Origin of the sequence: Pseudoxanthomonas sp. SL93 (assembly GCF_026625825.1) — a bacterium.
GTDB lineage: Bacteria > Pseudomonadota > Gammaproteobacteria > Xanthomonadales > Xanthomonadaceae > Pseudoxanthomonas_A.
Window position 1 is genome coordinate 1528572 of the sequence record NZ_CP113065.1, and the last position, 899137, is coordinate 2427708.

Here is an 899137-nt window from a genome sequence, read left to right on the forward strand (position 1 = left end):
CAGCGGCAGGCCGGTGGATGCGCCGACCACCTGCCCGCCCTCCATCGCCAGAACGAACAGGCTTTCGGGCGATGCCGCATACGCCGCCAGGTAATCGCGCTCGTATGCGAGGTCGCCTTCGTACAGGTAGGGCCAGTCGCGGAACACGATCACGCGCAGGCGCGCGACATCGTCCAGCCAGGGCGTGATCTCCGGCCCACGGAAAAGGCCGATGGTGTGCGCAGAGGTCATCCCTGAACTCTAGCGCACGCCACCGGCCGGGGCGAGATGGGTTGGGTTACCCGGACGGGGGGACGTTCCGCGCCTCGTTCAAGACGGGTCCTGCGTGGGCGCGGCAAGCCCGCGGTCGTCCCACGCATACATCGCCAGTCCTGCACACGGTGCAAGCCACAGCGAAGCACGACCATCACGACTGGTGGTACGGAAACCTTCGAATGCGCCTTGCGAAACCGCCTGCCACGCGTGATACGCAAGCGGCGCCGCCTGCCGTGCGAGGCCTTCCCTGGCCGTCAACGCATCCTGCAGGAATGCTAGGGAACGGGTCGCCAATGCCGACAGCGTGGCCGAAGAGAGTTCGAACAGGATTGCACCGCGACGACAACGGCCCAGCGGCAGCAGCAACGCCGCCAGTCGTTTCTCGTCTACGGCATCGATCACGACACCGCGGGTCTGGATCTTGTCCGGCAGCACCCGGCGGGCGCGGCGATGGAGGGTGGCGACGTCCAGCATCATGCGCCTCAGCGCAGTTCCGTACTCAACGCGTACCAGTCCATCTTGCGTGTCACCCACATGATGGCGGCCAGGATGCCGAACAGCAGCAGCGAGCCCATCAGCAAGGCGTTGTCTTCGGAGACCAGCAGGCCGTACAGCACGCCATACAGCGTGGTCAGCATGGTGGCGAAGCCCGCGGCGCGCAGCCAGCTTTTCAGCACGCCGGACAGGTAGACGAACTGCAAACCGATGCAGGCCGTGGCCGACAGCACGTAGGACTTCCAGAAACTGATGTGCTCGGACAGGCTGAGCAGCAGCAGGAAGAAGATCGCCAGCGCCAGGCCCACCAGCAGGTACTGCAAAGGATGGATGGGCAGGCGCTTGATCAGTTCGAACAGCGCGAAGCCGACGAAGGTCAGCACCACGAACAGGATGCCGTACTTGCTGGCGCGATCGGCCTGCGTGTAGACGTCCACCGGATCCACCAGGCTGACCACCACGCTGTCGATGGCGGCGCCGTCTTCGTCAAGCGACGCTTCCGAAGACGACACGCGTGTCTGCGGTCGCGTCAGCTTGCCCGACACGCCGGTTTCCAGCTGGCTCTGCGCGGCGCTGGCCAGCGAGGAGATTTCCCAGCGCGCGGTGAACCCGCTGCCATCCACCGTGCGCTGGTTGGGCAGGAAGCGGCCGCCGAACAGCGGGTGCGGCCATGCCGAATGCAGCGCGATGTCGTTGCTGTCCGCCACCGGCGCGATTCCCAGCGACTGCGTACCCGCCAGCGTCATGGTGAGCTGCGCAGCACTGGCCGGCAACTGCATGCCCGTGTCTTCCAGCACCGCGTGCAGGCCATCCATGCGGCCGGACATGGCGCCTGTTCCGGCGACCATGGCCCTGGCCACGCCATCCACCTTCAACGTGGGCGTGCCCACCAGGCCGCGCACGTCGGCCAGGCCCAGCGCGATGTACGGTTGCCCGTACGTCCGACCCGCGACCTCGGTCAACGCCATCGGTTCGAACGACGCCTTCATCGCGGCCTTCCACTCGAAGACCCTGACTTCGTACAGCCCGATGCGCCGCTGGCCGGGCTGCAGCCCGCCTTCCACGGCCAGCGTCGTCGGCGCCTGGAATACATAACCCTCTTCCACCTCATGGCGCAGTTCCGGCGTGCCGTCCGGCTTCACCGCGTTGACCCGCCGCGTCTCCTTCCAAGGCACCACGCGCAAGGGCCCGACCACCTGCTGGGGGCCGGCCATGCTCTGCGACACGCGCTGCACCGCCTGCGCGCGATAACGCTCGCGGTCCTGGATGGTGCCGCGGATCATCAGCAACGGGATAAGCAGCAGCAGGACCAGCCCGCCGATGGTGAGGAAGCGCAATAGAAGACGCAGTGATTTCATTGGATGGCCCCGGTTGAGTACGGGGACATCGTCAGGGCGTCACGTGCAACCGGCAGGAAGCGGATTTGAAGTCTGTGTGAAGTCGACGCCGTGGGCCCTACCGCACCGGGAGAGCGGATTGCTTCGCGGCATCACACCCGGGGCAGCGACAACACGGCTTCGGCCCCGCCTTCGGCGCGGTTGCGCAGGGCTACGTCTCCCCCGTGCAGGCGCATCACTTCACGCACGAACGGCAGGCCCAGGCCGGAACTCCGCTGCCCGGTGTCAGGGCGGGCGAGCGAATAGAAGCGTTCGAACACCCGTGCACCGGCGTAATCCGGCACCCCCTGCCCCTGGTCGGCCACCACCACCTGCACGCGCTCGCCGTCAGCCTGCGCCTGCAGCCGGATGATGCCACCCGCCGGCGAGAACGCGATCGCGTTGTCCAGCACGTTCGACAACGACTGCCGCAGCAGGAAGGCATCGCCTTCTACCGCCCACGCCTCGGCGGGAGGCACGACCTGCAACTGCAGCTGGCGCGAGGCGAGCTTGCCTTCCAGTCCCTGCGCGGCCTGCGCCATCAGGGCACCCACGTCGAGCCGTTCGCGCTTTTGCAGCCAGCCATGCTGTTCCACCTCCGCAAGCGCCAACAGCTTGTCGATGGTCTCGGTGAGGCGCTGTTCCTGGGTATGGATGTTGCGGGCGAACCGTTGGCGGTCTGCTTCCGGCAATGGCTCCTGCAGCAGTTCGGCGGCGCCGCGGATGGCCGCCAGCGGGCTCTTCATCTCATGCGTCAGCGACTGCACGTACTGCTCGACGTAGGCCTTGCCTTCCAGCTTGCGGCGCATGTCCTCGATGGCCTGCCCCAGGTCGCCGATCTCGTCGCGCCGTGGCTCGGGCGGGGGGACCGGCTCGCCGGCACTGACGGCCTGGGCATAACGGTTGAGCCGCCGGATGCCGCGCACCAGCCACCAGGTGATCAGCACGCCGATCAACGCCGACAGGCCGATCAGCCAGGCGCCCTGGCGGAGGATGGCGCGCTGGCTGGCGGCGATGAAGGGGTCGATGGTGTGGTTGGGCTGGGCCACCGTCAGCACGCCGATCAAGCGGGCATCGTCGGCGGGGTCGCGGATCGGGGCGGCCACATGCATCACGGTGCGGCTGGCGTCGCCCGGGGTTTCCGGGCTGGAGCGCGCGCCGTACTCCCCGCGCAGCGTGCGGTAGACGTCGTTCCAGCGGGAATTGTCGCGGCCCACATCCCGGCCCGCGGTGTCGTAGACCACGATGCCGCGCGTGTCGGTGATGGTGACGCGATAGTCCAGGTGGCGCTTGGGGAAACTCCAGACCTGCGCCTTCAGGTCACGCCGGCCGGCTTCGGTCAGCCGCCGTGCGAACTCGCCGTCGCGGATGCGCCCGGCCTTCATGTCGTCGGCCGCCATCACGGCCAGCACGTTGGCGGCGTCGACCAGGGTGGATTCCATCGCCTGCCGCACGCCCGGCTTCACTTCGTTGACGAACACCCGCATCACGAAGAACGCAGCCAACCCGGCGATCAGGAAGAACCCCAGGAACAACCGCATGCCCAGGCGCATGTCAGGCCTCGATGGCGTAGCCCAGCCCGCGATGGGTGCGGATGGGGTCCGGGTCGGCGCCGGCCGCACGCAGCTTGCCGCGCAGCGTCTTGATGTGGGTGTCCACGGTGCGGTCGGCGCTGTCGGCGTCGCTGTCCCAGCCGCGGTCCATCAGCTGCGCACGGGTCAGGATGGCACCGGGGCGTTGAAGCAGGGCGGACAGCAGCGCGTACTCGTAGCGTGTCAGGTCCAGCAGCTGGTCACGGAAACGGATGCGGTGGCCTTCGCCGTCCAGCGCGAACTCGCCACGCAGCGTCCACGCATCGGCGGCGACGCCGGCCACGGGCACCCGGCGCAGGCGTGCCCGCACGCGTGCGACCAGTTCGCGCGGCGAAAAGGGCTTGGCCATGTAGTCGTCGGCACCCAGTTCCAGGCCCAGCACGCGGTCGATCTCGTCGTTGCGCGCGGTCAGGAAGATCACCGGCACGTCGCTCACTGCGCGCAGTTCGCGGCAGATGTCGAAGCCGCTGGCATCCGGCAGCCCCACGTCCAGCACCACCACGTCCACGCCACCGGCCCGCACGCGCGGCAGCACCTCGCGGCCCAGCAGGCAGTGGTCGGCCTCGAGCCCTTCGCTGCGCAATGCGTACAGCACGGCATCGGCGATGGCGGGTTCGTCTTCGGCAATCAATACGCGCGGCATGGGACAAGCATATATGCTGCGCGGCATGAATTACCGCCACGCTTTCCACGCCGGCAACCATGCCGATGTCCTCAAGCACATCATCCTGCTCGCCCTGGTGGACGCGCTGAAGCGCAAGGACACGCCGTTCTTCGTGCTGGACACGCATGCCGGGCGCGGGCGCTACCTGCTGGGCGGGGTGGAAAGCCGCAAGACCTCGGAAGCCGAGGACGGCGTATTCAAGCTGGCGGGCGAACCGCGCCTGCCGGAACTGGCCGAACGTTACCTGCGCGCGGTGGAAGCCAACAATCCGGTGGGCGCGCTGGTCGCCTACCCCGGCTCGCCGCTGCTGGTCGCACAGGCCCTGCGCGAACAGGACCGGCTGGCGGCCTGCGAACTCCAGCCGGAGGAAGCACAGGCGCTGAAGGAGCTTTTCGCCCACGACAGCCGCGTGGCCGTTCATGCCCGCGATGGTTACGCCGCGATGAAGGCACTGCTGCCGCCGCGCAGCGGCGAAACCCGCATCGCGCGTGGGCTGGTGCTGATCGATCCACCCTACGAAGCCCAGGATGCCGAGTACCCGCAGATCATCAGCGCACTGCGTGAGTCGCTGGAGCGCTGGCCGGCGGCCACCTATGCGGTCTGGTACCCCATCAAGCAGCGCCGCAGCCTGCTGCCCTTCTTCCGCAAGGCCGCCGCGCTGCCGGCCAAATCGTCGTTCGTGGCCGAACTGCAGGTGCGCCCGGACGACTCCCCGCTGCGCCTCAATGGCAGCGGGATGCTGGTGGTGAATCCGCCGTGGCAGCTGGAACAGGCCATCGCTCCCGTCCTGCCCGTGCTGCAGAAGGTGCTGGGCGAGCCCGGCGCCAGCACGCGGCTGGAATGGTTGCGCGCCGCCGGTTGATCACGGCGCCTGTGCGAGAATCGCGCCTCTCCCATTTCCCTACTCTGCGAACCCCATGGCCGGATCCAGTCTGTTTGCCCTGATCGACGACATCGCCACCCTGCTGGACGACGTGTCGGTGATGACCAAGGTCGCCGCCAAGAAGACCGCCGGCGTACTGGGCGACGACCTTGCGCTCAACGCGCAGCAGGTGACCGGCGTCAACGCCGACCGCGAGCTGCCGGTGGTGTGGGCGGTCGCGAAGGGTTCGCTGGTCAACAAGGTCATCTTGGTGCCGGCCGCGCTGGCGATCAGCGCGCTGGAGACCTGGCTGCACGGCAGGGGCTACAACATCCCGCTGGTGACGCCGCTGATGATGATCGGCGGTGCGTTCCTGTGCTTCGAGGGGGTGGAGAAGCTGGCGCACAAGTTCCTGCACGACAAGCACGAGGACCAGCAGCACCACGAGGCGCTGGTGAAGGCCGTGCAGGACGAGAACGTCGACATGCTCGCGTTCGAGAAGGACAAGATACGCGGCGCCATCCGTACCGACTTCATCCTGTCGGCCGAGATCATCGTCATCTCGCTGGGCACGCTGGTCGGCCGCACCTTCACCGAACAGCTGATGACCCTGGTCGCCATCTCGCTGATCATGACCGTGGGCGTCTACGGCCTGGTGGCCGGCATCGTGAAGCTGGACGACGCCGGGCTGGCGCTGACCGGCGATGCGCGCCCGGGCGGCTGGGCCGGTTTCAAGCGGGCGTTCGGCCGCGGCATCCTGCGCAGCGCGCCGTGGCTGATGAAGTTCCTGTCCATCGCGGGCACCGCGGCGATGTTCCTGGTGGGCGGCGGCATCCTGGTGCACAGCGTGCCCGCCCTGCACCACCTCATCGAACCCTACGTGCACGGCAGCTTCGGCGGCCTGGTCTCGATGCTGTACAACGCCGTCGTGGGCATCGCCATGGGCATCATCGTGCTGGTGGTGGTCAAGGCGGTGTCGCGCCTGCGCAAGCCGGCGACCGGTACGGCAGGCTGAATCAAGGCAATACCCGCTCCCCGGGGCGGGTGCTGGAGTCACTCCCCGCCGCAATCCATTCATGCGAGCATGCCGACATGACCGCGCCGAAACGACTTCCGCCCTGGCACGAGCACTTCCGCCTGCCCAGCGGCCGCGAGCTGATGATCCGTCCGATCCGGCCGGAGGATGCCGGCCCCATCCAGGGCGCCTTCACCCTGCTGGGTCCGGAAGAAATCCGCCACCGCTTCCTCTACGCGATCAAGGAACTGACCCCGGAGATGGCGCAGCGCCTGTGCCATCCCGATCCGCAGAACGAATTCGCCCTGGTGGCGGCAGAGCCGCTTCCGCCCGGTGAAGCGCTGGTGGGGGCGGTGGCGCGTGCCTCCATCGTGCCGCGTACCCGCGATGCCGAGTACGCCATCCTGGTCAGCCATTTCATCGCCGGCCAGGGCCTGGGCCGGCACCTGATGCGCAAGCTGGTCAAGTGGGCCCGCTCCAAGAAGCTCGACCGCCTGTACGGCGACGTGCTGGACACCAACCAGCCCATGCTGCAGTTGGCCACCTCGCTGGGCTTCAAGCGCCTGCGCGAGGGCGATACGCCCGGCCTGGTCCGTGTCGTGCTGGACCTCAACGAAGACCCCTGAGGTCCCGTCCCGATCCTCCTGCAAACCGTGGTCCGATCAACGGCCTGTACGCGAGCGGGCATCGGCGTAACCTGCCTCCCGGGGGCTCGCGGCAGGCCTTGCCGCGCGGCGGCGAGGAGGCCTTGCGATGGGCATCGACGAACACCGGCTCAACGAGTTCCTGGGGCATGCGGTCGGTGACCTGGGCGCCGCGATCAGCGCCACGCTGATGCTGGTCGGCGATCGCCTGGGGCTGTACCGCGCCCTGGCCGATGCACCCGCCACGCCGGCCGAACTGGCCCAGCGCACCCACACCCACGAACGCTACATCCGCGAATGGCTGGGCAACCAGGCCGCCGGCGGTTACGTCAGCTTCGACGCGGCGAACGGGCGCTACTCGCTGGACGAGGCGCAGGCGCTCTGCCTGGCCAATCCCGACAGCCCGGTCGACCTGGCAGGCGCCTACTACATCGTCGAAGCCGCTTTCCATGCGCTGGAACGCACCACCGAGAACTTCCGCAGTGGCCAGGGCATGGAATGGGGCGAGCACCACGCCTGCCTGTTCCATGGCACCGAGCGCTTCTTCCGCGCCGGTTACCACGCCCACCTTCTGGCCGAATGGCTACCCGCGCTGGACGGCGCGGTGGAGAAGCTCGAGCGTGGCGCGCTGGTGGCGGACGTGGGCTGCGGCCACGGCGCCAGCACGGTGCTGATGGCCAAGGCCTTCCCGCATTCGCAGTTCGTCGGCTACGACTACCATGCGGACTCGATCCGTACCGCCAGCGAACGCGCGCAGGCGAGCGGCGTGCGCAACGCGCGTTTCGAAGTGGCCGACGCCGTCAGCTATGGCGAGGAGAGCCTGGACCTGGTCACCTTCTTCGACTGCCTGCATGACATGGGTGACCCGATCGGCGCGGCCCGGCACGCCCATGACGCGCTCAAGCCGGATGGCCACTGCCTGCTGGTGGAGCCTTTCGCCGGCGACCACGTGCAGGACAACCTCAACCCGGTGGGACGCGTCTATTACGGCGCTTCCTCGCAGATCTGCGTGCCGGTGTCGCTGGCCCGGCATGGCCCGGCGCTGGGCGCCCAGGCCGGCCAGGCCCGCCTGCACCAGGTGATGGCGGAAGGCGGGTTCCGGCGTTTCCGGCGCGCGGCGCAAACGCCGTTCAACCTGGTACTGGAAGCCAGGCCCTGACCCATCCCAAGGAGAACGCGATGCCCCGCTACCTGATCGAACGCGACATCGAAGGCGCCGGCCTGATGACGCCTGCCGAACTGAAGTCCGTTTCGCAGACGTCATGCAGCGTGTTGAACGAGCTGGGCCCGCAGGTCCAGTGGGAGCACAGCTACGTCACCGACGACAAGGTCTATTGCGTCTATCGCGCGCCCAATGAGGCGCTGGTACGGGAGCACGCGCAGCGGGGTGGCTTCCCGGCCAACCGCATCTCGGTGGTGAGCAGCGTCATCGATCCGCTGACGGCCGAGTGACGCCCGCGCGGGGCCGCCGTCACGGCTGCGGGGTGCGCAGGCGGTAAACTGTGCGTCCTGTGCGCTGGATACCCTGTATCCGGCGCTGCCGCTGTTTTGTGCGCCCATGACCGACAAGAAAAGAACGCCTGCCTCCACCACCCCCGCCGCCATCCCGCCGCTGCCCCGCGGCACGCAGTCGCGTGCCTGGTGGCGCGCGACTGCGTCACCGACCGCGCTGGCCTGGTTCATCGCCGCCGCCGCGCGGGCGCATGACGGGCCCGTGCTGGTGGTCGCACGCGACAACCACGACGCACACCAGATCGAAGCGGACCTGCACACCCTGATGGGCACCGATGCCGGCTTGCCGGTGGTGCCGTTCCCGGACTGGGAAACCCTGCCCTACGACCAGTTCAGCCCCCATCCGGACATCGTCTCGCAGCGACTGTCCGCATTGCATCGGCTGCCCACGCTGAAGCAGGGCATCGTCGTGGTGCCGGTGCAGACGCTGATGCAGCGGTTGGCGCCGCTGCGCCATATCGCCGGGGGCAGCTTCGACTACCGCGTCGGCCAGCGACTGGATTTCGACGAAGAGAAACGCCGGCTGGAATCGGCCAGCTACCGCCACGTGCCGCAGGTGCTGGACCCGGGCGACTTCGCCGTGCGCGGCGGCCTGCTGGACGTCTACCCGATGGGCGCCGACGCGCCATTGCGCATCGAGCTGCTGGACGACAGCATCGATTCGATCCGCGAATTCGATCCGGAAACCCAGCGTTCACTTGAAAAGACCGACGCCGTGCAGCTGCTTCCCGGCCGCGAAGTGCCGCTGGACGAGCGCACGGTGGAACGCGCGATGACGCTGCTGCGCGACCGCTTCGACGTGGACACACGCCGCAGCGCGCTGTACCAGGACCTGAAGTCCGGTCATGCGCCTGCGGGCGTGGAGTACTACTTGCCACTGTTCTTCGACACCACCTCGACGTTGTTCGACTACCTGGGCGAACGCGTCATGCCGGTGCTCGGCGACGGATTCGGCGAGGCGGCAGAAGCGTTCTGGGCGCAGACGCAGAACCGCTACGAACAACGCCGGCACGACATCGAGCGCCCGCTGCTGCCGCCGGACGAGTTGTACCTGCCGCCGGAAGCACTGCGCGAGCGCCTGAACCGTGGCGCGCGCGTGGAAGTCTGCGGCCCGCACCACACGCGGTATGCGGAGGCGCTGCCGCTGGGCGACCAGCCGCTGCCGCCCTTGCCGGTCGCGGCAAAGGATGCGCCGGCCGGTGAGGCGCTGAAATCATTCCTGTCCCACTACCCCGGCCGCGTGATGATCGCCGCCGACTCGGCGGGTCGTCGCGAGGCGCTGCTGGAAGTGCTGCAGGCGTCGGAGCTGAAACCGGACGTGCTGGCGGACTTCGGCGCCTTCCGCCACGGCTCCTCACGCTTCGCGATCGGCGTGGCGCCACTGGAAGACGGTTTCGCGCTGGACGATCCGCGCTTCGCCGTGTTGACCGAGCGCCAGCTGTTCCCCGAGCGCGCCACGCAGGCGCACCGACGCAAGCGCACCGGCCGCGAACCGGAAGCGATCATCCGCGACCTGGGCGAACTGACCGAAGGCGCGCCGATCGTGCACGAGGACCATGGCGTGGGCCGCTACCGCGGCCTTATCGCGATGGATGTCGGCGGCATGCCGGGCGAGTTCCTCGAGATCGAGTACGCCAAGGGCGATCGCCTGTACGTGCCCGTGGCGCAGCTGCACCTGATCAGCCGCTATTCGGGCGCATCGGTGGAGACGGCACCGCTGCATTCGCTGGGCGGCGAAGCCTGGGCCAAGGCCAAGAAGAAGGCGGCGGAAAAGGTCCGCGATGTCGCGGCGGAACTGCTGGAAATCCAGGCACGCCGGCAGGCCCGTGCCGGCCTGGCGCTGCACCTGGACCGCGCGATGTACGAACCGTTCGCGGCCGGGTTCCCGTTCGAGGAGACGCCCGACCAGCACCATGCCATCGAGTCGGTGATCCGCGACCTGGCCAGCAGCCAGCCGATGGACCGCGTGGTCTGCGGCGACGTCGGCTTCGGCAAGACCGAAGTCGCCGTGCGCGCCGCCTTCGCTGCCGCCAGCGCCGGCAAGCAGGTGGCGGTGCTGGTACCGACCACGCTGCTGGCCGAGCAGCATTACCGCAACTTCCGCGACCGCTTCGCCGACTGGCCGTTGAAGGTGGAAGTGCTGTCGCGCTTCAAGACCGCCAAGGAGATCAAGGCCGAACTGGAAAAGCTTGCCGACGGCAGGATCGACGTGATCGTCGGCACGCACCGCCTGCTGCAGTCCGACGTGAAGTTCAAGGACCTGGGACTGGTGATCGTGGACGAGGAGCAACGCTTCGGCGTGCGCCAGAAGGAGGCGTTGAAGGCCCTGCGCGCCAACGTGCACCTGCTGACGCTGACCGCCACGCCCATCCCGCGCACGCTGAACATGGCCATGGCCGGCCTGCGCGACCTGTCCATCATCGCCACGCCGCCGGCCAACCGCATGGCGGTGCAGACCTTCGTCACGCCGTGGGACGGGGCGATGCTGAAGGAGGCCTTCGAGCGCGAACTGTCGCGCGGCGGCCAGGTGTACTTCCTGCACAACGACGTGGAAAGCATCGGCCGCATGCAGCGCGACCTGCAGGAACTGGTGCCCGAAGCGCGCATCGGCGTGGCACACGGACAGATGCCGGAACGCGAGCTGGAACAGGTGATGCTGGATTTCCAGAAGCAGCGCTTCAACGTGCTGCTGTGCACGACCATCATCGAGTCGGGCATCGACATTCCCAACGCCAACACCATCATCATGAACCGCGCCGACAAGTTCGGCCTGGCGCAGCTGCACCAGTTGCGCGGGCGCGTCGGCCGTTCGCACCATCGCTCGTACGCTTACCTGGTGGTGCCGGACAAGCGCAGCATCACCGCCGATGCGCAACGCCGGCTGGAAGCCATTGCCTCGATGGACGAGCTGGGCGCGGGCTTCACCCTGGCCACGCACGATCTTGAGATCCGCGGCGCGGGCGAACTGCTGGGCGAGGACCAGAGCGGCCAGATGGCCGAGGTCGGCTTCAGCCTGTACACCGAGCTGCTGGAGCGCGCCGTGCGCTCGATCAAGGCCGGCCACCTGCCCGATGTCGACCTGGGCCAGGAACGCCGCGGCGCAGAGGTCGAACTCAACGTGCCGGCGCTGATCCCGGACGACTACCTGCCCGACGTGCACACGCGCCTGACGCTGTACAAGCGCATCAGCAGCGCGCGCGACAGGGACGAACTGCGCGACCTGCAGGTGGAGATGATCGACCGGTTCGGCCTGCTGCCGGATCCGGCCAAGTACCTGTTCGCCACCGCGGAATTGAAGCTTGCCGCCAATGCGCTGGGCATCCGCAAGCTGGAGCTGGGCGAAGCAGGCGGGCGCATCGTGTTCGAAAGCAAGCCCAACATCGACCCGATGGCGGTCATCCAGCTGATCCAGAAGCAACCGAAGCTCTACACGATGGACGGCCCCGACAAGCTGCGCATCAAGGTACCGCTGCCGGACGCGCCGGACCGCTTCAACGCGGCCAAGGGATTGCTGACCACCCTGGCCACATGACCACGTAGCGTGCGCCACGCGCACGATGCGCGGTTTGGCATCGTGCGGTCGTGCGCTTGGCGCACGCTACAGCTGCGACTCGATCGGCAGCCAACCGATCATGCGCGCCATGCCACGGCGCCACACGCTGGCTTCCGGCTCGCGATGCCAGACACGCGGCGGCGAGGTGGACCCGTCGTGCCAGCGGAGTTCGCCGCCCTGGAGCTGCACGCGGTAACTCTTGTCGGGCGCGATCTTGCCCTGGTAGCTGCGCAGCAGTTCGGCGGTGAGTGCACGGTCATGGAACAGCACGCCCATCTCGGTGTTCAGGCTGACCGAACGCGGGTCCATGTTGAACGACCCCACGAAGCCGGTTTCCGCATCCATGGCGAATGCCTTGGTGTGCAGGCTGGCGCCGCTCGAGCCGAACAGGCTGCTGTCCTGGTCGCCATGCGGCATCAGTTCGAACAGCGTCACGCCACCCTCCAGCAGCGGTACGCGGTACGGCGCATATCCACCGTGCACCGCCATCACGTCATTGGCCGCCAGCGAGTTGGTCAGCACGCTGACGTCCACTCCCTGCGCGCGCTTGTTGGTCAACCACGCCGCCCCCTCGTCGCCCGGCACGAAGTAAGGCGATATCAGGCGCAGTTCACGGCGGGCGGCATTCATCTCGCGCCCCAGCGTGGTCACCAGCCACGCGGACTTTCCGTCGCCCTTGCCCTTGGCAGGCGGATCGGAATGCACGCTGATCCGATCGGACCAGTGGAATGTCCCGCCACCGGCCAGCGCACGCATGCCTGGCGATTGGCGCAGGCGCTGCACATACGGGCCCGCCTGTGCGGAACGGTAGCCGGCATCGCCATGCTTGCGCAGCCGTTCCAGTGCGTCATCGTCCGCCCGGGTCAATGCCTCCAGCGGGATCACCGCGGCACTGTTCCAGAACGCGTCGAAGATGGCCTCGGTCTGTTGCACGGCCGGACCCAGCAGCACCGCGTCCAGGTCCATGAAGTTGGTGGCGGCGGACGCATCGAAATACTCGTCGCCGATGTTTCGCCCCCCGACCACGGCGACGCGGCCGTCGACGATCCAGGCCTTGTTGTGCATGCGCCGGTTCATGCTGACAGGTCGCAGCACCATTTCCAGCGCGCGCCCGACCGTGCCGTCGCGGCTGCGCGACGGGTTGAACAGGCGCACCTCGACGTTCCGGTGCCGGTCCAGCGCCGCCAGTTCCGAATCCTTGCCATGCGCGGTCATGTCGTCCAGCAGCAGGCGCACGCGCACGCCGCGATCGGCGGCGCGCAGCAGTTCGTAGTTCAGCAGGTTGCCGGTGAAGTCCTGGTTCCAGATGTAGTACTGCAGGTCCAGGCTGCGGCCAGCGGCGCGCGCGGTCGCCGCACGCACGGTGAAGGCATCCAGGTTGTCGGCCAGCAGGGCAACGCCGCTCTCGCCGGCATGCGTCTGCAGCAGGTCCGACACGGCACGGTCCAGGGGTGTCGCCGCCGCGACAGGCAATGCCTGCGAGGCCGCGCCGCGCGCGCGTTCGGCGAAGCGGCCGTAGCTGTATAGCGCCGCCCACGACAGCAGCGGCAGCAGCAATGCCACCAGGCCCATGCCGCGCAAGATCCGACGCATACCACCCCCTCTGGAAACCCTCGCCATCCTAACGCCTGCCGCACTTGCGCCGCGTGCAGGGACATTGCAGGCTGGCGCCGCCCACCCGACCGCCCTGGCCATGCACCCCATTCCATACCGGAAACTCCTGCCCGTCGCGATGCTGTTGCTGTCCATGCTGTTCGCCGCAGGCTGTGCCACCACGCCGCCCCCGGATGACGGCGGCGTGCTGTTCATCGTGGTGCGGCATGCCGAAAAGGCCAAGGACGATCCCGACAATCCCAGCCTATCGGCGGCAGGACAGGCACGCGCCGCAGCGCTGGCCCAGCGGCTCGCCGACCAGCCGCTGCGCGCGGTATACGCCACCGAGTTCCGCCGCACCCAGCAGACCGCACAGCCCACCGCCAGCGCGCACGGGCTGCCGGTGTCCGCCTACTACGCGAAGGGCGCGGCGAGCGAAACGGCGGCACGCTGGAAACAGCAGCACGTGCGCGGCGCCGTGCTCGTCGTCGGCCACAGCAACACGGTGCCGGACCTGGTCGCCGCGCTCTGCGCCTGCAACGTCGCCCCGATGGACGACACCGAATACGACCGCCTGTCACTGGTGCGCATCAACGCGCAAGGCGAGGCCACGCTGGACGTGCAGACCTACGGTAGCGGCCCGCCGTGACGCAGGCGACCGGCCACAGGCTTCCCAGGCCGACAGCGACCCGCGGCGCGGCCCGCTTCCACCGCGAGCTCGACGAGTGGCGGCTCGCCGCATGCCCCCGATTGGGGATGACACGCAACGGACCGTTTCCGTAATGTCATCGGTGCACATCCACACCCATGCCATGCTTGGCCCCTCGCCGGAGGACTCCCCATGACCACGATCATCTCGCCCCGCGTGCACGACCTGGGCGGCGGCTTCAACGTACGTCGCGCCGTACCCAGCCTGCAGGCCCGCAGCGTGGGACCTTTCGTGTTCGTCGATCACATGGGGCCGGCGGTGTTCGAGCCCGGCCGCGGCATCGACGTGCGCCCGCACCCGCACATCGGCCTGGCGACGGTGACCTTCCTGTGGTCCGGCGCCATCAACCACAAGGACACGCTGGGTTCGGAACAGGTCATCACGCCGGGCGACGTCAACTGGATGACCGCCGGCCGTGGCATCGCGCATTCCGAACGCACGCCGGGTGACGTCCGTGGCGGGCAGCACGACGTGCACGGCATGCAGACCTGGGTGGCGTTGCCGAAATCCTCGGAAGAAGTCGCGCCGGAGTTCCATCACCATGCCGCCGCGACACTGCCGGTGATCGAGCGCGCGGGTGCGCGCCTGCGCGTGATCGCCGGCACCGCCTACGGTGAGGAATCGCCGGTGAAGGTGTTCAGCGGCACGTTCAACGTGGCGGTGGACCTGGCGCCCGATGCCGAACTGGCGATCGATGCGGGCCATGTCGAACGTGCGCTGTACATACTGGAAGGCGATGCGCAGGTGGACGGTGCCGACATCCCGGAGAAGCACCTGGTGGTGTTCGACCCCGGCAGCCGCCCCGTGTTGCGCGCCAAGACGCCGGTGAAGGGGCTGCTGATGGGCGGCGAACCGCTGGATGCACCGCGCCACATGTGGTGGAACTTCGTCTCGAGCTCCAAGGAACGCATCGAACAGGCCAAGCAGGACTGGCTGGACGGGCGTTTCGGGCACGTGCCGGGCGAAAGCGAATTCATCCCCCTGCCCGACCGCTGACCGCGTCGCGGCGGGCGTAATTGTCAGTCTTGCTGCACTAGCGTTTGAATGCGGCCGCCGTAACGCAAAGCAAACACTTCCGCCCGAGTGCTTCCGCTATGTTGCCCGCACCGCCGCGTGGCGGTTCCGACAAGGCATGGGGGTTCCAATGAATCTTGCGAAGAAGCTGACGGCCGAGTTCCTCGGGACGTTCTGGCTGGTGCTCGGCGGCTGCGGCAGCGCGGTGCTGGCGGCCAACTTCGGCGGTGACGGCAACCCGCTGGGCATCGGCCTGCTGGGCGTGTCGCTGGCGTTCGGCCTGACGGTGCTGACCGGCGCCTACGCCTTCGGCCACATTTCCGGCGGCCATTTCAATCCCGCAGTGAGCGTCGGCCTGTGGGCCGGTGGCCGGTTCCCGGTCCGCGAGCTGGTGCCGTACGTGGTGGCGCAGGTGATCGGCGGCCTGGCGGCCGGCTTCATCCTCATGCAGATCGCGCAGGGCGCGGGTACCTTCACCACGGACCCGAACGCGGCGGGCGTGTTCGCCAGCAACGGCTATGGGGCGATGTCGCCCGGCGGCTACTCGGTGGCGGCGGCCTTCCTGACCGAGGTGGTGCTGACCGCGTTCTTCCTGATCGTCATCATGGGCGCTACCCACAGGCGCGCGCCGCCGGGCTTCGCGCCCATCGCCATCGGCCTGGCGCTGACGCTGATCCACCTGATCAGCATTCCCGTCACCAATACCTCGGTGAACCCGGCCCGCTCCACCGGCGTGGCGCTGTTCGCCGGCCCGGCCGCGATCGGCCAGCTGTGGCTGTTCTGGCTGGCGCCCGTCCTGGGCGGCCTGATCGGCGGCATGCTGTACGGCTGGCTGGGTCGCGACAACGACTGAGCCCACGGCCTGCGGTCCGGCGCACACCCGCCGGGCCGCAGCGTGCCGTGCATCGCCCCGCCATTCCCCCGCGTTGCCTTGCAGTGCAGCATGGGCTATGGTCTGTGCAACTGCCGGGGGAAATCGGCAGGGAACGCCGTGGAACGCCTGGGGAGGCGAACGGTCCGGACCTCACGGTCCACGCCACGACGGTCCGTAGTGACGCCCGCACCAACCATCTGCCACGCCGTGGCGATTGTCCAGGGGATGCCTCATGAAGACCTTGCCTGCGTTCTGCCTGCTCCTGCTGTCCGTGTCCGCGCCCGCGTGGGCGCAGCAGACACCGCCCTGTCCCACCTTGCCGACCAACGCCGAACTGCAATGGGAGCAGCGCGGCGACCACAGCTACATCGCGTGCAAGGCGGTGACGGCCGACGGACGGCAGGTGCTCAATGTCATGCTGACCTCGCGTGATCCCAAGATCAGCCTGGAGCGCGGTTTGCGCGCGGAGGAAGGCAACTTCTCCGGCCGCGAGATGTACTGGTACCGCCCCGACCTGGGCGGGCGCAACATGCCCGGCATGGAATCGCGCCGCATCACGGTGGTCAAACTGGGCAAGGACCAGTACGCGCAGGTCTGGATCAACGCCGAATCGCCGGCCGAACTGGCGACGCTGCGCTCGCTGGCACAGCAGCTGGATGTCAGCGCGGCCAGCGCCACGCTGCTGTCCGCGGGGCGCTGAGACCGGAGTATCGCGAGGCGCGACAGCGCCCCGCGTCATGACGTCAGAAGCGGCCTTCCTGGAAATCGACGAAGGCCTGCATCAGCTCCTGCCGGGTGTTCATCACGAACGGACCATGCCGCATCACCGGCTCGCGCAGCGGGCGCCCGGCGACCAGGATCAAGCGCGCGGGTTCGCGACCGGCACGCACTGACACGCGATCGCCGCCGCCCAGCACGCCCATCTCGTGCGTCTCGAGCGCACGCGCGTCATCGCCGTCACCCACCGTCACCGCGCCCTCGAACACATAGGCGAATGCGTTGTGGCCTTCCGGCAGCGTGTACTGCCACGCCTGCCCGGCCTGCAGGCCGACGTCCAGGTAGACCGGATCGGTGGCGGGCTGCGAGATCGGACCGGTCGTATCGCCCACGACGCCGGCGATGACCTTCACCTCGACGCCCTGGGCGGGATGCGCCACGGGGATATGGTCGGGGGCGAATTCCTGGTACTTCGGCGCCGTCATCTTGTCGCGTGCCGGCAGGTTCACCCAGAGCTGGAAGCCGCGCATGCGCCCGGACTCCTGCTCCGGCATTTCCGAATGGATGAGTCCTCGGCCGGCCGTCATCCACTGCACGGCACCGGGGGTCAACAGGCCCTCGTTGCCATGGTTGTCGCGATGGCGCATGCGGCCATCCAGCATGTACGTGACCGTCTCGAACCCGCGATGCGGATGCTCGGGAAAGCCCCCCAGGTAGTCCTCCGCCTTGTCGGTGCCGAACTCGTCCAGCAGCAGGAAGGGATCCAGGTCGGGCAGGTCGGGCCCGCCGATCACGCGCGTCAGCTTCACGCCCGCACCGTCGGACGTGGCACGGCCGCGCACCTTGCGGATCACGCGGGCGGAAGGGGTATCGGTCAGGGTGCTCATGGCGCCTCCAGTTCAACTGCCGACAAGATGGCACCGGCGTGGCCGCTTCGGAACGCCGATCACCGTAACCATCCGTTCCACCGGTGGATCATCCGCATGCGATGTGGCGCGACGTCGCGAAACCACCACTCCCGCATGGCCTCGCGACTCACGTCGCTCCCGCCGCGGCTATCCACACACCTCAGGCCACGTAGACCGACTTGATGTTCATGAACTCGTGGATGCCGTGCTCGGCCAGCTCGCGACCGAATCCCGAGCGCTTGGTCCCGCCGAACGGCAGGCGCACGTCGCTGCGGACGATGGCGTTGACGAACGCCGCGCCGACCTGCAACTGGCGCGCGATGCGGTCGCCGCGGTCGACATCCTTCGTCCACACGCTGCCACCCAGGCCGAACGTGGTGTCGTTGGCCACGCGCACGGCGTCGGCATCGTCCTTCACGCGCAGGATGCTGGCCACCGGGCCGAACAGTTCCTCCTCGTAGGCCGGCATGCCGGGCACCACCGCATCCAGGATCGACGCCGGATAGCCTGCATGCGAGGCATCGGGCTGGCCGCCCAGCAGCACCTTGGCACCCTTGCCGACGCTGGCCTGCACCTGTTTGTGCAGTTCGTCGCGCAGATCCTGCCGCGCCATCGGCGCCAGCGTGGTCGCATCATCCTGCGGGTCGCCCAGCCGCAGCTGCGCGGAGGCCTCCACGAAACGCGCGACGAACGCATCCGCGATGCCTTCCTGCACGATGAAGCGCTTGGCCGCGATGCATGTCTGACCGGCATTGCCGAAACGCGACGCCACCGCACCGGCGACGGCCTTCTCCAGGTCGGCATCATCCAGCACGATGAAGGCATCGCTGCCGCCCAGTTCCATCACGCTCTTCTTCAACTGCTGGCCGGCATTGGCCGCCACCGAGCGCCCTGCCCGCTCGCTGCCGGTCAAGGTCACCGCGGCCACGCGGGGATCGCGGATCACCTCCGCCGCCTGCTCGTTGTCGATGTGCAGTACGCCGAACACGCCATCCGGAACACCGGCGGCCGCCAGCACCGAGGCGATGACGTCGGCGCAGCGCGGGACGTTGCTGGCGTGCTTCAACACGGCGACATTGCCCGCCATCAACGCCGGCGCAAGAAAGCGGAAGACCTGCCAGAGGGGGAAGTTCCAGGGCATCACCGCCAGCACGCAGCCGATGGGCTCGTAGCGTACGTAGCTGCGCTGGCCGTCGGTGGTGACGGACCGGTCCCGCAGGTAATCGGCGGCATGGTCGGCGTAGTAATCGCAGGCACCGGCGCACTTGTCGACTTCGGCCAACGCCTCCTTGCGCAGCTTGCCCATCTCGGCCGTCATGATGCGCTGGATGTCGTCGCGACGACGCCGCAGCTCGGCGCCCACGGCGCGCAGCACTTTGCCGCGCTGGGCCAAGTCCAGCGAAGACCAGGCAGGAAACGCCCGTTGGGACGCGGCCAGCACGGCATCCACCTGCGTTGCGCTCATCAGTTCGTGGCGATACTCGACCTGGCCGGTAGCGGGATTGATGGTTTCGATGGTCATGGGCAGCGATAGGGGAACATGTCGCGAAATTATCCGTGCGACGGCGTTATCCGGCCGTCGTGGACCGGCCGGATCGGCACGGCTGCTTCAACCGTTTTCCTGCAGTGCCAGCTGCATGTCGCGCTGCCGCCGCTTCTCCTCGCGGTACATCAGCCACCAGCCCAGCAACGCCGCCAGCGACACGGCCAGGATCATCAGCGTGGCCAAGGCATTGATCTTGGGGCTCAGGCCCAGGCGCACCGACGAGAACACCTTCATCGGCAGTGTCGTCGAGTTGGGGCCAGCCACGAAGCTGGCGATGACCACGTCGTCCAGCGACAGCGTGAACGCCAGCAGCCAGCCGGACACCAGTGCCGGCGCGATGATCGGCAGCGTGATGAGGAAGAACACCTTGATGCGGTTCGCACCCAGGTCCATCGCCGCCTCTTCCAGCGACTTGTCCAGCTCGGACAGGCGCGAGGACACCACCACGGTCACGAACGCCAGCGTGAAGGTCACGTGCGCGATCCAGATGGACAGGATGCCCCGAGGCTGCAGGCCGACCAGTTGCCCCAGCGAGACGAACATCAGCAGGATCGACAAGCCGATGATCACTTCCGGCATCACCAGCGGCGCGGTGATCAGGGCGCCGAACAGGGTCTTGCCGGGGAACCGGCGCATGCGCGTCATCACCAGTGCCGCCATGGTGCCCAGCACCACCGCCGCCGTGGCCGTCCAGAACGCCACCTTGATGCTGACCCACGCCGCCTGCAGCATCTGCTTGTCGCGGAACAGTTCGCCATACCACTTGAACGAGAAGCCCGACCACACCGTGGCCAGGCGCGACTCGTTGAACGAATACACCATCAGGATGATGACCGGGATGTAGAGGAAGGCGAAGCCCAACCCCAGCACCGTCCAGGTGGTGGCACGCTGGCGCATCCGGCTCATGTCAGCCTCCCTTCCATCTCGCGCTGCTGCACCCGGTTGAAGATCAGGATGGGAATCAGCAGCAGGATCAGCATGACAATGGCCACCGCCGATGCCGCGGGCCAGTCGCGGTTGTTGAAGAACTCGCCCCACAGCACGCGGCCGATCATCAGCGTGTCCGGTCCGCCCAGCAGTTCGGGAATGACGAATTCACCCACCGCCGGAATCATCACCAGCATGCAGCCGGCGATGATGCCGGCCTTGGACAGCGGCAGGGTGATGGTGAAGAACGCTTTCCACGGCTTGGCGCCCAGGTCGTAGGCAGCCTCCAGCAAGCGGTTGTCGTGCTTCACCAGGTTGGTGTACAGCGGCAGCACCATGAAAGGCAGGTAGCAGTAGACGATGCCGATGTACGCCGCCATCGGCGTGTACAGGATCTGCAGCGGCTCGTCGATCAGGCCGATCTTCATCAGCACGTTGTTGATGATGCCGTTGTTCTTCAGGATGCCGATCCAGGCGTAGACGCGGATCAGGAACGAGGTCCATGACGGCAACACCACCAGCATCATCGCGATGTTGCGCGAGGAAGGCGGCAGTTTGGCGATGACGTAGGCGATGGGGTAGCCGATCAGCAGCGCCAGGAAAGTGGAGATGGCCGCGATCTTGATGGAGCTGAGGTACGCCTGCACGTACTGCGAATCGGTGAACAGCGCGACGTAGTTGCTGAGATTCAACTTCATCGTCAGCGCGTTGTCCACGTACTCCATGATGGGCGTGTACGGCGGCATGGCGATGGCGAGCTTCGAGAACGATATCTTCAGCACGATCAGGAACGGGATCGCGAAGAACAGCAGCAGCCAGACGTAGGGCACCGAGATCACGCCCCAGCGCGCGCCCGGCAACCGCTTGGCCAGCGAGCGGAGGATGTTCATGAGGTCAGCACCACGCCGTCGTTGTCGCCCCACCACACCCAGACTTCGTCGTTCCAGGTCAGGGCTTCGCTGGCCCAGCGCTGCACGTTGGCGAAGTTGGCCATGAACTTGTAACCGCTGGGCAGGCGCACGTGGTAGACCGAATGGCTGCCGAAATAGGCGATGTCCTCGATCACGCCCTTGGCCTTGTTGTGCGGCTGCGCGGGGGCCTCCTTGCCGATGCCGAGCTTTTCCGGGCGCACCGCGAAGCCGACTTCCTGGCCTTCGAAACCGGAAATGCCATGGCCGATATAGATCGGGTCGGGCAGCTGCGGCGAACGGATGGTGACGTAGTCCGCTTCGTCCTCTTCGACGACGCCTTCGATCAGGTTGACCGAGCCGATGAACTCGGCGGCGAAGCGGCTGGTGGGCTGTTCGTAGATCTCGTCGGGCGTACCGACCTGCCGTATCCAGCCCTGGTCCATCAGCGCGATGCGCGTGGCCATGGTCATGGCCTCTTCCTGGTCGTGGGTGACCATCACGCAGGTCACGCCCGATTTCTCGATGATGCTGACCAGTTCCAGCTGCATCTGCGAGCGCAGCTTCTTGTCCAGCGCACCCATCGGCTCGTCCAGCAGCAGAAGCTTCGGGCCTTTCGCCAGCGATCGCGCCAGTGCCACGCGCTGCTGCTGGCCACCGGAAAGCTGGTGTGGCTTGCGCTTGGCCAGCTTGCCCAGCTGCACCAGCGCCAGCATCTCTTCCACGCGCTTCCTGATGGCTTCCTTGGACAGCCCATCCTGCTTCAGGCCGAAGGCGATGTTCTGTTCCACCGTCATGTGCGGGAACAGCGCATAGGACTGGAACATCATGTTGAGCGGACGCTCGTACGGCGGCAGGTCGTTGAGCAGCTCACCGTCGAGATAGATCTTGCCGGAGGTGGGCTTCTCGAAACCGGCCAGGCAGCGCAGCAGGGTGGACTTGCCGCTGCCCGAGCCACCCAGCAACGCGAAGATCTCGCCCTTGCGGATGCTCAGGTTCGTGTCGTCGACGGCGACGAAGCCGTCGAACTCCTTGCGCACGTCCACGATGCGCAGGTAGCCGTCCGCAGTCCCTTTGCCGTTGGCCACCGCCTCCCTGCCGCCATTGCCCTGCTCTGCCGCCATGTCGATCCCCATCGTGTTGGTGAGTTGCCCGCACGGCAGCTGCGGGTGCGGGAGGTCGCCCGCAGGCGCGGGCGTCAACGGGGAAGCCGGCGACTGCGCCGTCGTCCGTCGGCACAGGCGCGACTTCCCCTTTCGTCGCCTACATCACTTGCCGGTTTTCAGCTCGGTCCAGATGCGCGTGTACTGGCGATCGACTTCCGGCGGAATGATGGCGAAGGTGAAGAGCTTGGCCTCCACTTCCGGCGTGGGATAGATCGTCGGGTCGTCGGTGATCGCCTTGTCCATCAACGCCTTGGCCTTGGGAATGGCATTGGGGTAGCTGATGAAGTTGGAATTGTTGGCCATCACCTGCGGGTCGAGCAGGTAGTTGATGAAGGCATATGCGGCATCGACATTCTTGGCGTCCTTCGGGATGGACAGCATGTCGAACCACTGCGGCGCGCCTTCCTTCGGAATGGCGTAGGCGATGTTGACGCCGTTCTTGGCCTCGGCGGCGCGGTCGCGCGCCTGGATGATGTCGCCGGACCAGCCCACCACCAGGCAGGTGTCGCCATTGGCCATCGCATCGATGTACTGCGAGGAATGGAAATTGGTGATGTACGGGCGGATGGTCTTGAGCAGCGCGGCGGCCTTGTCGATGACGGCCGGATCCTGGCTGTTGGGGTCCTCGCCCAGATAGTTCAGTGCGATCGGGATGATTTCCGACGGCGTGTCGAGCAGGGTGACGCCGCAATCCTTCAGTTTTGAAATGTTCTCGGGCTTGAACACGATGTCCAGGCTGTTGGCGATGTCGGTGTTGCCGAAGGCCGCCTTCACCTTGTCGACGTTGTAGCCGATGCCGGTGGTGCCCCACATGTAGGGAATGGCGTGCTGGTTGCCGGGGTCCTGGTTCTCCAGCCGCTTCATGATGGCCGGGTCGAGATTGGCGTAGTTGGGGATCTTGCTCTTGTCCAGCGGCAGGAACACGCCGGCCTGGATCTGGCGACCGAGGAAGTTCATCGTCGGCACCACCACGTCGTAGCCGCTGGAACCGGCCAGCAGCTTGGTCTCCAGGACCTCGTTGCTGTCGAAGACATCGTAGGTGACCTTGATGCCGGTGGATTTCTCGAAGTTGGGGATGGTGTCGTCGGCGATGTAGTCCGACCAGTTGTAGACGTTGACGCTCTTGCCGCCACCCTCGGCCGCAGGCGCGCCGCCTTCCTCACCCGATTTCCCACAGGCCACCAGGGTACAGAGGGCCAGGGTGGTCGCCAAAACTCGCAGTTTCATCAATCTCTCTCCTGTCGGGCCGCAAGGGCTGCTTGATGTGGTCCTGACGCTGCCGTGGCATGCGCCCGGGATTGCTGTCGATCCAATGGCCTGTGGTCCCTGCCGCGTTGCTCCCCTTCCCCTCCCCCGTACCGCTCCCCGCCTGCCTGTGCGGGGCTGCGTCACCTCACTGCGGGCGCGGCGGATGCACCACCGCGCCCCCGTTGCTTCACCGTCCCGTCTTCAGTTCGGTCCAGATGCGCGTGTACTGCCGGTCCACTTCCGGCGGCAGCACCGCGAAGGTGAACAGCTTGGCGTCCACCTCGGCGGGCGGATAGATGCTGGTGTCCTCGCTGATCGACTTCTCCACCATCGGGCGCGATGCCGGCACCGGGTTCGGGTAGGTGACGAAGTTGGTGTTGGCCGCGGCCACCTTCGGGTCCAGCAGGTAGTTGATGAAGGCATAGGCGTTGTCGACATTCCGGGCATCCTTCGGGATGGCCAGCATGTCGAACCATTGCGGCGCCCCTTCCTTCGGGATGGAATACGCCACGTTGACACCGTTGCCCGCTTCGGCGGCGCGGTCGCGGGCCTGGATGATGTCGCCCGACCAGCCCACCACCAGGCAGACGTCGCCGTTGGCCAGGTCGTTGATGTAAGAGGACGAGTGGAAATTGCGGATGTAGGGGCGCACGCCCTTCAGCAGCGCGGCGGCCTTGTCGATCACCTTGGGATCGAAGCTGTGCGGGTCTTCGCCCAGGTAGTTCAGCGCGATGGGGATGAGTTCCGACGGCGTGTCCAGCACGGTGATGCCGCAATCCTTCAGCTTCGCCGCGTTCTCCGGCTTGAACACCACGTCCCAGCTGTTGACCACGTCGGTGTTGCCGAACACCGCCTTCACCTTGTCCACGTTGTAGCCGATGCCGCTGGTGCCCCACAGGTAAGGCACGGCGTACTGGTTGCCCGGGTCCTGCAGCGCGATGCGCTTGAGCATTTCCGGGTCCAGGTTCTTGAGGTTGGGGATCTTCGACTTGTCCAGCGGCAGGAACACGCCCGCCTGGATCTGCCGGCCCAGGAAACTCAGCGACGGCACCACCACGTCGTAGCCGCTGGAACCGGCCAGCAGCTTGGTCTCGACCATCTCGTCGCTGTCGAACACATCGTAGGTGACCTTGATGCCGGTGGCTTTTTCGAATTCCGGCAACGTGTCCTCGGCGATGTAGTCGGACCAGTTGTAGACGTTGAGGGTCTTCGAAGGCGCATCGGCCGCCTTGTCCTCGTTGCCGCCGCAGGCGGCCAGCAGGCAGGCGGCCAGCACGACAGAGAGGGATGTCAGCTTCATCGCGTTCTCCTGAAGCATGGGGGAAGGGATGGGACCATCATACGCCCGGGTACGGCCACGGGAAGCCTGCCCGTCACCTCGCACATCTGTTGCTGCCTCCGGTTACAGGCCCAGGTCCTCCGCCGTTGCATTGAGGGCCTTCCATGCCTTCTCGAACAGTTCGTCGATCTGGGCGCGCGTGATGATGAGCGGCGGCGACAGCAGCATGGCGTCCCAGGTCGCGCGCAGGATCAGCCCGTTCTTCAGCGCATGGTCGCGGCACCGCGGACCAACCGTGCCGCGCTCGGGGAAGAACGCACGCTTGCGCTTGTCCGGTACCAGTTCCAGCGCGCCGACCATGCCGGCGATGCGGGCCTGGCCCACGAGGCGATGCTCGCCCAGCTCCGCCCAGCGCTGCGCCAGGTAGGGCGCGGTGTCGGTCTTGCAGCGCTCCACGATCTTCTCGTCCTGCAGGATGCGGATGTTCTCCAGCGCCACCGCTGCGCAGACGGGGTGGCCGGAATACGTGGCGCCATGCGCCAGCTCGCCGCCCTGCTCCTTCAGCACGCCGGCCACGCGGTCGTTGAACATCGCCGCGCCCAGCGGGATGTAACCGGACGTGATGCCCTTGGCCACCGGCATGATGTCCGGCTGGAAACCGAAGTACTGTGAACCGAACCACTCGCCGGTGCGGCCGAAACCGCAGATGACTTCGTCGGCCACCAGCAGCACATCGTACTGGCGGCAGATGCGCTCGATCTCGGGCCAGTACGTCTTCGGCGGGATATAGACACCGATGGCGCCCATGATGGGTTCGCCGATGAAGGCGGCCACGCGGTCGGGCCCCAGTTCCAGGATCTTCTGCTCCAGCCGGCGCGCGGCGGCCAGTCCGTATTCGTCCTCGCCCATGTCGCCGCCGTCGGCAAACCAGAACGGGGGGTCGATGTGGTGGATGTCGGGGATCGGCAATCCGCCCTGCTTGTGCATGCCCTTCATCCCACCCAGGCTGGCGCCGGCCATGGTGGTGCCGTGGTAGCCGTCGTGGCGGCCGATGAAGATGTTCTTCTGCGGCTTGTCCTGCACGGCCCAGAAGTGGCGGACCAGTCGCAGGATGGTGTCGTTGGCTTCCGAGCCGGAATTGACGAAGAACGCATGGTTCAGATCGCCCGGCGACAGCTCGGCGAGCTTGGCGGCCAGGTGGATGGTCGGCTCGGTGGTGCACTGGAAGAAGCTGTTGTAGTACGCCAGCTGCGTCATCTGCTTCGACGCGGCCTCGCCCAGTTCCTTACGCCCGTAGCCGATGTTCACGCACCACAGGCCGGCGAACGCATCTAGCAACTGGTTGCCTTCCGCATCCCACACATAGCAGCCCTCACCCTTGGTGAGGATGCGGGTACCCTTCTTCGCCAGCGCGGCATTGTCGTTGAACGGATGCAGGTGGTGCTCGGCATCGAGCTGCTGCAGGGTGCGGGTGTCGAGTTGGTTCATGTGAAACTCCACATCGGGATCGGTTGTGGGAGCGACGTCAGTCGCGATGGGCTACCGGTAGAGCTTCATCGCGACTGACGTCGCTCCCGCAGGAAGAATCTGGGGAAGGCTACGGATCAGACGTTCAACAACAGGAATTCCCGCTCCCACGAACTGATCACGCGGAAGAAGGTCTCGTACTCCTTCCGCTTCACCGAGACGTAAGCGCGCACGAAGCGCGCGCCCATCAGGTCCTGCAGCGGCTTGCAGCCTTCCAGCTCGTCGAGCGCCTCGCCGAGCGAACGCGGCAGTTCGAAGCCGATGTCCTGCGCGCTGCTCGCCAGCGGTTCGGTCGGCTTGAGCTGTTCGCGGATGCCCAGCAGGCCGCACGCCAGCGTACCGGCCATGGCGAGGTAGGGATTGGCGTCCGACCCGGCGAAGCGGCTTTCAACCCGCATGTTCTCCGGCGTGTCCATCGGCACGCGCAGGCCGCAGGTACGGTTGTCGTAGCCCCACTGCACGTTGATCGGCGCCACCTGCCCCAGCGCCAGCCGGCGGTAGGAGTTGACGTTCGGCCCGAAGAACGCCATCGCCATCGGCACGTACTTCTGCAGGCCGCCCAGGTAATGGCCGAACAGCTTGCTGCCCTTGCCTTCGGTCTTGCCGGTGAAGACATTGCGCCCCGTCTTGATGTCCAGCAGGCTCTGGTGGATGTGCATGGCGCTGCCGGGTTCGTTCTCCATCGGCTTGGCCAGGAACGTGGCGTACACGCCATGGCGCATGGCCGCCTCGCGCATCGTGCGCTTGAACAGGAATACCTGGTCGGCGCGCGACAGCGCATCGTCATGGGTGAAGTTGACTTCCAGCTGCGCGGCGCCGGATTCGTGGATCAGCGTGTCCACGTCCAGTTCCATCGCATCGCAGTAGTCGTACATCAGGTCGAGGATGGGGTCGAACTCGTTGACCGCATCGATGGAGTACGACTGCCGCGCGGTTTCGGGACGGCCCGAGCGGCCGGCGGGCGGCAGCAGCGGGAAATCGGGATCGGTGTTCTTCTGCACCAGGAAGAATTCCAGTTCCGGTGCCACCACCGGGCGCAACCCTTCCTTCTCGTACGCGGCCAGCACGCGCCGCAGCACGTTGCGCGGCGCCAGATCATGCGGCTTGCCGTCCTTGGTGTGGCAATCGTGGATGACCTGCGCGGTGGGATCGGTGGCCCACGGCACCATGCGCACGGTGTCCGGGTCTGGCCGCAGGAACATGTCCGAGTCCGACGGCGACGTCAGTTCGTAATAATCGTCCGGGTAGTCGCCGGTGACGGTGGTGGCGAAGATGCCTTCGGGCAGGCGCGTACCGTAGTCATGGCTGAACTTGTCGGCGGGGATGATCTTGCCGCGTGCAATGCCGGTGATGTCGGGTACCAGGCATTCGACTTCGGTGATGCTGCGTTCCTTCAGCCAGCGCCGCAGCGAACTTTCCGCGGGTTCGGCGGCACTGGTCTTCTTTCGTTGGGGCTGTCGTTGACTCATTGTTCACGTCGCTGGTCGTTGCGCCGCGCGTGCGCGGCAGGCGTCGCCAAAGGCCTTGAAGATGCCCAGGTAGAACGGGTTTTCGGTGACTTTCCATTCCGGGTGCCACTGCACCGCCAGCATGAAAGCCGGCCCTTCGTGGCGGAACGCCTCGATCAGGCCATCCGGCGCGCTGGCTTCAACGACCAGGCCGTCGCCGAGGCGGCGCACGCCCTGCCCGTGCAGGGAGTTCACCACGGCGCTTCCACTACCGGCGACGGCGGCCAGCACGCCGCCGGCGGCCAGCGTGATGGCGTGCGCGGGACCGTACTGCACGTCGAGTGGCGCGTCCTTGTCCTCGCGGTGATCCATGAAGCCCGGCTGCTCGTGCACCTTCTGGTACAGGCTGCCGCCGAATGCCACGTTGACCTCCTGGAACCCGCGGCAGATCGCCAGCACCGGCACGCCCATCCGCACGGCCAGCGGAATCAGCGGCAGGTTGGTGGCATCGCGGCGCGGATCCAGCAGGTTGCCCTCGTAACTGGATTCGTCGCTGTAATGGTGCGGTTCGATGTTGCTGACCGCGCCGGTCAGGAGAAGGCCATCCAGTCCTTCCAGCAGATCCTCGAGCGGCAGCACCGGATCCAGCGTGGGCACCAGCAGAGGCAGGCAGCCCGCCCCATCGACCACCGCGCGCACGTATTTCTCGCCGACGGCGAGGAAGGGATGTGCACCGATTTGCTTGTGGTCGGTCGGTAGACCGACCCGCGGCAGCGGGGTCATGCAGGAAGCCCGAAGTGGCTTGCAGGCAAGTTAACCCGGCCGTTTTATTTTTACAACACGAGACGCCAGGAAGGCGTTTTTGGCGCTCATATGGTGCGGCGCGGCACCAATTTCGGGCAATTCGTCGACCTCCGGCAATTTCCGCGTTGAGTATTCTTGACGCCTCCCACCCTCTGCTAAGCTGCCCGCAGCCTCCAGGAACGCCACCATGCGCCCCGATTCCGCTGCGCCTTCCCTGCCTGCCGACGACGCCGCCACGCTGGCCTCGATTCCCGACTGCGAGCTGGTCGATCTGCTGCTGCCGGACATGAACGGCCTGCTGCGTGGCAAGCGCATCACCCGCGACGCCCTGGAAAAGGTCTACCGCGACGGCGTGTGCCTGCCCATGTCGCTCATCGCCACCGACATCACCGGCAACACGGTGGAAGAAACCGGGCTGGGTTACGACATCGGCGACGAGGATCGCGTCTGCCGCCCCGTGCCGGGCTCGCTGCGCGCGGTGCCGTGGTCGCCCCGCCCCGCCGCGCAGCTGCTGCTGGGCATGGAGGACGCGCAGGGCGGCATGTTCGAAGCCAACCCGCGGGAAGTACTCAAGCGCGTGCTGGCGCGCTACGCCGCGCGCGGCCTGAAACCGGTGGTGGCGGTGGAGCTGGAGTTCTACCTGTTCGACCAGCGCCTGGATGACGCCGGCCGCCCGCGCACCTCGATCAACCCGGTGACCGGGCGGCGCAACACCAGCACGCAGGTCTACTACATGGAAGACCTGAACGACTACCGCGGCTTCACCGATGCGGTGGCGGCGACCTGCCGGGCACAGCGCATTCCCGCCGACACTGCCGTGGCGGAATATGCCCCCGGCCAGTTCGAGATCAACCTGAAGCACCGCGACGACGCGCTGCTCGCCTGCGACGATGCGGTCTACCTGAAGCGCGCCATCAAGGCCGTCGCACAGCAGCAGGGCCTGCAGGCGAGCTTCATGGCCAAGCCGTTCGCCGAGCAGGCCGGCAGCGGCCTGCACATCCATGCCAGCGTGCTGGACCGCGACGGCCGCAACATCTTCGCCTCGCCGCCCGAGGCGCCTGCCGATGCGCTGAAGCACGCCATCGGCGGCCTGCAGCGCAGCGACCAGGATTGCCTGCTGCTGTTCGCCCCGCACGCCAACAGCTACCGCCGCTTCGTGCTCAACGCGTTCGTGCCGTTGAACGACGTGTGGGGCTACAACAACCGCACCGTCGCCATGCGCATCCCGCACAGCGACGAGGCGAACACGCGCATCGAGCACCGCATCGCCGGCGCCGACGCCAACGTCTATCTGGTCACCGCCGCCGTGCTGGCCGGCATGCTGCACGGCATCGAGAACGGGTTCGACCCCGGCCCGCCGATCACCGGCAACGCCTACGAGCAGACCGAGATCCGCACGCCGTTCTGGCGCGATGCCATCCGCGACTTCATGGCCAGCGACTTCATCCAGGCGCAGTTCGGTGAATCCTTCCGCCACATCTACGGCCAGCAGAAGCTCAAGGAGATGCACAGCTTCTATACCCAGGTCACCGACCTGGAATACGCCTGGTACCTGCGGGCGGTGTGATGGCACGCAAGCGCGCTGTCTTCATCCACATGCCAGCGCAGGCGGATCTGCGATGACCGCTCCAGCCGGCCGCGAGGCCTACCCGCCCAGCTGGTACGCCGCCAGCGCCACGCCCCTGCCGGAACAGCCTCCGCTGCAGGGACGCATCGACGCCGACGTCTGCATCCTGGGTGCCGGCTACACCGGTTTGTCGGCCGCGCTGGAACTGGCCGAAGCCGGCTACAAGGTGGTCGTGCTGGAAGCCGAACGCATCGGCTGGGGCGCATCGGGACGCAATGGCGGCCAGGCCATCGCCGGCTTCAGCTGTGGCGAAGCGAAGCTGGAGGCGCTGGTGGGTTTCGACGATGCCCGCCGGATGTTCGACCTGTCCCGCGAAGGCCTGCAGTGGCTGCGCGACCGCATCGATCGCCATGGCATCGCCTGCGACTGGCGCGACGGCCATGCGCAGGTGCCCATCAAGCCCCGCCAGGAACGCGAACTGCGCGCCGCGGTCGACGATCTGGCCGCCCGCTACGACTACCCCGTGCAGTGGTGGAGTCGTGAACAGCTGCGGTCGCAACTGGCCAGCGACCGCTATCTCGGCGCTCTGTACGACCCCAACAGCGGGCATCTGCACCCGTTGGAATATGTCCTTGGCCTGGCACGCGCTGCGATGGCGGCCGGCGTGCGCATCTTCGAGCACTCGCGCGTCACCGGACTGCTGCGCGGGCCGCACCCGGTGATGAAGACGGCACAGGGCGAAGTGCGCAGCGACTTTGCCGTGATCGCGGGCAACGCGCTGCTGCGCGGCATCGCGCCGGAACTCGAGTCGCGGATGATGCCGGTGGGCACCTACATCGCCGCCACCGCGCCGCTGGGCGAGCAGCGCGCGCGCGCACTGATCCGCAACGACATGGCGGTGGCCGACACCAACTGGGCGCTGGACTACTACCGCCTGAGCCGCGACCACCGCCTGCTGTTCGGCGGGCGCGCCAGTTATTCCACCCTGCCGCCGCCCAACCTGCGCGGGGTGATGACGCGCCGCATGCACCGGGTGTTCCCGCAGCTGCGCGACGTGGGCGTGGAATACCTGTGGGGCGGCATGATCGACATCTCGCTGAACCGCGCGCCGCACTGGGGCCGGCTGACCCCCCAGGTGTATTTCGCGCAGGGTTTCTCGGGGCACGGCGTCATCGCGACCGGTCTGGCCGGCAAGCTGATCGCCGAGGCCATCCGCGGGCAGTCCGAGCGCCTGGACCTGTTCGCGAAGATCGGGCACCACCCCTTCCCTGGCGGGCGCGCCTTGCGCACCCCGCTGCTGGTGGCCGCCATGGCCTGGTACAAGCTGCGCGACGCCCTCTGGTAGGTCGGCACGCCGGGGGATATTTCGTGACGGCACTCTCAAGTTGCCCCTGGGCCGGCCGATAAACGGTCATGGTCCCTCTGCGGCGCTGCGCCAACACGCAGCCCACCACGCATGCCCACTCCGTTACGCGTTCCTCCCGCCACCGCCGGCAATGATCCGCTGCCCCAACGCGTCCTGGTGGTGGAGAACTCGCGCACGCACGCCCGCCTGATCGGCGAGGCCATCGAGCAGAAGCTGGCGCTGCCGGTGGCGTATGCCGCCACCCTGGCCGAAGCCCGCACGATGCTGGAGCAGCGGCAGGACTGGTTCATGGTGGTCACCAGCCTGGTGCTGGCCGACGGCAGCCACGACGACGTCGTGGAGTTCTTCCTGTCGCGCGAACTGCCCACGGTGGTGGTCAGCGGGGTCTATGACGACGCCATGCGCCAGCAGGTCCTGCGCCGGCAGGTGGTCGACTACGTGCTGAAGAACACGCCGGGCAGCATCGACTACCTGGTGTGGCTTGTGCAGCGGCTCGAGCGAAACCGGCGCATCGCGGCCCTGATCGTCGACGACTCGCGCTCCGCGCGCCAGCACGCCGCTGCGCTGCTGGCGATGTACGGGTTCCGCGTACTGGAAGCGGCCGATGGCGAGGCGGGGCTGGCCATGCTGGACGCCAATCCGGACATCCGCCTGACGATCGTGGACGAGGAAATGCCGGGCATGAAAGGGCACGAGTTCACCCGTCGCCTGCGCGCGCGCCATGCCCGCGACCATCTGGCCATCATCGGCATTTCCGGTACCAGCGACGCCTCGCTGGTGCCGCGCTTCCTGAAGAGTGGCGCCAACGACTTCCTGCACAAGCCCTTCTCGCGGGAAGAATTCTTCTGCCGCGTGTCGCAGAACATCGACCAGCTGGAACTGATCGGCACGCTGCAGGACCTGGCCACGCGCGATTTCCTCACCGGCCTGCCGAATCGCCGCCACTTCCTGTCCGAATGCCATGCGTTGCTGCCGAATACCCTGGGCCGGCAACAGGCGGTGACCGCCGCCATCGTCGACATCGACCACTTCAAGCACATCAACGACACTTACGGGCACGAAGCCGGCGACCTGGCCCTGAAGGCGGTCGCGAATACCATCGCCCAGCATGCCGGCGCGCAGGACCTGGTCGCGCGGTTCGGCGGCGAGGAGTTCTGCGCGCTGGTGCCCTATCTGGGCGAAGGCGAAGCGGTGGAGTATTTCGAAAGCCTGCGCCAGCGGATCGAGGCGCTGCGGGTGGACGTGGGCGGCCAGGTGCTGCGCATGACGGTCAGCATCGGCGTGTTCCGCACGCGGTTCCCGGGGCAGACGCTCAACCACCTGCTCAGCGAGGCAGACCGCCGCTTGTATCTGGCCAAGGCGGGTGGACGCAACCGCGTGGTGTCGAACGGCTGAAGCGCGCCGTCAGGACCCGCCGCACCCCGCACTTGCGGGATCGCGCATGCGATGCGCTACCCGCGACGTGGCATGGCCAGCAGCGCCACCAGCGTCAGCGCGGCCATGGCCGCCAGATACCATCCCACGGAGGCGAGCCCGTAGCTTTCCCCCAACCGCGTGGCGATGTACGGCGCCGGTGATGCGCCCAGGATGCCGGCCAGGTTGAACGCCAGCGACGCGCCCGTGTAACGCACGGCGGTGGGGAACATTTCCGCCAGGATCGTCCCGCACGGGCCGTAGGTCAGCCCCATCGCACCCAGCCCGAGCGCCAGGAAGGCGAGCACGCCCAGGTCGCTGCCGGATTCCAGCAGCGGTGCGAACACGAACCCGAAGGCGATGATCAACAGCGTCGCCACGATCATCGCGTTGCGCCGGCCATAGCGGTCCGCATACAGCGCAGACAGCGGGATGGTCAGCGCGAAGAACAGCACGCCCACCATCTGCAACAGCAGGAAATGCTCGCGCGAGTAACCGAGCTTGGACGTGCCCCAGCTCAGCGCGAACACCGTCATCAGGTAGAACAGCACGAACGTCGCCACCAGCGCGAACGTGCCGGTCACCAGCGCGAACGGATGTTCGCGCACCGCCGTCAGCATCGGCACCTTGACCCGTTCGTCCTTGTCCAGCGCCTTCTGGAAATCCGGCGTTTCGGTGATCCGCAGGCGCACCCACAAGCCGACGAACACCAGCACCGCGCTGGCCAGGAAGGGAATGCGCCAGCCCCACGCCAGGAACTGCGCATCCGTCATCACCTGGGTCAGCAACAGGAAGATGCCGGTGGAGCAGAGGAAACCGATCGGCGCCCCGAGCTGCGGAAACATGCCGTACCACGCGCGCTTGCCGGGTGGCGCATTCTCGGTGGCCAGCAGCACGGCCCCGCCCCACTCACCGCCCAGTCCGATGCCCTGCCCCAACCGGCACAGCGCGAGCAGCGCGGGCGCGACGACCCCGACTTGCGCGTAGGTGGGCAGCAGGCCGATCACCACCGTCGAGATGCCCATCGTCAGCAGCGCCGCCACCAGGGTCGCCTTGCGCCCCACGCGGTCGCCGAAGTGCCCGAACAACGCCGAGCCCACCGGCCGCGCGATGAACGCCAGCGCAAAGGTGGCGAACGACTGCAGCGTCGCCGTCGTCGGATCGCTCTGCGGGAAGAACAGGTGCGGGAACACCAGCACCGCCGCCGTGGCGTAGATGTAGAAATCGAAGAATTCGATGGTGGTGCCGATCAGGCTGGCGAACAGCACGCGGCCGGGGGAGTTGGTGGTCGTGGAGGCTGCGGCGGTAGCGGTCATGGACGGGCCGGTCGGTGGGACGGGGCGATTCTGGCAGAACAATCGGGAAGCCGTGGGAGCGACGTCAGTCGCGACCCCCGTCCCGCATCCGGGACATCGTCATCGCGACTTACGTCGCTCCCACAAAGCTTGATCAGCTCCCCAGGTTGATCCAGGTCGCCTTGATCTCGGTGTACTTGTCGAAGGCGTGCAGCGACTTGTCGCGGCCGTTGCCGGACTGCTTGTAGCCGCCGAACGGGGCCGTCATGTCGCCGCCGTCCCAGTAGTTCACCCACACGCTGCCCGCGCGCAGCCTGCGTGCCACGCGATGCGCACGGCTGATGTCGCGCGTCCACACGCCGGCCGCGAGCCCGTACTCGCTGTCGTTGGCCATGCGCAGGGCTTGTTCCTCGCTGTCGAACGCGATCACCGACAGCACCGGCCCGAAGATCTCCTCGCGGCTGATGGTGTGTTCGTGGGCCACGTCGTCGAACACGGTCGGCTCCAGGTAACAACCACCCGCTACCACGTCCGCCCGCTGGCCGCCCAGCACCAGGCGTCCTCCTTCGGCCTTGCCCTTGTCGATGTAGTCCAGCACGCGCCGTGTCTGCCCTTCATCCACCATCGCGCCCATCGGTGCGCCGGGGTCCAGCGGGTGACGCGGACGCATGCCCTTGCCGGCCTCGACCACGCGGGCGACGAACTCGTCCTTGATGGACCGCTCCACCAGCAGGCGCGAGGCCGCGGTGCAGACTTCGCCCTGGTTGTAGAAGATGCCGCCGGCCGCGGCCTTCGCCGCCACATCGAGATCGTGCGCATCGGCGAAGACGATGTTGGGACTCTTGCCGCCGCACTCCATGTAGGCACGTTTCATGTTCGACAGGCCGGCGCATTGCAGCAGGCGCTTGCCGACCGCGGTGGATCCGGTGAACACCAGTCCGTCCACGTCCATGTGCAGCGCCAGCGGTTCGCCTGCGGCCTTGCCGAAGCCCGGCACCACGTTGAGCACGCCCGGCGGGATGCCGGCCTCGATCGCGAGTTCGGCCAGGCGGATTGCGGTGAGCGGCGACTTCTCCGACGGTTTGAGCACGATGGAGTTGCCCATCGCCAGCGCCGGGGCCAGCTTCCACGTGGCCATCAGCAGCGGGAAATTCCACGGCACGATGGCGCCGATCACGCCCAGCGGTTCGCGCGTCACCAGGCCCAGCTCATCCGGGCCGGTGGCGGCGACCTCGCCATACACCTTGTCCAGCGCCTCGGCGGTCCAGCCCATGCAGCGGATGGTCGCGGCGAGATCGACGCTGCGCGCGTCGCCGACCGGCTTGCCCATGTCCAGCGATTCCAGCAGCGCCAGTTCGTCCGCGTGCTGCTCGATCAGCTGGGTAAGCTTGAGCAGCACCTTCTTGCGGTGAGTCGGGCGTGCACTGGACCAGGCGCCCGCCTCGAAGCTGCGACGTGCCGCCGCCACCGCACGGTTGATGTCTTCTTCCTGCCCGTCCGCCACCTGCCCCAGCACGCGCCCGTCGATGGGACTGATGCAGTCGAAGGTCTTGCCTGCGGCCGCATCCACGTACCTGCCGTCGATGAACGCCTGCGTGCGGATGGACAGCGCATCGGCCATCGCCTGCCAGTCCTGTTGCGTGCGGGGATTGCTCATGGGGACTCCAGGTTGTGTTTTTACCCTTCTCCCAGCGGGAGAAGGTGGCGCGAAGCGCCGGATGAGGGGCGGGCGGAGACGCGTGAGTCCGAATCAACTGGACTCCATCGCCCCTCACCCCAACCCCTCTCTCCCACGGGACTTCCTTCGGTCGCCGACGGGAGAGGGGCTCGAATCATCTAGAACGTCGCCGGCGTATTGGCGCTGACGATCACCGCATCGACCTCGCCGACATTGCGGAAGCGGTGAGGTGTACGGCTTTCGAAGTAGTAGCCCTCGCCGGCTTTCAGCACGCGGACCTGCTCGCCGACGGTGACCTCGACTTCACCCGCGACCACGACCCCGCCTTCTTCGCCCTCATGCGCCAGCATGCTGTCGCCGGTATCCGTGCCGGGGGGCATGACCTCGCGCAGGATGCACATCTGGCGCTGCGGGCGGTGCTGGCCGACGAGGAAATAGTGGATGCCGTTGCTGCCCACGTCCGGAAGTTCATCGGCGACGTAGAACGGGCTGTCGGGCAACCCCTTTTCCAGGTCGAGGGTGAAGAAGTCGGCCAGCGAGATGGGAATCCCGTCCAGCACCTTCTTCAGCGAACTGACCGAGGGGCTGACCTTGTTCTGCTCGATCAGCGAGATGGTGCTGTTGGTGACACCCACGCGCTTGGCAAGCTCGCGCTGGCTGAGGCCTTTGGATTTGCGGACCAGTTGCAGGCGTGCACCGATGTCCATCACCACCCTTTCGGACGCTGGAAGTGTTGCGGGATACTTTACACCTCGTCGAGGCCCGTCGGGGAAGCCCCGGAGCCGCCGCTGCGGGAGGGACTTCGGCCAAGACGCCTTCATGGACAAGGCCCCGGGGCGGAAGCCGTCCCGCAGGAGCGAAACCATGGCGCCCGTCAGTTGTAAAGTTTTTTCAACGCGCTAAGCTGCACCCATCCGCCCGTTCCCCTGGAGCCGCGATGAGCGCCGACGACACCTCCGCCGCCCTGGCCGACCACTACGCGCGCCAGAACCTGGAAGCGCCCGGTTCGCTGGACAACTTCTGGATGCCGTTCACCGCCAACAGGCAGTTCAAGGCCAGACCGCGCCTGCTCGCGAGCGCGGCCGGCATGTACTACAAGGATATCGACGGCAACGAGGTGCTGGATGCCACGGCCGGCCTGTGGTGCTGCAACGCCGGCCATGCGCGCCCGCGCATCGTGGAGGCCGTGAAGAAACAGATCGAGACGCTGGATTTCGCGCCCAATTTCTCCATGAGTTCGCCGCTGCCGTTCAAGCTGGCCGAACGGCTGGCCGAACTGACTCCCGGCGACCTCAATCGTGTCTTCTTCAGCAATTCGGGTTCCGAGGCGGTGGACAGTGCGCTCAAGATCGCGCTGGCCTATCACCGCGTCCGCGGCGAGGGACAGCGCACGCGCTTCATCGGTCGCGAGAAGGGTTACCACGGCGTCGGCTTCGGTGGCATCTCGGTGGGCGGCCTGCCGAACAACCGCAAGTGGTTCGGCCCCGGGCTGCCGGCCGTGTCGCACATCCGCCACACGCTGGACGTGCCGCGCAATGCGTTCTCAAAGGGCCTGCCGCCGCATGGCATCGAACTGGCCGAAGACCTCGAACGGCAGATCACGCTTTACGACGCATCCACCATCGCCGCGGTCATCGTCGAGCCGATCTCCGGTTCGGCCGGCGTGGTCATCCCGCCGCACGGCTACCTGCAGCGGCTGCGCGAGATCTGCGACACGCACGGCATCCTGCTGATCTTCGACGAAGTGATCACCGGCTTCGGCCGCGTCGGCCATGCGTTCGGCGCGCAGCGCTTCGGCGTGGTCCCGGACATGATCACCGCCGCCAAGGGCATCACCAACGGCTGCGTGCCGATGGGCGCGGTGTTCGCGTCGGACCGCATCTACGACGCCTTCATGACCGGCCCGGACCATGTCATCGACATGTTCCACGGCTATACCTACTCCGGCCACCCGCTGGCCTGCGCCGCCGCACTGGCCACGCTGGACACCTATGCCGAGGAGAACCTGTTCGACAAGGCGCTCGAACTGGGCGACTACTGGCAGGAAGGCCTGCACTCGCTGAAGGGCCTGCCCCACATCGTCGACATCCGCAACTTCGGCCTGGTGGGCGCCATCGAGCTGGCCCCGCGGCCCGGCGCACCCGGTACCCGCGCGTATGACGTGTTCACCCGCGCCTTCCACGACGGCCACCTGCTGATCCGGGTGACCGGCGACGTCATCGCCCTGTCACCGCCGCTGATCGTGGAAAAGGAACATATCGACCGGATTGTGCAGATCCTGTCTGACACCATACGCGCGACCGCGTAAAATTACGGACCAACGGCACCAGCGCTCCCCACGCGCGAGCCCCATCCCGCTACTGGAGAGAAACATGCTGATTGGCGTCCCCAAGGAAATAAAGAACCACGAATACCGCATCGGCCTTACCCCGGCCGGCGCACGCGAACTCGTCTCCAATGGCCACCAGGTCATCGTGCAGCGCGACGGCGGCAAGGCCATCGGCCTGACCGACGAGCAGTACGTCAAGGCGGGCGCGCAGATCGTCGACACGGCAGAAGAAATCTTTGCCCGCGCCGACATGATCATCAAGGTCAAGGAGCCGCAGCCGAACGAGTGCGCCATGCTGCGTCCCGGCCAGGTGCTCTACACCTACCTGCACCTCGCGCCCGATCCGGAACAGACCAAGGCACTGGTCGCCTCCGGCGCCACCTGCATCGCCTACGAAACCGTCACCGACCGCAAGGGCGGCCTGCCGCTGCTCGCGCCGATGTCGGAAGTGGCCGGCCGCATGTCGATCCAGGCCGGCGCGCACGCGCTGGAGAAGGCGCAGGGCGGTTCCGGCGTGCTGCTGGGCGGCGTGCCCGGCGTGAAGCCGGCGGAAGTGCTGGTGATCGGCGGCGGCGTGGTCGGGATCAACGCCGCGCGCATGGCGATGGGCATGAACGCGCACGTCACCATCCTGGACCGCTCGCTCGACCGCCTGAAGTACCTGGACGAGCTGTATGGCCACCAGCTGACCACGATCTATTCCACCCGCGATGCCATCGAGGAACGCCTGCCCGACACCGACCTGGTGATCGGCGCCGTGTTGATCCCCGGCGCCGCCGCGCCCAAGCTCGTCTCGCGCGACCAGCTGAAGCTGATGCGTCCGGGCTCGGTGCTGGTGGACGTGGCGATCGACCAGGGCGGCTGCTTCGAGACCTCGAAGGCCACCACCCACCAGAACCCGACGTACGAAGTGGACGGCATCATCCACTACTGCGTGGCCAACATGCCCGGCGGTGTCGCGCGCACGTCCACCTTCGCGCTGACCAACGCCACCCTGCCCTTCGCCGTGCAGCTGGCGAACAAGGGCGCGAAGCAGGCCATGCTGGACGACGAGCACCTGCTCAACGGCCTGAACGTGCACGCCGGCAAGATCACCTACAAGGCGGTCGCCGACGACTTGGGTTACGCCTACGCGCCGGCGCGCGAGGCGCTGGCGTAACCCGCTGTTCCTTCTCCCCGCAACTGCGGGGAGAAGGTGCCGAAGGCGGATGAGGGGCACGCAGGAGCCATCACCGCCTCGGCGATGACGACCCTATCGAGCGACTGGAAAAGCAACACTCGAAACACCGCGCCACGATTGAACAAGGGCTCCGTCGCCCCTCACCCGCCCTCCGGGCACCCTTTCCCCGCACGCGGGGCTAGGGATTCCACCAGGTAGTCCGCCATGACTGAAGCACTGCATCATTTCTTCGACGGACAGCAGGTGGAGGGCAGCAGTGGCCGCTTTGGCGACGTCTTCGACCCCGCCACCGGCACCATCACCGCACGCGTACCGTTGGCATCGGGCGATGACGTGAAGCAGGCGGTGGATGCCGCATCCACCGCCTTCCCCGCATGGGCCTCGACCACGCCGTTGAATCGCGCACGCGTGATGTTCCGTTTCAAGGAGCTGCTGGAGGCACACGCCGGTGACCTGGCGAAGATCATCACATCCGAACACGGCAAGGTGCTGTCCGACGCACGCGGCGAAGTGACGCGCGGGCTGGAAGTCGTGGAGTTTGCCTGCGGCATCCCGCACCTGCTCAAGGGCGAGCACTCGATGAACGTCGGCCGCGATGTCGATTCGTGGAGCGAGTACGCGCCGCTCGGCGTGGTCGCCGGCATCACACCCTTCAATTTTCCCGCGATGGTGCCGCTGTGGATGTTCCCGGTGGCGCTGGCCTGCGGCAACACCTTCGTGCTGAAGCCTTCGGAGCGCGACCCATCCGCCGCACTGTTCATGGCCGACCTGCTGAAACGGGCCGGGTTGCCGGATGGTGTGTTCAACGTCGTGCATGGCGACAAGGTGGCAGTGGATGCCCTGCTGGACGAACCGCGCGTGCAGGCGCTGAGCTTCGTGGGTTCCACATCGATCGCCGAATACATCTACGCGCGCGGCAGCGCCAACGGCAAGCGCGTGCAGGCGCTGGGCGGCGCGAAGAACCACATGGTCGTGCTGCCCGACGCCGACCTGGACGGCGCCGTCTCTGCCCTGCTCGGTGCGGGCTATGGTTCGGCCGGCGAACGCTGCATGGCCATCTCGGTCGCTGTCTGCGTCGGCGATGCCACGGCGGATGCGCTGGTGGCGAAACTCGCGCCCAAGGTCGCCGCGCTGAAGATCGGACCCGGCTGCCAGGATCCCGAGATGGGCCCGCTGGTCACCGGCGCGCACCGCGACAAGGTGCGCGGCTATGTGGACGCCGGCGTAGCCGAGGGTGCGCAACTGGTGGTCGATGGGCGCGGACACTCGGTGGATGGCCACGCCGACGGTTTCTTCCTCGGTGGCTGCCTGTTCGACCGGGTGACGGCGGACATGACGATCTACCGCGAGGAAATCTTCGGCCCGGTGCTATGCGTCATGCGCGTGCCCGATCTGGACGCGGCGCTGCAACGGGTCAACGAGCACGAATACGGCAACGGCACCGCCATCTTCACCCGCGACGGCGGCGCGGCGCGCGAGTTCGCCCACCGCGTGCAGGCCGGCATGGTCGGCATCAATGTGCCCATTCCCGTGCCCATGGCGTTCCACAGCTTCGGTGGCTGGAAGCGTTCCATCTTCGGTCCGCTGCACGTGCACGGCCCCGACGGCGTGCGGTTCTACACGCGCCTGAAGACCATCACGGCCCGCTGGCCGGAAACGCATGCGGCCGAGTTCGTCATGCCGACCATGAAGTGACGCGCAGCCGCGCCACTTCATCGCCCTTGCCGCCACCCGTCCGCTGACCGCCGCTAGAAACGGTAGACCGCGCCCAGGCGCAGGCCGCTGTTGACGAAGTCCAGGCTGCCATCGAAACGGTCTTTCTCCGCGTCGGCCTTGATGTGGTTGATGGTGTAGTCCAGCGAGAAGCCCACGCGTTCCCACGGAAACCATTCCACGCCCGCGCGACCGTAGGTGATGTCGGCGTCGATGTCGTTCAACTTGGCGGAGAAGTAGCCCAGCTCGGCGGATACGCGCCAGTCCTCGCCGGGCGTCCAACGCCAGTCTGCGCCGATCACCGGCGCGGGCAGGTCGGCATCGACGCTTTCGCTGATGGTACCGCCCACCTGCTCGCCATCGGCCTCGACCTCGGCCGACAGGCGCAGGTCCATCTGGTACCAGATCAACCCGACACGGGGACCGAGCGCCCAGTCCTCGTGCGAGGCCGCCCACCACGTGTAATCCAGCTCGTAGGTGTCCAGGTCGAACTCGCTGTCCACCGTGGCCGACGCCTCGTAGACGGTACCGTCGAACACGATGTCACGCGTCAGCTCGCGCGATGCGCTGCTGTCGTTGCCGTAGTACGCCAGCCCGAACTCATGCTTGTCCCAGGGCCGCCACGTCACCGCGACGAAGGCGATGGCATCGTCGTCCGACAGACCCAGATCGCGGTGCAGGTCCACTTCCGTGCCTTCCTGTGTTTCGCCGTCGGCCTTCACGTCGGTATCGAACCGGGTGATGTATCCCCCGATGCGCGCGCTGAACCTGTCGAGCGGTTCGACCGCATGTGCGGGGGCCATGCTGCACAGGGCGAGGGAACCGGCGATGCCAATCAATGCATAGCGTTTCATGGGAGCTCCTTGGAGTAGCGATGTTCGCGTCATCGGCATGGCCCGCTCTCGCAAACCACCCGTACCGGGGGAATTCATCGGACTGCTTCAGCCAACCATCAACCTACCAACGACAGGGAGCATGCAATGCGGCCGGCGCGGGCCCGACTGCATTCTCCTTTTCGACAACCGCCCTTTCGCCGACGTCTGTACCGGGATCGGAAGGTGGGGCGACCCGCGGGGTGCATGACCTCTCTCCTCTGTAACGGACTGCCGCCGCCGGATCAGCGGGCAGCAGCCGGGGGAACGGAACGCGGAATGCCTGCACGGCTCCAGAGCAGACTCATCATGCCCACCGCAAAGGCGCCCGCCAGCGCGAACTGGAACAGACGGACCAGCCACACCGACAGCGAGCCCGGCCCTGACGCAATGGCCGAACTGAAGATGATCAGCATGGCATTGCAACCCACCAGCGCCACCGCGCCTGCCGGCCCGCCGCGCAGGATGCCCTGGCCGAAACCCAGCAACACCACGAACAACAGCAGGGCCAGGAAAAGAAGGTGGGGCGTGGTCAGCAGAACGGCGTGCATCAGCCACCCCAGCATGCCCCCGGCGAAGTTGCCCAGGATCAGGGCCAGCGCATGCGTCCGGCTGCGCTGCGGGTCGAAGTTGACCACCAGCATGACCGTCGTGACGATCACCGGCAGCGCATCGGCCAGGCCGAACAGCAGGTAGACCAGCAGCAACGGCAACATCACCGCCGTCGACAGCAGCGCGAGGGCAAGCGGACTCCCAGTCTGTGTCGCGCCTGCCGGTGGCGGTCCGCGCTTCGGCATCACGGGCCAGAACACATGCACGACGGCGATCAGCACCAGCGCCAGCGCGATGCCACGCACGAGCGCCAGCGGCAGGCTGCCCGCCATCGCCGGCGCCACCATCACCACCACTGGCACTACGGCCAGGCAGATCAACAGCAGCAGGGCGGGCACGCGCGGGCGCCCGGCCAGCATGGCGTGGAACGCCACGAACATGCACAGCGTTATCAATCCCAGCAACACCAGCGGCATGCCCCGCAGCAGCGAAGCCATCACGAACGGCACCAACGCCGCCACCGTCATGATGACCACCAGGCCCAGCGCCATCTTCAGCGGGGGACGCACCGGGAGGTTCGTGAGCAGCACCGCCGTCAGCACGGGCGCCAGGAAAGTGGGCGTCCACTGCAGCCATTCGCACAGCACGAAGGCAACGGTCACGCCCACGGCGAAGCGCAGGATGGCGTGGCGCGATGCACGCGTCGCTTCGTCCATGTGCACGTTGCCGGCCAGGGCGTTCATTGCAGGTAACTCAGCTGCGCGATCAGCCAGATCCACAGGCGCGAGAGGGGATTCAGCACGGAGCGCTCGCGGGTCTGGATGACCACGTTCGCCTGCGCGCCACTGCGGCCCGGCGGCAGTCTGTCGTCCGCCTCGGCGGGCGTGTCCAGCACGATGCGCACCGGAAACCGCTGCGGCTCGCGCAACCAGCCGTTCGGTGGCTCCACCCGCGGCAACTGCCCATTCGGCGATTCGCCGCCCTGCGCGATGCCCCAGCCCACGCTCTCCACGCGCGCCGGGAAGACCCTGCCCGGATGGTCGTCGAACACCACGTAGGCACGATTGCCGCGCGCGATGTTGCCCAACTGGTTCTCGCGCATCGCCGCGGTCACCCAGCGCGGACCGTCGGCGATGAAGCTGAGCACCGGCTGGCCACGGCTGGCGAATTGGCCGGGGGCCAGCCGCAGGTTGGTGACCGCGCCATCGGCCGGTGCGGCCACGGTGGTGCGGCGCAGGTCCAGCGCGGCCTGCTCGACGCTGATCATCGCCTGCAGGATCTGCGGATTGCTTTCGGGTCCACCGCCCAGGCGGATCCGTGCGCGTTCGGCTTCGGCCTGCGCGCGCGTGATTTCGGCACGCGTCTTGGCGATGTCCGCGCGGGCGCGGATCGCGGAGGTCTCCGACAGCGCCCGCTTGGCCGACAGGTCCAGCACGATCTTGCCCAGCTGCTGGCTGGCGGCCAGGTCCACGCGTTGGCGCTGCAGCTGCGCATCGGCCACGCGCACGTCCGCGGCGGAAGCGTCCACGCCCTGCGAGGTGACCGCAAGATTGGCTTCCGCCGCCCGCAGCGCGATCTCGAACGGCACCGGATCCATCCGGAAGAGCATCTGGCCCTTCTTTACCGCCTGGTTGTCGCTGATGCCCACCGCCACCACCGGCCCGCTGATTTCCGGCGCCACCTGCACGAGGAAGGTATCGACCGTGGCCTGCGAGGTGTAGGGCGTGAAGCGGTCAGCTATCAGCTGGTAGACGAAGAGCGCGAGCAACGCCGCCAGCGCCACCTGCACGATCTTCCTGACCGGCTTGGCCTCCGCTGCAGGCGCACTGGCCGGTGCCGATCCCGGCCCGCCCTCTGCGGCCACCGTCGCGCCGGATGTGCTGGCTTCGTTCCTTGCCTGCGGTGCGTTCGCCATCGGGACTCTCGTCGCTTGCGTCAGGGGGAGGGATCGGCGGCGTCGGCCAACGCGGCCGGCGCCCTGCGGGAATCCTGCGGTGAGCGGTGGGAGGCCGCCGGCAACGGCGCGACGCGATCGACCCAGTCCCCGCCCAGCGCCCGGTACAGGTCCACATGTGCGCGATACCCATCGCCACGTGCGGTGCTCAGCGACAGTTCCGCCGAGAACAGGCTGCGTTCGGTATCCAGCACGTCCAGGTAGTCGGCGTAGCCGTTGTCATAGCGTTCGCGCGCAAGCCCCACGGCACGCCGCAATGCCTGCACGCGGCGCTCCAGCGAGACGATCAGCGCGCGCTTGGCCTCGATCGCGGCCAGCGCATCGTCCACGTCGCGGAAGGCGTTCTGGATGGTCTTCTGGTAGGCCAGCAGCGCCTGCTCGTGCCGGGCACGCGCCTGCTCGTTGGCGGCATCGATGGCGCCGCCCGCGAAGATCGGGCCCAGCAGTTGTCCTGCAAACGACCATGCACGCGAGGGACCACTGAACAGGCTGTCGAGGTCATTGCTTGCCGTACCACCCGACCCGGTCAGCGTGAGGCTGGGGAAATACAGCGTGCGTGCGGCGCCGACCAGGGCATTGGCGGCGACCAGTTGCTGTTCCGACTGCAGGATGTCGGGACGCCGGGCGACGAGGTCCGATGGCAATCCGGCCGGTACTGCAGGCATCAGCAGCGCCTGCAGCGTGCCGCCGCGCGCAATGGGTCCGGGATTGCGCCCGACGAGCACCGACAGCGCATGTTCCTGCTGCGCGATGGCCTGCCGGATTTCCGGGATGGATGCGGCCGCGGATTCGTACTCCGCCTGCACCTGCATCATTTCAAACTCGGACACGGCACCGCCGTCCAGCCGCAGCTGGAAGAGATCGACATTCTCCTGGCGGCCCTTCAGCGTCGCCTGCGAGATCTCCAGCCGGCGATCGAGATCGAGCAGGGTGACGTAACCGGAGACGACGGCTGACACCAGCGTCAGCGCAACGCCCAGGCGTGCCTGTTCGGTGGACATCAGATTGGCGCGGGCCGCTTCGTCCTCGCGGCGAAGGCGACCCCACAGATCCAGCTCCCAGCTGGCGGACAGCAATGCCGAGTAGGTGCTGCCCGCCGGCGTGCCCGGAGCACGCTGGCGCCCCGCACTGGCGCCGTAGCCCACCGCGGGGAGCGCCTGCGCATGGGTGGAAGCGACCCGGGCGGCAAATTCGTCCACGCGGGCCGTGGCGATGCGCAGGTCGTGATTGGCGACCAGGGCTTCGCTGACCAGGCGATCGAGTTCGGCATCACCGAATGCCCGCCACCAGGCGGGGACCTCGGCGAGTGTCGAAGTGGACGGGCGGTCCTGCGCCGCGGTCGCGGCGAAGCGGTAGCTGTCCGGCACGTCGACGGAAGGACGCGTGTAGTCGGGACCCAGCGCGCAGCCGGACGACGCACATGCGGCCACGGCCACCAGGGTTGTGATGGACCAAGAGGGGCTACTGACTCGCGCGCTGCGACTCAAGGGTGCCACCTGTCAGGGGGCCGTCTCCGACAACGGCACGCCATACTGCGCCCGCCCTTCGCCGCCGGTCAATGACCCCTGTCGACACTTCCCTGACGCAGTGCGGCAAACAGCCCCGGCGCCCCGGTAACGCGATGCACCGGTCTGCAGACTGCCCGGCGCGGGTCGACCCGGGCTCTGCTCAAGAATCATCTTCCTGTGCCGATAAAGCCCTCAGGCGGCTCCGTGCCCACGGCTGCCGCGACCGTCTTCCACTCTTTCCAGGGTCCATCACGATGACATCACGCCCGACCGTTCTGCTTTGCGATGATTCGCGCGCACTGCGCATGCTCGCCGCCCGCCAGCTTGCGGACAGCGGCTTCGAGGTGGTCGGTGAAGCCGGCAACGGCAACGAAGCCTTCAGCCAGTACCAGGCGCTGAAGCCCGACGTGGTGCTGATGGACCTGGTGATGCCCGAGTGCGACGGCAAGCAGGCGCTGGGCCGGATCCTGGCCCACGATCCGTCCGCCCGCGTGGTGATCCTGAGTTCCCTCGGCGCACAGAGCGACATCGAGGAATGCCTGAAGCTGGGCGCCAAGTCCTACCTGCAGAAGCCGATCGATCCGGAAGTCATGGATCGCGTGCTGCACGAGGCGGTTGCCTGACCGGCACGCATTTCCTCCCTATACCGTCATCTGCACGAGGCTACACCATGGCAGCAAAATTCCTGGGCCAGTTCCTGCTGGAACGCGGCACCATTACCTCACCGCAGCTCCTGGCCGCGCTCGACGCGCAGCGCGCCTCCAATCCCCTGCTCGGCGAACTGGCCGTGCACCACGGCATGCTGAGCGAGGCGCAGGCGCGCCGCATCAACGAACGGCAGCGTGCGGAAGACCGCCGTTTCGGCGACATCGCGCAGGACATGGGCCTGCTGGATGGCGCGCAGCTGGACGTGCTGCTGGCGGCGCAGAAATCCGCGCGCAAGCTGTTCGGCGAGATCCTGGTGGAACAGGGCACGCTGACCCGCGACCAGCTTGAAGTCGAACTCGCTGCGCATCGCCAGGACCTGGATGAAGCCAATCACGCGCTTGCACTGGGCATCGCCGGCCACCCGCTCGGTGAAACCGTCACCAGCGCCATCCGAGTCTGCAACCGGCTGTTCCCGCGCCTGCTCGGCAGCCAGTGCCAGGCCGCCGGCATTGCCGACGCCGCGGCGCTGGCCGCCTGCGATGTCACCGCGCACGTGCGCATCGACGCCGCGCAGCCGATCCTGATCGGCCTGGGCTGCAGCCGGTCGACCCTGCAGGCGACGGCGTGTGCCCTGTTGTCGATCACGCCGGAACAATGCGACGACGAACTGGCCGTGGATGCATTGGGTGAACTGGTCAACGTGCTGATGGGCTACGTGGTGCGCGACACGCTGCCGGACGACGCCAGCTACCGCGCGCATCCGCCCACCACCACGCTGAGCGCCGCCGACGTGGTCGCCACCGGCACCACGCTGGCGCTGTCGATGAACACGCAGCACGGCGGATTCGTACTGATCGTCGGCTGATCCGCGTCCGCGCCCTCGGCGGGCGCGGCGTTTCACCTGCTCAGGCCCGCATCAACCGCCAGCAGCGGTGGATGCGCGCATTGCGCTCGAAATCCGGCGGGATCGTCTTCGCGCTGATGTCCTCGCAGCGCGCGAACTCGGCCACCGCGTTCTCGTCCAGGTTGAAACGACGGAAATTGTTGCTGAAGTACAGCACGCCGCCCGGCGCCAGGCACGCCACCGCGGCACGCAGCAGGCGCACGTGTTCCTTCTGCACGTCGAAATCGTCGGCACGCGCCGAGTTGGAGAACGTCGGCGGGTCGCAGAAGATCAGGTCGTATTCGCCGCGCTCGGCTTCCAGCCAGCGGACCGCATCGGCCTGCACCAGGCGGTGCACGGCGCCGCCCAGGCCGTTCTCGGCCAGGTTGTCGGCACACCACTGCAGGTACGTACCCGACAGGTCCACGCTGGTGGTGGCCGCCGCTCCCGCCACAGCCGCCTGCACGCTGGCCACGCCAGTGTAGCAGAACAGGTTGAGGAAGCGCTTGCCGCGCGCCTCCTGCGCCATCCTGCGGCGCAACGGACGGTGGTCGAGGAACAGCCCGGTGTCCAGGTAGTCGAACAGGTTCACCCGCAACAGCGCGCCGGATTCCCGCACCACGATGAATTCGTCGCGCTGCTGCATGCGGCCGTACTTGGCACCGCCTTTGCCGCGCTCGCGCGACTTGATCGCGATCTGTTCCTGCGGCACGCCGAAGACCTCGCGCGTGGCGGCCAGCAGTTCGCTGAAGCGGCGGCGCACGTCATGTTCCGGAATGGTCGCCGGGGCGGCGTACTCCTGCACATGCAGGAACGTGCGCGCCTGCCCGCCCTCCTCGACGTAGACGTCGATCGCGGCGGCGTATTCCGGCAGGTCGGCGTCGTAGACGCGATAGCAGGTGACGCCCTCGCGCTCGCGCCAGCTGCGGAACTTCTTCAGATTCTTGCGCAGGCGGTTGGCCACCATCTGCGCGCCTTCGGACAGCGGACGCGCCTCGCGCGGCTCGCGGGCCGGCACGGCGACCGGATCGCAGACGATCAGCGCGCACTCGATGGCACCGTTGAACAGCTGGTACTTCTTGCCGGCACGCAGGCCGGTGGCATACCCCAGCTCCGCGTTGCCGCACAGCAGGCTTGCGCGCCACTGCGGCACCGCCCGCTGCAGTGCGTCGCCCAGCGTGCGATACAGCTCGGCATCGGCTGCCAGGCGCTCATCGTACGGCGGATTGCAGACCACCAGACCACGCGGCTCCTCGCGTACCGGCAGCTGCGCGATGTCGCGCGCGTCGAACTGCAGCTGGCCGGCCAGGCCGGCGAGCACCGCGTTGTCGCGCGCGGCGCGGATCGCACCCAGGTCGATGTCGCTGCCGAAGAACGCAGGCCGCAACGCCGTGCGTCCCGCGCTCTCGCGCTGCACCGCCTCGGCGAACAGCGCACGCCATGCCTCGGCATCGAAGCCGAGCCAGCGCGACGGCAACACGTTGCCATGCCGCTGCAGGCCCGGCGCGACATCGGCCGCCATCAGCGCGCCTTCGATCAGCAGCGTGCCGCTGCCGCACATCGGGTCCAGCAGCGCACCGCCGTCGTGGTAAAGCGCCGGCCAGCCACCGCGCATCAGCACCGCGGCCGCCAGGTTTTCCTTCAACGGCGCGTCGTTCTGCGCCTGTCGCCAGCCGCGGCGATGCATCGGGCCACCGCCCAGATCAATCGATATCGTCGCGCGGTTCTTGCGTAGCGACAGGTTGATGCGCAGGTCGGGCTGTTCCACGTCCACCGACGGCCGCTCCAGGCCCTGCTGGCGCAACCGGTCGACCACGGCGTCCTTCACGCGCTGCGCGGCGTAGCGCGCGTGGGTGATGGCCTCGCCGGAGACATGGGCGTCCACCGCCAGCGTCAACTCCGGCCGCGTGTGCTGTTCCCACGCGATCGCCATCACGCCGTCGTACAGCGCCTGCTCGTCGAGGCATTCGAACTCGGCGATGGGCCACAGCACGCGGCTGGCCAGGCGCGACCACAGCACGGCGCGCTGGGCATCGACCAGTTCGCCATCGGCATTGACGCCGGCGATGGTGGCGGTCGCGACGGGTACGCCCAGCGCCAACAGCTCGTCGGCGAGCAGGTATTCCAGGCCTTTGGCGCAGGAGACGAAGAATTTCACGGTGCAACCTCAAGAGTGGACGTGACCCCGCGCAAGCCGGGGCCCGGTGACTTTATCCGGGCGATCGGCGTCGCCGGGACGACGGATTTCAAAGACCCGCCAGCAGCTGCGCGAAAGCGTCCGCCGACGCCGACACGTGGTCGGACAGGCGGTGCGAATCGTTGACCAGCAACAGGCGGGCGCGGCGCGGGAACGCCCAGTCGGCCACCGCCTGGGCGGGGATCAGTTCGTCGTCCCAGCCATGGATCACCGACACCGGCACCGGTGCGGCGTCGAGCGCCGGCAGCGGCCCCATCGTGATCGGCGGCGCCATCAGGAACAGGCCGCGCGTGGGAACCTCGAGCGATACGGCACCGGAGATATACGCGCCCAGGCTGGAACCGGCCAGCACCAGCGGACCGCGCGCAGCCGCGGCCTTCGCCAGCGCGCGCAGGCGGTCGAGCCGCGCCGGCACGTCGCCCAGCGAACTGATGTCGCGGCGAGCATCCAGGTCGGTGTAGTCCGGGCGTTCATGCGTCCAGCCGAACCGCTCAGCGACCTCGGCGAGCGCGGCGACCTTGGTCGCATCCGGCCCACTCTCGAAACCATGCGACAGGATGCAGTGGCCGCGCATCAGAGCGCCTCCACCGCGTCGCCGATGCCGAAGCTGCCACCTTCGATGATGCGCGCGCACAGCCCGCCATGGCCGCGCATCGCGTTGTAACCGCCCGGACCCAGCGCGTCTTCCATCCGCGAGCAGGGGTCGCAGTCCTCGGTGCCTTCAAGCACCACGTCACCGACGCGGAAACGGCGCCCCTTCAGCGCGACCAGCGGAATGCCCGAAACCACCACGTTCCGCCGCAGCAGCGCCGCCTGCAGGTCGGGGCGTTGCGCCAGCGCGGCGATCACCGGCAGGTGTTCGGCCTGGATCAGGGTGACGCCGCGCTTGCCGCTGCCACCCTTGTAGCGGTCGCCGCCCAGCCCGCCCTCGGTGGTGGCCTGGACGCGTTCGACGGCCGTCATCGCTTCGTCACGGGCCGGACGCAGGCCGATCCATTCGACGCGCCCGGCGCGCGGCAAGGTGGCCATCAGCTTGGCCAGCGGGGAATCGGGGTTGAGCGGCATGAGGGGCGTCCGGCGGCAGGCGACCACCTGCGAAGGCCGTCAGTTTACCGGAGCGCCCCCTGCCCCGCCCCGTGCACGGGCTTTGCTAGCATCGCCGGCATGCCATCCGAACTCCCGACCGACTTCACCCTCATCGACGATCCACTGCCCTACGTGGCGGCGCTCGAGCTCCGCCCGCTGTCGCAGATCGACCTGGTGGTGATCCACTGCACGGAGCTGCCCACGCTGGCCGACGCGCGGCAGTTCGGCGAACGGGTGCTTTATCCCTCGGGCACGGGCAACAGCGGCCATTACTACATCGACCGCGATGGTCGGGTGCTGGCGTACGTGCCCGTGGACCGCATCGCCCACCATGTGCGTGGCTACAACCCGCGCGCGGTGGGCATCGAACTGGTCAACACCGGCCGCTACCCGCACTGGCTGGCACGCGACAGCCAGCGGATGGACGAGCCCTACACACCGGAGCAGATCGCGACGCTGGGCGCCCTGCTGGCTTCGTTGCAGCGCGAGCTGCCTGAATTGAAGTACATCGCCGGCCATGAGGATCTCGACACCACCCACGAGCCCGCCAGCGACGATGCCAGCGTGCAGGTCGCGCGCAAGATGGATCCGGGCCCGCTGTTCCCCTGGTCGCAGGTGATGCAGGCCACCGCCCTGGAGCGCCTGCAGCCCTGACCCGGGCCGGGGCACGGTGTACGCAAGCGTCGGCGATTCGTCGGATCGCACACCATTGATGCCGCGTTGGAGGTCAGGCTGGACACCCGGCGGCGGCGCCAGTGGCCCGCATCGGCCCGCGCACCGTCTTCCCGCTCGCGCTGCCTGCTCCGGTGGCGCAATCGGCCTGCCCTATAATCGCCGCTCCCGGTTTTCCAGCGTGGTCCTGTGTCCCCCACTCCCGAGCCCGTCGTCTCCGAGCTGATCGAGCTGCTGTCGCTGGAACGGCTGGAGGACAACCTGTTCCGCGGCCAGAGCCGCGACATCGGCACCAAGTACGTGTTCGGCGGCCAGGTGCTGGGGCAGGCCCTGTCGGCGGCGCAGGCGACGGTGGATGCGCCGCGTCGCGCGCACTCGCTGCACGCCTACTTCCTGCGCGCCGGCAACATCGAGGCACCGATCGTCTACGAAGTGGACCGCACCCGCGATGGCGGGAGCTTCTCGGTACGCCGGGTGACGGCCATCCAGCACGGCCGGGTGATCTTCTTCTGCGCGGCCTCGTTCCAGGCCGAGGAAGAAAGCGCCGAACACCAGCTGTCGATGCCGGAAGTGCCGCAGCCGGAAGACATCGACCCGGCGCCGTCGGTGCCGGCCGAGGTCATGGCCTCGTTGCCGCCGAAGGTGCAGCGATGGCTTTCGCGGCGGGGGCCATTCGAATTCCGCCACGTGTATCCGCGCGATGAACTCAATCCGCCCAAGCGCCCGCCGTTCCAGCACGTGTGGTTCCGCCTGAGCGAGCCGGTCGGCGATTCGCCGGAACTGCATCGCGCCTTGCTGGCCTACGCTTCGGATTTCCAGCTGCTGGGTACCGCCACCTACCCGCACGGCATCAGCTACTACCAGCCCAACGTGCAGATGGCGTCGCTGGATCATGCGCTGTGGTTCCATCGTCCGTTCCGTGCGGACGACTGGCTGCTGTATTCCATCGACAGCCCCAGCGCGACCAGTTCGCGCGGGCTGGCGCGCGGGCAGATCTTCGACCGCCAGGGCCGGCTGATCGCTAGCTCGGCACAGGAAGGCCTGATCCGCGTGGTGCCGGACGCCGAAGCCGCGTCCGCCGTTCCCGCCAAGGATTGAACCCATGCGTCAGGTATTCACCAGCCAGCGGATCGAAACCGTCGAAGGCGTGGCCAAGCTGCTGACCGATGCCGGCATCGAGGTCTACATCAGCAACGGCCGCTCGTACCACAGCAAGCGCGGCAGCCAGTTCAGCTACACCGAGCCGACGCCACAGGCGCTGCAGCCGGCGTTGTGGGTACGCCATGCCGAAGACCAGCCACGCGCCCGCGAGATCCTGCGTGCCGGCGGCCTGCTGGAGACCACCCGGCCGGGCAACGGTCCCAGCCTGACCTTCACCCCGCCGCCCGACGAGCCGCCGCGCCGCTCGTGGGCGTGGCGACTGCGCCTGGTACTGCTGGCGCTGATCGCGCTGGCTGCCGCCGTCATGTGGATGCGCCGCCCCGTGCCCCCGCCGGCGGTGCCGGCAACGCCGCAGGAACAGCCTGCTTCGCCGGCGGCCGACCCGACCCCGGCGGAAGAAGAGACCGACCGCGTCCGCATCCAGCCGGCCACCGGCTGACCCATGGGTGCGCCTTCCGCGACCGGTCACATCCGCCGCGAACGCGCGTCATGGTCAGCAGGCCCCCTGCACTGCGAGACCCGATGAACGCCCACGCCCTGGACCTGATGCTGCAGACCGAGCTCCCGGCCGCCGCCCGCGGCAGCCAGGAGGCCTATGGCCGCATCGTGCTGGCCTGCCAGAACACGGTCACCGCCATCGCGCTGGCGATCACGCGCGACGTGCAGGCCAGTGAGGACATCGCGCAGGAGGCGTTCCTGAAAGCCTGGCAGCAACTCGACCGGTTGAAGAACGCAGCCAGCTTCCTGCCCTGGCTGCGGCAGATCACCCGCAACCTGGCCCGCGACTACCTGCGTACGAACCACGGGCGGCCGCTGTCGGGCGAAGCGGCCGACATCGCCATCGGCATGGCCGCCGACCCGTCGCCCTCGCCGGCCGAGAACCTGCTTCAGACCGAAGAGGAACGGGTGGCATCGGACATCATTTCCGCCCTGCCGGAGGAAAGCCGCGAGACGCTGCTGCTGTTCTATCGCGAGGGGCAGAGTTCGCAGCAGGTGGCCACTTTGCTTGGGCTGAGCGATGCCGCCGTCCGCAAGCGCCTGTCGCGCGCCCGCGCCAGCGTGCGCGAGGAGTTGATGGCGCGCTTCGGCGACTTCGCACGCAGCAGCGCCCCCAGCGCGGCGTTCGCGATGGTGGTGGTGGGCGCACTGGCCGGTGCCATGCCGGCCGCGAGCGCGGCGACGGTGATCGGTTCGGGCGTGCTGGGCACCGGGCTGGGCAAGCTGGGGTCCAGCGGCATCACCGCCGGCGGGGTATCGGGCGGCGTCGCCGGCGGGTCGTTCGGCATGATCGTCGAGAACCTCACCCAGCACCCCGCCGCACTGGGCGGCCTGATCGGCGGCGTGCTCGGCGGCTCGGCCGCCTATGCTTTCACCGCGTGGTACCTGAGGCGCTTCTGCCAGACCGCACAGGAGCGCCAGCAGGTCGGCCGCTTCATGGTGCTCAACGCCGGGACCGGGTCGCTCTGGGTGCTCTGCCTGATGCTCGCGACGTTGTTGACGCCCGGCTGGCAGGCCATCGCCGCGGTTTTCGTGATCGGCATGACCATCCTGAACTACCAGTACCTGGTCACCCTGCGCCGCATCATGGAGCCGATCCTGGCCTACCCGGCCAACCGGCACCGCCACCGTGCCTACGCCTACACGGTCGGCAAGCCCGCCGTGGTGATCAGCACGCTGCTGGCAGCCGCTTGCGTGCTGTATGCGCTGTACTCGAACGGAAGGTTCTGAGGTCCGTGGCGCGTTGAACATCACCGGCGGGTCACACTCCGACCCCTCGTGCGTCCTGCCTGCAGGACCTGCATGAAGGGAGTACCCGTGGACGCCTGCCTGATCGATGTTTCGCTGCGCGAGGAATTGCCTGCTGCCGCACGCGGCGACCGGCTTGCCTACGGTCGCATCATCGCGCTGTGCCAGAACGCGGTCACCGGCATCGCCCTGGCCATCACGCGCGACGTGCACGCCAGCGAGGACATCGCGCAGGAGGCCTTTCTGAAAGGATGGCGCCAGCTGCCGACCTTGAAGAACCCGGACAGTTTCCTGCCCTGGCTGCGCGAGATCACCCGCAACCTGGCACGCGACCACCTGCGCGCGCGGCGCCGCCAGCCGATGACCGGCGAAGCGGCCGACCTGGCCATCCTGCTGGCGGCGGACACGGCGCCCACGCCGGCCGAGCGCCTGCTGCATACCGAGCAGGAGGCCGCCGCGCTGGACGTGATCGCCGCGCTGCCCGAAGACAGTCGCGAGGTGCTGCTTCTCTATTACCGAGAAGGCCAGCGCACGCCGCAGGTCGCGCAGCTGCTGGGGCTGACCGATGCGACGGTGCGCAAGCGCCTTTCGCGCGCGCGCCAGTACGTGCGTGAGGAACTGATGGCGCGCTTCGGCGAATTCGCGCGTGGCACGGCCCCGTCCGCCGCCTTCGCCAGCGCCGTGCTGGGCATGCTGGCTGTGGCCGCACCCCCGGCGGCAGGCGCCGCGGTCATCAGCGGGAGCGGTGCGGTGGCAGGCAAGGGGCTGCTGAAACTGTTCGGCCTGTCCGCGGGGTTCGCCGCGGCGGGGACCCTGCTGGGCATCGGCGCGGTGTGGTTCGGCATCCGCACGCAGCTGCGCGACCCGCTGGACGGGCGCGAACGTCGCGCATTGCTGGCGTACGGCGTCTTCAACACCACCCTGATACTCGCCTTCATCGCGGGCATCGGCTGGCTGAGTGGCGTGCCGGGGTGGCTGCCCCATGCGCTGCTGACCGCGGCGTACGTGGCAGGCATCTGCTGGGCCAGCTCGCGCTGGCTGCCGCGCATCCTCGCGCGCCGACGGCAACGCGACCTGCTGCAGGATCCCGAAGGCACACGGGAGCGCATGCGGCGCCAATGCCGATGGCAGACATGGGGCCTGCGCGCAGGGGTCGCACTTGCGTCACTGGGATTGCTGGCCGGCCTGGTGATGTCCGGCCGCCTGTCCCTCTGAAAAAAAGTCACGCGCCCGCGGGGCTGCCGCGCGCGCGTGACGGCGGTTCAGCGCTGGCCGCGCCGGGCGCCCAGTTCTTCCTTCGTCAGGACGCCATCCTTGTTCGCGTCCAGGGTGTCGAAGCGCGATGCCAGGCGCTGGCTGCCCTTCGCTTCCTCGCGCGAGACCCGGCCGTCCTTGTTGGTGTCGATGTTGCCGATGCGTTCGGCCATGCGCGCCTCGGCGCGCTGCTGGAACTCGGCGCGACGCTGCACGTCGGCACGATCGATCTCCGCACGCGTCAGCTTGCCGTCCTTGTCCGCATCGGCCTTGGCGAACCACTCGTCGCGACGCTGCTTGCCCTGCAGTTCGCGGTCGGCACGATCCACCGCACCGTCCCTGTTCGCGTCCATCCGGTCGAAGCGTTCCGCGAAACGCGGTTCTGCAGCGGCCTCGGCACGAGTGACCTTGCCATCACCATCGACATCCAGCTTCTGGAAGGCATGTGCCGCACCCCGCCCGCCTTTTCCGCCATGGCGACCGTGGTCGCGCATGCCGCGCTGCGGACGCTCATCGGCACTCAGCTTGCCATCGGCACTCCTGTCCAGACGGTCGAAGTGTTCGGCCAGGCGGGCATTGCCCGCAGCCTCGGTCCTGTCGATGGCGCCATCGTTGTTCTTGTCGAGACTTGCACGCGCCGGCTTCTGCGCGTCGCCGGCCTGGGTGGCGGCCACGGCACTGCCGGCGCCAAGGGCGGCCAGCACGGCCACGAAAAGCAGGGTCTTGCGGTTCATCGTGTTCTCCTGGGAACGCGGCGCCACGTGCGCCACTGGCAGGGAAAACGCGCCAGCCGGCCCGCCGTTGACGCGCGGGTGGACGCGCCGCCCTCTGCATTCAGCCGGGATCGGGTCGCAGCCCACGCGATCCGGGCGTCGCAGTATGCTGGCCGCATGACCACCCCCCTCGCCCGCGCCCTGTCCATCTTCGGCCACCCGATGCTGGTGCTGCCGTTGGCGGTGCTGGCCGCGCTGGCACAGGGGGAGCGCCAGGCTGCGCTGCAGGCGGCGATAGGCTTCGGCCTGTTTGCGGCGCTGGTGATGGCGTTCTCGTGGTGGCAGGTGCGACGCGGCCGCTGGGCGCACGTGGATGCCAGCGCGCGGCACGAGCGCAGCAGCCTCAACCGGTTCCTGCTGGTGGCACTGGCGGTAAGTGCACTGCTGGTGGGCGCCTCCGGCACGCAGCCACTGCTCGCGCTGGGACTGGCGTTGTCGGCGGCGATGATCCTGGTGGCCATGGTGATGGCGCGCTGGTGCAAGGTGTCGCTGCACCTGGCGTTCGCCATCTTCGCGGCGTTGCTTCTGCGTGAGCTCGGGACGGTGTGGATGTTGGGTGCGCTGGCGTTCGCCGCTGCCGTGGCGTGGTCTCGCTTGGCCCTGCAACGGCACACCCCGCTGGACCTGGTGGCCGGCGCGATCATCGGCGCCTTCGCCGGCGTCGCCTTCTGGCCGATTGCACCACACTGGACGGGTTGAACGTGGGCGAGAACACGCCGCCATCGATCGACGAATTGCGCCTCTTCCACACGGGCGACCATCCGTGCGGTTACTGGCCGGACCGTGTCGCGCGCGACCTGGTGCTCGATCCGCGCGACCCGCGCCTGCCGCAGCTGTATCCCAATGCACTGGGCTGGGGATTCCGCCGCTCCGGCGACATCGTGTATCGCCCGCACTGCAGGCAGTGCCGCGCGTGCGTAGCCGTGCGCATCCCGGTGGCCGACTTCCGCCCTGACCGCAGCCAGCGCCGTTGCGCCGCGCGCAACGCACGTGTCGAGACCCGCATCGTTGCCGCGCTGCGCACGGACGAGCACCTCGCCCTTTATCGCCGTTACCTGGCGGCACGACACCCGCAGGGCGGTATGGACGACCACGGTGCCGTCGAGTTCGATCAGTTCCTGGTCGGCAGCTGGTCGCACGGCCGGTTCGTCGAGCTGCGGGAAGAGGGCCGGCTGCTGGCCGTCGCGGTGACGGACCTGATTCCCGGCGCGCTGTCCGCGGTGTACACCTTCTACGACCCGGAATGGGAAACGCGCAGCCTGGGCACGCTGGCCATCCTTCGACAACTGGAATGGGCAAGACGCGAAGGCTTCCACCATCTCTATCTGGGCTACTGGATCGCAGGCCACCGGAAGATGGACTACAAGTACCGGTTCCAGCCGCTGGAGATGTTCGACGGCCGGCAGTGGCGCCGCGACGGCGCCTGACGCGCATACGACCGTCATGCCTGCATGGCATCATGCCGGCATGCGCCGACTGATTGCCGCCCTCCCGATGCTCCTTGCCCTGTTCGCCTGCAGCGGCTTCATTCCCCACAGCGACAGCCACGGCACCGTGGGGCCCACGCTGCGCGTGGCCACGTACAACACCTCGCTGTACTCCGACGAGGATGGCGGCCTAATCCGCGAACTGGAAGGCGACAGCGCCCACGCGCGCAAGATCGCCGCGGTGCTGCAGAAGGTGCAGCCCGACCTGGTGTTGTTGAACGAATTCGACTACGACGACGCGCACCGCGCGGCGGACCTGTTCCAGCAGCGCTATCTGGAAGTGGCGCAGCCCGGCGGCGGCAAGCCCCTGCACTATCGCTACCGCTACCTGGCGCCGGTGAATACCGGCGTGCCCAGCGGGCTGGACTTGGACAACAACGGCAGCGCGGGTGGCGAAGGCCGCACGCGCGGCAACGACGCCTGGGGTTATGGCCTGCACCCCGGCCAGTACGGCATGCTGGTGCTGTCGCGCCACCCGATCGATGCCGCGCAGGCGCGCACGTTCCAGCTGCTGCGCTGGAGTACGTTCCCGGGCGCACGCAATCCCGTCGATCCCGCCTCACGCCGCGACTTCTATTCCGACGTGGCATGGCCGCAGCTGCGGCTGTCATCCAAGTCGCACTGGGATGTGCCGGTGCGCACGCCACAGGGCGTGGTGCACTTCCTCGTCGCCCATCCCACGCCGCCGGTATTCGACGGCCCCGAGGACCGCAACGGCCTGCGCAACGCCGACGAGATCCGCCTGTGGCGCGAATACCTGTCGCCAGGCGACAAGCCGTGGCTCTGCGATGACCAGGGGCGCTGCGGCGGCCTGCCAAGCGAGGCGCGTTTCGTGATCGCGGGCGACCTCAACAACGATCCCGTCGATGGCGATGGCCACCACGAGGCCATCATCGAACTGCTGGAGCATCCGCGCGTGATGCGCATGGCCACGCCCCGCAGCGAAGGGGGCGAAGAGACGGCGCTCGCCTACGCGGCGAAGGGTTTGCAGCGACGCGGCTCACCCGCCCATGTCACCGGCGATTTCGGCCCGCGCAACGGCGCGATGCGGCTGGACTACGTGCTGCCGTCCACCGGCTTCGGCCTGACCGGCAGCGGCGTGTTCTGGCCGAAGAAGGACCACCCGGACGCCGCCATCGCCGATGGCAGCGACCATCACTTGGTGTGGGTGGACATCACGCTGTAGCCGGCGCCGTCGGCGCGGCCACCATCCGTGGCCCGAAACCGAACACCGCTTCGTTCTGCGCCGACACGATCATGCGGATCATGCTGCCGGGCACCATCAGTTCGACCTGCACCTCGTGGCCTTCCGCGTCCTTGCCCACCAGCGTCATCTCGGTGAACGCGCCACCGGTGTCGATCTCCTTGCAGAAGATGTGCGGGCCGTCGGGCTGGCCGGTCAGATAGGGCTTGATCGCCTCGCCCAGTGCTTCCAGTGCCTGCGGGAAGAAGAACACGGCATAGCCGGTGTTTCCATTCATGGGGTACGACCTAGAGGAGTTCGATGGTGATGGCAGCGGCGGCATCGCGTGCCACCGCTCGCGCGGCGTCGGTGTCTTCCGCGCGCGCCAGCGTCACGCCGACGCGGCGATGGCCTTCCACGCGCGGCTTGCCGAACAGGCGCAATGCGCTGTCGGGTGCCTGCAGCGCGCCTTCCACGTTGCCGAACACGGGAACGCCATGGCCATGCGCCAGCATCGCGCACGATGCCGATGGACCGTTGTGGCGGATGGTCGGGATGGGCAGGCCGAGGATGGCACGCGCGTGCAGCGCGAACTCGCTGAGGTCCTGCGACACCAGCGTCACCAGGCCGGTGTCGTGCGGGCGCGGCGAAACCTCGCTGAACCACACGTCGTCTCCCTTCACGAACAGCTCCACGCCGAACAGGCCCCATCCCCCCAGGTCATCCGTCACCGCGCGTGCGATCTGCTGCGCGCGCTCCAGCGCGCGCGCCGACATGGGCTGCGGCTGCCAGCTTTCGCGGTAGTCGCCGTCCTTCTGCCAATGGCCGATCGGGTCGCAGAACGAAGTGCCGGCCGCATGGCGCACGGTCAGCAGCGTGATCTCATAGTCGAAGTCGATAAAGCCTTCCACGATGCAACGGCCCGCGCCGGCACGGCCACCCGTCTGGGCGTAGTCCCACGCCGCGTCGATGTCGGCCTGCGTGCGCAACGTGCTCTGGCCCTTGCCCGACGAGGACATCACCGGCTTGACCACGCAGGGCAGGCCGATGTCCGCCACCGCGGCACGGTACTGGTCGGCGGTGTCGACGAAGCGATAAGGCGAGGTCGGCAGGCCCAGCGTCTCGGCCGCCAACCGGCGGATGCCTTCACGGTCCATCGTCAAGCGCGCCGCGCGCGCGGTGGGAATGACGCGTGCCGCGCCTTCGGCTTCCAGCGCCACCAGGGTTTCGGTGTGGATGGCTTCGATTTCCGGGACGACCAGGTGCGGCTTCTCCTGCGCGATGAGCGCGCGGATCGCGGCGGGGTCCAGCATGTCCAGCACGTGCGACCGGTGCGCCACCTGCATGGCGGGCGCGTCGGCGTAGCGGTCGGCCGCGATGACCTCCACGCCAAGCCGCTGCAGCTCGAGGGCCACTTCCTTGCCCAGTTCGCCTGACCCCAGCAGCAGGACGCGGGTGGCATGGGGAGAAAGCGGAGTGCCCAGGGTGGTCATGCGCGGTGTTCCGGGGAAGGAGGGGCGCCAGTTTACCGGGCCTGCCGACGGACGGCGGCTAGAGGCCATTGACATCTGATATCAAATTGATATCTTTCAATCTCAACCAAGGGGATATGCCATGAGAGAGAACGCGAAGTCGTCGCTGCCCGGAATTCCGGTCCTGCTGGGGGTGCTGCTGCTGGCCTTGGGGGCCCTTGCCATCTTCATCATGTCCGCCGCCAACAAGCAGCCGGCCGGCCTGGTGCTGGGCGTCCTGCTCGGCGCCACCGCCCTCTTCATCATGGCCGGGCTGTACAAGCTGGAGCCCAACCAGTCCGCCGTGCTCAGCCTGTTCGGCAAGTACGTGGGCACGGTGAAGGACAACGGCCTGCGCTGGAACAACGTCTTCTTCACCAAGAAGAAGATCTCCCTGCGCATCCGCAATTTCGAGAGCAGCCGCCTGAAGGTCAACGAGCTGGATGGCAGTCCCATCGAGATCGCGGCGGTGATCGTGTGGCAGGTCGTGGATTCGGCCGAAGCGGTCTTCAACGTCGACGACTACGAGAGCTTCGTGCACATCCAGTCGGAGTCGGCCCTGCGCGCGATGGCGTCCAGCTATCCCTACGACCAGCATGAAGAAGGCCAGATCGCGCTGCGCAGCCATCCGCAGGAGATCTCGCAGCACCTGCAGGAACAGATCGCGGAACGTCTTGGCCGTGCCGGCGTGGACGTCATCGAAGCGCGCATCAGCCACCTGGCCTACGCGCCGGAAATCGCCCAGGCCATGCTGCAGCGCCAGCAGGCCAATGCGGTGATCGCCGCACGCACCCGCATCGTCGCCGGCGCGGTCGGCATGGTGGAGATGGCCTTGGCCGAGTTGCAGAAGAACGACGTGGTCAAGCTGGACGAGGAGCGCAAGGCGCAGATGGTCAGCAACCTGCTGGTGGTGCTGTGTGGCGAGCGCGGCACGCAGCCCATCGTCAACACCGGTTCCATCTACTGAGCCGGCAAGCGCCATGCATGCGCTCGCGCCCCTGCTTCTCGCCGCCTCCGGCCTTCCCGCCCTGCTCGTCGGTGCATGGGTCGGCCGTTCCGGTAATGTCCGCTCACGCGGCATGGCGCTGCACTGGGTGATGATCGGGCTGGCCATGCAGGCCGGCGCCGTGGGCATCTACGTCAGCGAGGATGGTCGGCAGGTACGCGGCATCGTGATCGCGATGGTGGTACTGGTGAATGCACTGATCGCATCCATGGCGTGGCAGCTCCACCGCAACAGGAAAAACCGGTGAGCGAGAAGCAGGACAAGAAGGCCTATCCGCTGCGCATCAGTGCCGACGTACTGGCGGCGGTGCAGCGGTGGTCGGACGACGAACTGCGGTCGCTCAACGCGCAGATCGAATACGTACTGCGCGATGCGCTGCGCAAGGCTGGGCGGCTGCCGAAGGGCGGCACGCCGGGAACCGAGGAAAAGGAATCGCCATGAGCCATCGCTGGACCCATAAAGTCATCGAGATCCCCTACAAGATGTTCGCCGGAAAACTCACCGACCGGATCCAGCAGGAACTGGACAAGATGAGCGCCCAAGGATGGGAACTGGTGAGCACCCTGTACATCGAACATGAAGTCGCCGTGCGCCTGTTCTTCAGGAAACCCGCCTGACACCGCCTTACGCAAGGAGCTCCCGATGCAGCACCCGCAGGAATTCCCCGTCGCGCCGCCCCCACCCCACACGTCGTGGTGGCTATGGCTGCCCATGCTGCTCGCGGCTGGCGCGGTGATCGTGGCGATGACGATGGAATCGCGGACGCCGCCGCCGCTGGCGGGATGGCTGGCCATTCCGTTCGTGGGGCTGGTCGGCATCGTGCTGACGTTCGCACTGCGCCGTCGCCGGATCGTGCTGGACAACCGCGAACTGCAGGTCAGCGCGACCTTCTATACGAAGACGCTGGTGCTGGAGGCCATCGACCTGGACAAGGCCCGCGTGGTCAGTCTGGAGGAGCACACCGAACTCAAGCCGGGCCTGAAGACCAATGGCTTCGGCCTGCCAGGGTTCCAGGCCGGGCATTTCCGCCTGCGCAACCTCACCAAGGCCTTCTGCCTGATCACCGACCGCAGCCGCGTGCTTGCATTGCCGCTGCGGGATGGGGGCCTTGTCCTGCTGAGCCCCGCGCGGCCCGCGGACCTGCTGGCGCGCCTGCGTGAACTGGCGGTACCGGCCCCCCGTCGCTAAGCTGGCGGCATGCCGCACTCGCACGCCATTCCGCTGAAATCCTTCCTGCTCAATACCGCACGGATCGAACTCTGGCCCGCCAAGCTGCTGAGTGCACGCACCAATGCCGACGCGCGCGCGCTGAGCCGGGCGCATACGGTACTGCGCCGCAAGCGCGATGGCCGCTACCTCGCGGCAGTGATGTCGCAGGGCGTGCTGCCGCTGCAACCGCGGCTTGTGCACGAGCCCGGCATCGAGGCCGCGCTGGATGCGATGGATGCACTGGATACCACGCGCGGCTTCGACATCGATGCCGCCGGCGAGCTGCCGCTGGACAGCCTGCTGGAACGACTGGACGTGCTGGGACTGGATGAAGCGTATGGCGACCGCACCGGCCTGTCCCTGGTCGCGGAACCCGCGGCGCTGGCGCTGGCCGGCTTCGACCGTTATCGCCGCCCGCTCTGGCTGACCCTCGCCAGCGCACGTGCATGGAACGCCATGCGACGCAGCGCGACGAAGGACGGGATAACGCTGGAGGCGATCTCCGGCTACCGCAGCCACGATTACCAACTGGGCATCTTCGAACGGAAACTGGCGCGCGGCCAGACCGTCGACCAGATCCTGACGGTCAATGCGGCGCCCGGCTACAGCGAACACCACAGCGGCCAGGCACTCGACATCGGCACCCCGGGCGAACCGCCGGCCGAGGAATCGTTCGAACAGACGCCGGCATTCGCGTGGCTCACGCGCCACGCGGGGGACTTCGGTTTCGTGATGAGTTATCCGCGCGACAATGCGTTCGGCATCATCTACGAGCCATGGCACTGGTATTACGCGGGTAACAACGCCTCTTGACGCTACGACGGCCCTGGCCCACGCTCGGCGTCGGGGACCCTTGAGAACGCCTTTCACGCCTGTCGGCGCGAAACGGCTGCATGGCCCCTCCTTGTCCACATCGCGCCAGGAAGCGGGCCATGAATTCCTCCAATCCATATGAAAGTCCGTCGGTAGCCGTCTTGGATGCACGGCAGCCACTCGAGCGCGACATCCCGGAAGAAATCTCACGACCGATAAAGCACGGCTGGATCGCTGCGTGCGTCTCCGCGACCATGACCCTGCTGGTCACCCTGCTCGCCCTGAAGAGCAGCACGGAAAATTCCTACGTCGACGCCTGGAACCTCATGGACGTCGCGCTGATTGCCCTGTTCGCCCTGGGCATCTACAAGCGGAGTCGCACCGCAGCGACCCTCATGCTGGTCTACTTCGTGCTCTCCAAGATTCTGATGATGATGGAGACCGGCATGCCGTCTGGCCTGGTGCTCGGCCTGGTGTTCACCATCTTCTATTTCCGCGCGATGACCGCGACCTTCCGCTACCACGCTTTCGTCAAGCAGTGGCGCCGGAACCCGCCTGCTCCCCGGCGCTCGCTGAGCGAGGACCCGCTGTTCGCTGCAAAAGCTACTGACAACAACGCGCCCTGAGCGCGTAGCTCAAGCGTCACCGACCGGCAGTCCACGGGTGCGCTGACTCAATCCTGCGAACGCTTCGTCGCCGTCTTGGCCTCGGTACCGAAGTCGGCGATGCGCCACAGGTACTGGCTGGCGTAGGTGCGATAAGGACCCCATTTCTCGCCGCGCGCCAGCAGCTCCTTCGGTGTCGGCATGACCTCCTGCTTGTCGACGAACTGCGCACCCTTGCGGATGCCCAGGTCATCGATGGGCAATACATCGGGCCGCCCCAGCCGGAACATCAGCATCATCTCCACCGTCCAGCGCCCGATGCCGCGGATGGGCACCAGCGCCGCGACGATCTCGTCTTCGTGCATCGTGCACATCTGCCGCAGCGTGGGGATTTCGCCGCGCTGCTCGCGCGCCGCCAGGTCGCGCAGGGCGAGCGACTTGTTGCCCGATACGCCGCAGGCACGCAGCGCCGCGTCATCGATGCGGCCCAAGGTATCGAAATGCAGCCGCGTGCTGCCGATGGCGGCCTCGACACGCCCGACGATGGTGGCCGCGGCCTTGCCGCTGAGCTGCTGGTAGAGGATGGCGCGTGCCAGCGCGTCCACCGGGTCGAAGGTCTTCTTCCAGGTGGGTTGCGGTTCGATGTAGCCGATCCGCTTCATCCAGGTGCCCAGCTTGCGATCGCGCCGGGTCAGGTGGTCCCAGGCCTGTTCGGTATCGAAGCCGCGCGCGTGGCGTGGCATGGCGTCAGCGCCGCACCGCGTCGATCGCCCACACCACCCACCCCGCCATCAGCAGGATGCCGCCCGCGGGCGCCAGCAACGACGACATGCCCGCGAGCACCTTGAGCGACAGGCTGCCGGCGAACAGCAGCGTGCCCAGCAGCAAGGCATACAGGCCCGTCTTGCCCATGCGGCGCACGGTACCGGCCGTCAGCGCCGCCAATGCCAGACCATGGCCGAAGGCGAACATCGCCGCGGTCTGCAGGTTGGCCTGCGCCTGCCCTTCCGCGCCGTGCGAGGCATAGGCGGACAGCCCGACCGCCATCGCGGCCAGCACGCCGCCGCACAGGGCGAGGAAGGAGGGTTTGCGTTGGCGGCGATCGTAGTTCATCAGCACGGGAGGCCTCGGGGAAGGACCGGCATCCTGCCAGGCGGCGGAAGAAGAGCGGAGCGGGTTTGCAGTAGCGGAAATGCAACGCGCCGCATGAAGCGGCGCGTTGGGGACACATTCGGCATCACGGACTGGTGTCCGCGCCGCGTTACTGCTTGACGGCCCAGTAGATGTCGAACTTGCCGTCTTCCAGGAACGCGCCATCGACGCCGGACTTCCAGGATTCGAACGGACGGTCGACCACTTCGTGGCCGCTGGTGACGGCCCAGGCACGCAGGGCGTTGCGCTGGTTGTCCAGCTCGGCCATGTAGCCGGTGTAGCTGGCGAAGGCGGACTTGCGCGGCTCGACGCGGACGTACTCCACGGGGGCGCCGGCCGGGATGGTGACGGTCAGCTTGCCGGTGGCGCCGGCCTTGCGGACGGGCTGGGCCACGTCGAAGGCGTACTTCTCGGCACCGAAGTCGGTCGTGATGATGCGGACCGGACCGGCGGCTTCCAGGCCGTTGGCTTCCATCGTGCGCTTGATCCATTCCTGGTTGGACTTGATCGAGGCCTTGATGGCGTCATTGTTGCGGTCGATGTTGCCGGCGACGACGACCAGCAGGTCTTCGGCGGGCAGTTCGACGATCTTCAGGTCGGTCAGCGGGCTGCCTTCGGTGCGGTAGTCGAAGTTCGGCACAGTGGCCAGCATGTTGGTCAGCTTGGACAGGCCGGCCTTGACGGCATCGCCGACGTGGCGGCTGACGTACATGCCCGCATAGCGGCCCAGCAGGTTCCAGTCGTAGCTGACGTCATACGACTGGGTGATCTTCACGTTGCGGTTGTTCTTGCCGGTGGGTTCCAGGCTGAACGTGCTGCGCTTGTCGTCACCCATGCGCTTGTCGACGATGGCATAGGTGATCTTGCCGGGACCACCGGTCGGCGCCGGGCGCTCGCTCTCGATGATTTCCCAGCTGCCCTGGCCCCAGGCGGCATTGGTGGAGTTGTACTCGACCTTGGCGCCCACGCCGGAATTGGTTTCACCGCCGCCGGAGTACGACAGCTCGTTGGCCGCGCTGGGAATCAGCGGGTTCCAGTCCTTCAGGCGACGCACGTTGTTCAGGGTATCGAACACGATGGTCATGCGGCGATTGGTTTCGACGCTTTCTTCAAGATGGCGCTTGGACGGCAGGATCAGGCCGATCACCAGAAACAGCGCCAGAACCAGCGCCAACGCAATCACGAACTCGATCAAACGGGTCATTCAGGAGTCTCCGGGGGCCGGTGCCTCGGCCGTCAAAAAAAATGCACCGCGCATCCTAGCAGGGTTGACGGCCTTCGGGCAGCCCATCTGACACCGGTAGGCCGCCCCGTTGCGCACCGCACCACGGGCCTTTCCGCCCTTCCGGTGACGCGGCCGCGGGCATACGGCCGCGTACGCCTGCGGCGCCCCGGCTCAGACCAGTTGCAGCTCGAATGCCTTGAGGACGGCCCGCGTGCGGTCACGCACGCCCAGCTTGGAAAGAATGTTGGACACGTGGTTCTTGATGGTGCCCTCGGCCACGCCCAGCGAGTTGGCAATTTCCTTGTTGGAGAAGCCGCTGGCCATCAGCCGCAGGATCTCCGTCTCGCGATCGGTGAGGGGATCCGGGCGGTCGAGGCTGACGAAATCGTTGCGCATGTGCTCCAGCCCCGACAGCAGGCGCTGGGTCACCGCCGGTTGCACCAGCGAGCCGCCGTCGGCCACCGTGCGGATGGCGCCGACCAGTTGTTCCAGCGACACATCCTTCAGCAGATAGCCCTTGGCCCCGGCCTTCAGCCCCGCCAGCACCAGCTGGTCGTCGTCGAAGGTGGTCAGGATGATGGTGGGGGGCAGTTCGCCCGTGCGGGCCAGGGCCTGCAGGGCTTCGAGCCCCGACATCACCGGCATGCGCATGTCCATCAGCACCACGTCGGGCTTGACCTGCGGCACCAGTTCCACGGCCTGTCGGCCATCGGCGGCCTCGGCCACCACCTCGATACCGTCGTCCAGCGCCAGCAGGGAACGGATGCCCTGGCGGACCAGGGTTTGGTCGTCGACCAGACAGACACGGATCATGGGTTGCCTCCTGAGCTGAGCTCGGGTGTGGGTTCGGAAAGGGGATTCGGCGTGGCGGTCAGGCCATTGCCGGCGTCGTTCACGGGCAGTGCGATGTGCAGGCAGAAGCCCTTGCCGGGGCGGGTTTCGATGACCAGGTCACCACCGTACTGGGCCAGGCGTTCGCGCATGCCGGTCAGGCCATTGCCGGAGACCACCTGGTCGGCGCCGTTACCGTCGTCGCGCGCATCGATCAGGATGCGGTAACCGTCGCGCCGGCAGTGCACCCACAGGTTGCGGGCGCCGGCGTGGCGCACCGCGTTGGTGATGATTTCCTGGGTACAGCGCAGCAGCACGTGCGCCCTGTGCGGGTCTTCCAGGGTCAGCGGCTCCTCGATGTCCATGTGGATGGACAGCGACGGCACCTTTTCGGCCAGCGGGTACAACGCGGCCCCCAGGTCGATGGCGCCGCTGTCGCGCAGCTGGCTGACCGCCTCGCGCACGTCCGTCAGCAGCAGCCGTGCCAGCGTGTGCGCCTGCTTCACGTGGTCCTGTGCGCGGCCTTCGGTCATGTGCCCGGCCACTTCCAGGTTCAGGCTGAGCGCGGTCAGGTGGTGGCCCAGCAGGTCGTGCAGCTCGCGGGAAATGCGCGTGCGTTCGTTGACGCGGGCGCTCTCGGCCAGCAGCACGCGGGTCGCCCGCAGTTCGGCGTTCAACCGGCGCTGGTCCTCGCGGGCCTGCGCCTGCTGGCGCGCCACGAAGGTGGTGATCAGCACGAAGGCCGAAAAGCCCACGTAGAACATGGACTGGAACAAGGCTTCCCAGAAGTTGAAGTCGTCGCGGGCCATGAACGACGGCACCAGCAGCACGTGCGCCGCGAGCAACCAGGCCACGGCGAAGCGCAGCTCCAGCAGCCACGGCAGCACGCCGGCCATGATCAGCAGCAGCACGGCCCCGAGGCCAGTCTCGGTATAGGCGCCCACCCCGATGGCGGCGGCGGTAAGCACCATGGCCAGCGGGACATTCCAGGCCAGCGGGAGCCCGGACTTGCGGCCATCCAGTGCACGCGTCGCCAGCCAGTAGCCGGCACCGAAGCTGAAATAGCACAGCGCGGTCAGCGGCAGGTTGACGCCGCGGCCGTCGGTGGCGCTGGACGGCGGCAATACCCACACGTTCAGGATGATGGGGATTCCCACCAGGGCCCACGTGTAGAGCCCGGCAGCGCGCAGCAGGCGGGTATGGCTGAGTCGTCCCAACATCCAGTCATCTTAGGCTGAATCGGGGGCGCTGCCGTCCCAACTAAAGTCATGTGGGCGCCGGGCGCATGCCGGGCGGGTTCATGCTCCGCTCACCCGATGCCTCGCCGCCCCTGCACGGCCATGCGATAATCCGCCGTCGGCCGTGCGCGGCGACACGCCCACGCTGCCCCGCAAGACCCGTACGGAGTCAGGTAATGTCGATTGTCATCCGCGACGTGCGCGAGCACGAGCTGGATTCCGTCCTAGCCCTCAACAACAACGCCGGACTGGCCATCCTGCCACTGGACTCGGCCAAGGTGCGCCGCTTCTACGAGCAGGCGGAGTACTTCCGCGTCGCCGAGCGCGACGGCAACCTCGCCGGCTTCCTGGTCGGGTTTGGCTCCGGCGCGGACCACGACAGCAGCAACTTCGGCTGGTTCCGCGAGCGCTACCCCCAATTCTTCTACATCGACCGCATCGTCGTGGCCAGCCGTCGCCGCGGTGGCGGTGTCGGCCGCGCGTTCTATGCCGACGTGCAGAGCTATGCCGAACTGCGCCATCCGCAGCTGGCCTGCGAAGTGTTCCTCGACCACGGCGCCGACCCGGCGCTGCTCTTCCACGGCAGCTTCGGATTCCGCGAAGTCGGCCAGCACATGATGGGCGAAGCCAATGTGCGCGCCAGCATGCTGATGAAGGAGCTCTGCAGCTACCCGTGGGTGCGCGAGACCTACGGCGATGCCCTGCCCGACGTCCCGTGGACACGGACGCGTACCCTTGCCCATCCCGGCGCCCAGCGCCCGACGGGAACATGAGCGTGACGCAAGCCCACATGGATTACGAACAGGCCGGCGAACTGAAGATCGGCCAGGTCGGCATCGCCAACCTCCGCATCCGCACCCTCGACGTCGCCCAGCTCACGCGTGAAATGCGCGACCGCGTCGAACGCGCGCCCAAGCTGTTCGGTCGTGCCGCCGTCATCATCGATTTCGGTGGCCTGGCGCGCATGCCCGACGTCGACACCGCCCAATCCCTGCTCGACGGCCTGCGCAGTGCCGGCGTGCTGCCGGTGGCGCTGGCCTACGGCTCGCGCGACACCGAAGTGCTGGCCGAACAACTTGGCCTGCCGCTGCTGGCCAAGTTCCGCGCGCAGTACGAACCGACCGGCGCCGCTCCCGCACCGGCCCGGGCGCCCGCCGCCGAGGCCGCTCCCGCGAAGCCGGCACCGGCGCCCGCAGCCAAAGCCGCCGACAGCAAGCCCGGCCTCGTGCAGAAGACACCCGTGCGCTCGGGCCAGCAGCTGTATGCTGAAAACCGCGACCTGACCGTGCTCAGCACCGTCGGCGCCGGTGCCGAAGTGATCTCGGACGGTTCCATCCACATCTACGGCGCATTGCGCGGTCGCGCCCTCGCCGGTGCGCGCGGCAATGCCGACGCGCGCATCTTCTGCCGCGAATTCCACGCCGAACTGGTCGCCATTGCCGGCCACTACAAGGTGATGGAGGAAGTACCCAAGGAACTGCGCGGCAAAGCCGTGCAGATCTGGCTGGACCAGGACCAACTCAAGATCGCCGCGCAGGAATGATGCGCGGCGTTACCCCGAATAGAAGAACGACCAAGGAGAACACCGTTGGCTGAAATCATCGTAGTCACTTCCGGCAAGGGCGGCGTGGGCAAGACCACCACCAGCGCCAGCATCGCCTGTGGCCTGGCGCGTCGCGGCAAGAAGGTCGCGGTCATCGACTTCGACGTCGGCCTGCGCAACCTCGACCTCATCATGGGCTGCGAACGCCGCGTCGTGTACGACTTCGTCAACGTCACCCAGGGCGAGGCCACGCTGAAGCAGGCCCTCATCAAGGACAAGCGTTTCGAGACGCTGTACGTGCTGGCCGCCTCGCAGACCCGCGACAAGGACGCACTGACCAAGGAAGGCGTGGAGAAGGTGCTGAAGGACCTGTCCGATGACGGCTTCGACTACGTCGTTTGCGACTCCCCGGCCGGCATCGAGAAGGGCGCGTTCCTGGCGATGTATTTCGCCGACCAGGCCATCGTGGTTGTGAACCCGGAAGTGTCGTCCGTGCGCGACTCCGATCGCATCCTCGGCCTGCTGGACTCCAAGACCCGCAAGGCCGAGAACGGCGAGACGCTGAAGGCCAACCTGCTGCTGACGCGCTACAACCCGGCGCGCGTGGAAGGTGGCGAGATGCTCAGCATCAAGGACGTGGAAGACGTGCTGGGCCTGAAGACCCTGGGCGTGATCCCCGAGTCCGGCGACGTGCTCAACGCCTCCAACAAGGGCGAACCGGTCATCCTCGACCTGGAGTCGCCGGCCGGCCAGGCTTACGACGACACCGTGGGTCGCCTGCTGGGCGAAGACCGCCCGATGCGTTTCATCACCCTTGAGAAGAAGGGTTTCTTCACCAAGTTGTTCGGAGGTTGAACATGGGCCTGTTCGATTTCCTCAAGGCGAAGAAGAACACCGCCGAGACCGCGAAGAACCGCCTGCAGATCATCATCGCGCAGGAACGCAATTCGCGTGGTGCCCCCGACTACCTGCCGCTGCTGCGCCGCGAGTTGCTGGAAGTCATCAAGAAGTACGTCAACGTCGATGTCGATGCGGTCAAGGTGGACCTCATCAAGGACGGCGACCACGACGTGCTGGACATCTCGGTCGCACTGCCGGAAGGCAATAACTGATCACGCCGGGCGGAGCAGGCTCCGCCCGCAACGCCCCTCTCTGAGGCGGAACCCGTTCCGCCCTTCGCGACATCGCCATGAACGTTGCCGTCGCTGCTGCCGATGCCGCCGTACCGGACGTGCTCTGCGTCCGCGACCTGCCGTTCGCCACGCTCGAAGCGCTGCTTGCGCAACACGACCTGCGACTGCATGGCGTGGAAGATGGCGCACCCATCCCCGGCAGCTTCTGGGGCGAACCCGAAGCGGGCGTCATTGCCAGCAACGTGTACGTGCGTGGCGACACGCCGGTGCATTCCCTGCTGCATGAAGCCTGCCACCTGATCGTGCTGCCGCCGGAACGCCGTGCCCAGGTACATACCGACGCCACCGACTCGGACCTGGAGGAAGACGCCACCTGCTGCCTGCAGATCATCCTGGCCGATGCGCTGCCCGGTGTGGGACGCGCGCGGCTGATGGCGGACATGGATGCCTGGGGCTATTCGTTCCGGCTGGGGTCGACGGCTGCGTGGTTCGAACACGACGCGGAAGACGCCCGTGCCTTCCTGAAGCAACAGGGCCTGCCCCACCGCTGATCCGGCGGCTGCATCATGGCGCGCTGCGGCGCGAGACTTCCTGCGGCGCCCCGCGTTTCCGTGGGCGCGGTTCGAACACGACGCGGAAGATGCCCGTGCCTTCCTGAGGCAACAGGGCCTGCCCCACCGCTGACCCGGCGGCTGCATCATGGCGCGCTGCGGCGCGAGACTTCCTGCGGCGCCCCGCGTTTCCGTGGGCGCGGTTCGAACACGACGCGGAAGACGCCCGTGCCTTCCTGAAGCAACAGGGCCTGCCCCACCGCTGACCCGGCGGCTGCATCATGGCGCGCTGCGGCGCGAGACTTCCTGCGGCGCCCCGCGTTTCCGTGGGCGTGGTTCGAACACGACGCGGAAGACGCCCGTGCCTTCCTGAAGCGCCTGCGCCTGCCCTTGTAGGAGCGACGTCAGTCGCGACCGCACGCTCCGACAACCAGGACACCCCGCCTCAACTCACAAGAGGAAACGCGGACAAGGCCAGGTTCGCCGCCAATGCTTCCCCACTCCACTGGCGGTTCCGGCCGCAACTGGCGCCGGCCCCACAAGGAAGCCTCCGCCGCACTTGCACCCCCTCCCCCCGCCTCACTACCCTTCGGGTTCCTGCCTGCCGTACCTGAAGGACATCCCGTGAAGCAACGCCATCTCCTGCTCGCCATCGCCGTTGGCGCCTGTGTCGCCACCCTGGCCGCCTGCAAGAAGGACGAGCCCGCCGCCGAACAGGCCGCCGCGCCCGCCACCACGCCGCAGGGCGAGAGTGCCGACCAGTTCATCGCGCGCGTCAACGACGAGTACCGCAAGATGTACCCGGAACTCACGGCCGCACAGTGGCTGTCCAGCACCTACATCAACGACGACAGCCAGCTGCTGGCGGCCAAGGGCAACGAACGCTACCTGACCCAGCTCAACAGCTGGATCGAACAGGCCAAGAAGTACGAAGGCCAGAAGATGTCGCCCGAGACCGCGCGCGCCATCCAGCTGCTGAAGCTGGCCACCGCGATGCCGGCGCCTAAGGACCCGGCCAAGCTGGAGGAACTGACCCAGATCGCCACGCGCATGGAAGGCACCTACGGGTCGGGCAGCTACTGCACCGGCGAAGGCGACGCGAAGAAGTGCCGCCAGCTGGGCGAACTGGAAGACGTGCTGCGCAGCAGCCGCGATTACGACGCGCAACTGGACGCCTGGCAGGGTTGGCATACCGTGGCGCAACCCATGCGCAAGGACTACACGCGCTTCGTCGAACTGGTCAACGAGGGCGCCAAGGAAATGGGCTACGCCGACACCGGCGAGATGTGGCGCAGCGGTTACGACATGACGCCGGCGGAAATCGCCGCGGAGACTGACCGCCTGTGGGGCCAGGTCAAGCCGCTGTACGAACAGCTGCATTGCTACACGCGCACCAAGCTGCAGGCCACCTACGGCGTGGAGAAGGGCCAGGTCAACGGCCTGCTGCCCGCGCACCTGATGGGCAACATGTGGCAGCAGGACTGGGGCAACCTCTGGGACGTGCTGGAACCCTACAAGGGCGCCGGCAGCCTGGACATCACCGGCGCGCTGGAAAAGCAGTACCAGGCCGACTACCAGGCCGCGCTCGGCAAGGCCGGCCCCGGCCCGGGCACCGACAAGCTGTTCCAGGCCGAGCGTGAAGCGCAGTTGCAGGTGGCCAGGCAGATGACCGAACGCGCCCAGGACTTCTACACCAGCCTGGGCATGCCCAAGTTGCCGGAGAGCTACTGGACCAAGACCCAGTTCATCAAGCCGATGGACCGCGACGTGGTCTGCCACGCCAGCGCCTGGGACATGAACATGGCCGGCGACGTGCGCACCAAGATGTGCATCAAGCCGAACGAGGAAGACTTCACCACCATCTACCACGAGCTGGGCCACGTCTATTACTACCTGGCCTACAACAAGCTGCCGCCGCTGTTCCAGACCGGCGCGCACGACGGCTTCCACGAGGCCATCGGCGACACCATGGTGCTGGCGATGACGCCTGATTACCTGAAGTCGATCGGCATGGTCGATGCGCAGCAGCAGACCAACGAAGCGCTGATCAACGCGCAGATGCGCATGGCGCTGGCGAAGGTGTCGTTCATGCCGTTCGGCCTGATGATAGACCGCTGGCGCTGGGGCGTGTTCGACGGCACCATCAAGCCGGCCGACTACAACAAGGCGTGGTGGGAGCTGAAGGCCAAGTACCAGGGCGTGGCCCCGGTCGGCGCACGCAGCGAGGAGTTCTTCGATCCGGGCGCCAAGTACCACGTGCCTGGCAACACGCCGTACACGCGCTACTTCCTGTCGCACGTGCTGCAGTTCCAGTTCTACAAGGGCCTGTGCGATGCCTCCGGCTACAAGGGCCCGCTGTACAACTGCAGTTTCTACGGCAACAAGGTCGCCGGCCAGAAGTTCTGGGCGATGCTCGAGAAGGGCGCCAGCCAGCCGTGGCAGGGCACGCTGAAGGAGCTCACCGGCACCGAGAAGATGGATGCCAGCGCGGTGCTGGAGTACTTCGCGCCGTTGCAGGCGTGGCTGAAGCAGCAGAACGAAGGGCAGACCTGCGGCTGGCAGCCCACCGCTGCCGCACAGGCGCCCGCGCCCGCGCCTGCCACCAAGTCCTGAGGTGACGAAGACGGGCCGGCAACGGCCCGTCTTCTCTATCCGCTACCACATGGATGTATTAATGAATCCTCGCCTGATCGCTGCCCTCGTCCTGGGTCTCATTGCCTTCGCACCATCCCTTTCAGCACAAGCCACCCGCCTGCAGACTGACAGCGAAGCCAGCCTTACCCCGCGGCAAACCGCCCCCACCTGGAAACTCGCAGCATTTCCCGCACCAAGCACCACGTCGATCGGCTATCGCGAACTGCCCGTAAGGCGACTTCTGGACTTGCAGCACCGGAATGCCAGCCAGCGCATCAAGGCAACGCAGATCGGCATCGGCCGGACCCTCTTGGGTGAGGGAATGCAGCGCACCACGCCCGCGCTGCGCTGGATTCCCCTCAAGACTGGCGGCGCCGTGGCCCGCCTGCAGGTATCGTCTCCCGATGCCTTGGCACTGCGGGTGGGCCTGCAGGTCAGGATGCTCCATCCGCATGTCGAGCTGCGCTTCGCCGGGCAGGATGCCGCCTCGCAGGTCGTGGCCATGGTGACGGCGGCCGACGCCGCGCGCTCCGCGGACGGCAGTGGCATCTACTGGACACCCGCCACCGACGGCGCCGGCCAGATCATCGAGCTCTATCGCCCCGCGCATGTCGCCGCGAGCCAGGTGCGCGTGCAGGCGCCATTGCTCTCGCATCTGGTGAGCAACAGCCGCAACGACTTCAAGCTGATCGAGAAGGTCGGCGAATCCGGGAGCTGCAACATCAACGCGATGTGCAAGGTCGCCCAGCTGGGCCCCGCCTATGTGCAGGCCAAGAATGCGGTCGCGCATATGGTGTACGTGGAGAACGGCGCGTCCTACATCTGTACCGGCACGCTGCTCAACGACACCGTGGCAGCCACCCAGGTGCCTTACTTCTACAGCGCGGCGCATTGCATCGACAACCAGACCGTCGCCAGCACGCTCAATACGTACTGGGCCTACGAGAATTCCGCTTGCGGCACGCTGGATGCACAACGCCACTCGCCGTTGACCGGCGGTGCCGATCTGCTCTTCTCCGATGCCGTTACCGATGCGCTGCTGCTGCGCCTGCGCAATCCGGCACCCGCAGGCGCGACGTTTGCCGGCTGGGATGCCAGTCCGCTCGCAGCCAATGCGGAGATCATCGGCATCCATCATCCCTCGGGGGATGCGAAGAAGGTTTCGCTGGGACGGCATGTTAGCGACACGTATCCCCAACAGTTCACGGTGGGTTGGCAGGAAGGCACTACTGAGGGTGGCAGCAGCGGATCGGGCCTGTTCGCCCTTTACGCCGACAGCACATATCGGCTGCGCGGCGGTCTTTATGGCGGGAAGGCGTCCTGCAGCAATACCGGCTCGCTCACCAACACGGCCAACCGCGACCATTACTCACGACTGGACGTGATCTTCCCGCAGATCAAGCAGTGGCTGGCCTCGGAACCGGTGCGTGAAAACGGATCGCACGCACTGGTGCGCACCGCCGGTGCGGTCGCCCAAGGCCAAGGCACACGCACCGCGCAGACTGCGCCAACGCCTGCGCCCGTACAGTCGACGCCGAGCGAGCGACAGTCCGTCCGTCGTGTATCGCGGGGACGCAGTGGCGTGCTTGACCGCTGACCGGCCCCAACCGAGTCGATTCCGCACCAAGGCCGGCACATGCCGGCCTTTTTTTGTTCCGCCGGATGCATCCACTTCATCGTCGCCCCACACGGCACCACAAGAATCAGCACACCTTCCATTGCACCGGGTCGCCGATGCCCACCCTCTTCACCCATGCCCTGCTCCCGCTCGCTGCCGGCGTCGCACTGGGTAGCGCCCGCGTTCCGCCCCGTCTGGTCGCGGCCGGAATGATCGCCGCCGTCCTGCCGGATGCCGACGTGGCGATGTTCAAGTTCGGCATCGACTACGCGCATGCGTTCGGGCACCGCGGTGCCAGCCATTCGCTGCTGTTCGCGCTGGCATGCGGAATACTGGGCGCCGGCGCATCGCGCTGGCTGCACGCCAGTGCGCGCACGGCTTTCCTGTTCATCGCCCTCGCCGCCGCCTCGCACCCGTTGCTGGACATGCTGACGGACGGGGGCTTGGGCGTGGCGCTGTACTGGCCATGGTCAGATGCGCGGCATTTCGCGCCGTGGCGCGTGATCGAGGTCTCGCCGTTCGCCCACCGCTTCTTCAGCGCGCGGGGCGTGGAGGTAATGCTGTCCGAACTGCGCTGCGTGTGGTGGCCGGCGCTGACCGTGGCCGCCCTCGCCTTCTGGAGACGCCGCAGGAAATCCCTGTAGGAGCAACGTCAGTCGCGACCACACGGCCGGATTGGTCGATGGGACATGAAGAAACGTGGAGAACGCGACACCGGAAGCATCGCGGCTGCGGGCGCTGGCGCTGGTGTGTCTCAATCCGCGGTCGCGACTGACGTCGCTCCTACAAGAAGCGATGCGTCAGTTCACTTCCTGCGCGGGATCCGGCTTGCCGGCCTTCATCTGCTCGGCCAGCTGCGCTTCGAACTGCTCCAGGGTCAGGCCCTGTGCGGCGGCTTCGATCACCGCGGTGTCGCGCAGTTCGTCCGAATACACCAGCCTGACCGCATTGCCTTGCGCCTCATGCAGCTCGGCCGCCTGCTTGATCATCGCCAGCACTTCGGCGGCACTGTCGGAGCTGCCGGCGATGCGGCCGTCCAAGCCGAAGACCCACACCCCCGCCTGCCGCACGATGCCCGCCAGCAGGTCGCCCTGCGGATTGCGCAGCTCGGCATGCGGCTCGATGGCGGGGGCGTTCGCACGCGCCTGGTTGCGGAGCTTCTCGGCCTTTCGCTTCTTCGCCTCGCGGCGCGCCTTGGACTGGATGGACATGGGGGAATTCTCGTCGTTCAGAGGTGATCGGTGGGTTCCAGCGCCGCGCTCTCGCGGGGACAGGATGGCATGTCGCGGCTGACGCTGGCTTCCCAGCGCCACATCAGCCAGCCCAGCAGCGTGAAGCCTGCCATGCCCAGCGCCAGGTGCAGGCCGTGGTGGCTCAGCAGTGGCGACAGCACCCCGGCGATGATCGCGTTGACCACCAGGTTGCTGAAAGCCTGCAGCGACGACGCGGCGCCGCGCTGGCGCGGGTACATGTCCAGGATGGACAACGTCAGGATGGGGAACACCAGCGCCACGCCCAGCGCCGCCAGCGTCATCGGCATCACGGCCCACGGAATCCGCATCGCATCGCCCGCCCAGGCGTTGTAGCCCACGTTGGCCACCATCGCCACCGCCATGCAGCCGAAGCCGATGGCCACCAGCCGCCGACCCTCCACTCGGCCAGCGGAACGGCCCGACAGGAAGGCACCCAGCACCATGCCGCCGATCGTAGGCAGGAACAGCCAGGCGAACTGCTGCTCGTTCAGATGCAGCAGGTCCATCACGAACGCCGGCGCCGATGCGATATACAGGAACAGGCCGCCGAAGCTCAGCGAACCGGCCGCCGCCAGTCGCAGGAAGCGACGGTTGCCGAGGATGGCGAAGTAGTCGCGCAGCAGGTGGCGTGGCGACACTTTGAGGCGCACTTCCTTGGGGTGCGTTTCCGGCAGCCACGCCCCCACCGACAGCATCAGCAGCAGCGAGAAGCCGGCCAGGAACCAGAAGATCATCGGCCACGCACTCCAGCCCAGGATCCAGCCGCCCACGATGGGGGCGATGGCCGGCGCGATGCCGAAGATCATCGACACCTGGCTCATCAACCGTTGCGCATCGTCGCCGTGGTGCACGTCGCGGACCACCGCGCGGCCGACGATGAAACCCACGCCGGCCGACAGCCCCTGCAGCGCACGGAAGAACAGCAGGGTGCCCATGTCGGTGGACAGCGCGCAGCCCACCGATGCCAGCAGGAACACGGACAGGCCGCCCAGGATGACCTTGCGCCGCCCGAACGCATCCGACAGCGGCCCGTGCACCAGGCTCATCAGCGCATACGTCAGCAGGTACACGCTGATCGTCTGCTGCATGGCCACCTTGTCGGCGCCCAGCTGCGCGCCCATGGCCGGAAAGGCCGGGAAAATGGTGTCGATGGAGAACGGCCCGAACATGGCCAGTCCGCCCAGCAGCAGGGCCAGGCGAAGGCTGGAGACGGGTTTGGCGACGCTCATCGCAGGGGGAACTCCTGGCAGGTCCGGTGCCGCGTTCATGAACAGGCCGGGCCGGAGGGCTGCATAGGGTACGCCGAAACGCCGCGCGGACGCCCGCCGGGCTATAATCGCCGGGCAAGATCAGGTGGGAGAAGCCCGTCGCCCGCGACGTGCTGCCGAAGGCGCAAACGCCCGTAATCGCTCAGGCCCGATACCATCACCGCTACAAACACTCTGGAGAGACCAGCCGCCATCCGGTAGCGCTGGCGCCGAAGGGGCACGAAGCACGCGACCTCGTCCGCCGCGCTTCCAAACTCTCAGGCAGAAGGACAGAGGGGCACTCCACGCGCGGTTTCCGCGCGCCCGGTCCTATTGCCCCTTCCCGGATGCCCGCCATGTCCAACACCCCCTCCCTGCGCGAGCTCGAGCACCACGGTGCATTCCTCGAGCGCCACATCGGCCCCAACGACGCCGAGATCGCGCACATGCTGCGTACCGTCGGTTACGACTCGCTCGACGCGATGACCGACGCCATCGTGCCCGCCGGCATCAAGTCCACCGCGCCGCTGGCGCTGCCCGACCCGATCACCGAGGAAGAGGCACTGGCCAAGATCCGTGCCGTGGCCGACCGCAACCAGGTGTTCCGCAACTACATCGGCCAGGGCTACTACGGCACGCACACGCCCAAGGTCATCCTGCGCAACATCCTGGAGAACCCCGCGTGGTACACGGCCTATACGCCGTACCAGGCCGAGATCTCGCAGGGCCGCATGGAAGCGCTGATCAATTTCCAGACCATGGTCGCCGACCTGACCGGCATGGAGATCGCCAACGCCTCGCTGCTCGACGAAGCCACCGCCGCCGCCGAGGCGATGACGCTGGCAAAGCGTTCGGCCAAGTCGAAGTCGAACGTGTTCTTCGTGCACGACCGCGTGCACCCGCAGACGCTGGAAGTGCTGCGCACGCGCGCCGAACCGCTGGACATCGAACTGGTCGTCGGCAGCGCCGAAGACGCGCTCGCCACCGACGGCTTCGGCGTGCTGCTGCAGTATCCCGACACGCTGGGCGGCATCGGCGACCACAGGGCGCTGGCCGAGGCCGTGCATGTACGCGGCGGCCTGGTCGCCGTGGCCACCGACCTGCTGGCACTCACCCTGATCGCCGCGCCGGGTGAATGGGGCGCGGACATCGTGGTCGGCAACACGCAGCGCTTCGGCGTGCCGTTCGGCTTCGGCGGCCCGCACGCCGCCTTCATGGCGTGCCGTGACGCGTTCAAGCGCAGCATGCCCGGCCGCCTGATCGGCGTGTCGATCGATGCCGAGGGCAAGCCCGCCTACCGCCTGACCCTGCAGACGCGCGAGCAGCACATCCGCCGCGAGAAGGCCACCTCCAACATCTGCACCGCGCAGGTGCTGCTGGCGGTGATGGCCAGCATGTACGCCGTCTACCACGGCCCGGAAGGCCTCACCCGCATCGCCCACCGCACGCACCGCCTGGCCGCCATCCTGGCCGATGCGCTGCGCGCCGCCGGCGTCAGCGTCGGCGAGGGTTTCTTCGACACCCTGCATGTCAGCGGCATCGACGCCGCCGCCGTGCATGCCAAGGGCCGTGCCGCCGGCATCAACCTGCGTGCGCTCGACGCGCACAGCGTGGGCATCAGCCTGGACGAGACCACCACCCGCAAGGACGTGGCGGACCTGGCGGCCCTGTTCGGCGCGTCGATCACCGACATCGACGCCGCCGATGCCACCACCGCCGACGCCCTACCCGCCGCCCTGAAGCGCAGCAGCGCGTTCCTGCAGCACCCGGTGTTCAATACGCACCACAGCGAGCACGAACTGCTGCGCTACATGCGCGCGCTGGCCGACAAGGACCTGGCGATGGATCGCACCATGATCCCGCTGGGCAGCTGCACCATGAAGCTCAACGCCACCGCCGAGATGATCCCGGTGACTTGGCCGGAGTTCGGTGCCATCCACCCGCTGGCCCCGGCCGAACAGGCCACCGGCTACAAGCAGCTGATCGACGAACTGGAAGCCATGCTGGTCGAATGCACCGGCTACGACGCGGTCAGCCTGCAGCCCAACTCCGGCGCGCAAGGTGAATACGCCGGCCTGCTGGCGATCCGCGCCTACCATCGCTCGCGCGGTGAAGCGCACCGCGACATCTGCCTGATCCCCGAGTCCGCGCACGGCACCAACCCGGCCAGCGCGCAGATGTGCGGCATGACCGTGGTGGTCACCAAGTGCGACGCCAACGGCAACGTCGACGTCGACGACATCCGTCGTGCCGCCGAGAAGTACAGCGACCGCCTGGCCGCGCTGATGATCACCTACCCGTCCACGCATGGCGTGTTCGAGGAGGACGTGGTCGAGATCTGCCAGATCGTCCACCAGCATGGTGGGCAGGTGTATACCGACGGCGCCAACATGAATGCCCTGGTCGGCGTGGCCAAGCCCGGCAAGTGGGGTTCGGACGTCTCGCACCTCAACCTGCACAAGACCTTCTGCATCCCGCACGGCGGCGGCGGCCCGGGCGTTGGCCCGTGCGCGGTCAAGTCGCACCTGGCGCCGTTCCTGCCGCGCACGCTGGGCGGCGAAGGCGACGTGGGCATGGTGTCGGCGGCCAGCTTCGGCAGCGCCAGCATCCTGCCGATCAGCTGGATGTACGTCACGCTGATGGGTGCGCAGGGCCTGCGCAAGGCCACCCAGGTCGCCCTGCTCAACGCCAACTACATCGCCAAGCGGCTGGAACCGCATTTCGAGACGCTCTACACCGGCCGCAACGGGCTGGTGGCGCACGAGTGCATCCTCGACCTGCGCCCGCTGAAGGACAGCACCGGCATCAGCGCCGAAGACGTCGCCAAGCGCCTGATCGACTTCGGCTTCCACGCGCCCACGCTGAGCTTCCCGGTCGCCGGCACGCTGATGGTGGAACCGACCGAGAGCGAATCGCTGCACGAGCTGGACCGCTTCATCGACGCCATGATCGAGATCCGCGACGAGATCCGCGCGGTGGAAGACGGCCGCCTGGACCGGGAGGACAACCCGCTGAAGAACGCGCCGCACACCGCCACGATGGTGATGGCCAGCGAGTGGACCCACGCCTACCCGCGCGAACTGGCCGCCTTCCCGCTGGCCACGCTGAAGCTGCAGAAGTACTGGCCGCCGGTCGCGCGCGTGGACAACGTCTACGGCGACAAGAACGTCATGTGCGCCTGCATCCCGGTGGATGCGTACAAGGACGATGAAGTGGAGGCCTGAGCCTCACCGCCCGGTTCCGCACGACGGCCCCGCATCGCGGGGCCGTCTGCGTTTGCGCCCTGCCTGCAGCACACGGAAGTGACTTCTGGCGGCAGCCGAAGTGACTTGCGACCCTGTCGTCCCGCTTGCCGCGCCGGCTAGCCTGACGTTCCTGTCTTCCACCGGGATGCGTCATGCGCCTTGTCCTTCTTTCCTGCGCCGTGCTCGTCGCCGCCGCGCTGCTGCCGGCCGGTCACGCCCGCGCCGTCGATGCGCCCGCCTGCCATGCCGGCGCCTATCGCCTCCTTGATGGCAGCGTGGTGGAGATCGGTCGCGTCAGCGAACCGGCACAACTGCGCTGGCGGCGCGTGGATGGCAGCACCGGCCTGCTCTCGCCCGCGGACGATGCATGGCGCAGCACCACGGGCTGGACCGGCCGCCCCGACGGCAAGGTCGTGCGCTTCGGCGACTGCGCGGAAGCCCGCATCGACTTCGATGGGCAGGCCGGCTCGAAGATCGCCTTCGACATCACCGAAACGCGTTTCGCCGGCAAGGGCGAGCAGTTGCGTGGCCGGCTGGTGCTGCCGCAGGGTGATGGTCCCGTGCCGATCGCGGTCATCGTGCACGGGTCGGAGGACTACTCCGGCGTCGACTTCTATTCAGCACAGCATCTGTTCCCCGCGCAGGGCGTGGGCGTGTTCGTCTACGACAAGCGCGGCACCGGGCAGTCCACCGGCAAGTACACGCAGGACTTCCATCTGCTGTCCGACGACGCCGTCGCGGCATTGGCTGAAGCACGTCGCCTGGCCGGTCCGCGCGCGGCGCGCACCGGCTTCCTGGGCGGCAGCCAGGCCGGCTGGATCGCACCGCTGGCGGCCAGCAAGACCGGTGATGCCGCCTTCGTCGTGGTCGGCTACGGCATGGCGGACAGTCCGCTGGCCGAGGATCGCGACCAGGTGATGCTGGACCTGCGCCGCGCCGGGTACGGCGACGACGTGCTGGCGACGGCGCGCGAGATCACCGATGCCACCGGTGCCGTCGTGGCTTCGCGCCGCGAGGCCGACTGGGAACGCCTGGAGGCCGTCCGCCGCCGCTATGCAGGCGAACCCTGGTACCCCGCGATCAAGGGCGAGTTCAGTGGCCTGCTCCTGCAGCACACGCGGGAGCAGATCGAAGCCACCGCCGCGCAGCACGACAAGGGCACCACGTGGAATTACGACGCCCTGCCGGTGCTGCGGGCCCTGCGCATCCCGCAGCTGTGGATCCTGGCGGGCGCGGACCGCGAAGCGCCGCCGGAGGAAACCCGTCGCCGCCTGGTGGCGTTGGCGGAAGCGGGCCACCCGATCACCACGGTGGTATTCCCCGACACCGACCATGGCATCCGCGAATTCGAGACCGGTGACGATGACAGCCGCACGTACACGCGCGTCGCCGACGGATACCAGCGCATGCAGGCCGACTGGATCCTTACCGGCTCGCTGCCGGATGCCCCCTACGGGCGTGCGCAGCTGCTGGCGCAGCCAAGGCGCTGACGCAGCGCGCGATGATGCGACCGGCGATGATGGAGCCGTTATGATCGCGCCATGGCCAGCACCCTCGCCTTCTTCCTTGATGTCCTGATCTTCATCGTCCTGGCCTGGGCCGCCTGGCGGGCCGTGGCGCGCTCGATCCCCGTCGCCGTCATCCCGATCATCATCGGGCTGGTGCTGGCCGCCACCGGCGTGCTGCCCGCCGGCTGGGGCGTGCCGTCGAAGCTTGGTGACCAGCTGGGTTTCGTCGGCGTGCTGCTGCTCGCCTTCACCGCCGGCCTTGAAACGCGCCAGTCCGCGCACCTGCCCACCACCGCCGAAGCCGCTCCGCTGCCGCGCACGCAGGCGCTGCGTTTCATGGCCAGCGCCGGCATGGCGCTGCTGCTGCCGTTCGCACTGGGCACGCTGGCCGCGCATTACTACTTCACCGGCCTGCCGGGCTGGGACGCACCGCGCGGCGGCGCGTGGATGGGCTCGATGGCCATCGGCCTGTGCCTTGCGGTGAGTGCGCTGCCGGTGCTGATCGGCATCGTGCGCGAACTCGGTCCGCTGCATCGCCCGCTGACCCAGCTAGCGCTGCGCATCGCGGTGATCGACGACGCCGTGCTGTGGATCGGCCTCGCGCTGTTGCTGCTGGCCGCCGAGGGCGGTTCACTGCTGGCCGGCGCCTCCGTCCTGCACCTGCTCGCGCTGGGCGTGGTGATCCTGCTGGCCACCGCCGGCACGCTGGCGCAGCGGCTGCACGCACCGCCGCCGGCCTGGCTGGTGTGGGTGTCGTTGCCGGTCTTCCTGGTCACCGGTGCCTGGGCCAGTTCGCAGCTCGGCCTGCATGCCCTGCTGGGCGCGTACTTCGGCGGCGCGATGGTGCCGCCGGCGTGGGGCCGACGCTTGCCGGTGGAACGGCTGGGCCAGTTCGCGCTGATCGGGCTCGCACCGCTGTTCTTCGGCCACAGCGGCCTGAAGATCGACGGCAGCGTGCTGGGCTGGGCGTCGCTGCAGGCGTCGTTCGCGCTGCTGGTGCTGGCGGTGGTCGCCAAGCTCGCCGCCGTGCTGGCCTGTCCGCCGGCCTCGCACCTGTCCCGCCGCGACGCGCTGGCCGTCGGTGCGCTGCTGCAGTGCAAGGGCCTGATGGAAATCGTCGCCGCCACCATCCTGCGCGACAAAGGCCTGTTGTCCGAACACGCCTTCGCCGCACTGGTCACGCTGGCCGTGCTGTCGACGCTGCTGACCGGCCCGTTCTTCCGTGCGCTGGTGAAGCGCCGCGCCTCGCAAACGCAATCAGGCAGCCAGCCGGCCTGACGTCGCCTAGCCTGACGTCGCCTAGAAGGTGACCTTCACCGACGGCGCGCTGCGCCTGGCCTCACCGTGGTACACGGCTTCGATGTTGTTGCCGTCCGGGTCCAGCACGAACGCTGCGTAGTACCCCGGATGGTAGGGCCGCTCGCCCGGCGCGCCGTTGTCGGTGCCACCATTGGCCAGCGCGGCCTCGTGGAACGCCTCCACCGTCGCCCTGTCCCGTGCCTGGAACGCCAGGTGGTGCCGACCGGTCAGCTTGCCTTCCGCCGCCTCGCTGTCGGCAGTGGACACGAACAGCTCATCGGCCCAGAAATAATCGTCGGCGGTGCCGCCCATCGGCACGCCCAGTACATCGAACACCGCCGTGTAGAACGCGCGGCTGGCGTCGAGGTCGCGGACGACCAGTTGGATGTGGTCGATCAGCCGACCGCGATGCAGTTCCTGGGTTTCCATGGTGCGATCCTCGGTTGAAGAGCGGACAGTGATGGCATGGCATGCGGTCAGCGAGTGTCCGCGACCGGATGTCAGGGCCTCGTCAACGCGGCGTCAACGCGAGGTTCCGATGCCCCCGTGGCGAAGTGCACGTGCGGCCTCATGACGCGGCCTGCACATCTCCGGCTCGATCATCGCCGGCTGAAGGCCGCCAGCCTAGGTGGCCGTGCCGACCAGGAGACCCCACGATGGCCACGCGCAAATCCCCCACGTCCGCTCCCTCCACCGGCAAGGACAGCGCCGCGACGCCAGGCAACGGCGGCGAACTGCATTTCAGCGCCGGCGGCAGGCATCCGCCGCTGACCACCAACCAGGGCATCCCGGTCAGCGACAACCAGAACTCGCTGCGCGCGCACGATCGCGGGCCGACGCTGCTGGAAGACTTCATCCTGCGCGAGAAGATCACCCACTTCGACCACGAGCGCATCCCCGAGCGCATCGTGCATGCGCGCGGTTCCGGCGCGCACGGGTACTTCGAGTTGACGAAGTCGCTGAAGAAGTACACCACCGCGCGCGTGCTGACCGAGACCGGCGTGCGCACGCCGGTGTTCTGCCGTTTCTCCACCGTCGCCGGCGGCGCGGGCTCGGTGGACACGCCGCGGGACGTGCGCGGCTTCGCGGTGAAGTTCTACACGCAGGAAGGCAACTGGGACCTGGTGGGCAACAACATCCCGGTGTTCTTCATCCAGGACGCGATGAAGTTCCCCGACCTGGTGCACTCGGTGAAGATGGAACCCGACCGCGCCTTCCCCCAGGCCGCCAGCGCGCACGACACGTTCTGGGATTTCATCTCGCTGACGCCGGAAGCCTTCCACATGATCATGTGGGCGATGAGCGACCGCACCATTCCGCGTTCGCTGCGCATGATCGAAGGCTTCGGCGTGCACAGCTTCCGGCTGCTCGACGCCAAGGGCAACAGCACCTTCGTCAAGTTCCACTGGCGGCCGAAGTTGGGCATCCAGTCCACCGTCTGGGATGAAGCGGTGAAACTGCAGGCCGCCGACAACGATTTCCATCGTCGTGACCTGTTCGAGGCCATCCAGAAGGGCGACTTCCCGGAATGGGAGCTGGCCGTGCAGCTGTTCACCGAGGAACAGGCCGATGCCTTCCCGTTCGATCACCTGGACCCCACCAAGCTGATTCCCGAAGAACTGGTTCCGCTGACGGTGATCGGCCGCATGGTGCTGGACCGCTGGCCGGACAACTTCTTCGCCGAGACCGAACAGGTCGCCTACTGCCCCGCCAACATCGTGCCCGGCATCGATTTCAGCAACGATCCGCTGCTGCAGGGCCGGCTGTTCTCCTACCTGGACACGCAGCTTTCGCGGCTGGGCGGGCCCAACTTCCACCAGATTCCCGTCAACGCGCCGAAGTGCCCCTTCGCCAACCTGCAGCGCGATGGCCACATGCAGATGCAGGTGCCGAAGGGACGCGTGAACTACGAGCCCAGCAGCCTGCAGGCCGACACGCCGCGCGAGACGCCGGCCGGCTTCCGCAGCCATGCAACGCAAGCCGACGGCAACAAGGGGCGCGTGCGTCCGGCGAGCTTCGCCGACCACTACAGCCAGGCGCGGCTGTTCTTCCGCAGCCAGACCGCGCCGGAGCAGGCGCACATGGCGGCGGCACTGGTGTTCGAACTGTCGAAGGTGGAAACCCCGCATGTGCGCGAAGCCATCGTCGGCCACCTGCGCCATATCGACGCGGACCTGGCCAGGCGCGTCGCCGACGGCCTGGGCCTGGACGCGCTGCCGCCCGCCCCGCCCACTTCCGTCAAGCCGCAGGACATGCCGCCGTCGCCCGCGCTGCAGATCATCGGCAAGATGAAGCCCACGCTGCAGGGCCGCTGCGTCGGCATCCTGGTCGATGACGGTTCGGATGCCGCTGCGATTGCCGCCTTGCGCAAGGCCGCGGAAGCCGATGGCGCGCAGGTGAAGATCGTGGCGCCGAAGATCGGCGGCGCGAAGCTGGGCAACGGCAAGCGCCTGCCGGCAGACGGGCAGCTGGCAGGCACGCCGTCGGTGGTGTTCGACGCGGTGGCGCTGGTGCTGTCGGACGCGGCGGGCAAGGCGTTGGCGTCCGAAGCCGCCGCGGTGGACTGGGTGCGTGATGCCTTCGGCCACCTGAAAGCGATCGCGCACGACGAGGGCGCGGCCGCGGTGATCAAGGCCGCGGGCATCGGCAAGGACGCCGGCGTGGTGAAAGCGAGCGACACCGCTGCCTTCATCAAGGCCGCACGCACCCGCCAGTACGCGCGCGAGCCGCAGGTCCGCACCCTGCCCTGAACGCGCCCGCCGCCGAGGCCTCCGCCGGGAAACCCCCATGTCCGAAACGATCTACGACGCCCTGCGCGAAAGCCACGACCTGCAGCGTTCGCTGTGCCGGCGGATGCTGCGCTCCAGCCCCGGCACGGCCGCGCGCATCGCGTTGTTCAGTGAACTGAGGATCGTGCTGGCCGCGCATGCGGCGGCGGAGGAACGCTTCCTTTACGTGCCCATCCTGATGGACGACATGGGGCTGAACTCGTCGCGCCATGCACTGCACGAGCACCACCAGATCGACGAACTGGTCGAAGACCTGCAGTCGCTGGATCCGCGCCGCGCGGCCTGGCTGAAGAAGGCGCGCGCGTTGTCGGAGAAAGTGCACCACCATCTGCGAGAGGAAGAAAAGAAGTTCTTCCAGGTCTCCGGCAGGATCCTCAGTGCCACGAAAAAGGCGCAGCTGGCCCGGCAGTACCGCCGCGACTACGCACGCATGCTGGAGAAGCTGCATGCCGCATGACGCGGCAATACGGCAACCGGCGCGCATCGTGGCGCGCCGGTCGTGGGATGCCTCAACGCCAGGGCTTGGACTTGGTGGCGGCCGGTGCGCTGGACGCGGGGTCCATGTCCTGCACGATGGCCTTCAGGTCGACCTGGGCGAACTGGCCGTCGCCTTCCAGGTCCAGCTGCGCATTGCCGCCCTTGGCGAGCGCGTGGTGGTCCAGGAAGACTTCATCGCCGACGGCCGGCGGACGCTTGGCGCTGACCACGCGCGACGGAATGCGCAGCACGCTGAGGCCGGCGCGGCGCCAGGGGCGGTCGGGCATGAAGCGGCTGATGATGGAACTGTCCACGTGCACATCGATGGACGTGCCGGAAATCGCAATGCATTTGCCTATGGCGACATCATAGTTCAACGGTTTCTCCTGACGGGGTGACGCAATGGCCGCGGGCGACGCACGCACCTAGTGGTGCACGTTGCTCAGCGTGAACAGATAGTGCGCATCGTCCAGCAGGCGCCGCATGCGAAGTTCGACTTCGCGCGGATCGCGCAGCGTGGGGGGCGCACTCAGGGGAATAGGTGGTGGTCTGGATGCCATCCAGGAAACGCTTCTGGCGCGCCACGCTGACATCCAGCGACTGGCAGGCGCTTGCCCACAGCGCACGGAGTGCATCCGGGCCAATGCTCTGCTGGTGGCCCACCCGCAGGATCAGCCAATTCACGTGATGCGCCATCGCCCTGCCTTGCCGGTAGTCAAGGGCCAGTATGCGCCCATCCCTGTTAAAAGGGGGCGTGGAAGGCGTCCGCATGCGGAAGGGCACCGCGCAACGAAATGACGCGCCGTTTACGCGCAACACCTTGATGCGCATGGATTCTTTATGCGATGCGCCGCCACCATGGCCGCACTGCACTCCGGTGCGCCTCTGCCGACACCATGTCCATTCTCGTCATCCAGGGTTCCCACGGCGGCGCCAACGCGCGCGTGGGCAACGCTTTCACGCGCCCCTTGCATGCCGCGGCAACCGCGGCCGGCGTTCCGCTGGCGTGGCGCCGCGTCCGCACCGCGCGCAGCCTCACCGGCTGCCTGCAGCGCTTGCAACGCGCACAGGTACAGCGCGCACAGGTACAGGTGGTGCTGCTGGATGCGGGCGATCTGGCCACGGACGATCCCGCCTTTCGCGGCACTGCCCTGCGGCAGGCAATTGAAGCGCTGCCCATGCCGTACATCGAAGTGCAGGACGACGCCGCGCACCTGCTGGAACCCCGCCTGCATCCGCGCCACGCACCGCTGGTGACCGTCGTGCTGCGTCACCAGCTGGAACGCGCCTATGCGCTGGCGCTGTCCATCGCCCTGCGTCGCCTGGCCTCGCCTGCGCCGCTGCACCCCGCGCGCGTGCCCGCATGAACGCGCCACGCACGCCCATGTCCATCCTGATCATCCGCGGGCCGGAACCACACGCCGACGACGCCAACCGTCCCCTTCCCGCCCATCTGGTGCAAGGGCTGGTGCGACGCGCCGCGTGTGCCGGCAAGACGCTGGCCGTGCGCCGCTGCGGCAGCACGCGCGAGATGCTGCATGCCCTGTCGATGGCCAACCAGTGGCACGTGGAAGCCACCCTGCTCGACCCCGGCACGCAGGTGGACAGTCCGCTGCTGCAACGCGCGCTGCAGGGCCTGGACCATCCCTACATCGAAGTCCACGACGACGTCAGCCACCCGCCCGAACCCACCCTGCCCACGCGCGGCGGGCGCTGCCTGGCCGTGGTCAACGGTTACGGCCTGCACGGCTACACGCTGGCGCTGAACATCGCGCTCGACCACCTGGGCGCGGCGGAGTGCGAATGCGATGTGCACGTGGGCACCTGACGCGGCCATGCCGCGCGCGTACTTCGCCGACTACGAAGCGTACGAGGACGGCCATGCGGTGGCGTGGGGCCAGGCCGTGCTGACGTGCGCCGCACACGACGATGCCGACGAAGTCATCGCACGCCTGCGCCAGCAGGCCGCCGACCGGCAGGGCGTGCCGCGCGCCGCCATCCGGCTGCGCAGCGTGTGTCGCCTGTGAGTACCGCGCATGCGGCGCGCGATTCGTGGCAAGACAGCACCCGTTCACGCCATCATGTGATGTCGTCGGCAGTTTCAGCGCGTACGGCGCGTGGCGTTGACGCGCTCTTCTCATCCGCCGCGCAACACTGCAGGCGTGGTCGGAGCCGCCCTGCGGCGTTGTCCGGATCCAGTCCAAAGCCACGGACGACCACAAAGGCACCGTCGTGCGAAGCCTCAGCTTCGTCCAGCTTGGCTGATAGTTGCGTCAACCTCCGCGGATCGCTGGCGCGGTGCCTTCTTCCCCGATGCAAGCAGTCGCCTGCAGTCCGCCAGACGGCAGGATCGGCAAGGTCGCCACCGCGGCCCGGCGGCATCATGCGGATCCGTTCCCGCCCTGCCGGACCTGCCCATGACCTCTCCCACGCTCTATGCCGTCGGCCAGACCTGGCGCTGCGCCGGCCGCACCGCGGACGAAACCCCCACGCTGCTGATCCAGCAGATCGACACCCATCCGCTGGGCGGGCTTGTGTATCACGTGAGCATCGACGGCCTGCGCATCCACCAGCCGGCGTCGCCCGGCGGCCTGCTGGACACGCTGCCGCACGTGCCGGTCACCCGCCACACACTGGACACCAGCGTCACCGCGCTGGAAGGCACGCCGGGGGCGGACGCCCGTTTCCGCGAAGGCCATGCGCAATGGAAGCAGGCCTTCGATGCGCAGCAGGCCGGTGCCTTCGGTGTCAGCTTGGCGGAAATCGCCACCATCATCGAACGCGGCATCGCCGGTACGCCGGCACGCTGATCGCATCCCCTACACGTTGGGCGGCAGCGGCGCGCGCAGCGGCAGCGCCGGGCGCGGGCACAGCGACTTCAACTGGCAGTAGGTGGCCTCGTACGCGGCCACTTCTTCGGCGTGCTGGCACAACGCACGGAAGGGATTGCGCGCCGACAACGTCTGCGCCACCGCACGCAGGCGTTCGCCATCGGGGTGGGTCTGCACCAGCGCGGCGACCCAGACGGTCAACGCTTCCAGGTGGCCGGTGAGCCGTGCATCGGCGGTTTCAAGGCTGTCCAGCGCATGGCGCGCCGGGTATTCGGAATAAAGCAGCATAGGGGCATGACGTCTGGCATGGGAAAGTGCCGTGCGTCGCCCCTGTCCTTCGCGCCGGCTGTGTTTTCCTTCACGCACGACGCGATGCGCAGCGGCCAGCTGCTGCGCATCGCGAGTCAGGCAGGGTTTGGATTGGAAGCCGCTGCGCCTCAGCCGCGCAGGTTCACTTCGGCCACCTTGTCCTGGTAATCCTCCTTGGGGTCCACGCCCAAGAGCATCTTCACGCCGGCCAGCAGGCTCTGCTCGTTCAACCAGATCTCGGCATGCTCGGCATCGAAGCGCAGCAGCGCGAGCTTCGGGTCGTCCTTGCCGCCTTCGTACCAGGCCGCGACGAAGGGGTTCCACAGGCGGTCGATCACCGCGCGGTTGTCGTCGCGCACCAGCGAACCCTGCAGGCTGGCGAACAGGTCATGGCCCATCGAGGTGAAGGTGGCCACCGCGCGCTGCGGCGACGCGGTGCTCTGCGCCAGCAGGTTGTCGGTGGCGGTGAAGATCCACATCGGGCCGCGGCCTTCGTGTTCGGTCAGTGCGGTCATGGGACGGGTGTGGCCGTCTTCCGCGCCTTCCAGGCCGATCATCAGGGTGCGGTCGGACTTGAGGGCCTTCCAGAGCTTCTTTTCCAGTTCTTCGGGGGTATGCATGTGGCCAACTCCGTGGGGAATGCCCCGACCGTAAGCGCGGCGCCGTCACGGGGTTGTAAATCGGGGGCGTATTCGCCGTGACGGCTCAGCGCGCCGTCAGCTTTGTCGCGCGGTCGTCACGCGGCCGTGCGCCAACCAGACTGGCGGGTAAACGCACTGCTGCGCTTTCACCTGCGCTTGCCATCACCGCGCGCACGCTTGCCGCGTATTCCCGTTGCAAGGAGATGGTCATGAAGGTTTCGCGTATCGCGCTTTCGCTCGGCCTGCTGTCGATCATCGGCGTGGCCAGCGCCCAGACCTACGGCCCGGAAGACGAGGGTCGCCGTTTCAACGACGGCAGCAAGGTGGTCTGCAAGAACGTCGAAGTGCAGAAGAACAGCAAGGACCCCAACCGCGTGGCCGGGACCGCCATCGGCGCGGTGGTCGGCGGCCTGCTGGGCAACCAGGTGGGAAGCGGCAGCGGCAAGAAGGTCGCCACCGTGGGCGGTGCCGTGGCCGGCGGTGCGGTCGGCCGCAAGGTGCAGGGCGACAGCCAGGAGAACAAGGGTGACCGTGTGGTGGAGCGCCGTTGCGAACGGGTGTACCCGTAAGCCTGTCTCCCACACGTGCAAGGCGAACGCCTGCGGCCGTAACGCCGCAGGCGTTTTTGTTTGTGTCTCTGCACCACCGCACACCGGGCGCAGCGTGTCACGCGGCCACGCCGTTGCGGCGCGCCGGCAACGGGCGTATAGCGCCCGTTATAACACCGGACCGCACACATGAAGCTCAAGATCACCACCATCGGCAACTCGGCCGGCGTCATCCTGCCCAGGGAACTGCTGGCCCGCCTGCGCCTGGAAAAAGGCGATGAGCTGCACGCGCTGGAAACGCCCGACGGCATCCGCCTGACCGTGTACGACCCGGCGCTGGCCGAGCAGATGGAGGTGGCGGAACAGGTGATGCGCGAGGATCGCCAGGTGCTGCACAAGCTGGCGCAGTGAGGGCACGGCGATGACGCAGACATCCTCCGGGTCCCGCCCCACGCCGCGAGCGCTGGCACGCCAGATCGCCATCGCCGAACGCGTGATGCGCCGGCGGCGCGCGCTACTCGCGCGCTTGGCGCAATGCGTCGCGGCATGATCGTGTGGCTCAGTACGACGCTGGCCATGGCCATCCATGACCGGCAGCTGGCCGAGCACGGGGGCGGCAACGGTCTGCGCGATGCCGGTTTGCTGGAAGCCGCGCTCGCCCGCCCCCGCAGCGGCACGCCTACGGCGATCCGCCGCCCGATCTGGCCGAACTCGCCGCCAGAGCCTGGCCCACGCGCTGGCGCGGAATCACCCGTTCGTGGATGGCAACAAGCGCACGGCGCACGTCTGTTACCGGGTCTTCCTCCGGCTCAATGGCGGTGATGTGGTGGCAAGCGATGAAGAGAAGTACGCGATGATGATCGGCCTGTCCGAAGGCTCGCTCGGCGAAGCCGACTTCGCCGACTGGCTGCGCCCCCGCATCGTGATGACACGCAAGGGCAAGGTGCAGGAGAAGCGGGCGACGTACGCGCGCTGAGGGTCGCCTCAGGCGTCTGTTTCCTCGCCCATCGCCTGCCGCAGCCGTGCCGGCATCGCCGCGTCCGCGGCCACTGCCGTTTCCCGCGGCAGCGTGATGACGAAGATCGTGCGGCCGCCTTCCACGCGGGCCGTCACCTCGCCGCCATGCGCGGTGGCGATCTCGCGCACGATGAACAAGCCCAGGCCCAGGCTGGTGTGCTCGCCCTGGTTGGCCGCCCGCGAGCCGCGGCGCAGCGGATCGAACAGCGCGTTCAGTGCCTCGGTGGACAGCGGATCGCCCGCGTTGCTTACCGCGATGCAGGCGCGTTCTTCATCGGCCTCCACGCTGACGCGGATTTCACCGCCCGCGTCGCCGTACTTTGCCGCATTCGTCACCAGGTTGTGCACGGCTTCGCGCAGGCGGGCGTCGTCGAACTCGCCACACGCGTCGGAGGCCAGGTGCAGCGTGATGGGCGAAGTGCGCAGCGTGGTACGCAGCAGGTCGACTTCCTCGGCAATGGCCGCGCCCAGGTCGCAGGGCGCGCGGTGCAGCGTCATGCCGGCGCCCAGCGCGCTCTTGCTGTAATCCAGCAGGCCGTCGACCAGCCGGCTAAGCTGCAGGCCGCCGCTCAGGATGCGTTCGGCCTGCCGCGCATGCGGCGTGCCCTTGGCGTTGTCCACCAGGAACTCCGCCGTGCCCACCACGGCCGTCAGCGGGCCGCGCAGGTCATGCCCCAGTGCGCCGAGGAAGACATTCCGCCACGACTCCACCGTGCGCGAGAACTCCACCAGCGATTCGGCCACGGCCTGGTCGATGGCTTCGTTGAAGCGGATGATGTCGTCGATGGCCCCGTCGCCCAGCGCCTCGTCCACCGCCCACAGCCGCAGCACCGATGCGCGCAGCGCGCGGTACTCGGCAATCATCTGGTTGACGCCGAAACCGTCGTCGGCGCGGCTGCGGCCATGGCTGGTCGCCGCCGATTCCGAAACGCTGGACGACGGTGCGCGCCCCTGCGCCTTCGCGTGCTGCTGTGCCGGCGTCTGCGGCGTGCGCAGGTCGGCGACGATTTCGCGCAGGATGAGGGGAATGTCGTTGCGCAGACGCTTGTGGTTCAGTTGCGCACCTTCCGGCGCCTGCGTGATGGCGAACTCGACGGCGTCGTCGAGGATCCGTTGCGGATGGGCTTCAATGAAATCGGCAAGTCGCATGGGCACTCCTTGGCGTTCCTTCTGCATGTTCTGCGTGATGTCGTCGTTTATGTTTGTCCCCTTGTTCCGGTGCAATCCGGCGCACTCAGTTGGCGATGCTGCGCGGATCGCGCCGATCATCGATGTGGGCCGGTGTCTCGGCTCGCGCGTCCGGGCCCACCGGCACGTCGTCGGGATCGCCGGGATCGCGCGGCATCGGCGGCCTGCCCGGGTCTTCCGGCCGATACGGATCGCTCGGCACACCCGGCGGGCTGTGCCTGCCGGGTTGGGAAGGCGTGCCGGGCGGCGTGGGCTGGCCGGGCGGTGTCGGCGTACCCGGCTCGGTCGGTCGGGGCGTGCCGTGTGCGGCGATGCGGGTTGCGTGGGTCACGTGGTAACTCCTGAGCGCCAGCACGGCGCGGCTATCGGTCTGCGGTCGACGCCTGCAAGGCGGCGGCCAGGGCGGCGTCACCGGACACCAGATCGGCCCAGCGCACGTCCACCCCGTTGCGGCGACCCTTCTCCACCAGCTTCAGGCCGGTGGGGTCGATGGTCAGCGTGTAAGCCTGTTCGCCCAGCATCACTTCGCGGCGAAGCGGTTTGTCGAGAGGCGTCGTCATGGCATGTCCTTCATCAGCGTGCTCTTCGTAGGCGCGCCCGTCTGCGGCGAATGGCGGCTTGGCTGCCCTTCCCGCGCGCCAGGTTCGGCGTCGGGATCATTGCGTTCGTCGTTGGTGCGCTTGCCGGGCGATTCGCCGGGCACGACGACACCGTCGGGGCGACGCTCCTTTTCGATGGGATTGGGCGACACACCTGTGGCGTCCCGGGTCTTGCGATCCATGGCGGGCTCCTCGCTTGCGTGGGTCCAGCGTGGAGGTCGCAACATGGATGGCGCGTGAGCGTGGCGTGGCGGTTTTCAGCCGGCGGTCACGATGCGGCCGCAATACGACTGCGCGCTGAACGCATTGATTGCATGCACACGCTGACGTAACGAAGCGCGCGCTTGCACGGCGCGGGGCCCGTGTATCGCCAGTGTCGGTTAAGCGGGTGGACGCAGGCGCGTCAGCACGCTTTCCATGTCGTGGCGGCGGAACGGTTTGGCCAGCACGGGCGCGTCGACGAAGCGTTCTGGCAGCCCCTCGTGCCCATAGCCGGTGGTGAACAGGAACGGCACCCCGCGCTCGCGCAGTGCATCGGCCACGGGGAACGACGGCGTACCCGCCAGATTCACGTCCACCACGGCCAGGTCGATCGGTGCTTCGTCGAGCGCGGCCAAGGCCTGCTCGACCGAGCCGGCGCTGCCGGCCACTTCGTAACCCAGCGTGGGCAGCAGGTCTTCCAGCAACATCACCAGCATGGATTCGTCTTCCACGATGAGGACACGCGGTGTGTGGTCGGTCGTTGTCATGCGGCCACTTCCAGGTTGGGCAAGGGGGCGGTGATCCGGCAGGTCACGCCGGCGGTGCCGAAGTCGAGTGCCACTTCGCCGCCCAGGTCATGGCGCAGGCCGCGCTCGATCAGGCGCGAGCCGAAACCGCGGTGCGCGGGGGCGGTGACCGGTGGGCCACCTACTTCCTCCCACGACAGCACCAGGCTGCGACGGCCCTGCACGACCTCGGCACGCCAGCGGATACGCACGCGTCCGGGCCGCGCCGACAGCGCGCCGTACTTGGTGGCATTGCTGCACAGCTCGTGCAGCGCCATCGACAGCGCCAGCGCACGTTGCGGGTCCAGCTGCATGTCCGGGCCTTCGATGTCGAAGCGCTCCGGGTCGTCGACCAGGCACGGGGCGATGGCGGTGCGCACGATGTCCTGCAGCGTGGCGTGTTCCCATTGCTGGCGGGTGAGCACGTCGTGTGCCTGCGCCAGCGCGTGCAGGCGCGCTTCGAAACGGTCGCAGGCCAGGCCCATGTCGTCGGTGCCGCGCAGCGTCTGCAGGGCGAGCGACTGCACGATGGCCAGGGTGTTCTTGACGCGGTGGTTCAGTTCGTTGAGCAGCAGGCGCTGGTGTTCTTCGTGCTGCCGGCGCGCGGTGATGTCGGTGGCGGCGCCGAACCATTCGGTCACGTCGCCGCCGATGGGGCGGATGGGCACGGCGCGCGAGGACACCCACACCCAGCTGCCGTCTTCGCTGCGCAGGCGGTGTTCGGCGCTGAAGGGGGTCTGGGTGGCGCGTGCACGGGCGATGGCATCGCGCACCTGGTCGCGGTCGTCGGGGTGGACCAGCACGTCCAGCCAGTCGGGCGTCAGCGAACCGGGACGCCCGAACAGCAGGTTGCCGCCGACCACGTCGACTTCGCTCCAGTCGTGGTTGGTGCGGTAGACCAGGTCGGAGGTGGCGTCGACCATGGCGGCCAGGCGCTCTTCGCTGCGCCGGCGGGCTTCTTCGTGCAGCTTGCGCTCGGTGACGTCGCGGGTGGTGCCTGCGACGGCTTCCACCTCGCCGCTGGGGCCGATGACGGGCGTCAGCAGGTAGTCGTAGATGCGGCGGCCGTTGGTGCCGTTGAACGGCACGTCGCCGCGCACGGGCTGGCGGGTGGCGATGACCTGGTCGATCTCGCGGTCGTGCATGGCGGCGTGCCACGGTTCGTAGCCCAGCTCCAGGCAGTTCTTGCCGATGGCCTCGTCCCAGGTCTTGCCCCACATGGCCAGCAGGGCCGCGTTGGCGTAGGTGAAGCGATGTTGCAGGTCCCACATGTAGACCAGGTCGGGCGTGGTCTGCAGCAGGGTTTCGTACAGGCGAACGCGCTGCTCCGCGGGGGCGTGCGCGCCGCCTGCCATCAGGGAGCTGTCCATGGGAAGCGTGTCTGGGGTGATGGCGATGCCTCACACTACCGCTCGTCGGCGTGCGCTACCCGTGAAACTTGGCACGGAGGCGGCGGCCCGCACGGCTGCTGTTCAGATAGCGCGCATGAAAAAGGCCCCGCGGTGCGGGGCCTTCTTGTTCTACGGAATCCAGCCGGTCAGCCGTTGCCAGCGCCGCTGCCGCCAGGCGCCGATGCGGTGGAACGCCGCACGAAGCGGGCGGCCAGTTCGCGGCGGGCGTCGTCCACGCCCTTGTCCTTGCCGGCCACGCGGATGACGCCGTAAACCTCCAGCGAGGCGGCCATCAGGTCGCTGCCGAGGGCGAGTTCGGTATCGGACACGCGCTGCATGAGGTGCGCCAACCGTGCGGCGCGCGGGCGCAGGGCTTCCAGGGCGAAGTGGTCCTGGCGGAAGGCGTCGAAGTCGAAGTCGCGCGGCATCAGGCCGGCGTGCTGCTGGGCGACGGCCAAGGCGGTGGCGCAGAAGGCGCGGGACTTGGTGCCCATCTTCACCAGGTCGGAGCGTTCGTCGACGGTGAGGGCGATCAGCAGGTCGAGGTCGGCTTCGAGGGCGGTCAGGGAGCCGTCGATGCGCTCCAGGCGGTCGGCTTCGAACGTCATGGCAATGCGGTTCTGTGTCATGTGGTTGCGTCCTTTCAGGTTGTACCGGCCGGGTCCGGCCGGCATGGGCAGCCTAATGCCGCCCGCCCGCATTGCGACGCGCAACCCCGCTAATGGAGTAGTTCTCACACTCCACAGGGCGATTGGGCAAAAAAGAGTGGCGCGACACCGAAAAAGGTCCAGCGTTGGACCAAAAAGGGGCAACGTTGGACCTTAGTGTGAGAAGAGAGATCGAAAAAGGTGGAACGTTGGGCCTGAATGAGAGAAGAGAGGACCAAATAGATCCAACGTTGGACCTTAGTGAGAGAAGAGAGACCCGAAAAGGTGGAACGTTGGACCTTAGTGTGAGGAGAGAGGACCTAAAAGGTCCAACGTTGGACCTTAGTGTGAGAAGAGACGCGGGAAAGAGAACAACACAGAGCGTCGGAGTGAAAAAGACGCCCTCCAGCGTAGCAGTCGGCTACCGCCCCATATCTGCCCCCTACTCTTCCAGTTCGACGCCCCCCACCGGCAGCAACGACAGCCCCAACTCCTTGAGGAACGCATTGTGCTTGGCCGTCGCCGCTCGAAGTTCCTTCTCGATCGCCACCAGATCGTGATGCGTCTTCACCAAATCAATCTCGCTCTCCGCCTCTGCCGTGCTGACATAGCGCGAGATATTGAGATTGAAGTCGTTGTCGGCGATCTCCTTCATCGAGACGCGGCGCGAGTAACGCTCGTGCTCGGCGCGGTCGCGGTACGTCTCGACGATGCACTGGATGTGATCGTCACCCAGCTGGTTCTGCCGCTTGCCCTTGGTGAAATGATCGGCGGCGTTGATGAACAGCACGTCGTCCGGCTTCTTGCACTTCTTCAGCACCAGGATGCAGACCGGGATGCCGGTGGAATAGAACAGATTGGGCGGCAGGCCGATCACGGTGTCGATGTGGCCGTCGGTGAGCAGCTTGGTACGGATGTCCGCTTCCTTGCCCCCACGAAACAGCACGCCGTGCGGCAGGATGATGGCCATCACGCCGTCGTCCTTCAGGTAGTGCAGGCCGTGCAGCAGGAAGGCGAAGTCGGCGGCGCTCTTGGGGGCGACACCGTGGTTCTTGAAGCGCATGTCCTCGGCCATGGCCTCGCCCGGCTCCCAGCGGTAGCTGAAAGGCGGGTTGGCGACGATGGCATCGAACTGCGGCTTCTTCGCCGGATTCGTCTCGCGCAGGAAGTCCCAGTCGTTGGTCAGGGTGTCGCCGTGATAGATCTCGAACTCGGTGTCCTTCACCCCGTGCAGCAGCATGTTCATGCGCGCCAGGTTGTAGGTGGTGATGTTCTTCTCCATGCCGTAGATCCGGCCGATGCTGCCGCCGGCGTCCTTCATGCGGTGGCGCACGTTGAGCAGCAGCGAGCCAGAGCCGCAGGCGAAATCGAAGACGCTGTCCAGCTTGCTGCGCAGACCGGCTTTCGGCTCTTGGCTGTCTAGGGTGACTATGGCGGAGAGGATGTTGGAAATCTGCTGCGGGGTATAGAACTCACCCGCCTTCTTACCCGATCCGGCAGCGAACTGGCCTATCAGGTATTCGTAAGCATCACCAAGCGCATCGACATCAGTCGAGAACTCTGCAATACCCTCGGCGATCTTACTGATGATGGCGCATAACTTGGTGTTGCGATCGGCGTATTTGCGCCCCAGCTTGTCCGAAGCCAGGTTGATCTCAGAGAACAAGCCTTGGAACTGGCTCTGGAACGACTCCTCCTCGATGTACTTGAAGCCCCGCTGCAAGGTGTTCAGCAGCTCGTCGTTTTGGGTCTTGGCTAAGTGGACGACATGGCCCCAAAGGTATTCTGGCTTAATGACGTAATGCGCTTTGCGTCGCATCTGCTGCTCGAACGCCGGCACGTCCGCCGCATTGTCCGCATACCATACAGACAGTGGCGTCCTCCCACCGTTACCGATGGCGACCGGATCCGGATAGTCGGCGCCCAGCTCCTTCTTCGCGGCTTCCTCATAGTTCCACGAAAGATAGCGAAGGAACAGGAAGGACAGCATGTAATCGCGAAAGTCGTCGGCGTTCATCGCGCCACGCAGCTGATCGGCGATCGCCCAAAGGGTCTTGCCGAGTTGTTTCTGATCTTTGTCGTTCATGTCTTCAAAGAATCTTTCGTCGTATTGTCAAGGGGCATCCTGCGACACCGGCGGATTTCAAATGCCCGCCGCATTTCGGAATCAATCCCGACTCTTTCGTTAGCGCAATAGCACAGGTTGTTCATGCCTCGCCGGCCATAGCAGGCGCTGGCGCAAACAACTCAGGATTAAACGGATGGCCGGCAAGAAATTGTCGAAGAATGGCGCGGAAGTGCGCCTTGTTCTCCGCCATCATTTCTCGCGGCTCGTAGACCGAGTAGTCGCCATGACTCATGAGATCAATCATTCGCGTATATAACGTTCGACCAGGGTCGTCGCCGACCACCTTGACACAGGTCTTCCAGTCATCGAGCCCTAAGAAGTTGGCGGTTTGCTCCATAACACGTCGCAGCATGTTGAAGTGGTGCGTATACAACGCGCCCGATTCCTGCGCTTCATACAGCTCTACGAGGGTCGCGAGGTGGTGAAGAAACGGCCTTGACGTCGTATCCAGAAGCTCGAAGCTGTCGCTCACCGCGCCATTCCGCAGAAAATGTCGGCTAGCCTTATTCCTCAGCTCATTACACAGCACGTTAAAGAAAAGTACGTGATGCGTAGAAACGACGATGCGCGGACCATTCTCAACGCTCGTCACTAGCTGCGCCAAGTGATTTGCCACGGAAATGGCATTCTGTTCATCGAGCGATGAAATTGGGTCATCGATATAGACGTACTTCACCCAACGATAGGCCTCAATCTCAGGATCCATGGCCAGTTCGACGATAGCCAGGAAGAAGCACCAGATGAAAATATTCTCTTCGCCGCGAGATACCTTGATGGGTATCGGATCACCGTTCTCTTCGCGCTCACGGAAGAACGTCACCGCAGGCGGCAGCGACTGTCCTGGCTCGCCAGAAGAATCCTGTGGCTCGCGCCGCTCGTAGTCGATGTAGAAATTAAAGTTGGCGTAACGCTGAAGTAGCCTTCCAATCTTGACCTCCATTTCCAGAGCTCGCAGCCCCGAGAAAAATCTAGATTCCGAGTTTAGCTCCAGCACGCGCTTCCGCTCGTAGGCGAGATCGTTATCCCACGAAAACAGATCTTCAGTGTAAGCATTGAAATACAGCGTATCCCTCTGCGTTGTTTCGCCATACTCATTGAGGACCCGACCAAGATCTCGGAAAGCACCTGAAAGGCGAGTCTTACCCACACCGTTGTAAGCGTAGAGCAGAACGAAACGCTTTATCTCCAGCTCGTTGCGGAGGTGTTGCGCGAGTGATGGAAGATCAGGAAAGGACATGACTCAACGCCCTTTCATCGCCGGAAAAAGTTGCTGCAAGAGCCCATTCTTGTGGATCCTGAGGACGGCGAGCCGACTCAATTCGGCGGCAATCTGAGCATCTAGGGAGGAGAGGCAGTCCGCAATGCGCTTTTGTTCTTCAGGGCCTGGCACTCGCAGGGGCACTCGCGAAAAATCCTCAAAGTACAGACGAAGTCGGTCTTCTGTAAGACCACGAGAGTACGCAGTCAGCAGCTCTAACGTCTGTCGGAGCTTGAACAAGTAAAAAAAGAACTTGGAGAAAACCCCCGTCCGAGGCGTAAGTACGACGTACGCAGGGCTCACCATACAATCTTCGAGCGCAACGCCTTGAGCGCCTTGCCACATCCGCATCGTGTTATAGACGATATCCCCCGCATGCACTTTCTTATTTCCACTCGGATCCTCAATATCATAGAAGTCGCGATCGAAAGACGCGCGAGGAATCATTCCGTCATTCATGGTTACTGAATAAATCGGCAGCCCCGGCTCGCCCTTCTCCTTACGATTCAAGAAAAACTTCGCGGCGGGCTCAACCAGCCACTCACCAACATTTCGAAATTCGGGGAAACGGAGCCGGGGGCGCGCTTCGTCTTCGCGGGGGAAAAGCTGCTGCATCAGCCCATTCTTGTGCGCCTTCAGCGCTTCAATCTTGCGCCCCTGCGTGACAATCACCTCGTCAAGCGACGCTAGGCAGTCGGCGATCTTCTGCTGTTCGTCTCGCAAAGGCGATGGAATTCTGACGTCAAAAAATTGCTCTCTGCTGACATTGAGCAATCCATTACTTCTAGCGCCGCTAGTGATGTGATTCTTCAGTTGAACGCCGTGGATGTTCCTCTCAAATGCAAACTGAAAGAACTCTCCTACTTGATCTTTTCCAAGTCGGAAAGCAATGAACACATTCGGGGCGGCAACTTCGCCTAATCCGCGAAGCTGATAAACACACCCTTGAGGAAACTTGAGAGAGTTCCCCTTGTTGTAGACAAAGTCGCCATCGCGAACCAGCGTGTAGACTTTGTATTGATTTCCGGAAATGTCCCGTCCAAATTTTTCAGCCTGAGGGATAAATCCAACTCCAGCGGAAATACTTACAGGGGTGAGATTCCTTTCCCCCACTCGCTCGGTCACAGGTGTGGATACGTCCCCAAGCGCCTCACTTTTCCAGCCCGACCTTGTCTTGAACTCCGGAAATCGCAACTTTGGCTTTACCATTGCTTTGCGCTGCTTCGCCATCACCGCTCCTCCTCCCACGCCTTCAGCCCGGCGATCTCCCGCCCGCCCGCCCGCTTGCGCAGCAACGGAATCAGCTCACCCATCAGCGTCTCCTCCTTCTGTGCCCGCGCCTTCCAGCCCAGCTCCAGCGGCGCCAGTAGTTCAGTCAACGCCTCGCCATCGAGAATGCGGCGTGCCAGCACGGCTTCCACGAAGGCCTGCATGCGGGCAACCGGGAGGCCGTAAGTGTCCGCCACGACAGCCAGCGCCCGGGCGGCCTTGTCCTGTTTGAAGGCCTCGTATCCGGCGCGAATGGCAGCCTCATCCAGGCCGGCACCGGCCTTGAGGCCGCGCACGTACTCACTGATTTCCTCGCGCTCGTCGATGAACTTGGCGTCGCCGGCGATCAGGCCGATCAACTGCTCGCGACTCATGCTGGCCTTCCCGGCCGGCTGCAACGAAATGTCCGCCGCAAGCTTCATGATGTAGTCGTAGTCGATCGTGGCAGAAGCAAACAGCACGAACTCAAAATCGAGCTGGTCGACCACTTCGTCCTTCCTGCCGCTCGGCGTCGCCTGCTGCGCACGCAGGCGCTGCGCCGTTTCCAGATATGCACCCCGGAACGCATTCAACTCGTCGCGCGGCAACACCTGCTCGATCTCCTGTGCCTGCTCAAGCGTGAGATCGGTGTACTGACCCAGCTGCACGGCCAGCTTCTGAACCTGCTTGAAGCGCTCGACGAAGCCGGCGCGGGCGGCGTCGCCCTTGAGGTTCGCGATATCGTCCGGCGTGCCGCTTACACCCTGCGAGGCCATGAAGCGATCCAACTGGTCGCGCGCCTCCTTCAGCTTCTCGATCACTACCGGCGCGGTGTCCACCAGCCAGATGGTGCGGGCCTTCTCCACGGTGACCCCAGAGAACAGCGCGATAGCCGCATCCACGCTGTCCTTCTGTCCCCTGAAATCGAGGATATTGCCGTAAGGCTTGGTGTCGTTGAGTACGCGGTTGGTGCGGCTGAACGCCTGGATCAGGCCATGGTGCTTCAGGTTCTTGTCCACGTACAGCGTATTGAGATACTTGCTGTCGAAGCCGGTGAGCAGCATGTCCACCACGATCACAATGTCCAGCTTCTCCCTGCCCTTCTTCGGCAGATCCGCATTGGGGAACTGCTGGCCCTTGATGCGCTGCTGCACGTCTTGGTAGTAACCGTCAAACTCTTCGATCCGGTGGTTGCTGCCGAACGCCGCGTTGTAGTCGGCAATGATCGCCGACAGCGCCGCCTTCTTTTCTTCAGGATTCTTCTTGTTGTCGGCCTGCTCCTGCGGCAGGTCTTCCTGCAACTGTCGAACATCGGCACTCACGTCGCTGGGCGGCGAGAACACCGCAGCGATGTTGAGTGACTGCCAGCCCGGCTCGGCCTGCTGCTTATGGGCTTGTGCAGTCTTGAACAACTCGTAGTACTCGATGGCATCGTTGATAGACGACGTCGCCAAGATGGCGTTGAAGCGGCGCCCTCCGGTGGCGGCATCGTGCTTGGCCAGGATGGCATCGACCACGGCGCGCTTGGCCAGCGTCTCGCCGGGCTTGGGCGCCTGCTTCCCGTCGGGCTTGTAGTACTCGACGTGGAAGCGCAGGACGTTCCGATCCTCGATGGCGTGGGTGATGGTGTATTCGTGCAGGGACTGCTGGAACAGGTCTTCGGTGGTCTTGAGCGTCTGCTCGTCGCCCTCGATGCGCTTGTACCTGGAGTTCGGCTCGAAAATCGGCGTCCCGGTGAACCCGAACAACTGGGCCTTGGGGAAGAAGTCCCTGATGGCCTGGTGGTTGTCGCCGAACTGCGAGCGGTGGCATTCGTCGAAAATGAAGACCATGCGCTTGTCGCACAGCGCTTCCAACTGCTCGGCATGCGTGGCCAGGCCGCGCTTCTCGCGGCTCTGGTTACGCGTGCTGCCGCCATCCAGCGCCAGGCCCAGCTTCTGGATGGTGCAGACGATCACCTTGTCGGCGGCAGCGTCGGAGAGCATGCGCCGCACTAGCGTGCCGGTGTTGGTGTTCTCCTCTACGCACCCTTCCTGAAACCGGTTGAACTCCTCGCGGGTCTGGCGATCCAGATCCTTGCGATCGACCACGAACAGGCACTTCTCGATGGCCGGATTGGCCTTTAGCAAGGTCGACGCCTTGAAGCTGGTCAGTGTCTTGCCGCTGCCGGTGGTGTGCCAGACATAGCCATTGCCCAGGTTCTTGTCGATGCACTCGACGATGTTCTTGACCGCGTAGATCTGGTACGGCCGCATCATCAACAGCTTCTGCTCGCTGGCCACCAGCACCATGTACTTGCTGATCATCTGGCCCAGCGTGCACTTGGGCAGGAAAGCGTCGGCGAAGGCATCCAGGCCACTGATCTTGCTGTTGTCCGGCGCGGCGTACTGGTAGATGGGGAGGAAGCGCTCATCCGCATTGAAGGCGAAATGGCGCGCGTTGTTGTTGGCGAAGTAATACGTCGCGTCGCGGTTGCTGACGATGAATAGCTGGATGAAGCACAACAGCGTACGGGTGTAGCCATTGCCAGGGTCGTTCTTGTATTCGACGATCTGCTGGATGGCGCGGCGCGGATTGATGCCCAGCGTCTTAAGCTCGATCTGCACCGCGGGGACACCATTGATCAACAGCAGCACATCGTACTGGTGGTAGCTGTAGTCCGTGTTGATCCGAAACTGGTTGGCGACCTCGAATGTGTTCTTACACCAGTCATTGATGTTGACCAGCGTGTAGTTCAGCGGCGTACCGTCATCACGCGTGAATGCGTTGCGGTTTCTGAGCGTATGCGCAGCGGTGAAGACGTCCGCGGTGACGATCTCGCCCAGCAGACGCGAGAACTCACCATCCGTGAGCTTGACCTTGTTCAACGCCTCGAAATGCTGGCGGAAATTCCGCTCAAGCGCGGCGCGGTCGCGCAGATCCGGACGGATCTCGTACTTGAGATCGCCCAGCTTGGCAATGAGCTCCTGCTCGATGTTGCTTTCCCTAACCTGCACGAGAGCCCCCAGATCCTTCGCCGTAAATAGAACGCGACGCACCGCGGCGCGACGGGGGTAAGTCTAGCGGGTGGCTGGGCGGGAAACGACCTGAAAATGGGGCTGGCCCGCAGCACAGCCAGAAATGGTAGAGAACGCTTCCTCGGCCGCCTGCGTCAACCTTAAATGCTCGACAACCACCTACCCCGCCACAACCTCCCCACCCTTCCCCATCCCCCGCCGATAACTCAACAACCGCCCACGGAACGGTTCGGTGTCTTTCTCGTCGAAGCGGCTGCGCTGCTCGGTGACTTCGTAGCCCTGCAGCGCCATGGCGCGGGTGAAGGGGCCGCTGTTGCCGCGGCCGGGGTCGGTGATCAGCAGTTCCGCGGCGGGCTGCGCGTGGCGCTGCATCATGGCGGCGATCTGCGTGGCGTGGTCGCGTTCGTACAGGATGTCGCTGCCGATGATCAGGTCGAACTTGCCCAGCGTGTCGTCCGGCACCGCCCACGGCAGGTCGCGGTAGGTCACCGCCGGCAGATCGTTCAAGCCCGCGTTGTAGGCCAGGAACGGCTCGGCCAGCGGGTGATGGTCGCTGGCGACCACATTTGCACCCCGGTCGGCCAGCACCAGGCTGGACAGGCCCAGGCCGCAGCCCAGTTCCAGGATGCGCTTGCCCTGCACGTCGAAACTGCTCATGGCCTCGGCCAGCACCCGGCCCGAGGGCCACACCTGGCCGAACAGGCTCCACAGCGACGACGAAATGCCCGCGCGTTGCGCGTGGCCGGTGGGATCGGCGAACTGCTGCAGGTCGCTGAGCGCGCGGATACGGTAATTGCGGCCGCCCAGGCGGACGGTGAGCATGCGGGTGGTATAGCCCGGCATGGGCGCTCCAAGAGAGTCGCGCACGTCGCGGCCCGGCAGCGGGCGGACGAACGCAGGAAGGGAGCGCAGCGGCGACGCAGGAACGGCCGGGCGAAACGCACGAAACAGCGTAAAGCCAGAGTCATCCTACGCTAGTGCGGTGGGAAGGCCGTTCACGTGGCGAGGGGATGGCGGCGCGGGCGATCGACCGCCATGCAGGCAGGTCGCCGGCGCGGGTCAGCCGCGCAGGACGAGCGTGGGGTGTTCGTTGAGGGTGCCGTCTTCTTCGATCACCACGTGGCGGGTGTTGTCGCGGTCGAACAGCACCGGGACGGGCGCCTTGAACAACGGGCGACGCACGAAGACCAGGCGCCACTGGAAGATTTCCAGCGCTTCCAGCGTGACCGCCTGCGGCGGCGTCAGCCCGGCACGCAGGGCGTCCGGGTCGGGCGCGGGCTTGCGCCGCTCGGGCGTGCGCGGGGCGGCCGTGGCGGCGGCAGGTTGCCAGGGGCCGGTGACCACGGCCGAACGGGATGGATGGTGGGACATCGATGACACTCCAGCAGGCGGCCGTGGGGGCCGGACATGCCCGGGCGATCAGCGCACCGGGTTAGCTGGAGTGATGCAAGCCGTGTGCCGGAACCCGCGCCGGCGCCTGGCCGGAGGGTCTTGCCACGCCCCCCGTGCCGCGTGGCAGGCTATCGCCGGGGAAGGCATCACCACGATGCCCGAGGGGAAATCGATCGATGCACTCCATCACGCGGAACGTCCGTGTCGTGCGGGCAGTGGGCGGGTTGCTGTGGCTTGCGCTGCTGGCCGGGTGCGGCGGTAGCGGACCGGAAGGCAACGCCTACGTCGACTACGACGGCACGACGCTGGTCGTCGAAGGCACCCCGTACCAACGGGAGGCCACGCTGGACCCGCCCGGCCTGGACCTGCCCGGCCGCGTCGTGGTGCAGCCGGAACACGGCAAGGACGACGAAGCGCTCGCGCTGGTCGCGCGTTACGGGTTGACGTTCGAAGGCCGCAGCGCGGAAGGCTGGCTGCTGGTCAAGGGGCCGCCCGGGTTCGAGATGCAGTGGGCGTCGGCGATCCAGCAGCAGCTGGGCGGCCGGAGTTTCGCGACGACGGATTCCGCCTCGGCCCCAACCCCTATCGTGGTCGCGGCCGAGACCACCCCCGGCACGGGTGAGCCGGTGCCCGCCGAGGAACCCTCCGCCGCGGAAGTACGCCGCGCCCTCTTCGACCAGTACGCGCGGCTCGAAAAGGCGGGCGGCATGCCCGCCACGATGACGGCCACCGGGCAGTCGTTGCTGATCCGCGCCAAGCTGTTCGACGCCAGCAAGACATCCTGCCGCCAGTTGCCGAGCGCCAAGCCGGGCGAGTGGGAGTGCCAGGCCGACACCATGGTGGGTCTGTGCAACGGCGACTGCGACCCCGCCGACGAAGAGCCCCTGCCCCACGCCGAGCGCGTCTACCTGCGCTGGGACCCGGCGCAGGGCCGCTATGTGCTGGATGCGTGAGGGGGGTTGGGGGACGCGTTATGCAGGATGAGCACGGTCAGCGCTCTAGTGTCTGATGAACCGGGGAACTCAAATGACTGACCCCAACAACAATAATTCGGGATTAAGGCGTGCCGCTGTCTGGAGCATCTTCACTCTCGCCGTCGTATCCGGGATTTTTGTTCTGTTCTACATCGAGCCTCATGTCCTCGAAAGTTACGTCATCAGCAACCCTCGTGTTCCACAAGAATCGAGCGGGCACATCCATGCTTATAACCTGCATGGGGTGATCATCTACTTTTCGTCATCGCAACAGCACAACTTGCTATGGCTCAAGGCTCTGGGCGTGTTGCAGCTGTTTGTAGCGGGCATCGCCTGGCATTGTCTGGGTTTCGCTGGGAAGCGACTGCCAGAGATCAGAGGCAATGGCATCTAACAGCTCATGATCCTCCTGCTCGCGTACTTCTATCTGCCGAAGATCGCCAACGCGCCCTGAGAATCCATTCCAACCGATGTCGCTTGGCGACGCGCCGGGGATTTTTCCCGGCCCCATGAACCAGAAAGCCCCGCTTGCGCGGGGCTTTCTTCGATACGCCGGTGCCGGCCTGCGCCAGCAGGGCGGATTACGCGAACGGGTCCTGCAGCACCATGGTGTGGTCGCGGTCCGGGCCGGTGGAGACGATGGCCAGCGGGCAGCCGGACAGTTCTTCCAGCGCGCGCAGGTAGGCGCGGGCGGCGGGCGGCAGCTTGTCCCACTCGGTGATGCCGTGCGTGTTCTCGTCCCAGCCCGGGAACTCCAGGTAGACCGGGGTGCATTCGTCCCAGCCCTGGGCATCGAGCGGTGCGTATTCGGTGCGCTTGCCACGGTATTCGTAGGCGATGCACATCTTCAGCGACTTCATGCCGTCCAGCACGTCCAGCTTGGTGATGCACAGGCCACTGATGCCGTTGATGGCCACCGCACGCTTCAGCGCGACGATGTCGATCCAGCCGCAACGGCGCGGACGGCCGGTGGTGGCGCCGAATTCCTGGCCCTTCTTGCGGATGTCCTCGCCGATCTCGTCGTCCAGCTCGGTGGGGAACGGGCCGCCGCCCACGCGCGTGGCGTAGGCCTTGCAGATGCCCAGCACGTAGTCGATGGCGTCCGCACCCACGCCGGTGCCGGCCAGTGCGCCGCCGACCGTGGTGTTGGAACTGGTGACGTACGGGTACGTGCCGTGGTCGATGTCGAGCAGCGAACCCTGCGCGCCCTCGAACAGCACGCGCTTGCCCTGCTTGCGCAGGTCATGCAGCACGCCGGCCACGTCGGATTTCATGGGCTGCACGTATTCGCCGAAGGCCAACGCTTCGTCCAGCGTCTGCTGGAAGTCGACGGCTTCCACGCCCAGGTACTGGGTCAGCACGAAGTTGTGGTAATCCAGTGCCGCGCGCAGCTTCTCGGCCAGCTGGTCGGGGTAATGCAGGTCGGCCACGCGGATGCCGCGGCGCGCCACCTTGTCTTCGTACGCCGGGCCGATGCCGCGGCCGGTGGTGCCGATGGCCTTGCCGCCGGCGGCCTTTTCGCGGGCCTGATCCAGGGCGATGTGGTACGGCATGATCAGCGGCGTGGCCGGGGAGATCTTCAGGCGCGAACGCACCTCGACGCCGGCGCTTTCCAGCTCGCCGATTTCCTTCATCAGGGCGGCCGGCGACAGCACCACGCCGTTGCCGATCAGGCACAGCGCGTCGGGGCGCAGGATGCCGGAGGGGATCAGGTGCAGGACGGTCTTCTTGCCGCCGATGACCAGCGTGTGGCCGGCATTGTGGCCGCCCTGGAAACGGACGACCGCACCGATTTCCTCGGTGAGCAGATCGACGATCTTGCCCTTGCCTTCATCGCCCCACTGGGCACCGAGAACGACGACTGACTGACCCATTGCACTGACTCCAGGAGATTCATTGTGGGGACGACGTGAGTCGCGCGGATCGGCAGACCCGGGCGCCGCAGCCGCGACCGTTGTCGCCCCGCGGGTCACCCCCAGACATGGAAAAAGCCGGGCGGGGTTGGCTCTTCAGAGCGCCCGTCCGGCTTTTGTGCATTATCCGGGTTTTGGGGGGCGGGGGCTACCCCGTGGGGGGCGGATTTGCGCCTTGCTGGCCCGTGGAGGCTCGGGCGGGCTGACTCCGCTCGCCCCTCATCCGCCCTTCGGGCACCCTCTCCCCGCTGGCGCAGGGAGAAGGAGGCAGCGACCCCCAATACGGGCGCTGGGACTCAAGCCTCAACCGATTCCCCTGTCTTTCCTCTCCGCCTGCGCAAGAGGGAGTGCAGCGGAACGGTCACCCAACCGGGTGCTGCCACTGAACCAACAGCCGACGCCCTGCCTCTCCTTCTCCCCGTGCAGCGGGGAGAAGGTGCCCGGAGGGCGGATGAGGGGCGCTTTTCCTACCCGGCACAGGTGCACGCCCGACGCGCAGGGAACCACGCCGGCGCAATGCTCGGAGAAACGGAGCAACGGGACCAGCATCATGCGCGGCCGACAGAACCACCGACGTGAGCGCCACTTGCGGCAAGCGCAGACGGAGGCTGAGTCCGTGCTATGGCAGCACTTGCGCGGTCGACGCCTGCTCGGTTTCAAGTTCCGGCGCCAGCACCGGGTAGGACCCTACTTTGCCGATTTTGCCTGCTGCGATGCAGGGTTGATCGTGGAGCTGGACGGCAGCCAGCATCTGGCGCAATCAGCGCAGGACCAGATGCGTACGGAATTCCTCGAACAACGGGGGTATCGCGTTGTTCGTTTCTGGAATGACACGGTACTTGGGGACACGCACAGCGTGCTGGAGGCGATCGCCATCGCGCTTGTCCCTCATCCGGATTGCGGGCACCTTTTCCCTGCAGGCAGGGAGAAGGATTGAGTACGGATTTCTCCGGCGGCGTGTCGCCTGCCCGGCCGTGGCGTCAGCTGACGTCGGATGCAGCGACGCCAGGCGACTTCAATGCCGCAGGCACCACAGGGCCAGCAGGCCGCCGATCAGGATGACGCCGCCGACGGTGCGCAGTTCGCGGTCGCTGAGGTACAGCAGCTGCATGGCCGTGCGCTTCCAGCCACCGGGGGCGGCGAACAGCACCAGGCCTTCGACGATGATGACAAGGCAGAGGGCGGACCAGAGTTCGGGCATGGGGGCGAGCCGGAAGGGGGGATTCCAGACGGCGCGGGGGATTGGCGCATCCCCAGGGCCGTTTGCAGCAGTCAACGCGCAAAGACGCATGCGCCGGCCGCACCCTGCCCGCGTGCATAAGCACGGGGGGGTCAGAAGACGACGGGTTACCGGCTCAGCGGTCGCTGCGCAGGTACTGCAGGAACGGGTCGTCCTTGTCCAGCACGATCACGCTGTTGCCATCGGAGAACGAGGCACGGTAAGCCTCCAGGCTGCGCTGGAAGGCGTAGAACGCGGGGTCGCGGTTGGCGGCTTCGGCGTAGATGCGGGCGGCGGTGGCGTCGCCTTCGCCGCGCAGCTTCTGGGCGTCGCGTTCCGCTTCGGCCACCAGCACGGTCTGGTCGCGGTCGGCCTGGGCACGGATGGTGCGGGCCTGTTCCTCGCCTTCCGCGCGCAGGCGGCTGGCTTCCTGCCGGCGCTGGGCGCTCATGCGCTCGTACACGTTCTGCAGCACGTCGTTGTCGGTGGGCAGGTCGACCTGCTTCAGGCGGATGTCGACGATGCGCATGCCCAGCGCCTTGGCGTCTTCGTTGATGGCACCCAGCTGCTTGGCGATCAGTTCGTTGCGGTCGCCGGACACCAGTTGGCGCAGCGTGCGCGAGTTGATCTCGTTGCGCAGCGAGCTGGTGATGATGGGCGACAGGCGATCGGTGGCCACGCTGTCCACGCCACCGGTGGCGCGATAGAAGGCGCTGACGTCCTGGATGTAGCCGATGGCCACGAAGTCCACCAGCACGTCCTTCTGCTCGGAGGTGAAGTAACGCGCGGGCGTCATCTCCAGCACCTGCAGCTTGGTATCGAAGACGCGCGCGGTTTCCACCAGCGGCACCTTGAAGTGCAGGCCCGGCTTGATGCCGGCGCGCACCACGCGGCCCAGGTTGAAGACCATCGCGGTCTCGCCTTCGCGCACCACGTACACCGAGCCCATCAGGCCCAGCAGGACAGCGACGATGATGCCGACAAGAAGGGAAGTTTTCATCGCTGCGGCTCCTCACGGCCTGCGGGTCGCGGTGTGCGCACCGCATTGCGTGCACTGCCCGACGGCGTGCTTTCCACCGACGGCATCACCACCTCGGACGGCAGCGCGGCCTGGGCCGCGCCCTGCGCGGACGGCGCACCGGCGCCGGCCATGGGCACGTAGATCAGCTGGCGGCTGTCACCGCCGATGACCTTGCGGTTTTCGGACAGCACCTGCTGCACGGTGTCCAGCCACAGGCGCTTGCGGGTGACGTCGGGGGCATCCTTGTACTGCGCCTGCAGCAGGTTGAAGCGCGCGGCGTCACCCTCGGCCTTGGCGATGATGGACGACTTGTAGCCTTCGGCGGTGGTACGGCGGCGGGCGGCTTCACCGCGGGCTTCCGGCACGACCTTGGCGGCGTAGGCCTGGGCTTCGTTGATCAGGCTTTCGCGCACCTGCTGCGCGCCGTTGACGGCGTCGAACGCGGGCTGCACTTCTTCCGGCGGGCGGGCGTCCTGCAGTTCCAGCGTGCTGACCAGCAGGCCGGTCCTGTACGCCGCCAGCGAAGCCTGCAGCCGCACCTTCGCGGCTTCGGCCAGCGGGCCGCGCTCGTTGATGACGGCATTGAAGTCGGAACGGCCGACCTGCTCGCGCACGGCGCTCTGCGCGGCCTGTTCCAGCACCGCCACCGAAGCGCGCGTGCCGTACAGGTACAGGCGCGGGTCGCTGACGCGGTACTGCACGTTGAACTGGATGCGCACGATGTTCTCGTCGCGCGTCAGCACCGAGACGGTGTTGCTGAAGTTGTTCACCTGGGTGGCGTTGACCTTGGTGACGCTTTCGATGGGCCACGGCCACTTGAAGTTGGGGCCCGGATCCATGACGCGGGCGAACTGGCCGAAGCGCAGCACCACGCCGCGCTGCTGTTCGCCGATCAGCTGGAAGCTGCTGAAGAGGATCAGGATGCCCAGGCCGATGGCGACCCAGCGCAGCGGATTGACGCCACCGCCGTTGCCGCCGAACAGGCCACGCAGGCGCTCGATCACTTCGCCGATGCCGCCGCCGCTGCCAGAGCCGCCGCCGCGGGGTTTCCAGGGATTACGGTTTCCGTTGTTGCCAGATCCGCCGCTGCCAGAGCCGCCGCTTCCAGGGGTGTTCCAGGCCATGCCCACTCCGAAGTGAAAAGTTCGCGCGGGCCGAGGACCGGCGCGTGTCCGATTCTACAAGATTGGGCCAACCCGGCCCGCAGACAAGGCCGGGAGGTCATGGGACCCGGATCCCCTGTAGGAGCGACGTCAGTCGCGACCGCATGGACGAATCGCCCGGGACAAGAACCCTGTCACGGAATTTCCGCGGTCGCGACTGACGTCGCTCCTACAACAAGCCAGCGCCGTCCTACTGCCGCCAGTCCTCCGCCTCCGTGGCGGGCAGCAGCGTTTCCAGCGGATGTCCGCCCGCCTGCGCGGCCAGGCGTTGCGCATCGGCCAGCGCCAGGTCGACGGTGAGATGCCAGCCATGCTCATCGTGGTCTTCGGACAGCACCGCGCCCAGCGAATGCAGGCGCGAACGCAGGCGCGCCGAATTCGCCGGCAGGTCCAGCCGACCGCGCACGCGCTGGAACCCCAGCCGCTGCGCCAGCGCGCCACGCAGCAGGTCGATGCCCTGCCCGTCGCGCGCGGAAATCCACACGCGCTCGCGGCCCATGCCCGCACTGGGTGCCTGCCCGTCGGCCACGCCCGGATCGGGCTGGTCGTGCCGCGGCTGGGCGCCTTCGATGCGGTCGATCTTGTTGAACACCAGCATCTGCGGCAGATCGCCCGCGCCGATTTCCTGCAGCACTTCGTCCACCTGCGCGATGCGTTCTTCACGCAGCGGATCGGCGGCATCGATGATGTGCAGCAGCAGGTCGGCCTCGCGCGCTTCGGCCAGGGTGGAGCGGAATGCCGCGACCAGTTCGTGCGGCAGGTCGCGGACGAAACCGACGGTATCGGCCAGCACCACGCCGCCGCCCGGCAGTTCCACCCGGCGCACGGTGGGGTCCAGCGTGGCGAACAGCTGGTCGGCCGCGTAGGCCTCGGCACCGGTCAGCACGTTGAACAGCGTGGACTTGCCGGCGTTGGTGTAGCCCACCAACGCCACGCGCGGCAGCTCGCTGCGCACGCGCGCCCGGCGCATCTGGGTGCGCTGCACTTCCACTTTTTCCAGCCGCTTCTGCAGTTGTTCTACCCGCTTCTGCAGCAGGCGACGGTCGGTTTCCAACTGCGTTTCGCCGGGGCCGCGCAGGCCGATGGAACCGCCGCGCTGGCGCTCGAGGTGGGTCCAGCCTCGGACCAGGCGCGTGGCCATGTGCTTCAACTGCGCCAGTTCGACCTGCAGCTTGCCTTCGTGGCTGCGGGCGCGCTGGGCGAAGATGTCCAGGATCAGTCCGGTGCGGTCCAGCACGCGGCGCTGCAGGAGTTTCTCCAGGTTGCGTTCCTGGCCGGGCGACAGCGGGAAATTCACCAGGATGAGGTCGGCGCCGGTGGCGTCGGCCGCGGCCTTCACTTCCTCCAGCTTGCCACTGCCGATCAGCGTGGACGGGCTGGGCTTGTCGATGCGTGCGGTCAGCAACGCCGCGACCGTGGCACCGGCGGAGCGGGCCAGGTCGGCGAATTCCTCGGTGGCGCCGTCGTCGGGCGGACCGCCGGCATGCGGCTGGATCAGCAACGCATGCTCGCCCTTGCGGGATCTTTCAAACAATGGGGTCATGCCTCTTCAAACGAGGCATGCATTATCACGCGGTTTCGTCTTCCCCGCCTTCTTCGCCGTCCTCGCCCTGCTGGACATAGCCGCCGCCCGGGCCCACGCGCACGTTGCGCGCCGGCACCACGGTGGAAATGGCGTGCTTGTAGACCATCTGGCTGACCGTGTTGCGCAGCAGGACCACGAACTGGTCGAACGATTCGATGGTGCCCTGCAGCTTGATGCCGTTGACCAGGTAGACCGAAACCGGCACGCGCTCGCGCCGCAGTGCATTCAGGAAAGGATCCTGCAGGGATTGCCCCTTGGACATGTCGTACTCCCGCCTTGCGTTCTTATAGTTGGTATGAGGTGCTTCAGACCGGACCGGCAAACCAGCTCCCCAGCCGTCCGGAGCCCCGATGTTACACAACATCGGGGCCTTGACCAGCTACCGGTTGCCCAGAAACAGCGAAAGTGCCTGACGCAGGCGCTCCTGGTGATGCGCCGGGTCGAACCAGCGGGCGTCCAGTTCGCCGCGCAGCCAGGTCAGCTGCCGCTTGGCCAGCTGGCGGGTGGCGGCAATGGCGCGTTCGCGGAAGTCGGCGGCGCTGCCCTGCCCGTCCAGCCACTCCCAGGCCTGCCGGTAACCCACGGCCCGCACCGCCGGCAGGTCCAGCGGGACCGGCACGGCCTGCATGGCGGGCAGCGCGCGCAGGCCACGGACCTCGTCCAGGAAGCCCTGCGCCAGCATCAGGTCGAAGCGGCGGGCGATGCGTTCGTGCAGCACATCGCGGTCCGCCGGTGCCAGCACCAGCTTCAGCACGCGGTACGGCAGGCGCTGGCCGCGTGCTTCGCGCTGCCACTGGCTGATCGGCGTGCCGGTCAGGCGGAACACCTCCAGCGCCCGCTGGATGCGCTGCGGGTCGGTGGCATGGATGCGGGCGGCAGCGGCCGGATCGACCTGCGCCAGGTCGGCATGCAGGGCCGGCCAGCCCCGGGCCTGCGCTTCGGCAGCGATCTGCTGGCGAAGCGCCGGGTCCGCAGGGGGCATGGCCGCCAGCCCCTCCAGCAATGCCTGGAAGTACAGACCGGTGCCGCCCGCCAGCACCGGCAACCGTCCGCGCGCCGCGATGTCGTCCATGGCCTGGCGCGCCTCCTGGGCGAATTCCGCCGCCGAATAGGTCTGCCAGGGGTCCCGGACGTCCAGCAGGTGGTGCGGCACGTGGGCACGTTCCTCCCCGGTCGGCTTGGCCGCGCCGATGTCGAGGCCACGGTAGACCAGGGCCGAGTCGACGCTGACGATCTCGCCATCGAAGCGTTCGGCCACCTCCAGCGCGAACGCGGTCTTGCCCGAAGCGGTGGGCCCCATGATGGCCAGGGCGAGCGGGCGCGGATCGACCGGCATGGGAGCGTGGCAGCGCAGCGAAGGGCGTACAGCTTAGCCTGCGGGGGGCAGGACGATGGCGAGCAGGTGCGCCTGCCGGAACCTGCACGGCCGCGCGAAGGTGACGCCCGGCGTGCCGGTTTCATTCGGAACGGATATTGCAGGGACGTGGCGTCCTGATAATCGGGCGACTTAATCCACGCGGACCTGCGACCGCCATCAGCATTATTCCGACGACGCCACCTCATTCCGTCCCGCAGATCCCGATGAGGAAGCACGGTTACACCAGAGGCCGGACCTGGAAGGGACAACACAGCGGCAGCCTGTCCAATACCGCTTGAAAAGAGGCATCTGCGACCCTGATTAAGGACGCGTGAAATCCCCACGCCCGACGCGGATATGCCATGGGACAACCTTAATCAGCGATGACCCGCACGCAATCGCGGGACCATTTTTGAAGTCACTCATTTTTTATCGCCAATATTGTGCTTCAGTGCTCGGTATTGCGTTTTGGGGCTGGCGATTATCTGCGCGGCCGTTATTCTTCCATCGCAATTCCATGGTCGGGTAGAAGCGCCACTGCTTCACCCGCCCATATCGGAGCCGACGGGGGCGCCCTCTCAACGGGGTGCGTGACGGATCCGGTGATGCTTCTTCCGCGTCATGCCTTGCGTAGACGGTGCCGGTTGCACGGCATTGCCCATGCACGGGACAGCGCGTGCCTTCGAAACCCCGTAACGATCACGAGCACCCTGATGCCCATTGCCTCCGGCGCCTTTCGCACCAAGCTCCTGCCAACGCTGGCCATGGGCCTGTCCGTTTTCCTTGCGTCCTGCAGCGGCGAAGCCGACGTCAGCGCGCCTGCCGATGCCTCCGCGCAGGCGGTACCGGCGGCCGCGTCGGGCAGTCGCGTGGCGGCTTCCGCCGTGCCGACCGCGTCGGCGGCCGTCGTCACCTCGGCCGTGAGCACGCCCATCCTGTTTGTCACCCAGGTGCCCGTCCCCGGCGGCGACCGCTTCGCCAGCCGCCTGTCGTCGTTCGCCAACCACCTGACCGACATGGGCGCGGTGCCCCGCGGTGGCGACCTGATGATCCGCTACCCCAACGGGTCGCTGCGCAACCTGACCCGGGAAGCCGGCTACGGCATGGACGGCCTGCAGACCGCCAATGCGATCGCGGTGCGCGAGCCCACCGTGCACTGGAGTGGCACCAAGGCCGTCTTCAGCATGCTGGTCGGTGCGCCGGCCAAGCAGTACGCAGGCGTCAACGTGAAGTGGCAGATCTACGAAGTGACCAACCTGGCCCAGGGCCAGACCGCGGTCATCACCAAGGTGGCCGGCCAGCCGACCGCTTACAACAACGTGTCGCCGCTGTATGCCAGCGATGACCGCATCCTGTTCACCTCGGACCGCCCCCGCGGTGGCGAGGCGCACCTGTATCCGCAGCTGGACGAGTACGAAAGCACGCCGACCGTCACCGGCATCTACAGCCTCAACCCGGCCTCGGGCGAGTTGAAGATGCTCAACCATGCACCCAGCGGCGCGTTCTCGCCCATCATCGACAGCTATGGCCGCGTGGTCTTCACCCGTTGGGACCATCTGCAGCGCGACCAGCAGGCCGACGCCGGGACCTATGGCGCCTATGACGTGGCCAGCGAGGCGGCCGGTGCCGCCAACGTGGGCCTGAAGCCGGAAGTGTTCCCCGAGTCGCGCCTGGGCATGAGCACCACCTACGGCCAGGTCAACAAGTACAACTACAACCTGTTCACGCCGTGGCAGATGAACCAGGACGGCACCGAGGAGCTGACGCTCAACCACATCGGGCGGCAGGAACTGTCCTTCGGCTACATCACCAAGTCGTTCGCGGGTGACAGCGCGCTGTCGGACTACAGCAACACCGCCATCATCGCCAACAAGAAGTTCGTGCGCATGGACGGCGGCCTGTTCCAGATGCGCGAGGATCCCCGCACGCCGGGCACGTACTACGCGATCTATGCGCGTGAGTTCGGTTCGATGACCAGCGACCAGATCGTGCGCCTCACCGGCGCGCCGACGCTGAATGCCGAACAGATGACGGTCGTGGACGCCTCGCCGGCCGCCACCAACAACAGCCTGCCCGGTGGCCGCTTCCGCAACCCGCTGCCGATGAGCACGGGGCAGATGCTCGCCACGTACACGCCGAGCGCCACGGTGCAGGCGGGCGTGCAGTTCCGCCTGCACCAGCTCAGCACCGATGCCTCCGGCATGCTCATTGCCGGCAGCCCGCTGACCTCGGGCATCAACAAGTCGGTATCGTGGTGGACCCCGGACGTGCAGCAGAGCTACAACGGCACGCTGTGGGAACTGGAAGCCGTGGAAGTGGTGGCACGCCCGCGCCCGAGCAGTGGCAGCTTCAAGCTGGAGGCGCCTGAAAGCGCCGTGCTGGCCGAAGAACAGGTCGACGAAACCGCGCTGCGCAACTGGATGAAGACCAACGGCCTGTCGCTGATCGTCACCCGCAACCAGACCAGCCGCGACCAGGGCGACACCCAGCAGCCGTTCAACCTGCAGGTCCCCGGCGGCATCAAGACCAGCAAGGGCAGCGGCCGCGTCTACGACATCAGCCACTACCAGATCCTGCAGGGCAACCAGATCCGCGCGTACAACGGCTACAACGCCGGGCGCCGCGTGATCGCGCAGCCCACCACCAGCCCGCACAACCCGGCCAATCCCGGTGGCCCGGCCGGCAGCGTGAAGATCGCCGCCGATGGTTCCACCGCCGCCTTCGTGCCGGCCAACCGTGCGCTGACGTGGCAGACCACCGACGCGGCCGGCACCGCCATCGTGCGCGAACGCGTGTGGGTGACGATGCAGCCGGGCGAGATCCGCACCTGCGCGGGCTGCCATGGGGAGAACAGCAAGAACCAGGCCGGCGCGCTGGAATCCACCAACAAGCCGGAGGCGCTGCGCACGCTGCTGCGCAACTGGAAGCAGTCCACGGGCGGTGGACCCATCCGCGCCAACAGCTCGCAGCCGCTGGTGCCGGTGCGCAATGCCCCGTCGTCGTCGCAGCCCGTGCCGGTCGCGGCCCCGACGTCCAACTCTTCGCCGTCGTCCACGTCCGCGCTGACCAGCGACGTCATCCAGACCACCGTCCGTGCGTCGCGGCGCGCCGACACCGTGCCGACGTTGCGCAGCCAGGCGCAGGTCCGCTGAAACGCAGGTCCTCGCGATACCTTCCCGGTGTCGCGAGGGGTCAGCGCGAATCCAGGTACTGCTTCAGCGCACCGATCTCCGCATCGGTCAGCACCGGGTAGCGGTAGGCTGCCACGCCGCTCATCAGCCCCGTCTTCGATTTTCCGCCTGCCGCGACTTCACCCGTGCGCATCAACCGGGTGAACTGTTCCAGCGTGTAGGCCTTGGCCACGACCAACGACGGTGCGGGGTCGCCTTCCCAGCCGTTGAGGTCCCAGCCGTGGCATTCGGTGCAGGACGTCATCGCCAGGTGTTTGCCCAGCGCCAAGGCTTCCGTGGGCGGTGCCGCGGGGGGCACGTTTCCCGCATCGGCCTGCATGTCGGGCAGCCAGGGATGCGTGCCGTCGCGCGTGGCCTTGATCAGGGCGTCGGACCATTGACCCTCCGGCAGGCCAGGGTTGTCGATGGCAGGCGTACTGCGCACCCACGCGATGATGTCGCGGACTTCGCGATCACTCAGGTGCTGGAACATCTTGATCGGCATGCCCCATGGCACGTGCCCGTCATGGGTCTTGCCTTCGCGGATCAGTCGCGCGAGCGCCGCGTCGTCGTAAAGCGCGCGACGCTGTGTCAGGTTGGGCGCGACGATGCGGCCCATGTCCTTGTTCTCCTGGAACACGTCACCACGCCCGCCTTCGCCGTGGCAGCCATTGCAGCCCACGCGGGTGGCCACGCGCAGGCCTTCGACCGCATCACCCGGCGTTGCTGCCGCCTGCACCGCTGCGGGAACGACGCGCACCGTCGGCGCCGGTGATTGTCCGCACGCAGCAAGGAACAGGCAGGCCATCCACAGCGCATGACGCATGTCGCATTCCCCGTCGGACCTGATGGCTCCAACGCGGCATGCCGCGGCCTCCGGCCACGTCAGTCGTCGTCGGGCCAGCGCAGCGTCGGCGTCGTGGCGGCCTTGCGTGGCAGCACCACGTCGGCGACCGCCGTCCATACCTTCAACGCATCCACCGTCGCGGCCACGTCGTGCACGCGTACCAGGCGGGCGCCACGCTGCACGGCGATGAGATGCGCGGCGACCGAACCGGAGACGCGCTCGCTGGCGATGTCACGCCCCGTCAGCTGGCCGATGCTGCGCTTCCGCGACAGGCCCGCCAGCACCGGCACGCCGAGTTCGACAAAGCGGTCCAGCTGCGCGAGCAGCTGCAGGTTGTGCGCAGTGTCCTTGCCGAAGCCGAAGCCGGGATCGACGACGATGTGCTTCCTGGCGATCCCGGCCATCTCGGCAGCGAAGATGCGCTCGGCCAGGAAGCGGTGCACCTCGCCCACCACGTCGTCGTACTGCGGAGCGGCCTGCATCGACCTCGGTTCGCCCTGCATGTGCATCAGCACGACGGGAACGCCCAGCGAAGCAGCGGCCTCCAGCGCGCCGTCGCGCCGCAGGGCGAAGACATCGTTGATCATGCCTGCACCGGCCTGCACGGCCGCACGCATCACCTCGGGCTTGGAGGTATCGATGCTGATCGGCAGGGCGGTTTCCTTCGCCAGGCGTTCGATCACCGGGATCACCCGGCGCAACTCTTCCTCCAGCGATACCTCCTCGGCGCCTGGGCGCGTCGATTCACCGCCGATGTCGAGGATGTCCGCGCCCTCTTCGGCCAGCCTCAGGCCATGCGCGACCGCGGCTTCCAGCGTGTCATGCGCGCCGCCATCCGAAAAGGAATCGGGGGTGACGTTGACGATGCCCATGACCCGGGCACGATCGAGCTTGAGGATGCGGCCTGCGCAGTCGAGCTGGGGAACGGTGTCGAACATGTCGGTCTTCCTGATGCGACGATCAGCGGAGATCGCCGAGCTCGCTGCCGTCGACGGGGTTGTTCAACCATGCCGCCACGTCCTTGCCGATGGCATTGACGGTCCGCTCGAGCACGGCGCAGGATCCCTTGAAACCGCCGCCGAATCCACCCCTCGAATTGCGGCGCGCCACGAACCTCGCCACCTGCTGCCCGTCGCGATACAGCGAACCTTTGACGGTGACCGACTTGTGGTGACCCATCCAGGCATTGCCGGCGCTCTGGGCATCGTGGATCTCCATCGTCACGACCTGGCCCGACGAGGTACCCGGTGCGTCCTGGAGGTGTACCTGGTGGCCTGACTCGGCCGCGAAGCGAGCAAACGCCGCCGGCAGCTGCGTACTGATCTCGCACTCACGCTTGATGTTGCCGGCAACGATCGAATCCTCAGCGTAAGGCACGGTCCGTTGCGCCGTGAAATCCGCAGCGTGCGCGAACGGCAGCGCGAGCAACAACCCCACCAGCAGGCCTCCCTTCCGTACCGCCTTCATCGCATTCCCCTTCATGACATCCCCTTATCTCAACGCGACGCCCGTCGGCACCCCGCCTCCGGCAACGTCGTGGCCAAAAAAAGGCCAGACGCAAGTCTGGCCTTTCGACGTCAGGCTGGCAACGCGACTCAGGTCTGCGCGGCGGGGCCACCGATCGGCGGCAGCGGGCGCGAATCGCCCTTGTCGCCATCCTTGCCGGACTTGTTCCATCCCATCGGCGGCGGCGGCTGGCGACCTTCCATCACCGCGTCGATCTGCGGCACGTCGATGGTTTCGTATTCCAGCAGCAGCTGCGACATGGTATGCAGCTTGTCCAGGTTCTCGGTGAGGATCTTGCGGGTACGCTGGTAGGCCTTGTCGAGAATGCTGCGCACGACCTCGTCGATCTTGCGCGCGGTCTCGTCGGAGACGTTCTTGTGCTGGGTGACGGAACGGCCCAGGAAGACTTCGTCTTCTTCCTCGCCATAGGCGATCGGGCCCATCTCGTCGCTCAGGCCCCACTTGGTGACCATGTTGCGGGCCATCTTGGTGGCGCGTTCGATGTCGTTGGAGGCGCCGGTGGTGACCTTGTCGGCGCCGAAGATCAGCTCCTCGGCCACGCGGCCACCGTACAGCGAGCACAGCTGAGACTCGATGGCGGTGCGGTTGTAGCTGTACTTGTCGCCTTCCGGCAGGTACATGGTCACGCCCAGCGCGCGACCGCGCGGGATGATGGTGACCTTGTAGACCGGGTCGTGTTCCGGCACCAGGCGGCCAACGATGGCATGGCCGGCCTCGTGGTAGGCGGTGAGCGTCTTCTCGTCCTCGCTCATCGCCATCGAACGGCGTTCGGCGCCCATCAGGATCTTGTCGCGCGCACGATCGAAGTGGTCCATGCGGACTTCCTTCGCATTCTCGCGGGCGGCAAACAGCGCCGCCTCGTTGGCCAGGTTGGCCAGGTCGGCACCGCTGAAGCCAGGGGTACCGCGGGCGATCACCATCGGCTCGACGTCATCGGCCAGCGGCAGCTTGCGCATGTGCACGCGCAGGATCTGTTCGCGCCCCTTCACGTCCGGCAGGCCCACCACCACCTGGCGGTCGAAGCGGCCCGGACGCAACAGCGCCGGGTCCAGCACGTCGGGACGGTTGGTCGCGGCGATGACGATGACGCCTTCGCCACCCTCGAAGCCGTCCATCTCGACCAGCAGCTGGTTCAGGGTCTGCTCGCGCTCATCATGTCCGCCGCCCAGGCCGGCGCCGCGATGACGGCCGACCGCGTCGATTTCGTCGATGAAGATGATGCACGGGGCGTGCTTCTTGGCCTGCTCGAACATGTCGCGCACGCGGCTGGCGCCGACGCCGACGAACATCTCGACGAAATCGGAACCGGAAATGCTGAAGAACGGCACCTTGGCCTCGCCCGCGATGGCCTTGGCCAGCAGCGTCTTGCCGGTACCGGGCTGGCCGACCATCAGCACGCCGCGCGGAATCTTGCCACCCAGCTTCTGGAACTTGCCGGGGTCGCGCAGGAACTCGACCAGTTCGCCGACTTCTTCCTTGGCTTCATCGCAGCCGGCGACATCGGCGAAGGTCACCTTCACCTGGTCCTCGCCCTGCAGCTTGGCGCGCGACTTGCCGAAGGACATCGCACCCTTCGCGCCACCGCCGCCGCCCTGCATCTGGCGCATGATGAAGATCCAGAAACCGATGATCAGCAGCACGGGCAGGAAGTTGAGCAGGATCACGCCCAGCGAGATGCCGCTGGGCGGCGGGTCGCGGGTGATGCTGACGTTCTTCTCGACCAGCTGGTTGACCAGCTGCTCGTCCTGCGGACCGTAGACCGTGCCGGTGGCGCCGTCGCCCCGCTTGTACTCGATGACGTTGGTGGTCAGCGTACCGTCCTTGGTAAAGCGCACCGAGGCCACGCGGCCGGCGTCGACTTCCTTCAGGAACTCGGAATAGGTGGTTTCGCCGCTCGCCGCACCGGCGCCCAGCTTGGGGGAAAAGCTCTGGAAGACGACCATCAGCACGACGGCCACGACTACCCACAGCAACAGATTCTTGGTCAAGTCGTTCATCCTCATCGGCTCCAGCGTTCCTCTTTCACATTAACCACGTTACGACACCTTACTTGATCTGGATGCGCTTGCCCTGGCCCAGCGCGTAGACCTCGGGCGACCGCTTGCGCGAGGCGTCCGGTTTGCGGATCGCCACCTTGTCATATCGGCGGCGAAGCTCGCGGATGTAGTCGTCGAAGCCGGTGCCCTGGAACAGCTTGATCAGGAACGCCCCGCCCGGCTTCAGGTGGGCGTCGGCGAACTCCATCGCCAGCTCGGCCAGATGCATCATGCGCGGCTGGTCGACCGCATCCACACCACTCTTATTGGGGGCCATATCCGACAGCACAAGGTCCACGGGCTGGCCGTTCAACATGGCTTCCAGCTGCGATAGGACGCCATCTTCCCTGAAATCCCCATGAAGGAATTCCACCCCGGCCAGCGGGGGCATCTCCAGGATGTCCATGGCCACCACCCGGCCATGGTCGCCCAGCGCCTGGCGGACGAACTGGGACCAGCCGCCCGGGGCGGCGCCCAGGTCCACGACCACCATGCCGGGCTTCAGCAGGCGGTCGCGTTCCAGCAGTTCCTCCAGCTTGTAGGCCGCCCGCGAACGCAGGCCCTCGGCCTGCGCCTTCTTCACGTAGGGGTCGGAGAAGTGTTCCTTCAGCCAGCGCTGGCTGCTTTTGCTGCGGGTGGCCATGGGCGCGGAAAGGTCTCCGGGCAGCCTGCGACGCGTGCCGCCGGAGCCGATCAGGGGGGCCGCCATGATACCCTGAACACCCATTACCACCCGTACCGCACCGCATGCCCCTCGCGCTGACCCCTTCCCAGACCCGTTTCCTGCGCGGCCAGGCTCACGACCTGAAAGCCCTGCTGCAGATTGGCGGCAAAGGGGTGACGCCCGCCTTCGTCGCCGAGCTGGACGAGGTGCTGGAGCACCACGAGCTGGTCAAGGTGAAGGTGGCCGGGGAAGACCGCGACGCCCGCGATGCGATGATCACCGAGCTGGCCACCCAGACGGATGCCACCCTGGTACAGCGCATCGGCCATACCGCCGTGCTGTACCGCCCCAGCAAGGAACGCAGGCAGATCGTGCTGCCGCGCGGCTGAGCCGGCACCGATGATGTCGGCGGCCAGCCCCACCTGACCCGATCGCCATGCAGCTGAACCACGAACTTCCCGACTACGCCTTCTCGCTTCGCGGCGCCGATGGCCACACGGCACGCGTGAACGACCGCGTGCTGACCACCAGCTTCATCCTCTCACCCCAGCAGCTGCAGGAAGGCTGGCCGGTGCAGGACAGCGCGGCGCTGGAGCCGGCCGACATGGATGCCCTGCTGGCCTTGCAGCCTGAGGTCATCCTGCTGGGCACGGGCGAACGCCAGGTCTTCCCGCCCGCCGCAGTGATGGCCGCCTGCCTCAGGCAAGGGGTCGGACTGGAAGTGATGACCAATGCCGCGGCCGCGCGCACCTTCAACATCCTCGCCGGCGAAGCCCGCCGCGTGGTGGCGGGCTTCCTGCTGTCCCCTGCATGAGGCACGGCCTGGCAGGCTGCCTGCTGGCGCTGTCGTGCCTCATGCTGCCGGGCTGCCAACCGCCGCCCGCGGATGAGATGCAACGTTTCCAGGCATGGCGGACCGGCGGCAACGCCACCGGCTCGGCGACCTATCAACGACTGCTGGATGCAAACGGTGTGGGCGAAGTGATGCCGCTGCATGTCCTGCTGCGCTCCAGCCGGCGGTGGCGGTCCTGCTCGGCGCCTGAATTCAGCCTGCCACCGCCGCACCGACGGGCAGCGATCGTATCGACGCTGCGCGTGGTGGACCGGCTGCAGCAGTTGGGGATCGTGCGGGCCGATCAGGCCAGGTCGGGCTACCGCGACGACGCGCTCAACCAGTGTTCGGGCGGCAGCACGCGCAGCCGTCATGTGCTCAACAACGCCCTCGATTTCGATCTGCCCGAGGAGGGGGACCGTGTGGTGCAGCTGTGCCGTTTCTGGCGCACGCAAGGCCCGTCGCTCGACATGGGGCTGGGTTTCTACACGCCCACCCGCATCCACATCGACACATCGGGATTCCGCACCTGGGGCCGCGATCACCGTCGTGGCACCTCGCTGTGCATGGCACGCGCTCAGTCGGGCTGACGTTCCAGCTTGACCCACACGCCGTAGTGGTCGGAGGGCCAGGCGCCCGTCGCATCGCGCTGATCGAGGATGATCCGCGCGTCGACGACGCGGTATGCGTCGCGCTGGACCAGCACGTGGTCGATGCGCGTGGCCGGATGGCCGAGGTGGGTGTTCAGCGTGGTGTGGGCGGCCGTTTCCACGTCCACGCCCGGATGCGCGTCGGCGTAGGCATCGGCAAAGCGCAGCAGCAGGGGTTCCAGTTCCGGCGTGGTGGCCGCCGTATTGAAATCGCCTGCGATGACGACGGGCACGTCCTCCTGCGTCGAGCGCATGAACGCCTGCAGGCTGGCGATCTGTCGGGCGCGGATGGCGCCGCCTTCCGGTGTGTAGTGCAGGTGCGTCGCGTAGAGATTCACCGGCCTTCCCGCAATCGTCGTGCGTACCCAGCCCGCATTGCGATAGTCGTCAAGTGGCTGCAGTTTCGTTTCGCGGGTCTGCTCCACCGGCGTGCGCGTCAGGATGGCGTTGCCGTAGCGACGCGCCTGCGCCGGGGGATCGGCCGAGAAGAAGCGGTATTCGTACCCCAGTCGCTGCGCGAGCGCGCCGGCCTGGTTCGGCAGCGCCACATCCTGCAGTACTTCCTGCAGCACGATGACATCCGGTTTCAACGCGGCCAGTTCCGCCACGATAAGGTCCTGCCGGTGCGACCAGTCCTGCTTGTCGTGCCACAGGTTGAGCGTGACCAGCGTCAGCGTGTCGGGGGGGGCTGCGCGCTTCGCCGTCGATGGTACGCAACCGACGAGCATGGCCGCCGCCAACAGGACGCAGGTGGCAGGCAAGAGGCGCAGCCTCATGAGATACAGGCCCCGACGCTTCAGCGCTTGGGCAGGTAGAGCATCGGATCCACCGGCTTGCCGTTGTAGCGGATCTCGAAGTGCAGCATTTCTCGCGCCGCGCCACTGCTGCCCATTTCCGCGATCTGCTGGCCGGCCTTCACGTTCTGGCCTTCGTTGACCAGCCGCTTGCGGTTGTGGCCGTAGGCGGAAAGCCAGGCTTCGCTGTGCTTGATGATGACCAGTTCGCCATAGCCGACCAGCCCGGCGCCGGAATACACCACCACGCCATCGGCTGCCGCACGCACGGCCTGGCCGCTGCTGCCCGCGATATCGATGCCCTGCTTGGTGGCATCGCCGGCCGTGAAACGCCCGATGATGTGGCCTTCGGCAGGCCAGCGCCAGGCGAAGCCGCTGCTCGCCGGATTCTGTATCACGGGGGGCCGCGTCACTGTGGCCGGCGGCGGTACCGGGCGCGGGGTGGTCGTGGCGGCGGGCGGACGGGGGGTCGTGGTTCCGCTGGTGGACGCACGCCCGCTTCCCGGATACAGCTTCAAGATCTGGCCGGGATAGATGGTGTACGGCGCTGCGATGCCGTTCCAGCTGGCCAGGTCGCGCTGGTCGATACCGTTGCGGAATGCGATCCCGTACAGCGTGTCGCCGCGCTGCACACGCACGGTCTGCCCGGGCTTGGGCTGCGATGCGGTCCGGGAGGGCGTCGAGGACGTTTCGCGCACGACGGTGCTCGAGCAGGCGGCCAGCGCCAGCCAGATCGTGGCGATGACAAGGACGCGGAACGATGTCTTCGTTCCAGAACGAAGGGTCGTGGCCAGGCGCGTCGTCGTGTTTTCCAGATCCATCCTATTCCTGTTGTTCAACTCGTGAAGCGCTGGAACAGTTCATGTGCCGCCACCCCACCGCCCCCGATGAGGACACCGAAGTAGATCATCGTACCGATGTTGGACAGGTGCCCCAGCAGCACCGCGCCGCCATCGCGCTGGATGAAACCGATCGCATAGAGCAGCAGCGCCAAGGCTGGCAGGGTGTTGCTGAACGGCACGAATCCAAACGGCGCCATCAGCAGCAGCGCCGCCAGGATGAAGGCCAGATTGTTGAAGACATCCTGCGCACGGCCGTCGACGAAGACACGCAAGCGATGCGGGCGGCTGATCCTTTCGAGGCGACGCACCCACGTCATGCCGGCCTTCAAACCGGGACGCAGGCGGTCTGCCGGCAGTGCGCGCGCCTTGAGGCGCTGTGGCAACCACAGCGGACGGCCGATCAGACGGCTGATGCCCACCAGCAGGATGGCGGCGCCGAACACCGTGCTGACCCCGGGAATCGACACCGGGATCAGGAACACCAGCGTCAGCAGGATGGTGAGCAGCAACAGGCCTTCATCGCTGAAAACGTCCAGCAGTTCGCCCAGGCTCAGATGGTCTTCCGGCAGGCGGTCGATGATGTCGGCCAGCTGCTCGCCCAGTGACGTGCCGTTGCCGGTTGTTTCGCTGTGTGCAGACGTCATCCGGCTCAGTCCAGCGTGCCGGCAAGCAACGGCACGAACACCACCGGTGCCAGCGTGGTTTCATCAATCCCGCCATCCTCGCGCTTGACCAGGCGCACCAGCGACTGCGAGCCGCTGCCGCCGACCGGCGCAACCAGTTGGCCGCCCACCGCGAGTTGTTCGATCAGCGCCTGCACCAGCGCGGGCGCCGCGGCCGTCACGATGATGCCGTCGTAGGGGCCGTGCTCCGCCCAGCCGATGCGGCCGTCGTCGTGCTTGCTGCGCACGTTCATGCCCAACTGGCGCAAGCGCTTGCGCGCCTGCCGCAGCAGGTCACCGATGCGTTCCACCGTGTAGACCTCCAGGCCCAGCGCGGCAAGCACCGCGGCCTGGTAACCGGAACCGGTGCCGATCTCCAGCACCTTCTTCGGCGCATTCTCCAGCAGGACCTCGGTCATGCGGGCCACGACCCACGGCTGCGAAATGGTCTGGCTGTGGCCGATGGGCAGCGCGGTGTCTTCGTAAGCCCGCGTCGCCAGCGCCTCATCGACGAACAGATGGCGCGGCAGCATGCGGATGGCGTTCAGCACGCGCTCGTCAGCGATGCCCGCGCTGTTGGCGGTGCCCTCGCGCAGGCGTTCGACCAGGCGGTCGCGCACGCGCTGCGAGGTCATGCCCATGCCGACGGCTTCGGGTTGCAGGCGCAGGCGTGGCGTCACGCCGACGTCTCCAGTGCCGCGGTCAGGCCGCCGACCCAGCTGGCGACCTTTTCCAGCGCCTGGTAGCGCGTCAGGTCGACATGGATGGGCGTGATGGAAATATTCCCCGTGCGCACGGCATGGAAGTCGGTGCCGGCCCCCGCATCCTGTTCGCGTCCCGCGGGACCGATCCAGTACACCGTGCGCCCGCGCGGATCCGGTTGCGGCACACAGGGTTCGGAGCGGTGGCGATTGCCGAGGCGGGTGACCTCGAATCCCTTCACGTCGGCCCACGCCAGGTCAGGCACGTTGACATTGAGGATGGTATCGGCGGGCAGCGGATCGGACTTGAGTCGCGCCACGATCTCCACCGCGGCGCGCGCGGCGGTCTCGAAGTGCTTCGGCTCATGGTTGTGCGTGACCAGCGACATCGCCACGGCGGGCAGGCCCAGGAAGCGTCCTTCCATCGCCGCCGAGACGGTGCCGGAATAGATCACGTCATCGCCCAGGTTGGCGGAGTTGTTGATGCCCGACACCACGATGTCCGGTTCGAAATCCAGCATCCCGGTCAGCGCCAGGTGCACGCAGTCGGTCGGCGTGCCGGCGATGCTGCACGTGTAGTGGTCGATGCGCTTGAGGCGGATGGGCAGGTCCAGCGTCAGCGAGTTGCTGGCTCCGGAACGATCGCGATCGGGCGCCACCACGTAGACCTCATGGCCGGCGGCCCGCAGGCCCTCCGCCAGGATTCGGATGCCGGGGGCGTCAACGCCGTCGTCGTTGCTGACCAGTACGCGCATGGGATTCCTCGAAAACAGCCCCATGATACCGGAAGCGCGCAACGCCCCGCCAACGCAAGGGTCCATCCACGCCTTGCCTTGCCGTGCTTGCGTCGCACGGCAATGCCGCTACGCTGTGATGCATGTCCCGCCCCGCCGCCCCGGATGATGACGATGCCGCGCTGTTCCGCGAGGCCATCGGCGATGTCAGGCGGATCGACGACGCGCCACTGCCGCCACGCAAGGCACCGCCCAAGCCCGCTGCGCGCATGGCCGAGCGCGATGAGCGGGATGCACGCAGCGAATTCCAGCGTGGCCTGGACGAAACCGCCCTGCTGTCGGCCGGCGACACGCTCAGCCATCGCCGCGACACGCTGCCGCCACGCATCTTCCAGCGGTTGAAGCGCGGCCAGTTTTCCGTGCAGGACGAGCTTGACCTGCACGGGGCCACGGCCTTGCAGGCCGAAGGGCTGCTGCGCCAGTTCCTGGCGGATGCCCACGACCACGACTACGGCTGCGTGCGCATCATCCATGGCAAGGGCCAGCGCTCGGACCGCGATGCGCCGGTCCTGAAGAACACGGTGGACCGGCTGTTGCGACAGCGCGGCGATGTGCTGGCGTTCCACTCCGCGCCACCGGCACAGGGCGGTACCGGCGCGGTGCTGGTGCTGCTGGCACGGCCACGTGGCTGAGCCCGAGAAAACAAAGGCCCCACTTCCAGTACGGAAGGGGGCCTTGCGGTGCGTGATGATCCCGCGCGACTTACTTGGACGCCTTGGCCGGCAGGTTCGGCGGATTCACCCAGGTCACGTCGATGCCCCGGCGCCGGGCGATGCGCTCGACATAGGCCATGTATTCCTGTTCCGGCGTCATTTCCTTCTGCACGGCAGGCTGGGTGGAGGTCAGTTCATGGGTGCCGGCGCAGGCACACAGCAGCGTCGCGGCGAATGCAACAAGCGTGAGGCGGAACGGGACTTTCATGGCGAGCCCTCCAGCGTGGTCGGGTTGAAATCCTGCGTGCCAGTGCCGCCCTCTCCCGGCCAACACTGGCGCTCACCTCCGCTTATACGCCGGCCGTCATGGCCTTCCAGTGCCGTCAGGTGCTTTCCGACGAACGGTCTTCCGGGGCCGGACGATCCGCCACATCACCCAGTTCGTGCAGCACGGCGGTGGCGTAGCTGCCGGGCGGCAGGGCGAATTCAAGTTGCAGGCAACCGGGCTGGAGCCATCGCCACGACAGGCCTTCCGGACGAAGCCGCAGGGCACGGCGCTCCTGCCGCAGGCCCTCCTTCTCCAGGCCCGCGCAAAGCGCCCGTGCGTCGTCGGACTGCAACGCCGCCACCTCGACCTCCGCCGACCGGGACTGGCTGCGCAGCTCGCCCGCGCCCCAGAGCGGTCCGCTGGGATGGATGTCGAACGCGGCCAGTCGCTGCGCCAGCGCATCGCTCCACGGCTCGGGGCCGAACACGCTGCGGCTGCCGGCCAGCATCCACACTTCGCCTTCCAGCCCACGGTTCCAGCTGGCATCGGCCAGGCGCGCCGCCAGCACGCGATTGAACAACTCGGAGCGCGCCGCCGAAATCAGCAGCGAGCGCTGCTCGCGCCGCATGCGCCTGCCGGCGAACATCGCAAGTGCCGACGCCACGTTGCCGCCATCGCGACCGAAGCGTTGTTCGCCGAACCAGTTCGGCAATCCGTGTGCGGCGACCTGCTGCAGGCGCGCTTCGATGGCAGCCAGGTCGCCCTGCACGTCACGCAGCACCAGCACGAAGCGGTTGCCCGCCAGCGCGCCGCGTGGCAGCTTGCGGTTGTGCCAGGTCGATTCCAGCACGCGCAGGCCATCCGATGGCAGCGTGTCCAGCGCGGGCGCCACGCGCTTGGGCAGGTGCACGGTGAAGCGCTGGCGGGTGACCGCATGGCGATCCTTCATGCCTGCATAACCCACGCCCATTTCCGCAATGCCGGCCCACTCCGCAAGCCGCTTGGCGACGAAAGACGTATTGAGGCCGCGCTTCTCGATGGTCAGCAGCAGGTGCTCGCCTTCGCCGCTCGGCTCGAAACCCGCAACTTCCTCGACGAAGAAATCCTCCGGCGCGCTGCGGATGCGCGCCGACACCACCGGCGCCCCGAAGGCACGCGGAAGGCCGTCGCTCACGCCTTCACCAGCAGCACGACGGCCTGCGCGGCGATGCCTTCCGCGCGACCGGTGAAGCCCAGCTTCTCGGTGGTGGTGGCCTTGATGCTGATGCGATCGAGTGGAATGCCCAGATCCGTGGCAACGCACCCGCGCATTGCGTCCGCATGCGGGCCCACCTTCGGGCGTTCGCAGATGACGGTGACATCGGCGTTGCCCACCTGCCATCCCAGCGCTGCGATCAGTGCATTGCAGTGCCTGAGGAACGCCCGGCTGTCCGCGCCCTTCCATTGCGGATCGGAGGGCGGGAAATGCCTGCCGATGTCGCCCAGCGCCAATGCGCCCAGCATGGCGTCGCACAGCGCGTGCAGCACCACGTCGCCATCGCTGTGTGCCAGCACGCCGCGATCATGGGGCACCCGAACCCCCCCCAGCATCACGTGGTCGCCTTCGCCGAAGGCATGCACGTCGAAACCGTGGCCGATGCGGATATTCAAGGAGGTCTGCATGTGTTTCCCTTGTGGCACTCAGCGGCTGCGCTGTGCCAGCTCGAACGCGAACCGCGCCAGATCCGCCGGCGTGGTGATCTTGAAATTGCTCTCCGAGCCTTCCACCAGCAGCGGCCGCAGCCCCAGTCGCTCCATGGCCATGGCCTCGTCGGTAACCTCGACGCCATCGGCCAGTGCGCTTTCCAGCGCACGGGTCAGCTGCATGCGACGGAACAGCTGCGGCGTGAACGCGCGCCACAGGCGCTCGCGCGGCTCGGTGGCATCGATGCCGCCATCGTCTCCCGCCCGCTTCAGCGTGTCGCGGACCGGCGCGGCAAGGATCGCGCCCACCGGATCGTTGCGGCCCCGCTCCATCAGGTGCGAGAGATCGGTGAGCGACAGGTTGGGCCGCGCGGCGTCGTGCACCAGGACGAAATCGTCCGCACGCACGCTGCCAGGGAGCGCCTGCAGGCCGGCGAGCACCGAGGCGGCGCGGGTGGCACCGCCGATGCAGGACTGCACGGCCTTGCCGGCGAATTCCGTCCAGCCCGGCCAGTCGGGATCGTTTTCGGAGACCGGCACCACGGCACCTTCCACCGCATCGTGGGCGAACAGTGCCGTCAGCGCATGCGCGATCAGCGGAGCGCCGTCGACGACGAGATACTGCTTCGGCAGATCACCACCGAATCGTGTACCACGCCCGGCAGCGGGCACCACGGCCCAGACGCGTGCCATCAGGGGGCCGGCTCCGCGGCTTGGCCATCACCGCCATCCTCGTCGACGGCAGCCGGCACCGGCGCGACGGGCTCCACCACGCGATAGAACTTCTCGCCCGGCTTGATCATGCCCAGCTCGCTGCGCGCGCGCTCCTCCACCGCCGACTCACCGGACTTGAGGTCCTCGACTTCGGCGGCGAGCGCGTCGTTGCGCTCCTGCAGGCCCGCGTTCTCGCGCTTCTGCGCTTCGACCTGCCGCTCCAGCGCGACGACCTGGCCGGAACTGCCCACGCCGAACCAGAACTTGTACTGCAGCCATCCCAGCAGCAGTACAAGCACCAGCAGCAGCCAGGGCGCCTTCCGCATGGATTACTTCTTCAGCGACACGAAGGCGTTGCGGCCGGCGTAGCGTGCCTTGCTGCCCAGCGCTTCTTCGATGCGCAGCAGCTGGTTGTACTTGGCCACGCGGTCGCTGCGGCAAAGCGAGCCGGTCTTGATCTGGGTCGCCGTGGTCGCCACCGCGATGTCGGCGATGGTGGTGTCCTCGGTTTCGCCGGAGCGGTGGGACACGACCGCCGCATAGTTGGCGTGGTGCGCCATCGAGATCGCTTCCAGCGTTTCGGTCAGCGTGCCGATCTGGTTGACCTTGATCAGGATCGCGTTGGCGGTGCCGGACTCGATGCCTTCCTTGAAGATCTTCGGGTTGGTGACGAACAGGTCGTCGCCGACCAGCTGCACTTTCTTGCCGATGCGGTCGGTCAGCAGCTTCCAGCCCGCCCAGTCGTCTTCGGCCAGGCCGTCCTCGATGGTGATGATCGGGTACTGCGCGGCCCAGTCGGCCAGGAAATCGACGAACTGCTCGCTGGTCAGGCGCTTGTTTTCGCCCACCAGGTGGTACTTGCCGTTGTCGAAGAATTCGCTGGAAGCCACGTCCAGGCCCAGCTGCACGTCTTCGCCGGCGGTGTAACCGGCCTTGCCGATTGCCTCGAGGATGGTGTCCAGCGCTTCCACGTTGCTGCGGAAGTCGGGCGCGAAGCCGCCCTCGTCACCGACCGCCGTACTCAGGCCATGGCCCTTCAGCACCGACTTCAGCGAGTGGAAGATCTCGGTACCGGCACGCAGCGATTCGGCGAACGAATCGAAACCGACCGGCAGCACCATGAACTCCTGGAAGTCCACGTTGTTGTCCGCGTGCGCGCCGCCGTTGATGATGTTCATCATCGGCACCGGCAGCGTCACTTCGCCGTTGGCCAGGTGCTGGCACAGCGGGATCTTCTTCGACGCCGCCACGGCGTGGGCGTTGGCCAGCGACACGCCAAGCAGCGCGTTGGCGCCCAGGCGACCCTTGTTCTCGGTACCGTCCAGATCGATCAGGCGGCGGTCCAGCCCTTCCTGGTCGACGGCATCGAAGCCTTTCAGCGCGGTCGCGATGGCGGTGTTGACGTTCTCCACCGCCTTGCGCACGCCCTTGCCCAGGTAACGGGTCTTGTCGCCGTCACGCAGCTCGACGGCTTCCTTGGTGCCGGTCGAGGCGCCGGACGGCACCATGGCGCGACCAAAGGAACCGTCCTCCAGCGTGACCTCGGCTTCGAGGGTGGGGTTGCCGCGGGAATCGAGGATTTCGCGGGCGTGGATCTTGGCGATCTGGGTCATCGTGTCGTGTGCTCAGCTCAGAGAGTGGATTCGAGGAAACCGTTCTTCTTGGTGATGCCATCCAGCGCCAGCAGCGTCTCAAGCAGCGCCTCCATCTTGTCCAGCGGCCAGGCATTCGGCCCATCGGACAGGGCCTTGGCCGGGTCCGGGTGCGTTTCGGCGAACAGGCCGGCCACGCCCACGGCAACCGCCGCACGCGCCAGCACCGGCACGAACTCGCGCTGGCCGCCGGAGCTGGTGCCCTGCCCGCCCGGCAGCTGCACGGAGTGGGTGGCGTCGAACACCACCGGGCAGCCGGTATCGCGCATCACGCTCAGCGAGCGCATGTCGCTGACCAGGTTGTTGTAGCCGAAGGACGCGCCACGCTCGCAGACCATGATGTCCTGGTTGCCGGTGGACTTGGCCTTTTCGACGACGGGCTTCATGTCCCAGGGCGACAGGAACTGCCCCTTCTTGATGTTGACCGGCCTGCCGGCCGAGCAGACCTTCCTGATGAAGTCGGTCTGGCGCACGAGGAAGGCCGGGGTCTGCAGCACATCGACGACCGCCGCGACTTCGTCCATCGGCGTGTATTCGTGCACATCGGTCAGTACAGGCACACCTACCTGCTTCTTCACCGCGTCCAGCACCTTCAATCCTTCCTCCATGCCGGGACCACGGAAGCTGGTGCCGGAGGTACGGTTGGCCTTGTCGAAGCTGGACTTGAAGATGAAGTTCATCCCCAGCTTGCCGGTGATTTCCTTCAGGCGACCGGCCACGTCGATCTGCAACTGCATCGACTCGATGACGCAGGGGCCCGCGATCAGGAACAAGGGCTGGTCAAGGCCGACGTCGAATCCACAAAGCTTCATTCAAACACCTCTCGTTTGAGCCCCTCTCCCCCGGGAGAGGGTTGGGGTGAGGGTACGGCGGAATCCGGATGGCGGGAGCACAGTGGACTCCGCCCTACCCTCATCCGCCCCTCCCCGGCACCTTCTCCCTGGAGGGAGAAGGAAACAGCATTCAAGCCCGCGCTTCCTTCAACAGCTTGCCGCCCGCCTTCTTCTCGCGCGCAGCGCGGATGAAGCCGACGAACAGCGGATGGCCGTCGCGCGGCGTGGACAGGAATTCCGGATGCGCCTGGCAGGCCAGGAACCACGGATGCACCGTGCGCGGCAGTTCGATCATCTCCACCAGCAGGTCGTCCATCGACTTGGCGGAAATCACCAGGCCGGCGTCCTCGAGCTGCGTACGGTAGCGGTTGTTGAACTCGTAACGGTGCCGGTGGCGCTCGGCGACCACGTCCTTGCCATACAGGTCCCGTGCCAGCGTGCCGGGCTTGAGGCGGGCTTCCTGCAGGCCCAGGCGCATGGTGCCGCCCAGGTCGGAGCGCTCGTCGCGCTTCTCCACGTCGCCGGTGGCCGTGCGCCATTCGGTGATCAGGCCGATCACCGGATGCGGCGACTGCTTGTCGTTCTCGGTGCTGTTGGCGCCTTCCAGCTGGGCGACATGGCGCGCGTAATCCACGACCGCGGCCTGCATGCCGTAGCAGATGCCGAAGTACGGCACCTTGTGGTCGCGCGCGTAATGCGAGGTCAGCACCTTGCCCTCGAAGCCCCGGTCACCGAAACCACCCGGCACGAGGATGCCGTCGACGCCACCGAGCAGCGACATGTCGCTGTTCTCCAGTTCCTGGGCTTCGATCCACTTCAGGTTGACCTTGGTGCGCTGGCGCAGGCCACCGTGCTTGAGTGCCTCGCCCACGGACTTGTAGGCGTCCTGGTGGTCGACGTACTTGCCGACCACGGCGATGGTCACTTCGTCCAGCGGGTTGAGGGTGGCGTCCACCGCCGCCTCCCACTCGGACAGGTCGGCCGGCTTGGCATTATCCAGGCGCAGCTGGCGCATGGCGATCTCGTCCAGGCCCTGCGCATGCAGGCCCATCGGGATCTTGTACAGCACGTCCACGTCGGGAACGCTGATGACGGCGCGCTCGGGCACGTTGGTGAACAACGAGATCTTGCGGCGCTCGGAATCGGGGATGACCTGCTCCGACCGGCACAGCAGCACATCCGGCTGGATGCCGATGGAACGCAGTTCCTTGACCGAGTGCTGGGTGGGCTTGGTCTTCAGCTCACCGGCGGCGGCCACGTAAGGCACCAGCGTGAGGTGCATGAACAGCGCCTTCTCCGGACCGCGCTCGGTGCGGATCTGGCGGATCGCCTCCAGGAACGGCAGCGACTCGATGTCGCCCACGGTGCCGCCGATCTCCACCAGCGCCACGTCGAAGCCTTCGGTGGCCTCGTCGATGCAGCGGCGGATCTCGTCGGTGATGTGCGGAATCACCTGCACCGTGGCGCCCAGGTAGTCGCCGCGGCGCTCCTTGCGGATCACGTTCTCGTAGATCCGGCCGGTGGTGATGGAATTCTTGCGGCTCAGGCGCGTGCGCACGAAGCGCTCGTAATGGCCCAGGTCCAGGTCGGTTTCGGCGCCGTCGTCGGTGACGTACACCTCACCGTGCTGGAACGGGCTCATGGTGCCCGGGTCGACGTTGATGTAGGGGTCCAGCTTCATCATCGTGACCGTCAGGCCACGCGCTTCAAGGATGGACGCAAGCGAAGCGGCGGCGATGCCCTTGCCTAGCGAGGACACAACGCCGCCGGTAACGAAAATCAGGGGAGTCATGGGCGGGGCTCCGGAAAGCCATAGTCTACAGGCAACGCCTGGGTTCTAAAAGCGCGACGCCCCGCGGAAGCGGGGCGCCGGCGCATTGCGCGAGTGGCGGAAAGCCTTGTGCGACAAGGCATGCGAAGGATCAGGGCTTGCGCTCTTCTTCCTCGTCTTCCTTGCCCGACTTGCCGCCCTGGCCCTGTTCGGCCTTGGCCCGCTTGGCGGCGGCCTCGTTCGCGGCGCGGCGTTGCGCCTTGCGATCGGGGTCGGACGGATCGGTGGACTGGGATTGGTCCTGGCTGCGCTTGTCGGCGTCGTTGCCGGCGCGCGACTGTGCAAGCGCGCCCACGGCGGCCACGGACAGGGCGACGGCGGCGGTGAACAGCAGAAGATGGCGCGGTTTCATGAGGGTTTCTCCGGGGTGCGACACAGGCCATATGGAGGCGGCGGAGGCCGAATCCAAGCAGGCGCCCGCACACTAGTGGGTGTGGGCTGAACGTGCAAAAAACCCGCCCACCCGGCAAACTCCTGCGGCTGACCCGCCCCCCGCACCGGAAACCGTCCGTCCATGCCGAATCGCCGCCTCGCCTGCCTGTTGCTGTTGCTGACGACCACCCTGCCCTTCGCCGCCTTCGCACAACGGCAGCCGCTGACACCGGCCCAGATCAAGCTGGAAGCGTTGGCGCAAGACACCCAGCGGATGTCCTCGGAAGACGATGGCCTGGAGCTGGTGTGGTGGCTGCCGTCGGTGTACTGGGACGCGGCGGCCAACTCCTCCGGCCTGCCGGCGTCCAGCAAGGCGGAGTTCCTGAAGGCCTTCGACGGCTACGTGATGGTGGCCGTGGTGCAGGGCAAGATGGGGCTGGTGGGGGTGGACCGTTTCCTGGACGCGGAGGAAGCGCTGGCCGGCCTGCAACTGGTGGACACCAGCGGCAAGGCGCACAAGGCACTGCGCGACGAACAGATTCCCGCACAGCTCCGCACCATGCTGGCGGTGATGAAGCCGATCCTGGCCAACATGATCGGTCCGATGGGCACCAACATGCACTTCGCCGTCTTCAAGGATCGCGACGCGAAAGGCAAGCCGTTCTTCGACCCGCTGGGCAGCGGGTGGATGAAGGTCATCACCAACCGGAACACCCATGCGTTCCGCCTGCCGCTGGGCAGCCTGCTGGCGCCGCAGCAGGACCCGGCGAACGGCGACGTGTTCCCCGGCGATTACCTCTACAGTCCCTACACCGGCGCGCCCCTGAAGTCCGCGCCGCAGCCGTAACCCCATTCCCGGAAGACACCCGCATCTCATGAGCAGTCGCTACAACGCCGCCGACATCGAAGTCCTCTCCGGCCTTGACCCGGTCAAGCGCCGTCCGGGCATGTATACCGACACCTCGCGCCCCAACCATCTGGCGCAGGAAGTCATCGACAACGCGGTGGACGAAGCGCTCGCCGGCCATGCCGGCAGCATCGAGGTCACCCTGTTCAAGGACGGCAGCTGCGAAGTCAGCGACGATGGCCGCGGCATGCCGGTGGACATCCACCCCGAAGAAAAGATCCCGGGCGTCGAGCTGATCCTCACGCGCCTGCATGCAGGCGGCAAGTTCAGCAACAAGAACTACACCTTCTCCGGCGGCCTGCACGGCGTCGGCGTCAGCGTGGTCAATGCGTTGTCCACCCTGGTGGAAGTGCACATCAAGCGCGACGGCAGCGAGCACCGCATCACCTTCCGCAACGGCGACCGCGCCACGCCGCTGGAAGTCGTCGGCAGCGTGGGCAAGAAGAACACCGGCACCCGCGTGCGCTTCTGGGCCGACCCCAAGTATTTCGACACGCCCAAGTTCAACGTGCGCGCGCTCAAGCACCTGCTGCGCGCCAAGGCGGTGCTCTGCCCCGGGCTGAATGTCACCCTGTTCGACGAAGCCAGCGGCGAGCGTGACAACTGGCACTACGAGGATGGCCTGCGGGACTACCTGAAGGGCGAGATGGCCGGGCGCGAACTGCTGCCACCGGACCTCTTCGTCGGCCAGTTGAAGAAGGACGGCGAGATCGTCGACTGGGCCGTGGCCTGGGTGCCCGAAGGCGAGCTGGTGCAGGAGAGCTACGTCAACCTGATCCCCACCGCGCAACATGGCACGCACGTCAACGGCCTGCGCAGCGGCCTGACCGATGCGCTGCGCGAGTTCTGCGACTTCCGCAACCTGCTGCCCCGTGGCGTGAAGCTGGCGCCGGAAGACGTGTGGGACCGCGTCGCGTTCGTGCTGTCGCTGAAGATGACCGATCCGCAGTTCAGCGGCCAGACCAAAGAGCGCCTGTCCTCGCGCCAGGCCGCCGGTTTCATCGAAGGCGCCGCGCACGATGCGTTCAGCCTGTGGCTGAACCAGCACGTGGACATGGGCGAACGTATCGCGCAGATCGCCATCGAGCGTGCCAGCGCGCGCCTGAAGACCGAAAAGCAGATCGTCCGCAAGAAGGTCACCCAGGGCCCCGCACTGCCCGGCAAGCTGGCCGACTGCATCAGCCAGGATCTTTCGCGCACCGAATTGTTCCTGGTGGAAGGCGATTCGGCGGGCGGCAGCGCCAAGCAGGCGCGCGACAAGGATTTCCAGGCCATCCTGCCGTTGCGCGGCAAGATCCTGAACACCTGGGAGGTCGCCAGCACGTCCGTGCTGGCCTCCGACGAAGTGCACAACCTGGCCATCGCCATCGGCTGCGATCCCGGCAAGGACGACATCTCCGGCCTGCGTTACGGCAAGGTGGTGATCCTGGCGGACGCGGACTCCGACGGCCTGCACATCGCCACGCTGCTGACCGCGCTGTTCCTGCGCCACTTCCCGGCGCTGGTGCAGGCGGGCCATGTGTTCGTCGCGATGCCGCCGCTGTTCCGCGTGGACGTGGGCAAGCAGGTCTTCTATGCCCTGGATGAGGAAGAAAAGCGCCTGCTGCTGGACAAGATCGAGCGCGAGAAGATCCGCGGCGCCATCAACGTCACCCGCTTCAAGGGCTTGGGCGAAATGAACCCGTCCCAGCTGCGCGAATCCACCATCCACCCCGACACGCGCCGGCTGGTACAGCTGACCGTCGACGACGAACTGCAGACACGTTCGTTGATGGACATGCTGTTGGCCAAGAAGCGCGCGGGCGACCGGAAGCAATGGCTGGAGATGAAGGGCGACATGGCTTCCCTCGAGGTCTGACCGGCAACGCCTACCCGGCGCCGGCGGGATGGCCGCCCTCCACGTCTGGACAGCGAAAGCGGCAGCGTCGCACACGACCTGCCGCGACTGAACGCCACGTTCACCGCCCCGATGCGATAACCGGGGAATGGAACAAACACGGCATCCCTACACGTTCGGCATCGAGGAGGAATACTTCCTGGTACGCCGCAACGGACGGCGGCTGCGGCACATGCCGCGCCGTTTCTTCGACGCGTGCCGGCGCACGCTGGGCGAACGCTTCGGCGGCGAAATGCTGCAGACGCAGGTGGAAGTGCAGACCGGCGTGCACGGCGATCCGGCGGAGGCGCAGGCCGATCTTGAAGCGATGCGGCACGGCGTGGCCCGCATCGCGACCGAGCACGGACTGGCGATCCTCGCCGCCGGCACGCATCCACTTGCCCAGTGGCGTGGCCAGCGCAGCACCGAAAAACCCCACTACGACGCCGTGATGGACGAGCTGCAGATGCTCGGCCACCGCAACATGGTGTGCGGCATGCACGTGCATGTGCAGCAGGCCGATCCTGCCAACCGCGTCGACCTGATGCGACGGCTGCAGCCTTACCTTCCCCTGCTGCTGGCCTTCAGTACGTCGTCGCCGTTCTGGCTCTGCCACGACACGGGACTGATGGGGTACCGCCACACGGCCTATCGGGAGATTCCCCGCACGGGACTGCCGCCGCTCTTTTCGGGCCAGGACGAATACGAGGCCTACGTGCAGCGGCTCACCTCCGCAGGCGCCATCAAGGACGCCAGCTTCCTGTGGTGGGCACTGCGGCCGTCGCTGGCGTTCCCGACGCTGGAGTTGCGCGTCACCGATGCCTGCACCGACATGCGCGATGCGCTGGCGATCGCGCAGTTGTTCCGTTGCCTGGTCCGTCACCTGGAACGCCATCCGCGGCGCCACGCGACGCTGGCGGCCGGCGACCAGGCGGTGATCGACGAGAACCTCTGGCGCGCGCAGCGCTACGGTTTCGATGCCGGCCTGATGGATGTCGATGGCGGCGCGCTGGTGCCGGTGCGCGCGTTGTTCCAGCAGATAATGGAGCGACTGGACGAGGACGTGCAGGCGCTGGGCTGCCACGCGCAGATCCAGCATTTGTGGACGATCCTGGAGGACGGCAGCAGCGCGCACCGGCAGCGCCGCATCTATGAATCCGCGCGTGGCCGGGGAAGTTCGCGCGGTGAAGCGTTGCAAGAGGTGGTGGCGTGGCTGGTCGATGCCAGCCATCCGGTCTGAGACGGCACGCGCATCAGACCTTCGCGCCCGGGCGCGACACCACGAAGACGCCGGCCATCACCAGCACCGTACCCGCCACCTGCCATGGTCCCATCGGCTCATCAAGCAGCAGCAGGCTGAGCAGGATGGTCGATACCGGGCCCACCATGCCGACCTGCGCCGCCAGCGCCGACCCGATGCGCGCCACCGCCATCATCACGGCCAACACCGGCAGCACCGTGCAGAGCGTGCCGTTCACCAGTGAAAGCGCGTACACCTCCCACGGCAGCACCAGTGCTTCCATCGGTCGCAGCAGGATGAACTGCAGCAGGCAGAGCACGCTGGCGACGCTGCTTGCGTAGGCGGTAAGACGCACGGCACCGACACGACTGACCAGTTCGCCACTGCCCAGCAGATACAGCGCATAGGCCAGCGCACTGCCGAACACCAGCGCACTGCCCAGCGCGATGTTGCTGCCACCCAAGGTCAAGTCGTGTCCGAAGGCCAGCGCCACGCCGGCGTAACTCACCAGCAGCGCGACCAGCTGTCGCCGCGAAACGCGCTTGCCCAAGGCCACCCAGCCGATCAGTGCCACCAGGGTGGGCGTCAGGTAAAGGATCAATCGTTCCAGCGTGGCCGTGATGTAGGCCAGGCCGGCGAAGTCCAGGAAACTGGCCAGGTAGTAACCCAGGAAACCCAGCAACCCGATCCTGCCGAGATCGGCCCGCGACAGCGGCGTGGCGCGGCGCGCGGCCCACAGGCCCATCAGCAGGAAGAACGGGAATGCCACCAGCATGCGCAGCGCCAGCAGCGTGACCGCGTCGGCGCCGTAGCGATAACCCAGCTTGACGATGATGGCCTTGCCGGAGAAGGCGATGGCGCCCAGCGCCGCCAGCAGCACCCCGGAACGGGCAACCGCTTTCAACGCTGGAGGCGCGGCGGGGCTTTCCGGCGCTTCCGCCGGCGCGATGTCCAGCGGTTGCGCCAGTTCGTCCTCGGCGTCGTTGCCCGTCATCGCTGGCGGATCATTGCAGCGCGCATTCCAGCAGGCGACGGATCAAGGCCTGGGTCGGCGCTGCACGCTCTGGCAGGTAGGCGAAGCTGTCCTCGTCCATGTAGTTCAGCTGGGCCAGTTCCAGCTGCACGGTCTGGATGCCGCGCGGCACGTCGCTGTAGTGGCGCGTGATGTACCCGCCCCGGAAGCGCCCGTTCACGACGAAACTGAAATCCCGCTGCGAGGCGAGCACGTCTCCCAGCGCCTGCTGCAGCGCCGGGCCGCAGCTCGCGCCGCCGGCGGTACCGAGGTTGAAATCCGGCAGGCGGCCTTCGAACAGGAATGGCACCACGCTGCGGATCGAATGGCCTTCCCACAGCACCACGCGGCCGTGCGCCGCGTGGATGCGCGCGACCTCGTCCTGCAGCGCACGATGGTAAGGGCGCCAGTAGCGATCGACGCGCGCGGTGATCTCCGCGGGCGTGGGCTCCTGCCCTGGCAGGTACACGGGCTGTCCGCTGAACTGCACCACGGGACACAGGCCGGTGGTGTTCTGGCCCGGGTACAGCGAGACATCGTCTTCCGGGCGGTTCAGGTCCACCACGTAACGCGAATGCGTGGGTACGATGATCGAGGCGCCCATCTCGCGCGCAAACGCGTAAAGCCGGTCGACATGCCAGTCGGTATCGGGCACGCGCCGCGCATCGGGTGTCATCCGTACACCGAGTTCGTCGGGCAGCCGCGTGCCGTTGTGCGGCAGGCTGACGAACAGCGGCACGGTGCCGCGGTGCAGGGTGAAGGTTTCCATGCGGGCATTGTAGGGCGGGCACCGGCGTGCCGCATCTCCGCCACCGCTCACTGGCTGCCGGAGCCGCGGGGTGATCCCGCCCTCCTTACCGCATCAGCACCACTTCCTCGGCACTGGTCGGGTGGATGGCCACGGTGTCGTGCAGGTCGGCCAGGGTGATGCCTTTCTTCATTGCCACCGCGAACCCCTGCAGTATCTCGTCCGCGCCTTCGCCCAGCAGATGGAGGCCGACGACGCGGTCGTCGCTGCCCGCGCAGACCAGCTTGAACAGGCTGCGCTGCGGCGAATCGGCCAGCGCGTGCAGCATCGGCCTGAAGCGCGTGGTGAGCACCCTGACCGCATCACCATGGTGTAGGCGGGCTTCTTCTTCGGTCATGCCCACCTTGCCGGCGGGCGGATGCGAGAACACCACGGTCGCGATGCCTTCGTAATCCAGACGCGCATCCGGCGACGCGCCGAACACGCGATCCATCAGCCGACGCGCGGCCGCGATGGCGACCGGCGTCAACGCGGCCTGCCCGGTGACATCGCCGACCGCATGGATGTGCGGCACGCCGGTGTCCTGGTAGGCATCCACGCGCACGAAGCGCTTTTCATCCGTCGCTACGCCGGCAGCGTCCAGCCCCAGACGGTCCGTGTTCGGCCGCCTGCCCGTCGCGAAAATGAGTGCATCGAAACGATCACTGCGTGTTCCGTCTTCCGCCAGCACGACCACGCCGTCATCGGCCGCACGTTCGAGGGCTGCGACCGAGTGGCCGAAATGCAGGCGGACGCCATGCTGGCGCATGCCATCGGCAAGCTCGTCGGCGATCTGCGCGTCGAACCCTTCCAGCAGGCGCGGCCCGCGCACGTACAGTTCCACCTGGCTGCCCAGCGCCTGCAGCACGCCGGCCAGTTCCACGGCGATGTAGCCACCGCCGACGATCGCCACGTGCGCGGGCGCCGAGCACAGGTTGAAGAAATCATCGGATACCAGCCCCAGTTCCGCACCGGGGATATCGGGACGGTGCGGATGGCCACCCGTGGCGATCAGGATATGCCGCCCCTGCAACCTGATGCCGTCGGCATTGACCACGGTATGTGCGTCCAGCAACCGACCGTGGCACGGCATCAGCACCACGCCGCTTTCATCCAGCCTGCGCATGTAACTGGCATGGATGCCGGCGATGTACCGTTGGCGGTGCACGACGAATTCGCGCCAGTCCAGTGCAGGCGGCACGCTGTTGAAACCCAGCTGCGCGGACAGCGCCAGCTTCTGCGACAGTTCCGCCGCCAGCCACATCGCCTTCTTCGGCACGCAGCCGACATTGACGCAGGTGCCGCCCAGTTCCTTCGGTTCCAGCAGCGCGACCTTCGCGCCATGCGACGCGGCGCGGAACGCGCCCGCCAGCCCGCCGGAACCTCCGCCGATGACGATCAGATCGAATTCCTGGGCTTTCATGCGAACCGCTCCGGTCGGTAAGGCGTGGGGTCGAACGCGGGCGTGCGCCCGGTCATCAGGTCGGCCATCAGCTGGCCCGTCGCCGTGCTCATGCTGATGCCCAGCATGCCGTGGCCGGCCGCCAGCCAGACGTGGCGATGGCCGGGTGCACGTCCGAGCAACGGCAGGTCGTCCCAGGTCATCGGGCGCCAGCCGTACCAGCGCTCCTGTACGTGCGGGCCCACCGGTTCGCGCAGGAACTCGCGCGCACCGCGTTCCAGCGCCGCCAGCCGGGTGGCGTTGAGCGTGCTGTCGTGGCCGGAGAATTCCATGGTGCTGCCCAACCGGAACCCGCTGTCCCAGACCGTCACGCAGACCGACCGGTCCTTCAGGACCATCGCGTGCCGCGGCACCAGGGACGGCCGCGAATAGGTGATCGAATAACCCTTGCCGGGCTGGATCGGCGCGCGCAGTCCCAGCCTGCGCACGAAGGCTGGCGTCCATGCACCCAGTGCCACCACGGCATCGCGGCCATGGCGGGGGCCGTTCGCGGTGTCCAGCCGGATGCCATCGGCCAGCGAATGCAGGCCGTCCACGCGGCACTGCTCTTCGATCACGCCACCCTTCTCGCGCACCACGCGCGCCAGCTCCGCGACATAACGGTCCGGCCGCAGGCGGGCGTCGCCGGGGAAGCGGATGGCGCCCGCCACGCCGGGCAGCACCGCAGGCTCATCGCGCTCGTACGCGTGTCCGTCGAACACCTGGCTCTCGATGCCGAAGGCGCGCAGCGCATCGCACTCCCGCGTGTAGTGCTCGAACCGGCGCGGATCGCGAAACACGTAGTCGAGTCCCTCCTCGGCGAACTCGCACTGCAATGCGTGGCGCCCTACCCAGTCGGCCAGCCGCGCGCGCGCGTCGACCAGCAACGCCGAGCGCGCAGCGGTGCTCTGCCGCCAGTCGCGCACGTTGCAGCGCGCGGCGAAATGCAGCAGCCAGCGCCACAGGGCCGGATCCACGCGGGGTTTCAGGTAGAGCGGCGCGTCGGGGGTGAACATCCAGCGCAATGCCTGCGCCACCACGCCGGGTGCGGCCAGCGGGGGCGCATGGCTGGGCGTGATGGTGCCGCAGTTGCCATGCGAAGCACCGCTGCCGACGGTCGCGCTTTCCAGCACGCGCACGCCGCGGCCGCTTTCCAGCAGCGCCAGCGCGGTTGCCAGGCCGATGGCACCGCCGCCGATGATCAGGACGTCGTCGTGTGGGGGATTCACATCGACAGTCTAGTCGCAATCACGCGGACTGCCGCCGCATGGGCTGGGGTTTCAGATAAGTCAGCGAGCGCCACAGCCACTCCATCGGGCCGAAGCGGAAGCGCGACAGCCAGGCATGGCTGACGACGACCTGCAGCAGAAAGACCACGAACACGAAAGGCAGCTGCCAGGCGCGCGGCAGCTGCTCGAAATAGCCCAGGCCGTAACCGTAGAACACCCACGTGCAGACCAGGGATTGCAGCAGGTAGTTGGTCAACGCCATCCGCCCCGCAGACGCGAACCAGGACAGCGGACGCTGCCAGAACGGCGACTGCAGCGCGCGCATCACCCATGCCACGTAACCCAGGCACATCAGCAGGTTGGCGAGCAGTTGCAGCGCGAAGGCACTCGACAGGCGCAGGTTGAAGGTCGCCATGTCCATGGTCGGCGCCAGCGCCACCGAGCCCAGCATGGCCAAGAGGCCCACCGGCAGCGCCACCCAACGCAGCCCGCGATAGAGGCGCGGGAATTCGGCGGGACGCGCGATGGCACCGCTGCGCACGAACCAGGCGCCCAGCAGGAACATGCCGAACACGATGAAGCCGAACATGGTGATGTTGCTGAGCGCCAGCGCCGTGTCTTTCAGGCGCTGCACGGTGGCCTCCGCGTACGTGCCACTGCCGTAGGCGACGCGCTCGGCCTCGATCAGGGCCTGCATGTGCCTGGCCATCTCCCCCATCGTCTTGTCCCAGCCTTCCGTGCCGGCCAGCAGGGAGCCCAGCGCGCCCATCATGAACATGAAACCCACCGGCACCACGTAGGCACCCAGCCCCAGGCCCACGAACCAGCGGTGCGGCAGCGGGCGGAACGCCAGCAGCAGGAACGAGCACAACGCGTACATCACCAGCACGTCGCCGGCCCAGATGAAGATGGCGTGCACCAGGCCGATGCCCAGCAGCACCAGGCCCCGGCGCCAGTAGACACCCGCGAACGGACGCCCGGCCTGTTCGGCGCGCTGCGACATCACCGCGAAACCCATGCCGAAGAGCAGCGAGAACAGCGTGTAGAACTTGCCCTGCACCAGCACGTAGACCAGCAGGTCGGCGATGCGGTCGGCGCCCGACAGCGCCGGGTTCACGCCGGACGTCGACGCCATCAGTGGGCCGACGAAGCCCTCGATGTTCATCAGCAGGATGCCGAGCAGTGCGAAACCACGCAGTACGTCCATGGCCTGGATGCGGTCGCCGGGCGCGACGGGCGCCAGGTGCAGCGTGGTCGCTGTGCTCATTCGATTCCCCTGTGGTGTCGCCGGGATTAGACCATGGACATGGGTCCCCGCAAAAAGAAACGGCCCGCCGAAGCGGGCCGTCCTGATGCGCGATGATGATCCGCGGTGTCGCGACGATCAGTGGTGGTGGCCACCGTCGCCGTGCACGTGGCCGTGCTCGAGTTCCTCGGCGCTGGCTTCGCGCACTTCCACGATCTCCACGTCGAAGTGCAGGTCCTTGCCGGCCATCGGATGGTTGAGGTCGACGTCGACCACGCTCATGCCGATCTTCTCGATGGTGACCGCGCGCGGACCGAAGTTGGTCTGCAGCACCACCTGCTGGCCCGGCACCAGGCGCTGGTTGCCGAAGTGCTTCTTGGGCACGCGCTGGCTGAGGCCATCACGACGCTCGCCGTAGGCATCCGCCGCCGCCACGTCCACGCCGAAGCTGTCCCCGGCTTCGCGATCCTGCATGGCGGTCTCCAGCCCCGGGATGATGTTGCCGTGGCCGATCAGGATGGCCAGGGGTTCACGATCCTTCGAGGTCTCGATGGGCTCCTGGCCCGCTTCGGAGACGGTGTAATGGAAACGGACGACGCTGTCTTTTGCGATTTTCATGCGGGACTCTAGGCGGGGCCTGCCGGTGGGCAGGTTGGAGCGGCTTGTCGGCCGCCGGGGAATGCGGCGAAGATGCGCCGCAATGAAGGCCCGACATTATCCCGGCTTGACCATCCCAATGCCACCGCGCGCCGTGCTGCTCGCTGCTGCACTGCTGCTCTCCGCCTGCGGGGGTGGCGACCACGTCCGCAAGCCCGCCGCCCCGTCGGCGCAGGGCCGGGAATGGGCGCGCGTGGACGCCGCCGACCCGGTGGCCGCCAACGCCGTGCTGATGCGGGCCATCGGCCTGGTGGGCACGCCCTACCGCTACGGGGGCAATACCCCCGAGTCCGGGTTCGACTGCAGCGGGCTGGTGACGTATGTGTACCGCGAGATGCTCGACCTGCGCCTGCCCCGCACCTCGCGGGAACTGTCGCAGGTGCAGGGCCCACGGATCGACCCGCGGCGGCTGGCCCCGGCCGACCTGGTGTTCTTCGGCAGCAAGGGCAACGTCACCCACGTGGGCATCTATGTGGGCGAAGGGCGGTTCGTTCACGCCCCCAGCACCGGCGGCACGGTGCGCCTGGATCATCTGGACGGGGCCTACTGGCGGGACCACTACACGGGCGCCAAACGCGTCCTTCGTTAGGAATCGGTCAACTCTGTGACGGCGGGCGTTCACATTTAACGAATAAATAACGATTTATGAACCAAATGGTTGGCTTCGGCGGGCATTATCGACCTTCCAACCGTTGACCCCTCCCGCGCGTGACGACCGACAACGACCTGCCAACAGGCCTGCCAGCCGCCACCCACCGCCCACTGCGGGGGTTGAACACACTTCTTCTCAGCCTGACGCTCGGGTTTGCGAGCGCGACCTGCTGGGCCCAGAGCGCCCCGGTCGAGCCGCCGGCAGAGGCACCGGCCGCAGCGTCGGCCGACGTGGTCGCCACGCCCGCCCCTGCCAGCCGATCCGTCGTCAGCAGCGTCAAGGACAAGGCGGCGGAAGCCGCCACCGCCACGCTTTCCGCCCTGCTTCCACGCCTGGCCGCCAGCGACAGCCTGCCGCTGGTGGACCGCTCCGCGATGGTCGCCGGCGATATCAGCCGCTTGTTGGCCGCCTACGACCTGAGCAAGAGCGGCGTCGTGGCGCAGGAACAACAGGGTGGCAAGGTGCAGTCCGTACTGCAGCGCGCCCTGGCCCTGATGGGCACGCCGTACCGCTGGGGCGGCACCTCGCCGGACAGCGGTTTCGATTGCAGCGGGCTGGTCGGCTACGTGTTCCGCACCACGCTGGGCATCGAACTGCCGCGCGTCTCGCGCGACATGGCCGCCAAGGCCGATGCCGAACTGGTCCGCAGCCGCGACGAACTGCGCCAGGGCGACCTGGTGTTCTTCGGCCTGAAGGGGCGCGTCAACCATGTCGGCATCTACGTGGGCGAAGGGCGCTTCCTGCACTCACCCAGCAGCGGCAAGGACGTGCGCGTGGACAGCCTGATCACCGGCTACTGGGCCAATCGTTACCTGCAGGCGCGCCGCATCCCGATGTAAGGGGTTCGCCAGGCAAGACGTTCCGCTCCCGAAGGCCGCTATCCAGCGGCCTTCGTCGCATCCGCCTCGCGGTAGTGCTTGATGGTTTCCTCGATGCCCTTGCTGAGGGCCATCACCTTCAATGCGTACTCGGCCAGGTGGTGGTCCTCTTCCGACTCCGGCTGCCAGGCCGGCACGGCGATGGGCTTGCCCGTGGTGGCATCCATGGCGACGAACACGATGATGCAATGCGTGCACAGGCGCTCCTCGCCCCCCATCGGGTCGCGCGCGCGCACGCCCACGGCGAAATGCATGCTGCTGGTACCGGTGTAGACCAGCTTCGTCGATACCGTGACCAGGTCGCTGATGCGGATGGGCGATACGAAACGGATGCCGCCGACCGCCACGGTGACGCTGTAGTAGCCGCTCCAGCCGACCGCGGCGGCGTATCCCACCTGGTCGATCCACTTCATGACGACGCCGCCGTGCACCTTGCCGCCGTAGTTGACGTCGGTGGGCTCGGCCAGGAAACGGAAGGTCAGTTCGCGTTGCTCGCCGCTCATGGAGCTCTCCTCCGGGGATGATGGGCGACAGGGTACGCCAGCTTGCGCGCGTGCGGGGATGCGGCCATGCTCCGCAACGCGGCCGCTGGCGGCCGCCTTTCATGTGTTCGCGCCGAAAGGGGAGTCGTACGCGATGCAGGCATCCATGTTGACCAATCTTCTGCTGCCCCTGGCCCTGGGCATCATCATGCTGGGGCTGGGACTGGGACTGACGCTGGACGACTTCCGCCGCGTGGCGCGGTATCCGCGCGCAGTGCTGATCGGGCTGGCGCTGCAGACCCTGCTGCTGCCATGGGTCGCCTTCGGCCTGGCGCTGGGCTTCGGCCTGCCCGCCGAGCTGGCCGTCGGCCTGATGCTGCTGGCCGCCTCGCCCGGAGGGGCCACCGCCAACATCTACAGCCACCTGGCGCGCGGCGACGTCGCGTTGAACATCACTCTGACCGCGATCAACAGCCTGCTCTGCCTGCTGACGCTGCCGGTGATCCTCAACCTGTCGCTGGAGTACTTCCTTGGCGCCGGCCAGTACGTGCCGCCGCCGACGAAGAAGGTCGTCGAGGTGGCGGTGATCATCCTGCTGCCGGTCGCGCTGGGCATGCTGCTGCGCGCCAAGGCCCCCGGTTTCGCGGCACGCGCCGAAAAACCCATCCGCCTGCTCTCCGTCCTGGTGCTGGCGCTGCTGGTGGTCGCGGCCGTGGCGCAGGAATGGAAGACGCTGACCACCTATTTCGCGATCGTCGGCATCGCCTGCCTGCTTTTCAATCTGATCAGCATGGGCGCGGGCTATGTGGCGCCGCTGGCATTGCGGCTGCCGAAGAAGCAGGCCATCGCCATCGCCATGGAGATCGGCATCCACAACGGCACGCTGGCGATCTTCATCGCGCTCAACGTGCTGAAGAATTCCACCGTCGCGGTACCTGCCGCGGTCTACAGCCTGCTGATGTTCGTCACCGCCGCGGTGTTCGCGTGGCGGGTATCGCGCGATAAAGCCGCGAACACCATCTGACCGGTGGGAGCGACGTCACCCGCGATGGGAAGACCAAGCGGCGTCGATCGCGACTGAGGTCGCTCCCACGGGAGACACCCGACTCAGCCGGCGCGGGGCTCGCTCTCGTCCAGCCCCACGTTGGTGGATGCGGCCTCGTACACCGCCCGATCGAGAAGACCGGTTTCCTTCGCCACCAGCACCGGCACCAGCATCTGGCCGGTGACATTGGTCATCGTGCGCATCATGTCGAGGATGCGGTCGATGGCCACCAGCAGGCCGATGCCTTCCAGCGGCAGGCCGGCGGCGCTGAGCACCAGCGTCACCATCACCGTCGCCGTACCCGGCACGCCGGCGGTGCCGAAGCTGCCCAGCACCGACGCCAGCAGGATGACAAAGTACTGGTTCACCGACAGGTCCAGCCCGAAATACTGCGCCACGAAGACCGACGTCAGTGCGGGGTAGATCGCGCCGCAACCATCCATCTTGATGCTGGCACCCAGCGGCACCGCGAACGCGGCGTAGTCCTTGTCCACGCCCAGGTTGTGCGTGACGCTGCGGATCGATGCCGGCATCGAGGCGAAGCTGGACGAACTGACGAACGCGATCTGCATGCCCGGTGCGGCACCACGGAAGAACTTCCACGGGTTAAGCCCATGCGCCAGCAGCAGGCTGCCGTAGACAACCACGATGTGCAGCGCGCAGGCGAGGTAGAGCGCACCCACGAAGCTGCCCAGCGGCAACAGCTTCTCGAAGCCATAGGTGCCCACCAGCGCGCCGATCAATCCGAACGTGCCCAGCGGCGTCATCTCGAGCACGAACCGCGTGACCTGCACCATGGTGTCGCTGGCTTCGGTCGCCAGCCTTCGCAGGCCGGCACTGCGCTCGCCCAGCTTGACCAGGGCGAAGCCAAGCAGTCCCGCGAAGAAGATCACCTGCAGGATCTTCCCCTCCGTCAGCGCCTTGAACGGATTGGCCGGCACGATGTCCAGCAGCACCTGCACCGGTTTGGGCACCTCGCGAACCTGGTAGTCCGGCGCCATCATCAAACCCGTCAAGCCCTTCCCGGGCTGCAGCACCCAGCCTACCGCCAGGCCCACGCAGACGGCCAGGGTTGCGGTGATCGCGAACCACAGGAAGGTGCGCCCGCCCAGCGCCGCCACGGATTTCTGCCCATGCAGGCTGGACACCGCATTGATGATGGCGAAGAACACCAGCGGCACCGCGATCATCTTGATCAGCGTGACATACAGGTCACCGAGCGGCTTCAGCCAGGTTCCCGCTGCCGGCCCCAGCACCCAGCCCGCCAACGCGCCCAGCACGAAGCCCGCGACGACGCGCTGCCAGAACGGGATCTTCAACCAGGCGGACACCAGCTTCATCTGCGGAAAGGCCAAACAGGGGACCCGGCACCTTAGCCCAAGGCGCCGGGCAAGGCGACCGCGCGACTGGAATGCCGGGTGTCATAAGCAGGACACTGCACGGGCGGCATAATGACGGGCCTGCAATGAATCCGTCGCCCATGTCCCTGCGTTCCGCCGCCCTGCCCGCCGCCATCCTGACCCTGATTACTGCCCTGGCCGGTTGCGCCAGCAGCCCGCACACCTCTTCCGCCGCGACAGGCACCGTCGTCGATGTGCCGGCGGTGGACCATCCCCAAGGCGAAACGCCGCAGTGGTGGTACCGCAGCGGTGCCGCCAAGGCCGCGGGCAACGGCGCCATGCAGGGACGCGCGAAGAACGTCATCGTGTTCCTCGGCGATGGCATGAGCCTGACCACCGTCGCCGCCGCACGCATCCTCGAAGGCCAGCGCAAGGGCAACCCCGGCGAAGAAAACCTGCTGTCCTGGGAAGAGTTCCCGCACACCGCCTTCAGCAAGACCTACAACACCGATTCGCAGACACCGGATTCGGCCGGCACCATGACCGCCATCGCCACCGGCGTGAAGACCCACATGGGCGCCATCGGTGTGTCCGCGGGACACAAGGGCGAATGCACGCCCGACGGCAGCAAGGACCTGCTCAGCTGGCTGATGCTGGCCGACAGTGCGGGCCTGGCCACCGGCATCGTCACCACCGCACGCCTGACGCATGCGACGCCCGCGGCCACCTATGCGCACGTGTCGCACCGCGACTGGGAAAACGACAATGATCTGTCCGCCGAGGCCATCGAAGCCGGCTGCAGGGACATCGCGCAGCAACTGCTGGCATCCGCGCGCTTCGGGCACGGCCCGACGGTGGCGCTGGGAGGCGGTCGCGGCGAGTTCCTGCCCGTGGACGTGCGCGATCCGGAGGAAGACGACAAGGTCGGCCAGCGCCTCGACGGCCGCAACCTGGTAGCCGAATGGCAGCAGGCGCACCCCCAAGGCGCCTACGTCACGAACACGCGACAGCTGAAAGCGGCCGCCGATGCGTCACAGCTGCTGGGCCTGTTCGAATACGACCACATGCAGTTCGAACACGATCGCCGCAAGGACGACGCCGGTGAACCTTCCCTGGCCGACCTCACCCGCGCGGCGATCGACCGGTTGTCGCGCAACCCGGAGGGCTTCGTGCTGTTGGTGGAAGGCGCGCGCATCGACCACGCCAACCATTACGGAAACGCCTACCGCGCGCTCGATGAAACCGTCGCGATGTCGGACGCGGTGCGTGCCGCGACGGAATCCACCTCGCGCGACGACACCCTGATCCTGGTGACCGCCGACCACTCGCACACGCTCAACTTCGTCGGCTATCCCGTGCGCGGCAATCCCATCCTGGGCAAGGTGCGCGGCCAGGGTGGCGAAGACGACACGCCTGGCGACCTCGCCCGCGACCAGACCGGGCTGACGTTCACCACGCTGACCTATGCCAATGGTCCCGGCTACACCGGCGCCAGCAACCGCCAGCCGGCCGGCCCGAAGCACTTCCTGCACTCCCCCAGCAGCGTCGAACCGTCGGAAGGCCGCCCCGACCTGGGCCAGGTCGACACCGAACACCCGGACTACCTGCAGGAAGCCCTGGTGCCGCTGAAGTCGGAATCCCACGGCGGCGAAGATGTCGGCATCTGGGCCACCGGCCCCGGCAGCGACGCCCTGCGCGGCACACTGGAGCAGAACGTCCTCTACCACGTCATCGTGCAGGCCACGCCAAAACTGCGTGCACGCCTGTGCCGCGCGGGCACCTGCGACGCCAATGGCGTACCGGTCGAGTTGCCGAAGCCGGTGGATTTCGAGAAGAAGTGAGCGGGTTCGCCTAGCCTAAAAACAATCAGAACGGCTTCGCCAGCACCAGCCACACCACCGCGATCAGCAGGAATACCGGCGCCTCGTTGAACAGGCGCAGGCGGAACGATGTCGGCAGCGACCGGCCTTGCTCCACCCCCTTCAGCCAGCGCCCCGCGATGATGAAGTGCACCAGCATCAGCACCACCAGCGTCAGCTTGGCATGCAGCCAGCCGCCGGCGATGCCGAAGTACAGCCACAGCACCACGCCCAGGATCATCGCGATGCCGAACATGTTGTGGCCGAAGCGATAGAGCTTGCGTCCCATCAACAGCAGCCGCAGTTGCACGTCCGCCTGACCCTTCGTCTCGGCCAGGTTCACCAGGATGCGCGGCAGGTAGAAGACCGTTGCCATCCACGCGATGACGAAGACGAGATGGAAGGTCTTGACCCAGGGGTAAAGGCTGGCTTTGTCCATGCTGGCATTCCGGCGGGGAAGAATGCGTACAGGATACCCGTCGCCGGCGCGCCACTCACCCGCCCCGTATCATGGCCGCAACGGATGCGCGTGCACCTCGCTCTGTTTGTGGAGAACGAGACGTTGCATGACCCGAGCACATCCCGCCTTCCCTCCTTCGCCAGCACGCCAATGACCAAACAGTACGACGCCGATTATTTCCAACGCTGGTATCGCCGCGGCGACATCGGTGGCGCAGCACGATTGGCCCGCAAGGTGGCCTTGGCCGTATCCGTCGCCGAATACCACCTGGAGCGCCCCGTGCGCACGGTGCTGGACATCGGTTGCGGCGAAGGCGCCTGGCGCGCACCGCTGCTGAAACTTCGACCGAAGCTGCAGTACCTGGGATTCGACAGCAGCGAGTACGCGATCCGGCGCTTCGGCCGCACGCGCAACCTGCACTTCGCGCGTTTCGAGGATTTCCAGTACCTGCGCCCGTGCGCGCCGGTCGATCTGCTGGTCTGCTCGGACGTCATGCATTACCTCACCACCCGCGAACTGCGCCGGGGATTGCCCGGGCTGGCGGAGCTCTGCGGGGGCGTGGCCTTCCTGGAAACCTTCGCCCGCGAGGACGAATTCGAAGGAGACCACGCCGGTTTCCAGTCGCGTCCGTCGGCATGGTACCGACGCCAGTGGCGGGCACACGGCTTGCAGGCGATAGGCAACCATTGCTGGCTGGGGCCTGCCCTGGCAGGGGATACGGCCGCCCTGGAGTCATTCGACTGATCCCGGAGGACGGCCCGGACAACCTGAACAGGCCTCACGCGGGCAACGTGCCTTTGCGGTATGCTGCGGCGCAGCACTCTGCACCAAAAGTGGGATCAGCCCGGTCATGACCTTGTACCAACTGCACGAACTCGGACGCGCTTGGATGGCGCCGCTGGCCTACATGGCCGAAGCCAACGCACGGATGTTTTCCACGCCGACAAGCTGGCTGTCGAATGTGCCGGGTGCCGAGCGCATCGCCGCGGGCAACGAACTGATCCACCGCATCGGCAAGGATTACGAAAAACCCGCGTGGGAGATCCACGAGGTACAGACCAACGGCCGCAGCGTGCCGGTGGTGGAACAGGAAATCATCAAGAAGCCGTTCTGTCGCCTGCTGCGCTTCAAGCGCTACACCGACGATGCGGACAGCATCGCGGCGCTCAAGGACGATCCGTCCGTGCTGGTGGTGGCGCCGCTTTCCGGCCACCATGCCACCCTGCTTCGCGACACCGTGCGCACGTTGCTGGTCGACCACAAGGTCTATGTCACCGACTGGGTGGACGCCCGCATGGTGCCGGCCTCGGAAGGCGCTTTCAGCCTGGACGACTACATTGCGTACGTGGAGGAGTTCATCCGCCATATCGGCGCGGAAAAGCTCCACGTCATCAGCGTCTGCCAGCCCACGGTGCCGGTGCTGGCGGCGGTGTCGCTGATGGCGGCCCGTGGCGAAGCGACGCCCCGCTCGCTGGTGATGATGGGCGGCCCGATCGACGCGCGCCGCAGCCCGACCGAAGTGAACAGCCTGGCCACGCGCAATCCGCTGTCGTGGTTCGAGAACAACGTCATCCACACCGTGCCGCAGCCGTATCCGGGCGAAGGCCGCCGCGTGTACCCGGGCTTCCTTCAGCATGCCGGTTTCATCGCGATGAACCCCAGCCGCCACTTCATGTCGCACTGGGACTTCTATGCCGACCTGGTGAAGGGCGACCTGCAGGACGCCGAGTCGCACCGCAAGTTCTACGACGAGTACAACGCCGTGCTCGACATGCCGGCGGAGTACTACCTGGACACCATCCGCACCGTCTTCCAGGAGTTCCTGCTGCCGCGTGGCAAGTGGACGGTCAACGGCGAACTGGTGAAGCCGGCGGCCATCAAGAAAACGGCGCTGCTGTCCATCGAGGGCGAACTGGACGACATCTCGGGGCTGGGCCAGACCGCGGCCGCGCATGACCTGTGCACGGGCATCCCGAAGGCACACCACCAGCACATCACCGTGGAAGGCGCCGGCCATTACGGCATCTTCAGCGGCCGCCGCTGGCGCGAGAAGGTGTATCCGCAGGTGCGCGATTTCATCGCGAAGTACGCCGGCTGAATCAGTGTTGCGGGAGGGTGTCGGCTTGTCGGCACCGGTAAGTCTCCAAGCTGAAACGGATACCTATCTGCTTGATGTCGTGAAAAAGGCCGCCTTCACAGGCGGCCTTTTCGTTTGCGACCGGCGGGTGCCGACATGCCGGCACCACCCACGATCCGGCATCACACCACCGGGCTGCGTACCAGCAGGTGCTTGGCCAGCCAGCCGTGGAAAAGGCCGGTCAGGCGCGCCAGGTGCAGCGTGGCGAACAGCAGCAGGATGCCGGCCACCGATGCCAGCGGCAACAGCCAGGGTGCCTCGTTGACCAGGCTCCAGCCGCCGAAGTTCAGGACATAGTCGAACGGCAGGAAGTACGCCACGGGCGCTGCGATCAATGCCAGCGACAAGGCCAGCAACGTGATGGCCACCGAGAAGTACAGGATGCCCAGCGGGTGCATCAGCAGCAGGTACAGCATCGCCGTCCAGGTGCGGCCGTCGGTGAACAGTTCCTTCAATCGCGTCATCCACGGCTTGTCGCGCTGGGTGTAGAGCGGACGGCGCGGCATGCGTTCACCCAGCAGCACTTCAACCACCCGCCCCTCGACCAGCGACAGCAGCCGTACCGACATCAGGAACAGCAGCAGCAACGGAATGCCGATGATCAGGATCAGCAGACCCACCGACAGGCTGGCGCCGGTCACGACCCAGGTGAAGTAGAACGTACCGGTGGCCAGCGACAGCAGCATGTAGAACAACGCACCGTAGGTACGCGGATCGGCGGCGACGCCGAAGAACCGGCCGAGCAGCGACTTGCGCTTGGGGGGCACCGGCGGCCGCAGGGCGCGCGTCACGGTGACCTCGGTCTCGCGGTAGATCTCGGCCACTTCCTCCGGCGCACCATAGCTGCCGGCGACGGACGCGATCACCTCGGCTTCGGACTTGCCCGGATTCTCCGCAAGCTCCGAACGCAGGTATTCCTCCGCGTCGTAGACCGCGTCCTGGACCATCGCCTTGTCGGCCCCTGCGAGCGCCGCACGCAGCTGGTCCAGGTACTCGGGGATGGTGGTGGGCAGTCGCCCGGCAGTGGATGTGGTGGTGTTCATGCGGGTACCCCCTCGAGGACGGAATCAACGGAATCGCGGGTGGCGCGCCAGGCGGCGATCCAGGACTGCAGCGTCTGCCGGCCCACGTCGGTAATGCGGTAGTAGCGTCGCGGCGGTCCCGCCACCGAGGGTTCGACGAAACTGTCCAGCAGTCCGCCGCCCTCCAGGTTGCGCAGCACCGGGTACAGCGCGCTCTGCTTGCCGCTCAGCACGCCCTCGCCCACGCGCTCCAGCTGCTTGGCGATCAGGTAGCCGTAGAGCGGCTCCCCCGCACGCGCCAATACCGCCAGCAACGCCAGCGAGACCGTGCCGGCACTGAGCTCCTTCTGGAACTTCTTCAGTTGTGCATCGGAATCGTTCATGGCTCCCCCTTGTGCGGGACGACCGCTAGGTTGGAGACGATGCTATGTCGAAGTTTGATATAGCGAATGTGCCAGTAGTCACTCCCACCCTCGCCATCCCTACAATCGGGCCATCTCCCGTCCCGGAACCACCATGCGCCTGACGCCCCTGCTGCTCGCCTGCACCTTCGCCCTGACCCATGCCCATGCCGCGGAACCGCCGAAGTACCTGAGCGCGAAGGAGATCCTGGACGCTTCCCCGGCCGCCGACTGGCGCACGCTGGACCCGGCCAACACGCTGTACATGGACCTGCCCGCGGGGCGCGTGGTGATCGAACTGGCGCCGGGTTTCGCGCCGGCGCACGTGGCGAACATCCGCACGCTGGCGCGCGAGGGCTTCTGGAACGGGCTGGGCATCTACCGTTCGCAGGACAACTTCGTGGTGCAGTTCGGCGATGCCGATGCGGAAGACAAGGCAAAGGCCAGGCCGCTGGGGTCGGCGAAGACGGCGCTGCCGGCGGAATTCGCCCGCAAGGCGGCCGGGCTGGACTTCACCCGCCTGCCCGATGTGGACGGATGGGCGCCGGAAGTCGGCTTCGTCGACGGTTTCCCCGCCGCGCGTGATCCGAAAGCGGGCGAAGCATGGCTGGCGCACTGCTATGGCGCACTCGGTGCCGGCCGCGGTGGTCCGCCGGACAGCAGCAACGGCAGCGAGCTCTATGTCGTCACCGGGCAGTCGCCTCGCCAGCTGGACCGCAACATCACGCTGGTGGGCCGCGTGGTGAAAGGCATGGAACTGCTCAGTGCGATTCCGCGCGGGCCCGAGCCGATGGGCTTCTACGAGAAGCCGGAACTGCGCACGCCCATCACCACGATCCGGCTGGCCAGCGATGTGCCCGCCGCCGAGCGCACGCCGCTGCAGGTATTGCGTACGGATTCGAAGACGTTCGCCGCCGCCACCGAAGCGCGCCGCAACCGGCGGGATGGCTGGTATCTCCGCCCCGCCGGGCATATCGACCTGTGCAACGTGCCCCTGCCCGTCAGGACGCCGCCCGCGCCCTGATACGCGAACCCACGGGAACACCGGCATCGCCGCACGGCGGCGATGCTTGACAGCGCGGCCTGATGGCTTGATATTTAGCAAATACGTTAATTATCTAAGTACCTATGGCCACCGACCGCATCTTCGACGCCCTCGCCTCGCGCCCGCGTCGTGAAATCCTGGCGTACCTGTCCGCGCAGGAGCTGACGGCCGGCGAGATCGGCGCGCGCTTCGCGATGAGCGCGCCGGCCATCTCCCGCCATCTCTCGGTGCTCGAAGCCGCGGGCCTGGTGGCCAGCGAACGCCGCGGACAGTTCATCTATTACCGGCTTACGCCCGACAACCTGGTCAACACGCTGACCGGCTTTGCCTTCGAGGTATGCCCCACGGCGGGACCGCTGAAACGCGAATCGCGTCAGCGCGCCAAGCAGGCCGTCACTGCGCGCAAGCCCGCCCCCGCCAAACCCCGCTGACTTCCGCCTCTCTGCCAGGAACGCACGATGAGCCACCCCGCCGATGCCGTCCCCGGATTTCCCACCGCCCGCATTCCTTCCTATTGCGGCGGTCTTCCCGTCGAAGTGATCCTGTTGTCGCAACTTGGCCATGGCGCAGGCGACCACCTGCACGCCGAGGCCAGCCTGCGGCAGCGTGCGCACCCGGGCTTCGTGGACGAACTGGACGAGCCCTCCGCACGCGTGGCGTCGCCCGCCTTCGAACAGGGTGAACGCTCCGCGCTCTACACCTTCGCGGTGGGCAGTGGCGGCCACCCGTTCCATCGGCACGCCGGCCATCGCGTCTTCACCGCCGTCACCGGCAGTGCGGGGGCACGGCTGCGTTTCTCCACCGCGTCGGACGCGCAGCTCGCGCAGGACCCCGCGCACTTCATCGCCGCCCTGCACCACGTGGATCTTCCGGCGGATTGCCTGTTCACGGTGCGCTTCGGCGGCGGCACGTGGCATCAGTTCGCGCCACTGCCGGAGGGCAACCGGCATCCGGTGCTGTTCGCGCTGTCGTGCCATACCGATGAGCTCGGCGGCCTGGAGAAGGCGCCCCTGCGGGACGACGTGCTGGCCGGCAACGCCACGCTCGCCACGCTGACCGAGACCCTGCCCGACACCGTGCAGGCCTGGCTGTCCCGGCATCCGCTGGATGCCGCGTCCATCCCGACCACGCGCCTGTCGCTGCACGCACCGCCGGGCAGCTGGCAGCAGCGGCTGTGTGCCACGCTGCGTGGCCACGCGGGTCGCGTCCGCGCCGTGCTGTCGACGTGGTGCGGCAACCTGGGATTCGTGGTGCGTCATCGCCCACCGGTGGAAGCCCTGTCCACGCCGCCCGCCGGATCGTTGCTGCGTGAGCACCTGCCACGACACCACCATGAGGACACGTTCCGCCTGCGGCTGCCCGGCGACATCGGCAAGCATGCGCAGGCCGGCGCACTGCTCGCCGACGTGCTGGAAGGATTCCTCACCCAGCGCCCCACCGGCGTGACCCAGCTGATGCGCCTGCGCAATGCGCTGGTACGGCCGCTGCGCCTGCGCACGTCGCCGCTGGGCTGCCCCGTGTCCTCGTTGCTCTCGCCATCGCGCGAACATCTGTTCGCAGGCCGCTACCCGGTGCTGGGCCAGCAGGTCGCCGCGGACGGCAAGCGTGCGCAGGTGTTGCTGGGCGCGGACGACCGCCACCTGGTATTCCGTTCCTGCGTCGGCGTGCAGATCAACGAGGACGGCGTGGACATCACGCTGGGCACGCGCGTGCAATGCCGCAATGCCTTCGGCCGGTTCTACATGGCGGTGATCGACGGCGTCCATCACCGCTACATCTCGCCGGCGATGCTGCGGATGGCCGTGGACCATGTGATGCGCCAGCACGCACCGTCGGCGCTGGCACAGGGCGTCTTCGCCTAGGCCGTGCGCTTGTGCGCTTCCTCGATGATGCGCTTGTTGCGGATGCGCACGCTGCCCACCATCAGCAGGCGCAGGTCACGGACGATGTAATCCGCCAACGCGTCGTCGGCGATGCTGTCGCCGTCGATGTCCAGGCGGAAATCCTGGCCTTGAAGGCCACCGCCGTTGCTGAAGTCGATCTCGAAGTCGAACACCACACGTTTCTGGTTCATGCGCGCTGGCTCGCCGCCACGCTGCCCAGGATCAAGGCACCGGCCGCCAGCATCGCAGGCGTGACCGGCTCGCCCAGGAACAGCCAGGCGAAGCCGGCGCCGAACAGCGGCACCAGATAGGTCACGGTAGCCGCACGTGCCGGGCCGATGCGCTGGATCAGGCGGTAATACAGCAGGAACGCATAGCCCGTGCAGAGCACGCCGATGGCGATCGCGCTGGCCCAAGCGCCTGCAGCGATGTTAGTGGTTGGCCAATGCGTGGCGGCGAACGGCAGCACCAGCAACGCCGCGCAGCTCAGGGTGGCGGCCGCGGCCGCGGCGGGAGGAATACCCGCCAGATGCTTGCGCACCAGGTTGATGCCGAAGCCGTAAAGCAGTGCCGCCGTCGATCCGGCCACCACCGCACCGCCCACGCTCAGGCCACCGGCCTTGCTGGTGGCGAGCACCACGACGCCGACGAAGCCCACCAGCAGCGCCAGCGAACGGCGCAGTCCGATCTTCTGCCCGAAGAACAGGAACCCCACCAGCGCGGTGAACAGCACCGTCATCGCATTGCAGATGGCGCCCACGGCCGCCGGCGAACGCTGCGCCGCCCAGGCGAACAACAAAAACGGGATGGCCGAGTTGATCGCGCCGATCATCGCCAGCTTCGGCCACATGCCTGCGCGGAAATGCGCGCGCTCGCGCCACAGGAACGGCAGCAGGACCAGAGCGCCGAGGGCAAGCCGCACTTCGACCAGCGCGAAGGGGCCGAAGGGATTGGCCGCGATCCGCATGAACAGGAACGAGCCCCCCCAGATCGCGCCCAGGGCCAGCAGTTCCAGCGGCGTGCGCCAGTCGCGTTGGGCTGCCTGCGGCAGGGGTTCCACCATGCTGCCAGTCTGCACCGTCATGCCACCGCTCCGTTTGCGTCTGTCGTGATTCTGCCCGCAAACCTGCCGGCCACAAGCGCATACAATCGGGCCGAGCCACAAATTTGGCTTGTGTCTCCGGAGCCGACAGCATGAATCTGCGCCCTGCCCTGTTGCCCGCCCTGGGCGTGTTCGCCGCCGCGGCGCGGCACCAGAACTTCGCCCATGCCGCGGAAGAGCTGCATCTCACCGCCAGTGCGGTCAGCCACCATGTGCGCCGGCTGGAGTCGCTGCTGCAGGTGACGCTGTTCCAGCGCCATGCGCGTGGCGTCAAGCTGACCGCCGAAGGCCGGCAGCTGGCCGATGCCGCCACCGCCGCGCTGACCGACCTGGAAGCGGTGGCCGCCAACCTGCACCAAGTGGCGGGCAGCGTGCGCCTGCGCATCACCACGCTGCACTCGATGGCCTACTGCTGGCTGCTGCCGCGCCTGCCGCGTTTCTGCGCGCTGCACCCCAACATCCGCATCAGCCTGGACACGGGCATCGCGCTGACGCGCTTCGATGAGGCCGGGCCCGACATCGGCATCCGCCATGGACCCGGCCATTGGCCGGGCCTCAATGCCCACCACCTGATGGACGATGAACTGTTTCCGGTCGCATCACCGGCGCTGGCAGGCGTGGACGACATCGGCGAACCCCGCGACATCGCACGCCTGCCGCTGGTGACCGATCTGGCGCTGCAGGGCTGGCGCGACTGGTTCCGCGCGGCGGGCGTACGCGGCCTGCGCCTGCCCGAGATGCACAGCTTCAGCGACAGCACCGATGCGATGCGCGCCGCGGTGTATGGCGTGGGTGCGGCGCTCGCGCGCAAGCTGGTGGCGCAACCATACCTGCAACGGTACGAACTCATCCGCCTTCCCGGCCCTGCGCTGAAGGCGCGCTTCGCGTACTACGTGGTGTATCCCGCCCACCGTCCATTGAACCCGGCCGCCATCCCCTTCATCGAATGGCTGAAGCACGAGGCGCAGGACGAGCGCACGCCGCTTCCACCGTTGCCCGACGCGCTGCTCGGCAGGTCGGGCTGAAACCCGGCACACGCCGACGCGTCACGGTACCGCCTTGAGCGCGTTCACCACGGCGGGCTTCAAAGCGCGGATGTTGGCATCGGTGGACTGGTCGGCCTCCAGGTAGACGCTCATCAGGAACGCCATCAGGTCGTGCCGACGCGCCAGCCAAGCGCTGTCCGCGTAGGCGTTCTTCGCCTCGCCCAGGCGCGAGGGCAGCGCCGAGAACCACACCGTCCAGTCCACCTCGGTCAGCAGACCGCGCTTGGCCGTGTAGACCACCGGGCGCGCCAGCCGGCCCGGTTCGCCGAAGACATAGGCATGCCCGCTTTCCGGCACCGCCTGCACGGCGACCGCACTGAGGATGCTGTCCAGCTGCTTGCGATCCACCTGCTCGTTGAGCGCAAGCTGCAACAGCCAGTCCGCACCATGGGCCACGCCGTGCCGCCATCCTTCCACGTTGTCGAAACCGCGGTAGTCGCGCACGGTCGCCACATACCCCACGGCACGCTTCACCATGTCCGCGCGTTCGCCGGGCGACATCCAGGGCTGCAGCCGGTCGGTGCGCGCCACTTCCGACAACACCAGCGCCGCGAAAGGCGATGCGAAACCGCCTTCGTCCGACACGTCGAGCATGGTGTAGAGACGATCACGCACTGCGCGCCGCTGTTCCTCGTCGAGCTGCCCGGCACGCAGCCATGCGGACAAGCCTTCGTAGGCCACGCCATCGCGCAGGGTCGGATCCGGGCTGGCCAGGCAGTCCAGCAACCCCATCGCGAGGGCGGCGCGGGTGTCGTCCGGCACCGCGAACTTCTGCTCGCGCAACAACTGCAGCGAGCTGCTGTCGGTGCCTTCGGGCGGACAGGCGGCCTTGACCGGTGCCGACATGCCCGCGCCGATTGCCAGTAGCACCAGCCACGTGGCGACACGCCACACGCTCACAGGCGCGCTCCGTCGAACGGGGTGATCTTCAGGCTGGCCAGGTCCACATCGGGCAGGCAGCGCACGTTGACGGCGACCATCTGCGCCCCGGTGACCGGATGCGCCGCTTCGCCGAACACCGCGACGCCGCACTGCGCGCAGAACCGGTGCTGGATATGGTGCTTGTTGAAGGTATAGGTGGACAGGCCGGATTCCGGCGTCTTCAGCACCAGCGACTCGCGTGGCGCGAACCACAGCAGCCCGCCGCGCCGACGGCACAGCGAACAGTTGCAGTCCGTCGCCTCGGCGATGTCCCCCTCCACGTCAAACGCGATGCCACCACAATGGCAGCTGCCTTGGTGCTTCATGGCCCGTCCTCCCGATGGATCGGAACAGGGTAATCGAATGGCAGATGTGCCGGGGCGCGCTTGCACCTATGCTTGGGCACTTCCTTCACCGCCGCACTGCAACAGGATCCCCATGCGCCCTACCCTGCTCGCCGCCGCCCTGATCACGACCCTGGCCGCGTGCCAGAAGTCCGAGGCCCCGACCGCCCCCACCGACCCGGGTGCCCCCGTGACCACCACCGATACCGCCAAGGCCGATGCCGTGTTCGCCGACCTGTCCAAGCGTGCCCTGGCCGGATGGCTGCAGCTGTCGCCGGTCAGCGCCACCCAGATCGGCGAGCACGCCTACGACGGCGAACTGGATGACCTGAGCGCCGCCGGCCGGCAGAAGGGGCTGGAGGCCAGCAAGAAGATCCTCGCCGAGCTGGATGCGCTGGATGTCGCCGCGGTGTCGCGCGAGAACCAGGTGGATGCCGCGATCCTGCGCAACCAGTTGCAGTACGACATCTGGACCACCGAAACGCTGCAGAGCTGGGCCTGGGATCCGCAGGTCTACAGCGGCCTGGCCGGCAGCGCACTGTATGGCCTGATGGCGCGGGAATTCGCGCCGCTGCCCGAGCGCCTGAAGTCCGCCACCGCGCGCATGCAGAAGCTGCCTACGCTCCTGGCGCAGGCGCGCGAGAACCTGGATCCGGCCCGCGTGCCCAAGGTCCACGCCGAAACGGTCGCCAAGCAGAATGCCGGCATCCTGAGCATCGTCGACACGTTCATCACCCCGAACCTGAAGGAACTGTCCGACACGGATCGCCAGCAGGCCGAGGCGGCCATCGAGGGACTGAAGAAGGCCGTCGCCGAACACCAGGCATGGCTGGACAAGACGCTGGTGCCGAACGCCAAGGGCGACTTCCGCGTCGGTGCCGAGGTCTACGACAAGAAGCTGCAGTTCGCGCTGCTGTCGTCGCTGTCGCGCGCGGACATCAAGCAGCGTGCCGAAAGCGAACTCAAGCGCGTGCGCGAGGAGATGTACGGCATCGCCCGCACCGTGCTCAAGGACAAGGCCGGGGCCCCCGCCATGCCCGACGCGCCGAGCGCCGACGAGCAGCAGAAGGCGATCGAGGCGGCGCTGGAGCTGGCGTACGCCGAGCGCCCGGCCCGCGACAAGGTCGTCGCCGATGCCGAGGCCGCGCTGGCGCAGGCCACCGAGTTCGTGCGCAGCAAGGACCTGGTGACGCTGGCCGATGCGCCGGTCGACATCATCCTGATGCCGGAATTCCAGCGTGGCGTGGCGGTGGCGTACTGCGATTCGCCCGGCCCGCTCGACAAGGGCCTGAAGACCTTCTACGCGGTGTCGCCGATCCCCGACGAGTGGGACCAGAAGCAGGTGGACTCGTTCCTGCGCGAGTACAACAGCCGCATGATCCACCTGCTGAGCATCCACGAAGGCACGCCGGGGCACTACCTGGAAGGCTGGCACTCGGCCAAGTTCCCGTCCACGCTGCGGGCCGTGCTGCGCTCGGGCATGTTCGCCGAAGGCTGGGCAGTCTACACCGAACGGATGATGGCCGACGCCGGCTACCTGGACAACGACCCGCTGTTCCGCCTGGTGCAGCTGAAGTTCTACCTGCGCACCATCGGCAACGCGATCCTCGACCAGGGCGTGCACGTGGACAACTGGACCCGCGAGCAGGCCATGGACCTGATGGTGCGCCAGACTTTCCAGCAGGAGCGCGAGGCTGCCGGCAAGTGGACGCGTGCGCAGCTGACGTCGGCGCAGTTGCCCACGTACTTCGTCGGTGCGCAGGAACACTTCGACATGCGCAAGGCCGTGGAGGCGCGCCAGGGCGCGCAGTTCGCGCTGAAGGCCTACCACGACAAGGTGCTGTCCTACGGCGCCCCGCCGGTGCGGTTCGTGCGCCAGCTGATCCTGGACGAACCGATCCAGTAAGCCGCCTTCGTCCAGGCAGCAGACGGGAGCCGGGCAATGCCCGGCTCCTGCTTTTTCAAGCCGCCCTGACGCGGTCCTGCCGCGAGCGGGCTATGCTGCACACGGTTCATCCGTGGACGAAACCGCCATGCGCTTCGCGTCGCGCACCCCCGCACCGCCGCTGTCGGCCCTGGTACGACGGCTGTGGGACTGGCAGGGCGAAGAACTGCCGTTCCGCCTGGAGCGCGTGCTGCCGCCGGCGGGCGCGGGCGTCAGCGTGATCCTCAACCTGGGCGAAGACCAGTCCCGGCTGTACGACGAACAGCGCCGCTGCCAGGTACACGCTGCCCACGCACTGGAAGGTCCGCGCAGCCGCAGCCAGATCATCGACACGCGCGAACAGGTCGCGGTGATGGGCGTCGAATTCCAGCCGGGCGGCGCGGCGGTGTTCTTCCGCGAGCGGATGGACGTGCTGCGCGATGGCTGCGTGGATCTGCAGGATCTGGTGGGCGCCCGCGATGCCGCGCTGCGCGATGCGCTGCTGGCCGCCACTTCTCCAGATGCGCGCCTGCAGGCACTGGAAGGCTGGCTGCGCACCAGCGGTCGCACGGGCATCGTGCCTGTCGACGTGGCGCACGCGCTGCGTGCGCTGGATGCCAGGCCGGAAGTCGCGGCGCTGGTACCGCTGGCGCGCGACATGGGCATCTCGGCACGCCGGCTGGGCGAGCGCTTCCAGCACTGGATCGGCCTCAGCCCCAAGCGTTACCTGCGCCTGCAGCGTTTCCACCATGCCGTGCGGTCGGCACGACCACCGGTGGACGAGGGCTGGGCGGACATGGCGGTAGCCTGCGGGTTCTACGACCAGGCGCATCTGGTGCATGAGTTCCGCGCGTTCTCCGGCATGTCGCCGGGTGAGTTCGCAAGACGTGGCGCGTGGGACGGCCACGTGGCCGTGGACTGAGCGCGGAAATTTACAAGACTCGGGGTACGCAGCGCCCGAGAATGCGGACACCACGCCAACGGAGACGCCCATGAACATGCCCGCCCCGCACGCCGCCGACACCATCGCGACGGTCATCCCCTGCCTGCGCTACCGCCACGCCCTGAAGGCCATCGACTGGCTGTGCGACGCCTTCGGTTTCCAGCGCCACGCCGTCTACGCCGATGGCGACGTGGTCCACCATGCCCAGCTCAGCTTCGGCAATGGCATGGTCATGGTGGGTTCCACCGATGTGCAGAGCGACTGGGGCAGGCAGACCCTCCAGCCCGACGAAGCCGGCATGCGCAACACCCAGAGCTGCTGCGTCATCGTGCGCGATGCCGACGCGCACCATGCAAAGGCGAAGGCGGCCGGCGCCGAGATCGTCATCGACCTCGCCGACCAGGACTATGGCGGCCGCGGTTACGCCTGCCGCGACATTGAGGGCCATCTGTGGTGGTTCGGCAGTTATGATCCGTGGAAAGCCTGAACCCGACGACTTCGCATGGATGATCTTTTCAGCCGTTCCCCTGAACCCGTCGACGGCATCCGCGTCGGCATCGGTGGATGGACGTTCGCGCCCTGGCGCAACAATTTCTATCCGGCCGGCATGCCGCAGCGGCGCGAGCTGGAATTCGCCAGCCGGCAGCTGACCGCCATCGAGATCAACGGCACGTACTACGGCACGCAGAAGCCGGCCACGTATGCCAAGTGGCGCGACGAAGCGCCGGAGGGTTTCGTGTTCTCGGCGAAAGCCCCCAAGCGCATCATGCAGGCGCGTTCGCTGGCGTCGGTGCAGTCACAGGTGGAGGACTTCATCGGTGGCATCAGCGAACTCGGCGCGAAGCTGGGACCGCTGGTCTGGCAGTTCGAAAAAGGACGACGCGTGGAGCAGGCCGAACTGGATGCCTTCCTGGGCGCACTGCCGCGTGAATGGAACGGACGCCCCCTGCGGCACGCGCTGGAGATCCGCGATCCGGCAGCGGTCGACGAGGCGTTGATCGCGCTGGCACGGCGACACAACGTGGCCACCGTTTTCACCGATTCGACCGAGCACCCGTCCTTCGCCGACCTGACGGCGGACTTCGCCTACGCGCGCCTGATGCGTTCGCAGCCCATCGACACCGGCTACCCGCCCGCCGAACTGGCCCAGTGGGCATCGCGCGCCAAGGCATGGGCCGCGGGCGAGGACGTGCCGGAGCTGCCGCACGTGGCGAGCGGCAGTGGCGACGTGCCACGGCGTGACGTGTTCGTGTTCTTCATCAGCAGCGCGAAGGAACGCAACCCGGCGGCCGCGATGGAGTTGATCCGCCTGCTGGGTGCCTGATCCGGCACCGACGCACGCGTCAGTAGCGCAGCGGATGCTTCATGGCCACGAAGGTGGCCACCGCGATGCCGACCACGCAGGTCAGTGCCACGTAATGCGCCGGTGCCAGGCCGCCCCAGCTGCGGGAAAGCAGCCCGATCAGCGGCGGCGTCAGGCCGCCGAAGACCGCGTACGCCACGTTGTACGAGAACGACAGGCCCGAAAAGCGTACCACCGGCGGAAACGCCGCCACCATCAGGGCCGGCACCACGCCCACCACACCACAGCAGAAACCCGCCAGTGCGTAGAGCGCCACGAAGCCCGATCCGTCGCCTATCGCCAGGTGCAGGTACAGCGCATATACGCTCGCGGCCAGCGCAAGGGAACCCGCCAGCAGCGCGCGCGCCACGCCGAACCGATCCACCGCCCACCCCGCGCACAGGCATCCGACGATCAGCGCGGCGGTCGCCACGCTGTTGCCATGGAACGCCACCGCCGGCGGAACGCCGAACGCGCCCTGCACCAGCGTCGGCGTCATCAGCACCACCACCACGATGGCCGCCGTCAGCTGCCACGACGCCAGCATCGACAGCACCACCGCCGTGCGATGCCCGGCCAGCACCTGTTTCACCGGCAATTGCCGGGACAACTGCTTGCGCGCACGCATCTCTTCGAAGACCGGCGTTTCGTGCAGCCAGCGACGCAGCCAGACCGCCACGAAGCCGAACACGCCGCCCAGCAGGAACGGGACACGCCAGACCCACGCCTCGACCTGCTCCGGCGCATAGTGTCCGTTGATCCAGGCGGCGAGCAGCGAACCGATCAGGATCCCGGCCGTCAGTCCGGCCGTCAGCGTGGCGCAGGCAAAGCCCATGCGCCGCCGCGGTACGTGCTCGGCCACGAACACCCACGCACCGGGCACTTCGCCACCCACCGCAATGCCCTGCACGACGCGCAGCACCAGCAGCAACACCGGTGCCATCACGCCGATCTGCGCGTAGGTGGGCAGCAGGCCGATCAGCAGCGTGGGTACCGACATCAGGAAGACGCTCAGCGTGAACATGCGCTTGCGACCCAGGCGGTCGCCGAAATGCGCCATCACGATGCCACCCAGCGGCCGGGCCAGGTAGCCGGCGGCGAAGATGCCGTACACCTGCAGCTGCGCCAGCCACGGCGACATGCCTTCGGGAAAGAACAGCACGCTGAGTACGCGGGTGAAGAACACGAACACGACGAAGTCGTAGAACTCCAGCGCACCACCCAGGGCGGACAGCGCCAGCGTCCTGGCGTCGCTGCGATTGAAAGGGCGTCCGGCGCTGGATGCGCGCATGTCGTGCGTCATGGGCAGGTCACTCGGGTCGGGCGGCGTTCCGCCTCGCCAATGCCCGATCCAGCGCCACCAGCAGCACACCCACCAGCAGGAAGAGCAGCAGTACGGCGGTCGAGTTCAGCAGTGTTTTCATCCACCCTAGCTGGCCGACATCCAGGAACGGGTACGGGTATTCGTCCACCCATGCCCCGCGCAGGAACACCCACGCCGTATACAGCGCCGGGAAGACCAGCCATCCCACCACGTCGCGCAACGTCAGCGTGCCATGCGGCACCAGCCCCAGCCACCACACTCCGTACAGCAGCGGCGTGGCGTAGTGCAGCCCGCTGTCCGCCCACCACTGCGCACCCTGCGGTTCCCACAGCTTGCTCAGCACGAACGTGTACACCAGGCCGGTGACGCCGATGTAAAGCGCCACGGCCGCGCGCACCCGCGCGCGCGCGAAGAAGCCGTCGCGCGCCAGCACCCCATGCAGGGTCACCAGCGCCACCGCGATGTTGCTCAGGATGGTGAAGTAGCTGAAGAACCGCACGCTGCCCAGCAACGGCCCGATGTTCGAACGCGTGGCCTGCAGGATGAGCACGTACTGCAGTACCAGCGATGCGAGGGAGACGGCGCAGACCAATGCCGCGCTCCATCGCGTGGCCGGGGACAGAGGGGACGCGTCGGGCATCGCGGGCTCCTGGTGTGTGGCGCAGAGGATGCCATGGATGGGGGCGAAGGCAACGATGCCCTCGCCGTTGTCGTCGCCAGCGGCAGGCGGATTCGGCGACAATGCCGCCATGCCCATGCCCCCGACCACCAAGGCCCAGTTGCAGATCCATTCCTGCGTGCTGCTCTGGGGCTTCACCCCCATCCTTGGCAAGCTGATCACGCTGTCCGCCCTGCCGCTGGTGTGGTGGCGCATGTTGATCGTGGTCGCGGCATTGGCCCTGCTGCCGCGCGTCTGGCGCGGACTGCGTGCGATGTCGGCCAGGCTGATCCTCGCCTACTGCGGCATCGGCGTGGTGGTCGCGCTGCACTGGCTGACCTTCTACGGCGCCATCAAGCTGTCCAATGCCTCGGTGGCGGTGACCTGCATCGCGCTGGCGCCGGCCTTCACCTCGGTGATCGAACCCTGGCTGACGCGGCGTCCGTTCTCGGTGCGCGAACTGCTGTTCGGGCTGGCCGTGTTGCCGGGCGTGGCGCTGGTGGTCGGCGGCATTCCCGACGGCATGCGCCTGGGCGTGCTGGTCGGGGCCATCTCGGCCCTGCTGGTGGCCATCTTCGGCCCGCTGAACAAGCGCCTGATCGACCACGGCGAACCACTGACCATCACCGGACTGGAACTCGGCGCGGGCACGCTGCTGCTGACGGTGCTGGCGCCGTTGATGCCGATGGTCTTCCCTTCGTTCGCCGGCGACCTGTTCACCCTGCCCAGCCTGCATGACGGCTTGCTGCTGCTGGTGCTGTCGCTGCTGTGCACGCTGCTGCCGTTCGCGCTGTCGCTGGTCGCGCTGCGCCACCTGAGCGCCTACGGTGTGCAGCTGGTGACCAACCTGGAGCCGGTCTACGCCATCGTGCTGGCGATCGTGCTGCTGGGCGAACAACGCGAACTGACGCCGCTGTTCTACCTGGGCGTGGCGATCATCCTCGCCGCGGTATTCCTGCACCCGCTGCTCGGTAGCCGCCGTTCGCGGCAGGAAGACATCCACCACCCCGAGGTGCTGGGGACGTCCGAAGCCAAGGGCATGGTGGACTGACAACGGGCGCCCGCGGGTCGGGCGCCGCCGTGCATGTCAGCGTGCCACGACCACCGGCACCGGGCTGGTCGCGATTACCTTCAGGGCCACCGAACCTACCAGCAGCTGCTTCAGTGCACCGCGCCCATGCGTGCCCATGACGATCAGGTCGGCCTTGCCGGCCTTGGCCTGCTTGACGATGCTTTCCGCGGGTTCGCCCACCAGCACCTTCTCGGTGTAGGGGAGTTGTGCGCGCTTGAGCGCCGTGCGCGCCTTCTTCAGGGCGTAGGCGCCGTTCTCTGCGTGGTAGCGCTGCACCCCATCGCTCCCCAACTCCAGCGCGACCGAGCGCAGCAGCGGCGGATCGGCATACAGCAGCGTCACGGCAGGGAGTTCCGCCAACGCCTTGGACAGTTGCACGACGTGACGCACGGCGGCCAGGCCGATATCGCTGCCGTCCACGGCCAACAGGATCTTCATGGATGTTCTCCGGTGACAGGCAGCGCCCTGTTGCCCTGCCCTGTCCCACAGCATGCGCCCGACGGGGCGCGGCCGCATTGATCCGGATCAAGCCGCCTGGTTGGAGAGCGCCACCACGCGGTCGCGGCCGCTGCGCTTGGCCTCGTACAGCGCGGTATCGGCACGCTTGAACATCGCCTCGGCGTCGTCGCCGCGCACCATCGCGGTCAGGCCGATGCTGACCGAGATGGGCAGGCCGATGGGCAGCAGCGACACGCTCTGGCGGACGAACTCGCATTGCAGGCGCGCCTCTTCCAGCGAAGCACCCGGCATCAGCACCACGAACTCCTCGCCGCCGTAGCGCGCCGCCAGTCCCTTGCCCGCCACCTGCGCTTTCAGCATGTCGGCCAGCGCAACCAGCACGCGGTCGCCTTCGTCATGGCCATGCAGGTCGTTGACCATCTTGAAGTGGTCCACGTCCAGCACCGCGATGGCCAGGCGCTCACCCGTCTCGCGCGATTTCTCCTGCGCAGCGGCCAACGCCGCACCGAACGCACGACGGTTGGGCAGCCCTGTCAGCGGGTCGGTACGGGTCTGTTCGGAAAGCTCGGCATTCTGCGTTTCCAGCTCATGATGGTAATGGTGCAGCTGCTGTTCGTACCACTCGCGCTCGCGCAGCTGCAGGCTCAGCTGGCGGCTCACCTGGCGCAGCTCCAGCAAGTGCGTGACCTGCCGCGACAGAGCGTCGAGTGCGGACAGTTGGAATGCATCCAGGTGGCGCGGCTGATCGTCCACCAGGCACAGCGCGCCCAACGCGAAACCATCGGCGGTCACCAGCGGCGCACCTGCGTAGAAGCGGATGCCGTTCTCGGCAGTCACCAGCGGGTTGTCGGCAAAGCGTGCGTCGCGGGTGGCATCCGCCACCACCGTCATCGTGTCGGGGCTGAGGATGGTATGCGCGCAGAACGAGGTGTCCAGCGACGGGTCCGGCTGTTCCATGCCGACCTGTGCCTTGAACCATTGCCGGTCGCGGTCGATCAGCGTGACCGCCGCCATGGGGACCCCGCAGATGGCGGCGGCGATCTGCACCAGGTCATCGAACGCCCGCTCCGGCTCGCTGTCGAGGATGTCGAAGCTGCGCAATGCGGCCAGCCGCTCTTCCTCGTTGTCGGGCTTGCGCGGTGCGCTCATGCCATTGTCTTGGGTGAAAAGTTGCAGGCCAGTATGCCGAGTTTCCGCCGGGTGTTGTCGCACCGGGACGCGACGGACGTCACGTCGTCGCTCACCAGCTCTCCTGCTGCGGCAGCAATCCGCGCAGTTCCTGGTCGGTCAGATTGCGCCAGCGGCCCGGCTTTAGGTCGCCCAGCTTGATGTTGTCGATGCGCACGCGGCGCAGCTGGGTGACGCGGTAGTCGAACGCGGCCGCCATCAGGCGGATCTGCCGGTTGAGGCCCTGGGTCAGCGTGATGCGGAAGCCGAACTTGGCGATGCGGCTGGCCCGGCACGGCAGGGTCATCTGCCCGTGCACGCGCACGCCGCGTGCCATGCTGCGCAGGAATTCGTCGGTCACCGGCTTGTTGACGGCGACCAGGTATTCCTTTTCGTGGTGGTTCTCGGCGCGCAGGATCTTGTTGACGATGTCGCCGTTGCTGGTCAGCAGGATCAGGCCTTCGGAGTCCTTGTCCAGCCGTCCGATCGGAAAGATGCGCTGCTCGTGGCCGATGAACTCGACGATGTTGTCCTTCACCGACGACTCGGTCGTACAGGTGATGCCGACGGGTTTGTTCAGCACGATGTAGACGTGCTTGCGCTTGCCGGCCTTGGCGGCACGCGCCTTCAACGGCTGGCCGTCGACCAGCACCTGGTCGTCCGGGCCGACCACCGCGCCCACGCCGGCGGCGATGCCATTCACGGTGACCCGGCGCTCGGCGATCAGCCGGTCGGCCTCGCGGCGGGAACAGAAGCCGGTTTCGGCGATGTGTTTGTTCAGGCGTTCGCTCATCCCGGCATTATCGGCGATCCGCGCGGCCAGGTGGCTGCCCCGCCCCGCGCGCCGTCAGGCGGGGACCAGTTGGGGGCGGGTCGCGCCGTGGCGGATCAGCTCGCTCAAGGGGCAAGGCACATGTACGGCGTAACCCTGCACGTAGCGGATGCCCAGCGCCGCCAGCTGCTGCACGACGTCGTCCGACTCCACCCATTCGGCGATGGTCACCTTGCCCAGCGCCTGCCCCATCTGGCTCATCGAGCGCACCAGGGCCAGGTCGGCTTCGCCGTTGGCCAGGTCGCGGATGAAGGCGCCGTCGATCTTCAGGATGTCCACCGGCAACCGCTTCAGGTAGGCGAACGACGACAGGCCGCTGCCGAAATCATCCAGCGCGATGCGCCCCCCGCGCGCGCGCATCGCTTCGATGAAGCGGCACGCATCGGGCAGGTTGCCGATCACGGCCGTCTCGGTGATCTCGAAGCACAGCTTGCGGGCCACGCCGGGATGCCGGTCCAGCTGCGATGCGACGTGTGCGAGGAATACAGGGTCGGCCACCGACTGCGCCGACACGTTCACGTGGCACAGGTCGAGTTCGGCCAAGTGGGCGGGGTCGGCCGAGAGCTGCGCGACCACCGCATCCACGACGTAGCGGTCCAGCGCCATCGCCTGACCATGCCGCTCCATCGCCGGAAGGAAGGTGCCCGGCGCGTGCAGCTGGCCCTCGCGGTCGAGCAGGCGCACCAGCACCTCGTACTGCAGGCGGCCCGGGTCGTCGACCGCGACGATCAGCTGCGCATGCAGCAGCAGGCGATGTTCGGCGATGGCCAGCTGGGTGTTCGCCACCCATTCCAGTTCGCGGCGCCGGCGCGACAGGCTCTGGTCGGACTCGCGGTAGCAGCGGATGCGGTTGCGACCTTCCTCCTTGGCGACATAGCACGCCGCATCCGCCGCGCGCAGCAGCCAGTCGACATCGGGCGCCTCGCCATTGAGTTCGGCCACGCCGATGCTGCAGTTGAGGCCGAACGTACGCCCGTCACAGGCGAACGCGGCGCGCGCAAGCGCCGTCTGCACCCGCCCCATCGCGGCCTCCGCCGCTTCCAGTGACGTGTCATGCAGCAGTACCGCGAATTCATCGCCACCCAGCCGGCCCAGCCAGTCGCCACGTCGCAGCTGCGCCGACAACACGTGCGCGAAATGGCAGAGATAACGGTCGCCCGCCGCATGGCCGCAGGTGTCGTTGATCAGCTTGAACTGGTCCAGGTCGACATAGCACAGCGCGTGCGGCGAGGCGTGGTTGCGTGCATGCGCGAGCGCGTGGCCCAGGCGGCGACCGATTTCGCGCCGGTTGATCAGCCCGGTGAGTTCGTCGTGGCTGGCCTGGTAAGCGATCTCGCAGGCGAGTTCGTGCGCTTCGGAGACGTCTTCCACCAGCGCGAACATCTGGTCGGCGGCGGGCTGCGGGCCTGCGATGACCGAGGCCGTCCAGCGCACCCAGCGGATGCTGCCGTCGGCGCGCAGCAGGCGGCGCTCGCCCGGTTGCACCATGCGCGTCCAGTCGATGCCGCCGCCCGCGGACAGCGGCAGATCCTCCGGGTGCAGCACGTCCGCCAGCGTCCGCAGGCGCAGCGACGGCAACGGCATATCGAGGATCTGGGCCAGGGCTTCGTTGGACTGGGTGAAGCGCCCGTCGCGGTCCATCTTCAGCATGCCTACCGCCGACTGGTGGAATGCCAGGCGGAACTCGCTCTCGGTTTCGCGTACGTGGCGCAGCGTGCGGCGCATCACGTGGAGCGCATAGCCGGCCAGCAGCACGAAGGCGATGCCGCTCAGCACCAGCAGCACATGCCGCATGAAGTTCGCGCCGTCGGCGAGCGAGCGCGAGAACGCCAGCTCGACCGGCCGCACGCGCGCATCGATCACGCGCAGGCGCTCCTGGTAGTGGTGCACGCTGGCCGCGTCGAGCGGACCGCGCCGCGACCGCTGCTCCAGTTCGTCCGCCAGCTGCACCAGTTGCAGGATTTCGGTTTCGGCTTGGCGCCAGTAGTGCACCGACTGTTTGAAATAGGGGGCGCCGGACAATACGCGGTACATCCGGATCAGGCGGTCGATGTCATCCGGGGCATTGTTGCCGCGCAGGAACCCGGCACGCGCGGCGGCCAGATCCACCGGGCTGCGCTCCAGCGCCAGCCTGCCATCGCGGTCGCCGAGGGGGACATCCAGCGCTTCGCGGGCGTCGGCAAGGTCGGACGGATCGGCGTGGCCGGCGTACCGGTACAGGCTGTGCACCGCCCGCTGCTGGGCCTTGGACCAATGGCTCTCGCCGATGATGTAGGCGGTGGCACCGGCCTGGGTTTCCAGGATGGCCGCCGTCAGCAGCGCGCCGAATGCGGACAGGACGATGAGGGCGGCGACCCGGATGGGGAGTCGCTGCAGGCCGCGTTGATTCGCTTCTCCGGCGGTGCCGTCTGCCGTGCGTGCGCCTGCGGGATGTGTTCCTTCAATGTCCACGTGCCGCTCCCTTCGTGTCAGGCGGCTGGCGCGGTGCGACCGCCACCTTCCACCCCCGGGTCATCGGCCGCGAACCCGCGGGCTTGAGCGCGGTGGGCGCCCCGCGTGGCCGCAGGGCGTCAATTGTTGCCGTCCAGCGCGAACGTGCCGGCTTCGACCACCCGGTCGCGGCCCGCACGCTTGGCGCCGTACATGGCTTCGTCGGCCCGCCGCAGCAGGTTGGCGCCGTCATCGTCGGCATCGCACAACGACGCCTGGCCGATGCTGGCCGTCACCGACAGCCCGGACGTGCCGATGTCGGTCCCAGCCCTGGCCACCTGCCGGCGCATGGCTTCGAAACGCTGGCGCGCCGTAGCGGCTTCCACGCCCGGCAGCAGCACCAGGAATTCCTCCCCGCCCATCCGCACCACGTCGGCCGGGTCGCGCACCGCGGTGGTCAGCGTGTGCGCCACCGCCACCAGCACGCGGTCGCCCACCGCATGGCCATGGACGTCGTTGATCCGCTTGAACAGGTCGATGTCCAGGAAGCCCACCGTCAACGGCACCCCCGACGCCCGGGCCATCTGCACGAGTTCGTCCAGGCGCCGCAGGCCGGCACGCCGATTGGGCAGGCCGGTCAGGGCATCGGTATCCGCCAGCGCCTGCATCTCGTCGCGCTGCTGGCGCAACCGGCCCAGCCGCAGGTTCAACGCGTACGCGCTGACTATCAGGAACCAGGTGATCGACAACTGGAGGGCTTCGACGCGGTGTTCCACCAGCCACGGCTGGCCCAGCAGGTCCATCGCCGCCATCACCAGGAACGGCAGCACCGCGGCGATGCCCGCGACGGCCACGGTGTCGGCGCGCCGTTGCCACAGGCCCAGCCACCCCACCACCAGGATCGCGGCGCAGGCGATGGCGAACACCTGGTCCAGGGCGGTCGCGATGCTCGCCAGCCACGGCAGGGGAAGCCATGCCGCCAGCACGCCCAGGCTGCAGACGGCCGCCACCGCATAGCGCAATGGCTGCCGCGATGCCGGCCAGCGCCGCATGCCGCCCACCAGCCACCACATCACGTACACCAGCATCGGCAGGCCGAAACACGAAAACGCCACCAGCCAGCGGGATTCGTCCGTGCCGACCGGCAACCACGGCTCCGGATAGCCGCTCAGGCCGCTCAACGTGGCCTGCCACAGCACCGACAGCACGCACAGCAAGGCATAGCCCAGGAACGCGCGGTCGCGGGCGCTCAGGAACCCCATTAGGGCGGTGAAGGCCAGCGCGATGGCGATGGCCAGGCAGGCCGTGCGCACCAGCAGGCGCGCGGTGTCGATCTGCTGCACGGGACTGGGCGCACCGATGCGCACGGTGGGAATCCAGCCTGCCTTCAGCGGCGTGGCCCACGCCACCCGGATCGGCTCGCGGTCGCCGGCAGGCGGCACCACCACCATGCCCACGCCGGCACGGAAACGGGAGTCGCGCGTGCGGGCATCGTGCATGCGTCCGCAGACCTCGCGGTCGCCATGGCGCACCATCACCTCGCCGGCGAACACGTTGAACACGTTCACGGCCTGCGGCGCGCCCGGCCAGCCGCCTGGCGGCGCCGGGATCTCGATCTGTTCCTGCAGGGTGGCCAGCACCGCCGGATCACAGGCGCGGACCGGCGCCCCCTGGGTCGCCGCGGCGCCCGTGACCAGATAGTCGCGACCGGGCTGCGGGGTTGCCGTCGCGGCACATGATGCGGCGCACAGCGCCAGCAGCAGCCATGCGAACACCCCCGGTTTGGAAACCATCCCCTTCACGACCACCCCGATGCCAACCTGCCGCCCGCAAGGGGAACGCAGTCCTGTGAAGGAGGAAGCAATGTTCGTGCCACCCCATTGCCTGCCGTCACGCGGCAGGCCCGTTCCCGGCACCTATTCGTGCGACCGGGGCGGACCCTTGCGGTGCGGCTTGCCGGCGTGCGGCTTGAAGCCTGGCTTTCCACTCGGCGGCTTGCCGCCCCCGGGCTTGCCCATGCCGGGCTTGCCGAAGCGGCGCGGCGGCGCGTCGCCCGCCTCTTCGCCCGCCTTGTGGATGCGGAGCTGCTGCCCGGACACCCAGACCTTCTTCAGGTGGGTCAGCACTTCACGCGGCATGCCCTCGGGCAGGTCCAGCACGGTGTAGTCGTCGTGGATGTCGATGCGGCCGATGTAACGGCTTTCCAGCCCGGCCTCGTTGGCAATGGCGCCGACGATGTTGGCAGGCTTCACGCCGTGGGCGTGGCCCACTTCGATCCGGTAGCTCTCCATGCCCACGTCCGGTGCGCTGCGCGGCGGCTTGTCGGCACGCGGGCGGTCGAAGTCGGGGCGCTCGATGCGCGCGCGCTCAGGCTTGTCGAAGCTTCGCGCGGGGCGCTCGAAGGCGGCACCGTCCTCGCGATGGCGCGGACGCTCGTCGCGTTGCGGGCGCTCGTCGCGCTGAGGACGTTCGTGGCGCGCGGACTTGCCGTAGGCGGTGTTGTTGTCGCTGCGCTCGCGCGGCGCGCGGTCCTGCGACAGCAGCAGCGGCGTGTCGCCCTGCGCCAGCTGCGCCAGCGCCGCGGCGATGTCCACCGCCGGCACGTTCTGCTCGCGCTCGTAGCGCTCGATCAGCGCGCGGAACTCGCCGGACTTGCCGGCCGCCAGGGTGTCGGTGATGCGCGAGAGGAACTTCTCCACGCGCCGGTCGTTCACCGCTTCCACGCTGGGCAGCTGCATTTCCTCGATCGGCTGGCGGGTGGCGCGCTCGATGGCGCGCAGCATGCCCTTCTCGCGCGGCGTGACGAACAGGATCGCCTCGCCGCTGCGGCCCGCGCGACCGGTGCGGCCGATGCGGTGCACGTAGCTTTCGGTGTCGTACGGAATGTCGTAGTTCAGCACGTGGCTGATGCGTTCCACGTCGAGCCCGCGGGCGGCCACGTCGGTGGCGACCAGCACGTCCAGCTTGCCGTCCTTCAACTGCTGGATGGTCTTCTCGCGCGCGGCCTGCTGCATGTCGCCGTTGATGGCGGCCGCGGCCAGCCCCCTGGCCTGCAGCTTGTCGGCCAGTTCTTCGGTCGCCGCCTTGGTGCGGGCGAAGATGATCATGCCGTCGAACGTTTCCACTTCCAGGATGCGGGTCAGCGCATCCAGCTTGTGCATGCCGCTGACCCACCAGTAGCGCTGGCGGATGTTCGCCGACGTGGTGGTCTTGGAGGCGATGTTCACCTCCACCGGATCCTTCAGGTAGGTCTGCGCGATGCGGCGGATGGCCGGCGGCATGGTCGCCGAGAACAGCGCCACCTGGCGCGTTTCCGGGGTCTTCTTCAACACCGTCTCGACGTCGTCGATGAAGCCCATGCGCAGCATTTCATCGGCTTCGTCCAGCACCAGCGTGGTCAGGCCGGACAGGTCCAGCGAGCCGCGTTCCAGATGGTCGATGACGCGGCCGGGCGTGCCCACGACGACGTGCACGCCGCGCTTCAGCGCATGCAGCTGCGGCTGGTAGCTCTGGCCGCCGTAGATCGGCAGCACGTGGAAGCCGGGGATCTTGCCGGCGTATTTCTGGAAGGCTTCGGCCACCTGGATGGCCAGTTCGCGCGTCGGCGCCAGCACCAGCGCCTGCGGCCTGCCGGCCTGCATGTCGATGTTGGCCAGCACGGGCAGCGCGAATGCGGCCGTCTTGCCGGTACCGGTCTGGGCCGTGCCCAGCACGTCGCGACCGGCCAGCATGGCGGGGATGGTGGCCGCCTGGATGGGCGACGGGGTTTCGTAACCCACCTCGGCAACAGCCGCCATGACCGGGGCGGGCAGGCCCAGGTCTGCGAACAGCAGGGGGGAAGCGGGGGATTCGGTAGACATGGGGCAACTCCGGGGGCGTCGCGGAGTCGCACGCCAGCCGCATATTGTGCGCCCTTGGGCCCTGCCCTGTCGCCCCGCACCGGTCTTCACGGCCCGCTGGGCGGCCGTCAGGGGCGGTTTTCCGCCGCCCCGATGCCGGTATCAGGCGGTCATCCGGCCGTCTGGCGCGCCCGGCGGCCGAAACCCACCATACGGCGCTTCTGCTCGTCCCACAGCTTCAGGCGGGCGCATTTCAGGCTGCTCCACAGGGTCAGGCGGGGCGCCATGCGCAGCAGTTCGCTGGATTCGAAGGCTTCACGCAGCCGGTAATTGGGGATGCGCGAGGCCAGATGATGGATGTGGTGGTAGCCGATATTGCCCGTGAACCAGTGCAGCACCTGCGGCAGGTCCAGGTAGGAACTGCCCACCATCGCGGCCTGGCCGGCGTCCCAGTCCTCGCGGCGGCTCCAGTAGGCTTCCTCGAAGGTGTGCTGCACGTAGAACAGCCACACGCCCACCGCGCCGGCAATCAGCACGATGGGCAGGTGCACCATGAAGACGGTGTGCCAGCCGATCAGGAAGCCCAGCGCCAGCACGGTGAGGGCCAGCACCAGGTTGTTGGTCATCACGCTGGCCCATTCCTTCTTCCAGCTGAAGGGCAGGTCGAACGGGAAACGGTGCTTGATGACGAACTGGTACAGCGGGCCGATGCCCAGCAGCACCGGCGTGCTGCGGTACAGGCGGTAGCCCAGGCGCTTGATCCACGGCAGCGCTTCGTATTCGGCCACGGTCAGCGTGTTGATGTCGCCGATCTCGCGGCGGTCAAGGTTGCCCGAGGTGCCGTGGTGGATGGCGTGGGTCTTCTTCCAGTAACCATAGGGGAACAGCGTGATCACGCCCAGGCAGGCGCCGACGATGTCGTTGGCACGACGGCTGGCGAAGAACGAGCCGTGGCCGCAGTCGTGCTGGATGATGAAAAGGCGCACATACAGGCCGGCCGCGGGGATCGCCATCAGCAGCGTCCAGCCGTAACCCCAGCCATCGACCACGCTCCAGGCCATCAGCGCCCACAGCGCCAGCAACGGCGGCAGGGTGTTCAGCAGTTGCCAGACCGCGCGGCCGACTTTCGGCTTGGCGAAGGGTGCACATAGGGTGCGCAACTGGGCCGCGGGGTTGGACAGCGTGGTGGCAGCGCTCAAAGGGAATCTCCGAAGGTCCGCCCGATTGTGAGCCCTATCGATGACGTCCGCTAGCGTACGGCGGCGCTCCTTTACCCGGCATGCACTTTTATGTGATGCGCGTGATTTTTTCTGCATGCCGGCGAATCACTGTCCAGACCCGCACAATCGGCAAAGGCAACCGGATGGCATCCCTCATCACCCAGATGAACACGGACAAGGACACCGAGACGCAGGCGCACGTGCGCTTCGAGGCCTTGCTGCTGCAGCATCGCGGCATCGTACTGAAGGTGGCCGGCAGCTATGCGTGGCAGGCCGCGGACCGCGATGACCTGGCGCAGGAGATCGCCGCGCAGCTGTGGCGTTCGTTTCCCGCGTATGACCCGGCGCGGCCGTTTGGTACATGGATGTACCGGATCGCACTGAACGTGGCGATCTCGCATGTCCGCCAACAGTCGCGCGGGCCGCTGCAGACCGAATCCTGGGACGACGCCCGCCACGACACCGCCGACCCGCGCGCACACGACCCGGAAGCGCGGCAGCAGGTGGACAGGCTGTACCGCTTCATCCACCAGCAACCGGCGCTGGACCGCGCCCTGCTGCTGCTTCATCTGGAAGACCACGCCTACCGCGACATCGCCGAGGTGCTGGGCATCAGCGAAACCAACGTCGCGACCAAGATCAGTCGCCTCAAGCAACGCATCCGCGACGAACTCTGAAACCCCTACGACAGGAGAGCATCATGGAACCGGACGATCTGAAGGCGGCCTGGCAGGCGCTTGGACAACGACTGGAACGGCAGGAAGAGATCCAGTGGCAACTGCTGCGCGACCGCAAGCTGGACAAGGTACGCAGCAGCCTGCGCCCGCTGTTCTGGGGCCAGGCCCTGCAGGCCGCGCTGGGCCTGTGCGTCCTGCTGCTGGGCGTGGCCTGCTGGACGCGCAACACCGCCGTACCGGGCCTGTTCGCCACCGGCATCGTGCTGCACGTCTTCGGCGTATTGACCGTCGTGATGGCCGGCATCACGATGAGCCTGATCGCCTCCGTCGACTATGCCGCACCGGTACTGAAGATCCAGAAGAAATTCGGCCTGCTGCGACGCTTCTATGCCATCAACGCCAATGTCTGCGGACTGCCCTGGTGGATCATGTGGGTGCTGGTCGTGGTGGGCGTCGCCGGGCTCGGCAAGGTCGATCCCACCGCCGGAACGCCGCTGTGGATCAGCGCCAGCCTGGCGCTGGGCGTGGTCGGGTGGGTGGCCACGATGGGCGTGATGCGCTGGCAGTACCGCCGCCGCGCCGCCAGCGGCCAGCGCGAAACCCTGGACGAAAGCCCGGGCATCCGCCGTGGCCGCCGGTTGCTGGACGAGATCGCCCGGTTCGAGCGGGAATGAGCGCCGCCTGACTTACACTGGCCGCATGCAGACTCTCGATTTCGAACTCGACCGCGACCACGTGGAGCTCAACCAGCTGCTCAAGCTGGTCGGCATCGCCGACAGCGGCGGCCAGGGCAAGGCCATCGTCGCCAGCGGCGAGGTGACGGTGGATGGCGAGGTGGAACTGCGCAAGACCGCCAAGATCCGCGCCGGCCAGGTCGTCCGCATCGGCGATGCCGAGATCCGGGTGCTGGGCGTCGAGGCCTGACCCGCCCTCACCGCCCACCGGCATCCCGTTCTCCCCGTCGAACACTCGCTCTGTTCACACAAGGGGCTGCTCGCCAGGCGCGCGTACCGTGCACGCGCGAGGGGCTCAGGGCCCGGTCCCGGCCTCGGGAGGCGCTGGAGCGCTTGTGTCATCCGGCGCATCCGGCGCGGCTTCCACATCCGCCAGCCGGTCGAATTCGGACAGCGGGCTGTCCGCCGGGCATTTCGCGTCGGGGAACTGGAACCGCTCGCGCAGCTTCAGGCCGCAGGCCTGCATGGCCTCCAGGTCGCTGCCGGGCGCCTTGCAGTCGCTGTCGAAACTGCGCATGAAGGCATCCCGCCGCTGCACGAAATCCTCGCCGCAGCGACGCATCAGCTGCAGCCGGTCCAGGTCGTCCTGCGCGGCGTTGGTGCCGTCCAGTCCGTATTCCTGCAGTTCGTCCTTGCTCAGCAGCCGCAGGCGACGGTTGGGCACGGTCATCATCAGGTCGGCCACGGCCACGGCCACGCCGTTGCGTTCCAGATAGTCCTTCACCCGGGTGTAGACGCCACGCAGTTCCTCGTTCAACTCGCTGCGCGTGGTGGCGGTGGAACTCATGCGGATGATGCGGTGCACGCCCACCCTGCCGGAGATCATGCGGTTGTCGCCCGCGCCCAGGACGAACACGCAGGCGCTGTGGCAGATCGATCCCTCGCGTACCCAGACGGTCCAGCGCGTCGCACCGATCGCATCACCGGCCCTGATGGCGTCCTCGACCTGGCCGCCGGCCGAATCGAGATCCAGGATCCGCTTGTCGATGCCCATCCGCGTGGCGACGTCGGCCACGCGCACGATCAGGTCGGTGAAATCGGCCGCGATCTTGCCTTCATAGCGCAGCCGCAGCACACCGCCCTTCTGGCAGGGCGAAAGCGCATCCACCACGCTGAAGAAGGCCAGCGACTCCAGCGGCACGCCATCGCCGCCTTCGTCGTTGTATTCGGCCTGGCAGCTGATCCTCGCGGTACCGGAGCTGACCCTGGCTTCCGGCCAATCCGTGGGCAGGTGGTTGTCCGCGGGCGCCGGAGCGGGCAGCGGATTGGTCGAGATCGCGCCATCGATGGAGGTTTCGGCGCCCCGCGGCGCGCGCGTCGCGGGGGTCGACGGCGCAGGCTCGGGCGCCTGCGCCTGCGCCTGCGCATCGGGGGCACTGTCGTCCGGCAACGACGGCTGGCAGCCGCACAGCAGCAGTGCGACGGCCAACAACCTGGGAACTCGTGATGTGGTGAGGTACCGGAACAACATCCGCTGCATGGGGAAGGCGCCGCCACGGCCAGGAGGGCCGTCGCGTAGGGGGTGGCGACTAGTCTAGTGTCAAACCACGGCCGCTACCCCACCCCGGCATGAACCCCGGCCCCGGGGTCTACAGCAAGGCCCACAGGAGCTGCAGGATGCCCCACAGCGAGACCGCCCACACCACGGTGCGCAGGTAGGGGATACCGGCCGCATACAACGGCACGTAGACCAGGCGCGCCCAGAAATACGCCTGCGCGCCGAGCGCGGTGGCGCCGTCGCCGCGCTCCAGCACGACCACCGAGATCGCCGCCGCCGCGAAGAACGCAAAGGTCTCCAGGAAATTGCGCAGCGCGCGGTCCACGCGGGCCGCCACGCCTTCCACCGGTGGCAGCGCGGCATCGCGCGCGCCCACGTTCCACTTCAGCCCGCGCTGCCGGGTCGTCAGTGCCGCGCCCAGCAGCACATGCACCAGGCCCAACGCCACGGACCAGGCCAGCATCTTCAGTTCGATCGGCATCACGGACTCCACGGGTCGAAGGATGGCGCCGACTCTAGCATCCGGCACCGCCCGGATCCGCCACGTACGTGGCGGACATGCCGGAGGGCGGCGTTTACCATGCCGGCTGCCCACCCGCGAACCACTGCACGATGCGACTCCTCCCTCCGTGGCGATGCCTCGCCACCCTGCTGCTGGTCCTTTCGCTGCCGTTGCGGCTGTCGGCACAGGAACAGACCGTCGCCATGCCCACGCCGCTGGACCGCCTGGGCGTGCCGGTGACCGCGCAGCAGAACCGCATCTTCTCCTACACCGACAAGCGCGACGGCTATTTCCACGGCCGCACCCACCAGGACCGCTTCGACGACCACTTCGCGGGCTGGAACATCGGCACGCGGCGCGTCTTCCATGACTACACCGTGTGGCGCGACGACCAGCCGCTGTCGCGCGGGCAGGCACAGGTCACCGTCTACCCGGACCGGCTGCAGCGGCGGTTCGGCGATGCGCGGGAAACGCTGCGCCTGTTCGACGGACACCGGGTGCTGGCGATCGAACTGGACGACCTGCATGCAGCCAATAGCGGCATCTCGCTGCATGGCGCCCAGCTCTCCCGCGCGCGGCTGCAGGATGGCATCGCGTTCCAGACGTCGCGCGAAGCGCCCGGCAAGGTCCTGGCCATTGCCACGCGCGAACCGGCCGCACGGCTGGCGCGCCGCGGCGACGTGCTGCAGACGACCTCCACGCGCGGGTTCCTGATCGTGCTGGCCGACACGCGCGAGGCCGCGCGCGCCCTGGTGGACGAGGCGCGCCGCGACGCAGCGGCCTGGGCGGCGCAACGCGGCCAGCGGATGCAGGCACAGCTGGAAGGTGCACGCGCGTTCGGCAGCGACGACGTGCCGCTCGCGCAGGCACTGGCCTGGACGCGGCTGACGCTGGACCAGCTGGTGATGCAGCAGACGGGAAGCGGCATCTACGCTGGCCTGCCGTGGTTCAACGATTACTGGGGGCGCGACATGTTCATCTCGCTGCCCGGCGCCACGCTGGTGAACGGCGAGTTCGAAACCGCGCGCGACATCCTGCGTTCGTTCGCACGCTACCAGAACACCGATGCCGACTCGCCTTACTTCGGCCGCGTTCCCAACCGGCTGCGCCCGGACGACGTCATCTACAACACCACCGACGGCACGCCGCGCTTCGTGATAGCGCTGCACGACTACCTTCGGTACAGCGGCGATCGTGCGCTGGTGGAGGAACTCTATCCCGCGGTGCAGCGCGCCATCGACGGCCCCATGCAGCGCTGGATGGACGCGCGCGGCTACCTGCGCCACGAGGATGCGGACACCTGGATGGATGCGAAGCTCGACGAGGTGCCCTGGTCCCCGCGCGGCACGCGTGCGAACGACATCCAGGCGCTGTGGCATGCGCAGCTGCTGGCCGGCGCGGCGTTCGCGGACCTGCTCGGCCGGGGCGAAGACGCGCTGCGCTGGCGCGCGGTCGCCGCGCGGGTGGCGCGGCACTTCGCGGACGACTACGTGGATACCAGCGGTAAAGCCCGGATGGCGGACAGGCTGACGGCCGATGATCGTGCCGACTTCACCCTGCGCCCCAACCAGTTGTTCGCGCTGGACCTGGTGGACGACCCGCTGGCACGCGCAGCGCTGACGCGGCACGTGTGGGAATCCCTGGTGTACCCATGGGGTGTGGCCTCGTTGTCGCAGGACGACGATGGCTTCCATCCCTGGCATCACGCCGACGCCTGCTATCCGTTCGACGCGGCGTACCACAACGGCACCGTGTGGCTGTGGAACAACGGCATCGCGATGCAGCGCATGCTGGAAGCCGGACAGGTGGAACCTGCGTACGCGCTGTTCAAGCACATGACCGCGCAGGCGCTGCACGAGGGCGCGGTGGGCAGCCTGTCCGAGAACACCGATGCACTGCCACGTCCGGGACATGCGCAACCCGCATTGTCCGGAGCCTTCCTGCAGGCATGGTCGAACGCCGAGTACCAGCGGGTGTGGTACCAGCACTTCCTCGGCATCCGGCCCGACGCGGCGCAGGGCCGGCTGGTGCTGGCACCACGCATGCCGGCGGAGCTGGATACCGTCACCTACGGCGCACGCGTCATGCAGGGCAAACTGCGTGGCCGCTTCCAGCGCGATGCGGACGGGCTGCAGCGCCATGCCTATGCGTTCGATGCGCTGGCGGCGGAAGTGACCCTGGACTTTCCGCGCCACGCGCCCATCACCCTGCGGATCCAGGCAGGCGAACGGGTGGAAGTGGACCAGGGCCCGCAGCGCCTGCAGGTACGGGTCATCGGCGCGGACGGTCGCCTGCGTGCAAGTCGCGATCGCGCGCCGCAGCCTTCGCGGCAACGGCTCCAGGCACAGGTGGATGCGGTGTTCGCGGACGTCGGCTTCGCGCAGCCACGCCTGCGCAGCGACCTGCCCGCACTGCGCACCTGTACGCCCTAGCGCACCATTGTTCCTCGCGGACACGCGAAACCGACCGACGGCGACACGGTACGCCGCCCGTCGGCATGCTGTCCGCCTCATGCGGGGCGACGCGTTGGGGGGATTGCCTGCGCGCGAACCGGCGTCGCCACCTTGAACGTGGCGTCGCGTGCGGCCTTCCCTTTCCTCCGGGAGCCACGCCATGCGCGCCTTCATGCCTGCCCTGCTCGTCCTCGCACTGACGGCCTGCGTCAGTACCGCCGAAGTTCCTCCCGCCGTCGTCGTACCGGCGGAATCGACCGTCGGGGTTTCGGACGACCTGCAGGCCCTGCGCGACGTGCTCGCGGACAATGGCGAACGCAGCACCCTGCTGGTCTTCGACATCGACGACACCCTGCTGACGTCGACCACCTTTTTCGGCAGCGACAGCTGGGTAAGCTGGCAGCGCGGCCTCGCCAGCGACGATAAACAGCGCGTGCCCTGCCTCTGGGATGTGCTGGCGCTGGCGCACGAAGCCGGCACCCAGCGCGCCACGCAGGACGATGCGCCTTCGCTCGTCAACGGCATCGGCATCGACAAGCTGATCCTCACCGCGCGCAGCCCCGGCGCCCGCGCCGCCACGGTGCGCGAACTCGAACATGCGGGCTACCGCATGCCGGACCCGCTGGACGGCAAGGCGGTGGGCATGATCCACGAGTGGCGGCCGGATATTTCGTCGCCGGGCGTCACCGTCAGCTACCACGACGGACTCTTCATGGTCGCGGGACAGGACAAAGGCGTGATGCTGCTCGACCTGCTGGAGCGACTGGACCTGATGCAGCGCTACCAGCGGGTGGTGCTGGTGGACGATGGCGAGGGCAATATCACCGACATGCAATCCGCATTGCGCGGCACGGCGATCGGCTACCACGGCCTGCACTACACGCGTGTCACGAAACTTCCCGAAGACGGCAAGCCGCTGGACCGCAAACTGCAACGCCAGGGCAGCGACGCGTGGAAAGCCTGGCGGACCCTGCTGAAAGCCACCGCACCCGAGCGCCTGAAGCGGCTGGACGCCGGCGCGTGCGCGTACTGATCGCGTAGCGGGAAGCGGCGGCGGGCAAGCCGCCTCGCGGACGACGGGCGCCGGGGCGTGCGCCTGCACATGACGCCGGCGGGCCGGCATCCCGCTGCCCGGCGTGGCAGGAAGATGCGGCTCACCGGCGTGTCTCCATGGCCGCGGTGCGCGGCGCCCCGGCATGGTCGGAGATCGTAGGCGCCGGTCCAGTCAGATGGCGTGATGGAAACGTACGCATCGACTTCACGAACCGCGGCGGCGCGCGACGGTGTCCTCAGGCGGAACGGTCTGCGAACGTCATCGCGTGGACGGGCGGCAGTCGTGCGGCCAGTGCGTGCCAGTGTTCACCCTGGTCCACGCTGGTCCAGACGCCACCGGTCGTGGACCCCATCGCCAGCACCTCTCCGCTGCCGTCGATCGCCAGCCCATGCCGGTAGACCAGGTCGTACGACGGCATGTCGGGCAGCCCCGACCGCAACACCTGGAAACTGCGGCCGCCATCCATCGTGCGCGCCACCACCAGCCGCGCATCCACCGGGAACCTGCGCTCGTCCTTCACCGCCGGTACGAACCAGGCGCGGTCGGGCTCGCGCGGATGCACCGCCACGGCAAAACCGAAGACCGACGGCACCACGTTGGGAAGGTCCTGCCAGTGCGCACCGCCCTGCGTGCTGCGATAGGCGGCGTTGTGGTGCTGCGCCCAGAAGGCCTCCGGCGCGTCACGGCACTGCACCATGCGGTGCACGTCCTGGATGTTGGGGTCGTGTGCCTGATCGCCGGGCCAGTAGGCCGCGAACATGCCGTCGGCCGTCTGCACCCAGCTGTCGCCATCGTCCCGCGTGCACCAGACACCGCCGCTGGAAATGGCGACACGGACGCAGCGCGCGTCCCGTGGATCCACGCAGATCGAATGGATGCCGGGATGGTCGTAACCGCCGCCGAACCACTGGCGCCGCTCCGGGCGGTCCCACAGGCCGCGCATCAGCTGCCAGCTTCCGCCATGGTCGTCGGAGCGGAACAGGCCGCCGGGGATCGTTCCCGCCCACAGCCTTCCCGGTTGCGCAGCGCCGCCCGCTTCCAGCGACCACACCAGCCGCAGTGCCGCCGGCTGCGCGGGCTTGCCGTCGCCGGTGACGACCTCGTCGCCGGCGGCGTACGCCGGCACGGCGATCTCCTGCCAGCTCTGCCCCGCGTCGAGCGAGCGGTGCAGCTTGGCGCCGAAGTGGCCCAGGTCCAGCGCGGCATACCAGCTGCCGTCACGCGGATCCGCCAACGCCATCGACACGTTGTCGCCCAGGAAGCACTCGCGCTCGATCCGCCATGTGGCGGCGGTGGGCCGCAGCACGAACAGCCCCTTGCGCGTGGATACCAGCAACGCCTGCGACATGGCCTAGCCTCCCGAGAGTGCCTGCATGATGTACACCTCGCTGCCATCGCGCAGCGGTTGCACGGGCCGGTGCTTGTCGGTGATGGCCTCGCCATCCACGATCACCGCCACGTGGTGGCGCACGGCGCCGTGTTCATCCAGCACGTAGCCGCGCAGGCCCGGATGGTGCTCGAACAGGGCCTGCAGCGCTTCATCCACGCGCGTGGCCGCCACGTCCAGCGAGAACCCGTGCCCTTGCGGCCCGGCCGATGCCGGCAGCCAGCGTGCCAGCGCAGGTGCCACGACGATCTTCACCATGCGCCGTTCCGGTGGCCCTGGGATGCGGGCGAGCATACGCCCCGCCGCCATGCGCCGCAAAGCGCTGCAGCACGCGCGCCATGCAACTGCGCACGCCGGTGCAATCAGCGCCGGTGCCGACGATGGAATCGTGTCCGGGTGCGCCGCGCGGCGGCTTGCGCGCCGGTTGCCAACGACCCTCCCCTCCGGAACTTCACATGCCCGTCCTCCCCCCTTCCGACACCATCGACGACACGCGCCGCCAGCTGATGGTGGCCGGTGCGGTGCTGGCGGCGGGCGCGATGCTGCCGCTGGCCGCATGTTCGCCCTCCGGCACGCCGGATGCCCCCGTCGCAACGCCTTCCCTTCCCCCCAACGTCGAGAGAAAAACCATGGGTCTGTTCACCACCAAAGAAAACGTGGAGTTGTACTTCAAGGACTGGGGCCCGAAGGACGGGCCGGTCGTGACGCTGAGCCACGGCTGGCCGCTGTCGTCGGACAGCTGGGAATCGCAGATGTACCACCTGGCCGCCAACGGCTGCCGCGTGATCGCGCACGACCGGCGTGGCCATGGCCGCTCCAGCCAGCCTTGGGACGGCAACGACATGGACCACTACGCCGATGACCTGGCGCAGCTGCTCGACCATCTGGATGTCAAGGACATCACCATGTTCGGCTTCTCCACCGGCGGTGGCGAAGTCGCCCGCTACATCGGCCGCCATGGCACGAAGCGGGTGAAGAAAGCCGGGCTGGTCTCCGCCGTGCCGCCGCTGATGGTCAAGACCGACGCCAACCCGGGCGGCCTGCCGATCGATGTCTTCGACGGCATCCGCGCCGGCCTGCTGGCCAACCGTTCGCAGCTGTTCAAGGACATCCCCAGCGGACCGTTCTTCGGCTACAACCGTCCCGGCGCCAAGCCTTCGCAGGGCGTGATCGATGCCTGGTGGATGCAGGGCATGCAGGGCGGGCACAAGAACACGTACGACTCCATCAAGGCGTTCTCCGAGACGGACTTCACCGAGGACCTGAAGAAGTTCGACGTGCCGACCGTCATCATCCACGGGGACGACGATCAGATCGTGCCCATCGACGCGGCCGCGCGCGCCTCGGCCAAGCTGGTCAAGAACAGCCAGCTGATCGTCTATGCCGGTGCACCGCACGGCATCACCGACACGCACAAGGACAAGCTCAACGCCGACATGCTGGCGTTCGTCAAGGCCTGACCACCACCGACGCCCCGCCCGGGAGAGAGACCGGGCGGGGCGTCTTCGTTCCCGGGGCGGGAATAGGGGCCTCTTGCTGCCGTTATCGGAAGGATGCCGCGCGGCTTTAGCGGCGCGCCGCGGAAGTGGGCAATGCGTTCGCGCATCCGCAACCCGGCAGTTGCGGTGCGACGACGATTTGGGTATCACAGTGCAGGGGCTGTCGGCCCTCCAGGGGAATGCATTGGCGATACACCAGGACCTCCGCCGGCCCGTCCAGTGGGCACAGCGCTTCTCGGCCGGCCTGGCCTGGCTGTTGGCGGCCGGCTTCACCGCGCTGGGCACGGGTCGTGGCAGCCTGCTGGACGAGAGCGTGCCGCTGGTGGGCGTGCTGATGGTCATCGGTACCTGGCGTACCGAAGACAAGCGCGTGCGCCTGCTGATGGCCGTCGCGATGACGGCGCTGCTGCTGATCCACGCGGTGCAGAACGGTTCCCTGGCCGGCAACTGCGTGCTGTTCGCCGCCGCGGGCATCCTGTGGGTGCGCCTGCGCGACCATGCCTTCACTGAATTCCTCCTGCGCGTGTTCGCCGCCCTGCTGTTGCTGCTGGCGGTGCAGCCGGTGCTGGGCGTGCTGCAGGCCGGCGGCCCCGACAACGAGATCGGCTGGTCGGTGGCGCTGTCGGCGCTGGCCCTGTTCCTGCTGGTCAACACGCCCGCGCTGCGTGCCGGCCGCACATTGCCCCTGTCTACCGAACTGGTGGCCATCGTGCTGGCCTTCGCGGTGCTGGCGCTGGTGGGCTGGCATGCCGAAGGCAGCCTGATCGGCAAGATGGGCGTGGACTACCCACCCATGCGGCCCATTTCCACCTTGAGCGTCGCGTTGCTGGGCATCGCCCTGCTGTGCCGGCAGCACGGCCGCACCGTGGCGGCCGGCTGGCTGCTGGCGCTGGTGGCGGCGCCCCTGTTGCTGACGCTGCTGCAGACGCGCGGCGGCATCACGACGCCGTTGAACACCTGGCTGTTCCAGTGGGGGTGGCTGCCGCGTGCGACCACGCCGCTGATCGGCGGCTATACCGACTATGGCGTGCTCACCGCCTGGCTGGGCGTGATGCTGGTGCCCCTGGACGGGCAGCGCGGGGGTGCGCTGCGCTGGGGCCTGGTGCGTGGCCTGGGCATCGCGATGGCCTCGGTCGCGGGCATGGCCGCGCTGGGCCTGCTGATGCAGCTGCCTTACCACCGCGAAGGCATGTCGATCTACCAGATCTCCCTGACCGCGGCGCTGCAGCTGGTCACGCTGGGGCTGGCGCTGGCCGTGGCCGGGGAGAGTTCGCTGCGCGACCGCCTGTTCGGCGTGCTGCCAATGGCGGCCGCGCTGCTGCTGGGCGGCATGTACTGGGTCGCCGCGACCGCCGACCGCGACGCCATGGCACGCCGCGTGATGGAAACCCAGATGGCCAGCGCCGCCGCCACCTTCGAGCGCGGCATCGAACTGCGTCGCGGCGCGATGCGCCAGTTGTCCGCGTCCTTGGCAAGCGCGCATCCCGAACGCGCCGAAATGCTGTTCCATCAGCACGTCGATGACATGGTGCGCACCTACGGCGGCTTCCGGGTGGTGCGCAGCAGCGGCCCCGATGCCGAGTTCCGCTGGGTGCTGCCGGGCTTCAGCGCCCCCGTGGCGCCCTCGCCGGCCATGCCCGTGGCGCGCGACGGCCATCTGCAGGACGTGCCCGGCGGCTGGTGGCTGACGGTCGACAATGCGGGCCGGCGCACGCAGGGATTCATCGCGCTGGAAGACTTCATCAGCACGCTCAACAAGGCGGTGCTGTCCGACCGGCCGGTGCGCGCGACCTCGCCCGGCATGCGGGTCGTCGAACAGGGCCAGCCGACGGGCGACCCACTGACGACGCTGGACCTGCCACTGGCGGGCCACGACGTGCACCTGGACGTGTGGGCGCCGCCGTCGGTGACATCGTTCGCGCTGCCGCGCGCACTGGTCGTCGGCGGATTGAGTAGCGGCCTGTTGATCTCGTTCGTGCTGTTCCTGTTCGACATCTCGCGGCGGCGTTCGCGCGAGGCGGCGGAATCGGCGCAGTCGCTGCTGCTGGAAACCGAGCGCCGGCTGGATGCGCAGCGTCGCCTGACCGATGCCGCCGCCATGGACAGCGCCACCGGACTGCCGCGCTTTTCCGCGCAATCCACCGCCATCGCCGAACGCATCGGCTCGCCCGGCCAGCGCGGACACGGCCTGGCCATCGTGGACCTGGATGGCTTCGGCATGGTCAACGATTCCTTCGGCCATGACGGCGGCGATGAAGTGCTGCGCCGCATGGGCCAGCGCATCATCGGCGCGTGCATGGAAGATGCGCAGGTCTACCGCTACGGCGGGGAAGGCTTCCTGATCCATTACCCCGACACCGACATCGACCAGCTCACCCGCCTGGCGGAGGAAGTGCGCCGCGCCGTGGGCCAGCCGATCGCGCTGTATTCCACCCATCCCACGTTCACCGTCACCGCCAGCATCGGGCTGGCGCATGCGCCCGAGCACGGCAACGACATGCAGAGCCTGTTGCGCAGTGCCGACGACGCGCGCCATCTTGCCAAGCGCGCCGGCCGCAACCAGGTGCGACTGCCCTCGCCCGGCCAGCAGCAACAGGCCAGCGATCGCCTCAGCCGCGTCACCAACCTGCGCGAGGCGGTCGCCCGGGGTCAGTTGCGATTGGCGTTCCAGCCCGTTGTCGCCGGCGACACGCTGCAGTTGACCGGCTTCGAGGCGCTGGCGCGCTGGCGCCATCCCGGCTGGGGCGAAGTGCCGCCCTCGGTGTTCATCCCGCTGGCGGAAAGCGCTGGCCTGATGGAGGACATCGGCCATTTCGTGCTGGAGCAGGCCTGCCAGCAACTGGCGCAATGGCGTGCGATGGGGCTGCGTGAGCTGACCATGGCGGTCAACCTGTCGCCCAGCCAGTTCGGGCAACCGACGCTGGCGCCGTGGATCGCCGACTGCCTGCGTCGCCACGCGTTGCCGGCCGACGCGCTGACGCTGGAACTGACCGAAAGCGTGCTGGTGGAAGACATGGGGGCGGCCCAGCACATGCTGCAGGCGCTGCATGCCCTGGGCGTGCGCCTGGCGCTGGACGACTTCGGCACCGGCTATTCCAGCATGTCGTACCTGCAACGCCTGCCACTGGACATCCTGAAGATCGACCGCAGCTTCGTGGACGGCATCGCCACCGAAAGTACCGACCGTGCCATCGCGCGCACCATCGTCGTGCTGGCACGCGAAATGGGCCTGCGCGTGATCGCCGAGGGCGTGGAGACCCAGCAGCAGATGGATGCGCTGCAGCAGATGGGATGCGACGAGATGCAGGGCTACTTCTTCGGCCGTCCGATGGAAGTCGACGAGGCCACCGCCCTCGCCCGCGGCGAGCTGCGGCAGGCGATGGCCTGAAGCACGCGCGGACGCGTCAGCCCGCGCGCAGTTGCGCCATGAACGCGCGCCCGGCGGGACCGGGCGGGGTGTCCTTGCGCCACACCGCGCGCATCGGCATCTGGGCGTAGCGCGGATCGGCGTCGGCAATGCGCAGGCGCTTCAGGCGGCCTGCGGCAAGGTCCTCTTCGACGATGTGCAGCGGCATGTGGCCCCAGCCCAGGCCCGCGCGCAGGAAGGCATGCTTGGCACCGAGATCGGCCAGCCGCCAGGTCAACGGTGACTGCACCGCGAAATCGCGGCCTGACGTCAGCGGCGTGCGATCGGTAAGCACCAGCTGCACGTGCTTGGCCGCGGTCTTCACCGGCACGGTGCCGCGCACGCCGGCCATCGCGTGCGCGGGTGCGGCGACGGTGACGAAGGGCACCGACAGCAGCGGTTCCGCCACCACGTCGTCAGGCAGCTCCGGCAGCGACCCCACCACGCCGATCCGGCAGGTGCCGTCCAGCACCGGCTGGATCACGCCACCCAGCACTTCCACGTACAGGCGCAGCGGCGTGTGCGGGAATGCGTTGCCACTGTGCGCGGCGGCACGCGTCAACGCATCCATCGGGAACATCACGTCGACGGCCACCGAGAGTTCGGGCTCCAGTCCTTCGGCCACGCTGCGGGCGCGCGCCTTGAAGGTGTCCATGTGTTCGGCGACCGCACGCGCTTCGAGCAGCAGCAGGCGGCCGGCTTCGGTCAGCTGCGGGTAGCGGCTGCTGCGGTCGAACAGGGTGACGCCAAGTTGCAGTTCGAGGTTGGCCAGCGTCTGGCTGACCACCGACTGCGCACGTCGCAGCTTGCGGCCCGCGGCGGAAAAGCTGCCCTGTTCGGCGGCGGCGATGAAGGTACGGAGCTGGTCGAGCGTGACGGCATCGAGCATGTATCGCTCCAAACGATGGATATCATCGAAATATATAGGCTTCCGGGATGCATCGCCACGGCCTAACCTGCGCTCCGTACCCGCTGCACCCCCCACCACCCCATTTCCCGGAGTCCACCATGTCCACCGTTACCGTCACCACCACCCGCGTTCCCGCCCTGCATGGCGCCGCCGACCTCGTCGGCCGCAGCCTGCTCGCGTCGCTCTTCATCATCTCCGGCCTCGGCAAGCTGGCCGCCTACGCCGGCACCGCCGGCTACATGGCCTCCGTCGGCGTCCCCGGCGCGCTGCTGCCACTGGTCATCGCGCTGGAAGTGCTGGGCGGCCTGGCCATCGTCGCCGGCTACAGGACCCGCATCGTCGCCAGCCTGCTGGCCGTGTTCTCGATCGCCAGCGCGGTCCTCTTCCACAGCAACCTGGGTGACCAGATCCAGCAGATCATGTTCCTGAAGAACTTCGCCCTGGCCGGCGGCTTCATCACGCTGGCGGCCCGCGGTGCCGGCGGTTGGAGCATCGACAACCGCTGAAGCGCGACCGCTCCATGCATCACCCGAACGCCGGCACATGCCGGCGTTCTGCATTTCCGCAGCTTGCCCGCACGCCGGTACAAGCCGCAACGGGAATGCCATGACAGCCTGAGCGCTACGCCTAATGGGAGCCCGCCATGCGTCGTCGCGTCCTGTTCGCCCTCGGCATCGCCCTCCTGTTGATCGCGTCGTCTTCCATCGCGGCGGATGCCGGTCGCCTGGCGGTGACGCCATTCGCCACGCTGCCGTCGGATGCGCGTCATCCGGAAAGCCTGGACGTCGATCCGGCGACCGGCGAGGTCTACGTCGGCACCTTCGACGCACGCACACCGGAATCCACGCGCGACAACCAGCTGCTGCGCTTCGCCGCCGACGGTCGCCTGCTGGCGCAGCGTCGCTTCGGGCCGACACCGCTCACCGGGGTGGCCTTCCACGAAGGCCACGTCTATGTGCTGAACTTCGGCGCATCGAAACTGCAGCGCCTGCCGGCGCGTTTCGACGCGGACAGCCCCATCGAGGAGGTCGCCACCTTCGCGGCCCTGTCGCCGGCGGCACCGCCGTCACGGCGCATCGACAATCCCGATGGCAGCCAGGACACCATCACGTTCGGGTCGCAGGGTTTTCCGGCCATCAACGGCATGGTGTTCGACCGTGCCGGCACGCTGTACGTGTCCGATTCGTTCCAGGGTGCGATCTACCGCATCGCGAACGCGGCCGCCTGCCGTCCGTGCACGGTGGAGGTGTTCGCGCGTGACCCGCTGCTCGGCACCACCGGCGCGTTGCCGTTCGGCGCCAACGGCATGGCGTTCAACGCCGACGAGTCCATCCTCTACGTCAACAACGCCGGCGACGGCCGCGTGCTGCGCAAGCGGATGCCGGACGGCCCGTTCGAGATACTCGCCGATGGTGTCTATGGTGCGGATGGGCTGCTGTTCCATGCGGGGCTGCTGTGGGTGTCGGCCAACCAGATCGACACCCTTGTCGCCATCGACGAGCGCGGTCGCGCCCGTCATCGCGCGGGCGATTTCCTCGGCGTGGACGCTCAGGGCGCACCGCGTGCCCTGCTGTTTCCGGCGGCGAGTGCCGTGCAGGGCCGTCGCATGATCGTGGCCAACCTGGCCCTGCCGCTCAGCGCCGCGACCGGCGACGAGTGGGAAGAGGACGTCACCCGCTGGAACCTCATGCAGTTCGATCTTCCCGATCCGCCTCCGCCTGCCCACTGAGGAACATCCCATGCTCAACATCACCCCGTTCGGCTGGTTCCATACCGCCATCAGCCTGGTCTCGTTGTTCGGCGGCCTGTACGGGCTGCTGCGTTACCACGACATCCGCTATGCCACCCCGCTCGGCAAGACCTACACGTGGTTCACCGTGGCGACTTGCATCACCAGTTTCTTCCTGATGCGCACGGGCAAGTTGAGCGAAGCACACGGGCTGACCGTGCTGACGCTGATCGTGCTGGCCGGCGCGTGGCTGCTCGGGCGCAACGCCATCGCCGGCTCATGGCGGCACGTCTTCTCGTCGCTGGCGTTCACGCTGACCGTGTACTTCCATTTCATCCCCGGCTTCACCGAAACGCTGACGCGCGTGCCGATCGGCGCGCCCCTGGTGTCCGGCCCGCAGGACCCGTTGCTGCAGAAGCTGGTGGGCGGGGCGTACCTGGTCTTCCTGGTGGTGATGGCACTGCAGGTCCGGGCGATCCGTCGCGGCAGGACATCGGCCATCCACTCGCCGCTGGCCAGCAACAGGTAGGTCAGCGGGGATGGCGGCCGTGCTGACCACGTTGCCGACGCTCGACGCCATCCTGCAGCTCCACGCGGCCGCCATCGGCCCGGATGCGACCGGCTACCGCCACCATGCGTACCGCGTGGCGAACTTCTGCTGGTACCTGCATCCGGGCAGTGACGATGAACTGGAGAAGCTTTGCATCGCCGTGGCATTCCACGACCTGGGCATCTGGACGGCGGGCACGTTCGACTACCTGCCGCCCTCGATCATCCTGGCGGATGCGTATCTGCACGCGCACGACCGGACGCACTGGCGTGGCGAGATCACCGCCATGATCGACCTGCACCACAAGCTCACGCGCGCATCCGTCTCACCCCGGGTGGAAGCCTTCCGTCGCGCCGACTGGATCGATGTTTCCGGCGGCATGCTGCGGTATGGGGTGCCACGTGCGTTCATCCGCGACGTGCAGGCACGCTTCCCCGACGCGGGGTTCCATCGCCGCCTGCTGGCACTCGGCCTGCACCGGCTGCGCCATCATCCGTGGGCCCCGCTGCCCATGATGCGGTGGTGAGTCACCGCGCCACTCCACGAATGACGCCGGTGCTGCCGACGCACCCCGACGAACGGTCATTGACAATAATAGTTAGGACTCCTAACTTATCGTCCATGATCAATGCTCCCTACCGTCGCAGGCAAGCCGCACTCGGCCTTGAGCAGCTGGCCACCCTGGCGCGCGCGCAGTCCTGGCGCCAGGACGGCACGCCTTCGCTGCCGCCCACCCAGGCGGCGGTGCTGCGCATGCTGCAGGGCCTGGGCGACGGACTGCGCGCCCGCCAGATCGCCGAGCGGCTGGGCGTGTCGGCGGCCAGTCTCAGCGACTCGCTGAAAGCGCTGGAGGCCAAGCACTGGATCCTCCGGGTCCCGGACCCCGACGACAGGCGTGCATCCTTCGTGCGCCTCACGCCGGCCGGCTCGCGCGTGGCCACGCAGTTGCAGCGCCCGGACCAGGGGTTGGGCTCGCTGGTCGAAGCGCTTGACGAAGCGGACCTGGGCGCACTGCTGCGCGTCACCCAGCTGCTGGTCCACCAGGCGCAGGAGCAAGGCCTGGCCACCGGCCTGCGCACCTGCCTGGGTTGCACGTTCTTCCGTCCGTTCGCATCGGAAACACCGGGCAAGCCGCATGTGTGCGCGTTCCTCGGCGTGCCGTTCGGTGACGCCGAGCTGCGCATGGACTGCGCGGAACAGCAACCCGCCGATGACGTACGACGGCTTGGAAGCGCCGACCGCTTCCGCCAACCGACTCCGCTCCAGGCGGAATGAAGATGGGCGGCGCCCGACTGCCATCGGACGCCGCCCGGTACCTCCCACCCACCCTGCAAGAGCAAGCAAGAGGAATTCGATTATGCGCCAGAACACATCCCGCAAAAAAACATCCACGACACGCTTCGCACTGGCGGCCGCGCTGGCGCTGGTCGTCGGCGGCCTGCAGGCCCATGACGGCAAGCCGCACACCGGCGGCATCAAGCCCGCCGCCGACAAGGCCGTGGTCGCCGATTTCGACATCGTGCACACCAAGATCACCACCGAGAAGAACATTGCCACCTTCCACATGGCCGTGTCCGGCAAGGCCGGCAAGAGCACGCCCGCCGCCACCGGCAAGCTGGCCGGCAGCGACGTGTTCTCCTACGTGTGGCCGACCACGATCGATCCGTACGAAGTCGGCTTCGAGAAGGGCGCCGGCATCCTGGCGATGGCGGTCACCGCGCATCCGGATTTCGACGACACGCCGCTGTACGACGAGAACGGCGACGGCAAGCTCGACAACGACGGCAACCTCTGGCACAGCCACTGGGTCGTGCTGAAGCCGAACGAGGCCTGCGGCCCCGGCGCGCTCGCCGTGGTCGACATTCCCGAAGGCAGCAAGCCGCGCCTGCCGAAGACGTGGCCGGGTTTCCCGATCCTGCTCGACAGCCCGGGCTGGAGCCCCACGCTCAACGCCGAGACGGTGGAAGTGAAGGTGCCGTTCGACGACATCGGCGTGGTCACCGCGGGCAGCTTCGACGGCGTCACCGCCGGCCTGCGCGTCAATGCCAGCGTGCATGCGCCGCTGCTGTGCGTGGTGGACGTGTTCAAGGTCGCTTCCGGCAACCTGAGCCTGCCCGGCAAACCCAACCAGTAAACCGCTGTACGCGCCAGCGGTGACGGTCCGCCTCCCGGACCGTTCGCCGCCGCGCATCACGAGATCACCCCCATGACAACGCAAACCCGACCGGCGCCACCCTGGCAGGTGGACCGCTGGTTCAACACATCCGAAGCCATCAGCCTGGAGTCGCTGCGCGGCAAGGTCATCGTGCTGGAAGCCTTCCAGATGCTCTGCCCCGGCTGCGTGTCGCACGGCCTGCCGCAGGCCGCGCGCGTGCATGCCACGTTTCCCGACGACCAGGTCGCCGTGATCGGACTGCACACCGTGTTCGAGCACCATGACGCGATGACGCCGGTGTCGCTGCAGGCCTTCCTGCACGAGTACCGCATCGGTTTCCCGGTCGGCGTGGACCGCCCCGGTACGCACGGGCCGATCCCCCGGACCATGCAGGCCTATGCGATGCGCGGCACGCCCACGCTCACCCTCATCGACGCGCAGGGACGCATCCGCCACCAGCACTTCGGCCAGGTCAGCGACCTGGTGCTGGGCGCGCAGATCGCGTCGCTGGTACATGAGGCGCAGGCCCTGGTCAGCGCGGAAAGCGAAGACCGTTCAGCCGCGGCGGCAACCGCGTGCACGGCCGACGGCTGCGCCGTACCGTCGGTCTGAATCCGCCGTTCCGGCTGGCCGGTTGGCGCCCGCACGGGCGTTTCCAGAGGGACAGGGGAATCTTCACGGCACGTTCGCGTGCCACGCGTTGAGATACGAGCCATGAAGTCCGCCCATGCCCCCACTTTCTCCTGGCTGCCACGCCTGGCCTTCGTGGGCCTCGGCATGAGCATGGCCATCGTCGCGGGCGCGGTCTTCCCTTGATGGCGACGGCAGGCGCTGCCTGCCATCGCCACCATCAGCACGACACGCTCAACCACGCGCCTGCGTGGTGACATCCTGCCCCATCACCATCTCGATGACGCGCGAGGATGCGCCGTCATGGAAGCCGGTCTCGCGGGCGAAGTCGCGCGGGTTGTGGTACGTGCCGAACAGCATGTCGAACACCGGCAGTTCGGAATAGTTCTGGCGGTGCAGGCCGCGCGCGTGATGCCAGGAATGCATCTCGGGGCGCTCGATGAACCAGCCCAGCCAGCGCGGCGTGCGCACGTTGGTATGCGTGACCATGGCCAGCAGCGACGCCGTCAGCAAGGCGGCCGTGGCGGCTTCCGCACTCAGGCCGACGATGACGGTCAGCGCCAGGCTGCCGACGGCCGTCCAGCCCACCGTATCCAGCGGACTGAACCAGAACGCACTGAAGGTATCCAGCCGTTCGGCACTGTGGTGCATCTGGTGGCCGAAGCGCCACATGAGATCGACGCCATGCAGCGCGCGGTGCCAGGCATAGGCGCAGGCCTGGTAGACCAGCAGGCCCACCAGCCCACCCACCGGCCACGACAGGTGGCTCAGGTCGAACAGCTGCAACGGCAGCAGGTAGCCGGTCCACAGCAGCGGCAGGTAGGAGGACAGCAGGAAATAGAACACCGCGGCCAGCAGTCCGCGCGTGCGCCAGCGGGCCACGCGCGGCAGCGGGCGGGCAGGCGCGACGGCCTCCCACAGCATCAGCGCGGCGTACATGGCGAAGAAGATCAACGAGACGGGGTGCAGCAGCAGTTCGATGGGCGATGGCATGACGGCAGGGGCTCTGGTCTACTACGGGGGAGGCCGCACGATACGGGCGCCGCCCGTTCCGTCCCGCAGCCATTTCCGCCGACAACCTGACATTTCGGTCATGACGCGCCGCGACCCGCCCACCATCGCCCTGCTGGCCACGCACGGTGCCGCCGCATCGGTGCTCTACGGCATGTACGACCTGTTCAATTCCGCCGGCCGCGACTGGCCTGCGATGATCGGCCAGCCACCCGGCACATCGGTGTTCCGTCCCGTCGTGGTGGCACGCGACACCGCGCCGCTGCCGGTGATCAACGGCATCGTGGTGACCCCGGAAGTCGCGATGCGCGACCTGCCCTCGCCCGACTTCATCTGCATCCCCGACCTGGCGGTGTATCCCAGCGACATCGCGTTGCGCAACCACGACGAAGAGGCCGCCTGGCTGCGCGCTTGCCATGCGCGGGGCTCGGTCATCGCCGCCGCCTGCACCGGTGCGCTGCTGCTGGCGGATACGGGCCTGCTGGATGGCAACGATGCCACCACGCACTGGGCCTATTGCGAGGCGATGGCCGCGCGCCATCCGCGGGTCAAGGTCCATCCCCAGCGCGTGGTGGTCACCGCGGGACAGGACCAGCGGCTGGTGATGGGCGGCGGCGGTTCCAGCTGGCAGGACCTGGCGCTGTACCTCATCGCGCGCGTGGCCGGCATCGAATGCGCGATGCAGACCGCGCGGGTGTTCCTGATCGACTGGCACCAGAACGGCCAGCAGCCCTTCGCCAGCCTTGCCCGCTCGCGCACGTCGTCGGACGCGGTGATCTCGCAATGCCAGGTGTGGATCGCGGAGCACTACGACACGCCCGCACCCGTGGCCGGCATGCTGCAGGCCAGCGGCCTGGCCGAACGCACCTTCACCCGCCGCTTCCAGCAGGCGACGGGCCTGTCGCCGATCGAGTACGTGCACACGCTGCGGCTGGAAGAAGCCAAGCAGCAACTGGAATCCGCCGACGCGCCCGTGGAAGCGATCGCGCAATCCGTCGGCTACGAGGACGCGGCGTACTTCAGCCGCCTGTTCAAGCGCAAGGTGGGCCTGTCGCCGGCGCAGTACCGGCGCCGATTCGGTGGCATGCGCCGGATGCTGCAGGACGTCACGCAAACGTCGCAACGGAATCCTTCGCCTTAACGGCGGGACAACGCCGCCCGCGCGCGTCCGCCGCTTTCACGCGTCCTGTCAGGCGCGCGTCCTAGCCTGAGGTCCCCGTCACCACGCCGGTCGAGCACGCGGCGCGACGCCCCTACAGGATTCCCCATGGCTTTCTTCCGCCTGCGTGTCACCGGTACCGAAACGGGTTTCGATGCCCTGGTCAGCGCCCTTCACGGTATCGACGGTGTCGAACACGTCGAAGAGATCGCGGACCTGATGCCGCACATGGACGACGACGATTCCAGTTCGGCCGGATTGCCCGACGACACCGGCGGCGCACTGCACGCGCTGGAAATCGAGGCGGCCACGGCGCGCCACGACGACCTCAGGCAGATGGCCGAGCAGGTGGCGCACCAGCACGGCCTGGTGCTGGAGTACGTGGACGAATTCTGACAGGGACCGCCACGTGGGTGCATCGCTGGTCTACACTTCCGACACCATGCCCGGCCTGCGCCGGCGGCGCACCGGCAACGGCTTCGCCTACCTGGATGCGCGCGGACGGCGCGTCACCGGCGAGGCCACGCTGGACCGCATCCGCCGCCTGGCCATCCCGCCGGCCTACACCGATGTGTGGATCTGTCGGGATGCCCATGGCCACCTGCAGGCGACGGGACGCGATGCACGCGGGCGCAAGCAGTACCGCTACCACCCGGCATGGCACGCGCAACGCGGCGACAGCAAGTTCGAACGGATCATCGCGTTCGCCGAGGCGATGCCGGGTCTGCGCAGGCAGATCAACCAGCATCTGGCCCTGTCGGGCTTTCCGCGCGACAAGGTCATCGCGCTGGTGGTCGCGCTGATTGGCCAGACGTTGCTGCGCGTCGGCAATGCCAGCTACCTGAAGCAGAACCGCTCCTACGGCATCACCACGCTGCGCAACGAGCACGCGCGCTTCATCGCCTCGGGCCAGGTCCGTTTCGCCTTCCGCGGAAAGGGCGGACGGGCGCTGGAATCCACGGTGAGTGACGACCGGCTGGTTCGCCTGCTGCGACGCTGCCAGCAACTGCCCGGGCAGGCGCTCTTCCAGTACCGCGAGGGGGAGCAGCTGCACGGCATCAGTTCCGGTGACGTCAACGACTACCTGCAGGCACGGCTGGGCGGGCCCTACACTGCCAAGGATTTCCGTACGTGGGGCGCCACCCTGTTCGCCTTCCGCGCACTGGCGGCGATCCCCGCCCCGGACGACGGGCAGGATGCCGCCGCACGCACCCGCGTCCGCCTGGACGTACTGAAGGACACCGCCGCCATCCTCGGCAACACCGTGCGCATCTGCGAAAAGAGCTACGTGGATCCGGCGGTGTTCCGCGGCTGGGAGGATGGCAGCCTGCACGCCGCCGCCCGCCACGCGAAGGGTCCCCGGCAATGGGAGCAGGCGGCGATCCGTTTCCTCAAGCGCGCGCACCGCGCGCCTGCCGCACGCGCCTGAGCGGGCGACGCATCAGCCCCGCTGCAGCGACCAGAAGCCGATGTCGCGTCGGACGCGGTAGCCCATCTGTTCGTAGAGGATCTTCGCGCGCGGATTCTCATGGCTCACGTGCAGGAAGGGCTGCACACCGCGCGCAAGCGTGTCGTTGGTCAGCCAGGCCGTCAGCCGGCGCGCGTAGCCGCGTCCATTGAAATCCGGATGCGTGCAGATGGCGCTCATCTCGCGGCTGGCATCGGTGCCCAGGCGCTCCCCGATCATCGCCGCCAGCTGCCCGTCCTGGTAGATGCCGAAATAACGGCCCAGCGACATCGTGCGCGTGCGGAAGTAGTGCGGATACACCTTTGCGGTCAGGGCGAGCACATCGCGTCTATGTGTCTCCGTCAACGGAATGATCTCCGGCCCTTCGGTCACCACCAGCGGCGCATCGCACACCATCTGCGCCAGTGGCCGGAAGGCCTGCAACTGCCAGCCCGCCGGTACCGCACGCGGGGCGATGCCGAGGAGATAAACGGTCTCGCCCTCGCCTGTCAGCGCTTCGAGCGCGTCGCCGCAATCCCCGTCGGGCGAGGCGACGCCGGCGAAGGGTGCGTACTCCGCCGGATAACGCGCCACCGGCCCGCGCGTCTCGGCGAGATCGCGGTGGATCGTCTGCAGCGCAGACCAGAACGGGTTGTCGAGTCCTGCATCCATCATCATGTCGCTCGCGTGCTGGCCGCTCGATTATCCACGGCATCGCGCTCGGATCACACTCCGCCGCCAGCGGGTGCATCCCGGCCGGCCACTCCGTATGCTGCACGCATGCCATCCGTATCGCCTATCGCCTTCCGCCGCCGCTTGCCGGTTGCATGGTTCTGCTGCCTGCTGCTGGCCGGTTGCGCCACCGCGCCATTGCCGCCGCCCACGCGCCCACCCACCGATGTGCGCAGCGAAATCGTCCGGCGCATGCCGGCGAAAGTCGTCGACCGCCAGGGCTGGGCCGCGGACATCCAGGCGGCGTTCGCCGCGCAGCGCATCGAGCCGAACAGCGAGAACATCTGCGCCGTGCTGGCAGTCACCGAGCAGGAATCGGGCTATGTGGCCAATCCTGAAGTCGCCAACCTGCCGAAGATCGCGCGGGGCGAGATCGACCGCCGTGCCGCCGCGCTGCATGTGCCCGCCTTCATGGTCAGCGCGGCGCTGGCGATCCGCTCGCCCGACGGCCGCAGCTACAACGAGCGCCTGCAGCGCGTGCGCACCGAACGCGAACTCAGTGACATCTACCAGGACCTGATCGGCAGCGTGCCGCTGGGCAAGCGCCTGTTCGCCGACTTCAACCCGGTGCAGACCGGCGGCCCGATGCAGGTGGGCATTCCATTCGCGGAATCGAAAGCCGCCGGCTATCCGTATCCGGTGGACGGCAGCATCCGCGACGAAGTGTTCACCCGTCGCGGCGGCATGTATTTCGGCATCGCCCACCTGCTGGGCTACCAGACGCCCTACACGCGCAAGGTGCATCGCTTCGCCGATTTCAACGCGGGCTGGTACGCCAGCCGCAATGCCGCGTTCCAGAACGCGGTCACCACCGCCACCGGCATTCCACTGGCGCTGGACGGCGACCTGCTCACCCCCGGCGCACCGATGGACAAGCCGGGCCAGACCGAACGCGCCGTGCGCACGCTGGCCGGCGACCTGCGGATGGACGACCGCGACATCCGCCAGGCCCTTGAACGTGGCACGCACCTGGCGTTCGACGATACGCCGCTGTACGCGCGCGTGTATGCGCTGGCCGAAGCGCGCGCCGGCAAGCCGCTGCCACGCGCGATGATCCCCGGCATCCGGCTGGAGAGCCCCAAGATCACCCGCGAGCTCACCACCGCCTGGTTCGCGACCCGCGTGGACGAACGCTACCGCCACTGCATGCAGCGCTGACGCCGGGCGTCACGCCGCCAGTGCGCCCCACCAGCGCGCGAACTCCTGCCACGGCTGTGTTCCCGGCACCACGTGCATCAGCACGAAATTCACCGCCAACACCGCCGTGATGAAACGGAACACACCCCGGCCATGCGTCGCGTTGCGCTCGGACCACATCAGCAGCGCGAGGATGGCGAAGGTCAGGCCGTAGCCGCCCCACGAAGGATTGAAGCGTGCGCCTTCCGGCAACAGGGCCAGCATCAGGCGGGCCATGGCGGGATCGATCAGCACCAGCGCGGTGCCCACCATGTAGCGCGCATGCAGCGCGGGATCGCGGCGGTGGCGGATGGCCAAGCCCCAGAACACCGCCATCATCACCGTGGCCGCCATGCCCAGGTACAGCAGCATCGACTGCAGGCCGAACATCTGCGGTGGCGCGGCGGCCATGCGCAGCTGCGACAGCCACAGCGCGGAGAGCAGCACGCCAGGCATCAATCCGTACGAGATCTGTCCCACCTGCCGGTGCAGCGCCATGCGGCGCGTCCGCACCAGCCACGGCTGCACAATCAGCATCACCATCCACGCGCCCATGAACGCCGCATGCAGGTGGGTGACCAGGTCGGCCAGCCCCAAGCGGCTGAAATACGTCTTCCAGAAGCCCGCCAGCACCAGCGCCACCAGCGCCCATATCCACACCACGCTGCCTACGCCCCACAGGCCGGGCCGCCTTGCCGCGGCCCCATTCATCGTTACCGCCATCACGCCACCTTATTCGGAATCGTGGCAGGTTGAACGCCCGCGTCGTCCGGTACCGGCCAGCCGCCTGTCGAATTCCGCCACCGTCGTTCGTCGCGTTCAGGAAGGCGTCATTCCCGGCGCCGACAACCCGGAGAGTTCCATGCCTTACATCGACGGATTCGTGGCCGCCGTGCCGACGGCCAACAAGCAGAAATTCATCGACCACGCCAACGCTGGCGATGCAGTGTTCATCGACCATGGCGCCACGCGCGTGCTGGAGTGCTGGGGTGACGACGTGCCGCATGGCAAGGTCACCGACTTCCATCGTGCCGTGCAGGCCAAGGACGACGAGACGGTGGTGTTCTCGTGGATCGAGTGGCCCGACAAGGCCAGCCGCGACAACGGCATGGCCGCGGCGATGAAGGACCCGCGGTTGAGCCCGGGCACCAATCCCATGCCTTTCGACGGCACGCGCCTGATCTATGGCGGCTTCGCCCCGACCGTGGAACTCGGCAGCCCGTCCGCGCCCACCAGCTACGTGGACGGCTTCATCCTGCCCGCGCCCACGGCGGGCAAGCAGGCCTTCACCGACTACGCGAACACCTTCGACGCCATCTTCATGGGCTATGGCGCGACACGCATCATCGAGGGCTGGGGCGACGATGTGCCCGAAGGCAAGGTCACCGACTTCCGCAAGGCCGTGCAGGCGAAGGAAGACGAGACGGTCGCGTTTTCGTGGGTGGAATGGCCTGACAAGGCCACCCGCGATGCCGGCATGAAGAAGATGATGGAAGACCCCCGCATGGATCCCTCCAATCCCGACAACCCGCCGATGCCGTTCGACGGCCCGCGCATGGTGTTCGGAGGATTCGCGCCCGTGGTGGCCCTGCAGAAGTAGGCCGCGCTGCGATGGCATGGCCCGCCGTCGTGGCGGGCCGTGCGCATCGCATCACCGCTTCACGGCGCTTCCGACAGCGCGTGCAGGATGTCCACGTAGGACTTCTCGATGTCGGCCAGCCCCGCCGCCTTCACGCCCTCCGCGGGATGCAGCAGCATGAATTCGTCGGGTGCGTGCGCGCCCGTCCCGTAACCCAGTCCACCGAACACGAACGGCAGGCCCAGCGTGCGCGTGAACTGGTGGAACGGCGCGCTGCCCGCCAGCCATGGCGATACGCGCGTCTTCGCCCCGTACTTGTTCATTACGCCCAGCATCGCCTGCACGAGTGGCGCTTCGACCGAGGTCGATGCCGCGGGATAGCCGGACATCGGCCGCACGACGACGTCCTTGAACCCGTTCGCATCCAGGTGCGCACGGATCATCCGGTAAGCGTCGTCAGGCTCCAGGCCTGGCGGCAACCGGGAATCGATCTTGGCGGTGGCGATGTGCGGCAGGATGGTCTTGGTGCCTTCGCCTGTGTAACCGCTCCAGAGGCCGTTGATGTTGAGGGTCGGGTCGTACAGGTTGCGCACGATCGCTTCGCGGCCACTCAGTCCGTCGATCCAGTGCGACACGCCGAGGCTGCGCTGCATGGTGCTGTCGTCGGCCTCGGCCGCCAGCGTGTTGATCAGCCGCTGCTGTTCCGCCGCCGGCGCCTTCACCGGTGCGTAGTAACCGGGAATGGTGATGGTGTTGCCATCGGGCGTGGTCATCGAGGCGATGGCCTGCACCAGCCGCAGCGTGGGCGAATCCACCAGCGACTTCAACGATCCGTGGACCTCCGCCTTGGCGGGACCGCCCCACGCGCCACCCTTCGATTCCAGTTCGAAGTAGACGATGCCCTTCACGCCCAGGTTGAGCGATGCCGAGCCATCGGGCCGCTGGATGTTCATCGGGAAGAACGCGCCATCGGCCTTGCGCAACCGCTCGACCCACGGCTCGATGACCTTGCCGAAGTTGGGCGAACCCAGTTCTTCCTCGCCCTCGGCGACCACGTACAGGTTCACCGGCAGCGTGCCGTTGGTCTTGATCATCGCGTCCAGCGCATTGAGGAACGCGCGTTGCGGGCCCTTCTGGTTGGTCGCGCCACGCGCCATCAGCACCGTGCCGCGCTCGTGCTTGACCAGGGATCCGGCGAACGGGTCATCGATCTGCCAGTTGTCCTCCACCGGCTGCACGTCGTACATCATGTAGACCACGAGCGTCTTCTCGGCACCCGCGTCGTAATAGCCCAGCACGCCCGGATGCCCGGGCGTTTTCACCAGCCGCACTTCGGCGAAGCCCAGCGCGCGCAGGTCGTCGGCGACCAGGTTCGCCATCGCGTCGATGCCGTCGTCCTGCGCGCTGATGGAACGCTGCCTCACCCAGCGCTGCAGGTTCGCGATATGCGCATCCATGTCCGCGTCGATGCGGGCGTACACCGCATCGTGCCTGCCCGCGTAGGCGGGTACGCGGGAGGCATCGAAGCGTTCCGTCGTGGACCAGTCGTACAGGGGCCGCGGCGAATCAGCGGCATGGGCAGACAGCGCGGTCGCGCACGACAGCGCAAGCGCAAGACTGGACGACACTACACGCAGGCTGGACATCATCACTCCCGGTTGGTCACGATGGTCGAACCATACACGAGGCGGCTCGCATGGATTGCGACGTGAACCAGCGCCTGCTGCGTCCACTACGTCGCGCTCAGAAGAAGGAATCTCCCAGCTGGCCCGGCGTCTCGCCGACGGGCTAGCGCCTTTCTGCCCCCGTGGCGTCCTGGCGCGGCGGATCCTTGCACGCCGGGGGCCACGCAGCATCGGCTCCCGGCGCCAGGTCAACGAGGAAGAACTCGCCCGACGCGGCGTCGTGGGCCTGGGCGAAGAGCAGTCGGTTTCCGTCGGGCGACAACAGGGGGCCCACCTGGAAGACGTCATCGCGCGCAGGTACGCGACCGCGTTCGCGCCACGCGTCACCGTCGCGGTCGTACACGTAAAGGTGCGAGCGCTCGCCACGGTTGGCCACCACCACCAGCACGCGCCCATCGCGTGCGAGGTCGGCTTCGTACTCGTCGCCGGGGGTATTGACGGGCGCCGGCAACGGAGCCACGTCCCATTCTCCGCCGTCGCGGGGCGTGGCGAAGTAGAGATCGCGGCCTCCCAGGCCACCCGGACGGTGCGAACCGAACAGCAGGCGTCCGTCCGCCTGCGGACGCGGCAGCAGCTCCGTCTGAGGCGTGTTGACGGGTGCGGGAAGTCGCTCCGGTTCACCCCAACCTCCGTCCGCCCTGCGCGCGACGCGCCAGATATCCAGGTCACCCGAGGTCGTGCGGTCACTCGCGTAGTAGAGCCAGGCGCCGTCCGGGCTGTACGCGGGATCGGTCTCCAGTGCGTTCGCCGGGCCCGCGAACGCGGGCTCGCGTGGGCTACCCCACTGCGCGCCGTCGCAGCGTGAGATCAGCAGCCGGTAACGATCGAACGCGGGCGGTGCACGGAAGAAGGCCAGCTCACGACCGTCGGGAGAAAACACCGGCGAGGACTCATACTGGTCGGTGGACAGCGCCGGGGGCGTCCAGCGCACGGGGGCCGCGGGTCCTTCGCTATCCGGCACGGACGCCGCGCGGGACGTGGCCGCGAGCAACACGCATGGAAGCAGCGACAGCAGACGTATCGACACGGTGGACCTCCCTGGATCAGGTGCGACCCTAAGGTCCGGACGAGGCGGCATGTAGTGAGCATTCCGCAACCCTGCCTTGAGCATGTTTCAACGGAGGCCGCTCAGTCCTCGACCCGCCGCAGACGTTGTGGAATCTTCCGGCGCGGTGCCTGCGCCTCCCGCTCGTCCATCTCGCGCACGCGCCGGCCGGCCTCGCGGATGAGGTCCGGCAACAGGTGCGTTTCAGGCAGGTGCTTCCAGTACTTCTGCGGCATTTCCTGCCGCATCATCCGCGTGTTGAGGCGTGCGGGATTGAAGATATTGGCGTAGTACGTGCGCCACAGCGCGTCCTCGGCATCATCGGTGGGTGCATCGGCGCGTTGCGCGCCCTCGCCTGCCCACAGCTGCGCACCGTCCCACTGCACGCTGCGATAAGGCGTGAGGATGGCCCACCGCATGCCGGCGAAGCGGCGCATGAAGAACGGCGCAACGCGATCGACGATGAAGTGGTCCGGCTCGAACCAGGCCAGGTAAGTGTCGTCCTCGCCATCCACCTGCCGGAAGCGCACGAACGCCTTCATCTTGTGCGTATCGCGCCGGACCGCCTGCGCCCAGCGGTTCGCACGATGCACGTCGGCGTCGGTGGCACGGTCCAGCAGTGCGCGCTCGCCGTTGCCGATGCGCCAGAGCAGGCGATAGAGCAGCGCGTGCCGGCCGGCATCGCGATGGCACAGCACCGACGCGGCGAACGCCATGAAGTCCACCGGCACCGACAGGCCCGTCCGCTGCACCGGCTGGTCGATCACGGAGGCGCCCCCCAGCAGTTCGCCCTGCGCATCGGCCTGCCATTCCACCGACTCCGGCGGAAGCTGCGCCTCCCAGGCGTGGCGCGCCTGCGTGCGCCAGGCATCCAGGTCCCAGGCCGGCGTCACCGTCGCGCGGAACATCGACATGCGTCAGCCGAACAGATCAGCCTGGCGCGGCGCCGGCGCCAGTTCGCGGCGCAGGCGCGCCGGATCGTCGAGGCGCTGGCGCGGGTGGTGGTCCAGCAGCACCACGAACGGCAGCACCTTCTGCAGCGGCGCGCGCAACCGGGCCAGGTCGGCGACGCGCAGCCGGCCCTGCCGGCGCGAGTCGACGATGCGCTGCACGTTGCGTGCACCCAGGCCGGGCACGCGCAGCAGCATCTCGCGTGGCGCGGTGTTGAGATCGACCGGGAACCGGTCCGGATGCCGCAGCGCCCAGGCAAGCTTGGGGTCGATGTCCAGGTCCAGCATGCCGCCGCCCTGCGGGCCGCTATCGCCGACAATCTCCTGCACGTCGAAACCGTAGAACCGCAGCAGCCAGTCCGCCTGGTACAGGCGATGCTCGCGCAGCAGCGGGGGCGCCCGCAGCGGGAGCTGCGTGGACGCGTCGGGAATGGGGCTGAAGGCGGAGTAGTACACGCGACGCATGCGGAACCGGCTGTACAGCGCATCGCTGGCGACCAGGATCGCGCGGTCATCCGCGGCGTCGGCGCCCACGATCATCTGCGTGCTCTGCCCGGCTGGCGCGAACTTCGGCGGACGCTTGCGCTTGGGCTGCGCCTCCTGACGGGAGGGCTTCGCCGCCAGGATGCGCGTGTGCAACTCGCCCATCGCATCGCGGATGCCCTGGGCCTGCTTCTGCGGCGCCAGCTGCTTCAGCCCCTCTTCCGTCGGCAGCTCCACGTTGATGCTTAGCCGGTCCGCATAACGGCCGGCGGCGGCGAGCAGCTCCGGCGAGGCCTCCGGAATGGTCTTCAGGTGGATGTAGCCGGCGAAACGGTGATCCTCGCGCAGGCTGCGCGCGACCTCCACCAACTGCTCCATGGTGTAGTCGCCGTTGCGGATGATGCCGCTGGAGAGGAACAGACCCTCGATGTAGTTGCGCTTGTAGAACTCCAGCGTCAGCCGCACCACCTCGGCGGTGGCAAAGCGCGCGCGCGGCACGTTGCTGGAAACGCGGTTGACGCAGTAGGCGCAGTCGTAGATGCAGAAATTTGTCAGCAGGATCTTCAGCAGCGACACGCAGCGCCCGTCCGGCGTGTACGAGTGGCAGATGCCCATGCCTTCGGTGCTGCCGATGCCGCCCTTGCCCAGCGAATTCCGCTTGCCTGCGCCGCTGGACGCACACGATGCGTCGTACTTCGCCGCATCGGCCAGGATCGCCAGCTTTTCCTTGAGTTGCATGCGGCCATTCTAGCCAGCCACATCTCCCGATGTGAGACGGCGTGCACCCCGCGATGTTCAGCATCGTGATGCCGCGTGCCCACCCGGTGCGGTGGTATCCGCGCGGATGGATCACCGTGTCGATCCATGGCACCGTGGTTCGTCGTCATGACAACGCCTGCCCATACCGACTGGAGAAACCGCCATGACCCGCTTCCGCCTGCCCGTCGTGCTCGCCCTCGCTTTCGCCACGGCTGCCGCCAGTGCCGCCGAACAGGTCTATGTGCTGGAACCCGGCCACACCTTCCCCAGTTTCGAGGCGGACCACATGGGCATGTCCACGTGGCGCGGCAAGTTCAACCGCAGCCGCGGCGAGGTGCGGATCGACCGCGAACGCGGCACCGGCCAGGTGGAGGTGACCATCGACGCCCGCAGCGTGGATTTCGGGCTGGATGCGCTGAACGAATGGGCGGTGGGCGAGCAGTTCTTCGATACCGCGAAATACCCGGAAGCCACCTATCGCGGCACGCTGGTCGAATTCCGCGAGGGTGCCCCGACGAAGGTGGAAGGCGAACTCACCCTGCATGGCGTCACCCGTCCCCTGGCCCTGACCATCGACCGCTTCAAGTGCCAGCCGCATCCGCTGCACAAGCGCGACTGGTGCGGCGCCGATGCACACGCGGTGTTCGACCGCAGCCAGTTCGGCCTGGACGCGGGCAAGGACTACGGCTTCGACATGAACGTCACCCTGCGCATCCAGGTGGAAGCCGATATCCGCGTGGACGCGGCAGCGAAATAGCAGGCACGCATCCGGTGGGTACGGCCCAGCGCATGGGGGACGATGCCTACCTGCACGCCTCGGACACGGATTTCTCGACGGCCTGCATGAAGTCGTAGTCGCGGTTCATGCTGGGGTCCTGGCGGGCGCTGTCCCGCACGTGCCGCGCCCGCTCGCAGGCCTCCGGACCGGGCGCACGCACCGAACTGATCAGCGTGGCGCCCAGCGTGGAATCCTGTGCGTTCCTGGCACGCATGTACTGGCGGTCCTGGTCGACCCGTTGTTCGGCCACGCGCCGCGCGTAGTTGTCGCGCGACGGGTTGGTCGATGCATTCCAGCGCTTTTCTTCCGGGCCGTCGGGGCACGGGATGGACTGGTAGACCGTGCCGAGCTTGGCATCCTTGCACTTGTAGACCGCCTGCGCCGATGCCGGCAGCGCCAGCACGGCGAGGGCCGCGGCGAACATCCTGACCATGGGGCTTCCCGTAAAAACCGGGAAGGTTACACGACGCGGCGCCACCCCAGGCGCGGTGCCCGCGAACGGCCGGGCTGCATGCCCGGCACGGACCTTGCCGAGGGATCAGACCGGCGCAAAGCCGCGGGTCGCCTTCTTCTCGCTCTTTTCCGCGCGCTTTTCCTTCATCGTCTTCGCAGGCTTCTTCTTCTGCTCTTTCTTCTTGTCCAGGCCTTTGGCCATTTCATGCACTCCCAGGGTCGTTGCGACCATCCCGAGCATGACACATCCGGCCGCCCGCCGCGGTGACGGGCGCAGTTTGGCCCGGCGCGCGCATCGGTGTCAGCGCGTGGCGGCCAAGGCCACCGCATCCGCCCCCGCCGGGAAATGCAGTTGCCCCGTGGTGTCGTTCGCGGCACGCCACACGCCCGCGGCGACGTCGGCCCCGGTGGTCACCGCCGTCAGGCTGCCCAACCCGGCAAACACGCGTTGGGCGAAGGGTTCGTAGGCCTCTGGAATCAGGCCCTGCATGCGCTGCTGGCCGTTGGCGGTGAACCGGGTGGAAGGACCATAGCCGGGCTGTACCAGCTTGACCCGCACATCGAAGGCCCCGAGTTCGTGTGCCAGCGATGCGCTGAAGCCTTCGACGGCGGTCTTGCTGGCGGTGTACGCGGCCACCAGCGGGAACGGTGCCAGCGTCGTGCTGGAGGTGACGTTCACGATGATGCCTGCCCTGCGCTGGCGGAACTGCGGGATGACGGCGTGGCACATGGCCATCAGTCCGAAGGTGTTGGTCTCGAAGACCGCGCGCACAGTGGCCATGGGCGTGGCTTCGAATGCACCGAACAGGCCGATGCCGGCGTTGTTGACGAGCACGTCGATGGGACCGGCGGCGTCGACCGCGTGGGCGATGCTTTCGGGGCGGGTGACATCCAGCGCGAGCAGGCGCAGGCGTGGCGACGGCGGCAGCAGGTCTTCGCGCGGATCCCGCTGGGTGGCGATGACGCGCCAGCCCTGCGCGAGGAAGTGGCGCGCGGTTTCCAGGCCGTAGCCGGACGAGCAGCCGGTGATCAGGACGGTCTTCATTGCGTTCTCCGGGGTGAGTTGACTCGGCGGGAACGATAGGCCAGCCTTCCCGGATGATCGATAACGCATCGTCCTGTTTGTTTTAGCCAGCGTCCGGAATGGGTGACCCACTCTCCGACGTCGTCCAGCTGCTCCACCCCCAGGCGGTCTTTGCCAACGTGATCAGCGGCAAGGGCAACTGGGCGGTGCGGTACGACGACTACGGCCAGCCCGGCTTCTGCATCGTGCTGGAAGGCAGCGCGAGACTGGCCGTGGAGGGGCACGCCCCCCTCACCATCAGCGCAGGCGACTTCGTGCTGCTGCCAACCACGCCGGCGTTCACGCTTTCAGGCTTCTTGCCGGCGCCACCGGTCTTCATCGATCCCCGCGTGGTACCTGGAGGACAGGGCGAACTGCGCCATGGCGATCCGGACGGCCCCCCGGACATGCGCTCGCTGGGTGGCGCCTTCCGGTTCGACACCCAGGACGCCGCGCTGCTGGTATCGCTGCTGCCCGCGGTCGTGCACGTGCAGGGTTCGCAACGGCTCATGCAACTGGTGCAGATGGTCGGCGAGGAATACGCAACGCAGCAGCCGGGCACTGACTACATGCTGTCCCGGCTGGTCGAGATGCTGCTGGTGGAAGCGATGCGTTCGACGACAACGGGGAATGCGCCGCCCGGCCTGCTGCGCGCACTGGGCGACGAGCGGCTGGCGATGGCGCTCAAGCAGGTGCATGCACGCATCGCGCACCCATGGACCGTGGGTGAGCTGGCGAACATCGCCGCGCTTTCACGCTCGACGTTCTTCGACCGGTTCACCCGCACCGTCGGCGTGGCGCCGATGGAATACGTACTGGCCTGGCGGATGGAAGTCGCGAAGGCATTGTTGAGGCGCGATGGCCTCCGCGTGACCCAGGTGGCCGAGCGCGTCGGCTATGGCTCCACCAGCACGTTCAGCGTGGCCTTCAGCCGGCATGTGGGCGAACCGCCCAGCCGCTACGCAACCCGGACGTGACGCCACCAACTTCGGCATCGTGGCCAGCGCGCGATGGCCACGATTCCCGGGATGAGGCTTGGACAGCGCGGGTGTCTGCACACTCGGTTGCTGACCGGGATCCCTCTACGGTTTCTCGCGGTGGAAGATCATTCCTCCGTGGTGGAGTTCATCCAGGCTGACGAAGGTACCGTCCGCCGTGAATCCGGTGTCGTCCCAGTAGTCGATATGCGTTCCCCGCACTTCGTAGCGCCCCTGGTATGCGCTTTTGCGGGTGCCGCGTGCTTCGTCGTAACGGCCGTTCGGCAGGAGTTCCTGACGGATGCGACCATCCGCCGTGACCCACATGCCGATATAGGGGTGCGTGGACATCGGGTTTCCTTGTGTGGGGTTGTCCGGGGACGTCGGGTGGGAAGCCGGCGTCATCGCATGTGCACCCTGGTGAAGGGCGGCGGTGATCGCCAGGGCAAGCGCGACCATCGGCATGCGCTGGACGCCAGGCAGGAAGTCCTTCATCACGGCACACCCTCGCCACCCGGCGCCGGTATGCGACGGATCACATCCTCGTAGGGGGCAAGATCGAGAAAGGCCGTCACCTCCACCGCCTTGCCGCGCTCCATGCGGAAGATCCATGCATAGTGGTTCCTGTAAGGCCTGCCATCCATGGCCACGGCTTCACCCACCCAGTTGATGATGACGTGGTCGCCATCCGCCCACAGGCGCCGGGAGACCGGGCGCACGGGGGTGCGCAGGCGACTGACGAAAGGGCGCACGGCACGCGCGTTGAAATCGGCGAGCCCGCGATACGTTCCCGCCGTGGGGCCCGAGCCCTCGATCGTCCAGACGACGTCGGGCGAGAGCACCTCCGCGAAGAAGTCCGACCCGCCGGCGGCCCATCGTGCGAAGGCGTCGTCGACCTGTTGCCTGTTGTGCGCGGCGGCCACCGGATCCTGCGTCGTGGTCGCCGACACCCGGGCCAGCGATGTCGTGGGAGCGGCCGCAAGGCACGCGATGACGCATGCGGCCATCGCCCATGCGCGGCCCATGGCGAACAGCGGTCGTCCGCTGCGCGCCACGAACAGCAAGGACACGGCGGACGAGCCCGTGGCTGCACACGACCGCCCCTGCACCATGCGGACGCGGCTTACTTCATGCACCTGGCGGCGGCCTGGCCGCGTTTCGATGACCATTGTCTTCCCTCTGTCTTGAACGGGTAGGAATGCGTTCCAGCTGCGCGCATTCTTCCGCTCGGCGCCGCGACTGCGGTAGACGCCGTGTACGCAATGCTTGCCTGATCGTCCGACCGTGGCAGATGATTTCCCTTGGCATCCAAACGACACGACAGTGCCCATGTCCAAGCGTGAGCTTTTCAGGGACGCCATCGCACGGCATGCGCCGGAAGACGGGACGTTCTCCTGCGCCATTCCGGGCGTGAAGCTGATCCGGTGGTCGTCGCCCACGATGCCGATGCCGGTCATCTACGAGCCCACCGCGTGCTTCGTGGCACAGGGACGCAAGCGCGCCGCCTTGGGCAGCCGCGTCTTCCATTACGACCCGACCAGCTATCTGGTCGCCTCCGTCGGCCTTCCGGTGATGGGATCGGTGATCGAGGCCAGCGATGCCAGCCCGTACCTGAGCCTCCAGCTGGACCTGGATGCACGCGAACTGGGAGAGTTGATGCTTCGCTACCCCCAGGCATCAGCGCCGGCAGGCGATGGCGTTCCTGCCGGACTGACGCTCAACCAGATGACGCCCGAGCTGCTCGACGCCGCCACCCGGCTCATCCTGCTGCTCGATGCGCCCCGGGAAATCGAGGCGCTGGCGCCGCTGGCGATACGCGAGATCCTCTACCGGCTGCTCATGGGACCCAGTGGACCGATCATCGAATCGATGGCGCGCGCCGACAGCCGCCATGGCCAGATCGCGCGTGCGATCCTCTGGATCAGGACGCACTTCCGCGAGGGCTGTCGTGTCGAGGACGTGGCGAAGATCGCGGGGATGAGCCGCTCGGCTTTCCACGAGCACTTCAGGGCGGTCACCGCGATGACGCCGCTCGAGTTCAGGACCCAGTTGCGCCTCCAGGAAGCGCGCCGGTTGATGGTGAGCGACGGCCTGGATGCGGCGAGCGCCGGATTCGCCGTGGGCTATGAGAGTCCATCGCAATTCAGTCGCGACTACTCGCGACGTTTCGGCCTGTCACCGGCACGGGACGCGAACCGCCTGCGCCTGGCGGAAGGCCAGGCGGCCGCTGGATGACGCGCTCGCATCGCGCTGCATGCCGTCGATGCGCCATGACGGGGCGCCGGTGTCCAGCGCCCACGAACTGCCGCTCGATGCCGGGATGAGGGCGACATCGAAGCGGCGCTCCTGCCCGCCGGATACACCACCCCGGCAGCCGTTCCGACTCGACAGCCACAAATCTCGCTGAGCCTGTTTGTCCCGTGATAACCGCCAGGCTGTGCGTCCGGCGACGCTGCCGGGAAGAGAGTCGGCAGCGCACCCAGCCGCCCGCGTCCCTGCGCCGCTGCAGATCAAGCGCGAACATCAGGCACGCCAGCTTCGATTGCCGAAGTGCCATGCTGGTTTTCCTCGATGGGGAAACAGGTGCTTGACGGCGACGATGGAAGCGTCGATCCGTGATGCATGCGCGCGCGGCCCGGACATCATCCCTGGGCAGGCCCGATGACGGCGGACCGGGCGGGGGATGCCGGCATCGAGGGTGATGCCTCCCGGGCCTCATCGTGCGCGACGCTCTCCCGCCCGTGCTCGCCGATGGGGCGTTGCGACGCCTGCGAAACACGGCGTGCATGCGCGCGCCCCAGCCAGAGCGCCAGCGCGGCCCAGAACAACGCCAACGGCACCACCACGCTGACCAGTCCGCCCAGCGCCAGGCCAATCCGGCCGAGGGCGCCTTCCGCCTGCGCACCGACCACGTCGCCGGCGCGATAGACGAAGGTATCGATGAACGCCTTCGCCTTGTACTTGTCCTCGCGAGCGACCACGGTGAACAGCACTTCGCGCACGGGGCGGGTAATGCCACGCTGCACCGCGCGATTGGCGGCTTCCAGCAGCACCAGCAGGACGAACGACCCGTAGATCGCCAGGCCGAGGAATCCCAGCGCTGTCGCCAGCGGCAGGATCGCCAGCGCAACGCCCAGGCCGAAACGCTTGATGAAACGTCCGGTCAGGGTGAGCTGCAGCACCAGCACCGCGATCTGCGTCCACATGTCGATGCTGCCCAGCAGCGCGGCGCGCGCATCCGTGCCCTCGGCCACGTCGGCCACCATCTGCATGCGCGTGAAGTACACCAGCGTCGCCATTACCGCCATCAGCAGCACATAGCCGGCGATCCCGCTCAGGAAGGGCGACCGGACCACCGAACGCACACCGGCCCACATGCTGCCGCCGATGCGTTCTGCTTCGTCAGGAAACGCGGGTGCGTGGACGCCACTCGTTCCCGTGCGCTCCGGTGCCACCCTAACCAGCAACCATGCGGTCAGCAGGCCGAGCGACAGGAATCCCGCCGAGACCAGCAGAAGGCTGGGGGTTCCCAACGGTTCGGCCAGCCGCGAGGTCAGCCAGGGCCCGACGATCGCGCCCAGCGTTCCGCCGATGGAGACCAGTGCGAAGAAACGTGCGCCCTGGTCGCTGGTGAAACGGTCGGACATCAACGCCCAGAACACCATGGTGGCGAACAGGTTGAACACGCTGAACCACACGTAGAACACCTGGCCGCTGCGCTGCCCCACCGCCTCCGGCGCGAACGTCAGCAGCGCCCAGAAACCCACCAGCCCCACGATAAAGAAGCCATACGTCGCGGCGATGAAGTGCAGCCGGCGCAGGCGGCTGACGAGCCAGCCAAAGGCAGGATTGACGGCCAACGTCACCAGCGCGGTGCCGATGAAAAGCCAACGGATGCTGTCGATGCCGCGCTCCATGCCCAACGCATCGCGTGCAGGCCGCAGCAGCATCAGCGCGGTGAGGACGAAGAAGAAAAAGCACGCCGCGATCAGGACGGGGACGGCTTCCCCGCGACGCAGGTTGAACATGGCCTGCCACCTGCGAAGGGGCGAGTGCGGGCCGGCGGCACGCGCATCGGAGCTAGTCATGGGGATATCCTGGAAGCGGCGTCCTCATGTCAGCGGAAGCGCGCGCCCGTCAGCGCTTCCGATGCGTCCCAGAGCCGGGCGGCCGTCGTGGCGTCCTGTGCCACCGTCGGCACCGTGGCCAGACCAAGCGGACCGCGCATTTCGTTCGTGCCCGTCGGCCCGTAGTAGGCACCGCCCACGGCGCCGGGCGCCGTCGCGGCAAACAGCGTGGGGATGGCGCCCTGTGCCGCCGAATGCAGCTGGTCTTTCCCCGCAGCCCATCGGCGCCCCTGCTCGCTGTCGAGGCCCGGACCGCGGGCGACCAGTTCGGTCACCGCGATGCCCGGATGCGCGGCCATGCTCTGGATTCCCCATCCCGCCGCGTCACTGCGGCGCTGCAGCTCGAAGGCGAACATCAGGCACGCGATCTTCGACTGCGCGTAGGCTGCGTACGGGTCGTATGCCTTGTCGGACTGCAGGTTGTCGAGATCCAGACCGCCACGATGGATGGCGACGCTGGACAGGGTGACGACGCGGGGAGACGCACTCTTGCGCAGCAGCGGCAGCAGTTCCGCGGTCAGCGCGAAGTGCCCCAGATAATTGGTGGCGAACTGCATCTCGAAGCCATCGGCGGATACGCCACGTTGCGGAAGCGCCATGACGGCCGCGTTGTTGATCAGCCCATCCAGTCGCGGCAGCGTGGTGCCGAGACGCCTACCCAAGGCGCGTACCGAGTCCAGGTTGGCCAGGTCGACCACTTCGAACTGGAGCTTGGCATCCGGTGTCTCCTGCCTGATCTTGTCCATCGCCTCGCGTCCACGCTCGGCGTTGCGCGCGGCGATCACCACGTGCGCACCCGCGGCGGCCAGCGCTTTGGCATCTTCATATCCCATGCCGCTGGTTCCGCCTGTCACCAGGAAGAAGCGGCCGGCCTGCGAAGGCATGTCCGCCAGGCTCCAGTCGGGTTTCGGCGTCGTCTGGGCCATGGCGGTACCCGAACCGGCGATGGCACCCAGCATCAGCCCGATGGCCGCGACGCGGCGTCGCCAGTGGGTCCGGGTCGGAGGGGTGCGTTCCAGGGAAAGATCATTGCTCATCGTTTCGTCACTCACGGGATGGAGGGGGAAGGGTTTGCTGCGGGGACGCTTGTTGTTCTTCGGGTTGCACGATCGGCCTGCGAGCGACGGTCAGCGTGGGTCGATGGCCGCGACGATCCACTGCGGTGTGCGACGACGCGTCGCGTACTGCTTCGATTCCGCTCCACGGGTGATGCAAGGCGTAGAGCGAGCGGGAGACGTGATATCCGCACTTCTTCGTCGGCCTGATACGAGGATGTTCCTCAGCGTTTAAAAATGCTTTAACCGCGCACTCGACGGGACCACGACGATGCTGGGATATGCGCAACGAAAATGAGGCGAGGCGCAGCGCCACGCGACGACGCGATACGCGTGACGGGATGCCGGATGACACTGCGGATCTGCAACCAGGCTAAACCGCGAACAGGGAGGACGCGGACGAGTGCTTCCTGTCGGTCACGAACACCGTATCGGTCAGTCTTTCCGACTCGCGCCACAGTCTTGCGGCAGCCTCCAGGTCCTTCGCCTGCATCGGCACGCTGGCCGGGCGCGGGAAGCCACGCGTCTCGCCCAGCCGGTCGGGGCCGTAGTACGCGCCGCCTTCGGCCTGGGGTGCAGTCGCGGCAAACAACGATGGCAACGCGCCCTGTTCGGCGGGCTGGAAGAGGAACCACAGATAGCGGCGCGCCATGCCCGGGCCACTCCCTGCACCCGCGCCATTGATCAGCAGATCGGTGCGGGAAATGCCCGGATGCGCGGCGATGCTCTGGATTCCCCAGCCTCCCGCCACGCTCCGCCGCTGCAGTTCGAACGCGAACATCAGGCACGCCAGTTTCGACTGGCCATAGGCGACCATGGGCTTGTAGTCGCGCTCAGACTGCAGGTCGTGGAAATCCAGCGCACCACTCCTGGCCGCCACGCTCGACAGACTTACCACGCGCGGACGATTGCCCTTGCACAGCAGCGGCAGCAGGTGGCCCGTCAGGGCGAAATGTCCAAGATGGTTGGTACCGAACTGCAGTTCGAATCCGTTGGATGTTTCCAGCCGGCGCGGGGGCGCCATCACCGCCGCGTTGTTGACCAGCAGATCCAGGCCGCCATGCGAGCGGCGCAGGGTATCCGCGAAGGTTTCAATGGATTCCAGGCTGGCAAGATCCACCGCACCGAAACGCACGTTGGCTGCCGGGACTTCCCGGCGGATCTGCTCGACCGCGACGGCGCCCTTCGCCGCATTGCGGCCCGCGACGATGACACTGGCGCCTGCACGCGCCAGCGCCAGTGCGGTCTGGAATCCAATGCCGCCGGTCCCGGTGACGACCGCGGTGCGGCCTGTCTGGGGCGGAATGTCGGACGCTGTCCAATTGGCCATGATGATTGCCTCTTCTGGTGATTCGGTGGGGGTCAACGTGATGGAGCCGTCGCACGGGGTGATGCGGCGTCCGCATTGCACAGGTCGCGCTCCGCGAACGACGGACACGTTCCTGCAGCTGCATGCATGCCGGCATTCCTTGCGTCCGACGCTTGCGCGGTGTCAGGCGGAGGATGCCGATAGCGGAAAAGAAAACGCCGTGCGGAAATCTTCAGTCGGGCGCTGCCGTTTCATCGGCATCCCGGACACGCTGACTTCCACATTGCACGCCACGTTAGGCCGCGATATTTAAGAGGACTTTAAGGCGGGCACGTATCCGCGCCCGCGGAGGGGGAAGCGCGCGGGCACACCAACGAAATCGCCTGGATGCGTGCTTCAACCTGCCTGCGAGGTGGCGATCTCTTTCGCCACCCCGGTGACCAGGGCACGCAGCCACTGGTGTGCCGGATCGTCGCGGTAGCGCACATGCCAGCCCATTTCCAGCGGGAACGTCCCCAGATCCGCCGGCGCAGGCAGCACCTTCAATCGCGGATCGCGTGCCAGATGGCGGCATATCAGGATGGGCAACGTCGCGCAGTAATCCGTGGCCGCGACCAGTTCGGGAATGGACAGGAAGTGGGTCACCGACACCACCACCTCGCGCCGCAGGCCCTGCCGCTGCAGCGCCTGGAACAGGCCGGCGCGCAGCTTGCCGGGCGGCAGCACGTTGACGTGCTTGAGCTGCTCGTACTGCGCTTTCGACAACCGCTTGTTGACCACCGGATGATCGGCGCGCACCACGCATGCCAGTCCGTCGTCCATCAGGTGCTGCACCACCATGTTGTCGGGCGGCTCCACGATGCGCCCGAGCACCATCGCGGTCTCACCCGAGATGGCGCCGGTCTCGGCCAGGTCCGTGCCGTAGGGCGTCAGCCGCAGCCGGATGCCCGGCGCACGTGCCTGCAGGCGCGCCACGATGGCGGGGACCAGCACGAATTCGACATAGCTGTTGGGTGCCAGGGTGAACAGCCGCTCGGCCTTGGCCGGATCGAACTGCTGCTGTCCCAGCACCAGCCCGTCAAGTTGCGACACGGCCGCGGCGATGCCCGGCGCCAGTTCGAGCGCTTTCTGCGTGGGCTGCATGCCGTAGCGTTCGCGGATGAACAACGGATCCTGCAGCGTGTCGCGCAGCCGTGCCAATGCGTTCGACAGCGCCGGCTGGGTGATGCCCAGCCGCTCGGCCGCGCGGGTCACGTTGCGCTCTTCCATCAGCGCGAGGAACACCGGCAGCAGATTGAGGTCGTAGCGCACCCAGTCATACTGATTCGTATATATCTGGAATTCAACCAATAAATTGGATGAATGGCTAGGCGCGGCGCATGCTGCCTTCCAACCGGCGGGGCGCCGGTCCCGCAAGTGAAGGCGCCCCTCCTTCCGCCACCTCTCCTGGAATGCCGCCATGTCATCCGCCCCTGCCTTGTTCTCCCCTACCCGCCTGGGTGCCATCGAGGTCCGCAACCGCATCGCGATGGCGCCGCTGACCCGTTCGCGCGCCGACATGGATGGCGTACAGACCCCGCTGGCCATCGAGTACTACCGCCAGCGCGCCTCGGCCGGCCTGATCGTCACCGAAGCCACCAACATCTCCCGCCAAGGCCGCGGCTACGCCTACACGCCCGGCCTCTACAGCGATGCGCACGTCGCGGCATGGAAGCCGGTGACCGACGCCGTGCATGCCGAAGGCGGTCGCATCGTCGTGCAGCTCTGGCACGTGGGCCGCATGTCGCACACCAGCCTGCAGGAAGACGGTGCGGCGCCGGTGGCGCCCTCCGCGATCCAGGCCGGCGGCAGCGTGTTCACCGAGGCCGGCCACGTGCCGCCATCGATGCCGCGCGCGCTCGCCACCTACGAGATCGCCGGCATCGTCGAGGACTACCGCCAGGCGGCGATCCGCGCGAAGGACGCGGGGTTCGACGGCGTGGAAGTACACGCCGCCAACGGCTACCTGCTGGAACAGTTCCTGCGCGACAGCACCAACCATCGCGACGACCGCTACGGGGGCTCGGTGGAAAACCGCGCGCGCCTGCTGCTTGAAGTGACCGCCGCCGTCGCCGGGGTCTGGGGCGCTGACCGTGTGGGCCTGCGGTTGTCGCCGCTGTCCACTGCCGTCGGCGACACGCCGCTGGACAGCCACACGATGGACACGCACCTGTACGTCGCGCGCAGGCTGGGTGACATGGGGCTGGCCTACCTGCACGTGGTCGAAGGCCAGCTGCATGCAGGCAACGGCGCCGACGCCTTCGACGTGCAGGCATTGCGCGAGGCCTTCGGCGGCGCCTATATCGCCAACAACGGCTACGACCGGCAACGCGCCCTGGACGCCACGGCCGGCGGCCATGCCGACATGATCGCCTTCGGCAAGCCTTTCATCGGAAACCCAGACCTGGTCGACCGCCTGCGCACGAATGCGCCGCTGTTCGATGCACCCTTGTCGGCCTACTTCGGCGGTGGCGCCGAAGGCTATACGCGGTTCACCTTGCCCGAGGCGAACGCGGCCTGAACGCGACCCGCGCTTCTCCCTTCCCACCCCGTTCCCGCACCCAGGAGTCCACCATGTCCCTCCACGACCTGCTCCCCGGCAAGCTCGGCTTCGGCACCGCCCCGCTCGGCAACATGTTCCGCGACATCCCGGAGGCGGAAGCGCGCGCGACCGTAGATGCCGCCTGGAACGACGGCATCCGCTACTTCGACAACGCCCCGTTCTATGGCGCCGGCCTGGCGGAAATCCGCATGGGCGACGCGCTGGCCGACAAGCCGCGCGATGCCTACGTCATCAGCACCAAAGTCGGGCGACTGGTCCTGGACGAAGTCGAGGATGTCAGTGCGCGCGACCTCGGAGAGAAGGGCGAGGTTTTCAAGTATGGCCGCCCGAACAGGATCGTCAACGACTATTCCTACGACGCCACGCTGCGTTCGATCGACGACAGCCTGGCGCGCCTGAAGACCGACCGCATCGAGATCGCCTGGGTGCATGACGTCGCGCAGGATTTCTATGGCGACGAATGGCTGGCGATGTTCGAAAGCGCGCGTACCGGCGCTTTCCGCGCGTTGGACCGCCTCCGCGATGAGGGCGTCATCAAGGCCTGGGGCCTGGGCGTGAACCGGGTGGAGCCGATCGAGCTGCTGCTGGACCTGGAAGGCCTGCGCCCGGACGGCTTCCTGCTGGCGGGCCGCTACACGCTGCTGGACCACAGCCGGGCCCTGCAGCGGGTGATGCCGAAGGTCGCCGAACGTGGCCTGGGCATCGTGGTCGGTGGACCGTACAGCTCGGGCGCGCTGGTCGGCGGGCCGAACTTCGAATACGCCCCGGCCACGCCGGCGATCCTCGACAAGGTGGCGCGCATCAAGACGCTGGCCGACCGTCATGGCATCAGCATGAAAGCCGCCGGCCTACAGTTCGTGCTGGCGAATCCCGCCGTCGCCGCGGTCATTCCCGGCGCCAGCCGGCCGGAGCGCATCGCCGAGGATCGTGCCGCGCTGCGCGAAACCGTGCCGACGGACTTCTGGCGCGAGCTGCGCGAGGCGGGCCTGATCGACAGGCAGGCGCCTGTCCCCGGCGACGGGTAAGCGGCGGGTTCCTCCCCCTGGCGCACGGGCCGTGGCACCGGGTTGGCAACCGATGCCCGGCCTGCGCGACCAAGGCCGCGTGACGTGCAGGCACGTCAACGCGGCTTGCGCTTCGTGCCTTTTGCCTTGGAGGTCGTCGTTTCGATCGCGCGCATTGCGCCGTCCAGGTCCTGCTTGACCCTGGTCCATGCACCCCACGGATGGGCCTTCATGCGTTCCATGCGGCGACGCGCCGACACCAGGTCATAGGCATCGCCTGCCTTCACCCGCCCCAGTTCGTTCCAGCGCAACGGCATGGCCACGGGCGCTCCCGGCCGGGCACGCAACGAGAACGAGGCGACGCTGGTGGCACCGCGGCCGTTGCGCAGGTAGTCGATGAAGATGCGGCCCTTGCGGAATTTCTTGCTGGCCGTCGCAACGTATGCCAGCGGTTCCGATGTGGCCATGGATTCGGCGAAGGCATGGGCGAACGGCTTCACCTGCGTCCATGGGCACGCCGGTTTCAGCGGCACCACCACATGCAGGCCCTTGCCGCCTGACGTCCGCACGAACGAATCCAGTCCCATCGCTTCCAGCCGCCCGCGCACCTGGCGCGCGGCGTCCACCACCTGCGGCCATGCGACACCCGGGCCGGGGTCCAGGTCGAAGACCATGTAGTCCGCCTTGTCGGGCGAGGCCGCCGTGGCACCCCACGGATGGAATTCCAGCGCATTGAACTGGACCATCTCGAGCAATCCGGTTCCCTCTTCCACCACCAGGTAGTCCGCGCGCTCGCCGCTGTCTTCCTCGATGCTGACGGCGCCCACGTGCTCCATGCCGGCCGTGTGGTGCTTCTGGAAGAAGCACGGCCGGTCCGCGCCCTGGGGGCACCGCACCACCGACAGTGGCCGCCCCGCCAGCTCGGGCAGCAGCCAGGGCAGCATCGCCTGGTAGTAATCGAACACCTGCGCCTTGGTGATGCCACCTTCCGCGAACACCACCCGACCAGGACTGCTCAAGGTCACCGCGGAAGCCGAGTGCTTCTTCTTTTTTCCCGTTGGTGAGGGCTGCGGCTTTTCCGTCGGGGTGCGCATTCCAGCCTCCTGCAGATCGTCTGCCGTCTTGTCCGCGCGGATCGCTTTGAGCGACGACTGCCGCAACAGCCCCTGGCTGCCCCAGCCATGGAAGAAAACTTCTGCCACGTGGCGCGGCCGCACCCATCGGGCGTGGCGCAGTTCGGGATCATCCACCGCGACGTGCACCATGGGCTTGGCGCGCGCATCCCGGCCGAGTCTGGTCGGCAGGTCGGCCAGCAGCTGCGCATTGAAGCCCGTGCCCACGCGACCCACGTAGCGCCATCCATGGTCGGGATCCGGTGTGGCAAGCAACAGGGCGCCCAGGCCCGCGCGGCTTCCCTTGGGCGGGGTGAAGCCGACGATGGCGAACTCCTCCGCGTTGCGCTGCTTGATCTTGCGCCAGGCATCACCACGCCCGCCGTGGTAGGACGCATCCGCGCGCTTGGAGATGATGCCTTCCAGGCCGCGTTCGATGGCCATGGCCAGGGCCTGCTCGCCACGGCCGATGATGTGCGAGCTGTAGATCAGGTGCGGCGGCGGCTTCTTCAGGATTTCCGCCAGCAGCGCCTTGCGCTGGTACTGGGGACTGCGCGAGAGATCCACGCCGTCGATCTGCAGTACGTCGAACAGCAGATAGGACAGCACGGCATTGCGCTCGCCGGACAGCACGGCCTGCAGCAGGCCGAAGTCTTCCTGGCGCCCTGCCCCCGCCACCAGTTCGCCATCAAGCACGGCGTCCTGCAGCCCCAGCGCCTCCAGCGCGCCGACAATCTCCGGCACCTTCTTCGTCCACTCGAGTTCGTTGCGCGACCACAGGCGCACCTTTCCGCGGTTGATCTGCGCGATGAGGCGATAGCCATCCCATTTCGCCTCATGCAGCCACTCGTCGCCCGCGGGCACGGTGGCGCTCAGCTTGGCGAGCTGCGGCGAACGGAATGACGGCGGATCGTCCGTTGCCCTGGCACCCTGCAGCTTGGCGGCGCGTGCGCCCCAGGGGTCGGCGCGTTTCGGCGACCCGCGCGAAGACGAAGACGCCTTTGCTGTCTTTGCCACCTTTGCCGCCTTTGCCGCTTTTCCCGCCTTGGTCCGCGCAGGTTCCGCCGGCGCGCGGGCGACATCCTCCAGCAGGTCGTCGGCCTCCTGCTTGCTGGCGTAGCGGTCACGCTCCTTGAAGAGGAGCCATTGCGGCGTGCGTGCAGGCTTCTGCGTCCGCACGAGATGCCAGCCGCCTTTCAGCTTGTCGCCGAACATCTCGAAACGCAGATGGCCCTTGGCAAGCTGTTCCTCCGGATTTCCCTCGGTGGTCCAGAGGCCCTTGTCGAATGTCGCCACATGACCACCGCCATACTCGCCCTTCGGTATTTCGCCCTGGAAATCGGCATAGTCGACAGGGTGGTCTTCCACTTCCGCCGCCAGGCGCTTGACCGTCGGATCCAGGCTGGGGCCCTTGGGGACCGCCCAGCTCTTCAGTGTGTCCCCGAACTGCAGCCGGAAATCGTAATGACGATGGCTGGCGTGATGCAGCTGCACGACGAAGATGGGGCGGCGCCCGCGCGGCAGGCGGCTGCCCGGCGCAGGCTCGGGCGTGCTGTCAAAACGGCGCTTGCGCCGATATTCCACCAGGCTCATCACCGCCTCCTTCAACGTCCCCCTTTATGCGACGCGGGTCGTCAACGCGATGTGCATGCGCGTGGCTGTGCCGTCCTCCCGCTCAGGGAGGCAGCAGGCTGCTGCGCCGGTGCCATTCGCGCAACGCAGCGGATACGACATCGGAAAACTCGACCTCCAGCGCACGACAGGCATCAAGGCTGTCGCGGACGGCCGCCAGTGGCGTGTGCTCCACCTGCCAGGGCCAGAATTCGATCGCGCCCCATCTCGCCACCGCCGCCTGCTCCATCGTCGCCAGTCGCCACCGCTCGGCGCACAGACGCTCCCGGGCCCAGGTGCGCAGGCTTGCATGCACGGTGAACCCTTGGCGGATGAAGTCGTCGCGCGCTGCTTCCAGCGCGGCCTGCGCCCCACGCAGCCATTCGGTATGGCCTGCCGCGCGACGTGGCACGAGCAGCGGCGGGGGTGCGGCGTGCGTGCGCAGGTGCCGGTGCAATCGGGTTTCCCATTGTCGCGCCTCGCGTACGGCGTCCGCCCGCACCAGCCAGCCACGCTCCAGGTCGAAGAACTCGAAGTAGCGGGGTGCGAAGGCGGACAGCCGGGCGAACGGCTCCTTCGAGATGCCGAGCTTGGCGTAGTCCTCGTAGGCGCACGGGAACACATAGAGGAACGCACCGCCCGACGCCCCCGTGCCCACGCCATCCAATGGGACGATCGTGCGTCCGGCCATGACGCGGCGTCAGCGGCGGATGAGGATGCCGACCAGCTTTCCGCCGTGGTCCACCACGGGAAGCCGGTTCGATGCCAGCGCCGCCATGCGCTGCAGAACGTCTTCGACTTCTTCGTCGTCGATGCAGTAGTCCGCCCTGGGGGACATGACGTCCTTTACGCAGGTAGAGGCACCGCGCCCCTCTGCGACGACATGCACGGCGATGTCCCGATCGCTGACCATGCCGGCAAGCCGGCCCTGGTCGACCACGGGCAGGCTGGCGATGTCGTTCTCGGCCATCAGCATGGCCGCCTGCTGCGCGGTATCGTCCGGGGACACCACGCAGGCGTCCGGGTTCATGGCATCACGCACCTTCATGCGGGCCGTTCCTTGTTTCACCCGTCGCGTTCTTCCCCGACCATCTGTCGACGCGCGACAACACGGTCAGGATCGCCAGCGTCAACGCGGTCGCCAGCCCGGCCAGCCAGTAGTACCCGAAACCCGCGGCGACCCCGATCACCGCGACCATCAACAACGATGCCGCGGTGGTGATGCCCACGACAACCGGCGTACCGCGGTGGGCGAAGATGGTGCCCGCCCCGATGAAGGCGACCCCGGCGATGACGGCCTCCACCAGCCGGAAGGGGTCGATGTTGACGCGCCGGTCCGCCTGGTGCTCGTTGAGTGCAAGCGCCATGTCGCCCAAGCCGGTGAGCATGGCCGCGGCGGCGGCCACCAGCATGTGCGTGCGGAAGCCCGCGGGCCGGTCCTTGATCTCGCGCTCCAGCCCGATGGCCCCGCCCAGCACCATGGCGTACGCCATCTTCGCCAGGACCACGCTCTCGGATTCGAGGCCTGCGAACATCGCCCGCCCCTACTTCGCCGCGGCGCGCTTTGTCGCACGCTTGGCGGGGGCTTTCTTCTTCGCGGGCTTGCTGGCCGGCGCCTTGCGCGTGGCGGCCTTCTTCGCCGGCGTCCTGCTCTTGCTGTCCAGGCTCTTCTGCAGCAGCGCCATGAAGTCCACGACGTTGGTCGCCGCGTCTTCGTGCTCCACCTGCGCATCGACGAACTTCGTGGTCGCGCCCTTCGCCTTGATGCGCTTCTTGATGATCGCCTCCAGGCGCTTGCGGAATTCGTCCTGGTAGGACTCCGGCGCCCACGTGGCCTCCATGGACTGGATGAGGCTCTTCGCCATGTCCACTTCCTTGGCCGTGATGCGGTAATCGGCGGCCTTGCCGGAGGGCAGCTTGTACTCTTCCGGATCCACCAGCTCCTGCGGGTAGCGCAGCATCATCAGCACCAGCGCGTCGCCTTCGGGGATGACCGCGCACAGGTATTCGCGCGTGCGGATGACGACGCGGGCCACGCCGATCTTCTTTGTGCTCTTCAGGGTTTCCCGCAACAGCACGTAGCCCTTCTCGGCCTTCTTGCCGGGAACCAGGATGTAGGGCTTCTCGTAGAAACGGATGCCGATGCTGTCGGCATCGACGAAGGCCTCCACGTCCACGGACTCGTGCGTCTCCGGGGCCGCGGACTGGATGTCCTCCTTCTCGACGACCACGTAGCTGCCCTTGTCGTACTCGAAGGCCTTGACGATGTCCTTCCAGGGCACCTCTTCGCCGGTCTCCGCATTCACCCGCTCGAAGCGGATGGGCTTCCTGTCGCGCGAGTCCAGCATGCGGAAACTGATGTCCACCTTCCGTTCGCCCGACATCAACGACACCGGGATGTTCAACAGACCGAAAGACAGGGTTCCGGTCCAGATGGGACGTGGCATGGCGACACCTTGGGGTACGACGGCTGAGGTCTTGATCTTCAAGCGTGCGCAGGCAAGACCATGTGAAGCGGGGCGGCACGGCTACCCGCGCGGGCGACGCCGATGCGCACGCGGTCTCAAGGCGCTGCCGGGCTGCGTGCCCCCGCCTGCGCGAGCGCCAGCATGCCGTCCATGCAGAGCACCAGCGTATCGCCCGGATTCGGTACAGGCTCGACACCACCGGTGAAGGCGGAGAACGCAGGCAATACGGTCATGTGCGGCTGCAGCCAGAACGCCGGCCAGCGACCCCGCAGCCCGGGCATCCTCACGCGCGGATGCAGATGGCCGGCGATGACGTGATCGTCATGCGGCTCCGGCACGTGGGTGAGCCGGAAGGGCGGGAGGGTCCGCGCATCCTTCACGACGGCCACGCCCAGCGCGGCGGCATGCGCGGGAAGACGCCGGTCATGGTTGCCGCCGACGACGGTCACGACGATGCCGTGGTGCCGTGCGCGCCAGGCCAGCCACTCCGCCTGCCACGAGGCGGCATGGATGGGACCATGTACGAAATCGCCCAGCACGCAGAGTTCGCGCGCCTGCGTCTGCGCCAGCAGCCGGCTGAGGCGCTGCAGGTCATGCGAGGTGCCACCGCGGGGAATGCTGATGCCATGGCGACGGAACGCATCGCCCTTGCCCAGGTGCAGGTCGGCGATCAGCAGGCATCCAGCCCGCGGCCAGAACAGTGCACGCTCCGCCAGCAACAGGCAGCGCTCGCCTCGCAGGTCGACGGCCAGGCTAGCCTCCATGGCGTCGCTCGAGCTGTTCGGCGGCGCGGCGTACGCGCGTCTGCCAGTCCTCGGTGCTCAGGTGCCCGCGCATCCCGTCCGCCCACAGCGGGAACGAGAACGGGGTGAGTGTTCCCGGATGACAGACCACGATCTCCCGTTGCGACAGGTCCGCCAGCGCCGCCAGGATGCGATCCAGCTGCAGGTCGTCTTCAAGGGCTTCACGCTGCGCCAGCGACAGGAGCAGATGATCAGGGTCGTGCTGTTGCAGGACGTCGAACAACAGCCCGCTGGACGCCTGCACCTGGCGCAGGCTGCGCGGCGCGCGTCCCGGCAGCGAAGGCGGCAGCAGGCCGGCCACGCGCGCGATGCCGCGGAACTGGCGCCGCGCCAGTTCGGCCAGGTTGGCCCCCTGGCCCAGGTCCGACAGCACCCCGTGGGGATCCAGCAACGCACGCACGGACGGCGCATCCAGCTGGATGGGCAGTTGCGGCGACAGCATCAGGCCATGGTCGTTGGCCGCCAGCGAGAACGTGTTGGGCTGCTGCCGGCCCAGCCGCCACGCAAGTAGTGCGGCGAGCCCTTCATGCGCCGGTCGGCTGGCAAAGGCGAACAGGAACACATGCTGCCCCTCGCGCCGCTGCACGACTTCCACCACCAGCGTTCCCGGCGCCGGCAGGCGGCTCAGCCGCGCCTGCAGCGACAGCAGCGGCGCCAGCGCGCGCATCTCCACCGACGTGCGGTCGTGGGCGATCACCTGCTCCATCTGCCGCGTCAGGCGCGACGACAGCGGCAGGCGCCCGCCCATCCAGCGCGGCACCACGCCGTCGCCGCGTTTCGCGGTGCGCACGTACGCCGTCATGTCGTGCAGGCGCACGAGCTCGAGCAGCCTGCCGGCGAAACGGAAACGGTCGCCAGGGCGAAGGCGCGTGATGAACCCCTCCTCGACCGAGCCCAAGCTGCTGCCGCGCAGGACCTTGACGGCGATGGCGCCGTCGCTGGCGATGGTGCCGATGCTGAGGCGATGCCGGAGTGCGGCACGGCGATCGTGCATGCGATGCATACCGTCTTCGTCCAGCACCACGCGGCGGTATTCGGGATAGTGTTCCAGCGCATCGCCGCCACGCACGACGAAGTCGAGCACGCGCCGCCAGGAGGCATCGTCGAGTGTCGCGAAGGCATCGGTACGACGCACCTCCGCCAACAGGGAAGCCGCGTCGAATCCGCCACCCAGCGCCAGCGTCACGCAATGCTGGGCGAGCACGTCCAGCGGCATGCGCGGGGGATGGCGGCTTTCGACATCACCTGCGGCGATGGCGAGCCGCGCGGCGGCGAACTCCGCCAGTTCCAGCGCGTGCGTGGGTACGCACACCACATGGCCCGACTCGCCGGGACGGTGCCTCGCGCGCCCCGCCCGCTGCAGCAGGCGCGCGACCCCCTTCGGGCTGCCGATCTGGATGACCTGATCCACCGACGGGAAATCCACGCCCAGGTCCAGGCTGGACGTGGCCACCACGCAGCGCAGCGTGGCATCCCGCAGGCCTGCTTCCGCCCTGGCACGGACCTCCACCGCCAGCGACCCGTGATGCAGGGCCAGCGTTGCCGGGTCCTCGGGCCAGACCGCGGCCAGTGCCTGGTGCCAGAGTTCCGCCTGCGCCCGTGTATTGGCGAACACCAGGCTGGTACGCGCTGCAAGGACGCGCTCCAGCACGTTCGACAACTGGCTCAGGCCGAGGTGCCCGCCCCACGGAAAGCGCGTGCGCGCCGGCGGCAGCACCGTCTCGAGTGTCATCGGGCGCGCTCTGGCCGCGGCGATCACATGCGGACGCACCCCGGGCGGCAACAGGGCGCGTCCGGCTTCTTCCAGATTCCCGAGCGTTGCGGACAATCCCCAGGTACGGACCTCCGGCGACAGCACGCGCATGCGCGCCAGCGCCAGCTGCACCTGCACGCCGCGCTTGCTGCCGAGCAGTTCATGCCACTCGTCCACCACGATGCAGCGCAACCCGGAGAACATCGGCGCCGTGTCGGGATAGGACAGCAGCAGCGACAGCGATTCCGGCGTGGTCACCAGTGCGTCCAGCTTTCCCTCCCGCGCCATGCGCTTGTCGCGTGCACTGGCGTCGCCGGTGCGCTGCGCGACATTCCACGGCACGCCAAGATGCTCGGCCACCTCCGCCAGCGCACGCGTGGTGTCGGCCGCCAGTGCGCGCAAGGGCGTGATCCACAGCACGCGCAGCGGACGCACGGGTTGGCGGGTGCGTTTGCCGGGAACGGGAACGCCCGCGTCAGCCATGGCCTCGATCAGCACGCCCCCCACGGCGGCGAGCGTCTTGCCGCTGCCGGTAGGCGTATGGATGAGGCCCGACTCGCCCGCGAGGTAGTGCTTCCATGCTTCACGCTGGAACGGCAGCGGCTTCCAGCCGCGCGACGTGAACCATCCCGCAAGCCGCTGCCGGGGCGTCGCGCTTTCCCTGGGCGTGGCCGATCGGGTCACCGTGCCAACGCCTTGAGCGCATGCAGATGGTCGGCGTCCGCCGGGGTCTTGTCGTGTCGCCAGCGCAGGATGCGCGGGAAGCGCACCGCCACGCCGGACTTGTGCCGCGGACTGAGGTTGACGCCTTCGAAGCCCAGCTCGAACACATGTTGCGCGGTCACCGACCTGACGGGACCGAAGCGCTCCCGCGTATGCGTGCGGATCCACTGGTCGAGCTTGAGGATTTCCTGGTCGTCGAGCCCCGAGTAGGCCTTGGCGATCGGCACGAGTTCCCCCGCCTCGTTCCAGACGCCGAAGGTGTAATCGGTATACAGCGTGCTGCGCCGCCCATGACCGGCCTGCGCGTACAGAAGCACCGCATCCACCGTCAGCGGATCCACCTTCCATTTCCACCAGTCGCCGCGGCGCCGGCCACTGCGGTAAGGCGAACCGGCCCGCTTGAGCATCAGCCCTTCCACACCACGCTCGCGTGAGGCATCGCGCAGTTCCGCTGCCTGCTGCCAGGAGGCGGCCTGCACGCGCGGCGAAACGACCAGGCGCGGTTGCGCAGCGGTGGCCAGCAGATCCTCGAGGCGCTCGCGCCGCCATTCGAGTGGCTGTTCGCGCAGGTCGGTGCCTTCGAGTTCCAGCAGGTCGTAGACCAGCACGCGGGCAGGCGCGGCCTGCAGATGCCGGGGGCCGGGACGCCGTCGCTGGATGCGGGTCTGCAGTGCCGAGAACGGCAGCGGTGCATCGCCGGACTCCCAGGCAAGCAGTTCGCCGTCGAGCACGGCATCCACCGGCAACGCCGTCGCGGCCGCTTCGATTTCCGGAAAGCGGCCATCCAGCCGTTCCTCGCCGCGCGACCAGAGCGCCACCTCGCCACGCCGCCGGATGATCTGCAGGCGGATGCCATCCCACTTCCATTCCAGCAGCCAATCCTCCACCGCGCCCAGCGACTCGACCGACGTCTCCAGCGGCGAGGCCAGGAAAAAGGGATACGGCTGCTCGCGATCGCTTTCCAGCGCCTCGGTCGACATCAGGTCGGCGAGGAATTCCGGCGTGGGCGACCAGTTCCCCAGCATGCGCTGCGCCAGTACGGCCACGGGGACACCCGACAGGTCCGCCAACGCCTGCTGGACCACGCGCAGCGACACGCCCACGCGCAATGCGCCGGTCAACAGCTTGTTGAACACCAGCCGCTCGCCATCGGACAGGGTGCGCCAGGCGGTCACCACCACTTCGCGGCGCGCTTCCACGTCGGTACCCGCCACGGGCAGCAGGTGCTGCGTGATCCACCGATGCAGGGGGATATCCGCCACTACGCCGGCATCAGGCTCACCGACCAGCAGCGCGAGCGTCTCCGCCAGGTCGCCGACATGGTCGTAGCAGTCCTCGACCAGCCACAACGGCTGGCCACTGACCTCGCTGGCCCACTGCCGCAGTTCACCGCTGCTGGCGATCCGCGCCAGTTTCCCGCCGGAGAGGAGCCAGAGCGCCCACACCGCATCCGCAGGTGGGGCCTGCCGCACGTAATCGGCAATGGCGGCGCGCTTGTCCAGCGTGCCGGTGCTGTGTTCCAGCCGCTGGTAGAGCGCGGCGAACGCCCTCATTCCTCTGCCCCGAAGTCGGTGGCGAACGCCTGCGCTTCGTAGCCCTGCTCCTGCAGGACGCGGATGAGCGCATCGGTATTGCCATGGGTCGCGATGATGCGGCGCGCGCCGGTCTGCGCGACGGTGGCCAGCAGCGCCGGCCAGTCCGCGTGATCGGAGATCACGAAGCCGCGATCGTAGTTGCGGCGCCGGCGATTGCCGCGCAGCCGCATCCAGCCGGACGCAAACCCGTGTTCGGCGTCGCGGAACCGGCGTATCCAGGGCGAGCCTGCCGCCGACGGCGGTGCCATGACCAGCCTACCCGCGTAGTCGGTGCCCTTGGGCTGCTCGGACACCGGCGTCGTCTCCACCATGTCGATGCCCGCCTGGCGATAGACCTCCACGCCGGCCTGGATGGCGCCATGCAGGGCCACCGCAGGCTCGCCCTGCCGGGCCAGTTCCGCCAGGATGCGTTGCGCCTTGCCCAGGGCGTAGCAATACAGGATCGCCGCACGCCCGCGCTCCGCGCACGCGCGGCGCCAGTCCGCGATCTGTCCGATCACCCGCGGCGTGTCGGGCCACTGGTAGACCGGCAGGCCGAAGGTCGCTTCGGTGATGAACACGTCGCAGGGCACCACTTCGAAAGGCGCGCAGGTAGGGTCGTGCTGCCGCTTGTAGTCGCCCGACGCCACCCAGACCCGTCCACCGACCTCTATCCGCACCTGTGCGGAACCGAGCACGTGGCCCGCCGAATGCAACGACACGCGTGCCTGCCCCAACTGGAAGGCTTCACCGTAATCGTGCGCATGCAGCACCTGCTCACCCAGGCGCCACTGCAGGATGGGAATGGAGGCCGCCGTCGCGTGATACACGCCCATTCCCGCGCGCGCGTGGTCGCCGTGGCCGTGGGTGATCACCGCCGTCGGCACGGGACGCCAGGGATCGATGTAGAAGTCGCCCGCCGGGCAGTACATGCCTTCGCGGCGCAGGACGATGAGGTCTTGCACGTCGACCGCCATGACGGCGCCGCTAGCGCGGCCCGGCCTCTTCGCGCTTGCGCGCACGGTGGTCGCTCAGCAGGGAACTGACCACGATCCCGCACCCCAGCATCACGCCCACCAGGAACAGCAGCAACGCCACCACCGGATATCCCCACACCGTATGCGGCGTGGAGATGCGCATCATCAACGAGGACGCCATGATCAGCGCGGCGGTGATGACGCCCACCGAGATGCGGTTGGCGATCTTCTGCAGGTTTTCCATCAACCGGGACTCTTCCAGTCCGGTGACGCGCATCTGCAGGCGGTTCTCCGCGACCAGCGACAGGATGTCAGAGAGCTTGCGCGGTCCGTCGCGCAGCAGTGCCTGCACCTCCATCATCTCGCTGGCCAGGTTTGGCGAGGACAGGGACTTGCGCAGGCGCGCACGCATCACGTGCTGCAGCTGGTCTTCCACCAGGCGTTGCGTATCGAGCGTGGGCGCCAGTGCATGGCATACCGTATCCAGGTTGAGCAGCGTCTTGCCGAGCAGGCTCAGTTCCGGCGCGGTGCGCAGGCCGCACTGTGTCGCGATGCGGACCAGTTCCAGCACCACGCGGCCCTCCGACATCGAGGCCTGGTGCGCGCTGTACCGGGAGATCAGCTGCCCGACTTCGCGCAGGTAGCGCGGCTCGTCGTAATCCTCGAGGCGGACGCCCAGCGCGATGCTTTCTTCGGCGACCTGCTCGCCCCTGCCGTCCACCGCGGCGAACAGCAGCTTGAGCAGGCGGTCGCGCTGGCGGGGCGGGACATTGGCCACCATGCCCAGGTCGAAGATCGCCAGGCGTCCGTCATCGGTGACGCGCAGGTTGCCGGGATGGGGATCGGCATGGATCTCGCCGTGCACGAAGATCTGGTCCAGGTAGCCGCGCAGCAGTTCCTCGGCCAGCGGCGTCATCGACTCCTCGGTGCGGCGCAGCCCGGTGATCTGGTCGACCCGCGTGCCCTGCGCCAGCTCCATGGTCAAGACGCGCTTGCTGGTGTAGTCCCAGATCGGCGCGGGCACCCACAGACGGTTGAATGGCAGCAGGTGCTGGCGGAAGCGCTCCAAGTTCTCCGCTTCGGCCACGTAGTCCAGTTCCGCCATCAGCGAACGCGAGAATTCCGCCAACCATTCCGAGAAGCGCACATGCCGGCCCAGCTCGGTCATGCGGTCCGCGGCGTCGGTGACGCCCCGCAGCAGTTCCAGGTCGCTCAGCAGCTGCTGCGCCACGCCGGGCCGCTGCACTTTGACCGCCACCTCGCGTCCATCGCGCAGGGTCGCGCGGTGCACCTGTGCGAGCGAGGCGCATCCCAGCGGAGTTTCATCGAAGGACGCGAACGCCTTGCTGATCCGCACGCCCAGCGCATCCTCGACCTGTTCACGCACCCGGTCGTAAGGGATGGGCGCGACGTTTTCCTGCATCCTCTCCAGCGCGGCGGCGTACGCAGGCGGCACCAGGTCGGGCCGCGTGGAGAGCATCTGGCCCAGCTTCACGAAGGTAGGCCCCATCGCCTCCAGCTCGTCTGCGAAACGCTCCGGACTGCCTTCCTCGGCCACGTCGTCCTCTTCAAGGCTCGCGTCCAACGCCAGTCCGTTGAAGACCCCGGATTTCCGGTAGCGGAACAGGAACCGCAGGATGGTGGCGCGTCGTGCCAGCCGGCCGGTCTGCGGGGTCGATTCTGTCTCACTGCTCATGCGAACCTCGATCATGCTGTTACGGATTGTGATGAAGAAGCCGGTGAGCTCGTCGTGAACGGATACGTCGCGCGATCACGGCGCGATAACCACCCGCGCTGGCCCAATGCGCATGCGCCCGTTCCGGGTTGCAACCCCGGAGGTTCAAGATGAATCGGACACTCAAGCACCAGGACAACGCCCACAGCGACAGCGCGAAGGCCGACACGCCCGACAAGCACCGCAATGACAACGCCCGCTGGAAAGACCATGACCAGCCCGAGGACACGGACAGCCCGAAGCCGGACCCGGAGCGCGACTATCCGGGGGCACGCGACAAGGTGCCGCGCTGAAACATCCGCACAGGTTGCTGCAGTGCCATGCGCGCTATCCGCATCGCGTCTTCACGGCGCGAACACGTGGCCTGCGCACGCTTGTCGCCTCTCTCTCATCAGCAGGATCCTCCATGACCCGCGTTCGCCGCTGCCCTTCGCTTCTGCTGAGCCTGACCCTGCTGTGCCTATCGACCGCGCACGCAGCGGAAAGTCCGCTCGCCCCGGCAGCCAACCAGGTCGACACGACCACGGGGCTGGCCGGCCGGTTGCGTGCACAGGTGCTGCTGGATCGCGCGGGGTTTTCGCCCGGGGAGATCGATGGCCTTGCAGGCTCCAACCAGCGTCGCGCCGTGCGCGGTTACCAGCGGGCCAAGGCGCTGCCGGTCACCGGCAACCTGGATGCCGCCACCTGGGCCGCACTCAACGCGGACGCCGCGCCCGTGCTGGTGGCATACACCCTCACGGTTGAAGACGTGGGCCAGGTCTATGCGGCATTGCCTGACGACATGATGGAGCAGGGCAAGCTGAAGTCGCTGGGTTTCGAATCGATCGAGGAAGCGCTGGGTGAACGCTTCCACGCCAGCCCTGCCCTGCTCCGCACCTTGAATCCCACGGCGGATTTCACCCGCGCGGGCACGGTGCTGCAGGTGCCCAACGTCCTGGCGACCGCAGCGCCCGCCAAGGCGGCCCGGGTAGTGGTGGACAAGTCCGACTCCACCCTTTCCCTGGTGGATGCCGAGGGCAAGGCATTCGCGCAGTACCCGGTGTCTTCCGGCAGCGAACACGACCCACTGCCACTTGGCGAGTGGAAGATCGTGGCCACGGCGGTCAACCCGACCTTCCACTACAACCCCGCGCTGTTCTGGGATTCGGATCCCGCGCATGCCAAGGCGACGCTCGCCGCGGGCCCCAACAATCCGGTGGGTACGCGCTGGATCGATCTGTCCAAGCCGCACTACGGCCTGCATGGCACGGCGGAGCCTGCCAGCATCGGCAAGACCCAGTCCCATGGCTGCGTGCGCCTCACCAACTGGGATGTCGAGCGTGTGGCGGCGGCGGTGGGACCCGCCGTCGTCGTCGTCATGCAGGAGTGAGGCATGAAGTACCTGCTGGCGCTGATCGCGGCGGTGATCCTGGGCGTGGTGCTCTACCGCGGCATCGACATTTCACGCACCCCTGCCGCAGCAGCGACGACCGCACCGCAGCCTCAGGCGTCACCGCCTGACACCTACTCACCGCCGGCCATTTCGGAATCGTCGGAATCATCGGAATCACCTCGCGCGGTCGCCGCGATGACGCCTCCCCCGGCCTTGCCCATGGCCACCGCACCGTCCCCTGTGCCCGGGCAGCGCTCACCCGCATTGCTCATCCCGGTGCAGGGCAAGACGGCGTCCGATCTCGCCGACACGTTCACCGATGCGCGCAGCGAGGGACGTTCGCACGACGCCATCGACATCATGGCCAGCGCCGGTACGCCCGTGCTCGCCGTGGCGGACGGCCACGTGGAAAAGCTGTTCCACAGCGAACGCGGCGGCCTGACGATCTATCAGTTCGAGCCGCAGGGAAAGTACGCCTACTACTACGCCCACCTGCAAGGCTACGCGCCCGGCCTGGCGGAAAAGCAGTCGCTCAAGCGCGGCCAGGTGATCGGATATGTCGGCAGCACCGGCAATGCGAGCCCCGATGCCCCGCATCTGCACTTCGCGGTTTTCCTGCTGGGCGCCGAACGCCGCTGGTGGGAAGGCACCGCCATCAACCCCTATCCGCTGCTTGCTTCACCGGGTGGATGAACCGTCCGCTATCGGATTATCGGTTGCGGCCTCCACTCCATTGAAGAATCTGCCGAGTGCCTTCGTGCCGGGCTTATCCGGATCTCTTAACGGGGAAGACAACACGCAATGAAAAAGCCCCCGCGTTGCGGGGGCCTGGTTTCACTCTTCTTCTTCGCCGGGTTCGCTGTCCTTGCGATTGGGCTCCCTCTGCGGCTTGTCCGGCTTCTGCCCGGGTTGCGGTTGCCGATGGCCTTGCTGTTCGCGCGGAGTCGTCATGGGAAATCCTCAGTGGCGTTTGCCACATTCAAAAGAACGCACTCCATGCGATGAAGTGCGTGGTGTGCGACCTGCGTAGCGTCGCGTGGAATCCGCAGTCGAAATCAGCGGCCGTCGCGATCGAAGTCACCCGGGAGCTTGCGCTCGATGTAGTGCCAGCCATCACGCACGGCACCCTTCGCCTGCGGCCAGTCCAGGCGGGAGCTGTCGCGGGTGGTCGCCCACTTGCGCTCCAGTTCGCCTTCGACGTCTTCGAACTTCTGGCCACGGTAGTCGCCATAGGTGTCGTAGCCATACTTGTATGCGGGGCGGTAGTCATCCCACTCGCGGCCCTCGGTGTAGTAAGGCGCCTGGCGATACTGGCCTTCGAAATTGGCGATGTATTCCGTCGGGTTCACCACCTCTGCGATCGAGTCGCCGGCCTTCGCCCCCAGTACACCACCGGCCACCGCACCAACGACGGTGCCGACGGGGCCGCCTACAGCGGTGCCGGCCACCGCACCCGCGATGGCGCCGCCTACGGCACCCGTACCTGCACCAATGCTGTGGTCTTTCTTGATCTCGCTCATTGCATGTCACTCCAGCGTCATGAACCGATTGGGGAAAACTGATGCCGTTGGCGCCAGTGGAGTGACTGTGGGCGCAGCCGCTGTGCGTGCCCGTGAAAATCAGCGCATTCTCCGCTCACGCATGCGCAACGTTTACCCGGCATTTCCAGAGATCAAACAATGCTCACCATCATGTACGCAGCAAGTGGCCTCATCGCCACGTGGACACGTTGCGCGTGACTACGGAGCACACGAATTACTGAAAGCCGCGATGCTCACCCTCACAGTTCGCACACGGCCGCAGGGCGACGTGCGTTCATCTCCTGGGGCAGCCATGGCCCCCGGGGCAGGTGATCATGGGATTCTCGTTGGAGGGTGTCAGCGGAGAAGCCGATCGATCCGCGCCTGCAGGCGCGGACCGATCAGCAGGATCGCGGGGATCACGATCAGATAGGCGGCGCCCCACGAGCGCAGCCATGCGAGGACGAAGCCGTCGGCCAGGCCCCGGTTGAGCGCAATCAGGACGAAGGAAATGATGCCGGTGGTGATGACGCCCATCGACAGCGCGAAGGCGATCTTCCGTTTCAGTTCGATGGTCATGGCTTTGTGCTCAGTGCGCGGCGACGCCATAGCGCGACGCGGGCGCGGACCGCGACAGCCCTGGCGCCAATGCCTTGCGGGCCTGCTCGAACGCGTTCCAGTCGGCGATGTCGGGAAGCGACGGGATGGTGACCTGTTCGCCTTGGGCCAGGCCGGCCAGGGCTGCATCCACCATCGCCTGCGCGGGCATGACGATGCCGGCCGGCAGGTGCGCGACGGGCGTGCCGGCAACGTCCCAGAAATCCGTCGCCGTGGCGCCCGGCAACACCGCCTGGATGCGGACGCCCTTGTCCGCCAGTTCGTGGTGCAGGGACTGGGAGAGCGCCAGCAGGAACGCCTTGCTGCCGGCATACACGCCGTTCAGCAGTTCGGGGGCCACGGCGACGATCGAGGCGATGTTGATGATGGTGCCGGCGCCGCGGGCGACGAAGCCCGGGGCGGCGGCATAGGCCAGGCGCATGGGAACGTTGGCGTTGAGCACGATCATCCGCTCCATGTCCTCGACATCGGATTGCAGCAGCGGTGCGGTGGCGCCGACACCGGCGTTGTTGACCAGCACGGTGATGCTGGCATCGGTCTTCAGCACGGCCTCGACACGGGCCAGGTCATCGGCGCGGGTGAGGTCGGCGGTGAGGATCTCCACCGAGCGCCCGGTCTGATCGGTCAGCTGCCGGGCCAGCGTCTGGAGATTCCCGGCGCGGCGCGCGACAAGGATCAGGTCATGGCCGGCACGGGCCAGGCGGTCGGCATACAGGGCGCCGATGCCGGACGATGCGCCGGTGATCAGCGCCGTGCCCTTGTGGATGTTCGTGTTCATGGAGGACTCCTGGCCCGGGGACATCCCGGTGTGGCGCAGACTATGCGCCGGGTTGCCGATGGCGTAAATGTCGTATATACCTCATTTCAGGACATCAAGGATCAAGGCCATGCTCACCATCGGTTTCGTGCTGCCCGAAGGCTTCCAGATCATGGGGCTGGCGGCCGCGTCGGCCTTCGAACTGGCGAATGTCAGCGCAAAGCAGCGCCTCTACGAAATCCGGCTGTTGTCGGAACAGGGCGGCCCGGTGACCAACTCGTTGGGCGCCGCGGTCGAAACGCACGCCCTCGCACGGCAGAAGGTCGACACCCTGATCGTGAGCGGCCTGCTGTACCCGCAGCCGTCCAGCGCCACCCTGATCAAGCGCCTGCGCCAGGCGTCCGCTTCCAGCCGTCGTACCGCGTCGGTGTGCACGGGCGCGTTCCTGCTGGGCGAGGCCGGCCTGCTGGACGGGCGGCGCGTCACCACGCACTGGTTCCATGCCCGCGACCTGCAGAAGCAGTTCCCGAAAGCGCGGGTCGAGGAAGACCGCATCTTCATCATCGACGATTCGGTCTGGACATCGGCCGGCATGAGCGCCGGCATCGATCTGGCGCTGGGCATGATCGAGAAGGATTTCGGTGGCGAGCTTGCGCGCTCGGTGGCGCAGAAGCTGGTCGTCCACCACCGCCGCGCGGGCGGACAATCGCAGCACTCGGCGCTGCTCGAACTGGATGCGAAGTCCGACCGCATCCAGGGTGCCCTGGAACACGCGCGCCGCAACCTGCGCGACGCATTGACGGTGGAAGAACTGGCCGCCGCCGCACACCTGAGCCCCCGGCAGTTCAGCCGCGCGTTCCGTGCCGAAACCGGTCAGTCACCTGCGCGTGCGGTGGAACACCTGCGCGTGGAGGCGGCGCGACTGATGGTGGAGCAGAGCCGGCACACGATCGACGAGATCGCGATGGAAACAGGTTTCTCGGATCCCGAACGGATGCGCCGCGCGTTCCTGCGCGCCTTCGGACAACCGCCCCAGGTGCTGCGCCGGAATGCGCGGCAGGCGACCGCCTGACCGCGTCAGGCTGGCGGCACCAGGCCATCATCAGGCCGCGTACGAGCGCCTTGCAGAATGGAGCCATGCATGCGGTGGCTTGCAGTCGGTAGCGGAGTGCAGGATCACTGACAGGCGTGTCGAAACACCGTCTGCAGGAGCTGGGGCAACTCAACGGTTTCCCGACACGCTACAGAGTGTCGGTGATAGGTCCCGGTGAATGGCCTACCTGGTAGCGCGGCAATGCGATCGTAAACACGCAGCCCGAACCGGCGATGCTGCGCACGCTGAGCTCGCCATGGTTGGCTTCGACGCTGCGGCGGGAGATGGAGAGCCCCAGTCCCAGGCCGCTCCTGTCCTCCCCCGCCTGCACGAAGGGCTGGAAGATGGTGTCCATGTGTGCCGCCGACAGGCCGCCACAGCGGTCTTCCACATCGATGAAGATGCGGTCGGCCACCGCATAGGCATCCAGCGTGATCTCGCTGTGTGCAGGCGAGAACTTGAACGCGTTCTGCAGCAGGTTGCCGGCAGCCGACAGCAGCAGGTCCCGGTCCACCTTGATGGCAAGCAGCGGATCGACCGCGGACACGCTCAGCACGCACTCCCTGACGTGCGCATCCAGCGAGGCGGACTGCGTGATCTCGCCGACGTAATCCGACAGCGAATACATCTGGTCCTGCAGCGGCATGCCCACCGTCATGCGCACTTCCGCCAGCGAGCGGTCGATCAGGCTTCCCAGCGCCACCAGCGCCCGGTCGAGGATGCCGCCCGTGGCACCCGACAACCCGACGCTGCCCTGCTTTATCAGCGACAGCGCGAGCGTGGCGGTGCACAACTGGTTCCTCAGCTCATGGGCAAGGAATCCCAGTCGCTCGTTCAGGGCGATGGCCTGGGCTTCGGCAAGCCCGGCATCATGCTGGTAGCCGAACTCGGTGACCGCGTTGGCGATGGCGTTGTCCAGGCAGCGGTTGAGCGTGCGGAATTCATCCACGGCGATCATCTCGCCGCGCTCCACGGCCAGGTCCGAGATCGCCTGGCACAGGTCGCCGTAGTCGTGCACCACCTCGTCGACGGTGAAGCCGTGCCGCAGCAGTTCGCGTCCGTGCATGCCGGCCGACTCACCGATTTCGGACAGCGCGGGCACGCCCCCGCTCGGCCCTGATACCTTCCGGCTGCGCATGGGGTCGGAGGTGGCTTCCAGTTGCAGCGTCCTGATCAACTGGTCGAGGAACACCGTTATCCCATGGTCCAACTCGGCACTTGGCGTGCTGGAGGACGATCGCTGCGCGACCTTGGTCCGGCAGCGGGCGATGAGCTCGGCACGGTTGTCGATGAGGAAGTGGTACATCATCGTTCGACCATACGCGCATGGCGACCCGGGCAGCGTGATTGCCGGCGAAACGCCGACCGTCTGTCGGCGCTACCGGTACTTTTCGGACGGACGACCGGATTTCCGCCCCGGAAGGCTGCGCACGGCCCAGTCCGGACCCGTCGGATGACGCGCCGAGCAGGCAGCCGCCGGCAGCAGACCGCCCGGAGGGCCGGGCAGGTGATCGACCCTGCCGGTGGCCTACACCATCGGCAACTTCAATCCCTGCTCCTTCGCGCACTGCACGGCGATCTCGTAGCCGGCGTCCGCATGGCGCATCACGCCGGTGCCGGGGTCGTTCCACAACACGCGGGCGATGCGCTTGTCCGCGGCCACGCTGCCGTCGCAGACGATGACCACGCCGCTGTGCTGGCTATAGCCCATGCCCACGCCGCCACCGTGGTGCAGCGAGACCCAGGTGGCGCCGCCGGCGACGTTGAGCATGGCGTTGAGCAGCGGCCAGTCGGAAACCGCGTCGCTGCCGTCCTTCATCGCCTCGGTTTCGCGGTTGGGCGAGGCCACGCTGCCGCTGTCCAGATGATCGCGGCCGATCACCACCGGCGCCTTCAGTTCGCCGTTGCGGACCATCTCGTTGAAGGCCAGGCCCAGCTTGTGGCGCAGGCCCAGGCCGACCCAGCAGATGCGTGCCGGCAGGCCCTGGAAGCTGATGCGCTCGCGCGCCATGTCCAGCCAGCGATGCAGGTGCGCATCATCGGGGATCAGTTCCTTCACCTTGGCGTCGGTCTTGTAGATGTCCTCCGGATCACCGCTCAGCGCGACCCAGCGGAACGGCCCCACGCCGCGGCAGAACAGCGGGCGCACATAGGCGGGCACGAAGCCGGGGAAGTCGAACGCGTTCTTCAGCCCCTGGTCGAACGCCATCTGGCGGATGTTGTTGCCATAGTCGAACGTCGGCACGCCCATCTTCTGGAAGGCCAGCATCGCTTCCACGTGCACGCGCATGGACTGCTTGGCGGCATCGCGCACGCGCTCGGGCTCCACCTTCTGCTCGGCCAGCCACTGTTCCAGCGTCCAGCCGATCGGCAGGTAGCCGTGCACGGGGTCATGCGCGCTGGTCTGGTCGGTGACGGCATCGGGGCGCACGCCGCGCTTCACCAGCTCCGGGAGGATTTCCGCGGCGTTGCCGAGCAGCGCGATGGACTTCGCTTCGCCTGTCGCCGTGTACTTCGCGATGCGCGCGAGGGCGTCGTCGAGGTCGGTGGCCTGCTCGTCCACGTAGCGCGTGCGCAGGCGCATGTCGATGCTGGACTGCCGGCACTCGATGTTGAGCGAACTTGCACCGGCCAGCGCCGCGGCCAGCGGCTGTGCGCCGCCCATGCCGCCCAAGCCGGCGGTGAGGATCCACTTGCCGGACAGGCTGCCGCCGTAGTGCTGGCGACCCATTTCCACGAAGGTTTCGTACGTGCCCTGCACGATGCCCTGGCTGCCGATGTAGATCCACGAACCGGCTGTCATCTGGCCGTACATCGCCAGGCCCTTCCTGTCGAGTTCGTTGAAGTGCTCCCACGTGGCCCAGTGCGGCACCAGGTTGGAATTGGCGATCAGTACGCGCGGGGCATCGACGTGGGTGGGGAAGATGCCGACAGGCTTGCCGGACTGCACCAGCAGCGTTTCGTTGTCGTCCAGTTCGCGCAGCGACTTCAGGATGGCGTCGTAGCAGTCCCAGTCGCGCGCGGCGCGGCCGATGCCGCCGTACACCACCAGCGAAGTGGGGTCTTCGGCGACTTCCGCGTCCAGGTTGTTCTGCAGCATGCGGTACGGCGCCTCGCTGAGCCACGACTTGCAGCTCAACTGGGTGCCACGCGGGGCACGGATGACGCGGGTGGGATCGGTGCGGTTGGACATGGCACGGCCGGTGGAAGGAGATGGCTCATTATCGCAGGGCCACCCCGCGGGCGTGGCAGAATCCGGCCATGACCCTCCGCCTGCCTGCCCAAGCCTTCCTGTTGCTGTTCGGGCTGCTGTGCGCGGCCGTTGCCCACGCCCAACCCACCGCTGACCGCATGCTGGTCTTCAGCAAGACCGCGAAGTTCCGTCATGACGCCATTCCGGTTGCCGTTGCTGCGCTGCAACGGGTCGCCGCGCAGGAAGGCCTGTTGGCTGACCACAGCGAGGATGCCGACGCCTTCACTGCCGCCAACCTGGCGCGCTATCGCGTGGTGGTGTTCGCCAGCACCACGGGCGACGTGCTTGACGAGGCACAGCAACAGGCGCTGGAAGGATTCATCCGCGACGGCGGCGGATTCGTGGGCGTGCATGCCGCTGCGGATACCGAATACGACTGGCCGTGGTACGGGCAACTGGTGGGCGCGTATTTCCGGAACCATCCCCCGGGCCTGCAGCCCACCCACGTGCAACCCGAACACGATGGCAGGCCGGGGGGCACGCGATGGGCGATCACCGACGAGCTTTACAACTACCGCGCCAATCCTCGCCCACGCGTGCGCGTGATCGCGACGGTGGACGAACGCGAATACGAAGGTGGCACGATGGGCGCAGATCATCCCATCGCGTGGTGCCATGCGTTCGATGGCGGACGCAGCTGGTACACCGGGCTGGGCCACGATGCGCGCGTCTACGCGATGGATGACTTCCTGACACAGCTGCGCCGCGGGGTGCGCTACGCGGCCGGGAAATCGGACGACTGTTGAAGCGCCGCCTTCGTCGCACCTTCCCGCCCGGCATGGGGGGAAGGTGCAGGGAAACCGCGATCAGTTGATCGACGGATCCAGGGTGCGCAGCGCGTCGCCCAGGTCGGTGCGGCCGGTGCGGTCGATGTCTTCCTTGCTGTAGGCACGGCCGGACTGCATGGCGCAACGTCCCTTGCTGTCGCGGGACGTGATGCGCGAACCGGTCTGGCGCAGGCAGCGCGAATCGTCCACCGCCTTGCGGTCGGCCGCGACGTCTTCCTGCAGCTTCACCGTGGCGGCGGCATCCACCGTGACGGCAGCGGGTGCGGGGGATTCTTTCGCCGATTCCGGCGACTGCGCGTGGGCGGCCGAGGCCAGGCAGGCGGCAAGGGCAAATACAACGATCTGCTTCATGATCGACTCCGTTCCGACGGGATGTGACAGTCCTTTATACGCCCGTAGTGACATCCGTTCCGGCGCCCGGGCGCGGGGCGTTCAGTCACCTGTCAGGTGGTCGGGCACTGCGGCCTGCGACCCTCGTGGAACCGTTGCACGGCGGCGGCATCCGCCTTCTGCGGCGGAATGCCGTCGTCGAACAGCACCCGCCAGACGCCGTCGTCGCCCCTTTGCCAGACCGAGCCGAAACGTCCCAGCCGTGCTTCGCCGGTCTTGGGGTCCTCGTACAACGCCGGCCCGCTGGAATACGCCGTGCGGCCATCTCCGCCCAGGGTGACCACCGCCGGGTACCAGCGGAGCTTGAGGGCAGTGCCGTCGATCAGGCCGGCCCATTCGGCGGTGATGGCGTCGCGGCCCACGGTGGCCTTGCGACTGACCCCGAAGGCGGCGTCGGCATGCAGGTGTTCGGCAAAGGCGCGCGCATCGTGGTCGGCAACCGACTGGGCGAAGCTCAGCTCGCGCTGCCAGACGGCGCATTCGGCCTGCTGGCGGGGATCGGGCGGCGCTGCCTGCACGCTAACGGCCAGCAGGGCCAGCGAAAGCAGGGATGATTGAACCATGCGTGATGTCATGCGGATTACGCCGGAGTCTGCCAAGCTTGCGCCATTCGACTGCGATTCCGTTGCCCATGCACCTGCCATTTGTCAGGGTGCCGTGGCTGGCCGCCCTGCTGTTCTTGGCGGCCTGCTCCAGCGCGCCTACCGCACCACCGCCGGCGCCCTCCCCCGCCACGCGCGTCCTGCTGATCTCCATCGATGGTCTGCCCGCCAGCACGCTGGGCAGGGGCAATACGCCGCACCTGGACCAGATCGCGGCGCAGGGCGTGCGCGCCGCGTGGATGAATCCCTCCTACCCGGTCCTGACCTTCCCCAACCACTTCACCCTGGTCACCGGCCTGCGCCCGGACCACCACGGCATGATCCACAACTCCATGCACGACGCCGACCTGGGCCGATTCCGCGTAGCCGATCTGGAAGCCGGGATGGATGCGCGCTGGTGGCAGGGCGAACCGATCTGGAACACCGCTGAAAAGGCCGGCCTGCGCACGGCGATCTGGGCGTGGCCCGGCAACATGGCACCCATCGCCGGGCTGCAGCCCAGCCGTCGCGTGCCGTATTCGCCGCATGTGAGTCCCGCGGCGCGTGCGGATGAAGTCGCCGGCTGGTTGACGGGACCCGTCGCCACGCGGCCGCGTCTGGCAGCGCTCTATTTCGAGAACGTGGACACCACCGGCCACGACCAGGGCATCGATGCGCCGGCGACCGTGGCCATGGTGCGCGACGTCGACGCCGCCGTCGGCCGCATCCTGCAGGCGCTGGACGCACACGGACTGCGCGCCACCACCGACGTGGTGGTGGTGTCCGACCATGGCATGGCCGACGTGCAGCCCCACCAGTACATCGCGCTGGAGGACATGGTGGCATTCGAGCAGGCCGAAGCGGTGAGCACGGGCCAGGTGATCGGCTTCAATCCACGCCCCGGTTTCGAGGCCATCGCACGCCAGCGCCTGCTGGGCCGGCACCCGCATTACACCTGCTGGCCCAAGCAGGCGCTGCCTGCGCGCTGGCACTACGGCACGCACCCCCGGGTGCCCGCGATCGTCTGCCAGATGGACGAAGGCTGGAACGCATTGCCCGCGGAGCAGTTGCGCAAGGGTCCAAAGGAAGAACGGAATCGTGGCTCGCATGGCTACGATCCCGCATTGCCCTCGATGCGGGCGGTGTTCCTGGCGGCGGGTCCCTCGTTTCGCGGCGGCACCACGCTGCCGGCCTTCGACAACGTGGACGTGTATCCGTTGCTCGCGCATCTGCTTCGCATCCCCCCCGCACCGAACGACGGCACGCTGCAGACGTTCGTGCCCGTCCTGCAGACGGTGACACCGCCACCGCATTGATGTCCGGAAACGGGGAGTCGGGGCTGGCGCCCGGTGCTAGCCTTCGCCCATGGCCTCCCCCGACACCGCCGCCCTGCCCGACCCGCAGATCTGCGAACAGGCACGCCTCAGCCGCGATGCGCGCTTCGATGGCCTGTTCTTCACGGCCGTCACCAGCACCCGCATCTATTGCCGTCCGACCTGCCCGGCGCCGGCGCCAAAGCCGAAGAACATCGTCTATTACCGCCACGCCGCCGCGGCCGAGGCGGCGGGCTTCCGCCCCTGCCTGCGCTGCCGGCCGGAACTGGCACCCGGCGACGGCAGCTGGCGACGTGGCGATGAAGTGGTGGCGCGTGCGCTGAAACTGATCGACCAAGGGGCGCTGGTGGAGGCGCCGCTGGCGACGCTGGCCGGCAACGTGGGTCTGGGTGAGCGCCAGCTTCGCCGCCTCTTCTCCGACCGGTTGGGCGCCACGCCCGTGGAAGTGCACGGCACGCGCCGCCTGTTGTTCGCCAAGCAATTGCTGACGGAAACCACACTGCCGATCACCCAGGTGGCGCTGGCGGCAGGGTTCGGCAGCCTGACGCGCTTCAACACCACCTTCCGCGAGGAATACCGGATGGCGCCGCGCGAACTGCGCAAGCGCGAGATGCCGTCGACGCACGACGTGATGACCCTGCGACTCGGCTACCGCCCGCCGTACGACTTCACCGCGATGCTCGACTTCCTGCGTGGTCGTGCGTTGCCGGGGGTGGAAGTCGTCGACGAGCACAGTTACCTGCGCGTGGTCGGCACGCCGGACGCGCCGGGGTGGCTGCGGGTCAGCGCCTGGGATGCCACCACGCACGCGCTGAAGCTCGAACTGCACGGCGGCGCGCCGGCCGACCTGCTGCAGATCGTCAACCGCCTGCGCCGCATGTTCGACCTGGATGCCGATCCTTCCGCCATCGCCGATGCACTGGGCGGCGATCCACGCCTGCGCCCGCTGCTGGCGGCGCGCCCCGGCCTGCGGCTGCCCAGCGGATGGGACGGTTTCGAGATCGCGGTACGCGCGGTGATCGGCCAGCAGGTCAGCGTCGCGGCGGCGCGCACGCTGACGGCGCGCCTGGCCGAGCGGCACGGCGTTCCGCTGGCGATGGACATGGCCGGGCTGACGCACCTGTTTCCCACGCCGCAAGCCCTCGTCGATGTCGACCTGACCAGGATCGGCCTGACGCGCGCACGCGCCGACACGATCCGCGGTCTTTCGCGCGCATTGCTGGACGGACGCGTCGATTTCCGGCCCGAGCGCACGCTGGACGATTTCACCGCGCGCTGGGTCGCCCTGCCGGGCATCGGCCCGTGGACCGCGCACTACATCGCGCTGCGTGCGACCGGACACCCGGATGCATTTCCGGCGGATGACCTGGTGTTGCAGAAGGCTGTGCCGACCGACGGCACCCGGATGACGGCAAAAGCGTTGACCGCGCGCGCAGAGGCGTGGCGACCCTGGCGGGCTTACGCCGTGATCCACGTGTGGAAGGGCAGTATGGCAGCGCCGAAAGTGCCCGGTGTTGTAGGAGCGACGTAAGTCGCGACCGGGATCCTTCCGACAACAAAGCATCTTCATTTATGCGGTCGCGACTCACGTCGCTCCTACATCAGAGCTCCCGTATGCTGCCCACGCCATGATCCTGTTCCGCCATCTCGACAGTCCCGTGGGCACGCTCACCCTCGCCGCGACCGATGACGGACTGCATGCGGTCGAGTTCCCGCGCAACCGCCATCCCACCGACCGCGATGGATGGAGGGAAGGCCAGCATCCGCTTCTTGATCTGACGGCCAAGCAGCTGGACGAGTATTTCTCGGCCAAGCGGCGCGTCTTCGATCTGCCGTTGGCACCGCGCGGCACGGCATTCCAGCGCGGCGTGTGGCTGACGCTCGCCGGCATCGGCTATGGCGAAACGATCAGCTATGCACAGCTGGCCCAGCGCATCGGCAAGCCGACGGCGATGCGCGCGGTCGGCGCGGCGAACGGACGCAATCCGCTGCCCATCGTGCTGCCCTGCCATCGCGTGATCGGCGCGGACGGCTCACTGACGGGCTTTGGCGGTGGGTTGCCGGCCAAACAGTTCCTGCTGGAACTGGAAGGCGCACTGCCACGCCGTGACGACCTGTTCGGCTGATCGCGACCGGGTCTCGGGTGGGAGCGACGTCAGTCGCGACAGTGGATCGGATCCATCCGCACGGACTGGTCGTTCCTCATCCGCGCACGCTGCGACGCGCTCGACGCCTCGCAGAGTGAATCGCTGGCGGGGCGCGGCTCAACCGTCGGCCAGCAGATGTTCCAGCGTGGTGCGGTAACGCGTGGCGATGGCATCGCGGTCGATGTGCCTGCCCTCCGCCACCACGCGCCTGCCCGCGACCTGCACTTCATCCACCAAGGGCCGGTTGCCGGCGAAGATCCAGCGGTCGATGACGTCACCGTCCGTGGCACCGGCCAGCGCAGGTGCGCGCCCGTCCAGCACGACGACATCGCCGCGCGTGTCCGCGAAGCCGCTGGCATCCGCCGCGCTCGCCAGCACGCCGCGCAGCAGGGTTTCGCCGACACTCGGCGAATCCGGCGTGACCGCGATGTTGCGATGGCGCGTGACCAGGCGCTGGCCGTACTCCAGCCAGCGCAGTTCTTCCACCGGCGAGACCGAGACATGCGAATCCGACCCGATCCCCCAGCGGCCATCGGCACGCAGGTAGTCCTGCAACGGGAACAGGCCATCGCCCAGGTTGGCTTCCGTCGTCGGGCAGATGGCCACCGTGGCGCCGCTGTCGGCAATGCCACGCGTTTCCTGCGGCGTCAGGTGGGTGGCATGCACGAGGGTCCAGCGACGGTCGACGGGAAACTCACCCAGCAGCCATTCCACCGGCCGCGCATTGCGCAGCGCCAGGCAGTCCTGCACTTCGCCCACCTGTTCGGCGATGTGGATGTGCAGCGGCGCGTCCGCCGGCAGCGCAGCCAGCACCTCGCGCATCGCCGCCTCCGGCACCGCGCGCAGGCTGTGGAACGCGCAACCGATGCGCAGCCGGTCGTCGCGCAGCGGCGCCAGCGCCTCTAACAGGCGCAGGAAGCCCTCCACGTCATGTCCGAAACGTCGTTGCCGCGCCGACAGCACGCGGCCGTCGAAGCCGCCGGTCATGTACAGCACCGGCAGCAGCGTCAAGCGGATACCGGTCTCCTGCGCGGCGGCCACCAGCGCCTTCGACATCGCCCCGGGATCGGCGTACGGCCTGCCGTCGGGCTGGTGGTGGACATAATGGAATTCGCACACGGTGGTGTAGCCGGCTTCCAGCATCTCCGCATACAACTGGCTCGCGACGGCATGCATGCTGTCCGGCGTCATGCGCGCGGCGAAGCGGTACATGATTTCGCGCCAGGTCCAGAAGCTGTCTTCGGGATGGCTCTGCCGTTCGGCCAGCCCCGCCATGGCGCGCTGGAATGCGTGCGAATGCAGGTTGGCGATGCCAGGCACGCGCCATCCCGCGCCATGTGCATGGACCAGCGGCGTGGGCATGGCGGAATCGGAGGCGGGCATGGTGCTTACGGCCGAAGGCATGGGTGCGCTAGGCTACCGCGTCGCCCCTTCCAAGACACGCCCATGACCGCTGTCGTGATCGCCCTGCTGGCGGTGTTTGCCTCGTTGTTCGCGGTTTTCGCGGTCCTGCGCGCATCGTCCCGCAAGCCCGGGACGGACGGCGACACGTCGCCGGGCGCTTTCTTCGAGGATCCACGTACCGGTGATGCCCCGGGCAACGGCGGCAGCGATGGCGGCGGTGATGGAGGTGGCGGTGACTGATGCGGCGAATCCGACGGGTCGGGACGGGCTGCTGCTCAACGCGCGGCTGGTCACGCTGGCCGACGATACCGGCTATGGCGTGATCGAGGACGGCGCACTGGCGTGGCGCGAGGGTGTGCTTCACTACGTGGGACCTGCAGCGGCCCTGCCGGCCGATGCGCGGACAGGGGCGACCGACGTGATCGATGCCGGTGGCGACTGGGTGACCCCCGGATTGATCGACTGCCACACCCACACGGTGTTCGCCGGCGACCGGGCGGGCGAGTTCGAACAGCGCCTGCAGGGCGCCAGTTACGAAGATATCGCGCGCCAGGGCGGCGGCATCGTGTCCACGGTACGCGCGACCCGCGACGCCAGCGAGGAAGACCTGCTTGCGCAATCGCTGCCACGTGCCCGCGCCCTGCGCGACGACGGCGTGACCACGCTGGAAATCAAGTCGGGCTACGGCCTGGATTTCGACAACGAGCGCAAGATGCTGCGGGTGGCACGACGTATCGGCGAAGCGCTGGGGATTACCGTGCGCACGACGTTCCTCGGCGCGCATGCGTTGCCGCCGGAATACGCGGGCCGCGCCGACGACTACATCGCGGCCGTATGCGACTGGCTGCCGGCGCTGCATCGCGAAGGCCTGGTGGATGCGGTGGATGCCTTCTGCGAGCGGATCGGTTTCACCCATGCCCAGACGCGTCGGGTGTTCGAAGCCGCGCGCGCACTGGGCTTGCCCGTGAAACTGCATGCCGACCAGCTGAGTGATGGTGAAGGCGCTGCGCTGGTGGCGGAATTCGGCGGCCTGTCGGCCGACCATGTGGAGTACACCTCACCTGCCGGCGTGGCGGCCATGTCAGGCGCAGGCACCGTCGCGGTGCTGCTGCCGGGTGCCTTTCACGTGCTGCGCGAAACGAAACTGCCGCCGCTGGACGCCTTCCGCGCCCATGGTGTGCCGATGGCGGTGGCCACCGACTGCAATCCGGGGACATCACCACTGCAGTCACTGCGTTTGGCGATGTCGCTGGCCTGCACGCATTTCCGACTGACGCCAGAAGAGGCGTTGCGCGGGGCGAGCGTATACGCAGCGCGCGCCCTGGGCCTGCGGGATCGCGGTCGACTGCAGGCGGGGATGCGCGCGGACTTCGTGCGCTGGCGGATCGGCCAGCCGGCGCAACTGGCGTACTGGCTGGGCGGCGATCTGGTCTCCGCCGTGCATGTGGGCGGACGCGTCGTGCACGCGCGTCCGCTCCACCACTCTTAGAAAACAAAAACCCCGGCACGGGCCGGGGTCTTGCGTACGCTGCCGGCGGAGCCGGCGCGTGGAATGACTTACGCCTTGGCGACAGTCTTCTTGGCCACGGCCTTCTTGGCCGGCGCCTTCACGACCGACTTCTTGGCCGTGGCGGTGGCAGCCACGCCAGCCTTGGCGACAGCGTGCTTGCGCGCGTTGCCATAGCTCGACACGTAGCGCTTGCCCTTGGCCGTCTTGCGATCACCCTTGCCCATCGTAGTTCTCCTAATTCATTGAAAAGACCGCCCAGGGATATGGGCCGTTGCGAAGGCGTTCGCCTGCCTCTGCGCCCTGCGCGAAGGCGCAAAGCCTACCACAGCAGGACCCTCAAAGCCCTGTCCGGGCGTGGTTTTGCCGGGTCCGGCGCGGGCGGAAATAGGGTTTCAGTGGGCGCAGCTGGCGTCGTGGACGTGCCAGTGGTTCAGCCGGAGGTTCAGCAGGTGGGCCAGCCCCACCAGCATGCCGCCCACCGTCATGACGATGGCATGCGGCACCACGGCCTCATGCAGCGGCGCGTACAACACGCCCGCCCACAGGGCCGCCAGGCCGAACAGCAGCATGCCCAGCGCACGGAACGCGCGATGGCGGCGGTAGCCCCACACCAGACTGAACAACCCCAGCACGGTGACGAACACGACAAAGCCGCGCTCGAAGCCGTCCCCCAGCCAGACCGACAGGCCCAAGGACGGAATGACGGCCAGCAGCAAGGGCGTGATGGCGCAATGGAGGGCACAGATCATCGAGCCGGCAGCGGCAAAACGATCGATCAGGGCGCGGAACGTGGACTTCATGGGAGACAAGTATGACTTCCGGGGGGGTTATATTGTCACTATTGGTATATTATAACATCAATCCCAACCCCACCGAGTGAACCCGGAACCCCATGGAATCGAAGCGCCGCTCCCTGCCTTCCCCCCACCTGCTGGCCAGCGCCCTGGCCCTCGCCGTGCTGCCGTCCGCCGCCTTCGCCAACGATGCCGGCGGCACGGGCCAGGCCACCGACCTGGACGCGGTGGTGGTGACCGCGTCCCCGCTGAAGGGCAATGCCGAGTCCGTGGCCACTCCGGTGGAAGTGCTGTACGGGGAAGACCTGGACAAGGCCAAGTCCGGAACGCTGGGCGAGACGGTGGCGAAGCTGCCCGGCGTGCAGACCACCTACTTCGGCACCGGCGTGGGCCGCCCGATCATCCGTGGTCAGGAAGGCCCGCGCGTGCAGGTGCTGTCCGGCGGCATCGGTTCGATGGATGCGTCCACGGTCAGCGCCGACCATGCGGTGAGCATCGAACCGTTCCTGGCCGACCAGATCGAAGTGCTCAAAGGCCCCGCGACACTGCTGTTCGGCAGCGGCGCCATCGGCGGCGCCGTCAACGTGGTGGACGGCCGCCTGGCCGACACGATCCCGGACGAACCCCTGAGCGGCCGCGCCGAGATCCGCGGCAACACCGTGAACGATGAGCGCACGGGCATGTTCCGCCTGGATGGCGTCAACGGGAACTGGGTGCTGCACGTCGATGGCCTGGTGCGCGACACCGACGACTACGACATCCCCGGCGTGGCCATCCTGCATGACCATGAGGAAGGAGAAGAGCACGAGGAAGAGCCGCAGCCCGAGGGCACGCTTCTCAACAGCTCGGTGAAGACCCGCGCCGGCGCGATCGGCGCCACCTGGCTGGGCGAAGGGGGTTATTTCGGCCTGGCCGGCAGCACCTACCGCAGCAACTACGGCATTCCCGCCGGCGCCCACGTGCACGGCGTGGAAGACCACGACCATGACCACGATGGCGAAGCCGACCGCGACGAGGAAGCCCATGAGGAAGGCGCGGTGCGCATCGACATGGTGCAGAACCGCGTGGACCTGAAGACCGGCATCTACAACCCGGTGTCGTTCCTGCAGAGCGTCAACCTGCGAGCCGCCTGGAACGACTACGAACACGTCGAACTGGAAGGCGGCCTGCCCGCCACCCGATTCACCAACGAAGGCTACGACGCGCGACTCGAAGCCGTGCAGAAGGACTGGAACGGTTGGCGTGGCGCGTTCGGCCTGCAGTTCGGCAGCACCGATTTCGGCGCCGTCGGCGAGGAGGCCTTCGTGCCCTCCACCACCACCGACAACGTCGGTGCCTTCATCGTGCAGGAGAAGGATTTCGGCCCCTGGAAGCTGGAACTGGGCGTTCGCTACGACCACGTGGAGCTGAAGCCGGAAGATCGCGCCGCGCGTGACTTCGATGCGGTCAACCTGTCGGCCGCCGCCATCTGGCGCCTGACCGATGGTTTCGATCTTCGCTTCGGCCTGGACCGCTCCGAACGCGCACCGACCAACGAGGAGCTGTTCGCCGGCGGCACCCACGTGGCCACGCAGTCGATCGAGATCGGCGATGAAGCCCTCGACACCGAGAAGGGCGTGCGCGCGGAAATCGGCGCGCACTGGCATACCGACCGCGTGGACCTGAAGCTGGCGCTGTACCAGACCAAGTTCACCGACTTCATCTACCTCACCGACACCGGCGTGGAAGAGGAAGGCTACCCGGTGCGCCTGTGGACGCAGGACGACGCCACGTTCACCGGCGCCGAAGCGGAAGCGAAGATTCAGCTGGCCGACACCGCCAGCGGTGCATGGGACCTGCGCCTGTTCGGCGACTACGTGCGCGCCGAGCTGGATGGCAGCGGCACGCGCACGGCCGCGTTCGAAGTGCCGCATGGCGACCACACCCACGACTACGAAGTGCAGATCGCGCAGGGCGGTTACCTGCCCCGCATCGCGCCGATGCGTGTCGGCGCCGACCTGGGCTGGTCGCTGGGGGGATGGCGCGCTTCCGTGGGTGCCGTGCGCTACGGCAAGCAGGACGATGTGGCGCAGAACGAGGAAGCCAGCGACGGTTACACCCTGGTGGATGCGCACGTGGCGTACCGCTGGGAGCGCACCGCGTCCAGCTGGGAGGTCTTCCTGGATGGCAGCAACCTGACGGACGAGGAAGCCCGCCCGCACACCTCGCTGCTGCGCGACTATGCGCCGCTGCCGGGCCGTGGGGTCGCCTTCGGCCTGCGCGCGTACTTCTGATGCCGCATTGACGTTCCTCCCCCGGGCGGCTGGCCGGTTTGGCAGCCGCCCTTCTTGACAGCAATTACGTGCATATACACATAATAGCGCATCGCCACGCGAGTCACCCCCATGTCGTCTTCCCCCACGCCCAGCGTGTGCACCTGTTTCCGCCTCCGGCGCGCCAGCCGGCGCGTGACACAGGTGTACGACCACGAACTGGCCGGGGTCGGCCTCAGCCTGAACCAGTACTCGATCCTCCGCCGGACCGAACGCGAGCCCCGCGCGCTCGGCGGACTGGCCGAGGAACTCGGCATGGACCGCACTACCCTGACGCGCAATCTGGCGCCGCTGGTCGATGCCGGACTGCTGGAAACCTTCCGTGGCGAAGACGCCCGCCAGCGCCTGGTGGCACTGACGACCGAGGGCCGCACGCGGCTCACCCGTGCGAAACCGCGCTGGCAGCGCGCGCAGGCGGTCATCGACGGACTCATGGGCGACGACGCCGTCCAGCGCCTGCATGGCGAACTGGACCGCCTGGACGGCCTGCTGCGTCAGCACCTCGGGGAGGCCGCATGAACACCGCAACGGAATCGTCCGCACCCCGCATGCACTGGGGCCTGCTGCTTGCCGCCGCGGGCATGCTGATGATCACCATGGGCGCGCGGCAGACGACGGGCCTGTTCGTCACGCCGATCCACCAGAGCACCGGCATCGGCATCGCCGCGATCAGCTTCGCGCTGGCCATCGGACAGTTCACCTGGGGCGCGGTGCAGCCGGTCTTCGGCGCCATCGCGGACAAGCGCGGCTCCACGGGCGTGCTGGTCTTCGGCGGCGTACTGCTGTCGCTCGGGCTGGCACTGACACCCCTGATGCCTTCGCAATGGGGGCTCATGTTCACGCTGGGCGTGCTGACCGCCGCCGGCGCTGGCGCAGGCAGTTTCTCGATCCTGATCGGCGCGACCGCGCAGCAGCTGGCGCCGGAGAAGCGATCGTTCGCCGCGGGCTTCATCAACGCGGGTGGCTCGCTTGGGCAGTTCGTGTTCGCGCCCATCGTGCAGTTCGTCATCACCGCCGCAGGATGGGGATCGGCGATGTACACGCTTGCCGTGGCCTCGTTGCTGGCGATCCCGCTGGCGTGGCCGTTGCGGCGCAAGGCGGTGGCCACCGGTGGCGGCAGCGTGGCCACCGCGGTCGGCGAGATCACGCTGCGCCAGCAGATCGCCATCGCCCTACGCGACCGCAGTTACTGGATGCTGCACATCGGTTTCTTCACCTGCGGCGTGCACATCGCGTTTCTGGTGACGCACCTGCCGGGCGAAATCGCCCTGTGCGGACTGCCAGGCAGCGTGTCGGCGATCTCGATCGCCTTGATCGGGCTGTTCAACGTGGCGGGCAGCCTGGCCGCCGGCGCGCTCGGCCAGCGCTATCGGATGAAGACGATCCTTGCGGTGATGTACGCCAGCCGTGCGGTGATGATCGCGCTCTACCTGCTGGCGCCGCCCACGGCCTTGACGTTCTATGTGTTCGCCGCTGCCTTGGGCTTCACCTGGCTGGCAACCGTACCGCCCACGGCGGGCCTGGTCGGCAAGCTGTTCGGTCCCCGCTACCTGGGCACGCTGTTCGGCCTGACGCTGCTGTCGCACCAGTTGGGCGGCTTCTTCGGCGCCTGGCTGGGCGGCGTGGCGCTGGAACACTCCGGCGACTACACGTGGATGTGGTACGGCGACATGGTGCTGGCATTGATCGCGGCGGCGGCCAACCTGCCGATAAGGGAGAAGTCACCGAAGGCAGCACCGGCAGCGGCGTAACCGGCTTGACTGTAGGAGCGACGTGAGTCGCGACCGTACGGCATCGCTTGCCAGGAACTTCCAACGGCATCACGCGCTGTCGGCGCAGAAATCGCGCGAGACAAGGAGTCAGCTCGCTCGAAGTCTGCGGTCGCGACTTACGTCGCTCCTACAACGGGTGATGCGTCAGGCCTCGGCGCAGCGCGCGCACAACCCGTGCACTTCCAGCGTCTGGGCCTGTGGCTGGAAGCCGAGTGCCTTGGCACGCTGTTCCAACTGGGTGACCACTTCCCGGTCCTCCAGTTCCACCGCGCTATGGCAGCGGTCGCAGATCAGGAACGGCACCGAATGCTGCGCGCTGTTCGGGTGATGGCAGGCGACGAATGCGTTGACCGACTCCAGCTTATGCACGAAGCCGTTGGCCATGAGGAAGTCGAGTGCGCGGTAGACCGTCGGCGGCGCATCCGCGCCGACGCCTTTCTTCGCCCGCACCCACTCCAGCAGGTCATAGGCCTTCACCGGCTTGCCCGCTTCCGCGATCAGTTCCAGCACGCGGGCGCGGATCGGCGTCAGCCGCAGGCCGCGCTCGTGGCAGGCACGCTCCACCGCCACCACGAACGCCTGGGCGTCGTGGACGTGGTGCTTGGGATCGGTGCAGGCGTGGGACGGCGACATGGGCACTCCGGGATCAGGCGGCCTTGCCTGTCTTGATAAGCGCTGCATCGATGCGTTTCAAGGCCTCCTCGCGCCCGGCCAGATAGACCGTCTGCGAGATGTCGGGGCTGACCTGGGTGCCGGTGATGGCCACGCGCAGGGGTTGCGCCACCTTGCCCATGCCGATGCCCAGCGAGGCAGCTGCTTCATGGAGGGCGGCGGAAACGGATTCCAACGTCCACGCGGATGCGAGTGCCAGCAGCTCGCGCGCCTTGGCGAGCGGTGCCTCCGCGGCCGGCACCAGGTGTTTCGCCACGGCGGCTTCGTCGTAGGTCTCCAGCGGCTGGTACCAGACCACGGAACGCTCGGCCATCTCCTTCAGCGTCTGCACACGGTCGCGCAGGGCGACGACCACGTCGGCGGCCGCCGGTCCTTTCGACAGGTCGATGCCGAGCTGCTGCAGCTGGTATTCCAGCTGCGGTGCGATGCTCGCCGGGTCGTCGTTCTTCAGGTAGTGCTGGTTCACCCAGCCCAGCTTGTCCATGTCCAGCCGCGCGGCCTTGGAATTCACGTCCTCCACCGAGAACAGGTCGACCAGTTCCTGCCGGCTGAAGATCTCCTGATCGCCGTGCGACCAGCCCAGTCGCGCCAGGTAGTTGATCAGCGCATGCGGCAGGTAACCGGCCTGCCTGTACTGCATCACGTCGGCGGCGCCGGTGCGCTTGGACAGCTTGGCGCCTTCCGGGTCGAGGATCATCGGCATGTGCGAGAACAGCGGCACGGGAGCGCCGAGCGCCTGGTAGATGTTGATCTGGCGCGGCGTGTTGTTGATGTGGTCGTCGCCGCGGATGACGTCGGTGATGCCCATGTCCCAGTCGTCCACCACCACCGCGAAGTTGTAGGTGGGGTAGCCGTCCGGACGGAAGATCACCATGTCGTCGAGCTCGCTGTTGCTGATCTCGATGCGGCCCTTGATGCGGTCCTCGAACACCACGCTGCCTTCGACCGGATTCTTGAAGCGGATCACCCGGTTCGGGTCGTCGCGGCGGGGCAGGCCGAGATCACGCGCGCGCCCGTCGTAGCGCGGCTTTTCCTGCTTCGCCATCGCCGCCTCGCGCATCGCGTCGAGCTCTTCCCGGGTCTCGTAGGCGTAGTAGGCCTTGCCGGCCGCGACCAGCTGTTCGGCGACCTCGCGGTACCGCTCCAGGCGGTCGGTCTGGTAGATGGGGCCTTCGTCATAGTCCAGCCCCAGCCACTCCATCGCCTGCAGGATGGCGTCGATGGCGGCCTGGGTGCTGCGCTCGCGGTCGGTGTCCTCGATGCGCAGGATGAAATCACCGCCGCGGTGGCGTGCCTCCAGCCAGCAGTACAGCGCCGTGCGGGCGCCGCCGATGTGCAGGTAGCCGGTGGGACTGGGGGCAAAGCGGGTACGGCAGGCCATGGGATGCTCAAGGAACGGAATCGCATGATTTTACCGCGCCGTGGCCCTTCTGCCGCGCTCGACGGGCCGGATGCGCCGCAGCGCGTCGATGCAGCGGGGCGCCGGCGGGCCGCGCCCGTCGATGAAGGAAGCCTGGCGGGGAGGTATTAGAATCCCGCCATGACCACGCTCTTCATCTCCGACCTGCACCTGGACGCCAGCCGGCCGGCCATCACGGATCTCTTCGGCGCCTTCATGCAGCGGGAAACCCGTGATGCCGATGCGCTCTACCTGCTGGGCGATCTGTTCGAGGCCTGGGTGGGCGATGACGACCCGTCCGACACGGGGGCCTATGTGGGCGCGCGCATCCGCGAAGTGGCCGATGCGGGCGTGCCGGTGTTCTTCATCCGCGGCAACCGCGATTTCCTGCTCGGCGAAACGTTCGCCCGCCGCGCCGGCATGCGCATCCTCCCGGATCCCGCGGTCATCATGCTGTACGGGAAGCCGACACTGGTCCTGCATGGCGACCTGCTGTGCACCGGCGATACCGCCTACCAGGCTTTCCGCGCGCAGACGCGCAACCCGGCCTGGCAGGCGCAGTTCCTGGCGCAACCGCTGGCCGCGCGCCTGGCTTTCGCCGCGCAGGCGCGCGCCGCCAGCCAGGCGCACCAGGGCGGCATGAAGCAGGACGACAAGGCCACGTTCGAGACATTGACCGACGTGGCGCCCGCCACCGTCGCCGCCACCTTCGCCCAGTTCGGCATCGATACGATGATCCACGGCCACACCCATCGGCCGGCGATCCATGATCTCGTCGTCAACGACCGCAGCTGCCAGCGCATCGTGCTGGGGGACTGGTACGAGCAGGGGTCGGTGTTGCGGGTGGAGCCCGACCGGATGGCGCTGGATTCGCTCTGAAAAGCGATGCCGACTGGTTCTTGCAGTCGTGGGAGCGACGCAAGTCGCGATGAACTGCCGTGGTGCCGTCATCGCGACTTGCGTCGCTCCCACATGCTCAACTACGGGCTTGCAGCGCAGCCAGCTCGTCCTCGTCGAAACCCGCCAGCAGGCGCGCTTCGATGTTGAAGGGGCCATGCAGGTAACCACCGGCGTGCTCCCTGAGCAGTTCACGGAAACGCGCGCGCGGCTCGATGCCCCGCTGGGCGCAGTACCACCGGTACCAGCGCGAACCCGCCGCCACATGCGCCACTTCCTCGCGCAGGATCAGCTCCAGGATCGCGACGGTGGCGTGGTCGCCCAGCTCCCGCAGTTTGAGGATCATGCCCGGCGTCACGTCCAAGCCACGCGCCTCCAGCACGCGCGGCACCAGTGCCATGCGGGCGAGGCCGTCGTGCGCGGTCTTCTCGGTCATTTCCCACAGGCCGTTGTGCGCGTCGAAATCGCCGTAGTCGTGGCCCAGCTCACGCAGGCGCGCGCGCAACAGGACGAAATGGCGCGACTCGTCATTCGCCACGCCTACCCAGTCGGCATGGAACGCCAGCGGCAACCCGCGGAAGCGGTACGCCGCATCCCATGCCAGGTCGATGGCATTGAGTTCGATGTGGGCGATGGCGTGGATGAAGGCCGCCCTGCCCTGCGCGCTGCCCAGCCCGCGGCGCGGCAGCTCGCGCGGATGCACGAGCGTAGGCCTGGGGGGCCGGCCGGGCATGCGGATCGGCGCGGGTGGTGGCGCCTGCTCGGGCACGGGCAGCTCGCCGCGGGCGAACATCGCCGCATAGCGCTGCGTCAGCGCGACCTTGTCATCGACCGACGTCGCATCCAGGCAGGCGCGCGCGGCCTCGAAAAGCGTGGTCACGACCGACCGCGCGGAAGTCAGCCGGAAACGCGGCGCTTGCGCTTGGCTTCGTCGGAACGCATCTGCTCGATGCGCTCGAAGTAGCCCGGCTCGATGCCGGTGACGTACTTGCCGTCAAAGCACGAGGAATCGAAGCGCGGCAGCTGCGGATTGCCTTCGCGCACCGCGGCTTCCAGGTCTTCCAAGTCTTGGTAGATCAGCCAGTCGCAGCCGAGCTGCTTCTCGATCTCCTCGACACTGCGGCCGTGCGCGATCAGTTCGTCGGCCGACGGCATGTCGATGCCATAGATGTTGGGGAACCGCACCGGCGGTGCGGCGCTGGCCAGATAGACCTTGCGCGCGCCGGCATCGCGCGCCATCTGCACGATCTGCTGGCTGGTGGTGCCGCGCACGATGGAATCGTCCACCAGCAGCACCACGCGATTGCGGAACTCCAGGTTGATCGGGTTCAGCTTGCGGCGCACCGATTTCACCCGTTCGCCCTGCCCCGGCATGATGAACGTGCGGCCGACGTAGCGGTTCTTGATGAACCCCTCGCGGTATTTCACGCCCAGCACGTTGGAGATCTCCAGCGCGGCGTCGCGCGAGGTGTCGGGGATCGGGATGATGGTGTCGATGTCGTGGTCGGGACGCAGGCGCAGGATCTTCTCGCCCAGCTTCACGCCCATGCGCATGCGCGCCTTGTGCACCGACACGTTGTCGATCATCGAATCGGGACGCGCGAAATACACGTATTCGAAGATGCACGGTGCATGCTCGTGCGGTTCAGCGGTTCGGCGACGATCTCGCTGAACAGTTCGCCGCGCGCGGTGATCACGATGGCCTCGCCCGGCTGCACGTCGCGCACGCGCGCGAAACCCAGGATGTCGAGCGTGGCGGACTCGGAGGCGATGATGTACTCGGCGCCTTCGTTGTGCTCGCGCTTGCCCAGCACCAGCGGACGGATGCCGTGCGGGTCGCGGAACGCCACCAGGCCCAAGCCCAGCACGACGCTGACGACCGCGTAGCCGCCCTTCACGCGACGATGGACGCCGGCCACCGCACGGATCGCCGCTTCGGGGCTGAGGGTGCGCTGCAGGTCCAGTTCGTGCGCGAACACGTTCAGCAGGACTTCGCTGTCCGAGTCGGTGTTGATGTTGCGGCGGTCCTGCGCGAACACGTCCTGGCGCAGCGCCTCGGTATTGATCAGGTTGCCGTTGTGCGCCAGCGCGATGCCATAGGGCGAATTCACGTAGAACGGCTGCGCCTCGTCCATGCCTTCGGAGCCGGCGGTGGGGTAGCGGCAATGGGCGATGCCCACGCGGCCTTCCAGCACGCTCATGGCCTTGGCATTGAACACGTCCCGCACCAGGCCGTTGTCCTTGTGCACGCGCAGGCGCGTGCCATCGGCGGTGGCGATGCCGGCAGCGTCCTGGCCGCGGTGTTGGAGGACGGTCAGCCCGTCATAGAGCTGGCCGGCAACATTCTGGTTGCCGACGATACCGACGATACCGCACATGGTTGACCTACTCCGGTTTCGACTGGGGCGACGCGGACGGGGAGACGGAATCCTGCGCGGCGCCACTGTCGTCCAGTGGGCGGGGCAAGGATGGCAGGCGCGCATTATCCCCCGCCGGGGCATCATTGCCAAAGTCCAGTTCCTGCACAGTCCATTCCGGCAACCACATGCTGAGCCACCGCGCACCGGGCAGGAGCACGGGGATGACCGGCGATTCCTGCCATTCAGGCTCGCGCGGCAGCGGCGTGAAGCCGACCAGCACCAGCAGCACGCAGGCCACCACGGCGCCGCGCACCAGGCCCAGCACGAGTCCCAGCGCGCGATCCAGGCCGGACAGGCCCACCGTCTTGATGAACTGCCTGACCACCCAGCCGACGATACCCACGAACAGCATCACCGCCACGAAACTCAGCGCGTAGCCGCCCAGCAGTTCGGTGGCGGTCGGCGGGCCGTCGCTGGACATCCATCGGGCGGTCTCCGCACCGAAGTGGAACGCCGCCCAGCCGGCCAGCAGCCAGGCGGCCAGCGACGCCAGCACCCCGACAAAGCCGCGCATCGCGCCGAAAAGCGCCGACACGCCGATGATGGCGAGCAGCGACAGATCCAGCAGGCTCATGCGCCCGCCCGTTCAAGGGTCATGGCGGAGGCCGTCGCGAGCCCGCTCAAGGATGCGGACGGACCATGCCGTCGATGCCCACCTTCGCCGCCACCTGGGATTTCAGACGGTCGGCATCGGCCCGGTTCGCCACCGGACCAACCCGGACGCGGCTCAGCGTGCCCTTGTCGGTGCGCACCTGTTCGACGAATGCACTGAAGCCGGCACCGCGCACGCGGTCGCGCAGCGCGTTGGCATCGGCCGCATTGGAGAACGCGCCCAGCTGCACCGCGAAACCGACGCTCGAAGCGGCAGGCTTCGGCGCTTCGACCGGCTTGGTCGCGGCGACGGTGGGCGCCGGCTTGGGCTCGACCGGCTTGGTTTCCGCAGGCTTGGGCGCCGCCGCCACGGGTGTGGGGGGCTTGGGAGCCGGTTTGGCGGGCTCGGGAGGCAAGGCCTGGGTGCTGACCGCGGGCGCCGGGGCTGTCGCGACCGGTACGGAGGCGGAAGGTGTGGCGGCAGGCGCGGGCGGCACGGACGCCGGCGCTGCCGCGGCATCCAGCGTCACCACCTGCGCGTTGACGTCATTGCGGACCTGCACTGCCTGCAGGCGGCCTGCTTCGGCGGCCGCGCGATCCAGGTAGGGCCCGACACGCACGCGGAACGCGGATTTGCCATTGATCGTCGCCGGCTCGACGAAGCCCGGAAGCTGCGCCTGCTTCAACCTTGCCAGCACCGCATCGGCATCGGATTGCGTCGCATAGGCGCCGAAGCTGACAGCGAAGTCGCCCGCCGCGGTCGGGGCCGGCTGCATGCCCGGGGCCGCCGTCCCGGTCCCTGGCGCCACGCTGCCCGAGGCGGGCGCAGCGCCCTGGCCTTCGAGACCCAACGCACCACCGGCGGGCGCATTGCCCGGCGTCACCAGCGGCAGTTCGCGTGTTTCGTATTCGCCTTCCGGCGAGGCCGGGACGTCGAGCGGGACGTCGGAGACGCCACTGTCGGGGGCAGGCCCCTTGATCAGCATGGGGAGGAAGATGACGGCCAGCGCCACCAGCACGATCGCGCCGATGAGGCGCTGTTTCAGAGCAGTATCCATCCAGATCCACGGTACAGGGCGGCAGGAATGCCGCTGCGATTATACGGCGCGCATCCGCGCCGACGGCTCATGGACCTGAATGCAGTGCGACCAGTGCGTCCGCCACGGTGTGGAAAGAACCGAACACCAGTACCCGGTCGCCCGCCCGCGACATCGCGCGAGCCGCGACCAGCGCATCGGCGACGGTGGCATGCGTCGCACCACCGGCAGCGGTCGTCGCAGCAAGGCGGCTGGACAACTTTTCGGCAGTCTGCGCGCGCGCGCCTGCGTCGAGGCCTGCCAGATGCCATGCCAGCGGAAGCGCGGCGAACGCATCGACCACGCCCACCACGTCCTTGTCCGCGAGTGCGGCGAACACCACGCGCGTTGCGCCGGCGACCGGATTCGCCTGCAGCCACGCCGCCAATTCACGTGCGGCCTGCGGGTTGTGGCCCACGTCGACCACGACCTCCACGCCCGCCAGGAACTGACGCTGCAGCCTCCCGGGGACGTTGGCGTGCGCGACGCCGTGCGCGATGGCGTCTTCGGTGATCTCCCCCCTCGGCAGCGCGCGCAGCGCCGCGATGGCGGTAGCCGCATTGGCGCGCTGCGCGGGCGCAGACAACCGGGGTTGTGGCAGTTCGAATTCCGTACCCACCTCGCGCCAGCGCCAGCGGTCGGTGTCGATGGGTTCGTGGAAGAAGTCGCTGCCCAGCCGCAGTGCGTTGGCGCCGATGGCGTATGCATGCCGCAGCACGCTGGATGGCGAATCGACCTCGCCCAGCACCAGCGGCTTCCACGGGCGTGCGATGCCGGCCTTCTCATGGCCGATCGCCTCGCGATCCTCGCCGAGCCAGTCGGTGTGGTCGATATCGACGGTGGTGATGACTGACACGTCGCCATCGACCAGGTTCACCGCGTCCAGCCGCCCGCCCAGGCCCACTTCCAGCACGGCCAGATCCAGCGATGCGTGCTGGAACAGCCAAAGCGCGGCCAGCGTGCCGAACTCGAAATAGGTCAACGGCGTGTCACCGCGCGCCGCTTCGACGGCCTCGAATGCGGCGACCAGCCGTGCGTCGCTGGCGTCTTCGCCATCGATGCGCACGCGTTCGTTGTAGCGCAGCAGGTGGGGCGACGTGTAGGCGCCCACCTTCCAGCCGGCCGCTCGCGCGATGGCCTCGATGAAGGCGACGGTCGACCCTTTTCCATTGGTGCCGCCCACGACGATGACCTGGGCGCCGGGCGCGTCCAGCGAGAGCCGCGCAGCGACCTCGCGCACGCGCTCCAGCCCCATCTCGATGGACCGGGGGTGTTGCCGCTCAATGTAGGCGAGCCAATCGCCGAGACTGCGCATTGACGCTTACTTCTGCTGCAGGGGGGGTGGGGTTTTCGCGTCCCCGGTGGCCGATGCGGTGGCAGGCGGTGGCAGCGCGATCGCCTTCTGCCGCCGGATGTTCTGCGTATGCCACTGGAAGGCCACGCATGCGCCCGCCTGGGTGGAATCGCACAAGGTCCGCGTCACGAAGAAGCCATGCTTGCCATCACTGGCCAGGCGGCTGCGTATCAGTGCGGGGGCATGCGAAAAGCCCTCCTGGTACACCTGCCATTGACTGTATTCCTTGCCTTCCATCACCGTGTAGAACAACAGGCCGGGCGGCAGGCCTTCGGGGGTATGCCGCGTCCCGCGCTTTGCCAGCAACGCCAGCGCTTCTTCAACGGTGTCGCCCGGGATCGGCAGCGGGTCCTGGATGTAGCCATCCACGGTGCCGTCTTCATCCACCGTCACCGGCGATACCCGGTCTTCCGGGCCGAGCCTGGCCAGGAAGGGGTTGTAGGGCGGCTCGCCCATGCTGAAATCGACCGGCATGCGGACGCGTCCGGGCACAGGCCTGCCCTTCTCGCGTGCGGGGGAAAACTTCCACTGGCGGGCAGCCTCGACGGCGGCCGTATCGAGCAGCTGACTCTTCGACGTCACCTCGACCAGCACGTCCTCCACCTTGCCCGTCTCACCGATCGTCAGCACCAGCACGGTGGTGCCTTCGACGCCGGCGCGAGCCGCTTCCGGGGGATAGCGGGGTGGCGCGCTTTCGATCACTTTCGCATCGGCATCCGGCGGGTCCTTCGTCTCCGCATGCGCGGCGAAGGTCGCGGCCATGAGCAGCAATCCGGCAAGCAGGTGCTTCATCCTCATTCCCCCTGATGGCAATGGCCTCGCATGCCACCACGCGGCGGCGTGCGTTGCCGTGACCTCATAACGCCCGATGCTTCGCCTCGCCGAAGAAGGGCGTGTGGTGGGCGCAGTCGTTCAGGCGTACCACTTCCAGCCGGTCCACGTCCGGCCCTTCCAGCAGGTTGAGCGTGGTCGGCGCCTGGCGGAAGCTCCACAGCTTGGCGATCGGCAGGCCCAGGATGCGGCACAGCAGGACGCGGTTGACGGCGTCGTGCGCGACGATCAGCAGCGTGTCGTCATCGCCCAGTCCCTCCGACGCACGCGCGAGGCCACGCCACGAACGGTCCAGCACCTGGCGCAACGATTCGCCGCCCGGCATCAGCACGGTGTCCGGCTCTTCGCGCCACGCCAGCAGGCGGGCGGGATCCTTGTCCTGGATCTCGCTGGCCAGCAGGCCTTCCCATTCACCGTGTGCGATCTCCTGCAGGTCCGCATCCGTCTGCAGCATGTCGGCACGCGCATCACCCAGCGCCAGCCGCGCGGTGAGCTGCGCACGGGACAGCGGCGAGGCCACCGCGCGATCGATCCGCACGTCCTTCAGCCGCTGGCCCAGCGCGGTTGCCTGGCCTTCGCCGACAGGCGACAACGGGATGTCGATCTGGCCCTGGTAACGGCCTTCGGCGTTCCACGGCGTTTCGCCGTGACGGGCAAGCAGGATGCGCATGCGTCAGTCTGTCCATTCGAGGGAAGCGGCCCGCTTCCGGAGGCCGGAAACGAAGACGGGAGCGGATGATAACCGCTCCCGTCCCGTGTCCGCCGATGGCGTGGCGGCGATCAGACCAATGTGCGACCGCTTACTTGCCCACGCCCATTTCCTTCAGCAACTGCGGCGCCGGGTAGACCTCCTGCATGATCCAGCGCAGGTAGCGGCCATCCACGGCGATCATGCGGGTCATCTTGGGGTCGAACACCCAGTTGGAGCTGACCGATTCCCAGTTGCCGTCGAAGGCCAGGCCGATCAGCTTGCCGTGCGCATCCAGCACCGGCGAGCCGGAGTTGCCGCCGGTGATGTCCAGGTCGGACAGGTAGTTCACCGGCACCGAACCGAGGCGCTTGTCTTCGAGCCCGCCATAGCGCTTGGCCGCCACGGCGTCGAGCAGCGCTTTCGGCGAGTCGAACGGATCCTGCCCGGTCTCCTTCGCCACCACGCCTTCCAGCGTGGTGAACGGCGTGTATTCCACGCCGTCCTTCGGCGCGTAACCCATCACGTTGCCGAAGGTGATGCGCAGGGACAGGTTGGCGTCGGGATAGACGAACTCGCCCTGGCTCTTCTTGTAGTCCGCCAACGCCTGCAGATAGACCGGGCGCGCGGCCAGGTTCTCGCCGGCGCGCGTCTTGCGCTCCTGTTCCAGCGTCAGCAGCGTGGGCATCACGGCGACGGCGTACTGGCCGCTGCTCACGGCGACGGCGTACTGGATGGCCGGGTCGCTGCTGGCCTCGAAGGCCTTGCGGTCGGCCGCGAACCACTTCAGGCGTTCCTCGGTGCTGCCCAGCTTCGTCGCGGCCAGGCGGTCCAGCGCGCGCTTCACCGCCGTCGCATCATTGCCGCCCAGCCACGCGTCCACCGCCGCCACGCGTTGCGCCGCGGGCAGCTTCAGGTATTCGTTCAACCAGTATTCCTGCAACTGGCGGTCCATGGCGGGTACGTAACGGCGCTCGAGCTGCTTCAGGCCGCCTTCGATGGCGGGCAGGTCGCGTTCCTGGTAACCGGATTCGCGCTCGGCATTGGGCTTCTCGCGCTCGATCGACAACCGGTACAGCTGCGCGGCGACGCCGACGGTGCCCGTGTTGTGGAACTGGCCCAGGGTGATGTCGCGGTCGCGGGTGGCCTTGCCCTGCTCAAGCAACGCGATGAGCGTGGCATGCGCGTCCAGCGCCGCCTGCCCCTTCGCGCCCTGCCCCTTCAGCCACGCCAGCACCGCGGCTTCCTCGGCCTGTTTCTGGCCGGCGGCATCAATGCGCTTGAAGCCTTCCAGCTGGCCGTCGTAGTTCTTGCTGGTGTTGTTCCACCCGGCCATCGTGCTGGCGTACTTCACCTGGATGTCCGGGTTCTTCTTGCCCGCGTCGCCGACCAGCGCGATCAGGTTCTTGTAGTGGCGGCCGATGGTCGGGTAGGTCCACGCGGCGGTGTTGTCGAACTCGGCGGCCAGCGCGTAGCGGTTGGTGGAACCCGGGTAGCCCGCCACCATCACGAAATCGCCCACGCCCAGCGGCTTGTCGGCGAATGTCAGCCAGTGCTTGGGCTGGTACGGCACGTTGTCCTTCGAGAATGCGGCCGGCTTGCCGTCCTTGCCGACGTAGGCGCGGTAGAACGCGAAGTCGCCGGTGTGGCGTGGCCACATCCAGTTGTCGATGTCACCGCCGTACTTGCCCACGCTGCCGGGGGGCCCATACGCCAGGCGCACGTCCTTGATCTCCAGGTTCTTGAACAGGCGGTAGGTGTTGCCGCCGGAGAAGCTGTAGAGGCGGCAGCGGAAACCGGCATCGGCTTCGCAGTCGGCGATCAGCTTCTTCTCGAACGCTTCCAGCGCCTTGGTCCGGGCCAGTGGATTGTCGCCGGCACCGGCGATGACGGCTTTCGCTTCCGTGGTGACGTCCTGGATGTCGTCCAGCACGAACACGCGCGCATTGGGCCCGGCACTGACTTCATCGGCCGTGGTCGGCGCGTTGAAGCCATTCCTGATCAGGTTGTTCTCCGGGGTGGAATTCAGCTGGATGGCGCCGTACGCGCAGTGGTGGTTGGTGACCACCAGGCCGTTGGGCGACACGAAGCTGGCGGTGCAGCCGCCCAGCGCGACCACCGCCCCCATCGGGTCGCCGGTCAGGTTGGACAGCTGCTGCGGCGACAGCTTCAGGCCGGCTTTCTTCAACGGACCGGCGATCTCCGGCAATTGCTGCGGCACCCACATGCCTTCACCGGCATGGACAAGACCCGCCGGCACCAGGCAGGCGGCGGCAAGCGAAACGGCAAGCAGGTTGAGACGCATGGAAATCCCCTGACGGTAATGAGCGTTAGATTGTAACGAAGCTGTCATGCCCGCCCGCCCATGACTTATGGGCTATGCGACGGCGCCCCGTGAACGGATTCCGGGCCGTCAACCGGCGGTGCAACATGGCGCTCGCGGCCGGGGGCATATAATCCGCGCCTACTTTTTCGTGGATCGGCACCCCAATGGCGCAAACAATGAAGGCCCTCGTCAAGCGCGAGGCCGGCAAGGGCATCTGGATGGAAGAGCTGCCGGTACCGCAGCCCGGCCCCAACGAGGTGCTGATCAAGCTGGAGAAGACCGCCATCTGCGGCACCGACCTGCACATCTACCTGTGGGACGAGTGGAGCCAGCGCACCATCAAGCCCGGCCTGACCATCGGTCATGAATTCGTGGGTCGCATCGCGCAGCTCGGGTCCGCCGTCACCGGTTACGACGTCGGCCAGCGCGTGTCGGCCGAAGGCCACATCGTCTGCGGCCATTGCCGCAACTGCCGCGGCGGCCGCCAGCACCTGTGCCCGAACACCGTCGGCATCGGCGTGAACCGCAACGGCGCGTTCGCCGAGTACATGGTGATGCCGGCCAGCAACCTGTGGCCGATCCCGGACCAGATCCCCAGCGAGCTGGCCGCGTTCTTCGACCCTTACGGCAATGCGGCGCACTGCGCGCTGGAGTTCGACGTGGTCGGCGAAGACGTGCTGATCACCGGCGCCGGCCCCATCGGCATCATCGCCGCCGGCATCTGCAAGCACATCGGCGCGCGCAACGTGGTGGTGACCGACGTCAACGACTTCCGCCTGAAGCTGGCGGCCGACATGGGCGCCACCCGCGTGGTCAATGTGTCGAACACCTCGTTGAAAGACGTGATGGCCGACCTGCACATGGAAGGCTTCGACGTCGGCCTCGAGATGAGCGGCAATCCGCGCGCCTTCAACGACATGCTGGACTGCATGTACCACGGCGGCAAGATCGCCATGCTCGGCATCATGCCCAAGGGTGCGGGCTGCGACTGGGACAAGATCATCTTCAAGGGCCTCACCGTGCAGGGCATCTACGGCCGCCGGATGTACGAGACCTGGTACAAGATGACGCAGCTGGTGCTGGGTGGCTTCCCGCTGGGCAAGGTGCTGACGCACCAGTTGCCGGTCGATGATTTCCAGAAGGGCTTCGACCTGATGGAAGCCGGCAAGGCAGGCAAGGTGGTGCTCAGCTGGACGTGATCGCCGGTGAACGGCAGGCATGAAAAAGGGCGCCTTGCGGCGCCCTTTTTCTTTCGTGCATCGCCGATCAGGGAACGGCGACGGACACCGTGAACACCAGGCCCGGCTTGTAGATGTCGGAGCCACGGCGCAGTTCTTCCGCGTCGGACCCGAACGTATCGTAGTAGCCCAGCGTGGCGGTGGCCGGGCCGAAGCCCTTCGACACGCTCACCGAGCCATCGAAAAAGTCCGCGCGGCCCGCATCGCCACCGGCATCGATCGAGGTATAGCCCGTCGTCGCGCCCAGCGAGAAGCCCGAGTCGCCGAGATCGTAGCTGGCGGACAGACCCGCATAGGTTTCCTCGGCACCGCTGTTGCTGTAGTCGTCCGCGTAGGCCAGCGTGCCGGCCACGGTCAGCGGACCGCTCCAGGTCACCTTGGCAATGTATTCGTTGTAGTCGATGTCGCCGTAACCGTCGGACGAGCCCTCGTAGGTGTAGCGCGTCACGCCGAGGTCGAGGTTCCAGGAATCGTTGAGGTCCGTGTTCCAGCCCACGAAGTAGTCGAATTCGAAGTTCGGGCCGCCTTCGCCGAAGTCCACATTCGAGCCCCATGCACCCGCATACAGCCCGAAGGGTGCGGAGTACGTCAGGCCCGCCTGGAACGCCGGTTCGTTGTCCGTCTGCGACACGCCGCGGAACACGTAATCCGTGGTGACGGCGAACGTCGCGCTGAGCGGGAACGAAGATTCCTCTTCCTCGGCTTCCTGCGCGAACGCGGACATGGGAAGGGCCAGCAGCAGGGCGGTGGCAAGGGCGGTGCAGAGCTTGACGGGCTTCATCCGGGTTCTCCTGTGGCGGTATGGCAGTGTGGGGAGTGCCTGCATGGCAGGTTGCGATGCCGGTAGCGAAACCGTAATCACAACTTCACGGTTTTTTAACCGACTCGATATTGCGACGCAACAATCCCTGCCGTCAAGTACCTGCCGACACCCCGGTTGCATCCCGGGTTTCCTGCGCGAAACATGCCTGTTCTTGCACCTTCAGCGTGCCTGGGAAGCACCATCCCGGGGAAACCATCCGTACCGCTTGGGCACCAGCCGCACCGGTTGGCCCGGCTGGTTGTGCGGCCCCTCCTGTTCCGCGGGCAGCTCCACTTCCAGCTCCGCCCCACCCTGCTGCAGGCGTGTGCGAAGCCTCAGGCGCGGGCCGTTGCGCTGGGCGGCCAGGATGGTGGCTGGCCAACCTGCCTGTTCGTCATCGCTGGCTACGTGCAGGTCCTCCGGTCGCACGTAGACATCCGCGTCGCCATCCGCCTGCGGGGGATGCGCATCGCCCAGCGCCAGTCCCGCGACCTGCAGCCGGCTTCCCTTCCATTGCGCGGGCAGGCGATTGACCGCGCCGACGAAGGAATAGACGAACGGCGATGCGGGCACGTCATACGCTTCGGCCGGACTGCCCAGCTGTTCGATGCGGCCACGATTGAGGATGGCCACGCGGTCGGCAAGCTCGAGCGCTTCCTCCTGGTCGTGGGTGACGAAGATCGTGGTCAGGCCGGTGCGGTCGTGCAGTTCCCGCAACCAGCGGCGCAGATCGCGGCGCACCTGCGCATCCAGCGCACCGAACGGCTCGTCCAGCAGCAGTACGCGCGGCTCGATGGCCAGCGCGCGGGCCAGCGCCACGCGCTGGCGCTGGCCACCGGAAAGCTGCGACGGATAGCGCGACGCCAACCCTTCCAGCTGCACCAGCGACAGCAGCTCGGCCACGCGCTCGCGGATGCGCGCATCCGGCAGCTTGCCCGGCCCGCGTCGCACGCGCAGGCCGAACGCCACGTTCTCCTGCACGGTCAGGTGGCGGAACAGCGCGTAGTGCTGGAACACGAATCCCGCGCGCCGCGCCTGCACGCTGAGCCGCGAGGCGTCGTCACCGTCGAACCAGACATTGCCAGCATCGGCCTGTTCCAGTCCGGCGATCACGCGCAGCAGGGTGGTCTTGCCGGACCCCGAAGGGCCCAGCAGCGCCAGCAGCTCGCCCTTGCGCACCTCCAGGCTGACGTCGTCCAGCGCGGCGAACGCGCCGAAACGCTTGCTGAGGTGTTCGATCTTGATGCCCATGGCGCGGTTCTCAGTGGCGGTGGTTGGCCGCCAGCGATTCGCCGTGCCGCCATTCCAGGTAGGACTTCAACACCAGCGTGACCAGGGCAGTCAACGCCAGCAGCGATGCCGCGGCGAACGCGGCGCTGTACGCATACTCGTTGTAGAGGATCTCCACATGCAGCGGCAGCGTATTGGTGCGGCCGCGGATGTGCCCCGACACCACCGATACCGCGCCGAACTCGCCCAGGGCACGCGCACTGCACAGCAGCACCCCGTACAGCAGTGCCCAGCGGATGTTGGGCAATGTCACCCGCCAGAAGGTCTGCCAGCCGCTCGCGCCCAGGGTGAGCGCGGCCAGCTCTTCGTCGACCCCCTGCTGCTCCATCAACGGCATCAGTTCCCGGGCGATGAACGGGAAGGTCACGAAGATCGTCGCCAGCACGATGCCCGGCAGGGCGAAGATGATCTTCGGCAACTGCAGCGTGATCTCGCCCAGCAGGGGCAGCGACACGCGCCAGCCCTCGTCGATCAGCGCCCATGCCCAGCCCTGGGCACCGAAGATCAAGACGAAGATCAGCCCCGCCACCACGGGCGAGACCGCGAACGGCAGGTCGATCAGCGTGACCAGCCAGCGCTTGCCCGGGAAGTCATGCTTGCTGACCGCCCACGCGGCGGCCACGCCGAACAGCAGGTTAAGCGGCACCACGATGGCGGTCACCGCCAGCGTCAGCTTCACCGCCGCCAGCGCATCCGGCTCGGAGATCGCGGTGACGAAGGCGAGCCAGCCTCCGCGCAGCGCTTCCACGAACACCAGCAACAGCGGCAGCAACAGGAACGACAGCAGGAATCCCAGCGCGCCCAGGACGAGCAGCACCTGCACCCACACCGGCTCGGTGACGGCGGAACGCGCACGGATCCGTGCAGGCACGCGATGCTCGACGACAAGCGGCTCCACGACAAGCGACTCCGGGGGAAGGGCGATGACGGCGGTGGTGGCCTCGCTCATGCTAACCCCCTGCCTGCTTTTCCGCGCGCTGCAGGCGCGACTGCAGCGTGTTGATGACCAGCAGCAGCACGAACGACAGCAACAGCATCGCCGCGGCGATGGCGGTGGCGCCCTCGTAGTCGAATTCCTCCAGCTTGATAGTGATCAGCAATGGCGCGATCTCCGACACGCCAGGCAGGTTGCCGGCGATGAAGATCACCGACCCGTACTCGCCCACGCCGCGTGCGAACGCCAGTGCGAACCCGGCCACCACCGCCGGCCACAACGCCGGCAGCACCACCCGCGTGACCGTCTGCCAGCGGCTCGCACCCAGCGTGGCGGCGGCTTCTTCCAACTCGTGTTCCACTTCGGCCAGCACCGGCTGCACCACGCGCACCACGAAAGGCAGGCCGATGAAGACCAGTGCCACCGTGATGCCCAGGGGCGTGTAGGCGACCTTGATGCCCGCCGCTTCCAGCCATTGCCCCAGCCAGCCCGTCGGCCCGTACAACGCCGTCAGGGCGATGCCCGCCACCGCGGTGGGCAAGGCGAACGGAAGGTCGATCATGGCGTCGAACAGGCGCTTGCCCGGAAAGCGGTAGCGCACGAACACCCAGGCCACCAGCGTCCCCATCACCGCGTTGAACGCGGCCGCCGCCAGCGCCGTGCCGAAGCTGATCCGCAAGGCCGCCAGCACGCGGGGTTCCGTCCACACCGCCCACAGGCCGGCAAACCCCAGACCGCTGGCCTTGACGAACACGCCCACCAGCGGGATAAGCACGATCAGCCCGAGCCACGCCAAGGTGTAGCCCAGGCTGATGCCGAAGCCGGGAATGACGCGCCTGCGTCTCCCCGGCACCGGCAGTGGCGCGACCGTCGCGGTGGTCATTTCGCCTGGATCTGGTCGAACACCCCACCGTCGGCGAAGTGCGTGGCCTGTGCCTTGGCCCACGAGCCGAAGGTACCGTCGATGGTCACCAGCTCAAGCTTGGGGAAGCGCGCCACGTCCTTCGGGTCCGCGTGCTGCGGATAACGCGGACGGTAGTAGTGCTTGGCGGCCAGCCGCTGCCCCACCGGCGAGTAGAGGTACTGCAGGTAGGCCTGCGCCGCTTCACGCGTACCGTGCTTGTCGACATTGCGGTCCACCAGCGCCACCGGCGGCTCGGCCAGGATCGACAGCGACGGCACCACGATGTCGAACTTGTCAGGGCCCAGTTCCTCGATGGACAGGAAGGCCTCGTTTTCCCAGGCCAGCAGCACGTCGCCGATGCCGCGCTGCACGAACGTCGTGGTCGATCCGCGAGCGCCGGTATCCAGCACCGGCACGTTGCGGAACAGGGCACGCACGAAGTTGCGCGTCTTGGCTTCATCGCCCTTGAAGATCTTCAGGCCGTAGGCCCACGCCGCCAGGTAGTTCCAGCGTGCGCCACCGGACGTCTTGGGGTTGGGGGTGATGACCGAGACGCCCGGCTTCACCAGATCCACCCAGTCCTTGATGCGCTTGGGGTTGCCCTTGCGCACCAGGAAAACGATCGTCGATGTGTAGGGCGCGCTGTTCTCCGGCAAGCGCTTCTGCCAGTTCGCCGGAAATAGTTTGGCGCGCTGCGAGATCGACTCGACGTCGTAGGCGAGCGCCAGCGTCACCACGTCGGCCTCAAGGCCGTCGATCACCGAGCGCGCCTGCTTGCCGGAGCCGCCGTGCGAGGTTTCGATGGCAACCTTCTGGCCCTTGTTCTTCTGCCAGTCGGCCGCGAACGCGGCATTGAACTCGCGGTAGAACTCGCGCGTCGGGTCGTACGACACGTTGAGCAGCTTGATGTCCTTGGCGCCAGCGGCAGCCGCCACGGTCAGGCCGAAGGCGAGAAGCGCGTTGCGCACATGGTGTCGGACGGTAGGGGTCGTCATGGTCTTCTCCAGGGGAATCAGAACGCGACCTGCAGTCGCGAGAACACGGCTTTTTCGTCTTCGCGGTCGGTACCCGCCACCGCGCCACCTTCGAACTGCGTATCGAGGTAATTGACCACCAGTTTCAGGTTGCTGGTCAGGTACCAGTTCAGGCCCAGCGTCCACGCGGTGGCCTTGCGTGCGGACACCGCGGAATCGGCGAACAGCGGGAACGCCGCATCGTCGATTTCCAGCACGCCGTAACGTCCGACCAGTTCGAACGCACCCCAGCCACCGCCCGCACTGAAGGGGCTGGACGGCTTCACCACACCCCGGTAGCTCGCATCCTCGCCAGTCAGCACGAAGCTGGCCGTGGCCTGCCAGGCGGTGTTCTCAAGATCCGCACGCGTCCCTGCCGCTGCGCCGGTGGTGACCAGCAGCTCCTGCTCCGACGCGATGTATTCGGCCAGCAGGCCGAACCGGCCGCGATACAGGTAACCCTGCGGGGAGAAACGGCGATGCTCGCCATCGGCGGCGACCGCCGCACGGTAGTTGAAGAACTGCGCCTGGCCCTGGGTGCGGTAGCGCGGCAGGAAGTTGTTGCCCACCCCCGCCTTGTCGCCGATGCTGCCGGCAATGCCGAAGCCCAGGCCCGACCAGCTGCTGCTGGTGTTTTTGAATGGTTCGAAGAAGATGCGGCCCGCGTATTCGAACTCGTCGTCCGGATTGGTCGTGGCCGCATCGCGTCCATCGGGGGCACCGTTGTACACGCCCGCGACGTAACTGACGCGCCCTTCGGCGAACTCGCCCTGCGCCTGCACGCCCAGGTCGCGGTTGGGTGCCAGTTCGGTCGGGAAGCTGCGCTCGACCAGCGCGATGGCGCTGCCCGACTGCAACCGCTCCAGTCCGATCGGCCCCTTCACCTTGCCCGCGCGCAGCGTGAAGGCCGGGTCCAGCTTCACGTCGACATAGGCGTCCACGATGGTGGCGCTGTCGCCGGCGAATTCAGGGGTCAGGCGGAACGACACCAGCTTGCCGAGCGAGCCCTCGATGGTCGGCCGGATGCGCCGGAACAGGAAGGTATCGTTCTGTGGCACCGCGTCATCATCGAAGAAGAACCGCGCATCGCCCTGTACCAGTCCGCGCAGCTTGAACTCGTAGTCGCCATTGGCCGACTTCAGCGAAGCGCCCTTGTCGTTGACCGCCACCACCGGTGCTTCCTTCGCCTTGGCCGCCTGCTCTTCCTGCTGCAGTTCGAGGCGGCGCTCGAGGATGCGCAGCCGCTGATCCAGGTCACCCAGTGTCCCGCCTGCACGCACATCCCCCTCCACCGAGGCCACCGGTGCCGGCGCATCGCCCACGCGGCGCTCCAACGCTTCCAGACGCTGCAGCAACTGCTCCACGCTGGGCTGGCTCTGCGCGACAGCCGGGAGCGCCAGCGAACAGGCCAACGCGCCGATCAATGCCGCGCCCCTGCCTTGCCGCCTGCCACTGCCCGATGGTGTCCGCATTGCCCGTTCCCCGTTGTTGGCCGTCGTCGGCCGGAAAAGGGATGCTGCGGGCGCACATCGGCCACAGGAAATGACGAAACCGCGATTGCTTATGCCCTGCGGTCATGTATGTACACCGCGCCGACGGGAATGAGGGCCCGCCGGGTAGAATGGCCGCTTGTTCATCCTCGTGATCGCGCCATGCCCAACCCGTTGACCTCCCCGGCTCTCACCGGGCACTACGCCGTCGAGCTGGAAGCCATCCGCGCCCAGGGCCTGTTCAAATCCGAACGCATCATCACCAGCCCGCAGTCGGCCGAAATCACGCTCGCCGATGGCCGCGCGGTGCTCAATTTCTGCGCCAACAACTACCTGGGCCTGGCCGATCACCCGCAGATCATCGCCTCGGCGAAGGCCGCGCTGGATACCCACGGCTTCGGCATGGCCTCGGTGCGCTTCATCTGCGGAACCCAGGACCTGCACAAGCAGCTGGAGAAGAGGATCGCCGACTTTTTCGGCACTGAGGACACCATCCTCTACGCCGCGTGCTTCGATGCCAATGGTGGCCTGTTCGAACCACTGCTGGGCGAGAACGACGCGGTGATCTCCGATGCCCTGAACCACGCGTCGATCATCGACGGCGTGCGCCTGTGCAAGGCCAAGCGGTTCCGCTACGCCAACTGCGACATGGCCGACCTTGAAGCGCAGCTGCAGGCGGCCGATGCAGCCGGCTGCAAGACCAAGCTGATCACCACCGACGGTGTGTTCTCGATGGACGGCTTCATCGCCCCGCTGGACCAGATCACCACGCTGGCGAAGAAATACAACGCCCTGGTGCACATCGACGAATGCCATGCCACCGGCTTCCTCGGCGACAACGGGCGTGGCTCGGCGGAAGTGAAGGGCGTGCTGGAGAAGATCGACATCATCACCGGCACGCTGGGCAAGGCCATGGGCGGCGCGCTGGGCGGCTTCACCACGGCGAAGAAGGAAGTGATCGAACTACTGCGCCAGCGCTCGCGCCCCTACCTGTTCTCGAACTCCCTGCCGCCGCACGTGGTGGCAGCCGGCATCACCGCCTTCGACATGCTCTCTTCGGCGGGCGACCTGCGCCGGCAATTGCAGGAGAACACGCGCTACTTCCGCGAGAAGATGACGGCCGCCGGTTTCGACATCAAGCCGGGCGTGCATCCGATCTGCCCGGTGATGCTGTACGACGCGCCGCTGGCGCAGAAATTCGCCGAGCGCCTGCTTGAGGAAGGCATCTATGCCATCGGCTTCTTCTTCCCGGTGGTCGCCAAAGGCCAGGCGCGTATCCGCACGCAGATGAGCGCGGCGCACACGCGCGAGCACCTGGACCGCGCCATCGACGCGTTCACCCGCATTGGCCACGAGCTGGGCGTCATCAAGGGCTGAGCGCCCCGGCGACGCAGGCGCCGGTCAACGCCGGCGCTTGCGCTCCGCCCGCGCCACTGCCGGCTTGGGTTGCGGGCCCTTCGCCACGCGGATGCCGCGCGCCTTCATCCAGCGGTCGAAATCCTCCGCCGACATCTTCTTGCCGTGCTGGCTCATGTCGAAGCGGTAGTAGTCCGGATCGCGCTTGGCCGCGGAGGCAGCCGCCGTCGTGCGCCGGCTGCTGCGCGATGCCTTGCGGCCATCCGCCAGCAGCTCGCATTCGCCGGATACGGGAAGACCCAATGCCTCGTCGCCGACGCGCGCCGCCTGCAGCGCGTGCTGCAGCGGGCTCGTCTGCGCAGCCACTTCGGCACGCTTTCCGGCTGCCTTGCCGCAGGACGCGATCTCCTGCGCCGATGCCGTACCCATCACCCACATCAGTGAAACCGCGACCAGACAGTGGCGCATGACGACTCCTCCCCAGGATGTGGCGCGAGTGTAGGCATGCGTCGATTTGTTTAGCAGGCGTCAAAAGGTGCGCTTCTGCACACTCCCCGACATCGGTGCCGGTGCGATGCGCGAACTGTGCGCGCCCTCGCGCTGCGCATGCCACCCACGTCGCTCAGCGCGCGGGCTCCGCCAGCGACAGGAGCTCTTCGCGCGTCAGGGGACGCCACTGCCCTTTCGGCAGTTCGCCCAGCGGCAGTGGCCCGATCGCCACGCGCACGAGGCGCAGCACGTCGATGTCGAACGCCGCCAGCAGGCGCCGGATCTGCCGGTTGCGGCCTTCGGCCAGCACGATCTCGAGCCAGGCGTTGCGCTCGCCGCTGCGCAGCACGCGCGCCGTGGCGGCCGACAGGTGCTCGCCCTCGTGGACGACGCCCTGCACCAGCGCGCGCAGCAGCCCCTCGTCGGGCAGCCGGTCGACCTGCACGTGATAGGTCTTGTCCGGTCCCTGCGCCGGATCGGTGATCCGCGCCGCCCATGCTGGATCGTTGGTGAACAGCAACAGGCCCTCGCTGGCCTTGTCCAGGCGGCCGACCGGCGCGATCCATGGCAGGCCCCCGCCATCGAAGCAGCGGTACACCGTATCGCGTCCGCGCTCGTCCTGGGCCGTGGTGACCAGGCCGCGGGGTTTGTTGAGCATCAGGTAATGGCGCGGGCTGTCCGCCAGGGGCTGCCCATCCACCACGATCCGGTGCCGCCCCTGCACGACCGGGAATTCCGGATCGCGCATCACTCGCCCATCCACCGTGACGCGCCCCTCGCCGATCCAGCGGGCAGCCTCGGTGCGCGAACACAGCCCCTGCTTGGACAACACGCGGGCCAAACCATGCCGCGGCGGCGCACCGGCGGTGACCCGCGCAGCGCGCGTCACCCGGGGCGTTCGCGGCGGGCGGGAAGCGGGCATCAGGCGGTGCGAGAACGGCCGGGTCTACCGGCCGTCGTGGATCAGTCCTTTTTCGCCGGCGCGGCAGGCGCTGGCTGCACGGCCGGCGTTGCGGCGGGTGCGGCGCCCTTCGCCACGCGCACGCCACGCGACTTCATCCAGGCGTCGAATTCCTCGGCGGTCATGCGCTTGCCGTTCTGGTTCATGTCGAAGCGCCACGGCGTGTTGTCGAACTCGGTCTTCGGCTTGTAGGCCGCAGGACTGTTGGCCACCGCGGCGGCGGGGGCCGCGGCAGCAGGCAGTGCCTTGGCCACGTTGCGGCAGCCCTCGATGCGAAGGCGCAGCAGCACGCGGTCCACCGACTGTGCTTCATCGAACGCATGCGACGCCAGCACGCCGGAGGGCGCGCCGAGCTGCGTGGCCGTGGGCGTGAATTCGGGAGCGACCGGCGCGATAACCGTCGCACGGGCTGGCAGCGGCGGCGGCACCGGGCTGCCCGCGCAATCGGGGGCGGCGTGGGCGGCGGGAATCGCAGCGATGCAGAACAGGCTGGCGAGGACATGACGGCGCATCGGGACGACTCCTGCAATAGAACGTGCAGCGAGTGTAGGCAGCACGGCCAGGCATATCAAGGAATCGCGGGGACATGGGGCCGCGCATGCGGCAAGGCGGAAACGTCGTCACGGAATGCAGCGTGCGCGGAACCGCAAAAAGACGAAGCCCGGCACGAGGCCGGGCTTCGGGTGTTGCGGGAAGAGCGTCCGATCAGTTCTGGACGTTCAGTTCCGTACGACGGTTGCGAGCGCGGCCTTCAGCCGTGTCGTTGGTGTCCAGCGGACGGCTTTCGCCGTAACCCACCGGGCCCACCAGACGCGAAGCGTCCACGCCGTTGCTGGTCAGGTAGTCGTACACCGTCTTTGCACGGCGCTCGGACAGGCCCTGGTTGTAGGCGTCGGTACCGACGGAGTCGGTGTGGCCGGCGACTTCAACCTTCAGGTCGGGGTAGCGCTTCAGGATTTCGGTGGCTTCGCTCAGGATCGTCACAGCATCCGGACGCAGGGTGGCCTTGTCGAAATCGAAGTTGACGCCCTTCAGGTCGATCGAGACCGGCACCGGGCAGCCGTCCGGACCGATGGTCTGGCCAGCCTGCGAACCGGGGCACTTGTCGTCGCAGTTGTTGACGCCGTCACCGTCGTCGTCACCATCGGCGCAGGTCGGGGCGACCGGCGGCGGCGGAGCAACAGCGGCGGTCGGGGCCGGGCCCAGCGGGATCACGACGCCGACCGAAGCCAGCACGTCGCCGAACCAGCTTTCGTCCGGAGCAGCGAAGCTCTGGTCGTCGAAGTCGGCGCGGTAGGCGATTTCGGCACGCACGCCGACGCGCTTCTCGAGCGTGGTCTGGATGCCGACGCCGACCTTGGCGGCCAGGTTGCCGTCTTCACGGCTACCCGGGGAATCCGGGTTCGGGAACGCGTCGTACTCTTCCTCGGCGCGCTGGTAACCCAGGCCGGCCAGGATGTACGGGTTCCAGCCGCGGCCTTCGGAGATGAAGTGGCGACGCAGGTCCAGCGAGATGCCGTACTGGCTCCAGTTCAGGTCCTGGTTGTCGTCGAACTTCGGGTTCTGGTAGTTCAACTCGCCGTCGAGCGACCAGTTCGGGCTGATGAACTTGCCCAGACCCAGACCAACGAACGGGGCGTTGCGGGTGGTGCGATCATTGTCCTGCATGTTGAAGCCGGCCGAACCGGTCAGGTACCAACGGTCGTCAAACTCCTGGGCCATCGCCTGGTTGGCGAGGCTCAGGCCGCCCAGCAGCGCGGCGCAGAGAAGTTTCTTGTTCATTTGCAGCTCCTTGTAAAAGTTCAGTTGTAGAGAAACCGAAGTACTTCGCTTGCTTGCATTCCAGTTTTCTTGTGGTTATCCGAAGGCGACTACCGCGACGCCATCCTGAACAGATTATGCGGCAGTACGTGAAGACTGTGTTAACGGTACCATAACAAGTCCGACGAACGTAACACTATTAACTCGAAGCGCGGACGGCAAGCATTGCTGCAGGCGTGCGGACATTGTGAGGTGAAGGCAGCCTAGTGGGTCGAACGCTGGCATGCCTGCCGTCTGTCGGCAACGTTGCACGCGGGCAACAGACTGATGCGGCGCGCGCCCTTGGTCAACGTGGACCTTGGCCCGATGCTCGTCTCATGGACAACACCACCGCATTGCCTTCCCTCTTCCTCTCCCACGGCTCACCGATGCTGGCCGTGGAAGACTCGCCCACGGGCCGCTTCCTCGACCGCCTCAGCGGCCTTCTGCCGCGGCCCAGCGCGATCGTGGTGGCGTCGGCCCATTTCATCCATGCACGGCCCACGGTGACGGCGACGCCTTCGCCCGGCACGATCCATGACTTCGGCGGCTTCCCGCCGGCGCTCTACGACATCCGCTACCCCGCGACGGGAGCGCCCGCGCTGGCCACGGACGTGGCAGCACGGCTCACGGCCGCAGGATTCGATGCCCGCCTCGATGACCGGCACGGGCTGGACCATGGCGTCTGGGTGCCACTGCACCGCATGTATCCGGCGGCCGACCTGCCAGTGGTCGCGTTGTCGGTGAATCCCGCGCGCGGCGCCGACTGGCATTACCGGCTGGGGCTTGCGCTGGCACCGCTGCGCGCACAAGGCGTGCTGGTCATTGGGTCGGGCGGCTTTTCCCACAATCTGCGCGCCCTTGACTGGCAGCACGGCGACGCGCCCGCCTTTCCGTGGGTGGATACGTTCACGCATGCCCTGCGCGAGCGGTTGCTCGTTGGCGACATCGAAGGTGCGCTGGACTGGCAGTCGCTGCCGGAGGCACAGCGCAACCATCCCACCCCCGAACATCTTTACCCGTTGTACGTGGCCTTGGGCGCAGGTGGCGTGGGCGCACGCGCCCGGCTGCTGCACAGGGACATGGAGATGGGCGGGCTGGCGCTGGATGCGTTCGCGTTCGACAACAACACCTGACTCACATCGGCAAGCCGCGCTCCCAAGGCGGGTTTTCCCCGAACTGATCGACCAGGAAATCGGTGAACGCCCGCACGCGCGGCGGGACCAGGCTTCGCTGCGGCATCACCGCGCTGATGGCGGTGGTGGGCAAGGGGTAATCAGGCAACACGACGCGCAGGCGCCCCGCCCGCAGGTCGTCGGCGATGTGCCACAGCGAATGGACGACGATGCCTTCGCCCGCCAGCGACGCGTCCCTCAGCACTTCGCCGAAGTTGCTCTCGAAACGCCCCTGCACGCGCACGGCCACCTCACCCCCTTCCGGCGTGCCCAGTCGCCACACGTCCTGGCGGCCATTGCTGCCGAACAGCAGCAGGCAGTCGTGGCGGACCAGATCCTGCGGGACCCCGGGCATGCCGCGCCGGCGCAGGTAGTCGGGTGACGCGCACAGCACGCGCCGGTTGGGCGCGATGCCGCGTGCGACCAGGCGCGAATCCTCCAGCGCACCGATGCGGATGGCCAGGTCGAAGCCTTCGCTGACCAGATCCACAACATGATCGCTGAGGTGCACGCTGAGGCGCAGCTTGGGGTGGCGCGCCAGGAACGCCGGCAGCAGTGGCGAGACGTACTGGCGGCCGAACGAGGCCGACATCGTGAATCGCAGGGTGCCGGCGATCTCGCTGGCCGCTTCCCGCAGGCCGCTTCCCAGCGATTCCAGTTCCTCCACCAGCACGCGCCCCTGCTGCGCGAGTGCCGCGCCTTCCGGCGTGGGATGCAGGCGCCGGGTGGTCCGGTGCAGCAGGCGCACGCCCAGGTCCTTCTCCAGCCGCTTCAGCCGTTGGCTGGCCACTGCGACGGACAGGTCCAGGCTGTGCGCGGCCGCCGTGATCGAGCCTTGGTCGAGCACGCGCAGGAAGAGGGCAAGATCGCCAACCCGGTCCATTATCAATAATTCGTTGATAGTGATTCGCCATATTCGCCGTTTCTCGCAGTGACGGGAAGGGGCAAGCTGCGCGCCTCCCCACGGGTCCCCTACTCCATGGCCACCGCTCCCTCCTCCCGCCGCATGCCGGTGGCGCTGTACGCGTTGACCGCCGGCGCGTTCGGCATCGGCACCACCGAATTCGTGATCATGGGCCTGCTGATGCAGGTTGCCACGGACCTGAAAGTCACCATCGCCGCAGCCGGCCTGCTGATTTCCGGCTACGCCCTGGGCGTGTTCGCGGGCGCGCCGCTGCTTACCGCCGCGACCAGCCGGCTGCCGCGCAAGGCGGTGCTGGTCGCCTTGATGGTGGTGTTCACGCTGGGCAACCTGGCGTGCGCCCTGGCACCCAACTACACCGTGCTGATGATTGCGCGCGTGCTGACCTCGCTGGCGCACGGCACGTTCTTCGGTGTCGGTGCGGTGGTGGCCACCGGACTGGTCAGCGAGGACCGCAAGGCCTCGGCGATTTCCATCATGTTTACCGGCCTGACCGTGGCCACCTTGCTGGGCGTGCCCGCCGGCGCATGGCTGGGGCTGCACTACGGCTGGCGGGCGACGTTCTGGGCGGTGGCCGCGATCGGCGTCATCGCCACCGTCGTGATCGCCACGCTGGTGCCCAGCGACACCCGACGCGAGGCACCCGTCGCGTTCCGCGAGGAGCTGAAGGCCATCGCGCGCCCGCAGGTGCTGCTGGGCCTGCTGATGACGGTGCTGGGCTTCGGTGGCATGTTCACCGTGTACACATACATCCAGCCGTTGCTGACGCAGGTCACCGGTTTTGCCGACGCGGCGGTCTCCCCGATCCTGCTGGTGTTCGGCGTGGGCATGATCATCGGCAACCTGCTGGGGGGCCGCTTCGCTGACAGGCGCCTGTCCGGTGCCCTGCTGGGGACGCTGGCCGCGCTGGCCGCGGTGATGGGCGCGATGACGTTCGCGCTGCAGAGTCCGTGGCTGATGGTCGCCTTCGTGGGGCTGCTGGGCGCCGCCGCCTTCGCGACCGTCTCGCCCCTGCAGCTCTGGGTATTGCAGAAGGCCGACGGCGCGCAGAGCCTGGCGTCCAGCCTCAACATCGGCGCATTCAACCTCGGCAATGCATTGGGTGCCTGGTTGGGTGGCGTGGTGATCTCGCAGGGGCTCGGCCTGGCCGCGCTGCCCTGGGTGGCCGCGTTGGTGCCGACAACCGCCTTCGTCGTTGCGCTGTGGGCGCTTGAGTTGGAACGCCGCCGCCAGCGTCTCGTACTCGTCGGCGATGCCGCCGGCACCTGATCCGCTCCTTCCCCCTCTCAGGACTCGCACATGGAAACCCGTTTTCTCGGCCGCTCCGGCCTGAAGGTCTCGGCACTGGGCTTCGGCGCCGGCACGTTCGGCGGCAAGGGGCCGCTCTTCGGCGCCTGGGGCAACACCGATACCGCGCAGGCGCGCCGCATGATCGACATCAGTCTGGACGCAGGCCTCACCTTCTTCGACACCGCCGATGTCTATTCCGACGGGGCGTCCGAATCGATCCTGGGCGCGGCCCTGCAAGGCCGGCGCGATCAGGTCATCCTGTCCAGCAAGACCGGCCTGCGCCTGGGAGAAGGCCCCAACGATGCGGGCGCGTCTCGCTTCCGCCTGCTCAAAGCGGTGGATGCATCGCTGCAACGGCTCGGCACTGACTACCTCGATCTGCTGCAACTGCACGCCTTCGATGCGTTGACGCCGGTCGAGGAAACATTGTCCACGCTTGATGGGCTGGTCCGCGCTGGCAAGGTGCGCTACCTGGGCGTCTCCAACTACGCCGGGTGGCAACTGATGAAGTCGCTGGGCATCGCCGACCGCGACGGCTACACACGTTATGTCGCCAACCAGACCTACTATTCGCTCGTCGGCCGCGACTACGAATGGGAACTGATGCCACTGGCCATCGACCAAGGGATAGGCGCGGTGGTGTGGAGTCCGCTGGGTTGGGGCCGGTTGACCGGCAAACTGCGGCGCGGGCAGCCGTTGCCGGCCACCAGCCGCCTGCACGAGACCGCCGACATCGGGCCGCCGGTGGAACAGGCGCGCCTGTTCCGCATCATCGATGCGCTGGATGTCGTCGGCGAGGAAACCGGCAAGTCGATACCGCAGATCGCGATCAACTGGCTGTTGCAACGTCCCACCGTGTCGACCGTGCTGATCGGAGCGCGTACCGAAGAACAGCTGCTCCAGAACCTCGGCGCCATCGGCTGGCAACTGTCGCCCGAGCAGATCGCGCGCCTGGATGCCGCCAGCGCCGTCGAGGCGCCGTACCCCTACTATCCATACTGGCGCGGACACTTCTCCGAACGCAGTCCGCTGCCCGTCCAAGCCTTTCCCCCACACGCCGGAGCCACGCCGTGAAAGCTGTCGCCCTTACCCGTTACCTGCCCATCGACGATCCACAATCGCTTTCCGATGTGGAATTGGCCACGCCCACACCCACGGGTCACGACCTGCTGGTGCGCGTGGAAGCCGTATCCGTGAATCCGGTCGACACCAAGGTGCGATCGCCGAAGCCGCAGGTGGAAGCGCAGCCGAGGGTGCTGGGCTACGACGCCGCCGGTGTGGTTGAAGCGGTCGGCGAAGCAGTGACGCGCTTCAAGCCCGGCGATGCCGTCTATTACGCGGGCGACATCACGCGCCCCGGCAGCAATGCGCAGTTCCAGCTGGTGGACGAACGCATCGTCGGCCACAAGCCGGCGTCGCTTGATTTCGCCCAGGCTGCCGCCCTGCCGCTGACCACGATCACCGCATGGGAACTGCTGTTCCACCGCATGCCCTACGCGTTCGATGGCGGTGGCGCGGGCAAGTCGCTGCTGGTGATCGCCGGCGCGGGCGGCGTGGGCTCGATCGCCATCCAGTTGGCGAAGCGGGCGGGCTTCACCGTCATCGCGACGGCCTCCCGCCAGGACAGCATCGACTGGTCGCGCGCGATGGGCGCCGACCACGTCATCACCCATCGTGAACCGCTGGCGCCGCAGTTGAAGGCGCTGGGTTTCGACACCGTCGATGCGGCACTGAACCTGGCCGACACCGACCGTTACTGGACCGAACTCGGCGAGCTGCTGGCACCGCTGGGCCATGTGGGCCTGATCGTCGAACCGCGCGGCGAGCTGCGCATCGGCGACCCCTACAAGTCCAAGAGCATCGGCATCCACTGGGAAATGATGTTCGCCCGGCCGCGGTTCCGCACTGCCGACATGGGCGAACAGGGGGCATTGCTGGATCGCGTGGCTGACCTGATCGACGCCGGCACCTTGCGCGGCACGCTGACCGGAACGCTGTCGCCCATCAACGCCGTCAACCTGCGCGAGGCGCATCGCCGGCTGGAATCGGGTACGACCATCGGCAAGCTGGTGCTCGCCGGCTGGTAAGAAGAGGATCGCCGTGGGAGCGACGTGAGTCGCGATGGAGTCAGGAGATGCAGGCATCTCCACTTTCCCGTCGCGACTCACGTCGCTCCCACCGCAGGATTCTTCTCTACGCGGCTGCAGCCTCCCCGCTGCGGTCGCGCTTCAGCACGGCCACCGGCTCGGCCCACGTGCTGGCGGCGCGGCGCTTGCTCGTCGCCAGCACCAGGTCGGACGGTTCGAACACATTGAGGTTGTGCGTGATCGGCGTGGTCAGGATGTACTGCGCATCGGTGGAACGCAGGAAGCGGCCGACCTTTTCGATGTTGGCCACGTCCAGGTGGGCGAACGGTTCGTCGATGAACACGAAGCCGCCCGGCTGGTCCTCGTCGCGCAGCAGCGCGACAAGCAGCAACAACGACTTCATCACCTGCTGACCGCCCGATGCCTCGCCGTCGTCCAGCCCGATCCAGCCCTTGCGGTCGAAATCGAAGCGCACGGTCAGACCCGCCTGCGCCAGCGCCGTGTCCTCGTTCACCAGTTCCGGCATCTCGACGTCCACGCCGATGCCCGCCAGATCACCCAGCGAGGACAGGTTCTTGCGGTAGCGGCGCACGGTGGCGCGCAGCACATTGATGTACGCGCCACGCGCTTCCTCGGTGATGCGCTTGGCGCGGTGCAGGTGTGCCTCGCGCTTGCCGATGGCCGCTTCAAGCCCGTCGTGGTCGGCGGCGAACTTGTCGCGCAACGACACGCAGCCGTCGTCCTCGACGAACGCGCCACGCGACAACCGTTCGTCGATGCGCTCGAGTTCCCGCCGCACGGCGGCCGCGCTCTCGTACTCCTCCCGTGCGGCGCGCAGGGTTTCCACGCTTCTCCACTCGCGCGGCATCTGCGCACGACGACGGCGGAACTCGACGATGCGCTGCACCAGTGACTGTCGCTCCTGTGCGATCTGCAGGCCACGCTCGTGCAGTTCGCCCGCCAGCGAACGCAGTTCGCCTGCGCGGGTGGCGGCCGCGATGCTTTCGGCCTTGTCCAGCGCCTCGACAGCATCCAGCTGGCTGCGTGCCTGCGCCAGCGCCGACGCCGCCTGCTGCGCGGCTTCCGCCAAGCCGGCGAGGCGTTCGGCCGCATCGGCGAATTCCGAAGCGCGGGTGACCAGTTCCTGACCCGCATCCAGGCCCAACAGGCGGCTCTGGTCGCCGTCCACGCGCTTGCCCAGTCCGGAAAGCTCCGATTCGCGCGCCTGCGCGCGTTGCTGGATCGCGGCCTGTTCGTCGCGCAACGCGGCGAGGCGCGCCTGGCGTGCGCCGGCACCGAAGTGCGCCTGGCCACCACCGATGTGGCGCCCGCCACGATGCTCGCGCAGGTAGCCCTGGGCGGTGATCCAGTCCTGCCCCTTGGGCAGGCGATGTCCGGCGTCGATGTCGGCGACGCGCTGGATGCGGTCCAGCTGGCGCGGCAACCACGCAGGCGGATCCGCGGAGAAGCGCACGACCTCAAGCAGCGAGCCCTTGGTGGCTTTTTCCACCGGCGCACGCTCCGCCACCACGAAGTGGCGGTAGTGCATCTGTTCCCCGAGCTGCCACGCCGCGCGCGCATCCTTCGGCGCGTCCAGCACGACCAGATGACGATACGGCGCCAGCACCGCCTCCAGGGCCACCGACCACGCCGGGTCGGCGATCTCGACCAGTTCGGTCAGCACGCGATGACCGATGCCCGCCCCGTCGAGTGCCGCGCGGAAATCGCGCTCGAACGGCTCGACCAGGCGCCCGCCACCACTGAGGGCGGCCAGCTGCGCGGCGATTTCACTGCCACGCTGGCGATCGCGTTCGGCGTCCAGTTTCAGTTCGGCCTGGCGGCGACGGCCTTCCTCCACGCGACGGCTCAGGGCTTCCACGTCGGCGTCACCCCGTTGCGCCTGCAGCCGTGCCAGGTCGTCGCGGCGCTTGACCAGCATCTCGGCGTCGCGCGCATGGTCGCGCGCATGGGTGAACACGGCTTCGGCCTCGCGCAACTGCGCCTTGGCCTGTGTCAGTTCGGCCTGCAGTTCGCTGCGGCGCAAGACGGCGCCGGCTTCCTGCGACTGCAGGTGGGCATGTGCGTGGACGCGCTCGCGCAGAGCGCGACGCAGCCCTGTCAGGCGCGGCCGCGCACCGTCGATGGCCGCGCGCTGTTCCGCCAGTTCCACCTTCGGCGCGACTTCGGTCTGCAGTCGGTTGCGCTGGCTGCGGAGCGCCAGGCCTTCCTCGAAGGAACGCACGTCGGCCCGCGACGACTCCAGCCGCAGGTGCAGCTCCGCCAGGCCCTGTTGCAGCTGGCCGATCTCCTTCTCCACGTCGAACTGCTCGTTGCGGGCACGCTGGTAATCGTCCAGCACGGCCTTGTCCTCGAACACGTCGAAGACCAACTGGAGCAGTTCGCGCGGCGACAGCTGGCACAGCTTGTCCGTCGCACCCTGCTCCAGCGTCAGCACGCGGCAGATCGCGCGGCTCAGGCCTGCACCGGCCATGCGCACGCGGTAGTCGCGCACGCCCAGCCAGTCACCGCCCTGGTCGAGCGTCTCCACCGGCACGTCACCGGGGACGATCTGGTAGTCGCGCGACCAGTCGCCGCCGCGCTTGCGGATGCGGCAGGCGATGGTCACCTGCTCATCCATGCAGGGGAAGAACGCGCGCTTGCCACGACGGTCCACCGGATTGCTGACCACCGCGCGCAGCCAGGCATACGGCTTGCCGTTGTGGCGCAGGTAGGTCTTGTAGTCGCGCGCCATGTCGCGGTCGTCGATCGCCAGCAAGGTGCGCAGCGCGTCGAGCAGCGTGGTCTTGCCGGACCCGTTGGGGCCGACCACGGTGATGATGGATGCATCCAGCGGCAGCTGGTAGCGCTGCCAGTAATCCCAGTGGACGACCTCCAGGCTGCGGAACTCAAACATCGGCCTGGGCCTCCTGCCGTGCATCGTCTTCCACGGCGTCATCACCCTCGCCGTCCGCGACGGCCAATGCCTGCGACTGGCGCGCCTGTTCGATCACGAACGACAACGCACCGTCCATCACGCGGCTGGCGATGCGTTCGTAGTCGAACGCCAGGTCGAGCAGCGGGCCTTCATGGATGCGCTCCTTGCGGCGGACGATGAAGCCCTGCCGCTGCAACGCACCCAGGTTCATCTGGATGCGGCCCTTGCCACCCAGCTTGTCGCCGAAATCGGCGAGCAGGGTGCGCTCGTTGATGGGCTCGACCATCTCGGCGCCCACCGGCACCGGCTTGAGTTCGGCGAACATCTGCTCCTGCTCCTGCTGGCGCTCGCTCTCCTGGCGGGAAATCTGCCGCTGGCGCTTCGGCAGCACCAGCAACGCCCACAGCACGACCAGCAAGGCCATCGCGTCGCGACCCAGCGAGAGGTTGCTGGCCGCCCAGGCATCCGCATTGCCGAACACCTCGTTCTCCTGCGCGCGCGCGACCCCCACGGCGACGTGGGCCGCGTAGGGATGCTCCAGCAGCCGCAGGCCGGCGGCGGCTAGCCTGCGATCCAGGTCGTCGCGCAGTTCGGCATCGACCAGCACCTGGCGCACGGCGCGGTCGTCGCGCGGCAGCCAGCGTTCGGCCAGCAGCCGCGCGATCAGGGAAGCGATGGGGTCGGTCATGCGGTCTTGGCTTTCCGTGTGTTGCGGGGACGCGATGTCGCGTCAGGGGTGATGGCATCGCTGCGGGGCAGCAGGCGACCACGACTCATGTAGGCCACGCCGGCGCGCTGCACCGTCTCGACATCAGGTTCCACCTGCCACTGCATCGGCAGCTGCGCGAGCGAAGCACTGACACCACTGCGGTTCTCCGCACCGGCGTCGCCGATCAGGCCTAGCAGCGACAGCCGGTAAGCACTCACCGCGAAGCTGTCCTGCGGCACCCAGTCGGACAGTGGGGCGGCGTCCTGCAAGGCCGCCAGCTGGTCCAGCCAGGCCTCGGCATGTGCGTAGTCGTTCCGGGCGGCGGGGGGCTGCGCATCCGTCGGTGCCTGCCGGGCGGGCGGCAGCGTGGCGTCTTCCTGAGCCTCGCGCTCGCGGTCGACCAGTTCGTACTCGGCGACGTCCAGCGCGATGGGGCCCAGCACGAATGCCGCGATGGGCGTGCGCGCCAGCACGTCGTCGGCCAGCGCCGCCAGCGCATCGCTGTCCAGCCCGCGCAGGAAGCGGTTGACGTCCGACGAGGACAGTCCGCTCGCGCCGAGGTGCACGCGATGGCGGTCCAGCTGGTTCAGTGCCCGCTGGAACACCGACGCCTGCCGCAGCAACGCGCTCTGCGCACGGCCGATCTGCTGGGCGACACGATGCGTGGCGGCATCCAGTTCCGGCTCGGCGGCGATGTCGTGGATGACGGCGGTGCCCTTCTCCACCCACTGCCACACCGACTGCAGGGTGTCGGCCGCGCGCTGGATGCGGTGTTCCGAGCCGCTCAACACGGCCTGGTCGAAGTCTTCGCGCAGTTCGTTCAACCGCGACAGCAGGTGTTGCAGGTCGTCGGCCTTGACCCGGCCGACCGCCTGGCCGGCGGCCAGCTGGGCGGTGACGTAGGCCAGCTCGTCGCCTTCGCGGGTGAACTGCAGCAGCAGGCCGATGGACGCCAGCGCCTGCCGGCCGACCGGGCTGATGCGGTAACGCTGGCTCTGGCCTTCCCACAGCAGCAGGCCGTTCTCGCGCAGGCGCGCCAGCACGGTGTCGAACTTGACCGCATCCAGATAGGCGAACTGCTCGCGCAGCTCCTGCGGGGTCCAGTCGGGGGCCTGCCCGCGCTCGCCGATGGTGCGCAGTACCAGCAGCCGCACCATCACGCTTTCCTCGCCGCCATGGAACAGCGTCGAGAAGGCCCGCAACAGATCGCGGGCCGCCAGCAGCGGATGGAGGTCCGGCAGGTCGGCGGCGGCGATGCCGTCGCGCAGGTAGTCGTGCAGCGGGGGTGCGGGGGCGTCCATGACGTCCAGAAAGCCTTGGTCCCCTATGGTCCGCGAGGCCGCCGGGCGAGACAACTCTTGAAACACGCCCCCGTCTGTGCCCTGCTTCGCAGCGTCGATCCAAGGCCGGCGGACCCGGGTGGCAGGCTTGCACTCCGCGCCGGGTCACGGCATCGTGCCCCTTCCATACGCAAGCGTATCCACCGCCAGCATGACCTCGACCACCGCCGACGCGCCCCAGGCCACCTACCCCCACCTGTTCAGCCCGCTGGACCTGGGCTTCACCACGGTGCGCAACCGGGTGCTGATGGGGTCGATGCATACCGGACTGGAAGACCGCGCGCGCGATTTCCCGAAACTGGCGGCGTACTTCGCCGAGCGCGCCGCCGGCGGCGTGGGCCTGATCGTCACCGGTGGTTTCTCGCCCAACCTGGTCGGCTGGTTGAAACCGTTCGGCGGCAAGCTGTCTTGGCCGTGGGAAGCCCGCCCGCACAAGTTCGTCACCGCCGCGGTGCACGAACACGGCGCGAAGATCTGCGCCCAGTTGCTGCACGCCGGCCGCTACGGTTACCACCCGCTGACGGTGGCGCCGTCGAAGGTGAAGGCGCCGATCAATCCGTTCACGCCGCGCGCGCTGTCCGCCCGCGGCATCGAACGGCAGATCTCCGCCTACGCCAACGCGGCGAAGCTGGCGCGCGACGCCGGCTACGACGGCGTGGAGATCATGGGTTCGGAAGGCTACTTCATCAATGAATTCACCGCGCCGCGCACCAACAAGCGCAACGATGCCTGGGGCGGCACGCCGGAGAAGCGCATGCGCTTCGCGGTGGAGATCGTGCGCCGCGTGCGCGAGGCGGTCGGCCCGGACTTCATCATCATCTACCGCCTGTCGCTGCTGGACCTGGTCGAGGACGGCAACCAGTGGGACGAGATCGTCGCGCAGGCCAAGGCCGTGGAAGCCGCCGGCGCCACCCTCATCAATTCGGGCATCGGCTGGCACGAGGCACGCATCCCCACTATCGTCACGTCGGTGCCGCGCGCGGCCTTCGTGGACGTGACCGCCAAGCTCAAGCCGCACGTGCGCGTCCCGCTGGTGGCCACCAACCGCATCAACATGCCGGAGATAGCCGAAGGCATCCTGGCCGCCGGCAAGGCGGACATGGTGTCGCTGGCGCGTCCGCTGCTGGCCGATCCGCAGTGGGCGAACAAGGCGCGGGCCGGAACGCCGCAGGCCATCAACACCTGCATCGCCTGCAACCAGGCCTGCCTGGACCATGTGTTCGAGAACAAGCTGGCCAGCTGCCTGGTCAACCCGCGCGCCTGCGCCGAGACCGAACTCAACTACGCCAGGACCTTCACGCCGAAGACCATCGCGGTGGTCGGCGCCGGTCCGGCCGGCCTGGCCTGCGCCACCGTCGCGGCCGAACGCGGGCATCGGGTGACGCTGTTCGATGCGGCGGATGAGATCGGCGGGCAGTTCAACTACGCCAAGAGGATTCCCGGCAAGGAAGAGTTCCACGAGACGCTGCGCTATTTCCGCCACCGGCTGGAAGAAACCCGGGTGGACGTGAAACTGTCCACGCCGGTCAGCGCGACGGACCTGCAGGGTTTCGACGAGGTGGTGCTGGCCACCGGCATCACCCCGCGCAAGGTCGCCCTGCCCGGTGCCGACCACGCCAAGGTGGTCAGCTATGTGGACGTGCTGTCCGGCCGGGTGACCGTGGGCCAGCGCGCAGCGCTCATCGGCGCCGGCGGCATCGGCTTCGATGTGGCCGAATACCTGGTGCATGAAGGCGTCTCCCCCACCCTGGATCCGCAGCGCTGGATGGCCGAATGGGGCGTGGACACCACCTTCGAATCGCGCGGCAGCCTGGCCCGGCCGCAGCCGGAACCGCCGGCACGCGAGGTCTGGCTGCTGCAGCGCAGCCCCGGCAAGCCCGGCGCCCGCCTGGGCAAGACCAGTGGCTGGGTGCACCGGGCCACCCTGAAGGCCAAGCAGGTGAAGATGCTGGGCGGCGTGGAGTACCTGGGCGTGGACGAGGCCGGCCTGCGCATCCGCGTGGACGGCGCCGAGCAGCTGTTGCCGGTTGACCATGTGGTCGTCTGCGCCGGACAGGAACCGCGGCGCGACCTGCAGGCCGCGCTGGTTGCGGCGGGCCGGAATCCGCACCTCATCGGCGGCGCGGACGTGGCCGCGGAACTCGATGCCAAGCGCGCGATCGCCCAGGGCAGCCGACTGGCGGCGGCGCTGTAGAGCCGCGCCACACCGCTGGAATCAAGGCGAATACGAGAACCCCGTCGCAGTCAGGAAGCCCCGCGCCCACCGCGTCGCGGCGCTTGGTTGCCGCTTGTGATTCGCGCGAGCCAAGCACCACGCCTTCACGCAGCGGCAACACATTTCATTTTCCAATCAAACACTTAGTCGCGCTGTCAACCCGCGCTGTTCAGGCCGGGTTCCGCTTTTCGCCCTTACCTTGCGCCCACTTTCCAGCCCGCCGCCCAGTTCAGGCAGGCTGACCCGGCGCCCGAACAATTCCCGTTCGGTCTTGCCGGTCCCCGGGCAGCCCGTGTGAAGGCTGCCTCCCCATGACGCCCTGCCGTGTCCACTCATCGTGCCTTCCCGCGTTACTCGGGAGGGACAGGGGCACGGGAAAGACGGAGCAAGGAGTTCCCATGAAACTGGCCTGGATCTTATGGCTGTCGCAGATGTTGCCGCAGCCGGCCGCTGATTCGTTGTGCCTCAGCACCACCGTATACCTGGAAGCCCGCGACCAGACCCTGCGCGGCCAGCAAGCCGTCGCCGAGGTCGCCCTGCGCCGCCGCGACAGCGGCCTGTGGGGGGACTCGATGTGCGAGGTGGTCACCGCCCGCAAGCAGTTCGCCCCGACCATCGTCGGCCCCAACACCCGGCTGAAGAACCCGGATGCCTGGGCCAAGTCGGTCACCGTGGCCCTGAACGCCGAACGCAACTGGGCGCTGCCGCCCGGGGAGCGCAAGGAGATCGTGCCCGGCGCCAGCCACTTCATGGCGCACCAGATCGCCAGCCCGAGCTGGCGCAACGCGTACCACGTGGCCACCATCGGCGACCACACCTTCCTGCGCGTGCAGAAACTCAAGCCTCGCTCCTGAGCCACGCGCGGCGCGGACCGGCATGACGGTCCGTTGCATGTACGGGACGGCACGATGACGAACGGGTCCGCGATAATCGCGGGCCCTTTTTTCTGCCTCCGGAGATCCGCATGAAGCTGTACAGCAAGCCTGGCGCCTGTTCGACCGCCGACCACATCGCCCTGCAGTGGACGGGTCAGCCGTTCGACCTGCAGGTGATGACGGCGGAGGACATGAAAACGCCGGAGTACCTGCGGATCAACCCGACCGGCGCCGTGCCTGCCATCGTCGATGGCGAGTTCGTGCTGACGCAGAACGCGGCGATCATGGGCTACATCGCCGACACGTATCCGCAGGCGCAACTGGCCGGCGACGGCTCGCCGCAGCAGCGCGCGCAGGCCGCACGCTGGCTGGCGTTCGTCAACTCCGACCTGCACCCGGCATTCCACCCGCTGTTCGGGCCGGCGCGCTTCATCGGCGACGAAACGCAGTTCGATGTGGTCAGGGAAACCGCACGCAAGCGACTGCGTGGGCTGTACGAAACCGCGGAGAAACAGCTGCAGGGCCGCGACTGGCTGGCGGGCTTCCGCAGTTTCGCCGACCCTTACTTCTACATCACGCTGCGCTGGGCGGACCGCACCGGCGTGGATCTGTCCGGGTTGCCGAACATCGCCGCATTCAAGGCGCGCATGGAAAGCGATGCTGGCGTACGTGCCGCCTTGACGACGGAAGGCTTGGCCTGATTACTCGCGCCGTGCGCGCATCAGACCAAGGATGCGCGCACGCCTTCCAGCCAGCGCGTGGCGAAGGTGTGGTCGCGTGCCTTGGTCAGCGCCGTGGCGATGTCGGGCAACAGGGCGACCAGTTCGTCCGCGTCCGCGCAACGCTCCACCTTCAGCTGCAGGAAGTAGCCCTTCAGCCCGACATGCGTGCGGATGTCGTCGGTGATGCGCGTGTACAGCAGATTGTAGCGGTCCGCCGGGGTCATCTCGGTGGCCGCCGCCGGAATGCCGGCGGCAGCGGGCGGCGGCGCAGCGACCGCCGCCATCATCAGGGCGGCGCCGGATCGTCGTTCGATCAGTCCCTCCGCCTCGAGCTGGCCCAGCGCATCCTCGGGCGCGTGCAGCCCGCTCATCAGCGACCGCAGCTCGTCCTCGGTGCGCTGACCATCCACCAGCAGCAGGATCGAGCGCAACCCGGTGGACAGCTTGCGCGTGCGCTGCTGTATTTCCTGCCGGCCGGCTTCCGTCTTTGACCACATGTTCGCGTGCATGGCATCCCCCGCACCGTGCGACCGGGCCCCTCCCCGTCGTCCACAGCGCCTGCCCCAGGCTATAGGTGTACCGGTCGCCGGCCCGCCAGGCAACCACCCCGATCACACTAACGGAAAGCGGGTCTTCCGGGCCGGTGTCAAAACACCCTCGCCCTTTGCCCTCAACCGCAAGCGGGAGAGGGGACGTGGGTGTCATGCGGGTTCGACTTCGATCAGCGCCGGTCCAGCGGAACGAATTCCAGATCCTCAGGCCCCGTGTAATTGGCGCTGGGGCGGATGATCTTGCCGTCGATGCGCTGCTCGATGACGTGCGCGCTCCAGCCGCTGGTGCGGGCGATGACGAACAGCGGGGTGAACATCGCCGTCGGCACGCCCATCATGTGGTAGCTGACGGCGCTGAACCAGTCCAGGTTGGGGAACATCTTCTTGATGTCCCACATCACCGACTCCAGGCGCTCGGCGATGTCGTACATCTTCATGTTCGACTGCTCGGCCGACAGGTCCTTCGCGACCTGCTTGATCACGCCGTTGCGCGGGTCGCCGACGGTGTAGACCGGGTGACCGAAGCCGATCACGACTTCCTTGCGCTCCACGCGCGCCTTGATGTCGGCTTCCGCTTCGTCCGGCGTCTCGTAGCGCTTCTGCACTTCGAAGGCGACTTCGTTGGCGCCGCCGTGCTTCGGGCCTCGCAGCGCACCGATGCCGCCGGCGATGCACGAATGCATGTCGCTGCCGGTGCCGGCGATGACGCGGCAGGTGAAGGTGGACGCGTTGAACTCATGCTCGGCATACAGGATCAGCGAGGTATGCATCGCCCGCACCCAGCTGTCCCTGGGCTTTTCGCCATGCAGCAGGTGCAGGAAGTGGCCGCCGATGGAGTCGTCGTCGGTCTCGACATCGATGGCACGGCCGTTGTGGCTCCAGTGGTACCAGTACAGCAGCATCGAGCCCAGCGAAGCCATCAGCTTGTCGGCGATGTCGCGCGCGCCCGGATGGTTGTGGTCGTCCTTCTCCGGCGACACGCAGCCCAGCACGGACACGCCGGTACGCATCACGTCCATCGGGTGGGCTGACGGCGGCAGTTCTTCCAGCGCGGCTTTCACGGCGGCGGGAATGCCGCGCAACGACTTCAGCTTGGCCTTGTAGCCGGCCAGTTCGGCGCGATTGGGCAGCTTGCCATGCACCAGCAGGTAGGCGACCTCTTCGAACTCGCTGGTGGTGGCCAGGTCGAGGATGTCGTAACCCCGGTAATGCAGGTCGTTGCCGGTGCGGCCGACGGTGCACAGCGCGGTGTTGCCGGCGGCGGTGCCTGAAAGCGCGACGGATTTCTTGGGTTTGAACGGGACGGCGGCTTCGCTCATGGCTTGCTCCACTTCTTCACTTCTTGGCTGAAAACAGGGCGTCGAGCTTCTGCTCGAACGCGTGGTAACCGATGCGGTCGTACAGTTCCTCGCGCGTCTGCATCGTATCGACCACGTTCTTCTGGTGGCCGTCGCGGCGGATCGCTTCGTACACGTTCTCGGCGGCCTTGTTCATCGCGCGGAACGCCGACAGCGGGTACAGCTGGATGGCGACGCCGACCGAAGCGAGTTCGTCGCGGGTGAACAGCGGGGTCTTGCCGAACTCGGTGATGTTGGCCAGCACCGGCACCTTCACGGCATCGACGAAACGCCGGTAGGTCGGCAGGTCGTAGGCGGCTTCGGCGAAGATGCCGTCCGCGCCCGCTTCCACGCAGGCGATGGCGCGCTCGATGGCGGCGTCCACGCCCTCGACCTGGATGGCATCGGTGCGCGCGATCAGGAAGAAGTCAGCGTCGGTCTTCGCATCGGCGGCGGCCTTTACGCGATCGGTCATTTCACCAGCCGACACGATCTCCTTGCCGGGGCGGTGGCCGCAGCGCTTGGCGCCGACCTGGTCCTCGATGTGGCACGCGGCGGCGCCGGCCTTGATCAGCGACTTCACGGTGCGCTCGATGTTGAACGCGCTGGGGCCGAAGCCGGTGTCGATGTCGACCATCAGCGGCAGGTCGCAGACGTCGGTGATGCGGCGCACGTCGATCAGCACGTCTTCCAGCGTGTTGATGCCCAGGTCGGGCAGGCCCAGCGATCCCGCGGCGACGCCACCGCCCGACAGGTAGATCGCGCGGTAGCCGGCGCGCTTGGCCAGCAGGGCGTGGTTGGCGTTGATCGCCCCGATCACCTGCAGCGGCGATTCGGCGGCGAGCGCGGTGCGGAAACGCGCACCCGCGGAAGTGTTGTTCATGCGGTGGAACTCCTCTTCATCGGCATGGTGGCCACGGCCGGCAGGCCGGGTGGCAGAGGTGCGCGAATGGTACGCCCCTCGGTGGCCGCCAATCTGGCAGCATCACACCCATTGATCAATCTTGATCAAATGAATCAATCTATCGATATGGACACCGACCTGCTCTCCGCCCGCGAAACCTGCCAGCTGCTCGGCATCAGCCAGGCCACGCTCTATGCCTACGTCAGCCGCGGCCTGCTGGAATCCCGCCCCGGTGCGGACCATCGCAGCCGCCTGTACCTTCGCCAGGACGTCGAGCGACTGGCACAGCGCAATCGCGTGGGCCGTGGCGCGGCGCGCGGGGCCGCGCAGAGCCTGGACCGGGGCCTGCCGGTACTGGAGACCCAGATCTCGCTGATCCGCCCGGACGGCCCCTACTACCGCGGCCGCTCCGCGATCGAGGCGGTGCAGGCGGGGGCGACGCTGGAGGACATCGCCCGCCTGCTCTGGGACTGCGGCGATCACGATCCCTTCGCCCTCCCCCTGGACACCGCCTGGCCCGCGACCGTGGCCGGCGTGGCGCTTGATGGCCGGCTGCCGCCGCTGGAACGCGCGATGGCGGCCATTCCCCTGCTGGCACTGGACGTGCGGCATTCGTTCAGTTCGGCGCCGCGCGTGCGGCACGACATTGCCGCCACCCTGCTCCGCCACAACGCAGCGCTGCTGGTCGCGCAGGCGCCGTCCGCCGGCCCGGTGCATCGCCTGCTGGCCGAGCGCTGGAAACCCGGTGACGACGGCTTCGCGGACCTGGTGCGTGCGGCGCTGGTGGTGTGTGCCGACCACGAACTGAATGTCTCTGCCTTTGCCGCCCGCGTGGTTGCCTCCACCGGCGCGCACCTGCATGCCACCGTCTGCAGCGGCCTGGCCGCGCTCTCCGGCCCGCGCCATGGCGGCGCGACCGCGCGCGCTTTCGCGCTGATCGCCGACGCCACGGCATCCGCGTCCCCGCGCGACTTCATCGCGATGCGCTGGCAGCGCGGCGACGACCTGCCCGGCTTCGGTCATGCGCTGTATCCGGATGGCGATCCGCGCGCGGCGGAGCTGCTGGCGCGCATGCGCGTGCGGCATGCCGGCTCGGCCGCGCTGGCGTCGCTCGAGGCGGTCATCGGCGCCACCGAAGACATCAGCGGACAGCGACCCAACATCGACCTCATGCTCGCCGCGATCTGCCATGCGAACGGCCTGCCGGCGACGCCCGCGCTGGTGATGTTCGCCGCCGGCCGGTTGGCCGGCTGGCTTGCGCATGCGCTCGAGCAGCAGGCGCAGGGACGGCTGATCCGGCCGCGGGCGCGCTACGCCGGTGCCGCGCCTGCGGAGCACCCGTAAGGCACGGGGCTCAGCTGCCGACGTCGGGACCGCGCAGCAGGGCCTTCTTCACTTCTTCCAGCGCGTTGGGGTCATCCAGCGTGGACAGGTCGCCCGGATCGGCGCCCTGCGCCAGCGCCTGCAGGGAGCGCCGCAGCAGCTTGCCCGACCGCGTCTTCGGCAATGCGCTGACGATGTACACGCGCGCCGGACGCGCCACCGCGCCCAGGCTCTGTTCGACCGAGCGACGCATGCCGTCCGCGGCCGCCACTCGCTCGTGCGGCTCCGTGGTGGCCTGCCGCAGCGTGGCGAACACCACCGGCACCTGGCCTTTCAGTTCGTCCGCCATGCCGATCACCGCCACTTCCGCCACCGCCGGATAGCCGGACACCGATTCCTCGATCTCGCGGGTGCCCAGGCGATGGCCGGCCACGTTGATGACATCGTCGGTGCGGCCGAGGATGAAGGTGTATCCCTCGTCGTCGCGGACGGCCCAGTCCAGCGAGCTGTAAAGCAGTTCGCTGAAATGGCTGAAGTAGCTGGACAGGAAACGTTCGTCGTCGTTCCAGATGGTGGTCATGCAGCCCGGCGGCAGCGGTGGCTGCATGACCAGCACGCCTTTCCGGTTGGCACCGACGTCCTCGCCGGTGGTTTCATCGATGATCTTCATGCGGTAGCCGAGATTGGGAAATCCCGGCGAGCCGAATTTCACCGGTTTCATGTCCAGCCCCGGCAGCAGCGTCAACGCCGGCCAGCCGGTCTCGGTCTGCCAGTAGTTGTCGATCACCGGCTTGCCCAGCGCATCGGTGATCCAGTGAGCGGTGGGTTCGTCCAGCGGCTCGCCCGCCAGGAAGAGATAGCGCAGCTCGGACAGGTCATGGCGCTTGATGAAATCCACGTCGTGCTTCTTCAGCACGCGGATGGCGGTCGGCGACGAGAACATCGTGCGCACCTGGTACTGCTCGCACAGCGCCCACCAGATGCCGGCATCGGGATGGAGTGGAAGGCCCTCGTACAGCACCGATGTCGCGCCGACGATCAGCGGCCCGTACACGTTGTACGAATGCCCCACCGCCCAGCCGACATCCGAGGTGGAGAACATCACCTGCCCCGCGCCCACGTCGAACACCGTGCGCATCGACAACGCCAGCGCCACTGCATAGCCACCGACGTCGCGCTGCACGCCTTTCGGCTTGCCGGTCGTGCCGGAGGTGTAAAGCAGGTAGCTGGGCGCGTTCGACTCCAGCCAGGTGACCGGCACCTCGGCGTCGCCCACCTGCGCGCGCAGCGCGGCGTAGTCCTCGTCCCGCCCCGCGACCTTCAGCATGGCCGCATCCAGTCCGCGCGACACGACCAGCACCTTGGGCGGCGGCGACGCCGCTTCCGCGCAGGCTTCATCGACGAGCGGCTTGTAGGGAATGACCTTGCCTCCGCGCATGCCGGCATCGGCCGCGATCAGCAGCTTGGGTTGCGCGTCATCGATGCGCAGCGCCAGGTTGTGCGCGGCGAAACCACCGAACACCACCGAGTGGATGGCGCCGATGCGCGCGCAGGCGAGCATGGCGAACACCGCCTCGGCCATGTTGGGCATGTAGATGACCACGCGGTCGCCCTTGCCCACGCCGAGGCGCAGCAGGATGGCGGCGAACGCATTCACTTCGCGATGCAGCTCGCGATAGGTGATCTCGCGGGTGACGTCCGTTTCGGTGGAGACGGCAACGAGCGCCAACTGATCGCCGCGCGTTTCCAGATGCCGGTCCACGGCGTTGTAGCAGAGGTTGGTTTCCCCGCCGGCGAACCAGCGACGGAACGGTGGTCGCGCGTAATCCAGGATCTGCTGCGGGGGCACATGCCAGTGGATGGCCTTCGCCTCCTCCGCCCAGAACGCCTCGGGCTGTTCGATGGAGCGGCGGTAGGTTTCCTCGTAGCCCATGTCGGCTCTCCCGCAATGCATGCGACATGGCGAGCATAGTCCCGTCGGCGGCGTGCGGCCTTCCGACGATAGTCTTAGCCCGATCTTCCGCGAAAATCGCGTCTCGAAAACGACAACGCCGGGACAGGCCCGGCGTTGCGCTTGATCAGATTGCGACCTCGATCAGCCGAGCAGGTGCGCCACGCCGGCGCGCTCTTCCTCCAGCTCCGCCAGCGTCTTGTCCATGGCGGCGCGGCTGAACGCATCCACTTCCAGGCCTTCGACCCGCGTGTATTCACCATTGGCGGTGGTGACCGGCACGCCGTACATGACGCCTTCCGGAATGCCGTAGCTGCCGTCGGACGGCACGCCCATCGTCACCCACTTGCCGTTGCTGCCCAGCACCCAGTCACGGATGTGGTCGATGGCGGCATTGGCGGCCGAGGCGGCGGACGACAGGCCACGCGCCTCGATGATCGCGGCGCCGCGCTTGCCGACCTGCGGGATGAACGTGTTGGCGTTCCAGTCGGCGTCGTTGATCTTGTCCTTCAGCGACGCGCCATTGACGGTGGCGAAGCGGTAGTCGGGGTACATGGTCGGGCTGTGGTTGCCCCACACGATCAGCTTCTCGATGTCGGCCACGGCCACACCGGCCTTGGCGGCGAGCTGGCTCAGCGCGCGGTTGTGGTCTAGGCGCAGCATGGCGGTGAAGTTCTTCGCCGGCAGGTCGGGCGCGGACTTCATCGCGATGTAGGCGTTGGTGTTGGCCGGGTTGCCGACCACCAGCACCTTCACGTTGCGGCTGGCGACCTTGTTCAGCGCGGCGCCCTGGGCGGTGAAGATCTTGGCGTTCTCCAGCAGCAGGTCCTTGCGCTCCATGCCGGGGCCGCGCGGACGCGCGCCGACCAGCAGGGCCACGTCGGCATCCTTGAAGGCCACTTCCGGATCATCCGTGCCCACCATGCCGGCCAGCAGCGGGAACGCGCAGTCTTCCAGCTCCATCATCACGCCCTTCAGCGCGGCCTGGGCTTTTTCCATCGGCAGTTCGAGCAGCTGCAGGATGACCGGCTGGTCCTTGCCGAGCATTTCGCCGGAGGCGATGCGGAACAGCAACGCGTAACCGATCTGGCCAGCAGCGCCGGTAACGGCAACACGGATGGGGGTTTTCATGGGACGGATCCTCGGGGTTTCGTAGGGTGGGCCCTGGCCCACCGCGTGGGAACAACGTGGGCCTTGGCCCACAGTGCGATTACTTCAACTCGGCAAAGAATTCCTGGAAGCGTTGCAGGCCCGGCGCCAGCTGCGGCGTCGGGCAGGTGTAGCTGATGCGCAGCGCGCGCGGCTCGCCGAACGCCGAGCCCGGCACGCAGGCCACGCCCTTGGCATCGAGCAGCGCATTGCAGAAGTCGACATCGTTTTCGATCTTCACCCCGTTGTGCGACTTGCCGAACGCGCAGCTGATGTCGGGGAAGACGTAGAACGCGCCCTGCGGCCTGGGACAGATGACACCCGGTATGGCGTCCATCGCGGCGACCACCTGGTCGCGCTTGGCCTGGAACTCGGCATTCTTGGCGATCGGCACGTCCTGCGGACCGGTGAGCGCGGCGATGGCGGCGGCCGTGGTCACTTCCGGGAGGTTGGTGATGTGGTTGGAGTTGAGCGTGGTGACCGCCTTGGCAATGGCCTCCGGCCCCGCCATGAATCCCACGCGCCAGCCCGGCATGCCATAGGTCTTGGACAGCGAATCCACGAACACGGTGCGCTCGCGCAGCTCGGGCCTGGCCTGGATGAAGTTCGCGTACGCGATGCCGTCGAACAGCATGCGGTTGTAGATGTCGTCGGTGACGATCCAGGTATCCGGATGCTTCACCAGCACGTCGGCCAGCGCGGCGATCTCGTCGGCGGTGTAGACCATGCCCGTCGGGTTGGACGGATTGTTGAACAGGAACACCTTGGGCTTGTGCGTGGCCAGCGCGGCATCGAGCTGCGCCGGGGTCAGCTTGTAGTCCTGGCTGGCGGGGCACGGCAGCGGCACCGCTTTCGCGTTGACGATGTCGGCGATGTCGGCGTAGGTGGTCCAGTACGGCGACGGATAGACGATGGTGTCGCCCTCGTCCAGCAGCGCTTCGGCCAGGTTGTACAGCAGGTGCTTGGCGCCGATGCCGGTGGAAAGGTTGGCGCGCGTGAAGCCGGTCAGGCCCAGCGCCTCGATGTGCGCCAGGAACGCATCCAGCAGCGCATCGCTGCCCCGGTTGCTGCCGTACTGGCCAGAATCCCGGGACAACGCGTCACGTGCGGCCTGGTAAACGTGCTCGCCGGGCAGGAAATTGGGAACGCCGATCGAGAAACTGATGATGTCGCGGCCTTCGGCCTTCAGCTTCTTCGCCTTCTCGGCGACCAGCATGATCGCACTCGGCTTGGCGCGACCGATGCGCCGGGCAAGCGTGGGCATTGCACAACCTCACAACGGGACGGAAGACGGGGTTCGCGCCGTTTTTTTGCGGCGCAAAATGGTATCACGGACCTTCCGGCCGACCGGATGCGCCAAAGGTCCAAGGCGGCCCGCGGCGGGGCCGCCCTGGTGTTACCGGCGGGCGATCAGGCGCTCAGCAGGCGGTTCCACTCGGCCACGCGGTCGGCCTTGGCGGCCAGCACGGCATCGGTGTCGCCATCGATGGTGATCTTGGTGATCAGGTCGCCCTGGCGCACGGCGTCCACCACGTCCAGCCCTTCGGTCACCTTGCCGAACACGGTGTGCTTGCCGTCCAGCCACGGGGTGGGCACGTGGGTGATGAAGAACTGGCTGCCATTGGTATTGGGACCGGCGTTGGCCATGGACAGCACGCCGCGGTCATGGCGCACGCCATTGGTGGTCTCGTCCTCGAAGCGGTAGCCCGGGCCACCGCGGCCGGAACCCTCGGGGCAGCCGCCCTGGACCATGAAGTCGTCGATCACGCGGTGGAAGTTCAGGCCGTCGTAGAAGCCCCGCTTGGCCAGGTTGACGAAATTGGCGACCGTCAGCGGGGCCTTGTCGGGGTAAAGCTCGATGACGATCGGGCCGCGGGAGGTGTCGAAAGTGGCGGTCAGTTGGCTCATGGGGTGGTTCTCCGGGGTGAAATAACGAATAGGGTGATGCGCCAGGCCAGCCAGGCGACCCAGAGGCTCCCCCCGCCCAGCATCAGGCCGGCCAGAACGAGAATGGGCGCCGAAAGGCCTTGCCAGGCCCCCGCCGCAAGGGCATGCGCGGGGTTGTGGTGCAGGAAAAGGCCGAACCCGAGCACGAACACCCAGGCCATCTGCCAGATCACGGCGCCGGCCAAGGATTTCAAGGGGAAGGCGGGAAAACGGGTCATTAGCCGGACATCCGTCAAATCAGGTGCTTAGCGCGCGCCAGCCAGCTATAATACGCCCCTTCCTTTCCCCACCTTCAGCGCGCTCGTCCGCGCCCCTTCGGCATGTCCATCCAAAACCTTCGCAATATCGCCATCGTCGCCCACGTCGACCATGGCAAGACCACACTCGTCGACTGCCTGCTCAAGCAGTCGGGCACCCTGTCCGAACGCACGGTGCTGGCCGAGCGCGTGATGGACAGCAATGACCAGGAAAAGGAGCGTGGCATCACGATCCTGGCCAAGAACACCGCCATCACCTGGCAGGGCAACCGCATCAACATCGTCGACACCCCCGGACACGCCGACTTCGGCGGCGAAGTGGAACGCGTGCTGTCGATGGTGGACTCGGTGCTGATCCTGGTGGACGCGATGGACGGCCCCATGCCGCAGACGCGCTTCGTCACCCAGAAGGCCTTCGCGATGGGCTTCAAGCCGATCGTGGTGGTCAACAAGATCGACCGCCCGGGTGCGCGTCCTGACTGGGTGATCGACCAGGTGTTCGACCTCTTCGACAAGCTGGGCGCCACCAACGAGCAGCTCGACTTCCCGATCGTCTACGCCTCGGCGCTGCACGGCTATGCCAGCCTGGACGACGCCGCCCGCGAAGGCGACATGACCCCGCTGTACGAAGCGATCATGAAGCACGTCTCGCCGCCGGCGGTGGATCCGGATGGCCCGTTCCAGATGCGCATCAGCCAGCTGGACTACAACAACTTCGTCGGCCTGATCGGCATCGGCCGCATCCAGCGCGGCAAGGTGAAGAAGAACATGCCGGTCAGCGTCATCGACCGCCACGGCAAGAAGCGCCAGGGCAAGGTCATGCAGGTGCTGGGCTTCATGGGCCTGGAGCGCGTGGAAGCCGAGGAAGCCGAGGCCGGCGACATCGTCGCCATCGCGGGCATCCAGGACCTGAGCATCTCCGACACCGTCTGTGCGCTGGACACCCCCGAAGCGCTGCCGGCGCTGACCGTGGACGAACCCACCATCAGCATGACCTTCCAGGTCAACAACTCGCCGTTCGCGGGCAACAAGGACCTGAGCGGCGGCAAGTTCCTGACCAGCCGCCAGCTGCGTGAACGGCTTGAACGCGAGACCCTGCACAACGTGGCGCTGAAGGTCGAGGAAGGCTCCGATCCGGACAAGTTCCTGGTCTCCGGCCGCGGCGAGCTGCACCTGTCGGTGCTCATCGAAACGATGCGCCGCGAAGGCTTCGAGCTGGCCGTGTCGCGCCCGGAAGTCATCATCAAGGAAATCGACGGCAAGCAGATGGAGCCGGTCGAGCAGCTGGTCGTCGACATCGAAGAGCAGCACCAGGGCGGCGTGATGGAAAAGCTGGGCACCCGCAAGGGCCAGCTGAAGAACATGGAATCCGACGGCAAGGGCCGCGTGCGCCTGGATTACATGATCCCGGCGCGTGGCCTGATCGGTTTCCAGAACGAATTCCGCACCCTGACCCAGGGTTCCGGCCTACTGTTCCACGTGTTCGACCATTACGGCCCCAAGGAAACCGGTGCGATCGCCAAGCGCATCAACGGCGTGATGATCGCCAATGCCGCCGGCACCACCCCGGCCTACTCGCTTGGGCCGTTGCAGGAGCGTGGCAAGCTGTTCGCCGCCGAAGGCGACAACGTGTACGAAGGGCAGCTGGTCGGCATCCACTCCAAGGACAATGACCTCACGGTCAACGCCATCAAGCCCAAGCCGCTGACCAACATGCGCGCCTCCGGCAAGGACGATGCCATCCAGCTGAGCCCGGCGATCAAGTACACGCTGGAACAGGCACTGGATTTCATCGAAGACGACGAGCTGGTGGAAGTCACCCCGAAGGAAATCCGCCTGCGCAAGAAGTTCCTGACCGAAAGCGACCGCAAGCGCGCCTCCCGCGCCGCCTGACGCCTTGTCGCCGCGGGCTGCCGTGGACCAGGCCAGCTACAACCCGGATCCCGCCGCGCATCCGGGACTACACCTGATCGCCCTCTTCGAGGGCGCGAAGGGCGTGCTGGCGCTGGGCATCGCCGCCGGACTGGCCCTGCTGGGGCCGGACCGGCTGCGCGACGCCATCCATGCGCTGATCACCCGGTGCCTGCCGAACGCCGAACCGGGCGCGATCACCAAGATCCTCGACACCATCAATCCCGGCGCCGTGCACGTGGCGGTGGGCATCATCGTCCTGTACGCGCTGATGCGCCTGCTGGAAGCCTGGGGCCTCTGGCGTGCGCGCGCCTGGGCGTCGTGGCTGGGCTGTCTCGGCTCGGCCGCCTATCTTCCGCTGGACATCTACGCGATCCATCGACACCCGGGCTGGCACACCTGGGCGTTGCTGGTGGTGAACATCGCCATCGTGCTGGTGCTGTGGCGCGACATCCGCCGCCGGCGGATTTGACGCGCACCGGCATCGCTGCGTAGCCTGCCGCGCATCCATGGGAATTCCCCGCATGCGCCGACCTGCCCTGCTGCTTGGCACCACCCTTGCGCTGGCCGCCTGCCAGCCGCAGGCGTCGCCCGATGCGGCCGCCACGCAGGAGGCGCCCACGGAATTCGCCTACGCCGAACTCGACATCAGTGACCTGCAGGCACGCATGCAGTCGGGCGAACTGGACAGCCGCCGCCTCACGCAGGCTTACCTGGCGCGCATCGCCGCCATCGACAAGGCCGGGCCGCGACTCAATGCGGTGATCGAATTGAATCCCGACGCGCTGAAGGAAGCCACGCTGCGCGACGTGGAGCGCAAGGGCAACGCGGTACGCGGCCCGCTGCACGGCATCCCGGTGCTGCTGAAGGACAACATAGACGCCGTCCCGATGGTCACTTCAGCCGGCTCGCTGGCGCTGAAGGATCTGCGACCGTCGCAGGACGCCACCCTGGTGCGTCGCCTGCGCGAGGCCGGCGCCGTGATCCTGGGCAAGGCCAACCTGAGCGAATGGGCCAACTTCCGCTCGACCCATTCCACGTCCGGCTGGAGCGCGCGCGGCGGCCAGACCCGCAACCCCTACGCCCTGGACCGCAATCCCTGTGGTTCCAGCTCCGGCAGCGCGGTAGCCGCGTCCGCCAACCTGGCCGCGGTGACCGTCGGTACCGAAACCGATGGCAGCATCCTGTGCCCGGCCGCGGTGAACGGCGTCGTCGGCCTGAAGCCCACCGTGGGCCTGGTCAGCCGCACCGGCATCGTGCCGATCTCGCACAGCCAGGACAGCCCCGGTCCCATCACCCGCAGCGTGTCCGATGCCGCCGTCTTGCTGGGCGTGCTGGCGGGCCGGGACCCGGCCGACGCCGCCACCACCCAGGCCGCCTGGAACACCACGCTCGACTACGCCGCCCGCCTGAAACCCGGAGCGCTGAAGGGCGCACGGATCGGCGTACTGCGCAGCAAGTTCAACATCCATCCCGATGCCGCCGCGGCGATGGAAGCCGCCATCAAGGTGATGCGCGATGCGGGCGCGATCCTGGTGGATGCAGAGATCCCGACCGACGGCGAGTGGCGCGCCGACGAGCTGGAACTGATGCTGTACGAGTTCAAGTTCGGCGTCGAGCGCTACCTGTCCGAGCGCAAGGCACCCATCACCACGCTCAGGCAGGTGATCGGCTACAACCAGCAATACCAGGTCTCAGAAATGCCCTACTTCGGACAGGAGCTGCTGGAACTGGCCGATGCCAAGGGCGGGCTGGGAGAACCGGACTACATCACCGCCCGCGGGCGTGCCCGCCGCCTCGCCGGACCGGAAGGCATCGATGTGGCGCTGAAAAGCCAACAGCTGGACGCGCTCATCGCGCCCACGACCGGCCCGGCCTGGCTGACCGACCACAACGCCGGGGATCATTTCCCGGGCGCGGGCTACGGCGCCGCCGCCGTGGCCGGCTATCCCAGCCTGACCGTGCCGATGGGCAGCAGCGACGGATTGCCGCTGGGCATGGTGTTCATGGGCACGGCGTGGAGTGAAGCCCGCCTGCTTGAACTGGCCTACGACTACGAGCAACTCACGCGCGCGCGCAAACCCCCCGAGTACTGGCCCACGCTGCCGGTCACGGATCGCCGCGCGCGCTGAAGCGTTCCCGTTCGTCTCACATCGGCGGCAAATCGCTTGCGGGCAGTGTCCAATCGTGGCGTGATAGCGGGCATCAGGTAGGCAGGGGCACCACGCGTGGAGTCTGGCGCGGATCGGGCATCGGAATTACGGGCACTCAGCGGATCACGGTCCACGGCCCGCCAGCGGTTGCGCCACCTCAATGCCCTGGCCTGGGGCGTCCTGGTGATCGCCTGCCTGCTGTCCTGGTGGGCCGGCTACGCCGCCTGGCGGCAGGCGCGCGAACATGCCGAGTCGCAGTTCAGGGCACGGGCCGACGCCGTCGCCACCGCCGTGGCCACGCACATGCATGCCTACGAAGACACGGTACGCGCCGCGGCCGCGGTGCTGGAAGGCCGCCAGGACATCGACCAGGACAGTTTCCACGCCTTCGTGGAAAAACTGCAGGTGCCTGCACGCCAGATGGGTGTGCACGGCCTGGGGTTTGCCCGCCACGTGCCAGCTGCGCAGCGCGAAAGCTATCTGGCTGCGCAACGCGCGCGCTATGGCGGGACCTTCGCCATCCAGCCCGCGGGTAACCGGGCTGAATATGTGGTCGTGGACCTGCTCTACCCGGACGTCCCGGGCATGCGGCCCTTGCTGGGCAAGGACGTGATGGCCGAACCGGTACGCCGGCGGGCGGTGGAACAGGCGCGCGATACCGGTGAGCTGGCCGCGGCCCCGCTGGTGGCGCTGGGTGATGCCTCCCGCGGCAACACCGGCATGCCGGGCTTCCTGTTGTACGTGCCTGTCTACGCGGAACCGCTCGACGCCAACGCGAGCGTCGCGCAGCGGCGCGAACGCCTGCGGGGATTCGCCACCGCGGGCTTCGGCTGGCCGAAGGTGGTGGAGGAAGCCATCGGCAACACGGACACGGATGCCTTCGACCTGCAACTGCGCGTGCTGCAGCAAGACGGGCAGACCGTGTTCGCGACCACCCGTCTGCGGGAACGTCACGGCGCCAGCATGACGCCCGCGTTCACCGACGCGCGCACATTGTCCTTCCTGGGCGCACGCTGGGAACTGATGCTGCAGTCGCCACCGACACGGCAGGCCGTGCCGGCATGGCTGTCGATCCTGCTGCTGTCGCTGGGTGGGGTCGGACTGGGCGCATTGCTGTTCCTGCTGCTGCGCAACCTCGCACGCGCGGAGCAACGCAGCCGCGCGCTGCTCGATGCCGTCGCCGACCACCTGCCCGCGCTGATCGCCTACATCGACAGCAGTGGGCGTTATGGGTTCGCCAACCGCGCCTGCCGCGACTGGTTCGCCAACCAGGCAGGCTGGAGCGAGCGCCGGATCGAAGACGTGCACGCGGACGACCCGGTGTTCCTGCTCTCGCTGCAACGCGCGATGCGCGATTGCACGCGCGACCACTGGAGCGTGTGGGATGCCGAACTCGGTGATCCGCGCAGGCCTGTGCATGTCTACCTGGTGCCGGACGTGGAGCGCGACCAGCACATCGCCGGCTGGTACCTGATGGCCAACGACATCAGCGAGCAGCAACATACACATCGTGAACTGATGCTCGCGCGCGATCACCTCAAGCGGGTGACCGACAAGCTGCCCGCCCTCATCGCCCAGTTCGATGCCCAGCAGAGGCTGGTGTTCTTCAACCGCGCGTGCGCCGAGCAGGTCACCTGGAACACGCCGCTGCACCCGGGCCTGCACATCCGGGAGGTCTTCGGCGAGGACTTCTACGCACGGCGCAAGCCGCTGATCGACACCGTCATGTCCGGCCGCGACTGCGATTTCGAGTTCAGCCTGCATACGCCGGACGGCATCCGCCGCATGCACAGCATCTACACGCCCGACATCGACGATGCGGGCAACGTGTGTGGCTTCTTCGGCATGGCCATCGACATCAGCGAGAAGACGCGACTGGAACATGCGCTGTACAACGCCAATGAACTCGCCGAGGTCACGCTGACATCGATCCGCGAGGCGGTGATCACCGTGGACGTGCAGGCAAGGATCACCTACATGAACCCGGCGGCCGAATCCCTGAGCGGCTGGAGCCTCGACCAGGCACTGGGTCACCCGCTGGATCGCGTGGTGCCGCTGACCCGCGTGATGCCCGCCGATGAAAACGAAGATCCGGATTCGGTCGCCTTGGCCGGCGACATCGAACTGATACGCCGCGACGGTACGCGCATCCTCGTGGAACGGTCGCTGTCCGCCATCCACGACCGCGACGATGCCGTCGTGGGCTCGGTGATGGTGCTGCGCGACATCACCGAAGCGCGCGCACTCAGCTCACGCATGACCTACCTGGCACACCACGACGCGCTGACGGGCCTGCCCAACCGCCTGCAGCTCAACGAGATGCTCGGCCAGCTGATCGCGCAGGCCACCAATCGGGGCAATGGCATCGCCGTGCTGTTCATCGACCTGGACCTGTTCAAGCACGTCAACGACGCACTGGGGCACCACATCGGCGATGAACTGCTGCAGCAGGTCGCGCGCCGCATCCAGCGCAACATCGGCAACCTGGGCACGGTGTACCGCACCGGCGGCGACGAATTCGTCGTACTGCTGCACAACGTCATCACCCGCGAGAGCGTGCTGCAACTCGCCGACCGCCTGCTGGCCATCAGCGGCACGCCGTACACGGTGGCCTCGCATGAACTGCACCAGGCCTTCAGCATCGGCATCAGCCTGTTCCCCGAAGACGGCTACGATGCCGCCACGCTGATGATGCGTGCCGACGCGGCCATGTACCTGGCCAAGCGCAACGGCCGCAATGCCACGCGCTTCTACACGCGCGAACTGGCCTCCAGCGTGGATGCCCGCATCGAACTGGAGAACAGCCTGCGGCGCAGCCTGCGCAACGGTGACCTCTACCTGCACTACCAGCCGCAGATCGACCGCCGCACCGGCCGCATCGTCGGGGTGGAAGGGCTCGCGCGCTGGCAGCGCGGCGACCGGATGATGATGCCGGGCGAGTTCCTGCCCATCGCCGAGGAGACCAACCTCATCGTCGACATCGACCAGTGGGCCATCCATGCCGCGTGCCGTCAGAACCGCATCTGGCAGCAGGCCGGCCTTCCGCCCATCCGCGTATCGGTGAACATCGCGGCAGCCAACTTCGACACCGACCAGTTGGTCGATACCGTGATGTCGGCACTGGAAGAAAGTGGCATGGCCGCCGAACTGCTGGAACTGGAAGTCACCGAGACCACGCTGATGCGCGACGTGCAGCGTACCGACCGCACGCTGCGCGCCCTGAAGGCACTGGGTGTACGCATCGCCATCGACGACTTCGGCACGGGCTTCTCGAGCCTCAGCTACCTGGGGAACTACGGCTTCAACGTCCTGAAGATCGACCAGTCCTTCGTCCGCGAGATCGCCGACCCCAACCAGGCCGCCATCACCCGCGCCATCATCAGCCTCGCCGGCCAGCTGCAGTGCCGCACGATCGCCGAGGGCGTGGAAACGCACGAGCAGGCCAGCTGGCTGGCCGCCAACGGCTGCGACGAGCTCCAGGGCAACCTCTTCAGCAAGCCTGTGCCCGCCAGCGAATTCGCGCGCATGTATGCACGCAACAGGACCTGGACCATCGCCCCGCCCCCCGCGACGAACCAGGTGCACTGGTCGTAGCCGGGACCGGCACCGCCGCGTTCAGCGCAGCGCCGGCGCCGCCACCTGGTTCTGCTTGCGCACGATCGACATCGCGATCTCCAGCGACTGCTCGTAATTCAGCCGCGGATCGACGGTGGAACGATACGCACGCTCCAGATCGATGTCCGTCAGCTCGCGCGCGCCACCCGTGCACTCGGTGACATCCTCGCCCGTCAGCTCCAGGTGCACGCCACCCAGACGCGTGCCGGCGGCCGCATGCAGGTCGAAGGACTGTTCCACTTCGCTGCGCACGTTGTCGAAGCGGCGCGTCTTGAAGCCATTGCTCGTGCTTTCGGTATTGCCATGCATCGGGTCGCACACCCACAGCACGCGGCGCCCGTCGCGACGCACGGCTTCCAGCAACGGCGGCAGCTTGTCCGCGATCTGCGCTGCGCCCATGCGGTGGATGAAGGTCAGTCGGCCGGCCTCGTCTTCCGGGTTCAGCACGTCGATCAGGCGCAGCAACTGGTCCGGGGTGACCGACGGTCCCACCTTGATGGCGATGGGATTGCGCACGCCACGCAGGTATTCCACGTGGGCGCCGTCCACGGCGGCCGTGCGCATGCCGATCCAGGGATAGTGCGTGCTCAGGTTGAACCAGCCCCACTGGCGCGGGACTTCCCGGGTGAGCGCTTCCTCGTAAGGCAGCAGCAGCGCTTCATGCGACGTGTAGAAGTCGATGCGGTTGAGGTTGTGCACTTCGGAGCCCGACAGCGTCTCCATGAACCGCACCGCGTCGCCGATCGACGTCACCATCTGCTGGTACTCGTTGGCCAGCGGCGAGTAGCCCACCCAGTTGAGGTTCCAGTATTCGGGATGGTGCAGGTCGGCGAAGCCCCCATCGATCAGCGCACGCACGAAGTTCATCGTCATCGCCGAGCGCGCATGCGCCTTGATCATGCGGCGCGGATCCGGCACGCGGGCTTCGGCGGTGAACTCGGGCCGGTTCACCAGGTCGCCGCGATAGCTGGGCAGGGTGACGCCGTCGCGGGTCTCCAGGTCGGCCGAACGCGGCTTGGCGTATTGCCCGGCGAACCGGCCCACGCGCACCACCGGAAGGCGCAGCCCATGCACCAGCACCAGGCTCATCTGCAACAGCACTTTCAGGCGGTTGGAGATCAGTCCCGACTCGCAGTCACTGAAGCTCTCGGCGCAGTCGCCACCCTGCAGCAGGAAGCGCTTGCCTTCCTGCGCTTCGGCCAGTTGCTTCTTCAGCGCGAAGATCTCCCACGAGGTGACCAGCGGCGGCAGCTGCCTCAGTTCGCCGACCGCCGCTTCCAGCGCTTCGGCATCGGGATAGGTGGGCAGCTGCACGGCCGGCCGCGCGCGCCAGCTGTCCGGCGCCCACTGGGCGGGCAACTGAACGGCACGAAGATTGCGGTCGGTGGGATTCATGGGGGGCTCCTTGCGGCCCACCATGGTGACAGAATGGTGCGCCGCGTCAATTCAACGGAAGGTGGAGGTTTTGCGGGCGCGGAAGCCGATCCACAGCGCCCAGGCCGCGAGCAGGACGAACCACACCAGGCTCCACATCGGCATGGTCAGGCCAAGGAAACTCCAGTCGATGGTGCTGCAGTCGCCTTTTGCGGACAGGACCTTCTGCACTACGCCGAGCCAGGTGTTGGTCTCGATCATGTAGTCCCATCCGGGGCCGCAGCTCGGCATCAGGGGTGGGTAAACCTGCACCCAGACATGACGGCCGGCAATGCCGATACCCACCGCCGCCGCGATGAACGCCAGCAGGCCGTAAAGGCGGCGCCCACCGGCGCGGCGTGGGCCATGCAGCGCACCCAGCAGGAACATCACGCCGGTCGCCGCGAACGCAAGCCGCTGGAAGATGCAGAACGGACAGGGCTCCAGCTTCTGCACGAACTGGACGAACAGCGCATAGGCCAGCAATGACAGGCAGACCACGAAACCGAGCACGCATTGCGCACGGAACGACCAGCGGAGAGGGTTCATCGGCACCGGATCACGAAGGCGGGGAATGACCGCATTATCCACATGCGCTGGCAACTGCGTCAGTCCCGCCGCGTGCAGGGCCGGAACGGCGTGTCCCATCCACCTGCCCGGGCTGGATCAGCCGCTGCCGTGGCGGCGCAAAAATAAAAACCCCGGCGATGGCCGGGGTTCCTGGTGTCCTGCAGCGTCGGCCCGGAATTACTCGGTCGCGGCTTCCGGACGGTCAACGAGTTCCACGTAGGCCATCGGCGCATTGTCGCCGGCGCGGAAACCGCACTTGAGGATGCGCAGGTAGCCACCCGGACGCGACTGGTAGCGCGGGCCGAGCGTGGTGAACAGCGTGCCGACGGCTTCCTTGTCGCGCAGGCGCGAGAAGGCGAGGCGGCGGTTGGCGACGCCGTCGATCTTGCCGAGGGTGATGAGCGGCTCCGCGACGCGGCGCAGTTCCTTGGCCTTCGGCAGGGTGGTCTTGATCAGGCCGTGCTTGATCAGCGAGGCAGCCATGTTGCGGAACATCGCTTCGCGATGGGCGCTGGTGCGGCTGAACTTGCGGCCGGCTTTCTGGTGGCGCATGGGTTGGATTCCTGAAGAATGGTGGGACGTTGGACTTCGTTGTCGCCATCCAGGCGCTGGAACAGTGGACTGCGGGTGGTCCGTACCGGCCGTCCTTGACCGGAAGCGCCGCGGACCTTCGGGTCCGTCGACAAGGGTGTTGCAGACAACTCCCGCGCGGGCGCGGGAGTTGCCGGTACTTCATCAGCCAAGCATGCCGTGCTGGGCGACGCCGGCCGGCGGCCAGTTCTCCAGCTTCATGCCGAGCGACAGGCCGCGCTGGGCGAGGACTTCCTTGATCTCGGTCAGCGACTTCTTGCCGAGGTTCGGGGTCTTCAGCAGCTCCACTTCGGTCTTCTGGATCAGATCGCCGATGTAGTAGATGCTCTCGGCCTTGAGGCAGTTGGCCGAACGCACGGTCAGTTCCAGGTCGTCGATCGGACGCAGCAGCACCGGATCCACGCCGCTGGCAGCCTGCTTCGGCGCGCCACGGTCGCGGTGGGTGAAGTCACCGAACACCGACAGCTGGTCGCTGAGGATGTCGGCAGCGGTGCGCACGGCTTCCTCGGCATCGATCGTGCCGTTGGTTTCGATGTCCAGGACCAGCTTGTCCAGGTCGGTACGCTGCTCGACGCGCGCGGCTTCCACCGCGTACGCGACGCGACGGACCGGCGAGAACGAGGCGTCCAGCACCAGGCGGCCGATCGCACGGGTTTCCTCGTCCGGACGACGACGGGCGGCGGCCGGCTGGTAGCCGAAACCGCGCTCGATCTTCAGGCGCATGTTCAGCGCCGTGTCCTTGGTCAGGTTGCAGATGACCAGTTCCGGGTTGAGGATCTCGACGTTGTGGTCCGTCTTGATGTCGCCGGCGGTCACCACGCCCGGGCCCTGCTTGGCCAGGCTCAGCGTGGAGGAATCACCGGTGTGGATGCGGATGGCCACATCCTTCAGGTTCAACAGCACTTCCAGCACGTCTTCCTGCATGCCTTCGATGGTGCTGTATTCGTGCAGCACGCCGTCGATCTCGACTTCGGTGATTGCGAAGCCGGGGATGGACGACAGCAGCACGCGGCGCAACGCATTGCCGAGCGTATGACCATAGCCACGCTCCAGCGGTTCGATGACCACCTTCGCGCGGTTGCCGGTCAGGCGCTCGATCTGCGGGCCGCGGGGGCGCAGCACTTGCTGAGTAATACCCGTCATGTTGCTTTGTCTCCTGCGATCCCCCGGCTTTCCCGGGGGTGCGTGAATGAATTACTTCGAGTACAACTCGACGATCAGCGCTTCGTTGATGTCGGCAGGCAGGTCCGAACGGACCGGAACAGACTTGAACACGCCGCTGAACTTCTTCGCGTCGACTTCGACCCACGACGGGCTCAGGTCGAGCTGCTCGGCGACGGTCAGGGATTCCTGCACGCGCAGCTGCTTCTGTGCGCGTTCGGACAGCTCGATCGCATCACCGGCCTTGACCTGGTAGGACGGCAGGTTGACGGACTTGCCGTTGACCAGCACGCCACGGTGCGAGACCAGCTGGCGGGCGGCCGGACGGGTCACCGCGAAACCCATGCGGTAGATGACGTTGTCCAGACGGGTTTCCAGCAACTGCAGCAGGTTCTCGCCGGTGTTGCCCTTCTTGGTCGAGGCCTTCTTGTAGTAATTGCGGAACTGGCGCTCCAGCAGGCCGTAGATACGCTTGACCTTCTGCTTTTCACGCAGCTGGGTGGCGTAATCGGACAGCTTGCCCTTGCGGGCAGTGGCGCCGTGCTGGCCGGGCTTCTGCTCCAGCTTGCACTTGGAGTCCAGCGCGCGGGCCGGGCTCTTGAGGGACAGGTCGGCGCCTTCGCGGCGCGCGAGCTTACAGGTGGGACCAATATAACGAGCCATTTCTCTTCAGCTCCTCAGACGCGACGCTTTTTGGGCGGACGGCAACCGTTGTGCGGGATCGGCGTGACGTCGATGATGTTGGTGATCTTGTAGCCAACATTGTTGAGCGAACGCACGGCCGACTCACGGCCCGGGCCGGGGCCCTTGATGCGGACTTCCAACGACTTCACACCGTAGTCCAGCGCAGCCCGGCCGGCCTTTTCGGCGGCGACCTGTGCAGCGAACGGGGTGGATTTACGCGAACCACGGAAACCCGCGCCGCCCGACGTGGCCCACGACAATGCGTTGCCCTGACGGTCGGTGATGGTGACGATGGTGTTGTTGAAAGAAGCGTGGACGTGGGCGACGCCGTCAGTGATGACGCGCTTGATCTTCTTCTTGACTTTGGCAGCAGCTGGCTTGGCCATGATGGGCGCCCCTTACTTCTTGATGGCTTTGCGCGGACCCTTGCGGGTGCGTGCATTGGTGCGGGTGCGCTGACCACGCAGCGGCAGGCCGCGACGGTGACGCAGGCCGCGGTAGCAGCCCAGGTCCATCAGACGCTTGATGGCGATGCCGACTTCACGGCGCAGGTCGCCTTCGACCACATACTTGCCGACTTCGGCACGCAGGCGCTCGACTTCGGGCTCCGACAGGTCGCGGATCTTGGTGTTCGAGGCCACGCCTGCGGCGTCGCAGACCTTCTTCGAACGGGTACGGCCGATGCCGTAAATGCTTTGCAAACCGACCCAGACATGCTTCTGGGCAGGCAGGTTGACACCTGCAATACGCGCCATGACGCGGTCTCCAACTGTAAGTATTGGCCCGTGAGCGGTCGTCCCGGGAAGGATTTTTCGCAGACGAGCGGAGTGAACTGGAAATTTTATCAAGATTCCGGGTTACAAGGAAGCCCACGCCGGCGGGAGCCAGAATGAACCCGGCATGGGGAGTGTGCCCATGCTCCGGCGCCGGAACCTGCCTGGGACCTGGCATCGGGTTGCCCCTTTGCCCTGCCCCGCCCGCGCTACTCTGGCGCAGGGACTGGCTGGCTCGCACCCCCGCCCGGAATCGATGCGGGGGCCGCCCATCTAAGTCAGTCCGGTCGAAGACCGGGCTGGTGCGGGAAAGCCCCGCAGTATACCTCAGCCGCGCGCGAGACCGCCGCGCGAGCCGCCTTTCAGGTTGGCCTTCTTCAGCAGGCTCTCGTACTGGTGGGACATCAGGTGCGCCTGGATCTGCGCAATGAAGTCCATCACCACCACCACCACGATCAGCAGCGAGGTGCCACCGAAGTAGAACGAGGTACCCAGCTGGGTGCGCATCACTTCGGGCAGCAGGCAGACTGCAACCAGGTACATCGAACCGATGGCCGTCAACCGGGTCAGCACGCCATCGACGTAGTCGGCGGTGGCCTTGCCGGGACGGATGCCGGGGATCAGCGCACCCGACTTCTTCAGGTTCTCCGCGGTTTCCTGCGAATTGAACACCAGCGCGGTATAGAAGAAGGCGAAACCGATGATCATCGCGGCGAACACGATCATGTGCAGCGGCTCACCCGGAGCCAGCGCATTGGAGATCCGCTGCAGCCAGGTGGTGGCGCCGCTGTTCTGGCCGGACCACATCGCCAGCGTGGCGGGGAACGCCAGGATGCTGGACGCGAAGATCGGCGGGATCACACCGGCCATGTTGAGCTTCAGCGGCAGGAACGATGTCTGGTTCATGTACGCGTTGCGACCGCCCTGGCGGCGCGCGTAGTTCACCGTGATGCGGCGCTGGCCGCGTTCGACGAAGACCACCAGGAAGGTGAAGCCCAGCACGACGATGGCGATCAGCAGCAGCGAGATGAAGCTCAGCGTGCCGTCGCGGAACGCACCGACCGTCTGGATGACCGCGCCCGGCAGGCCGGCCACGATGCCCGCGAAGATGATCAGCGAGACGCCGTTGCCGATGCCGCGCTCCGTCACCTGCTCGCCCAGCCACATCAGGAAGATGGTGCCTGCGGTCAGCGCGACCACGGCGGTCAGTACGAAGCCCATGCCCGGCGCATAGACGACCGGCATACCGCCCGGGGCGACCTGGTTCTGCAGCGCGGTGGCGATGCTGCCGCCCTGCACGACCGCCAGCAGCACGGCGCCGATGCGCGAGTACTGGGTGATCTTGCGACGGCCGGATTCGCCTTCCTTCTGCAACGCCTTCAGCGTCGGGAAGATATGCACGCCCAGCTGCATCACGATCGATGCCGAGATGTAGGGCATGACATTCAGCGCGAAGATGCTGAAACGGTGCAGGGCGCCGCCCGAGAACATGTTGAACATGTCCACGATGCCGCCACCCTGCGCCTGCATCATCGCCAGCATGGCATCGGGATTGACGCCCGGCACCGGGATGAAGCAACCGATCCGGTAGACGATCAACGCGCCCAGGACGAACAGCAGGCGCTGGCGAAGTTCAGTGAACTTCCCCGCACCTGCCAGTGCACCGGCGGCATTACCCTGCGCCATGCGTCCGTTACTCCTGCACGCTGCCGCCGGCAGCCTCGATGGCGGCCTTGGCACCCGCCGTCACGGCGACGCCCTTCAGCACGAACTTCTTGCTCAGTTCGCCCTTCTTGACGATCTTGGCGCGCTTGGCGGTGCTGGGCACCAGCTTGGCGGCACGCAGTGCGGCGAAATCGACCTCACCGGCTTCCAGCTTGTCCAGCTGGTAGGACAGCACTTCGGCGCAGTCCAGCTTCAGCTTGGAACGGAAACCGACCTTGGGCAGGCGCTTGATCAAAGGCATCTGGCCGCCTTCGAACTTCGCCTTGATCTTGCCCTTGCCCGAACGCGCGAACGAGCCCTTGTGGCCGCGGCCCGCGGTCTTGCCCAGGCCGGAACCGATACCACGACCAACGCGGGTGCGTTCGGTGCGGGCGCCGTCGGCGGGCTTCAATGTATTGAGACGCATCTGAATTACTCCTCGACCTTGACGAGGTAGTGAACCTTGTTGATCAGGCCGCGTACCTGCGGGCTGTCCTTCAGTTCACGCACATCGTTCAACTTGTTCAGGCCCAGTGCCTTCACCGACAGGCGGTGGATGGCCCGGGAACCACGCAGGCCGCGCACCAGGCGCACCTTGACGGTCTTGTTGGACTCGTTAGCCATTGAGGAGTTCCTCCACCTTCTTGCCGCGCTTGGCCGCGATGCGGGACGGCGACTGCATGTCGCTCAGGCCCTTCAGCGTGGCGCGGACCAGGTTGATCGGGTTGCGCGAACCGACGGCCTTGGCCAGCACGTTCTTCACGCCGACCGCTTCCAGCACGGCGCGCATGGCGCCGCCGGCGATCACGCCCGTACCTTCCGACGCCGGCTGCATGAACACGCGCGCCGCGCCGTGGCCGGCCTTCACCGGGTGCCACAACGTGCCGTTGTTCAGGTCCACGTTCAGCATGCCCTTGCGGGCGTATTCCATCGACTTCTGGATGGCGACCGGCACTTCGCGCGCCTTGCCGTAGCCGAAACCGATCTTGCCGTTGCCGTCGCCCACCACCGTCAGGGCGGTGAAGGTGAACTGGCGACCGCCCTTGACCGTCTTGCTGACGCGGTTGACCGCGACCAGCTTCTCGATCATGCCGTCATCGACTTTCTCTTCGCGGTTGCGGTCGCGATCACGACCCCGCGGTTGACGTTCTTCTGCCATTGCTTGAATTCCTTGGTTGATTGGGTATGTACGGCTTGGCCGCTTATGGTTGTGGTATGGAGCGGTGACGCAACGGTCGCTGCAGAAGAGCGACCGCGCCCGGCGCAGCCCGCGCCGACAGGTCAAGGCGTGGGGTTGCCCCCATGCCTTTCAAGGTTAGAACTGCAGGCCGCCTTCGCGGGCCGCGTCAGCCAGGGCCTTGATGCGGCCATGGTAGCGGTAGCCCGAACGGTCGAACGCGACCTTCTCGATGCCCGCGGCCTTGGCGCGCTCGGCGATCAGCTTGCCGACGCGTGCGGCGGCATCGCTGTTCTTGCCGTTCTTCAGGCCGTCCTTGACATCGGACTGCAGCGTGTTGGCCGACGCGATGACCTTGGCGCCATCGGCGGTGAACAGCTGGGCGTAGATGTGCTGGCCGGTACGCAGCACCGACAGGCGCGGCACGCCGAGTTCGCGGATGTGCGCGCGGGTGGACTTGGCGCGGCGCAGGCGGGCGGTGTTCTTGATGCTCATGATCTGGTTCCTCGAAGCCGAAAGCCCGGTTAGGCCTTCTTCGCTTCCTTGCGGATGATGATTTCGTCGGAGTACTTCACGCCCTTGCCCTTGTAGGGTTCCGGCGGACGGAAGCCGCGGATCTTGGCGGCAACTTCACCCACGCGCTGCTTGTCGGCGCCCTGCACCAGGATCTCGGTCTGGGTGGGGGTGGCGATGGTGATGCCTTCCGGGGTCTGGAAGAGCACCGGGTGGGAGAAGCCCAGCGACAGGCTGAGGTCCTTGCCCTGCATCGCGGCACGATAACCCACGCCGACCAGTTCGAGCTTGCGCTCGAAGCCTTCCGACACGCCCTTGACCATGTTGGCCAGGATCGCGCGGATGGTGCCGGTGATGGCATCGTCTGCCGGCGTGACCGGCGAGAGGTTGGCAACGCCGTTCTCGAGATTGACCTCGACGCCGGCGGGCTTGGCGATCGACAGGGTGCCCTTCGGGCCCTTGACGCTCAGGTTGTCCGACTGGACGTTCAGCTCAACGCCCTTGGGCAGGTTGATCGGCTTCTTGGCTACGCGGGACATACGGTTACTCCCTTAGGCCACAAAGCACAGGACTTCACCGCCGACGCCCTGCTGGCGCGCCTGCGCATCGGTCATGATGCCCTTGGAGGTGGAGATGATGGCGACGCCGAGGCCACCGAGGACCTTGGGCAGTTCAGCCTTGCCACGGTACTGGCGCAGGCCCGAACGGGACACGCGGCTCAGCTTCTCGATGACGGGCTTGCCTTCGAAGTACTTCAGGACGATTTCGAGCTCGGCCTTGTTGTTCTCGGTCTTCGTCACGCGGACGTCGCCGATGTAGCCTTCCGACTTCAGGACGTTGGCGATCGAAGCCTTGATCTTGGAGGACGGCATCTTCACCGTCGGCTTGCCCACAGCGGCGGCATTGCGAATGCGCACCAGCATGTCGGCGATGGGATCAGTCATGCTCATTAGAGTCTGCCTTATGAGTAGCACCGATATCCGCTTTCGCGAAAATCTTGTGTTGTCCCTGGAAACCCCCAGGCGGGTGGCGGTTGTACCCCGCCCTCCCCCGGCCTGGCCGTGGGAGCCGAACATTGTACAACAACAAGCCCGGCAAGTGCCGGACTTGTCTTTCCTGCCACGTGCTGCCCGGCGAGCCGGGCAACCGGGTGATTACCAGCTGGCCTTGCGCAGGCCGGGCACGTCGCCGTTCATGGTGGCCTTGCGCAGCATGTTGCGGCCCAGGCCGAACTTGCGGTACACGCCACGCGAACGACCGGACAGCTCGCAACGGTTGCGCTGGCGGCTGGGCGACGAGTCGCGCGGCAGCTTCTGCAGCTTGGTCACGGCTTCCAGCTTCTCTTCGTAGGAAGCAGTGGTGCTGGAAATGGTCTTCTTCAGTGCATCGCGCTTGGCGGCGTACTGCTTGGCCAGCTTTTCCCGCTTGATGTCGCGGTTGACCATCGAGGTCTTTGCCATGTCAGGTGTCCTAGCGAATCAGTTACGGAACGGGAACTTGAACGCTTCGAGCAGCGCCTTGGCTTCGGCGTCGTTCTTGGCGGTGGTGGTGATGGCGATATCCATGCCGCGGATCGCGTCGACGGCGTCGAAGTCGATTTCCGGGAAGATGATCTGTTCCTTCACGCCCATGTTGTAGTTGCCGCGACCGTCGAACGAACGGCCGGACACGCCACGGAAGTCGCGGACGCGCGGCAGCGAGATGCTGATCAGGCGATCCAGGAATTCGTACATCTTGGCGCGACGCAGGGTGACCTTGCAGCCGATCGGCCAGCCATCGCGGATCTTGAACGAAGCCACCGACACGCGGGACTTGGTCGTGATCGGCTTCTGGCCGGTGATCTTGGCCAGGTCGGCCACGGCGTTTTCCAGGATCTTCTTGTTGGTCGCCGCTTCACCCACACCCATGTTGATGGTGATCTTGGTGATCTTCGGCACTTCCATGGGATTGGTGTAGCCGAACTTCTTCATCAGAGCCGGCGCCACTTCTTCCTTGTAGATTTTTTCGAGACGGGTGGTCATAACCTCATTCCTCAGGCGTCGAGCGCCTCACCGCTGGAGCGGAACACACGCAATTTGCGTCCATCCTCCAGCACCTTGAAACCGATACGCTCGCCCTTGCCCGTTGCCGGGTTGAACAGCGCGACATTGGAAATGTGGATCGAGGCTTCGCGCTCGACCACGCCACCAGCCACGCCGGCCTGGGGGTTCGGCTTGGTATGGCGCTTGACGACGTTGACGTTGGAGACGACCACACGGTCACCATCCACGCGCACCACGTCGCCCTTCTTGCCCTTGTCCTTGCCAGCGGTGACGACGACCTGGTCGCCTTTCTTGATACGGTTTGCCATTTCTATGTCCTCCGCTCAGAGCACTTCAGGCGCGAGCGAAACGATCTTCATGAACTTCTCGGAACGCAGCTCACGGGTCACAGGCCCGAAGATGCGGGTACCGATCGGCTCCTGCTTGTTGTTGAGCAGCACGGCGGCATTGCCATCGAAGCGGATCAGCGAACCGTCGGGGCGGCGAACGCCCTTGCGGGTGCGCACGACCACGGCGTCGTAGACTTCGCCCTTCTTGACCTTGCCACGCGGGATGGCGTCCTTGACGGTCACCTTGATGATGTCACCGATGCCGGCGTAACGGCGCTTCGAGCCGCCCAGCACCTTGATGCACATCAGTTCCTTGGCGCCGGAGTTGTCGGCCGCGTCAAGGTAGCTCTGCATCTGGATCATGATTCAGACTCCTCTTATTCAGCCGCGCGGGTGACGATTTCCACCACACGCCAGTTCTTGGTCTTGGACATCGGGGCGATTTCGGTCACGCGTACCACGTCGCCTTCCTTGCAGCTGTTTTCCGCGTCGTGCGCGTGCAGCTTGGTCGAACGACGGATGTACTTGCCGTACAGGGCGTGCTTGACCTGACGCTCCACCAGCACGGTGACCGTCTTGTCCATCTTGTTGCTGACGACACGACCTTCGATGGTGCGTTGCGCTTTGTCTTTGTTATCGCTCATCTTGGGCGCTCCTTACTTCTGGCTGCCGAGCAGGGTCTTGACGCGAGCGATCTCGCGGCGAACCCGGCGGGTTTCGTGGGTCTTCGGCAGCTGGCCAGTGACCTTCTGCATGCGCAGGGAGAACTGCTCCTTGCGCAGATCGGTCAGGTGGGCCTTCAGTTCGTCAGCCGACTTTTCGCGAAGTTGCTTGAGTTCCATTAGCGCACCGTCCGGGTCACGAATGTGGTGGTGACGGACAGCTTGGCCGCGGCCAGGCGGAACGCCTCGCGCGCGATGTCCTCGCTGACGCCTTCGATTTCATAGATCATGCGGCCCGGCTGGATCTGGGCGACCCAGTACTCGACGTTACCCTTACCGGAACCCATGCGGACTTCGATGGGCTTCTTGGTGATGGGCTTGTCGGGGAACACACGGATCCACATCTTGCCGCCACGCTTCACGTAACGGCTGATGGAACGACGCGCTGCCTCGATCTGGCGCGCGGTCAGCTGACCGTGCGCCGTGGCCTTCAGGCCGTACTCGCCAAAGCTGACGAGGTTGCCGCTCCAGCTCAGGCCTTCGTTACGGCCCTTGTGCATCTTGCGGTATTTGGTTCGCTTGGGTTGCAACATGACTGATTACCTCGCGTCGCGGTCACGGGACGGGCGCGACGGACGTTCGCTGCGCTCGGGGCGCGCGTCGTCCTGCTTCTCCTGACCCACCTGGCTGAAGTCGAAGACTTCGCCCTTGTAGACCCACACCTTGATGCCGATGATGCCGTAGGTGGTCTTCGCCTCGGCAAAACCGTAATCGATGTCGGCACGCAGCGTATGCAGCGGCACGCGGCCTTCGCGGTACCACTCCGAACGGGCGATTTCCGCACCATTCAAGCGGCCAGCGACGTTGACCTTGATGCCCAGGGCACCCAGGCGCATCGCGTTGCCGACGGCACGCTTCATCGCGCGGCGGAACATGATGCGGCGTTCCAGCTGCTGCGCGATCGACTCGGCCACCAGCTGGGCGTCCAGCTCGGGCTTGCGCACTTCGGTGACGTTGATGTGCGCCGGGACGCCCATCAGATCGCTCACTTCCTTGCGCAGCTTCTCGATGTCCTCACCACGCTTGCCGATCACCACGCCCGGGCGGGCGGTGTGGATCGTCACGCGGGCCGTCTTTGCGGGACGCTCGATGAGGATCTTCGAGATGCCGGCCTGCGCCAGCTTCTTGCGCAGCATGTCGCGCACCTTGAGGTCGGCCGCCAGGTACTGGGCGTAGTCACGCTTGTTGGCGAACCACTTGGAATTCCAGTCCTTGGCGATGCCGAGGCGGATTCCGGTCGGATGAACTTTATGACCCATAGTCTTATTTGCCCTTGCCGGTGGCTTCGCCCACCACCACGGTGATGTGGCTGGTGCGCTTGAGGATACGAGTACCGCGGCCCTTGGCACGGGCCATGAAACGCTTCAGCATCGGACCTTCGTCGACCATGATGGTCGTGACCTTCAGCGCGTCGACGTCGGCGCCCTGGTTGTTCTCGGCGTTGGCGATGGCGGACTCCACGACCTTCTTGATCATGTGGGCAGCCTTCTTGTCCGAGAACTTCAGCAGGTTGACGGCGCGTTCGGCGGGCAGACCGCGCACCTGGTCAGCGACCAGGCGGGCCTTCTGCGGGGAGATGCGCGCGGTGCGCAGGATGGCTTTCGCTTCCATGGTCATCTCTCCTTACTTCTTGCCGCCGGCTTTCTTGTCGCCACCGTGACCCTTGAAGGTCCGGGTGACGGCAAATTCGCCGAGCTTGTGGCCGACCATGTTCTCGTTGACCAGCACCGGAACGTGGTTCTTGCCATTGTGGATAGCGATCGTGAAGCCCACCATTTCCGGCAGGATCATCGAACGGCGCGACCAGGTCTTGATCGGCTTCTTGCTGCCGCCCGCGGCCTCCACCTTCTTGACGAGGTGGTGATCGACGAACGGGCCCTTCTTGAGTGAACGTGCCATGGTCGATTAGCCCCTACGATCGCGGACGATGAATTGCTGGGTGCGCTTGTTCTTGCGCGTCTTGTAACCCTTAGTCGGCACGCCCCACGGGGTGACCGGATGCGGATTACCCTGGCCGGCCTTGGCCTCACCACCACCGTGCGGATGGTCAACCGGGTTCATCGCCGCACCGCGGACGGTCGGCTTGATACCGCGCCAGCGCTTGGCACCGGCCTTGCCCAGCTTTTCCAGGCTGTGCTCGTCGTTGCCGACTTCACCGACGGTGGCGCGGCACTCGACCTGCACCTTGCGCATTTCGCCGGAGCGAAGACGCAGCGTGGCGAAACCCTGCTCACGAGCGACCAGTTGCACGGCGGCGCCGGCGGCACGGGCGATCTGCGCGCCCTTGCCGGGCTTCAGCTCGATGCCGTGGACAGTGGTACCGACCGGGATGTTGCGCAGCGGCAGCGTGTTGCCGGCCTTGATCGGCGCGTCGCTGCCGGCGATGACCTGGTCACCGGCCTTCAGGCCCTTCGGGGCGATGATGTACCGGCGCTCGCCATCGACATAGCACAGCAGCGCGATGTGCGCGGTGCGGTTGGGATCGTATTCGATCCGCTCCACGCGCGCCGGGATGCCTTCCTTGTCGCGCTTGAAGTCGATGATGCGGTAGTGCTGCTTGTGGCCACCGCCGATATGACGGGTGGTGATGCGACCGTGGTGGTTGCGACCGCCGGACTTGCTCTGCTTTTCCAGCAGCGCAGCATGCGGGGCACCCTTATGCAGGTCAGGCGTCACCACGCGGACCGCCGAACGGCGACCGGGAGAGGTGGGTTTGAATTTCATCAATGGCATGTGGTTCTACCTCAGGCCTTGGCCGACACGTCGATCGCCTGGCCATCGGCCAGACGCACGTACGCCTTGCGCCAGTCGCCGCGGCGGCCGGCGCGGTTACGGAAGGCTTTGTTCTTGCCCTTCACGTTGACCACGTTGACCGTCTCGACCTTGACGTCGAACAGCTGCTCGACCGCGGCCTTGACATCGGCCTTGGTGGCATCGTTCGAGACTTCGAAGACGTATTGATTGGAGAGTTCCTGCAGACGCACGGTCTTTTCGGACACACGCGGGGCACGCAGGACGGCGAAAATCTTCTCGTTGCTCATCATGCCAGCCACTCCTCGACCTTCTTGACGGCATCAGCGGTGATCACCACCGAGTCGGCACCGACCAGCGCGGCCGGATCCAGGCCCTGCACGTCGCGCACTTCCACGTAGGGAAGGTTGCGGGCCGACAGGTACAGGTGCTCGGAGGCTTCTTCGGTGACGATCAGCGGACGCTTGCCCACTTCCAGGCCCTTGAGCTTGGAGATCAGGCCCGAGGTCTTGGCGGAATCGACATCGAACGCGTCGACGACGAGCAGGCGGCCCTGGCGGTTGAGCTCCGACAGGATGGCCTTCATCGCGGCGCGGTACATCTTGCGGTTGACCTTCTGCGCGAAGCTGCGCGGCTTCGCCGCGAAGGTCACGCCGCCACCGACGAAGATCGGAGCGGTCAGGGCGCCGTGACGTGCACCGCCACCCTTCTGCTTCTTCGACTTCTTGGTGGTGCCGTTGACCTCGGAGCGGGTCTTCTGCGCCTTGGTGCCGGCACGGCCGGCGTTGCGGTAGGCAACGACCACCTGGTGGACCAGGTCTTCGCTGAATTCACGGCCAAACACGTCGTCGGAAACCGACAGCTTGTTGGCGCTACCTGTGATGGCTAGTTCCATTGTCGTTCTCCTCAACCCTTGCTGGCCGGACGCACGATCACGTCGCCACCCGGCGCACCCGGCACGGCGCCGCGAACGGCGATCAGGCCGCGCTCGGCGTCCACGCGGACGATTTCCAGGTTCTGCGTGCTCTGCTGCACGGCACCCATGTGACCGGACATCTTCTTGCCCGGGAACACGCGGCCCGGCGTCTGGCGCTGACCCAGCGAACCCGGCGCGCGATGCGACAGCGAGTTACCGTGGGTGGCGTCGCCCATGCGGAAGTTCCAGCGCTTGATGGTGCCCTGGAAGCCCTTGCCCTTGGTGACGCCCTGGACGTCGACGATCTGGCCGACTTCGAAGATGTCAGCCTTGATCTCGCCGCCGACGGTGAAGTCGCCCAGCTTGTCGGCTTCGACGCGCAGCTCCCACAGGCCGCGACCGGCTTCGACCTTGGCCTTGGCCAGGTGACCGGCGACAGGCTTGGTGATCAGCGAGGCGCGACGGGTGCCCACGACCACCTGCACGGCGCTGTAGCCGTCGGTTTCCGGGGTCTTGATCTGGGTGATGCGGTTCGGGGTGGCTTCAATCAGCGTCACCGGAATGGACTTGCCATCTTCGGTGAACACCCGGGTCATGCCGGCCTTGCGGCCAACGAGACCCAACGAATATTTCTTCGCGGTCATGGTCGGTGCCTCAGGTCAGCTTGATCTGGACGTCGACGCCGGCAGCCAGTTCGAGCTTCATCAGCGCGTCCACGGTCTTGTCGTTGGGGTCGACGATGTCGAGCACGCGCTTGTGCGTGCGGGTCTCGTACTGGTCACGCGCGTCCTTGTCGACGTGCGGCGAAACGAGGATGGTGAAGCGCTCGATCTTGGTGGGCAGGGGGATCGGGCCGCGCACTTGCGCGCCGGTCCGCTTTGCCGTTTCAACGATCTCGCTGGCCGAGCGGTCGATCAAGCGATGATCGTACGCCTTGAGCCGGATTCGGATCTTTTGGTCCGCCATGACGGATATTCCTTCGTTAAAAGAGCGACGGGCGCGGCCTCTGGGATGCCTTGCCCCTGATTGGTCCAGACTGTTTCGGTCCCCGCAGGGCGCGTGGATTCCACGACCTGCCTGTTGCCTGAAACGGCTGGGGATTCTTCCTGAAAAACTAGGCAGGCCGGTAAACCGGCCCGCCCAGACATGAAAGTATAGGACGCGTGACAAACCCCGTCAATAGCGGGGCGCCCTGCCCGGCTGGGCCGGCAGGTCTGGCACGCGACACTCCGTGTCTGGCGAACACGAGGCACTTCCTGCGCCTCTTTTCGCGGTATGACCGACGGCCTCCCAGGGGGCGTCGGCAGCAATGCGTTCCCGCCGGAAGGCCATCAGGCCATTCGAGGGGCGCGAATCATAACCCTGTTTGCCGGAATTTTCCAGCAAATCCACGCATTCAGGTGCGGATTCCGGAAAAAGGCCGGCGATAGGCCAGCAAAAACCCGGGCACACCTGCGTGTGCCCGGGTTTCGTGGACTGCTTACTTGATGATCTTGGCCACCACGCCGGCGCCGACGGTACGGCCGCCTTCGCGGATCGCGAAACGCAGGCCTTCGTCCATTGCCACCGGGTTGATCAGCGTCACCACCATCTTGATGTTGTCGCCCGGCATCACCATCTCCACGCCTTCCGGCAGGGTCACGGCGCCCGTGATGTCCGTCGTGCGGAAGTAGAACTGCGGACGGTAGCCCTTGAAGAACGGCGTGTGACGGCCACCCTCGTCCTTGGACAGCACGTACACTTCGGCTTCGAACTCGGTGTGCGGGGTGATCGAACCCGGCTTGGCCAGCACCTGGCCACGCTCCACGTCGTCACGCTTGGTGCCGCGCAGCAGCAGACCGGCGTTGTCGCCCGCCTGGCCCTGATCCAGCAGCTTGCGGAACATTTCCACGCCCGTGACCGTGGTCTTCTGGGTCGGACGGATACCGACGATCTCGATTTCCTCGCCCACCTTGATCACGCCACGCTCGATACGGCCGGTCACCACGGTGCCGCGGCCCGAGATCGAGAACACGTCTTCCACCGGCATCAGGAACGGCTTGTCGACGTCACGCTCCGGGGTCGGGATGAACGAGTCCAGCGCGTCCACCAGCTTCAGGATCGCCGGCACGCCGATCTCGCTCTGGTCGCCTTCCAGCGCCAGACGGGCCGAACCGTGGATGATCGGGGTGTCGTCGCCCGGGAACTCGTACTTGCTCAGCAGTTCGCGGACTTCCATCTCCACCAGCTCCAGCAGCTCGGCGTCGTCCACCATGTCGGCCTTGTTCAGGAACACGACGATGTACGGCACGCCCACCTGGCGCGACAGCAGGATGTGCTCGCGCGTCTGCGGCATCGGGCCGTCAGCGGCCGAGCACACCAGGATCGCACCGTCCATCTGCGCCGCACCGGTGATCATGTTCTTCACGTAGTCGGCGTGGCCCGGGCAATCCACGTGCGCGTAGTGGCGCGCGGCAGATTCGTATTCCACGTGGGCCGTCGAGATCGTGATGCCGCGCGCCTTCTCTTCCGGCGCCGCGTCGATCGCGTCGTATGCCTTGAATTCACCACCGAAACGCTCTGCGCCCACCTTCGTCAGCGCCGCCGTCAGCGTCGTCTTGCCGTGGTCAACGTGGCCAATCGTGCCCACGTTCACGTGCGGCTTGGTGCGTTCGAATTTACCCTTTGCCATTGTCTTCTACCTTCGTTATGCGTGATTCGTGACGGGAATGCAGGGCCTCGCGCTAGCGATGCCCTGCCCCAACTCTTAGTTCTTCTTGACGACCGCGTCGGCGATGTTGGCCGGCGCTTCCGCGTAATGGTCGAACTCCATCGAGAACGTGGCACGACCCTGCGACATCGAACGCAACGTGGTGGCGTAGCCGAACATTTCGCCCAGCGGCACCATCGCGGCGATCACCTTGCCGGACGGACTGTCGTCCTGGCCCTGCAGGATGCCGCGACGACGGCTCACGTCGCCCATCACGTCACCCAGATAATCTTCAGGCGTGACGATCTCGACCTTCATCATCGGCTCCAGCAGGACCGGGCTGGCCTTGCCGAACGCTTCCTTGAAGGCCATCGAACCGGCGACCTTGAACGCCATTTCGTTGGAGTCGACGTCATGGAACGAGCCGTCCACCGCCTTGATGGCCACGTCGACCACCGGGAAGCCGGCCAGCGGGCCGCTCTTCATGGCGTCTTCGATGCCCTTGCCCGCGGCAGTGACGTATTCCTTCGGCACCACGCCACCGACGATGGCGCTTTCGTACGAGAAACCCGTACCGCGCTCGACCGGCGACATTTCGATGACGATGTGGCCGTACTGGCCGCGACCGCCCGACTGGCGCACGAACTTGCCTTCCTGCTTGACGGCCTTGCGGATCGTCTCGCGGTAGGCCACCTGCGGCTTGCCGACGTTGGCTTCCACGTTGAACTCGCGCTTCATGCGGTCCACAAGGATTTCCAGGTGCAGCTCGCCCATGCCCGAGATGATGGTCTGGCCGGATTCTTCGTCGGTCTTGACGCGGAACGAGGGATCTTCCTGCGCCAGGCGGCCCAGGGCGATACCCATCTTTTCCTGGTCCGACTTGGTCTTCGGCTCCACCGCCATCGAGATGACGGGCTCCGGAAACACCATGCGCTCCAGCGTGATGATGTGATCCTGCGAGCACAGCGTGTCGCCCGTGGTGACGTCCTTCAGGCCGACCGCTGCGGCGATGTCGCCCGCGCGGACTTCCTTGATTTCGTCACGCTGGTTGGAGTGCATCTGCAGGATGCGGCCCACGCGCTCCTTCTTCGACTTGACCGGGTTGTAAACCGCGTCGCCCGAGTTCAGCACGCCCGAGTAGACGCGGAAGAACGTCAGCGAGCCCACGAACGGGTCGGTCATGATCTTGAACGCCAGCGCGGAGAACGGCTCGTTGTCGCCGGCCTTGCGGCTGTCTTCCTTCTCGTTCTCGTCCACGCCCTGCACCGGCGGACGATCGGTCGGCGACGGCAGCAGCTGGATCACGCCGTCGAGCATGGCCTGCACGCCCTTGTTCTTGAACGCGCTGCCACAGTAGACCGGAATCACTTCCACCTTCAGGGTGCGCTCGCGAAGGCCCGCGATGATCTCGGCTTCCGTCAGGTCGCCCTCGTTGAGGTACTTGTCCATCAACGCTTCGCTGGCTTCGGCCGCGGCCTCGACCATAAACGCACGGTCCGACGCCGCCTTCTCAGCCAACTCGGCCGGGATCTCGCGGTATTCGAACTTGGTGCCCTGGGAAGCCACATCCCAATGGATGTACTTCATCTTCAGCAGGTCGATGACGCCCTCGAAGCCGTCTTCGGCGCCGACCGGCACCTGCATCGGCACCGGGTAGGCACCCAGGCGCGACTTCAGCTGCTCGACGACCTTGTCGAAGTTGGCACCGGTACGGTCCATCTTGTTGACGAAGGCCAGACGCGGCACCGCGTACTTGTTGGCCTGGCGCCACACGGTCTCGGACTGCGGCTGCACGCCACCGACGGCGCACAGCACGAACACCGCGCCGTCGAGCACGCGCAGCGAACGCTCGACTTCGATGGTGAAGTCGACGTGGCCGGGGGTGTCGATGATGTTGAAGCGGTGCTGCGGCAGGGACTTGTCCATGCCCGTCCAGAACGCCGTGGTGGCGGCGGACGTGATGGTGATGCCGCGCTCCTGCTCCTGCTCCATCCAGTCCATGGTCGCAGCACCATCGTGCACTTCACCGATCTTGTGGCTGACGCCGGTGTAGAACAGGATGCGCTCGGACGTGGTGGTCTTGCCGGCGTCGATGTGCGCCATGATGCCGAAATTGCGGTAACGCTCGATGGGAGTGGTGCGAGCCACGACAGTCTCTCTTTTCTTGTTGGATCACCGGCAGCGCATGGCCGAAGGCTTTCCGTGGAGGGCGATTCTAGATGGCCGAATGCCGCCTTGCGGCGGCCTTCGGGGTCTTCGTGCGGCGAACTGAGCCGCCAAGGGCACACAGATGGTGCCAAAGGCCCTTGTTTACAAGGGCCCCCAGGCCGTTACCAGCGGTAGTGCGCGAACGCCTTGTTCGCTTCCGCCATGCGGTGGGTTTCTTCACGCTTCTTGATGGCGCCGCCACGGTTTTCCGAGGCATCCAGCAGTTCGGCGGCCAGCTTGCGCGGCATGGAGTTCTCGCCACGCTTGCGGGCGGACTCGATCAGCCAGCGCATCGCCAGCGCCATGCGACGGGAGGCGCGCACTTCGACGGGCACCTGGTAGGTGGCACCACCGACGCGGCGGGACTTCACTTCCACGGCCGGCGACACGTTGTCCAGCGCCTTCTCGACCAGCTCGAGGGCATTGGGGTTCTTCTCGCCGATGACGTCCATGGCACCGTAGACGATCTTCTCGGCGACGGACTTCTTGCCGCTGAGCATGACCATGTTGATGAAACGCGCGATCGTCTGGCTGCCGTGCTTGGGGTCCGGCAGGATTTCACGCTGGGGGGTTGAGCCTTTACGCGACATGTTCTAGTTCCTCAAGCCTTCGGGCGCTTGGCGCCGTACTTGGAGCGACCCTGGCGGCGCTTGGCGACGCCGGAGGCGTCAAGCGAGCCGCGGACGGTGTGGTAACGGACGCCCGGAAGGTCCTTCACGCGGCCGCCGCGCACCAGCACCACGGAGTGCTCCTGCAGGTTGTGGCCTTCACCACCGATGTAGCTGATGATTTCTTCCTGGTTGGTCAGGCGCACCTTGGCCACCTTGCGAAGGGCCGAGTTCGGCTTCTTCGGGGTGGTCGTGTAGACGCGCGTGCAGACGCCGCGGCGCTGCGGGCACTTGTCCAGCGCGGGCGACTGGCTCTTGTACGTGGGGGCCTGCCGCGGCTTGCGGACCAGCTGGTTGACGGTTGCCATAGTGGTTTCTTCGTGTGAAGGCCGGAGCCTTGTTTGCGTGAAAACGAAGGCAGGCCGAGAACGGCCCACCTAGACGGAAAAGTATAGCGGGCAAACGGCCGCACCGTCAACGCGACGGGGGCCGATGCCTGCTCACTGACTGCGATCCCGCCCTTCCTGGGCCGAAAACGAGGCGCCTCCTGCGCCTCATTTCGTGGTCTGGGGCGGCCTGGGGCCGCCGGCATTACAGGGTTTAGCTGGCGCTGGACTCCTCGCCCGCATCTTCGGTGGCCACCGGGGCGGCTTCGCTGCTGCTGCCGCCGGACAGTGCATCCACTTCCGCCTCAGTCAGGCCCGATGCGTTGCGGCGGCGCTGATTGTGGTACGCCAGGCCGGTACCGGCCGGGATCAGGCGACCGACGATGACGTTTTCCTTCAGGCCGCGCAGGTTGTCCTTGGTGCCACGGACCGCCGCTTCGGTCAGCACGCGGGTGGTCTCCTGGAAGGAGGCCGCGGAGATGAACGATTCGGTTGCCAGCGACGCCTTGGTGATGCCCAGCAGGACCGGGTCGTACTTGGACGGCAGCTCGTTGCGGGCGACGACCTTGGCGTTCTCCTCGATCATGCGCTGCTTCTCGACCTGCTCGCCGGCCAGGAACTTCGTGTTGCCGGCGTCGGTGATCTCGACTTTGCGCAGCATCTGGCGGGTGATCACCTCGATGTGCTTGTCGTTGATCTTCACGCCCTGCAGGCGGTAGACGTCCTGGATTTCCTTGACCAGGTAGGCCGCCAGCGGCTCCACGCCCAGCAGGCGCAGGATGTCCTGCGGGCTGGGTTCGCCGTCCACGATGGTTTCGCCCTTGGCCACGTGCTCGCCTTCGAACACGATGATCTGGCGGAACTTCGGGATCAGCTCTTCGTGCTCGGAACCGTCGGTGTCCTTGATGATCAGGCGCTGCTTGCCCTTGGTGTCCTTGCCGAAGCTGATGACGCCGGAGCGCTCGGCGAGGATGGCCGGGTCCTTCGGCTTGCGGGCTTCGAACAGGTCGGCCACGCGCGGCAGACCACCGGTGATGTCACGGGTCTTGGACGCTTCCTGCGGCACCTTGGTCACCACGTCGCCCACGCCGACGGGCGCGCCGTCCTGCAGGTTGACGATGGAGCGCGGCGGCAGCAGGTACTGGGCCGGCAGGTCCGTACCCGGGATGTTCAGGTCCTTGCCGTCCTTGTTGACGATGCGCACGATCGGACGCAGGTCCTTGCCCTGCGAACCACGACGCTTGGGATCGGTGATCTCGCGCGAGGCGAGGCCGGTCAGGTCGTCGGTCTTCTCGATGACGGTGACGCCGTCGACGAAGTCCACGAAGCGCACGAAACCGGCCACTTCCGACACGATCGGGTGGTTATGCGGATCCCAGTTGGCCACGGCCTGGCCGGCCGTGATCTGGTCGCCGTCCTTGACGTTGATGGTCGCGCCGTAAGGCAGCTTGTAGCGCTCGCGCTCGCGACCATGGCCGTCCAGCACCGACAGTTCGCCGGAGCGCGACACCGCGACCAGGTGGCCGTTGGCGTGCTCGACGAACTTGAGGTTGTTGAACTTGATGGAACCGGTGGTCTTGACCGTGATGTTGTCCACGGCCGCCGCACGCGATGCCGCACCACCGATGTGGAACGTACGCATGGTCAGCTGCGTGCCGGGCTCGCCGATCGACTGCGCGGCGATGACGCCGACCGCTTCGCCGATGTTGACGATGTGGCCACGGGCCAGGTCGCGACCGTAGCAGTGCGAGCACACGCCGAAGGTGGATTCGCAGGTGATGGTGGAACGCACCTTCAACAGCTGCACGCCGGCGTCTTCCAGCTTCTGCACCCAGGCTTCGTCCAGCAGCGTGTTGCGGGTGACGATGGGATCCTCGTCGTTGCCCGGCAGGAACACGTCCTCGGCCACGATGCGGCCCAGCACGCGCTCGCGCAGCGGCTCGACCACGTCGCCACCTTCCACGATCGGGGTCATCATCAGGCCTTCCGACGTACCGCAGTCGACCTCGGTGATCACCACGTCCTGCGCCACGTCGACCAGGCGACGGGTCAGGTAACCGGAGTTCGCGGTCTTCAGCGCGGTATCGGCCAGGCCCTTTCGGGCACCGTGGGTGGAGTTGAAGTACTCCTGCACGTTCAGGCCTTCGCGGAAGTTCGCCTTGATGGGCGTCTCGATGATCGAACCGTCGGGACGGGCCATCAGGCCGCGCATGCCGGCCAGCTGGCGGATCTGCGCCTGGCTACCACGGGCGCCGGAGTCGGCCATGATGTACAGCGAGTTCATCGACTTCTCGTTGATGGTCTCGCCCTTGGCGTTCTGCACCTTGTCGGTACCGATGGTGTCCATCATCGCCTTGGCGATGCGCTCATTGGTGCGCGACCAGATGTCGACCACCTTGTTGTAGCGCTCGCCGGCGGTGACCAGGCCGCTCTGGTACTGCTCCTGGATTTCCAGCACTTCCTGTTCGGCTTCGCCCAGGATGCCCTTCTTCTCGGCCGGGATCAGCATGTCGTCGATGCCGATGGAAACGCCGGCGCGCGTGGCGTACGCGAAGCCGGTGTACATCAGCTTGTCGGCGAACACGACCGTGTCCTTCAGGCCCAGCATGCGGTAGCTGGAGTTGATCAGGCGGCTGATGGCCTTCTTGTTCAGCTCGGTGTTGACCAAGGCGAACGGCAGGCCTTCCGGCAGGATCTCGGCCAGCAGTGCGCGGCCGATCGTGGTGTCCACGATGCTGCTCTGCTTGCTGCGGCCACCGTCCTCGTCGATCACGGTGCCGCTGATGCGGACCTTGACCTTGGCATGCAGCTCGACGGCGCGGTTGTCGTAGGCGCGCTTGACTTCGGCGATGTTGGCGAACGCCATGCCCTCGCCCTTCTTGTTCTCCAGCGCGCGGGTCATGTAGTACAGGCCCAGCACGACGTCCTGCGACGGCACGATGATCGGCTCGCCGTTGGCCGGCGACAGGATGTTGTTGGAGGACATCATCAGCGCGCGCGCTTCCAGCTGGGCTTCCAGCGAGAGCGGCACGTGCACGGCCATCTGGTCACCGTCGAAGTCGGCGTTGAACGCGGTGCAGACCAGCGGGTGCAGCTGGATGGCCTTGCCTTCGATCAGCACCGGCTCGAACGCCTGGATGCCCAGGCGGTGAAGCGTGGGCGCACGGTTCAGCAGCACGGGGTGTTCGCGGATGACTTCTTCCAGGATGTCCCAGACTTCCGCTTCTTCGCGCTCGACCAGCTTCTTGGCGGCCTTGATGGTGGTGGCCAGGCCGCGACGCTGCAGCTTGGCGAACACGAACGGCTTGAACAGCTCCAGCGCCATCTTCTTCGGCAGGCCGCACTCGTGCAGGCGCAGGGTCGGGCCGACCACGATGACCGAACGGCCGGAGTAGTCGACGCGCTTGCCCAGCAGGTTCTGGCGGAAGCGACCCTGCTTGCCCTTGATCATGTCGGCCAGCGACTTGAGCGGGCGCTTGTTGGTGCCGGTGATGGCGCGGCCGCGACGACCGTTGTCCATCAGGGCGTCAACCGATTCCTGCAGCATGCGCTTCTCGTTGCGCACGATGATGTCGGGCGCGTTGAGCTCCAGCAGGCGGCGCAGGCGGTTGTTGCGGTTGATGACGCGGCGGTACAGGTCGTTGAGGTCGGAGGTCGCGAAGCGGCCACCATCCAGCGGCACCAGCGGGCGCAGGTCCGGCGGCAGCACCGGCAGCACGGTCATGACCATCCACTCCGGACGGTTGCCGGACTCCAGGAACGCCTCGATCAGCTTGATGCGCTTGGTGAGGCGCTTGAGCTTGGTCTCGGAGTTGGTGCTGGCGATCTCTTCGCGCAGGTTGACCATCTCGGCCTGCAGGTCGATGGTGCGCAGCAGGTCGTAGACGGCCTCGGCGCCCATGGCGGCGTCGAAGTCATCGCCATGCTCCTGGCGCGCCTGCATGAACTGTTCTTCGGTCAGCAGCTGGCGGCGCTCGAGCGTGGTCAGGCCCGGCTCGGTGACGACGTAGGCTTCGAAGTACAGCACGCGCTCGATGTCGCGCAGGGTCATGTCCAGCATCAGGCCGATGCGCGACGGCAGCGACTTGAGGAACCAGATGTGCGCGACCGGGCTGGCCAGGTCGATGTGGCCCATGCGCTCGCGGCGCACCTTGGCCAGCGTCACTTCCGTGCCGCACTTCTCGCAGACCACGCCGCGGTGCTTCATGCGCTTGTACTTGCCGCACAGGCACTCGTAGTCCTTGATCGGGCCGAAGATGGCCGAGCAGAACAGGCCGTCGCGCTCCGGCTTGAAGGTGCGGTAGTTGATGGTTTCCGGCTTCTTCACTTCGCCGAAGGACCACGAACGGATCAGGTCGGGCGAAGCCAGCGCGATCTTGATCGCGTCGAAGTCCAGCGTCTGGCGCTGCTGGTTGAAGAGGTTGAGCAGGTCTTTCATTGTCTTTCTCCGTTGGAGACGGGAATCGGGAACAGGGGACAGGGGAATGGTCGGAAGCGGGGAACCGGGTGGCGGGTGGATCGCGATCAGCGTTGGCGTACGCGATTCACCTGGCCCGACTCCCCTTCCCTGCCCTTACTCTTCCAGTTCCATGTTGATGGCGAGCGAGCGGATTTCCTTCACCAGCACGTTGAAGGATTCCGGCATGCCCGCGACCATCTCGTGGGCACCGTCGACGATGTTCTTGTACATCTGGTTGCGGCCCTGCACGTCGTCCGACTTGACCGTCAGCATTTCCTGCAGGGTGTGCGCCGCGCCGTAGGCTTCCAGCGCCCAGACTTCCATTTCACCGAAGCGCTGGCCACCGAACTGCGCCTTGCCGCCCAGCGGCTGCTGGGTGACGAGCGAGTACGGACCGGTCGAACGCGCGTGCATCTTGTCGTCCACCAGGTGGTTCAGCTTCAGCATGTGCATGTAGCCGACGGTGGTGTGGCGGTCGAACGCCTCGCCGGTGCGGCCGTCGTACAGCTGGGTCTGGCCGCTGATCGGCAGGTCCGCCAGATCAAGCATGTGCTTGATCTCGGCTTCGGCCGCGCCGTCGAACACCGGGGTGGCCATCGGCACGCCGTCGGTCAGGTTCTTCGCCAGCGCCACCAGCTCTTCGTCGCTGAACTGGCCCAGGTCCACGCGCTCTTCGCCAAGCTTCTCGTCGTGGTTGTAGATCTGGTCCAGGAACTTGCGCAGATCGGCCACCTTGGCCTGCGCTTCCAGCATGTTCTGGATCTTCCGACCCAGGCCCTTCGCGGCCCAGCCCAGGTGGACTTCCAGCACCTGGCCGATGTTCATGCGCGACGGCACGCCCAGCGGGTTCAGCACGATGTCCACGGTCTCGCCGGTGGCCATGTACGGCATGTCCTCGACCGGCACGATCGTCGACACGACACCCTTGTTGCCGTGGCGGCCGGCCATCTTGTCGCCCGGCTGGATGCGGCGCTTCACGGCCAGGTACACCTTGACCATCTTCAGCACGCCCGGGGCGAGGTCGTCGCCGGCGGTGATCTTGCCGCGCTTGTCGGCGAAGCGACGCTCGAATTCCTTCTCGTGCGCCTGGATCTGCTTCTGGGCGCGCTCGATGGCATCGGACGCGTCATCGTCCTTCATGCGCAGGGTGAACCACTCGGACTTCTTCAGGCCGTCGAGGTAGGCGTCACTGATGGCGTCGCCCTTCTTCAGGTTCGGACCACCGTTGACCACCTTGCCCACCAGCTGCGTGCGCAGACGGGCGTAGATGGCGCCTTCCAGGATGCGGAACTGGTCGTCGAAGTCCTTCTTTACGCGCTTGATCTCGCTTTCCTCGATCTGGCGCGCACGCTTGTCCTTCTCGATGCCGTCGCGGGTGAAGACCTGCACGTCGATGACGGTGCCGTCCATGCCCGGCGGCACGCGCAGCGAGCTGTCCTTCACGTCGGACGCCTTCTCGCCGAAGATCGCGCGCAGCAGCTTCTCTTCCGGGGTCAGCTGGCTTTCGCCCTTCGGCGTGACCTTGCCGACCATGATGTCGCCGGCGCGCACTTCGGCGCCGATGTACACCACGCCGCTCTCGTCCAGGCGGTTCAGCGCCTGCTCGGACACGTTCGGGATGTCGGCGGAGATTTCCTCCGGCCCCAGCTTGGTGTCGCGCGCCACGCAGGTCAGCTCTTCGATGTGGATCGTGGTGTAGCGATCCTCTTCCACCACGCGCTCGGAGAGCAGGATGGAGTCTTCGAAGTTGTAGCCGTTCCACGGCATGAACGCGATCAGCATGTTCTGGCCCAGGGCCAGTTCGCCGATATCGGTGGACGGACCGTCGGCCAGCACGTCGCCACGCGCCACCACGTCACCCACGTTCACCAGCGGGCGCTGGTTGATGCAGGTGTTCTGGTTGGAGCGGGTGTACTTGATCAGGCTGTAGATGTCGACGCCGGCATCGGTTTCCCCGGAAATCTCGTTCTCGTTGGCCTTCACCACGATGCGGCCGGCGTCGATCTGCTCGACCACGCCGCCACGGCGGGCGTTGACGGTCACGCCGGAGTCGCGCGCCACGGCGCGCTCGATGCCGGTACCGACCAGCGGTTTCTGGGCACGCAGCGTCGGCACGGCCTGGCGCTGCATGTTGGCGCCCATCAGTGCGCGGTTGGCGTCATCGTGCTCCAGGAACGGCACCAGCGCCGCAGCGACCGACACGGTCTGCATCGGCGAGACGTCCATGTAGTCGACTTCGCTGGGCGGCTTCAGCAGCGATTCGCCCTGGTAACGGCACGGCACGAACTGCTCGGTCAGGCGGCTCTTGGCGTCATGCAGCGCGTTGGCCTGCGCGATGACGTACTCGTTCTCTTCGATCGCCGACAGGTACTCGATCTCGTCGGTGATCACGCCTTCCACGACCTTGCGGTACGGGGTTTCGAGGAAGCCGTAACCGTTGGTGCGGGCGTACACGGCCAGCGAGTTGATCAGGCCGATGTTCGGGCCTTCCGGCGTCTCGATGGTGCAGACGCGGCCGTAATGGGTCGGGTGCACGTCGCGCACTTCGAAGCCGGCGCGCTCGCGGGTCAGACCGCCCGGGCCCAGGGCCGAGACGCGGCGCTTGTGCGTCACTTCCGACAGCGGGTTGTTCTGGTCCATGAACTGCGAGAGCTGCGAGGAGCCGAAGAACTCCTTGATCGCGGCGGCCACCGGCTTGGCGTTGATCAGTTCCTGCGGCGTCAGGCCCTCGGACTCGGCCATCGACAGGCGCTCCTTCACCGCGCGCTCGACGCGGACCAGGCCCACGCGGAACACGTTCTCGGCCATTTCGCCGACCGAACGCACGCGACGGTTGCCCAGGTGGTCGATGTCATCGACGGTGCCGCGGCCGTTGCGGATCTCGGTGAGTACCTTGATGACTTCCAGGATGTCCGAGGTCTCGCCGAGCGTGGCGACCAGGCGCTTGGCTTCTTCGTCGTTGCGCGCGCCGTAGTACTTCTTGTCGTACAGCACGGCTTCGCCGGTGGTTTCCTTGCGGCCCACGCGACGGTTGAACTTCATGCGGCCGACCGTGGACAGGTCGTAGCGCTCGAAGGTGAAGAACAGGTTGTGGAACAGGTTCTGCGCGGCATCCTTGGTCGGCGGCTCGCCGGGACGCATCATGCGATAGATCTCGACCAGCGCTTCCAGCTGGGTCTTGGTCGGGTCGATGCGCAGGGTGTTGGACAGGTACGGGCCGCGATCCAGGTCGTTGACCCACAGCGTGCCCACGGCGTCGACACCGGCCTTGCGGAACTTGGTCAGCTGGTCTTCGGTGATTTCGTCATTGGCCGTCGCCAGCAGCTCGCCGGTGTTGGCGTCGATCACGTCGTGCGACAGGATGCGGCCCACCAGGTATTCATCCGGCACGGCCAGCGCGGCGATGCCGGACTGCTCCAGCTGCTTCACGTGGCGCGCGGTGATGCGCTTGCCGGCTTCCACGATGACCTTGTCGCCATCGGCCAGGTCGAAGTTCAGCGTTTCGCCGCGCAGGCGCTCGGCCACCAATTCCAGCTGCACGCCTTCCGGCAGGATGTGGAAGGTGTTGACGTCGAAGAACTCGTTGAGCATCTCCTCGTTGGAGTAGCCCAGCGCGCGCAGCAGGATCGAGACCGGCAGCTTGCGGCGGCGGTCGATACGCGTGAAGAGCGCGTCCTTCGGGTCGAACTCGAAGTCCAGCCAGGAGCCGCGGTAAGGAATGATGCGGGCGCTGTACAGCAGCTTGCCCGAGCTGTGGGTCTTGCCGCGGTCGTGGTCGAAGAACACGCCCGGCGAACGGTGCAGCTGCGACACGATGACGCGCTCGGTGCCGTTCACGATGAAGGTGCCGTTGTCGGTCATGAGCGGGATCTCGCCCAGATAGACCTCCTGCTCCTTCACGTACTTGATGGCCTTGGTGGACGACTCGCGGTCGTAGATCACCAGGCGCACGGTGACGCGCAGCGGGGCGCCGTAGCTCAGGCCACGGTTGCGGCACTCGCGCTCGTCGAACACCGGCTCGCCCAGCTTGTAGCCGACGTATTCCAGCGCGGCATTGCCGCTGTAGCTGACGATCGGGAACACCGACTTCAGGGCGGCGTGCAGGCCCTTGTCGTCGCGCTTGGCGCTGTCGGTGTGCTCCTGCAGGAACTCACGGTACGAGTCGACCTGGATCGCGAGCAGGAACGGGACTTCCAGGATCGAGCGCTGCTTGCCGAAGTCCTTGCGGATGCGCTTCTTTTCGGTGAACGAGTATGTCGTCATTTGACTGTGCCTTTGGCAGCGTGTGTCGCGCGTCCGCGACCCCACGGGGGACATTCTTTCGAACGGGGGAATTTCCAGTTGGAAGTCGCTGGTATTGCCGGCACCAGCACGCCTTCTGCCGCTACTTCCAACTACAAACTCGGATTTACATCACTGCGTCTTGAAACGACCGAAGGCCAGGGGCTTTCGCCCCCGGCCTCGGGTTGTCGCCAATGGAACCCGGCGACGGATAGGACTTACTTGATTTCGACAGTCGCACCGGCGGCTTCGAGGTCCTTCTTGAACTTGTCGGAGTCTTCCTTCGACACGGCTTCCTTGACGGTCTGCGGGGCGCCTTCGACCAGGTCCTTCGCTTCCTTCAGGCCCAGGCCGGTGATGGCGCGGACGGCCTTGATGACTTCGACCTTCTTCTCGCCGGCAGCCTTCAGGATGACGGTGAATTCGGTCTGCTCTTCGACCGGGGCAGCAGCGACCGGGCCGGCAGCGGCGACGACCGGGGCGGCGGCGGAGACGCCGAACTTCTCTTCGATGGCCTTGACCAGCTCCATCACTTCCATCAGGGTCTTGCCGGCAATGGCGTCGACGATCTGTTCGTTGGAAAGGGACATGATGATTACCTTTGGAAAATTTTCTGAAATGGAGTCGCTTCTGGACGAAACGACGAGACGTCGAACTTAGGCAGTTTCTTCTGCGGCAGCTTCGGCAGCGACTTCACCGCCGCCCTGCTTGTCGGCCACGGCCTTGACGGCGCGGGCGAACATGCTGGCGGGCTCGGCGAGCACGCGGGCCAACATGGCCAGCGCCTGGTCGCGGGTCGGCAGCGAAGCCAGCACGTCGACATGGCTGGCCGGGTACAGCTGGCCACCCACGGAGACGACCTTGGCCTGCAGCTTGTCGTTGCCCTTGGCGAATTCCTTGATCAGACGACCGGCAGCGCCGGGTTCTTCCGTCGAAAACGCATACAGCAGCGGACCGACGAGCTTGTCCTTGACGCACTCGTATTCGGTACCTTCGACGGCGCGCGACGCCAGCGTGTTCTTGACAACTTTCAAGTACACGCCGGATTCGCGGGCCTTCTTGCGCATCGCGGTCATCTGGGTGACCGAGGTGCCTGCGTATTCGGCGGCGACCAGGGAGTGCGCCTTGGCGGCGACGTCTGCCAGTTCGGCGACAACTTCTTGCTTCTGGGACAGATTGAGAGCCATACACTCCTCACTAATTGACTCCGCTCACGGCTCCTGCCGCTTGCGGTCCTGGACGGCACCCTTCCGTGGGGGCCGGGGACGCGGGTAGCGTCCCGGTGGTGGCCTGTCTGACTGGCTTGCCCTTGCGGGCCTGCACCAGAAAACTTCCAGAAGGCGGCACCATCTACGCAGGCGCGTTCCCTTGCGGGGACGGATTAAGCGATCCCGCTAGCAGCGACGGCGATTCCCTGCCGGTTCGAGCATCCGTGCCCGTCGTCGTTGCGCGCTGACCGCACCTGCGGTCTTTGATGACTGTCGCTTGCGCCGGCGGACCGGCCTGGGCGACTGCCCTCAAAATGGGTTGCACCCTCCCCCGCACGCGAGGGAGGGGTGATGCGAATTACTTCAGGGACAGCGAGGACTGGTCCACGGTGACGCCGGGACCCATGGTCGAGCTGACCGAGATCTTCTGCAGGTACTGGCCCTTCGCGGTGGAAGGCTTGGCCTTCACCAGGTCGGCCAGCAGGGCCTGCAGGTTGGACTTCAGCGCTTCGTCATCGAAGCTGGCCTTGCCGATGGTGCAGTGGATGATGCCGGCCTTGTCGGTGCGGTAACGCACCTGACCCGACTTGGCATTCTTGACGGCTTCGGCCGGGTTGGCGGACACGGTGCCGACCTTGGGGTTCGGCATCAGGCCGCGCGGGCCCAGCACCGTGCCCAGCTTGCCGACCACGCGCATCGCGTCCGGCGTGGCGATGACCACGTCGTAGTTGATGTCGCCGGCCAGCATCTTCTCGGCCAGGTCGTCCATGCCGACGGCTTCTGCACCGGCGGCGGCGGCTTCGTCAGCCTTGGCGCCGGCGGGGGCGAACACCGCCACGCGCACCGACTTGCCGGTACCGGCCGGCAGCACGGTGGAACCGCGCACCTGCTGGTCGGACTTCTTGGCGTCCACGCCCAGGCGCACGGCGACGTCGACGGACTCGACGAACTTGGCCTTGGTGGCGGACTTGACGATCTTCAACGCCTCGTCGATGGCGTAGGCCTTGCCCGGGGTCACCGCGGCGAGGATGGATTTCTGTCGCTTGGTCTGTGCCATCTCTTAACCCTCTACCGTCAGGCCCATGGAGCGGGCGGAACCCGCGATCGTACGCACCGCAGCGTCCAGGTCGGCCGCGGTCAGGTCGGGTTCCTTCGCCTTGGCGATGTCCTCGAGCTGCTTGCGGGTGACCTTGCCCACCTTCTCGGTGTTCGGGCGCTTGGAGCCGGACGTGATGCCGACGGCCTTCTTCAGCAGGATGGACGCCGGGGGCGTCTTGGTGATGAAGGTGAAGGTACGGTCGGAATAGGCCGTGATGACCACCGGAATCGGCAGGCCCGGCTCCAGCTTCTGCGTGGCGGCATTGAACGCCTTGCAGAATTCCATGATGTTCAGGCCGCGCTGACCCAGCGCAGGACCGACCGGCGGCGAGGGGTTGGCCTGGCCGGCCTTCACCTGCAGCTTGATGTAACCGACAACTTTCTTTGCCATGTGAGTACTCTCCGGGTGCTAGCGCCTGTGAAGGCTCCCCATCGGACCGGGAAAATCACGCGTCCCGGCATCGCGTTTTCTTGGACGCACCAATGGCCACCCGACGGCGGCCATGGTCCCTGCCGGCGTCGCCATCAGGGAGCCGCGCAGTATAACAGGGTTTCGCGGGGCCGGCCAAACGGGCCGGACCGCCCGGGTCAGGCCTTCTCGACCTGCCCGAATTCCAGCTCCACCGGAGTGGAGCGGCCGAAGATCAGTACCGCCACGCGCAGGCGGCTCTTCTCGTAATTGACTTCCTCGACCACACCGTTGAAGTCGTTGAAGGGGCCGTCGGTGACGCGGACCATCTCGCCCGGCTCGAACAGCACCTTGGGCTTGGGCTTCTCGACGCCTTCCTGCACGCGATCGAGGATGGCAGCGGCCTCTTCGTCGCGGATCGGCAGGGGGCGATCGGCGGTGCCGCCGATGAAACCCAGCACCTTGGACGTGTCCTTCACCAGGTGCCAGCTTTCGTTGTCCATGCGCGGGATGCCACCCTCGTCATGGGTCTCGATCTGCACCAGCACGTAGCCGGGGAAGAACTTGCGCTCGGAACGGCGCTTCTGGCCGGAACGCATCTCGATGACTTCTTCGGTCGGGACCAGCACGTCGCCGAAGCGATCCTGCATGCCGTCGCGGACGATACGGTCGCGCAACGCCTGCGCCACGGACTTCTCGAAGCCCGAATAGGCATGGACGACATACCAACGCTTCACGGCAGCACTCTCCTCAACGACCAAAATTCAGGAACTTCTCGATCAACCACTGGATGGTGAAATCGAAACCAGCCAATACCAGGCTGAGGAAGATCACGACCGCGATCACCACCCAGGTGGTGCGCATGGCTTCTTCGCGGGTCGGCCATACGACCTTGCGCAGCTCGAAACGGGACTCGGCCAGGAAGTCGCGGGTATCGCGACCCTTGGCGGTCGTCAGGAACACCACCGTGCCCAGCACCAGGCCGGAGACCACCGCCAGCGAACGCAGCGGCGTGGCCCACTGGCCATTGAACCACCACCACGCGACCAGGCCACCCACGACCAGCGCCAGCGCCAGGACGTACTTGGCGATGTCGCCTGCGGAAACGGCGGCTTTGGATTGTTCGACCTTGCTGTTCAAGTCACTGTCGCTCTTGTTTCTTCAAGCCCTGCCATGCGGCCAGGCCTGGTGCGGAGGGGATGCCTTCGGCCTGTCGGAACGACCAGGGCCTGCAGGAAGTGGCACGCCAGGAGGGACTCGAACCCCCAACCTGCGGTTTTGGAGACCGCTGCTCTGCCAATTGAGCTACTGGCGTATCGGAACTTGCTAAAGGCTTCCCTTAGACGGCGAAGGCGGACCGAGGTTCCGGCCCGCCCTTCGCGCTTTCCGGCGAACCCGTCGCCGGGGCCGCAGGGGCTTACTTGATGATCTTGGCCACCACGCCGGCGCCGACGGTACGGCCGCCTTCGCGGATCGCGAAACGCAGGCCTTCGTCCATCGCCACCGGGTTGATCAGCGTCACCACCATCTTGATGTTGTCGCCCGGCATCACCATCTCCACGCCTTCCGGCAGGGTCACGGCGCCCGTGATGTCCGTCGTGCGGAAGTAGAACTGCGGACGGTAGCCCTTGAAGAACGGCGTGTGACGGCCGCCTTCGTCCTTGGACAGCACGTACACCTCGGCTTCGAACTCGGTGTGCGGGGTGATCGAACCCGGCTTGGCCAGCACCTGGCCACGCTCCACGTCGTCACGCTTGGTGCCGCGCAGCAGCAGACCGGCGTTGTCGCCCGCCTGACCCTGGTCCAGCAGCTTGCGGAACATTTCCACGCCCGTGACCGTGGTCTTCTGGGTCGGACGGATACCGACGATCTCGATTTCCTCGCCCACCTTGATCACGCCGCGCTCGATACGGCCGGTCACCACGGTGCCGCGACCCGAGATCGAGAACACGTCTTCCACCGGCATCAGGAACGGCTTGTCGACGTCACGCTCCGGGGTCGGGATGAACGAGTCCAGCGCGTCCACCAGCTTCAGGATCGCCGGCACGCCGATCTCGCTCTGGTCGCCTTCCAGCGCCAGACGGGCCGAACCGTGGATGATCGGGGTGTCGTCGCCCGGGAACTCGTACTTGCTCAGCAGTTCGCGGACCTCCATCTCCACCAGCTCCAGCAGCTCGGCGTCGTCCACCATGTCGGCCTTGTTCAGGAACACGACGATGTACGGCACGCCCACCTGGCGCGACAGCAGGATGTGCTCGCGCGTCTGCGGCATCGGGCCGTCAGCGGCCGAGCACACCAGGATCGCACCGTCCATCTGCGCCGCACCGGTGATCATGTTCTTCACGTAGTCGGCGTGGCCCGGGCAATCCACGTGCGCGTAGTGGCGCGCGGCAGATTCGTATTCCACGTGGGCCGTCGAGATCGTGATGCCGCGCGCCTTCTCTTCCGGCGCCGCGTCGATCGCGTCGTATGCCTTGAATTCACCACCGAAACGCTCTGCGCCCACCTTCGTCAGCGCCGCCGTCAGCGTCGTCTTGCCGTGGTCAACGTGGCCAATCGTGCCCACGTTCACGTGCGGCTTGGTGCGTTCGAATTTACCCTTTGCCATGGCTGCTAGTTCTCGAGTGGATCGTAAAGGAATGGTATGTGGTGCTCACGAAAGGAATCGAACCTTCGACCTCCTCCTTACCAAGGAGGTGCTCTACCGACTGAGCTACGTGAGCGTGAAACGTTTTCTGTTGCCTGATATGACGCAGACCCTGCGCTAGCGTTCAGTGGAGCGGGAGACGGGAATCGAACCCGCACTAGTAGCTTGGAAGGCTACAGTTCTACCATTGAACTACTCCCGCACCGGGAGACCACTACAACTCAAAACAACAACGAAATTCTGGTGGAGGGAGGTGGATTCGAACCACCGAAGGCGTAAGCCAGCAGATTTACAGTCTGCCCCCGTTGGCCGCTTGGGTATCCCTCCGGAGTCACCGGACTGACCAGGCCGGGCGGCCAAATCAAACCAGGGTGAAACAGCCCGAGATTTTGGCGTGAAGCGGCGCGCCTGTCAACGCGCCAGCGACATTTTTTTGTCAGACATTGAACCGGAAGTGGAGGACGTCGCCCTCCTGCACCCGGTATTCCTTGCCTTCCAGGCGCAGGCGGCCGGCATCGCGCGCACCGGATTCGCCCTTGTACTTGATGAAATCATCGAACGCGATGGTCTCGGCGCGGATGAAGCCCTTCTCGAAATCGGTATGGATCACCGCTGCGGCCTGCGGCGCCGTGGAGCCGGCCTTCACGGTCCAGGCACGCACTTCCTTCACGCCCGCCGTGAAATACGTCTGCAGTCCGAGCAGCTTGTAGGCGGCGCGGATCACACGGTTCAGGCCGGGCTCGTCCAGGCCCAGGTCGGCCAGGAAGGTGTCGCGGTCGGCATCGTCCAGTTGGGACAGCTCCTCCTCGATGGCCGCCGACACCGGCACCACCTCGGCGCCCTCGGCCGCGGCGCGCGCGCGCACCACGTCCAGGTGGGGATTGTTCTCGAAGCCGTCCTCGAGGACGTTGGCGACGTACATGACCGGCTTCAGGGTAAGCAGGAACAGGTCGCGCACCAGCGCCTTCTCCTCGTCGTCCAGCCCCAGCGCGCGGCCCGGCTTGCCGTCGCTGAGGCCGGCATGCAGCTTCTGCAGCACGGGCTTGCGGGCGATGGCATCCTTTTCGCCGGCTTTGGCTGAACGTTCGGCGCGGTTCAGTGCCTTTTCGACACTATCGAGGTCGGCCAGCGCCAGCTCGGTATCGATGGTGTCGATGTCCGACAGCGGGTCGACCTTGCCGGCAACGTGAACGATGTCTCCGTGCTCGAAGCAGCGCACCACATGGGTGATGGCATCGACTTCGCGGATGTGGGCCAGGAACTTGTTGCCCAATCCTTCGCCGCTGGCCGCACCCGCCACCAGGCCGGCGATGTCGACGAACTCGACCGCCGTCGGGATCAGCTTCTGCGGCTTGACGATCTCGGCCAGCTGGTTGAGGCGCGGGTCCGGTACCGGCACCACGCCCACATTGGGCTCGATGGTGCAGAACGGGAAGTTGGCCGCGGCGATGCCCGCCTTGGTCAGCGCGTTGAACAGGGTCGACTTGCCCACGTTGGGGAGGCCGACGATGCCGCATTTGATACCCATGTCTACATCCGTGATTCGTGATTCGTGATTGGTGATTCGGGGGCCGATCCATGCCCTGCAAATCACCAATCACCAATCACGGCTTCTGCGTGTGCAGCCGGGTCATCGCATCCATGAAGTTGCCCGCCACCGCCAACGGCAGCACGTCCAGCGCGTCGTCGATCGCCCGCGCGATCATCGCTTCGTCATCCTTGCCCGGCTTGCCCAGCACCCAACCCGTCACGCGATCCTTGTGGCCGGGGTGGCCGATGCCGATCCGCAGCCGGTGGAACTTGCCATGCCCGAGGTGCTGGATGGTGTCGCGCAGGCCGTTCTGTCCGCCATGACCGCCGTCGAACTTCAGGCGCGCCGTACCTGGCGCCAGATCCAGCTCGTCGTGCGCCAGCAGGGCCTCTTCCGGTGCGATCTTCCAGTAGCGCAACGCCGCGGCGACCGACTTGCCGCTGAGATTCATGTACGTAGCCGGCTTCAGCAGCCACACCGGCTGGCCGGCGATGACGACCTTGGCGGTCTCGCCGAACAGCTTGCTTTCCAGCCCGAAGCGCTTACCCTGCCGTTCCGCCAGGGCATCGACAAAATGGAACCCGGCGTTGTGCCGGGTTCGGGCATGTTCGGCACCGGGATTGCCCAGTCCGACGATGAGACGCAAACCTGCCATCGCAGTGCATCACGCCGGTGTGCCCGCCGGAGCGGGCACACCGTGGCGCGATTACTTGTCGTCCTTCTTGGCGACCTTGGCAGCCGGAACTTCGGCCGATTCGGCCGGCGCGGCTTCGGCTTCTTCCTTGCCGTGCTTGGCGATCACGACGGCAACGTCGTGTTCCTTGCCCAGCTTGAGTTCCGGGATCTCGACGCCCGACGGCAGCTTGATGTCGGACAGGTGGATCACCGCACCGACAGCCAGGTCGGAAAGGTCGAGTTCGATGAACTCCGGCAGGTCCTTCGGCAGGCACTCGACGACGACTTCGTTCAGCTCGTGCGTGACGACGACTTCCGCCGACTTGCCGGCCGGCGACTTGTCTTCGTTCAGGAAGTGCAGCGGCACGCCCGTGCGCAGCTTCTCGTTCTCGTTCACGCGCTGGAAGTCCAGGTGCATGATCTGCTGCTTGAACGGGTGGCGCTGCATGTCACGCAGCAGCACCTTCTGGATGTCGCCGTTGAGGCTCAGGTCCAGGATGGACGAGTAGAACCAGTCGTGCTGGCTGGCCAGCCAGACGTCGTTGTGGTTCAGCTGGATGCTGACCGGGGTCAGTTCGCCACCGTAAACGATGGCCGGCACAGTACCGGCGCGACGGAGGCGGCGGCTCGCACCCTTACCCTCGTCTTCGCGGCGCTGCACTTTCATTTCATGCGTGGTTGCCATTTTTGCTACTACCTTTCAGTTGGATGAACCGCCTCGCGACGGTTTTGATGACTCTCCCGCGACCAGAAGAGTCTTTGGAGCCGTGATTCGTGATTCAGTGACTCGTGATTGGCGGAGAAGCGACTGCTTCCATCGAATCACCGAGCCCGGATCACCGTCACGGCTTTTAATCCACGTACAACGAGCTGACCGATTCGCCGAAGGCGATGCGGCGGATCGTTTCCGCCAGCAGTTCCGCCACGCTCAGCTGGCGGATCTTGCTGCAGCCCTGCGCCTGCGGCGAGAGCGGGATGGTATCGGTCACGACGAGCTCGTCGAGGACCGAGTTGTTCAGGTTGTCCACCGCCGGGCCGGAGAGCACGGGATGGGTGCAGTAGGCAGCCACCTTCTTGGCGCCATGCTGCTTCAGCGCCGCCGCCGCGGCGCAGAGGGTGCCGGCGGTGTCGACGATGTCGTCCACCAGCACGCAGTCCTTGCCCTCCACGTCGCCGATGATGTTCATCACCGTGGCGACATTGGCGCGCGGACGGCGCTTGTCGATGATCGCCAGGTCGGCGTCGTCAAGGCGCTTGGCGACCGCGCGGGCGCGCACCACGCCACCGACGTCGGGCGACACGACCAGCAGGTTCTCCGTGCCGTAGGCGCGCCAGATGTCGGCCAGCAGCAGCGGGGACGCATACACGTTGTCCACCGGGATGTCGAAGAAGCCCTGGATCTGGTCCGCGTGCAGGTCCACCGTCAGCACGCGGTCGGCACTGACCGCGCTGAACATCTTGGCCGCCACCTTGGCCGTGATCGGCACGCGCGAGGAGCGCATGCGGCGATCCTGGCGGGCGTAGCCGAAGTACGGCACCACCGCGGTCACGCTGCTGGCCGATGCGCGCTTCAGCGCGTCGATCAGCACCAGCAGCTCCACCAGGTTCTCCGCGCTGGGCGCGCAGGTCGGCTGCACGACGAACACTTCCTGCCGGCGCACGTTCTCCTGGATTTCCACCTGCACTTCGCCGTCGGAGAAGCGCGACACCAGCGCCTTGCCGGGACGCACGCCCAGCTCGCGGCAGATGCTGTTGGCCAACGGCTTGTTGGCATTGCCGGAGAAGACAAGCAGGTTGCGTTCGTCTTGCATGGTCGTCTCGGCAGGTACGGGAGAAATCGGATGAATTGGCAGGGGCGGAAGGATTCGAACCTACGAATGCCGGGATCAAAACCCGGTGCCTTAACCACTTGGCGACGCCCCTAGGCGTTTTCTTCCTTTCCGGCACCACGCCCGAGCCGCCGCAACAGCGGCGACAGTGCAGCGCCCTGCGCCAGCCAGGCACGGACGCCCGCAGGCAGGTCCGCCTGCGCCGCTTCGGCCGACGCTAGGTCGGCGAACTCCACGAAGCAACCGCTGCCGGAACCGGTCAGCCGCGGCGTGCCGACGTGCGCAAGGGCCTGGAACACCGCCTCGATGGCAGGTTCCCGGCAGCGCAACACCGGCTCGAACGCATTGCCGAGCAGTGATCCCGAAAGGAAGTCCGATATTTTCGCGGGTGCGGCATCACGCGTCAAATCCGGATCACGGAAAAGTGCCGCGGTGGGCACGTGGACGCCCGGATCGACCAGCAGGTACCAGGCCGGCGGCAGCGTCACCGGCGCCAGTTCCTCCCCTACCCCTTCGGCCCAGGCGTTGTGGCCACGGACGAAAACCGGCACATCCGCCCCCAGGGCAAGGCCCAGGGCTTCCAGTCGACTCCCCGGCAGATCCGTGCCCCACAGCTGGTTCAGTGCCACCAGGACTGTGGCGGCATCCGATGATCCGCCGCCGAAACCTCCGCCGGCAGGAATGCGCTTTTCGACACCGATGTCGACACCTTGTGCGACATTTGCCTCTTTTTTGAGGATGTTGGCCGCGCGCACCAGCAGGTCATCGGCTTCGTCCACGCCGGGAACCGAGACGCCCACGCGACGCACTTCGCCATCCTCGCGCATCCGGACATGAACGGTATCGCCCCATTCCAGCAGCCGGAACACGGTCTGCAGCAGGTGGTAGCCGTCCGCGCGGCGTCCGGTGATCTGCAGGAAGAGGTTCAGTTTCGCGGGGGCCGGCCAGGCCGACCAGCCGTCCGCCGCGTTGAACGTACTCACGGCGTCTCGAAGTTCCACTGGTCAACGACCAACCGTACCGACGCCCCGTCCCGCGTGGCATCGATGCGTCGCGGCATGGCCGGGCGCTCGCCTTGCGGCGGGAACCAGTCGGTGAACTCCACCCGCCAGCCCTGCTGGCGCAGGCTGCGCAGGTTTCCCTCAAGGGAGTAGGCCTGCTCGCCGGGCCCGTCGCTGCGGAACTCCGCGTCCGCCAGGCCACGCGTCCAGCGGACCAGCGCCTGCAGCGGAATGTCCCAGCCGGTGGCCTCCCTCAGCAGCACTTCGGCGTCCTCGCCTTCGCGCGGACCGCCTTCCAGGCCCTCAATGCGGCCGGCATCGGAATGCAGGTCGCCCATCAGGCGCCAGCTTTGCCGCGTGACCGGCGCACTCAGTGCCACCTGGTAGGCATCACCGCGCTGTTGCCAGTCGATGCGGCCGCTGCCGCCCTTGCCCTGCGCATTGACCGCCACGCGCCCCTCGAACGACCAGTCCTCGCGGCTCGCCAGCCAGGCTTCCCGTGTGGCCTGCGTCGCCTGGGCAGCGGCAATCGCCTCCGGATCGGTCATGACCGGCGCCGTCGACGCCGTAGGACCACGACTGGCACAGCCCAGCATCGACAGGGCCACCAGCCCTGCCATCGTCACGCCACGGATGTTCATGCGCCCGTTTTCTCCAGCGCCCGCAGCAGCGAACGGTTGTTGGGGTCCAGCTTGCGCGCCTCATCGAAATACCGCCGCGCCTCGTCCTTCTGCCCCATCACCCACAGCACTTCGGCAACGTGGGCTGCGATTTCGGGGTCTTTCTGCAGGGTAAACGCGCGCCGAAGTTCGACCAGCGCCTCGGCGTTGCGGCCCAGCCGGTAAAGCACCCACCCATAGCTGTCGATGATGGCGGCGTCTTCCGGCGCCGCGGTGCGCGCACGATCGATCAGCTCAAGCGCTTCCTGGTAGCGCGTGGTCCTGTCGGCCAGGGTATAGCCCAGCGCATTGAGGGCGGCGACGTTTTCCGGGTCGATCACCAGGATGCGCCGCAGGTCGGCCTCGGCACGCCCGATGTTGTCCCGCCGCTCCCAGGCCAGGCCGCGCGAATACAGCAACGCCAGGTCATCGGGATAGGCCGCCAGCCCGCGCGCGAACACTTCAAGCTCGCCGGCATCCTGCTTGTCCTTCTGGCGGAGTTCGGCCTCCATCAGATAGGCATCGCGGCGGGTGCCATCCCCCACGCTGGCATCGCCCTGCAGGCGGCGCGCATCGGCGAACGCTTCTTCCTTCCGCCCCAGCTCGTAGAGGGTATTGATGGAACGCAGCCTGGCCTCGGCCCGCTGCTCGCCGGCCGGCACGCTGCGGTACCACTCCAGGGCTTCCTCGCGCCGCTTGAGGAACTCGGCAATCTGGCCCAACAGCAGCCGGCGGTCCGGGTTGTACTGGGCGGCCTGCCCCGCATCGGACGCCTTGCGCAATTCGTCGTAGAGCGCGGTCAGGGCGGTGGTGTCATCGGCCTTGGCCAGCAGGGACGCGCGCAGGCCATAGGTCAGGCTGTCCTGGGGACCCTGACCCAGCGCGCGCGAGGCCGCCGCCGGGTCGCCCAACCGGTCGTACTCCTCCGCCACCTCCAGCCGCAGCGCGCTGTCGGCCGCCGCCTTGGGCAGCAGGTCATCCAGCACCGCACGGGCCTGTGGCTTGCGGTCGGCCTGGCGCAGCTGGCGCGCATGCAGCAGCGCCACCTGCGGTTCGCCAGGGAAACGCTTCACCACGTCGGCGACCATCCGCTCGGCGAGATCGCGCTGTTCCAGTTGCTGCGCCAGGCCTGCGAACGCCAGCCAAGCCTGCAGTTTGTCGGGAATGGCGCGGTCGTCGACCAGCTCGTCCAGCAGCCGTGCGGCCAGGTCCGGATCCTTGCCCCCGCTGGCGAGCGCGGTCAGCGCATAGCGCCAGCCGAGGTCGTCGGCGTCCTTCATCAACGCCGCCAGTTCACGGCGCGCGACCCGCGCATTGTCCTGTCGAAGCGCCAGGGTGGCTTCGGCGCCGCGCAGGGCCAACGTGCGCGGGGACCGCGCGCGCCACAGCTTGAGGGCTTCGGCAGCGCGCGCGTCGTCCTTGGCCAGCAGGGCAATGCGGGTGGCACGCTCGGCCAGGCCCGGGTCGTCATCCTGCCGTGCCGCCTCCAGGTACCAGCGGGTGGCTTCCGGCAGTTGGCCCGCCTGCAGGGCGAATTCCCCCGCCATCACCGCCGCCAGCGGGTCGGGGTGCTCTTTCGCGGGCTTCGGTGCCGCGATGGCGGGCTGTACGAGCGCCCACAGCAACACGGCAGCCAGGGTGGTACGGATCATTTCGGGCATGAAGGTCACGTGGGCTTTAAAATGGCGGCCCTTACCAGCCAGCAGCTTACTGCAAGCACCTGAACAATGACGTTGTGGGTCCTAGGACTGAACCACCAGACCGCGCCGGTCGACCTGCGCGAACGGGTGGCGTTTGGCCCGCAGACACTGCCTGCCGCGCTGGCTTCGCTGCGCGCGTTGCCCCAGGTGGCGGAAGCCGCACTGCTGTCCACCTGCAACCGCACCGAGCTCTATGCCGTTGCCGAAGACGGCGAGGCCCTGGCGCGCTGGTTGGCCACCCATGCCGAAGGCCTGGACACCTATCTCTACCGCCACCAGGATGCCGACGCGGTCCGTCACCTGTTCCGCGTCGCGACCGGCCTGGACTCGATGGTGCTGGGTGAGCCACAGATCCTGGGCCAAGTGAAGGACGCCTGGGCCAGCGCACGCGAGCACGGTGCGCTCGGCAGCCGCCTCGACCGGCTGTTCCAGCAGACCTTCGCCGTCGCCAAGCGTGCGCGCACCGACACGCGCGTGGGCGCGAACCCGGTTTCCGTCGCGTCCACCGCCGTGCGGCTGGCGCAGAACTCCTTCGCCCGCCTCAGCGAATCCACCGTGCTGCTGGTCGGGGCCGGCGAAACGATCGAACTGGCCGCCAAGCACCTGAGCGAAGGACGCGTACGCCGGCTGCTGATCGCCAACCGCACACTGGCCCACGCGCAGGAGCTGGCCAGCCGCCATGGTGGCTATGCGCTGCCCCTGGGCGAACTGGAACGCCACCTTGCCGAAGCCGACGTGGTGTTCTCCGCCACCGCGGCACGCGAACCCGTGGTGACCCGCGCACAGGTCGCCAGCGCGCTGTCCCGGCGCAAGCACAAGCCGATGCTGCTGTTTGATCTTGCCGTCCCGCGCGACATCGAATCTGGCGTGGCGGACCTGGCCGACGCCTACCTCTACACCGTCGACGACCTGGAACGGGCGGTGGAAGACAACCGCCGCGGCCGGCGCGAGGCAGCCGATGCCGCCGAAGCCATCATCGACGTGCAGGTGGGGCGCTTCATGGAAGGCCTGCACGCCAGCACGCGGCAGGAACCCCTCAAGCGCCTGCGCGCCCTGGGCGAATCCACCCGCGAGGACGTGCTGGCCAAGGCACGCCAGCAACTGGCCAACGGGCGGGACGCCGAGCAGGTGCTGGAATTCCTGGCGCACACACTGACCAACCGCCTGCTGCACCCGCCGACCGCCGCATTGCGCGAAGCCGCGCTCAGCGGTGACGCGGAACTGTCGCGTGCCGCCGACCGCCTGTTCCCCGCGCAGGCGCCCTACTCCCACATGAAGAAAGACGATGACGCCGACGCTGCGCCGTAAGCTCGAAGCGCTGGCCGAACGCCGCGAAGAACTCGAACGCCTGCTCTCCGACCCTGGCGTGCTGGCCGACAACGACCGCTTCCGCAACTACTCGCGCGAGTTCTCGCAGCTGGAACCGCTGGCGACCGCGATGGCGGAAGAAAAGAAGGCGCGCGACGACCTGTCCGCCGCGCAGGCGATGCGCGATGACCCGGAACTGGCCGAGCTGGCGGAAGAAGAGATCGGCGCGGCGCGGGCACGGCTGGCGCAGCTGGACGACGAGCTGATGCTGCTGCTGCTGCCCAAGGACAGCCGCGACGAAGGCAACCTCTTCCTGGAGGTGCGCGCGGGCACCGGCGGCGACGAAGCCGCGATCTTCGCCGGCGACCTGTTCCGCATGTACGCGCGCTATGCGGAACGGCAGGGCTGGAAAGTCGAGGTGGAATCCGACAGCCCGGGCGAGCACGGCGGCTACAAGGAGGTCGTGGCGCGCATCGTCGGCCGCGGCGCCTATTCACGGCTGAAGTTCGAGTCCGGCACCCATCGCGTGCAGCGCGTCCCCGAAACCGAATCGCAGGGCCGCATCCACACGTCCGCCGCCACCGTCGCGATCATTCCCGACGTGGAAGAGGTCGAGGAGGTCGTCATCAATCCCGCGGACCTGCGCGTGGATACGTTCCGGTCGTCCGGTGCCGGCGGCCAGCACGTCAACAAGACCGACTCGGCCATCCGCATCACCCACGTGCCCACCGGCACCGTGGTCGAATGCCAGACCGAGCGCAGCCAGCACGCCAACCGCGACAAGGCGATGAAGCGGCTCAAGGCCCAGTTGCTGGATGCCGAGCGCAGCAAGCAGCAGGCCGCGCAGGCGGAATCGCGCAAGCTGCAGGTCGGCAGCGGCGACCGCAGCCAGCGCATACGCACCTACAACTTCCCGCAGGGGCGCATCACCGACCACCGCGTCGAAGGCCTCACCCTGTACGACCTGCCCAACGTGCTGCAGGGGAATCTGGACGAACTGGTCGATCGCCTGAGCCGCGAATACCTGGCCGACGAACTGGCACGACTGACCGAAGCGGCCTGAGCCGCGAGTCCACCCCATGATCCTCCACGCGACTGTCCGATCTGTCCGGCTGACCCTCTGAGCTGTCCTCCGCAACATCCCGGCGCACGCCGGGACCCAGTGACTGGGCTCGGTTCAACAGGGTCGGGGAAGCATGAAGACCCTGGTCCCCGGCTTGCGGCGAGCTGACGGCATCACTGCATGTTGAAGCACCGATATGGTGTAGTGCACCCAACGCCGTGACGCCAGGAGCGCGAATGAAGACCCCCATCACCCGCGCGACAAGCGATGACGCGGATGCCATCGCCCCGTTGTTCGACCTGTACCGTCGCTTCTACGGACAGCCTGCCGACCTGGCACGCGCCCGCGCCTTCATCGGCGAGCGGCTGGCCCGCGGGGAATCGGTGATCCTGGTGGCCAGGCACGATGGCGAGCTGGCGGGATTCACCCAGTTGTTCCCGTCGTTTTCCTCCGTTTCCGCAGGACGCACCTGGGTACTCAACGACCTGTTCGTGCACCCGCATGCGCGCCGCCATGGCCTGGCGCGTGCCCTGCTTGCCGCCGCCGCCGAATTCGCGCGCACCGACGGCGCATTGCGGCTGGAACTGGAAACCGACCACGACAACCATCATGCGCAGGCGCTTTACCGCGCGATGGGATGGGAACCGTTCGACGGCACGCTGCGGTTCCGGCTGGGGCTGTAACGCTTCAAGCGCGCATGATTCCATGAGGGCGTGGTGCGGGCAGACAGCACCGCTGAGTCGCGAACGCGGCCGAGGCCTTTGCCGGCGAATGATGATTCGTCATTCCGATGCATCGCGGTGCGCCCGGGAGGGTGCGCGATGACCTGCTGTCGGCGCGCCGTCGCGGCTCACGTCGCTCCCAAGATCGCCCGGACGTCACCGTCGTGGACCGCGGCTTGTATCCCGTCGCGCCCAGCCGCTAGGCTGCCCGCCATGATCACTGCCTCGCGTCTCGCCGCGTGTCGCCACGCGCCCACCTCCTGCCCCGGCCGCGAACGTGGCCACTGACGATCCGCGCAGTGCGCGTGCGCAACTGCGTCAGCGCGTGCAGCACGCTCCCCTGGATTTCATCGCCTGGGTGATGCTGGCGGATGCGGAGCTTGATCACGGCGACGCGGAAGCCGGATTGCGCGCTGCCGCGCAGGCATTGGCGTTGAGAGCCGGCCATCCTGAGGCCCTGGCCCGGCTTGGTCGCGGTCACTGGATGCAGGGCCGACATGCACAGGCCACCGACGCGCTGCGGCAGGCGGCCACGCAGGCACCGCAGCATCCCGGCATCGCGCTCTGGCTGGGCCACGCGCTGGAAGACGCCGGTGAAGCCGAAGCCGCCGCGCAGGCCTACGAGCATGCGTATCGCCTGCTGCCGGACGAGCCGCTCTTCGCCGCGCACCTGCTGAACTGGCGCCGCAAGCTGTGCGACTGGCGCGACCTCGAACGGCTTTCTGCCCAGGTCCGCGCCGCCGTGCGCGATGGCGGGGGCGTGGTGGAGCCGTTCGCCTTCCTCAGCGAGGACACGCGCGCCGACGAACAACTCGCCTGCGCCCGCGCACGCGCTCAGGTGATCGCACGGAGCATCGCGCCGCTGCCCGCGCCTGCGCAGGAAACCGGCGACGGCACGCTTCGCTTCGGCTTCCTGTCCAACGGTTTCGGTGCGCACCCGACCGGGCTGCTGACCGTGGCGTTCTTCGAAGCGATGCGCGCGCACGCGGAGGCCAGCGTGCATCTGTTCGCGCTCAATGCCGACGACCGCAGCCCGATCCGCCAGCGGCTGGAGGAAGCCACCACGCTGCATGACGTCGCCGGGCTGTCGCATGGCGAGGTGGCGCAACGCATCCGTGAGCAGCAGATCGACATCCTCTATGACTTGCGTGGCTGGGGGGGCGGTGGCACGCCGGAGGTGCTGGCGAGGCGGCCGGCGCCCCTGCAGGTCAACTGGCTGGCCTATCCCGGCACGTCCGGCGCGCCATGGATGGACTACGTGCTGGCGGATCGCTTCGCGCTGCCGCCCGCGCTAGTGCCCGGTTATAGCGAACAGGTCGCCTGGCTTCCCGGCGCTTTCCAGCCTTCCGATACACGACGCGGAATCGGCACGCCCCCGGACCGGGAAGACTGCGGCCTGCCCCTCTCGGGCGTGGTCTATGCGTGCTTCAACAACAGCTACAAGCTCAATCCGGGCAGCTTCACGCGGATGCTGGACATCCTGAAACAGGTGGAGGGCAGCGTGCTTTGGTTGCTGTCCGGCCCCGGTCTGGCCGACGAGCGCCTGCGCGCCGCGGCGCGCGCGCAAGGCGTGGACGCAGGTCGATTGGTGTTCATGCGCAAGCTGCCGCATGCGGACTACCTGGCGCGCTACCGGCACGCCGACCTGTTCCTGGACTGCAACCCGTACAACGCCCATACCACGGCGTCGGATGCGCTGTGGGCCGGCTGCCCGGTGCTGACGCGACCCGGCGAAACCTTCGCGTCGCGCGTGGCAGGCAGCCTCAACCATCACCTCGGGCTGGATGATCTGAACACCGCCAGCGACGCCGACTACGTGCGTCTTGCGGTGACGCTCGGCCGGGACGCGGGCGCCCGCGATGTGCTGCGCACGCGACTGAAGCTGGCACGCGAGCACGCTGGCCTGTTCGACATGGCGCGGTTCGCCACCGGCTTCCTGCAGCTGGCACGACGGATGGATCAGCGAAGGCGGCAGGGCCTGCCACCCATCTCACTCGACTGACACGCGTTTGCGCTACGCTGCGCGGCATGAGCCATGCCGACGAACTGATCCCCTTGAACCTTTGCGTGCTGACCGTTTCGGACAGCCGCACCCTGCAGGAAGATCGCTCCGGCGACTATCTGGTCGCCGCACTCACGGAGGCGGGCCACCAGGTGCACGCACGCGCACTGCTGCCGGACGACCGTTACCGCCTGCGGGCCCTCGTGTCGCACTGGATCGCCGATCCGGCGGTGGACGGCATCCTGGTGACCGGTGGCACCGGCTTCACCGGTCGCGATTCGACGCCTGAGGCGCTGCTGCCGCTGCTGGACAAGGAGATGCCCGGCTTCGGCGAACTGTTCCGGCAGATCAGCTTCGACGAGATCGGTACGTCGTCGCTGCAGTCGCGCGCATTCGCGGGCCTGGCCAACCAGACGTTCGTGTTCTGCCTGCCCGGCTCCACCTCCGCCTGCCGCACGGGCTGGGAAAAGATCATCCGCGCGCAGCTCGATGCGCGCACGAAACCCTGCAACCTGGCCACGTTGCGTCCCCGCCTGAAGGAATGAGCAAGGAGCCGTCGATGTCACTGGACACTACCCTTCGCCTGCTGGCCAAGGCCAGCGGCATGACCCCGGCGGATCTTGCCGCCGCCATTCCGCGCGCCGGCGTGGCCACCGTCAAATCCTGGATGGCCGGCGACAAACTGCCCGGCCGTGACCAGTTGAACGCCCTGGCGCGCGCACTGGGCGTGCCGGCCGGCGCGCTGCTGTCGGAGCTGGCCACCACGCTGGACCCGGCCCGCACGCGCGGCGAACACGACCTGCTGGCTGCCTACCGCGCCCTCAACACGCGGCAGCAGGGCGCCCTGCTGGAAGTCGCGCGCGGCATGGCGGGACAGGCGCGCCGCAAGCGCTGATGCCCTGATCGCCGCACGCGGTCCGCCGCACTCGCTTCGCCGCCCCTGTTTCCGCCACCGCAAGGAACGCCATGAAGACGCTCAAGCGAAAAGAATACGAAGCCCTGCTGACACCGCTCCAGCTGGAACTCGCGGCGATGGCGCGCTGGGCCTCGCACAGCGGCGCGCGCATCGTCGTGGTGATGGAAGGCCGCGACACGGCCGGGAAGGGCGGCGCGATCACCGCGATCACCCAGCACCTCAACCCGCGCCAGTGCCGGGTGGTCGCGCTGCCCAAGCCCAGCGAACGCGAAGCGACGCAGTGGTACTTCCAGCGCTACATCACGCACCTGCCGGCGGCCGGCGAGATCGTCCTGTTCGACCGCAGCTGGTACAACCGCGCCGGCGTGGAGAAGGTGATGGGCTACTGCAGCGAAACGCAGTACCGCCAGTTCCTGCAGCAGGCGCCGGTGTTCGAGCGCGGCATCACCGACGACGGCATCCTGCTGTTCAAGTACTGGCTGTGCGTGGACCAGGCGCTGCAGGAGGAGCGTTTCGCCGAACGCGCCGAAGAGCCGTTGAAGAGCTGGAAGCTGTCGCCCATCGACCTCAAGGCGCGGGAAAAGTACGGCGACTACACCGCTGCGCGCGAAGCCATGCTGAAAGCCACGCATACCGCCCATGCCCCGTGGACGCTGGTCGACTTCAACGACCAGCGCCTGGGCCGGCTCACCCTGATCCGCCACCTGCTGGATCGGCTGCCGGATACCGAAGTGCCTCTCGAGCTGCTGGGCCTGCCGCCCCTGAAGGGCAAGCTGGCCAAAGAGAAGTACACCGTGGTGAAGCCCATCCCCTCCTTCCGCGCCAAGGCGCCGCGCGGCTAGCACGCAAGTAGCCAACGCCCCTGACCGGGGCTCGCAGGACTCCATCGCCTGCCCGACGCGACCGAGCCTGCATCCGGCATGCCCTCGGCAAGTCCTCACGGGACAGGAAGCGGTCACGGCTTGTCCGTGCCTTGCGCGTGGGTCGGCATGCACGGTGACACGTGCAGCGCGCATGCGTCTTCGCGGATGACGCGTGGCGTGTCACGCGCCTGCAGCTTCCGTCTGCTTACCAGCGTGGGAAAGACACGGTGGCGCCAACAATTGCGATAGCCCAACTGCATCACATCCGTTCATGTGTGCATGCGGCATACCGGCACCCGGCCGATCCGATACAGGACCGTCCACCCCCCCACACCGCACTACCCGGCACGGCGGGGACTGCCTTGCAGTCCGCGACCTCCACCTTACGCAAGGCTATGGGAGAGTGATCATGTTGAGGAGTTTGGGCAGGACTTACTGGCTGATCGGGGCGCTGGCGATGGCCGCCAGCGGCAGCGCCTACGCGCAGACCGTCAGCTGCAGCGGCGTACCCGCGTGGACGTCGTCCACCATCTACAACCCCGGCGACAAGCTGGTGTACCAAAACCGGCTGTACGAGGCGAAGATCCAGATCTGGAATGCGCCACCCACGCACTGCACGAGCTGCGGCTGGTACCAGGACCTGGGCGCATGCGGCACCGGCAGCAACCAGCCGCCCAGCGTCACGCTGACGGCACCCGCCAATGGCGCGTCCGTCACCACCGGCAGCACGGTGACGGTCAGCGCCAATGCCAGCGACAGCGATGGCACCATCGCGCGCGTGGAGTTCTTCCGCGGCACGACATCACTCGGGGTGGATACCGCATCGCCCTACACGGTCACCTGGAGCAACGCGACGGCCGGCAGCCATGCCTTCCGCGCGGTCGCCACCGACAACGGCGGCGCGACGGCCCAGTCGGCCACCGCCACGATCACCGTGGGTACCCCGTCGGACACCATCGCGCCCAGCGTGCCGGCCGGGTTGAATTCGCCATCGAAAACCGCGTCCAGCGTGTCGCTGGCGTGGGCCGCCTCCACCGACAACAGTGGCGGCAGCGGCGTGGCCGGTTATGACGTCTACCGGAATGGCTCGCTTGCGGGCTCGGCCACCGGCACCAGTTTCACCAGCACGGGACTGTCGGCCAACACCGCCTACAGCTTCACCGTCCGTGCGCGCGACAATGCCGGCAATGCGTCCGCGCAGAGCGGCGCCATCAGCGTGACCACCTCGGCGGCCAGCGATACCGTCGCCCCGTCGGTCCCCACCAGTCTGGCCGTGGTCGGCCAGACGAGCAGCAACATCTCGCTGGCGTGGAACGCCTCCACCGACAACAGCGGCGGCAGTGGCGTGGCCGGCTATGACGTCTACCGCAATGGCGTGCTCGCCGGCTCCCCGGCTGGCAACACCTACACCGTCACCGGACTGGCCGCGGCCACCAGCTACAGCTTCACGGTGCGCGCGCGCGACGTGGCGGGCAACGCGTCCGCTCAGAGCACGGCCATCACCGGCAGCACCACGTCCGGCGGTGGGGGCGGCAACAAGCGGCTGCTGGGTTATTTCGTGCAGTGGGGCATCTACGCACGCAACTACCGGGTGAAGAACATCGACACCAGCGGCACCGCCGCCAAGCTCACCCATATCAACTACGCGTTCGGCAATGTCCGCAACAACCGGTGCGAGGTCGGCGTCACCCAGCCCACCAACGAGGCCACCGGCGCAGGCGGCGACGCGTTCGCCGACTACACCAAGGCCTTCAGTGCGGCCGAAAGCGTCGACGGCGTCGCCGATACCTGGGACCAGCCGCTGCGCGGCAACTGGAACCAGCTGAAGGAACTGAAGGCCAAGCATCCCGGCCTGAAAGTGCTGATCTCGCTGGGCGGCTGGACGTGGTCGCGTGGCTTTGCCGAGGCCGCCAGGCCCGCCAACCGGCAGGCATTCGTGGCCTCGTGCATCGACGCCTACATCCGCGGCAACCTGCCCGTCACCGACGGCGCTGGCGGCACCGGTGCGGCGCTTGGCGTGTTCGACGGCATTGACCTGGACTGGGAATACCCCAACGCCTGCGGCCTCAGCTGCGGCACGGCGGAAGACCGCGCCAACTTCACCGCACTGCTGGCCGAATTCCGCAGCCAGCTCAACGCGGTGCGGCCGGGCCTGTTGCTGACCGTGGCGGTGGGTGCCGGCGTCGACAAGATCGCCGCCACCGATCCGGGCCAGTACGCGCAGCACCTGGATTTCATCAACATCATGAGCTACGACTTCCACGGCACGTGGGAACCACGCACCAACCACCATTCGGCGCTGTTCGATTCGCCCAACGATCCTTCCACGGGCGATATCCGCTTCTACAACAGCAATGACGCGGTCGAGGCCTTCCTGCAGCGTGGCGTGCCGGCCTCCAAGTTGAACCTGGGCATCGGCTTCTACGGCCGTGGCTGGACCAACGTGCCCAACGTCAACAACGGCCTGTACCAGAGCGGCAGCGCCGCCGCGGGCACGTACGAGGCGGGCAACGAGGACTACCGCGTGCTGAAGAACCTGGCGTGGCCCAGCTTCATCGATCCGGTCGCGCGCGCGCACTGGATCTACAACGGCACCACGTTCTGGTCGTTCGACAACCCGGCCATCATCACCGAGAAGATGAACTACACCAAGGTGCAGGGCCTGGGCGGCGCGTTCTTCTGGGAGCTCAGCGGCGACGATGCGCAGGGCACGCTGGCCAAGACGATGAGTGCGGGACTGGAGTAAATACGTGTCGGGAAGGAAGCGGCCGCATGGCCGCTTCCTTCTTTCGTGCGGGAAGGGTGGGTCGCGACTGCGCCCTCCCGATATCGCCACTCACGCTGCACGGGCATGAACGCACGGCAGCGCGCCGCGCATGGGAGACCGCGCATGGGAGACCGCACAACGTGCCGCGATGGCTCGCCGTCGCGACCCACGTCGCTCCCACAGAATCCGCGTCAGCCGGTGACGAACCCTTCGTTGACCGCACCCTGCCAGTCGCCGCGCTCCACGCTGTCCACGCGCGCCGAGGGCGGCCCATGCCGCAACCAGGCTTCCAGCGTATCGAGTGCGTCGACAGGCCCGGCGGCAATCACTTCAACGCGCCCATCGGGCAGATTGGTGGCGCGCCCGGACAGCCGCAGGTCCAGTGCGCGTTCGCGGGTGGAAGCGCGGAAGAACACGCCCTGCACCTTGCCGCTCACCAGGAAACGCACCGCCGCCATCACGCGCCTGCTTTGGGTCCATCGGTTTCCGCGATCACCGCTTCGATCTCCTTGCCGGTCACCGGGCCCAGGAACTGCTTGGCCACGCGTCCGTCGGGGGCGATCAGATACGTCAGCGGCAACCCGCGCGGCGTGGCGAAGTCGGACGGCGGGTTGTACACGTCGAGGATGGCGATGGGATACACCACCGGCCGCTTGGCCAGGAATGCCTTCAGCTCGTCCGCTTCGATTTCCTCGTAGGCCAGCCCGATGACCTCGATGTGGTCGTTGGCCTTGTCCAGTTCGGACAGGTCCGGCATTTCCTTCAGGCACGGCGCGCACCAGGTCGCCCAGAAGTTCACCACCACCCACTTGCCGCGGTGCGAAGCCAGGTCGTAGGCCGCGCCTTCCAGCGTCTGCACCTTCAGCGTAGGCAGCTCCGCGGTATGGTCCCCCGCCTTGCCGGCCGCCGGCTCCACCGCCTGCACCTGCGCCTCGATGGCGGGCTGCGCGGCTTCCTGCGGCGCGGATTCGGAATTGCAGGCGCTCAGCAGCAGCGGAATCGCAAGCAGGGGGGACAGGCGGGATGTCATGCAGGCTCCTTGATGGGTTCGGCGAACAGATCGCTGACCCGTTGCTTCAACAGTTCGCGCAGGGGAATGCGCAGGTCGTCCAGCGCACCGCGCGCAGCGCGGCCAAGCGCGTCGTCACGGAACGGCAGGTGGGCTTCGGCCACGGGGATGCGCAGCTGGCAGGCTTCGTACAGGTCGCACAGGGTCAGGTCATCCAGGTCGCGCGCCAGCAGCCATTCGCCTTCCTCGTCGCGCCGCAGCAGGTTGATGTCCGACAGCTGTCCCAGCATCTGCTGGATCAGCGCGTCGGTCAGCATCGGCTCCATCGCCAGGATCTGGTCGCTGTGCAGGCCGCGGCCGTGTTCGCGCGCCTGCGCGAAGCGGCCCAGCATGCGCAGCAGGCCGTAGAGCTCGTAACCCAGCGGCAGGCGCATGGCCACCGGCTGGTAGCGGAACGCGGCCATGCCCGATGCCAGCGACGCACCCAGCAGCACGGCGATCCAGCACAGGTAGATCCACAGCAGCAGGATGGGCGCGGCCGCCACCGCGCCATAGATCTTCTGGTACGCGTTGAAACTTCCCAGGTACAGGCCCAGGCCCCACTTGGCCAGTTCAAGCAGCACCGTGGCCAGCAACGCACCCGCGACCGCATAGCGCCACTTGATGGTCCGGTGCGGCACCACGCGGTAGATGACCACGATGGCGGCGCACTCGATCAGCACCGGCGCGATGCTCAGCGACAGGCCCTGCACCCAGCGCCCGCCACTGGTGGCGAACAGCGGCAGCGCATAGAAGCGCGCCGAGAGCGCCAGCGACGCCGCCGCCATCAACGCACCCAGCGTCAGCACCGTCCAGTAGACGAGGAACCGCGAGAGCTTGGGCCGCGCACTGGTGACGCGCCAGATGCGGTTGAAGGTGGCCTCGATGCTGTTGAGCGTGATCAGCAGCGACGCCACCAGCGCGATCACGCCCACCGCGGTCAGCTTGCCGGTATTGGCCAGGAAACCATCCAGCGTGGTCTTCAGGCTGTTGGCCGCGCCGGGCAGGAAGTTGGCGAAGATGTAGTCGCGCAGCTGCGCGCTCCACTCCTGGAACACCGGGAACGCCGACAGCACACCGAACACCACCATCGCCAGCGGCACCAGCGCGAACAATGTCGTGTACGCCAGCGAGCCGGCGGCCTGGAACAGCCGGTCGTCGAGGAAGCGCTTGGCGAGGAAACGGAAGAACGTGCCCGCGCGCGCGCGGTCGCGCATGCGGTCGCTCCAGCGGTTCAATGAGTCCAGTGGCTCCATGGGCGGAAGGGTAACCGATGCGCCGTGGGGGCGACATCGCCGATACTAGGCACGTTCCCGCCCCTCAAGACCTGCCCTGATGCCCGAGATCCTGGTGCTTTACTACAGCCGCGGCGGTTCCGTGGCGCGGCTCGCGCGACAGATCGCGCGCGGCGTGGGCGAGGTGCAAGGCATGTCGGCGCGGCTGCGCAGCGTGCCGTCGGTCGCCGCGGTGACGCAGCAGGCCGCACCGCCGGTGCCCGAAGACGGTGCGCCCTACGTGGACCGGCAGGACCTGGCGGAGTGCGCCGGGCTGGTGCTGGGCAGCCCCACCCGCTTCGGCAACATGGCCGCGCCGGTCAAGCATTTCATCGATGGCCTGGGCGCCGAGTGGGCCAGCGGCACGCTGGTCGGCAAGCCGGCCGGGGTGTTCACGTCCACCGCCACCCAGCACGGCGGGCAGGAATCCACCCTGCTGTCGATGCAGGTCCCGCTGCTGCACCATGGCTGCGTGATCGTCGGCATTCCGTTCACCGAGCCGCAGCTCAGCAGCACGCGCACGGGCGGCACGCCCTACGGCGCCAGCCATGTCGCCGGTGGCGAGAATGACCCGCAACCCAGCGAGGACGAAGCCGCGCTGGCACGTGCGCTGGGCCGGCGCGTGGCCGACATCGCCCGCCGGCTGGGGCAGCCGTGATGGACCGCTCGCGCCTGGTGCTGGCCGCCCTGCTGCAGCTGCTGGCCGTGCTGTACGCGGTCTGGTTCTACGGTGACCGCCATTACGTCGCCGTGCTGCTCGTGTTCTGCCTGCCGCCGCTGTTGCTGATGATCGGCGTGATGGCGCGGCGGCCGAGCGCGGCGTTCTGGGCGGGCGTGTTCGCGCTGTTCTGGTTCGCGCATGCGGTGATGGTGGCGTATTCGCGCCCGCCGGAGGCGGGATACGCGTGGGGCGGCATCGTGCTGTCGGTGGGCATCGTGCTGGCGACCAGCTGGCCGGCGTTCCGCAAGCGGTTCCGGAAGCAGGCGTGATGCATCGCTTTGCGGCCGCGCTGGCGTTGCTCGCCCTCCCGGGCCTGGCGCTGGCGCAGGACGACGTGTGCCAGGCCGACGCCGGCGCGCGCATGGCAAACCGCGACGGCAGCACGCTGGCGTTGCGCACCGAGTGCCCTTCAGCGGACACGCGCAGGTATGTGGTCGAGTTCGCCTGCGCGGATGCTCGCCGGTGCGATCGCCTGGAAGTCGGACAGGAGGTGGCCGAGACTCCGATGGGCCATGCCGCGCTGGTGGACATCGACGGCGACGGCATGCACGAGGTGGAAGTGCGCGGCATGTGCGGCGCCGGCCCCAACTGCGAAGGCGATGTGTACCGCATCGATCCGCGCACGCGGAAGTTCATCCATTTCTTCAGTGGCGGCTACGCCGAGCTGCAGGTGCTGGACGGCTGGCTGGTGGAAGCCGGTCGCTCCAGCTGTTGCGCGTGGGAGTTCCATGGCTGGAAGCTCGACACCGCCACCCCGCCGCTGACCTACGACAACATGGACCTGCTGGCGCAGGTGGACGCCGGCGGCGACGAGGCCGGCAACGTCACCTCGGTGCAGTGCACGTTCCTGCGGCCGAACGGCGATAATCGGCAGGTGGTGGCACCGCCGTCGCCTGCGCTGGAACGGATCTGCGAGCACTACGGCGAGCCCTACCACCTGACACCCCCGGACACAACGCCAGGCGCGCCATGAGCGCCGGCAGGAGCATTGAGATGGAAGAGCTGCTGATCGTCACCACCGGTGGCACGATCGACAAGATCTACTTCGACGACAAGTCGGACTACCAGATCGGCGACCCGCAGATCGGCATGATCCTGCGCGAGCTGGGCGTGACGTTCCGCTTCACGGTCATCCCGATCCTGCGCAAGGATTCGCTGCACATCACCGACGAGGACCGCGAACTGATCCGCGCGACCATCGCCGCGCAGCCGATGAAGCATGTGCTGGTGACGCACGGCACCGACAGCATGGTGCAGACGGGCCAAGTGCTGGCCACCATCGCGGACAAGACCATCGTGATGACCGGCGCCCTCAGCCCCGCCCGCTTCCGCGGCTCGGATGCGGAATTCAACATCGGATGCGCCATCGGCGCGGTGCAGTCGCTGCCGACGGGCGTCTACATCGCGATGAACGGACGCATCTGGGATCCGGCGAAGGTCAGGAAGAACGTGGCGGCGAACCGGTTCGAGGCGGTCTGATACCGACAGACGCGTGGATGCTTCACTGACAACAAGGCCCGCTGATGCGGGCCTTGTTTTTTTACGAAAGAGGGAAGTGTTCTCCGACCCTTGCAACCCAACGGGAAAACCCACTCCGACCGTTGTTTCGAAGCGTCAGGCCTACGGCGGAGAGATGACGAATGCATAGCTGCTTGCCGACAGCTCGACGGCTTTTGCACCCATGGCCTCATACAGCGAGATAGCCCTGTGGTTGCTCGAACGCACATTGTTGATCACAAGCTCACGGCAGCCCTTGTCGCGCGCCTTCTGCCGCAGCTGCTCGATCACCGTACTCCCATAGCCACGTGAGCGCTGCCTTGAATCAATCTCGATCTTCTCCAGCACGAAGCTCTCTCCGGGCTCGAACCAGCCATGAGCACGACCTACCCGGCGACCATCGAGCCATGGCTCGATGACATAGTGCCGCCGCTGCTGGCTCTCTTCGAAGCGCCAGTCTGTTTTCCATTGGAGAGGGGTTGCTTTCAATGAGGGTCTACTTGGGTGCGATGGCCGAACACCCGAGTCGAGCCGGGCCGTGTCGCGGCCTGGGCGGAGGGAAGACAGGCCGGGAGCGGTAGGCAGAATACCTCTCCCCAGCTGAATCCCGGCGCAGCCGACCCGACGCGTAGCGTCACGCACGGCACCGATAGCATGATGCAGACGGGCCACGTGCTGGCCTTGATGCCGGACAAGACCATCGTGGTGACCGGCGCCCTCAACCCCGCCCGCTTCCGTGGCTGGGATGCGGACTTCAATATCGGCTGCACCATCGGCGCGGTGCAGGTCTTTCACCCCATGGAACGACAGGGCCCGCTGACGCGGGCCTTGCCCGGGGCGGCTGGATCACTTGTCCTTTGCTGCTTCTCTGACCGAGCGCGAGTAGTTGATCCCGACACCCCACGCGCCGCCGTGCCTGGTGACGATATCCATCACGGCCGGATAGGTTTCCGTACGTGCCCAGTCGTACTGCAACTCGGAGAGAAGGCCGATCCACGTGAGCGGCCTGGCGCCGGCCTGGACCATTCTCTGTATGGCCAGATCATGCGCCTCCATGCTGGATCCCCCTGAAGCATCGGACACGATGTAGACCTCGTATCCGGCCTCGATCGCGGACAGCACCGGCAGCGCAAGGCAGAGCTCGGTCCAGGTGCCGGCGAAGATCAGCTTCTTGCGGCCAGTCTTCCTGACGGCATCCACGATCCTCGGATCGGCCCACGCGTTCAGTGAGCTGCGGTCGATCACTTCATGGTCCGGAAAGACACGACGGATCTCCGGAATGATCGGGCCTGTGAACGTGTCCGCTGAAACGGTGGTCAGGATCACGGGAAGATTGAAGGCCTTCGCCGTCTTCGCCAGTGCCTCCGTGTTGTTGACGATCGTCTGGCGGTCGTGGGAAGCGATGCCGAAAAGGGTCTGTGGCTGGTGGTCGACCAGAATGACGACGGCGTTGTCCTTGGTGACGATCTCGCGACTTTCTTTCGCATAGCCCGGCGGAGGGGTTGCCGTTGCCGTACCCGCCGTGCCAAGGGCAAGCCCCAGGAGGGCGACTCGAATCAATGGAACATGAAAGACCGGTACCGACTTCATCGTGCTTCCTCGGGATCTGGGTGGTTGGACATCCTGTGACGACGTTTCATGCCAGGGTGAGCACGTCATTGATCGGCCGGCGTGGTTTCTGGGGCCAGTTGTCCGGCAGGGCCTTGCCGACGGCCAGAAGCATCACCGGTACCTCGTCCGGACGCAGCCCGAACTCCTGGGACACGGCATCCGCATCGAAACCGATCATCGGCCCTGCGCCCAGGCCGAACGCGTGCGCCGCCTGGATAAGCGTCGATGCACCGAACGTCGCCGTTCTCACTGCTTCATCGCGCTGCTGCCGGGGCTTGCCGTCGTAGAGCGACTTGGCCGCACCCACCCAGCCGGGAACCATCGTGGGCGGCATGATGCCTGCGTCCACCACGGGCTGCAGTCGCTCCGCCAGCGTCCGATAGTCCGCCAGCTGCCCGCAGACAATGAAGGTGACCGCCGCCTCCGTGATCTTGGCTTGGTCCCACGCGATGCGTCGCAGCCTTGCCTTTGATTCCGGATTCCGCACTGCGATGAATCGCCAGTTCTGCAGGTTGAAGGAGCTCGGCGCCGTGGTGGCCAACTTCACCAGCGACGTGATGTCATCGTCGCTAAGCGTATGGGATGGGTCGAACAGATTGATGGTGTGGCGGGCCTGGATGGCCTGTATGAGGATGTCGTTCATGGGGTCCTTGATGGAATACGCGTGCTGCGGGTGGGGGAGGATCCAGGCGACGCCTGCAGGAGGCGCACCTAGACGATGCTGTCCACCACACCGCCGTCGACACGAAGTGCGGCGCCGGTGGTGGCAGAGGCCTGATGGGAACTGATGTACAGGATCATGTTGGCCACTTCATCGACGGTGGCAGCTCTCCGGATGATCGACGTCCCCCGGTGTGCAAGCACGAAGTCAGCCGCCAATTGCTCGAGCGCATGGCCTGAAGGGTGACTCTCCGCCTGGAGCATGGCGGCGACACCGTCTGACAGCGTGGGCCCAGGCAGAACCGCATTGACGGTGACACCGCTGCCGGCGAGCCGCTTGGCCAACCCTCGCGACAGGGCCAGCTGGGCTGTCTTGGTGAACCCGTAGTGGATCATGTCGGCGGGGACGTTGAGCGCCGACTCCGATGACACGAAGACGATGCGACCCCAGCCCTTGCGCACCATCGCGGGGGCGTACGCCCGGGAAAGCCGTACGCCCGACATGACATTGATGTCGAAGAAGCGCTGCCACTCGGCATCGGGAGTGTCGAAGTAGTCCTGGGGGCCGAAGACGCCGAGGTTGTTGACCAGGACATCGATGTCTGGATGAGCGGCCGCCAGCCGCGTGCACTCGTCAGCGCTCCGCAGATCGCCTGCGAATCCTTCCACCAGCGGCGACTCCGATCGCAGGCGCGCCAACGCGCCATCCACACCGGTATTGCTGCGGCCGTTGACCACGACGCTGGCCCCTGCCCGCAGGAATCCCTGCGCAGTGGCAAACCCGATACCCGCCGTGGATCCGGTTATCAGAACCTTCTTTCCTTCCAGATTGATGTGCATGGTTGTCTGCTCCTGATCGGCGTGAAGCTTTGCGCATATCGCGCGGGCGATAAGCCGGTCGTGCGCGGCAAGACCTTTCATGCAGTTCGAAAGATCGACCGGCAACGCCGCGGAGGGCTCTGCGCGAACGGGTGCGCCCGCGTTTTCAACCCCTGCTGGTGGCGCCGCCGAGGGGCGGGATCCCATAAGACGCGGGGATGTGGCGATGGAACAGTCCGTCGCGATGACAGCGAACCTGACGGGCAACGTGCCGGTCGCTTCCCTTCTCATCATCAGGAGCGTGCTGCCGAAAAGTTGTTCGCCAGATGCAGCGGGACGGTCCGGACACTGGGCTGACAGGCCGGCAGACGTGAGCTACATGCCGGCACGGTCCTGGCACGGAAGATCGGGCGACTTCCCGTGGCGGCGGATCAATGAAGATGGAAAGGCCGGGCGCTACCGGCATGCAGCGCCTTCCGTGGACTTGCCTCTCCGCTCGAATGGCAGCGAGGACGTCGCGTGCTCAATCCTGATGTTTCGCCAGCGAGCCGTAACCCGGCCAGCGGAACAGATCGGCTTGACGTTGATTCATCTCGGGCTCGTAGACATCCTCCATCCACCGGTCTGGCGGCACCTCATGCACTGCGACCGAGATGTTTTCCAGTCGATAGGACATCGTGTCGCTCAACAGCTGGGCGATGTTGTCGGCCATGGCCTTCTTCTCGCGGTCCGGCCGGCCGGGATAGAGCTTGACGATGACGTGGGGCACGGGTGACCTCGTGTCGGGAATTCAAGGTGGACTCAAGCTCCGCCCACGCGCCCGATACGCATGCCGGCGTGCCTGCTTTGGTGCGCGGCCCTGCATCAGGCCTGGAAGTCGTCCGATGGCCCTGCTGCCGCTATTGCCAGAAGCGGCTGGATACCGCCATCCTTGATGGATACTGACGTGTCGCTGCGCCGCAACCATCAGGTCTGAGCCGGAAAGACCTTCCGACTTCCCCGAAAGGTCACTGTGTTCGAATTGTCCTGCCCGCCGACGCTGGCGCCGTGGTCGCCGCGCCCGGATCATGGAAAAGCTCGCCATTCACCCTTGGGGGTTGCACGACGTGGACAGAATCGATGCGCTCAGGATTTTCATCGATGTCGTCGACACGGGGAGCTTCTCGGGTGTCGCAAGGCGACGCGCCATTGCGACGTCGACGGTCGCCCTGGCCGTCAGCCAGCTTGAGGAGATGCTCGGCGGGCAGCTGTTGGCCAGGTCGACCCGCAGACTCACCCTGACACACGAGGGCGCCCTGTTCCTCGAGAATGCCCGCCGGATCGTGGCGGATTGGGATAGCTCGATAACCGGGCTGCGTGAGGACGGGCCACTCTCCGGACCGTTGCGGGTAACCGCCACCAACGATTTCGGAAGGAGCACGATCCGGCCTCTCCTGGATGCATTCCAGGCCAAGCATCCGGGGGTGCAGGTCACGCTGCTGTTGAGCGATGAAGCGGTCAACCTGATCGACAAGAAGATTGATCTGGCTTTCCGGAGTGGCCCGCTGCCGGACTCGAGCCTGCGCGCAAGGCTCCTGGTCAGGGGCTATCGCCACGTCTGTGCATCACCGGCCTATTGGGACCGCGCCGGGCGCCCCGCTCACCCCAGGGATCTGGAAGCCCACAACTGCATCGTGTTGGATCGGCCAGGTGCGCCCCTGTCGCTCTGGCCGTTCCGGGAGGCTGACAAGCTCTTCAACATCAAGGTCGGGGGTGACCGCATGGCGAGCGATGGGGACATCATTCGTACCTGGGCGATGGAAGGGCACGGCGTGGTCCTCAAGTGCAGCTGGGACATTGCCGATGACCTCAACGCCAGGCGCCTGGAGACTGTTCTGGACGATTTCCTTTTTGGTCCTGTAGATCTCTACGCCGTGTATCCGGGCGGCGCGCCGAGTCGGCGATTGACTGCGCTTGTCGATAGCGTGGCCGCGTCACTGGGCGGCGCCCATGCCGGGGAGAGCGCTGCAGGCACGACGCGCTTGACCTGAGCGCAACGAGAGGGATGCGAGTTGGCTGTCATCGCGTGGGGAAGGCTGAAAGCGATGCCCGCTCCGGCTGGAAGAAAGAAGCCGGAGAACCCCTGACCCCATCGGATCGATCAAGGCGCCGTTTCCGGCCCCGGGTTGAACTCGCTGCCGATATCGCGATCAAGCAGGCAATCGATGAAGGCGCGAAGCGCGGGCAGCATGTATCGACGGCTCGAGTAATAGAGGTAGAGGCCGGGGACCGTCGGTGACCAGTCTGCCAGTACGCGCTTCAGGCGCCCGTCCCGCAATGCGTCGGCGATGTCGTCGTCGTTGTAGGCATACAGGATGCCGAGGCCTTGCAGCGCGGCGGGCACGATGATGTCCTGATGGTTCGAGATCACGCTTCCCTCACCGAAGAACTCGACCGCTTTTCCTTTCTTCGTGAACGGCCAGCCTGCGATCTTGCCGCTGCCGGGGAAGCGCCAGTTGATGCAGGCATGACGGCTCAGGTCGGCAGGCGTCTTGGGTTCGCCATGCCGGGCGAGGTAATCGGGCGATGCCACGGCGTGCAGTTCGATGTCGGGCGTCAGTCGTACCGCCACCATGTCCTTCTGCAGCCGGCCGCCGACGCGGATACCGGCATCGAAGCCTTCGCCGGCGATGTCGCTCAGCGCGTCATCGATCACGATGTCGAGCACGACGTCGGGGTTCGCCTTCGCGAAACGTCCCAACCGCGGCGCGAGCACGCGCTTGGCTGCCATGCTCAGCGTGTTGATGCGCAGCGTTCCCGCCGCGCGTGCACTCGTGCCCACCGCCTGCGCCACCGCCTCATCCATGTCGCGCAGCATCGGCGCCATGCGTTCATGCAGCCGGCGGCCCGGTTCGGTCGGCGACACGCTGCGGGTGGTGCGGTTCAGCAGCCGGACGCCCAGCCGCGATTCCAACTGGCGGATGGTCTGGCTGAGCGCGGAGCGCGACAGCCCCAGGTGATCGGCGGCACGGGCGAAGCTGGCCCGGTCGACGACGGCCACGAAGGCCTTGAGTTCGGCAAACTCGGAGCCGCGCATTGTGTCCTGATTCCTACATAGCCTGATCAGATAATAGGGGATTCTCTTACCTCTGTAGACGCCTCACGCTAGCTCCGCACACCCAACGGAGCATTGCCATGAAAGCGTTGAACCTGCCCGAGCCCATCGCAGCCTACTTCGAAGCCGATCGCCAGGATGCCCAGGCCGTCGCCCGCTGCTTCACCAGGGACGGCATGGTCCTGGACGAGGGCCACACCCATTCCGGCCTCGCCGCGATCGAAGCCTGGAAGATCGCCTCGACGTCCCAGTACACGTACACCGTCAAACCCCACACGCTGGAGACGCAGGGGCGCAGCTACCTCGTGACCGGCCAGGTGTCGGGCAACTTCCCCGGCAGCCCGCTGGACCTGCGTTATCGCTTCACCCTGGAGCGCGGCAAGATCGCCTCGCTGGAGATCGCGCCATGAGCTTCGACCTCCAACTGGCGGGCAAGCGCGTCCTGGTCACCGGCGGCACGCGCGGCGTCGGCGGCGCCGTGGTCGAACGGTTGGCCGGGCTTGGTGCACGCATCGTAGCGACCGCACTCTCGAACCCGAAGAACCCTGTCGCGGATGTCCACTATGTGGCGGCCAACCTCGCCACGGCGGAAGGGGTGCGCGAGGTGGTGGAGGCGGCCCGGCAACAGCTCGGTGGAATCGACGTTCTGATCAACGTCGTGGGGGGATCATCGGCACCCGCGGGTGGCTTTGCCCGGCTGGATGATGACGAGTGGGCCAAGGCGCTCGATCTGAACCTGATGTCGGCGGTGCGGATGGATCGCGCCTTGTTGCCTGCGATGATCGCGCAGGGGTCCGGCGTCATCCTGCACGTGACGTCGATCCAGCGCCTGCTGCCGTTGCATGACTCGACGATTGCCTATGCCGCCGCGAAGGCCGCGTTGTCGACGTACAGCAAGGCGTTGTCGAAGGAAGTCACGCCGCAGGGCGTGCGCGTGGTCCGTGTCTCGCCGGGCTGGGTCGAGACCGAAGCCTCCATCGACTTCCTCGGCAGGATCGCGGCCAATGCCGGCACGGACGAAGAAGGTGCCAGGCAGCTGGTCATGCAGGGATTGGGGGGCATTCCGCTGGGCCGTCCGGCCAAGCCGTCGGAGGTGGCCGACCTCATCGCGTTCCTGGTCTCGCCCCGGGCCGCCTCCATCTCGGGATCGGAACACACGATCGACGGTGGAACCGTGCCTACCGCGTGATCACGCCCATCGGTCGGTGCGGTGAATCAACAGCACGATCGATCAAGTTTTCAGGACGTCAAGCAACCGATAGTCCCGTCGTGCGCGGCAAAGTAGCCCTGCCGGCCAACACGCCGCACACCACCCCCGCCCGAGGACAAGACCATGTTCAAGCTGATCCCTGCCCTGCTCGCGGCCGCACTGGCGGCGGGCATTTCTCCTTCCGCCCAGGCCGACGATGCCACCCCCGGCCATCCGCGTGCACAGGTGAAGAACGTCGTGCTGGTGCACGGCGCCTTCGCAGACGGCGCCGGCTGGCGCCCGGTGTACGACGACCTCACCGCGCGCGGCTATCGCGTCTCGATCGTGCAGAACCCGCTGACCTCGCTTGCCGATGACGTGAAGGCGACGCAGCGCGTGCTCGACCGCCAGGACGGTCCAGCCATCCTGGTCGGGCACTCGTGGGGCGGCACCGTCATCACCGAAGCCGGCGTGCATGACAAGGTGGCCGGCCTGGTCTACGTGTCGGCGCTCGCACCCGACGCGGGCGAAACCACGGCGCAGCAGTACGAAGGCTTCGCACCCACCCCCGAGTTCGTCATCGAGACGGGCAGCGATGGCTACGGGTTCATCAGCGCGGCGAAATTCAAGGCGGGCTTCGCCCACGACGCCCGCGACGCCGATGCGGCGTTCCTGCGCGATTCGCAGGTACCCATCAACATGTCGGTGTTCGGCACGAAGCTGACGCAGGCTGCCTGGCGCACGAAGCCCAGCTGGGCCGTCATCGCCACCGAAGACAAGGCTTTCGACCAGGCCATGCTCATCCACATGGCCGAGCGCATCAACGCGCGCATCACCAGGGTGTCCGCCAGCCACGCGGTCTTCATGACGCAGCCCAAGGTGGTCGCCGACACGATCGACCAGGCGGCCCACGAAGCGGGTCGCTCGACCCGGTAACGCAGCGCCACCGTGAGCCGGACGCCGACACCCCGGTCGCGTCCGGCCTTCCTCTCCCTATACGCACCCTCCCCTCGATGGGTGGCCGCGCGCGGCTGCCTGACGCTCTTCCTTCGCCCCGGAGTTCCCCCGCCATGACGATTTCTTTCCTCCCTCCTTCGCACGGCAATGATCCCCGACATCGGGATCGCTACGACTTCATCGTCTGCGGTGCCGGCCCTGCAGGATGCGCGCTGGCCGGCCGCCTGGCCGAGAATCCCGGCGTTCGCGTACTCCTGATCGAAGCCGGCGGATCCGATGAGATGCCCGAGGTGCTGGAGCCGGCGCAGTGGCCCCTCAACCTGGGGTCGGATCGGGACTGGGCCTTCGTGGCCGAGCCGAATCCGCATCTCAACGGCCGCGCGATACCGCTCAACATGGGCAAGGTGCTGGGGGGCAGTTCCAGCATCAACGTCATGGTGTGGGCACGCGGTCACCGGAGCGACTGGGATCATTTCGCCCGCGAAGCCGGCGACGACGGCTGGAGCTACGCGTCGGTGCTGGAGATCTACCGTCGGATCGAAGACTGGCGCGGTGCGCCGGATGCCCGCCGACGCGGCATCGACGGTCCCGTGCACGTGGAGACGCCGTATCACCCGCAGCCGGTGGCGCTCGCCATGATCGAGGCGGCCAGGGCGCTGGGCATCCCCACCTTCGACAGCCCCAACGGCGCCATGATGGAAGGGCGCGGTGGCGTTGCGCTCAACGATCTGATCGTGAAGGCAGGCCGTCGCTCGTCGATCTTCCGTTCCTACATCTTTCCGAAACTGGGCCAGCCCAACCTCACCGTCCTGACCCGCGCGCAGGTCAGCAGACTGCTTTTCAGTGGCGCCACCGTTGTCGGCGTCGAAGTCATCCAGGATGCGACCGCCAGGCACCTAATGGCCGACCGCGAAGTGATCCTCTCCATGGGCGCCATCAATACCCCGAAGGTCCTGATGCAATCTGGCATCGGTCCGGAAGACGAATTGGCCCCGCATGGCATCGCGATGGTCGAGCACCTGCCAGGCGTCGGGCGCAACCATCAGGACCACGTCTCCTTCGGTTGCCTCTTCGAAGCGAACGGACCGGTCGATGTCGGGAGTGGCGGTTCCGAAGCCACGCTCTACTGGAAAACGGACCCTGCCCTGGACGCACCCGATGTCTTCCACTGCCAGCTGGAGTTTCCGGTTCCCACGCCCGAGACGGCGCATCGCGGCGTGCCGGAGCATGGCTGGATGACGTTCGCCGGGCTGTCCCACCCGAAGAGCCGGGGCTCGGTGCACCTGACCGGTGCCGACGCCCACGATCCCTGCCGCATCGAGGCCAACACGCTGTCGCATCCGGATGACCTGCGCGACGCCGCGAAGACGATCCAGCTTGCCCGCGATCTGGCGCACGCCTCGCCTTTCAGCAGGCTGCTCAAGCGGGAGGCGATGCCGGGAAGCCTGACCGCGTCCGAGATGGAAACCTATATCCGCGACGCGGCGGTGACGTACTGGCACCAGGCCTGCACAGCGAAGATGGGGCGCGACGCCATGTCCGTAGTAAACGGAAACCTGCAGGTGTATGGCATCGAAAGGCTGCGGATCGCCGACGCCTCCATCATGCCCGACGTCCCGAGTGGCAACACGATGGCCCCCTGTGTCGTCATCGGAGAGCGGGCGGCCGAGATCATCAAGAGGAGCCACGGGCTCTGATGCCAGAGGGATCGTCGGCCGCACACTGACCTCAATCAAGCGATCAACCCGCTTTCTCGTATCCCGAGATGGGAAGAAAGACTCGAATAACGCGTGGGGGACCGACTTGTGAGGTCCTACGACCCAGCAGGCAAGCTCTCTTCAAAGCGCTTGCCTTGTTTCTTGCGTTCAAGAGTGCTCCGAAACAGAAGCGTCAGAATCCATGCCGCCCCTGTGTTGACATGGTGCTACTGCCGTATCGCCTACGCTACGCATTGTGGCGATCGGACCGGGCACTTCCATGGATCAGTACAAGATCGCGCTTGCGTTGGTAGGCATCGCACTGCTTGGTGCTGCGTGGCTACCGGACCTGTTGAGACGGCATCCGCTGACGCCTCCCATCCTTGTCGTCGCGGCGGGTGCGGCGGTTTACCTGCTTCCCCTGCCCCTTCCGGCAGCCGATCCATTTCGATTTCCCGAAGCGACCGAGCGCTTGACCGAACTGGCGGTGCTGGTGGCGCTGACTGGCGTGGGGCTTCGCATCGACACGCGGTTTGGCTGGCGGCGCTGGGCGCTGACATGGCGATTGCTCATTATCGCCATGCCACTCACGATCCTGGCGGGCTGGTGGCTGGGCAGTGCCTGGCTGGGTTACGGCACCGCGACCGCGCTTCTGCTTGGCGCGGTGTTGGCACCCACGGATCCGGTACTTGCCTCGGATGTCCAGGTTAGGCCGCCGGGAGAGGGAGGCGAGGACGCTGTTCGTTTCGCGCTGACCTCCGAAGCGGGCCTCAACGATGGACTCGCGTTCCCCTTTGTCTGGCTGGCGATCATCCTTGCCCTCGGTGACGCGGGCGCCCCCGTGAACTGGCTTGGATGGCTGGCTGTCGATGTCGTGTGGCGCATAGTCGGAGGCGTCTGCATAGGTGCCGTACTGGGCTACGGCTTGATGTACCTGATCTTCCGAAGCCAGCGAGCTTCCACCTTGTCAGCCGGCAACGATGGACTGGTGGCCCTGGCCGTGACGTTGCTGGTTTACGGAGTCGCAGAGTTGTGTCACACCTATGGTTTTCTCGCGGTCTTCGTCGCAGCACTCGTCATCCGCCAGCAAGAACGCAGCCATGAATATCACGGCACGCTCGAACTGTTCGCCCAGCAATGCGAGCGGCTGCTGACGGCATTGATCCTGCTGCTGCTGGGTGGCGCGCTTGTATCGGGGCTTCTTGCAGACATCGGATGGCGCGAGGTGGTGTTTGGAGCCGTCTTCGTATTGCTCGTGCGTCCGCTTGCCGGCTGGGCAGCGCTGCTGGGCACCCGGCTTCCACGACGGGAGCGATGGGGCATCGCGGTCTTCGGGGTTCGAGGAGTGGGCTCGCTGTACTACCTGGCGTTTGCCCTGAACGAAGCCTCTTTCCAAACGGAACGTACCCTGTGGAGCATCGTGGCACTGATCGTCACCCTGTCGATTCTTCTCCATGGGTTGAGTGCCGGCTGGGCAATGGACACGCTGGATCGATGGCGCGCACGTTCCTTCCGGAAATGATGCCGTGGCGCTCGTGTGCCGCTGACACCTCGGCACATCAACCGATTTCTGCCAGCGGCGGGAGGCGGAAGTTGGACAGCTGCACACATTCCAGCGGCGCGAAGCGGGGCGCTATGCCATCCAGACCTGTTCAAGATCCCTGAATCCCCATTTCCTCGGCGACTCAAGGCCGACGATGCGGTCCTTGACCAAGGCAAGGTCGATGTCCCGCCGGAAGACGTGGGCATTGGATTTGACCGAATGGAACACCCTCACCCTGGGCGGCGCCAAGGGATGCTCGCCGGCCTCGATGACCACCGCGAGGTGGTCGGACGCCAGCCGCACCAATGAGCCCATGGGGAAGATCCCCAGCACGCTGTGCTGTCTCGCCTACGCAAGGCGAAATTGCGACACGCTTTACTCGGCGGCGCGCCGTGCGCGTCTTCCTTCTTTGCGTTGCGTCGTCTCGCGACTTTGCGCGAACTCCGGGAACGTTTCGGCCATCGGCGCCGCATCGGGCATGATGTAGAACACGCCACCCTTCTCGAAGACGGGACGGATGACCTGCTCGTAGAACTCGGGCGAGACGTTGATGCAACCATGGGTGATGCGGTTGTCATCCGGCGTCGGCGACGCAAGGCGCTCGGCGCGTTTTTCGGCGGGGACGCCCGTCGCGGTGGGGTGGATGGAAACGGCGGACTCGTAGTCCACCCACAGCACGCGCCCGGCGTCGATCGACGGACCGAAACCGCCCACGAAGCGACCCGCCGGCGTCGTGCGATCACGGCCGGGAATCTCGCGAAGCGCGAGGCCGGCGATGCCCGGTGCGGTGTGATCACCGACGGCCGAGCCGAAGAGCCCGGGCGCCGCGCCGCGCAGCCGGCCGTCGCCGCCGAACACCAGGATCTGTGCAGCGGCCTTGTCTATCACCGCGAACGGATAACCCTGGCTGTCCTGGGTGGCGACCACCCAGCCCGCCAGTTCGATCACCGTGTCGGCCACATCCTGGCCGCGCGGAAGCTGGTCGACCGTGGCGACCGCTTGCGCGGCATCCTTCGCGCTGGCCATGCCGACGCCCGCGAACGCCAGCGCAACGATAAGGGCCCGGATAGCGGGGCGTATGCACGTACGGATGGGACGATTCCTTGGAACTGGGATGGGTGAAGAGAAAAGACCGGTGGCCGTCAACGGCCACCGGATCACGCTTCAGACCGCGCGTCGTGAATGACGCGAGAGCGATCAGCCGCGCGGCGTGCGGCGCGGCGCCGCTTCGAGCCTCTGGACGCGGCTTTCGATCTGATCAAGCCGCTGGTTGGCCTGCTGTGCGGACTGGTTGGCGGATTCCGCGCTCTGCGCCGCGCCCTGCACCTTGGTGTCGAGTTGATCAAGGCGCGAGTTGATGCCCGCGAACTCGTCGTCATAGGTAGCGCAGGCGGCAAGGCTCAGGCTGGCGACGAGCGCCACGGTGAGCGAACGAGCCACAGCCACATGTTGTTTGGTCATAAGCATTCCAATACCTCCTTCGTCTGGGGTATTGGAATATAGCCGTCTTTTCGCCGGAGTCATGAGCCGCCTTCAGCTGACGTTGGACTACGTGGATACCGCGTGAAGATGCCGCAAACAGCGGAATTTGCGGCCTCGTTACGTCATCTCCGCGGAAACGCGCAGCATCTGATCCACGCTTCCGGAGTGCAACGCGCGCCAGCGCGCTCTCCGCCTGCAGCCGGCATCGTCCAGACCCTGCGGAAGATCTCAGCACGCCTCACGCGACAGTGCGACGACCATCACGCGCAGCAAACGAAATCCGAACGACATTGCGCAAATCATCCACGGAACGCACACGCCGCCTGAGCCATTTCCGCCATCGATGATCGGAAACCGGGTATGCGTCGGCGAGGCACCCGAAGGCGCGTCCTCGACCGGCTGTGTCCGCACACCGACGGCCGTTGGCCCCACTGCCCTGCGTGCGCCGGGTCACGTCTGGCCGATGCCATGCTGCCTGCTCGCCACGCCGCATGGGAGACCGGCAGGTGTCCGAGGAACCGCGGCTTACCGAGGCGATCGGCCTCGTTTGACATGCAATGCGCGACGACAAGCGCGGGATGTTGATTGCGACGCACCTGCTCTGCGAAGGAGCCGTCGTGCTCACCAGGAAAGACAGGCGGTTACGTGCGCCTCGTCCACCTGCAGCGAGAATTGCCAGCCGTTGCGTTCACACAGGCGCTGGACGATGCCCAGCCCCAGGCCATGGCCGTTGGAAGAGGCGTCGGCCGGCGTAAGCCGGCCAACCTCGTTGCCGCCCAACCGGTTGGTGACCAGAAGTTCGTGCTCCTTGAGGAGCACCGTGATCGGCCCCTGCCCGCCGGGCGTCTGCTCGAACGCGTTTCGAACCAGGTTGGTGACGGCGATGAGGAACGCCTGCGGATGCCCGCGAACCACCGGCGCTGCAAGACGTTCGACGTCGACGTCGACGCGCTTGCCGTTCAGCAGGTAGCGCTGCTGGTCGATGGCCCGGCTCACCAAGGGCGCGACCGGGAACTGTTCGCCATACAGCCCGTCGTCGGCTTCGCGTGCGATGCACAGGAACATCTCGATCGTGGATTTCATCTCGAGCGTCGCCCGCCGGATCCGATCCACCGCCTTCACGTCCTCGGCCGACAGATCGCTCTGCTCCAGCAGCTCGATCGCGCCCGTGATCACGGTGACGGGTGTCCGCAGCTCGTGGCTGGCGGAACCGGTGAAGTCCCGCTCGCGCACGACGAACGCGCTGATGCGCTCGAGCGTCTTCGCGATGGCACCGGCGAGGACGCCGACCTCGTCCGTTCCGAACCGGCTGGACTCGATGAGCTTGTGGTCTCCGGCCGACAGATGCTCCAGGTCGATGCCCGCGACCACGTCGGCGAGCTCCACCACCGGGGCGACCGCTCTGCGCATCACCAGGACGCCCAGCCCGAAACCCAGCGTGCCGAGCACGCCGACGACACCGGTGATGAGGAGCAGCCACCACCAGTCCTCGGAGGATGCCGCCTCGATCCCGGCGACATCGAACACCACGAATGCGCGCCCCGATGCAGTGTCGGCGGGGACGACCGCGACATGCAGTTCTTCGGCGACGAACTCGTACACTCCCTCGCCGGGGCCTGACTGCGCCCATTTCCGCAGGGGTTCCGGCAAGCTGCCGGCATCGTCGTAGCCCCGAAGACTCATCGTGAGATCGGGATAGTTCTCGGCGGCGCGTTGCAGCTGATTGACCAGCACCCGGTCCTCACTGAACCGGATGGCCGCGTAGAACGCGAGCCCCCAGGCCACGCTGAGCCCGACGACACACAGCGCGAACGCATACTCGACACGTTTGCGCAGACTTTGTCGCCGCATTACGGGGAATCCTCGGCGATGCGATATCCGATCCGATGCACCGTATGGATCAACGGCCGGTCGAACGACCTGTCGATCGCCTGGCGCAGCTTGTACATGTGCGAGCGAAGCGCATCGCCATCGGGCCGCTCGTCGGCCCACAGCAGCGTTTCCAGCTCGTCGCGATCCACGACGGACGGCGACTCCTCCATCAATCGTCGGAGCAGCTTCATGCCGGCAGGATTGATCTCGACCCGTCGCCCCGCCCGATGCACCTGCAGGGTGGACCGGTTCAATGTCAGGTCGCCGACGGTCAGCAGGGTGTCGGCATTCCGGTGGCTCCGCTTGTAAAGGGCCCGGATGCGCGCATGCAGCTCCTGCAGCGCGAACGGCTTGACCAGGTAGTCGTCGGCGCCGGCGTCGAACCCTTTGAGCCTGTCGTCGAGCGTGTCCCTCGCCGTCAGCATGAGCACGGGCGTTTCGATGCCGGCATCGGCCCGCAGCCTCTGGCAGAAGGTGAGGCCGTCCATCCTCGGGATCATGAGGTCCAGGACGATGACGTCGAACCGATTCGTCAGCGCCAGGTTCATCGCGGTGACGCCGTCGTGGGCAAAATCCAGGACGTAGCCGAGTTTTTCGAGGTACGTGGCAATGTTCCCGCAGATGTCGCGGTTGTCCTCGACGATCAACGCCCTGATGGGCGCAGCATCAAGAGCGCGTGCCATCTGCCACCTCCGGTTTACCAAGCGTAGTCTAGCCGAAGTCCGATCAGGGGCTCGGCCTCGCTGTCGTCCTTCACGTTGACACCCCGGCGGTAGTCGAACTCGGTGTCGTCGGTCGATGACGCCGAGGTGACGTTGATGACATCGAGAAAGGCGGTGACGTCGATGGGACCGAATGCGCGACGATAGTCGACGCGGGCGTTCAGCACACCGTAACCGGATTTGCGACCGACGCCGCGCTCGATGGTCTCCCTTGAGTAGCGCAGGGGTTGCCCCGCACCCAGCACGTCTTCGTAGATGATGAAGGCGTCCTCCGGCCTCCCGGACAGATACTTGTAGCGCGCAGCCACCTTCCAGCGATCGCTGATTTCCCAGGTCAGCCCGAGGGTCGCCACGTGCTCGCGGCTGAACTCGTCGGCGACCGCGCCACGGCCGTCCTTCCGGTCCACCTCCGCATCGTTGTAGGAGTAGGTCGCGGTGGCGTAGAGGCCCTCTCGAATCGTGCCCTTCACCACGACATCCAAACCGTAGGACGTGCCATCGCCGATGTTGGCGAACGTTCCGTTCGCCCGGTCCAGGTCGACCACGAGATTCGCGAGATCCTGGTAATAGGCTTCCGTCAGCACCGACCACCGATCACTCGGGAAGTACTCCAGCCCGACACTCGCGTGCGTGATCTCCTCGTTTTCGAGCGTGTTCGCCTCGTTGGCCGCGAGGTCGAGGAAGCGGGGCGACTGGTGGAAGAGCCCGGCCGTCGCGAAGTATCTGACGCGCTTGCTCCGCTGCCAGTTCAGCCTGAGCCTGGGCGACACGAGGGTTTCATCCGTCAGGCCGTCCCGCTCCAGTCTTACGCCCGCACCCAGGTCCCACGCGTCGCGCTTGAACACCTGGTCCACGTAGGCCGCGTAGCTGGTCGCCTTGCGGTCCAGCGAGGCGTTGATGTTCTCCGGCGTCAACACGATGAAGCGCTGCGCAGGGTCCGGCCGGAAGTCATCGCTGTCGTAGACGTACCGGGTCCAGTCGCCGTCCAGCACGGTGGCGTAGTCCAGGTCGATCTGCGTCAGCTGGACGCCTGCGTTCAACGCACCCCACCGATTCGCGGTCACGAAATTGCTGCGCCAGCCGATCTCGGTCTCGTCTTCGGTAACGGTGATGATGTCTTCCCGCACCGGGAAGCTGGAGGCGGGCGACCCGGGCGGCACGAGATCGGGGAATGCTTCGCCCTCCGAGCTGATCTTGTTGCTGGCCCGGTAGTACACCTTGTTGGTCCAGACCGCGTCCTCGCCGACCAATGATCGCAGGGTCAGTCCGTACAGGTCGCTGTCCTGCCTGAAATCGAGCAGCGATACATCTTCGAAGTTGGGCGACTCGAAGACGTGGGTCACGTCGCGCGTGTAGGTCTCGCGCGTATCGATGAGCAGCACCTCGAGCGTGTTGGACGGGTTGATCGGTATCGCCGACTTGACCAGGATGTCCCTCAGCACGGGATTTCCGATGTCCAGTTCTTCGATGTCCTCGAAGAAGTCACCGAAATCCAGCCGGCGGGCGGACACCAGCACGGTGGCGTCCTCGGTGATGCCGAGCGGCCCGTCATAACCGACTTCGTAGCCTGCAAGGTCCAGGCGCAGACTTGCTGATGGGCTTGGGCTGCCGTCGGCGACGTCGAGCTTGAGCAGCGACCCCGCCCGCCCGCCATAGGCAGGACCCCACCCGCCCGGCGAGAACTCGGCGCCATTGATGACGTTCGGTGCGAAGATCGAGAAACGGCCGCCACCCCCGACGTCTTCGTCCTCGCCCAGCGTCGCGTCGAAGTGCACCGCCTTGTCGAAGGGGAACTCGTCGACGAAGATCTGGTTGTCCCGCGGGCCGCGGCCGCGCACGCTGAAGGCTGCGAACTCGCTGTTGGAGGCCAGGCCCGGCAGGCCGTCCAGCGAGAGCAGTGGATCCGCGCCGCCGCCCACGGCATCCCGCAAGGCCTCGCGATCGAGATACGTGCTGGAGGGTGAGGCGAATGCATCAAGCGCGCGTGCCTGCACCACCACTTCTTCCAGCAACGGCGCGGCAAGTTCGAGTTCGATCCTGGAGTTCTTCCGGGTAATGACGCGCACGCTTGGCTCGGAGACGGGAGCGAAGCCGACCTTGCTCACGTCCACCGAATAGAGGCCCGGATCGAGCTGTTCAACAACGAGGCGACCTTGGGCATCCGTTTGCAGAGAGCGCGCCACGGCGGTTTCCCGTTCCGTGAGGGTGACCTGCACGCTTGGGAGTGGCCGTTCGGTGTATTGATCCCTGACGACGATGGTCAGGGCGCCGGGCGCCTCCGCGGCGTGGGTGGACAGGGAGAATCCGATCAGGTGCGCCGGAAGCGTCAACCACAAGGCCCGTCTCAAATACCTTTTCATGTCGCGCTACCCCCAAGGATTGGCAATGTGACTTGATGAAGCAGGGCGAAACTAACAATGCAAATGTCGCCAAAAGGTCACCATGCGGGCGCGGAGCCCCAGGATGTCCGTCTCGGATCAGCCCCCCCGCGCCTGCAGCCAGGGTCAGGCCGGAGTACCTCCCATATCCCCCCGGAAACGGAACGGCCCCGCATCGCGGGGCCGTTCTTCTGCATCAGACCGCCAGCAACACGCCGCTAGCCGTTTCCACCGCCCGCCGACGGCTCATCCGTCTCCCGCGCCTGCGAACCGACGCGCCAGCGGGCGCCCAGGTTGCGGCGGGCGTCGTCCAGGCCCTTGCCCTTTCCGGCCACCTTCAGCACGCCGTACACCTCCAGCGAGGCGATCATCAGATCGCTGCCCAGCGCCATTTCGGTGTCGGTGATGCGCTGATGCAGGTGGGCGATGCGCAGGATGCGCGGGCGCAGCAGGTCCAGCGTCTGCTGGTCGCGCTGGAACGCCTCGATGTCGAAGTCGCGCGCCATGATGCCGCTGTGCTGCTGCGCCACGTGCAGCGCGGCGCGACAGAAGGCTTCGGACTTCTCGCCCATCTTCATCAGCCCGCGCCGCTGGTCCGGGGTCAGCGAGATCAGCCCGCTCAGGCTGTTTTCCATCTGGGTGATGGCCGCATCCAGCGGATCGAGGATGGTGGCGTCGATCTGCAGGTCCACGATGTCTTGACTCATTGTCGCTCCTTGATTCCATGTCAGGTGATGCCGCCGTATCCGACGGCACGACCACGCTAACGCGTCGCGGGTGTGCATCCAAGCCGATGACCGCAGGAAATGACTCACACTTGAAGCGCGCCGAGCCGCCACCCCACACCGGAACACGCCGGTCACGCGATGACTGTGAGAAATCGAACCAGAGAGGGGCGCGCGCAGGCCGTTGAAGTGAGATGACAAGGCGTTTTTCCTCGCCCGCCAGGCATTTCCGAACGCCGCCAGGGAAAAATGCCTCGGCCGTGAACCTCTGAACTGAGATGACGACGCGTTTTGCCTTGGCAGGGAGATGCTTCCAGGTGCGGTGACACCCTTCGCTGCCTTGCCGCCATCACATTGCGGTTCACGGACGAGACTTTTTGCCTTGGCGTTGAACCATCGAGGTGCGGACGCGAGGAAAAACGGTTCGACCGCGAGGAATATTTCCTTGAGGGCCGAGCGGTGTGACTGGGCTGCCAGCGTCCTCGGGAGGTGAGTAGGACTGTCCGCCTCGCCTCCGGACAAAGAAAAACCCCGGCCGAGACCGGGGTTCTTCCAAGCGCTTCCGTGCGCACTCCCCTCGAGGGTATTCCTCAGAAGGTGATGCTCCAGCTGTTGATGTAGCCCACGTCCGCGCCGGCGCGGTCGCGGACGCGCAGGCGCCAGCTGCCGTTGAGCGCTTCACTCGACAGGTTGACCGTGTAGGTCTGGTTGATGTTGTCGGCACTGCCGCCGGTGCGGTTGTGCAGCACGTACACCGAGCCGTCCGGCGCCAGCACATCCACGATCAGGTCACCGATGTAGGTGTGCACGATGGCCACCGCCACCTGCGCATTGCTCGGCGCGTTGCCGGTGCGGCCCGACACGGCGATGGTGCTGGTCACGCCGGTGGCGTTGTTGTCCGGAATGCTGACGTCGGTGCCGTTGGTGTAGGTCTGCGTGCCGCCACCCGGCGGCGTGCCGCCCTGTGCCGCCACCACCGCGCCATCGGCGTTGGCGATACCCGCGCCGCACCCGCCCGAGCACGTCCCCGGCAGCGGCCGCGCGGTGCTCTTCAGGATGCTCTCCACCTGCGCCGGTGTCAGCGGCGAAGGCGCGGCGGCCTGCATCAGCGCGACCACGCCGGCCACGTGCGGTGCCGCCATCGACGTGCCGTTGTAGGACGCATAGCTGGCGCTGCCCGGCGTGGTGGTGCCGGTGTTGAGCGTGGACAGGATGCTCGCACCCGGGCCGGAGATGTCGATGCCGGTGCCGTAGTTGGAGAAGCTGGCACGCGAGCCGGCCGAGGTGGTGGCCGCCACGGCGACGACGTTCGGGCAGTTCGCGGGCACGGCGGAGGACACGTTGGTGTTGCTGTTGCCCGCCGCCACCACCACCGTGGTGCCGCGACCGACCGCACCGTTGATGGCGTTCTGGTAGGTGGCCGAACAGGTACCACCGCCGCCCAGCGACATGTTGATCACTTCGGCGGGATTCGCGTTGGCGGGAATGCCGCTGACGCTGCCGCCCGATGCCCAGGTGATGGCGTCGGCGATGTCCGAGGTCAGGCCACCGCAACGGCCCAGCACGCGCACCGGCACCACCTTCGCGCCGAACGCGGTACCGGCCACGCCGGTGCTGTTGTTGGTCACCGCCGCGACGGTGCCGGCCACGTGCGTGCCGTGCCAGCTGGAGTTGGTCACCGGCGAGCCGGCATAGCACTCGCCTGCGACGGGATTCCAGTCGCCTTCGTCGTTCGGGTTGGAATCACGGCCATTGCCATCGCGCGACACGAAGGTGTCGCTGATGAAGTCGTAGCCGGGCAGGATGTTGGCGTTGAGGTCGGCATGGTTGGTGATGCCGGTGTCGATCACCGCAACCACCACGCCCGCGCCGGTGGATTTGTCCCAGGCCGGCCGCACGTTGATGCCCGCCGCGGTGGTGCCGAAGCCCCACTGCTCGGAGAAGCGCGTGTCGTTCGGCGTCAGCACGGGGTACATGCGCTGGTCGACTTCGACGTATTCCACGTTGGGATCGGCGGCCAGCTGGCGCATCAGCGACTCGGCCTCCACGCGGTCGAGCTTGCGGTCGGCGCGCACGACCTCGGCGCCACCGGCGGCAAGACGGCGCAGCTTCTGCAGACCGAGCGCGCGGCCGCCCCGCTTGGCCACGCCCGTGCTGGCCGCGGTGCTCAACGAACGCTGCAGCTGCGATGCATCGGCGCTCTCGGCGCTGCCATCGCGGTACTTCACGATGAAGCGATCGAATCCTCCTGGCTCTTCCTGCTGCAACCCACTGGTATCCACCCGACCTGCCATGGCAGGAAGCGCGTACAACGAAGCCACCACGGCAACTGCCAGGCTTGCCACCTGCCAGCGCGAACGACGAATCGCAGATACGGACATCAGACTCTCCCTCAAATGGATGTTGAAAGCCGCCAATGCGGCGAAGATCCTGGTCGGATCGCTCGGGTAGCGCGAGAGGGGGATGGCGGCCTGTTGCGTTCGACCAGAACACGAACACGCAGACGCGTGTCGCACCTTGAAACTAGCGGACACGTGCAACGTGAATCAGCGATGAAAGACACACTTTGCGTGACCTGCATCAAAACGTAATGCGCCACGTACACACATGAAGCGAAGTCACCGGTGGACATCCGCATGTAGGTTCATTTACGTCGCTCGCATGTGAAAAAGTACACGCGCTTACTTGCGTGTCATTGGCATCGTGCTTGCGTGCGCGGCAACGGCAACCGCGACGACTGGGGGGATGGCGTCCCATGCACGCATACGCTGGAGGACGCGCCTGCACGGAAAAGAAAAAAGCCCGCAGCAATGTGCGGGCTTTTTCTTCATCGGTTCTGCGGCCGCGGCGTGGGCGCGATCCGCTTTCCGGCGGTTCTTGCTCAGTCGCGCAGCTTCACCAGCCAGCCATGGCGGTCGGGGATGCGGCCGTACTGGATGTCGGTGAGTTCCTTGCGGATGCCCATCGTCACCTCGCCCGCGGGCGCGTTGATGTCGCCCACCTCGAACCCCTTGCCCTTCAGCTGGCCGATGGGGGTGATGACGGCGGCGGTGCCGCAGGCGAACACTTCGCTGATCTCGCCGGACGCCACGCCCTGCTTCCACTCGTCGATGGAGACCTTGCGTTCTTCCACCGCGTGGCCGCGATCGCGTGCGATCTGCAGGATGCTGGAGCGGGTGATGCCTTCCAGGATGCTGCCCGACAGTTCCGGCGTGACGATGCGGCCGTCCTTGTAGACCAGGAAGACGTTCATGCCACCCAGTTCTTCCAGGTACTTGCCTTCCACCGGATCGAGGAACAGCACCTGCGAGCAGCCCTGCGCCTGTGCTTCCTGCTGCGGCAGCAGCGAAGCGGCATAGTTGCCACCGCACTTGGCCGCGCCGGTACCGCCCTTGGCGGCACGCGCGTAGTCTTCCGACAGCCAGATCGACACCGGTGCCACGCCCTTGGCGAAGTACGCGCCGGCCGGGCTGGCGATGACGTAGTAACCGGCCTTCTGTGCCGCGCGCACGCCGAGGAAGGCTTCGGTGGCGATCATGAAGGGACGGAAGTACAGGCTGGTCTCCGGCGCCGACGGCACCCAGGCGTGGTCGATGGCGACCAGCTGGCGCAGCGACTCGACGAATTCGTTCACCGGCAGCTGCGGCAGCGCCAGGCGCGCGGCGGAGCGCTGCAGGCGCGCGCCGTTGGCATCGGGACGGAAGGTCCAGATGGAACCGTCGGCATGGCGGTAGGCCTTGATGCCTTCGAAGATCTCCTGCCCGTAGTGCAGCACCGACGCGGCCGGATCGAGCGAGAGCGGGCCGTAGGCGCGTACTTCGGCGTTGTGCCAGCCCTTCGCCTTGTCCCACTCGATGGCGACCATGTGGTCGGTGAAGTACAGGCCGAAGCCCGGCGCGACGAGCAGGGCATCGCGCTCGGCAGCCGACTTGGCGTTCGCCGAAGGGGTCACGCGGTAGGTCAACGGGGCGGCGTTCATGACGTTCATCTCTTCCTTCCTGACGGTTCTACTGACGGGTGCGAGTCGCAGGGGACTCAGAGCATGCCGGTTTCCAGCTTGGCGGCTTCGGACATCATATGGCGCCCCCACGGCGGATCGAAGACCAGTTCGACATCGGCATCGGCGATGGTGGGGATCATCTCCAGCTTGCTGCGCACGTCGTCGACCAGGATCTCGCCCATGCCGCAGCCGGGCGCGGTCAGCGTCATCTTCACTTCGACGTCGCGCTGGCCATCGTCGCGCTTGCTCAGGTTGGCTTCGTACACCAGGCCGAGGTCGACGATGTTGAACGGAATCTCGGGGTCGAAGCAGGTGCGCAGCTGGTTCCACACCAGCGCCTCGACTTCTTCGTCGCTGGCGTTGTCGGGCAGCGTCAGCGATTCGGTGGGCTCCTTGCCGATGGCGTCGCCATCCTTGCCGGCGATGCGGAACAGGTTGCCTTCGACGAACACGGTATAGCTGCCACCCAGCGCCTGGGTGATGTAGCCATAGCTGCCGGCCGGCAGGGTGACGAGTTCGCCCTGGGGCACCAGGACGGCGGCGCAATCGCGCTCGAATTGGACGGGTTCGCTGCTGCGGGAGTACATGGGGACCAGATGGGGGCGCCCGAGGGGCGTCGCAATGCGTGCATTGTAGCCCCGCGCCCGGCCCGGCACCCCACCCGGAGCGGCCCAGGCCTTATCCTTGGCGGCCGTTCCGGAGTCCCCATGCCCCCTGCCCCGCGTCGCGCCCCCTCTTGGCTTGCCCCTGTGATGCTGTTGCTGGGCGGGCTGAGCTTCATGCTGATCTGGGTGATGCTGGCCCTGTACCTGCAGAAACAGGTGGGCTGGATGGCGTTGCTGGCGGCGCTGGACGCAGCCCTGATGCTGCGGCTGGGCGGCATGGCACGTGGTGCGGGACGCAGTGTCCTGGCACTGGTCGCGACCGTGGCGATCTGCGCGCTGGCGCTGTGGGGCATCGTGGCGACGCAGCTGGGGTTCGCGATGGGGCTGGGGCCGTTCGACTCGGCGCTGCGGTTGGGCACGCACCACGCCTGGACGCTGACCTCGCTGGCCAACACGACGCTCGACTGGGTCGCGCTGGCGCTGGCGCCTCCGCTGGCCGCCTGGCTGGCGCGCTGACGCCGCGCACGGCAGACGGCCTTCAGCGCCCGGGCACGTCCTTCACGCAGCGCGCGAACAGACGGACCGCCTGCTCGATCTCGACGACCGACATGCTGGCGTAGCCCATCAGCAGGCCGGTGCGCGCAAGCGGGCGGGCGTAGTACGGCGCGATGGGATACAGGTCCAGCCCCAGGCTGCGCGCATGTCCGATCAGCGCCGCGCCGCGGGCGGTGTCGTAGTCCCGCAGCCAGGCCACCAGGTGCATGCCGGCGCGCGAGTCGGCGACTTCGACCTGGTCACCGAGGCATTCGCGCAGGGCGCGGAGCAGCGCGTTGCGCCGCTCGTTGAGGGCGCGGCCGGTGCGGCGCAGGTGGCGTTCGAAGCCGCCGTTGGCCATGAAGCTGGCCAGTGCGGCCTGTTCGATGGCCGAGGTGCCGAAGTCCTCACGCCACTTGGCGGTGATGTAGTCCTGGCGCAGGCCGGGCGGCATGACCAGGTAGCCCAGGCGCAGCGAGGGAAACAGTACCTTCGAGAACGTGCCCACGTAGATCACCTGCCCGCCGCGATCCAGCGACTGCAGGGCGGCCAGCGGCTGCGCGTCGTAGCGGAACTCGCCGTCGTAGTCGTCCTCGAAGATCCAGCTGCCGTGCTGCCGGGCGTAATCCAGCAGCGCCAGGCGCCGGCCCAGCGACATCACCACGCCGGACGGGAACTGGTGCGAAGGCGTGACGTACAGCAGGCGCGGCGCCGGCGTCGGCAGCGCATCCAGGCGCAGGCCCTGTGCATCCACGTCGACCGCGTGCACGCGCGCGCCATGGATCTGCAGCACTTCGCGCATGGCGGTGTAGTGGGGCTCCTCGACCACCGCGCTCTGGCCCGGATCCAGCAGCACGCGGGCGGTCAGCGACATGGCCTGCTGCGTGCCGCCGACGATCAGGATGTCGGCCGGCGTGGTCTGCACGCCGCGACGGCGCGCCAGGTAGTCGCAGACGGCTTCGCGCAGCGCGGGCACGCCCTGCGTCATGGGATACGCCGGTGGCGTGTAGGCCGCCGCATGCGCCAGTTCGCGTGCCCACGCGTTGGTCAGCGCCGGGTTGGTGTACGGCACGCCGTAGGAAAACGCGTAGCGCATGCCGGGCGTCGCGCGGCCGGCCATGTTGGCGTGGTCGTGGAAGGCGCGTCCGCGCCGCGCGTACTCGGACTGCGGCGGCAAGGTCACGCTGGCGGGCGCGGGCGGCGCGAACGCCGGTTGCATCGGCGGGGTCACGTAGCTGCCCGAGCCCACGCGCGCCGCCACGAAACCCTCGGCGCGCAACTGCTCGTAGGCGGCCAGCACGGTGTTGCGGGAAAGCCCCAGCTCCCGGGCCAGCAGACGGGTGGCGGGCAGACGCGTGCCGCGCGAGACCCCGCCGGCGAACATCGCCGATTTCAACGCCCGGGTCAGTTGCGCGTGCAACGGCCCTTTTCCATCCATCTGCAGGTGCATCAACATGGCCTCAATCCGATTGGCCCTATTCGAGCCCAGGGAATTGGACCTTGATAGTGCCACTTTCCTGGCCTGAGATAGGGCCAATCCCGCAGGGGCCACGGGCCCCGGAGCCTGCCGATGAAGCCGATACTCCACGCTGCCTGGTCCCTCCCCCAACCCGCCCGTCCCGTGTTGCCCTGGGGGCTGCCGGCCGCCGCCGTGTCCGCGACCGTGCTGGACCTGGGGTTCGCCATGGCCTTCTGGGCCGCCGAGGGCGTGCCGCCGGTGCGCATCCTGCAATCCATCGCCGGCTGGGTGCAGGGGCCCGCCGCGTTCGACGGCGGCGTGCCGTCGGCCGTGCTGGGCGCGGGGCTCTATTTCGCCCTGATGGGGGCGCTGGCGCTGCTGTACCGGCAGCTGGCGCGCCAGTTCCCGCGCATGCTGCGCCAGCCGGTCCGCTTCGGCATGGCCTACGGGGCGGCGATGTACGTGCTGGTGTTCCATGTCTTCGTTCCTCTGGTCACCGCGGCGGGACCCGCGTCGTATCGCGTCGACTGGGTGGTGGCGTGCCTGCTGGCCTACATGGTGCTGGTGGGGCTGCCGTGCGCGTGGGCCGCTCGCAGGGCTGGGCGCATGGAGTGAGCGCGCGCGTTTGGCGCCGTCGCACGCGCCGGAATTGGACCTCGTGCACACCAGGACGATGGCGTGCAATCGCGGCATTGCCTGCCTGCCGGGCGCCCACGAGACGATCACCATGAATGCCACCTTCCCCCACGCCGTGCGTGCACCGCATCCGCTGCGTCCTGTCGTGCTGGGCGGCGTCATCGCCGGCGCGCTTGATCTGGTCTACATCTGCACGCTGTGGGCTGCGCGCGGTGTCAGCCCCGTGCGGATCCTGCAGTCGGTCGCGGCCGGCTGGGTCGGACGCGATGCCGCGATGCAGGGCGGGCTGGCCACGGCGACGCTTGGCTTGTTCTCGCACTTCGGCATCGCGGTGGTCATGGCATGCGTCTACTACGCCGCCAGCAGGCGCTGGCCCATCCTGCGAGAACAACCTGTTCGGCATGGCGCGCTCTACGGCGTGCTGCTCTACGTGGTGATGACCTACGTGGTGGTGCCGCTTTCCGCGGCGGGCGGCAACGGCGTGGCCTGGCAGTGGATCAACCTTGCGCACATCGCCGCGCACGTGCTGCTGGTGGGCATCCCGTGCGCGCTGGCGGCACGCATCGCCACGCAGCGCACCACCGCACCCGCCTGAGATCCTCACGGCGCCGGCCTGTCACCGCAGACAGGCCGACAGGGGCAGGTCGATCGCCTGCAACCCTGCGCCCGTCAATGAAGACTCGGCAAAGACCACCACGCCCAGCGGTCCTTCTTCCGCTGGCAACGGAACACGGGCGTTGGCGGTCAGCCGCGTGCTTTCCCACCGGAACGGCCCCTGCAGCGACCGGACCACCCGATCGTGCCGCAGGGTGAGGCCCTTGTTCTCGCCGGCCTTGACCTGGCTCGTCAAGCCATCCTGGTAAAGGGCGAGCCAGACCAACGGTTGCGATTGCGCGGCGGCGACGTCACGCAGTTCACCGGTGAACGCGACCTGCAGCGCACCGTCGCGACGATCGACCACGACCGCCAGGTCCAGCGGAGGGCGCGTTGCACCGGCGTCGCGCAGGCGCTCGGTCACCTGCGTGCGATCACGCCAGTCCACATTCGTGTGCTCGCCGATCATCACCTGCGGGGTGTACACCACGCGCTTGCCGGACAGCATGACGCGTGCTTCCTGCCGCTTGCCGTGCAGAGCCGCGGCAAAGCGGTCCGGCCAGCCGATCTCGTCCCAGTAATCCACATGCAGGGCCAGCAGTGCCGGACGATCCTGCGGCTTCGCGGCCAGCGCCGACAGCCAGCGGTCCGCAGCGGGGCATTCATTGCAGCCTTCGGCGGTGTACAGCTCCACCACCGGCAGCCGGACACCACGGCTGGCGCCACGGCACTCGGCCATCGCGAGAGAAGGCGAAAGCGCCATGCAGCAGGCAAATGTCCACGCGTGCGCAGCCATCGACACGACGCACTCCCTCGGGCGGTCCGCAAGGACGTTGCAACCCACGCTATCCAGCGCGGCGGCGTAGCGATGTGCACGTACTGCCCGATGGCATGCCACGCGACGTCATCTGGCCTGCCGTTGGACGGAACGTCTTCAATTTCTCAATGCATGCATATCGTTTTCGTCGCGTTGCGCGCAGCAGGCCCAGTTAAGAATTCGTGATGCTAGACGAACCGCTGCTCGCCTCTTCGCATTGCCGGAAGACGACGGCGATTCCTTCATGCACAACGACCGGAGCCCACCATGACCCCGAACACCCGCCGGCTGCACGATGCGATCGCCCTGGCGATCGCCACCTGCACCGCCGCCAGTTTTTCCGCGCAGGCACAGGAAGCGGAAACCACCACCCTGGACAGGATTGAAGTCACCGGGTCGCGCATCCGCCAGGTCGATGTGGAGAACGCCGCCCCGGTGCTGACCATCACCCGCGCCGACATCGAGAAGCAGGGCTTCCAGTCCATCGCCGACATCCTGCAGAACATCTCCGCGACCGGCGCGCCGGCCATCAGCCGCGCCATGCCGTTGACCGCCGGCGAGAACGTCGGCGGCCAGTTCATCGACATGCGCAACCTGGGCACCACGCGCACGCTGGTGCTGGTCAACGGCAAGCGCCTGGGCATCAGTACCGGTGGCCTGCAGGACATCTCGCTGGTGCCGACCGCCGCGGTGGAACGCATCGAAGTGCTGAAGGACGGCGCCTCGTCCATCTACGGCTCGGACGCCATCGCCGGCGTCATCAACATCATCACCCGCTCCAACTTCGAAGGCGCGACGGCGCAGGCCTACTACGGGCAGTACGGCGAAGGCGATGGCGAGACCACGCGCGCGGACTTCGTCATGGGCTTCACCGGTGACCGCGGCTCGCTGACGGCGGCCGTGGAGTACCGCAAGGAAGAAGAAGTGATGTCGGCCGACCGCGAGTACAGTGCCTACCCGCAGGGCCAGTGGCACCCCACCCGCGGCTGGACGACCGTCAGCCAATGGGGCGTCATCAACCTGCCCACGGCGCTGGGCGGGAATCGCGTACTGAACGCGGGCGCCGACTGGCGCAACATCAACAATTTCCATGCCCAGGACTGCGATACCGGCGCGGTGTCGCCCACCACGCCCCCCGCCTGCCGTTACACCAATGGTGCAGGCGCCACGGCGGACAAGAGCAACACCAACCTGCAGACGCACCTGCGTACGCCGCTGGAGAGCCGGGCGCTGTTCGTCGACGGCATCTTCGACATCAACGACCACGTGCGGTTCCGCGGCAACATGATGTACAGCCAACGCGATGCCGAGCGTCAGGTGGCGGGCTACCCGTTCCAGAGCGCGGCCTTCGGCATCTCCATGGCAGCCAACAGCTACTACAACCCGGTCGGCACGCACCACGGTTTCGCCACGCCACAGGCCGTCAACTTCTGGCGACGCACGTGGGAAATCCCGCGCGTGGACAAGCCGACCTCCACCACGTGGCGCTTCGCCGCCGGCCTGGAAGGCAGCTTCGAAGTGGGTGAACGCCTCTTCGACTGGGACGCCAGCTACCTGTACAACAACAACAAGGTGGCGCAGGAGAACTACGGCAATCTCAACCTGGCCCGCGTCGCGCAGGCCGTGGGGCCTTCGTTCCTCAACGCGGCGGGACAGGTGCAGTGCGGCACGGCGGCCGCCCCCATTCCACTGGCCAACTGCGTGCCATGGAATCCCTACATCCCCTTCGGTCGTGCAGGAGACGGCGGCCTGACGGACAACAAGGCGTTGACCGATTTCCTGTTCCAGGCACTGAACTCGTCGGGCGAAACCGAAACCACGGTGTTCGGCGCCAACCTGTCGGGATCGCTGTTCACGCTTCCGGGCGGTGACCTCGGCTTCGCGGTGGGCGTGGAGAGTCGCAAGGAAGAGGGCCGCTTCATCCCCGATGCCCAGGCCGTCACCGGCAACTCCACGACGCTGGCCGGCGGCCCCACCCAGGGCAGCTACAAGGTGGACGAAATCTACGCCGAGCTGGCGCTGCCCGTGCTGGCGGACCTGCCGGGTGCGCAGGAGCTCAGCTTCAGCGTGGCGACGCGGTACTCGGACTACGACACCTTCGGCGACACGCTGAACAGCAAGTTCGGCTTCAAGTGGAAGCCGATCGATTCGCTGCTTGTGCGGGGCACCTATGCGGAGGGCTTCCGCGCCCCGACCATCAACGATCTGTACGGGGGCGGCTCGCAGACGTTCTCGTTCTTCACCGATCCCTGCGACACGCTGTTCGGGGCGTCGGCCAGCAATCCCGCCGTGCGTGCGCGATGCGCCCAGGACATCATCAACGCCAACACCTACCGCCAGCTCCAGCAGGGCTTCGTCCCGGCGGGCGCACCCAACGCGCAGACGCCGGTGGCGTTCTTCAGCGGTTCCAACCCCAACCTGCTTCCGGAAACCTCGGAGTCGAAGACTTTCGGCCTGGTCTGGAGCCCGGACTTCCTGGAAGGGCTCAACGTCAGCCTGGACTGGTGGAACATCCGCATCGAGGACACCATCGTGCCGGACACGCCCACGCAGATGCTCAACGACTGCTACATCCAGAACGACCCGGTGCGCTGCGCGCAGTTCACCCGCGATCCGGTGCTTGGCTTCGTCAACAACCTGACCTTCAACGGCATCAACGCGGGCTACCGCGAAACCGAAGGCTACGACCTGGACCTGAGCTATCGCCTGCGCACGGACGTCGGCACCTTCAACCTGATGTGGCAGACCACCTACACCACCAAGGATGAGATAAAGACCGATACCAATCCGTCCACGCTGCCGCAGCAACTGGTCGGGTACGCCACCTCGCCCGGCTTCATCGGCACATTCCGCATCCGCTCCAATGCCAACATCACCTGGACGCACGGCGCATGGGGCGCGACGTGGGGCGCGCGCTACTACTCTTCGCAGAAAGAGACGTGCCTGTCGGCCGCGCTGTTCCCGGACGAGTGCACGGATCCGGGCTTCATCGCCGCGAGTGCCGCGCAGTCGCGCCCGGTGAACAAGGTCGGATCCATCACGTTCAATGACGTGGAGTTCCGCTGGAATGCGCCCTGGAACGCCACCATCGCGATCGGCGCGAACAACGTGTTCGACCGCGAAGGGCCGCAGTTCTACAGCCAGCCCAGTGCCAACGTGATGTACCACGGCCAGTACGACATCGGACGTTTCATGTACATGAAGTACCAGCAGAAGTTCTGATCGCGCGATCGCCATGCCGTGGGCAAGCACCGCGGCATGGCGCTCTCTGGCGATCACCGCGCAACCAAACCGCAAGCCTGGTGCAGTGCATTGCGCAGCGCGGCACGCCAGGTATGCGTGCGGAACGCGACGATGCGGGCGTCCACCACGCCGACTCTCTCTCCGGCCAGACGCATCGCCAGTTCCCGCGCCAGAGGAACGATGGCATCGCCCCCCGTGGACCTGCCCGGCTGCCCGCCGGGCTTTTCTTTTTCCGGTGAGCCGCGCCGCGGCAATGGCCCCTTCGCAGCGCGCGGGATTGGCTCTCAACCCGCACCCGCGGCGTGATTATGGTGGGGCCAATGACGACGTTGTCGTGCCAAACCATTGCACCCATCCCATGCCAATTTCTCCCCATCTCCTGCGTTCGGGCGATTCACTGGATCTGGCGCAGCAACCGCCAGGCCAGTTCCACTTCCTCCAGGCCAGCGGCCGCGGCATCCAGGCCGACGTCCCGCCCGGATGGCTGTCCGTCTGGTGGCCCCTGCGGGGCGAGCTGTCGCTGTCGTCGGGCGGCAGCGAGTGGCGCGTGACCTCGCGCCAGGCGCAGGTCTGGCGCGAGGGTGCCCTGCGGTGCCGCTCGCTGGGACCCCATGCCTGGCTGGCGATCACCGGCAGTGCATCGCTGTGGGAAGCGCGATTGAATGGACGCGACCATGGGCAGGCGTCCGCCCTGCTGCCGTGGCGCGGCCGCATCCGCCATGACTGCGCCGGACTGCTGATCCGGCTTGCCCGCAGCACCCTCCCCTCGTCCGCACCCCACAACGACGACACCACCACGCTGCTAGAAGCATTCACGGTAAGTCTGCTCGAACAGCAGTCAGCCTTGCAGGCGCTGCTGTCACGCTGCAATGGCCGCACCCACGAACGCCGCCGCCAGACCCTGATGCGGCTGTTGCGCGTGCGCCACCTGATCGAATGCAATCCCGACACGCGACTGGACCTGGAGCGCCTGTCGCGCATGGCGAACTATTCGCCGTGCCACCTGATCCGCGTATACCGCGCCGTGTTCGACGAAACGCCGTCGGAATACGCCAGCCGCCTGCGCGAGCAGCAGGCTTGGCGCATGGTCAGCGACACCGGCCTGCCGATCTGCGAAATCACCGAGATGCTCGGCTTCGAAAGCCAGAGCGCGTTCTGCCGCGCCTTCAAGAATGCCTTCGGGCAGACCACCTCCGAAGTGCGCCGGGCGCCCCGGCGGATGGAAACGGACCGCGACCGTCGTGAACGCGTCGCGGCCTGACCTCGAGGTTGCCCGGGCGCCGGCGTGTCGGCGCCCTAGTGCCCGCCGTCCAGCGCCTTCAGTTCGCTGACCAGTGCGCTGGCCATTTCCGCGCCATCGCCATACAGCATGCGCGTGTTGTCGGCGTAGAACAGCGCATTCTCGATGCCGGCAAAGCCGGTACCGCGGCCGCGCTTGATGACGATGGTGTTCTTGCTGTTCACCACGTCCAGGATCGGCATGCCGTAGATCGGCGATGCCGGATCGGTCTTGGCCACCGGATTGACCACGTCGTTGGCACCGATCACCAGCGACACGTCGGTATTGGCGAATTCGGGGTTGATGTCGTCCATGTCGGCGATGAGGTCGTACGGCACGCCGGCCTCGGCCAGCAGCACGTTCATGTGGCCGGGCATGCGGCCCGCGACAGGGTGGATGGCGAACTTCACCTTCACCCCGCGCTCGATCAGGCGCTGGCTCAGCTCCCAGATCTTGTGCTGCGCCTGTGCCACCGCCATGCCGTAGCCGGGCACGATCACCACGCGCTCGGCGTAGGCCATCATGGCGGCCACGTCGGCGGCCTCGATGGGCTTCATCGACCCACCGATCTCCTGCATCGCCGCGCTGCCACCGCCGAAATTCGAGAACAGCACGCCGCTGATGGGGCGGTTCATGGCCTTGGCCATCAGCCGTGTCAGCAGCATGCCCGCCGCGCCGACCATCATGCCGGCGATGATCAGCGCCTCGTTGCCCAGCACGTAGCCTTCGAACGCGACCGCGAGGCCGGTGAAGGCGTTGTACAGCGAGATCACCACCGGCATGTCCGCGCCGCCGATGGGCAGCGTCATCAGCACGCCCAGCGCCAGCGACAGCGCGAAGAACGCCACGATCCACGGCAGCGCCAGCGTCTGCAATGCCATCACGCCACACACCACGGCGGCCAGCGCCACCAGCGCGTTGAACCACTGCTGTCCCGGAAACGTGTAGCGCTTGTCCATGCGCCCGTCGAGCTTGGCCCAGGCGATCACCGAGCCGGTCAGCGACACCGCACCGATCAACGCACCGACCACGGCAAGCCCCAGCGTGAACATGGAAGGCATCGGCTCGCCGGCCGAGGCCGGGCCGTTCGAAAGCCGCACCAGTTCGACCGCACCGATCGCCGCCGCCGAACCGCCGCCCATGCCGTTGAACAGCGCGACCATCTGCGGCATGTCGGTGATGGCCACCTTCTTGCCCCACAGCCAGTTCAGCGCCACGCCGATCACGATGGCCGCGATCATCAGGCCGATGTTGTGCAGGCCGGGGAGGAAGAACGTCGCGACGGTGGCGATCAGCATGCCCGCACCGGCCCACTGGATGCCGCTGCGCGCGGTCTTCGGGCTGGCCATGCGTTGCAGGCCCAGCAGGAACAGCGTGGCGGCCACGAAGTAACTCAACTTCACCAGCGTCAGTGCACTCATGCCAGGTTCCTTTCCGGTAACGACGCGGGTTGCTTGTCCTGCCGATGGTGTTCGCGCATCTCGATGGCGGTCTTGAGCAGGCCCACCATGCCCAGCCCCAGGGCCACCAGGCCCAGCGACAGCTGGTTCACGACCGTGCTGTCGGCCATGTAGGCCCCCGCCAGGCCGATCACCAGGGCACCCAGCGTGTACGTGCCCAGCAGTGCCAGCATCCAGCGGCCCTTGCGGGGATCCTGCCAGACGCGTCGCGATAGATCGTTCTGCGTCCTGGCAGGGTCCTGCAGCGAAGACAGGCCGATGCCGATGCCCGCGTACAACAGCAGATAGTTCCAGTCGTCGTAGACCGGCGACCAGCCCGCGGACTTGGCGAAGGATGCCGTCCACCCCGACTTCACCGCGTACCCCAGCGCCACCAGCAGGGCCGGGTACTGCAGATAGCTCACACGCTGGAAGACCTCACGCACCGACGTCCGTTCATGCGAAGGCACGACGTGGACGCTGCTCACTTGCCACCCGCGGGCGGCTTGCTGCTCTTGAACATTTCCAGCATGCGCTCGGTGACAACGTAGCCACCGGCGGCATTGCCGGCACCCAGCAGCACGGCGATGAAGCCGATGACCTTCTCGAGCGTGGTGTCCGCATGCCCCAGCACCACCATCGCACCGATCAGCACGATGCCGTGGATGAAGTTGGAACCCGACATCAGCGGGGTGTGCAGGATCACTGGCACCCGGGAAATGATGACGTGGCCGGCGATGGCCGCCAGCATGAAGATGTACAGCGCCACGAACCCGTCGCTCATCCGCTCCCCCATCCTGATCACGTTGTCGACGCCCGGGCCCGAAGGACCATGCAGGCGGTTCTCCGCATCATAACCGCCCCTGAATCCATTGGAAGCCGCATCGCGGCCGCGTCAACCGACCGCCGTCCCGGGCGTTTCCGTCCCTGCACCCCCACTCACACAGGACATCGCCATGAAACGCACGCACCTGCTGGCTCTGGCTTTACTGCTGTCGGGCACCATCGGCACCGCGCACGCCGGGGATGTCGGCGACCGCGTCGACCATCGGCTGGACCGGAAGGGGGATCGCGTGGAGCAACGCCTGGATGACCGGGGCGACCGCATCGAACACCGCTACGACCGCGGCGCACGATGGGCGGGCCAGCAGGGCCACGCGCGGGTCGCCCACCACCTGGAGCGACGCGGCCAGCGTGCCGATGCACGCCTGGACCGTCGGGGTGATCGCGCCGACGCCCGCTGGGACCGGCGTGGCGACCGGTTCGATCGCCGTTGGGACCGTCGTCACTGAGCCACGGCTAAGCTATGTTGGTGACCACCGCGCCCGACCTGTCCGCTGCAACATCGTCGCCGCCCCGTGTGGCGGCGACGCTGGACGTGTTCCTGGCGGACATCGGCCCGCGTGCTTTCCGCTTCGCCGAGGCCGGCCTGCGCCACCGCGACGACGCGCTCGACGTGGTGCAGGATGCGATGATGAAGATGCTGGCGTACCGCGAGCGACCGGCCGCGGAGTGGACGCCCCTGTTCTGGAGCATCCTGCGCCGCCGCATCGTGGACGTGCAGCGCAGGGCCGGCTTCCGCCTGCGCTGGCTGCTGCCCACCGGCGACCGTGGCGAGGAAAGCGCGGTGGACTGGGCACCCGACCCCACGGCCGGTCCTTCGCAATCGCATGACCAGCGCGAGGCCCATGCGCGGTTTGTCCAGGCCCTGCGTGGCCTGCCCGCCCGCCAGCGCGAGGCATTCACATTGCGCGTGCTGGAAGAACTGGACGTGGCCGATACCGCGCGCGTCATGGGTTGCTCGGAAGGATCGGTGAAGACCCACCTCTCGCGTGCCCGTGAAGCCCTGCAGATGCAACTCGAGGAATTCAGATGAACCCGGTCGATGAGAAAACCACCCTGGATGCGCACGCCAGGCAACTGCATGCGGCGTCGCTGTCCCGGCTTTCGCCGCAGACGCTGTCGAAGCTGCGTGCCGCGCGCCATGCCGCCCAGGCGGGGGATGCGCCGGTGCGCACCGGGCAGTGGCGCTGGCTTACGGCGACCGCGTTCACCGCGGTGTTCGCGGTCGGCATCGGCCTGCAATTGATGTCACCGGATGCGTCGCAACCCGCGCCCGGCGAACAGCCCGCCGGCAATGTCATCGCGTCCACCACCCTGCAGGACGCGTTCAGCGACACCACCGTGCTGGACGAAGACCCCGATCTCTATCTCTGGCTGGCTTCCGCCGAAGCCCAGCCGCTGGCCGTGGAGTCCATCCCGTGAAACTGTTCGTTCCCCTGACGCTGACCCTGTCGCTGCTGCTGTCTAGCAGCGCATTCGCACAGACCGCATCTCCTCCGCCGGAATGGGACAAGCTGACACAGCAACAGCGCGACGCGCTGATCGCGCCCGTGCGTGACCGATGGAACCGCGAACCGGAAGAACGCGCCCGCATGCTGGAACGCGCGCAGCGCTGGCAGTCGATGAGTCCGGAACAGCGCCGGCAGGCGCGCCACGGGATGAAGCGCTTCGAAAGCATGAGCCCGGACCAGCGCAAGCAGGCCCGCGCGCTCTACGGCCGCATGAGGGAGCTCACGCCCGAACAGCGCAACGTGCTGCGCGAGCAGTGGAAGACGATGACGCCCGCACAACGCGAAGAATGGATGCGCACCCACGCCCCGAAAGACGACAGGCCGCCACGACCCCAGCCGTGATGCGACGACGCGGCGGCGTCGCGACGCGGTCACCCGACGCAGGGGGATGAATTTCCTCGACCTTCGCGTGCCGGCCCGTCCTTGCCTCAGACCGTTTGCGCATCCTGCACGGCCATCGCGCGCTCGGGCCATACCGTCTTCGCCAGCAGTTCGTCGCTCCAGTCGAACTGGAGCGCACCGTCCTTGACGAACAGCGCGACGAAATTGAACACGTTGCGCGCATACATCTCGCTGGCGTGCACGGCACCCAGGCTGGCGAGATTCAACGGACCGGCGATGGTGACGCCCTGGTGGTCATACGTATCGCCGGGGCGCGTCAGCTCACAGTTGCCTCCCGTTTCCGCGGCCAGGTCGACGATGACGCTGCCCGGCTTCATGCCTTCGGCCATCGCCGTGGAGATGATCTTCGGTGCGGGACGCCCCGGTACGGCAGCGGTGCAGACGATCACGTCGATGCCCTTCAGGTGATCGGCCAGCCGCTGCTGCTGCAGGGCGCGCTCTTCGTCCGTCAACGGGCGCGCATAGCCGCCCTCGCCCGCCGCACTGACGCCCAGGTCAAGAAACTTGCCGCCGAGCGATTCGATCTGTTCGCGGGTTTCCGGGCGCACATCGAACCCTTCCACCTGCGCACCCAGCCGCTTCGCGGTCGCGATCGCCTGCAGGCCGGCGACGCCGGCGCCGACGATCAGCACCTTCGACGGGCGGATGGTGCCGGCCGCGGTGGTCAGCATCGGGAAGAAACGCGGCGCCAGTTGCGCCGCGATCAGCACCGCCTTGTAGCCGGCCATGCCCGCCTGTGAACTCAGCACGTCCATCGCCTGCGCGCGTGTCGTGCGCGGCAGCTTCTCGAGCGGGAACGACTGGATGCCGCGTGCCTGCAGCGCGTCGGAGCGGGCAGCATCGCCCTGCGGCTGCAGCACGCCTACGAGGGTGGCCCCCGACTTGAGGTGCGCGATGTCGGCGGCGGACGGCGGTTGCACGCACAGCACCAGATCGGCGGCACCCCGTCCTTCGCCCGCATCGAGCTGGGCACCGGCGTCGGCGTAGGCCTGATCGACGAAACCGGCGCCGGTACCGGCACCGCGCTCCACCGTGACGCGGGCACCCGCCGCCAGCAGCTTCTTGACCGTTTCGGGCGTGGCCGCCACGCGGCGTTCGCCGCTGGCGGTTTCCTTCAGTACGCGAACCTCGACCGCCATGCGCCCCTCGTCTCAGGTCATCCGTGGCCCGATGCTAGCAAATGCCGGGCAGCGCGGTGGCTGTCGTGCGGAAGGGACCTTGGGGGCCGACACGGGGGCGGCGGGCAGCGTCAGACCGCGGCGACGGTCGCCGGGGCGGGTTCCAGCCGGTCGATGACGCCCTGCATGGCGCTGTCGAAGGCGTCTTCGCTCTGGTGGGTGCGCAGGCGACCCAGGCGGACCATCGCGGCCAGCTCTTCCGGCGAGGCCACGCAGAAGCGCACGCCGCGCCGGTTCACGAACAACAGGCGCGAGGAGATCGGGCTGACCCAGGACAACTTGCCCGGCTGCACCTTGTTGTCCTTGTCGATGAAGTCCAGCCAGGTACCGATCTCCAGCTTGCGGAAATGGTCGGCATCGGTGTGGTCGAACTCCAGCGTGTCGGTGCCCGCCACCAGCTCGATGGGCATGGCGACTTCTTCCACCGTGGCCTTCGGCAGGACGACCTGCGGCAGTTCCGGCAGGGATTTCTCGAGATCGGGACGCGATGCGGCGACCGCCTGCAGCGTGTCATGCAATGCATCCACCGCCGCGCTGGCGGCATCCTGGTTCATGCCGACACTGGAGAACACTTTCTGCAATGCCGGGCGCCAGGCCTGCAGCCACGGCTTGCCGATGATGTGGCGCTGGGCCTCGGAAAGTTCCTCCAGCAGGCCGTCGGCCACGGTCAACGCCTCGGCCAGGCCTTCGCCTTCCTCGCCCTCGCGCAGCACGGTCATGGTGACGTGGTGCGCCCACGGCTGGCGCAGGAAATCCTCGATGGCCTGCGGCACCCGGCGTTCGCCCAGGCGCGCGTCGAGCTCGGCATTCATGCGCGTGCGCGCGGCCTCCAGCCGCTCCTGGCCGCGCTGGATCTCGGCGGCACGACGCTCGGCGATCTCGATGCGACGGCGGTGCTGCTCCAGGAAGGAGCGGAATTCTTCTTCCAGGGTCAGGAAGATCGCAAGATTCTCGTTGAACTCGGCGGTCAGGCGGTCGACCACTTCCTCGACCTTGGTCAGCAGCGTGCGTTCGGCGGCGCTCTCGCCGTTGTTGCCCTCGCAGGCCTCCGCCAGGACGTTGAGCAGGCGGCGCGCCGGATGGGTCTTTTGCACGAACATGCGGCGGTCCAGCAGGGCGACCTTCACGAACGGGACGACGAGGCGCCCGATCAATTCGCGTGGGCGGCCATCCAGGTCCCGCTCGTCCAGCATGACGTCGAACAGCATGCCGACCAGGTCGATGGCGTCCTCGTCCACCGGCGCCAGGCGCGCGGTCGACGGGTCCACGCCCAGCTGGGTGGCGCTGCTGAGCACTTCATTCTTCAGGCGCTGGGCCAGAGACTCGCCGTTGTCGCCGATGGCAGCACGCAGGGTGGCACTGGGCGACGCCTGCAGCAGCGAAAGCACCGACAGCATTTCCCGCTGCGACAAGTCGCGCTGCGACTGCGCGGCCGAACGCGGTGCCGCCTCGGCCGCCGGCTCGCGACCGCGACGGGATTCCTGCAGCAGGTGATGCAAGGCTTCCAGCAGCACGCCCTGCGCGCCGGGGGTCGGGGAGTAACCGGGAGGGACGTCGCCGAAGCCCGCCATCTGCGACGGCGAGGAGGTCGCCTGCAGTCCGCGGCTGACACCGGCCATGCGGTTGACGAAACGCGCTGCCCAGGCGGGCGCGCCTGTTTCATCCGTGCGATCCAGTTCCTCGGCTTCTTCGGACGGCTCGGGTGCCTGGCGCTGGGCACGCCGCGCAGGCATTTCCGGCATCACTCCGACCTGCGCCAGGCGCTGGTCCAGGGCTTCGTAGACGCGGGCGATGCCCGGCACCAGGTCGCGCTCGCACAACTTGATGACGACCAGCCGCACTTCGGTGGTCAGGTCGCAGGTGGCGAAGGCATGCTGCACGGCCACGCCGATGTGCTCGGGACCGATCGGGTTGTGTTCGGCATCCAGCACCAGGTTGCCGGCGATCCAGCCCAGGCGCCGGTCCAGGCGCAGCAGCACCGACTTGCATTCACGCAGGATGACGCTGGCCAGGTTGCGTGCGGCCAGACGGGATTCCAGTTCCTGCTCGGAGACCAGGGTCAGGGTCTCGTCGATGGAATAGGTCAGCGCCTTCTCCATCGACAGCGGTTCGCCCTCCTCCAGCGACTGCCAGGCGCGCAGCATCTGCGCACGGAAGCGGGTGATGATCTCTTCCCGCCGGCGGCGCAGTTCGCGCATCGCATCCAGGAATGCCATCTGCGACGGACCGGCGCGCTCGGCGCGGTCGAACAGCGCGTCATCGAACCTGCCCAGCGCCACGGCGAAGCCATCGACCAGCGGCGGGATGGCCGCGTCGCGTGCCTGCTCGAGCAGGCGTGCGTCCCGCCCGGGGCGGTTGGCGATGTTGGAGGTATTCGACATGCGCAGGGTTCCCCGCCTGGGAAGGCGAGAGGAGGATCGGGGGATGCGGACGGAAATCCGCCACCCCATCGTAGGAAATCCGGCTGCCGGACAACCGTGATGGGCTCTGCACTTTAGCGCCATGCGTCACAATCGACACGCTAAACTTGGGGTATGCCGACCACATACCCCCTGCACTTCCTCGACGCGCGCCGTTCCGTGCCCTCCAAGCAACTGGGCGAACCCGGACCGGATGCCGCCACCCTGCACCGCATGCTGGCTTCGGCCGTGCGCGTGCCCGACCACGGCAAGCTGGTGCCCTTCCGCTTCATCCGCATCGCCGGCGACGACCGCCACGTGCTGGGTGAGCTGCTTGCGGCACGCACCTTGCATCTCGACCCGCAGGCGCCCGCCGCCGCCGTTGAAAAGGATCGCGCCCGCTTCTCGCATGCGCCGCTGGTCATCACCGTCGTCGCACGCCTCACGCCCGGCCACAAGGTGCCGGAGCAGGAACAGCTGCTGACCGCGGGGAGCGTGTGCTTCGCGTTGCTGCAGGCGGCGCAGGCATCGGGTTTCGGCGCACAGTGGCTGACCGGCTGGATGGCCTACGACGCGGCCGTTGCCGACACCTTGGGGCTGCAGGCAGACGAGAAGGTCGTGGGCTTCATCCATATCGGCACCGCGCAGATCGACGTGCCCGAGCGCGAACGCCCCGATCCTGCCGCACTGCTCAGCGACTGGTCGCCGCATGCCTGAGCCGCAACCGCTGCGCACGCTCTACCTGGTCGATGCCAGCCTGTACATCTTCCGCGCCTGGCACTCGATGCCGGACGAGTTCCAGGACGCCGACGGCTGGCCGACCAATGCGGTGCACGGTTTCGCGCGCTTCCTGCTGGACCTGCTGGAGAAGGAGCGTCCTCAGCACATCGCCATCGCGTTCGATGAAGCGCTGGACAGCTGCTTCCGCAATCGCATCTATGCGGCGTACAAGGCCAATCGTGAGCCGGCACCGGAGGAACTGCGTCGCCAGTTCACCCATTGCAAGGCACTGTGCGCCGCCTTGGGCCTCAACGTGCTGGCGCATGGCGAGTACGAAGCCGATGACCTCATCGGCACCGCGCTGCACGGCGCGCGACCGCAAGGCTTCCGGGGCGTCATCGTCTCGGCCGACAAGGATCTCTCGCAGCTGCTGATGGACCACGACGAACAATGGGACTTCGCGCGCGGCCAACGCTGGGGCAGCGCCGGCGTGAAAGCGCGCCACGGCGTGGAGGCGCGGCAGATCGCCGACTACCTGGCATTGACCGGTGATGCGGTGGACAACATCCCCGGCGTCACCGGCATCGGCGCCAAGTCCGCCGCCATCCTGCTGGCCCACTTCGGCGACCTGGACACGCTGCTCGCGCGCGTCGACGAAGTGCAGTTCCTGCGCATGCGGGGCGCCGCGACCCTGGCGCTGCGGCTGCGCGAACAACGCGAGCACGCCCTGCTGTGGCGTCAGCTCACAACCATCGCGCTTGACGCGCCACTGGAGGGCATAGAGCCCGGCTACACCCGGGCGGCGGCGGATGACGGCACGCTTGCCGGGCTCTCTGACGCACTCCGCTTCGGCCCGATGACGCGGCGACGGTTGCGGGTTGCGGCGGGGCTGAAAGAGTGAGGTGAGCCCCCGCGATGCAGGGGCTAAAATGCAGCCTGCGTTTTCCAGGAACGGATGGATGCACTTGCTCGTATGTGGCGGCGCCGGTTACGTCGGCTCGCATGTCGCCAAGGTTCTGCACGCGCGTGGTCACCACGTCACCGTTCTGGACAATCTGAGTACCGGCCATCGCGAAGCCGTGCGCTGGGGCCAGCTGATCCGCGCCGACCTCCTCGACGCTCCCAGCCTCGAGGCAGCGTTCCAGGGGCAGCATTACGATGCCGTACTCCATTTCTGTGCCCGCTCCCTGGTCGGGGAGTCGATGAGCGCGCCCTACGACTACTACGAGAACAACGTCGTGGGCACGCTGAACCTGCTGCGCGTGATGCGTCGGCACGCGGTGGACCGCATCGTCTTCTCCTCCACGGCCGCGGTATTCGGCGATCCGGTGAGCGCGCTCATCGACGAGGAGCACCCCAAGGCGCCGATCAATCCGTACGGGGCCAGCAAGCTGATGGTCGAGCGCATCCTGGCGGATGCGGCGCAGGCCTATGGGCTGCACTCGGTTTGCCTGCGCTACTTCAACGCGGCGGGCGCTTCCGCTGCGGACGGCATCGGCGAGTCCCACGAACCGGAAACCCACCTGATCCCGAACCTGCTGCGTGCGCTGATCAATCCTGCGGCTCCGCTGAAAGTGTTCGGGCAGGACTACCCGACACCGGATGGCACCTGCGTGCGGGACTACGTGCATGTGCTCGATCTGGCGGATGCGCACGTGCGGGCGCTGGACCACATGACCGACGTACCGGGTGCGCAAGCGTTCAATCTGGGCAACGGCACCGGTTTCAGCGTCATGCAGGTGATACGCGCGGCCGAACAGGTCACGGGGTTGCCGGTACCGTTCGAAGCCGCGCCGCGTCGCGCCCGTGATCCACCCGTGCTCGTGGCGGCGAGCCAGCGGGCACGCGAGGTACTCGGATGGGCCCCGACCTACACCGACATCGAAGCCGTGCTGCGCAGTGCATGGGATTGGCATCGCACACCGGCATTCTGAACGGGCTGCGCGCCCTGTACGCAAGAGGATCCAAGATGAAACTTCCGCATTTCCTGTCCAGCTACCTGAAGCACAGCAAGAACCTGATGGACTCGCATGACGAGGGCGAGGCCATGTCGCTGGCGGTGGGGGGCGACTACGAGGCCGTGGGAGTGTTGGAGTTCCAATTGCTCAAACACCTGGGACTGCAGCCGGGTCACACGGTGGTGGATGTCGGCTGCGGCAGCGGGCGCCTGCCCTACCAGCTCAAGGACTATCTGACCGGTCCTTACGTCGGCATCGATGTGGTGCCCGAATTGTTCCAGTACGCGCAACGCAAGTGCGGACGGGACGACTGGCGCTTCTATGCGGCACCCGGCACGGTGATTCCGGAGCCGGACGCGTCGGCGGACTTCATCACGTTCTTCTCGGTGTTCACGCACCTGCAGTTCGAGGAAACCTACCGTTACCTACAGGACGCCAAACGGGTGCTCAAGCCCGGCGGCAAGATCGTGTTCTCGTTCCTGGAGTTCCGCATCCCCTCGCACTGGAACATCTTCGAGGCCTCATTGCAGGACACGCGGCCGGACAAGGTGCTGAACCAGTTCATGGATAGGGACGGGATAAATGCGTGGGCACGACACTTGGGCCTGACAGTCGATCACACCCTCGATGGCGACACCAACTATATCCCGCTAGATCGCTTGATCCAGTGGGATCATGGCCGCGAAATGAAAAGTGTAGGCAGCCTGGGTCAGTCTGTCTGTGTCCTTGGCGCAATCTGAGCCAAACCACGTGCACCGCTCTTCATCTTCTCCCGCCACAGGCAATTCGCTAGCTCTCCAGATATCCATCAAAGCATTTCGACATGACTCTCGCTACTAGCGAAGGCTTTACATGAACGCCGTCGGCTTCCCAGGCAACACTGGCCGCCGAGTGGGTAACGAACTCGTAGCTGGGAAGATAGTCGACGAAATCGTGGTTCGACGCAGCGCTGAGCGCTGCAGCGAGCAAGGCAGCCTTTGAATACTGGTTGGCCACCACTGAATCCAAGCCAGTAAACGTTGCATGAAGCGGCACGGGAGAAGCCGTAAGCAGCACCTTCGCGCCATGCCCGGTCAATTCCCGGATGATTCGTATGATGTCCTCCAGAGCATCCTCGACCTCTCGTGGCGAAAGGTTGTGGAAGCTGTATCGATCACCCCGGCGCGCAGCCCTAACACTGCCGCCCGGCGATCTGTTCACATAGATTTGATCGAGGTCATCGAACCAGCTTTCTGTGTAACCGAGCGTTACCACCACGACACCGGCCAAGGGGATCTGCCTGTAGCATTCCAGCAAACGTGCACGGGCCGTTTGGAACTCGTAAAAGCTAAGTGGCTTCAAACCGGACGCCAGCATATCCACCCACTCGTCATCACCGACTTGGAGTGCGCCCACGGTCATAGCGTCGGCCCGCGACCCGAGCCGAAGAAGATCACGCATGGCAGCCGGGGTATAGGCATTGAGGGCACCGTTTCGCGCTCCAAGCCCGGTTTGTTCGTACCATTCGGAATCGAAAACGTACTTGCTGGTAATGCAATCAAAACCTTTCGCTACCAGCACTGATTCTACATTCCTGGCGAAGCAGGACCCAATGGTGAAAACTTTCTGATCGCGCGCGATCTGGAACTTTGGCTTTATGGCGAGATCTGGAATGTCCCCGGAAATTCGCTCATATCCGGAGCCTCCGCTACCACGACTCGCGAAGATGCGCTGGTTGTTCGCGTTCGTTACCGCTACCGCGGCTTTGTACTGGAGCTTGCTGCCAATCATTGGATTCCACCTGTCGTCCACAACAACAAAGCAAACTCGAACTCAACGGCTCGGAAGACGAGCCATGAATCGTTCCACTGTCTGACAGACCACGATGTCGGGTGCGTATTCGCGAACGACATCAAGATCAAGATCCGCAGACCACACAAACCTGAAGTCCCGAAAAATCCGAGAGAACCACCAAGATAGCGAAGTGGAATGATTGCCGCGCTCGAAAAAGGAATTTCCGAAACAAAGCACTCGCGCACCAATCGGAGCCGTTGGCGCAGACCACTGTCGCTGCGTACCAACGTGTCCGGAATCCACGTCGGCCGATGCGACCAGTATCGGCTCTTCGCAGGAAATCCCAGCGACCTCGAGTTTCGATGCCAGAATCAGTCTTTCCAGTCCCTTGGGGTAAAGGCCCTCGAACCGCGAGGCGAGATCAGCCATCAAAAGCTGCTCCTTTGTCTGCGTTGTACGAACACATCCTCCGTACCCCATGCGAACAAGCAGATGCTGAACCAGCACCTCGCAACCGAGGGGACTGAGGTGTGAATCGAGTTTTCGGTAAGAAGCATCCCCAGCAAGGCTTTGACGAAGCACCGGAAGCCCATCGATCACGTCGTCTTCGCAAGCGAGATGCTCGATGATTGACAGATACTGCGAGGATCCCACCGAGCACGGATAAGGCACGAGCTCGGGCGAAACCGACGTTTTCTCTGGTATGAACAACTGAAAGAATCTACTACCCTCCAAAGAAAGACTCTTGGAGCGATCCCGTACCAGCTTGAGCCAAGCAGCTGAGATGCGCGCAGATCCCTGCTTCTGGTACAGGGAAACGACATCATTACTGCCACGAAACAAGAACAGAGCACCATCTTGACCAATGATTGCAGCTTCATCAGCCGAGGTCGTCCCGGCACTCGCGGGCAAACCATCCTCTGATGAGCGCGATGACAACGGCGACAACAGGGGGACAATACCCTCTTTCGTCCGGCTCGAAATCAGCGAAACATACTGCCCGAGCTCTGGGGCCGACAGGGCGTCAGTAAGGATAGCGGCATGCAGAGGTCGCCAGATCTTTAGTGATCCGACGCCGCTTCTGTCAGGACACAATCGAACATTGCCAGCAGCGAGGTCATCAAGGCTCAAGCACGAAGGTGTTGCCAGCGAGAACCCCCAACCCCTGCCACCCAGATCCGGACGCGTTATCGGTTCAAACCTGCATTCTTCGATCAACTCGCCGGAAGAAGTCAGGAAATACAAACTATTGGCCCCAGACCCGGCCCCAGTCACCCATCCTGAGACGGATCTCGAGTTGGCGGACTCGATTACGCCGCTCATTTCGAGATCTTGACCAAGAACGGAGCCACCTTGAAGTCCCCGACATAAAGTCCCCGCTCTGGAGCCCAGCACAACGCCCCCAAGCTCTCATCGCTGAACTGGCTCATCAAGGGGTGATCCAACCGTATCAGCTCCCCCGACGAAAGCCTCAAGGACGGATGGCTTCCTCTCGGATCCGCCGAGTTGCGGCAGTACGATTCAATGGCGACATCCGAATACGACGTGGCCATGACGCTGGACTGCACCTCCGCTCTAATGCTCGAGCAGGCCCATTTCAGATGGTAGGTGACCAGATCGCCGCGTAGAGACCCAGCTTCGGGGAGGCGAGAACAGAAATGAAATCCACCACTGTAGTTAACCTCCACCCTGGCCAGGTGCGGCTTGTAAAGTGCAGTATTCGGGATTGCTATCGACCTCTGCTCGCAAGTTCGCAGACGAAAATCGAAATCGGGCTCCGCTGCAGACTGGAGAACGTCCAGCCCCCTAGTGTAGAGGACCGAATCTTCGCACGTTGATAGGTACTCACGGAGATTCACACCCAACCAAGGCGCCGGCTCGATGATCTCGTCAACATCGCAAACAATCGACCAAACGTAGTAGTTGCGGCACCCGTTGGCGATACTAGACATCATGCTTGCCCTTGCAGCGTCGTCAAATGGAAAGCCCTTGACAGACCAAACTCCCCCCAGGCCGAAATCAGAGAACGCCTCGGGCACGGGTGTTACCACGAATATGTTCTCGACGCCGAAAAGTCGCCCGTAGTAGGAAAGGAAGTATGGAAACCAGGCATTCGCGTCATTTGCGTAAGTAATCACCGCCGCCTGGCGGCGAACTCGCGCCGGTAATGCGCTGTCGCCCTGCTGCTGGGACATAATGCTACGCGAGCGAGGCGTAAGGAACCTCTTGGAGACCACCAAACTGTCGTTCGACTGCGAGTTGATCCGCACGGCCAGATCAAGTGGCGCCACTTTCTTGAGCTCCACAATTTCCGCACCTCCAACGCAGACGACGCTGAGAGCGCCTGACAGGAGTTCTGACTGTAGAGCTGGAGAGAGTTCGATCCTGAAAGAATGTCCACTGAACCCGTCTTTGGTCAGCTCTTTTCGCAACGCGCCCAGGATCCCTACCGCCACAAGCTCTTTGCCACGCCTAAGCTCGATGACTGGCAAGTCATGTTGCGTCGACCAGACGTCCTCGATTCGCACCCAACCCGACGCGGAAGATCGACCGACAGTCTCGATAACACCAGAAAGTATCGCCGCCCCCATCTGGAGACTCTCCATTTGATCTGTGCTTGGAAAAGAACTAGATACTCGCGCCCACCAACGCCGCCATATGCCGGCTGGCCAGCCCGTTGCCACTCAGAAACTCGCGGTAGCGCGCGGCAAGCTTGATCCGGTTCTCATCGAACTCGTCAGCATCCAGTCTCCAGAGTTCAGCCAACTGCGACCTCGATACGCCGCCGGACACTTGGGATGCCAGCACATGGGGAACCTTCATCGTCTCGCACAGCTCTCTGGTTCTGGAGTCATGTGCGATGCAGACCGCAGGAACACCAGCCTGCAACGCGAGCATCACGCCGTGAATTCTGGCGCCAATCACGAAGTCGAACTTCCTGTAGTAACTCATCCACGACGCCGTATCAAAGAACACTTCCGAGTGCCGATGACTCCACTTCCTGAACTCTTCTTCAGACAAGTGCGGACATACGAAGTCGCGACACTGCTGGATTGCCTCGGGCTGCATCTCGTGCAACTCGCCCCGCGCCAGCTGCACCATTTCTTTGGGGCTCTGCATGACATATCCGCCTCCCGTCACTGTCGCGATGTGGGCAAGGGACGCTTCCAGCCTCGCCAGATGCCTCCACCTGTAATGACCCGCAACCACGCACACGCGCGAAGGAGTTTGGAATGCCGCGCTCAAGGTCTGGCCGAGGCGCGTGTCAGGGCTGATGAACAAAGTTGGACAGCCAAGTGCGACGCAGTTCACCCCGATGTCTAATCCGTCGATAACCTTCTTACTGAACTCGCCCCTCACCGCAATGTTTGGTTGGCCCGAACTCGGGGAACGCTTCCCGATCTCTTTCAGCCAAGCGCGGGTGCCCTGCGGCACGTTGGGAATGGAGAAGTCAACTCCAGACTGGACGCCAAGCCCAATCGCGACGATAGAAACGTTCAGCGCGGAAAGTTTCTGTGCCGATCCCCCCATATCCAGATGCTCGCCGACCTGATTGGCACAAGGCATTACCGCCAGCCGGCCCGCAGCCTCGATCTCCTGGTTGGAACAGTTCCAGGAAACTGACTTGTTCAACCCGAGCTGACGAGCGATTGCGTAATGAAAGGCCAGATTGCCGGTGTTCTGCCCGGTACTATCGTAGAGCGACGACGCATCCTTCAAGCCTGCATCCTGCAGGCTCGGTTCGATCCCATAGATGAATGTTGAGTCGTTCAAATCAGACATCAGAGGATCTCCAGGTGCATCTTTGCGATCTTGGCGTGACTCAAAGGCGGCTCGACAGCTTCGCGGCAACTTGTCCAGCGGGCTGAATCCTGCATTTCCAACATTGAGCTCGCCCAAGCAAGCGCATTGCCTACCTGGACGGCCTTCCCATTCACGCCGTCCAAGACCTTTTCCGCCATACCACCGATGTTGCTTACCAGCAGTGGACGCCCATGGACAAAGGCCTCCTGTATCACCATCGGCGAGTTCTCCCACCAGACGGAAGGCACCACCACCCAATCGATGTTGGCCATGCGACTGGCGATCTCATGCGGCTGGTAGGGCCCCACCCACTGGACCACGCCTTCCTTGATCAACGGGTCCGCCAGCTCCTTGATCTTGTCGCGGAACTCACCGCTCTGGGCCTCGAGGTTGGCGCCATGTACTTCCAGCACTATCTGTTTGCGCTCGGACTTGCGCATCTGCGTCAGCGCGCTCAGCAGCACGTCCAGGCCCTTGAACGGATTGATCTGTCCGAAATAGCCGAAACGGTTGCGGGTCTCCCCCTCCGCCAACGGTCGCGGCGGTAGCGGCTGGGCGTCATCCTGACCATTTTCGATGACCAGGATCTTGTCGGCCGGGATTCCCCACGCAATGTAGCGCTGGCGCAGGAACTCGGACGGTGACACGAACTGGTCGACGTAAGCGAAGTGGCTCAGGATGAAATTCTTGCGGCGCCAGAAGTCCTGCACCGAGTACTGCGGGAAGCAAAGACGGCAATCGTCATATGACTCGCGACTGCAGAGCCGGCCGCTGGTCTTGATCATCTGCCCTTGGTTGTTGCAGATGGCCATGTACTCGTGCAGCGTCAGCACCAGCTTGATCGTCGGATCGAACGCTTTGACGAGTCGCAGGAACTCCACCCCCAGATGGGCATAGTGATGCGTATGCACGACAGTGGGCCGCAGCGCGCGCAACAGATCAAGGAAGCTATTGACCAGCGAATGACGATGCGCCGCCTTGAGCATGGTCCAGTCACCGATGCCCTGTTCCCAGAGGTACTCGTTGGCACGTCTGGGCGTGATGGCGCCGTTGGCGCCCCGCCCGCGATCAGCGCTGGCCAGGAACCATGCCTCCTCCACGTCATCACTGTCGCGGTAGGCCTTGTAGAGATTGTAGGCAGCAATCTCGCCGCCCCCCAGGCTGAAGTCAGGGTGGCGGTGCGACATCACCAGGATGCGGGGCTTGCGGGACATCGGTAGCGTCTCCACTGCGTTCATTCGGCGGCACCCATCGACGCTTCGATGAGCGCCCGCCAGCGGGCCTGGTGGCGCAGTGCATTCCACAGTGTGACCTTGCTACGGAAATCCTGGGTGCCGAGCGCCGTCATCGACTGGCGCTCCAGGTGGACCAGTTCGACGGCAGGCAGGTAGACGGAGGAGAGCCCCGCGGCGCGCAACTTCAGGCAGAAGTCCGAATCCTCGAAGTCACCGATCAGGTAGCCCGTGTCCCAGCCCTCGATGCAATCGAAGTCGCTCCGCCTGACGAGCACACAGGCTCCCGTGACGGCCGGCACGTCGACCACACCCCTGCGCTGCTCCAGCACGGGATCCAGCCCCATCATGGGATGCTCGTTGATGTAGACGTCATGCTCGGGCGACCAGGTGAAGCGCATTCCGGCGTGCTGTACGCCGCCGTCCGCAAAAAGAAGCTTGGGCCCCACCGCGCCCACGTCAGGTCGCGCGTCCAATACCTCCACCATGCACTGGAGCCAACCCGGCCCCAGCGGGAAGACATCGCTGTTCAGGAACAGCAGGTGGCGCCCCTTCGCGTACTGCGCCCCGAGATTGTTGGCGCCGGAAAAGCCGCGATTTACGCCGCCCCAGACCCACGTGAAGGGGACGCGATACAAGGCATGCAACTCTTCGGCCATCTGGCGGAAGCCCGGCACGAGGCTTGGATCGTCCAGGACATAGATGAGCTGCGCGTTCTCCTGGATCCAGGGATCGCGCACCCATGCCAGCATCTGGTTCTCGACAAAGTCGACGCGGCCGTAGAGGGGCACCACGATGCTGACGACCGGCTCCTCGAGGACCTTGCCGCAATCGCGCACGAGGATCGGATAATCAGCCCAGTGTGTGCGCGCGCGCTCGATCATCCCGGACACCAGGGGCGCATCGAGTTCCGCAACGCGGCGGGACCAGTCTTCTTCCCCGGCGCCTACGCCGAACAGCCAGCGTGCGAAGGTCACCGGATCCTCGCTTAGGGGACTGAGGCCAGCTTCGGAGAGAAGATGGATTCCCTGCTCGGAAAGCGCTTTGATGCGGAAGGTGGTGGGCGCACCGGTTGCAGCGCTGTGGAGAATGAAACCGGACATCCGTGCGGGCGCACCAAACAAGGCCCCGAAAAGCTGGTGCACATCGTTTCGCACTAAGCGGTACGCGGTATCCACCGCGTAGGTGTTGCCCAAATCATCTTCGCCCCAGACCTGCATGCCGGGCTTGGCCGCCAACCAGCCCACCACCACCACATGACCGGTGCCCCGAATGATGTGGGCGGCCTCGACGTGCCCCTTCGCCTCGGGGCATTCCGTGGTCGCTGCAGGAAAGCGGGTGATCGCCTCGCGCCACTCGGGCGTATGCGGCGTCATCGTACTGGTCAGCAATCCCGCCGACGGGCCCAGGAGACCCGACTCCGCCTGGTTCAAGTCACGGGCGGACCCCAGTACGAGAGCCTGGGCATCCGCGCGCCCATCACGCAGGGCCCAGGACAAACTGACCGATGCCCCCGCGGGAATGTCGGCGACCAGCACGAAACCGGCCTGCGCCTCTTTCGGCAAGCTCAGGTGTGTCGACACGTCCGGTCGCCCGAAACGCGTCTCGCCCGTGGCCACGGGCCTACCATCAGCCGACAGGGTGAACTGGACAGGGCCCGTGCTCCATCCGCCCACCAGCACCTTGTCCCCCAGTCGTACGGCAACGTCCACCTTGAAGCGACATGGCGGGTCGCCCGACCGGTCGGGGAGCTCGAGGGGCGTTGCCTGGACGTCGACGGCATCCGGTCCGGACGCAAGCTTGGAAGGCTGCGCCATTTTCCCCAACAGATTCTTCATGGCAATGGTCGTGTGCTCCGTTGGCTGAAGAGGCGACGTGGTCGCCGCTTACTCCGTTTCGATGACGCTGGCGCGCACCAGCGAGAGAGGCATGCCCAGGCGCGACACGTTGCGCCCCACACGCACCTCCAGTTCCTCGACAAGTTCCTTGGCGACGACCGGCTGTTCAAGCGCCAACGACAGGTGGAACCCGTACTTCCCGCTGCGCTTCCCGATGTAGTCATTGACGTCGTCACGTTGCAGGCGCTCGAAGGACTCGAGCAGGTGCTTCTGGCCCGCAAACTCCAGGCAGACCACGGTCGCTTCGCGGCCGCGGTCGTCGATGGCCCATCCGACCACTTCCAGACTGTCCCGGGTGGCGCGGATGCGCTCCACCACACCCTGCGTATTGCCAAAAAGCACGGGATCCGAGTTCATCGCCGCATCGCGCTCTTCCGAAGACGCCTGCGACACGATGTCGCGATACGCCTCGAGCGCGTCCGCCGTGGGGCCGAAGAAGCGCATGCGCCCCTTGTCCAGCACGAGCGCCTTGTTGCAGGTATCCCGCAGCAGGCCGGTGCTGTGGCTGGCGAGGACCACGATGCGACTGCCCTCGAACCGATCCTTCATGCGCTTGCGGGCGCGCGCGACGAAGGCCGCGTCGCCCGTCGACAACCACTCGTCCATCAGCAGGATGTCGGGCTGCACCGCCGTGGTGATGGCGAACCCGAGCCGCATGCGCTGTCCGCTGGACAACGTGTACAGCGGGTACTCGGCGCGATCGCTCAATCCCGCGAACGCGAGGACGTCGGGCGCGATCGCCTTCAGCTGGCGATAGCGCAGCCCCATCGCCGTGCCACGCAGGAAAATGTTTTCCGCGACGGACGCGTACTCGGCGAAACCCAGCAGCGGGTTCAACAGCGACTGGCGGTGGCCTTCCACCCGCAGCACGCCTGCGGTGGGCGCGTAGGCGCCGTTCAGTACCCGCAACAGCGTCGTCTTGCCCGCGCCGTTAAGGCCCATGACGCCAATGCGATCGCCGTCGACCGCTTCGAAATTGATACCCGACAGGATCGTGGACTGATAGCGCACGGAACCCGACAAGGTGGCCAGCAGATCGCTGTACCCCTTTCGCCCGGTCTTGTGCACCTCGGTGGGCAGTTCCAGCGACACATGATAGGCGCGCAGCATTGCAGTCATCGGATTCCCTCCCTCACAGCCATGCCGGCATGCGTTTGGCCAGTCGCCCGTAGACCACGGACGCCAACACAAAACCTACAAGCGTCATTACACCCACGTAGGTGTAAGTCATGGGCTCGATGGACTCGCCCAACACCGGGGCGCGCACGACCGCCAACAGATGATGGAACGGGTTGCCACGCATCAGCATGCCATGCACGGTGCCGACCGGCGCATCCTTGGCGAACCAGACAATTGGCGTGATAAGGAACAACGCCAGCATGACGTTACTGAAGAACTGATTGACGTCAGGGAAGCGGGCGCCGATGAAAGCCAGCAGCGTACCGTAGAAGAAAAGATTGACCAGCATCGCGATCAAGCCGAGCAGTGCCCATAGGACCCCGGATGCCAACACTGGCGCATCGCCCACCAGAACGATCGCCAGCAGGGGGACGGCGAAGAGGAAGTAGATCACCGAGCGCGCAAGCGGCCGAAGAACATAGTCGGTCAGGCGGGAATGGCCTTCATGGATGTAGGGCAGATAGGCGGAGAAGCTGCTGCCCACGTCCATGATGGTCGTCGACATCAGACGGAATACGATGAAGCCGAAGCCCATGTGCGCGAGGAAACCGGCGTCATCCGTCGTGATCCCACCACGGATCGCGCGGAAAAACAGACCCAGTCCCCAGATGTACACGATCGGCGGAAAGAATATCCAGAAAAGCCCCAGCGCGTTCTTGCGATACTTGGTGATCACGTCAAGCCAACTCGCATAAAGCCAGTGATCGGGTTTGCGGAAGCTTTCAGCGAGATGTCGGAAAAGAAGCGTCATTGTGTGACTACCTGGAACTGAAATTTCTGGCAGGAGTTCCCGCGACACGCAGCCTGGATGTGCGCGGCGGAAAGGCGAGACCATAGTCGCCCTGGTCCAGCGTGAGATTCGGGTTGTAGGCCGGGTCATCGTGCAGGACGTCACCCCAGCGCCACTTCATGGCATGTACTTCAGCGGCAAAGCGTGCCTGCTTTTCGGGCGAGTCCTCGCTGCCGCGACTTGCCGACTCGTGATGGTAGAGCTCAGCGTACGGGGTCCAGACATTGCGGTAGCCCGCCTGAAGCAGCCGCAGGCAGAAGTCGATGTCGTTGAACGCAACAGGGAGGGCTTCGTCCAAACCACCCACCTCCTCGAACACCTCTTTCCTGACGGCAAGGCAGGCGGCGGTCACGGCACTCATATTCTGTGCCACCCAGGCCCGTGCCATATAACCGGGCGCACCACGCCCCATGCGGGTATAGATGTGGCCTGCGACGCCACCCAGCCCGAGGATGACGCCCGCGTGCTGGATGGTATCGTCCGGGTAGTACAGCATCGCACCTACGGCGCCGGCATCGCGCTGACTCGCGCGAGCCACCAGCTCCTCGAGCCATGACGGGTTGATGACCTCGGTATCGTTGTTCAACAGACACAGGACGTCACCGGCGGCATGTCGCACGCCTTGGTTGATGATTGCGGAAAAGTTGAATGGAATCGGATAGTCCAGCACGTGGACACGAGGCGTCTGGCGCAACTTGTCCAGCAACATGCACGCATCGGGGTCCAGGCTACCGTTGTCCACCACCACGACCTCGAAGTCGGGATAGTCCGTCTTCTGCAGCACGCTGCTTACGCAGAGGGAGAGCAGGTCAGCACGATCCCTTGTAGGAATAATGAGGCTGACCTTGGGGGCCGGGGCGGGCAGCATCAGTCGCGTCCGGTAGCATCCGGAAGAAACGATTTCCACGATGCCGTGGCGCCGGATGCGCTGCAGGTGCTCGCTCACTGCGCGCTGTCCGGCCGCCGAGGCGTAGCTCTTCTGCTCCCCTCCGAGTGCGGTGGAGCCTTCCGTCGCGCGCCAGTGGTAAAGCACTTTGGGGATATGGCAGATCTGCCCGGGCAACAGCACCTCGGTGCACCGGAGAGCCAAGTCATGGTCCTGGGAGCCTTCGAAGCCCTTGCGCAACATCCCCACCTGCGCCAGGAGACCGGCCTCCACCACCATCAGGTGGCATATATAGTTCTGGGAGCGGAGAAGTTCCGGATTCCAGCCCGGCTTGAAATGCGGATCGAACCGTCGGCCCGCCGCATCGATCTTGTCTTCATCGCTGTAGAGCAGCCTGGCCTGTGGATGCTCGGCCAACGCCAGCACCACTTGGTGCAAAGCGTCCGGACTCAGCTCATCGTCGTGGTCCAGGAATGCGACATGACTTCCGCCGGCGATGGCCAACGCACTGTTCGTCGCCTCACTGATATGACCGTTATTGTCCCTGAAGACCAGCTTGATACGTGCGTCAGCGTGCGCATAGGCGCGCAGGCACGCCTCAACCGCTGGATCGGATGATGCATCGTCCGCAATGCATAGCTCCCAGTTCGCGTACGTCTGCTCACGCACACTGTCGATGCAGCGCCGCAGCAATGGCAGCGGCGTGTTGTAGACGGGAAGCACCACCGAGATCAGGGCCCCTTCCGCGCAGCTTCCCGATTGTCTTTGCGCACGCTCCATCCCAGAAGCGCGCAGAGGGTCAAAATTTTCAAGCCAGTGCAGGTAACCACCGGCCGCATGGCGCGAAGCTCCGTAGTAGTGCTGGACAAGTGCGTCGACCGTGGCACTCAGTCCCTCTCGCGGAACCTGCTTCACGAACATGCCCACGCGGGTGACGAACCCGATCCACCCACGACGCTCATCGCCTCGCGCCTTTTCAGGTCCGCGAAACAGGGTCCACAGCGCGCGCGCGCGGGTAATGCGCCGGAACACCAGGGTTCCGATCTGAAATCTCGCGGGGCGAATGGAGGGATCGAAGCGAAGCGCCCGCAATGGGCGGCTGACAAGGACCAGGCCACGGATCCGCCCTCTGGCGTCGGGCTGGGGAAGCGGGATGCGGTTGGCTTCACTGCAGCCACCGCCATAATCCGGATACAGACAGGGCCGCTGGATGGCACCTTCGATAACCGCGAACTCGACCTCCATCATGTGCCAGCCCGGCGTCAACGCCTGGATTCCCTTGTCGGGATCGACGCGGAACTGCGGGTCATCGCCGTCAGCCACGTATTCCACGTCTCCGGACACCGACGTATGCGCCACCAGCTGGACAAGTGGAGTCAGACGTGCGCCCAACGGGGCCAACCAGGAAGATCGCCAGAAACGCAGAAACATGATTCCCCAAGGACAGCCCGAATCCGCTGCCAATCGCTGGATGGCAGGGGGTACTTGCCCCCTGCAATATTGGTCTCACAATGCGTACTGTTTATTCGACGTATAAGGTAGTTACAGGACATGCCCCGCAGCGAAGAAGGACGCGCCCGATGAATGACGCCCGCACACATCCCCCCACCGTGGTCTGGCAAGGCAAATACCAGCGCATGGTGGTGCGCGGCACCTGGGAATACGTCGAGCGCGCGCATACGGGCGGGCTGGCGGCGATCATCATCGCGGTGACGCCGGACGACAACGTGGTGTTCGTCGAGCAGTTCCGGGTGCCGTTGCAGGCCCGCACCATCGAGATGCCCGCTGGCCTGGTCGGTGACATCCATGCCGGCGAATCCATCGAAGTCTCCGCCGTGCGTGAACTGGAAGAGGAAACGGGCTGGACCGCGGACCACGCCGAAGTGCTGATGATCGGCCCCACGTCATCCGGCAGCAGCAGCGAGAAGATCGCGTTCGTCCGCGCCACCGGCCTGACCAGGGTGGGCGACGGTGGTGGCGACGGCGATGAGGACATCACCGTCCACGAAGTACCACGCGCGCAGGCGGCCGCCTGGCTGGTGCAGAAGATCAACGAAGGCTATGAGCTGGATGCGAAGCTGTGGGCCGGCCTGTGGATGATCGACCACAACCTGGACGGCACGCCACGCGGCTAAGGGCGCATCACGCCTCGCGCACGGCGTGGTAGCCGGCCAGCCGCCACACGCCATCGTCTTCCCGGCGCAGCGAGACGATCTCGCGGAAGGGGATAGCCGGGCCCCCCAGGGACACCGAGAATTCCAGCGCTCCGTAGGTACCGGAGGGCAGCGGCCCGCCGTCGCGGGACCGGTCCACGCGGACAGCGGTCCAACGCCGGCCGATGCCCCGCCCCAGCGACCTGCGGCCATCGAGCAACCGGGAAACGAAGACATCGCGTTCCGTCGTCTCCTTGACCAGCCGCGACGCGGCCTGCCACAGCACGCCGGTGTCGCCCTGCTCGATGGCGCCGATGATGCGCATCGCCGCCATCCCCAGGCGCGGCAGGTCGACATCCTCCAGTCCGATGCGGGGCTGTGCGCCGGACGCCCTTTCAGCTTCCATCCCTGTTTCACTCCGTTGGCTTCGCTCAACGGAGTTATTCGCGGCATCACGGCGCGACCGGACCACGCTGGCAAACACGCCGCGGTTGCACGACCCGGCTGCGTGCGGGTCTTGGGCAGCTAGGTCAGGTGCTGGCGGAAGAATGCGAGCGTGCGCTGCCAGGACAGTTCGGCCGCGGCCTGGTCGTAGCGCGGCGTGGTGTCGTTGTGGAACCCATGGTTCACGTCGGGATAGACGTGCGCGGTGTAGGGCACACCCGCCTGCTTGAGGGCCTGCTCGTAAGCGGGCCAGCCCTCGTTGACGCGCGTGTCCAGCCCGGCGAACTGCAACAACAGCGGCGCCTTGATGCGCGCGGCCTCTTCCGCGGTGGGCTGGCCACCGTAGTACGGCACGCCGGCATCCACCAGGTCGGGCAACCGCGACGCCAGCAGATTGGTCAGCAGGCCGCCGAAACAGAAGCCCACCACGCCCAGCTTCCCGTTCGTGCGCGGCAGGTCATGGGCGAAGCGCGCCGCAGACTCGAAATCCGACACCACTTTCGCCCGGTCCAGCTTGGCCTGCAGTGTGCGCCCATCGTCGTCGTTGCCAGGGTAGCCACCCACCGGGAAAAGCGCGTCCGGCGCGAAGGCGATGAAACCCGCCACCGCCAACCGGCGCGCGACGTCTTCGATGTAAGGGTTGAGCCCGCGGTTCTCGTGGATGACCAGCACCGCGGGAAAGCTGCCGATACCTTTCGGCATCGCCAGCAGGCCGCGGCCTTCACCATGTCCTTGGGGCGACGGAAACATGCGATAGACCGTACTGATGCGCGGATCATCCGCGGCCACCTGCGCGGCGAAGGCATACTGGGGCGTCAGCGTGCCGAGCAGGGCGGCCGCCGTGGTGCCGCCTACCGCGAACGCGGCCGCGCTGGACAGAAACCCGCGCCGGTCGATGCGGCCGTGCACGTAGTCGTCGTAAAGATCGAGCACGCGCTGGTCGAACTCGCCTGCCTGCTTGCGTTCACTGTCCATCGTGCTCTCCGGTCGGGGTGGGAAACAGGACTACGGAAACAACGGCTAGGAGGATGCAGCGATGTGCACGCCTCAGGCAAACGCGTCGGTCGCGCGCACCAGCGCGTCGATGTTTTCCAGCTCGAAGGCCGAATGCCCCGAGGCTGGCGTGATCTCAAGCTTCGCTTTAGGCCAGGCCTTGTGCAGCTCCCAGGCATTGGCCACCGGGCAGACCACGTCGTAGCGACCATGCACGATGACGCCCGGGATGTCGGCGATGCGGCCGGCATCGCGCAGCAGCTGGTTCTCGTCTTCGAAGAAGCCGCCGTTGACGAAGTAGTGGTTCTCGATGCGCGCGAACGCGAGCGCGAACTCGGCATCCTCGTGGCCGCTGACGAAATCCTCGTCCACGTGCAGGAAGCTGGTGGCGCCTTCCCACACGCTCCACGCACGCGCCGCGGCCAGCCTGGCGTCCACGTTGTCGGACGTCAGGCGCCGGTGGAACGCGGAAATCAGATCATGGCGTTCGACGGGCGGAATGGCGGCGATGTAGTGCTCCCACGCATCCGGAAACAGGCGGCTGGCGCCTTCCTGGTAGAACCATTCCAGTTCCCAGCGCCGCAGCATGAAGATGCCGCGCAGCACCAGTTCGGTGACGCGCTGCGGATGCGTCTCGGCATAGGCCAGCGCCAGCGTCGAACCCCAGCTGCCACCGAACACCTGCCAGCGCTCGATGCCCAGGGTTTCGCGCAGCTTCTCGATGTCGGCCACGAGGTCCCAGGTGGTGTTGTCCACCAGGTCGGCATGCGGGGTGGAGCGACCAGAGCCGCGCTGGTCGAACAGCACGATGCGGTACTTGGCCGGGTCATGGAAGCGGCGCATCTTCGGGCTGCACCCGGCACCGGGGCCGCCATGCAGGATGACCACCGGCTTGCCGTCCGGATTGCCGCACTGTTCGTAGTGCAGCGTGTGGCGGTCGTCGACCTTGAGCGTGCCACTGTCGAACGGTTCGATATCGGGATACAGCGTGCGCATGGCAGGCCTCGTTGGCGAAAGACGCCTAGTTTAGCCGCTGGGCACCGGCGGCCTAGGGCCAACGCCCCATCGAGACGCGATCGCGCCGCTCCAGGTCGTGGGCCGTCGCCACGTTGGTGAAACCCGCCTGCTCCATCAGCACCCGCACCGCATCCCCCTGGTCCCACCCGTGTTCGAGCAGCAGCCAGCCGCCGCGATGCAGATGGCTTGGTGCCTGCGCAATGATCAGCCGGATGTCATCCAGTCCGTCGTCCCCCGATGCCAACGCGGTCGCCGGTTCGAAGCGCAGGTCGCCCTGCTGCAGGTGCGGATCGGCCGCCGCGATGTACGGGGGATTGCTGGCGATCAGGTGGAAGCGCTCATCCGCCAGCGGCGCCAGCCAGTTGCCCTGCCGGAATTCGACATGGCCCAGTCCGTGTGCGCTGGCGTTGCCACGCGCAACCTGCAACGCGTCCCCGCTCAGGTCGGTGGCGACCACGCGGGCAAGCGGGCGCTCGCTGGCCAACGCCAGCGCGATGGCGCCGCTGCCGGTACCCAGGTCCGCGATGGCCAGTGGCGAGCCGGACGGCAGTCGCTCCAGCGCCAGTTCCACCAGGCGTTCGGTTTCCGGCCGCGGGATCAGCGTGGCCGGCGTCACCTGCAGGTCCAGCGTCCAGAAGCCGCGGCGCCCCACCAGATAGGCCACCGGCTCCCCCGCTTCGCGGCGCTGGAGCAGCGCCTCGAAGGCCGGCGCGGCTTCCTGCGGCAGTGGATCGGTGCCATGCGCGAACAGCCATGCGCGATCGCGCCCGAGCACGTGCAGCAACAGGCATTCCGCCTCGTGGCGTGCCTCCGGGCCCGGCAGGCGTTCGGCCGCCCGGCGCAGGGCCAGGTCGAGACGGGAGGGGGAAGGATCGGTGCTCATCGCCGACATGGTAGCCGGCACCCGTGCCTGTTCGCGGCAGTGCACCATCATGGTGCTCAATCGCGGGGAGTCCTGGTACGCAGCGTCAATGCCTGACTCATCCCCTGGTCAACCCCATCGCCTGCCACCGAGGTGGGGTTCGACGGAGAGGGCCCTCCCATGCAACCTCAGACGAGAACTGACTAAATTCATGTAAATCATGGGGTTGCACATCGACCAACCCGCCCCCATCCCTCCCGTGGGCGGCGAAGCGTCCATCAGCGACGCTCCCATGTTCGTATAATAGCCAGTAACTATTGATTTAATTTTTTTAATCGATTTGAAGAATCAATAGTCGCTGCCTACCATGGCGCCATTGCTTCACCACACCCATCCCACTCCACACGAGGATTCCCGATGTCCCTGATCAACACCCCGGTCCAGCCGTTCAAGACCACCGCGTTCCATAACGGCGAGTTCGTCGAAGTCAGCGATGGCACCCTCAAGGGCAAGTGGTCCGTCCTGATCTTCATGCCGGCCGCCTTCACCTTCAACTGCCCGACCGAAGTGGAAGATGCCGCCGCCAACTACGCCGAGTTCCAGAAGGCCGGCGCCGAGGTCTACATCGTCACCACCGACACGCACTTCTCGCACAAGGTGTGGCACGAAACCTCCCCGGCGGTGGGCAAGGCCCAGTTCCCGCTGGTCGGCGACCCGACCCACCAGCTGACCCGCGCCTTCGGCGTGCACATCGAAGAAGAAGGCCTGGCCCTGCGCGGCACCTTCGTCATCAACCCGGAAGGCGTCATCAAGACCGCCGAGATCCACAGCAACGAGATCGCCCGCGACGTGTCTGAAACCCTGCGCAAGCTGAAGGCCGCGCAGTTCACCGCCGCCAACCCCGGCCAGGTCTGCCCGGCCAAGTGGAAGGAAGGCGCGCAGACGATCGCCCCGTCGCTGGACCTGGTCGGCAAGATCTAAGCCCGTCGCTTCACCTGCCTGCTTCCGCGCCGCGGAAGCATGGCACGCAACAACCCTCCTCCCGGGCGCCATGCGCCCGGGACGGACACATCAGGATGCTTGCAGCAGCGGCCTGTGCCGCCACCGGCTCCCCTCCCCCGCCGGCACCCTCTCTCCCCGGCCCAGGCCGCTCCTGCAAGCACCTCCCGCCTCTCCCCCTCTTCGCCTTTCACGGAGTACGCCATGTTGGATGCCAACCTCAAGACCCAGCTGAAGGCCTATATGGAAAAGGCCGTGCGCCCGATCCAGATCACCGCCCACCTGGATGACAGCCCCGGCTCGGCCGACCTGCAGTCGTTGCTGAAGGACCTGGCCGAGGTGTCCGACAAGATCAGCGTCGTCGAGCAGCGCGGTGGCGATGAACGCACCCCCTCGTTCGCGCTGACCTCGCCCGGCCACGACATCCACCTGCGCTTCGCGGGCCTGCCGATGGGCCATGAGTTCACCTCGCTGGTGCTGGCGCTGCTGCAGGTGGGTGGCCACCCGTCCAAGACCGCGCAGGACGTGATCGAACAGGTCCGCTCGCTGGAAGGCCGTTACGCGTTCGAAACCTATTTTTCGCTGTCCTGCCAGAACTGCCCGGATGTCGTGCAGGCGCTGAACCTGATGGCGGTGCTGAACCCCAACATCTCCCACGTCGCCATCGACGGTGCGCTGTTCCAGTCGGAAGTCGAAGCGCGCCAGGTGATGTCGGTGCCGACGATCTTCCTCAATGGCGAGGTCTTCGGCGCGGGCCGCATGGGCGTGGAGGAAATCGTCGCCAAGCTGGACACCGGCTCCGCCACGCGCGAAGCGGAGAAGATCAAGGCGAAGGCGCCCTATGACGTCCTGGTGATCGGCGGTGGCCCCGCAGGCGCCGCTGCGGCGATCTACGCTGCGCGCAAGGGCATCCGCACCGGCGTGGCGGCGGAGCGTTTCGGCGGCCAGGTGCTGGACACCATGGCCATCGAGAACTTCATCTCCGTGCCCTACACCGAAGGCCCGAAGCTGGCCGCTGCGCTGGAACAGCACGTGCGCGACTACCAGGTCGACGTGATGAACCTGCAGCGCGCCGAGAAGCTGGTCCCGGGCAAGGATTTTGTCGAAGTGCAGCTGGCCAACGGCGCCTCGTTGAAGTCGAAAACGGTGATCCTCTCCACCGGCGCCCGCTGGCGGCAGATGAACGTGCCCGGCGAGAACGAGTACCGCAACAAGGGCGTGGCCTACTGCCCGCACTGCGACGGACCGCTGTTCAAGGGCAAGCGCGTGGCGGTGATCGGCGGCGGCAACTCCGGCGTGGAAGCAGCCATCGATCTGGCCGGCATCGTGGCGCAGGTCACGCTGATCGAGTTCGATGGCAAGCTGCGCGCCGACGATGTGCTGCAGCGCAAGCTGCGCAGCCTGCCGAACGTGCGCGTCGTCACCAGCGCGCAGACGACGGAAGTGCTGGGCGATGGCACCAAGGTCACCGGTCTGGTCTACAAGGACCGCGCCGGCGGCGACACCCACCGCGTCGAGCTGGAAGGCATTTTCGTGCAGATCGGCCTGCTGCCGAACACGGAATGGCTGAAGGGCAGCGTGGCGTTGTCGCCGCGGGGCGAGATCGAAGTGGACGCGCATGGCCGCACGTCGCTGCCTGGGGTGTTCGCCGCCGGCGATGCCACCACCGTGCCCTACAAGCAGATCGTCATCGCGATGGGCGAAGGCTCCAAGGCGGCCCTGAGTGCGTTCGACCACCTGATCCGCACCTCCGCCCCGGTGGAAACCCCCGACGCCGTCGCGGCATGATGCACCGCGCGGGCCGCACCCGGTCCGCGCGGCGTGGTAAGCACAGCGGTTTTCCGAGGGAGGCGTCCGATGAATCTCCGTGACCTGAAGTACCTGGTATCGCTGGCCGATCACAAGCACTTCGGGCGGGCTGCCGCGGCATGCTTCGTCAGCCAGCCGACGCTTTCCACCCAGATCAAGAAGCTGGAAGACGAGCTGGGGGTGCCGCTGGTCGAACGCGCACCGCGCAAGGTGATGCTGACGCCCGCCGGCCGCGACGCCGCCGACCGCGCCCGCCGCATCGTGGCGGAAGTGGAACAGATGAAGGAGGCCGCACGCCGCAGCCAGGATCCGGAAGCCGGAACGGTGCGGCTGGGCATGTTTCCCACGCTGGGCCCGTATCTGTTGCCGCATGTGGTGCCGCGGCTGCGCACGCGCTTCCCGCATCTGGAACTGCTGCTGGTCGAGGAAAAGAGCGATGTGCTGCTGGCGCGCCTGCGCGAAGGCAAGCTGGATGCCGGCCTGCTCGCGTTGCCGGTGACCGATGACCAGTTGCATGCCGAGTTCCTGTTCGAAGAGCCCTTCCTGCTGGCCGTGCCAGGATCGCACCCGCTGGCGAGTCGCGACACCCTTACGCTGGCCGAACTTTCGGAACACAGGCTGTTGCTGCTGGAGGACGGTCACTGCCTGCGCGAGCAGGCACTGGATGTCTGCCGGCTGTCGGGCGCCAACGAGAAATCCGAGTTCCGCGCCACCAGCCTGGAAACGCTGCGGCAGATGGTGGCGGCGGATGTCGGCATTACGCTGCTTCCCACGTTGGCGGTGAAGCCGCCGGTCGCCCGTTCGGACAACATCCACCTGCTGGGTTTCAGCGACTCGCACCCCAGTCGCCAGATCGCCATGGTGTGGCGCAAGAGTTCGGCGATGAGCGAGTTCCTGATGGAACTGGCCAAGGTATTCCGCGACCTGCCACCGTCGCTGTTCCAGCCTGATGGCAACAGCCCCGTCCACCCACCCGCACCCGTCCGCGCGCGCCCGCGCGCGGCTTGAATCGGGCACGCGTCCGGGCTACGGTAGGCACGCAAACAGGAACCTGATGGGCGGCGCGGCAACGCGTCGCCCGTTTCCTTTTCTGCGCCCCCGAAAACCACAGGAATCCGTCATGAACAACACCCGCACCAGCGGCCTCCCGCCCTCGCTGACCGTTTCCAGCCGCGACCTGTCCCGGCTGGAAGCCTTGCTTGATTCACCCGTGCTGCGCCGCCACCCCGCCGCGCTCGCGTTGCTGGAAGAACTGAACCGCGCCGACGTGCGCGCGCCGGACGACATGCCGGACAACGTGGTGACGATGCACTCGCGGGTGGAATGCGAGGACGAGCTCACCGGCGAACACCATCGCATTACCCTGGTGTATCCGCACGAAGCGAACGTCGAGACCGGCCGGGTTTCCGTTCTGGCGCCGGTGGGCAGTGCGCTGCTGGGGCTTTCGATCGGACAGACCATCGACTGGCATGCGCCCGGCAATCGCCCGCTGCGACTGCGCGTGACGGCGATCAGCTACCAGCCGGAAGCCAGCGGCGACCTGCATCGCTGATTTTTTTCGTGCTCGGAACGCGGCTTTCGGCTCCCAGAACGATGTATCCAGCGATACGTTTGCTGGGATGGCATGCGGCGCTTTGCCGTCGGCACGTGTGGATGGCGCCGCTCGCCGCGGGGGCCTTACTTTCTTTGCTTGTGCAAAGAAAGTAAGCAAAGAAACACACCCCAGGCGGCACGCCCTCCGCGCTACGCACTCCGGGTCCGCGAGCGGGCCGGGAATTTTCGTAAGGCACATCCCTGTGCCATACGAAAACGCCGCCCATCCAGGGCGGCGCCCTTCGGGTTTTACCCGACCCACTCGCCGTGCCTCAAGGGGGCCCAAAAGCAACGGCGACAGCAACGGCAGAGAGCTGGCTACGGATGTGTCCGATGCAGCTTCGGGGCCCCTGAGGTCCGGCAGTCACGGCGGGTAAAACCCCAACGGGGCGGCGCACAGGACGTGCGCCGTTTTCGTATGGGCCAGGATGGCCCTTACGAAAATTCCCGCCGGGACTGCGAACCCGCCGCTTTGCGGCGGGCGGACCGCCGGGGTGTGCTTTCTTTTGCCTACTTTTCTTTGCACAAGCAAAGAAAAGTAGGGCCCCGCGGCGAGCGCGCCATGCCTGCGTATGCGACAACCCTCCCGTCAGGCCAAGAAACGTGTAACAACCGCGCGCCCGATGGACGCGCTCCAAGGGCCACGCGCGCGGCGGACTTCGTTGCCCCTCACCCCAACCCCTTTCTCCCGCAGGGACTCCCTTCGGTTGCCGCAGGGAGAGGGGCTTGAACTGCGGGAAGATGGCTATCGAGGCCGCCCCCACGGTGAGCAGCACCATGCCAAAACAAAGCCAATTCCGGCCACCCGCCACGAACCCTCGCATGGAGGGACAGGGCATACTTGTCACCCCCGCCTCCTGCCCCACCGAGCCACCGCATGAACTCCGCCGCCCCCAGCAAACTCCAGCAGCTCCGCGAACTCTCCGTCGTCGTTGCCGACACCGGCGACTACGACGCCATCAAGCGCCTCAAGCCCGTGGACTGCACCACCAATCCCACGCTGGTGAAGAAGGCCCTGGACCTGCCGGTCTATGCCGAGCTGATCGAAGAACAGCTGGCGTGGGCCCGTGAGCAGGGGGGTGGCGATGCGCTGGTCAACGACGTCGTCGACCGCCTGACCATCGGCGTGGGCGCCAAGCTGTCGGGTCTGATCCCCGGCCGTGTCTCCACCGAAGTGGATGCCGACCTCGCCTATGACACCGCCGCCACCGTCGCCAAGGCGCGCAAGTTCGTGCAGATGTACGCCGAACAGGGCATCGGCCGCGACCGCATCCTGATCAAGGTCGCCTCCACCTGGGAAGGCGTGGAAGCCGCGCGCGCGCTGCAGGCCGAAGGCATCGACTGCAACCTCACGCTGATCTTCAATCCCACCCAGGCCATCGCCTGCGCCGAAGCGGGCGCGTTCCTGATCTCGCCCTTCGTGGGCCGCATCCTCGACTGGTACGTGGCCAATGGCCAGACGCCGGCCAGCATCGACGAGGATCCGGGCGTGGTGTTCGTGCGCGGCGTCTACGACGAGTTCAAGCGTCGCGGTGCGGCAACGGTAGTGATGGGTGCTTCCTTCCGCTCCACCGCTCAGATCGAAGCATTGGCGGGCTGCGACCGCCTGACCATTTCGCCGGACCTGCTGGAAAAACTGGACCAGGACCACGGCGACCTGCCGCGCAAGCTGGTCCCCGCGCAGGTGCGGCCGGTCACGGCGGCGCCGGTTACCGCCGAAAGTTTCGCGGCCGCGATCGAAGCGGACCCGATGGCGAAGGAAAAGCTGGCCACGGGCATCGAGATCTTCGCGAAGGACCTGGTGGAACTGCGCAGGACCATCGCACAGAAACTGGCCGGCGCCACCGCCTGACCTGGCACGGGAGACAGGGATGAGTCTGCGCACGTTGCTGGTGCTGGGAATACTCGTCTGCGTTGCCGGCTGGTGGTTCTCCGACCACCGGGCAGGCCCGCAGGCGCCGGCGGCCGCCGGCGACCTGACGTTGGCGTGCCCGCTGCCACCCCGCGTCGCCGCGGGCGATGCACCGCTGCAGACCGATGCGCCGGATGAACTGTCGCCGTTCGCGCTGCAGGCCGCCACGCTGACGCCGCTCGCCGGTTTCAGCGTGGACGCGCGCGTGCTGTCACGCGAAGACTATTCCAGCGGACGCGAATCGGACCTGTCACCGACCGACCTGGCATTGGGCTGGCAGCGCATGTCCGAAGACGCGGTGATCGGCGCGCTGGAGATCAGCCAGTCGTCCCGCTGGTACCACTATCGCTGGAGCGACCAGCCACCGCTGGAACCGGGCGAAATCGCACGCAGCAGCGCCAACATGCACATGATCCCGGGCAATACGGCCGTGGCCGAAGCGCTGGACAGCGTGCGCAAGGGCGAGCGCGTGCGCATCGACGGCTGGCTGGTGGAGGCCAAGGCCGCCGATGGCTGGCGCTGGCGCAGTTCCACCAGCCGTACGGATACCGGCGGCGGTGCCTGCGAAGTGGTCTACGTCTGCGGCATCACGCGCCTGTAGCGGGCGCCTTCAGGCCTCCAGCCCGATCGGGCAGCTGACGCCGGTGCCGCCCAGTCCGCAATAACCGTTCGGATTCTTCGCCAGGTATTGCTGGTGGTAGTCCTCGGCGTAGTAGAACGGCGGCGCCGGATACACCACCTCGGTGGTGATCTCGCCATAACCGGCGGCGCGCAGCTGCTGCTGGTAGGCCCGCAGGCTGGTCTCGGCGGCCGCCTGCTGCTCCGGCGTGTGGCAATAAATGCCGGACCGGTACTGGGTGCCCACGTCATTGCCCTGGCGCATGCCCTGCGTGGGGTCATGGCTCTCCCAGAACACCTGCAGCAGTTGTTCGAACGAGACCTGCGCCGGGTCGTACACCACGCGCACGACTTCGTTGTGCCCGGTCTGGCCGGAACACACTTCCTCATAGGTCGCGTTCGGCGTGCCGCCCCCGGCATAACCCACCGCCGTGGTGAACACGCCCGGCAACGACCAGAACTTGCGCTCCGCACCCCAGAAGCAGCCCAGGCCGAACTCGACCTGCTGCAACCCGGCGAACTCGCCCTGCAAGGGGTGGCCGTTGACGAAATGCACGTTGCGCAATGGCAGCGGCGTGCTGCGACCCGGCAGCATGTCTTCCGCGCGCGGCATGCGCTGCTTGTAAGCACCAATTCCCAGCATGGCGAACCTCGTTCGGTCGGGGGATGCGGCGATCAGGCGGGCTGGATGCCCAGGCCCTCGCCGTCGCCTTCCAAGATGGGGCCATCGGTCGTGGATTCCAGCCCCATCGACTGCACGATATCGCATGCTTCAGGGAACGCAGCGTCCGGTACACACACCCGCAGCACGCCGAACAGCGGCAGCTCGCCCATGCCGCCCAGCAGCGACTCGCCGAACACGAACGCAGGCAGGCCGGCATCCTCCAGGGCGTGTTTCACCAGATGGGCATCGAAGAGGTTGTCGGCCAGGTAGGCAACGCGCATGGGAGTCTCCTTTTGCCCGCAGGCTACACCGGGGTGGATTTACACGGGCTGGCGGAACTTCTCGGTGCCCGGCACGCTTTCGGTCTCCGCCGCGCCGGCCGCCCGCCATTCCTGCATCGCCGGCAGCGCGAACAATGCCTGCACGTACTCGCGGCTGACGGCATCCAGCGCCACGCCGTAGCCGTCGAAGCGGATCGCCACCGGGGCGAACATCGCGTCGACGATGCCGAATTCCCCGAACAGGAAGCCGTCACCGCCACCGAACTCGCCGCGGAGCTGGTTCCACAACGCCTGGACACGGTCGATGTCGCTCTGGGCGTCGGCGTCCCAGCGGTAGGCATCGGGCCGGCGACGGCTGTTCATGGGCAGCTGGCCCCGCAGGGCGGCGAAGCCGGAGTGCATCTCGGCCGCGGCCGTCCGGGCCATCGCGCGGGCGCGCAGGTCCGTGGGCCAGCCGCGTCCGCCCAGCCAGCGCTCGTTGGCGTACTCGCAGATCGCCAGCGAATCCCAGATCGCCAGATCACCGTCACGCAGGGCCGGGACCTTCCCGGTCGGCGAGTACTGCCGCACCTCCGTGCTGAAGGCATCGGTGTCCAGCAGCAGCCGGATCTCGTCGAACGCCACGCCGAAATGCCGTAGCAGCAGCCAGGGACGCAGTGACCAGGACGAGTAGTTCTTGTTGCCGATGACGAGGACGGGGCGGCTCATGGGGTGGTTCGCGCGCAGGAGAAGATGTTCAGGATAGACCAGCCTGGCCGCCAGACCGGCTAAACTGGCGTTTTTCCACGCCTCCCGCCCCGATGTCCGATACCGCTGCCCCTTCCGCTCCCCTGTCTGACGATGCCGCCCCGGAAAAGCGGGACTTCATCCGCCAGATCGTGCGCGAGGACCTGGCCAGCGGCCGCCACACCACGGTGAAGACGCGCTTCCCGCCGGAGCCCAACGGCTACCTGCACATCGGCCACGCCAAGGCGATCTGCCTGGACTTCGGCATCGCCGGCGAGTTCGGTGGGGTGTGCAACCTGCGCCTGGACGACACCAACCCGGCCAAGGAAGACCCCGAGTACGTCCGCGCCATCCAGGACGACGTGCGCTGGCTGGGCTTCGACTGGCACGACCTGCGCCATGCCTCGGACTACTTCGAGGTGCTGTACCTGGCCGGCGAGAAGCTGATCCGCCAGGGCGATGCCTTCGTCTGCGACCTGAGCGCGGATGAAGTGCGCGCGTACCGCGGCACGCTGACCGAACCCGGCCGCAACTCGCCCTACCGCGACCGCAGCGTCGAGGAGAACCTGGACCTGTTCCGGCGCATGCGCGCGGGCGAGTTCCCGGACGGTGCGCGCACGCTGCGCGCGAAGATCGACATGGCCAGCGGCAACATCAACCTGCGCGACCCGGCGCTGTACCGCATCAAGCACGTCGAACACCAGAACACCGGCAACGACTGGCCGATCTACCCGATGTACGACTACGCGCACTCGCTGAGCGACGCGGTGGAAGGCATCACCCATTCGCTGTGCACGCTGGAATTCGAAGACCACCGCCCGCTGTACGACTGGTGCGTGGACAAGGTGGACCTGGCCGGCTCGCCGGACCTGATCGCGCCGCTGCTGGCCAAGGGCCTGCCGAAGGAAGCCAGCAAGCCGCGCCAGATCGAGTTCTCGCGCCTGAACTTCAACTACCTGGTGATGAGCAAGCGCAAGCTGCTCGCGATGGTGGAAGACAATCTGGTCGACGGCTGGGACGACCCGCGCATGCCGACGCTGCAGGGCATCCGCCGTCGCGGCTACACGCCGGCCGCGCTGCGCCTGATGGTGGACCGCGTGGGCATCAGCAAGCAGAACTCGCTGCTGGACATCTCCATCCTGGAAGGCGCGCTGCGCGAAGACCTGGACGCCGCCGCGCCGCGCCGGATGGGCGTGATCGATCCGGTGAAGCTGGTGCTGGCGAACCTGCCGGAAGGCCACGAGGAGACGCTGACGTTCTCCAACCACCCGAAGGACGAATCCTTCGGCCAGCGCAGCGTGCCGTTCTCGCGCGAGCTGTGGATCGAGCGCGAGGATTTCGAGGAAGTGCCGCCGAAGGGCTTCAAGCGCCTGACCACAGGCGGCGAAGTGCGCCTGCGCGGCGCGGGCATAGTGCGCTGCGATGAAGTGGTCAAGAACGACGCCGGCGAGATCGTCGAACTGCGCGGCTGGCTGGACCCCGAGTCACGCCCCGGCATGGCCGGTGCCGAGCGCAAGATCAAGGGCACCATCCACTGGGTCAGCGCGAAGCACGCGTTGGCTGCCGAGATCCGCCTGTATGACCGCCTGTTCACCGTCGCCAATCCGGACGACGAGTCGGAGGGCAAGACCTATCGCGACTACATGAACCCCGAATCGCGCCGCACGGTGACCGGCTATGTCGAGCCGTCGGCGGCGAGCGCCGCGCCCGAGCAGTCGTTCCAGTTCGAGCGCACGGGTTACTTCGTCACCGACCGCTACGACCACACGCCGGAGCGCCCGGTGTTCAATCGCAGCGTGACCCTGCGCGACACCTGGGCTACCCGGGGCTGACACGGCGGCTTCACCGGCTGTTGAAGCGGGGCGTCGCAGGCTGTGGGTTCCACCATCGAGATCGAGAAGGAGTTCGCCATGCGCCGTTCCACCCTGCTGTCATCGCTGGTCCTTGGCTGCCTGCTGTCGCTGCTGGCCGCCTGCGCGGCGCCTGCGTCGTCGAATGGATCGTCCGACACCGCAACACCGCCGACAGCGGAAACCACGCCGCCCAAGCCGATGAGCTCGCCCTACCCGGCACGCGAAGCCGCACCCGCCGTTACCGTGGACTACAGCTGCCGCAGCAAGGCCGACTGCGCGGTGAAGGACGTGGGCAACTGCTGCGGCGCGATGCCGGCCTGCGTCAACCGCAACAGTCCGACCGATCCGCAGGGCGTGCGCGCGCAGTGCGCTGCCAGCGGCATGGCCAGCGTCTGCGGCTTCAGCGACGTCAGTGCCTGCCAGTGCGTCAGCGGGCGTTGCGAAGCCGACTCCCCTTCCCCACTTCCCGTGCAGTGATGCTCTACCAACAGATCCACCTGACCCTGCCGACCTGGACGCACGATGTCGTCGACCTGGCGGCCGTGCATGAAAGCGACGAGGCGAAAGTCTCGCTGGCCATCGCGCTGTCGCGCCACAACGTGGACGCCGACACCGGCGGCCCGTTCGGCGCGGTGGTGTTCGGCCCCGATCATCGCGTCATCGCCGTGGGCGTGAACCGCGTGATGCCCCACACGTGCTCGCTGGCGCACGCCGAGAACATGGCCTACATGCTCGCGCAGCAGCGCCTGCAGACGCCGCGCCTCAACGAGCGCATCGCGCCCATCACGCTGGCTACGTCATCGCAGCCGTGTTGCCAGTGCTACGGCGCCACCGTCTGGGCCGGCATCAACCGGTTGCTGATCGGTGCGCGGGCCGAGGACGTGATGGAACTGACCGAATTCGATGAAGGTCCGCTGCCCGCCGACTGGGTGGGCGAGTTGAACAGGCGCGGCATCGCCGTGGTCCGCGACATCTGCCGGGACGATGCACGTGCCGTGCTGAAGCACTATGGCGACATGGGCGGAGACAGGTATTGACGCTTCCCTCTGTGGGAGCGACGTGAGTCGCGACCGTAATCCATCCACGGCCCACAGGCACGCCTTCGGTGTGCAAGTATTGCGCGACGCGACGCACGTCGCGCCTGCACGACAACACCAGGGGCCCGCTTCATGACCGGATTACTCGCCTACTGCCGCCAGGGCTTCGAGCCCGAACTCGCCGCGGAACTCAGCGAACGCGCGGCCATGCTGGGATTCGCCGGCTATGCGCGCGCGCAGCGCAACGACGGCTACGTGGTGTTCGCCTGCGATGACGGCGAGGCGCTGGACCGCACACTGTCGTGGCATGACCTGATCTTCGCGCGACAGAAGCTCCGCCTGCTGGGCGAACTGCGCGGCATCAACCCGAAGGACCGCATCAGCCCCATCCTCGACGCCCTGTCGGGGGCCGGCCGTTTCGGCGACCTGTGGGTGGAGCATCCCGACTCCGACGCCTCCAAGCCGCTTGCCGGGCTGGCGCGCAGCTTCGCCAATGCGTTGCGGCCGGCGTTGCGCAAGGCCGGCTTCCTGACGGAAAAAGAAGATGCGCGGCTGCCCAGGCTGCACGTGGTGTTCGTGCAGGGGGACCATCTATTCCTCGGCGCCAGCCAGGTGCGCGACAGCTCGCCGTGGCCGCTGGGCATTCCCCGCCTGAAGCTTTTGCCGGATGCGCCGTCGCGTTCGGCGTTGAAGCTGGACGAGGCCATCCTGACCCTGCTCGATGCGGATCAACGCGCCGCGCTGCTCAAGCCCGGCATGACCGCCGCGGACCTGGGGGCGGCGCCGGGTGGATGGACCTGGGTGCTCACGCGCCATCATCTGCGCGTGACCAGCGTGGACAATGGCCCGCTGCGCCAGCATGTGCTGGACACCGGCCTGGTGGAGCACCTGCGCGCCGATGGCTTCCACTGGAAGCCTTCGCAGCCGCTGGACTGGATGGTCTGCGACATGGTCGAACAGCCGCGACGCGTGGCCGAGCGCATGGCGCTGTGGTTCCATGAAGGCTGGTGCAGGCATGCGGTGTTCAACCTCAAGCTGCCGATGAAGAAGCGCTGGGACGAGACGAAACTCTGCCTGGACCTGTTCGCGGAACAGGCCGGCAGGTCGCTGGAAGTCCGCGCGCGACAGCTCTACCACGACCGCGAAGAGATCACGGTGTTCGCCACGCCCGGCTGAGCCGGGGAGAAAGGTTTCGCACCACCCGAGGGATACGGATGACGTTGCACGCAATGAGGAAGCTCTGCGCGCTTGCCCTGGCCGCGGGACTGGCGGGCTGCAGCCACACGGATGAGGCCGCGCGACCCGGAGCCGACGCCCTTTACATTGCGCGCGACGTCGTGGGTGAGGGTGTCTTCAGCGCCGGCATCGAAGGCCCTGCCTTCGGTCACGATGGCGCGCTGTACGCGGTGAGTTTCGGCCAGGATGGCACCATCGGGCGGGTGACGTTCGATGCCAGCGGTGCAGCCGACGCGGCCCTGTTCCTGACGCTGCCCGAGGGCAGCACCGGCAACGGCATCCGCTTCGACGCGGATGGCTTCATGTACGTGGCCGACTACACCGCCCACCGGATCCTGCGCATCGATCCCCGCGACCGCACCATCGGCGTGTTCGCCACCCTGCCCGGTGCCCACCAGCCCAACGACATCGCGTTCGCGCCCAACGGCATGTTCTATGCCAGCGATCCGGACTGGAGCACGGGCACAGGCCAGCTATGGCGGGTATTGCCGTACGGTGCACCGACCCTGCTGGAAACAGGCATGGGCACCACGAATGGCGTGGAAGTCAGCCCCAAGGGAGACGTGCTGTATGTCAACGAAAGCGTGCAGCGGCGCGTGTGGGCGTACGATCTGGACGGTAGCGGCGCGATATCCCGCAAGCGCCTGCTCATCGCCTTCGTCGACCACGGGCTGGACGGTATGCGCACCGACGTGAAGGGCAACCTGTACATCGCCCGTTACGGCGCCGGTACCGTCGCCATCGTGTCGCCGCAGGGCGAGCTGCTTCGCGAAGTCGCACTGAAAGGGCGGAAGCCCACCAACGTCGCCTTCGGCGGACCGGACGGACGCACGGTCTTCGTCACCCTGCAGGACCGGGGCGCCATCGAGGCGTTCCGCGCGGAACATCCGGGGCGCGAAACCGGCCTGTGACGCAGCGCACCGGGGGTCTCAGCCCCTGACATGCCGCCGTGGCAAGATGCCTCCCAGACAAGGAGACCCGCCATGCTGCCGATCGAACTCAAGGACCCTGCCGCCTTCGGCAACGAGTTCCTGCGCCTGACCCTGCTGCAGGGTTTCCAGTCGCTGACCAAGCGCGACCTGGAGTTGCTGATCTTCGTGCTGCTGGAACGCGACGGCGCTGTCGGCCGCGAGGAATCCAACTTCACCGTCGCCGGCAAGTTGCGCGTCACCCCCGCCAAGGTGAAAGCGCTGCGTCGCGACGGTTACGCACGCTGGCGCGCACTGGTGCCGGAAGAACGCGACGACGCCCTGCAGCGCATCGTCGCCACGGTGCTGACCGAAGCCAACCTGCGCGCCGGCGCCAAGCATGTCAGCGAACGCAGCCGCAAGGACGGCTTCCTGGCCGTGCGCATCGAACACCCCGACGACCATCAGCAGTTCGAGCAGGCGATCCTTGACGTGGGTGCACTGCCCGTCTACGAGCGCAATCGCGAAGTGGTGGCCGTGCGCTTCGACACGCTGCTGTCGATCGCCGAACGCTGGGGTTACCTGCAACCCGATCCCGCCGCAGTGACGGCCGAGCTGAAGAAGCTGACGCCCACGGCCGAGGAAGTGGCCGACCTGCTGAAGAAGGATGTCAGCAAGCTGCGCTGGCAGGATGCACGCAACGCGCTCAACAGCCTGGGCGCCAAGGCCATCGCCAGCACGGCCGAGGGTGGCCTGAAGGGGCTGCTGAAGATCGTGTTCCCGTTCATCCCGGGCTGACGGTCTTCAATCCTGGTCGATCTGCACACGCTTCCCGTCGGCGCGCGCGGAAGCGAAGATCGCGTCCAGCACGCGCATGTCCCGCAGGCCTTCCTCGCCCGGCACGCGCGGCGGCCTGCCCTCGATGATCGCCAGCGCGTCCTGGTCCATCTGCAGGGCCTGCATCGCCGGCTTCGGGCCCAGTGTTGCATCGAAGCGACGACCATCGCTGGCTTCGCCCTTGATGCCGTCGTAGGTCTGGAACGGCGAAAGCTGGTACCAGCCAGCCTCGCACTCCGCGCGCAGCGTATTGAGGTCCATGCCGAAGCTGGTGACGCAATCGGCGACGACACCTTCCGGGAACTCCAACCGGAAACGCATGGTCTCGTCCACGCCGCGGAAAATCTCAGGCCGCAGGATCTCCTGCCTGGCAGTGACCGCCAGCGGCTCGCGGCCGGTGGTGTACCGCGCCGCGTTGAGCGAATAGACGCCCATGTCATACATCGCACCACCACCACGGGCGGGGTCCAGCCGCCAGGCGTCGCCGGGATTGTTCCGGAATCCGTTGAAGCCGGCATCGGCCTTCACGCGCAGCAGGCGACCGAACGGGCGGCTCTTCGCCAACTCGCTCCAGGCGCGTGTATTGGGTTCGTGCTGCAGGCGATAACCGATCGTGAGCTGCACGCGGTGGCGGCGGCAGGCGTCGATCATCTCGCGCGCCTCGCCGGCGTCCATCGCCATCGGCTTCTCGCACCACACATGCTTGCCCGCGGCGGCGGCTTCCACGGTGAAGCGCTTGTGCAGATGGTTGGGCAGGACCACGTAGACCACGTCGATGTTGGGGTTGTCGGCAATGCGCGCGAAACCCTCGTAGTCGTAGACGTTGCGATCGGGAATGGCGTAGCGCCGCTGCCACTCTTCGGCCTTGGCGGGCGTGCCGGTGACGATGCCCGCCAACCGGCAATGACGCGTCATCTGCAAGGCGGGCGCCAGCAGATCGCGACTGTAGCCACCCAGCCCGATCAGGGCCACGCCCAGTGGGCCGCGGCGTGTGCGGGTGGCGCGTGGCGCTGCCCAGCCAGGAAGCGCAGCGGCGACGCCGGTGCCGGCGAGCGCGGCCACCAGGCGGCGGCGCGCAGGATCGATCAGGGAAGAGGGTGCATTCATCGGTTCCGGGCCCGTGATGGCGTCCGGCGAGCCTACCGCAGTCAGCGTGGCGATGCGCTCAACGGCCCGACTGGCCGGCGGCATGACGCCAGAGCAGTTCCATCAACGGCGGCAGCCGGCCCGCCAGCCCCAGCAGCGGGCCGCGCAGAAGGGTCAGGTGCAGCTCGTCGTTGGAGAAGAGGCGGTTGATGCCATCGAAGGCGTGCGCGGCCGTAGCGTTCTCGCTGCGGCGCTGGCGCGCCCAGCGTTCCAGGCGGTGCGGTGCGGCCCAGTCGATGCGCTTGCCAAGCGCGCCGCGAATGCCATCGCGCAGGGCGGCGACATCGCGCAGGCCCAGGTTCACGCCCTGGCCCGCCAGTGGATGCACGACATGCGCGGCGTCGCCGACCACGATCACCCGGCCGGCGACATAGTCCTTCGCCAGCTGGCGCCGCAACGGGAACGCCGCGCGGGGCGACGCGACGCGCACCTCGCCCAAGTGTCCGGCCATCGCCAGCGTCAGTTCGCGGCTGAAGGTCTCGTCATCCAGTGCCAGCATGCGCTGCGCCTCGGCATCCGGCAGGGTCCACACGATGGAGCTGCGTCCATCGGTGAAGGGCAGGAACGCCAAGGGGCCGGTGGGCAGGAAGCGTTGCCATGCCGTGTCCTGATGCGGCAATTCCGTATCGACGAAGGCGACCACGCCGCGCTGAGCGTAGTCATGCGTATCCACCTGCAGGTGGGCCAGCGTCCGCACCGTGGAATCGGCCCCATCGGCGGCCACGGCGAGGCGGGCGTCAAGCCGCGTACCGTCATCCAGCCGCAGCTTCACGCCATCGCCGTCCTGCTCCATCGCTTCGACGCGTGCGGGGGCGTGCACCTGCACACCCGCGCCGGGCAGCGCGGCCCACAGGCGGTCGGCAAGCAGCGCGTTCTCGATGATCCAGCCGAGCTGCACGCGGCCCAGGGCGTCGGCATCGAAGGCCAGCTCGCCGCCCCCGGCGGCATCCCATACCCGCATGCGGCGATACGGCTGCGCACGCGCCTCGCGCACGGCATTCCAGACGCCCGCGCCATCCAGCAGGGCCGCGTTGTCGGGAGCAAACGCATACACGCGCAGATCGGGCTCATCGGCGCTCCAGCGCGCGGGCACGCGGCCCTCGACCAGCGCGACCTGCAATCCCTCCTGCGCCAGTACCAGGGCGCATGCGGCCCCCACCACGCCGCCGCCGACCACGGCCACATCGATCTGCCCGCGCCGCTTCATGCCACTTCCTCGCGGCACAGCGCAGGCACGTCGCCACGGAAGCCCATGGCGCCACCGACCAGGAACGACTGCAGCGAGGTATGCGCATCCACCGCCACCAGTCCAAGGCTGCGCAATGGCTTGAGCAGTATGGCCGGGTTGCTGGTCAGGCGCGCCAGCCCGTCGGAAAACGCCAGGGTCCTTTCGCGATCCTCGTGGCGACGCTGCGCATAGGCCGCCAGCAGGGCCTGATCGCCCGCGTCCTGCGCGCCGGCCAGCTGTTCGGCCAGCGTCAGTGCGTCGCGCAGGCCCAGGTTGAAGCCCTGCGCACCGATGGGGTGGATGGTCTGCGCGGCGTTGCCGAGCAGCACGGCGCGCTCGGCCACCAGGCGATCGGCCACCACGCGCACGATGGGGTACGCACTGCGTTCGCCACTCGCGGTCAGCCGGCCGACGCGCCAGCCGATGTGCTGCTGGAGCCGCTGCAGCCAGGCGGCTTCGTCCAGCGCCGCCACGGCATCGGCATCCTCGTTGGCCACGCCATGCACCACGCCCCAGTGACGGTCCCCACGCGGCAGCAGGGCGGTCGGGCCGTCGTCGCAGAAGCGCTCGTACGCGGTGCCGTCGGGTGCCCGGTCGGCACGAACGCGTGCGACGAGCAAGGTCTGCTGGTAGTCGTGCTGCTGCGCGTCGATGCCCAGCGCCTGCCGCACCTGGCTGCGGGTACCGTCGGCGGCGACGACCAGGCGCGCGCTGAGCTCGCGCTCGCCGTGGTCGTCTTCGATGCGCACGGTGCGCATGCCCGCCACCACCGCATCCAGGGCGATGAATCGCGCGGGACGGTAGCGCGTCAGGTTCACGAGTTCGGCCAGCCGTGCCTCAAGTGCTTCGCCAAAATCACGCGCCACCACCACCTGGCCGAAGCTGTCGCGGCCGTAACCGGCTGCGTCCAGGCGCACGCGGCCGAAGTCGCCCTGCCGGCTGATGTGGATGCGGCGGATGGGTCCGGTCGGGGCGCGAAGTTTGGCCATCACGCCGAGCGCGGTCAGCGCGTTGACGGTGGCCGCGGCGAAACTGAGGTTCCGCTGGTCGAACACCTCGGGCATCCGGCCGGCCGGCGTGGCTTCCACCAGGCCCACCTGCAACCCCAGCCGGTCCAGGGCGATGGCCAGGCTGGCGCCGACCAGGCCGCCGCCCACAATCAGTACATCGTGCGGTTCAGTCATTCGGCCATGATACCGGCTCGCCTTGTGCCCACACCGCCCGCCGCCGGGCCACGGCCCGCCGCGGTCCGGTAGAATGCCGCCCTGAGTTTCCGGAACGGTCCTTGATGAACACCACCACCCAACGCGCCATCGTCCTGGTCCTGGTCGCCGCCCTGATGGCCGTGACCCGCCTGCACCTGCCCACCACCCTAACCCACTTCGGCCCGATTCCGGACGCCTCGTGGGCCGCGTTCTTCATCGGTGGCTACTACCTGCGCGCGTGGACCCGCTGGGCCTTTCCCGCGCTTATGGCGCTGGCGGTGCTGGTGGACTACATCGTGATCAGTGGCCAGGGCCTCAACTTCTGGACGCACTACTGCGTGTCGCCGGCGTACTGGTTCCTCGTGCCGGCCTACTTCACCCTGTGGGCGGGCGGGTCGCTGGTGCGCCGTTACCAGACCGACAACCATGGCCGCACGCTGGCCCTGCTGGTCGCCAGCCTGGTGGCCGCGGTGGTGGTCTGCCAGCTGTTGAGCCAAGGCAGTTTCTACTGGATCAGCGCGAGCGTGGCCGAGCCGACGTTCGCCGGCTGGTGGAAGAACTACAGCGACTGGCTGGTGCCGTACCTGCGCGTCACCGCGATCTACGTGGGCCTGGCGCTCATCGTGCACGTGGGCGCCACGCAGATCGCGCGCCTGGCCAAGCCGCACGGCCGCACGGCGGACTGAGCGGTTCCGCGCGACGATGGGCAACCGCCTCTCGAAGATCTACACCCGTACCGGCGATGACGGCAGCACGGGACTGGGCGACGGCACCCGCGTCGGCAAGGACTCGGCGCGCGTCACCGCCTACGGCACGGTGGACGAAGCCAACTCCGCCATCGGCGTGATGCTGGCGGTCGCCAGCGTGCCGGACGACATCCGCGCGCTGCTGACCACGGTGCAGCACCAGTTGTTCGACCTGGGCGGGGAGCTGTGCATCCCCGGCCATGCGGCGATCACCAGCGATGACATCGATGCGCTGGAGCGCCAGCTGGACCACTACAACGACGACCTGCCGGCGCTGAAGGATTTCATCCTGCCCGCCGGCGGCGAAGCGGCATCGCGCTGCCACCTGGCGCGCACCATCGTGCGCCGGGCCGAGCGCGAAACCGTCACCCTCGCCCGCCACGATGCGGTGCGGCCCGAGGCGATCCGCTACCTCAATCGCCTGTCGGACCTGCTCTTCGTGCTGGCCCGCGTGCTGGCCCGTGCCGACGGCCACGGCGAAGTGCTCTGGAACCACGAACGCCGGCACGACCGGCGCTGATCCCGCCCCCCGTGATCATCTTCACCCACCCCGCCTGCCTGGCCCACGACCCCGGTCCCGAACACCCGGAGCGGCCGGCCCGGCTGGAGGCGGTGCTGAGTGGCCTGCGCGCCGAACACAGCGATCTTGAGTGGCGCGAAGCGCCCCTGGCGAAACTCGGCGACCTGCGCCGCGTGCATGACGAAGCCCTGCTGCATGACGTGCTGGAAGGCGACTTCGACGGTTACCGCATGCTCGACCCGGACACGGTGATGGGCCCGGCCTCGCGCAGCGCGCGCTGCGCGCCGCTGGCGCCGGCGTGGCCGCGGTGGACGCCGTGATGAACGGGGAAACCAGCACCGCGTTCTGTGCCGTGCGGCCGCCGGGCCACCACGCCACCAGCCATGCGGCAATGGGCTTCTGCCTGTTCAACAACATCGCCATCGCGGCCGCCCACGCGTGCGATCAGCACGGGCTTGAGCGCGTGGCGATCATCGATTTCGACGTGCACCACGGCAACGGCACGCAGGCGATCTTCTGCGAAGATCCGCGCGTCGCGTATTTCAGCACCCACGAATCCGGCCTGTATCCCAACAGCGGCGCGCCCTACGAGCGCGGCGTGGGCAACATGTTCAACGCCCTGCTGCCCCCCGGCAGCGGCGGCTTCAGGTTCCAGAACACCTGGGCCGACGAACTGCTGCCGGCGCTGGATGCCTTCAAGCCCCAGCTGGTGATGATTTCCGCCGGGTTCGACGCCCACATGCGCGACCCGCTGGCCGACCTCATGCTGGAGACCGAGGACTTCGCCTGGCTGACCCGGCAGCTGCGCAACATCGCCCGCCGGCATGCCGGTGGGCGGGTGGTCTCCATGCTGGAAGGCGGCTACGACCTGGAAGCACTGCGCGAATGCAGCCGGGTGCACGTGGACGAGCTGCGTTGAGCGCGGCCCCTGCCGCCACGGGCGAATGGCAGGCACGGGCACGCTGAACCCCGACCGACACCGGCAGGGCGCCTTCATTGCCCGCATGCATGCGATGCGGCAAGCTAACGACCGTTTTTCCACCCTTCAGCGAGACCAGCACCGCGTGCGCCCAGCCCTTCGCCTGCTCCCGTTGCCCTTCAGCATCGCCCTGTGCCTGCCGGCGCTGGCGGCGGATGAGAAGCCAGAAAACTGGGCCCTGTGTCCCATCCAGGACGTCATCCCCGCGTTCGGCGGCGCGCCACAGCCTGCTTTCGGCAGCACTCCGCAGGCGGCACGCGAACAGCGCGCCGAACAGCCCACGTCCATCGAGGGCGATGCGCTGGGCGGCACCGAGACGAACCTGGAGTACCAGGGCAACGTGGCGTTGAGTCGCGGCGACCAGTTCCTGGGCGCCGACAACCTGAAGTACGACCAGGAAAAGGACACCTACGTCGCCGAAGGCCACATCCGCTATCAGGACACCGGTCTTCGTCTGGTCGCCGACAGCGCGCGGGGCGACCAGGGCGCGGATACGCACCAGATCGACAATGTCCGCTACCAGCTGGTGGACCGGCGCGGCAACGGCGGCGCCGACCGCATCGACATGAAGGGCTCGCAGGGCCAACTGCTGCATTCGACCTATTCCACCTGCGATCCCGAAGACCGCCGCTGGGAACTGCGGGCGCGCCGTATCGACGTGGATACGGACGAAGGCTGGGGCGTGGCGCGGGGCGCGACGGTCCGGCTGGGCAAGATTCCGGTGCTGTATGTGCCCTACCTGAAGTTCCCGATCGACGACCAGCGCCACACCGGCCTGCTGTTCCCGGCCATCGGCCTGTCCGGCCGCAACGGGTTCGACTACAAGCAACCCATCTACCTGAACCTGGCACCGAACTACGACGCCACGCTCGAGCCGCGCATCATGACCGACCGCGGATTCCAGCTGGGCGCCGAGTTCCGCTATCTCTACGAAAAGGGTCGTGGCGAGTTCGAAGGCGCGTGGATGGATCGCGACGACCTGGTGCGCGACCGGATGAACGAGCCGGACTACCTGACCGACCCCTATCGTGACGATCCCGACAATCCGGATCCGGATGCGGGTCGCGGCTTCTTCGCGTTCGATGGCATGCACAACTTCAACCGCAACTGGCAGGCACGCGCCGGCCTACGGTGGCTGAGCGATGCCCGCTACACCGAGGATTTCGGCAATTCGCTCTACGGTCAGGCGGCCACGTCGATCACCAGCACGGTCGGTGTCTATGGCATCGGCGAGTACTGGAGCGCGGGCGCCATGGCGGACTACTGGCAGCTGGCGGACTACACCAGCTCCGAAGCCGCCCTCCCCTACAACCGCCTGCCCCGCGTGTACTTCAACTGGGAGCAGCCTTTCGGGCGCTGGATGACCCTGGGTGCCCATACCGAAGCGGTGAAGTTCCAGCATGAGGAAAAGGCTGGCGGCAGCCGCATCGACATCAAGCCGTTCGTGTCTTTCCCGCTGCAGGGCGCCGCCTGGTACGTGACGCCGACGCTGGCGTACCGCCATACCGAATACCGCCTGGAAGGCGAACTGGCCGACACCCTCGCCACCAATCGCGCCAATGCGTACGTGCTGGCGAACGGCGGCACGGTGACGCCGGAACTCGTCGCCAGCTTCCGCGACAGCGCACCCAGCCGCAGCCTGCCCATCGGCTCGCTGGATGCCGGGGTCTACTTCGACCGCGAAACGGAGATCAAGGGCGACCGCTTCCTGCACACGCTGGAACCCCGCCTGTTCTACCTCAACTCGCCCTACCGCGAGCAGGACGGCCTGCCGATCTTCGACACCCGGCCGTTCAATTTCAGCTATGGCCAGCTGTTCCGCGACAACCGCTACACCGGCCCCGACCGGCAGACCGATGCCAACCAGCTGACCCTGGCGCTCACCACCCGGCTGCTGCGGCAGAAGGACGGCTTCGAGCGGCTGTCGGCCAGCATCGGCCAGATCCGCTATTTCGATGACAGCCGGGTGGTGCTTCCCGGCGAGATTCCGCTGGAACAGGGCAAGTCGGCGTGGGTCGCCGACGCCAATTACGCCCCCACCGACCGCTGGACCATCGGCGCCTCTTACCAGTGGGACCCCAAGTTCCGCCGCGAGGACCTGGCCAGCGTGCGTGCGCGCTATCTGTTCGCCGACGACGGCATCGTCAACATCACCTACCGCCGGCGCCGTGACCTGCTGGACCAGGCCGACTTCTCGTTCCTCTACCCGGTCACGCCGACCTGGAGCGTGGTGGGGCGCTATTACCACTCGTTCTATCGCGATGCCGACCAGGAGCCCGGCTTGCTGGAGGCCGTCGCCGGCGTGCAGTGGGACAGCTGCTGCCTGGCCGTACGCACGCTGGTGCGCCGCTATGTGCGCAACCGCGAGGGTGAAATGAACAATTCCTTCCAGGTCGAGTTCGTCCTGAAGGGCCTGGGCTCGGCTGGCCAGGACACGGAGCGCACCCTGCGCCGTGCTATCCTCGGTTACTACCGAGACGACCTCTATCTCGTCCCGCCGAGCAATATCGCGCCCGCTCCGGACGACAACAACTACGCGCCGGATCCGATTCCATGAAGACAATGCTTTCGCACCTGCTGCTGGCCGGCCTGCTCGCCGCCTCCTCCGCGACCTCCGCCCAGACGCTGCAGCCGCTGGACCGCATCGCGGCCGTGGTCAACGAGGACGTGATCCTGCAGAGCGAGCTGGACCGCGCCGTGCAGAACGTCGTCAGCCAGTATGCCAACCAGCCCGGCCAGCTGCCGCCCCGCGCCGTGCTCGAACGCCAGGTGCTGGAGCGCCTGGTACTGGTGAAGCTTCAGACCGCACGCGCCGCCGAGAGCGGCATCCGCGTCAGCGACGGCGAGCTCAACAACGCCGTCAATGCGGTGGCCCAGCAGAACGGCACCAACCCCGAAGGCCTGCGCCAGCGCCTGGAAGCGGACGGCATGTCCTTCGCCGAGTTCCGCAACTCGCTGCGCGACGAGATCGTCATCCAGCGCCTGCGCCAGAGCTTCGCGCAGAGCCGCGTGCAGGTCAGCGAGGGTGAAGTGGATGCCGCGCTGGCAGCCGAGGCCAACAGCGGCGTGCAGTATCACCTCGCCCACATCCTGGTAGGCCTGCCCGACGGCGCCAGCGCCGAGCAGATCAGTACCGGCCAGAGCAAGATCGACGGCATCAAGGCGCTGATCGACAAGGGCGAGCTGGATTTCTCGGCGGCCGCCGTGCGCTATTCGGACAGCCCGAACGCGCTGGAAGGCGGCGACCTCGGCTGGCGCAGCCAGGACGAGATCCCCACCGCCTTCGTACAGACGCTCAAGAGCATGACCCCCGGCCAGGTGGTCGGCCCGCTGCGTGGCCCGACCGGCTTCCAGCTGCTGAAGCTGGTGGAAACCCGCGATGCCTCGCAGGCCGCCAAGCGCACGGTCACCGAGTACAACGCGCGCCACATCCTGGTGCGCATCACCGACACGCAGGATACCGCCACCGCCCGCGCCAAGATCGACACGCTGCGCGCGCGCATCGCCGGGGGTGCCGATTTCGTGGCCGTGGCCAAGGAATCCACCGAGGACACCAACAGCCGCGACGAAGGCGGCGACCTGGGCTGGTTCCCGGCGGATGCCTTCGGCCCCGCCTTCGGCCAGCAGGTCTCGGGGCTGTCCGACGGGCAGGTCAGCGCACCGTTCCAGACCGATGCGGGCTGGCACATCGTGCAGCGCGTCGGCAGCCGCCAGACCGACGTGACCGACCAGAACCAGCGTGCCCAGGTCCGCGACACCATCGGCCGCCGCAAGGCCGAAGACGAGTACAACCGCTACCTGCAGGAACTGCGCGGCGAAGCCTACGTCAGCTTCCGCAGCGGCGATCGCGCGGGCACCGACAGCACCACCGGCGGCTGATCCATGACGCCCCGGCTGGCGCTGGTACCGGGCGAGCCGGCCGGCATCGGCCCCGAACTCTGCGTGCGGCTGGCGCAACAGCCGCGCCGCGATTGCCACCTCATCGCCTACGCCGACCCTGCCACGCTGCAGGCGGCCGCCGACGCGCTGCGGCTCCCGTTGCAACTGCTGAGTGAGGATGCCGCGCCCACCCGGCCTGGCGATCTTCCGCTGCGTGTCGTGCGCAACGCCGTCCCCGGTGTCTTCGGTCGGACAGAACCCGCCAATGCAAGCGCGGTCATCGAGGCTCTGACCCGCGCTGCCGATGCCTGCGTGCACGGCGAACTGGATGGCATGGTCACCGGCCCCGTACACAAGGCCGCCATCAATGCCGGCGGCATCGCCTACACGGGCACCACCGAGCTGCTGGCCGCGCATGCCGGTTGCGACGTGGTGATGATGCTGGCCAACGACATCGTGCGCGTTGCCCTGGCCACGACGCACCTGCCGTTGCGCGAGGTGGCCGATGCCATCACCGCGCCCGCCCTTGAGCAGGTGCTGCGCATCACCCACGGCGCGCTCCGCCGCGACTTCGGCATCGCCGACCCGGTGATCGCCGTACTGGGCCTGAATCCGCACGCGGGGGAAGCCGGTCATCTGGGACGCGAGGAGATCGAGGTGATCGAGCCGCTGCTGGCCATGCTCCGCACAGAACGCATGCAGCTGCAGGGGCCCCTGCCGGCCGACACGGCCTTCCTGCCGCAGAAGCTGACCGGTTTCGACGCGGTCGTGGCGATGTACCACGACCAGGGGCTGCCGGTATTGAAGTACAGCGGTTTCGAGCAGGCGGTGAACCTCACCCTGGGCCTGCCCTACCCGCGCGTCGCCGTGGACCATGGCACGGCACTGGAGCTGGCGGGCAAGGGAATCGCCGACCCGTCCAGCCTGTTCGCCGCCGTCGCGACGTGTGCGCGGATCGCGTCGCGACGCCGCTGAGGACGGCGCGGGACATCCGCTTTCCCGCATAATCCCGGCATGTCGCACTTCAAAGCACCGCCCAAGAAATCCCTCGGCCAGCACTTCCTGACCGACCGCAGCTACATCGACAAGATCGTGATGGCGGTAAATCCCAAGCCCGGCGACCGGCTGGTGGAGATCGGTCCGGGCCAGGGCGCCATCACCTTCCCGCTGCTGCGCAAGCATGGCGAACTGACCGCCATCGAATTCGACCGCGACCTGATCACGCCGCTGATGGAAGCCTCGGAAGGCATCGGGCGCCTGACCATCATCCACAAGGACGTGCTGTCGGTGGACTTCAGCAAACTGGCCGGCGGGGACTCGCTCCGCCTGGTCGGCAACCTGCCCTACAACCTGTCCTCGCCCATCCTGTTCCACGCCATCGAACACGCGGCGGCCATCACCGACATGGTCTTCATGCTGCAGAAGGAAGTCGTCGACCGCATGGCCGCCGAACCCGGCAGCAAGGTCTATGGCCGGCTAAGCGTGATGCTGCAGGCGTACTGCCGGGTGGACGCGCTGTTCGTGGTGCCGCCAGGGGCTTTCCGTCCGCCGCCGAAAGTGGATTCCGCCGTCGCCCGCCTGGTGCCGCGTGATCCGGCCACCATCGGCATCCACGACGCGAAGCGCTTCGAAGAGGTCGTGCGCGCCGCGTTCGGGCAGCGACGCAAGACGTTGCGCAATGCACTCTCCGAGGTCTGCACCAGCGAGCAGATCGAAGCGGCCGGCGTGCGTCCGGATGCACGCGCGGAACAGATCGCCGTCGGCGACTTCATCCGCCTGGCAAACGGGGTGGCCGCTGGCTGACGCAGGCCGGCGGACGTGTTTCCGCTTTCACCCGCGTTTGAATACACTGCGGGGATGAATTCCCCCGACTACGCCATCGACGTCGACGTAGCCACGCGCTTCCTGGACGACCAGTCCGTGCCCGAGGACGGGCGCTACGTGTTCGCCTATACCATCCGCATCCACAATCGCGGCCGGGTTCCCGCGCGGTTGCTGTCGCGCCACTGGATCATCACCGACGCCAACGGCAAGGTGCAGGAAGTGCGCGGCGAAGGCGTGGTCGGCGAACAACCGTGGCTGCGCCCGGGCGAGGATTTCCGCTACACCTCCGGTGCGGTACTGGAAACCGCACTGGGCACCATGCAGGGAAGCTACGACATGATCGCCGACGACGGCACCCGCTTCGACGCCCCCATCGCGCCCTTCACCCTGTCCGTCCCGCGGACCCTGCACTGAAGGTGCCGCCGGCATGACCACCTGGGCCATCGGCGACCTGCAGGGCTGTTACGACGCCACGCAGCGGCTGCTCGAGAAGATCCGCTTCGATCCGGCGCAGGACCGGCTGTGGTTCTGCGGCGACCTGGTCAACCGCGGCGGGCAGTCGCTCGAAACACTGCGGCTGGTGCATTCGCTGCGCGAGCAAAGCACCGTGGTGCTCGGCAACCATGACCTGTCGTTGCTGGCCATCGGCGAGCGCTCGCCGGACGAACAGCGCAAGGTCAACCCCGACCTCCAGCGCGTGGTGCTGGCCGACGACGCCCGCCTGCTGCTGGACTGGCTGCGCATGCAGAAGCTGTTGCACGTGGACCGCGACCTGGGCTGGATGATGGTGCATGCCGGGCTGGCGCCCAAGTGGACCACCACGCTGGCGGAGAAGCATGCCCGCGAAGTGGAGCAGCAACTGCACGGCAATGCGTACCGCAAGCTGTTCCGCAACATGTACGGCGACAAGCCGAACTGGGCGCCGCACCTGTCCGGACACGACCGCGCGCGCGCCATCATCAACGTGCTCACCCGCATGCGCTACTGCACGCCGCGCGGACGCATGGCGATCGAGGAAAAAGGCGCGCCCGGCGCCCAGGCGCAGGGGCTGTATCCCTGGTACGAAGTGCCCGGCCGCGCGCCTCGCGACCTCAAGATCGTCTGCGGCCACTGGTCGACGCTGGGCCTGATGATCGGCCACGGCGTGCATGCCATCGATACCGGCGCCGTGTGGGGCGGCAAGTTGACCGCGCTGCAGCTGGATACCGACGACATCCGCCTCGTGCAGGTACCCGGCCGCGACGTTCCGCCACCACCCAAGGGCGAGTTGCCGAAGGATTGAGGCGATGCGCGCGACACGGCCTCTGCTGCTGTGCCTCGCATGGATTGCGCTGTCCGGATGCCACCAGGCGCCTCCTACCTCCGTCGTCGGTGAAGGCGCGCCAACGGCTGGCGCTGCCGCCCCCGTTGCGCCCTCACCGCCCCTGGTGGCGGCGGCCCGCGCACAGGTGGGCGTGGTGCGCGCCTACGATCCGGCCTATTTCAGCCTGACCTATCCGGGCGGCGATGTTCCCGCCGACAGCGGCGTCTGCACCGACGTGGTGATCCGTGCCCTGCGCATGCAGGGACTCGACCTGCAGCAGGCCATCCATGAGGACATGCGAGATCATTTCGCGCTGTATCCGCGGCAATGGGGATTGAAGGCGCCGGACCGCAATATCGACCATCGACGGGTTCCCAACCAGATGCGGTGGTTCCAGCGGCAAGGCTGGCAACGCCATTCCGGGCGCAGGCCCGAGGACTTCGCCCCCAGCGACATCGTGGCGTGGAAGCTCGCCGGCAGCGGGCTTCTGCACATCGGCATCGTCTCGGACAGGCGCAGCGCGGACGGCACGCCGCTGGTCCTGCACAACATCGGGGCCGGCACGCAGGAAGACGACATCCTGTTCCAGCACCCCATCATAGGGCACTACCGCCCGCCGGTGACGCCAGTGCGCGGCTAGCGCGCGCGCTGATACTCGACGAAGGCGAACGAAAGCGCGTGCTTCGCGTCCGCCGCATGGGATTCGCGGGCGATCTCCCGCCACCGTGCCGGATCGAACGCGGGGAAGAAGGCGTGGGCGTCTTCCACCTCGGTATCGACCTCGGTCAGGTGGAGCACGTCGGCAATCTCCAGCGTCAGCGCATACACCTCGCCCCCGCCGATCACGCACAACTCCCTGGCGCCCTGCTCCGCCGCGATCCGGAGCGCCTCATCCACCGATGCCACGGCCTGCATGCCGTCGAACGGCACGCTGCCACGGCGTGTCAGCACCAGGTTCAAGCGGCCCGGCAGCGCGCGCCCGAGTGATTCGGCCGTCTTGCGACCCATCAGCACGGGCTTGCCCAGCGTCAGCGCCTTGAAGCGCTTCAGGTCATCGGGAAGGCGCCACGGCAGGTCGTTGTCGCGGCCGATGGCGCGGTTGCGGTCGAGTGCGGCGATCAGTGAAATGCGCATCGCTGCCTAGACCGCCACCGGCGCCTTGATCGCCGGGTGCGGGTCGTAACCTTGGATCTCGATGTCGTCGTAGGTGAAGGCGAACAGGTCGGTGACCTCGGGGTTGAGGTGCAACCTCGGCAGCGCGCGCGGTTCGCGCGACAACTGCTCGCGTGCCTGCTCGTAGTGGTTCGAATACAGGTGCGCATCGCCCAGCGTGTGCACGAAGTCGCCGACACCCAACCCGCAGGCCTGCGCCACCATGTGGGTCAACAACGCATAGCTGGCAATGTTGAATGGCACGCCCAGGAAGATGTCGCCGCTGCGCTGGTAAAGCTGGCAGCTGAGCTTTCCGTCCACCACGTAGAACTGGAACATCGTGTGGCAGGGCATCAGCGCCATCTTCGGCAGGTCTGCCACGTTCCAGGCCGACACGATCAGCCGGCGCGAATCCGGGTTGCGCTTGATCTCGTCGACCACCCACCTGATCTGGTCGATCTCGCCACCGTCGGCGGTGGCCCAGCGACGCCACTGCTTGCCGTAGACCGGGCCGAGTTCGCCTTCGGCATCGGCCCATTCGTCCCAGATGCTGACCTTTTTGTCCTTCAGGTAGGCGATGTTGGTCTCGCCCTTCAGGAACCACAGCAGCTCGTGCACGATCGAGCGCAGGTGCAGCTTCTTGGTGGTGACCAGCGGGAAACCTTCGGCCAGGTCGAAACGCAGCTGCCACCCGAACACGCTTCGCGTGCCGGTGCCGGTACGGTCGGATTTCTCGCTGCCCTGCTCCAGTACGTGGCGCAGCAGGTCGAGGTACTGCTTCATGCTTCGCCTCCGGCAAACGGCTTCATGCGGTTTCCTTGCCGGCGGCCGGCGCGGGAGTGACGGGGTACAGGGTCGGCGCGCGGCGCGACAGCCACAGCAGGTACAGGCCCAGCAGGATCAGCGGCATGCTGAGCACCTGGCCCATCGTCAGCCAACCGAAGGCGAGGTATTCCAGCTGCTCGTCCGGCACCCGCACGAACTCCACGATGAAGCGGAACACGCCGTACATCAGCGCGAACAGGCCGGAGACGGTGTAGCGCGGCCGCGGCTTGCGCGACACCGTCCACAACACCACGAACATCACCAAGCCTTCCAGCAGCGCCTGGTACAGCTGTGACGGATGGCGGGCGAACTGGTCCAATGCGCCAGCGGCGTATTCGGCCTGCAGCTGCGAAGGCGTGAGCGCCCGCAGCCGGGGGTCGGTGGGGAAGATCACGCCCCAGCCCGCCTGCGTGTACTTGCCCCACAGCTCCGCACCGATGAAATTGCCGATGCGGCCGAAGCCCAGGCCTGCCGGCACCAGCGGCGCCACGAAATCCATGGTGTCGAAGTAGTGCAGCCGATGCTTGCGCGACCACCACAGCGCGGCGGCCATCACGCCCAGCAGGCCGCCATGGAAACTCATGCCGCCTTCCCACACCTTGAAGATCGAAAGCGGGTTCTGCAGGAAGCCGTCGAATCCGTAGAACAGCACGTACCCGATGCGGCCGCCCAGCACCACGCCGAGCATCGCGTAGAACATCAGGTCGGAGAAGGCGTTGGCGTCCACGCCTGGCAGGCGGCCCTGCATGGCGCGGGAGCGGCCCAGCCACCAGGCGGTCAGGAAGGCCAGCAGGTACATCAGCCCGTACCAGTGCAGCTTGACCGGGCCCAGCGAAAAGATGATCGGATCGATCTGGTGGAGGTAGATCATGCGCCTCGGCGTGGCCGGTGGGGATGGGCTATTTTGCCCCAGCCGGACCGCCCCTGGATGACCGCGAACCTCCCGGGGATCGCGACCAGCGCTTGCTCAGTCCAGCAGATGCGGCCGGTTGGGCAGTTCGTCCTCGTCCACATGCCCCTCGAGCTGCGGAAAGTGCACCGCCAGCAGGTCCGAGACCGCGCGGATGCCGGCGATGACGGCCTGCTCCGCCCGGCCTTCGCCCATCCCGACTTCGATCAGATGGCAGACGTCCCGCCACTGCGCGTCGCTGACAAGGCCGTTCAAGCCCCGGTCGGCGACGATCTCGATGCGATGGTCGGCCAGCAGCAGGTAGATCAGCACGCCGTTGTTGGCTTCGGTGTCCCAGGTGCGCAGCCGCACGAAGACCTCGTGCGCCCGCTCGCGCGGCTCCACGCCGGCCAGCACCGCGCTCACCGGCAGATCCGATTCCACCGCGAACATCACTTCGCCGCGGTGCCGGCGCTCGCCCTCGGCGATGGCCTCGGTGATGTGGTGCAGGGTCGATTCGGGGAACAGACGGCGCGCCGAGCGGGCAAACAGATGGCGGAAGATACGCATCACCAGCTCCCCGAGGCGCCACCGCCTCCGGACATGCCACCACCACCGCCCCAGCCGCCTCCACCGAAGCCGCCGCCCCCACCTCCAAAACCACCGCCTCCCCAGCCGCCGCCTCCGCCACCCCAGCCCCCCCAATCCCGGTGGCGCGCGTATCCGCCGCGGGTGGAGCCGGACATCAGGCCATAGAGAAGGCCCAGCACGCCGGCAATGCCGCCGACCGCGAGCATCGATGACAGCAACAGGGCGACACCTCCGGCCGCGCCGCCGGTGAACAGCCCGCGGATGCCGGCCGGCGAGCGACTGAACATGCCGCGCACGATGGTGGCGACGATGAAAGCCGCGAACGCCGCGAACAGCATCCCGCCGCCCTTCCCGCCCTCGCCGGACACCGGGTGCGTGCTGACGGGTTCGGGCAGGGCCTCACCATCGATCAGCCTCACCAGCGTCGCCGTCGCGTCGCCGATGCCGCCGCCGAAGTCGCCCGCGCGGAACTTCGGCGCCAGGTATTCCTGGATGACACGGTTGGCGATGGCGTCGGGGATGGCACCTTCCAGTCCGTAGCCGGGCTGGATGCGTACGCGCCGGTCGTCCTTCGCCACCAGCAGCAGCACGCCGTCATCCACGCCCTTGCGGCCCAGTTTCCACTGGTCGAACACGCGCTGCGTGTACTGCTCGATGGTTTCCGGTTGCGTGGTGGGCACCATCAACACCTGCAACTGGCTGCCCTTGCGTTGCTGCAGCGCCACCGCCTGCTGTTCGAGCTGCTGCTTGCGGGCGGCGTCCAGCGTGCCGGTGGTATCGACCACCGGCGAATCCAGCGGAGGGATGCCGGCCAGCTGCTGCGCCCACGCAAGCGCGCAGCACAACAGCAGGCACAGCGCCAGCGCACGCATCATGGCGCGTAGGGGCCGGTCAGTTGCTGGGCGGCGACGACGGGGCCGGCTGCGGGGCCGGGGGTTGCGGCGGCGCCGGAGCGGCCGGTGGCGGCGTACCGAAATCCACCGACGGGGCGTCGGAAATGGCCGCTTCGTTCTCGACGGTGAAGTTCGGTTTTTCCTTCGCTCCGGTGATCTTGGCGGTGATCACCTGCGGGAACTGGCGGATGTAGGTGTTGTAGTCCTGCACCGTCTGGATGTAGCGGCCGCGCGCCACAGTGATGCGGTTTTCCGTGCCTTCCAGCTGTGCCTGCAGGTCACGGAAGGACTGGTCGGATTTCAGGTTCGGATAATTCTCGGTGACCACCAGCAGGCGCGACAGCGCGCCGGACAGTTCACCCTGCGCCTGCTGGAACTGCTGCAGCGAGGCCGCATCGTCGGCGTTGACCTGGATCTGGCCGACGCGCGCGCGGGCATTGGTCACGTCGGTCAGCACCTGGCGTTCCTGCTGCGCATACCCCTGCACGGTCTTGACCAGGTTGGGGATCAGGTCGGCCCGGCGCTTGTACTGGTTGAGCACCTCCGACCAGCCGGCCTTCACTGCTTCATCCTTCTGCTGGATGGTGTTGTAACCACACCCGGACAACACGAAGGCCAGCATGGCCAACAACAGCAAGCGCGAACACAGACGCATGGGAGGAATCTCCAGTGGGACGATATGGCCATGATTGCAGCACCTTGCCCCAGCAGGCGCAAGCGCTGTCGACTCGCATTGCCGTCGGATGACGGTTCGTTAGCAAGGAGTGAAAACAAAAAGGGCTTCCCGCGAACGGGAAGCCCTTCCAGGCGTGCAGCGGCTGCGACTGCTTACTCGCGCAGCATGCGCCGGTTGGCGCGCTTCTTCGCCCACAGGTTCAGGCATTCCACCACGGCCGAGAAACCCATCGCGCCGTACAGATAACCCTTCGGAATGTGCATCTCGAAGCCGTCCAGCAGCAGGTAGGCACCCACCGCCACGATGAAGGCCAGCGCCAGCATCTTGATGGTCGGGTTGTTGTCGATGAAGTGGCCCAGCGGCTTGGCGGCCACCAGCATCACCACCACCGCCAGCAGGATGGCCGCCACCATCACCGGGGTGTGGTTGGCCATGCCGACCGCGGCGATCACCGAGTCCAGCGAGAACACGATGTCGATGACGGCGATCTGCGCGATCACGCCGGCGAAGGACACGGCCGGACGCGTGTGCACGTCCTCCGAATCCGGTTCACCCTTCACCAGTTCCAGGATTTCCTTGGTGCCCTTCACCAGCAGGAACAGGCCGCCGATGATCAGCACCAGGTCGCGCACCGAAATGCCCTGGCCGAACAGCGTGAACAGGTCGTTGGTCAGCCCCGCCAGCCACGCCAGTGTCAGCAGCAGCAGGATGCGGGTGATGCACGCTACCGCGATGCCGAACTTGCGCGCAACTTCGCGCTGGTGCGGTGGCAGCTTGCTGACGGCAATGGAAATGAAGACCAGGTTGTCGATGCCCAGCACGATCTCGATCGCACTCAGCGTGACCAGCGTGATCCACACCTGTGGATCGGTAAGCAATTCCATCATCGTCAAAACACCTTCTTGGGATCAGTTCGTAAGAGCGTGGTTCAGAAAAAGCGCGGCGCCAGGATCAGGCCCCAGCACAGCAGGACGTTCATCATCAGCACGAACACCGCCGCCGAGCCCATGTCCTTGGCGCGACCGGCCAGTTCATGGTGCTCGGGACCGTAGCGTTCGATCACCGCTTCCACCGCCGAGTTCAGCAGTTCGGCCGCCAGTACCAGCAGGCAGCTGCCGATCATCAGCGCGCGCTCCAGCCCGGTCTGGCCCAGCCACAGCGCGAGCGGCCCCATGACCAGCAGCAGGTAGACCTCCAGCCTGAACGAAGATTCATGCAGCCATGCCGCACGCAGACCCTGCATCGACCAGACCGTCGCCTTCAGGATGCGGGAGGGGCCGCGGGGGAGGTGTCCGGTTTCGTCGGCCATGGGTACAGACAGTCAACAGACAAAGTGAAGGAGCGGCGCCATCCGCGCCGGGGCGACCAGCGGACGGTGCCAAGGGTGGGATGGGGCATGAGGAGCGGCAATTTTGCCACAAGGGACCCTTTCCCAGCGTGTACCCGCATGGCAATGGCGGTTTGCATCCAGCCGGTCCCGCTGGTCCACTGGTCGCCCCTCCTTCCTTTGGAGCGTTGATGCCTCCCCGTTACCCGACATCGTGCTGGCTTGCCCTGCTCTCCCTGGCGCTGGCGGCGCTGCTGGCGGCCTGCGCCGGCGCGCCCCCGCCCGTTGCCGGCCCGGTACCTGCTGCCGTGCCCGTACCGCAGGTACCGGAACAGGTATCCAATGCGGACTGGGAACAGGACATGCGGCGCTTCGAGGCCGCTGACGCCTTATCGCCGCCACCACGCGGGGCTGTCCTGTTCATCGGCAGCTCGTCGATCCGGTTCTGGGAGACACTGGCGCAGGACTTTCCCCACCTACCGGTGATCAACCGGGGCTTCGGCGGTTCGGAACTGCGCGACAGCACCTGGTATGCCGGCCGCATCATCGTGCCGTACGCGCCTCGCCAGATCCTGCTGTATGCCGGCGACAACGACCTCAACGCAGGCCGCACGCCGGCGCAGTTGCGCGATGATTTCCGCGCCTTCGTCCAGCGCGTGCGCCGCGACCTGCCGGATACCAGGATCGCCTACATCAGCACCAAACCCAGTCCGTCACGTGCCGGACTGTTGCCCGCGCAGCGGGAGGCCAATGCCCTGGTGCAGGCCGAAGCCAAGCGACTGGGGGTGGACTACATCGACATCTTCACGCCGATGCTGGACGCGACCGGACAACCCGATGAAACGCTGTTCATCGAAGATCGCCTGCACATGAATGCCGCCGGCTATGCGATCTGGAAGCGCGCGATCGCGCCATACGTCCGCTGAAACGGAAGAATGAAACCCTCCGACGCAAAAAACGAAGCCCGGCACTGCCGGGCTTCGCTGTCATGGCGCACGGGTTGAACGCGACGATCAGAACCCGCTTGCGTCCAGGCGGCCGCCGGTGACCGTCTTGCCCTGGAGTGACGGCGTCGGCACCGTCGCGTTGAGGATGGCGGCCTTGATGTCGGCAGCCGTCGAACCGGGTCGCGTGGACGCATACAGCGCGGCCGCGCCGGTCACGTGCGGCGTGGCCATCGAGGTGCCGTTGTAGCTGGCGTAACCCGATATCAGATTGCCTTTGGACGCCTTGGGTACCGTCGACCAGATGCCATAGCCCGGCGCACCCAGGTCCACGGTGGTGGCGCCATAGTTGTAGACCAGCGCGCCGGTGGAACGCAACGCCGCCACCGAGATGATGCCCGCATTCGGATACGACGCCGGATAGCAGGCGCCCGACGTGTTGCCTTCGCAATTGACGCTGTCGTTGCCGGCCGCGACGATCGTCAGTATCTCGGCCTGACCGGCGCGGTCGATGGCATCGCTGAGGGCCTGCGAGTAGCCCCCACCGCCCCACGAGTTGTTGGTCGCTACCAGGTTCAGCCCATGGCGGGTTTTGAGGTCGGTGAAGTAGTCCAGCGCCTTGACGGCATTCGCGGTGCTGCCGCCACGGCGACCCAGGAACTTGCCGCTGATCAGCTTGGCGCCGCTCCAGCAGACGCCTGCCACGCCCTTGCCATTGCCACCAACACCGGCGATGGTGCCGGCCACGTGCGTGCCATGGTCATCGTTGGCGCCACCGGAATTGATGTCGTTGCTGTTGCCATCGAAATCCCAGCCGCGCACATCGTCGACGTAGCCGTTGCCGTCGTTGTCCACGCCATCGACTGGATCGTACGGATTGGTCCAGATATTGGCCGCCAGGTCTTCGTGGTTGTAGTAGATGCCTTCGTCGATCACGCCAACCACGACATTGCCGCAACTGGTATGACCGGACGCCCAGGCTTCGGACGCCTGCGAGCCGTAGACGTTCGCCGGGGTGCCGGCGTCACCGTACATGCCCCACAGCGAACCATTGGTGGAATAGGTGTCGTTGGAGACGGCGTTGTGCTGGTATGTCCAGTTCGGCTCGGCATATTCCACGGCCGGATCGGCGCTGAGCACCTGCACGGCGGCGGACAGGTCGACGTTGGCGGGCAGCTTGAGCAGCGCGATCTCGCCATTGCGGCCATTGCCACGGCGTACCGTCTCAAGCTTCCGTGCACCCAAGCCATGCACCACGGCCTCGCGGTCGGCCGACACGGCGCCATCGCGATACTTCACCAGCAGCTCGCCGGCGGCATGAGGATGCCCTGCTTTCAATCCCTTGATCACCAGATCGGGCCTGCCGCCTGCACTGGCCGCCTGCGTCATGCCCATTGCCACGAGCGCCATGCCCACCCATACCGCCATGCGATTCTTCTTCATAGAACGATTCGACCCCGCGTGTTGTGGTTACCGCGCAAAGCGGCGCGGCGGACCGAATCTATCCGGTAATTTTCGTTCTAGATACGGTTTTTCAGCTCACATTTTTGGGTATTTCCGTGAGCAGGTAAGCACGTACCGATGGCACCGGTGGCCAACGCGTCATGACTGTGAGTCGACATGCGAAGGGGCATGCGGCGTCCTCCCACCACCCCGTCAACGATCTCGATACATTCTCGTGGGGCGTGACAGGGCGTGCGACCGCGCCCGACGGTCGCACCCCCCGTTCCACCGCGAGTGCATCCACGTGTGCCGCCATGGTGACCTGCGCGACGAAGGCGCACCTTCGTGCCAGTGATCTTCAAGCCACCGGCATCGACGCCCTGCCCGCAACCGGCCTGTAACGCGCGATTCCCGCGGACATCGACCACCGCAATCCCGCGACGAGACCACGCATGTCAGCGCCGCCGTACCGCATCGGGTGGCTGGTGCAGGCTCAAGACGTTGCCATCCGGATCGAGGAAATCCATCGACAGTCCGCCATCGGGGGATTCGCTTACCGGCACGACGATCTCCACGCCTTTCGCCGCCAGCGCGTCGGCGTAATCGTCGATGCCGCCATCAAGACTGAAGACGACCACCGGGGATTCGCCGGCGCGCGCCGGTCGCGGAATGAACACCAGCACCAGTCCCCCGACTTCGCCCATCGCACAGGGTCCGTCATGGCCATCGAGTGGCTGGATGGGCAGCCCCAGCGTGTCGGCATAGAACGCCACCGCGCGCGCCAGGTCGGAGACGAAGAAAACGATGGCGCCTACCTTGCAATGGGTCAGCATGGGAAATCCTCCTTTGTTGGTCCCGTCTATCCGTTGCCGCCAAGGCGCGATGTGTGAGCACCCGCATCGATCAGGATGAGGTGGCCGTCGCCATCGTGGGTTCCCAACCCCTCGCCCACGCGCATGGCCGCCTTCAGCGCACGCCGTGCCAGCCCGAACTGCAGGTCGACGCTGCGCGCAGGATCCCGCAGGTACGCCAGTGCCACGCTCTCCGCGCGTGCCGAGGCTGACTGCGCGGCCAGTGCCTTGCGGATCCGGGTGAGGCGCTGGCGGAACGCCGTGGGTTCGATGCGCAGGATCCAGCGGATCTCATCGGCCGACAGGCCGTGCAGCGCGAGCACCGCCAGCCTGCGCGCGGACGGTGGCAGTGCGTCGAGCCAGGCGGGCCGCGTTGCCTCCGGGGTGTATCGGGAATGCGCGGCATCGTCGCATTCCGGCGCGGGCGACAAGGCGTCCGCCTCGCGCCGGCGACGACGCACGCCGCTGCGCGCGGCCAGGGCCGCCTGCCGGCGAAGCACGCCGCTCAGCCATGGCAGATCATGGCGACCGGCGAGCAGCGCAGCCAACAGGGTGTCCTGCACCAGGTCTTCCGCATCCTGCGCACGACGGCACAGGCGCAATGCCTGTGCGCGGAGCTGGCGGTAGGTTTCCAGGTCGAGGCCCGGCGCCTCGGCGCCGCTCGGCATCACCACGTCTCAGGGCTCCTGGTAGATGGCCGTGCCGCGCGAACCGTCCGGGCGCACCCAGCCGCGGTACATGCCCGTGGTATTCAGCACCAGCGCCAGGTTGCCGTCGCGGTCCAGCGCGATCACACCGCCATCTCCGCCATGCGCGGGCACCTCGCCCAGGATCACGTCCTCGGCCGCCGCCTGCAGGCGATCTCCACGGTAGGCCACACGGGCGGCGATATCGTGCGCGACCGCATTGCGGATGTAGTACTCGCCCCAGCCCGTGCACGAAATGGCGCAACGCGCATCGGCCCACGTGCCGGCACCGATCAGGGGCGAGTCGCCGACCCGTCCCCAGCGCTTGTTGGTCATGCCGCCGGTGGAGGTGGCGGCCGCCACGTGGCCGTAGGCATCCAGTGCGACCGCGCCGACGGTGCCGAAGTACTGGCCACGCAGGTCCTGGCTGGCATGCCAGGCCGCCTGTTCGCGTTGCTGGGCCTGGCGCAACTGCTCCCGCCGCACCTCGGTGTCGAACCAGTCGTTCGAGACCCGCTCGATGCCGGGCTGCGTGTCGGCGAACTGCTCCGCGCCTTCGCCGATGAGGAACACATGCGGCGAGTCCTCCAGCACCCGTCGCGCCAGCCGCACCGGATTGCGCACGGTGGATACACCGGCGACCGCGCCAGCGCGACGACCGTGGCCGTCCATGATGGATGCATCCAGTTCGTGTCGACCGTCCGCAGTGAACACGGAACCCCGCCCCGCGTTGAAGCTGGGCATGTCCTCCAGCATAGACACCGCGGCTTCCACCGCATCCAGCGCGGTACCGCCGGTGGCCAGCACGGCATGGCCGGCATCCAGCACGCGCTCCAGGTCGGCCAGGATGGCGCGCTCCACGTCCGCCCCCAGCGCGTTCCGTTCGATCACGCCGGCACCGCCGTGGATGGCGAGCGCCAGCGGTTTGCGGAGTTGACGCGCACTCATGGCAGGGGCCACCCGACGACGCAACGGGCGTCCAGCATACTCCCGCCATCGCGCTGCGCCATCCGCCGCCGGCTTACTGCGAGCGCAGCGCCTCGATGGGGTCCAGCTGCGAGGCCTTGCGGGCCGGGTAATAGCCGAAGAACAGCCCCGTGGCGATCGAGAACCCTGCCGCCAACCCGATCACCTGCCCGTTCAACGCCACCGGCAGCTCGCTGAACTTGCCCACCAGCAACGCCCCGACCACCCCGATGCCGATGCCCAGCACGCCGCCGATCAGCGAGATCAGCATCGCTTCGGCCAGGAACTGCCGGCGCACGTCGCTCGGCCCCGCGCCCACCGCCATGCGCAGGCCGATCTCGCGGATGCGCTCGGTCACCGACACCAGCATGATGTTCATGATGCCGATGCCGCCGACGATCAGCGAAATGGTGGCCACCGCACCGAGCAGCAGCGACATCAGCTTGGTCGTCGCGGTGCGCGTGGCGACGATTTCCGAAATGTTGCGGACGTTGAAGTCGTCTTCCGCGCCAGGTGCGATCCTGTGGCGCTGGCGCAGCAGGGCTTCCACTTCGCCCTGCACGTAACTCAGGTCCTTGGCATCGGCCACCGTCAGCGCCACCTGCATCACCGCGCCCGGCGGCAGGCCCATCGAGCCCATCAGGCGACGGCGCGCGGTTTCCAGCGGCACCATGATCACGTCATCCTGGTCCTGGCCGAATCCGCCCTGGCCTTTCGGCGCCAGCGTGCCCGCCACGGTGAACGGCACGCGCCCCAGCCGCACGGTCTGGCCCACGCCACTGTCTTCGCCGAACAGCGTGCGCCGCACGGTGTCGCCCAGGATCACGGTCTTGCCGGCGCTGGAGTAGTCCTGCGCATCGAAGCCTTCGCCGTTGGCCATCGTCCAGCCATTGATGTCGAAGAAATCCGCCTGCACGCCCTGCCAGCTGGTGGAGGCGTTGTTTTCGGCAAAGACGACCTGGGTGTTGCCGCGCAGGGCGCCGGCCACGTACTGCACTTCCGGGATCTCGCTGCGGATGGCTTCCACGTCGCCCAGGTTGAGGGTGAAGAAGCTGCTGGAACTCATCCGCACGCCGCCGCCACCGCGACCCGCGCCCGGGCTGATGTCCAGGCGCTGCGAACCCAGGCCGGATACCAGCTTGTCGATCTCCGCCTGCGTGCCCTGGCCCACCGAGACCATCACGATGACGGCGGCAATGCCGATGATGACGCCCAGCGACGTCAGCGCGCTGCGCATCCAGTTGCCACGCAGCGCATGGATGGCCGTGCGCAGGATGTCGGAGAACTTCATGGGCGCCCCCCGGCATGGGTGGTGTCTTCGTGCAGCTCGCCATCGCGCATCACCAGGATGCGGTCGGCATGCGCGGCCACTTCGGCATCGTGGGTGATCAGGATCACCGTGTGGTCCTCGTCGCGCAGGCGCTTGAACAGGGACAGGATCTCTTCACCGGTCTTGCTGTCCAGCGCGCCGGTCGGCTCGTCGGCCAGCAGGATGGGCGGTCTGTTGATCAGCGCGCGCGCGATGGCGACACGCTGCTGCTGGCCGCCGGACAGCTCGCTGGGCTTGTGCCCGGCACGCTCGGCCAGGCCGACGGCGGCGAGCGCTTCGCGCGCGCGTTCGCCGCGTTCGTGCGACGGCACCTGCGCATAGCCCAGCGGCATGGCGACGTTCTCCAGCGCACTCATGCGCGGCAGCAGGTTGAAGCCCTGGAAGACGAAGCCGATCTTCTCCCGGCGCAGGACGGCCAGTTCCTCGGCATCCAGCGTGGCCACGTCGATGCCGTCGCACAGGTAGCTGCCGGTGCTGGGCGTGTCCAGGCAGCCGATCAGGTTCATCAGCGTGGACTTGCCGGACCCGGACGGCCCCATGATGGCGACGAAATCACCCCGGCCCACCTGCATGTCCACGCCCTTCAGCGCGACCACCTCGGCTTCGCTGCCCGGCGAATAGACCTTGCTGAGCGCGAACGTCTGGATGACCGGGACCGACGCGGTGACGGGTTGCGTACTCATTCCTTCGCACGCTCGCCCACGACCACCACGTCGCCTTCCTTGACGTCGCCGGAGACTTCCGTGCTGGTGCCGTCGCTGGCGCCCACGCGCACCTGCACCAGTTCGGGCTTCCCGGCCACCAGCTTGTACAGCGGCGCGCGCTTGGCGCCCAGCAGGGCACGCAGTTCGGTATCCCAGCGCTGGCGCTGGGCCTCGTCCAGCGTGGTGCGGAACGGCGCGAAATCCTGCTGCATGCGTTCGGCCATGCGCTGGCGGATCTGCGCCTGCATCGCGCCACCGCCCGCCCCCGACGTGACCACGCGTGGACCGCCGCCCGGACCCCCGCCGAACATGCTGGCGCCGTTCTGCCGCGCCTGTGCCATGCGCGCGGCCTGGCGCTCACGCAACGCGGTCAGTGCGGCATCGAACGCGGCCTGCTGGTCCGCATTGAGTTTCAACGTGCCCGCCACGCGCACCAGATCGTCGCTGACGCCGCCGCCGCGCGGCTGTCCGGCCTGCTGTGGCGGGCCCGCGGTCGCCGCGGCTTCCTGCCCGGTGGGCTTGTAGCGCAGCGCCGCGTTGGACACTTTCAGGATGTTGTCGCGCTTGCTGACTTCGATCTCCGCATTGACCGTCAGGCCCGGCAGCAGCGTGCCGTCGGTGTTGTCCACGCTGACCACGACCGGATACGTCACCACGTTGTTGGTGGTGGTGGCCGACAGGCGCACCTGCTGCACCTGGCCACGGAACTGGCGGTCGGCGAACGCATCCACGGTGAACGAAACCGTCTGCCCCATCTTGACCTGGCCGATGTCGGCTTCATCGACGGCCAACTCGATCTTCATCTTCGACAGGTCTTCGGCGATGGTGAACAGTTCCGGCGCCTGCAGGCTGGCGGCCACGGTCTGGCCGGGCTCGATGGTGCGGGTCAGCACCACGCCATCGACCGGCGACCGGATCACGGTGCGGTCCAGGTTGACGCGGGTGGTCTGGGTGGAGGCAGTCTGCTGCCGGATCTGCGCCTGGCCGGCATTGACCTGCGCGCGCGCCTGGTCCAGGGCCGCGCGGGCGAGGTCCACGTCGCTCTGCGCGACCAGCTTCTGCCGGCCGAGATCCGCCTTGCGCTGGTAGTCCAGCTCGGCGTTGCGCAGCGTCGCCTGTGCCTGGCGCAGGCTGGCCTGCGCGTTCGCGATCTGCGCGTTGCCCTGCGCGATCTGCGCTTCATAGGTACTGGGGTCGATCCTGGCCAGCACCTCGCCCTTCTTGACCTCGCTGTTGTAGTCGACCAGCACGTCGGTGACCTGGCCGGAAATCTGGCTGCCGACGGTGACCGTGGAGATGGCGCTGAGCGTGCCGGTGGCCGAGATGGCGACGCGGATGTCGCCGCGCTCGACCGTGGCGGTGCGATAGGTGCTCTCGGCGGCCTCGCTATTGCGCGAACTCCAGTACCAGGCGCCGCCGGCGAGGAGCGCCACGACGACGGCGCCGGTCAGCACGCGGGGCAGCAGGGAGGATTTCTTGCGGGGTGCAGTGCGCGAAGGCTGGCTCATGCAGTGAGTCGGCTCGGAAAGGGGGAGGACGGAAGGGGTAACGTACTACAGGCACGTCGGTTGACAGTGCCCGCACCGGTCCGGTTCCCGTTGGGAACCGTTAATACCCGGGACTACGGAACGAAGCGGATGGTCGCAACCGTGCCGCGGCCCAGTTCGCTTTCCAGCTCGACCTTCCAGCCGAAGCGGTCGCACAGCCGGCTGACGATGGACAGGCCCAGTCCGCTGCCCTGTGGGCGCGTGGGATCGGCGCGATAGAACGGTTCGAACACGCGTGTCATCGACTCCGCCGCCATGCCGATGCCGGTATCGCGCACGATCACGCGGTCCGACTCCAGCACCACGTCGATGCGGCCGCGGTCGGTATAGCTGCAGGCATTGCGCAGCAGGTTGCTGACCACGACCTGGAAGACGCGCGGTGGCGCGTGCAGGCGTGGCTTCGCATGGCAGGTGACTTCCAGGTCCACCGGCTTGCTGAGCAGCAGCGAGCGCGCATTCTCTGCCTCGTCCAGCACGATGTCGGCGACGTCGAAGTCCTCGCTCTGCGGCTCCACCTCGGCCTCGCGGGCCAGGATCAGGAAGGCATCGATCACCGCCTCCATGTCGCGCCCGGCGCGCTGGATGCGCTGCAGCGACCGTGCCACGCGCGGTGGCGAATCCTCGGCCATCGCCATGTCGGTGGCCACGCGGATCACCGTCAGCGGCGTGCGCAGTTCGTGGCTGGCATCGCGGGTGAAGTCGCGCTCGCGGGCGACGTGCGCCGTCACGCGCTGGGCCAGGCCGTGCAGGGCCGAGGCCAGTTGCCGTGCTTCGCCCTGGACATCCGCCGGCAACCGCTCGGCCGCCAGCACGCTGACGTCGGGCCGTCGCGGATCCCACTCGGCCACCTGCCGGGCCAGCCAGCTCACGGGCGACACCAGCCGCTTGGAGGAGCGATAGGTCAGCCACGACACCAGATAGATGGCCACCAGCGTCATGACGATGGGCACGGTGCCGAAGTAGAACGCCAGCCGTTCGGCCTGCGAGCGCAGGAACACCAGATAGAGGCGGCCCGCAGGCTGCTCGTCCACCAGCACCAGCAGGTCGTCGGCCTTCAGTTCGTGGAAGCCGGGCTTCAACTCGCGCAGGTTTTCCGGCAGCACCAGGTTGGAATGCCCCTTCACCACCAGGTAGCCGCGCAGGTTGTGCGTGTTGGGGGGTGGCTGTGCGGTCGAGGCGCTGTACAGCTGCCAGAAGTGCGTCGCTTCTTCCTGCAGTGCCGTGTTCATCAGGCTGTGCTTGATGACGGCGGAAACCAGATAGACGCCCACCACGATGGCAAGGCTGACCAACACCGCCTGGACGATGAAGGCGATGCGGAGTTTGCGGGGCAGTCCGTGGCGCATGGCGCGTCCGTCAGGCGAGGGCCGGATTATGCCGTGCCCCCACCACCCCGGTCAGCCGATGTCCGCGATGCGGTAGCCCGCGCTCTGGACGGTATGCAGCAGCGGCTTGTCGAACGGCTTGTCGATCACCTTGCGCAGGTTGTACAGGTGGCTGCGCAGCGTGTCCGAGTCGGGAAGGCCATTGCCCCAGATCTCGCGCTCGATTTCCTGCCGGGTGACCACGCGCGGGGACTCGCGCATCAGGATGGTCAGCAGGCGCAGGCCGATGGGGGACAGCATCAGTTCGGTGCCGCCGCGGGTGGCGCGCATGCTGACCGGGTCCAGCACCAGGTCGGCGACCTTCAGCACTTCGGCCCCCACCTGGCGGCGCTCGCGACGGATCAGCGCGCGCAGGCGGGCTTCCAGTTCCTGGATCGCGAAAGGCTTGGTCAGGTAGTCGTCGGCGCCGGAGCTGAGGCCGGTCAGCTTGTCATCAAGGGTGTCGCGCGCGGTAAGCATCAGCACCGGGGTGGACTTGCGCGCCTCGTTGCGCAGGCGCTTGCAGACCTCCATGCCATCCAGCCGGGGCAGCATCAGGTCCAGGACCAGCACGTCGTAGCTGTTCTCCACCGCCAGCCGGTAGCCGTCCAGGCCGTCGGTGGCGTAGTCGACCTCGAAACCGCGGCCTTCCAGATATTCCCCGATCATCTCCGAAATGTTGCGGTTGTCCTCGACCACCAACACCAGACCCGCGGTTTCCTGACTGTGGCGCATGACGACTCCTTGTAGGCTTCAGGTTTGTGAAGCTAACGGGCGGGCAGTACACGTCATGTGAAGGCGCCATTACCCATTCAGCCGCCAGTGGGGCTAGGCTTCGCCGTCCCCTTCCCGCCCGACGCCCATGACCGCCCGATTGCTGCCCCTGCTCCTGCTGCTGGCCTCCAACGTCTTCATGACCTTCGCCTGGTACGGGCACCTGAAATACAAGACGGCACCGCTGTGGATCGCGATCCTGGCCAGCTGGGGCATCGCCTTCTTCGAATACTCGCTGATGGTGCCGGCCAACCGGCTGGGCAGTTCCGTGTATTCGGTGGTGCAACTGAAGACCATCCAGGAGGTCCTGACCCTGCTGGTCTTCGCGGGTTTCAGCACCTGGTACCTGGGCCAGCCGCTGAAGTGGAACCACTACGCGGCCTTCGCACTGATCGTGGGCGCGGCGTTCCTGATGTTCTACGAGTGAGGTCGCGCGCGTCGCACGAGCGCGTGCGAGCTATTGTTCGTCCTCGGGTTTCAATGGACTGTGGTGCCATTCGAACGCACACATGACGCCTGCGGCAAGCGTATCCATGTCCTTGTGGTAGTGATGCCGGTGAGGCGCAGGGATGTCTACGTTACCCGCGCTGAAGCCCAATTCCCTAAGCCTGGAGGCGAAGCGATCCACAGGGCCATAGCAAAACAATTGGTCATGCCGGTCCCAGACGACGGTGGCCCGGTCCGTGGCGGAGTGAGCCCACAGGTCGAAACGTCCATCAGCTGCGAGGAAGTCGGCAAACCGCTCGATGAAATGCGTCGCTCCCTCCAACGAGAGGTCGGGACTTTCGTAACGGCCAGGCGCTGCCTCCCCTCGGGGAGTGTGCAACACATACAGCAATCGTACGGGACCCTGCAGGAGCGCCAGCATCGCTTTGAACAAGCGTGGATCACTTCCGGGTACGCCCGCGACCAGCCGTCCAGACAGTTCAAACGTTTCGGGATGACGATAAGCGACCCATTGGTCACCGTCGAGATGCCCCAAACGAAACGGCCTCTCCGCCATCAGAACCGGATCTTGCCGGTCAGGATGTCCTTGAACATCACCCAGTCGCCGGCGAAGGAATAGAACGGATGCTTGAAAGTGGCGGGGCGGTTCTTCTCGAAGAAGAAGTGGCCCACCCAGGCAAAGCCGTAGCCGCAGAACAACGCCGCGAGCAGCCACCAGGCGTTGCGATCCACGATGGCCAGCACCAGCAGCGCGAGCACGCCGCAGCTGCCTATGAAATGCAGCCGGCGCGAGGTGCGGTTGCTGTGTTCGTTGAGATAGAACGGATAGAACTCGCGGAAGCTGGCGAAGCGGCTCATGTCCCCTCCCACAGGGTCAGATGGCGCGTGGCGAGAACATGATCACCGCCATGCCGGCCAGGCACAAGCCGACGCCCAGCAGGTCCCCACGGGTCGGCTTCACCGCATCCACCGCCCACAGCCAGAAGATCGCGACGGTGACGTAGACGCCGCCATAAGCCGCATAGACCCGGCCGGAGGCAGTGGGATGCAGGGTCAGCAACCAGGCGAACAGGGCGAGACTGGCGGCCGCGGGCAGCAGCAGCCACGCACTGCCCCCTTTGCGCAGCCACAGGTACGGCAGGTAGCAGCCGACGATCTCGGCCACGGCGGTGACGAGGAACAGCAGCAGGGTCTTCATGCGTCCAGCGTAGGGTGCGCGCTGGCCCACCGCCAGTCCTCGCCAGCGAAGGCCGGCTCAGCCTGCAGCGCGTTCCTGCTGCTTGACGCGCAGCCACAACGCTTCCTGCTGCTCCAGCGTCAGCGCGGACATCGTGGTCCCTTCTTCGGCAGCCAACGCCTCCATTGCACGGAAGCGTCGCTCGAACTTCAGGTTGGCGCGACGCAACGCGCCACCCACGTCCACCTTGGCGTGGCGCGCAAGATTGGCGGCGACGAACAGCAGGTCACCGATCTCGTCCTCCAGCCTTGCGTCGCGCTCGGGCGAAGGCGCCGCGGCAAGCTCGACGCGTACTTCGTCGATCTCCTCGTGCAGTTTGTCGATGACCGGTGCGGTGTCCGGCCAGTCGAAGCCCACGCGGGCGGCGCGTGACTGCAGCTTCACCGCGCGCTGCCATTCGGGCAGCCCGCGCGACACGCCGGCCAACGCCGAGGCGTCCCCGTCACCGGCGGCCTGGCGTTCGGCACGCTTGATGGCTTCCCAGTTGGCCGTCTGCGCTTCCGCATCGGCGACGTCGTCGCTGCCGAATACATGGGGATGCCGGCGCACCATCTTGTCGCAGATGGCGGCCACCACATCGCCGAACGCGAACGCGCCCTGCTCCTGCGCCATCTGCGCGTGGAAGACGACCTGCAGCAGCAGGTCGCCCAGTTCATCCTTCAGGGCCGGGAGATCGTTGCGGTCGATCGCGTCGGCGACTTCGTAGGCTTCCTCGACGGTATACGGCGCGATCGTCGCGAAATCCTGCTCCAGGTCCCACGGACAGCCACCGTCCGGATCACGCAGCCTGGCCATGATGGCCAGCAGTGCCGCGATGTCCGTCTCAGGCCTGGCGCGCGTATCCATGCCCGGTCCCGTCATGGCTTTCTTCCAGCCAGCGGCGCCACGGCAGGGTCATGTCGCCCAGCGCGACGAAATCCCCGTTGAGCAGCGTGTCGCGGCGGTTGTAGCGGAACGACCGGCCATCGGGTGCCAGCAGCGCGCCGCCGGCCGCTTCCAGCACGCACTGCGCGGCCGCGGTGTCCCATTCGCTGGTCGGGCCGAAGCGGGGATACACGTCCAGCGTGCCTTCGGCGATGCGGCAGAACTTCAGCGAAGAACCCAGCGCGACTTCCTCGATGGCGCCCATGCGGTCGAGGAAGGCCTGCGTGCGCGCATCGCGGTGCGAGCGGCTGGCAGCCACTTTCAACGTGCCGTTGGCGGGCGCGCGCGTGCGCAGCAGCGTGTCCACCTCGCCGACACGACGATAGGCGTTGCGACCCTGCCGGGCGTGCCAGGTCTCGCCGGTCACCGGCGCATGCACCACACCGAAGATGGGTTCGTTGTGTTCGATCAGCGCGATGTTGACGGTGAACTCGCCGTTGCGCTTGATGAATTCCCGCGTGCCGTCCAGCGGATCCACCAGCCAGTAGGTCGGCCACTGGCTGCGCTCGCTCCAGGCGATGTCGGCGGCTTCCTCGGACAGTACCGGCCACTGCGGGGTCAGCCGCTGCAGGCCTTCGGCGATGACGCGGTGCGCGGCCAGGTCGGCGGCGGTCAGCGGACTGTCATCGCTCTTCTGGTGCACATCGAAAGCGTGTTCGTAGACGGCCATGATCGCCTGGCCCGCTTCGCGGGCAATGACGATGACGGCTTCGTGCAGGTCGGCGGTCATACGGCTCATCGATTACCTTGCAACCATTCGCGGGCAATGAACAAAGCCGCCAGCGAACGACCCTCCGAAAAATCCTCGCGCAGCATCAGCTGGTCGAGGGCATCAATCTTCCACGGCACGACTTCCAACTCCTCGGGTTCGTCCCCGGGCAACCGCTCCGGGTACAGGTCTCTTGCCACCACCAGCCAGGACTGGTGGCTCATGTAGGTCGGCGCCAGGCTCAGGCTGCGCAGCACGTCGATGCGGCGCGCGCCGAAACCGGCTTCCTCTTTCAGTTCGCGGTCGGCCGCCTCTTCGGGCGACTCGCCCGCGTCGATGCGGCCCTTCACCAGGCCGAGTTCGTAGCGGTGCACGCCAGCAGCGTATTCGCGCACCAGCAGCACGGTGTCGTCATCGATCATGGGCACCACGACCACCGCGCCATGGCCGGTGGACTTCAGGCGGTGGTAACGCCGGCGTTCCCCGTTGCTGAACTCCAGGTCCAGTTCCTCGACATGCCGGTCCGGGCCGTCGGCCCGCTCGGTGATGCCATGGATGGTGGGTAGACGATTCATGCCGCGCCGCCAACGCCCGGCACCCGGCACGAGACACGGGGACGACAGGGGGCGGTGGCCGATATCATGGGGGGATGCGACAGACGAATCATCAAGTGGGAATGCTAACAGAGGCGGACGACTGGCGTGTCCGGGATTTGTCGGTGGTCTGGCACCCGTGTACCCAGATGCGGGAGCATCCCGACACCCTGCCCCTGGTGCCGATCGCACGGGGCGAAGGCGCCTGGCTGATCGGCCACGACGGCAGGCGCTACCTGGATGCGGTCAGCAGCTGGTGGACCAACCTGTTCGGCCACGCCGAACCGCGCATCGCCGCCGCCATCGGCGCGCAGGCGATGCAGCTGGAACAGGTGATGCTGGCCGGCTTCACCCATGCGCCGGCGGTGGAACTGGCCGAGCGCCTGCTGGCGATCGCACCGCGCCAGTCCGATCGCGCGCCGCTGGCCAAGGTCTTCTACGCGGACAACGGATCGGCCGGCGTGGAAGTGGCGCTGAAGATGGCGTTCCACTGGTTCCACAACCGCGGCGAACACCGCCGTACCCGCTTCATCGCGCTGGAGAACGGCTACCACGGGGAGACGCTCGGCGCGCTGGCGGTGGGCGACATCCCGCTGTACCGCCGCGTCTATGCCCCGTTGCTGGCCGAGGCCCTGTTCGCCCCATCACCGGATGCCTACCTGGCCCGCCCCGGCGAGTCCGCCGCCGACTGCGCAGCGCGCGCAGCCGATGCCCTGGCGGCGTTGCTGGAACGGCATGCCGGGGAAGTCTGCGCGGTGATCGTCGAACCCCGCGTGCAGTGCGCCGGCGGCATGCGCATGCACCATCCCGACTATCTGGCGCGCGTGCGTGAACTGTGCGATGCCAGTGGCGCGTTCCTGATCGCCGACGAGATCGCGGTCGGCTTCGGCCGCACCGGCACGCTGTTCGCCAGCGAATCCTCGGGCGTGATGCCCGACCTGCTGTGCCTGTCGAAGGGACTCACTGGCGGCTTCCTGCCGTTGGCCGCGGTGCTGGCGACGCAGGCGATCTACGACGGCTTCCTGGACGATTCACGGGAGCGCGCGTTCCTGCATTCGCACAGCTACACCGGCAATCCGCTGGCATGCGCGGCGGCGCTGGCGTCGCTGCAGGTGTTCCGCGATGACGACATCCTCACCCGCAACCGCGCCACCGCCGCCGCGATGACAGCACTGGCCGAACCGCTGTCGCAGCACCGGCATGTGGCCGACGTTCGGCAGGCCGGCATGATGCTGGCCTTCGAACTGACCGAGGGCGGCAACAAGGCCACCCCGTTCCCCGCCGCCTCGCGCATCGGCCTGAAGGCCTACCGCGCCGCGCTGGCCCGGGGCGTCGTACTGCGCCCGCTGGGTGACGTGCTGTACTGGATGCCGCCGTACTGCGTGGATGCGGAACAGCTGCAACTGTTGGCCGACGTCACCCGGGCCGCCATCGACGAGGCGACGGCATGAATCCGGTCGCCCCCGCACACCCGCGAGGTTTCCCATGCGCCTGACCCGCAGTTACGTGGACATGCCGCTAGCGGTCGGCGGCACCGTCGTGTTGCCGGAATCCACCGCGAACCACCTCTCCCGCGTGCTGCGCCTGCGCGAAGGCGACCCGTGCGTGCTGTTCAACGGGGACGGGCACGACCATCCCGCGCGCATCGCCACCGTCGGCAAGCGCGAAGTGACGGCCGACATCCTGTCGTCTCATCCGGTGGACAACGAGTCGCCGCTGCACATCACCCTGCTCCAGGGCATCGCACGCGGCGAGAAGATGGACCTGATCCTGCAGAAGGCGACGGAGCTCGGCGTCGCCGCCGTGGTGCCTGTCATCGCGGAGCGTACCGAAGTGAAGCTGGATGCCGAGCGCACGGAGAAGCGGCTTGCGCATTGGCGCAACGTCATCACCTCCGCCTGCGAACAGAGCGGCCGCGCGATCGTGCCGGTGCTGTCAACGCCGTGCGCGCTGGACGAGGCCGCTCGGGGCCAGGCAAAGGAGGACACCGCCCTGCTGACGCTGGACCCGCAAGGCGAAGCGTCGCTGGGCACTGTCAGCATCGATGGCGGGCGCGCGGTGATCGCGATTGGTCCGGAGGGAGGCTGGTCGCCGCGTGATCGCGAAACGCTGCGCCAGGCCGGGTTCACTGGCCTACGCCTGGGTCCGCGCATCCTGCGCACGGAAACCGCCGGCCTGGCGGCCATCGCGGCGCTGCAGTCCCGCTTCGGGGATCTCTAGGCCGGCCCGGACGGTTCGGCCTGGCGCAGGTACGTTTTTCCCTGCCGGCTCAACGCCAGTTGGAGAGTTCCGCCTGGGTGATGCGGCCATCCCGGTTGCTGTCCACCAGGCGGAATTCGCTGTGCAGCGCGTGGCTTTCCGGAATCTCCGCGCGCACCAGCACGCCGTCGCCATTGGTATCGAGATCGGCGACCGTGGCGCGGTAGTGCGAGGCATTGTTCAAGGTCTGCGACTGGCCCCACGTCACCGTGACTGGTCCCGTGCCGGCCTGCAGCTGCGTGCTGCCGCCATTCAAGCGGGCCTCGGTGCTGCTCTGGTAGGTGATAGCGTTCTGCGACACCGGCGCGGTCTCGACGGTCTGCGCATGCGCCAGCGGCGCAGCGGCAAGCAGGGCGATCAGGATCATCGGCTTGTTCATGGCTTCCTCCTCGTTGCGGCGATGACGTTGCCGTGGTTCAGCCGAATCGACGGTGAATGCGCACGAGGCGTCGCGCCAAAGGTTCAGCCAGGTCGATGGCCCGTGAAAGCCACCTGCAGGGCGCGAACGCCGCTCAGGCGGCCTGCGCCAGGGCGTTGTCGATCATCGTTTCGACCGTCTCCAGGTCCGGCAGCACGGCAGCCTCGTCACCGAGCAGCACGCGCACCTTCACCCCGACCGGCAGGTCTTCCTCGGTCGCGTCGGCCAGCAGGCCGTCGCGTGGCACCGACACCAGGCGCGGGAACGACGGCGTCAGCAGTGCGAAATAAGGACGATCCTTGTTGCCGCTGAGCGCCTTCAACACCACGATCTTGCTGTTCAATGCAATGGCGTCGGAGGTGTTGCCGGTCAGCCGGCCGAACGCGACCAGCGGCACCGCGCGGCCGTGCCAGTCGATCTGGCCGGGCAGCCAGTCGGGCATCCCGGCAATGGGCTCCACCGGCGCGCGGGTCAGCACTTCGGCGACCGTGGCGTTGGGCAGCAGCAGCCGGTGTTCACCGGCCTGGATAAGGACGCCGCGGATTTCGTCGTTGGAATGGGCCATCGTATGTTCCTCAGAACCAGCGGTCGGTCAGTCGTTGGGCGAGCTGCGCGGGCGAACCCAGGTCGCAGCCACGGGCGGCCAGCGCCTTGGGCGCGGCCGGGTCGTAGCAGCCGTCCTGCGACTGCCCCATGACCAGCGCACCCTGCGTCGCCAGCGTTGCGGATGAATCGACCAGCGCGGTATCGCTGCCGCTGAGCAGCAGCACCGCGCTGTCCTTGGGCGGCAACTGCGCGATGACGCCGCTGATGACCGCGCCGGGGCGGAAGCTGACCACGCCGGCGTCCACCATCGGCACCACGTCACCGGGCATCACGTAGATGGTGCCCGCATCGGCCGGCGTACCGGCTTCGGCCAACGCCACCGGCATGTGCGCGATGCGCGCCATCTGCCTGACCAGGTTGTCGTAGCGGCCGCCATCCAGGCGCAGGTGCACCAGCACGGGCTTGGGGAAACCTTCCGGCAGTTCGATCAGCAGCTTGCGCACCGCATCGGGTCCCCCGATGCCGGCAAACACCAGCACAGCGCCCTGCACGCGCGCGGCGGCCGCGCTGCCCACCGGCTCCAGGTCCATCAGCGACAGTTCGACTTTCGCCTTGGGCATTTCCGGCGGCGTGGCGACGGCGGACTCGACCGGCAGGTCGGTCAAGGGTGGCGGGACCGGCGCAGGCGGCGCGGCATTGCGCAGCCACTGGTCGACATCCACCACCTGGTCGGCCGTGGCCTGAGGCACGCCACCGGTGAAGGCGAAATCATCGCGGGGCAGGTCCAGCGCGAGGTCAGCGGCTTCGTCCAGGTGCAGGCCGATCTCGGCCCCTTCGTGCAGCTGCGCGGGCGTCACCGGCAGGCCGGGTTCGAGCTGCAGCGTCACTTCTTCTTCGCGGCCGGGCGGCAGCACGTCCTGATGGCCATGCAGCTTGGCTGACAGGTGGCGCGCCCAGCGCTGGGCTTCCCACCCCTGCCGGCGCGCGGCCAGCTCGGCCTCGTCATAGATCACCGCCACCGCGGGGTCGTGCAGCACGTCGTCGAAACGCTCCAGGCTGTCCTCGATGGCAGGCTCCAGCGCGACCAGCACCACCTGCGGCGCGCTGTTGCCCAGCGTGGCGCCGTCCAGGCTGTTGGGGTCGTCTTCCAGCACGATCTCCGCACCGGCTTCGTGCAACGCCACGCGCAGGCGCTCGCGCGCTTCACCCGGACGTGCCAGCAGGGCTACGCGTTTGGTTTCACTCACGGACACGGGCGATTCCCAGCAGGTCGTACACATTGCGCATCAGATCGAGTTCCTGGTACGGCTTGCCCAGGTAACGCTGCACGCCGATATCGAAGGCGCGCTGACGATGCTTGTCGCCGGTACGCGAGGTGATCATCACGATGGGCACGTCTTTGAAGCGTGGATCGGCCTTCATCGCGGTGGCCAGCTCGTAACCGTCCATGCGCGGCATTTCGATGTCGAGCAGCATCAGGTCGGGCACGCGGTCTTCCAGGCGCTCCAGGGCTTCGACGCCATCGCGCGCGGCGCTGACTTCGAAGTTGTGGCGTTCCAGCACGCGACTGGTCACCTTGCGCATGGTCAGCGAGTCGTCCACCACCATCACCAGCGGCACGCGGCGCTGTTCGGCGGTCGTGACCTGCTGCGTGGCTTCCTGCGGCTGGGCCAGGTGGCGACGCACCAGCGGCGCGGCATCCAGGATGACCACCACGCTGCCGTCGCCGGTGATCGTGGCGCCGTAGATGCCCGGAATGGAGGCGATCTGCGGGCCGACCGGCTTGACCACGATTTCGCGGTTGCCCAGCACCTGGTCCACGGCCACGGCGGCGCGCAGTTCACCGGCGCGCACCAGCAACAGCGGCACCTGCGCCTGGCCTTCGGCCTTGGCGGGACTGTGGCCCACCAGGTGGCCGAGGTTGTACAGCGGATAGTCTTCGCCGGCGTAGTGGTAGACACCGGCGCCGGCCTCGAAGCGCGCATGGCTGATGCGGCCGATACCGCTGACCGCCGCCACCGGCACCGCGAACTGCGCTTCGCCGATCTGCACGAACACGGCCTGCGTCACCGCCAGCGTCTGCGGCAGGCGCAGCGTGAAGGTGGCGCCCTTGCCCGGCGTGGAACGGATGTCGAGCGTGCCGCCCAGCTGGCGCACTTCGTTGTAGACCACGTCCATGCCCACGCCACGGCCGGCCAGCTGGCTGACCTGGTCGTAGGTGCTGAAGCCGGACTCCAGGATCAGGCGATCGAGGTCGGCATCGGCCAGCACCACGCCCGGCTGGATCAGGCCGCGCTGCTCGGCGCGGCGACGGATCGCTTCGCGATTCAGGCCGGCGCCGTCGTCGGTGACTTCCAGCACCATTTCCGAACCTTCGCGGCGCAGCGTGACCTGCACCTTGCCTTCTTCCGCCTTGCCCGCCTTGCGGCGTTCCTTCGGCGTTTCCAGGCCGTGCGCCACGGAGTTGCGCAGCAGGTGCTCCAGCGGCGCGGTCATGCGCTCCAGCACGTTGCGGTCCATTTCACCGTGGGTGCCGGACAGCTGCAGGTTGACCTGCTTGTGCGTATCGGTGGCGGCCTGGCGCAGCACGCGGCGCAGGCGCGGCACGATGCCTTCGAACGGCACCATGCGCGCACGCATCAGGCCGTCCTGCAACTCCGAACTCACGCGCGACTGCTGCTGCAGCAGGCTGTCGTACTGGCGCGCCAGGTCGTCCAGCACGCCCTGCAGGCCGCTGATGTCGGCGGCCGATTCGGCGAGCGCGCGACTGAGCTGCTGCAGCGTGGAGAAGCGGTCCAGTTCCAGCGGATCGAACGTGGGGTCCTGCTTCTCGTGCTCGCGCTGGTAGCGGGCGACGATCTGCGCCTCGGTTTCCAGGTCCAGACGGCGCAGCTGGTCATGCAGACGGATGTTGGTGCGGTCCAGTTCGGACATCGCGCCGCGGAACGCACCCAGCTGCTGTTCCAGGCGGGCGCGGTAGATGGCCACTTCGCCGGCGTGGTTGACCAGGCGGTCGAGCAGGTCGGCGCGCACGCGTACCTGTTCCTGCTGGCCCTGCGGGAAGAACTCTTCTTCCACCGGCGCGGTGAACTCGGTCTCGATGGGCGCGGACAGCGGCGCCAGTTCGACCGGTACAACGGGTTCCGTGGAGGCGGCAGGGGCGGCCGGCAGTTCGATGCCGCGGGCACGGGCATTGAACTCGGCGATCATGCCGTCCGGCACCTTGACGGCGCGGCGTGCGGTGACGCGGGCGAGCTGCCCGTGCAGTGCGTCGAAACCACGTTCGAGCAGCTGGATCGCCGGGCGGTCCATTTCGGTGCGCTGGCCGGCGATGGATTCCAGCATCGATTCGATGGCGTGGCCCAGGTCGCCGACGGCATGGATGCCCGCCATGCGCGCGCCACCCTTCAAGGTGTGCAGGTCGCGCTGCAGGCTGGTGATCAGTGCGCGGTCCTCGGGCGTGTCGCGCAGCTTGGCGAGCAGGTCGTCGGAGTGGTCGAGCAGGTCGTTGCCTTCCTCGATGAAGATCTCGACGAGCTCCAGGTCGAGCCCGGTCACGTCAAGGGCATCTTCCGGCTCCGGCATGTCGGCAGGCGGTGCGCTGGTCACGGCAGGCTCCTCGGCTTCGGCGGAGGCGACGACTTCGGGCGCGGCCTCGTCGGCGGAGTCCGCCGGGACGACAGCGATGTCTTGCTCGGTGGCGTCTTCCACGGCCGCCACGTCTGCCGCGATATCCGCGACGTCGGCCGCATCTTCTTCGCTGGCGACAAGTTCTTCCGCCGTGACCGCGTCGTCGACGATGGCGTCCTCGACGGACGCGTCCTCCACCGAGGCATCGGCTTCCGATCCGGCCTGCTCGACAACTTCTTCCGTGGCTTCGGCCGTCGCCAGCTCGATCTCTTCGATGGCGTCGCCCACGTCGTCGCTCGCCACCGCTTCGTCGGGCAGCACGGTGTCCGCTGCGGTTGCCTCCACCTCCGGAACCGGCACGACGGTGTCCGTCGGCGTGTCGATGGCGTCCTCGCCGGCAACGGCGTCGCCGGCAGCCAGTTCAGGCATGTTGTCTTCGACCGCGAGCGTGTCGACAGGGGCCGGATCCACGTCTGCGGCGGTCGCTTCTTCTTCCAGCGACAGCGCGTCGTCGGTGGCATCGGTGGCGACCACGATCTCTTCGATCTCCGTCGCTTCGACCAGCACGGCACCGTCGTCGACGGTTGCTTCAAGGGTGTCGGTCGATTCGAGCGTGATCTCTTCGATGACGGCGTCATCGAGGTTCGACACTTCGCTGACCCCATCGTCAGTCGCGACCGGCGTCCCGGACGCGGCGTCCACGCCTTCGATGGACGGCGGCACGGCGTCGGCAGGTTCTGCGTCGAAGGCACGCGAACGCGGCGTGATGCGGTAGTCGATGTCGTAGAACGTGACGCCCGCCGGTGCAGGCGCGGCGGGTTCGACCGGCGCCGGGTCCGCGGCGGCCGGGGCGTCGCTGCCCGCGACCGTCTGTTCGGGCGCATCCCACTGCGGTGGCGGCGACTCGCCGGCACCATTGGCGGCTGCGGTATCCAGGTAGGCCGACAGGTCCATGGCGGCGAGTTCGATGCCGATCGGCGCCAGCGGCGGATCGATGGTCGGCATCTGTTCCGTGTAGGTGCCCTGGTGGGTGTCGTCGACGATCTGCGCGCCGCTGCGCGGCTCGGGCAGGCTGTCGCGCAGGGCGCCCAGCTGGCCGGCAAGCGCGGCGAACACCGGGATGCGTGGCGACGGCGCCTGCAGCGCGGAAATGCTGCGGCGGATGGCCTGCGCGGCATCGGCCAGCGCGGACACGCCTTCCGGCGTGGGCGTTTCGCCAACGACCAGCAGGCGCTTGATGTACTGCTCGGCCGGACCGGTGACGCCGGTGATCTCGGGCACGTCGGCCATTGCCAGCGCACCGTTCATGGTGTGCATGGCGCGCAGCAGTTCCTCGGTGACGGGCACCGCGTTGACCTGCGCCTGCAGCAGCCAGGTATCGACCGTGTCCAGGTGGTTGTCGACTTCGGTCTCCAGGATCTCGCGCAGCACCGCGTCGACGGACGCGGGCGTGCCCTCGATCTCCGGCTCGAACACCGCCGGAACGTCCTCGACCACCGGCGCGACCACGACGGCCACCTCGGCTGCGACGAAATCGTCATCCAGCACGGTCGGCTGTGCGCTGTAGTAAGCGTCCTCGCCGGCGGCGAGGCGATCGGCGACGTCCTGCAGGCCGGCGAGGTCGGCGGTCACGCTGCCCTGTCCGCGCAGCGCGGCGTTGAGCTGCGGCAGCGCCTCGCAGGCCTGCTCCAGGAAAACCTCGATCGCATGGTCGGGCGCGCGCGTGCGGTCCAGCACGCGGTTGAGCATGTTCTCGATCTTCCAGCTGAACTCGCCCAGCGTCTTCGCGCCGACCAGTCGCCCACTGCCCTTGAGGGTGTGGAAGACGCGGCGGATCGGACGCAGGCGTTCCAGGTCGTCCGGATTGGCACGCCAGGTGGGCAGCAGCTGGCGCAGGTTGACGATTTCCTCGTCGAATTCTTCCAGGAAGACTTCACGGATCTCGTCGTCGATGTCGGTGGCATCGCCATCGAAACCGCCGAGCGTGGAGGCGGGAATCGCGGCCGCGGCGGCGGCGACTTCCTGCCGCAGGTCCGGCATCTCGACGGGCGCGGGCGCTTCGGCGAAGGCGGGCGCGACCGGTTCGGTCAGCGGCGTGACGACGGCGGTCTCTTCTTGCACCACCGGCGCGGCCGGGGCGGCGTCCTCGAACGCGACAGGCTCATCGACCAGTTCGAACGAGGTGTCGGCCGTGAAGGCACTGACCGGCGCGGCGTCGAGCGACACTTCTTCCTCGAAGCTCACCGGGTCGAACGGATTGCCGGACGACGGCACGGCAGGCGTGGCGTCCAGCGGTTCCAGCGAGAGCCCGCCGAACGCACTGGTCTCGGCCACGGCTTCCGCCACTGGCGCGATATCCGCGACCGGGGTTTCGACCGCGTCCACCACGACGGGGGCAGCGACGACGGGGGCAGCGACGGCCGGCGCCGCGGCCACGACAGGCTCGGGCTCGGCTTCGACGACCTCGGCGGGCAGCGGCCAGTAACGCAGGCTTTCCAGGCTGCCGCGGGTGATTTCCAGGATGTCTTCGCGGTTGGGGCGACGCTCGCGCAACGCCTCCAGGTAGTACTCCAGGCTGGCCATCGCATCGGCCAGCGTGTCCAGCTGCGCCCCGCCCGGCACGCGCTTCTTGCCGATCAGCTCGGCGCTGACGTAGCGACGCACGCCGGTGACGTAGTCGCCGGCCTGGCCGAGTTCCAGCATGCGCAGCGCACCGGAGACTTCGTCCAGCAGCCGCGGCACTTCGCCCAGCTCGCTGTGGTCCCAGTTGGTTTCGATGAAGGCGACGAAGCGCTCGCGCGCGCCGGCGAAATTGATGATGGCTTCCTGCGCCAGCACTTCCAGCGTGCGCTGCGATTCGGCCGTACTCGGGTCGGGCGTGCTGTCGCCGGCCGTACCGAGGCGTGCCACCTGGTCGTCCAGCGAGGCGTCCACGTAGAGCAGCGCGCCGGCGACATCCAGCAGCGTGCCTTCGTCGGCCGGCCGCTGGCCGGCGACGACTTCGCGCAGCGTGTCGCGCTGCTGCATGACCACGTCGCGGGCCATGCCCAGGCCCATCATGCCCAGCGTATCGGCCACGTTGCCCAGTTCGGCGACCTGCGGCTCCAGTTCGTTGGCGTCGTTGCCGGTGCGCAGATGCAGGTCAAGCGCATCCTTCACCCGCAGCAGTTCTTCCTTCACCGCGTTGCCGACCGTATCGAGCAGTTCGCGGTTGCGGCCGCTCAGGCTGCTGCGTGCGTGGTCGATCTCGGCCTCGCTGGGCGCGGCCGCATCGGGCTGGGTGCCCGGCGGGAACAGCATGCTTTCGTTGATCAGCGATGCCCCGCGCGAGGCGCGGATCTCGTTGAGCAGCGGCAGCAGCACGATCGGGATGTCGCGATGGCCTTCCTGCAGTCGCTCCAGATAATCGGGCAACAGCACGGCGCCACGCATCAGCGTGGAACAGGCTTCGTCGCGATCGGCGACGCTGCCGTCCTGCAGCGCGCGCGACAGCATTTCCAGTTCCTCGGCGACCATCGCCGGGGCGTAAAGCTCGACCATCCGCAGCGTGCCCTGCACCTGGTGCAGGTAGCCGGCGCAGAAGCGCATGCGGCTGGTGTCGGACGGGGTTTCGACGAAGGCTTCGATTTCCTGCCGCACCAGGCGCAGGGTTTCGTCCAGCTCGGGCTTCACCCAGCCGAGCACGGCGTGGCTCATGGCTTCGCGCAGCGCACTCATGGGCGTGCTCCCGCGGCGACGGCGATGCCGTCAGCCTCGCGCTGCAGGCGGGCGGGAAGGATAAGGAGGTTCATGCAGTGCTTCCCGTCCTCAACCCGGCAGCTTGAAGTCGGCGACCGAGCGGCGCAGGTCCGCGGCCAGCTGCGCAAGGTGGCCGATCGACTCCGCCGTCTGCCCCGCACCCATCGAGGTCTGCGAGGTGATCTGGCGGATTACGCCCATGGTCTGGGTGATGTCCAGGGCCGCCGCGGACTGCTGCTGCGCGGCGCTGGAGATGCCCTTGATGAGGTTGTTCAGGTCGTTCGACACGCGCTCGATCTCGCCCAGCGCGGTACCCGCGTCTTCGGCCAGTCGCGCACCGGACACCACTTCGGCGGTGGTCTGCTCCATCGAGCTGACCGCTTCGTTGGTATCGGCCTGAATCGTCTGCACCAGCGATTCGATGCGGCGCGTCGCGCCCGAGGTGCGTTCGGCGAGGCGCTGCACTTCGTCGGCCACGACCGCGAAACCGCGGCCCGCTTCACCGGCCGAGGCCGCCTGCACGGCCGCGTTGAGCGCCAGGATGTTGGTCTGTTCGGAAATGTCGTTGATCAGTTCCACCACCGAGCCGATTTCCTGCGAGGACTCGCCCAGGCGCTTGATGCGCTTGGAGGTTTCCTGGATCTGGTCGCGGATCTGATCCATGCCGCGGATGGTTTCGCGCACGACGCCGGCGCCCTCGGTGGCGATCTGCACCGAGCGCTGCGCCACTTCGGCCGACTCGGTGGAGTTCTTCGACACCTGGTCGATGCTGGTCGCGATCTCGCTGATGCGGTCGGAGGCGGTGGTGATCTGGTCGGCCTGGTGGCCGGCGGCCTCGGCCAGCTGCAGCGCGGTGGCCTGCGTTTCCTGCGTCGAGGCCGCGACCTGCACCGAGGTGTCGTTGATCGTGGTCACCAGGTTGCGCAGTTCGTCCACGGCGTAGTTGATGGCGTCCGCGATGGCGCCGGTCATGTCTTCCGTCACCGACGCCTTCACCGTCAGGTCGCCTTCACCCAGCGAACTGATTTCGTCCAGCAGCCGCATGATCGCCTGCTGGTTGCGGCTGTTGTATTCCACCTGCGTCTGGTAGCGCACTTCCTGCTCGCGCTGGCGGGTGCGGTACAGCGACCACAACAGACCCACGATGGAGATCAGCGCGGCGATACCGGAGGCGATGCCCAGCCAGAAGTTCGGGAACAGGCGCGTATCGCGCACCGAACCGAAGGCCGAGAAGGCCTGGAACAGGTTGGTGCTGTCCTGCAGCATCTGGCCCGAGCCGTTGGTCAGCGCGGCGGCCGCGGACTGCGCGGCGAACAGGTTGCGCGAGGAGGCCAGGATCGCGTCCAGGTCCTTCTTCATGTTGGTCCACAGCGCCTGCGACTGGTCCAGCGCCGCCAGTGCGCCGGCATTGCGCACCGGGGCGATGCCGAGGTCGGCGTTGCCGTTGCGCAGGCCTTCCAGCACCTGGCCGAACAGCACGGCGTCGCGGCCCAGCGCGTCGCCGGCGGTGGACGCGGCGGCGCCACCGGCGCGGATTTCCGTCAGGCGGCGGGCCATGGTGCCGGCCAGCACGACCTGCTGCAGCGCGCTGTAGATCTGCGACGACGGGGCGCCGCCGGCGGACATGGCGCGCACCACTTCGTTGAGCTGCGCCTGCAGCTGGGGCACCTGGGTGGCGAAGCGGTCGGCGTTGCCGGCCAGCGCCAGCACCGCGGCTTCCGACGCAACGATCTGGTTGGCGTTCTTGCCCAGCGGCGCCCAGGTCTCGGTGACCTTGCGCAGTGGGCCGGCGATGGCGCCTTCGCTGCCGAAGCGGCTCTGCAGCTGGGTGACGGTGGATTCCACCGACTGCTTGGTTTCCTTGAAGGCCTTGAACGCCTCGGCGTTACCCGACACCGCTTCCCGACCCTGGTTGGCCAGCTGCTGGGACAGCACGCGCATGTCCGATGCGCCTGTGCTGGCGCCCGACAGGCGGCTGCCCTGGTAGGTGGCGACACCCGTGTTGGCGCCGAAGATCAGCACCGACAGGGCCAGCAACAGCAACCAGAAGTTGTTGCTGAAACTGCCGATCTTGCTGGCGGTGGGAGAATCCGTCGCGGTGCTCATCGTTCAACCCCTGGAAATTTCTTCAAATGTTTCCGCGCTCAGAGCGCGGCTTGACGGAACTCGGGCGTGCGCGCCAGCAACGACAACGCGAACACACCCCAATGCTGATCGTCGCTGCGGAACGCGCGATCGATGAAATGCCCGTAGCGGCCTTCCGCCAGATCCCCCGGCTCGACCTGCTGCGATTCGTGGAAGCTGCGCTGGCCGTAGAGCTCGTCGATGGTCAGCGCCACGTCGCCGCCGGCCTGGCGCATCACCAGCACGCGCTGGCCTTCATGCAGGACGGTGCGTTCGCCTTCCAGGAACTGCTTCAGGTCCACGACCGGAAACAGGTTGCCGCGCAGGTTGCCGATGCCCAGCAGCCACGGGTGCCCGCCGGGCACCGGCGTCACCGGCGGCATCGGCACGATTTCCACCACTTCCCCGAAGTTGGAAATCAGCCGGCGCTTGCCCACGCGGTAGCCGACGCCCCGGTACTGGTCCTGCGCGACTTCGCGCGCAGGCTGCAGCACGGCGTGCGCCAGGCTGCGGCGCTCGTATTCGGCCAAGGTATCGAACGGTGTGCGGATCATGGCCCGCCCCCTGTGCACTCAGTGCGAATGGTTGCCATGCCGTCAGCGCCCTCAGGTGCTGACGTGGGCGCGGATCGCGTCGAGGAGCTCCTCGCGCGTGAACGGCTTGGTCAGGTACTGCTCCGAGCCGACGATGCGCCCGCGCGCCTTGTCGAACAGGCTGTCCTTGGACGACAGCATGATGACCGGTGTCGACTTGAACACCTGGTTGTTCTTGATGAGCGCGCAGGTCTGGTAGCCATCCAGGCGCGGCATCATGATGTCCACGAAGATGATCTGCGGCTGCTGGTCGGCGATCTTGGCCAAGGCCTCGAAGCCGTCCGTCGCGGTCACGACCTCGCAACCCTCGCGTTTGAGCAAGGTTTCCGCGGTGCGGCGGATGGTTTTCGAGTCATCAATTACCATGACCCGTAGGCCGTTGAGTCCACCGGCCTGGCCTTCGTTCTGCGTCATTACCTTATTTTCCCCGTGCGCGCGGTGCTTCTTCGACCTACCGGCCCCGCTGCGTTGCTACTTATATCCCAGCCCCGCCTCACACTGTCAAGCCGCACGCCGGCAGGCCCCCAAGCTGAACGGCGCGATGCGAACTGCGTCGCACTTTTCGGGCGGCACTGGCAAGGCTGCGTTCCAGCGCTGCGGCGAGTGCCGCGCGCGCGGCCTGCTAACATCCCCGCGTCTCCCGCAAGACCATCCCCCATGCCGCTGGACGTCGTCGTCGTCATGGACCCCATCGGGTCCATCAAGATCGCCAAGGACACCACCTTCGCCATGCTGCTGGAAGCCCAGCGGCGCGGGCATCGCCTGTACTACGTGCTGCCCGGCCGGCTCTCGCTGCGCGACGGCAGGGCTTCGGCCCAGGTCGCCCCGCTGGCGGTCCGGGACGACAAGGCCGGCTGGTACACGCTCGGCGAAGTCCACGAACTGGCGTTTGGTCCGGGCCAGGTGGTGCTGATGCGCAAGGACCCGCCGGTGGACGACCAGTACCTCTACGACACCCATGTGCTGGGCATCGCCCAGCAGGCGGGCGCGCTGATCGTCAATGACCCGCAGGGCCTGCGCGACTACAACGAAAAGCTGGCCGCCCTGCTCTTCCCGCAGTGCTGCCCCCCCACCCTGGTCAGCCGCGACCCGGCGGAGCTCAAGGCCTTCGTCGCCGAGCATGGCGAGGCGGTGCTGAAGCCGCTGGACGGCATGGGCGGCCGCTCGATCTTCCGGGTGAAGGCCGGCGACCCCAACACCAACGTCATCCTGGAAACCCTGGTCGGCCCCGGCCACCTGACCCTGGCGCAGCGGTTCATCCCCGGCATCAAGGACGGCGACAAGCGCGTGCTGCTGGTCGACGGCGAGCCGGTGGACTACGCCCTGGCGCGCATCCCGCAGGGCGACGAGTTCCGCGGCAACCTGGCCGCCGGCGGCCGCGGCGAGGGCCGCCCGCTGAGCGAGCGCGACCGCTGGATCGCGGCGCAGGTGGGCCCCGAGATGAAGCGTCGCGGCATGCTGTTCGTCGGGCTGGATGTGATTGGCGACTACCTGACCGAGGTCAACGTCACCAGCCCCACCTGCGTGCGCGAACTGGATGCGCAGTACGGCCTGAACATCGCGGGCCAGCTGTTCGATGCCATCGAGAAACGGTTGGCCGCCTGAGATGTCCGCAGTACCGGTGACCCCGCCGAAGATCGGCGCGAACGAACGCTTGGGCGCCACGCTGGCGCTTTCGCTGATCGTGCATGGCCTGCTGGTGCTGGGGGTGGGTTTCGCGCTGGATGACGCCGCGCCGGTGATGCCTACGCTGGATGTGATCCTCAGCCAGACACAGACGCCGCTGACGTCCAAGGAGGCCGATTTCCTGGCCGCCGCCAACCAGGAAGGGGGTGGCGAGCACGACAAGGCCAAGCGCCCGCGCGACAGCCAGGCGGGGTGGATTCCGCAGCCGGATACCGGGCTGGCGCCACAACCCCTGCGTGCCCAGACCCCGCAGGCGGTACCGCCGCCGGAAAGCCGCGTGGTGACCACGCGCGACAGCGATACCACAACGCCCGCGCCGGAAACCCGGCCGCAACCCGACCAGCCGGAACTGCCTCAGGGTGAACGCAAGGTGCAGCGCGACGCGGAGATGGCGCGGCTGGCGGCGGAATACCACCTGCGCTCCGAGCTGTACGCCAAGCGCCCCAAGCGCAAGTTCGTTTCGGCGAGCACGCGGGAATACGCGTACGCCAACTACTTGCGCGCGTGGGTGGACCGCGCCGAGCGCGTGGGCAACCTCAACTATCCCGACGAAGCCCGCCGCAAGCGGCTGGCGGGTACGCTGGTGATCAGCGTGGCGGTGCGCAGGGACGGCAGCGTCGAACAGACGCGCATCATCCAGTCCAGCGGCATCCCGTTGCTGGATTCCACCGCGCTGCGCATCGTCAAACTGTCCGAGCCGTTCCCGCCCCTTCCGGACACCGGCGAGAACGTGGACATCCTGCACGTCACCCGCACCTGGAACTTCCTGCCCGGCGGCGAAGTGCGGGACGAGTAGTTTCGTCCAGGTGGCGTAACGCGGATTCGCGCCACGCCCCCGCCGCTTGCTTCTATCCCGCTTACTGGCGCGCGGCGCGCAATGCCTTCTGTTCTTCCAGCGTCAGCGCGACGTTGTTGCGCAGGTACGCGGGCTCGACGAGCTCCGGGGCGATCGCTTCGCCGCGCGCGTAAGCCGCAGCCGCCAGGTGCGCGAGATCGGCGGCATGCGGCAACGCCATGGCATCGATGTGGGTGAAGCGTTCGGCAAGCCGCACCTGCAGCACGTCGTCCGCGGCGGCAAACCCGGTTCCCGCGCCGTGCCAGTCCGCGTCGGTGCCGGCCAGGTCGTACTCGGCAGGGGCGACCACCGTCTCCGCCGACGTGGCTTCGAGTGCATCGCCCACGCGGCAGAAGGTGCCGGCGTAGATCTCGCCCATGCGGGCATCGATGGCGGCCAGGATGCGTGTGCCCTCCGCGCGCGCGGCCAGCACCGCCAGCGTGGATACCGGCACGATGGGCCGGTCCAGTGCCAGCGCGATGCCCTGCGCCAGCGCGATGGCCAGGCGCACCCCCGTGAACGCGCCCGGTCCACGGCTCAGCGCGATGGCATCCAGCTGGGCCCGTGCGATGCCGGCGTCGGCCAGCAGCGCCTCGGCCCACGGCAGTGACAGCTCGGCATGGCGGCGCGGCGCCACCTCGAAACGTTCGCGCACCGCGCCGTCGACATACAGGGCGACGGAACAGGCTTCGGTAGCGGTTTCGAAGGCGAGCAGTTTCATTCGGGAGTCGGGATGACCAGCCATTCGGCCGTGGGTGGACGGGATGCGGGCGTCAGCATACCCGCGCGACGATCAGAAGCGCGCGGCGGCATACCAGTCGGACGCGTCGGATGCGGCAGACGCCTCGTCGCCATCGTCGGCCCCTGGCGCGACGCCGAAGAACGCCTGCACGTCCTGCACGCGACGGGTACGCGAGAACGGAGGCAGCGAGTCCAGGAACACCCTGCCATAGGGCTTGCCGGTCAGGCGCGGATCGCACAGCACCAGCACGCCGCGATCGGTCTCGCTGCGGATCAGCCGGCCCACGCCCTGCTTCAGCGCGATCACGGCCTGCGGCAGCTGCTCATCGCGGAACGGATTGCCGCCGGACCGGCGCACCGCTTCCAGGCGCGCCTCGAACACCGGATCGTCCGGCGCCGCGAACGGCAGCTTGTCCACCACCACCACGCTCAGCGCGTCGCCGACCACGTCCACGCCCTCGCGAAAGCTGGCCGCCCCCAGCAGCACGCCGTTGCCCGACTCGCGGAAGCGTTGCAGCAACGTGGCACGCGGCGCCTCACCCTGCACGAACAGCGGCCACGGCGCATCGCGCAGCGTTTCCGCGGCTTCGCGCAGTGCCCGATGCGAAGCGAACAACAGGAAGGCGCGGCCCTTGGAGGCTTCCAGCACCGGATACAGCGCCTCGATCAGCGAGGTGCCGTAGCCGAACGCATTGGGATCGGGCAGGCCGGTGGGCAGGTAGCAGAGTGCCTGCCGTGGCCAGTCGAACGGGCTGGGCTGCAGCAGCGTGGGCGGATCATCCAGCCCCAGCCGGGTGGCGAAGTGTTCGAAACTGCCACCGACCGCCAGCGTGGCCGAGGTGAACACCCACGCGGCGCGCGACTGCTCGCGGTGCTGGCGCAGCGGTCCGGAGACGTCCAGCGGCGTGCGCTGGCAACGGAAGCCACGCTGCGTCAGCTCGTACCACAGCACGTCGTTGTGGGTGGCGGCAGCGGCCTCGTTGAAGGCGCTTCCCGCGCCGGGATCGTCATGCCAGCGCGTCAGCCGGGTGGCGAACTCGGTGGCGCGCGCCGCGCAGGCTTCCAGGCCCACTGACGTATCGGCCAGCGGCGCCAGCGCCGCGGACAGGTCGGCCAGCGCGGCGGTCAGTGCGTTGAAGCCGCTGTCGACTTCCGGCTTGCCGAGGGCACGCTCGCGCGTGCCCCGCGTCGGCAGCCCTTCCATCGCGGCACGCAGTTCGCGCAGTGCCTGCTCCAGTACGCGGACCGGCGGCTGCAGCGCCGCCAGCGAGCCGGCGACGTCCTTGCATTCGGCCAGGCAGTCGCGGGCCAGTTCCTGCAGCGGGCGCATGCCGAAACCTTCGCCGAAGAAGTTGGCGGCCAGCTCCGGCAGCTGGTGCGCTTCGTCGATGACGAAGGCCTGCGCCCCCGGCAGGATCTCGCCGAAGCCTTCCTGCTTCAGCGCCAGGTCGGCGAGCAGCAGATGATGGTTGACCACCACCACGTCGGCGGCCTGCGCGCGCTGGCGGGCCTGCACCACGAAGCAGTCTTCCCAGAACGGGCAGTCGGTGCCCAGGCAGTTGTCGATGGTGGAGGTGACCAGCGGCAGCAGCGGCGAATCCTCGGGCAGCGCGGCCAGCTCGGCCATGTCGCCGAACTGGGTGCGGCCGCTCCACGCGACGATGCGCTGGAACTGGTCCACCTGCTCGCGGCTGGTGAAGCGCGGTTCGCCCTTGGCTTGCTGCACGCGGTAGCGGCACAGGTAGTTGCTGCGCCCCTTGAGCAGCGCGGACTTCAGCCCGGCCACCCCGAGTGCATCGCGCACGCGCGGCAGGTCGCGGTGGTACAGCTGGTCCTGCAGCGCGCGTGTGCCGGTGGAGATGATCGTCTTCAGGCCGGACAGCAGCGCGGGAACCAGATACGCGAAGGTCTTGCCGGTACCCGTGCCGGCCTCGGCGAGCAGCACGTCACGCGCGTCGAAGGCATCGGCGATCGCGGCCGTCAGCCGTTGCTGGGCGGCGCGCGGGGCGAAGGCGTCGAGGCGGGTGGCCAGCGCACCGCCCTCGCTGAGGGCTTCGCGGCTGGCCTGGGCTAGCTGGGACATCGGGGGAACGGGGAGCAGAAGGCGGGAACAAGGGTACCGCGTCGGGCGGTGCGCCGTGTCCGGACCCGCCGCAGGGGGATCACATGCGCTCGATCACCGGCACCGTGCAGGCATCGCGCTGCCGCTCGGCTTCGGCGATGGCGGCATCCTGCGTGGCGATCTGCGCCGCGTGCTGCGCGGCCACCTCGGGGCTGTGACGCGCGGGCAAAGGCGGCAGCACGGCGCGCTGGTGTTGGCGCACCTGGCGGATGGTTTCCCAGTGCTGGCGGCACAGCGGGCCCACCTGCGAGCCCAACTGGTGGGCACGCCGGGCCAGCGTGTCGGCACGCGCGTAGTCGCGCTGCAGCAGCGCCACTTCCGCGCGCTCCTGCAACACCGCCGGATCGTCGCCAACGATCATGAGTGCCTGGTTGAGCGCGTCGGCCGCCGTGGCGTAGTCGCGCGCCGCAGTGGCCCGCCCGGCTTTCTCGCGCAGGTCTTCCACCTGGGGATCGCGCAGCGGCTGCACGGCGAGTTCACGGTCGTCGGCACCCGCCGCCACGCGGATGGCCGCCACGCGCTGTTCGGGGGTGACCGGATCGGTGGCGGCCGGCGGGGTGCTGCCGGGTCCATTCGGGGTGGCGCAGGCCGACAGCAGCATGGCCAGTGCCAGCGTCACCAGGAGGTTTTCGGACTTCATGATCATTGCGAAGGCGGGGGGGTCTCATTCTCGGGGGGCGGTGAGGGTTCGTCCTTCCTGTCCAGGCCGAACCAGCTGCGCCAGCCGCCGCTTTCCTCTTCTTCTTCGCCATCGATCAGCGGCTGCTCGACCACGCAGGTGGCATGCGGCGGCGCGAAGCCCGACACGAACGGCAACTGGCGGGCGCCGGGGCAGCCAGGGTCCGTGGTGTTGGCACCGACGACCCATTGCCAGTCCAGGCCCTTGCCCGACACCTTCAACGGCGCACTGGGCAGCCGCGAGAACAGCCCCGACCAAACGCGCATCGCGCCCGTGGCGCCGTAGAGGCCGGTCTGCTCGTTCTGGTCGTTGCCCATCCACACCACCGCCAGATGGTCGCCGGTGTAGCCGGCATACCAGCTGTCGCGGCCATCGTTGCTGGTGCCGGTCTTGCCGGCGGACTGCAGGCGGCCCAGGCCATCGCCGAGCAGCTGCCGTCCGGTGCCGTTGGCGACCACCTGCTGCAGCGCGACGCTGATCAGGTTGGCCGCGATGGAGTCGCCTTCCTGTGCCGGCGCGGGCGTCTTGTCGTAGCGCTTGAGCAGCTTGCCGTCGGGGTCCAGCACGCCGCGCACGGCATGCAGCGGCTGGATCTCGCCGCCCGACGCCAGGAACTGGTACAGCTGCGCCATCGCGTACGGGCTCTGGTCGGTGGCGCCGAGGATCAGGGCGGGATTCGGTTCGGCCTGGATGCCGGCCAGCACGCGGATGAGCTGCGCCAGGCGGTCGGGGTCCACCTTCATGCCCACCCGCACGGTGGCCTGGTTGTAGGACTGCGCCAGCGCGTCGACCATCCTCACGCTGCCATGGCTGCGGCGGTCGGAGTTGGTCGGCGACCAGCGCTTGTTCTTGCCCAGCTGCACGGTGACCGGCGAGTCGTCCACCCAGCTCGCCAGCGAGTACTCCTCGGGCTGCGCCAGCGCCAGCAGGTAGACGAACGGCTTGAGCAGCGAGCCTACCGGCCGCTGTGCCTCGACGGCACGGTTGAAGCCGACTTCCGACACATTGCGGCTGCCGACGACGGCGAGCACGTCGCCGTCATGGACGTCGGTCACCACCATGCCCACCTGCAATGGCGGCCGGCGTTTGCTGTCCACCGATTTCAGCGTGCGCGTCACCGACGCTTCTGCGTAGGCCTGCGCCGACGGCGACATGCCGGTCAACACCGTCAGCCCTGCGCCCTGCAGAGCGCTTTCCGGGTAATCGCGTGCCAGCTGGCGGCGCACCAGGTCGACGTAGGCAGGGAAGCGGTTGGCCGCCGCCATGCCCGGCGTCTTGGTCACGCCCAGGGGAGCGGCACGGGCGCGCGCGTGTTCGGCATCGTCGATGAGGCCGGTCTCGTGCATCTTGTCCAGCGCCAGGTTGCGGCGGGCCAGCGCGCGCTCCGGATTGCGGCGCGGGTCGTAGTACGAGGGCCCCTTGACGATGCCGATCAGCAGCGCGGTCTGCTCGGTGGTCAGGCTGTCGAGATCACGCCCGAACCAGAATTCGGAGGCCGCCGACACGCCGTGGATGGCCTGGCTGCCACGCTGCCCCAGGTATACCTGGTTGAAATACGCCTCCAGGATGGTGCGCTTGTCGTAACGCGCCTCCAGGATCAATGCGTACAGGATTTCGTTGAACTTGCGGGTCGGCGTCTGCTCCTTGCCGATGCCCAGCAGTCCGCTGCGCGCCAGCTGTTGGGTCAGCGTGCTCGCGCCCTGGCGCGTGTCGCCGCCCGAACGCACCAGCAGCCATGCCGCGCGCACCATGCCGGACAGGTCCACGCCATGGTGGTCCTTGAAGTCGCGGTCCTCGACGGCCTGCAGGCCGGTGACCAGCAGGTCGGGCACTTCCTCCAGCCGCACCAGCCTGCGTTCCTCCTGCTTCTGGCCGTAGAGCGTGGCGATGCGCGCGGGGTCCAGCCGCGCGGCCTTCAGGTTCTGCTTGCGGACCACGTCGCGGACGACGGCCACGCGGCCACCGGACAGGCTGACCTGCAGCTGGCGCGGCGCCACGCGCCCATCCACGTCGATGAATCCCCGGCTGGAGATGGTGAAGCGGCCACCCTCGCGCTTGTACGTGCCCGGCCGCGTGCCGGCACCGTCATCCCGGTATGCCGCCGCATCCAGTTCGGTCTTCAGCGTCTGCGCATCCATCGCCAGACCGGGCGCCAGCTGCAGGGGACGCGCGTAGACCCGGGTGGGAATCTGCCAGCGCAGCTCGCCGAAACGCTCGGTGACCTGGTGATTCAGGTACAGCGTATAGGGAATCAGGAACCCCAGCCCCAGCCCGACCGCGGCCAGGCCCCAGGTCAGCAACCGCTGGCGCCACACGGGCGCGCCGCCGTCGTCGATGTCGTCTTCGTCCTGGTCTTCGTCGTAGTCGTTGTGGGCCACAGGGGATGCGACAATGGGAATTCGGGCGAGTCTAGCGCAGCCATCCGTGCCGCGCCCGGGCCCGTGCACCCCCTACTCAGCTGGAGTTGCAACGGAATGTCGATGTCGTGGGCCGAAGTGCGGTTTCTGCTGGAACGCACGCGCGGGCTGCTACGCCGGGGGATGGCCAGCCTGCGTACGCGCGGCCTGCAGGCCACCTGGTCACGCGTCAAACGGCAGCTCCGGCCAGTCGAAGGATTGCCGCCGGGCGCGCTGTTCTTCCCGGATGCACTGCCCTTCGCCCCCTTCACCGTGCCGTCCAGCGACGCGCCCGACGTCAGCATCGTGATTCCCGTCTACAACCAGGCAGGCCATACGCTGGCCTGCCTGCGCGCGCTGGCCGCGCATCCCCCATCCGCCCGCTGCGAAATCATCGTCGTCGATGACGGCTCCAGCGACGAGACCGCGGCGTGGATGCCGGCCATCACCGGCCTGCACTATCACCGGCGTGCCGCCAACGGCGGCTTCATCGCCGCCTGCAACGACGGCGCGTCGCGCGCGCGCGGCCGCTTCATCGTGTTCCTCAACAACGATACGGTGCCGCAACCCGGCTGGCTGGACGCGCTGCTCGACACCTTCACCACCTGCCCCGACGCCGGGCTGGTGGGTGCCCAGCTGATCTATCCCGACGGACGCCTGCAGGAAGCTGGCGGCGTGGTGTTCGACGACGGTTCCGCCTGGAACTACGGGCGTTTCGATGCCCCCGACGACCCGCGCTATGCCAGCGTGCGCGACGCCGACTATTGTTCCGGCGCGGCCGTGATGGTGCCTGCGGAGGTGTTCCGTGCGCTGGGCGGCTTCGACACGCGCTACGCGCCCGCCTATTACGAGGACACGGACCTGGCATTCGCCGTGCGTGCGAGCGGCAGGCGCGTCCTCTACCAGCCCGCATCGCGTGTCGTGCACCTGGAGGGCATCACCTCGGGCACCGACCTGGCCAGCGGCACCAAGGCCTATCAGGTGCGCAACCGCCACGTCTTCGCGGAGAAATGGGCGCAGGCGCTGACATCACAGCCGGCGGCGGGCACTCTACCCACGCCGGCGTCGCTGGCGGCGGGGCGCCGGCAGGTGCTGGTGGTGGATACGGAAACGCCGAAACGCCACCACGATTCGGCGTCGCTGCGCATGTTCAACCTGATGCGGCTGCTGGTGGATGCGGGTGCCCATGTGGTGTTCCTGCCGGCCGACCTGCGTGCGGCGGGCGCGGACACCGAGGCGCTTCGCCGCCATGGCGTGGAAGTCTGGCATGCGCCCTTCGCGGGCAGCGCACCCGCTTGGCTGCGCGAACATGGCCGTCGCTTCGACGTCGTGCTGCTGTCGCGCCACTACGTCGCCGCGGAATTCCTTCCCCTGGTCAAACGCCATGCGCCGCAGGCGCGGGTGGTGTTCGACACCGTCGATCTGCACTACCTGCGTGAGATCCGGGGCGCGGAACTCGCGGGCGACAGAACGCTGCTGCATTCGGCGCAGCGCACGCGCGAGCGCGAACTCGCGCTGATGGAACAGGCCGACGTGACCCTGGTGGTCAGCACGGTGGAGCGCGACCTGCTGGCCAAGGATGCGGCCACCGCCACCGTCGACGTGCTGTCCAACCTGCATGAGCTGCCGGTACCGGGCCTGGCGTACGAAACCAGGAAAGACCTGGTGTTTGTCGGCGGCTTCCGCCATCCGCCGAACGTGGATGCGGCGCTGTGGTTCGGGCGCGAGATCTTCCCGCTCATCCGCGCACAGCTCCCGGGGATCCTCTTCCATTGCATCGGCGCGGATCCTCCACCCGAGGTCCAGGCGTTGCAGCAGGAGGAAGGCATCACCGTTCACGGTCATGTACCGGACCTCGCACCGTACATGGACGGCGCGCGCGTGGCGGTCGCACCGCTGCGCTTCGGGGCCGGTGTGAAGGGCAAGGTGAACCTGAGCATGGCGCACGGGCAGCCGGTGGTGGCGACGCCGTGCGCGGTCGAAGGCATGCATCTCGGCGACGGACATGATGTGCTCGTCGCAGAAACTACGGACGCCTTCGCCGACGCAGTGGTGCGCCTGTACGGCGACGCAGTGCTGTGGGGCCGCCTGTCGGCCAACGGTCGCGAGAACGTCCGGAAGCACTTCTCGCTCGATGCTGCACGCGCGGTGGTGGAGCGCGTGTTCCTGCGCTAGGCGGGTCCGTGCGCCGTCAAGGCGCCCGGGACCGCACGGGCTTGTACTGCCGCTCGTCACCCACACCCTTGGCGCCGGCATCGACGTTGGCGCACAGCTTGCCATCGCACAGGGTGACGTCCGCCGCGTCGTAGGCACGCAGCAGTTCGGCCGAAATCTGGTTGCGACGGATCTCGTCGTAGTAGTGACCCGACAACCAGGCGCCGGCGCCCACGGCCGTCAGCAACAGGGCGATGGAGCACGCCGTCGAGATCCACAGTGCGCGACTGACCCGCTGCAGTTGTTCGGCCACCTGCCGGGACTGTTCGGTGTCGCGCGTCATCTGTTGGCCGGCGTCACGCATCGTGCGCTGCACGGTATCGGCGGCCTGCTCGAAGCCTTTGCCGACCTCGTGCCGTATCTGAGTGGACAGTGTGGAAAAGCTGACGTCGGCCGCATCGCGGAGAAGGCTCGGCACGGTGTCGGCGACGTCCTGCAGCTGCTGCGCGCTCAGTTGGTGGCGCTGACTTGCCTGCTCGCTCTGGCGGCGGAAATGTTCGAGCACATCGGCTGTCTCCAGCAACAGGGTTTGAAGTTTCTCCATGTCCATCTCCCGATGAATCCTTTCCTTAATGGCTGCGCGGCGCGATCTGGGTGGCGCGCTGCTGTTCCTGTTGTTGCGCTTCGGCCATGGCGGCGGCATCGCGCTGCTCGCGTTCGTCCGCCCGGGCGTTGATCCGGTCGCGGAACTCGCGGCCGATATCCGATGCGGCGATGTTCGACAGGCCCCGGTCGATGGTGGCCTGGTTTCCGCTGGTGAGGCTGGCGTGCAGGTGCTGGAACAGCTCGTCGGGCCCGGCATGGGCCGGCGGCGCGCGCAACACACCCACCGACTGGTCGGCACTGTTGCCGGACTTCATCTGCCGGGGCAGGTCGGCCCACTGATCGCGGAAGCTGGGACCGTCAGAGACGCTCCGGCTTTCGGGAACCGGCACCAGGCGCTGCGCCATGTTCAACGAGGCATCACCGGCCATGCTCATGCCGCCCCGCATCAGGCGTACGTCGTCGCGGTAGGCGCGGAACGTGGCGGCATGGTCATCGGCGAGCTGCCGGCTGGCAGGATCGCTCAGCACAGAGCGATCGGGCATCCCCTTGCTGTCGATGTCCAGGAAGTTGTCCATGTTGTGCGACCTGGCCGCGCCCATGGTCAGGGCGGTGGCCAGCAGGGGATTGTCGGGAAGCGGATTGAACCGGCCGTACCCCGCCACCGTCACGGCCGACACTTCGCCGGGCGTGGCGTACATGCGGACCTGTCCATACTGGGGGCTGGCCGCACTCACGGTATCGCCTGCCATCACATGGTTGATGAAGCGGTCTCCGCCGTCGGCCACGCCGTATTTGAGGCTCGCGGCGCCGTAGGGATTGAACGCCTCGCCGCGCAGATTGAACCGATGCGCGGTGATCTGCGCCAGCGTGCCGCCCAGCGAGTGGCCGGTGACGGTGACTTCGGGCATACCACCCAGTTCGTCAGCAAGACTTCTCGCACGATCCATGGCGCGCCGAGTCAACGCCAAGGCCTCCGGCACCTGCGCATTGACGCGCGCCATCACCATGGCGCCATCGGCCACGCCGTCCTGCTTCGGCTCACGGTCAAATTCGGTGCCTCTGTGGGCAACGACGATTTCACCCGTGTCCGCACGCTGGTAGATGGTGCCCTGGTAACCCGTTTTGGGATTGTCGTAGTGCTCTAGAACTTTGAACTTGACTCCATCCAGGATGACTTCTTCCTCTTCGCCGCCCAATCGGATTCCCGGAAGGCGCTGCTTGTCATAGGAACTCTCGGAAATTCCCGCATAGAGACGTGATGAGATCGTCACGGCGACACCTCCATCCTCGTTGCGCTCCAGGTCATCGTAAAGAGTTGATTCTGCAGTTCACTCTTGATCCTAGTTCTGTCCGTTTCTCCGAATGAGGTAAAATCATCCACATCTGAACGTGGATATCTTGCCTTCCAGAAATACCTCGTTTCGGAATCAAGAGACTGCACAGACTCACTAGAAAAATAGGGTGCGAAGCGCGTCTCGCCTGTGCTCCCCGTGGCGCTCAGTCCCGCCCGTACCTCGGATAGCTCCCACTTGCAGGCCCCATACCCGTAGTAGTCTCCATCCAGGATCTGGTCGAGATAGACGACCCCTTCGTAGGTCACGTCGTCCACCTTGCGGAGTGGCAAGACCTCATTGCTGGCCATCCGGTACAGGCCACCCGTCGGTCTTTGCTTCCCGCACTGAACCTCATTGACGACGTCGTACTGCGCTGTGGCATCCGTAAGCACAAGCGGGCCGGGCGCATCCTGGATCGTCAACCGGATGCGGTATCCCTGTAGGGGGGAGGAATTGAGCTGGCGCAGCGGTCCTGACCGCGCATGAGAACTGGAGGAATCCGTATCGCTCCTTGATGGCGTACAGGACGCAAGAGAAATCGCACAGGGCAGTAGAACCGCGATCAGCGATGCGCGCATAGAGGCTCCATGCCTAGGACGTGCGGTGATGCTAGATCATCGAACTACGCAGATGTGTGCTTTTCAATTCACACTGAGGCTCGCGGCACCGTAGGGATTGAACGCCTCGCCGCGCAGATTGAACCGATGCGCGGTGATCTGCGCCAGCGTACCGCCCAGCGAGTGGCCCGTGATGGTGACTTCGGGGGCATGTCCCTTGAGCGCACCGATTTCCCTTGCCCGCTCAAGCGCGCGCTGCGTCAGGGCAATGGCCTCTGGCACCTGCACATTGACGCGCGCCACGACCATGGCGCCATCGGCCACCCCATCCTGCTTCGGCTCGCGGTCAAACTCGGCACCTCTGTGGGCAACGACGATCTCGCCCGGATCCGAGCGCTGATAGATGGTGCCCTGGTACCCCGTTTGTGGGTTGTCGTAGTGTTCCAGCACCTTAAATTGGGCGCCCTCAATGTTTACCGGTTTCTCACCTTGGGGACGAATGAAACCAAGCATGCGTTCAACGCACGCATCTGCAGCTACCTCCGCATATTGCCGGCATGCAATGCTCACGATTCAATCCTCCTAAGGTTCAAGGTCATGGTGAAAAGCTGACCCCGCAACTCCTCCCTGATCTCACTCTTGTCTGTATCCCCAAACTCGACAAAGTCGTCCATTCCTGCCCGCGGATATCTCCCCTTCCAGTAGTACCGAGTTTCCGACCTCTCCATCATGTCAGGCGTCGTTTGCATGAACGGCGCGAACCGGGTGTCGGTCCGGTTGTGGTTGGCTTTCAAGCGCGCCCTGACTTCGATCATTTCCCAGTGGCAGACGCCTTCACCGTAGTAGTCCTCGTCGAGCATTCCGTCCGCATGAACGATGCCCTCATACGTGTCTTCGGCCACCTTCTTAAGCTCGAAGGATTCACTGCTACTCAAGGGAATGAACGCACCCACGCCTCCGGCCATGTACCCGCACGTTCTCGCAGGGTTGTCCCGGTATTTCGCGGTGTAGTCGACGATCCCTTCCACTACGCGGAAAGACCCCGGCGCATCCTTGAGCGTCAGCGTGACGCGATATGCGCGCACAGGATGGGGATTGAGTCTGGTCTGTGGCGGGCGCGAGCCGGCATCACTTTCGAACGGCGCGCAGGCCGTCAACGAAAAAACTGCCGAGAGAACAACCGCGATCAGCGATGCACGCATAGAGGCTCCATGCCAAGGGCGTGCGTTGATGCTAGATCATCGAACAATGCAGATGTGTGCTTTCACAATCACACTTCCTCGGTCGCTCGTGGTGCGTGCCGCACGAAAGACTAAGGCGTCTGCCCGACCTTGGCGGTCCTTACGCGTTCAGCGAAGGCGTCCAGTCCCGATGCTTGCGCATCGAGACGTCGTGCCTCGGCCAACGCTTGCTGCGCGAATGCAATGTCACCGGCACCCAACCGCTCGCTGCCAACCGCAACCCACTTCTCGGCCAGGCGCTGCCGGGCGTCCGGCAGCGCCGTGTCCCGGGGCTGCAATGTCTGCCAGGCCTCCAGGCAGGCCTGTGCGCGGCGGATGCGGTTGCTGCGCAGCTCTTCCTCAAAGCATTGGCGCACCGCCGGCAGCAGCCGAGCCGCTGCCTGGCGGACCGTCGGCGCATCCGGCGCCAGCGCCTGCGCGGCACGCAGCTTGTCGTAGGCACTGTCGCCGGGAGGCGTCAGCCAATGGCCCTGTGCTTCGGCCTGCACCATCTGGGCGAGCAGCGCGCGGACGCGGCGATCACGTTCGCGCGCGGGCAAGCTGGAATCCAGTCGTGCCTGCGCCTGCCGGCCACGGTTGATGCGCTGTTCGGCTTCGGCGATCTGCGGGGATTGCGGAGCCAGCGTGCGGGCCAGGGCGAGCTCGGACTGGGCCTCGTCGAAACGGAAATCCGCGGCCTTGCCGATGGCGATGCGCGCATGCGCGATGCCCACCTGCTCGATGCCCTGCCGTGCACGCACGTCATCCGGTGACAGGTCCGCGACCGCCTGGTACGCGGCCAGGGCCTGCGCCAGGCGCCCACGCCGCAGATCGCGATCCGCCTGCGTGCGCTTCGCGTCCAGTGCGCGCGCCAGGGCCGCCTGCGCCTCCGGCAGGTCCACGTGGCCTGCATCGTATTCGCGCACCTGCGCAACCAGCGTGGCCGCCTCCTGCACCTGACCTCGCGCCAGTTGCTGGCGCGCCAGCTGCAGCAGGTCGGTCAAGGCATCCTCGCGTCCTTCCAGTGCGGCAAGATGGTTGGGCTGCAGCGCGAGCACGCGCTGGTAGAGCGGCAAGGCGGCGTCGGGCGTGCCTTGCAGGCGACCCGCATCCTGCGCCTGCCGCGCCGCCTGCAGGAAGGCATCCAGCCCGGCGTGTTCGGTTTCGCGGGCGCGCAACCGCCCGGCGATGGCATCGGCCTGCGCGCGCGGCACCTGCAGCTCGCGTGCGAGCGACAGCATGGCGCGCGCCTCGTCGAAACGGTTCTTCTGCAATGCCAGGCCGGCCTGCTTCAACGCCGCCTGCCCCACCCGCTGCAGACCGGTGATGGCCTCGCTGCGGTCGTTGTCCAGCGCCTGTGCGGCTTCGAACAGCTGTCGCGCGCCCGTGCCGTCCGCGGCATCCAGATGCCCCTTCTGCAGCGCGTGATCAGCCTGGTCCAACAACTGTTGCACGCGCGTGTCCGGCCAGACCGCATCCGCCAGCGGCCCGCGCAGGGCGATGACCAACGCCAGCAGGACCGCCGCCACGGCGATAGCCCAGCGCCACGTGCGACGATCGCGCCAGGTCGGTACCGGCGGGCGACGCTCGGGATCGCGCAACGGGACGGGGCCACCGGAAAAGGTGGGTTCGATGCGACGTCCCTGCCCCAGGGTCCGGGTTTCCTGATCGTGGGTCACGCGGACAGCATAACCACTCAGGCTGAACGTCGTGCCTCTTCAACCCCCGGCAACGCATCCAGTTTGCCCAGCAGCGTGGACAGCTGGCCGAAATCCGCCACCTTCAACCGCAGGCGCAGATGGACGCGTCCGCTGGAACGCGAGTTCTGGCTGTTGATGTCCAGCACGTTGGCATCTTCCTGTGCGATCAGCGTGGTGATGTCCTTCAGCAGCCACTTGCGGTCGATGCCGGTGATCTGCACGTCGACCTCGTAGCCGCCGCCGGCCTGTCCCCATTCCACCGGCAGCACGCGCGGTGGATTGCTCGCGGCCATCCGCATGAACGATGCACAGTTCGCGCGGTGCACGGTGACGCCGCGGCCGCGCGTCAGGTAGCCGGCGATGGGTTCCCCCGGCACCGGCTGGCAGCAGCGTGCCAGCTGGACCAGCAGGTTGCCGACGCCCTGCACGGTGAACTTGGATTTGGATGGCAACGGCGCGCGCTTCGGCGTGCGCCGCACCGGCAGGGCCGGGGCCGCGGGCTGCGTGGCGGCACGCTGCTCTTCGTGCAGCGCGCGGCCGACCTGGTGCGGCCCCACGTCGCCCAACGCGACCTGGATGTAGAGGTCGTCGATGCTGTCGGCATGGAACTTCTTCGCCACGCCGGTGAGGTCGGCGTGGTGCAGGCCGAGTCGCTTCAGTTCCTTTTCCAGCAACTCGCGCCCGGCCTGCAGGTTGCGGGCACGGTCCAGCTTGTGGAACCACGCACGCACCTTGTCGCGCGAACGGCCGCTGGCGAGGAACGCGTTGGCCGGCATCAGCCAGTCGCGGCGCGGCTCTGCGGCTTTTGCCGTGAGGATCTCCACCCGGTCGCCGCTTCGCAGGGCATGGTTGAGCGGCACGATGCGGCCATTGACCTTGGCCCCGCGCGTGCGGTGCCCGACCATCGTGTGCACGTGGTAGGCGAAATCCAGCACCGTGCCGCCCCGCGGCAGGTCCACCACCTCTCCCTTGGGCGTCAGGGCATAGACCCGGTCCTCGACCAGTTCGGCATCCAGGTCGCCGGCGAGCGCACTGTCGCCGCCGGCGCCTTCCGCCGCGCCGTCCAGTAACCTGCGCATCCACGCGATCTTGCGATCGAACGCCTTGTCGCCACCGCCTTCCTTGTAGCGCCAGTGTGCGGCCACGCCCAGTTCGGCCTGCGCGTGCATTTCGTGCGTGCGGATCTGCACTTCCAGGGTGCGACCTTCCGGGCCGACCACCGCGGTATGCAGGGAACGGTAATCGTTGGCCTTGGGGCGCGCGATGTAGTCGTCGAATTCGCTGGGAATCGGCACCCACAGGGCATGCACGATGCCGAGCGCCGCATAGCACGCCGCCACGTCATCCACGGCGATGCGCACCGCACGCAGGTCGTAGAGCTCATCGAACGAGACCTGCTTGCGCTGCATCTTCCGCCAGATGCTGTAGATGTGCTTGGGCCTGCCGCTGATGTCGGCGCGGATGCCGTGCTCTTCCAGCGCCTGGCGCAGCGCCGCGATCACCGCGGCGATGTAGCGCTCGCGACCGGTGCGCTTGTCGTCCAGCTGCGCGGCGATCTGCTTGTAGGTATCCGGTTGCAGGTGGCGGAAGGCGAGGTCTTCCAGTTCCCACTTCAGCTGCCAGATGCCCAGGCGGTTGGCGAGCGGCGCATGGATGTCGCGCGTCAACCGCGCCAGCGCAATGCGCTCGGCTTCCGGCCTGCTGGCGGCATCACGCATGCGGGCCAGCTGGCGGGCCAGCAGGATGGGCACCACGCGCAGGTCGCGCACGATCGCCAGCAGCAGCCGGCGCAGACCCTCGGTATTGGCGCCGCGCGCCTGCTCCGCGTGCAGCGCCCACACCTGCGCCGCGGCCGCCTGGCCGTCCACCAGGTCGGCGACGCCGGGATAGGTCTTGGCCAGCGACGTACCCAATGCCGCCTGCACGCCGGGCAGTGCGGACACGATGGCGGCGGCGATCACCTCGCCATCGGCCGACAGTGCGGCCAGCGTGTCGAGCGTATCGGCCAGCACGCTGATCGCGTCGCGCGCCGCGTCCGCGGCACCGGGGCTGGCCAGCGCACCGGCCAGCGCCTGCCGCAATGCCGGCGGCAGCGCGGCGGCGGCAGGCCGTTGCAGCAGCGTTGCGATGTCGGGGGCGGGGGCGTTCATGGACTCACGGGGGACGGCGTCCAACGACGCCGGATGCGACTACACTACCGGCCTGTCGTCCACAGGAACAGCCACGATGATGGTCCGCTGGATTCTATCCGCCGCCCTGCTCTGCACCGCCGGCGCCGCGCTCGCGCAGGACGCAGCCCCCGATCCGCGCACGGGCAACCTGCGCGCCTCGATGACGGAGGCCGAATTCAAGGCAGCCGGCCTGGAAAAGCTCTCCGCCACGGAACTGTCCGCGCTGGAAGCCTGGCTGCAGCGCAAGGTCGTGCAGGAAACCGCGGTGGCGGTGGAAGTCGCCAAGCAGGAAGGCCGCAAGGAAGTGCAGCTGGCCACCCGCGGCTTCTTCGACTTCGGCAGCGAGGAGCCCATCGTCAGCACCCTGGAAGGCGAGTTCCGCGGTTTCGGCAAGGGCCGCGACTACACGCTGCAGAACGGACAGGTGTGGGAGCAGGTGGACAACGCCTCCCTGGCCGGCGTGCGCAAGACCAATCCGGGCGTTCGCATCACGCCGTCGCGCGTGGGCAACAACTGGTACCTGCGGATCGAGGGCTACAACACCGCCGCGTCGGTCCGTCGCGTCAAGTAAGTTCCGCCCTTTCGGAGCCCGCCATGCGCCTGCTGCTTTGCGTTGCCGTTGCCACCCTGCTCTTCATCGCCGCGCCCGCGCGCGCCGCGAGCGATTACGTCGAGATCGAGAAGCGGCTGACCGCCGACCAGATGAAGGCCACCGGGCTGGACCAGCTTTCCGCCGAGCAACTGGGCCTCTTGAACACGCTGCTTCGCGACAACCAGAAGGCCGTCGTCGAGGCTGCCCGCGAGGAAAGCGAGACCCGCGTGCTGGGCACCTGGTTCGGCAAGAAGGGCATCGAACCCGTTTCCAGTACCGTGAAGGGCGACCTGCGCGGCTGGTCGCAGGGCATGGTGTTCAACCTGGCCAACGGCCAGCGCTGGCGCGTCACCGAAGGCGAGTACCACATCGGCAAGCCCGTCTCCAACGCCAAGGTGCTGATCACGCCGGGCAAGCTGAGCGGCTGGTACCTGCAGGTGGAAGGCCACAACCCGCGCCCCAAGGTACAGCGCATCGAGTGAGGCGGCGCTCAGGCGCGCAGGGCCTGCAGGCGTTGCGCGAGCTTCTTTGGCGATACGCCTGACCGTGCGCCCAGTTCCTGTGCGAACACGGATACGCGCAGTTCCTCCAGGTCCCAGCGAAGCGCCTGCCATTCGGGCTGGCCGCCCTGCCCATCGGCCACGGCCTGCCGCAACGCGTCCACGAATGGCTTGAGTTCCAGCATGCGTGCCTGGTCGCGCGCGGGATCGCGCTTGGCCCGTTCCGCGCGCAGGGTCATCGCCTTCAGGTAGCGCGGCAGCTGCGCGAGGGCATCGGCCGGCGTTTCCCGCAGGAAGCCCGCATGCACCAGCGCGGCCAGCTGGTCGCGCAGGTCGTCCAGGTTGCCGCGCGCCCAGCCCATCAGCGGCGCTTCCAGTTGCGGCTTCAGTTCGGCCACCGCGGACAGGATCGCTTCGGCCAGCTTCAGGCGCTCCATCGCTTCGCCGAACAGGCGCCTGCCGGCATCCTCGCGACGCTGTTCGAACGCGGCGCGGTCGCGGATGCTTTCAAGTCCGTCGGCGAGGACCGCGTTGAGCGCGGCATCGACGATGTCGCCACGCAGGCGTTCCTGCGATTCGATCGCGGCATACAGCAGGCCGGTCTTCGGCGACACCGGCAGCTGCTTGCGGGCCTGCTTCACCTTGTCGGCCAAGGCGAATTCCAGCAGTCGACGCACGCCACGCGGATGTGCGGCCTGCGCCTGCGCGCGGTCGGCGAACACGTGCAGGGCCACGCTGTCGCCGTCATCGCGCAACGCGGGGTACGCGGGCACCCCGGCTTCGCCCGGCACCTGCAGCGGAATCGGCTGCGCCGGGAAATCATGCAGGCCGGCCGCCGCCATCTCGCGGCCCGCGCGCGCGGCGAACGCCTGCCCGGCGCGATCACCGAAGCGCGCACGCAAGTCCTCGAGATCGCGCGACTCGGCCAGCACGCGGCCTTCACCGCCGCCTCGCGGGTCTTCGCGCAGGCGCAGGTTCATGCGCAGGTGCGGCTCCAGCGCGGCCTCATCGAAATCGATGGCGGCGACCGCCACGCCGGTGGCGCGGGAAAGGAACCGCGCCAGTTCGCCACGCACATCGTCGGCGCTCGGCTTCGGGAACGCCTCGAAGAACGCCCGCGCGAAATCCGGCGCCGGCACGTAGTTGCGCCGCATCGCCTTGGGCAGGCTGCGGATCAGGCCCGACGCCTTGTCGGCAACAAAACCCGGTGCCAGCCACGACAGGCGCGCGGGGTCGAGTGCATTGAGCAGGTGCAACGGCACCTCCAGCGTCACGCCGTCATCGGCCGCACCCGGCTCGAATCTGTAGTGCAGGGGCAGCCGCGCATCGCCGAGCGCGAAGTACTTCGGGAACCGGTCTTCCTCGCTGCCCTCGCCGGGCAGCAGGTCCAGCAGTGACCAGTGCAGGGCACGGCGCTTGTCCGCCGGCAGCGCCTTCCACCACCCATCCAGGCCGGCGGCGGAATGGATGTCCGACGGTACGCGGTCGAGGTACCAGCGAGCCTGCCAGTCCTCGTCGGCCACCAGGCCGGCGCGGCGCAGCTTGGCTTCTTCCTCGCGGGCCAGCTCCAGCGTCTTCAGGTTGTCGGCCACGAACGCGGCGCGCGTACTGATTTCGCCCGTGACCAGGGCCTGGCGCACGAAGATGTCATGTGCTTCGCCGGGCGCGATGCGGCCATAGTGCACTGGTTTTTTCTGCGCCAGCACCAGTCCGAACAGGCTGATCTGCTCCGATGCCAGCACCTGCCCCTGCGCGCGCGACCAGTGTGGGTCGAAATGCTTGCGCAGCAGCAGGTGCGGCAGCTCGGCGATCACCCAGTCAGGCTCGATCGCCGCCAGCGTCATGCCCCACACCTTCTGGGTGTCCAGCAGGTTGGCCGCCAGCAGCCACGGCGGCGTCCGCTTGGACAGCGCCGAACCGGGAAACGGCAGGAAGCGGCGCTGGCGCGGCGCCTGGAAGTCGCCCTTCTCGGTGCGATGACCGATCTGCGTCGGCAGGCCGGCGATCAGCGCGCGGTGCAGGGTCTGGTAGGCACTGGCGCGCGCGCGTTCGCTGTAGCCGCCGGAGGCCGGCGCCTGGTCCTGCTGCGCGCGCGCCGCCACGGGTGCAGGGGAGGCTTCGGCCTTGCCTTCCCGCGCCAGGCGTGCGGCCCGGTGCAACTGGCCACGGGTCGCCTTGACCGCGGCGGCGCTGTCATCGCGCACGACCGGCGGCGCACGGCTGCCGTCGAGCAGCGGCGCCATCGAGGCATCGGCGTCTTCTTCCTTCCAGCCGAGTTCCTCGCACAGCAGGCGCAGCTGGCGATGCAGCTCGCGCCACTCGCGCATGCGCAGGAACCCGAGGAAGTGACGGCCGCACCAGTCGCGCAGCTTCGATTGGGTGAGGTCTTCGTGCGCCTGCCGATAGGCATCCCACAGCCGCAGGACACCGACGAATTCGGAGCGGCCATCGGCGAACTGGGCATGCGCGGTATCCGCTGCGCCGCGCGCGTCGGCCGGACGCTCGCGCGGATCCTGGATACCCAGGAACGACGCGATCACCAGCATCGGCCGCAGGCAGCCCGCGGCCTGCGCGGCGACCAGCATGCGTGCGAGTTTCACGTCCACCGGCAACCGCGCCATCTGCTTGCCGATAGCGGTCAGGCGGCGTTCGCCGTCGATCGCGCCCAGTTCGGTCAGCTGCTGCCAGCCATCGGCGACGGCGCGTTCGTCGGGGGCTTCCAGGAACGGGAAGTCCTCGATCCGCCCCAGGCCCAGCTGCAACATGCGCAGGATCACCCCACCCAGGCTGGAACGGCGGATTTCGGGGTCGGTGAACTCGGCGCGGGACTGGAAATCGGCCTCGGCGTACAGGCGGTAGCAGATGCCTTCGGCAACACGGCCGCAGCGGCCCTTGCGCTGGTTGGCGCTGGCCTGCGAAATGGGCTCGATGTGCAGGCGGTCGAGCTTGTTGCGCGGGCTGTAGCGCTTGACGCGGGCGAAGCCGGGATCGACCACGTAGCGGATGCGCGGCACGGTCAGCGAGGTCTCGGCCACGTTGGTCGCCAGCACGATCCGACGGCTCGGTCCCGGGTTGAACACGCGGTCCTGGTCCTGGTTGGACAGGCGCGCGTACAGCGGCAGCACTTCGGTTTGCCGGTACTTGCGCCGCTCCAGCGCCTGGTGCGCATCACGGATCTCGCGCTCGCCGGGCAGGAAGACCAGCACGTCGCCGCGCGCGTCCAGCCGGGTGATTTCGTCGATGGCACCGACGATGGCATCGTTGACCGTGCGGTCGCCACCGCGGTCTTCCTCGCCCTCGTGCGCTTCCCCTTCCAGCGGCCGGTAGCGGACCTCCACCGGGTAGGTGCGGCCTTCCACGCTGATCACCGGGGCATCGTCGAAGTGGCGGGCGAAGCGTTCGGTATCGATGGTCGCCGAGGTGACGATGACCTTCAGGTCGCGGCGCTTGCGCAGCAGCTGCTTCAGGTAGCCGAGCAGGAAGTCGATGTTGAGGCTGCGCTCGTGCGCCTCGTCGACGATGATCGTGTCGTAGGCCGACAGCCAGCGGTCGCTGGCGATTTCCGCCAGCAGGATGCCGTCGGTCATGAACTTGATGTGGGTGTCCTCGCCGACCTGGTCGTTGAAGCGCACCTGGAAGCCGACGCCCCGGCCCACCTCGGTCTTCAGCTCTTCCGCCACGCGGCGTGCCACCGCGCGCGCGGCGATCCGGCGCGGCTGGGTGCAGCCGATCATGCCGGCCACGCCGCGACCGGCCGCCAGGCACAGCTTGGGCAGCTGGGTGGTCTTGCCGGACCCGGTCTCGCCGGCGATCACCACCACCTGATGGTTGCGGATCAGCTCGATGATGCGCTCGCCTTCCCGGGCGATCGGCAGGGAAGCGTCAAGTGTCACCGCAGGCACGGTGGACTGGCGGCTTTGCCGGCTGGCGATGGAGGCGTTCAATGCCTGCTCGAATGCCTGGCGCGCGCTGGCATCGGCCGGCTTGCCCTGCCAGCGCGACCACAACCCGTGCAGCCGGCCGCGGTCGCGACTCAGCGCGCGGTCGAGCGCACGCCGCGCCTGGTCGAGGGCGGCCCGGTCGGGATGGGTGGGGGAAGGTGCGGGCGGGGTCGTCATTTTTTCAGCAAGCGGTTGAAACTTTTTGCTCACGCCACATGTTCTAGTGTGTCTATTGTGCCGTCTCAACCCACCCTCAGGAGAATCCGCATGGCCAAGCCGAAGACCAAGCCCGCCAAGACCAAGGCCACGCCCGTCAGCGCCCCCCTCGCATCGGCCCCCTCGGCCCCGAACATCGATATCGGGATCAGCGGCGGCGAACGCAAGAAGATCGCCGACGGCCTGTCGCGGTTCCTGGCCGACAGCTACACGCTTTACCTGAAGACCCACAATTTCCACTGGAACATCACCGGCGCGATGTTCAATTCGCTGCATACGATGTTCGAGACGCAGTACACCGAGCAGTGGACGGCGCTGGACGAGATCGCCGAGCGCATCCGTGCGCTGGGGTTCAACGCACCGGGTTCTTACCGCGAGTTCGTCAACCTGACCTCGATCCCGGAAGAGCCGGGCCTGACCGACAGCGCCGACTGGCGCGAGATGGTCCGCCAGCTGGTGATCGGCAACGAGGCGGTGTGCCGTACGGCGCGCAAGGTGCTGGACATCGCCGACGACGCCGACGACGCGCCGACCGAGGATCTGCTGACCCAGCGCCTGCAGACGCATGAGAAGTACGCCTGGATGCTGCGTTCGCTGCTGCAGTAAGCGACGCCGAGTGAATGCAAGACGCCCGGCTGGTCCGGGCGTTTTGCTGTCAGCCTTCCCTGCTGTTTAGCCCCTCTCCCTGATGTCGAGCTCCTCTCCCTGCGGCGACCGAAGGAAGTCCGTGTGGGAGAGAGGGGGCGGGGTGAGGGCCAACGGTGTGCGTCGCGCGTGTGGCCCTGGGAGCGTGTCCATCGGGCGCGCGGTTGCTACATGTTTCCTGGCCTGACGGGGTGGTTCTATTAGTGCGCCAGCATGGCGCGCTCGCCGCGGGGCCCTACTTTTCTTTGCTTGTGCAAAGAAAAGTAGGCAAAAGAAAGCACACCCCGGCGGTCCGCCCGCCGCACGCGGCGGGTGCGCAGTCCCGGCGGGAATTTTCGTAAGGGCCATCCTGGCCCATACGAAAACGGCGCACGTCCTGTGCGCCGCCCTGCGGGTTTGACCCGCCGGGGCCGCCGGACCTCAGGGGCCCCGAAGCTGCGCCGGATAAATCCGTACGCAGTGCTTTGCTGTCGCTTTTGCAGTTGCTTTTGGGCCCCCTTGAGGCACGGCGAGTGGGCCGGGTAAAACCCGAAGGGCGCCGCCCTGGATGGGCGGCGTTTTCGTATGGCACAGGGATGTGCCTTACGAAAATTCCCGGCCCGCTCGCGGACCCGGAGCGAAGCGCAGGGCGTGCCGCCTGGGGTGTGTTTCTTTGCTTCTTTCTTTGCACAAGCAAAGAAAGAAGGCCCCCGCGGCGAGCGGCACCAAGCGTGACCTAAAGCAGACCCACACCGAAAGATGCACGTAACAGGCTCATTGCAGATGAGCGTTTTCAGTGAATTCCGTATGTTGTTAGGCCGCCGGTCTAGCGGAGTCAGCTGACTTCGTTGTCCCTCACCCCTCTCTCCCACAGGTACTTCCTCCGGTCGTCGCAGGGAGAGGGGCTTAATTGCGCCCCGCTCAAATCTGGATGAATTCCTACCCTGCAGCACGTCCGTTTCCGACCGCTACCCACGCCAGCCGGGTCGGCTGCCGAGCCCCGCCGCGGTATCCTGTGCGCATGTCGTCCCCCGCCCTTGAAACACTGCAGCGCGTCTTCGGTTACAGCGCCTTCCGTGGCCACCAGCAGGCCATCGTCGAACACCTCGCCGCCGGCCACGATGCCCTGGTGCTCATGCCCACGGGCGCCGGCAAGTCGTTGTGCTACCAGGTGCCCGCGCTGCTGCGCGAAGGTACCGGCATCGTCGTCTCGCCGCTGATCGCCCTGATGCAGGACCAGGTGGATGCGCTGCGCCAGCTGGGCGTGCGCGCGGCCTTCCTGAATTCGTCCCTGGCCGCCGACCAGGCTGCCCAGGTGGAACAGGCCCTGCTGCGGGGCGAGCTGGACCTGCTGTACGTGGCGCCGGAACGCCTGCTGACCCCGCGCTTCCTGTCGCTGCTGGACCGCAGCCGGATCGCCCTGTTCGCCATCGACGAGGCGCACTGCGTCTCCGCCTGGGGGCACGACTTCCGCCGCGAGTACCTGGAACTGGCCCTGCTGCACGAGCGCTGGCCGGACATCCCGCGCATCGCACTGACCGCCACCGCCGACCCGCCCACGCAGCGCGAGATCGCCGAGCGCCTGAACCTGGTGGAGGCCGAGCGTTTCGTCAGTTCGTTCGACCGCCCCAACATCCGCTACACCGTCGTGCAGAAGGACAACGCGCGCCGCCAGCTGCGGGATTTCCTGCAGAAACATCGCGACGAGGCGGGCATCGTCTATTGCCTGTCGCGCAAGCGGGTGGACCAGACCGCCGAGTTCCTGGCCGAACAGGGCTTCAATGCGCTGCCCTACCACGCCGGCCTGGACGCCGAGGTGCGCGCGCACAACCAGCGCCGGTTCCTGCGCGAGGACGGCATCGTCATGGTGGCGACGATTGCCTTCGGCATGGGCATCGACAAGCCGGACGTGCGTTTCGTGGCGCACATCGACCTGCCCAAGTCGCTGGAAGGCTACTACCAGGAAACCGGGCGCGCCGGCCGCGATGGCGAGGCTGCCGAGGCCTGGCTGTGCTACGGGCTGGGCGACATGGTGCTGCTGAAGCAGATGATCGAGCAGTCCGAGGCCGGCGAGGAACGCAAGCGGCTGGAACGCCGCAAGCTTGACCAGTTGCTGGGCTACTGCGAATCGACCCAGTGCCGCCGGCAGGTGCTGCTGGCCGGCTTCGGCGAGACCTACCCGCACGACTGCGGCAACTGCGACAACTGCCTGAGCCCGGCCGAGACATGGGATGCCACCCAGGCCGCACAAAAAGCGCTGAGCTGCGTCTACCGCAGCGGCCAGCGCTTCGGCGTGAACCATGTGATCGACGTGCTGCGTGGCAGCCAGAGCGAACGCATCCAGCAGTGCGGCCACGAACACCTGACCACGTATGGCATCGGCAAGGATCTGGATGCGGCGACGTGGCGCAGCGTGTTCCGCCAGCTGGTCGCCACCGGACTGCTGGAAGTCGACGCCGAAGGCTTCGGCAGCCTGCGCCTGACCGAGGCCAGCCGCAGCGTGCTGCGGGGCGAACGTCGCCTGCAGCTGCGCCGGGAAAGCCGCACCACGCGCGACAAGGACCGCGGCCCGCGTACCGGCGTGTCGGTGGCGCCGGAAGACCTGTCGCGCTTCCAGGCCCTGCGCGACCTGCGCGCGCTCCTGGCGCGCGAACAGAACGTGCCCGCCTACGTCATCTTCCACGACAGCACCCTGCGCAACATCGCCGAACAGCAGCCCGCCACGCTGGATGACCTGGCGCGCGTGGGCGGCATCGGCGGCACCAAGCTGTCCCGTTACGGACAGCAGGTACTGGACGCGCTGCAGGCGGCGGGATGAAGTTCCCCACGGTTTCCGGCGCGCATCAGCGCCCGTTCAAACCCGGGTTGCTACGTTGCCATGGCAGCCGGTCCCGGACCGGCCTCCTCTTCGGGAATCCCCATGAACGCCCTGCCGCTTGCCGTGCTGATCGTCCTGGCCGTCGCGCCCGCCGCACCCGCCTGGGCACAATCCACCGCCGACGCGCTTGACCTCAGCCTGCCCCGCGGCGCGGCCTACGCCGCGGATCCGCCGGGCACCTTCTACGGCGACAAGAGTGGTCCACTCCCGGTCGCGGCGACGGCGGCGGAAGACACGCGTGACCCGTGCGTGGTCATGCACGACGACCGCGACGGCGATGGCATCACCGGTAGCTTCACCACCGGCATCGGTTACACCAAGGGCCACGGCAGCAGCACTTACAACGCCGCCAACCTCAACCTGTGCAAGACCACGTACAACGAAGAAGGCAAGCCGCGCACGTTCAACTTCAACATCAACGTGGACCGCTACGACGGGCCGGGCGGATATTACGGTCCGTACGGTGGATATCCCGCCGGGCCGATGATGCGCGGTGCTCCGCGACCCTGATTTTTTCAGTCGCGCGTGGCGACGCGCGCGACCGCGGCCACCGCCACCAGCAGCATCACCAGCAGGCCGAGCGCCGCTGCCAGGGAGGTCGCCTGGGCGATGAAGCCCAGCGCCGCGGGCCCCAGCAGGACACCCGCATAGCCCATCGTAGTCACTGCCGCCACCGCCAGATGCGTTGGCATGCCACGCTGGCGCCCGGCAGCGGAGAACATCACCGGCACCACGTTCGCCGCGCCCGCTCCCACCAGCGCAAAGCCCGCCAGCCCCGCCAGCGCCGACGGCACGAGGATCGCCAGCATGAATCCCGCCGCGGCGAGCAATGCGCCGCACACGACCACGCGGAAGGCACCCAACGCCTGCACGATGCGATCGCCACTCAACCGGCCGATCGTCATCGTCACCGCGAACGCGACATAGCCGAATCCGGCGGTTGCGGGGTCGGCATTGCGCACGGAAGTAAGGAACACCGCGCTCCAGTCCAGCACCGCGCCCTCGGACAGGAACATCGCGAAGCACACCGCACCGATCAGCAGCACACGCCCGCGCGGCAGCACGAACGCGGGGTGATCCGCCTCTCCGCCACGCACCAGCAAGCCGCGGCGCGCACCCGCCAGCAGCAGGACCGCGATCCCCGCCGTGCCGCTTATCGCGAGCAAGGGCGGCACGCCCAGTGCCAGGGCGGCGGCCACGCCGCCAGCGCCGGCGATACCGCCGACGCTGTACATGCCATGGAAGCCGGACATCATCGCGCGTCCCCCCGCACGTTCCACGATCACCGCCTGCACGTTCATCACCACATCAAGCACGCCCAGGCTGGCACCGAACACGGCGAGCACCAGCGCCAGCACCGATACACCCGGCGCGAGCATCAGGGCTGGCATGCACAGGCAGATCACCGCGCCCGCCACCAGGATCATGCGCCGGCAGCCGAAACGCGCGGCCAGTCCGCCGGCCAGCGGCATCATCAGCACGGAGCCCACACCCAGGCAGAGCAGCAGCAGGCCGAGCTGACCATCGTCCAGCGCATGCCGCTGCTTGGCGAAGGGAATCAAAGGCGCCCACGCCGACACCGCGAATCCGGCAATGAAGAAGACGACACGCGTGGCGACGCGCTCGCGCACGCCGACGTGGTCTTCCCTCACCGCGCCGGCACGCAACGTGTCCTCCGGCATGGCCATGCCGGATTCAGGGCGCCATCAGTTCGAATGCCACCGGTTCGCCGCTGGCGGAAGAAGGTGCCACCCACACGTCGAACAGGCCCGGTTCGGCCACCGGGCGGTTGTCGACGCCATGGAATTCCAGATCGGCGCGGGTCAGCGTGAATTCGACGTCCTGCGATGCGCCGGCCGCCAGCGCGATCTTGCGGAAGCGCTTGAGTTCACGCACCGGCCGCACGCGGCTGGCGGTGCGGTCGCGCAGGTAAAGCTGCACCACTTCCTCGCCATCGCGCTTGCCAGAGTTGGTGATGCGCGTGCGGATGGTGAGCGTGTCGTCCCAGGCGAGCGTCTCGTTGCTCAGCTGGGGTACGCCGTAATCGAAACGCGTATAGCCCAGTCCATGCCCGAACGGATACAGCGCCGCGTGCGTGACCTCGCGCCAGCGCGTCTGGAAGAAGCGCGGCTGGCCCGGCACGTTGGGACGACCGGTGGCGGCATGGCTGTAGAAAAACGGCTGCTGGCCCGAGTCCTGCGGAAAGCTCACCGGCAGGCGCGCCGACGGGCTGTAGTCGCCGAACAGCACGTCGGCCACCGCCGGACCGGTCTGCGTACCCAGGAACCAGGTGACCAGGATCGCCTGTGCATCACGCACGGCGCCTTCCAGCGCCAGCGCGCGCCCATTGCGGAGCAGCACCACGACCGGCGTGCCCGTCGCGGCCACGGCCTCGGCCAGCGCCTGCTGGACGGGCGGCAGCACGATCTGCGTGCGCGACTGCGCCTCGCCACTGAACTCCGACGGTTCGCCCACGGCGAGCAACACGACATCGGCATCGCGCGCCGCGGCCACGGCCGCGTCGATGCCGCCTTCCAGTGTTTCCTCGATGCCGCAGCCCGGCACCACCACCAGCGACGCGGCATCGTCCAGGGCAGCGCGCAGTCCACGCTCGATCTCGACCATGCGCGAGGCGTCGCCGAAAATGTTCCAGCAGCCGCCCAGGTTGTCGGTGTCGCTGCCGAACGGGCCGATCAGGGCGATGCGCTGACCGGACTTCCGCAACGGCAGCACGTCCCCTTCGTTCTTCAACAGCACGATCGAGCGGCGTGAACAGTCGCGCGCCAGCGCGTCGTGCGCGGCGATGTGCGACTGGTCGGATTCGCGTTCGACATCCAGCGAGCGGTAGGGATCGTCGAACAGGCCGATCGCTGCCTTGACGTGCAGCACGCGACGGACGGCTTCGTCTACCACGGCCAGCGGAATCTCGCCCTGTTCCACCAGCGCCGCCACGTGGCCGGCGTAGATGCCGCTCTGCAGGCTCATGTCCAGGCCGGCGGTCAGCGCCTTCTTCGCGGCATCGGCCTCGTCGCGCGCGTAGCCATGGGCGATCAACTCCAGGTCAGACGTGTAGTCGGACACGACAAAGCCGTCGAACTTCCATTCGCCGCGCAGCAGGTCGGTGAGCAGTTCGCGATTGGCCGAGGCGGGTACGCCGTTGATGTCGTTGAACGAGCTCATCAGCGTCAACGCGCCGGCATCCAGGGCGGCCTTGAACGGCGGCAGGTGCACATCACGCAATGTCTGCGGCGAGATATCCACGGTGTTGTAGTCCAGCCCGGCGGCGACCGCACCGTATGCGGCGAAGTGCTTGGGCGTGGTGAGCAACGAGTCGGCGGCGGACAGGTCGCTGCCCTGGAAGCCGCGTACGCGTGCCGCGGCGAGCTCGCAGGCCAGGTGGACGTCCTCGCCGGAGGTCTCCGCCACGCGGCCCCAACGCTGGTCACGCGCGATGTCCACCATCGGTGCGAACGTCCAGTGGATGCCGGCGGCGGTCGCTTCCCTGGCGGTGGCGCGCGCGGTGCGTTCGGCCAGGTCCGGCTCGAAGCTGGCCGCTTCGCCCAGCGGAATCGGGAACACGGTGCGCATGCCATGGATCACGTCGGCGCCCAGCAGCAGCGGAATGCCCAGGCGGCTTTCCTCCACCGCGATGCGCTGCGCTTCGCGGCCTTCCGCCGCACCCACGCCGTTGAACAGCGCACCGACGCGCCCGGCACGGATCTGCTCGCGCACCTGCTCGGCATCACGGGCGAAGGTCTCCGGGTTCACCTCGAAGGCGAACGGACGCAAGGCATCGGCAAAGGCGCCGAGTTGGCCGATCTTCTCTTCCAGCGTCATCCTGGCGATCAGGCCCTCGATCCTTGGCTGATGCGGCATGTAGGCGGTCCTCCCCGGACGCGGGTGCTGGCAAGGCAACCATTATGAAAACGTTTACAGTTACGGTCAAACCCCCATCCGGCGGCGTCCGGGGTGCGTCCGGATTCGCGAAATCGCGAGACCCGGGAAGCAGCGGGTTGCCCCCGCCGCCCTTGGCACGACGGAGAACACGACGCCGATACCCGGGAGGGCAAGCATGCACGACATGCATCGCCTCACCGCTCCGGCATGACACGTCACCGTCGACCTCTCGCAGGTGCCGCGCCTTGTTGACGATCCATCACGTGTGCGCACTCATCCGTCAACGGCACGTTAACTCAAGGGTCTCTAGGCTCAGGGCCGGCTTCGTCTCGCAGGACCTTCACGGTGCATACGTCAGACGACGCGATGGATCTCAATGTCGAGCGATTGCTGCTCAAGAGCGTCACCGACTACGCCATCTACATGCTGGACCCCGAGGGCTACATCCTCAGCTGGAACGTGGGGGGCGAACGCATCAAGGGTTACTCGGACGCCGAGATCATCGGCAAGCATTTCTCTATCTTCTATTCACCGGAGGAGCTCGCGCTCGACCAGCCGGCCAAGGTGCTGGCCGCGGCGGCGCGCGATGGCCGCTTCGAAGCCGAGGGGTGGCGCACGCGCAAGGATGGCTCGCTGTTCCGTGCCAGCATCATGATCGACGCGATCCGGCAGGACGGCAAACTGATCGGCTTCGCGAAGGTCACGCACGACATCACCGAGAAGTACCAGGCCCAGCAGGACCTGCACCGTGCCGAGCGCGCGCTGGCGCAGGCGCAGAAGGTGCACGCCATCGGCAAGCTGACGCTGGGCGTCGCGCACGATTTCAACAACCTGCTGACGGTCATCGTCAACAGCCTGGACATGCTGGGCAAGATGCATACGGATGAACGCAGCGTGCGCCTGATCAGCGCCTCGGCACGCGCCGCGGAGCGCGGCAGCCGGCTTTCGCGGCAGATGCTGGCGTTCTCGCGCGCGCAGGAACTGGCGCCCCGCCTCCATGACGTGAACGAACTCGTCACCCACTCCATGGAAAGATACCGGCAGGTCGCTGGTGCCATCGTGTACTGCGAGTGCAGGCTGAAACCCGATCTACCCCGGATCATGGTCGATGCCGACCAACTGGATGCCGCCCTGATGAATCTTGTTTCGAACGCGCGCGACGCGATGTCATCGGGACGGATCCTGATCTCCACCAGCACCTGCAATCCGGACAAGGCGCTGCACCCGGAAGCGGATGCCAGCAAGCTGCACGTCTGCGTCACCGTCAAGGACGACGGCCCCGGCATGACCGACGACGTCAGGATCCGCGCCATGGAGCCGTTCTTCACCACCAAGGACGTGGGACAGGGCAGCGGGCTGGGGCTCAGCCAGGTCTACGGATTCGCCGCGCAGTCGGGCGGGTTCGCCTACATCGAAAGCGAGCCGGGTGAGGGCACCGCCGTCACCATCGCAATTCCGGTACCGGAGGTGTCACATGGCTAAGCCCAGCATCCTGTACGTGGAGGACGATGAACTGCTGCGATCGGTGACGAGCATGGCGCTGGAAGACGCGGGCTATGACGTCACCGAGGCGGTGAACGGCGTGGATGCCAAGGTGAAGCTCACCGCCGCGCGCTTCGATTACGTGCTCAGCGACATCAGCATGCCGGCGGGGGTGTCAGGCATCGACATTTCCGAAGTGGTGCGCTCGTCATCCCCCGACACCGTCACCGTGTTGATCTCGGGATACGCGAAATCCCAACTCCCCCCCATCCCTTCCGGCACCCGCTTCCTGAAGAAGCCCTACCATGTGCAGGAACTGCTGGATGTGCTGTCGGCGGCTCCCTAGTGCCACGGGGCCGGCATCAGTCTACGCAGACGCGTGCTTCTTCGCCAAATTCCAGCTCCATCGCCTCCCGCACCAAGCCAGAAACGGAGAACCAGGCTTTGCACGCGTGAGCATCCAGTCCCTCCCAACCGAGCTCTTCCGAGAAGTAGATCGTTTTAGCCCGCGACATTTTTCTTTCCTCGTCCTCGCGGATAGCACGTCTGTGCTTCTTCATGAGAAGCCGGAACTGCTTGCTGGTAGTAACACCGAACCTGCCAAGCTCGGGCAATAACTCCGAGAGGTCCGGGTTGCCATAATCCCTTCGGCGCCGGAAAAGCGAAAGGACGACCTTCCGGATAACCTCGGTAGAAACAGCTCTCTCGTCGACTCTTACGCGGGCGGGAACATGGTTCATCGGCATGTACGTTCCGGATTTCTGCGCTTGGCAACGCGGACGAATCCGCTGAACCAGACCTCTCAACCCGCCATGCCGGCGTGACGCAGGAGCGCGTCGATGCGCGGCGCGCGGCCCCGGAAGGCCAGGAAGTTCTCGGCGGCACCACGGCTTCCGCCGCGTGCCAGGATTTCGCGGCGGAACCGCGCACCGGTCTCGGCGACCTTTTCCGGCGCCTCCTCGAAAGCCTCATAGGCGTCCGCGCTGAGCACCTCGGCCCACTTGTAGCTGTAGTAGCCGGCTCCGTAGCCGCCCGCGAAGATGTGGCTGAACTGATGGGGGAAGCGGTTCCATTCCGGCGGCAGGTTCACTGCCACCTCGGCGCGCACCCGGTCAAGCAGCGCCAGCACCGTATCGCCTGCGGCATCGAAGCCGCTGTGCAGCTGCATGTCGAACAGCGCGAACTCCAGCTGGCGCACCGTGGCCATGCCGCTCTGGAAGTTCTTCGCCGCGACCATCCTGTCGAACAGCGCGCGCGGCAGCGGCTCGCCACTGTCCACGTGCGCGGTCATCGCCTGCACGCGCGCCCACTCCCAGCAGAAGTTCTCCATGAACTGGCTTGGCAGCTCCACGGCATCCCATTCGACGCCGTTGATGCCGGCCACGCCCAGCTCCCCGACCTGCGTGAGCAGCTGATGCAGGCCATGGCCCATTTCGTGGAACAGCGTGGTGACTTCGTTGTGGCTGAAGGTCGCCGGCTTGCCGTCCACGCCCTTGCCGAAATTGCAGACCAGATAGACGACGGGCGTCTGCACGCCACGCACCGTCGTGCGGCGGTTGCGGCAATCGTCCATCCACGCACCGCCGCGCTTGCCTTCGCGTGCGTACAGGTCAAGGTAGAACTGGCCGACCAGTGCGCCATCGCCATCCACAAGCCGGTAGAAGCGCACATCCGGGTGCCACGTGGGCGCGCTGTCCTGCTCGACGCGCAGGCCGTAGAGATCACCGATCACGCCGAACAATCCCTTCAGCACCGCCGCTTCGGTGAAGTACTGCTTCACCTCCTGCGCGGAGAAGCTGTAGCGCGCCTGCTTGAGCTTTTCGCTGGCATAGGCCAGGTCCCAGGCTTCGACGGTCTCGAGGCCCAGCTGTTCCTGCGCGAAGGCTTCCAGTTCCGCGCGGTCGCGTTGCGCATGCGGCTTCGCGCGCGCGGCCAGGTCGCGGAGGAAGTGCAGCACGTCGTCCGGCGTATCGGCCATCTTGGTGGCCAGCGAATACGCCGCATAACTGGCGAAACCCAGCAGCGAGGCAAGCTCGGCCCGCAGCGCGAGGATGCGGTCGATCAGCGTGGAGTTGTCGAGCTCCTCGTTCTCCCCCAGCTCCGACGCACGCACCGCATTGGCGTGGTACAGCGTTTCGCGCAGCGCGCGGTCGTCGGCGTAGGCCTGCACGGGCAGGTAGCACGGCATCTGCAGGGTGAACTTCCAGCCCGGTTCGTCGTCGGCCTTGGCCGCGGCACGCGCAGCGGCCACCACGTCGGAGGGCAGGCCGCCAAGGTGCTGCTTGTCCTTGATCCAGAACTCGTACTCGTCGGTGGCATCGAGCACGTTCTGGGAGAACTTCGCCGACAGACTGGCGAGTTCTTCCTTCACTTCGGCGAAGCGCGCCTTCTGCGCCTCCTGCAACTCCGCACCGCCCAGGCGGAAATCGCGCAGCGCGTTCTGCAGCACCTGGCGTCGGGCATCGTCGTACTGCGCGGCTTCCGGCGCATCCGCCAGGGCACGGTACTGGCGATACAGCGCCAGGTTCTGTCCGAGCCCGCTCCAGAAACGCGTGACCTTGGGCAGCAGCGCGTTGTACGCACTGCGCAGCGCCGGCGTGTTCACCACCGCCTCCAGGTGTGTCACCTGGTTCCAGGCACGCGCCAGCCGCTCGGTCGCGTCGTCGAGTGGCACGACGAACGTATCCCACGTCACCTGCGAGACGGACTCGGCCGCCGCCACGGCGGCCTCTGCCTCTGCCAGCAACTGGTCGATCGCCGGCGCGATGTGCTCGGCACGGATCTCGTCGAAACGGGGAAGACCGGAGAAGTCCAGCAACGGGTTCTGCATGGGAATACCTGGAAGAAGGATCTGACCTGACGGAAGCGGCCGGCAGCGAGACACAACCGGGCACATGGTGCCATTGCGTGAAGCGGTGTGTGGTGGGCCGTGAAGGATTCGAACCTTCGACCAAAAGATTAAAAGTCTTCTGCTCTACCGACTGAGCTAACGGCCCGGTGCTGCGGTCCGGCGTTGCGCCGGGAGGCGAATTCTACCCCAGGACGGGGGCGCCTGAAAAATCAGGCGTAGTGCGTGGGGTCCGGCACGCCGGCGTCGGCGAAGCCGGCGGCGCGCAGGCGGCAGGCATCGCAGTGGCCGCAGGCGCGGCCCTGGTCGTCGGCCTGGTAGCACGAGACGGTCTGGCCGAAGTCCACGCCCAGGCGCACGCCTTCGCGCACGATGTCGGCCTTGCTCAGTTTCAGCAGGGGCGCATGGATGCGCAGCCCCGCCCCTTCCACGCCGGCCTTGGTGGCCAGGTTGGCCAACGCCTCGAAGGCCTGGATGAATTCGGGCCGGCAATCCGGATAACCCGAGTAATCCACCGCGTTGACGCCGCAGAAGATGTCGTTGGCACCCAGCACCTCGGCCCAGCCCAGCGCGACCGACAGCATGATGGTGTTGCGTGCAGGCACGTAGGTGACCGGGATGCCGGGGCCGCCGGCCTCGGGCACGTCGATGTCGTCGGTGAGCGCCGAGCCGCCGATGCTGCGCAGGTCCACGTGCACGGTCTTGTGTTCCACCGCGCCGAGCGATGCCGCCACGCGCACGGCGGCATCCAGCTCCGAGGTGTGGCGCTGGCCGTAACGCACGCTGAGTGCGTGCACGGCGAAGCCCTGTTCGCGGGCGATGGCGACGACGGCGGCGGAATCCATGCCACCGGAGAGAAGGACGACGGCTTTCTTCATGACGGTTCGTGATTCGTGATTCGTGATTCGTGATTCGTGACTCGGCAGCTGGCCGTGAGGTGCGCGGCCTTCCGAATCACGAATCACCAATGACCCATCACTGCCTCACCTCCCCGGCTCGTCGTTCCACAGCAGCTTGTGCAGCTGCATCTGGAAGCGCACCGGCAGGCGGTCTTCGATGATCCAGTCGGCCAGGTCGCGCGGGTCAAGTTCGGACTTGCTGGGCGAAAAGAGCACGTCGCAGCGCGTTGCCAGGCGGTGCCCGGCCAGCATGTCGCGGGCCCATTCGTAGTCCTCGCGACCGCAGAGTACGAACTTGACCTGGTCGCGCGCGGTCAGCAGCGGGAGGTTCTCCAGCCGGTTGCGCGCCATTTCCTTCGAACCGGGCGTCTTCAGGTCCACCACGCGCGACACGCGCGGGTCCACGCCGGCAATGTCGATGGCGCCGGAGGTCTCCAGCGACACGTCGTAGCCGGCGTCGCACAACCTGGCCAGCAGGAGCAGGCAGCGCTTCTGCGACAGCGGCTCGCCGCCGGTGACGCAGACGTGGCGTACGCCGTGGCGGGCCACTTCCGCCAGGATCGCGTCGATATCCCACCACTGCCCGCCATGGAAGGCATAGGCGGTATCGCAGTACTGGCAGCGCAGCGGGCAGCCGGTCAGGCGCACGAACACGGTGGGCCAGCCGACCGCGTTCGCCTCGCCCTGCAGGGAAAGGAAGATCTCGGTGATCTTGAGGCGTTCCAGTGGGGACTGGACGATCTCGCTGGGGCGGGCGGCGTCGTTCATGGGGTGCGCATTATGCCGCGTGCGGGCCCGTCCGGCCCGCCCCATCCGCGCAGCTCAGCGCAGGCGGCCGAACTGGATGGCTTTCAGGCGGTCGTCCGCGGTGCGCGCGACATCGGTACCGGGGTACTTGGCGATGACGTCGGCGAGGGTGCGCTCGGCTTCTTCCAGCTTGCCCAACCCGTACTCGCACAGCCCCAGCTTGAGCAGCGAGCCGGCGGCCTTGTCATGGGTGGGGTACTGCGCGAGCAGCGCGCGGAACTGGTCCGCGGCCAGCGGGTAGTTCTGGGTGACGTAGTAGCTTTCGCCCAGCCAGTACAGCGCATTGGGGGCGTACACGCCGGTCGGGTACAGCTCCAGGAAGCTGGTGAACAGGGCGGCGGAATCGGCGTAGTCGCCGGCCTTCAGGCGATCGAAGGCGACGTTGTAGGCGGTGCGCTCGTCGCCGGCCGCGGCAACGGCGCCGGTGTCGCCATGGACGGTGGGCGGACGTTCGGCCGGAATGCTGGCGGCAGGTGCAGCCGGCCTGGGGGCCGGCGCGCTGCTGACGGGCGGCGGTACCGGAGCGCCGGCGGGTGCCGGTGTCGGCGTGCCGCCTTCGATCCGGTTGAGCCGGCCGTCGAGGTCGAGGTACTGGTCGCGGCTGCGCTGCTTGAGCTGCTCGTTCTCGTTCTGCAGCTGCTCGAGCTGGGCGCGCAGGTCACGCAGTTCCGCTTCCTGCTGGGTCAGCCGGTTCAGCAGGTCCAGGTTCTGTTGCGGGTTGTTGGCCTTGGCTTCCAGCGCGGCGACGCGGTCGGCCAGGCTCACGCGCTGGGCATGCGCAGGTGCGGCGGCCACCAGGGCCGCCGCGAGGACCAGCAAATACTTCTTGGCCATCATCATCGTGGTGACGACGGCTTACTTCGCCGTGTAGACGATCTCGACGCGACGGTTCTGCGACCAGCAGGATTCGCTGGAATCGGTGCAGACCGGGCGCTCTTCGCCGTAGCTGACGACGCTGAGCTGGCCGGCCGAACCGCCGCTGGCCTGCAGGGCGGAGTTGACGGCATTGCCGCGGCGCTCGCCCAGACCCAGGTTGTACTCGCGGCTGCCGCGCTCGTCGGCGTGGCCTTCCAGCGTGATGCGCGAGGACGGACGGTCACGCAGGTACTTGGCGTGGCAGCCCATGATGGCCTGGAACTCCGGCTTCAGCGCGTCCTGGTCCAGATCGAAGTACACCACGCGCTGGCGCAGGCAGGCGTCGGTGTCCAGGTCGCCGGGGCCGTACACGCCCGAGGTGGTCGGACCCGTCGGGGTGGTGGGCACGGTGGTGGTGGTGTCGGTCGGCGCTTCCGGCTTGACGGCCTTCTTGCAGCCAGCCAGCACGGCAACGGACATCAGCGAGAGCATCAGCACACGGGTGGTGTTGTTCATGATCATTCCTTCGTCGGTGGAACGGGGGGGATTGGGATTTAACATTGTAGACAGAAAATTAACGAACGCTACGGTACGGCGACCATGCGGGCTCGCGGACGTCGGCGTTGGCCACCACCAGCCGCTGGCGGACGCGGGCGTCGGCGGAGACGGCGTAGAGCACGCCACGACCGCCTTCGCGTGCGGCGTACAGCACCATCGCGGCATTGGGCGCGAAGCTGGGGGACTCGTCCAGCGAGCCCGGCGACAGCGACGACCAGCGCGCCCCACCCAGGCTGCTGTCCATCAGCGCGATGCGGTAATTGTTGCCGCTGCCCTGCACCACCGCGATCTTCTTGCCGTCGTACGACACGCTGGCGGTGGCGTTGTAGTTGCCCTCGAACGTCACCCGGGTGGCGCTGCCCCCCGCTGCGGCCACGCGATAGATCTGCGGACGGCCGCCCCGGTCGGAAGTGAAGTAGATCGTGCCGCCGTCGGCGCTCCAGGTGGGCTCGGTGTCGATGCTGGAACTGGTGGTCAGCTGGCGCAGCTGGCGGCTGCCCAGGTCCATCACGTAGATCTCGGGATTGCCGCTGCGCGACAGCGTCAGCGCCAGTTGGCGGCCGTCCGGCGAGAACGAAGGCGCCCCGTTGATGCCACGGAAACTCGCGATCTTTTCGCGCGCGCCGGTGGAGATGTCCTGCAGGTAGATCGCCGAGTTGCCGCCCTCGAAGCTGACGTAGGCCAGGCGACGGCCATCGGGGCTCCACGACGGCGACAGCAGCGGCTCGGCCGAGCGCACCACGGTCTGAGGATTGAAGCCATCCGAGTCGGCGACCATCAGCGCGTAGCGCGTGGCCTTGCCGGTGCCGGTGGCGGTGATGTACGCGATCCGGGTCCAGAATGCCCCGCGAACGCCGAGGATCTTCTCGTAGATGGCGTCGGCCATCTGGTGGGCCACGTCGCGCATGGCATTGGCGCGCGCGGTCATGGCCAGGCCCAGCATGCGTTCCTGCTTGGCCACGTCGAACAGTTCGTACTCCACCCGGTAGCCGCCGTCGCCGCTGTCGACGACGCGCCCCACCACGATGTAGTCCTGGCGCAGCTGGCGCCATGTCGGGTACTGGATCTCGCTGCCGCGCACGGGGCGTTCGGTGATGCTGGCTTCGGGCAGGGCGCGGAAGGCGCCGGAACGCTCCAGGTCCGCGCGGACCACCCCGGCGACGTCGGTCGGCGGCACCCCGGCACTGCCCTGGTAGGGCATCGGCACGATGGTGATGGGCAGGGCCGATTCACGGCCGCCTATCAGGTCCACTTCCAGCTGCTGGGCGAATGCCGGTCCGGCAAAGCAGAGGACAAACAGGAGAAGAAGTACGCGTCTTGTCATGGATTCATTCTCACTCGATGGCGTGTTTCATCTAGGTGAATTCGGGGCATTGCCGGCATAGCTTGCCGTCCGGCGCCTGAACAGGGTCATCGCGAGGGCTGGAACCGCACCACGAAGTCGCGCGCCGCCACCTTGTCGAAACCGGCATACGGCAACGGGCTGGCCTTCAGCACGGCGCGCTCCACGCTGTCGCGCGCGGCCTCGTCATAGGGACAGCTGGGCTGCACTTCGGCCGACATCACCTCGCCTCCCGGCAGCATGCGGATGCGGATGGGGCAGATCTGGCCGGCGCTGACATTCGGCGGCCGTACCCACTGGCGTTCGATGGCGGCGACCATCGCGCCGACCCAGTCGCCCTGCGACGGGCCGCTGGCCGCGCCGGCGGTCGCGCCCGTGGAGGCGCTGGACGAGGCCGCGGGCTGGCTGGCCGCCGACGCGTTGCGTTCCCGCGCCGCCTGCAACTGGCGCAGCTTCTGCTCGGCCAGGTCGGCCTCGCGCGCGGCCTGCGCGCGCTTGCGGCGGATCTCGTCGAGCTTCTGCTGGCGCTCGGCCTCTTCCTGCTGCGCGGCCAGGCGGCGCTGCTGTTCCGCCTGCTGCTGGCGGGTCCGCTCGGTCAGGTCAATCTGCTCCTGGCGACGCTTGGCTTCCTGCTCCTGGCGCGCCTTTTCCTGCGAAATGGCGTCACGGCTGGCTTCTTCCTGGTCGATGTCGTCGGGCACCGGGATGCGTTCCTGCGCCTCGGCCTGCCGCTGCACGGGCGCATCCTGCGGCGTCGGCTCGGGAAGCGGCTGCGGGGGCGGCACGGTCTCTTCCTCGGCCACCTCTTCCACCGGTTCCGGCAGCGGCTCCGGCTGGAAGCGCAGCGCCTGCTCGACCACGCGCTGGTCGGCCGCCGATGCGTCCAGCGTCGCCTCCATGGCCTGGGCCCCGCCAGCGGCCAACGGCGGTTCGCGCCAGTTGAGCAGCGGCGAGATCAACAGCAGGGCGGCCAGCAGCAGATGCAGGCCGATGGCCCACGCCACCGCCCTGCCCAGCCCGTCGTCGCGCGGGCCCCTCTGGCGCGGGAGAGCATCAGCGTGCATTGCCACCCGCGTTGGTCATCAGGCTGACGTTGGTGACCTTGGCGCGACGGAGCACGTCCATCGCATCCAGCACCTTCTGGTACGGCGCGTCGCCCTCGGCGGCGACCATGATGCGCAGCTCGTTGCCCTGCTGTTCCTTGATCGGCGCCAGCTTGGCTTCCAGCCCCGCCGCATCCAGCACTTCGGGCTGCTTCGCTTCGGGCAGCTTCAGGCCGAAACGGCCGTCGGGATACGCGATGACGATGATCGGTTCGCTGCGGCTTTCCACCGCCTTGGCGTTGGAAGACGGCAGCTTGACGTCGACCGACAGCGTCAGCAGCGGCGCGGTCACCATGAAGATGATCAGCAGCACCAGCATCACGTCGATGTACGGGACGACGTTGATCTCGGATTTCAGCTTGCGTCGTTTGCGGTGGAAGATGCTTCCGGCCATGGGGAACTCCGCTTATTCGCCCGAGTTCTGGCGCTGCAGGATGGAACTGAACTCTTCGGCGAAGCTTTCATAGCGCACCGACAGCCGCTCGACGCGGGTGGTGAAGCGGTTGTATGCCCACACTGCCGGGATGGCCACGAACAGGCCGATGGCGGTGGCGAACAGCGCTTCGGAAATGCCCGGCGCCACCGCGGCGATGCCCGCCTGCTCGCCACTGTTGAGCATGTCGTGCATGGTGACCATGATGCCGAACACCGTACCGACCAGGCCCACGTAGGGCGCGGTGGAGCCGATGTTGGCCAGCAGTTCCAGGTTGCGTTCCAGCTGGTCGACCTCGCGGGTGTAAGTCACGCGCATCGCGCGCTGCGCGCCTTCCAGCTGCGCGCGCCCGTCCAGGCCGCGCTTGTCGCGCAGGCGGGTGAACTCGCGGAAGCCGGCTTCGAAGATCGCTTCCAGGCCGGTCACCACGCGGTTGCGGTCGGCGGCGCCGGCGTAGAGCTTGTGCAGTTCGGTGCCCGACCAGAAACGGCTCTCGAACTCGTCGGCATCGCGGTTGGCGTTCTTGAAGACACGCGCCTTGCGGAAGATGATCACCCAGCTGATCAGCGACCCGGCGAGCAGCAGCAGCACGATCAGCTGGACCGGCAGGCTGGCCTTGAGCATCAGGTCGATGTAGTTGATGCCGCTGTGGGCGGCGGTGGCACCGGCCTCCGCGGCGGCGGCGGCGGTTTCCGGCGGCAACGCCTCCACCACGGTGTCCTGGAAGGCCAGCAGCGATGCGATCATCCGTTGTTCCTCGATTCTCTTGTCGTGTTGCGTGTTCGGTGGTTGGAGCGGTTACGCGCGGCCCGGCACTTCGAGCTGCTTGAATTCTTCGTACAACGCCTCAGGCAGCGGAACGGGTCTGAACCCGGACGCACTGAGTGCGGCGACCTTCACTTCGGCGGTCAGCAGCAGTTCGCCATCCCGTTCCACGGTCTGCATGAACACCACGCTGGCCCGCTTGCACTGCTGGATCGCCGCGCTGACCTGCAGCAGATCGTCCAGGCGCGCGGGGCGCAGGAAATCCAGGCGCATCGCACGCACGGCAAACACCAGGTCGTGGGTCTGGCGCAACTGCTCCTGGGCGTGTCCGCGTGCACGCAGCCACTCCGTGCGCGTGCGCTCCAAGAAGGCGACGTACTGCGCGTGGTAGACCACGCCACCGGCATCGGTATCTTCCCAATACACGCGTGTCGGAAAGATGAATGGCGCCGTATCGGCATGCAACGTCATTGGCTCAGCACTCAAAACGGGCACTCCCGCACGCTTCCGTGGATACCATCAGCAGACCAGCGCTCAGAACAGTTCGCCGGCTGGATCGCCCGGCTCGGGCACCTGCCCTTTCGGCGTCAGCCCCAGGTGCAGATAGGCCTTGCGCGTGGCCATGCGCCCGCGCGCGGTGCGGATCAGGTAGCCCTGCTGGATCAGGTAGGGTTCGATGACGTCTTCCAGCGTGCCGCGTTCTTCGGAAAGCGCGGCCGCCAGCGATTCCACGCCGACCGGACCACCGTCGAAGTTGTCGACGATGGTGCGGAGCATGCGGCGGTCGAGCTCGTCGAAGCCTTCCGGGTCCACCTTCAGCATCTGCATGGCGGCGCGCGCCACCTCCACGTCGATGTGGCCACTGGCCTTGACCTGCGCGAAGTCGCGCACGCGGCGCAGCAGGCGGTTGGCGATGCGGGGCGTGCCGCGCGCGCGGCGCGCGATTTCGGCGGCCCCTTCGGGCACGCAGTCCATGCCCAGGATGCGGGCCGAGCGCTGCACGATGCGGGTCAGTTCGTCGGGCGTGTAGAACTCCAGCCGCTGCACGATGCCGAAACGGTCGCGCAATGGCGCGGTCAGCAGACCGGCGCGCGTGGTGGCGCCGATCAGCGTGAACGGCGGCAGGTCCAGCTTGATGGAGCGCGCGGCGGGACCCTCGCCGATCATGATGTCGATCTGGAAATCTTCCATCGCCGGGTACAGCACTTCCTCCACCACGGGCGACAGGCGATGGATCTCGTCGACGAACAGCACGTCGTGCGGCTGCAGGTTGGTCAGCAGCGCGGCCAGGTCGCCCGCTTTCTCGATCACCGGTCCGGACGTCACCCGCAGGTTGACCCCCAGCTCGTTGGCGATGACATGGCTCAACGTGGTCTTGCCCAAGCCGGGGGGACCGAAGATCAGCACATGGTCGAGTGCCTCGCCGCGCCCTTTCGCCGCCTGGATGTAGATGTCCAGCTGCTCGCGGACAGGCTTCTGGCCCAGGTATTCGTCCAGCCGCTTGGGCCGGATGCTGGCTTCCACGGCGTCGTCTTCGCGCGTGGCGACGGAATTGATGATGCGGTCTGCGGTCATGGAGGGATTATGCGTGAAACCGCCCGCCATGCTTCATGTTTCGCGTCCCGGCCGTGGTCAGATCTCGACCTGCGCGCCCAGTTCCACCAGCCGGTTGCCGGGGATGCGGAAGAATCCGGTGGCCGGCGCGGCGTTGCGGTGCATGACGGCGAACAGCTTGTCGCGCCAGATGGGCATGCCGCCGTGGCGGGCGGCCACGATGGTTTCGCGGCTGGCGAAATACGTGGTTTCCATCGGGTCGAAGTACACGCCGCCCTGGTCGCACGAGCTCATCAGCGCCTGCGGCACGTCGGGCGTCTCGGCAAAGCCGTAGCTGATCACCACGCGGTAGAAATCGTCGCCGATGGGTTCGATCTTCAGCCGCTTTTTCCTGGGCGCGTACGGAACGGTCAGCGTTTCCACGGTCAGGAACACGTTGCGCTCGTGCAGTACCTTGTTGTGCTTCAGGTTGTGCAGCAGCGCATGCGGCACCACGCCCTTGTCGGCGGTCAGGAAGATCGCCGTGCCTGGCACGCGCACGGGCGGCGCCAGCATCAGGCCGGGCAGGAAGGTATCCAGGCGGATGCCTTCCTTCTGCACCTCGCCATGCAAAAGCTCGCGGCCGCGGCGCCAGGTGCGCATCATGGTGAAGGCGGTGATGCCGATGAACAGCGGTACCCACGCACCGATGCCGGTGACCAGCTTGGCGCCGTTGGCGAACAGGAACGCCAGGTCGATCACCAGGAAGATGCCGCACAGCGGCAGCACCCAGCGGCGCGAGTCGGGCCAGCGCGTGTACGCCACGATCGCCAGCAGCAAGGTGTCGATCAGCATGGTGCCGGTCACCGACAGGCCGTAGGCGGTGGCCAGCGCACCGGAACTCTGGAAGCTCAGCACCAGCACGATCACCGCCAGATACAGCATCAGGTTGATCGACGGCACGTAGATCTGGCCGATGGTGTCCTTGGACGTGTACTTGATGGCCAGCCGTGGCAGGTAGCCTAGCTGGATGGCCTGGCGGGTCACCGAGAACGCACCGGTGATCACCGCCTGCGAGGCCACCGCCGCGGCGGTGGTCGCCAGCACCAGCATCGGGATCTGTGCCCAGTCCGGGATGGACATGTAGAACGGATTGGCGACCGCCTCGGGATGGCGCAGCAGCACGGCGCCCTGGCCGTAGTAGTTCAGCACCAGGGCCGGCAGCACGAAGCCGAACCAGCCCCAGCGGATGGGCCGCTTGCCGAAGTGTCCCATGTCCGCGTACAGGGCCTCGCCACCGGTCACCGTCAGCACCACCGCGCCGAGGATCAGCACCGCGTGCCAGTCATGCGTGACGAAGAAGTGCCAGGCCCAGTAGGGATTCAGCGCCGCGAGCACCGACGGATTGTGCGCGATGTTGTAGATGCCGAAGCCGGCCAGCACGATGAACCAGACGATCATCACCGGCCCGAACGCCTTGCCCACCTTGGCCGTGCCGAACCGCTGGAACGCGAACAGGCCGGTCAGGATGACCAGGCTGATCGGCACCACCCATTGCTTGAACACCGGCGAGACCACTTCCAGGCCCTCGACCGCGCCCAGCACGGTGATGGGCGGCGTGATCATGCCGTCGCCGAAGAACAGCGCCGCACCGAAGATGCCCAGGATGCCGACCGTGTAGCTGAGCCGCGACCCCTTCGTCAGGCTGCGCTGCGCCAGCGCGGTCAGGGCCATGATGCCGCCCTCGCCGTCGTTGTCGGCGCGCATGATGACGATGACGTACTTCAGCGTCACCACCAGCAGCAGCGACCAGAAGCCGAGCGACAGCAGCCCGCGCACGGTGTCCGCGTCCGGCGTCAGGCCGAAATGCGGGTGGAACATCTCCTTGATGGTGTACAGCGGGCTGGTGCCGATGTCGCCGAACACCACGCCGACGGCACCGGCCACCAGCGCCACCATGCCGGCCTGGCCGTGGCCGCCTTGGGCGGAAGGAGAATCGTGGGGGGCGGGAGTGCTCATGGAGGTCTGCTTGTGGCGGCGGGGCCGCACGGGCTAGCGAAGCGCGGACTGCAGCGCCTTGCGGATGATGGTGGCGGCATCGTCGCCGGCAGCCGTCGCGTCGCGCGCCATGCGCGTGGCCTCCGCCGGCTTGTAGCCCAGCTGCTGCAGGGCGATGGTCGCTTCGGACTGCGGATCGGCGGGGACCGTGCTGCTTCCTGGCAGGCCGCTCATCAGGGTGGCGGCGCGGTCGCGCAGTTCCACCACCATGCGTTCGGCGGTCTTCTTGCCGATGCCCGGGATGCGGGTCAACGCGGTGATGTCGCCGGACTGCACCATGCGTGCGAACTCATCGACGCTGGCACCGGACAGCACCGCCAGCGCGATCTTCGCGCCCACGCCACTGACCTTCTGCACGTCGCGGAACAGGCGTCGTTCGCCTTCGCGCAGGAAGCCGTACAGCGACACGCTGTCTTCCTTCTGCGCGTAGTGGGTGAACAGCAACACTTCGCGGCCCACGTCGGGCAGGTCGTAGAAGGTGCTCATCGGGGCTTCCAGTTCATAGCCCACCCCGCCAACGTCGATCACCAGCCACGGCGGCGACTTGTAGGCCAGGATCCCGCGCAACCGTCCGATCATTTGCGACTCCATGCCTGCTGGGCGCTGATGCCCAGCCGTTTCGCGGTGGCGCGCACGTGCGCGTGGGTGATGGCGACCGCCAGCGCGTCGGCGGCGTCGGCCTGCAACTTGCCCTGCAGGTTCAGCATGATGCCGACCATGTGCTGGATCTGGGTCTTTTCCGCGCCACCGCGGCCGACCACCGCCAGTTTCACTTCCTTGGCAGCGTACTCGTGCACCGGCAGGTCGCGCAGCACCACCGCGCTGATCGCCGCGCCGCGGGCCTGGCCCAGCTTCAATGCGGAATCGGGGTTGCGTGCCATGAACACTTTCTCGATCGCCACTTCGTCAGGCTGCCAGGTGGTGATGATGTCGGCCAGGCCGTCCAGCAGGCGGCGCAGCCGCTGCGGGAAATCGTCGGCGCCCAGCAGCACCAGCGGCGCATGATAGACGTGCGTGGTCTTGCCCGCCGCGTCCACGTCGATGATGCCCACGCCGGTACGCTGCGAACCCGGGTCGATGCCGAGGATGCGGGTCACGGGACGTGATGGCCCGCCATCACCCGACCCCACGCGCGGTGGCTACGCATACGCATCCGCGCCCAGTTCGGCGTTGGAGTAGACGTCCTGCACGTCATCCAGGTCTTCCAGCATGTCCAGCAGCTTCTTCACCTGCAGGGCGGTTTCACCCTCCACGGCGATGTCGTTGTCGGCACGGAAGGTGATTTCCGCGTGGTCCGGCGCCAGGCCGGCCGCCTCCATGGCGTCCTTCACCGGCTGGAAGGCGTCCGGCGTGGTGACCACGTCGATGGAGCCGTCGTCGGGGTACACGACGATGTCGTCGGCGCCGGCCTCGATGGCGGCCTCGGTGATGGCCTCTTCATCCGCGCCCGGGGCATAGCTCAGTACGCCCAGCCGCTTGAACATGAAAGCCACCGAGCCTTCGGTGCCCATGTTGCCCCCGCACTTGGCGAACGCGTGGCGGACTTCGGCCACGGTACGCACGCGGTTGTCGGTCAGGCAGTCGACGATGACGGCGACGCCGCCGGGGGCGTAGCCCTCGTAGCGGATTTCCTCGTAGACCACGCCTTCCAGTTCACCGGTCGCCTTCTTGATGGCGCGCTCGATGACATCCTTGGACATGTTGGCCGACAGGCCCTTGTCCACCGCCACGCGCAGGCGCGGGTTATTGGCCGGATCGCCACCGCCCGCACGTGCCGCCACGCCGATCTCGCGGATGATCTTGGTGAAGATCTTGCCGCGCTTGGCGTCGGTGGCGTTCTTGCGGGCTTCGATGGACGGGCCTCTACCCATGGGTGCTTCTTCCGGCGATGACAGGGTGAAGCGGCGAATTATACCGGGGCGGCGCAGGCGCAGCGTCTACGCGGGATGGAAGCGGCCCTCGCGCAGGAAGGCCGCCGCCTGCCGGGCCGCATCGGCCGAGAACACCAGCCCGGTATGGCTGGCCGGCACGACGCAATGCGCCGCCAGCCCCGGCAACCGGGTTTCCGCCAGCGCGACGGTGCCATCGGACTCGCCATCGAACCGGGTCAGCAGGCGGCCGATGCCACGGGCCACGTTGCCGGCCACCATGCCCACCGGCACCCGCCCCTGCCACGGCGCGCAGCCTTTCTGCAGCAGTGCGCCACTGCGGCCCAGCACCAGCCCCGTCCATGCGCGCCGACCGAGGCTGCGGGCCGCGCCGCTGCCACACAGCGGCGAGCCCAGGCAGACCATGCGTTGCACGGGAAGCCCAGACGCACGGCGCAAGGCCTCCAGGCCGATCAACCCGCCCAGGCTGTGCCCGACCAGATGCACGGGCGGGCCGTCCCGCAACCGCTCGGTCAGGGCGGCGATCGCGGGCTCGGGGCCGCCGAAGATGCTCGGATACCCGAACGTCTCCACCTGGAAACCCTCCGCGCGCAGTCGGCGTGCCAGCGGCGCCAGCCACGACTGCGCGTTCCAGATGCCATGCACGAGCAACACGCGGGACGTCGAAGGGGAAGCGTCATCCATGCGCCGAGTGTCTGGCAGCGCGGCGGTTTCGACAACCGTGGAGTCATGCCTCTGCAAGCGCACGCCTCCACTCGCGGGGCGACACGCCGCTGTGCGACTTGAAGGCGCGCGAGAGCGCCGCCTCGCTGCCGTAGCCCACGTCGGCGGCCACCACCTTCAGTGGCTTGCCCTGCCGCAACGCCTGCTGCGCCAGGCCCACGCGCCAGCCCTGCAGGTACTGGCCGGGCGTGATGCCCAGGGCTTCGCGGAAATGCGTGGCGAACACGCTGCGCGACATGCCCGCCACGCGCGCCAGCTCGTCCAGCGTCCACTCCTTCGACGGCGCTTCGTGCATCGCGACGATGGCATTGCGCAGGCGCGGATGCGACAGGCCGGCCAGCATGCCGCCCTTCACGTCGCCGCTTTCCATCAGCTGGCGCAGGATCTGGATCATCACCACTTCGAACAACCGGTTGACCAGCGCGGTGCGCCCGCAGCGCTGGGTGAAGGCTTCCTCGAACAGCAGCGCCAGCACGTCCGAAGCGCCGAAGACGCCGTCCAGCGGCAGGCACACCACGTCAGGCAGTGCGGCGCAGATCGGGTTCTGCTCGCCCCCTTCGAACCGCACGTTGGCGCAGGCCATGTCCGCGCCCTTTTCCGCGTCGCTGACAAAGCGATGCGTCATGGCCCGCGGGTAAAGAAGCAGGCTGGGCTGCTCGATCTGCAGCGAGGCGTTGCCGTGGAACACCTCCAGCGGCCCTTGCCGGATCAGGTGCAGCTGGCCGACGCCCGCCTCCCCTTCCAGCGTATTGATGCCGCAAAGCGCGCCGGCGTGGAACACCTGCGCGGTCACCGAGAAGCGCTCCAGCAGGACAGCAAGCCGGTCGGCCATGGCAGAACTCCTGATCAAATTTTCAGGATTCTACATCACCACCAGTACCGGACAACCGCGCAAAGTATCCCTCACCGGACGACACCCCGCCGGACCACCCACTCCCCAGAAGGAACACCGCCATGTCCATCGAAAAGATCCTCTACACCGCCACCGCCACCGCATCGGGCGGCCGTGAAGGCCAGGCCACCTCGTCCGATGGCGTGCTGGCCGTCAAGCTGTCCACGCCGCGCGAGCTGGGCGGCGCCGGCGGCGACGGCACCAACCCGGAGCAGCTGTTCGCGGCCGGCTGGTCGGCCTGCTTCCTGGGCGCGCTGAAGTTCGTCGCCGGCAAGCAGAAGGTCGCCCTGCCCCCGTCCACCACCGTCACCGGCAAGGTCAGCATCGGCCAGATCCCCACCGGTTTCGGTCTGCAGGCCGAACTGACCATCGCCGCCCCGGGTGTCGCCCGCGAGCAGCTGCAGGCCCTGGTCGACGCCGCCCACATCGTCTGCCCCTACTCCAACGCCACGCGCGGCAACATCGACGTGACGCTGGTGATCGCCGACTGACCTTCCTTCCTGACCCACCACCCTTCGCAGGAACCCACACCATGAACGCCTTCACCCGCACCATCGCCGCCACGCTGCTGGCCGTCGCCACCCAGGCCAGCTTCGCCGCGCAGCCCGCATCCACCACCGCCCCGGTCGCTGTCGAACGCACGGCGAGCTACATCACCACCGCCGATGGCGTGCAGCTGTACTACAAGGACTGGGGCCCGAAGAACGGCCCGGTCGTCACCTTCAGCCATGGCTGGCCGCTGTCGTCGGACAGCTGGGAATCCCAGATGATCTTCCTGGCCTCCAAGGGCTACCGCGTGGTCGCCCATGACCGCCGCGGCCACGGCCGCTCCAGCCAGCCCTGGGACGGCAACGACATGGACCACTACGCCGACGACCTGGCCACCGTGATCAACACGCTGGACCTGAAGGACGTCACCCTGGTCGGCTTTTCCACCGGCGGCGGCGAAGTGGCGCGCTACATCGGCCGCCATGGCACCGGCCGGGTCAAGAAAGCCGTGCTGATCAGCGCCGTGCCGCCGCTGATGCTGAAGACCGCCGACAATCCCGGCGGGCTGCCGATCGAAGTGTTCGACGGCATCCGTAACGGCTCGCTGGCCAACCGCTCGCAGCTTTACCTGGACATCGCCTCCGGCCCGTTCTACGGCTTCAACCGCCCGGGCGCGAAGGTGTCGCAGGGCCTGATTGACAGCTGGTGGGCGCAGGGCATGCAGGGCGGCCACAAGAACACCTACGACTCCATCGCCGCGTTCTCCGCCACCGACTTCCGCGGCGACCTGAAGAAGTTCGACATCCCCACCCTGGTGATCCACGGTGACGACGACCAGATCGTCCCCATCGACGCCTCCGGCAAGGCCTCGGCCAGGCTGATCAAGGGCGCCCAACTGATCGTCTACCCCGGCGCCCCGCACGGCCTCACCGATACCCACAAGGACCGCGTCAACCAAGACCTGCTCGACTTCCTGCAGAAGTAAGCACAACGCACAAACAGCAACGGCCGCTCACGCGGCCGTTTGCTTTTGATCTTGATTTTCCCTGCATCAATGCGCCAGCAAACCCACCAGACCCGAAGGGCGGCGGGCAGGACGCCCGCCGTTTTCCGATTCGCCAGGAAGGCGAACCGGAAAATCCACCTGGCGCCCGAGTCATGGGATTGCTTCGTCGGGAAAAGCGCTTTCTTTTGGTGACTTTTCTTTGCGCTTACAAAGAAAAGTTACCCGCTGGCCCGCAGGGCTAGCGGAATGCTTTTGCGTCAGCCGAATGAAGCATCCCGCCGCAGGATGAACTCATCATCCAGCGTCTTCCCCACCGGAAACTTGTACGCCCCCACACGCGCGAACCCCTGCCGCTCATAGAACCGCTGCGCGCCGAAGTTCTCCGACCACACCCCGATCCACAGCGTCCGCGGTCCGTCCCTCAACAACCATCGCTCGACCTCGGCGAACAACTTCCCGCCCCAGCCACCGTTCTGGTGCGAGGCCAGCACATACAGCCGCTTCAGCTCGCCATCGCCCGCCTGCACCTGGGGATGCGGCAACCCGCACGGTCCGGCGGCGGCATGGCCGACGGCCACGCCGTCGTCTTCCAGCAGCCATACCGCATAGTCCGGATGGGAGAGGATCGTCCGCTGCTTGTCCACCTCGTAGGCGTCGGCAAGGAACGCTGACAGATCCTCGGGCGGATAAAGATGCCCGAAGGTTTCCGTGAAGGTGCGCGACGCCAGCTCCGACAGCACGGCGGCGTCATCGACGGTGGCGCGACGGATCTGCACGCTTACGCGTCCTCTTCTTCCTCTTCCTCTTCGTCCGCCTCGTCTTCCTCGTCGGCGTCCTCGTCTTCTTCCTCTTCGTACTCTTCTTCGTCTTCTTCTTCGTAATCGTCTTCGCCGAAGTCCTCGCCGTCCCAGCGGCCCTGGCCATCCGGCACGAAGGTCAGCGCCATCGCCGCCGGCGACATGCCGACGCGCACCAGCCAGCCGCCGAACACACGCGCGCGCTCCGTCACCAGCCCCGCATCGGCGCCTTCATTGCCCAGGCGTTCCCACTCCAGCGAAAAAGCAACTTCCGTCATTTCTTGGTTCTCTCGATCAGTCTTTCTTCGGGCGGACCTGGATGTGCACTTCCGCCAGCTGCTCATCCGGAATCGGCGACGGCGCGCCGGTCATCAGGCACTGGGCGGTGGTGGTCTTCGGGAACGGAATGACGTCGCGGATCGACTCCGTGCCGGCCATCAGCGCCGCGATGCGGTCGATGCCGAAGGCGATGCCGCCGTGCGGCGGCGCGCCGAAGCGCAGCGCGTCCAGCAGGAAGCCAAACTTGGCTTCCGCCTCTTCCGCACCGATGCCGAGCAGCTCGAACACCGTGCTCTGCATCTCCGGGCGGTGGATGCGGATCGAACCGCCGCCGATCTCGTTGCCGTTCAACACCATGTCGTAGCCGCGCGACACGGCGGTCCTGGCGTTGGCGCGCAGGTCGGCGATATCGTCCACCGCGGGCGCGGTGAAGGGATGGTGGAGCGCGACGTAGCGCTGCGCTTCCTCGTCCCACTCGAACATCGGGAAGTCGGTGACCCACAACGGCTTCCAGCCTTCCTGGACCAGGCCGAAGTCCTTGCCGGCCTTCAGGCGCAGCGCGCCCATGAAGTCGCTGACCTTGTTGTAGCCGCCCGCGCCGAAGAACACGATGTCGCCGTTGCCGGCGCCGATGTGCTTCACCAGCGCAGCGAAGGCGTCTTCGGCGAAGAACTTCTGGATCGGCGAACTGACCGCGCCGGCCTCGTCGATCTTGATGTAGGCCAGGCCCTTGGCGCCGTACTTGGCGGCATGCGCGGCGTACTCGTCGATCTGCTTGCGGCTCAGCGACGCACCGCCGGGGATGCGCAGCGCGGCCACACGGCCATCCGGATCGTTGGCCGCACCGGTGAATACGGCGAACTCGCTGCTCTTCACCAGTTCGGCCACGTCCACCAGCTCCAGCGCGATGCGCAGGTCCGGCTTGTCCGAACCGTAGCGACGCATCGCCTCGGCCCAGGTCATGCGCGGGAACTGCGCGTCCAGCTGCACGTCCATCACTTCGGCGAAGATGTCGCGGATCATGCCTTCCACGGCATCCTGCACGTCGCGCTCGCGCACGAAGGCGAACTCCATGTCGAGCTGGGTGAATTCCAGCTGGCGGTCGGCGCGCAGCGCCTCGTCGCGGAAGCAGCGCGCGATCTGGTAGTAGCGGTCGAAGCCGGCCACCATCAGGATCTGCTTGAACAGCTGCGGCGACTGCGGCAGCGCATAGAACTCGCCCGGATGCATGCGCGCCGGCACCAGGAAGTCGCGTGCGCCTTCCGGCGTGGCCTTGGTCAGGATGGGCGTCTCGATGTCCTGGAAACCGCGCGCGTCCAGCCAGCGGCGCAGCGCCTGCACCAGCTTGATGCGGGTGCGCTGCTTGCGCTGCATCTCTGGCGTGCGCAGGTCCAGGTAACGGTACTTCAGGCGGATGTCTTCGCCCGGATTCTCGTGCGCGTGGAACGGCAGCGGTTCGGCCTTGTTGAGCACGGTGATCCTGGTGGCGATCACTTCCACCTGGCCGGTACGGATCTTGGCGTTGACGGCTTCGCGCGCGCGCACGACGCCCTCCACCTGCAGCACGTCCTCGTAGCCCAGCGACGCGGCGACCTTGAACACCTCGGCATTGGACGGGTCCACCGTCACCTGCACGATGCCTTCGTGGTCGCGCAGGTCGATGAAGCACACGCCGCCCAGGTTGCGGGCGACGTCGGTCCAGCCGCACAGGGTCACGGTCTGGCCGATCATGGCCTCGTTGATGAGGCCGCAGAAATGGGTACGCATGGGGGCTCCGCAAGGTTCGTCCGGGGGCTGCCGGAAAGGCTCACCGCGGTCGCAGGCTGGCTGGGCCAGCTTGCCGCCGCAGCAGGTCGGTCAAGCCAGATAGTTTAACCTGCGGCCGTGCCTCCGGCCCCGCGGCCCTGCGCGGATTTAACAACCTGGCGGTATGCTGGCGGCTCCCCAGGAGGGTGCCGCCATGAAGAAGCCGCTGTTGCAGTCCGTCCTCGTACTGTTGCTGGCCCTGGTGGCCAGTGGTTCCGTCTTCGCCCAGGCGCAGACGCGCGCGTACGCGCCGGAGAACCTGCGGACGCTGTCCGTTTCCGACCAGACCCGGGTGATCAGCCTGGAGTATTCCGAACAGTCCGGCGGCCGGCGCATCCCCGACGACCAGCTGCGCTTCTACCTGGACCAGGTCAACCGCTCCAACTGGACCTTCAGCCGCATCAAGACCGACATCGCCCAGTCGCTGGGTGGCAGCGGCGGCCCCCGCCCACCCACACCCCCCAGCGGCCAGATCACCTGCGAGAGCGCGAACAACCGCTACCGCGAGTGCCCCACGGGCTTCCGCGGCAACGCCACGCTGGTGCAGAACCTGTCCAGCACGCGCTGCGTCGAAGGCCAGAACTGGGGCAGCCGCAACGGCATCGTCTGGGTCGACCGCGGCTGTCGCGGCCGCTTCGCCGCACGCTCGAACGGCGGCGGCAATGGCGACCTGGTCCGCTGCGAGAGCGACGGCAATGCGTACCGCGAGTGCCGCACGAATTTCCGTGGCCGCGCCGTCGTGCAGCGGCAACTTTCCTCCACGCGCTGCTACGAGAACCAGAACTGGGGCCAGCGCCCGGGCGTGATCTGGGTTCGCAGCGGCTGCCGCGCGGAATTCCGTGATTCGGGCAGCAACGCGGGCGGCGGCAATACCGGCTACACCATCACCTGCAGCAGCGAGGACAACCGCCGCAAGACCTGCGCCTACGATCCGCGCCAGGGCAAGCCGATCCTGTTGCAGCAGCTGTCGAACACCAGCTGCCGCGAGGGCTACAGCTGGGGCTACACCGGCACCCAGGTGTGGGTGGACCGCGGCTGCCGCGGCCGCTTCGGACCGCGCTGACGGCTACGGCGTCGCGCCGTCGGCACCCCAGGGGGCCGCCGGCGGTGCGACCGGCGTGGCCAGGTCGAATTCCACCCGGAACAGCCGGCCGTTGGGCCGGCTGAGTTCGTAAACGAAGGTCTCGCCCGGCACCAGTTCCATGGCCCAGGTGTTGTTGAGCGAGGCATTGAGGCCTTCGCGCTGGAACATCGCCACGGATTCGGCATCCACCGGGAACGCCTGCCGCTGCGCCGTGCCGGCATCGACCGTGTCGCCCCCGTACATCGTCACCGCATCGGGGCTGCCGTCCTGGTGGCGATGGTCATGCTTGAGGCGCAGGCCGCCTGCGGTGCGCGTGAGGACCCAGGTGCGCGAATGATCATCGCCTACATGGAACGGCACCCGGATTTCCTTCGACGGCGCCTCGCAACCGCGCACGTGCATCACCAGCGCCTTGCCCTCGAAGGCATCCGGCGCGGTCGGCGTGGGCTGGTTGGCGGTGATGCGGCCGGCATAGGCCTTGCCGCAGTACCTGGCCAATGCAGTGAGGAACTGGTCCGCCGGTGCTGTCGTGGTGGCGGCGTCGGGAGATGTCGCCGGCGCAGATGCGCAACCCGCGCCGAAGAGGGCCGCCGCGGCAGCCAGTACATGCAGTTTCATCAGGACACCCTCCGCAAGGAAGGGTTCGTTATACCCCGGGCGTCGAAGACGCGGGGGCGGCCGGCTTCGGGTCGGGCTTGGCGTCCGGCCTGCTTTCCGCCTTGGGCGCCGCCGGTTCCGACGGCTTGCTGTCGCCGGAGGGCTTGGCACCCTCCCCCCCATCGACCAGGTTGCGCTTCTTGTCGCCGTCCTTCTTGAAGTCGGTCTCGTACCAGCCACTGCCGGCCAACCGGAACGACGGCGCCGTCAGCTGCCGCTTCACCGCCTGCGCGCTGCAGGCCGGGCAGGTGTCGGGATCCGGATCGGACAGCTTCTGCAGGCGGTCGAAACTGTGGCCGCACTGGGTGCATTCGAAGGCGTAAATGGGCATGAGGCGGGGGATTCGGATGTTGACCGGTCGTATTGTGGGGCCACGGCGCGCGGTTTCAACATCCAGCGCGAGCGGCGGGATAGCCTGGGCCGGCAACGCGGCGCCTGCAACCGGAGGTCCGCCAGCGCCGTAGTAGAAGCGCGGGACGCACTCGCCACCGGCACAGGCCAGCGACGCGGGACCGGACGACAGGCGCTCCAAGGGTCCTACCATAAGATTGCTTCCGCTGGACAGGAAGGGCGTTGAGTAGGTTTCGCTGATGCCGTAGTAACGGTCTCCGTTGGACATCACTGGGCGGAAATAGGTGAAATTGATCGCACACAGTTCAGCGCCCGCGGCAGCGGCTTCAGCGCAGTTGCGAAAGTACCGACTGCTCCGGTCCGGCATGCGTGCAGTCGCGCGCCAGTCGAAGAATGCGTTGCCGGCGACATCCCAGTACAAGGCGACACTACTGATGAGCGTATCGCCATCGCGGACCTGACTGACGCTGTTACCGTCACTGGTCCGCACTCGCTGGTACTTCAGTCCACCGTCGACGTACCTTGGCGACCAACTCCCTGTCCAGGGCTCAAACCGCCATGTGCCAAGGCCATCGGCCAAGGACACACTGTTCAACGACCGCACCGCCGTCATGTTGATACCGACCCGTACCTGCCCCTCGGTGACGCCGGTGGCGCTGCGCGCAACGTAGAGGATGTTGCCGATGGAGGTCTGAGGCCCCTGCAGCCGCCAGAACTCGGTGCGGGCCTGACTGGAAACGATGCTCAGGACGCCGCGTGCATCCAGGGTCCAGGAAAACGACTGTTGTCCGGAGGAAGGCGATATCTGGTGGCTGTAAGGACTGACATGCCATCCGTGATCCAGAGTCCAGCCCTGTCCCGGCGGACCGGCGGTGAGGTGATGCAACACGTACTCGCAACTCTCCAGTCGCCGATACGACGTCTCCCGCGTACCTTCACAAAACCAGGGCAGCATCCGCGGCAGTGACGTAGCCGGCCATCCGTCCGGACGCGACCACGCGTCCAGTGAAGCCGCAGCGAAGATGTCGTACTCCTCGCTGATCCCCGAAACACCCAAGCCCCATTGCTCCCAGCGCTCCTCCCTCACCCACACATCGACCCCATGCCCGGCGCTCAGCCTGCGCATCGCGTGGGTGTCGGCGATGCCATCGACGACGCCATTCGCGTTGGTGCGTATTGATCGGTAGATGTCACTGCTGGGATACAGCTCGATGTATCCGTGGTCGTAAAGCCTCAGACGATAGTTGGGTTGCTTGAGCGGATAGTCTTCGTACAGGTCGAAGCTGCCGTCGGGCTGTCGCGCCAGCAGGGAGACGGTATTGGGAGGCAATCCGACCTGATGGGGATCCATGACGGGAGCACCGCCGTACGGCAGGCCTGACACCATGACCAACCTGTCCGGAAGCTCGGCCAGACTGGAAATCGGCGCATTGTCGGGTACCGTCCAGAGATAGCCCTTGGATTGGCTTGTAACCCAGTGCTGCTGCGACACGTCTGCGTAGGTGGCGCGGTCCTCGACCAACGCCAGGCCGGTGTCGAAACCTGCGGGCAGAGTGCCGTCCGCAGATACGAAACGAGCGAGTACGAACGCCATCGGCTCCAACTCTGACGTGACCGCGGTCCGCAGCGCTTCCTTCAATTCCGTGTCATTCACTGGCAGGCGGCCACCCAGGACGAAGCGCGTCCTGACATACAGCGCCGAGCGAAAAGGCGACGGCGACAGCGCCGAGAGTTCGCGATCATCGGCGACCGCATCGGCACCGGCCTGCTGCCTGAGATACCCCACGCTGCCGACCAGCGATTTGAAGTGCGCGATGCCTGCGCGCGCCTCCACTACGACCATGGCAGCCGGGTCGGGCACGCCGATGTCCGCCACGTACCCCGTGCCCTGGACCTGGGCCGCGTGCACCTGTTCGCCGACGCGCACCACCACCTGCAGTCCCGTCAGCCCTTCGGGCAGACCGAGCACGCGACCGGTCACGATGAGATTGGGCGCACGCACCAGCGGCTGCGATCCGTTCTCGCGGATCGCACCTTCAGGTACGTTCGGCCGGGCGCCCATCGTTGCGACGCCGTTCGACTGCGATGCACTCGACACCGCCCACCACGTGGACGCTACCGCTACCAACACCACGAACACGATGACCCATCCGGCCATCCGTGCCTGCTTACGCTCCATGTCGCCCCCGTCGCACGGGTGTCGCGTGCGCAGCACCCCTGCCGCGCATCGCTCCGTCGTGATGCCTAGCCTAGCCCATTGCGGCGCCGGATGGCGGGGAGCTGACGATCACGCCTCGTCGTACAGCGCCGACCAGGCCGCCTCGGCCTGGGCGAGCTGCTGTTGCAGGGTTTCGCGGTCGCGGCCCAGCCGCGCGGCGAGGTCGGCGTCGGCGTAGCTCTTGGGGTCGGCGAGTTGCGCATCCACGTCGGCCAGCTTGGCTTCGAATTCGGCGACCTTGGCTTCGGCCGCGGCGAGCTTGACCGGGTTGATCTTGCGCGCGGGAGCGACGGGCTTGGGCGGCGGCGGGGGTGCGGGCTCGTTGCGCAGGGTCTTGCTGCCCTGCGCGCTGGCGCGGGTGCGCAGCCACGCGGCGTATTCGTCCAGGTCGCCGTCGAAGGGTTCGACCACGCCGTCGGCCACGCGCCAGAACGTGTCGCAGACCAGGCCGATCAGGTGACGGTCGTGCGACACCATCACGATGGCGCCATCGAAATCGCTCAGCGCTTCGGCCAGCGCTTCGCGCATTTCCAGGTCAAGGTGGTTGGTCGGTTCGTCGAGCAGCAGCACGTTGGGCTGTTGCCAGGCGATCAGCGCCAGCGCCAGGCGTGCGCGCTCGCCGCCGGAGAAGCCATCGACCGGCTCGAACGCGCGGTCGCCCGGGAAATTCCACTTGCCCAGGAAGTCGCGGAACGACTGGTTGCTGGCGTCGGGTGACAAGTCGCGGAAGTGGTCCATCGGCGACTGGCCTTCGTGCAGCGATTCCACCGTGTGCTGCGCGAAGTAGCCGATGCGCAGGTCCGGGTGCGCCATGCGGTCGCCGGCAAGGACCGGCAGCTCGCCGACCAGCGTCTTCACCAGCGTGGTCTTGCCCGCGCCGTTGGGGCCCAGCAGGCCAATGCGCTGCCCTGCTTCCAGGCCGAACCCGACATTGTGCAGGATCACCGCGCCGGGCCCGTAGCCGGCTTCGACATGGTTCAGGCGGATCAGCGAGAACGGCAGCTTGGCGGGCGGGGCGAACTCGATGCGGAACTCGCGCTCGGCGCGCACCGCCTCGGTGCCGGCCAGCTTGGCCAGGCGCTTCATGCGGCTCTGCGCCTGCGCGGCCTTCGAGGCCTTGGCCTTGAAGCGGTCGATGAAGCTTTGCAGGTGCGCGCGCTCGGCCTGTTCCTTCTCGTGCGCGATCTGCTGCTGGCGCAGCTGTTCCGCGCGCTGGCGCTCGAAGTCGGTGTAGCCGCCGGTGTACAGCTTCGCGGTGCCGCCATGCAGGTGCAGCGTGTGGGTGGCGACGTTGTCGAGGAACTCGCGGTCGTGCGAGATCAGCAGCAGCGTGCCGGGATACTTCAGCAGCCATTGCTCCAGCCAGAGCACCGCGTCCATGTCCAGGTGGTTGGTGGGTTCGTCCAGCAGCAGCAGGTCGCTGGGCATCATCAGTGCGCGCGCCAGGTTCAGGCGCACGCGCCAGCCGCCGGAGAACGAAGAGACCGGCCGATGGTGCGTATCGGCCGGGAAGCCCAGGCCATGCAGCAGCTTGCCGGCGCGCGCCTCGGCGTCGTAGGCGCCGATCTCGGCCATGCGGGTGTGTGCGTTGGCCACCGCCTCCCAGTCCTCACGCGCGGTCGCCTCGGCTTCCGCGTTGAGCACGGCGGCCACCTCGGTGTCGCCGCCCAGCACGAACGACAGGGCGGGGTCCGGCAGCGAGGGGGTTTCCTGGGCGACGCTGGCGATGCGCACCTTGCCCGGCAGGTCCAGGTCGCCCTTGTCGGCTTCCAGCTCGCCCTGCACGGCGGCGAACAGGCTGGACTTGCCCGCGCCGTTGCGCCCCACCACGCCCACGCGATAGCCGGCATGCAGGGTGAGGTCGACGTTGGACAGCAGCAGGCGCTCGCCACGGCGCATGGCGAAATTGCGAAGGGAGATCAAGAAAGAACCTATGGGGATTTGGGTGGAACCGGCCGCGTAGTTTATCGGTACACGTGCCCGTCACAGTCGTTAACGAAGCATTGACATCCATGTCATCGCACTGTAATCAATGCCTATGGTGCGGTGCACAAAAATGATTTCAGCCGTAACCGTGCCTGCCAGCCCTCTGTCGTGTTCCCGTCTTTCCGTTGGAGCCACCATGACCCGCCCGCTGTCGCCCCTCGCTTTCGCCATCGCCTTCGCGCTGGCCACCCCCGCCGCTTTCGCGCAGGAAGCCGCCACCACCGAAGCCCAGACCTTGGACACGCTGATCGTCACCGGCACGCGCGTGGCGGACCGCACGGTCGCCGAGTCCACCGCGCCGATCGACATCATCACGCCGGAGGTGCTGACCTCCACCGGCACCGTGGAACTGGCCACCGCGCTGTCGCGGGCGGTGCCTTCACTCAATTTCCCGCGCGCCGCCATCAACGACGGTACCGACGCCATGCGCCCGGCGCAGCTGCGTGGCCTGTCGCCCGACCACACGCTGGTGCTGGTCAACGGCAAGCGCTATCACCCGGGTGCCCTGGTCAACGTCAACGGCAGCCAGGGACGCAGTTCCTCGCCGGTGGACCTGAACTCCATTCCGATCTCCGCCATCGAACGCGTCGAGGTCCTGCGTGACGGTGCGTCGGCGCAATACGGCTCGGACGCCATCGCCGGCGTCATCAACATCGTGCTGAAGGGTGCGGACCATGGCGGCAACGTCTCGGCCACCTACGGCCAGTACAGCGCCGGCGACGGCAGCCAGTACCAGGTGCTCGGCGACGCCGGCTTCAAGCTGGGCGAAGTGGGCAAGGTGCATTTCGCCGCACAGGGTGGACACCAGGACCAGACGGACCGCGCGCGCCCCTATCTGGGCACGGTGACCGCGACCAGCGCACCGGCCGGCAAGGTCGTGCAGCGTTACGGCGACCCCGAAGTGGACAACGGCTCGTTCCTCTACAACGGCGAAGTGGACATCGCCGACTACCTGACGTTCTATTCGTACGGCCTGTACACGCAGCGCGAGACGCTCTCCAACGGCTTCTTCCGCCCGGCCGGGGACTCGCGCAACATTCCGTCCATCTACCCGGACGGCTTCCTGCCCCAAATCTTCAACACGTCCACCGACGTCAGTGTCTCCAGCGGCATCAAGACCTTCACCGCCGGCGGGACCAACATCGACATCAGCTACACCTACGGCTCCAACGAACTGGAGTTCGACATCCGCAACACGCTCAACCGCAGCCTGGGCCCGACCTCGCCCACCGAGTTCTATGCCGGTGCGCTGGAGATCAAGCAGCATGTGCTGAACTTCGACTTCAACAAGCAACTGGACTGGGGTCTGGCGTATCCGCTGACCCTGTCCTATGGCGCGGAATGGCGCGGCGAGGAGTTCACGATCTCACCCGGCGAACCCGGCTCGTACGTCAACGGTGGCGTGCTGCTGCCAGGCAATGCCCCGGCGCCGTCCGGTGCGCAGGTGTTCCCCGGCTTCCGCCCCAGCGACAGCGGCAGCTTCGACCGCAACAACATTTCCGTGTACGCCGGGCTGGAGGGGGACCTGACCGACAAGCTGTCGGCCGGCATCGCCGTTCGCTACGAGGACTACAGCGATTTCGGCGACACCACCACCGGCAAGCTGACCGGCCGCTATGCGTTCAACGATGCGGTGGCGTTGCGTGCGACGGCATCGACTGGCTTCCATGCCCCCTCGCTGCAGCAGCAGTACTACCAGACCACATCGACCAATTTCATCGGTGGCATTCCCTTCGACCTGGTCACCTTCCGCGTCACCAACCCGGCCGGCATCGCGCTGGGTGCGGAGCCGCTGAAGGCGGAGGAGTCGGACAACCTGAGCCTGGGCCTGGTGCTGACGCCGGCGGAAGGCTTGTACGTCACCGTCGATGCGTACCGCATCAAGGTCAAGGACCGCATCACCCTGTCGGAAAACCTCACCAGCACGGCAGTGCGCACCTACCTCAACCAGAACGGCTTCCCGGACGTGGCCGGTGGTCGCTATTTCACCAACGCGCTGGATACCACCACCACCGGCATCGATGTGGTGGGCACGTACACCTGGAACCTGGCGGCCAGCAAGCTCGACTTCACCAGCGGCTACAACTACAACAAGACGGAGATCGACCGCGTGGCGGAAAACCCGGCCACGCTGGAAGCGATCGATCCCACGGCGCTGCGTTTCGGGCGCGTGGAGCTGGGTCGCTTCGAAGTGGGTGCCCCGCGCGACAAGTTCTTCCTAAACAGCATCTGGACCAAGGGCGGCTTCAGCGTCAGCGCCACCGCCACGCGCTACGGCGAGTTCACGGTGCGCAATGCCAATCCGGCGCTGGACCAGACGTTCGAGCCTAAATGGCTGCTGGACCTGGCGGTCAGCTACAAGCTGGACAACTGGAACTTCAGCATCGGTGGCGACAACGTGCTGGACGAGTATCCGGACGAAGTGCTCTTCGCCACCTCCACGTCCGGCCAGCTGCCCTACCCGTCACAGAGCCCGTTCGGCTTCAACGGCGCCTATGCGTATGCGCGCGTCGCCTACAGCTGGTAACAACCTCCACTCAAGGACCACGATGCCCCGCAAAACGCGGGGCATCTTTTTTTTTGGGCCGGAAGCTGGCCGCACCGCATCCGGCGACACGTTCCAGCGTGCAAATGGGCGTGCAGGGATGAATCGGCCACTCAGTTTCGGTTTGCGGATAAACCGCCCGATCAGCGAAACTCGGGACTCACGCAGAGGAACCGTCCCCCTAGATGCACCATGACACCGACCTGATCAACATCATCGCGGTGGGTCTGGCCCTGGCCTTCGTGCTTGGCGCCCTCGCCCACAAGCTGCGCTTGTCACCGCTGGTCGGCTATCTGCTTGCAGGCATCTTCGTGGGACCGTTCACCCCCGGCTTCGTCGCGGACCAGGAGCTGGCCAACCAGCTGTCCGAACTGGGCGTGATGCTGCTGATGTTCGGCGTGGGCCTGCACTTCTCGCTGGAGGACCTGCTGGAGGTCAAGGCGATCGCCATTCCCGGCGCGATCGTGCAGATCGTGGTGGCCACGGCGCTGGGTTGGGCACTGGCCTGGGGCATGGGCTGGACGCCGTTGAACGGCTTCGTCTTCGGCCTGGCATTGTCGGTGGCCAGCACGGTGGTGCTGCTGCGCGCGATGGAGGACCGGCGCCTGCTGGACACCAAGCGCGGGCGTATCGCAGTGGGCTGGCTGATCGTGGAAGACCTGGTGATGGTGCTGGCGCTGGTCATGCTGCCGGTGCTGGCGGAGACCTTCGGCGAGCGCGCCGGCGACACGCCGGCCAGTTTCGGCACCTTCATGGTCGCCATCGCCTGGACGCTGATCAAGCTGGGCGCGTTCGTCGCCTTCATGCTGCTGGTGGGCCGGCGTGTCATTCCCTGGACGCTGGAGAAGATCGCCGCGACGGGTTCGCGCGAACTGTTCACGCTGTCGGTGCTGGCGATCGCGCTGGGCGTGGCGTTCGGCTCGGCGACGATGTTCGGCGTGTCGTTCGCGCTGGGCGCGTTCTTCGCCGGCATGCTGCTCAACGAATCGGAACTGAGCCACAAGGCCGCCAACGATTCGCTGCCGCTGCGCGACGCGTTCGCCGTGCTGTTCTTCGTCTCGGTGGGCATGCTGTTCAACCCCGCCATCCTTGTCGCCCATCCGTGGCAGGTGCTGGCGACGTTCCTGATCATCGTGGTGGGCAAGTCGCTGGCCGCGTTCCTCATCGTGCGCGCCTTCAAGCACCCTACCGGCACCGCGCTGACCATCTCGGTCAGCCTGGCGCAGATCGGCGAGTTCTCCTTCATCCTCGCCGCGCTGGGCGTCTCGCTGGAGATCCTGCCGCCGGAAGGCCGCGACCTGATCCTGGCCGGCTCACTGCTGTCGATCGTCGCCAATCCGTTCCTGTTCTCCTGGCTGGATGGCTGGCAGCGCAGGCAGGAAGCCCTGGCGCCGGCGCCGGCCGAACCCGAGGCACCTCCCGGCCCGTCGCTGGACGTCACCGGCCACGCCATCATCATCGGCTATGGCCGCGTGGGCAGCGAACTGGCGCGCGTGCTGCGAGACCGCGGCGTGCCGCTGATCGTCATCGACGACAACGGTGACCACGTGGCGCGCGCGCACGACGCGGGCATCCCCGCGATCCGCGGCAGCGCCGCCGCGGACCGGGTGCTGGCCGAAGCGCATCCCGAACGCGCGAAGATCGCCGTGCTGGCGATCCCGCAGCCGCTGGAGGCCGGTGAAGCCCTGGCCAAGCTGCGCGCGATCAATCCCTCACTGACCCTGCTGGCGCGCGCGCACAGCGAGGGCGAGGTGAAGCACCTGCTGGAACACGGTGCCGACGGCGCCGTGCTTGCGGAACGCGAACTTGCGTTCTCGCTGGCGGAAATGGTGATGTCCACGCCGCCGTACCGGCCGCAGCGCACCGCCACCTGAGTCCGGCACGATCAGCGGGAGGCGCGCGCGTGCACGCGCTCCTCCCGTGACCTGCGGCGATCAGTTGCTGCCGTCGTCGGGCGGATCGACCAGGCAGGCTGCACCGTGGCAGCCCTGCCAGTTGCCCTGGGTATCGAAGTTGGGATTGCCCTGGCGGTCGAACGACGGGCGTGGATCGATGTCCTGGCTGCTGTCGCGAGCGCGGTCGGGGTTGTCGACCATGCAGCCCACGCCATGGCACCCGCTGTAGCGGCTCGTGCGGCTGTAGTCGACGTTGCTGGTGGTATGCCGGCGGTCCTTGTCGGCGGCTGCGCCGGCGATGAGCGCCCCCAGCACCACGCCGGCCACGACCGCGCCGGAGTCATGCCCGCGATCGCTGTAACTGCGCGCCCCGGGATCCCAGCTGTCGCCGCGCCCATGGTGATAGGACTGCACGTCGGCGAACACGCCCGAGCAGCCCTGCGCGACCCACACATAGCCGCTTCGCCGGTTGTAGCCCCAGGTGCGGTTGACGATGCATGCGCTGCTGGAGATCTGGTGTACCAGCTGAGGCGCACGCAGCGGACCGGCCCAGCACTCGCTGTACTGGTAATGGATGGAATGGCATTCGACCGTGCTCTGCGCGGAGGCAGGCACGGCAAGACAGGACAACAGGAACAATGAAACCACGGCCATCATGCGTTGCGACATGGTGATGCCCTCGATGGTTCGACGACGGGGTCCCCTGCGCGGCGGATGCTAGCACGCAGGTCCGTTCAATCCCGGTGCACGCGCGCTCAGTGGCGGTGCGGCGCCAGCGCGACCTCGGCGGCGGTTTCCACCAGCACTTCCACCAGCGGGCGGGGCGCACCGTACAGGTAGCCCTGCACCTGGTCGACACCGAGTTCGCGCAGGCACCATTCGATCTCCTCGTCCTCGACGAACTCGGCCACGGTCTCCGCGCCGAAGGCCTTCGCCACCGCCACCGACGCCTGCACCACCGCATGGTCCTTGCCACGCTGCGCCACGTTGCGGACGAACGAGCCATCGATCTTGATGATGTCCACGGGCAGCTCCCGCAACCGCGCGAAACTCTGCATGCCGGTGCCGAAATCATCGATGGCGATGCGGCAACCCAGCGCGCGCAGGTCGCTGAGCAGATGGCTGGCGACGGTGGTGTTGGAAATGGCCGCCGTCTCGGTGACTTCGAAGCACAGCGCACTGACCGGCAACGGGGAGCCGGCCAGCAGCGTCCGCAGTTCCACTTGGAAACTCATCGAGGCCAGGCTCTGGCCGGTCAGGTTGATCGCGATCTGCTGGCAGTACGGCAGCGCGGCCGGCGTCTTTCGCAACAGGCGGAACAGGGCACGGATCACCGCCAGGTCGAGTTCGGCGCCCCGTCCCGCGGCCTCCAGCGGCCCCATGAAGCGCGCCGGCGGAATCAGCTCGCCGCGCTCGTCGACCAGCCGGCACAGCACTTCGCCCACCAGCGCATGCGGGTGGCGGGTGTCCGGATCGCCCTGCAATGGTCGGATCGGCTGGAAGTACAGCGCCACCCGTTCGTTGCGCAAACAGGCCAGCGCCTCGGCGGCATCCTGCAGCTGCTTGCGCTGCGAGTGCCGCACCAGCGAATCACCGACCTCGCTGTAGCGCGGGCGCACTTCACCGTGGTGTCGTGCCTCGAAGGCCAGGTGCGATGCCGTCAGCACCGCCATGTCGACGACGCCGCGTTGCGCCTGGTTGAACGCCGCCACGCCCAGGTAGGGCAGCAGCCGCATCGGCTGGCCGGCGACCTCGATCTCCGCATGCTCGACGCGCGCCATCAACCGTTCCCACAGATCGGCGTCGGCACCGGGCTTGGGCAGCAGCGCGAACTGGCCGGTGCCCACGTAATACGTCTCCACCATGTCGTCCAGCCGGCGTGCGGCGGTGTTCATGGCCGCGGCCTGGGTGTCCAGGCCGAAGCCCGCCACCAGCGTGTCGGTCTGGTCCAGCAGCAGGTAACCCAGCTCCGCACGCGGCACCGGACGCCCCGCCATGCGTTCGCGCAGCGCCTTCAGGTTGGGCAGGCCGGTGACGTTGTCGCGCAGTGTTTCGCCGGACAGGCGTTCGGCCAGGTCGAAGCGGTCGCGGTTGGTCAGCCACAGGTACAGCATGGCCAGCAGCAGGATGTTCACTTCCAGCGCGATGTGCAGCAGGTTGAAGAATCCCACCGCGGTGTTGCCGTATTCCGCCGTGCCGGCCACGGCGGCCACCAGCAGCAACAGCGTCAGCGACAGCGACAGCATGGCGTAGCGCGGCGGCAGTCGCAGCATGCACCACGCCAGCACCACCATCAGTGCGAAGCGGTAGTCCATCAGCACGATCTGCGGCTGCGCGCCACCGCTCAGCGACTGCCTGACTTCCAGCGTGGCCCACAGGCTGATGCCCAGCCCGGCGGCCAGCAGCACCGGCCACCACCAGTGCCGCATGGCGGAAAGCGTGGGCGACTTCTGCCCGCGTTCGCCCCAGGCCACCACCAGGGGCAAGGTCACCACGGCCACGCCGAACTGCTTGGCGAACAGGGTCTGGAAAACCACGCTGAGTGCGGTCTCCGGTGTGGTCAGGAACGCCACGGTCGACCCCGCCAGCGCAAGGCCCACGGGATACAGCAGCAGACCGATCCCCGCGAAGCGGAACAGGTCGCGCCGCTGCACGGTGGCGGCGGGTCGCTCGCGCGGCCAGCCCATCAGGGAGGCGCAGGACAGCGTCCAGCCGAAGTTGAACAGGTGCACCGCGACGCCCCACGCCAGGATCCGGTCCGCGCCGCCGCCGTCCAGGTAGTAGTGCCGTGCCGTCCAGCCCCCCAGCGTGGCCAGGAAACACCCCGCCAGCACCCAGCGGTCGCGTTCCAGCATGGCGATGGCCAGCAGCAGGCCGGTATGCAGGTGCACCAGCGAGGCCAGGGATTCCTCGCCGAAAAAGGCGATGCGGTAACTGACGGACAACTGCTGCAGCAGCACACAGAGCGCCCCCAGCAGCAGCACCTTCGCGCCCCTGCCCAGGCCCGGCTCTTCCGCGTGGACGCTGTCGGCAAACATCAGTCAGCTGGTCCCCCCGATACCGCGCCATCCTGACACGGATTCGCGAAGGCGGGGAACCGCCTTCGTACGTGCCAAGTCTTTGTAACGTCACGATCGGTGAAGGCCGGACAGCGCCCCATGCCGCCGCGTGACCCGGCCATGCAAGGCACGGCGCCGCGCGCGCGAGGCCCGGAAAGCCAACGATGAACCCCAGGAGCCCCATCGCCGGGGTCCTGCACGTGACACGCGAGGCTCGGAGGCTGGTGGATGGCGATGCGAATGCCAGCGATGGGTGCTGGAAAGCCACGGGATGGCCTTCCACCGGCCATCGCCGGAGCGGGATGTGAGAACGATCGCGGTCCAAGGGCCATCGATGGGATTCCGGACGCCATCGATGGCGCGTGGAAAGCCATCGATGGGGCCTGAAAGCCTTGCGCGCGGGGCTCAGCCCCCTGCGGACAAGGCCCAGCGCCTTGCGGGGCGGGCTCGGGACCTCGCGGGCAAGGCCCGGAGCCCCGGGTGCGACGCTGAAAACGTCACCCGCGGGGCGCGGACGCTTGCCGGCGTCCGCGGGCGATCACCGGGAGGGCCTTGGGCGCGCCGGTAGGCCCGGCGTGGGCCCTCCGGCAGTGGGCGTCACCCGCCGGAAGCGCGGCGCTCGAACTGCAGCTGTCCGCCTTCGGCGCGCACGCGCACCGTATCCCCGGCACCGAAGTCGCCCGACAGGATCTTGTGGGCCAGCGGATTCTCCAATTGCGCCTGGATCGCGCGCTTCAGCGGCCGCGCACCGTAGACCGGGTCGAAGCCGACGTTGCCCAGCAGCATCAGCGCCGAATCGTCCAGTTCCAGCACGATCTGCCGCTCCGCCAGGCGCTTGGCCAGGTAGCGCGTCTGGATACGCGCGATCTCGCGGATCTGCGCCTTGTCCAGCGGATGGAACACGACGATGTCGTCCAGGCGATTGATGAATTCGGGCCGGAAGTGCGCCTGCACCACGCCCATCACCGCCGCCTTCATCTGCGTGTAGCTCTCCGGCGTGTCGCCCGCGCCGCCCCCATCGCTCATGTCCTGGATGAGGCTGGAGCCCAGGTTGGAGGTCATCACGATGACCGTGTTGCGGAAATCCACCGTGCGGCCCTGGCCGTCGGTCAGGCGGCCATCGTCCAGCACCTGCAGCAGGATGTTGAACACGTCCGGATGCGCCTTCTCCACCTCGTCCAGCAGGATCACGCTGTACGGGCGACGACGCACGGCCTCGGTCAGGTAGCCGCCTTCCTCGTAACCCACATAGCCCGGAGGCGCGCCGACCAGGCGGCTGACCGCGTGCTTCTCCATGAACTCGCTCATGTCGATGCGGACCATCGCGTCGCTGCTGTCGAACAGGAACTCGGCCAGCGCCTTGCACAGCTCGGTCTTGCCCACGCCGGTCGGGCCGAGGAACAGGAACGAGCCACTGGGCCGGTCGGGATCGGAGATGCCGGCGCGCGAACGGCGCACGGCGTCGGACACGACCTTGATCGCCTCCTCCTGCCCGATCACGCGGCCGCGCAGCGACTGCTCCATCTGCAGCAGCTTCTCGCGCTCGCCTTCCAGCATCTTGCTGACCGGGATGCCGGTCCAGCGGCTGACGACCTCGGCGATCTCCTCGTCGGTGACCTTGTCCTGCAACAGGCGGAAGCCTTTCTGCTCGGCCTCCTGCGCGGCCGCCAGCTGCTTCTCCAGTTCCGGCAACTGGCCGTACTGCAGTTCGCTCATGCGCGCGTAGTCCTGCTTGCGCTGCGCGGCCTCCAGCTCCAGCTTCACGCGCTCGATCTGTTCCTTGATCTTGGTGGCGCCGGTCAGCGTGGCTTTCTCGGCCTTCCAGATTTCTTCCAGGTCGTTGAACTCGCGCTGCAGCGATTCGATCTCGGTCTCCAGATCGGCCAGGCGCTGCTTCGACTGTGCGTCCTTCTCCTTCTTCAGTGCTTCGCGCTGGATCTTCAGCTGGATCAGCCGGCGCTCCATGCGGTCCATTTCTTCCGGCTTGGAGTCGATTTCCATGCGGATGCGCGACGCCGCTTCATCCATCAGGTCGATGGCCTTGTCCGGCAGCTGGCGGTCGGCGATGTAGCGGTGCGACAGCGTGGCCGCGGCGACGATGGCGGGGTCGGTGATCTCGACGCCATGGTGCACGGCGTACTTCTCCTTCAGCCCGCGCAGGATGGCGATGGTGTCCTCGACGCTGGGTTCGCCCACGAACACCTTCTGGAAACGGCGCTCAAGCGCGGCGTCCTTCTCGACGTACTTGCGGTATTCGTCCAGCGTGGTCGCGCCGATGCAATGCAGCTCGCCGCGTGCCAGCGCGGGCTTCAGCATGTTGCCGGCGTCCATGGAGCCTTCGGCCTTGCCGGCGCCGACCATGGTGTGCAGTTCGTCGATGAAGAGGATGATCTGGCCTTCGTTCTTGGCCAGGTCGTTGAGCACGGCCTTCAGGCGCTCTTCGAATTCGCCGCGGAACTTCGCGCCGGCGATCAGGGCGCCCATGTCCAGGCTCAGCACGCGCTTGCCCTTCAGGCCTTCCGGCACCTCGCCGTTGACGATGCGTTGCGCCAGGCCTTCGACGATGGCGGTCTTGCCCACGCCGGGCTCGCCGATCAGCACGGGATTGTTCTTGGTACGGCGCTGCAGGACCTGGATGGTGCGGCGGATTTCCTCGTCACGACCGATCACCGGATCCAGCTTGCCGATCTCCGCGCGCTCGGTGAGGTCGATGGTGTACTTCTCCAGCGCCTGGCGCTGGTCTTCGGCATTCTCGGATTGCACTTTCTCACCCCCGCGCAGACGGTCGATGGCGGCACGCAGCTTCTGCTTGTCGGCGCCGCTGGCCTTCAGCTCCTGCCCGGCGGCCCCGCTGTCGTCCAGCGCCGCCAGCAGGAACCACTCGCTGGCGATGTAGGTATCGCCACTGTCCTGCGCCAGCTTGTCGGTGACGTTGAGCAGGCGCGAGAGGTCGTTGCCGATGGACAGGCTGCCGGCCTGGCCGGTCACCTTGGGCAGCTTGTCGAGCGCTTCGCCCAGCCGCTCGCGCAGCAGGGGCACGTTGACGCCGGCCTGCGACAGCAACGGCCGCGTGCTGCCGCCCTGCTGCTCCAGCAACGCGGTGAGCACGTGCACCGGTTCGATCATGGTGTGGTCGCGGCCCACGGCCAGCGACTGCGCGTCGGCCAGCGCCTGCTGGAAACGCGAGGTCAGTTTGTCCATCCGCATCGGGAGAACCTCAAGGGGAGTCGGGGCCGGCGAACGCCAGCCGATGCTACCCACATGCGGTTAAGCGGCGGTGTTTCAAGAGCGGATGAGACCCGGATTCACCCGCCGGTCGGTCCCTCGGCTGGAACAGACCCCTGCTTCTGCAGCGACAGCAGGCCCAGCAGCACCGCCAGCGCGGCATACGCCCCGGCGAACTGCCACAGGATCGTCGTGCGCAGGCCTTCCACGTGCCACGGCAGGTAGATGCCGCCGCGCGGATCGACCGAATGGATGATGCCGAACAGCGTCAGCACCGCGCCGACCAGCAGCGCGACGACGGCGCGGCCGTTGCGTCCGTCGATCATCGCCACCAGCGCGGTGGTCCAGATCATCGCGGTGATGATGAAGCCGTTGCCCAGCGTCACGATGGTGGCCAGGTCCGGCAGGCCATGCCCGTCCACGCCTTCGTACAGGGCGGCGAAACGGTCCGGCGCGATCCACGCCGGATTGCCGAACTTGATCGTCAGCAGGTACGCCACCGAGGGCAGGAAACCCAGCGCCACCGCGATGGCGTGCTTGCGCGGCGTTTCGGTGAAGGCCTGCACGGTGATGTCCAGGCCGACGTAGACGATGATCGGCGCCAGCACCGCGACCGGCAGCCATTGCACCAGCCCCGACACGTAGCCCAGCACGCCCCCCAGCCCGATGAAGAGGCCGGTCAGCAGCGTGTAGCCCTTGCGCGCGCCCATGTGCTTGTAAGCAGGCTGGCCGATGTAGGGCGTGGTCTGTGCCACGCCGCCGCAGAAGCCCGCGACCAGCGTGGACACCGCTTCGGCCAGCAGCACGTCGCGCGTGCGGTAGTCGTCGCCGGCGGCGCGTGCGCTCTCGCTGACGTTGATGCCGCCCACGACCATCAGCAGTCCGAACGGCAGCAGCAGCGGCAGGTAGGGCACCGTATAGGCCAGGCCGTCCAGCCAGCCCAGCGTGGGCAATGGCAGCGTCACCGCCAGCGGCACGGCATCGGGCACCTTGAAGCCCGGCGCGCCAAGCCCAGCGAGACCCAGCGCGTAGTACAGCGTGGTGCCGACGATGAAGGCCAGCAGCACGCCGGGAATCTTCACCGGCAGCTTCCCCTTTGCCACCAGCACGTACAGCAGCAGTCCGAAGGTGACGAAGCCGACGATGGGCTGCCGCAGCGTTTCGATCAGCGGCAGGAAGCCCAGCAGCGTCAGCGCCGCGCCACCGATGGAGCCCAGCAGGCCCGCGCGCGGCACCGCCCGCGTGACCGCATCGCCGAAGAACGACAGCACCAGCTTCAGTACGCCCATCACCACCAGCGAGGCCATGCCCAGCTGCCAGGTGGCAGTGGCCGCGGCCTGTTCATCCAGGCCCGCCTGCTTGAAGCCGACGAAGGCCGGCCCCAGCACCAGCAGCGCCATGCCGATGCTGGTCGGTGCATCCAGGCCCAGCGGCATCGCGGTGACGTCATCGCGCCCCGTCTTCGTCGCCAGCCGGTGCGCCATCCACGTATAGATCAGGTTGCCGACAAGCACACCGAGTGCAGTGCCGGGGAACATGCGGGTGAACACCACCTCGGCGGGAAACTGGAAGATGCCGATCAGCGCGGCGGCGATGAAGCCGAGGATGGACAGGTTGTCCACCACCAGGCCGAAGAAACCGTTGAGGTCGCCGGGTACGAACCAGCGGCGCACGGAGGAAGCCGATGCAGTCATGGGAAAGGAGGTTCAGTGGGGAGGTGGCAGGAAGCCAGCATAAGCGCCCGCGTGGCCGGCGGGCGCACCAGGTTCAGAACGATACGTCCACCGCGTGCCGCGACCACAGCACCGACTGGTGGCCCGTAGCCTGCTTCCACGCCAGCCGGATCGCCTCGATGTCGGCGCGGCGTTGCGGGGTGTCCTCGTGCAGCACCACCAGCACCTTGGTCTTCAGGCGATTGGGTTCCTTCGCACCGCGGAACAGCCACTGGCCGTAAGCGTCGAACACGGTCAGGCCGTCGGGAAAGCGCGCGGTCACTTCCTTGTCGAGGAAAGCGCGCCAGGTCGCTTCGCTGATCTGCTCGGCCTGCGGGCGATCCGCCGGACCCGTCTCTTCCCCCACGCCGAAATAGAGTTCGCTGCGCACCCAGCCGCCGGCCTGCGCCGGCCGCGCGGCGTCGCCCTGCAGGGCGGAGGTGGCGGACGGGGGCGCATCGGCGACGCCGACACTGGCGCAGCCAGCCAGGGCCAGCGACGCGGCGAGGACAAGACTTCTCAGCACCATGGGGAACTCCAGCGGGGGACGCGTACTGTCGGCGCACATCATCGCGCATCGAAATAACCGCTGGGAATGTCGTCATGGATTTGCGGCATGGGCGCGGTCGCGCGTCGGGCAGCGGAACCGGTGTAACTTTTCCCCACCCGGACGGATGCCCGTACCGTGGCCGATGACACCTCTTCTTTTTCCTTTGTCCCGATGCCGATCGCACCACCTGCCGCCACCGCGCCTCCGCTCACCCTCTCCCACGGCGGACACGGTGGCGGCGGGTGTCGCTGCCCCTGATCCCGGGCCTGGTCGACGACGTCCGTTCCACATCCGCACCCCACCCGCAGGAGTTTCCATGTCACGCCCCACCGTGGCGCCGCTCGGCGTCGCCATCGCGTTTGCCCTCGCCTTCCCCGCCCTGGCCCAGGACGCGCCCGCTGGGCGCGCGACCGACCTGGATGCCGTCATCGTGACCGGTACGCGCGCCACCGACCGGACCGTGCTGGAATCCACCTCGCCCATCGACGTGCTGACGGCCGAGGACATCCGCAAGGCCGGCGTGTTGAATGGCGAACTCGGCAGCGCGCTGCAGGCGCTGCTGCCCTCGCTCAACTTCCCGCGCCAGTCCAACTCCGGCGGCGCCGACCACATCCGCGCCGCGCAGCTGCGCGGCCTGAGCCCCAATCAGGTGCTGGTGCTGGTCAACGGCAAGCGCCGCCACACCAGCGCGCTGGTCAACACCGACAGCAAGATCGGCAAGGGCAACACGCCGGTGGACTTCAACGCCATCCCGGTCAGCGCGATCAAGCGCATCGAAGTGCTGCGCGACGGCGCCGGCGCACAGTACGGCTCGGATGCGGTGGCCGGCGTCATCAACGTCATCCTCGATGACGCGCCCGAAGGCGGGGCCATAGAAGCCAGCTACGGCGCGCACCACACCAAGGTGGAGCCGATCGACCAGACCGTCACCGACGGCCAGACCGGCTTCTTCAGCGCACAGGTCGGCGACCGCATCGGCGACGACGGCTTCTTCCGCGTGGGCCTGGAATACAAGCAGCGCGAAGGCACCAACCGCGCCGGCTTCGACCAGATTCCCTTCTTCGAGGAACAGACGCCCGACAACCTCGCGCTGGCCGGCCAGCGCAACTACGTGCTGGGCGACGGCAGCTCGAAGGACATCAACGCCTGGCTCAACGCCGCCGTGCCGCTGGGCGAATCGGCCGAGCTGTACGCCTTCGGCACCTGGCACCAGAGCGATACCGAAGGCGCGAACTACTTCCGTTACCCCGATGGCGTGGCGAACTGGAAGGAGGTCTATCCGGACGGCTACCGCCCCATCTCCGAAGGCGACAACCTGGACCTGGCCGGCGTGGCCGGCGTGCGCGGCCAATGGGGTGAGTGGGATTACGACGCCAGCCTCAACCACGGCCGCAACGAATTCACCTACCGCCTGCGCAATTCGCTCAACGCCTCGCTGGGCCCCAGCAGCCCGACGCGCTTCAAGACCGGCGACTACGAGTCGGCACAGACGCTCGTCAACCTCGACCTGAGCCGCGTGTTCGGCGCACACACGTTCGCCACTGGCCTCGAGTTCCGCCATGAGACCTTCGAGACCGGCGCCGGCGATCCTGCGTCGTATGCGGCGGGTCCCTATACCGACCGCCCGACCGGCTCGCAGGCCGGTGGCGGCCTGACGCCGCAGGACACCGCCGACCTCGACCGCGACGTCTCCAGCGTGTATGCCAGCCTCAGCAGCCAGTGGGGCGAGAAGTTCACCACCGACCTCGCCGCGCGCTACGAACATTATGACGACTTCGGCGGCGAACTGACCGGCAAGCTGGCCGCGCGTTACGAGTTCGCGCCCGCCTTCGCACTGCGCGGCTCGGTGTCGAACAACTTCCGCGCACCGTCGCTGAGCCAGATCGGGTTCGAATCCACCTCCACCGGCTACGACGCGTCCGGCCAGCTCACCCAGGGCCGCCTGCTGTCGGTCAACAATCCCATCGCCCGTGCGCTGGGCGCGCAGGACCTGGACCCGGAGAAGTCGTTGAACCTCAGCCTGGGCTTCACCAGCCGCATCGGCGAGCACTTCGACGTATCGCTGGACGTGTTCCGCATCGACATCGACGACCGCGTGGCGATCACCGAACGCATCAGCGGCGACGCGCTGACGGATTTCGTGCTGGACAACTTCGGCGTGCCCGGCGTGCAGAGCGCGAACTTCTTCATCAACGCCGCCGACACCCGCACCGAAGGCGCGGAACTGGTGGCCAACTGGCGGCAGGCACTGGGCGGCGGCGACCTGCTGCTGACCGGCACCTACAGCTATGCGAAGACCGAGCTCAAGCGCATCACCGCCACGCCCGATTCGCTGCTGGCCATCGACCCGGACTACGTGCTGTTCGGCATCGAGGAAAGCAACACGCTGACCGATGCGGCCCCACGTACGCGTGGCATCTTCACCGCCAGCTGGGACAACACGGACTGGTCGCTGCTGGGACGCGTCAGCCGGCATGGCAGCGCCAAGCGCGTGTTCAACTTCGGCGGCGGTTTCGAGCCCGAGCAGACCTATGGCGCGGAATGGCAGCTGGATGCGGAAGTGGGGTACCGCTTCTCGCCGAACTGGAGCATCGCCGTCGGCGGGCTCAACCTGACCGACGAGTACCCGGACCTGTCGAACGAGGACATCTACTACTTCGGCAACCTGCCGTACGACGTACTGTCGCCCATCGGCAGCAATGGGGCGTACTACTACACGCGGATTCGCTACACCTTCTGACACGGAGCCGGTAGGGCCACCCCGGGGATCGGGGTGGCCGCCAACGCACGGATCGGACGGGCGTCGCGGGACGGGACCCGCGCGGGCAACCGCAGCGTCCAGGGACAGGCAGGCTGGCCGCGCCCCGCTGTGTGCGGACACCGCCGAAGATGAGCGCATCGCAATGCGCCTGGATGGCGAACCACCTGGACACCCCTCTGCGGGTAGCGTGCGCCATGCGCACGATGCAGCGGTTCGCTCACCTCATGCGTCGTGCGCGAAGCGCACGCTACAGGAACCGTGCCCGCTCTTCCTCCGTCGGCACATGGCACGACGTCGTGCCGAACCAGCGATACCGGTTCCGCGCCACCCACCGATAAAGCGGATCGCGCACGGCGCGCGGCAGCAGCGCCATCACGCCTGCCAGTCGCCACGCACCGCCCAGGCCCGAAAGCACGCGCCGGATCGCATCGGTATCGGTCCACGCGCGCCCGTCATCCACCAGCAGGAACGACGCCGGATCGTCCGGGTCCAGCCCGTGCGTCGCCAGCAGCGCGCGGCCCGCCTGCGACTGCATCGCGGCGAAGCGGTAGCGTCGTTCGCGATCATGCCGCAGCAGGAAGCGTACCCACCCGTTGCACAGCACGCAGATGCCGTCGAAGACGATGACCGGTCCGTCAACAGGGTGCGGGTCGTCAATCGGCATGCGCTGTCTCCGCGCGCAAGCAGCTTCCTTCCCCTCTCCCCGCGCGCGGGGAGAGGGTGCCGGAGGCGGGTGAGGGGTGAACGGAGTCCGGATGACACCTGCCACGCTGAATCGACAGCATGCGGCATGCGCGGCCCCGTGCATGCAGCGGGCCGAGCGACGCACCGCGTCCTGCAGCGTTACCCGACATGCAACCACCCCCGGTAATGCACCAGCAAGCCGGCCAGCGGCAATGCCGCCCACACGTCGAACCGGTAGCGGTCGCCTTCCGCGGATTCGCGCGCGCCCAAGCCGGTGAACCAGCGCGCGGGCAGTGCCACGCCGAACACGCGCACACGGACCACGCGCCATTCGATCGCCTGCCCCACCACGTCGAGCCGGAAGCCGAACGTCGCCAGCCCGAGTCGTTCGCACAGCACATCGCCCTCGCGCCACAGGCGGGACGGCATCGCGCGGCCGCCGATGCGGCGCGTCCAGTGTTCTTCCGCCGGGGACGCGTCGATGTCGACGCTCAGCGGACCGGCAACGGCGGGCGGCAGGTGCGTGGCGGCGGCAATGCAGCGCGATAGCCAGCCGCTGCCACGCGCCACCTCAACTTCACCCTGGTGGCGACGCTTCCCTTGCGCCGCATGCAGCGCGCGCACCGGTGCCGGCAACGTATCGAACGCCGGGCCCAGTAGCTGTTCGAAGAGAGGTCCTACGGCTGGATCCATGCCAGCGTGGCGATCCGTCCGCTGCGCCCATCCCGGCGATGCGAAAAGAAGCGTGCAGGTTCGCTGATCGTGCAGAGGTCGCCACCATGGACGTCGGCGGAGGCCATGCCGCATGCCACGAGGCGACGGCGCGCCAACGCGGGCAGGTCGGCGAGCCAGTGATCCGGCCGGGTCGGCACGAAGCAGGCCGCGGCATCCGCATCGTGCGCAACGAATACGTCGAAGACGTCCTTGCCCACTTCATACCGTTGCGGCCCCGCCGCCGGGCCGATCCAGGCCATCAGGGCGGCGGCCGGCGTACGCATCGCGGCCAGCGTCGCTTCCAGCATGCCTTTCGACAGGCCGGGCCAGCCGGCATGCGCGGCGGCCACCTCACTGCCGTCCTTCGCGGCGAACACCACCGGCAGGCAGTCGGCGGTGAGGATGGCCAGCACCACGCCCGGCGTGCGGGTCACGGCGGCGTCGGCGGTCGGCTCTTCGCCTTCTTCGACCGCCGGCGCATCGAACTGCAGCACGTCGGTGCCATGCACCTGGCGGAGCCAGTGCGGCGCGGAGGGCAACGCGGCCAGGTCGACCAGCTGGGCGCGGTTGCGCGCGACCGTCGCCGGATCATCGCCATCGGCGGCGTACCGGTTGCCAAGATTGAAGCTGTCGAACGGCGCCTGCGAGAACCCCGCACCATGCCGCAAGGTGGTGAACGCGCGCACGCCGGGCGGACCCGGCCAGCCGGCGCGGATCACCGCGTCGCTCACGGGCGCTGCGCCTTGGTGTCGGCGCGCAGGGCGGCCAGCAGCGCGACCATGTCGGCCGGCAGCGGCGCGGTGACGCGGATCGGTTCGCCCGTCACCGGATGGGCGAACTCCAGCGTTTCCGCATGCAGGGCCTGGCGCTTGAAGCCGCGCAGCGCGGCGATGAGTTCCTCGCTGGCACCCTTGGGCAGCCTGAGCGGGCCGCCATACAGGGGATCGCCGACGATGGGGTACTTGATATGGGCCATGTGCACGCGGATCTGGTGCGTGCGGCCGGTTTCCAGCCGGCACTCCAGCGCCGTGTGCGCACGGAAGCGCTCGCGCAGCCGGTAATGGGTGACCGCATCACGGCCGTCCTCGCGCACGGCCATCTTCAGGCGGTCGCGCGGGTGGCGGTCGATCGGCGCATTGGCCGTCCCGCCGGAGACCATCGCACCCACCACCACGGCCACGTACTGGCGATGCACGTCGCGCGAGGCCAGCTGCGCCACCAGCGAGGTGTGCGCGGGCAGCGTGCGCGCCACCACCATCACGCCCGAGGTGTCCTTGTCCAGGCGGTGCACGATGCCGGCGCGCGGCAGCGTGTCCAGCGACGGATCGCGGAACAGCAACGCGTTCACCAGGGTACCGGTGGGATTGCCGGCGCCCGGGTGCACGACCAGGCCCGCGGGCTTGTCCAGCACGAAGACGTGCTCGTCCTCGTACAGCACGTCCAGCGGGATGTCCTCGGGCAATGCGTGGGTCTGGGTGTCGAGCACCACGTCCAGGCTGGCGGTTTCGCCGCCGCGCACCGGGTCGCGCGGCCGGACCAGCTGGCCATCCAGCAGGGCATTGCCGGACTTGATCCATTCGGACAGGCGCGAACGGGAGAACTCCGGGAAAAGCTCCGCCAGCACGGCGTCGAAGCGACGGCCCGAGGCGCTGTCGGGCACCTTGGCGGTGCGGGGGGTGTCGGGGGAATCGGTGTCGGTCATGCGGTCGGGGCGGCGTCGGACCCGGTCGGAACAGGGGTGTTGGCCGAATGTTCATGGCGGAAGCAGCGCCTAGGCTATCATCGACACCCTGTTTCCCTGCCGCGGCCTGCCGCCAGCCCATGACCCAGCGTGCCTTTTCCCGCTTCTCCCGCTTCCCCGCCACGGCCCGGATCCTCGCCCTGATGCTCACTGTGGTCGTCACCGGCACCGGGTGCGGCAAGATCTTCAAGAAGGACAAGGAAGCGGAAAACCAGCCGGTGGAGGTCATGTACGAAGAAGCCCACCAGTCCATGCGCAACGGCAACTGGGACCGTGGCCTGCAGCGCTTCCGCCAGCTGATCGCCCAGTATCCGTACGGCCCGTACACCGAGCAGGCGCTGATGGAAACCGCCTACGCCGAGTACAAGGCCGGCAAGCTGGATGACGCGGTGACCACCGTGGACCGCTTCATCCGCACCTACCCGACCCACCGCAACGTGCCGTACATGTACTACCTGCGCGGCCTGGCCAATTCCAACCGCGACACGGTCTTCCTGCAGCGGGTCTGGCGCCTGGACGCCAGCCGGCGCGACCTGTCTACGCCCATGCAGGGCTACAGCGACCTCAACACCGTCGCCGAGCGCTACCCCAACAGCCGCTACGCCGCCGACGCGCGCCAGCGCATGATCGCGCTGCGCAACCAGTTCGCGCTGCACGAGCTGGACACCGCCATCTACTACCTGCGCCGCGAGGCCTGGGTGTCGGCCGCCAGCCGCGCCCGCTACCTGCTGGAAACCTACCCGCAGAGCTCCCACCAGAACGACGCCGTCGCCGTGCTGGCCGAGGCGTACACCCAGCTGGGCAACCAGACGCTGGCCGCCGACGCCAAGCGCGTGCTGGAACTCAACGACCCGCAGCACCCGTGGCTGGCGGGCAAGTGGCCGGACTACCCGTGGATGGTGCGCAAGCTGAACCCGTTCGCCGGCGAGAAGTCCATCAACACCGCCGAACGCCGCAACGAGGACTGACCCCCGCGCGCGTGTTCCGGATGAACGAAAAAGGGCCGCGAGGCCCTTTTTTGTTGCCTGCCGGGCGGATCGCCCGGCGTGCTACAGCGCGTACTTGTTGGTGATGGGATACCTGCGCTCCCGCCCGAATGCTCGGCGTGAGACCTTGGGGCCCGGTGCGGACTGGTGGCGCTTCCACTCGCTGATGCGCACCAGCCGCAGCATGCGGTCGACGATGGCCGCATCGAAACCGGCGGCGACGATCTCGTCGCGCGATTGTTCCTGGTCCACGTAGCGGAACAGGATGGCATCCAGCACATCGTACGGCGGCAGCGAGTCCTGGTCCTTCTGGTTCTCGCGCAGTTCGGCCGACGGCGGGCGGTCGATGACGCCCGGCGGGATCACCGGCGCGCCGCCCACCGTGTTGCGCCAGCGCGCCAGCGCGAAGACTTCCGTCTTGTACAGGTCCTTGATCGGCGCATAACCGCCACACATGTCGCCGTAGATGGTGGCGTAGCCGACGGCGTACTCGCTCTTGTTGCCGGTGGTCAGCAGCAGCCCGCCGAACTTGTTGCTGAGCGCCATCAGGATGACGCCGCGGCTGCGCGACTGCAGGTTCTCCTCGGTGGTGTCGGCAGGCCTGTCGCCGAAGACCGGACCGAGCGCTTCAAGGAATCCCTTGAACGGCGCCTCGATCGAAATGGCTTCCAGCTTCACGCCCAGCGCATCGCATTGCGCCTGTGCCAGGTCGTTGGACAGGTCGGCGGTATAGCGCGACGGCAGGCGGACGGCGGTGACGTTCTCCGCCCCCAGCGCGTCCACCGCCAAGGCCAGCACCAGCGCCGAATCGATGCCGCCGGACAGGCCCAGCCAGACCTTCGCGAACCCGTTCTTCCCGCAGTAGTCGCGCAACCCGCGCACGATCGCGCGCCAGGCCAGCGCGTCGCGGCTCTCGTCGCCGTCGTCGATCCACAGGACGGGACTGAAGCGACGCGTTTCCGGATCGAAATCCACCACCAGCCATTGGTCGGTGAAGGCCGCTGCCGCCGGATGCACGGTGCCGTCGCCATTCGCCACCACCGAAGCTCCGTCGAACACGACCGCGTCCTGCCCGCCGACCACGTTGAGGTAGGCCAGCGCCGCGCCGGTGTCGCGGGTGCGCTCGGCCAGCAAGGCATCACGCTGCGCGTGCTTGTCGCGTTCGAACGGCGACGCGTTGGGTACCAGCACCAGCTGCGCGCCTGCCCGCACGGTGTCCGCCAGCGGCTCGGGGAACCAGAGGTCTTCGCAGATGACCAGGCCGACCTGCGTGCCCTTCACTTCGAACACGCAGCTGCCGCCGTCCGGATCGACGTCGAAGTAGCGGCGTTCGTCGAAGACGGCGTAGTTGGGCAGCTCGCGCTTGCGGTATGTCGATTCGATGGTGCCGTCGCGCAGCACGCTGGCGGCGTTGTAGACCACGCTGCCGGCGCTCTGCGGCCAGCCCACCACCGCGACGATGCCGTGCGTGGTGGCGGCGACTTCGCTCAGGGCCGCTTCGCAGTCGGCGAGGAAGCGCGGCCGCAGCAGCAGGTCTTCCGGCGGGTAGCCGCTGATCGCCAGCTCGGGGAACAGCACCACGTCGGCCCCGTACTCGTCGCGCGCCTCGGCGATCATGCGGGCGATGTTCTGCGCGTTCTGCGCCACCGCGCCGACCGGGAAGTCGAACTGGGCCATCGCGATGCGTAGGGTGGTCATGCGTTCTCCATCATGGAAACTCAATTGCGTATCCCGCGTCGCGCTGCGCTCGGATTGCCCAGACATGCACGACATCGGTCAGCGGTTGATAGGTGTACAGCACCACGTAGCCGCGCGAGTCGCGGCCGATCACGAGCTCCCGCCACGGGCCCTGGCATGGGCGGCCGATCAGGGGATTGTCCGCGAGGGCGTCGATGCCGAGGTAGATCGCGGAGAACCGCTCCTCGAAGCCGGAGGCTTCATGTTCCCGCAGATGTTCGATGATGCGTGCGGCATCGTCGGCGATCCGGTCGGACAGGAGGATCCGCGCCACGGTTCAACGGTCCTCCTTCCTCGCCACCGGTCGCGGCGGATTCTCGCCCTTCGCCAGCCGGACCATGTAGTCGCGCATCTCGTCCCAGGACACGGACAGGCCGGCCTGATCGAAATCCTCCTTGCGTCGCAGCGCCTCGGCGAAGAACGCATCGCGGCGTTCCTGCGCCTCGGTCTTTTCGGCAATGGCCTCGAGGATGAAGCTGTGCGTGGTGGCGCCGCTGCGCTGGGCGGCCCGGGCGACGCGCGCCTTCAGTTCCTCGGGTAGACGGATCGTGGTCGTGGACATGGTCGACTCCGCTGGACGGACGAAGCAAATGTAGCACATTAGAGCTACATCCGCCCCGTGCATAAAGAAAGCCGCCCGAAGGCGGCTTTCTGCGTGACGCGCGACAGCGAGGCTTACTTCACCAGCTTCGCGATCGCCGCGCCCAGGTCGCCCGGCGAACGGACGGTGACGACGCCCGCGGCTTCCATCGCCGCGAACTTGCCTTCCGCCGTGCCCTTGCCCCCCGACGCGATCGCACCGGCGTGGCCCATGCGCTTGCCGGCCGGGGCCGACGCACCGGCGATGAAGCCGACGACCGGCTTCTTCACGTACTTGGCGATGTACTCGGCACCGGCTTCCTCGGCGTCGCCGCCGATCTCGCCGACCATGATGATGCCTTCGGTCTGCGGGTCTTCGTTGAACAGCTTCAGGCAGTCGACGAAGTTCAGGCCGTTGATCGGGTCGCCGCCGATGCCGATGCAGGTCGACTGGCCCAGGCCCACTTCGGTGGTCTGCTTGACCGCTTCATACGTCAGCGTGCCCGAACGCGACACGATGCCGATCTTGCCCGGCTTGTGGATGTGGCCCGGCATGATGCCGATCTTGCATTCGCCCGGGGTGATCACGCCGGGGCAGTTCGGCCCGATCAGCACGGTATCCGGGTGCGAGCCCTTCAGCACGTTGTCCACGCGCAGCATGTCCAGCACCGGGATGCCCTCGGTGATGCAGACGATGACCTTGATGCCGGCCGCGGCCGCTTCAAGGATGGCGTCGGCCGCGAACGGCGGCGGGACGTAGATGACGGACGCATCGGCGCCGGTGCTCTTGACCGCATCGGCGACGGTGTCGAACACCGGCAGGTCGATGTGGGTGGTGCCGCCCTTGCCCGGGGTGACGCCGCCGACGACCTGGGTGCCGTACTCGATCATCTGGGTGGCGTGGAAGGTGCCCTGCTGGCCGGTGAAGCCCTGCACGATCACCTTCGTGTTCTTGTTGATCAAAACGCTCATGGATAGTTCCTTCGGTGTCGTGGATCAGGCGGCAGCTTTGACGGCAGCGACGACCTTCTTGGCACCGTCGTTGATGTTGTCGGCCGGGATGATGGCCATGCCGCTGTCACGCAGCAGCTGCTTGCCTTCTTCCACGTTGGTGCCTTCCAGGCGGACCACCACCGGCACCTTGACGCCCACTTCCTTCACCGCGGCGATGATGCCCTCGGCGATCATGTCGCAGCGGACGATGCCGCCGAAGATGTTCACGAAGATGCCCTCGACCTTGTCCGAGGACAGGATCAGCTTGAACGCCTCGATCACGCGCTGCTTGTTGGCGCCGCCGCCCACGTCCAGGAAGTTCGCCGGCTCGCCGCCGTTGAGCTTGATGACGTCCATGGTGGCCATGGCCAGGCCTGCGCCATTGACCATGCAGCCGATGTTGCCGTCCATGGTCACGTAGTTGATGTCCATCTCCGAGGCCAGCACTTCGGTCTCGTCTTCCTGGCTCTTGTCGCGCATGGCGACCAGGTCCTTGTGGCGGAAGGCGGCGTTGTCGTCGCTGTTGAACTTGCCGTCCAGCGCGTACAGGTTGCCGTCGTCCAGGATCGCCAGCGGGTTGATCTCGACCAGCGCCAGGTCCTTCTCGTTGAAGATGCGGTACAGGTTGACCATGATGCTGGCGAACTGGCCCGCCTGCTTGGCGGTCAGGCCCATCTTGAAGCCGAATTCACGGCCCTGGTACGGCTGCACGCCTTCGACGAAATCGACGTTGAGCGTGTGGATCTTGTCGGGCGTCTCGGCCGCGACCTGCTCGATCTCCATGCCGCCCTCGGACGAGGCGATGTAGGTGATGGTGCGGGTGCCGCGGTCGACCAGCACCGACAGGTACAGCTCCTTGACGATCTCGCCGGCGGTGGTCACCAGCACCAGGTTGACCGGCAGCTCGACGCCGGCGGTCTGGTAGGTGGCCATCTTGGTGCCCAGCATCTTGCCGGCGGCCGCCTTCACGTCATCGACGGTCTTGCAGAACTTGACGCCGCCGGCCTTGCCGCGACCGCCCGCGTGGATCTGGGCCTTGACCATCCAGGGGCCGTTGCCGAGGGACTGCGCGGCTGCGACCGCTTCGTCCGCCGTGGCGGCGACTTTGCCGGCCGGGACCGGGATGCCGTACTCGGCCAGCAGCTGCTTGGCCTGATATTCGTGGAAATTCATGCGTCACCGTGGGTAGGGAACAGAAGACATCGCCCACGGCCGGGGCCACAAGGGCGGCGGCGCGGGCGAGCCCCCTATTGTCGCCGACCCGGGCGGGCGGCGCAAAACCCGGGGTCTAAGCCTTTGGTGGGAAAGGGGGAACCGGACCCCAAGGGCCCGGATCCGCCGCCGCGCCCCTATACTGGGGACCTCGTTACCGGGGAAGTACGAGTTTGCGCCACGCCCAGTCGATCATGTCGCGCATCGAGTCGGTCCCACGCCGGGAGCTGTACTTCTTTGCGCTGTACCGGCTGCTGGAAGCCGGGATCCTGGCGGCGCTGATGTTCAGCCCACTCGCGGGCGTCCTGGGGGAAGCCCGGCATCCCGAGCTCGGCACCGCCGTCACCTTCGGCTATCTGTTGGCCGCCCTGCTGTTCTTCTTCGTCGGCCGCAACGTGCGCTGGCTGACCGCCACCGTGTTCGCCAGCGTCTGCGTCGACCTCCTGGCCGCCGCGCTGGCCACCCACGCCCTGCCCTCGGCCACCGCCGGCATCGCGATGATGCTGCTGTTCAATGTCTCGGCCGCGGCGCTGCTGCTGCCCTCCACCGGCATGGCCGTGGCGGTGGGAGGCCTGGCCATTGCTACGATGTTCGCCGAGTACTTCTGGACCGGCGCCCACGACGGAGCCTCCAGCCGATCGGTGGCCGAAGTGATCATGTTCGCCGTCAGCTACCTGTCGCTGGCCTACCTGTCGCACCAGTTGGGCCAGCGTGCGCGCGCCAGCCAGGCGCTGGCGGACAAGCGAGGCGAGGAAGTCGCCAACCTGTTCGAAGTCAACGAACTGATCATCCGCCGCATGCGTACCGGCGTGCTGGTGGTGGATGCCGACAACCACATCAAGCTGGCCAACGAAGCCGCCAGCCTGCTGCTGGGCGATGGCAGCGAGGGCGAGCCTGACACCCGTGGCGTGTCGCTGCTGCACACCGCCCCGGAACTGGCCCGCCGGCTGCAGCGCTGGCGCAATGGCTGGCAGACCGACGAAACCCCGATGCAGCTGTCGCCTGACCAGCCGGAAGTGCAGCCCCGCTTCGCCCGCCTGCTGGCCGACAGCGACACCTCGCTGATCTTCCTGGACGACGCCACCGTGGTGTCGCGCCGCGCCGAATCGCTGACGCTGGCGGCGCTGGGCCGCTTCTCGGCCAGCCTGGCCCACGAGATCCGCAACCCGCTGGCGGCGATCAACTACGCGGTGCAGCTGCTGGAGGAATCGCAGCAGATCGTCGACGGCGACCGCCGCCTGCTGCAGATCATCCACCAGCAATGCCAGCGCACCAACGGCATCGTCGAGAGCGTGCTGAGCCTGGCCCGGCGCGAACGCGCCACGCCCGAACACGTGGACCTCAACACCTTCGCGCGCCGCTTCGTGGACGAATACCAGCAGACGCTCGCCATCGAGACCGACACGCTGGAAGCCATCATCGGCGCCAAGCCGGTGCCGGCGCTGGTCGACTCGCGCCACCTGCAGCAGGTCGTCACGGTGCTGGTGCAGAACGCATTGAACTACGGCCGGCTGCCCGGCGAATCCGCGCGGGTGCGGGTACGCGTGTTCCAGTCCGACAGCCGGCCCATGATCGACGTGATGGACCGGGGCCCGGGCATTCCCGAGGCGGTGGCCGCCCAGCTGTTCCGGCCGTTCTTCACCACCTCGGAGCACGGCACCGGCCTGGGCCTGTACATCGCCCGCGAGCTCTGCCGGGCCAACCAGGCCACGCTGGAATACGTCCCCGTCCCTGGTGGCGGCAGCTGCTTCCGCATCACCCTGCCCGGCCCGCACTCCCTGTTGCCGGCCTGATTCCGCGGTTGTGCCCCGCCGTAACGGCCTTGCCTACCATCATTAACATTGACCCGTTACACTGCCGGCACAGGGGCAATGGGGGGATGCATGAATCAAAGTCGTAGCGCCCTGATCGTCGATGACGAGCGCGACATCCGTGAACTGCTGACGCTGACGCTGGGCCGCATGGGCCTGCGCATCGACACCGCGGCCAACCTGGGCGAAGCCCGCGAACTGCTGGCCCGCAATCCTTACGACCTGTGCTTCACCGACATGCGGCTGCCCGACGGCAACGGCATCGACCTGGTGGGCGAGATCGCCCGCAACTACCCCGATACCCCCGTGGCCATGATCACCGCGTTCGGCAACATCGAACTGGCGGTCGAGGCCCTGAAGGCCGGCGCCTTCGATTTCGTCAGCAAGCCGGTCGACCTCACCGTCCTGCGCGGACTGGTGAAGCACGCGCTGGAACTGAACAACACCGAGCGCGCCCCGCCCGCCCCGCCGCCGCCCGAGCAGGCCAGTCGCCTGCTGGGCAATTCCCAGGCCATGGCCGGCCTGCGCGAGACCATCGGCAAGGTCGCCCGCAGCCAGGCGCCCGTCTACATCATGGGCGAGTCCGGCGTGGGCAAGGAGCTGGTGGCCCGCACCATCCACGAGCAGGGTGCGCGCGCCAGCGGCCCGTTCATCCCGGTCAACTGCGGCGCCATCCCCGCCGAGCTGATGGAAAGCGAGTTCTTCGGCCACAAGAAGGGCAGCTTCACCGGTGCCCATGCGGACAAGCAGGGCCTGTTCCAGGCCGCCAACGGGGGCACGCTGTTCCTCGACGAGGTGGCCGAGCTGCCGCTGCCCATGCAGGTCAAGCTGCTGCGCGCCATCCAGGAGAAGGCGGTACGCCCGGTCGGCGCCTCCGGCGAGGCGCAGGTGGACGTGCGCATCCTGTCGGCGACCCACAAGGACCTGGGCGAATTGGCGGCTGACGGCCGCTTCCGCCATGACCTCTATTACCGCATCAACGTCATCGAACTGCGCGTGCCACCGCTGCGCGAGCGCACCGGCGACCTGTCGCAGCTGACCAGCGCCATCCTGGAGCGCCTGGCCGCACAGCATGGCCGCATGGCGCCGTCGGTATCGCCGGAGGCCATGGAAGCGCTGGGTCGTTATCCGTTCCCGGGCAACGTACGCGAACTGGAAAACATCCTGGAGCGCGCGCTGGCCATGTCCGAAGGCCACAGCATCGAGATCGACGACCTGTACCTGCCGCAGGGCAACAGCGCTCCGAAGAAGTTCGGCGGCGACTTCGGTCCCGGCGAAGTGATCCGCGACGCCCCGGGCGCCATCGACATCGACCCCGCCAGCGGCGCCCTGCCCAACTACATCGAGCAGCTGGAACGCGCCGCCATCCAGAAGGCGCTCGAAGAGAACCGCTGGAACAAGACCAAGGCGGCCGCACAACTTGGCATCACCTTCCGTGCGCTCAGGTACAAGCTTAAGAAGCTGGGGATGGAGTAGGAGCGGAAGCGCCTCGCAAGCTCGCCACTCCCAAATGGCATCAACATCAAGGGCGCCGCATACGGCGCCCTTTCCATATCGGCCACCGCTGGCGATGTCGCACCAAGGCCTCGCAGCTGACGCGCAATGTCACATTGTGACAATGGGCGTCACCGCGCCAAAGGTTTGACCTTTGCGGGCCGACGACCCCCTTGGTGCAGATGATCTCAAATCTGTGATCGCTCCCCGGAATGAGCGCGTTTCCCGATACACAACCCACGGAAATGATGCGATAGTCGCCCCCGACTTCAGGGTCAGGGCTCCACTCCGGGGAAGGTTTGGGGGAGCCGACAAGGACTCTGAAAGTTGGCACGCAACCTGCTGCAATAACCAAGCACGTGCAGCCGTAAGCGCGGCGCCCACGGTCCAACGCTAGGGACACGGGGCTTGTGTGTCCCTAAACCAACCAAGCCAAATCCTGAAAGGGGAATTGTTATGAAGAAGAACATGCAGGGCTTCACCCTGATCGAACTGATGATCGTCATCGCCATCCTGGGCATCCTGCTGGCCATCGCCATTCCGGCCTATCAGGATTACCTGGCCCGCGCCCGCGCTGCCGAAGGCCTGAACATGGCCGCCCCGGCCAAGCTCGCGGTGTCGGAATCCACCCTGTCCAGCCTCGACGGCCAGACCTTTCCGGCCGACGCGACTGCAGCCGGCTACACCGCCGCCACCTCGACCTACGTTTCCGGTATCACCATCGCGAACGGCACGATCACCGTGACCACGCAGGCCACCGGTTGCGCAACCGACCCGGTCTTCACGCTGGTTCCGGCCGTTGACGCTGGCAAGGTCTCCTGGACCTGCACCTCGGGCAGCCCCTGCGCCCCGGCCAGCTGCCGCTGATCGCTCCACGCTGGCGGCAATATCGCGCCAGACAAGACCCCGGCCTCTGGCCGGGGTTTTTTTTTCCCGCATGATCGAAGGAAGCAGTTGCCCAATGGCCATACCCGTAATAGCTCGACGTGCAGAGTGGCTGCTCCTGGCGCTGCTGCTGGTGACCGCGGCACTCTACTGGCCCGGGCTGTCAGGTCCTTTCATGCTGGACGACCGCTCCAATTTCGTGCCGCTGCAGGCCTGGCTGACCGGGGAGCGCAGCTGGTGGGAAGTCGTACTGGGCAACCAGTCGGGGGTGTTGGGTCGCTCGCTGTCCATGGCCAGCTTCACTTTCAGTCTGTGGTGGGGCGGCGGTGATGCGTTCCATTTCAAGGTCGTCAATCTTGCCCTGCACCTGGCATGCGGCTGTCTTGTCCATGCCATCACCCGTCGCCTGGTGGCCGGCGATGTCCGCTGGCGTGACCTCTCTCGCCCCATCGCGCTGGTCGTTACGGCGATCTGGCTGCTGCATCCGCTTCACGTCAGCACCGTTCTGTATGCCGCGCAACGCGTCGCCCTGCAAGGTGCGCTGTTCACGCTGATCTGCATCTGGCTGTACCAGCTCGCCGGCCAGCAATGGCACGATGGCCGCCGTGCGCACGCGCGCGTGAACCTTTTCCTGATTTTTCCATTGAGCCTGCTGGCGGGCTCGCTGAGCAAGGAGAGTGCCGCCATTGCGCCGGCGCTCTGCCTGGTGCTGGAACTGTCCCGCGGAGAAACGCTGCGCACGCTAGCTGCGCCCAAGAGGGCTTTCTTTCTGCTGTTCCTCGCAGTCCCCGGCTGTCTGGTGATTGCCCTGCTGGTGATCAAGCCGGCGCTGCTGCTCGCCGATTACAGCACGTACGACTTCACCCTCCAGCAACGCATCCTGACGGAGCTCAGGATCCTGGTGGATTACCTTGGCCAGTTGCTGCTGCCCAGGACGCCCGTCATGGGGCTCTACTACGATGACTTCACGATCTCAACGGGATGGCTCTCGCCGTCCTCCACACTGATAAGCGCGTTGGTACTCGCCGCGATCAGCGGCGTCGCGATAGGGCTCAGGCGCACGATTCCCGGCCTGTTCGCCGGGTGGTTCTTCTTCCTGGTCGCCCATGGCGTGGAATCCACTTTCCTGCCACTGGACCTGTACTTCGAACACCGCAACTACCTGCCCTCGGTTGGTCTCTTCATCGCTTGCGCGTGCGTACTGGTATACCTGGGACGCAGACTGCCTTCCAATGCCGCACTCGTGCGACGCTGGTCGAACATTGCAGTGATATGCCTGTCGGTCGCGCTGGGATTTGCTACGCTGGGTCGCGTGATGGTGTGGTCCCACTACCAGAGCATTGTCGACACCGCGCTCATCCACCATCCGGACTCACTCCGTGCCAGGCTGGACGAGGCCACGCTGGCATTGAAGAGCAACGATCTGGCACGGCACGACGCAGCATTGGCCGCGCTCATGTCCCACGAAAAAACGCGACACCGCTTGATAGGCCACGCATTTTGGCTGACGACCCAGTGCACGCGAGGCGCAGGAAACTCCGCCGAACTGGAGCGGATGTTGGAGAACGCGGTGCCGCAGGTAACCCTGAGTGAAGTGGGTGCCTTCAAGATCCTGGGAGGCGCGAGCAGAAATGGCGGGTGCGGACCGGACGTCACGGACTCGGATATCGCGAAGGTGATCGACACGTTGCTCGCGCGCGCCACCACGCAACCGGACAGCGCGAAGACAAAGTGGCTGCTCCGCTTCCAGGCAGCCCAGCTGTATGCAAGGGCAGGACACCTGCAGGACGCGCTGACGCAGGCGAAGCTGGCATGGCAGCCACGCTCCGATCCGGGCGTCGGGGCCTTCCTGGCGCAGCTCTACCAGCGCGCGGGCATGCAGCGAGAAGCCATCGAGGCAATGCGTGCCACGGCATCGCGTATCCGGTGCCAGGACGCATCCGGCCGCCGCGAATTCGTCGAGCTCTGGGCTGCAATGAACCCGGGAACGCCCTTGCCGCCACTTCGCTGCGCGGAGCGGCGCGTCCCTGCCAACTGAGGTCAGTCCTGGCTTTGCCACGTCAGTAGTTGACACGCACCTCAGTTCACGGCACCCGCCGGGACGGAGATTGCGCTACATTGATCATGGCCCGCTTCTTGCAGCAGGGTTTGCTGGTCAGAACTTTCATGCGGAATACATGCTGATGAACGCCGTCGCCGCCCCCAACGCCAATCTGGTCGGAATCACCGGTATCGCTCGCCGTCTGGTCATGGACGGCGCACTGGATGAAACCACCGCCCGCAGCGCCATGGCCAACGCCACCGAGGCCAAGGTTCCCCTGGCCCAGTGGGTGGCCGAGAAGAAACTGGTCTCGGCGCCGCAGCTGGCCGCCGCCAACGCCATCGAGTTCGGCATGCCACTGCTGGATGCGTCGGCCTTCGATCCGGTGCACGGCGCCATCAAGCTGGTCAGCGAGGAGCTGATCCAGAAGCACCAGGTGTTGCCGTTGTTCAAGCGCGGCAACAAGCTGTTCGTGGGCGTTTCCGACCCCACCAAGACGCACGCGCTGGACGAGGTGAAGTTCCACACCAACCTGGTGGTCGAAGCGATCCTGGTGGATGAGGACTCGCTGCGCCGCACGCTGGAGCAGTGGCTTAACTCGAACAGCAATCTGACCAGCACCTTCGGCGGCGACGACGATGACGGGCTGGACAACCTGGAAGTCGGCACCGACGAGGACATGGGCGCTGGTGGCGACAGTGCGGTGGACGCCAAGGGCGACGACACGCCCGTGGTCAAGTTCGTCAACAAGGTGCTGGTGGATGCCATCAAGCGCGGCGCCTCGGACATCCACTTCGAACCCTACGAAACCGACTACCGCGTGCGGCTGCGCATCGACGGCATCCTGAAACAGGTGGCCAAGGCACCGGTCAAGCTGGGCCAGCGCATCGCCGCACGCCTGAAAGTCATGTCGCAGCTGGACATCGCCGAGAAGCGCGTGCCGCAGGACGGTCGCATCAAGCTGAACCTGTCCAAGACCAAGCAGATCGACTTCCGCGTCAGCACCCTGCCCACCCTGTTCGGCGAAAAAGTGGTGCTGCGTATCCTGGACGGCAGCGCGGCGAAGCTTGGCATCGACAAGCTGGGGTACGAGCCGGACCAGCAGGCGCTGTTCGAGGCCGCCATCCAGAAACCCTACGGCATGGTGCTGGTCACCGGCCCGACGGGCTCGGGCAAGACGGTGTCGCTGTACACCGCGCTGGGCATCCTGAATGACGAAGTGCGCAATATCTCCACCGTGGAAGACCCGGTGGAAATCCGCCTGCCGGGCGTCAACCAGGTACAGCAGAACGTCAAGCGCGGGATGACCTTTGCCGCCGCCCTGCGCAGCTTCCTGCGCCAGGATCCGGACGTCATCATGGTCGGCGAAATCCGCGACCTGGAAACCGCCGAGATCGGCATCAAGGCGGCGCAGACCGGCCATATGGTGCTCTCCACCCTGCACACCAACGACGCCCCGCAGACCATCGCCCGCCTGATGAACATGGGCATCGCGCCCTACAACATCACCAGCTCGGTGACCCTGATCATCGCCCAGCGCCTGGCGCGCCGGCTGTGTTCCCGTTGCAAGAAACCGGTGGAGCTGCCGCCGAACGCACTGCTGGCCGAAGGCTTCAGCGAAGCCGAAGTACAGGCTGGCCTCACCCTGTACGAGGCGGTGGGCTGCGACGAGTGCACCGAAGGCTACAAGGGCCGTACCGGCATCTACCAGGTCATGCCGATGTCGGATGCGATCCAGGCCATCGTGCTGGAAGGCGGCAACGCCATGCAGATCGCCGAGGTCGCCCAGAAGGCCGGCATTCGCGATCTGCGCCAGTCCGCCCTGATGAAGGTGCGCAATGGCGTGACCAGCCTGGCCGAGATCAACCGCGTCACCAAGGACTGAGCGTCCGTCCAGCCCGCTGCCCAAACCCTGCCTCCCGTCACACGGGGGGTGGTTCCCTTCGGCCGATAACCGGCTACCATGGGCAATGACAGTCCGGTTGGGGAAAGCCGGACAGGGGAAAACCGATGGCTGTGACCCGTTCTGCCGTTAAGAAAGCACCCACACCGGTTCGCGAGAACCCGCTGAACCTGTTTGTCTGGGAAGGCGTGGACAAGCGCGGCGTGAAGATGAAGGGTGAGCAGCAATCCAAGAACGCCAATTTCCTGCGTGCGGAACTGCGCAAGCAGGGCATTACCCCCAACGTGGTCAAGGTGAAACCCAAGCCGCTGTTCGGCTCGGCAGGCAAGCCGGTCACCCCGAAGGAAATCGCCTTCTTCAGCCGCCAGCTGGCGACGATGATGAAGTCCGGCGTACCGATCGTGGGCGCACTGGAGATCATCGAAGGCGGACAGAAAAACATCCGCATGAAGAAGCTGGTGGAGAACATCCGCTACGACATCGAGAGCGGCTCGTCGCTGTCCGAGGCCATCAGCAAGTATCCCGTCCAGTTCGATGAGCTGTATCGCAACCTGGTGCGGGCCGGTGAAAGCGCGGGTGTGCTGGAAACCGTGCTGGACACGATTGCCAACTACAAGGAAAACATCGAGACCCTGAAGGGCAAGATCAAGAAGGCCTTGTTCTACCCAGCCACGGTCATCGCGGTGGCGATTCTGGTCAGCGCCATCCTGCTCGTCTTCGTCGTGCCGCAGTTTGAAGCGGTGTTCAAGCAGTTCGGCGCGGATCTTCCTGCCTTTACCAAGCTCATCGTGGGCGCATCCCGCTTCATGGTTTCTTATTGGTGGGCGGTATTCGGCACGATAGGCGGCGCGATCGCGGCGTTCATTTTCTTCAAGAAGCGCTCGCTGGCATTCCAGCACTTCATTGACCGCATGATCCTGAAGGTGCCGGTGATCGGCCAGATCATGCACAACTCAGCCATCGCGCGCTTCGCGCGCACGCTGGCGGTGACCTTTAAGGCTGGCGTACCCCTGGTGGAAGCGCTGGACACGGTGGCCGGTGCCACCGGCAATACCGTATATGAAAAGGCCGTGCTCAGGATCCGCGATGACGTGTCAGTGGGTTATCCGCTGAACATGTCGATGAAACAGGTGAACATCTTCCCGCACATGGTCATCCAGATGACCTCGATCGGCGAAGAGGCCGGCGCCCTGGATGCCATGCTGTTCAAGGTGGCCGAGTACTACGAGCAGGAGGTCAACAACGCGGTCGACGCGCTGTCCAGCCTGATCGAACCGTTCATCATGATCTTCATCGGTGTGGTGGTCGGCGGCATGGTGGTCGGCATGTACCTGCCCATCTTCAAGCTTGCGGCGACCATGTAAGCTTCCCCGATGGCATTCCTAGATCAGCACCCCGAACTGGGGTATCCGGTAGTGGCAGGCCTTGGCCTGCTGGTGGGCAGTTTCCTCAATGTGGTCATCCTGCGGCTGCCCCGGCGGCTGGAGTGGGAGTGGAAGCGCGACGCCCGCGAGGTCCTGGAACTGCCCGAGATCTACGACCCGCCGCCGCCCGGCATCGTGGTGGAGCGTTCGCACTGCCCGCACTGCAAGACGCAGCTGTCGTGGTTCGAGAACATCCCGCTCTTCAGCTGGCTGGTGCTGCGCGGCAAGTGCCGGCACTGCAAGGCGCCGATCTCCCCGCAGTACCCGCTGGTCGAACTGCTGACCGCGGTGCTGGTGGTGGCCTCGGTGTGGCGCTTCGGATTCGGCTGGCAGGGCTTCGGCGCGTCGTTGCTGAGCTGCTACCTGGTGGCGCTGTCCGGCATCGACCTGCGCGAGCGCCTGCTGCCGGACCAACTGACCTTGCCGCTGATGTGGCTGGGCCTGATCGGCAGCCTGGACAACCTGTACATGCCGGCCAAGCCCGCCCTGCTCGGCGCGATCGCCGGCTACCTGTTGCTGTGGCTGGTGTGGTGGCTGTTCAAGCAGGTCACCGGCAAGGAAGGCATGGGGCGTGGTGACTTCAAGCTGCTGGCGGCGCTGGGCGCCTGGGTGGGCCTGAATGGCGTGCTGCCCGTCATCCTGTTGTCGTCCGTGGTGGGCGCCATCATCGGCTCGGTCTGGCTGGGCATGAAGGGCCGTGACCGCGCCACGCCGATTCCGTTCGGCCCCTACCTGGCCATCGCCGGCTGGATCGTGTTCTTCTGGGGCGAACAGATCGTCGATGGCTACCTGCGCTTCGCGGGCCTGAAGTAACCAACGCGCTAACCGACCGCAACACGCACTTGGCGGTAACGCATAGGGGCTGACGAGCGTCCCCGCTGCCGCATAATCCCCGCATGGCCCATTACTTCATCGGACTTACCGGCGGCATCGCCTCGGGCAAGAGCGCTCTGGAAAAAGCCTTCGCCGCCCGCGGCGTGACCGTGGCCGATGCCGACCTGATCGCCCGCGAGGTGGTCGAACCGGGCGAGCCGGCGCTGGCCGCCGTCGTCGCGCACTTCGGAACGGATGTACTGCTGGCCGATGGTCGACTGGATCGCGCCGCCCTGCGTGCCCGCGTCTTCAACGACGAAGCGGAACGCAGGGTGCTGGAAGGCCTGCTGCACCCGGTGATCCGCGCCCGCATGATCGAACGCTGCCGCGCGGCCCCCGGACCGTACGCCATCGCGATGATTCCCCTGCTTGCCGAAGGGGGCGGACGCACGACGTACCCGTGGCTGGACCGCATCCTGGTCGTGGACGTACCGTCTGCGACGCAGAAGGCCAGGCTGATGCAGCGCGACGGAATCGATGCAGCGCTGGCCGACAGGATGATCGCCGCACAGGCCACGCGCGCGCAGCGGCTGGCACTGGCTGACGATATCGTGGTCAACGATGGCGACATCGGCCATCTGCAACATGCGGCGGACGAACTGCACGCCCGCTATCTGGCGCTGGCTGCCTTGGGAGCGTAGGCCGGCGATCGCGCCGAGGCTTTCGAACCATTTCGCCCGTCGCCCGGGAAATCCAGCGCTATCCCAAGTCGCCCCAGAACTGACGGCCCGCTGCGGCCCTACGCCGGCCACAGGCTGCGGATCGCCGCAACGCCTTGCGCGCCATGCTCGCGTGCCTGCCGGATGTCGGCAGGCGACAGCCCACCGATGGCATACATGGGCAGCGATACGCGCTCGCGCAGACCGGCGAAGCCCGGCCATCCCAACGGCGGTGCACCGGGATGGCTTTCCGTCGGGTGGACGCTGCCCAGCACCGCGAAATCACAGCCCAGGTCCTCGGCCCGTTGCAGGTCTTCTGCGGTGTGGCATGAGGCGGCGACCCACTGGCCTTCCGGCATCGGCCGCTGCGCCAGCGCCGTCAGTTGCGCACTGCGAAGATGCACGCCCACTCCCAGCTCACGCGCCAGTTCGATGTCTCCATTCAGGAGCACATCCGCGCCGGCCTTCCGGCACCGTTGTACCGCCTGACCGGCAAGTGCCTGCCAGCGCTCGCCGCCGACGCTGCGGGCGCGCACTTGGACACGGCGGATGCCGGCATCCAGCGCGCGCTGCAGTGACGCCAGCCATTCCGCATCTTCGCCGGGCTCCGGCGTCACCAGGTAGATATCCGGATGCAGCAACGCCGCCACCACCGGGCGATCCGCCGGCGGCATGGCGTAGCGGGTTAGTTTGTCGAGTGCCACCCAGGCCAGCGCCTGTCCTTCATGACCGCGCGGGGTGCCGGTCCAGCCCGCCAGATGGCGGACGTCCAGGCGCAGCCGCTTGTCGGGGTATTGCTGGGGAACATTGATCACCGCCGCACCGATATCGGCCTCGATGCCCAGTTCCTCACGCAGTTCGCGCACCAGCGCTTCCTCCGGGCTTTCGCCAGGCTCGCGCTTCCCGCCGGGAAACTCCCAGCGGCCCGCCAGGTCACGCCCTTCGGTCCGGCGGGCCAGCAGGATGCGGCCGCGCGGGTCGGTGATGACGGCGGCCATGACGTGGATGGAGCGCAACGGTGTGGACATGGGGGAACTTTGCCGGCAAGCGGCCAGGTAACGCAATTACCACGTCGCACACGGAAGCCGGCTACCGGGCCCGGAAACGACATCGCGCCCGAAGGCGCGATGCGATGGAACTCTTCTGCGCGGCGGAGGCCGGCGGTCAGCCGGCCATGCCTCAGCCCAGCTGTCCGTGGCAGTGCTTGTACTTCTTGCCGCTGCCGCAGGGGCACGGGTCGTTGCGGCCGACCTTGGGCGCGTCACGATGGGCCGGCATCGGCCCGGACTGCACGTAGCCACCCTGCACCGCCGCCAGGCGCTGGGCTTCCGCCGCTTCCTCGTCGGCGCTGTAGCCGCCGACGTCCTCGTGCTGGAACTGCATCTGCCGCGCCTGCGCCTCGGCCATCGCGCGTTCCTGCGCTTCCAGCGCGGCGACCTCTTCCTCGCTGCGGATGCGCACGCGCGACAGCAGCGTCACCACTTCGCTCTTCACCCGCTCCAGCATGCTGGAGAACAGCTCGAAGGCTTCCTTCTTGTATTCCTGCTTCGGCTGCTTCTGCGCATAGCCGCGCAGGTGGATGCCCTGGCGCAGGTAGTCCATGCGCGCCAGGTGCTCCTTCCAGTTCTTGTCCAGCACGGTGAGCATGATGTGCTTTTCGAGCGCGCGCATCGTCTCGTCGCCGATCGCGGCTTCCTTGCTGGCGAAGTGCTGGTCCATGGCTTCCTGCACGCGGCGCTCGATGGTTTCGGCATCCAGCTCCTCGGCTTCCTCGCGCCAGCGGCTCACGGGCAGGTCGATGCCCATTTCCTCGCCCAGCTCGTTTTCCAGCCCCTGAAGGTCCCACTGCTCGTCCACCGAGTTGAGCGGCACGAAGCGGGCGACCGTCTCGGCGACCACGTCGCCGCGGATGCCGTCGATGTTGTCCTTGACCGATTCGGCGTCGAGCAGCTCGTCGCGCTGCGCGTAAATGACCTTGCGCTGGTCGTTGTTGACGTCGTCGAAGTCGAGCAGGTTCTTGCGGATGTCGAAGTTGTGCGCTTCCACCTTGCGCTGCGCCTTCTCGATCTGCCGACTGACCAGCTTGTCCTCGATGACGTCGTCTTCCTTCATGCCGATCAGCTTCATCGCCTTCTGGACCCAGTCCGAGGCGAAGATGCGCATCAGGTTGTCTTCCAGCGACAGGTAGAAGCGGGACGAACCCGGATCGCCCTGGCGGCCCGAACGGCCACGCAGCTGGTTGTCGATGCGGCGCGATTCATGGCGCTCGGTGCCGACGATATGCAGGCCGCCGGCGGCCTTGACCGCGTCATGGCGCTTCTGCCATTCGGCCTTCACCGCGGCGCGGTCGGCGTCGCTGGCGTCTTCCGGCAGTGCCTCGTATTCGGCTTCCAGCGAACCGCCCAGCACGATGTCGGTACCGCGGCCGGCCATGTTGGTGGCGATGGTGATCGCGCCCGGACGACCGGCCTGCGCGACGATATGCGCTTCGCGCTCGTGCTGCTTGGCGTTGAGCACTTCGTGCGGCACGCCGGCCTTGGTGAGGAAGTCGGACAGCATTTCCGACGTCTCGATCGAGGTGGTGCCCACCAGCACCGGCTGGCCACGCTGGTAGCAGTCCTGGATGTCGGCCAGCACCGCCTTGAACTTGCCCTGGCGGTTGAGGAACACCTGGTCGGGCGAATCCTTTCGCACGGTCGGGCGGTTGGTCGGGATGACGATCACTTCCAGCCCGTAGATGCTCTGGAACTCGAAGGCTTCCGTATCGGCCGTGCCGGTCATGCCGGACAGCTTCTTGTACATGCGGAACAGGTTCTGGAACGTCACGCTGGCCAGCGTCTGGTTCTCGCGCTGGACCGGCACGCCTTCCTTCGCCTCGACCGCCTGGTGCAGGCCGTCGGACCAGCGACGACCGGTCAGCGTGCGGCCGGTGAACTCGTCGACGATGACGACTTCGCCATCGCGCACGATGTAGTCCACGTCGCGCTGGTAGATGGCATGCGCGCGCAGCGCGGCGTTGAGGTGGTGCACGACCGACAGGTTGTTGGCGCCATACAGCGGTTCTTCCTCGCTGATGATGCCGGCCTGCAGCAGCAGTTCCTCGGCGTGCTCCATGCCCGCTTCGGACAGGTGCACCTGCTTGCCTTTCTCGTCGACCCAGTAGTCGCCCTCGGCTTCCTCGTTCTCCTGCTTGATCAGCTGAGGCACGATGCGGTTGACGCGGATGTACAGCTCGGGCGATTCGTCGGCCGGGCCGGAGATGATCAGCGGGGTGCGTGCTTCGTCGATCAGGATGGAGTCGACTTCGTCGACGATGGCGTAGTGCAGGCCGCGCTGGAAGCGGTCGGCCTTCGACATCGCCATGTTGTCGCGCAGGTAGTCGAAGCCGAACTCGTTGTTGGTACCGTAGGTGATGTCGGCGGCATAGGCGGCGTGCTTGTCGCCGTGCGGCATGCCGGGATAGACCACGCCCACACTCAGGCCCAGCCAGTTGTACAGCTTGCCCATCCACGCCGAGTCGCGGCGGGCCAGGTAGTCGTTCACGGTGACGACGTGCACGCCCTTGCCTTCCAGGGCATTGAGATAGGTCGGCAGCGTGGCGACCAGGGTCTTGCCTTCGCCGGTGCGCATCTCGGCGATCTTGCCCAGGTGCAGCACCATGCCGCCGATCAGCTGCACGTCGTAGTGGCGCATGCCCAGCACGCGGCGGCTGGCTTCGCGGCAGACCGCGAATGCTTCCGGCAGCACCTTGTCCAGCGTCTCCCCACCCGCGATGCGCTGCTGGAACTCCGGCGTCTTGGCCTTCAGCTCGTCGTCCGTCAGCTTCTGCAGCTCCGGTTCCAGGGCGTTGATCTTGTCGACGATGCGTTGCAGCTGTTTCAGCAGGCGTTCGTTGCGACTGCCGAAGACACGGGTAAGCAGGTTGTTGATCATGTAGGGAACCGGATTGGGGAGGAACGTCAGGGCCGCTCACGCCTTGGCGTGGCGCCCAAAACGAAACAGGGCGCTATGCGCCCTGTCTGGCAACACCGTATTGTAGCTTGGGGCGGGGCTCCGTTAATCAAGCCTGCGCAATGAACGGCCCCAGCCGGCCCGGCTCAGCGCGCCGGGCACCGGGATCGCCCGCGCGGCGGGGCCGCGCAGGCAGGCCGTCCTCACCCGCGCTTCACCCGACCTACCGGGGTCGGACCATCGCCCAAGAACTTGCGCGGGTTGACCACGCTGCCGTTCTCCCAGACTTCGAAGTGCACGTGCGCACCGGTGGAGCGACCCGTCGAACCGGCCTTGGCCACTTCCTGGCCCACGCGCACCAGGTCGCCGGCCTTCACCACCAGGCGCGAGTTGTGCGCATAGCGGGTGACGTAACCGTTGCCGTGGTCCACGTCGACCACGTTGCCGTAGCCGCCCTTGACGCCGGCGAAGCTGACCACGCCGTCGGCGACCGACAGCACCGGATCACCCACACTGGCCTTGAAGTCGATGCCCTTATGGTACTGGCCACCGCCGCCGAACGGATCGGCACGACCGCCGAAGCCGGAGGTGATGTAGCTGTTGGCGATCGGCATGCGGCCGGGGGTCGCGTTCTTGTCCAGCTCGCGGTTGAACAGCAGCGCTTCCAGCACGGACAGCTGGCGGCCGGATTCGGCGAACTGCTTTTCCAGCTGGTCGACGCCGGCGGACAGTTCGGCCGGCTTCATGTCGTAAGCGGCGTCGTTGCCGCCCACGCCAACCGGTTCGTTGAAGTCGAACTCGCCATCCTGCAGCTGGCCCACGCGGGTCAGGCGCTCGCCCAACGCGTTCAGGCGGTTCGCCTGCGCCTGCAACTCGCCCAGTCGGGCGGCCATGGCATTGATTTCCTGCTGGGCGCCGCGGCGCACCTGCTCCAGCTCGGCCTCGCGGCTCTCGGCGCTGGCCTGAAGCATCGACACCTGGGCCATCCCGGCGGCACTGCGGCCGGCCGCGCCGATCAGCAGGCCCGCGGCCACCAGCACCGCCGCACTGGCCAGCGGCCGGGTGTGCAGGGCGAGTCGGGTACGGTATGCACCATGGGCCAGGGTATGGCTCCACCAGATGCGCGTATTGTTGACAATGTTTTTAAAGCTCATAGATACCGATGTCTGATTCGAAGTCCAAGCCGCGTCGTGCCGGCACCGCGCAACCTGCCCTGCAGGCTGCCATGACCGATGCCGCTACCGACCCGGTGCGTCGCGCCATGTGGCTCGACGCCTTGGAACAGCAACTTCGCCCCTGCCTGCCGCCTGCCCTGGCGCCCCATTGCCGGTTGGCCAATGTGGCGGGCACGCGACTCGTTTTTATCGTCGACTCCCCGGTGTGGCGGGCCAGACTGCGCCTGGCTGCCCCCGAACTGATCAACGCGGCCCAATCCATCGGACTGGCGGTCACCGAAGTCACCGCCAAAACCACCCTTGCGCCGTCTTCCCCCCCGGTCGGAGCGCAGGAAATGGCCAAACCCGTGTCGGAAGTCGCAAGAAAGGGGCTGAAAAGCGCCCTGGACCTCCTGTCCGAACCCGTCTCCGCGGATCCGTCCACCCCGCAGGGCGGCCATCGACGACGTCCGAAAAATTGACTCGGCCATCACGAGGGACGGGGCATGGTACCGGCCACCGTCGGTCGGGTCGTTAGATGAAAGTTAAAATCCTGTTAGGATTCAGGCCGCAACATGACCGATGTCACATTTTGACAAAGGCGTAACCGATCGTACCCACCCGTGTGACGGGGGTCGGTAACCGGTAGTCAGCACGATCACCCGCCAAAGCGGATGCAGGTCTCAGACGGCGGCGGCGGGGCTCGCGTACACCACCGGCGAGGGCTGGCGGTCGTCTTCGAAGGTCACTTCTTCCCAGGCCGAAGCATCGGCCAGCAGGGCGCGCACCAGCTTGTTGTTGAGTGCGTGGCCCGATTTGAACCCCTCGTAGGCGCCCAGGATGGGGTGGCCGGCGAGGTACAGGTCGCCGATGGCGTCCAGGATCTTGTGGCGGACGAACTCGTCCGTGTAGCGCAGGCCGTCTTCGTTCAGTACCCGGAACTCGTCCAGCACGATGGCATTGTCCATCGAACCGCCCAGCCCCAGGTTGCGTTCGCGCATGTACTCCAGGTCGCGCATGAAGCCGAAGGTACGCGCACGCGCGACTTCCTTGACGTAGGCGCCGGTGGAGAAATCCACTTCCGCCCGCGACTGCGACGCGGGAATCATCGGATGGTCGAACTTCACGGTGAAACCCAGCTTGAAGCCGTCATAAGGCTCGAAGCGGGCCACCTTGTCGCCGTCGGTCACTTCCACGGCGTGCTTGATGCGGATGAAGCGCTTGGGCGCGTTCTGCTCGGTGATGCCTGCCGATTGCAGCAGGAACACGAACGGACCGGCGGAACCGTCCATGATCGGCAGCTCGGCCGAGGACAACTCCACATAGGCATTGTCGACGCCCAGGCCGGCCATGGCCGACATCAGGTGTTCGACGGTCTGCACCTTGGCGCCTTCGCATGTCAGCCCGGTGCAAAGCGTGGTCTCGGTGACCAGGCTGGCGCTGGCGGGGACCTCCACGACCGGATCCAGATCGACCCGACGGAACACGATGCCCGTATCCACCGGCGCAGGGCGCAGGGTCATGTAGACCTTTTCGCCGCTGTGCAGACCCACGCCGGTCGCGCGGATCACGTTCTTCAGTGTGCGTTGCTGGGCCATCGGGACGGGTCGCAGGTGGGGGAACCTAAGCGGGCAGCGAGAATAACACGCACTTCGCTGAATCTTAACGAAAGAACCGCTCTGTCCCACGGCCGCAACACTGGTCTGTTATGGCCGTCATGAAAGGGCTGCCGGGCCGGACGGGCCCGGCAGCGAAAGGACATGGCGTGGGTGGTGCGTACTGCCTTGCTTGCCCCGCTCCGCCTGGAAAAGCGGAACGGGTGGAACCCTCAGTCCGCCTGGCGGCGCAGGAACGCCGGGATGTCCAGGTAGTCGTTGGGGAGGTCGGCGGCGACCGGTGCCGAGGCGGGCGCGGACGCCTGCGCAGCGGAACCACGACGCAGGCCCAGGCCGCTGGTGGCGGCACTGACCGCATCCATGCCGAAGCCGTCGTCGATCGGCATGCCGGTGGTGGCGTCGCGGACCAGCTTGATCGGCGCGCGCATCGGCTCGCGCAGGTCGCTGTTGCGGCCCACCGGCTGGCGCACCACGGCCCGGTTCAGGCCGGTGGCGACCACGGTCACGCGCACCTCGTCCTGCATGTCCGGGTCCAGCACGGTGCCCAGCACCACGGTGGCATCTTCCGAAGCGAAGCCTTCGATGGTGCGGCCCACTTCGTCGAACTCGGCCATGGTGAAGTCCGGGCCGGCGGTGATGTTGACCAGGATGCCGTTGGCGCCCGACAGGTTGACGTCGTCCAGCAGCGGGTTCTGGATGGCCGACTCGGCAGCGGCCTGCGCGCGGTCGTCGCCGCGTGCCGAACCGGTGCCCATCATGGCCAGGCCCATCTCGCTCATCACGGTGCGCACGTCGGCGAAGTCGACGTTGATCAGGCCCGGACGCACGATCAGGTCGGCGATGCCCTGCACGGCGCCGAGCAGCACGTCGTTGGCGGCACGGAACGCCTGGATCATCGTGGCGTTGCGGCCCAGCACGGTGATCAGCTTTTCATTCGGGATGGTGATCAGCGAATCGCAGTGGTGGCTCAATTCCTCGATGCCCTTCAGCGCCACCTGCATGCGGCGACGGCCTTCGAACGGGAAAGGCTTGGTCACCACGGCGACCGTCAGGATGCCCATCTCCTTGGCCAGCTGCGCCACGACCGGCGCCGCACCGGTACCGGTGCCGCCGCCCATGCCGGCGGTGATGAAGACCATGTCGGCGCCGTCCAGCGCGTCGATGATGCGCTCACGGTCTTCCAGCGCGGCCTGGCGGCCCACTTCCGGATTCGCGCCCGCGCCCAGGCCCTTGGTGACGTTGCTGCCCAGCTGCAGCTGCAGCTTGGCGCCGCAGTTCTTGATCGCCTGCGAATCGGTGTTGGCGGTGATGAACTCCACGCCGTCCACGCTGCTGCTGACCATGTGCGCCACGGCATTGCCGCCACCGCCGCCCACGCCAACGACCTTGATCACCGCATTCGGGGCCATCTTCTCAACCAGTTCGAAATGTGCCATGTCCTTGTCCTCGTTTATTTAGTTATGTGGTGCTGTTGGAACAACGTGCTTCGTCTCTCGTGCCTTCCGCGCTTGCCTGCGGCCATTCCGGCCCGCATCACTCAGAACTCGCCGCGGTACCAGTTCTGCAGTTTCTTGAACCAGCTGCCCGCCTTGCCCGTGGGCAATGACGGACGGCGGGGGTGTTCGATCTGGCTGCCCATCAGCAGCAGGCCGACGCCGGTGGCATGCACCGGATTGCCGACCACTTCGCCCAGCCCGGTGACGTGCTGCGGGATGCCCACGCGCACCGGCATCTGCAGCATTTCCTCGGCCAGCTCGACCACGCCTTCCATCTTCGACGCGCCGCCCGTCAGCACCATGCCGGCGCGCACGCGCTCTTCGAAACCGGAACGGCGCAGCTCGGCCTGCACCATCTCGAAGATCTCCTCGTAGCGCTGCTGCACGGCCTGCGCCAGCGAATGGCGCGGCAGGCGGCGCGGCGGACGATCGCCGACGCTGGGTACCTGGATGCTTTCCTCGGCAGTGGCCAGCTGGGCCAGCGCGCAGGCGTAACGCACCTTGATCTGCTCGGCTTCCGGCGTAGGTGTACGCAGCATGTGCGCGATGTCGTTGGTCACCTGGTCGCCGGCGATCGGCAGCGACGCGGTGTGGCAGATCGCGCCCTGCACGAAGACCGCCAGGTCGGTGGTGCCCGCACCCATGTCGACCAGCACTACGCCGAGTTCGCGTTCGTCGCTGGTCAGCACGGCCACGCTCGACGCCAGCGAAGAGAAGATCAGGTCGTCGATCTGCAGTCCGCAGCGCTGCACGCACTTGCTGATATTGGCGGCCGCGGACTGCGCGCAGAACACCAGGTGCGCGTCCACTTCCAGGCGCACGCCGGTCATGCCGACCGGATTGCGGATGCCTTCCTGGGAGTTGTCCAGCTTGTACTCTCGCGGGATGGCATGGAGGATCTTCTGGTCCGCCGGGATCGCCACCGCCTTGGCGGCCTCCAGCACGCGATCCAGGTCGCCCCAGGTCACTTCGCCATCGCGGATGGGCACGATGCCGGGCGAATTGCGGCACTGCACGTGGTTGCCCGAGATCGATGCGTACACCGAACGGATCTCGCAGCCCGCCATCAGCTCGGCTTCCTCCACCGCGCGCTGGATGGACTGCACCGTCGATTCGATGTCCACCACCACGCCGCGCTTCAATCCGCGCGACTCATGCGAGCCGATGCCGATCACTTCGATCGGATTGCCCGGGGCGTACTCGCCGACCAGCGCCGTCACCTTGGAGGTGCCGATATCCAGTCCGACGATCAGCGATTTGTCACCCTTGCGATTCATGTATTGCCCTGTTGAGTAGCGGGAGCGGGAAGTGCCGGAGCGGAAGCCGGTTGCCCGGGCGGCAAAGCACCGCCCTCTGCATTTCCCCCATCCTGTTGTCCTGTCTGTGCCCTGCCCCAGCTCAACGCGAATCCGTTGGTGTAGCGGAGATCGGCACGCTCGAGCGGTTGCGCCTGGTTGGCCAGCAGCTGCGGCAGCATGCGTGCGAAGCGGCCCAGACGCGGACGCGCGTCGGCGCGCCCGACCACGACTTCGGTACCGTTGCCCAGTTGCAGCGACCAGCTGCCGCGGCGGTCCATCACCAGCGTGTGCACGTCCAGACCCATCGGTGCGAACAGCTGGCGCGATTCGTTGTAGAGCGCGGTCACTTCCTGCACCTGCGAGTCCGGCCCGCCCAGCTGCGGCAGCTTGAGCGTGCGCAGCTCCTTGGGCATCGGAAACAGGCGTCCGTGCTCGGACAGCAGGCGGTCCTGGCCCCAGCGCGCGAACGGCTTGTGTTCGACGATGCGGATTTCCATCACGTCGGGCCAGCGCTTGCGTACTTCCGCGCGCTCCACCCACGGCAGTTTCTCCACCGCCTTCTGCGCATCGGACAGGCGCACCGCGAAGAAGCCGCGCTGCGCGTACGGCAACACGACCTGGCGCAGCTGCGCGGCGTCCACGCGCGCGAACTCGCCCTGCACGCGCAGCCTGGTCAGCGGCCAGCGTTCGGCGCCGATCCAGCCGTTCACCACGGCAACCACCGGCAACGCGACCAGCGCGATGGCGATCAGCCAGGTGACGATGCGCAATGCGGCGTTCATCAGCCCGCGACCCCCGGCAATGTCTGTTCGAGGATGCGCCAGCACAGTTCTTCGAAGCCCACGCCCGCCTTGCCCGCCGCCTTGGGTACCAGCGAGTGGCTGGTCATGCCCGGCGCCGTGTTGACCTCGATCAGCTGGAAGCCGTGCACGCGGTCGAGCATCACGTCCACCCGACCCCAGCCGCTGCAGCCGGCGGCGTGGAAGGCGGCCAGCGCCAGCTTGCGGATGGCGTCTTCATCGTCTCCCTCGAGACCCGGGCAGAGGTACTGGGTGTCGTCCGCGATGTACTTGGCGTGGTAGTCGTACCAGTCGCCGGCGGGCACGATGCGGACCGACGGCAGCACCACGCCGCCCACGATGCCGACCGTGAACTCCTCGCCCTGCACCATCTGCTCCATCAGCAGTTCGCGGGGATAATCCGCCGCGAACGCGGCAGCCGGCGCCAGGTCAGCCTCGTCGAGGATGCGGAACACACCGACGCTGGAGCCTTCGCTGGAAGGCTTCACGAAAACCGGCAGGCCCAGCGAGCGCGCGGCCGCCGTCATGTCGGCGCCGGGCGCGATGCGCACGAAGCGTGGCGTGGGCAGGCCTTCGGCCATCCACACCTGCTTGGTGCGGATCTTGTCCATCGTCAACGCGGACCCCAGCACGCCGGGGCCGGTGTACGGCACGCCCAGCGCATCCAGCAGGCCCTGCAGCACGCCGTCCTCGCCCCCGCCCCTGTTGCCGTGCAGGATGTTGAACACGCGGTCGACCTTTCCTTCACGGATGGCATCGACCAACGCGGGAATGCCGTCAACCGCGAACGCCTGCACGCCGCGCGCCTGCAGCGCTTCCAGCACGTTGCGGCCGGAATCCAGCGACACCTCGCGCTCGGTGCTGGTGCCGCCCAGCAGCACGGCGACACGCCCGAAGCCGGCCGGGTCGGTGATGCGCAGGGCCGGGAAGGTGGTCGCGCTCATGCGCCCTCCTTCCCTTCGAAACCATGAGCGGCGATGTGGGGCGCGATATGGCCGATGTCGCCGGCGCCCATCATCAGCAGCAGGTCGCCGTCCTGGAGCACGTCCGGCAGCACGTCGATCAGCTCGGCCACCTGGCTGACCACCACCGGTTCGTTGCGGCCACGCGCACGGATGGCGCGCGCCAGCGATTTTGAATCGGCACCGGCGATCGGCGTTTCACCTGCCGGATAGACCTCGCTGAGCACCAGCGCGTCGGCTTCGGAGAGCACGGCGGCGAACGCGTCGAACTGGTCGCGCGTGCGACTGTAGCGGTGCGGCTGGAACGCGACGACGAGCCGCTTGTGCGGCCACCCGCCACGGGCAGCGGCGAACACCGCCGCCAGCTCCCTCGGGTGGTGTCCGTAGTCATCGACCAGTTGGACGCGCGCGCCCTGCGGCGTGGCGATCTCGCCCAGGTCGTTGAAACGGCGGCCGATGCCGGCGAACTTCTCCAGTGCGGCGGCGATGTTTTCCGGCGACACGCCCAGCTGCCAACCGACGGCGGCGGCGGCCAACGCGTTCTGCACGTTGTGGCGGCCGGGCAACGCCAGGCTGACGCGGATGCTGGCGTCTTCCGGCAGGCGCAGCGTGAAGCGCATGCGTCCGGCCTCCTGTTCGACGTCCTCGGCGCGCACGTCGGCGTTCTCGGCAAAGCCGTAGCTCATCACGTGGCGCGGAGTCTCGGCGGCGATCGCGGCCACTTCAGGATCATCGATGCACAGCACCGCCAGGCCATAGAACGGCAGGCGCTGCAGGAATTCGGCGAACGCCGCCTTCACGCGTTCGAAGTCGTTGCCGTAGTTTTCCAGGTGGTCGGCGTCGATGTTGGTGACGATGGAGATCAGCGGGTTCAGGCGCAGGAAGCTGCCATCGCTCTCGTCGGCTTCGGCGACCAACCACTGGCCGTCACCCAGCTTCGCGTTGGCGCCCGCGGCCAGCAGTTGCCCACCGATCACGAACGTCGGGTCCAGGCCGCCCTCGCTCAGCACCGCGGCGGCCAGGCTGGTGGTCGTGGTCTTGCCGTGCGTGCCCGCCACCGCGATGCCGCGGCGGAAGCGCATCAGTTCGGCCAGCATCGCTGCACGCGGGACGATGGGAATGCGCTGGCTGCGCGCTTCCATCAGCTCGGGGTTGTCCTGGCGGATCGCGCTGGACACCACCACGCAGTCCGTGCCGAGCACGTTGGACGCGTTGTGGCCGCGCATCACGCGCGCGCCCAGGGCGGTCAGGCGGCGGGTCGCGGCATTGTCGGCGTTGTCCGAGCCGGAGACTTCGTAGCCCAGCGTGCACAGCACTTCGGCGATGCCGCTCATGCCCGAGCCGCCGATGCCGACGAAATGCACCCGGCGGAATTCCTTCGCCAGGTTGCCCGTGTGCTGCAGGCGACGCTCGCGTGCGGCAGCCATCATGCGACACCTCCGGTGCCGTGATGGGTGACGGGTGATTGGTGATTCGCAAAGGCGGGCGGCACCGTTCGCGCGCCGACTGCGGCCTCGCTTTCACGGATCACGAATGACGAATCACGAATCACGGCTTGCTTCCTCAAGAATGATGTCGGCGATGCGGTCGGCCGCATCGGTTCTGGCGAGTGCGCGGGCGGCGTCGGCCATCGCGCGGCGCTTGGCGTCATGGGCCGCCAGGTCGCGCAGCGCATCCGCCAGCGACGCGGCAAGGGCGTCGTCCTGCTTCAGCAGCACGGCCGCGCCGCGCTCGACCAGGTATTCGGCGTTGCGGGTCTGGTGATCGTCCACGGCCTGGGCGAACGGAACCAGTACGCTGCCCACGCCGACGGCGCACAGCTCGGCCAGCGTCGATGCGCCCGAGCGGCACACCACCAGGTCGGCCCACGCGTAGGCGGCCGCCATGTCGGTGATGAAGGCTTCCACGCTGGCGTCCACACCCGCGTCTGCATACGCCTTGGCGGCTTCGTCGCGCAGCTTCTCGCCGCACTGGTGGCGCACGTCGATGGGCGTGGCGGACAGCGACGCGATGGCCTTGGGCACGGCCAGGTTCAATGCGCGCGCGCCCTGGCTTCCGCCCAGCACCAGCAGCCGCAGCGGACCCTCGCGACCCGCGAAGCGCTGCGCCGGCGGCGCCACCGCGGCGATCTCGTCGCGCACGGGATTGCCGACGACTTCCTCGCGTTGCGGGAATGCGCCAGGGAATCCGGTCATCACGCGGCGCGACATCCTGACCAGCACGCGGTTGGTGAAACCTGCGGCACGATTCTGTTCATGCACGAGCAATGGCGCGCCCATCAGGCGTGCCGCCACGCCGCCCGGCCCGGCCGCGAACCCGCCAAAACTCACCACCGCGCGCGGGGCACGGCGACGCAGCACGAAACCCGCCGCGCGGATCGCGCGCAGGATGCGTACCGGCGCGCCCAGCAGCGCCAGCTTGCCCTTGCCGCGAAGCCCGCTGATGGCCAGCGTGTCCAGTTCGATGCCATGCGGCGGTACCAGGCGTGTTTCCATTGCCCCGTCGGCGCCCAGCCACACGACCGGCACGCCACGCGCGCGCAGCACCTTCGCGACGGACAGCGCGGGAAAGATGTGGCCGCCGGTGCCGCCGGCCATGATCATGACGGGAGAGCCCGCATTGCTCATGCGATCCTCTCGAAGGTGGGTTCGACGCGCGAACGCAGCCGACTGGTGCCGCGCAGGGTCTGCGAGATGGAATTCGCGGCGGTAGCCACCGGGGGCGGCGACACTGGCGCAACGGGCGGGTGCGCATCGTTGGCACCTTGCGCGGCCTCACCCCGCAGCGCGACCTGGCGCTGCGTGCGCTCCAGTTCGTACGACACGCGCAACAGCAGGCCCATCGCCACGCAGGTCATCAGCACGCTGGAACCGCCGGACGAGATCAACGGCAGGGTCAGCCCCTTGGTCGGCAGAAGCCCCAGGTTCACGCCCATCGAGACGAAGCTCTGCATGCCGATCCACAGCGCAACGCCGAACGCGACGTAGCCCGCGAAGTGCCGGCGCATCTCCACGCAGCGCAGGCCGATGACGAAGGCGCGCCCGACCAGCAGCGCGTACAAGGCCACCACAGCGCAGATGCCGAGGAAGCCCAGCTCTTCGCCGATCACCGAGAAGATGAAGTCCGTATGCACTTCCGGCAGGTAGTTCAGCTTCAGCACCGAGCCGCCCAGTCCGATGCCTGCCCATTCACCGCGGCCGATCGCCATCAGCGCGTTCGTCAGCTGGTAGCCGCTGCCGAACGGATCGGCCCACGGATCGGCGAACGAGGTGAGGCGGCGCATGCGGTAGGGTTCGGCGATCGCGATCACCGCCAGGATGGGCAAGCCCACCAGCACCGGGCCGAACATGCGGGGCATGTTGACGCCACCCAGCACCAGCATGCCGGCGGTGATGGCCAGCAGCAGCGACGACGACCCGAAGTCGGGCTGCATCAGCAGCAGCGCGACCAGCACCACCACCACGCCCAACGGCTTCAGCATCGCGGTCCACGTCGCATTGACCTCGTCGCGGAAGCGCACCAGGTAACTGGCGAGCCAGACGATGAAGAACACCTTCACCGCTTCCACCACCTGGAAGTTGGATACGCCCAGGGTGATCCAGCGATGCGCGCCCTTCACGCTGACACCCAGGCCGGGCACGAACACCAGCAACAGCAGCACCACGCAGCCGAGCAGCAGCAGGTGGTTGCGTGCCTCGATGCTCTTCAGCTCGGTGCGCATCACCCAGTACGCCAGGCCCATGCCCACCAGCAGGAACATCACGTGGCGCAGCAAATAGTAGAACGGGCTGCTGGCCTGGTAGATGGAACTGGACGCCACCATCACCACGCCCAACGACGCCAGCGCCAGCATGGCGCCGAGCAACCAGGGGTCGAAACGGCCCCCGATGGCTTCCAGTCGCGTCGCTTGGCGTGGCGTGTCGTTCATCAGCGCACCTTCAGCGTGGCCAGGCCGACGAGGACCAGCACGACGGAGATGATCCAGAAGCGCACGATCACGCGCGGTTCCGGCCAGCCCTTCAGTTCGAAGTGGTGGTGGATCGGCGCCATCCGGAACACGCGCTTGCCGGTCAGCTTGAACGACGCCACCTGGATCATCACCGACAGCGTTTCGATGACGAAGATGCCGCCCATGATCACCAGTACCAGTTCCTGGCGCACGATCACCGCGATGGTGCCCAGCACGGCGCCGAGCGCAAGCGCGCCGATGTCGCCCATGAACACCATGGCCGGATAGGTGTTGAACCACAGGAAGCCGAGCCCCGCGCCCGCGATCGCGGCGCAGATGATGGTCAGCTCGCCTGCGCCCGGCACCGGCGGGATCTGCAGGTAGCTGGAGAACACCGCATTGCCCGAGGCATACGCGAACACGCCCAGCGCGCACGCCACCAGCACCGTCGGCATGATCGCCAGGCCATCCAGGCCATCGGTCAGGTTGACCGCGTTGGAGAAGCCGACGATCCAGAAATAGGCGATGGCCACGAAGCCGATGCCGGCCAGTGGCATGGCGATGGACTTGAAGAACGGCACGTAGAAGGTGGTGGCGGCCGGCACGTCGGCGTACAGGTACAGGTACAGGCCCGCAGCCAGGCCGAAGATCGACTGCAGCAGGTATTTCCAGCGCGACTTCAGGCCGTTGGGGTCGCGCTTGACGATCTTGATCCAGTCGTCATACCAGCCGATGGCGCCGAACGCCGCCATCACCAGCAACACCACCCACACATACTTGTTGCGCAGGTCGCCCCACAGCAACACCGACAACAGCACCGTCATCAGGATCAGCGCGCCGCCCATCGTCGGCGTGCCCGCCTTCGAGAAGTGCGTCTGCGGACCATCCTGGCGGATCGGCTGGCCACCCTTCAGCTGCCCCAAGCGACGGATCACCGCCGGGCCCAGCCACAGCGACAGGAACAGCGACGTCAGCGCCGCCAAGATCCCGCGGAAGGTCAGGTAGCCGAACAGGCCGAAGAAACTCTCCAGCCCCTGCAGCCAACGGGCAAGTTCAAGCAGCATGCGGTGTGTCCTCCCCGGTGGACAGCAGTGCGGCGACGATGCGGTCCATCGCGCTGCCGCGCGACCCCTTGACCAGGCAACGCACGCCGGCGTGCAGGTCGGCGCGGAGCGCCTCGACCAGCGACGCGTGGTTTTCGAAAGAACGGGCGCCCTCGCCGAAGGCGCGCGAGGCGGCTTCGCTGAGGGGGCCCAACGTGTAGAGGCGGCGGATACCGGCGGCGCGCGCGCGCCTTCCCGCTTCCGCATGCAGTGCTTCGCCGTCCTGTCCCAGTTCGCGCATGTCGCCCAGCACCAGCCAGCCCTCGCCGCCACCGGCTGCGAGCAGATCGATGCCGGCGTAGAGCGAGCCCGGATTGGCGTTGTAGCTGTCGTCGATCAGCACCGCGCCGCTCGGCAGCGTGTGCAGGATCTGCCGGCCGGCCACCGGCTGCGCCGCTGCCAGGCCGTCTGCGATCATGCCCAGCGACACGCCGCAGGCCATCGCCAGTGTGGCCGCCGCCAGCGCGTTGAGCACGTTGTGGCGTCCCGGCAGGTGCAGGTCGACCGCCACCTCGCCATGCGGCGCCACCAGCACGAACTGCGAGCCGTCGGCGGTCGGCCGGATGTCGCGGGCGGTGATGTCCGCACTGGATTCCAGCCCGAAGCGCAGGATGCGACGGTCCGGAACACGGCTGGCGAAGTACTCGGCGAAGGCATCGTCGGCATTGATGACGGCCGTACCGTCGACCGGCAGCGCTTCGTAGATCGCGCCCTTGGTCTCGGCCACGCCCATCAGCGTCCCCATGCGTTCCAGGTGCGCCGGCGCGATGTTGTTCACCAGCGCCACTTCCGGCGTGACGATGTCCGTCAGGTAGGCGATGTCGCCCGGCTTGCCCGCGCCCATCTCGTACACGGAGAAGTCGGCATCGTCGGGGGCGTCGATCACCGCCATCGGCAGGCCGATCTCGTTGTTGCGGTTACCGGGGTTGAAGTAGGTGACGCCTGCGCGCTGCAGGATGGACACCACCAGCGCCTTGACGCTGGTCTTGCCATTGCTGCCGGTGATGGCGACCACCTTCTCCACGTGGTCGCGCTGCAGGCCCGCGGCGATGCGCGCGAGTGCGAGCAGCGTATCGGGCACGATGACCTGCGGCACGTCGACCTTGACCGCATGGTCGACCAGCACCGCGCTCGCACCGCGCATGGCGGCGTCATAGGCGAAGTCGTGGCCGTCGAAACGCTCGCCGCGCAACGCGACGTACAGGCTGCCCGGCACCAGCGCGCGGGTGTCGTGCGCAAGCGTGCCGATCACCAGGTCGTCGCCGACCAGTTCGCCACCCGCCCAGTGCGCCAGCAGGGAAAGGGGAAGACGCTTCATGCGCGCGCCTCCAGTGCCTGCCGCGCCACCGCGGTGTCGTCGAACGGGTGCCTGACGCCCTGGATTTCCTGGTACGGCTCATGGCCCTTGCCGGCCACCAGCACGATATCGTCGTTGCCCGCCTGTGCGATGGCATGGGCGATGGCCGCGCCACGGTCGCGCAGCACGGTGACGTCCTGCGGACGCGTGAAGCCGGCCAGGATGTCGGCGACGATGCGGTCACCATCCTCGCCGCGCGGATTGTCGTCGGTGACCACCACCACGTCGGCAAGCCGCTCGGCGATGGCTGCCATCTGCGGGCGCTTTCCGGTGTCGCGCTCGCCGCCGCAGCCGAACACGCACACCAGTCGCCCGTGCACGTGATCGCGCAGGCTGGACAGCGCCTGTTCGAGCGCGTCGGGCGTGTGCGCGTAATCGATCACCACCAGCGGCGCCTTCTCGTCGCCGCCCAGGCGGTTCATGCGGCCGTGGATCGGCATCAGCCGCGAGAGCGTGCGCGCGACGTCGGCCGGCGCATCGCCCAGCGCGTACAGCGTGCCGGCCACGGCCAGCAGGTTGTCCACGTTGAACCGGCCGAGCAGGCGCGACTGCACCGGGTTGGATTCGCTGCCGATGACCAGATCGAAACTGATGCCGCTGCCGTCCAGCCGCAGCTGGTCGGCGCTCATCTCGGCACCGGCCTGACCGCGCGAGCTCAGTCCGACGCGCTGCACGCCGTGCGGTAGGTTGCCGAACAGCTGGCGGCCGTACTCATCGTCCAGGTTGATCACCGCGGACTTCAGGTCGGGGCGCGAGAACAGCAGCGCCTTCGCTGCGCCGTACCGCACCATGTCGCCGTGGTAGTCCAGATGGTCGCGCGTGAGGTTGGTGAACACCCCCACGTCGAAATGCACCGCATCCACGCGCCCTTGGTCCAATGCGTGCGAACTGACTTCCATCGCTACCGCCTTGGCGCCGGCATCGCGGAACTGCGCAAGCAGCGCATGCATCTGCAGCACCAGCGGCGTGGTGAAGCCGGTCGGAACCACTTCGCCGTACATGCCCGCGCCCAGCGTACCGACCGTGGCGCAGCGGGTACCGCGCAGATGCCAAGCCTGGGCCAGCAACTGCACGGTGGACGTCTTGCCGTTGGTGCCGGTGACGCCCACCATCTTCATGTCCTGCGACGGCGAGGCGTGGAAGCGGTCGGCCAGTGCGCCCATGCGCGCGCGCAGGCCGGGCACCGCAATGGCGCCCTTCGGGGCTTCCAGGCCCTCGGGCACCGGCGGCTCGAACAGGATCGCACTGGCGCCCTTCTCCTTCGCCTGCTCCGCGAAGTTGAGCCCGTGCGCGCCGAATCCGGCGATCGCCACGAAGGCGTCGCCCGCCTGCACAGCGCGACTGTCCAGGGTGAGGCCACGCACCACGATGTCGCGCGGTACGTCGACGTCAGGCAGCAGTTCGGCCAGCGACATCATCCGCCTCATCGCGTCGCCCCCGCTTCCGGCAGGACCGCCTGCGGCGCAGCGAATGCGGGCAGGTCCGTGGCCTCCGGCACATCGTCGATGGCGGCTGCCGTGCCCGGCGCGCCGCCCGTGGTCTTCTGCGTGTTCTTGGCCTGCACCGCCAGCCAGGTTTCGATATCGTCCGGCGGTACATCCATCAGCCGCAGCGTCCCGTCCATCACGTCATGGAAGACCGGCGCGGCGACCAGTCCGCCGTAATAGCCACCTTCCTGCGAATCGTTGATCACCACCACGGCTGCAAAACGCGGATTGCTGGCCGGCACCAGGCCGGCGAAGAACGAGGCGTAGCGCCCCTTCGCGTAACCACCGCCCGAGGCGACACGGGCGGTGCCGGTCTTGCCCGCCACGCGGTAGCCCAGCACGCCGGCGCGCTTGGCGCCGCCTTGCGTCACCACGGTTTCCATCATGCCGACGACTTCGCGCGCGATCGCCGGATCCAGCATCTGCACGGTTTCGCCACGCTGGCCCTTCACGAACGTGGGCGTCACCAGCCTGCCGCCGTTGCCCAGCGCCGAGTAGGCGCGCGCGATCTGCAGCGGCGTCGCCGCCAGGCCATAGCCGTAGGACATCGTGGCCTTCTGCAGGCCGTTCCAGCGGTCCGGCGGCGCCAGCATGCCGGCGGATTCGCCCGGGAAGCCGCTCCCGGGCTTCTGGCCATAGCCGAAGCTGCGGATGCTGTCGTAGAAGTAGGCGTTCGGCAGCTTCTCGGCGATCTTGATCGAACCGATGTTCGAGCTCTTGGTGATCACGCCGGTGACGGTCAGCACCCCGTTGTTCCGCGGCACGTCCTTGATGGTGTAGCGGCTGTTCAACGCCATGTAGCCTGGATTGGTGTTGATCAGGGTGGAAGGCGTGACCGCCCCGGCCTTCAGCGCCGTCGAAACGGTGAGCGGCTTCATGGTCGAACCCGGCTCGAGCATGTCGGTCAGGGCGCGGTTGCGGCGCGCATCCGGCTTTACGCGATCGATCGCGTTCGGGTTGTAGGTGGGCAGGTTGACCATGGCGAGCACTTCGCCGGTGCTCACGTCCATGATCACGATGGAACCACTGCTGGCCTGATGCTCGATCAGCGCTTCACGCAGTTCACGGAAGGCCAGGTACTGGATGCGACGGTCGATGCTGAGCGTCAGGTCCTTGCCCGGCTGCGCGGAACGGATCAGGTCCACGTTTTCGACGATGCGGCCGCGGTTGTCGCGGATCACCTTCTTCGCGCCCGGCTCGCCGCTCAGCCATTCGTCGAAGGCCAGCTCCAGCCCTTCCTGTCCGCGGTCATCGACATTGGTGAAGCCCAGCACGTGCGCCATCGCCTCACCCTGCGGGTAGAAGCGGCGGAACTCGCGCTGCGAGAACACGCCCGGGATCTTGTGGTCCACGATGCGGCGCGCTTCGTCCGGATTGATGCGGCGCTTGAGGTACAGGAACTCCTTGTCCGCGCGCTGTGCCAGCCGCTGCGTCAGGTGGTCGACCGGCACCCCCAGCACTTTCGCCAGCTCCGGCAGGCGGTCGGGATTCTTCAGCAGTTCCTGCGGGTTGCCCCACACCGATTCCACCGGCGAGGACACCGCCACCGGCTCGCCATTGCGGTCGGTGATCATGCCGCGCGAGGTGGGGATCGGGATCTCGCGCAGGAAGCGCTCGTCGCCCTGCCGCTGGTAGAAGTCGTTGTTCACCAGTTGCACGTAGGCCGCGCGCCCGATCAGGCTGACCGAGCACAGGCCCATCGCGCCCAGCACCAGCGCCAGGCGGCCACGCAGGTTGAAGCGTGCGCGGTTGCGGTTCTTGACGGGTGCGGCGGTCATGGGCGGATCACCACGACGTCGTCCGTCTCCGGGAACTTCATCCCCAGCCGGGTGCGCGCGATCTGGTCGATGCGGTTGCTCTCCGCGACCGTGGCCTGCTCGAGCTGCAGGCGGCCGAACTCCACGTTCAGCTCGTCACGCGCGCGCTCCAGCCGGGTCACTTCGTCGAACAGCACGCGGTGGCGGTGGCGCGCGTAGATCACGCCGATGGCGGAGGCGATCGTGGCCAGCACCAGCACGGCGAGCAGCAGGCGGATCATGCGTCCACCGCCAGCTTTTCCGCCACGCGCAGCACCGCGCTGCGGGCGCGCGCATTGGCGGCGATCTCGTCGGCCTCGCCCTTCTGCGCATCGCCGATGGCGCGCAGCGTGGGGACGAACGTGTCCAGCGCGGGCAGGCGGCGATTGGCCGGGGGCGCCTTCGCATGCGTATTGATGAAGCGCTTGACGATGCGGTCTTCCAGCGAGTGGAAGCTGATCACGGCCAGCCGGCCGCCGGGCTTCAGGCGCTCCAGCGCGGCGTCCAGGCCCGTCTCCAGGTCGGACAGCTCGCGATTGATGTGGATGCGGATGGCCTGGAAGCTGCGCGTGGCCGGATGGATCTTGTCGCCGCGCGGCATGACCGACGCGATCACCGCGGCCAGGTCGCCCGTGCGGGTGAACGGCTGGGTGGCGCGGCGGGCGACGATGGCGCGCGCGATGCGGCGGCTCTGCTTCTCTTCGCCGTACGTCCACAGCACGTCGGCGATCTCGCGCTCATCGGCGCGTGCGATCCATTCCGCTGCGCTCTCACCGGACTCCGGGTCCATGCGCATGTCGAGCGGACCATCCTTGCCGAAGCTGAAGCCGCGCTCGGCCACGTCGAGCTGCGGCGACGACACGCCCAGGTCGAGCAGCACGCCATCCAGCCCACCGGCGGTTTCGTCCCACTGCGCCATCGACGCGAAGCTGCCGCGGCGGATCGCCACGCGCGCATCGCCGGCGAACGTCTGTCCGGCATGTGCGATCGCTTCGGGATCCTTGTCCATCAACAGCAGCCGGCCTCCCGGGCCGAGTCGTTGCAGCACGCCGCGCGCATGGCCTCCGCGCCCGAAGGTGCCGTCCAGGTACGTTCCGTCCTCTTTCACCTGCAGCCCTTCCATGACCTGCGTGTACAACACCGGCAAGTGCAGCGCGGGAAGGTGATCGGCCGGCGCGGACTGCCGCGTGCCGTCACCCTTGCTCACAAGCGCAACTCGAGCATGTGTGCGCTCAGATCGTCGTCGGTGAGGGTCTGACGGATCTGCGCGTGGTGTGCCTGCTCGCTCCAGAGTTCGAACTTCTCGCCCATGCCCAGCAGCACGGCCTTCTTCTCGATGCCCACCGCGCTGCGGTGGCTGGCCGGGATGCTGATGCGTCCGTTGCCGTCCAGTTCCACCGGCGACGCCGCACCCACCAGCTTCAGCTGCAGGCTGCGATGTGCGCGCTGGGTGGTCGGCAGCTTGTTGACGTCGTCACGGACGCGCTGCCATTCCTTTTCGGGGTACAGGTACAGGCAACCCGCTTCGAACGGGTTGTAGGTGATGACCAGGCGGTTCCCGCACTCGCGCGCGACCAAGTCACGGTAAGCGGTGGGTACCGCCAGCCGTCCCTTGTCGTCCACTGTGATGGCGGTCTCACCCTGAAACACGGCCCCTGCCTTCCCGGTTCGCTAAAAGAGCGATCAATTGAACCACGAAAAACCACGTAAAACCCGGTTTTCCCTCTGCTGCCCACATTAGCACCGCGCACAAGGTTGTCAACAGGCGACAGGACAAAAAATCACTTGGCGGATCAATGGCTTGCAACGAACTTCAGAGACTTGTTCAAGCCTTATCCACAAGTTGCTGTTTAGTCTCAAATTTTGAGATTGAAGGAGGGTTCAGTGAGGTGACCAAGGCTTCACGCGCTTCTCACGTTCCGCTGGTCGGGCCGACTGGCCCTGCGCGGGCACGCGGGTGAGAATCGGGTCATGTGCCTGCTTGCCCTCGCCTGGAAGACCCATCCGCGCTGGCGATTGCTGATGGCCGGCAACCGCGACGAGTTCCACGAGCGGCCCAGCGCCCCACTCGCCCACTGGACCGATCATCCGCGCGTGGTCGCGGGCCGCGACCTGCACTCCGGCGGCACCTGGGCGGGGGTGGACATCGAGGGGCGCATGGCGGTGGTCACCAACGTGCGGGATCCGGCCATCCAGCTGGCCGGCGCGCCCTCGCGGGGGCAGCTGGTGACAGGCTTCCTCGCCGGCACGGACACGGCCGACCACCAGGCCTGCGGCCTGCTGGCGGCTGCCGAGGTGTTTGCTCCGTTCAACCTGCTGCTCGCCGATGGCAGCCACTGCGAGTACGTCAGCAACTACCCGATCCCCCGCCGCACGGCGCTGGGACCGGGCATCCATGGCCTGTCCAACGGCGACCTGGACGAAGCCTGGCCCAAGACCGTCGCGCTGAAACAGCGGATGGCGGCGTGGCTGACCTCCGGCGAGACCGACGTCGCCGCGTTGTGGACGGCCCTGGCCGACGAAACACCCGCCGACGACAACGATCTGCCTGACACCGGCGTGGGCCTGGCGCTGGAGCGGATGCTTTCGCCCGCCTTCATCCGCGGCGAAAGCTACGGCACCCGCGCCTGCACGCTGATCGCGATCGACTACGACGGCCATGGCTGGATCAGCGAACGGCGGTTCGGGCCGGGCGGGATGTTCGAGGGGGAGACGACGTTGCGGATCGGACGCGTTGCGCAGTAGGTAGAGAGAGAAAGCTGGCTTGCTGACCGCTCCCTATCCGCGGACACACCCCGGTCGCGACTCACGTCGCTCCTGCAAGGAGCATCAGGGATCGCCCGCCTTACCCGCCCCCTGAGTCAGGGGGCGGCGAGCGCGCAGCGCGAGCGGGGGTCTGGAGGCCAAGGGCCTGGGGCCCAAGGTCTGCGCCGCAAACCTTGGGGCTTTCCAAAGCGCCGGTGGCGCTCTGGAAAGCGGCGGAGCCGGCCGATAAGCCGGGTTCTGTCGTGGACAGTCATTCCTCTAGGCGCAACGTCACCGTCACGCTCAAGCAACCTACCCGGACCCGACGCGGGCCGCGCCATGAGGTCCCTATTTGGTCTTGCTCCCGGTGGGGTTTGCCGTGCCGGTCTGTTGCCAGACTCGCGGTGCGCTCTTACCGCACCATTTCACCCTTGCCACGCATTCCGTCCACCTTGCGGTGGCTGGAACACTTGGCCGGACTTGCGTCCGGCAAGTGATCCTCGAAATCGTTCGGCGGTATCTTTCTGTTGCACTTTCCGTCGGCTTGCGCCGCCCAGGCGTTACCTGGCACCGTGCCCTGTGGAGCCCGGACTTTCCTCGGCATTGTTTCCAATGACGCGACTGTCTGGCCGGCTCCGCCATCTGCATTGTCGCACAGCTGCGCAGACCCTCCGATCCGTCGCGTTCACGACAGCCCATGCGCCAGCATGCCCACGAACGGCATCACCAGCACCAGCCAGGCCATCGGCATCCGAGCGACCGTCAGCGCGGCGAAGCCCGCCACCACCGCCACCACATCGCCAGGGCCAAGCACCGCCGCTGTCCACAGCGGGTCGTAGAGGGCGGCCAGCAGCAGGCCAACGACCGCAGCGTTGACGCCGGCCAGCACGCCGCGAATGCGGGGCCACGCGGCCGCGCGTTGCCAGAATGGCAACACACCCACCACCAGCAACCACGAGGGCAGGAAAATGGCGATCACCGCCAGCAGCCCGCCCGGCCATCCCCCGGGGCCAGCCTCCATCGCCGCCCCCAGGTAGCCGGCGAAGGTGAACAGCGGCCCCGGCATGGCCTGTGCTGCGCCGTACCCCGCCAGAAACGCATCCTGCGACAACCACTGAGGGTCCACCACGCCGGCCTGCAACAAAGGCATGACGACGTGACCACCCCCGAACACCGCTGCGCCGGTCCGATAGAAGACGGCAAACACGTCCAGCGGCTTACCCTCCGCGCCGCCGCCGCCCGCCGCGATCAGCAGCACCGCGAAAACCGCCAGCGCCAACGCACCCCAGTGCCGCGATGGCGTGCCCGACACGCTTGCGACTGGCGGCCTGGCCGCGCCCGGTTGAGCCAGCCCCACCAGCGCGCCCACGGCGATAACCGCCCATGGCATCCATGCCATCGGCCAGGCGAGCAACGCCGCTGCACATGCCAGCATCAACAGTCCCATCGTGACCGTGCGGCAGAAGGCACGCGCCATTCCCCACACCGCATGCGCCACCACGACCACCGCCAGCAGCTTGAAGCCGTGGATCAGTCCTTCGGGCACCGCGTTCCGCCACCAGGAGAGGCTCGCACCAAGAGACACCATCAGCAGCGCGGAGGGAAGCGTGAACCCGCACCAGGCGGCCAGCGCGCCCGGCAAGCCCGCGCGACCCAACCCGATCATCATGCCGACCTGGCTGCTGGCAGGTCCTGGCAGCATCTGGCCCAGGGCCACGATGTCGGCATACCCTGCTTCGTCCAGCCAGCGGCGACGCACGACGAACGCCTCACGGAAGTACCCCAGGTGCGCGAGCGGGCCGCCGAACGAGGTCATGCCCAGGCGCAGGAAGATCAGGAAGACACGCCAGGCTTCCATGGCATCAGCGGGGACGGCCGCATCCGGCCATCACGCGTCCGCCTTCATGCCGTACAGCGACTTGCGCGGGGCGCCGGTGATGTCAGCCGCCAGCCTGGCCGCCGTGGACGGCGGTAGGTGCGGACTGAGCATGGCGTAGACGCGGCGGCCTTCGGCCAGCTGGGCGTCGGAATCGTCGCCCGCGCCCTGCACGATGACCACGAACTCGCCCTTGCGCTGGTTGTCGTCGGCCTCGACCCGGGCATGCAGGCCGGCCAGGGTGCCATCCAGCACCGTCTCGAACAGTTTGGTCAGCTCGCGCGCCAGTACCGCCGGACGATCGTCGCCGAAGGCGATGCGCATGTCCGCCAGCGACTCGGCAATGCGGTGCGAGGACTCATAGAACACCAGGCTGCGGGTTTCCCCGGCGAGCAGCTGCAGCTGCTCGCGCCGCGCCGAGGATTTGGCCGGCAGGAAGCCCTCGAACACGAACCGGTCGCTCGGCAGCCCGGCCACGCTCAACGCCGCAATGGCGGCGCAGGCACCGGGAATGGGACTGACCTTCACGCCCGCGGCGCGCGCCGCGCGGACCACGCGATAGCCCGGATCGCTGACCAGCGGCGTGCCCGCATCGCTGACCAGCGCCAGCGACTCGCCCGCCAGCAGGCGCTCGACGATCCGCTGCGACAGCGCGTCCTCGTTGTGCTCGTGCAGCGCCACCAGCGGCTTTTCCACGCCGAAGTGCGACAGCAGCTGGCCGCTGCGGCGGGTGTCCTCGGCGCAGATCGCGGCCACGCCGCGCAGGGTGTCCAGCGCCCGTGGCGACAGGTCCGCCAGGTTGCCGATGGGGGTGGCGACGATGAACAGGGTTCCGGCGGACATTCCAGTGATTTTCCTTGCTGAGGGTAGAATCGTAGCCGGTTCCCCTGCTTGGCCGCTGACTACGCTTATGGATATGCGCTTCGGAAGGATCTTCGCCCTGCTGTTGACCGTGCTGCTGGCGGGCTGCGTCACCACGCCCGGCGGCGCCCCGACGACGACGACCTCGCGCTATGCCCCGGCGTTCGCGTCGGCGGCGGAACTGGCGCGGCAGGACGCAGCGCTTGCCGGCCAGGCCCGCACCGACAACACACGCGAGATCGACCGCCTGCTCGCCACGCTGGACGACGCCACGCTGGCCCGCGATGCCGCGGCGCTGCCGGCCGGCGACCCGCTGTACAACTTCGCCGGGCGTGCGCTGCAGCGTCGTGGCCTGCCGCTGCCGCGCCCGTTCGACCACGGTGCGCAGTGGCGCTTCGACGCCGCCAACCGCCCCGCCGCCGAGAGCGACGGCTACCGCCCGCCGGTGAAGATGGCCGTGCTGCTGCCGCTCTCCGGCAACCTCGCCACGGCCGCGGCGCCGGTGCGCGACGGCCTGCTGGCCGGCTATTACGCCGAACGCCGCCGTCGCCCGGAAATCCAGTTCTACGACACCGTCGGTACCGCCGCGGGTGCGATGGACGCCTACAACCGCGCGGTGGCCGCCGGCGCCGACTTCGTCGTCGGGCCGCTGGGCCGTGATGAAGTCAGCGCACTGTTCCAGCAGCCGGCACTGGCCGTACCGGTGCTGGTGCTGAATCGCGGTACCGTCGCGCCGCCCGCCGGCAACGCCGGTTTCTCGCTGGCGCCGGAAGACGACGGCATCGCCGCGGCCGAATACCTGCTGGCCCGCGAGCGCCGCAACGCGTTGATCATCGAAGGCAGCGACGACAACGGCCGCCGTGCATCGCAGGCGTTCCGCCAGCGCTTCACCGAACGCGGCGGCAAGGTGGGGCGCGTCATCAGCGTCGCGGAAACGCCGGGCGACCTGTCGGCGACCCTGGGTGCCGCCGGCCAGGAGGGCGTGGATGCCGTGTTCCTGGCGGTGAAGGGTTCCACCGCGCGCAGCCTGACCCCGCAGCTGGCGCTGGCCGGCCTGGGTGGCAAGACCCGCGTGGGCACGTCGCAGCTGACCTCCGGCACCGGCAAGGTGGTCGATGACGTGGCGCTCGACGGCATCATCTTCCCCACCGAGACCTGGACATCGCGCGGCCTGGCGTCGCTGCCTGCCGCCAGCGTCACCGGTGAGCGGTTGCCGACCGCACGTGGTCCGGCGGCGCGCCTGTTCGCCTTCGGCTACGACGCCTGGTTGCTGACGGCCTATCTGGAAAAACTGGCGCTGGGCGCCAACACCGAAATCCGCGGCGCCACCGGCCGCCTGCAGCTGGACGGCTTCGGCAACGTGGTGCGCGCACCGTCGTGGTCGACGTTCAGCGGCGGCCAAGCGGTGCCCGTGGCGGATGGCGGTTGACCGACGCGCCCGCGGCCAGGCCGCGGAAGCCGCTGCCCGCACGTTGCTGATGCGTGCCGGCCTGAAGGACATCGCCGCCAACGCCAACTACCGTGGCGGCGAACTCGACCTGGTGATGCAGGACACCGACCGCACCGGTCAGCGCACGCTGGTGTTCGTGGAAGTGCGCTACCGCCAATCGCGTGCCTTTGGTGGCGGCGCGGCTTCGGTGGACCTGGGCAAGCGCCGCCGGCTGGTGCATGCCGCCCAGCGCTTCCTGCTGGACCATCCCGCGCATGCGGACGACGCGTGCCGCTTCGACGTCGTGGAAGCGGAAGGCGATCCCGAAGCACCCCGGCTGGCGTGGATCAAGGACGCCTTCCGCGCGGACGATGCTTAGCGCGGCGTCGCGCGCCGGCCAGCCACCTACAATGCCGGCATGTCGACCTCACTTCCCTCTTCGCTGGATGACGAACTGTCCGCCCTGCTCGGCGATGGCTGGCTGACCGACGACGCGGCGCGGCGGCGTCATGGCGAGGACGATTCGCGCCGTGCGGCATTGCCCGACGGCGTCGCCCTGCCCCGCACGCGCGAGCAGGTCATCGCGCTGGTCCGTGCCTGCCGCCGCCATCGCGTGCCGATCGTGGCGCGTGGCGCGGGAACGGGCACCACCGGCGCCGCCGTTCCGACGCATGGGGGCATCGTGGTCTCGTTCGCGCGCATGAACCGCATCCTGGAACTGCGCACGGCGGACCGCTGCGCCGTGGTCGAACCCGGCGTACTCAATGGCGAACTGCAGCAGGCATTGATGCCGCACGGCCTGTTCTGGCCGCCGGACCCTTCCAGCGCAGACCTGTGCAGCGTGGGCGGCAACCTGGCCACCAATGCCGGCGGCCCGCGCGCCGTGAAGTACGGCACGGCGCGCGACAACGTGCTGGGGCTGGTCGCGGTGACGGGCACCGGCGAACTGGTCCGCTGCGGCGGTGCGTACACCAAGGATTCGACGGGGTACGACCTGACCCATCTGATCACCGGCAGCGAGGGCACGCTGGCATTGATCGTCGAAGCCACGCTGAAGCTTTCGCCCCGTCCGGTCGCGCAGGCCGGCCTGCGCGTGCTTTACCGCGATGCGGCGGCAGCGGCGGCGGCGGTATCGCGCATCATGGCGCGGCCGGTGACGCCGGCCATGCTGGAATTCATGGACCGCAACGCCATCGCGCTGATCCGCCGCCATGGCAGCGACGTGCCCGAGGCCGGCGCCATGCTGCTGGTCGAAGCCGATGGCGATGACGACACGCTTCCCTACGCGCTGCAGGCCTTGGCCGACGCCGCCGAAGGCGACGGCATGCTCGCGCTGGATGTCGCCGCCGACGGCAGTGCGCGCGACCGGCTGTGGGCCGCGCGACGCGCGCTTTCACCGGCGTTGCGCACCATCAAGCCCGGCAAGATCAACGAGGACGTGGTGGTGCCGGTGTCGCGCATTCCCGACCTGGTGGCGGGCGTGGAAGCCCTTGCCGACGCGTCGCGGCTTCCGATCGTCGTGTTCGGCCATGCCGGCAACGGCAACCTGCACGTCAACATCATGTACGACGACGGCGATCCCGCCGAAACCGCGCGCGCACAGGCGGCGCTTCCACGGGTGTTCGCGCAGGTGCTGGCGCTGGGCGGCACGCTGTCGGGCGAACACGGCATCGGCCTGAGCAAGCGCGACTTCATGGCGGATGCGTTCACACCGGCCACGCTGGAGTTGATGCGCGCGGTGAAGACCGCGTTCGACCCCGACGGCATCCTCAATCCCGGCAAGGTGCTGCCGCCAGCACCTTTGTAGGAGCGGCGTGAGTCGCGACCGCACGGCCAGCGCCCGGGAGATCAAGGGGCGCTGGTACTCGTCCGGACGCGCGACCGCGTTCATGCAGACGGAAAGTCCGGAGTCGCGACTCACGTCGCTCCCACGACCGCCTCATTGCTACGCGAAGTGGTCGTAACCGTGGCGCGACGACGACCATCGCGTGCCATCGGAATGCACCGGCCGCACACCGTCGCCCGCCACCATGCGGCCTATACGCGTGATCCGCAGGCCGAGCTGCAATGACACGGCTTCGACGCTTGCGCGTGCATCGGCGTGCGCGGTGAAACAGAGTTCGTAGTCGTCGCCACCACTGGCCTGCAAGGGAGCGCGCGTCGCTGCATCGAACGCGGCGCACAAGGCCTCCGACGCAGGCAACGCATCGATATCGACCTGCGCCGCCAGCCCGCTCCGCGATGCGATGTGGCCCAGGTCGGCCAGCAGGCCGTCGGACACATCGACGCAGGCCGTGGCGATGCCGCGCAATGCGCGACCCGCCTCCACGCGTGGCGTCGGCCGGTCCAGGCGCGCGCGCAGCAGGGGTGGCGACGGGCGATCCAGCAGGGCGAGTCCGCCCGCCGCATCGCCCAGGGTTCCCGTCACCCAGACATCATCGCCGACCCGGGTCGCGTCGCGTCGCAGCGCATGTTCCGGTTCCACCAGGCCCATCGCCGTCACCGAGATGGACAGCGGCCCGCGCGTCGTGTCGCCACCGACCAGCGCGACGCCATGCTGCGCCGCCAGCGGCAGGAACCCATCAAGGAAGGCATCGATCCACACCGGATCCGCCTGCGGCAGGGACAGCGACAGGGTGCACCACGCCGGTTGCGCGCCCATCGCGGCGAGGTCGGAGAGGTTCACGGCAAGCGCTTTCCAGCCGATATCGGCCGGGACGGTGTCGTGCGGAAAGTGGATGCCGGCATTCAAGGTGTCGGCGGTGACCACGAGCTGCAGGCCGGCGGGAACCGCCAGCAGTGCGGCGTCGTCGCCGATGCCCAGCAGCACGTCACCTCGCGTGGTCGCACGGCCGCGGATGCGGGCGATCAGGTCGAACTCACCGGTGCTCATCGGACGAGCATACCGCGCGGCCGGCGCGCCCCAGGGGCGTGGGCACCGGCACTGCGATCAGCGGGGCTTGGCGGTCGCTTCGGCGGGACGCCACGCTACCGCGGCATGGTCAAGCACGCCGTTGACATAGGTGTGTCCGTGTTCGGCGCCGAATCGCTTGGAGGTCTCGATGGCCTCGTTCAGCACCACGCGGTACGGCACGTCGATGCGATGGCGCAGCTCGTAGGCGGCGATGCGCAGCACGGCGCGCTCGATGGGATCCACTTCCTCGACGGTGCGGTCGAGGTAAGGCAGCAAGGCTTCGTCCAGGTCGGCGCGATGCCGCACCACGCCACGCACCAGATCCTCGAAGTACTCGAGGTCGGCGATCTCGTGGGCCTGTTCGTGTGCGAACTGGGCGATCACCTGCCCCACTTCGCCGCCGGACATCTGCCACGCATAGACGGCCTGCAGCGCGCGGCGACGGGCGCGGGCGCGCGTGACCGGGTCGACGCCGTCCTTGCGCGGGGAATGGGGATGTCGGCTCACGTCTGCTCCTGCGATTCTTGGGTTACGGCAACTGTTCCAGCAGCTGCGCCATCTCGATGGCGGCCAGCGCGGCCTCCTCGCCCTTGTTGCCGTGGCTGCCGCCTGCGCGGGCCTCGGCATCTTCGATGCGTTCCACCGCCAGCACGCCGTTCACCACCGGCACGCCGGAATCCAGCTGCACGCGCATCAGGCCTTCGGCGCAGCGGTCGGCGACATGTTCGTAGTGGCGCGTGTCGCCCCGGATCACGCAGCCCAGCGCGATGATGGCGACGTGCCGGCCGTCGCCGGCCAGGCGTGCGGCCGCGACCGGGATCTCCCATGCGCCCGGCACACGCACCACGTCCACCGCATCGTCGGCCACGCCGTTTCCGGCCAGGCTCTGGCGCGCACCGGCGACCAGCACATCGGTGATGCGCGGGTTCCAGCGGCTGGCGATGATCGCGAAGCGGGCGCCTTCGGGGGCGCGCAGATCGCCTTCGTAATGGGGCATGGCGGGATTCCTTGGGGTGGGGGAGTTTAGCAGGCGCCGGGGCGGGACCCGTTGCGGTCCCTGGGATACGTCAGGGCGCGACGTACTCGACGACATCCAGGCCGAAGCCGGCCAGGCCCACCTGCCGGCGCGGCGTGCCCAGCACGCGCAGCCTGCCGAGGCCCAGGTCGGCCAGGATCTGCGCACCGGCACCGTTGCGGCGCCATTGGCCCACGTCCTTGGCATGCGGACTGGCTTCGGGCTGCTTGCAGAGACGGGCCAGCAAGGCGTCGGCGTTGCGCGGCTCGGACAGCACCACCATCACGCCGCGCCCCTCGGCGGCGATCGCCCGCAGCGCATCGGTGGCATGCACGCCGAAATCGTCGCGCCGCCAGTGCAGCAGGTCGCTCAGCGGGTTTTCCACCTGCACGCGCACCAGCGTGGGCGTGGCCGCATCGGGCATACCGCGCACCAGGGCGAAATGCAGGTCATGGGCGATGCGATCGCGATAGGTCACCAGCCGGAACGGACCGAACTCGGTCTCGATGTCGCGTTCGTCGACGCGCTCGACGGTGTGTTCGGTGGCCAGCCGATAGGCGATCAGGTCGGCGATGGAACCCATCTTCAGGCCATGCTCGCGCGCGAAGACTTCCAGCTGCGGGCGGCGCGCCATGCTGCCGTCCGGGTTCAGCACCTCCACCAGCACGCCGGCCGGTTCCAGCCCGGCCAGCATCGGCAGATCGCTGGCCGCCTCGGTGTGCCCCGCGCGCGTCAGCACGCCGCCGGGCTGGGCGATCAGCGGGAAGATGTGGCCGGGCTGGCTGAGGTCGCTGGGCTTCGCATCCGGCCGCACGGCGGTACGCACGGTGTGCGCGCGATCGTAGGCGGAAATGCCGGTCGTCACGCCCTCCGCCGCCTCGATGCTGACGGTGAAGTTGGTGTGGAACTGCGCCGTGTTGGTCTGCACCATCGGCGCCAGGCCCAGCTGCGTGCAGCGCTCGCGCGTCAGCGACAGACAGACCAGGCCACGCGCGTGGGTGACCATGAAGTTGATGTCGGTCGGCTTGACCAGTTCGGCCGCCATGATCAGGTCGCCTTCGTTCTCGCGGTCCTCGTCGTCGACGATGACGACCATGCGGCCGTTGCGGATCTCTTCCAGCAGTTCGGGAATCGATGCGAAGTTCATGCGGCGTCTCCGGCGGCGCGCGCGCCCAGCAGGCGCTCGACATAACGGGCGACCAGGTCGATCTCCAGGTTCACCGCATCACCCACCGCCGTGTGCGCGAAGGCGGTATGCGCCACGGTGTGCGGGATCAGCGCGACCTCGAAGCCCTCCTCATCCACTTCGTTGACGGTCAGGCTGACGCCATCGACGCAGATCGAGCCTTTCTTCGCGATGTACTTGAGCAGCGCATCCGGCGCGGCGAAACGCCAGCGCTGCGCGCGGGCATCGTCATGGATGCCGATGACGGCACCCAGGCCATCGACGTGGCCACTGACCAGATGCCCCCCAGCCGGTCGGTCGGGCGCATGGCACGCTCCAGGTTGACGGCGGCACCGGGCGCCAGGCGGCCCAGCGTGGTCAGCGCCAGCGTCTCGGTCGAAGCATCGGCCTGGAAGCTCGAAGCGTCGAAGGCGATCACGGTCAGGCACACGCCGTTCACGGCGATGCTTTCGCCCAGCTGCACGGCATCGAACGGCAGGCTGCCGACGGCAACGGTCAGGCGGACATCGCCGCCCACGGCGTCCAGCGCGGCGATGCGACCGACCCCTTCGATGATGCCGGTGAACATCAGCACAGCTCCCGATGACGGGTGGCGCGGACAAGGGAAATGGTCTGGGGCATGGGACGTCTCTCGCAGGCAGGCAAGCGAAAAACGCCTCCGGGGCGCGAAGGCAGGCGCACGACCCCGCGCGGGCGCGCGGATCGGCGATGCCGTCTTCTTTCATCCGGACTATGACCGTCGGCTCCGGCATCTGACCGGATCTGCTGACCCTCCGATGGGACCGGAGGCGCTCGCGGGCTCGTCGCTGGGCGACCTACCGCCGGTGGGGAATCTCGCCCCGCCCTGAAGACGTTGTTGGTGGTGTGCCGGCGGACCGGCGGGCACATTCTACACCCCGCCCTCGCGGTCGGCCCCCGAACGCACTGTTCCGCCCGTTACAGGGGCTTCCTGCGCAGGTGCAGGATCAGCGGCCAGCGCATCGTGCGGACGCGCGCGGGATCGCCCCAGGCCTCGGCAAGCGCCGGCGTGTGCGCATAAACCGGATCCTGCCCGGTGGCCGCGCGGTAGCTGGCGGTGGCCGACAGACTGGTGAAGTAGCCCAGCAGCGTGGGCAGGTTCCACTGCGCGGTCAGCCACAGGCGTGGCGCGGGCAGCAGGTCGAACGGCCAGACGTAATCGCCGTAGCCCATGTCCACGTCATCGCGTTCCGGCGGCCAGTAGGGGTCGATGTCGTCGCGGACCTTTTCCGCCACGTCGGCCAGGTCGTCTTCGAACACGATGTCCTGATAGGTCCACGCCGCCAGCACGCCACCCGGGCGCAGCACGCGCTCACAGGTGGCGAAGAAGCGATAGCGGTCGAACCAGTGCAGGGCCTGCGCCACGGCCACCAGGTCGACGCTTTCATCGGTGAGCGCCGTGGTCTCGGCGACTTCCACCGCCAGCGTGACGTGGGCGTCCGGCAGGTCATGCGCCCAGTGCCGCTGGATCTGCGCCGCGCTGGGATCGGTCGCATGCACGTGCGCGAACCGCGCGGCCAGCCCCCGCGTCGCCTGCCCGCTGCCGCAGCCCGGCTCCCACACCCGTGCCGTCGGCGGCACCGTCGCCGCGATGGCATCGTAAAGTGCGTCGGGATACGTGGGACGCGACGCGGCGTAGACGTCGGCAACCCCCGAGAAGTGGTCCTTGAACGCGGTCATGGCAGGGTTACGTCAATGGCGGTCGGTCGGTTGCATCAGCAGGCGCTGATCTTCGCCAATCGTACGGGCGTCCACAATCGCCAGGTGCAGCCGCTGCGCCATCGCCTCGATGCCCAGGCCGCCAAACAGCGGGCGCGCATCGTCGCCGAGCAGCACCGGCGCCACGTACAGCAGCACCTCGTCGGCCAGGCCCGCCGCCAGGAAGGCACCGGCCAGCGTCGCGCCGGCCTCCACGTGCACTTCGTTGATGCCGCGCTGCGCGAGCAGTTCCAGCACCGCGCGCAGGTCGAAATTGCTGCCGGTCGCCGGCGCCACGACGCGTGGCACCTCCACGCCGCGGGGCGGCTTCGCCTCGGCCGCATGCACGTAGAGCGTGGGCGCGCCGCCCTCGCGCACGTGGCCGCGCGCAACCGTCGCCAGGCCCGGGTCCAGTACCACGCGCAACGGCGGCTCGAAGGGAGTGTCGTCGCCGAACCGAACGGTCAGCGACGGATCGTCGGCCAGCACCGTGCCCGCGCCGGTCAGGATGGCACCGGCGCGCGCCCGCCAGCGCATGACGTCGCGGCGCGACGGCTCGCCGCTGATCCACTTGGAATCGCCGTTGGCCATCGCGGTACGGCCATCCAGGCTGGTGGCCAGCTTCACCCGCACCCAGGGCCGGCCGCGCTCGATGCGGGACAGGAATCCCCGGTTCAGCCGCCGCGCCTGGGCTTCCATCAAGCCGGACTGCACCGCGATGCCGGCCGCGCGCAGCCGGTCGAAGCCCGCGCCATCCACCTGCGGGAAGGGATCGCGCATCGCGGCCACCACGCGCGCGACTCCCGCCGCGACCAATGCCTCCGCGCAAGCGCCGGTGCGCCCGGTATGCGCGCACGGCTCCAGGGTGACGTAGGCGGTGGCGCCCTTCGCCCGCTCTCCTGCCGCCTGCAGGGCGAAGACCTCCGCATGCGGCTCGCCCGCCTTCCTGTGCCAGCCCTCGCCCGCGACGTCGTCACCATGGGCAATGACGCAGCCGACCATCGGATTCGGACGCGTGGTGTAGGCGCCCCGTTCTGCCAGTCGCAGCGCGCGGGCCATGTGCAGGTGGTCGGTGGCGGTGAAGTTCGTATCGTTCACGGAAGCGGCATCCTCGTTCTGGCGCCGTCATCCGGCGGTCCCGGCAGGCGGGGTTCGATCGCCATCACCGTGACCGACAACGGTCCCAGCGGCAGGTGGTCGTGCACGCGCCATCCCAGCGCGCGGTAGTAGTCCACGGTGTCGGTGCAGTAGAGGTACAGCGTGGGCACGCCCAGCGCGGCGGCATCGGCCACGCAGCGCGCGACCAGCGCGCGGCCCACGCCATGGCGGCGGGCCGCGGGCTTGACCACCAGGCTGGCCAGCCAGGGGGAATACTGGCGGATATCGTCATGGTCGTTCTGCAGCAGGCTGACCGAGCCCAGCCAGTCGTCGCTATCCACGGCCACCAGCGTGGTGGGGATGGCGCAACGTTGCGTGTGGGTCCGGAGTTCTTCTTCCGCCTGCGGCAGCGTCCAGTCCGGCAGCAGCGCACCGAATGCGTCCACGTGCGCGGCGGCCAGCGAATGGGCCAGCGCCATGCGGTCGCTCAGGTAGACGATGTCCACGCGCCTCAGCGCTTCTTGGACTTGTCGAGGTTCTTGTCGAACGGCACCACGTCGCCGCCCAGCAGCGGCAACTGGCCGCTGGCGCTGGGCAGGTCGCGTTCGAGCTTCTCGATCTCCTCGCGGAAGTCGGCCACGTCCTCGAAGCTGCGATAGACCGACGCGAAACGCACGTAACCGACGTGGTCGAGCTTGCGCAGCTCGTTCATGACGAACTCGCCGATCCGCCGCGAGGCGATTTCGCGTTCACCGCTCATGCGGATGCCGTGTACCACCGCGCGCACCGCCGACTCGATCTGCTCTTCTGAAACCGGACGCTTCTGCAACGCGCGGTCGAAGCCCGCGCGCAGTTTGCGGGCATCGAACGTATCGCGGCGGCCATCGCTCTTGATGACCGCCGGCAGCTTGATCTCGATGTTCTCCAGCGTGCTGAAGCGCTCCCCGCAGGCCTCGCACTCGCGCCGGCGCCGGATCGTCGCGCCGTCTTCGGAGACCCGCGAATCGATGACGCGGGTGTCGGTGTGCTGGCAGAAGGGGCAGTGCATCCGATCAGCCGTAAACCGGGTACTTGCGGCACTGTGCGGTGACGTTGTCCCGCACCTTCGCCAGCACCGCTTCGTCGGCGGGCGCGTCGAGCACGTCGCAGATCCAGTTGGCCAGGTCGATGCAGTCCTGCTCGCCGTAGCCGCGCGTGGTCACCGCGGGCGTGCCGATGCGCAGGCCCGAGGTCACGAAGGGCTTGCGCGGGTCGTTCGGCACGGAGTTCTTGTTGACGGTGATGTGCGCCTTGCCCAGCGCCTCTTCCGCATCCTTGCCGCTGACGTCCTTGCCGATCATGTCGACCAGCATCAGGTGGTTCTCGGTACCGCCGGACACGATCTTGTAGCCGCGCGCGATGATCGTCTTCGCCATCGCCTGCGCATTCTTGACCACCTGCGCCTGGTAGGCCTTGAATTCCGGCTCCAGCGCTTCCTTGAAGGCGACGGCCTTGGCCGCGATGACGTGCATCAGCGGGCCGCCCTGGATGCCCGGGAAGACGATGCTCTGCAGCTTCTTCTCGATCTCTTCGCCCGCACCCTTGGCAAGGATGATGCCGCCACGCGGACCGCGCAGCGTCTTGTGGGTGGTCGAGGTGACCACGTGGGCGTGCGGCAGCGGATTCGGGTAGACGCCGGCGGCCACCAGGCCCGCCACGTGCGCCATGTCGACGAACAGGTAGGCGCCGACCTTGTCGGCGATGGCGCGGAAGCGCGCCCAGTCCACCACCTGCGAATAAGCGGAGAAACCGGCCACGACCATCTTCGGCTTGTGCTCCAGCGCCAGCCTCTCGACTTCGTCGTAGTCGATCAGGCCCTGGTCGTTCACGCCGTACTGGATCGCATTGAAGAGCTTGCCGGAGGCGTTGACCTTGGCGCCGTGGGTCAGGTGGCCGCCATGGGCCAGGCTCATGCCCAGGATGGTGTCGCCGGGATTCAGCAGGGCGAAATACACGGCCTGGTTGGCCTGCGAGCCGGAGTGCGGCTGCACGTTGGCGTAGTCGGCGCCGAACAGCTGCTTCACGCGGTCGATCGCCAGCTGCTCGGCGATGTCCACGTACTCGCAACCGCCGTAGTAACGCTTGTGCGGATAGCCCTCGGCGTACTTGTTGGTCAGCACGCTGCCCTGGGCCTCCAGCACGCGCGGACTGGCGTAGTTCTCGCTGGCGATCAGCTCGACGTGGTCTTCCTGGCGCTGGGCTTCGGAGGCGATGGCCGCCGCCAGTTCAGGGTCGTAACCTTCGATACGGGCATCGCGCGGGAACATCGTCACTCCGGGGCTGGAAACGGGGGCTCCGATTGTAACGGTTCCCCGCTGACGGTTCCCGCCCCGCCCGACCGCGCCCGGGCCGCCCGCCGGCCCCCGCGACATGGGCGGGTGGACAAATTGGCGCCCCACCCCCATATCCGCGATAATCCCGGTCATCCCGATTTTCCTTTCGCGGCCCCTGCCCGGCAGGCCGCCGCTGTCCGTCTGCGGAGTTCCCAGCAATGTCGCAATACATCTACACCATGAACGGCGTCAGCAAGATCGTGCCGCCGAAGCGCCAGATCATCAAGGACATCTCGCTGTCGTTCTTCCCGGGCGCCAAGATCGGCCTGCTGGGCCTGAACGGCGCGGGCAAGTCCACCGTGCTCAAGATCATGGCCGGCGTGGACACGGACTTCCAGGGCGAAGCCCGTCCGCAGCCCGGCATCAAGGTCGGTTACCTGGCCCAGGAGCCGGAGCTGGACCCGACCAAGACCGTGCGCGAAGCGGTCGAGGAAGGCGTGGGCGAAGTGCTGCAGGCGCAGGCCGCGCTGGACCGGATCTATGAAGCCTATGCCGAGGAAGGCGCCGACTTCGACAAGCTGGCCGCCGAGCAGCAGCGCCTGGAGGCCATCCTGGCCGCCGGCGATGCGCACATGGTGGAGCAGCAGCTGGAAGTGGCCGCCGACGCGCTGCGCCTGCCGCCGTGGGATGCCATCGTCGGCAATCTGTCGGGCGGCGAGAAGCGCCGCGTGGCACTGTGCCGCCTGCTGCTGCAGAAGCCGGACATGTTGCTGCTCGACGAACCCACCAACCACCTGGATGCCGAATCGGTGGAGTGGCTGGAACAGTTCCTCGCCCGCTACACCGGCACCGTGGTGGCGGTCACCCACGACCGCTACTTCCTCGACAACGCCGCCGAATGGATCCTGGAACTCGACCGCGGCCGCGGCATTCCGTGGAAGGGCAACTACACCGACTGGCTGGTGCAGAAGGAAGAGCGCCTGAAGCAGGAAGACAACCAGGAAAAGGCCCGCCAGAAAGCCATCCAGAAGGAACTGGAATGGTCGCGCCAGAACGCGAAGGGCGGCCGCAGCAAGGGCAAGGCGCGCCTGGCCCGCCTGGACGAACTGCAGTCGGTCGACTACCAGCGCCGCAACGAGACCAACGAGATCTTCATCCCGCCGGGCGAGCGCCTGGGCAACAGCGTGGTCGAGTTCAAGAACGTCTCCAAGACCTTCGGCGACCGCCTGCTGATCGACAACCTGAGCTTCCTGGTGCCGGCCGGCGCCATCGTCGGCATCATCGGCCCGAACGGCGCCGGCAAGTCCACGCTGTTCAAGATGATCACCGGCGTGGAAAAGCCCGACTCCGGCACCATCAACCTGGGCCCGACCGTCAAGCTGGCGTACGTGGACCAGAGCCGCGACAAGCTGGAAGGCAACCACAACGTCTTCCAGGAAGTCTCCGGCGGCCTGGACATCCTCAACATCAACGGCGTGGAAATCCAGTCGCGCGCGTACATCGGCCGCTTCAACTTCAAGGGACAGGACCAGCAGAAGCTGGTGGGTTCGCTGTCCGGTGGTGAACGCGGCCGCCTGCACATGGCCAAGACGCTGCTGCAGGGTGGCAATGTGCTGCTGCTCGACGAACCGTCCAACGACCTGGACATCGAAACGCTGCGCGCGCTGGAAGACGCACTGCTCGAATTCCCCGGCAACACCTTCGTCATTTCGCATGACCGCTGGTTCCTGGACCGCATCGCCACGCATATCCTCGCCTTCGAAGGCGACAGCCACGTGGAGTTCTTCCAGGGCAACTACCGCGAGTACGAGGAAGACAAGAAGCGCCGCCTGGGTGCCGAAGGCGCGCAGCCGCACCGCCTGCGGTTCAAGGCGCTGAAGTAAGCATCGCCTCTGAGATGAAGATGCCCGCCGATCGGCGGGCATTTTTTTTCGCGATGTGGTCCGCGTGGATGCGCAGGGCCACCCTCCGTATCAATGCCTGCGGCAGCTTCAAACAGCAGCAGCAACGCGGAATACCGATTCATCCATCCCGCCGCATGTACTGGGGCGGCTTCATCGCCGCAGCGATGCGCCTGCCGACCTCGCGTAAACCGAAGATCGCCGGATTCCGGTGCGGCGCCCGTGCGCGTCCAACAGGCTCGCCGGGGCCGCCCCATCCGGGGGCAAACACGCACCGCAACGGTGCCGGTTAAAGCCGTCCGCATCCGGGCCGATAGCGCCTCAACAACGGGACCCGCTTCACGCTGCCGCGCTCGCCGCATCGCATCGTGCCGGTCCCGCCCTTCCCCAAGGAGCCCCATGAACGCACGTGCTGTCGCCCCCGTTTCCGATGCCGGCATCGACGACCATATCCAGTCGGTGTCCGGGCTCTCGGATTCCCTGCTCAAGCAGCTGCGGCAGTCGCTGCAACGCATCGACGAAATCAACCGCATCACCCGCATCATCTCGATGAACGCACGCATCGAAGCCGTCCGCATCGGCGCGGCCGGGCGCAGCTTCGGCGTGATCGCCGAGGAAATGGACACGCTGTCGCGCCGCGTCAGTGAAACCGCGCAGGACATCGACCGCATGGCCGGGCGCACCAGTACCGACCTGCGCGAGCGCCTGGACCAGTTGCAGAACGATGTGCGGCGCACGCGCCTGACCGACCTGGCATTGGCCAACATCGACCTGATCGACCGCAACCTGTACGAGCGGAGTTGCGACGTGCGCTGGTGGGCCACCGACGGCGCGATGGTGGCCGCTGCGCAGGACCCGCAACCCGCCGCCCTGGCGCATGCGAGCCAGCGCCTGGGACAGATCCTGGATTCCTATACCGTCTACTTCGACCTGGTGCTGACCGACCTGCACGGCAACGTGCTGGCCAACGGCCGGCCACGGCAGTACCGCTCCGCCGGGCAATCCGTGGCGGGTCAGGATTGGTTCCAGAGCGCCATGCGGACGGACAGTGGCGAGGCGTTCGGCTTCCAGTCGATGCATGCCAGTACGCTGGCAGGTGGCGAGCGGGTCCTGGTGTACTCCTGCACGGTGCGCGAAGGCGGTCGCGTGCAGGGCCGCGTGCTGGGGGTGCTGGGTATCGTGTTCCGCTGGGACGCACTGGCACAGACCATCGTGGAAAACACCCCGCTGTCGGAAGCCGAGTGGCGGCGCAGCCGGGTCTGCATCATCGATGCCCAAGGTCATGTGCTGGCCGATTCGGCGGGCCAGGGTGGCAATGGACGGCTGGAACTCCCCGGCCGGGACGCACTGTTCGCCGTGCCGCGCGGCGCGGCGGAAGAGATGCTCGAGGGGCGCCCGCACTGCATCGCGCAGGCGGCCTCACCCGGCTACGAGACCTACCGCACCGGATGGCACTGCGTGATCCTGCAGGCGGTCGGCTGACGGCCGCGCGTCAGGCCAGCCAGACCTCGCCATCGCGGATCTCGACGGGGACGCTGCGCAGGGAATCACCGCGGCACGGCCCTGCGATGCAGTCGCCGCGGACGAGTTCGAAGGAAGCGCCGTGCGCGGCACACACCAGGTAGCCATCCTTGCTTTTCAGGAACTGCCCCGGCGCCCAGTCCAGGCGCCGGCCTGCGTGCGGGCATACGTTCAGCCAGGCACGGACCTCGCCGCTGTCCCGATGGAGGATCAAGGACTCGGCATCGTCGCCGATCATGGTCTCAATTTCGGCAAATCCACCGTCGGCGATGTCGTTCAGGGCAATCAGTCGCATGGCGATTAACGAAGTTCTCACACGGTCATCAAACGGTCACCCGATACTGCATGCACCGGCCCCGGCCGCATTCTGTCACGACGCCCGACCATGTACGCACGCCATTTCCAGTTCAACGCCTTCCGCCATGCCTTCGCTCCGCGCAAGCCGCGCCATCCGCTGTTGCGGGTCGGCCTGGGCCTGCTGGGTGTCGTGTTGCTGGGGGTGCTGGTGTTCTTCAGCGTGTTCGTGGGCGCGGCGATGATCGCCGCCGGGCTGGTCTACAAGCTGGTGCGCCAGCGTGGCAAGCCGCAGGCACGCGACGCCCGCGTGGTCGATGCCGAATACAGCGTGGTCCGCAAGCCGCGCCCACTGGAATCATCGGTTCCCGCACCCTCAATCGCGTCGCAACGCGCCTAGACGGTGAGTAGGGGCGTGTTCGCGCGACGCTCGCTTGGCAGGCGCCAGGAAACAGTGTAGCGCGCCGGAAACTGCAAGCCTGCCTGACGCCTTGCGCGCAATCCTCCTCCAAGCCAGCCGCTGCGCGGCCTGCGTGATTGATGCGGTACCCGTCCCGCATATCACTCGCCTAAACTCTGCGGTCGCACTCCCTCTGTGGCCGCCATGACCGACATCATTCCCGCCCCGCCGATCCCGCGCGTCCCCGTCCGAGGCGGCGCCACCTTCCCCGTCCGGCGCATCTTCTGTGTCGGCCGCAACTTCGCCGACCATGCCCGCGAGATGGGCGCGACCGCGCCCGCTTCGAAAGCGGAACGCGGCACGCCGGTGTTCTTCCACAAGCCCGCCGATGCCATCGTCACCGGCGATGCGGACGTCCCCTACCCGCCCGGTACGCGTGACCTGCACCACGAAGTGGAACTGGTGGTGGCGCTGGGCCAGGATGCGCCGAAGGGCCCGCTGTCGCGCGAACAGGCGCAGGCGCTGGTGATCGCCTGCGGCGTGGGCCTGGACCTGACGCGTCGCGACCTGCAAGGCGCAGCGAAGGCGAAGGGCCTGCCGTGGGATACCGGCAAGGGCTTCGACTATTCAGCACCTGTCAGCGAACTGGTCCCGGTCGCCGAGGCCGGCGTGCTGGAAGACCGCACGCTGACCCTGCAGGTAAACGGCCAGACCCGCCAGCACGGTGCGCTGACCGACCTGATCTGGGACGTGCCCGACATCCTGCAGGAACTCTCGATGCTCTACGCGTTGAAGGCGGGCGACCTGGTGTTCATGGGTACGCCGGCAGGCGTGGCCGCGCTGGTGCCGGGCGACACGTTCGTCGCCACGCTCGACGGCGTGGCCGAGTTGCGCGGACGCATCACCGGTTGATGGCCGGCCCGTGCGATATAGTCGGCCCGACGGCGCGCAGGCGCTGACTGACAAGGACATGGCATGGGCATGATCAGCGAGTTCAAGGAGTTCGTAGCGCGCGGCAACGTGGTCGACCTGGCCGTCGGTGTCGTCATCGGTGCGGCCTTCGGCAAGATCGTCAGCAGTCTGGTCGACGGCATCGTGATGCCGCTTGTGGGCCTGATGATGGGCGGCGTGAAGTTCAGCGATCTCGCCGTGACCCTGCGCGAAGCGCAGCTGGATGCAGCAGGCAAGGAGATCGTGCCCGCGCTGTTGCTGAAGTACGGCGCCTTCCTGCAGACCGCCATCGACTTCCTGATCATCGCCTTCGTGATCTTCCTGTTCCTGAAGGCCTACAACCGGGTGCGCGCACCCGCACCGGAAGCCACCACGCCCGAAGACATCGTGCTGCTGCGCGAGATCCGCGACGCGCTGAAGAAGTAACGGCACACAGTTTTCCCAAACCGCAACATGCGCGAAGCGATCAGCGGGCCGCGGGCTGTTAAGCTCGCGGCTTCGTCTTTTCCGGGACACCCCATGCGCCTTGCTCCGCCCCTGCTTGCCCTGAACATGCTGCTCCTGGCCATCGCGCAGCCCGCCTTGGCGGCCGAACGCGAAACCCGCATCCCCGACGCCGCGCTGGCGACGGCGGCGACGCTGCGCACCCAGGCGCTCGCGGATGACACGGGCTGGAAGGTGGTGGAATCGCTGACCACCGAAGTCGGCCCGCGCCTGGCGGGCAGCGAGGCGGATGCGAAAGCGGTGGCCTGGGCGCAGGCGAAGTTCAAGGCGCTCGGCTTCGACAAGGTGTGGATAGAACCGGTGACGTTTCCCAAGTGGGTACGCCGCAGCGAACGCGCGGCCGTGCTCGGACCGCATGCCCAACCGCTGACGATCACCGCGCTGGGCGGAAGCCCGGCCGGCAACGTGGACGCGGAGATCGTGCGCTTCGCCGACCTGGCCGCTTTGGAAGCGGCGCCAGCGGGTTCGCTGGCGGGCAAGATCGCGTTCGTCGACTATCCGATGAAGGCCGCCCGTGACGGCAGCGATTACCGCAATGGTGGCGCGATCCGTTCCAAGGGGCCGTCGGCCGCCATCCGCAAGGGCGCCATCGCGTTCCTGATGCGCTCGGCCGGCACCGACAACCACCGTGTCGCGCATACCGGCATCACCCGCTTCGACGAAGGGCTGACGCCGGTACCGTCGGCGTCGTTGACCATTCCCGATGCCGACCAGCTCGCGCGCCTGCTGCAGCGCGGCCCAGTGCGCGTGTCGCTCGCACTGGATTGCGGCTGGGACGGCGAGTACACCTCGCACAATGTCATCGGCGAGATCACCGGGCGCAGCCTGCCCAAGGAAGTCGTGGTGATCGGTGGCCACCTGGATTCGTGGGACCTGGGCACCGGCGCGATCGACGATGGCGCGGGCATCGGCATCACCATGACCGCCGGCCACCTGATCGGCCAGCTGAAGCAGGCCCCGAAGCGCACCATCCGCGTGATCGCTTTCGCCAACGAGGAGCAAGGCCTGCATGGCGGCAAGGCTTACGCGGAGAAGCATGTCGGCGACATCACCCGCCACCAGATCGCCGCCGAAAGCGACTTCGGCGCCGGCCGCATCTACGCCTTCAACACCGGTGCGCCGGAGCACGCGCGCAAGGCCACCGAACAGATCGCGCAGGCGCTCGCGCCGCTGGGCATCGAATACGCCCCCGGCAAGGGCAGCGCCGGCCCGGACATCAGCCCGTTCGCCGCCAAGGGCATGGCGTGGGCATGGCTGGCGCAGGATGGCAGCGACTACTTCGACCTGCACCACAATGCCGACGACACGCTGGACAAGATCGACCCGGCTGCGCTGGCGCAGAACGTCGCGGCGTATGCGGTGTTCGCCTACCTGGCGGCGGAGGCCGAAGGCGATTTCGGCAGCCGACTGAAAGAATGATGGCAGGTGTGGGAGCGACGTAAGTCGCGACGGGAAGATCGCTGTCGATCTGTCGCTGATCGCGACTTACGTCGCTCCCACACCCAGCCCGTCTTGCCCGATAGAACTCAGCGCTGGCGCTGCTTCCACTGCGCCAGGAACACCGCCGTTGCGGCGGCGACGTTGAGGCTTTCGACGGCGCCGGTGCCGGGAATCGACAGGCGTGCATCGCAGGCGTCGGCCAGGCGCGCATCCATGCCCTCGCCTTCCGCGCCCATCACGTAGACGAGGCGCTGTGGCAGGTCGACGGCGAACAGGTCATCGCCGCCACGCACGACGGTGGCGGCCAGTGCGAAGCCTGCGCCGCGCAGCTGCGCCAGTGCGTTCTCCGGATTGCCCATGCGCACCAGGGGCACCTGTTCCGCGCCGCCTTCGGCCACCCGTGCGGCCGCGCCGGAAAGGGCCAGGGTCGAATCGCGCGGCAACAGGATGCCGGCTACGCCGAAGTGCGCCGCCGAGCGCAGGATGGCGCCGAAGTTGTGCGGGTTGCCCACGCCGTCCAGCCAGAGTGCCACCACCGGCTGGTTGGCCGGTAGCGTGTGCAGCCACTCGCTTATCGGCAACGGCTCGGCTTTCAGTACATCGGCGACCACGCCTTCATGGTGCGTGCTGGCGGCCAGGCGATCCAGGTCGCCCTCTTCCACCACGCGATAGCCGACGCGATGCTTCACGCACCACGCGAGCACCGCTTTGAGCGCCGGTATGCGCGACTCGATCAGATAAACCTTGCGGATGGCATCCGGGCGCCGGGCGAAGACGGCCTGCACGGCATTCATGCCGTACAGGCGAAGCTCGTCGCGCGATGCGCCTACCTGCCGCTCCTCGCGCGGCGCCTGCACGCGCGCCGGACGATCATCCGGTGTGCGTGGCGGCCGCCGCCGATCCGGCGGATTGCCGGGCGGGCGCGGCGGGCGGTTGTTCCAGGGATTGCTCACGTCAGGCCTGCTTCTTCCAGAAATCGGCGTTGCGGATGCCCAACGCCTCCGGATCGAACGTCGGGTCGAGGCCCAGCTTCTTCTGCCGCTCGTAGTCGCGCAGCGCGACCAGCGCCGGCTTCTGCAGGATCAGGATGGCGATGACGTTCAACCATGCCATCACCCCCACGCCGATGTCGCCGAGCGTCCAGGCCATGGCCGCGTTGTGGTACGCACCGAACACCACCATGCCGACGATGCCCAGGCGCAGCAGCAGTGTCGCCAGCGGGTGGGTCTTCTTCACGCCGGCCAGGTAGGTCAGGTTGGTCTCGGCCATGTAGTAATAGGCCATGATGGTGGTGAAGGCGAAGAAGAACAGCGCCACCGCCACGAAGCCCGCGCCCCAGCCCGGCAGCACCGATTCCACGGCCGCCTGGGTGAACTGTGCGCCTTCCGAAGGCTGCACGCCCGGCACGCCGGAGAAGATCTCCACCAGCGTCTCCTTGCCGTTCACGGTGACGCTCTTGAAGGTGTTGTACATGCCCGTGGACAGCAGCAGGAACGCGGTGGAGGTACACACCAGCATGGTGTCGAAATAGATCGCGAACGCCTGCACGTAACCCTGCTTGGCCGGGTGCGAGACCTCGGCGGCGGCGGCGGCGTGCGGGCCGGTGCCCTGGCCCGCCTCGTTGGCATAGATGCCGCGCTTCACGCCCCAGGCGATGGCCTGGCCGATGATGGCGCCGAATGCAGCGTGTGCGCCGAACGCGCTGGAGAAGATGTCGGCGAACATCGCCGGCACCTTTTCGGCGTTGGCGATCATCACGATCAACGCCATCAGGATGAAGCCCAGCGCCATGAACGGCACCACCACTTCGGCGAAGGTGGCGATGCGCTTGATGCCACCGAAAATGATGACGGCCAGCACCGCGGCCACGCCCAGGCCGATCCACAACTTCAGGGCACCGGCGCCACCCACCGCTTCACAACCGGCGGTACCGCACAGGACGTTGGTGGCGCTGTCGGCGATGGCGTTGGCCTGCACGCCCGGCAGCAGCAGGCCGGTGGCGATGACGGTGGCCACGGCGAACGCCACTGCATACCACTTCAGGCCCATCGCCTTTTCGATGTAGTAGGCGGGACCACCGCGATAACGGCCTTCGCCGTCCTTTTCCTTGTAGATCTGCGCCAGGGTGCACTCGATGTACGAGGTCGACGCGCCCAGGAAGCCCATGACCCACATCCAGAACACCGCACCCGGCCCACCATAGGCGATCGCCGTGGCCACGCCGGCGATGTTGCCGATGCCCATGCGCCCGGCCATCGAGATCGCCAGCGCCTGGAACGAGGACACGCCCGCATCGGACTTCTGCCCGGTGACGGTCAGCCGGCACATCTCGGCGAAACCGCGCACCTGCATCACGCGCGTGCGGACGGTGAACCACAGGCCGGCACCCAGGCACAACGCGATCAGCGCGTTGCTCCAGATGATGCCGTTCAACCAATTGAAAAGGGCTTCCACGGGAATGCGTCTCCGTTCATGCGTGTACTGGGAATGCGGGAAGGCGGCGCAGGGCGCCGCCAGGTCCCTGCAAGATAACCGCAACTCGCGCCGCTGCGCAGTCCCGCCGCGCGATCAACCCGGCCAGAGGCGACCGAACAGCCTCAGATCGTGCAGTCCGTCGGGCTTCAGGATCGCGCCACGCCGGCGCCCCTCTTCGACGAACCCGTTCTTCTCCAGCACGCGTGCGGAGGCCGGATTGATGTCCAGTACGTTGGCCTCGATCCGACGCAGGCCCCGCGCAGGGACTACCCAGGCCAGATAGGTGGCGACCACCCCCGTCATGTGCCCCCGGCCCCAGTGCCGGCGGCCAAGCCAGTAACCCAGTTCGGCGCTGTGCGCCTTCTCGCCTGCATGGGGGCGTGCCGCGATGCCGCCGCAGGCCTCGCCGTCGATCTCGATGGCGAATACGGGATGCTGGAAATCGACCACGCGGCCGGCCAGGAAGGCTTCGCCGTCGGCACGCGTGTAGGGGTGCGGGAAGCGGTCGCTCAGCCCGCGGGGCACCTGCGGATCGTCGGCGTGACGCAGCAGGGCATCCAGGTCGTCCGGCCGCCAGGGACGCAGCAGGAACCCCTCGCCGTCGATGCGGACGCCGGAGGCCGGGGGCCCGCCGTTCTCAGCCATGGCCACCGACGGAGGGCGTCTCTTCTTCCAGCTTGCTGAGCTCATGCGCGACGGCCTCGGGCGAACGCGTGAACGGCGCCAGCAACGCGTAGAACGCCGGCACCACGTACAGCGACAGCAGCGTGGAGAAGGTCACGCCGAAGATCACCACGATGCCGATGGTCGCGCGGCTGGCCGAGCCTGGCCCCCCTGCCAGCACCAACGGCAGGGCGCCCATCACGGTGGCGACGGACGTCATCAGGATGGGGCGCAGGCGCACGCGCGCCGATTCGACGATGGCCTGCCCCACGCTGGCGCCGTCGTCGCGCAGCTGGTTGGCGAACTCGACGATCAGGATGCCGTTCTTCGCCGCCAGGCCGATGAGCATCACGATGCCGATCTGGCTGAAGAGGTTCAGCGTACCGCCGGTGACCCACAGCCCGATCAATGCACCCAGCACGGCCAGCGGCACGGTCAGCATGATGATCAGCGGGTGGATGAAACTTTCGAACTGCGCGGCGAGTACCAGATACACGATCAGCAGCGCCAGCGTGAAGGTGAGCAGGATGGCGCCGCCGGCTTCCTGGTATTCGCGCGACTCGCCCTTCCAGTCAATCTGCGCGTAGTCGGGCAGCTCTTCCGACACCGCCTGCCGCGTCCACTCCAGCGCTTCACCCATGGTGTAGCCCGGCGCGAGGCCAGCGCTGATGGTGATCGCGCGCAGGCGGTTGAACCGGTTGAAGGTACCGGGCTCGGCGATCTCGCTGAGCGTCACCAGGTTGGATAGCGGAATCAGCGTGTCATTGCTGCCGCGCACGTAGGTCTGCGCGAGGTCTTCGGTGTTGGCGCGCTTGTCGCGACCGGCCTGCAGCATGACGTCGTACTCTTCGCCGTTGTCCACGTAGGTGGTCACCTGGCGCGAGCCCATCATCGTTTCCAGCGTGCGGCCGATCTCCTGCACCGACACGCCAAGGTCGGCTGCGCGGTCGCGGTCGATGTTCACGCGCATCTGCGGGCGTGTTTCTTTGTAGTCCGAATCCGGATCCTGGATGCCAGGGTTGGATTCCATCCGCTGCAGGATGCGGTCGCGCCACTGCGCCAGTTCGGCGTAGTCCGGCCCGCCCAGCACGAGCTGGTAGCGCTGGCCGCGACTGCCGACCAGGCCGCCGGGCACGTTGGCACGCGCCTGCACGCCGGGCAGCTTTGCGAACTGGCCACGCAGCGCATTGACCACGTCATCGGTGGGCACGTCTCGCTCATGCCAGTCCTGCAGGAACACGATCACCTGCCCGGTATGCATGTCCTCGCTGCCACCGAAGCCACGCGGCACGCGGGAGTTGGCGCGCTCGATCGGCTTGTCGCCGCCCACCTCGCCCATGACGATGCGCTCTACCTGCTGCATCTGCCCGACCATGTAGTCGAAACCCGCGCCCTCCGGTCCGTCCACCATCACGAAGAAGCGGCCACGGTCCTCGGCGGGCGCCAATTCGCTGGGCACGCGCAGGCCCAGCAGGACGATGGCGATACCGCACAACGCCATCGCGGCCAGCACCAGCCCTAGGATGCGCTTGCCGGTCAGGCCGACCAGCCGCTGCACCTGGCGCCCGTAGCCGTCGCTGATGCGGGTCAGCGTGCGGTTGGTCCAGGCGTTCAACCCGCGGGGTTCGGTATGCGGGCGCACCAGCTTCGACGACATCATCGGGGTCAGCGTCAGCGCGACGAACGCGGAGATCGCCACGGCCGCCGCCAGGGCCACCGACAGCTCGCGGAAGAGGCGGCCGGTATTGCCTTCCATGAAGCCGACCGGCAGGAACACCGCCACCAGCACGGCCGTCGTCGCGATCACCGCGAAGCCCACCTGCGCCGTGCCACGGCGTGCGGCCACCAGCGGCGGCTCGCCCAGGTCGGCGCGGCGCTGCACGTTCTCCAGCACCACGATGGCGTCGTCCACCACCAGGCCGATGCACAGCACCAGCGCCAGCAGCGTCAGCAGGTTGATGGAGAAGCCGAAGGCGTACAGGGCAATGAAGGCCGCGATCAGGCAGACCGGCACGGTGACGGCCGGGATGAGGGCTGCGCGCAGGCTGCCCAGGAACAGCCAGATGACCAGGAACACCAGCACCATGGCCTCCAGCAGCGTCCAGTAGACGCGCTCGATGGAGGCCTCGATGAAGGTGGTGCTGTCGAAGGCGATGAAGATCTCGGTGCCTTTCGGCAAGGTTTGCTGGATGACCTCGGCCTCGGCACGCGCGGCGCGCGCCACGTCCAGTGCATTGGCGGTGGAGGTGCGCACGATGCCCAGCCCCACGTTGGGCACGGCGTTGCTGCGGAGGTAGGAACGGCGCTCCTCGGCACCCAGTTCCACCTGCGCCACGTCGCCCAGCCGCACCACGTAGCCGTCATCGCCCTTGCGCAAGGGCAGCTGGGAGAACTGCTCCGGCCGCTGGTAGCCACGCTCCACGCGCAGGGTGAAGTCGCGCGTCTGCGACTCGATGCGCCCGGCCGGCAGTTCGATGTTCTGTGCGCGCAGCGCGGTTTCCACGTCGCTGGTGGTGACGCCCCGCGCGGCCATGGCCTCGCGGTCCAGCCAGATGCGCATCGCGTAGCGTTGCCCACCACCCAACTGCACCCGCGCCACGCCATCCAGCGAGGACAACCGGTCCAGTACGTAGCGGTCGGCGTAGTCGGTCAACTCCATCGTGTCCATCACGGTGGAGCGCATGTTCAACCAGATGATCACCTCGGCATCGGCCTCGACCTTGGAAATCTCCGGCGGATCGGCCTCGTCGGGCATGCGGTCCATCACGCGGCTGACACGGTCGCGCACGTCGTTGGCGGCGGCCTCGATGTCGCGGCTGAGGTTGAACTCGATGGTGACGTCGGAGCGGCCATTGCGGCTGCTGGACTGGATGGTCTTGATGCCCTCGATGCCGGACAGGCCGTCCTCGAGGATCTGGGTGACGCGCGTCTCGACGACGGCCGCCGACGCACCCGGATAGTTCACTTCCACCGACACGATGGGCGGGTCGATGTTGGGCAGCTCGCGCAGGGTCAGGCGCAGGAACGACATCACGCCCAGCACGACCAGCAACAGGCTGACCACCACCGCGAAGACGGGGCGCTTGATCGACAGGTCGGAAAGCTTCATGGCACTCAGCCCTTGCCGTCGACGGCAGGCGCGTCCTGCTTCACCGGGGCGGGCGGTGCGGCGTCTGCCACCTTCACACCCGGTCGCAGCTTGCCGGTGCCGTCGACCACGATGCGGTCACCGGCGGCAATGCCCTTGAGGATCTCCACCTCGCCGTCGCGCCGCACGCCGGCGCTCACCGGGGCCTGCTCCACGCTGCCATCCGGCTTGACCCGATAGACGAACGAGTCGCGGCCCACCTGCACCACGGCGATCTCCGGGATTACCAGCGCCTGGCGCTCGGGGCGGAACAGCCGCACGTCCAGCAACATGCCCGGGCGCAACTTGCGCTGGTCATTGGCGAACACCGCACGTACCGTCACCGCGCGCGTGGATTCATCGATGCGTGCGTCGATCGTTTCCACCCGGCCTTCGAACGACTCGCCCGGGTATGCCGCGGCGGTGACCGTCACCGCGTTGCCCTCGTCGACCGTGGCCAGTGCCGCTTCAGGCACCTGGAAGTCCACGTACATGCGCGAGATGTCGTCCAGCGTGGCGATGGCGCTGTTGGCGGTGATCAGCGAACCGGGACTGACCTGGCGGATGCCCAGCACGCCGGCAAACGGTGCCCGGATGCTGCGGTCGCCGATGTCGGCCTTGGCCTGGCGCACCCGCGCGGCGGCAACGTTGCGCAATGCCAGCTGCGTATCCAGCCCGGATCGCGCGATCAGCTGCTGGTCGGCGAGTTCCTTCTGGCGACGGTAGAGGCGGTCGGCTTCGGCGAAGGTCGCCTCCGCCTGCACCAGCGCGGCCTGCGCGGCATCACCCTTGAGCGTGATCAGCGTCTGGCCGGCCGCGACCTGCTGGCCGCTTTCGAAATGCACGTCCTGCACGATCTCGCTGACCTTGGCGGTGAGCACAACCGACTCACGCGCCTTTGCCGTGCCCAGCGCCTGCAGGGTGTCGTTCCATGCCGACGGCTGCACCACGCGCGTGGTCACCGGAATCGGCCGCTCGGCTGCGTTGCCGTTCGCCTTGGCCTCCTGCCCGTCCTTGCCGCACGCGGCAAGCAGGAACAGGGGCAAGGCGACCGAGGCCGCGCGAATTCCGAATCGGCTGAGCATGGACTATTCCGTAATCGTCGTTATTCACGAAGTGTACCGGCCTTACGTGAATGACGGTGTTGCGGATGCGGTGGTTTGTGCGTCAAACGCGGTGAACGGACCCGTCCACCGTGGCCCGACCATGACCAATGACCCTTGCCCGCGCTATTCCAGCCCTAGTGCCGCCAGGACCTGCCGTGCCAGCTGCTCGGGGGTCTGCTCGCCCGCCCGCAGGTGCAGGTCGGGGTGTTCCGGGGCTTCGTAGGGGGAATCTATCCCCGTGAAGTTGGGAATGAGCCCGGCACGCGCCTTGCGGTAAAGCCCCTTCACGTCGCGCGCCTCGGCCAGTTCCAGGGGCACGTCGACGAAGACTTCGATGAATTCGTCTTCCGCGAACCGGTCACGCGCCATGCGCCGCTCGGCGCGGAAGGGCGAGATGAAGCTGACCAGTACGATCAGGCCTGCATCGGTCATCAGCTTCGCGACCTCGGCGACGCGGCGGATGTTCTCCACGCGGTCCTCGTCGGTGAAGCCCAGGTCGCGGTTCAGCCCATGGCGCACGTTGTCGCCGTCCAGCAGGAAGCTGTGGTAGCCCAGCGCGTGCAGGCGCTTGTCCACCAGGTTGGCGATGGTCGACTTGCCCGCGCCGGACAGGCCGGTGAACCACAGCACCCGCGGCTGCTGCCCCTTCAGGCGCGAACGCGCCGCCTTGTCGACATCGACATGCTGCCAGTGCACGTTGCCGGCACGGCGCAGCGCGAAGTCCAGCGTGCCCGCGCCGACCGTGGCATTGGTCTGGCGATCGATCAGGATGAAGCTGCCCAGCGCGCGGTTCTCCGCATAGGGCGCGAACGCGACCGGTTCGTCCAGGCTGAGGTTGCAGTACCCGACCTCATTGAGCTCCAGCCGCTTGGCGGCCAGGTGTTCCTGCGTATTCACGTCGATGCGGTGCTTGATCTCGCTGACCGTGGCCGACACGGTGCGCGCGCCGATCTTCAGCCAGTACGGGCGACCCGGCAGCAGCGCGGCATCGGCCATCCACAGCAGGTGTGCGGCGAACTGGTCGGCGGCTTCCGGCGGATCGCCCGCGGCGGCGATCACGTCGCCGCGGCTGATGTCGATCTCGTCCGCCAGCGTCAGCGTCACGGCCTGCCCCGCATGCGCGGAAGCGACCTCGCCATCGGGACCGAGCACCTGCACCACGCGCGAGCGGCGCGCCGATGGCAGCACGACCACCTCGTCGCCCGGCCGCACGTCGCCCGCCGCGATCGTGCCGGCGTAGCCGCGGAAGTTCTGGTGCGGACGATTGACCCATTGCACGGGAAGCCGCAGGCCGGAGACGGCGTCGTGCGCCTGCACGTCGATGCCTTCGAGGTGCTCCAGCAGGGCGGGACCGTCGTACCAGGGCGTGCGTGCGGAACGCGACGACAGGTTGTCGCCGTCCAGCGCCGACAACGGGATGCAGGTGACCGAAGCGATGCCCAGCCGCTCCGCCAGCGCCCGGTAGTCGGCCGCGATGGCATCGAACACCCCCTGGTCGAACGCCACCAGGTCCATCTTGTTCACGGCGAGCACCACGTGGCGGATGCCCAGCAGCGAGACGATGTAACTGTGCCGGTGCGTCTGCGTCAGCAGGCCCTTGCGCGCATCCACCAGCACCACCGCGGCATCGGCCGTGGAGGCCCCCGTGGCCATGTTGCGCGTGTACTGCTCGTGGCCCGGGCAATCGGCGACGATGAACTTGCGCTTCTCCGTATCGAAGTAACGGTAGGCGACGTCGATGGTGATGCCCTGCTCGCGCTCGGCCGCCAGGCCATCCAGCAGCAGCGCGTAGTCGATCTCGCCGCCACGGGTGCCATGCCGCCGGCTGTCGGCACTGAGCGCGGCCAACTGGTCGTCGAACAGGCGCTTGCTGTCGTACAGCAACCGGCCGATCAGCGTGCTCTTGCCGTCGTCCACGCTGCCGCAGGTGATGAAGCGCAGCAGCGGCTTGGATTCGTGCTGCTTCAGGTAGGACGCGATCTCGGTGGAGGCACTCATCAGAAGTAGCCCTCCAGCTTCTTCTTCTCCATCGACGCGGTGGGATCCTGGTCGATCACCCGGCCCTGGCGCTCGGAACTGGTGGCGACCAGCATTTCGGCGATGATCTTCTCCAGCGAATCGGCCTGGGACTCAATGGCCCCCGTCAGCGGATAGCAGCCCAGTGTGCGGAAGCGCACGCTGCGTTGCTGCGGCACTTCGCCCTCCCGCAGCGGCAGGCGTTCGTCGTCCACCAGGATCAGCGCGCCATCGCGCTCCACCACGGGACGCTCGGCGGCGAAATACAGCGGCACCACCGGGATGTTCTCGCGGTAGATGTACAGCCAGATGTCCAGCTCGGTCCAGTTGGACAGCGGAAAGACCCGCACGCTCTCGCCCTTGTGGATGCGGGCGTTGTAAAGGTTCCAGAGCTCCGGACGCTGGTTCTTCGGGTCCCAGCGATGCCTGTCGTTGCGGAACGAGAACACGCGCTCCTTGGCGCGCGACTTCTCTTCGTCGCGGCGCGCTCCGCCGATGGCCGCATCGAACGCGTACTGGTCCAGCGCCTGCTTCAGGCCCTGGGTCTTCATCACGTCGGTATGCACGGTGGCGCCATGGCTGATCGGGCCGATGTCCTGGGCGACGCCCTCCGGATTGATGTGCACGCGCAGCTCCACGCCGGTTTCCGCGGCGCGCCGGTCACGGAAAGCGATCATCTCGCGGAACTTCCAGCGGGTATCCACGTGCAGCAGCGGGATCGGCGGCGGGGCGGGCGCGAACGCCTTCAGCAGCAGGTGCAGCAGCACCGAACTGTCCTTGCCCACCGAATACAGCAGCACCGGGTTGCGGAACTCCGCGGCGACCTCCCTGAGGATATGGATGCTTTCCGCTTCCAGGCGGTCGAGATGGGACAGGCGGGGTACGGCGGTCATCAAGGCAGGCAGCGGCTGAGGGCGGGACGGTAGGCAAGGGTAGCAGGCGGGCCGCCACGAGCCGGTGGGCGGTGAGTATTCAGCCTGCCCCGCCCCGGGCGAAATAAGCGCAGGCGATAAGCCCATAACCAGACGTCCTTTCTGCCCCCGGCAAGCGCTACCTACCATCGGTCGTCCCAGTCGCGCCCACGGGCCTGCCCAATGTCCGCTCCCCAGCCTGCTCTCGCCCCCAGCCCTCTCGCCGAGGAGCGTCGGGCGCTGCTGGCCCGCGTGGTCGACGGCCTGGACAGCGCCTCGCTGTGGTGGCTCTCCGGCTATACGGCGGGGCTGGCCCAGGGCCATGCGGCACCGCCGCTGGCCGTGGTGCCCGGAGGTGCGGCGCAGGCGGGGCAGCGGTTGACCGTCGTCTACGGCAGCCAGACCGGCAATGCCCGCCGGGCGGCCGAAGCCTTGGCGCATGACGCCGAAGCCGCCGGCCTGACGGTGCGGCTGGTGCGGGCCGATGCCTACCCGCAGCGCGAGCTCGCCAGCGAGCGGCTTCTCTACGTGGTCATCAGCACCCAGGGCGAAGGCGACCCGCCCGACGACGCCATCGGCCTGGTCGAATTCATCAACGGCAAGCGCGCACCCAAGCTGCCCGAGCTGAAGTACGCGGTATTGGGCCTGGGCGACTCCAGCTACGCGGATTTCTGCGGCATTGCCAAGCGGCTGGACGAACGCCTGACGCAGCTCGGCGGCAGCCGCCTGTTCCCGGCCGGCCTGGCCGACCTGGACATCGATACCGTGGCCACACCGTGGCGCGAACAGGCCCTGGGCCATGCCCGCGACCTGCTGAAGACCGCGGCCACGCCGCTGGCCACGGTTACCCCCCTGCGCCTCGCACCCACCGGGCCGGCCTTCTCCCACGACCGGCCTTTCAGCGCCGAGCTGCTGCTCAACCAGCGCATCAGCGGCCGTGACTTCAAGGGGCCGCGCTACGGCGCGTACGGGAGCGCGGGCAAGGACGTTCGCCACCTGGAGCTGTCGCTGGAAGGCAGCGGCCTGCACTACGAGCCCGGCGACGCCCTCGGCGTGCGCCACCGCAACCCGCCTGCGCTGGTCGATGCGGTCCTGGGCGTGCTGGAACTGGACGGCGCCACCGTCGTCAGCGAGAAGAACGACAGCCTGCCGCTGCGGGAATGGCTGTCCACGCGCCGCGAACTGACGCGCCTGTCGCGCCCCTTCCTGGCCACCCACGCCGCGCAGGCGCGCGCGGACGAACTGAACACCCTGCTGTCGCCGGCGCAGAACGGCGAACTGGCGCACCTGCTGAATACCCACCAGCTGGTCGACGTGCTGCGCCGCTGGCCCGCCGGCTGGACCGCGCAGGAACTGGTCGCCGCCCTGCGCCCGCTGGCCCCGCGGTTGTACTCCATCGCGTCCAGCCGCAAGCGGGTGGGCGAGGAAGTGCACCTGACCGTCGACGTGCTGGGCTATGAAGCATTCGGCCATGCGCACGGCGGCGCCGCCAGCGGCTTCCTGTCGGCACTGGGCGAGGGCGATACCGCCCCGGTCTACATCGAGCCCAACGACCGCTTCCGCGTGCCCGCCGATCCGTCGCGCGACATCCTGATGGTCGGTCCGGGCACCGGCGTGGCGCCGTTCCGCGCCTTCGTGCAGGAACGCGCCGAGACCGGCGCCCGTGGCCGCAACTGGCTGTTCTTCGGCGCACAGCACTTCAACCGCGACTTCCTTTACCAGGCCGAATGGCAGGACGCGCTGCGCACCGGCGAGCTGCACGCGCTGGACCTGGCGTTCTCGCGCGACCAGGCGCAGAAGATCTACGTGCAGCAGCGCCTGCGTGAGCGTGGCCGCGAGGTCTACGACTGGCTGCAGAACGGCGCGCACTTCTATGTCTGCGGTGCCATCGCCATGGGCAAGGACGTGCATGCCGCGCTGCAGGCAATTGTTGTCGAGCATGGCGGGATGGACCAGGACGCCGCGCACGACTACCTGCTGAACCTGCAGACGGAGGGCCGCTACAGCCGCGACGTGTACTGACGACCCCGCTGTTGTAGGAGCGACGTCAGTCGCGACCTGCAACCTTCCGGTCGCGACTGACGTCGCTCCTACAGTGGAACACCCATGAGCAATCATTCCGTCGAAGACATCAAATCCGAAAGCCGGCGCCTGCGCGGCAGCCTGCTGGACAGCCTGGCCGACCCGGTCACCGGTGCGCTGCGCGAATCCGACCAGACGCTCATCAAGTATCACGGCAGCTACCAGCAGGACGATCGCGACATCCGCGACGAACGCCGTCGGCAGAAGCTGGAGCCGGCTTACCAGTTCATGATCCGCACGCGCACGCCCGGCGGCGTGGTCACGCCGACGCAGTGGCTGCAGCTGGATGCCATCGCGACCACGTACGCCAACCACTCGCTGCGCATCACCACCCGCCAGGCGTTCCAGTTCCACGGCGTGATCAAGCGCGAACTTAAAAGCACCATGCAGGCGATCAACGCCGCCCTGATCGACACGCTGGCCGCATGCGGCGACGTCAACCGCAACGTGCTGGTGGCGGCCAATCCGCTGGAGTCGCGCGCCCATGCCGAGGTGCAGGCCTGGGCGGTGAAGCTGTCTGAACACCTGCTGCCCAACACCCGTGCCTACTACGAGATCTGGCTGGACGAGGAGCGCGTGGCCGGCAGCGGCGACGAGGAAGAGCCCATCTACGGCGCCACCTACCTGCCGCGCAAGTTCAAGATCGGCTTCGCGGTGCCGCCGGTGAACGACGTGGATGTGTTCGCCAACGACCTGGGCTTCATCGCCATCCTGGAAGACGGCGCACTGGCCGGTTTCAACCTGGTCATCGGCGGCGGCATGGGCGCCACCCATGGCGATGCCGAAACCTACCCGCGCGTCGGCAACGTGGTCGGCTTCCTGACCCCCGACCAGCTGCTGGACGTGGCCACCGCCGTGGTCACCACCCAGCGCGACTTCGGCAACCGCAACGTGCGCAAGCGCGCGCGCTTCAAGTACACCATCGACGACCATGGACTGGCCTTCATCGTGCAGCAGATTGAAAGCCGTGCCGGGGTCGCTCTCCAGCCGGCACGTGCTTTCCATTTCGAGCACAACGGCGACCGGCATGGCTGGGTGCAGGGCGAAGACGGGCGCTGGCACCTGACGCTGCACCTGTTCGCGGGCCGCATCGCCGACACCGACGCGGCGCCGCATCTCACTGGCTTGCGCGAAATCGCGCGCCTGCTGGAGGCCGGTGCGGCGGGACCGCATTTCCGCATGACCGCCAACCAGAACCTGGTGATCGCCGGCGTGCCGGCCGACCAGCGCGACGCCATCGACGCGCTCGCGCGCGGACACACGCTGGATGCCGGCGAACGCCTCGCCACCGCCCTGGCCCGCATCGCGGTCGCCTGCGTCGCGCTGCCGACGTGCGGCCTGGCGATGGCCGAAGCCGAACGCTACCTGCCCGATTTCACGCGCACGCTGGAACCGCTGCTGGAGCGGCACGGCCTGCGCGAGACGCCCATCGTGCTGCGCATCTCCGGCTGCCCGAACGGCTGCTCGCGCCCCTACCTGGCCGAGATCGCCCTGGTCGGCAAGGCGCCCGGCCGCTACAACCTGATGCTCGGCGGCGACCGCCGCGGCCAGCGCCTCAACACGCTGTACCGCGAGAACATCACCGAGGCCGAAATCCTCGACACGCTCGATCCGCTGTTCGCCCGCTATGCCGGCGAGCGCGGAGAGGATGAAGGATTCGGCGACTTCCTGCATCGCAGCGGCCTGGTCGCCCTGCCGCCCTACCCCACCCACCGACAGATCGCCCTGGAACTGCACGCATGAGCGCCATCGCCCCCCTGCCCGACACGGATCGCATCGCGGAATACAACGTGCACCTGGAAGGACTGCCCGCGGAGCAGCGCGTGGCCTGGGCGCTGGAACACGGCGCCGGTACGCACGCCATGTCCTCCAGCTTCGGTGCGCAGGCGGCCGTGCTGCTGCACATGGTCACGCAGCAGAAGGCCGACATCCCGGTGATCCTGATCGATACCGGCTACCTGTTCCCCGAGACCTACCGCTTCGCCGATGAACTGCACGAGCGCCTTGCGCTGAACCTGCAGATCTTCCGCCCACTGGTCAGCCGCGCCTGGATGGAAGCGCGCCATGGCCGCCTGTGGGAACAGGGCCTGGTCGGCATCGAGCAGTACAACAGCCTGCGCAAGGTCGAGCCGATGAAGCGCGCCCTGAAGGAACTGGGCGTGGGCACGTGGTTCACCGGCCTGCGCCGCAGCCAGGCCAGCAGCCGCGCCAACGCCCCGGTACTGCAGGAGCGCGATGGCCGCTGGAAGATCAATCCCATCGTGGACTGGACCGACCGCGACATCTGGCAGTACATGAAGCAGCACGACCTGCCCTACCACCCGCTGTGGGAACAGGGCTACGTGTCCATCGGCGACTTCCACACCACCGCACGCTGGGAGCCCGGCATGCGCGAAGAGGACACGCGCTTCTTCGGCCTGAAACGCGAATGCGGCATCCACGTGGACGTCTGAGACGCCCGGGACCGGATCGTTCGCACCGCTGACGGGCGTTTTCGTCGCCGGATCGCCGGCCCCGTCGCGCCCCCTCTTCCCTCGCCGCCCGCGGCGGCTATGCTCCACGGCAATCCCGACACCGTGGTGCTTCCGTGTTCCCCAGCCTGCTCCTGATCATCCGCATCCTCGCTGCCTGGTTCGGCGCACTGCTGATCGCGGCGGTGGTCTGGAACGGCATCTTCGAGCAGACGAGGTTGGCCGGCGGAGCCAGCTGGCTCTTCAGCCTGGCATCGACGTTGGTGATTGCATCGGTGTTGATCGGCCTGATCAGCCACCTGCGCCGGATCTGGCTGATCACCGGACGGCTGGACAGCACCACGCTGTCGAGCCGCCAGCGCCGGCAGATCGAAGTGCCGCTGGATACGGCCGCCGCCTTCGCCCTGATCGAAGGCGCGCTGCGCGAACTGCCGCGCGCCGAGGACGCGGAAAGCGCCCCCGACAGCCTGCAGGTCCGCGTCAAGGTGCGCCGCGTGGAGAGCTTCGCCGGCCCCAGCCAGCCCTCGCGCTTCAACATCATGGCCCGCTTCGCGGTGAAGCGTGACCTCGTGCAGGCCACGGTCACGCCGGGCAATGGCACCAGCAGCATCACCCTGATGCTCGGCCCGGATGCCAGCCCCTGGCTGGACCTGTTCGTGCTGGACGACGGCGTCAACGTGGAGAACGCGGAAGCGGTCACTCGCGCCATCACCCGCCGCGTCGCCGACCAGCGCCGGCAGGAACAGGCCGATGTCGAGAAGACCGTCAGCGAGAAGGAACTGACCGTCGCGCGCCTCAACCTGCTCAACGCGCAGGTGGAACCCCACTTCCTCTACAACACGCTCGCGAGCGCGCAGGTGCTGACCCGCACCGACCCGCCGCGCGCCGACATCATGCTGGGCCACCTGATCCAGTACCTGCGCAGCTCGCTGCCACGCACCGACGAGGCGCTGTCCACGCTGGGCGAGGAACTGGAACGCACGCAGGCCTATCTTGAGATCCTGAAGATCCGCATGGGCACCCGGCTCAACGTGCAGGTGGAGGTGCCGGATGCGCTGAAGGTGGTGCCGATGCCGTCGATGATGCTGCAGACGCTGGTGGAGAACGCGATCAAGCACGGCCTGGAACCCAAGACCGGGGGCGGCACCATCTGGATCCTCGCCCGCAGGCACGACGACCACGCCACGCTCACCGTCGCCGACGACGGCCAGGGCTTCGGTGGCCAGAGCACCGGCACCGGCATCGGCCTGAAGAACCTGCGCGAACGCCTGCGCCTGACCTTCGGCAGCGAGGCCTCGTTCGCCATCGTCTCCAACTTCCCCAGTGGCGTCGCCGCCACGCTGACGCTGCCGCTTGCCGGCAAGGCAGGTGCCGCATGAATTTCCGGGGCGTGATCGCCGAAGACGAGGAACTGCTGCGTACCGCGCTGTCCTCGCTGCTGAAGGAAGCCTGGCCGCAGCTGGATATCGTGGCCGAATGCGAGGACGGCGCCAGCGCGCTGGAATCCATCGCCGAGCTGCAGCCCGACGTCGCTTTCCTCGATATCCGCATGCCGGGGCTCACCGGCATCGAGGTCGCGCGCGGCCTGGCCGACGCGAGCCCGCGCACGCAGGTGGTGTTCGTCACCGCGTACGACCAGTACGCGATCGACGCGTTCGAACAGGGCGCGATCGACTACCTGCTGAAGCCGATCACCCGCGAACGTCTGCTGGCCACCGTGCAGCGCATCCAGGCACGTGCGGCGGCGGGGCATCCCGATGGCGCCACGCTGGAGGCATTGCTGCGCCACCTGTCGGCACGGGAAGTAGCCTCGTCCAGGCCGCCGCTGGTATGGATCACGGCCAGCGCCGGCAAGGATACGCGGCTGATCATGGTGGACGACGTGGCCTACTTCCAGGCAGACAACAAGTACACCACCGTGATGACCGCCGAAGGCGAATCGCTGCTGCGCACGCCGCTGCGCGAGCTGCTTGATTCGCTGGACGCCAACACGTTCAAGCAGATCCACCGCTCCACCATCGTCAACATGAAGGCCGTGGCGTCGGTCAGCCGCGACGACACCGGCCGCGGCCGGCTGAAGCTGAAGACACGGCCGGAAACGCTGACCGTCAGCCAGCCCTTCATGAGCCTGTTCCGCAACATGTAAGCGATTGCCTTAAACCCGCAGCCACCCCGCGGCATCAAAGCTGTACCGACAACACGGCGCCCGCGCGCCGTGAATGGACTGTCTTTGTCTGCCGCACACCACAAGGAAACCGCCATGCGCATCATCACGTCCCTGATGTCCTGCCTGATGGCCCTGGCAGGATGCAACGAGAAACCCAGCATCACCACCATCCACCACACTGCCGCCGGTGGCGTGGACACGCTGTTCAGCAAGACCACGGTCACCGGAGGCGTGGCGAAGTTCGAGTGCTTCGCCAGCGAAAGCGGGCAGTGCCATTTCGTGGTCTACCGCGAACGCTGCCCGGCACCCGCGCCCGGCACCAATCCCGCCGCCTGCCAGCGCACCACGCTGGATGACTTCGCGCTGGGCATCGGCAAGACACATGAGATCCGCGGCATCCCGCAGGATTTCCGTCAGTGCGTTTCGAAGCAGACCCTCGACGGCGCCGGCTGCGGAAGCTGAGCAGGCGCCCGCTGCGCGGATGACGCCAGCGCGCTCATCCGCCGCAATGCGCACCCTCCAGGGTCTTCCCGCCGCAGGCCAGGCACTTGCGGTACTTCTGCCGCTGCCGGTTGTAGCGCACGCGCGACATCATGCCGCCGCAGGCGCAACGCAGTTCCCGCCCACGGGCCCACTGGTACAGGCGCCAGCTGGAATGCAACGCCCACGCCGTACCCAGCAGCAGCGCGAGCAGGAACGACAACGAGGCCAGCCGTTGCGGGGTGACGTCTCCCAGCGCGCGCCCGGTCCGCGTGACGGCTTCGGCGGTCGCCAGGCCGCCGACCGTGATGGCGATCGCCGGCACGTACATGCGCAGCATCATCTTCGAGATTCGTTTCATCGCGGCAACCGATCATGTCGACCAGACGACAGGCTCGCGCACGCGGGGTGAAGACGTCAATCACGGCAGGCGCCGTGGGATGGGCGCATTCAGTTGGTGATGGTCTGGGTCAGCGAGGCCCAGGTCGGCGGCTCGGGCCAGTCGGGGTCCTGGTTGCCGTCAATCACCCGGCGCAGATCCCGCCGATCGATCTGCGGCGCCAACGCGCGGACCAGTTCCAGCGCGTAGTCGCGCAGCACGCGCTCGCGCGGCAGCACCGCCCAGGCGATGCATTCCTTGACCTCGGGTGGCGCGGGCCAGGCGCGCAGGTCGGTGTCGGTGGCATTGACCGCCATTTCGGCCAGCAGGCCAACGCCCAGGCCGGCACGCACGTAGGTCTTGATGAGGTCGGCGTCCAGCGCGGTCAATGCGATGTCGGGCTCCAGGCCGACCTTTGCGAAGGCGCGCTGCAACGACGAGCCCGGGCGCGTCGACGACTCGTAGCTGATCAGCGGTTGCTGGGCCAATTCGGCCATGCCGGGGGGGGGCACGCCATCGCGGTCCAGCGCATGGCCGCGCGGCACCAGCACCAGCCGGCGCCAACGGTACAGCGGCACCGCGATGCCAGCCTGCGGCTGGTCACCCGCCGTGCTGACCACCGCCATGTCGGCATCGCCCTGGGTCAGCAGGTCCAGCGCGGTGCTTTCGGCGGCGTTCTGCAGGTGCACGCTGACCTGCGGGTAGTCGCGCTTGATCTGCGCGATGGCTGGCGGCAGTACGAAACGCGCCTGGGTGTGCGTGGTGGCCAGCACCAGCTGGCCCTGGCTTTCACGACGCTGGTTGGCGGCGTAGGTGCGGATGTTGTTGGCTTCGGCCAGGACCAGCCGGGCGCGCTCGATCACTTCATGTCCGGCCGGCGTCACCGCCTCCAGGCTGCGGCCCTTGCGGACGAACAGCAGGAAGCCCAGTTCGTCCTCCAGCTGCTTGAGCTGTTTGGACAGGCCGGGCTGGGTGGCGTGCACGCGCGCCGCCGCCAGCGTGATGTTGAGGTCGGCGTCGGCGATGGCCAGCAGGTAGCGGAGTTGGGTCAACGTCATCGGCGTGGAGGGGGCTGGGCCGGCGAGAAGAAGGCCTTGGAATGTAGAAGATTTCCCCCGACCGTAGCCGCCCCTGCTTATAACCGCAAGCAATATGCTGCTGGGCGGATGTCATTTCCGACCGCTATGAGCGGGGGTTACGGTCATGCACCCGACCCAGCCGACCCGCCCGTGAGCACTCCCCTGTTTCCCTTGTTTGCGGACCTGCGTGGCCGCCCCGTGCTGGTGGTGGGCGGTGGCGCGGTGGCCGAACGCAAGACCGAGGCCCTGCTGCGCGCCGGCGCGCGGCCCCGGCTGGTCGCCCCGGAGCTGACGACGGCACTGCAGGGATGGCGCGATGACGGCCGGATCGACTGGACGCAGGGCGTGTTCCAGCCCGCGCAGCTGGACGGCGTGTGGCTGGTCATCGCCGCCACCGCCGACGGCACGGTCAACCGCGCAGTCGCCGCGGCCGCCGAAGCCCGCTGCCTGCTGGCCAACGTGGTGGACGACGCCGAACTGTCCACCTTCCAGGTTCCGGCCGTGGTCGAACGCGGACTGCTGCAGGTCGCCATCTCCAGCGGCGGCGGTGCGCCGATGGTCGCGCGGCACCTGCGTCGCCAGCTGGAAACGATGCTGGACGATTCGTGGGGCGACCTGGTCGGCCTGCTGACGCGCCAGCGCGACCGCATCCGCCAGCGTTTCCCCGACATGGGGGAACGCCGGCGCTTCTTCGAACGCCTGCTGGCCAGTCCCTTGCCCCGCCTGTACCGGCAGCGCCTGCAGGCGCAGGCCGAAAACCTGTTCCAGTCCGCACTCGATGAAAGCGTGCAGCGCGCCCCCGAAGGCTCGGTGGCCTTGGTTGGCGCCGGCCCCGGCGATGCCGGGCTGGTGACGTTGAATGCGCTGCGTGCGATGAACGAAGCCGACGTGATCCTGCACGACCGGCTGGTCAGTGACGATGTGCTGCGCCTTGCGCGCCGCGACGCCACCTGCATCGAGGTCGGCAAGTCCGCAAGCGGGCACAGCGTGAAGCAGGATGAGATCCACGCCCTGATGCTGGCCCACGCACGCGCCGGCAAGCGCGTGGTGCGGTTGAAGGGCGGCGACCCGTTCGTGTTCGGTCGCGGCGGCGAGGAACTGGAATTCCTGCGCGCGCATGGCATCCCCTATGAAGTGGTACCGGGCATCACCGCCGCTGTCGCGTGCGCGGCGTATGCCGGCATCCCGTTGACCCACCGCGACCATGCGCAGTCGGTGCGTTTCGTCACCGCGCACTGCAAGGATTCGCTGGACACGCTGGACTGGGCATCGCTGGCGCAGGGGCAGCAGACGCTCGCCATCTACATGGGCGTGGCGGGCCTGGAGAACATCCGCGCGCGGCTGATCGAAGGCGGCCGTTCGCCGCAGACTCCCTTCGCCATTGTCGAGAACGGATCGCGCCGGGAGCAACGTGTGCTGAACGGGACCTTGGCCGATCTTCCGGAAACCGCGCGTTCTCACCAGGTACGCTCGCCAGCCCTGCTGATCCTGGGGGAAGTGGCCGCGCTGGCGCAGACGCTGCACTGGTTCGGTCACGCACCGCTGCAGCCCACCGGCACGCCGACACATTCCCGCAACCCCCAGGCGCCCACACTGCAGGCCGCCTGACCTGATTCTTTTCCACGGAGATCCCATGGCCATTTACGACAGCATCCTCGATACCATCGGCCGCACGCCGGTGGTGAAACTCCACCGCATCGCACCGGCGCACGTCACGCTCTACGCCAAGGTGGAATCGTTCAATCCCGGCGGCTCGGTGAAGGACCGCCTGGCGCTGGCGATCATCCTGGATGCCGAAGCCAAGGGCCTGCTGAAGCCCGGCGACACCATCGTCGAAGCGACGTCCGGCAATACCGGCGTGGCGCTGGCGCTGGTCGCCGCGGCGCGCGGCTACAAGTTCGTCGCGGTGATGGTGGAGACGTTCTCGATCGAGCGCCGCAAGCTGATGCGCGCCTACGGCGCCAAGGTCATCCTGACACCGGCCGCCGAGCGCGGCAGCGGCATGGTGCGCCGCGCCGAGGAACTGGCGAAGAAGCATGGCTGGTTCCTCGCCCGCCAGTTCGCCAACCCGGCCAATCCCGCCTATCACCGCCAGACCACCGCGGCGGAAATCCTGCGCGATTTCGCCGGGCAACGACTGGATCATTTCGTCACCGGCTGGGGTACGGGCGGCACGCTCACGGGCGTGGGCGAAGTGCTGAAGGTCGCGCGACCCGAGGTGCGCATCACCGCGTCCGAGCCCGCCGGTGCTTCGCTGCTGCTGGGCAAGGAATGGCAGCCGCACAAGATCCAGGGCTGGACGCCGGACTTCGTGCCCGAAGTGCTCAACCGCGAAGTGGCAGACGAGATCCTGCCGGTCACCGACGTGGAGGCCATCGCCGTTTCGCGCCGGCTGGCGGCCGAAGAAGGCATCTTCGTGGGCATTTCCGCCGGTGCAACGGTCGCCGCCGCCCTGCAGGTGGCCGAGAAGGCCGAAGCGGGTTCCGTGCTGCTGGCGGTGCTGCCGGATACCGGCGAACGCTACTTCTCCACGCCGCTCTTCGAAGGCGTCAACGAAGGTTCCGACGACGAGTGGCTGGCCTCACTCGGCTGATCGCCAAGACGATGCCTGCAACCGGCATCGACTAGTCCGCCGGCACCGTGCAGTCCCGCTTCCAGGTCCATTCGAGCGACTGGCCTGACGCGGTGCCGTCATCCACACGCGCATGCAGCGTGTCCGCGTCCACGCGGCGATAGGTCACGCGCTGCGGGAAATCGTGCTGCGGATTGGCGAACGTCACGCTGTCCCCGCTGATCGTGGTGGCGGGGAACGCCACCACGGCGCCGCCACCGGGCTGGGCCAGGAACGTCCACGTGCCCTGCTGGCGCGCGATGCGCATGAACTCGAACCCGACCGCCCTGCCGTCGCGCGTGTCGCGGTGCATGCCGATCATCAGGTCGCCACGGGCGGGCAACCAGGTTTCCTCGTTGAACGTCTTGCCGCGCAGGCCACACCAGTGGCCCGCCATCCAGTCCAGTTCCGCGGCGCTGGCAGCCGCGCCGGGCAGCATCAACACCACGGACACCAGGATCCTCATCGCGGGGTTCACGGGCATACTCCTGGCCGCCGTCGGTCCGGCTTCAATACATCGGCTTGTTGTCGCTGTCCACCGTGACGGTGCATATCTCCACGATCGTCCAGATGTACATCGGCAGCCACAGCAGCCAGCACGAGAGCACGCTGACCAGCACCTGGATCAGCCCTTTCTGGTTGTAGCCGGCATAAAGGTTGTGCACGCCGGGCACGATCAGCCCCAACAAGGCACCAAACAGGATGAAGGTATTGCGGCTCCTGCCCTGCGCCATCGCCTGCGGGAAATAAGCCGTCGCCACGCCGCATTGCGGGCACGCGACCGCTTCGTCGACCAGCTGCTGGCCGCAGTTTCTGCAGAACATCCGACATCCCCTGTTGAACGGCATGCACGTTAGCAGGCCAAGGCAAGGGGATCTACATCTCCGCAAACCTCTGTAGGAGCGACGTGAGTCGCGACCGCACGTCCTGCATGTCTAGGATCTGGCAGACAGCGCATCGTCTTGCCGCGCCAGATTTGGCACGCACTAGTGTCGCCGACTGCGTGCGGTCGCGACTCACGTCGCTCCTACAGTGGGCACCTCACTGCTCGTACAGCTCCAGCGGCAGCTCGTCAGGATCGGCGAAGAAGGTGAAGCGCCTGCCGGTGTATTCGTCCACCCGCACCGGCTCGGTCGCCACGCCATGGGCGTGCAGGTGGGCGATGGCGGCGCCGATGTCGGCCACGCGAAGGGCCAGGTGACGCAGGCCGCACGCTTCCGGCCGCGACACGCGTGGTGGCGGCGAAGGGAACGAGAACAGCTCGACCTGCGTGCCGTCGGGCAGTGCCAGGTCGAGCTTCCACGAATCGCGTTCGGCCCGGTAGTGCTCCGCGACGACGCGCAGGCCCAATATCTCGGTGTAGAAGTGCTTCGACCGCGCGTAGTCCGACGCGATGATGGCAACGTGGTGCAGCCCCTGCAGTTGCATGTCAGTGCGCCGCCGCGGCATCGGCCGCACCACCGCCGGATGGCGCCTTGCCGCCCCGCATCATCAACACCAGCGGCATCGATACCAGCGTCAGCAGCATCATCAGCTTGAAGTCGTTGAGGTAGCCGATGGCTGCCGCCTGCCGGTTGACCTCGGCATTGAGCATCGCCAGACCGGTGGCCGTGGAGGGGTTCATCGCCGCAGGCAGCAGCGTGGTCTCCGCGCCAAACGCGGGAATGCGCGCGGCGATCTCGGCATGGTTCACCTGCATCGCGCGTGACAGCATCGTCATCACCACCGAGATGCCGACCGATGAGCCGATGTTGCGCACCAGGCTGAAGAGGCCGGCGGCTTCGGTACGCTGGTGCGGTTCCAGCGTGGCGTACGCCACCGTGGAGATCGGCACGAACACCAGGCCCAGCCCCATGCCCTGCACCACGCCCAGCCAGACGATGGACTGCATCGACGCGTTCGGCCCGAACTGGGTCATGCCATGCAGCGAGAACGCCATCAGACCCATGCCCACGAGGATCGGCCAGCGCGCGTCGATGCGGCCCAGCAGGCGACCGACGACCATCATGCTGAACATGGTGCCCACGCCGCGCGGCGCCAGCACCAGGCCGATGGTCAGCACCGGATAGTTCATCAGGGTGCTGAGATACGGCGGCAACAGGGCCAGTGTGGCGAACAGCACGATGCCGACCACGAAGATCAGCGCACAGCCCACGGCGAAGTTCGCGTTCTTCAGCAGGCCAAGATCGAGCAGCGCAGCATCGCGCTTGCGCCACCACCACAGGCCGTAGGTGTAGAGGGCAAGGAATGCGAGCGCGGCTTCGATCTGGATCTCGACGCTGCCGAACCAGTCCTCGCTCTGTCCACGATCCAGGAACAGCTGCAAGGCACCGATGCCCAGCGCCAGCAGGCCCAGCCCGACACCGTCGAGCTTGCGCTCCTGCACCACGTCCTTCTTCACGCTGGCCATGATGCCGACCAGCGCCAGGATGCCGATGGGCAGGTTGATCAGGAACACCCAGTGCCAGCTGTAGTTCTGGGTCAGGAAGCCGCCCAGCGGCGGGCCGAGGATAGGCCCGACCATGATGCCCATGCCCCACATCGCCATGGCGGCGCCATGCTTTTCCTTCGGAAAGGCATCGAGCAGCAGCGACTGCGAGATCGGCACCAGCGACGCGCCGAACACGCCCTGCAGGATGCGGTACAGCACCATCTCGCCGATGCCGCTGGCGATGCCGCACAGCAACGACGCCACGGTGAAACCGCTGACCGCTATGATCAGCAGGCGGCGGCGCCCCAGCCGGCCGGCCAGCCAGCCGGTCACCGGCGTCAGGATGGCGGCGGCGACGATGTAGCTGGTCAGCACCCACGACACCTGGTCCTGGGTGGCCGACAGCGAGCCCTGCATGTCGGGCAGCGCGACGTTGGCGATGGTGGTGTCCAGCGCCTGCATCAGCGTGGCCAGCATCACCGAGCCGACCAGCAGCGTGCGCTTGCCGGTGTCTTCCTGCGCGGGTGCAACGGCAGCGGCGGTTGTGCTCATGGGAAATTCCGGAAACGATCGCCACACGCGCGGCGCGACGACCCAGAGGTCACCCGGGGCGCGGCGTCAGCGGGGCCGGGCCCCACCACAGTGCCCTCGCCCGCATCCGCGCACGCCCGGGATGACATGGAAACAGGGACTCAGCGCGCGGCGGTGGCGCGACTGGAGGCGGTGCCGCCATCGCGCAGATCCACATGCACGTCGGCGCTCATGCCGGCGCGCAACTGCGGTGCGTCGGCGGCGGCGCTGTCGATCTCGAGGCGCACCGGGATGCGCTGCACGATCTTCACCCAGTTGCCGGTGGCGTTCTGTGGCGGCAGCACGCTGAACTCCGCGCCGGAGGCCGGGGCGATGGACGCGACGTGCGCCTTCCACGTCACGCCGGGATACGAGTCGACCTCGATGGTCGCCGGCTGGCCGACCTGCATCTCGGTCAGTTCGGTTTCCTTGAAGTTGGCTTCCACCCAGATCGGTGACGTGGCGACCAGCGGCATCGCGGACTGTCCGACGTTGATGTACTCGCCCACCTGCAGGTCGTGCAGGCCGACGATGCCGTCAACCGGCGCGCGCACTTCCGCATGCGCCAGATCCAGCTTCGCCTTCGCCAGCATCGCCATGGCCGCGCGGTACTCGGGCAGGTCGCGGGTCGGCGTGCCGGCGCTGCCACTCAAGGTGGCGGTGGCTTCGGACTGGGTGGCAACGGCGTCGGCCAGGTCGGTACGCGCTTCCGCCACGGCATGACGTGCATCGTCCAGCATCTTGCGCGATACCAGTTGCTGCGACGCCAGCTGCTGCATGCGGACCAGGTCGCGCTGCGCCCAGGTGAGTGTTTCCTGCGCGGCCCGGATCGACGAGTCCGTGCCCACGACCTTGGCGCGACTGGCGCTGGCAGTGTTGGCCATGCGCGCGACCAGCGCTTCGTTCTGGGCGACCGCGATGGTCAGCGGATCGGCATCGATGCGGAACAGCAGGTCGCCCTTCTTCACCGGCTGGTTCTGCTGCACGGCGACCTCGACCACGCGGCCGCCGACCTGCGGCGCGATGAGGATGCGTTCGGCCTTGATGTAGGCGTTGTCGGTGCTGACTTCGCGACTGGAAACGGCGTACTCCCAACCGAAGAAGCCGGCCACGGCCAACGGCCCCGCGATCCACAGCCACACGGGCACGCGGCGACGCTTGGGAGTGGAAGGCTTGGCCGTGGCTTCGCCGGCTTCGTTGATCTTGCTGGTCATGGGCTTCAGCTCTTGCGGAGGGAAGACTCGCCGCGGCTGGCGCGGTCGAGCTGTGAGAGGTTTTCGCGGATCTGGCCGAGCACCTTCAGGGTGGTGGCCAGTTCGACGGCATCGACGCCGGCCAGGCAGTCCTCGCGCACGGAAACCGAGACGGCCTCGATGTCGTGCATCACCGCATCGGACTGCGGCAGCAGGTGCAGGCGCCACACGCGACGGTCTTCCGGATCACTGCGGCGCTCGACGAAACCGGCCTTCTGCAGCCGGTCGATCACGCGGCCGACGGCGATGGGCTCCATGTCGAGCAGGTCGGCCAGTTCCGCCTGGGTGATGCCTTCGCTCTGGTGGATGCGCTTGAGCGCGCGCCACTGCACGCGAGTCAGGCCCAGGTGTGCGGCACGCCGGTCGAACACGCGCCCGAACAGGCGGCTCAGGTCCGCGATCAGGTAACCGATGGTGCTGTTGGCGGCGGGGGTCTTCATGCTGCCTATGATATAGCTGCTTAGGCAACAATGTTGCAGGCAGCCTTATTCCGTTCAGGTCGCAGCGCGGAAAAGCCCGTCCCCGCGGGCGGATGGCTGCCGTATCCTGAACAGATGCGTCCCTCCTCCGCCGGCCTGCTGGTCTCCAATGCCCTGACCCTGGTGCTGGCCCTCGCCTTCGACTGGGAAGCCGGCTGGCTGGTCTGGCCGTACTGGATCCAGAGCGTGGTGATCGGCTTCTATGCCCGCAAGCGCATGCTGGCACTGCGCGACTTCACCACCGAGGGCTTCACCTCCGGCGGCACACGCGTCAGCGAGGACGAGGCCGGCAAGCGGTCCACGGCCAGCTTCTTCTCGCTGCACTACGGTTTCTTCCATGCGGTGTACTTCGTATTCCTGTGCGTCCACCACACGGTGACTAACCCGCGCGACATCGCCCTGCTGGCGCTGTGCGGGCTGTCGTTCGTCTATTCGCAACGGCAGACCTACGCCGTGCAGCATGCCGCCGACCTGGCGGGCAAACCCAGCCTGGGCGCGCTGATGTTCCTGCCCTACCTGCGCGTGATCCCGATGCACCTGATCATCCTGGCCAGCGCCGCGCTGGGCAGCGGCATGCTGATGACGCTGTGCTTCACCGTGCTGAAGACGGCCTCGGACCTGACGATGGACTATGCGGACCGGAGGATGGCGGAACGCGCGGCGGAGCGGGTGCACGCGGGCTGAAAAGCGAAACGCCGGCATGCGCCGGCGTTCTTTCCCGATGCCATCCATGGCGCAGCATTACGTGCTGAGGGATGGACCTGCCCGCACATCCATGTGCGGGCGTTCGCGGCTGCGATGGTTGCCGATGGGGCAACCGTCAGGCGCAGCCCCTCACCCTTCCCACTTGCCCAGCGCGGCCAGGCCATTGTCCTTGGCGCGGGCGTATACGGTGGACTGCGCCTTGGCGAAGTTGCCCACCAGGTCCTGCGACCACAGCTTCAGGGCGGCGGACTGCATGGCGCGGCCGTAGGAGAACGTCAGCGGCCACGGCAGCGCACCCAGCTGGTTCATGGCGTTGAGGTGCGCGGTGGCGTCCTCGTCGCTCTGGCCGCCGGACAGGAACACGATGCCCGGCAGGATCGCCGGCACGGTGCTCTTCAGGCACATCACGGTGGACTCGGCGACTTCCTCGACGCTGGCCTGCTCGTCGCAGTCCTTGCCCGGCACGATCATCGACGCCTTCAGGATGGTGCCTTCCAGCAGCACGTTGTGCTCGTACAGGGCGCCGAACAGCGAACGCAGCACGGCTTCGGTGACTTCGTAGCAGATCTCGATGTTGTGGTCGCCGTCCATCAGCACTTCCGGCTCTACCATCGGCACCAGGCCGCATTCCTGGCACAGCGCCGCGTAACGGGCCAGCGCGTGCGCGTTGGCTTCGATGCAGGTGCCGGACGGAATGTCGTCGCCGATGTTGATGACCGCGCGCCACTTGGCGAAGCGCGCGCCGAGCTTGTAGTACTCCTTCAGGCGGTCGCGCAGGCCGTCGAGCCCTTCGGTGACCACTTCGCCCGGGCAGCCGGCCAGCGGATGCGTGCCCTTGTCCACCTTGATGCCGGGGATGATGCCGTTGGCCGCCATGACCTTGGCGAACGGCACGCCGTCCTTGGTCGACTGGCGCAGGGTTTCGTCGTACAGGATGGCGCCGGAGATGTAGTCGCCCAGCTTGGGGGTGGTGAGCAGCAGCTCACGGTACGCACGACGGTTTTCCTCGGTGTTCTCGATGCCCACGCCTTCGAAACGCTTGGCGATGGTGGTGGTGGACTCGTCGATCGCGATGATGCCCTTGCCCGCGGCCACCATGGCCTGGGCGGTTTCGGCAAGCTGTTCGATGCTCATGGGGTTCCTGGGGAAGCGGCGGGAAAGATACCAATTGTAGCCCGCGCGGGGCTCGCCTTGGCGGAAGAAGGAATCTGCAAACGGTTCCAGGCGCCCGGCTGTCAGATCCGGTCGGTCGATTCCGCCTGCAGGCTGCCGTAGCGCCAGCGGTGCACCAGGTTGGCAAGCCCGCGGCCACGCAGCAGGAACACGGTGGCCAGGATCGCCTCGAAGACCGTGGCGACCGCGTCCGGCAACAGCTGGTCCAACCCGTTGTCCAGCGTCAGCGAGCCCGGCATGGCGCGCGAGATCATGATCCAGCGCACGATCAGGTACGCACCGTCCTTGAGCGCGAGGAACAGGAACCACGCGCCGATGATCGAGATGGCGAGGCCCAGCCAGACGCGCGGTTCCAGGCTGCTCTCGAAGACCTGCTCGCGCGGCCCGGCCAGCGCCAGCCTGGCAAGCTTGTCGGCGAACACCCAGGCGAGCGCCAGCGCGACCAGCACGGACCCCATCACGGCCAGCGAAACCCCCGTGCCACCGAACGCCGAATCGCCATGCCGCAGGGCGAACAGCACGGCGGGCATGCCGACAAGCGCGCTCGCCGCCACCCATACGATGACGGCACGGATCGCGATGCACAGCAGCGTGAAGGCATTCGTCCTCGTCATGCCGCGCGTGCTCCGGTTACAGCTCGCCCAGCCCCTCGGCCTTGCCCTGCGTGCCCATCTGCAGCAGGCGCAGGGTGTTGGTGGCGCCGTGCTGCTCCATGTGGTCGCCACTGGTGAAGATGACGCGGTCGCCTTCGGCCAGCAGTGCGCGGTCGTGCAGCACGCGCATGGAATCGCGCGCGGCCTCGCGCGGCGCCAGGCCGCGGCTGTCGAACGCGATGGGGTAGACGTCGCGGATCATCGCCATCTTGCGGCGTGCGCCGTCGTGGCGCGAGAACGCATAGATCGGCGCACTGGAACGGAAGCGCGACAGGAAGCGCGCGGTGCCGCCGGATTCGGTCATCGCCACGATCGCACGCACGCCGATGTGCTCGGACAGGAACATGGTCGCCATGGCGATGGCCTGGTCGGCACGCTCCAGGTTGCGCGGCGCCTTCTCGAAATCGGTGTCCATCTCGAACTGCTTCTCGGCGCCCAGGCAGATGCGCGCCATCGCCTCGACCGCCTTCACCGGGTAGCTGCCCGCCGCGGTCTCCGCAGAGAGCATGACCGCGTCGGTGCCGTCGATGACGGAGTTGGCCACGTCCAGCACTTCGGCGCGGGTGGGAATGGGGCTGTCGACCATCGACTGCAGCATCTGGGTGGCGGTGATCACCACCTTGTTGCGCGCCAGCGACTCGCGGATGATCTTCTTCTGCAGGCCGGGAAGCTCGGCGTCGCCGATCTCCACGCCCAGGTCACCGCGCGCGACCATCACCACGTCGCTGGCCTCGATGATCTCGCCGAGATTCTCGATGGCTTCGGTGCGCTCGATCTTGGACACCAGCGCCGCATCGCAACCGTGTTCCTGCGCGATGCGGCGGGCGTCGTTCATGTCCTGCGCATTGCGGCAGAACGAGACGGCGATGAAGTCCACGCCGATCTGCGCCACGATGCCGATCAGCTCCTTGTCGCGCTCGGTGAGCGCGCCAAGCGACAGGCCGCCGCCCTGCTTGTTCAGGCCCTTGCGGTCCGACAGCATGCCGTCGTTGAGCACGGTGCAGATGATGCGTTCGCCTTCCACCTGCTCGACGCGCAGCTGCATCAGGCCATCATCCAGCAGCAGCACGTCGCCGCTCGTCACGTCGGCGGGCAAGCCCAGATAGCTGACGCCGACCTGCGCGCTGTCGCCCGGAGGCGCATCGGCGCTGGCCACCAGGTCGAAGCGCGCACCGGTCTTCAGCACCACCTTGCCCTCGGCAAAGCGTTCGATGCGGATCTTGGGTCCCGGCAGGTCGGCCAGGATGCCGACTTCGGCACCCACGCGCTGCGCGGCCAGGCGCACGGCGGCGGCACGCTTGGCCTGGCCGGACGGATCGCCATGCGAGAAATTGAGGCGCACCACGTTGACGCCCGCGCGGAACAGGTCCTCGAGTACGCCCGGCGGGTCCGTGGCAGGTCCGAGGGTGGCAAGGATCTTGGTGCGGCGCTGGCGTTCGGTCATGGTGGGTTTCCTGTGATCACGCAAACGCTACCACACCGTGCGCGCACTTCGATGGCACGCGTGCACGATGCGCGCATGCTGTCCCGGGACAGGAACAGGCATGCCACGCCGATGCCCGCGAAACCCCTGTTTTCATGCGGTTCCACGCAAGCAGGCAGCATCCCGCCAGTGGTATTTTTTTGGTCTCGTGAAGCGCATCCGGTGTTGCGCATGCACACGGATCTGCGCCGATCCGCCACGCGCGATCAACGCTTGCGGTAGCGACGTCAGTCGACGACGCCTCACTTGCATGCGGTCGCGACTGACGTCGCTCCCACAAGGGTTCACTGTGGCGTCATGCCGCCAGCATGGCGCGCAGGTCGTGCGGTGCGGCCGCCAGCTGGTCCGCGCCGGCATCGCGCAGTTCCTGCTCGCCGCCAAAACCCCACAGCACGCCGACATTGCGCATGCCATGGTGGCGCGCACCTTCGATGTCCATGCGCCGGTCGCCGATCATCCAGCACGCCGATGCGTCCAGCGACAGGCGGCGCAGGGCCTCGGCGATCAGGTCGGGCTTCTGGCTCAGTCGACCATCGGCCGTCGCACCGATGACGTCATCGAAACGATGCCCGAAGGGAAGATGCGCGATGATCTTGCGCGCATGGGGTTCATTCTTCGCCGTCACCACCGCGAGCCGATGGCCGCCCGCGTGCAATTGCTCGATGGTCTCGCCGATGCCGGCATAGACCTGATGCTCCGCCCAACCGTGGGCTTCGAAGCGTTCCAGATAATGCGCAACCGCCGCTTCCACCTTCGCCGCATTACCGAGCAGCGGCGTGAAGCTCGTGCGCAGCGACGGGCCGATCCAGCCACGGAGTTCGGCGTCCGTCGGCACCGGGTGATCCAGCTGCGTCAACGCATGCGCGACGCAGCGGGTGATGCCGACGGCGGAATCGATCAGCGTGCCGTCGAGATCGAAGAACAGCGTGGGGCGGCTCACTGTCCGCGCGCGTCCAGTGCCGCCACCGCCGGCAGCGTCTTGCCTTCCAGGAATTCCAGGAACGCACCGCCGCCGGTGGAGATGTAGCTCACCTCGCCGGCGATGCCGTACTTGTCCACCGCCGCCAGCGTGTCGCCGCCACCGGCGATCGAGAATGCATTCGAAGCCGCGATGGCGCGCGCCAGCGTCTCGGTGCCCTTGCCGAAGGCATCGAACTCGAACACGCCCACCGGGCCATTCCACACCACCGTGCCGGCGGACTCGATCAGCGCCGCGTAGCGCGCGGCGGTGTCGGGGCCGATGTCGAGGATCAGGTCATCATCGCCTACCGCGTCGACCGCCTTCACCGTGGCCGGCGAATCGGCCTTGAATTCCTTCGCCACCACCACGTCGCTGGGCAGGGGGATTTCGGCACCGCGCGCCTTGGCGTCGGCATCGATCCTGCGCGCGGTCTCCAGCAGGTCGGCTTCGTACAGCGACTTGCCCACCGCATGGCCTTCGGCGGCGATGAAGGTGTTGGCGATGCCGCCGCCCACGATCAGCTGGTCCACCTTGCCGACCAGGCTGGTCAGCAGGTCCAGCTTGGTCGAGACCTTGCTGCCCGCGACGATGGCCAGCAACGGACGTGCCGGATTGGCCAGCGCCTTTTCCAGCGCGTCGAGCTCCGCCATCAGCAGCGGCCCACCGGCGGCCACCTTGGCGAACCGGATGACGCCATGCGTCGACGCCTGCGCGCGATGCGCGGTACCGAACGCATCCATCACGAACACGTCGCAGAGCGCGGCGTACTTCTTCGACAGGGCTTCGTCGTCCTTGCCCTCGCCGACATTCATGCGGCAGTTCTCCAGCAGCACCACCTGGCCCGGCGCGACGTCCACGCCGTCCACCCAGTCCTTCACCAGCGGCACGTCGGTGCCCAGCAGTTCCGAAAGCCTGGCGGCCACGGGCGCGAGCGAATCGGCTTCGCTCCACACACCTTCCTTCGGCCGACCCAGGTGCGAGGTCACCATCACCGCGGCGCCCTTCTGCAAGGCGAGCTTCAGCGTGGGCAACGAGGCCGTGATGCGCTGTTCGGACGTGATGCGGCCCTCATCGATCGGCACGTTGAGATCCTGTCGGATCAGCACGCGTTTGCCGGTCAGGTCGAGGTCGGTCATGCGGACGATGGACATGCGGGTTCCAGGCAACGGGACAGACGCCTATTGTCCCGGCTGCACGCGGGCGCCGCAAACCCGCCGCTGTCAGGGCGCGGGTCTGCTCCTCAGCAGGCTTAAGGCAAAGCCGGCGACCAACGCCGCACCGAGTACCAGCAGGCCCCACAGCAACCAGGTCTTCCAGTCGCGTTGGGCAGGGGGCGCCTGCAGCGCCGCCTTGCCTGCAAGGGTCTGCGCAGGCGCCAGGTAAGCGGGCGTCGGCTGCCAGTCGCGGCCACGGTCGGCGCGCAACGCATCGATCAGCGCCGGCATCGGCGCGGACGCGCGCCTGGCCGCGGCGCTGCCCGCTACCAGGGCATACGGCCACTGCCCCTGCGCCAGGAACACCATCACCTCGGCGTGGTATCCCAACCGCAACGTCGGCGGCTGACCCGGCAGGGGACCGGCCGCGCTGAGTCGCCAGTAGCGGTCGCGCACGGGGGCGCCGGCGATGTCCTGCGCCGGCGAGACGCTCTGGCGTTCGCCACCGACGCGATAGGCCACCCACGGACCGGCACGGTGCCGCCACGGCGCATCGGCGGCGTCGCGGCTCTCCAGCGTCCATTCCGCCACGGAGAAGTCGTCCGCGGCCAGGTCCACCCGCGACACCGGATAACGACCATCGCTTTCGTAGGTGAAATAGTCGCGCCCCTGTTCCGACACCCGCTGGCCGCGCATCTGCGTCCAGGTGAAAGCCTGCTGGATGTCATCGGTATCCAGGCGCACGCGCGCCTGGCGGATCGGCAGCGCGGGCGAAGCATCCAGCGGAATGAAACGCAGGTAGCGTCCCGCGTCCGCGAGTAGTACCTCGTTGCGCACCAACCTTTCATCGCCCTGGTGCAGTTCCACCAGCGTGGCGCGGGGATTGGCGGTCTGCCAGGACTGCAGGTCATCGCTGGTCTCGACGCGGTAGCTCGCTTCGCGGGGCGTGCCCGGCGACCAGTAGATCTCCACGGCGCGCACCTCGTCGCGCACATGGCTGAGGTCGAGCAGGAACGCGCGCCCGTTCTCGCTGGACGGCGCCTGCATGTCCGACTGTGCCTGCACGCTAAGGATGCGTCCGTGGTCGCCGACCTGCGCCGACAGCCTGAGGGCCGGCGAACTGCCCGCGCCCTGCGGAGGCAGCGGAAACCATGGCACGCCGAGGCGACGTGCCGGCAACGCCAGTGGCTGGTCGGGGCGGAACACCTCCGCGGCCACCGGTGCGCCACGCGCATCGACGATGTCGACATCGCGCAGGTCGGGCCAGGCCGTGGTCCGGTAGACATCGGGCTCCAGCACCACGCGATAGGCACCCGCCCCGTCGCTGCCCAGCAGCAGCGGCCAGCGCGTCGCGTAGTCCTGGTCGACGCCGGCGAAGGCGGTCAGTGGCAGCAGCAATGCCCAGGCGAGCTTCTTCATGCGGCCGTCTCCCCGGCTTCGACTTCCGATGTGCGCGGCGGTGCCGGCGCCAGGTAACCCACCACCGTGCACAGCAGGCCGTAGGCGATGAAGGACGCAATGCCCAGCACGTCGCCCAGGTTGCCGCGATCCACCAGCAGCAGCTTGCCCAGTACCACCGCCATCAGCACGGCGCCCGCCAGCCACAGCATGCGCTGGCCGCGACGCGAACCGATCACCCAGCCCAGCACGCCCAGCACGCTCCACACCAGCGTCAGGCTGGTCTGCGCCAGGCTGGTCGAGAGCAGGCCATCGTTCCACGGCACGCCACCCCAGTGATGCACCGCGTGCAGCACCACCGAGGTGATCCACACGAAGGCCACGACAGACAACACCACGACCAGCGACGAAGGCGGGTTGCCACGGCGCCCTTCCGGCATCAGCCAACGCAGCGCCAGCAGCAGGATCGCCAACTGCGCCAGTTCCATCGGATTCAACACCGGCAGCCACGGCAACGGTGACGTGTTGCCGGCATAGAACAACGTGCCCAGCCACCACAGCGACAGCGCGGAGAACAGGACGGTCAGCAGGGCCGGGCGCCAGCCGTTGAAGCGTTCGCCCAGGGGCGCGGCGATCCACGGCCAGCGGAACAGCGCCACCGAAACCAGTACGAGCGCCGGCAGCGCCAGAGAGACCACATACCAGCCATCGGCCAACTGGTGGCGCGTGCACAGCCAGCTCAACAGCATCGCCAGCGCGAACGGCCACACCAGCCACCACACGAACTGTGCGGCGCCGGCCAGGCGATGTTCGCTGTCGCGCAGGCACATCAGGCTGCGCACACCCAGCAACGCGTACACCAGCCACGCCCACAGCCCATGGCCCGCGAACGGCTGCAGGTGCACGTCGGCCTGCCAGAGCGCGATCGGTCCCGCGGAAGCCAGCGCGACCAGCGTCGTCATCGCCAGGGCGCCGGCGGGATGGCGGCGATGCAGTTCCGCGGCCAGCCAGCCGGTCACGACCGCAAAGGCCAGCATCGCGTCCGGGGCGCTGGCATACGGCACGAATGCCTCGATCTCATGCGCACCGTTGCCGCACCACCAGACCAGCCCCCACAGGTATGCCAGCAACGCCAGTGCATCGTGGCCGGCGGCACGGAAGCTCCATGCCGTGGCCAGACCCGCCAGCGAAATCAGCAGCGCCCCCATGAAGATCGGGTTGGCGATGACGGTGTCGGCGTTGATGCCGTTATTCGACAGCCCGATCACGAACGCTGCCGCCGCCGCCAGTTGCAGGCCGACGCCGGTCAGCTGCGGCAGCCAGCGTTGCTGCTTCAGGCCCAGCCATACCAGCGCCGCCCCTTCCAGGGCGAAGACGCACGCCGTGGCATGCGCCGACAGCGCCAACGGCACGGCCAGCGTCGCGAAGCCCACCGCGAGCAATGCGTACGCCTGGGCCAGCACGTCGAAGTTCTGGCGACGGCGCAATCCCCACGCCAGCAGCGCATACAGTGCACCCAGGCTCAGCGCGCAGAGCGCCAGCGGCATGCGACTGTCTTCGAAGGCACCGCCCTGCATCAGCCCGGCCTGCAGCGAGAACGCCACCAGCGGCATGCCGAACACCAGGCAGCCATCGATGAAGTCGCGGCGGCTCACCGGCTGGCGGCGCGCGAACAGCAGCGGGATCAGCAGGTAGAAGACGAAGAACAACGCCAGGAACGGCTGCGTGGTGTTGTATTTCTCGGGTGCGTAGTCGAACAGGCCCCACGCGGTACCGATACCGAAGGTGAAGGCGAATCCAAGCAGATTGAGCACCCGCCATGACTTGTGCCACGCGATGGCGACGATGGCTGCGTTCAACACCGCGTAATACGAGAACAATGCCACATGGTTGCCACTGCCGGTGGACAGCCAGATCGGTGCGAGGAAGCCGGCCAGCAGGGCGAACACCGCCAAGGCCCTGGCATCCTGCAGCACCGCCAGCATGCCGGCACCGGCCACCAGCACGATGCTCAAGGCGAACGCCGCACCCGCCGGCATCACGGTGAAGATCTTGAAGGCCGCGAACACCACCAGCAGCAGCACGCCGATGGCGCCGCCCTGCAGGCTGAGCGCGAACACGCGGTTGCTGTCGCGCTTGCGCCATGCGAACACCAGCGCACCCAGTGCCGCCGCGGCGACGCCGGCCAGGCGCAGTTCCGGCGGCAGGGTGAACCATCCCTGGTCGGCGCCGTACTTCAGCAACGCGGCGACGCCGGCGAACAGCACCAGCACGCCGATCTTCACCGGCACGTTGCCGACGGTGAACCACCGCTTCACGGTACGCAGTGCGATGGTCGCGAAATCCGGTTCCGTGGGCGGACGCATGGCAGCGCGCGGACGTGGCGGCGGGGCATCCGTCGATGCGGTGGCCGCGACTGGGCGGGGAATGTCGGCGGCCGCACGCGGCGGCGCGGCAGGCGGCACCGGTGGCGGCACCGCGCCCGCGCGACTGGCCGGCGCGGGCGCGGGTTCGCGCACGGTGGCGGGCGGCGGCGCGCGCAGCAGTTCCGCCAGCGTCGGGTCTTCGGCGGGGGCGGGTACCTCCGCAGATGTGGACGGCTCGACCGGCGCCGGTGCGGTGGCACGGGCAGGCTGCGCGGGCGCGGGGCGCGTGGTGCGCAGGATGGCGACCTCGCTTTCCAGCGTGGCCACGCGGCGCTTGAGGCCGCTGACCGACACCAGGGCCACGATCAGCAGGATGGGCACGGCCAGCGCGGCCAGGCCCAGCAGTATCAACACGCCGACTACGTCATCCATTCCCCGCCCTCAAATGTGGGTGCATCCCGATGCAGGGACGGCAGAAAGCCCGTCCGGCGGCCGTCCACTGCCGCGTCCGCAGCCTCCGGCAAGTGACGGGGATTTGCAAGATTCCGATCCGTCGGTGGCCATCGCTGGTGCTGGCGGTATCGAAAATCGATACCCTTGAAACGCAACGAGCGCCCCGAAGGGCGCTCGCCAAGTCCAGCGGGAGGGACAGGCTTACTTGCCTGCCACCACGCGGACCATTTCCAGGCACTTGTTGGAATAGCCCCACTCGTTGTCGTACCAGCTGACCAGCTTAACGAACGTCGGGTCCAGCGCGATGCCGGCTTCGGCGTCGAAGATCGAGGTGCGGGTGTCGCCGCGGAAGTCGGTCGCGACCACCTTGTCCTCGGTGTAGCCCAGGATGCCCTTCAGCGCGCCTTCGCTCTGCGCCTTCATCTCGGCCTTGATCTCTTCGTACGTGGCCGGGTTTTCCAGCTCGGCGGTCAGGTCGACCACGGACACGTCGCTGGTCGGCACGCGGAACGACATGCCGGTGAGCTTCTTGTTCAACGACGGGATCACCACGCCCACGGCCTTCGCTGCGCCGGTGCTGGACGGAATGATGTTCTCCAGGATGCCGCGGCCACCGCGCCAGTCCTTGTTGCTCGGGCCGTCGACGGTCTTCTGGGTGGCGGTCGCCGCGTGCACGGTGGTCATCAGGCCGCGCTTGATGCCCCACTTGTCGTGCAGCACCTTGGCGATGGGCGCCAGGCAGTTGGTCGTGCACGAGGCGTTGGAGATGATGGCTTCGCCGTTGTAGGTCTTGTCGTTGACGCCATAGACGAACATCGGCGTGTCGTCCTTCGACGGCGCCGACAGGATGACCTTCTTCGCGCCGGCATCCAGGTGCTTCTGCGCCGTGGCCTTGTCGAGGAACAGGCCGGTGGATTCGATGACGACTTCGGCGCCGACTTCGTCCCACTTGAGATTGGCCGGATCGCGTTCCTGGGTCAGGCGGATCTTGCTGCCGTTGATGACCAGCGTATTGCCTTCCACCTTCACGTCGCCGTCGAAACGGCCGTGCACGGAGTCGTACTGCAGCATGTAGGCCAGGTAGTCGGGTTCCAGCAGATCGTTGATCGCGACAATCTCGATGTCCTTGCCGAAGTTCTGCACGGCGGAACGCAGCACGTTGCGTCCGATGCGGCCGAAGCCGTTGATACCCACCTTGATCGACATTGCTCGGGACTCCTGCGGCCGCGCCTTGCGCGGCGGGGTTGACGGGGGCCGCCATTCTAACAGCCCCCCGCGGGCGGCATTGATCAGGATCAAGGCGGCCCGTGCAGCGCGGGCAGAGACTGCGTCCACTTTCCCATGAGCCCACCCACGATGAACAAGATCCTGTTTCCGCTTGCCCTCGCAACCGCCCTGGGCGCCACCGCCATCCCGGCCTTCGCCCAGTCAAGGGGCGACTGGACCCTGGGCGTCGGCGCGCACCTGGTGAACCCGACGTCCGACAACGGTGCGCTGGCCGGCGGCACGCTGCCGCTGGACATCGACAGCGACGTCAAGCCGACCATCACCTTCGAATACTTCCTGCGCGACAACCTGGGCTTGGAAGTACTGGCCGCGCTGCCGTTCAAGCACGACATCGCCATCGAGGGCGTCGGCACGGTGGGGAGCACCAAGCACCTGCCGCCGACCGTCTCGCTGCAATACCACTTCAATGGCCAGGGCAAGGTCTCGCCGTTCCTCGGCGCCGGCATTAACTACACCGCGTTCTTCAGCGAAGACACGCAGGGCGCACTGGAAGGCACGCGCCTGAAGCTGGATGACTCGTGGGGACTGGCCGCGCATGCCGGCGTGGATTTCAAGGTCGGCGAACGTGGCGCCATCCGCGTGGACGCGCGCTGGATCGACATCGACACCGACGTGGAAGTGGATGGCGCCGGGCTCGGCACCGCCAATATCGATCCGCTCGTGTACGGCATGGCTTATGTACTGAAGTTCTAAGGCCGTGATCGGGGATCCGGGGCATGTCGGTTAAAGTGGCCGGCATGAACCGGATCCTCTTTTTCCTGCTGGCCACCGCCCTGCTGCTCCCGGCGCCGGCCTTCGCCTGGGGCGCGCTCGGTCACCGGCTGGTGGCCTCGCTTGCGTGGGACGACCTGACGCCCGCGACCCGCCGACAGATCAACGCACTCCTCGCCGGCGAACCGGAACCCACGCTGGCCGGCATCGCCAGCTGGGCCGACGACCTGCGCGACAACGATCCCGTGCTGGGCAAGAAGACCGCCCGCTGGCACTACGTCAACATCGGCGAACACGATTGCGAATACGACCTGCCGCGCGACTGCCCGGGTGGCAACTGCGTCGTCGAGGCGATACGCGCGCAGACCGCCATCCTGTCCGACCAGCGCCGGCCGCGTGCCGAGCGCCTGCAGGCACTGAAGTTCGTCGTGCACTTCGTCGGCGACGCCCACCAGCCGCTGCATGCGGGTTTCGCGCGCGACAAGGGCGGCAACGACATACAGGTCAACTGGAACGGCAACGGCACCAACCTGCACACGCTGTGGGACAGCCGGATGCTGGTGTCCACGCGTCGCGATGAGGCGGCCTGGCTGGCCTACCTGCGCACGCTGCCGCGTCCCGGCATCGCACCGGTCAATCTGCCGCCGCCTGCCGCGCGCTGGGCCGAGCAATCGTGCCGGGTGGTGACGCAACCCGGCTTCTACCCGCCGCGCGCGCGGTTGCAGCAGTCCTATGTCGACCAGCACCTGCCCATCGCGGAAAAACAACTTCGCCTCGCGGGCGTGGCGCTGGCGGGTACGTTGAACGCTGCGCTGGGCAGGCATTGATCGCGCGCGCCCCTGTCCACACCGTGCACCACACCCGGGAGTCTCGATGAACGTCGTGAATCTGCTTCGCATCCTGGTGCTGATCGTCGCATTGCTGCCGTTCACCAGTCGTCCCGTCCTTGCCGCCGAAAAATCCGCACCGCTGACGGTGTTCGCCGCCGCCAGCCTGAAGGAATCCCTGGACGAAGCTGCGGCGGCCTATCAGAAAGCCACTGGCGTTCCGGTACGCGTGTCGTATGCGGCCAGCTCCGCGCTGGCGCGGCAGATCGAGCAGGGGGCGCCTGCGGATGTGTTCTTTTCCGCCGATCTGGAGTGGATGGACTACCTGCAGCAGCGCGGCAGGCTGCAGGACGCGACACGGCGCAGCCTGTTGGGCAACCAGCTGGTGCTGGTCGCACCGAAGACCAGCCAGGCACAGGTGGACCTGAAGCGGCCAGCCACTTTGCTGGCGGCGCTGGGTGGCGGCCGCTTGGCGGTGGGCCAGACGCAGACGGTACCGGCGGGCAAGTACGCCAAGGCGTCGCTGGAATCGTTGTCGCTGTGGAACGGCGTCAAGGCGCGGCTGGCGGAATCCGAGAGCGTGCGCGCGGCCCTGATGCTGGTGGCGCGTGGCGAAGCGCCGCTCGGCATCGTGTATGCCTCGGATGCGAAGGCCGAACCGGCCGTGCGCGTACTGGCGACGTTCCCCGAGGCCTCGCATCCCCCCATCGTCTATCCGGTGGCCGCGCTGCGCGATGCACGCTCCGCGCAGGCCGTGCCGTTCGTGCAATGGCTCGCCTCACCCGCCGCCGACGCCATCTTCAAGCGGCGTGGCTTTGCGGTGAAGGACTGACGCGCGCGTGCTCGACGCGTTCAGCCCGGACGAACTCACTGCGATCCGCCTCAGCCTGAAGGTGGCGGTGGTGGCGGCGCTGGCCAGCCTGCCGTTCGGCGTGCTTGTCGGCTGGCTGCTTGCGCGGACGCGGTTCCCCGGCAAGGCGCTGCTGGACGCCGTGGTGCATCTGCCACTGGTATTGCCGCCGGTGGTGATGGGCTACGCGTTGCTGGTGACGCTGGGCACACAGGGCGCGGTCGGTGCGTTCCTGCAGGAGAGGTTCGGCATCGTGTTTGCCTTCCGCTGGACCGGCGCCGCCCTGGCGTGCGCAGTAATGGGCTTCCCGTTGATGGTGCGCTCGATCCGGCTCTCGCTGGAGGCCACCGACCGGCGCCTTGAACAGGCGGCATCGACACTGGGCGCCGGACCCTGGCGCGTGTTCTTCACCATCACCCTGCCGCTGGCATGGCCGGGCCTGGTGGCCGGCAGCGTGCTGGCCTTCGCCAAGGCGCTGGGGGAATTCGGCGCCACCATCACGTTCGTCTCCAACATTCCCGGGGAAACGCAGACCTTGTCGTCGGCCATCTACGGCCTGATGCAGGTGCCGGGCGGCGAAGGCGGCATCTGGCGCCTGGCCGCGGTGGCCGTGGTCATCTCGCTGGCGGCCTTGCTGCTGTCGGAATGGCTGGTGCGGCGCCACCACACGCGTCACGCGGAGGACAGCTGATGCTGCGGCTGGACATCGAGCTGAGACGCGGCGGCTTCCATCGCCATGTCCGCATCGACGACCCCGCGCGGGTGGTCGCGCTCGTCGGCCCTTCGGGTGCCGGCAAGACCAGCGTGCTCAATGCCATCGCCGGGCTGGTGAAGCCCGCTGCGGGCCGCATCGAAGTGGACGACCGCTGCCTGTTCGACAGCACACGACGGATCGATGTGCCGGTGCACCAGCGGCGCGTGGGCTATGTGTTCCAGGATGCGCGGCTGTTTCCGCACCTGGATGTGCGCCGCAATCTGCTTTACGGACGCCATGCAACGCGCGGTGCGGCGCGCTTCGGGTTCGATGCCGTGGTGGACCTGCTGGGCATCGCGCCCTTGCTGGCCAGGCGCACGCGCAACCTGTCGGGTGGCGAAGCCCAGCGCGTCGCCATCGGCCGCGCCCTGCTGTCGCAGCCCTCACTGCTGTTGTTCGACGAGCCGCTTTCCGCGCTGGACCAGGCCCGCCGCGAAGAGCTGATCCCCTACCTGCAGCGGGTCCGCGACGAGATACGCCTGCCCATCGTCTACGTGAGCCACCATCCGGACGAAGTGCGGCGGGTGGCGGATTCGGTGCATGTGCTGGACTGAGCAGGTCCCATCCCGCTAATCCAAGGGAGTGAAGTGATGACGCAGGCAAGACGTTGGAAGACGTTGGCGGTCGACCAGGTGAGGCGTTATCTGGAGCCCGGACCCGTGGTGCTTCTGAGCACCGCCCACAAGGGTGAGCGCGCCATCATGACCCTGGGCTGGCACATGATGCTCGGCTACGACCTGATAGGGACGTACATCTGGCAGGCCAACCACAGCCACGGGCTCGCGCGCGCAAGCCGCGAATGCGTCATCAACCTGCCGACGGAGGACCTGCTCGATACCGTGGTGCGCATCGGCAACTGCAGCAGCGTGGAGGGCGACAAGTTCGAGCGCTTCGCGCTGTCTGCAAGTACTTCCAGAATGGTGGGTGCGCCACGGATCGTCGAGTGCCATGCGCATTTCGAATGCCGCCTGCACGAGACCCGTATCACCGCCGAGTATCCGCTGTTCGTGTGGCGCGTGGTGCATGCCCGTGTTGCGACATCGCCACGCATTCCGCGCACGATGCACTATCGTGGCGACGGACGTTTCATGCTGTCGGGCGGGGAAGTTTCCCGCAGGCGCCTGTTCCGGCCGGACATGCTCGCGCAATGAAGCGGCCCATGGCCGGTTAACGTCCACCTCGCTACGCTGTCGCCATGACAACCCATCTGACCGACCTCGACGCCACCGTCGACCTGATCCTCCGCCACATCCCTGGCCCACTCCGCATGGGCGCACCGCTGGGCATCGGCAAGCCACACCGGCTGTTGAACGCGCTTTATGCGCGCATCGCCGCGGAACCTTCGCGGCCGTGGTCCCTGTACACCGCGTTGTCGCTGGATCCGCCCGCGGGCGGTCACGGGCTTGAAGGGCGCTTCGTCGGTCCGTTCGCTGCGCGCCACTTCGGCGACGACTTCCCCCGACTGTCGTATGTGCAGGCGATGAAGCGCGACGCGCTGCCACCGAACATCAGCGTCGAGGAGTTCTACATGCAGTCGGGCGGCCTGCTGCGCTCGACCACCGCCCAACGGGGCTATGCCAGCCTCAACTACACCCACGTCGCCCGTGCGCTGGCCGAACGCGGCGTCAATGTCATCGTGCAGAAGGTGGCGCGTGAAGCCAGCGGCACGCGGCTTTCGCTGTCATGCAACAACGACCTCACCCAGGACGCGGTCGATGCGATCGTGGCGCGCGGCCTGCCGCGACCGCTGCTGGTGGCGGAAGTGGACCCGCAGCTGCCGTGGATCGGCGGCACGGCTGCCGTCGAGGAGAACTACTTCGACGTGGTGGTCGAGCCTGCGGGGCCTTATCCGATGCTGTTCGGCCTGCCGCGCCAACCGGTATCTGATGCCGAATATGCCATCGGCCTGTACGCCAGCACGCTGGTCCGTGATGGCGGCACGCTGCAGATCGGCATCGGCGCACTGGCCGATGCCTTGTGCCATGCGCTGGTGCTGCGGCATACGGACAATGCCACGTACCGCCGCGTGCTGGCGGCGCTGGATCCCGAGATCGAACGCCACCCGGCCGTCCTGGCCAGCGGCGGGCTGGGTCCGTTCAACACCGGCCTGTACGGCTGCAGCGAAATGGTCAACGAAGGGTTCAAGCGCCTGGTCGAGACCGGCGTGATCCGCCGCAAGGTGGTGGACGACGAACTGCTGATGCGTCGTATCGCCGAAGGCACTGCCAATCTCGGCGACCAGGCGCGGCTGGAACGCGACGGCGAGTACCTGCATGGCGCGTTCTACCTGGGCTCGCCCGCCTTCTACCAGTGGCTGCGCGACCTGCCCGACGAGGAACGCCGCGCCATCGGCATGCGCCGCATCAGCACCATCAACCAGCTGTACGGCGGCAACGAATCGCTGGAGCGCCTGCAGCGGCGCGATGCGCGGTTCTTCAATTCCTGCATGATGGCCACCGCCTTGGGCGCGGCGGTCTCCGACGGCCTCGAGGACGGCAAGGTCGTCTCCGGCGTGGGCGGGCAGTACAACTTCGTCGCCATGTCGCATGCGCTTGACGATGCACGCAGCGCACTGATGTTCCGCGCGGTGCGCGAGGACGGCGGCCAGGCGGTCTCCAATGTGCGCTGGAACTACGGCCACACCACGATCCCCCGCCACCTGCGCGACCTCTACGTCAACGAATACGGCATTGCCGACCTGCACGGACGCAACGACGAGGACTGCATCATCGCGATGGGCGGCATCACCGACGTACGTTTCCAGCAGGACCTGGTGCGGACCGCCCAGCGTGCGGGCAAGCTGCGCGGCGGGTTCGCCACGCCGGGACACTGGATCGACAACACCCCCGTGCACCTGTCGGCACGACTGAGGGCCTTCCGCCACGACGGCACCCTGCCCGACTACCCGCTGGGCAGCGACTTCACCGAGGTCGAGCAGCGACTGGTGAAGGCACTGGGATGGCTCAAGACGAATACGCGCACACCTTGGGCCAAAGCCACGACGGTGATGAGGGCGCTGCCCGAGAAGCCCGTCGACGAGACCGCAATGGCTCGCATGAATCTGGCGGTGCCTGCCGCTGCGGGCGAACGCCTGCAGGCGAAGCTCATCGCATTGGCGCTACGCGTGACGCGGGAGGCATGACGCGCTCATCGAGGCGCGATGCCGTCAGGAAGCGACCGGCTCCAGCTTCACGGCCAAGGTGAAGCGTGGGACATGGCAGTTGCGGTTAGGCGGCCGTCCGGCATGCAGGATCTCGCCATCGAATACCACCAGACGCCCCGGGCGCGGACTCACGGCGGCGCGCACGTCCCGATGCTCGTCGAAGAAGACGGTTTCGCCGCCCCATTCATGATCCCATTGCTCGCACACGTACCACAATGCGGTGAGTTCGCGGCTTCCGGCCACACAATCGACATGGCTGAACAACATGTCTCCGTAATGCGCGACGTTGACGTAACTGCGATAGGGCCGATACACCGTCCCCGGCGCGTGTGCGACCACGGCCTCCCTCATGGGTCCGGTGAAGGGCATCGCCGGCAGCTTTGCCACCGGGATCTCCGTCGCCCAGTGCCGGTAATCGGCCGTGTCCGGGCGCGCGATCTCCGACCTGGTATATCCCGCCTGCAGCAGGATGCGGTACAGCTCTGCAAGTTGCGGGGGCGCCAGCAGGCCGTCGAACACCGATATGCGGTGACCGTCGACCTGCTGGGCGTAGGAAAGCGCCGCTTTCACAGACATATCCGCGACTACAACGCCTTCGCCGCTTCGACCACCTTCTCGACGGTGATGCCGAAGTGCTTGTACAGCGCTTCGGCCGGTGCGGACGCACCGAAGCCGTGCATGCCGACCACGGCGCCATCCAGACCGACGTACTTGAGCCAGAAATCGGCGATGGCGGCTTCCACCGCCACGCGCTTGCGCACGCTGTCGGGCAGGACGGATTCACGGTAGGCGGCGTCCTGGCGGTCGAACACGTCGGTGGACGGCATGGACACCACGCGCGTCTTGATGCCTTCCGCGTCCAGCACCGCCTTGGCCTGGGTGGCCAGGCCCACTTCGGAACCGGTGGCGATCAGGATGAGGTCCGGCGTGCCGTCGGCATCGGCCAGCACGTAGCCGCCGCGCGCGATGTCCGCCACCTGCGCCTCGCTACGCGCCTGGTGGGCGAGGTTCTGGCGCGAGAACACCAGGCAGCTGGGGCCATCCTTGCGGACGATGGCCTGCTTCCAGGCGACCGCCGATTCCACGGCGTCGCAGGGGCGCCACACGTCGTTGTTGGGGATGAAACGCAGTGCAGCCAGGTGCTCGACCGGCTGGTGGGTCGGACCGTCTTCGCCCAGGCCGATCGAGTCGTGCGTATACACATGGATGGCGTGCGCCGGGATCAGCGCGCTCATGCGCACCGCATTGCGTGCGTAGTCGCTGAACACCAGGAAGGTCGCATCGAACGGCAGGAAGCCGCCATGCAGCGCCAGGCCGTTGGCGATCGCGCTCATGCCGAACTCGCGCACGCCGTAGTAGACGTAGTTGGCGTTGGGGTCGTCGGTGGCCACCGACTTGCTGGCCTTCCACAGGGTCAGGTTGGAGTGCGCCAGGTCGGCCGAGCCGCCCACGAGTTCCGGCAACAGCGGCGCGAACGCTTCGATGGCCATCTGCGAGGCCTTGCGCGACGCGATGACCGGGCCCTCCGCCTGCAGCTTGGCGATGTAGGCATCGGCAGCGGCGATGAAGCCGTCCGGCAGTTCGCCATGCGAGCGGCGGCTCAGTTCGCTGGCCTGCTCCGGGAACTGCGCGGCGTACTTGTCGAACAGCTGGTTCCACTGGTCTTCACGCACCAGGCCGGTGTTCCCTGCGCGCCAGCCGGCATAGATGTCCTCGGGGATTTCGAACGGGCCGTACGGCCACTCCAGCGCCGCGCGCGTGGCCTCCAGTTCGTCCTTGCCCAGCGGTGCACCGTGGCTGGATTCCTTGCCCGCCTTGTTGGGCGAACCGAAACCGATCGTGGTGCGACAGCAGATCAGCGTGGGCTTGTCTTCGGACTTCAGCGCGGTCTCGATGGCGGTCTTGATCTCCACCGGGTCGTGGCCGTTGACGTTGCGCACCACCTGCCAGCCATAGGCCTCGAAGCGGGCCGGCGTGTCGTCTGTGAACCAGCCATCGGTGTTGCCGTCGATGGAGATCTTGTTGTCGTCCCAGAACGCAACCAGCTTGCCCAGGCCCCAGGTGCCGGCAAGCGAGGCGGCTTCGTGCGAGACGCCTTCCATCAGGCAGCCATCGCCCATGAACACCCACGTGCGGTGATCGACGATGGAGAATTCCGGACGGTTGAAGCGCTGCGCCAGCAGCTTCTCGGCCAGCGCGAAACCCACGGCGTTGGCGAAGCCCTGGCCCAGCGGGCCGGTGGTGGTTTCCACGCCCGGGGTTTCATGGCGCTCCGGGTGGCCGGCGGTCTTGCTGTGCAGCTGGCGGAAGTTCTTCAATTCTTCCAGCGGCAGGTCGTAGCCGCTCAGGTGCAGCAGCGCGTACTGCAGCATCGAACCATGCCCGTTGGATAGCACGAAGCGGTCGCGGTTGAACCAGTGCGGGTTCTTCGGGCTGTGGCTCAGGTAATCGTTCCACAGCACTTCGGCGATATCGGCCATGCCCATGGGCATGCCGGGGTGGCCGGAGTTGGCGGCCTGCACCGCGTCGGCGGCGAGGAAGCGGATGGCATTGGCGAGCTGGCGGCGGCCAGGCTTGTTGGAGGCGGGCGTCGTCATGGGAGTCGGTGCAAGGGGGCGGCGCCCGGCGGGCTGCGGGCAGGCGCCATTGTCCCATCCCCTGCCGCCGCTGTCGCCGGTTGCATGGCCCCCGCAGGGGGTGTTAGCCGCCGTCGGCGGGGCGCTCCGGCAGGCGGACGTCGCCACTTTCGCCCTGCGCCACCAGGGTTGCCAGGGCCAGGTCGCCGGTGACGTTCAAGGTGGTGCGGCACATGTCCAGGAAGTGGTTCACACCCAGGATCAGGCCGATGCCCACCGGGTTGACACCCACCATGGCGCAGATCAGCGCCACCACCGGCAGCGAGCCGGACGGCACGCCCGCCGTGCCGATGCCGCCCAGGATGCACACCAGCATCACCATGAACTGCTGCCACAGCGACAGGTCCACGCCGAAGAACTGGGCCAGGAACAGCACCGTGACGCCCTCGAACAGGGCCGTACCGTTCTGGTTGGCGGTGGCGCCGACGGTCAGCACGAAGCGCGACACCTGGCGTGGCAGGCCGAGCTTCTCGTCCGCCACGCGCAATGCGGTCGGCAGGGTGGCATTGCTCGATGCCGTGGAGAAGGCCATCACCATGGCTTCCTGGCTGCCGCGGAAGAACTGCAGCGGCGATCGGCCGGCCAGCTTCAGCGCGACCGAATAACTAACGAACAGGTGCAGCGCCAGCGCCAGCACCACCACGCCCACATAGGCGCCCAGCTTGATCAGCAGGTCGAAGCCGAACAGGGCGGCCAGGTTGAACATGAAGCAGGCCACCGCATAGGGCGCCAGCCGGATCACCAGCCCGATCAGCGTCATCGAGATCTCGAAGACGCCTTCGATCGCACGCTTCAGGATGCCGGTATTCTCCGACGGCGTCAGCACCAGGCCAACGCCGAACATCACCGCGAAGAACATCAGCGACAGGATGGCGCCATTGCTGGACGCCGCGCCGATGACGTTGTCGGGCACGATGGACAGCAGCATGTTGAGACCGGTCGGTTGCGAGCCGACGCTGGCGACGATCTCCCTGGCTCGGTCCGCGTTGTCGACCAGCAGCTGCTGCGCCAGCGCGGGGTCAACGCCCGCGCCGGGCTTGATCAGGTTGACCAGCACCAGCCCCAGCAGCACTGCCACCGCCGACAGCAGCACGGTGTAGAACAGCGTCTTCCAGCCGATCCGGCCAAGCGCGCGGATGTCGCCCATCTCGGCGATGCCGACCACCAGTGCCGAGAACAGCAGCGGCACGATCAGCATGAAGATCAGGTTGAGGAACAGCTTGCCCGCCGCCGTCGTGTACTTGGTCAGCTCCTGCACCCAGCCCGCATCGCTCTGGCCGGTGGCGTAGACGATCAACCCGGCCAGCAGGCCGATGCCAAAGCCGATGGCCATCTTCCAGTGCAGCGGAAGCTTGGGGTTGCCGGCGGTCTTGGCTTCGGTCATCGGAGGGTCCTGCGGAGTGAAGCGGCCAGCTTAGCAAACCCGGCTGCGGGGCCCTCGAAGCCCTGCTTGCGCGCGCGGCTAGCGCGGATACAGCGGCGGCAGCGGCTCGGGCTCGGCGACGGCGGTCGTCCGCCATGCAGGCCCGCCGCGGAAGGCCTCCCGCAGGGCATTGCGGGCCTGTCCCGCATCGCCACCGGCCCAGCGGGCACGGCGCAGGGCATCCACGGCGGCGCGCTGGGTCGGGGATGCCAAGCGCGCTGCCAGATCATCCAGGTCGGTGGCGGTCGGGCGGGCCATGCCGCGCAGGACCTCTTCGATTTCGTCCAGGTCACCCGCATCCAGCGCGCGCTTGAGATCCGCCGCGGTGTGGGTGGCCTGCGGGGTGGACGGGGAAGGCGACGCCGCGGCGCCATGAACGCGCTGGCGGACGACCGAACCCCGCGCGAGCAATCCCCACACGAGTGTCACCAGCCAGAGCACCGCGAATCCCGCGGCCACCCAGGGCCACAGGTGCGCGGGAAGATTGCGTCCTTCTCCGTCCAGCGCGAACACGTCATCCCCATCCACCGGCGTGGGCACCGCCGACGGATCCAGGGCGGGTGCTGCCGCGATGCCGAAGCCCGGCGCGACGGCCAGCGTCAGGTCGGGCAGTACCGCGTTCTTCGCCACGCCACCGCGTACGTCCCACCAGGCCATCGACAGACCCGGAATCACCAGTCGACCCGGTTGCGACGGCACGATGGAATAGCGGCGCGTCAGCTTCACCTGCGGCGTGCCGCCTGCGAACGTCTCGTTGTACTGCGGCGGTTCGGCGAAGACCTGCGCACCGGGCACCGACGGTGTCGGCAGTTCGGGCATCTGCGCCTGTGTCGCGCCAATCGCCGTGGCTTCCACCGTCAGCGTCGCCGCCTCGCCCGCACGCAGCTGCTGGGGCGCGCCGGCGTAACGCAGGCGCAGGTCGCGCAGCGGCAGCCAGGGCTGCGGCGCGTTCGCCGGCTGCGCACGCACCTGCAGCGTCCGCGGCGCTCCGTTCAAGCTCACCTCGCGGCTGTTGCCGCCCAGCAGGTCGTCCATCCAGCCACCCGCACCGCGACCCTCGAAGCGCGCACCGGGCAGGGTCAGCGGGCCGCTGCGCTCGGGCACCAGCAGGAAGCGGCGCTCCGCGGTCTGGTAACGGCGCCCGTCGATCTCGCGACTGGACTGCACGATCTCGCCGACGCGCTGCAGCAGCGCGCCCTCGGGGGGATCGAGGTCCAGCTGGCCCGACACGAGCGGCATGGCGTAGTAAAGCCGCACGGTGACGCCTACCGACTGCTGCACGTAGGGACTGGCGTCGTCGATCTCGGTCTCGACAAAGGCCAGGCCGTTGGCCGCCGCACTGGCCGTCGGCGTGGCACCCACATTCACCGTCAACGCGGTGGTGCTTTGCGAGCCCACCTGCAACGGTGGAATCACCAGCGTCCCCGCACGCCGCGCACGCAGGGTGATCGCGAAGGTGGTGCGCGAGGTCATCTGGCCGTTGACCATGCCGACGCTGCGGCTGTCCGACTGCCCTTCCAGCTCGAAATCGCGCAGCAGTGGCGTGAGATCCGGCGTGGCCATCACCGCATCGGTCTCGATGTTCAGGGTGAAGGCCTGGCCCAACACTGCATCGGGCTGCTCCAGCCATGCGCGCGTGGCCGCGCCCGCCGCCTGCGCGAACACCAGCAGCCCCACCATCACCACCACCAGGATCCGCTTCATTGCCCTTCCCTCTGCCGGCGCTCTTGTTCCAGCCGGAGTTTCGCCTTCAACAACGCACCCGGCTCATCGGGTACGCGGCGCAACCATGCATCGACCGCCTGCCTGCGCTCGCGCTGCGCTGCGGTCTCGCCGGCCACCGCCTGCTGCCCGGGTTTGCTGTCGCTGCGCTGCCCGGCCTGCTGCTGCGCGATGGCCTGGCGCATGCGTTCGCGCTGGGCCGCATCGGCTGCCGCCTGCGTGGCGGCGTCGGGCGGTGATTGCGCGGGTGGCGCTTTCGCTGGCGAGCCTTGCGGGGCAGCGCCCTTCGCATCGCCGGAAGACGGCGGCTGCGATGGGGGAGGTTGCGGCGGGGCAGGATTCGGGGAGTCCGCCCCCTGCTGGCCTTTGCCTTGCTGGCCTTTGCCCTGGGAGCCTCTGTCCTGCGGGCCGTTGTCCGGCGAATCCTTGCCCTGCCCATCGCCGCCCGAAGGCGGGCGCTTGCGGGCGGCATCGACCGCGGCCCGGTTCGCCACCGCATCCTGCATGCCCGGCTGCCGCTGCAGCGCAGTGTCGTAGGCGCGAATGGCCTCGTCGTAGCGGCCCTGCTTCGCCAGCGCATTGCCGAGGTTGTACCAGCCCTCCGCCGTGTCGATGCCGGTGAACGCTTTCTCGGCTTCGACGAAATCGCCGCCCCGGTAGGCCTGCGCACCCTGTTCGAGCTGCGCGTGCCGTTGCTGGTCGGCGCGCTGCCACCAGTCGATGCCGGCCGCCTGCGCAGGCATCGCGATGGGCAGGCACAGGACACCGATGAAAACCACCACCGCACCACGACGGAACGCGAGCAACGAAAGCAGCAACAGCGGCAACACCAGCCAGTAGCCTTCATCACGCCATGCCTTGCCCGCGCCGTTGCCAGCCGTTGCTGTCGCCTGTTCGGGCAGCAGGACACCCAGCCGCATCAGGTCCGCTTGGCTGGCGCTCAACGCGTGGTAGCGGCCGCCGCCGGCGGAGGCAAGGCGCTGGAGCGAGCCTTCATCCAGCGCCGCGCGGGCGAGCGTGCCGTCGCTGCGGCGATAGGCCGCGCCCGTCGCCGTGCCAAGGCCGAGCGCGGAAACGGCGTAGCCCTTCGCTCGCGCTGCCGCTGCGGCATCGCGTGCCATGCCATCGGCGTGATCGGCAAGCAGCAGGATGTCGCCCTGTTTGAACTGCGCCTGCGCCAGCAGGCGCGTGGCCCAGCTGATGCCGCGATCGATCCGTTCGCCATCCACCGGCATGATCTCCGGCGACAGATCATCCAGGTACAGCTGCACGTTGGCCGCGTCTTCCGTCAACGGCGCCACCGTGAACGCATCGTCGGCCACCACCACCAGCGCGACCTGCCCACCGTCACGGGCCTCCAGGAGCTGCGCGAGCTTCGCCCGCGCCTGCAACAGCCGCGAGGGCGGCAGGTCGGTGGCGGTGACGCGGCTGGAGAGGTCCAGCACGATCACCAGCGGCGTCTTCGATTGCCAGAGCGGTTGTTCGCCCAGGCGCCAGCTCGGGCCGGCCAGCGCGAGCACGGCCAGGATCCAGGGGAGGCAGGCGACGAACAGCGGCGTGCGCGAAGCGATGCCCGTGCCACGCACCATCAGATGCGGCAGCAGATGCGCGTCCACCACCCCACGCCACACGCTGCGCTGCCGGCGTCGCGCCTGCCAGAGCCACGCAAGCAGCGGCAGCGCCAGCAAGGCCCACAGCCAATGCGGGCGCAGGAAGTGCAGCGCGTCCAGCCAAGCACTCATGCACGCCTCCGCGGCCAAGCGAGCGCCAGCAGCGCCACCAGCAGCGCACCGGTGAGCGGCCAGTGGTAGCGCTCCAGGCGCGGACGGACGGCTTCGCCCGCATGCTCGACTGGCTCGATGCGATCCAGCTCGGCATAGATGCCGGCCAGTTCGCCGGTGTCGCGGGCACGGAAGAAGCGTCCGCCCGTCTGCCTGGCCACATCGCGCAGCGTCGCCTCATCGATGTCCTCCATGCCGCTGGAGGGCAGCGGCAGGGGAATGCCGAACAGGCTGAGGCCGCCATCGCTGCCGAAGGCGATGGTGTGGATGCGCACGCGCTCTTCCTTCGCCAGCTCTGCCGCCTTCTGTGGCGTCAGCACGCCCGCCGAATTGACACCGTCGGTAAGCAGGATGAGTACGCGCTGCCCGTCCTCCTGCGTGCGCAGGCGCCGCACCGCCAGTGCGATGGCATCGCCGATGGCGGTTTCGCGGCCCGCCAGCCCGGCGACCGCATCGCGCAACTGTTCGCGTACGGTCTGCAGGTCGCGCGTCAGCGGCGTCATCGCATAGGCGCGTTGGCCGAACACGAGCAGGCCCACGCGATCGCCTTCGCGGCGATCCAGGAAGTCCGCCAGCACCGCCTTTGCGGCGGTCAGGCGATCCACGACCGTCCCGCCGAGTTCCATGTCCGCTTCGGTCATGCTGCCGGACAGGTCGACCGCCAGCATCAGGTCTCGCCCACTCGTGGGCGGCGTGACGGCGTCGCCAAACTGCTGCGGCCGCGCGGCCGCAGCGCACAACAGGAACCATGCCAGCCATGCGAGTGCTGCCATCCGCCTCGGTGCAGCGCGTGTGCCGAGGCGGGCGATGCTGTCCAGTTGCTGGCCGTACGGCACCTTGATGGCCTCTTCCTGGCTGCGCCGCGGCGGCAATATCCAACGCGCCAGCCAGGGCAGCGGGAACGCCAACCACAGCCACGGCCAGGCGAACCCGGCATAGCCGTCATAGAGGAACTGCAGCGTCGGCAGCGACAGGTTCATCGCCGTGCGGCCATGAGTTCGAGGAAGCGCGCGCGTGCGACGGCAGTCGCGGCCTGCAGCTGCACCGCGTCGACCTCACGCTGGTACCCGCCTTCCAGCAGCAGGCGACCCGGGCCGTCGGAGAACGCGTGCCCCTTGTCACCGTCCAGGAAGCGCAACCATGCATCGCCCTGCAGGCGGTCGGCCTGCGGTTCCACCCTGCGGGCCGCACGCCGCAGCAACTCCGACATCGCCGCCACCCGTTGCGCGGACGATCCAGGCGTGAGCGCGTGCTCGAACAGGCGCACCCATGCCGCGCGCCGGCGTTTCCGCTGCGTCGACCACGCAAGCCAGGCACCGACGATCAGCAGCACGCCGACGATCACCAGCCACCAACCCGGTGCGAGCGGCCACAGCGGCGGCGACGCCGGCACGTGCACGTCACGCAGCACCAGCTGTGCGGCCGACATCACGCCACCTGCGGCTGGGCGCGGCCCAGCAGGGGCAGCCAGGCGTCGCTGGCGGCATCGGTCGACAGCGACCAGACACGGACGCCGCGCCGCGGCAGGCGTTCCAGCGCCTGCTCGACCGGCTGCACGAACTCCCGCCGCCAGCCTTGCCGTTGCGCGGCGTTGGCCAGATCGAGTTCCACGCGCCGGGCACCCAGCGCGAACGGCAACGTGGCCGCCGGCGGATCGGTCTCCAGCGGATCGGTCAGCAGCAGCACGGCGACTTCATGGTGCGTCGCCAGGGCGGGCCAGCGTGCTTCCGGCAAGGCCGCGACGCTGCGCGGATCGGCCAGCACGATCAGGCGCGAACCGGGCCGCAGCAGTCGTGCGGCATGATGCAGCGCGTCGGGCAATCCGGTGTCGTCCAGCGGCGGCGCGGTGTACCAGCGCACCAGCGCATCCAGCGCGCGCAATGCACCGCGCGTGCCGGAGGCCGGCGGTACGGGCGCTTCCGCCACGCTGCCGCGCAGGATGGCGACGCGATCGCCTTCGCGCACGGCCTGCCATGCGGCGACCGCACCGGCGCGTGCGGCCTGCACCGACTTGAAACGGACCCGTGTGCCGAAGTACAGCGCAGGCGCGGTATCGGCGACGATCAGGGTCAGGCGCTCGCGCTCGGCCTGGAAGAGCTTGGTGTGGGTGCGTCCGCTGCGTGCGGTCAGGCGCCAGTCGATATGACGCACATCATCGCCGGCCACGTACTCGCGGGACTCCGCGTACTCCATGCCACGTCCGCGCAACGAGGACTGCGCCGGACCGGTGACATGATGTCGACCACGGCGGGCGGGCCCCCGCCGCTGCGCCACACCGCGCAGCGCGACCAGTTCGGACAGCGTGGGGACGATGCCGTCGCTCATGCCGTCATTCCCGCGCGCGAACGAGGAACAAGCCCATCACGGCAAAGGCACCACATCCAGCAGCGCTGCCACCAGACGATCGCCATCCCACCCTTCCGCCGTCGCCTCGTAGCTGGGCAGCACGCGGTGGCGAAGCACATCGGCGGCGATCGCGCGGATGTCGTCGGGCGTGACGAAATCGCGCCCGGCCAGCCAGGCGCGCGCACGCGCGCACCGCTCCAGCGCGATGGAGCCACGCGGACTGGCGCCCCAGGCAATGCGTCGCGCCAGCGAGGCGTCGTAGCGCGCGGCATCACGGGAAGCCAGCACGAGTTCGATGAGGTAACGCTCCAGCTGGGGCGCCATGTGCAGGTTCAGCACGGCGGCGCGCGCGGCGAAGACGTCCTCCAGTGGCATACGTGGCGGCTGTACCGGCGCGGCGGTCATCTCGTCCCGCGCGCGCTCCCGTGCCAGGCGCAGGATCTCGGCCTCGGCCGCCGCCTCCGGGTAACCGATCCGGACATGCATCAGGAACCGGTCCAATTGGGCTTCCGGCAGCGGGAACGTGCCCTCCTGCTCGATCGGGTTCTGCGTGGCCATCACCAGGAACAGCGCAGGCAACGGATACGTGTGCCGGCCGACGGTGACCTGACGTTCGCCCATGGCTTCCAGCAGCGCGGACTGCACTTTCGCCGGCGCGCGGTTGATCTCGTCCGCCAGCAGCAGGGGATGGAAGATGGGACCGGCCTGGAATTCGAAACGGCCTTCCTGCGGCCGCCACACTTCGGTGCCCGTCAGGTCTGCCGGCAGCAGGTCGGGCGTGAACTGCACGCGCGCGAAGTCCGCCTGCAGGCGCGATGCCAGTGCGCGGATCGCGGTCGTCTTGGCCAGGCCGGGCGCGCCTTCCACCAGCAGGTGGCCATCGGCCAGCAGCGCGACCAACAGACGCTCCACCAGCGCGGACTGGCCCACGATGGTCTGGGCGAGGCCCTCCCGCAGCGCGGTGAAGGCCGCATGCAGGCGTGCGTGTTCGGCATCGGGGGAGACGCCCGTCGCGGCGGGATCGATAGCGGGGTTGTCCATGGGACCTGTCGGGGGTGGAGCCTGGGGCGATTTTGACCCAGCCGAGCGCGGATGGTTCACCGCGCTGGCGACACGGGCATGCGGTATTCAGCTCTGGCACGCCGGAAACGACACGGGGGCCTTGCGGCCCCCGTGTGGAACAAGCATTGACTGCAGGCGATCAGCGGCGCTCGGCCACGCGCAACACCTTCGGGGTGACGAAAATCAGCAGCTCGGCCTTTTCCTTGCTGCGACCCTTCTTCTTGAACAGGTTGCCCAGGAAGGGGATGTCGCCCAGGAACGGCACCTTGGCAATGCTGGCGCGGTCGGTGAACTCGTACACACCACCGATCACCACCGTCTGACCGTCCTCGATCAGCACGGCGGTATTGATTTCGCGACGCGCCAGTTCCGGCACGGAACCGAAGTCGCCCAGGTCGATGAAGCGGATCACCTCGTCCTTCTTGACGTTGAGGTTCAGGAAGACGCGGTTGTCGTCGGTGATGGTCGGCGTGACCTTCAACTCCAGCAGCGCTTCCTTGAACTGCACGGTCGGCGTGGCGATGCCGGTGCCGCTGCCGGTGACGGTCAGGTAGCCCACTTCACGACCCTGCTTGATCACCGCTTCACGCTGGTTGGTGGTCACCAGGCGCGGATTGGAAATCACTTCGCCACGGCCTTCTTCCTGCAGGGCGGACAGCTCCAGATCCAGCTGGAAGTTGGCGCCCAGCAGCGTGTAGGCGATCGCACCCACGGGATTGGTGGTGTAGGTGTTGGCTGGCAGATTGACGTTGAGATTGTTCTCGGTGGTGCCGTCTACGATGACGTCGGTCGTGTTTTCCAGCGAACCGCCGATCACCTGCGTGCGATCACCTTGGCGACGGCCGAGAATGCCGAAACGGGCGCCGAGGTCACGCGCGAAACTGTCCGTGGCAATGACGATGCGGCCCTCGATCAGCACCTGGTCGACCGGACGATCGATCACCGCGATCAGCTCGCGCATCTGCGCGACCTTCTTCGGGATGTCGCTGATCATCAGCGTGTTGGTGCGTTCGTCCGCCACCAGGCGGCCGCGCTGCGACAGGAAGCCGTTCTCGTTCTGGTTGTTGCCGCTGCCACCGCCACCACCACCACTGCTGTTGCCGACGCCCTTGGCTTCGGTCAACGCCTTGAAGATGGCGTTGGCGCTGTGGTAGTTGATCTGCACGTAGTCGGTGATCAGGTCTTCGCGGTTCTCGATCGCGATGCGCGCGTCCTCCTTGTCCTGCTCGAACTTGGCCAGTTCGGGCTGCGGCGCGACCCAGACAACGTTGCCGTCACGGCGCTTGTCCAGGCCACGGGCGCGCAGCACGATGTCCAGCGCCTGGTCCCACGGCACGTTGACCAAACGCAGCGTCACGTTGCCCTGCACGGTGTCGGAGGCCACGATGTTCAGGTTGGACTCTTCGGCAATCAGCTGCAGCACGGTGCGTACCGGCACGTCCTGGAAGTTGAACGTCACCGGGCGGCCTGCGTAGCGGCGCGCTTCGGTCGCCACCTTGGCGGCCGCCGTCGCGATTGCGCTGGAGCTGGTGCCGGAAGAGGCATTGGCACCACCGATGGCCTTCTGGCCGGCCCGCGGCACGATCTCGACGACGTACTCGTTGCCCGACTGGTAGGCCAGTGATTCGAACTCACCGCTGGTGCTCAGCACCAGTTGGGTACCGCCGCCCTTGGACTGCGCTTCGACGCGCTGCACCGGGGTGGCGAAATCCACCACGTTGAGCGGACGCTGCAGCGAGGCCGGAAGGGTGGCGTTGCCCACGTCCACGACGACATTGCTGCCCTGGTTGCGCAGGTCAGGCGCCGCCCCCTGGCCATCGAACTTGATGACCAGGCGACCGGCACCGTCTTCACCCCGACGGAAGTCGATGTTGGACACCGAAACGGCACGCGCGGGCGCCGTGGCGGTTTGGGGAGCGGCACTCTGCGCGGCCGGCGAGCCTGCGCTGGCAGCGCTTGCCGCGGCGAGCAGGCCGATGGCCAGGCCCAGAGAGCAGACCCGGAGCATTGCCAGGCGCCGGGCAGGCCGCAGGCGGTGGGCGTTGGAAGCGATCATCGTGTATCCCCTAATCATTGATCTTCAAGCGCGATGGAGGCAGGCCGTTCCAGCCAACCGCCCGCACCATCCGGCACCAGTTCGACAAGTTCTATGCCATCTTCACGGACCGTGGTGACACGGCCGTCGCTCTGCCCCAGGTAGTTCCCCGGACGTACCCGGTAGGTGACCTTGTCGGGTCCCATCACCAGCGCCACCAGCCCCGGACCGCGGCCAAGCGTACCGACCATGTCCAGGCTGTCCAGCGGATACTGCTCCAGCGTTTCCTTGCGCCGGTTCGGATCCGGGCGCAGGCCCGGGCCGTCGGTGTTGTTCCAGGCGTCGCTGAAGGGATCGCGCATGGTCTGCGCGGCGTACTCGAAGGTTTCGAACTGCTGCATCACCGGCAGCGGCTCCAGCGGTGGCGCTGGTCGCGCGCGCACGTCGGCAACCCATTTCTCGAGGTTCGGGGCGTCGCCCGGCGTGCTGGTGATGCCGCGCGCGCATGCGCCCAGCACCAGCATCATCGAAAGCGCCGCCATGAAACGGAGCGCCTTGTCGCTGACCGGCATCATGCGCCACCTCCTGCAGCCTGGCCATTCTTGGCGGCCTCTGCGGCCGCGGCCTCCTGCTCGGCCACTTCCTTCTCATCCAGATAGCGGTAGGTCTTCACGGTACCGGACAGCTCCAGCGCGCCCCGGGCGCTGATGCCGCCCTTGGCTTCCTTCGGCTTCAACGAGATGTCGTGCATGGTCAGGATGACCACGCGAGGCAACGAGGCCACGCCACTGACGAACGCACCGAACTGGTGGTAACTGCCCACCATGCGCAACTGGATCGGCTTCTCGGCATAGAACTCTTTGAGCGTTTCCTGCTCGGGCTGGAACAGCTCGTTGGCCAGGCCGCTGGACAACGCGGTCTGCGAGATGTCGATGATCAGGTCCGGCATTTCGGTCTTGCTGGGCAGCTGGCGCAGCATCTGCTGCAACACCTGCTCCATCTGGGCCAGCTGCTGTTTGAGGGGCTCCAGATTGGCGGCCTTGGCCTGCTCGGTCTCGAACTTCTCGCGCAGGGTTACCTCCTCGCGCTCGAGCGATTCCAGCGTGGTGCGCTTGCCCTTGATGAAGAGGAAGAACGAGAACGCCAGGATGAACAGACTCACCAGCACGCAGAAACCGATCTTGGCGTTCTGCGGCCATGCGCCGATGTTGTTGATGTCCAGGTTCTTGAGCGATGTTTTCTTCTGGCTCATGACGCGCTCCCGGTGGTGGCCGGCGTCGAAGCACCGCTGGGCGTTGTGGCGGGGGGCGGGCTGGCCGGTGCGGCCGGCGGGGTAGTGGCGGGCGTAGAGGGTGCCGGCGCGGGCTGGCCTTCCACGGGTGCGGGCGGCGCAGCGGCAGGCGGAGCATTCGGATCAGCCGGCACCGCATTCGCGGCAGCGGCTTCTTCCTCAGCCATCGGATTGGCCAGGCGCACCTGCAGCTTGAAGACATACGGCAACGCGCGGCTTGCACCGGTGGCGGCCAGCTCCTTCGTGTCTTCCGGCTTGGCCTCGATGATGGACAGCTCGGGCTTGGTCATCCAGCCAGAGGTCTCGAGGTTGCGCATGTAGGCACTGACGCGTGCGTTGGATTGCGCGCGGCCTTCCAGCGTCAGCACTTCACCGTCCTGCTTGATGTTGGACAGTGAAACGCCATCGGGAATGGTGCGGACCAGCGAGTCGAACAGGTGGACCATCTGCGAACGGTTCGCCTGCAGCTTCTCGATGACTTCCTTGCGGGCCAGCAGGCGACGCTTCTGTTCGTCGAGTTTCTCGATTTCCTTGTTCTGTGCTTCGACCTTGGCGATCTCGGCTTTCAGGAAATCGTTGCGCACCGTCTGGCCGGACACCTGGCGGTCGTAGTGGAACCACAGCAGGAACGACAGCAGCAGGCCGGCGATGGCGGCCGCACCCAGCATCACGTAGAACTCGCGCTGGCGCTGGACGCGGCGCTCGGCGCGCCACGGGAGTAGGTTGATTCTTGCCATCAGTCGAAGCTCCTCAAAGCCAGGCCGGTGGCGATCATCAGTGCGGGAGCATCCTGCGCCAGCGCATGCGCCTGCACGCGCGGGCCGAGGGTCATCTGGGCCAGCGGGTTGGCGACCACGGTCGGCACGCCAAGCTGCTCTTCCACCATCTCGGGCAGACCCGGCAGGGCGGCGCAACCACCGGCCAGGACGACCTGGTCGACGCGGTTGAACTCGCTGCCCGCATAGAAGAACTGTAGCAGGCGGCTGATCTGCTGGACGGTCGCTTCCTTGAACGGCTCCAGCACTTCCACTTCGTAACTTTCCGGCAGGCCACCCTGGCGCTTGGCCAGGCCGGCTTCCTCGTAGGTCAGGCCGTAGCGACGCATGACTTCGTCGGTCAGCTGCTTGCCACCGAACACCTGCTCGCGGCTGTACAGGCTGCGACCACGACGCAGGACATTGAGGGTGGTCATGGTGGCACCGATGTCCACCAGCGCGACCACGCCGTCCTGCGGAATCGGCAGGTCGTCGGCCATCAATGCGAAGGCGTTCTCCACCGCGAAGGCTTCCACGTCCATCACCTTGGCGGACAACCCGCCCAGCTCAAGCGCGGACTGGCGCAGTTCGACGTTCTCGGAACGCGACGCCGCCAGCAGCACCTGCACCATCTCCGGGTTGTTGGGCATCGGGCCCAGCACCTCGAAGTCGAGGTTCACTTCCTCGATGGGGTACGGAATGTAGTTGACGGCTTCCAGCTCCACCTGGGCTTCCAGGTCGCTGTCGTCCAGGTCGGCCGGCATCGGGATGATCTTGGTGATCACCGCCGAACCGGCGACGGCCGCTGCGGCGTGCTTGGCCTTGCTGCCCGCGCGGTTGACCGCACGGCGAATGGCTTCGCCCACCCGCCTCGACCTCGACGATGTTCTTCTCCACCACCGCATTGGGCGGCAGCGGCTCCACCGCGTAGTGTTCCACGCGATAGCGGTTTCCGACACGCGACAGCTGAAGCAGCTTGACCGCAGTCGAACTGATGTCGACGCCAATGAGCGGCGACTGGCTTTTTGGGATTAGCCCCACGGTCTTTCCCCTTCCGACGGGCACTGGGCGTACGGCGTGCGCCCACATTAATAACCAAGTTTTTACTCTTGGCAACCGACGTTTGCGTGGCTGTGCGGCCTGTCACGCTTCACGAGGGTTGTTCCCCAAGTCCCTGTTCCCCTTGGGATCGCCCATGGCGGCCCCGGCGGTCATCTATACTCTGCCGCCACGAATTCTGCAATCGGAAAGCACTGGATGACCCGTTTCCGTCGTCTTCTGCGTTGGACGCTGATCACGTTCTTCGTATTCTCCCTGGCCGGCCTGGTCGGTCTGGGCGTCCTGTACTACGCCGTCTCGTCCAAGCTGCCGGACATCCAGTCCCTGCGCAGCGTCGAGCTGCAGGAACCCCTCTATGTCTACGCCAGCGATGGCCGGCTGATCGGGCTCTATGGCGAGACCCGGCGCTACCCGGTGCAGATCGCGCAGGTGCCGGCACGGGTCAAACAGGCCTTCATCGCCGCCGAGGACAGCAAGTTCTACGAGCACAACGGCGTGGACCCCACCGGCATCGGCCGCGCGGTCTGGCAGATCGTCAGCCGCAAGGAAGGCCGCGTGGCCGGCGGCAGCACGATCACCCAGCAGGTGGCGCGCCAGTGGTTCCTGAGCTCGGAATACAGCTACACGCGCAAGCTGGTGGAAATGATGCTGGCGATGCGCATCGAGAAGATGCTGAGCAAGGACGAGATCCTGGAGCTCTATCTCAACAAGAGCTTCTTCGGCAATCGCTCCTATGGCGTCGCCGCGGCCGCGGAGTACTACTACGGCAAGACGCTAGATCAGCTGACCCTGGCCGAGACGGCCACGCTGGTCAGTGCGTTGAAGTTTCCCTCCAGCGGCAACCCGATCAGCAATCCCGGGCGCAACCACCAGCGCAGCGTCTACGTGATCGAGCGCATGCAGGAGGACGGCTACGTCACCGCCGCCGACGCCTCGCAGGCGAAGGCAGAGCCCATGCACGCCAAGCCGCACGAGCGCCCGGTCGAGGTCTATGCGCCCTACGTGGCCGAAATGGTCCGCCAGGAAATGATCGCGCGCTTCGGTCCGGAAGCCCTGACCAAGGGCTACCACGTCACCACCACGCTGGACGCCACGCTGCAGGCGGCGGCCGGCGACGCCGTGCGCGATGGCCTGGGCCTGTATGACCATCGCCACGGCTGGAATGGCGTGGAGCGCCATTTCGACGTGGCCGCCGATGCCGATGCGGTCGCCCTCGCCGTGCAGTTGAAAGGCATTCCGCCGCAGAACGGCCTGATCCCCGCCATCGTCGCGCGCACGCTGGATGACGGTGGCGCGGTCGTCGTCACCGCCGATGCGCGCGAGATCACCCTCCCCGCGGCCGCCAGCAAGTGGACCGGCCGCACGCCGGCCAAGCTGTTGAAGCGGGGTGACCTTACCCGCATCAAGGCGGGCAAGAACGCCGACGAATACGTCATCGACCAGATCCCGCGGGCGCAGGCGGCACTGGTATCGCTGGATGCCAGCAATGGCGCACTGCGCGCCCTGGTCGGTGGTTACAGCTTCGCCGGCAACAAGTTCAATCGCGCCACCCAGGCGCGCCGCCAGCCAGGCTCCAGCTTCAAGCCCTTCGTCTATGCGGCGGCATTCGAAAAGGGCTTCAATCCTGCATCGATCGTGCTGGACGCACCCGTCGTCTTCCGCGACCGCCGTGGCCACATGTGGCGCCCGCAGAACGACGGCGGCGGCTTCCGCGGCCCGATGCGCCTGCGTGAAGCGCTGGTGCAGTCGCGCAACCTGGTCTCGGTGCGCCTGCTGGACGGCATCGGCGTGCCGTTCGCCCGCAAGTACATCAGCCAGTTCGGCTTCGAGGAGGCGGAACTGCCGCCCAACCTGTCGATGTCACTGGGCACGGCTTCGTTGACGCCCCTGTCGGTGGCACGCGGCTATGCCGTGTTCGCCAATGGCGGCTCGCGGGTCACCCCGTGGTTCATCGACGAGGTGAAGGACCGCGAAGGCAACGTGGTGTTCAAGGAGAATCCCGCCATCGCCTGCCGCAGCTGTGGCCAGGGCCAGCACGGCGGCACGGCGCCGGCGGCGCAGGTGGTGGACGGTTTCAACTTCGGTCCCACCCAGGCCGCCAAGCCCGCCACGCCAGCGGCCAACGCGCCGCCCAAGCCCGTCGAAAAGCCGGTGGACCCGAGTGCGGTCACCGCGCCGCGCGCCATCGATGAGCGCACCGCCTACCAGCTGACCTCGATGATGCGCGACGTCGTGCAGCGCGGTACGGGTACGGCGGCCAAGGTGCTGGGCCGGGAGGATGTCGGCGGCAAGACGGGTTCGACCAACGAACACCGTGACGCCTGGTTCGGCGGTTTCGGCGGCCCCTACGCCACCGTGGTCTGGGTCGGTCGCGACAACTTCCAGTCGCTCGGCTACCGCGAGTACGGTGGCAAGGCCGCCCTGCCCATCTGGATCGACTACATGCGCGTGGCCTTGAAGGACAAGCCGATCGCATCGAACGACCCGCCCGACGGCATGGTGCAGGCGACGCTCAATGGCGTCACCGAATGGGTCAAGGTCGAGGACATGGACCGCATCCAGGACTACGACCTCTATGGCCCCGAAGACGCGGTGCCGGACGAGGAAGCGTTCGACATCTTCTGACCTGATGCCTGCCGCGCCCGTCGCGCGGCGGCACGATGACGGCACCTGTCGGCGCCGTCATGGACATTCAGAGTTGCTCGTGTAGAGTCGCCTTCAGTTTCGACGCGGAGGCACGCCATGCACCACGCCCGTCAGCACGCCGAAACCCGTACCCGCGAGCGACGCCAGCGCCTCGCCCACGAAGCCGCACGCCTGATGGCAGAAGGCGGCATCCGCGACTTCCACCAGGCCAAGCTCAAGGCCGCCAGCCGGCTGGGCATCCACGACGACGCCTCGTTGCCGCGCAACCGCGAAATCGAGGACGCCCTGCGCGAGTACCAGCGCCTGTTCGCAGGCCCCACGCATGCGGCCGGGCTGCGGCAGCGGCGTGAAGCCGCGCAGCGGGCGCTGGGGTTCTTCGCCCCGTTCGCGCCCCGCCTGGTCGGTCCGGTGCTGGACGGCACCGCCGATGCCCGCTCGCCCGTGCACCTGCACCTGCACAGTGATGACCCGGATGCGATCACGCGTTTCCTGGAAGACCACCACATTCCGGCCGAAGCCCGCACGCGTCGGCTGCGCCTGGATCGCGAGCGCATCGCGGACCTGCCGGTCTGGGTGTTCAGTGCCGAAGAGCTCAGCTTCGACCTGACCGTGCTGCCGCACGACGCGCTTCGGCAGGCGCCGCTTTCGTCGGTGGATGAAAAGCCCATGCGGCGGGCGTCGGATGCACAGCTGCGGCAGTTGCTGGTGGAAGAAGAGATCGCCGGCTTCGAAATGCAGGACGGCATGGATCCGGCAGCCCACTGACATGCCCCGCGCGGGGCATTCGGCTCAACCCTTCACGCGGCGCATCTCGGTCGCCACCTTGTAGCGCCCGTATCGCAACAGCGACTGGGTGAAGTCCTCCAGCGCGCGTTCGTCCTCGCAGGCCAGCACCAGCTGGTAACAACCTTCGCCGGCCACCTTGCTGGCGCTTTCGACGTCCTCGTGCATGGCCAGGAAGGCCTCGAACTCGTCGAAGCGCGGCGTGTCCATGAACACCGTGACGAAGTAGCGCCGCAGGTCGCCCCGCACCACGGCGAAGCGGCGTATCACCCCGCTGTCGACCATCTGCTGTACGCGGGTCGACACGGCCTGGCCGGTCAGGTGCACCTGCTTGCCCAGCTGCTGCCAGGACATGCGCGCGTCGTGGGACAACTGCGCCAGGATGGCGCGACTCATCTTGTCCATGGGCATCTCTTTCAAGGTTCAAGCGGGACCGCTGCAATGCTTTCAGGATGCAATTACAACCGGAGGGCGATGCGTCCAGGATGGTCGCTCCCCTCGCTGGCCATTATCGCCCGATGAAAACCGCCCTGCTCCTGATCGACCTGCAGAACGACTACCTGCCCGATGGCAGGTTCCCCCTGTGGAACACCGCGCCCGTCATCGACGCGACGGTGGACGCCATCGCCCTTGCCCAGCAGCGCGACATGCTGGTCGTGCACATCCAGCATGTATCGCAGTCGCCGGAGGGTGACGGCGCATTCTTCATCGCGGGCACCGAGGGAGTAAAGATCCATCCCCGCATCCTGGCGGCCGCGCCGGAGGCGCCGGTGGTCGTCAAGCAGTTCGCCGACGCCTTCCACCAGACCGCGCTCGAAGCCCTGTTGTCCCGCCACGGCGTGCAGCGGCTGCTGGTCGCCGGCATGATGACCCAGAACTGCGTCACCCATACCGCCATCTCGAAGGCAGCAGAGAAATACCAGGTCGGCGTGCTGGCCGACTGCACGACCACCGTCAGCCAGCCCATCCACCAGATCGCGCTGCACGGGCTGTCGACGCGGGTACCGCTGTTGATGTCCGCCGACGCGTTCTGACCCGCCCCATAAAAGCAGAAGGCCCCGCGAGGGGCCTTCTGATCAAACCAGCGAACCAGCAGCGGATCAGCGCTGGTCCTGTGCCTTGTAGTCGCGCACGTCATAACCCGTGTAGATCTGGCGCGGACGGCCGATCTTCGCTTCGGGATCGACCTGCTGCTCCAGCCAGTGCGACACCCAGCCGGCGGTACGGCCGATGGCGAACATCACGGTGAACATCTCGGTCGGGATCTTCAGCGCCTTGTAGATGATGCCGCTGTAGAAATCGACGTTGGGGTACAGCTTGCGCTGGATGAAATAGTCGTCCTTCAAGGCCGCCTCTTCCAGCTTCATCGCCACTTCCAGCAGCGGATCGTTCACGCCCAGCTCGCCCAGCACCTTGTGGGTCATCTCGCGGATGATCTTGGCGCGCGGGTCGAAGTTCTTGTAGACGCGATGGCCGAAGCCCATCAGGCGGAAGCCGGATTCCTTGTCCTTGGCCTTGGCCACGGCGGCATCGACCTTGTCGGGCGTGCCGATCTCTTCCAGCATCTTCAGCACGGCTTCGTTGGCGCCGCCATGGGCAGGGCCCCACAGCGCGGTGATGCCGGCGGCCACCGAGGCGTACGGGTTGGCACCCGTGGACCCCACCAGGCGCACGGTGGACGTCGACGCGTTCTGCTCGTGGTCGGCATGCAGGATGAACAGCAGGTCCAGCGCCTTGGCGACGACCGGGTTCATCTCCAGCGGTTCGCTGGGCACTTCGAACATCATGTGCAGGAAGCGGTCCACGTAACCCAGGTTGTTGCGCGGGTAGCGGATCGGCCAGCCGATGGAATAGCGGTAGGCGGCGGCGGCGATCGTCGGGCACCTTCGCGATCAGGCGGATGGCGGCCAGGCGGCGCTGCTCGGGGTCTTCCAGGTCCAGCGTGTCGTGGTAGAACGCGGACAGCGAAGCGACCGTGCCGGCCAGCATGGCCATCGGGTGCGCGTCGTAATGGAAGCCGTGCAGGAAGTTCTTCAGCGACTCATGCATCATCGTGTGATGCGTGACTTCGTGGTCGAACTTCTCGAATTCGGCCGTGGTCGGCAGTTCGCCGTTCATCAGCAGGTAGGCCACTTCCAGGAAGCTGGAGTGCTTGGCCAGTTGCTCGATCGGGTAACCGCGGTACAGCAGCACGCCGTTGTCGCCGTCGATGTAGGTGATGGCGGACTTGCAGCTGGCGGTGGCGGTGAAGCCGGAATCGTAGGTGAAAAGGCCGGTTTCCCTGGTCAGCTTGGAAACATCGACGCAATCGTTGCCAAGCGTGGGCTTCAGGACTGGCAGGACGACGGATTTGTCGCCTGCATTCAGCGTGACCTGGTCAAGTTCGGACACAGTGTGCGCTCCTTCGTGGGGATGCACCGGCCGGTTGCCCGGTCGGCGTGTGACGGATGTCCAGGGAGTGAACCTTGGATAACCCCAATTATCGCACACCGCCCTTGGAGCCGTCGCTCAAAAGCGGACCAAAGTCAGACCAAAGAATAAGGCGCGCGGCCCGCGCCGCAAGCATTTCCCGGCATGCGGGACGCCACGGGAATCCAGCGCGGAATGACGGAAACGCAAACGGCCGCGCACCAGGCGCGGCCGTCAGGCGACACGACGAATCCGTCAGCGCGCGTAGCGCTTCTGGAACTTGTCGATGCGACCGCTGGTGTCGATGACCTTGTGCTTGCCCGTATAGAACGGGTGCGAAGCCGAGGAGATTTCGACCTTGATCAGCGGGTATTCGTTGCCGTCTTCCCACTTCGTCGTTTCCTTCGCGCCCAGCGTGGAGCGGGTCAGGATCTTGAAATCGGAGGTCACGTCGTGGAAGACGACTTCGCGGTACTGGGGATGGATGTCGGCCTTCATGGCGGTAACACCGTGTAGCGGGAATGGAAGAGCGGCATTGTAGCCCGCACGCGCCGGCCGGCGCAACCCGGCCGGACGCCTGGGCTCAGGTCGCGGCGAGTGCGGCCTGGATCAGGCGCTCGAAGCCGGCCTGGTCGTACTTCAGCAGGATGTTGGCCTTGTCCGGCCGCCCCCCCTCCCGCCGCCAGTCCACCACGGAGGCGCCGCGGGCGTGGACGCCCTGCAGCTCGACGGCCAGGGGGCGTTCGGCCAGTTCCAGCGCGCCCTCCGGGGCCAGCACGAAAGCCATTGCCAGGGCATCGGCCGCGTACCAGTGGTCGCCCCGGCGGTCGGCGGACCACAGCCGCGTTTTCTCGGAAATGCGGTCGTAGAACCGGGCACGGTCCGAATCGGCCTTCAGCCAGTCCGCCACGCGCTCGTGGTGGAGGCCATGGGCGATGGTGGCTTCCCAGTCCGCCAGGTCGTAACGCTCGAAGGCCTCGAGCACCAGGTGTGCTGCTTCCGGGTCGAAATAGAAATTGAACTCTGCCGCTGGCGTGATGTTGCCGTGGCATGTCACCGCGCCCCCCATCACCACGAAGCGGGCCACGCGCTGCGGCAGCGTCGGGTCCAGCTTCAGCGCCAGGGCGATGTTGGTCAGCGGCCCGAGCGCGACCAGCGCGAGTTGCCCGGCATGCTGGTGCGACAGGCGCAGGATCGCGAGCGCCGCGTGCTCGGCTTCCGCCTGGCGTGCGGCGGGTGGGAAGCCGACATCGCCGAAACCGTCCTGCCCATGCACGTAGCCCGCGTCCGGCGACGGATGCAGCAAGGGTGCAGGCGCGCCGGCGAACACGGGAATGTCAGCGCGCCCCGCGACTTCGCACAGCTTCAGGGCATTGCGCACCGTGTGCTGCAGGCCCACGTTGCCGGCGGCAATGGTCAGGCCGACGATCTCGTGGCGGGGATCGTTGAACGCCATCAGCAGCGCCAGCGCATCATCGACGCCCGGATCGGTGTCGATCAGCAGGGGAATCTTGTCCGTCATCTTCTTCTCTTCGTCGTCTGGCTGCCGAGTCTGGCACTGGCCGAACCCGCATGGAAGCTTACGGCCACGGTCACGCCGAGGCGTACCGCGCCGCGCCGCCCACCCAACGCGCGATCACGCGGTCAGCGGTGGCTTCGTCCTCTGCCAGCAACTGCTCGGCCAGCGCATGCACCTGCGGCAGCAGGCCGGCGTCACGCGCCAGGTCGGCCACGCGGAACGCGGCCAGGCCCGTCTGCCGCGTGCCGAGCAGTTCGCCCGGCCCGCGCAGTTCCAGATCCTTTTCTGCGATGACGAAGCCGTCGTTGGTCTGCCGCATCGTCGCCAAGCGGTGCTTGGCCATCATCGACAAGGGCGGCTGGTACATCAGCACGCAGCTGGATGCGGTGGCGCCACGGCCCACGCGGCCACGCAACTGGTGGAGCTGCGCCAGGCCAAGGCGCTCGGCGTTCTCGATGATCATCAGCGAGGCGTTGGGCACGTCGACGCCCACTTCGATGACCGTCGTCGCCACCAGCAGGTCGATCTCGCCCTGCTTGAAGCGGCGCATGGTGGCCTGCTTGTCGGCGGCCTTCATGCGCCCGTGCACCAGCGCGATGCGCAGTTCCGGCAACGACGCGGACAGCGTGTCGAACGTGGTCTGCGCGGCCTGCGCGACCACTTCGTCGCTGTCGTCGATCAGCGTGCACACCCAATAGGCCTGCCGGCCCTCCGCGCACGCGGCGCGGATGCGCTCCACCAGCTCCGGCCGGCGCTCCGCGCTCAGCGCCACGGTCTGCACCGGGGTACGACCCGGGGGGAGTTCGTCGATGGCGGACACATCCAGGTCGGCATACGCCGCCATCGCCAGCGTGCGCGGTATCGGTGTCGCCGTCATCACCAGCTGGTGCGGCACGCGGTCCCGGTCCGCGCCCTTGTCGCGCAGCGCCAGGCGCTGGTGCACGCCGAAGCGGTGCTGTTCGTCGACGATGGCCAGGCCCAGGTCGCGGAAGGTCACGGCTTCCTGCATCAGCGCGTGCGTGCCCACGACCACCTGCGCCTGTCCGCTCGCCACGTCCGCCAGCACCGTGGTGCGCGCCTTGCCGGTGACCTTGCCGGCCAGCCAGGCCACGCGCACGCCCAGCGGCTCCAGCCACCCGCGCAGGTTGGCCAGGTGCTGCTCGGCCAGCAGTTCGGTGGGTGCCGCCAGCGCTACCTGCTTGCCGGCTTCGACCGCCAGCATGGCGGCCAGCGCGGCGACGACCGTCTTGCCGCTGCCCACGTCGCCCTGCACCAGCCGCAGCATCGGCGAGGGCTGCTTCAGGTCTTCGCGGATCTGTGCATAGACGCGCTGCTGCGCGCCGGTCAGCGTGAAGGGCAGGGATTTCTGCAGTGCGGTCGCCAGCTTGCCCTTGCCTGCCAACGGCGGTGCGCCATGGCGGCGCATGGCCAGGCGTTGTCGACGCAGGCTGAGGTGATGGGCGAGCAGTTCCTCGATGGCCAGCCGGCGCTGCGCGGGATGCGTTCCCAACGCCAGCGCCGCCACGTCGGCGTCGCGCGGTGGGCGATGCATCGTCAGCAGGGCCTGCCGCAACGAGGGCAGGCCAAGGCCCGCGAGCAGCCCGGGCGGCAGCAGCTCCAGCGCCGCGTCGTCGGGCAGCTTGTCCAGCGCGAGGCCGATGAGCTTGCGAAGCGTTGCGGGACCGATGCCTTCCACCGCCGGATAGACCGGGTCAAGGGCATCGCCCAGCGCCATCTCGTCGTCATCACCGAGCACGCGATAACTGGGATGGATGATTTCCAGGCCGTTCTGGCCCGGCTTGGGCGTGCCGTAGCAGCGGATGCGCGCGCCCACGGCGAACTGGGCCACCTGGGCCGCGCGGAAGTGGAAGAACCGCAGCACCAGCGAGCCGCGGGAATCATCTCCGACCGCCACGCGCAGCACCGGCCGATAACGGAAGCCGCGCTCCACCGCCTCCACCCTGCCCTCCACCTGCGCCGGCACGCCGGGTTGCAGCAGGCGGATCGGCGTGATCGCGGTGCGGTCCTCGTATCGAAGGGGAAGGTGCAGCCACAGATCCTGCACGGTCAGCAGGCCGCGCACGGCCAGCTTCTCGGCCACGCGCGGCCCCACGCCCGGCAGGCGGCTCAAGGGCTCGGAGGAAAGTTCGACGGAAGCGGTGTCGCGACGCACGGGCATGCGACAAGCATGCCGGCAATGGGCGAAAACAAAAACCCCGGCGCCGTCCGACGCCGGGGTTTCGCCCCCATCATGCCATGGTCATTCCACCCGACGGCCGCCTCAGAACTTCAGGCTCACTTCCATGCCGTACGTGCGCGGCTCGCTGACCACCGCGCCCACCGTGCCAAATGCCTCGCGACCGTAAACGTTCAACTGGGTGACGTATTGCTCGTCGAACACGTTGTTGCCGTAGACCGCCCAGCTCCAGTGTCCGCCGGCCGATGTCCAGCCCAGCTTCACGTCGGTGCGGTTCTGCGATTCGCCGGTCGAGAACGCGGGGAAATCCGCGCAGTCGCCCGACCCCAGGTTGTACGCGTTGGCGCGGCAGGCGCCGCGATACGCATGCCGCAGCGCCAGCCGGAGGTCACCCGTCTCGCCCAGCTGCCAGGTGTAGTGGCCGCCAATGGCGGCCGACCAGCTCGGTTCGCCGGTGGGCTCGCCATCCAGGTCGAGGGTGCCCGCACCGGTGACGACGCTGTAGTCCTTGTACTTCGCATCGATCCAGGCGGCGTTGAAGTCCATGCCGAACGCATCGCTGACCTGCCAGCGCAGGTCGAAATCGACGCCGGTGGCTTCCACGTCCCCGGTGTCCACCACGAAGCGCGGGATCGCTGTGGTGTTGTCCAGCCGGATCGACTGGCGGTTGTCGTAGCGGTAGTGGTACAGCGACAGGTTGTACGCCAGTCGCGCCTCGGGCAACGCGTGCTTGATGCCGATCTCGGCATTCCACACGTCCTCGTTGTCCTCGTTGTCGAACTCGCTGCCGATCTGCAGCGCATTGAAGCCGCCCGCCTTGTAGCCCTTGGCCAGCGACGCGAAGCCCATCAGCCCGTCGGTGAAGTGGTAGTCGACGACGAAGCGCGGGCTCCAGTCGCTCCACGAATCGCTGGCACGGTTGGTGATGCCCTTGTTCATCATCGCCGGCGGATCGATGAAGGCCAGGTCGAAGACGAAGAATTCCCGCGGCACGCCGGCCAGCGCGAAGAAGCCCGCCGCATCCAGCACGTCCAGGGTCGCGTCCAGGGTCGGTGCGCTGCGCAGGTCGTTGAACCAGCTGAAGTCCTTCTCGTCGCGCGTGTAGCGCAGGCCGACGGTGACGTTGAGCTTGTCGTTGACGTGCCAGATGACGTCGCCGAAGCCGGCGAAGGCCTTGGTCTTCAACGTATTGTGGAAGGACTCGTTCCAGCGGTGATCCAGCAGGGTCAACGGAATGCCGTTGGCCGCCAGCACCTGCGAGAAGTAACCGAACAGCGTGCCATCCGGCGTGGGCGCCAGGCCCAGGTTGGCCACCGCGGTATCGACGGCCGTGCTGGTGGTGTCGACCTCGCTGGTCTGGCTGGCCTCTTCCTCGTAGTAGCTCACGCCCGCCAGCCAGTCGAGCCGACCGGCGCTGCCACTGAACTTGAACTCCTGGTACTTGTTTTCGTTGGATTCGCTGTTGGTGGAAGAGAGATACAGGTTGGGCCGGTTGGTGCCGTCTTCTTCCACCCGGTTGAGCGAATCGAACTGCCGCCAGGCGGTGGTCGAGGTCAGCGTGCCCCAGCCGAATGCATGGTCGATGATCAGCGTGACGCCATCGAACGTGCGCCACTCGGCGTTGTCGACCGTGTCGTTGAACGTGCCGATGTCGCGTGGATCGAGGTAGGTGGTCGGGTCGGCCGGAGCGACCGGTGTGCCGGGGCTCGGCGGCAACGGCACGATGCCGGTGGTGGGACGGCCCTGCTGGTCGAGGCTCTCGTGGTCCCAGCTGAGCAGCGCGGTGGTGTTGTCGCCCAGGCCCACTTGCCAGGCCGCGCGCGTCGCCCACACGTTGTCGCCGCCGAGGTCCTGCCCGGTCGCACCGTCATCCAGCCAGCCATCGCTGGTGTTGAACATGCCGTTGAGGCGCAGCGCGGAGCGCTCGCCCACCGGGATGTTCGCCATCGCTTCGACGTACTGCTTGCCTTCGTTGCCCAGCCTCAGCTTCACCGCCGCCTCGGTCTCGTTGCTGGGCCGCTTGGTGATGATCGATACCGCGCCGGCCGCGGTGTTGCGGCCGAACAGGGTGCCCTGCGGCCCCTTCAGTACCTCGATGCGCTCCACATCGGTCAGCGGCAACAGGATGCCCCCGCTGCGACCGGTGTAGACGCCATCGATGAATACGCCCACGGCGGGATCAGTGCCGATGCCGAAGTCGTCGGTGCTGATGCCGCGCAAGGCGATGGACGGTTGCGTCGGCTGCACGCTGTTGATCTGCAGGCCGGGCACGAAGCTGTCCAGGTCGCCCATGTCCTCGGCGGTGACGTCGCTGATGATCTGGTCGTTGAGCACCTGCAGCGCGATCGGTACATCCTGCAGTTCCTGTTCACGGCTCTGCGCGGTGACGGTAATGGTGTCCAGCGTGGTGGCCGGGTCCGAAGCATCGCGCGCTGGCGCGGCCTGTTGCGCGAATGCCACGCCACTGCTCCCCAGCACGACACAGCCGAACAGCGCATGGCGAAGCCCGACCACCAGATTCCGTTGCATCACTTTCATCACTTCCTCCCGAGAAGCATCGTGCGGAACCGGCGTCAGGCCGCCGGCGGTTGTTTGATGGACGGGGCTGCATCCCCATCGCAGCGACCCGATTGCGCGTTGATCCAGGCGCGGATCAGCGCCACGCCTTCGCGATGGACAACCGAACGCCCCACTTCCGGCATCATCACCGACGGGTCCGTGCTGTCCATGCGGAAATCGAAGATGGACGCCCCGGCATCACCGGGTACGATGTCGTAGCGCCGGTTGCCGGTGCCCTTGCCCGCCGCGATGGGTTGCTTGCAGAAGCCAAGCTTCAGGCGGTCCTGCGTACCGGAATCGAGCCACAGGCCGGACGTGATCGCGGGGCCGGTGGCGCTATGGCAATGGCCGCAGTTGACGTCCAGGTAGGCGCGCGCGCGTTGCTCAAGGCTGGCGTGTCCTGCATCGGCCGCATCCACGCTGCGTGGCGCTTGCGACAATGGCGGCGCGCCGGCCAGGTAGCCGATGCGGGCCAGGTGCTCGAGCTGGTTCGCGCGGCCGGCGGCATAGTCGAAATCGCGATTGAGGTTGCGCGCCTTCGGGCCGATCGGCAGCAGCTTGCGGGACTTGTTGTCGGTGATGTGGCAGCCACCGCACTGGTTCTGGTCAGGCACCTGGTAGCTGGCGGTCTCGCGCTCACCTGCGGCATCCACCAGTTCCAGCGTGGCCAGGTCCCCGGCCCGCTTCAGCGTGGCCTCGGTCTGCGACGCGTTCCAGACATACGGCAGCGCCACCCAACCTTCCGCGCGATGCACCAGCAGTCGCGTTTCGATCAGCCGCACGGTGGACAGGTCCAGTGATTCACCTTGCAGCGACGATTGCGCCGGCGGCGTGCGGGCGACCGACCGGCCATCCCACGTTTCTCCTGGCGGCAGCGGGTAATAGAACGTCTTGCTGAGGATGGTGCCGACAGGAAAGTCGAAGCTGTGCTCAGGCTGGTAGGAGGCCGCGGTGCCGGCCGGCATCCACACCGTGCGCAGCTTGTGCGCGTAGTCGCTGAACAACGGCGTGTTGAGATCGTAGGGCACCACGCCATCGTTCAGGCGCAGCCTGCCGTCTTCCACGCGCAGCAGCTGCCACTCGCCCAACGTGGCGGGCTGCCCTTCGCTGATGAACCGCACGTCGCGGGAACCACACCCTGCCAACGCCAGTGCCAGCCATCCGGCGAACCACGCACGCGATATCCAGCGCCACATGCCCGGCCTCAGCCTCGCTTCAGATCGACGGCGGGCAGGCGCGGCAACGCGCAATCGTACGGCTTCATATCCTTGCCCGGGTTCTTGTAGCCGCCCGGTCCGTCGGCGTTGATGACGCCGTTGACATCGCGCAGGCAGATCTGTGGGCCGGTTGGCTTGCCGCCCACCACGCGGTCCTTGTTGTAGTAGCCATCCCACAGCACATCGGGGAAGTTCCCGCGCAGGCCGTACATCGCCACCTTCAATGCTTTCAGGTCGAAGCCGTCGGGCGAATCGCCGCCGCCGGACAGCGTGTTGCCGTGGATGTGGATGCGCTCCGGGTACGGATCGAAGTTCGGCGATGCGCTGCTGTCCTTGTAGCCGGTGGAATACACGCTGGAGACGATGATGTTGGCGGTGGCGTTGTCGCGGATCTCGTTGCCGAAGATCTCGATGTCGTCGTTGGAGTTGATGACGATGCCCGACCCCGCCGGCACGCTGGCCACCGGCGTGCCCTTGGCACCGAAGTTGGCGTGGTTGTTGGCGATCACCTTGTTGTCGTAGACGCGGATGTTTCCGCCCTGCTGCGACAGGCCCGGCATGTTGAAGACCAGGATGCCGCCGGTGTTGCCGGTGGCGACGTTGTCGTAGACATCGGCATTGATGGTGTTCTCCACCTCGATGCCGGCCACGTTCTGCTCGGCGCGGCTGCGCCGCACGATGACGCCGTCGGACTGGCCCACGTAGATGCCCGCATCCGATGCACCGATGGCGACGGTGTCCTCGATCAGCACGTTCTTCGTCAGCACCGGGTAGATGCCGTACGCGCCGTTCCTGGTGCTGGGCCCGCCGGTCCACTGCACCTTCACGCCGCGCACGGTGATGTTGGACGACTCGCTGATCTTCAGGCCGTCGCCCTTCGAGTCCTCGATGGTGAGGTTCTCGATGGTGAAGTTGTCGCCGTTGACCAGCAGTCCTTCCGCTCCCGCCTTCTGTCCCTTGAAACTCAGCACCGTCTTGTCCATGCCGGCGCCGCGGAGGGTCACGCCGTCGGCGCGCAGGGTCAGGCTGCGGTCGAAACTGTGCCGGCCCGCGGGGATCTCGATGACATCGCCGGGCTTCGCATCCAGCAGGCGTTCCTGGAACGAGGCCGCGAAGCCCGCTTCCCCTGCCGGAACCGCGGCGGACTCCGGTGCCGTCGGCTTGCACCCCGGGGCGGCCACGCCCAGCGCGGCCACGACCGCAAAGGCAACAATGCTGCGCTGCATGAATCCCTCTCCCCATACGCCTGCGAATACAGCGTGCAGTCTCGTGCGCTGCTGCGCTTTACGCGGAGGGCAGGAGCGGCATACTAAGGGGGGCAAAGCGGACAAGCTGGAGGGCTTCGATGCGTTGGAAACCTGGCACGGAAGGGGGCCAACGCCTGTCGGTCGCCAACCTTCCCACCAACATGCTGTGCGGCCTGGTGCTGCTGGCCGGCGAACTGGGGGTGAATTGCGAGGGCTGGTTCGCCGGCATGCGCCTGAACGTGCAGGAGATCCACGACCCGCTGGTGCGCGTGTCGTACCGCCAGGCCAGCGAGGTGATCCGCCGCGCCCTGCCCACCCTGCCGGTCGAGGGCGTGGGACTGGCGATGGGCGGCAAGCAGAACGGGGGCAACTTCGGCCTGCTCGGGCTCGCCATGAAAACCGCGCCCACGTTCGGTGACGCCGTGCAGATCGGCCTGGAGTACCAGCGTAACCTCGGGCCGCTGATGGACCTGTCGCTGGACGAACGCCACGACGGCGCCATCGCCGTCATCGCCACCGCGCCGGACGAGGCCTCGGACCTGCTGCCGTTCCTGTGCGAGGAAATGTTCTCCAGCGTCCTGATGCTCGCCCGCGAGCTGGCCGGCCCTGATTTCAATCCGCTGCGCCTGGACCTGGGTTACGCGCCACCGGCCTATTCGGCACGGTATGAGGAACTGTTCCACTGCGAAGTCCGCTTCAACCAGCCGCAGCATGCGATGACGGTGGATCGCCGCTGGCTGGAGCTGCCGTTCTCCAGCTACAACCCGGTCACGTCCCGCCAGGCGCTGGCGCTGTGCCGCGCGCAGCTGGCCGCCATGTCGTTGCGCGGGGAAACCACGGCGGCGGTGGAGCGACAGTTGCGCCCGCGCCTGCCAGGCAATCCTCAGATGACCGAGATCGCCGCCGCGCTGCACCTCAGCGAGCGCACGCTGCGCCGCCAGCTGTCCGAAGAGGAGACCAGTTTCAGCGCCGTGCATGACCGCATCCGCACCGAGCGTGCGCTGGACCTGCTGCAGGACCCGGACCTCACCATCGCGTGGATCGGCAGCCAGATCGGTTTCAACGACGTGCGCGAGTTCCGTCGCGCCTTCAAGCGCTGGACCGGCCACACACCCAGCGAAGCCCGCGCGCGGATCGCCTGAGCGTCGGGCTCAGTCCAGCACCATCACCGCATCGACTTCGAACGCCGCGCCCTTAGGCAGGCCGGACACCTCGATGGTGGAGCGCGCGGGATACGGCGCCGCGAAGTATTCCTGCATCACCGCATTGACCGCCGCGAACTGCGACAGATCGGTCAGGTAAAGGCCCAGCCGCACGATCCGGTCGAGCGAGCCGCCCGCGGCTTCCGCCACCGCCTTGAGATTGTCGAACGCACGACGGGCCTGCACGGCGATGTCGCCTTCCACCAGGCTGCCCGTCACCGGATCCAGAGGGATCTGCCCGGAGAAGTACACGGTGTTGCCTGCGCGCACGGCCTGCGAGTACGGACCGATCGCGGCCGGAGCCTGGTCGGTGTGGATGATTTGATAAGTCATAGTAGGCAGGATGTCGGATGTCGGATGTCGGATGTCGGATGTCGGATGTCGGATGTCGGATGTCGGATGTCGGATGTCGGAATCAGGGTAGAAAGCTCAGCACTCAATCGGCACTAAAAGGTGAAACAGAGGAACAGGTCACTTTCCAGAAGCGACAAGAACTCCAAACCTGCACGTTCATGAGTTTACTTCTACAGAGCAATCGGAGGGAAGAATACAGTCCGTTCGGGCGACTATCGCTCGACTAGATAAGGGACCTAGTATGAGTTTGCCGAACATGAGGACGATTTTTTTGCTGCTCGTGATGATCGCAGGCTGCCTCATGACTTCTGACTCGATGGCGGCCAGTTGCTCCGGTAGCGCTGATGTGTCCACTTTTCCAGGAGGATACTTGGTAAAAAGAACGTGCGGCGGCTACCAAACAGCTGGATTTGGCACATCTTTAGATGATGCTCACGCCAACCTGCAAAGCTTCGCAAACCTGATAGATCAGGGAGCGCGGTGCAATTTTTACTCCATCGACGCGGACCCGGGGACTTACAGAGCGAATTTTACATGCCGCCTTCAGAATGCTGACGGAACTTGGGGTGGCAACCGATCAGTTGGCGGAATGGGATACACGGCCTCGGGGGCAGCAGGAAATCTACTTGCATTCGCTCAACTTTTTAGAGCATCTGAAGGTTACGCGTGCCGCTCTCCACAAGTAGTCATATTTCCTGGAGGATTTGTTTCGTCCTTTTCTTGCGGATACCCCAACACTTCAGGGGATCTGGGCCGCAGCTCAACCATTAGCGGTGTAGGATCCAATACAACAGATGCAGCAAGCGTAACCGTTGGCTTCGCTGAGCTCGGCGCCTCTATCGATCGCGAATGTTGGGCAAATCAGAACTCCGTTCAAGTTGTCGGCTCCAACTTTAAGGTGACGATGAACTGCAACGGAACCAACCCGGGCACGTTCGTGGGTTTGGGTTCCACAGCGACGGCAGCAGGAAACAACGCTCTCCTTCAGGCTCAGTTTCCGTAAACCTATCCAGGCATGACTGGCAATCAAATTCACGCCCACTAGAGAAGCCCGACGTACGCTTGTCACGTCGGGCTTTAATCTCTGTCATTCGCGAGAGAATACCCGGCATTTCGTATGTCTTGGTCGAATCGGATGCGAGAGAAACACTCTAGTGAGTGGAACTGATAGCTCAAGCGAATGCCCAACGGCATTTAACTCACTGCCGCCTGACGCCATGCACCACGTTCAGGCGCCGCAGACGGCGCATCACTTCCGCCAGGTGGTTGCGGTCGCGCACCTGGATGGAGAAACGCAGCACCGCGACATTGATGTCGCGCTCCAGGTATTCGACGCGTTCGATGTTGGACTGGCTCTTGGCCACCGCGGCGGCGACCTGCGCCAGCACGCCGGGACGGTTCTCCACGTCGATGAGCAGCGATGCGTCGTAGTCGCCGCTGACACTGGCATCCCAGGCGATCGGCACCCAGCGCTCGGGCGACTTACGGAACTCGGTGACGTTGGGGCAGTCCAGCCGGTGCACCACGATGCCCTTGCCGGCCGTGTGGTACCCCATGATCTCGTCGCCGGGAATCGGCTGGCAGCAGTTGGCGAAGCTGACCACGCCACGCTCGGTGCCCTTGATGAGGATCTTTTCCTGCGAATGGCGCGAATGGCCGCCGCTGCGCAGTTCGGCGAACGCGGTCAGCGCCTGCGCCGCCTGCGCCGGCATCCAGTTGCCCAGCGCCACGTCGGCCAGGAACGCCTCCAGGCGCGGATAACGGTGTTCGGCCAGGAACGCATCCAGCCGCTGCTGCGGCAGGCGTTCCAGCGAGCTGTCCAGGTCTTCCAGCGCACGGTCCAGCATGCGATGGCCCAGTTGCACGGCGTCCTCGTGCTCCAGCTGTTTCAGCTGATGGCGGATCGCGGTGCGCGCCTTGCTGGTGACCACGAACTCGAGCCACTGCGGCTTGGGCAATGCGGACTTCGCGGTGATGATCTCCACGCTCTGGCCACTGCTGAGCTTGGTGCGCAGCGGCACCAGCTTCTTGTCCACGCGCGAGGCCACCGCCTGGTTGCCCACGTCGGTGTGCACCGCGTACGCGAAATCGAGCGCGGTGGAATTGCGCGGCAGCGAAAGGATCTTGCCCTTCGGCGTGAACAGGTAGACCTCGTCCGGGAACAGGTCGACCTTGACGTTTTCCAGGAACTCCAGCGAAGAGCCGGCCGCACGCTGGTTGTCGATCAGCTCGACGATCCAGGCATGCGCGCGGTTCTGCGCGCTGTTCGGCGAATCGGTGCCGTACTTGTAGGTCCAGTGCGCGGCGATGCCGCGCTCGGCGATCAGGTCCATCTCGGTGGTGCGGATCTGCACCTCGATGGGCGAACCATACGGGCCGAAAAGCACGGTGTGCAGCGACTGGTAGCCGTTGGCCTTGGGGATGGCGATGAAATCGCGGAAACGCCCGTCCAGCGGCTTGTACTGCGCATGCACGGCGCCCAGTGCGTGGTAGCAGGCCGGCACCGAGTCGACCACCACGCGGAAGCCGAACACGTCCATGACGCGATCGAAGCTCTTACCTTCGCCCCGCATCTTGTTGTAGATGCTCCACGGCGTCTTGATGCGGCTGACCAGGCGGTGCTCGATGCCCTCCTTGGCCAGTCGCTGCGACAGGTGCGCCTCGATCTGCGCCATCGATTCGCGGCGAACCACGGGCTGGCTGCGGATGTGCTTGTCGATGACTGCATGCCGCCACGGGTGCAGTGCGCGGAAGCCCAGGTCCTGCAGCTCGGACTTCACCAGGTTCATGCCCAGCCGCTGCGCGATGGGCGCATAGATCTCCAGCGTCTCGCGGGCGATGCGCTGGCGCGCTTCGGCGCTCTGCGCGCCCAGCGTGCGCATGTTGTGCAGGCGATCGGCCAGCTTGATCATGATCACGCGCAGGTCGCGCGACATGGCCAGCAGCATCTTGCGGAAGCTTTCCGCCGCCGCTTCCTGGCGGTCGCGGAACTTCAGCTTGTCCAGCTTGGTGACGCCTTCGACCAGTTCGGCGACCGACTCGCCGAACTCCGCGGCGATCTCGGCGCCGGTCAGCGGCGTGTCTTCGATGGTGTCGTGCAGGATGGCCGCCATCAGCGTTTCGGCATCCATGCCCAGTTCGGCCAGCACGCCGGCCACCGCCACCGGATGGGTGATGTAGGGCTCACCCGACTTCCGCGTCTGGCCCGCATGCGCGGCGGCACCGACTTCCCAGGCGCGGCGCAGCAGGGGCAGCTGTTCCTTCGGCAGGTAGCGCGCGGTCTTCTCGAACTGCGCGACGTAGTCCGGCACCGTTTCGTCGCGCGACGAGGCGGGGCTGCGGAGTGCCTTGGCGGTGCGGCCTGGGTTCATGCCGCCAGCCTATGCCAGTCACGCGGGAACGGCAAACCTCCGGAACGCGAAAAGCCCGCTTGCGCGGGCTTTCCGTGATCGTCCGTTTCGATGGAAACGTCAGTCGACGCCGATGCTCAGTCGTCGCCCTTGGACAGATCGTCGTCGGCGACCACTTCCGCGGCGGCCCATTCCAGCGCTTCGCGCTCGGCGCGCTCGCGTTCAGCCTTCTCGACGCGGTCGATCAGGTCGTTGTCGATGCGGCGGGCGGCGATTTCACGCAGCGCCAGCACGGTCGGCTTGTCCTGCGACTCGCTGTTGTCGATGGTCGGCTCGACGCCGTTCGCCAGCTGGCGGGCGCGCTTGGCTGCCATCGTGACCAGGTCGAAACGGTTATCGACGACTTCCAGGCAATCTTCAACGGTGATGCGGGCCATGCGGGCTCCCGGCGACCTGGTGGCCGCCCAGTGAATGGGGAAAGGGGCGGCGATTGTAGGCAGCCGGGGACGCCAATGCAAGCCTTTTCTTTAGAATCAATGAGTTGGCGCAGGCCTGGCAGTCGAAAGAGACCTTCAGGCCTCGGCGCGAGCACGCCGAGCATGATCCAGGGCGGCCCGGTTGCCGCTTTCCCGGATCATTCCGCCAGCAAGGCTGCGATCAGGTCCGCATGGCGCACGTCCTGGGCTTCGCGGCGCAGGCGGCTGGCAGTGAAGATGGCATGCATCTGGGCCACGGCGTCGTCGAACACGTCGTTGACGATGACGTAGTCGAACTCGCCGTAGTGCGACATCTCCTCGCGGGCGGCCGCCAGCCGGCGCTGGATGACCTCCTCGCTGTCCTGGCCGCGGGCGCGCATGCGCTGCTCCAGCGCGTCGCGCGACGGCGGCAGGATGAACACGCTGACCGCATCCGGCACCTTCTGGCGCACCTGGCGGGCGCCCTGCCAGTCGATCTCCAGCAGGACGTCCTTGCCGGCTTCCAGCTGCGGCTCGACCGACTGGCGCGCGGTGCCCTTCCAGTCGCCATGCACTTCGGCGTACTCGAAGAAGTCGCCGGCACGGATCATCGCCTTGAACTCGTCGGCGCTGATGAAGTGGTAGTGCTGCGCATGGCGTTCGCCGGGGCGTGCCGCGCGCGACGTGAACGAGATGGACAGCGCGATGTCGGCATCGCGCGCCAGCACGGCGTTGACGATGCTGCTCTTGCCCGCGCCGGAGGGCGCGGCGACGATGTAGAGCGTCCCCCGCTGCGCCGGATCGGCGATTCGTGATGCGTGATCCGTGGTAGCTGAATCGCGTTCGTTGAAAGTCTGCTGGGTCATCATTGCGCTCTAGTAGCGGTGCCGCCTGCCATTCCGTAACGGCTGGGAAGCCGCTCTTTCGAATCACCCATCACGAATTTCCAGTCACGGTTATTCGATGTTCTGCGCCTGTTCGCGGATCTGGTCGATCAGCACCTTCAGTTCCACCGCGATGTTGGTGGTGCGGATGTCGACCGACTTGGAGCCCAGCGTATTGGCTTCGCGGTTGAACTCCTGCAGCAGGAAGTCCAGCCGACGGCCCTGCGGTTCCTTCTGGGTGAACACGCGCCGGATTTCCTTGATGTGGCTGTCCAGCCGGTCCAGTTCCTCGTCCACGTCGAGTTTCTGCAGCCAGAGCACCAGCTCCTGCTCCATGCGGCCGGGATCCGCGCCCTGGGCGATGTCGGCCATGCGCAGTTCCAGTTTCTGCCGCTGGCCGGCACGGATCAGCGGGATCAGCGTGCGGGCCTCGGTCGCCAGCGCGGCGATGCCGTCCACGCGCTCCAGGATGGCCGTCGCCAGCTTGCCGCCTTCGCGCTCGCGCGCGGCGACAAACTGCGCCAGCACGGTGTCCACCAGTGCCATTGCCTCGGCCTGCAGCTTTTCCTGGTCGACGCCCTTGCCCTGCAGCACGCCGGGGAACTGCAGCAGGTCGGTCAGTTCGGTGCGCAGGTTGGGCAGGCGCGCCGACAGGTCCTGCGCCAGCTCGGACAGCTGGGCGACACGCTGGGTGTTCAACTGCAGGGCGCCCTCGCCTTCCGGCGCGCGCAGGCGCAGGGTGAAATCGAGCTTGCCGCGTGAAACGCGGGTGGCGATGCGCTCGCGCAGGGCCGGCTCCAGCACCCGCAGCTCGTCCGGCAGTCGCACGCCCATTTCCAGGAAGCGGTGGTTGACCGCGCGCAGTTCCACGCCCAGCGTGCCGCCTTCGGTGGTGCGCTCGGCGGTGGCGAAGGCCGTCATGCTGCGGATCATCGGGCGTTCCGTCGGATCAAGGGAGCGGCGCATGTTAGCAGCACCCGCCGTCCGCGCCGGCCGTCGGCAGCGGGCGGGCGGCGCCGTACTGCTAAACTCGCGCCCCCACTCACGGAGCCGCCCATGTCCTTTTCACGCCCCAGCGGCCGCCCGCCCGAGCAGATGCGCGAGGTCAGCATCCTGCGCAACTACACCCGCCATGCCGAAGGCTCGGTGCTGGTTAGCTTCGGCCATACGCGCGTGCTGTGCACCGCGACGGTGGAGAACAAGGTGCCGGGCTTCCTGCGCGGCAAGGGCGAAGGCTGGGTGACCGCCGAATACGGCATGCTGCCGCGCTCCACCCATACCCGCAGCGACCGCGAGGCATCGCGCGGCAAGCAGGGCGGCCGCACGCTGGAGATCCAGCGCCTGATCGGCCGCACGCTGCGTGCCTGCGTGGACCGTGGCGCCTTGGGCGAACGCACCATCACCCTGGACTGCGACGTGCTGCAGGCCGACGGCGGCACCCGTACCGCCGCCATCACCGGCGCCTATGTGGCGCTGGTGGACGCGGTGAACTGGCTGAAGTCGCGCAATGAGATCAAAGGCGCGCGTGACCCGATCCATGGCGCGGTGGCTGCGGTGTCGGTGGGCATCTACCGTGGCGTGCCGGTGCTGGACCTGGACTATGCCGAGGACAGCGACTGCGACACCGACATGAACCTGGTGATGAACGACGGCGGTGGCTTCATCGAGCTGCAGGGCACGGCCGAAGGCCACGCCTTCCGTCGCGACGAGCTGGACGCCCTGCTCGCGCTGGGCGAGAAAGGCATCGGTGAACTGTTCGCGGCGCAGCGCGCGGCACTGGCGGGCTGACATCCTTCCTTGTGGGAGCGACGTCAGTCGCGATGAGGCGTTACCGGTAAACCAATCGCGACTGACGTCGCTCCCACAACCGCCTCGCTCGAATGCCGATATGCCACAAACCCTCAGCCTGATCACCATCGTCGTCGACGACTATGACCGCGCCATCGCGCATTACTGCGGGGCGCTGGGTTTCGAGCTGCGCGAGGATGCCGACCACGGCGGCGGCAAGCGCTGGGTGCGCGTGGCGCCGCCCGGCAGTACGGAAACCTGCCTGCTGCTGGCACAGGCCAGCACCGACGAACAACGCGCGCGCATCGGCGACCAGACCGGCGGGCGCGTCGGTTTCTTCCTGCAGACCGACGACTTCTGGCGCGACCATGCGCGGATGACCGCGCAGGGCGTTGAATTCCTCGAAACGCCCCGCGAGGAAAGCTATGCCACCGTGGCCGTGTTCCGTGATGCCTACGGCAACCGCTGGGACCTGCTGCAACCCGCCTCCTGACCCCACCCCGGATACCCGCGTGAAGCTCGTCCTCGCCTCCTCCAATTACGGCAAGCTGGAAGAACTGCGCAGCCTGCTGGCCGACAGCGGCATCGAACTGATCGCCCAGTCCGACCTGGGCGTGGAAGACGCCGACGAAACCGGCACCACCTTCGTCGAGAACGCATTGATCAAGGCCCGCCACGCCTGCCAGATGACCGGCCTGCCGGCCCTGGCCGACGACTCGGGCATCTGCGTGGATGCGCTGAACGGCGCCCCCGGGCTGTACTCCGCGCGCTATGCGGGGGAGCACGGCAATGCCAGCCGCAACATCGACAAGCTGCTCGAAGCGTTGCGCGACGTGCCCGACGACGCGCGCAGCGCGCACTTCTACTGCGTCCTGGTGCTGCTGAACCACGCCAACGACCCCCAACCGCTGATCGTCGAAGGCGAGTGGCGCGGCCGCATCCTGCATGCGCGCCAGGGCGACGGCGGACACGGCTACGACCCGGTGTTCTTCGACCCGCAGCGCGGCCAGTCCGCCGCGGAGATACCGCTGGACGACAAGAACCGGATCAGCCACCGCGGCAAGGCGCTGGCCAGCCTGAAACAGCGCCTGCTCACTCGCGCATAGTCCATGCTGATTCCCCCGCCCCTCGCGCTGTACGTGCACCTGCCCTGGTGCGTGCGCAAATGCCCGTACTGCGATTTCAATTCGCACCAGGGCAAGGGCGCGCTGCCTTTCGACGACTACATCGACGCCCTGCTGCGCGACCTGGACCAGGACCTGCCGCTGGTGTGGGGGCGCACCGTGCGCAGCGTGTTCTTCGGCGGCGGCACGCCCAGCCTGTTCCCGCCGGAGGCCATCGACCGCTTCCTGCAGGCCGCCAGCGCGCGGCTGCGCTTTGCGCCGGGCCTGGAGATCACGCTGGAGACCAACCCCGGCACCGCCGAACACGGCCGCTTCGAGCACTACCGCGCCGCCGGCGTGAACCGCATCAGCTTCGGCATCCAGAGCTTCGACGACGAAAGCCTGAAGAAGCTCGGCCGCATCCATGACAGCCGCGAAGCCGAGCACGCGGTGAAGCTGGCGCAGGATGCCGGTTTCGACAATTTCAACCTCGACCTGATGTACGCGCTGCCGGGGCAGACGCTGGCCATGGCCGAACACGACCTGCAGCGTGCATTCGCCCTGCAGCCAACGCACGTGTCGCACTACCAGCTGACCCTGGAGCCGAACACCATCTTCTTCGCCCGGCCGCCGAAAGGCATTCCCGACGAGGACCATGCATGGGACATGCAGGAGCACTGCCAGGCGCTGCTGGCCGATGCCGGCTACGGGCACTACGAGGTCAGCGCCTACGCGCGGCCTGGCAGGCAGTGTGCGCACAATCTCAATTACTGGCGCTTCGGCGACTACCTGGGCATCGGCGCCGGTGCGCACGGCAAGATCACGCTGGGCGCAAGCCAGCAGATCCTGCGGCGCTGGAAGGTCAAGCACCCGACCAGCTACCTGGCCCAGGCCGGCACGCCGCAGGCCATCGGGGGCGACGACGACATCACCCCGGAGCGCCGCCCGTTCGAGTTCATGCTGAACGCGCTGCGCCTGCACGAAGGCTTCGCCCTGGCCGATTTCCCCGCGCGGACCGGCCTGCCACTGGAGGCGATCGCGGACCGCCTGGCGGTGGCAGGGCAGCGCGGCTGGCTGACCGTCGGCCCCACCCATGTGGTCCCGACCGCGCTGGGCCGGCGCTTTACCAACGACGTGGTCGAGCTTTTCCTGACCGCCTGATCCGGCACGGCTGCCGCAGCGCCGTCACCTGGTCGCAACCCGGCGGTTTGTAAGTTGCCCGGGGTGTGATAATGATTCGGTAACAGGGGAGCCACTGCCACCGATGCCAGCGACACGACCGCCTTTGCCTGCCGCCGCGCCGACCACCATCGCGTCGGCCCCGCTGCCTCCCCGCGTGCGCCGCGTGCTGCAGAACCTGTTCGACCACATCTCGGTCGACTTCATCGCCGCGCTCAACGGCATGCTGGTGGAATTCGAGCAGCAGCTGTTCAAGCAGGCCGAGCAGGCCCGCAACAACAACCGGCAGGCCGAGCACTTCGTCAACCTGCGCGCCCTGCAGAAGAACCGGGGCGAGCTGATCCCGCATTACATGTTCGGCCTGGAGGCCGAACTGGCCGCGCTGCGTTCGCCACGCGACGCCGCGCAGCAACAGGCGCCCGCGCGCATGGACTACCAGACGCTGACGCTGGTGGAAGACGCGGTGATGGACCAGGAAATCGTGCTGCGCGAAGTGGCCCGCCGCCACGAGACGCGCGCCAATGCGCAGATGCTGATGCTGGGCCAGCGCTTCGGCGTGCTGGCCGGCACCCCGGCCTTCGAACCGGAAACCCTGCCGCTGGGTCCCAACCGCCTGTGCCATGTGCTGAAGGACGCCGCGCTCACGCTGGAAGTGGCGCTGGACGCACAGCTCATCCTTTACCGCACCTTCGACGTGAAGGTGCTGCAGAACTACACCGAGTGGGCCGGCACGGTGAACCAGTTCCTGTCGCGGGAGGGCATCCTGCCGGGGCTGGTCTACACCCCGCGCCGCATCCGCGCCACCGATGCCATCCGCCGCAGCCCGTCCGACGAGCGCAGCAGCGGTGCACGCCCGATGACGGGGTGGCAGGGACAGGCCCCCGCTTCCAACTGGGCCACCCTGACCCCCGAGCAGTTGAACGCCGTGGCCAGCGCCATGACCGGCACCGCCCATGCACCCACCGCGCACGCGGGCGATGGTGGCATGGGCCCCGCCGGCGCGGGCGGCGGAACAGGCAGCGGCACCGCCCCTGCCACGCCAGGATCCGCCGCGGACGCGGGCACGCCTGCGGCGACGCCGGAGGACCTCGCCGGTTCGTTCGAAGTCCTGCAGAAGCTGCTGTCGATCCGGCGCGGTGGCCTGGAAGCCGATGCACGGGCGCAGGCCAGCCACGGCCCGGGCCTGGTGCCCGGCGGTGATACCGGCGGCGACGCCGCACCCTCCGGCGGCGGCAGTGCCGGCGGCGCCCCCGCAGACGGATCGGCGGCTGCGCCCGGCCAGCACGCGGCCGCCCCCATGCGGCGCCTGCTGCCCACGCCCGACGTACTGAACACCCTGCAATCCCTGCAGGCAGCGCCCTTGCCCGCACGCGCACCGGACCAGCGGCGACGCACCGTGCAGGACCTGCAGCAGCAACTGCTCGAGCGCGTGCGCGCCCAGCATGGCCCGAACGCCTCGCTGGCCAGCGCCGACTCGGACACATTCGAACTGCTCGACCTGCTGTACAACGAAATCGAACGCGAAGTGCAGCACGACGCACCGGCAGCCGACATGCTGGTGCGCCTGCAGGTGCCCGTCGTGCAGGCCGCGCTGCGCGACCGCAACTTCTTCCTGCGCGCCCAGCACCCTGCCCGCGACCTGCTGAACACCGTGGCCGAATCCGGCGCCACCTGGCTGGGCGACGAAGACGTGGACCCGCAGCTGGTACAGAAGCTGCACAGCGCCGTCGAAACCGTGGTGGAGAAGTACGAGGGCGACGAAACCGTCTTCGAAGAAGCCAACCAGGACGTGCAGAAGCACCTGCAGGCGCTGGCGCGCAAGGCCGAGCTGGCCGAGCGCCGGCACGTGGAGGCCGCGCGCGGCAAGGACCGGCTGGAGGTCGCCAAGCAGCGCGCCGCCGATACCCTGCAGGACGCGCTGCGCGAGCAGCAGCCGCAGAAGTTCGTGCAGGCGCTGCTCAACCAGGCCTGGGCCGACGTGCTCACCCTCACCCTGCTGCGCAACGGCGAGTCGTCGGGCGAATGGGCCGAGCAGCTGCAGACCACGCTGGAGATCGTCGCCGCCACCACCACCGAGAACGCGCCACCGAATCCGGAGCTGGCCGCCAAGGTGGAGAAATCGCTGGTGCAGGTCGGCTACCACGAGGACGAGGCCGCCGCCATCGCGCGCCGCCTGTCCAGCTCGGAAGACGACGAGACCACCTCGCGCACCGAACTGACCGCGCGCCTGAAGGCGCGCACCCGCCTGGGCGACAAGGCCGAGGCCAAGAAGAAGATCGTCGAGGCGCGCACGCCGCAGGAACAGGAGTGCTACGACTACCTGCGCACGCTGCCGTTCGGCACCTGGTTCGAGTTCACCCGCAACCAGCAGGGCGACGTGCAGCGCCAGCGCCTGTCGTGGTTCAGCCCGGTCACCGGCAACGCGCTGTTCGTCAACCAGCGCGGCCAGCGCGTCGGCGAACACTCGCTCGACACGCTGGCGCACCTGATGGCCAAGGGCCAGGCGCAGGTCGTCACCGAGGACCGGGGCCGCCTGATCGACCGCGCCTGGAATGCCACCCTCAACGCCCTGCGCAGCCTGACCGGCAAGCGTGGCGATACCCCCGCCGGAGACGCCGCATGATCCGTGAGTTCCGCCGCGCGCGCCGCCGCAACGTGCCCAAGCCGGTCACCGTGTTCGACCTGATGACCGAACAGGCCATCGGCCGGCTGGGCAACGTGTCCGAGTCCGGCATGCTGCTGGTCGCCACGGCGCCGGTGCAGGAGGATGCGCTGTACCAGTTGCGCTTCCACCTGCGCGACGACCGCGGGCAGGACATCCCCATCGACGTGGGCGCCCACCTGCTGTGGTCCGCGCAGGCCAACACGCCGGGGCAGTCGTTCGCCGGCCTGCGCTTCCTGACCATCGACCGCGAACCGCTGGAACTGCTGCGGCGCTGGGTCAATGCCGGGCCAGAGGCCGAATAAGGTACGGCCACGCGCCAACCCGGAGCACGGCCCGCGCGCGCCGAATACGGCAAAATGGCGGCTCTTTCGCACGAGCCACCGCCATGAACGCCCCCGCCTCCCCCAGCACCGAACTCGTCCCGCTGTACGCCGACCACCTGGCGACGATGAAGCGGCGCGCGGACGAAGCCCTGGCGCGCGGCGGCTTCGACCACCTGGTGGTGCCCAGCGGCACGCAGCACTGGCAGGTATTCGATGACCGCGACTACCCGTACGCGGTCAACCCGCAGTTCAAGGCCTGGCTGCCGCTGACACGCGTGCCGTACAGCTGGCTGGTATACACGCCGGGCCAACGGCCGAAGGTGATCTTCTATCAGCCGTTCGATTACTGGCACGTGGTGCCGGACGCACCCAGCGGCTGGTGGGTGGACCACTTCGACATCCACATCATCCGCAAGCCCGATGAAGCCCTCGCCCTGCTGCCACCCGCCGCGCGCAGCGCCATCCTGGGCGAGCCGCAGAGCGCGCTGGGTGCCCACACGCCGAACAATCCCGAGCCGGTCATCCAGTACCTGGAGTACCAGCGCTCCTACAAGACGCCGTACGAGATCACCCTGATGCGGCAGGCGCAGCGCCTGGCCGTGCGCGGCCACCGCGCGGCCGAAGCCGCATTCCGCGCCGGCCAGAGCGAGTTCGGCATCCACATGGCCTACTGCGCCGCCGTCGGGCAGGACGCCAACGAACTGCCGTACAACAACATCATCGGCTTGAACGAACACGCCGCCGTGCTGCACTACACCGAGCTGCAGCGCACCGCACCGGATCCGCTGCGCAGCTTGCTGATCGACGCCGGCGCCAGCTTCCACGGCTACGCCAGCGACATCACCCGCACCTACGCCTACGACACCGGCAGCGAGTTCCAGGCGATGATCGATGCGGTGGATGCCGCGCAGCAGGCGATGTGCGCCGGCGTGCGCGGCGGCGTGGATTACAGGCAGCTGCACGTGGATGCGCACCTCACCCTGATGGGCATCCTGAAGGACTTCGGCGTGATCACGGTGTCGCCGGAGGCCGCTGTCGCCAGCGGCGTCAGCGCGGCCTTCTTCCCGCATGGCCTGGGCCATCCCATCGGCCTGCAGGTGCACGACGTGGCGGGCTTCGCGGCCAGCGACCGCGGCGGCCGCATCGAGCGCCCCGCCGGCCACCCCTACCTGCGCATGACCCGCGTGCTGGAACCGGGCATGGTGGTGACCATCGAGCCGGGCCTGTACTTCATCGACCTGCTGCTGGACGAGGTGAAGAAGAACGGCCACGCCGCCAGCGTGGACTGGGCGCGCGTGGATGCATTCCGCCCGTATGGCGGCATCCGGATCGAGGACGAAGTGCGGTGCACCACCGGCGATGCCGACAACCTGACACGCCCGGCCTTCGCCGAAGCGGGTTGAACCGGCCCCCGTCTCGCCTCAGCGTGACGGCACCAGGGTGTAGCTGCCGTCGTCATAGCTGATGGGCAGCAAGGCGTAGGCGCGTCGTCCGTCTTCCGGCAGCGGGTAAGGCTTCATGCGCACGCTGCGCGCCTGTGCCTCCAGGCCCCGCGCAGCGGCCGGCGTGGGCAGGCCTTCGATCATCGTCACCACCTCGCCACGCCCGCCCTGCGGATTGGCGCGATACAGGAAGAAGGCGAACGATGGTCCCAGGGGGATGCGGGCATCGGGCGCGATGAACTTCTCGCGCTGGTTCTCGGCGGCGATCTCGAGCTGCGTCGTGCCCCACACCGCCTTGCTGCCATGCCCGTCCAGCTGCGTGAACAGCATGCGGTCCAGCTCGGTGCCACGCGCCTTGCGCAGTTCGTCGAACCAGTCGCGTCCCACCGCTTCCTGGTCGCCTCCCTTGGGCATGGCCTTGTAGCAGCGGCTGACCAGATAGGCGTGGTAGGCCGTGTTGCGGTACGGCGCATCGGCGGTGTTGCGATGGGGCTGGGTACCGCGCGTACGGTTTTCCATTTCGCGGTCCAGCACCACCCATGCCTGCGCCCACTGCATGGCGGGCTTGGCGTTGCCGGCGGCCAGTTCCAGTTCGGCCAGCGATGCCAGTGCGATCAGTGGGCAGCGCGCGGACGCCACGCATTTCTCCAGCCAGAAGCGCGCGGTTTCCACGTCGCGCTCCACACGCCGCGCGGGGTGGTCCATGCCATGCCGGTACAGCACGCCCAGATAGAACGCGGAATAGCCGTCGCCGGCCTGCGCATGCGTGACCAGCTGCTGCATGGCGGCATCGCGTCCGGCCGCGGGCGCCTCGCGATCCAGCAATGTTTCCAGTACTTCCGGCGGCGTTTCGGGCGGCGCCACGGGCTCGCTTCCGTAGGCCGCCGCCATCCACACGGCCCCGGCCGCGATGCACCCCCTGACGACGTTCCGCATGTCCGTGAATCCCCTTCCGTTGGTGACCAGACGCTAGCCTGCGAGCGCGCTGCCGGCAAGCTGCCCTGCGGCATTCCGGTCGTGGCGGTTTGACGGGGGAAGGGGGCGATTACAGAATCGGGTAGGCCCGGGGTTCGGGCCAAAACACGTCAGGTGTCATGCCAATCCCCGCGATCGCTTCAGGAAAGCAATTGCAATTGGTGGGTGCATCACTGACTGCAATCATGACCTCAGGCAACGACGTTCGCCTGTGTCTTGTTGGCGCTGACATCCACTACGACAGCCACTTTGAGTCGCACGAGGCAGCGCTGATCATCTCTGGCGCCCGCTCTACGGACCCTGTCTCCTTGCCCTCGGAGATAGTTGAGGTCTCGATTCTTGTCTCGGGTGTGGGCAGCTGGGCCGTGTTTGTTTCCTTACCCTTCTCCGTAAGCGGTGCCTGCCAAGTGGAGGTTTCACTTCGGTCAGGCGATCGTGTTTTCGTCACCGGCGCTTCTTGCCATGTTGAGCTCGGCGAAGGTACTTGTCACAGCTACTCGTCGGGGCCGCACCATGGCACCTGACAACTCACTAACGCCGAGGCCGCTTCGCGGCTCGGCCTCACCCAGGCGTCAGGCGCTATGACACGCTTACATCAGCTCTGCATCGCGGTCCTCATGGCGACCCTGCTCGGTTGCACGCCATCCATTTCCCGCGATCAATCCAAGCGCCTGATCGCGGCGAGTGCCGTCCTTCTCGCGCACCCCGAGGGAGACATTCCTGAATCCCGCTGGCCTGAGGTTGTGGCCCACCTCAAACCAAAGCGCGTTTACCGCAATCATCAAGGCGTCTACATCTGCACATACGAGTTCTTTGTTGAGCAGCAGGGTGTTTTCATCCTTGACCCGGCATCAACGTTCATACCAGGTCGCAACGGAGATCCCAGCTATGATGTCGTCGCCGCAGGCGTCTTCATCTACCGTAGCGCTGGTTAGAGGCGCGCCGGGCGACTCATTCAAGCCACGGCGGCTTGGCGGCCAGACCTGATGCATGCGTTCGGCCTGATGAGGGAGATCAATGCCAATCAACACCCCAAAACCCGTGCTCCTCTCACTGACGATGCTACTAGCGACGCATGCAGTTGGGCTTTGGCACATGGTGTTGCTTTCCCATACTCTCGGCGTGCCCTTGTGGATGCCCTACAGCGCACTGGTAATCGTCTATTCGCTGCTCGCCTTTCTTCTGGCCATGATTCTCCTGGGTAAGTACTGGGCACGGGCTGCATACACGACACTCGGCGCGCTTAGCCTTCTGGCCACACTTGGTCGCGCTGGGGACGTTGATGCGCTGGGATGGCTGATGGCAGCATTCAAAGTTGTCGCTCTGGTACTGCTGTTTATTCCCGTGAGCAACTTATGGTTCACGAGCGGGGGGCGTAGAACCTCACTCGAGCCCACCTCGCCTCGCAGCTCCGCATAGTTCAGCCATCAGGTCGACAGGAGCGTTGATGAGGTCGATGTACTGCCTGCTTATGACCCTGTTCATTGCCGTCATGGGGAGCGACTGGCTGCTGGCGCGAAGGATCCGCAAGGCTGTAGCTTTGCAGCGATTGCACAGTCCAGATCTCGAGAATACCCGCTTCGCCGCCAATGAGCTGTCGGACCCGGACCACATTGCCATCCGACGACACCAGCGCATGCATCACGTTCTTGTTGCATTGCTTGTTGCGTGTTCGGGGCGGCACTGCTTCTCAGGGTCGCGGCTTGACAGCTCACTCGTCCCGAAGCTGCTTAAAGGGTAGATTCTGTTCAGTGGCGAAGAGACCACCTTCGCATCAAGGATGTCCGGCATGAGTAGCGACCTGGGATTCTGCGTGATCTATCGCGCACGCGTGCATCCTAACAAGGAAGCCCAGTACATCGCCGCCTGGTCCAGGCTGACGATGCTCATCCGCACCGAACGGGGCGGACTGGGTTCCCGACTCCATCGCGGCAACGACGGGCTCTGGTATGCCTATGCGCAGTGGGAAAGTGCGGAGGCGCGCGCGGCTGCATTCGCGTTGCCCGCTGTCGACCCGGCGGCACAGGCGGACATGGCGGACGCCATTATCGAATACTTCCCCGAGATACTGCTGGATCCGGTAGAGGATCAGTTGATGCCGATCCATACCCGCAGGACACACTGAGCTCCACGTGATGTTCGGCGGCGGAGTCGGTACACCCATCGAACAGGTGTCGTCCGCGCGCCTTGAACGCCCTACTCCTCGAACCGACTCCCCGCATCACGATCACCCGCATATCGCCTCGTGAGCGGAAATGCAGGCAGCCAGGACTCGCGACGGATCGTCCACAGCTCGTAGGTGGGCGTCAGCTGGTCGGGGGCATCCAGGGATCCGAGGTTGAGTTCGAATTCGTCTCCACTGCAGCCGAACACCGACGAGCCGCAGCGGGGACAGAAGAAACGTCCGGCGTAGTCGCGCGTCTCGCCTTCCACCGTCACCGCATCACGCGGGAAAATCGCCGAGGCGTGGAACAGCGCCCCGTGGTGCTTGCGGCAGTCCAGGCAGTGACAGAGTCCGACCCGATACGGGCGCCCCGACGCCACGACCCGCACGTTGCCGCACAGGCAACCACCGGTGAATCGCTCCATGCTGCATCTCCTTCGAATCAGACACGCGAAAGGTATACACCTGACGTGGACGGAATGCGCTGGGTTCCGCGTATTACGCATGCGGATAAGCAGTTCCGGCGGACATCCCTCCACGCACCGCGTCATGCATAGCGTTGCCCTGCGCAGTACGATGCGCCCACCCCATCCCAACGTGGTACGCCATGTCGAAGTCCGAATTCCTCCTGATCTCCCGCGGCCAATGGGACGAAACCGCCTCGCCGCAGGACGTGCAGGACGCCATTGATCGTTTCTACGCGTGGTACGAGCAGGGCTTGGCCGATGGCGTGCTGAAGCCTGGCAGCCGGCTGGAAACGCGCGGCAAGCGGGTCACGCGCGACGGCATCACCGACGGGCCGTTCGCCGAGGCGAAGGAACTGGTGGGCGGTTACTGGTTCATCGTCGCCGACTCGCTGGATGACGCCGCGCGGATCGCCGCCGGGAACCCCTGCCTGGCGTTCGGCCTGGCGTTGGAAATCCGGCCGCTGGAAGCCGCACGGGCGCGCGCCGATGACGTGACCAACGAAACGCCGCCGGCCTGGCGTTCGAGCGGCGGCTGAGCCACGCCGATGACCGCAGCCCGTGCCCGGCTGGAAGGCGGCTGCCACTGCGGCGCGATCAGCCTCGCTTTTTCCACCTCGCTGATACCGGATACCACCGCGCCGCGTGCCTGCGATTGCGGCTTCTGCCGCGCGCACGGCGCGGCCTGGGTGTCGGAGGCGGCGGCGCAACTGGTCATCCACGCGCATCGGCCGGACCGGCTGCGCCGCTACCGCCAGGGCTCGCAGGCCGCGCAGTTCCTGCTGTGCGGCGACTGCGGCGTGCTGGTGGCGGTGGCGTTCGAAGAGGACGACCGCACCTACGCGGCCGTCAACGTCCGCTGCCTGGACGCGCGTGACGCGTTCGCGCCCGCCGTGGACGCCTCGCCGCAGACGCTGACGCCCGACGAGAAGGTGGAGCGCTGGCGACGCCTGTGGGTTCGCGACGTGAGCATCGCGGGGTGAGACTTGGCCTTGGGCTGGGCGCGCGGCGGTCACGGCGCCACCGCCCTACCGGACGGCCCCTGCCCCGCCCACGTCTACGGTGAGAAACCGCCCCGGACGGGGGCGCCCGCAGGGCATCGAGCCTCGATGGCGAGGCTTTTTTCCTCGACCGCAAGGCATTCCGGGCTGACGCCGAGGAAAATTGCCTCGGCCGCGAGCCTCAAAGGTGAGACGACGAGGCGATCTGCCTCGGCATCGGGGGTTTGTTGTGAGATGACAAGGTGTTTTGCCTTGCGGTCGACCCGTTCCGGTCCGGGCGCGAGGCTTTTTGCCTTGGCGTTGAACCATCGAGGTGCGCGGGCGAGGCTCGAAGGCTTGGCGGCGAGGAAAATTTCCTCGCGGGCGCGTATCCCTTACTCCGCCATCACCGCTTCGATCTCGTCAACGCTGCGCGCCAGCGCGTCGGTCAGCACCACGGGCTCGCCGTCGGTGACCAGCACGTCGTCCTCGGTGCGGATGCCGATGCCGCGCCACTTCGGATCGACGGTCTCGTCGTCGTGGCCGACGTACAGGCCGGGCTCGATGGTGAACACCATGCCCGCTTCCAGCAGCCGCGATTCGCCATCGATGCGGTAGTCGCCCACGTCGTGCACGTCCAGGCCCAGCCAATGGCCGGTCTTGTGCCGGTAGAAGCGGCGATAGGTGCCCTCGGCGAGGTGCTTTTCCAGCTTGCCCTTCAGCAGGCCGAGCCTGAGCAGGCCTTCGGTCAGCGTCTCCACCGCCGCCACGTGGCCGGCTTCGTACGGCACGCCCACGCGGGCGCAGGACAGCGCCGCGCGCTGGGCCTGGCCGACCAGGTCGTGCAGCGCACGCTGGGCGGCGGTGAAGCGGCCGTTGACCGGGAAGGTGCGGGTGATGTCGGCCGCGTAGCCGCGGAATTCGGCGCCGGCGTCCACCAGCACCAGGTCGCCATCGCGCGCCTGCGCGTTGTTGGCGCGGTAGTGCAGCACGCAGGCATTGCGGCCGGCGCCGACGATGCTGCCGTAGGCGGGCCAGGCGTCGTTGGCGCGGAACACGCGCTCCAGTTCCGCCTGCAGTTCGTATTCATGCACGCCCGGCCGCGCCGCGCGGAACGCCGCCAGGTGCGCCTGCACGCTGATGTCGGCGGCACGCCGCATCAGCTTCAGTTCGTCCTTCGACTTGAACAGGCGCAGCTCGTGCAGCAGGTGGCCGAGTTCGAGGAATTCGTGCGGCGGTTGTGCGCCCTGCCGTACCTGCGCGCGCACATGGCGCACCCAGCCGATCAGCTTGAGGTCGAAGTCGGCATCGCGGCCGAAGTGGTAGTAGACGCGCGAACGCCCTTCCAGCAGGCCGGGCAGGATCTCGTCCAGGTCGTCGATGGGGTAGGCATCGTCCGTGCCGTAGTCGTTGACGGCGCCTTCCTGGCCGGCGCGCGGGCCGTCCCAGCCTTCGCGTTCGAGGTCGCGCTCGCGGCAGAACAGCAGGGTTTCGCCATGCTTGCGGCCGGGCACCAGCACCAGCACCGCGTCCGGCTCGGGAAAGCCGCTGAGGTACCAGAAGTCGGAATCCTGCCGGTACGGGTAGTGCGTGTCGTGGCTGCGGATGCGCTCGGGCGCGGCCGGCAGCACCAGGATGGCGTCGTCGCCGGCCATCCGCATCAATTGCTTGCGACGGCGCGCGAACTCCGCCGCGCTGATGCCGGTCGCCGCCTTCATCAGTTCAGGCTCCGGCGATGCCGGGGGCCCATCACGCAGTCACCATGCAGCAGCAGGACCGCGACGCGGACGAATTCTTCCAGTTCGGCCAGGGCGTCCTCGTCTTCCTCGTCCTCGCTGCTTTCCGGCGTGGCCTTGGCCAGCCGCGCGAGGTCCTGCAGGGCCTCCTGGCCCTCTTCCGACAGCGGCGCATTGGCGCCGGCGGCCAGCCCGAAGCCGCCGAGGAATCCCCGGCACCAGGCGAACAGCGCTTCGGCACGGTCATCCAGCGAGCTGCTGCTGGCCGGCAGCAGCAGGTCGAAGGCGAAACTGCGATCTTCCAGCTGCGCCACGCTGGCCAGCCGCAGGTCGTCCAGCGGCGTGCCGGGCGCGGGTTCGGGCAACTGGTCGTCGGCCAGCACGCGCGCGGGCCAGGCCGCCACGTTGGCGCCGCCGCCCGCCAGCCAGCCACACAGGGCGCCATGCAGTTCCGGCGTATCCACGGCCAGGCCCAGCTGCCGGGAGGCCTGGGTGACGTCGGCGAAATCGGGGAGTTCGGACATAGAGGAACGCAATCCGTCAGGGGATTCGGACAGGTCTTCAAGTGTAGCAACGAAAAGCGTGGACCCGGCTTGTTGTGCATGCAATCGCATGCCTACACTCCGCCAACGCCTTGGCTCGAGATGGCCAAACACCCCATGCCCCACCCGCTCGTCGCTGCACTCCTGGCAACGGCATCACCGCTGTCGTCCCGCCCGGCGCTCATGCTGCTGGCCGGTGTCGTGCTGCTGGTGGTGATCGTCATTGCCACGCGCCACGGCTGGCGCGCCTGGCTGGATGCGCAGCGTCCGCCGGTGGAGCCGCCGCGCAGCGAAGTACTGCGCAGCCGCGACGAACGGCTCAAGCTGGCGCTGTGGGCCTCGGGCGAGCAGTTCTGGGACTACGACCTGGTGCAGCGCAAGCTGCACCGGATGCGCGCGGACGAGAATGCCGTGCAGACCGCCGACATCACCGTGCTGACGCGGCTGGGCGAAGTGCCGACCATCCACGGGGAAGACCTTCCGCTGGTGATGGAACGGCTGCGCCTGCACCTGCAGGGCAAGACGCCACTGTTCATGTCCGAACACCGCATGGACGTGCAGGGCAATGGCACCTGGGTGTGGGTGCGCGCGCGCGGACGCGTGGTGGAACGCGATGGCGAAGGGCGGCCGGTGCGCATCGCCGGTACCGCGCGCGACATCACCGCCAGCCGCCATGCCGAGTACGAGCACCGTATCGCCGGCGAAGTGATGCGCAGCATGAACGAGGCCGTCGCGGTGCTGGACTGGGGCCACCAGTTCGTCACCATCAACCCCGCCTTCACCCGCATCACCGGCTACGCGGAAGAAGAGGTCATCGGCCATGCCATGACCATGCTGGACAGCGACCAGCACGAGGAAGCCTTCTTCGAGCGCATGAACCGCGAACTTCGGCAGACCGGCCGCTGGTCGGGCGAGGTGTGGAAGGTGCGCAAGGATGGCGAGGAGATCCTCTGCCGCATCGAGACCAACGTGGTCCCGGATGCCAGCGGTGAGCGGCCCCTGTACGTGCAGGTGCTCACCGACATCACCGAACAGAAGCGCGCCGAACAGGAACTGCGCTACCTGGCCAACTACGACACGCTGACCAGCCTGCCGAACCGGTCGCTGCTGTCGGAGCGCCTGTCGCGCGCCATCGTGCGGGCGCGCCGCGAGCACGGGCACGTGGCGGTGCTGTTCATCGACCTGGACCGCTTCAAGGACATCAATGATTCCCTCGGCCACGCCACCGGCGACCGCATCCTCCGTGCCGCGGCCGCGCGCGTGCAGCAGACCGTGGGCACGCAGCACACGGTGGCGCGCCTGAGCGGCGACGAGTTCACCGTGGTACTGGAAGACATCGGCGGCATGGCCGATGCCGAAGAAGTGGCCCAGCGCATCATCCACGCTTTCCGTGCGCCGCTGAACTTCGGCGAGCGGCTGGAGCTGGCGGTGTCGCCTTCGATCGGCATCAGCCTGTATCCGGAACATGCGCAGGTGCCCACCGAACTGCTGAAGCACGCCGACACGGCCATGTACCAGGCCAAGGCGATCGGCCGGCACACCTACCAGGTGTATTCGGAGTCGATGGACGAGAAGAACCGCCACCGCGCCATCCTGGCCAGCGCGCTGCGGCGCGCCATCGATCGCAACGAGCTGTCGCTGGTGTTCCAGCCGCGCCTGTCGATCTCGCGCCAGCGGGTGACGGGCGTCGAAGCCCTGCTGCGCTGGGACAGCAAGGAATTCGGCATGGTGTCGCCTGCGCAGTTCATCCCGTTGGCCGAGGAGTCCGGGATGATCCTGGAACTGGGCGCGTGGGCACTGCGCGAAGCCTGCCTGACCCTTCGCGAATGGCACGAGGACGGACTGGAGGAACTTTGCGTGGCGGTCAACGTGTCCGCCACCCAGTTGCAACGCGGCGACCTGCAGACGGTGGTCGCGCGGACGCTGGAGGAGACCCGCATCCCCGCCAACCGGCTGGAGCTGGAGCTCACCGAGAGCGTGATCATGGCCAACCCGGAACAGAACGCCGACACCCTGCGCGCCTGCCGCCGCCTGGGCATCTCGCTGGCCATCGACGACTTCGGCACCGGCTACTCGTCGCTGGCGTACCTGAAGCGCCTGCCGTTGACCACGCTGAAGATCGATCGCGAATTCATCAGCGACCTGACCCACGACACCGACGACGAGGCCATCACCAGCACCATCATCACCATGGGCCAGTCGCTGGCGCTGAAGGTGGTGGCGGAGGGCGTGGAGACGTACGACCAGTACGAGTTCCTGCGCAACCACGGCTGCGACGAGGTGCAGGGCCACTGGGTCTCGCAGGCGCTCAGCGCCGACCAGTGCCTGCGGTTCATCCGAGAGTATTACCCTGGCTCGGGCATCCGCGTGGCTTCCTGAATTCCCTTGCGGGAGCGACGTCAGTCGCGGCCACGGGCCCGGTAGCGCGACTGACGTCGCTCCCACACCCCCAATCGCTTGACCGCCCGCCAAGCGCATGCCTATCGTGCCCGCCATGGACAACGCCGAACTCCTCGACCAGCTCCGCAGCCTCAGCGCGCGCATCCAGGACCTGGCGGACCGCTGCCAGCGCCTGGCCGACGAGAACCGCAGCCTGCGCCACCAGCAGGAACAGCTGGTGGGCGAGCGCTCGCAGCTGCTGGCCAAGAACGAGCAGGCGCGTTCGCGGGTGGAAGCCATGATCACCCGCCTGAAATCCCTGGAGCAGCACACGTGAGCAACACCGAACCGGTCAACGTCCACCTGCTGGACCGCGAATACACCGTCGGTGTCGCCCCCGACGAGCGCACCAGCCTGATCGCGGCGGCGAAACTGCTGGACAGCCGCATGCGCGAAGTGCGTGGCAGCAACCGCATGGCCGCGGTCGACCGCGTGGCCGTGCTGGCGGCGCTCAATCTGGCACACGAATTGCAGCAGCTTCGCGACGAGCAGCACGCGCGCGATCGCGAAGTCGCGCGCACGCTGCAGGATCTGCACCGCAAGCTCGACAGTGTGCTCGGCACGCCGTAAAAACCGCGTTTTCCGACTGCGCACTGAACCTGCCGACGAACGGGCTAGGCAATTTTTCCTCAGTCGCTATACTGATCCTGCGTCCTCTGCTGTACTCGACAGTGAGCGCAAACATTCGCCTTGTCCCTTAATTACGACCACGGGATGGTGACGGTTACCGGGAGTGCAAGTCTGCCTCGCAGCGGAAAGCCCGATGGTTGCCCAACCTTCCCACTTGAACCCCGGGTTCAAGGTCGTTTCGCGAACATCGTGCATGGCGGAGGACGTATTTTTTCCGCGGCAGCGGCATCAGCCGTGGCCCAGCCGGTCCTGTTGCACCCACCCTTGGGCGGGATGACTTCGAAAGGAAGCCGACGCACGGGGGACCCAGCGCACCGGGCCACGACTGGCGCCGCTTCCGCGTCCTCACGCCGGCAATGACCGGCCGCATGCCTTAAAATTCACGGCATGCCCCTTCTCCCTGCTTCTCCCCGATGACGGTCCAGCGCGACGCCCTGCGCCGTGAACTCCGCGTGCGCCGCCGTGCCATTCCTGCCGCCGAACGCATCGCGGCGGCCGATGCGCTGGCTGCGCAGGTGTTCGCGCTGCCGTTCTTCCCCACGTCCGGCTATGTGGCCGGTTACTGGGCGATGGATGGCGAGATCGGCCTGCACAGCTGGCAGCTGCGGTTGCCGCAGGGGCTCGTCTATTGCCTGCCGGTGCTGGCCGACGACAACACGCTGCGCTTCGCGCCCTGGCGCGCCGGCGATGGCCTGGTGACCAACCGCTACGGCATTCCCGAGCCCGACGTGGATCCGCGCAGTGGTCTTGCCGCGGATGCGCTGTCGCTGATCGTCGTGCCGCTGGTGGGGTTCGACGCGCAGGGTCACCGGCTGGGCATGGGCGGCGGCTGGTACGACCGCACGCTGGCCTTCCGCCAGCACCGGTCGGCGCCGCCCCATCTGGTGGGCGTGGGCTTCGAAGCGCAGCGCGTGGACGATGTCGGCGCGCAGGCCTGGGACGTGCCGCTGGATGCCGTCTGCACCGAGCACGCCACCCGCATCCCCTTGCCCTCCCTGCTGGAAACCCGCGAATGACCGCCCGCAAGCGCTACTGGCTGATGAAGTCCGAACCGGACGCGTTCTCCATCGACGACCTGAAGAAGGTCAACGTGGAACCCTGGAACGGCGTGCGCAACTACCAGGCACGCAACTTCATGCGCAGCATGCAGGTCGGCGACGGCGTGCTGTTCTATCACTCCAACTGCACGGTGCCCGGCATCGTCGGCACGGCGACCGTGGCCAGTGCCGCGTACCCGGACGACACCCAGTTCAATCCCAAGTCGGATTACTACGACCCCAAGAGCACCCGCGAGGAACCGCGCTGGTCGCTGGTGGACGTGAAGTTCGACCGCAAGCTCACGCGCACGATCGCGCTGGACGAGATCAAGCAGCATGCCGACGCCCTGGGCGAAGGCTTTGCGCTGACCCAGCGCGGCAACCGCCTCTCGGTGCTGCCGGTGACGGCGGCGCAGTGGAAACTCCTTCTCTCCCTGGAATAAGCACGTGTCGCAGAACGAAGCCAAGCGCCTGGCCGCGGAAAAAGCCATCGACTACATCGAGGACGGCATGATCGTCGGCGTCGGCACGGGGTCCACCGTGGCGTACTTCATCGATGCGCTGGCGACCATCAGGCACCGCATCAAGGCTACGGTCTCCAGCTCCGACCAGAGCACCGCGCGCTTGAAGCAGCACGGCATCGAGGTGATGGACCTCAACCACGCGGGCACGCTGTCGCTGTACGTGGACGGCGCCGATGAGTGCGATCCGCGCAAATGCCTGATCAAGGGCGGCGGCGCGGCGCTGACGCGCGAGAAGATCATCGCCGAGGCCAGCAGGCAGTTCATCTGCATCGTCGACCCCGCCAAGCAGGTGCCGGTGCTGGGCAGGTTCCCGCTGCCGGTGGAAGTGATCCCGATGGCGCGCAGCCTGGTGGCGCGCGAGATCCTGGCGATGACCGGCGGCCAGCCCGTGTGGCGCGATGGCGTGACCACCGACAACGGCAACGTCATCCTCGACATCCACAACCTGTCGATCACCGACCCGGTGGCGATGGAGCGCGAGTTGAACCAGATTTCCGGCGTGGTGTGCGTGGGCCTGTTCGCCCGCCGTCCCGCGGACGTGGTGATCATCGGCGGCGATCCGCCGACGGTGCTGTAACGGCCCTGTGCGTCCGGGGGCTCAGCCCTCGGACAGGGCCTTCACCAGTTCGGCCACCAGCTCGCGCCGCTTCGGTGGCAGGGCCAGGAAGGTTTCGATGACGTGGCGTTCGCGGCTGCCCGTGCCTGCAGGCCAGGGCGTCCGCGGTTCGGCCACGCGCGAGCGGTGTGGCAGGCCGAAACGCAGGGCGTGGGGTTCGATGCCGAACAGGTCGGCCAGCACCTGCAGCTTGTCCTGCGCGGGAATGCCGCGCCCACCCAGCCAGCGCGACGTGGTCTGGAAGCTCACCGAGCGGCCGCGGTATTTCGCATTGAACAGACGGAACAGGACGGCCGGACGCGGCTCATAACCGCTCTGCTGCATGGCCTGCGTCAATCGTTGCGAGAATTTTTCGCGCTCATCGCTCATGCGGGGAAGGTAAGCGCGCGCCATGGTTCTCGATTCACATTATCAGTGAATTGACATGGACGTTTCGGGTTCATATAGTCGAATCACGGAACGCATTGCAGGTGGCGGCGACATCACAGCGCCGCCTTACCGGCAAGCAAGGATGCGAAGGAGACGCCCATGCCGCTGCACCCCGTCACCGAGTCGGACACTGCGGACAGCGGGCCGACCCTTTCCACTCCGCATGCGCTGACCGCCTCGCCGCGGGCGCTGGATCAGGTACTGATCCTTCTGCAGGGCGTGGCGAAGAACAGCCTGGCCGACCCGGGCATCACCCTGTTGCCGCCGGCGCAGTTGGACCTGTTGACGGTGCATGCCCGCCAGCAGGCCGACCAGTGCCAGGAGGGCATCCTGCTGATGCTGGACCTGCTGCAGGACAGGGTCGGCAGTGGATGCCTGCCTGACGTCGCCCTGATGCAGCGGCTGGTCGCGCAGCTGCACGATCTGCTGCACGACCAGCAGCGCTGGCACGCGCTGGCCGATAACGCCGCCTACTACCGCGACCACGCGACCGTTGCCGCGCGCATCGCGGCCTACCTGCATGCGCTGCGCGCGTGAGGTGATCCCGCACACCCGTGCCCCGGGTGTGCCCGCCGCCACGACCTGCCGATACACTAGGCGCCACCCCGTGCGATGGACGCCGACATGCCCGTTTCCCGCCTGACCCTCTTCGCGCTGACCCTGCTGGTGAGCGGCTGTGCCAGCGCCAGCGGGCCGTGGGTGGAAATCGGCGGCGAGCGCTTCACTGTCGAGATCGCCGATGATGACGCCGAGCGTGCACGCGGCCTGATGTTCCGCGACACGCTGGCCGATGGCACCGGCATGCTGTTCATCCACGAAAGCGAGTCGCCGCAGGCGTACTGGATGAAGAACACCCGCATTCCGCTGGACATCCTGTACTTCGACGACGACCGCAAACTGGTGTCGCAGCAACGCGGCGTGCCGCCCTGCTCGGCCGGCAACAACTGCCCTTCCTACCCCAGTGACCAGCCGGCCCGCTACGTGCTGGAACTGAATGCCGGCGAAGCCGCCCGGCTCAAGCTGGAAGATGGCGCCGAACTGACCTTCGGCAAGGGCATTCCACCCGTCCGCTGACGCTTGATTGTCGCGGCGATTGGCCGCACTCTGGGGCCATGGGGGATCGACTGACATTGCCGGATTGGAATGCGTTGGCCGTCCTGGCCGACGATACCGTGCCGCTGCTGGAAACCTCGCTGCTGATCGCCCGCGACGAGTATCCCCGGCTCGACCCCGACCTGTACGACACGCTGGCGCAGAGCTATGCCGAACACCTGCGCCACGAGATCGACAGCATCGACGCATGGCCGTTGAAGATGGCGGCGATCAATCGCCATCTTTTCGAAGAGCTGGGCTATACCGGCAACCACGACGAGTACTACGACCCGCGCAACAGCTACATGAACCAGGTGTTCGAGCGCCGCCTGGGCAACCCCGTCTCGCTGGCGATGGTGCAGATGGAAGTCGCCCGCCGGCTGGGGGTGCCGCTGGATGGCGTTTCCTTCCCCGGCCACTTCCTGGTGCGCCTGCCGGTGGACGATGGGCTGCTGGTGATGGATCCGTTCAATGGCGGTCGTCCGCTGGGCGTTGACGAGCTGCGCGAACGCGCCAAGCCGCACCTGGGCGGCGACATCCCCGACGACAACGCACTGCTGCACATCCTCAACCCCGCCTCGAACCGGGCCATCCTGGTGCGCACGCTGCGCAACCTGCACGGCGTGTATGCCGAGCGCGAGGAATGGGACCGCGCCGCGCGCAGCGCCGACCGCGTGCTGAAACTGTCGCCCGACCAGCCCGATGCCCTGCGCGACCGCGGCCTGTCCTACCTGAAGATGGATTACCAGGCCGGCGCGCGCCAGGACCTGGCCCGCTATCTGCATCTCGCCCCGGATGCCGCCGACGCGGCCAGCGTGCGCGAGCAGCTGGTGGACATCAGCGCGTCCCGCGCTCCGCGGATGCATTGATGCGTGGCTGAGAGTGTGGGAGCGACGTGAGTCGCGACTGCCATGCCTCCCGCATGAAGCACTCACCAGCGTGCAGTCGATCTTCCGCAGGGGGACTGACGAACCGGTTTGACGGCAACCCGTCGCGACTCACGTCGCTCCCACCAGGGCAGGTGACCCGGGCGCGTCAGTCCAGCACCACCATCTCGAAATCGTCCTTGCCCACGCCGCAGTCGGGGCAGGTCCAGCTGTCGGGGATGTCGTCCCAGCGCGTGCCCGGGGCGATGCCTTCCTCCGGCAACCCGGCCGCTTCGTCATAGATGAACCCGCAGACCACGCACATCCAGGTGCGGAAGATGGTGGCAGTGGCGTCGGTCATCGGATAATGCACGTTCGAGGGGGCATGCATTGTCCCATCCCCGCCCCCGCACCGGAAGCTTGCCGATGAATCCCGTCCCGCCGCTGATCGGCGCCCCGCGCGGCCTGTATCTGATCACGCCCGACGAACCCGATACCGACCGCCTGCTGGCGCGGGTGCGGCCGCTGCTGGCCACCGGCGTGACCTGGCTGCAGTACCGGCAGAAGACCGCGGACGATGCCCTGCGCCACGCGCAGGCCGCTGCCCTGCAGGCGGCGTGCACGGGCGCCGGCGTCCCGCTGATCATCAACGACGACGTGGCGCTGGCGCGCGCGGTCGGTGCGGCAGGCGTGCACCTGGGCGAAGACGATGGCGATATCGCCGCCGCCCGCGCGGCGCTGGGCCCGCAGGCCATCGTCGGGGCCTCCTGCTACGACGAACTGGCGCGCGCGCAGCAGGCGGTGGCCAGCGGCGCCAGCTATGTGGCATTCGGTGCCTTCTTCCCGACCCAAAGCAAGCAGACCACCCGTCGCGCCACGCCGGGCCTGCTCGCGCAGGCCGCATCGCTGGGGGTGCCGCGGGTGGCGATAGGCGGCATAACCCCGGACAATATGGGTCCGCTGGTCGCGGCCGGTGCGGACCTGATCGCCGTCATTGGCGGTGTGTTCGAGGCCGCCGATCCCGTCGCCGCCGCACAGTCTTACCGAAAAGGCTTTGGCGGCACCTGATGCTCTTGTGGGAGCGACGCAAGTCGCGATGAGGCATCAAGGCCCTTCCATCGCGACTTGCGTCGCTCCCACAAGACGACCCCCAACTTCCCGGAATCCCCATGAACCACGACCAGTCCCACGCTCTGTTCACCCGCGCCCAGGAACTTCTCCCCGGCGGCGTCAATTCGCCGGTGCGCGCGTTCAAGTCGGTGGGCGGCGAACCGTTCTTCGTGCAGCGCGCCGATGGCGCCTGGCTGCATGACGTGGATGGCAACCGCTACATCGACTACGTGGGCTCGTGGGGTCCGATGATCGTCGGCCACAACCATCCGACCGTACGTGACGCGGTGCAGGCGGCGATCCAGAACGGCCTGTCGTTCGGCGCGCCCTGCCCGGCCGAAGTGACGATGGCCGAAACGATCACGCGGCTGGTGCCTTCGTGCGAGATGGTGCGCATGGTCAATTCCGGCACCGAAGCCACGCTGTCGGCGATCCGCCTGGCGCGCGGCGCGACCGGGCGCAACCGCATCGTCAAGTTCGAAGGCTGCTACCACGGCCACGGCGATTCGTTCCTGGTGAAGGCCGGCAGCGGCATGCTGACGCTGGGCGTGCCGACCTCGCCCGGCGTGCCAGCCGGCCTGAGCGAGCTCACGCTGACACTGAGCTACAACGATTTCGACGGCGCCACCGCGATGTTCGAGCAGTACGGCGGCGAGATCGCCTGCCTGATCATCGAACCCGTGGTCGGCAACGCCAACTGCCTGCCGCCGCGCGAAGGCTACCTGCAGCACCTGCGCGCCCTGTGCACGCAGCACGGCGCGCTGCTGATCTTCGACGAAGTGATGACCGGCTTCCGCGTAGCGCTGGGCGGCGCGCAGGCGCACTACGGCATCACGCCCGACCTGACCACCTTCGGCAAGATCATCGGCGGCGGCATGCCGGTGGGTGCCTACGGTGGCCGCCGCGACCTGATGCGGCAGATCGCGCCCGCTGGCCCGATCTACCAGGCCGGCACGCTGAGCGGCAACCCGGTGGCCATGGCCGCCGGGCTGGCGATGCTGGAGCTCATCCAGGCCCCAGGTTTCCACGATGGCCTCGCTGCGGCGACCGCGACGCTGTGCGAAGGCATGGAAGCCGCCGCACGCGAGGCCAGCGTTCCGTTGACCACGACCCGCGTGGGCGCGATGTTCGGCCTGTTCTTCACCGACCAGCAGGTCGACACCTATGCACAGGCGGTCGCCTGCGACACGGCGGCATTCAATCGCTTCTTCCACGCGATGCTGGAGCGCGGCGTCTACCTGGCACCGTCGGCATTCGAGGCCGGATTCATGTCCAGCGCGCATACGCCCGAGGTCATCGAAGCGACGATCGCCGCCGCCCGCGAGGCCTTCAAGGTGGTCGCGGCTGGATGAAGCCGCGCATCCACCAGGTGCTGTTCGATTTCGACGGCGTCCTGGCCCAGTACCGGCACGAGGTGCGGATCGCACACCTCGCCGCGCATGCAGGTTGCCCGCATGAGCGCGTGCGCGAGGTGCTGTTCGTGTCGGGGCTGGAAACGGAATACGACAGCGGCGCGATCGATACCGCGGCCTATCTTGGCCGGCTGGGCGGCGGACTGGGTGCACCGGTCGACGAAGATACCTGGCTGGCCTCGCGGATGGCCGGCAGCACCGCCATCGACGGCGTGCTGGAGCGTATCGCCGTGCTGCACCCCGATCTCGTCCTTGGCGTGCTGACCAACAACGGCGTGCTGATGACGCACGCGATCCCCCGCATCGTCGCGCCGATGGCGGCCCGCATCGAAGGTCGCGTGCTGACCAGTGGCGGCCTGCGGATGCGCAAGCCGGCGCCGGCGACGTTCGGGCGGGCGCTTGAGGTGCTGGGCTGGGACGCCGGCAGCACGCTGTTCGTCGACGACATGTTCACCAACGTGCAGGGCGCGCGCGACGCCGGCCTGCACGCCGAAACCGTCACCGATGCGCGCAGCTTCGGCAAGGCGCTGAAACGCTACGTGTTCGGCCCGCAGATAGGCTGGTAGGCATCCCGGCCTCCAAACGACGCGGCACCATGGCCAAGCCGCACGCTATCGACTACTGGCGAACTGCACATCAAGCTCGTGGTAGACGAGTTCGATGCCAGCAATTGCCGCCGCATCACGAACTATCGCATTGATACGCCTGGAGCCGCCATGGACGAGGATGCCCCTCGGTTCACCCAGTTCCGGAGACAGCACACTCATCCATCGCATGTAGTTCTGCAACTGCTCGACATTGGGCAATGTCGGTGCCCCTTGCTTGCACTCGACGATGACCACCCGGCCATCGCGATCCATCAGGATGACATCGCTGCGCGTGCCATCGGGAAACCTTCTTTCCCGCACGTGCTCCGACGGGTGCGCGATCATCCCCGGTTCGAGCCGATGAGGATGGATCGACAGGTAGTCGGAAAGCGCCGTTTCATGCCGGAATGATCCGGCGATGGACACCCAGTTGGATGTGTCGCGCATGGCCTGCCTGACGGTATCCAGCCGCTCCTTCGGCAGTTCACGGATCGTCCCCATCAACTGGCCGGAGTTGAACTGGGCGTGCGCCGGGAGGAGCACCACTTTCGAGGGGTCGTCCGGACCAGTCGTCAATTCCCAGCGCACGAGTATTCGGCGTCCATTCTCGCCCTTCGGCAGGTCCTTGCCCGGTGGAACCACGGGATCCCACTCTTCGTCCCTCACCGCCAGCGACACCACGCGCCCGAGCCTTCCCACCCGGTGTCCAGGCAACGTGGCCACCAGCCAGTCGCCCGGCGTCATCCTCTTCAATGCATTCCTCGCGGTACTCCAGCCCTGGTCCCGGCTGGGACCATCGAAGGTCCATCCGTCGTCCGAGCCCACTTCCGTGGGCGGCCGCCAGCCCAGCGCGCAGCATTGTTCGCGGAACCAGTATTGCCACTGGCCCGGATGCTGGCCGATATGGCAATGGACACGCCAGAACCTCGTGGTCACCACTTTGACGACCCCGCGGTTAGGCGGCGAACGCCCGCAACGCTGCCTTGAGCCGCTTCAGGCCTTCGGCGAGTTCTTCGTCGGTGATGTTCAGGGCCGGCACGAAACGCAGCACGTCGGGGCCGGCCTGCAGCAGCAGCAGTCCCTGTGCCGCCGCCAGGTCCAGCACCTCGCCGGCGCGGCCGGCATGCGACGGCTTCAGCACGGCGCCGAGCATCAGTCCGCGGCCGCGCACCTGCGCGAACAGGCCAAGTTCGGCATTGATCTCGTCCAGGCCTTTCCGCAGCGCGGCGGACTGGCGCGCGACGTTGTTGGCGATCGCCGGCGATGCGAGTTTGCGCAGCGCTACCCGCGCGACCGCCGCGGCCAGCGGATTGCCGCCGAAGGTCGTGCCGTGCGCGCCGAACTGCATCACTTCAGCCACTTTCGGGCCGGCCAGCATCGCGCCAACCGGGAAACCGCCACCCAGCGCCTTCGCCAGCGTCACGATGTCCGGCTTCACGCCATCCTGCCAATGCGCGAACAGCGTGCCGGTGCGGCCCATGCCGGCCTGGATCTCGTCCAGCACCAGCAATGCGCCATGGTGGTCGCACAGTTCGCGCACGGCACTGAGGAACCCGGAAGCCGCCGGCATCACGCCACCCTCGCCCTGCACCGGCTCCAGCATCACCGCGGCCACGTCGCCGCAGGACATCGCGATTTCGAGCTGGGTCAGGTCGTTGAAGTCGACGTAACGGAAACCCGCCGGCAGCGGCTCGTAGCCTTCCTGGTACTTGGGCTGCGCGGTGGCGGTGACCGTGGCCAGCGTGCGCCCATGGAAACTGCCACGGAAGGTCACGATGACGCGCTGGTCCGGCGCGCGGCCCTGCGCGGCCGCCCACTTGCGCACCAGCTTGATCGCCGCCTCGTTGGCTTCGGCGCCGGAATTGCACAGGAAAACCCGTTCGGCGAAGCGCGACGCGGTGACCAGTTCCTCGGCCAGGCGCAGCGGCGGCTCGCTGTAGAAAACGTTGCTGGTATGCCAGAGCTTGCCGGCCTGCTCGGTCAGCGCCGCGACCAGGTCCGGGTCGTTGTGGCCCAGCCCGCACACGGCGATGCCGGCCGACAGGTCGACGAACTCGCGGCCCTCGCTGTCCCACACGCGTGCACCCTGCCCGCGCTCCAGCACCAGTTCGCGTGGACGGTATACCGGGAGGTAGTAGCGCTGGCCGTTGGCCAGCAGGTCGACGGTGGGCGTGCTGCTCATGGGCTTGATCCGGAACGACGGTACAGTGGGGTATTGTGGCGCATGTGCGGCGGCAGGACAGCCCGCACCGCGGCAACGACGCTCATGTCCCTCGCGCTGCCGGCCATCACGAGGGGCGACGGGACCCACGATGCGCCTGTTCTCCGATCCACAACTCAATCCAGCGGCGGAACACGGCTGGCGGCGGCGCTGGTTCGACATCATCTACCGCCACGACACCCCGCCCGCGCGCAACTTCGACCTCGTCCTGGTGGTCGCCATCCTGGCCAGCGTGGGCGTGATCATGCTGGACAGCGTGGCGGCCTTCCATGCACGCCACGCCCGCGTGCTGTACGCGCTGGAATGGGGTTTCACCCTGTTGTTCACGCTGGAGTACCTGCTGCGCCTGGCCACCGTCCGGCGACCACTGCGCTACGCGCTGAGCATCTGGGGCGTGATCGACCTGCTGTCGATCCTGCCGACCTATCTTTCGCTGCTGGTGCCCGGCAGCCAGAGCCTGCTGGTGGTACGCATCCTGCGCATCCTGCGGCTGTTCCGCATCCTCAAGCTGACCCGCTACGTGGAAGAAAGCGGGATCCTGCTGGGCGCCCTCTGGCGCAGCCGGCGCAAGATCCTGCTGTTCTTCAGCAGCGTCATGACGCTGGTCGTCATCTTCGGGGCGGTGATGTATGTCGTCGAAGGTCCAGAGAACGGCTTCGCCAGCATCCCCACCAGCATGTACTGGGCCATCGTCACCATGGCGACGGTGGGTTTCGGGGACATCGCGCCGCAGACCCCGCTCGGCCGCGCCATCACCTCGGTACTCATCCTGATCGGCTACAGCATCATCGCCGTACCGACCGGCATCTACACGGCGGAACTGGCCACCAGCCTGCGCGATGCCTCGCACGACCGGGGTCCGCTGGACCGCCGCGGTTGCCCGGAGTGTGGACGGGAGGGCCATGATGCCGATGCCGTGCATTGCCGCGACTGCGGAAAACGGCTGCCCGCCCCCATGAGCTGACAACGGGATCGGCGTTTCAGGCGCCGAAGGCGATCTCGGCCGTGGGCAGCGCGCGGATGGTGGGGCCGAAGCTGCGGATGGCCGGCAGCGTGGCGTTGTGGTGCGAACGGATCTGCGCAGCCGTGGCATGCGGCTTGTCGTGCGTGGTGTGCGCATCGGAGGCCAGCACCACGTGGTAACCGTGCGCGGCGGCGCTGCGGGTGGTGGTGTCCACGCAGAATTCGGTGGCGTAGCCGCACAGCACCACGCCTTCCACGCCACAGAACGACAGCACCTCGTCCAGCCCCGTGCGCAGGAAGGAATCGGGCGTGGCCTTGCGGATGCGGTGGTCGCCTTCCTTCACCGCAAGCGCCGGATGCAGCGCCCAGCCGTCGCTGTCCGGCTCCAGGTCACCCGCGCGCTCATGCTGCACGAAGATCACCGGCACGCCCGCTTCGCGGGCCTTTTCCGACAACTGGTTGATGTGCGCCACCACGGTATCGGCATCCGCCGGCGCGGGCGCAGGCTCGAACAGCTCACGCTGCACATCGATCACGACCAGGGCGAGGTTCATCGGCCACCTGCGGGAATGGGACTGGTCACCAGCTTCCCGTATTCGGCATCGAAAGCCAAGGCTCCTGCGGTGGCAACCGTTCACCTTTCTGCAGAAGTTCGACGGAGATCAGGTCCGGCGTGCGCACGAACGCCATGCGGCCATCGCGCGGCGGGCGGTTGATGGTGATGCCCTGCGATTGCAGATGCGCGCAGATCGCGTAGATGTCGTCGACCTCGAACGCCAGATGGCCGAAGTTGCGTGCGCTGCCGTAGTCCTCGGCGGGCGCGCCGTCTTCCGGCGGCCAGTTGTAGGTCAGTTCGATCTCCGCCTCGGGATTGGCCGGGGCGCCGAAGTAGACCAGGGTGAACCGTCCCTGCGCGTTTTCCATGCGCCGCGTTTCGGTCAGTCCCAGCCCTGCGGTGAAGAACCGGGCGGTTGCGTCCAGGTCGTGGACGCGGAGCATCGCATGCAGATATTTCATGGCAACCTCATGTCGTAACGGAAGCGCGCGGGCGGTGCGCCCACGCATTGGCCAGCAGGCAGGCGATGATCAGTACGCTGTACTCCACGCCGTTGCGGCCCAGGCCCACGACGAACCAGCCCGCAGGCGCGTGCACCAGCCAGATCCCGCAGGCGTAGATGGCACTGAACACCAGCGCGATGGGCATCACCCAGCGCCCCGACGCGAACACGGGCGCCGCCACCAGTTCGAACACGGTGACGAACCACGCGATGCCCAGGCCGAACGGAAACCCGCGCGCATCCAGGAATGCACCGAACGGCGTCACCCCATCGGCCAGCACGCGTGCCACGCCATGGATGAAGAGCAGCACGGCCAGCGCCATGCGGATGAAGGCGAGCGCCTGGCGCGCCGGAACGTCGGATGACCGCATCATCGTGCCTCCTGGGGGCAGTCGAACACAGACAGCAGGGTGACGGGCGAAACCGGAACCGTCCGCTCACGGATCGACGAACAGGTCCGGCAGCAGCGGCTGCGAGGCATCGACTGCGTAAGGCGCGAAGTCGGTGACGCCGGCCTCACGCAGCACGTCTTCGTCGATCAGGAACCGGCCATGGAACCCCACGGCCGGCCGCGACAGCACTGCATGCGCCGCGTCGGCGACGATCTGCGGCGTGCGGCAGCGCGGGATCTCCACGCCGGGGATCATGTTCAACGCATCGGTGGCGATGATGGTGCGCGGCCACAGCGCATTCACCGCGATGCCCTGCGGTCCGAACTCACCGGCCAGCCCCAGCGTGACGAAGCTCATGCCCATCTTCGCCAGCGTGTAGCCGGTATGGGGCGCCCACCATTTGGGATCCAGCGACGGCGGCGGCGCCAGCGTCAGGATGTGCGGATTGGCGGCCTGCTTCAGGTAGGGCAACGCGGCCTGCGCGCAGAGGAAACTGCCGCGCGCATTGACCTGGTTCATCAGGTCGAAGCGCTTCATGGGGGTGTCCAGCGCGCCGGCCAGCCAGATCGCACTGGCGTTGTTGACCAGGATGTCGATACCGCCGAAGGCATCCACCGTCGCCGCCATCGCGGCACGCACGTCGTCCTCTTCGCGGATGTCGCACTTCAGCGCCAGCCCTCGGCCGCCCGCTTCGTTCACCGCCTGCGCGGCGGTGTGGATGGTGCCCGGCAGCTTGGGATTGGGCACCGACGACTTGGCGGCGATAGCCACGTTGGCGCCGTCGCGCGCCGCGCGCAGCGCGATGGCTAGGCCGATGCCGCGCGAGGCGCCGGTGATGAAGAGGGTCTTGCCTGCCAGGTTCATGTCGGCTCCTGCGTTCGTCCAGCGGCCATTGTAGGAGCGCGCCGCGGGAGGCGTGTGGCGCGATTGCAGGCGGGAAGCCCGCGGCCACGGATGTTTCCGCGATCCTGCGTCACGGTTTGGGGCCCTGCCCCTCGTTGTCTTCCCACTTCAACAGCCTGCGGGTCACGAACCGGTACACCGGCTTGCCGGTGCGGAACCAGGCGTCGCGCACCCACGAGTGGCGCTTCAGCACGCGCCGTTCGACCGGCGTGAGCGATTCCGGACAATAGGTGCGCTTGTGCTTCAGCAGGTGGCGCAGGTCTTCACGGGCCAGCAGGCGCATCCAGCGCGAGCGGGGATGCCCGCGCACCGCCAGCTGGAAATCGATCACCGCGGGGCGGCCATCGGACAGCACCAGCCAGTTGGCTTCCTTGGCCAGGTCGTTGTGGGCGATACCACGGCGATGCACCTGCTGCAGCAATCGGCGGGCGGCGCGGAAGTACGCCAGGTCGCCACGCGGCGGCTTCTGGTACATCGCGGCGCCTTCCAGATAGCTGCGGTCCAGCCGCACGCCATCCCACCCCAGCAGCTGCGGGGTGGCCTCCAGGCCATCCAGCTGGCCGATGGCACGGGCCTCGCGGCGCGCGAGGCGCCACGCCGGGAAGCGCAACCACCATGGCGATGCGGACAGATCGCGCCGCACGAACACCCCGCGCGCATCGCGCATCAGGGCGATGCGACCGAAGCTGTCGGCCTTCAATGCGGCGATCTCGATGGGGGTCTGTGTGTCCACCCCGCCATTCTACTTGGCCGAAAGTGGCAGGCGCCGGTCATCTGCCGCCGCCTATAATCCGTGGATGAGTCCTTCCTGGTTCGACACCCTGCTGGCCTGGATCAGCGCGCATCCCGTGGCCGCGGGCCTGGTGATCTTCGCCATCGCCTTCTGCGATGCGGTCATCCTGCTGGGTGCGGTGGTGCCGGCGCTGCCGTTGATGTTCGCGGTGGGCGTGCTGGTGGGGCTGGGCGAGATATCGGGACCATATGCGGTGATCTGCGCGACGATCGGCGCACTGGTCGGTGATGCCACCAGTTACTGGGTGGGCCATCGCTTCGGGCCGCAGCTGCGCAACCACTGGCCATTCCGCAAGTATCCGCAGCTGCTGGACCGCGGCGAACTGCTGTTCCGCCGCAATGCGCTCAAGAGCATCCTGATCGCGCGCTTCGTGGGCCCCATCCGGCCCTTCGTTCCCGCCGTGGCGGGCATGCTGCGCATGCCCTTGCGGCGTTATGGCATGGCCAGCGGGCTGGCGTGCGTGGCCTGGGCGCTGTCGTTCCTGCTGCCGGGCTGGGTGCTGGGCCATGCCTACGACGCCGTGGCTGCCGTGGCCGGACGCCTGGGGCTGGTGCTGGGCCTGCTGCTTGTGGTGCTGGCGCTGGCGTGGGCGGGGGTGCTGTACACCTATCGCTGGTTCGCCGCGCATGCCGATGCGCTGTTGGCGCGCGCCATCGCGTGGTCGCATGCGCATCCAGTGCTGGGCCGGTATACCGGGGCGGTCTTCGATCCGAACCGGCGCGAATCGGTGCCGCTGGCGCTGCTGGCGATCCTGCTGCTGGCCATCGTGTGGGTGTGGTTCGCCTTCCTGATGATCGTCATCGGCCATGGCGAGCCGTTGATGATGGATCTGGCGGTCTACGAACTGATGCAGGCGCTGCGCAATCCGCTGGCCGACTATCCGCTGGCGGCCATCGCCTCGCTGGGCGACGAACAGGTGCTGGCGCCCGCCTCGCTGCTGGTGCTGCTGTACCTGTGCTGGCGCAAGCGCTGGATGGCGGCCGCGCACTGGTTGGCCGCACTGGCGTTCGGCCTGGCGCTGACCGCGTGGCTGGGCGCTTCCGTCGACATCCCCAAGCCCCCGAGCGTCAGCAGCGGCTTCGGGTTTCCGTCCATCGCGGTGACCATGTCCACCATTACGTTCGGGTTCTTCGCCGTGCTGATCGCCCGCGAGCTGCCCGGGCGCACGCGCGTGTGGCCTTACCTGGTGTCGGGCGTGGTGGTGGCGCTGATCGGCTTCGCCCGCATCTACTTGGGCGCGCACTGGCTCAGCGATGTGGTCGGCGGCATGCTGTTCGGGCTGGTCTGGCTGCTGGTGCTGGGCATCGCGTACCGGCGCCGCATGGTGCGTTCGTTCTGGATGAAGCCGTTGGCGTGGCTGTTCTACAGCGCGTTCGTGGTGGCCGCGCTGTGGCACGCCCCGCGCAACGTGGACACGATGCTGGCGCAGTTCCAGCCGCCGGTGATCGAACGCACGCTCTCATTGCAGGACTGGTGGCAGAGCGACTGGCAGTCGCTGCCCGCGCGGCGCAACGAGTTCGATGACGAGCAGCGCTGGCCGCTGGATGTCCAGGTCGCCGGACCGCTGGCACCGCTGCAGGCGAAGCTGGAAGCGGCCGGCTGGCGCGCGCAGACGCAGGCCGGCTGGGAGGAAGCGCTCAACCTGCTGGACAGCGATCTTCCCGACGCGGAGCAGCCCGTCCTGCCCGCCACGCTGGATACGCGCGCCGAAAGCCTGCTCATGTTGCGCCCGGGTGACCAACCCGGCGAAGTGCTGGTGCTGCGGCTCTGGCCCGCCGACACGCGCCTGCAACCCGGCAACGTGCCGCTGTGGATCGGCAGCGCGCAGGTCCTGCAGCAACAGCGCGCGTTCAACCTGATTCGCCTTTGGCGACCGCTTCGCGAGGCACGCACGGCGCTGGATGCCGTGAGCATCGCGACGACATCACTGGATCACCGGGTCGCCCCGCATCCGCAATCCGGGCTGCCCGTGCTGCGGATCTGCACGACGGACGTTGACGCACCGCGCTGAAGGCGCCGATCAGTCGATCCACTCCAGCAGGCGTTGCAGGCGGGCGTGGACATCATCTTCCTGCAGGACCGAGACGCGCTGCTCGGCCGTGATCGGCAACACCTGGGCAAGTCGCCACCCGACCCAGGCCGCATGCTCGAAGATGCGCGGCGGCAGCCCGTTCAGGTCGGTGCCCACCTTCTCCATCATGGTCTGCAGCAGCGTGCCCAGCAGGGCGTGCTCGGGACGCAGCGCCTCGTCATGGTCGGCGCTGAGCCACGCGACGTCGGCCATCACCAGTCCGTTGTCGCGCACCCGTGTGCGGACCACATGGAACCGTCGGTGGCCACGCACGCGCAGGGACAGCAGTCCGTCCTCGCCCATGTCGAAGTTCTCGATCAGCGCCTCGACACCGTACGCTGCGGGGGTGGCCGGGGCGCCGGATTCCCCGCCTTCGAGGATCAGGCAGACGCCGAAGCCCATGCCGGAACGCCCGCACTCCCGCACCAGGTCCAGATAGCGCCGTTCGAAGATGCGCAGGTCCATGGCGGCCCCAGGCAGCAGCACCTTGTGCAGCGGGAAGAGGGGGAGGCTCTGCGTCGTGTTCATGGCGGCATTTTACGTCGGGCCACCGGCCGCGAAAATGTAGCGCCCTGCAACGAAGACGGTCGCCCGCAGGCGACCGTCCGAAGCAGGCGCTGCGAAGGATTACTGACTCACGGCGCGGCGTGCATTGACCCGACCGGCGCCGAAAGTTTCGTCCTTGCCGGGCTTGCCCAGGTCATCCGAAGACGCGCGCAGGATGCGCTCGACCGCCTCGGGCGACAGCTCGCCGCCATGCTTGCCGACGATCAGCGCCGCCACGCCCGACACATGCGGGGCGGCCATGCTGGTGCCCGCCGACCAGCCATAGCCACCCGGTGACGTGGTGGTGCTCATCACCATGTCGAAGACCCAGCACGGCCGCGTGATGCCCTTCAGTGTGCAGTTCTCCTCGCCCGGGTAATCGAAGTTGCCGCCGGGCGCAGCGAAGTGGATCGCGGACTGGCCATAGTTGCTGTAGCTGGGGCGCACATCGAAGTCGGCGTTGAGCGGATTCTTCAGCCACGCCACAGGGCCCAGTGCGCTGACCGTGATCACGCCCGGGAGCTGGCCAGGGAAAGACCGCAGGTTGACCGCCGAACACGTGCCGTCGGTGTCGCAGACACGTCCACTGTCATGGTCGAGATCGCGGCCATCGTTGCCGGCAGATGCGACGACCGTGGCGTTCTGGCGGTTGGCGTAACGTACGGCGCGCGCGGTGGCATTGACGAGTTCGGCCACTTCCTTGCCGCCGACATCCAGGCCGCCATTCACGCCCAGACTCATGTTGATCACATCGGCACCGGCGTCGGCGGCATGCACGATCCCCTGCAGGATGGCGGCGAAGCTGCCGCTGCCCGTCTGCGGATCCAGCACTTTCACCGCAATCAGTTCGGCCTCCGGTGCGACGCCGATGGTGCCGATGCCATTGTCCGCGGCGCCGATGGTGCCCATCACATGCGTGCCATGCGTACTGCCCGCCGTGTTGCAGTACGTCTGCCCGGCCACGAAGGACGCCGACTTGGCCACGTTGAGGTTCGGGATGATGTCCACGTGCGCGCAGTACACGCCGGAATCCAGCACCGCCACGGTCGCACCCCGGCCGCGATAGCCTGCATTCCAGGCGCCTGCCGCATCGATGGCGGCATGTCCCCATTGCAGGTCGAAGAAGCGGTCGTCGTCGTTGGATACCGGCGGATTGACATAGAGCGGCGACACATCCTGCGGCGAGACCGGCAGGTCGAACTGGATCACTGCATCGGGCACCGCGGACCGCACGGCGGGAATCCTGGCGGCGCTCGCCACGAAGCCTGCACTGTGCGATTCCACGATGGCCACGCCGATCTGCGGCAGGCGCGCGACGATGCGGCCGCCGGCAGCCTCGACCTTGTGGGCAAGCTGCGTATCGAAACTGTTGGCATGGGCGGTGACGATGTAGGTGGCGGCCTGGGCCCCACTGCTGAATGCAACGAAGCCGAGGGCGATGCCGATCGCCCGGGTGAGTATCTGCATGGAATTCTCCTGGATTGCGGGTGATGCACGGCCTCGACCGTGCGTGCACGGAATCTAGCCTTCCGGAGAAAGCGCGCCCGCTACGTCAATCGCGCCGGGGACAGGCCAACTCACCGTCACGCCGCCATGATCGAAACTCGCCACGCATCCCGCGCGCGCAGAGACCCACGAAATACGGGCTGTTGCAGCCAAGGCAAGCCGATGCGGATCGCATCGGCAGCGTTCCCCACGCCACGGAGGTGCGTTCGCATGTCTTCGCTACTGTGACTAGTTCAACCAATAAATGCGTGAACAAGCGGTCACGGCATCAGGGTGCGGATGCGTCCAACGCCGCCAGGAACCGCCGCGGCGCGCCATCGAAACCGCCGTTGGACATGAACACCACGTGGTCGCCCGGCTGCACGATGTCTTTCAGTGCGACGATCAATGCATCGGCGTCGGGGACGGTGCGGGCATCGCCTCGGATCGCCGCGACCACCTTGCCCGCATCCCATGCCAGTTCCGGGCGATGCAGGAACACGACCGCATCGGCGATGTCCAGCGACGGTGCCAGTGCATCGGCGTGCGCACCCAGGCGCATCGAGTTGCTGCGCGGCTCCATCGCCACCACGATGCGCGCGGCACCCACTTTCGCGCGCAGCCCTTCCAGCGTGGTGTGGATGGCGGTGGGGTGGTGGGCGAAGTCGTCGTAGACGGTGGTACCCGCATGCTGGCCGATCACTTCCAACCGGCGCTTCACGCTGCGGAAGTCCGCCAGCGCGGGAATGACCGACGCAATGTCCACGCCCATCGCATGGCACGCCGCCAAGGCGGCCAGGCCGTTGAGCACGTTGTGCCGGCCGAGCATGGGCCAATGCACCTCGCCGATATCGGCACCGTTGTGGCGAACGACGAACGCGCTGCCATCCTCGCGGACCAGGCGCGCACTCCACTCCAGCGATACGTCGAAACCGAAGCGCTCCACCGGCGTCCAGCAGCCCATCGCCAGCACCTCGGCCAGGCGTGCGTCCTCGCCATTGACGATCAGGCGACCGCGCTGCGGCACGGTGCGCACCAGGTGGTGGAACTGCCGCTGGATGGCGGCCACGTCCGGGAAGATGTCGGCGTGGTCGTATTCCAGGTTGTTGAGGATGGCGACCAGCGGGCGGTAGTGGACGAACTTGCTGCGCTTGTCGAAGAAGGCGGTGTCGTACTCGTCGGCCTCGACGACGAACGCGCGCCCCTTGCCGATCCGCGCGGACACTCCGAAATCCTCGGCCACGCCGCCGATCAGGAACCCCGGCGAACGGCCCGCCGCTTCCAGCAGGTAGGTCAGGATGGTCGTGGTGGTGGTCTTGCCGTGCGTCCCCGCCACCGCCAGCGTGTCACGGCCGGGCAGCACGCGCTCTGACAACCACTGGGCACCGGAGGTGTACTGGCGACCGTCGTCCAACACCGCTTCGACAGCGGCATTGCCGCGGGAAAGCGCATTGCCCACCACGATCTCGTCGCAATCCGGCGAGATGTTCTGCGGCTGGTAGCCCTGTGCGAGGGCGATGCCCAGCGTTTCCAGCTGGGTGGACATGGGCGGGTAGATGGCCTGGTCGCTGCCTTCGACGGTGTGGCCGAGTTCGCGGGCCAGGGCGGCCACGCCGCCCATGAACGTGCCGGCAATGCCCAGGATATGGATCTTCAAGACTTCGTTTCCATGGTGACTGCGCAGACTTTAGCCGAGCGCGCCGCGTTCGGCACGCGTGCGGCGCGATTCAACGTGAAAAGCGCAGCGTTTCCAGGTCGATGCCGTCGGATTCGGCCCGCACCTGCAGTGTCTGCGGGCCGGCACGCAGCTGCAGGTCCACGGTCGCGCCCGGCTCGATCTCCGCGGCAGGTTGTCCGTCCAGCACCAGCGACAGGCGTCCGGCGCGCCGGGTGGCGGGCAGCAGGCGGTAGCGCCCTGGCTCGGTGACGGTGAAGGTGTACTTCAGCCATTCGCCCTTGCGCATGTCCGCGACGAACAGGCTGCCGTCCGCCGACTTGCCCAGGTCGACGCCGTCGTTGCGGTACGTCATCGCCGGATTCCATACCACGCGCTCGCCGCCATCGGAAATGTGCTGGTTGGCCGGCGTCAGGTCGTGGTAGGCCACGCCGTTGCGGCCCATGTCGAAATCCACCGCCGCGATCTGCCCACCCTGCGCGCCGATCACGTGCGGCCTGAACGGCAACGGGGCGTCCGCATGCGGTGCGCGGAACAGCGCATCGACCACATCCGGGTGCTGCACGTTGTTCTCGTAGCGCACGTCATGCGAGGCGAAGCGCATCAACGCAGCTTCGGCATCCTCCCGCGAAGGCCTCGGGCCTTCCCCCTTCCAGTACGCCAGCACCCGGCGGTAGCCGTCGTTGGGCACGACCTGCAACGGGTTGTTGTAGCGGATCTTCTTCAATGGCCACCACGCCCAGCCGATGCCCTCGCCTTCGACCAGCGCGACGGTACGGGCGAACCAGTCATTGGAATTCTCGCCCGTCTCGCCCAGCCACAGCGGCATGCGGTGCTTGTCGCGCAACGCCAACAACTCGGCGATGCTGTCGCGGGTGGTGACGTTCCAGTACTTGTGGAAGCTGATCACCAGGTTGTCGTCCCACGGACCGTCTTCCAGCACGCCACGGTAGTTGTTGCCCCAGCAGTTGCCCTCGATGACGATGATGTGGCGGGTGTCCACCTCGCGGATCGCGCGCGTGGTGCGCACCAGCAGGTCCTTCAGCGGCGCGTTGCCGTTCTCCTTGCAGCCATTGGTGTCGCTCTTGTCGGCGAAGCCCCAGTTCGGCTCGTTGATGATGTCGTACGCCGCGATGTACGGCTCGTCCCGGTAGCGCTGCGCCAGCTTCGTCCACAGCGCCACCATCTTGTCCTGGTGGCGCGAGTCGTCCCACAGCGAGGGCTGCGTGGGATCGCGGTCGGCGATGTTGTTGTCGTTGCCCTGCCCGCCCGGCGCGGCGTGCAGGTCGAGGATCAGGTATAGGTCGTTGGCCTTGGCCCAAGCCAGCAGTTCATCGGTGCGGCGGAAGCCTTCCTCCACCCAGGTCTGGCCACCGGCGACCGGCTCCTGTTCCACCGGCAGCGTGTACAGCGCGTAGTGCATCGGCAGGCGCACCGAATTGAAGCCCCAGCGCGCCATCGCGTCGATGTCGGCCCGTGTCGTGTGGTTGTCGCGCCAGGCCTGGTAGAACGCCTCCGCCTTTTCCGGCCCGATCAGGTCGGCGATGCGTGCGTGGATGCTGCGCTGCGTACCCACGCCGTCGATGTCCAGCATGTAGCCTTCCTGCAGCATCCAGCCGCCCAGGCCCATGCCGCGCAGGATCACCGGCTTGCCGGCTTCATCGACGATCCGGGTGCCCTGCGTACGCAGGAAGTCCTTGGCCTGCGCATACGGCATGACGGCCAAGCCGGCGAGCAGCAGCAGGGCGGTTCTCTTCATGGGGCGACGTTCCGGTGGTGGAGACCGAGCCGGACCATATCAGCCGTGCCCGCCGTGCGCGAAGCACGGCATCACACGTCGCGCGCCGTCACCGCGGGGTGGTAGGGGACACCACGAAAAAGCCCCGCCTGGGCGGGGCTTTCCGGAAACATCGGGGCGCGGCGAGCGTCAGCCGACTTCCTTTGCCGGCGACAGCGCCTCGATCAGGCGGCTGAACACCTCGTCCAGCGAACCCACGCCGTCCACGACGGTCAGCTGGCCGTGCTGGCGGTAGTAGTCGATCACCGGGGCGGTCTGGCTGGTGTACTTGTCCAGGCGGTTGCGCACCACCTCGGGCGTGTCGTCGTCGCGGCCTTCGGCGGCGGCGCGGCCTGCGATGCGCTCCACCAGCAGTTCGGCCGGCACTTCCAGCTGCACGGCGTAATCCATCGGCTGGCCGATCCGGGTGAGCAGCGTGCCCAGCGCGTCGGCCTGGGCCTGGTTGCGGGGGTAGCCGTCGAGGATGAACCCATTGGCGGTGTCGGGGCGGGCGAAACGGTCTTCCAGCATGCCCAGCAGGATCTCGTCGCTGACGAAGTCGCCGCGGGCCATGACTTCCTTGGCCTGCAGGCCCAGCGGGCTGCCGGCGGCCACTTCGGCGCGCAGCAGGTCACCGGTGGAGATGTGCGGTACCTGCAGGTATTCCTTCAGACGCGCTGCCTGAGTGCCCTTGCCCGACCCGGGGGGGCCCAGTAGAACCAATCGCATTGTGTAACTCCCGAACTAGAATCCTGCTGGCGGATGGCAGAACGGGCGCCCACGCGCCGCGCTGCACCGCGACATATGTGTGAAGCTTACCGCATCCCGGCAACGCGGAACGAACCCAAGATGGCTACAGGCACCCTACTTTATGCGCAGTCCGGCGGCGTCACCGCCGTCATCAATGCCTCCGCAGCGGCGGTCATCACCGAAGCCCGGTCCCGCAAGGTCAAGGTGCTGGCGGCCCGCAACGGCATCCTGGGCGCCCTGCGCGAGGAGCTGATCGACACCAGCAAGGAGTCGGCGGCGGCCATCCGCGCGCTGGCCCACACGCCGGGCGGCGCCTTCGGCAGCTGCCGCGTCAAGCTGAAATCGCTGGAGGCCGACCGGGCCAGGTACGAGCGCCTGCTGGCCGTGCTGAAAGCGCACGACGTGCGCTACTTCCTCTACAACGGCGGCAACGACTCGGCGGATACCGCCTGGAAGGTGTCGCAGCTGGCGCAGGCCTTCGACTACCCGCTGACCTGCATCGGCGTACCGAAGACGGTCGACAACGACCTGGCCGTCACCGACACCTGCCCGGGTTTCGGTTCGGCCGCCAAGTACACCGCCGTGTCGGTGCGCGAAGCCGCGCTGGACGTGGCCGCGATGGCCGAGACCTCGACCAAGGTCTTCGTCTACGAGGCCATGGGCCGCCACGCCGGCTGGCTGGCCGCCGCGGCCGGGCTGGCGGGCGACCACGCGGACGTCGCGCCGCACCTGATCCTGTTCCCGGAACGCCCCTACGACGAGGCTGATTTCCTCAAGCAGGTCAAGAAGACCGTGGACCGCGTGGGCTGGTGCGTGGTGGTGGCCAGCGAAGGCATCCAGCACGCCGACGGCCGTTTCGTCGCCGACGCCGGTGGTGGCAAGGACTCGTTCGGGCATACGCAGCTGGGCGGCGTGGCTTCGTTTCTGGCCGGTCGCGTCAAGGACGAACTGGGCATGAAGGTGCACTGGACCCTGCCCGACTACCTGCAGCGTTCCGCGCGCCACATCGCCTCGAAGACCGACTGGGAGCAGGCGCAGGCCGTCGGCAAGGCCGCGGTGCAGTTCGCCCTGAAAGGACAGAACGCGGTGATGCCGGTGATCGTCCGCACCTCGGATGCCCCATTCCGCTGGAAGATCGAGGCCGCACCGCTCAGCAAGGTGGCCAACCACGAGAAGAAGTTCCCGCCCGCCTTCATCCGCAAGGACGGCTACGGCATCACCCCGGCTGCGCGGAAGTACCTGCAGCCGCTGATCCGCGGCGAAGCCTATCCCCCCTACGGTACCGACGGCCTGCCCAAATACGTGTCGCTGAAGAACGTGGCGGTGAAGAAGAAGTTGCCTGCCTGGGAGGGCTGATCGCCTGATGGGCATCCGCATCGTCCGCCTAGGCAGTCCGCGCGCGGAGAACGAAGGCCTGCGCATCGGCACGGTGCGCAGGCCGCCACGTGGCGTGCCGAAGGCGGCGTTCGCGGTGCAGGACTGGTATGACGTGTGGTACCCGAATCTCGCCCCGAGTGCGGAGCTGGTGAAACAGGCGCAGGTCGCGCAGACAGCAAAGGACTGGGCCACGTTCGCAAAGAGGTACAGGGCCGAGATGGCTGCGCCCGAGAATGCGAAAACCCTTGACGTGCTGGCGGCCCTTTCGCACCAGACGAACTTCTCTGTCGGCTGCTACTGCGAGGATGAGGCACGCTGCCACCGCTCGGTGCTGCGCGAGCTGCTCCGCGACCACGGCGCCTGCCTCTCACCTTAAAACCTCTCACGTTACGGAAGCTTGGCGACGGCCGGCCGATGCGCTAGCGTAACGGTCAGGGGGAACACCATGCATCGTGCAGCGAACGGTATCGCCGCCAGCCTGTTCGGGTTGGCGTTGTCAGGGACGTGTCATGCACAGGAAGCGGCGGCGCTGACGCCACACGCGCCCGCGGGCGCGCCCGCGCCCGCGCCCGCGCCCGCGCCGACCCTACCCCATGACGGATCCGCACCCGCCTGCTGCGTACTGGCGGATGGCACCATCGTGACTTTCGAATTGCTCGACCCGATCAGTTCGGCGCGCGCCCAGCGCGGTGAGCACTTCCGCATGAGACTGATCGAAGGCTTGGCCGTGCAGGGCGTCACCGTCGTGCCTGCCGGCACCGAAGGCGTGGGCGAAATCGTGCATGCCGAACGGTCGCGCGGCGGCGGCAAGCCCGGCGAACTGCTCTTGGCGGCCCGTCACCTGCAACTGCGCGACCGCGTGATCAAGCTGCGGGGATTCAAGCTGGGCGGAAGCGGTCGGGATACCAGCCATGTCGCCGTCGGCCTCGCCGTGGCCATCGGCCCCTTCGCGCAGTTCGTCCACGGCAAGGAAATCGAGATACCGGCGCACACCACCGGCACCGCGAAACTGGGCGAAACCGTGCAACTGCTCCCCTCTACCGATGCCCTGCTAGCGCCTTCCACGGTATTGCCCTCGGCGACGCCCGCCACCGATCCCCCGCAGAACACCCCCGCATCTACCGACCCATCCACTCTCGAGGAGTAATGCCCATGCGTCACCCGTTGAACCGCACCTGCTTATTGTTCGCCCTCCTGTTGCCCGCTGCCGTGCAGGCCCAGGACGCGACCGCGCCTGCCGCAAGCGAGCAAGCCGTCGCCGCCACCGCCGCCGACACGCCGGCCGCCGCTGCGGTACCTGCGCCGCTCGCCAACGGCCTGATCGCCGCACCGCCGGAGGGCAAGGGGCAGATCGTGTTCTTCCGCGAGAAGAAGTTCGCCGGCGCCGCCGTCCGCTACAAGGTGCGCGAAGGCGAGACCGAACTGGGCAAGCTCAGCAGCGGTAGTTACTTCGTCCACGTGACCGAGCCCGGCGCGCACCAGTACACGGTGCACTCGGAAGCCAAGGACGTGCTGAACATCGAAGTGGAAGCGGGTGAAACCTACTACGTGCTGGGTTCGGTCACGATGGGCATCTTCGCCGGTCGTCCGAACCTGTCGCCGTCGGACGAAGCCATCTTTTCGGGCATGTCCAAAGACCTGAAGGTCGCCAAGTAGGCGGACGAGGGTTCCCGCGCATCGCCACGACCGAGGGTGTCGAGGGCGATGCGCGTCCTGCCGGAACCAGGCACGTCCACTGTCCCAGGTGGAGCCATGACGTTGGGCACGCATGCCGATCGCCCATTGGGACTAGAGTGCGCGTGTTCCGGTCGGACCACGCGAGGAAATCGTCATGGCCAAGAAGATCCTGATAGGCATGCTGTCCGTCGCCATCGCCTGCGCCATCGCCAGCGCGGGCTACGCATTCGGCAGGCACCTGGCGCAACGGGACGGTGCGCCGGGAACTTCCAGCGTGCGACCGGCACCGTGAGCAGCCCTATGAAACGCCACATTGCGCTCAGGCGAGACACATGATGCAACTGATTTCCGAACTGAGGGCATTGGAGAGCGAACTCCACCATCCCGGTGCAGCCTGCACGCGGGACAAGCTCGAAAGCCTGCTGCATCCGGAGTTCCACGAGGTGGCACGTTCGGGGCGACGCTATACGCGCCAGATCGTCATCGATTATCTGGCAGCACGCACGCAGATTGCCCCTGTCGTCAACGAGGCCCATCAGTTGCAGACACTGGCGCCCGATTGGGCGTTGCTGACCTATCGCTCGGAAGAAATCGCCCACGACGGCACGCGTTTCAACGCGGCGCTACGCGCCTCACTGTGGACGCGCACGCCAGCAGGCTGGCAACTCTTCTACCACCACGGCACGCCTGAGCACCTCGGCTCCTGACTCGGGCGATCCACCCGCATCAGCGGCAGGCCTTCCCTTCCACCGTCATCTGCGCGGCAAACAGGGGCACCTGGGGCACGTTGCCGGCAGCGGCCTGCTGCTTGGCGTCTTCCAGATAGACGCGCGCCTGGCCTTGGGCGTCCAGCGTGGGTTTGGCGCTGGCGACGGGCTTGCGCCACACGCGCACAACCGCCTGCTGCGACGGGCATGCGGCATTGGGCACCCGGATCTCGTCGTTGAAGGTCCAGCCCTTGGCCGTGGAAGGCTGCGCCTTGGCGAAGTCCACGAAGCGCGCACGCGGCTGGCATTGCGGACTGGTGCGCACCACGCCGTAGCGGTAGGGCTGGGCGGCATCGCCGGTGAAGGCGCCTTCCATCCGCGCGCAGGCCTCCGGGATCTGGCGAAGGCTGTGCACCGCGCCCACCGCCTGGGCGGTGATGGGGGCACGCTTGATCTCGGGCACCGGATCGGCTGCGAGGACGAGCGGGGAACACCCCAGCCAGAGGCCGGCAACCGCCAGTGCAACAGGGGCCGTCATTCGCATCGGGAACTCCTTCGGACATTCAGGCCGCAAAGGCTGGCATGGCCCGGCTGAACCGCCCCGTCACCGCTGGCGGGCCGCCCACCATCCGGTCATACTCGGGCCGGCTCCAGGGATTTGTCTGAACACGTCGGGTTTCGCGCTGCAGGGCATCGCAGCGGTCGAGTGCGCTCAATCGTTCAACAAGGCTCCACCGGGATTGGGTTGCACGTTCATGCGTTCGCTGGACTTCATCCATCAACCTTGGGAGGGGTCATGCTGGAACAACATGGTTTGACGCTCGCGCTGATCTGCGCGGCGGTGGCAATCATCTACGGCGTGGTGTCCGCGCGCTGGATCCTGAAGCAACCCGCGGGCAATGCCCGCATGCAGGAAATCGCGGCCGCCGTGCAGGAAGGCGCCAGCGCCTATCTCAACCGGCAGTACACCACCATCGGCATCGCCGGCGTGGTGCTGTTCGTCCTGATCGGATTCTTCCTCAACTGGCCCAGCGCGATCGGCTTCCTGATCGGCGCGGTGCTGTCCGGTGCCGCGGGCTACATCGGCATGAACGTGTCGGTGCGCGCGAACGTTCGCACGGCCGAAGCGGCCAGCAAGGGCATGGGCGCGGCGATGGACGTGGCGTTCCGCGGCGGTGCGATCACCGGCATGCTGGTCGTGGGCCTGGGCCTGCTGGGCGTGGTCGGCTATTTTGCGGTGCTGCACCTGCACCTGGGCTACTCCGAGGCCGACGCGCTGCACGCGCTGGTGGGCCTGGCCTTCGGCTCGTCGCTGATCTCGATCTTCGCCCGCCTGGGCGGCGGCATCTTCACCAAGGGCGCCGACGTCGGCGCGGACCTGGTGGGCAAGGTGGAAGCCGGCATCCCCGAGGATGATCCGCGCAACCCCGCCGTGATCGCCGACAACGTGGGCGACAACGTGGGCGACTGCGCCGGCATGGCGGCGGACCTGTTCGAAACCTACGCCGTCACCATCATCGCCACGATGCTGCTGGGCAGCCTGATGGCGGCACAGGCCGGCGAGAACGCCGTGCTTTACCCGCTGGTGCTGGGTGGCGTGTCGATCATCGCCTCCATCATCGGCGCGTTCTTCGTCAAGGTGAAGGCAGGCGGCTCCATCATGGGCGCGCTGTACAAGGGCGTGATCGTGTCGGCGGTGCTGGCGGCCATCGCGTTCTACCCCATCACCACGCAGCTGATGTCCGATTCGTCGTATGGCGCGATGAACCTGTACTTCTGCGCGCTGGTCGGCCTGGTGCTGACCGGGGTGATCGTGTGGATCACCGAGTACTACACCGGCACGCAGTACAAGCCGGTCCAGCACGTCGCCGCGGCGTCGACCACGGGCCACGGCACCAACATCATCGCCGGCCTCGGCGTGTCGATGCGTTCGACCGCATGGCCGGTGGTGGCGGTGTGCGCCGCCATCCTCGGCGCCTACGCGCTGGGCGGCCTGTACGGCATCGCGATCGCCGCGACCGCCATGCTGTCGATGGCCGGCATGATCGTGGCGCTGGATGCGTACGGCCCGATCACCGACAACGCCGGCGGCATCGCGGAGATGGCGGAACTGCCGCCGGAAATCCGCAACATCACGGATCCACTGGATGCCGTGGGCAACACCACCAAGGCCGTGACCAAGGGCTACGCCATCGGCTCGGCCGCGCTGGCCGCGCTGGTGTTGTTCGCCGACTACACGCACAACCTGCAGACCGCCAACCCCGGCGTGGCGTTCACCTTCGACCTGTCCAACCACCTGGTGATCGTCGGGCTACTGATCGGCGGCCTGATTCCCTACCTGTTCGGTGCGATGGCGATGGAAGCCGTCGGCCGCGCCGCGGGCAGCGTGGTGGAGGAAGTACGCCGTCAGTTCCGCGAGATCCCCGGCATCATGGAAGGCACCGGCAAGCCTGACTACAGCAAGGCGGTCGACCTGCTGACCAAGTCGGCGATCAAGGAAATGATCGTGCCCTCGCTGCTGCCGGTCGCAGTACCGATCGTGGTCGGCCTGCTGCTGGGGCCGCAGGCGCTGGGTGGGCTGCTGATCGGCACCATCGTCACCGGCCTCTTCGTGGCCATTTCGATGACCACCGGCGGTGGCGCCTGGGACAATGCCAAGAAGTACATCGAGGACGGCCACCACGGCGGCAAGGGCAGCGAGGCGCACAAGGCCGCCGTCACCGGCGACACCGTTGGCGACCCGTACAAGGACACTGCCGGCCCCGCCATCAACCCGCTGATCAAGATCATCAACATCGTCGCACTGCTGCTGGTGCCGGTGCTGCCGGTGAACGGCTGGCTGGGCGATGCCTCGGGGGCCGCGGCGCCGCACGCGTCGGCGCCGATCGCCGCGGGCGAACTGCTGGACGCACGGCTGGCGAAGGTCTATTTCGACACCAGCTCGGCCGTGGTGCCGGCGGATACCAGCGCGCGGATGGCCAGCGTGCTGGGCACCCTGCATGCCGACCCGGACGTGGTCGCGCACGTGTCCGGCTACCACGACGCCAGCGGCGACCTGGCCGCCAACCAGGAACTGGCCAAGCAGCGCGCGCAGGCGATCCAGCAATGGCTGGTGGTCAACGGCGTGGACGCGGAACGCATCACCCTGGAGAAGCCGGTGCAGACCGAAGGCAACGGCAGCGCGGATGCCGCGCGCCGCGTGGAAGTGAAGATCGAATGAGGCCTGCCTCGGCCTGAAACGGGAAAGGCGGCCGCTGGCCGCCTTTCTTTTTTCCTCAGCGTGGCATCACGGCCCCGGCTGCAAGGCCACCACCCTGACGTTGAAGTCCTTGCAGGCATCGTCCACGCAGATGCCGTTCACCCAGGCTTCGCCGTTGCCGAACATCACGCCCTTGTAGTTGACCATCAGCTGCGAGTACTTCTGCGTGGTGATGGCGCGCGCGATGTCGGGGGTGACGATGCGGTCGTACTCGCGTGCGAATTCCGCCGCGTCCGCGATCTTGAGGGGCTTGCCGTCGCGCACGGTATCGAACGGGTAGTCGACCAGCGCCGCCACCGCCGCGGCGTCGCGTGCCGCGACGGCCTGCTGCAGCTGGCGGATCACCGGTTCATAGCGCGCGTGGTCGCCCAGCGCATCATCGATGGCCTGGTTGACGGCGGTCGGGTCGTCCGGGGTGGCGGCGGCATCGGCAGGTACCGCGGAGGCTTCAGCCACAGGCGGCGCAGGCGGTGTGGTCGCCTTCGCCTCCGCGGGCGCAACGGCGGGCGCTTCGGGCGGGACACTTGCAGTCGGCTTGCAGGCAACCAGCAACAGCAACGCGGTGACAGCGATCTGCTTGTTCATCGTGTGCATCCTGAAAGAAGTGGGGCGCGGAGACGATCCATCCGTGCACGGCGCAGGAACCTGCGGTGCGCAGGCATGGTAACCATGCCGCCGTACCGGCGTCCGTTCGGGATTCGTTATGCGCCCGACTGTCTCAGGACAGCGCGTCGGCCAGCACCTGCCGGCCCACCGCCACCGCTTCGGCATCCGCCGGCGCCAGCGTTTCGCCGCGTGCCTCGGCCTGCTGCTTCAGGTACACCGGGCAGTGCTCCATCATGTAGTCCACGTCGAACTTCATGCGCTCCACCAGGAAGTCGACGAATGCACGCACCTTGGGCGACTGTACGTGCCCGCGCGGGAACACCGCGTTGAAGTCGTACTCCTGCCCGGCCCATCCGGCCAGCACGCGCTGCAGGTTGCCCTGCTCCAGGTACGGCTTGACCATCACGTCCGCACCGATCATCAGGCCCTCTCCGCACAACAGCGCACCCTTGAGCGCGGCCGGATCGTTCGCCACCAGGATCGGATTGATCGGATAGTCCTGCTCGCCGTTGGCATCGCGCAGCGTCCACACGAAGCCGTTGCCGCGCCGGTTCTTCGGCATGGCCAGCACGCGATGGTGCTGCAGATCGTTCGGGTGCAGCGGTTCGCCATGGCGGGCCAGGTACTTGGGACTGGCATAGACCTGCGTGCGCAGCGTGCTGAGACGGCGCGCCACCAGGTTGGAATCGGGAAGGTTGCCGATGCGCAACGCCACGTCGATCTCGCCACCGATCAGGTCCAGGGTGTCGTTGGCCAGCAGCATTTCCACCCGCACTTCGGGATACTGGGAATGGAATTCGCCCAGCAGCGGCGCGATCTTGTCGATGCCGATGGAATACGGCGCGGTGAACCGCAGCCAGCCGCGCGGGCCGCCCTGCAGCTGGCTCACGGCGCTCTCGGCTTCGCTCAGCTCGCGCGCGATGCGCTGGCAGTGCTCGTAGTAGATGTTGCCTGCCTCGGTGAGGCCCAGCTTGCGGGTGGTCCGGTGCAGCAGTTGCGCACCCAGGCGGGTTTCGAGTTCCTGCACCTTGCGGCTGACGGTGGTCTTGGGCAGGCGCAGTGCGTTCGCGGCGGCGATGAAACTGCCCTGTTCAACCACCTTGACGAAGATCAGGGTGTCGTTGAGATCGTGGCTCATCGGGATGTCTCGGCTGGGGCGGACCACATTGGACCGCTGACGGGATGATTATTCCCCTTAATCAGGACTAATCAAGTCCTCATTGCGGGCGTAACGTGACGACCTGTCCCCCGTCACCCGAGTTGCTGCCATGTTGCTGGCCCGCCTCTTCCACGCCCTCGACCGCACCACACCCGCCTCGGAAGTCCTGCCTTCGCTGGCGAGTGCGGGGCTGAACCACTTGAAGTCACAGGGTTTCGCCGGCCCGTGGGCGTCACGCCGGCAGCAGTCGGGCGGTGCCCCGCGCTCGGGCTCCTCCCTCGGGCCTCTGGGTACGTATTCCGGGATTATCCCGAAGACGGGAGTATTCATCCCATGAACGGGACATTCGCGTATGACGTTCCGACCAGCGGCAGCTGCCTGAAGGTGCTGCTGCAGGATCAGGCAATCCATGGGCAGGATCCGGATATCACCACGGGCGCACCGGCCGGCAAGCTTTCCGCCATGCCCTCCCCCTCTCCCTTCCAGCGCCTGGCGCGCTGGTCCGCGCAGCTGTTCCGCACGCTGGCCGGCCCGTCGTCTCCCTCCCCCGCGACGGGCCGGTCCACCGTGCGCCTGCCGGTGTCCGGCAGGTCGCTGGGCTTCCGCGAGTTCACCGCGCCGCGCCGCGCCCTGTCTGCAGCCGCGTTGCCGCTGCGGGTGAAGTCGGCCGCCTTCAGCACGCGCATCGTGTCGCGCCGCGAAGGACGTGCCTCGTGAACACCGCGCTCACCCCAGGCGCCCTGGTGCTCGGTGCCGGCGGCACGGTCGGCTTCGGCGTGGTCGGTGCATTGCTGGAGGCCGGCAGCCCGGTGTTCGCGGTGGGCCGCGACGGCCCGCGCATGGCCGCGCTGGCCGAACACTTCGCCGACGAGCCCGGCCTGGAACTGCTGCACTCGCCCTGTATCCATGATGACCGCGAGGCCGCGCGCTTGGCCGACCAGGTCCGTGCGCGCGGGCGTCCGCTGCGGGCGGTGTTCGCCAGCATCGGCACGCCCCTGCAGAGCGGCCGCCTGCTGGACCAGCCGGCGTCGCTGCTGCTGGAGAAGCTGGAAGCCGACCTGATCCCGCACCTGGCCGCGGCGCGCCACCTCATTCCGCTGCTGGCGGAGAACAACGCCGGCACCGCGCACTACGTGCTGATCGGCGGACCGTATGCGGAACGCGGCTGGTCGGGTTACGGCCACGCGTCGGTGACCGGCGCCGCGATGCGGATGCTGACGCAGGTGCTGCATGAGGAAGCCAACGGCCTGGGCGTGCGCGTACAGCTGCTGTCGGTCGACAAACCGATCTGCACGCCGGACAACCTGGTGAATGCCTGCGCCGAATGGCCGAATGCCCTGGCGGTGGGTCGCAGCGCGGTATCGCTGCTGACGCGCACGAAGGAAGCCGCCAAGCCGATCGTGCCGTACTCCGCCCGCGATGCCGCGCCGCCCGACACCATGCTGGCGTCGGATGTCGAAGACGCGCTTTGGGCCGTGGCCGGTGTCCGTCGCAACGGACGCACCTCCGCATGATGTCACGGCCCAACGCCCTGCCACGTCCTTGCCTGCATCGGCGACATCGCGCGCACGGGCTTGACCTCAACCGGACTTCAGGCCGCATCTTCCCGCCCACTGTTTTCAGTACCCCGCCCTCTCCCCCACGAGACCACCACCCATGAACTCGAATCTCTCTCCGCTTGTCCGTTCACGACGCCTGCTGGCGCTGGGCGCCTTCAGCGCGCTGGCGCTGGCCGTGCTTGCCGGCTGCAGTGGCCAGGCCGCCGAACAGGGCGCACCGCCGCCGCCCGCGGTCAGCGTGGCCGCCGTGCCGGTGAAGACCGTCAGCCAGTGGGACGAATTCAGCGGCCGCGTCGAAGCCGTCGAAAGCGTCGACCTGCGTCCGCGCGTGTCGGGCTACATCGAACGCGTCAACTACGACGAAGGCCAGGAAGTGAAGAAGGGCGACGTGCTCTTCACCATCGACTCGCGCAGCTACCGTGCCGAGCTTTCCCGTGCACAGGCCGAACTGGCGCGTGCACGCACGCTGGCCGAACTGGGCCGCAGCGAGGCTTCGCGCGCCAAGCGCCTGTCCGACATGCAGGCACTGTCCACCGAGGAATACGAACAGCGCCGCGCCAACGCCGACCAGGCGCAGGCGAACGTCGCCGCCGCCCAGGCGGCGGTGGAGACGGCCCGACTGAACCTGGAATGGACCCAGGTGCGCGCGCCCATCGATGGCCGTGCCGGCCGCGCGCTGGTCACCGCCGGCAACCTGGTCAGCGCCGGCGATGCCGCCAGCGTGCTGACCACGCTGGTGTCGCTGGACAAGGTGCACGTGCACTTCGATGCCGACGAACGCGCGTTCCTGCGCTACGCCGAGATGGAGCGCAAGGGCGAGCGCCCGAGCGAACGCAACGGCCAGGTGCCGGTGCAGGTCGCGCTGGTCGACGAGGAAGGCTTCCCGCACACGGGCGTCGTGGACTTCCTGGACAACCAGGTGGATCGCAGCACCGGCACCATCCGCGCCCGCGCCCTGCTGGACAACGCCGACCGCCGCTTCACGCCGGGCCTGTACGCCCGCGTGCGCCTGCTGGGCAGCGGCGAGTTCAAGGCTGCGCTGGTGGACGACAAGGCCGTGCTGACCGACCAGGACCGCAAGTACGTGTACGTGGTTGACAAGGAAGGCAAGGCGCAGCGTCGCGACGTGCAGCTGGGCCGCACCATCGATGGACTGCGCATCGTCGAGAAGGGCCTGACGGCCGGCGACAGGGTGATCGTGGTCGGCGTGCAGAAGGTGTTCTTCCCCGGCATGCCGGTGAACGCCAAGGTCGTCGCGATGGGCGCGGCCGAGACGCCGCCGCCCGCCGTCGCCGCCGCGAACTGATCCACGCCACATCGCTCTGTTTCCCCACCTCCTTCCGCGTGAGCGGCGGGAGGACGGGGCGCTCTTTCCTTCCTTCCAGGAAATCCACCCATGGACTTCTCAAGATTCTTCATTGACAGGCCGATCTTCGCGGCGGTGCTGTCGATCGTGATCTTCGCCGCCGGCCTGATCTCGATCCCGATGCTGCCCATCGGCGAATACCCCGAAGTGGTACCGCCCTCGGTGATGGTGCGCACCGTCTATCCCGGCGCCAATCCCAAGGTGATCGCCGAAACCGTGGCCACGCCACTGGAAGAGGCCATCAACGGCGTCGAGGACATGATGTACGTCAAGTCCGTCGCCGGCTCCGACGGCGTGCTGCAGCTGACCGTCACCTTCCGCCCGGGCACCGATGCGGACGAAGCGGCCGTGCGCGTGCAGAACCGCGTCGCGCAGGCGCTGGCGCGCCTGCCGGAGGACGTGCGCCGCCAGGGCGTGACCACGCAGAAGCAGTCACCAGTCTTCCTGATGGTGGTGCACCTGGTCTCGAAGGACGGCAAGTACGATTCGCTGTACCTGCGCAACTACATGCGCCTGCACGTGAAGGACGAACTGGCGCGCATCCCCGGCGTCGGCGACGCGCAGGCGTTCGGCGGTGGCGACTACGCCATGCGCATCTGGCTGGACCCGGACAAGGTGGCCGCGCGCGGCATGACCGCCGGTGACGTGCTGGCGGCGGTGCGCGAGCAGAACGTGCAGGTCTCCGCCGGCCAACTGGGCGCCGAGCCGATGCCCAACGGCAGCGATTTCCTGCTGCCCATCAATGCGAAGGGCCGCCTGGAATCGGTCGAGGAATTTGGCGACATCGTGCTGAAGAGCGGCACCGACGGCGAGATCGTGCGCCTGGCCGACGTGGCCCGCATCGAACTGGCCGCCGGCGACTACACCCTGCGCGCCCGCCTCAACGGCATGAATGCCTCCGCCATCGGCATCTTCCAGGCCCCCGGCGCCAATGCGCTGGAAATCCGCGATGCGGTGATGGGCAAGATGGAAGAGATCCGCAAGACCCTGCCGCCGGGCGTGGAAATCACTTCGGTCTACGACACCACCGTGTTCGTGCGCGACTCCATCAAGGCCGTCATCACCACCCTGCTGGAAGCCACGCTGCTGGTGGTGCTGGTGGTGATCCTGTTCCTGCAGACCTGGCGCGCTTCCATCATCCCGCTGATCGCGGTGCCGGTGTCGGTGGTGGGTACGTTCGCCGTGCTGTACGTGCTGGGCTTCTCCATCAACACACTGACGCTGTTCGGCCTGGTGCTGGCCATCGGCATCGTGGTGGACGACGCCATCGTGGTGGTGGAGAACGTCGAACGCTACATCGAACAGGGCATGACGCCGCTGGCCGCGGCGCACCAGGCCATGAAGGAAGTCTCCGGCCCCATCATCGCCATCGCGCTGGTGCTGTGCGCGGTGTTCGTGCCGATGGCGTTCCTGACCGGCGTGACCGGCCAGTTCTACAAGCAGTTCGCGGTGACCATCGCCATTTCCACGGTGATCTCCGCGATCAACTCGCTGACGCTGTCGCCGGCGCTGGCCGCCATGCTGCTGAAGCCGCACGACGCGCCGAAGGATGCGCTGTCGCGCATGATCGACCGCACGTTCGGCTGGCTGTTCCGTCCGTTCAACCGCTTCTTCAAGCGCAGTTCGGAAGGCTATGAGCGCTCGGTCTCGCGCAGCCTGGGCCGCCGTGGCCTGGTGTTCGCGGTGTACGCGGTGCTGCTGATCGGCGCGGGCGTGATGTTCAAGGCGGTACCGGCCGGCTTCATCCCGGTGCAGGACAAGCTGTACCTGATCGCCGGCGTGAAGATGCCGGAAGGCGCCTCCATCGAGCGCACCGACGCGGTGCTGAAGAAGATGGCCAAGATGGCGATGGAAGTGGAAGGCGTGCAGGACGAGATCGCGTTCCCCGGCCTGAACCCGCTGCAGTTCACCAATACCCCGAACAGCGGCGTGGTGTTCTTCAACCTGAAGCCCTTCGGCGAGCGCAAGAACAGCGCCGAGCAGATCACCGCCGAGCTCAACCAGAAGTTCGCCGGCATCGAGGAAGGCTTCACCTTCGCCTTCATGCCGCCGCCGATCCAGGGCCTGGGCAATGGTTCGGGCTACTCGCTGTTCATCGAGGACCGCACGCGCCTGGGTTACGGCGAACTGCAGAGCGCGGTGCAGGCGTTCCAGGGTGCGGCGTCCCAGACGCCAGGCATGGGCTTCCCGATCAGCAGCTACCAGGCCAACGTGCCGCAGCTGGATGCCGAGGTGGACCGCGTCAAGGCGAAGGCACAGGGCGTGCCGCTGACCCAGCTGTTCGACACGCTGCAGACCTACCTGGGTTCGGCCTACGTCAACGACTTCAACATGTTCGGCCGTACCTGGCAGGTGATCGCGCAGGCCGACGGCACGTTCCGCGACGACGTCGAGGACATCGCCAACCTGCGCACGCGCAATGCCAACGGCGAGATGGTGCCGATCGGCAGCATGGTGAACATCAAGCAGACCTATGGCCCGGACCCGGTGATCCGCTTCAACGGCTATCCGGCCGCCGACATCCTGGGTGATGCCGATCCGCGCATGCTGTCCTCGGCCGAAGCGATGGCCAAGGTCACCGAACTGGCCGAGCAGGTGCTGCCGACCGGCATGGGCATCGACTGGAGCGACCTGAGCTACCAGCAGGCGACGCAGGGCAAGGCCGCGCTGGTGGTGTTCCCGCTGGCGGTGCTGCTGGCCTTCCTGGTGCTGGCCGCGCTGTACGAAAGCTGGACCCTGCCGCTGGCGGTGATCCTGATCGTGCCGATGACGCTGCTGTCCGCGCTGTTCGGCGTGTGGCTGACCGGCGGCGACAACAACGTGTTCGTGCAGGTGGGCCTGGTGGTGCTGATGGGCCTGGCGTGCAAGAACGCCATCCTGATCGTCGAGTTCGCCCGCGAGCTGGAACTGCAGGGCAAGAGCATCATCGAATCGGCCCTGGAGGCCTGCCGCCTGCGCCTGCGCCCCATCATCATGACCTCGGTGGCCTTCATCGCCGGCACGGTGCCGCTGGTGCTGTCCACCGGTGCGGGCGCGGAAGTGCGTTCGGCCACGGGCATCACGGTGTTCGCCGGCATGCTGGGCGTGACGCTGTTCGGCCTGTTCCTGACGCCGGTGTTCTACGTGGCCCTGCGCAAGCTGGCCAACCGTCCGCTCGTTTCCCATGCGCCGGCCAATGAAGCCGTCGCGTCCCACTGACACTTTCCCCATCCAAGAGGCAATGCCATGAACACGTCCTCCAACAGCACGTCCTCCAACAGCGCGTCCTCCAACAGCACGTCATCCAAGATCGCGCTGGTCACCGGCGCCACCCGCGGCATCGGCCGCGAAACCGTCCGCCAGCTGGCCGAAGCCGGCGTGCACACCATCCTCGCCGGCCGCAACCGCGAGAAGGCCGTCGAAGCCACGCTCGACCTGCAGGCCCAGGGCCTGCCGGTGGAAGCGATCGCGCTGGACGTCACCGACCCGGCCAGCATCGCCGCCGCCGTCAAGGAAGTCGAACAGCGCCACGGCAAGCTCGACATCCTGGTCAACAACGCTGGCATCCTGGTCGACGACGCCACCAAGGGCGTGTCGGGCCAGTCGCTGGAGACCTGGCGCACCACGTTCGACACCAACGTGTTCGGCCTGATCGAAACCACCCAGGCCTTCCTGCCGCTGCTGCGCAAGTCCGACGCGGGCCGCATCGTCAACGTCTCCAGCCTGCTGGGCTCGATCTCCGAGCACCAGAACCCGGCGTCCTTCATCTACGAGTTCAAGGGCGTGCCTGCGTACAACGTGTCCAAGAGCGCGGTGAACGCCTGGACGGTGCACCTGGCGCACGAGCTGAAGGACACCGGCATCAAGGTCAACACCATCCACCCGGGCTACGTGCAGACCGACATGAACAAGTCCGGCGACCAGCAGAACGGCGAACTCTCCGTGCCCGAGGGCGCGCGCACCAGCGTGCAGCTGGCGCTGATCGGCAACGATGGCCCCACCGGCGGCTATTACTACTTCGACCAGGTGCTGCCATGGTGATCCGCTCGCTCGTCATCGGCATCGCGACGGCGCTGCTGGCCGGCTGCGTGACGGTGGGTCCCGACTACGTGGCGCCGGCAACGGCGCCCGTGGTGGTGCGGAACGCGGTGGCCGCCGACTTCACCGCCGACCATCCCATCGCCACCTGGTGGGGCCAGTTCGACGACCCGGTGCTCGACCAGCTGGTGCGCGAATCGCTGCTGGCCAATCCGGACGTGCGCATCGCCGTGTCGCGCGTCAACCAGGCACGCGCGGTGTTCAGCGAGCGCCGGCTGGACCTGGCACCGCACGTCACCGCCGGCGTGGAAGGCACCCGCACCAAGCAGCCGGTCGAAGGCCAGGGCCGCGTGGAGACCGACAGCTACAGTGCGGGCTTCGATGCGGCGTGGGAACTGGATCTGTTCGGTCGCGTGCGCCGCAGTGCCGAGGCGGCGCATGCCGACCTGCAGGCGCAGCGCAACGAATTGCAGGCCGCGCAGGTGACCGTCGCGGCGGAAGTGGCGCGCAACTATTTCGAACTGCGCGGTACCCAGAAGCGCCTCGACGTGGCCCGCCGGATCCTGACCAGCCTGGGCGAGACGCAACGCCTGACCGAATCCCAGTTCGAACTCGGCGCCGGCAGCCAGCTGGAAGTGCAGAGCAGCCTGGCCCGGGTCAAGGCCGTGGAAGCCGAGGTGCCGGCGCTGGAAGCCAGCGAAGGCGAATCACGCCATCGCCTGGCGGTGCTGGTCGGCAAGCGTCCCGGTGAGATCGATGTCCTGCTGGCCCCGCGCGAGGCGCCCGCCTTCGCCAAGGCACTGCCGATCGGCGACACCACCGACGTGCTGCGCCAGCGGCCCGACGTGCGTGCCGCCGAACGCCGGCTCGCGGCCGCCACGGCGCGCATCGGCGTCGCCACGGCCGACCTGTTCCCGCGGGTCAGCCTGCGCGGCTTCATCGGTTTCCTGTCCGGTGGCTGGGGCAACCTGGTCAACGGCGACAACCGTGCCTGGCAGGTGACCCCGTCGATCAGCTGGGCCGCCTTCGACATGGGCAGCGTGCGTGCGCGGTTGCGTGCGAGCGAAGCCCAGGCCGACGGCGTGGCGGCGGAGTACGAGAAGGCCGTGCTGGCCGCGCTGGAAGATACCGAAAACGCACTGCTGTCCTATGCCAAGCGCCAAGCGCAGCTGAAATTGCGGCTGGAACAATCCGTTGCCGCGCGCCGGGCAGCAGAGCTGGCCGAAGTCCGGTATCGTGCCGGCTCGTCGGACTTCCTCACCCTGCTGGATGCACAGCGCTCGCAGCTGGCTGCGGACGATGCGCTCGCGCAGGCCGAGGCGGGGGTCAATGTCGGGGTAGTGGCCATCTACAAGTCGCTGGGCGGCGGAGGCGAGCAGGACATCGCACCCGCGCTGGCGGCGCAGCCGTAGCCGGCCATCACCCGCATTTCGCACCTCCCCTGCAATAAAACCCGTCACTCCGTAATGACCGCGCCTGCGGGCGCGGTTCCTTTCCCTTGATGAGAACCCCCGTGTCTGCGTTGCCCCGTATCGCGTCCCGCGCCCTCCGCTCCACTCCTCTGCTCCGCATCGCACGCACGCCAGCCGGCCTGGCCATGGCGACGCTGCTGTCCCTTTCCCTCGCTGCCACCGCCATGGCGGCCGAACCGCGCACGGCTTATTACGTGCAGGGTGGCGTGGCGGAGGACGCGCAGTCGCTGACCGTGGGCGCCAGCCGGGACTGGGCGTGGGAAAAGCAGTACGGCTTCGGCCACGTGACCGGCCAGTGGCAGGGCGAGATCGGCCGATGGCACAGCGACAACCAGGGCAGCACGCAGGTGGGTATCAGTCCTGCGCTGCGCCTGCGCCCCAACGGCTGGAACGAAGGCTGGTTCATCGAAGGCGGCATCGGCGTCAACGTGATCTTCCCGAAGTACAGCACCGAGAAGAAGACCTTCAGCACCACCTTCAATTTCGGCGACCACATCGCCCTGGGCAAGCGCTTCGGTGCGGACGCACAGCACGAATGGTCACTGCGCTTCCAGCACTTCTCCAACGCGCGCATCCGTCGCCCCAATCCGGGCGAGAACTTCCTGCAGTTCCGCTACACCCGGCGGCTCTGACGCCTATCCACGGCACACCCTTGTAGGAGCGACGTCAGTCGCGACCGCACGCCAGACGTGTTCACACGACAGGTGTAGCGCGACGACGCTGGTCACGCGCGCCGCCGCCACGCTTCACAAGCGGCAGCGTGCATGTTGTTGCTGTTATTCCGGTCGCGACTGACGTCGCTCCTGCAACCAGCAGAGGCCAGCCGCATCCCTCACCGCAGGGGCGCCGCCACGATCAGCGGCGACAGGTCGTAACCCATCGCCTCCGCCTTGGCCTTCAGTTCATCGAACAGGGCGCGGTCCATCGAAGGCTCGCGTGACAGGATCCACAGGTAGTCGCGGTCGGGTTCGCCCACCATGGCCCACTGGTACTCCGGGTCCACCGCGATCACCCAGTAGTCCGCCCACACCCACGGCGCCCACGCCAGCCAGTCCGGCGCGAACCGCACCTCCAGCCGGCCGGGATGGCCTTCCACAGGCCGGGCGATGCCTTCCGCGCGTTTCAGCTCCCCGTCCGCCTCACGGCAGGCATTCAGCACGCCGATCGCGCCGCCGGGCGCGTCCAGCGAATAGCGCGCGGTGATGTCGCTGACGCAGCTCTTCTGGAACACCATCGGCAGGTGGGCGATCTCGTACCACTGCCCCGAGTAGCGGGACATGTCCAGCTTCGGCACCGAGGTCACCGGCTCGGCGGCATGCGCCGGCACGGCGGAGGCCACGCCGAGGCACAGGTTCACGGCAACGGCCAGCAAGGGCAGGCGTTTCATCGGGTTCACTCCTTGGACGGGATGCGACGGGGCTACTGCGCTGCTTTTCGTGGGCGGACGCAAGAGGAGCGGATGCACCCTGCGTTGGGGTGCACCCGCTCCTGGCCACAAACGTTGCGGGATTGGATCAGTGATCAGCGCGAAGCGAGGGTCAAGCCACTGCTGTCGACGCGGGTCACGCCCTTGATCTTGGTGGCGACTTCGACAGCCTTGTCCTTCTGCGCCTTGTTGGCGACAGCGCCGGACAGCGTAACCACGCCGTTGACCGTTTCGACCTTGATGTCGAGGCCGGAGACGTTCTCGGTCGCCAGCAGGTCAGCCTTCACCTTGGTGGTGATCCAGGTGTCGTTGACCGGCTGCGCGGAACCGTTCACGGCTTCGGTGCTCTTCTCTTCCGGCTCGTTGGCCTGTGCCATCGCCTGGCCGGCGGAGAACAACAGCGTGGCGGAGAGCGCAACGGCAAGCACGGCGCGCGGATGATTGCGGATGGTCTTCTTCATATGGATTTCCTCCAGTGGTGTTGCGGGGCCAGTCTTCCCGCGGCCGCGTACAGTCAGCGTGAAAAGCGTGTGTGCCAGGCCATGACGTTGCACGGTGTTCAGGGTGAACGCGAAATGAAAGCGGACCCGCGACACACTATGATGCTCGTCGTCATCCTCTCTGCGTGATCGCCATGTCGCACGTATTGCATGTCGCCCTCGTCGGGTATGGCTTCGTTGGCAAGGTGTTCCATGCACCGCTGATCGTCGGGACGCCGGGCTTTTCCCTGCATACGGTGGTGTCGCGCGACAGTGCGAAGGTCCAGGCGGACCATCCGCAGGCATGCGTGCGGGAACGGGCGGAAGAGGCGTTCAGCGATGAGGCCGTGGATCTTGTCGTCATCGCGGCACCCAACGCTGTTCATGCGCCGCTGGCGCTTGCCGCACTCGCGCAGGGCAAGCACGTCGTGGTGGACAAGCCGTTCACGCTGACGGTGGAGGAGGCACGCGCGGTGCTGGATGCCGCGACGCGGGCGGGCAAGGTCGCCAGCGTGTTCCAGAACCGGCGTTGGGATGCGGATTTCCTCACCCTGCGCGACCTGATCGATGCCGGCGCGCTGGGCCGGGTGGCGGAATTCCATTCGCATTTCGATCGCTTCCGCCCCCTCGTGCAGGACCGTTGGCGCGAACGCGACGAACCCGGTGGCGGCCTCTGGTACGACCTGGGACCGCACCTGATCGACCAGGCAGTGCAGCTGTTCGGCCTGCCGCAGGCGATCACCGCCGACATCGACCGCCTGCGCGATGGCGCACAGGCACCGGACTACTTCCATGCCACCCTGCACTACCCGCGCCACCGCGCGATCCTGCATGCCAGTGCGCTGGTCGCCGGCAACGGCCTGCGCTTCGCGGTGCACGGCACGCGTGGCAGTTATCTCAAGCATGGACTGGATGTGCAGGAAGACCAGCTGCGCGCTGGCGTTGCGCCGGGAGCGCCAGGCTGGGGCGTGGATACGCGTGCCGGTGAAGTCGTGCGCGAATGCGACGGCCGCCTGGTGACGGAAGTCGCGACGGCGCAAGCGGGCGACTATCGCCAGTATTACGCCGGCATGCGCGATGCGATCCTGCACGGCACGCCACCACCGGTGACACCGCAGCAGGCGATCGACGTCATGCGGTTGATCGAGCTGGGCATGCAGAGCAGCGCCGAGCGCAGGGAGCTCGCGTGCGGGATTGGAGCGACGTGAGTCGCGACTGGCAACCATCCGATCGGCTGGGCCTGGCTGTGTCTTCCGTTCGCGACTTACGTCGCTCCCACCCGTGGACAGCGATCAGGCCACCGCCTGCCCACGGTAGGTGCGATGGTGCGCCATCGCCAGCATGGCCTGGTCTTCGTGCGTATCGCCATAGGCGTGGATGGCGGTGTAGGCCTGCGGGTCGCACAGCGCGCGTACGCGGCGTACCTTTTCCTCACCGACGCACTGGGCCCCGGCGTAACCGGTGATGCGGCCGTCGCGTTCGGCAAGGACCGAGCAAAGGACCTCCACCCCCTGCGCCGCGCACCAGGGTACGAGATACACATCCAGCCCGCCCGACACCACCACGACGCGATCACCGCGTTCGCGATGCCACGCCAGCCGCGCCATGGCCTCCGGCCGCAGCAGCCCGGGCAGCACGTTCCGCGCGAAGGTCGCGCCCTTCGCACGCAGGCGGGTGGCGTCCACACCGCGGAGCCCTACCTGCACGACGCTGGTACGCGTCGGATTGCCGGCCACCCAACCGCGCCGGTAGCCGAACACGACGGGCGCCAGCAGCACGCCGCCGAGCAACAACCGCGGCCGCGCGACCGCGTGGCGCATGAAATCCGGAAAGGTCTCGCGCGTGGTCAGCGTGCCGTCGAAATCGAACAGCGCAAGGTCAGGCATGGCGACGCGACCGTGGGTCAAAGCCCACGGATGACGGCGGCGCGCTGCTGGTCGAACTCTTCCTGGGTGATCAGGCCTTGGGCGCGCAATGCATCCAGGCGGGCGAGGCGTGCCTCGGTCGTGCCAACGGGGGCGGAGGCGGCCGCGCGCTGTCGGCGACGCATAAACAGGACGAGCAGGGTCACGAGGATGGCCGGGACACCGAGGAAAACCAGCACCACCAGCCAGTGCCAGATGCTCAATCCACCCATTTTCCCGCTCCTTCAGCCGGCGGCCTGCGGCCGCGATGGTCGGATTCTAGCGTGTCAGATCCCCGGCCGCGCGGCGCACCCCACGCGGCCGGGTGATCGGCACAACGCGATGGCTGTAAGGCCCGCGTCAGGGGCTCTCGGGCGGCGTGGCGGGCTTCTGTTGCAGCTCTTCGGCCAGCATCTTCTGCATCTCCGGCATCATCGTGCCGATCCGCTCCTGTACCGCCTTCATGGTGTTCTGCATCACCAGCGGCATCTTGTCGATCACCGCCTGCCCCGCCGGCGTGCGATAGAAATCGAGCATGCTCTGGATTTCTTCCTGGGTAAACGACTTGCTGTAGATGTCGACGTACATGGGCGCGAGCACATCCCAGCTCATCTCCTTCTTCATCAACGCGGTCATGCGCGTGGTGAACCGCTGCATCCGCGCTTCCTGCGCCTCGGTCATGCTTTCGCCGAAGGCCTGCCGCATAGAGTCGGCATACATGGACTCCATCTGGCCATAGACCTGGTCCAGCATCTGCCGCGATTTGGTCACCTCCAGCAATTCCCGCACCGACGCCTCGGTGGCCGGTGCCGCGGACGCAGCAGATACCGGCAACATCGCCGCCAACAACAAGTACAGCATCCAATTCTTCATGTTCCCTCCCCCAGCACCCACACGGTGCGCGAGGAGCATACCGCGGCGCACGCCCGGTGCAGTCCACGAGACGCGCACGCTCAAGCTTCAGATGCCTCCAGCAACCGCGCCCCGGGCCCCTCTTCGCCCAGCTCATCCCACGGGTTGCGCAGCGGGCACACTTTCAGCGACAGGCAACCGCAGCCGATGCAGCCATCCAGCTGGTCTCGAAGACGGGTGAGGCTGGCGATGCGGGCCTCGAGCGCGGCATGCCAGTGTGCGGAGAGCTTCTTCCAGTCGGCGGCGGTCGGCGTGCGGTTCTCCGGCAGCGAAGACAGCGCGGACTGGATCTCCGCCAGCGGGATGCCGGTGCGCTGCGCCACCTTGATCACCGCCACCCGGCGCAGCACGTCGCGCGCGTAGCGGCGCTGGTTGCCGGCGTTGCGCCAGCTGTGGATCAGGCCCTTGGATTCGTAGAAGTGCAGCGTGGAAATAGCGACGCCCGCGCGTGCGGCGACCTGGCCGACGGTGAGCTCCGTTTCGATGGGAGGATGCTGTTTTCCCGGCATGATCCATTGACCTCAAGAATGGTTGAGGTTCTACCCTGTACGTCCCTGTCCTGGCAAGCCGCGATACCGATGCCCGACCCTCTCCACCTGGCCTTGCTGTACGGCAGCACGCGCGAAGGCCGTTTCTGCGACACCGTCGCGGACTGGCTGCGCGCGCAGCTGGCGCTGCGCCGCGACTATACCGTCGACACCATCGATCCCGCCCTGCTCGACCTGCCTTCCCGCCATGGCGGCGCAGCGAGTGCCGACCTGGTGAATCTGCAACAACGCGTCTGGCGCGCCGATGCCTTCGTCGTGGTCACGCCGGAGTACAATCACGGCTATCCCGCCGCGCTCAAGCACATGATCGACCTGGTGGCCTCGCACTGGCATGCGAAGCCGGTCGGCTTCGTCGCGTATGGCGGGCTCAGCGGCGGTTCGCGTGCGGTGGAACAGTTGCGACAGGTCTTCAGCGGGCTGCACGCTGCACCGGTCCGCGACGGTGTGTATTTCACCCAGGCCTGGAACCGCTTCGACGCCGGTGGCCGACCGCACGACGCCGAAGGCAGCGAACGCGCCGCAGGCCGCATGCTGGACCAGCTGGCCTGGTACGGCCACGCGCTCCGCCAGGCGCGCGCGGCCTGGCCTTATCCCGCCGGCTGAGCCGGTACGTTTTCCCCCGGCGCGCAGATGCGCGCCCACGATGGACCGACCCGATGTTCCGATTCTTCGAAACCCGCATCAATCCGTACCCGAAAGGCGAGCCCAGCACGCCGCCCCGCAAGCTGCTGCCGTTCCTGCTGCACTATTCGCGACCGCTGCTGCCGTGGCTGATCGCCATGTCGGTGCTGACCGGCGTGATCTCCGCGCTGGAGATCACCTTCTTCGACTACATGGGCCAGCTGGTCGACTGGATGGGCAGCACCGGGCGCGACAGCTTCCTGCAGGTGCACGGGGAGAAGCTGCTGTGGATGGGTGTGCTGGTGCTGGTGGCCTACCCGCTGCTGGTGCTGGTGCAGTCGCTGATCATCCACCAGACCATCTTCGGCAACTACCCGATGATCGCCCGCTGGCTGTCGCACCGTTACCTGCTGCGGCAGAGCGTGGGCTTCTTCCAGGACGAGTTCGCCGGCCGCATCTCGCAGAAGGTCATGCAGACCGCGTTGTCGATCCGCGAGACGGTGATGAAGCTGATGGACGTGTTCGTCTACGTCGTCGTCTACTTCGTCGGCACCGTGGTGCTGGTGGCGCAGGCCGACGTGTGGCTGGTGCTGCCGCTGGTCGTCTGGCTGGTCAGCTACCTGCTGCTGGTGTTCCACTTCGTGCCGCGCCTGCAGAAGGTCTCGATGGCGCAGTCGGATGCGCGTGCGCAGATGACCGGGCGCATCGTCGACAGCTACACCAACATCCAGACCATCAAGCTGTTCGCCCATACCATGCGCGAGCAGGACTATGCGCGTGGCGCCATGGACGAATTCATGGTCACCGTGCACGCGCAGATGCGCCTGGTCACCCAGCTGACCGTCAGCCTGCACACCCTCAATGCATTCCTGCTGGCCAGCGTGGCCAGCGTGGCGATCTGGGCATGGCTGCAGTCGTCGATCTCGATGGGTGCGATCGCCGTGGCCATCGCGCTGGTGATGCGCATCCGCTCGATGTCGGACTGGATCCTGTGGGAAGTGGCCGGCCTGTTCGAGAACATCGGCACCGTCGAGGATGGCATGGGCACGCTGGCCCAGCCTCTGGCCATCGCCGATGCGAAGGGCGCGAAGGACCTGGAGGTCACGCAAGGCGAGATCCGCTTCGACCACGTGAAGTTCCACTACGGCCGCGAAGCCAAGGTGATCGACGACCTGTCGCTGGTCATCAAGCCGGGCGAGAAGGTCGGCATCGTCGGCCGCTCCGGCGCCGGCAAGTCCACGCTGGTGAACCTGCTGCTGCGCTTCTACGACGTGGAAGGCGGACGCATCCTGATCGACGGACAGGACGTGGCGCACGTCACCCAGGAATCGCTGCGTCGGAACATCGGCATGGTCACCCAGGACACCTCGCTGCTGCACCGTTCGATCCGCGACAACATCCGCTACGGCCGTCCGGACGCCACCGAGGAAGAGCTGCTGCAGGCGTCCGAGCGCGCGCATGCGGACGAGTTCATCCGCGGGCTGACCGATGCCAAGGGCCGCAGCGGCTACGACACCCAGGTGGGCGAGCGCGGCGTGAAGCTGTCCGGCGGGCAGCGCCAACGCGTGGCGATCGCGCGCGTGCTGTTGAAGGATGCGCCGATCCTGGTACTGGACGAAGCGACCTCGGCGCTGGATTCGGAAGTCGAGGCCGCGATCCAGGAGCAGCTGTATGCGCTGATGGAAGGCAAGACGGTCATCGCCATCGCCCACCGCCTGTCCACCATCGCCGTGCTCGACCGGTTGATCGTGATGGATGGCGGCCGCGTGATCGAAAGCGGCAGCCACGAGGAACTGCTCCAGCAGGATGGACTGTATGCCGCGCTGTGGCGCCGACAGTCCGGCGGCTTCATCGGCGTGGATCTGGAGGATGTCGAGGCTTGATGTCCTTCTCCCCGCACGGCGGGGAGAAGGTGGCCGGAGGCCGGATGAGGGGCGAGCGCGGCGACGAATCGCTTCGCGTCTTGAATCCGATCTTGGATACGATCCGTCGGCATCAAGAGAACGGGCTTCGTCGCCCCTCACCCGCCTTCGGCACCCTCTCCCCGCTGCGCAGGGAGAGGGGAAAACACGTCAGGACAGCCAGCCGCGTGCCAGCGCCTTGTTGGCATAGCTCAACAGGAACCCCGCGATCACCACCAGCACCACCGGCATCACCAGCCCCGTGGGTCCGTACGCGGCCCACGCCGGGGTCACCACGTACGCGGCGATCATCTGCACCAGCACGGCGACCAGCGACAGCAGGAACATCGTCGCTGCCCAGCGCTTCTTCAGCAGCAGCCCGACACCACCCAGCACGCCGGCGAATACCGCCACGGCAAAAACGACGTCGAGCCAGCCGGGCGTGGCCTGGTAGACCTGGCGCTGCGGTTCGGTCATCAGCGCCAGCCGTTCGGCCGACATGTTCACCTGCAGGTACCACATGGCCACGCCGAGCAGGTTCCACACCAGCGCGAACAAAGCGATCAACCAATAGCCGAGCGAACGCTTGCCGGCGGTTTCCACGGTCGTATTCATCTTCCCTCCCCAGGGCGTGCGGTTGGACCGGGGGCGAGCATACCGCCGCGCAGCCGATATGGCCGTTACGGTCGCGCGGGTGCGACGCGCCAGACCGCGTTGCCTACGTCATCGGCCAGCAGCACGCCGCCGCGGGCATCCACCGCCACGCCGACCGGACGGCCGCGCGCACGGCCTTCGTCATCCAGGAAACCGGTCAGCACATCCACCGGACTCCCGTGCGGCTGGCCGCCGACGAAAGGCACGAAGACCAGCTTGTAGCCGGCAGGCTGCCGCCGGTTCCAGGAACCGTGCTCGGCGATGAAGGCGCCGCGTTGCAGGGTGGTCGGCCAGCCCTGGCCATCATGGAAGGCCAGCCCCAGCGCAGCGACGTGCGCGCCCAGCGCGTAGTCAGGGGCAATCGCCTTGGCCACCAGGTCCGGGCGCGGCGGCTTCACCCGTGCGTCCACGTTCGCGCCGTAATAACTGTAGGGCCAGCCGTAGAACGCGCCCTCGCGCACCGAGGTCAGGTAGTCGGGCACCAGCGCGTCACCCAGTTCGTCGCGCTCGTTGACCACGGTCCACAACCCACCGCCGTGCGGCTCCCACGCCAGGCCCACCGGATTGCGCAGGCCGGACGCGAACACGCGCTTCGCACCCGTCGCGATATCGACCTGCAGGATGGCCGCACGGTCCGTCTCCATCGCCATCCCGTTCTCACCGACATTGCTGTTGGACCCCACGCCCACGTACAGATGACGCCCGTCGGCGCTGGCCAGCAGGCTCTTGGTCCAGTGATGGTTCAAGGGGCCGCCCGGCAGGTCGGCCAGCTTGACCGGGCGCGCGTCGATGCGCGTGTCGCCCTCGCGGTACGGCACGCTGACGATGGCATCGGCATTGGCGATGTACAGGCGACCGTCGACCAGCGCCATGCCGAAGGGGGAAAACAGCCCGGTCAACAACGGCGTGCGCATCTCGGCCACGCCATCGCCATCGGCGTCGCGCAGCAGGGTGATGCGGTTGGCGCTGGGTGCGGCCGCGCCGGCCTTCTTCATCGCACGCGCCATGAAGAAGCTGCGGATGCCCTTCTTCTGCGCCGGCTTGGGCGGCGCATTGCTTTCCGCCACCAGCACGTCGCCATTGGGCAGCACGTGCAGCCAGCGCGGATGCGCCAGTCCATCCGCGAATCGGGTCACGGCCAGTCCCGCCGCGGGGGTCGGTGCCTGGTCGCCCGGCCAACCCACCGCCTCGGCCACGTTGACGGTCGGGATCAGCGCGCGTTCCGGTGCCGGCAACTGCGGACGCGGGCCGGTCTCGACCGCATCCTGCGCATTGCCGCTGCACGAAAGGCAACACAGCACCAGCAGGCAGGTCCCGATGCGCATGCCGTGTCTCCGCAAGATCGTCATTCCGCAAGCGTAGGCGCGGCGGTGCGAAAGCGACGAAAACGCGCGCTCAGGCCTCGTCCTGGCCCCACGCATCCACCTGTACTTCGCCCGCCTCGTCCACGCTCACGCGCACCTCGATGGGCTTGCAGCAGACATGGCAGTCCTCCACGTACCGTTGGTCGCCGGCGGAATCGTCCACCACCAGGGTGATCGTCTCGCCGCAATACGGGCAGGCGATGTCGGCGGACGGAAGCTGCGACATCTCAGGCGCGTCCCAGCCGAGTGACCGAGGCGATGCGGTCGATCCACAGGTAATGCGCCTGCTCGGGATGTAGCCGGTCGTCCAGGCGCACGCCGGCGTTGCTGCCACTGGTGCCGTCGGCATGGCGGAACACCTGCATGCTGGGTTGCATGGACACGGTGCCGCGCAGGACGCTGCCGTCCAGCAACTGCAGTTCCACCCGCGCTTCCTGCGGCAGCTGCATGATCAATGCCGCCAGCCGGTCGATGTCGCTTCTGCGTGCATACAGATGGGGCGGTACGCCGATCATGACTGGACTCCACCCAAGGCTGCGGCCTGCACTGTAGCGCCCGCGCGGTAAACCCCCGTGAATGCGTCAGCGCAACAGCCGGAGTACGTCTTGCGCCGCTGCCTCGGACGAGGCCGGATTCTGGCCGGTCACCAGCCGGCCATCGGTCACTACATACGGCTGCCACAGCGCACCGCGCTCGTAGCGCGCGCCGTTCTTCTTCAGGGCCTCTTCCAGCGAGAACGGCACCACGTCCGTCAGGCCCACGGCTTCTTCTTCCTCGTCGGAGAAGGCGGTGACACGCTTGTCCTTCACCAGCGGCTCGCCGAGCGCACCGCGCGCATGGCGGAACACGGCCGGGCCATGGCAGACCGCCGCCAACGGCTTGCCGGCGGAGAACGTCTGCTCGACCAGGCGGATCGAATCGGCATCCTCGGCCAGGTCCCACAGCGGACCGTGTCCGCCGGGGTAGAAGACAGCGTCGAAACTGCCGTCCACCACGTCCTTCAGCTTTTCGGTGGCGGCCAGCGCGGCCAGCGCGTCGGCGTCCTCGTTGAAGCGCACCGTCGCCGCGGTCTGCGCATCGGGCGCATCGCTCTTGGGGTCCAGCGGCGGCTGCCCGCCTTTGGGCGACGCCAGCACCACCTCGGCGCCGGCATCCTTGAACACGTAGTACGGCGCAGCGAGTTCTTCCAGCCAGAAGCCGGTCTTCCTGCCGGTATCGCCCAGCGTGTCGTGGGAAGTGAGCACCATCAGGATCTTCATGGCCGCGTCTCTGTGGAAAAGGTGCCGCCGACGCTAGCAACCGCCGCGATAAGGCCAAGTGAGCACAGCAGGCGCGGCATCGCGCCGCGCCCGCAGCAGCCGTCCCTCAGCCCTTCTTCACCGCATGCCCGCCGAACTCGTTGCGCATCGCCGACAGCAGCTTGTCCGCGTACGAATCGTCATCGCGCGAGCGCAGGCGTTCCAGCAACGACAGCGTGATGACCGGCGCGGAGACATTCAGGTCGATCGCCTCGGCCACCGTCCAGCGGCCTTCGCCGGAATCGGCCACGTACGGCGCAATGCCGGCCATCTCCGGATTCTTCTTCAGCGCATCGGCGGTCAGGTCCAGCAGCCACGAGCGCACCACGCTGCCTTCGCGCCAGATCTCGGCCAGCGCGCCCAGGTCGAAGGCCATCGCGTCCTTCTTCTTCAGGATGGCGAAGCCTTCTGCGTACGCCTGCATCATTCCGTACTCGATGCCGTTGTGGACCATCTTGGCGAAGTGGCCCGCACCACTGGGGCCCACGCGCCCCCAGCCGGTCTGCGGCGTCGGCGCCAGCGTGGCGAATACCGGCTGCAGGCGCGCCACCGCCTCGGCATCGCCGCCGATCATCAGGCTGTAGCCCTCCTCCAGGCCCCACACGCCGCCGCTGGTGCCGCAGTCCACGTAGTGGATGCCGGCCTCGGCCAACAGCGCCGCACGCCGCTGCGTGTCCTTGTAGTTTGAGTTGCCGCCATCGATCACCGTGTCGCCGGCCGACAGCAGCGGGCGCAGCTGGTCGATCGTGTCATCCACCACCTGCCCGGCCGGCACCATCAGCCACACCACGCGCGGCGTGGGCAGCGCGGACACGGCGTTCTGCAGATTCGCGTGCGGCACGATGCCGCGCGTCTCCGCCTGCTGCCGCGCCGCTTCACCCGGGTCGTAGCCGCGCACGGCGTGCCCGCCGCGCACCAGCCGTTCGGCCATGTTGGCGCCCATGCGGCCCAATCCGATCATTGCCAGTTCCATGCGTGCTCCTGTAACCCTGTCTGGAAAAAAAGAAAAACACGTGCGGCATCATCGCCGCCGCGTGGGGAATGCGCTTGCACCGCGCTGCGCGCCTGCCGGCCCGGCTCACGCATCCTGCAGCCATGCGCGCATGACCGCCGCGGTTTCCTGCGGCACTTCCATCGCCGGCAGGTGGCCGCAGCGCGCGAACACATGCAGGCGTGCGCCGGGAATCCTTTCATGCAGCAGCCGGGATTCCTCGGGCAGCGTCATCTGGTCCTGCTCGCCCACGCCGACCAGCGTGGGAACGGCCACGGTGGGCAGCACGGGCAGCGAATCGGGGCGGCCGATGATGGCGCGCTGCTGGCGCAGGAACGCCGGCAGGCCCACACGCGCGGCCATCGCCATCACCTCTTCGCCCACCGGCGCGTCCACCCGGCTTTCATGCACCAGTTGCGGCAGCAGCTTGCGCGTGACCCCGGCGAAACGACCGGCCTCGGCCAGCGCCAGCCCCGCCTGCCGCACCAGCAACCGCTTGGGCGGGTCCAGCCGCGCACTGGTGTCCAGCAACGCCAGCCGCTGCACGCGCTGCGGCGCCTGCCGCAGGATCTCGAACGCCACGTAGCCCCCCATCGACAGCCCCGCCAGCGCGAACGTGGGCGGCGCGGCGGCCAGCACGCGCGCGGCCATCCCGGCGACGCTGTCGTCCTGGGTCAGGTCGCCATGGTGGACGTCCGCGATGTCGGCCAGCGCCTGGGCCGGATCGCGCCAGAGGCGCTCATCGCACAGCAGGCCGGGCAGCAACAGCAGGGGAACGCGGGGTGTCGAAGCCATGCCGCCATTGTAGGTGCCGGGCGCGCCGCCCGAGTCCCCGGCACGCCCACAATCCGTTCCACGTGCGCAACACACGCAGCGGCGTATGCTCGGCACGTCCCTTTCCCGCACACCCCCATGCATATCCTGATCACTGGCGCCACCGGCTTCATCGGCACTGCACTCTGCACGCGCCTGCTGACGTCCGGCCACACGTTGACCGCCCTCACGCGCGATCCGCCGCGCGCGGCGGCGCGACTGCCGGGCGTACGTGCCATCGCCACGCTCGACGATGCGCGGGACGTCGAGGCCGTGGTCAACCTGGCGGGCGAACCGCTCGCAGACGGCCGCTGGAACACCGTTCGCAAGCAGGCCTTCCGCGATTCGCGGCTGGGCACCACGCAGCAACTGGTCGCGTGGATGGCCCGCCAGCCGGTGCGGCCGCGCGTGCTGGTGTCAGGCTCGGCCATCGGCTACTACGGCCCGCGTGACGACACCGCGCTGGACGAGTCCGCGCCGCCCGGCGACGACTTCGCCGCCCAGCTCTGCCGCGACTGGGAAACCGAAGCGATGCAGGCCGAAACGCTGGACGTGCGCACCTGCCGCGTGCGCATCGGCATCGTGCTGGGCACGCAGGGCGGCGCACTGGCGAAGATGTTGCCGCCGTTCCGCCTGGGGGCGGGTGGGCCGATGGGCGATGGGCGGCAGTGGATGAGCTGGATCCACCGCGACGACCTGGTGCGCCTGATCCAGTGGCTGCTGGAACGCGACCAGGCCGGCGGCGCCTACAACGGCACCGCGCCCACGCCGGTGACCAACCGCGCGTTCGCCACGGCGCTGGGCGCCGCCCTGCATCGCCCGGCGCTGCTGCCCACGCCTGCCATCGCGCTGAAGCTTGCGTTCGGCGAGATGGCACAGCTGCTGCTGACCGGCCAGCGCGTGCTGCCCGCGCATGCACTGGCCGAAGGCTTCACCTTCCAGTTCCCCACGCTGGACACGGCGCTCGCGGACGTGCTGAACGACTAGTCGTGCCACCGCGCGCAGCGCGGGCAAGCGCTTTCTTCATCTCCCGCGCACGCGTCGGTAACGCCGGCGCGTCTAGCGTCGTGGCGGACCCGCACCGGACGCCGACATGCCCGCCAAGAAACGCGTGAACCCGCCGCAGACCCAGCGCCGCCAGCCCGGCAAGCAGAAGCGCATGACCCCGGAGCCCGAAACCATCCGCCCCGGTTATCGCGGCAACGGCCGCCTCCACGGCAAGGTGGCGCTGGTGACCGGCGGCGACAGCGGCATCGGCCGCGCGGTCGCGGTGCATTTCGCACACGAAGGCGCCGATGTCGCCATCGCCTATCTCGACGAAGAGCAGGATGCGCGCGAGACGCAGCGGCTGGTGGAGGCCACCGGCCAACGCTGCCTGTTGCTGAAGGGCGACCTGAGTGCGCCGACGCGTTGCCGGCAGGTGGTGGCGCGCACGGTGAAGCAGCTGGGCGCACTGGACGTGCTGGTCAACAACCACGCCCAGCAGTATCCGGTGGATGCCCCGGAGGAACTCACCCCTGCGCGGCTGCGCCACACCTTCGAGACCAACCTGTTCTCGTTCTTCCATCTGGTCGATGCCGCGCTGGAGCATCTGCCGGATCAGACCGGCTGCATCATCAACACCGGTTCGGTGACCGGCGTGCGCGGCCACGACACCCTGCTGGACTACGCGGCGACCAAGGGCGCGATCCACGCGATGACGTTCTCGCTGGCCAAGTCGCTGGCGGACCGCGGCATCCGCGTCAACGCGGTTGCGCCGGGCCCCATCTGGACGCCGCTGATCCCGGCGTCGTTCACCCGCAAGCAGGTCGCCGAACTCGGCTCGGACACGCTGATGAAACGCCCCGGCCAGCCGTCGGAAGTCGCCCCGGCGTACGTGTTCCTGGCCAGCGACGACGCGCGCTACATCACCGGCCAGCTGATCCATGTCAACGGCGGTGGGCATATCTCGGCGTGAGGTTCTGTTCTCACGCGCGAGGCTTTTTTGTTCACGCGCAGGCGTTGTGGGAGACCGGATCTCGTCACTGACGCTTTGATCTCCTGCGGATTGCGCGCGGTGGCAAGACTGGCATTCACAGCCGAGGGTGGGTAGAAAGGGCCACCCACTCTCCTCGCCCGCATGCCCACCCTCCGCCCCTACCAGCCCGCCGATGCCGCCGTCCTCGCCGACCTGTATGCCCGCTCGGTAAGGCACTACGGTCCGCGCGCCTACACGCCGGCGCAGGTGGCCGCCTGGGCGGCGACCGCCAATGCGGCCGACACCGCGGAACGCTGCGGCGATGGCCGCCGGGTGCTGGTGGCGCAGGACGATGCGGGCGCGGTGCTGGGCTTCGGCGATATGGAAGCCGACGGACACCTGGACTTCCTCTACGTGGCCCCGGAGGCCGAGGGCCTGCGGGTGGGATCGCTGCTGTACGCCGCGCTGGAAGCGCACGCACGGCGCCTGCCCGTGCCGCGCATCTTCGTGGAAGCCAGCGAACTGGCGCGGCCGCTGTTCGAGCGGCAAGGCTTCCGGATGCTGGGCCGCAACGACCTGATGCTGGGCGGCGTGGCCATCCACAACTACCGGATGGAAAAGTGGCCCTGACCGTGCGTCAGCGTGTGCGCGCCTGTTTCACCTCGCGTGCCCGCCGCGCCATTTCCTCATAGCGCTCGCGCAGTGCGTCGAGTTCCCGCTCCTCCAGCTCTTCCAGATCAAGCAGCGCGTTGTTGGCGTTGCGCGACACGCGGATCAGTTCATCCAGCTTGATCTGCATGGCTTCGGTGTCGCGGTTCTGGGTGTTCTGGATCAGGAACACCATCAGGAAGGTGATGATGGTGGTGCCGGTATTGATGACCAGCTGCCAGGTGTCGCTGAAGCCGAACAGCGGCCCCGTGAGGCCCCAGACCGCCACCGTTCCCAGCGCCAGCATGAAACAGGCGGGCTGCCCCGTGAACACGGACGCCTTCTTGGCCACCCGCGTGAAAGCCGACTGAGTCCCCATCGCACATCTCCGGAAACGACGTGCCTGGATTCTCCAGCAATCCGGCACTGCTGCAGGTGAAGGCTGTGCAGCGGTTGTAGGGCCGACCTTCGCCCACCCTCGCACGTTCAGTCTGAAGACAGTCTTTTTTGAATCGCGCGGTTCAGTTGCGCCAGCTGCTACAAGTTCTTCCAGAACTCGGGGAAGATGATCGCACTTACGCTGGCCAAGGCAGCCCACACGAAGGCGCAAGCCGCAGATACGAAGGTCCAACGCTCCCTAGTGTCCAGAAGTGTGCCGGCGGGACCAAAGGCCAGCCTGAACACACCTACCACGCAATCAATCCACCAGTCGACCTTGGTGATACCCGCTGTCCGCAACACTTCTGGACGAGTGCAGTCGAGTTTATGAAGCAACTTGCTCGTCAGGAGGATGCTGATCATGCTAGCTACGGCTAGAACCACTACCAGCGCTTTCATGCTCATTCCTCCACACCGCTGTGATAGGTCATAGAAGATACCTCGTCATACGCCCCTGAGAACGGAAGAAATTGAGGGGTGCAGGGGGGCCTTGGCCCACCATCACGGATTTCAGGTCGCGATTACTCCGAATCGAGAGCTGGGCTAACGCACGCCCTGCTGGCTTGAAGTCCGCTTACCGGGTCGACGCTCCTTCTTGCCGGCATACCACTTGCCTGGCGTAGCCCGCGAGCGATCTCCGCGCGAAGTTCCTTGATTCGCTCATTGAGCGCGTCCGCCTCGTGACCGTTCGTGCGCGAACCCAAGACACTCTGACGCTTGAAGTCGAGCGACCGAACAGCGGCAAGCGCAACTTGCGGTCGAGAAGACGTTGCCATCGTCACAAGCAGATCAAGCGCCTCGTCTCCACGCGCATTTCGAAGAGAATTTGCAGCCGTCTCGGCAATCACTGAGTCTTTGGAATGAACTGTGGCCTTGAGGTATGCGAAGTACTCCGCACTCCTCGATGGATCGCGCCCAATAAGTTCGCCGGCGAGCATTGCGCGATCCATATCGGTCAAGTCATTTCCTTCCCATTTCTGACGATACACAGCCACAGTGGCAACGTTGTAGGTTGCGAAATCCTGGTACAGCGTTTCCGGATCGAGCGTGTGCTCCGGAACACGGCTGCAAGCCGTGGGCAAGAGCGCTGCCATAAGTACAGGTACCAGGCCCTTGACCATCATATGAACTCCTTTGACGGCCCATCATCGTTCCAGCGGGCCGGGCTTCGCAAGCTCACTCCAACCAATGCCGTCAAGATAGGTCCAAGACTACGTGGCAATCCTTCCATGGAGCCCAGACTGTCAAGTATCTTCGCGAGAGCACAATAAAGTGCCGACGCTCGCCGCACCTCAGCTACTCCTATGAACAAGGTGACTCGCGGACAGCCCCTGTCCCCAACGGAAGCCCCACGACAGCCGCAACCCGGTCCGCAGCGCTAGCATGCAGCCATGGATGTCGCCGCCCTCAAACGCCATTGCCGGTCCCTGCCCGGGGTCACTGAAACGCTGCATGCCGCGCCGGCCAACATCCTGGTCTACGCGGTGGGCGGCAAGCGCTTCGCGCACTTCAAGACCAGTGAACCGGAGCGTTGGCGCTTCAGCGTGAAGGTCGCCAGCGAACGCTTCCTGGAGCTGACCGACCAGCCCGGCATCAAGCCGGCGCGCTGGCTGGGTCGCCAGCACTGGATCACCGTGGTGGACGTGGCGGCGATGCCGACCGCCCACCTGCGCGAGCTGGTGCGCTGGTCCTACCACCACGCCCTGTCCCGCCTGCCATTGCGCGAACAGCGGCGGATCGCGGCGGAGTAGCGGCATGAGCGGGCAGGCCACGGGAGCGGGGCTGGCATGTCCGGCGCCCCGACAAGGGAACGAAATGCTCCGATGCCCCGTGATGTCGATCTGGCACCCGCTGGTTCGTCTAAGGGAAGAACGCGCCCCGCCGTCGTACGGCGGGCGATCCGCACCACCCGACACCCCAGGAGACTGCCATGAACGTCAATCCCTACCTGATCCTCGACGGCAACTGCGAAGCCGCCTTCACCTTCTACGCCCAGGCCACCGGCGGCGAGCTGGGGCCGCTGATGCGCTTCGGCGAAACCCCCGGCTGCGACGACATGCCGGCCAGCCACAAGGACAAGATCATGCACACGCATGTGATGTTCGGGCAGACCGTGCTGATGGGCTCGGACAACCACCCGGCGCATCCCTACGACGGCGTGAAGGGCTGCTCGGTGTCGCTGTCGGTGGACAGCATTGCCGATGCGGAACGCATCTTCGCTGCGCTCTCCGAGGGTGGCCAGGTGACCATGGCGCTCGACCAGACTTTCTGGGCGGTGCGCTTCGGCATGCTGGTGGACAAGTTCGGCGTGCCTTGGATGATCAACTGCGAGAAGGATGCATGACCTGCGACCAGCGCGCGCATGAGCGCAAAGCGTCGGCGTTGCGATGCACTGCAGCTTTCCCGGGCCGCGGTGCCGTGGTCTGATGCGCGCCATGCAGACTTCAGCCACCCATCGCGCGATCGACGCTGTCTGGCGCATCGAATCGGCCCGCCTCATCGCCGGCCTGGCGCGCATGGTGCGCGACGTGGGCCTGGCCGAAGAACTCGCGCAGGATGCGCTGGTGGCCGCGCTGGAAACCTGGCCCGATGACGGCGTGCCGGACAATCCGGGGGCCTGGCTGATGACGACGGCCAAGCGACGCGCGATTGACCGGCTGCGCCGGCTGCAGCTGCTGGACCGCAAGCACCAGGAACTTGCGCACGAACTGGAAGACCAGCAGGACGACCGCCGGGCGCGCGAGGAAGATGCGCTGGACCACGACATCGACGACGACCTGCTGCGGCTGGTGTTCGTGTCGTGCCACCCCGTGCTGTCGATGGAGGCCCGCGTGGCGCTGACGCTGCGCCTGCTGTGCGGCCTGAGCACCGACGAGATCGCGCGTGCGTTCCTGGTACCCGAACCCACGGTGGCGCAGCGCATCGTGCGCGCCAAGCGCACGCTGTCGGAAGCCAACGTGCCGTTCGAGGTGCCGCGCGGCGCGGAGCTGCAGGAACGCCTGTCATCCGTGCTGGGCGTGGTGTACCTGGTCTTCAACGAAGGCTACTCGGCCACCAGCGGCGAACACTGGATGCGCCCGGCACTGTGCGAAGAAGCACTGCGCCTGGGCCGCATGCTGGCCGCGCTGGCACCGGGCGAGCCGGAAGTGCATGGACTGATCGCCCTGATGGAGATCCAGGCTTCGCGCCTGCATGCACGTGTTGGCCAGGACGGCGAGCCGGTGCTGCTGCTGGAACAGGACCGCGGCCGCTGGGACCACCTGCTGATCCAGCGCGGCCTGGCGGCGCTGGAACGCGCGGAGCAGCTGGGCGGCGCGTTCGGTCCCTATGCCCTGCAGGCCGCCATCGCCGCCTGTCATGGGCGTGCACGCACGGCGGAGGACACCGACTGGGCGCGCATCGCCACGCTGTATGCCGCGCTGGCGCAGGTGACGCCCTCGCCCGTGGTGGAACTGAACCGTGCCGTGGCGGTATCGATGGCCGCCGGCCCCGGCGCCGCGCTGCCGCTGGTGGACCGGCTGGGCGACGAGCCGGCGTTGAAGCAGTACCACCTGCTGCCCAGCGTACGTGGCGACCTGTTGTTCAAGCTGGGTCGCCACGATGAAGCACGCGCGGAGTTCGAACGTGCTGCCTCGATGACACGCAACGTGCGCGAGCAGGCCCTGTTGCGCGCACGCGCGCAAGAATGCATTTCCTCGTAATCAGCGACGGGGCGGTTACATCCAGCGCTTCAGGCGGATCTCCGGGCCGGCCACGGCGGCGGTCTGGTCGTAGGCCAGTTCGCGCAGTTCGGCCGAGGTGTACTTCACCAGATCGCTGACCTTCAGGCTGCGCCGGTCGCCCGCGCCGCCGGCGAGCATCCGCCGCCAGTTCTTGACCAGCGCGTAGGTGAACGCGCCGTGGTGGACCGCGCCATGCTCGTACTCGTAGGCGAACTCGCGCTCCTGGCAGGCATACAGCAGCAGCGGCATGTACGGGCCCTTGTGGCCGAGCGCCTTGCGCATCTCGCGCGCTTCGCCCAGCCGCAGCGTGCGCACCGGCAAGGCGTAGCCCAAGCGGCCACTCATGTCGCCGAGCGGCATGGTGTCCTCGTCCACCGCCTGCTTCTTGCGGTCGGCGACTTCCAGGTCGCGCGGCACCCACATCTGCCGGTCGGCGTTCCAGCACATCGCGCGGTGGCGGATGTCGTCGGGCGGATTGAGTCCGCGCATGCGCGCTGGCCCGCCCTTGGCCATGCCGCCGGAATGGCAGCAGTCCAGGATGATGCTGAAGTTGACGTCGTACGGCAGCTGCACGTAGCGCTCGAACAGCCAGTCGTCGGTGATGGCGGCCTCTTCCGTCCAGTCGAAGTCGTAAGGCACCAGCGTCTCGTCCATGCGGTCGACGCGATCACCCAGCCCGTAGGTGGGCAGCTGCGCGCCGTGACCGCTGTAGTAGAGGATGCGCTGGTCGCCGCTGCGCACGCCGTCGAGCAGCCAGTCCACGCGCTCGCGGATGCCGTCCGCGGTGGCACGGTCGTCCAGCACCACGCGGATGTCGCCGGCATCGAAACCCTGTTCCTGCAGCATGGCGCTCATCAGGAAGACATCGTTGACGCAGCCGGACAGGCGGTCGTCGGGATCGGGGTATTCGTTGATGCCGACCAGCAGCGCGCGCTTGCGCGGCGTGGCGACGCGGCGGGCGATGGGCTCCTGCTCGCGCATGGAGCGCGTGATGCGCGTGGTTGCGTCATTCAGTACATCGAACCACAGCGTGCTGACCGCCTGCGGATGCCGCAGGTATTCCTCGGCCGCGTGGTCGGCGTTGCCTGAAATGTCGAAGTGGGTGTCGACCTGGCGGAAATTGTCGGCGGCTATGCTGACGCGGGCGGTGAACACGGAATCGAAGCGGTTGTACAGGTGGTACCAGAACCGAGCCTTGTCGATCGCGCTCAGGCGGCCGGCCTGGTACTCGCCACGCACGAAGGGATTGCCGATCTGCGAACCCAGCGAGGCGAAGTATCGGCCAGCGGCCGCGGCACGGGTGTCCTCGTGGGTGAAGGTGTCGTAGCAGACCAGCGAGCCCAGGCTGTGGCCGAGCACGACGTGCGGCTTGGTCGCCTCGATACGCTGCACGAGGCGGTCACGCGTCTGCTTGCGGAACGCCGCGCTCTCGACCCATTTCACCACCATGCCGGCGGTATGCCGCAGCCGGGAATCGTCGCCGCGCGCGCGGCGGAACGGCGCGGTCACCCCATTGGCGATCAGCCGGGCGAGCGCCTCCAGCGTATCGCCCAGGCTGACCGGGTGCTGCGCGAAGATGTCGTCGTAGTGGCAATACTGGATATCCAGTTCGCGCGCGGGGTCCACCTGTGCACAGGCGTGGCGGATCGCGTCTTCCCACGCGAGCTGCCAGGGGCCTTGGGGCGGGTGCTGGCCCACGCCATGCACGCAGAGGATACGAAGTGCGGTTGCCATCGCGTCAGCCTCCTTTCACCGGGGGAAGGAACACCGCGACGCCCGCACGCCTCAGCATGCGGACAGGTCGCGATGACCGATCGGGGAGTATCGCGCCGGCCGACGGCATCGCGCCGTGACCGGGGAAGCATTCCGTTGCAGGCAGCGCCATGGTCCAGCTCCATCGGGGCTTGCCGGCAGGCGCACGCACCTGCCGGGCTCTACACCACCGAACGCCACGACCTCACCGGACAGGCCACCGCCGGTCGGGCAGTGGGCGGATGATGCTCAACGCCCGCCGAGGAAATCCTGCTTGCCCACCGGCACGCCGTTGTGGCGCAGGATGGCGTAGGCCGTCGTGACGTGGAAGTACACGTTCGGCGTCGCGAAGCCCAACAGGTAACCGCGTCCGTCGAACTTCAGGTCGCCGCGCGAGCGCGTCGGAACGGTCACCTCGCGGTCTTCGCTGCCTGCGAAGGCGGCTTCGTCGAACGTGCCCAGGTATTCGATGACGCGGGTCAGACGATCGTACAGTTCGGCAAAGCTGGTCTCGTTGTCCTCGAAACGCGGCGATTCGGTGCCGGTCAGGCGCGCCGCGCCGAATTTTGCGTTGTCGGTGGCGATCTGCACCTGCCGCACGAGCGGCAGCATGTCCGGATACAGGCGCGCCTGCAGCAGGACGTTCGCATCGAAGCCCCGCTCCTGGGCATAGGCCTCGCCCTTCTGCAGCACGTGCTTGAGGTTGCGCAGCGCGCGCGTGAAGACGGGAATGGAGGCCTGGTACATCGACAGGGTCTGGCTCATGGGCAACGGTCGCACATCGGGTGGGGAGGTGAGCATAGCCGCGACCGCGGCTCGTGATTAGCCGCCGCTTGCGGGAGAGTCCGTCCCGGATTCCGCCCTGATGCCGGAAGGGATGCGAATGCGGGGGAACTGGCAGGACATGGCATGCTTGCACCGACATTTCCCGCTTCGACATCGCCGCCATGCACGCCTGGTCCGACCTGATCCGCGACATTCCCGATTTTCCCAAGCCGGGCATCCTCTTCAAGGACATCACACCCGTGCTCGCGGATGCGCGTGGTTTTGCGGATGCGGTCGCCGCGATGGCGGAACCTTGGCGCAAGCAGCCGCTGCATGCCGTGGTCGGGGTGGAAGCGCGCGGTTTTATCCTGGGCGCGGCGCTGGCGCGGGAACTCGGTGTGGGATTCGTGCCGGTGCGCAAGCCGGGCAAATTGCCGGGCCACACCCTGTCACTGGATTACGGGCTGGAATACGGGCGCGACCGGCTGGAGATCCATGCCGATGCGTTACCGCAGGCCGCACCCGTCATCGTCGTGGACGACGTGCTGGCGACCGGCGGCACGCTGAAAGCCGCCATCCAGCTGGTGGAGCAACAGGGGGCACGGGTCGTCGGTGCAGCCGTGCTGGTGGAACTGGCGTTTCTGGCCGCCAGGGCCACGTGGCGCCATCCCGCGCCGCTCGTGGCGACCTTGTCCTACTGAGGCCATTCACGCCCTGCTGCAGTCACTCATGCGTCGACGCGCGTGACGTAGGCGCCGGTGGCGATGACCTGGAAGGTGTCGTTATCGATGCGCCGCACATCACTGCCATCTTCCATCACGTAGCGGAGCTGCGGAAGCGCCCCGTCCTTCCCCGCACGGGCCTTGTCGGTGGATTCCTCGCGACGGACCTGGATGCGGCAATGCCGCCCGTACTCGTCGCGGGCGGTGAACACGTGGGTACTCATGAGTGATTCCTGGTCGGAGATCGACAAAGGCTAGGCGCGCCGACGTTAAGGATCGCAAAGAAAAACGTGAGTATTCGATGAAACTTGCTGGCTCGTCCGCTGCCTGACGTGCGATTGAGAACGCGGGAAGAGGAGGGGGAGGCATTGCACCTCCCCCTCCGGGCGCCGTGGGCGCAATGCCGCCAGTGTGTCGGGCACTGGCGGCGAGTAACCGGACCCCTTGGGGAAAGAGACCGGTCCACCTAGCTGACAGACGGGGGAAACGCCTGTCAGATAGAGGGGGGCCGTTGCGTTGGGACAACGGCCAGTGTGCGTGGTCTAACTACCTTGCCGCGACTCGGGCGCTGCTACGTTCCATCCGGGGCCCGTCGTATCTGATGCGGCCCCGCAAGCCGCCGTCACCGCCTGACGGATGGCCGCCAGGCAAAGGCCATGCAACGCACGCACGTGGTCATCACTGTCACCGTGCACGATGACGGTGACATCCGCCTGCCTTACCCGGTGCGTTTCCATGATGACGCTGCTGTGCTGCACGGCATCCCAAGGGGCATCGCTTGTGGCGAGGTCTGCCGTGCACGCGGCAACGGCATTCATGCGGACCTCATCGCGCGACTGAGGTGCTTGGTGTTGTTGCGGGCCAGGTAACGGTCGACGAGGGCCTGCAGGTCGGCACGCCGCTGGTCGTCCGTCGGCAACGTCGCCATGACGTCGGCCCAGGTGCCGTCCTGCGACCACCGGATGAAACGCACGTAGATGCCATGCCACGAGCCGAACTCCCTTGGCAGGTCTGACCAGTACGCGCCGGTCTGCGACACCCAGAGCACCGCTTCGATGAAGCGTTTGGCGTTGCCCCCGTGGCGTGCGCGCGCCCCGATGCGGCCTGGCAGGCGCTCCAGCATGACGACCCATTCCGCCGGGGCCAGGCGCTGCATGACATGCCATTGGCTCATGGCGCGCGGACCGAGCCCGGTGGGGAGCGGACCGGACACAGGCCGGAAAGCGCCCGCATGCTCAGCCACATGCTCCATCAGCATTGATGCGATCGGTTCAGCGCGCATTGCAGTCACCGCCGCGTGTGGTCACTTCACCATGCATGTTCTTAGAACGACGATTACATTCGCGCAGCTGCACTGCGCTCGACAGGAAAAGAAACTCGAACAAACCGTAATCCCCCTTATTCGAATCCGATAGGCAGGTGCGTCCATGCGACCTTCCGTGGCCCGACAACGCCAGCGCCGGAAGACTCCACGCTCATGACCGAACCACCGCGTCGACCGCCATTCATCTGGCGTGCTTCACGGTCGTGCCACGCTTGCGAAATCCGCACAACACGCGTCTCATATGGTCAGGAATCGTGATATCGAGCACAGTCAGGACATGACTCGCCAGCCGCAGGATCCCGTGCGTACCGTCATGCCCGCGGATGAGCCGGCGTGCATCGGCGATGCGGCCATGGATGACGTGCGTCGCGAGTCCGTCACCCAGTTGCTGAACCACGCCCAAGGGGGACATTCCGACGCGTGGGATCGCATATACGCGCTGCTCTACCAGGACCTGCATCGCATCGCGCGTTCACAGATCCGGCAGCAGCGGCGCGGGCATTCGCGTTCGCCGACTTCGCTGATCAGCGAAACCTGGCTGCGTCTGGCCAGCGCCGATTTCAGTGTGGAGAACCGGTCCCACCTGGTGGCCCTGATCGCCCGCGCCATGCGCTTCGTCCTGCTCGACGAGGCACGTCGCGCACTGGCGGAAAAGCGCGGAGACGGGGTGGAGGTGTTGACGCTTGACGAAACCAACGAACCCGGGCACCAGGTGCAGCTGGAACAGCTACTGATCCTGGACCAGGCGCTCAACGATCTGGCAACGGTCGACGCGCGCCTGGCGCAGGTGGTTGAACTGCGTTACTTCGGTGGGCTCAGCGAGCAGGAAATCGCCGACGTGCTCAAGGTGACCGAACGCACCGTCAGGCGCGACTGGCGCAAGGCACGTGCGTTCCTGTTCAGCCACCTGGGTGGGGAGGCAGCCGACGACGCGCCACCCGGCGCCTGAGATCGGCGGGGCCGTCCGGGCCGTCAAGCGACAACAGGGGAACGCAGATGATGGCGCGGCGTATCCGGCACACCCCATTTCCGTCGCCCGGACAAGGCTGCCGTGGCCCGGTGGCATCCCCGGTGTCCGCTTGGCACGTTTCGCTGCGAATGTGTTTCATGTTGGCCGGCCGCAGCCCCCTTCGCACCGGCCCGACCCTCGTCCCTGCTTTGCCCCGGGCGGCAATGCCCTGCGCACGATTCCTCGACTCCCCGGCTTCGAACATTTACACCATGTTCCCAAGTAGCGTCCATCGCGATGCCTAACGCCAAAGCCCATGCCTTGGAGTTGTTCGACGAATTCGCGGACATGCCGCATCACCGGCAGTCGCGGGCGCTGGCGCAGTTGAAGCAGGACGATCCTGCGCTGCATGACGCGCTGGTGGAACTGCTGGTGGCGGACGCCGTGGAGCATCCACTGGACGCTCCTCCCTTCGGCGTCCTTTCCGCCAGCGAGCCCGCGGACGCCCTGCTGGACGGCAGCCAGCCGGAATCCCGCCTGGGGACTCAGTTGGGCGCCTGGCGCATCGAACAATTGCTCGATGTGGGAGGCATGGGCACGGTGTACGAAGCACGTCGCGCCGATGGCCACTACCAGCAACGCGTGGCGTTGAAGTGCATCCGCGCGGAGCTGTCCTCGCCCGCGCTCATCGCCGCCTTCCTCAGTGAGCGAAACCACCTGGCGCAGCTGGAACACCCGCATATCGCCACGCTGATCGATGGTGGCGTCGAAGCCAACGGGCTTCCCTGGTTCGCGATGCGCTTTATCGATGGCGTTTCCATCGACCAGTGGTGCGACCAGCGTGAAGCGGGCATCCGGCAGCGCATAAGACTGCTGATCCAGGCCTGCGATGCCTTGGCGTACGCGCACCAGCAGCAGGTGCTGCACCAGGACCTCAAGCCTTCCAATCTGCTGGTGACGCCGCAGGGACATGTTTTCCTCGTCGATTTCGGTCTGTCCGTGACGCTGGGCCACGGCGTATCGAACGCGCCTCGCATCGCCATTTCCAACGGCTACGCCGCACCGGAGGTGCATGCCGGCGCACCCGCCACCGTTGCCGGCGATGTGTACGCGATGGGCGTGGTCATGTACCGATTGCTGTGCGCGGAATGGCCCGCGCCGCTGCACCCCGTGCATGCACGCATCATGCGTCCCGAGACCCCGAGCCCGCGCCATATGGTGGAATTGCTCGAGCATGCGGCCAGCGCGGTGGCGCGCATGCGCGGGCGCGGGAACAACCGTCGACTGGTACGCGAAGTGGCCGGCGACCTGGATGCCATCGCGTGGAAATGCGTGGCCATCGATCCCACCCAGCGCTACCAGAGCGCCACCGAGCTACGCGATGAGCTGCAGCGCTGGCTTCAGCACCGCCCCGTCGCGGCACGGGCGGGCGGCTGGGGCTACCGGACCCAGCGCTTCCTGCGGCGCAACGCGATCACCGCCACGCTGGGAAGTGCGGTCGGACTCTCGTTGCTGGGCGGGCTCGGCGTGGCGACGTGGCAATTCCGGCGAGGCGCCGACGAAAGCGAAGCCGCGCGCCAGATCGGCGACCTGTTCGAGCAGATGCTGGGCACGGCCACGCTGTCGGGCCTCAGCGACACACGTGTTCCCCCCCAGCAGCTGCTGGCCGAAACCGAGGCGCGGCTGCGGTCGCAGTCATTGGAAGGCCAGCCGGCGCTCAAGGCGCGCGCCCTCTCCACGCTGGCCCGCAGTTATGCAGCGATGGGCAACTATCCGCATGCGCTGCGGCTTGCGACCGAGGCCAGCCAGCTCGATTCGGATGACCCGCAGCAGAGTCTGGAGACCAGCGCGACGCTGGCATCGCTGCTCAACCTGCAGGCCCGCCATGCGGAAGCCCGTGATGCGGCACTGGCCGGCATCCAGCAGAACGAGCGACTCGACGGCGACACCGGCCTGGCGGACATCCGTCTGCTCACCGAACTTGCACGCGCGCACTGGGGCCTGTCCGAGCACGACGTCGCACTGGCGACGCTGGCGATGGGATTGCAGGCCGCGCAGTCGCTGCGTGCCGACAGCCTGGCGCAACCCATGGCAGAACTGCTCACCCTGCGCGGCCAATGGCAGGGCCAACGCCTGCAGTTGAAGGAAGCCCAGCACGACCTGCAACGCGCCGTGGCGCTGTCGGAGCAGACGCATCCGTTGGTCGCCGATGCTGCGCGCGAGCAGCTGGTCGAGATCACCTCGCGCCTGGGCCAGCAGGAAAGTGCCATCGCGCTGGCGAGACTCCTGCTTGAGCATCGCCAGCAGCGTCTCGGCAAAGAGCACCCGGATACCGCACGCAGCTGGCGCGTCCTTGCCGAGCAGCACTACCGGTTCAACCAGTACGCAGAGGCGCGGCACGCATTGGGCAATGCCAGCACGCTCCTGATGGCTACCTTCGGCGCAGAACACCCCGAGTACGCCAAGGCACTCGGTCTGCAGGCGCGACTGGCATCCCGCCAGTCGCCCGGAAGCGGCGTGCCGCAGGCACGCGACACCATTGCCTTGCTTGAACGGGCGCTCGGACCTCTCCACGTCCAAACGCTGCAGGCGAAGGAAGATCTGGCCAACCAGCTTTTGGATGCCTTGCCCGCGCACCAGGCCCCTCCCGCCTCCGCGCCCATCAACGAAGCCATCGGCCTGCTGGAAGAAGGCACGCGGGCGGCGCAGCAGCGCAAGCTGCCCATGCCGGAGCGAAAACTGGCGCTGGCGCGCGCCTTGATCCTTCGAAACAGGACCCACGCCGACGGCACCTCCGACCTGCCCGCCGCCGAGAGCATGCTGCAGGAAGCGTTGGTGGAATCACGCCGCTACCTGGGGGCACAGCATCCGACCACCCTGCGCGTGCGCAACGCCCTGATGCAGCTGCGCATGCCGTCGTACGCCCACCCGTAGCCCGACGCCGACCGGCGGCGTCCCCCGTGGCAGGCCGGACGACCGCACCGCACGCAGGTGCAATCCACGCCGAAGCCGCTGCGCCACCCTGTGTCACCACTGTGGGCACCTTCTCGGAGTTCCCATGTCCAGCCCCGATACCGGCTATCCCGCCGGGCGCACCGCGCTGCTGTTCGTCGATCCATACAACGACTTCCTGGCCGAAGGCGGCAAGCTGTGGCCGCTGGTGTCCGAGGTTGCCCGCAGCGTCGACTTGCATGCGCACCTGCGCGCGATCTGTACCACGGTCCGCGAAGCCGGCCTCCCTGTCTTCATCGTACCGCATCATCGCGCGGAGCCCGATGACTTCCGTGGCTGGGACCACCCCACCCCTTACCAGCTGGGCGCCTCGCGGGTGCAGCCCTTCGCCAAAGGCAGCTGGGGCGGCGAATGGCATCCGGAGTTCGCCCCGCAGCCCGGCGACATCGTGGTGAAGGAGCATTGGGGCTCCAGCGGCTTCGCCAACACCGACCTGGACTACCTGCTGAAGCAGCATCGGATCAGCCACCTGATCCTGGTCGGCCTGATCGCCAATACCTGCATCGAGACCACCGCACGCTTCGCCGCCGAACTCGGCTACCACGTCACCCTCGTGCGCGACGCGACCGCGGCGGCGAGTACGGCCGCGATGCACGCGGCGCACGAGATCAATGCACCCACCTTCGCCCACCGCATACTGACCACGGCGGAACTGCTGAAGGCGCTGTGCACGCCTTCGTAACCCGGCGCCCCCCATCGTTCGCCCCGACCTCAAGGAGATCACCATGGAACTTGCTTCTGCCGTCGTGCTTGTCACCGGTGCCAACCGCGGATTGGGCCACGCGCTGGTGGAGGCGTTCCTGCAGGCCGGCGCGGCCAAGGTCTACGCGGGTGCGCGCGATCCCGCCACCGTCACGGCCACGGGCGCAATACCAGTCGCGCTGGACATCACCTCCCCCGACACCATCACGCGCGCCGCGCAGGCGTGTGGTGATGTCAACGTGGTCGTCAACAACGCCGGCATCGCGCGCCGCACCTTCAGCCTGAAAGCAGACACGCTGGCGGACATGCGCGCGGAAATGGATACGAACTACTGGGGGCCGCTGTCGATGGCACAGGCATTCGCGCCCGTGCTTGCGCGCAACGGCGGGGGTGCCCTGGTCAACATCCTGTCGGTGCTCAGTTGGCTCAGCGTGCCTGGCACCGCCGGTTACAGCGCCTCCAAGGCCGCCATGTGGTCGATGACCAACGGCCTGCGCAACGACCTGGCCGCGCAGGGTACGCAGGTCGTCGGTCTGCATGTCGGCTACATGGACACCGACATGACCGCCGGCGTCGACGCACCCAAGGCCAGTCCCGCCGAGGTTGCCCAGCAGGTGGTGGACGCGTTGCGGAACGGTCGTCGTGAAATCCTTGCGGATGCGCTCAGCCAGCAGGTGAAGGCCGGCCTGTCCGCACCCGAGGCGGTCTACCTGCATCCGGCTGGCGAAGCCTGACAGACAGCCGCGTTAGGCCTGACGAGCGCGTGGCTGGCGCAACGCCCACGCGGCGCCAAGCCATGTCTGCAAGGGCGGGCACAGCAGCAGGCCCGCGCTGAACCATCGGGGCCAGTCGTTCCCCAGCATCCGCACCGCCTGCACATGAATCGCCAGCATCACCACGAACAGGAAGACCGCATGCGGGCGCCGTGCGCATGGCGCAAGCTTCACGACCAGCCAGTTCGCGGCCACGCCGGCAATGAGCACCCATGCCAGATCCCATGACAGGCGCTGATCACCGCCGGAAGCAAGCCCGATCGCATCGCCGAGTTGGCCACCCGCCTCGTTCACCAGCGGCACCATGGCCAAGGCGAGCACGAAGGCGACGCAGGATCGCAGCGCGATCACTGCGCCCCGTTTGAAACCGATGCGTCCCCTGTGGGTATCCAAGGCAACCGGCAGCGGCGTCAGAGCTTGCCTTCCGAACCGGTATACGCCGCGCCCTGCACGTTGCCCTGCTCATCGGACAGGCAGGACCACGGCGCATCCGCGCCGGGCACCTGCACGGTGACGCCCACGCCGGCCTCCGCCCACAGCACCTCGGTGGCCGTCAGCGCGGACAGCGCCACGCCGGTCGCCTTGGCCACCGCCGCCAGGCAGGCATCGCGCGCCACCGGATAATCGTCGCCGACCCCTGCAGAGGCAGCAGGCACGGCAGGTGGCGGGGCTGCAGGCGTCGCGGGGGCAGCGGGGCCAGCCGACACAGCGGGTTCCGCCTCGACGGCAGGTGCCGCAGCGACGTCTTCCCGCTTGCCGCAGCCTGCCAGCAGCAAGGACACACTGACCGATACGAGCATGGCAATGGACTTCTTCATGGCGCACATCTCCGGGCGGACGTTGTAGCGCATGCTAGCCGCAGCCCGTTCATCGCGGGTGAAACAACGGGACGCGGCTTCGTTCAGTGCTGCGCGGCGGCGGCGGCGCGCATCTCTTCTTCGGAGGCGGCGCGGTGGCCGTAGCTCAGCACGCGTGTCATGCGCCACGCCTCGCCTTCCCTGCGCCACACCATGACGAACTTCGCCACGCCTTCGCACTGGCCGCTCGCGCGCTGGCAGAAGCGATGCTCGCCTTCCTCCACCGCGCCGAAATCCTTGATGGGGTAGATGCGCAACGTGCCGGGTATGAGCTCACGGCGGACCTTCCCGCAGATGTACTTGCGCGTGCCCTCCACCACGTCCTCGCGGGTCCACGTAACGCCGCCGTTGTCGTGGTAGAACTCCACGTCCGGCACGAAGTAGGTCGCGAACGTCTCCAGGTCGCAACGGTTGTAGGCGTCGAAGACCGTGCGATCCAGGGCAGCCACCGTATCGAACAGCGGGCCGGACGTACCGCTGGCGGCATCCGTGTCCGCGGCGCTGGCTGTAGAAGGCAGCATCAGGCAGGCAAGCAGCAGCGGGGCGGCGATCTTCATGCAGGCGACACCGTGGATGGCAGAGGCCCCAGCTTATCCGAACGCTGCGTGCACCCTCCCCTGCCATGCGGCCACCTGCCGGAGGTCACGGATCACGCCGTGACGGACTGTGCCAGCCAGGTGGCGTAGCGCGTCGGCATCAACCGTGCATCCGCGCCGGGCATCAGTGAGCGATCATCCAGCACCACGCCGAAATAGGGCACCGCGGCGTTGGCCACCACCGCGCTGGCATCATGCTTCGCGCGCAGATAGTCGCCGACGAAATCGGACAAGGGGCGCGACTCCGGGCCTGCCACCTCGCGGATGCCGTTGACCGGTGCGGCCAGCGCCGCTTCAGCCACCGCCGCGGCCACGTCTTGCGCGGCCATCGGCTGCATGGGGGCGGTCGACAGGTGCACGGCGCCATCCCGCATGCCCGCCTGCGCGATGGCGCCCATGAACTCGAAGAACTGCGTCGCACGCAGGAGGGTGTAAGGCACCGGTGAGGCCTGGATCAGCGCCTCCTGCGCCAGCTTGGCGCGGAAGTAGCCGCTGCCCGGCAATCGCTCGGTGCCCACTACCGACAGCGCCACGTGGTGCTTTACGCCCGCGGCGATTTCCGCGGCCGACAGATGGCGACCCGCGGCCTGGAAGAAATCCATCGCCGCCTGGTCCTCGAACGAGGGTGCGTTCGCCACATCCACCACCACCGCAGCGCCGACAAGTGCATCGGCCAGTCCTTCGCCGGTGACGGCATTGACGCCGGTGGAGGGTGCGCCTGCCACCACCTCATGTCCCTGCGCGCGCAGCGTGCCGACCACCTTGCTGCCGATCAGTCCGGTACCGCCGATGACCACGATCTTCATGTCCCGCTCCTGTGCTGGGGAAGTCGCACGCGACGCGCCGTGCCCCGCTGCTGCATGCCAGGACGGGCCAGGGCGCACGGGCGTGACAGCCGGGGCCGGGGCACCTCCCCCTGCCGCGTCGGTTTGCCGGCGCCATGGCACGGGCGCACACGTGGGATGCGGAGTGCATCGCATTCCGTGTCACGGTCTACTGGTAGCAGGGCGGCCGGAACACGGCCGCCTGCCACCAGCAACGGAATTTGCGACCGCGTTGGCACACGTCGCACCCCGGGGAATCGCTAGCATGGCGGCCACGGGCCACCGTCAGGCCCTGATTTCCGTGCAAGGAGCACGCATGAACACATCCGCGATCACCGGCCTGGCCGGCACCTGGCAGCTGCTGCCGGACCAGTGCGACTACCAGTTGGGCAGGCCGCCACGCAGCGCCCGCTACCGGCTGGGCTACGACGCCGACGGCACGTTGTCGATCGCCTCGGAGTGGGTCAGTGCCAATGGGCAGCGCTATCGCGTCGCATTCGACGGACCTGTCGACGGCAAGCCGCACGCGTACCACAGCACGCCGCTGGTGGATGCGCTGAGTTTCGAATCCGTGTCGCCCACGCAGCTGCATTCGGCCACCTGGCACGAGGGTCGGCAGGTGCAGTGGTCCGAGCGCGAGCTGGTCGATCAGGACACCCTGGTCATCCGCATGCACGGCCACCTGAGCAACGGGCGCCCATACACCAACGTGGGTGTGTACCGCCGCCAGGCGGCCTGAAGACAGGGCATCACGCCCACGGGTTCTCCACACCCCCTACCTGCTGGCGGCTTCTACCCGGAATGGCAGGTTGGCGTAGGCCGCGTGGCCTTGGCCATCGTGGACTTCCACGAACAGGCGATAGTTGCCCGGCGTGCCCGGCGCGTTGAAGCGCAGGCCGCCTTTTCCGTCTTCCTGCATGCGCACCCGCACGCGTGGCGGCACGTCTTCGCGATCGCCGCCGATCGTCTTGGCCACACTCTCGTGCAATACCGTCCAGCGGTAACGCAGGGCATCGCCGTCGCTGTCTTCGGCATCGGCCTGCGCCAGGTATGACGCCCCCGGTTGCAGCGTGATGCTGTCGGCCGCCCGGCGACCGTCCAGCGTGAGCGGCGTGATGGAAGGCGCGCGGTTGGCGGGCCAGCGTCCGGTCCAGACATACTCCATGGCATCCACGGCGGGCGTGCTTTCGCCACCCGGCAGGAACAGGCCGTACCACGTCGGCGTGCGCTCCTGCTTGTTGCCCCAGAGGAACACGTACGAGCCCAGGCCCTGCACGGTATCGCGCGCGATCACCTGTTCGTAGCGCTGTTGCAGCAACTGCGCCTTGCGTGAGGCATCGTCCTCGATGGGCGCCTGCCATGCCGTCAACGGACTTTCCCAGTGCCCGGTCGGACCCCATTCGGTCACGATGTACGGACCGGTCCATCGGCTGGCGCGCAGCTTGTCCGGCAGCGCCCCGATGTCGCCATACAGCTGGATGCCGATCAGGTCCAGCGATCCGGCACGCGTCTTCAGCAGGTCGATCAGCTTCGCGTCGAATCCCGCCACCGTGGTCATCACCGGATGGTGGGGGTCGACTTCGTGGATCGTGTCGGCGATCTGCCCGACGGCATTCCAAACCTTTGGGTTGGAATACTCCAGGTTGAGCTCGTTGCCCACCACCCACATCAGCACGGCGGGATGATCCTGGTAGAGCTGCACTTCGGCGCGGATGCGCTGCAGCTGGCGGGCGACCGCCGCGTCATCGTCGTAGTCGAAGCCGTGGCGTTCGTTGCCCACCTCGATGCCCATTGCCACCTTCAGACCGTTGCGCTGTGCACGGTCCAGCATCCCACGCACTTTCACGTGATCCGTGCCCGTGCTCCAGGTGCGGAAGGAGTTGCCGCCACGCGCAGCGAGTTCTTCCTGGCTGCCGCTCGCCAGCCCGGCCCCCTTCACATGAAAAGGCTTCCCGTCCACTAGCAGGCGGTAGCGACCATCCTGCTGCTCGATGCTTACCTGCGAAGGTCCAGTCTTGGCGGATGATTGCGCGGACACCAAGGGCGACAAGCAGCACAGCGACAACATCAGGACCAGCGAGCGAACGGACATGCGGAGAGAAGTCCTGCGAGAGTGGACACCCATGCCCGCCGAATCCTGCACGAGCCGCTGCATCATGCCATGTGGCAAGGTGCACCGTGATCGGGCACGACGCCCCGTTGTCGCCCGCGGATTACACTTGCACGCTCACCGTCGCTGCACACCCGGGGCAGCGCCCTCTTCATCGCCCTTCCAGGAAACGTCATGCGGAAAGCAAGGACACGATCGGCGCAGGTCGCGGCATTGGCGCTCTGCCTCGTCTTGGTGGGCCAGCATGCATCGGCCCAGGACAGCCGCGATGCCGACACACGCGCGCCGCAGCTCGATGCGTTGTCGCCGGAAGTGAAACAGGAGATCAACCAGTTGGCCCAGGGCCTCACTCGTGTCCAGCAGGAGGATGTGCCCCTGGCTTGCGGCAAGGCCGTGGAGAACGCCCGCTGGGGCGTGGAAACCATGCTGGAAGTGGGCGAGCGCAACATGCAGGGCGGCTATCTGGCGCGCGCGGATTACGAAGCCACGGCCAAGCCACTCAATGCGCTGCTCGCCCAGTTGACGCTGGCGGACTGCGAGTCCGCCACTGGCACGCGCCGCGATTTCTACCAGTGCATGTCCAGTGACTACAACCATGTCTATGCCTGCGGCAAGGCGCACCCGTTCGAGCACTGATGCACGCCTTCCGCATTGACCATTGACGATGCGGGCGGCACCCTGTCGGCATGTGGATGATGAACCTGCCCGCTTCCATCACCGTGTCGCCCACGCCGCAGATGGCGCGCATCGTGGCGACGCCCACTTGGTTGCCGGACTGGATGCGCCACTGGACGGAAGTCGCCGTGCCCATGGCCGAAGCGCTGGTGATCCTGCTGGCAGCCTGGCTTCTGCGGCGCGTGCTGCGCGGTGTGCTGCATCGTTTGGGCGATCGCTACCGCCTGCCGGCCGAAGTGACCATAAGTGCGCGCCGCCTGACCGGCGTGATCATCTACGCCTCGGCCGGCATGCTGGCGCTGGGGCGTCTAGGCGTGTCCAGCAGCGTGCTGTGGACCGCCCTGACCGGCTTCACCGCGGTGGCCGCAGTTGCCTTCTTCGCCGCCTGGAGCGTGCTGTCCAACATCTTCTGCAGCGTGCTGATCCTGACCACGCGCCCGTTCCGCGTACACGACCACATCGAACTGCTGGAGAACGGCGACAAACCCGGCCTGCGCGGGCGCGTGATCGACATCAACCTGCTGTACACCACGCTGCTGGAGGATGACGCACGTGGTGACACCGTGCTGCAGATCCCCAACAGCCAGTTTTTCCAGCGCACGACCCGCCGCTGGCGGTCGGGCGCACCGCCGACTGGCTCGGCGCCGGAGTAGCTGCGTCCCGTCCAGCCCGTGACCCGGGCCTTCGTCCTGCTGTGCTATCTTCCCGCCGACGATCCCAAAGGAGAACGCGTATGCGCATTGCCTCCCTGTCGCTGATCGCATCATCGCTCCTCCGCACCCGTCTGGCGCTACTCCTGCTGCTGGCCCTGGCCGCCGTGCTCATCGGGCTGCCGGCTGTCGCGCAGACGCTTCCGAAGGCCACCGTCTCCAAATCCGCCACCCAGCTGCCCGGCGCGCGCTATGCCTGGGTCGCCATGCCGCCCCGCCTGGCTGCCGAGTCCGACGCACGCGTGCAGGATGCGTCGTTCCGCAAGCAGTTGCAGGCGGCCCTGGACAAGGCGCTGCAGGCCAAGGGATATCGCCTGGTGCCTGCGTCACAGGCGGACGTCCTGGTGGCCTATCGGGTTGGCATCCGCGATCTCGAGCAACAGCTGGTCAGGGAACAGCCGGCCTCGGCGACGCCGCAGTCCGCGATGGCCTGCACGGCGGATGGATGCTCGCAACTGGTGATCCGCAGTGATGCGGGCACGCCGGTGCTCAGTCCGCGCGTCAAGCACGAGACCGAAGGCGGCCTGCAGGTAGAGGTGCTCGAGCCGCGCGAGATCCGCGTGGTGTGGCGCGCCACCCAGCGCGGCGCGGTCAAACGCGGTGCAGTAACGCAGGCACGGCTGGATGCGCTGGCCCGCAATGTGCTGGCGGAATTGCCTGCCGCGAAATAGTCGGGCGCGCGACGGAGGACGGCAGTCCCCGGCGCAGCGTCGGGCACAATGGGGCCTGCCCGTTCCCTGCACAGAGACATGCCACGATGATGCGAGTCCGCTGCCTGCTGCCGTGCCTGCTGGTCGGCCTGTGGCTATCCGATGCCAGCGCGCAACCGAAGGCGCCACGCACCTACGAGCGCGCCATCGCCGCAGGCTACAAGGCCTTGACCCTGTGCAGCGGAATATTCAACGCCGGCCGCGATGAGGCGCAGCTCGCGACCCTTGAACTGAAGGGCATCTATCCGGAGTACGACACCTTGGTGCCGCTGCTCACTGCGACGGTGGACCGCGAACGCAAGCGCGTGTCGGTGCCATTCGACGATGCGCAACCGCCGCGCATCGCGACGTGGCGCCCCCATGTGGGCTGCACGCAACTTCCCATCGGCGCAGGCACGGAAGCGATCAACACGCTGCCGCGGTTCGACGCTACCGCACCTGCGCTGGACGACAGGCCCTGGCCGCTGGGGGACCGCAACGCAACGGGGCGCTTGAAGGGCGACCGTCGTGCTTTCGACGACGTGGTGAAGAACGCGTTCGACGGCAACCATTTCGGCGAAGGCAGCCAGACCACCGGCGTCATCGTCCTGCAGCACGGGCGCATCGTCGGCGAGCGCTATCGCGATGGTTTCGGCCCGCATGTCTCGCAGCGCACCTGGTCCGTGGCCAAGAGCCTGGCGGGCACGCTGGTGGGCATTGCCTCGGGCGAAGGCAGGATCGATCCCGCCCGCCCTGCCGCGCTCGCGGCCTGGCAGGCCCCCGGCGATCCGCGCGCGGCCATCACCACCGACCAGCTGTTGCGAATGGCCAGTGGCCTGACCAGCACCACGGCCGGCAACCGGACCGATGCACTCTACTTCGGCGGCGCCACCGTCGACCAGGAAGCGACCAGCTGGCCGCTGCTTGCATTGCCCGGCACGACGTACCGTTACGCCAACAACGACACCGTGCTCGCGGTGCGCGCACTGCGCGAACGCATCGGCGACGACGCCCAGGCACTTGCGTATCCCTTCACCGCGTTGCTGTGGAAGATCGGCATGACGCGCACGGTTCCCGAGACCGATTGGCGCGGCAACTACATCCTGTCCAGCCAAGTGTGGACCACCGCGCGCGACCTGGCGCGCTGGGGGCTGCTTTACCAGGATGACGGTGTTTTCCAGGGACAGCGCATCCTTCCGGAAGGCTGGGTGAAGTACGCCACCACGCCGGCCGGCCCGCAGCCGCCCACTGGCGAGTTCGGTTACGGTGCCACGCTGTGGCTGCTCGCGAAGTCGCGGGGCGTTCCGGCCGATGCCTTCGGCGCGTTCGGCAACCGTGGCCAGTTCGTCATCGTGGTGCCCAGTCGCCAGGTCGTCATCGTCCGGCGCGGCGAAGATCCTGCCGGCGCGCGCTTCGATATCGCCCGCTTCACCGCCGGGATACTGGCAACGCTGGACTGAGCGCCGCGTATCTCAGGTGCGGGCGGCGCAGGCCACGATGGCAGGCCGTACCGATGACTGCGCGGTGCGACGCGCCCAGAGGTAAATCAGCAGACCCGCCAACGCCATCGCTGCGCCGACGTAACCGGTCGATGTCCAGCCGTATCCGGCGGTGATGGCCATGCCGCCAAGCCAGGGACCCAAGGCATTGGCCGTGTTGAATGCGGCGTGGTGCGACGCGGCCGCGAGCGTCTGCGCTTCGCCTGCCACGTCCATCAGGTGCGACTGCAGGATCGGCCCCAGCGCGCCCATCAGGCCGATGGCCACCGTGGCCAGCAGGATCGTCGGCAAGCTGTGCGCCATCATCGGGAACAGCAGCAGCACGACGATGGCCCACGCGAGCACCACCCACGCCCCACGCAACTTCATGCGGTCGAACAGCCAACCTCCGGCGAAGTTGCCGATCACGCCACCCACGCCGAAGCCAGCCAGCCCCAGCGGAATCCACGCGGCCGGGACACGCGTCACTTCCAGCATGGTCGGCGCCAGATAGCTGAAGACCGAGAACATGCCCGCGAATCCGATCGCACCGATGCCCAATGCCTGCCAGACCGGCAGGCGATTGAACGCCCGAAGTTCATCCAGCGGTTTCGCCTTCGCGCCATCCACACCCGCCGGCAGCCAGACCATCAACAGCAGCGCCGTGATGACCGCGATCAGGGCGACGGCCGCATAGATCCATCGCCAGTCGACCACCTGGCCCAGCCAGGTCGCCAGCGGATTGCCGATCAGGATCGCCAGGGTCAGGCCCAGCATCACCAGGCTGACGGCGCGCCCACGCTTGTCCGGCGGGCTGATCGCCACGGCCGTCAACGCGGCCACGCCGAAGTACGCGCCATGCGGCAAGCCGGCGATGAAGCGGAACACCAGCAGGCTGCCGTAGTCTGGCCCCAGCGCGCTGGCCAGGTTGCCCAGCGCGTAGAACGCCATCAACGCCAGCAGCAACGTCTTGCGCTTCCAACCCGCACCGATGATCGCCAGCAACGGCGCGCCCACCACCACGCCCAGCGCATACGCGCTGATCAGGTGGCCGACCTGCGGCTCGGTTACGCCCAGCGAGGCCACCATGTTGGGCATCAGCCCCATGCTGGCGAACTCGCTGGTACCGATGGCAAAGCCACCCAGCGTCAACGCGAACAGGATCAACCCGACCTGGCGCGCGGTCAGTTCGGGGACAAGGGAAGGATCAGGGGGCGAAACGGAAACAGACGTCATGCCCCATTATGCTGCGTTGCAGCAGCGGGGTCGATCCCGCTGCTGGAACGCTGCATTGACCCTGCGCCCCGCAAGGACGCGCAGGGTTCCTTGCAGAATCAGCGCGTCTGCACGCAGTTCTGCAGCCACAGCACGCGCTTGAAGTCGTCATAGCGCAGGAACTGTCCCTTGAACGTCACCTTGTCGCCCTTGCGGAACGTCAGCACGTTGGCCAGCTGGTTGGGGCGGAACAGGCAGGCAACGCCCACGCGGGGCTCGCTGTCGCCCGGCACCTGGATCAGCACCTTGCTCTGGTCGGGAATCTCGAACGAGACGTTGTATTCCTCGCCGTCCTCCTGGACGTAGTCCACGCGGCCGCGCAGCGCATAGTTGCGGCCCTTGTGGCGCGCGGTGACGGCCACGGCGTTGCCCTTGGCTTCGCGCGCGATCTCGCGTGAGAACACGTACACGTCCTTGACCGTGACGTCGGCGTTGTTCTGTGTCTTGGCACCCTGTGCCGCGGCGGCACGGCCTTCCTTGCCCCCCTTCAGCTTGGCGAACAGCGTGCACATGTAGGGGCGCATCGCGTCGGCCTTGGCCATCTGGCCCTTCTCGGTCTTGACCGTCATCTGCACGGTTGCATCCTTGCCACTGGCACTGACGTTGATCAGCGTGGGAATCGCGCGCGTGGTGCCGGTGGAGCGCTGCTCGACCAGCATGGTGCCGGTTTCCGCATCCTCGGTGATCACGTCCATCTTTTCGGCGATCATGATGCCGCGCACCTGACCGAGCGCATCGGCGACGGACAGGTCCTTGACGGTGACGCGGCTGGAGAAGTCCGTGCCGGAGAAGATACTGCCGGACTTGCTGAAATTGTCTTCGCATTCGCCTGCCCAGGCAGTGGGTGCGGCGCCCGCCAGGACAAGGGTGAGCGCGGCAAGAAGCTTATGGGTCATGTGATCCTCACGTATGGAATGAATGCCGGGGTGGGTACGACGGCCGGTGCATCCCGCCCGCGCCAGACCCGATCCCCGCTGCATTCTGGCAATCACCAGCGCCCGCCACAAGCGATCCACCGCTTGTTTGGGATGACACCGCGACACCCGTCGCCGCGCAAGAATTTCACATCACCGTGGTACGCGGGATGCATGCCGTCGAACGAATGCCACACGGGCGGACACCTGTCATGGCCGGTGTGGCAGCGTCGCGCCGACGCTCTCCTGCACGGCTTCGAGACGCTGCCTTCCACCTTCGGCGTTCACACGCCATGGGGTTCCCGCTTCATACAGCGCAGCCTGTGGCAGCTGCCCGGCGTGATGGATGCCCAGCCGCAACAGCATGCCGTCCTGCTCCAGCACGATGTCGGGCACCAAGCTGTGGCCGATCGCCACGCGCTTCACTTCGAAACGCGCGAGCACGTGTTGCAGGTGCGCGAGGGGGTCGGCCTCCTCGACATGTTTCGGATCTTCGGCCAACGCCATGCCGCGGTACCACGTCACGCCGCTGCGTCCCAGCACCGGACGCGCCTGTCCGGGCAGCGATTTCACCTCGACATCCAGATGGCGACGCGCCACGGCGTTGGCGGCGGCGATGTCGAGCCGCGTGTCCATGAACACCTGGCTGACGCCGCCGTGCACGAACAGGTGATCGCCCACCCGCGCGATCACCGGCTTGCTGCGCAGCCACGCACCCAGCACGCTGTCGTGCGCGAACAGACGGTGGTGGCCATCCTCACCCAAGGCCCGGGCGGTGGCGACCAGGTGGCGTGGCCAGTACTTGGTGCGGCCGGCAATACCGAGCTGCTCGTGGTTCCCCAACACATAGTGCAGGCGACCGCCCGCACGCACCGCCTCATCATCCAGGCGGTAGATCAGCCACAACAGCGGCACCATCTGTTTGCCACGGTCGACGAAGTCGCCGACCAGCACCACCTGCCCGTCGCCATACGACCAGTGCATGCTTTCGTCGATGACGCCCTGCGATCGCATCAACGCGACGAACTTGTCGAACTCACCCTCCATGTCCGACACCATCAGCAGGCGTGATGGATTTCCGGGGTGGTCGCCGTTGACTGGCGGGGGTGTCGGACGCAGCGTGACGTCGAAGCGCGTCCGGGCCGGGTTGTCCACCTGCACGGTCAGCGCGGGGAACGGGGTGGCCGGCAGGTGACGTGTCTGCAACCGCCAGGCCCCGCCTCCCGGCACGGTATCGACGATGTCATAACCGGCGGCCGTAGTGAACACGTGCGGACCATCCAGCGCGAGCGCCGGCTTCTCAAGCACCTGGAAACGCGCGCGTTCCTCGTCCCAGCCGAATGCGATGTTGCCGTACGAATCCCTGATGCGATAGCCGCCGAACACCGCCGCAGCCAGCAGCGTCAGCAGTGACACCAGCAGAAACACGCCTGTTCGTTTTAGCCACGTGCGCATGCGCCCTCCTGTTCGCGCCACCGTAGCAGACGATGGGCAGGGCCATGGATCCGGACGTTACCCCGGGGCCGTCCAGCCCGCATCGGTGCGCGTCAGACGCGCTGCACCGTCAGCACGGTCGTGGTGCCCTGGTTGTCACTGCATTGCGTGACGGCCAATACCTGCGCATCGCCATCGAACACGCTGCCGGTATTGCGTAGTTCGACCGTGTCGCCCGGCATGGCAGTCAGCCAGCCCGGCACGCTTACCTCGCCACGCATGACGGACCGTTCCGTAGACCCGGAAAGCGTTTCACGCGCGATGCCTTCGGCCTGCTCGCTCAACGCCAGGGCACTGATCTGGCTACCGAAGGAGAGTCGGACGCGCGCGCGGCTGGCGAAGTCCGCCACTTCCGTGGTGCCCTCGCAGGCGATCCACACCTGCGGCGCGCTCCCTTCCATCACCTGCAGGCCGCGACGGTTGACCACGCCGGTGAACAGCGACCGGGGTTGTCCGTCGTCGCCCGCATCCGCGATGTCCACGCCCGTGCCCAGGGGAATCGTACTCAAGGCGAGGGTCAGGTCGCCGCTCTCCTGTTCCGCGAGCGAATGCACGAACGACAGCTTCGCGTGCGGCCTGGCGCCGTCATGGTGCTCGCAGGTCAGCAACACCAGCGACGCCCGCAGGTGCGGATAGTCGACGCCGCCCACGTGCAGGCGAAGTCGGCGATGGAACAGGCTGGCATCGATCAGGGAGGGCATGGGAATCGCAGGCGTCGGTGGAAGGGCGCGCGCTCTGGCAGACCGGTGGGGGGGGGCGCGCCCATGCCAGCCGCAGGGCGACGCCGCTCTGCTTGAAGCGCGCGTGGCGGGATCGAACCGTTCCCGGAGACGGGATCAACCGACCCGTGCCGTTCGCGTATCACCTGCAGACGCTCACGGTAATAGAGCGCGTCGGCGGCCACCTTCGGCGGGTTCTCGGCCAGCCAGTCCTGGGCTTCGCGCAGGAGCGCGGCCTTGTCCGCATCGGGGGCCTCCAGCGCGGTGTCCACGCGGTCCAGCTGCAGGATGACGTCTTCACGGGTGGGTTGGGTCATGGCGCTTCCTCAGTGGGTAGGCGCCCATCGTAGGCAGCGGAATGTGTGGCCGGCGTCATGGCGCTGGCCGCCACGCGCATCGAACAGGCGTTAGCCGCCCTGCCCCAGCCGCCACGGATGGCTGTAGATGACATGCCTGCCCGGGCGCACGAACCCGGCAAGCGTCAGCCCGCAACGCTGCGCCAGGTCCATGGCCAGCGCGGTGGGTGCCGAAATCGCGGCCAGCAATGGGAAACCGGCGATTGCCGCCTTGCTGACCATTTCGTAGCTGGCGCGGCTGGTGATCACGGCGAAACCGTCACGGGTGTCGATATCTTGCCGCTGCAGCGCACCGATCAGCTTGTCCAGCGCATTGTGGCGCCCCACGTCCTCCCGCACCTCCACCAGGCGGCCGTCTGCGCGTGCCCACGCAGCCGCGTGGTGCGCCCCGGTCGCGGCGTTCAATGGCTGGCGACGCTGCAATTCCTGCAATGCCCCCTCGAGTGCCGTCACGTCGATGACTGTTCCCCCGCCGACCGGTGCGGGCTGCCTGAGCACGTCCTCCAGCATCCGGTTGCCGCAGAGGCCGCAGCCACTGCGGCCGGGCAGCGCGCGATCCGCGCGTGACGCCACCTCGACCGGCAGCGGATGGCGCGTCCGGATATCCAGTCGAATGCCTTCCAGCAAGGGCTGCGTATCAACCGCGAGGATCTCGCCAGGCATCACGCCCACTTCGGTCAGCGAGAACCCGGAAGCGAAATCGTCCAGGTCACCGGGCGACAGCATCATCACCGCGAACGGCTCGCCGTTGTAATGCACGGCCACTGGCACTTCCTCGGCCAGCCGGTCCTGCGCCTCGGTCGCCTTGCCCTCCGTGACCTGGATGACGGCACGGTGTGCCAGGCCGCTGGCGGTCGCGTCGCTATGGGCTGCCATCGCCCGCATCATCGCGCAGGGCGCTCACGGTCACCGGAATCGACTTGTAAGCGGGCGTGCCCGATGCCGGATCGTGGCTGTCCAGGGGCACCAGGCGATTGCCTTCCGGGTAGTACATGGCCGCCGAGCCGCGCGGCAGGTCATACGCGACCGCGATGAAGCCGCGCACGCGGCGCGCCGGCGCATCGCGGCCCGTCGGCATGCATGAGACAACATCGATGCGATCGCCGTGGACGATGCCACGCGCCTGCATGTCATCGGCATTCATGAACACCACGTCGCGCCGACCACGGATGCCGCGGTAGCGGTCGTCGAACCCGTAGATGGTGGTGTTGTACTGGTCGTGCGAACGGATCGTCGTCAGGGTCAGTTGGTCCGCACGCGCGTTGTCCGGATCCTCGTTGAGCCCGGGTGCCACCAGGAAACGCGCTTTCCTGCCCGGCCCGCCCCAGTCGCGCTGCGATGCGCCCACGTACAGGCGGAAGCCGCCGGGTTCGCGCACGCGCCGGTTGAAATCCTTGAAGAGCGGGAACACCGCTTCGATGTCGTCACGGATGCGGTCGTAGTCGGCCACCAGGCCCTGCCAGTCCACCTTCGTGTGTGGCAGCGTGGCCATTGCCATGCCGGCGACGATGGCGGGTTCGGACAGCAGGTGCTCCGATGCCGGCGTAAGTCCCCCTTGCGAGGCATGCACCATCGACATCGAATCCTCCACCGTCACCGACTGCAGCCCGCCCGCCTGCACGTCGCGCTCGGTGCGGCCCAGGCAAGGCAGCAGGAAGGCCTGTCGCGCCGGGATCAGGTGCGAGCGATTCAACTTGGTGGCGATGTGCACCGCCAGATCGAGGTTGCGCATCGCCGGCAGCGTGGTCTCCGGGTCGGACATCGCCACCGCCAGGTTGCCGCCCAGGCAGACCAGCGCCTTCGACCGGCCATCGCGGATCGCACGCACGGCCTCGACGGCGTCGTGGCCGTGCGTCAACGGAAACTCGAATCCGTATTTCCGTTTGATCGCATCGACCAGCGCCTCGGTCGGCTTCTCGGTGATGCCGACGGTGCGATCACCCTGCACGTTGGAGTGGCCGCGGATCGGCGCGATGCCCGCACCCTGACGGCCGATGTTCCCGCGCAACAGCATCAGGTTGGCCATCTGCTGTACGTTCTGCACGCCGAAGCGATGCTGCGTCATGCCCATGCCGTAGCACAGGATCACGCGGTCCGCAGCGGCGTAGATGCGTGCGGCGGCCTCGATGTCCTCGCGCGGCAGGCCCGACTTCTCCACCACGTCCTCCCACCGCGTGCGCGCCAGGTCTTCGCGCAGTGCGTCCAGGCCTTCGGTGTGTTCGGCGATGAAGGCATGGTCCAGCACGCCGGCGCCACCCGCGGCGAGGTCGGCGGCATCGGCCTCCAGCAGCCATTTCATCATGCCTTTCAGCAGCGCCAAGTCACCGCCGATCTTCACCTGGTAGTACGTCTGCGCGATCGGCGTGGACGTATTGGTGAGCATCTCCGCGGCATGCTGCGGCGAGGTGAAGCGCTCCAGGCCGCGCTCGCGCAGCGGGTTCACCGCGACGATGGGGACGCCGCGCCGCGACACCTCGCGCAGCGTGCCCAGCATGCGCGGATGATTGGTGCCCGGATTGTGGCCGAAGCTGAAAAGCGCATCGCAATGGTCGAAGTCGTCCAGCGTCACCGTGCCCTTGCCGACGCCGATGGAATCGGGCAGTCCCACGCTGGTGGCTTCGTGGCACATGTTGGAGCAGTCGGGGAAATTGTTGGTGCCGTACTCGCGCACCATCAGCTGGTACAGGAACGCAGCCTCGTTGGAGGTACGGCCCGACGTGTAGAACTCCGCCATATCCGGGTGTGGCAGCGCGCGCAGGACATCGCCGATGCGCGCGAAGGCGTCATCCCAGCTGATGGGCTGGTAACGGTCGGTCGCCGCGTCGTAGGCCATCGGATGGGTCAGCCTGCCTTCGGCTTCCAGCGCATGGTCGCTCCACTCCCACAGTTCCGACAGCGTGTGCGCGGCGAACAGGGCCGGCGTGGCGCGCTTGCCGGTGGCTTCCCACGTCACTGCCTTGGCGCCGTTCTCGCAGAATTCGAAGGAAGACGTGTGCCGCGGATCCGGCCATGCACAACCCGGGCAATCGAAACCCGCCGGCTGGTTGACCCGGCGCAGCGCCGCGGTTTCGCGACCCACCGCCATCTGGCCCTTCACCGCACGCGCCACCGCTGCCAACGCACCCCATCCACCCGCCGCACCGTCGTACTCATCGACCCCGGGAATCTTGCGCTCGCTCATCGGGATCTCCTGCGACATGCCTGGCGATGGTGGCAGGTGACGAGGATACTCCACGGCCTGCATGTCGGGCCCGAGCGTGCTCAACGGTCATCGAGCTGGCGGCCACGGGAGCAGTCGCCCGGCATCGGGACACCGCGCTGTTCGCAGGCGATGCCTGAAGGCCGCGTCACGCCGCCCTGGGATCAGGCGGCGTGCTCCGCCTGCTGCTGCAGGATCTGCCGCACTTCATCCAGCGATGGCATCGCGGCAAACGCACCCTTGCGCGTCACCGCCAGGGCACCGACGGCGGCACCGAAGCGGATGGCATCCTCCATGTCGCCGGGATTCTGGCAGAAGGCGGCGAAACCCCGCCCATCACCACCGCGCTCACCCAGGCGGAACAGCAGTCCACCGACGAAGGCATCACCGGCCGCCGTTGTGTCGCGTACCTCGACGCGGAAGCCCTGCACCTGCCCGGAGGCCCGACGGGTGAACCACCGGATCGGCGCTGCGCCGTCGGTGATGATCAACCAGTGCGCAGCGCCGCCGAGGATGCGGCTCCGCACGGCGGCCTCGCCTTCGGCGCCACCACCCAGCGGCTGCGCCAGGTAATCGAGTTCTTCCTGCGACAGCTTTACGAGGTCTGCCGCCAGCAAGGCCTGCCACAGGCGCGGCGTCGGATCCACGTCGGCGGGCCACAGGGCGGGCCGCAGGTTGAGGTCCAGGCTGACCATGGCACCGGCACCGCGTGCGCGTGCCATGCCGTCGAGGGTCGCCTCGGCGATGGCCGCTTCCGTCAGGCTGTTGGAACAGACGTGGAAACTGCCGGTGCCACCGAAGCAGGCCGGCAGGAAGTGCGCGCTGCGGAACAGCAGGTCCGCGGCGGGCGGGCGGTAGAAGCTGAAGCTGCGCTCGCCCTGTTCGTCCAGCGCGACGAAGGCCAACGCGGTCTTGGCGGCGCTGGTGCGCACGATGCAGTCGGTGGCGACACCGGCGGAGATGAAACTCTGCAGCAGGAAGTCACCGAACATGTCGTGGCCCAGCATGCCGGCGAAATGCGTATCGGCACCGAGCCGTGCGGCGGCCACGGCCACGTTAGCCGGCGCGCCGCCGGCGTACTGGAGGAACGCGCGCGGCGTGTCGGGTGTGGCCGGAGGCTGCGCCAGCAGATCGATCAGGGCTTCGCCGAAACAGACGATCTTCGACATTTTCCTACGCTCCCTGCGCCTGCGTGGCCCGTGCCGGGTAGGAACCCGACAGGCCGTAGAACACGATGTAGCCGTAACACAACAGCGGCAGCAGGAATGACCCCTGCACGCCGATGGCATCGGCGAGCAGGCCCTGCAGGTAAGGCACCACCGCACCGCCCACGATGGCCATGATCAGCAGGCTGGACGCCTTGTTGGTCAGCGGCCCCAGACGCTCGATGCTGAGCGCGAAGATGGTCGGGAACATGATCGAGTTGAACAGGCCCACCGCCACCACGCTATAGAGCGAGAGCTTTCCGCTGCCCAGCAGCGTCGCCGCCAACAGCGCCACGTTGACCACGGCGAAGAGGGCCAGCAGTTTGCGGGGCGGGAACCGGACCATGATCGCCGAACCGGCGAAGCGCCCGACCATCGCTAGGGTCCAGTACGCCGCCACGTAGCGCGATGCCTCCTGTTCGCTGAAACCACCGATGGCCGGCATCGACAGGTAATTGACCAGGAAGCTGCCGATGGCCACTTCCGCACCGACATAGAAGAAGATGGCCAACACGCCGAACCGCACGTGGCGATGGCGCAGCACGTCACCCAGCGTATGCCGGACAGGACCGGCCTGCCCGGTGGTCTCGCTCAGCGCGGGCAGGCGGAACAGGAACACGAACAAGGCCAGCAGGAACAGCACCACCGCCAGCCCGACATAGGGCCCCTGTACCGCCTGCGCTTCCTGCGCGCGGTAGGCGGCCTGTTCGGCAACCGGCAACACCGCGATCTGTTCGGCGCTCTTCACCGTGTTGCCGAGGATCAGCATGCCGCCGGCCAGAGGCGCGATGGCGGTGCCCAGTGAGTTCAACGCCTGCGCGAGCGTCAGGCGGCTGGAACTTGTCTGCTCCGGACCCAACAGCGCCACATAGGGATTGGCCGCCACCTGCAGCACGGTGATGCCGGTGGCCAGCACGAACAGCGCGCCCAGGAAGGCTTCGTACACGCGCAGTTCCGCCGCCGGCCAGAAGCCCAGTGCGCCCACACCGGCGATAGCCAGGCCCGCGACGATGCCTTTCTTGTAGCCCAGGTGCGCGACCAGTCGACCCGCCGGCAGCGACATCAGGAAGTACGCGCCGAAGAAGGTGAACTGCACCAGCATCGCGCGCGCGAAGTTCAGTTCGAACACCGCCTTCAGGTGCGGGATCAGGATGTCGTTCAGGCAGGTCAGGAAACCCCACATGAAGAAGATCGTGGTCACCACGGCCAAGGCCGCGCGTGGCGTGACCGCCGAGGCGGACCGGTGGGTGGTCACGGATGGCGGGGATGATGCGATCGGCATGCGGTCGTGGACCTCAACGGGTGGATGAGAAAAGCGGAAGGAGAAGCGTCATGCGCGCGGCACGCCGCTGCTTTCGCGGATGCACAGGCGCACCGGTGCGATCACGCGCGTGGGCGCGGCATCGGGATCGGCCACGCGCTGCAGCAACAGGCGTGCCGCCTGCCGGCCGCGCTCGCGCGGATCGACCGACAGCGTGGTCAGCGGCGGCGTGGTCATCGCCGCTTCCGGAATGTCGTCGAAGCCTGTCACGGCGAAGCCCCGCCCGGGCTGGATGCCGCGCGAAGCCAGGCCCAGCATCAGGCCCAGCGCCACCGTGTCGTTGTAGCAGACCGCGGCCGTGGGGCTGGCGCGTTCGCCGAACAGCGCACCGGTGCGCGTGGCCGCTTCCAGCCGGTTGGGTGCCGACTCGATCAGCCATTGCGGCTCCACCGGCAAGCCGGCCGCCGCCATCGCCTGTGCGAAACCGGCGCGGCGTTGCCGGCACGAGCTGGAGTCGGCATGCCCGCCGAAGAAAGCGATGCGGCGATGGCCCAGGCCGATCAGGTGTTCGGCGGCCATGCGTGCGCCGCGTTCGTTGTCCAGCGCCAGGAAATCCCATGCGTCCGCACCTGCCAGTTCGCGGTTGAACAGCAGCACGTGGCTGCGCGCGTCCAGCACGGTGCGCAGTTCGGCGGCATCGCTGCCTTCGGCCGGCGACAGGATCACGCCGGCAGGCGTGTGCTCCATCAGTGATGCCAGCACTGCTTGCTGGCGCTGCGGCGATTCGCCGGTGCTGCCCAGCAGGGTGACGTAGCCCTGTCCGCCCAGCGCCTCGTCCACGCCCGCGGCGAATTCCGCGAAGAACGGGTTGGACAGATCGTTGATCACCAGCGCCACGCTGGACGAGGTGCGCCTGCGCAGGTTGGCCGCGCCGCGGTTGTACACGTAGCGCTGGCGCTTGAGTTCGGCCTCGACCCGGGCACGCGTATCGGCATGCACCAGGGGGCTGCCCCGCAGCACCAGCGAGACGGTCGCGCGCGAGACGCCGATGGCGTTGGCGATATCGGTGACCGTGACCACGCGCTGGCTGTCGCGCTTGCGCTCCAGCGCGGGTGCTTTTGCTTCGCGGGTCTTTTTCGCCGCCTTGCCCGGCGGCTTGGCGGTCCGCGACGTGCCGGGCTTGGCCTTGCCGGTGGCGCTGGCGCGAGGAGGACGCTTCTGGCTCATCTGGATCGATCCATTCCCGTGAAGGCGCCCAGCGTAAACCATTGCGCCAGCACGCAAGCCGGGGCGGCACGCAGACTCATCGACCCACCGCGGACGGCGTGGCCGCATCCGCGGCGCAGGGGGATGCGGGCAGGTCGTGCGGTCGCGTCCCCCATCCCTGCTGAGGCGGCGTACCGGTCAGCTCCACGTGCAGGCGACCGCCCTGCTGCAGGCTTTCCCAATCCAGCCACACCGAGGGATGCGCGCGGCCCCGCAACGACACATGGCTGATGTACTGCAGTTTGTTGCCGTCCGCCTGCGGCGCATCGATGCGCAGCGTGCGGCCCTGCCCCAGATCGATCTCGACGCGGGCGAAGCGCGGAGGATGCAGCACGAACTGGCCGGTACCCGGCACCACGGGATACAGGCCCATGGCGCTGAACAGGTACCACGCCGACATCGTGCCCAGGTCGTCGTTGCCGGTGACGCCGTTTGGCGCGTTGGTGAACAGGCGTTGCGCCGCATGCAGCACCGTGGCGGTCTTCCACGGCTGGCCGATCAGCGTGTACATCCACGGCGCGTGCAGGTCGGGCTCGTTGTTGGGGTTGTAGCGGTACTGGTTGTAGTAGCTGTAAGGCCCCACCACCCATTCCTTGCGTGCGGCGCCGGCCGGATCGGCCAGCAACGCGTCGTAGGCGAAGAAGGCATCCAGGCGACGCCCGGCTTGGTCGCGCCCGTGCATGGCCTCGACCAACCCGGTCACGTCCTGCTGCGCCAGCCACTGGTATTGCCAGGCCGTCCCCTCGTGGAAACCGTGGTGTGAGCGCGGGCCGTAGTGGCCATCCGCCGGCGTGTACCACTGTCCGTCTTCGGTGCGCGGACGCGGGAAGCCATTGAAGCCGGCTTCCCCGTCGCGGATGTCCGCATCCCAGAGCGTGCGCCAGTTGCGGCCACGCCGCTTGAGCACGGCCGCGTCATCGTCATGACCCAGCGCGTCGGCCATCAGCGACAGCGAGCAGTCGGCCAGCGCGTACTCCAGCGTCGCCGAGCCACCGTGGTGCGGATCCACGTCCATCCCCTTCGACGGGAACGCGCGGTCGTACTGCACGAAGCCGTGCTGGAGATAGTGGGGATTGCCGGAGCGGCCGGCATGCCGCGAGTTCAACGGCGGCACGCCGAATGCATTCTCGCGCAGCGCGGCATACGCATCCGCTTCGCGCCCCTTGAGGGCGCCGAAACGCCACAGGTCGACGAGGAACGGGGTCACCGGATCGCCCGTCATGATGTTCGTTTCGAAGCTGGCGTAGCCCCAGCGCGGCAGCCAGCCGCCCTGTTCACGGATGGCCAGCAACGAGCGGCCGATGTCGGCGGCGCGTTGCGGACGCAGCAGCGCCACTAGCTGGTTCTGCGACCGGTAGGTGTCCCACAGCGAGAAGTACTCGTAGTAGGTCCAGCCATCGGCGCGGTGGATGCGATCATCGTAGCCGCGGTAGCGGCCATCGGCATCGCTGCCGGTCAGCGGCTGCAGCAGCGCGTGGTACAGCGCGGTGTAGAACACGGCACGGTCGTCGGCGCTGCCGCCCTGGATGCGCACGCTGGCCAGTTCCTTGTCCCATGCCGACTGCGCCCGCTCGCGCATCGCGTCGAAGCCGAGCAGCCGCCCGCCTTTCATGCCTTCGCTGCGCAGGTTGTTCCGCGCGCCCTCGGCATCGACGTGCGAGATGGCCGAGATGGCCGTGACGGAAGGATTGCCGCCCAGGTCGAACGTCAGCCAGGCGCCGTTGGGCTTGCCCTCGCCCTCCATGCTGTGGCGCGCGCCCGCCACGCCGCCGGCTTCGCCCCACGTACCGAAGGCCTTGAAGGGCCGGTCGAACTCCAGGCGGAACCACGTGGTGTACTGGTGGCCGCCGCAGAAACTCTTGGTGACCAGCTTGCCTTCCACCACGCGGTCGCCCACCACGTTGACAAGGCTGCCGGTCACCGCATGGCGCTCGTTCGCCTGGCCCACGTTGACGAGCACGTGGCCTTCGCCGCGGCTGGAAAAGGTGTAGCGCTCGGCCGCGGCGTGGGTCAGCGCGGTGGTCTCGGCATCGATGCCGCCGTAGTCGGTCAGGCGAACCTTGTAATAGCCGGCCTGCCCGTTCTCGCCGTCATGCCGGTAGCGCGAACCGTAGCGCTTGTGATCGAACGTCTTGGCGTCGCCCGTGTCGAAGTCACCGCCCGCACCGATGCGACCGGTGACCGGCAGCACGGAGACCTGTCCCCCCTGCTCCCAGCAGCCCGCGCCGGAAACGAACGAGTGGCCAAAGCCGCGGATCTGCGGGTCGTCATAGCGCCAACCCGAGTAGTGCGAGCCGATCGGGCTGACCTGGATCTGGCCGAAGGGCGCCGAGGCACCCGGAAAGGTGTTGCCGTCGTCCTTGCTGCCGATGAAGGTATTGACCTCGGCAGCCAGCCTTGCCGGCGCCGCATCGGCCGCCGCGGTAGTCAGCGCCAGCAGTAGGGACAGTGCCCCGAACATGGCGTTGATCGTTTTGTTCTTCATCTGCTCACGGGTCATCGTTCGTCACCAGGGCGGGCATGGGCGTGTCGGCTGCACCTCGCTGCATTGGCCGCACGTGTCGACGTGCGGACCGCGGCGAGGCAGGCGGCGTCCATGCCGCCGACCACGATTGGAAAGGTGGCCCGGCCGTAACCGGGCCGTCAGCCCCGCGCCGCCTGTTGGCCAGGCGAGAGAGGCGCGGAGCGAACGCGTGCACGTGGAGCCGGTTGGCCAGCCGCTCCCCGTACTCATTCCCACGGAATCCATGATGTGCCGTCCACGGGGGTTGCGGAAGGAACCCCTCGTGCAGGGGGACGCGAGGGGTGGTGCACATCAGAACTTGTACGTCAGACCCATGTACGCCACGCGGCCCGCGTAGCCATTGGTGTAGAAGCGGTCCTGGGTGTCGTTGCCAAGATGGGCGCGCGTTTCTTCCTCGGTCAGGTTCAGTATCGAAGCGCTGATGCTGAAGGCCGGCGTGAAGTTGTACGCCGCGTTCAGGTCGATCTGGTAGTACGGCTCCTCGTAGACGTTCAGGCCGTTGACCAGGCCCTGCACCGTCTCACCGCGACGGTTGTAGGAGGCACGCAGCAGCAACTTCTCCGCTTCGTAGAACATGGTGAAGTTGGTCTGGTTCTTGGCACTGCCGACCAGCGGCGACTCGCCCAGCTCGGTACCGTCACCCAGCGTGATCGCCGCTTCGTTGGTATCGTTGTAGGTGTAGTTGAACTGGAAGCCGAGGCCGAAATCCAGCGTGTGCTGCGCATACAGTTCGACGCCCTGCGACACCGCGTCGCGGCCGCCGGCATCCGTCGAATAGTTCTGCACGGTCACGGTCTGGCCGTCGATGACCATCTCCACGTCGGCAATGACAGGAACGGCAAAGTTGCTGACGTCCTTGCGGAACAGGCCGACGCCCACCACCGAACCAGGCTGGAAATACCACTCCAGGCCCACGTCATACTGGTTGGCCTCGTACGCTTCCAGTCGCTTGTTGCTGCCCGAACCGTACCAGCCCAGTTCGCCCGCACCACCGGTCAGGCGGCGGTCGTCGACATATTCCTGGCTGAAGTAGTTGAGGCTGCCGGGGGCGGCGATGTCGCTGTAGCTCGGACGCGAGATCACCTTGGCGGCCGCCGCACGCAGCACCAGGTTGTCGGTCAGGTCATACGCCAGGTTGAAGCTTGGCAGTATGTCGGTGTAGCTGCGGTCGAGCGCGTTGACTTCATACGTCTCCGGTCGTCCCACCCGGTCGGTCAGCCTCCAGTACCCTTCACTGCCGCAGTACGTACCCGTGGGGGCCCCGGTGGGGACGGCAGCGCCCTGCAGGCACGCGAGCGGATTGCCGGCGGCATCGTCGAAGAAGTAGTCGTTGTAGGACGTGACCTTGTCCGTCGAGTCGGCATGCTGGCTGGTGCCCACGATGCGTACGCCGATGTTGCCGCGCAGGCGCTCGGTGCGGAAGTTGGCCTGCAGGTAGGTCGAGTAGATTTCTTCATCGACGTTGTAGACGAAGTTGTCTTCCTCGCGGGTCTGCATGGGGCCGTACGTGCTGTGGAGATAGGCGATGTAGGCCGGGTAGTTGATGGCCGGATAGGCGCTGGCGTTGATGCCGCCGGCCAGGTTGTCCAACGGATAGAGGAAGTCCGGCGAGAACTGGGTGGCGATGCTGTTGCAGCCGCCGTTCCAGTAGCGGTTTTCGTAGTCGCTCGGGTCGGTGCCCGGGCACGCCCAGTAACTGTTGCCGGTGCTGCGGTGGATGCCGCCATCGCGACCCTTGACCCCGAACTGGATCGACTCCAGGAACTTGCCGTCGTTGTACCAGGTGGTATCGATCTGCACGTACTTCTGTTCGGTGCTGTTGCGGGTCCACGACGAACCGGTCGAACCGAGGTCGACCTGCAGGATGCCATTCCGCAGGTTCTCCATCAGTTCCGGCGAGAACGTCATCGTCGGCGTGCCGGTCAGATCCCACGAACTGGCGAAGTTGCCGTTCGTCCAGCTGCCGTCCGCATTCTGGCGGCGTGGCTTGAGGGGCACCGCGAACTGCAGTTCGGGGCCGCCCTTGGCCCAGGTACGGCCGCCCTTGACGGAGATGTCCATCGACTCTCCCCGCCATTCGGCCGCGAAGTCGGCGGTCTGCGACAACGATTCCTCGATGTTGTAGCTGCCGGTGATCTGCGGGGTCGGCACGGTGCAGTCGTCCGAGCCCCAGCCGCCCGGCGCCATGCCTGCGGCAGCGGCCTCGGCCTCACTGCAGTAGTAGGTCTTGCCCGGGTGCAGGCTGTAGTCCGCGCCGGTCACGATGGTGCCGCTGGGGTCGAAGTGCAGGCGGTCGAGCAGGCGGCCGCCGCGCCAGTTGCCGTCGCCGTAGTAGCGGGCGATGTTCCACTCCGGCACCTTCAGGGTGTTGGTCCGGGAATCCTGCGACAGGTCGAAGCGGAAGTAGTTCGCCGTCAGCGTCAGGTTGTCGGTCGGCTTGAACTGCAGCGTGAACTGTCCGCCCTTGCGCTCACGCTCTTCTTCCTTGACGTTCAGATTGACCGACGTCGGCATCATGAAGCCGGTGTAGTACTGGCCGTTCTGGTCCCAGAAGCCGGTGCCGCCCCACCAGTTCGAATTGAAGTCGGAGGGTTGCCCGTTGACGTCGACTGCCGTGCCGCCTTCATCGCGGCCGTACCACTGCCAGCCCTCGGTGCTGGCACCCATGGTGCGCGTGGTGCGCTTCTGCTGGGTGTATCCGACGAAGACGCCGAAACGGTCGTCCTTGTCGTGCCAGGAATACGAGCCGGAGAACTGGCCGTCGGTCTTCTTGGTGGTATCGGCCCAGGTGCCGTCGATCGAAACGAAGCCGCTGTTCGATTCCAGTTCCAGTGGCCGGCGCGTGTGCAGGATCACGGTGCCGCCGACCCCACCTTCATCGATGCGCGCTTCCGGCGTCTTGAACAGCTCGGCGCTGGACAGCATGTTCGAAGGCAGCAGCATGTAGTTGAACGAACGGGTCGGGTCGCCATTGGACTCGGCCGTGGCGATGTAGTTGCCGTTGAGCTGGGTGAGGGTCAGTTCGGAAGACAGGCCGCGGACGCTGACATTCTTTCCCTCGCCGCCGTCGCGGGTCACGATGACGCCCGGCACGCGCTGCAGCGCATCGGCCACGTTCTTGTCGGGGAACTTGCCCACGTCCTCGGCGGTGACCACCTCGACGATGGCGTTGGCGTTGCGCTTCTGGTCCAGGCTCTTTTCGATCGAATAGCGGTATCCGGTCACCGAAACCTGGTCGAGGTCCGTGGCGGCGGGCGCTTCCTGCGTGGTCGCCTGCTGCGCCAGCGCGATGCCCGGCAGGGCAGCGGCGGTCGCCAATGCGACGGCAATCGCCGTGGACAAGGAATTGCGGATGCGTACGTGTGGCGTGCCTTTCATTTCAATCACCCTCTCCCAAGATTGATTAGCTGCTGACGCAAGAATATTTGGATCGATCTAAAATTTCGTTCCATGAAGCTGCTTTCGATGATGGGCGGTATGCCCGCAACCTCGGGCACGCGCGTCCTTTCTCCGCGCCTCCTCTCCCGCTTGCCCACCACCCCGGGAATTAGATCGTTCTAATTCCCGTCGCTGGAATAATTACCATAATGTTTCCGCGCACGCATGTTGCCGCGCAGCATCCGTTTCACTCACGCCAAAGCGCGGACGGTGGAGCGGTCCTTTCGCGCCCCGAATTGCTGCCCGCCCTCGTGGCGAGACCGTGGGCGGCGCGGCGCACGTTCACGGCCGAGCGGCCAGCAGTTCCAGTTCGGCGATGTCGATCACCTGGCCGTTCGTGAACTGCAACCGGTACTCGCGGTAGTTCCCGGGCTTGCCGATACGGAACGGGCGCAGCTGCCGCGTCCACTGGAAGTCCTCGGCACGCCGTTGGTCCAGCGTCGTCCAGGCACCCGTCGTGTTGCGTCCCTGCAGACTCCAGCCCAGTCCGGCCAACGGCGCGCCACCACTGGTGATGGTGTAGTGACTCGCGCGGGTGGCTTCGCGAAAGCGGACATCCACCAACGCCCGTGCCGGCAGTGGCAGCGAGGTGGTGGCATCGTCGTCGAACACGGCCGACGGCGTCTGCCCCGCCAGCGCGACGGACTCCGCGTTGCGCAATGCATCCGCCATCCCTGCGGGAGCAATTCCCTTCCCGTTCATCGAAGGGGGTAGCGCATCGGACCCGCTTCCCCACGTGGATGGCGTGCTGCCCATGACGAATTCCAGGACACCGCCATTGGCGATGTCGTCATGCCGCAGCCAAGCACGGCCCCACGGACGACCGTTGAGCTTCATCGACTGCACATAGACGTTGCGGTCGTCGTTGCCGTGCGCGATGACAGTGAGCGTATGCCCATTCTCAAGCTTCACGTCGACCCGCTTGAACGCGGGCGATCCGATGACGTACTCCGGCGCACCCATCCGCAACGGATACAGCCCCAGCATGCCGAACAGGTACCACGCCGACATCTCGCCATTGTCCTCGTCGCCCGGATAACCCTGGCCGATCTCGCTTCCCAGGTAAAGCCGGCGCAGCACGTCACGGGTGATGCGCTGCGTCTTCCACGGCTCGCCCGCGGCGGCATACAGCCAGGGAATGTGGTGCGAAGGCTGGTTGCTGTGCGCGTACATGCCCATCCGCACGTCACGCGCTTCTGTCATCTCGTGGATGACGTTGCCGTAGGTGCCTGCGAACTCCCGGCCTGCGGTTTCCGGCGTGGCGAAGAACGTGTCAAGCCGGTCCGCCAGCGCCTTTTCTCCGCCCAGCAGCGTTGCCAGCCCAGCGACGTCATGCGGTACGGTGAAAGCGAACGTCCATGCATTGGCCTCGGTGTAGTCGCCGCCCCATATGCGCGGATCGAAGTCCGCCGCCGGCTGCCCCCAAGCACCCTTCGCATCGCGCCCGCGGAAGAAGCGGGTTGCGGGGTCGAACAAGTGGGCATAGTCGCTGGCGCGGGCCTGGAAGTATTCGGCCTCCTCGCGATAGCGCCGCGCGCGCGCCGGGTCATCCTCGGCGTCGGCCAATGCCCGGCCGAACTGGGCCAGGCCGAAGTCGTTGATCGCACCTTCCAGGGTCCACGACAGGCCCTCGTGCACGGCGTTGTCCGCGTAGCCGCGATACATCGAATGCGCGAGTCCCTTGCGCCCGACGTTGGACACGGGGGCGACGACCGTGCCGTTGCGCAGCGCCGCCTCGTAGGCTTCGGCGGCATCGAAGCCCCGCACGCCCTTGAGCCAGGCGTCGGTGAACGCGACATCGGAGCTGGTGCCAACCATCAGGTCCGCATAACCCGGTGACGACCAGCGGGCGATCCAGCCGCCGTCGCGGTACTGCTGCAGGAAGCCGTCGATCATGTCGCCCGCGCGTCCCGGTGCGAACAGCGCGTACGTGGGCCAGCTGGTGCGGAACGTGTCCCAGAAGCCGTTGTTGACGTAGATCCTGCCGGTACGGATCGGCGCGGACGTGCACAGTGCGTCGCCGCCGGCATTGTCCTTCGACCAGCTGTTCTGGTCGGCGTGCCGCCAGTCGGGCCGTTCGACGCTGCCGACGTTCTCATGCGCGATGTTGGGGTAAAGGAACAGGCGGTAGAGATTGGAGTAGACGGTCGTCAGCTGGTCCTCGTTCGCGCCGTCCACCGTCACCCGCCCGAGCAGCGCATCCCATGCCGCCTGCGCGCGTTCGCGCACGGCATCGAAGCCTGCCGTGCCGATTTCCTGCTCCAGGTTGCGTCGCGCCTGTTCCACCGAGATCAGCGAGGTGGCGATGCGCATGTTCACTTCATCACCATCGCCACGCGCGAACTTGATGTAGTGCGTGGGGCGTCCGGTCTGGATGGCACCGCTGCCGGCCCATGGCCGGTCGAAGACCGCGTAGACGAACATACGGGTGGCGCCATTGGACAGGCCGCTGCGGGTCTCGGTGTACCCGTGCAGCGTCTGCGTGCCGGGATCCAGCGTCAGGCCGGCGCGTGCATCGACGTTGTCGAACAGGAGGTTCGCATCCCCGCCTTGCGGGAAGCGAAACCGGAAGATCGCCGCGCGTTCGGTCGGCGCGATCTCGGCGCGGATGCCGTTGTCGAAGTCGACCCGGTAGGTATGCGGCCTGGCGAGCTCATTGTCGTGCGAGAACGACAGCGCCCGGCGCTCGCGGTCGCCTTCCGGCACGCCGCGCGTGGAGGATGGCATGACCTGGAAGGTCTGTCGGTCGCCCATCCACGGGCTCGGCTGGTGGCTGATCGACAGCGCCTGCAGGCGAGGCCGGTTGTCAGGCCCGTTGTGCTCGCTCCAGCGATAGAGCCATGCCAGCGTTCCGGCGTCGGTGACCGGCACCCAGAAGTTGAATCCATGCGGCATCGCGGTCGCGGGAATGTTGTTGCCGCGCGAGAACGTGCTGTTGGACTGCGTGCCGCGGTTGGTCAGCACCAGGTCGCTGGGGCGCCGCGCCGACGTGCGTGGCGCCTCTTCGATGGCGATGTCGTCGATCCAACCGCTCGCGCCAGCGCGCGAGCCGGGCTGCAGCTCCAGCTCGATGGCCTTGATGCGTCGCCCGTGCAGGGCAGGCAGGTCGCCCAGGCGGACCTGCTTCCGTGCCCATTGCTGGGGATACAGCGTCATGGATGCTGCCTGGCCGGCCGCACCGAGCGCGGCGCCATGCTGATCCTTCATGCCCGTGCTCGTCAGCCGCGTGCCATCGTCGAGCACCAGGTCCAGTGATACGCCGGTGGACGTGGAGACATCGCCGTCGACGATCTCCGGCAACACCATCCACGACAGCGTCGTGTCCTTGCCGATTTCGACATCGAGCGCGTACAGGCGTGTACGCCCGGCCGTATCCCCCCTGTATTGCAGCGCATGCTGACCGCTGTAGCCCATGCCGCGCTTCGCCGCGTAGGGCTGCGCGGGACCGTTGCCCACGGTAAGGCGCATGCCGCCCGTATCCGGCAACACGGGGACGGGCTGCCCAGGTTCGAAGGAGGTTGAAAAAAGCGCCTCGCGCGCGCCGGCACCGCTGGAGGCCAGCAGCAGGAGCGCGGCAAGGGCGCCGCCGGATGCACCGCGGCGGTAGGCGGCGTCAGACATCGCGGCGCAACACTGCAAGCACGTCATGGCAGGCCCCCATCGTGTGATAGTCCGTTTTCCCGGCGGGACTCTTGTCATCGTCATACTTGCGGTTCTCGCGATCGAGGATGCGGAACCACGCGCCGTGCTGATGGTCGACCATGTGGCACCAGGCGTAATCCCATAGCCGGTCGTACCACGCCCAGTACCGCGCTTCGCCGGTGACGCGGGCCAATCGCGCCGCGCAGGCGAGTGACTCGGCCTGTACCCAGAAGTACTTGTCATCGTCGCAGATGAAATGGCGGCCATCGGGCAGTGACGGGCCCGCGATGTCCTTGCGCAGCGACTCCGGGGCGAAGCCATAGAACAGGCCGCCGAACGCCGGGTCCCATGAGGCATCCATCGAGCGGCCGAACAACTCCGCGGCGCGTGGCACCAGCCAGTCTTCGGCCTTTCCCGCATCGCGCAGGTGGCCATCGAGGATCACGAGCAGCTTCGCCCATTCGGTCTGGTGCCCGGGCTGGAAACCCCAGGGGCGGAACAGATGCCGGGGATCGTCGCGATGGTAGTCGGTGTCGACCTGCCAGTTCGCGTCGTAGTGCTCCCAGACCAGTCCTTCGGTCTGGGCCGCCTGCCGCCGCGTCATGTGGTCGGCCAGCTGCAATGCGCGCTCCAGGTAGCGGTGCTCGTGGCTGGCCTCGTAGGCAGCCAGCATGGCTTCGCACATGTGCATGTTGGCGTTCTGTCCGCGGTAGGGGCTGAACTGCCACTCGCGCGTGGCTTCGTCCCGGTACAGCCCGTACTCCGGTTCCCAGTAGCGAGTCTCCAGCAGCTCCCAGTGGGCATCCATCCAGGCCCGGCACTCTTCCGCGCCTGCGCGCAGCGCGATGGAATACGCCAGCAGGACGAAGGCGGCACCGTAGCAATGCTGCGTGGTGTCTTCCGGCACGCCGTCGCGCAGCGTCCAGAAGTAGCCGCCGCTCTGCGGGTCGAGATGCCGTTCGCGCAGGAAGGCAAGCCCGTGATGCACGGCCTCCATGTACACATCGCGCAGCACGGGATCTTCCTCTCCGAACTCGCGTGCCGCGGTGGCGTAGTTGAAGACGAATCGGGTGCTGCTGACCAGGTGGCGATGGGAGGCGTCGTAGACGCGCCCATCGTCCTTGAAATAGTGGAAGAAGCCACCCGCCGGATCGATGCAGCGCGGATGGTAGAACGCCATGGTCCTGCGGATGTGATCGCGCAGGAAGGCTTCGCTGCGGAAGTCGTCGTGCATGGGAACGGACTGCGTCATGGCGTCGGAAGGCTCCGGGGAAGGGGGGGATCGGAGGGAAGCGCATCGGCCAGCGAACGTATCCGCAGGGCGCTGCGCAGGGTATCGAGGTTTGCACCGGACGCGATCCGCAGTGACGTGCGTTCGCCCGGCAGCACTACCAGTGCATTGTCGGACAGGTCGGCGTCGACCTGGCCGAAGTCGACCCACACGGCGCGTGCCAGCGACGCGGCGGTGATATCGAGCATGTGATGGTCGCCTTCCTGCCGCAGGTGCGTGCGCAGGCCCGGATCGGGCCAGCGCATGTCCTTGGCTGCGGCGAAATGGACGACCTCGCGCGCGGCGGGTTCGCCGTCGGCGACCAGGTCGAACATCGCGACCGTCGCCGCTGGCGATGCGCCGCCCAGCAGTTCGGCATCGCTGTAGGTGGCCATGCGCGACGCCGACAGCGGTGCGATCTCGACACGCCGTGCCTCATCCCGCAGCACGCGCCCGTCCAGGGTCATGACGCGGAGGCGCAGGGTGCCGCCGCGCGGCGTGGTCCGGTCGGAGATGAGGCTGACGGTGGTTCGTCCTTCCTTGCGCAGGGCGGCCACGGTCACCGGCGCGAAGAACCGGCGCGCATGGAACTGCAGCGCCTTCCAGCGCCCGAACCAGTCGATGCCCGACCACGACGCGCCGGGCCACACATCGTTGAGCTGCCAGTACAGCGAACCCATCGTGTAGGGCCGGCTGGCGCGGTGGTGCCGTGCCGCCAGCCCGATGCCCTCGGCCTGCATCACCTGGCTGAGGTAGACGAAATCGCCGAAGTCGCGCGGTTCGCCGAATTCCATGCGCACATAATGCAGCAGACGCTCGTTGCCCTTGCCGGCCATGAACTTCTGGTGGGCCTCGATCACCGGCGCATCCACACGCTGCTCATCGCGCGCCACGAAATGATCGATCGTGCGTTGCACAGGCCACGCCTGCAGGCCGTACTCGGACATGAAGCGCGGGGTCACGTCCAGGTAGGCCGACGGCGGGCGCGCCGGATTGCCCCACACCTCCCAGTAGTGCATGTCGCCGCTGGACGGCGTGTTCGCCACCTCGGCCATGTCGTCGCTGGGCGAGCTCGGCCAGTAGGCGATCCCGCCGGCCTCTTCTTCCACGACCCTGCGCAGGTCATGGCCGAACAGCTGCGCGTAGCCGTCCCAGACCCGTTGCGCGAACACCGGATCGGCTTCCTTCAGCGCCTTGCCGTGGCCCCAGTATTTCCAGGCGATCTCTTCTTCGTTGTTGCCGCACCACAGCACGATGCTGGGATGGTTGCGCAGCCGCCGCACCTGGTCGCGGGCCTCGGCCACGACGTTGGCGCGGAACGCGGGGTCAAAGGCGGGCTGCATGCCACCCCCGAACATAAAGTCCTGCCAGACCAACAGGCCGAGTTCGTCCGCGATGTCGAAGAACGCATCGCTTTCGTAATAGCCGCCGCCCCAGTTGCGGATCATGTTCATGTTCGCGTCGACCGCCGACTGCAGCACGCGCCGCAGCTGCGCGGTGGTCACCCTGGGCTGGAACATGTCGAACGGGATCGCGTTCGCGCCCTTGGCGAAGATCGCGATGCCATTGACGGTGAAGGCAAAGCCCCTGCCCTTTTTATCCTCGTCACGGCGCAGCGCGACACTGCGCAGGCCTGTGCGTTCGCCCCGCGCATCGATCACCTGCGTGCGGTCGAGCATCTCCAGATCGAAGCGGTACAGCGGCTGTGCTCCATATCCGGCGGGAAACCAGCGCCGTGGCCTGTCGATACCGAACGCTTGCGTAACCTGGTTGATGCCGGCCGCCAGCGATACCTGTTGCGTCGCCACAAGCGCGCGGGCGCCATCGGGGTCGGTTCGCCAGAGGCGTACCGTGTAACGGCCCGCGCGCACTGCGTCGATGGCCGCGACCGCGGTGATGTCCGCGCGCTCTTCCGTGACGCGGTCCTGGCGCAACTGCACGTTGTCGATCCGTGCACGGCTCCAGCTCTGCAGATGCACCGGCTTCCAGATGCCCGCCGTGACATAGCGCGGCCCCCAGTCCCAGCCGTAGTGGTAACCCGGTTTGCGCACGAAGTTCGCGGTCATCGCGTCCTTCGGTTCGTCGCCGTAGGGCGAAGGATAGTTGCCGGCGATCCGGTGCGGCATCGCCTGCACCCGCGGCAGCAGCTTCGCGATCGGCGAGCGCAGGACCACGCGCAGTTCGTTGCTGCCCACGCGCAGCCGTTGCTGCACGGGCACGCGCCATGTCCGGAACGCATTGTCGGCGTCAAGGAGTTTCTCGCCGTTGAGGAAGACCTCGGCGAAGGTATCCAGCCCTTCGAACACCAGGTCGCTGCGGGGGGCGTCGCGTGCATCGCGGGATACGTCGAACGTCGTCCTGTATTCCCAGTCGGCCAGGCCGATCCACTGCAGCCCGGCCTCCGGGGCACCCCGGTAGGGATCAGCGATCAGGCCGTTGTCGAACAGGTCCGTGTGCACGGTGCCGGGCGTCGTTGCGCGATGCCATTGCCGTGCCTGGGCGGGGCCGGCGCTGGGCGTGCCATCCGCCAGTTGCCTGAATTCCCACCCCGCATCCAGCACGCGTTCGCTTACCGGCTGCGCCATTGCCTGCACGGACGCCGCAATCAGCGCGAGGATGCAGAGCACACGCACCGACCATCCGCGGCAAGGAATGCGGCCCGCCTTGTGCGTGATGAAGCGCGGCATGTGGACTCCCCGGTTGATGGTCGATGCTTGCATTGTTCGACGACGGCGCATGTAGAGCTCGCCTGCCGGCCCATTGGCATCTTGCGAATATGCCCTGATTGGATCGATCCAATTGGATGGTTAAGATGTAGCACGCCGTGCCCGATGGCGCATGCTGCTGCGCAGCAGAACGCACTCGCACGGATGGCCGGCCCGGCCCGCGATCCCTCCACCACCTCGGGTGACCGGTCCCGCAGGCGTGTGCTAGCTTCCCCGAATTCGACCGATCCAAAAGGGTGCAGGATGGACATGCGTCACGCGACGAAGCTCTTGATACTGGCGGGTTTCGCGGCATGCACGATGGCGGTGGCCGGCAGTGCGTCGGCGGCGACGGCGGATGTCGGCGAGGCCGCATACGAGGCGGTCGACCCCTTCATCGGCACGGGCGGCGAAGGACACACCTACCCCGGCGCCACGGTTCCGTACGGCATGGTGCAGCTGTCGCCCGACACCCGCATCCAGCCACGCAAGGATGGCTACGGCTGGGCCGCGGGCTACCGCTACGACGACACCACCATCGTCGGTTTCTCGCACACGCATTTTTCCGGCACCGGTCATTCCGACCTGGGCGACCTGCTGCTGATGCCCACCACCGGCGAACTGAAACTCGAGCGCGGCGACCCCGACAAGCCCGGCAGCGGTTACACCTCGCGTTTCCGCCACGCCACCGAAACCGCCCAGCCCGGCTACTACGCCGTCACCCTGGACGACCACGACGTGCGCGTCGAACTTACCGCCAGCCCGCGCGCAGGCATGCACCGCTACCACTTCCCTGCCGGCAAGCCCGGGCATGTGGTGCTGGACCTGCGCACCAGCATGTACGACTACCCTGGCAAGGTCTTGTGGTCGCGCGTGCGCGTGCGCGCCGACGGCACGGTCACCGGCTTCCGTGAAACGCGCGGCTGGGCGCCGGGCCGCCAGCTGTATTTCGCCCTGCGCTTCTCGCAGCCGGTCACCGGCCATGCGCTGCACAACACCGAACAGGACATCCCGTACAAGGGATTTCCGCCGCCCGGCGAGAAAGACCCGCGCCAGCGCGCGCAGATCGAAGGCCGGCAGCTGGTCGCGGCATTCGACCTCGCCCCGGGCGCCGGCAAACCCGTGCTGGTCAAGGTGGCCATCTCGCCGGTCAGCGAAGACAACGCCATCGCCAACCTGGATGCCGAATCGCCCGGCTGGGATTTCGATGGCATGCGCGCCGCCGCGAGGCAGCAGTGGCGCGATGCGCTCGGTGCGGTGGATGCGCAGGGCGACGCGGCGCAGCGCACCCGCTTCTACACCGCCCTTTACCACACGCTGCTCGGCCCTACGCTGTTCATGGACAGTGACGGCCGTTACCGCGGCCCCGACAATGCCGTGCACCAGGCTAAGGGCTGGACCAACTATTCCACGTTCTCCCTGTGGGACACCTATCGCGCCCTGCATCCGCTGGCCACGCTGGTGCAGCCGCCGCAGCGCACGAACGACTTCGTCAATTCCCTGCTGGCCGCGCGTCGCGAGAGTCCGTATGGCGTACTGCCGGTGTGGTCGTTCCATGGGCAGGAGACGTGGTGCATGATCGGTTACCACGCGGTGCCGGTGATCGCCGATGCCTACATGAAGGGCATCCGCGGCTACGACGCCGAGGAAGCGCTGCAGGCGATGTTGGCCAGCGCCAACTACGGGCCGTACGACGGCATCGCGCAGTACCGCGAGCTGGGCTACGTGCCCATCGACGAGGAAGGCGAAGCCGCCAGCAAGACCCTGGAATACGCCTTCGACGACTGGACCGTGGCGCAGATGGCGCGGGCGATGGGCAAGGCCGATGTCGCGGCGACCTTCGAGAAGCGCGCCGCCAACTGGAAGCATGCGTTCGATCCCGGCACCGGCTTCATGCGCGCGCGCAAGCGCGATGGCAGCTTCCGCACGCCGTTCGACCCCAGCGCCAGTGGCTACGGCACCGACTACACCGAAGGCAATGCGTGGCAGTACTCGTGGTACGTGCCGCAGGACGTCGCCGGCCTGGCGGCGGCGCATGGCGGCGACGATGCGCTGCTGGCGCGGCTGGACGCGGTGTTCGATGCGAAGGTGGATGCGTCCGTGTTCGCGCACATGGAGGACATCACCGGCCTGATCGGCTGGTATGCGCACGGCAACGAACCCAGCCACCACGTGGCCTACCTGTACGCCTACGCCGGCCAGCCCTGGCGCACCCAAGCACGCTTGCAGCGGATCATGGCCACGCAGTACGCGGCGCGCCCGGACGGGCTGGCGGGCAATGACGACCTCGGCCAGATGTCGGCGTGGTACGTGTTCACCGCACTTGGGTTCTATCCGGTCACGCCGGGCAGCAACCAGTACATCATCGGCCGCCCCTTCCTGCCGCGCGCGACGCTGCACCTGCCCAACGGCAAGCACTTCACGATCATCGCCGACGGGCTGGACGACGCGCATGCCTACGTGGGCAGCGCGAGCCTCAACGGCAAGCCGCTGACACGCGCGTACCTGACCCATGACGAGATCCTCGCCGGTGGTGAACTGCGCTTCGTGATGCAGGCCGAACCGGACACCACCTGGGCCACGGATCCCGCCCAGCGGCCATACTCGATGTCCCGCTAGCGCGGGTTCACGGCATCCAGCGTCGCGCGAAGCGCACTGACGCGCGCCGGATCGGTTTCCGACCAGTCCGGCGCCAGTCCGTGCAACGCCGGATTGTGGAAGGCCATCGAGGAAACGCGCGCCGCCTTGGCCGAGGCATGGAATTCGCGTGCACCGGTCAGTGTCGCCAGCGCGGCGACATTGCCGGCATCGATGCCGGCGCCCGGCATCACCGTCACGCGGCCCGCGGCCTGGCGCACCAGGGCAGCGATGCGGTCCGCGCCTTCCATCGCCGTGGCCTGCCCGCCTGACGTCAGCACGCGCTGGCAACCCAGGGCGATCACCTGTTCCAGCGCCTGCGCCTGATCACGTGCCGCGTCGAAGGCGCGGTGGAACGTCACCTGCAACGACCCCGCTGCGGCGACCAGTCGCTCGCACAACGGCAGGTCGATGCCGCCATCGGCCTGCAGCGCGCCGATCACCACTCCATCGCAGCCCAGCCGTACGCACATCTCGATGTCGCGCAGCATCGCCTCGGTGTCGCGCGCGTCGTAGAGGAAATCCCCCGCGCGTGGCCTCACCAGCACGAACAACGGAATCCGCATGTGCTCGCGCGCCAGCGCCAGCGTGCCGTAGGACGGCGTGGTGCCGCCGGACGACAGGCCTTCGCACAGTTCCACCCGGTCGGCGCCGGCTGCCTGCGCCGCCAGCGCGGAACCCAGCGAACCCGCGGCGATCTCGAGCGTCAGCGCGTTGCGCCCGCTCATGCGTTTTCGCCGTAGACAGCGTCGGATGGCAACAACGCGTCCTGCGTCCGTGCGTCGCAGACCGCGTAGACGAACCCCTGGTGCAGCGCGAACGCGCCCACTTCACCATGCCTGTTCAACGCCAGGAAACAGACCTGCAACGACCTGCTAGCTTGCGGCCGCTTGCGCACCACCCGCTCGATGGCTTCCCGGCACGCCTCCATCGGCGAACGACCCTGCCGCATCAGTTCCACCACCAGGAAGCTCGCCGCGTTGCGGATCATTTCCTCGCCCACGCCCGAAGCCGTGGCGGCGCCCACGTCGTTGTCCACGTACAGGCCCGCGCCGATGATGGGGCTGTCGCCCACCCGACCGTGCAGCTTCCACGCCATGCCGCTGGTGGTACACGCCCCCGCGAGGCGTCCGTGGCGGTCGATCGCCAGCATGCCGAGCGTGTCGTGGTTGTCGCGGTCGCCCGGCCGCTGCCTGCGCTCGGCATTGATCTCCGGCTTGTACTCGGCGCGCGCACGCCACTCGCGCCATGCCTGTTCCGCCTGCGGCGTCAGCAGGCGTTGTTTCTCGAAGCCCTGTTCCACCGCGAACTGCTGCGCGCCATCGCCGACCAGCATCACGTGAGGCGTTTTCTCCATCACGCGCCGCGCCACGCTGATGGGGTGGTCGATGTCCTCCAGTGCCGCCACAGCGCCACAGCGGCCATCGCCATCCATGATGCTGGCGTCCAGGGTCAGGATGCCGTCGCGATCAGGATTGCCGCAGCGGCCAACCGTGGGATTGCACAGGTCCGTCTCGGCCCAGCGCGCACCCTGTTCGACGGCATCGAGAGCACCACCACCCGCCGCCAGGACCTTCCACGCCGACTGGTTGGCCTGCACGCCGAAATCCCAGGTGGACACCACGCGCGCGCCCACCGCCGTCTCGTTCGCCGGCTGTCCCGCCAGCCGGGCGGACAATGCCAGTGCGCCTGCCGACAGCGTCGCCTGGCCAAGGAATCTTCTTCTGCCGTTCATGCCTGCTCCTCAGGTATCGGTTCGACGCGCGCCAGCCGCGCGGGCCAATGCGTGCGCGCATGCATCGCGGCACCCACCAGTCCCAGTTGCCCATGGTCGATGCGCCACAACGGGGGTGGCGTACGCGCGCCGGTGAACTTTTCCGCATAGCGCCGTGCGAAGTCGCCCTGGTGCAGGAACGGCGCGATGTGGCGGGTCACGCCGCCGGCCAGGTAGGCCTGCCGCGCGCCAACGGTCAGCACCAGATCACCGACCAGGCTGCCAAGCCATCCGCAGAACACATCCAGCGTCTCCCGTGCCAGCGCGTCATCGCCCTGGGCGGCGGCCTCCACCAGCGGCGCGACGTGGCGCCAGCGCGGCACGGCGCCGCGCAGGTCGGCCAGCGCGTCATACAGATGCATCAAACCGGTGCCGGACAGGACGCGTTCGTTGTCCACGTGCGGCCAGCGCCGGGACAGACGTTGCAGCACTTCGAGTTCGGTCGCGGTACCGGCGGCCAGCGCAGCGTGGCCGGCTTCGCTCAGCAACACCTCGCGCCCCTCCGCATCCAGGCACAGCGCCGCGCCCATGCCGGTGCCCGGCCCCAGCACGAGGGCGGGCGACTGCATGCCGGGATCGTCCTGTGCGGTCAGCGGCACCAGCAGGCTGCGCCGCACGCCGGGGATGGCGCGCGCGACGGCCTCGAAATCGTTGATCACCTGCAGCGACGCCAACCCGGCGTCATGCGCCGTGCGCCGTACCGACACTTCCCACGGCAGGTTGGCGTTGACCAGGCGGTCGCCGTCGAGAAACCCTGCGATGGCGACCACCGCGGACCGCACCCGCACGCCGGGCTGCAGCGCGTGCAAGCGCCGCAGGTAGTCATGCAGGATGGCGCCGAGCGAAGCGTGCTCCGCACCGCGACAGGTTTCCACGTCGTGCACGTCGATCGCACCGTCGGCACGCGCCCAGCCCAGTCGCGCATGCGTGCCGCCCACATCGGCCACCAGGCAGGCATCGATCAGGGACTGCGCAAACTCCATGGAAAGCTCGTCGGCGACCGCATCGGCATCGGGAAGGCCGCACTATACGATTGTCTTGGATCGGTTCAAAACATTCGACGCCCCGCGCGGTTGGATACCGCGGTAGCGCCGCCGCCGGACACTGTCGTCGCGTGATGCGAACACACAGGACGGGCACCAGGGCGCGACGCGTTGAGCCTGCAGCGCCGCTAATCGCCGAACATCACCACACTGTTGCCCGCCGGCAGTTCGCGCTCGCGCGTTGGCTCGCCGTCACCGCGCGGGACCCAGGGAACGCTGCCAACATCACCGATGCGCATGTAGCGGCCCAGTGAACGGAAGCGGTCGATGGCGAATGGCAGGCCTTCGCTGCCCAGCGCGCTGGCGGCGTCGGCCAGGTTGAAGTGCAGCTGCGGGTTGGACGCGCTGCCCGTGAAACCCACCTCGGCGATCTTCTGTCCCCTGCGCACGCGTTGCCCGGCTAAGACGCGCGTGCTGCCCGGACGCAGGTGACCGTAGTGCGCGAAGCGTCCACCGCCCAGGTCGAGCACGACGGTGTTGCCGCCGCCGGTGGCGAGCGCGTGGTCGGAGCGTTCGCTAAGGCGTCGCCGTTCCGGCAGGCCGTCGCGCACGCTCGCGACCGTCGCGTCGGCAACGGCCAGCACGTCTTCGCCATGGCTGTAGGCCTGCGCGACGGAATCGCCAGCGCGGGCTGACTTGCGGCCCTGCGCATCCAGCTTCACCCAGTCGACCGCAAAGCGTCCGGGCGTGCGCGCCTTGCCATCGATGGCATAGAGCACGCGACGATGACCCCGCTCCCACGCGGGATCGTGGATCGCGATCCACGGGCCGCCGCGCAGTGGCGGACCCAGCGTCATCGCAGGTTCGCGCTCGACGGCCACCCTGGCGCCTTCCACGCGGGACGCATCGCCTTCATCGGCGGCTGCGCGGTAGTCGATGCGATGCATCAGGGCGGCGGGCATGGCGGTGCCGGGAGGCAAAGCCAGTTCGAAGAACACGATCCCGCGACGCCCCGGCTCGATCGGCGCGCCGGCCGTCGCCTTCCATTGCAGGCCGGAGCGGTCCAGCTGCCGTTCCAGCGCGTCGCCTTCGAACGTGGCCAGCAGGGTGCCCGACGCGGCATCGAGCACCTCGACACGCACCGGGTCCAGCGACTGCCGCGAGAAGTTGCTCAGGTGCAGTTCGTAGAACAGGCGCGTCTGCCCGTCGATGGCGACCGGCGTGGGCGGCATGGGCACGTGCAGGTCGAAGGATTCCTGCAGCGTCTGCGCCTGCACGGGCGTGGCCAGCCACAGCAGGCAGAGGGACGCATACAGGCGGAACAGGTTGGGGGGCGTCATGCGTTCGACAGTCCGGACCAGGAGCTTGCCATGCTACGCATCGCCGTCAGGCAACCACGTTCGTCCCGCCGCTTCTTTGCCACGGCATGGCGCAAGGAAGGTTCGTGATGACGGTTCGTGCCCTTCTTGACCGCCGAACCGATCTCTGATTAAAGTCAGGTAATGAAAGACATGCAGATTGATGCCGTCCGCCGGTTCAACCGCGCGGTCACCCGCCGCATCGGCGTACTGACGGATAACTACCTGGGGCGTGACCGGCCGTGGGCGGAGTCGCGCCTGATCTTCGAGGTGGGCCGAGATGGCGCCGATGTCCGCACGTTGCGCGAACGGCTCGCCCTGGATTCGGGTTACCTCAGCCGCCTGCTCCGTTCGCTGGAGGCGCAAGGCCTGGTGGCATCGCAGGCCGCGAAACACGATGCCCGCGTGCGCCGGGTGTCGTTGACGGCGAAAGGCATCCGCGAGTGGAAGGTCCTGGAAGCCCGCTCGGACGACATCGCCTCGATGCTGCTGGCGCCCTTGAGCGATGCGCAACGCCAGCGGCTGCTGGACGCCATGGCCGATGTCGCCCGGTTGCTCAGCGCCAGCGCGGTGACGGTCGAACCGGCGGATCCCGCAGGTGCCGAGGCGCGTGCCTGCATCGATGCCTACGTGCAGGAACTGGAACAACGCCTCGGCATCGCGTTCGACCCCACGCGCGGCCCCACCGCCAAGGCCGATGAACTGACGCCGCCGAACGGCATCTTCCTGCTGGCCCGCCTCGACGGGGTGCCTATCGGATGCATCGGCCTGAAGGTCATCGGCAAGGGCGTTGGCGAGATCAAGCGCATGTGGGTGGATCCGACCTGCCGTGGCCTGGGCGTCGCCCGTCGGCTGCTGGCCGCCGCGGAAACGCATGCCGCCGAGATGGCGCTGCGCCGCCTGCGGTTGGACACGAGCAATCGCCAGGAAGAGGCGCTCAGCCTGTATCGCCACAGTGGTTACCGCGAGATCGCGCCCTACAACGACAACCCGTACGCCAGCTACTGGTTCGAAAAACGCCTGGGCACGAAACGCACCCCGGCCTAGCGTCGCCACCGACATCAGCTCCGCCGCCCTTCAACGAGCCGCCGCATGCATCGCATCGTTCTTCTCCTCCTGCTCATGCTCGGCACGCTGGGCGCCACACACGCACACGCGTGTCCCGCCGGTGTCTACACGTCGGCGGCCGGTGATTTCGTGGTGCTGGTGCCGGTGCCGACCATCCCCTCCCCCGGGTTGCGCTATCTGTTCCGCGACGGTCGCCGCGGCAGCACGCTCGACGCCGATGCACCGCTCCAATGCGAGCAGGGCAAGGTCTCCGTGCGCGCGACGGACATCCCGGCAACACCGTGGTCACGGTTGCCGCTGGTCGAAACCGATGCGACGTTCTCCAGCCTGGGCACGGCGCTGGCAGGCCGGCTGATCGAGCCGCGGATCGCCGACGCGCACCTTCCCCTGGTGGTGATGGTGCACGGATCGGAACGCAGCCCTGCGCTTGCCAGTCCGTACGCCTACGCGCTGGCCGCGCAGGGCATCCGGGTATTCGTGTACGACAAGCGCGGGACTGGTGCCTCGCAGGGCGAGTACACGCAGAACTTCGAACTGCTGGCCGACGACGCGGCCGCGGCACTCAGGCAGGCGCGGGCGATGGCGCAGGGTCGCTACGCGCGCGCGGGTTACTACGGCGGCAGCCAGGGCGGATGGGTGGCGCCCCTGGCCGCCACGCGTGCGCCGGCGGACTTCGTGGCCGTGGGCTTCGGCCTGGTGGTGTCGCCCATCGACGAAGACCGCGAGCAGATGATCGATGAAGCACGCGCGGCCGGCCTGGGTGCCGACGCCGAGGCCGCCATCAACCGGCTGTCGGACGCCACCGCGCGTCTGCTCACCACGCATTTCGAGGACGGCTTCGAGCCGCTGGAGCAGCTACGGCGCGATCTGGCCAAGCAGCCCTGGATCGACAAGATCCACGGCGAGCACAGCGGCGCGATGCTGCGCACCTCCGACGCCGACCTGCGGCGTGTCGGTCGTGCCCGCTTCGACAATCTGGAACTGATCTGGGACTACGACGCGCTCGCCGCGCTGGAACGCCTCCAGGCGCCGCTGCTGTGGGTGCTTGCCGCGCAGGATCGCGAAGCCCCCATCGAACGCACCCGCGATGCGCTGGCGGCGCTCGCCGCCGCGGGCAAGCCGATCGACCTCTATGTCTTCCCCGACACCGACCACGGCATGTTCGAATTCACCACCCGCGCGGACGGCTCACGCCAGCCCACGCGGGTGACCGATGGCTACCTGCGCCTGCTCGGCGACTGGATCAAGGGAACGCCCGATGCAAGCTATGGACGCGGCATCCCCCTGACCGGCAAGCATCGGTAGTGCGAGGATGCACTCCGCGCGATATCCATCCACCCCGACGTCCACCGCCCGGTGGCGATGGCAACCGTGTCGGGCGTGGTGACGGCACGTATTCAACCCAGAGGGAACACACGATGACACGCGAGTACACGGGCAGCTGCCACTGCGGTGCCGTCAGGTTCACGGTCCGCTTCGATATCGCCAAGGGCACCAGCAAGTGCAACTGCACGTTCTGCTGGAAGCAGCGCAACTGGAATATCCCGGGCCTGAAGTCGGAGGATTTCCAGCTGCTCGCCGGTGACGACCACCTGGCCAGCTACAGCAAGTCAGGCGAAGGCTTCGAAGTGCATCACCGGTTCTGCCAACGCTGCGGCACCGCCACGCACGGGCACGGTTATCTGGAACAGGTGGGCGGCCCGTTCCTGTCCGTCCGCGTGGCCGCGCTCGATGACCTCGACGTCGATAGCCTGGTCTCTGCGCCAACCACGCATTGCGACGGCCGCAACGACAACTGGTGGAATCCGCCCGCGGAAACGCGCCACCTCTGAGCAGGGTGACAGGCACGCGTCGTCAACGTCGGCGCGCGCGCCCCGCGGCGTCCACCGCCGGAAATCGGTGGCTGGCTCACGCCGGACTGTCGTGCAGCGCCACGTTCAGCCGGTCCACCACCATCGCCCAGTCGGCATCGTCGCGACGTTCCTCGCGCAGCAGCTGCGATTGCGCAGGCGACCAGAATGGGGCCTCTTCCAGGCGCATGCCGTTGGGCAGCGGGGAATGGGTGGCGATGAACTGCTGGATGCTGGCGTTGTCGTTGGGCAGGCCCAACTGCGCGAACAGTTCGGAGAAGGGGTGGACGGTCGATTCCATGGCGGTTCCTTTGTGGGGGAAAGCACCAGCCTATCCGTGAATGCGTGAAGCCGGCGGATGACGGCGTGGCCAAGCCCGGAGCCGCAATCCGGTTGGGGCCGGAGGGCCAGGTGTGGATCGCCCCGGGCATGCTGCGCTCACTCGGGCTGCATTGCGCCGACAAGGTCCGCATGCCGCCCCTCCGGCACGCGAGGACCGTCCGCCAAAGTGGTAGCGTGGCAACCGTAACGCCGCAGGCCGTCATCCGGGGGGATGCCATGATGAAACTGTTCTTGCTGGGTCCAACGCTGCTGCTCTCCCTGTTGATCAGCTTCTTCCTGCTGCGATCGGACACGCTGCGGGCGGTGCAGGCACCCGGCATGCGTACGCAGGCCGCTTCCCCTGCCCCCGGATCCCAGCCGCGCCTGGCAGGCGCCGCGCAGACGCCGGCCGCGCGTCCCGCGCAGGCAGACGCGGCGTCCGCCCCGCCCGCAGCGGCGGCGGCGCAGGCCGACCCGTTCGCCCCGGTGTACATCGTCACCTCCCGCGAGACGTGGCAGGGTATCCGCGGCCTGACCCGTGCCGCGGTCGCGCGACGCGACAGCACCGGCGCGACCGTGCTGATTTCCGAAACCCGGGCCGACCGCCTCGGCGACATCAGCGACTACGTGCATGCCAACGAGCGCCGCTGCGGCGGCTATTTCGCGTTCCCCAGCCGCGCGCAGGCCGAGGCCTTCGTCAGCGCGGATGGCGCGAAGCAGGCGATGGCGAAATCGATGCTGGCCGGCTACACGCTCGACAACCAGGCCACCGTCAGCCGCTGGTTGCCCCAGGTGCAGGAACAGCGCCTCTACGCCACCATCAACCACCTCTCCAGCTACCGCAACCGCTACTACGCCAGCACGCATGGCCGGACCTCGGCCGAATGGATCCGCAACCACTGGCAATCGCTGGCCGCCGGCCGCGACGACGTCACCACCGAGCTGTTCACCGCCTGCGCCACCTGCGGCACGCAGCCGTCGATCATCCTCACCATCCGTGGCTGGGACCTGCCCAATGAAGTCGTGGTGCTGGGCGCGCACCTGGACTCGATCAACGGCGGCAACCGCAACGACCCCGAACAGCACGCACCGGGTGCCGACGACGATGCGTCGGGCATCGCCACGCTCACCGAAACGCTGCGCATCGCGCTGGCCGACGGCTGGCAGCCGCGGCGCACGGTGAAGTTCATGGGCTATGCCGCCGAGGAAGTCGGCCTGCGCGGTTCCAATGCCATCGCGCAGTCGTTCCGCGCCAGCGGCGTCAACGTGGTCAGCGTGCTGCAGGTGGACATGACCAACTACAAGGCCGGCGCGGTCACCGACATGAAGCTGATCAGCGACTACTCCAACGCCGACCTGAAGAACTTCTTCATCACCCTGTTCGACACCTACCTGGCGCCGATGGGCCTGACGCGCGGCAGCGTGGCCTGCGGTTACGCCTGTTCGGACCATGCGTCGTGGACGAACGCCGGCTATCCCGCCGCGATGATGTTCGAGGCCGGCGACCCGGGCGGCAGCTTCCCCTATATCCACACGTCGTACGACACGCTGGCGACCATGGGCGAATCCGCGCAGCACAGCGTCAAGTTCACCCAGTTCGCCCTGGCGTATCTTGGCGAAACCGCCAAGACGCGCACGCGGGTCACCGGCGGACCCGCGCAGGTGCTGCCGGTGCCGTGAGCCTGGGTAGCCCGGGTAGGGCCGAAGGCCACACCCGGGGACCGGAACCGTCACGTGCAAGGCGCCGCGGGTGCGCTGCGCTTACCCGGGCTACGCGACTGCAAGCCCCTTTGGAGAAGAAGATGAGACACGCGTTCGCCCATATCGCCTTCACCCCCGCGGTACGCGACGTGCAGGCACGCGACGGCAGCCGTGCGCAGTACGCGCGGGCCTTCGAGTCCGGCGACGAGGTCCGCAATGCCGAACTCGGGGCCGACGAGGCCGCCTTCATCCATGCCCAGCGCAGTTTCTACATGGCCACCGTGTCCGAAACCGGTTGGCCGTACGTGCAGCACCGCGGCGGCACGCCCGGTTTCCTGCGGGTGGTCGATGCCACGACGCTGTCGTTCACCGACCTGCCCGGCAACCGGCAGTTCATCAGCGTGGGCAATCTGGCGCAGGACGATCGCGTGGCGTTGATCCTGATGGACTACACGCACCGGCAGCGGCTGAAGCTGTTGGGCCGTTTGAGCGTGGAGGAGTCACCGGGCGCGGGACGTACCGAGCGCACGATGACGATCCATGTGGAAGCTTTCGACTGGAATTGCCCGAAGTACATCCCGGTCCGCTTCGAAGCGGAAGACGTGCAGCGTGCGCTGGACGAACGCGACAAGCGGATCGCGCAGCTGGAGGCGCAGTTGGCGCAGGCCCGGCAACAGACGTAACGCGTAGGGTGGGACTTCGCACACCACTGGGTGGCTGACGGGCGATGGTCGGCTTGAACCCCCCCGACGCCCTGTGTATAAGGAATCGCCGATCCGCGTCTCGCGGCGGTGTTGCAAGCCTGAATGGTCATGACCCAGGCCACGGACTCTCCCTCTCTGAGGGGACCGGATTCTCATCCTGTCTTGGAGTCCATCATGAAGCTCAAAACTCTTCGCGAACGCGCCTTCGTCCGTCAGCAAGGGCGTTGTTATTACTGCAGTGCACGCATGTGGCAGATTTCTCCCGAAGAACTCGGCCTCCACCGCAAGTCTTCGCGTCTACTCCAGTGCACCGCCGAGCACCTGATCGCTCGGCGCGATGGCGGTGGGGATACCTGCGACAACATCGTAGCGGCGTGCCACTACTGCAACTGGCTTCGCCATGCGCGAAGAAACGCGGCGCTCGCGCCGGAAGTCTATGCCGCTCGTGTCCGCAAGCGGGTGGCGCGTGGCACTTGGCATGCACCTTTCGCGATCTTCGAGTAGATGAAGCGGCCTAGCCTGGGTAAGCCTAACGGCCGCACCCGGGGTCTTTATGCATCACGTGCGAGGTGCCCCGGGTGCGCTGCGCTTACCCGGGGCTACGCGGCTCAGGTGCCCAGCAGTTCGACGTCGAACTTCAACGTGGCGTTGGGCGGGATGACGCCGCCGGCGCCGCGTGCGCCGTAGCCGAGGTTGGCGGGGATGATCAGGGTGCGCTGGCCGCCCACCTTCATACCCTGCACGCCTTCGTCCCAGCCCTTGATGACCATGCCGCCGGCGAGCGGAAAGATGAAGGGTTCGCCGCGATCCTTGCTGGAATCGAACTTGGCGCCCTGTTCGCCGTTCTCGTAAAGCCAGCCGGTGTAGTGCACGGTGACGTTGTTGCCGGGCTTGGCCTCTACGCCGCTGCCGACGACGGTGTCTTCGAACTGCAGGCCGGAAGCGGTGGTGGTGAATGCCATGGTGTGTTCCTTGTGGGGACCGGATATTCGGGGCGCATAGTTTATCGCTCGCCCGGCCGAGGAAGTTGCGTAGCCCCGGTAAGACCGAAGGTCGCACTCGGGTGCACGGAAGGGTGACGTGTAGATAGGGTCGGCCTCGGCCAACCTTACGGGATCCTGGATTGTCGTCGGGAAGGTGTGCTGAAGCCCCCCCTGCGGAAAATGTCACGCGCGATGGGGGGCGAACCAGCGCCGGACAGACGGCAGGAACAGTAATGCACCTACGGCGATCCGCAGCACCGCCGCCAGGAAGGCCGGCCACCGAGCCATCGACACGCCGCGCCACAACATACTGCCCAGGAGGAAGAGGGTGAGTACCGTAGTGATCACGAGCCACACCCTGGCCCATTGTTGTCTTCGCCAGAGTGCGAAGCACATGACCACACCGTAGACGCCGATGGTCACCATTATGGGCGTGAAAAATTCGATGTTCGCGACGGGCGCCCGGTATACCGCAATGATTTCGAACGCGTAATGCGCCAGGTAGAGCGCAAGAATGACCCACATCGCTGGCGGCGTTCTTTCTTGCTTAGGCTGCCGGAGCATCGCACGCGGGGCTTCATAGGGATTGAACGATTCGCTCACGACGGTTCACGCTCCCGTCGTCCCTTCATCGCCAGCGCTTCGGACAGCAGGGATTCGTAGAGCTGCAGGCGAATGCGCTTGAGGTTAGCAACCATCATGACGAAGTACAGCAGAATCAATCCGAAGCCGATCATGATCTGCCAGTACGGCATGTCCATCAGCTCGTCCCAGTTGCGGAAGAACAGATAGGCCGACGCCAGCACGGGCAGCAGACCAAGTCGTTCCAGACCTCCCGTAAACATTCCGATCTTCACGGACATCTGATTCAGCACAAGCCGCGCTACGCGCTGATGCTCCTCCAGTACGGTACGCGGACGCTGGCTCAGCCACATCAGGATCGTACGGAACAATGGCGTGTCGTGGTCGAGCTGACTGACCTGATCTGCGCGCCACGTCCACAACGACCAACCCAGCACACCATAGGAACGGACGATGCCGGGCATCAGTGCGAGCAGGAATATCGAGAAACTGATCTGCGCCCACATGATCATCCATCTGCCCGGCGTCATGACGTGAACGAGAAGAAAGGGAATCAACATGAAGACCGCCGCGGCTGCGCCAACCATGTTGGCAAACCGATACATCCGCGGGGTATCGAGGATCGACGCCGGCCCATCCGGCATCTCTCGCAGGCGGCGATCCAGTTCGGTGAAGCTCAGTGCGTCGTTGGATGACATGCCACGGGTCCTTGTGATGGCGAGGCCGATTGCGTCAGGAAGAGGGGGCTTGGGTGGCGGCGGCAAGCCCGCGCCGCTCAGCGTGGCTGGAGGCCAGCAGCAGAGATGTCATTGCAGCTTGTTCCACAGCGCCCAAACGATCGTACCGACGATGCCCGTCAACGATGTCACCAGCACCCACAGGATGGACATACGTCGCGAGCCACGCATCAGTGCGAATGGGTCCTGCCGCATCGCAGCCATCGCTTCCACGGCATCGCCCTTGAACTGTTTTCTGACGGCGTGCCAACGCATCGCCGCGTAGCCGACGCCAGATACCAGACACCAAGCGCCCGCGACGACGCTGTACGTTTCGCCTTCGTCCAGCAGTATGCCAATGACAAGCGCGATCGGAAGCAGTGCCAGCGCCATGCCCCCAGCGAAGCGCCACCAGCTGAGGCTGGGTTTTCCCTGCAGGTACATCGTCGTGCTCCGTGGGGACCGGGGGCAAGCTTCCCACACCACCCGGCCGATTTGCAGCCCAGCTCTGGCATCGCAGGCGGGCTGGCCCACCGTGCGCGGGCGCGGACATCCGCGTAGCCCGGCTAAGGCCAACGGCCGCACCCGAGGTCTTGATGGACCACGTGCAAGGCACCCCGGGTGCGCTGCGCTTACCCGGGCTACGCGGGCTCCACGCCCTACCCCGTCTGTCGCCTACCCCGCATGAATTCCAGCATCGCTTCGAACACCGGGTGCAGGCGGGCGGCCTGGCCGGTGATTTCGTATTCCACGCGCGGGGGGATTTCGGGGTAGAGGGTGCGGCGTACCAAGCCGTCGCTTTCCAGCTCACGCAGCTGCGCGGTCAGCATGTGCTGGGTCACGCCGGGGATGGCGCGGCGCAGTTCGTTGAAGCGGTGCATGCGCTGGTGCAGCAGCCAGAGGATTTCCAGTTTCCATTTGCCGCCGAAGATGGCGACGGCCTTCCTGATGTCGCCATGCACTTCATCGATGTTGTCGGCGATGCCGGCGCACGTCTGCTCAGTATGGTTTTGCATACCTGGTACTCAAATCAATCCTTCTTGTTGGCACGACTATACGCCACTAGATTTTCGCGACGCGGTGGCAGCGGCGTCACGGAGACGTTCGACATGCGGCCGCACTTCCTTCCCCACCAGGCACCTGCCCATGAAGATCCTGCATATCGATTCCAGCATCACCGGCGACGATTCGGTCAGCCGCACGTTGACCGCGGCGGTGGTCGCGCGCCTGGTCGCGCTCAGCCCCGACGCCGACATCACCTACCGCGACCTCGCCGCGCAGCCGCTGCCGCAGGCATCCGCGCCGTTGCTGGCGGTGGCGGCGGGCGCTGACGTGCCCGCGCACGACAGCGCACTGCAGGCGGACGTGTCGGTGGTGGGCCGTGTGCTGGACGAAGTGCTGGCGGCGGATGTCATCGTCATCGGCGCGCCGATGTACAACTTCAGCGTGCCCAGCCAGCTGAAGGCGTGGCTGGATGCGATCGCGGTGCCGGGCAGGACGTTCCGCTACGACGCGCAGGGCGTGCAGGGGTTGCTGGGCGAGAAGCGCGTGATCATCGCGTCGGCGCGCGGCAACGTCTACGCGGCGGTTTCGCCGGTGGCGGCGTACGAGCACCACGAGTCCTACCTGCGCAGCTTCCTGGATTTCCTGGGCGTGACCCGCATCGAGGTGGTGCGTGCCGAGGGCGTGCGGCTGGGCCCGGAGCACGCGCAGGCCGCGATGGCCGGTGCGCTGGCGCAGGCGGAGCAGCTGGAAGCGGCGTGATCAGGCGCGCTGTCCGCGTGTTTCAGAAATGAAGAGCGGGCCGATGGCCCGCTCCGTGGTGCGTTGATGCCGGTGGCCGTCAGGTGGACGGTTCGGGTTCTTCTTGCGTGCGCCGCTTGCGGTCGAAGCGGGCACCCAGCGCCTGCCGCAGGGTATGAAGGCCGTCGCCGCGGCCGACTACCTTTGCGAAAAGGTACGCTGACCCTTGTTTTGGCATGTGCAGGGTGGGCCTTGGCCCACCTTGCGGGGATACGCAGAGCTCGCGCGGCGCTGCTGATCGGCCCGGCCTGGGGTGTACGATGCGCCACAGGGGAAGCCTGGCTCGTCGGGGCGCCGTGCATCGGTGCGACGGTGGGCTGCGACATTCAGATGCTCTGCGGAGATGCCCGATGAAGCACGCGCTGCACGTACTGCTGTTGATGGTGGCCCTGCTCGCGCCGGCCCACGCCCATGCCGATGACGCGCCGCCTTCGGTGCAGGCGCAGGTGATGCCGTTGCTTGACGAGATGATGGCGGCGGCCAATGCGCACGATACGGACCGGTTCATGGCGCTCTATTCGCGCGGCGATGCGCTGGTCGTGCAGTTCGACGACCAGACGCTGCGCGGGTGGCAGACGGTGCGGGACCAGCAGGACGAATGGTGGGCCGGCGGCACGTCCGACGCCGTGTACCGCTACCGGTCGGCGCCGGAGATCACCGTGATCGCGCCGGATGTGGTCAGCACGCTGCAATCGATGGAGGTGGCCAGCACGATGCCCGATGGCAAGAAGGGTAACGTGCAAGTGGTGGCGACGTCTGTGTGGCGGAAGCTGCCGGAGGGGTGGCGCATCGTGGTGGCGCACGAGTCGTTGATTCAGTAGCGCGCTCGCAGGAGCAGGCGGGAAACCTACGCTGACCGCTGTCTTGCGGATGGGATGCGGGCGCCTTGCGCTTGGGGAGTCATGCACAGCGCGAGTGGCTCTGGGCTCGGAATGTCGTCTCATGGATCACCGCTTGCACCGGGTGCCGGATACAGGGGGGCGCGAACATGCATTGGCATATCTATCTGGTGCTCGCGGTAGCGGGCGCCTGCGTGGTGATCCTCGATCTGGCGTTGGGGCGCTGGGCGCGGGCGGGTGCGCTGTCTCTGCTGGTCGCTTCCATCGCGCTTGCCGCCTGGAACGGGCGCGAGGAAGAAAGGAAGACGCGCGCCGTGGAGCGTGAGGCCCACGACCCCAACGCGCCGCACGAGTGAACCGGTAGCCCGGGTAAGGCCGAAGGCCGCACCGGGGATTCGGAACGTATCCGTGCGCCGCGCCCCGGGTGCGCTGCGCTTACCTGGGCTACATGGGCGGCTTGAGTCCGCCCTGCCCGCCCGCACTGTCAGGTGCGGCGCCGGTTGTCGCGCGGAGTGCGCTGTCCAATGCCATGCGGACGTAGCATTGCAGCGGCGGTGCCTGCTCGCAATGGCTGATGATCCGGTCTAGCAGGTTCGCCAGTGCATCCGGACGAAGGCTGGCATGGGCACCCCATACGCGATGCTGGATCTCGTTGAGCCATTTGAGCGCATTGAGCTGCGCGGCGGCATCAAGTGTTTTGTCGCTCCAGATGGCGCGGCCGGCGATCGTCAGCTCGAACCAGAGGCGCGTGCAGAACTTCTTGGCCTGTGTTCCGTCGAGTGCAACGACGTGGGTTCTCATGTCCATGGTTCTCTCTTTCCGAAGTGCAAGGTGCCAGCGACATCGGGGACGATGCCGTCAGGCGGCGACGAGGTCGGCGAGGTAGACGAAGCCCGTAGCCCTGGTAAGGCCAACGGCCGCACCCGGGATCGGATCAGTTCAGTTAGGAGCGCCCCGGGTGCGCTGCGCTTACCCGGGCTACGGTGCTTGGTTCAAGCGCCGAACCAAAGCCGTCACGACCTGAAACCCTGCGCTTTGGGATCCCCGTGCAGGCGAGGCATCTTCAGCCAGTGCCAGTATCCATCGTTGATTTTCCTGGTCTTATCTTCACTGTCCGTACCCGAATAGTCGATCCGGATCGCCAGCACCAGTTCGTCGTCCGCCGTGCGCGCGACATAGTCGGTTTGCACGATGTTTACCGGTTCTTCCACGTCAAGTTCCAATACGCGGGCGGCGGCGTCGTTCAATGAATGGTTGCGGGTCGCAATCCGCCGCCAACCGTGTCCAACGCAGGGTGCCTGCGTGTCGTCCAGTGTCGTGTATCCCGCCGCCGACGACGACGCACCAGCACCAGCACCAGGAATCCGGTCGGTGAGGTAGAACACCGTTTCCAATGGTCGCGGTTCAATCGCGATGTAGGACCGTGTACTAGCCGAGAGGCCGAACAGGTAGGGCGCAAACCAGCGGAAGTGCGGAACCAGCTCGCCATCTTCCTGCACCAGCGATCCAGCCGACAGATCGGACAGGTGCCAGACGCCCTCGATGGTGGGGCAAGCGGAGAAGAGCGACGTTTCCACCGCGCCGAACTGGTCGCCGTAGGCGTTGGCAACGTCTGGCACGGCGCCGACGCAACCGGTCAACCCGAGCACGGCAACCAGCACTGAACCAAGAAGGGCCCGACGCATGTGATGTCCTGTTGAATTTGAAGCCGGTAGCTTACGCGACGATTGGACAAAAAATGGGGGGTCAGAGTGCCTTTCCCGTAGCGCCACGGCGCAAAAACGTACTCTGACCCCTGTCTTCAAACCCCTGTTTTCTGGGGGCGACAACAAGCCGCCAAAGCGAGACCAGGGTGCAGCAGCGGCCCTCGCCTTGATTGCGACCTTCCAAATAAAAAGCGGGCCGATGGCCCGCTCCGTGGTGCGTTGATGGGGGTGGCCGTCAGGTCGACAGTTCGGATGCTTCTTCCGTGCGCCGCTTGCGGTCTAAGCGGGCGCCCAGCGCCTGGCGCAGGGTGTCCAGGCAGTCGCCGCGGCCGGCCACCTTTGCGAAAAGATACTCTGACCCCTGTTTCTGCTGACCCCTGTTTCTGCTAACGATCTCACGGCCCCTACTTCATATCCAACTCGGGGCGGCTCAGCCACACGTTGCGGCTTGGATCGCTAGAGCCGCCAAGTTCCTCGGTGGTGTACGCACGAGGTAGTAACGAGTCCCACTGCCGTTGTGCAATCACTTCGGCCGAAAAGAGGCAATTCGCTAAGTTCTGCACGCGCCCCTTGTAGTAGTTGGCGGCATAGTATGTTGGTGATAGTTGCTCATGAAGATTGCAATACACCGACAACTCCATGAGGAGTCGCCTTTCTTTGTCAAAGTAGATGTTCCAATCGCTTTGCACAGCCGCGCGGTTGTCGCTGAAAACCTGCATCCCACGTGGACCGATCATGGCGTTGTCCAGAAGCTCCAACGTCCCCTCTTCATCGACCACCACAGATTTCGATTCCCTGGTATGGGTTCTTCTGAGCGCGCCTGAGTCTTCGACTCCGATGTAGAAGCCGCCCGGCAAGGTGCCGCCAAGAAGCTCCTTGATCTCACTAACAATGGCTTCCATGCATCGTTCAATCTCCTGAAGCTTTGCGGACTTTTGCGTTTCGTCCAGCTCTTGCTTGAGAAGCCTGTTCTGCTCCTTCATCTCCTTACGCGTGGTCTCTGACTCTTCTTTCGTTATCTCTAAGGTTCGCAGAACCAGAAGAACCGTTATGAATCCAATGAAAGGATTCATGATTCCGCCAATGTAGTCGCCGAAAGTTCCCCAATCCGTCTTGTTGTCTGAAACGTCGGGACCAAACGTGAAGGTGTAGTAGAGAACGGCGACCAGGGTCACTACCAGCACCGCAACTGTTGCAAGCCAATCGGTATTTCTCTTCTTTCCTTCTTCCTTGTCTTCTTCACTCATGCTGGATCCTCCAGTAGGGCTCGACGAACCAGAAATATGACACCTATGGCGGCATGCGTCAGGCGGTCACCGCGGCGACGATGCGGTCGGCGGTGTCGGCCAGGTGGGTGAAGCGGTGGGCCAGGCCGGCGCGGGGCAGCAGCAGGTCTTCGGGATGTTCGGTTTCGGGGGGCTGAGCTGGGCCAGCAGGTGCAGGTGGTCGCGCAGGGCCTGCAGTTCGGCGTGAGCCTCAGTGGGCAGGTTGTAGCCGGGGTCGATGAGCGTTCCGTGCGTCATGGCGATGTCCTTCCGCGTGCGGGTGCTAGGCGTGCCTGCGGGCGCTCTGTGCGCCCGCAGGGTGTCGGGAGGGTCGAAGCTGTAATCAGCCAGCCGGGCGTATTTCCCTTTCGGGTGTTCTATTCCGCCCCCTCCCGACGTAGAACGGACTGCGTCGGAAGCGCCCAGTGTATGGGGCACAAAAAACCCACCTGAGTTGCCGGGGTGGGTGCCGCTGAATATCGGAGATTCGACGCTCCTTGGAGACAAGTTTGCGTCGGGGATGGCGTGGTGTCTATTTACATTCTTGGGGCGGAGCTCAGTATATGGCTTACGCCTCGGCTCGGTTAGCCAAGCTCTGCTCGGACACGCGATGCCCTAAGGCTATCCAGCCTCGCCAGAATCAGCAGTCTCAATGCCTTCTTCCAGAGCCAGTCTGGCCACCCTGATCTGGTCAAGCCGATTGCTTCGAGAAATCAGTCTCAGCGCCGCACCAAGCTTTCTCTTCGCGGCACTCGCGCTAGCCACTGGGTAAGGATCAAGAATCCCCTTGATAGAGCTCCTAAGTTCGGCGCCTTTTGTCTCGATTAGCCAATCTCTAATCTCCTCTACTGACGACGAGGCGACGACGGCATATGAACCCTCTTGATCGTCCAAACGCGAAGAAATATTGGACATAGCTTCCCGGAGCGTGACGGTTGACTGAGCATCATTCCGGGCTTTCTCGACTCTCGCCCTAAACCATGCATCTCGGATCGGCCTGAACAGCTCAATCTCCTTCATCTGAAACATGGGTCCCGCTAGAGGCAATCTTGAGGCAACCCATGCAGCGCCGCACTCTTCTGCCCAGGCATCTTTATCGAGCTCCCTAAGCAGACATATGCTCGAATCTATATTCAGTGCACTCTCGTACTGAGCAGAAGCGAGTGTCGCCTCATAAAACCTGCCTGCAAAAAGTTCTGCGTCGCCGCCGTAGCCGTCGTGAAACTCAGACCAAACCGCACTGTAAACAGCGGCGACATCCTCGGCACGATGCTTCCGATCAAAATCTTTCAACAAACTCCGATACTCAGCCGGAAAGTATCCGTCCGAAACAAACTTAGCGAAGCACTGATCAATCTGATCCGGGTAGTAGGCCACATCATCCAAGATTCCATCCCAAGCTTTCTCGTCCGAACTCCTATCATCATTACCTAGTGCGGCAGCCACGCCAGACCAATGACCGTGCTTGAGTGCACGCGATACTGGCGGCGCCCCTTCTGCTCTTCCCTCATGGCAATAGGTCAGTACGGCAATAGATTTCGCCATTGCCCGCTTTGCACCCTCATGCAACTCGGGATCAGACTCAGCCAATGCAGCATCTACATTCGATATGACGCGGGACGCAATCCTCAAATTGCTACTTTTAAGCTTCTCTAGAATCACGAGCGCCTCACGTTGGCACTCATCACTTGGCTCACCAAAGGCGGCCCTGATCGCAGCGCCAACTTCCGGCGCATAAGTCATCGCGCGATCTACAACCTTTTCCCGATGCTCCGCCCAAATGATCCTATCTTGCGCATTCAGCTGCTCTACATTCGAAATAATGAGAACGGCGCAGCCTTTCTCGACGGCCAACTGAGAAACAACACCCAGAACATCCTTGAGCAGGAGACCATCACCGCGTCGTTCCAAATCATCCAGACAGACAAGGTGATCCTTGAACATCCCATAGGCAACACTGGACCACTGATCCCCTAGGCTTCCAGTCCATGGATTTGAAAGTCTTGATAGGGCACCGGTACTTTTCCTGATGGGATTTTCCTTCCAGAAATTCCTCAACGTCTCGATATTGAAAGACTGATCAACGCTAGGCCGATGAGCATCGGACGAAGGAATCGACCTCTCAAACAGGCTTCGCTTCAGATCCGAAAGAGAATTCAATCCAAACAAAGATACATAACAGTACTTCGCCATCCCAAAACCGGTCGAAGTCCTAAGCAATGATTGCCATAGGTGCGTCTTTCCTCGCCCCCACTTTCCTTGTAGAGCAAGTACGGATGGAGTCTTTTGAAGAATAAACTTTTGTAGCGCTCGCACTTGAGGCTTGGTGCTGTCATCGAGAACTAAGGACAACGGATATTCCGCAGACAGCGTGGCACTCATTCCCCGACCCCTCAATTACTTCGAACAGTCTGTAGAGCAAAAAGAGTAAGCCTTTCGTACCCCTAGACAGGCTTTTTCTCGACCTCGTCATTAGCAGCAAGTCCTTCTTCAATCTTGGTATCTTGCTCCTTCAGAATGACATCACGCCGCGCTGCTAGCTTTTTCGCGAGAGCGGCCATTCCAGGAATTTTGGACAGGGCATCGACCGACTCCGAGAGGCGCGCACTCTTCTCAAGTACGTCCATAAGAGGGTGATCAGCCTTGCCGTAATCGGTGATTAGCTTCCCCGGATTCTCAGCACTGACTTGCAGGACGTTAAACAACAGACGGGTGCGCAATTCTTCCTTCACAAGGCTCTCATGAGGGAGAGTTTCAATTTGATTGGAGAGACCTGAGAATGTCTTTCCAAGAACCGCTTTGTGCGTGTACTCCTCGATCAATCTCTTTGAGAGGTTAAGACGCTTATTTGCCGAGTAGGCCAGCCAGAGAACCGGAAAATATAGAGGAAGAATCGCAAAGATCAGTTTTGGCGCATCTCTTAAGACATCTGCGAGCGTGGCGCCGCCAACGAGCAGATACACATCCACACCAAAAGGGATCAGTGATATTAGTACCAGGCCGACTACGGCGAACCTGAAGTTTCGCTCGTGGGATGAGAGTGACGAGCACTCCTCCTCCTTCTTTGCCTCATAGGCGGCGCTAAGCCCTGCCGCCAAGCCACCCGGAAGCAAAGCCTTCAATTGGCCCACCACGTCATCGAGTTCTACGCGGCCGCCTTTTAGCAAGCTAGCAAACTCTTCAGTTTGCGCCTCCCGAAGACGAAGCTGATCCGCCTCGACCTTAGCAACCTTCTGATCAACCTCTTCGTCAAGCACAACCACTCGGCTGTTTAGACCCTCAAAAGCCTTGTTCAATTCGTCTCGCAGCCCATCCACTCGCTCTACGTTTCCTTGATCATCCTCAACATCATGACCAAGAACCTCCTTGTGAACCTCGTCGAGCTCCATTTTTCTTTTCACTGAGTGCGACAATAAGCTTCTAATGTTTTCGCTTGATGCATTTGCATCAAGCACCTGCTTATTGAGATTTTCGAGAGAAGGTGGAATTTCTTGAGCTTGTGCAAGAAACCGCTCGACCTCCTCAATCCGCTCTTGGACCGTGTTTACAAGCTTCTGGGTGGACTGCTCAGCAACTTCCATCTTCTCAAAAAGCGCAATCGACTCACTCGCCTTGCGCCTCAAGGACTCTGCATCCTGCAGGTAATCGTTACGAGATGAAGAAACTTCCGCCAGATTATCTTGTACTTGCCCCTTCGCTTTTCTCACATCCTCAATGGCAGCCTGCATTTCTTCGGCAAGCGATTCAACTTTCGCCCTACTAGCCTCGGCGGCGATTAATGCACGCTGCGCATCGATGGCAGATTCGTTAGCAGTCGCTGTTACCTGCTTTTCAAGGCTGGCAATTCTCTCTACTGTCCAAGCCCTTAGCTTTTCGTATTCCGCAGGATCAACGCCCTTATCAAACAGCCCCATTTCACCCTCCATCCTTTGAATGAGAAATCAATCTTCGGCTCCGGATCAGGCACTTCCCTGCAAGGGAATTTTTATATCTCCTAGTAAGGCTCCACTCCATCAAGCGCCGCTGCGCGCGCGTTAGCTCATCCCCATTTAACTGCTGGATGGCTTCCGATTGATTTGATCAATTGAATCACCCATCTGCCGCACATCCCTAAAGTATCGGCTATGACTTTTCCGAAGCGCATCTTCAGACGCCGCTTCCAGAACGACGACTTCTCGCGTAAGACCTTTCGTCATTAGCGAGATCTCAAGCTCCAGCCTGGCTTTAGACGCCTGCTCACGACAAGTCGAGTCGAACACCTCAAGAGAAACCAACTGCCCAGCGGAGCGATCGTATTCCAAGAGAAAGATCATGCGACTGTCTCCAACTGGAACTCCGCAGATCTAAAGTCAACTTCGTCTCGGACGTTTTGCAAGAATCCAGTCAATCGTTCGCGCCCATCGAAGAAGCGACGATCCGTCTCTCGAAGATCTTTTTTGATTCTTTTCCTAATTCTGGGGTTCGTACGGGATCCATCCATTGCGGCCATCAAGGCGAGGCGCCTCCCCTCGGCTCGCTCAATTCCGTCAATGGAATCCGAGATATTCTGAAGAAAGCGAAGGGCGTCAGGATCTCCGATCCCGTACTTGAGCCCGGGATCTACCACGTCAGAGAGCCGTTCCGAGATTTCAGCCCAGAGATGCTGAAGCCTGGTCCGCAGCTGCACCTCCACCTTAACTCCATCGAAGCTTGCAACTAGGTGGATGGCCCGGTAGCCATGACTAGGCTGACTGCGTCGGTCAAAAACTTGCGGGTCATCCAGATATACCTGCATTGCGCCTAGCGCCCTGCGCTGTTGAATGATGTCTTCGACAACCACCCGACAACCCGCAATGTCTTGCATTTGGCTAAGTCGAGAGGACTGTCTCTTCAGCTTGTCAACGATAGCGCCAGTCGATTTTGCAGGCCTACCAGTCACCTCATGCCGCAGCTCAGAGAGACGCTCACACACGTGCGCATAGGCCGGACCAAACGAATTTCTATAAGCCTCCAACTCCGTCAACACCTTAGCGTCGACTAGCCCTTCGCGGAGACGGTCGCCAAGTTTGTCGATCTGGGTTCTTGAGTGCTGCATGTCCGAACTAAGGGCAGCTCAACCGCACTTCGAATAACCACAGTTCAAGCACGTCGCACACCCGTCCATGATGACGAGCGCCTTGGTGTTGCACTTGTGGCAGAGCGTGGCGGTGGGCGGGAAGCTGGCGCCGTCGCCGGTGACGGCGATGTCTTCGGCGGCGCCTTGGGCGGGCGCGGCCGGTGCGGCGGCGGGGGCCGCGCTTACGTCAGAGTTTTTTTTTGCGCGGTCTTCGTACTGCTTGCGCTTCTCGGACAGGATGGCGCGCTGGTGGTCGCTCATCTGCGGGTCGTGGATCAGGCCGATGGACTTCATGTGCTCTTCGACGATGGCGCCCAGCTCGGCCACCAGCGACGGCATGTACACGCCACCGGCCTTGAAGTAGCCACCGCGCGGGTCGAACACGGCCTTCATCTCGTCCACCAGGAACGTCACGTCGCCGCCCTTGCGGAACACGGCGGACATGATGCGCGTCAGCGCCACGATCCACTGGAAGTGCTCCATGGACTTGCTGTTGACGAAGATCTCGAACGGACGGCGCAGCTCGTGCTCGGTGCCCGCGTTCAACACGATGTCGTTGATGGTCACGTACATGGCGTGTTCCACCAGCGGCGACTTGATCTTGTAGGTGCTGCCGATGAGGACTTCCGGGCGCTCGATGCGCTCGTGCATCTGGATGATGTTGTCCTGCGGCAGCTCCGCTTCCACCGTGGCGCGGCTCACCGACGCGGCCGTGACGGCCTGCGCGGCCTCGCGGGCCTTGTCTTCCGGGGTGAGGACGCTGTAGCCCTTGATTTTCTTGTCGATCTTGACGGCCATGACGGTGGAATCCTGTTCTTGTCTTGTTATGGGTGACGGGGCGGGTAGGCGCTGAGGGCCTGCCCCCACCCCAACCCTCCCCCGCGGACGGGGGAGGGAGTGGAGCACTTACTTACGGGCCGCTTTTTTTGCTGCTTTCTTCGCGGCTTTCTTCGGGGCTGCCTTGCGGACGGCTTTCTTGGCCGCCTTCTTGGGTGCGGCCTTCCTGGCCGCTTTCTTCACCGGCGCCTTGCGGGCGACCTTCTTGGCTGCTTTCTTCACCGACTTCCTGGCGACGACCTTCTTGGCCGTGGCCTTCTTGGCGACCTTCTTGGTGGCCTTCTTCACCGTCTTCTTGGCGGTGGCCTTCTTGGCGGTCGCCTTCTTGGCCGTTTTCTTGGTGGCTTTCTTCGCCGTCTTCTTGGCGGGCTTCTTGCCGGTCACCTTCTTCTGCAGGCTGGCCGCTTCGGCCTTGGCGCTGGCACTGGCGGCGGCCAGCTTCTTCTTGGCCGTGGCGACGGTCTTCTTGACCGCCTTGGTAGCCTTGTCGGTGCGCTTGGCCACGGCCTTCTTCGCCTTGGCGAGGTCGGCCTTCACCGTCTTCTGTGCTTTCTTGGCGGCCTTCTTCGCCTTGGCCACCGTGGCACTGGCCGTGCTGGCCACTGCTTCGCCGATCTCCACGGCCTTGTCCTTCACACTCTCGGCGGCGCCGGAGAGCGTCGCCGTGACACCATTACCGTTGCTCATGCTGCCCTCCTGTTGGGCGTAGGTTGTGACGCTGCCGATGCTATACCCGATTGCGCGGGGTGGAACGGTGAAGGCGATGAATCGAAGCTTGCCGGGTAAGCCCCTTCCTCCGCGTGCGGGGGAAGGTGGGGAGGGGCGCTGTTCGCATTGAGCAGACGTTACTCGCTGCGCTCGCTCCCCTCTCCCGCCCCTTCGGGGCACCCTCTCCCGCAGGGGGAGAGGGGTAATGCATTCCTTGTTTCGTTGCTCCCTTTCCTCATGAGAGGGAGGGAGGTACTGCCTTGGTTTTCCCTTCTCCCCTTGAGGGAGAAGGTGGCCGAAGGACGGAAGAGGGGTGCTTTTCGCGGGGAGCAAGAGCAACTCGCTGCGCTCGCCCCCCCTCACCTGCCCTCCGGGCATCCTCTCCCCACAGGCGGGGAGAGGGGTGACGCCGTGGATCAGAACTTGCCGTAATAGCCTTCCTTGAGCGCGTCGAACAGGTTGGCGGCGGTGTGCATTTCGCCGTCGTATTCGATCTGCTCGTTGCCCTTCACTTCGATGACGTTGCCGTCTTCCAGCTCGAAGCGGTAGGTGGTGTTTTCCAGGTCGGCTTCCTTCACCAGCACGCCCTGGAAGGCGGCGGGGTTGAAGCGGAACGTGGTGCAGCCCTTCAGGCCCTGCTGGTGGGCGTAGCGGTAGATGTCCTTGAACTGCTCGTACGGGTAGTCCGTGGGCACGTTGGCGGTCTTGGAGATGGAGCTGTCCACCCACTTCTGCGCGGCGGCCTGCACGTCGACGTGTTCCTTGGGGCTGATGTCGTCGGCGGAGATGAAGTAATCCGGCAGCCTGGCGTCGGCGTCATCGCTGAACGGCATGGCCTTGGGGTTGACCAGTTCGCGGTAGGCCAGCAGCTCGTACGACCAGACGTCGACCTTTTCCTTGGACTTCTTGCCTTCGCGGATCACGTTGCGGCTGTAGTGGTGCGCGAACGAGGGCTCGATGCCGTTGCTGGCGTTGTTGGCCAGCGACAGGCTGATGGTGCCGGTGGGCGCGATGGAGCTGTGGTGGGTGAAGCGGCTGCCCACTTCGGCCAGTTCGTCCACCAGGTCGGGGGCGACGCTGGCCACGCGCTGCATGTAGCGGCTGTACTTGGCGTGCAGCACCTTGCCGGGGATCTCCTGGCCCAGCTTCCAGCCGTCCTTCGCCATTTCCGGGCGCTGGCGCAGCATGGCGGCGGTGACGGTGAACAGCTCGTCCATGATCGGGGCGGCGCCCTTTTCCTTCGCCAGGGCCAGGCCCATTTCCCAGCCGGCCACGGCCATGTCGCGGGCGATGGCTTCGGTGAACTCGCAGGATTCGGGGCTGCCGTACTTGTGCTTGAGCATGGTCAGCGTGCTGCCCAGGCCCAGGAAGCCCATGCCGTGGCGGCGCTTGCGCAGGATCTCGGCGCGCTGCTGTTCCAGCGGCAGGCCGTTCACTTCGACCACGTTGTCGAGCATGCGTGTGAACACGCGCACGACTTCCTTGTATTCCTCCCAGTCGAAGCTGGCCTGGTCGGTGAACGGGTTGCGCACGAAGGTGGTCAGGTTGACCGAGCCCAGCAGGCAGGCGCCGTAGGGCGGCAGGGGCTGCTCGCCGCACGGGTTGGTGGCGCGGATGGTCTCGCACCACCAGTTGTTGTTCATCTCGTTGACGCGGTCGATCAGGATGAAACCCGGCTCGGCGTAGTCATACGTGGACACCATGATCATGTCCCACAGGTGCCGCGCGCGGATGTGGCCGTAGATCTTGCAGGCCACCAGGCCGTCGTCGCGGACGATGTAGTTCTTGTGGGTGGGCCACTCGCGCCAGACCACCTGGGCGGCGTCCTCGACGTCGATGTCGCCCTTCTCCTTGATGTTCACCGGGAACACCAGCGGCCAGTCGGCGTCGGTGTCCACGGCTTCCATGAAGCCGTCGGTGATCAGCAGCGACAGGTTGAACTGGCGCAGGCGGCCGTCTTCGCGCTTGGCGCGGATGAAGTCCTTGACGTCGGGGTGGGAGATTTCGAACGTGCCCATCTGCGCGCCGCGGCGGCCACCGGCCGACGAGACGGTGAAGCACATCTTGTCGTAGATATCCATGAAGGACATGGGGCCGGAGGTGTACGCGCCGGCGCCGGCGACGAAGGCACCCTTCGGGCGCAGCGTGCTGAACTCGTAGCCGATGCCGCAGCCGGCCTTCAGGGTCAGGCCGGCTTCGTGGACCTTGTCCAGGATGCCGTCCATCGAGTCCTCGATGGTGCCGGACACGGTGCAGTTGATGGTGCTGGTGGCCGGCTTGTGCTGCTGGGCGCCGGCGTTGGAGGTGATGCGGCCGGCGGGAATGGCCCCGCGGCGCAGCGCCCACACGAAACGCTCGTACCAGTAGGCACGCTTCTCGGGGGTGGTCTCGGCGTCGGCCAGGGCACGGGCCACGCGCTGGTAGGTGCCGTCGATGTCGGCGTCCAGGGCCTCGCCCTGCTTGGTCTTCAACCGGTACTTCTTGTCCCAGATGTCCTGGGAGGCCGGCTGCATGGGAATCAGCGCGGGGTGTTCCGTCTTGACCGCCTCGAGGCGCACCGTACTCATGGTTGTGTTCTTCTCCTAAAAACGACTGGAACGTGTTGTCTGGGAACGTGCTGTCTGGAAGCGGGTGTTGTCTTGAAACCGGGTGATTCAACCATCTGTCGCCGGACGGCCATGACGCCGGACCGGGCGGGGTACCTCACGAAGCAGGACGGCAGCGACGGCTCCGCAGGCAGCCGCACAGGATGCGTCGCCCAGGTTGCCGGAATGTGTTGGTGGGCCCTGCAATCGCTCGCTTACCCACAGCCACCCTCGCCGCATGCGCCAATCCCCAGATGGCGCCCGAATTCCCAAGCATATTGCCGGAGGAAAACACCAGTGCTTGGGTCCGCTTCGTGCTGGACCGCAACATGTAGTGGCAGCACGAGGAAAGCAAACTACGCCCGGGGGTTGCGGCTGTCAACCGGATTGACAGGATTTTTTCTGCCGTCCGTCACACCGGCCGGGCATGAGCAGTAGGGGCCGGGCGGATGAACTTCATTGCCGGTTTAGGGGTCGATGCGCAGACTCATTCAGCTTGGAAGGCCGCCCTGCCAAGGCCGGCCGACCTCTTCTTTCCCTGCCCGACACGACGCCTACCGGACATGAAACGATCGCTGCGCCCGTTCCCGACCCTGATGGCCCTGACCGCGGCCGCCGCCTTTGGTGGCTTTGCCGCCACCGGACTGAATGACCTGATGCAGAAACCGGCCCTGGCCGCGCCGCCGGCCGCGGCGGTGCCCGCGGCCGCCGCGCTGCCGGCGTCAGTCAACGGCCAGTCGCTGCCGTCGCTGGCACCGATGCTGAAGCAGGTCACCCCGGCGGTGGTCAGCGTGTACAGCCGGCAGACGGTGCGGGTGGCCAGCCCGCTGGGGCCGCTGGCGGACGATCCGTTCTTCCGCCGCTTCTTCGGCATCCCCGACATGCCGCGCGAACGGGTGGAGCGCGCGCTGGGCTCGGGCGTGATCGTCGATGCCGCCAACGGCTACGTGCTGACCAACCACCACGTGATCGAGAACTCCGACGGCGTGTCGGTCACGCTGAGCGACGGCCGCACGCTGGAAGCGGAGTTCATCGGCTCGGACCCGGACACCGACGTGGCGCTGATCCGCATCCCGGCCGGCAACCTGACCGCCATCCCGCTGGCCGACAGCGACCAGCTGCAGGTGGGTGACTTCGTGGTGGCGATGGGCAACCCGTACGGACTGGGCCAGACGGTCACCTCGGGCATCGTGTCGGCGGTGGGCCGCAGCGGGATTCCGGTGGCGGGCTTCCAGAACTTCATCCAGACCGACGCGTCGATCAATCCGGGCAATTCCGGCGGCGCGCTGGTCAACCTGCAGGGCCAGTTGGTGGGCATCAATACCGCCAGCTTTAATCCGCGCGGCAGCATGGCCGGCAACATCGGCCTGGGCTTCGCCATTCCGATCAACCTGGCGCGCAACATCAAGGACCAGCTGGTCGCCAACAACGGCGTGGTCCGCCGCGGCACGCTGGGGGTGGAATCGCAGGACGTGGACGAGCGCATGGCGCGGGGCCTGGGCCTGGACGTGCCGCGTGGCGCGCTGGTGGCGCGGGTGTACCCCGGCTCGGCGGCGGCGGCGGCCGGCGTGCAGGCCGGCGACGTGGTGCTGGCCGCCAATGGCCAGCGCGTGGACAACCGCGCGGCGCTGCACAACTTCGAAGGCCTGCAGCCGGTGGGCAGCCGCGTGACGCTGGACGTGCGCCGCGACGGCAAGCCGCTGCAGCTGGTGGCCACGCTGAAGGAAGGCGTGCGCGATGCCGACGGCGCCACGCTGGACCCGCGCCTGACCGGGGCGTCGTTCAAGGAACTGGATGAGGCGTCGCGGCAGGTGCTGCGCAGCATGGTGCGTAGCCAGGGCGGCATCCAGGTGAGCAACGTGGCGCGCAACAGCCGGGCCTGGAACAGTGGCCTGCGCCCGGGCGACCTGGTGATCGCCGGCAGCAATGGCGAGTTCGCCGACCTGGCCGGCTTCCGCGCCAGCTTCGAACGCAAGCCGGAGCAACTGGTGCTGCAGATCCTGCGCGGACGCAGCAGCGGCCGCCTGCTGATGCAGTGATATGACGCGGAACGGGCATAACAGCCCGTTCACCGCGTTGCTTTAGAGTGGCACCATCCCTCACCCGCAGGAGAGCACGATGAGCACCCCCACTTCCACCGATGCGCTGAAGTCCAACCTGAGCGAAGCCGGTTCGCACCTGAAGTCGGCCGCTTCGGCCGCCAGCGAAGCGATCAAGGGCGCGGCCAGCGCGGCCGGCGACGAGCTGAAGCTCGGCAAGGCCAACGTGAAATCCGAACTGGCCGACGGTGCGCTGTCGGGCCTGGCGGCCGCCGAGGCCGGCGGTGGCGCCGCGCGCGAACAGATGGACGTACTGATGGACAAGGGCCGCGACCTGGTCGACAGCGCGGCGGAACTGATCCGCGAGCGTCCGCTGACCTCGTTCGGCGTGGCCTTCGCCGCCGGCTGGATCATCGCCAAGCTGGCACGCGGCAGTAGCGACAAGTAATCCGCCCACGCCGTGAGCGACGCCCCGCGCGATCCCACTTCGCCTGACGACGAGCGTCCGGCCCCCCCGGGGCTGGACGAGACGCTCCGCGTGGTCGGCGGCGCAGGACGCGAGGCCTACCGCTCCGCGAAGGACACCGGCCGGGCGTTCCGTGCGCTGATGTCAGCCGACTTCGCGCTGGCGCGCAGTGCGTTCGGCCGCGGGCTGGCCTGGGCGTGCGTGGCGATCATCTTCGGTGCCTCGGGCTGGCTGCTGGTCACCGGCGCGATGATCGCGCTGATGCAGCGGTCCGGCTTCTCGTGGCTGCAGTCGTTGTCGCTGGCGGCGTTCCTCAGCCTGGTGGTGACGGTGTTCGCCGCCTGGAAGGTGGGACGCTACTTCGACTACACCGGCATGCATGCGACGCGTCGCCAGCTGTCGCGGATGGGACTGTTCGAAGAGGACGAGATCGTCGAGGACGATCCGCCGCCCGGCACCGCGCACGACCCGCGCGCCGCCGACCACGGAGGCGCGTGATGCGCTTCGAACGCCTGCTCGACAACGTGCAACGCGCCGAACAGCGGGTCGAGCGCCGCGCCGTGCACACGCAGGTGCAGTGGACGACGTTGAAGGCCGCGTGGCGCGCCGGCTGGACGCCGGGCCGCATCGTCATCGCCGGGCTGGTCAGCGGTTTCGTGGTGGGGCGTGCGGAACCGCTGGGCGCGTTGACGGGTGCGCGCTGGATGCAGATGTTCGCGGCGGTCTCCAGCCTGATGGCCAGCACGCAGGCGGCCAGCGCCGCCGAGCAGGCCGAACAGGCCGCCGATACCGCGCAGGATGCGCAGGCCCACGCCGAAGGCGACTATTACGCCGGCGAGGAGCCCGCGGTGGAGCAGGCCTTCGACGAGGACGAGGTGGTCGTCACCGCCCCGCGCCCGGCGGAAGCGGCGACCGAGCTGTCCGAGCGCTGACCGGCCGCCGCGCATTCGCGCCGGCATCGTGGCGACTCACGCCTTCCGCACAATCGGTGTGGTCATAATCGCCCACCTTCCGCGTACAGGCAGTCCATGAGTATTCCGTCCGCTCCCGACGACCTGCTGCCCGACGACATCCAACCGCTGCCCGACCCCACCGCACAGCCCCCGCGCCCGCGCGCTTCGATGCCGCTGATGGTGCTGGCGGTGCTGGCGGTGGGCTACACCCTGTGGGCGGCGCAGGACGTGGTACTGCCGGTGCTGCTGGCGATGTTCTTCGCGCTGGTGGGCAACCCGATCATCCGCGTGCTGCGCCGGCTGTACGTGCCGCGCTTCGTGGGCGCGCTGATCGTGCTGGTCGGCGGGATGACCGTGGCCGGGTTGCTGGCGAACAAGATGCTGCCGTCGGCGATGGAATGGGCACAGCAGGCACCGCGCGAGATGCGGCAGTTGGCGCCCAAGCTGCGCGAGCTGACCAAGCCCGTGCAGGACGCGAACAAGGCGGCGGAGAGCTTCGCGCGCGCGGCGGGCGGGCAGACCGGCAAGCAACCGCAGATCGTGCACACCGAGGAAGACCCGTATCGCAAGCTGCTGGCGACGCCGCGCGTGGTGGCCTCGCTGCTGGCGGTGGTGCTGCTGACGTTCTTCTTCATGGTCTATGGCGAGAACCTGCAACGCAACGCGATCGCGCTGTTGCCCGGACGGCAGCAGAAGAAGTTCACGGTGGACATCCTGCAGTCGATCGAGCGCGAGGTCTCGCGCTACGTGCTGACCATCAGCGTGATCAACACGGTGGTGGGCCTGGTGTTCTCCGCGGCGCTGTACCTGCTGGGCCTGCCGCTGGCCGAGGCGCTGCTGTGGGGCACGATGGCGGCGCTGCTGAACTTCGCGCCCTACGTGGGCCCGCTGATCGGGATGGTGGCGATGCTGCTGGTGGGGTTCATCAGTTTCGAGGAGCCGTTCCAGTCGATGTTGCCGGCCATCGTCTACCTGGTGCTGCACACGATCGAGGGGCAGATCGTCACGCCGATCATCCTGGGCCGGCGGATGGCGCTGTCGCCGCTGGTGCTGATCCTGGCGCTGATGCTGTTCGGTTGGCTGTGGGGCATCGTGGGGCTGTTGCTGGCGGTGCCGTTGCTGGTGTGCGTGAAGCTGGTGCTGGCGCGGGTGGAGGGCATGGAGGGGTGGGCGCGGTTGCTGGAGTGAATCCTGCGTTCTTGAGCCATCTTCCTGCGGTTGTGGTGAGGGGCACCGAGTCAGCCAACCCCGATAAGCCGGCGTTCTGACAACATCCGCGACTGACTGAAAACGCCCACCTGCGATGAACCGGTTGCGTGCATCTTCCGGTGTGTCTGCTTTAGGTCACGCATGGTGCCGCTCGCCGCGGGGGCCCTACTTTCTTTGCTTGTGCAAAGAAAGTAGGCAAAGAAACACACCCCAGGCGGCACGCCCTCCGCGCTGCGCGCTCCGGGTCCGCGAGCGGGCCGGGAATTTTCGTAAGGCACATCCTGTGCCATACGAAAACGCCGCCATCCATGGCGGCGCCCTTCGGGTTTTACCCGGCCCACTCGCCGTGCCTCAAGGGAGCCCAAAGGCAAGAGCAAAAACCAAGCCCGCTCACGATGTTTCGCGTGCGGCTCCTGGGGCCCTTGAGGTCCGGCAGTCCCGGCGGGTAAAACCCCAACGGGGCGGCGCACAGGACGTGCGCCGTTTTCGTATGGGCCAGGATGGCCCTTACGAAAATTCCCGCCGGGACTGCGCACCCGCCGCTTTGCGGCGGGCGGACCGCCGGGGTGTGCTTTCTTTTGCCTACTTTTCTTTGCACAAGCAAAGAAAAGTAGGGCCCCGCGGCGAGCGCGCCATGCTGGCGTACTAAAACAACCATCCCGCCAGGCCCAAGACCCTAAAGCGACGATGCGCCCTTGGACACGCTCAAGGTCCGCACAGGCGGGCTTCGTCACCCCCAACCCCTCTCTCCCACAGGACTTCCTTCGGTCGCCGCAGGGAAATGGGCTCGATCCGCGCCGGATGAGGGGCAAAGCGGGACTGGGGTGTAAAATCGCCTCGATGAGCTTTCCTGTCCGCGCCATCACCCTCGACCTCGACGACACCCTGTGGCCGTTCGCCCCCATCGGCGCGCGCATCGAACGCGTGCTCGACGACTGGCTGCGCGAACACAGCCCCGCCACCGCCTCCATGTTCCCGGTCGAACGCATGCGCGCCCTGCGCGATGAGGTGTTCGGCAACCACCCGCAGCTGGTCCATGACCTCAGCGCCCTGCGGCGCATGACCCTGCAGCGCGCACTGCAGGAAAGTGGCGCCGACATGGCCCTGCTGGAACCGGCCTACGAGACCTTCTACGCCGCCCGCAACCAGGTGGAGTACTACCCCGACAGCCTCGACGCGTTGCAGCGCATCGCCGCGCGCCTGCCGATCGCCGCGGTGACCAACGGCAATGCCGACCTGCAGCGGATCGGGCTGGACCACCTGTTTGCCCACAAGATCCACTCCCGCGAGCACGGCGCGGCCAAGCCCGAGGCGAGCATCTTCCATGCCGCCTGCGACCTGCTGGGCGTGCCACCTGCCGAAGTGCTGCATGTGGGGGACCACATCGAGATGGATGTGGTGGGTGCCTTGCGCGCCGGCCTGCGCAGCTGCTGGATCAACCGGCCCGAGGATCACCACGGGCAAGCGCGCGCCTGGCCGCATGACGCACTCCGCCCGGACCTGGAATTCGACACCCTGACCGCACTGGCCGACTGGCTGGACGCGCACCCTTCTTTCGCCACGGAACACGCCGCCGCATGACTGCCGCCCTCGCCTACACCGATTCCTCCGCCAATGCGCGCCCGTTGCATGTGCTGGAACGCACGCAGCTGGCCGGCTGGCGCGCGACGCAGTCGCCGGCGGTCAATGCCTGGCTCGACGCGCAGAATTTCACGGCGGCGCCGGGTTCGCTGCTGCTGCTGCCGGGCGACGCCGGGCTGGCGGGTGCGGTGATGGGCATCGGCGATCCGCTCGACGCGTATTCGTACGGACATGCACCGTTCGGCCTGCCGGCAGGCGACTGGCAGCTGGCCACCGACCTGCCCGGCGACGCACGCACGGCATTGCAGCTCGGCTGGGGCCTGGGCAGCTACCGGTTCGACCGCTACAAGACCCCGCCGCGCAAGCCTGCGCGCCTGGTGCTGGTGCAGGCCGAAGCCGAAGCCCTGGACCTGCTGGCCGCCAGCGTGCGCGTGCGCGACCTGGTCAACACGCCGACCGAGCACATGGGCCCGGATGACCTGGAAGCCACCACGCGCGAGCTGGCGCAGCTGCATGGCGCCGAGGTCGAGGTGATCGCCGGCGATGCGCTGCTGGCGCAGAACTTCCCCGCCATCCACGCCGTCGGCCGCGCCTCGCACCGTGCACCGCGCCTGATCGCGCTGCGCTGGGGCGATGCCGCGCATCCGCATGTCGCGCTGGTCGGCAAGGGCGTGTGCTTCGACACCGGCGGGCTGGACATCAAGCCGGCCGACGGCATGCGCAACATGAAGAAGGACATGGGCGGTGCCGCGCATGCCATCGCGCTGGCACAGCTGGTGATGGCGCGCCGGCTGCCGGTGCGGCTGACGCTGCTGGTGCCTGCGGTGGAGAACAGCATCGGTCCGAATGCGTTCCGTCCCGGCGAAGTGATCGCCACCCGCAAGGGCGTCAGCGTGGAAATCGACAACACCGACGCCGAAGGCCGCGTGATCCTGTGCGATGCGCTCACCTATGCCGGCGAGCAGTCCCCCGAGCTGCTGCTGGATTTCGCCACGCTCACTGGCGCGGCGCGCATCGCGCTGGGGCCGGACCTGCCGGCGCTGTTCGCCAACGACGACGCGCTGGCCCACGACTGGATCAGCGCCGGCGAGCGCACGCGCGACCCGGTGTGGCGCATGCCGTTGTGGCGCCCCTACCTGCGCTACCTGACCAGCGGCATCGCCGACCTGGCCAACGCAGGCTCGCGCATGGCTGGCGCCGTCACCGCCGCGCTGTACCTGGAGCGCTTCGTGCCGGAAGGCATGAAGTGGGCGCACCTGGACGTGTATGCCTGGAACGACAGCGACCGCGCCGGTCGCCCCGCCGGCGGCGAAGCGCTGGCCCTGCGCAGTGCCTACGCGATGCTGAAGGCGCGTTACGGCGGTTGACCAAAGGTGTCGTGCGTTGTGGGAGCGACATCCCGGGATCTCCTACAACCACCCCCGCTGCCGCGCCAGCCGGTAGGCTTCGATGCGGTTGGCGACACCCAGCTTGCCGATGGCTTCGGACAGGTAGTTGCGCACGGTGCCCTGCGACAGGTTGAGCTGCCGGGCGATGTCGCCGGCGGACTGCCCTTCCCCGGCCAGCCGCAGCACCTGGCGCTCGCGGTCGTTGAGCGGGTCGGCATCGGACCAGGCTTCCACCGCCAGCTGCGGATCGATGGCGCGGCCACCGCGATGCACCTTGCGCAGCGCCTCCGCGAGGTCCTCGGCGGGTGCATCCTTCAGCAGGTAACCCGACACGCCGGCATCCAGCGCGCGGCGCAGGAAGCCGCTGCGCGCGAACGTGGTGACGATGACCACCTTGCACGGCAGTTCCTGCCGCTGGATGCGCTGGGCCAGTTCCAGACCGGTCAGGCCGGGCATTTCGATGTCAGTGACCAGCAGGTCGGGCTTCAGGCGCTGCAGTTCGCGCCAGGCGGCCTCGCCGTCCGCAGCGGCGCCGACCACCTCGATGTCGTCTTCCATGCCCAGCAACGCGGACAGCGCGCCGCGCACCATGGCCTGGTCTTCAGCAAGCAGCACGCGGATCATCGGAAGGCCGGAACGGGAAGGTCGGCAACACGCTAGCAAATCAGACCGGGGAAGTGGAACGCGCGTTGTCGGAGCGACGTGAGTCGCGAGTGCAGGCCCCAAGCCATGTACCCCTCAGCACCCCTGACCCTTCTTTCTTGCGATCGCGACTTACGTCGCTCCCACGCTACGCTTCACGACGTGCTGTTCGTCGGGCGCCTCTGCGCCATCCGCCGATGGCAGCGGCAGCGTGATCTCGACGCACGTGCCCTGGCGGAGCGTGGAATCGATGCGCAGGCGACCGCCACGCGATTCCACCCGCTCGCGCATGCCGGTCAGTCCGTTGCCGGGCACGGTGGCGCTGCCCACGCCGTTGTCGCGGATGCGCAGCTGCACGTGGTCGGCGGTCGAGGCCAGGATCACCTCGGCAAGGGTGGCGCGTGCATGGCGCTGGATGTTGGTCACCGCCTCGCGCAGGGCGAGGGCGAGGACGGTCTCGAGGTCAGGCGGTACCACCACCTCCCGGGCTTCGTAGCGCAGCGTGACGCCGTCCGATTCCAGCAGCAGCTTCGCCGATGCCAGTTCCGCCGCCAGGCCGGCCGCGCGGATGCCGGTCACGGCGCGCCTGACCTGTGCCAGCGCATCGCGGGCGACGCGGCTGACTTCGATGATCTCGTTGCGCGCGGCTTGCGGGTCGCGCTCGATCAGGCGCCCGGCCAAGTCGGACTTCAGCGCCACCAGCGACAGCGTGTGGCCGAGCAGGTCGTGCAGGTCGCGGCCGATGCGCTCGCGTTCGGCCAGCGCGGCCAGGCGGCGGACTTCATCGTGCGAAAGCTTGAGTTCGGCGCGCTTGCGCACGGTCTCGGCCTGGAAATAGTTGCCGCTGAACACCGCGACCGACACGATGGCCGTCACCGCCGGCACGAACGCCGGGAACACGAGCCATGCCGCCATCGCGCAGTACGCGGCCAGCAGCAGCGCCAGCGCGCCCAGCCGCGTCCACATCGAGCCCGGCAGCAGTGCGGCGAACGCGGCGGCGTAGATCACGTACGTGTTGGAGAACGCGTTGAACGGCATCAGGCCGTAGCCCAGCGCGGCGATGCCCAGCGTGCACAGCACCCGCGTCATCGCGCTGCCGCGGTACGCAAGGAAGTACATCGGCAGGAACACCGCGATCGACACCAGCGTGGGCCACAGGTACCAGCGCACGCCCTCGCCCCAGTCGGCGTTCGACGGCACCAGCACGGGTACGAACAGGAACAGCAGGTAGCCCAGCAGCAGCAGCGGCATCCAGCCCAGCCCCAGGGCCTCGGGCACCAAGCGGTCGCGCAACCGGGTGAGCACGCGCATCAGCGATGAGGAAGGCAGGTGCATGGACGGCTCCTTGTGGCGGTGCGACGGTTCAGCGCGACAGTCGGCGCTGCGCCCAGGCGAAGAAGACCACGGTCACCAGCGTCAGCACGCCGACATGCAGCAGCATCGGCTTGCCTGCGTCCATGCCGACGCCCTTCAGGGCCAGTTGCGCCAGATGATACGCCGGCCACGCGGGGGCCAAGTGCTGCAGTACCGGAGGCAGCATCGACAGCGGCACCCACAGGCCGGACAGGAACGCCATCGGCAGGTACACCAGGTTGACCAGCGCCGGCGCGCCGCGACCCCCGATCAGGCTGCCCAGCCAGAGGCCCAGCGCGCTGAAGGGCAGCACGCCCAGCAGCACCACGACGGCCAGCCACGCCCATTGCGAGGCCGACAGGCGCACGCCGGCGAACGTCACCGCCAGGAGTGCCAGCAACGCCAGGATGATCGCGCCGAACAGCAGCGCCATTGCCATCTTCGCCACCAGGTAGGCGCCCATCGGCATCGGCTGCGCGCGCTTGAGCGTCAGCAGCCCCTGGTCGCGATCCATCGCCACGGTCACGCCGAAGCCGAACAGCGCCACGCCCATCACGCCGAACACGGCATAGCCCGCCAGCATGTACTGCGCGGCACTGGGGCCGCCCTTGCCCCCCAGCAGCACGCCGAACAGCAGGTAGAACACCGGCGGGAACAACAGGCATGGCAGCGAGAACGACGGCGTGCGCAGCAGGCGCAGGAATTCATAGCGCGCTTCCAGCAGGTAGGCGCGCCATGGGGAGTACGTGGAGATCGTCAGGGTGTTCATCAGGCAGCCTCGGCCAGGGGAGAGGAGCGGGTCAGATGGATGAAGGCATCGGCCAGGCCGGCGCGCTGCACTTCCAGTTCGGACAGCGCCGGGTCTTCGTCCAGCAGGCGGCGCACGACCGGTTCCGCGTGGTCCGCGACGATCTCCAGCCGTTCGCCGACGTGGCGCGCGTCCTGCACGCCCGGCCAAGCCGATACGGTGGCTGCCGGCAGCGACGACAGGCAGCCGATGCGTCGCTGCGAAACGCGCGCGCGGACCTGCGCGACGCTGCCTTCGGCGACCACGCGGCCCTGGTTCACCACCACCACGCGGTCGGCGAGTGCCTCGGCCTCTTCCAGGTAATGGGTGGTCAGCAGCACCGCGCATCCCTGCGCCACCAGCTCGCGGATCGCCTTCCACAAGCCTTGGCGCGCTTCGATGTCCAGGCCGGTGGTGGGCTCGTCGAGGAACAGCAGCTGCGGGCGCCCGCACACCGCCAGCGCGAACTGCACACGGCGCTGCTGGCCACCGGAGAGCTGGCCGTAGCGGCGCTCCATCAGACCGTCCAGTCCCGCCAGCGCCACGCAGTCGGCCACGCTGCGCGGCTCCGGGTAGTAACTGCGGGTCAGTTCGATCAGCTCACGCACCTTCAGCGTGTCCTGGATGCCGGCCGACTGCAGCATCACGCCGATGCGCCGGCGCGCCTCCAGCAGGCGCGGCGACATGCCGAACAGCTCCGCACGTCCTGCATCGGGGCATTGCAGCCCCAATAGCAGGCTGATGGCCGTGGTCTTGCCGGCACCGTTGGGGCCCAGCAGTGCCAGCACCTGTCCGGCCGGCACCTCCAGGTCCAGCGCATCCAGCGCGCGGGTCTTGCCGTAGTGGTGCCGGACGCCGCGCAGGCGCGCCAGGACAGGGGTGGGAGCGACTGCGTTCATGCCGATGCCTCGTGATGGGTGTGGCCACGATAGGCAGCACGCGGGGCCGTGATCAGTGGCGCCCCTCATGCGAATCGGATGACAGGTGTCACTTGGCTGCGGCATTGCCCGCGGGCAACCTGTGCATCGTGCCGCCCGCTGCCGCCGACGGCGTGGGGCATAAAGTGACTTCCGGCAACTAGGCTCGGTTACCCTACCCGGTCACACTTTCCCGCATTCACCGTCTGGATACGCGATGAACTCTTCTGCTGACCTGTTGAAGGAACTCCGCATCGACCGCAAGGCGCCGCCACCGGAGCCGACGTCCCGGCGTGGCCTGTGGATCGGCCTGGGCATCGCCGCGGCCGTCGTGCTGGCGGTCGGCGCATGGGTGCTGCTGGGCAGAGAGAAGGCCATCGAAGTACGGACGGCACCGGTCGCGGCGCTGGGCAACGGCAATGCCGCCGCCACGGTGCTTGATGCATCGGGCTACGTGGTGGCGCGCCGCATGGCCACCGTGTCGGCCAAGATCACCGGCAAGGTCCGCGAAGTCCTGATCGAGGAAGGCATGAAGGTCGAAGCGGGCCAGGTGATGGCCACGCTTGATCCGGTCGACGCGGATGCGGGCCGTGCGCTGTCGCAGGCGCAGGTCGAGGCCGCGCGCTCGCAGGTGGCCAACGTGCAGGCGCAACTGACGGAGGCCGAGGCCAATGCGCGTCGCCTGTCCTCGCTGGTGCAGCAACAGCTGGTTGCACGCGCGCAATACGACCAGGCCGTCGCCACGCGCGACGCCCTGCGCGCGCAGCTGCAGGCCGCCCAGCGCAACGTCAGCGTCGCCAACCGCAACCTGGCGATTTCCGACAACGGCGTGGACAACACCATTGTCCGTGCCCCCTTCGCCGGCGTGGTGATCGCCAAGGCCGCGCAGCCGGGCGAGATCGTCTCGCCGCTGGCCACCGGTGGCTTCACCCGCACCGGCATCGGCACCATCGTCGACATGGATTCGCTGGAAGTGGAGGTGGAGGTCAACGAGTCCTTCATCGGCCGCGTGCAGCCGAAGATGCCCATCCAGGCCACGTTGAACGCGTATCCGGAGTGGCAGATCCCCGGCGAGGTGATCGCCATCATCCCCACCGCCGACCGCAGCAAGGCGACGGTGAAGGTGCGCGTGGCGCTGAACGTGAAGGATCCGCGCGTGGTGCCGGACATGGGTGTGCGCGTGAGCTTCCTGGAGTCGGCCAAGCCGCAGGCCACGCAGGCGCCGAAGGGCGTGCGCGCGCCCGCCGCCGCCGTCAGCGAACGCGACGGCGCACAGGTCGCCTTCGTGGTCGGCGACGACGACACGGTCGAACAGCGCACGCTGAAGGTTGGCGGCAAGCTGGGCGACGACGACCTCCAGGTCACCGACGGCCTGGTGGCCGGCGAGACCGTCGTCATCGACGCCCCGGCCGAACTGAAGGACGGCGCCAAGGTGAAGCTGGCCGAAGACGCCGAATAAGACCCACCGAAACGGCGCGCGTGAGGAAACCCACGCCGCGACGAATCACCGGGTTTGCTGTTGTATTTCAGCGCTTTGCTTGAACGGGCCCCATTAGGTACGGCAAGCGGAGCGGGTAAAACCCGCAGGGCGGCGCACAGGACGTGCGCCGTTTCCGGATGACACAGGATGTGTCTTCCGGAAATTCTCGTTCCGGTTGCGGACCCTGCGCGCTTGGCGTGCAGGGCGTGCCGCCTGGGGTGTGCTTTCTTTGGTCCTTTCTTTGCACAAGCAAAGAAAGGACGCCCCGCGGCGAGCGCGTGGAAATCGATCGTCACCCGCATTTGATTCACAACCCGCGTCAATCACGCCCGCGAACAATCGCCAACGTGTCGATAACCGCCTCCCCGCTTCGTCGTACGGAAAGACTTCGCACCAACGCCCATCAGGTCAGAACCCGCCCTGATTGCCCGCAATGCTCACCGTCCCGCGCACACCATTCCCGAACACCACCGAAGGAAAACGCCCCATGTCCTCCCTGGTCTCCCTCCGCAACCTCACCAAGACCTACCAGCGCGGCCCCGAAAAGGTGCAGGTGCTGCACGGCATCGACCTGGACATCCCGCACGGCGACTTCGTCGCCCTGATGGGCCCGTCCGGTTCCGGCAAGACCACGCTGCTCAACCTGATCGGCGGCCTGGACACGCCCAGCGGCGGCGAGATCGAGATCGAAGGCCAGCGCATCGACCGCATGAACGATGCCCAGCTCGCCCAATGGCGCAGCCACCACGTCGGCTTCGTCTTCCAGTTCTACAACCTGATGCCCACGCTGACCGCGCAGAAGAACGTCGAACTGCCGCTGCTGCTGACCAAGCTGGGCGCCAGCCAGCGCAAGCGCAACGCCGAGATCGCCCTGCAGCTGGTGGGCCTGGCCGAACGCGGCTCGCACCGGCCGAACGAACTTTCCGGCGGCCAGCAGCAGCGCGTGGCGATCGCCCGCGCCATCGTCTCCGACCCCACGTTCCTGATCTGCGACGAGCCCACCGGCGACCTGGACCGTCATTCGGCGGAGGAAATCCTCAACCTGCTGCAGATGCTCAACAAGGAACACGGCAAGACCATCATCATGGTCACCCATGACCCGAAGGCGGCCGAGTACGCCACCCACACCATCCACCTGGACAAGGGCGAGCTGGCCGATACCCCGGCAGCGCACTGACGGAGGCGGTCATGAAATATTTCTCGTTGATATGGGCCGCGCTGTTCCGCAGCAAGACGCGTACCGCGCTGACGCTGCTGTCGGTGGTGGCGGCGTTCCTGCTGTTCGGGCTGCTCGACTCGGTGCGCGTAGCATTCACGTCCGGTGGCGGCGTTGCCGGCGCGGATCGCCTGGTGGTGTCGTCGCGGCTGTCGCTGACGCAGATGCTGCCGCTGAACCTGGAGCAGAAGATCGCGTCCACCCCCGGGGTCAAGAAGGTGGCCTACGCCGCGTGGTTCGGCGGCATCTACAAGGACCCGAAGAACTTCTTCCCCAACTTCTCCGTCAGCGACAACTACCTGTCGCTGTACCCGGAGTACGTGGTGGACGACGCGCAGATGAAGGCCTGGCAGAACGACCGCACCGGTGCGATCGTCGGCGAGTCGCTGGCGAAGAAGTTCGGCTGGAAAGTGGGTGACACCATCCCGCTGCAGGCCACCATCTTTCCGCAGAAGGATGGCAGCAACGCCTGGCCGCTGACACTGCGCGGCACCTTCGTGGTCGCCGATGACAAGAAGAAGGGCGAAGAAAACCAGCTGCTGTTCCACTGGAAGTACTTCGACGAGGCCAACCAGTACGTCAACGGCCAGGTCGGCTGGTACATGGTGAAGCTGGACAACGTGGACCACGCCACGCGCGTGGCGAAGGCCATCGATGCGATCTCGGAGAACTCGGACCGGGAAACCAAATCGCAGACGGAACAGGCATTCAACCAGTCCTTCCTCAAGCAGTTCGCCGACATCGGCTTCATCGTCACCGCCATCATGGGCGCGGTGTTCTTCACCCTGCTGCTGCTGACCGGCAACACGATGGCGCAGGCCGTGCGCGACCGCGTACCGGAGCTGGCCATCCTGAAGACGCTGGGCTTCACCAATGGCAGCGTGCTGGCGCTGGTCCTGGCCGAATCGGTACTGCTGGTGATGCTGGGCGGCCTGGTCGGCATGGGCCTGGCCGCCGTCCTGGTCCCGATCCTGGGCGCGCTGACCGGCGGTGCGCTGCCGGTCGGCGCGATTCCGATCGAAACCTGGGCCGTGGGTCTCGCGCTGATGCTGGGCATCGGGCTGGTGGTGGGGGCATTGCCCTCGCTGCGGGCGATGCGCCTGAAGATCGTCGATGCACTGGCTGGCCGCTGAGGAGACCACGTCATGAAGAAGAATTTCTGGATCGGCAATCTGATCGCCGTGGTCTGCATCGCGCTGGGGCTGATCGGCTGGATCATGCTGCCCTGGCAAGGGGTACTGGGTGCGGTCGTGCTGCTGGTGCTCTGGCTGGGCTTCACGCGCACCGGCCGGGTCGCACTGGCGGCCACGAAGATCGGCATCGCCAGCCTGCCGCAGCGCTGGGGTGCGTCGTCGGTGATCATCGTCGGCATCGCCGGCGTGGTCGGCGTGCTGGTGGCCATGCTGGCGATGGGCGCAGGCTTCGAGGCCACGCTCAAGCAGACCGGCAACGACACCACGGCCATCCTGCTGCGCGGCGGTTCGCAGGCGGAAACCAATTCCGTCATCACCCGCGACCAGTCGCCGCTGATCGGCAGCCTGCCCGGCATCCGCAAGGATGCGCAGGGTCGTGCGGTGATCTCGGCGGAACTGTCGCAGGTGGTCAACCTGCCCACGGCCAGCACGGGTGAGGATGCCAACGCCCAGTTCCGCGGCGTCAGCGATGCGGCGTGGGCCATCCGCCCGAACATCAAGATCATCGAGGGTCGCAAGTTCAACGTCGGCGTGCGCGAGATCGTGGTCGGCCAGGGCGCGAAAGGCCAGTACCGCGGCCTGGACGTGGGCAAGACCATCACGCTGGGCAACCAGGACTGGACGGTGGTGGGCGTGTTCGCTGCCGGCGATGCCTTCGACTCGGAACTGTGGACGGACATCGAGACGCTGTCCTCGGCTTACGACCGCCGTGCCTACCAGTCCATCACGGTGGGGCTGGACGGCAAGGACGGCTTCAGCCAGTTGAAGACGGCGCTGGAAAACGACCCGCGCCTCAAGCTGGATGTACAGACCACGCAGGACTACTACTCCAAGCAGACACGCCAGCTGACCACGATCATCAAATGGCTGAGCATCGTCATCGGCGCCATCATGGCCATCGGCGCGGTGTTCGGCGCACTGAACACCATGTACGCCGCCGTCGCCGGGCGTGCGCGGGAAATCGCCACGATGCGCGCGATCGGTTTCCGCGGGTTGCCGGTGGTGATGGCGGTGATGCTGGAGACCATGCTGCTGGCGCTGCTGGGTGGCGTGCTGGGCGGACTGATCGCCTGGGCCATCTTCAACGGCTACAGCGTGGCGACACTGGGATCGAACTTCAGCCAGGTGGTGTTCCAGTTCAAGGTCACGCCGGAACTGCTGTGGAGCGGGCTGAAGTGGGCGTTGGGCATCGGCCTGGTGGGCGGCCTTTTCCCCGCGCTGCGCGCCGCACGTCTGCCGATCACGCAGGCCCTGCGCGCGATCTGATCGTCCAACGTGCGTCATCATGGAAGGGCCGGACATGTCCGGCCCTTCTTCGTTCCACCGGCGAGCGGATGCGTTACGCGTTGCTCCCGGAGGCTGAAGGGTCCAGCCAGCCTTGCGCGATGGCATGTGCGACATTGGCCGGCGTATCCAGGTCATGCGCCAGTCCTGGCGCGTCGTGCCACGCCAGGCCGTCCTGCGGCAGCGCGTTGAGGATGTCGCGGAAACCGCGGTCGCCGCGCAGGCTGTGGGCGGTGCGCAGCACCGACGGCGACAGCACCACGGGAATGCCGGGCCGATCTTGATGCCGCGTGACGGCGCAGCCCGATGTGGCCGACGCTGCCGACGACAGCAGCGCCAGCAGGTCCGACGCCGCCAGCAGCGGCTGGTCGCAGCCGACGATCAACGTGGGCGCGTCATGGCGTGCGAGTGCACAGGCCGCGATGCGCAGGCTGCTGGCCAGGCCTTCCTGCCATTCGGTGTTCACCAGCAGCTCGACAGGCAGGTCTTCCACCGCCGCGTGGATGTCGTCCACGCGTGCCCCCCCGATCACCAGCACGCGCGATGCACCGGACTCCAGCACGAGCCGCGTGGTGCGACGGACCAGGGTCTCGCCGTGGCGCATCAACAGCTGCTTGGGCTGACCCAGTCGTACGCTGCCGCCCGCCGCCAGCACCACGGCGGCATGCGCAGGCCTCATGACGCCTCGCCGGAATGCCACGCCTGCAGCTGCGCGGCGATGCTCAGCACGATGGCTTCAGGCCCCTGCCCGCCCAGCTTCAGGCCGATGGGGGAACGCAGGCGCGTTGCCAGCGTGTCATGCAGTCGCGCCGGGATGACGCGCAGAAGGTCTTCACGACGACGCACCGGGCCAAGCAGGCCGATGAAGGGCACCGCGCTTTCCGCCAGGGCCACCAGTGCTTCGCGGTCGTGTTCGAAATGATGGTGCATCACCAGCGCGGCATCGGGCAGAGGATGCAGCGCCTGCAGCGCGTCCTCGGGGGAATGCATCAGCCACGCGTCGGCGATGTCGGTGTCGGGAATCCAGCGCGCGCGACGCTCCACCACACTGACATGCCAGCCGAGTTGCCGCAGCCATTCCACCAGCAATGCGGTTTCCGGGCCCGCACCGAAGATCGCCACGCGCGGCGGCGACGGCACGGAGATCCGGCTGTCGCCTTCAGGCGCCGCATCGGAAGACAGCGTCCGCAACGACCATGCCAAGCGCAGGCCACCGACCACCGCCTCCACGTTGCCGTCGCCCGAGATCGTCAACGCGAGGGTCCCGTCGCCCCGCCACCAGGCCTGCACCACCTGCGACCATCCCGGCAGAAGGTCGAGCGGCAGCAGCGCCAGCCGCAGGCGGCCCCGGCATCCGACGGCCGAACCCGACAGCAGGACATCGTCGTCGCGGGTATCGATGTCCATCCAGTCGATGCCACCGTGCTCGGCGGCATGCCGTGCACGCTTGCCGATTTCAGGCTCCAGGCAGCCGCCACTGAGCCAACCGACCTGCTGCCCGTCGCTTCCGAACAGCACCATCGCGCCCGGTCGTTCGTAGGTGGAACCCTCGGTCGCCACCACCACGGCCAGCGCCGCACGGCACGCGTCGTCGCTGGCGCGCGCGGAGGCTTCGAGCAGATGGCGATGGGCCGACATGGCACCACGATGGCGCAAGCACGAGGCGATTGGCAACCCGTGGTGCATTGCTGCCGACCCGACGGTGACCGGCGCGGGCGTGCGCGCAAATCCTGCAGGATCAGGCAAGCATCGGCGAGCGCGGGTGATTGGCAAGCGTCATCTTCTGGTAGTACTGTCACTCCCTCCCAAGCCGACGCCAGGGGAAGATGATGAAGCTGCACGTCAACGGTTCCGAGCGCGACGTCGATGCGCCACCGGACATGCCACTGCTCTGGGTCCTGCGCGACCTAATGAATCTCACCGGCACCAAGTTCGGCTGCGGCATCGCCCAGTGCGGCGCGTGCACGGTGCATATCGACGGGGCGCCACTGCGCGCCTGCGTCACGCCGGTCTCGGCGGTGGCGGGGAAGAAGATCACCACCATCGAAGGCCTGTCCGCCGATGGCTCGCATCCCGTGCAGAAGGCATGGGCCGAGCTCGACGTCGTGCAGTGCGGCTACTGCCAGTCCGGCCAGATCATGTCCGCGGTGGCGCTGCTGGCCAAGGTGCCGACGCCGTCCGATACCGATATCGACCAGGCCCTGTCCGGCAACATCTGCCGTTGCGGCACGTATCCGCGCATCCGCGCGGCGGTGCACCACGCGGCCAAGCTCGGCAAGGGCTGACACGTTCCCGCATCGTCCTCTCCGGCCGTCACCGGCCGCATCGTTCAACGGAGTACCGCCGTGGACAACACGCCTTCCGCTTCGCGTCGCCAGTTCCTGAAAACCAGCGCCGTCCTCGGCGGCGGCCTGGTGATCGGCTTCGTGGTGCCGCTCGCCAACCGGCTCGCCAACGCACAGACCGGCGCCGGCGCCGGCGCTGCGGTCGCCGCGCCGTTCGCACCCAATGCCTTCCTGCGCATCGCCGCGGACGACAGCGTCACCGTGCTGCTCGCGCATTCGGAAATGGGCCAGGGCGTCTGGACCACCTTGCCGATGCTGATCGCCGAGGAACTGGACGCCGACTGGTCCAGGATGAAGGTGGAACATGCGCCCGCCGCGCCGGCGTATTTCAATCCCGTGTTCCGCATGCAGGGCACGGGGGGTTCCACCTCCACATGGTCGGCGTTCGACCGCTACCGGCAGGCCGGCGCCGCCGCGCGCGCGATGCTGCTGCAGGCGGCGTCAGAGCGGCTCGGCGTGCCGGTGGCCGAACTGCGCACCGAGAACGGCGCCGTCGTGGCGGGCACGCAGCGGCTGCGCTACGGCGAACTCGCCGATGCCGCCGGCAAGCTGACGGCGCCCGACCCGGCCAAACTGGTGCTGAAGGAACCCAAGGACTGGCGGATCATCGGCAAGCCCACCAAGCGCCTGGACACGCCTGAAAAAATCACCGGCCGCGCGAAGTTCGGCATGGACGTGCAGTTCGACGGCCTGCTGACCGCCGTGGTCGCACGCAGTCCGGTGTTCGGCGGCAAGGTGAAGTCGTTCCTCGCCACTGCGACCAAGGCGGTGCCGGGGGTACGCGACGTGGTGCAGGTGCCTACCGGTGTGGCCGTCATTGCCGACCATTACTGGGCGGCGAAGCTGGGACGTGATGCGCTGCAGGTGGTGTGGGAAGCCGGCGATGGCGCCACGCTCGACAGCGCGGCGTTGCGCACCCAGTTCATCGAGCTGGCCGCCAAGCCCGGCACCCAGGTCGCCAAGGCCGGTGATGCGGCCGGTGCCGTGGGCAAGGCCGCCAAGCAGATCGACGCGACTTACGCCGTTCCCTACCTGGCGCATGCGCCGATGGAGCCGTTGAACTGCACGGTGAAGATCACCGCCGACCGCTGCGACATCTGGACCGGCACGCAGTTCCAGACCATCGACCAGATGCAGGGCGCCGCGGTCACCGGCTTGAAGCCGGAGCAGGTGTTCGTGCACACGATGTTCCTGGGCGGCGCTTTCGGCCGCCGCGCCACGCCGACGTCCGACTTCGTCACCGAAGCGCTGCACGTGGCCAAGGCGGCCGGTGCACCGGTGAAGACGGTATGGTCGCGCGAGGACGATACGCGCGGCGGTTACTACCGTTCTGCCTTCGTCCATCGCGCGCGGGTCGGCCTTGCCGAGGACGGCACGCCGCAGGCGCTGGAACACGTGATCGTCGGCCAGTCGCTGGCCGCCGGCACGCCGCTGGAACCCATGCTGGTGCACAACGGCGTCGACCACACCTCGACCGAAGGCGTGGGGGATTCGCCGTACTTGGCGTCATTTCCCAACCATCACGTCAGCCTGCACTCACCGGTCACGCCGATACCCGTGCTGTGGTGGCGCTCCGTCGGCCACAGCCATACCGGCTTCGTGATGGAGTCGCTGGTGGACGAGATGGCCCACGCCACCGGCAAGGATCCGCTGGAGTACCGGCGGACCCTGCTGAAGGACCAGCCGCGCCACCTGGCCGCGCTCAACCTGGCGGCCGAGAAAGCCGGCTGGGGCACGCCACTGCCGAAGGGACGCGCGCGGGGGATCGCCGTGCATGCGTCGTTTGGCAGCTACTGCGCGCACGTGGCGGAAGTTTCGGTGGAGAACAACGCCATCCGCGTGCACCGCGTGGTCTGCGCGGTGGACTGCGGGCCCGCGGTGAACCCCGAGATGATTGCCGCACAGATGGAATCGGCGGTTGCATTCGGCCTGAGCGCCGCGCTGCATGGCAAGCTGACGTTGTCGGAAGGACGGGTGCTGGAGTCCAACTACCACGACTATCCCGTGCTGCGACTCAACGAGATGCCGGCGGTGGAAACACACATCGTGCCCAGCACCGAAAAGATGGGCGGCATCGGTGAGACCGGCGTTCCCCCCGTCGCCCCGGCCGTGGCCAACGCGGTGTTCGCGCTCACCGGCCAGCGGCTGCGTGAGCTGCCGTTGCAACTTTCCACCACCACGCCGGCCGCCGCGCCGACGGCCGCCTGAGGAGCCCGCCATGCGCATCGCACTGACGTTGACCGCGCTCCTGCTGCTCACCGCCTGCAGCCCCCGCATCAGCGAGGAGCAGAAGGCACAGGCCCTCACCGCCTTCGCCACGGTGGAAAAGGTCTTCCAGCACCCGCGCTGCAGCAACTGCCACATTCCGGGCGACCAGCCGCTGCAGTTCGACAGCCAGACGCCGCATGCGATGAACGTCGTGCGCGGCCCGGAAGGCAAGGGCGCGCCCGGTCTTCCCTGCGCCACCTGCCACGCCGAATCGAATCCGCCCGCCACCTACGGCCCGCATGCGCCGCCGGGAGCACCGCACTGGTCGCTGCCGCCGCCCGACCACAAGATGGCCTGGATCGGCCTGCCGGCTGCCGAGCTGTGCGCGATGATCCAGGACAAGAAGCGCAACGGCGGCCGCGACTTCGCCGCGCTCACCAAGCACGTGGCCGAAGACAAGCTGGTGCTGTGGGGCTGGAATCCCGGCGGCGAGCGCGCGCCGGTGCCGGTACCGCACGACCAGTTCGTGGCGGCGTTCAAGACCTGGGCCGATGCAGGGGGTCCCTGCCCCGCACCGGGAACCAGCGTCGCCAAGGGTGATGCCGGCGGTTGACCCGCACGCGCGTGAGGCGCCGGTACGCAGGATGCGTCGGCGCTACGCGGCGGGCACCACGACCCGGTTGCGCGAACGCCACAGGCCATCGCTGGCGAAGATCAGCAGGCCCAGCCAGATGGCGGCGAAACCGATCATGCGCTCCGGGCCGAACGCTTCCTTGAACACCAGCACGCCGATCAGCAGCTGGATGGTCGGGGCGATGTACTGCAGCAGGCCGACGATCGACAGCGGGATGCGGCGCACGCCGTAGGCGAATCCGATCAGCGGCACCGCCGTCACCACGCCGCCGAACACCAGCAGCAGGTCGTTCTTCCAGCCGAAGCCGTGCACGAATCCACCGCCGTGGCCCAGTTCGCCCCACACCACGAACGCCAGCGCGGGCAGGACCAGATAGGCGCTTTCCACGCCCAGCCCGGCCACCGGGTCGACCGAGATCAGCTTGCGCACCAGCCCGTAGAGGCCGAACGAGAATGCCAGGCCCAGCGCGATCCACGGCGGCGAGCCCGACTGCAGCGTCAGCCACGCCACGCCCAGCAGGGCGAACGCCACCGCCACCCATTGCGCGGGCGACAGGCGTTCGCGCAGCACCAATACGCCCAGCACCACGTTGATCAGCGGATTGATGAAATACCCCAGGCTGGTTTCCACCACGTGCCCGGCATTCACCGCCCAGATGTAGAGGCCCCAGTTGAACGCGATCAGCAGGCTGCTGATGCCCAGCAGGGGCAAGGCGCGCGGCTGCGCGCTGATTTGCCGCCACCAGGAAGGGCCGTTCTTCAACAGCAGCCAACCCAGCACCAGCACGGCGCTCCAGACGATGCGGTGCGCGATGATCTGCAGCGACGGCACCGCCTTCAGCAGATGCCAGTACAACGGCACCACGCCCCACAGGAAGAACGTGCCGGCGGTGATCGCCAGGCCCTTGCGGTCGATCGCCGCGGGATTCATGCGGTCTTCCTCGCACGCGCCAGCGTGATGATCACCACGCCCGCCAGGATCACGCCCATCGCCCCCAGGTCATGCGAGGTGAAGGTCTCCTTGCCGATCCATGCGCCCAGCGCCACCGCGATGACCGGATTGACGTAGGCATAGCTGCCTACCAGTACCGGCCGCGCATGGTGCAGCAGCCAGACGTAGGCGGTGAACGCGATGATGGAACCGAACACCGCCAGGTAGGCCACCGCCAGCGCGCCCTGCAGCGTCCAGTCGGCGACGTTGAAACGCTCGCCATGCAACGCGCCGGCCACCATCAGCATCACGCCCGCCGCCAGCATCTGCGCGGCGGCCGTCATGAAGGGCGACGGCAGGTCGCGCCCACGCGACCACACCGAACCGTAGGCCCAGGCGATGGGTGCGATCAACAGCAGCACCAGGCCCACCGGCGAGCCGGTCAGCGAACTGCCCGCGTTGAGCCAGACCACGCCGCCGAAGCCGACGATGATGCCCAGCCATTCGCCACGCGTGGCGTGCTGCCCGCGCAGCGCGCCGAACAGGCCCATCCACAACGGCATCGAGGCCACGGCCACGGCCGCCAAGCCCGAGGAGACGGTCTCTTCCGCCAGCACCACCATGCCGTTGCCCATCAGCAACAGCAGCGCGCCCATCACCAGCAGGTTCTTCCACTGTGCGCGCGTCGGCGCCGCCACGCCGCGCCAGCTGAGGAACGCGAACAGCACCGCGCCTGCCACCACGAAGCGGCTGCCGGACACCATCAGCAACGGCGGGAAGCCGCCTTCCAGCGCGAAGCGGATGCCCAGGTACGTCGAGCCCCACACCAGGTACACGATGGCCAGGGCGGCAGCGACGGCAAGACCGCCACGCGCGGGCGCGGCAGCGGCGGAAACGGAGGAGGTCATGGGGAGTGGGGTATGCGGTGTGGAGTAATTCTAGGCCAGCCAAGGGCAGCGGGCGTGACCGGGATGTCCGCGGGAACTTGAAACCTTTCCGGCCCGGCTTGAATCCCCCTCAAGGCTCGGCGCCCGTTCCGGCGGTCAGCCGCGCTCGCGCTCCAGCAGTTGCTGCTTGCGTGGCAGGCCCCAGCGATAACCGCCCAACGAGCCATCGACGCGGATCACGCGATGGCACGGCACCACGACGGCGATGCGGTTGTGCGCGCAGGCGCTGGCCACGGCACGCGCCGCGCGCGGCGCGCCCAACTGCTCGGCCAGCCCGGCATAGCTGACGGTGTCGCCGACCGGAATCTTCATCAAGGCCTGCCATACCCGTTGCTGGAAGCTGGTACCGATCAGGTCCACCGGCACGTCGCTTTCCAGCCCGGCGAGGCGGTCGGCCACCGCACGCAGTCGTGGCGCGAGGAACTCGTCGCTGCCAGCCTCTACGCGTTCCACCTGCGCCCGCGGGAATTCGGCGCGCAACCGCTGCTCCAGTCCGGTCTCGTCATCGCCCAGCTCGATCGCGCAGATGCCGCGCTCGGTGGTCGCGACCAGCGCCTTGCCCAGCACGGTCTCCACCATGCCCCAGCGGATCTGCACGCCGCGCCCGCCCGCGCGGTAGGTGGCGGGCGTCATGCCGAGTTTCGCCGAACTCTGCTCGTAGACACGCGACGGCGAACCATAACCGGCGTCGTACAGCGCCGTGGTCACGTCGCGGCCCTCGCGCAGGGCCGACTTGAGCGCACCCAGTTTCTTCTGCGCCAGGTATTCGGCCGGACTCAGGCCATAACGTGCACGGAAACGCCGCTGCAGGTGCGAGGCACTAAGTCCCGTCTGCAAGGCGAGTTCGTTCAAGGTGGGTTCTCCCGCGTCGAGCAGGTCGCGGGCACGCGCCAGCGCATCGCGACCCGAGGGGTCGCGCGGCGCATCGGCAGGGGGGCGGGGAGAGCGGTGCGGCATCGTGTTCATGCGCCCATCGTAGGCCGCGATGCCGGCGCCAGCTATCCGGATCTTGCGCGTCGGCCGGTCGTCAGTACGACCGGCCTGCACGGCACCGGCTTACTCGGCCCAGCGGCCCGGGCCCGGTGATTCGGGCAACACCTGCGCGGACAGCTTGCGGTCCTGGCCCAGCACTTCGATGGCGTCGGCGAGGATGGCGGCCGATTCACGCAACAGCGGATCGGGGCGCTTCTCGGCGAGCTTCTCGCGCTGGGCATCCTTCACGATGTCGCGTTCGGATGCACCCAGGCCATCGTCGGCCAGGTCCTCGGCCAGCGGGTCGAGGGCCAGGCCCAACGCCTTGCGCTCGGTCTGGCGCTGCTTGCGCTGGAGGTCCTGCTTGTCGCGTTCGGCACGGCGTTCGGCTTCGTTGAGCGAGACATACTTCTTGGCGGTCTCGGCGCGGAACTGCGCCACGTCCTCGGACCACCACTGGAATTCCTTGTCCTTGGCCGAACGCGCGGCGTGCATCGCCTGCAGGCGCGGCAGCAGCGGTGCGAAGTTGCCGTACTGCGTGTGCGGCACCGCGGCGATGCGCGTCCACGGCAGCGCATTGTCGTAGGTGCTCTCGCCGTACTCGGTGGCATCCACGCTTACCGGGAACGCGATGTCCGGCACCACGCCCTTGTGCTGGGTGCTGCCACCGGCCACGCGGAAGAACTGCGCGATGGTCAGCTTCACCTGGCCGAAGCGCGCGGTCTCGTTGGCGGGCCAGCGATCCAGGTCGACCAGGTTCTGCACGGTGCCCTTGCCGAAACTGGTCTCGCCGATCACCAGGCCACGACCGTAGTCCTGGATGGCGCCCGCGAAGATCTCCGATGCCGACGCCGAACCGCGATTGATCAGCACGGCCAGCGGACCTTCCCAGGCCACGCCGGTCTTGCGGTCGCTGTTGACCGTCACGCGGCCACCGGATTCGCGCACCTGCACCACCGGGCCCTTGTCGATGAACAGACCGGTCAGTTCAACCGCCTCGTCCAGCGAACCGCCACCGTTGTTGCGCAGGTCCATCACCACGCCGTCAACGCCATCGGCCTTGAACTTGACCAACAGCTTGGCGATATCGCGCGTCGCGGAATTGAAGTCGTTCGGATTGCGGCGACGGCCTTCGAAATCCTGGTAGAACGCAGGCAGCTTGATCACGCCGATGCGGCGCGCCGGCTCGGTTGCGCTTGCCGGCAGCGTGATGGTCTCCGCCTTCGCGGCCTGCTCTTCCAGCTTGACCTTCTGGCGCGTGATGGTGACCAGCGTGTGCTTGCCGTCGATGCCCGCTTCCGCCGGGATGTACTCGATGCGGACCTGGGTGTCCTTCTTGCCGCGGATCTGCGCGACCACGTCGTCGATGCGCCAGCCGATCACGTCGGTCATCGCGCCGGACTTGCCCTGGCCCACGGCCACGATGCGGTCACCCACCTTCAGCTTGCCGCTCAGGTCGGCCGGGCCACCCGGCACGATCTCGCGGATCACCACCAGGTCATCCTGCCGTTGCAGCACCGCGCCGATGCCTTCCAGCGACAGCGACATCGACTGGTTGAAGTTCTCGGCGGTGCGCGGGGTGAAGTAATCGGTGTGCGGATCGATCGCACCGGTGTAGGCATTGAGGAAAGTCTGGAAGACATCCTCGGTCTTCAGCTCGGTGATGCTGCGCTGGAGGTTGGCGTAGCGCTTGTCCAGCGTCTTGCGGATGTCATCGGGCTTCTTGCCGGCCAGCTTCAGGCGCAGCAAGTCGTTCATCACCGACTTCTTCCAGATGCCATCCAGCTCCTGCGTGCTGGCCGCCCAAGGAGCGTCTTCGCGATCGTATTCCCAGCGCTGGTCGCCGGTGAAGTTGAAGTCCTGCTTCAGCAGTGCGCGCGCATAGGCGACACGCTGGTCGACGCGCTGCTTGTAGACGGCGAAAATCTCGTACGCGGGCGCGACGTCGCCACTGCGGATCGCATCGTCCATCTTGGTCTTGTACGGGGAGAAACGCTCCACGTCGGCGGCGGTGAAGAACTGCTTGCCGCCATCCAGCGCTTCCAGGTAACGCTTGAAGACTTCCTGCGACAGCGTGTCATCCAGCGGACGCGGGCGGTAGGCGTAGCGGCTGTCCGACAGCAGGCCGTACACCAGCTTGGAGGTGTTGGACTGGTCGGCGGTCGGTGCCACCGCCACGGCGTCGCCGTCACCGCGGGCGAGCAACGCCAGCGGAGTGGTCAGGGCCAGGGCCAGCAGCAGGACGGGGACTTTCTTCAGTTTCATTGCGTACTCACGGCCCGTGGGCCCGGAAGGCGGTAAAGGATTGGCGGTTCGACATCCGGACAGTGCACAAAGTTGCACGCCTTGTCATCTGCCTTTGGGCAGCCTAGCCGCAGAAACGTAGGAAAAGGTGAACCGTGGCCGTGCCTGCCGGCCGACCACGGAACCCATGACCGGATGCCGCGTGCGCCCGGTCCCGGTCAGGCCCGGATGCCGTGGAAACTCAGGCGACGACGGGAAGCGACCGGGCGGCTTCGGCGGCCTGCTGGTCGGCATGGTAGGACGAGCGCACCAGTGGGCCCGAGGCGACGTGGCTGAACCCCAGCGCGTTGCCGTACAGCTCCAGTTCCTTGAACTCGTCCGGCGTCCAGTAACGCATCACCGGGTGGTGGTGCGCCGTCGGTTGCAGGTACTGGCCGATGGTGACCATGTCCACGTCGTGCGCGCGCAGGTCGCCCAGCGTGGCCTTCACCTGTTCCATGGTCTCGCCCAGGCCCAGCATGATCCCGGACTTGGTCGGCAGGTGCGGGTGCTGCTGCTTGAAACGCTGCAACAGGGTCAGCGACCACTGGTAATCCGCGCCCGGTCGCACGTTGGTGTACAGGTCCGGCACGGTCTCGATGTTGTGGTTGAACACGTCCGGCGGGTTCACGGCCAGGATCTCCAGCGCGCGGTCCATGCGGCCCTTGCCGCGGAAATCCGGGGTCAGGATCTCGATGCGCGTGCTGGGCGAGTGCTCGCGGATGGCGCGGATGCAGTCGACGAAATGCTGGGCGCCGCCGTCGCGCAGGTCATCGCGATCGACGCTGGTGACCACCACGTACTTCAGGCCCATGTCGGCAACGGTCTGGGCCAGGCTCAACGGTTCCGAGGCATCCGGCGGCTTGGGCCGGCCGTGGGCGACATCGCAGAACGAACACCGGCGCGTGCAGACTTCGCCGAGGATCATGAAGGTGGCGGTGCCGTGGCCGAAACATTCATGGATGTTGGGGCAGCTGGCTTCTTCACACACGGTGACCAACCGGTTCTCGCGCAGCTTGGCCTTCAGCCTGGCTACGGAACCGTCGGACGGGATGCGCACGCGGATCCAGGAAGGCTTGCGCAGCACGGGGGCGTCGGCGAACTGCACGGGGGAACGCGAGATCTTGTCGCCCCCCAGCTGTTTGGCGCCCGCCTCGAGCGGAGCCGCCGGGGTGGGGCCGGAGACGACCTGCAGGGGGATTTCCCGGGTCGCGGCCGGGCGTGCGGGGGAATCGTTCATGTCGCGATTCTACTCTTCCGCCCCGCGTGGCCGCAGGCCCGGGCGTGCCGGGCGCGGAACCCAGTGTCTTGCCCTGCCTGCCGGCGAGCGCCGGGGCCCTCGCGCGGGCAATAAAAAAAGCCCGCAATGGCTGGGCCATTAGCGGGCTTGCTCCCTCCCCCACGTCGGGATGCGCGGCCATCGTGAAGGAGCCGTTACGGGTCATGCACGCTGCACTGCAAAACAGAACCGGGCGGTTTACCCAGCCTGTTGCGGACGGAGAAATGTGAATGTCGGCAAAACCCATGCCAGCATTGGATGTTACCGATATCAGACCAATTCACGCATGTAGCAGAAAAACGAGATTACATTCTGGCGTGCCGCAATCTGAATAGGCACCTCACATTCCGGCCGCGCAAAACCGGCTGCCGGCTACCTGATCAGCGGCGGCCGGCTGTCATACCAGTGGCGCGCACGCACGGGATGGAAACGGCGCTGCTGTCCATCCAGCTCCACACCCAGGCTCAGCGCCTTCCAACTGGCGTACAGGTCACCGCGTCGCTGCTTGCCCTGCATGCGCAGTCGCGCCTCCAGCTGGAAACGGTCGTTGTTGGCATGCATGCGGTCCAGCACCAGCACATCGTCCTGCCACTGGACGCGACCATTGACCTGCGCCTGGCCCGCATCGACCAGCTTGTAGACCCAGGCCGGGTATTCCTTCTTGCGCGAGAATAGCGCCAGCAGGAAGCCGACATCCTTCATGGACATATCGGCTTCGCCACCGGCGCTCAGCGGCTTGTCCACGTCCAGCCGCGCGCGGCCCAGGCGTACCCGGGCCCACCAGCCGCTGCGCGATTCGCCGCCGGGCTCGCTGAAACTGATGTTGCGAAGCTGCACGGTGCTGCCGTCGGCGACGAAGGCATGCCGCTTCAGGTCGGCGCGACGCAGGCGCAGGTCCAGGTCGATGTCGCCGCGCAACTGGATGCCGGCCAGGAACATGCGCGTGCCCCGCCCGGCGATGCGCAGCGCGCCATGGCCCACGTCGCCGGCGGCATCCAGCGACAGGTCGCCGCTGAGCAGGCCCGCCCCGCCGTCGAAGCGCATGTGTGCCCGCGGCAGGAAAGGGTTGTAGACGCGCAGGTCGGGCACCGAGGCATTATCGAAGACCACGCGCGCGCGCAGTGTCTCGCGCACCTTGTCGAGCCGTCCGGCCGCATTGAGCGACAACCGCAGGTTGCGCCCCTGCACATAGGGCTTGCCGGGCGCCTTCACCGCGGCCACATGGAACTGGTCCATCACGGCTTCCAGGCGTGGCACCAGTTCGCCGTTCGCGCCGGCATCCAGGCGGATGTCCGCGCGCGCCTTGCCGCGGATGCGGTTGCCCATCACGTCCGCGACCGCCTGCACGCCGGGCACGGTGATGCGGCTGCCCGCCGCCAGCTTTCCGGCATCCACCTGCACGTCGGCGCTGACATCGCCGGCACCGTCGAGCTGAAGCCACGGCGCCTGCGGGAAGAACCCCGACAACCAGCGCAGCGAACTGAAACGCCAGTTGCCCACCACATGCCCCGACGCGCGCGGCAGCAGCGAATGGAAATCGCGCAGCGGCACCCGGTTGCCCCGCAGGCGCAGGTCCGCGTCCAGCGACAGCCGGCCATCCGCACGCGGCGGTACCTTGGCCTTCACCACGATGTCCCGATCCACCGCCAAGGCCAAGCCAAGCGCATCGTTGCGCGCCGCGCCTGCCATGTCATGGCCGCTGACCGGCATGCTCCATTGCAGCGTGCCACCGGGAATGAGAGCCCCACGCGCGAAGGCGAGATCGATGCGTGCCTGTCCCCTGCCCGGCACGAGCTTCACGTCCAGCTCGCCTTGCGGACTGGCCCGCACATCCAGGCCCGACGTCACGCCATCCAGCTTCAGCGCGGCCTCGGTCTTGAGCAGTTTGTCGATACCGCGTGCTTCATCACGCCGATGCCGCGCGATCGCGAATCCGGCCTGCAGCACGCCCTTGCTGAGCACCTCGCGTCCCTCGTGAGTCAGCACCGCTTCGCGGAAGGCGACCTTGGAGGGCATCACTTCCATCGCGCCCCCACGCAGCTGCTTGTAGAAGCCGACCTCGGCACTGCCCACACCCTGCAACTGGATCGCATCGAAGCTGGCCTTGCGCACCGAATCGCTGGTGATGCGTTCGAAATGCAGTTCCCAGCCGCCCTCGCGCGGCGTCGCGGCGGGCAGTTCCTTCGCGACGCGCTGCACGCCGCCGCTGACCTCCGCCACCTGCAGCACCGGCACCCGCACCTGCTTCTTGAGCAGCGGCAACAGGGCGATGCGGCCGGACGCACGCTCCACCCGCGCCTGCCATGCGATGCGGCGGACGTGGCCCTGCAGCGTCGCCTTCGACAGGTTCACCCGCCCCGGCCACCAGGTGCTCCCGGATTCCCAGCGAAGCTGGAACTTCTCCGGCTTGCGGTTGACCGCCCATTCGCCCAGCGGCGTATTGAGGAACACGTTGCCGGCGAGCAGATACAGCAGATAGATCGCCACCAGGGCGAGGACCAGGCGGCGCAGCCACGGCAGCGCGCGTTGCACGACAGGTGGTATCCGTTCCATCCGCGGAGGATGCCTCAATCAGGCACGGGCGCAACCCGCATCCGACGGATGGGCGGCGTCAGGCGGAAAAATGCCCATGGAAGCCCAGTGGAAAGGCATACGGTAGCCAGGCCTGCGCCAACGGGCCCTCCGCCACGCGGCGCGCATCCAGCACGGCGATGCCACTGCGCCCCCGTGCCGCGTCCAGCAGCGTGCCGACCAGCCAGCCATCATCCGGCGCGTGGCTGCCCGGGCGGGCTACGAAGAGGTGTTCTTCCACCAGCACGTCGCGGCCGTACCGATGCACCTGCCGCGTGCCGCGGCCCACGTCGAAGCTGCCGATGGCATTGAAGTACGGCGCGTTGGCTTCACCGTCCTGCAGCGGTGCGTAAAGGCCCGCGGCGCGGGACGCGGGCGTGCGCGCATCGAAGACGGGGAACTCGATGCCGGCGACGCCGGTGTCTTCCCAGCGCGCCGCGCCGCCGCGCAGGTCCAGCACCAGTTCGCGCAGCGCGCCGTGGCCACCCTGGGCGTCAGGCCGGCCATTCATGGCGGCCTGCATCGGCGACCGGGCCTCGTCCAGATCGGAGTGCTTCACCGCACGCAGCGCGATTTCGCCATTGCGCTCGTGCGCATCACCGAAGTGGTAGATCGCGGCGAAATCGGCTTCGAACCAGCGCGCCCGCGAGGGACTGTTCTTGTCCACCACCGCGATGCGCAGGGGCTGGTCCGCCTGGAACCGCATCCGCTGGAAGAACGCGCCCTGCCCGTCGGCATAGTGGTAGGGCATCAGCGCGAAAACGAGGTGCCGGTCGGTCATCGCGAAACTGTGCAGGTAGCCGTGTACGGGGGTTTCCAGCACATCCGCCGACACCAGCGCCCCGTCCGCACCGATATGCCACACCAGCAGGCCGTTGCCGCCCATCATCGAGATGGAACCGAAATTCCACGACGAGCCATCGCGGTCCACCAGCGGATGCGCGGAGAAAGGCAGTGCCGCCAGGTCGGGGCGCCAGGTGACGGGGCCCAGCGTCGTCAGCTGGTCCGGATCCAGTTCGAACGCGGACCCTGCCTCGGACAGCGCGAACAGGCGGCCGTTGATCATGGTGACCGAGGTGTTGGCGGTGTTGGCATCGTCGTTGTTGCGCAGCGGCTGCATGTCGGGGATGGACGTGCCGGCGGTGGGATAGAGGAAGCGGCCCGCTTGCTGCTCGCGGGTGAACTTGGGCGTGGCGACCATGCGCGCGCGATGGGTGACGCGACCCTCGCCGAACGTCCAGCCATGCACCATGCCATCGCCATCGAACCAGTGCTCGTAGCGGAAGCCGGCGCGCTCGGTCCACGCGGGTCCATTGCGATAGAGCGTGCCGGCGAAGCCGGGCGGTAGCCGGCCTTCCAGCTCGACCGTCGCGGGACCCAGCGATGCCGTTTCCACCGACTTCCAGCCGGCCAGCCAGGGGTGCTGCCGCAGGCCGTCGGCGAAGCGCGCGGGGTCGCCCGCATGGGCCAGCTCGCTGCGTAGCAGCACGGGTGTGATGGCCAGCGCGGTGGCGCCGGTGAGGAGGTGGCGGAGGAAACGGCGGCGACTGGTTTCGACGGTGCGCATGGCGTGGTCCTCAGCGCAGGGTGATGTCGATGGACTGGTCGGCCGTCAGCTCGAAGCGCGCCTCGTCCCAGGTCGGCTTGCGCATCACGCGCGGGTTGTTGCTGAAGCCGTAGCCTTCCACCGGCATGCCGATCAGTTGGTTGCTGTCCAGCTTGCCGTTGCCGTTTTCGTCATGCGTGATCATCACCGCGTAAGCGCCGGGTGCCACGTCCTTGAAGACGAACGTCGCGGTTTCCCCATTCGGCGGACCGCCCGTCGCCTGCACCGGCGCCGCCTGGCCGTCCCAGCCTGCCTGGGAATCGACAAGCGCCACTTTCACCAGCCCGGTCTGCGCGCGCACGTCGCGCAGCACGACGGTCAGCTCGGCGGCCTGCGCATGGGCGCAATACACGC

General features: G+C 67.1%; 852 protein-coding genes, 6 tRNA genes, 2 other RNA genes, 15 pseudogenes and 2 riboswitches (2 of these 877 only partly in view). Of the genes and pseudogenes, 334 read left to right on the forward strand and 541 right to left on the reverse strand.

Features of this window, described 5'->3' with window-relative positions:
- The 5 genes from OVA13_RS07155 to creB all read right to left on the reverse strand — a co-directional run.
- A protein-coding gene (locus tag OVA13_RS07155; protein ID WP_267793089.1) for a GNAT family N-acetyltransferase crosses the window boundary here: on the reverse strand, positions 1-231 show its 5' end (the start). The gene continues 375 nt to the left of window position 1, outside the view; the window shows 231 of its 606 coding nt (coding positions 1-231); it begins with the start codon at positions 229-231; the stop codon falls past the left edge of the window.
- Between the two features lie 78 nt (positions 232-309).
- Entirely contained in the window at positions 310-732 is a 423-nt protein-coding gene (locus tag OVA13_RS07160; RefSeq protein ID WP_267793090.1) for a hypothetical protein, read from the reverse strand.
- Between the two features lie 5 nt (positions 733-737).
- A complete protein-coding gene (gene creD / locus OVA13_RS07165; protein WP_267793091.1) occupies positions 738-2108 on the reverse strand; it encodes a cell envelope integrity protein CreD in 1371 nt (456 codons plus the stop codon).
- A gap of 131 nt (positions 2109-2239) precedes the next feature.
- Positions 2240-3679 carry a two-component system sensor histidine kinase CreC gene (creC, locus tag OVA13_RS07170; RefSeq protein ID WP_267793092.1) on the reverse strand — a complete coding sequence of 480 codons (1440 nt, stop codon included), beginning with the start codon at positions 3677-3679 and terminating at the stop codon, positions 2240-2242.
- Between the two features lies 1 nt (position 3680).
- Positions 3681-4388: a two-component system response regulator CreB gene (gene creB / locus OVA13_RS07175; protein ID WP_267793093.1), complete on the reverse strand. Its 708-nt coding sequence runs from the start codon at positions 4386-4388 to the stop codon at positions 3681-3683.
- Here creB and rlmJ point away from each other — a divergent pair.
- The 6 genes from rlmJ to mfd all read left to right on the forward strand — a co-directional run bounded on the left by rlmJ (position 4387) and on the right by mfd (position 11947).
- A complete protein-coding gene (rlmJ, locus tag OVA13_RS07180; protein ID WP_267793094.1) occupies positions 4387-5244 on the forward strand; it encodes a 23S rRNA (adenine(2030)-N(6))-methyltransferase RlmJ in 858 nt (285 codons plus the stop codon). The genes creB and rlmJ overlap by 2 nt on opposite strands.
- Positions 5245-5299: 55 nt before the next feature.
- Complete coding sequence (locus tag OVA13_RS07185) at positions 5300-6259, forward strand: DUF808 domain-containing protein (protein ID WP_267793095.1); 960 nt, start codon at positions 5300-5302, stop codon at positions 6257-6259.
- A gap of 77 nt (positions 6260-6336) precedes the next feature.
- Positions 6337-6885, forward strand: coding sequence for a GNAT family N-acetyltransferase (locus OVA13_RS07190; protein ID WP_267793096.1), 549 nt, complete (start codon positions 6337-6339; stop codon positions 6883-6885).
- A 127-nt stretch (positions 6886-7012) separates the two neighbouring features.
- Positions 7013-8062 carry a class I SAM-dependent methyltransferase gene (locus tag OVA13_RS07195; protein ID WP_267793097.1) on the forward strand — a complete coding sequence of 350 codons (1050 nt, stop codon included), beginning with the start codon at positions 7013-7015 and terminating at the stop codon, positions 8060-8062.
- A 20-nt stretch (positions 8063-8082) separates the two neighbouring features.
- On the forward strand, positions 8083-8355 hold the full coding sequence (locus OVA13_RS07200; protein WP_267793098.1) for a DUF4242 domain-containing protein: 273 nt from the start codon (positions 8083-8085) through the stop codon (positions 8353-8355).
- Positions 8356-8461: 106 nt separating this feature from the next.
- Positions 8462-11947, forward strand: a complete 3486-nt coding sequence (gene mfd / locus OVA13_RS07205) for a transcription-repair coupling factor (protein ID WP_267793099.1) — start codon at positions 8462-8464, stop codon at positions 11945-11947.
- A 66-nt stretch (positions 11948-12013) separates the two neighbouring features.
- Here the strand turns inward: mfd and OVA13_RS07210 are convergent, their stop codons facing one another.
- A complete protein-coding gene (locus OVA13_RS07210) occupies positions 12014-13561 on the reverse strand; it encodes a phospholipase D family protein (RefSeq protein ID WP_267793100.1) in 1548 nt (515 codons plus the stop codon).
- Positions 13562-13661: 100 nt separating this feature from the next.
- Between OVA13_RS07210 and OVA13_RS07215 the strand changes: the two genes are divergently transcribed.
- The 4 genes from OVA13_RS07215 to OVA13_RS07230 all read left to right on the forward strand — a co-directional run bounded on the left by OVA13_RS07215 (position 13662) and on the right by OVA13_RS07230 (position 16858).
- Positions 13662-14210 carry a histidine phosphatase family protein gene (locus tag OVA13_RS07215; RefSeq protein ID WP_267793101.1) on the forward strand — a complete coding sequence of 183 codons (549 nt, stop codon included), beginning with the start codon at positions 13662-13664 and terminating at the stop codon, positions 14208-14210.
- Between the two features lie 192 nt (positions 14211-14402).
- Positions 14403-15266, forward strand: a complete 864-nt coding sequence (locus OVA13_RS07220) for a pirin family protein (RefSeq protein ID WP_267793102.1) — start codon at positions 14403-14405, stop codon at positions 15264-15266.
- A 148-nt stretch (positions 15267-15414) separates the two neighbouring features.
- Positions 15415-16137: an aquaporin Z gene (aqpZ, locus tag OVA13_RS07225; RefSeq protein WP_267793103.1), complete on the forward strand. Its 723-nt coding sequence runs from the start codon at positions 15415-15417 to the stop codon at positions 16135-16137.
- Positions 16138-16390: 253 nt separating this feature from the next.
- Positions 16391-16858 (forward strand): hypothetical protein, encoded by a 468-nt coding sequence (locus OVA13_RS07230; RefSeq protein ID WP_267793104.1) that lies wholly within the window; start codon positions 16391-16393, stop codon positions 16856-16858.
- Between the two features lie 43 nt (positions 16859-16901).
- Here OVA13_RS07230 and OVA13_RS07235 read toward each other — a convergent pair whose 3' ends face one another.
- The 10 genes from OVA13_RS07235 to OVA13_RS07280 form a co-directional block, all read right to left on the reverse strand.
- On the reverse strand, positions 16902-17762 hold the full coding sequence (locus tag OVA13_RS07235; RefSeq protein WP_267793105.1) for a pirin family protein: 861 nt from the start codon (positions 17760-17762) through the stop codon (positions 16902-16904).
- A 181-nt stretch (positions 17763-17943) separates the two neighbouring features.
- Positions 17944-19305, reverse strand: a complete 1362-nt coding sequence (locus OVA13_RS07240; RefSeq protein WP_267793106.1) for an NAD-dependent succinate-semialdehyde dehydrogenase — start codon at positions 19303-19305, stop codon at positions 17944-17946.
- Between the two features lie 87 nt (positions 19306-19392).
- Positions 19393-20235 (reverse strand): ABC transporter permease subunit, encoded by an 843-nt coding sequence (locus OVA13_RS07245; protein ID WP_267793107.1) that lies wholly within the window; start codon positions 20233-20235, stop codon positions 19393-19395.
- Positions 20232-21146, reverse strand: a complete 915-nt coding sequence (locus tag OVA13_RS07250) for an ABC transporter permease subunit (protein WP_267793108.1) — start codon at positions 21144-21146, stop codon at positions 20232-20234. The genes OVA13_RS07245 and OVA13_RS07250 overlap by 4 nt, the downstream gene beginning before the upstream one ends.
- Positions 21143-22288 carry an ABC transporter ATP-binding protein gene (gene potA, locus OVA13_RS07255; protein WP_267793476.1) on the reverse strand — a complete coding sequence of 382 codons (1146 nt, stop codon included), beginning with the start codon at positions 22286-22288 and terminating at the stop codon, positions 21143-21145. Before potA ends, OVA13_RS07250 begins: the two co-directional genes overlap by 4 nt.
- Before the next feature lie 144 nt (positions 22289-22432).
- Positions 22433-23557 carry a polyamine ABC transporter substrate-binding protein gene (locus tag OVA13_RS07260; RefSeq protein WP_267793109.1) on the reverse strand — a complete coding sequence of 375 codons (1125 nt, stop codon included), beginning with the start codon at positions 23555-23557 and terminating at the stop codon, positions 22433-22435.
- 208 nt (positions 23558-23765) lie between these two features.
- Positions 23766-24878 (reverse strand): polyamine ABC transporter substrate-binding protein, encoded by a 1113-nt coding sequence (locus OVA13_RS07265; protein WP_267793110.1) that lies wholly within the window; start codon positions 24876-24878, stop codon positions 23766-23768.
- Positions 24879-24980: 102 nt separating this feature from the next.
- Entirely contained in the window at positions 24981-26345 is a 1365-nt protein-coding gene (locus OVA13_RS07270; RefSeq protein WP_267793111.1) for an aspartate aminotransferase family protein, read from the reverse strand.
- Positions 26346-26461: 116 nt separating this feature from the next.
- Positions 26462-27853 carry a glutamine synthetase family protein gene (locus OVA13_RS07275; protein ID WP_267793112.1) on the reverse strand — a complete coding sequence of 464 codons (1392 nt, stop codon included), beginning with the start codon at positions 27851-27853 and terminating at the stop codon, positions 26462-26464.
- A gap of 3 nt (positions 27854-27856) precedes the next feature.
- Entirely contained in the window at positions 27857-28615 is a 759-nt protein-coding gene (locus tag OVA13_RS07280; RefSeq protein WP_267793113.1) for a gamma-glutamyl-gamma-aminobutyrate hydrolase family protein, read from the reverse strand.
- A 208-nt stretch (positions 28616-28823) separates the two neighbouring features.
- Between OVA13_RS07280 and OVA13_RS07285 the strand changes: the two genes are divergently transcribed.
- The 3 genes from OVA13_RS07285 (at position 28824) to OVA13_RS07295 (ending at position 32964) form a co-directional block, all read left to right on the forward strand.
- Positions 28824-30203 (forward strand): glutamine synthetase family protein, encoded by a 1380-nt coding sequence (locus tag OVA13_RS07285; protein WP_267793114.1) that lies wholly within the window; start codon positions 28824-28826, stop codon positions 30201-30203.
- Between the two features lie 52 nt (positions 30204-30255).
- Complete coding sequence (locus tag OVA13_RS07290; protein ID WP_267793115.1) at positions 30256-31548, forward strand: NAD(P)/FAD-dependent oxidoreductase; 1293 nt, start codon at positions 30256-30258, stop codon at positions 31546-31548.
- Positions 31549-31659: 111 nt separating this feature from the next.
- Entirely contained in the window at positions 31660-32964 is a 1305-nt protein-coding gene (locus OVA13_RS07295) for a diguanylate cyclase (RefSeq protein WP_267793116.1), read from the forward strand.
- Between the two features lie 56 nt (positions 32965-33020).
- Here OVA13_RS07295 and OVA13_RS07300 read toward each other — a convergent pair whose 3' ends face one another.
- The 3 genes from OVA13_RS07300 to OVA13_RS07310 form a co-directional block, all read right to left on the reverse strand.
- Entirely contained in the window at positions 33021-34298 is a 1278-nt protein-coding gene (locus OVA13_RS07300) for an MFS transporter (protein WP_267793117.1), read from the reverse strand.
- Positions 34299-34431: 133 nt separating this feature from the next.
- Entirely contained in the window at positions 34432-35934 is a 1503-nt protein-coding gene (locus tag OVA13_RS07305) for an aldehyde dehydrogenase (protein WP_267793118.1), read from the reverse strand.
- 179 nt (positions 35935-36113) lie between these two features.
- Positions 36114-36662 (reverse strand): type II toxin-antitoxin system RelB family anti-toxin, encoded by a 549-nt coding sequence (locus OVA13_RS07310; protein ID WP_267793119.1) that lies wholly within the window; start codon positions 36660-36662, stop codon positions 36114-36116.
- 230 nt (positions 36663-36892) lie between these two features.
- Here OVA13_RS07310 and OVA13_RS07315 point away from each other — a divergent pair, with 230 nt between their 5' ends.
- From OVA13_RS07315 to OVA13_RS07325, 3 genes are all read left to right on the forward strand, one after another.
- On the forward strand, positions 36893-38263 hold the full coding sequence (locus tag OVA13_RS07315) for an omega-aminotransferase AptA (protein ID WP_267793120.1): 1371 nt from the start codon (positions 36893-36895) through the stop codon (positions 38261-38263).
- A gap of 64 nt (positions 38264-38327) precedes the next feature.
- Positions 38328-39443 (forward strand): alanine dehydrogenase, encoded by a 1116-nt coding sequence (ald, locus tag OVA13_RS07320; RefSeq protein ID WP_267793121.1) that lies wholly within the window; start codon positions 38328-38330, stop codon positions 39441-39443.
- 225 nt (positions 39444-39668) lie between these two features.
- Positions 39669-41159 (forward strand): CoA-acylating methylmalonate-semialdehyde dehydrogenase, encoded by a 1491-nt coding sequence (locus OVA13_RS07325; RefSeq protein ID WP_267793122.1) that lies wholly within the window; start codon positions 39669-39671, stop codon positions 41157-41159.
- Between the two features lie 53 nt (positions 41160-41212).
- On the opposite strand, the gene OVA13_RS07330 is transcribed toward OVA13_RS07325, so the two are convergent.
- The 4 genes from OVA13_RS07330 to OVA13_RS07345 all read right to left on the reverse strand — a co-directional run bounded on the left by OVA13_RS07330 (position 41213) and on the right by OVA13_RS07345 (position 45991).
- Positions 41213-42031 carry a putative outer membrane beta-barrel protein gene (locus OVA13_RS07330; RefSeq protein WP_267793123.1) on the reverse strand — a complete coding sequence of 273 codons (819 nt, stop codon included), beginning with the start codon at positions 42029-42031 and terminating at the stop codon, positions 41213-41215.
- Between the two features lie 263 nt (positions 42032-42294).
- On the reverse strand, positions 42295-43344 hold the full coding sequence (locus OVA13_RS07335; protein WP_267793124.1) for a DUF2955 domain-containing protein: 1050 nt from the start codon (positions 43342-43344) through the stop codon (positions 42295-42297).
- The gene (locus OVA13_RS07340; protein WP_267793125.1) at positions 43341-44516 is read right to left on the reverse strand and encodes an HlyD family secretion protein; all 1176 of its coding nucleotides are present in this window, start codon (positions 44514-44516) and stop codon (positions 43341-43343) included. The genes OVA13_RS07335 and OVA13_RS07340 overlap by 4 nt, the downstream gene beginning before the upstream one ends.
- Positions 44517-44536: 20 nt before the next feature.
- Positions 44537-45991: an efflux transporter outer membrane subunit gene (locus tag OVA13_RS07345; protein WP_267793126.1), complete on the reverse strand. Its 1455-nt coding sequence runs from the start codon at positions 45989-45991 to the stop codon at positions 44537-44539.
- 326 nt (positions 45992-46317) lie between these two features.
- Here OVA13_RS07345 and OVA13_RS07350 point away from each other — a divergent pair, with 326 nt between their 5' ends.
- Both OVA13_RS07350 and OVA13_RS07355 read left to right on the forward strand, forming a co-directional pair.
- Positions 46318-46686 carry a response regulator gene (locus OVA13_RS07350; RefSeq protein ID WP_267793127.1) on the forward strand — a complete coding sequence of 123 codons (369 nt, stop codon included), beginning with the start codon at positions 46318-46320 and terminating at the stop codon, positions 46684-46686.
- 47 nt (positions 46687-46733) lie between these two features.
- Entirely contained in the window at positions 46734-47576 is an 843-nt protein-coding gene (locus OVA13_RS07355) for a cyclic di-GMP-binding domain-containing protein, MshE-related (RefSeq protein ID WP_267793128.1), read from the forward strand.
- Positions 47577-47616: 40 nt separating this feature from the next.
- Here the strand turns inward: OVA13_RS07355 and rlmKL are convergent, their stop codons facing one another.
- The 3 genes from rlmKL to OVA13_RS07370 form a co-directional block, all read right to left on the reverse strand.
- A complete protein-coding gene (gene rlmKL, locus OVA13_RS07360; RefSeq protein ID WP_267793129.1) occupies positions 47617-49752 on the reverse strand; it encodes a bifunctional 23S rRNA (guanine(2069)-N(7))-methyltransferase RlmK/23S rRNA (guanine(2445)-N(2))-methyltransferase RlmL in 2136 nt (711 codons plus the stop codon).
- An 88-nt stretch (positions 49753-49840) separates the two neighbouring features.
- Positions 49841-50368: an alpha/beta hydrolase gene (locus OVA13_RS07365; RefSeq protein ID WP_267793477.1), complete on the reverse strand. Its 528-nt coding sequence runs from the start codon at positions 50366-50368 to the stop codon at positions 49841-49843.
- Positions 50365-50856 carry an MOSC domain-containing protein gene (locus OVA13_RS07370; RefSeq protein ID WP_267793130.1) on the reverse strand — a complete coding sequence of 164 codons (492 nt, stop codon included), beginning with the start codon at positions 50854-50856 and terminating at the stop codon, positions 50365-50367. Before OVA13_RS07370 ends, OVA13_RS07365 begins: the two co-directional genes overlap by 4 nt.
- A 99-nt stretch (positions 50857-50955) precedes the next feature.
- Here OVA13_RS07370 and OVA13_RS07375 point away from each other — a divergent pair, with 99 nt between their 5' ends.
- The 5 genes from OVA13_RS07375 (at position 50956) to OVA13_RS07395 (ending at position 55671) form a co-directional block, all read left to right on the forward strand.
- The gene (locus OVA13_RS07375) at positions 50956-51531 is read left to right on the forward strand and encodes an N-acetylmuramoyl-L-alanine amidase (protein ID WP_267793131.1); all 576 of its coding nucleotides are present in this window, start codon (positions 50956-50958) and stop codon (positions 51529-51531) included.
- A gap of 207 nt (positions 51532-51738) precedes the next feature.
- On the forward strand, positions 51739-52647 hold the full coding sequence (gene tesB / locus OVA13_RS07380) for an acyl-CoA thioesterase II (RefSeq protein ID WP_267793132.1): 909 nt from the start codon (positions 51739-51741) through the stop codon (positions 52645-52647).
- Positions 52648-52651: 4 nt separating this feature from the next.
- Positions 52652-53149, forward strand: coding sequence for a putative signal transducing protein (locus OVA13_RS07385; protein ID WP_267793133.1), 498 nt, complete (start codon positions 52652-52654; stop codon positions 53147-53149).
- Positions 53150-53232: 83 nt separating this feature from the next.
- Positions 53233-54438, forward strand: coding sequence for an RNA polymerase sigma factor (locus tag OVA13_RS07390; protein WP_267793134.1), 1206 nt, complete (start codon positions 53233-53235; stop codon positions 54436-54438).
- Between the two features lie 87 nt (positions 54439-54525).
- The gene (locus tag OVA13_RS07395) at positions 54526-55671 is read left to right on the forward strand and encodes an RNA polymerase sigma factor (RefSeq protein ID WP_267793478.1); all 1146 of its coding nucleotides are present in this window, start codon (positions 54526-54528) and stop codon (positions 55669-55671) included.
- 240 nt (positions 55672-55911) lie between these two features.
- Here OVA13_RS07395 and OVA13_RS07405 read toward each other — a convergent pair.
- Positions 55912-56444, reverse strand: a pseudogene (locus tag OVA13_RS07405) (hypothetical protein); the annotation flags it as partial.
- A 156-nt stretch (positions 56445-56600) separates the two neighbouring features.
- Between OVA13_RS07405 and OVA13_RS07410 the strand changes: the two are divergent.
- The 3 genes from OVA13_RS07410 to OVA13_RS07420 are packed head-to-tail and all read left to right on the forward strand — an operon-like array spanning position 56601 to position 59156.
- Entirely contained in the window at positions 56601-57182 is a 582-nt protein-coding gene (locus OVA13_RS07410; protein ID WP_267793634.1) for a phosphatase PAP2 family protein, read from the forward strand.
- Positions 57183-57184: 2 nt separating this feature from the next.
- Positions 57185-57910, forward strand: a complete 726-nt coding sequence (locus tag OVA13_RS07415; RefSeq protein WP_267793136.1) for an arginyltransferase — start codon at positions 57185-57187, stop codon at positions 57908-57910.
- A gap of 40 nt (positions 57911-57950) precedes the next feature.
- Positions 57951-59156 carry an endonuclease/exonuclease/phosphatase family protein gene (locus tag OVA13_RS07420; RefSeq protein WP_267793137.1) on the forward strand — a complete coding sequence of 402 codons (1206 nt, stop codon included), beginning with the start codon at positions 57951-57953 and terminating at the stop codon, positions 59154-59156.
- Here OVA13_RS07420 and OVA13_RS07425 read toward each other — a convergent pair.
- Complete coding sequence (locus OVA13_RS07425) at positions 59146-59451, reverse strand: hypothetical protein (protein WP_267793138.1); 306 nt, start codon at positions 59449-59451, stop codon at positions 59146-59148. The two genes, OVA13_RS07420 and OVA13_RS07425, sit on opposite strands and share 11 nt — an antisense overlap.
- Before the next feature lie 10 nt (positions 59452-59461).
- Positions 59462-60646, reverse strand: coding sequence for a formate-dependent phosphoribosylglycinamide formyltransferase (purT, locus tag OVA13_RS07430; protein WP_267793139.1), 1185 nt, complete (start codon positions 60644-60646; stop codon positions 59462-59464).
- Between the two features lie 121 nt (positions 60647-60767).
- On the opposite strand from purT, the gene OVA13_RS07435 reads away from it, so the two are divergent.
- From OVA13_RS07435 to OVA13_RS07465, 7 genes are all read left to right on the forward strand, one after another.
- The gene (locus OVA13_RS07435) at positions 60768-61631 is read left to right on the forward strand and encodes an SPFH domain-containing protein (RefSeq protein WP_267793140.1); all 864 of its coding nucleotides are present in this window, start codon (positions 60768-60770) and stop codon (positions 61629-61631) included.
- A 13-nt stretch (positions 61632-61644) separates the two neighbouring features.
- Entirely contained in the window at positions 61645-61917 is a 273-nt protein-coding gene (locus OVA13_RS07440) for a hypothetical protein (protein WP_267793141.1), read from the forward strand.
- Positions 61914-62111, forward strand: coding sequence for a type II toxin-antitoxin system antitoxin (locus tag OVA13_RS07445; protein WP_267793142.1), 198 nt, complete (start codon positions 61914-61916; stop codon positions 62109-62111). The genes OVA13_RS07440 and OVA13_RS07445 overlap by 4 nt, the downstream gene beginning before the upstream one ends.
- Complete coding sequence (locus OVA13_RS07450; RefSeq protein WP_267793143.1) at positions 62108-62287, forward strand: DUF4177 domain-containing protein; 180 nt, start codon at positions 62108-62110, stop codon at positions 62285-62287. The genes OVA13_RS07445 and OVA13_RS07450 overlap by 4 nt, the downstream gene beginning before the upstream one ends.
- A 25-nt stretch (positions 62288-62312) precedes the next feature.
- Complete coding sequence (locus OVA13_RS07455) at positions 62313-62858, forward strand: PH domain-containing protein (protein WP_267793144.1); 546 nt, start codon at positions 62313-62315, stop codon at positions 62856-62858.
- 9 nt (positions 62859-62867) lie between these two features.
- Positions 62868-63692, forward strand: coding sequence for a M15 family metallopeptidase (locus OVA13_RS07460; protein WP_267793145.1), 825 nt, complete (start codon positions 62868-62870; stop codon positions 63690-63692).
- Between the two features lie 119 nt (positions 63693-63811).
- Entirely contained in the window at positions 63812-64318 is a 507-nt protein-coding gene (locus OVA13_RS07465) for a hypothetical protein (protein ID WP_267793146.1), read from the forward strand.
- A gap of 47 nt (positions 64319-64365) precedes the next feature.
- Here OVA13_RS07465 and OVA13_RS07470 read toward each other — a convergent pair whose 3' ends face one another.
- The 5 genes from OVA13_RS07470 to OVA13_RS07490 all read right to left on the reverse strand — a co-directional run bounded on the left by OVA13_RS07470 (position 64366) and on the right by OVA13_RS07490 (position 68725).
- Positions 64366-65040, reverse strand: a complete 675-nt coding sequence (locus OVA13_RS07470; RefSeq protein ID WP_267793147.1) for a DNA-3-methyladenine glycosylase family protein — start codon at positions 65038-65040, stop codon at positions 64366-64368.
- A gap of 4 nt (positions 65041-65044) precedes the next feature.
- Positions 65045-65410 carry a DUF423 domain-containing protein gene (locus tag OVA13_RS07475; protein WP_267793148.1) on the reverse strand — a complete coding sequence of 122 codons (366 nt, stop codon included), beginning with the start codon at positions 65408-65410 and terminating at the stop codon, positions 65045-65047.
- A 148-nt stretch (positions 65411-65558) separates the two neighbouring features.
- Positions 65559-66653 (reverse strand): polyketide cyclase, encoded by a 1095-nt coding sequence (locus tag OVA13_RS07480; protein ID WP_267793149.1) that lies wholly within the window; start codon positions 66651-66653, stop codon positions 65559-65561.
- Between the two features lie 192 nt (positions 66654-66845).
- Positions 66846-67487 (reverse strand): response regulator, encoded by a 642-nt coding sequence (locus OVA13_RS07485; RefSeq protein WP_267793150.1) that lies wholly within the window; start codon positions 67485-67487, stop codon positions 66846-66848.
- A complete protein-coding gene (locus OVA13_RS07490) occupies positions 67484-68725 on the reverse strand; it encodes a sensor histidine kinase (protein WP_267793151.1) in 1242 nt (413 codons plus the stop codon). Before OVA13_RS07490 ends, OVA13_RS07485 begins: the two co-directional genes overlap by 4 nt.
- Before the next feature lie 194 nt (positions 68726-68919).
- On the opposite strand from OVA13_RS07490, the gene OVA13_RS07495 reads away from it, so the two are divergent.
- From OVA13_RS07495 to OVA13_RS07530, 8 genes are all read left to right on the forward strand, one after another.
- Positions 68920-69516, forward strand: coding sequence for a GNAT family N-acetyltransferase (locus OVA13_RS07495; protein WP_267793152.1), 597 nt, complete (start codon positions 68920-68922; stop codon positions 69514-69516).
- 2 nt (positions 69517-69518) lie between these two features.
- Positions 69519-70286: a septum site-determining protein MinC gene (gene minC / locus OVA13_RS07500; protein WP_267793479.1), complete on the forward strand. Its 768-nt coding sequence runs from the start codon at positions 69519-69521 to the stop codon at positions 70284-70286.
- 45 nt (positions 70287-70331) lie between these two features.
- Entirely contained in the window at positions 70332-71141 is an 810-nt protein-coding gene (gene minD, locus OVA13_RS07505) for a septum site-determining protein MinD (RefSeq protein WP_267793153.1), read from the forward strand.
- 2 nt (positions 71142-71143) lie between these two features.
- Entirely contained in the window at positions 71144-71398 is a 255-nt protein-coding gene (minE, locus tag OVA13_RS07510) for a cell division topological specificity factor MinE (RefSeq protein WP_056881383.1), read from the forward strand.
- A gap of 77 nt (positions 71399-71475) precedes the next feature.
- Complete coding sequence (locus tag OVA13_RS07515; RefSeq protein ID WP_267793154.1) at positions 71476-71970, forward strand: hypothetical protein; 495 nt, start codon at positions 71476-71478, stop codon at positions 71968-71970.
- Between the two features lie 624 nt (positions 71971-72594).
- Positions 72595-74583, forward strand: coding sequence for a M2 family metallopeptidase (locus OVA13_RS07520; RefSeq protein WP_267793155.1), 1989 nt, complete (start codon positions 72595-72597; stop codon positions 74581-74583).
- 61 nt (positions 74584-74644) lie between these two features.
- Positions 74645-76201: a trypsin-like serine peptidase gene (locus OVA13_RS07525; RefSeq protein WP_267793156.1), complete on the forward strand. Its 1557-nt coding sequence runs from the start codon at positions 74645-74647 to the stop codon at positions 76199-76201.
- 137 nt (positions 76202-76338) lie between these two features.
- Positions 76339-76866, forward strand: coding sequence for a metal-dependent hydrolase (locus tag OVA13_RS07530; RefSeq protein ID WP_267793157.1), 528 nt, complete (start codon positions 76339-76341; stop codon positions 76864-76866).
- Between the two features lie 156 nt (positions 76867-77022).
- Here OVA13_RS07530 and OVA13_RS07535 read toward each other — a convergent pair whose 3' ends face one another.
- Together OVA13_RS07535 and OVA13_RS07540 are read right to left on the reverse strand one after the other, a co-directional pair.
- Complete coding sequence (locus tag OVA13_RS07535; protein ID WP_267793158.1) at positions 77023-77433, reverse strand: hypothetical protein; 411 nt, start codon at positions 77431-77433, stop codon at positions 77023-77025.
- A gap of 17 nt (positions 77434-77450) precedes the next feature.
- Positions 77451-78704: a multidrug effflux MFS transporter gene (locus OVA13_RS07540; protein WP_267793159.1), complete on the reverse strand. Its 1254-nt coding sequence runs from the start codon at positions 78702-78704 to the stop codon at positions 77451-77453.
- Between the two features lie 203 nt (positions 78705-78907).
- Positions 78908-79026: riboswitch (glycine riboswitch) on the forward strand.
- A gap of 43 nt (positions 79027-79069) precedes the next feature.
- Here OVA13_RS07540 and gcvP point away from each other — a divergent pair.
- From gcvP to OVA13_RS07555, 3 genes are all read left to right on the forward strand, one after another.
- Positions 79070-81946: an aminomethyl-transferring glycine dehydrogenase gene (gene gcvP, locus OVA13_RS07545; RefSeq protein ID WP_267793160.1), complete on the forward strand. Its 2877-nt coding sequence runs from the start codon at positions 79070-79072 to the stop codon at positions 81944-81946.
- A 173-nt stretch (positions 81947-82119) separates the two neighbouring features.
- The gene (locus tag OVA13_RS07550) at positions 82120-83457 is read left to right on the forward strand and encodes an alpha/beta hydrolase family protein (protein WP_267793161.1); all 1338 of its coding nucleotides are present in this window, start codon (positions 82120-82122) and stop codon (positions 83455-83457) included.
- A gap of 51 nt (positions 83458-83508) precedes the next feature.
- Entirely contained in the window at positions 83509-84753 is a 1245-nt protein-coding gene (locus OVA13_RS07555) for a cation:proton antiporter (RefSeq protein ID WP_267793162.1), read from the forward strand.
- A gap of 21 nt (positions 84754-84774) precedes the next feature.
- On the opposite strand, the gene OVA13_RS07560 is transcribed toward OVA13_RS07555, so the two are convergent.
- Complete coding sequence (locus OVA13_RS07560) at positions 84775-85203, reverse strand: VOC family protein (protein WP_267793163.1); 429 nt, start codon at positions 85201-85203, stop codon at positions 84775-84777.
- A 227-nt stretch (positions 85204-85430) separates the two neighbouring features.
- On the opposite strand from OVA13_RS07560, the gene OVA13_RS07565 reads away from it, so the two are divergent.
- A complete protein-coding gene (locus OVA13_RS07565) occupies positions 85431-87524 on the forward strand; it encodes a catalase (protein WP_267793164.1) in 2094 nt (697 codons plus the stop codon).
- A gap of 37 nt (positions 87525-87561) precedes the next feature.
- Complete coding sequence (locus tag OVA13_RS07570; protein WP_267793165.1) at positions 87562-88020, forward strand: hemerythrin domain-containing protein; 459 nt, start codon at positions 87562-87564, stop codon at positions 88018-88020.
- Between the two features lie 52 nt (positions 88021-88072).
- On the opposite strand, the gene OVA13_RS07575 is transcribed toward OVA13_RS07570, so the two are convergent.
- Together OVA13_RS07575 and OVA13_RS07580 are read right to left on the reverse strand one after the other, a co-directional pair.
- Positions 88073-88417: a hypothetical protein gene (locus OVA13_RS07575; RefSeq protein WP_267793166.1), complete on the reverse strand. Its 345-nt coding sequence runs from the start codon at positions 88415-88417 to the stop codon at positions 88073-88075.
- Positions 88418-88465: 48 nt separating this feature from the next.
- Positions 88466-88600 carry a hypothetical protein gene (locus tag OVA13_RS07580; protein WP_267793167.1) on the reverse strand — a complete coding sequence of 45 codons (135 nt, stop codon included), beginning with the start codon at positions 88598-88600 and terminating at the stop codon, positions 88466-88468.
- 336 nt (positions 88601-88936) lie between these two features.
- Here OVA13_RS07580 and OVA13_RS07585 point away from each other — a divergent pair, with 336 nt between their 5' ends.
- The 4 genes from OVA13_RS07585 (at position 88937) to OVA13_RS07600 (ending at position 90850) form a co-directional block, all read left to right on the forward strand.
- Entirely contained in the window at positions 88937-89407 is a 471-nt protein-coding gene (locus OVA13_RS07585; RefSeq protein ID WP_267793168.1) for a hypothetical protein, read from the forward strand.
- A 17-nt stretch (positions 89408-89424) separates the two neighbouring features.
- Positions 89425-89868 carry a 3-dehydroquinate dehydratase gene (locus tag OVA13_RS07590; protein ID WP_267793169.1) on the forward strand — a complete coding sequence of 148 codons (444 nt, stop codon included), beginning with the start codon at positions 89425-89427 and terminating at the stop codon, positions 89866-89868.
- A 7-nt stretch (positions 89869-89875) separates the two neighbouring features.
- Positions 89876-90067: a hypothetical protein gene (locus OVA13_RS07595; protein WP_267793170.1), complete on the forward strand. Its 192-nt coding sequence runs from the start codon at positions 89876-89878 to the stop codon at positions 90065-90067.
- A gap of 390 nt (positions 90068-90457) precedes the next feature.
- On the forward strand, positions 90458-90850 hold the full coding sequence (locus tag OVA13_RS07600) for a hypothetical protein (protein ID WP_267793171.1): 393 nt from the start codon (positions 90458-90460) through the stop codon (positions 90848-90850).
- A gap of 9 nt (positions 90851-90859) precedes the next feature.
- On the opposite strand, the gene OVA13_RS07605 is transcribed toward OVA13_RS07600, so the two are convergent.
- The 3 genes from OVA13_RS07605 to OVA13_RS07615 all read right to left on the reverse strand — a co-directional run bounded on the left by OVA13_RS07605 (position 90860) and on the right by OVA13_RS07615 (position 92032).
- On the reverse strand, positions 90860-91159 hold the full coding sequence (locus tag OVA13_RS07605) for a hypothetical protein (protein ID WP_267793172.1): 300 nt from the start codon (positions 91157-91159) through the stop codon (positions 90860-90862).
- Positions 91160-91308: 149 nt separating this feature from the next.
- Positions 91309-91800, reverse strand: a complete 492-nt coding sequence (locus OVA13_RS07610; protein ID WP_267793173.1) for a pyridoxamine 5'-phosphate oxidase family protein — start codon at positions 91798-91800, stop codon at positions 91309-91311.
- A gap of 85 nt (positions 91801-91885) precedes the next feature.
- Complete coding sequence (locus OVA13_RS07615; RefSeq protein ID WP_267793174.1) at positions 91886-92032, reverse strand: hypothetical protein; 147 nt, start codon at positions 92030-92032, stop codon at positions 91886-91888.
- Here OVA13_RS07615 and OVA13_RS07620 point away from each other — a divergent pair.
- The 3 genes and pseudogenes from OVA13_RS07620 to OVA13_RS07630 all read left to right on the forward strand — a co-directional run bounded on the left by OVA13_RS07620 (position 92025) and on the right by OVA13_RS07630 (position 93345).
- On the forward strand, positions 92025-92390 hold the full coding sequence (locus OVA13_RS07620; protein ID WP_267793175.1) for a glycine zipper 2TM domain-containing protein: 366 nt from the start codon (positions 92025-92027) through the stop codon (positions 92388-92390). The genes OVA13_RS07615 and OVA13_RS07620 overlap by 8 nt on opposite strands.
- 168 nt (positions 92391-92558) lie before the next feature.
- Positions 92559-92780 (forward strand): AbrB/MazE/SpoVT family DNA-binding domain-containing protein, encoded by a 222-nt coding sequence (locus OVA13_RS07625; RefSeq protein WP_267793176.1) that lies wholly within the window; start codon positions 92559-92561, stop codon positions 92778-92780.
- 135 nt (positions 92781-92915) lie between these two features.
- Positions 92916-93345, forward strand: a pseudogene (locus OVA13_RS07630) (type II toxin-antitoxin system death-on-curing family toxin).
- An 8-nt stretch (positions 93346-93353) separates the two neighbouring features.
- Here the strand turns inward: OVA13_RS07630 and OVA13_RS07635 are convergent.
- The 14 genes and pseudogenes from OVA13_RS07635 to OVA13_RS07700 form a co-directional block, all read right to left on the reverse strand.
- Complete coding sequence (locus tag OVA13_RS07635) at positions 93354-94535, reverse strand: sensor histidine kinase (protein WP_267793178.1); 1182 nt, start codon at positions 94533-94535, stop codon at positions 93354-93356.
- Between the two features lie 85 nt (positions 94536-94620).
- Positions 94621-94905 carry a hypothetical protein gene (locus OVA13_RS07640; RefSeq protein ID WP_267793179.1) on the reverse strand — a complete coding sequence of 95 codons (285 nt, stop codon included), beginning with the start codon at positions 94903-94905 and terminating at the stop codon, positions 94621-94623.
- Positions 94906-94936: 31 nt separating this feature from the next.
- Positions 94937-95134 (reverse strand): hypothetical protein, encoded by a 198-nt coding sequence (locus OVA13_RS07645; RefSeq protein ID WP_267793180.1) that lies wholly within the window; start codon positions 95132-95134, stop codon positions 94937-94939.
- Entirely contained in the window at positions 95131-95355 is a 225-nt protein-coding gene (locus OVA13_RS07650; protein ID WP_267793181.1) for a hypothetical protein, read from the reverse strand. The genes OVA13_RS07645 and OVA13_RS07650 overlap by 4 nt, the downstream gene beginning before the upstream one ends.
- A 198-nt stretch (positions 95356-95553) precedes the next feature.
- Positions 95554-95922: a response regulator gene (locus tag OVA13_RS07655; RefSeq protein WP_267793182.1), complete on the reverse strand. Its 369-nt coding sequence runs from the start codon at positions 95920-95922 to the stop codon at positions 95554-95556.
- On the reverse strand, positions 95919-96863 hold the full coding sequence (locus tag OVA13_RS07660; protein WP_267793480.1) for a sensor histidine kinase: 945 nt from the start codon (positions 96861-96863) through the stop codon (positions 95919-95921). The genes OVA13_RS07655 and OVA13_RS07660 overlap by 4 nt, the downstream gene beginning before the upstream one ends.
- A 33-nt stretch (positions 96864-96896) precedes the next feature.
- Positions 96897-97295: pseudogene (locus OVA13_RS07665) on the reverse strand (PAS domain-containing protein); the annotation flags it as partial.
- A 182-nt stretch (positions 97296-97477) separates the two neighbouring features.
- Positions 97478-97960, reverse strand: coding sequence for a hypothetical protein (locus OVA13_RS07670; protein ID WP_267793183.1), 483 nt, complete (start codon positions 97958-97960; stop codon positions 97478-97480).
- A 460-nt stretch (positions 97961-98420) separates the two neighbouring features.
- Entirely contained in the window at positions 98421-100064 is a 1644-nt protein-coding gene (locus tag OVA13_RS07675) for a type I restriction-modification system subunit M (RefSeq protein WP_267793184.1), read from the reverse strand.
- Between the two features lie 121 nt (positions 100065-100185).
- Positions 100186-101343, reverse strand: coding sequence for an AAA family ATPase (locus OVA13_RS07680; protein ID WP_267793185.1), 1158 nt, complete (start codon positions 101341-101343; stop codon positions 100186-100188).
- A gap of 3 nt (positions 101344-101346) precedes the next feature.
- The gene (locus OVA13_RS07685) at positions 101347-102594 is read right to left on the reverse strand and encodes a restriction endonuclease subunit S (RefSeq protein WP_267793186.1); all 1248 of its coding nucleotides are present in this window, start codon (positions 102592-102594) and stop codon (positions 101347-101349) included.
- Entirely contained in the window at positions 102594-105608 is a 3015-nt protein-coding gene (locus tag OVA13_RS07690; RefSeq protein ID WP_267793187.1) for a type I restriction endonuclease subunit R, read from the reverse strand. Before OVA13_RS07690 ends, OVA13_RS07685 begins: the two co-directional genes overlap by 1 nt.
- A 180-nt stretch (positions 105609-105788) precedes the next feature.
- Complete coding sequence (locus OVA13_RS07695) at positions 105789-106472, reverse strand: class I SAM-dependent methyltransferase (RefSeq protein ID WP_267793188.1); 684 nt, start codon at positions 106470-106472, stop codon at positions 105789-105791.
- Positions 106473-106688: 216 nt separating this feature from the next.
- Positions 106689-107000, reverse strand: coding sequence for a hypothetical protein (locus OVA13_RS07700; protein WP_267793189.1), 312 nt, complete (start codon positions 106998-107000; stop codon positions 106689-106691).
- Positions 107001-107197: 197 nt separating this feature from the next.
- Between OVA13_RS07700 and OVA13_RS07705 the strand changes: the two genes are divergently transcribed.
- Together OVA13_RS07705 and OVA13_RS07710 are read left to right on the forward strand one after the other, a co-directional pair.
- The gene (locus OVA13_RS07705; RefSeq protein ID WP_267793190.1) at positions 107198-107974 is read left to right on the forward strand and encodes a hypothetical protein; all 777 of its coding nucleotides are present in this window, start codon (positions 107198-107200) and stop codon (positions 107972-107974) included.
- A 73-nt stretch (positions 107975-108047) separates the two neighbouring features.
- A complete protein-coding gene (locus OVA13_RS07710) occupies positions 108048-108389 on the forward strand; it encodes a hypothetical protein (protein WP_267793191.1) in 342 nt (113 codons plus the stop codon).
- Between the two features lie 187 nt (positions 108390-108576).
- Here OVA13_RS07710 and OVA13_RS07715 read toward each other — a convergent pair whose 3' ends face one another.
- The gene (locus OVA13_RS07715) at positions 108577-109869 is read right to left on the reverse strand and encodes an adenylosuccinate synthase (protein ID WP_267793192.1); all 1293 of its coding nucleotides are present in this window, start codon (positions 109867-109869) and stop codon (positions 108577-108579) included.
- 589 nt (positions 109870-110458) lie between these two features.
- Here OVA13_RS07715 and OVA13_RS07720 point away from each other — a divergent pair.
- Positions 110459-110845 (forward strand): endonuclease domain-containing protein, encoded by a 387-nt coding sequence (locus OVA13_RS07720; RefSeq protein WP_324288281.1) that lies wholly within the window; start codon positions 110459-110461, stop codon positions 110843-110845.
- 78 nt (positions 110846-110923) lie between these two features.
- On the opposite strand, the gene OVA13_RS07725 is transcribed toward OVA13_RS07720, so the two are convergent.
- From OVA13_RS07725 to miaA, 6 genes are all read right to left on the reverse strand, one after another.
- Complete coding sequence (locus OVA13_RS07725; RefSeq protein ID WP_267793194.1) at positions 110924-111109, reverse strand: DUF2065 domain-containing protein; 186 nt, start codon at positions 111107-111109, stop codon at positions 110924-110926.
- A gap of 154 nt (positions 111110-111263) precedes the next feature.
- Complete coding sequence (locus tag OVA13_RS07730; RefSeq protein ID WP_267793195.1) at positions 111264-112127, reverse strand: protease modulator HflC; 864 nt, start codon at positions 112125-112127, stop codon at positions 111264-111266.
- Positions 112124-113272 carry an FtsH protease activity modulator HflK gene (hflK, locus tag OVA13_RS07735; RefSeq protein WP_267793196.1) on the reverse strand — a complete coding sequence of 383 codons (1149 nt, stop codon included), beginning with the start codon at positions 113270-113272 and terminating at the stop codon, positions 112124-112126. Before hflK ends, OVA13_RS07730 begins: the two co-directional genes overlap by 4 nt.
- Positions 113273-113501: 229 nt before the next feature.
- Positions 113502-114845, reverse strand: a complete 1344-nt coding sequence (gene hflX / locus OVA13_RS07740) for a ribosome rescue GTPase HflX (RefSeq protein ID WP_267793481.1) — start codon at positions 114843-114845, stop codon at positions 113502-113504.
- Between the two features lie 34 nt (positions 114846-114879).
- A complete protein-coding gene (gene hfq / locus OVA13_RS07745) occupies positions 114880-115158 on the reverse strand; it encodes an RNA chaperone Hfq (protein ID WP_267793197.1) in 279 nt (92 codons plus the stop codon).
- Positions 115159-115275: 117 nt separating this feature from the next.
- Positions 115276-116232: a tRNA (adenosine(37)-N6)-dimethylallyltransferase MiaA gene (gene miaA / locus OVA13_RS07750; protein WP_267793198.1), complete on the reverse strand. Its 957-nt coding sequence runs from the start codon at positions 116230-116232 to the stop codon at positions 115276-115278.
- A gap of 734 nt (positions 116233-116966) precedes the next feature.
- On the opposite strand from miaA, the gene OVA13_RS07755 reads away from it, so the two are divergent.
- Complete coding sequence (locus OVA13_RS07755) at positions 116967-119405, forward strand: HzsA-related protein (protein WP_267793199.1); 2439 nt, start codon at positions 116967-116969, stop codon at positions 119403-119405.
- A gap of 40 nt (positions 119406-119445) precedes the next feature.
- Here the strand turns inward: OVA13_RS07755 and OVA13_RS07760 are convergent, their stop codons facing one another.
- From OVA13_RS07760 to rlmE, 5 genes are all read right to left on the reverse strand, one after another.
- Entirely contained in the window at positions 119446-120249 is an 804-nt protein-coding gene (locus OVA13_RS07760) for a cytochrome c (protein ID WP_267793200.1), read from the reverse strand.
- Positions 120250-120308: 59 nt separating this feature from the next.
- Positions 120309-121208, reverse strand: coding sequence for a dihydropteroate synthase (gene folP / locus OVA13_RS07765; protein ID WP_267793201.1), 900 nt, complete (start codon positions 121206-121208; stop codon positions 120309-120311).
- Positions 121209-121230: 22 nt separating this feature from the next.
- Positions 121231-121752, reverse strand: a complete 522-nt coding sequence (locus OVA13_RS07770; protein ID WP_267793202.1) for a hypothetical protein — start codon at positions 121750-121752, stop codon at positions 121231-121233.
- 113 nt (positions 121753-121865) lie between these two features.
- Positions 121866-123794, reverse strand: coding sequence for an ATP-dependent zinc metalloprotease FtsH (ftsH, locus tag OVA13_RS07775; protein WP_267793203.1), 1929 nt, complete (start codon positions 123792-123794; stop codon positions 121866-121868).
- A 49-nt stretch (positions 123795-123843) separates the two neighbouring features.
- Positions 123844-124476: a 23S rRNA (uridine(2552)-2'-O)-methyltransferase RlmE gene (rlmE, locus tag OVA13_RS07780; RefSeq protein WP_267793204.1), complete on the reverse strand. Its 633-nt coding sequence runs from the start codon at positions 124474-124476 to the stop codon at positions 123844-123846.
- Positions 124477-124580: 104 nt separating this feature from the next.
- Here rlmE and yhbY point away from each other — a divergent pair, with 104 nt between their 5' ends.
- The 3 genes from yhbY to OVA13_RS07795 are packed head-to-tail and all read left to right on the forward strand — an operon-like array spanning position 124581 to position 125919.
- Positions 124581-124886 (forward strand): ribosome assembly RNA-binding protein YhbY, encoded by a 306-nt coding sequence (gene yhbY / locus OVA13_RS07785; protein ID WP_267793205.1) that lies wholly within the window; start codon positions 124581-124583, stop codon positions 124884-124886.
- Between the two features lie 47 nt (positions 124887-124933).
- Positions 124934-125311, forward strand: a complete 378-nt coding sequence (locus tag OVA13_RS07790; RefSeq protein WP_267793206.1) for an Mth938-like domain-containing protein — start codon at positions 124934-124936, stop codon at positions 125309-125311.
- Positions 125308-125919, forward strand: coding sequence for a D-Ala-D-Ala carboxypeptidase family metallohydrolase (locus tag OVA13_RS07795; RefSeq protein WP_267793207.1), 612 nt, complete (start codon positions 125308-125310; stop codon positions 125917-125919). The genes OVA13_RS07790 and OVA13_RS07795 overlap by 4 nt, the downstream gene beginning before the upstream one ends.
- Here OVA13_RS07795 and OVA13_RS07800 read toward each other — a convergent pair.
- Genes OVA13_RS07800 through surE form a run of 5 tightly spaced genes read right to left on the reverse strand, consistent with a single transcriptional unit; the run spans position 125907 to position 129733 of the window.
- The gene (locus tag OVA13_RS07800) at positions 125907-126755 is read right to left on the reverse strand and encodes an endonuclease/exonuclease/phosphatase family protein (RefSeq protein WP_267793208.1); all 849 of its coding nucleotides are present in this window, start codon (positions 126753-126755) and stop codon (positions 125907-125909) included. The genes OVA13_RS07795 and OVA13_RS07800 overlap by 13 nt on opposite strands.
- 20 nt (positions 126756-126775) lie before the next feature.
- A complete protein-coding gene (locus tag OVA13_RS07805; protein ID WP_267793209.1) occupies positions 126776-127594 on the reverse strand; it encodes a peptidoglycan DD-metalloendopeptidase family protein in 819 nt (272 codons plus the stop codon).
- Positions 127595-127608: 14 nt separating this feature from the next.
- Positions 127609-128259 carry an exopolysaccharide biosynthesis protein gene (locus tag OVA13_RS07810; protein WP_267793210.1) on the reverse strand — a complete coding sequence of 217 codons (651 nt, stop codon included), beginning with the start codon at positions 128257-128259 and terminating at the stop codon, positions 127609-127611.
- A 5-nt stretch (positions 128260-128264) separates the two neighbouring features.
- Complete coding sequence (locus OVA13_RS07815; protein ID WP_267793211.1) at positions 128265-128957, reverse strand: protein-L-isoaspartate(D-aspartate) O-methyltransferase; 693 nt, start codon at positions 128955-128957, stop codon at positions 128265-128267.
- The gene (gene surE, locus OVA13_RS07820; RefSeq protein ID WP_267793212.1) at positions 128954-129733 is read right to left on the reverse strand and encodes a 5'/3'-nucleotidase SurE; all 780 of its coding nucleotides are present in this window, start codon (positions 129731-129733) and stop codon (positions 128954-128956) included. Before surE ends, OVA13_RS07815 begins: the two co-directional genes overlap by 4 nt.
- A gap of 122 nt (positions 129734-129855) precedes the next feature.
- Between surE and OVA13_RS07825 the strand changes: the two genes are divergently transcribed.
- A complete protein-coding gene (locus tag OVA13_RS07825; RefSeq protein ID WP_267793213.1) occupies positions 129856-130404 on the forward strand; it encodes a Smr/MutS family protein in 549 nt (182 codons plus the stop codon).
- Between the two features lie 70 nt (positions 130405-130474).
- Here the strand turns inward: OVA13_RS07825 and OVA13_RS07830 are convergent, their stop codons facing one another.
- The 9 genes from OVA13_RS07830 to OVA13_RS07870 form a co-directional block, all read right to left on the reverse strand.
- A complete protein-coding gene (locus OVA13_RS07830) occupies positions 130475-130693 on the reverse strand; it encodes a hypothetical protein (protein WP_267793214.1) in 219 nt (72 codons plus the stop codon).
- Between the two features lie 115 nt (positions 130694-130808).
- Entirely contained in the window at positions 130809-131867 is a 1059-nt protein-coding gene (truD, locus tag OVA13_RS07835) for a tRNA pseudouridine(13) synthase TruD (RefSeq protein WP_267793215.1), read from the reverse strand.
- The gene (ispF, locus tag OVA13_RS07840) at positions 131864-132355 is read right to left on the reverse strand and encodes a 2-C-methyl-D-erythritol 2,4-cyclodiphosphate synthase (protein ID WP_267793216.1); all 492 of its coding nucleotides are present in this window, start codon (positions 132353-132355) and stop codon (positions 131864-131866) included. The genes truD and ispF overlap by 4 nt, the downstream gene beginning before the upstream one ends.
- Before the next feature lie 18 nt (positions 132356-132373).
- The gene (gene ispD, locus OVA13_RS07845; RefSeq protein ID WP_267793482.1) at positions 132374-133072 is read right to left on the reverse strand and encodes a 2-C-methyl-D-erythritol 4-phosphate cytidylyltransferase; all 699 of its coding nucleotides are present in this window, start codon (positions 133070-133072) and stop codon (positions 132374-132376) included.
- Positions 133069-133416: a cell division protein FtsB gene (ftsB, locus tag OVA13_RS07850; protein ID WP_267793217.1), complete on the reverse strand. Its 348-nt coding sequence runs from the start codon at positions 133414-133416 to the stop codon at positions 133069-133071. The genes ispD and ftsB overlap by 4 nt, the downstream gene beginning before the upstream one ends.
- A 3-nt stretch (positions 133417-133419) precedes the next feature.
- Entirely contained in the window at positions 133420-134703 is a 1284-nt protein-coding gene (gene eno / locus OVA13_RS07855) for a phosphopyruvate hydratase (protein WP_267793218.1), read from the reverse strand.
- 17 nt (positions 134704-134720) lie between these two features.
- Positions 134721-135554, reverse strand: coding sequence for a 3-deoxy-8-phosphooctulonate synthase (gene kdsA / locus OVA13_RS07860; protein WP_267793219.1), 834 nt, complete (start codon positions 135552-135554; stop codon positions 134721-134723).
- Between the two features lie 151 nt (positions 135555-135705).
- The gene (locus tag OVA13_RS07865; protein ID WP_267793220.1) at positions 135706-137367 is read right to left on the reverse strand and encodes a CTP synthase; all 1662 of its coding nucleotides are present in this window, start codon (positions 137365-137367) and stop codon (positions 135706-135708) included.
- 130 nt (positions 137368-137497) lie between these two features.
- Complete coding sequence (locus tag OVA13_RS07870; protein ID WP_267793221.1) at positions 137498-137758, reverse strand: hypothetical protein; 261 nt, start codon at positions 137756-137758, stop codon at positions 137498-137500.
- 162 nt (positions 137759-137920) lie between these two features.
- Here OVA13_RS07870 and OVA13_RS07875 point away from each other — a divergent pair, with 162 nt between their 5' ends.
- The 3 genes from OVA13_RS07875 (at position 137921) to OVA13_RS07885 (ending at position 141801) form a co-directional block, all read left to right on the forward strand.
- Positions 137921-138625 carry a hypothetical protein gene (locus OVA13_RS07875; RefSeq protein WP_267793222.1) on the forward strand — a complete coding sequence of 235 codons (705 nt, stop codon included), beginning with the start codon at positions 137921-137923 and terminating at the stop codon, positions 138623-138625.
- A gap of 28 nt (positions 138626-138653) precedes the next feature.
- Complete coding sequence (gene parE, locus OVA13_RS07880; protein ID WP_267793223.1) at positions 138654-140543, forward strand: DNA topoisomerase IV subunit B; 1890 nt, start codon at positions 138654-138656, stop codon at positions 140541-140543.
- A gap of 127 nt (positions 140544-140670) precedes the next feature.
- Positions 140671-141801 carry a carboxylate-amine ligase gene (locus OVA13_RS07885; RefSeq protein WP_267793224.1) on the forward strand — a complete coding sequence of 377 codons (1131 nt, stop codon included), beginning with the start codon at positions 140671-140673 and terminating at the stop codon, positions 141799-141801.
- Positions 141802-141814: 13 nt separating this feature from the next.
- Here the strand turns inward: OVA13_RS07885 and OVA13_RS07890 are convergent, their stop codons facing one another.
- The 6 genes from OVA13_RS07890 to OVA13_RS07915 all read right to left on the reverse strand — a co-directional run bounded on the left by OVA13_RS07890 (position 141815) and on the right by OVA13_RS07915 (position 148134).
- The gene (locus OVA13_RS07890) at positions 141815-142795 is read right to left on the reverse strand and encodes a DMT family transporter (protein ID WP_267793225.1); all 981 of its coding nucleotides are present in this window, start codon (positions 142793-142795) and stop codon (positions 141815-141817) included.
- Positions 142796-142805: 10 nt separating this feature from the next.
- Entirely contained in the window at positions 142806-143582 is a 777-nt protein-coding gene (hutG, locus tag OVA13_RS07895) for an N-formylglutamate deformylase (protein WP_267793226.1), read from the reverse strand.
- 85 nt (positions 143583-143667) lie between these two features.
- Positions 143668-145023 (reverse strand): glutathione-disulfide reductase, encoded by a 1356-nt coding sequence (gorA, locus tag OVA13_RS07900; protein ID WP_267793227.1) that lies wholly within the window; start codon positions 145021-145023, stop codon positions 143668-143670.
- Positions 145020-146270, reverse strand: a complete 1251-nt coding sequence (locus tag OVA13_RS07905; RefSeq protein ID WP_267793228.1) for an NAD(P)/FAD-dependent oxidoreductase — start codon at positions 146268-146270, stop codon at positions 145020-145022. Before OVA13_RS07905 ends, gorA begins: the two co-directional genes overlap by 4 nt.
- A 19-nt stretch (positions 146271-146289) precedes the next feature.
- Positions 146290-147537 carry a DUF418 domain-containing protein gene (locus OVA13_RS07910; protein ID WP_267793229.1) on the reverse strand — a complete coding sequence of 416 codons (1248 nt, stop codon included), beginning with the start codon at positions 147535-147537 and terminating at the stop codon, positions 146290-146292.
- Between the two features lie 117 nt (positions 147538-147654).
- Positions 147655-148134: an FKBP-type peptidyl-prolyl cis-trans isomerase gene (locus OVA13_RS07915; protein WP_267793230.1), complete on the reverse strand. Its 480-nt coding sequence runs from the start codon at positions 148132-148134 to the stop codon at positions 147655-147657.
- Positions 148135-148216: 82 nt separating this feature from the next.
- Here OVA13_RS07915 and OVA13_RS07920 point away from each other — a divergent pair, with 82 nt between their 5' ends.
- Both OVA13_RS07920 and OVA13_RS07925 read left to right on the forward strand, forming a co-directional pair.
- Entirely contained in the window at positions 148217-148762 is a 546-nt protein-coding gene (locus OVA13_RS07920; RefSeq protein ID WP_267793231.1) for a C40 family peptidase, read from the forward strand.
- 119 nt (positions 148763-148881) lie between these two features.
- Entirely contained in the window at positions 148882-149664 is a 783-nt protein-coding gene (locus OVA13_RS07925; protein ID WP_267793232.1) for a C40 family peptidase, read from the forward strand.
- A gap of 38 nt (positions 149665-149702) precedes the next feature.
- Here the strand turns inward: OVA13_RS07925 and OVA13_RS07930 are convergent, their stop codons facing one another.
- Positions 149703-150206 carry an acyl-CoA thioesterase gene (locus OVA13_RS07930; protein WP_267793233.1) on the reverse strand — a complete coding sequence of 168 codons (504 nt, stop codon included), beginning with the start codon at positions 150204-150206 and terminating at the stop codon, positions 149703-149705.
- 145 nt (positions 150207-150351) lie between these two features.
- Between OVA13_RS07930 and OVA13_RS07935 the strand changes: the two genes are divergently transcribed.
- Positions 150352-151209 (forward strand): bile acid:sodium symporter family protein, encoded by an 858-nt coding sequence (locus tag OVA13_RS07935; RefSeq protein ID WP_267793234.1) that lies wholly within the window; start codon positions 150352-150354, stop codon positions 151207-151209.
- An 83-nt stretch (positions 151210-151292) separates the two neighbouring features.
- Here OVA13_RS07935 and OVA13_RS07940 read toward each other — a convergent pair whose 3' ends face one another.
- A complete protein-coding gene (locus tag OVA13_RS07940) occupies positions 151293-152570 on the reverse strand; it encodes a dicarboxylate/amino acid:cation symporter (RefSeq protein ID WP_267793235.1) in 1278 nt (425 codons plus the stop codon).
- A gap of 140 nt (positions 152571-152710) precedes the next feature.
- Here OVA13_RS07940 and OVA13_RS07945 point away from each other — a divergent pair, with 140 nt between their 5' ends.
- Positions 152711-154411 (forward strand): alkaline phosphatase family protein, encoded by a 1701-nt coding sequence (locus tag OVA13_RS07945; RefSeq protein WP_267793236.1) that lies wholly within the window; start codon positions 152711-152713, stop codon positions 154409-154411.
- A gap of 25 nt (positions 154412-154436) precedes the next feature.
- Here the strand turns inward: OVA13_RS07945 and OVA13_RS07950 are convergent, their stop codons facing one another.
- Complete coding sequence (locus OVA13_RS07950) at positions 154437-154868, reverse strand: CopD family protein (RefSeq protein WP_267793237.1); 432 nt, start codon at positions 154866-154868, stop codon at positions 154437-154439.
- 171 nt (positions 154869-155039) lie between these two features.
- Between OVA13_RS07950 and OVA13_RS07955 the strand changes: the two genes are divergently transcribed.
- Both OVA13_RS07955 and phaZ read left to right on the forward strand, forming a co-directional pair.
- On the forward strand, positions 155040-155633 hold the full coding sequence (locus tag OVA13_RS07955; protein WP_267793238.1) for a class I SAM-dependent DNA methyltransferase: 594 nt from the start codon (positions 155040-155042) through the stop codon (positions 155631-155633).
- A gap of 106 nt (positions 155634-155739) precedes the next feature.
- The gene (gene phaZ, locus OVA13_RS07960) at positions 155740-156987 is read left to right on the forward strand and encodes a polyhydroxyalkanoate depolymerase (RefSeq protein ID WP_267793239.1); all 1248 of its coding nucleotides are present in this window, start codon (positions 155740-155742) and stop codon (positions 156985-156987) included.
- 161 nt (positions 156988-157148) lie between these two features.
- On the opposite strand, the gene OVA13_RS07965 is transcribed toward phaZ, so the two are convergent.
- Positions 157149-158069, reverse strand: a complete 921-nt coding sequence (locus OVA13_RS07965) for a sensor domain-containing protein (protein ID WP_267793240.1) — start codon at positions 158067-158069, stop codon at positions 157149-157151.
- Positions 158066-158431, reverse strand: a complete 366-nt coding sequence (locus OVA13_RS07970; RefSeq protein WP_267793241.1) for a PadR family transcriptional regulator — start codon at positions 158429-158431, stop codon at positions 158066-158068. The genes OVA13_RS07965 and OVA13_RS07970 overlap by 4 nt, the downstream gene beginning before the upstream one ends.
- A gap of 205 nt (positions 158432-158636) precedes the next feature.
- Here OVA13_RS07970 and OVA13_RS07975 point away from each other — a divergent pair.
- From OVA13_RS07975 to OVA13_RS07985, 3 genes and pseudogenes are all read left to right on the forward strand, one after another.
- Positions 158637-159473 (forward strand): annotated as a pseudogene (locus OVA13_RS07975) (peptidylprolyl isomerase); the annotation flags it as partial.
- 104 nt (positions 159474-159577) lie between these two features.
- The gene (locus tag OVA13_RS07980) at positions 159578-159925 is read left to right on the forward strand and encodes a metalloregulator ArsR/SmtB family transcription factor (protein ID WP_267793243.1); all 348 of its coding nucleotides are present in this window, start codon (positions 159578-159580) and stop codon (positions 159923-159925) included.
- 27 nt (positions 159926-159952) lie between these two features.
- A complete protein-coding gene (locus OVA13_RS07985; RefSeq protein WP_267793244.1) occupies positions 159953-161356 on the forward strand; it encodes a DUF2867 domain-containing protein in 1404 nt (467 codons plus the stop codon).
- On the opposite strand, the gene OVA13_RS07990 is transcribed toward OVA13_RS07985, so the two are convergent.
- Together OVA13_RS07990 and OVA13_RS07995 are read right to left on the reverse strand one after the other, a co-directional pair.
- Positions 161353-161568 (reverse strand): cyclase, encoded by a 216-nt coding sequence (locus OVA13_RS07990; RefSeq protein ID WP_267793245.1) that lies wholly within the window; start codon positions 161566-161568, stop codon positions 161353-161355. The two genes, OVA13_RS07985 and OVA13_RS07990, sit on opposite strands and share 4 nt — an antisense overlap.
- Positions 161565-162461, reverse strand: coding sequence for a DMT family transporter (locus tag OVA13_RS07995; protein WP_267793246.1), 897 nt, complete (start codon positions 162459-162461; stop codon positions 161565-161567). Before OVA13_RS07995 ends, OVA13_RS07990 begins: the two co-directional genes overlap by 4 nt.
- A 110-nt stretch (positions 162462-162571) precedes the next feature.
- Between OVA13_RS07995 and OVA13_RS08000 the strand changes: the two genes are divergently transcribed.
- Positions 162572-163504, forward strand: coding sequence for a LysR substrate-binding domain-containing protein (locus tag OVA13_RS08000; RefSeq protein ID WP_267793247.1), 933 nt, complete (start codon positions 162572-162574; stop codon positions 163502-163504).
- A 21-nt stretch (positions 163505-163525) separates the two neighbouring features.
- Here the strand turns inward: OVA13_RS08000 and OVA13_RS08005 are convergent, their stop codons facing one another.
- Together OVA13_RS08005 and OVA13_RS08010 are read right to left on the reverse strand one after the other, a co-directional pair.
- The gene (locus OVA13_RS08005; RefSeq protein ID WP_267793248.1) at positions 163526-164425 is read right to left on the reverse strand and encodes a DUF2785 domain-containing protein; all 900 of its coding nucleotides are present in this window, start codon (positions 164423-164425) and stop codon (positions 163526-163528) included.
- Complete coding sequence (locus OVA13_RS08010; RefSeq protein ID WP_267793249.1) at positions 164422-164772, reverse strand: GFA family protein; 351 nt, start codon at positions 164770-164772, stop codon at positions 164422-164424. The genes OVA13_RS08005 and OVA13_RS08010 overlap by 4 nt, the downstream gene beginning before the upstream one ends.
- A gap of 112 nt (positions 164773-164884) precedes the next feature.
- On the opposite strand from OVA13_RS08010, the gene OVA13_RS08015 reads away from it, so the two are divergent.
- The 4 genes from OVA13_RS08015 (at position 164885) to OVA13_RS08030 (ending at position 168981) form a co-directional block, all read left to right on the forward strand.
- The gene (locus OVA13_RS08015) at positions 164885-166696 is read left to right on the forward strand and encodes a DUF885 domain-containing protein (RefSeq protein WP_267793250.1); all 1812 of its coding nucleotides are present in this window, start codon (positions 164885-164887) and stop codon (positions 166694-166696) included.
- A 127-nt stretch (positions 166697-166823) separates the two neighbouring features.
- A complete protein-coding gene (locus tag OVA13_RS08020; RefSeq protein ID WP_267793251.1) occupies positions 166824-167636 on the forward strand; it encodes a helix-turn-helix domain-containing protein in 813 nt (270 codons plus the stop codon).
- A gap of 76 nt (positions 167637-167712) precedes the next feature.
- Positions 167713-168144, forward strand: coding sequence for a VOC family protein (locus OVA13_RS08025; protein WP_267793483.1), 432 nt, complete (start codon positions 167713-167715; stop codon positions 168142-168144).
- A 15-nt stretch (positions 168145-168159) separates the two neighbouring features.
- Complete coding sequence (locus tag OVA13_RS08030; protein WP_267793252.1) at positions 168160-168981, forward strand: DUF72 domain-containing protein; 822 nt, start codon at positions 168160-168162, stop codon at positions 168979-168981.
- Positions 168982-169000: 19 nt separating this feature from the next.
- On the opposite strand, the gene OVA13_RS08035 is transcribed toward OVA13_RS08030, so the two are convergent.
- On the reverse strand, positions 169001-170290 hold the full coding sequence (locus OVA13_RS08035) for an MFS transporter (protein WP_267793253.1): 1290 nt from the start codon (positions 170288-170290) through the stop codon (positions 169001-169003).
- Positions 170291-170309: 19 nt separating this feature from the next.
- On the reverse strand, positions 170310-171074 hold the full coding sequence (locus OVA13_RS08040) for a Pr6Pr family membrane protein (protein WP_267793254.1): 765 nt from the start codon (positions 171072-171074) through the stop codon (positions 170310-170312).
- On the opposite strand from OVA13_RS08040, the gene OVA13_RS08045 reads away from it, so the two are divergent.
- Entirely contained in the window at positions 171073-172032 is a 960-nt protein-coding gene (locus OVA13_RS08045) for a DMT family transporter (RefSeq protein ID WP_267793255.1), read from the forward strand. The two genes, OVA13_RS08040 and OVA13_RS08045, sit on opposite strands and share 2 nt — an antisense overlap.
- Before the next feature lie 36 nt (positions 172033-172068).
- Here OVA13_RS08045 and OVA13_RS08050 read toward each other — a convergent pair whose 3' ends face one another.
- The 7 genes from OVA13_RS08050 to OVA13_RS08080 form a co-directional block, all read right to left on the reverse strand.
- Positions 172069-172491, reverse strand: a complete 423-nt coding sequence (locus tag OVA13_RS08050; protein WP_267793256.1) for a universal stress protein — start codon at positions 172489-172491, stop codon at positions 172069-172071.
- A gap of 87 nt (positions 172492-172578) precedes the next feature.
- The gene (locus OVA13_RS08055) at positions 172579-173661 is read right to left on the reverse strand and encodes a GGDEF domain-containing protein (protein ID WP_267793257.1); all 1083 of its coding nucleotides are present in this window, start codon (positions 173659-173661) and stop codon (positions 172579-172581) included.
- 91 nt (positions 173662-173752) lie between these two features.
- Positions 173753-174472 (reverse strand): pseudouridine synthase, encoded by a 720-nt coding sequence (locus OVA13_RS08060; protein ID WP_267793258.1) that lies wholly within the window; start codon positions 174470-174472, stop codon positions 173753-173755.
- A gap of 54 nt (positions 174473-174526) precedes the next feature.
- Positions 174527-176962: a putative bifunctional diguanylate cyclase/phosphodiesterase gene (locus OVA13_RS08065; RefSeq protein WP_267793259.1), complete on the reverse strand. Its 2436-nt coding sequence runs from the start codon at positions 176960-176962 to the stop codon at positions 174527-174529.
- 119 nt (positions 176963-177081) lie between these two features.
- Complete coding sequence (locus OVA13_RS08070) at positions 177082-178734, reverse strand: GGDEF domain-containing protein (protein ID WP_267793260.1); 1653 nt, start codon at positions 178732-178734, stop codon at positions 177082-177084.
- A 123-nt stretch (positions 178735-178857) separates the two neighbouring features.
- Positions 178858-180801 (reverse strand): DEAD/DEAH box helicase, encoded by a 1944-nt coding sequence (locus OVA13_RS08075; RefSeq protein WP_267793261.1) that lies wholly within the window; start codon positions 180799-180801, stop codon positions 178858-178860.
- A 149-nt stretch (positions 180802-180950) separates the two neighbouring features.
- Entirely contained in the window at positions 180951-181979 is a 1029-nt protein-coding gene (locus OVA13_RS08080) for a fatty acid desaturase (RefSeq protein ID WP_267793262.1), read from the reverse strand.
- Between the two features lie 164 nt (positions 181980-182143).
- Here OVA13_RS08080 and OVA13_RS08085 point away from each other — a divergent pair, with 164 nt between their 5' ends.
- The 3 genes from OVA13_RS08085 to OVA13_RS08095 are packed head-to-tail and all read left to right on the forward strand — an operon-like array spanning position 182144 to position 183601.
- A complete protein-coding gene (locus OVA13_RS08085) occupies positions 182144-182677 on the forward strand; it encodes an RNA polymerase sigma factor (RefSeq protein ID WP_267793263.1) in 534 nt (177 codons plus the stop codon).
- A 23-nt stretch (positions 182678-182700) separates the two neighbouring features.
- Positions 182701-183351, forward strand: coding sequence for a serine/threonine protein kinase (locus OVA13_RS08090; protein WP_267793264.1), 651 nt, complete (start codon positions 182701-182703; stop codon positions 183349-183351).
- Between the two features lie 25 nt (positions 183352-183376).
- Positions 183377-183601, forward strand: a complete 225-nt coding sequence (locus OVA13_RS08095) for an RNA-binding S4 domain-containing protein (RefSeq protein WP_267793265.1) — start codon at positions 183377-183379, stop codon at positions 183599-183601.
- A 105-nt stretch (positions 183602-183706) separates the two neighbouring features.
- Here the strand turns inward: OVA13_RS08095 and OVA13_RS08100 are convergent, their stop codons facing one another.
- Both OVA13_RS08100 and OVA13_RS08105 read right to left on the reverse strand, forming a co-directional pair.
- The gene (locus OVA13_RS08100; RefSeq protein WP_267793266.1) at positions 183707-184840 is read right to left on the reverse strand and encodes a COG3904 family protein; all 1134 of its coding nucleotides are present in this window, start codon (positions 184838-184840) and stop codon (positions 183707-183709) included.
- Positions 184841-185000: 160 nt separating this feature from the next.
- Complete coding sequence (locus tag OVA13_RS08105; protein WP_267793267.1) at positions 185001-185390, reverse strand: MAPEG family protein; 390 nt, start codon at positions 185388-185390, stop codon at positions 185001-185003.
- A gap of 131 nt (positions 185391-185521) precedes the next feature.
- Between OVA13_RS08105 and OVA13_RS08110 the strand changes: the two genes are divergently transcribed.
- The gene (locus OVA13_RS08110) at positions 185522-187843 is read left to right on the forward strand and encodes an amylo-alpha-1,6-glucosidase (protein ID WP_267793268.1); all 2322 of its coding nucleotides are present in this window, start codon (positions 185522-185524) and stop codon (positions 187841-187843) included.
- 181 nt (positions 187844-188024) lie between these two features.
- On the forward strand, positions 188025-188897 hold the full coding sequence (locus OVA13_RS08115) for a DUF2608 domain-containing protein (protein ID WP_267793269.1): 873 nt from the start codon (positions 188025-188027) through the stop codon (positions 188895-188897).
- Between the two features lie 256 nt (positions 188898-189153).
- Here OVA13_RS08115 and OVA13_RS08120 read toward each other — a convergent pair whose 3' ends face one another.
- Together OVA13_RS08120 and OVA13_RS08125 are read right to left on the reverse strand one after the other, a co-directional pair.
- Positions 189154-190266, reverse strand: coding sequence for a WD40/YVTN/BNR-like repeat-containing protein (locus tag OVA13_RS08120; RefSeq protein WP_267793270.1), 1113 nt, complete (start codon positions 190264-190266; stop codon positions 189154-189156).
- Between the two features lie 3 nt (positions 190267-190269).
- Positions 190270-190563, reverse strand: a complete 294-nt coding sequence (locus OVA13_RS08125; RefSeq protein ID WP_267793271.1) for a MoaD/ThiS family protein — start codon at positions 190561-190563, stop codon at positions 190270-190272.
- Between the two features lie 371 nt (positions 190564-190934).
- Here OVA13_RS08125 and OVA13_RS08130 point away from each other — a divergent pair, with 371 nt between their 5' ends.
- A complete protein-coding gene (locus tag OVA13_RS08130) occupies positions 190935-191765 on the forward strand; it encodes an alpha/beta fold hydrolase (RefSeq protein ID WP_267793484.1) in 831 nt (276 codons plus the stop codon).
- A 223-nt stretch (positions 191766-191988) separates the two neighbouring features.
- Complete coding sequence (locus tag OVA13_RS08135; protein ID WP_267793272.1) at positions 191989-195192, forward strand: GGDEF domain-containing phosphodiesterase; 3204 nt, start codon at positions 191989-191991, stop codon at positions 195190-195192.
- A gap of 16 nt (positions 195193-195208) precedes the next feature.
- On the opposite strand, the gene OVA13_RS08140 is transcribed toward OVA13_RS08135, so the two are convergent.
- A complete protein-coding gene (locus OVA13_RS08140; RefSeq protein WP_267793273.1) occupies positions 195209-196099 on the reverse strand; it encodes a LysR family transcriptional regulator in 891 nt (296 codons plus the stop codon).
- 119 nt (positions 196100-196218) lie between these two features.
- Here OVA13_RS08140 and OVA13_RS08145 point away from each other — a divergent pair, with 119 nt between their 5' ends.
- The 7 genes from OVA13_RS08145 (at position 196219) to OVA13_RS08175 (ending at position 201166) form a co-directional block, all read left to right on the forward strand.
- A complete protein-coding gene (locus tag OVA13_RS08145; protein ID WP_267793274.1) occupies positions 196219-196626 on the forward strand; it encodes a DoxX family protein in 408 nt (135 codons plus the stop codon).
- 137 nt (positions 196627-196763) lie between these two features.
- Complete coding sequence (locus tag OVA13_RS08150) at positions 196764-197849, forward strand: SMP-30/gluconolactonase/LRE family protein (RefSeq protein ID WP_267793275.1); 1086 nt, start codon at positions 196764-196766, stop codon at positions 197847-197849.
- A gap of 10 nt (positions 197850-197859) precedes the next feature.
- Positions 197860-198378 carry a hypothetical protein gene (locus OVA13_RS08155; RefSeq protein ID WP_267793276.1) on the forward strand — a complete coding sequence of 173 codons (519 nt, stop codon included), beginning with the start codon at positions 197860-197862 and terminating at the stop codon, positions 198376-198378.
- Between the two features lie 19 nt (positions 198379-198397).
- Positions 198398-198925 (forward strand): hypothetical protein, encoded by a 528-nt coding sequence (locus tag OVA13_RS08160; protein ID WP_267793277.1) that lies wholly within the window; start codon positions 198398-198400, stop codon positions 198923-198925.
- 95 nt (positions 198926-199020) lie between these two features.
- Positions 199021-199674, forward strand: coding sequence for a MarR family winged helix-turn-helix transcriptional regulator (locus OVA13_RS08165; protein ID WP_267793278.1), 654 nt, complete (start codon positions 199021-199023; stop codon positions 199672-199674).
- A gap of 82 nt (positions 199675-199756) precedes the next feature.
- Complete coding sequence (locus tag OVA13_RS08170; RefSeq protein WP_267793279.1) at positions 199757-200533, forward strand: hypothetical protein; 777 nt, start codon at positions 199757-199759, stop codon at positions 200531-200533.
- A gap of 72 nt (positions 200534-200605) precedes the next feature.
- On the forward strand, positions 200606-201166 hold the full coding sequence (locus OVA13_RS08175) for a redoxin domain-containing protein (protein ID WP_267793280.1): 561 nt from the start codon (positions 200606-200608) through the stop codon (positions 201164-201166).
- A 252-nt stretch (positions 201167-201418) separates the two neighbouring features.
- Here OVA13_RS08175 and OVA13_RS08180 read toward each other — a convergent pair whose 3' ends face one another.
- Complete coding sequence (locus OVA13_RS08180) at positions 201419-202177, reverse strand: sterol desaturase family protein (protein ID WP_267793281.1); 759 nt, start codon at positions 202175-202177, stop codon at positions 201419-201421.
- A 100-nt stretch (positions 202178-202277) separates the two neighbouring features.
- Here OVA13_RS08180 and OVA13_RS08185 point away from each other — a divergent pair, with 100 nt between their 5' ends.
- From OVA13_RS08185 to OVA13_RS08195, 3 genes are all read left to right on the forward strand, one after another.
- Positions 202278-203336: a GlxA family transcriptional regulator gene (locus tag OVA13_RS08185; RefSeq protein WP_267793282.1), complete on the forward strand. Its 1059-nt coding sequence runs from the start codon at positions 202278-202280 to the stop codon at positions 203334-203336.
- Between the two features lie 126 nt (positions 203337-203462).
- The gene (locus OVA13_RS08190; RefSeq protein WP_267793283.1) at positions 203463-203750 is read left to right on the forward strand and encodes a hypothetical protein; all 288 of its coding nucleotides are present in this window, start codon (positions 203463-203465) and stop codon (positions 203748-203750) included.
- A 13-nt stretch (positions 203751-203763) separates the two neighbouring features.
- Positions 203764-204783 (forward strand): DNA topoisomerase IB, encoded by a 1020-nt coding sequence (locus OVA13_RS08195; protein WP_267793284.1) that lies wholly within the window; start codon positions 203764-203766, stop codon positions 204781-204783.
- A 12-nt stretch (positions 204784-204795) separates the two neighbouring features.
- On the opposite strand, the gene OVA13_RS08200 is transcribed toward OVA13_RS08195, so the two are convergent.
- The gene (locus OVA13_RS08200) at positions 204796-205479 is read right to left on the reverse strand and encodes a GNAT family N-acetyltransferase (RefSeq protein WP_267793285.1); all 684 of its coding nucleotides are present in this window, start codon (positions 205477-205479) and stop codon (positions 204796-204798) included.
- A 102-nt stretch (positions 205480-205581) separates the two neighbouring features.
- Here OVA13_RS08200 and OVA13_RS08205 point away from each other — a divergent pair, with 102 nt between their 5' ends.
- Positions 205582-206691 (forward strand): DUF1615 domain-containing protein, encoded by a 1110-nt coding sequence (locus tag OVA13_RS08205; RefSeq protein ID WP_267793286.1) that lies wholly within the window; start codon positions 205582-205584, stop codon positions 206689-206691.
- Positions 206692-206700: 9 nt separating this feature from the next.
- Here the strand turns inward: OVA13_RS08205 and OVA13_RS08210 are convergent, their stop codons facing one another.
- Positions 206701-207420, reverse strand: coding sequence for a hypothetical protein (locus tag OVA13_RS08210; RefSeq protein ID WP_267793287.1), 720 nt, complete (start codon positions 207418-207420; stop codon positions 206701-206703).
- A 151-nt stretch (positions 207421-207571) separates the two neighbouring features.
- On the opposite strand from OVA13_RS08210, the pseudogene OVA13_RS08215 reads away from it, so the two are divergent.
- Both OVA13_RS08215 and OVA13_RS08220 read left to right on the forward strand, forming a co-directional pair.
- A pseudogene (locus tag OVA13_RS08215) lies at positions 207572-207934 on the forward strand (DUF1428 domain-containing protein); the annotation flags it as partial.
- Positions 207914-208309 carry a DUF1428 domain-containing protein gene (locus OVA13_RS08220; protein WP_267793485.1) on the forward strand — a complete coding sequence of 132 codons (396 nt, stop codon included), beginning with the start codon at positions 207914-207916 and terminating at the stop codon, positions 208307-208309. The pseudogene OVA13_RS08215 and the gene OVA13_RS08220, both read left to right, overlap by 21 nt.
- Before the next feature lie 59 nt (positions 208310-208368).
- Here OVA13_RS08220 and OVA13_RS08225 read toward each other — a convergent pair whose 3' ends face one another.
- From OVA13_RS08225 to OVA13_RS08240, 4 genes and pseudogenes are all read right to left on the reverse strand, one after another.
- Positions 208369-209934: a M20/M25/M40 family metallo-hydrolase gene (locus OVA13_RS08225; RefSeq protein WP_267793288.1), complete on the reverse strand. Its 1566-nt coding sequence runs from the start codon at positions 209932-209934 to the stop codon at positions 208369-208371.
- Positions 209935-210076: 142 nt separating this feature from the next.
- Entirely contained in the window at positions 210077-210904 is an 828-nt protein-coding gene (locus OVA13_RS08230) for a TolB family protein (protein ID WP_267793289.1), read from the reverse strand.
- A gap of 224 nt (positions 210905-211128) precedes the next feature.
- A pseudogene (locus tag OVA13_RS08235) lies at positions 211129-211926 on the reverse strand (TIGR03915 family putative DNA repair protein); the annotation flags it as partial.
- Positions 211927-211935: 9 nt separating this feature from the next.
- Positions 211936-213189, reverse strand: coding sequence for a putative DNA modification/repair radical SAM protein (locus tag OVA13_RS08240; protein ID WP_267793290.1), 1254 nt, complete (start codon positions 213187-213189; stop codon positions 211936-211938).
- A gap of 184 nt (positions 213190-213373) precedes the next feature.
- Here OVA13_RS08240 and OVA13_RS08245 point away from each other — a divergent pair, with 184 nt between their 5' ends.
- A complete protein-coding gene (locus OVA13_RS08245; RefSeq protein WP_267793291.1) occupies positions 213374-213967 on the forward strand; it encodes a YceI family protein in 594 nt (197 codons plus the stop codon).
- A gap of 46 nt (positions 213968-214013) precedes the next feature.
- On the opposite strand, the gene OVA13_RS08250 is transcribed toward OVA13_RS08245, so the two are convergent.
- From OVA13_RS08250 to OVA13_RS08260, 3 genes are all read right to left on the reverse strand, one after another.
- Positions 214014-214421 carry a DUF4124 domain-containing protein gene (locus OVA13_RS08250; RefSeq protein ID WP_267793292.1) on the reverse strand — a complete coding sequence of 136 codons (408 nt, stop codon included), beginning with the start codon at positions 214419-214421 and terminating at the stop codon, positions 214014-214016.
- A gap of 105 nt (positions 214422-214526) precedes the next feature.
- Entirely contained in the window at positions 214527-214682 is a 156-nt protein-coding gene (locus tag OVA13_RS08255; protein WP_267793635.1) for a hypothetical protein, read from the reverse strand.
- Positions 214683-214742: 60 nt separating this feature from the next.
- Positions 214743-215486, reverse strand: a complete 744-nt coding sequence (locus OVA13_RS08260; protein ID WP_267793293.1) for an SDR family oxidoreductase — start codon at positions 215484-215486, stop codon at positions 214743-214745.
- Between the two features lie 98 nt (positions 215487-215584).
- Between OVA13_RS08260 and OVA13_RS08265 the strand changes: the two genes are divergently transcribed.
- On the forward strand, positions 215585-216481 hold the full coding sequence (locus OVA13_RS08265; RefSeq protein WP_267793294.1) for an AraC family transcriptional regulator: 897 nt from the start codon (positions 215585-215587) through the stop codon (positions 216479-216481).
- Between the two features lie 105 nt (positions 216482-216586).
- On the opposite strand, the gene OVA13_RS08270 is transcribed toward OVA13_RS08265, so the two are convergent.
- The gene (locus OVA13_RS08270; protein ID WP_324288282.1) at positions 216587-216976 is read right to left on the reverse strand and encodes an Atu4866 domain-containing protein; all 390 of its coding nucleotides are present in this window, start codon (positions 216974-216976) and stop codon (positions 216587-216589) included.
- On the reverse strand, positions 216976-217536 hold the full coding sequence (locus OVA13_RS08275) for a nuclear transport factor 2 family protein (RefSeq protein ID WP_267793486.1): 561 nt from the start codon (positions 217534-217536) through the stop codon (positions 216976-216978). The genes OVA13_RS08270 and OVA13_RS08275 overlap by 1 nt, the downstream gene beginning before the upstream one ends.
- 274 nt (positions 217537-217810) lie before the next feature.
- On the opposite strand from OVA13_RS08275, the gene OVA13_RS08280 reads away from it, so the two are divergent.
- Positions 217811-218716: an AraC family transcriptional regulator gene (locus OVA13_RS08280; RefSeq protein ID WP_267793295.1), complete on the forward strand. Its 906-nt coding sequence runs from the start codon at positions 217811-217813 to the stop codon at positions 218714-218716.
- Between the two features lie 407 nt (positions 218717-219123).
- Here the strand turns inward: OVA13_RS08280 and OVA13_RS08285 are convergent, their stop codons facing one another.
- The 4 genes from OVA13_RS08285 to OVA13_RS08300 all read right to left on the reverse strand — a co-directional run bounded on the left by OVA13_RS08285 (position 219124) and on the right by OVA13_RS08300 (position 224283).
- Entirely contained in the window at positions 219124-220569 is a 1446-nt protein-coding gene (locus OVA13_RS08285) for an NTP/NDP exchange transporter (RefSeq protein WP_267793296.1), read from the reverse strand.
- A 29-nt stretch (positions 220570-220598) separates the two neighbouring features.
- The gene (locus OVA13_RS08290; protein ID WP_267793297.1) at positions 220599-221645 is read right to left on the reverse strand and encodes an SDR family oxidoreductase; all 1047 of its coding nucleotides are present in this window, start codon (positions 221643-221645) and stop codon (positions 220599-220601) included.
- A 391-nt stretch (positions 221646-222036) separates the two neighbouring features.
- The gene (locus tag OVA13_RS08295) at positions 222037-222993 is read right to left on the reverse strand and encodes an SDR family oxidoreductase (RefSeq protein ID WP_267793298.1); all 957 of its coding nucleotides are present in this window, start codon (positions 222991-222993) and stop codon (positions 222037-222039) included.
- 375 nt (positions 222994-223368) lie between these two features.
- A complete protein-coding gene (locus tag OVA13_RS08300; RefSeq protein WP_267793299.1) occupies positions 223369-224283 on the reverse strand; it encodes a LysR family transcriptional regulator in 915 nt (304 codons plus the stop codon).
- 148 nt (positions 224284-224431) lie between these two features.
- Here OVA13_RS08300 and OVA13_RS08305 point away from each other — a divergent pair, with 148 nt between their 5' ends.
- Together OVA13_RS08305 and OVA13_RS08310 are read left to right on the forward strand one after the other, a co-directional pair.
- Entirely contained in the window at positions 224432-225532 is a 1101-nt protein-coding gene (locus tag OVA13_RS08305; protein WP_267793300.1) for an alkene reductase, read from the forward strand.
- Positions 225533-225585: 53 nt separating this feature from the next.
- Positions 225586-226599, forward strand: coding sequence for an aldo/keto reductase (locus tag OVA13_RS08310; protein ID WP_267793301.1), 1014 nt, complete (start codon positions 225586-225588; stop codon positions 226597-226599).
- A gap of 95 nt (positions 226600-226694) precedes the next feature.
- Here OVA13_RS08310 and ligD read toward each other — a convergent pair whose 3' ends face one another.
- From ligD to OVA13_RS08360, 10 genes are all read right to left on the reverse strand, one after another.
- Positions 226695-229283 carry a DNA ligase D gene (gene ligD, locus OVA13_RS08315; protein ID WP_267793302.1) on the reverse strand — a complete coding sequence of 863 codons (2589 nt, stop codon included), beginning with the start codon at positions 229281-229283 and terminating at the stop codon, positions 226695-226697.
- Between the two features lie 82 nt (positions 229284-229365).
- A complete protein-coding gene (locus OVA13_RS08320; RefSeq protein ID WP_267793303.1) occupies positions 229366-229992 on the reverse strand; it encodes a hypothetical protein in 627 nt (208 codons plus the stop codon).
- A 9-nt stretch (positions 229993-230001) separates the two neighbouring features.
- On the reverse strand, positions 230002-230349 hold the full coding sequence (locus tag OVA13_RS08325) for a CBS domain-containing protein (protein WP_267793304.1): 348 nt from the start codon (positions 230347-230349) through the stop codon (positions 230002-230004).
- Complete coding sequence (locus tag OVA13_RS08330; protein ID WP_267793305.1) at positions 230336-230836, reverse strand: MgtC/SapB family protein; 501 nt, start codon at positions 230834-230836, stop codon at positions 230336-230338. Before OVA13_RS08330 ends, OVA13_RS08325 begins: the two co-directional genes overlap by 14 nt.
- Before the next feature lie 9 nt (positions 230837-230845).
- Positions 230846-231748 carry a non-homologous end joining protein Ku gene (locus OVA13_RS08335; RefSeq protein WP_267793306.1) on the reverse strand — a complete coding sequence of 301 codons (903 nt, stop codon included), beginning with the start codon at positions 231746-231748 and terminating at the stop codon, positions 230846-230848.
- A 116-nt stretch (positions 231749-231864) separates the two neighbouring features.
- On the reverse strand, positions 231865-232533 hold the full coding sequence (gene pdeM / locus OVA13_RS08340) for a ligase-associated DNA damage response endonuclease PdeM (protein WP_267793307.1): 669 nt from the start codon (positions 232531-232533) through the stop codon (positions 231865-231867).
- Entirely contained in the window at positions 232523-235009 is a 2487-nt protein-coding gene (locus tag OVA13_RS08345) for a ligase-associated DNA damage response DEXH box helicase (RefSeq protein WP_267793308.1), read from the reverse strand. Before OVA13_RS08345 ends, pdeM begins: the two co-directional genes overlap by 11 nt.
- Positions 235006-236601 carry an ATP-dependent DNA ligase gene (locus OVA13_RS08350; RefSeq protein WP_267793309.1) on the reverse strand — a complete coding sequence of 532 codons (1596 nt, stop codon included), beginning with the start codon at positions 236599-236601 and terminating at the stop codon, positions 235006-235008. Before OVA13_RS08350 ends, OVA13_RS08345 begins: the two co-directional genes overlap by 4 nt.
- Entirely contained in the window at positions 236598-237599 is a 1002-nt protein-coding gene (locus tag OVA13_RS08355; RefSeq protein ID WP_267793310.1) for a ligase-associated DNA damage response exonuclease, read from the reverse strand. Before OVA13_RS08355 ends, OVA13_RS08350 begins: the two co-directional genes overlap by 4 nt.
- A 10-nt stretch (positions 237600-237609) precedes the next feature.
- Positions 237610-239295 (reverse strand): ABC1 kinase family protein, encoded by a 1686-nt coding sequence (locus tag OVA13_RS08360; RefSeq protein ID WP_267793311.1) that lies wholly within the window; start codon positions 239293-239295, stop codon positions 237610-237612.
- 149 nt (positions 239296-239444) lie between these two features.
- Here OVA13_RS08360 and OVA13_RS08365 point away from each other — a divergent pair, with 149 nt between their 5' ends.
- The 3 genes from OVA13_RS08365 to OVA13_RS08375 all read left to right on the forward strand — a co-directional run bounded on the left by OVA13_RS08365 (position 239445) and on the right by OVA13_RS08375 (position 241399).
- Positions 239445-239627 (forward strand): hypothetical protein, encoded by a 183-nt coding sequence (locus OVA13_RS08365; RefSeq protein ID WP_267793312.1) that lies wholly within the window; start codon positions 239445-239447, stop codon positions 239625-239627.
- Positions 239628-239740: 113 nt separating this feature from the next.
- Positions 239741-240703, forward strand: coding sequence for a L,D-transpeptidase family protein (locus OVA13_RS08370; protein ID WP_267793313.1), 963 nt, complete (start codon positions 239741-239743; stop codon positions 240701-240703).
- A gap of 3 nt (positions 240704-240706) precedes the next feature.
- Entirely contained in the window at positions 240707-241399 is a 693-nt protein-coding gene (locus OVA13_RS08375) for a M23 family metallopeptidase (RefSeq protein ID WP_267793314.1), read from the forward strand.
- A gap of 362 nt (positions 241400-241761) precedes the next feature.
- Here OVA13_RS08375 and OVA13_RS08380 read toward each other — a convergent pair whose 3' ends face one another.
- From OVA13_RS08380 to OVA13_RS08390, 3 genes are all read right to left on the reverse strand, one after another.
- Positions 241762-242226 (reverse strand): hypothetical protein, encoded by a 465-nt coding sequence (locus tag OVA13_RS08380; RefSeq protein ID WP_267793315.1) that lies wholly within the window; start codon positions 242224-242226, stop codon positions 241762-241764.
- A gap of 357 nt (positions 242227-242583) precedes the next feature.
- The gene (locus OVA13_RS08385; protein ID WP_267793316.1) at positions 242584-242805 is read right to left on the reverse strand and encodes a DUF2798 domain-containing protein; all 222 of its coding nucleotides are present in this window, start codon (positions 242803-242805) and stop codon (positions 242584-242586) included.
- A 10-nt stretch (positions 242806-242815) separates the two neighbouring features.
- Positions 242816-243622 carry an SDR family NAD(P)-dependent oxidoreductase gene (locus OVA13_RS08390; RefSeq protein WP_267793317.1) on the reverse strand — a complete coding sequence of 269 codons (807 nt, stop codon included), beginning with the start codon at positions 243620-243622 and terminating at the stop codon, positions 242816-242818.
- Between the two features lie 109 nt (positions 243623-243731).
- Here OVA13_RS08390 and OVA13_RS08395 point away from each other — a divergent pair, with 109 nt between their 5' ends.
- A complete protein-coding gene (locus OVA13_RS08395; RefSeq protein WP_267793318.1) occupies positions 243732-244673 on the forward strand; it encodes a GlxA family transcriptional regulator in 942 nt (313 codons plus the stop codon).
- Positions 244674-244842: 169 nt separating this feature from the next.
- Here the strand turns inward: OVA13_RS08395 and OVA13_RS08400 are convergent, their stop codons facing one another.
- Both OVA13_RS08400 and hutU read right to left on the reverse strand, forming a co-directional pair.
- Complete coding sequence (locus OVA13_RS08400) at positions 244843-246000, reverse strand: sensor histidine kinase (protein WP_267793319.1); 1158 nt, start codon at positions 245998-246000, stop codon at positions 244843-244845.
- Between the two features lie 222 nt (positions 246001-246222).
- Positions 246223-247887 (reverse strand): urocanate hydratase, encoded by a 1665-nt coding sequence (hutU, locus tag OVA13_RS08405; RefSeq protein ID WP_267793320.1) that lies wholly within the window; start codon positions 247885-247887, stop codon positions 246223-246225.
- A 68-nt stretch (positions 247888-247955) separates the two neighbouring features.
- Here hutU and OVA13_RS08410 point away from each other — a divergent pair, with 68 nt between their 5' ends.
- Positions 247956-248693, forward strand: a complete 738-nt coding sequence (locus tag OVA13_RS08410) for a ThuA domain-containing protein (protein ID WP_267793321.1) — start codon at positions 247956-247958, stop codon at positions 248691-248693.
- Positions 248694-248753: 60 nt separating this feature from the next.
- On the opposite strand, the gene OVA13_RS08415 is transcribed toward OVA13_RS08410, so the two are convergent.
- Positions 248754-249086 (reverse strand): hypothetical protein, encoded by a 333-nt coding sequence (locus OVA13_RS08415; RefSeq protein WP_267793322.1) that lies wholly within the window; start codon positions 249084-249086, stop codon positions 248754-248756.
- A gap of 92 nt (positions 249087-249178) precedes the next feature.
- Complete coding sequence (locus OVA13_RS08420; protein WP_267793323.1) at positions 249179-249688, reverse strand: YybH family protein; 510 nt, start codon at positions 249686-249688, stop codon at positions 249179-249181.
- A 68-nt stretch (positions 249689-249756) separates the two neighbouring features.
- Here OVA13_RS08420 and OVA13_RS08425 point away from each other — a divergent pair, with 68 nt between their 5' ends.
- The 3 genes from OVA13_RS08425 to OVA13_RS08435 all read left to right on the forward strand — a co-directional run bounded on the left by OVA13_RS08425 (position 249757) and on the right by OVA13_RS08435 (position 253166).
- Positions 249757-251022, forward strand: coding sequence for an alkaline phosphatase family protein (locus OVA13_RS08425; RefSeq protein ID WP_267793324.1), 1266 nt, complete (start codon positions 249757-249759; stop codon positions 251020-251022).
- A 49-nt stretch (positions 251023-251071) separates the two neighbouring features.
- Positions 251072-252571 (forward strand): DNA-3-methyladenine glycosylase 2 family protein, encoded by a 1500-nt coding sequence (locus tag OVA13_RS08430; protein WP_267793325.1) that lies wholly within the window; start codon positions 251072-251074, stop codon positions 252569-252571.
- Positions 252572-252668: 97 nt separating this feature from the next.
- A complete protein-coding gene (locus OVA13_RS08435) occupies positions 252669-253166 on the forward strand; it encodes a methylated-DNA--[protein]-cysteine S-methyltransferase (protein ID WP_267793326.1) in 498 nt (165 codons plus the stop codon).
- Positions 253167-253304: 138 nt separating this feature from the next.
- Here the strand turns inward: OVA13_RS08435 and OVA13_RS08440 are convergent, their stop codons facing one another.
- Complete coding sequence (locus tag OVA13_RS08440; protein WP_267793327.1) at positions 253305-254549, reverse strand: formimidoylglutamate deiminase; 1245 nt, start codon at positions 254547-254549, stop codon at positions 253305-253307.
- A gap of 84 nt (positions 254550-254633) precedes the next feature.
- Here OVA13_RS08440 and OVA13_RS08445 point away from each other — a divergent pair, with 84 nt between their 5' ends.
- Complete coding sequence (locus tag OVA13_RS08445) at positions 254634-254831, forward strand: hypothetical protein (protein ID WP_267793328.1); 198 nt, start codon at positions 254634-254636, stop codon at positions 254829-254831.
- Positions 254812-256080 (forward strand): imidazolonepropionase, encoded by a 1269-nt coding sequence (hutI, locus tag OVA13_RS08450; RefSeq protein WP_267793487.1) that lies wholly within the window; start codon positions 254812-254814, stop codon positions 256078-256080. Before OVA13_RS08445 ends, hutI begins: the two co-directional genes overlap by 20 nt.
- 68 nt (positions 256081-256148) lie before the next feature.
- Here the strand turns inward: hutI and OVA13_RS08455 are convergent, their stop codons facing one another.
- Together OVA13_RS08455 and OVA13_RS08460 are read right to left on the reverse strand one after the other, a co-directional pair.
- The gene (locus OVA13_RS08455; protein ID WP_267793329.1) at positions 256149-256325 is read right to left on the reverse strand and encodes a 30S ribosomal protein THX; all 177 of its coding nucleotides are present in this window, start codon (positions 256323-256325) and stop codon (positions 256149-256151) included.
- Between the two features lie 168 nt (positions 256326-256493).
- Positions 256494-256901, reverse strand: a complete 408-nt coding sequence (locus tag OVA13_RS08460; RefSeq protein WP_267793330.1) for a MerC domain-containing protein — start codon at positions 256899-256901, stop codon at positions 256494-256496.
- 92 nt (positions 256902-256993) lie between these two features.
- Here OVA13_RS08460 and OVA13_RS08465 point away from each other — a divergent pair, with 92 nt between their 5' ends.
- From OVA13_RS08465 to OVA13_RS08475, 3 genes are all read left to right on the forward strand, one after another.
- Positions 256994-259168 (forward strand): TonB-dependent receptor, encoded by a 2175-nt coding sequence (locus OVA13_RS08465; RefSeq protein WP_267793331.1) that lies wholly within the window; start codon positions 256994-256996, stop codon positions 259166-259168.
- Between the two features lie 111 nt (positions 259169-259279).
- Positions 259280-259726, forward strand: a complete 447-nt coding sequence (locus OVA13_RS08470) for a MarR family winged helix-turn-helix transcriptional regulator (RefSeq protein WP_267793332.1) — start codon at positions 259280-259282, stop codon at positions 259724-259726.
- A complete protein-coding gene (locus tag OVA13_RS08475) occupies positions 259723-260958 on the forward strand; it encodes an MFS transporter (protein ID WP_267793333.1) in 1236 nt (411 codons plus the stop codon). The genes OVA13_RS08470 and OVA13_RS08475 overlap by 4 nt, the downstream gene beginning before the upstream one ends.
- Before the next feature lie 165 nt (positions 260959-261123).
- Here the strand turns inward: OVA13_RS08475 and OVA13_RS08480 are convergent, their stop codons facing one another.
- Together OVA13_RS08480 and gltX are read right to left on the reverse strand one after the other, a co-directional pair.
- A complete protein-coding gene (locus tag OVA13_RS08480) occupies positions 261124-261612 on the reverse strand; it encodes a Fur family transcriptional regulator (RefSeq protein ID WP_267793334.1) in 489 nt (162 codons plus the stop codon).
- Positions 261613-261625: 13 nt separating this feature from the next.
- Positions 261626-263032 carry a glutamate--tRNA ligase gene (gltX, locus tag OVA13_RS08485; RefSeq protein WP_267793335.1) on the reverse strand — a complete coding sequence of 469 codons (1407 nt, stop codon included), beginning with the start codon at positions 263030-263032 and terminating at the stop codon, positions 261626-261628.
- 159 nt (positions 263033-263191) lie between these two features.
- Between gltX and lpxH the strand changes: the two genes are divergently transcribed.
- Positions 263192-263929: a UDP-2,3-diacylglucosamine diphosphatase gene (gene lpxH / locus OVA13_RS08490; RefSeq protein ID WP_267793336.1), complete on the forward strand. Its 738-nt coding sequence runs from the start codon at positions 263192-263194 to the stop codon at positions 263927-263929.
- A 97-nt stretch (positions 263930-264026) separates the two neighbouring features.
- On the opposite strand, the gene OVA13_RS08495 is transcribed toward lpxH, so the two are convergent.
- From OVA13_RS08495 to OVA13_RS08530, 8 genes and pseudogenes are all read right to left on the reverse strand, one after another.
- Positions 264027-264827: a ferritin-like domain-containing protein gene (locus tag OVA13_RS08495; RefSeq protein ID WP_267793337.1), complete on the reverse strand. Its 801-nt coding sequence runs from the start codon at positions 264825-264827 to the stop codon at positions 264027-264029.
- A 17-nt stretch (positions 264828-264844) separates the two neighbouring features.
- Positions 264845-266325, reverse strand: a pseudogene (purF, locus tag OVA13_RS08500) (amidophosphoribosyltransferase).
- A gap of 7 nt (positions 266326-266332) precedes the next feature.
- Complete coding sequence (locus OVA13_RS08505) at positions 266333-266941, reverse strand: CvpA family protein (RefSeq protein ID WP_267793338.1); 609 nt, start codon at positions 266939-266941, stop codon at positions 266333-266335.
- Between the two features lie 46 nt (positions 266942-266987).
- The gene (locus OVA13_RS08510) at positions 266988-268016 is read right to left on the reverse strand and encodes an SPOR domain-containing protein (protein WP_267793339.1); all 1029 of its coding nucleotides are present in this window, start codon (positions 268014-268016) and stop codon (positions 266988-266990) included.
- A 67-nt stretch (positions 268017-268083) separates the two neighbouring features.
- Positions 268084-269349 carry a bifunctional tetrahydrofolate synthase/dihydrofolate synthase gene (folC, locus tag OVA13_RS08515; RefSeq protein WP_267793340.1) on the reverse strand — a complete coding sequence of 422 codons (1266 nt, stop codon included), beginning with the start codon at positions 269347-269349 and terminating at the stop codon, positions 268084-268086.
- Positions 269350-269355: 6 nt separating this feature from the next.
- Complete coding sequence (locus OVA13_RS08520) at positions 269356-270180, reverse strand: energy transducer TonB (protein WP_267793341.1); 825 nt, start codon at positions 270178-270180, stop codon at positions 269356-269358.
- Positions 270181-270244: 64 nt separating this feature from the next.
- Positions 270245-270889, reverse strand: a complete 645-nt coding sequence (locus tag OVA13_RS08525; RefSeq protein WP_267793342.1) for a histidine phosphatase family protein — start codon at positions 270887-270889, stop codon at positions 270245-270247.
- Positions 270890-271019: 130 nt separating this feature from the next.
- A complete protein-coding gene (locus OVA13_RS08530) occupies positions 271020-273212 on the reverse strand; it encodes a S46 family peptidase (protein ID WP_267793343.1) in 2193 nt (730 codons plus the stop codon).
- Between the two features lie 185 nt (positions 273213-273397).
- Between OVA13_RS08530 and tdh the strand changes: the two genes are divergently transcribed.
- Positions 273398-274432 carry an L-threonine 3-dehydrogenase gene (tdh, locus tag OVA13_RS08535; RefSeq protein ID WP_267793344.1) on the forward strand — a complete coding sequence of 345 codons (1035 nt, stop codon included), beginning with the start codon at positions 273398-273400 and terminating at the stop codon, positions 274430-274432.
- Between the two features lie 67 nt (positions 274433-274499).
- Here the strand turns inward: tdh and OVA13_RS08540 are convergent, their stop codons facing one another.
- The 6 genes from OVA13_RS08540 to OVA13_RS08565 form a co-directional block, all read right to left on the reverse strand.
- Positions 274500-275252: a TorF family putative porin gene (locus OVA13_RS08540; protein WP_267793345.1), complete on the reverse strand. Its 753-nt coding sequence runs from the start codon at positions 275250-275252 to the stop codon at positions 274500-274502.
- A 201-nt stretch (positions 275253-275453) separates the two neighbouring features.
- Entirely contained in the window at positions 275454-276524 is a 1071-nt protein-coding gene (locus OVA13_RS08545; protein WP_267793346.1) for a sulfate/molybdate ABC transporter ATP-binding protein, read from the reverse strand.
- A gap of 10 nt (positions 276525-276534) precedes the next feature.
- Complete coding sequence (gene cysW / locus OVA13_RS08550; RefSeq protein ID WP_267793347.1) at positions 276535-277512, reverse strand: sulfate ABC transporter permease subunit CysW; 978 nt, start codon at positions 277510-277512, stop codon at positions 276535-276537.
- Between the two features lies 1 nt (position 277513).
- On the reverse strand, positions 277514-278380 hold the full coding sequence (cysT, locus tag OVA13_RS08555; protein WP_267793348.1) for a sulfate ABC transporter permease subunit CysT: 867 nt from the start codon (positions 278378-278380) through the stop codon (positions 277514-277516).
- The gene (locus tag OVA13_RS08560) at positions 278377-279396 is read right to left on the reverse strand and encodes a sulfate ABC transporter substrate-binding protein (RefSeq protein WP_267793349.1); all 1020 of its coding nucleotides are present in this window, start codon (positions 279394-279396) and stop codon (positions 278377-278379) included. The genes cysT and OVA13_RS08560 overlap by 4 nt, the downstream gene beginning before the upstream one ends.
- 17 nt (positions 279397-279413) lie before the next feature.
- A complete protein-coding gene (locus OVA13_RS08565) occupies positions 279414-280886 on the reverse strand; it encodes an OprO/OprP family phosphate-selective porin (RefSeq protein WP_267793350.1) in 1473 nt (490 codons plus the stop codon).
- Positions 280887-281066: 180 nt separating this feature from the next.
- On the opposite strand from OVA13_RS08565, the gene kbl reads away from it, so the two are divergent.
- On the forward strand, positions 281067-282281 hold the full coding sequence (kbl, locus tag OVA13_RS08570) for a glycine C-acetyltransferase (RefSeq protein ID WP_267793351.1): 1215 nt from the start codon (positions 281067-281069) through the stop codon (positions 282279-282281).
- Between the two features lie 24 nt (positions 282282-282305).
- Here the strand turns inward: kbl and OVA13_RS08575 are convergent, their stop codons facing one another.
- The 4 genes from OVA13_RS08575 to OVA13_RS08590 all read right to left on the reverse strand — a co-directional run bounded on the left by OVA13_RS08575 (position 282306) and on the right by OVA13_RS08590 (position 285492).
- Entirely contained in the window at positions 282306-282728 is a 423-nt protein-coding gene (locus tag OVA13_RS08575) for a hypothetical protein (protein WP_267793352.1), read from the reverse strand.
- Positions 282729-282882: 154 nt separating this feature from the next.
- Positions 282883-283671 carry a pseudouridine synthase gene (locus tag OVA13_RS08580; protein WP_267793353.1) on the reverse strand — a complete coding sequence of 263 codons (789 nt, stop codon included), beginning with the start codon at positions 283669-283671 and terminating at the stop codon, positions 282883-282885.
- Between the two features lie 41 nt (positions 283672-283712).
- Positions 283713-284222: a hypothetical protein gene (locus OVA13_RS08585; RefSeq protein ID WP_267793354.1), complete on the reverse strand. Its 510-nt coding sequence runs from the start codon at positions 284220-284222 to the stop codon at positions 283713-283715.
- A 193-nt stretch (positions 284223-284415) separates the two neighbouring features.
- Positions 284416-285492, reverse strand: coding sequence for an OmpA family protein (locus OVA13_RS08590; RefSeq protein ID WP_267793355.1), 1077 nt, complete (start codon positions 285490-285492; stop codon positions 284416-284418).
- 356 nt (positions 285493-285848) lie between these two features.
- Here OVA13_RS08590 and OVA13_RS08595 point away from each other — a divergent pair, with 356 nt between their 5' ends.
- Positions 285849-286646, forward strand: a complete 798-nt coding sequence (locus OVA13_RS08595; protein WP_267793356.1) for a dioxygenase family protein — start codon at positions 285849-285851, stop codon at positions 286644-286646.
- Between the two features lies 1 nt (position 286647).
- Here OVA13_RS08595 and OVA13_RS08600 read toward each other — a convergent pair whose 3' ends face one another.
- On the reverse strand, positions 286648-287568 hold the full coding sequence (locus OVA13_RS08600) for a LysR family transcriptional regulator (protein WP_267793357.1): 921 nt from the start codon (positions 287566-287568) through the stop codon (positions 286648-286650).
- Between the two features lie 96 nt (positions 287569-287664).
- Here OVA13_RS08600 and OVA13_RS08605 point away from each other — a divergent pair, with 96 nt between their 5' ends.
- The 3 genes from OVA13_RS08605 to OVA13_RS08615 are packed head-to-tail and all read left to right on the forward strand — an operon-like array spanning position 287665 to position 290984.
- Positions 287665-288876 carry an MFS transporter gene (locus OVA13_RS08605; RefSeq protein WP_267793358.1) on the forward strand — a complete coding sequence of 404 codons (1212 nt, stop codon included), beginning with the start codon at positions 287665-287667 and terminating at the stop codon, positions 288874-288876.
- A gap of 30 nt (positions 288877-288906) precedes the next feature.
- Positions 288907-289971: an aldo/keto reductase gene (locus OVA13_RS08610; protein ID WP_267793359.1), complete on the forward strand. Its 1065-nt coding sequence runs from the start codon at positions 288907-288909 to the stop codon at positions 289969-289971.
- Entirely contained in the window at positions 289968-290984 is a 1017-nt protein-coding gene (locus OVA13_RS08615) for a zinc-binding alcohol dehydrogenase family protein (protein ID WP_267793360.1), read from the forward strand. The genes OVA13_RS08610 and OVA13_RS08615 overlap by 4 nt, the downstream gene beginning before the upstream one ends.
- Positions 290985-291090: 106 nt before the next feature.
- On the opposite strand, the gene OVA13_RS08620 is transcribed toward OVA13_RS08615, so the two are convergent.
- Genes OVA13_RS08620 through OVA13_RS08630 form a run of 3 tightly spaced genes read right to left on the reverse strand, consistent with a single transcriptional unit; the run spans position 291091 to position 295929 of the window.
- Entirely contained in the window at positions 291091-293898 is a 2808-nt protein-coding gene (locus OVA13_RS08620; RefSeq protein WP_267793361.1) for an AAA family ATPase, read from the reverse strand.
- Positions 293891-294607 (reverse strand): hypothetical protein, encoded by a 717-nt coding sequence (locus tag OVA13_RS08625; protein WP_267793362.1) that lies wholly within the window; start codon positions 294605-294607, stop codon positions 293891-293893. The genes OVA13_RS08620 and OVA13_RS08625 overlap by 8 nt, the downstream gene beginning before the upstream one ends.
- Positions 294604-295929 carry a hypothetical protein gene (locus OVA13_RS08630; protein WP_267793363.1) on the reverse strand — a complete coding sequence of 442 codons (1326 nt, stop codon included), beginning with the start codon at positions 295927-295929 and terminating at the stop codon, positions 294604-294606. Before OVA13_RS08630 ends, OVA13_RS08625 begins: the two co-directional genes overlap by 4 nt.
- Positions 295930-296119: 190 nt before the next feature.
- Here OVA13_RS08630 and OVA13_RS08635 point away from each other — a divergent pair, with 190 nt between their 5' ends.
- From OVA13_RS08635 to OVA13_RS08645, 3 genes are all read left to right on the forward strand, one after another.
- Entirely contained in the window at positions 296120-298162 is a 2043-nt protein-coding gene (locus OVA13_RS08635) for an NADPH-dependent 2,4-dienoyl-CoA reductase (protein ID WP_267793364.1), read from the forward strand.
- A gap of 419 nt (positions 298163-298581) precedes the next feature.
- The gene (locus tag OVA13_RS08640) at positions 298582-299037 is read left to right on the forward strand and encodes a cell wall hydrolase (RefSeq protein ID WP_267793365.1); all 456 of its coding nucleotides are present in this window, start codon (positions 298582-298584) and stop codon (positions 299035-299037) included.
- Positions 299038-299147: 110 nt separating this feature from the next.
- On the forward strand, positions 299148-299759 hold the full coding sequence (locus OVA13_RS08645; protein WP_267793366.1) for a glutathione S-transferase family protein: 612 nt from the start codon (positions 299148-299150) through the stop codon (positions 299757-299759).
- 20 nt (positions 299760-299779) lie between these two features.
- Here the strand turns inward: OVA13_RS08645 and OVA13_RS08650 are convergent, their stop codons facing one another.
- The 3 genes from OVA13_RS08650 to prpB all read right to left on the reverse strand — a co-directional run bounded on the left by OVA13_RS08650 (position 299780) and on the right by prpB (position 302551).
- The gene (locus OVA13_RS08650) at positions 299780-300277 is read right to left on the reverse strand and encodes a hypothetical protein (protein WP_267793367.1); all 498 of its coding nucleotides are present in this window, start codon (positions 300275-300277) and stop codon (positions 299780-299782) included.
- Positions 300278-300501: 224 nt separating this feature from the next.
- Positions 300502-301650, reverse strand: a complete 1149-nt coding sequence (gene prpC / locus OVA13_RS08655; protein WP_267793368.1) for a bifunctional 2-methylcitrate synthase/citrate synthase — start codon at positions 301648-301650, stop codon at positions 300502-300504.
- 16 nt (positions 301651-301666) lie between these two features.
- The gene (gene prpB, locus OVA13_RS08660; protein ID WP_267793369.1) at positions 301667-302551 is read right to left on the reverse strand and encodes a methylisocitrate lyase; all 885 of its coding nucleotides are present in this window, start codon (positions 302549-302551) and stop codon (positions 301667-301669) included.
- A gap of 129 nt (positions 302552-302680) precedes the next feature.
- Here prpB and OVA13_RS08665 point away from each other — a divergent pair, with 129 nt between their 5' ends.
- Positions 302681-303916, forward strand: a complete 1236-nt coding sequence (locus OVA13_RS08665) for a citrate synthase family protein (protein ID WP_267793370.1) — start codon at positions 302681-302683, stop codon at positions 303914-303916.
- Between the two features lie 10 nt (positions 303917-303926).
- Here the strand turns inward: OVA13_RS08665 and prpE are convergent, their stop codons facing one another.
- From prpE to OVA13_RS08690, 5 genes are all read right to left on the reverse strand, one after another.
- Complete coding sequence (prpE, locus tag OVA13_RS08670) at positions 303927-305828, reverse strand: propionate--CoA ligase (RefSeq protein WP_267793371.1); 1902 nt, start codon at positions 305826-305828, stop codon at positions 303927-303929.
- 162 nt (positions 305829-305990) lie between these two features.
- Positions 305991-306977: a malate dehydrogenase gene (locus OVA13_RS08675; RefSeq protein WP_267793372.1), complete on the reverse strand. Its 987-nt coding sequence runs from the start codon at positions 306975-306977 to the stop codon at positions 305991-305993.
- Between the two features lie 79 nt (positions 306978-307056).
- Complete coding sequence (locus OVA13_RS08680) at positions 307057-308259, reverse strand: aminotransferase class I/II-fold pyridoxal phosphate-dependent enzyme (RefSeq protein ID WP_267793373.1); 1203 nt, start codon at positions 308257-308259, stop codon at positions 307057-307059.
- A 146-nt stretch (positions 308260-308405) separates the two neighbouring features.
- Positions 308406-308903, reverse strand: coding sequence for a peptidylprolyl isomerase (locus OVA13_RS08685; RefSeq protein ID WP_267793374.1), 498 nt, complete (start codon positions 308901-308903; stop codon positions 308406-308408).
- Positions 308900-309160, reverse strand: a complete 261-nt coding sequence (locus OVA13_RS08690) for a hypothetical protein (RefSeq protein ID WP_267793375.1) — start codon at positions 309158-309160, stop codon at positions 308900-308902. Before OVA13_RS08690 ends, OVA13_RS08685 begins: the two co-directional genes overlap by 4 nt.
- Before the next feature lie 102 nt (positions 309161-309262).
- On the opposite strand from OVA13_RS08690, the gene typA reads away from it, so the two are divergent.
- The 4 genes from typA (at position 309263) to OVA13_RS08710 (ending at position 316857) form a co-directional block, all read left to right on the forward strand.
- On the forward strand, positions 309263-311092 hold the full coding sequence (gene typA, locus OVA13_RS08695; protein WP_267793376.1) for a translational GTPase TypA: 1830 nt from the start codon (positions 309263-309265) through the stop codon (positions 311090-311092).
- Positions 311093-311114: 22 nt separating this feature from the next.
- A complete protein-coding gene (locus OVA13_RS08700) occupies positions 311115-311582 on the forward strand; it encodes a DUF2127 domain-containing protein (RefSeq protein WP_267793488.1) in 468 nt (155 codons plus the stop codon).
- Between the two features lie 52 nt (positions 311583-311634).
- Complete coding sequence (locus OVA13_RS08705; protein WP_267793377.1) at positions 311635-313242, forward strand: amidase; 1608 nt, start codon at positions 311635-311637, stop codon at positions 313240-313242.
- Positions 313243-313410: 168 nt separating this feature from the next.
- Entirely contained in the window at positions 313411-316857 is a 3447-nt protein-coding gene (locus OVA13_RS08710) for a bifunctional diguanylate cyclase/phosphodiesterase (protein WP_267793378.1), read from the forward strand.
- A gap of 21 nt (positions 316858-316878) precedes the next feature.
- Here OVA13_RS08710 and OVA13_RS08715 read toward each other — a convergent pair whose 3' ends face one another.
- The 54 genes from OVA13_RS08715 to OVA13_RS08980 all read right to left on the reverse strand — a co-directional run bounded on the left by OVA13_RS08715 (position 316879) and on the right by OVA13_RS08980 (position 359573).
- Positions 316879-318273, reverse strand: coding sequence for a class II 3-deoxy-7-phosphoheptulonate synthase (locus tag OVA13_RS08715; RefSeq protein WP_267793379.1), 1395 nt, complete (start codon positions 318271-318273; stop codon positions 316879-316881).
- A 51-nt stretch (positions 318274-318324) separates the two neighbouring features.
- Entirely contained in the window at positions 318325-318840 is a 516-nt protein-coding gene (locus tag OVA13_RS08720; RefSeq protein ID WP_267793380.1) for a disulfide bond formation protein B, read from the reverse strand.
- A gap of 198 nt (positions 318841-319038) precedes the next feature.
- Positions 319039-319413, reverse strand: coding sequence for a 50S ribosomal protein L17 (rplQ, locus tag OVA13_RS08725; protein ID WP_093296373.1), 375 nt, complete (start codon positions 319411-319413; stop codon positions 319039-319041).
- 183 nt (positions 319414-319596) lie between these two features.
- The gene (gene rpoA / locus OVA13_RS08730) at positions 319597-320595 is read right to left on the reverse strand and encodes a DNA-directed RNA polymerase subunit alpha (protein ID WP_267793381.1); all 999 of its coding nucleotides are present in this window, start codon (positions 320593-320595) and stop codon (positions 319597-319599) included.
- Positions 320596-320646: 51 nt separating this feature from the next.
- Positions 320647-321276 carry a 30S ribosomal protein S4 gene (rpsD, locus tag OVA13_RS08735; protein ID WP_267793382.1) on the reverse strand — a complete coding sequence of 210 codons (630 nt, stop codon included), beginning with the start codon at positions 321274-321276 and terminating at the stop codon, positions 320647-320649.
- 14 nt (positions 321277-321290) lie between these two features.
- The gene (gene rpsK / locus OVA13_RS08740) at positions 321291-321683 is read right to left on the reverse strand and encodes a 30S ribosomal protein S11 (RefSeq protein ID WP_055941307.1); all 393 of its coding nucleotides are present in this window, start codon (positions 321681-321683) and stop codon (positions 321291-321293) included.
- A 12-nt stretch (positions 321684-321695) separates the two neighbouring features.
- Positions 321696-322052: a 30S ribosomal protein S13 gene (gene rpsM / locus OVA13_RS08745; protein ID WP_267793383.1), complete on the reverse strand. Its 357-nt coding sequence runs from the start codon at positions 322050-322052 to the stop codon at positions 321696-321698.
- 345 nt (positions 322053-322397) lie between these two features.
- Positions 322398-323756 (reverse strand): preprotein translocase subunit SecY, encoded by a 1359-nt coding sequence (gene secY, locus OVA13_RS08750; RefSeq protein WP_267793384.1) that lies wholly within the window; start codon positions 323754-323756, stop codon positions 322398-322400.
- A gap of 7 nt (positions 323757-323763) precedes the next feature.
- Positions 323764-324207: a 50S ribosomal protein L15 gene (gene rplO / locus OVA13_RS08755; protein ID WP_267793489.1), complete on the reverse strand. Its 444-nt coding sequence runs from the start codon at positions 324205-324207 to the stop codon at positions 323764-323766.
- Positions 324207-324398, reverse strand: coding sequence for a 50S ribosomal protein L30 (gene rpmD, locus OVA13_RS08760; protein WP_267793385.1), 192 nt, complete (start codon positions 324396-324398; stop codon positions 324207-324209). The genes rplO and rpmD overlap by 1 nt, the downstream gene beginning before the upstream one ends.
- Positions 324391-324933, reverse strand: a complete 543-nt coding sequence (gene rpsE / locus OVA13_RS08765) for a 30S ribosomal protein S5 (RefSeq protein WP_267793386.1) — start codon at positions 324931-324933, stop codon at positions 324391-324393. Before rpsE ends, rpmD begins: the two co-directional genes overlap by 8 nt.
- 156 nt (positions 324934-325089) lie before the next feature.
- Positions 325090-325446 carry a 50S ribosomal protein L18 gene (gene rplR, locus OVA13_RS08770; protein ID WP_267793387.1) on the reverse strand — a complete coding sequence of 119 codons (357 nt, stop codon included), beginning with the start codon at positions 325444-325446 and terminating at the stop codon, positions 325090-325092.
- 29 nt (positions 325447-325475) lie between these two features.
- A complete protein-coding gene (gene rplF / locus OVA13_RS08775) occupies positions 325476-326003 on the reverse strand; it encodes a 50S ribosomal protein L6 (protein WP_267793388.1) in 528 nt (175 codons plus the stop codon).
- A 12-nt stretch (positions 326004-326015) separates the two neighbouring features.
- Positions 326016-326414 carry a 30S ribosomal protein S8 gene (gene rpsH, locus OVA13_RS08780; RefSeq protein ID WP_267793389.1) on the reverse strand — a complete coding sequence of 133 codons (399 nt, stop codon included), beginning with the start codon at positions 326412-326414 and terminating at the stop codon, positions 326016-326018.
- Positions 326415-326618: 204 nt separating this feature from the next.
- Positions 326619-326924, reverse strand: a complete 306-nt coding sequence (rpsN, locus tag OVA13_RS08785; RefSeq protein WP_267793390.1) for a 30S ribosomal protein S14 — start codon at positions 326922-326924, stop codon at positions 326619-326621.
- Between the two features lie 18 nt (positions 326925-326942).
- The gene (gene rplE / locus OVA13_RS08790; protein ID WP_055941290.1) at positions 326943-327485 is read right to left on the reverse strand and encodes a 50S ribosomal protein L5; all 543 of its coding nucleotides are present in this window, start codon (positions 327483-327485) and stop codon (positions 326943-326945) included.
- Between the two features lie 11 nt (positions 327486-327496).
- Positions 327497-327814 carry a 50S ribosomal protein L24 gene (gene rplX, locus OVA13_RS08795; RefSeq protein ID WP_142124593.1) on the reverse strand — a complete coding sequence of 106 codons (318 nt, stop codon included), beginning with the start codon at positions 327812-327814 and terminating at the stop codon, positions 327497-327499.
- 15 nt (positions 327815-327829) lie between these two features.
- Positions 327830-328198 carry a 50S ribosomal protein L14 gene (gene rplN, locus OVA13_RS08800; protein WP_013535986.1) on the reverse strand — a complete coding sequence of 123 codons (369 nt, stop codon included), beginning with the start codon at positions 328196-328198 and terminating at the stop codon, positions 327830-327832.
- A 14-nt stretch (positions 328199-328212) separates the two neighbouring features.
- Positions 328213-328479: a 30S ribosomal protein S17 gene (gene rpsQ, locus OVA13_RS08805; protein WP_267793391.1), complete on the reverse strand. Its 267-nt coding sequence runs from the start codon at positions 328477-328479 to the stop codon at positions 328213-328215.
- Between the two features lie 12 nt (positions 328480-328491).
- Entirely contained in the window at positions 328492-328677 is a 186-nt protein-coding gene (rpmC, locus tag OVA13_RS08810) for a 50S ribosomal protein L29 (RefSeq protein ID WP_142124595.1), read from the reverse strand.
- On the reverse strand, positions 328677-329090 hold the full coding sequence (gene rplP, locus OVA13_RS08815) for a 50S ribosomal protein L16 (RefSeq protein WP_055941282.1): 414 nt from the start codon (positions 329088-329090) through the stop codon (positions 328677-328679). Before rplP ends, rpmC begins: the two co-directional genes overlap by 1 nt.
- A 6-nt stretch (positions 329091-329096) precedes the next feature.
- Positions 329097-329816 (reverse strand): 30S ribosomal protein S3, encoded by a 720-nt coding sequence (gene rpsC, locus OVA13_RS08820; RefSeq protein ID WP_267793392.1) that lies wholly within the window; start codon positions 329814-329816, stop codon positions 329097-329099.
- A gap of 4 nt (positions 329817-329820) precedes the next feature.
- Positions 329821-330168: a 50S ribosomal protein L22 gene (gene rplV / locus OVA13_RS08825; protein WP_267793393.1), complete on the reverse strand. Its 348-nt coding sequence runs from the start codon at positions 330166-330168 to the stop codon at positions 329821-329823.
- A 12-nt stretch (positions 330169-330180) separates the two neighbouring features.
- Positions 330181-330456, reverse strand: a complete 276-nt coding sequence (rpsS, locus tag OVA13_RS08830) for a 30S ribosomal protein S19 (RefSeq protein WP_055941277.1) — start codon at positions 330454-330456, stop codon at positions 330181-330183.
- A 6-nt stretch (positions 330457-330462) separates the two neighbouring features.
- Positions 330463-331290, reverse strand: a complete 828-nt coding sequence (gene rplB, locus OVA13_RS08835) for a 50S ribosomal protein L2 (RefSeq protein WP_267793394.1) — start codon at positions 331288-331290, stop codon at positions 330463-330465.
- A gap of 11 nt (positions 331291-331301) precedes the next feature.
- Positions 331302-331601 (reverse strand): 50S ribosomal protein L23, encoded by a 300-nt coding sequence (rplW, locus tag OVA13_RS08840; RefSeq protein WP_267793395.1) that lies wholly within the window; start codon positions 331599-331601, stop codon positions 331302-331304.
- Positions 331598-332203, reverse strand: coding sequence for a 50S ribosomal protein L4 (gene rplD / locus OVA13_RS08845; protein ID WP_267793396.1), 606 nt, complete (start codon positions 332201-332203; stop codon positions 331598-331600). Before rplD ends, rplW begins: the two co-directional genes overlap by 4 nt.
- A gap of 11 nt (positions 332204-332214) precedes the next feature.
- Positions 332215-332868 carry a 50S ribosomal protein L3 gene (gene rplC / locus OVA13_RS08850; protein WP_267793397.1) on the reverse strand — a complete coding sequence of 218 codons (654 nt, stop codon included), beginning with the start codon at positions 332866-332868 and terminating at the stop codon, positions 332215-332217.
- A gap of 10 nt (positions 332869-332878) precedes the next feature.
- A complete protein-coding gene (gene rpsJ, locus OVA13_RS08855; protein WP_162109793.1) occupies positions 332879-333190 on the reverse strand; it encodes a 30S ribosomal protein S10 in 312 nt (103 codons plus the stop codon).
- 514 nt (positions 333191-333704) lie between these two features.
- A complete protein-coding gene (gene tuf / locus OVA13_RS08860; protein ID WP_267793398.1) occupies positions 333705-334895 on the reverse strand; it encodes an elongation factor Tu in 1191 nt (396 codons plus the stop codon).
- Between the two features lie 75 nt (positions 334896-334970).
- The gene (gene fusA / locus OVA13_RS08865) at positions 334971-337061 is read right to left on the reverse strand and encodes an elongation factor G (RefSeq protein WP_267793399.1); all 2091 of its coding nucleotides are present in this window, start codon (positions 337059-337061) and stop codon (positions 334971-334973) included.
- A 182-nt stretch (positions 337062-337243) separates the two neighbouring features.
- Positions 337244-337711 (reverse strand): 30S ribosomal protein S7, encoded by a 468-nt coding sequence (gene rpsG, locus OVA13_RS08870; RefSeq protein ID WP_267793400.1) that lies wholly within the window; start codon positions 337709-337711, stop codon positions 337244-337246.
- Between the two features lie 11 nt (positions 337712-337722).
- On the reverse strand, positions 337723-338097 hold the full coding sequence (rpsL, locus tag OVA13_RS08875; RefSeq protein WP_267793401.1) for a 30S ribosomal protein S12: 375 nt from the start codon (positions 338095-338097) through the stop codon (positions 337723-337725).
- A 232-nt stretch (positions 338098-338329) separates the two neighbouring features.
- Complete coding sequence (gene rpoC / locus OVA13_RS08880) at positions 338330-342553, reverse strand: DNA-directed RNA polymerase subunit beta' (protein WP_267793402.1); 4224 nt, start codon at positions 342551-342553, stop codon at positions 338330-338332.
- 135 nt (positions 342554-342688) lie between these two features.
- Positions 342689-346837: a DNA-directed RNA polymerase subunit beta gene (gene rpoB, locus OVA13_RS08885; protein WP_267793403.1), complete on the reverse strand. Its 4149-nt coding sequence runs from the start codon at positions 346835-346837 to the stop codon at positions 342689-342691.
- A gap of 236 nt (positions 346838-347073) precedes the next feature.
- On the reverse strand, positions 347074-347445 hold the full coding sequence (gene rplL / locus OVA13_RS08890) for a 50S ribosomal protein L7/L12 (RefSeq protein ID WP_267793404.1): 372 nt from the start codon (positions 347443-347445) through the stop codon (positions 347074-347076).
- A gap of 66 nt (positions 347446-347511) precedes the next feature.
- On the reverse strand, positions 347512-348042 hold the full coding sequence (gene rplJ, locus OVA13_RS08895) for a 50S ribosomal protein L10 (protein ID WP_267793405.1): 531 nt from the start codon (positions 348040-348042) through the stop codon (positions 347512-347514).
- 379 nt (positions 348043-348421) lie between these two features.
- Positions 348422-349120, reverse strand: coding sequence for a 50S ribosomal protein L1 (gene rplA / locus OVA13_RS08900; protein ID WP_267793406.1), 699 nt, complete (start codon positions 349118-349120; stop codon positions 348422-348424).
- 3 nt (positions 349121-349123) lie between these two features.
- The gene (gene rplK, locus OVA13_RS08905; protein WP_055945202.1) at positions 349124-349552 is read right to left on the reverse strand and encodes a 50S ribosomal protein L11; all 429 of its coding nucleotides are present in this window, start codon (positions 349550-349552) and stop codon (positions 349124-349126) included.
- A gap of 197 nt (positions 349553-349749) precedes the next feature.
- Positions 349750-350307 (reverse strand): transcription termination/antitermination protein NusG, encoded by a 558-nt coding sequence (gene nusG / locus OVA13_RS08910; RefSeq protein WP_267793407.1) that lies wholly within the window; start codon positions 350305-350307, stop codon positions 349750-349752.
- A gap of 13 nt (positions 350308-350320) precedes the next feature.
- Positions 350321-350710, reverse strand: coding sequence for a preprotein translocase subunit SecE (gene secE, locus OVA13_RS08915; protein WP_267793408.1), 390 nt, complete (start codon positions 350708-350710; stop codon positions 350321-350323).
- 99 nt (positions 350711-350809) lie between these two features.
- A tRNA-Trp gene (locus OVA13_RS08920) sits at positions 350810-350885 on the reverse strand.
- 102 nt (positions 350886-350987) lie between these two features.
- Positions 350988-352178, reverse strand: coding sequence for an elongation factor Tu (gene tuf, locus OVA13_RS08925; protein ID WP_267793398.1), 1191 nt, complete (start codon positions 352176-352178; stop codon positions 350988-350990).
- Between the two features lie 39 nt (positions 352179-352217).
- Positions 352218-352293: transfer RNA gene (locus OVA13_RS08930), tRNA-Thr, on the reverse strand.
- A gap of 52 nt (positions 352294-352345) precedes the next feature.
- Positions 352346-352419 (reverse strand) — tRNA-Gly (locus OVA13_RS08935).
- 39 nt (positions 352420-352458) lie between these two features.
- A tRNA-Tyr gene (locus OVA13_RS08940) sits at positions 352459-352544 on the reverse strand.
- 109 nt (positions 352545-352653) lie between these two features.
- Positions 352654-353745 carry a redox-regulated ATPase YchF gene (ychF, locus tag OVA13_RS08945; protein WP_267793409.1) on the reverse strand — a complete coding sequence of 364 codons (1092 nt, stop codon included), beginning with the start codon at positions 353743-353745 and terminating at the stop codon, positions 352654-352656.
- A 76-nt stretch (positions 353746-353821) separates the two neighbouring features.
- Positions 353822-354403: an aminoacyl-tRNA hydrolase gene (pth, locus tag OVA13_RS08950; RefSeq protein WP_267793410.1), complete on the reverse strand. Its 582-nt coding sequence runs from the start codon at positions 354401-354403 to the stop codon at positions 353822-353824.
- Between the two features lie 51 nt (positions 354404-354454).
- On the reverse strand, positions 354455-355108 hold the full coding sequence (locus OVA13_RS08955) for a 50S ribosomal protein L25/general stress protein Ctc (RefSeq protein ID WP_267793411.1): 654 nt from the start codon (positions 355106-355108) through the stop codon (positions 354455-354457).
- A 166-nt stretch (positions 355109-355274) separates the two neighbouring features.
- Complete coding sequence (locus tag OVA13_RS08960) at positions 355275-356234, reverse strand: ribose-phosphate diphosphokinase (protein ID WP_267793412.1); 960 nt, start codon at positions 356232-356234, stop codon at positions 355275-355277.
- Between the two features lie 36 nt (positions 356235-356270).
- Positions 356271-356346 (reverse strand) — tRNA-Gln (locus tag OVA13_RS08965).
- Positions 356345-357235, reverse strand: a complete 891-nt coding sequence (gene ispE / locus OVA13_RS08970; RefSeq protein ID WP_267793413.1) for a 4-(cytidine 5'-diphospho)-2-C-methyl-D-erythritol kinase — start codon at positions 357233-357235, stop codon at positions 356345-356347. The genes OVA13_RS08965 and ispE overlap by 2 nt, the downstream gene beginning before the upstream one ends.
- The gene (lolB, locus tag OVA13_RS08975; RefSeq protein WP_267793414.1) at positions 357232-357894 is read right to left on the reverse strand and encodes a lipoprotein insertase outer membrane protein LolB; all 663 of its coding nucleotides are present in this window, start codon (positions 357892-357894) and stop codon (positions 357232-357234) included. Before lolB ends, ispE begins: the two co-directional genes overlap by 4 nt.
- Positions 357891-359573 carry a tetratricopeptide repeat protein gene (locus tag OVA13_RS08980; RefSeq protein ID WP_267793415.1) on the reverse strand — a complete coding sequence of 561 codons (1683 nt, stop codon included), beginning with the start codon at positions 359571-359573 and terminating at the stop codon, positions 357891-357893. The genes lolB and OVA13_RS08980 overlap by 4 nt, the downstream gene beginning before the upstream one ends.
- A gap of 66 nt (positions 359574-359639) precedes the next feature.
- Between OVA13_RS08980 and hemA the strand changes: the two genes are divergently transcribed.
- The 8 genes from hemA (at position 359640) to OVA13_RS18010 (ending at position 369232) form a co-directional block, all read left to right on the forward strand.
- Positions 359640-360920 (forward strand): glutamyl-tRNA reductase, encoded by a 1281-nt coding sequence (gene hemA, locus OVA13_RS08985; protein WP_267793416.1) that lies wholly within the window; start codon positions 359640-359642, stop codon positions 360918-360920.
- Positions 360898-361983, forward strand: coding sequence for a peptide chain release factor 1 (gene prfA / locus OVA13_RS08990; RefSeq protein ID WP_267793417.1), 1086 nt, complete (start codon positions 360898-360900; stop codon positions 361981-361983). Before hemA ends, prfA begins: the two co-directional genes overlap by 23 nt.
- Positions 361984-362219: 236 nt before the next feature.
- On the forward strand, positions 362220-362666 hold the full coding sequence (locus OVA13_RS08995) for a GNAT family N-acetyltransferase (RefSeq protein WP_267793418.1): 447 nt from the start codon (positions 362220-362222) through the stop codon (positions 362664-362666).
- A 316-nt stretch (positions 362667-362982) separates the two neighbouring features.
- Positions 362983-364707, forward strand: a complete 1725-nt coding sequence (locus OVA13_RS09000) for an O-linked N-acetylglucosamine transferase, SPINDLY family protein (protein WP_267793419.1) — start codon at positions 362983-362985, stop codon at positions 364705-364707.
- 26 nt (positions 364708-364733) lie between these two features.
- Positions 364734-365252, forward strand: coding sequence for a molybdenum cofactor biosynthesis protein B (gene moaB, locus OVA13_RS09005; protein WP_267793420.1), 519 nt, complete (start codon positions 364734-364736; stop codon positions 365250-365252).
- A gap of 14 nt (positions 365253-365266) precedes the next feature.
- Positions 365267-365602: a helix-turn-helix domain-containing protein gene (locus tag OVA13_RS09010; RefSeq protein ID WP_267793421.1), complete on the forward strand. Its 336-nt coding sequence runs from the start codon at positions 365267-365269 to the stop codon at positions 365600-365602.
- Between the two features lie 71 nt (positions 365603-365673).
- On the forward strand, positions 365674-366465 hold the full coding sequence (gene ppk2 / locus OVA13_RS09015; protein ID WP_267793422.1) for a polyphosphate kinase 2: 792 nt from the start codon (positions 365674-365676) through the stop codon (positions 366463-366465).
- Between the two features lie 430 nt (positions 366466-366895).
- Positions 366896-369232, forward strand: coding sequence for a glycosyl hydrolase family 18 protein (locus OVA13_RS18010; protein WP_324288283.1), 2337 nt, complete (start codon positions 366896-366898; stop codon positions 369230-369232).
- Positions 369233-369444: 212 nt separating this feature from the next.
- On the opposite strand, the gene OVA13_RS09030 is transcribed toward OVA13_RS18010, so the two are convergent.
- From OVA13_RS09030 to OVA13_RS09040, 3 genes are read right to left on the reverse strand one after another with little or no spacing between them, the layout of a single operon-like run.
- Positions 369445-369711 (reverse strand): acylphosphatase, encoded by a 267-nt coding sequence (locus tag OVA13_RS09030; RefSeq protein WP_267793423.1) that lies wholly within the window; start codon positions 369709-369711, stop codon positions 369445-369447.
- The gene (locus tag OVA13_RS09035) at positions 369711-370283 is read right to left on the reverse strand and encodes a TlpA family protein disulfide reductase (RefSeq protein WP_267793424.1); all 573 of its coding nucleotides are present in this window, start codon (positions 370281-370283) and stop codon (positions 369711-369713) included. The genes OVA13_RS09030 and OVA13_RS09035 overlap by 1 nt, the downstream gene beginning before the upstream one ends.
- A complete protein-coding gene (locus tag OVA13_RS09040; protein ID WP_267793425.1) occupies positions 370280-371557 on the reverse strand; it encodes a YihY family inner membrane protein in 1278 nt (425 codons plus the stop codon). Before OVA13_RS09040 ends, OVA13_RS09035 begins: the two co-directional genes overlap by 4 nt.
- A gap of 79 nt (positions 371558-371636) precedes the next feature.
- Between OVA13_RS09040 and wrbA the strand changes: the two genes are divergently transcribed.
- From wrbA to OVA13_RS09060, 4 genes are read left to right on the forward strand one after another with little or no spacing between them, the layout of a single operon-like run.
- Positions 371637-372233, forward strand: coding sequence for an NAD(P)H:quinone oxidoreductase (gene wrbA, locus OVA13_RS09045; RefSeq protein ID WP_267793426.1), 597 nt, complete (start codon positions 371637-371639; stop codon positions 372231-372233).
- Positions 372233-372565, forward strand: coding sequence for a DUF2069 domain-containing protein (locus OVA13_RS09050; protein ID WP_267793427.1), 333 nt, complete (start codon positions 372233-372235; stop codon positions 372563-372565). Before wrbA ends, OVA13_RS09050 begins: the two co-directional genes overlap by 1 nt.
- Entirely contained in the window at positions 372562-373269 is a 708-nt protein-coding gene (locus tag OVA13_RS09055) for a hypothetical protein (RefSeq protein ID WP_267793428.1), read from the forward strand. Before OVA13_RS09050 ends, OVA13_RS09055 begins: the two co-directional genes overlap by 4 nt.
- 20 nt (positions 373270-373289) lie before the next feature.
- Positions 373290-373775, forward strand: coding sequence for an asparaginase domain-containing protein (locus OVA13_RS09060; RefSeq protein WP_267793429.1), 486 nt, complete (start codon positions 373290-373292; stop codon positions 373773-373775).
- A gap of 141 nt (positions 373776-373916) precedes the next feature.
- On the opposite strand, the gene OVA13_RS09065 is transcribed toward OVA13_RS09060, so the two are convergent.
- Positions 373917-374282 carry a GNAT family N-acetyltransferase gene (locus OVA13_RS09065; RefSeq protein ID WP_267793430.1) on the reverse strand — a complete coding sequence of 122 codons (366 nt, stop codon included), beginning with the start codon at positions 374280-374282 and terminating at the stop codon, positions 373917-373919.
- Between the two features lie 123 nt (positions 374283-374405).
- On the opposite strand from OVA13_RS09065, the pseudogene OVA13_RS09070 reads away from it, so the two are divergent.
- Positions 374406-374579 (forward strand): annotated as a pseudogene (locus OVA13_RS09070) (asparaginase domain-containing protein); the annotation flags it as partial.
- A gap of 60 nt (positions 374580-374639) precedes the next feature.
- Here OVA13_RS09070 and OVA13_RS09075 read toward each other — a convergent pair.
- The 4 genes from OVA13_RS09075 to OVA13_RS09090 all read right to left on the reverse strand — a co-directional run bounded on the left by OVA13_RS09075 (position 374640) and on the right by OVA13_RS09090 (position 377652).
- Complete coding sequence (locus tag OVA13_RS09075) at positions 374640-375383, reverse strand: hydrolase (RefSeq protein ID WP_267793431.1); 744 nt, start codon at positions 375381-375383, stop codon at positions 374640-374642.
- A 46-nt stretch (positions 375384-375429) separates the two neighbouring features.
- Positions 375430-376047, reverse strand: a complete 618-nt coding sequence (locus OVA13_RS09080) for a nitroreductase family protein (protein ID WP_267793432.1) — start codon at positions 376045-376047, stop codon at positions 375430-375432.
- 68 nt (positions 376048-376115) lie between these two features.
- Positions 376116-376904, reverse strand: coding sequence for an SDR family NAD(P)-dependent oxidoreductase (locus OVA13_RS09085; RefSeq protein WP_267793490.1), 789 nt, complete (start codon positions 376902-376904; stop codon positions 376116-376118).
- A 502-nt stretch (positions 376905-377406) separates the two neighbouring features.
- Positions 377407-377652: a tautomerase family protein gene (locus tag OVA13_RS09090; protein ID WP_267793433.1), complete on the reverse strand. Its 246-nt coding sequence runs from the start codon at positions 377650-377652 to the stop codon at positions 377407-377409.
- A 298-nt stretch (positions 377653-377950) separates the two neighbouring features.
- Between OVA13_RS09090 and OVA13_RS09095 the strand changes: the two genes are divergently transcribed.
- Positions 377951-378913 carry a LysR family transcriptional regulator gene (locus tag OVA13_RS09095; protein WP_267793434.1) on the forward strand — a complete coding sequence of 321 codons (963 nt, stop codon included), beginning with the start codon at positions 377951-377953 and terminating at the stop codon, positions 378911-378913.
- A gap of 110 nt (positions 378914-379023) precedes the next feature.
- Here OVA13_RS09095 and OVA13_RS09100 read toward each other — a convergent pair whose 3' ends face one another.
- Positions 379024-379959 (reverse strand): LysR family transcriptional regulator, encoded by a 936-nt coding sequence (locus OVA13_RS09100; RefSeq protein WP_267793435.1) that lies wholly within the window; start codon positions 379957-379959, stop codon positions 379024-379026.
- 98 nt (positions 379960-380057) lie between these two features.
- Between OVA13_RS09100 and OVA13_RS09105 the strand changes: the two genes are divergently transcribed.
- The 5 genes from OVA13_RS09105 (at position 380058) to OVA13_RS09125 (ending at position 385342) form a co-directional block, all read left to right on the forward strand.
- On the forward strand, positions 380058-380387 hold the full coding sequence (locus OVA13_RS09105) for a nuclear transport factor 2 family protein (RefSeq protein WP_267793436.1): 330 nt from the start codon (positions 380058-380060) through the stop codon (positions 380385-380387).
- Complete coding sequence (locus OVA13_RS09110; RefSeq protein WP_267793437.1) at positions 380384-381166, forward strand: SDR family oxidoreductase; 783 nt, start codon at positions 380384-380386, stop codon at positions 381164-381166. The genes OVA13_RS09105 and OVA13_RS09110 overlap by 4 nt, the downstream gene beginning before the upstream one ends.
- Before the next feature lie 144 nt (positions 381167-381310).
- Positions 381311-382102, forward strand: a complete 792-nt coding sequence (locus OVA13_RS09115) for an alpha/beta fold hydrolase (protein ID WP_267793438.1) — start codon at positions 381311-381313, stop codon at positions 382100-382102.
- 134 nt (positions 382103-382236) lie between these two features.
- The gene (locus tag OVA13_RS09120; protein WP_267793439.1) at positions 382237-383820 is read left to right on the forward strand and encodes a GMC family oxidoreductase; all 1584 of its coding nucleotides are present in this window, start codon (positions 382237-382239) and stop codon (positions 383818-383820) included.
- A gap of 280 nt (positions 383821-384100) precedes the next feature.
- Positions 384101-385342, forward strand: coding sequence for a cation:proton antiporter (locus tag OVA13_RS09125; RefSeq protein ID WP_267793440.1), 1242 nt, complete (start codon positions 384101-384103; stop codon positions 385340-385342).
- A gap of 111 nt (positions 385343-385453) precedes the next feature.
- Here OVA13_RS09125 and OVA13_RS09130 read toward each other — a convergent pair whose 3' ends face one another.
- From OVA13_RS09130 to sufT, 10 genes are all read right to left on the reverse strand, one after another.
- Positions 385454-385696, reverse strand: a complete 243-nt coding sequence (locus tag OVA13_RS09130; protein ID WP_267793441.1) for a hypothetical protein — start codon at positions 385694-385696, stop codon at positions 385454-385456.
- A 42-nt stretch (positions 385697-385738) separates the two neighbouring features.
- Complete coding sequence (locus tag OVA13_RS09135; protein ID WP_267793442.1) at positions 385739-386389, reverse strand: L,D-transpeptidase; 651 nt, start codon at positions 386387-386389, stop codon at positions 385739-385741.
- A 171-nt stretch (positions 386390-386560) separates the two neighbouring features.
- Positions 386561-386830, reverse strand: coding sequence for a hypothetical protein (locus OVA13_RS09140; protein WP_267793443.1), 270 nt, complete (start codon positions 386828-386830; stop codon positions 386561-386563).
- A 636-nt stretch (positions 386831-387466) separates the two neighbouring features.
- Entirely contained in the window at positions 387467-388696 is a 1230-nt protein-coding gene (locus tag OVA13_RS09145; RefSeq protein ID WP_267793444.1) for a sensor histidine kinase, read from the reverse strand.
- Positions 388696-389373: a response regulator transcription factor gene (locus tag OVA13_RS09150; protein WP_267793491.1), complete on the reverse strand. Its 678-nt coding sequence runs from the start codon at positions 389371-389373 to the stop codon at positions 388696-388698. Before OVA13_RS09150 ends, OVA13_RS09145 begins: the two co-directional genes overlap by 1 nt.
- A gap of 41 nt (positions 389374-389414) precedes the next feature.
- Positions 389415-391799 (reverse strand): TonB-dependent receptor, encoded by a 2385-nt coding sequence (locus tag OVA13_RS09155; protein ID WP_267793445.1) that lies wholly within the window; start codon positions 391797-391799, stop codon positions 389415-389417.
- A 236-nt stretch (positions 391800-392035) separates the two neighbouring features.
- Positions 392036-392524 carry a hypothetical protein gene (locus OVA13_RS09160; protein ID WP_267793446.1) on the reverse strand — a complete coding sequence of 163 codons (489 nt, stop codon included), beginning with the start codon at positions 392522-392524 and terminating at the stop codon, positions 392036-392038.
- 608 nt (positions 392525-393132) lie between these two features.
- Positions 393133-394923: a S8 family peptidase gene (locus OVA13_RS09165; RefSeq protein ID WP_267793447.1), complete on the reverse strand. Its 1791-nt coding sequence runs from the start codon at positions 394921-394923 to the stop codon at positions 393133-393135.
- A gap of 500 nt (positions 394924-395423) precedes the next feature.
- A complete protein-coding gene (locus OVA13_RS09170) occupies positions 395424-396521 on the reverse strand; it encodes a branched-chain amino acid aminotransferase (RefSeq protein ID WP_267793492.1) in 1098 nt (365 codons plus the stop codon).
- 56 nt (positions 396522-396577) lie between these two features.
- A complete protein-coding gene (gene sufT / locus OVA13_RS09175) occupies positions 396578-397129 on the reverse strand; it encodes a putative Fe-S cluster assembly protein SufT (protein WP_267790191.1) in 552 nt (183 codons plus the stop codon).
- A 120-nt stretch (positions 397130-397249) separates the two neighbouring features.
- On the opposite strand from sufT, the gene OVA13_RS09180 reads away from it, so the two are divergent.
- Entirely contained in the window at positions 397250-397663 is a 414-nt protein-coding gene (locus OVA13_RS09180; RefSeq protein WP_267790192.1) for a hypothetical protein, read from the forward strand.
- Between the two features lie 22 nt (positions 397664-397685).
- On the opposite strand, the gene OVA13_RS09185 is transcribed toward OVA13_RS09180, so the two are convergent.
- Positions 397686-399137, reverse strand: a complete 1452-nt coding sequence (locus tag OVA13_RS09185; protein ID WP_267790193.1) for a MocR-like pyridoxine biosynthesis transcription factor PdxR — start codon at positions 399135-399137, stop codon at positions 397686-397688.
- 114 nt (positions 399138-399251) lie between these two features.
- On the opposite strand from OVA13_RS09185, the gene OVA13_RS09190 reads away from it, so the two are divergent.
- On the forward strand, positions 399252-399755 hold the full coding sequence (locus OVA13_RS09190) for a hypothetical protein (protein ID WP_267790194.1): 504 nt from the start codon (positions 399252-399254) through the stop codon (positions 399753-399755).
- 112 nt (positions 399756-399867) lie between these two features.
- Complete coding sequence (locus tag OVA13_RS09195) at positions 399868-400371, forward strand: hypothetical protein (RefSeq protein ID WP_267790195.1); 504 nt, start codon at positions 399868-399870, stop codon at positions 400369-400371.
- A 21-nt stretch (positions 400372-400392) separates the two neighbouring features.
- On the opposite strand, the gene OVA13_RS09200 is transcribed toward OVA13_RS09195, so the two are convergent.
- Positions 400393-401133 carry a DUF1223 domain-containing protein gene (locus OVA13_RS09200; RefSeq protein ID WP_267790196.1) on the reverse strand — a complete coding sequence of 247 codons (741 nt, stop codon included), beginning with the start codon at positions 401131-401133 and terminating at the stop codon, positions 400393-400395.
- Positions 401134-401454: 321 nt separating this feature from the next.
- Between OVA13_RS09200 and OVA13_RS09205 the strand changes: the two genes are divergently transcribed.
- On the forward strand, positions 401455-404409 hold the full coding sequence (locus OVA13_RS09205; protein ID WP_267790197.1) for a TonB-dependent receptor plug domain-containing protein: 2955 nt from the start codon (positions 401455-401457) through the stop codon (positions 404407-404409).
- Between the two features lie 53 nt (positions 404410-404462).
- Here the strand turns inward: OVA13_RS09205 and OVA13_RS09210 are convergent, their stop codons facing one another.
- Complete coding sequence (locus tag OVA13_RS09210; RefSeq protein ID WP_267790198.1) at positions 404463-404585, reverse strand: hypothetical protein; 123 nt, start codon at positions 404583-404585, stop codon at positions 404463-404465.
- A 203-nt stretch (positions 404586-404788) separates the two neighbouring features.
- On the opposite strand from OVA13_RS09210, the gene OVA13_RS09215 reads away from it, so the two are divergent.
- Positions 404789-405691 carry a helix-turn-helix transcriptional regulator gene (locus OVA13_RS09215; protein ID WP_267790199.1) on the forward strand — a complete coding sequence of 301 codons (903 nt, stop codon included), beginning with the start codon at positions 404789-404791 and terminating at the stop codon, positions 405689-405691.
- Positions 405692-405726: 35 nt separating this feature from the next.
- On the opposite strand, the gene OVA13_RS09220 is transcribed toward OVA13_RS09215, so the two are convergent.
- Genes OVA13_RS09220 through OVA13_RS09230 form a run of 3 tightly spaced genes read right to left on the reverse strand, consistent with a single transcriptional unit; the run spans position 405727 to position 407932 of the window.
- The gene (locus OVA13_RS09220) at positions 405727-407130 is read right to left on the reverse strand and encodes an NAD(P)(+) transhydrogenase (Re/Si-specific) subunit beta (RefSeq protein ID WP_267790200.1); all 1404 of its coding nucleotides are present in this window, start codon (positions 407128-407130) and stop codon (positions 405727-405729) included.
- Complete coding sequence (locus tag OVA13_RS09225) at positions 407127-407594, reverse strand: hypothetical protein (protein WP_267790201.1); 468 nt, start codon at positions 407592-407594, stop codon at positions 407127-407129. The genes OVA13_RS09220 and OVA13_RS09225 overlap by 4 nt, the downstream gene beginning before the upstream one ends.
- A 38-nt stretch (positions 407595-407632) precedes the next feature.
- Positions 407633-407932, reverse strand: coding sequence for an NAD(P) transhydrogenase subunit alpha part 2 (locus tag OVA13_RS09230; RefSeq protein WP_267790202.1), 300 nt, complete (start codon positions 407930-407932; stop codon positions 407633-407635).
- Between the two features lie 172 nt (positions 407933-408104).
- On the opposite strand from OVA13_RS09230, the gene OVA13_RS09235 reads away from it, so the two are divergent.
- The 4 genes from OVA13_RS09235 to OVA13_RS09250 are packed head-to-tail and all read left to right on the forward strand — an operon-like array spanning position 408105 to position 409844.
- Complete coding sequence (locus OVA13_RS09235; RefSeq protein ID WP_267790203.1) at positions 408105-408440, forward strand: hypothetical protein; 336 nt, start codon at positions 408105-408107, stop codon at positions 408438-408440.
- Positions 408441-408454: 14 nt separating this feature from the next.
- Complete coding sequence (locus OVA13_RS09240; protein WP_267790204.1) at positions 408455-409024, forward strand: RNA polymerase sigma factor; 570 nt, start codon at positions 408455-408457, stop codon at positions 409022-409024.
- Positions 409021-409413 carry a hypothetical protein gene (locus OVA13_RS09245; protein ID WP_267790205.1) on the forward strand — a complete coding sequence of 131 codons (393 nt, stop codon included), beginning with the start codon at positions 409021-409023 and terminating at the stop codon, positions 409411-409413. Before OVA13_RS09240 ends, OVA13_RS09245 begins: the two co-directional genes overlap by 4 nt.
- Positions 409410-409844 (forward strand): DUF3106 domain-containing protein, encoded by a 435-nt coding sequence (locus tag OVA13_RS09250; RefSeq protein ID WP_267790206.1) that lies wholly within the window; start codon positions 409410-409412, stop codon positions 409842-409844. Before OVA13_RS09245 ends, OVA13_RS09250 begins: the two co-directional genes overlap by 4 nt.
- 86 nt (positions 409845-409930) lie before the next feature.
- Here OVA13_RS09250 and OVA13_RS09255 read toward each other — a convergent pair whose 3' ends face one another.
- Positions 409931-411043, reverse strand: a complete 1113-nt coding sequence (locus OVA13_RS09255) for an NAD(P) transhydrogenase subunit alpha (RefSeq protein WP_267790207.1) — start codon at positions 411041-411043, stop codon at positions 409931-409933.
- 110 nt (positions 411044-411153) lie between these two features.
- Complete coding sequence (locus tag OVA13_RS09260; protein ID WP_267790208.1) at positions 411154-413463, reverse strand: PacR family protein; 2310 nt, start codon at positions 413461-413463, stop codon at positions 411154-411156.
- A gap of 153 nt (positions 413464-413616) precedes the next feature.
- On the opposite strand from OVA13_RS09260, the gene OVA13_RS09265 reads away from it, so the two are divergent.
- From OVA13_RS09265 to OVA13_RS09280, 4 genes are read left to right on the forward strand one after another with little or no spacing between them, the layout of a single operon-like run.
- Positions 413617-414198 carry a nitroreductase family protein gene (locus OVA13_RS09265; protein WP_267790209.1) on the forward strand — a complete coding sequence of 194 codons (582 nt, stop codon included), beginning with the start codon at positions 413617-413619 and terminating at the stop codon, positions 414196-414198.
- Positions 414191-415102: a 5'-3' exonuclease gene (locus OVA13_RS09270; RefSeq protein ID WP_267790210.1), complete on the forward strand. Its 912-nt coding sequence runs from the start codon at positions 414191-414193 to the stop codon at positions 415100-415102. The genes OVA13_RS09265 and OVA13_RS09270 overlap by 8 nt, the downstream gene beginning before the upstream one ends.
- A 28-nt stretch (positions 415103-415130) precedes the next feature.
- Entirely contained in the window at positions 415131-416135 is a 1005-nt protein-coding gene (gene galE, locus OVA13_RS09275) for a UDP-glucose 4-epimerase GalE (RefSeq protein ID WP_267790211.1), read from the forward strand.
- A 35-nt stretch (positions 416136-416170) separates the two neighbouring features.
- Positions 416171-416899 carry a class I SAM-dependent methyltransferase gene (locus tag OVA13_RS09280; protein ID WP_267790212.1) on the forward strand — a complete coding sequence of 243 codons (729 nt, stop codon included), beginning with the start codon at positions 416171-416173 and terminating at the stop codon, positions 416897-416899.
- Between the two features lie 49 nt (positions 416900-416948).
- Here the strand turns inward: OVA13_RS09280 and OVA13_RS09285 are convergent, their stop codons facing one another.
- Genes OVA13_RS09285 through OVA13_RS09325 form a run of 9 tightly spaced genes read right to left on the reverse strand, consistent with a single transcriptional unit; the run spans position 416949 to position 429053 of the window.
- Entirely contained in the window at positions 416949-417929 is a 981-nt protein-coding gene (locus OVA13_RS09285) for a GSCFA domain-containing protein (protein ID WP_267790213.1), read from the reverse strand.
- A 42-nt stretch (positions 417930-417971) separates the two neighbouring features.
- Positions 417972-419255: an alginate O-acetyltransferase AlgX-related protein gene (locus tag OVA13_RS09290; protein WP_267790214.1), complete on the reverse strand. Its 1284-nt coding sequence runs from the start codon at positions 419253-419255 to the stop codon at positions 417972-417974.
- Positions 419252-420538, reverse strand: coding sequence for a hypothetical protein (locus OVA13_RS09295; protein ID WP_267790215.1), 1287 nt, complete (start codon positions 420536-420538; stop codon positions 419252-419254). The genes OVA13_RS09290 and OVA13_RS09295 overlap by 4 nt, the downstream gene beginning before the upstream one ends.
- A gap of 22 nt (positions 420539-420560) precedes the next feature.
- Positions 420561-421715, reverse strand: a complete 1155-nt coding sequence (locus tag OVA13_RS09300; RefSeq protein ID WP_267790216.1) for a polysaccharide pyruvyl transferase family protein — start codon at positions 421713-421715, stop codon at positions 420561-420563.
- Positions 421715-422950, reverse strand: coding sequence for a glycosyltransferase family 4 protein (locus OVA13_RS09305; RefSeq protein ID WP_324288192.1), 1236 nt, complete (start codon positions 422948-422950; stop codon positions 421715-421717). Before OVA13_RS09305 ends, OVA13_RS09300 begins: the two co-directional genes overlap by 1 nt.
- A gap of 20 nt (positions 422951-422970) precedes the next feature.
- Entirely contained in the window at positions 422971-424806 is a 1836-nt protein-coding gene (locus OVA13_RS09310) for a glycosyltransferase family 2 protein (RefSeq protein WP_267790218.1), read from the reverse strand.
- Between the two features lie 48 nt (positions 424807-424854).
- A complete protein-coding gene (locus tag OVA13_RS09315; RefSeq protein WP_267790219.1) occupies positions 424855-425985 on the reverse strand; it encodes an ABC transporter ATP-binding protein in 1131 nt (376 codons plus the stop codon).
- A 13-nt stretch (positions 425986-425998) separates the two neighbouring features.
- A complete protein-coding gene (locus OVA13_RS09320) occupies positions 425999-426796 on the reverse strand; it encodes an ABC transporter permease (protein WP_267790220.1) in 798 nt (265 codons plus the stop codon).
- A gap of 7 nt (positions 426797-426803) precedes the next feature.
- Positions 426804-429053, reverse strand: coding sequence for a glycosyltransferase family 2 protein (locus tag OVA13_RS09325; RefSeq protein ID WP_267790221.1), 2250 nt, complete (start codon positions 429051-429053; stop codon positions 426804-426806).
- Between the two features lie 248 nt (positions 429054-429301).
- On the opposite strand from OVA13_RS09325, the gene OVA13_RS09330 reads away from it, so the two are divergent.
- Positions 429302-429856 carry an NUDIX hydrolase gene (locus OVA13_RS09330; RefSeq protein ID WP_267790222.1) on the forward strand — a complete coding sequence of 185 codons (555 nt, stop codon included), beginning with the start codon at positions 429302-429304 and terminating at the stop codon, positions 429854-429856.
- A 7-nt stretch (positions 429857-429863) separates the two neighbouring features.
- Here OVA13_RS09330 and OVA13_RS09335 read toward each other — a convergent pair whose 3' ends face one another.
- The 4 genes from OVA13_RS09335 to prmC all read right to left on the reverse strand — a co-directional run bounded on the left by OVA13_RS09335 (position 429864) and on the right by prmC (position 433211).
- Positions 429864-430280, reverse strand: a complete 417-nt coding sequence (locus tag OVA13_RS09335; RefSeq protein WP_267790223.1) for a DUF4019 domain-containing protein — start codon at positions 430278-430280, stop codon at positions 429864-429866.
- Between the two features lie 119 nt (positions 430281-430399).
- Positions 430400-431293, reverse strand: a complete 894-nt coding sequence (locus OVA13_RS09340; RefSeq protein ID WP_267790224.1) for a dienelactone hydrolase family protein — start codon at positions 431291-431293, stop codon at positions 430400-430402.
- A gap of 72 nt (positions 431294-431365) precedes the next feature.
- A complete protein-coding gene (gene pip, locus OVA13_RS09345; RefSeq protein WP_267790225.1) occupies positions 431366-432307 on the reverse strand; it encodes a prolyl aminopeptidase in 942 nt (313 codons plus the stop codon).
- 52 nt (positions 432308-432359) lie between these two features.
- Positions 432360-433211 carry a peptide chain release factor N(5)-glutamine methyltransferase gene (gene prmC, locus OVA13_RS09350; protein WP_267793493.1) on the reverse strand — a complete coding sequence of 284 codons (852 nt, stop codon included), beginning with the start codon at positions 433209-433211 and terminating at the stop codon, positions 432360-432362.
- 396 nt (positions 433212-433607) lie between these two features.
- Between prmC and ahpC the strand changes: the two genes are divergently transcribed.
- From ahpC to OVA13_RS09380, 6 genes are all read left to right on the forward strand, one after another.
- A complete protein-coding gene (gene ahpC / locus OVA13_RS09355; RefSeq protein ID WP_267790226.1) occupies positions 433608-434171 on the forward strand; it encodes an alkyl hydroperoxide reductase subunit C in 564 nt (187 codons plus the stop codon).
- Positions 434172-434393: 222 nt separating this feature from the next.
- Positions 434394-435977: an alkyl hydroperoxide reductase subunit F gene (gene ahpF, locus OVA13_RS09360; RefSeq protein WP_267790227.1), complete on the forward strand. Its 1584-nt coding sequence runs from the start codon at positions 434394-434396 to the stop codon at positions 435975-435977.
- Positions 435978-436046: 69 nt separating this feature from the next.
- The gene (gene oxyR, locus OVA13_RS09365) at positions 436047-437006 is read left to right on the forward strand and encodes a DNA-binding transcriptional regulator OxyR (protein WP_267790228.1); all 960 of its coding nucleotides are present in this window, start codon (positions 436047-436049) and stop codon (positions 437004-437006) included.
- Positions 437007-437118: 112 nt separating this feature from the next.
- Positions 437119-437550, forward strand: coding sequence for a nucleoside diphosphate kinase regulator (gene rnk, locus OVA13_RS09370; RefSeq protein WP_267790229.1), 432 nt, complete (start codon positions 437119-437121; stop codon positions 437548-437550).
- A 918-nt stretch (positions 437551-438468) separates the two neighbouring features.
- Positions 438469-439443, forward strand: a complete 975-nt coding sequence (locus tag OVA13_RS09375) for a transaldolase (RefSeq protein ID WP_267790230.1) — start codon at positions 438469-438471, stop codon at positions 439441-439443.
- A 19-nt stretch (positions 439444-439462) separates the two neighbouring features.
- Positions 439463-440104: a hypothetical protein gene (locus OVA13_RS09380; RefSeq protein ID WP_267790231.1), complete on the forward strand. Its 642-nt coding sequence runs from the start codon at positions 439463-439465 to the stop codon at positions 440102-440104.
- 9 nt (positions 440105-440113) lie between these two features.
- Here OVA13_RS09380 and msrA read toward each other — a convergent pair whose 3' ends face one another.
- From msrA to OVA13_RS09395, 3 genes are read right to left on the reverse strand one after another with little or no spacing between them, the layout of a single operon-like run.
- A complete protein-coding gene (gene msrA / locus OVA13_RS09385; RefSeq protein WP_267790232.1) occupies positions 440114-440764 on the reverse strand; it encodes a peptide-methionine (S)-S-oxide reductase MsrA in 651 nt (216 codons plus the stop codon).
- A gap of 32 nt (positions 440765-440796) precedes the next feature.
- Positions 440797-441066: a putative signal transducing protein gene (locus tag OVA13_RS09390; RefSeq protein WP_267790233.1), complete on the reverse strand. Its 270-nt coding sequence runs from the start codon at positions 441064-441066 to the stop codon at positions 440797-440799.
- Between the two features lie 39 nt (positions 441067-441105).
- Positions 441106-441774 carry a glutathione S-transferase family protein gene (locus OVA13_RS09395; RefSeq protein ID WP_267790234.1) on the reverse strand — a complete coding sequence of 223 codons (669 nt, stop codon included), beginning with the start codon at positions 441772-441774 and terminating at the stop codon, positions 441106-441108.
- Between the two features lie 92 nt (positions 441775-441866).
- Between OVA13_RS09395 and OVA13_RS09400 the strand changes: the two genes are divergently transcribed.
- From OVA13_RS09400 to OVA13_RS09425, 6 genes are all read left to right on the forward strand, one after another.
- Positions 441867-443624, forward strand: coding sequence for a glutamine--tRNA ligase/YqeY domain fusion protein (locus OVA13_RS09400; RefSeq protein ID WP_267790235.1), 1758 nt, complete (start codon positions 441867-441869; stop codon positions 443622-443624).
- A 78-nt stretch (positions 443625-443702) separates the two neighbouring features.
- Positions 443703-444122 (forward strand): hypothetical protein, encoded by a 420-nt coding sequence (locus tag OVA13_RS09405; RefSeq protein WP_267790236.1) that lies wholly within the window; start codon positions 443703-443705, stop codon positions 444120-444122.
- The gene (locus OVA13_RS09410; RefSeq protein ID WP_267790237.1) at positions 444122-444682 is read left to right on the forward strand and encodes a nucleoside deaminase; all 561 of its coding nucleotides are present in this window, start codon (positions 444122-444124) and stop codon (positions 444680-444682) included. The genes OVA13_RS09405 and OVA13_RS09410 overlap by 1 nt, the downstream gene beginning before the upstream one ends.
- Positions 444683-444814: 132 nt before the next feature.
- Positions 444815-445858 carry a 23S rRNA (cytidine(2498)-2'-O)-methyltransferase RlmM gene (gene rlmM / locus OVA13_RS09415; protein WP_267790238.1) on the forward strand — a complete coding sequence of 348 codons (1044 nt, stop codon included), beginning with the start codon at positions 444815-444817 and terminating at the stop codon, positions 445856-445858.
- Positions 445859-445911: 53 nt separating this feature from the next.
- On the forward strand, positions 445912-446829 hold the full coding sequence (locus OVA13_RS09420; RefSeq protein WP_267790239.1) for an SMP-30/gluconolactonase/LRE family protein: 918 nt from the start codon (positions 445912-445914) through the stop codon (positions 446827-446829).
- A gap of 72 nt (positions 446830-446901) precedes the next feature.
- On the forward strand, positions 446902-447624 hold the full coding sequence (locus OVA13_RS09425) for a hypothetical protein (RefSeq protein WP_267790240.1): 723 nt from the start codon (positions 446902-446904) through the stop codon (positions 447622-447624).
- Between the two features lie 6 nt (positions 447625-447630).
- Here OVA13_RS09425 and OVA13_RS09430 read toward each other — a convergent pair whose 3' ends face one another.
- Genes OVA13_RS09430 through ubiH form a run of 3 tightly spaced genes read right to left on the reverse strand, consistent with a single transcriptional unit; the run spans position 447631 to position 451221 of the window.
- Positions 447631-448770 carry a Gfo/Idh/MocA family protein gene (locus OVA13_RS09430; protein WP_267793494.1) on the reverse strand — a complete coding sequence of 380 codons (1140 nt, stop codon included), beginning with the start codon at positions 448768-448770 and terminating at the stop codon, positions 447631-447633.
- Positions 448771-448828: 58 nt separating this feature from the next.
- Positions 448829-450016, reverse strand: a complete 1188-nt coding sequence (locus OVA13_RS09435) for a UbiH/UbiF family hydroxylase (RefSeq protein WP_267790241.1) — start codon at positions 450014-450016, stop codon at positions 448829-448831.
- A complete protein-coding gene (ubiH, locus tag OVA13_RS09440) occupies positions 450013-451221 on the reverse strand; it encodes a 2-octaprenyl-6-methoxyphenyl hydroxylase (protein ID WP_267790242.1) in 1209 nt (402 codons plus the stop codon). The genes OVA13_RS09435 and ubiH overlap by 4 nt, the downstream gene beginning before the upstream one ends.
- Positions 451222-451325: 104 nt before the next feature.
- On the opposite strand from ubiH, the gene OVA13_RS09445 reads away from it, so the two are divergent.
- The 10 genes and pseudogenes from OVA13_RS09445 to OVA13_RS09490 all read left to right on the forward strand — a co-directional run bounded on the left by OVA13_RS09445 (position 451326) and on the right by OVA13_RS09490 (position 461133).
- Positions 451326-451928, forward strand: a complete 603-nt coding sequence (locus tag OVA13_RS09445; protein WP_267790243.1) for a hypothetical protein — start codon at positions 451326-451328, stop codon at positions 451926-451928.
- 16 nt (positions 451929-451944) lie between these two features.
- On the forward strand, positions 451945-452508 hold the full coding sequence (locus tag OVA13_RS09450; protein ID WP_267790244.1) for a cob(I)yrinic acid a,c-diamide adenosyltransferase: 564 nt from the start codon (positions 451945-451947) through the stop codon (positions 452506-452508).
- An 11-nt stretch (positions 452509-452519) separates the two neighbouring features.
- Positions 452520-453427 (forward strand): annotated as a pseudogene (locus tag OVA13_RS09455) (histone deacetylase family protein).
- A gap of 94 nt (positions 453428-453521) precedes the next feature.
- Positions 453522-456044: an LPS assembly protein LptD gene (gene lptD, locus OVA13_RS09460; protein ID WP_267790245.1), complete on the forward strand. Its 2523-nt coding sequence runs from the start codon at positions 453522-453524 to the stop codon at positions 456042-456044.
- Between the two features lie 5 nt (positions 456045-456049).
- On the forward strand, positions 456050-457366 hold the full coding sequence (locus tag OVA13_RS09465; RefSeq protein WP_267793495.1) for a peptidylprolyl isomerase: 1317 nt from the start codon (positions 456050-456052) through the stop codon (positions 457364-457366).
- A gap of 3 nt (positions 457367-457369) precedes the next feature.
- A complete protein-coding gene (pdxA, locus tag OVA13_RS09470; protein WP_267790246.1) occupies positions 457370-458341 on the forward strand; it encodes a 4-hydroxythreonine-4-phosphate dehydrogenase PdxA in 972 nt (323 codons plus the stop codon).
- Positions 458342-458380: 39 nt separating this feature from the next.
- Complete coding sequence (rsmA, locus tag OVA13_RS09475) at positions 458381-459169, forward strand: 16S rRNA (adenine(1518)-N(6)/adenine(1519)-N(6))-dimethyltransferase RsmA (RefSeq protein WP_267790247.1); 789 nt, start codon at positions 458381-458383, stop codon at positions 459167-459169.
- Positions 459170-459223: 54 nt separating this feature from the next.
- On the forward strand, positions 459224-459604 hold the full coding sequence (gene apaG / locus OVA13_RS09480) for a Co2+/Mg2+ efflux facilitator ApaG/CorD (RefSeq protein ID WP_267790248.1): 381 nt from the start codon (positions 459224-459226) through the stop codon (positions 459602-459604).
- A gap of 13 nt (positions 459605-459617) precedes the next feature.
- Positions 459618-460472 (forward strand): symmetrical bis(5'-nucleosyl)-tetraphosphatase, encoded by an 855-nt coding sequence (locus OVA13_RS09485; RefSeq protein WP_267790249.1) that lies wholly within the window; start codon positions 459618-459620, stop codon positions 460470-460472.
- Positions 460473-460476: 4 nt separating this feature from the next.
- Positions 460477-461133: a DUF1287 domain-containing protein gene (locus OVA13_RS09490; protein WP_267790250.1), complete on the forward strand. Its 657-nt coding sequence runs from the start codon at positions 460477-460479 to the stop codon at positions 461131-461133.
- On the opposite strand, the gene OVA13_RS09495 is transcribed toward OVA13_RS09490, so the two are convergent.
- The 8 genes from OVA13_RS09495 to OVA13_RS09530 form a co-directional block, all read right to left on the reverse strand.
- Complete coding sequence (locus tag OVA13_RS09495; RefSeq protein ID WP_267790251.1) at positions 461130-461627, reverse strand: dihydrofolate reductase; 498 nt, start codon at positions 461625-461627, stop codon at positions 461130-461132. The two genes, OVA13_RS09490 and OVA13_RS09495, sit on opposite strands and share 4 nt — an antisense overlap.
- Positions 461628-461633: 6 nt before the next feature.
- Positions 461634-462428, reverse strand: coding sequence for a thymidylate synthase (locus OVA13_RS09500; RefSeq protein ID WP_267790252.1), 795 nt, complete (start codon positions 462426-462428; stop codon positions 461634-461636).
- 22 nt (positions 462429-462450) lie between these two features.
- Entirely contained in the window at positions 462451-463341 is an 891-nt protein-coding gene (gene lgt, locus OVA13_RS09505) for a prolipoprotein diacylglyceryl transferase (RefSeq protein WP_267790253.1), read from the reverse strand.
- A gap of 96 nt (positions 463342-463437) precedes the next feature.
- Complete coding sequence (locus tag OVA13_RS09510; protein ID WP_267790254.1) at positions 463438-463929, reverse strand: TPM domain-containing protein; 492 nt, start codon at positions 463927-463929, stop codon at positions 463438-463440.
- Positions 463929-464822 carry a TPM domain-containing protein gene (locus OVA13_RS09515; RefSeq protein WP_267793496.1) on the reverse strand — a complete coding sequence of 298 codons (894 nt, stop codon included), beginning with the start codon at positions 464820-464822 and terminating at the stop codon, positions 463929-463931. The genes OVA13_RS09510 and OVA13_RS09515 overlap by 1 nt, the downstream gene beginning before the upstream one ends.
- Positions 464823-464841: 19 nt before the next feature.
- Positions 464842-465498 (reverse strand): LemA family protein, encoded by a 657-nt coding sequence (locus tag OVA13_RS09520; RefSeq protein ID WP_267790255.1) that lies wholly within the window; start codon positions 465496-465498, stop codon positions 464842-464844.
- A gap of 173 nt (positions 465499-465671) precedes the next feature.
- On the reverse strand, positions 465672-466406 hold the full coding sequence (locus OVA13_RS09525) for a TerC family protein (RefSeq protein WP_267790256.1): 735 nt from the start codon (positions 466404-466406) through the stop codon (positions 465672-465674).
- A gap of 41 nt (positions 466407-466447) precedes the next feature.
- Positions 466448-466828 carry a diacylglycerol kinase gene (locus OVA13_RS09530; protein WP_267790257.1) on the reverse strand — a complete coding sequence of 127 codons (381 nt, stop codon included), beginning with the start codon at positions 466826-466828 and terminating at the stop codon, positions 466448-466450.
- A 245-nt stretch (positions 466829-467073) separates the two neighbouring features.
- Here OVA13_RS09530 and OVA13_RS09535 point away from each other — a divergent pair, with 245 nt between their 5' ends.
- A complete protein-coding gene (locus OVA13_RS09535) occupies positions 467074-467772 on the forward strand; it encodes an SGNH/GDSL hydrolase family protein (RefSeq protein WP_267793497.1) in 699 nt (232 codons plus the stop codon).
- An 87-nt stretch (positions 467773-467859) separates the two neighbouring features.
- Here the strand turns inward: OVA13_RS09535 and OVA13_RS09540 are convergent, their stop codons facing one another.
- The 9 genes from OVA13_RS09540 to OVA13_RS09580 form a co-directional block, all read right to left on the reverse strand.
- Entirely contained in the window at positions 467860-469233 is a 1374-nt protein-coding gene (locus OVA13_RS09540) for a S8 family peptidase (protein ID WP_267790258.1), read from the reverse strand.
- Between the two features lie 455 nt (positions 469234-469688).
- Entirely contained in the window at positions 469689-470066 is a 378-nt protein-coding gene (locus OVA13_RS09545; RefSeq protein WP_267790259.1) for a VOC family protein, read from the reverse strand.
- Between the two features lie 26 nt (positions 470067-470092).
- Positions 470093-470758: an RNA polymerase sigma factor gene (locus tag OVA13_RS09550; RefSeq protein ID WP_324288193.1), complete on the reverse strand. Its 666-nt coding sequence runs from the start codon at positions 470756-470758 to the stop codon at positions 470093-470095.
- A gap of 3 nt (positions 470759-470761) precedes the next feature.
- On the reverse strand, positions 470762-471718 hold the full coding sequence (locus OVA13_RS09555) for an isoaspartyl peptidase/L-asparaginase family protein (RefSeq protein ID WP_267790260.1): 957 nt from the start codon (positions 471716-471718) through the stop codon (positions 470762-470764).
- Between the two features lie 73 nt (positions 471719-471791).
- A complete protein-coding gene (locus tag OVA13_RS09560) occupies positions 471792-473027 on the reverse strand; it encodes an ABC transporter permease (protein ID WP_267790261.1) in 1236 nt (411 codons plus the stop codon).
- A complete protein-coding gene (locus OVA13_RS09565) occupies positions 473024-473749 on the reverse strand; it encodes an ABC transporter ATP-binding protein (RefSeq protein WP_267790262.1) in 726 nt (241 codons plus the stop codon). The genes OVA13_RS09560 and OVA13_RS09565 overlap by 4 nt, the downstream gene beginning before the upstream one ends.
- On the reverse strand, positions 473746-475278 hold the full coding sequence (locus tag OVA13_RS09570) for an efflux RND transporter periplasmic adaptor subunit (protein WP_267790263.1): 1533 nt from the start codon (positions 475276-475278) through the stop codon (positions 473746-473748). Before OVA13_RS09570 ends, OVA13_RS09565 begins: the two co-directional genes overlap by 4 nt.
- Before the next feature lie 113 nt (positions 475279-475391).
- Positions 475392-476663, reverse strand: a complete 1272-nt coding sequence (locus OVA13_RS09575; protein WP_267790264.1) for a sensor histidine kinase — start codon at positions 476661-476663, stop codon at positions 475392-475394.
- A gap of 51 nt (positions 476664-476714) precedes the next feature.
- Positions 476715-477416: a response regulator transcription factor gene (locus OVA13_RS09580; protein ID WP_056879702.1), complete on the reverse strand. Its 702-nt coding sequence runs from the start codon at positions 477414-477416 to the stop codon at positions 476715-476717.
- 127 nt (positions 477417-477543) lie between these two features.
- Here OVA13_RS09580 and OVA13_RS09585 point away from each other — a divergent pair, with 127 nt between their 5' ends.
- Positions 477544-477882: a DMT family protein gene (locus OVA13_RS09585; protein ID WP_267790265.1), complete on the forward strand. Its 339-nt coding sequence runs from the start codon at positions 477544-477546 to the stop codon at positions 477880-477882.
- A gap of 30 nt (positions 477883-477912) precedes the next feature.
- Here OVA13_RS09585 and OVA13_RS09590 read toward each other — a convergent pair whose 3' ends face one another.
- Genes OVA13_RS09590 through nudE form a run of 6 tightly spaced genes read right to left on the reverse strand, consistent with a single transcriptional unit; the run spans position 477913 to position 481347 of the window.
- A complete protein-coding gene (locus OVA13_RS09590) occupies positions 477913-478458 on the reverse strand; it encodes a hypothetical protein (protein ID WP_267790266.1) in 546 nt (181 codons plus the stop codon).
- Positions 478458-478760: an Mpo1-like protein gene (locus tag OVA13_RS09595; protein ID WP_267790267.1), complete on the reverse strand. Its 303-nt coding sequence runs from the start codon at positions 478758-478760 to the stop codon at positions 478458-478460. The genes OVA13_RS09590 and OVA13_RS09595 overlap by 1 nt, the downstream gene beginning before the upstream one ends.
- A gap of 16 nt (positions 478761-478776) precedes the next feature.
- A complete protein-coding gene (locus tag OVA13_RS09600; protein ID WP_267790268.1) occupies positions 478777-479100 on the reverse strand; it encodes a YnfA family protein in 324 nt (107 codons plus the stop codon).
- 57 nt (positions 479101-479157) lie between these two features.
- On the reverse strand, positions 479158-480000 hold the full coding sequence (mazG, locus tag OVA13_RS09605) for a nucleoside triphosphate pyrophosphohydrolase (RefSeq protein WP_267790269.1): 843 nt from the start codon (positions 479998-480000) through the stop codon (positions 479158-479160).
- The gene (gene cysQ / locus OVA13_RS09610) at positions 479963-480802 is read right to left on the reverse strand and encodes a 3'(2'),5'-bisphosphate nucleotidase CysQ (RefSeq protein WP_267790270.1); all 840 of its coding nucleotides are present in this window, start codon (positions 480800-480802) and stop codon (positions 479963-479965) included. The genes mazG and cysQ overlap by 38 nt, the downstream gene beginning before the upstream one ends.
- The gene (nudE, locus tag OVA13_RS09615; RefSeq protein WP_267790271.1) at positions 480799-481347 is read right to left on the reverse strand and encodes an ADP compounds hydrolase NudE; all 549 of its coding nucleotides are present in this window, start codon (positions 481345-481347) and stop codon (positions 480799-480801) included. Before nudE ends, cysQ begins: the two co-directional genes overlap by 4 nt.
- Positions 481348-481421: 74 nt before the next feature.
- On the opposite strand from nudE, the gene bioA reads away from it, so the two are divergent.
- Both bioA and OVA13_RS09625 read left to right on the forward strand, forming a co-directional pair.
- A complete protein-coding gene (gene bioA, locus OVA13_RS09620) occupies positions 481422-482816 on the forward strand; it encodes an adenosylmethionine--8-amino-7-oxononanoate transaminase (RefSeq protein WP_267790272.1) in 1395 nt (464 codons plus the stop codon).
- A gap of 34 nt (positions 482817-482850) precedes the next feature.
- On the forward strand, positions 482851-483585 hold the full coding sequence (locus OVA13_RS09625; protein WP_267790273.1) for a 16S rRNA (uracil(1498)-N(3))-methyltransferase: 735 nt from the start codon (positions 482851-482853) through the stop codon (positions 483583-483585).
- A gap of 49 nt (positions 483586-483634) precedes the next feature.
- Here OVA13_RS09625 and OVA13_RS09630 read toward each other — a convergent pair whose 3' ends face one another.
- From OVA13_RS09630 to OVA13_RS09660, 7 genes are all read right to left on the reverse strand, one after another.
- On the reverse strand, positions 483635-484003 hold the full coding sequence (locus OVA13_RS09630; RefSeq protein WP_267790274.1) for an EF-hand domain-containing protein: 369 nt from the start codon (positions 484001-484003) through the stop codon (positions 483635-483637).
- Between the two features lie 133 nt (positions 484004-484136).
- The gene (locus tag OVA13_RS09635) at positions 484137-484607 is read right to left on the reverse strand and encodes a chemotaxis protein CheW (protein ID WP_267790275.1); all 471 of its coding nucleotides are present in this window, start codon (positions 484605-484607) and stop codon (positions 484137-484139) included.
- 10 nt (positions 484608-484617) lie between these two features.
- Entirely contained in the window at positions 484618-485868 is a 1251-nt protein-coding gene (locus tag OVA13_RS09640) for a chemotaxis protein CheB (RefSeq protein WP_267790276.1), read from the reverse strand.
- On the reverse strand, positions 485828-491935 hold the full coding sequence (locus tag OVA13_RS09645) for an Hpt domain-containing protein (protein WP_267790277.1): 6108 nt from the start codon (positions 491933-491935) through the stop codon (positions 485828-485830). The genes OVA13_RS09640 and OVA13_RS09645 overlap by 41 nt, the downstream gene beginning before the upstream one ends.
- A gap of 90 nt (positions 491936-492025) precedes the next feature.
- Positions 492026-494062, reverse strand: coding sequence for a methyl-accepting chemotaxis protein (locus OVA13_RS09650; protein WP_267790278.1), 2037 nt, complete (start codon positions 494060-494062; stop codon positions 492026-492028).
- Between the two features lie 38 nt (positions 494063-494100).
- Positions 494101-494631: a chemotaxis protein CheW gene (locus OVA13_RS09655; protein WP_267793499.1), complete on the reverse strand. Its 531-nt coding sequence runs from the start codon at positions 494629-494631 to the stop codon at positions 494101-494103.
- A 54-nt stretch (positions 494632-494685) separates the two neighbouring features.
- The gene (locus OVA13_RS09660) at positions 494686-495087 is read right to left on the reverse strand and encodes a response regulator (RefSeq protein WP_056879689.1); all 402 of its coding nucleotides are present in this window, start codon (positions 495085-495087) and stop codon (positions 494686-494688) included.
- Between the two features lie 243 nt (positions 495088-495330).
- Between OVA13_RS09660 and gshB the strand changes: the two genes are divergently transcribed.
- Both gshB and OVA13_RS09670 read left to right on the forward strand, forming a co-directional pair.
- Positions 495331-496278: a glutathione synthase gene (gene gshB, locus OVA13_RS09665; protein WP_267790279.1), complete on the forward strand. Its 948-nt coding sequence runs from the start codon at positions 495331-495333 to the stop codon at positions 496276-496278.
- Between the two features lies 1 nt (position 496279).
- Positions 496280-497155 (forward strand): energy transducer TonB, encoded by an 876-nt coding sequence (locus OVA13_RS09670; RefSeq protein ID WP_267790280.1) that lies wholly within the window; start codon positions 496280-496282, stop codon positions 497153-497155.
- A gap of 61 nt (positions 497156-497216) precedes the next feature.
- Here OVA13_RS09670 and tsaB read toward each other — a convergent pair whose 3' ends face one another.
- From tsaB to mrcB, 4 genes are all read right to left on the reverse strand, one after another.
- Complete coding sequence (gene tsaB, locus OVA13_RS09675) at positions 497217-497915, reverse strand: tRNA (adenosine(37)-N6)-threonylcarbamoyltransferase complex dimerization subunit type 1 TsaB (RefSeq protein ID WP_267790281.1); 699 nt, start codon at positions 497913-497915, stop codon at positions 497217-497219.
- 72 nt (positions 497916-497987) lie between these two features.
- Positions 497988-500018 carry a DNA repair helicase YoaA gene (locus tag OVA13_RS09680; RefSeq protein WP_267790282.1) on the reverse strand — a complete coding sequence of 677 codons (2031 nt, stop codon included), beginning with the start codon at positions 500016-500018 and terminating at the stop codon, positions 497988-497990.
- Positions 500019-500097: 79 nt separating this feature from the next.
- On the reverse strand, positions 500098-500697 hold the full coding sequence (locus OVA13_RS09685; RefSeq protein WP_267790283.1) for a tetratricopeptide repeat protein: 600 nt from the start codon (positions 500695-500697) through the stop codon (positions 500098-500100).
- A gap of 2 nt (positions 500698-500699) precedes the next feature.
- Positions 500700-503114 (reverse strand): penicillin-binding protein 1B, encoded by a 2415-nt coding sequence (mrcB, locus tag OVA13_RS09690; protein WP_267790284.1) that lies wholly within the window; start codon positions 503112-503114, stop codon positions 500700-500702.
- Positions 503115-503210: 96 nt separating this feature from the next.
- Here mrcB and OVA13_RS09695 point away from each other — a divergent pair, with 96 nt between their 5' ends.
- The gene (locus tag OVA13_RS09695; protein ID WP_267790285.1) at positions 503211-505307 is read left to right on the forward strand and encodes a glycosyltransferase; all 2097 of its coding nucleotides are present in this window, start codon (positions 503211-503213) and stop codon (positions 505305-505307) included.
- 16 nt (positions 505308-505323) lie between these two features.
- On the opposite strand, the gene OVA13_RS09700 is transcribed toward OVA13_RS09695, so the two are convergent.
- The 7 genes from OVA13_RS09700 to OVA13_RS09730 form a co-directional block, all read right to left on the reverse strand.
- Positions 505324-505890, reverse strand: coding sequence for a hypothetical protein (locus OVA13_RS09700; RefSeq protein WP_267790286.1), 567 nt, complete (start codon positions 505888-505890; stop codon positions 505324-505326).
- A 25-nt stretch (positions 505891-505915) separates the two neighbouring features.
- Positions 505916-507163, reverse strand: a complete 1248-nt coding sequence (locus OVA13_RS09705; protein WP_267790287.1) for a Tle-like phospholipase domain-containing protein — start codon at positions 507161-507163, stop codon at positions 505916-505918.
- Entirely contained in the window at positions 507160-507648 is a 489-nt protein-coding gene (locus OVA13_RS09710) for a hypothetical protein (protein WP_267790288.1), read from the reverse strand. The genes OVA13_RS09705 and OVA13_RS09710 overlap by 4 nt, the downstream gene beginning before the upstream one ends.
- Positions 507649-507867: 219 nt before the next feature.
- Positions 507868-508353 (reverse strand): Tle-like phospholipase domain-containing protein, encoded by a 486-nt coding sequence (locus OVA13_RS09715; protein WP_267790289.1) that lies wholly within the window; start codon positions 508351-508353, stop codon positions 507868-507870.
- Positions 508350-508985, reverse strand: coding sequence for a hypothetical protein (locus tag OVA13_RS09720; RefSeq protein ID WP_267790290.1), 636 nt, complete (start codon positions 508983-508985; stop codon positions 508350-508352). The genes OVA13_RS09715 and OVA13_RS09720 overlap by 4 nt, the downstream gene beginning before the upstream one ends.
- Positions 508986-509095: 110 nt before the next feature.
- Complete coding sequence (locus OVA13_RS09725; protein ID WP_267790291.1) at positions 509096-510682, reverse strand: hypothetical protein; 1587 nt, start codon at positions 510680-510682, stop codon at positions 509096-509098.
- Positions 510683-510699: 17 nt separating this feature from the next.
- The gene (locus OVA13_RS09730; protein ID WP_267790292.1) at positions 510700-512853 is read right to left on the reverse strand and encodes a RelA/SpoT family protein; all 2154 of its coding nucleotides are present in this window, start codon (positions 512851-512853) and stop codon (positions 510700-510702) included.
- 76 nt (positions 512854-512929) lie between these two features.
- Here OVA13_RS09730 and OVA13_RS09735 point away from each other — a divergent pair, with 76 nt between their 5' ends.
- A complete protein-coding gene (locus OVA13_RS09735; protein WP_324288194.1) occupies positions 512930-513445 on the forward strand; it encodes a hypothetical protein in 516 nt (171 codons plus the stop codon).
- A 23-nt stretch (positions 513446-513468) separates the two neighbouring features.
- Positions 513469-513948 carry a hypothetical protein gene (locus OVA13_RS09740; protein WP_267790293.1) on the forward strand — a complete coding sequence of 160 codons (480 nt, stop codon included), beginning with the start codon at positions 513469-513471 and terminating at the stop codon, positions 513946-513948.
- An 8-nt stretch (positions 513949-513956) separates the two neighbouring features.
- On the opposite strand, the gene hrpA is transcribed toward OVA13_RS09740, so the two are convergent.
- Positions 513957-518084, reverse strand: a complete 4128-nt coding sequence (hrpA, locus tag OVA13_RS09745) for an ATP-dependent RNA helicase HrpA (protein ID WP_267790294.1) — start codon at positions 518082-518084, stop codon at positions 513957-513959.
- A gap of 90 nt (positions 518085-518174) precedes the next feature.
- Here hrpA and OVA13_RS09750 point away from each other — a divergent pair, with 90 nt between their 5' ends.
- The 3 genes from OVA13_RS09750 (at position 518175) to OVA13_RS09760 (ending at position 522135) form a co-directional block, all read left to right on the forward strand.
- A complete protein-coding gene (locus tag OVA13_RS09750; protein WP_267790295.1) occupies positions 518175-518729 on the forward strand; it encodes a Dps family protein in 555 nt (184 codons plus the stop codon).
- 1039 nt (positions 518730-519768) lie between these two features.
- Positions 519769-521565, forward strand: coding sequence for a DNA helicase RecQ (gene recQ, locus OVA13_RS09755; protein ID WP_267790296.1), 1797 nt, complete (start codon positions 519769-519771; stop codon positions 521563-521565).
- Between the two features lie 102 nt (positions 521566-521667).
- A complete protein-coding gene (locus tag OVA13_RS09760) occupies positions 521668-522135 on the forward strand; it encodes a hypothetical protein (protein ID WP_267790297.1) in 468 nt (155 codons plus the stop codon).
- Positions 522136-522140: 5 nt separating this feature from the next.
- Here OVA13_RS09760 and OVA13_RS09765 read toward each other — a convergent pair whose 3' ends face one another.
- Together OVA13_RS09765 and bglX are read right to left on the reverse strand one after the other, a co-directional pair.
- Positions 522141-523313 (reverse strand): MFS transporter, encoded by a 1173-nt coding sequence (locus OVA13_RS09765; RefSeq protein WP_267790298.1) that lies wholly within the window; start codon positions 523311-523313, stop codon positions 522141-522143.
- Between the two features lie 7 nt (positions 523314-523320).
- Complete coding sequence (bglX, locus tag OVA13_RS09770; RefSeq protein ID WP_267790299.1) at positions 523321-525501, reverse strand: beta-glucosidase BglX; 2181 nt, start codon at positions 525499-525501, stop codon at positions 523321-523323.
- A gap of 387 nt (positions 525502-525888) precedes the next feature.
- Here bglX and OVA13_RS09775 point away from each other — a divergent pair, with 387 nt between their 5' ends.
- Complete coding sequence (locus tag OVA13_RS09775) at positions 525889-527004, forward strand: two-component system sensor histidine kinase NtrB (RefSeq protein ID WP_324288285.1); 1116 nt, start codon at positions 525889-525891, stop codon at positions 527002-527004.
- Positions 526997-527350, forward strand: coding sequence for a response regulator (locus OVA13_RS09780; RefSeq protein ID WP_267790301.1), 354 nt, complete (start codon positions 526997-526999; stop codon positions 527348-527350). Before OVA13_RS09775 ends, OVA13_RS09780 begins: the two co-directional genes overlap by 8 nt.
- A gap of 16 nt (positions 527351-527366) precedes the next feature.
- Here OVA13_RS09780 and OVA13_RS09785 read toward each other — a convergent pair whose 3' ends face one another.
- The 19 genes from OVA13_RS09785 to OVA13_RS09875 all read right to left on the reverse strand — a co-directional run bounded on the left by OVA13_RS09785 (position 527367) and on the right by OVA13_RS09875 (position 543649).
- On the reverse strand, positions 527367-527750 hold the full coding sequence (locus OVA13_RS09785; protein WP_267790302.1) for a hypothetical protein: 384 nt from the start codon (positions 527748-527750) through the stop codon (positions 527367-527369).
- 56 nt (positions 527751-527806) lie between these two features.
- Complete coding sequence (locus tag OVA13_RS09790; protein WP_267790303.1) at positions 527807-529834, reverse strand: M3 family metallopeptidase; 2028 nt, start codon at positions 529832-529834, stop codon at positions 527807-527809.
- Positions 529835-529924: 90 nt separating this feature from the next.
- Positions 529925-530000 (reverse strand) — tRNA-Lys (locus OVA13_RS09795).
- Between the two features lie 64 nt (positions 530001-530064).
- Positions 530065-530730, reverse strand: a complete 666-nt coding sequence (gene queC / locus OVA13_RS09800; RefSeq protein WP_267790304.1) for a 7-cyano-7-deazaguanine synthase QueC — start codon at positions 530728-530730, stop codon at positions 530065-530067.
- 105 nt (positions 530731-530835) lie between these two features.
- Positions 530836-531519, reverse strand: coding sequence for a 7-carboxy-7-deazaguanine synthase QueE (gene queE, locus OVA13_RS09805; protein WP_267790305.1), 684 nt, complete (start codon positions 531517-531519; stop codon positions 530836-530838).
- Positions 531520-531573: 54 nt separating this feature from the next.
- Complete coding sequence (ybgF, locus tag OVA13_RS09810) at positions 531574-532398, reverse strand: tol-pal system protein YbgF (protein ID WP_267790306.1); 825 nt, start codon at positions 532396-532398, stop codon at positions 531574-531576.
- 15 nt (positions 532399-532413) lie between these two features.
- The gene (pal, locus tag OVA13_RS09815) at positions 532414-532929 is read right to left on the reverse strand and encodes a peptidoglycan-associated lipoprotein Pal (RefSeq protein ID WP_267790307.1); all 516 of its coding nucleotides are present in this window, start codon (positions 532927-532929) and stop codon (positions 532414-532416) included.
- 58 nt (positions 532930-532987) lie between these two features.
- The gene (gene tolB / locus OVA13_RS09820; RefSeq protein WP_267790308.1) at positions 532988-534295 is read right to left on the reverse strand and encodes a Tol-Pal system beta propeller repeat protein TolB; all 1308 of its coding nucleotides are present in this window, start codon (positions 534293-534295) and stop codon (positions 532988-532990) included.
- Between the two features lie 86 nt (positions 534296-534381).
- A complete protein-coding gene (gene tolA, locus OVA13_RS09825; RefSeq protein WP_267790309.1) occupies positions 534382-535377 on the reverse strand; it encodes a cell envelope integrity protein TolA in 996 nt (331 codons plus the stop codon).
- Complete coding sequence (locus tag OVA13_RS09830) at positions 535367-535810, reverse strand: ExbD/TolR family protein (protein ID WP_267790310.1); 444 nt, start codon at positions 535808-535810, stop codon at positions 535367-535369. The genes tolA and OVA13_RS09830 overlap by 11 nt, the downstream gene beginning before the upstream one ends.
- 12 nt (positions 535811-535822) lie before the next feature.
- Positions 535823-536596, reverse strand: a complete 774-nt coding sequence (gene tolQ, locus OVA13_RS09835; RefSeq protein WP_267790311.1) for a protein TolQ — start codon at positions 536594-536596, stop codon at positions 535823-535825.
- A 51-nt stretch (positions 536597-536647) separates the two neighbouring features.
- Positions 536648-537085, reverse strand: coding sequence for a tol-pal system-associated acyl-CoA thioesterase (gene ybgC / locus OVA13_RS09840; RefSeq protein ID WP_267793501.1), 438 nt, complete (start codon positions 537083-537085; stop codon positions 536648-536650).
- A 63-nt stretch (positions 537086-537148) separates the two neighbouring features.
- Positions 537149-538189, reverse strand: coding sequence for a Holliday junction branch migration DNA helicase RuvB (ruvB, locus tag OVA13_RS09845; RefSeq protein ID WP_267790312.1), 1041 nt, complete (start codon positions 538187-538189; stop codon positions 537149-537151).
- 57 nt (positions 538190-538246) lie between these two features.
- Entirely contained in the window at positions 538247-540106 is a 1860-nt protein-coding gene (locus OVA13_RS09850; protein ID WP_267793502.1) for a potassium transporter Kup, read from the reverse strand.
- Positions 540107-540199: 93 nt separating this feature from the next.
- The gene (gene ruvA, locus OVA13_RS09855; RefSeq protein ID WP_267790313.1) at positions 540200-540784 is read right to left on the reverse strand and encodes a Holliday junction branch migration protein RuvA; all 585 of its coding nucleotides are present in this window, start codon (positions 540782-540784) and stop codon (positions 540200-540202) included.
- Positions 540781-541302, reverse strand: a complete 522-nt coding sequence (gene ruvC / locus OVA13_RS09860; protein ID WP_267790314.1) for a crossover junction endodeoxyribonuclease RuvC — start codon at positions 541300-541302, stop codon at positions 540781-540783. The genes ruvA and ruvC overlap by 4 nt, the downstream gene beginning before the upstream one ends.
- A 42-nt stretch (positions 541303-541344) precedes the next feature.
- Positions 541345-542076, reverse strand: coding sequence for a YebC/PmpR family DNA-binding transcriptional regulator (locus OVA13_RS09865; RefSeq protein ID WP_267790315.1), 732 nt, complete (start codon positions 542074-542076; stop codon positions 541345-541347).
- Positions 542077-542142: 66 nt separating this feature from the next.
- The gene (locus OVA13_RS09870) at positions 542143-542778 is read right to left on the reverse strand and encodes an esterase/lipase family protein (RefSeq protein ID WP_267790316.1); all 636 of its coding nucleotides are present in this window, start codon (positions 542776-542778) and stop codon (positions 542143-542145) included.
- A 43-nt stretch (positions 542779-542821) separates the two neighbouring features.
- Positions 542822-543649, reverse strand: a complete 828-nt coding sequence (locus OVA13_RS09875; protein WP_267790317.1) for an AraC family transcriptional regulator — start codon at positions 543647-543649, stop codon at positions 542822-542824.
- A gap of 122 nt (positions 543650-543771) precedes the next feature.
- Between OVA13_RS09875 and OVA13_RS09880 the strand changes: the two genes are divergently transcribed.
- Both OVA13_RS09880 and OVA13_RS09885 read left to right on the forward strand, forming a co-directional pair.
- Positions 543772-544200, forward strand: a complete 429-nt coding sequence (locus tag OVA13_RS09880; protein WP_267790318.1) for an organic hydroperoxide resistance protein — start codon at positions 543772-543774, stop codon at positions 544198-544200.
- Positions 544201-544241: 41 nt separating this feature from the next.
- On the forward strand, positions 544242-545183 hold the full coding sequence (locus tag OVA13_RS09885) for an alpha/beta fold hydrolase (protein WP_267790319.1): 942 nt from the start codon (positions 544242-544244) through the stop codon (positions 545181-545183).
- A gap of 278 nt (positions 545184-545461) precedes the next feature.
- Here OVA13_RS09885 and OVA13_RS09890 read toward each other — a convergent pair whose 3' ends face one another.
- Genes OVA13_RS09890 through aspS form a run of 3 tightly spaced genes read right to left on the reverse strand, consistent with a single transcriptional unit; the run spans position 545462 to position 548047 of the window.
- The gene (locus OVA13_RS09890; protein WP_267790320.1) at positions 545462-545980 is read right to left on the reverse strand and encodes a GNAT family N-acetyltransferase; all 519 of its coding nucleotides are present in this window, start codon (positions 545978-545980) and stop codon (positions 545462-545464) included.
- Positions 545981-545982: 2 nt separating this feature from the next.
- Positions 545983-546279, reverse strand: a complete 297-nt coding sequence (locus tag OVA13_RS09895) for a DNA primase (RefSeq protein WP_267790321.1) — start codon at positions 546277-546279, stop codon at positions 545983-545985.
- 16 nt (positions 546280-546295) lie between these two features.
- Positions 546296-548047, reverse strand: coding sequence for an aspartate--tRNA ligase (gene aspS / locus OVA13_RS09900; protein WP_267790322.1), 1752 nt, complete (start codon positions 548045-548047; stop codon positions 546296-546298).
- 193 nt (positions 548048-548240) lie between these two features.
- Here aspS and OVA13_RS09905 point away from each other — a divergent pair, with 193 nt between their 5' ends.
- Positions 548241-549149, forward strand: coding sequence for a DUF3011 domain-containing protein (locus OVA13_RS09905; RefSeq protein ID WP_267790323.1), 909 nt, complete (start codon positions 548241-548243; stop codon positions 549147-549149).
- Between the two features lie 3 nt (positions 549150-549152).
- Here the strand turns inward: OVA13_RS09905 and OVA13_RS09910 are convergent, their stop codons facing one another.
- The 3 genes from OVA13_RS09910 to OVA13_RS09920 form a co-directional block, all read right to left on the reverse strand.
- Positions 549153-549788 (reverse strand): hypothetical protein, encoded by a 636-nt coding sequence (locus tag OVA13_RS09910; protein ID WP_267790324.1) that lies wholly within the window; start codon positions 549786-549788, stop codon positions 549153-549155.
- 28 nt (positions 549789-549816) lie between these two features.
- Positions 549817-550158, reverse strand: a complete 342-nt coding sequence (locus tag OVA13_RS09915; protein ID WP_267793503.1) for an FmdB family zinc ribbon protein — start codon at positions 550156-550158, stop codon at positions 549817-549819.
- Between the two features lie 2307 nt (positions 550159-552465).
- Positions 552466-554319 carry an ABC-F family ATP-binding cassette domain-containing protein gene (locus OVA13_RS09920; protein WP_267790325.1) on the reverse strand — a complete coding sequence of 618 codons (1854 nt, stop codon included), beginning with the start codon at positions 554317-554319 and terminating at the stop codon, positions 552466-552468.
- A gap of 199 nt (positions 554320-554518) precedes the next feature.
- Between OVA13_RS09920 and OVA13_RS09925 the strand changes: the two genes are divergently transcribed.
- Complete coding sequence (locus tag OVA13_RS09925) at positions 554519-556909, forward strand: TonB-dependent receptor plug domain-containing protein (protein ID WP_267790326.1); 2391 nt, start codon at positions 554519-554521, stop codon at positions 556907-556909.
- 203 nt (positions 556910-557112) lie between these two features.
- Positions 557113-558801 carry a YbaL family putative K(+) efflux transporter gene (gene ybaL, locus OVA13_RS09930; protein WP_267790327.1) on the forward strand — a complete coding sequence of 563 codons (1689 nt, stop codon included), beginning with the start codon at positions 557113-557115 and terminating at the stop codon, positions 558799-558801.
- 60 nt (positions 558802-558861) lie between these two features.
- Here the strand turns inward: ybaL and OVA13_RS09935 are convergent, their stop codons facing one another.
- From OVA13_RS09935 to OVA13_RS09955, 5 genes are all read right to left on the reverse strand, one after another.
- Positions 558862-559491, reverse strand: coding sequence for a DUF3011 domain-containing protein (locus OVA13_RS09935; RefSeq protein WP_267790328.1), 630 nt, complete (start codon positions 559489-559491; stop codon positions 558862-558864).
- Between the two features lie 86 nt (positions 559492-559577).
- Positions 559578-561860, reverse strand: coding sequence for an EAL domain-containing protein (locus OVA13_RS09940; RefSeq protein ID WP_267790329.1), 2283 nt, complete (start codon positions 561858-561860; stop codon positions 559578-559580).
- A gap of 618 nt (positions 561861-562478) precedes the next feature.
- Positions 562479-565088, reverse strand: coding sequence for an ATP-dependent chaperone ClpB (gene clpB / locus OVA13_RS09945; RefSeq protein WP_267790330.1), 2610 nt, complete (start codon positions 565086-565088; stop codon positions 562479-562481).
- A gap of 98 nt (positions 565089-565186) precedes the next feature.
- Complete coding sequence (locus tag OVA13_RS09950; protein ID WP_267790331.1) at positions 565187-566800, reverse strand: SulP family inorganic anion transporter; 1614 nt, start codon at positions 566798-566800, stop codon at positions 565187-565189.
- A 73-nt stretch (positions 566801-566873) separates the two neighbouring features.
- A complete protein-coding gene (locus OVA13_RS09955) occupies positions 566874-567347 on the reverse strand; it encodes a DUF3574 domain-containing protein (protein ID WP_267790332.1) in 474 nt (157 codons plus the stop codon).
- Between the two features lie 337 nt (positions 567348-567684).
- Between OVA13_RS09955 and OVA13_RS09960 the strand changes: the two genes are divergently transcribed.
- Positions 567685-570108 carry a TonB-dependent receptor plug domain-containing protein gene (locus tag OVA13_RS09960; RefSeq protein ID WP_267790333.1) on the forward strand — a complete coding sequence of 808 codons (2424 nt, stop codon included), beginning with the start codon at positions 567685-567687 and terminating at the stop codon, positions 570106-570108.
- Positions 570109-570376: 268 nt separating this feature from the next.
- On the opposite strand, the gene OVA13_RS09965 is transcribed toward OVA13_RS09960, so the two are convergent.
- From OVA13_RS09965 to rluD, 4 genes are all read right to left on the reverse strand, one after another.
- Positions 570377-570793, reverse strand: coding sequence for a thiol-disulfide oxidoreductase DCC family protein (locus tag OVA13_RS09965; RefSeq protein WP_267790334.1), 417 nt, complete (start codon positions 570791-570793; stop codon positions 570377-570379).
- Positions 570794-570972: 179 nt separating this feature from the next.
- The gene (locus tag OVA13_RS09970; RefSeq protein ID WP_267790335.1) at positions 570973-571506 is read right to left on the reverse strand and encodes a DUF4166 domain-containing protein; all 534 of its coding nucleotides are present in this window, start codon (positions 571504-571506) and stop codon (positions 570973-570975) included.
- Positions 571491-572258, reverse strand: a complete 768-nt coding sequence (pgeF, locus tag OVA13_RS09975; RefSeq protein WP_267790336.1) for a peptidoglycan editing factor PgeF — start codon at positions 572256-572258, stop codon at positions 571491-571493. Before pgeF ends, OVA13_RS09970 begins: the two co-directional genes overlap by 16 nt.
- The gene (gene rluD, locus OVA13_RS09980; protein WP_267790337.1) at positions 572255-573229 is read right to left on the reverse strand and encodes a 23S rRNA pseudouridine(1911/1915/1917) synthase RluD; all 975 of its coding nucleotides are present in this window, start codon (positions 573227-573229) and stop codon (positions 572255-572257) included. The genes pgeF and rluD overlap by 4 nt, the downstream gene beginning before the upstream one ends.
- Positions 573230-573348: 119 nt before the next feature.
- Here rluD and OVA13_RS09985 point away from each other — a divergent pair, with 119 nt between their 5' ends.
- Positions 573349-574236 carry an outer membrane protein assembly factor BamD gene (locus OVA13_RS09985; RefSeq protein ID WP_267790338.1) on the forward strand — a complete coding sequence of 296 codons (888 nt, stop codon included), beginning with the start codon at positions 573349-573351 and terminating at the stop codon, positions 574234-574236.
- Positions 574237-574317: 81 nt separating this feature from the next.
- On the opposite strand, the gene OVA13_RS09990 is transcribed toward OVA13_RS09985, so the two are convergent.
- The 5 genes from OVA13_RS09990 to sucC all read right to left on the reverse strand — a co-directional run bounded on the left by OVA13_RS09990 (position 574318) and on the right by sucC (position 578736).
- Positions 574318-575952 (reverse strand): NAD+ synthase, encoded by a 1635-nt coding sequence (locus tag OVA13_RS09990; protein WP_267790339.1) that lies wholly within the window; start codon positions 575950-575952, stop codon positions 574318-574320.
- Positions 575953-575962: 10 nt separating this feature from the next.
- Positions 575963-576265, reverse strand: coding sequence for a type II toxin-antitoxin system RelE/ParE family toxin (locus OVA13_RS09995; RefSeq protein ID WP_267790340.1), 303 nt, complete (start codon positions 576263-576265; stop codon positions 575963-575965).
- 3 nt (positions 576266-576268) lie between these two features.
- Positions 576269-576553 carry a CopG family ribbon-helix-helix protein gene (locus tag OVA13_RS10000; RefSeq protein WP_267790341.1) on the reverse strand — a complete coding sequence of 95 codons (285 nt, stop codon included), beginning with the start codon at positions 576551-576553 and terminating at the stop codon, positions 576269-576271.
- 113 nt (positions 576554-576666) lie between these two features.
- On the reverse strand, positions 576667-577542 hold the full coding sequence (sucD, locus tag OVA13_RS10005; protein ID WP_142125725.1) for a succinate--CoA ligase subunit alpha: 876 nt from the start codon (positions 577540-577542) through the stop codon (positions 576667-576669).
- A gap of 24 nt (positions 577543-577566) precedes the next feature.
- Positions 577567-578736, reverse strand: coding sequence for an ADP-forming succinate--CoA ligase subunit beta (gene sucC / locus OVA13_RS10010; protein ID WP_267790342.1), 1170 nt, complete (start codon positions 578734-578736; stop codon positions 577567-577569).
- Between the two features lie 212 nt (positions 578737-578948).
- Here sucC and OVA13_RS10015 point away from each other — a divergent pair, with 212 nt between their 5' ends.
- From OVA13_RS10015 to coaE, 8 genes are all read left to right on the forward strand, one after another.
- Positions 578949-580568: a sensor histidine kinase gene (locus OVA13_RS10015; RefSeq protein ID WP_267790343.1), complete on the forward strand. Its 1620-nt coding sequence runs from the start codon at positions 578949-578951 to the stop codon at positions 580566-580568.
- 90 nt (positions 580569-580658) lie between these two features.
- Positions 580659-582062 (forward strand): sigma-54-dependent transcriptional regulator, encoded by a 1404-nt coding sequence (locus tag OVA13_RS10020; RefSeq protein WP_267790344.1) that lies wholly within the window; start codon positions 580659-580661, stop codon positions 582060-582062.
- 474 nt (positions 582063-582536) lie between these two features.
- Positions 582537-582947 (forward strand): pilin, encoded by a 411-nt coding sequence (locus tag OVA13_RS10025; protein ID WP_324288195.1) that lies wholly within the window; start codon positions 582537-582539, stop codon positions 582945-582947.
- 70 nt (positions 582948-583017) lie between these two features.
- Complete coding sequence (locus OVA13_RS10030) at positions 583018-585003, forward strand: hypothetical protein (RefSeq protein WP_267790345.1); 1986 nt, start codon at positions 583018-583020, stop codon at positions 585001-585003.
- 145 nt (positions 585004-585148) lie between these two features.
- Positions 585149-586891, forward strand: a complete 1743-nt coding sequence (gene pilB, locus OVA13_RS10035) for a type IV-A pilus assembly ATPase PilB (protein WP_267790346.1) — start codon at positions 585149-585151, stop codon at positions 586889-586891.
- A 125-nt stretch (positions 586892-587016) separates the two neighbouring features.
- The gene (locus OVA13_RS10040; RefSeq protein WP_267790347.1) at positions 587017-588273 is read left to right on the forward strand and encodes a type II secretion system F family protein; all 1257 of its coding nucleotides are present in this window, start codon (positions 587017-587019) and stop codon (positions 588271-588273) included.
- Positions 588274-588282: 9 nt separating this feature from the next.
- Entirely contained in the window at positions 588283-589146 is an 864-nt protein-coding gene (locus OVA13_RS10045) for a prepilin peptidase (protein ID WP_267790348.1), read from the forward strand.
- Between the two features lie 83 nt (positions 589147-589229).
- On the forward strand, positions 589230-589847 hold the full coding sequence (coaE, locus tag OVA13_RS10050) for a dephospho-CoA kinase (protein WP_267790349.1): 618 nt from the start codon (positions 589230-589232) through the stop codon (positions 589845-589847).
- A 98-nt stretch (positions 589848-589945) separates the two neighbouring features.
- Here the strand turns inward: coaE and OVA13_RS10055 are convergent, their stop codons facing one another.
- From OVA13_RS10055 to OVA13_RS10065, 3 genes are all read right to left on the reverse strand, one after another.
- Entirely contained in the window at positions 589946-590893 is a 948-nt protein-coding gene (locus OVA13_RS10055) for a Nudix family hydrolase (protein ID WP_267790350.1), read from the reverse strand.
- Positions 590894-591044: 151 nt separating this feature from the next.
- The gene (gene secA / locus OVA13_RS10060) at positions 591045-593798 is read right to left on the reverse strand and encodes a preprotein translocase subunit SecA (RefSeq protein WP_267790351.1); all 2754 of its coding nucleotides are present in this window, start codon (positions 593796-593798) and stop codon (positions 591045-591047) included.
- 221 nt (positions 593799-594019) lie between these two features.
- Complete coding sequence (locus OVA13_RS10065; RefSeq protein WP_267790352.1) at positions 594020-594970, reverse strand: M23 family metallopeptidase; 951 nt, start codon at positions 594968-594970, stop codon at positions 594020-594022.
- Positions 594971-594978: 8 nt separating this feature from the next.
- Here OVA13_RS10065 and OVA13_RS10070 point away from each other — a divergent pair, with 8 nt between their 5' ends.
- Positions 594979-595452, forward strand: coding sequence for a DciA family protein (locus tag OVA13_RS10070; protein WP_267790353.1), 474 nt, complete (start codon positions 594979-594981; stop codon positions 595450-595452).
- A gap of 201 nt (positions 595453-595653) precedes the next feature.
- Here OVA13_RS10070 and lpxC read toward each other — a convergent pair whose 3' ends face one another.
- From lpxC to mraZ, 15 genes and pseudogenes are all read right to left on the reverse strand, one after another.
- Complete coding sequence (gene lpxC / locus OVA13_RS10075; RefSeq protein ID WP_267790354.1) at positions 595654-596568, reverse strand: UDP-3-O-acyl-N-acetylglucosamine deacetylase; 915 nt, start codon at positions 596566-596568, stop codon at positions 595654-595656.
- A gap of 230 nt (positions 596569-596798) precedes the next feature.
- Positions 596799-598022, reverse strand: a complete 1224-nt coding sequence (ftsZ, locus tag OVA13_RS10080) for a cell division protein FtsZ (RefSeq protein WP_267790355.1) — start codon at positions 598020-598022, stop codon at positions 596799-596801.
- Between the two features lie 101 nt (positions 598023-598123).
- A complete protein-coding gene (gene ftsA, locus OVA13_RS10085) occupies positions 598124-599359 on the reverse strand; it encodes a cell division protein FtsA (protein WP_267790356.1) in 1236 nt (411 codons plus the stop codon).
- Entirely contained in the window at positions 599356-600162 is an 807-nt protein-coding gene (locus OVA13_RS10090) for a cell division protein FtsQ/DivIB (RefSeq protein WP_267790357.1), read from the reverse strand. The genes ftsA and OVA13_RS10090 overlap by 4 nt, the downstream gene beginning before the upstream one ends.
- Positions 600162-601124 carry a D-alanine--D-alanine ligase gene (locus OVA13_RS10095; protein ID WP_267790358.1) on the reverse strand — a complete coding sequence of 321 codons (963 nt, stop codon included), beginning with the start codon at positions 601122-601124 and terminating at the stop codon, positions 600162-600164. Before OVA13_RS10095 ends, OVA13_RS10090 begins: the two co-directional genes overlap by 1 nt.
- Positions 601121-602572: a UDP-N-acetylmuramate--L-alanine ligase gene (gene murC, locus OVA13_RS10100; RefSeq protein WP_267790359.1), complete on the reverse strand. Its 1452-nt coding sequence runs from the start codon at positions 602570-602572 to the stop codon at positions 601121-601123. Before murC ends, OVA13_RS10095 begins: the two co-directional genes overlap by 4 nt.
- A 111-nt stretch (positions 602573-602683) precedes the next feature.
- The gene (gene murG / locus OVA13_RS10105; protein ID WP_267790360.1) at positions 602684-603769 is read right to left on the reverse strand and encodes an undecaprenyldiphospho-muramoylpentapeptide beta-N-acetylglucosaminyltransferase; all 1086 of its coding nucleotides are present in this window, start codon (positions 603767-603769) and stop codon (positions 602684-602686) included.
- Positions 603766-605070: a putative lipid II flippase FtsW gene (gene ftsW / locus OVA13_RS10110; RefSeq protein ID WP_267790361.1), complete on the reverse strand. Its 1305-nt coding sequence runs from the start codon at positions 605068-605070 to the stop codon at positions 603766-603768. The genes murG and ftsW overlap by 4 nt, the downstream gene beginning before the upstream one ends.
- Positions 605070-606155 carry a phospho-N-acetylmuramoyl-pentapeptide-transferase gene (gene mraY, locus OVA13_RS10115; RefSeq protein ID WP_267790362.1) on the reverse strand — a complete coding sequence of 362 codons (1086 nt, stop codon included), beginning with the start codon at positions 606153-606155 and terminating at the stop codon, positions 605070-605072. Before mraY ends, ftsW begins: the two co-directional genes overlap by 1 nt.
- Positions 606145-607512 carry a UDP-N-acetylmuramoyl-tripeptide--D-alanyl-D-alanine ligase gene (gene murF, locus OVA13_RS10120; RefSeq protein ID WP_267790363.1) on the reverse strand — a complete coding sequence of 456 codons (1368 nt, stop codon included), beginning with the start codon at positions 607510-607512 and terminating at the stop codon, positions 606145-606147. The genes mraY and murF overlap by 11 nt, the downstream gene beginning before the upstream one ends.
- Entirely contained in the window at positions 607509-608978 is a 1470-nt protein-coding gene (locus OVA13_RS10125; protein WP_267790364.1) for a UDP-N-acetylmuramoyl-L-alanyl-D-glutamate--2,6-diaminopimelate ligase, read from the reverse strand. The genes murF and OVA13_RS10125 overlap by 4 nt, the downstream gene beginning before the upstream one ends.
- Positions 608979-609106: 128 nt before the next feature.
- Positions 609107-610816 (reverse strand): annotated as a pseudogene (locus OVA13_RS10130) (penicillin-binding transpeptidase domain-containing protein); the annotation flags it as partial.
- Complete coding sequence (gene ftsL / locus OVA13_RS10135; protein WP_267790365.1) at positions 610813-611076, reverse strand: cell division protein FtsL; 264 nt, start codon at positions 611074-611076, stop codon at positions 610813-610815. The pseudogene OVA13_RS10130 and the gene ftsL, both read right to left, overlap by 4 nt.
- Complete coding sequence (gene rsmH / locus OVA13_RS10140) at positions 611073-612041, reverse strand: 16S rRNA (cytosine(1402)-N(4))-methyltransferase RsmH (RefSeq protein WP_267790366.1); 969 nt, start codon at positions 612039-612041, stop codon at positions 611073-611075. The genes ftsL and rsmH overlap by 4 nt, the downstream gene beginning before the upstream one ends.
- Positions 612038-612484 carry a division/cell wall cluster transcriptional repressor MraZ gene (mraZ, locus tag OVA13_RS10145; RefSeq protein ID WP_267790367.1) on the reverse strand — a complete coding sequence of 149 codons (447 nt, stop codon included), beginning with the start codon at positions 612482-612484 and terminating at the stop codon, positions 612038-612040. The genes rsmH and mraZ overlap by 4 nt, the downstream gene beginning before the upstream one ends.
- 321 nt (positions 612485-612805) lie before the next feature.
- Between mraZ and OVA13_RS10150 the strand changes: the two genes are divergently transcribed.
- The gene (locus OVA13_RS10150) at positions 612806-613579 is read left to right on the forward strand and encodes an NRDE family protein (RefSeq protein WP_267790368.1); all 774 of its coding nucleotides are present in this window, start codon (positions 612806-612808) and stop codon (positions 613577-613579) included.
- A gap of 231 nt (positions 613580-613810) precedes the next feature.
- On the opposite strand, the gene rnpB is transcribed toward OVA13_RS10150, so the two are convergent.
- The 3 genes from rnpB to rsmI form a co-directional block, all read right to left on the reverse strand.
- Positions 613811-614216: RNase P RNA component class A (gene rnpB / locus OVA13_RS10155), an RNA gene on the reverse strand.
- A gap of 48 nt (positions 614217-614264) precedes the next feature.
- The gene (gene chrA, locus OVA13_RS10160; RefSeq protein WP_267790369.1) at positions 614265-615437 is read right to left on the reverse strand and encodes a chromate efflux transporter; all 1173 of its coding nucleotides are present in this window, start codon (positions 615435-615437) and stop codon (positions 614265-614267) included.
- Between the two features lie 30 nt (positions 615438-615467).
- Positions 615468-616298: a 16S rRNA (cytidine(1402)-2'-O)-methyltransferase gene (rsmI, locus tag OVA13_RS10165; protein WP_267790370.1), complete on the reverse strand. Its 831-nt coding sequence runs from the start codon at positions 616296-616298 to the stop codon at positions 615468-615470.
- 181 nt (positions 616299-616479) lie between these two features.
- On the opposite strand from rsmI, the pseudogene OVA13_RS10170 reads away from it, so the two are divergent.
- From OVA13_RS10170 to OVA13_RS10180, 3 genes and pseudogenes are all read left to right on the forward strand, one after another.
- A pseudogene (locus tag OVA13_RS10170) lies at positions 616480-617745 on the forward strand (penicillin-binding protein activator); the annotation flags it as partial.
- Entirely contained in the window at positions 617735-618124 is a 390-nt protein-coding gene (locus OVA13_RS10175) for a YraN family protein (RefSeq protein WP_267790371.1), read from the forward strand. The pseudogene OVA13_RS10170 and the gene OVA13_RS10175, both read left to right, overlap by 11 nt.
- Before the next feature lie 39 nt (positions 618125-618163).
- The gene (locus OVA13_RS10180) at positions 618164-619552 is read left to right on the forward strand and encodes an FAD-binding oxidoreductase (protein WP_267790372.1); all 1389 of its coding nucleotides are present in this window, start codon (positions 618164-618166) and stop codon (positions 619550-619552) included.
- Positions 619553-619690: 138 nt separating this feature from the next.
- Here the strand turns inward: OVA13_RS10180 and thiL are convergent, their stop codons facing one another.
- The 10 genes and pseudogenes from thiL to glyA form a co-directional block, all read right to left on the reverse strand.
- Entirely contained in the window at positions 619691-620638 is a 948-nt protein-coding gene (gene thiL / locus OVA13_RS10185) for a thiamine-phosphate kinase (RefSeq protein ID WP_267790373.1), read from the reverse strand.
- Between the two features lie 57 nt (positions 620639-620695).
- A complete protein-coding gene (gene nusB, locus OVA13_RS10190; protein WP_267790374.1) occupies positions 620696-621166 on the reverse strand; it encodes a transcription antitermination factor NusB in 471 nt (156 codons plus the stop codon).
- A 22-nt stretch (positions 621167-621188) separates the two neighbouring features.
- On the reverse strand, positions 621189-621656 hold the full coding sequence (gene ribH, locus OVA13_RS10195) for a 6,7-dimethyl-8-ribityllumazine synthase (RefSeq protein WP_267790375.1): 468 nt from the start codon (positions 621654-621656) through the stop codon (positions 621189-621191).
- Between the two features lie 70 nt (positions 621657-621726).
- The gene (ribB, locus tag OVA13_RS10200) at positions 621727-622821 is read right to left on the reverse strand and encodes a 3,4-dihydroxy-2-butanone-4-phosphate synthase (protein ID WP_267790376.1); all 1095 of its coding nucleotides are present in this window, start codon (positions 622819-622821) and stop codon (positions 621727-621729) included.
- A pseudogene (locus OVA13_RS10205) lies at positions 622818-623428 on the reverse strand (riboflavin synthase). The gene ribB and the pseudogene OVA13_RS10205 overlap by 4 nt, the downstream one beginning before the upstream one ends.
- Positions 623429-623569: 141 nt before the next feature.
- A riboswitch (FMN riboswitch) is annotated at positions 623570-623716 on the reverse strand.
- 80 nt (positions 623717-623796) lie between these two features.
- Complete coding sequence (locus tag OVA13_RS10210; protein ID WP_267790377.1) at positions 623797-624558, reverse strand: class I SAM-dependent methyltransferase; 762 nt, start codon at positions 624556-624558, stop codon at positions 623797-623799.
- A gap of 12 nt (positions 624559-624570) precedes the next feature.
- Complete coding sequence (ribD, locus tag OVA13_RS10215; protein WP_324288196.1) at positions 624571-625674, reverse strand: bifunctional diaminohydroxyphosphoribosylaminopyrimidine deaminase/5-amino-6-(5-phosphoribosylamino)uracil reductase RibD; 1104 nt, start codon at positions 625672-625674, stop codon at positions 624571-624573.
- Positions 625671-626153: a GNAT family N-acetyltransferase gene (locus OVA13_RS10220; protein ID WP_267793506.1), complete on the reverse strand. Its 483-nt coding sequence runs from the start codon at positions 626151-626153 to the stop codon at positions 625671-625673. The genes ribD and OVA13_RS10220 overlap by 4 nt, the downstream gene beginning before the upstream one ends.
- 32 nt (positions 626154-626185) lie before the next feature.
- On the reverse strand, positions 626186-626722 hold the full coding sequence (gene nrdR, locus OVA13_RS10225; protein ID WP_267790378.1) for a transcriptional regulator NrdR: 537 nt from the start codon (positions 626720-626722) through the stop codon (positions 626186-626188).
- Positions 626723-626726: 4 nt separating this feature from the next.
- Positions 626727-627980, reverse strand: coding sequence for a serine hydroxymethyltransferase (gene glyA / locus OVA13_RS10230; protein ID WP_267790379.1), 1254 nt, complete (start codon positions 627978-627980; stop codon positions 626727-626729).
- Positions 627981-628204: 224 nt separating this feature from the next.
- On the opposite strand from glyA, the gene ettA reads away from it, so the two are divergent.
- The 3 genes from ettA to OVA13_RS10245 all read left to right on the forward strand — a co-directional run bounded on the left by ettA (position 628205) and on the right by OVA13_RS10245 (position 631369).
- Positions 628205-629869: an energy-dependent translational throttle protein EttA gene (gene ettA, locus OVA13_RS10235; RefSeq protein ID WP_267790380.1), complete on the forward strand. Its 1665-nt coding sequence runs from the start codon at positions 628205-628207 to the stop codon at positions 629867-629869.
- A 14-nt stretch (positions 629870-629883) separates the two neighbouring features.
- Positions 629884-630180 (forward strand): hypothetical protein, encoded by a 297-nt coding sequence (locus OVA13_RS10240; protein WP_267790381.1) that lies wholly within the window; start codon positions 629884-629886, stop codon positions 630178-630180.
- 106 nt (positions 630181-630286) lie between these two features.
- Entirely contained in the window at positions 630287-631369 is a 1083-nt protein-coding gene (locus tag OVA13_RS10245) for a methyl-accepting chemotaxis protein (protein WP_267790382.1), read from the forward strand.
- A gap of 10 nt (positions 631370-631379) precedes the next feature.
- On the opposite strand, the gene OVA13_RS10250 is transcribed toward OVA13_RS10245, so the two are convergent.
- The gene (locus OVA13_RS10250; RefSeq protein ID WP_267790383.1) at positions 631380-631703 is read right to left on the reverse strand and encodes a Rieske (2Fe-2S) protein; all 324 of its coding nucleotides are present in this window, start codon (positions 631701-631703) and stop codon (positions 631380-631382) included.
- Between the two features lie 90 nt (positions 631704-631793).
- On the opposite strand from OVA13_RS10250, the gene OVA13_RS10255 reads away from it, so the two are divergent.
- The 4 genes from OVA13_RS10255 to OVA13_RS10270 all read left to right on the forward strand — a co-directional run bounded on the left by OVA13_RS10255 (position 631794) and on the right by OVA13_RS10270 (position 634976).
- Complete coding sequence (locus OVA13_RS10255) at positions 631794-632102, forward strand: hypothetical protein (protein ID WP_267790384.1); 309 nt, start codon at positions 631794-631796, stop codon at positions 632100-632102.
- Positions 632103-632306: 204 nt separating this feature from the next.
- Positions 632307-633014 carry a fumarylacetoacetate hydrolase family protein gene (locus OVA13_RS10260; protein ID WP_267790385.1) on the forward strand — a complete coding sequence of 236 codons (708 nt, stop codon included), beginning with the start codon at positions 632307-632309 and terminating at the stop codon, positions 633012-633014.
- A 63-nt stretch (positions 633015-633077) separates the two neighbouring features.
- The gene (gene mscL, locus OVA13_RS10265) at positions 633078-633479 is read left to right on the forward strand and encodes a large-conductance mechanosensitive channel protein MscL (RefSeq protein ID WP_267790386.1); all 402 of its coding nucleotides are present in this window, start codon (positions 633078-633080) and stop codon (positions 633477-633479) included.
- Positions 633480-633572: 93 nt separating this feature from the next.
- Positions 633573-634976: a M28 family peptidase gene (locus tag OVA13_RS10270; RefSeq protein ID WP_267790387.1), complete on the forward strand. Its 1404-nt coding sequence runs from the start codon at positions 633573-633575 to the stop codon at positions 634974-634976.
- A gap of 107 nt (positions 634977-635083) precedes the next feature.
- Here the strand turns inward: OVA13_RS10270 and OVA13_RS10275 are convergent, their stop codons facing one another.
- The 7 genes from OVA13_RS10275 to cysD form a co-directional block, all read right to left on the reverse strand.
- On the reverse strand, positions 635084-635950 hold the full coding sequence (locus OVA13_RS10275) for a TrmH family RNA methyltransferase (RefSeq protein WP_267790388.1): 867 nt from the start codon (positions 635948-635950) through the stop codon (positions 635084-635086).
- Position 635951: 1 nt separating this feature from the next.
- Positions 635952-637451, reverse strand: a complete 1500-nt coding sequence (locus OVA13_RS10280; protein ID WP_267790389.1) for an alanine/glycine:cation symporter family protein — start codon at positions 637449-637451, stop codon at positions 635952-635954.
- Positions 637452-637565: 114 nt separating this feature from the next.
- Positions 637566-638117: a GNAT family N-acetyltransferase gene (locus OVA13_RS10285; RefSeq protein WP_267790390.1), complete on the reverse strand. Its 552-nt coding sequence runs from the start codon at positions 638115-638117 to the stop codon at positions 637566-637568.
- Positions 638110-641244, reverse strand: a complete 3135-nt coding sequence (locus tag OVA13_RS10290) for an efflux RND transporter permease subunit (protein WP_267790391.1) — start codon at positions 641242-641244, stop codon at positions 638110-638112. The genes OVA13_RS10285 and OVA13_RS10290 overlap by 8 nt, the downstream gene beginning before the upstream one ends.
- Positions 641245-641249: 5 nt before the next feature.
- Positions 641250-642347 (reverse strand): efflux RND transporter periplasmic adaptor subunit, encoded by a 1098-nt coding sequence (locus OVA13_RS10295; protein ID WP_267790392.1) that lies wholly within the window; start codon positions 642345-642347, stop codon positions 641250-641252.
- Between the two features lie 144 nt (positions 642348-642491).
- Positions 642492-644366, reverse strand: a complete 1875-nt coding sequence (cysN, locus tag OVA13_RS10300; protein ID WP_267790393.1) for a sulfate adenylyltransferase subunit CysN — start codon at positions 644364-644366, stop codon at positions 642492-642494.
- Positions 644366-645277 (reverse strand): sulfate adenylyltransferase subunit CysD, encoded by a 912-nt coding sequence (gene cysD / locus OVA13_RS10305; RefSeq protein ID WP_267790394.1) that lies wholly within the window; start codon positions 645275-645277, stop codon positions 644366-644368. The genes cysN and cysD overlap by 1 nt, the downstream gene beginning before the upstream one ends.
- 201 nt (positions 645278-645478) lie before the next feature.
- Here cysD and OVA13_RS10310 point away from each other — a divergent pair, with 201 nt between their 5' ends.
- The 6 genes from OVA13_RS10310 (at position 645479) to OVA13_RS10335 (ending at position 652477) form a co-directional block, all read left to right on the forward strand.
- Positions 645479-647317 carry an assimilatory sulfite reductase (NADPH) flavoprotein subunit gene (locus OVA13_RS10310; RefSeq protein WP_267790395.1) on the forward strand — a complete coding sequence of 613 codons (1839 nt, stop codon included), beginning with the start codon at positions 645479-645481 and terminating at the stop codon, positions 647315-647317.
- Positions 647318-647401: 84 nt separating this feature from the next.
- Positions 647402-649120 (forward strand): assimilatory sulfite reductase (NADPH) hemoprotein subunit, encoded by a 1719-nt coding sequence (gene cysI / locus OVA13_RS10315; protein WP_267790396.1) that lies wholly within the window; start codon positions 647402-647404, stop codon positions 649118-649120.
- Positions 649117-649830 (forward strand): phosphoadenylyl-sulfate reductase, encoded by a 714-nt coding sequence (locus tag OVA13_RS10320; RefSeq protein ID WP_267790397.1) that lies wholly within the window; start codon positions 649117-649119, stop codon positions 649828-649830. The genes cysI and OVA13_RS10320 overlap by 4 nt, the downstream gene beginning before the upstream one ends.
- A 134-nt stretch (positions 649831-649964) precedes the next feature.
- Positions 649965-651227 carry a histidine kinase gene (locus OVA13_RS10325; RefSeq protein WP_267790398.1) on the forward strand — a complete coding sequence of 421 codons (1263 nt, stop codon included), beginning with the start codon at positions 649965-649967 and terminating at the stop codon, positions 651225-651227.
- Positions 651224-651994 carry a LytR/AlgR family response regulator transcription factor gene (locus tag OVA13_RS10330; protein WP_267790399.1) on the forward strand — a complete coding sequence of 257 codons (771 nt, stop codon included), beginning with the start codon at positions 651224-651226 and terminating at the stop codon, positions 651992-651994. The genes OVA13_RS10325 and OVA13_RS10330 overlap by 4 nt, the downstream gene beginning before the upstream one ends.
- Positions 651995-652108: 114 nt before the next feature.
- On the forward strand, positions 652109-652477 hold the full coding sequence (locus OVA13_RS10335) for a hypothetical protein (RefSeq protein ID WP_267790400.1): 369 nt from the start codon (positions 652109-652111) through the stop codon (positions 652475-652477).
- Between the two features lie 34 nt (positions 652478-652511).
- Here OVA13_RS10335 and OVA13_RS10340 read toward each other — a convergent pair whose 3' ends face one another.
- Together OVA13_RS10340 and OVA13_RS10345 are read right to left on the reverse strand one after the other, a co-directional pair.
- Positions 652512-652856 (reverse strand): hypothetical protein, encoded by a 345-nt coding sequence (locus OVA13_RS10340; RefSeq protein ID WP_267790401.1) that lies wholly within the window; start codon positions 652854-652856, stop codon positions 652512-652514.
- Between the two features lie 89 nt (positions 652857-652945).
- Positions 652946-653932, reverse strand: a complete 987-nt coding sequence (locus tag OVA13_RS10345) for a LysR family transcriptional regulator (protein ID WP_267790402.1) — start codon at positions 653930-653932, stop codon at positions 652946-652948.
- 171 nt (positions 653933-654103) lie between these two features.
- Between OVA13_RS10345 and cysG the strand changes: the two genes are divergently transcribed.
- Together cysG and cysK are read left to right on the forward strand one after the other, a co-directional pair.
- Positions 654104-655561 carry a siroheme synthase CysG gene (cysG, locus tag OVA13_RS10350; RefSeq protein ID WP_267790403.1) on the forward strand — a complete coding sequence of 486 codons (1458 nt, stop codon included), beginning with the start codon at positions 654104-654106 and terminating at the stop codon, positions 655559-655561.
- Positions 655562-655586: 25 nt separating this feature from the next.
- A complete protein-coding gene (gene cysK / locus OVA13_RS10355) occupies positions 655587-656546 on the forward strand; it encodes a cysteine synthase A (RefSeq protein WP_267790404.1) in 960 nt (319 codons plus the stop codon).
- 31 nt (positions 656547-656577) lie between these two features.
- Here cysK and OVA13_RS10360 read toward each other — a convergent pair whose 3' ends face one another.
- From OVA13_RS10360 to OVA13_RS10385, 6 genes are all read right to left on the reverse strand, one after another.
- Positions 656578-657042: a DUF6265 family protein gene (locus OVA13_RS10360; RefSeq protein WP_267790405.1), complete on the reverse strand. Its 465-nt coding sequence runs from the start codon at positions 657040-657042 to the stop codon at positions 656578-656580.
- Between the two features lie 31 nt (positions 657043-657073).
- Positions 657074-657388, reverse strand: coding sequence for a zinc-ribbon domain-containing protein (locus tag OVA13_RS10365; RefSeq protein WP_267790406.1), 315 nt, complete (start codon positions 657386-657388; stop codon positions 657074-657076).
- Positions 657389-657605: 217 nt separating this feature from the next.
- Complete coding sequence (locus OVA13_RS10370; RefSeq protein WP_267790407.1) at positions 657606-657992, reverse strand: SMU1112c/YaeR family gloxylase I-like metalloprotein; 387 nt, start codon at positions 657990-657992, stop codon at positions 657606-657608.
- 1 nt (position 657993) lies between these two features.
- Entirely contained in the window at positions 657994-659547 is a 1554-nt protein-coding gene (locus OVA13_RS10375; protein ID WP_267790408.1) for an MDR family MFS transporter, read from the reverse strand.
- A gap of 140 nt (positions 659548-659687) precedes the next feature.
- The gene (locus tag OVA13_RS10380) at positions 659688-660779 is read right to left on the reverse strand and encodes an HlyD family secretion protein (RefSeq protein WP_267790409.1); all 1092 of its coding nucleotides are present in this window, start codon (positions 660777-660779) and stop codon (positions 659688-659690) included.
- A 5-nt stretch (positions 660780-660784) separates the two neighbouring features.
- On the reverse strand, positions 660785-661258 hold the full coding sequence (locus OVA13_RS10385; RefSeq protein ID WP_267790410.1) for a MarR family winged helix-turn-helix transcriptional regulator: 474 nt from the start codon (positions 661256-661258) through the stop codon (positions 660785-660787).
- A 114-nt stretch (positions 661259-661372) separates the two neighbouring features.
- Here OVA13_RS10385 and OVA13_RS10390 point away from each other — a divergent pair, with 114 nt between their 5' ends.
- Positions 661373-661981, forward strand: coding sequence for a DUF6498-containing protein (locus OVA13_RS10390; RefSeq protein ID WP_267790411.1), 609 nt, complete (start codon positions 661373-661375; stop codon positions 661979-661981).
- A 150-nt stretch (positions 661982-662131) separates the two neighbouring features.
- Here OVA13_RS10390 and OVA13_RS10395 read toward each other — a convergent pair whose 3' ends face one another.
- From OVA13_RS10395 to gap, 8 genes are all read right to left on the reverse strand, one after another.
- A complete protein-coding gene (locus OVA13_RS10395; RefSeq protein WP_267790412.1) occupies positions 662132-663136 on the reverse strand; it encodes a class I fructose-bisphosphate aldolase in 1005 nt (334 codons plus the stop codon).
- 101 nt (positions 663137-663237) lie between these two features.
- The gene (locus tag OVA13_RS10400) at positions 663238-663789 is read right to left on the reverse strand and encodes a hypothetical protein (protein ID WP_267790413.1); all 552 of its coding nucleotides are present in this window, start codon (positions 663787-663789) and stop codon (positions 663238-663240) included.
- 16 nt (positions 663790-663805) lie between these two features.
- The gene (gene pyk, locus OVA13_RS10405) at positions 663806-665272 is read right to left on the reverse strand and encodes a pyruvate kinase (RefSeq protein WP_267790414.1); all 1467 of its coding nucleotides are present in this window, start codon (positions 665270-665272) and stop codon (positions 663806-663808) included.
- Between the two features lie 334 nt (positions 665273-665606).
- Positions 665607-666251, reverse strand: a complete 645-nt coding sequence (locus tag OVA13_RS10410) for an HAD hydrolase-like protein (RefSeq protein WP_267790415.1) — start codon at positions 666249-666251, stop codon at positions 665607-665609.
- On the reverse strand, positions 666248-667423 hold the full coding sequence (locus OVA13_RS10415) for a phosphoglycerate kinase (protein WP_267790416.1): 1176 nt from the start codon (positions 667421-667423) through the stop codon (positions 666248-666250). The genes OVA13_RS10410 and OVA13_RS10415 overlap by 4 nt, the downstream gene beginning before the upstream one ends.
- Before the next feature lie 69 nt (positions 667424-667492).
- Complete coding sequence (locus tag OVA13_RS10420; RefSeq protein ID WP_267790417.1) at positions 667493-668845, reverse strand: DUF3999 family protein; 1353 nt, start codon at positions 668843-668845, stop codon at positions 667493-667495.
- Positions 668842-671622, reverse strand: a complete 2781-nt coding sequence (locus OVA13_RS10425) for a DUF2339 domain-containing protein (RefSeq protein WP_267790418.1) — start codon at positions 671620-671622, stop codon at positions 668842-668844. The genes OVA13_RS10420 and OVA13_RS10425 overlap by 4 nt, the downstream gene beginning before the upstream one ends.
- A gap of 222 nt (positions 671623-671844) precedes the next feature.
- Positions 671845-672849, reverse strand: a complete 1005-nt coding sequence (gene gap, locus OVA13_RS10430) for a type I glyceraldehyde-3-phosphate dehydrogenase (protein WP_267790419.1) — start codon at positions 672847-672849, stop codon at positions 671845-671847.
- A 150-nt stretch (positions 672850-672999) separates the two neighbouring features.
- Here gap and OVA13_RS10435 point away from each other — a divergent pair, with 150 nt between their 5' ends.
- The 7 genes from OVA13_RS10435 to OVA13_RS10465 are packed head-to-tail and all read left to right on the forward strand — an operon-like array spanning position 673000 to position 679214.
- The gene (locus OVA13_RS10435) at positions 673000-673623 is read left to right on the forward strand and encodes an OmpW/AlkL family protein (protein ID WP_267790420.1); all 624 of its coding nucleotides are present in this window, start codon (positions 673000-673002) and stop codon (positions 673621-673623) included.
- 44 nt (positions 673624-673667) lie between these two features.
- Positions 673668-674468 (forward strand): S1/P1 nuclease, encoded by an 801-nt coding sequence (locus OVA13_RS10440; RefSeq protein ID WP_267790421.1) that lies wholly within the window; start codon positions 673668-673670, stop codon positions 674466-674468.
- A 46-nt stretch (positions 674469-674514) separates the two neighbouring features.
- Positions 674515-675300 (forward strand): molybdate ABC transporter substrate-binding protein, encoded by a 786-nt coding sequence (gene modA, locus OVA13_RS10445; protein WP_267790422.1) that lies wholly within the window; start codon positions 674515-674517, stop codon positions 675298-675300.
- Positions 675301-675307: 7 nt separating this feature from the next.
- Positions 675308-676009: a molybdate ABC transporter permease subunit gene (gene modB / locus OVA13_RS10450; RefSeq protein WP_267790423.1), complete on the forward strand. Its 702-nt coding sequence runs from the start codon at positions 675308-675310 to the stop codon at positions 676007-676009.
- A complete protein-coding gene (gene modC / locus OVA13_RS10455) occupies positions 676009-676626 on the forward strand; it encodes a molybdenum ABC transporter ATP-binding protein (RefSeq protein WP_267790424.1) in 618 nt (205 codons plus the stop codon). Before modB ends, modC begins: the two co-directional genes overlap by 1 nt.
- 36 nt (positions 676627-676662) lie before the next feature.
- A complete protein-coding gene (locus tag OVA13_RS10460; protein WP_267793507.1) occupies positions 676663-677223 on the forward strand; it encodes a flavin reductase family protein in 561 nt (186 codons plus the stop codon).
- 44 nt (positions 677224-677267) lie between these two features.
- A complete protein-coding gene (locus OVA13_RS10465; protein ID WP_267790425.1) occupies positions 677268-679214 on the forward strand; it encodes an acetyl-CoA hydrolase/transferase C-terminal domain-containing protein in 1947 nt (648 codons plus the stop codon).
- A 24-nt stretch (positions 679215-679238) separates the two neighbouring features.
- Here OVA13_RS10465 and OVA13_RS10470 read toward each other — a convergent pair whose 3' ends face one another.
- The 14 genes and pseudogenes from OVA13_RS10470 to OVA13_RS10535 form a co-directional block, all read right to left on the reverse strand.
- The gene (locus tag OVA13_RS10470) at positions 679239-679805 is read right to left on the reverse strand and encodes a 2OG-Fe(II) oxygenase (protein ID WP_267790426.1); all 567 of its coding nucleotides are present in this window, start codon (positions 679803-679805) and stop codon (positions 679239-679241) included.
- Between the two features lie 14 nt (positions 679806-679819).
- Positions 679820-681832 (reverse strand): transketolase, encoded by a 2013-nt coding sequence (tkt, locus tag OVA13_RS10475; protein ID WP_267790427.1) that lies wholly within the window; start codon positions 681830-681832, stop codon positions 679820-679822.
- Positions 681833-681935: 103 nt separating this feature from the next.
- Positions 681936-683255: a dicarboxylate/amino acid:cation symporter gene (locus OVA13_RS10480; RefSeq protein ID WP_267790428.1), complete on the reverse strand. Its 1320-nt coding sequence runs from the start codon at positions 683253-683255 to the stop codon at positions 681936-681938.
- A gap of 78 nt (positions 683256-683333) precedes the next feature.
- The gene (locus OVA13_RS10485) at positions 683334-684998 is read right to left on the reverse strand and encodes a BatD family protein (RefSeq protein WP_267790429.1); all 1665 of its coding nucleotides are present in this window, start codon (positions 684996-684998) and stop codon (positions 683334-683336) included.
- A complete protein-coding gene (locus tag OVA13_RS10490) occupies positions 684995-686758 on the reverse strand; it encodes a tetratricopeptide repeat protein (protein WP_267790430.1) in 1764 nt (587 codons plus the stop codon). The genes OVA13_RS10485 and OVA13_RS10490 overlap by 4 nt, the downstream gene beginning before the upstream one ends.
- Positions 686755-687777 (reverse strand): vWA domain-containing protein, encoded by a 1023-nt coding sequence (locus OVA13_RS10495; RefSeq protein WP_267790431.1) that lies wholly within the window; start codon positions 687775-687777, stop codon positions 686755-686757. The genes OVA13_RS10490 and OVA13_RS10495 overlap by 4 nt, the downstream gene beginning before the upstream one ends.
- Positions 687774-688226: a DUF4381 domain-containing protein gene (locus tag OVA13_RS10500; protein ID WP_267790432.1), complete on the reverse strand. Its 453-nt coding sequence runs from the start codon at positions 688224-688226 to the stop codon at positions 687774-687776. The genes OVA13_RS10495 and OVA13_RS10500 overlap by 4 nt, the downstream gene beginning before the upstream one ends.
- Positions 688226-689122 (reverse strand): DUF58 domain-containing protein, encoded by an 897-nt coding sequence (locus OVA13_RS10505; RefSeq protein WP_267790433.1) that lies wholly within the window; start codon positions 689120-689122, stop codon positions 688226-688228. Before OVA13_RS10505 ends, OVA13_RS10500 begins: the two co-directional genes overlap by 1 nt.
- A 36-nt stretch (positions 689123-689158) precedes the next feature.
- The gene (locus tag OVA13_RS10510) at positions 689159-690184 is read right to left on the reverse strand and encodes an AAA family ATPase (protein WP_267790434.1); all 1026 of its coding nucleotides are present in this window, start codon (positions 690182-690184) and stop codon (positions 689159-689161) included.
- Positions 690185-690344: 160 nt separating this feature from the next.
- A complete protein-coding gene (locus OVA13_RS10515; RefSeq protein ID WP_267790435.1) occupies positions 690345-692261 on the reverse strand; it encodes a type IV pilus secretin PilQ in 1917 nt (638 codons plus the stop codon).
- Positions 692262-692275: 14 nt separating this feature from the next.
- Positions 692276-692812: a pilus assembly protein PilP gene (locus tag OVA13_RS10520; protein WP_267793508.1), complete on the reverse strand. Its 537-nt coding sequence runs from the start codon at positions 692810-692812 to the stop codon at positions 692276-692278.
- Entirely contained in the window at positions 692812-693492 is a 681-nt protein-coding gene (gene pilO / locus OVA13_RS10525) for a type IV pilus inner membrane component PilO (RefSeq protein WP_267790436.1), read from the reverse strand. The genes OVA13_RS10520 and pilO overlap by 1 nt, the downstream gene beginning before the upstream one ends.
- On the reverse strand, positions 693489-694268 hold the full coding sequence (locus OVA13_RS10530) for a PilN domain-containing protein (protein ID WP_267790437.1): 780 nt from the start codon (positions 694266-694268) through the stop codon (positions 693489-693491). The genes pilO and OVA13_RS10530 overlap by 4 nt, the downstream gene beginning before the upstream one ends.
- A pseudogene (locus OVA13_RS10535) lies at positions 694268-695327 on the reverse strand (pilus assembly protein PilM). Before OVA13_RS10535 ends, OVA13_RS10530 begins: the two are co-directional and overlap by 1 nt.
- A gap of 216 nt (positions 695328-695543) precedes the next feature.
- On the opposite strand from OVA13_RS10535, the gene OVA13_RS10540 reads away from it, so the two are divergent.
- On the forward strand, positions 695544-697970 hold the full coding sequence (locus OVA13_RS10540) for a penicillin-binding protein 1A (protein ID WP_267790438.1): 2427 nt from the start codon (positions 695544-695546) through the stop codon (positions 697968-697970).
- A gap of 117 nt (positions 697971-698087) precedes the next feature.
- The gene (locus tag OVA13_RS10545) at positions 698088-698756 is read left to right on the forward strand and encodes a hypothetical protein (protein ID WP_267790439.1); all 669 of its coding nucleotides are present in this window, start codon (positions 698088-698090) and stop codon (positions 698754-698756) included.
- Positions 698757-698780: 24 nt separating this feature from the next.
- On the opposite strand, the gene OVA13_RS10550 is transcribed toward OVA13_RS10545, so the two are convergent.
- Entirely contained in the window at positions 698781-699179 is a 399-nt protein-coding gene (locus OVA13_RS10550; RefSeq protein WP_267790440.1) for an Lrp/AsnC family transcriptional regulator, read from the reverse strand.
- A gap of 113 nt (positions 699180-699292) precedes the next feature.
- Here OVA13_RS10550 and OVA13_RS10555 point away from each other — a divergent pair, with 113 nt between their 5' ends.
- Complete coding sequence (locus OVA13_RS10555; RefSeq protein ID WP_267790441.1) at positions 699293-699808, forward strand: cysteine hydrolase family protein; 516 nt, start codon at positions 699293-699295, stop codon at positions 699806-699808.
- Between the two features lie 66 nt (positions 699809-699874).
- Here the strand turns inward: OVA13_RS10555 and OVA13_RS10560 are convergent.
- From OVA13_RS10560 to OVA13_RS10590, 7 genes and pseudogenes are all read right to left on the reverse strand, one after another.
- Positions 699875-701165: pseudogene (locus OVA13_RS10560) on the reverse strand (citrate synthase).
- Between the two features lie 273 nt (positions 701166-701438).
- Positions 701439-701681, reverse strand: a complete 243-nt coding sequence (locus OVA13_RS10565) for a type B 50S ribosomal protein L31 (RefSeq protein ID WP_267790442.1) — start codon at positions 701679-701681, stop codon at positions 701439-701441.
- Positions 701682-701766: 85 nt separating this feature from the next.
- Positions 701767-702705, reverse strand: coding sequence for a nucleoside hydrolase (locus OVA13_RS10570; protein WP_267790443.1), 939 nt, complete (start codon positions 702703-702705; stop codon positions 701767-701769).
- A gap of 70 nt (positions 702706-702775) precedes the next feature.
- Positions 702776-704881: an ATP-dependent DNA helicase RecG gene (gene recG, locus OVA13_RS10575; protein WP_267790444.1), complete on the reverse strand. Its 2106-nt coding sequence runs from the start codon at positions 704879-704881 to the stop codon at positions 702776-702778.
- A gap of 102 nt (positions 704882-704983) precedes the next feature.
- Entirely contained in the window at positions 704984-707437 is a 2454-nt protein-coding gene (locus OVA13_RS10580; protein ID WP_267790446.1) for a TonB-dependent receptor, read from the reverse strand.
- A 35-nt stretch (positions 707438-707472) separates the two neighbouring features.
- Positions 707473-708654 (reverse strand): SO2930 family diheme c-type cytochrome, encoded by a 1182-nt coding sequence (locus tag OVA13_RS10585; RefSeq protein ID WP_267790447.1) that lies wholly within the window; start codon positions 708652-708654, stop codon positions 707473-707475.
- Positions 708655-708662: 8 nt separating this feature from the next.
- Positions 708663-709901: a parallel beta-helix domain-containing protein gene (locus OVA13_RS10590; RefSeq protein ID WP_267790448.1), complete on the reverse strand. Its 1239-nt coding sequence runs from the start codon at positions 709899-709901 to the stop codon at positions 708663-708665.
- A gap of 119 nt (positions 709902-710020) precedes the next feature.
- Here OVA13_RS10590 and OVA13_RS10595 point away from each other — a divergent pair, with 119 nt between their 5' ends.
- Positions 710021-711064 carry an AraC family transcriptional regulator gene (locus OVA13_RS10595; protein WP_267790449.1) on the forward strand — a complete coding sequence of 348 codons (1044 nt, stop codon included), beginning with the start codon at positions 710021-710023 and terminating at the stop codon, positions 711062-711064.
- A gap of 9 nt (positions 711065-711073) precedes the next feature.
- Here the strand turns inward: OVA13_RS10595 and OVA13_RS10600 are convergent, their stop codons facing one another.
- The 5 genes from OVA13_RS10600 to OVA13_RS10620 all read right to left on the reverse strand — a co-directional run bounded on the left by OVA13_RS10600 (position 711074) and on the right by OVA13_RS10620 (position 717100).
- Complete coding sequence (locus tag OVA13_RS10600; protein ID WP_267790450.1) at positions 711074-711457, reverse strand: RidA family protein; 384 nt, start codon at positions 711455-711457, stop codon at positions 711074-711076.
- Positions 711458-712677: 1220 nt separating this feature from the next.
- Positions 712678-714849, reverse strand: coding sequence for a RelA/SpoT family protein (locus OVA13_RS10605; protein WP_267790451.1), 2172 nt, complete (start codon positions 714847-714849; stop codon positions 712678-712680).
- A 116-nt stretch (positions 714850-714965) separates the two neighbouring features.
- Positions 714966-715265, reverse strand: coding sequence for a DNA-directed RNA polymerase subunit omega (gene rpoZ, locus OVA13_RS10610; protein ID WP_267790452.1), 300 nt, complete (start codon positions 715263-715265; stop codon positions 714966-714968).
- A gap of 197 nt (positions 715266-715462) precedes the next feature.
- Positions 715463-716149, reverse strand: a complete 687-nt coding sequence (gmk, locus tag OVA13_RS10615) for a guanylate kinase (RefSeq protein WP_267790453.1) — start codon at positions 716147-716149, stop codon at positions 715463-715465.
- A gap of 90 nt (positions 716150-716239) precedes the next feature.
- A complete protein-coding gene (locus OVA13_RS10620) occupies positions 716240-717100 on the reverse strand; it encodes a YicC/YloC family endoribonuclease (RefSeq protein ID WP_267793509.1) in 861 nt (286 codons plus the stop codon).
- Between the two features lie 123 nt (positions 717101-717223).
- Here OVA13_RS10620 and rph point away from each other — a divergent pair, with 123 nt between their 5' ends.
- The 7 genes from rph (at position 717224) to pepQ (ending at position 724628) form a co-directional block, all read left to right on the forward strand.
- On the forward strand, positions 717224-717955 hold the full coding sequence (rph, locus tag OVA13_RS10625) for a ribonuclease PH (protein WP_267790454.1): 732 nt from the start codon (positions 717224-717226) through the stop codon (positions 717953-717955).
- Between the two features lie 100 nt (positions 717956-718055).
- Entirely contained in the window at positions 718056-718448 is a 393-nt protein-coding gene (locus OVA13_RS10630; RefSeq protein ID WP_267790455.1) for a VOC family protein, read from the forward strand.
- Positions 718449-718467: 19 nt separating this feature from the next.
- Complete coding sequence (gene rdgB, locus OVA13_RS10635; RefSeq protein WP_267790456.1) at positions 718468-719061, forward strand: RdgB/HAM1 family non-canonical purine NTP pyrophosphatase; 594 nt, start codon at positions 718468-718470, stop codon at positions 719059-719061.
- A 3-nt stretch (positions 719062-719064) separates the two neighbouring features.
- Positions 719065-720219, forward strand: a complete 1155-nt coding sequence (hemW, locus tag OVA13_RS10640; RefSeq protein ID WP_267790457.1) for a radical SAM family heme chaperone HemW — start codon at positions 719065-719067, stop codon at positions 720217-720219.
- A gap of 103 nt (positions 720220-720322) precedes the next feature.
- Positions 720323-722860 (forward strand): DUF1631 domain-containing protein, encoded by a 2538-nt coding sequence (locus tag OVA13_RS10645; protein WP_267790458.1) that lies wholly within the window; start codon positions 720323-720325, stop codon positions 722858-722860.
- The gene (locus OVA13_RS10650) at positions 722857-723204 is read left to right on the forward strand and encodes a PilZ domain-containing protein (RefSeq protein ID WP_267790459.1); all 348 of its coding nucleotides are present in this window, start codon (positions 722857-722859) and stop codon (positions 723202-723204) included. The genes OVA13_RS10645 and OVA13_RS10650 overlap by 4 nt, the downstream gene beginning before the upstream one ends.
- An 83-nt stretch (positions 723205-723287) precedes the next feature.
- Positions 723288-724628 carry a Xaa-Pro dipeptidase gene (pepQ, locus tag OVA13_RS10655; RefSeq protein ID WP_267790460.1) on the forward strand — a complete coding sequence of 447 codons (1341 nt, stop codon included), beginning with the start codon at positions 723288-723290 and terminating at the stop codon, positions 724626-724628.
- A gap of 18 nt (positions 724629-724646) precedes the next feature.
- Here the strand turns inward: pepQ and OVA13_RS10660 are convergent, their stop codons facing one another.
- Positions 724647-725603 (reverse strand): hypothetical protein, encoded by a 957-nt coding sequence (locus OVA13_RS10660; RefSeq protein WP_267790461.1) that lies wholly within the window; start codon positions 725601-725603, stop codon positions 724647-724649.
- A gap of 656 nt (positions 725604-726259) precedes the next feature.
- On the opposite strand from OVA13_RS10660, the gene OVA13_RS10665 reads away from it, so the two are divergent.
- The 3 genes from OVA13_RS10665 to OVA13_RS10675 all read left to right on the forward strand — a co-directional run bounded on the left by OVA13_RS10665 (position 726260) and on the right by OVA13_RS10675 (position 727767).
- Positions 726260-726577, forward strand: a complete 318-nt coding sequence (locus tag OVA13_RS10665) for a hypothetical protein (RefSeq protein ID WP_267790462.1) — start codon at positions 726260-726262, stop codon at positions 726575-726577.
- Positions 726578-727089: 512 nt separating this feature from the next.
- Complete coding sequence (locus tag OVA13_RS10670; protein WP_267790463.1) at positions 727090-727383, forward strand: hypothetical protein; 294 nt, start codon at positions 727090-727092, stop codon at positions 727381-727383.
- Between the two features lie 48 nt (positions 727384-727431).
- Positions 727432-727767: an antibiotic biosynthesis monooxygenase family protein gene (locus OVA13_RS10675; protein WP_267790464.1), complete on the forward strand. Its 336-nt coding sequence runs from the start codon at positions 727432-727434 to the stop codon at positions 727765-727767.
- A gap of 71 nt (positions 727768-727838) precedes the next feature.
- Here the strand turns inward: OVA13_RS10675 and OVA13_RS10680 are convergent, their stop codons facing one another.
- Entirely contained in the window at positions 727839-728231 is a 393-nt protein-coding gene (locus tag OVA13_RS10680; protein WP_267790465.1) for a GFA family protein, read from the reverse strand.
- 182 nt (positions 728232-728413) lie between these two features.
- Here OVA13_RS10680 and OVA13_RS10685 point away from each other — a divergent pair, with 182 nt between their 5' ends.
- Positions 728414-728809: a YciI family protein gene (locus tag OVA13_RS10685; protein ID WP_267790466.1), complete on the forward strand. Its 396-nt coding sequence runs from the start codon at positions 728414-728416 to the stop codon at positions 728807-728809.
- A gap of 9 nt (positions 728810-728818) precedes the next feature.
- Positions 728819-729253, forward strand: coding sequence for a GFA family protein (locus OVA13_RS10690; RefSeq protein WP_267790467.1), 435 nt, complete (start codon positions 728819-728821; stop codon positions 729251-729253).
- Between the two features lie 392 nt (positions 729254-729645).
- Here OVA13_RS10690 and OVA13_RS10695 read toward each other — a convergent pair whose 3' ends face one another.
- Both OVA13_RS10695 and OVA13_RS10700 read right to left on the reverse strand, forming a co-directional pair.
- Positions 729646-730968, reverse strand: coding sequence for an aminopeptidase P N-terminal domain-containing protein (locus OVA13_RS10695; RefSeq protein ID WP_267790468.1), 1323 nt, complete (start codon positions 730966-730968; stop codon positions 729646-729648).
- Entirely contained in the window at positions 730968-731510 is a 543-nt protein-coding gene (locus tag OVA13_RS10700; RefSeq protein WP_267790469.1) for a UPF0149 family protein, read from the reverse strand. Before OVA13_RS10700 ends, OVA13_RS10695 begins: the two co-directional genes overlap by 1 nt.
- A 135-nt stretch (positions 731511-731645) precedes the next feature.
- Between OVA13_RS10700 and OVA13_RS10705 the strand changes: the two genes are divergently transcribed.
- The 7 genes from OVA13_RS10705 to rpiA all read left to right on the forward strand — a co-directional run bounded on the left by OVA13_RS10705 (position 731646) and on the right by rpiA (position 736735).
- Entirely contained in the window at positions 731646-733907 is a 2262-nt protein-coding gene (locus tag OVA13_RS10705; RefSeq protein ID WP_267790470.1) for a putative bifunctional diguanylate cyclase/phosphodiesterase, read from the forward strand.
- Positions 733908-734022: 115 nt separating this feature from the next.
- Positions 734023-734244, forward strand: coding sequence for a TIGR02449 family protein (locus OVA13_RS10710; protein WP_267793510.1), 222 nt, complete (start codon positions 734023-734025; stop codon positions 734242-734244).
- On the forward strand, positions 734241-734537 hold the full coding sequence (locus OVA13_RS10715; protein WP_267790471.1) for a cell division protein ZapA: 297 nt from the start codon (positions 734241-734243) through the stop codon (positions 734535-734537). The genes OVA13_RS10710 and OVA13_RS10715 overlap by 4 nt, the downstream gene beginning before the upstream one ends.
- Positions 734538-734617: 80 nt before the next feature.
- Positions 734618-734804: non-coding RNA, 6S RNA (gene ssrS, locus OVA13_RS10720), on the forward strand.
- A gap of 206 nt (positions 734805-735010) precedes the next feature.
- Positions 735011-735613 carry a 5-formyltetrahydrofolate cyclo-ligase gene (locus tag OVA13_RS10725; RefSeq protein ID WP_267790472.1) on the forward strand — a complete coding sequence of 201 codons (603 nt, stop codon included), beginning with the start codon at positions 735011-735013 and terminating at the stop codon, positions 735611-735613.
- A complete protein-coding gene (locus OVA13_RS10730) occupies positions 735610-736077 on the forward strand; it encodes an EVE domain-containing protein (protein WP_267790473.1) in 468 nt (155 codons plus the stop codon). Before OVA13_RS10725 ends, OVA13_RS10730 begins: the two co-directional genes overlap by 4 nt.
- 4 nt (positions 736078-736081) lie before the next feature.
- On the forward strand, positions 736082-736735 hold the full coding sequence (gene rpiA / locus OVA13_RS10735) for a ribose-5-phosphate isomerase RpiA (protein WP_267790474.1): 654 nt from the start codon (positions 736082-736084) through the stop codon (positions 736733-736735).
- Between the two features lie 21 nt (positions 736736-736756).
- Here rpiA and OVA13_RS10740 read toward each other — a convergent pair whose 3' ends face one another.
- Complete coding sequence (locus OVA13_RS10740; RefSeq protein ID WP_267790475.1) at positions 736757-737143, reverse strand: hypothetical protein; 387 nt, start codon at positions 737141-737143, stop codon at positions 736757-736759.
- Between the two features lie 159 nt (positions 737144-737302).
- On the opposite strand from OVA13_RS10740, the gene OVA13_RS10745 reads away from it, so the two are divergent.
- The 3 genes from OVA13_RS10745 to OVA13_RS10755 all read left to right on the forward strand — a co-directional run bounded on the left by OVA13_RS10745 (position 737303) and on the right by OVA13_RS10755 (position 739164).
- Entirely contained in the window at positions 737303-737740 is a 438-nt protein-coding gene (locus OVA13_RS10745; protein WP_267790476.1) for a hypothetical protein, read from the forward strand.
- Between the two features lie 87 nt (positions 737741-737827).
- Complete coding sequence (locus tag OVA13_RS10750) at positions 737828-738277, forward strand: DUF192 domain-containing protein (RefSeq protein WP_267790477.1); 450 nt, start codon at positions 737828-737830, stop codon at positions 738275-738277.
- 38 nt (positions 738278-738315) lie between these two features.
- Positions 738316-739164 carry a SirB1 family protein gene (locus OVA13_RS10755; protein WP_267790478.1) on the forward strand — a complete coding sequence of 283 codons (849 nt, stop codon included), beginning with the start codon at positions 738316-738318 and terminating at the stop codon, positions 739162-739164.
- A 166-nt stretch (positions 739165-739330) separates the two neighbouring features.
- Here the strand turns inward: OVA13_RS10755 and OVA13_RS10760 are convergent, their stop codons facing one another.
- Positions 739331-739522, reverse strand: a complete 192-nt coding sequence (locus tag OVA13_RS10760) for a rubredoxin (protein WP_267793511.1) — start codon at positions 739520-739522, stop codon at positions 739331-739333.
- A gap of 65 nt (positions 739523-739587) precedes the next feature.
- Here OVA13_RS10760 and thiE point away from each other — a divergent pair, with 65 nt between their 5' ends.
- The 3 genes from thiE (at position 739588) to OVA13_RS10775 (ending at position 742249) form a co-directional block, all read left to right on the forward strand.
- Positions 739588-740229: a thiamine phosphate synthase gene (gene thiE, locus OVA13_RS10765; RefSeq protein ID WP_267790479.1), complete on the forward strand. Its 642-nt coding sequence runs from the start codon at positions 739588-739590 to the stop codon at positions 740227-740229.
- Between the two features lie 101 nt (positions 740230-740330).
- The gene (hemL, locus tag OVA13_RS10770; protein WP_267790480.1) at positions 740331-741623 is read left to right on the forward strand and encodes a glutamate-1-semialdehyde 2,1-aminomutase; all 1293 of its coding nucleotides are present in this window, start codon (positions 740331-740333) and stop codon (positions 741621-741623) included.
- Positions 741620-742249 carry an HAD-IA family hydrolase gene (locus OVA13_RS10775; RefSeq protein ID WP_267790481.1) on the forward strand — a complete coding sequence of 210 codons (630 nt, stop codon included), beginning with the start codon at positions 741620-741622 and terminating at the stop codon, positions 742247-742249. Before hemL ends, OVA13_RS10775 begins: the two co-directional genes overlap by 4 nt.
- A 45-nt stretch (positions 742250-742294) precedes the next feature.
- Here OVA13_RS10775 and OVA13_RS10780 read toward each other — a convergent pair whose 3' ends face one another.
- Together OVA13_RS10780 and OVA13_RS10785 are read right to left on the reverse strand one after the other, a co-directional pair.
- Positions 742295-743206 (reverse strand): PDDEXK family nuclease, encoded by a 912-nt coding sequence (locus OVA13_RS10780; protein ID WP_267790482.1) that lies wholly within the window; start codon positions 743204-743206, stop codon positions 742295-742297.
- Positions 743207-743225: 19 nt separating this feature from the next.
- Positions 743226-744452 carry an acetylornithine transaminase gene (locus tag OVA13_RS10785; RefSeq protein ID WP_267790483.1) on the reverse strand — a complete coding sequence of 409 codons (1227 nt, stop codon included), beginning with the start codon at positions 744450-744452 and terminating at the stop codon, positions 743226-743228.
- A 130-nt stretch (positions 744453-744582) separates the two neighbouring features.
- Here OVA13_RS10785 and OVA13_RS10790 point away from each other — a divergent pair, with 130 nt between their 5' ends.
- Positions 744583-745455, forward strand: a complete 873-nt coding sequence (locus OVA13_RS10790) for an ion transporter (RefSeq protein ID WP_267790484.1) — start codon at positions 744583-744585, stop codon at positions 745453-745455.
- Positions 745456-745471: 16 nt separating this feature from the next.
- Here the strand turns inward: OVA13_RS10790 and OVA13_RS10795 are convergent, their stop codons facing one another.
- The 5 genes from OVA13_RS10795 to OVA13_RS10815 all read right to left on the reverse strand — a co-directional run bounded on the left by OVA13_RS10795 (position 745472) and on the right by OVA13_RS10815 (position 748522).
- Positions 745472-746008, reverse strand: coding sequence for a cysteine hydrolase family protein (locus OVA13_RS10795; RefSeq protein WP_267790485.1), 537 nt, complete (start codon positions 746006-746008; stop codon positions 745472-745474).
- Positions 746009-746033: 25 nt separating this feature from the next.
- A complete protein-coding gene (locus OVA13_RS10800; RefSeq protein WP_267790486.1) occupies positions 746034-746471 on the reverse strand; it encodes a VOC family protein in 438 nt (145 codons plus the stop codon).
- A 7-nt stretch (positions 746472-746478) separates the two neighbouring features.
- Positions 746479-746883, reverse strand: a complete 405-nt coding sequence (locus tag OVA13_RS10805) for a DoxX family protein (RefSeq protein WP_267790487.1) — start codon at positions 746881-746883, stop codon at positions 746479-746481.
- Between the two features lie 66 nt (positions 746884-746949).
- Complete coding sequence (locus OVA13_RS10810) at positions 746950-747768, reverse strand: SDR family oxidoreductase (protein WP_267790488.1); 819 nt, start codon at positions 747766-747768, stop codon at positions 746950-746952.
- 109 nt (positions 747769-747877) lie between these two features.
- The gene (locus OVA13_RS10815; RefSeq protein ID WP_267793512.1) at positions 747878-748522 is read right to left on the reverse strand and encodes a protein kinase family protein; all 645 of its coding nucleotides are present in this window, start codon (positions 748520-748522) and stop codon (positions 747878-747880) included.
- An 82-nt stretch (positions 748523-748604) separates the two neighbouring features.
- Between OVA13_RS10815 and OVA13_RS10820 the strand changes: the two genes are divergently transcribed.
- A complete protein-coding gene (locus OVA13_RS10820; RefSeq protein ID WP_267790489.1) occupies positions 748605-750611 on the forward strand; it encodes a bifunctional DedA family/phosphatase PAP2 family protein in 2007 nt (668 codons plus the stop codon).
- Between the two features lie 9 nt (positions 750612-750620).
- On the opposite strand, the gene OVA13_RS10825 is transcribed toward OVA13_RS10820, so the two are convergent.
- The 5 genes from OVA13_RS10825 to OVA13_RS10845 all read right to left on the reverse strand — a co-directional run bounded on the left by OVA13_RS10825 (position 750621) and on the right by OVA13_RS10845 (position 756883).
- Positions 750621-751199, reverse strand: coding sequence for an LON peptidase substrate-binding domain-containing protein (locus OVA13_RS10825; RefSeq protein ID WP_267790490.1), 579 nt, complete (start codon positions 751197-751199; stop codon positions 750621-750623).
- Between the two features lie 99 nt (positions 751200-751298).
- Positions 751299-752684 (reverse strand): S8 family peptidase, encoded by a 1386-nt coding sequence (locus tag OVA13_RS10830; RefSeq protein ID WP_267790491.1) that lies wholly within the window; start codon positions 752682-752684, stop codon positions 751299-751301.
- Positions 752685-752991: 307 nt separating this feature from the next.
- A complete protein-coding gene (gene mpl, locus OVA13_RS10835) occupies positions 752992-754359 on the reverse strand; it encodes a UDP-N-acetylmuramate:L-alanyl-gamma-D-glutamyl-meso-diaminopimelate ligase (protein WP_267790492.1) in 1368 nt (455 codons plus the stop codon).
- 70 nt (positions 754360-754429) lie between these two features.
- On the reverse strand, positions 754430-756136 hold the full coding sequence (locus tag OVA13_RS10840; protein WP_267790493.1) for a cellulase family glycosylhydrolase: 1707 nt from the start codon (positions 756134-756136) through the stop codon (positions 754430-754432).
- A gap of 168 nt (positions 756137-756304) precedes the next feature.
- On the reverse strand, positions 756305-756883 hold the full coding sequence (locus OVA13_RS10845; protein WP_267790494.1) for an adenylate kinase: 579 nt from the start codon (positions 756881-756883) through the stop codon (positions 756305-756307).
- A gap of 120 nt (positions 756884-757003) precedes the next feature.
- Between OVA13_RS10845 and OVA13_RS10850 the strand changes: the two genes are divergently transcribed.
- From OVA13_RS10850 to OVA13_RS10875, 6 genes are all read left to right on the forward strand, one after another.
- A complete protein-coding gene (locus OVA13_RS10850; RefSeq protein ID WP_267790495.1) occupies positions 757004-758260 on the forward strand; it encodes a 6-phosphofructokinase in 1257 nt (418 codons plus the stop codon).
- A gap of 7 nt (positions 758261-758267) precedes the next feature.
- Positions 758268-758657, forward strand: a complete 390-nt coding sequence (locus OVA13_RS10855; RefSeq protein WP_267790496.1) for a DUF488 domain-containing protein — start codon at positions 758268-758270, stop codon at positions 758655-758657.
- A gap of 69 nt (positions 758658-758726) precedes the next feature.
- Positions 758727-759428: a hypothetical protein gene (locus OVA13_RS10860; protein ID WP_267790497.1), complete on the forward strand. Its 702-nt coding sequence runs from the start codon at positions 758727-758729 to the stop codon at positions 759426-759428.
- 5 nt (positions 759429-759433) lie between these two features.
- Complete coding sequence (locus OVA13_RS10865; RefSeq protein WP_267790498.1) at positions 759434-759937, forward strand: DUF2846 domain-containing protein; 504 nt, start codon at positions 759434-759436, stop codon at positions 759935-759937.
- Between the two features lie 175 nt (positions 759938-760112).
- Positions 760113-760250, forward strand: a complete 138-nt coding sequence (locus OVA13_RS10870) for a hypothetical protein (RefSeq protein WP_267790499.1) — start codon at positions 760113-760115, stop codon at positions 760248-760250.
- A 40-nt stretch (positions 760251-760290) separates the two neighbouring features.
- Complete coding sequence (locus tag OVA13_RS10875; protein ID WP_267790500.1) at positions 760291-760665, forward strand: nuclear transport factor 2 family protein; 375 nt, start codon at positions 760291-760293, stop codon at positions 760663-760665.
- Between the two features lie 19 nt (positions 760666-760684).
- Here the strand turns inward: OVA13_RS10875 and OVA13_RS10880 are convergent, their stop codons facing one another.
- Positions 760685-761203, reverse strand: a complete 519-nt coding sequence (locus OVA13_RS10880; RefSeq protein WP_267790501.1) for a hypothetical protein — start codon at positions 761201-761203, stop codon at positions 760685-760687.
- Positions 761204-761461: 258 nt separating this feature from the next.
- On the opposite strand from OVA13_RS10880, the pseudogene OVA13_RS10885 reads away from it, so the two are divergent.
- Both OVA13_RS10885 and OVA13_RS10890 read left to right on the forward strand, forming a co-directional pair.
- Positions 761462-763489: pseudogene (locus OVA13_RS10885) on the forward strand (sodium-translocating pyrophosphatase); the annotation flags it as partial.
- Between the two features lie 3 nt (positions 763490-763492).
- Positions 763493-763885: an OmpA family protein gene (locus tag OVA13_RS10890; protein ID WP_267793513.1), complete on the forward strand. Its 393-nt coding sequence runs from the start codon at positions 763493-763495 to the stop codon at positions 763883-763885.
- A gap of 66 nt (positions 763886-763951) precedes the next feature.
- Here OVA13_RS10890 and OVA13_RS10895 read toward each other — a convergent pair whose 3' ends face one another.
- Complete coding sequence (locus tag OVA13_RS10895) at positions 763952-764509, reverse strand: hypothetical protein (RefSeq protein WP_267790502.1); 558 nt, start codon at positions 764507-764509, stop codon at positions 763952-763954.
- A 133-nt stretch (positions 764510-764642) separates the two neighbouring features.
- Complete coding sequence (locus tag OVA13_RS10900; RefSeq protein WP_267790503.1) at positions 764643-765668, reverse strand: LysR family transcriptional regulator; 1026 nt, start codon at positions 765666-765668, stop codon at positions 764643-764645.
- 354 nt (positions 765669-766022) lie between these two features.
- On the opposite strand from OVA13_RS10900, the gene OVA13_RS10905 reads away from it, so the two are divergent.
- The 7 genes from OVA13_RS10905 to OVA13_RS10935 all read left to right on the forward strand — a co-directional run bounded on the left by OVA13_RS10905 (position 766023) and on the right by OVA13_RS10935 (position 774735).
- On the forward strand, positions 766023-766406 hold the full coding sequence (locus OVA13_RS10905; protein ID WP_267790504.1) for a hypothetical protein: 384 nt from the start codon (positions 766023-766025) through the stop codon (positions 766404-766406).
- The gene (locus tag OVA13_RS10910; protein WP_267790505.1) at positions 766403-767203 is read left to right on the forward strand and encodes an SDR family NAD(P)-dependent oxidoreductase; all 801 of its coding nucleotides are present in this window, start codon (positions 766403-766405) and stop codon (positions 767201-767203) included. Before OVA13_RS10905 ends, OVA13_RS10910 begins: the two co-directional genes overlap by 4 nt.
- Positions 767204-767345: 142 nt before the next feature.
- Positions 767346-768554 (forward strand): efflux RND transporter periplasmic adaptor subunit, encoded by a 1209-nt coding sequence (locus OVA13_RS10915; RefSeq protein ID WP_267790506.1) that lies wholly within the window; start codon positions 767346-767348, stop codon positions 768552-768554.
- Between the two features lie 90 nt (positions 768555-768644).
- Positions 768645-771812, forward strand: a complete 3168-nt coding sequence (locus OVA13_RS10920) for an efflux RND transporter permease subunit (protein ID WP_267790507.1) — start codon at positions 768645-768647, stop codon at positions 771810-771812.
- A 27-nt stretch (positions 771813-771839) separates the two neighbouring features.
- A complete protein-coding gene (locus tag OVA13_RS10925) occupies positions 771840-772634 on the forward strand; it encodes an SDR family oxidoreductase (RefSeq protein WP_267790508.1) in 795 nt (264 codons plus the stop codon).
- Complete coding sequence (locus OVA13_RS10930; protein ID WP_267790509.1) at positions 772628-774043, forward strand: efflux transporter outer membrane subunit; 1416 nt, start codon at positions 772628-772630, stop codon at positions 774041-774043. The genes OVA13_RS10925 and OVA13_RS10930 overlap by 7 nt, the downstream gene beginning before the upstream one ends.
- Before the next feature lie 101 nt (positions 774044-774144).
- Positions 774145-774735, forward strand: coding sequence for an acyloxyacyl hydrolase (locus OVA13_RS10935; protein WP_267790510.1), 591 nt, complete (start codon positions 774145-774147; stop codon positions 774733-774735).
- A 200-nt stretch (positions 774736-774935) separates the two neighbouring features.
- On the opposite strand, the gene OVA13_RS10940 is transcribed toward OVA13_RS10935, so the two are convergent.
- The gene (locus OVA13_RS10940; protein WP_267790511.1) at positions 774936-775490 is read right to left on the reverse strand and encodes a lipocalin family protein; all 555 of its coding nucleotides are present in this window, start codon (positions 775488-775490) and stop codon (positions 774936-774938) included.
- A gap of 134 nt (positions 775491-775624) precedes the next feature.
- Positions 775625-775990, reverse strand: a complete 366-nt coding sequence (locus OVA13_RS10945; RefSeq protein ID WP_267790512.1) for a BON domain-containing protein — start codon at positions 775988-775990, stop codon at positions 775625-775627.
- 173 nt (positions 775991-776163) lie between these two features.
- Between OVA13_RS10945 and OVA13_RS10950 the strand changes: the two genes are divergently transcribed.
- Positions 776164-777216, forward strand: a complete 1053-nt coding sequence (locus tag OVA13_RS10950; RefSeq protein ID WP_267790513.1) for an oxidoreductase — start codon at positions 776164-776166, stop codon at positions 777214-777216.
- An 84-nt stretch (positions 777217-777300) separates the two neighbouring features.
- On the opposite strand, the gene OVA13_RS10955 is transcribed toward OVA13_RS10950, so the two are convergent.
- The 4 genes from OVA13_RS10955 to soxR form a co-directional block, all read right to left on the reverse strand.
- The gene (locus OVA13_RS10955) at positions 777301-777894 is read right to left on the reverse strand and encodes an HAD family hydrolase (protein ID WP_267790514.1); all 594 of its coding nucleotides are present in this window, start codon (positions 777892-777894) and stop codon (positions 777301-777303) included.
- Positions 777895-777911: 17 nt separating this feature from the next.
- Positions 777912-778136 carry an SHOCT domain-containing protein gene (locus tag OVA13_RS10960; RefSeq protein ID WP_267790515.1) on the reverse strand — a complete coding sequence of 75 codons (225 nt, stop codon included), beginning with the start codon at positions 778134-778136 and terminating at the stop codon, positions 777912-777914.
- Positions 778137-778272: 136 nt separating this feature from the next.
- Positions 778273-778863: a DUF2059 domain-containing protein gene (locus OVA13_RS10965; RefSeq protein ID WP_267793514.1), complete on the reverse strand. Its 591-nt coding sequence runs from the start codon at positions 778861-778863 to the stop codon at positions 778273-778275.
- A gap of 2 nt (positions 778864-778865) precedes the next feature.
- Complete coding sequence (gene soxR, locus OVA13_RS10970; protein WP_267790516.1) at positions 778866-779333, reverse strand: redox-sensitive transcriptional activator SoxR; 468 nt, start codon at positions 779331-779333, stop codon at positions 778866-778868.
- A gap of 69 nt (positions 779334-779402) precedes the next feature.
- Here soxR and OVA13_RS10975 point away from each other — a divergent pair, with 69 nt between their 5' ends.
- Positions 779403-779975: an NADPH-dependent FMN reductase gene (locus tag OVA13_RS10975; RefSeq protein ID WP_267790517.1), complete on the forward strand. Its 573-nt coding sequence runs from the start codon at positions 779403-779405 to the stop codon at positions 779973-779975.
- A 53-nt stretch (positions 779976-780028) separates the two neighbouring features.
- A complete protein-coding gene (locus OVA13_RS10980; protein ID WP_267790518.1) occupies positions 780029-781876 on the forward strand; it encodes an ABC transporter ATP-binding protein in 1848 nt (615 codons plus the stop codon).
- A gap of 189 nt (positions 781877-782065) precedes the next feature.
- Here OVA13_RS10980 and OVA13_RS10985 read toward each other — a convergent pair whose 3' ends face one another.
- The 7 genes from OVA13_RS10985 to OVA13_RS11015 all read right to left on the reverse strand — a co-directional run bounded on the left by OVA13_RS10985 (position 782066) and on the right by OVA13_RS11015 (position 786996).
- The gene (locus OVA13_RS10985; RefSeq protein ID WP_267790519.1) at positions 782066-782509 is read right to left on the reverse strand and encodes a hypothetical protein; all 444 of its coding nucleotides are present in this window, start codon (positions 782507-782509) and stop codon (positions 782066-782068) included.
- A gap of 65 nt (positions 782510-782574) precedes the next feature.
- Positions 782575-783873: a PQQ-dependent sugar dehydrogenase gene (locus OVA13_RS10990; protein WP_324288199.1), complete on the reverse strand. Its 1299-nt coding sequence runs from the start codon at positions 783871-783873 to the stop codon at positions 782575-782577.
- A 70-nt stretch (positions 783874-783943) separates the two neighbouring features.
- Positions 783944-784138: a CPXCG motif-containing cysteine-rich protein gene (locus OVA13_RS10995; RefSeq protein WP_267790520.1), complete on the reverse strand. Its 195-nt coding sequence runs from the start codon at positions 784136-784138 to the stop codon at positions 783944-783946.
- Between the two features lies 1 nt (position 784139).
- Entirely contained in the window at positions 784140-784427 is a 288-nt protein-coding gene (locus tag OVA13_RS11000; RefSeq protein WP_267790521.1) for a DUF3247 family protein, read from the reverse strand.
- Positions 784428-784493: 66 nt separating this feature from the next.
- Positions 784494-785171, reverse strand: coding sequence for a type 1 glutamine amidotransferase domain-containing protein (locus OVA13_RS11005; protein WP_267790522.1), 678 nt, complete (start codon positions 785169-785171; stop codon positions 784494-784496).
- Between the two features lie 106 nt (positions 785172-785277).
- Positions 785278-786183 carry a phosphogluconate dehydrogenase (NAD(+)-dependent, decarboxylating) gene (gnd, locus tag OVA13_RS11010; RefSeq protein ID WP_267790523.1) on the reverse strand — a complete coding sequence of 302 codons (906 nt, stop codon included), beginning with the start codon at positions 786181-786183 and terminating at the stop codon, positions 785278-785280.
- Between the two features lie 105 nt (positions 786184-786288).
- A complete protein-coding gene (locus OVA13_RS11015) occupies positions 786289-786996 on the reverse strand; it encodes an alpha/beta fold hydrolase (RefSeq protein ID WP_267790524.1) in 708 nt (235 codons plus the stop codon).
- A 117-nt stretch (positions 786997-787113) separates the two neighbouring features.
- On the opposite strand from OVA13_RS11015, the gene OVA13_RS11020 reads away from it, so the two are divergent.
- The 3 genes from OVA13_RS11020 (at position 787114) to OVA13_RS11030 (ending at position 789601) form a co-directional block, all read left to right on the forward strand.
- The gene (locus tag OVA13_RS11020; protein ID WP_267790525.1) at positions 787114-788001 is read left to right on the forward strand and encodes a TIGR01777 family oxidoreductase; all 888 of its coding nucleotides are present in this window, start codon (positions 787114-787116) and stop codon (positions 787999-788001) included.
- 106 nt (positions 788002-788107) lie between these two features.
- Positions 788108-788971, forward strand: coding sequence for an SDR family oxidoreductase (locus tag OVA13_RS11025; RefSeq protein WP_267790526.1), 864 nt, complete (start codon positions 788108-788110; stop codon positions 788969-788971).
- A gap of 162 nt (positions 788972-789133) precedes the next feature.
- A complete protein-coding gene (locus OVA13_RS11030; protein WP_267790527.1) occupies positions 789134-789601 on the forward strand; it encodes a GNAT family N-acetyltransferase in 468 nt (155 codons plus the stop codon).
- 7 nt (positions 789602-789608) lie between these two features.
- On the opposite strand, the gene OVA13_RS11035 is transcribed toward OVA13_RS11030, so the two are convergent.
- The 3 genes from OVA13_RS11035 to OVA13_RS11045 form a co-directional block, all read right to left on the reverse strand.
- Complete coding sequence (locus tag OVA13_RS11035) at positions 789609-789998, reverse strand: low affinity iron permease family protein (protein WP_267790528.1); 390 nt, start codon at positions 789996-789998, stop codon at positions 789609-789611.
- A gap of 158 nt (positions 789999-790156) precedes the next feature.
- Complete coding sequence (locus OVA13_RS11040; RefSeq protein WP_267790529.1) at positions 790157-790456, reverse strand: hypothetical protein; 300 nt, start codon at positions 790454-790456, stop codon at positions 790157-790159.
- 122 nt (positions 790457-790578) lie between these two features.
- Entirely contained in the window at positions 790579-791178 is a 600-nt protein-coding gene (locus tag OVA13_RS11045) for a hypothetical protein (protein WP_267790530.1), read from the reverse strand.
- 270 nt (positions 791179-791448) lie between these two features.
- On the opposite strand from OVA13_RS11045, the gene OVA13_RS11050 reads away from it, so the two are divergent.
- From OVA13_RS11050 to OVA13_RS11060, 3 genes are all read left to right on the forward strand, one after another.
- Positions 791449-791808, forward strand: a complete 360-nt coding sequence (locus tag OVA13_RS11050; RefSeq protein WP_267790531.1) for an MmcQ/YjbR family DNA-binding protein — start codon at positions 791449-791451, stop codon at positions 791806-791808.
- A gap of 179 nt (positions 791809-791987) precedes the next feature.
- Positions 791988-792401 (forward strand): VOC family protein, encoded by a 414-nt coding sequence (locus OVA13_RS11055; protein WP_267790532.1) that lies wholly within the window; start codon positions 791988-791990, stop codon positions 792399-792401.
- A 91-nt stretch (positions 792402-792492) separates the two neighbouring features.
- Positions 792493-793758, forward strand: coding sequence for an RNA polymerase sigma factor (locus OVA13_RS11060; RefSeq protein WP_267790533.1), 1266 nt, complete (start codon positions 792493-792495; stop codon positions 793756-793758).
- Positions 793759-793773: 15 nt separating this feature from the next.
- Here OVA13_RS11060 and OVA13_RS11065 read toward each other — a convergent pair whose 3' ends face one another.
- Both OVA13_RS11065 and OVA13_RS11070 read right to left on the reverse strand, forming a co-directional pair.
- Entirely contained in the window at positions 793774-795513 is a 1740-nt protein-coding gene (locus tag OVA13_RS11065) for a caspase family protein (RefSeq protein ID WP_267790534.1), read from the reverse strand.
- 267 nt (positions 795514-795780) lie between these two features.
- Complete coding sequence (locus OVA13_RS11070) at positions 795781-796296, reverse strand: DUF1993 domain-containing protein (RefSeq protein ID WP_267790535.1); 516 nt, start codon at positions 796294-796296, stop codon at positions 795781-795783.
- Between the two features lie 182 nt (positions 796297-796478).
- On the opposite strand from OVA13_RS11070, the gene OVA13_RS11075 reads away from it, so the two are divergent.
- Positions 796479-796997 (forward strand): adenine phosphoribosyltransferase, encoded by a 519-nt coding sequence (locus OVA13_RS11075; protein ID WP_267790536.1) that lies wholly within the window; start codon positions 796479-796481, stop codon positions 796995-796997.
- Positions 796998-797023: 26 nt separating this feature from the next.
- Here OVA13_RS11075 and OVA13_RS11080 read toward each other — a convergent pair whose 3' ends face one another.
- From OVA13_RS11080 to OVA13_RS11090, 3 genes are all read right to left on the reverse strand, one after another.
- Entirely contained in the window at positions 797024-797242 is a 219-nt protein-coding gene (locus OVA13_RS11080; RefSeq protein ID WP_267790537.1) for a hypothetical protein, read from the reverse strand.
- A gap of 318 nt (positions 797243-797560) precedes the next feature.
- The gene (locus OVA13_RS11085; RefSeq protein WP_267790538.1) at positions 797561-797836 is read right to left on the reverse strand and encodes a hypothetical protein; all 276 of its coding nucleotides are present in this window, start codon (positions 797834-797836) and stop codon (positions 797561-797563) included.
- Complete coding sequence (locus OVA13_RS11090) at positions 797833-798192, reverse strand: transposase (RefSeq protein ID WP_267790539.1); 360 nt, start codon at positions 798190-798192, stop codon at positions 797833-797835. The genes OVA13_RS11085 and OVA13_RS11090 overlap by 4 nt, the downstream gene beginning before the upstream one ends.
- Positions 798193-798619: 427 nt before the next feature.
- Between OVA13_RS11090 and OVA13_RS11095 the strand changes: the two genes are divergently transcribed.
- The 4 genes from OVA13_RS11095 (at position 798620) to OVA13_RS11110 (ending at position 803739) form a co-directional block, all read left to right on the forward strand.
- Positions 798620-799291 (forward strand): ECF-type sigma factor, encoded by a 672-nt coding sequence (locus OVA13_RS11095; protein WP_267790540.1) that lies wholly within the window; start codon positions 798620-798622, stop codon positions 799289-799291.
- Positions 799292-799588: 297 nt separating this feature from the next.
- A complete protein-coding gene (locus OVA13_RS11100) occupies positions 799589-802225 on the forward strand; it encodes a serine/threonine-protein kinase (protein WP_267790541.1) in 2637 nt (878 codons plus the stop codon).
- Between the two features lie 124 nt (positions 802226-802349).
- Positions 802350-802985 carry a cysteine hydrolase family protein gene (locus tag OVA13_RS11105; RefSeq protein ID WP_267790542.1) on the forward strand — a complete coding sequence of 212 codons (636 nt, stop codon included), beginning with the start codon at positions 802350-802352 and terminating at the stop codon, positions 802983-802985.
- 43 nt (positions 802986-803028) lie between these two features.
- Positions 803029-803739, forward strand: a complete 711-nt coding sequence (locus OVA13_RS11110) for an SDR family oxidoreductase (protein ID WP_267790543.1) — start codon at positions 803029-803031, stop codon at positions 803737-803739.
- Positions 803740-803751: 12 nt separating this feature from the next.
- Here OVA13_RS11110 and OVA13_RS11115 read toward each other — a convergent pair whose 3' ends face one another.
- The 4 genes from OVA13_RS11115 to OVA13_RS11130 all read right to left on the reverse strand — a co-directional run bounded on the left by OVA13_RS11115 (position 803752) and on the right by OVA13_RS11130 (position 806037).
- Positions 803752-804171: a hypothetical protein gene (locus tag OVA13_RS11115; protein ID WP_267790544.1), complete on the reverse strand. Its 420-nt coding sequence runs from the start codon at positions 804169-804171 to the stop codon at positions 803752-803754.
- 17 nt (positions 804172-804188) lie between these two features.
- Complete coding sequence (locus OVA13_RS11120; RefSeq protein WP_267790545.1) at positions 804189-804596, reverse strand: hypothetical protein; 408 nt, start codon at positions 804594-804596, stop codon at positions 804189-804191.
- Positions 804597-804679: 83 nt separating this feature from the next.
- Positions 804680-805192 (reverse strand): nuclear transport factor 2 family protein, encoded by a 513-nt coding sequence (locus OVA13_RS11125; protein ID WP_267790546.1) that lies wholly within the window; start codon positions 805190-805192, stop codon positions 804680-804682.
- Positions 805193-805284: 92 nt separating this feature from the next.
- Positions 805285-806037 (reverse strand): SDR family oxidoreductase, encoded by a 753-nt coding sequence (locus OVA13_RS11130; protein ID WP_267790547.1) that lies wholly within the window; start codon positions 806035-806037, stop codon positions 805285-805287.
- 334 nt (positions 806038-806371) lie between these two features.
- Between OVA13_RS11130 and OVA13_RS11135 the strand changes: the two genes are divergently transcribed.
- Entirely contained in the window at positions 806372-806794 is a 423-nt protein-coding gene (locus tag OVA13_RS11135; protein WP_267790548.1) for a hypothetical protein, read from the forward strand.
- A 36-nt stretch (positions 806795-806830) separates the two neighbouring features.
- Here OVA13_RS11135 and OVA13_RS11140 read toward each other — a convergent pair whose 3' ends face one another.
- Positions 806831-808147 carry a glycoside hydrolase family 2 TIM barrel-domain containing protein gene (locus OVA13_RS11140; RefSeq protein ID WP_324288201.1) on the reverse strand — a complete coding sequence of 439 codons (1317 nt, stop codon included), beginning with the start codon at positions 808145-808147 and terminating at the stop codon, positions 806831-806833.
- A gap of 192 nt (positions 808148-808339) precedes the next feature.
- Here OVA13_RS11140 and OVA13_RS11145 point away from each other — a divergent pair, with 192 nt between their 5' ends.
- From OVA13_RS11145 to OVA13_RS11160, 4 genes are all read left to right on the forward strand, one after another.
- Entirely contained in the window at positions 808340-808801 is a 462-nt protein-coding gene (locus OVA13_RS11145) for a hypothetical protein (protein WP_267790549.1), read from the forward strand.
- A 101-nt stretch (positions 808802-808902) separates the two neighbouring features.
- Positions 808903-809493: a mechanosensitive ion channel family protein gene (locus tag OVA13_RS11150; protein ID WP_267793515.1), complete on the forward strand. Its 591-nt coding sequence runs from the start codon at positions 808903-808905 to the stop codon at positions 809491-809493.
- 80 nt (positions 809494-809573) lie between these two features.
- On the forward strand, positions 809574-810221 hold the full coding sequence (locus OVA13_RS11155) for a DUF4136 domain-containing protein (protein ID WP_267790550.1): 648 nt from the start codon (positions 809574-809576) through the stop codon (positions 810219-810221).
- An 86-nt stretch (positions 810222-810307) separates the two neighbouring features.
- Positions 810308-811699, forward strand: a complete 1392-nt coding sequence (locus OVA13_RS11160) for a serine hydrolase domain-containing protein (RefSeq protein ID WP_267790551.1) — start codon at positions 810308-810310, stop codon at positions 811697-811699.
- A gap of 12 nt (positions 811700-811711) precedes the next feature.
- Here OVA13_RS11160 and OVA13_RS11165 read toward each other — a convergent pair whose 3' ends face one another.
- From OVA13_RS11165 to fucP, 9 genes are all read right to left on the reverse strand, one after another.
- The gene (locus OVA13_RS11165; RefSeq protein WP_267790552.1) at positions 811712-812953 is read right to left on the reverse strand and encodes an MFS transporter; all 1242 of its coding nucleotides are present in this window, start codon (positions 812951-812953) and stop codon (positions 811712-811714) included.
- A gap of 98 nt (positions 812954-813051) precedes the next feature.
- Entirely contained in the window at positions 813052-813888 is an 837-nt protein-coding gene (locus tag OVA13_RS11170; RefSeq protein ID WP_267790553.1) for a hypothetical protein, read from the reverse strand.
- 228 nt (positions 813889-814116) lie between these two features.
- A complete protein-coding gene (locus tag OVA13_RS11175) occupies positions 814117-815334 on the reverse strand; it encodes a metallophosphoesterase (RefSeq protein WP_267790554.1) in 1218 nt (405 codons plus the stop codon).
- Between the two features lie 119 nt (positions 815335-815453).
- Entirely contained in the window at positions 815454-816101 is a 648-nt protein-coding gene (locus tag OVA13_RS11180; RefSeq protein ID WP_267790555.1) for a hypothetical protein, read from the reverse strand.
- Complete coding sequence (locus tag OVA13_RS11185; RefSeq protein WP_267790556.1) at positions 816089-816436, reverse strand: hypothetical protein; 348 nt, start codon at positions 816434-816436, stop codon at positions 816089-816091. The genes OVA13_RS11180 and OVA13_RS11185 overlap by 13 nt, the downstream gene beginning before the upstream one ends.
- Positions 816437-816526: 90 nt before the next feature.
- Positions 816527-817351: a formate dehydrogenase accessory sulfurtransferase FdhD gene (fdhD, locus tag OVA13_RS11190; protein WP_267790557.1), complete on the reverse strand. Its 825-nt coding sequence runs from the start codon at positions 817349-817351 to the stop codon at positions 816527-816529.
- Positions 817338-819656 carry an FdhF/YdeP family oxidoreductase gene (locus tag OVA13_RS11195; RefSeq protein WP_267790558.1) on the reverse strand — a complete coding sequence of 773 codons (2319 nt, stop codon included), beginning with the start codon at positions 819654-819656 and terminating at the stop codon, positions 817338-817340. The genes fdhD and OVA13_RS11195 overlap by 14 nt, the downstream gene beginning before the upstream one ends.
- Positions 819657-819838: 182 nt before the next feature.
- Positions 819839-820843, reverse strand: coding sequence for a carbohydrate kinase family protein (locus OVA13_RS11200; protein WP_267790559.1), 1005 nt, complete (start codon positions 820841-820843; stop codon positions 819839-819841).
- Positions 820844-820847: 4 nt separating this feature from the next.
- Positions 820848-822071 carry an L-fucose:H+ symporter permease gene (gene fucP, locus OVA13_RS11205; protein ID WP_324288286.1) on the reverse strand — a complete coding sequence of 408 codons (1224 nt, stop codon included), beginning with the start codon at positions 822069-822071 and terminating at the stop codon, positions 820848-820850.
- Between fucP and OVA13_RS11210 the strand changes: the two genes are divergently transcribed.
- Positions 822061-822189, forward strand: a complete 129-nt coding sequence (locus tag OVA13_RS11210; RefSeq protein WP_267790561.1) for a hypothetical protein — start codon at positions 822061-822063, stop codon at positions 822187-822189. The two genes, fucP and OVA13_RS11210, sit on opposite strands and share 11 nt — an antisense overlap.
- Positions 822190-822209: 20 nt before the next feature.
- Here the strand turns inward: OVA13_RS11210 and OVA13_RS11215 are convergent, their stop codons facing one another.
- The 6 genes from OVA13_RS11215 to OVA13_RS11240 all read right to left on the reverse strand — a co-directional run bounded on the left by OVA13_RS11215 (position 822210) and on the right by OVA13_RS11240 (position 836967).
- Positions 822210-823367 carry a LacI family DNA-binding transcriptional regulator gene (locus OVA13_RS11215; RefSeq protein ID WP_267790562.1) on the reverse strand — a complete coding sequence of 386 codons (1158 nt, stop codon included), beginning with the start codon at positions 823365-823367 and terminating at the stop codon, positions 822210-822212.
- A gap of 76 nt (positions 823368-823443) precedes the next feature.
- On the reverse strand, positions 823444-825891 hold the full coding sequence (locus OVA13_RS11220) for a GH92 family glycosyl hydrolase (protein WP_267790563.1): 2448 nt from the start codon (positions 825889-825891) through the stop codon (positions 823444-823446).
- A 330-nt stretch (positions 825892-826221) separates the two neighbouring features.
- Positions 826222-829308, reverse strand: coding sequence for a TonB-dependent receptor (locus OVA13_RS11225; RefSeq protein WP_267790564.1), 3087 nt, complete (start codon positions 829306-829308; stop codon positions 826222-826224).
- Between the two features lie 342 nt (positions 829309-829650).
- Complete coding sequence (locus OVA13_RS11230) at positions 829651-832836, reverse strand: GH92 family glycosyl hydrolase (protein WP_267790565.1); 3186 nt, start codon at positions 832834-832836, stop codon at positions 829651-829653.
- Between the two features lie 145 nt (positions 832837-832981).
- Complete coding sequence (locus OVA13_RS11235; RefSeq protein WP_267790566.1) at positions 832982-834262, reverse strand: AGE family epimerase/isomerase; 1281 nt, start codon at positions 834260-834262, stop codon at positions 832982-832984.
- Positions 834259-836967 carry a beta-mannosidase gene (locus OVA13_RS11240; RefSeq protein ID WP_267790567.1) on the reverse strand — a complete coding sequence of 903 codons (2709 nt, stop codon included), beginning with the start codon at positions 836965-836967 and terminating at the stop codon, positions 834259-834261. Before OVA13_RS11240 ends, OVA13_RS11235 begins: the two co-directional genes overlap by 4 nt.
- Before the next feature lie 288 nt (positions 836968-837255).
- On the opposite strand from OVA13_RS11240, the gene OVA13_RS11245 reads away from it, so the two are divergent.
- On the forward strand, positions 837256-839604 hold the full coding sequence (locus OVA13_RS11245; protein ID WP_267790568.1) for a GH92 family glycosyl hydrolase: 2349 nt from the start codon (positions 837256-837258) through the stop codon (positions 839602-839604).
- On the opposite strand, the gene OVA13_RS11250 is transcribed toward OVA13_RS11245, so the two are convergent.
- The 4 genes from OVA13_RS11250 to OVA13_RS11265 form a co-directional block, all read right to left on the reverse strand.
- Positions 839601-840350 (reverse strand): copper homeostasis protein CutC, encoded by a 750-nt coding sequence (locus OVA13_RS11250; protein WP_267790569.1) that lies wholly within the window; start codon positions 840348-840350, stop codon positions 839601-839603. The genes OVA13_RS11245 and OVA13_RS11250 overlap by 4 nt on opposite strands.
- Complete coding sequence (locus OVA13_RS11255) at positions 840347-841357, reverse strand: glycosylasparaginase (protein WP_267790570.1); 1011 nt, start codon at positions 841355-841357, stop codon at positions 840347-840349. The genes OVA13_RS11250 and OVA13_RS11255 overlap by 4 nt, the downstream gene beginning before the upstream one ends.
- Positions 841354-842379: a glucokinase gene (locus OVA13_RS11260; protein WP_267790571.1), complete on the reverse strand. Its 1026-nt coding sequence runs from the start codon at positions 842377-842379 to the stop codon at positions 841354-841356. Before OVA13_RS11260 ends, OVA13_RS11255 begins: the two co-directional genes overlap by 4 nt.
- 188 nt (positions 842380-842567) lie before the next feature.
- A complete protein-coding gene (locus OVA13_RS11265) occupies positions 842568-843719 on the reverse strand; it encodes a M23 family metallopeptidase (RefSeq protein ID WP_267790572.1) in 1152 nt (383 codons plus the stop codon).
- Between the two features lie 171 nt (positions 843720-843890).
- Between OVA13_RS11265 and OVA13_RS11270 the strand changes: the two genes are divergently transcribed.
- The 3 genes from OVA13_RS11270 (at position 843891) to OVA13_RS11280 (ending at position 846637) form a co-directional block, all read left to right on the forward strand.
- Complete coding sequence (locus OVA13_RS11270) at positions 843891-844784, forward strand: bifunctional helix-turn-helix transcriptional regulator/GNAT family N-acetyltransferase (protein ID WP_267790573.1); 894 nt, start codon at positions 843891-843893, stop codon at positions 844782-844784.
- A gap of 45 nt (positions 844785-844829) precedes the next feature.
- Positions 844830-846110 carry an alpha/beta hydrolase family protein gene (locus tag OVA13_RS11275; RefSeq protein ID WP_267790574.1) on the forward strand — a complete coding sequence of 427 codons (1281 nt, stop codon included), beginning with the start codon at positions 844830-844832 and terminating at the stop codon, positions 846108-846110.
- A 113-nt stretch (positions 846111-846223) separates the two neighbouring features.
- Positions 846224-846637, forward strand: coding sequence for a GFA family protein (locus OVA13_RS11280; RefSeq protein WP_267790575.1), 414 nt, complete (start codon positions 846224-846226; stop codon positions 846635-846637).
- Between the two features lie 76 nt (positions 846638-846713).
- Here the strand turns inward: OVA13_RS11280 and OVA13_RS11285 are convergent, their stop codons facing one another.
- The gene (locus OVA13_RS11285) at positions 846714-846956 is read right to left on the reverse strand and encodes a DUF2789 domain-containing protein (protein ID WP_267790576.1); all 243 of its coding nucleotides are present in this window, start codon (positions 846954-846956) and stop codon (positions 846714-846716) included.
- 260 nt (positions 846957-847216) lie between these two features.
- Here OVA13_RS11285 and OVA13_RS11290 point away from each other — a divergent pair, with 260 nt between their 5' ends.
- The 3 genes from OVA13_RS11290 to OVA13_RS11300 all read left to right on the forward strand — a co-directional run bounded on the left by OVA13_RS11290 (position 847217) and on the right by OVA13_RS11300 (position 849885).
- A complete protein-coding gene (locus tag OVA13_RS11290) occupies positions 847217-848656 on the forward strand; it encodes a M20/M25/M40 family metallo-hydrolase (RefSeq protein WP_267790577.1) in 1440 nt (479 codons plus the stop codon).
- A gap of 122 nt (positions 848657-848778) precedes the next feature.
- Positions 848779-849360, forward strand: coding sequence for a pyridoxamine 5'-phosphate oxidase family protein (locus tag OVA13_RS11295; RefSeq protein WP_267790578.1), 582 nt, complete (start codon positions 848779-848781; stop codon positions 849358-849360).
- 195 nt (positions 849361-849555) lie between these two features.
- Entirely contained in the window at positions 849556-849885 is a 330-nt protein-coding gene (locus OVA13_RS11300; protein WP_267790579.1) for an HNH endonuclease, read from the forward strand.
- 104 nt (positions 849886-849989) lie between these two features.
- Here OVA13_RS11300 and OVA13_RS11305 read toward each other — a convergent pair whose 3' ends face one another.
- The 5 genes from OVA13_RS11305 to OVA13_RS11325 all read right to left on the reverse strand — a co-directional run bounded on the left by OVA13_RS11305 (position 849990) and on the right by OVA13_RS11325 (position 852678).
- On the reverse strand, positions 849990-850343 hold the full coding sequence (locus OVA13_RS11305; RefSeq protein WP_267790580.1) for an FKBP-type peptidyl-prolyl cis-trans isomerase: 354 nt from the start codon (positions 850341-850343) through the stop codon (positions 849990-849992).
- 204 nt (positions 850344-850547) lie between these two features.
- Entirely contained in the window at positions 850548-850967 is a 420-nt protein-coding gene (locus tag OVA13_RS11310) for a hypothetical protein (protein ID WP_267790581.1), read from the reverse strand.
- The gene (locus OVA13_RS11315) at positions 850964-851644 is read right to left on the reverse strand and encodes a hypothetical protein (protein WP_267790582.1); all 681 of its coding nucleotides are present in this window, start codon (positions 851642-851644) and stop codon (positions 850964-850966) included. The genes OVA13_RS11310 and OVA13_RS11315 overlap by 4 nt, the downstream gene beginning before the upstream one ends.
- Positions 851645-851752: 108 nt before the next feature.
- Positions 851753-852106, reverse strand: a complete 354-nt coding sequence (locus OVA13_RS11320; protein WP_267790583.1) for a hypothetical protein — start codon at positions 852104-852106, stop codon at positions 851753-851755.
- A gap of 215 nt (positions 852107-852321) precedes the next feature.
- On the reverse strand, positions 852322-852678 hold the full coding sequence (locus OVA13_RS11325; RefSeq protein WP_267790584.1) for a winged helix-turn-helix transcriptional regulator: 357 nt from the start codon (positions 852676-852678) through the stop codon (positions 852322-852324).
- A gap of 130 nt (positions 852679-852808) precedes the next feature.
- Between OVA13_RS11325 and OVA13_RS11330 the strand changes: the two genes are divergently transcribed.
- The 3 genes from OVA13_RS11330 to OVA13_RS11340 all read left to right on the forward strand — a co-directional run bounded on the left by OVA13_RS11330 (position 852809) and on the right by OVA13_RS11340 (position 854660).
- Entirely contained in the window at positions 852809-853426 is a 618-nt protein-coding gene (locus OVA13_RS11330; RefSeq protein ID WP_267790585.1) for an FMN-dependent NADH-azoreductase, read from the forward strand.
- Positions 853427-853815: 389 nt separating this feature from the next.
- Complete coding sequence (locus OVA13_RS11335; RefSeq protein ID WP_267790586.1) at positions 853816-854286, forward strand: YybH family protein; 471 nt, start codon at positions 853816-853818, stop codon at positions 854284-854286.
- Positions 854287-854453: 167 nt separating this feature from the next.
- On the forward strand, positions 854454-854660 hold the full coding sequence (locus OVA13_RS11340; RefSeq protein WP_267790587.1) for a hypothetical protein: 207 nt from the start codon (positions 854454-854456) through the stop codon (positions 854658-854660).
- 88 nt (positions 854661-854748) lie between these two features.
- Here OVA13_RS11340 and OVA13_RS11345 read toward each other — a convergent pair whose 3' ends face one another.
- The 11 genes from OVA13_RS11345 to OVA13_RS11395 form a co-directional block, all read right to left on the reverse strand.
- Positions 854749-855105, reverse strand: coding sequence for a hypothetical protein (locus tag OVA13_RS11345; RefSeq protein WP_267790588.1), 357 nt, complete (start codon positions 855103-855105; stop codon positions 854749-854751).
- Positions 855106-855317: 212 nt separating this feature from the next.
- Entirely contained in the window at positions 855318-855989 is a 672-nt protein-coding gene (locus OVA13_RS11350) for a hypothetical protein (protein WP_267790589.1), read from the reverse strand.
- Positions 855990-856414: 425 nt separating this feature from the next.
- Complete coding sequence (locus tag OVA13_RS11355; protein ID WP_267790590.1) at positions 856415-857257, reverse strand: hypothetical protein; 843 nt, start codon at positions 857255-857257, stop codon at positions 856415-856417.
- Between the two features lie 66 nt (positions 857258-857323).
- Complete coding sequence (locus OVA13_RS11360; protein ID WP_267790591.1) at positions 857324-857533, reverse strand: hypothetical protein; 210 nt, start codon at positions 857531-857533, stop codon at positions 857324-857326.
- 363 nt (positions 857534-857896) lie between these two features.
- Entirely contained in the window at positions 857897-859657 is a 1761-nt protein-coding gene (locus tag OVA13_RS11365) for a P-loop NTPase fold protein (protein WP_267790592.1), read from the reverse strand.
- Positions 859658-859719: 62 nt separating this feature from the next.
- Positions 859720-861189 (reverse strand): coiled-coil domain-containing protein, encoded by a 1470-nt coding sequence (locus OVA13_RS11370; RefSeq protein WP_267790593.1) that lies wholly within the window; start codon positions 861187-861189, stop codon positions 859720-859722.
- Positions 861190-861324: 135 nt separating this feature from the next.
- On the reverse strand, positions 861325-861588 hold the full coding sequence (locus tag OVA13_RS11375) for a hypothetical protein (RefSeq protein WP_267790594.1): 264 nt from the start codon (positions 861586-861588) through the stop codon (positions 861325-861327).
- Complete coding sequence (locus OVA13_RS11380; RefSeq protein ID WP_267790595.1) at positions 861585-862349, reverse strand: RelA/SpoT domain-containing protein; 765 nt, start codon at positions 862347-862349, stop codon at positions 861585-861587. The genes OVA13_RS11375 and OVA13_RS11380 overlap by 4 nt, the downstream gene beginning before the upstream one ends.
- Before the next feature lie 18 nt (positions 862350-862367).
- Entirely contained in the window at positions 862368-863168 is an 801-nt protein-coding gene (locus OVA13_RS11385; RefSeq protein WP_267790596.1) for a TSCPD domain-containing protein, read from the reverse strand.
- Between the two features lie 108 nt (positions 863169-863276).
- Positions 863277-863894, reverse strand: coding sequence for a hypothetical protein (locus OVA13_RS11390; RefSeq protein WP_267790597.1), 618 nt, complete (start codon positions 863892-863894; stop codon positions 863277-863279).
- Between the two features lie 437 nt (positions 863895-864331).
- The gene (locus tag OVA13_RS11395; protein ID WP_267790598.1) at positions 864332-866482 is read right to left on the reverse strand and encodes an adenosylcobalamin-dependent ribonucleoside-diphosphate reductase; all 2151 of its coding nucleotides are present in this window, start codon (positions 866480-866482) and stop codon (positions 864332-864334) included.
- Positions 866483-867075: 593 nt separating this feature from the next.
- Between OVA13_RS11395 and OVA13_RS11400 the strand changes: the two genes are divergently transcribed.
- The 7 genes from OVA13_RS11400 to OVA13_RS11430 all read left to right on the forward strand — a co-directional run bounded on the left by OVA13_RS11400 (position 867076) and on the right by OVA13_RS11430 (position 874115).
- Positions 867076-868539 carry a Do family serine endopeptidase gene (locus OVA13_RS11400; protein ID WP_267793516.1) on the forward strand — a complete coding sequence of 488 codons (1464 nt, stop codon included), beginning with the start codon at positions 867076-867078 and terminating at the stop codon, positions 868537-868539.
- Positions 868540-868618: 79 nt separating this feature from the next.
- A complete protein-coding gene (locus OVA13_RS11405) occupies positions 868619-868987 on the forward strand; it encodes a hypothetical protein (protein ID WP_267790599.1) in 369 nt (122 codons plus the stop codon).
- Positions 868988-868999: 12 nt separating this feature from the next.
- A complete protein-coding gene (locus OVA13_RS11410; protein WP_267790600.1) occupies positions 869000-869503 on the forward strand; it encodes a phage holin family protein in 504 nt (167 codons plus the stop codon).
- On the forward strand, positions 869503-869937 hold the full coding sequence (locus tag OVA13_RS11415) for a hypothetical protein (protein WP_267790601.1): 435 nt from the start codon (positions 869503-869505) through the stop codon (positions 869935-869937). Before OVA13_RS11410 ends, OVA13_RS11415 begins: the two co-directional genes overlap by 1 nt.
- A 96-nt stretch (positions 869938-870033) precedes the next feature.
- Positions 870034-871146, forward strand: coding sequence for an AI-2E family transporter (locus OVA13_RS11420; RefSeq protein WP_267790602.1), 1113 nt, complete (start codon positions 870034-870036; stop codon positions 871144-871146).
- Between the two features lie 861 nt (positions 871147-872007).
- Positions 872008-872748, forward strand: coding sequence for an HAD family hydrolase (locus OVA13_RS11425; protein WP_267790603.1), 741 nt, complete (start codon positions 872008-872010; stop codon positions 872746-872748).
- Complete coding sequence (locus OVA13_RS11430; protein ID WP_267790604.1) at positions 872745-874115, forward strand: leucyl aminopeptidase family protein; 1371 nt, start codon at positions 872745-872747, stop codon at positions 874113-874115. The genes OVA13_RS11425 and OVA13_RS11430 overlap by 4 nt, the downstream gene beginning before the upstream one ends.
- A 42-nt stretch (positions 874116-874157) precedes the next feature.
- Here the strand turns inward: OVA13_RS11430 and OVA13_RS11435 are convergent, their stop codons facing one another.
- The 4 genes from OVA13_RS11435 to OVA13_RS11450 all read right to left on the reverse strand — a co-directional run bounded on the left by OVA13_RS11435 (position 874158) and on the right by OVA13_RS11450 (position 877817).
- Positions 874158-874760, reverse strand: a complete 603-nt coding sequence (locus tag OVA13_RS11435) for a response regulator transcription factor (protein WP_267790605.1) — start codon at positions 874758-874760, stop codon at positions 874158-874160.
- Positions 874761-874910: 150 nt separating this feature from the next.
- A complete protein-coding gene (locus OVA13_RS11440) occupies positions 874911-876113 on the reverse strand; it encodes a sensor histidine kinase (protein WP_267790606.1) in 1203 nt (400 codons plus the stop codon).
- A gap of 28 nt (positions 876114-876141) precedes the next feature.
- The gene (locus OVA13_RS11445) at positions 876142-876900 is read right to left on the reverse strand and encodes an ABC transporter permease (protein ID WP_267790607.1); all 759 of its coding nucleotides are present in this window, start codon (positions 876898-876900) and stop codon (positions 876142-876144) included.
- Positions 876900-877817 carry an ABC transporter ATP-binding protein gene (locus tag OVA13_RS11450; protein WP_267790608.1) on the reverse strand — a complete coding sequence of 306 codons (918 nt, stop codon included), beginning with the start codon at positions 877815-877817 and terminating at the stop codon, positions 876900-876902. Before OVA13_RS11450 ends, OVA13_RS11445 begins: the two co-directional genes overlap by 1 nt.
- Before the next feature lie 235 nt (positions 877818-878052).
- On the opposite strand from OVA13_RS11450, the gene OVA13_RS11455 reads away from it, so the two are divergent.
- From OVA13_RS11455 to OVA13_RS11470, 4 genes are all read left to right on the forward strand, one after another.
- On the forward strand, positions 878053-879294 hold the full coding sequence (locus tag OVA13_RS11455) for an efflux RND transporter periplasmic adaptor subunit (protein WP_267790609.1): 1242 nt from the start codon (positions 878053-878055) through the stop codon (positions 879292-879294).
- Positions 879295-879802: 508 nt separating this feature from the next.
- Positions 879803-880492: an ABC transporter ATP-binding protein gene (locus OVA13_RS11460; RefSeq protein WP_192202251.1), complete on the forward strand. Its 690-nt coding sequence runs from the start codon at positions 879803-879805 to the stop codon at positions 880490-880492.
- An 11-nt stretch (positions 880493-880503) separates the two neighbouring features.
- Positions 880504-881664, forward strand: a complete 1161-nt coding sequence (locus tag OVA13_RS11465; RefSeq protein ID WP_267790610.1) for an ABC transporter permease — start codon at positions 880504-880506, stop codon at positions 881662-881664.
- A gap of 12 nt (positions 881665-881676) precedes the next feature.
- Complete coding sequence (locus tag OVA13_RS11470; protein ID WP_267790611.1) at positions 881677-882990, forward strand: ABC transporter permease; 1314 nt, start codon at positions 881677-881679, stop codon at positions 882988-882990.
- 73 nt (positions 882991-883063) lie between these two features.
- Here the strand turns inward: OVA13_RS11470 and OVA13_RS11475 are convergent, their stop codons facing one another.
- A complete protein-coding gene (locus OVA13_RS11475) occupies positions 883064-883687 on the reverse strand; it encodes a nucleotidyltransferase family protein (RefSeq protein WP_267790612.1) in 624 nt (207 codons plus the stop codon).
- Complete coding sequence (locus OVA13_RS11480) at positions 883684-884646, reverse strand: XdhC family protein (RefSeq protein WP_267790613.1); 963 nt, start codon at positions 884644-884646, stop codon at positions 883684-883686. The genes OVA13_RS11475 and OVA13_RS11480 overlap by 4 nt, the downstream gene beginning before the upstream one ends.
- Positions 884647-884834: 188 nt before the next feature.
- On the opposite strand from OVA13_RS11480, the gene OVA13_RS11485 reads away from it, so the two are divergent.
- From OVA13_RS11485 to OVA13_RS11495, 3 genes are read left to right on the forward strand one after another with little or no spacing between them, the layout of a single operon-like run.
- Positions 884835-885293 carry a (2Fe-2S)-binding protein gene (locus OVA13_RS11485; protein ID WP_267790614.1) on the forward strand — a complete coding sequence of 153 codons (459 nt, stop codon included), beginning with the start codon at positions 884835-884837 and terminating at the stop codon, positions 885291-885293.
- A 60-nt stretch (positions 885294-885353) separates the two neighbouring features.
- Positions 885354-887561, forward strand: coding sequence for a xanthine dehydrogenase family protein molybdopterin-binding subunit (locus tag OVA13_RS11490; RefSeq protein ID WP_267790615.1), 2208 nt, complete (start codon positions 885354-885356; stop codon positions 887559-887561).
- Between the two features lie 10 nt (positions 887562-887571).
- Complete coding sequence (locus OVA13_RS11495) at positions 887572-888174, forward strand: hypothetical protein (protein WP_267790616.1); 603 nt, start codon at positions 887572-887574, stop codon at positions 888172-888174.
- Between the two features lie 42 nt (positions 888175-888216).
- On the opposite strand, the gene rarD is transcribed toward OVA13_RS11495, so the two are convergent.
- The 8 genes from rarD to OVA13_RS11535 all read right to left on the reverse strand — a co-directional run.
- Positions 888217-889125: an EamA family transporter RarD gene (gene rarD / locus OVA13_RS11500; protein WP_267790617.1), complete on the reverse strand. Its 909-nt coding sequence runs from the start codon at positions 889123-889125 to the stop codon at positions 888217-888219.
- On the reverse strand, positions 889122-890033 hold the full coding sequence (yedA, locus tag OVA13_RS11505; RefSeq protein ID WP_267790618.1) for a drug/metabolite exporter YedA: 912 nt from the start codon (positions 890031-890033) through the stop codon (positions 889122-889124). Before yedA ends, rarD begins: the two co-directional genes overlap by 4 nt.
- A 135-nt stretch (positions 890034-890168) precedes the next feature.
- Positions 890169-891038 carry a bifunctional transcriptional activator/DNA repair enzyme AdaA gene (locus tag OVA13_RS11510; protein WP_267790619.1) on the reverse strand — a complete coding sequence of 290 codons (870 nt, stop codon included), beginning with the start codon at positions 891036-891038 and terminating at the stop codon, positions 890169-890171.
- Positions 891039-891128: 90 nt separating this feature from the next.
- On the reverse strand, positions 891129-893309 hold the full coding sequence (locus OVA13_RS11515; protein WP_267790620.1) for a carboxy terminal-processing peptidase: 2181 nt from the start codon (positions 893307-893309) through the stop codon (positions 891129-891131).
- 220 nt (positions 893310-893529) lie between these two features.
- Complete coding sequence (gene lipA / locus OVA13_RS11520) at positions 893530-894567, reverse strand: lipoyl synthase (RefSeq protein ID WP_267790621.1); 1038 nt, start codon at positions 894565-894567, stop codon at positions 893530-893532.
- 411 nt (positions 894568-894978) lie between these two features.
- The gene (locus OVA13_RS11525) at positions 894979-897138 is read right to left on the reverse strand and encodes a hypothetical protein (protein WP_267790622.1); all 2160 of its coding nucleotides are present in this window, start codon (positions 897136-897138) and stop codon (positions 894979-894981) included.
- A 79-nt stretch (positions 897139-897217) separates the two neighbouring features.
- Positions 897218-898744, reverse strand: a complete 1527-nt coding sequence (locus OVA13_RS11530) for a carotenoid oxygenase family protein (protein ID WP_267790623.1) — start codon at positions 898742-898744, stop codon at positions 897218-897220.
- A 10-nt stretch (positions 898745-898754) separates the two neighbouring features.
- Positions 898755-899137, reverse strand: partial view of a DUF2141 domain-containing protein gene (locus OVA13_RS11535; protein WP_267790624.1) — the 3' portion only. Its footprint extends 49 nt past the window's final position; the window shows 383 of its 432 coding nt (coding positions 50-432); its start codon lies beyond the right edge, outside the window; it ends in the stop codon at positions 898755-898757.

What these genes read in the sequence shown, in the direction of transcription:
- OVA13_RS07160 (WP_267793090.1), bottom strand. Translation starts at nt 732, where the DNA reads ATGATGCTGGACGTCGCCACCCTCCATCGCCGCGCCCGCCGGGTGCTG.
- creD (WP_267793091.1), bottom strand. Translation starts at nt 2,108, where the DNA reads ATGAAATCACTGCGTCTTCTATTGCGCTTCCTCACCATCGGCGGGCTG.
- creC (WP_267793092.1), bottom strand. Translation starts at nt 3,679, where the DNA reads ATGCGCCTGGGCATGCGGTTGTTCCTGGGGTTCTTCCTGATCGCCGGG.
- rlmJ (WP_267793094.1), top strand. Translation starts at nt 4,387, where the DNA reads ATGAATTACCGCCACGCTTTCCACGCCGGCAACCATGCCGATGTCCTC.
- creB (WP_267793093.1), bottom strand. Translation starts at nt 4,388, where the DNA reads ATGCCGCGCAGCATATATGCTTGTCCCATGCCGCGCGTATTGATTGCC.
- OVA13_RS07185 (WP_267793095.1), top strand. Translation starts at nt 5,300, where the DNA reads ATGGCCGGATCCAGTCTGTTTGCCCTGATCGACGACATCGCCACCCTG.
- OVA13_RS07190 (WP_267793096.1), top strand. Translation starts at nt 6,337, where the DNA reads ATGACCGCGCCGAAACGACTTCCGCCCTGGCACGAGCACTTCCGCCTG.
- OVA13_RS07195 (WP_267793097.1), top strand. Translation starts at nt 7,013, where the DNA reads ATGGGCATCGACGAACACCGGCTCAACGAGTTCCTGGGGCATGCGGTC.
- OVA13_RS07200 (WP_267793098.1), top strand. Translation starts at nt 8,083, where the DNA reads ATGCCCCGCTACCTGATCGAACGCGACATCGAAGGCGCCGGCCTGATG.
- mfd (WP_267793099.1), top strand. Translation starts at nt 8,462, where the DNA reads ATGACCGACAAGAAAAGAACGCCTGCCTCCACCACCCCCGCCGCCATC.
- OVA13_RS07210 (WP_267793100.1), bottom strand. Translation starts at nt 13,561, where the DNA reads ATGCGTCGGATCTTGCGCGGCATGGGCCTGGTGGCATTGCTGCTGCCG.
- OVA13_RS07215 (WP_267793101.1), top strand. Translation starts at nt 13,662, where the DNA reads ATGCACCCCATTCCATACCGGAAACTCCTGCCCGTCGCGATGCTGTTG.
- OVA13_RS07220 (WP_267793102.1), top strand. Translation starts at nt 14,403, where the DNA reads ATGACCACGATCATCTCGCCCCGCGTGCACGACCTGGGCGGCGGCTTC.
- aqpZ (WP_267793103.1), top strand. Translation starts at nt 15,415, where the DNA reads ATGAATCTTGCGAAGAAGCTGACGGCCGAGTTCCTCGGGACGTTCTGG.
- OVA13_RS07230 (WP_267793104.1), top strand. Translation starts at nt 16,391, where the DNA reads ATGAAGACCTTGCCTGCGTTCTGCCTGCTCCTGCTGTCCGTGTCCGCG.
- OVA13_RS07235 (WP_267793105.1), bottom strand. Translation starts at nt 17,762, where the DNA reads ATGAGCACCCTGACCGATACCCCTTCCGCCCGCGTGATCCGCAAGGTG.
- OVA13_RS07240 (WP_267793106.1), bottom strand. Translation starts at nt 19,305, where the DNA reads ATGACCATCGAAACCATCAATCCCGCTACCGGCCAGGTCGAGTATCGC.
- OVA13_RS07245 (WP_267793107.1), bottom strand. Translation starts at nt 20,235, where the DNA reads ATGAGCCGGATGCGCCAGCGTGCCACCACCTGGACGGTGCTGGGGTTG.
- OVA13_RS07250 (WP_267793108.1), bottom strand. Translation starts at nt 21,146, where the DNA reads ATGAACATCCTCCGCTCGCTGGCCAAGCGGTTGCCGGGCGCGCGCTGG.
- potA (WP_267793476.1), bottom strand. Translation starts at nt 22,288, where the DNA reads ATGGCGGCAGAGCAGGGCAATGGCGGCAGGGAGGCGGTGGCCAACGGC.
- OVA13_RS07260 (WP_267793109.1), bottom strand. Translation starts at nt 23,557, where the DNA reads ATGAAACTGCGAGTTTTGGCGACCACCCTGGCCCTCTGTACCCTGGTG.
- OVA13_RS07265 (WP_267793110.1), bottom strand. Translation starts at nt 24,878, where the DNA reads ATGAAGCTGACATCCCTCTCTGTCGTGCTGGCCGCCTGCCTGCTGGCC.
- OVA13_RS07270 (WP_267793111.1), bottom strand. Translation starts at nt 26,345, where the DNA reads ATGAACCAACTCGACACCCGCACCCTGCAGCAGCTCGATGCCGAGCAC.
- OVA13_RS07275 (WP_267793112.1), bottom strand. Translation starts at nt 27,853, where the DNA reads ATGAGTCAACGACAGCCCCAACGAAAGAAGACCAGTGCCGCCGAACCC.
- OVA13_RS07280 (WP_267793113.1), bottom strand. Translation starts at nt 28,615, where the DNA reads ATGACCCCGCTGCCGCGGGTCGGTCTACCGACCGACCACAAGCAAATC.
- OVA13_RS07285 (WP_267793114.1), top strand. Translation starts at nt 28,824, where the DNA reads ATGCGCCCCGATTCCGCTGCGCCTTCCCTGCCTGCCGACGACGCCGCC.
- OVA13_RS07290 (WP_267793115.1), top strand. Translation starts at nt 30,256, where the DNA reads ATGACCGCTCCAGCCGGCCGCGAGGCCTACCCGCCCAGCTGGTACGCC.
- OVA13_RS07295 (WP_267793116.1), top strand. Translation starts at nt 31,660, where the DNA reads ATGCCCACTCCGTTACGCGTTCCTCCCGCCACCGCCGGCAATGATCCG.
- OVA13_RS07300 (WP_267793117.1), bottom strand. Translation starts at nt 34,298, where the DNA reads ATGACCGCTACCGCCGCAGCCTCCACGACCACCAACTCCCCCGGCCGC.
- OVA13_RS07305 (WP_267793118.1), bottom strand. Translation starts at nt 35,934, where the DNA reads ATGAGCAATCCCCGCACGCAACAGGACTGGCAGGCGATGGCCGATGCG.
- OVA13_RS07310 (WP_267793119.1), bottom strand. Translation starts at nt 36,662, where the DNA reads ATGGACATCGGTGCACGCCTGCAACTGGTCCGCAAATCCAAAGGCCTC.
- OVA13_RS07315 (WP_267793120.1), top strand. Translation starts at nt 36,893, where the DNA reads ATGAGCGCCGACGACACCTCCGCCGCCCTGGCCGACCACTACGCGCGC.
- ald (WP_267793121.1), top strand. Translation starts at nt 38,328, where the DNA reads ATGCTGATTGGCGTCCCCAAGGAAATAAAGAACCACGAATACCGCATC.
- OVA13_RS07325 (WP_267793122.1), top strand. Translation starts at nt 39,669, where the DNA reads ATGACTGAAGCACTGCATCATTTCTTCGACGGACAGCAGGTGGAGGGC.
- OVA13_RS07330 (WP_267793123.1), bottom strand. Translation starts at nt 42,031, where the DNA reads ATGAAACGCTATGCATTGATTGGCATCGCCGGTTCCCTCGCCCTGTGC.
- OVA13_RS07335 (WP_267793124.1), bottom strand. Translation starts at nt 43,344, where the DNA reads ATGAACGCCCTGGCCGGCAACGTGCACATGGACGAAGCGACGCGTGCA.
- OVA13_RS07340 (WP_267793125.1), bottom strand. Translation starts at nt 44,516, where the DNA reads ATGGCGAACGCACCGCAGGCAAGGAACGAAGCCAGCACATCCGGCGCG.
- OVA13_RS07350 (WP_267793127.1), top strand. Translation starts at nt 46,318, where the DNA reads ATGACATCACGCCCGACCGTTCTGCTTTGCGATGATTCGCGCGCACTG.
- OVA13_RS07355 (WP_267793128.1), top strand. Translation starts at nt 46,734, where the DNA reads ATGGCAGCAAAATTCCTGGGCCAGTTCCTGCTGGAACGCGGCACCATT.
- OVA13_RS07370 (WP_267793130.1), bottom strand. Translation starts at nt 50,856, where the DNA reads ATGCCGCTCAACCCCGATTCCCCGCTGGCCAAGCTGATGGCCACCTTG.
- OVA13_RS07375 (WP_267793131.1), top strand. Translation starts at nt 50,956, where the DNA reads ATGCCATCCGAACTCCCGACCGACTTCACCCTCATCGACGATCCACTG.
- OVA13_RS07385 (WP_267793133.1), top strand. Translation starts at nt 52,652, where the DNA reads ATGCGTCAGGTATTCACCAGCCAGCGGATCGAAACCGTCGAAGGCGTG.
- OVA13_RS07390 (WP_267793134.1), top strand. Translation starts at nt 53,233, where the DNA reads ATGAACGCCCACGCCCTGGACCTGATGCTGCAGACCGAGCTCCCGGCC.
- OVA13_RS07410 (WP_267793634.1), top strand. Translation starts at nt 56,601, where the DNA reads ATGACCACCCCCCTCGCCCGCGCCCTGTCCATCTTCGGCCACCCGATG.
- OVA13_RS07420 (WP_267793137.1), top strand. Translation starts at nt 57,951, where the DNA reads ATGCGCCGACTGATTGCCGCCCTCCCGATGCTCCTTGCCCTGTTCGCC.
- OVA13_RS07425 (WP_267793138.1), bottom strand. Translation starts at nt 59,451, where the DNA reads ATGAATGGAAACACCGGCTATGCCGTGTTCTTCTTCCCGCAGGCACTG.
- purT (WP_267793139.1), bottom strand. Translation starts at nt 60,646, where the DNA reads ATGACCACCCTGGGCACTCCGCTTTCTCCCCATGCCACCCGCGTCCTG.
- OVA13_RS07435 (WP_267793140.1), top strand. Translation starts at nt 60,768, where the DNA reads ATGAGAGAGAACGCGAAGTCGTCGCTGCCCGGAATTCCGGTCCTGCTG.
- OVA13_RS07440 (WP_267793141.1), top strand. Translation starts at nt 61,645, where the DNA reads ATGCATGCGCTCGCGCCCCTGCTTCTCGCCGCCTCCGGCCTTCCCGCC.
- OVA13_RS07450 (WP_267793143.1), top strand. Translation starts at nt 62,108, where the DNA reads ATGAGCCATCGCTGGACCCATAAAGTCATCGAGATCCCCTACAAGATG.
- OVA13_RS07455 (WP_267793144.1), top strand. Translation starts at nt 62,313, where the DNA reads ATGCAGCACCCGCAGGAATTCCCCGTCGCGCCGCCCCCACCCCACACG.
- OVA13_RS07460 (WP_267793145.1), top strand. Translation starts at nt 62,868, where the DNA reads ATGCCGCACTCGCACGCCATTCCGCTGAAATCCTTCCTGCTCAATACC.
- OVA13_RS07465 (WP_267793146.1), top strand. Translation starts at nt 63,812, where the DNA reads ATGAATTCCTCCAATCCATATGAAAGTCCGTCGGTAGCCGTCTTGGAT.
- OVA13_RS07470 (WP_267793147.1), bottom strand. Translation starts at nt 65,040, where the DNA reads ATGCCACGCCACGCGCGCGGCTTCGATACCGAACAGGCCTGGGACCAC.
- OVA13_RS07475 (WP_267793148.1), bottom strand. Translation starts at nt 65,410, where the DNA reads ATGAACTACGATCGCCGCCAACGCAAACCCTCCTTCCTCGCCCTGTGC.
- OVA13_RS07480 (WP_267793149.1), bottom strand. Translation starts at nt 66,653, where the DNA reads ATGACCCGTTTGATCGAGTTCGTGATTGCGTTGGCGCTGGTTCTGGCG.
- OVA13_RS07485 (WP_267793150.1), bottom strand. Translation starts at nt 67,487, where the DNA reads ATGATCCGTGTCTGTCTGGTCGACGACCAAACCCTGGTCCGCCAGGGC.
- OVA13_RS07490 (WP_267793151.1), bottom strand. Translation starts at nt 68,725, where the DNA reads ATGTTGGGACGACTCAGCCATACCCGCCTGCTGCGCGCTGCCGGGCTC.
- OVA13_RS07495 (WP_267793152.1), top strand. Translation starts at nt 68,920, where the DNA reads ATGTCGATTGTCATCCGCGACGTGCGCGAGCACGAGCTGGATTCCGTC.
- minE (WP_056881383.1), top strand. Translation starts at nt 71,144, where the DNA reads ATGGGCCTGTTCGATTTCCTCAAGGCGAAGAAGAACACCGCCGAGACC.
- OVA13_RS07515 (WP_267793154.1), top strand. Translation starts at nt 71,476, where the DNA reads ATGAACGTTGCCGTCGCTGCTGCCGATGCCGCCGTACCGGACGTGCTC.
- OVA13_RS07525 (WP_267793156.1), top strand. Translation starts at nt 74,645, where the DNA reads ATGAATCCTCGCCTGATCGCTGCCCTCGTCCTGGGTCTCATTGCCTTC.
- OVA13_RS07530 (WP_267793157.1), top strand. Translation starts at nt 76,339, where the DNA reads ATGCCCACCCTCTTCACCCATGCCCTGCTCCCGCTCGCTGCCGGCGTC.
- OVA13_RS07535 (WP_267793158.1), bottom strand. Translation starts at nt 77,433, where the DNA reads ATGTCCATCCAGTCCAAGGCGCGCCGCGAGGCGAAGAAGCGAAAGGCC.
- OVA13_RS07540 (WP_267793159.1), bottom strand. Translation starts at nt 78,704, where the DNA reads ATGAGCGTCGCCAAACCCGTCTCCAGCCTTCGCCTGGCCCTGCTGCTG.
- gcvP (WP_267793160.1), top strand. Translation starts at nt 79,070, where the DNA reads ATGCCCGCCATGTCCAACACCCCCTCCCTGCGCGAGCTCGAGCACCAC.
- OVA13_RS07550 (WP_267793161.1), top strand. Translation starts at nt 82,120, where the DNA reads ATGCGCCTTGTCCTTCTTTCCTGCGCCGTGCTCGTCGCCGCCGCGCTG.
- OVA13_RS07555 (WP_267793162.1), top strand. Translation starts at nt 83,509, where the DNA reads ATGGCCAGCACCCTCGCCTTCTTCCTTGATGTCCTGATCTTCATCGTC.
- OVA13_RS07560 (WP_267793163.1), bottom strand. Translation starts at nt 85,203, where the DNA reads ATGGAAACCCAGGAACTGCATCGCGGTCGGCTGATCGACCACATCCAA.
- OVA13_RS07565 (WP_267793164.1), top strand. Translation starts at nt 85,431, where the DNA reads ATGGCCACGCGCAAATCCCCCACGTCCGCTCCCTCCACCGGCAAGGAC.
- OVA13_RS07570 (WP_267793165.1), top strand. Translation starts at nt 87,562, where the DNA reads ATGTCCGAAACGATCTACGACGCCCTGCGCGAAAGCCACGACCTGCAG.
- OVA13_RS07580 (WP_267793167.1), bottom strand. Translation starts at nt 88,600, where the DNA reads ATGGCATCCAGACCACCACCTATTCCCCTGAGTGCGCCCCCCACGCTG.
- OVA13_RS07585 (WP_267793168.1), top strand. Translation starts at nt 88,937, where the DNA reads ATGTCCATTCTCGTCATCCAGGGTTCCCACGGCGGCGCCAACGCGCGC.
- OVA13_RS07590 (WP_267793169.1), top strand. Translation starts at nt 89,425, where the DNA reads ATGTCCATCCTGATCATCCGCGGGCCGGAACCACACGCCGACGACGCC.
- OVA13_RS07595 (WP_267793170.1), top strand. Translation starts at nt 89,876, where the DNA reads ATGCCGCGCGCGTACTTCGCCGACTACGAAGCGTACGAGGACGGCCAT.
- OVA13_RS07600 (WP_267793171.1), top strand. Translation starts at nt 90,458, where the DNA reads ATGACCTCTCCCACGCTCTATGCCGTCGGCCAGACCTGGCGCTGCGCC.
- OVA13_RS07605 (WP_267793172.1), bottom strand. Translation starts at nt 91,159, where the DNA reads ATGCTGCTTTATTCCGAATACCCGGCGCGCCATGCGCTGGACAGCCTT.
- OVA13_RS07610 (WP_267793173.1), bottom strand. Translation starts at nt 91,800, where the DNA reads ATGCATACCCCCGAAGAACTGGAAAAGAAGCTCTGGAAGGCCCTCAAG.
- OVA13_RS07620 (WP_267793175.1), top strand. Translation starts at nt 92,025, where the DNA reads ATGGTCATGAAGGTTTCGCGTATCGCGCTTTCGCTCGGCCTGCTGTCG.
- OVA13_RS07615 (WP_267793174.1), bottom strand. Translation starts at nt 92,032, where the DNA reads ATGACCATCTCCTTGCAACGGGAATACGCGGCAAGCGTGCGCGCGGTG.
- OVA13_RS07625 (WP_267793176.1), top strand. Translation starts at nt 92,559, where the DNA reads ATGAAGCTCAAGATCACCACCATCGGCAACTCGGCCGGCGTCATCCTG.
- OVA13_RS07635 (WP_267793178.1), bottom strand. Translation starts at nt 94,535, where the DNA reads ATGCGACTTGCCGATTTCATTGAAGCCCATCCGCAACGGATCCTCGAC.
- OVA13_RS07645 (WP_267793180.1), bottom strand. Translation starts at nt 95,134, where the DNA reads ATGACGACGCCTCTCGACAAACCGCTTCGCCGCGAAGTGATGCTGGGC.
- OVA13_RS07650 (WP_267793181.1), bottom strand. Translation starts at nt 95,355, where the DNA reads ATGGATCGCAAGACCCGGGACGCCACAGGTGTGTCGCCCAATCCCATC.
- OVA13_RS07655 (WP_267793182.1), bottom strand. Translation starts at nt 95,922, where the DNA reads ATGACAACGACCGACCACACACCGCGTGTCCTCATCGTGGAAGACGAA.
- OVA13_RS07660 (WP_267793480.1), bottom strand. Translation starts at nt 96,863, where the DNA reads ATGGTCGACGCCACCTCCGACCTGGTCTACCGCACCAACCACGACTGG.
- OVA13_RS07670 (WP_267793183.1), bottom strand. Translation starts at nt 97,960, where the DNA reads ATGACACAGAACCGCATTGCCATGACGTTCGAAGCCGACCGCCTGGAG.
- OVA13_RS07675 (WP_267793184.1), bottom strand. Translation starts at nt 100,064, where the DNA reads ATGAACGACAAAGATCAGAAACAACTCGGCAAGACCCTTTGGGCGATC.
- OVA13_RS07680 (WP_267793185.1), bottom strand. Translation starts at nt 101,343, where the DNA reads ATGTCCTTTCCTGATCTTCCATCACTCGCGCAACACCTCCGCAACGAG.
- OVA13_RS07685 (WP_267793186.1), bottom strand. Translation starts at nt 102,594, where the DNA reads ATGGCGAAGCAGCGCAAAGCAATGGTAAAGCCAAAGTTGCGATTTCCG.
- OVA13_RS07695 (WP_267793188.1), bottom strand. Translation starts at nt 106,472, where the DNA reads ATGCCGGGCTATACCACCCGCATGCTCACCGTCCGCCTGGGCGGCCGC.
- OVA13_RS07700 (WP_267793189.1), bottom strand. Translation starts at nt 107,000, where the DNA reads ATGTCCCACCATCCATCCCGTTCGGCCGTGGTCACCGGCCCCTGGCAA.
- OVA13_RS07705 (WP_267793190.1), top strand. Translation starts at nt 107,198, where the DNA reads ATGCACTCCATCACGCGGAACGTCCGTGTCGTGCGGGCAGTGGGCGGG.
- OVA13_RS07710 (WP_267793191.1), top strand. Translation starts at nt 108,048, where the DNA reads ATGACTGACCCCAACAACAATAATTCGGGATTAAGGCGTGCCGCTGTC.
- OVA13_RS07715 (WP_267793192.1), bottom strand. Translation starts at nt 109,869, where the DNA reads ATGGGTCAGTCAGTCGTCGTTCTCGGTGCCCAGTGGGGCGATGAAGGC.
- OVA13_RS07720 (WP_324288281.1), top strand. Translation starts at nt 110,459, where the DNA reads ATGCGCGGCCGACAGAACCACCGACGTGAGCGCCACTTGCGGCAAGCG.
- OVA13_RS07725 (WP_267793194.1), bottom strand. Translation starts at nt 111,109, where the DNA reads ATGCCCGAACTCTGGTCCGCCCTCTGCCTTGTCATCATCGTCGAAGGC.
- OVA13_RS07730 (WP_267793195.1), bottom strand. Translation starts at nt 112,127, where the DNA reads ATGAAAACTTCCCTTCTTGTCGGCATCATCGTCGCTGTCCTGCTGGGC.
- hflK (WP_267793196.1), bottom strand. Translation starts at nt 113,272, where the DNA reads ATGGCCTGGAACACCCCTGGAAGCGGCGGCTCTGGCAGCGGCGGATCT.
- hfq (WP_267793197.1), bottom strand. Translation starts at nt 115,158, where the DNA reads ATGTCCAAGGGGCAATCCCTGCAGGATCCTTTCCTGAATGCACTGCGG.
- miaA (WP_267793198.1), bottom strand. Translation starts at nt 116,232, where the DNA reads ATGCCGGTCGATCCGCGCCCGCTCGCCCTGGCCATCATGGGGCCCACC.
- OVA13_RS07755 (WP_267793199.1), top strand. Translation starts at nt 116,967, where the DNA reads ATGCCCATTGCCTCCGGCGCCTTTCGCACCAAGCTCCTGCCAACGCTG.
- OVA13_RS07760 (WP_267793200.1), bottom strand. Translation starts at nt 120,249, where the DNA reads ATGCGTCATGCGCTGTGGATGGCCTGCCTGTTCCTTGCTGCGTGCGGA.
- folP (WP_267793201.1), bottom strand. Translation starts at nt 121,208, where the DNA reads ATGTTCGACACCGTTCCCCAGCTCGACTGCGCAGGCCGCATCCTCAAG.
- OVA13_RS07770 (WP_267793202.1), bottom strand. Translation starts at nt 121,752, where the DNA reads ATGAAGGGGAATGCGATGAAGGCGGTACGGAAGGGAGGCCTGCTGGTG.
- ftsH (WP_267793203.1), bottom strand. Translation starts at nt 123,794, where the DNA reads ATGAACGACTTGACCAAGAATCTGTTGCTGTGGGTAGTCGTGGCCGTC.
- rlmE (WP_267793204.1), bottom strand. Translation starts at nt 124,476, where the DNA reads ATGGCCACCCGCAGCAAAAGCAGCCAGCGCTGGCTGAAGGAACACTTC.
- yhbY (WP_267793205.1), top strand. Translation starts at nt 124,581, where the DNA reads ATGCCCCTCGCGCTGACCCCTTCCCAGACCCGTTTCCTGCGCGGCCAG.
- OVA13_RS07790 (WP_267793206.1), top strand. Translation starts at nt 124,934, where the DNA reads ATGCAGCTGAACCACGAACTTCCCGACTACGCCTTCTCGCTTCGCGGC.
- OVA13_RS07795 (WP_267793207.1), top strand. Translation starts at nt 125,308, where the DNA reads ATGAGGCACGGCCTGGCAGGCTGCCTGCTGGCGCTGTCGTGCCTCATG.
- OVA13_RS07800 (WP_267793208.1), bottom strand. Translation starts at nt 126,755, where the DNA reads ATGAGGCTGCGCCTCTTGCCTGCCACCTGCGTCCTGTTGGCGGCGGCC.
- OVA13_RS07805 (WP_267793209.1), bottom strand. Translation starts at nt 127,594, where the DNA reads ATGGATCTGGAAAACACGACGACGCGCCTGGCCACGACCCTTCGTTCT.
- OVA13_RS07810 (WP_267793210.1), bottom strand. Translation starts at nt 128,259, where the DNA reads ATGACGTCTGCACACAGCGAAACAACCGGCAACGGCACGTCACTGGGC.
- surE (WP_267793212.1), bottom strand. Translation starts at nt 129,733, where the DNA reads ATGCGCGTACTGGTCAGCAACGACGACGGCGTTGACGCCCCCGGCATC.
- OVA13_RS07825 (WP_267793213.1), top strand. Translation starts at nt 129,856, where the DNA reads ATGTCCCGCCCCGCCGCCCCGGATGATGACGATGCCGCGCTGTTCCGC.
- OVA13_RS07830 (WP_267793214.1), bottom strand. Translation starts at nt 130,693, where the DNA reads ATGAAAGTCCCGTTCCGCCTCACGCTTGTTGCATTCGCCGCGACGCTG.
- ispF (WP_267793216.1), bottom strand. Translation starts at nt 132,355, where the DNA reads ATGCAGACCTCCTTGAATATCCGCATCGGCCACGGTTTCGACGTGCAT.
- ftsB (WP_267793217.1), bottom strand. Translation starts at nt 133,416, where the DNA reads ATGCGGAAGGCGCCCTGGCTGCTGCTGGTGCTTGTACTGCTGCTGGGA.
- eno (WP_267793218.1), bottom strand. Translation starts at nt 134,703, where the DNA reads ATGACCCAGATCGCCAAGATCCACGCCCGCGAAATCCTCGATTCCCGC.
- kdsA (WP_267793219.1), bottom strand. Translation starts at nt 135,554, where the DNA reads ATGAAGCTTTGTGGATTCGACGTCGGCCTTGACCAGCCCTTGTTCCTG.
- OVA13_RS07865 (WP_267793220.1), bottom strand. Translation starts at nt 137,367, where the DNA reads ATGACTCCCCTGATTTTCGTTACCGGCGGCGTTGTGTCCTCGCTAGGC.
- OVA13_RS07870 (WP_267793221.1), bottom strand. Translation starts at nt 137,758, where the DNA reads ATGAAACCGCGCCATCTTCTGCTGTTCACCGCCGCCGTCGCCCTGTCC.
- OVA13_RS07875 (WP_267793222.1), top strand. Translation starts at nt 137,921, where the DNA reads ATGCCGAATCGCCGCCTCGCCTGCCTGTTGCTGTTGCTGACGACCACC.
- parE (WP_267793223.1), top strand. Translation starts at nt 138,654, where the DNA reads ATGAGCAGTCGCTACAACGCCGCCGACATCGAAGTCCTCTCCGGCCTT.
- OVA13_RS07885 (WP_267793224.1), top strand. Translation starts at nt 140,671, where the DNA reads ATGGAACAAACACGGCATCCCTACACGTTCGGCATCGAGGAGGAATAC.
- OVA13_RS07890 (WP_267793225.1), bottom strand. Translation starts at nt 142,795, where the DNA reads ATGACGGGCAACGACGCCGAGGACGAACTGGCGCAACCGCTGGACATC.
- hutG (WP_267793226.1), bottom strand. Translation starts at nt 143,582, where the DNA reads ATGGAAACCTTCACCCTGCACCGCGGCACCGTGCCGCTGTTCGTCAGC.
- gorA (WP_267793227.1), bottom strand. Translation starts at nt 145,023, where the DNA reads ATGAAAGCCCAGGAATTCGATCTGATCGTCATCGGCGGAGGTTCCGGC.
- OVA13_RS07910 (WP_267793229.1), bottom strand. Translation starts at nt 147,537, where the DNA reads ATGAGCACAGCGACCACGCTGCACCTGGCGCCCGTCGCGCCCGGCGAC.
- OVA13_RS07915 (WP_267793230.1), bottom strand. Translation starts at nt 148,134, where the DNA reads ATGAAAATCGCAAAAGACAGCGTCGTCCGTTTCCATTACACCGTCTCC.
- OVA13_RS07920 (WP_267793231.1), top strand. Translation starts at nt 148,217, where the DNA reads ATGAAGGCCCGACATTATCCCGGCTTGACCATCCCAATGCCACCGCGC.
- OVA13_RS07930 (WP_267793233.1), bottom strand. Translation starts at nt 150,206, where the DNA reads ATGAGCGGCGAGCAACGCGAACTGACCTTCCGTTTCCTGGCCGAGCCC.
- OVA13_RS07935 (WP_267793234.1), top strand. Translation starts at nt 150,352, where the DNA reads ATGTTGACCAATCTTCTGCTGCCCCTGGCCCTGGGCATCATCATGCTG.
- OVA13_RS07940 (WP_267793235.1), bottom strand. Translation starts at nt 152,570, where the DNA reads ATGAAGCTGGTGTCCGCCTGGTTGAAGATCCCGTTCTGGCAGCGCGTC.
- OVA13_RS07945 (WP_267793236.1), top strand. Translation starts at nt 152,711, where the DNA reads ATGTCCCTGCGTTCCGCCGCCCTGCCCGCCGCCATCCTGACCCTGATT.
- OVA13_RS07950 (WP_267793237.1), bottom strand. Translation starts at nt 154,868, where the DNA reads ATGGACAAAGCCAGCCTTTACCCCTGGGTCAAGACCTTCCATCTCGTC.
- OVA13_RS07955 (WP_267793238.1), top strand. Translation starts at nt 155,040, where the DNA reads ATGACCAAACAGTACGACGCCGATTATTTCCAACGCTGGTATCGCCGC.
- phaZ (WP_267793239.1), top strand. Translation starts at nt 155,740, where the DNA reads ATGACCTTGTACCAACTGCACGAACTCGGACGCGCTTGGATGGCGCCG.
- OVA13_RS07965 (WP_267793240.1), bottom strand. Translation starts at nt 158,069, where the DNA reads ATGAACACCACCACATCCACTGCCGGGCGACTGCCCACCACCATCCCC.
- OVA13_RS07970 (WP_267793241.1), bottom strand. Translation starts at nt 158,431, where the DNA reads ATGAACGATTCCGATGCACAACTGAAGAAGTTCCAGAAGGAGCTCAGT.
- OVA13_RS07980 (WP_267793243.1), top strand. Translation starts at nt 159,578, where the DNA reads ATGGCCACCGACCGCATCTTCGACGCCCTCGCCTCGCGCCCGCGTCGT.
- OVA13_RS07985 (WP_267793244.1), top strand. Translation starts at nt 159,953, where the DNA reads ATGAGCCACCCCGCCGATGCCGTCCCCGGATTTCCCACCGCCCGCATT.
- OVA13_RS07990 (WP_267793245.1), bottom strand. Translation starts at nt 161,568, where the DNA reads ATGAACCAGAAACGTGTGGTGTTCGACTTCGAGATCGACTTCAGCAAC.
- OVA13_RS07995 (WP_267793246.1), bottom strand. Translation starts at nt 162,461, where the DNA reads ATGACGGTGCAGACTGGCAGCATGGTGGAACCCCTGCCGCAGGCAGCC.
- OVA13_RS08000 (WP_267793247.1), top strand. Translation starts at nt 162,572, where the DNA reads ATGAATCTGCGCCCTGCCCTGTTGCCCGCCCTGGGCGTGTTCGCCGCC.
- OVA13_RS08010 (WP_267793249.1), bottom strand. Translation starts at nt 164,772, where the DNA reads ATGAAGCACCAAGGCAGCTGCCATTGTGGTGGCATCGCGTTTGACGTG.
- OVA13_RS08015 (WP_267793250.1), top strand. Translation starts at nt 164,885, where the DNA reads ATGCGCCCTACCCTGCTCGCCGCCGCCCTGATCACGACCCTGGCCGCG.
- OVA13_RS08020 (WP_267793251.1), top strand. Translation starts at nt 166,824, where the DNA reads ATGCGCTTCGCGTCGCGCACCCCCGCACCGCCGCTGTCGGCCCTGGTA.
- OVA13_RS08025 (WP_267793483.1), top strand. Translation starts at nt 167,713, where the DNA reads ATGCCCGCCCCGCACGCCGCCGACACCATCGCGACGGTCATCCCCTGC.
- OVA13_RS08030 (WP_267793252.1), top strand. Translation starts at nt 168,160, where the DNA reads ATGGATGATCTTTTCAGCCGTTCCCCTGAACCCGTCGACGGCATCCGC.
- OVA13_RS08035 (WP_267793253.1), bottom strand. Translation starts at nt 170,290, where the DNA reads ATGCGCGCATCCAGCGCCGGACGCCCTTTCAATCGCAGCGACGCCAGG.
- OVA13_RS08045 (WP_267793255.1), top strand. Translation starts at nt 171,073, where the DNA reads ATGCCCATGCCCCCGACCACCAAGGCCCAGTTGCAGATCCATTCCTGC.
- OVA13_RS08040 (WP_267793254.1), bottom strand. Translation starts at nt 171,074, where the DNA reads ATGGCGGCATTGTCGCCGAATCCGCCTGCCGCTGGCGACGACAACGGC.
- OVA13_RS08050 (WP_267793256.1), bottom strand. Translation starts at nt 172,491, where the DNA reads ATGAAGATCCTGTTGGCCGTGGACGGCAGCGATATCGGCCTGGCCGCC.
- OVA13_RS08055 (WP_267793257.1), bottom strand. Translation starts at nt 173,661, where the DNA reads ATGAGCGCACCGCGCAAGCCCGACAACGAGGAAGAGCGGCTGGCCGCA.
- OVA13_RS08060 (WP_267793258.1), bottom strand. Translation starts at nt 174,472, where the DNA reads ATGAGCGAACGCCTGAACAAACACATCGCCGAAACCGGCTTCTGTTCC.
- OVA13_RS08070 (WP_267793260.1), bottom strand. Translation starts at nt 178,734, where the DNA reads ATGGTTTCCAAACCGGGGGTGTTCGCATGGCTGCTGCTGGCGCTGTGC.
- OVA13_RS08075 (WP_267793261.1), bottom strand. Translation starts at nt 180,801, where the DNA reads ATGTCTACCGAATCCCCCGCTTCCCCCCTGCTGTTCGCAGACCTGGGC.
- OVA13_RS08085 (WP_267793263.1), top strand. Translation starts at nt 182,144, where the DNA reads ATGGCATCCCTCATCACCCAGATGAACACGGACAAGGACACCGAGACG.
- OVA13_RS08090 (WP_267793264.1), top strand. Translation starts at nt 182,701, where the DNA reads ATGGAACCGGACGATCTGAAGGCGGCCTGGCAGGCGCTTGGACAACGA.
- OVA13_RS08095 (WP_267793265.1), top strand. Translation starts at nt 183,377, where the DNA reads ATGCAGACTCTCGATTTCGAACTCGACCGCGACCACGTGGAGCTCAAC.
- OVA13_RS08105 (WP_267793267.1), bottom strand. Translation starts at nt 185,390, where the DNA reads ATGCCGATCGAACTGAAGATGCTGGCCTGGTCCGTGGCGTTGGGCCTG.
- OVA13_RS08110 (WP_267793268.1), top strand. Translation starts at nt 185,522, where the DNA reads ATGCGACTCCTCCCTCCGTGGCGATGCCTCGCCACCCTGCTGCTGGTC.
- OVA13_RS08115 (WP_267793269.1), top strand. Translation starts at nt 188,025, where the DNA reads ATGCGCGCCTTCATGCCTGCCCTGCTCGTCCTCGCACTGACGGCCTGC.
- OVA13_RS08120 (WP_267793270.1), bottom strand. Translation starts at nt 190,266, where the DNA reads ATGTCGCAGGCGTTGCTGGTATCCACGCGCAAGGGGCTGTTCGTGCTG.
- OVA13_RS08125 (WP_267793271.1), bottom strand. Translation starts at nt 190,563, where the DNA reads ATGGTGAAGATCGTCGTGGCACCTGCGCTGGCACGCTGGCTGCCGGCA.
- OVA13_RS08130 (WP_267793484.1), top strand. Translation starts at nt 190,935, where the DNA reads ATGGGTCTGTTCACCACCAAAGAAAACGTGGAGTTGTACTTCAAGGAC.
- OVA13_RS08140 (WP_267793273.1), bottom strand. Translation starts at nt 196,099, where the DNA reads ATGCTCGATGCCGTCACGCTCGACCAGCTCCGTACCTTCATCGCCGCC.
- OVA13_RS08145 (WP_267793274.1), top strand. Translation starts at nt 196,219, where the DNA reads ATGTCCACCGTTACCGTCACCACCACCCGCGTTCCCGCCCTGCATGGC.
- OVA13_RS08150 (WP_267793275.1), top strand. Translation starts at nt 196,764, where the DNA reads ATGCGTCGTCGCGTCCTGTTCGCCCTCGGCATCGCCCTCCTGTTGATC.
- OVA13_RS08155 (WP_267793276.1), top strand. Translation starts at nt 197,860, where the DNA reads ATGCTCAACATCACCCCGTTCGGCTGGTTCCATACCGCCATCAGCCTG.
- OVA13_RS08165 (WP_267793278.1), top strand. Translation starts at nt 199,021, where the DNA reads ATGATCAATGCTCCCTACCGTCGCAGGCAAGCCGCACTCGGCCTTGAG.
- OVA13_RS08170 (WP_267793279.1), top strand. Translation starts at nt 199,757, where the DNA reads ATGCGCCAGAACACATCCCGCAAAAAAACATCCACGACACGCTTCGCA.
- OVA13_RS08175 (WP_267793280.1), top strand. Translation starts at nt 200,606, where the DNA reads ATGACAACGCAAACCCGACCGGCGCCACCCTGGCAGGTGGACCGCTGG.
- OVA13_RS08180 (WP_267793281.1), bottom strand. Translation starts at nt 202,177, where the DNA reads ATGCCATCGCCCATCGAACTGCTGCTGCACCCCGTCTCGTTGATCTTC.
- OVA13_RS08185 (WP_267793282.1), top strand. Translation starts at nt 202,278, where the DNA reads ATGACGCGCCGCGACCCGCCCACCATCGCCCTGCTGGCCACGCACGGT.
- OVA13_RS08190 (WP_267793283.1), top strand. Translation starts at nt 203,463, where the DNA reads ATGGCTTTCTTCCGCCTGCGTGTCACCGGTACCGAAACGGGTTTCGAT.
- OVA13_RS08200 (WP_267793285.1), bottom strand. Translation starts at nt 205,479, where the DNA reads ATGATGATGGATGCAGGACTCGACAACCCGTTCTGGTCTGCGCTGCAG.
- OVA13_RS08205 (WP_267793286.1), top strand. Translation starts at nt 205,582, where the DNA reads ATGCCATCCGTATCGCCTATCGCCTTCCGCCGCCGCTTGCCGGTTGCA.
- OVA13_RS08210 (WP_267793287.1), bottom strand. Translation starts at nt 207,420, where the DNA reads ATGAATGGGGCCGCGGCAAGGCGGCCCGGCCTGTGGGGCGTAGGCAGC.
- OVA13_RS08225 (WP_267793288.1), bottom strand. Translation starts at nt 209,934, where the DNA reads ATGTCCAGCCTGCGTGTAGTGTCGTCCAGTCTTGCGCTTGCGCTGTCG.
- OVA13_RS08240 (WP_267793290.1), bottom strand. Translation starts at nt 213,189, where the DNA reads ATGCAACTCAAGGAAAAGCTGGCGATCCTGGCCGATGCGGCGAAGTAC.
- OVA13_RS08245 (WP_267793291.1), top strand. Translation starts at nt 213,374, where the DNA reads ATGACCCGCTTCCGCCTGCCCGTCGTGCTCGCCCTCGCTTTCGCCACG.
- OVA13_RS08250 (WP_267793292.1), bottom strand. Translation starts at nt 214,421, where the DNA reads ATGGTCAGGATGTTCGCCGCGGCCCTCGCCGTGCTGGCGCTGCCGGCA.
- OVA13_RS08255 (WP_267793635.1), bottom strand. Translation starts at nt 214,682, where the DNA reads ATGCTCGGGATGGTCGCAACGACCCTGGGAGTGCATGAAATGGCCAAA.
- OVA13_RS08260 (WP_267793293.1), bottom strand. Translation starts at nt 215,486, where the DNA reads ATGAAGACCGTCCTGATCACCGGCTGCTCGTCCGGCTACGGCCTGGAA.
- OVA13_RS08265 (WP_267793294.1), top strand. Translation starts at nt 215,585, where the DNA reads ATGGGTGACCCACTCTCCGACGTCGTCCAGCTGCTCCACCCCCAGGCG.
- OVA13_RS08270 (WP_324288282.1), bottom strand. Translation starts at nt 216,976, where the DNA reads ATGAAGGACTTCCTGCCTGGCGTCCAGCGCATGCCGATGGTCGCGCTT.
- OVA13_RS08280 (WP_267793295.1), top strand. Translation starts at nt 217,811, where the DNA reads ATGTCCAAGCGTGAGCTTTTCAGGGACGCCATCGCACGGCATGCGCCG.
- OVA13_RS08285 (WP_267793296.1), bottom strand. Translation starts at nt 220,569, where the DNA reads ATGACTAGCTCCGATGCGCGTGCCGCCGGCCCGCACTCGCCCCTTCGC.
- OVA13_RS08290 (WP_267793297.1), bottom strand. Translation starts at nt 221,645, where the DNA reads ATGAGCAATGATCTTTCCCTGGAACGCACCCCTCCGACCCGGACCCAC.
- OVA13_RS08295 (WP_267793298.1), bottom strand. Translation starts at nt 222,993, where the DNA reads ATGGCCAATTGGACAGCGTCCGACATTCCGCCCCAGACAGGCCGCACC.
- OVA13_RS08305 (WP_267793300.1), top strand. Translation starts at nt 224,432, where the DNA reads ATGTCATCCGCCCCTGCCTTGTTCTCCCCTACCCGCCTGGGTGCCATC.
- OVA13_RS08310 (WP_267793301.1), top strand. Translation starts at nt 225,586, where the DNA reads ATGTCCCTCCACGACCTGCTCCCCGGCAAGCTCGGCTTCGGCACCGCC.
- ligD (WP_267793302.1), bottom strand. Translation starts at nt 229,283, where the DNA reads ATGAGCCTGGTGGAATATCGGCGCAAGCGCCGTTTTGACAGCACGCCC.
- OVA13_RS08320 (WP_267793303.1), bottom strand. Translation starts at nt 229,992, where the DNA reads ATGGCCGGACGCACGATCGTCCCATTGGATGGCGTGGGCACGGGGGCG.
- OVA13_RS08325 (WP_267793304.1), bottom strand. Translation starts at nt 230,349, where the DNA reads ATGAAGGTGCGTGATGCCATGAACCCGGACGCCTGCGTGGTGTCCCCG.
- OVA13_RS08330 (WP_267793305.1), bottom strand. Translation starts at nt 230,836, where the DNA reads ATGTTCGCAGGCCTCGAATCCGAGAGCGTGGTCCTGGCGAAGATGGCG.
- OVA13_RS08335 (WP_267793306.1), bottom strand. Translation starts at nt 231,748, where the DNA reads ATGCCACGTCCCATCTGGACCGGAACCCTGTCTTTCGGTCTGTTGAAC.
- pdeM (WP_267793307.1), bottom strand. Translation starts at nt 232,533, where the DNA reads ATGGAGGCTAGCCTGGCCGTCGACCTGCGAGGCGAGCGCTGCCTGTTG.
- OVA13_RS08350 (WP_267793309.1), bottom strand. Translation starts at nt 236,601, where the DNA reads ATGAGGGCGTTCGCCGCGCTCTACCAGCGGCTGGAACACAGCACCGGC.
- OVA13_RS08355 (WP_267793310.1), bottom strand. Translation starts at nt 237,599, where the DNA reads ATGGCGGTCGACGTGCAAGACCTCATCGTCCTGCGCCGCGAAGGCATG.
- OVA13_RS08360 (WP_267793311.1), bottom strand. Translation starts at nt 239,295, where the DNA reads ATGAGCAGTGAGACAGAATCGACCCCGCAGACCGGCCGGCTGGCACGA.
- OVA13_RS08365 (WP_267793312.1), top strand. Translation starts at nt 239,445, where the DNA reads ATGAATCGGACACTCAAGCACCAGGACAACGCCCACAGCGACAGCGCG.
- OVA13_RS08370 (WP_267793313.1), top strand. Translation starts at nt 239,741, where the DNA reads ATGACCCGCGTTCGCCGCTGCCCTTCGCTTCTGCTGAGCCTGACCCTG.
- OVA13_RS08375 (WP_267793314.1), top strand. Translation starts at nt 240,707, where the DNA reads ATGAAGTACCTGCTGGCGCTGATCGCGGCGGTGATCCTGGGCGTGGTG.
- OVA13_RS08380 (WP_267793315.1), bottom strand. Translation starts at nt 242,226, where the DNA reads ATGAGCGAGATCAAGAAAGACCACAGCATTGGTGCAGGTACGGGTGCC.
- OVA13_RS08385 (WP_267793316.1), bottom strand. Translation starts at nt 242,805, where the DNA reads ATGACCATCGAACTGAAACGGAAGATCGCCTTCGCGCTGTCGATGGGC.
- OVA13_RS08390 (WP_267793317.1), bottom strand. Translation starts at nt 243,622, where the DNA reads ATGAACACGAACATCCACAAGGGCACGGCGCTGATCACCGGCGCATCG.
- OVA13_RS08395 (WP_267793318.1), top strand. Translation starts at nt 243,732, where the DNA reads ATGCTCACCATCGGTTTCGTGCTGCCCGAAGGCTTCCAGATCATGGGG.
- OVA13_RS08400 (WP_267793319.1), bottom strand. Translation starts at nt 246,000, where the DNA reads ATGTACCACTTCCTCATCGACAACCGTGCCGAGCTCATCGCCCGCTGC.
- hutU (WP_267793320.1), bottom strand. Translation starts at nt 247,887, where the DNA reads ATGTCCAACCGCACCGATCCCACCCGCGTCATCCGTGCCCCGCGTGGC.
- OVA13_RS08410 (WP_267793321.1), top strand. Translation starts at nt 247,956, where the DNA reads ATGACCCTCCGCCTGCCTGCCCAAGCCTTCCTGTTGCTGTTCGGGCTG.
- OVA13_RS08415 (WP_267793322.1), bottom strand. Translation starts at nt 249,086, where the DNA reads ATGAAGCAGATCGTTGTATTTGCCCTTGCCGCCTGCCTGGCCTCGGCC.
- OVA13_RS08420 (WP_267793323.1), bottom strand. Translation starts at nt 249,688, where the DNA reads ATGGTTCAATCATCCCTGCTTTCGCTGGCCCTGCTGGCCGTTAGCGTG.
- OVA13_RS08425 (WP_267793324.1), top strand. Translation starts at nt 249,757, where the DNA reads ATGCACCTGCCATTTGTCAGGGTGCCGTGGCTGGCCGCCCTGCTGTTC.
- OVA13_RS08430 (WP_267793325.1), top strand. Translation starts at nt 251,072, where the DNA reads ATGGCCTCCCCCGACACCGCCGCCCTGCCCGACCCGCAGATCTGCGAA.
- OVA13_RS08435 (WP_267793326.1), top strand. Translation starts at nt 252,669, where the DNA reads ATGATCCTGTTCCGCCATCTCGACAGTCCCGTGGGCACGCTCACCCTC.
- OVA13_RS08440 (WP_267793327.1), bottom strand. Translation starts at nt 254,549, where the DNA reads ATGCCCACGCCGCTGGTCCATGCACATGGCGCGGGATGGCGCGTGCCT.
- OVA13_RS08445 (WP_267793328.1), top strand. Translation starts at nt 254,634, where the DNA reads ATGACCGCTGTCGTGATCGCCCTGCTGGCGGTGTTTGCCTCGTTGTTC.
- hutI (WP_267793487.1), top strand. Translation starts at nt 254,812, where the DNA reads ATGGAGGTGGCGGTGACTGATGCGGCGAATCCGACGGGTCGGGACGGG.
- OVA13_RS08455 (WP_267793329.1), bottom strand. Translation starts at nt 256,325, where the DNA reads ATGGGCAAGGGTGATCGCAAGACGGCCAAGGGCAAGCGCTACGTGTCG.
- OVA13_RS08460 (WP_267793330.1), bottom strand. Translation starts at nt 256,901, where the DNA reads ATGAAGTCCACGTTCCGCGCCCTGATCGATCGTTTTGCCGCTGCCGGC.
- OVA13_RS08465 (WP_267793331.1), top strand. Translation starts at nt 256,994, where the DNA reads ATGGAATCGAAGCGCCGCTCCCTGCCTTCCCCCCACCTGCTGGCCAGC.
- OVA13_RS08470 (WP_267793332.1), top strand. Translation starts at nt 259,280, where the DNA reads ATGTCGTCTTCCCCCACGCCCAGCGTGTGCACCTGTTTCCGCCTCCGG.
- OVA13_RS08475 (WP_267793333.1), top strand. Translation starts at nt 259,723, where the DNA reads ATGAACACCGCAACGGAATCGTCCGCACCCCGCATGCACTGGGGCCTG.
- OVA13_RS08480 (WP_267793334.1), bottom strand. Translation starts at nt 261,612, where the DNA reads ATGTCGCCGTCCCACGCCTGCACCGATCCCAAGCACCACGTCCACGAC.
- gltX (WP_267793335.1), bottom strand. Translation starts at nt 263,032, where the DNA reads ATGGCCTGCCGTACCCGCTTTGCCCCCAGTCCCACCGGCTACCTGCAC.
- lpxH (WP_267793336.1), top strand. Translation starts at nt 263,192, where the DNA reads ATGACCACGCTCTTCATCTCCGACCTGCACCTGGACGCCAGCCGGCCG.
- OVA13_RS08505 (WP_267793338.1), bottom strand. Translation starts at nt 266,941, where the DNA reads ATGAGCCTGCTGGATCTGTCGCTGCTCGCCATCATCGGCGTGTCGGCG.
- OVA13_RS08510 (WP_267793339.1), bottom strand. Translation starts at nt 268,016, where the DNA reads ATGGATACTGCTCTGAAACAGCGCCTCATCGGCGCGATCGTGCTGGTG.
- folC (WP_267793340.1), bottom strand. Translation starts at nt 269,349, where the DNA reads ATGCGCAGTCTCGGCGATTGGCTCGCCTACATTGAGCGGCAACACCCC.
- OVA13_RS08520 (WP_267793341.1), bottom strand. Translation starts at nt 270,180, where the DNA reads ATGAAGCACCTGCTTGCCGGATTGCTGCTCATGGCCGCGACCTTCGCC.
- OVA13_RS08525 (WP_267793342.1), bottom strand. Translation starts at nt 270,889, where the DNA reads ATGCGCATCCTGCTTGCCCGTCACGGCGAAACGCCGTGGAACGCCGAA.
- OVA13_RS08530 (WP_267793343.1), bottom strand. Translation starts at nt 273,212, where the DNA reads ATGCGTCTCAACCTGCTTGCCGTTTCGCTTGCCGCCGCCTGCCTGGTG.
- tdh (WP_267793344.1), top strand. Translation starts at nt 273,398, where the DNA reads ATGGCGCAAACAATGAAGGCCCTCGTCAAGCGCGAGGCCGGCAAGGGC.
- OVA13_RS08540 (WP_267793345.1), bottom strand. Translation starts at nt 275,252, where the DNA reads ATGAAGCCCGTCAAGCTCTGCACCGCCCTTGCCACCGCCCTGCTGCTG.
- OVA13_RS08545 (WP_267793346.1), bottom strand. Translation starts at nt 276,524, where the DNA reads ATGGGCATCAAGATCGAACACCTCAGCAAGCGTTTCGGCGCGTTCGCC.
- cysW (WP_267793347.1), bottom strand. Translation starts at nt 277,512, where the DNA reads ATGAGCGAGGCCACCACCGCCGTCATCGCCCTTCCCCCGGAGTCGCTT.
- cysT (WP_267793348.1), bottom strand. Translation starts at nt 278,380, where the DNA reads ATGACCACCGCGACGGTCGCGCCACTGCCGGTGCCGGGGAGACGCAGG.
- OVA13_RS08560 (WP_267793349.1), bottom strand. Translation starts at nt 279,396, where the DNA reads ATGACGACCCCTACCGTCCGACACCATGTGCGCAACGCGCTTCTCGCC.
- OVA13_RS08565 (WP_267793350.1), bottom strand. Translation starts at nt 280,886, where the DNA reads ATGCGGACACCATCGGGCAGTGGCAGGCGGCAAGGCAGGGGCGCGGCA.
- kbl (WP_267793351.1), top strand. Translation starts at nt 281,067, where the DNA reads ATGCCCAACCCGTTGACCTCCCCGGCTCTCACCGGGCACTACGCCGTC.
- OVA13_RS08575 (WP_267793352.1), bottom strand. Translation starts at nt 282,728, where the DNA reads ATGCGCCACTGTCTGGTCGCGGTTTCACTGATGTGGGTGATGGGTACG.
- OVA13_RS08580 (WP_267793353.1), bottom strand. Translation starts at nt 283,671, where the DNA reads ATGCCCGCTTCCCGCCCGCCGCGAACGCCCCGGGTGACGCGCGCTGCG.
- OVA13_RS08585 (WP_267793354.1), bottom strand. Translation starts at nt 284,222, where the DNA reads ATGCGCCGTCATGTCCTCGCCAGCCTGTTCTGCATCGCTGCGATTCCC.
- OVA13_RS08590 (WP_267793355.1), bottom strand. Translation starts at nt 285,492, where the DNA reads ATGAACAAGAAACTTCTCTGCGCCGCGCTGCTGGGCGGCCTGAGCCTC.
- OVA13_RS08595 (WP_267793356.1), top strand. Translation starts at nt 285,849, where the DNA reads ATGGACAACACCACCGCATTGCCTTCCCTCTTCCTCTCCCACGGCTCA.
- OVA13_RS08600 (WP_267793357.1), bottom strand. Translation starts at nt 287,568, where the DNA reads ATGGACCGGGTTGGCGATCTTGCCCTCTTCCTGCGCGTGCTCGACCAA.
- OVA13_RS08605 (WP_267793358.1), top strand. Translation starts at nt 287,665, where the DNA reads ATGGCCACCGCTCCCTCCTCCCGCCGCATGCCGGTGGCGCTGTACGCG.
- OVA13_RS08610 (WP_267793359.1), top strand. Translation starts at nt 288,907, where the DNA reads ATGGAAACCCGTTTTCTCGGCCGCTCCGGCCTGAAGGTCTCGGCACTG.
- OVA13_RS08620 (WP_267793361.1), bottom strand. Translation starts at nt 293,898, where the DNA reads ATGTTTGAGTTCCGCAGCCTGGAGGTCGTCCACTGGGATTACTGGCAG.
- OVA13_RS08625 (WP_267793362.1), bottom strand. Translation starts at nt 294,607, where the DNA reads ATGACCGACCCCATCGCTTCCCTGATCGCGCGGCTGCTGGCCGAACGC.
- OVA13_RS08630 (WP_267793363.1), bottom strand. Translation starts at nt 295,929, where the DNA reads ATGGACGCCCCCGCACCCCCGCTGCACGACTACCTGCGCGACGGCATC.
- OVA13_RS08635 (WP_267793364.1), top strand. Translation starts at nt 296,120, where the DNA reads ATGACCTCGACCACCGCCGACGCGCCCCAGGCCACCTACCCCCACCTG.
- OVA13_RS08640 (WP_267793365.1), top strand. Translation starts at nt 298,582, where the DNA reads ATGAAACTGGCCTGGATCTTATGGCTGTCGCAGATGTTGCCGCAGCCG.
- OVA13_RS08645 (WP_267793366.1), top strand. Translation starts at nt 299,148, where the DNA reads ATGAAGCTGTACAGCAAGCCTGGCGCCTGTTCGACCGCCGACCACATC.
- OVA13_RS08650 (WP_267793367.1), bottom strand. Translation starts at nt 300,277, where the DNA reads ATGTGGTCAAAGACGGAAGCCGGCCGGCAGGAAATACAGCAGCGCACG.
- prpC (WP_267793368.1), bottom strand. Translation starts at nt 301,650, where the DNA reads ATGAGCGAAGCCGCCGTCCCGTTCAAACCCAAGAAATCCGTCGCGCTT.
- prpB (WP_267793369.1), bottom strand. Translation starts at nt 302,551, where the DNA reads ATGAACAACACTTCCGCGGGTGCGCGTTTCCGCACCGCGCTCGCCGCC.
- OVA13_RS08665 (WP_267793370.1), top strand. Translation starts at nt 302,681, where the DNA reads ATGAATCAATCTATCGATATGGACACCGACCTGCTCTCCGCCCGCGAA.
- prpE (WP_267793371.1), bottom strand. Translation starts at nt 305,828, where the DNA reads ATGGGCTACGAGGAAACCTACCGCCGCTCCATCGAACAGCCCGAGGCG.
- OVA13_RS08675 (WP_267793372.1), bottom strand. Translation starts at nt 306,977, where the DNA reads ATGAAAACCCCCATCCGTGTTGCCGTTACCGGCGCTGCTGGCCAGATC.
- OVA13_RS08680 (WP_267793373.1), bottom strand. Translation starts at nt 308,259, where the DNA reads ATGCCCACGCTTGCCCGGCGCATCGGTCGCGCCAAGCCGAGTGCGATC.
- OVA13_RS08685 (WP_267793374.1), bottom strand. Translation starts at nt 308,903, where the DNA reads ATGAGCCAACTGACCGCCACTTTCGACACCTCCCGCGGCCCGATCGTC.
- OVA13_RS08690 (WP_267793375.1), bottom strand. Translation starts at nt 309,160, where the DNA reads ATGACCCGTTTTCCCGCCTTCCCCTTGAAATCCTTGGCCGGCGCCGTG.
- typA (WP_267793376.1), top strand. Translation starts at nt 309,263, where the DNA reads ATGTCCATCCAAAACCTTCGCAATATCGCCATCGTCGCCCACGTCGAC.
- OVA13_RS08705 (WP_267793377.1), top strand. Translation starts at nt 311,635, where the DNA reads ATGCGCCGACCTGCCCTGCTGCTTGGCACCACCCTTGCGCTGGCCGCC.
- OVA13_RS08715 (WP_267793379.1), bottom strand. Translation starts at nt 318,273, where the DNA reads ATGAATCCCACCGACCGCAATCTTCGTGCCGTTCAGTTGCCCGCCCAG.
- OVA13_RS08720 (WP_267793380.1), bottom strand. Translation starts at nt 318,840, where the DNA reads ATGAACCCTCTCCGCTGGTCGTTCCGTGCGCAATGCGTGCTCGGTTTC.
- rplQ (WP_093296373.1), bottom strand. Translation starts at nt 319,413, where the DNA reads ATGCGCCACCAGAAAGCCGGCCGCAAGTTCAGCCGCACCAGCGCCCAT.
- rpoA (WP_267793381.1), bottom strand. Translation starts at nt 320,595, where the DNA reads ATGACGGGTATTACTCAGCAAGTGCTGCGCCCCCGCGGCCCGCAGATC.
- rpsD (WP_267793382.1), bottom strand. Translation starts at nt 321,276, where the DNA reads ATGGCTCGTTATATTGGTCCCACCTGTAAGCTCGCGCGCCGCGAAGGC.
- rpsK (WP_055941307.1), bottom strand. Translation starts at nt 321,683, where the DNA reads ATGGCCAAGCCAGCTGCTGCCAAAGTCAAGAAGAAGATCAAGCGCGTC.
- rpsM (WP_267793383.1), bottom strand. Translation starts at nt 322,052, where the DNA reads ATGGCGCGTATTGCAGGTGTCAACCTGCCTGCCCAGAAGCATGTCTGG.
- secY (WP_267793384.1), bottom strand. Translation starts at nt 323,756, where the DNA reads ATGGCGCAGGGTAATGCCGCCGGTGCACTGGCAGGTGCGGGGAAGTTC.
- rpmD (WP_267793385.1), bottom strand. Translation starts at nt 324,398, where the DNA reads ATGGCTAACGAGTCCAACAAGACCGTCAAGGTGCGCCTGGTGCGCGGC.
- rpsE (WP_267793386.1), bottom strand. Translation starts at nt 324,933, where the DNA reads ATGGCAGAAGAACGTCAACCGCGGGGTCGTGATCGCGACCGCAACCGC.
- rplR (WP_267793387.1), bottom strand. Translation starts at nt 325,446, where the DNA reads ATGAGCATCAAGAACACCGCCCGCCTGCGCCGCGCCAAGTCCACCCGC.
- rplF (WP_267793388.1), bottom strand. Translation starts at nt 326,003, where the DNA reads ATGTCCCGCGTAGCCAAGAAGCCGATCAACCTGCCCAAGGGCGTTGAG.
- rpsH (WP_267793389.1), bottom strand. Translation starts at nt 326,414, where the DNA reads ATGAGCATGACTGATCCCATCGCCGACATGCTGGTGCGCATTCGCAAT.
- rpsN (WP_267793390.1), bottom strand. Translation starts at nt 326,924, where the DNA reads ATGGCAAAGACCTCGATGGTCAACCGCGACATCAAGCGGGAAAAGCTG.
- rplE (WP_055941290.1), bottom strand. Translation starts at nt 327,485, where the DNA reads ATGACCACCCGTCTCGAAAAAATCTACAAGGAAGAAGTGGCGCCGGCT.
- rplX (WP_142124593.1), bottom strand. Translation starts at nt 327,814, where the DNA reads ATGGCAAACCGTATCAAGAAAGGCGACCAGGTCGTCGTCACCGCTGGC.
- rplN (WP_013535986.1), bottom strand. Translation starts at nt 328,198, where the DNA reads ATGATCCAGATGCAGAGCTACCTTGACGCGGCCGACAACTCCGGCGCC.
- rpsQ (WP_267793391.1), bottom strand. Translation starts at nt 328,479, where the DNA reads ATGAGCGATAACAAAGACAAAGCGCAACGCACCATCGAAGGTCGTGTC.
- rpmC (WP_142124595.1), bottom strand. Translation starts at nt 328,677, where the DNA reads ATGGAACTCAAGCAACTTCGCGAAAAGTCGGCTGACGAACTGAAGGCC.
- rplP (WP_055941282.1), bottom strand. Translation starts at nt 329,090, where the DNA reads ATGTTGCAACCCAAGCGAACCAAATACCGCAAGATGCACAAGGGCCGT.
- rpsC (WP_267793392.1), bottom strand. Translation starts at nt 329,816, where the DNA reads ATGGGTCATAAAGTTCATCCGACCGGAATCCGCCTCGGCATCGCCAAG.
- rplV (WP_267793393.1), bottom strand. Translation starts at nt 330,168, where the DNA reads ATGGAAGCGAAAGCCATCCTGCGCACCGCGCGCATCTCCCCGCAGAAG.
- rpsS (WP_055941277.1), bottom strand. Translation starts at nt 330,456, where the DNA reads ATGGCACGTTCACTCAAGAAGGGCCCGTTCGTCGATCACCACCTCGTC.
- rplB (WP_267793394.1), bottom strand. Translation starts at nt 331,290, where the DNA reads ATGCCATTGATGAAATTCAAACCCACCTCTCCCGGTCGCCGTTCGGCG.
- rplW (WP_267793395.1), bottom strand. Translation starts at nt 331,601, where the DNA reads ATGATGAGCAACGAGAAGATTTTCGCCGTCCTGCGTGCCCCGCGTGTG.
- rplD (WP_267793396.1), bottom strand. Translation starts at nt 332,203, where the DNA reads ATGGAACTAGCCATCACAGGTAGCGCCAACAAGCTGTCGGTTTCCGAC.
- rplC (WP_267793397.1), bottom strand. Translation starts at nt 332,868, where the DNA reads ATGACCGCGAAGAAATATTCGTTGGGTCTCGTTGGCCGCAAGGCCGGC.
- rpsJ (WP_162109793.1), bottom strand. Translation starts at nt 333,190, where the DNA reads ATGGCGGACCAAAAGATCCGAATCCGGCTCAAGGCGTACGATCATCGC.
- tuf (WP_267793398.1), bottom strand. Translation starts at nt 334,895, where the DNA reads ATGGCAAAGGGTAAATTCGAACGCACCAAGCCGCACGTGAACGTGGGC.
- rpsG (WP_267793400.1), bottom strand. Translation starts at nt 337,711, where the DNA reads ATGTCGCGTAAAGGCTCAACCCCCCAGCGTGAAATCCTGCCGGACCCC.
- rpsL (WP_267793401.1), bottom strand. Translation starts at nt 338,097, where the DNA reads ATGGCAACCGTCAACCAGCTGGTCCGCAAGCCGCGGCAGGCCCCCACG.
- rpoC (WP_267793402.1), bottom strand. Translation starts at nt 342,553, where the DNA reads ATGAAAGACCTGCTCAACCTCTTCAACCAGCAGCGCCAGACGCTGGAC.
- rpoB (WP_267793403.1), bottom strand. Translation starts at nt 346,837, where the DNA reads ATGACGACATACTCGTTCACCGAAAAGAAGCGCATCCGCAAGGACTTC.
- rplL (WP_267793404.1), bottom strand. Translation starts at nt 347,445, where the DNA reads ATGTCCCTTTCCAACGAACAGATCGTCGACGCCATTGCCGGCAAGACC.
- rplJ (WP_267793405.1), bottom strand. Translation starts at nt 348,042, where the DNA reads ATGGCTCTCAATCTGTCCCAGAAGCAAGAAGTTGTCGCCGAACTGGCA.
- rplA (WP_267793406.1), bottom strand. Translation starts at nt 349,120, where the DNA reads ATGGCACAGACCAAGCGACAGAAATCCATCCTCGCCGCGGTGACCCCG.
- rplK (WP_055945202.1), bottom strand. Translation starts at nt 349,552, where the DNA reads ATGGCAAAGAAAGTTGTCGGTTACATCAAGCTGCAGGTGAAGGCCGGC.
- tuf (WP_267793398.1), bottom strand. Translation starts at nt 352,178, where the DNA reads ATGGCAAAGGGTAAATTCGAACGCACCAAGCCGCACGTGAACGTGGGC.
- ychF (WP_267793409.1), bottom strand. Translation starts at nt 353,745, where the DNA reads ATGGGTATCAAATGCGGCATCGTCGGCCTCCCCAACGTGGGCAAGTCG.
- pth (WP_267793410.1), bottom strand. Translation starts at nt 354,403, where the DNA reads ATGGCAGGTTTGCGTCTCATCGTCGGACTGGGCAATCCCGGTGCCGAA.
- OVA13_RS08955 (WP_267793411.1), bottom strand. Translation starts at nt 355,108, where the DNA reads ATGGCAACCACGCATGAAATGAAAGTGCAGCGCCGCGAAGACGAGGGT.
- OVA13_RS08960 (WP_267793412.1), bottom strand. Translation starts at nt 356,234, where the DNA reads ATGCAAGACGAACGCAACCTGCTTGTCTTCTCCGGCAATGCCAACAAG.
- lolB (WP_267793414.1), bottom strand. Translation starts at nt 357,894, where the DNA reads ATGAACATCCGTGGCGTGACGATGGCAGGGCTGGTGGCCCTGTCGATG.
- OVA13_RS08980 (WP_267793415.1), bottom strand. Translation starts at nt 359,573, where the DNA reads ATGCCCGAAATGATCCGTACCACCCTGGCTGCCGTGTTGCTGTGGGCG.
- hemA (WP_267793416.1), top strand. Translation starts at nt 359,640, where the DNA reads ATGACGTTGTGGGTCCTAGGACTGAACCACCAGACCGCGCCGGTCGAC.
- prfA (WP_267793417.1), top strand. Translation starts at nt 360,898, where the DNA reads ATGACGCCGACGCTGCGCCGTAAGCTCGAAGCGCTGGCCGAACGCCGC.
- OVA13_RS08995 (WP_267793418.1), top strand. Translation starts at nt 362,220, where the DNA reads ATGAAGACCCCCATCACCCGCGCGACAAGCGATGACGCGGATGCCATC.
- moaB (WP_267793420.1), top strand. Translation starts at nt 364,734, where the DNA reads ATGAGCCATGCCGACGAACTGATCCCCTTGAACCTTTGCGTGCTGACC.
- OVA13_RS09010 (WP_267793421.1), top strand. Translation starts at nt 365,267, where the DNA reads ATGTCACTGGACACTACCCTTCGCCTGCTGGCCAAGGCCAGCGGCATG.
- ppk2 (WP_267793422.1), top strand. Translation starts at nt 365,674, where the DNA reads ATGAAGACGCTCAAGCGAAAAGAATACGAAGCCCTGCTGACACCGCTC.
- OVA13_RS18010 (WP_324288283.1), top strand. Translation starts at nt 366,896, where the DNA reads ATGTTGAGGAGTTTGGGCAGGACTTACTGGCTGATCGGGGCGCTGGCG.
- OVA13_RS09030 (WP_267793423.1), bottom strand. Translation starts at nt 369,711, where the DNA reads ATGGCGGCGGTGCGTTTCCTGGTGAGCGGCAAGGTGCAGGGCGTGTTC.
- OVA13_RS09035 (WP_267793424.1), bottom strand. Translation starts at nt 370,283, where the DNA reads ATGACATCCCGCCTGTCCCCCCTGCTTGCGATTCCGCTGCTGCTGAGC.
- OVA13_RS09040 (WP_267793425.1), bottom strand. Translation starts at nt 371,557, where the DNA reads ATGGAGCCACTGGACTCATTGAACCGCTGGAGCGACCGCATGCGCGAC.
- wrbA (WP_267793426.1), top strand. Translation starts at nt 371,637, where the DNA reads ATGCCCGAGATCCTGGTGCTTTACTACAGCCGCGGCGGTTCCGTGGCG.
- OVA13_RS09050 (WP_267793427.1), top strand. Translation starts at nt 372,233, where the DNA reads ATGGACCGCTCGCGCCTGGTGCTGGCCGCCCTGCTGCAGCTGCTGGCC.
- OVA13_RS09060 (WP_267793429.1), top strand. Translation starts at nt 373,290, where the DNA reads ATGGAAGAGCTGCTGATCGTCACCACCGGTGGCACGATCGACAAGATC.
- OVA13_RS09075 (WP_267793431.1), bottom strand. Translation starts at nt 375,383, where the DNA reads ATGAAGTCGGTACCGGTCTTTCATGTTCCATTGATTCGAGTCGCCCTC.
- OVA13_RS09080 (WP_267793432.1), bottom strand. Translation starts at nt 376,047, where the DNA reads ATGAACGACATCCTCATACAGGCCATCCAGGCCCGCCACACCATCAAT.
- OVA13_RS09085 (WP_267793490.1), bottom strand. Translation starts at nt 376,904, where the DNA reads ATGCACATCAATCTGGAAGGAAAGAAGGTTCTGATAACCGGATCCACG.
- OVA13_RS09095 (WP_267793434.1), top strand. Translation starts at nt 377,951, where the DNA reads ATGGAAAAGCTCGCCATTCACCCTTGGGGGTTGCACGACGTGGACAGA.
- OVA13_RS09100 (WP_267793435.1), bottom strand. Translation starts at nt 379,959, where the DNA reads ATGCGCGGCTCCGAGTTTGCCGAACTCAAGGCCTTCGTGGCCGTCGTC.
- OVA13_RS09105 (WP_267793436.1), top strand. Translation starts at nt 380,058, where the DNA reads ATGAAAGCGTTGAACCTGCCCGAGCCCATCGCAGCCTACTTCGAAGCC.
- OVA13_RS09110 (WP_267793437.1), top strand. Translation starts at nt 380,384, where the DNA reads ATGAGCTTCGACCTCCAACTGGCGGGCAAGCGCGTCCTGGTCACCGGC.
- OVA13_RS09115 (WP_267793438.1), top strand. Translation starts at nt 381,311, where the DNA reads ATGTTCAAGCTGATCCCTGCCCTGCTCGCGGCCGCACTGGCGGCGGGC.
- OVA13_RS09120 (WP_267793439.1), top strand. Translation starts at nt 382,237, where the DNA reads ATGACGATTTCTTTCCTCCCTCCTTCGCACGGCAATGATCCCCGACAT.
- OVA13_RS09125 (WP_267793440.1), top strand. Translation starts at nt 384,101, where the DNA reads ATGGATCAGTACAAGATCGCGCTTGCGTTGGTAGGCATCGCACTGCTT.
- OVA13_RS09135 (WP_267793442.1), bottom strand. Translation starts at nt 386,389, where the DNA reads ATGGCCAGCGCGAAGGATGCCGCGCAAGCGGTCGCCACGGTCGACCAG.
- OVA13_RS09140 (WP_267793443.1), bottom strand. Translation starts at nt 386,830, where the DNA reads ATGCTTATGACCAAACAACATGTGGCTGTGGCTCGTTCGCTCACCGTG.
- OVA13_RS09145 (WP_267793444.1), bottom strand. Translation starts at nt 388,696, where the DNA reads ATGCGGCGACAAAGTCTGCGCAAACGTGTCGAGTATGCGTTCGCGCTG.
- OVA13_RS09155 (WP_267793445.1), bottom strand. Translation starts at nt 391,799, where the DNA reads ATGAAAAGGTATTTGAGACGGGCCTTGTGGTTGACGCTTCCGGCGCAC.
- OVA13_RS09160 (WP_267793446.1), bottom strand. Translation starts at nt 392,524, where the DNA reads ATGAGTCAAGACATCGTGGACCTGCAGATCGACGCCACCATCCTCGAT.
- OVA13_RS09165 (WP_267793447.1), bottom strand. Translation starts at nt 394,923, where the DNA reads ATGTCCGTATCTGCGATTCGTCGTTCGCGCTGGCAGGTGGCAAGCCTG.
- OVA13_RS09170 (WP_267793492.1), bottom strand. Translation starts at nt 396,521, where the DNA reads ATGAACGCCGCCCCGTTGACCTACCGCGTGACCCCTTCGGCGAACGCC.
- sufT (WP_267790191.1), bottom strand. Translation starts at nt 397,129, where the DNA reads ATGTACTCCCGCAGCAGCGAACCCGTCCAATTCGAGCGCGATTGCGCC.
- OVA13_RS09180 (WP_267790192.1), top strand. Translation starts at nt 397,250, where the DNA reads ATGCCCCCTGCCCCGCGTCGCGCCCCCTCTTGGCTTGCCCCTGTGATG.
- OVA13_RS09185 (WP_267790193.1), bottom strand. Translation starts at nt 399,137, where the DNA reads ATGTTGATGCACCTGCAGATGGATGGAAAAGGGCCGTTGCACGCGCAA.
- OVA13_RS09190 (WP_267790194.1), top strand. Translation starts at nt 399,252, where the DNA reads ATGAAGCCGATACTCCACGCTGCCTGGTCCCTCCCCCAACCCGCCCGT.
- OVA13_RS09195 (WP_267790195.1), top strand. Translation starts at nt 399,868, where the DNA reads ATGAATGCCACCTTCCCCCACGCCGTGCGTGCACCGCATCCGCTGCGT.
- OVA13_RS09200 (WP_267790196.1), bottom strand. Translation starts at nt 401,133, where the DNA reads ATGGCGCTTTCGCCTTCTCTCGCGATGGCCGAGTGCCGTGGCGCCAGC.
- OVA13_RS09205 (WP_267790197.1), top strand. Translation starts at nt 401,455, where the DNA reads ATGACCCCGAACACCCGCCGGCTGCACGATGCGATCGCCCTGGCGATC.
- OVA13_RS09210 (WP_267790198.1), bottom strand. Translation starts at nt 404,585, where the DNA reads ATGCGTCTGGCCGGAGAGAGAGTCGGCGTGGTGGACGCCCGCATCGTC.
- OVA13_RS09215 (WP_267790199.1), top strand. Translation starts at nt 404,789, where the DNA reads ATGCCAATTTCTCCCCATCTCCTGCGTTCGGGCGATTCACTGGATCTG.
- OVA13_RS09220 (WP_267790200.1), bottom strand. Translation starts at nt 407,130, where the DNA reads ATGAGTGCACTGACGCTGGTGAAGTTGAGTTACTTCGTGGCCGCCACG.
- OVA13_RS09230 (WP_267790202.1), bottom strand. Translation starts at nt 407,932, where the DNA reads ATGAGCGACGGGTTCGTGGCGCTGTACATCTTCATGCTGGCGGCCATC.
- OVA13_RS09235 (WP_267790203.1), top strand. Translation starts at nt 408,105, where the DNA reads ATGAAACGCACGCACCTGCTGGCTCTGGCTTTACTGCTGTCGGGCACC.
- OVA13_RS09240 (WP_267790204.1), top strand. Translation starts at nt 408,455, where the DNA reads ATGTTGGTGACCACCGCGCCCGACCTGTCCGCTGCAACATCGTCGCCG.
- OVA13_RS09245 (WP_267790205.1), top strand. Translation starts at nt 409,021, where the DNA reads ATGAACCCGGTCGATGAGAAAACCACCCTGGATGCGCACGCCAGGCAA.
- OVA13_RS09255 (WP_267790207.1), bottom strand. Translation starts at nt 411,043, where the DNA reads ATGGCGGTCGAGGTTCGCGTACTGAAGGAAACCGCCAGCGGCGAACGC.
- OVA13_RS09260 (WP_267790208.1), bottom strand. Translation starts at nt 413,463, where the DNA reads ATGTCGAATACCTCCAACATCGCCAACCGCCCCGGGCGGGACGCACGC.
- OVA13_RS09265 (WP_267790209.1), top strand. Translation starts at nt 413,617, where the DNA reads ATGCCGACCACATACCCCCTGCACTTCCTCGACGCGCGCCGTTCCGTG.
- OVA13_RS09270 (WP_267790210.1), top strand. Translation starts at nt 414,191, where the DNA reads ATGCCTGAGCCGCAACCGCTGCGCACGCTCTACCTGGTCGATGCCAGC.
- galE (WP_267790211.1), top strand. Translation starts at nt 415,131, where the DNA reads ATGCAGCCTGCGTTTTCCAGGAACGGATGGATGCACTTGCTCGTATGT.
- OVA13_RS09280 (WP_267790212.1), top strand. Translation starts at nt 416,171, where the DNA reads ATGAAACTTCCGCATTTCCTGTCCAGCTACCTGAAGCACAGCAAGAAC.
- OVA13_RS09285 (WP_267790213.1), bottom strand. Translation starts at nt 417,929, where the DNA reads ATGATTGGCAGCAAGCTCCAGTACAAAGCCGCGGTAGCGGTAACGAAC.
- OVA13_RS09290 (WP_267790214.1), bottom strand. Translation starts at nt 419,255, where the DNA reads ATGAGCGGCGTAATCGAGTCCGCCAACTCGAGATCCGTCTCAGGATGG.
- OVA13_RS09295 (WP_267790215.1), bottom strand. Translation starts at nt 420,538, where the DNA reads ATGGAGAGTCTCCAGATGGGGGCGGCGATACTTTCTGGTGTTATCGAG.
- OVA13_RS09300 (WP_267790216.1), bottom strand. Translation starts at nt 421,715, where the DNA reads ATGTCTGATTTGAACGACTCAACATTCATCTATGGGATCGAACCGAGC.
- OVA13_RS09305 (WP_324288192.1), bottom strand. Translation starts at nt 422,950, where the DNA reads ATGTCCCGCAAGCCCCGCATCCTGGTGATGTCGCACCGCCACCCTGAC.
- OVA13_RS09310 (WP_267790218.1), bottom strand. Translation starts at nt 424,806, where the DNA reads ATGAAGAATCTGTTGGGGAAAATGGCGCAGCCTTCCAAGCTTGCGTCC.
- OVA13_RS09315 (WP_267790219.1), bottom strand. Translation starts at nt 425,985, where the DNA reads ATGACTGCAATGCTGCGCGCCTATCATGTGTCGCTGGAACTGCCCACC.
- OVA13_RS09320 (WP_267790220.1), bottom strand. Translation starts at nt 426,796, where the DNA reads ATGACGCTTCTTTTCCGACATCTCGCTGAAAGCTTCCGCAAACCCGAT.
- OVA13_RS09330 (WP_267790222.1), top strand. Translation starts at nt 429,302, where the DNA reads ATGAATGACGCCCGCACACATCCCCCCACCGTGGTCTGGCAAGGCAAA.
- OVA13_RS09335 (WP_267790223.1), bottom strand. Translation starts at nt 430,280, where the DNA reads ATGGAAGCTGAAAGGGCGTCCGGCGCACAGCCCCGCATCGGACTGGAG.
- OVA13_RS09340 (WP_267790224.1), bottom strand. Translation starts at nt 431,293, where the DNA reads ATGGACAGTGAACGCAAGCAGGCAGGCGAGTTCGACCAGCGCGTGCTC.
- pip (WP_267790225.1), bottom strand. Translation starts at nt 432,307, where the DNA reads ATGCGCACGCTGTATCCCGATATCGAACCGTTCGACAGTGGCACGCTC.
- prmC (WP_267793493.1), bottom strand. Translation starts at nt 433,211, where the DNA reads ATGAGCACCGATCCTTCCCCCTCCCGTCTCGACCTGGCCCTGCGCCGG.
- ahpC (WP_267790226.1), top strand. Translation starts at nt 433,608, where the DNA reads ATGTCCCTGATCAACACCCCGGTCCAGCCGTTCAAGACCACCGCGTTC.
- ahpF (WP_267790227.1), top strand. Translation starts at nt 434,394, where the DNA reads ATGTTGGATGCCAACCTCAAGACCCAGCTGAAGGCCTATATGGAAAAG.
- oxyR (WP_267790228.1), top strand. Translation starts at nt 436,047, where the DNA reads ATGAATCTCCGTGACCTGAAGTACCTGGTATCGCTGGCCGATCACAAG.
- rnk (WP_267790229.1), top strand. Translation starts at nt 437,119, where the DNA reads ATGAACAACACCCGCACCAGCGGCCTCCCGCCCTCGCTGACCGTTTCC.
- OVA13_RS09375 (WP_267790230.1), top strand. Translation starts at nt 438,469, where the DNA reads ATGAACTCCGCCGCCCCCAGCAAACTCCAGCAGCTCCGCGAACTCTCC.
- OVA13_RS09380 (WP_267790231.1), top strand. Translation starts at nt 439,463, where the DNA reads ATGAGTCTGCGCACGTTGCTGGTGCTGGGAATACTCGTCTGCGTTGCC.
- msrA (WP_267790232.1), bottom strand. Translation starts at nt 440,764, where the DNA reads ATGCTGGGAATTGGTGCTTACAAGCAGCGCATGCCGCGCGCGGAAGAC.
- OVA13_RS09390 (WP_267790233.1), bottom strand. Translation starts at nt 441,066, where the DNA reads ATGCGCGTTGCCTACCTGGCCGACAACCTCTTCGATGCCCATCTGGTG.
- OVA13_RS09395 (WP_267790234.1), bottom strand. Translation starts at nt 441,774, where the DNA reads ATGAGCCGCCCCGTCCTCGTCATCGGCAACAAGAACTACTCGTCCTGG.
- OVA13_RS09400 (WP_267790235.1), top strand. Translation starts at nt 441,867, where the DNA reads ATGTCCGATACCGCTGCCCCTTCCGCTCCCCTGTCTGACGATGCCGCC.
- OVA13_RS09405 (WP_267790236.1), top strand. Translation starts at nt 443,703, where the DNA reads ATGCGCCGTTCCACCCTGCTGTCATCGCTGGTCCTTGGCTGCCTGCTG.
- OVA13_RS09410 (WP_267790237.1), top strand. Translation starts at nt 444,122, where the DNA reads ATGCTCTACCAACAGATCCACCTGACCCTGCCGACCTGGACGCACGAT.
- rlmM (WP_267790238.1), top strand. Translation starts at nt 444,815, where the DNA reads ATGACCGGATTACTCGCCTACTGCCGCCAGGGCTTCGAGCCCGAACTC.
- OVA13_RS09420 (WP_267790239.1), top strand. Translation starts at nt 445,912, where the DNA reads ATGAGGAAGCTCTGCGCGCTTGCCCTGGCCGCGGGACTGGCGGGCTGC.
- OVA13_RS09425 (WP_267790240.1), top strand. Translation starts at nt 446,902, where the DNA reads ATGCTGCCGATCGAACTCAAGGACCCTGCCGCCTTCGGCAACGAGTTC.
- OVA13_RS09430 (WP_267793494.1), bottom strand. Translation starts at nt 448,770, where the DNA reads ATGAATGCACCCTCTTCCCTGATCGATCCTGCGCGCCGCCGCCTGGTG.
- OVA13_RS09435 (WP_267790241.1), bottom strand. Translation starts at nt 450,016, where the DNA reads ATGAAGCGGCGCGGGCAGATCGATGTGGCCGTGGTCGGCGGCGGCGTG.
- ubiH (WP_267790242.1), bottom strand. Translation starts at nt 451,221, where the DNA reads ATGACTGAACCGCACGATGTACTGATTGTGGGCGGCGGCCTGGTCGGC.
- OVA13_RS09445 (WP_267790243.1), top strand. Translation starts at nt 451,326, where the DNA reads ATGAACACCACCACCCAACGCGCCATCGTCCTGGTCCTGGTCGCCGCC.
- OVA13_RS09450 (WP_267790244.1), top strand. Translation starts at nt 451,945, where the DNA reads ATGGGCAACCGCCTCTCGAAGATCTACACCCGTACCGGCGATGACGGC.
- lptD (WP_267790245.1), top strand. Translation starts at nt 453,522, where the DNA reads ATGCGGCAAGCTAACGACCGTTTTTCCACCCTTCAGCGAGACCAGCAC.
- OVA13_RS09465 (WP_267793495.1), top strand. Translation starts at nt 456,050, where the DNA reads ATGCTTTCGCACCTGCTGCTGGCCGGCCTGCTCGCCGCCTCCTCCGCG.
- pdxA (WP_267790246.1), top strand. Translation starts at nt 457,370, where the DNA reads ATGACGCCCCGGCTGGCGCTGGTACCGGGCGAGCCGGCCGGCATCGGC.
- rsmA (WP_267790247.1), top strand. Translation starts at nt 458,381, where the DNA reads ATGTCGCACTTCAAAGCACCGCCCAAGAAATCCCTCGGCCAGCACTTC.
- apaG (WP_267790248.1), top strand. Translation starts at nt 459,224, where the DNA reads ATGAATTCCCCCGACTACGCCATCGACGTCGACGTAGCCACGCGCTTC.
- OVA13_RS09485 (WP_267790249.1), top strand. Translation starts at nt 459,618, where the DNA reads ATGACCACCTGGGCCATCGGCGACCTGCAGGGCTGTTACGACGCCACG.
- OVA13_RS09490 (WP_267790250.1), top strand. Translation starts at nt 460,477, where the DNA reads ATGCGCGCGACACGGCCTCTGCTGCTGTGCCTCGCATGGATTGCGCTG.
- OVA13_RS09495 (WP_267790251.1), bottom strand. Translation starts at nt 461,627, where the DNA reads ATGCGCATTTCACTGATCGCCGCACTCGACCGCAACCGCGCCATCGGC.
- OVA13_RS09500 (WP_267790252.1), bottom strand. Translation starts at nt 462,428, where the DNA reads ATGAAGCAGTACCTCGACCTGCTGCGCCACGTACTGGAGCAGGGCAGC.
- lgt (WP_267790253.1), bottom strand. Translation starts at nt 463,341, where the DNA reads ATGATCTACCTCCACCAGATCGATCCGATCATCTTTTCGCTGGGCCCG.
- OVA13_RS09510 (WP_267790254.1), bottom strand. Translation starts at nt 463,929, where the DNA reads ATGCGTATCTTCCGCCATCTGTTTGCCCGCTCGGCGCGCCGTCTGTTC.
- OVA13_RS09515 (WP_267793496.1), bottom strand. Translation starts at nt 464,822, where the DNA reads ATGCGTGCGCTGGCGCTGTGCCTGCTGTTGTGCTGCGCGCTTGCGTGG.
- OVA13_RS09520 (WP_267790255.1), bottom strand. Translation starts at nt 465,498, where the DNA reads ATGCGTCTGTGTTCGCGCTTGCTGTTGTTGGCCATGCTGGCCTTCGTG.
- OVA13_RS09525 (WP_267790256.1), bottom strand. Translation starts at nt 466,406, where the DNA reads ATGATGGAATTGCTTACCGATCCACAGGTGTGGATCACGCTGGTCACG.
- OVA13_RS09530 (WP_267790257.1), bottom strand. Translation starts at nt 466,828, where the DNA reads ATGGCCGACGAAACCGGACACCTCCCCCGCGGCCCCTCCCGCATCCTG.
- OVA13_RS09540 (WP_267790258.1), bottom strand. Translation starts at nt 469,233, where the DNA reads ATGAAGAAGAATCGCATGGCGGTATGGGTGGGCATGGCGCTCGTGGCA.
- OVA13_RS09545 (WP_267790259.1), bottom strand. Translation starts at nt 470,066, where the DNA reads ATGCTGACCCATTGCAAGGTAGGCGCCATCGTTTTCTTCGTCTCCGAC.
- OVA13_RS09555 (WP_267790260.1), bottom strand. Translation starts at nt 471,718, where the DNA reads ATGAGTGCGCGTCAACTCCGCAAACCGCTGGCGCTCGCCATCCACGGC.
- OVA13_RS09560 (WP_267790261.1), bottom strand. Translation starts at nt 473,027, where the DNA reads ATGAAGTTCTCCGACATCCTGCGCACGGCCATCCATGCGCTGCGTGGC.
- OVA13_RS09565 (WP_267790262.1), bottom strand. Translation starts at nt 473,749, where the DNA reads ATGAGTACGCAACCCGTCACCGCGTCGGTCCCGGTCATCCAGACGTTC.
- OVA13_RS09570 (WP_267790263.1), bottom strand. Translation starts at nt 475,278, where the DNA reads ATGAGCCAGCCTTCGCGCACTGCACCCCGCAAGAAATCCTCCCTGCTG.
- OVA13_RS09575 (WP_267790264.1), bottom strand. Translation starts at nt 476,663, where the DNA reads ATGCGCCACGGACTGCCCCGCAAACTCCGCATCGCCTTCATCGTCCAG.
- OVA13_RS09580 (WP_056879702.1), bottom strand. Translation starts at nt 477,416, where the DNA reads ATGCGCCACAGTCAGGAAACCGCGGGTCTGGTGTTGGTGGTCGAGGAC.
- OVA13_RS09585 (WP_267790265.1), top strand. Translation starts at nt 477,544, where the DNA reads ATGACCGCCCGATTGCTGCCCCTGCTCCTGCTGCTGGCCTCCAACGTC.
- OVA13_RS09590 (WP_267790266.1), bottom strand. Translation starts at nt 478,458, where the DNA reads ATGGCGGAGAGGCCGTTTCGTTTGGGGCATCTCGACGGTGACCAATGG.
- OVA13_RS09595 (WP_267790267.1), bottom strand. Translation starts at nt 478,760, where the DNA reads ATGAGCCGCTTCGCCAGCTTCCGCGAGTTCTATCCGTTCTATCTCAAC.
- OVA13_RS09600 (WP_267790268.1), bottom strand. Translation starts at nt 479,100, where the DNA reads ATGAAGACCCTGCTGCTGTTCCTCGTCACCGCCGTGGCCGAGATCGTC.
- mazG (WP_267790269.1), bottom strand. Translation starts at nt 480,000, where the DNA reads ATGACGGGACCGGGCATGGATACGCGCGCCAGGCCTGAGACGGACATC.
- cysQ (WP_267790270.1), bottom strand. Translation starts at nt 480,802, where the DNA reads ATGAGCCGTATGACCGCCGACCTGCACGAAGCCGTCATCGTCATTGCC.
- nudE (WP_267790271.1), bottom strand. Translation starts at nt 481,347, where the DNA reads ATGAATCGTCTACCCACCATCCATGGCATCACCGAGCGGGCCGACGGC.
- bioA (WP_267790272.1), top strand. Translation starts at nt 481,422, where the DNA reads ATGCGACAGACGAATCATCAAGTGGGAATGCTAACAGAGGCGGACGAC.
- OVA13_RS09625 (WP_267790273.1), top strand. Translation starts at nt 482,851, where the DNA reads ATGCGCCTGACCCGCAGTTACGTGGACATGCCGCTAGCGGTCGGCGGC.
- OVA13_RS09630 (WP_267790274.1), bottom strand. Translation starts at nt 484,003, where the DNA reads ATGAACAAGCCGATGATCCTGATCGCCCTGCTTGCCGCTGCGCCGCTG.
- OVA13_RS09635 (WP_267790275.1), bottom strand. Translation starts at nt 484,607, where the DNA reads ATGGCCCATTCCAACGACGAAATCCGCGGCGTCCTTATCCAGGCCGGT.
- OVA13_RS09640 (WP_267790276.1), bottom strand. Translation starts at nt 485,868, where the DNA reads ATGTGTACGACCTGCTGGGAATCGCCCGTGTCCGTGAGTGAAACCAAA.
- OVA13_RS09645 (WP_267790277.1), bottom strand. Translation starts at nt 491,935, where the DNA reads ATGAGTGCGCTGCGCGAAGCCATGAGCCACGCCGTGCTCGGCTGGGTG.
- OVA13_RS09650 (WP_267790278.1), bottom strand. Translation starts at nt 494,062, where the DNA reads ATGAGCACCGCGACGGATTCTCCCACCGCCAGCAAGATCGGCAGTTTC.
- OVA13_RS09660 (WP_056879689.1), bottom strand. Translation starts at nt 495,087, where the DNA reads ATGACGCAGAACGAAGGCCAGGCCGGTGGACTCAACGGCCTACGGGTC.
- gshB (WP_267790279.1), top strand. Translation starts at nt 495,331, where the DNA reads ATGCCGCTGGACGTCGTCGTCGTCATGGACCCCATCGGGTCCATCAAG.
- OVA13_RS09670 (WP_267790280.1), top strand. Translation starts at nt 496,280, where the DNA reads ATGTCCGCAGTACCGGTGACCCCGCCGAAGATCGGCGCGAACGAACGC.
- tsaB (WP_267790281.1), bottom strand. Translation starts at nt 497,915, where the DNA reads ATGAAACTGCTCGCCTTCGAAACCGCTACCGAAGCCTGTTCCGTCGCC.
- OVA13_RS09680 (WP_267790282.1), bottom strand. Translation starts at nt 500,018, where the DNA reads ATGTCCCAGCTAGCCCAGGCCAGCCGCGAAGCCCTCAGCGAGGGCGGT.
- OVA13_RS09685 (WP_267790283.1), bottom strand. Translation starts at nt 500,697, where the DNA reads ATGAAGTCCGAAAACCTCCTGGTGACGCTGGCACTGGCCATGCTGCTG.
- OVA13_RS09695 (WP_267790285.1), top strand. Translation starts at nt 503,211, where the DNA reads ATGTCGATGTCGTGGGCCGAAGTGCGGTTTCTGCTGGAACGCACGCGC.
- OVA13_RS09700 (WP_267790286.1), bottom strand. Translation starts at nt 505,890, where the DNA reads ATGGAGAAACTTCAAACCCTGTTGCTGGAGACAGCCGATGTGCTCGAA.
- OVA13_RS09720 (WP_267790290.1), bottom strand. Translation starts at nt 508,985, where the DNA reads ATGCGTGCATCGCTGATCGCGGTTGTTCTCTCGGCAGTTTTTTCGTTG.
- OVA13_RS09730 (WP_267790292.1), bottom strand. Translation starts at nt 512,853, where the DNA reads ATGAACGCCCCCGCCCCCGACATCGCAACGCTGCTGCAACGGCCTGCC.
- OVA13_RS09735 (WP_324288194.1), top strand. Translation starts at nt 512,930, where the DNA reads ATGATGGTCCGCTGGATTCTATCCGCCGCCCTGCTCTGCACCGCCGGC.
- OVA13_RS09740 (WP_267790293.1), top strand. Translation starts at nt 513,469, where the DNA reads ATGCGCCTGCTGCTTTGCGTTGCCGTTGCCACCCTGCTCTTCATCGCC.
- hrpA (WP_267790294.1), bottom strand. Translation starts at nt 518,084, where the DNA reads ATGACGACCCCGCCCGCACCTTCCCCCACCCATCCCGACCGGGCCGCC.
- OVA13_RS09750 (WP_267790295.1), top strand. Translation starts at nt 518,175, where the DNA reads ATGGCCAAGCCGAAGACCAAGCCCGCCAAGACCAAGGCCACGCCCGTC.
- recQ (WP_267790296.1), top strand. Translation starts at nt 519,769, where the DNA reads ATGTCGTCCCCCGCCCTTGAAACACTGCAGCGCGTCTTCGGTTACAGC.
- OVA13_RS09760 (WP_267790297.1), top strand. Translation starts at nt 521,668, where the DNA reads ATGAACGCCCTGCCGCTTGCCGTGCTGATCGTCCTGGCCGTCGCGCCC.
- OVA13_RS09765 (WP_267790298.1), bottom strand. Translation starts at nt 523,313, where the DNA reads ATGGCCATGCCGGAGGACACGTTGCGTGCCGGCGCGGTGAGGGAAGAC.
- bglX (WP_267790299.1), bottom strand. Translation starts at nt 525,501, where the DNA reads ATGCCGCATCAGCCAAGGATCGAGGGCCTGATCGCCAGGATGACGCTG.
- OVA13_RS09775 (WP_324288285.1), top strand. Translation starts at nt 525,889, where the DNA reads ATGGATCTCAATGTCGAGCGATTGCTGCTCAAGAGCGTCACCGACTAC.
- OVA13_RS09780 (WP_267790301.1), top strand. Translation starts at nt 526,997, where the DNA reads ATGGCTAAGCCCAGCATCCTGTACGTGGAGGACGATGAACTGCTGCGA.
- OVA13_RS09785 (WP_267790302.1), bottom strand. Translation starts at nt 527,750, where the DNA reads ATGCCGATGAACCATGTTCCCGCCCGCGTAAGAGTCGACGAGAGAGCT.
- OVA13_RS09790 (WP_267790303.1), bottom strand. Translation starts at nt 529,834, where the DNA reads ATGCAGAACCCGTTGCTGGACTTCTCCGGTCTTCCCCGTTTCGACGAG.
- queC (WP_267790304.1), bottom strand. Translation starts at nt 530,730, where the DNA reads ATGAAGAAAGCCGTCGTCCTTCTCTCCGGTGGCATGGATTCCGCCGCC.
- queE (WP_267790305.1), bottom strand. Translation starts at nt 531,519, where the DNA reads ATGAACGACGCCGCCCGCCCCAGCGAGATCGTCCAGTCCCCACTGGAA.
- ybgF (WP_267790306.1), bottom strand. Translation starts at nt 532,398, where the DNA reads ATGATGATGGCCAAGAAGTATTTGCTGGTCCTCGCGGCGGCCCTGGTG.
- pal (WP_267790307.1), bottom strand. Translation starts at nt 532,929, where the DNA reads ATGAACAACACCACCCGTGTGCTGATGCTCTCGCTGATGTCCGTTGCC.
- tolB (WP_267790308.1), bottom strand. Translation starts at nt 534,295, where the DNA reads ATGACAAGACGCGTACTTCTTCTCCTGTTTGTCCTCTGCTTTGCCGGA.
- tolA (WP_267790309.1), bottom strand. Translation starts at nt 535,377, where the DNA reads ATGCACGCTGATGCTCTCCCGCGCCAGAGGGGCCCGCGCGACGACGGG.
- OVA13_RS09830 (WP_267790310.1), bottom strand. Translation starts at nt 535,810, where the DNA reads ATGGCCGGAAGCATCTTCCACCGCAAACGACGCAAGCTGAAATCCGAG.
- tolQ (WP_267790311.1), bottom strand. Translation starts at nt 536,596, where the DNA reads ATGATCGCATCGCTGCTGGCCTTCCAGGACACCGTGGTGGAGGCGTTG.
- ybgC (WP_267793501.1), bottom strand. Translation starts at nt 537,085, where the DNA reads ATGACGTTGCATGCCGATACGGCGCCATTCATCTTTCCGACACGCGTG.
- ruvB (WP_267790312.1), bottom strand. Translation starts at nt 538,189, where the DNA reads ATGACCGCAGACCGCATCATCAATTCCGTCGCCACGCGCGAAGACGAC.
- OVA13_RS09850 (WP_267793502.1), bottom strand. Translation starts at nt 540,106, where the DNA reads ATGGTGGCGCTGGTGGCCGGTGCCGTCGGCGTGGTGTTCGGCGACATC.
- ruvA (WP_267790313.1), bottom strand. Translation starts at nt 540,784, where the DNA reads ATGATCGGACGGTTGCGCGGGATCCTGGCCTACAAGTCGCCGCCGTGG.
- OVA13_RS09865 (WP_267790315.1), bottom strand. Translation starts at nt 542,076, where the DNA reads ATGGGTAGAGGCCCGTCCATCGAAGCCCGCAAGAACGCCACCGACGCC.
- OVA13_RS09870 (WP_267790316.1), bottom strand. Translation starts at nt 542,778, where the DNA reads ATGGATGACGCTTCCCCTTCGACGTCCCGCGTGTTGCTCGTGCATGGC.
- OVA13_RS09875 (WP_267790317.1), bottom strand. Translation starts at nt 543,649, where the DNA reads ATGGCCGACCGGCTTGCTGTCCTGCTGGAGCGCTTCTCGGTGACCGCG.
- OVA13_RS09880 (WP_267790318.1), top strand. Translation starts at nt 543,772, where the DNA reads ATGTCCATCGAAAAGATCCTCTACACCGCCACCGCCACCGCATCGGGC.
- OVA13_RS09885 (WP_267790319.1), top strand. Translation starts at nt 544,242, where the DNA reads ATGAACGCCTTCACCCGCACCATCGCCGCCACGCTGCTGGCCGTCGCC.
- OVA13_RS09895 (WP_267790321.1), bottom strand. Translation starts at nt 546,279, where the DNA reads ATGACGGAAGTTGCTTTTTCGCTGGAGTGGGAACGCCTGGGCAATGAA.
- aspS (WP_267790322.1), bottom strand. Translation starts at nt 548,047, where the DNA reads ATGCGTACCCATTTCTGCGGCCTCATCAACGAGGCCATGATCGGCCAG.
- OVA13_RS09905 (WP_267790323.1), top strand. Translation starts at nt 548,241, where the DNA reads ATGAAGAAGCCGCTGTTGCAGTCCGTCCTCGTACTGTTGCTGGCCCTG.
- OVA13_RS09910 (WP_267790324.1), bottom strand. Translation starts at nt 549,788, where the DNA reads ATGAAACTGCATGTACTGGCTGCCGCGGCGGCCCTCTTCGGCGCGGGT.
- OVA13_RS09915 (WP_267793503.1), bottom strand. Translation starts at nt 550,158, where the DNA reads ATGCCCATTTACGCCTTCGAATGCACCCAGTGCGGCCACAGTTTCGAC.
- OVA13_RS09925 (WP_267790326.1), top strand. Translation starts at nt 554,519, where the DNA reads ATGACCCGCCCGCTGTCGCCCCTCGCTTTCGCCATCGCCTTCGCGCTG.
- ybaL (WP_267790327.1), top strand. Translation starts at nt 557,113, where the DNA reads ATGCACCATGACACCGACCTGATCAACATCATCGCGGTGGGTCTGGCC.
- OVA13_RS09935 (WP_267790328.1), bottom strand. Translation starts at nt 559,491, where the DNA reads ATGTCGCAACGCATGATGGCCGTGGTTTCATTGTTCCTGTTGTCCTGT.
- OVA13_RS09940 (WP_267790329.1), bottom strand. Translation starts at nt 561,860, where the DNA reads ATGTTTGCCGACAGCGTCCACGCGGAAGAGCCGGGCCTGGGCAGGGGC.
- clpB (WP_267790330.1), bottom strand. Translation starts at nt 565,088, where the DNA reads ATGCGGATGGACAAACTGACCTCGCGTTTCCAGCAGGCGCTGGCCGAC.
- OVA13_RS09950 (WP_267790331.1), bottom strand. Translation starts at nt 566,800, where the DNA reads ATGACTGCATCGGCTTCCTCCGTGCGCCGCTGGTTCGTACCCGGCGAC.
- OVA13_RS09955 (WP_267790332.1), bottom strand. Translation starts at nt 567,347, where the DNA reads ATGGTGCTGAGAAGTCTTGTCCTCGCCGCGTCGCTGGCCCTGGCTGGC.
- OVA13_RS09960 (WP_267790333.1), top strand. Translation starts at nt 567,685, where the DNA reads ATGTCACGCCCCACCGTGGCGCCGCTCGGCGTCGCCATCGCGTTTGCC.
- OVA13_RS09965 (WP_267790334.1), bottom strand. Translation starts at nt 570,793, where the DNA reads ATGCCGATTGACGACCCGCACCCTGTTGACGGACCGGTCATCGTCTTC.
- OVA13_RS09970 (WP_267790335.1), bottom strand. Translation starts at nt 571,506, where the DNA reads ATGGATCCAGCCGTAGGACCTCTCTTCGAACAGCTACTGGGCCCGGCG.
- rluD (WP_267790337.1), bottom strand. Translation starts at nt 573,229, where the DNA reads ATGACCGACACCGATTCCCCCGACACCCCCCGCACCGCCAAGGTGCCC.
- OVA13_RS09985 (WP_267790338.1), top strand. Translation starts at nt 573,349, where the DNA reads ATGACCCAGCGTGCCTTTTCCCGCTTCTCCCGCTTCCCCGCCACGGCC.
- OVA13_RS09990 (WP_267790339.1), bottom strand. Translation starts at nt 575,952, where the DNA reads ATGACCACCCTACGCATCGCGATGGCCCAGTTCGACTTCCCGGTCGGC.
- OVA13_RS10000 (WP_267790341.1), bottom strand. Translation starts at nt 576,553, where the DNA reads ATGTCCACGACCACGATCCGTCTACCCGAGGAACTGAAGGCGCGCGTC.
- sucD (WP_142125725.1), bottom strand. Translation starts at nt 577,542, where the DNA reads ATGAGCGTTTTGATCAACAAGAACACGAAGGTGATCGTGCAGGGCTTC.
- sucC (WP_267790342.1), bottom strand. Translation starts at nt 578,736, where the DNA reads ATGAATTTCCACGAATATCAGGCCAAGCAGCTGCTGGCCGAGTACGGC.
- OVA13_RS10020 (WP_267790344.1), top strand. Translation starts at nt 580,659, where the DNA reads ATGAATCAAAGTCGTAGCGCCCTGATCGTCGATGACGAGCGCGACATC.
- OVA13_RS10025 (WP_324288195.1), top strand. Translation starts at nt 582,537, where the DNA reads ATGAAGAAGAACATGCAGGGCTTCACCCTGATCGAACTGATGATCGTC.
- OVA13_RS10030 (WP_267790345.1), top strand. Translation starts at nt 583,018, where the DNA reads ATGATCGAAGGAAGCAGTTGCCCAATGGCCATACCCGTAATAGCTCGA.
- pilB (WP_267790346.1), top strand. Translation starts at nt 585,149, where the DNA reads ATGAACGCCGTCGCCGCCCCCAACGCCAATCTGGTCGGAATCACCGGT.
- OVA13_RS10040 (WP_267790347.1), top strand. Translation starts at nt 587,017, where the DNA reads ATGGCTGTGACCCGTTCTGCCGTTAAGAAAGCACCCACACCGGTTCGC.
- OVA13_RS10045 (WP_267790348.1), top strand. Translation starts at nt 588,283, where the DNA reads ATGGCATTCCTAGATCAGCACCCCGAACTGGGGTATCCGGTAGTGGCA.
- coaE (WP_267790349.1), top strand. Translation starts at nt 589,230, where the DNA reads ATGGCCCATTACTTCATCGGACTTACCGGCGGCATCGCCTCGGGCAAG.
- OVA13_RS10055 (WP_267790350.1), bottom strand. Translation starts at nt 590,893, where the DNA reads ATGTCCACACCGTTGCGCTCCATCCACGTCATGGCCGCCGTCATCACC.
- secA (WP_267790351.1), bottom strand. Translation starts at nt 593,798, where the DNA reads ATGATCAACAACCTGCTTACCCGTGTCTTCGGCAGTCGCAACGAACGC.
- OVA13_RS10065 (WP_267790352.1), bottom strand. Translation starts at nt 594,970, where the DNA reads ATGAGCTTTAAAAACATTGTCAACAATACGCGCATCTGGTGGAGCCAT.
- OVA13_RS10070 (WP_267790353.1), top strand. Translation starts at nt 594,979, where the DNA reads ATGTCTGATTCGAAGTCCAAGCCGCGTCGTGCCGGCACCGCGCAACCT.
- lpxC (WP_267790354.1), bottom strand. Translation starts at nt 596,568, where the DNA reads ATGGCCCAGCAACGCACACTGAAGAACGTGATCCGCGCGACCGGCGTG.
- ftsZ (WP_267790355.1), bottom strand. Translation starts at nt 598,022, where the DNA reads ATGGCACATTTCGAACTGGTTGAGAAGATGGCCCCGAATGCGGTGATC.
- ftsA (WP_267790356.1), bottom strand. Translation starts at nt 599,359, where the DNA reads ATGAATCGCAAGGGTGACAAATCGCTGATCGTCGGACTGGATATCGGC.
- OVA13_RS10090 (WP_267790357.1), bottom strand. Translation starts at nt 600,162, where the DNA reads ATGAACGCCGCATTGCGCATCGTCACCTGGCTGATCGCCATCGCGCTG.
- OVA13_RS10095 (WP_267790358.1), bottom strand. Translation starts at nt 601,124, where the DNA reads ATGAGCGCGACCACCTTCCCGGCCCTGCGCATCACCGACCCGGCCGGC.
- murC (WP_267790359.1), bottom strand. Translation starts at nt 602,572, where the DNA reads ATGATGGCTGCCGCACGCGAGCGTCGCCTGCAGCACACGGGCAACCTG.
- murG (WP_267790360.1), bottom strand. Translation starts at nt 603,769, where the DNA reads ATGAGCAATGCGGGCTCTCCCGTCATGATCATGGCCGGCGGCACCGGC.
- ftsW (WP_267790361.1), bottom strand. Translation starts at nt 605,070, where the DNA reads ATGAACGACACGCCACGCCAAGCGACGCGACTGGAAGCCATCGGGGGC.
- mraY (WP_267790362.1), bottom strand. Translation starts at nt 606,155, where the DNA reads ATGCTGCTTGAACTTGCCCGTTGGCTGCAGGGGCTGGAGAGTTTCTTC.
- murF (WP_267790363.1), bottom strand. Translation starts at nt 607,512, where the DNA reads ATGAAGCGTCTTCCCCTTTCCCTGCTGGCGCACTGGGCGGGTGGCGAA.
- OVA13_RS10125 (WP_267790364.1), bottom strand. Translation starts at nt 608,978, where the DNA reads ATGAGGCGGATGATGTCGCTGGCCGAACTGCTGCCTGACGTCGACGTA.
- ftsL (WP_267790365.1), bottom strand. Translation starts at nt 611,076, where the DNA reads ATGATCCGCCTGCTGCTCGCCGTGCTGGTGCTGGCCACGATCGCCTCC.
- OVA13_RS10150 (WP_267790368.1), top strand. Translation starts at nt 612,806, where the DNA reads ATGTGCCTGCTTGCCCTCGCCTGGAAGACCCATCCGCGCTGGCGATTG.
- chrA (WP_267790369.1), bottom strand. Translation starts at nt 615,437, where the DNA reads ATGGAAGCCTGGCGTGTCTTCCTGATCTTCCTGCGCCTGGGCATGACC.
- rsmI (WP_267790370.1), bottom strand. Translation starts at nt 616,298, where the DNA reads ATGTCCGCCGGAACCCTGTTCATCGTCGCCACCCCCATCGGCAACCTG.
- OVA13_RS10175 (WP_267790371.1), top strand. Translation starts at nt 617,735, where the DNA reads ATGGCGGTTGACCGACGCGCCCGCGGCCAGGCCGCGGAAGCCGCTGCC.
- OVA13_RS10180 (WP_267790372.1), top strand. Translation starts at nt 618,164, where the DNA reads ATGTCGACCTCACTTCCCTCTTCGCTGGATGACGAACTGTCCGCCCTG.
- thiL (WP_267790373.1), bottom strand. Translation starts at nt 620,638, where the DNA reads ATGAGCACCGGTGAGTTCGACCTGATCGCCCGCATCCGCGGCCGTGCG.
- ribH (WP_267790375.1), bottom strand. Translation starts at nt 621,656, where the DNA reads ATGCCCCATTACGAAGGCGATCTGCGCGCCCCCGAAGGCGCCCGCTTC.
- ribB (WP_267790376.1), bottom strand. Translation starts at nt 622,821, where the DNA reads ATGAACTTCGCATCGATTCCCGAACTGCTGGAAGAGATCCGCAACGGC.
- OVA13_RS10210 (WP_267790377.1), bottom strand. Translation starts at nt 624,558, where the DNA reads ATGACCGCGTTCAAGGACCACTTCTCGGGGGTTGCCGACGTCTACGCC.
- OVA13_RS10220 (WP_267793506.1), bottom strand. Translation starts at nt 626,153, where the DNA reads ATGGCGCTGGCCCATTCGCTGGCCGCCGCGCACGTGGACGCATTCGGT.
- nrdR (WP_267790378.1), bottom strand. Translation starts at nt 626,722, where the DNA reads ATGCACTGCCCCTTCTGCCAGCACACCGACACCCGCGTCATCGATTCG.
- glyA (WP_267790379.1), bottom strand. Translation starts at nt 627,980, where the DNA reads ATGTTCCCGCGCGATGCCCGTATCGAAGGTTACGACCCTGAACTGGCG.
- ettA (WP_267790380.1), top strand. Translation starts at nt 628,205, where the DNA reads ATGTCGCAATACATCTACACCATGAACGGCGTCAGCAAGATCGTGCCG.
- OVA13_RS10240 (WP_267790381.1), top strand. Translation starts at nt 629,884, where the DNA reads ATGAAGATGCCCGCCGATCGGCGGGCATTTTTTTTCGCGATGTGGTCC.
- OVA13_RS10245 (WP_267790382.1), top strand. Translation starts at nt 630,287, where the DNA reads ATGAACGCACGTGCTGTCGCCCCCGTTTCCGATGCCGGCATCGACGAC.
- OVA13_RS10250 (WP_267790383.1), bottom strand. Translation starts at nt 631,703, where the DNA reads ATGCGACTGATTGCCCTGAACGACATCGCCGACGGTGGATTTGCCGAA.
- OVA13_RS10255 (WP_267790384.1), top strand. Translation starts at nt 631,794, where the DNA reads ATGTACGCACGCCATTTCCAGTTCAACGCCTTCCGCCATGCCTTCGCT.
- OVA13_RS10260 (WP_267790385.1), top strand. Translation starts at nt 632,307, where the DNA reads ATGACCGACATCATTCCCGCCCCGCCGATCCCGCGCGTCCCCGTCCGA.
- mscL (WP_267790386.1), top strand. Translation starts at nt 633,078, where the DNA reads ATGGGCATGATCAGCGAGTTCAAGGAGTTCGTAGCGCGCGGCAACGTG.
- OVA13_RS10270 (WP_267790387.1), top strand. Translation starts at nt 633,573, where the DNA reads ATGCGCCTTGCTCCGCCCCTGCTTGCCCTGAACATGCTGCTCCTGGCC.
- OVA13_RS10285 (WP_267790390.1), bottom strand. Translation starts at nt 638,117, where the DNA reads ATGGCTGAGAACGGCGGGCCCCCGGCCTCCGGCGTCCGCATCGACGGC.
- OVA13_RS10290 (WP_267790391.1), bottom strand. Translation starts at nt 641,244, where the DNA reads ATGAAGCTTTCCGACCTGTCGATCAAGCGCCCCGTCTTCGCGGTGGTG.
- OVA13_RS10295 (WP_267790392.1), bottom strand. Translation starts at nt 642,347, where the DNA reads ATGCTCAGCCGATTCGGAATTCGCGCGGCCTCGGTCGCCTTGCCCCTG.
- cysN (WP_267790393.1), bottom strand. Translation starts at nt 644,366, where the DNA reads ATGAGTGCCTCCACCGAGATCGCGTCCTACCTGAAGCAGCACGAATCC.
- cysD (WP_267790394.1), bottom strand. Translation starts at nt 645,277, where the DNA reads ATGACCGCCGTACCCCGCCTGTCCCATCTCGACCGCCTGGAAGCGGAA.
- OVA13_RS10310 (WP_267790395.1), top strand. Translation starts at nt 645,479, where the DNA reads ATGTCCGCTCCCCAGCCTGCTCTCGCCCCCAGCCCTCTCGCCGAGGAG.
- cysI (WP_267790396.1), top strand. Translation starts at nt 647,402, where the DNA reads ATGAGCAATCATTCCGTCGAAGACATCAAATCCGAAAGCCGGCGCCTG.
- OVA13_RS10320 (WP_267790397.1), top strand. Translation starts at nt 649,117, where the DNA reads ATGAGCGCCATCGCCCCCCTGCCCGACACGGATCGCATCGCGGAATAC.
- OVA13_RS10330 (WP_267790399.1), top strand. Translation starts at nt 651,224, where the DNA reads ATGAATTTCCGGGGCGTGATCGCCGAAGACGAGGAACTGCTGCGTACC.
- OVA13_RS10335 (WP_267790400.1), top strand. Translation starts at nt 652,109, where the DNA reads ATGCGCATCATCACGTCCCTGATGTCCTGCCTGATGGCCCTGGCAGGA.
- OVA13_RS10340 (WP_267790401.1), bottom strand. Translation starts at nt 652,856, where the DNA reads ATGAAACGAATCTCGAAGATGATGCTGCGCATGTACGTGCCGGCGATC.
- OVA13_RS10345 (WP_267790402.1), bottom strand. Translation starts at nt 653,932, where the DNA reads ATGACGTTGACCCAACTCCGCTACCTGCTGGCCATCGCCGACGCCGAC.
- cysK (WP_267790404.1), top strand. Translation starts at nt 655,587, where the DNA reads ATGGCCATTTACGACAGCATCCTCGATACCATCGGCCGCACGCCGGTG.
- OVA13_RS10365 (WP_267790406.1), bottom strand. Translation starts at nt 657,388, where the DNA reads ATGTTCTGCAGAAACTGCGGCCAGCAGCTGGTCGACGAAGCGGTCGCG.
- OVA13_RS10370 (WP_267790407.1), bottom strand. Translation starts at nt 657,992, where the DNA reads ATGCAACTGCAGGGGCTGCACCACGTTGCCATCATCGCGTCGGACTAC.
- OVA13_RS10375 (WP_267790408.1), bottom strand. Translation starts at nt 659,547, where the DNA reads ATGAGCACAACCGCCGCTGCCGTTGCACCCGCGCAGGAAGACACCGGC.
- OVA13_RS10380 (WP_267790409.1), bottom strand. Translation starts at nt 660,779, where the DNA reads ATGACCAGCAAGATCAACGAAGCCGGCGAAGCCACGGCCAAGCCTTCC.
- OVA13_RS10385 (WP_267790410.1), bottom strand. Translation starts at nt 661,258, where the DNA reads ATGAAGACCCCCGCCGCCAACAGCACCATCGGTTACCTGATCGCGGAC.
- OVA13_RS10390 (WP_267790411.1), top strand. Translation starts at nt 661,373, where the DNA reads ATGCGTCCCTCCTCCGCCGGCCTGCTGGTCTCCAATGCCCTGACCCTG.
- OVA13_RS10395 (WP_267790412.1), bottom strand. Translation starts at nt 663,136, where the DNA reads ATGAGCATCGAACAGCTTGCCGAAACCGCCCAGGCCATGGTGGCCGCG.
- OVA13_RS10400 (WP_267790413.1), bottom strand. Translation starts at nt 663,789, where the DNA reads ATGACGAGGACGAATGCCTTCACGCTGCTGTGCATCGCGATCCGTGCC.
- pyk (WP_267790414.1), bottom strand. Translation starts at nt 665,272, where the DNA reads ATGACCGAACGCCAGCGCCGCACCAAGATCCTTGCCACCCTCGGACCT.
- OVA13_RS10415 (WP_267790416.1), bottom strand. Translation starts at nt 667,423, where the DNA reads ATGTCCATCGTCCGCATGACCGACCTCGACCTGACCGGCAAACGCGTG.
- OVA13_RS10420 (WP_267790417.1), bottom strand. Translation starts at nt 668,845, where the DNA reads ATGAAGAAGCTCGCCTGGGCATTGCTGCTGCCACTGACCGCCTTCGCC.
- OVA13_RS10425 (WP_267790418.1), bottom strand. Translation starts at nt 671,622, where the DNA reads ATGGATGACGTAGTCGGCGTGTTGATACTGCTGGGCCTGGCCGCGCTG.
- gap (WP_267790419.1), bottom strand. Translation starts at nt 672,849, where the DNA reads ATGTCGATCAAGGTGGGTATCAACGGCTTCGGCCGCATCGGACGCAAC.
- OVA13_RS10435 (WP_267790420.1), top strand. Translation starts at nt 673,000, where the DNA reads ATGAACAAGATCCTGTTTCCGCTTGCCCTCGCAACCGCCCTGGGCGCC.
- OVA13_RS10440 (WP_267790421.1), top strand. Translation starts at nt 673,668, where the DNA reads ATGAACCGGATCCTCTTTTTCCTGCTGGCCACCGCCCTGCTGCTCCCG.
- modA (WP_267790422.1), top strand. Translation starts at nt 674,515, where the DNA reads ATGAACGTCGTGAATCTGCTTCGCATCCTGGTGCTGATCGTCGCATTG.
- modC (WP_267790424.1), top strand. Translation starts at nt 676,009, where the DNA reads ATGCTGCGGCTGGACATCGAGCTGAGACGCGGCGGCTTCCATCGCCAT.
- OVA13_RS10460 (WP_267793507.1), top strand. Translation starts at nt 676,663, where the DNA reads ATGACGCAGGCAAGACGTTGGAAGACGTTGGCGGTCGACCAGGTGAGG.
- OVA13_RS10465 (WP_267790425.1), top strand. Translation starts at nt 677,268, where the DNA reads ATGACAACCCATCTGACCGACCTCGACGCCACCGTCGACCTGATCCTC.
- tkt (WP_267790427.1), bottom strand. Translation starts at nt 681,832, where the DNA reads ATGACGACGCCCGCCTCCAACAAGCCTGGCCGCCGCCAGCTCGCCAAT.
- OVA13_RS10480 (WP_267790428.1), bottom strand. Translation starts at nt 683,255, where the DNA reads ATGACCGAAGCCAAGACCGCCGGCAACCCCAAGCTTCCGCTGCACTGG.
- OVA13_RS10485 (WP_267790429.1), bottom strand. Translation starts at nt 684,998, where the DNA reads ATGAAGCGGATCCTGGTGGTGGTGATGGTGGGGCTGCTGGTGTTCGCG.
- OVA13_RS10490 (WP_267790430.1), bottom strand. Translation starts at nt 686,758, where the DNA reads ATGAGTGCTTGGCTGGACGCGCTGCACTTCCTGCGCCCGCATTGGCTG.
- OVA13_RS10495 (WP_267790431.1), bottom strand. Translation starts at nt 687,777, where the DNA reads ATGAACCTGTCGCTGCCGACGCTGCAGTTCCTCTATGACGGCTATGCC.
- OVA13_RS10500 (WP_267790432.1), bottom strand. Translation starts at nt 688,226, where the DNA reads ATGTCGGCCGCACAGCTGGTGCTGCGTGACGTGCACGTGCCGGCGTCG.
- OVA13_RS10505 (WP_267790433.1), bottom strand. Translation starts at nt 689,122, where the DNA reads ATGAGCGACGGCATCGTCCCCACGCTGTCCGAACTGGTCGCGCTGCGC.
- OVA13_RS10510 (WP_267790434.1), bottom strand. Translation starts at nt 690,184, where the DNA reads ATGGACAACCCCGCTATCGATCCCGCCGCGACGGGCGTCTCCCCCGAT.
- OVA13_RS10515 (WP_267790435.1), bottom strand. Translation starts at nt 692,261, where the DNA reads ATGATCGCTTCCAACGCCCACCGCCTGCGGCCTGCCCGGCGCCTGGCA.
- OVA13_RS10520 (WP_267793508.1), bottom strand. Translation starts at nt 692,812, where the DNA reads ATGCCGGTCAGCGACAAGGCGCTCCGTTTCATGGCGGCGCTTTCGATG.
- pilO (WP_267790436.1), bottom strand. Translation starts at nt 693,492, where the DNA reads ATGAGCCAGAAGAAAACATCGCTCAAGAACCTGGACATCAACAACATC.
- OVA13_RS10530 (WP_267790437.1), bottom strand. Translation starts at nt 694,268, where the DNA reads ATGGCAAGAATCAACCTACTCCCGTGGCGCGCCGAGCGCCGCGTCCAG.
- OVA13_RS10540 (WP_267790438.1), top strand. Translation starts at nt 695,544, where the DNA reads ATGACCCGTTTCCGTCGTCTTCTGCGTTGGACGCTGATCACGTTCTTC.
- OVA13_RS10545 (WP_267790439.1), top strand. Translation starts at nt 698,088, where the DNA reads ATGCACCACGCCCGTCAGCACGCCGAAACCCGTACCCGCGAGCGACGC.
- OVA13_RS10550 (WP_267790440.1), bottom strand. Translation starts at nt 699,179, where the DNA reads ATGGACAAGATGAGTCGCGCCATCCTGGCGCAGTTGTCCCACGACGCG.
- OVA13_RS10555 (WP_267790441.1), top strand. Translation starts at nt 699,293, where the DNA reads ATGAAAACCGCCCTGCTCCTGATCGACCTGCAGAACGACTACCTGCCC.
- OVA13_RS10565 (WP_267790442.1), bottom strand. Translation starts at nt 701,681, where the DNA reads ATGAAGGCCGACATCCATCCCCAGTACCGCGAAGTCGTCTTCCACGAC.
- OVA13_RS10570 (WP_267790443.1), bottom strand. Translation starts at nt 702,705, where the DNA reads ATGACGGACAAGATTCCCCTGCTGATCGACACCGATCCGGGCGTCGAT.
- recG (WP_267790444.1), bottom strand. Translation starts at nt 704,881, where the DNA reads ATGCCCGTGCGTCGCGACACCGCTTCCGTCGAACTTTCCTCCGAGCCC.
- OVA13_RS10580 (WP_267790446.1), bottom strand. Translation starts at nt 707,437, where the DNA reads ATGAAAGTGATGCAACGGAATCTGGTGGTCGGGCTTCGCCATGCGCTG.
- OVA13_RS10585 (WP_267790447.1), bottom strand. Translation starts at nt 708,654, where the DNA reads ATGTGGCGCTGGATATCGCGTGCGTGGTTCGCCGGATGGCTGGCACTG.
- OVA13_RS10590 (WP_267790448.1), bottom strand. Translation starts at nt 709,901, where the DNA reads ATGCAGCGCAGCATTGTTGCCTTTGCGGTCGTGGCCGCGCTGGGCGTG.
- OVA13_RS10595 (WP_267790449.1), top strand. Translation starts at nt 710,021, where the DNA reads ATGCGTTGGAAACCTGGCACGGAAGGGGGCCAACGCCTGTCGGTCGCC.
- OVA13_RS10600 (WP_267790450.1), bottom strand. Translation starts at nt 711,457, where the DNA reads ATGACTTATCAAATCATCCACACCGACCAGGCTCCGGCCGCGATCGGT.
- OVA13_RS10605 (WP_267790451.1), bottom strand. Translation starts at nt 714,849, where the DNA reads ATGAACCCAGGCCGCACCGCCAAGGCACTCCGCAGCCCCGCCTCGTCG.
- rpoZ (WP_267790452.1), bottom strand. Translation starts at nt 715,265, where the DNA reads ATGGCCCGCATCACCGTTGAAGATTGCCTGGAAGTCGTCGATAACCGT.
- gmk (WP_267790453.1), bottom strand. Translation starts at nt 716,149, where the DNA reads ATGACCCAGCAGACTTTCAACGAACGCGATTCAGCTACCACGGATCAC.
- OVA13_RS10620 (WP_267793509.1), bottom strand. Translation starts at nt 717,100, where the DNA reads ATGATCCGCAGCATGACGGCCTTCGCCACCGCCGAGCGCACCACCGAA.
- rph (WP_267790454.1), top strand. Translation starts at nt 717,224, where the DNA reads ATGTCCTTTTCACGCCCCAGCGGCCGCCCGCCCGAGCAGATGCGCGAG.
- OVA13_RS10630 (WP_267790455.1), top strand. Translation starts at nt 718,056, where the DNA reads ATGCCACAAACCCTCAGCCTGATCACCATCGTCGTCGACGACTATGAC.
- hemW (WP_267790457.1), top strand. Translation starts at nt 719,065, where the DNA reads ATGCTGATTCCCCCGCCCCTCGCGCTGTACGTGCACCTGCCCTGGTGC.
- OVA13_RS10645 (WP_267790458.1), top strand. Translation starts at nt 720,323, where the DNA reads ATGCCAGCGACACGACCGCCTTTGCCTGCCGCCGCGCCGACCACCATC.
- OVA13_RS10650 (WP_267790459.1), top strand. Translation starts at nt 722,857, where the DNA reads ATGATCCGTGAGTTCCGCCGCGCGCGCCGCCGCAACGTGCCCAAGCCG.
- pepQ (WP_267790460.1), top strand. Translation starts at nt 723,288, where the DNA reads ATGAACGCCCCCGCCTCCCCCAGCACCGAACTCGTCCCGCTGTACGCC.
- OVA13_RS10660 (WP_267790461.1), bottom strand. Translation starts at nt 725,603, where the DNA reads ATGCGGAACGTCGTCAGGGGGTGCATCGCGGCCGGGGCCGTGTGGATG.
- OVA13_RS10665 (WP_267790462.1), top strand. Translation starts at nt 726,260, where the DNA reads ATGGCGACCCTGCTCGGTTGCACGCCATCCATTTCCCGCGATCAATCC.
- OVA13_RS10670 (WP_267790463.1), top strand. Translation starts at nt 727,090, where the DNA reads ATGAGGTCGATGTACTGCCTGCTTATGACCCTGTTCATTGCCGTCATG.
- OVA13_RS10675 (WP_267790464.1), top strand. Translation starts at nt 727,432, where the DNA reads ATGAGTAGCGACCTGGGATTCTGCGTGATCTATCGCGCACGCGTGCAT.
- OVA13_RS10680 (WP_267790465.1), bottom strand. Translation starts at nt 728,231, where the DNA reads ATGGAGCGATTCACCGGTGGTTGCCTGTGCGGCAACGTGCGGGTCGTG.
- OVA13_RS10685 (WP_267790466.1), top strand. Translation starts at nt 728,414, where the DNA reads ATGTCGAAGTCCGAATTCCTCCTGATCTCCCGCGGCCAATGGGACGAA.
- OVA13_RS10690 (WP_267790467.1), top strand. Translation starts at nt 728,819, where the DNA reads ATGACCGCAGCCCGTGCCCGGCTGGAAGGCGGCTGCCACTGCGGCGCG.
- OVA13_RS10695 (WP_267790468.1), bottom strand. Translation starts at nt 730,968, where the DNA reads ATGAAGGCGGCGACCGGCATCAGCGCGGCGGAGTTCGCGCGCCGTCGC.
- OVA13_RS10700 (WP_267790469.1), bottom strand. Translation starts at nt 731,510, where the DNA reads ATGTCCGAACTCCCCGATTTCGCCGACGTCACCCAGGCCTCCCGGCAG.
- OVA13_RS10705 (WP_267790470.1), top strand. Translation starts at nt 731,646, where the DNA reads ATGCCCCACCCGCTCGTCGCTGCACTCCTGGCAACGGCATCACCGCTG.
- OVA13_RS10710 (WP_267793510.1), top strand. Translation starts at nt 734,023, where the DNA reads ATGGACAACGCCGAACTCCTCGACCAGCTCCGCAGCCTCAGCGCGCGC.
- OVA13_RS10725 (WP_267790472.1), top strand. Translation starts at nt 735,011, where the DNA reads ATGACGGTCCAGCGCGACGCCCTGCGCCGTGAACTCCGCGTGCGCCGC.
- OVA13_RS10730 (WP_267790473.1), top strand. Translation starts at nt 735,610, where the DNA reads ATGACCGCCCGCAAGCGCTACTGGCTGATGAAGTCCGAACCGGACGCG.
- OVA13_RS10740 (WP_267790475.1), bottom strand. Translation starts at nt 737,143, where the DNA reads ATGAGCGATGAGCGCGAAAAATTCTCGCAACGATTGACGCAGGCCATG.
- OVA13_RS10745 (WP_267790476.1), top strand. Translation starts at nt 737,303, where the DNA reads ATGCCGCTGCACCCCGTCACCGAGTCGGACACTGCGGACAGCGGGCCG.
- OVA13_RS10750 (WP_267790477.1), top strand. Translation starts at nt 737,828, where the DNA reads ATGCCCGTTTCCCGCCTGACCCTCTTCGCGCTGACCCTGCTGGTGAGC.
- OVA13_RS10755 (WP_267790478.1), top strand. Translation starts at nt 738,316, where the DNA reads ATGGGGGATCGACTGACATTGCCGGATTGGAATGCGTTGGCCGTCCTG.
- OVA13_RS10760 (WP_267793511.1), bottom strand. Translation starts at nt 739,522, where the DNA reads ATGACCGACGCCACTGCCACCATCTTCCGCACCTGGATGTGCGTGGTC.
- thiE (WP_267790479.1), top strand. Translation starts at nt 739,588, where the DNA reads ATGAATCCCGTCCCGCCGCTGATCGGCGCCCCGCGCGGCCTGTATCTG.
- hemL (WP_267790480.1), top strand. Translation starts at nt 740,331, where the DNA reads ATGAACCACGACCAGTCCCACGCTCTGTTCACCCGCGCCCAGGAACTT.
- OVA13_RS10775 (WP_267790481.1), top strand. Translation starts at nt 741,620, where the DNA reads ATGAAGCCGCGCATCCACCAGGTGCTGTTCGATTTCGACGGCGTCCTG.
- OVA13_RS10785 (WP_267790483.1), bottom strand. Translation starts at nt 744,452, where the DNA reads ATGAGCAGCACGCCCACCGTCGACCTGCTGGCCAACGGCCAGCGCTAC.
- OVA13_RS10790 (WP_267790484.1), top strand. Translation starts at nt 744,583, where the DNA reads ATGCGCCTGTTCTCCGATCCACAACTCAATCCAGCGGCGGAACACGGC.
- OVA13_RS10795 (WP_267790485.1), bottom strand. Translation starts at nt 746,008, where the DNA reads ATGAACCTCGCCCTGGTCGTGATCGATGTGCAGCGTGAGCTGTTCGAG.
- OVA13_RS10800 (WP_267790486.1), bottom strand. Translation starts at nt 746,471, where the DNA reads ATGAAATATCTGCATGCGATGCTCCGCGTCCACGACCTGGACGCAACC.
- OVA13_RS10805 (WP_267790487.1), bottom strand. Translation starts at nt 746,883, where the DNA reads ATGCGGTCATCCGACGTTCCGGCGCGCCAGGCGCTCGCCTTCATCCGC.
- OVA13_RS10810 (WP_267790488.1), bottom strand. Translation starts at nt 747,768, where the DNA reads ATGAACCTGGCAGGCAAGACCCTCTTCATCACCGGCGCCTCGCGCGGC.
- OVA13_RS10820 (WP_267790489.1), top strand. Translation starts at nt 748,605, where the DNA reads ATGAGTCCTTCCTGGTTCGACACCCTGCTGGCCTGGATCAGCGCGCAT.
- OVA13_RS10825 (WP_267790490.1), bottom strand. Translation starts at nt 751,199, where the DNA reads ATGAACACGACGCAGAGCCTCCCCCTCTTCCCGCTGCACAAGGTGCTG.
- OVA13_RS10830 (WP_267790491.1), bottom strand. Translation starts at nt 752,684, where the DNA reads ATGCAGATACTCACCCGGGCGATCGGCATCGCCCTCGGCTTCGTTGCA.
- OVA13_RS10840 (WP_267790493.1), bottom strand. Translation starts at nt 756,136, where the DNA reads ATGAAGAGAACCGCCCTGCTGCTGCTCGCCGGCTTGGCCGTCATGCCG.
- OVA13_RS10845 (WP_267790494.1), bottom strand. Translation starts at nt 756,883, where the DNA reads ATGCGATTGGTTCTACTGGGCCCCCCCGGGTCGGGCAAGGGCACTCAG.
- OVA13_RS10850 (WP_267790495.1), top strand. Translation starts at nt 757,004, where the DNA reads ATGGCTACAGGCACCCTACTTTATGCGCAGTCCGGCGGCGTCACCGCC.
- OVA13_RS10855 (WP_267790496.1), top strand. Translation starts at nt 758,268, where the DNA reads ATGGGCATCCGCATCGTCCGCCTAGGCAGTCCGCGCGCGGAGAACGAA.
- OVA13_RS10860 (WP_267790497.1), top strand. Translation starts at nt 758,727, where the DNA reads ATGCATCGTGCAGCGAACGGTATCGCCGCCAGCCTGTTCGGGTTGGCG.
- OVA13_RS10865 (WP_267790498.1), top strand. Translation starts at nt 759,434, where the DNA reads ATGCGTCACCCGTTGAACCGCACCTGCTTATTGTTCGCCCTCCTGTTG.
- OVA13_RS10870 (WP_267790499.1), top strand. Translation starts at nt 760,113, where the DNA reads ATGGCCAAGAAGATCCTGATAGGCATGCTGTCCGTCGCCATCGCCTGC.
- OVA13_RS10875 (WP_267790500.1), top strand. Translation starts at nt 760,291, where the DNA reads ATGATGCAACTGATTTCCGAACTGAGGGCATTGGAGAGCGAACTCCAC.
- OVA13_RS10880 (WP_267790501.1), bottom strand. Translation starts at nt 761,203, where the DNA reads ATGACGGCCCCTGTTGCACTGGCGGTTGCCGGCCTCTGGCTGGGGTGT.
- OVA13_RS10895 (WP_267790502.1), bottom strand. Translation starts at nt 764,509, where the DNA reads ATGAACAAGCAGATCGCTGTCACCGCGTTGCTGTTGCTGGTTGCCTGC.
- OVA13_RS10900 (WP_267790503.1), bottom strand. Translation starts at nt 765,668, where the DNA reads ATGAGCCACGATCTCAACGACACCCTGATCTTCGTCAAGGTGGTTGAA.
- OVA13_RS10905 (WP_267790504.1), top strand. Translation starts at nt 766,023, where the DNA reads ATGAACGGGACATTCGCGTATGACGTTCCGACCAGCGGCAGCTGCCTG.
- OVA13_RS10915 (WP_267790506.1), top strand. Translation starts at nt 767,346, where the DNA reads ATGAACTCGAATCTCTCTCCGCTTGTCCGTTCACGACGCCTGCTGGCG.
- OVA13_RS10920 (WP_267790507.1), top strand. Translation starts at nt 768,645, where the DNA reads ATGGACTTCTCAAGATTCTTCATTGACAGGCCGATCTTCGCGGCGGTG.
- OVA13_RS10925 (WP_267790508.1), top strand. Translation starts at nt 771,840, where the DNA reads ATGAACACGTCCTCCAACAGCACGTCCTCCAACAGCGCGTCCTCCAAC.
- OVA13_RS10930 (WP_267790509.1), top strand. Translation starts at nt 772,628, where the DNA reads ATGGTGATCCGCTCGCTCGTCATCGGCATCGCGACGGCGCTGCTGGCC.
- OVA13_RS10940 (WP_267790511.1), bottom strand. Translation starts at nt 775,490, where the DNA reads ATGAAACGCCTGCCCTTGCTGGCCGTTGCCGTGAACCTGTGCCTCGGC.
- OVA13_RS10945 (WP_267790512.1), bottom strand. Translation starts at nt 775,990, where the DNA reads ATGAAGAAGACCATCCGCAATCATCCGCGCGCCGTGCTTGCCGTTGCG.
- OVA13_RS10950 (WP_267790513.1), top strand. Translation starts at nt 776,164, where the DNA reads ATGTCGCACGTATTGCATGTCGCCCTCGTCGGGTATGGCTTCGTTGGC.
- OVA13_RS10955 (WP_267790514.1), bottom strand. Translation starts at nt 777,894, where the DNA reads ATGCCTGACCTTGCGCTGTTCGATTTCGACGGCACGCTGACCACGCGC.
- soxR (WP_267790516.1), bottom strand. Translation starts at nt 779,333, where the DNA reads ATGCCGGGAAAACAGCATCCTCCCATCGAAACGGAGCTCACCGTCGGC.
- OVA13_RS10975 (WP_267790517.1), top strand. Translation starts at nt 779,403, where the DNA reads ATGCCCGACCCTCTCCACCTGGCCTTGCTGTACGGCAGCACGCGCGAA.
- OVA13_RS10980 (WP_267790518.1), top strand. Translation starts at nt 780,029, where the DNA reads ATGTTCCGATTCTTCGAAACCCGCATCAATCCGTACCCGAAAGGCGAG.
- OVA13_RS10985 (WP_267790519.1), bottom strand. Translation starts at nt 782,509, where the DNA reads ATGAATACGACCGTGGAAACCGCCGGCAAGCGTTCGCTCGGCTATTGG.
- OVA13_RS10990 (WP_324288199.1), bottom strand. Translation starts at nt 783,873, where the DNA reads ATGCGCATCGGGACCTGCCTGCTGGTGCTGTGTTGCCTTTCGTGCAGC.
- OVA13_RS10995 (WP_267790520.1), bottom strand. Translation starts at nt 784,138, where the DNA reads ATGTCGCAGCTTCCGTCCGCCGACATCGCCTGCCCGTATTGCGGCGAG.
- OVA13_RS11000 (WP_267790521.1), bottom strand. Translation starts at nt 784,427, where the DNA reads ATGATCGGCGTACCGCCCCATCTGTATGCACGCAGAAGCGACATCGAC.
- OVA13_RS11005 (WP_267790522.1), bottom strand. Translation starts at nt 785,171, where the DNA reads ATGAAGATCCTGATGGTGCTCACTTCCCACGACACGCTGGGCGATACC.
- gnd (WP_267790523.1), bottom strand. Translation starts at nt 786,183, where the DNA reads ATGGAACTGGCAATGATCGGATTGGGCCGCATGGGCGCCAACATGGCC.
- OVA13_RS11015 (WP_267790524.1), bottom strand. Translation starts at nt 786,996, where the DNA reads ATGGCTTCGACACCCCGCGTTCCCCTGCTGTTGCTGCCCGGCCTGCTG.
- OVA13_RS11020 (WP_267790525.1), top strand. Translation starts at nt 787,114, where the DNA reads ATGCATATCCTGATCACTGGCGCCACCGGCTTCATCGGCACTGCACTC.
- OVA13_RS11025 (WP_267790526.1), top strand. Translation starts at nt 788,108, where the DNA reads ATGCCCGCCAAGAAACGCGTGAACCCGCCGCAGACCCAGCGCCGCCAG.
- OVA13_RS11030 (WP_267790527.1), top strand. Translation starts at nt 789,134, where the DNA reads ATGCCCACCCTCCGCCCCTACCAGCCCGCCGATGCCGCCGTCCTCGCC.
- OVA13_RS11035 (WP_267790528.1), bottom strand. Translation starts at nt 789,998, where the DNA reads ATGGGGACTCAGTCGGCTTTCACGCGGGTGGCCAAGAAGGCGTCCGTG.
- OVA13_RS11040 (WP_267790529.1), bottom strand. Translation starts at nt 790,456, where the DNA reads ATGAAAGCGCTGGTAGTGGTTCTAGCCGTAGCTAGCATGATCAGCATC.
- OVA13_RS11045 (WP_267790530.1), bottom strand. Translation starts at nt 791,178, where the DNA reads ATGGTCAAGGGCCTGGTACCTGTACTTATGGCAGCGCTCTTGCCCACG.
- OVA13_RS11050 (WP_267790531.1), top strand. Translation starts at nt 791,449, where the DNA reads ATGGATGTCGCCGCCCTCAAACGCCATTGCCGGTCCCTGCCCGGGGTC.
- OVA13_RS11055 (WP_267790532.1), top strand. Translation starts at nt 791,988, where the DNA reads ATGAACGTCAATCCCTACCTGATCCTCGACGGCAACTGCGAAGCCGCC.
- OVA13_RS11060 (WP_267790533.1), top strand. Translation starts at nt 792,493, where the DNA reads ATGCAGACTTCAGCCACCCATCGCGCGATCGACGCTGTCTGGCGCATC.
- OVA13_RS11065 (WP_267790534.1), bottom strand. Translation starts at nt 795,513, where the DNA reads ATGGCAACCGCACTTCGTATCCTCTGCGTGCATGGCGTGGGCCAGCAC.
- OVA13_RS11070 (WP_267790535.1), bottom strand. Translation starts at nt 796,296, where the DNA reads ATGAGCCAGACCCTGTCGATGTACCAGGCCTCCATTCCCGTCTTCACG.
- OVA13_RS11075 (WP_267790536.1), top strand. Translation starts at nt 796,479, where the DNA reads ATGCACGCCTGGTCCGACCTGATCCGCGACATTCCCGATTTTCCCAAG.
- OVA13_RS11080 (WP_267790537.1), bottom strand. Translation starts at nt 797,242, where the DNA reads ATGAGTACCCACGTGTTCACCGCCCGCGACGAGTACGGGCGGCATTGC.
- OVA13_RS11085 (WP_267790538.1), bottom strand. Translation starts at nt 797,836, where the DNA reads ATGAATGCCGTTGCCGCGTGCACGGCAGACCTCGCCACAAGCGATGCC.
- OVA13_RS11090 (WP_267790539.1), bottom strand. Translation starts at nt 798,192, where the DNA reads ATGAGCCAATGGCATGTCATGCAGCGCCTGGCCCCGGCGGAATGGGTC.
- OVA13_RS11095 (WP_267790540.1), top strand. Translation starts at nt 798,620, where the DNA reads ATGACTCGCCAGCCGCAGGATCCCGTGCGTACCGTCATGCCCGCGGAT.
- OVA13_RS11100 (WP_267790541.1), top strand. Translation starts at nt 799,589, where the DNA reads ATGCCTAACGCCAAAGCCCATGCCTTGGAGTTGTTCGACGAATTCGCG.
- OVA13_RS11105 (WP_267790542.1), top strand. Translation starts at nt 802,350, where the DNA reads ATGTCCAGCCCCGATACCGGCTATCCCGCCGGGCGCACCGCGCTGCTG.
- OVA13_RS11110 (WP_267790543.1), top strand. Translation starts at nt 803,029, where the DNA reads ATGGAACTTGCTTCTGCCGTCGTGCTTGTCACCGGTGCCAACCGCGGA.
- OVA13_RS11120 (WP_267790545.1), bottom strand. Translation starts at nt 804,596, where the DNA reads ATGAAGAAGTCCATTGCCATGCTCGTATCGGTCAGTGTGTCCTTGCTG.
- OVA13_RS11125 (WP_267790546.1), bottom strand. Translation starts at nt 805,192, where the DNA reads ATGAAGATCGCCGCCCCGCTGCTGCTTGCCTGCCTGATGCTGCCTTCT.
- OVA13_RS11130 (WP_267790547.1), bottom strand. Translation starts at nt 806,037, where the DNA reads ATGAAGATCGTGGTCATCGGCGGTACCGGACTGATCGGCAGCAAGGTG.
- OVA13_RS11135 (WP_267790548.1), top strand. Translation starts at nt 806,372, where the DNA reads ATGAACACATCCGCGATCACCGGCCTGGCCGGCACCTGGCAGCTGCTG.
- OVA13_RS11140 (WP_324288201.1), bottom strand. Translation starts at nt 808,147, where the DNA reads ATGTCCGTTCGCTCGCTGGTCCTGATGTTGTCGCTGTGCTGCTTGTCG.
- OVA13_RS11145 (WP_267790549.1), top strand. Translation starts at nt 808,340, where the DNA reads ATGCGGAAAGCAAGGACACGATCGGCGCAGGTCGCGGCATTGGCGCTC.
- OVA13_RS11150 (WP_267793515.1), top strand. Translation starts at nt 808,903, where the DNA reads ATGGCGCGCATCGTGGCGACGCCCACTTGGTTGCCGGACTGGATGCGC.
- OVA13_RS11155 (WP_267790550.1), top strand. Translation starts at nt 809,574, where the DNA reads ATGCGCATTGCCTCCCTGTCGCTGATCGCATCATCGCTCCTCCGCACC.
- OVA13_RS11160 (WP_267790551.1), top strand. Translation starts at nt 810,308, where the DNA reads ATGATGCGAGTCCGCTGCCTGCTGCCGTGCCTGCTGGTCGGCCTGTGG.
- OVA13_RS11165 (WP_267790552.1), bottom strand. Translation starts at nt 812,953, where the DNA reads ATGACGTCTGTTTCCGTTTCGCCCCCTGATCCTTCCCTTGTCCCCGAA.
- OVA13_RS11170 (WP_267790553.1), bottom strand. Translation starts at nt 813,888, where the DNA reads ATGACCCATAAGCTTCTTGCCGCGCTCACCCTTGTCCTGGCGGGCGCC.
- OVA13_RS11180 (WP_267790555.1), bottom strand. Translation starts at nt 816,101, where the DNA reads ATGCCCTCCCTGATCGATGCCAGCCTGTTCCATCGCCGACTTCGCCTG.
- OVA13_RS11185 (WP_267790556.1), bottom strand. Translation starts at nt 816,436, where the DNA reads ATGACCCAACCCACCCGTGAAGACGTCATCCTGCAGCTGGACCGCGTG.
- fdhD (WP_267790557.1), bottom strand. Translation starts at nt 817,351, where the DNA reads ATGGCAGCCCATAGCGACGCGACCGCCAGCGGCCTGGCACACCGTGCC.
- OVA13_RS11195 (WP_267790558.1), bottom strand. Translation starts at nt 819,656, where the DNA reads ATGAGCGAGCGCAAGATTCCCGGGGTCGATGAGTACGACGGTGCGGCG.
- OVA13_RS11200 (WP_267790559.1), bottom strand. Translation starts at nt 820,843, where the DNA reads ATGTCGAAGATCGTCTGTTTCGGCGAAGCCCTGATCGATCTGCTGGCG.
- OVA13_RS11210 (WP_267790561.1), top strand. Translation starts at nt 822,061, where the DNA reads ATGAAGAAGATCGTGGTCACCACGGCCAAGGCCGCGCGTGGCGTGACC.
- OVA13_RS11215 (WP_267790562.1), bottom strand. Translation starts at nt 823,367, where the DNA reads ATGAGCCAGAAGCGTCCTCCTCGCGCCAGCGCCACCGGCAAGGCCAAG.
- OVA13_RS11220 (WP_267790563.1), bottom strand. Translation starts at nt 825,891, where the DNA reads ATGAAGAACAAAACGATCAACGCCATGTTCGGGGCACTGTCCCTACTG.
- OVA13_RS11225 (WP_267790564.1), bottom strand. Translation starts at nt 829,308, where the DNA reads ATGAAAGGCACGCCACACGTACGCATCCGCAATTCCTTGTCCACGGCG.
- OVA13_RS11230 (WP_267790565.1), bottom strand. Translation starts at nt 832,836, where the DNA reads ATGCGCCTTACCGTGGGCAACGGTCCCGCGCAGCCCTACGCGGCGAAG.
- OVA13_RS11235 (WP_267790566.1), bottom strand. Translation starts at nt 834,262, where the DNA reads ATGACGCAGTCCGTTCCCATGCACGACGACTTCCGCAGCGAAGCCTTC.
- OVA13_RS11240 (WP_267790567.1), bottom strand. Translation starts at nt 836,967, where the DNA reads ATGCCGCGCTTCATCACGCACAAGGCGGGCCGCATTCCTTGCCGCGGA.
- OVA13_RS11245 (WP_267790568.1), top strand. Translation starts at nt 837,256, where the DNA reads ATGCGTCACGCGACGAAGCTCTTGATACTGGCGGGTTTCGCGGCATGC.
- OVA13_RS11250 (WP_267790569.1), bottom strand. Translation starts at nt 840,350, where the DNA reads ATGAGCGGGCGCAACGCGCTGACGCTCGAGATCGCCGCGGGTTCGCTG.
- OVA13_RS11255 (WP_267790570.1), bottom strand. Translation starts at nt 841,357, where the DNA reads ATGAACGGCAGAAGAAGATTCCTTGGCCAGGCGACGCTGTCGGCAGGC.
- OVA13_RS11260 (WP_267790571.1), bottom strand. Translation starts at nt 842,379, where the DNA reads ATGGAGTTTGCGCAGTCCCTGATCGATGCCTGCCTGGTGGCCGATGTG.
- OVA13_RS11265 (WP_267790572.1), bottom strand. Translation starts at nt 843,719, where the DNA reads ATGACGCCCCCCAACCTGTTCCGCCTGTATGCGTCCCTCTGCCTGCTG.
- OVA13_RS11270 (WP_267790573.1), top strand. Translation starts at nt 843,891, where the DNA reads ATGCAGATTGATGCCGTCCGCCGGTTCAACCGCGCGGTCACCCGCCGC.
- OVA13_RS11275 (WP_267790574.1), top strand. Translation starts at nt 844,830, where the DNA reads ATGCATCGCATCGTTCTTCTCCTCCTGCTCATGCTCGGCACGCTGGGC.
- OVA13_RS11280 (WP_267790575.1), top strand. Translation starts at nt 846,224, where the DNA reads ATGACACGCGAGTACACGGGCAGCTGCCACTGCGGTGCCGTCAGGTTC.
- OVA13_RS11285 (WP_267790576.1), bottom strand. Translation starts at nt 846,956, where the DNA reads ATGGAATCGACCGTCCACCCCTTCTCCGAACTGTTCGCGCAGTTGGGC.
- OVA13_RS11290 (WP_267790577.1), top strand. Translation starts at nt 847,217, where the DNA reads ATGAAACTGTTCTTGCTGGGTCCAACGCTGCTGCTCTCCCTGTTGATC.
- OVA13_RS11295 (WP_267790578.1), top strand. Translation starts at nt 848,779, where the DNA reads ATGAGACACGCGTTCGCCCATATCGCCTTCACCCCCGCGGTACGCGAC.
- OVA13_RS11300 (WP_267790579.1), top strand. Translation starts at nt 849,556, where the DNA reads ATGAAGCTCAAAACTCTTCGCGAACGCGCCTTCGTCCGTCAGCAAGGG.
- OVA13_RS11305 (WP_267790580.1), bottom strand. Translation starts at nt 850,343, where the DNA reads ATGGCATTCACCACCACCGCTTCCGGCCTGCAGTTCGAAGACACCGTC.
- OVA13_RS11315 (WP_267790582.1), bottom strand. Translation starts at nt 851,644, where the DNA reads ATGTCATCCAACGACGCACTGAGCTTCACCGAACTGGATCGCCGCCTG.
- OVA13_RS11320 (WP_267790583.1), bottom strand. Translation starts at nt 852,106, where the DNA reads ATGTACCTGCAGGGAAAACCCAGCCTCAGCTGGTGGCGCTTCGCTGGG.
- OVA13_RS11325 (WP_267790584.1), bottom strand. Translation starts at nt 852,678, where the DNA reads ATGCAAAACCATACTGAGCAGACGTGCGCCGGCATCGCCGACAACATC.
- OVA13_RS11330 (WP_267790585.1), top strand. Translation starts at nt 852,809, where the DNA reads ATGAAGATCCTGCATATCGATTCCAGCATCACCGGCGACGATTCGGTC.
- OVA13_RS11335 (WP_267790586.1), top strand. Translation starts at nt 853,816, where the DNA reads ATGAAGCACGCGCTGCACGTACTGCTGTTGATGGTGGCCCTGCTCGCG.
- OVA13_RS11340 (WP_267790587.1), top strand. Translation starts at nt 854,454, where the DNA reads ATGCATTGGCATATCTATCTGGTGCTCGCGGTAGCGGGCGCCTGCGTG.
- OVA13_RS11345 (WP_267790588.1), bottom strand. Translation starts at nt 855,105, where the DNA reads ATGAGAACCCACGTCGTTGCACTCGACGGAACACAGGCCAAGAAGTTC.
- OVA13_RS11350 (WP_267790589.1), bottom strand. Translation starts at nt 855,989, where the DNA reads ATGCGTCGGGCCCTTCTTGGTTCAGTGCTGGTTGCCGTGCTCGGGTTG.
- OVA13_RS11355 (WP_267790590.1), bottom strand. Translation starts at nt 857,257, where the DNA reads ATGAGTGAAGAAGACAAGGAAGAAGGAAAGAAGAGAAATACCGATTGG.
- OVA13_RS11360 (WP_267790591.1), bottom strand. Translation starts at nt 857,533, where the DNA reads ATGACGCACGGAACGCTCATCGACCCCGGCTACAACCTGCCCACTGAG.
- OVA13_RS11365 (WP_267790592.1), bottom strand. Translation starts at nt 859,657, where the DNA reads ATGAGTGCCACGCTGTCTGCGGAATATCCGTTGTCCTTAGTTCTCGAT.
- OVA13_RS11370 (WP_267790593.1), bottom strand. Translation starts at nt 861,189, where the DNA reads ATGGGGCTGTTTGATAAGGGCGTTGATCCTGCGGAATACGAAAAGCTA.
- OVA13_RS11375 (WP_267790594.1), bottom strand. Translation starts at nt 861,588, where the DNA reads ATGATCTTTCTCTTGGAATACGATCGCTCCGCTGGGCAGTTGGTTTCT.
- OVA13_RS11380 (WP_267790595.1), bottom strand. Translation starts at nt 862,349, where the DNA reads ATGCAGCACTCAAGAACCCAGATCGACAAACTTGGCGACCGTCTCCGC.
- OVA13_RS11385 (WP_267790596.1), bottom strand. Translation starts at nt 863,168, where the DNA reads ATGGCCGTCAAGATCGACAAGAAAATCAAGGGCTACAGCGTCCTCACC.
- OVA13_RS11390 (WP_267790597.1), bottom strand. Translation starts at nt 863,894, where the DNA reads ATGAGCAACGGTAATGGTGTCACGGCGACGCTCTCCGGCGCCGCCGAG.
- OVA13_RS11395 (WP_267790598.1), bottom strand. Translation starts at nt 866,482, where the DNA reads ATGAGTACGGTGCGCCTCGAGGCGGTCAAGACGGAACACCCCGCGCTG.
- OVA13_RS11405 (WP_267790599.1), top strand. Translation starts at nt 868,619, where the DNA reads ATGAGCACCCCCACTTCCACCGATGCGCTGAAGTCCAACCTGAGCGAA.
- OVA13_RS11415 (WP_267790601.1), top strand. Translation starts at nt 869,503, where the DNA reads ATGCGCTTCGAACGCCTGCTCGACAACGTGCAACGCGCCGAACAGCGG.
- OVA13_RS11420 (WP_267790602.1), top strand. Translation starts at nt 870,034, where the DNA reads ATGAGTATTCCGTCCGCTCCCGACGACCTGCTGCCCGACGACATCCAA.
- OVA13_RS11425 (WP_267790603.1), top strand. Translation starts at nt 872,008, where the DNA reads ATGAGCTTTCCTGTCCGCGCCATCACCCTCGACCTCGACGACACCCTG.
- OVA13_RS11430 (WP_267790604.1), top strand. Translation starts at nt 872,745, where the DNA reads ATGACTGCCGCCCTCGCCTACACCGATTCCTCCGCCAATGCGCGCCCG.
- OVA13_RS11435 (WP_267790605.1), bottom strand. Translation starts at nt 874,760, where the DNA reads ATGATCCGCGTGCTGCTTGCTGAAGACCAGGCCATGGTGCGCGGCGCG.
- OVA13_RS11440 (WP_267790606.1), bottom strand. Translation starts at nt 876,113, where the DNA reads ATGCACCTGCCTTCCTCATCGCTGATGCGCGTGCTCACCCGGTTGCGC.
- OVA13_RS11445 (WP_267790607.1), bottom strand. Translation starts at nt 876,900, where the DNA reads ATGAACACCCTGACGATCTCCACGTACTCCCCATGGCGCGCCTACCTG.
- OVA13_RS11450 (WP_267790608.1), bottom strand. Translation starts at nt 877,817, where the DNA reads ATGAACGCAGTCGCTCCCACCCCTGTCCTGGCGCGCCTGCGCGGCGTC.
- OVA13_RS11455 (WP_267790609.1), top strand. Translation starts at nt 878,053, where the DNA reads ATGAACTCTTCTGCTGACCTGTTGAAGGAACTCCGCATCGACCGCAAG.
- OVA13_RS11460 (WP_192202251.1), top strand. Translation starts at nt 879,803, where the DNA reads ATGTCCTCCCTGGTCTCCCTCCGCAACCTCACCAAGACCTACCAGCGC.
- OVA13_RS11465 (WP_267790610.1), top strand. Translation starts at nt 880,504, where the DNA reads ATGAAATATTTCTCGTTGATATGGGCCGCGCTGTTCCGCAGCAAGACG.
- OVA13_RS11470 (WP_267790611.1), top strand. Translation starts at nt 881,677, where the DNA reads ATGAAGAAGAATTTCTGGATCGGCAATCTGATCGCCGTGGTCTGCATC.
- OVA13_RS11475 (WP_267790612.1), bottom strand. Translation starts at nt 883,687, where the DNA reads ATGAGGCCTGCGCATGCCGCCGTGGTGCTGGCGGCGGGCGGCAGCGTA.
- OVA13_RS11480 (WP_267790613.1), bottom strand. Translation starts at nt 884,646, where the DNA reads ATGTCGGCCCATCGCCATCTGCTCGAAGCCTCCGCGCGCGCCAGCGAC.
- OVA13_RS11485 (WP_267790614.1), top strand. Translation starts at nt 884,835, where the DNA reads ATGATGAAGCTGCACGTCAACGGTTCCGAGCGCGACGTCGATGCGCCA.
- OVA13_RS11495 (WP_267790616.1), top strand. Translation starts at nt 887,572, where the DNA reads ATGCGCATCGCACTGACGTTGACCGCGCTCCTGCTGCTCACCGCCTGC.
- rarD (WP_267790617.1), bottom strand. Translation starts at nt 889,125, where the DNA reads ATGAATCCCGCGGCGATCGACCGCAAGGGCCTGGCGATCACCGCCGGC.
- yedA (WP_267790618.1), bottom strand. Translation starts at nt 890,033, where the DNA reads ATGACCTCCTCCGTTTCCGCCGCTGCCGCGCCCGCGCGTGGCGGTCTT.
- OVA13_RS11510 (WP_267790619.1), bottom strand. Translation starts at nt 891,038, where the DNA reads ATGAACACGATGCCGCACCGCTCTCCCCGCCCCCCTGCCGATGCGCCG.
- OVA13_RS11515 (WP_267790620.1), bottom strand. Translation starts at nt 893,309, where the DNA reads ATGAAACTGAAGAAAGTCCCCGTCCTGCTGCTGGCCCTGGCCCTGACC.
- lipA (WP_267790621.1), bottom strand. Translation starts at nt 894,567, where the DNA reads ATGAACGATTCCCCCGCACGCCCGGCCGCGACCCGGGAAATCCCCCTG.
- OVA13_RS11530 (WP_267790623.1), bottom strand. Translation starts at nt 898,744, where the DNA reads ATGCGCACCGTCGAAACCAGTCGCCGCCGTTTCCTCCGCCACCTCCTC.